A 922746-nucleotide genomic window follows, 5' to 3' on the forward strand; every position below is an offset into this window, starting at 1 on the left:
GCAGCGTGAACGCCGCCGCGACCACCCCGCTCACCATCACCGCCAGGCACACCCGGACGATCAGGCCCTCCTCGGCCCTCGGCACGTACTCGCCGAGCACCTTGCCGGTCGCGATCGGCACCAGCGCGCCGATGGCCACCGTCACCAGGCCCGCGAGCAGCAGGTTCAGCAGGTCGCCGCGGGTCCCGCGGAGGCTGAACCGCAGCAGCCCGAGCGGGGAGAGCGGCTTGTCGGGCAGCGGCCGGTAGAACATCACCGCGCGCGGCTCGAACTCCCCGGCGTTGTCCTTGCCGACCGGTGTCTCCCGGCCGGTGCCCGGATGCACGGCGACATAGCCGCCGCGCCGCCACAGCAGCGCCACCGGGGCGCCGGACAGCGCCCGGTGGCCGACCAGCGGGCCCGCGTTCTCCCGCCACCAGCGTCCCTCCAGGCGCACCGTGCGGGTGCGCACCCGGGAGGCCAGCGCGACCCGCTCCACCGGATCCAGCCGTTCGCTCGCGGTGCCGCTCTGCGCGGGCTCGGCGAGCACGATCCCGGCCGCCTCGGCGACCAGCTTGCAGGCCGCGTGGGTGGCGTCCGCGTCGGCGGCCGTCGGGTGGCGGGCCGAGCGCTTGCCGATCGCGGCCAGCAGCGTCCGGTCGGCCTGCGCGCGCACCGCCTCACCGGCCTTGATCCCGGCGGCCGTGCGCGTCTCGTGCGCCTGCTCCAGCTGCTCGATCCACCGGTCCAGCGCGGTCAGCAGCCGGTACTGCTGGTCCACCATGCTCTGCCACAGCGCCGGGTCCATCAGCAGATCGGCCGCGGCCTCGGCGCCGTACAGCGAGCCGTACTGCACACTGCCCGGCGGCACCTGCATCCAGAACACGTCGTCGTCGGCGGGCGCGGCGGCGCGTTCGTCCGCCAGCGGCGCCTGGAAGAGGACGGACAGGCCGCGGCCGACGCCGAGCGCGACCGCGTACTCCAGCGGGCTGGAGGCCGGCGGCACGTACTGCGGGGTGCCGTACTCGTCGTAGGACCAGGTCTGCGTGCCGGCCGGCTGGTACAGCTCGCGCAGCCCGACCCGGTGCACCACACAGTCCCGGACCGGGCGGGCCACCAGGGTGTGCCGGGGGCCGGTGACCGGGCCGAGCAGCAGTGTGCCCGCCTCCAGCCGGCCCAGGTGGTGCCAGTGGCCCTGCTCGGCGGCGTCCACCGCGAACAGGTCCAGCGCGCCGGCCGCGACCAGCCACAGCACCTGCGGACCCTCCAGGTCCAGGCGGCCCAGGCCGGCGCAGTCCAGCCGGGTGCCCAGCGAGCCCAGCGCCCCGAGGACGAGGTCGCCTTCCTGCACGGATGTCATCTCACCGCTCCCTGACCAGCGCCGCGTACGCGCCGCCGCGCGCCACCAGCTCCTCGTGCCGCCCGCGTTCCACGACCGTGCCGTGCTCCAGGACGACGATCTCGTCGCTGTCGCGGACCGTGCTCAGCCGGTGCGCGATCACCACACAGGCACAGCCGCGTCGGCGCAGGTTGTCCATCACCACCAGCTCGGTCTCCGCGTCCAGCGCGCTGGTCACCTCGTCCAGCACCAGGATGCTCGGGCGGCGCACCAGCGCCCGCGCGATCTCCAGGCGCTGGCGCTGCCCGCCGGAGAAGTTGCGGCCGTCCTGCTCGACCCGGCTGTGGATGCCGCCGGGCCGGCGCATCACCACGTCGTACAGCGCCGCGTCCTTCAGCGCCTCCACCACGGCCTCGTCGGGAATCGACGGGTCCCACAGGGCCACGTTGTCGCGGACCGAGCCCTCGAACAGGAAGACGTCCTGGTCCACGAAGGAGACGGAGGCGGCGAGCGCGCCGCGCGGGATGTCCTCCAGCCGGCGGCCGTCGATGCGGATCACACCGTCCCACGGCGTGTACAGGCCCGAGATCAGCCGGGAGACCGTGGACTTGCCGCTGCCCGAGCCGCCGACCAGCGCGACCTGCTGCCCGGGGCCGACGGTCAGGTCGAAGCCGGTCAGCAGCGGCTGGTCCAGCGGGCTGTAGCCGAAGGTGATGTTCTCCAGCTCCACATGGCCGTGCAGCCGCCGGGCCGAGTCGCCGCCGGGGCGGGCGTACAGCGGGTCGGTCCGGAAGTTCTCCACGTCCTTCAGCCGGGCCACGTCGGCCGCGAAGTCCTGGATGCGGCCCGCCACGCCGTTGAGCCGGGTCAGCGGCGCGGTGAAGCGGGCGACCAGCGCCTGGAAGGCGACCAGCAGACCGACCGAGATGTGCCCCTCCACCGCGCGCAGCCCGCCGATCCACAGGATGAGCGCGCTGTTGAAGGTGGCGAGGGTCGGCGCGACCACGCCCAGCCAGGCGCTCGGCACACCGAGCCGCTGCTGCTCCTCCAGCGTGGTGGCGTGCTGCCCGGCCCACTTGCGGAAGTAGCCGTCCTCGCCGCCGGTCGCCTTCAGCGTCTCGATCAGCTGAAGGCCGGTGTACGAGGTGTTGGTGAGCCGTGCGGTGTCCGCGCGCAGCTTCGCCGTACGGGTCGCGCGCAGCCGTACGACGAGCCGCATGGCCACCACGTTCAGCAGCGCCACGGCGACGCCGACGAACGTCAGCTGCGGGTCGTAGGTGTACAGCAGCACCGCGTACAGCACGACGACGATCGCGTCCACGCCGGCCGCCGCCAGGTCGCGGGCCAGGGTCTCGGCGACCTGGTCGTTGGACTGCAGCCGCTGCACCAGGTCGGCGGGGGAGCGCTGGGCGAAGAACGTCACCGGCAGCCGCAGCAGATGGCGCAGGAACCGGGCGCTGGAGAGGGTGGAGGAGATGATCCGGCCGTGCAGCAGATTGGCCTGCTGGAGCCAGGTCAGCACCAGCGTGAGCAGCACACAGGCGGCCATCGAGGTGAACAGCACGCCCAGCAGCGAGGTCTGCCCGCCGATGAGGAACGTGTCGATGTAGGTGCGGCTGAGCGCGGGCACGGCCGCGCCGACCGCGACCAGCAGCAGGCTGGCCAGCACCGCCGCCGGGAGGGTGCCGGCGGTGCCGCGCAGCCGGGCCGGCATCGCGCCGAGCACCCCGGAGCGGCGCCCGCCCCGGGTGAAGCCCTCGCCGGGCTCCAGCACCAGCACGACCCCGGTGAAACTGCCGTCGAACTCCTCCATGGGCACGAAACGGCGGCCCTTGGCGGGGTCGTTGACGTACACCCCGCGCCGGCCGAGGCGGCGGCCCATGCCGTCGTAGACGACGTAGTGGTTGAACTCCCAGAAGAGGATGGCCGGGGCCCGCACCTCGGCCAGGGCGGCCAGGTCCATCTGCATGCCCTTGGCGGTCAGGCCGTAACTACGGGCCGCCTTCAGCAGGTTGGAGGCGCGGGAGCCGTCGCGGGAGACACCGCAGGCGATGCGCAGCTCCTCCAGCGGGACGTGCCGGCCGTAGTGGGCGAGGACCATCGCGAGGGAGGCGGCGCCGCACTCGACGGCCTCCATCTGCAACACGGTGGGCGTACGGACCTTGCCGGTACGGGACTTGGGGGCCGGCCGCTTGGCGGGGGCCGCCCGTCTGCGGCCACGGGTTTCCTGGGCGGTGGTCACGGGAGCAGCCAATCGACGGGGTGCTGGTCGGCGAGGTGGACGGAGCCGGTGGCGAGGGTCATGGACTCCAGCCGGAACGGCGGTCCCCCGGCGTTGGACCAGCGGTAACCGCTCTTGGTGGCGGGCGACTTGGCGAGTTCCACCAGGACGGCGACCGGGCGGCCCTTGCGGGTGAACTGCTCGCCGAGCTGGCTGTCGCCGAGGAACGCGGCGATCGTCCGGGCGGACTGCGCGGTGCGGTCCACCGACTTCACCGTGCCGCGCAGCACGCCGTACCGCTGTGCCGGGACCGAGGAGACGGTCAGGTCGACGGAGGCGTGCGCCGGGATGGCGGCGGCGTTCTCGGCGGGCACGTACACGGTCGCGTACAGCGGGTCGGAGGCGTGGGCGACCTTCTCGACGGCGGCGACGTCGGTGCCGGTCTGGATGATCTGCCCGATGGACGCGGCGAGCGTGGTGACACGGCCGGCGGCGACCGTGCGTACCACCGTTTCGCCTTGTTCCGTACGGACCTTGAGCACGGGCGCGTTCGCGGGGAGCCGTTCGCCCTGCCGGGCGAGGACGGCCGTCACCTGTCCGGCCACCGGGCTCTGGAGCAGATAACTGCCCTGCCCGTGGGTGAGGACGGCGGGCGCGCTCACCGTGGAGGCGACCGAGCCGGTCACCGCCCACACGGAGGCCGCGGCCATGACGACGACGGTGACGCCGAGCGCGAGCCAGCCCTGCGGACGGGCCAGCCGCACCGGGAGGTCCAGCTCCTCCGGCGACTGGAGCTTGGCGAGGGCCTGTTGGCGGAACTGCACGGAACTTCCCTCACCTGTGGGTAAGACGCATGAGGTGACGCATGGGGTGACGCGTTCGGTGCCCAACGTCCGAGAGTCCCGGAGCCGAGGGCGGCTCCGGGACTTCGGGTGACACCGGGGGTGCGATCAGAGACCGGCGACCAGGCCGTTGATCGGGGCGGTGTTCAGGCCGGTGACACCCTCGACGGTGCCGACGACCGTGTTGACCAGACCGGTCACGCCGGGGGCGATCTCGTTCACGGTGCCCAGGGTGCTGTTGAGGGTGTTCACGGACAGACCGCCGGAGACGTTGTCCAGCTCGGCGTCCGAGATCTCGACGGTCTCGACCTGGGGGGTGGAGTTCATGATGGAACTTCCCTTCGTATGGATGACTTCACAAGGGGGGAGCGGCCCCCTCTGGGGACAGACGGACGGCCGCGACCGCGGGCGCCGAACCCCCTGTTCCGGGGGCCCGCCGGACCTCTGCGGTGCGATGGATCAAAGCACGCACGCGGGGCGCGCTTCCAATCAACCAGGGCTCCCACCTGGGAATTTGGCTTCCGACGGGGTTCATCCGTGCAGGCGTGCGCACGTCATGTCGGCGACTCCTTCACATGCCGCACGGCATCGTCGCGACGGGTTCCTTGCGGGCCGGAACGCGAATCCGGCACTCCTCGCCAAAGGCGTGCCGCGGGGTGCGCGGTTGTGCAGAAGCCCGGGGGTCGGTGAGGTGCCTGGGTAATGGATGTGCAGATTCCCTGAAGGGGGGATTCCGGTTCACGTCGACAGCCGATCGTTACGGACCGGTAGCTGACGGTAGTCGATCGTGGGCTGTCGGCCGGTGACCGGGGACGTCAGCCCAGAAGGGCGTAGACCGTGCTCGCGCGGGCCGCGAGGGCGCCCGAGGCCGCGTCGGTCAGTGTCACGTCCGCGAAGGCCGTCCGGCGGCCGAGCTTCGTCAGGACCGCCTCGATCAGGACGTCCGCGCCGGTCACCGCCCGCTGGAACGACGTCGACTGCTGCACGGTCGTCATCGGCACGAACCCGCCCCGGGCGGCCGAGACCGCGATGACGGTCGCCGTGTCGGCCGCGGCCATCAGGGCCTGCCCCGACAGCCCGCCGCCCTCCCGGGCCAACCGGTCCGACCAGGGCAGCCGCAGCACGGCCCGGTCCTCGCCCACCGCCTCGACGGCCAGCCCGAGTTCGAGGACCCACGGGGCGAAACGGGCGGAGAGGATCTCGTCCGCCTCGGCGGTGGTCATCGTCATGGGGGCGATTGTTCCCGCCCGCCCGCCGTGGCACACGGAAGCGTGGCCGGTTCACCGCCCCACCACGGGCGTACGGAACCGGAATTGAACACACCGAGCCGCCGCCGCGTACCTACGGCCATCCAGGCGCCGCGATACCCACCCCGGTCCGCACGGCCCGCGAGCGGCGGGCTCCCCTCCCAGGAGGTCGAGAAGGTTGAGTCACAAGCGAATGCCCCGGCGCAAGGCCGCGATGGCGGTGGGCGGTGTCGCGGCCCTCGGCGCGGCGGCGTTCCTGCTGCCCCACGCCAGCGCCTCGCAGGACGCGGGACAGGACGGCCGGGCGCCGGGCGGCACCGGCACCGCGAGGACGCTGCGGGCCACGGACGCGCCGGACCTCGACGCCCGGTTGCGCGAACTCCTCGGCGACGCCTTCGCCGGCTCCTACTACGACAGCGGCCGGCAGCAGCTCGTCGTCAACGTGGTCAACGGCGACGACAACGTCATCGTCCGGGCGAAGAAGGCCGGCGCGGTCGTCCGGCAGGTGGCCAACAGCGCCGCCGAACTCAGGGCGGCCGCACGGACGCTGAGGGCCGAGGCCGCCATCCCGGGCACCTCCTGGGCCGTCGACCCGCGCACCGACAAGATCCTCGTCACCGCCGACTCCACGGTCACGGGCGCCCGGTGGGACCGGCTCCGGTCCGCCGTGCGCGGGCTCGGCCCCGGCATGGCGACCCTGAAGAGGTCCGCCGGCACGTTCAAGACGTTCGCCTCGGGCGGCGACGCCATCTTCTCCCGGGCCCAGGGCGGCGGCGTGCGCTGCTCCCTCGGCTTCAACGTCACCGCCGCCGACGGCAGGCCCGCCTTCCTGACGGCCGGTCACTGCGGGGTCGCCGCCGAGAAGTGGTCCGACACCGAGACCGGCGAGCCGATAGCCACCGTCGACCGGGCGACCTTCCCCGGCGAGGGCGACTTCTCCCTCGTCACGTACGACGACCCGGGCACCCGGGCGCCCAGCGAGGTCGACGCCGGCGACGGCCGGACCGTGCCCATCAGCCGGGCCGCCGAGGCCACCGTCGGCCAGGCCGTGTTCCGGATGGGCTCCACCACCGGGCTGCACGACGGCCGGGTGACCGGGCTGGACGCCACCGTCAACTTCCGGAGCGAGACCGACCCCGGCGGCGTGGACACCGTCACCGGTCTGATCCGGACGGACGTGTGCGCCGAGCCCGGCGACAGCGGCGGGCCCCTGTTCACCCAGGACGGCGGCGCCCTCGGCCTCACCTCCGGCGGCAGCGGCGACTGCACCGGCGGCGGCGAGACCTTCTTCCAGCCGGTCACCACCGCCCTCCGGGCCACCGGGGCGAGCCTCGGCGGCGGAGCGGGCGGAGGGGAGGACGACCAGGCGGGCGCGGGCGATCAGCCCGGTGCTGATTCTGATGCCGCTTCCGGCGACGAGGCCGGCCCGGGTGCCGGTGGCGACCCGGTCGGCGGGGACGGTGACTCGTCGGCGCACTCCGCCGGGTCCCGTTCCGGCGCGGCGGACGACGGACCGTCGGCCCTCACCGGTACGCGCTGAGCGGACCGGCGCCCCTCGAGACTCCCCGGCCGGCCCCCCTCGGTTCCAGCCGGCGGGGAGCGGTCCGGCCCTCCGGCGGGAGGGCCGGACCCGGACCCCCGGACCAGGCCCCGTCGTCCGGTGCCGGTCCCTCCGACGGGCGGCCGGGTCCCGGCCGGGCGTTCAGCCGTCGGCGCGGGCCCGGAGCAGCAGGACCGCCACGTCGTCCACCCGGTCCCGCGCCGCCACGCTGTGCCGGACCACCTCGTCCACCAGGCTCTCCAGCGGCTGGTCCCCTGCGTCCGCGAGCAGCTCGCCGAGGTCCGCCAGCGCGTCCTCGATGTCGACGCCGCGGGACTCCACCAGCCCGTCGGTGTACAGGACGAGGACCGAGCCGGGGGGCAGGGACACCTCGGTCGTGGGGTACACGGCCGAGGCGTCGATGCCCAGCAGCGGACCCCCGGCCAGGTCCAGCACCCGTACCTTCCCGTCCGGCCGGCGCAGCAGCGGCGGCGGATGGCCCGCCCGCGCCATCACGGCCCGCCCGTGCGCCGGGTCCAGCCGCAGATACAGACAGCTGGCGAACAGTTCGGAGCCGAGATCGATCAGCAGCCGGTTGGTGCTGCTGATCACCTCGTGCGGCGCCTGCCCCACCGTGGTGTACGCCCGTACGCCGGTGCGGATCTGCCCCATCAGGCCCGCCGCGGTCACGTTGTGCCCCTGGACGTCCCCGATCACCGCCGCCGCCAGCGGCCGGGCCGGCACCAGGTCGTAGAAGTCGCCGCCGATCTCCATGCCGTGGGTGGCGGGCAGATAGCGGGCCGCCGCCTCGATGCCGGGCAGCGGTGCCAGCGAGTGCGGCAGCAGCGCCTGCTGGAGGCCGTGCGCCAGGCTGTGCTTCGCGTCGTAGAGCCGGGCCCGCTCCAGGGCCTGCGCGATCAGCCCGCCGAGCGAGGTCAGTACCGCCCGCTCGTCGGCGGGGAACACATGCGGCTCGGCGTACGCCAGCACACACGTGCCCACCGGCCGGCCCGACGCGATCAGCGGCAGATACGCCCAGGCCGCGAAGCCGTCCGGGGTCTCGTGGCGGCTCGGATACAGCCGCTCCAGGTGCGCCCGGGAGCCGAAGAACGCCGGCACGCCGGTGCTGAGCACCTGCGTGCCCGGGGTGCGCTCGGCCAGCGGCAGCCCCTCGAACCGCTCCACGATGTGCGGGTCCCGGTAGCCGCGGTGCCCGAGCACACGCATCCGCCCGCCCTCGGAACCGAGGATCGCCATCGCCTGGCTGCCGACGGCGGGGGCCACCTCGTCCCAGACCAGCTGCACCACGTCCCGTACCCCCACCGCCTCGGTCAGCGCGCCCGCCAGGCCCAGTACCTGGGAGATCGTCATCAGCCGGGACGGGCCCGGCCCGGCCTGCCGGGCCCCGTGCGGGGTCTCCGTCACCGAGTGGGCCCGGCTGACGCGCACGCTCAGCCCGGTGGTGCTCGGGTACAGCCGGAACCACAGCCAGTCCCCGGGCGGGCGCAGCGCCACGAAGGACGCCATCTGCTGGCTGATCAGCGCCGCCCGGTAGCGGTCCTCGTACATCGGGTCGTTCAGCCAGGGCACCGACGCCCACAGCGGAGTGCCCAGCAGCTCCCCGGCCGGCCGGCCGAGCAGTTCGGCGGCGGCCGGGTTCACGAAGCCGATCCGGCCGTGCAGATCCAGCGACATCAGCCCGTACGGCAGCCGGGACACCAGCCGGACCGCCTCGACCGAGCCCAGCGTCTCCGCCACCGTCGCGGCCCCGGCCACCGAGGACGCCTGCGCCTCCTCCCCGGGGCCGTGCGCCCGGGGCCACGACGTCCCCGCCCGTTCCAGCCGCAGCGCCAGCCGCTCGCAGGCCGCCCACAGGCGGTCGCGTTCGGCGTCGGTCAGCTCCGGCGGATGCCCGCCGGGCCAGGTCACGAACACCGCCCCGTACACCTGCCGCTCCGTCGCCACGGGCAGCGCGGCCAGTGCGAACGGGTACGGCAGCACCACCGCGATGCGCGGGTAGCAGCGGGCCATCTCCTCCTCGCCGCCCACCCACACCAGGCGCCGTCCGCACACCGCGTCCACCACCGGCAGCGGGGCGTTCAGCCCCACCCGCTCCCACGGCGCCGCGAACGCCCGGGGCATGCCCGCGTGCACCGCCATCTCCAGGACCGGTTCGTCGGGGCGGAGCAGATAGACCGCGCCGGAGTGCGCGTGGACCTCGTGCATCATCGACACCAGGGCGAGCGACAGCATCGGCTGCGCGGCCGTCCCCCCGTCGGCCGTCGGCGCCGGCTCCGGCCCGTCGGACACGCCGACCACCTCCTCCGGCCGCGTGCCGTGTCCAGGGCACAAGACTCCCTCGGGGCGGCGCCCGGCGCACGGCGAACGGTCCCGGCGCCCCGCCGCGCTGCGCGGTGCTCCGTGTCCCCCGTCCGGTTGCCGCCCCGCGCGGGGGATGCGGGGGAGGGGGCTCGGCCGGTCGGTGTCGAGGGGGCCGGCCCGGCCGGGCGTGGCTCGTCGGGGCGCGCCCGTCGGGCGGGGCGCACGGTGCCGGTCGGCGGGCGGCGCGCGCGGTCGGGGTTTCGCGGGCGGGGCGCACAGTCGGTGTTCCGGCGTGCGGGGCGCACGGCTGGACGCGTGGTGCGCGTGTGGTGTACGGAGGGCTTCTGTGCGCCCCCCTGTCACGCCACGATGGCCGAAATCGCGGGCACAGGAGAGGGCCGGTGCATTCCGGATCCCGCAGCGGTCCGGTGCCGGGGCGACGGGGTGCGGGGCGGGCCGGATGCGGGGGTGGCGGGGCCGAGTCGCCCACGGCGTGTCGCGTCGTCGTCCGCGCGGCGGGTCCAGCGTGTCCGGTGGCCGAATCGTCACCACAGATCAGGCGAGGTTCGGCCAACCCGTCGTACCGGGCGGTAGGGCACCGTCCGGGTGGCCGGGGGAGCGGGCGGCGGGTCCACAGGGGCCCCTCTGGCATCTTTTTCCCCGCGCCCGGTTTGCCGGTGAGTCGCCGGGGCACACGCGGGGGCGACGATCAGGCCGCCGCCTCCACGCGCGTCAGGGGCTCCGGTGAATGGCCCGATGATGACGCAAAAGCATCGGCACAGTACTCTCCGTTCAACTTCAGGGGGTTGCTTGCGCGTGACGCACCGTGAAGACTGTGGCCGAGTTCCCTCGAAACGAAGGTGTCCCGGGGTGTGCACCATGCCCATCACGGGGTGGCATCCGCTCCCCACGGGAGGGCGGGCGCCGAGAACGCGTCATTTCGCACCTCGTTTCGAACGGCCGGGCTGGGGGCCCGCTGTCGTACAGGAGCCGGGAGGGTCCCGCGTGATCGCTGCGCGGGAGGTATCGCCGAGGGGATGGGGTTATGTCGGGTTGGCGCGCCACACGACCGGGCTCGCCGCGGGGCCGTGGCCGGCCGCGCGGTCGCCGCGTCCTGGATCGCACGTGTTGAGGGCCATGGGCCCGCTCCGGCGTCGGACGGACGGCGACTGACCGTTCCGCCGCGCACCACCAAGGCCGCGCGGGCCACGCGCTGCCTCCCGTCCGATGTCCGGAAAACGTCGGCACAGCCGTGTCCGGAACCGCTCGCGCCCCGGGCGGCCGGGGCCCCGAGGAGCCTCGGTGTGTGACTCCCGCGTGCCCGCACGCGCCACCCGCTAGCAAGGAGACAAGGTGATCAGCAAGCAACCGACGGGCGAGCGCCTCCTGTTGGAGGAGTTACCCGACCGCTGGCGGGGCTTACGCGAGGCCGGGCCGGTGCGGTACGACGCGACACAGGGCGTCTGGCAGGTGCTGGACCACCAGTCGGTCGCCACCGTGCTCGCCGACCCGGCGACGTACTCCTCGGACCTGTCCGCCCTCACCCCCACCCAGCCCGACTTCGAGACCTTCCGGCAGGGCAACTTCGTCGGCATGGACCCGCCCGCCCACCGCAGACTGCGTGCCCTGGTGAGCCAGGCGTTCACCCCCCGGGTCGTGCAGGGACTCGGGCCCCGTATCGAGGCCGTCTGCGCCCGGCTGCTGGACGCCGTCGCCGACCGCGACCGGTTCGACCTGGTCGAGGCGCTGGCCTACCCGCTGCCGATCATCGTCATCGCCGAACTGCTCGGCATCCCGGCCGGCGAACACCGGCTCTTCCAGGAGTGGGCGGGCGTGCTGTTCGGCGGCGACCAGCTCGGCGAGGCGCCCGACATGGCCGACCTGGAGCGGGCGCTGGAAGCCATCGCCCCCACGGTGCGCGAGATGAACGGCTACATGCTGGAGCACATCCGCGCCCGCCGCGCCGACCCCGGCGACGACCTCACCAGCAGACTCATCGCCGCCGAGGTGGACGGGGTGCGCCTGCGGGACGAGGAGATGGTCGGCTTCGTGGCGCTGCTGCTGGTCGCCGGGCACATCACCACCACCGCGCTGCTCGGCAACGCCGTCGTCGCCTTCGACCGCCACCCCGGCACGCACGCCGCGCTGCGCGCCGACCCCGCGCGCATCCCGGCCGCCGTCGAGGAGGTGCTGCGCTGGCTGCCGCCCTTCCCGGAGCTGGGCCGCCGGGTCACCCGGCCCGTGGTCCTCGGCGGCCACGAACTCCCGGCGGACACCCTGCTGATGGCCCATCTGGGCGCCGCCAACCGGGACCCCGCCCGGTTCGCCGCGCCCGACGTCTTCGACGTGACCCGGAGTCCCAATCCCCATCTCACCTTCGGGCACGGCATCCACTTCTGTTTCGGCGCACCCCTGGCCCGGCTGGAGGCACGGATCGCCCTGCGTATGTTGCATGAACGATTCCGCATGCTGGCGATCCCCTCCTACGAGGACATCGCCTACCAGAACCCGGCCGTCATCGTCGGCGTACGACAGCTGCCCGTCGAGGTCGGCAGACCCTAGTCACGGCGCGTGCAGCGCCCTCCGGCCGGCCCCCGCACCGCTCGTCACGGGCCGGACCGGCACGCCCGCACCACAGACCCATCCAACGGAGTCCCCTTCTCATGCCGTACACCATCCCCGCCGCTCCGGCCGCCTCCCGGACACCGTCCCCCTCGCCCCGGGAGTCGCGGGAACCGCACCGGGAGTTGCAGGACCGTCTCGACGCCCTCGCCCGGACCCACCGGGTGCCCGGAGCCCAACTGGCCCTGGACACCGGCACGGACGTGATCGCCGTACACACCGGCACGGCCGACGTCACGACCGGCAGCCCCTTCACCGCGGACACCGCCGTCCCGCTGGGCTCGCTCACCAAACCCTTCACCGCCGCGCTCGTCCTGCTCCTGGCCGACGACGGCGACCTCGACCTGGACGAACCCGCCGCCGGCCAGCTCCCCGAACTGGCCGGGATACCCGAGGTGACGATACGTCACCTTCTCGCCCACACCGGCGGGTTGCCCACCGGGCCCGATTCGGACACCGCCGCCACGACCACCGCCGCCCGCTATCTCGCGGCCGTCTGCACCGACCGCGACCTGCTGTTCGCGCCCGGCACCGACTTCTCCTACTCCAACGCCGGCTACGTCGCCGCCGGACGGCTGGTGGAGACGGTCACCGGCATGCCGTGGCCCGAGGCGGTCCGGGCGCTGCTCCTCGAACCCCTCGGCATCCGGTCCGCGTTCACCGGTGACACCGCGCCCGCCCGCCCCGTGGCCGCCGGGCATGCCGTCAACACCGCGACCGGACGGGCCCGTCCGGCCCGGCAGAACCTGGCACCGCTGGAGGCACCGGCCGGCGCGCTGCTCGCGAGCGCCCTGGACCTGGTCGCGTTCGGCAACGCGCTCACCGGCCGCTCGGACCTGCTGCCGCCCGCCGTCGCCAAGGAGATGCGCCGGCCCGAGAGCGCCGCCCGGCCCGGCACGCTGGCCGACGGCTGGGGCCCCGGACTGGCCCTGTACCGGCGGGACGACCGGATCTGGTGCGGCCACGACGGCAACGCCCAGGGCACGTCCTGCCATCTGCGGGTGGACCCGGAGAGCGGGGTCGTGGTCGCCTTCACCGGCAACTCCGGGTCCGCGACCGCCCTCTGGCGCGACCTCGCCGAGGAGGTGACCCGGCTCACCGGCATCCCGGTGCCGGCCGGGCCGCACACCGCGGACCGGGGAAGGCCCGTCGACCTGCCCGGCTGCGCGGGCACGTACCGCAACGGCACCACGACCTACCGGGTCGCGCCCGGCCCCGACGGCGCGCCGGCCCTCTCCGTGGACGGGGACCTGCCCCTCCCGCTGGTCTGTTACGCCGACCTGTCCTGCGATCTGCGCGATCCGGTCACCGGGCGGCTCGAACCCGGCGGACGATTCCACCGCGATCCGGCCACCGGCCGGGTCGACCGGGTGCAGATCTCCGGACGCACGGCCCGCCGGACCGACGACGGCTGAGGCGGGGCACCGCCAGTGGCGGTTTCGGAGCCGGTCTCACCCGGTGCCGGAGCCGTGCCGGTTCCAGTCCGGCTCCGGGGCTGTCGCTGCCCTGGTTGCGGTGTCGAATCCCGGTTCCGGTTCCCGTTCGCTTCTCGCTTCGGTCGCGTTGGTGTGGCCGGTTTCGCGGGTACGGCCGGCGGGGAGCCGGTGGCTGCCGTGGGCCCGGGGGTTCGGCTCCGGCCGTGGTCCTGGCCGCCGGTGCGGTGCGGGGCGGTTCGCAGCGTCCCGGTGCGACGGGTTCGTGCGTCGTCGCGGACCAGGCATCGCTTCAGGCCGCCCGGCACCGCTCCCGGACACCAGGCACCGGTCACCGCACCCGGACACCGATCACCGCCGCCCGCCCCGCACTGCCGCCCCCGTCACGTACTCGCGGTGACCCGCGCCCTCCCCCCGCCCCGGGGCCCACCGGGGCCGCCCCGCGCCGTATCGCCCCGCTCTCCGAAGGACTTCACCCATGACGGACCTGCACGACAAGCCCGCTCCGGCGTCCTCCCTGCCGCAGAGCGGCCCCGCCGCCGGCCTGCCGGAGAGCGACGCGGCACCGGCGCATCCGACGCTCGGCGAGCTGTTCACCGCCTGGGTGGCCCGCACCCCGGACGCACCGGCCCTCACCGACGGGCGGCGGACCTGGACCTACCGGGAACTGGCCGCCCGCGCCGAGCGGTTGGCCGCGCACCTGGTACGGCGGGGAGCCGGGCCGGACCGGGTGGTGGCCCTGGTCCTGCCGCGCTCCATGGAGCTGATCGCGGCCGAACTGGCCGTCGCGCGGGCGGGGGCCGCCTTCCTTCCGGTGGACCCCGCCTACCCCGCCGAACGCCGGGCGCTGATGCTCGCCGACGCCGGGCCCGCCGTCACCCTCGACGATCCGCGCCGGGTCGGCGAACTGCTGGAGACGGGCGAGCCGCCGGCCGCCGAGGACGACACCGGCCGGCGGACCGGCGCCGGCGCCGGCCACGCGGCGTACGTCATCTACACCTCCGGCTCCACCGGCACCCCCAAGGGCGTCACGGTCACCCATCGTGGCCTCGGCGGCTTCACCTCGGCCGCCGCCGAACGGTACGCGGTGGGTCCCGGCGACCGGGTGCTCCAGTTCTCCTCGCCGAGCTTCGACGCCTCCGTGCTGGAGCTGTGCGTGTCCGTCCTGTGCGGCGCCACGCTGGTCGTACCGCCGCACGGGCCGTGGCTCGGCGACGAACTCGCGGCGGTCCTGGACGAGTACCGCATCACCCACGCCCTGATCCCGCCCGCCGCGCTGGCCACCCTGCCCGACCCCGCGCAGGGCACCGCGCGCCACCTGCGCACGCTGATCGTGGGCGCCGAGGCCTGCCCGGCGGGGCTCGTGGACCGCTGGGCGCCCGGCCGCCGCATGATCAACTCCTATGGTCCGACCGAGGCCACCATCGTCGCGACCTGGACCGGGCCGCTCACCGCCGGCCGGGGCACGCCGACGATCGGCGGTGCCCTGCCGCACACGCGGGTGTACGTCCTGGACGCCGCGATGCGGCCCGTGCCGCCCGGTGCGGACGGGGAGTTGTTCGTCGGTGGTGACGCGGTGGCCCGGGGGTACCTGGGCCGGCCGGGCCTGACCGCCGCGCGCTTCGTCGCCGACCCCTTCGGCACGCCCGGCGCGCGGCTGTACCGCACCGGGGACCGGGCGCGCTGGACCGCCGACGGGGAACTGGAGTTCCTGGGCCGGCTGGACCGGCAGGTGAAGATCCGCGGCTTCCGCATCGAGCCCGGCGAGATCGAGGCGGCCCTGCGGCGCGCGGGCGGTGGGGCGGTCGGTGAGGCGGTGGTCGTGGTCCGCGAGGACGATCCGGGCCACCGGCGCCTCGTCGCCTACGTCACCCCGGCGGAACAGCAGGCACCCACCACCCCGACCGTCGACGCGGAGCCGGTCGACCCGGCCGCCGTGTCCGACTCCGGTGAGCCCCGCGATGCCGCCGGTCCGGTCGGCGCTGCCGAGCCGGTCGACCCGGCCGCCGTGTCCGACTCCGCCGAGCCACGCGATGCCGCTGCCCCGGCCGACGCCACCGAGCGGGCCGGCTCCGCGGCCCTGGCGGGCGCCGAGCCGACTGACGTCGCCGAGTCGCGTGATGCCGCAGTCCCGGCTGGTGCCGCTGGGCCGGACAACTCGGCCGCTCCGGCCGACTCCGGTGAGCCTCGCGCTTTCGCCGGGCGGCCCAGCTCCGTCGCCCCGACCGGTGGCGCCGGGCCGGTTGCCTCCGCCGCTCCGACCGGCTCCGCCGAGCCCCGTGAACCCGCCGCCCCGGCCGCCGTCCCGGCCACCCCCGCGCAGTCGCTCGATCCCGTCTCCCTCCGTGCCGCCGTAGGCCGTCTGTTGCCCGCGCACATGGTGCCCGCCGTCGTCGTGGTGCTGGAGCGGATGCCGCTGACCCCGCAGCACAAGATCGACCGGCGGGCGTTGCCCGCGCCGGATCGTGCAGTCGGGGGCGGGCGGGTGGCGCCCCGGTCGGAGGGGGAGCGGGCGCTCGCCGCGATCTGGGCCGAGGTGCTGGGTGTCGACGCGGTCGGGGTGACCGACGACTTCTTCGAGCTCGGGGGCGAGTCCCTGCTCGCCGCCCGGGTGCTGGCCCGGGTCCGGGACGAGCTGGGGGTCCGGCTGACCCTGCGGGACGTGTTCACCGCGCGGACCGTCGCCGCCCTCGCCCCGCTGCTCGCCGACCCGTCGGCCACCGCGGCCCGGGAGCCGATCCCGCCGGCCCCGGCCGAAGGCGCCCTGCCGTTGTCCAGCGCGCAGCGACGGCTGTGGTACCTGGACGACCTCTCCGACGGCGGCACCGAGTACAACACCGGCGTGGCCCTGAGACTGCGCGGCGCCCTGGACCCCGACGCGCTGCGTCGCTCCCTGTACCGGCTCGCGGCCCGCCACGCGTCCCTGCGCACCACCTTCGCCACCGCCGACGGCCAGGGCGTCCAGCGGGTCGCGCCGCAGCCGGAGCTGCCGCTGCGGACGGCCGACCTCTCCGGCGCTCCGGACGCCGAGGAGGCCGTGGAGGCGCTGCTCACCGAGGAGTTGGAGCGGCCTTTCGACCTTGCGGCGGGCCCGCTCACCCGGGCGCTGCTCGTCCGGCTGGGCGCCGAGGAGCACGTACTGCTCCTGGCGCAGCACCACATCGTCACCGACGGCTGGTCGGTCGGCATCCTCACCCGCGAACTCGCGGCCCTCTACGAGGCCGAGGTCACCGGCGAGCCCGCCGGGCTGGCCGAACCCGCCGTGCAGTACCCGGACTTCGCGCTGTGGGAGCGGCGGCAGCGGTCCGGTGACGCGGACACCGCCGATCTCGCGTACTGGAAGCGGCACTTGGCGGGACTTCAGCAGCTGGAGCTGCCCACGGACCGGCCGCGTCCCGCCGTGCGCACCACCGTCGGCGCGGCCCACCGGCACGTGCTGCCCGCCGAGTTGGTGTCCCGGCTGCGCCGGCTGGCCGCCGGCCGCGGCACCACGCTGTTCACCCTGTTCGCGGGCGCCTCCGCGCTGCTGTTCTCCCGCTACTCCGGACAGCGGGACATCGCGTTCGGCACCGTCACCACCGGGCGCGGCCGGCGGGACCTGGAGGACGTGCCCGGGTTCTTCGCCAACACGGTGGTCTTGCGTGGGGAAGTGGACGAGCGGGTCACCGTGGACCGGTTCGTGGAGAGCGTGCGGACGACCGTGCTGGACGCCTTCGCCCACGACGGCGTGCCCTTCGACCGCGTGGTGGAGGAACTCGCCCCGCCCCGCGACCCCAGCCGCACCCCGCTGGTCCAGGCGCTCGTCGTACAGCAGAGCCCGCTGCCCGTGCCGCCGCTCGCCGGGGGACTGCGTCTGGCCGAGCACCCGCTGCCCCGCCCGGCCGCCCGCTTCGACCTGGTCCTGGAGTTCACCCCGGACCCGGACGGCGGCTCGGTCCTGACCGCCGAGTTCAACACGGACCTGTTCGACCCGGCGACCGTGGCCCGGATGACCGCCCATCTGCACCGCCTGCTGGAGGGCATGGCGGACGGTCCGGGCCGCACCCTGGCCGAACTGCCCATGCTCTCCGCCGCGGAGCAGCGCACCCTGGTGGACAGCTGGAACCCGCCCGCCCGCCGGCTCCGGGAGACCGGGCACGTCACGCTGCCCGAACTGCTGCACGGCCAGGCGGCCCGCACCCCCGGCCGTACGGCGGTGATCTGCGGACCGGACCGGCTGGCGTACGCCGAGGTGGCCCGGCGCGCCAACCGGCTGGCCCGGCGGCTCATAGCGCGCGGCGCGGGCCCGGAGACCCTGGTCGCCCTGTGCCTGCCGCGCACCGCCGACCTCGTGCCCGTGCTGTGGGCGGTGCTCACCGCGGGCGCCGCCTACCTCCCCGTCGACCCCGGCTACCCCGCCGAGCGGGTCCGGCTCATGCTCGCCGACGCCCGGCCCGCCCTCGTCGTCGCCACCCGGGAGACCGCCGCCGCCCTGCCCCCGGACTGCGACCCGCTGTTCCTGGAGGACGCCACCGGCCCGGCGGTGCCCGACACGGACCTCACCGACGCCGACCGGCTCCGCCCGCTGCTGCCGGACCACCCCGCGTACGTCATCTACACCTCCGGCTCCACCGGCCGCCCCAAGGGGGTGGTGGTCACCCACCGCACCGTCGCCGCGCTGGCCCGGTGGGCGGGGGAGCGGTTCGGCGCCGAGGGGCTGGACCATGTGATCGCCGCGACCTCCCTCAACTTCGACGTCTCCGTCTTCGAACTGCTCTGCCCGCTCACGGCCGGCGGCACCGTCGAGGTGGTCGCCGACCTGCCGGCCCTCGCCGACGGCACCGGACCACGGCGGGCCGGGCTGCTCAGCGGGGTACCGTCCGTCGTCTCCCGGCTGATCGCGGGCGGCGCCGCACCCGTGACCGCCGGGACCGTCGTCCTCGCCGGCGAGGCCCTGCCCGCCCAGACGCTGCACGAGCTGCGCGCCGCCCTGCCCGGCTGCCGCATCGCCAACATCTACGGCCCCACCGAGGCCACCGTGTACGCCACCGCCTGGTTCGCCGGGGACCGGCTGCCCGGGCAGGCCCCGCCCATCGGCGCCCCGGTGGCGCTCACCCGGGCCTATGTCCTGGACGGCGCCCTGCGGCCCCGACCCGTCGGCGTCACCGGCGAGCTGTACCTCGGGGGCGGCGGGCTGGCCCGCGGTTACCTGAACCGTCCCGGACTGACCGCCGCCCGGTTCGTCGCCGATCCGTTCGGCGCGCCGGGGGAGCGCATGTACCGCACCGGCGACCTGGTGCGCCGCCGCGCCGACGGCACGCTGGAGTACGTCGGCCGGACCGACCAGCAGGTCAAGGTGCGCGGCTTCCGCATCGAGCTGGGCGAGGTGGAGGAGGCGCTGCGCGGCTGCGCCGGTGTGACCGAGGCCGCCGCCGTCGCCGCCACGGACCGCGACGGCCACCGGCGCCTGGTCGGCTACGTCGTCCCGGCCGCCGGACAGCGCACCGAACCCGAGGCCGTACGCCGGGAACTGGGCCGCACGCTGCCCGACTACATGGTCCCCTCGGCCGTCGTCGTGCTGGACGCCCTGCCGCTCAGCCCCAACGGCAAGCTCGACCGCGGCCGGCTCCCCGACCCCGGGCCCGCCGTGCGCGCGGTACGGCATGTCGCGCCCCGCACGCCCACCGAGCGCGCGCTCGCCGCGATCTGGGCGGAGGTGCTGCGGGCGGAGCGGATCGGCGTCGACGACAACTTCTTCGAACTCGGCGGCGACTCGATCCTCAGCATCCAGGTGGTGGCCCGCGCCCGGCAGGAGGGCCTGCCGCTGACCTCCCGGGACGTCTACCAGCACCAGACGGTGGCCGCCCTGGCCCGCCGCGCGGACGCCGCCGGCGGCCCGCGCGAGGCCGCCCCCGCACCGGAGGCGGCCACCGGCACCGCCCCCCTCACCCCCATCCAGCACTGGCTGTTCGACACCGCCGCCGAACGCGCCGGCCACTTCGCCCAGGCGCTGTCCGTCCGGCTGCCCGCGGACCTGGACCCGGCGGCACTCGAGGCCGCGCTGAACGACCTGGTCGCCCACCACGACGCCCTGCGCTCCCGCTTCACCGCCGACGGCACGGACGGCCGGCCCGCCTGGGCGGTCGAGGAGCGGGCGCCCCGCCTCCGCCTGGCCCGCCACACCGGACCGGAGACCGACACCCCCCACTTCGGCCCCTTCGACCTCGCCCGGGGACCGCTGCTGCGGGCCGTGCTGCACGACACCGGCACCGGCCGGCCCTCCGTGCTGCATCTCGCCGTCCACCACCTGGTGGTCGACGGCGTCTCCTGGCGGCTGCTGCTGGAGGACCTGGACCGCGCCTACCGGGCCCGCCGCACCGGCCGCGACGGTGCCGCCGCGCTGCCCGCCAAGTCCTCGCCGCTGCGCCGGTGGGCCCACCGGCTCGCCGCCCACGCGGCGGACGGCGGCTTCGACGACGAACGCGCGTACTGGGCCCGGACCCTGTCCGAGCCCGCCCCCGCGCTGCCGACGGGACCGGCCGGCACCTACGCCCAACAGCGCGCGCACACCGTGCGGTTGAGCCCCGAGGACACCTCGGCACTGCTGCGTACCCTGCCCGACACCTACCGCACCCGGGCCAACGACGTCCTGCTCGCCGCCCTCGGCCGGGCCCTGTGCGGCTGGAGCGGCCGGGACCGGGTGCTGGTCGACGTCGAGGGACACGGCCGCGAGGACCTCTTCCCCGAGCTGGACATCAGCCGCACGGCCGGCTGGTTCACCACCCGGTACCCCGTCGCGCTCACCGTCCCGGAGGACGCCGGCTGGGACACCGTACTGAAGCGCGTCAAGGAGCAGCTGCGCGCCGTACCCCGGCACGGCCTGGGGTACGACGTGCTGCGCCGGCTCGCCGGTCCCGGGGCGGCGCCGCCCGCCGCCGACGCGCGGATCAGCTTCAACTACCTGGGCCGGATGGAGCTGCCGCAGGACCCCGACGGCCTCTACCGAGGCACCGTACGCCCGCTGGAGCTGGACGCCGACCCGGCCGCCGCCCGCCCGCACGCCCTGGAGGTCGTGGGGCAACTCGTGGACGGGCAACTGGAGTTCACCTGGTTCTACGCCGACGGGCCGCAGCGCGGGGAGGAGGTCGCCGACCTCGCCGGGCGGTACGCCGCCGCGCTCGCCGACCTGGCCCGGTACGCCGCCCGCCCGGGTGCCGCCGGCCGTACCCCGTCCGACTTCCCGCTGGCCCGGCTCGACCAGGCCGCCGTCGACCGGATCACCGGCCCGGACCCGGCGGCGGTGGCGGACGTGTACCCGCTCACCCCCACCCAGGCGGGCATGCTCTTCCACGGCCTGTCCCAGGACGACCGCGGCGTCTACCTCCAGCAGCTGACGTTCGTCCTGGACGGCGTGCCCGACCCGGGCGCCCTCGCCGCCGCCTGGCAGCACGTGACCGACCGCACCGAGACGCTGCGCTCCCGGGTCGTCTGGCAGGACGTGCCCGAGCCGCTGCTGGTGGTGGCGCGCCACGCGGACCTGCCGGTCACCCACCTGGACTGGCGCGACCTGACCGAGGACGAGCGCCGCGCCCGCCTGGACGACGTGCTCGCCCGGGACCGTGCCGAGGGCATCGACCTCGGGCGGGCCCCGCTCCAACGCCTCCTCCTGGCCCGCCTGTCCGGGACCGCCGTGCGCGTGGTGTGGACCTTCCACCATCTGCTGCTGGACGGCTGGAGCCTGTTCCAGGTCCTCTCGGACGTCTTCGCCCACCACGCCGGGGCCGCCCCCGGCACCCTCCCGCACCGCCCGCCGTACCGGGACTACGTGGCCTGGCTGCGGCGCCGTGACCTCGCCCCGGCCGAACGGCACTGGCGCCGCCGCCTGTCCGGGCTGGCCGAGGCCACCCCGCTGCCCTACGACCGCGAGCCGCGCGAGGCCCACCGCGCCGAATCCACCCACGCCGTGCGCCGCGCGCTGCCCCCGGCCGCCACCCGGGCCCTCAAGGAGCTGGCCCGGACCTCCGGCCTCACCCTCAACACCCTGGTCCAGGGCGCCTGGGCGCTGCTGCTGGCCCGGCAGGCGGGCCGGGACGAGGCGGTGTTCGGCACCACCGTCGCCGGACGGCCGCCCGAGCTGCCCGGTGCCGACACCATGACCGGTCTGTTCATCACCACCCTGCCCACCCGGGTCACCGTCCCCGGCCACGGCACCCTGCTGGACTGGCTGCGCGCCCTCCAGCACGACCAGAGCGAGGACCGCCGCTTCGACCACCTGCCGCTCACCCGGCTGAAGACGTTCACCGGACTCCCCGAGCGGGCCGGACTGTTCGACAGCATCGTGGTCTTCGAGAACTACCCGGTCGACGACGACCTCGCCGCCGCCCACGGGCTGCGCCTCAGCGGCCTGGAGGGCGTCGAGACCACCAACTACCCGCTGAGCCTGACCGCCTACCCGGGCCCGGAGCTGACGCTGCGGCTCGGCTACGACCCCGCCCTGTTCGACACCGCGACGGCCGAGCGCATGGCCGAGTACCTGACCGTCCTGCTCACCCACCTGCCCGCCGGCGCGCACCGCCCGCCCGCCCGGCTGCCGCTGCTCGCCCCGGAGCGCCGCGCGCAGGTGCTGCGCGCCTGGAACGACACCGCCACCGGTCTGCGGGACACCACCGTCGCCGCCCTCTTCGCCGAGCAGGTGCGCCGCACTCCCGACGCCGTGGCCCTGGACGCCGGAGACACCCGCCTCACTTATCGCGAACTTGACGCCCGGGCAGGCGAGTTAGCGGTCCGCCTGGCCGGACTCGGGGTACGGCCGGAACGCCCGGTCGGCGTGCTCATGGACCGGTCGGCGGAACTGATCGTCGCCCAGCTGGCCCTCGTGCGCACCGGCGGCGTGTACGTGCCGCTGGACGGCAGGGCCCCGGCCGAACGGCTGCGCCGGATGCTCTCCGAGGCGGGTGCCGACCTGATGCTCACCGACGCCGGCCGGGAACGTACGGCCCGCGAACTGCTTCCCGAGGGCGGGATCCTGCGGGTGGACGACACATCCCGCGCACCCGACGCCGGGCCGGCGCACACCGTCCACCCCGACAACGTCCAGTACCTGATGTTCACTTCGGGCTCCACCGGCACCCCCAAGGGGGTCGCGGTGCGGCAGCGGGACGTCGTCGCGCTCGCCCTGGACCGGGCCTTCGCCGGACACGACCGGGTCCTCGTGCACTCGCCGCACGCCTTCGACGCCGCCACCTACGAGGTGTGGGTGCCGCTGCTGCGCGGCGGCACGGCCGTCCTCGCCCCGCCCGCCGGCCTCGACGCCGCCCAGGTCCGCCGCGCCGTCACCGAGCGGGGCGTGACCTGCCTGTGGCTGACCGCCGGCCTGTTCCGGCTGCTCGCCCAGGAGGACCCCGGCTGCCTGCGCGGCGCCCGCGAGGTGTGGACCGGCGGCGAGGCCGTGCCCGGCGCGGTCGTCCGCCGGGTCCTGGACGCCTGCCCCGAGCTGACCGTCGTGGACGGCTACGGCCCCACCGAGACCACCACCTTCGCCACCCGCCGCGTCTTCCGCTCCGGCGACCCGCTGCCCGCCGTCCTGCCCATCGGCCGCCCCCTGGACAACACCCGCGTCTACGTCCTGGACGCCTCGCTCCAGCCCCAACCGCCAGGCGTTCCCGGTGAGTTGTACATCGCGGGCGCGGGCCTGGCCCGGGGCTACGCGGGCCGGCCCGGCGCGACCGCCGCCCGCTATGTCGCCGACCCCTACGGGCCGCCCGGCACCCGGATGTACCGCACCGGCGACCTCGTGCGCTGGAGTGCCGACGGCGAACTGCACTTCGTCGGCCGCGCGGACGACCAGATCAAGATCCGCGGCTTCCGGGTCGAACCCGCCGAGATCGAGGCCCGCCTCACCGCCCACCCCGCCGTCGCCGAGGCCGTCGTCTCCCTGTACGAGGACGCCGGACGCAAACGGCTCGCCGCCCACCTCGTACCGGCCGAAGGCGCCGACGTGCCCTCCGCCGCCGGGCTGCGCGCCCACCTGGCCGCCGGACTGCCCGACTACATGCTGCCCGCCGCGTTCGTCACCGTGCCCGAGCTGCCGCTGACGGCCAACGGCAAGGTCGACCGGCGGCGGCTGCCCGCCCCCGACTGGGCGGCGGGCGCCGACCGGGCCCACCGCGAACCGCGCACCGACACCGAACGGACCCTCGCCGGGATCTGGGCCGAACTGCTCGGCGTCGAACGCGTCGGCGTGGACGACAACTTCTTCATGCTGGGCGGCGACTCCATCCTCAGCATCCAGGTGGTCTCCCGGGCCCGCGCCGCCGGACTCGCCCTCACCCCCCGCGACCTGTTCCGGCACCCCACGGTGGCCGCACTGGCCGCCGCGGGCGGCGGCGCCGCGTCCGCCGTCGCCGGCACCGCACCGGTCGCCGGACCGGCCGGCCTCACCCCGATCCAGCACTGGTTCCTGGACGCCCGGCCCGCGCACCCCGCCTTCTTCAACCAGTCCGTCGTCATCGAGACGCCCGGCCCGGTGGACGAGGACGCCCTGCGCCGCGCCCTCACCGCGCTGTGGACCCACCACGACGCCCTGCGCGCGCGGTTCCACCGCGAGGGCGACGGCGCCTGGCACCAGGACATCACCGCCCACGACAGCCCCGCCCCCGAGCTGCTCCGGGTCCACGCCCTGCGGGACGAGGAAGGCGTCACGGCGGCGACCCACGCGCAACTCGACCTGGACACAGGCCCGTTGTTCGTCGCCCGCCTGTTCACCGCCGACGGCACCGGGCCCGCCCGGCTGCTGCTCGTCGCCCACCACCTGGTGGTCGACGGCGTCTCCTGGCGGATCCTGCTGGAGGACCTGGAGACCGCCTACCGGCAGGCCGCCACCGGCGAGCCCGTACGGCTGCCCGCCCGCACCACGTCCGCGGCCGAGTGGGTCCGCCGGCTGGGTGAGCGGGACCTCACCGGTCAGCTGCCCCACTGGGAGCGGACCGCCCGCGCGTGCGCCGAACCCCTGCCCGTCGACTCGGCCGGCGGCAACACCATGGCCGACCTCCGCGAGGTGACCGTACGGCTCGACCGCGAGCGCACCGACGCCCTGCTGCGCCGGGTGCCCGGCGTCTACCGCACCCGCGTGGACGACGTCCTGCTCACCGCGCTGGGCCGGGTCCTCGCCGGCTGGACGCGGCGCGCCACCGTCGCCGTCGGCCTGGAGGGACACGGGCGCGAGGACCGGTGGGCCGAGGACGTCGACCTGTCCCGCACGGTCGGCTGGTTCACCGCGCTCCACCCGGTCGCCCTGACCGTCCCGGCGGGGGACTGGGGCACCGCCCTGAAGGCGGTGAAGGAACAGCTGCGGGCCGTACCCGACCGGGGACTCGGCTACGGCGTACTGCGCCACCTCGCCCGCGACCCACGGCTCACCACCGCCCCCGAACCCGGCATCAGCTTCAACTACCTGGGCCGCTTCGACTGGTCCCCCGACGACGCCGCCCTGGTCCGGGCGGTGCCCGGCGGCCTGGGCGGCGCGGAGGCACCGGACACCGAGCGGCCGCACCTGCTGGACGTCGTGGCCCGGGTCGAGGACGACCGGCTGGAGATCACCTGGCACTACAGCGGCGGACGCCACCGCGAGGAGACCGTCACCGCCCTCGCCGAGGGCATGCTGGACGCGCTCGGCGGCATCGTCGCCCACTGCGCCCGCCCCGACGCGGGCGGCCGCACCCCCTCGGACTTCCCGCTGGCCCGGCTCGACCAGGCCGCCGTGGACCGCATCGCCGGCGACGGCCGGGACGTGCAGGACATCTACCCGCTCACGCCGATGCAGGAGGGCATGCTCTTCCACAGCCTGCTCGACCCCGCCGGCCGCACCTACGTCAACCAGGTCCAGCTCGTGCTGGCCGGCGTCACCGACCCGCACGCGCTCGCCGAAGCCTGGCAGCACACCGCCGACGCCAACCCCGTGCTGCGCACCGGCCTGGTCTGGCAGGAGACCCCCGAACCGCTCCAGGTCGTCCGGCACCGGGCCACCGTGCCCGTCACCCACCACGACTGGTCCGCCTGGCCCGAGGAGCGCCGCGCACCCGAACTGGACCGGCTGCTCGCCGAGGACCGCGAACGGGGCATCGACCTCGCCGCCGCGCCCCTCATGCGACTGACCCTGATCCGGCTGGGCCCGGACCGGGTCCGCCTGGTGTGGACCTTCCACCACGTCCTGCTCGACGGCTGGAGCGCCGCCCAGGTCTTCGAGGAGGTGTGCGAGCGGTACGCCGCCCTGACCTCCGGACGCCGCCCGCACACCCCCGAGCGCAAGCCCTTCGCCGACTATCTGCGCTGGCTCGCCGGGCGCGACACCGGCAAGGCCGAGCGGTACTGGCGCACCGCCCTCGCGGGCTTCCAGGCACCCACCGAACTGCCCCGCGACCGGCGGCCCGACGGGGCCCACCGCACCTCCTCCTCCGGCTCCGTGCGCATGACCCTCGGCCCGGACCTCTCCGCCCGGCTGCGGGAGACCGCCCAGCGCCACGGGCTCACCCTCAACACCGTGCTCCAGGGCGCCTGGGCGCTGCTGCTGTCCCGCTACGGCGGCGGCACCGACGTGGTGTTCGGCACCACCGTCTCCGGCCGGCCCGCCGAACTGCCCGGCGTCACCTCGATGGTGGGCCTGTTCATCAACACCCTGCCCACCCGGGTCCGCGTCGACGGCTCCCGCCCGCTGCCCGAGTGGCTGCGCGAGATCCAGACCGCCCAGTCCGAGGCCCGCCGCCACGACTTCGTCTCGCTGGCCCAGATCCAGTCCTGGAGCGAACTTCCGGGCGGCACCAGCCTGTTCGACTCCCTCGTGGTCTTCGAGAACTACCCCTTCGACGCGGACGCGCCGGCCCGGCACGGCCTCACCATGGAACCGGAACGGGACCTGGAGCCGACCAACTACCCGCTCAGCGTGGTCGTCGCGCCCGGCGACACCCTCACCGTGAACCTGGACCACGACCCGGCCGCCTTCGACACCGCCACGGTCACCGCGCTCGGCGAGAGCCTGCGCACCCTGCTCACCGGCATGGCCGGCGGCCTCGACCGCCGCCTGGCCGACCTGCCGCTGCTGGACCCGGCCGAGGAACGGGCGCTGGTCGCCCGGTTCGGCGGACGGCCGGCCGAGGCACCCCGGGGCACCCTGCCCGACGCGTTCCGCCGGCAGGCCGAGCGCACCCCCGGCGCCCCGGCCGTCCGCCACGGCGACCAGGTACTCACCTACCGCGAACTCGACGCCCGCTCCAACCGGCTCGCCCGGCGGCTCATCGCCGCCGGCGCCGGACCCGAACGCTTCGTCGCCCTCTGCCTGCCCCGCACCGCCGACCTGGTCACCGCGCTGCTCGCCGTGCTCAAGAGCGGCGCCGGCTATCTGCCCGTCGACCCCCAGTACCCGGCCGAACGCGTCGCGTTCCTCTTCGAGGACGTACGGCCCGACGCCGTGATCACCGCGTCCGAGACCGCCGGCCGGCTCCCCGAGGGCCCCTTCACCCGGATCCTGCTCGACGACCCGGAACCCGGGGCGCCGGACAGCCCGGTGGGCGACGACGAGCGGCACAGCGTCCTGCTGCCCGGCCACCCGGCCTACGTCATCCACACGTCCGGCTCCACCGGCCGCCCCAAGGGCGTCGTCGTCAGCCACGCCTCCGTGCTCGCCCTCACCGACTGGGCGGCGGCGGAGTTCACCGGGCGGGGACTGGACCACGTGGTGGCCTCCACCTCGCTCAACTTCGACGTGTCCGTCTTCGAGATCTTCGCGCCGCTGCTGTCCGGCGGCTGCGTGGAGATCGTCCGCGATCTGCTGGCCCTCGCCGAGCGCCCCGGGCCCTGGCGGGCCGGACTGCTCAGCGCGGTGCCCTCGGCCCTGGACCGGCTGCTCGCCGAGGACGCCGTACGGATCACCGCCGACACCGTCGTCCTCGCGGGAGAGGGGCTGCCCGCCCGGACCGTACGCCGGGTCCGCGACGCCGTCCCCGGCAGCGAGGTGCGCAACATCTACGGCCCCACCGAGGCGACCGTCTACGCCACCGCCTTCACCTGCGACCCCGCCGACCCCGACCGGGACCCGCCGATCGGCCGGCCGCTCGGCGGCGCCCGCGCCCACGTCCTGGACGAACGGCTGCGCCCGGTGCCCGTCGGCGTCCCCGGGGAGCTGTTCCTCGCCGGGACCGGTGTCGCCCGCGGCTACCTCGGCCGCCCCGGCCTGACCGCCGCCCGCTTCCTGCCCGACCCGTTCGGCCCGCCGGGCAGCCGGATGTACCGCACCGGCGACCTGGTCCGCTGGACGGCCGACGGCGACCTCGTCTACCTCGGCCGCGGCGACGACCAGGTCAAGGTGCGCGGTTTCCGCATCGAACTCGGCGAGGTCGAGGCCGCGCTGGCCCGCCACCCGGCCGTGGCCGCGGCGGCGGCCCGAGTGATCGAACACGCCGGTCACCGCCGTCTCGTGGGCTACGTGGTGCCCCGCACACCGGCCGCGGTGGACGACTCCGGGGCGCGGGGTGCGGCTGTGCCGGGTTCCGGTGGTTCCGGGGTGCCGGTGTCGGCGATGTCCGCCGGCGCGGAGGGGCCCGGCGCGCTCGTCCCCGACCCCGCCGAGCTGCGTGCCTTCCTCGCCCGCAGTCTGCCCGACCACCTCGTCCCCGCCCTCGTCGTCCCGCTGGAGCGGCTGCCGCTGGGGGCCACCGGCAAGCTCGACCGGCGGGCGCTGCCCGTGCCCGAGTGGGCCGCGCCGGCCACCGGTACGGCCGGGCGGCCGCCGCGTACCGAGGCCGAGCGGATCCTCGCCGCGATCTGGACCGAGGTGCTGGGCGTGCCCGAAGTCGGCGCGGACGACAACTACTTCACGCTCGGCGGCGACTCCGTCCTCGGCATCCGCATCGTGTCCGCCGCCCGCCGGGCCGGTCTCGCGCTGACCCCCCGGCACCTGTTCACCCACCAGACCCTCGCCGAACTGGCCGCCGTGGCCGAGCGGTTGCCGGTCACCGCCGTCTCCGCGGAGCAGGGCCCGGTGACCGGGGACGCCCCGCTCACCCCCGTCCAGCACTGGCTGCTGTCCACCCTCACCGGCGATCCCGCCCACTTCAGCCAGACGGTCGCCCACGAGCTGGCCGCCGACCCCGACGAGACGCTGCTGCAGGCCGCCCTGGCCGTCCTACTGGAGCACCACGACGCGCTGCGCATGCGCTACGAGCAGGCCCGGGACGGAAGTTGGCGGCAGTACGGCACCCCGCCCGGCGACCGTGACCCGCATCTGGAGGTGCACCAAGGGGCGGCCCCGGCAGCGGTGGCCGAGGCCCTCGGCGCCGGGTTCGACCTGGCCGACGGGCCGCTGCTGCGGGCCGCGCTGTGCCGGCCGGCCGACGGAACACGCCCGGCCGGTGGTGCGCGTCCGGTGCTGTTGCTGGCCGCCCACCACCTGGTCGTGGACGCCGTCTCCTGGCGGCTGATCCTGGAGGACCTGGACACCGCCTACCGCGCGCTGCGGGACGGCGGACGGCCGGCCCTCGCCCCGAAGAGCACCGCGTTCCGGGACTGGGCACGACGGCTCGCCGCACACACCGAGGCGGGCGGATTCGATACCGAACTCCCTTACTGGCAAGGGGTGGAGACCGACACCACGCTGCCCGTCGACCACCCCGGCGGCCCGAACACCGTCGCCGACGAGGACAGCGTGACCGCGGGGCTCGACGCCGAGGAGACCCGCCGGCTGCTCCAGGACGTGCCCGAGGCGTACCGCACCCGCGTCAACGACGTGCTGCTCACCGCGCTGGGCCGGGTCCTGGCCCGGTGGACCGGCCGGGACCGGGTGGCGGTGACCCTGGAGAGCCACGGCCGCGAGCAGCTGTTCGAGGACACCGACCTGGCCCGCACCACCGGCTGGTTCACCGCGATGTACCCGGTCGCCCTGGACGTGCCCCGGGACGCCGGCCCCGGCACCGCGCTGAAGTCCGTCAAGGAGAACCTGCGGGCCGTACCGCACGGCGGACTCGGCTACGGGGCGCTGCGCCACCTGCGCCCCGTCGCCGGCCGTGACCTGCCCGCCCTGCCGCCGGTCTGCTTCAACTACCTGGGCCGGCCGGACGCGGCCCCCGCCCCCGGCGGACTGCTGCACGCGCCCCACGGCGGCCTTGCCGGCGGCATGGACCGCTCCGCGAACCGGCCGCACCTCCTCGACGTTCTCGGCCAAGTCACGGACGACCGACTCGAGTTCACCTGGTCGTACTCGCGCGGCCGGCACCGGCGGGAGACCGTGGCCCGGCTGGCGGCCGAGCTGGCGGAGGAACTCCGCGCGATCATCCGGCACTGCGCCGAACCCGGCGCGGGCGGCCGTACCCCCTCGGACTTCCCGCTCGCCCCGCTGGACCAGGCGGCCGTGGACCGGCTCGTCGGCGACGGGGCCGGCGTCACCGACGTCTACCCGCTCACACCCACCCAGACCGGCATGGTGATGCACGGCCTGGACGAGGCCGAACACGGCCTCTACGTCGAGCAGATCACCTTCGTGGCCGACGGCGCACACGACCCCGCGACGCTGGCCGCGGCCTGGCGGCACGTGGTCGACCACACCCCCGTCCTGCGCACCTCCGTCGCCCTGCACGGCGTACCGGTGCCCCTCCAGGTCGTCCACCGGCACGTGACCCTGCCGGTCACCGAGCACGACTGGAGCGCGCTGCCGGCCGAACGGCAGGCGACGGAGCTGGAGCGGCTGCTCGCCGACGAGCGGGCCCGGGGCCTCGCCCTGGACCGGGCCCCGCTGCTGCGGCTCGCCCTGGTCCGGCTCGGCCCGGACGCGGTCCGGGTGGTGTGGACCTTCCACCACGTCCTGCTGGACGGCTGGAGCGTCTTCCACGTCCTGTCCGACGTCATGGCCGCGCACGCCGCCCTGACCCGGGGCGAGCGGCCCCGGCTGCCCGAGCGCCGGCCGTTCGCGGACTACGCCGCCTGGCTCGCCGTCCGGGACACCGCCGCCGCCGAGGAACACTGGCGCCACGCCCTGGCCGGGCTCGGCGCCCCCACCCCGCTGCCGTACGACCGGCGGCCCGCCCCCGGCACCACCGCCCGCTCCGGCACCTGGCTGTCCCGTCGGCTCGACCCCGGGCAGACGCGGAGCCTGCACGAGTTCGCCCGCCGGCACCGCCTCACCCTCAACACCCTGGTGCAGGGCGCCTGGGCGCTGCTGCTGGCGAGGTGGAGCGGTCAGCGGGAGGTCTGCTTCGGCACCACCGTCTCCGGGCGGCCCGCCGGACTGCCCGGCGCCGACACCATCACCGGCCTGTTCATCACCACGCTGCCCGCCCGCACCGAGGTCGACGGCGCGGCCCGCCGCGACACCTGGCTGCGCGGCCTCCAGGAGGCCCGGGCCGAGGACCGCCGCCACGACCACCTGCCCCTGGGCGAGCTGCATTCGTACACCCAACTCCCGCCGGACACGTCACTGTTCGACAGCCTGGTGGTGTTCGAGAACTATCCGGTCGGGGACACGACCGCGGGCGCGCACGGGCTCGCGCTGCGCGACCTGGACGCCCGGGAGGCCACCAACTACCCGCTCACCGTGGTCGTCTCGCCCGGCGACCGGCTCACCGTCGAACTCGGCTACGACCCCCGGTGCTTCGAGCGGTCGACCGCCGACTCGATGGCGGAACAGCTGCTGCACACCCTGCACGCGCTGGCCGCCCCGGACGACACCGCCCGCCTCGACGACCTGGACGTGCTCCCGCCCGCGTACCGGGAACGGCTGCTGCGCGGCCCGTCCCGGCCCGCGCTCGGCCCGGTGCCCGCCACCACCCTGCCCGCCCTGGTGGAAGCCGCCGTCGACCGGTGGCCCACCGCGCCCGCGCTCGACGCGCCCGGCACGCTCCTCACCTTCGCCGAGACCGAGGCGCGGGCCAACCGGCTGGCGCACCGGCTCATCGCCCGCGGCGCCGGCCCCGGCGACCTCGTCGCGCTGCTGCTGCCCCGCTCGGCGGACATGGTGCTGGCCCAGCTCGCGGTGGCCAAGTCCGGCGCCGCGTTCCTGCCGGTGGACCCCGCCTACCCCGAGGAGCGGATCGCCCTGATGCTGCGCGACGCCGCCCCCGCCCTGACCCTGGACGCCAAGGAGATCGCCGCCCTGCTCGCCGCACCCCCGGACGACACCCCCGGACACCGGCCCACCGACGCCGACCGGAGGCGCCCGCTCGACCCGGACGACCCGGCCTACGTCATCTACACCTCCGGCTCCACCGGCACCCCCAAGGGCGTCGTCGTCACCCACCGGGGCCTCGCCGCGTTCAGCGCCGCCGAGGCCGCCCACTACCAGGTCGCCGCCGGGGACCGGGTACTGGCCTTCGCCACGCCCAGCTTCGACGCCTCCGTGCTGGAGCTGTGCATGTCCCTGCCGCACGGCGCCCGGCTCGTCGTACCCCGGCCCGGCCCGCTGCTCGGCGCCGAACTCGCCGGCGTACTGCGCGCCGAACGCGTCACGCACACCCTGCTGCCGCCGGCCGCGCTCGCCACCCTGCCCGCCGACACCCCCGGCACCCTGCCGGACCTGAAGACCCTGATCGTCGGCGCCGACGCGTGCGGCGCGGAACTCGTCGCCCGCTGGGCCCCGCACCACCGCATGGTCAACTCCTACGGCCCCACCGAGGCCACCGTCGTCGCCACCTGGTCCGCCCCGCTGGAGCCCGACGGCAGCGCGCCGCCCATCGGCCGCCCGCTGCCCGCCACCGGCGCCTACGTCCTCGACGCCCGGCTGCGGCCGGTCCCCGACGGCGTACCCGGCGAACTGTGGCTGAGCGGACCGGCGCTGGCCCGCGGCTACCTCGGCCGGCCCGGACTGACCGCCGCCCGGTTCCGCGCCGACCCGTTCGGGCCGCCCGGCACCCGCATGTACCGCACCGGCGACCTGGTGCGCCGGGACGGCGCCGGCGAGCTGCACTACCTCGGCCGCACCGACCACCAGCTGAAACTGCGCGGCCACCGCATCGAGGCGGGTGAGGTCGAGGCGGTTCTGGTACGCCATCCCGGCGTGCTGGACGCCGTGGTGACCGTACGCGAGGACGAACCGGGCCTGCCGCGCCTGGTCGCCCACCTGCTCACGGCCCCCGGCGCCGAACCGCCCATCGCCGCCGAACTGCGCGAGCAGGCCGCCCGCTCGCTGCCGGGGTACATGGTGCCGTCGGCGTTCGTGGTGCTGGACCGCTTCCCGCTCACCGAGAACGGCAAGACCGACCGGGCCGCGCTGCCCGCCCCGGCACCGGCCGGGCAGGAGCGGGAGCGGCCGGAGTACGTGGCGCCCCGCACGCCCACCGAGGAGGCGCTGGCCGAGCTCTGGGAGGAGGCCCTCCAAACGGCCGTGGGCGCCGAGGACGACTACTTCCTGCTCGGCGGCGACTCCCTGCGCGCCCTGCTCATCGCCTCCCGCGCCAACGACGCGTTCGGCGTCACGCTCACCCCCCGCGACGTCCTGGTCTCCCGCACGGTCGCCGCCCTGGCGGAACTCGTGGAGGAACAGGTGCTGAGCGAACTGGAAGCGGCCGCGTACGGCGGTGACGGACCAGACCCCGCCCACGGCGGACCCGATGACGAAGACGCCGCGTACGGCGGCCCCGACCACGACGAACGGTGAGGATCCGACGACCATGACGTCTTCGACCCCTTCCAACTCCTTCGACTCTTCCTCGGGTTCCGCCCGCCCCTCCGGTCCGTCCCGGCGGGACCGTGCCGAGGCGCTGCCCGAGCAGATGCGGGAGGCGCTGCGGCGGCGCCTGGCCGGCCGGGCCGCCGACGGCGCGCCGGCCGCCCGGCGGGGCATCCCGCGCGCCGACCGGGACCGCCCGCTGCCGCTGTCGTTCGCCCAGCAGCGCCTGTGGTTCCTGGACCGGCTGCGGCCCGGCGACGCCCGCTACAACAGCGCGGTCGCGGTCCGCTTCACCGGCGCGGCGGACCCCGAGGCGCTGCGCACGGCCCTCGCCACCGTCGTCGCCCGGCACGAGGCCCTGCGCACCACCTTCGAGGAGACCGACGGCCGCCCGGCGCAGCGCGTCCACCCGGCCGTCCCGGTGCCGCTCCCGGTCCGGGACACCCGCGACCTGGACGCGGACCTGCTGGCGGAGTACTCCCGCCCCTTCGACCTCGCGCACGGTCCGCTGCTGCGCGCCCTGCTGCTGCGCGAGTCGGCCACCGCGCACGTCCTGATGCTGACGGCGCATCACATCGTCACGGACGGCTGGTCGATGGGCGTGGTGCTGGACGAACTGTGCACCGCCTACGACGCCTTGGCGCGCGGCAGGGCCCCCGAGCTGCCCCCGGTGCCGACGCAGTACCCGGACTTCGCCGTCTGGCAGCGCGCCCAGCTCTCCGGCACCCGCCTGGAGCGCGAACTCGCCCACTGGAAGGAGAGACTGGCCGGGACGGTGGCGCCCGAGCTGCCCCTGGACCGGCCACGGCGCGGCGAGGAGGCGGGCGAGGGCGCCGTGCACACCTTCACCGTCCCGGCCCCCCTGACCGCGCGCCTGCGCGACCTCGCGGCCGAACGGCACGGCACCCTGCACACCGCGCTGGTCGCCGCCGTCCAGGCGCTGCTGGCCCGCTGGTCCGGGCAGGACGACATCGCCGTGGGCTCCCTCACCCCCGGCCGGCCCCGCACCGACCTCGAACGGACCGTCGGATTCTTCGTCAACACCGTCGTGCTGCGGACCCCGGTGGACACCTCCGGATCCTTCCGCGACCTGCTGACGAGGGCCGCCGGCACGGTGAGTGACGCCTTCGCCCACGGCGACACGCCGTTCGAACGGATCGTGGAGGCGGTCGGCGCGCCCCGCGAGGCGGGCCGCAACCCGCTGTTCGACGTGATGGTGCTGCTGCACCCCGCCCCGCCCGCCGCGACCGCCCCGCACGGCCTCGCCGCCACCCCGGTCACCGTGCCCCGGCGGGCGGCCACCTTCGACCTGAGCATCGAGTTCGTGCCGGACGGCGCCGGCCTGACCGGACTGCTGGAGTACCGCACCGACCTGTTCGACGCCGGCACCGCCGAGCGGCTGGCCGGACAGCTGCTGCATCTGCTCCAGGGCGCGGCCGAGGCACCGGACCGCCCGCTGGACAGCCTGCCGCTGCTGTCCGGGGCGGAGCTGCGGCAGGTCCTGCGCGACTGGAGCGCCGGCCCCCGGCAACCCCTGCCCGAGGCCAGCCACCCGGAGCTCTTCCAGCGCCGCGCGGCCCGCACCCCGGGCGCCCTCGCCCTCGTCGCGGGCGGCGAACGGCTGGACTACGGCACGCTCAACGCCCGCGCCAACCGGCTCGCCCACCACCTCATCGCGCTCGGCGCCGGCCCCGAACGGCTGGTCGCGCTGCGGCTGCCGCGCACCGCCGACATGATCACCGCGATCCTCGCCGTGTGGAAGTCCGGTGCCGGCTATCTGCCGCTGGACCCGGCGCTGCCCGAGGAACGCGTCCGGTTCCTGCTGGACGACGTCCGCCCGGCCCTGGTCCTGGACGAGGCCGCGCTGCGCGCCGTACCCGCGACCGTCCCGGACACCGACCCCACCGACGCCGACCGGCGCGCCCCGCTCGATCCGGAGCACACCGCGTACGTCATCCACACCTCCGGCTCCACCGGCCGCCCCAAGGGCGTGGCCGTGTCCCACCGCGCGGCGGCCCACCTGCTGGCCGCGCACCGGTCCGGCTTCGTCGCCGAGGCGGGCGGCGGCCCCCTGCGGGTCGCGCTCACCGCGTCCTTCTCCTTCGACACCTCCCTCGAAGGCGTGCTGCTGCTGGCCGACGGCCACCCGCTGCACCTGGTGGACGAGGACACCCGGATGGACCCGGCCGCCCTGGTCGAGTACGTGGTCGAGCACCGGATCGACTTCCTCGACCTCACCCCCTCCTACCTGCGGCAACTGCTGCCCGCCGGGCTGCTCACCGATCCCCGGCACCGCCCCCGCGTCCTCATGCTCGGCGGCGAGCCGGCCGGTCCCGCGCTGTGGCGGGAGCTGGCCGCCCACCCGGACGTGACCGCGTACAACTTCTACGGCCCCACCGAGTGCACGGTCGACGCCCTGTCCTGCCGGATCGACGGCAGCGACCGTCCGCTGGTGGGCCGCCCGCTGCCCGGGCTGCGGGCGTATGTGCTGGACGCCCGGCTCCGGCCGGTGCCGCCCGGCGTCGGCGGCGAGCTATACCTGGCGGGCCCGCAGCTCGCCCGGGGCTACACCGGCCGGCCGGGGCTGACCGCGGCCCGCTTCCTCGCCGACCCGTTCGGGGCGCCGGGGGAGCGGATGTACCGCACCGGCGACCTGGCCCGCTGGACCGCCGACGGCCGCCTCGACTACCTCGGCCGCGCCGACGACCAGGTCAAGGTGCGCGGCCACCGCATCGAGCCCGGCGAGATCGAGGCCGCCCTGCTCGCCCTGGACGGCATCACCGCCGCCGCGGTCGTCGCCGTGCCCGACCCGCACGGCCACACCCGCCTGGCCGCCTACGTCGTCCCCGCGCCCGGCGCGCCCCGGCCCACCCCCGCCGGTCTGCGGGCGGCCCTGCTCCGGGTGCTGCCCGAGGCGCTGGTGCCGTCCTCCTTCACCCCGCTCCAGGCGCTGCCGCTGACCACCAGCGGCAAGCTGGACCGCCGCGCCCTCCCCGCCCCCGAACACACCGTGGAGGAACGGGAGTTCACCGCACCGCGCACCCCGGAGGAGGAGCTCCTCGCCGGTATCTGGGCCGAGGTGCTCGGGGTGGACCGGGTGGGCGTCACCGACAACTTCTTCGAGCTGGGCGGCGACTCCATCCTCGGCATCCAGGCCGTCTCCCGGGCCCGCGCCGCCGGGCTCGACATCGGCTCCCAGGACGTCTTCCGGCACCAGACGGTCGCCGACCTGGCCGCCGCCGCGCCCCGCCGCACCACCGCCGTACCCGCGCCCCGGCGCCCGCAGGAGGACGGGCCCGCCCCGCTCACCCCGGTCCAGGAGTGGTTCTTCGCCACGCACGGGCCGCTGCGCCACTTCGGCATGTCGATGCTGCTCGACCTGCCCCACGACCTCGACGCGCGGGCACTGGAACGGGCACTGGACGCGGTGGTCGCCCACCACCCGGCCCTGCGCACCCGCTTCACCCGCACCGGGGACACCTGGCGGCAGCACCCCGGCACCGGCCCGGCCGGCGACCTGCTGACTCGCTGCGCCCCCGGCACCGCGCCCGCCGAGGCGGCCCGCGCCGCCCGCGCCGCGCTGGACCCGGCCACCGGCACCCTGCTGCGCGCCGCCCTGCTCACCGGCCCGGACCGCCCGCAACTCTTCCTCACCGCGCACCACTTGGCCGTCGACAGCGTCTCCTGGCGGATCCTGCTCACCGACCTGGAAACCGCCTACCGGCAGGCCGCCGCGGGCGAGGAACCGCGACTGGAGCCGGAACACACCCCGTTCACCACCTGGGCGCACGCCCTCGCCGACCGGGTCCGGTCCGGCGGCCTCGACGACGACCTGCCCTACTGGACACGGCAGACCGCCGAGCCGCCCGCCCCGCTCCCCGTCGACCTGCCCGGCACCCCGCTCGCCGGTTCCGTGCGCACCGTCCGTACCCGGGTGGACCGGGCCACCACCGAGGCCCTGCTGCGCAAGGTGCCGGGCGTCTACCGCACCCAGGTCAACGACGTGCTGCTGAGCGCGCTGGGCCGGGTGCTGGCCGACTGGACGGGCACCGACCGGGTGACCGTCGCCCTGGAGGGCCACGGCCGCGAGGAGGACCTGGCCGCGGGCGCCGACCTGGCCCGCACGGTCGGCTGGTTCACCACCCAGTACCCCGTCACCCTCACCCCGGCGGACCCCGGCGACTGGGGGGCCACCCTCAAGGCGGTCAAGGAACGGCTGCGGGCCGTGCCCCGGCGCGGCCTCGGCTACCAGGCCCTCGGCCACCTCGGATCGCCCCGGCCCGAGGCCCGGGCGCTCGGCGAACTCCCGCTGCCCCAGGTGTGCTTCACCTACCACGGCCAATGGGAGGCGCCCGCCGCGGGCGACTTCGCGCCCGTCGCCGACGTACCCGGCACCGACATGGACCCCGGCGCGCCCCTGGACCACCTCCTGGACGTGTCCGCCCTGGTCGCCGACGGCGAGCTGGAGATCACCTGGCACTACAGCGACCAGGTGCACCACACCGGCACCGTACGGCGGCTGGCCGACGCCATGGTGGCCGCGCTCGCATCCATCGCCGAGCACTGCGCCCGGCCCGGCGCGGGCGGCCGCACCCCCTCCGACTTCCCGCTGGCCCGCCTGGACCAGGCCGGAGTGGACCGCCTCGTGGGCGACGGGCGGGACGTGGAGGACCTGCTGCCGCTCACCCCGCTCCAGGAGGGCATGCTCTTCCACCGGCTGGTCGGCGGACCGGACGACGTGTACGTGGACCAGGCCGCCCTCCTGCTGGACGGCGTCACCGACCCAGACGCCCTCGCCCTGGCCTGGCAGCGGGTGACCGACCGCACCCCGGCCCTGCGCACCTCGGTGGTGTGGGAGGGCGTGCCCGTGCCGCTCCAGGTTGTTCACCGTCAAGTAGCTGTTCCGATCGAGCAGTTGGACTGGCGGGAGCTGGACGAGCGGGAACGGGCCGGACGGCTGGAGCGGCTGCGCGCCGACGACCTCGCGCGCGGCCTGGACCTCGGCACGGCACCGCTGACGCGGCTCACCCTGATCCGGCTGCCCGACGCCCGGCTGCACCTGCTGTGGACCTCCCACCACCTGATCCTGGACGGCTGGAGCCTCGCCCAGGTGCTCACCGACGTGTTCGAGGAGTACGCGGCCCTCACCGCCGGCACCGCGCCACGGCCCCCGGCGCGGCGGCCGTTCGGCGACTACGTACGCTGGCTGGCCGGCCGGGACACCGAGGCCGCCCGCGCGCACTGGCGGACCGTCCTCGCCGGGTTCGCCACCCCCACCCCGCTGCCCGCCGACCGCGTCCGCCGCCCCGGCCACGAGACCCGCTCCGGCCGTGTGCACACCGCCGCCCTGTCCGACGAGGTCTCCGCGCGCCTCGCCCGCACCGCCCGCGCCGCGGGGCTCACCCTGGGCACCGTCGTCCAGGGCGCCTGGGCACTGCTGCTGTCCCGCTACGCCGCCGAGCCGGACGTGCTGTTCGGCACCACCGTCTCCGGACGCCCCGACGACCTGCCCGGCGCCGAGTCCATGGTGGGCATGTTCATCAACACCCTGCCCACCCGCGTCCGTGTGGACGACACGGGCACCGCGGCCGACTGGCTCCGGAGGCTCCAGGAAGAGCAGGCCGAGGCCCGGCGGTTCGCCGACGTGTCCCTCGCCGAACTGACCGCGCTGAGCGACGTACCCGCCGGCAGCCCGCTGTTCGACAGCATGGTCGCCTTCGAGAACTACCCCTTCGACCAGGCGCGTTCCGCCGCCACCGGCATCCGCCTGGCCGACGTCTCGGCCCGCGACGCCACCAACTACCCGCTGGTGCTGCGTGCTTACCAGGGTGAGCGGTTCGGCTTCGACCTCGGCTACGACCCCGAGCTGTTCGACGCCGCGACCGTACGCTCCCTCGCCGGCCGGCTGTGCCTGCTGCTCACCGAGCTGGCCGACGACCCGGACCGGCCCGTGCGAGCCCTCGCCTGGACCACGGCCGAGGAGCGGCACCGGATGCTCACGGACTGGAACGGCACCGCCGAGGGCCGGCCCGCCGGCACCCTGGACGCCCTGTTCACCGCCCAGGCCGCCCGCACCCCCGACGCCGAGGCCGTCACCTGCGGCGGCGAACGGCTCGACTACGCCACCCTGGACGCGCGGTCCGGCCGCCTCGCGCACCGGCTCGCCGAACTCGGCGCCGGACCCGAGACGTTCGTCGCCCTCGCCCTGCCCCGCTCCACCGACCTCGTCGTGGCCGTCCTCGCCGTTCTGAAGACCGGCGCCGCCTACCTGCCCATCGACCCCGCCCTGCCCGCCGAGCGCGTCCGGCACCTGCTGGACGACGCCCGGCCGGTGTCACTCGTCACCACCGGGCAGACCCTGGCGGACACCGGCGTCCCCCGGGTGCCGCTGGACGACCCGGAGGTACGCGCCGACCTCGCCCGCCGCCCGGCCGCCGGCCCGCCCCGCCGCGCGCTGCCCGAGAGCCCCGCCTACGCCATCTACACCTCCGGCTCCACCGGCCGCCCCAAGGGCGTCGTCGTCCCGCACGCGAACGTCGTCCGGCTGTTCACCCGCACCCGGGCCTGGTTCGGCTTCGGTCCCGACGACGTGTGGACGCTGTTCCACTCCTACGCCTTCGACTTCTCGGTGTGGGAGCTGTGGGGTCCGCTGCTGCACGGCGGCCGGCTCGTGATCGTCCCCGAGGACACCGCCCGCTCACCGGAGGACTTCCTGCGCCTGCTCGCCGACGAAGGGGTCACCGTCCTCAACCAGACCCCGTCCGCCTTCTACCCGCTGATCCGCGCCGACGCCGAACTCCCCGAGGTGAGCCGGAGGCTGACGCTGCGCACGGTGGTGTTCGGCGGCGAGGCGCTGGACGTCGCCCGGCTCGCCGACTGGTACGCCCGCCACCCGGACACCGCGCCCCGCCTGGTGAACATGTACGGCATCACCGAGACCACCGTGCACGTCACCTACGCCCCGCTGGACGCCCCGGCGGCCCACGCCGGCACCGCGAGCCCCATCGGCACCGGCATCCCCGACCTCAGGCTCTACGTCCTCGACGGCCGCCTGGAGCCGGTACCGCCCGGCGCCGTCGGCGAACTCTACGTCGCCGGCGAGGGCCTGGCCCGTGGCTACCTCAACCGCCCCGGACTCACCGCGACCCGCTTCCCCGCCGACCCGTTCGGCCGCCCCGGCACCCGCATGTACCGCACCGGCGACCGGGCCCGCTGGCGGGCCGACGGGACCCTGGAGTACCTGGGCCGCGCCGACCAGCAGGTGAAGATCCGCGGCTACCGCATCGAGCCCGGCGAGATCGAGGCCGCCCTGCACCGCCACCCGGGCGTCGGCGCGGCCACCGTCGGCGCCTACGAGGACGCCGCCGGTACCCGCCGGCTCGTCGCCCACGTCGTCGGCACCGGCACCGGCGACCGCGCCGTACCGCCTCCCTCCGCCGCCGAACTCCGCGCCCATCTGGCGGGGTTGCTGCCCGCGCACATGGTGCCGGCCGCCTATGTGCCGCTGGCCGCGCTGCCGCTCACCGTCAACGGCAAGCTCGACCGGCGCGCCCTGCCCGCGCCCGGCCCCGACGGCTTCGCCGCCGACGCCGGCCGGACCCCGCCGCGCACCCCCGCCGAACGGCTGGTCGCCGCCGCCTGGACGGACGTCCTGGACACCGACGAGGTCGGCGCCGACGACGACTTCTTCGCCCTCGGCGGCGACTCCATCCTCGCCGTGCGCGTCACCTCCCGGCTGCGGGCCGCCTTCGGCACCGACATCTCGCCCCGGCTGCTGTTCACCCACTCCACGCTGTCCGGCCTCGCCGCCGAGCTGGGCGAGCCCCGCGCCGGGAGCACCACCGCCGACGCCATCCCGGCCACCGACCCGGACACCGCGGCCCCCCTGTCGTACGCCCAGCAACGCCTGTGGTTCCTCGACCGGTTCGAGCCGGGCGGCACCGCGTACACCACCCTGTCCGTGCTGCGCCTGCGCGGCGCCCTGGACACCGGCGCGCTCGGCACCGCGCTGGACGGCCTGGTCGCCCGGCACGAGGCACTGCGCACCACCTTCGCCGAACACGACGGACAGGCACGGCAGTTCGTGCACCCGCCACGGCCCGTGAACCTCCCGGTGGACGACCTCGCGGACAGCGCGGCGCTGGACGCCCTGCTGGACCGCGAGGCCGCCACCCCCTTCGACCTGACCGCCGGGCCGCTGCTGCGGGCCCGCCTGGCCCGGCTCGCCGCCGACGACCACGTCCTCGTGCTGGCCGTCCACCACATCGTCACCGACGGCTGGTCCGGCGGTGTGCTGGCCCGGGACCTCGGCGAGCTGTACACCGCGGCCCTGGAAGGCCGCCGCCCCGACCTGCCCGGCCTGCCCGTCCGCTACGCCGACTACGCCGCCTGGCAGCGCGCCCGGACCGAGCGGGCGGAGTCCGGCCTCGCCTACTGGCGCGAGGCCCTGGACGGCGTGGTCCCGCTGGAACTGCCCACCGACCGGCCCCGCCCCGCCGTCCGCACCCGGGACGGCGCCCTGCTGACCTTCACCCTGCCCGCCGCCCTCACCGAGCGGCTGCGCGAGCGCGGCCGGGAAGCCGACGCCACCCTCTACATGACCCTGGTGACGGCCTGCCAGGTCCTCCTCGCCCGCTGGGCGGGCCAGGAGGACATCACCGTCGGCACCGTCACCGCCGGCCGGGACCGGCCCGAACTGCACGATGTTGTCGGCATGTTCGTCAACACCCTGGTGCTGCGCGCCCGGGTCCGCCCCGACCTGCCCTTCCGGGAACTGCTGGCCGAGGTGCGCACCACCGTCCTGGAGGCGTCCGCCCACCAGGAGGTGCCCTTCGAACGCGTCGTGGACGCCGTCCAGCCCGAGCGGGACACCAGCCGTACGCCGCTGTTCCAGGTCATGGTCGCCCTGCACAACCTCGACGCCGCCCCGCCCCGGCTGCCCGGCCTGACGGTGGAACCGGTCACCCCGCCGGTCCGCACCGCCACCTTCGACCTCGCCTTCGACTTCGTGGAGAGCGAGGACGGCCTCACCGGCCATCTGGAGTACAGCACCGGCCTGTTCGACGCCGACACCGCCGAACGCCTCGCCGCCCGGCTGCGTGTCCTGCTGGAGGCAGCCGCCGAGGACCCCGGGCGGCAGGTGGGCCGGCTGCCGCTGATGACCGGCGACGAACGGCGCCAGGTGCTCCGCCACGGCCGGGGCGCCACGCTGCCCGCGCCGGACACCACCTTCCCCGCCCTCTTCGAGGCCCAGGCCGCCCGCACCCCCCACCACACCGCCCTGGCCGCCCGCGACACCACCCTCGACTTCGCCACGCTCAACCGGCGCGCCAACCGGCTCGCCCACCACCTCATCGCCCGGGGCGCCGGCCCCGAGGACGTGATCGCCGTACGCCTGCCGCGCACCACCGACCTGATGGTCGCCCTGCTCGCGGTCCTCAAGGCGGGCGCCACCCTGCTCTGCCTGGACCCCGAACTGCCGCGGGCCAGGCAGGACTTCCTGCTCGCCGACGCCCGCCCGCACACCCTGCTGACCGGCCTCGACGAGGTGCCCTGGGACCGGCTGCCCGACCGCGACCCGACCGACGCCGACCGCGTCCGGCCCCTGCTGCCCCGGCACACCGCCTACCTCGTCTACACCTCCGGCTCCACCGGCCGCCCCAAGGGCGTCGCCGTCGAACACCGGCAGCTGGTCAACCTCTGCCACGACCATCGCGAGGGCCTGCTCGCCCCGCACACCACGGACGGGCGCCGGCTGCGGGCCGCGCTCAGCGCCTCCTTCTCCTTCGACACCTCCTGGGAGGGACCTCTGCTCCTCGCCCTCGGCCACGAGGTGCACCTCATAGACGAGGACGTCCGCCTGGATCCGCGGGCGTTCTGCGCCCAGGTCGCCGAGCACCGCCTGGACCTGGTCAACGTCACCCCGTCGTTCCTGCGCGAACTCACCGCCGCCGGACTGCTCGCCCCCGGCCGCCACCACCCGCGCCTGCTGCTCGTCGGCGGCGAGGCCGTCACCCCGGCGCTGTGGCGCGAACTCGCCCGCGCCGAGGAGGAGCTGGGCGTGGCCGTGTACAACATGTACGGGCCCACCGAGTGCACCGTCGACGCCGTCTACGGCCGTACCGCCGACCGCCCCGGCCACCCGGTCATCGGCCGCCCCGGCGGCGGCCTGCGCGCCTACGTCCTCGACGGCGCCCTCAGCCCGGTGCCGCCCGGTGTGCCCGGCGAGCTGTACCTGGCCGGGGCGCAGGTGGCCCGCGGCTACCTGGGCCGGCCCGGCCTCACCGCCGCCCGCTTCCTCGCCGACCCGTTCGGCGAGCCGGGGGAGCGGATGTACCGCACCGGGGACCGGGCCCGCTGGGACCGGGACGGGCTGCTGGAGTTCCTCGGCCGGGCGGACGAACAGGTCAAGATCCGCGGGTTCCGCATCGAGCCCGGCGAGGTGGAGGCCGCCCTGCTGGACCACCCCGACGTCGCCGACGCCGCGGTGGCCGCCCGCGAGCACGCCGGCCGGCTCATGCTCGTCGGCTATGTGGTGCCCGCCGCCGGCCGCGTCCCGTCCGCCGACGCCCTGCGCCTCGCGCTGCGCCGCACCCTGCCCGACCACATGGTGCCCGCCGCGTTCGTCCCGCTCGCCCGCATACCGCGCACCACCAGCGGCAAGACCGACCGGCGCGCCCTGCCCGCCCCGCCCGCGCGCCCCGACGGCACCACCCCCTACGTCGCCCCCCGGCCCGGCACCGAGGAACGGCTGGCCGCGATCTGGGCCGAGGTGCTCGGCGTCGAACGCGTCGGCGCCCGCGACAACTTCTTCACCCTCGGCGGCGACTCCATCCTGAGCATCCAGATCGTCTCCCGCGCCCGGCAGGCCGGACTGGCCCTCACCACCAAGGACGTCTTCCGGCACCAGACCGTCGCGGAACTCGCCCTGTGCGCCAAGGAGTCCACGCCGCGCTCGGTCGTCGAGGAGACCGGCGAGGCGCCGCTGACCCCGATCCAGCGCTGGTACCTGGACGGCCGCGACCCCGCCCGGCCGCTGCGGTTCACCATGACCCAGCGCCTCGAACTCGCCGCCGGCACCCGCTCCCCGGCGCTGGAGCAGGCCACCGAGGCCGTCGTCCGCCGCCACGCGGCCCTGCGCACCCGGTTCCGCCATACCCCCGACGGCTGGCGCCAGGAGGCGCTGCCCGCAGCACCGGACGGCGTGTTCACCCGGCACGACGTGGCCGCGCTGGACGACCCTGCGCTGGAGCGCGAGGCCCAACGGCTCACCCAGGAGGCGCAGACCGCCCTCGACCCCACGGCCGGACGGGTCGTCCGCGTCCTGTTCCTCGACCGCGGCCCGCGACGATCGGGCCAACTCGTCATCACAGCCCACCACTTGGTGATCGACGGTGTGTCCTGGCGCATCCTGCTCGCCGACCTGGAAGCCGCCCACCGGGCGGCCGCGGCCGGCCGGCCCGCCGACCCGCCCGCCGCCGGCACCCCCTACGGCCACTGGGCCGCCCGCCTCGAGCGGCACACCCGCTCCGGCGCCCTGGACGCCGACCTGCCGTACTGGACCCGCACCGGCGAGGCCCCCGCCGAACTGCCCGCCGGACGCCCCGGACCCAACACCCACGGCACCGCAGCCACCCTCACCGTCACCCTGGACCAGCCCGCCACCGACGCCCTGCTGCGCCGGGTCCCGGAGACCTACCGCACCCAGGTCAACGACGTCCTGCTCAGCGCGCTCGGCCGCACCCTGGCCCGCTGGTGCGGACGCGACACCGTCCTGCTGGGCGTCGAGGGCCACGGCCGGGAGGAGCTGTTCGCGGACGTGGACCTGTCCCGGACCGTCGGCTGGTTCACCGCCGAGTACCCCCTCGCGCTGCGCGTCGCCCCGGACGCCGGCTGGCACGACACCCTCCGCTCGGTCAAGGAACAACTGCGCGCGGTCCCGCTGCACGGCCTGAGCCACGGCGCCTTGCGCCACCTGCTGCCCGGCAGCCCCCTCGCCGGCGCCCCGGCCCCCCGGGTCGGCTTCAACTACCACGGCCAGTGGGACACCGACAACGCCGACGGCCTGTTCCGCGCCGCCCTGCCCCCGGCGGGCCGCGACACCGACCCGGACGAACCCCGCCCCTACCTGCTGGACATCACCGGCGTCGTCCAGCACGGCCGCCTCGAACTCGGCTGGACCTACCCGGCCGCCGTCTACGACGAGGCCACCGTCCGCCGGCTCGCCGAGGACACCCTCACCGCCCTGCGCGAGATCGTGGCGCACTGTGCGGACCCCGAGGCAGGCGGCCGTACCCCTTCCGACTTCCCCCTCGCCGGCCTCGGCCAGGAACAGCTGGACCGGCTCGTCGGCACCGGCCGGCACGTCGAGGACGTCCTGCCGCTCACCCCGCTCCAGTCCGGCATGCTCTTCCACGGCCTCGTCGACACCGAGCACGCCTACTTCGACCGCACCGCCGTACGGCTGTCCGGGGTGGCCGACCCGGGCGCCTTCGCCGCCGCCTGGCAGCAGGTCGCCGACCGCACCCCGGCGCTGCGCACCAGCGTCCACTGGCACGGCCTGCCCCACCCCGTGCAGGTCGTCCACCGCCACGCCGAACTGCCCGTCACCCACCTCGACTGGCGCACCCTGACCCCCGCCGAGCGCGCCGCGGCCACCGAACGGCTGCTCGCCGAGGACCGCGCGGCCGGCCTGGACCTCACCAGCGCGCCGCTCACCCGGCTCACCCTGGCCGCCCTGCCCGGCGACGAGGTGCTGCTGCTGTGGTCCACCCACCACATCGTCCTCGACGGCTGGAGCACCGGACAGCTGCTCACCGAGGTCTGCGCACGCTACGCGGCCCTCACCGGCGGCCCCGAGGAAGCACCCCCGGCACGGCGGCCCTTCGCGGACTTCCTGCACTGGCTGCGCGCGCAGGACGAGACGGCCGCCGAACGGCACTGGGCCGACGCGCTCGCCGGATTCACCGTCCGCACCCCGCTGCCGTACGACCGCACGCCCGCCGAGGCCCACCGCGCCCGCTCCGCCGCCGCCGTCCACCGCGAACTGGACCCGGAGCTCTCCCGGCGCCTGAGGGAGAGCGCCGCCCGCGCCGGACTCACCGTCAACACCGTGGTGGAGGGCGCCTGGGCGCTGCTGCTGGCCCGCTCCGGCGGCCGGGACGACGTGGTGTTCGGCACCACCGTCTCCGGCCGCCCGGCCGAACTGCCCGGCGTCGAAGGCATGATCGGCATGTTCGTCAACACCGTGCCGACCCGGGTCCGGGTCCCCGCCGGGCCGGTGCTGCCGTGGCTGCACGACCTCCAGGAACGGCAGAGCGACGCCCGCCGCTTCGACTTCCTCGCCCTGCCCCGCATCCAGGCCGTCAGTGAAGTCCCGCCCGGGGAACCGCTGTTCGACAGCATGGTGGTGTTCGAGAACTACCCCGTGGACGAGTCGGCGACCGCCCGCACCGGTGTCCGGGTCGAGGAGGTGCGCGCCGACGACGCCACCACCTTCGCCTGGTGCCTGCGCGCCCACCTGGACGAACGGCTCGGCTTCGAACTGGCCTACGACCCCGCGCTGTTCGACGCCGGAACCGCCGAGCGCGCCGCCGGCCGGCTGGCCACCCTGCTCACCACCCTCGCCGACGGCTTCGACACCGACCTGGCCGCACTGGACCCGCTCACCCCGGCCGACCGCGAGCTGCTGGCCGCCTGGAACACCACCGCCCGCCCGGCCGACCCGCGCAGCCCCGTGGACCTGTTCGCCGAGCAGGCCCGCCGCACCCCGGACGCGGTCGCGGTCCATGACGGCGACCGCGAGCTGACCTACCGCGAACTGCACGAATGGGCACGGGCGTCGGCCGACCGGTTGCTGGCCGGCGGGCTGGCCCCGGAGGACCGGGTGGCCCTGCTGATGGACCGCTCCGCCGAACTCGTCGTCGCCCAGCTCGCGGTCCTGCTGGCCGGCGGCGCCTACGTCCCCGTCGACACCCGCGCCCCCGCCGAACGCCGCCGCACCCTGCTCGCCCAGGCCGGCGCGACCACCCGCCTCACGGCAGCGGACGTGACCGCGGCCCGTACCGGCACGGCGGGGCACCGGTTGCCGCCCGCCGACCCCGACCGGCTGGCCTACGTGATGTTCACCTCCGGCTCCACCGGACTGCCCAAGGCCGTCGCGGTACGGCACCGGGACGTGGCGGCGCTGGCCACCGACAGCCGGTTCGCCGGCGGGGTGTGCGACCGCGTGCTGCTGCACTCGCCGGTGGCGTTCGACGCGGCCACCTTCGAGGTGTGGGCGCCTCTGCTCAACGGCGGCCGCGTGGTCGTGGCACCCGGCGAGAGCGTGGACGCGGCCCTGCTGCGCCGGCTCGCCGCCGACGGCGGGCTCACCGCGCTGTGGCTGACCGCCGGACTGTTCCGGCTGCTCGCCCAGGACGCCCCCGACTGCTTCCGGGGCCTGACCCAGGTGTGGACCGGCGGCGACGTCGTCCCCGCCCCCGCCGTGCGCCGCGTGCTGGCCGCCTGCCCCGGACTGACCGTCGTGGACGGCTACGGCCCCACCGAGACCACCACCTTCGCCACCTCCTTCGCCCTCACCGACCCGGCGGCCGTGCCGGACACCGTCCCCATCGGCCGGCCGCTCGACGACATGCGGGCACACCTCCTCGACGCCCGGCTGCGCCCCGTACCGCCGGGCTGCCCGGGCGAGCTGTACCTGGCCGGAGAGGGCGTCGCCCGCGGCTATCTGGGCCGCCCCGGCGAGAGTGCCTCCCGCTTCCTCGCCGACCCCTTCGGCCCGCCCGGCACCCGCATGTACCGCACGGGCGACCTGGCCCGGCGGCGCCCGGACGGCACCGTGGAGTTCCTGGGCCGGGCCGACGACCAGGTCAAGATCCGCGGCTTCCGGGTCGAGCCCGGCGAGGCCGAGGCCGCGCTCGCCGCCCACCCGGGAGTGACGGACGTCGCCGTCCTGGCCCGCGAGGACCGGCCGGGCGCCAAACGGCTCGTGGCCTACGTCGTCGGAGAGGCCGGCCGGAACGCCGAGGAACTGCGGGCCTTCGCCGCCCGTACCCTGCCCGACTACCTCGTGCCCACCGCCGTGGTCCCGCTGGCCGCCCTCCCGCTCAGCGGCAACGGCAAGGTCGACCGGGCCGCCCTGCCCGCCCCCGAGGCCCTGCCGGGGCGCGCCCGGACCGAGCCCCGCACCGAGGACGAACGGCGCACGGCCGCCGTCTTCGCGGAGGTGCTGGGCAGCGAACCGCCCGGTGTGGACGACGACTTCTTCCAGCTCGGCGGCGACTCGATCCTGAGCATCCGGCTCGCCTCCCGCCTCGCCGAGGCATTCGACACCGACGTCACCCCGCGCGCGGTGTTCACCCACCCCACCCCGGCCGCCCTGGCCCGCCTCCTCGGCACGCGGCGCGGCTCCGGCCGCCCGGCGCCGGCCCCGGCCGGCCGCGGCGCCGTCGCCCCGATGTCCCACGCCCAGCAACGACTGTGGTTCCTCGAGGAGTTCGAGCCCGGCGGCACGGAGTACGTCACCGCGCTCGCCCTCAGGCTGCGCGGCACCCTGGACACCGGAGCGCTCCGCGCGGCCCTCGACGCCGTGGTGGCCCGGCACGAGTCCCTGCGCACCACCTTCGACAGCGTCGACGGACGCGGCGTCCAGATCGTCCACCCGCCCCGGGAGGTGCCGCTGCCCGTCCGCGACCTCTCCCAGGTCGCCGACTCCCTGCGCGAGCCGGAGCTGCGGCGGCTGCTCGCCGAGGACCGCGCCCGCCCCTTCGACCTGCGCGAGGGCCCGCTGCTGAGGGCCGGCCTGATCCGGCTCGGCGAGCAGGACCACGTCCTCTCCCTCGCCCTGCACCACATCGTCACCGACGGCTGGTCCACCGCCGTCCTGCTCGGCGACCTCGCCCACCACTACCGAGACCGACTCGGCGTGTCCCAAGCAGAGTTGCCGCCACTGCCGGTGCAGTACGCCGACTACGCGCACTGGCAGCGCACCACCGCCGACAGCGACGCCGACGAGCACCTCGCCCACTGGAAGGAGCGCTTGGCCGGCACCACACCGCTGGAACTGCCCACCGACCGGCCCCGCCCGCCGGTACGCACCAGCTCGGGCGCGACCACCCGGCTGACCGTGCCCGCCCCGGCCGTCACCCGGCTCACCCGGCTCGCCCGGGACCACGGCACCACCCTGTTCACCACGCTCGTCGCCGCCGCCCAGACCTACCTCGCCCGGCTCTCCGGCGCCGAGGACATCGCCGTCGGCACCGTCACCTCCGGCCGCGACCGCCCCGAGACCCAGAACCTGGTCGGATTCTTCGTCAACACCCTGGTGCTGCGCTCCCGCGCCGAGGCCGCACGGCCGTTCTCCGCGTTCCTCACCGACGTACGCCGGACCGTCCGCGACGCCTTCGCCCACCAGGACGTGCCGTTCGAACGGGTCGTGGACGCCGTCCAGCCCGAACGGGACACCAGCCGCAGCCCGCTCTTCCAGGTCATGGTCGTCCTCCAGAACACCCCGGCCGCCGACCTCGACCTGCCCGGCCTGGACGTCACCGACGTCGAACCGGAGTCGGAACAGGCCGCGTTCGACCTCACCGTGGAGTTCGCCGAGACCGGCACCGGCGCCCTGCACGGCCTGCTCACCTACAACACCGACCTGTTCGACGCGGCCACCGCCGAACGCATGGCCGCCCAGCTCGCCACCCTGCTGCGCGCCGTGGCCGAGGACCCCGACCGCCCGCTCGGCGCCCTCCCGCTGGCCTCCGACGAGGAGCTGAAGGCCCTGGCGGCGCACGGCCGGGGCGCCTTCCGTCCGGTGCCCGAGTCCACCCTGCCCGCCCTGTTCGAACGGCAGGCGGTCCGTACCCCGGACGCCGTGGCGCTGATCGACGGCGACCGGGAACTGACCTACGCCGAGGTCGACCGGGCGGCCAACCGGCTGGCCCACCGGCTCCTCGCCGACGGCGTCGGACCGGAGCGCGTGGTGGCCCTGGCGCTGCCCCGCTCGGCGGCGACCGTGGTGGCCCAGCTGGCCGTCGCCAAGGCCGGCGGCGCCTTCCTGCCCGTCGACCCCGACTACCCGGCCCCCAGAAGGGAGTTCATGATCCGGGACGCGGGCGCCCACCTGGTCCTCGGCGACCCCGCCGAGGTGTGGACCGCCGACGGACCGGACACGGCGCCCACGGACGCCGACCGCACCACCGCGCTCACCCCCGCCCACCCCGCGTACGTCATCTACACCTCCGGCTCCACCGGCACCCCCAAGGGCGTCGTGGTCACCCACCGGGGCCTCGCCTCCTTCGCCGCGGCGGCCGCGGAACAGTACGCGGCGGGCCCCGGCGACCGGGTCCTGCAGTTCGCCTCCCCGAGCTTCGACGCCTCCGTGCTGGAACTGTGCGTCTCCCTGCTCGGCGGGGCCGCGCTGGTCACCGGCGAGGAAGGACCGCTGGTCGGGGAGCGGCTCGCCGAGGTGCTCGCCGGACGGGAGATCACCCACACCCTGATCCCGCCGGCCGCGCTGGCCACCGTACCGCCCGAGACCGCCGCCGCCCTGCCCCGCTTGCGCACCCTCATCGTGGGCGCCGAGGCATGCCCCGCCGACCTCGTCGACACCTGGGCACCCGGCCGCCGGATGATCAACTCCTACGGCCCCACCGAGGCCACCGTGGTCGCCACCTGGACCGGCCCGCTCACCCCTGGCTCCGGCACCCCGTCCATCGGCCGCCCCGCAGGCACCACCCGGGTCCAGGTGCTCGACGCCGCGCTGCGCCCCGTACCGCCCGGCGTGACCGGCGAGCTGTACGTCTCCGGGCCCGGCCTGGCCCGCGGCTATCTGGGCCGGCCGGGACTGACCGCCCAGCGGTTCCTGCCCGACCCGTCCGGGGCGCCGGGGGAGCGGATGTACCGCACCGGGGACCTGGTGCGATGGACCGCCGACGGCCGGCTGCGGTTCGCCGGACGCGCCGACGACCAGGTCAAGCTGCGCGGCTACCGCATCGAACCCGGCGAGATCGAGAGCGCGCTGCGCCGCAGCCCCCTGGTCCGGGACGCGGCCGTCGTCGTCCGCGCGGACCGGGCCGGAGCGCCGGCCCGGCTCGTCGCCTACGTCGTCCCCGCCGAGCCGTCCGGCACCGCCCTGCCCGTCGGTGAACTGCGGCTGCACCTGGCCGGGTCGCTGCCCCCGCACATGGTGCCGTCGGTCTTCGTCCCGCTGGAGCGGCTGCCGCTCACCCCGAACGGCAAGACCGACCGCCGCGCGCTGCCCGCGCCCGATCCCGCCCAGGCGGCGGACGGACCGCGTACCGCGCCGCGCACCGACACCGAACGCCGGATCGCCCGGATCTGGGCCGATGTGCTCGGCATCGCCGAAGTCGGCGCCGACGACAACTTCTTCGCGCTCGGCGGCGACTCCATCCTGAGCATGCAGGTCGTCTCCCGGCTGCGCCGCGACGGGCTGCACGTGGCCACCCGGGACCTGTTCACCCACCAGACCGTCGCCGACCTCGCCACCGTCGTCCGCGCCGCGCCCCGGCGGTCCGCCGACGGCCCGGTCACCGGCGAGGTGCCGCTCACCCCGATCCAGCACTGGTTCCTCACCACCCCGCGCGCCGCCCACCACCACTTCAACCAGTCGGCACTGCTGGAACTCGACGGCACCCCCGACCCGCGCGCCCTGAGCACCGCACTCGACGCGCTGCTGGAACACCACGACGCCCTGCGCATGACGTTCACCCAAGAGCCCGGCGGCTGGCGGCAGTTCAACCCACCGCCCGCCACCGGCCAGGACATCCTGACCCGGTACGACCTGACGGGCCTGGCCGCCGACGACGCCGACGCGGCCATGGCCAAGGCCGCCGACGAACTCCACGCGAGCTTCGACCTGGCCCACGGCCCGCACCTGCGCGCGGCCCTGTTCACCGGCGCCGCCGACCGGCCCGTCTTTCTCCTCCTCGTCGCCCACCACCTGGTCGTGGACGCCGTCTCCTGGCGCATCCTGCGCGACGACCTGGAAACCGCCTACCAGCAGGCCCGCCACGGCGGCCCGGTCACCCTGGGGGAGCGGAGCACCAGCTTCCGGGAGTGGTCCCGGCGGCTCGCCGCACACGTCGCCGAGGGCGGCCTCGACCACGAACTGCCCTACTGGGAAAAGGCGGTGAACACCGAGGAGCCCCCGGCCCCGGCCGCCGGCGCCGGACCGGCCGCCACGGTGGACGTGGAACTCGGCGAAGAGGACACCACCGCCCTGCTGCGCTCCGCCCCCACCGCCTACCGCACCCGCGTCAACGACGTCCTGCTCGCCGCCCTCGCCCTCGCCCTGGCCCGCTGGACGGGACGCGACCGGGTCCGCCTGGACCTGGAGGGACACGGCCGCGAGGACCTGCTCGACGGCATAGACCTGACCCGCACCGTCGGCTGGTTCACCACCGTCCACCCCGTGGCCCTCCAGGTGCCCGACCCCGGCGACCTCGGCCCGGACCGGGACTGGCGGTCGCTGGTGAAGTCGGTGCGCCGCCAGCTGCGCGCGGTCCCCGGCAACGGCATCGGCTTCGGCGCGTTGCGCACCTTCGGCCCGCCCGAGGTCCGCGAACGCCTCGGCGGCACCGCGCACAGCCAGGTGGTGTTCAACTACCTCGGCCAGTGGGACGCCCGCCCCGACACGGCGGACGGCGGCCTGGTCCGCGCCGAACACGGCTCCTTCGGACAGGACCACGACCCCCGGGACCCCGGCTCCCACCCGCTGGAGGTGGTCGGCGCCGTCCAGCACGGCCGGCTCGCCTTCACCTGGCACCACCGGCCCGGCGTCCACGACACCGCGACCGTGCGCCGGGTGGCCGAGGAGTTCGCCACCGCCCTGCGCCACCTCGCCCGGCACGCCAGGGGAGGCCGGTGACGACCCTCCGCCGACGCGCCCCCCACGGCCCCCGCTCACCACCCACCCGTCCCCGACCACCGCACGCCCACCCGGACACCGGACGACCAAAGGAAGACGACATGGACGAGAACACCCGCTACCAGGTGCTGCGCAACGACGAGGAGCAGTACTCCCTGTGGCCCGTCGACATCGAGGTGCCCGCCGGCTGGCAGCCCGTCGGCAAGGAGGGCACCGAGGCCGAGTGCTCCGCCTACGTCGACGAGGTCTGGACCGACATGCGGCCCAAGAGCCTGCGCGAGCGCATGGAGAACGCCGGCGCCTGACCGCCGCACCGCCACGGACCCGCCGGGCCGGCCACCTGCCGGCCCGGCACGGTCACCCCCCCCACACGCACCAACCGCCCCACACGTACAAGCCGCGTACCGGCGCCCCACCGCCCTCGGTCCCGCCGCACCGCATCACTCCCGAGGAGCCCGCCATGACACCCGAGACCCCCGTCCTGCGCACCGAACGCCTGGACTTCCTCCCCTACCGGCCCGAACACGAGGACGTCTTCGTCGCCCTGCTGCGCGACGAGGAGGTGTGCCGCTGGATGGGACAGGACCTCGTGCCCGAACCGCAGATCCGCGAGCTGTTCCGGGCCATCCTCACCGACGTCTACCCCCAGCGCCGGTTCGACGTGTGGGGCCTGTGGCTGGACGGCCGCTACGTCGGCCACGCCGAGGTCAAGCCGACCGGCAACGTCGACGGCCACGAACTCGTCACCGCGCTCGTCCCCGCGTACTGGGGGCGCGGCCTGGGCGGGGAGGTGGTGCGCGGTCTGCTCCGGCACGCCGCCGACAACCTGGGACTCACCGAGGCGTACGGCATGGTGGGCGCCGGGAACACCGCCAGCCTGGCCCTGTGCCGCCGCCTGGGCTTCCGCCACGTCCGGGACGTCGTCGGCGACGACGGCTCGGTCACCAAGCTGCTCGTCATCCCCACCAAGGACCCGGGGTGAGCTGTGGTTTGTCCTGTTTTCTCGTTTCATCACCCCGGTCTTCGTCTCATAGAGTGGCGTCGACCTGTTCCCGGAAACCCGGGAGCAAAACGGCAGGATATTTTTCTGCGCAGCCCAGGGAAAGGGGAATCCCGCAGTGGGGCTCATCAAGACCACCGGCACGTTCACGGGGGCCAGTGTGAACCTTCCGGGTCTCACGGGCGTCAACACCAGTCAGATCAGGTGGGGGCAGCCGGCCACGCCCGGCGGCGCTCTGAGTGGCTATGACTTCCTGGACTATGAAATGGAGGCGAACCTGGGTGGCCGGGAATTCCCGATAGGCGAGTTCACGCACCACAACTACCCGATCTTCCTTTCGGGGCAGTCGCAGTTCTGGGTGTACCTCGCGATCCGGGTGCACTTCGAGAACGGGAATTTCAACCACGACTTCACGGTCAATTTGCGTCACGACGAGACGCCCAACCAGGGTTCGCACCCGAACGACACCGTCCAATGGGAAGCGATCCACGAGCCCGAAACGGTGTTCATCGACGGAAACAAGTACAGCGTGGAGATCACCGGCTTCAGGAAGCCGGGGCAAAAGGAGTCGAAGCCCAACTTCGACGTTCCCGAGGGCAGCCAGGACACCGCGTACCTCTACGCGAGGTTCCAGCGGGAGGCCCCGCAGACGTCCTGACCCAAGAGCGGGAGCCGTACCCGACCGCACGTCTCCGCCCGGGCCGTTCCCGGTGAACCGGGCGGAACCGGCCCGAGCGGCCGGGCGGGAAGCGACGGCCGCCGGGGCCCGCGCACAGGGGCTGCGCGGGCCGCCGACCCCGGCCACCTGGGCCTGTTCGCCGACGCCCTGCTCACCGGCTGCGGCTCGCCGTCACCGACTGCTCCCCGCGCAGCCCCGTCAAACCCGCCGGCATCGGCTGGGAGGCCACCGGCGGCCGGGGGATCCTGCTGGTGGAGGCCGTGTCGGCGGCCTGGGGCACGGTGCCGGTCAGCGGCGGCAAACAGGTGTGGGCGGAGCTGGTGACCGGCGGCTGACCCGCCACTCGGGTGCGGGTGCGGCCACTTCCGGCAGGTCGCTCTGGGCGAGAGCGCCGAAGCTGCCTAAGGTCGGTTGGCGTGTCGCACACCTTCGAAGAACTGGTCGCCAAGCAGCGCGCGGCCGACGCCGCCCAGACCCAGGTCCAGGAACTGCGGGAGGCCTACGGGCCGCCGGCCGAGCAGCGGCTGACCGGCGTCCAGGCGGGCACCTACGAGACCGCCCTGCGCGCCTGGCGTGACCTCGCCCGCGATGTGCAGACGGCGGTGAGCGAGTACGCCCGGGAGACGGGCCGGCCCCGGGCCGAGGTCGAGGCGGAGGTGGAACGCGCGGCGGCCGGCGATCAGGACGGAGCGCCGTAGGGCCGCCGGACCAGGCATCCGCCGCCCGGCCCCGGGTACCCGGCGCCCATGAACACTGCCATGTACCAAGCGGCCACGGGCGCGCAGGCTTTCGGATACGTCCTGATCCTGATCGCCGGAGTGGCCCTCGTCGCGGGAATCATCTGGGCCTTCCGGCTGGGTGCCAAGGTGCGTGACCGGGAGCCCGCGCCGCCGCGCCCGGAGGAGCAGCCCAAGATGCCGCCGGGCGGGCCGGTGCACGAGACCCGCGAGGTCCGGGAGCCCGACGAGGTGCCCCGGGCCGCCGACGAGAGCGAACGCCTCACCCCGCACCAGCTCGGCAACGTCGGCACCAAGCGTGCCGCCGACCAGAGCCGTCCCCGCTGGACGCCGGGGTCGAGCGGGTCCTTCGGCGGTGGCGGGGGCGGCCGTACCTGAGCGGCACGCGCCTCCTGGGCGGGATGCGCCCGCGTGCGCGCGGGCGGCCGCGCCGGGGGCCCGGGGCCGGACACGGATCGCTCCGCCGGGCCCGCGACGGTCCCGGCGACGGCTCCCGCCACGGGCGGGAACCGGAAGGACGAGGAACGACATGACCGCGCACGCGGACACGCGACCGGCCCTGCCCTGGGCGGAGACCGGCTGGGCCCAGGCCCGCCGGCGCCGGGACCGGGGAGTGCGCACCTGCCTCCCCGCGGTCCTGGACGGCACCTCCAGGCGGCGGCCGGACCCGGACACCGGTGGCACCATCGTGCGCGGCGAGGACTGACGGCCCCCTGTCCCGTGAGCGACCGCAGGTCAGCCGCGGGTCTTGGCCAGCAGCTCCACTATCTCGGCGGTGGTGCCGGTCTCACCGAGCCGCGGGAAGATCCGCTGCACGCTGTTGGCGTGCGCCTCCCCGTCGGCGTCGGCCATGGCGTCCGTGGCGAGGGTGACGTGATAGCCGTGCGCGTAGGCGTCGCGCGCGGTGGACTCCACGCCGATGCTGGTCGCGATGCCGGTCAGCACGATCTGCGTGATGCCCCGGCGGCGCAGCTGGACGTCCAGGTCGGTGCCGTGGAAGGCGCTCCAGTTGTGCTTGGTGACACGGATGTCGCCGGGGTGGCCGGACAGCTCGTCCACGACGACGTCCCAGCCCTCGGCGAGGGCGAGCCCGCGCGCCTGGCGTTCGGTGCGGCCGGGCACGGCGTCCGCGCCGTCGGCGGCGAAGGAGACCCGGACCAGGACCACGGGCAGTGCGTGCGAGCGGAAGGCGTCGGCGAGTTCCGCGGTGCGGGAGACCACCTCGGGGCCCGGGCGGGGCTGGGTGGGCATGGCCACGATGCCGTTCTGCAGGTCGATCGCGACGAGGGCGGTACGGGGGTCGAGCGTGGTGAGCGACATGCGTGGGTCACGCCTTTCGGGTGTTTCGCAGGGGAGCCGGCCGAGGAAACGGCCGGAGGGGCAGCGCGTGACCGCAGGAGGTGCCGGTCCGTGCCGTACGCCCCGGGTCACGGCGCGGACAGCCGCTCCAGCAGCTCCAGCGCGGCGAGGACGGTCCGCCGCTCCTCTTCGCTGTAGCGGTCCTGGAAGGCGCGGGCCAGCCATTCCTCGCGCAGCTGCCGGTTGCCCTCGACGCGGGCCCGGCCGGTGTCGGTCAGGGTGACCAGCTGGCGGCGGCCGTCGTCGGGGTCGGGGGCGCGGCGGATCAGCCCGTGCCGCTCCAGCGCGGCCAGCGTGACGGCCATGGACTGCGGGCGCACGCCCTCGGCGGCGGCGAGCGCGCTGGCCGTGGCCGCACCGTGCTTGCCGACCAGGGTGAGCGCCGACTCCTGCGAGGGACTGAGGTCGGTGTCCTGCGCGACCTCGCGGATGCGGCGCCGCAGCCTGCTGAAGACCACGCGCAGATCGCGCGCGGCGTCGGCGGCGGAGTCGGAGATGTCGGCCATGCGCGCCAGGCTATGACCGACAGCCGTGACTGTCCAGTTGAGACTGTTCAGTTTTGGCTGGCTTTTTGCCGGGGTACTCGCCGGACCTCGGACAGGCCAGCACGTCGGTGAACCCAAGGAGCGCAGATGACCCCTGCGGACAGGTCCGGCCTGGAGGCGGCCCTCCACGCCGAGGTGGACGGCGAAGTCCGCTTCGACGCGGGCAGCCGCGGAGCCTACGCCACGGACGGTTCCAACTACCGGCAGCCCCCGATCGGCGTCGTCGTGCCCCGCACCGTGGAGGCGGGCGCCCGCGCGGTGTCGGTGTGCGCGCGCTTCGACGCGCCCGTCCTCTCCCGGGGCGGCGGCACCAGCCTCGCCGGACAGTCGACCAACACCGCCGTGGTGATCGACTGGAGCAAGTACTGCACCGGCGTGCTCTCCGTCGACCCCGAACGACGCACCTGCGTGGTGGAACCCGGCATCGTCCTGGACGAACTCAACCGGCAACTCGCCCGCCACAAGCTCCAGTTCGGCCCCAAGCCGTCCACCCACAGCCACTGCGCGCTCGGCGGCATGATCGGCAACAACTCCTGCGGCGCCTCCGCCCAGGCCTACGGCAAGACCGTCGACAACGTCCGCCGGCTGGAGATCCTCACCTACGACGGACAGCGCGCCTGGGTCGGCCCCACCCCGCCCGACGAGCGGGAGCGGATCATCGCCGGCGGCGGCCGGCTCGCCGGGATCTACGCCGGCCTGGACCGCATCGCCACCGAGTACCTCGCCGACATCCGCCGCGGCTACCCGAAGATCCCGCGCCGCGTCTCCGGCTACAACCTGGACTCCCTGCTGCCCGAGAACGGCTTCGACGTGGCCAAGGCGCTCGTCGGCAGCGAGGGCACCCTGGTGACCGTCCTGCGGGCCGAACTCGACCTCGTGCCCGTGCCCGCGTACCAGTCGCTGCTCGTCCTCGGCTACGACGACATCTGCGCCGCCGCCGACGACGTGCCCCGCCTGCTTCAGCACTGCAATCCCACCCAACTGGAGGCCCTGGACGACCGGATGGCCCAGCTGATGCGCGAGGAGGGCGCCTACCTGGACTCGCTCGCCGTGCTGCCCGAGGGCGACAGCTGGCTGATGGTGCAGTACAGCGGCGACAGCCAGGAGGACGTCGACGAACAGGCGCACGCGCTGCTGCACGCCCTCGGCCGCGACGAGAAGGACCGGAACGTCGCCTTCTCCGACGACCCAGAACGCGAGCAGAGGATGCTCAAGGCCCGCGAGGCCGGGCTCGGCGTGACCGCCCGCCCGCCGGACGACCGGGAGACCTGGGAGGGCTGGGAGGACTCCGCCGTACCGCCCGAACGGCTCGGTGACTACCTGCGCGACCTGAAGGGCCTGTTCGCCGAGTTCGACTACGGTCACCCGTCCCTGTACGGCCACTTCGGGCAGGGCTGTGTGCACACCCGCATCCCCTTCGACCTGCGCACCGCCGAAGGCGTGGCCGTCTTCCGGCGGTTCACGGAGCGCGCCGCCGACCTCGTCGCCTCCTATGGCGGCTCCCTGTCCGGCGAACACGGGGACGGCCAGTCCCGGGGCGAACTGCTCACCCGGATGTTCGGCGAACGGCTCATGACCGCGTTCGGCGAGCTGAAGGCGCTCTTCGACCCCGGCAACCGGATGAACCCCGGCAAGGTCGTCCACCCGAACCCGGTCGACGGACAACTGCGGCTCGGCCCCGCCTGGCGGCCCGCCACCCCGGCCACCCACTTCGGCTTCCCCGAGGACGAACACTCCTTCAAGCGCGCGGTGATGCGCTGCGTAGGCATCGGCAACTGCCGAGGCCACACCGGCGGCGTCATGTGCCCCTCCTACCGGGCCACCATGGAGGAGGAGCACTCCACCCGCGGCCGGGCCCGGCTGCTGTTCGAGATGCTCGGCGGGCACCCGGACTCCGTGATCGAGGACGGCTGGCGCTCCACCGCCGTCCACGACGCGCTCGACCTCTGTCTGGCCTGCAAGGGCTGCAAGTCGGACTGCCCGACCGGCGTCGACATGGCCACCCTCAAGGCCGAGTTCCTCTCCCACCACTACGCGGGCCGCAAACGCCCCATGGCCCACTACTCCATGGGCTGGCTCCCGCTGTGGGCCCGGCTCAGCCGCACCGCGCCCCGGCTGGTGAACTCCGCGCTGCACGCGCCCGGCCTGGCCGGCCTCGGCAAGCGGCTCGCCGGCGTCGATCCCGCCCGCGCGGCACCGGTGTTCGCGGAGGAGTCCTTCGTCCAGTGGTGGCGCTCCCGCGACCGGCCGGAACCGGACCCGGCCGACCCGCGCACGGTCGTCCTGTGGCCGGACACCTTCAGCACCTACTTCCACCCCGCCATCGCCCGGTCCGCCGTCCGCGTCCTGGAGGACGCCGGCTTCCACGTCGCCGTCCCCACCGAACCGGTGTGCTGCGGACTGACCTGGATCTCCACCGGCCAGCTCGCCACCGCCAAAAAGGTGCTGACCCGGACCCTCGGTGTGCTGCGGCCCTATCTGGAGGCCGGTACACCCGTCATCGGCCTGGAACCCTCCTGCACGGCCGTCTTCCGCGCCGACGCCCCGGAGCTGATGCCCGGCGACCAGGACGTCCAGCGGCTGGCCGGGCAGGTGCGCACCTTCGCCGAACACCTCGTCCACCACGCCCCCGACGACTGGCAGCCGCCGCGACTGGCCCGGCAGGCCACCGTGCAGACCCACTGCCACCAGCACGCCGTCATGAAGTCCGACGCCGACCGCGAACTGATGCGCCGCGCCCACCTCGACGCCGAGGTGCTCGACGAGGGCTGCTGCGGCCTGGCCGGCAACTTCGGCTTCGAGCGCGGCCATCACGAGGTGTCCATGGCCGTCGGCGAACTGGGCGTCCTGCCCGCCGTACGCGCCGCCGCCCCGGACAGCCTGGTCATCGCCGACGGCTTCAGCTGCCGCACCCAGATCGAACAGGGCGCGACCGGCCGCCGCGCGCTGCACCTCGCCGAGGCCCTGGCGTTCGCCCTCGACGGCAACCTGCCCAGCGACCGGCCCGAACGGCTGGCCGTCCGCCCCGCCGAGCCGTCCCGTACGGCAGGCTGGGCGACCGCAGCCCTGGTGGCCGCCCTCGCCGCGGGCACCGCCGCCGCGGTGAGCGGACTGCGCCGGCCCGGGAGGTGAGCATGAGCGACCAGCCGGCCGTCGACGCGGTCGACACCGCCGTCTATACCGTGCCCACCGACGCCCCCGAGGCGGACGGCACCCTCGCCTGGGACAAGACGACCCTCGTCCTGGTCACCGCCCGCTCCGGCACCACCACCGGGCTCGGTTACACCTACGCGCCCGCCGCCACCGCCCACCTCGTCCGCGAACTGCTCGCCGGCACCGTCACCGGCCTGTGCGCGTACGACGTGCCGCGCGCCAACGAACTGATGTGCCGGGCCGTGCGCAACGCCGGACTGCCCGGCCTCGCCGCCCAGGCGATCGCCGCCGCCGACATCGCCCTGTGGGACCTCAAGGCCCGCCTGCTCGGCCTGCCCCTCGTCCACCTGCTGGGCGCCGCCCGCACCGAGGTGCCGGTCTACGGCAGCGGCGGCTTCACCACCTACGACGCCGGCCGGCAGGAACGCCAACTGCGCGGCTGGGCCGAGGACCAGGGCATCCCCCGCGTCAAGATCAAGATCGGCGAGTCGTGGGGCACCCGGCAGGACCGCGACCTGGAACGCGTCACCCGCGCACGGGCGGCCATCGGCGACACGGCCGAGCTGTACGTGGACGCCAACGGCGGCTACACCGGCGGCCAGGCGCTACGGGTCGCGGCGGCGCTCGCCGACCAGGGCGTCACCTGGTTCGAGGAACCCGTCTCCTCCGACCACCTCACCGTCCTCGCCGGCCTCCGCGACCGGATCCCGCTCGACGTCGCCGCCGGCGAATACGGCTACACCCTGCCGTACTTCGAGCACATGCTGGCCGCCGGAGCCGTCGACTGCCTCCAGGCCGACGTCACCCGGTGCGGCGGCATCACCGTCTGGCTGCGCGCCGCCGCGCTCGCCCACGCGCGCGGGATCGACATCTCCGGACACTGCGCGCCGCACGCCCACGCCCACGCTGCCGCCGCCGTGCCCAACCTCCGCCATCTGGAGTGGTTCCACGACCACGTCCGCATCGAACGCCTGCTGTTCGACGGCGTCCTCGACCCGGCCGGCGGCGGCGTCACCCCGGGCGCCGACGGGACGCCCGGGCTCGGCCTCACGCTCGCCGAAGAGAGGGCGGCGCCGTACCGGACGGAGTGAGACGGAGGCGCAGGACACCACGCCGTACACCGCTGCCGTACCTCGCGCTGTACACCGAGCCGGACATCGAGCCGGACACGTACCGGACATCGTGCTGGAAGAGGAGAAAGACCATGCCCCCCACCGTCGTCATCACCGGCGCCAGCGCCGGCATCGGCCGCGCCACCGCCCGCCTGTACGCCCGGCGCGGCGCCGACGTCGTCCTGGTCGCGCGCGGCGAGGGCGGCCTCCAGGCGGCGGCCGACGAGGTCGCGGCGCTCGGTGGACGGCCCCTGGTCCACGTCGCCGACGCGGCCGACCCGGCCCAGCTGGAGGCGGCGGCCGACGCGGCGGAGCAGGCGTTCGGACCGGTCGACGTCTGGATCAACTGCGCGTTCGCCACGGTGTTCGCGCCGTTCGAGGAGATCACCGCCGAGGAGTTCAAACGGGTCACCGAGGTCACCTACCTCGGCTTCGTCAACGGCACCCGCACCGCCCTGAAGCGCATGCTGCCCCGCGACCGGGGCACGATCGTGCAGGTCGGCTCCGCGCTCGGGGAACGGTCCATCCCGCTCCAGTCGGCGTACTGCGGGGCCAAGCACGCCATCAACGGCTTCACCTCCTCCGTGCGCACCGAACTGCTGCACCGCCGCAGCGGCGTGCGCATCACCGTCGCCCAGATGCCCGCCGTCAACACCCCGCAGTTCGAGTGGGTCCGCTCCCGGCTGGCCAAGCACCCCATGCCGGTCCCGCCGATCTACCAGCCCGAGGTGGCCGCCCGGGGCGTGCTGTACGCGGCCGACCACCCGCGCCGCAAGCAGTACTACGTCGGCGCCTCCACCGTCGCCACCATCTGGGCCAACCGGCTCGTCCCGGCGCTGCTCGACCGCTATCTGGCCCGCACCGGCTTCGACTCCCAGCAGACCGACAGCGTCCCGCCGGCCCACCTGGACAACCTCTTCGAACCGGTCGACCGCACACCGGCCGACGACCAGGGCGCGCACGGCGCCTTCGACGACAGCGCGCACGGCCGCTCCTGGCAGGAGACCCTGCTCCGGCACCCCGCGGCCACCGCCCTCGGCGCCGGCGCCGCCCTGCTCGGCACCACGCGTGGCCTGCGCCGCCTGACCGGGCGGGCCGCCTAGGACGAAGGCCCTCACGCCCGGGGAGCGGGGATGCCGGCGAGCTTGTCGGGGTTGGTGACCGAGAAGACGCCGGCGATGTGCTCGCCGTCCGGGGCGAGGTCCACCACCAGGACGGCGAGCGGGCTCCCGCCGGAGAAGACGAGGGCGCCCGGGTCACCGGCCAGCAACCGGTACCGTACGTCCACGCCTTCGGGCGGCAGGGCACGGGCGACCGCCGTGAACACGGCGGCGACCCGGTCGCGGCCGTGCACCGGCCGGAGGCTGACCGCCGGGCCCTTGCCGCCGCCGTCGGTCCACAGCGTCACGTCGGGTGCGAGGACTTCGAGGAGCGCTCGCAGGTCCCCGCCCAGGGCGGCTTCGGCGAAGCGTTCGGTGACCCGGGCGTGCTGTTCCCGCGGGGGCCGGTGACGCGGGCGGCGGGCCTGGACGTGACGGCGGGCGCGGGTGGCGAGCTGGCGCACCGCGGTGGGCGAGCGGTCCAGGATCCGCGCGATCTCCGGGTGGGCGAAGCCGAACACCTCGTGCAGCACGAACACGGCGCGCTCCAACGGCGACAGCGTCTCGAGAACGACGAGGACGGCCATCGACAGCGCCTCGGCGCGTTCGGCGCCGTCGGACGCGTCGTCCTGCGCGACCAGCAGCGGCTCGGGCAGCCAGGGACCCACATATGTCTCCCGGCGGCGGCTCAGACGGGCGCGGCGGGCGAGGGCCTGGTTGACCGCGACACGGGTGAGGTAGGCGCGGGCGTTGTCGACGGGTTCGGCGCCGGGGCCGCGGTGGCGGGCGGCCCAGGCCAGCCACACCTCCTGGAGCGTGTCCTCGGTGTCGGCGACGCTGCCCAGCATGTTGTAGACCACCGAGAACAGCAGTTCGCGGTGGTCGAGGAACTGCTCGGTGACGGTGTCTTCGGCCGGACACCCCGGCGGTGTGGGGGTCATCTGCTCCTCCTGTGCCCCGGACTGTGTTCCGACCGAAGAGGTCCGTCGCGTCGCGAGTGTGACACGCGGGCGGCCGGGTGTGAGCCACACCACGGTCACGGCCGCCGATGTCACAGCGGCCGACGGGAGTCCGCTCTGTGGTGCCGTCGGGGAGGAAGGGCCTCCGCGACGTCCAGAGGGAGGCTTCACCATGCGTACGCGAATCCGCGGCGCCCGGCTGTTCGACGGCGCACACCTCCGGGGGATCACCGATGTGGTCGTGGAGGACGGGATCGTCGCCGCGGTCGGCACCGAGGCGGGCGGCCGGGCCGACGCCGAGGTCGACGGGCGGGGCGGGACACTGCTGCCGGGGCTGATCGACGCGCACACCCATGTGTTCGACGGCAGTCTCGCCGAGGCCCTGCGGTACGGGGTCACCACCGAGATCGACATGTTCTGCCTGCCGCGCCCACTGGCCCGGCACCGGCGGCTCGCGGCCGACCGGGACGACGTGGCCGACCTGCGCAGCGCGGGCACGATCGCGACCGCGCCGGGCGGACACCCGACGCAGCTGATCGCGGCGCTGACCGGCTCGGTGCTCGACCCGGGCGACGTGACGGAGATCGACACCGTCACCGGCCCGGCGCGGGCCCCGGCGTTCGTCGAGGCCCGGATCGCCGAGGGCGCCGACTTCCTGAAGATCGTCATCGACGACGGCACGGTGCACGGCACCGACCTGCCCGCCATGACTCCCGAGACAGCCGCCGCCCTCACCGCGGCGGCGCACGACGCCGGACTGCGGGTCGTCGCCCACGCGATCACCGCCGCCGAGGCGGCCGTCGCGCTGGACGCGGGCGTCGACGGCCTCGCCCATGTGTGGGCCGATGTCCCGCCCGAGGACCCGGCGTCCCGCCGGCTCGCCCGGCGCGTGCGCGAGCAGGGCGTGTTCGTCGTGACCACGCTCGCCTACTTCGAAGCGATCGACGTACGGCAGCCCGGCACCGCGGGCTGCGCGCACCCGGGCCACTACGCCAACGCCGTCGGCGCGCTGCGGGCCCTGCACCGGGCCGGTGTCCCGCTGCTCGCCGGAACCGACGCCACCCCCTTCGCGCCGGCTCACGGCGCGGGCCTGCACCGCGAGCTGGCCCTGCTCACCGGGGCGGGCGGCCTGCGTGCCGAAGAGGCGCTGGCCGCGGCCACGAGCGCGGTGGCGGACCGGTTCGGCCTGGGCGACCGGGGCCGCGTCGCGCCGGGTCTGCGCGCGGACCTGCTCCTTGTCGACGGCGACCCGACGCGGGACGTGTCGGCCCTGGAAAACGTGACCGCCGTCTGGCGGCGCGGTGTCCGGCAGCCCCGCTGAATCCCCCGGCAACTCCTGATTCCCGAGGATAGGAACGAACACCTCATGGCGTACGACCGTTTCCTGCTGCTGGATACCGGCGAGGCACGGCCGGGCCGCGTGCCGCTGCCGCCCGCCTATGCCGTCAAGGCCACGACCGCCGACACCGAAGGCCGCTTCTCGCTGCTCGAAGTCGTCCTCGACCGCCCGGTTCCCCGCCACACCCACCACCTCGCGGACGAGAGCGTCTACGTGCTGGAGGGCGAGTTGCTGGTGACCATCGGGGACCGCACCCACACGCTCGGCCCGGGCGGGTTCACGCTGCTGCCCCGCGGCATACCCCACGCCCTGAGTCCCGGCGCGGGCGGCCCGCCGCGCGTGCTGCAGATCTCGTCACCGGGCGGCTGGGAGTGCTTCGTCGAGGACATGGTCGAGGCGGGCCCCCGCCTCATGGCCGACGGCCGGCTCGACCCGGCCCGGCTGAACCGGATCGCCGGCCGGCACGGCATCACGTACGAGGAGGACGCACGGCAAGGGCCCGAGCCCCGGCCCTGACGGCGGGCCCGGAAGCCGGCGACAGGCCGAGCGGGACGACCCCGGGCGACCCGCTTCCGCGCGGGCCCGTCCGGGACGCGCGGCGGTACGTCACGTCAGTGCCGGGCACGGGCCCGCCGCCTCTCCCGCAGGACCGCGATGGTGCGTTCGCACCAGTCACGGTTGCCCTGTTCGAAGGCGAGGCCGCGCAGGCACGTCAGATAGGGGCCGACGCGGTCACCGTGGCGCAGGAACTCCTCCTCCGTACGGTCACCGCGCATGCCGCGCAGCAGCTTGCCGAAGAGCTCGATCTTGGCCTGGGCGAAGGCGGCGCGTTCGGAGAGCTGCGCGATCAGGGCCTCGGGGTCGACGTGGTCGGCGGCCTGGACCTTGACGAGCAGGTCGTCACGGATGAAGGAGGGCTTCGCGGAGGCGGCCGTGAACTCTCCCAGTTCCGCCAGTCCGGCCTCGGTCACCCGGAACAGGCGCTTGGTGGGCCGCGACTGCTGGAGCACCTCCCGGCCCGCGATCAGCCCGTCCTTCTCCAGCCGGGTCAGCTCGGCGTAGAGCTGCTGCGGCTGGGCGTACCAGAAGTTCGCCACGCCGAGGTCGAACGCCTTGGCCAGCTGGTAGCCGCTGAGTTCCCCGTCGAGCAGTGCCGCCAGCACGGCGTGCCGTAGCGCCATCGGGCCGTCTCCTTGCCTGCCTCTGTCGCGAATGCTCGGACCATGATAGTCATGAAAATGACTAGTCACATTCATGACTATGAGGGTGAGGAAGCCGTGACCACTGCCGACCGTTTCCGTGCTGCCGTGAACCGCCGTGACCTCGCGGCGCTGGACGACCTGTTCGCCGAGAACATCCGCTTCTACAGCCCGGTGAAGTTCACCCCCTTCGAGGGCAAGCCGATGGTGCGGGGCCTCTTCAAGGTCCTGCTGCGCACGTTCGAGGACTTCCGTTACCTCGGCCACTACACCGGCACCGCGCGGACCAGCGCCGACGACACGTCCGCCGCCTCCGCGGTGCTGCTCTTCCGGGCCACGGCGGGCGGCAGGGAGATCCACGGCATCGACCTGCTGCACTTCGACGACGACGGCCGGATCAAGGAGTTCACCGTCATGGTCCGCCCCCAGTCCGCCGTCCGCGCCCTCGGCGAAGCGGTCCTCGCGGGCCTGGTCGAGGACGGCCTCGTACCGGCGCCCGCCGGCCGGTAGCCGTACCCCCCGGCCGCCCCCGGACATCGGAGCGCTGTGGCGACCGGGGAGCCGGCGAACGCCGGTGCGCGCCCCTACCCGGCGTACGTCTCGAACTCGGCGACCTGCGGGGTGCCGCTCGCCCCGGTGATCTGGAAGGTGACCTTGGAGAGCGTGGTCCGGGGGAGGGAGATGACGCCCGCACCGCTGCCGGAGGTGAGCTGTGCCCCGGTGTCGCCGTTGAGGACGCGCCAGGAGCCGATGCGTCCCGCGGCCCCCGCCGTCTCCCGGATGTCGACTGAGGAGATGGCGGTGGGCGAGCCCCACTTGATGGAGATCGAGCCGGTCGTGCCGGCCGGTGACCAGTAGGTGTTCAGGTCACCGTCGCGCACGTTGCCGTAGCTGGTGCCGTCGGCCTTGCTGGAGCCGTCGGAGCCCGCCCCGATGCTGAGGTTGGTCCCGCCGGGCTGCGTCGGCGAGGGGGTCGGGGTCGGCGTGGGCGTGGGGGTCGGCGTAGGTGTCGGCGTCTGCGGTGTGCAGTTGCCGTCGGAGACGCGCAGCCCCTTGCCCGCGCCCGCCGTCTGGCTCACGATGGCCGGCACGCAACCGGCGGCGTCGAGCGTGTAGGCGTAGGGAATGGCGACGGTGGTGGTGGACTGCGGGTTCGGGCCGGCCGGGTGGTTGTCGGTGCCGGGGCTGGACCAGGTCACGTTGTCGAAGGTGTTGCCGGCGACCTGCCAGTAGCCGAGCTCGTCGGTGTAGAAGGTGCCCAGGACGTCCTTGGAGTCCTCGAAGTAGTTGTTCTCCACCCTGGCGCGGGCGCCGGCCCGGGAGTTGATCCCGGACTTGTTCAGGCGCACGTAGTGGTTGTCGTACATGTGGGCCGTGCCGCCGCGCAGCAGCGGAGCGCGCGAGTCGATGTTCTCGTACAGGTTGTGGTGGAACGTGATGTAGCTGTTCGAGAGGTCGCTCTCACTGGACCCGATGAGACCGCCCCGTCCCGAGTTGCGCAGGATGCTGTACGACAGGGTGACGTACTGGGTGCCGTCCTTCATGTCGAAGAGCCCGTCGAAGCCCTCGTCCTCCCCGCCCGAGGCCTCCAGCGTCGCGTGGTCGACCCAGACGTTGCGGACGTCGCTCTCCATGCCGATGGCGTCACCGCCGTTGGACGTGGGGGAGCCGGACTTCTTGACGTTCTTCACCGTCACGTTCTGGATGACGATGTTGCGGGACTCGCGGATGTGGATGCCCAGCTGGTCGAAGACGGCCCCGCTGCCGACCCCGACGATGGTCACGTTGCTGACCTGCTTCAGCTCGATGACTCCGTCGGCGGTGTTGCAGCTGCCGCCCGACACCTTGCTGGTGTTGGCGTGGTTGATGGTGCCCTCGACCTGGATGGTGATCGGGGTGCTGCTGCTCGCCCGGGAGCACAGGGCCGCGTGGATCGCGGTACCGGTGGTGGCCCGTACGGACTGCCCACCCGCGCCGCCGGTGGTCCCGCCGTTCTGTGTCGCGTATCCCGTCGCGCCTCCGACGGCGGCCGATGCCTGCTCGGGCGTCGCCACGACCATCCCGGTCGCGGCGGCCACACCCAGCGTGGCCAGGGCCGCATACAGTCGCCTGGCGACTGGTCGTCTCATCGTCGTCTCCCACTCGGTCGTTCGCCGCCGGACGCGGCTCGGATTCTGGTGGTGCCGTACTCAGCCGAACGCGGGAAAGCGCTTTCCGCGCCGCGAGAATAGGGTGACGTCTCGTTAACGGCAAGGTTTCGGACAGTTACGGAACCTGTCACTCCGAATGAGGGCGACCGACGCCGAGGGCATGGCAGAAACCGCTCACTGCCGGGAACGGCGGCTGACGCGGCCCGTTCGCCGACCCGGCGGCCGGGGCCGGTGTGGTGACCGTACGGTGCCGCCGGGGCGAGGGTGTGCGGCACTATGCTGACGACGTGCGCCTCCTGCTGATGTCCGACACCCACCTTCCCAAGCGGGCCAAGCGGCTGCCGGAGCAGCTGCTCGCCGAACTCCCGCACGCCGACGTCGTGTTCCACGCCGGGGACTGGGTCGACACCGCCACCCTGGACCTGCTGGAGAGCCACAGCCGCCGGCTGATCGGTGTGTACGGCAACAACGACGGCCCCGAGCTGCGCGCCCGGCTGCCCGAGGTGGCCCGTGCCGAACTGGGCGGCCTGCGCTTCGGCGTGGTCCACGAGACCGGCCCCGCCCAAGGCCGCGAGGCCCGGTGCGCGGCCCGCTTCCCGGACCTGGACGTGCTGGTCTTCGGGCACAGCCACATCCCCTGGGACACCACCGCCCCCGGCGGGCTGCGCCTGCTCAACCCCGGCTCCCCGACCGACCGCCGCAGCCGGCCCCACTGCACCTACCTCACCGCGACGGTGGCCGACGGAGCGCTCACGGACGTGACCCTGCACCGCCTGCCGAGGCCCGAGCGAGCGCCTGTGTGAGGATGCCGGAATGATCTCCAGCGACGGCATACCCGATGTCGTACCCGACGGTCGGGCGGACGCCGGCATCCCCGACGTCGTACCGGCGGGCCGCATGGCCGGCCGGGCGCAGCCCGTGCTGGCCCTGCCGGACGGCCTCCGGCTGCGGCCCTGGCGGCCCGAGGACGCCGAGGCGCTGCTCGCCGCCGGGCAGGACGCCGACATCCGGCGGTGGAACCTGTTCACCGTGGCCGACGCCGCGCAGGCCCGCGCCCGGATCGCCCGTATGCACGAGCGGTGGCGGGCCGAGACCGGCGCGGTGTGGGCCCTCGCCCGGCCGGACGGCCCGGCGGCCGGACTCGCCGGGCTCAACGACGTGGACCTGGCGGGCGGCGGCGCCGAACTCGTCTACTGGCTGCTGCCCGAGGCCCGCGGCGCCGGGCTCGCCGTCGCGGCGGTCCGCCGGCTCACCCGGTGGGCCCTGGACGACCTGGGCCTGCACCGCCTGCGCCTGTGCCACTCCACGGCCAACCCCGCGTCCTGCCGGGTCGCGGAGCGCGCCGGTTTCCGCTACGAGGGCACCCAGCGCAGCGCCCTTCTGCACGCCGACGGCTGGCACGACCAGCACCTGCACGCGAGGGTGGCCGGGGACCCCGGGTAGCGGCCGCCGCGCGGCCGTCAGCCCGCCGCCCGCGGATGGATCGCCCCGCTCGTGCGGCTGAGGGGCGCGCCGGTGCCGCCCCAGCGCAGCGCCACGATCTCCGCCGCCACCGACACCGCGACCTCCTGCGGTGTCCGGGCGCCGAGGTCCAGCCCGATGGGGGAGCGCAGGCGGGCCAGTTCCGTGTCGGAGAGGCCGGACTCGACCAGGCGGCGCAGCCGGTCGTCGTGGGTGCGCCGGCTGCCCATCGCCCCGATGTACGCCGCCGGGCGCCGCAGCGCCTCCCGCAGCACCGGCACGTCGAACTTGGGGTCGTGGGTCAGGACGCAGATCACGGTCCGCGCGTCGGTGCGGGTGTCGCGCAGATACCGGTGCGGCCAGTCCACGACCACCTCCACGCCCTCGGGAAACCGGCGGGGCGTGGCGAACACCGGGCGGGCGTCGCACACGGTCACCCGGTAGCCGAGGAAGTCCCCGATCCGGGCCACGGCGGCGGCGTAGTCGATGGCGCCGAACACCAGCATGCGCGGCGGCGGCGCGAAGGACTGCACGAACACGGTGACGGTGTCCTCGCGCCGCTCCCCGTGCGGCCCGTAGTGCCTGAGGCCCGTCTCGCCGAGGGCGAGTTCGCCGCGCGCGTCGGCGGCGACGGCCGCGTCCAGCCCCCGGGTGCCGAGGCCGCCGGCGGCCGTCCGCGGCCACACCGCGAGGGTGGCCCCGCGCGGTGCCGGCCCGTCGACCACGGTGGCCACGGTGACCGGCTCGCCGCCGGCCACGGACGCGGCGACCGCGCCGAACGCCGGATCCCGGGCCCAGGTCACCTGCCGGACCAGCACGGTGATCTCACCGCCGCAGGTCAGCCCGACCGCGAACGCGTCCTCGTCGCTGTACCCGAACGTCTCCAGCCGGGCCGTACCAGTCTCGGCGGCCTCCTGGGCCAGCTCGAACACGGCGCCCTCCACACAGCCGCCGGACACACTGCCGACCACCTCGCCGTCCGGGCCGACCGCCATGGCGGCGCCGGGTCCGCGGGGCGCGCTGCGGCTGACCTCGACCACCGTGGCCAGCCCGAACGGCAGCCGGGCGGCGTACCACCGGTCCAGCGCCGCGAGAATCTCACGCATCGCCCGCTCCGTTCTCGTTGAACGTTCATCGGTCGGCGGTGCCGCGCGGCCGTTCCGTCGTACGGCACCGTCTCAAGGACATGACACCTGGTGCCCAGGCTCAATCCGGGCATCCCCCGCACCGGCACGGACGGGCCGGCCGCCGGGTGGCTCACCGGGGCTCGGCGGCGGTCGTGGTGACTGCGGGAGGCGCGGGCCGACCGACCTGGCGGGATGTGCCCGGGCGTTATGCGGCCGGGGCCGGAAAGGGGAGCTCCGCGCCCCGGCACTCGGCCGATCCGGAGGCGGGCCGACCAGCGGGATTCACCTGGCCTGTGACGGGCGGGGCCGTCCGCTCGCGTTCGTCGTGACGGGGGGCGACACCAACGTTCGTCGTGACGGGGGGGCGACACCGACAACCGCACGCGGTTCACCGCCGTGATGGAGACGAATCGGATGCCCCGGATCGGACCGGGACGACCCCGCGTGCGGCCCGACCGCGTCCTGGGGAGAAGGGCGACAGCTCGGAAGCGATCCGCACCCGGCTCCGCCGCCGGGGCATCCCGCACGACAGGACCTGGGGGTCGACCCTCAGGGATCGGTCCGGGTTGCCGCCTCAGCCGCCCGCGGTGGCGAGTTTGGCGGCGAAGCCGAGGAAGAGGGCGCCGGAGCCGACGGTCAGGCCGGCGGAGAGGCGCCGGTGACGGCGGAACTGGGCGGCCAGATAGGTGCCGCCGAGGATCAGGACGGAGATGTAGGTGATGCTGATCGCCTGGTAGACGAGGGCGAGCAGGCCGAACGAGAGGGCGGGGTGAGGGTAGGAGGGGTCCACGAACTGGACGAAGAAGGAGAGGAAGAACAGGATCGCCTTGGGGTTGAGCAGGGTGATCAGCAGCGAGCGGCGGAACGGGTGCTCGGCCTTGGCGGGCTCGCCGTCGGGAGCGGGCCGTTGGGTGGAGCGGTTGCGCCACACGGCCACGGCGGCGCGGATCATCCCGATGGCGATCCAGACCAGATACCCGGCTCCGGCGAACTTGACCACGGAGAAGACCACTTGATTGGCCTTCAGAAGGGAGGCCAGCCCGGCCGAGGTGAGGAGCATCAGCAGGCATTCGCCGATGAACATGCCGGCGGCCGCCCGGTAGCCGGTCCGCACTCCCCGGCGGCTCGCGACCGAGAGCGTGTAGAGCGAACTCGGTCCTGGCAGCAGGATGATGAGCAGGGCCCCCAGGGTGTAGGTGGGCAGATTGGTGACACCCAGCATGTGGCGCTCCTTCCTGGGCGGTGGTGCCCGGTCCGGCCGCGGCGGGCGCGCGCCCACCGCGGCCGGACCGGCGGGGGACGGTGTCAGCCGACGTTGTCGCCGGTCCGGACATTGTGCGCGGAGACCAGCCGGTCCACCTCCGCCATTCGCTCACGGGCGCGCGGCGAGAAGAAGCCGGCCCTCGCCCGCGAGCTCGGCGCGGACCACGCCTTCGACCACACCGAGGCCGACTGGGCGCAGCGCGTTCGCGAGGTCTCCCCGGCCGGCGTCCAGGTCGTCCTCGACGCGGTCGGCGGCGAGGTCTCCCGGGCCGCCTTCGGCCTGCCGGCGATGGCCTTCGGCCGGATGGTCGTCTTCGGCACCGCCAGTGGCAAGGTCCCGCGGTTCGACCCGGAACAGGTCCATGTGCGCGGCGTCAGTGTCACCGGCTCCGGCCCGCGCGTCTTCATCCAGCCCGAGTACGGGTTCCGGCTGCTCCGTACCGCCTTCGAGCTCGCCGCGGCCGGCACCATCAAGCCGGTCCTCGGGCCGGTGTTCCCGCCGGCCGAGGCCGCCGAGGCCCACCGGGCCTTCGAGGAGCGCGTCACCACGGGCAAGGTGATCCTGGTCCCGTGACCCGTCGGGCGGTGCGGTGGCCGCCGAAGAGACACACCGCGATCCCTGCGGAGCGAAGGCGCCCGGTCCTTCCCAGGACCGGGCGCCTTCGACTTCTCCAGTAGCGGGCGGTGTGGTCTCCGGGGTGAGTGGGGCACCCCGGAGACCACGGCCTGAGGGTGCGTCAGTTGCCGCCGGGGCCGGTCCAGTCGGCGCGCACATGGCCCAGCCGGACGCGCTGCGGGTGGTCGCCGACGGTGATCGACGCCACCTTGCGCCCGGTGGCGAAGTCGATCGCCGTCACCTGGTCGGCGCCGCTCTCGGAGACGACACAGTCCTTGCCGTCCCCGCTGACCGTCGCCCAGTACGGCTTGGCCGCCGGGACCAGCGTTCCCTCCTGGAGCGAGGCCCGGTCCACCACGGTCGCGTAGTCGTCCATGGTGCCCGCCACGCACAGCCTGGTCCCCGCGGGATTCATCGAAATGCCGTGGTGGCGGGAGTCGTTGACCCAGGTGGTGCGGTCCTCGCCGGTCGCCGGGTTCTTCGGCAGCGTCTTCATCCGGGTGATCTTGTCGGTGGTGACGTCGTACTCGAGGAAACCGTTGAAGAACGACACCTGGAAGTAGAGCTTGGACTCGTCGGGGGAGAACACGGCCGGGCGGACCGCGTCGGAGAAGTCCTTCAGCCCGAACGCGTCGAGCCGCTGCCGCATGTCGATGACCTTGACCTGCCGGAACGTCGTGGCGTCCACGACCGTGATGTGCCGGTCGCCCTTGGTCCAGTCCCAGCCCGGTCCGTCCAGGTCGGTGTTGACGTCGCCGATGGACATGTTCCAGATGTACTTGCCGTCCTTGCTGAAGACGTTCTCGTGCGGCTTGTCACCGGTCTTGAACGACCCCAGCTGCCGGCCGGTGGCGATGTCCAGCACATGCACGGTGTCGGCGGTGGACGCGGACACCGCCACCCGGGTGCCGTCCGGCGAGACGGCCATGTGGTCGGCGCGGTAACCGGCCACCGGGAAGCGCCAGTTGACCGTCCCGTCGGCCAGGTCGATGGAGACCACGTCCGCGAAGCTCGGCCGGGACACCACCACCGACCGGCCGTCCGGGGTGGAGTACATGTCGTCGGCGAACTGGTCGTGCCCCTCGCCGACGCTGTTGCGGATCGCCTGGAAGTAGATCCACTTGACCGGGTCCGCGTTGATCTCCGCCATCCGCGCGTCCTTGTCCGGGACGACGCTGATCCGGCCGATCTTCGCGTAGTCGCCGGAGGACCGGATGACATCGGCGGTGCCGTCCCAGTTGTTGCCGACGAACAGCACCTCGCGCAGGCCGTCGGGGGCGGCGGAACGCGCGGAGGCGGAGGCCGCCGGCCCGGCGACGGCCAGGGCGAGGGCGACGGCCACGGAGCACAGGTGCCTGGTTCTGGAGGCAGCCATGACGGCTCTCTTTCCTCAAGGGAGGTCGGGGGGGAAGTCCGGGGATCTGAACACGGCCGCATTCACAGTGAACTTACTGAAAAGTAAGGAGAGGGCGGCCTTCTCGACAAGATGCGTGCACGACAAGATTGGACGACCGTGCACGACCACGGACGGCCGGCGGGGCGACGGAGGGGGACACGTTGGGCGGCAGGCTCAGGGCGCCGACGGGACGCTACGGCGGCCGGTCCGCCGAGGAACGGCAGGCCGAGCGGCGCCGCCGCTTCCTCGACGCGGCGCTGCGGCTGTTCGGCGACACCCCCGGCTACCGCGGCACCACGGTCGCCGCCCTCAGCCAGGCCGCCGGCCTGTCCACCCGCCAGTTCTACGAGGAGTTCCGCACCCTGGAGGACGTCCTGGCCGCGCTGCACCTCGAGGTCAACGGCTGGGCCGAACAGGCGCTCCTGGACGCGCTCGCCGACGTGGACGGCCTGCCGCTGGCCGAGCGCGCCACCGCCCTCTTCCGGGCCTACGCCCGCGCCATCACCTCCGACCCGCGCCGCGTCCGCATCGCCTTCATGGAGATCATCGGGGTCAGCCCCCGGCTGGAGGAGCAGCGGCTGGCCCGCCGCGCCCGCTGGGTCGACCTGATCCGCGCCGAGGCCGACGCGGCCGTGGCCCGCGGGGAGGCGGCGCCGCGCGACTACCGCCTGGCGGCCACGGCCTTCATCGGCAGCGTCAACGGGCTGCTGCACGACTGGACGGCCGGCTGGGTGGACGCCACGCTGGACGAGGTGGTGGACGAACTGGTCCGGCTGCTGCTGGGCATGCTCCGGCCGGAGGGCTGGCGCCCCGGAGCCCCCTGAGACGGGACCCGCGCAGGCCGGCGGGGGTGCGGCCCGGCTCGGCGCGCGTGATCCGCCCGGAGCTGGTCTGCTGGGGATGAAGGCTGTCGCCCCGATTCCCGGAGAGCGCCATGAGTACCTATCGCGTCGCCCAGGTGACCGAACCCAACGGCACCTTCGAACTCGCCGAGCGGGAGATCCGGCCGCCGGGACCCGGGCAGGTGCGGATCGCCGTGGAGGCGTGCGGGGTCTGCCACAGCGACGCGCTGTTCGTCGGCGGCGGACTGCCGGACGTGACCTTCCCGGAGGTCCCCGGGCACGAGATCGCCGGGCGGATCGAGGAACTGGGCGAGGGCACCCGGGAACGCGGCTGGAGCGTCGGCGACCGGGTGGCCGTCGGCTGGTTCGGCGGCTCCTGCGGGCACTGCCCGTCCTGCCGCCGGGGCGATTTCATCGTGTGCGCCGCCCTGAAGGTCCCCGGCTGGGCCTACGACGGCGGCTTCGGCGAGCGGACGACCGTACCCGTCGACGCCCTGGCCAGGATCCCCGACGCGCTCTCGGCCGCCGACGCCGGGCCCCTGGCCTGCGCGGGCGTGACCACGTTCAACGGGCTGCGGCGCGGTCCGGCCGAGCCGGGCGACCTGGTCGCGGTGCTCGGCCTCGGGGGCCTCGGCCACCTCGGCGTGCAGTACGCGGTGGCGATGGGCTTCGAGACCGTGGCGATCGCCCGGGGCGCCGAGAAGGCCGACTTCGCCAAGCGGCTCGGCGCCCACCACTACGTCGACAGCACGGCAGCGACCCCGGTGGCCGAGGCGCTGGCCGCCCTCGGCGGGGCGAAGGCCGTCCTGGCCACCGCCGGCAGCTCCGAGGCCATCACCGCGACCGTGGACGGCCTGGCCCCGCGCGGCGAACTGACCGTCATCGGCGCCACGCCCGAACCGCTGGGCATCAGCCCGGTGCAACTGATCATGAGCGGCCGGGTGGTCCGCGGGCACCCCTCCGGCACCGCGCGGGACATCGAGGACACCATGGCCTTCAGCGCCCTGCACGGCATCCGCCCGATGACCGAGACGGTGCCGCTGGAACGGGCCGGGGAGGCGTACGACAAGATGCTGGCCGGCGCGGCACGCTTCCGCATGGTGCTGACCACCGGCTGACGCCCGGGGCGGTCCGGGCCGGGCGCGATGCGGACGGTTGGTCGGGGCCCGGTCGGCGAGCACGGGCGGCGCCGTGCTCGTTCCATGCTCCGGGCTCGGCGGCGCCGTGCTCGCCCCGGATCCGGAAAGCCCAGGTGTCGGTATGCCGTCGGGTGCGGGGTTGAGGGCGGTGGGTCCGGGTCAGCCGGCGAGCCGGTCCAGGGCGCTCAGTACGGGCGCGGTGCCGTCCTCGCCGCGGATCCCGGCGCCCAGGGCCCCGGCGCGCCGTCGGTACGCCGGGTCCCGGGTGGCCCGTACCAGTGCCGTGGCCAACGCGTCCACGGTGAGCCGGCGCAGCGGTACGACGGCCGGGGCGACCCCCAGCGCGACCAGCCGGTCGGACCAGAAACCCGCGTCGAACTGCACCGGCACCGGCACCGCCGGCACCCCGGCGCGCAGCCCCGCCGCCGTGGTGCCCGCGCCCGCGTGATGGACCACGGCGGCCATCCTCGGAAAGAGCAGCGAGTGCGGCACCTCGCCGATGGTCAGCATGTCGTCCCCGTCGGCCGCGAGCCCGCCCCAGCCGCGCTGGATCACCCCGCGCAGCCCGGCCCGCCGCAGCGCCGCCACCACCCGCGCGCTCAGCCGCCCGGCGTCCGGCACGGTGGCGCTGCCCAGCCCGACGAAGACCGGCGGCGGCCCCGCGTCGATGAACTCCTCCACCTCACCGGGAAGCCGGCTCTCGGTGTCGTACGGCCACCAGTAGCCGCCCACCTCCAGGCCCGCCCGCCAGTCGGCGGGCCGGGGCACCACCAGGGGGCTGAAACCGTGGTGCACCGGCCAGCGCCGCCGCTCCCGGGCCCGCAGGGCCGCCGTGGTGCCCAGCGGAGGCAGGCCGAGCCGCTCGCGCAGCGCCGGCACGGCACCGGAGAAGACATGCTCCACGCCCAGACCCACCCCCTGGCCGGCGAGCCGGTTCACCGGCCCGCCCCAGGCGCCGCCGCCGAGCACCGGCGGGGCGAACTCCCGCGTGGCGGCGAGGGGTTGCAGATACACGCCCAGGCTCGGCAGCCGCAGTCCCTCGGCGATCGTGTGCCCGAGCGGGGCCAGCGAGGCGGACAGCAGCAGCACCTCGCTGTCCCGCGCCGCGTCCAGCAGGTCCTCGGTCATCCGCCCCACCAGGCGCCGTGCCAGATCCACCACGCGCACCAGCTTCCCGGCCCCGCTGGCGCTGCGGTGCAGGCCCCGGCCGCGCGGCGACCGGAGTTCCGCCAGCGGATCCACCGGCAGCGCGTGGAACCGTATCCCCGACCCCGCCACCAGCGGTGCGAAGCGGCCGTGGGTGACCAGCGTGACCTCGTGCCCGGCCAGCGCCAGCCGGTGCCCGAGCCCGGTGTAGGGGGCGGCGTCGCCCCGGGAACCCGCCGTCATGATCGCAACGCGCACGTCGGCCAGTATGGCCGCTCCCCTGGCCGCGGCGCCCGCGCGTCGGCGCGATTGTCCGGTACACGGGGGTCGGGCCCGCGGGGACGCCCGTGGTCATGGGTGCGGTGTTCCGGCAAGCACCTCGGGGGCGATCCGGCAGTGCGGGCGGGTGCGCACATGGAAGGCGAGCAGGGCCAGGGCGCTGGTCGCGGCGGACCAGGCGAGCGACAGCAGCCCGTAGGACCAGGGGGTGAAGGACGTGAAGGCCGCGGCCAGCGCCGACTGGCACGCGCCGTACAGGGGAAGCGCGCTCAGGCCGGTGAGGTCGGCGACGTTCAGGACCGGGTTCTGCAGACCGGTGTCGACCAGGCTGAGCATGATGACGAGAAAGAAGCCCTCCAGCTCGCCGCGTACCAACGAGCCGAGCAGGAGACCGATTCCGCCGTAGGCGAGGCCGGCGCCGAACACCGCGAGGGCCAGCGGGCCCAGCTGGTTCACCGGCAGCGAGCTGCCGAGCACGGCCATGGTGTACACGGCGATGAGCGCGGTGACCAGGGCGACCGCGGTGACCTTGGCGAGCAGCATCCGGAGCTTCGGATAGCCCGCCAGCACCAGCCGGCGGTCCGTCTCCCCGGCCTTGAAGGTCTCCATGAACATCGAGAAACCCGTGACCAGGGTGACGGCGGCGAGAGCGTTCACCACTTGACTGACATGGTTCGCCGGCGCGAGGACGTCGGTGCCCGCGGACTCCAGGGAGAACCGCAGCGTCCGGTCCGGCGCGCACAGCCGCGCCACCATGATCCAGGCGGGGATGAAGGCGACCGCCAGGAGCACGGCCATACGGCTGCGCAGGTGACCGAGGAGAGTGCAGCGCAGCATCTCGGTGTAGGCCGAGGGCCGGTACGTCATCGGGTGGTTCTCTCCATGTCCAGACGGCCGTCGCGCAGGTGGCCGACCGCGTCGAAGTGATGCCGATCGTGCAGCAGGTGCGAGACCACGACGATCGACCTGCCCTGGTCGCGCAGCCGGGCGGCGAGCGACCAGAAACGCTGGTGGGTGTCCCAGTCGAACCCTTGGTAGGGCTCGTCGAGCACCAAGAGCTGTGGATCGTGCATGAGGGCGAGCAGGAGGTTCAGCTTCTGTCGTGTGCCTCCGCTGAGCTCCCCGGCGCGCTGCCGGCCGCTGTCGGCGAACGCCAGGAGGTCCATCAGCTCGTGGGCTCGTGCGAGGGTCGGCAGCCGGTAGGCCGCCTGGAAGAGGCGGAGGTGCTGCATGACGGTGAACGAGTCGTTCAGCACGGCGTGCTGCGGGCAGTACCCCGCCTTGCCGGCGCGCTCCACCGTGCCCCGGTCGGGCGCCAGGTGTCCCATGGCGATCCGGAGCAGTGTGCTCTTGCCGGTGCCGTTCTCGCCGACGACGCCGACCAGTGTCCCGGCGGGCACGTCGAGGTCGGCACCGCGCAGGAGCTGTCTGCGGCCGTAGGCCTTCCAGACGCCACTGATGCGCAGGCGTGGCTGCCGGCACACGTGCTGCGCGGCCTCTGCGGTCACGTCGGGGGCCTTTCGTCAGCGAAGTGTGTAGACGGAGGCGGCCAGGGCGAGGGTGTACCACTGTTCCACCAGGCGGTAGCTGCGCTGGTCCTGTTCCCGGCCCCGCGCCAGCAGCACCCGGACGGAGAGCAGCAGGCTCCAACCGCACAGGACGACGTCCGTGGCGATGATCCACCAGTGCGGTCCGGCGGGCTTCATGAGGAAGTGGTGGATGGCCAGGGGGCCGACGGCGAAGCCGGCGCACAGGAAGACCCGGGTGGGTCTCTCGCCGAAGACCAGCGGCATGGTGGAGCGGTGGACCGCGCGGTCGCCGGTGATGTCGCGGAGGTCCTGGACGGACATCAGCAGGGTCACGGTGATCGCGAGGGTCACGATCCAGCGCCAGGCGTCCGGCGACATGGTGGTGACCATCTCCCAGGCGGCGGCCAGCTGGGCGACGACTCCGGCGCCGGCGTAGAGGTTCCTGCCCAGCCAGTGCCGGCCCCAGCGGTACTCGTGCTGGAGCAGGGAGAGGATCTGCCACATCAGGGCCCACTCCAGGACGCCCAGACAGTACCCGTACACGGGGAACAGGACCCGGACGGCGTTCAGGCGCAGCCGGGCGCCCCGGATGCTGCTCTGGCCGGTGACCAGCGGGCGGAACGGCTTGTTGACGCGGTCCTCCTCGACACCGACGAGCTGGTTGGCCAGAGTGTGTTCGTAGACGAACAGCCAGAAGTACAGCGCACCGCAGACCAGGGCGATCGCGGCTTCGGACGGGGGCAGCCGGGCGTGGACGACGGCCGCCGTCACGAAGCAGGTGGCGGGGAAGACGGTGGTCCAGCGGTCGGCGCTGATGAACAGCCAGCTCAACCGGATTTCATGCCAGGCGGTCTGGAGGACCGCCGCGGGTGCGGTCGTGGTCATCACTGTGGATCCCTACCTCCCTGGTGGGCCGGGCCGGTGGACGGCCGGGGCATCTCCTGGTGCCGGCCGGCGGCCGGTCCGGCGTCACGCCGTGCGGTGTACGACAGCCTCCGCGACGTCCTTCAGCGTGCGGACGGCGCAGGCCGGGAAGGGCGCCAGGGCCAGGGAGTCCAGGGCCTGCCGGTACCTCTCCTCGATCATCCGCTCGACCGCCCGCCGGGCTCCCGTGCTGGTGAGGATGTCGCAGACCTCCGCGGCTTCCTGCTCCCCGAGGTCGGGGTCGCCGATCAGCGTGTGCAGCCGGCCGGCCTGCGTCGGTCCGCAGACCCGCAGCGCGTGGACGACGAGGCTGGTGCACTTGCCCTCGCGCAGATCGTCCAGGCGGGATTTGCCCGTCCGGTCCGGGTCCCCGAACACCCCGAGGATGTCGTCCCGGAGCTGGAAGGCCTCCCCGAGGGGGATCCCGTAGGCGCTGCAGGCGTTCATGACCTCCGGGCCGGCACCGGCGAGGGCAGCCCCCACTTGGAGGGGGCGCTCGATGGTGTACTTGGCGGTCTTGTAGCGGATGACGCTCAGCAGCGTCTCGACGCTCGCGTGGAGCCTGCCGGTGGTCAGCAGGTCCAGGTGCTGGCCGGCGATCAGTTCGCTGCGCGCCAGGTCGACGCAGTGCAGCACTCTGGCCCGGTGGGCGTCGGGCATGGGCGTGGTGTGCAGCAACTCGTCCGACCAGACCAGGGCGAGGTCGCCGAGGAGGATCGCTCCGCCGGTCCCGTACTGCTGCGCGAGCCGCGGCACGTGGTGCCGGTCGGCCAGCGCCCGGTGGACCGTGGGGCGCCCGCGGCGGCTGTCGGACGCGTCCATGATGTCGTCGTGGATGAGCGCGCAGGTGTGGGCCAGCTCGATGGACGCGGCCAGCCTGACGGCGTGCGCGGCGTCGCCCTGCCCGCCTGCCGCGATCCATCCGGTCACGCACAGCAGCGGACGCACCCTCTTTCCCCCGGAGATGAAGTCGCGCAGCATCAGGATGAGCGGCGACTGGCCGGGCACGGGAGCGGTCCGTGCCTTCTCCGTCAGGAACTCGAACAGAAGATCGTCGATCGCGGTGCGTGGCGCGAAGAAGTCGGACTCCACCGCCAGTGTCTCAGCAGTCATCGCAAGGGCGCCTTTCAGAGGGAGGCCGGTCATCGGTCCGGCTCCGTCGCTTCGTTCCGTTGCCGGCCCACCGATACGTCGCCCGTGCGCCGGACGTAACGGCCCAGCGCCATCAGGGGGAAGACGTGCCCGTAGTACGCGTAGTGCGCGGCCACGGCCCGGGGCACGAGCGTCCCGGTGTAGTGCGGCTCCTCCCAGGTGCCGTCCTCCGTCTGCCGCTCGGTCAGCCAGCGCACCCCGTCCCGCACCACGGTGCTGTCGCGCTCTCCGGCCGCGAGCAGTCCGAGCAGCGCCCAGGCGGTCTGCGAAGGGGTGGACGGGCCACGGCCGGCACGGGCCGGATCCGCGTACGACTCCCAGCTCTCGCCCCAGCCGCCGTCCGCGTTCTGTACCGACGTCAGCCAGGCGACGGCGCGCCGGACGGCGGCGTGGCCGCGGGGAACGCCGGCGGCGACGAGAGCGGGCAGGACACTTCCCGTGCCGTAGACGTAGTTCACCCCCCAGCGTCCGTACCAGGCGCCGTTGGCCTCCTGCTGTTCGAGCAGCCAGCGGACGGCACGGCGGGTGCGGGGGTCGCGTGCCCTTCCCAGCGCGGCCAGCATCTCCACCACGTGGGCGGTGATGTCGGCGGTGGGCGGATCGGTGCAGAACTCACCGAAGTCGAAGAACGGGAGCCTGGCGGGGAGGGTACTGGTGTTGTCCACGTCGAAGGCCGCCCACCCGCCGTTGCGGCTCTGCATGCCGAGACACCACCGCACCGCCCTGCCCAGCGCGTCGTCGACCCGGGTCGGATCGGGATGGTCCACACGGTGCAGGGCGAGCGCCACCTCGCTGGTGTCGTCGTTGTCCGGATAGGTCCGATTGTGGAACTGGAAGGCCCAGCCGCCGGGAGACAGCCGGGGCCGCCGCGCGGCCCAGTCGCCGGGCCGGTCGGCCTGCCGGGTGAGCAGCCAGTCGGCGGCTCTGACCAGCGCGGGATGACCGGGCGCCAGGCCGGCGTCGAGGAGCGCGGTGGCGGACAGGCAGGTGTCCCACACCGGGCTGTGGACGGTGTGCAGGGCCCGCACACCGTCTTCCGGCCACGCGCCGCAGTCCTCCAGGAAGCCCCAGGCGGCCTTGAGCACCGGATGGTCCGAAGGGTAGCCGTGCAGGTGCAGGGCGAGGACGACCCACGTGGTCATGGGGGTGCACGCCCCCCAGCTGCCGTCCTCTTCCTGACGCTCCAGGAGCCAGCGGACGCAGGCGTTCGCCGCCGCCTCGCGTACCGGGCGGGGGATGCCCTTGGAGCACACGCGCACCGTGGCGTTCAGACGCCGGAAGACCCTCTCCCGGCCGCTGTCCGGTGCCGGCGCGACCGCGGAGGTGCCGCGCGGAGCGAAGAGCTCGTCGATGGCGAAGGGAGCCGGCCGTGCGGGGCGATGTGTGCTGATGACGCTGATGGCGACCAGCGCCACGCGCATGACGGAGCTGAACGAGTAGATGTTCAACGGCGCCCACTTGGGCAGGGCGATGATCTCCGGCGGGACCTCGGGCAGATCGTCCCAGCTCCACCAGCCGAGCAGGGCGAGCCATACCCGCGTCGTCAGCTGGGCGGCCGCCGCACCGCCCCGCTCGCGTACCCACGCCGCGCACCGGAGCATGTGCTCCTCGTCCGGACCGTCCCCGGCGAGCCGGAGCGCGACGTACGCCTGGATCGTGGTTCCCAGATGTCCCTCGCCTTCGAAGACGAGGGGCCAGGAACCGTCCGCGCTCTGCTGCGAGCGGATCCACCGTGCGCTCGCCTTCGCCAGACGTTCGTCCAGCACTCCGAGCAAGTGGCGCAGGAAGAGGTCGTGGGCGTCATAAGCGACGTCCGTCGTGAACCGGCCTTTCCACCATCCCCCGGCGTCCTGCCGGGCCAGCAGGTGGTTCGCGGCCCGCACCACCGCACCGCGGGCCGCCTCCTCCGCCGGGCCGGACGCGGGGAAGGCGAACGTCACCCCGGCGTCTCCCGCGACGACAGGGCCTTTCGCGTGCGGCACACCGCCAGCCGACATCGTCATGGCACTCCTAGACCACCGAATCCGTGAATGCCCCGCGTTGCGCAGATGATCTGAAATTCCACGACGATGACGGTCGCTGAACCACCGAGTCGTCGTCTCGCCGGGGCGGCATCGATCCTTCCGGATCTTTTCGGCCATCACATCCTGCATTCGAGTGCACGGTGCGGGCGTGAAGGGTCACGCCGTCCGCCACCGGACGCGCCGTCGCGCTGTGCGCCCCCGGCACGCCTCGCACGACTCCGCTCACTCCGTACGTACCCCCACCCGCGCCGGCGCCGGGCCGGGCCGGCAACACGGTGGTGGGACACGAGGGCCTCCTGAGTACCGGTCGTGGATGCCGCGATCCACACCGGACCCAGAAGGCCCTCATCCGCTCAAGTCCCCGGCGCGCCTGTGACCGACGTCCCGGGACGGCACACTCAGACGCCGAGCTGCCGGCCCGCCGCCGTCACCGTCTGTTCCAGCAGTGTGGCGATCGTCATCGGGCCCACCCCGCCCGGAACCGGCGTGATCAGCGAGGCGCGTTCCACGGCCGAGTCGAAGTCGACGTCGCCGACGTTCCCGGGGTTGTAGCCCGCGTCGATCACGACCGCGCCCGGCTTGATGTCCTGCCCGCGGATCAGCCGGGGCCGGCCCACCGCGGCCACCACGATGTCGGCCTCGCGGACCGCCGCCGACAGGTCCCGGGTGCGCGAGTGGCAGTACGTCACGGTGGCGTCCCGCGCCAGCAGCAGCATGCCCACCGGCTTGCCGAGGATCGCACTGCGGCCCACCACCACGGCCCGCTTCCCGGCCGGGTCGACACCTTACTCGTCCAGCAGCCGTACGATGCCGCCCGGCGTGCAGGAGACGAAGCCCGGCAGCCCGAAGCTCATCGTGGCGAACGAGGCGAAGGTGACACCGTCCACGTCCTTCTCCGGCGCGATCGCCTCGAACGCGGCCCGCTCGTCGATGTGGTCGCCCACCGGGTGCTGGAGCAGGATCCCGTGCACCCCCGGGTCGGCCGACAACTCCCGCAGCGTGCCGACGAGTTCGTCCGTCGTGGTGGTGGCGGCGAGGGCGACGTGCCGGGAGGTGATGCCGGCCTTGCGGCAGCGGTTCTGCTTCATGCGGACGTAGGTCACCGACGCCGGGTCCTCGCCGACCAGCACGGTCGCGAGACACGGCGCGGTGCCGGTGCGCTCGGTGAGTTCGGCGGCCCGCCGCGCGGTGTCCTCCACGATGCGGCGGGCGAGCGCGGTGCCGTCCATCAGACGGGCGGCCTGGGGCTGGGTCATGCTGCACACTCCTGGAGCGGATCGACTCTTCTCGCCCAGGCGCGCGGCTGACCTCGCGGGCCGCTCCCCGGTGGTTCTCCACCTCAGCGCCAGTCACGGCCCGCGTACAGCGTAACCGAGCGTGCGTACGACCTTCGGACCACCTTGCCTTTCCCTCCGGGCCGGGGCTACTCGTCCCACACCTGGATGATCAGCTGATCGGCGATCTTGCCGTCCCGCAGCGTGAGCATCGACTCGGCCAGCACCCGGGTGCCGTCCGCGTACTCGCAGGACTCGCTGTAGGCGGCGTGGTCGCCCTGGATGACGCACTGCTCCAGCTTGTGCGTCATGTCGCGGCGGTAGATGTCGTCCAGCAACTCGGCGATCTCGACCCGGCCGTGCAGCTCCGTGGGACGACTGGGCTGGTGGACACGGTCGACGATGCGGATCCGCGCGTCGTCCGCGTACAGCGACAGAAGGGTGTTGCCGGTGTTGCCCTCTATGCCCCGGCGCAGTGTCCCGGCGTCGAAAGCGGAGCCCGTCGCGCTGCCCATGGTGACCTCCTTCAGGCGCCCGCGGCCCGCCCGTGGGCGGACCGCCACGGGTCCCCCCTGACGAGACTCCTCCGCCCCGGCGGCCCCGGCAAGCGCGGACACCGCGGTCCGCCTCACGGGTGAGCCCGCCCCGCCACCCGTGTCCGGCCGGGGCGCCGGGGCGTTGCGGAGGGCATGATCTCAACACGTCGCATCGCCGCCGCCGTCGGTCTGGCCGCCGGGATCGCCGGCATCGCCGCACCCCAGGCGGACGCGGCGGGCACCGGCGCCCCCGTCGTCGGAAAGCTCGCCGCACTCTCCACGCTGGACTCGCTCACCGCCGGTGACATTCCGGCCCCGCACCGCGACCGGGTGCCGAAGGTCAGCGAGCAGGTGGGGGAGCTGAAGCACCTGCGGGAACTGAACCAACTGCGCCAGGTGGAGCAGGTCATCGCCCCCGCGGCGCCCCTGCTCGGCCTGGTGAACGCCGTCCCCGTCCGCCTGCGCTGACCCCCGCCCCGCGCCGCGGCCGACGGCGGCCGGAAAGATCCGCGATCATGTACGTGATCCTTCCCGCTGCCGACCGGTCGCGTCGTAGGGTCGTCGGCGAAGGCATTCGATGAAGGGACAGGCCATGGCGCAGGAAGTACGCGGCGTGATCGCACCGGGCAGGAACGAGCCCGTGCGGGTCGAGACGATCGTGGTGCCGGACCCGGGGCCCGGCGAAGCCGTCGTACGCGTCCAGGCCTGCGGGGTCTGCCACACCGATCTGCACTACAAGCAGGGCGGCATCTCCGACGACTTCCCCTTCCTGCTCGGCCACGAGGCCGCCGGCGTCGTGGAGTCGGTCGGCGAGGGCGTCACCGACGTCGCGCCCGGGGACTTCGTCATCCTCAACTGGCGTGCGGTGTGCGGGCAGTGCCGGGCCTGTCTGCGCGGCCGGCCCTGGTACTGCTTCAACACCCACAACGCCCGGCAGAAGATGACCCTCGCCGCCACCGGCCAGGAGCTGTCCCCGGCGCTCGGCATCGGCGCCTTCGCCGAGAAGACGCTCGTCGCGGCCGGCCAGTGCACCAAGGTCGACCCGGCCGTCTCCCCGGCGGTCGCGGGCCTCCTCGGCTGCGGGGTGATGGCCGGCATCGGCGCCGCGATCAACACCGGCGGCGTCGGCCGCGGCGACTCGGTCGCGGTCATCGGCTGCGGCGGTGTCGGCGGCGCGGCCATCGCCGGGGCGAACCTGGCCGGCGCGGCCCGCGTCATCGCCGTGGACATCGACGACCGCAAGCTGGCCAAGGCCCGCACCCTGGGCGCCACCCACACCGTCAACTCCAAGGAGACCGACCCGGTCGAGGCGATCCGCGAGCTGACCGGCGGCTTCGGCGCCGACGTCGTCATCGAGGCCGTCGGCCGCCCCGAGACCTACCGGCAGGCCTTCTACGCCCGCGACCTGGCCGGCACCGTCGTCCTCGTCGGTGTCCCCACCCCCGACATGAAGCTCGAACTGCCCCTGCTGGACGTCTTCGGCCGCGGCGGCGCCCTGAAGTCGAGCTGGTACGGCGACTGCCTGCCCAGCCGTGACTTCCCGATGCTGATCGACCTGCACCTGCAAGGCCGCCTGCCGCTCGACGCGTTCGTCACCGAGACCGTCGGACTCGGCCAGGTGGAGCAGGCGTTCGAGCGGATGCACCACGGCGACGTACTGCGCTCGGTGGTGGTGCTGTGATGACCGCGCGGATCGAACGCCTCGTCACCAGCGGCCAGTTCACCCTGGACGGCGGCACCTGGGACGTGGAGAACAACGTGTGGCTCGTCGGTGACGACCGGGAGGTGATCGTCATCGACGCCGCCCACGACGCCGAGGCCATCGCCCGCGCCGTCGGCGACCGCCGGCTGACCGCCATCGTGTGCACGCACGCCCACAACGACCACGTCAACGCGGCCCCGCGCCTCGCCGACCTGACCGGCGCCACGATCTGGCTGCACCGCGACGACCTGCCGCTGTGGCGGCAGACCCACCCGGACCGCGAACCCGACCGGCACCTCCTCGACGGCCAGGTCATCGAGGCCGCCGGCGCCGACCTCACCGTCCTGCACACCCCCGGACACGCCCCGGGCGCCGTCTGCCTGTACGACCCCGGTCTCGGCACCGTGTTCACCGGCGACACCCTCTTCCAGGGCGGCCCCGGCGCGACCGGGCGCTCCTTCTCCCACTTCCCGACCATCATCGACTCCGTCCGCGACCGCCTCCTCACCCTGCCGGCCGAGACCAAGGTCCTCACCGGACACGGCGACGCCACCACCATCGGCGCGGAGGCCCCGCACCTCCAGGAGTGGATCGACCGCGGGCACTGATCGCGGACGCCCCCGAAACACCGACAGAAGATGTCCGGTATTCCCGTGAGAGTGGCAGGGCACAGCAGGCACGGCCCACGGGAGGCAGGACATGACAGGACCGCTGGACGGCAAGGTGGCGCTGGTCGCCGGGGCGACAAGGGGCGCGGGCCGGGGCATCGCCGTGGAACTCGGCGCGGCCGGCGCCACCGTGTACGTCACCGGCCGCAGCACCCGCGCCCGCCGCTCGGAGTACGACCGCCCCGAGACCATCGAGGACACCGCCGACCTCGTCACCGAGGCCGGCGGCCGGGGCATCGCCGTGGCGGCCGACCACCTCGACCACTCGGCCGTACGGCACCTGGTGGACCGGATCGCGGGGGAACGGGGCCGCCTCGACGTCCTCGTCAACGACATCTGGGGCGGGGAGAACCTCTTCCAGTGGGACACCCCCGTGTGGGAGCACGATCTCGCGGGCGGGCTGCGGCTGCTCCGCCTCGCCGTCGAGACCCACGCCGTCACCAGCCACTACGCGCTGCCGCTGCTGCTGCGCCGGCCCGGCGGCCTGGTCGTGGAGGTCACCGACGGCACCGCCGAGTACAACCGCGACACCTACCGCGTGAACTTCTTCTACGACCTCGCCAAGGCGTCCGTCCTGCGCATGGCCTTCGCCCTGGGGCACGAACTCGGGCCGCGCGGCGCGACGGCGGTGGCCCTGACACCGGGCTGGATGCGCTCGGAGATCATGCTCGACACCTTCGGCGTGCGCGAGGAGAACTGGCGGGACGCCCTGGCACGCGAACCGCACTTCGCCATCTCCGAGACCCCGCGCTTCACCGGCCGGGCCGTCGCCGCCCTGGCCGCCGACCCGGACGTCGCCCGGTTCAACGGGCAGTCCCTCTCCAGCGGCGGCCTGGCACAGGTGTACGGCTTCACCGACCTCGACGGCAGCCGCCCGGACGCCTGGCGTTACCTGACCGAGGTGCAGGACGCGGGCAGACCGGCGGACGTCACCGGGTACCGGTGAACCAAGGTGCGAACGCACACTAGTTGACGTCTCGACAGGCCGAGTCGGCCAGAACCCGCAGCACCCGGTCGGTGTCCGCCTCGGTGGTCCGCCAGTTGCTGAACGCCGCGCGCAGCCCGGGCACCCCGTCGTACACCGTCGGCGTCAGGAACGCCTCCCCGGACGCGGCGACCGCCCGGGCCAGCCGCGCCACCCGCTCCTCGGACGGATCCTCGGCGAGGGTGAAGCAGACGACGTTGAGCCGCACCGGGGCGAGTAGGCGCAGACCCGGCAGCGCCTCGATCCCCGCGCCGAGCCGGCGGGCCAGCGTCACATTGCGCTCCACGATCTCCCGGTGCCCGGCCCGGCCGTAGGCCACGAGCGAGAACCAGGCCGGCAGGGCGCGCAGCCGGCGCGAGTTCTCCGGGGTCAGATGCAGGAACTCGGGCTCGCCCGCGGGCAGTCCCAGATACGGCGAGGCGTTGTGGAACACCGCCACCTGCAGATCGCGGTGCCGGGTGAACTGAACGGCCGCGTCATAGGGCACGTTCAGCCACTTGTGCAGGTCCACGCAGACCGAGTCGGCCGCGTCCAGCCCGTCGACCAGCGCCGCATGCCGGGGGCTGAGCGCGGCGAACGCGCCGAACGCCCCGTCCACGTGCAGCCAGAAGTCGTACCGTTCCTTCAGCGCGGCGATCGCCCGCAGATCGTCGAAGTCGACGGTGTTCACGGTGCCCGCGTTCGCGACCACGATCACCGGCCGGCCCGCCCGCTCGGCCAGCGCCGCCTCCAGCGCGGCCACGTCGACCGCCTCCCGCCCGCCCGGCAGCAGCGGTACCCGCCGCAGCCGGTCCCGGCCCAGGCCCAGCACCGACATGCCCTTCGCGACGCTGGAGTGCGGGCTGCCCGAGAGCACGTCCAGCGGACCCAGCGCCGCCGCCCCCTGCCGGGAGACGTCCACGCCCAGCCGTTCGCCCGCCCACTCGCGGCCGATGGCCAGCCCGACCGTGTTCGACATGGTCGCGCCCGTCACGAACGCCCCGCTGTGCTCCGCGCCCAGCCCGAACAGTTCACGCAGCCATGCCACCGTCTCCCGTTCCAGCTCCTCGGCCCGGGAGCCGCCCGCACCCGACAGGTTCTGGTCGAACGCGGACGTCAGCCAGTCCCCGGCGACGGACGCGGGTGTCGCCCCGCCGGTGACGAAACCGAGGTAGCGCGGGCCGGCGGAGCCGGAGAAACCGGGCGCCCACCGCTCGGTGAAGTACGCGAGGGCGCCCTCGCCGCCCACCCCCTCGGCCGGCAGCGGCGCCCGCCCCGGCGCCGGGCCGGGCGCGGCGACCGGCCGCCCGGCCAGCCCCGCCACCTCCCGGGCGGCGACATCACGGGCGGCCTGCAACAGTTCGGGAAGCCGGGCGAGGTCACCGGCGAGCGTGCGGTCCATGCGCCGCACCCTAGGCCGCGCGGGCCGCCGCCCCCCGCCCGGTCCACTTCGTGACAACTGGACCGGCCGAACCGGACACCGCCCCGCCGGCCCCGGCTGCCGCGCACGGCGGCCCCCGGGGACCCGACCCGGGCGGACGAACCGCTCAGGGCGTGCGATACGGTCTGAACTTCACCGTTTCGTCACAGCCTGACCGGAACCACAACCATGCCCTCCCCGGCCGGGTCTAGTAGTCCGAGACCGCGGGAATTCGAGCTGGAGAGCACCCGGGAGGACCGGGCGAGCAGACCAGGAACCGGAAGGAGAGAGGCCGCCATGGGGGGCATACGCAGACGAGGCGTCGTAGGGCTGGGCGTGACGGGACTGGTGGCGCCGCTCGCGCTCGCCGTCACCGCGGCACCGGCCCAGGCCGCGAGCTGTAGCACGAGCACCGGGCCGTACCAGAAGCAGGTGGAGAAGTTCCTGGGCCGGCCGGTCGACGGCAGGCAGTCCGCCGCCGACTGCACGGCGATCCGGGCGTTCCAGAGCAAGCACGGCATCACCCCGACCATCGGCTACGCCGGTTCGGTCACCTGGGGCGTGATGGACCTCATGAACAAGCAGAAGGCCGTCGGCAACAAGCCGAACAAGGACGGCAAGTGCCCGGTGAACAAGGGCCGGATCGCCTGTGTGAACCTCACGCTCCAGCTCAGCTGGATCCAGGACGGCAAGAAGCTGGTCTACGGCCCCGTGCCGGTGCGCACCGGCCGTGACCGCTACGAGACCCGCACCGGCCTGAAGAAGATCTACTGGCGGGACATCGACCACGTCTCGAACCTCTACGACGTGCCGATGCCCTACAGCCAGTTCTTCGACGGCGGCCAGGCCTTCCACTCGGTGGGCCTGAGCATGTGGAACCCGCCGGGCTCGCACGGCTGCGTCAACATGACGAAGAAGGACGCCAAGAAGTACTGGTCGCTGCTGAGGAACGGCGACGACGTCTTCGTCTACGGCCGCAAGCCGGGCACCTGAGCCCGGGCCGGTCCGTCAGGACGCGGGGGCGTCCCCGAAGTCCGGGATCCGAAGCCGTACACCGCCCTGCCGTGCCGACTCGTGCGCGACGATGCCCGGCAGGGTGTAGCGGGCGGCCACCCACGCGTTCACCGGCGGAAGTGTGCGCCGCGCCACGGCGGTGACGAAGTCGTCCGCCAGGAAGTGGTGGCTGCCCTCGTGCCCGTTGGGCAGGTGGTCGAACGCACGGGGCAGCCGGGACCGGTCGTGCACCGGCGCCGAGCCCGAGGTGAAGGCCGCGCGCAGCTCGGGCGCGACAGCGGCGAGGGACGGGTCGTCGGGCGCGACGGCCCGCTTCGGCTCCAGCAGCTCGGTGATGTCCTCGACGCCGCCGCGGTCCTGCCACAGGGCCACCGTGGCGAGCTGCTCCATGCTGGCCGCGGTCCCGAAGAACCGGAACCGGGACTCGCGCAGGTACGCGGGGTAGCCGACCCGCCGGAACTCGTTGGTGCGGAACGATCCGCCGCCCGCGACCTCGAACAGCGCGGTGGCGTTGGACACGTCGTTGTCGAACATGCTGACCGAGCGGTCGAAGACGCCGTCGTCGCCCTCGTCGCGGACGCCGATCGCCGACACGCTCACCGCGTGCGTCCGCCAGGCCCCGAGCACCCCGCCCACCGAGTGCGTCGGGTACAGCAGAGGGGGATAGCTGGCCGTCGCCCGCCAGTTCTCGCCGCCGCTGTACCGGTAGGCGTCGTAGAAGCCCAGGTCCATGTCGTGGACGTAGTCGCCCTCGGCGTAGAACACCCGGCCGAGGGCGCCCTCGGCGATCCGGGCGCGGGCGAGCACGGTCGCCGGGTGGTAGTGGCTGGTCTCGCCCATCATGTACGTCAGCCCGGTGGACCGGACGGTGGCGACGATCGCGGCGACCTCCTCGGCGGTGACCGCCATCGGGACGGCCGAGAACACGTGCTTGCCCGCGTTCAGGCCCCGCAGGACCAGCGGGCCGTGGGTCCAGCGCTGGGTGAAGACCGCGACCGCGTCGACGGCCGGTGACTCCAGCATCGCCGCGTACGACGGGAACGTCCCCGCGAGGCCGTGCGCGGCGACGAGGCGCTCGGCGCGCTCGGGCAGGAGGTCGGTGACATAGACGTCCCGTACGCCGGGGTGGGCGTGGAAGAGCGCGGCGAACCGGCCGGAGAACTGCCCCGCGCCGACGATGCCGAGGGAGAAAGTCATATGGATCACTTTCGCGACGCGAGATTTTATGCGTCAAGAGCAGTGACGTGATGAGCAACACGGTCCGTTATGTCCGTATCGCTCGCACTTACTCACAGCGCCTTCACCTCGATCGGCATATGCTTCACAGCATGTCCACCACTGTTGCAGCCGCCTCCGAGCGATCGGCCGCGGAGGTCAACGAGGAGATCCGGGCCCTGTGGCGCCGGTCGGGCGGGACACTGACCACCGAGCAGCGCGCGGAGTACCAGCGCCTCGTGATGGAGTGGGCCGCCGCGGCCCCGCGGTCGCACCGGGCCGCCTGACCGACCCCGCGCCCACCGCGCCGTACCGCCCGACCCACCCGCGCCCGTACCTCCCGGTCAGCTCCAGGTCGCCGAGTAGCGCCTCCGGTACGCCCTGCGGTCCCGCTCGGCCCGCAGGTACCGGGTCGCGGCCAGCGCGACCAGGCTGCCCGCGATGACCAGCAGACCCGGCCCGACGTTCCGGACGTCCGTCAGCCGGGCCGGCAGGGCACGGACCGGGCCCGGGGCCGCCGTGCCCGGGGAGACCATGGGGGAGGAGGCGCCCGCCGGGGTACCGCCGCCCGTGTCCCCGGCCGCGCGGACCAGCCGGACACCCAGCGCCGACAGCGCCTTGGTCACCGGCTGGAAGAACGTCGTCCCGCCCGTCGCGCAGTCGCCGTCGCCGCCCGAGGTCACACCGAGCGCGACGCCCTCGGCGAACAGCGGGCCGCCGCTGTCGCCCGGTTCGGCGCACACTGTGGTCTCGACGAGTCCGGTGACCGTCCCCTCCGGGTAGTTGACGGTCGCGTCGAGCGCGGTGACCCGGCCGTCGCGCAGCCCGCTGGTGCTGCCGCTGCGGAACACCCGCTGCCCCACCGCCGGATCGGCCGCCCCGGTGATCCGCACGCCCTTGCCGCCGCCGACCGCCACCACGTCGGCGCCCGCTCCCGCCCTGCCGCCGGAGTACCGCACGAGCGAGAAGTCACTGCCCGGGAACGCGCTGTCGACCGTGGTGCCGAGCGGCCGGCCGCCCGGGTCGCCGGCGAACCAGACGGCCCCGGCGGGCCCGCAGTGACCGGCCGTGAGGATGAAGTCGGACCGCCCGTCGGTGACGTTGAATCCCGCCGAGCAGCGCCCGCCGGCCGACAGGATCGGCCGGGCGCCGTTCAGCCGCGTGGTGAAGACGCCCTTCGTCCGCTCCATGTGCACGAACCCGCCGATCCGGTGGGCGACTCGGCCCAGCCGGGACCAGTCACCGGCGGACACCGTGCGGTCGGCCCGTACCACGACCCGGTTGGTCCGGTAGTCCACCGCCCACGCCGTGCCCGGCACGCGCGGCGCCGAACGCAGCGCCGCCGTCGCCGACTTCAGCTCGTCCATGCTGTGCGCGACGGTCTTCGCCCCGGCCCCGGCCCGGCGTACCGCCCGCGCCGCCGCACCGTCGGTCACCGCCACCACCGCGCGCCCGTCGGCACCGATCCAGCTGCCCGCCGTACGGGCGGTGCCGAGCCGGGCCACCAGCGCCGCACCGGTGTCGCCGGGCCGCCCCGGCCCGGCGGCCGGGGGCTGGTCCGCCCCGGCGGCCCGGGCGACCATCGTGCCTCCCAGGAGGAGTCCGCAGGCCGCCGCCAGGCGTGTCACCCGTCGGACGACCCGTCGTCGTGCGTGCCGCATGCGAGGCTCCCGAAGCCGGACCCGCGACGCCCGGGCGGACACCGCGAGGCCCCCGCCCGGGCGGGGGCCCGCTCCTCCATACGGCGCCCGGCGCGCGGGTGTTCAGCGGCCGCCGGGGTCAGTCCTTGCGGGCCACCCCGCCGAACATGGCGACCTCCGCCGGCTCCGGCCCGTCCGCGGGCTCGGGCCGCCACCGCGAGCAGGACACCAGCCCCGGCTCCAGCAGCTCGAGGCCGTCGAAGAACCGGGCGACATCGGCGGGCGTGCGCTGGGTGAGCTTCGGGGTGCCGTGCTCGTTCCAGAACCGCACCGCCTCGTCCACGTCCGGCATGGACGGGCTGGTGATGGTGTGCGACAGCACCAGGTGGCTGCCCGCCGGCAGCCGGTCCGTCAACTGCCGTACCAGGCCGTACGGGTCCTCGTCGTCGCCGATGAAGATGACCACGCCGAGCAGGATCAGCGCCACCGGCCGGCTGAAGTCCAGTGTCCGCGACGCGTGTTCCACGATCGCGTCGACGTTGCGCAGGTCCTCGTCCAGATAGTCGGTACGGCCCTCGGGCGTGCTGGTCAGCAGGGCCCGCGCGTGCGCGAGGACCAGCGGGTCGTTGTCCACGTACACGATCCGCGACTCCGGCGCGACGCGCTGTGCCACCTCGTGCGTGTTGTCGGCCGTGGGCAGCCCGGTACCGATGTCCAGGAACTGCCGGATGCCCACCTCGCCGGCCAGGTGGCGCACCGCGCGGCCCAGGAAGAGCCGGTCGGCGCGCGCGTACTCCCCGATGCCCGGGTGCAGTTGGCGGATCCGGTCGCCGGCCTCCCGGTCGACCTCGTAGTTGTCCTTGCCGCCGAGCCAGTAGTTCCAGATCCGGGCGGTGTGCGGCTGGTCGGTGTTGATGCGGGCGCGCAGCGAGGCGGCCACGCCGTTGGTGGCTGCCGGGATGTCGGTCACGTGGGTCAGCTCCTGGAAGACGGGGACCTCTGACGGGGGATACAGCGTGCGGGACGCAATCTAGCGCCCCGGCCGATCTTCGCCGTCTGGACCCCGGGCCCGGCGGGCGGGAGACTGCGCACATGGATCCCACACGGCTCGCCCGGCTCGGCGCCGGCCCCTACCTGCTGCTGACCAGCTACCGCCGGAACGGCACCCCCGTCGCCACCCCGGTCTGGGTGGTCCGGGACGGGGACACCCTCGGCGTATGGACCGCCGGCGACAGCGGGAAGGTCAAGCGGATCCGGCGCCGCGGCGATGTCCTCGTCGGCCCCTGCGACCGGCGCGGCAACCCCACCGGCGACCAGCTGCCCGCCACCGCCGAGATCACCGGCGCGGACACCACCGCCCGCTACCGGAGCCTCATCGCCCGCAAGTACGGCGTCGTCGGCCGCCTCACCCTGCTGGGCAGCCGGCTGCGGCGCGGCCTGGGCGGCACGGTCGGCATCCGGGTGACCCTCGGCGAGTGAGGGCCACCCGGGCGGCGGCCGCCTGCGCGGCGCCGTGCGCCGGGTCCTTCGGACCTACGGTGCGCCGTGGACCGGGTCCGTCGGTCCTACGGCGCGTCGAGTACCGGTCTCGCAGGGCCTGTGGCGCGCCGGGCACCGGTCTCGTAGGCGCTACGACGCGTCGAGCACCGATCCCGTCGCCTCCAGGCCGCCGGTGCGCGGCTTGCCGGTCTCGGGGTCGAGCTGCCGGAACCGCACCGACTCGGTGGACTCCCGCACCCCGTCCTTGACCGTGGGCACGGTGAGCTCCACGCTCGTGCGGCCCGCCGGGATGTCCGCCCACAGCCAGAGCCCGGCCACCTTGGACAGCGGTCGCTCGGGGTCGGGCTTCTCGCCGGACTGGTCCCGCAGCCAGGCCGCCGGGACGTCCTTGGTGGACAGCTCCGGAGCGGTGGCGGGCGCGACCCCGAACCAGGCGTCCATGTCGACGTCGACCGGCTCCGACAGCGTCACCCGCCACTTCAGCGACTGCCCCTCGGTCACCTTCGCGGCGACCGGTGTGAGGGTCATCGTGGGCGCCGGGTCGTCGTCGCGCACGGTGATCCCGCCCCGGTAGGAGCCGACGACCGCGCCGCGGACCGCCTTCACCAGCACATCGTGGGACACATCGGTGCCGTAGCGGGTGTTGCCCCGCACCTCGACCGGCACATCCGCGTCATGACCGCCCGGACGCACCGTCACCAGCCGGTCCGTCGCCCGCCCGGTGACCGGGTCGACGACGTACACCCGGACCTGGCCGCCGCCGCCCCGGCCCGACACCCGCACCGGAACCCGGTAGGTGCGCGAGCCCGAGTCCCCCTCGGACACGGTCGTCCGGCCGACGTCCACGCGCGGCAGCGCTTCCACGCGTACCGCGGGGGTTCCGGCCCGCCAGCCCCACGCGTCCATCAGCCAGGCCCGCCCGGAAGCCGAACGCGACGTCAGCTCGAGGGACTTGACCGAGCCCAGCTTCAGTCCGGCGCGGCCGGCCGCCGTCAGGGGCACCCGGACCTCCCGCGCCCAGTAGGAGGCGGTCCGCTCGCTGCCGGGAAGCCCGTCCAGCGTGACGCCGCCGAGCCTGGCCTTCTTGCCGGAGGTGTCGGTCAGCGACACGTCCAGCCGCGTGCCCCGGGTGTTCGGCGGTACGAACACCCGCAGGGCCAGCGCCGTCGAACCCGACAGCGACACCGGCTTGACGGGCGTCACCCGGGCCGGGCTGCCGGCGCGCGTCCAGCGCAGCGCCACCGCCTGCCGGCCGGTCTCCCGGTCGGTCTCCCACTGGGCGAAGTGCGGCGAGGCCCCCTTGGTGTTCGCGGCCAGGCAACTGCGGGCCGGGCTCGGGTCCGCCGCGGCGCACAGCTTGCCGCCGGTCACCGACACCCCGCCGTCCGGCAGGAACCCGCCGCCCCGGCGGGCGCCCACCGCGTGGCTCAGCACCCGCGCCGGGTCCGCCGACGGCGCCCGCTTCCCGGAGCCGTCCAGCAGCGGCCGCACCCGGTCGTCCCCGGCGAGGAACAGGCGTGCGGCGGCGGCGATGTACGTGCTGCCGGCCCGGTGCTGCCGGTCGGCGGACAGCCGGGTCGCGGCCCGCTTGCCGCACACCGGGTCGGGGTGGCCCGGTTCGTCGTAGAAGTCGTCCTCGGCCGGCGCCGCCGCCTGGCCCGGTGTCCACTCCGAGTTGAAGAAGTTGTGGTTGGCGCCGATCACGTACACGGCGCTGTGCAGCGCGCTGCCGTTGCCGACCGCGCGCGTGCCGTCGACGTACACCTCGCCCTGGAGGTCGGAGACGTCGCCGTCGCAGCCCGGCAGGATGGTCACCGACGGCACGTCCGGCACCGGGTTCTGCCCGAAGACGGTCGGGCCGATGAGGACGGTGCCCCGGACGGTCCAGCGCACCCGCCCGTGGTAGCCGTCCTGGTCGGCGGGTGGCGGGGCCAGGCTGTCCAGCGCGGCCCGGTTGACGCCCTCGCCACCCCGGGAGTGCCCGACCAGCAGCACCTTCGACAGATCGGCGCGGGGCGCCTCACGGGCCGCCTGCGGCGCCGTCCGGGGGTGTTCGGCCCAGTCGGCCCACCGGGCCAGGTGCAGCCGCACCAGCGACGACCGGGCCTGCGCGCCGCCGTCCTCGGCCGCGAAGTCCTGCCCGTTGATGCCGTTGGCGGCGATGGAAACGGTCACATAGCCCTGGGAGGCGAGCAGTTGCTGGTCGCGCAGATAGCCGCGGTGGCTCGGTATCGGCTTGGTGCCCCCCTTGCAGGGCCAGTCGCCGCCGGCCTCCCCGCGGCCCTTGTAGCACGTGGCGTGACGGCCGTGCAGGAACAGCGCGAGGGGCCGCTTGCCGGACGCGCCGACCGGCGCGACGACCACCGCGCGCATCTCCACCGGCTGCGGGAAGCCGGGCAGCCGGACCGAGTTCAGCGCGTACTCGCCGGTTCTGGTGCGGTAGTTGCCGGGCTTGCCCGGATCGACGGCGTTCGCGGGCAGCGGGGCGGGCGGCTGGACCGCCGGCGCGGCGCCCCGCGCTTCCGGCGCGTCCAATCGCCGCCCGCCGGACCAGACCTCCAGGCCGCCCGGCCGCGCGCCCGGCAGGATTCCGCGCAGCTCCGTCAACCGCCGTTCACCGAGCGGCAGTCGGAAGGTGTGCCCGTCCGCCGCCGGCCGTGGCACGCCCAACAGGCGGCCCCCGGCCCGGAATTCGACCCGCGCGTCACCCATCGGCACCGGCCGGCCGGACCGCCACACCAGCTGCGGCGCCGATCCGCCGCCGGTCAGCCGCCATCCCGGCGGCAGCGGCGTGCCGTCCCTGGCCGCCAACACTCCATCAGCACCGCTGGGTTGGGAGTCGGCGAGCGCCACCCCCGGGGATGCCCCGGCCACCGCGAGCAACGCGGCGGCCACCACCCCAATGTGCCGGGCACGGACCACTGTTCCTCCTTGAACCCCGACCTCGGACGTCCGGGCGGGACCCGGATGTCCCTTCGCCCCCGGAGGAGGGGAGACGGAGGCTGTGGGTTGCCTGTGCGCGGCGGGTGATGGATCACATCGCGGGACCGCGCCGCAGGCCCCCGCACCGCGCCGCCGACGCCATAGGCCCCGGGCCCGGCGGCCGAAACCGGAAGGGCCCGTCGCCAAGGCCGCGACGGGACGGCCGGCGGCGGGGAAAGGCCCTCCGCATGAGCCGAACCCGGCCGCCCCCGCGCGCCGCAGGGCGACGACGGCTATGTGCGCGACCGCAATGTCTTCGACGACGCCGTCACCACCGACGACGCGCGCGCGACGGGGCCTCGCTCTCCCGTCGGTCAGGGGTTCGCGACCGGACGTCCCGTGGCGGTACGGGACGTGATCTCGTCGCTGTGCAGCCGCTGAGACATTCCTACGGCGGTCAGGTCCAGGCCCGGTACGGCTCGTCCACCAGCTGGAAGACCGGTTCACCGCGCACCGGGTCCTTGGCGGTGGACAGCCGGACCCGGTCACCGCTGTGGATGCCGACCGGCGGGCCCATGACCCGGCCGCGGACGACGAACCCCTCGGCCATCTCCACCAGCGACACATTGCGCGCCGCAGGGGTGTTGCGGTGCACCACGGTGGAGTGGCGGACCGTGCCGACCCCCTCGCTGCGTTCCGTGCGCAGCTCACTGCCCTGGCACACCGGACACAGCAGCCGGTGGTACATCGCGGTGCCGCACCAGGTGCAGCGCTGGAAGAGGAGGGCGTCCCGGGAGTCGGCGGCGGGGTCGAGAACACCCGTCGCGGAACCGGCCGCCGGCCCCGAGGTGCTTGCTGAGTGGTGGTACACGCTGGTCACTCCCTGCGCTCGGCCGGAAACCCGCGTGCCCGGGGGCGGACCGGGCACACGTGCGCACGGTCGGCGTGCCACCGTGCACGCCGTCAGAGTATGGCACTGAGTGTCACTCGTAAAGGCACTGCGTACCCCCAAATTCAGCCGACCCGCGTGCGCCAGGGGGCCGGTCAGGGGCGGTCGAGGACCGTCTCCAGCTCCTGCACCACCCGCCACAGCGGGGCGTCCCGGCGGGAGACCAGCACCACCACGTCCCCGCCCGGTCCCGGCCCGGCACCGGCCGGGCCGCTCCAGAGGGCCGGGGCGTCCGCCGGCCGCGCGTACGTCATCTGCACATACGCCAGCGCGTGGTCCACGGCCGCGCCCGCGTCGCCCACGCCGTCCGACCGCAGCCAGGAGCGCAGGGCGTTGTTGTGCGCGGCGACCACCGCCGCCGCGATCACATCGGCGCGCAGCGTCCCGTCGGGCCGCCCCGCGAACCGCCCGCGCAGATACTCGGCGAGCGCCCGCTCGTAGCGCCACACCACCGACAGCTCATAGGCACGCAGCCCCGGCACCTGGCGGGTGAGGCGGTAGCGCTGCACGGAGAAGGCCGGGTTCTCGGCGTACATCCGCAGCACCAGCCGGGCCGCGTCGCACACCCGCCGCACCGGCTCGTGCTCCGGGCCGCTCGCCGCGAGGAAGGCGGTCATGTCGGCCAGGCAGCCCTCGTGGTCGGGGAAGACCACGTCCTCCTTGGAGGGGAAATAACGGAAGAACGAACGCCGGCCGACCCCGGCCAGGGCCACGATGTCGTCCACCGTGGTCTGTTCGAACCCGCGCTCGAGGAAGAGCCGGAAGGCCGCCGCCACCAGGGCGTCCCGGATCGGCGGCTTCGCGGCCGGCACCGCACTGCTGGAGCTCATGGACGGGAACGTAGCACCCATCCGGGTCTCCTGGCACTGAGTGCAGCGTGAGTGTCGGCAGAGGGTACTGAGTGTCGCGCTGCTGACACCGGGGGCGGACGAAGAGGGCCCGCACCCTGCGACGTAACCTTTCCCCAATGCTCGCCGGCCCCGGCCCCGCACCCCCAGGAGACCTCCCATGCCCGCCGCACGACCCCGCCTGCTGTACGTCACCGACCTGGCGTACCAGGCCCGCGGGCGCCGCTACTGCGACGAGGACATCCACCTGACCTCACGGCTGCGCGCCCACTTCGACCTGGCGCTGTGTCACCCGCTGGACGCGGCGGCACTGATGGACGGCTTCGACGCCGTCGTGGTGCGCAACAGCGGGCCCGTCCTCGGCCACCAGCGGGCGTACGACGACTTCCGCGCCCGGGCGCTCGCCGCCGGTACCCGGGTCTACAACCCGCTCACCGGGAAGGCGGACATGGCCGGCAAGCAGTACCTGCTCGACCTGACCGCCGCCGGGTTCCCCGTGATCCCGACCGTCGACCGCGCCGCGGACCTGTCCGTGCTGCCGGCCGCCGAACGGTACGTGGTCAAGCCGAAGCTGGGCGCCGACTCCCTCGGCCTGCGGATCGTGCCCGCCGCGGAACTGGGCGCGCTCGCCACCGGCGACGTCCTCATCCAGCCCTGCGTCGACTTCGCCTACGAGGTGTCCTTCTACTTCGTGGACGACGACTTCCAGTACGCCCTGTACGCGCCCGATCCCGCGCGCCGCTGGGAGCTGGAGCCGTACCCGGCCACCGCCGCCGACCTGGAGTTCGCGCGCCGCTTCATCGACTGGAACGCCCTCGGCTGCGGCATCCAGCGCGTCGACGCCTGCCGCGCGCCCGACGGCGGTCTGCTGCTGGTCGAACTGGAGGACCTCAACCCCTACTTGTCCCTGGACGCGCTGCCGGAGCGGGACCGGGACGGCTTCGTCGCCGCGTTCACGGCGTCCCTGAGCCGGTTCGCGCGCGCAGAGGTCAGCCCAGCCCGACCGTGACCTGCTGCCCGGCCCCCGCCGTGCCGGACAGATCCCCGAACGTCAGGGTCAGCTCGGCCCCGGTGGCCGAGGCGACGAGGGTGGCCGGCGCGGACATCACCGCGCCGACCGCCCGCCGCCAGGTCACCGTCAGGCCGGTGCGCATGCGCATCGGGTCGCTCACCACGATCACCGCCGTGCCGTCGGCCTGCTCGCAGACCACCACGCAGCACGGATCGCTGGCGGTGAGCGCGCCGGCCGTGCCGCCGAACCAGAAGTTGACCCCGGTGAACCCGGCCGACGGCACCGAAACACCCTGCTGGCGGTTGGTGTTGGCGAGGACGCTCAGCCACTCGGCGTCGGCCGCCCGCGCCCGGGTGGCCTCCGCCGTCGCGCCCGGCAGCAGCACATAGGCGTACGCGGCGTCCGCCGGGTCGGTGCCGTGGTCGAGGTACAGGGTCTGATAGGTACGGGTCAGGACGGCCGTCGAGCCGCCCTTGTTGATCAGGCTCCAGCTGCCGTCGCGGGCCTCGCGCAGCGCCCGTACCGTCGCCCCGCCCGGGAACACATAACCGCCGTGCCCGCCGAGGTGCGCCCACCCCGCCCCGGTGAGCGTCCGGGACCACGGGGCGCCGGCGGACCCCACCGTGCCGTCCGCCGTGAACGGGGCGTCGCCCGCGGCACCGAGGTTGCGGTTGTCCACCGTCGTCTCCACGGCGGTGCCGTCGCCGCACGTGATGCCCGCGCCGAGACACACCACCGCGTCGTCCAGGAAGAACCACGACTTCTTGGCCCGCAGCGACGACTGGAAACCCTTCAGGTACTGGCCGACCGCCGCCCGCTGCCCGTCGGTCGCCCCGCCCACCCAGTGCACGTCCGGCTTGACCGCGCCCCAGTCGCCGCCCGCCCCGTCCGCCAGCACCTTCCGGGAGACCGTCGTACCCGGCAGCCGGTAGGGATCGACGGTCGGCCAGAAGGCGTCGCCGTACTGGTCGCCGCCGAACGTGGCGCCCCACCAGTACAGCATCCCGGAACCGGTGTGCCAGCCGCGCAGGTTCTCGCCGTCGCCCGTCTCGTAGTGGGTGATCCTGCGGTCGGCCATGCTCAGCGACGCCGCCCAGCCGGGCCGGCGGTGGGTGGCCCGGGCCATGCACGGGAACAGCCGGTGCCCCGTCGGCTCGGGCACCGCCGGCACCGACGCGTCGTCCTGGACGCCCTTCAGCCGGGCCAGGTGCGGCACGCTCAGCGTCGGGTCGGCGAGCGGGGGGCTGGTGCGGTCGCGCTCCGCCCAGCCCTTCACCAGACCCCGCCACCGGGTGTTCTCGGCCGCGCTCGCGCCCTGCCCGAGCAGCACGATCGCGGCGAGGACCGCGTGCCCGCGCGTGTGGTCGTCCTGCTGGAGACGGGCACCGGCCGCGCGCCCCCGGCTGATCGCCCGGCCCGAGACGCCGTCCATGACCAGCCCGTTGTACACGAACGGCGCCCAGGCCCGCTCCACCGCGTCGAACACATGCTGCCGGCCGGGATCCGTCACCTCCCAGCCGGACCCCGCCAGCAGCGCGAACAGCAGGCCCAGCCCGCCGAGCAGCACCGAGCCGTAGGAGCCCGTGTACGGCACCGACCGGTGCTGGATGAAGGAGCCGTCGGCGTAGAGACCGTCGCCGGAGGTGACGTACCGGAAGACGGGGGAGAGGGCGTCCCGGGCGAGGGCCACCTTGCGGGGGTCCGCCCCGACCACCCCGCGCAGCGCCAGCACCCGGCACAGGTCCACCCGGTTGGCGCCGGTGCTGCTCCCGGTGTGGTCCGCCACTACCGAGTCGGGCACGAAGTGGTCCACCGCGGTGAGGAAACCCGCCCGTCGCGTGGCCGGCAGCGCGTCGTACAGCAGCACACACAGGTCCAGCAGGGCCTGCGGGATGCCGATCTGCCAGTTGTACCAGTTGCCGTACGGCACCCGGCCGGCGTGGTAGACGTCGTCGTGGAGGTGGCCGAGCCCGGTGAGGAGCGCGTCGCGCACCCGCGGGGCGCCGGTCAGGCCGGTGCCCGGCTGGCAGTAGGCCTGCGCGAGCGTGCTCAGCCGCGCGTAACTGCTGTTCAGGCGGGACGAGCGGTCGTACGCGTCCTGGTCGCCGTCCGGATCCCCCTCCGCGTACACCAGGTCGGGCCAGAGGGAGCCGGCGGCCGGGGCCATGGTGGCGAGGTACCGGCCGGCCGTGCCGCCCAGGTCGGCGAGCCGGGACCGGAAGGGTTCGGCGGCGGGGTCGAAGCCCTCGCCGAGGATCAGGGTGCGCCACCTCGCCCGGAGCGCCGGGAACTCGTCCGGCGCGGTGAACGCCCAGGCGGTGCCGAGGCCCAGCGCGGCGGCGGTGCCGGAACCGGCGGCCAGGAAGGAACGGCGTGACCAGCGAGACGTCATGATGGCGCTTTTAGCACGAGGGCGGTCGTCTCCGGGGACGACACGCGTCGCCCGCCGCGGCCGCGCACCGGCTCCTGCGACGATTCGGGAACGGAACGCGGGGCACACCGCCAGCAGGAACCACACCCCGGCCGGCCGAGCGAGCCGGACCGGGCGGCGACGGACGGAGCGGAACACATGGGCGACGACAGCGGCACGGAGTACGCGGACGGCGCGCCGGCCGGCGGTGGGCCGGTGGCGCGCGCGGGGGATCTCGACGGCTTCTTCGACCGGCTGGACCCCGACATGTGCGTGGTCACCGCCGTGGCGGGCGGTGAGCGCGCCGGATGCCTGGTGGGCTTCGCCTCGCAGTGCTCCATCCGGCCGCCCCGGTTCGTCGTGTGGCTGTCCAAGGCCAACCACACCTACCGTGTCGCCCGCGCCGCGCGGCACCTCACCGTCCATCTGCTCACCCGCGACCAGCGAGACCTGGCCGAACGCTTCGGCGGCCGGACCGGCGACGAGGTGGACAAGTTCGCGGGGCTCGCCTGGCGGGAGGGGCCCGCCGGCGCCGCCGTGCTGGACGAGGTGGCGGCCTGGTTCGTCGGCACCGTCGTACACCGCGTCGACGGCGGCGACCACGTCGGTCATGTGCTCGACCCCGTCGAGTGGGGCGAGGGCCGGCCGGGCCCCCTCCTGCGGCTCTCCGACGCCGCCACCATCGAGGCGGGCCACCCCGCCTGAGCCGGCGGCTAGGCGTCCGTCACCGGAGGCGCCGGCGCGTCATGCACCTCTTCCAGCGGCATCCGGATGTCCAGCACGCACACGTCGTCCCGCCGTTCGTCCGCGAGCATCGCCGCGAGCAGCGCGTCCAGCGAGCCGGACTCGCTGCGGCCGTGCGTCCGCACCGCCTCGGCCAGCCGGGCGAAGCCCGCGTCGAGGCCCTCGCCGGGGCGCTCGACCAGACCGTCGGTGTACAGCAGCAGCCGGTCACCGGGTTCCAGCCGCAGTTCCAGCGATTCGTAGACGGGGGCGGCCGTCGCGCCGAGCAGCATGCCGCCGGGGCGGTCGAGGAGGCGCACCTCGCCCCCGCGCACCAGCAGCGGCGGCGGGTGCCCGGCCTGGGCCCAGGCCAGCACGTGCCGGTCGGGGTCGTAGCGGGCCAGGACCATGGTGGCGGTGATCTGGCCGTCCCGGGAGTGCAGCAGCAGCTGGTTGAGCCGGGCCAGCGCCCCGGTGAGCGAGGAGCCGGTGCTGACCATGCCCTTCGCGGTGAACCGGAGCTGGGCCATGGTGGCGACGGCGTCGATGCCGTGGCCCGCCACGTCACCGACCACGAACAGCGCATCGCTGTCGGGCAGTTCGATGGCGCTGAACCAGTCGCCGCCGACGTGGATGCCGGCCTGCGCGGGCAGATAGGCCACCTCGACGCGCAGCCCGGCCAGCCGTACCGGCTTGCTGGGCAGCGGCAGCAGCGCGTGCTGGAGCCGGGCCGCCAGGGCGCGTTCGGCCTCCAGGGTGCCGCGCTGGAGCAGCATCGCGCGCTCGCTCTCCACCAGCGCCAGCTCCGCGCTGCGCTGCGCGGTCAGGTCCTGGACGAAGCCGTGCACCTCGACCGGGGTGCCGTCGGGCGCCGTGACCGCCTCCGCGACGATCCGCAGGTGCCGTACGCCCGTGGCCGTCCCGGTCCGGAAGGGCACGTCGAGGGGGTGCCCGCGCGAGACGAGGCCGGTGATCGCCCGGGCCAGCGGCCGGGTGTCCTCCGGCTGGGCCAGCTCGGGCAGCCGTTCCAGCGGCAGCGGCGGCCGGTCGGCGCGCAGACCGAGCACGGTGTAGGTCTGCGCGGCCCAGGCGATCTCGCCGGTGAGCAGGTTCCAGTTCGCCCAGCCGAGGTTGCCCAGCCGCTGCACATCGGCCAGCCGCTGCTCCTGCCGGTCCACCGGGTCGTACCGCAGCCAGGTCACCACCAGACCCTCGCCCAGCGGCGCGGCCCGGACCGTGTAGGTGGCGGTCGCCGACGCCGGGACGCCCGCGTCCTGGTAGGCGAACGGCTCGCTCTCGTACGGCACCCCTGTCTCCAGCGCCCGCAGACAGCCCCGCCACAGGGGAGCGCCCGCGACCGCCGGGTAGTTCTCCAGGAGATGCCTGCCGACCAGGTCCCGGCCCGTCCGGCCGAACACGTCGGTCGCCTCCGGGGTGGCGGCGGCGATCCGGTAGTCGGTCACCTCGCCGGAGGCCGCGCGCAGCGGGGTCAGCAGCACCGCCTGGCCCGGCAGCGCGTCGAACACCGCCTGCACGGTCCCCGAGACGTCCCCGGCCCCGGCGCCGCGCGGGCTGTCGAAGGCGCGCAGCCGGCCCGCGCACAGCCGCGCCACGGAGCGCAGCAGCTTCCGCTCGCGCGGCGTGAACGGCGCGTCGCGCCGGCGCAGCACCCCGAGGGCGACGCGCGCGGTGTCGCCCTCGGGTACGGGCAGCCAGGCCCGGGTCAGCCACCGCTCCGGCGGCGGCCCGATGAGCAGGTGGCGCGCGCGGTCCTCGGCGGGATGCTCCAGCCAGCGCGGCCGCCCGGACCGCAGCGCCTCCAGCGCGGGCAGGCCGGGCACCGGCGGGACGTGCCGCCACTGGGCGGCGAGGGCGGCCTCGACACCGGCGTGGCCGATCAGGGCGAGCCCGTCCTCGGGCAGCTGTTCGTACAGCAGTACGGCGTCGGCGGCCACCTCGGGCGCCAGGCGGTCCAGCAGACAGCCGGCCAGCTCGTGCGGCGAGCCGACCCGGACCAGGGCCCGGCCGAGGGCTTCCAGCACCTCCGCGGAATCCCCGGTGCCCACGGACGCCCTCTCCCCGGCAGCGGTACCGGTGACGGCACCGGCGCCCGCACCGGCACCGGCGGACGCGGGCGGGGGCGCCGGGTGGGCGGGCCGCTCCCTGGGCGGCGGCAGCGCGCCGAGGGTCAGCCAGCACTGTTCCACGAGCGAGCGGTTGCCGCCCTCGGCCCGCCGGAGGAGTTCCTCGTGAGCGGCGTCCGGTGCGCAGCCGGTGACGGCCATCAGCACGCCCTTGGCCCGCTCCAGGAGGGCCGTGGTGGCGGCCAGGTCCCGCAGCCGTTCCAGCTCGGCGCGCTGCCGGGCCACGACGTCGGCCGGTGCCGCCGGCTCCGGACCGGTGGCGGGGTCGCCCGGAAGCAAAGGCTCGCTCGTCACGCGTCGAGCATCGCACACCGGTGCCGGTCGGATCACTCGTCTGCAGGGCCCCGGTTCCAGTGACTGTCGTATGAGCCGTCCGGAAGGCCGGGGTCAGCGGGCGGTGCCACGGGTGGCCAGGGCCGCGCTGACCGCGCGGACGCTGCGCGCGATGTGCTGGAGCTGGAGTACCTCGGCGGCGTACAGCTTGATCGTGTGTTCGATCACTGATTCGGGCAGTCCGAGCACCGGCAGCTCGGTCCGTGCCGTCTGCAGGGCGGTCCGGGCGACCCGGATCTCCTGCTGTACCTGGATCTGCGCGTGCCGGGCGAGCAGGACCGGGTGCCGGATGAGTGCCGGGTAGCCGGCGTAGCGCGCGGGGACCAGCTCGCGCAGCCACTTGACCGCCGAGCGCTCCCAGTCGTAGCTGCCCGGCGTCTTGACCTGACAGGGCCAGTCTGGGCTGATGCGCGTGCTGGTCAGGGGCATGATCATCGCTTCCGGTGGGCGGCTTGGGGAAGGGGGGCGGCGTCGGGAGGGGGCCGACGTCGGAGGGGTGGTCGACGGGGACGGGGCGGCCCCGGCCTAGGGGATGACCGGGGCCGCCACGGGCGCGTCGCGCAGACGGCGCGCCCCGGCACACCCCGGGCGCCGCCGTGGGAAGGGAACGGCGGCGGGGGGTGTCCGTGGAGGAGCCCCGGGTGCGGGGGACCGGCGCTGTGTACGGAGGTGCGTGCGCATGGGCGGTCCGTCGGCTCTCTCGGGGCGGTGTGCGTGCGGAGCAGTATTTATATATGCGGGGAGCTTTGCAAGACGTATGAAAACATTCATGCGCTGTATGCGGTGAATCATCCCCGTCCCGCAGGCCGACGACCGCAGGATCTTCACGATTGCCCGGCGCGCGCGGCAGGAACGGCCGTTCGCCCGCAGGCCGGTCCCACAAGAACTCCCGGAGACCGGTCAGCCCCGGAGTCCGGTCGGTCCCGGAGTCCGGTCAGTCCCGCAGGAAGAACTGGTGGTGCTCCGACAGCTGCTCGTACTTCTCCAGCCGGGCCTGGGTGCGCTCCGGGTCGGCGTCCGTCATGGCCTGGAGCAGCGCCGCCGCCAGCACCCCGGGCGCGGCGTAGGAGTCGAACACCAGCCGGGAGCCGGTGCCGGTGGCGAAGGTGACGTCGGCCTCGTCGGCCAGCGGCCCCAGCGCCAGGTCCGTCACCAGGGCGACCTTCAGGCCCGCGTCCCGGGCCACCCGGACGGCTTGCAGCGTCTCCTGGGAGTGCCGGGGCATCGCGAAGGCCAGCACCCAGTCGCCGCCCGCCTCCCGGGCCTGCAGCAGCGCGTCGTAGGCCACGCTGCCGCCGCGGGTCACCAGCCGCACGTCCGGGTGGATCCGGCGGGCGGCGTAGCCGAAGTACTCGGCGAGGGACACCGAGATGCGCAGCCCCAGCACGGTCAGCGGGGTCGAGCGGGACAGCTCGCGGCCGACCCGGATGACCCGGTCGGGATCGGCGAGGTCGCGCCGCAGGTTCTCCAGGTTCGTGATCTCGGCGTCCACGGCCGCCTGGAGTTCATTGGCCCGGTCCTCCTCGCCGGGCCCGCCCGCGAGGCTGCTCAGCGCGATCGCCTGGAGCCGCTCCCGCAGCGCGGGGTAGCCGCTGAAGCCGACGGCGGCGGCGAAGCGGGTGACGGAGGGCTGGCTGACCCCGACCCGGTCGGCCAGCTCGGTGATCGACAGGAAGGCGGCCTCGGTGAGGTGCTCGATCAGGTACTGGGCGATCCGCCGCTGCCCCGGCGACAGACGCGGCCCGTCGAACAGTTCCCGCAGCCGGGAGGTCGGGGCGGCCCCGGTGCCGGGGGCGGTCCGGCCCGACGTGATCGCTGACGCCTGTGCGCGTGCCTGCTGCGGCGAGGGCACCGGTCGGCCTCCTTTGTCTGCCACGATCACTCAACATAGCTCACCGCCCCTCGCGGCCAGAGGGCCGAGGCGGGGCCCTCACCAGCGGCACGGCGGAAGGATCGCCCGGCGGACGGAAGGGGCGGGGCCTCGGACCCCGGGTACGTGCGACGGGTGGGCGCGGAACCTCGGCACCCCTGGGTGCGCGCCGCTGGACCTCAGCCCCCGTATGTGTACGTGTACGTGGGAGCCGGACCCCGGCGGCACCAGTTTCCGCAAGGCCCCGCAGGGAATCGGCGTCAGTTCCCGCAAGGCAGCGCGGCCGCCGGCACCACCAAGTCCGCCCGTTCCCTGGTCGACGCGACCAGGTCGGCGTTGCGCTGGTCCGTGCCCAGCACCCAGGCCACGGCCGCCGTGTGCTCCTTGCCGAACTCCTCGTGCCGGGCGACCAGTCGGCGGATCCGCTCCGCCTCGTCGATCTCGCAGAACCACACCTCGTCCAGGCACGGTCGCACCCGCGCCCACGAACCCTCGGTCAGCAGCAGGTAGTTGCCCTCGGTCACGACCAGGCGGGCCTCGGGCGGCACCGGGATCGCGCCCGCCAGCGGCTGCTCCAGCACCCGCTCGAACCCCGGCGCGTACACCACCTCGTCGCTCTCCTCGCGCAGTCGCCGCAGCAGCGCCGCGTATCCGCCCGCGTCGAAGGTGTCCGGGGCGCCCTTGCGGTCCCGGCGGCCCAGCCGGTCCAGTTCGGCGTCGGCGAGGTGGAACCCGTCCATCGGCACATGCGCGGCCCACCGCGGTCCGTCGCCGTTCAAGGCGTCCACCAACCGCTCGGCGAGGGTCGTCTTGCCCGCGCCGGGTCCGCCCGCGATGCCGAGAAGGGCGCGCCGGCCGTCCCGGGGCAGGGCACGGGCCCGGGCGAGGAGGTCGTCGAAGGTCCGCGGTACACGGTCGCTGGTCACAGGCACACCGGAAAGTGTGTCACCACCCGTCCGTGGCACGTGTGGTGTGCGCCACCGGCTGGAGTGCCCCGGACGGGGAACAGTCCTCGGTATGACTCAGCTCGGTCTGCCCGACACCATCCAGGCCTGCCTCTTCGACCTCGACGGGGTCGTCACCAGGACGGCCGTCGTGCACGCGGCGGCCTGGAAGGAGACGTTCGACGCGTTCCTGCGCGGCTACGACGGCGAGCGGGGGCGGCCGTTCGACGCCCACGCCGACTACGACGAGTACGTGGACGGCCGCCCCCGCGCCGACGGCGTCCGCGCCTTCCTCGCCTCGCGCGGCATCCGGCTGCCCGAGGGCGAGCCCGGCGACCCGCCGGACGCCCGCACCGTGCACGGCCTCGGCAACCGCAAGAACGAGCTGCTGCTGGAGAAGATCCGCACCGGCGGCGTCGAGGCGTACGAGGGCACCCTGCGCTATCTGGAGGCCGTGCGCGCCGCGGGCCTGCGCACCGCGATCGTCTCCTCCAGCGCCAACTGCCGTGACGTGCTGCGCGCGGTGGGCGCCGAGCGCTTCTTCGACGTACGGATCGACGGCGTGGTGGCGGCCGAGCGGCACCTGCCGGGCAAGCCCCGCCCCGACACCTTCCTCGCCGCGGCCCGGGACCTGGGCGTCGAGGCGTCCCGCGCGGCCGTGTTCGAGGACGCGCTGGCCGGCATGGACGCGGGCCGGGCCGGCGACTTCGGTTATGTCGTCGGCGTGGACCGGGTGGGGCAGACCGACGCGCTGTACGCGCACGGCGCCGATGTCGTCGTCAAGGACCTGGCCGAACTGGGAGGCAAGCGGTGATCACCGACCGGTCGTACGCCGTCGAACCCTGGACCGTCCGGGAGACCGCCCTCGATCTGGACGTCCTGGCCCAGAGCGAGTCGGTCTTCGCGTTGTCCAACGGGCACGTCGGCTGGCGCGGCAACCTCGACGAGGGCGAGCCGCACGGACTGCCCGGCAGCTACCTCAACGGCGTCCACGAGGTGCACCCGCTGCCGTACGCGGAGGCCGGCTACGGCTACCCGGAGTCCGGACAGACCGTCATCAACGTCACCAACGGCAAGATCATCCGGCTGCTGGTGGACGACGAGCCGTTCGACCTGCGCTACGGCCGGCTCGTCGCTCACGAACGCGTCCTGGACCTGCGCCGGGGCGTGCTGGAGCGCACCTGCGAATGGACCTCCCCGGCCGGCTCCACGGTCCGGGTGCGCTCCACCCGGCTGGTGTCGCTGGCCCAGCGGGCGGTGGCCGCCGTCGCCTACGAGGTGGAGGCCGTCGGCGACCGCAGCCGGGTGGTGATCCAGTCCGAGCTGGTCGCCAACGAGAGCCTGCCCGAGCCCGACGGCGACCCGCGCGCGGCCCGCGCCCTGAAGTCACCGCTGGAACAGGAGGACGACTTCGCCTCCGGCAACCGGCTGCGGCTGGTGCACCGCACCCGGCGCAGCGGCCTCAGGGTCGCCGTGGCCGCGGACCACGTCGTCACCGGACCCGAACGCACCACCACCCGCAGCGAGAGCGGCATCGACGTGGCCCGGCTGACCGTCACCTCCGTACTGGAGCCGGGACAGAAGCTCCGGGTGGAGAAGCTGGTCGCGCACGGCTGGTCCGGCGCCCGGTCGCTGCCCGCGATGGCCGACCAGGTCGACGCCGCGCTCGCCGCCGCCGCGCACGACGGCTGGGCAGGGCTGCTGGCCGCGCAGCGGGCCTGCCTGGACGACTTCTGGGCCCGCGCCGATGTGGAGGTGGAGGGCGACGAGGAGATCCAGCAGGCCGTCCGGTTCGCGCTGTTCCACGTGTTGCAGGCCGGGGCCCGCGCCGAGCAGCGCGCGATACCGGCGAAGGGGCTGACCGGCTCCGGCTACGACGGGCACGCCTTCTGGGACACCGAGATGTTCGTGCTGCCCGTGCTCACCCACACCGCGCCCCAGGCCGTCGCCGAGGCGCTGCGCTGGCGGTACAACACCCTGGACGAGGCCCGCGAACGGGCGGCCCAACTCGGGCTCGCCGGGGCCGCGTTCCCCTGGCGGACCATCGCCGGCCCGGAGGGCTCCGCCTACTGGCCGGCCGGCACCGCCGCCTTCCACGTCAACGCCGGCATAGCCGACGCCGCCGCCCGGTACGTCGAGGCCACCGGCGACACCGACTTCGAACGGGAGACCGGCCTGGAGCTGCTGGTGGAGACCGCCCGGCTGTGGCGGTCGCTCGGCCACCACGACACCCACGGCGTCTTCCACCTCGACGGCGTCACCGGCCCCGACGAGTACAGCGCGGTCGCCGACGACAACACGTACACCAACCTGATGGCCCGGCAGAACCTGCGCGCCGCCGCCGACGCGGCCGAACGCCACCCCGACCGGGCCCGGCACCTCGGCGTGGACGAGGAGGAGAGCGCGGCCTGGCGGGACGCCGCCGACGCCATGCACATCCCCTACAACGACGAACTCGGCGTCCACGAACAGCACGCCGGCTTCACCCGCTACCAGCGCTGGGACTTCGACGCCACCCGCCCCGACCAGTACCCGCTGCTGCTGCACTTCCCCTACTTCGACCTCTACCGCAAACAGGTCGTCAAACAGGCCGACCTGGTGCTGGCCATGTACACCTGCGGTGACTGGTTCGAGCAGGAGCACGACGAGGAGCAGATCGCCCGGAACTTCGCCTACTACGAGCCGCTGACCGTCCGTGACTCCTCCCTGTCCGCCTGCTGCCAGGCCGTCGTCGCCGCCCGGACCGGCCATCTGGACCTCGCCTACGCCTACACCGCCGAGGCCGCGCTGATGGACCTCGCGGACCTGGAGCACAACACCCGGGACGGGCTGCACATCGCCTCGCTCGCCGGCACCTGGATGGCACTGGTCGCCGGGTTCGGCGGCATGCGCCGTGCCGGCGACCGGCTGCGGTTCGCGCCCCGCCTGCCCGAACGGCTGCGCCGCCTCGCCTTCCACGTCGGCTTCCGCGGACGCCGGCTGCGCGTGGACATCGGCGCGGACAAGGTGACGTACGAGCTGCTGGACGGCGAGCCGCTGACCCTGTGTCACCACGGCGAGCCGCTGACGGTCGGCACCGACGAGCCGGCGGTCCGTCCCGTACCACCGGCGGTACACCGGCCCGCCCCCGCCCAGCCGCGCCACCGGGCGCCGAATACGGGCGGGGGGCGGTGAACCGGGGAGTGCCGTAGGGGTACCGGGTGCGGGCACGGGGAACTGCGCGACCGGCCACGTACGGGCCGCACCCGGCACGCGACCCGCACCCCTACGGCGCGCCCCCGCCACCGCCGAGCAACGCCCGCAGCACCCGTTCCTCCTCCGCGCTCAGCCCCGCCACGAAGTGCCGCAGCGCGGCGAGCGGGTCCGGCCCCCGGTCCAGGGCCTCGCGCATCGCCCGGGCCGTCAGCTCCGCCGCGTTCCCGGCCGGCCGGTACGCGCCGCGCCGCCCCTCGGCGTCCCGCAGCACCAGTTTCTTGTCGTACAGGCGGGTGAGGACTGTGTGCACCGTGTTGTACGCGAGCCCGCCGCCGATCGACTGCCGGATCTCCGCCGGGGTCAGCGGACGGTCGGCGGCCCAGAGGGCGGCGAGTACCTCGCTCTCCAGTTCCCCCGCGCCGCGCCGCCGACGGGCACGGGACCCTGCGCCGGCCATGCCCACCACATTACAGCGCGTAGGGCCGTCGGCCGGATGGCCCTGCCCGCCGGGCACGGCCGGGTGATCCGGGCCGGTCCGGCCGTGTTCCCGCCGCCCGCGTCCCGGCACTTGAGGGGCGGCGGGGGAGAGTGGACCCTACGACCTGTGGGGACGTAAGGGGTGGTCATGACGGTCAGCGTGCACGCGACACTCGACCCGGCGAGCCGCGCGCGCTCCCCTCGCACGCCCCCCGGCACCGCTCCCGCCGCCTGGCCGCTCGCGGCCGTCGCCGCCGCCTTCACCCTCGCCCAACTCCTCCTCGTGGGCACCGGTCTGGGCCTCGGCTGGGACGAGACGGTGTACGTCAGCCAGGTCGGCCGCCACGCCCCCGCCGCCTTCTTCAGCGCACCCCGCGCCCGGGGCGTCTCGCTGCTGGTCGCACCCGTCGCGGCCTGGTCGTCGTCCACCGCGCTGCTGCGGCTCTACCTCGCCCTGCTGTCCGGCCTGGCCCTGTTCTGGGCGCTGCGCGCCTGGCGCGGACTGTTCCCCGTCCGCGTCCTCGCCCTGGCCGGAGGCCTGTTCGCCTCCCTGTGGGTGACCCTCTTCTACGGCCCCCAGGCCATGCCCAACCTCTGGGTCGCCCTCGGCGCCCTGGCCGCCGTCGGCTGCTTCCTGCGCGTCCGCACCAGCCGGACGGCGCTGTGGGGCCTGGCGGGCGGCGCGGCGCTGATGGCGTGGATGCGGCCGGTGGACGCGGTCTGGGTCACCCTGCCCCTGTTCGCCGCCGGCCTCGCGCGCCGCCGGTGGCGGGCCCTGCTCGTGCCGGCGGCCGGGCTTTCCGCCGGCGCCGTCGAGTGGGTGGCCGAGGCCTGTACGAGCTACGGCGGCCTGGCCCGCCGGCTGGCCGACGGCTCGGCGATCCAGGGCGGCCTCGGCCTACACCTCGCCGTCGTGGACCAACTGCGTTCTCTGGGCGGCCGGACGCTGTGCCGGCCGTGCGCCGGGGCCCTGCCGCACCCCGTGTACACCTTCTGGTGGTGCGCGCTGCCGTTGCTCGCCGCGCTCGCGGCGGCCGTCGCCGTCCGCGCCCGGCGCCCGGCGGCCACCGCGCTGCTCCTCGGCTGCGCGGCCACCGCCGCCTTCCCCTACCTGTTCCTGATCGGCTACGCGGCACCCCGCTTCCTGCTGCCCGCCTACGCCCTGCTCGCCGTGCCGCTCGCCGACGCCCTCGACCGCCTGCTCGCCTCCCGGCGAGTGGCGGTCCGCGTCCTGGTCTGCGCCGCGCTCGCCGTGCACCTCGGAGCACAGCTCACCCTGGTCCACCGGGTGGCCGGCTCCCACACCCGGGCGCGCGCGGCGTGGGCCCGTACCGCGGCCGAACTGCACCGCCGGGGCGTCGGACCGCCCTGCCTGCTCACCGGCCACGAGGCCATCCCCGTCGCGTACGCCGCCGGCTGCGCCTCGGCCGCGACCGCCGGGCACAACGCCAACACCACGCGGGAGGCCATCATCCGGGCCGCCCGGCGGATCCCGGTCGCCGCCCTGGTGCCGGCCGGAGCCGCGCCGCCCGGCTACGCCCGCGGCTGGCCGTCCACGGCCGTCGGCACGGTCCGGCTGTACTACGTCGTCCCGGGCGCCGGCTCATGACCTCGCCGGCCGGTCTCACCGCCTCCCTCGGCCGGCGGCGCGCCTACTGGCACGCCGCCGGCTGCCTCACCGTGCTGCTCGGCGCGCTGTACGTGGTCCGCCGGCACTGGCCCGCCGTGGAGAGCGGCGCCGGGCGGCTGGCGGTCGCCGACCACGGCTGGCTGCTGACCGGCGCGGTGGCGGCCGCGGGCACCTGGGCGGCCTCCGCGCTCGCCCAGCAGGGCGCCGTCGTGGTGCGTCTGCCCGGACCCCGGCTGCTCGCCGCCCAGTTCGCCGCCTCCGCCGCCAACCACCTGCTGCCCGCGGGGATCGGCGCGGGCGCGGTGAACCTGCGCTTCCTGATGCGCTGCGGGCTGCCCGCCGGGCGCGCGGCCGGCGCGCTCGCCGTCAAGACCGCCACGGGCGCCGCCGTCCGCCTGGCGCTGATCGCGCTGCTCGCCCCGGCCTGCCCCGGGCTGCTGCGCCTGCCGCGGGTGTCCCCGGTGGCGCTCGCCGCCGCCTCGGGCCTGGCCCTGCTGCTCGTCCTGCTGCTGGTCACGCCCTGGTGGTCGCGGTGCCGGCGGGCGCTCGCCGCCGTGCTGGCCGACATCCGGGCGCTGCACGCCCGCCCGGCCCGCGCGGCCGCCCTGTGGGGCGGCTCGCTGGCCTTCGCCACGCTGCACGCCCTGGTCCTCGTCGCCGTCACCCGGGCCGTCGGACTGCCGCTCGCCCCGCTCCAGGTGGCGTTGCTGTACCTCGCCGCGAGCAGCGCCGCCGCCCTGCTGCCCACCCCGGGCGGGCTGGGCTCGCTGGACGCCGCGCTGGCCCTCGCCCTCGGCGCCGCCGGCACCCCCGGCGCGGGCGCCGCGTCCGCGGTGCTCGGCTACCGGCTGCTGACCGTCTGGCTGCCGCTGCTGCCCGGCCTGCTGGTGCTCGGGGTGCTGGTGCGGCGCAAGGCGCTGTGACATCCGGGAGTTTCCCGCGCGCCCCCGGCAGGTAGGAGTCGGGTACATGCCATACGACAGAGGGGGAGCCATGCCCGGGAACCACCGCGCGGGCCTGCCGGACGAGGCCTTCTTCACGCCGGGGACCTCGTCGTTCACCGAGTTCCTGGCCGCCCACCGCCCCGGGCTGCTGCCCACCGCGTCCGCCCTGCCGGCCGGCGTCCGGGCGGTGCCCGGACGGTTCCCGCACGGCACCACCGTGCTCGCGCTGACCTACCGCGACGGCGTGCTGATCGCCGGCGACCGGCGCGCCACCATGGGCAATCTCATCGCCCAACGCGACCTGGAGAAGGTGCACCCGGCCGACGAGCACACGGCCGTCGCGTTCGCCGGCACCGTCGGCCTCGCCCTGGACATGGTGCGGCTCTACCAGGTCGAGCTGACCCACTTCGAGAAGGTCGAGGGCGTGCCCATGACCCTCGCCGCCAAGGCGACCCGCCTCGCGGCCATGATCCGGCAGAACCTCGCCCAGGCGATGCGGGGGCTCGCCGTCGTCCCGCTGCTGGTCGGCTACGACCTCACCGCGCCCGAGGGCGGACGCGGCCGGATCTTCGCTTTCGACCCGGCCGGCGGGCTGTACGAGAAGCAGCACTTCCACGCCGAGGGCAGCGGCTCCCCGTACGCCCGGGGCGCCCTGAAGAAGCTGTACCGGCCGGACCTGACCCGCCGCGAGGCCGCCCTCGCCGCGCTCCAGGCGCTGTACGACGCGGCGGACGACGACTCGGCCACCGGCGGACCCGACCTGCACCGCCGCATCTTCCCCGTCGTCTCGGTCATCACCGAGGACGGCTACGAACGGCTGCCCGCCCCGGAGACGGAGGAACTCGCCCGCGCCATGGTCCGGCAGCGCGCCGCCCGCCCCGACGGGCCGCACGCCACACCGGACTGAGCGGGGCGGGGGAGGGACCGCCGACCGGGCGCGGCTTTCCCTGCCCATGGGACAGGTCTGCCGCGGTCTTTACTGCACAAGGGTTGCAGGTACTGGCGAATGGCATAAGGGTGGAGCAGGTGCAGTACCCGGGGGAAGGCTCCCCCCGACGGCCGTCCCCTGATCCCGCTCCGCCCCCTCCCCGCTCGGCCCGGGCCCACCCGCCCGGACCCGGCACCGCGTCCGCGGCTCCCGACGCGGCAGGAGCGGATCAGGGGCGGCGACGTCGGCGGCCGCCGCGCTCATGGCCAGGGGGATTAAGGCCCCGGCCGGGGGAAACGCGGATCAGGACGGTCCGAGAACCCTCAGGAGGCGACCATGAGCGACCAGCAGTCCGAGCAGACCCCCATGGCGGACGACACCTACCAGCCGACCGGCGGCAACGAGGAACAGGAGGACGCCGGACCGCTGGACCTGCAGGACGCGGTCGGTGAACGCACCTACGACGACATGCTGGACGAGGGCTACTCCCCGCCCGAACGCCCGCTGGGCGTCACCAAGCACGGCACCACCGCCGCCGAGCAGCACGAGGGGGAGACCCTCGACGAACGGCTCGGCCAGGAGGTCCCGGACGTCTCCGCGCCGCCCGGCGACGAGATCGGCGACCTGCCCGGCGGCGAGGGCGAACCACTCGACCCCGAGGCCGGCACCGTCCGCGCGGGCCGCCTGGTCGCCCCCGACGAGGGCAGCCACACCGACACCACCAAGGAGGAGGTCGCCCGGGACGTCGGCATCGACGGGGGCGCGGCGGGCGCCGAGGAGGCGGCGGTCCACGTGGTGGAGGAGGAGCCCTGAACCCGCCCGGCGGCCTCCCGCCAGGCCGATTCAGAGGGTCAGGCCCTCGCCGAGTGCGGGGGTGAGGACCTCGTACGGCTCCGCGGCCGCCGCGTCCAGGAAGCGGGAGAGCTCCCCGGGCTCGGTGTGGTAGACGCCGTCGATGTGGAAGCCGTCGTAGTGGATGGGCAGGACGGCCTTCGCCCCGAGCAGCCGTGCGGCCACCGCCGCCTGGCGGGCGTCCAGGGCTCCGGGGTAGGGGCTCGGCGGTGAGCAGTGCGGAAAGCACAGGGCCGGCCCGTTGATCGGGGTCAGTACGGCGTCGAAGGGGCCGTACCGGTGGGCGGCGCGCCACCAGTAGCCGTGGAACATGCTGTCGCCCAGGTGGATCACGCGCTTGCCGCCGGCCTCGACGGCCCAGGAGACCTGGGGGTCGCCGATGCCGTCGACGGCGGGCACGGCGGCGATGGTGAACGGCCCGATGGTGACGGTCTCCCAGGGAGCCGTCGTGCGCCTGGGCAGCTGCCGCGCGGTGAGTTCGCCGTCGGCCTGGAGCAGCCACAGGTTCTCGTGGTCGTCGCCGCCGAACGACCCTGGGTGCAGGACCGGTGCGCCGGGACGCAGGGCGCGGGCCAGGGCGGCGGCGTCCGCGTGGTCCCGGTGCAGGTGGGTGCAGAGCCCGGCGAGCGCGTTCCCCTCCGTGCGCGGGCGCACGACCTTCGGCAGGGGCGCCGAGAGCCCGCTACCCCCCAGTACCCCCTCGGGCTCGCCCAGCAGGTCGATGACCAGGCTCTCGCCGCTCGCCTCGATCTCCACCCCGGCCCAGCCCAGCCATCGGACACGCATGAACCCACCCCTTGTTTTAGCGAACGACCGGTTGCCAAAAAATTAGCACACGATCGTTCGCCAAAGTGATCACGTGTGCAGGTGCGCCCGAACGGGCGCGCGTCGAAAGGCCGGTTCGCCGGAACGGGCCGGTGCCGCGACGATGGTGCGCCGGACAGCGAGCGCGGGCCGGGCGCCGCTCGCGCCCGGCCCGCCGGCCTGTTCCTCCCGTCCTCTCGCGCCGGTTCCCCGGACCGCCCTAGGGCAGCAGCTTCTCGATGGCCGCCGAGCCCTCCGACTCCAGCTTGCGACGCGCCCAGGCCAGGTTCTTGGGCGTGACGTCCCGGCCCGCCGCCATCACCAGGTCCTCGGCGCTGACGTTCCCGGCGGGCGCGGAGTGGAGCAGGGCGTCCGGGGTGCGGACGTCGTCCGACGCGCGGGACTCTTCGGGTGTGGATGCCGACATGATGCCTCCTCCTCGGTCCGGATGACCGCATCCGTGCCGGTGCCTCCGAACGGGGCACACTCTCACCATTGCCCGCCCCGGCGCACCCTGCATCCGGAAGGCGCCGGGGGCGGGTGCGGAGCGCGTTCCCGCGCCACGGCGAACCACTCCCTCCTAAGCTGGAAAACATCCCGTACGCGGGAAACGCCCCGCGCACGGGAGACACCCGCGAACGGAGAGAACGCCCGCAGCCGGCCGGCATCCGCAAGCGGAGAAAACGCCCCGCACCGCTCACCGGGAGGCCGCCGATGGCCGCGACGCCGTTCGCCGAGGACGCCCCCAGCCCCCGCCCCCGCTACCTGCCCATCGCCGACCACGGCCTCATCGGCGACCTGCGCAGCGTGGCCCTGGTCGGCACCGACGGCACGATCGACTGGTACTGCTGCCCCTCCTTCGACTGCCCGAGCGTCTTCGCGGCGATCCTCGACGCCGAGCGCGGCGGACGCTACGAGCTGGCCGCCGCCGTCCCCGCACGCACCAAACAGTTCTACTTCCCCGACACCAACGTGCTGATCACCCGGTTCTTCACCGACGAGGGCGTCGGCGAGGTGCAGGACTTCATGCCCGTCGGCTGCGACGAGTCGCGCGAGGTGAGCCGGCACCGGCTGATCCGGCGCGTGGTGTGCGTGCGCGGCACCGTCCCGTTCCGGGCCCTGATCGCACCGCGCTTCGACTACGGCGCCGCCCCGCACTCCCTGCGCACCGCGGACGGCATGGTCTTCTTCGAGTCCCCGGCCCTGTCCCTGGCGCTCACCTCGACCGTCACCGTGGAGACCGACGGCCGGGACGCGCGGGCCGAGTTCAAGCTGACCGAGGGCGAGACGGCGGTGTTCGCCCTCGACCAGGTCGGCGCGCGGGTGCCGCCCCGCGGCTGCGCCCACGCCGAGGCGGAGCACGAGTTCAACGCCACCGTCGCCTACTGGCGCCGGTGGCTGCACCAGTCCCGCTACCGGGGCCGCTGGCGCGAGATGGTGCACCGCTCGGCCCTCACCCTGAAGCTGCTCACCTACGCCCCCACCGGGGCCATCGTCGCCGCGCCCACCACCAGCCTGCCCGAGCAGCTCGGCGGCGAGCGCAACTGGGACTACCGCTATGTGTGGGTCCGCGACGCCGCCTTCGCCGTCTACGCGCTGCTCAGGCTCGGCTTCAGCGGCGAGGCCGAGGCCTTCATGAAGTTCCTGACCACGCACATCAGCCCCGGCGACGGCGCCGCCTCGGGCCCGCTGCAGATCATGTACGGCATCGACGGCCGCGCCGACCTGCCCGAACGCGAGCTGCCCCACCTGGAGGGACACCTAGGCTCCGCACCGGTCCGGGTCGGCAACGCCGCCGCCGGCCAGCTCCAGCTGGACATCTACGGCGCGCTGATCGACTCGGTCTACCTCTACGACAAGTGGGCGCAGCCCATCTCCAGCGGGCAGTGGGACGACCTGTGCGACCTGGTCGACTGGCTGTGCGACAACTGGGACCAGCCCGACGAGGGCGTCTGGGAGACCCGCGGCGGACGCAAGAACTTCCTGTACTCCCGGCTGATGTGCTGGGTCGCCATCGAGCGGGCCATCCGGCTGGCCAACCACCGCGGGCTGCCCGCCGACCACCGCCGCTGGCGCCAGGCCCGGGACGCCATCTACCGGCGGATCATGGACCGCGGCTGGTCGGCCCGGCGCGGCGCGTTCGTCCAGTACGAGGGCGCCGACGTCCTCGACGCCTCGGTGCTGATGATGCCCCTCGCCAAGTTCATCGCCCCCACCGACCCCAAGTGGCTGTCCACCCTGGACGCCCTCACCGAGGACCTCGTCTCCGACTCCCTCGTCTACCGCTACGACCCGAAGGTCAGCCCCGACGGCCTCCGCGGCGACGAAGGCACCTTCTCCATCTGCTCGTTCTGGTACGTCGAGGCGCTGGTCCGAGCGGGCCGGGTCGACGAGGCGCGGCTGGCCTTCGAGAAGATGCTCACCTACGCCAACCACCTCGGCCTGTACGCCGAGGAGATCGGCCGCACCGGCGAGCAACAGGGCAACTTCCCGCAGGCGTTCACCCACCTGTCCCTGATCAGCGCCGCGTTCAACCTGGACCGCGCCCTCGGCTGAACCGCCCGGCGTGTCCCGGCCCGGCAACGGCTGTCACCGCCGTGTCACAGCCGGTCCGCGCCCCACAACCACCCCCGCCCCCGCCGGGTCCAACCACGCACCGGCACCGACCAGCCGGCTGACGGACCATCACAGACATTCGGGAGTAAGGGACATGACCGACCGCACCCGTCACATCGCGGGCTCCGCCGCCGTGACCGCGGCCTCCTTCCTGCTGCTGGCCTCGGCGGGCGTGCTCGCCGCCCCGGCCGCGTTCGCCGGCGTCCCCGGCGGCACCACGGCCGCCGACCGCAACAGCGACTTCGACGGCGACGGCTACACCGACCTGCTCATCGGCGTCCCCGAGGGCACCGTCGACGGCAAGGAGGGCGCCGGATACGTCACCGTGCAGTACGGCGCCCCGAACGGCATCGGCACTGGCACCACCGTCCCCAAGGGGCGGGTCCAGGTCGTCAGCCAGTCCACCCCGGGCGTGCCCGGCGCCTCCGAGGCATGGGACGACTTCGGCCAGTCCGTCGCCACCGGCGACCTCGACGGCGACGGCTACGACGACGCGGTGATCGGCGCGCCCGGCGAGGACGAGGGCACCGTCGCCGACGCCGGCCGGGTCACCGTCCTGTACGGCTCGAAGCAGGGCCTCGGCACCGGACCGAACGCCTCGGTCACCGCCGCCCGGCCCGCCGCCGGCGCCCGCTTCGGCCTGGCGGTCGCCGCCGCCAGGTTCACCGGCGACACCGCCTCCGACCAACTCGTGGCGGTCGACCAGAACGTCGGCCTCACCGCGTTCACCTGGCACGCGGGCGTCCTGCGCCGGGTCGCCGCCCCGCACTCCACCGGCCACCGCCTCCAGCCCGGCCACGTCACCACCGGCGACTACGACCGCGACGGCTTCGCCGACCTGGTCGTCTCCGGCTACAGCCCCGACGACGACTGCACCAAGGGCTGGTCGGCGTACTACGCGGGCGGCCCCGAGGGCCTCGCCTACCGGCGGGATCTGCACGGCGGCCTCGGCTCCGCCTCCGGCGACATCGACCACGACGGCTACGACGACCTCGTCCTCGGCCAGGTGAGCGCCGCCGACGAGGCCACCGGCGACACCGACGCGCCCGGCGGCCTGATCGGCGTCTACTACGGCGGCGCGGGCGGCCCGGCCGGCACCCAGGGCCCCGGCACCGCCCCGCAGTGGTGGTCGCAGAACTCCCCGGGCGTCCCCGGCACCGCCGAACCGGGCGACGCGTGGGGCGCCGACCTGTCCGTCGCCGACGCGGACGGCGACGGCTACGCGGACGTGGCGGTCGGCGCGCCCGGCGAGGACGTGGGCGAGACCGCCGACGCGGGCGCCGTCTGGCTGCTGCGCGGCTCCCGCGCCGGCCTGACCGGCGACCACGCCCGCTCCTTCGACCAGAACACCGCCCGCGTCCCCGGCACGGCCGAGGCCGACGACGCCTGGGGCGCCCAGGTCCGCCTCGCGGACACCGACGGCGACGGCCGCGCCGAACTGCTGGCCGCCGCGCCCGGCGAGAACGCCGGCGACGGCGCCGTGTGGCTGCTCCCCGCGAGCGGCACCGGGCCGCTCGCCGAGGGCTCCTGGTCCTACGGCGCGGCCGGCCTCGGCGCGCCCGCCCACGCGGCCCGCTTCGGCGCGGTGATCGACGAGTAGCGGCACCCGCCGATCGGCCGGTGTGTCCGCAGGTCGCACGGGTACCCGGGGTCTCCCACAGCGGAATCGACCCAAGTCTCGACCGAAGGAGGAGACCCCGGATGACCAGCACCAGCGAGACCGGCGACGTCACCGGCACCCGCGACAAGGACTACAACCTCATCTGGTACGTCGAGGCGTGCCTGAGCAACGCCCTGCGGCTGGAGCAGTACATCCAGGACGCCGAGCGGGACGGGGACAAGGAAGTCGTGGAACTGTTCCGCAAGGCCCAGTCCGACAGCCGCAAGGGCGCGGAACTGGGCAAGCAACTGCTCCGCTCCCGCCTCAACGGCGGCTGACCGCCGCTCCCGCCGGAGCGCACGCGCACCTGGGACGGCCCCGCGCCCGCGCGGGGCCGTCCGGCCGTCGGCCCGCGACCTTGCTCACGGCAGCGGCTGTTCCGCCCAGATGACCTTGCCGTTGGGGGTGTAGCGGGTGCCCCAGCGTTCGGCGAGCTGGGCCACCAGGAACAGGCCCCGGCCGCCCTCGTCGGTGCTCGCCGCGTACCGCAGGTGCGGTGAGGTCGTGCTGCGGTCGGAGACCTCGCAGATCAGCGCCCGGTCCCGCAGCAGCCGCACCCCGATCGGGCCACGCCCGTAGCGGATGGCGTTGGTGACCAGCTCGCTCAGGATCAGCTCCGTGGTGAACGCGAGCTCCTCCAGACCCCAGTCGGCCAGCCGCCGGGTCACCGAGGACCGCACCTCGGACACCGCCGCCGGATCGGACGGCACCTGCCACTCGGCCACCCGGTCACCGCCCAGCACCCGGGTACGGGCCACGATCAGCGCCACGTCGTCGCTCGGTCGGGCCGGCAGCCGGTCCAGCACCGCCCGGCACGTCTCCTCCGGCGAGGCGCCCGGCGCCCGCCGCAGCGCGTCGCCCAGCAGGGCGAGCCCCTCGTCGATGTCCCGTTCCCGGTCCTCGACCAGACCGTCGGTGTACAGCACCAGCCGGCTGCCCTCCGCCAGCTCCAGCTCCGCCGTCTCGAACGGCAGCCCGCCAAGCCCCAGCGGGGGACCCGCCGGCACGTCCGGGAACTCCACCGCACCGTCCGGCAGCACCAGCGCGGGCGGCGGATGACCGGCCCGGGCCACGGTGCACCGCCGGGACACCGGATCGTAGATCGCGTACAGACAGGTCGCGCCCGTCACCACGGCACCGCCCGCCGCCTGGGTCTCGTCCTGGTCGAGCCGCCCCACCAGCTCGTCCAGCAGACCGAGCAGTTCGTCCGGCGGCAGGTCGAGCGCCGAGAAGTTGTGCACGGCCGTCCGCAGCCGTCCCATCGTCGCCGCCGCGTGCAGCCCGTGCCCCACCACGTCCCCGACCACGAGCGCCACCCGGGCCCCCGACAGCGGCAGCACGTCGAACCAGTCGCCGCCCACCCCCGCCTGGGCCGGCAGATAGCGGTAGGCGATCTCCAGGGCGCCCTGCTCCGGCAGGGAGCGCGGCAGCAGACTGCGCTGGAGGGTGACGGCCATGCTGTGCTCGCGGGTGTACCGGCGGGCGTTGTCGATGGACACCGCCGCCCGCGCCACCAGCTCCTCCGCCAGGGACACCTCCTCGGCGTCGAACGGCTGCGGCTTCTCCGCCCGCCAGAAGTTCACCAGGCCCAGCACCAGACTGCCCGCCCGCAGCGGCACGGTGATCAGCGAGTGGATGCCGTAGTCCAGCACCTGGTCGGTGCGCTCCAGATCCTGCGCCCGCCAGCCGGGCGCCTCGCGCAGCCGCTCCACCACCACCGACTGCCCGGTGGTCAGCGCCCGGGCCTGCGGCGAGGTGGGCACGAACCGGATCCGCGCACCGGCCGGGTACAGCGGGGAGTCCTCGCGTACCCCCGCGCAGGCCGTGCGGCGCAGCGCCGTGCCCGGGCGGGGCTCCTCCCCGCCCAGCACCGCGTCGAACAGGTCCACGGTGGCGAAGTCCGCGAACCGGGGCACCGCCAGGGCGGCCAGCTCCTCGGCGGTCCGGGCCACGTCCAGGCTGGTACCGATGCCCACCCCGGCGTCGTAGAGCATGTTCAGCCGCTCCCGGGCCACCTCCGCCCGGCCCGACAGGGCGCGCAGCTCGGTGGAGTCGCGCAGCGTGGTGACGCTGCCGGCCGGGCCGCCGCGCAGATCGGTGGGCCGCTGGTTGATCGCCAGCAGGCGGTCCTTGACCAGGTGCACCTCGTCCGTGGCGACCCGCCCCGAGGCCAGCAGGCCCGCCGTCTCGTCGTCCAGGCCCAGCTGGAGCACATGACGCCGCTCGGCGTCCGCGGGCAGGTCCAGCAGCCGGTGGGCCTCGTCGTTGGCGAGCAGCAGCCGGCCGTCGCCGCCGACGATCAGGACCCCCTCCCGGACCGCGTGCAGCACCGCGTCGTGGTGCTCGTACATCCGGGTCATCTCGTACGGTCCCAGGCCGTGCGTCTGGCGCAGCAGCCGCCTGCTGACCAGGGCCGTGCCCGCGGTGGCCAGCGCCAGCGCGGCGGCGGCCGCCGCGAGCAGCAGCGGCAGCTGCCGGTCGGCGGTGCCGCCCACGTGCGCGGTGGTGATCCCGGCGGACACCAGCCCCACCACCTTGCCCGACGGATCCCGCACCGGCACCACGACCTGCACCAGCGGGCCGATCGTGCCGGTGATGTGCTCGGTGACCGTGCGGCCCGCCAGGGCCGGGGCGATCGTGCCGACGAACTTCTTGCCGATGCGGTCGGTCTTGGGGTGGGTGTAGCGGATGCCCTGGGTGTTCATCACCACGACGAAGTCCACGCCGGTCGCCGTGCGCGCGGCCTCCGCGCGCGGCTGGAGCACGGCCGTGGGATCGGGGGAGCGCAGGGCCTCGGCCGTGCCCGGCGCGTTGGCGAAGGTCTGCGCCACGGCCAGGGAGCGGTTGCCGGCCTCCACGTCGGTGTCGTGCCGTACCTGGAGCACCTGGGCCACCACCGCCGAGACGACCAGCAGCAGCACGATCACCACTTGGAGGAGGAACACCTGGCCGGCCACGCTGCGCCCGGTCACCGCCGACCGGAGCACCCCGGACCGGCTGCCGCCCGGTCCGCGGGCCTGGCGCGGCGGGCTGTGCGGTGCGCGCGGGTGCCCGAACGCTCGGGACGGCCGGGGAGCGGACCGGCCGGGCAGTCGCACCATGTGCCCATGTCTACACTGCCCGGCGCCGTGAGGCGAGAGCGTCACCCGGGGCGCCGACGGCCGACCGGAGGGCACCCGACCGGCACCGGGAGCGGCCACGGACCGTACGAGAGGCCCCGGAAGCGGTCCGGAACGGGGCGGGGTCAGGGTGACGGTTCGGTGTACGGGGGGGGGCGGGGTCAGGGTGGCGGTACGGTGCATCGGGGGCGGGGTCAGGGTGGCGGCTCGGCCGACTCAGAGGCCGTACCGGAGGGCCGGGGCCATGGCGGGGTCGGCTTACGGGCCGTAGAGGGGCGCCGGGCCGCGGCCGTGGCGGCCCGGGACCGGGGGCGCCGGGTGGCGGGCTGCCAGCAGGAGGGCCACGTCGTCCGGGCGGTCGGCGGCGAACCGGGCGGCGTCGGTGAGCCGGTCGGCGACCGCGCCCAGGGACCGCGCGCGCGTCCCGCCACGCCGGCCCACGGCGGCACCGGCCTTGGCCAGCGCCAGCCGCAGCTCCGCGATGCCCTCGTCGATGTCGGCGCCGGGCCGCTCCACCAGACCGTCGGTGTACAGGGCCAGGATCGCGTCCGGCACCAGCACCAGCTCCGTCACCGGGTACCGGGCGTGCGGATCCACCCCGAGGACGACACCCCCGGGAACGTCCAGCACCCGGGTACGGCCGTCCGGGCAGCGCAGCAGCGGCGGCAGATGACCCGCCCGGGCGATCAGGGTCCGACCGGTCGCGGGGTCCAGCCGCAGACAGCAGCAACTGGCGAACTGGCCCGGATCCAGGCCGATCAGCAGATGATTGGTGCCGCTGAGCACCTCGTCCGGCGGCCGGTCGCCCAGCGCGAACGCCCGCACGGCGCTGCGCAACTGGCCCATGGTGGCCGCCGCCTGCACCCCGTGCCCCTGCACATCGCCGATGACCAGCGACAGCCCGTCCCCGGACTCCACCACGTCGTACCAGTCCCCGCCCACGTCCATGCCCTGCGTCCCCGGCAGATAGCGGCCCGCTGTCTCCACCCCCGGGTGTGCCGACAGCCGGCGCGGCAGCAGCGCCTCCTGGAGCCCGCGGGCGAGGGCCGCCTCGCTGTCGTAGCGGCGGGCCCGCTCCATCGCGTGCGCGATCAGCCCGGCGAGCGCGGTGAGCACCGTACGCTCCTGCGCGCTGAACCCGCGCGGCCGGTCGAAGCCCAGGATGCAGGAACCCACCGGCCGCCCCGAGGCGATCAGCGGCAGGAAGGCGCGCGCCCCCACCTCCGCGTCGAGGGCGAGCCCCGGATAGGCCGCCCCGAGCTGCGCCATGGACTCGAAGAACAGCGGCCGGCCGGTGGTCAGGGTCTCCACCCCCGGGATCCGCGCGTCGAGGCCGACGCCCTCGAACGGGTCGAGGAAGCCTTGCGGGAACCCGGTTTCCCAGGCCAGGTGGAGCCGCCGCTCCTGGAGCAGATAGATGGCCAGCCGGCGGCCGCCGAACGCGGGCAGCAGCTCCCGTACGACCACCGCCGACACCTGCCGGGCGGTCACCGCGTCGGTCAGCGCGATGGCCAGCGCGATCGGCCGGTACAGCGGTGCCATCGAGCGGTCGTCCGGCTCCGCCCCCTCGTCCGGGTGCGCCCGGGCCGGCGGACCGGTCGCCGGGTCCATGCGGCTGGCCGGGACGAGCGTGCAGGTCAGCAGGTCCGCCCCCGGGTGCACCGACACGGCCAGCCAGTCACCCTCGCCGGGGCCGTCCCCGTCGCCGGCCGGCCGCCGCGCGTGGAAGCACACGGACTCCGGCGCGAGCAGGGCGCCGCGCAGGTGGTCGTCGTACGGCGGTCCGGACAGCCAGGGCAGCGCGTCCCACAGCGCACGCCCGAGCAGCCGCTCCCGGCACCGGCCCACGAGCCGGGCCGCCGCCGGGTTGGCGTACACGATCAGCCCCAGCCGGTCCAGGCAGAGCACGCCCTGCGGCAGCGGGTCGGCCACGGCCTCGGCGAAGGCGGCAGGGCCGGCGTGGAACACCACGCCGGTGACGGCGGGCCCGGCGCCCGGGGCGTCCGCCGGCCACAGGTCCAGCAGCCGCGGTGTGCCGTCCCCGGCCCGCAGGGTCAGCGGCGCGCCCGGGGGTCTCCCGGCCGCGGTGTCGCGCAGCGCGGCCAGGATCCGGTGCGCGTCGGCCGGCGCCAGGGCGTCGGCGAGCGCGTCGGCCGTCCCCGTGAACGCGCCGGGGTCCCGGCCGAGCAGGGCGTGCAGCCGGTCGTCCGCGCGCACCAGGGAGGTCGCCGGGTCCCAGCTGAAGCGTCCCACGGCGGGCCGCGCGGTCCGGCTCGGGGGCGGCCGTACGCAGACCGGCGCCTCGTCCCAGCGGACCGCGCCCTCGTCCCCGCCGGCCAGGCCGAGCAGCTCGGCGCCCAGACCCTCGGCCAGCCGCACCAGCAGCCCTTGGTCGAGGAGTTCGTCCCCGGTGTCCGTCAGCGCCGGGCACAGCACCGTCAGCACCCCGAGCGGCCGCGTCCCGCCCGGCACCGGCACATGCGCCGAGCCGAACGGGAAGGGCAGACCGGCGGCGAACTGCGGGTACCGGCGCATCGTCTCCGTGGCGTTCGGCAGGACCACCGGGCCGCCCCGCCGGTAGGCGTCGGCCACCGGGAACGGACGGTCGACGTGCAGCCGCCACCAGGACCGGAACAGCGGGCCGGGCAGTCCCGTCAGCACCGCCAGGCGCAGCACGTCCGGGGCATCCGACCGCAGGTACACGCCCGTCGCCCGGCCGCCGGCCGTGCCGAGCACGGCCGCCGAGGCATCGGCCAGCAGCGTGGCCAGCCGGTCCCGCGTACGCCCCGCCCGCTCGCCGCTCCCAGCCATCGGCCCCACCTCGTCCCGTGTGCCCGCGCTGGATGACACAGCAAGAATGCGCCACGAGAGGCGGGGGACGCACCCGGGCGGCCGCGTACGTTCTCCGGTATCGCCTCCGGTATCGCCGGAGGTCAGCCGACGGCGGCCGTCAGTTCCCGGGCGTCCGGCGCGGCACCGGCAGGCTGCGCAGGGCGAGGAGCAGAACGCCGATGTCGTCCAGGTACACCGGGTCGGGCAGCAGGTCGGTGGGCAGCAGCAGATAGGCGACCGCGCCCCAGAACACCCACCGCGGGCCCGTCGGCAGGCCCGCCCGCCGCAGCGTGCGCCGGGCCCGCACCAGCCGCACCAGCAGGGCCACGGCGGCGGCGAGCAGCACCGCCGCCACGCAGGCCGCGATCAGCAGCAGGGTGGTGGTCGTGTCCATCGGGGCTCCTTGTCCTGGCCGTCCGGGAGGGTCAGGACGGCTTCCCGTCCCCCGGCGCCGTTGTGCCGGCCGGTGCGCCGGTGTCGTCGGCCGCGCCGGACGGGGCGTCCTCGTCCTGGGCGGGTTCCGGCTGCCGGCGTCCCCACACGGGCAGTTTGAGCCGCTCGAACGTCCGCGTCAGCTGGTGCAGCGTACCCGGTGTCCGGGAGTCGGGCCGCTGCTGCGGCAGGACGGGCGGGGGTACGTCCCGGTAGGCGGCCAGGGCCTCCAGCGCCTGCTCGGCGGCCTGCTTGTACAGGTCCCGGGACTTCGTCATGGCCTCCAGCGCGTCGGCGTACATCGCGACCAGCCGCCGCTCGCGCTCCAGCTGCTCCTGGAGGGTCATCAGGGTCCAGTTCTCGCGCAGGTCCGTCAGCGCGTCGGCGGCGTCCTGGGACAGGGGGCGGGGCAGGGCGACGAAGTGCCGTAGCGCCGCGACGAGTTCGGCCGGTTCCGAGCCGTCCAGGAAGACGTTGCGCACGCGGTGCTCCCGGCCGTCGTAGTCCTTGGGCGCCGGGTCCGGCGGCAGCAGGACCGCGCCGCCGCGCGGCACCTCGACGCCCAGGTCCTTCAGCGCCCAGTTGACCCCGCGGAACTGCTGCGGGGTGGCCCGGTGCTCGATCACGCGGTGCCGCAGGCCGGGCGGGAGCAGTGCCGTCAGCGGCAGCCGGCCCCGCTCGTCCGGTGTCATCGCCTCGTGCACGACGACATGGACACACCACGCCTCCCGGGCCGCGTCGCGCAGCCGGCGACGCATCTCCTTGTCGTCCTCGGGCAGTGGGTTGACGTGCCGGAAGCGCAGGCCGGGCACCGAGGGGTGGTGGTCCCAGGAGCCGTCGTCGGTGGAGCCGCCGTCGGGCCAGAACAGGGTCGCGGGCGAGGGCCAGGCGTCGTCCCACGGCCGCTCCGCCTCCGCGACCAGCCGCCACTCCTGCCCCTGCGGCCGGCCCTGCGGCGGCAGCAGGGTCAGCCGGGCCCGCACGGTCACCGTGCCGCCGGCCCGCCATCGGGCCTCGAAGACCCCGCGGCCGGGATCCCCGGCCGCGGGCGGCTCGGCGAAGTCGTCGATGTCCCCGCTCTCCTTGTGCCGGCGCAGGGTGCGGCGGACGACCTCCTCGGGGGCGGGACCGGTGTGGCGGCCCCGCACCGCCCAGAGGGTCTGCGGGACGGTGGCGTGGTCGGTGGCGGAGTTCGACATGAGCCAATCTGCTGATGGGGGCGGGTGCGCCTCCCAGTATCACCGCTCGGCGGCGCGACCCGGGCGCGGGGGCCGAACCCCGCGCGTCGCCCGGGGGCACGCCCGGCGCACCGGCAGGCGCCCGTAAGCCCGTGTGCGGTACGGCGTACGCCCGGACCCGGTACGGCGCGCTGGTACGCCCGAACGGAAGACCGGGGGAGCTGTTCCCGCGATATATATCGGGTGCCGATATATTCTGGCCGCATGACAGCGAAGAGCATGACCCGTGCGGCGTTCTTCGTCCTCACGGCACTCGCCGACCAGCCCCGGCACGGCTACGGCATCCTGCGCGAGGTGGAGGAACTGTCCGACGGGGAGGTGCGGCTACGGGTCGGCACGCTGTACGGCGTGCTGGACCGGCTCACCGCGGACGGCCTGATCGTGCTGGACCGCGAGGAGGTGCGGCAGGGCCGGCTGCGGCGCTACTACCGGCTCACCGACGAGGGCGTGACGGCACTCGACGCGGAGGCCGAGCGGATGGCCGCCGGCGCCGGAGCCGCCAAGCGGCGCATCGCCGAGGGCCGCAGCGCCGGCACCCCGGCCCGTCCCGCCGCCGAGGGCCCGGCCGGCCTCGAACCCCCCACTCCGCCCGGACTCGCGGGAGGCTACGCATGACCACGCTGCTGGAAGCCCGCTACCGCGCCGTCCTGCGCCTGCTGCCCGCCTACTACCGGCGCGAACGGGAGGAGGAGATGGTCGAGACCTACCTCGGGGACCTCGACCGTGACACCCAGGACCAGAGTTGGCCCACGCTCGGCGAGACGACCAGTATCGTGGCGCTCGCCGTGCGCTGCCGGCTCGGCGCGCCCGGCGCGCCCCGCCCCTACGCCCTGCTCGGCTCGGCCGCCCGCCTCTTCGCCTTGTTCGCCGTGCTGCTCCAGGCGGCCTCGGTGGTCGTGGACCGCGCTCTCGAGCTGACCTGGACGTTCACCCGGGGCGCCGAGGGACGGCAGATGTTCGTCACCGGGTTCACCGGCGCGGGCCCGACCCGTACGGCCGTCGCCGTGCTGACCTGGGTCCTGCCCCTGCTGTGGACGGTGGCCTACTTCGCGCTGCTGCACGACCGCCGCCGCCCGGCCCGCTGCGCCGCGCTCGGCGCGGCCCTGCCCGCCCTGTGGCCGCTGCTCGCCCCGCTGACGGGGGACATGGCGCCGGGTCCGCACTGGTACGACACGACGGCCGCGCTGCTGGCCTGGCTGCCGGCACTCGCCCTGTGCGCCGCCCACCACCGGGACGCCCCGCCGGCCCGCCTGCCCGCCGGGTCACCGGGGCTGGTGTTCCTGGCCGGGTGCGTGGTGACCGGTGCGTCCGTCGTGCTGCTGCCGTCCGCGGCGGACGCGGTGTGGGCGCCCGCCACCTGCTTCGCGGTGGGCGCGCTGGGCTGGCTGCTGTGGCACGCCCGGCGCACGGACCGTACGCCTCCCGGGGCCGCCCTCGCCCTGACCGCGCTCGGCCTGCTCGTCCTCGCGGTACGGGTCGCGGCCCTGTATCCCTGGCTGCACGTGCCCGGAGCCAGCATGGTGCGCGGCGGCGGCCTCGGCCAGACGGCGGCCCTCGTCCTGCTGACCACGGCCCTGGCCGTCACCGCGGGCCGGGACCTCGTCCGCCGCTGACCCGGCATCCGGGGCGCGATCTGGTCCGCCGCTGGCCGGGCACCCGGGGACAGGTCCTTTGTCCCCCGCCGGGCGGGGCAGCCGGGGACGCGACCTTGTCCGCCGCTGAGAGGCTCAACCGGGGCCGCGACCTTGTCCGGTCCTGACCGGGCACCCGGAGCCGCGACTTCGTCCGTGGCTGACCGGCCACCCAGGGCCGGCCTCTGTCCGCCGCTCACCGGGCGCCCGGGGGCCGCCGCGCGGGCTGTCCGGCATCGAACGCGCCCCGCGCCGGCCCCGCGGCCCGCTCGGTGCGGCCGGGACCTTACGCCCCGCTCTCCCGCAGCATGTCCTCCCGCTCCACGATCTTCACCCGCTCGCGGCCCTGCGGCTCGCCCAGGGCGCGCTCGGCGGCGTCCAGCTTGTACCAGCCGTCCCAGGTGGTGAAGCGGACGTTCCGCTCGGCGAGGAAGGCGTCCACGGCCTCCGGCTCGGGCGCGGACGGCGTGTGCAGCCGGCCGTTCGCGTAGTCGTCCAGCAGATTGGCCACGGTCTCGTTGGCGTCGCCCTTGGTGTGGCCGATGAGACCGACCGGGCCGCGCCGGATCCAGCCGGTGACGTAGGTGGACTGCAGGTGGGTGCCGCCGTCCTCGACAACTCGGCCGCCCTCGTCCGGCACGGTCCCGGAGTCCTCGTCCCAGGGCAGCTTGGGCAGCTTCTCGGAGAGGTAGCCGACCGCGCGGTAGACCGCGGTGACGTCCCAGTCCTTGAAGACGCCGGTGCCCTTGACGTTGCCGGTGCCGTCCAGGGCGGTGCGCTCGGTGCGCAGGCCGACGACCTTGCCGTCCTCGCCGAGGATCTCGGCCGGGGACTCGAAGAAGTGCAGGTAGAGCTTGTGCGGACGGTCGCCGACGTCCCGGATCGCCCAGTTCTCCAGCGTCTTGGCGACCATGTCGGCCTGCTTGTTGCCGCGCCGGGTCTCGATCGAGCCCTCGTCGTAGTCGATGTCCTCGGGGTCGACGATGACCTCGATGTTCGGGGAGTGGTCCAGCTCGCGCAGCTCCATCGGGCTGAACTTCGCCTGGGCCGGGCCACGGCGGCCGAAGACGTGGATCTCCACGGCCTTGTTGGCCTTCAGGCCGTCGTACACGTTCGGCGGGATCTCGGTCGGCAGCAGCTCGTCGGCGGTCTTGGCCAGGATGCGGGCCACGTCCAGGGCCACGTTGCCGACACCGAGCACGGCGACCTTCTCCGCCTGGAGCGGCCAGGTGCGCGGCACGTCCGGGTGACCGTCGTACCAGGACACGAAGTCCGCGGCGCCGTAGGAGCCGTCCAGGTCGATGCCGGGTATGGACAGCGCGCGGTCGGCCATGGCGCCGGTGGAGAAGATCACCGCGTCGTAGAAGGCGCGGAGGTCGTCCAGGCTGAGGTCCGTCGGGTAGTCGACGTTGCCGAAGAGACGGATCTGAGGCTTGTCGAGCACCTGGTGCAGGGCGGTGATGATGCCCTTGATGCGCGGGTGGTCGGGCGCGACGCCGTACCGGATCAGGCCGAACGGGGCGGGCATCCGCTCGAAGAGGTCGATGGACACACCGGGGTCGGCGGCCACCTCGGATTTGAGCAGGGCGTCGGCGGCGTAGATCCCGGCGGGGCCGGCTCCGACGATGGCTACCCGCAGGGGGCGCGGCATGATCAGGTTCCCTTCGAGCGCTTAATGGGCGACTTGATCAGGAAGCCTAAACTAAGGCAGACCTTACCTGGTACGGGGGTCTGCTCTATGACCTCATAAGGCGCCCTTATGACTTGTCCAGGACCGGCTTATGCGCGCCCGGTGCCCGCGCGGGGGAAGCCGGGGATCGACCTGCCCCCGGGGGTCGGTGCCTCGCGCGCCGGTACCAGCTGCTCGGACCGGGGCGACAAGTCGGCGTCCTACTGGCCGGTGTTGCGCCTACGCGACCGGGGGAGGGGCAAGGTCACCGCCATGCCGCGCCTGCTGCGCATCGCCACCGGCGACGCCAAGGTCCTCGTCAACGGCCCCGGCAACGCCTCCTGGAGCTGCACCGGTTACGAGGAACGGCAGCTGACGGACGAATATTCGCTGCGCCCGCCGGGCAGTGACGTGGTGCGCACCTTCCGGTTCCAGAGCCGCTGGGACGGCCGCGACACCGACAGTGCCGACCACCGCACCCATATGGCCTTCGCCGCCGAGGACGGTTCCTGCCCGTCGGGCTTCCGGCCCATCCCGCGGCTGGTGCAGCGCGTCGTCTACGACGTCCTGGCGAGCGGCTGCACAAACCCGTCGCCGGCCACGGCGACTTCCGTGCGGCCATGGCGCCGCCCCGACGCCGGTAGCCCGGCACAACCTCTTGTGGGAGCGCTCCCACAAGATCAGTATGGGGTCATGTCCTTCCCCGACCCGGCCCCCGTGATCCGGCCCTACCGCCCCGCCGACCGGGACGCCGTCGCCGACGTCTGCGTCCGTACCGCGCACCTCGGCGGCGACTCCCGGGCGATCTACCCCGACCCGGACCTCATGCCGTCCCTCTTCGCCGAGCCGTACTGCCACTTCGACCCGGACCTCGCCTTCGTACTGGACGACGGCACGGGCCGGGCCGTGGGATACATCCTCGGCACCGCGGACACCGAACGCTTCGTCGCGGACTTCCGGCGCGTGTGGATACCCCGGCTGGCCGGCCGCTACCCCGAGCCCGCCGGGCCGCCGCGCACGCCCACCGAGGAGATGATCCGGCTGCTGCACCACCCGGAGCGGATGCTGCTGCCCGAACTCGCCGCCTACCCGGCCCACCTGCACATCGACCTGCTGCCGCGCTGGCAGGGGCGAGGACATGGCCGACGGTTGCTGCACACCTTCCTGGACGCCCTGCGCGGGCAGGGTGTCCAGGCGGTCCACCTGGGCATGGTCACCGCCAACACCCTCGCCCGCGCGTTCTACGACCGGGTCGGCTTCCACCCGATCCCCGTACCGGACGCCGGGCCCCTCACCTACCTCGGCCGGAGCACGGCCAGGGACTGAGCGGAGCCGTCGGCGTCCGGCTCTCAGGAGAGCTTGAGCGTCTGCTTGGCGAGCTCGAACGCGGGCAGCATCTCGTCGTGTTCCTGAGTGTCCATGCCGCCGAGGTGCAGGACGACCGGGCCGTCGGGCGTGCCGACCGCGAAGGCGCTCTCCTTCTTGGTCTCCTCCAGGGCCTTGTTGGTCGACACGTACTCCACCTCCACGGCCGGGACACCGCCGCCGGTCCTGAAGGAGTGGTACTCCGCCTTGCCGGCGTCCTTCTCGGCGGCGACGAACGCGCGCAGCACGCCGCCCGCGTCGGCGTCGCCGGGCTTGCCCTTCCACACGCGCAGGAAGCCGATGGTGCCGGACGGCTTGGCGTCTATCTCGCAGGCCGCGGTGACCGGCCCCTGGCGGAGCATGGCCGCGGCCAGCTCCCTGGCCAGGTCGTCGTTCTCGCCCTGCGAGATCTGGGCCAGCTCCTTCTCGGCGTCTATGGACTTGGGCTTCCAGTCCTTGGCCACGTCGAAGCTGACGGGCAGTTCACAGGCCGAACCGGCCGGGCCGAGGGTGCCGCCGCGGGCCGCCGCGGCCTTCCTCCCCGTGTCCCCGGCCGCCGCCCCTTTGGCGCCCGCCGACGCGTGCGCCGACGCGCTCGCGGACGTCTTCCCGTCGTCGTCCGCCGCCCCCGCGCAGCCGCCGAGCAGCATCGCGACCGCCGCCGCGACGGCCGCACGACCGCCGACTGTCCCCACCCTGACCTGCACTGTAGTCTCCCGTTCGATTCGGAGCCGCAACTCTAGCCGAGAGCACTGACAACGCCGGACGGAAAGCGGCTCACCGGTCCTCGGGCGGCCGGCCCGGGCGCCGGGCGTGCAGGAACAGCTGCGGTTCGGGCGTGGCCCCGGGAAGGTCGGGGGTGTACAGGGAGCACTCCTCGGCCAGCACCGTCAGTCCGGCGCCGGTCACCAGGCCGGTGAACGCCTCCGCGCCGAAACTGGTCACCCGGATCGGCTGCCCCATGAAGACACCCTCGGCGTCCTCCACGTCGAGGGGGACGGTGGCCAGCGCGACCAGGCCGCCGGGCCGTACCACCCGCGCCAGCTTCGCCACGACGGCCGCCTGCTCGGCGCGGGACATCTGGAGCAGCGAGAAGTACGCGCACACCGCGTCGAAGGAGGCCTCCGCGAGCGGCGCGTCACGGATGTCGGCGAGCCGGAACTCCGCACCGGGCACCTGCCGGGTGGCCAGATCCACCATGACCGGCGAGACGTCGAGACCCAGCACCCGGTGCCCGGCCCCGGCGAGCGTGTGCGCGGTCGGCCGGCCCGTCCCGCTGCCCACGTCCAGCACCCTGCTGCCCGGCGCCAGCCGCTCCAGCAGCCAGTCCAGGGACGCCCGGCGCTCCGCGGAATCGGCGAACGCCCGCTCGTAGTCCAGGCCCAGCGCGTCGAACACCACGGCGGCCGGCGTCCGGCCGTCCTCCTCGGTCATGGCGACTCCTCTCCCACCCCCGGCGGAGCGTTCCTCGCGCCGCCCTGCGCCGCCCGTCGTTTGCGCCCGCGGCGGACGCACGGCAGGGTGCCGGGTGTGCCTACCCTGCTGATCGTCCATCACACCCCGTCCCCGAACTGCCAGGCGCTGTTCGAAGCCGCCGTGTCGGGTGCCACCGCACCGGAGATCGAGGGCGTCCGCGTCGTACGCCGGGCGGCCCTGGCGGCCACCGCCTCCGACGTGCTGGGAGCCGACGGGTACCTGCTCGGCACGCCCGCCAACCTCGGCTACATGTCCGGCGCGCTCAAGCATTTCTTCGACCAGGTGTACTACCCCTGCCTGGACGGGACCAGGGGCCGGCCCTTCGGCTACTACGTCCACGGCGGCAACGACGTCACCGGTGCCGTGCGCGCCATCGAGACCGTCACCACCGGCCTCGGCTGGCGCCGGGCGGCCGACCCGGTGACCGTCACCGGTGAGCCGGGCAAGGCCGACACGGAGGCGTGCTGGGAACTGGGCGCCACGGTCGCGGCGGGACTGATGCCCGGCGACTGAGCGGCGGCCCGGGCGATCGCTCAGTCGCTCAGTCGCCGGGCGGCGGTGCGGGGAGTACCGGCTTCCGCCGGGGGAAGGGCCGGGGGAGCAGTGGCTTCCTCCGCGCGGCCACCGGAGTGATCCTCGTGCGATTGCGCCCGGTGACCGGCGTGGACCCAAACCCGCCTTGAATTGCTCTGTTAGTCATATTTATGTGTTTATCGGATCGCTGGTCGGGTGCGGACGGGCCGTCGGGACACGGCTTCCCGCGGTGCTGCCCCTGCTCATGGCCGTGTCGGCCGGAGCGGTGGACCGCGCCGTCGCCGACGGCGCGGGCAGCCACGGGCTCGCCCTGGAGGTCACCGTCAACACCAGGCCCGGCACGGGGGCGACCCGGCCCGGCATCCGCGTCGGACACCCGCTCGTGAAGACGTACCGCCTGATCAACCGGACCGGGGCCGACCTCTACGACGTCCGGGTGAGCGACCCGGGCCTGCCCGACGCCGTCATCCGATGCCCCGGCGGCGGCGATCACCTCCGCATGCTCCGCGGCCTCGACTCGGCGACCTGCACCGCGCGGTCCACCGCGCGGGAGGGCACCTGGATCGCGGACGTCACGGCCGTCGGCCAGGTCCCCTCCCTCGGCTACGAGTCCCGGGCCTCGGCCCGCTCCGGATACACGGGCGTCGGCGGTCGGCTGTCGCTGACCGAGACCGTGACGACCGGCGGCGAAGTCCCCGACGGCGCCCTCCTCCTCGGCCGGGCCACCGTCTTCTACGACGTGACCAACACCGGCAACCGCACGGTGTACGACCTGCGGCTCACCGACCCGGTCCTCCAGCCCCCGGCCATCGTCTGTGCGACGGGCGACGACACCGTACCGAGCCTCGAACCGGGCATCACCGCGCGGTGCGTGGCGACCGTCGAACGACCCCCGGGGGAGTACCTCAGCGAAGGGCACGTCAAGGGCACCGACCGGCTCACCACGCTCCGGCCCGACGGCTGCCCGGAGTGGCCCCCGAAGCTCAAGGCCTGGGCGACCGGCGGGTTCACGCTGTACCCGCCGCTGCCCCCGCCTCCGCCACCCCCTCCGCCCCCCGCAACGCCCACACCCCCCCCCCCCCCCCCCCCCCCCCCCCCGGCCCCGCCCGCCCCGCCCCGCCTCCGCCCGCTCCGCTGCCACCGCCCCCTGCGCCGGTGCCGCCCCCCGCCCCCCCGCCGCCCCCCCCCCCCCCCGGTGCCGTCTCCCCGCCCCCCCCGCCGCTGCCGCCGCCGGGCGCGCCCGCTCCGGGTGCGCCTGTGCCCGCGCCCGGCGTGGCCGCGCCCGGCGCCGTCGCGGGTGCTGCGGGCGCGGCTGCGGGTGCCGGTGCCGCCGCTGGTGCCGGGGGTGCGGGAGCTGGGGTTGGTGCTGCTGCCGGGGCCGGTGTGGGTGCCGCGGCTGGTGCCGGTGCCGGTGCCGGCGGTGGCGCCGGGGCGGCAGCCGCGGGTGCCGGCGCGGGAGTTGGGGCGGCAGCCGGCGCTGCGGCAGGCGCGGGCGCTGCGGCGGGCGCGGGCGCGGCGGCGGGCGCCGGGGTGGCTGCCGGTGCCGGTGCTGCTGCTGGTGCCGGTGCTGCTGCTGGCGTTGGCGCGGGCGTGGGTGCGGCGGCGGGTGCCGGTGCTGGGGGAGCAGGGGCCGGTGCGGCTGCGGGTGCGGGGGCCGGCGGCGCAGGTGCGGGGGCTGGTGCTGCTGCGGGTGCCGGGGTCGGTGCGGGTGCCGCCGCCGGAGCGGCAGCCGCTGGCGCCGGTGCCGCCGCCGGTGGCGGGGCAGTTGCCGGTGCCGCTGCGGGTGCCGGTGCGGCAGCCGGAGCAGCCGCCGGTACGGGTGCTGCCGCAGGCGCCGGCGCTGCCGCGGGTGCGGCGGCAGGAGGGGCTGCGGCTGCCGGCGGTGCCGGTGCGGCGGCCGTCTGGGGAGCGGCAGCGGCCGGAGGAGCAGCGGCGGCGGCAGGCGGGGGTGGCGGGACCGCTGCCGGTGGTGCCGCAGCGGCTGCCGGCGGAGGAACCGCGGGAGCAGCGGCCGGTGCCACGGCCGGCCAAGGCGGAGCCACCACCGGCCAGGGCCAGACCACCGGAGGCCAGACCACCGGTGGTCTGGCCACGGGCGGTCAGGCCACCGGGGGACAAGCCACCGGCGGTCAGACGACGGGGGGTCAGGCAACGGGTGGTCAGGCGACCGGAGGCGAAGCAGTCGGCGGCCAGGCAATCGGCGGCCAAGCCACCGGAGGTCAAGCCACCGGCGGTCAAGCCACCGGCGGTCAGACGACGGGTGGTCAGGTAACGGGTGGTCAGGCGGCCGGAGGCCAGGCGACCGGCGGCCAAGCCACCGGCGGCGAAGCAGTCGGTGGTCAAGCCACCGGTGGCCAGGGCACCGGAGGTCAGGCAACCGGAGGCCGGTCCACCACCCCCACAGGCCCCCGTACCCCCTCTCCCTCGCCCTCCGCCCCCTCCATCATGTCCCGGTTCATGCGGCCCGGGGGCAGGCCGACCGGGCTCGGTCTGCTTGCCGTGCTGTTCCTGCTGCTGATCCCCGCCGCCCTCGCCGCCGCGCTGCTCGGCTCCCGGCGCATCGGCAAGTAACCCCAGCCCCCAGCCATCCCCAGCCCTCAGCCCCCGCCATCCCCCGGCCCCGCCCCGGCCGGGACATCGAATCCAGACGAGACGACAGGAGACCGCGCCGATGATCGAGACCTTCGCCGTCGTTCTGGGGATCGCCGTGGTCGCCGCGGGCGCCGTGCTGCTCCAGCACCGCTTCTGGCCGCCCGCCCCGGACGAGGAACCCCGCGAAGACGTCGCCGAGTACATCGCCATGATGGTCAGCGTGCTGTACGCCCTCGTGCTCGGGCTGTCGATGGTGGCCGTGTGGGAGGCGCGGTCCGCCGCGGAGGACCATGTGCAGGTGGAGGCGAGCGCCGCGCACCAGATCCGGCTGCTCTCCGCCGGGCTGCCCGCGCCGGCGGGCGAACGGACCAGGGAAGCCGTCGACGCGTACGTGCACCACGTGGTGTCCGAGGAGTGGCCCGTCATGGTCGCCGGGCAGCCGCCGGACCGGCGCGGCTGGGACCTGCTGAACGACCTGAGGTCGGCGGGTCAGATCCCCTCCGGGTCCAGTCCCGCCCAGCAGGCCACGCTCCAGGAGACCCTGGCCCAGCTCAGCGTGCTGGACGACGCCCGGCGCGGCCGGGAGGCGGATGTCGGCGACACCCTGTCACCCGTGCTGTGGTTCGGGCTGATCGTAGGCGGCCTGCTGACCGTGGCCTTCATGTTCATGTTCGGCGTACGGCGCAGCGTCACCCATGTGGTGATGGTGATGGGCCTGACCGCGCTCATCACCTTCACCGTGTTGCTGGTCTACGGGCTGAACGAGCCCTTCAACGGCATGTTCGCCGTCGACTCGACCTCGTTCTCCCGCTATTTCCCGGGCAGTTGACGGTGTGGCGCCCGGCGGCCGGCGGCTTCCGCGTCCAGCCGGGCGGTGATCCGCCGCGGGTCCGGCCAGCGCACGTCGTACGCCCAGCCCCACCGCTCGAACCGGGCGATCAGCCACGCCGTGAGGTCCGGCTGGCCGCGCAGCCCGCCGTGCCGGGCGCTGTTGGGGTCGGCGTGGTGGAGGTTGTGCCAGCCCTCGCCGAAGGTCAGCAGGGCCACCCAGGGCACGTCCCGGGACTGGTCGCGGGTGCGGTAGTGGCGCGGGCCGAAGGCGTGCGCCACGGAGTTGACCGACCAGGTGACATGGTGCACGACGGCGTACCGCACCAGGCTCGCCCAGAAGAAGGTGACCAGCGCGGCCCGTGCGTCCTGGGTGACCGCCAGGACCAGGACCGGCGGCAGCGCGAGCGAGACGGCGACGGCCGGCGGGTAACAGCGGTCCAGGCGGCGCACGTCCGGGTCGGCGAGGAGGTCGGGGGCGTAGCGGGGGTAGTGGGAGCGGACCGGTGAGGAGGCGAACCAGCCGACCTGGGCGTGCCACAGGCCCTTCAGCAGGGCCCGCCGGGTGGTGCCGTACTTCCAGGGCGAGTGCGGGTCGCCCGCCCGGTCCGCGTACTGGTGGTGGCGCCGGTGCTCGGCGACCCACATCGTCACCGGGCCCTCCATGGCGAGGCTGCCCGCGACCCCGAGGGCGATCCGCAGCGGACGTTTTGCCTTGAACGACAGATGGGTGAAGTGCCGGTGGAAGCCGGCGGTGATGCCCATGATGGACAGCGCGTACATCCCGGCGCCGAGAACCGCGTCGTACCAGCGCGGCCCCCAGCCGCCGGCCAGGGCGAGAGGCAGCGCCAGCGCCAGCACGGCCAGCGGGCCCACCACGAGGGTGAGCAGATAGCCGGTGCGCAGCGGCAGACCGACCGGGACGGTGTCGGGGAGCGGGGCGCGCGGGCCCTCCGGGTGTTCGGGGGTCACGGTCACGGGGTGCCTCCCGCGCGGCGGGGCGGGGTGGTGCAGGGGGTCATGGGCGGCGATTATGCGCCGACCAGGCGGCCCCCGCGCACCAGGCTCGGCGGGCGGCGCGGCCCCCGCGGGCATCCTCTACCTGGATGGATGAAGGTGCGGGCGCGGCGCCGCTGGCCGACCATGGGAGCCGGGGCCGCCCCCGCCGGCGCGGCCCCGGCTCCGCCCCATGTCACCGAGCCGAGGGAGCGTCGGATGCGAGCGGACGGCACCGCACCCGGACGGCCCGCGCCGGACGGCCGGGAGGACAGGGAACTGCTGCGCCGGTGCGCGCGGGAGGTGGTGGACGTCGCCGAGGGCATCCGCGCGGTCTCCGCGCGCACCAGTACCGCGCTGTTCAGCCCGGCGCTGACCGCCTCCGCGCGCCGCCGCCCGCGCACCGGTCTGCCCGCCCGGTGGGCCCTGCTGCGCGCCCTGACCGGCAGACACGGTCTCGGCTCGGCGATCACCGCGCCGAAGGGCATGGGGCACGTCCTCGGCACCGCCGGCGAGGTGCTGGGCCGGGAGAGCCTGGCCGCGCTGGTGGCGGTCACCTCGCTGCGGCTGCGGATCGCCGCCGTGCTGGTCGACCACCCGGAGTTCGTGCGCGATCCCGGCATGCGCCGGCTCACCGAGGCCGTCACCACCGACAGGGACCTGGCGGCCGTACGGTCCCTGCGCGCCCTGTTCCGCGACCAGGGGGCCCAGCGCGCGCTGTCCGGGCTGGCCCCGCTGATGGCCGAACTCCTCGCGATCCGCGCCCTGCTGGACGAGGACCCGCACAACGACGAGACCGGCTGGGCGCTGGCCACCGGCCGCGAACTGTCCGCCGACCCGCTGCACGGCGTCAGCGCCGCCCACCTCGCGGGCCTGGACCAGGGCGAGGGCGCCGCCGAGGCCGTCGGCCTCACCGAGCAGGAGCGGCAGGTCATCGCCACCAAGGGGTCGTTCCTCGGCTTCCTGCGCAACATCGAGATGCTCTCCACGAACGGGCGGATCCTGCTGCAGAACGTGCGCGGTCCGGACGGCGTGGTCCGCTACGTCCTCCAGGCGCCCGGCATGGCACCGGGCCGCCCCCGCACCGACTCCCCGCAGGACTTCGTCGGCGCCTGGCGCAACCTGTTCATGCCCGACTCGCCGTACACCCGCGCGATCCTGCTCGCCCTGCGGGACTACGGCATCCCGCGCGGCGCCGAACTCGCGCTGATCGGGCACAGCGAGGGCGGGATCGCCGTGATGAACCTCGCCCAGAGCGAGGAGTTCTGCCGCACCTACCGGGTCACCCACGTCGTCGCCGTCGGCTCCCCGGTCGACACCAAGAAGCCCGCCGACCCGCGCACCTGGGTCGCCAGCATCACCAACCAGCACGACATCGTGCCCGTCCTCGACGGCCGCGGCGCGGGCTCCGCGTTCGACCCGCACCCGAACTGGTACGAGGTCGACTACACCGGGCCCACCCACGAGTTCCCGCTGTGCCACATGCTCCACGAGTACATCGAGCACCTGCGCACCGTCATTCCCGAGGCCCGCGAACGCGTCGACGAGGCCCTCACCCCCTACCGCGGCCCCGTCGTGCGCACCCAGGCCTACCAGCTCAAGGACCGCGCCAACCCGCCCGAGGGCTACCCCTTCCTCACCTTGCCCACCACCTCGCTGCCCACCACGGCCGGCCCGGTCGACGTGCCCGTGCGCTACTACGACTCCTCCGCCGCCCACCTGTGCTTCCCCGTCGACGCGGACACCGCCCGCGCACTGCTGCCCGGCGTCACCTGGATGACGCCGAGCCGGCTGGGCCGACGGGCGCTGGCGGTGCTGTCGCTGTACGAGCACCGCTGCACCACCATCGGCCCGTACACCGAGATCGCCCTCTCGGTGCTGGTGGACGACCTGTGGCGGCCCCGCCCCTACGACGTGGCCCTGGACCTGCTGCGCCGGGTCGACCTGCGCCGCACCGGCCGGTACGTCGTCTCCCTCGCCGTCACCAGTGAGGAGGCGCGGGCCGTCGCCCGGGAGATCTGGGGCCAGCCCGCGGTCCGGGCGAGCGCCGAGGCCAGGCTGACCGGCCGGGACCTCGCCGTCCGCTCCCCGGAGCTGGGCCTCGCCGTCGACGGCCGCCTCGGGCCCGGCGCGCGCTGCCCCGACGCCGACTGGATCCTCTACGGCCGCCGGGGCGAGAGCACCATCCGCACCCTGGTCCGGGCCCACGGCGGACTGCGGCTGCACCGCGGCGGCGGTGTCCGGCTGCGGCTGGACACCGGGGCCGCCGAACCCCTCAGCGGCCATCTGCGCCGGCTCGGCATCGCCGCGGCCCGCCCCCGACTGGTCCTCACCTGCCCCCAGTTCATGCTCCACCGCAGCGCCGGCGCCGTCCTGCCACGCTGACGCCCCCACCCCCACGGGAGCCCGCCATGGTGACCGAGTCCCCCCACCTCACGTCGTACGATGCCGAACTCCGCGACCGCGCCGAGGCGTTGCGGTCGGACGCCGAGCTGATGGACGTGTACGCCCGGCGGCTGCGCGCCACCGCGGACACCCTCGCCGGCTGCCCGGCGGCCCCGGAGTGGAGCCGCCCCACGCTGGAGCGGCAGGCCGCCGCCTGCACCACGGCGGCGGAGCAACTGCGCTCGGCTGCCGAGGCGTTGCGGATCCACGCGGGTGCGGGTGACTGAACCCGTCCGGCTCAGACCACCGCGGCCCGGGCGTCCGCCGCGCTCCGGCCGAGCGAGACGACGTAACGCCCCTTGTCCTCCGGCAGGTTGCGGTGCACCAGGTCGGAGAAGCTGCGGGTGTGCCGGATGATCTCCCAGCCCTCGGGGGAGAAGGTGGCGGGCCCGAACAGGCGGGGCGCCAGCAGCGGGTTGTTCAGCGCCTCGGAGAACGCGTCGACGGAGATGATCCGTTCGAGCAGCCGGCCGAAGATCGCCCCGGGCTCCGGCTCCTCCGCGAACAGCCCCACGTGCAGATCGATCGCGTCCACGTCGTCGTACACCTCCGTCAGCGCCCGCTGGACCCGCGGGTCGCCGGAGATCTGCCCCGGGTCGGTGACCCGGGGGAAGCCGTAGTAGGCCCGGTAGTCGTTGTACGAGGCCAGCCGCAGCTCCCGGCCGACGGCGACGCTGCGCTCCTCGATGGGCAGCAGCAGCGGGTCGGTGTTGAACAGTCCGGACAGACCGGCCGGCTGCCGGGACAGATCCTGGAACAGCGGGCCGAGGCCCCGGTCCAGGACCAGTTGCCCGTTGGCGACGGTGTGCGCGAGCGGCACCGGCCGGCCCGCGATGGTGTACGTCGACGGGATCAGGCTGTGCCAGCGGTAGACGAGGCTGAACTCGATCGTCGCCCGGTTCTCCCGGTGCCACACCCCCCGGTCGGTGCGCACCGGATCGAGCACGAAACCGAAGTGGTACGGCGTGATGTGGTTGATGTACTCCTCCAGCATCACCCGGATCATCAGCACGATCAGCGTGTTGCGGGTGGTCTGGAAGAGCCGTTCGTCGTCCCAGTCCGGGTGCGCGTCGGCGAGCAGGCCGGCCACCCGGTTGTGCTCGCGCAGGAACAGGACGTTCAGCGCCATCGGCCCGATGTGCGCGTGCGCCCGCTCCCCGCCCCACGCGAACAGCGTGTCCACGAACTCCTCGGGGACCTCGTCGAACCGCACCGGACGGATCGCCCGGAACTCCTCCCTGATCCGCCCGCCCTCGCACAGCGCGGGCGGGAACTCGCCGCCGTCGACGATCCGGCTCTTCAGCCGGCCGCCCCGGAAGGCGCGCAGACAGGCGGTGACCTCCTCCCGGTCGCCGTAGAGCTGGCACATGTCCAGGGTGTGCGGCGAGTCGGTGCGCCGCGGGTCGCCGGTGGCCGCGTGGCCGCGCAGGAACCCGTCGGTGAACCACTGCGCGAACGCCGGCAGCAGCGCGCTGGACCGGGCGCAACGGCGGCCCTCGCCCTCGCGCCGGAACAGCTCGGCCACCCGCTCCGGGGCGGGCAGGTCCCGCCGCCCCCCGGTCACCGGCGGCAGCTGCCGGCCCACCCAGGTCCGGTCGGTCAACGAGTCCCAGGAGGTGTACGGGGCCTTGGTGCTCAGCGGGTTGGGGCGCGGCGGTGCCTTGAGCACGGCGAGGTCGATCAGCCGGGAGTTGAGCCTGCGGTGCAGCCACCGGCTGCGCTGGGCCGTCTGCCAGGCCGGGCCGTAGTGGGTCAGCAGATGTGTCTCGAAGCGGTTGCGTAGCCCGTCCCGGGACCTGTCCCTGGCCCCGGTCCAGGGCGGCGTCCCCTCCTGCGGTGGTCGGGACGTGACGGCCATCGGTCCTCCGGTCGGTTCACGGATCGGTCGGTTCACGGATCGTCGGTGCGCGGATCGTGTCGGTTCACGGGGCGGCCGGTGCGCGGCCCGGCCGGACCCCCGGGTCAGGGCGCGGGCACGGCGTCGCGGCCGGACCGCACGGTGTAGTGCTGGGGGAACGGGGTGCCCGCGTAGTCCAGGGCGCGTTCGGCTCCGGGCAGCGGGCGCACGCCGGGGCGCAGCAGCACCCGCCGCACCAGCTCCGGCACGATGACCCGGGCCGCGTACCGGCCGACGCAGTCGTGGGCGCCGTAGCCGAGGACGAGGTTGTGCGCGGGCGGGCGACCGGGCCGGAACTCGTCCGGCGCGTCGAGCACCTCCTCGTCGGCCATGGCCGACGCGAAGCAGGCCAGCACCACGCTCCCCGCCGGGATGAGCGTCTGCCGCCCGGTGCCCGCGGCCAGCAGGTGGTCACGCACACACAGCCGGGGCGTGACCGGCACGAACGGGTGGAAGCGCAGCGCCTCCCACACATAGGCGTCGAAGCGGGACGGGTCGCTCTCGCCCGCCGCGCGCTCCGCCTCCGCCAGCACCTCGGGACGTACGGCGAGTTCCTTCAGCGCGGTGGCCGTGCACTGGGTGGCGTTCTGCTGATAGCCCGTCAGGTAGCCGACCAGGTTGGCGTTGACCCGCTCGTCGTCGAAGCCGTACCCGGCGGGCAGCCGGGTGCTCAGCATCCGGCCCAGCACGTCGTCCGGGCCGTCGTCGCCGGGCGCGGCCCGGCGGCGGGCGATCACCTCGGCGACCCGGTCGTGCAGTTCCCGGCCGGCGGCCACGCCCGCCGCGTGGATCTCCGGGTCACGCCCCGGGTTGATGGCGAACGCCCACTGCATCCGGCGCGTGCAGGAGTGCAGCGTCTCCTCCTCGATGCCGGTGAAGCCCAGATAGGCGACCGCGACCCGGGCGGCGGCCAGCCGGGCGTAGTCCTGGACGAGGTCGAAGGTGTCCGCGCCCCGGCCGATCGCCTCGTCCAGCACCTCGTCGGCGATCCGCGCGGTGAGTTCCCGCACCCGGGGCGCGTCCTCGGCGGCGAGCATCAGCTGCCCGTACCCGCGCTCCCGCCAGTGCACGTCCGCGCCGTCCCGGGCGAGGAGGAACGGCCCGCCGAGCACGTCCTCCAGCGCCGGGCCGAACACCCCCACGGTGAACGTCTCGGGCGCCGACAGCACCTCCAGGACATCGGGGTGCCGGGTGACGAACACACCGATGGGCGTGGCGAACACCGGCCGGCGGGCGCGCAGCTCGGCGAACAGCTCCGCCCTGCCGGTCGTCATGGCCCGCCGCAGCAGTGCCACCCGCTGCGGGACGTCGTCCTGGGGGAGCGCGTCGTACGCGGCGAGGAAGTCCATGCCGGTCATTCAGCCACCGGCCCGCGGCCACCGCACGCCGGACGGGCATTCGGGGCAGAGGGGTGCGGGCGGGCGGCTCGCGGGTGACGATGGGCGTCCGGGGGACGCGGCGGAGAGGAGTGCCCGATGCTGTCGGCGTGGGCCGGGGCACTGGTGCCCGTATTCAGCGACACGAGTGTGACCGGCACCGGCCACCTGGCGCGGCCGCCCGGCACCGGCCGCCTCCTCGCCGCCAACCACACCTCGTTCTTCGACCCGGTCCTGCTCCTCGGCACCCTGCACCGGCTCGGTGTGCGCCCCGCCGTGCTGGCCACGGCCGGACTGTGGCGGGTGCCGCTGCTCGGCCGGGCCCTCACCCGGGAGGGCCACGTGCCCGTGCACCGGGGCAGCCGGCGCGCCCCGGACGCCCTCCGGCACGCCGCCGACGCCCTGGCCGCCGGTCGGGACGTGCTCATCTACCCGGAGGGCGGCCTGCCCGGCTACCGCGCCTCCCACGACCGCCCGCCCGGACGCCTGAAGTCCGGGGCGGTCCGGCTCGCGCTGTCCACCGGCGCGCCGGTGATCCCGCTCGGGCACGCCGGCGCCCGCCGGGTCTCCTCCGGCAGCCGCGCCAAGCAGCTCGCCGGCTGGGCCACCGCGCCGCTGCGCCGCCCCCGCGTCCACGTCCACATCGGCCCCGCCCTCCGCCTGGACACCTCCGACCACCCCGTGACCACCCTGGAAACCGCCCTCGCCGAGGCATGGTCGGCCGCGGTCCGGGCTTTGGGGGAGGGGGCGGACGGGGCGAGGGCGAGCGGCTGATCCGACGGGGCGGGCACCGCACCGCCCAGCCGGTCCCGCCGGCCGGGCACCGTATCGGCGCGCCGCGCGAGCGGATCCGCTCGCCGCGTTCGCGCATCCGGGTGGTAGCGCGTCCCATCCCCGGCCGTACGAGCTGTCGTGGCGCGGGGCCGGGCCGTCCGGTCCGGATAATCACGGCTCATGCAACAGGTGCACACAGGCACGCCCCGGGCCCCGGTCGCCGTCACCGGACTCGGCCTGATCACCCCGGCGGGCATCGGCCGGGAGGCGGCCTGGGCGGGACTGTGCGCGGGGCAGTCCACCGCCGCCGCCGACCCCGCCCTGGCCGGACTGCCCGTGGCCTTCTCCTGCCAGGTCCCCGGCCTGGACGCGCCCGCCCTGCTCGGGCACCGGCTGGCCCGCCGGCTCGACCGGTTCACCACCTTCGCGCTGCTCGCCGCCCGCGAGGCCGTCGCCGACGCCGGGCTCGCCCCGGCCGACTGGGACGGTGCCAGGGTCGGCGTGGTGATGGGCGTCGGCACCGGCTCCATGCAGGGCTGGCAGGCCGAGTTCGACCGGCTCGCCGCCGCCGTCCCCGAGCGCGTCTCCCCGCTGGCGCTGCCGCGCAGCGTGCCCAACATGGCCGCCGCGGAGATCGCCCTGGACCTCGGCGCGCTCGGCCCCAACATGGTCGTCAGCACCGCCTGCGCCTCCGGCACCAGCGCGCTGGGCCTCGCCCGGGACTGGCTGCTGTCCGGCCGCTGCGACCTGGTCCTGGCCGGCGGCAGCGAGTCGGCCCGGCTGCGGATGACCGCCGCCTGCTTCGCCCAGATGCGCGCCCTGTCCCGCCGCGCGGACAGCCCCGACGCCGCCTCCCGCCCCTTCGACCGGGACCGGGACGGCTTCGTCCTCGGCGAGGGCGCCGCCGTCCTCGTCCTGGAACGCACCGCGGACGCCCGCGCCCGGGGCGCCCGGCCCCAGGCACTGCTCGCCGGGTTCGGCGCCTCCTGCGACGCCCACCACTTCACCGCCCCGCACCCCGACGGCGACGGCGCCGCCCGCGCCCTCGGCGCCGCACTCGCCGACGCCGGTCTGGGCCCCGAGGACATCGACCACGTCAACGCGCACGGCACCGCCACCCCGCAGGGGGACGCCGCCGAACACAACGCGCTGCACCGCGTCTTCCGCCGCCCCCCGCCCGTCACCGCCGTCAAGGGCACCATCGGGCACGCCATCGGCGGCGCCGGAGCCATCGAGGCGGCCTGCACCGTGCTCACCCTGCGCCACCAGCTGATCCCGCCCACCGCCAACCTGGACACGCTCGATCCGGCGATGGACCTGGACATCGTCACCAAGGTGCCCCGGCCGCACCGGATGGCGGCCGCCGTCAGCAACTCCTTCGGCTTCGGCGGCCAGAACGCCGTACTCGCCTTCACCGCCGCCGGCTAGTCCGCCCGGGCGGAAGAAAGGGCCGTCATGTCCTCCGAGATCTCCGACGCCGCCCCGCCGGCCGCGGCCCGCGGCCGGTCCCGGCCCACCGGCGAGCAGCTGATGATCGGCGTCTTCGTCGCCGTACCGTTCCTCGCCCTGCTCGCCGCCGTGCCGCTGGCCTGGCGGCACGGGCTCAGCCCCGTCGACCTCACCCTCGCCGTCGCCTTCTACCTGGTCAGCGGGCTCGGCATCACGGTCGGCTTCCACCGGCATTTCACCCACGGCTCCTTCAAGGCCCGCCGGCCGCTGCGGATCGCCCTCGCGCTGGCCGGCAGCCTCGCCGTGCAGGGCCCGCTCATCACCTGGGTGGCCGACCACCGCAAGCACCACAGGTACTCGGACCGGGACGGCGACCCGCACTCGCCCTGGCGGTACGGTCACTCGCCCCGCGCCCTCGCCAAGGGCATGCTCTACGCCCACCTGGGCTGGCTGTTCGAGACCGAGCACGCCTCACCCCGCGCCTACGCGCCCGACCTGGTCCGCGACCGCGCCCTGATGCTGATCTCCCGGCGCTTCGGCCTGCTGGTGCTCGCCTCCCTCGCCCTGCCCGCCCTGCTCGGCGGGGCACTGTCCTGGTCCTGGCAGGGCGCCCTCACCGCGCTGTTCTGGGCCGGACCGGTCCGGATCTGCCTGGTCCACCACGTCACCTGGTCCATCAACTCCATCTGCCACGCGACCGGTTCCCGCCCGTTCCGCAGCCGGGACCGCTCCGGCAACGTGTGGTGGCTGGCCCCGCTGTCCTTCGGCGAGTCCTGGCACAACCTGCACCACGCCGACCCCACCAGCGCCCGGCACGGCGTGCTCCCCGGCCAGCTCGACGCGAGCGCCCGGCTGATCCGCTGGTTCGAGCGCCTCGGCTGGGCCTACGACGTGCGCTGGCCGGACCACCGCCGCCACGCGGCCCGGCGCGAGCCGGACGCCGACAGCCGCGTCGGGGGAGAACGGGCCGGGGCGGACCGGGCCCGGGCGGACGCGGCCGGTGTCAGCGGACCCGTTCGGCCGCCGCGCGGGTGAGGTGACGGCGCGGCCCGGAGCCGCCCCGGGCCCGGCCCGTGCCGGCCTCGGACGCGTCGGTGAGCGGCCGGACGAAGAGACTGACGCTGGCCTCCTCCGCGAAGCCGTTGCGGCGCATCAGCTCGGCGGAGGCGGTGTTGCGCCGCTCCACGTCCGTGACCACGCACACCGCGCCGGCCCCGGCCAGTAGCGCACAGCACTCCCGCACCAGCCGGGAGGCCGCCCCGCGCCCCTGGTAGTCGGGGTCGACGGCGATCCACTCCAGGTAACCCCAGTCGGCGCGCTGCTCGAAGGACAGCGAACCGAGCACGAACCCGGCGACCCGGTCCCCGTCGAGCAGCACGAGACAGGCCGGGTCCGGCGCGTCCAGATGCCCGGCGACCGCAGACAGCGACCAGCCGGTGTACGGCATCGCCTCGGTGTCGTACACCCGGTGACCGAGGTCGAGTACGGCGGCCAGGTGCTCGATGCCGAGCGGGCGCAGCGTCAGCTCACCGGCGGGGGAGCCGGGCGGGGACGCCGGCTCCGAGGGGTCCTGCGGGTCCTGCGGGGCCGGAGCGGCGGTGGGATCGGTGGGCGTGTCGGCCATGAGCACTCCCTTCGGGGCGGCATTTCGCAGCATATGTCCGCTCCGCCGGTCGGGCACGGCCGGTTCCCCCGCCTCCGGGCCGGACGCCGTGGGGGAGAGGTGGTTCAGGGGCGGCCCGGGGTGCGGAGAGCCCCGGAGGCGAGCCGGTCGGGGCCGCAGAGCCCAGGGAGTCGACCAGGACACTCGCCTCCGGGTGGTTCACCGGGCGGCCTCGCCCGCTCCGCCTCGGTGGCGGCGCCGTGCCCGCCTGCCGGGGCGGCACGCTCGCCCTGCCCGGTGCCGCCGGCCGTCGGCGGGACCGGGTGCGGCCCCCGCCGCGCGGGAGCGGTCCGCGGCGGCGGTTGGCCGGCGGCCGGGCGGGGGAGCCGTCGGGGGAGAGGACGGAGTCATCGCCGTACGCCTTTCGTCCGGCCTCGTGTGCGAAGTCGCGGCCGACGGACCGGCCGTTCGGGCGGCACGCTCGCGCCACCTGCGGAAAGGCCCTGCCGACGGCCTGTCTTGCTTGGGCCGGACGTGCCGCCTGCTCCGTGGGTCGGGCCGGAGCAGCGGGACCACTCTGGCACCTGCCAACCAGGCATCGCAACCGGCAAGTTGAAATTTGCAAGTGGTGAAGTGCATGCTGCATCCGACGGAACGTGATCGAATGGGCCGGGAGCCGATCCGCCTGCGCGGACGGCCGAAGCTGACGAGGGGGGTGGGCGTGACCGTGGAGACCGAGTGGGGCGGCGCGCCCTCCGTGCTGCGCATGATCCTCGGCAGACGGCTGGAGGAACTGCGCATCCGGGCCGGCCTCAGCTTCGCCGAGGCGGGCGCGGCCATCGGGGTCAGCCACTCCACGATCCGCCGCATGGAGGCCGCCAAGGTGGCCCGGCTGCGGCTCGCGGACGCCGAGAAGCTCCTCCAGGTCTACGGCGTCACGGACCGGGAGGAGGTCGACACCTTCCTGCAGTCCGTGCGCGAGGCCAACAAGCGCGGCTGGTGGCACACATACCGCGACGTCGTGCCCCACTGGCTGCCCGCCTACCTCAGCCTGGAGCAGGCGGCCCTGCAACTGCGCGGCTACGAGAACCAGTTCGTGCACGGCCTGCTGCAGACCGAGGACTACGCCCGCGCCCTGCTCACCGCGTCCTACCCGCACGCCCCGGCCGAGATCACCGAACGCCGGGTCGCGCTGCGCACGCGCCGCCAGAAGCTGCTGACCGGGGCCGAACCACCGCGGCTGTGGGTGGTGATGGACGAGACCGTGCTGCGCCGGCCGGTCGGCGGCCCGCAGGTGATGCGCGCGCAGATCGACCACCTCATCGAGCTGGGCCGGCTGCCCCATGTCACCGTGCAGGTCATGCCGTTCGCGGGCGGACCGCATCCCGCGCTGTGGGGCGGCGCCTTCCACCTCTTCCGGTTCCGCGCCCGCGAACTGCCCGACATCGCCTACCTCAGCTGCCTGGCCAGGGCCGAGTACCTGGACAAGCCCGAGGAGGTGGTGGTCTACCGGGAGGCCCTGGACCGGCTGAGCGCCCAGGCACCGTCCGCCCGCAAGACCGAGACCCTGCTCGCCGAACTGCGCAAGGAGTGGTGAGCCGCCGACCGTATCCGCCCGTCGCACCACCCCGCGCAACCGCCCCCGCACGTGCCGACGCGAGGGCCCGACCCCTGACCCGAATGGGAGACACGGCGTTGCCCGACAACGGATGGCCGGCCGACCGGATCGACACCGAGAACGCCCACTCCGCCCGCATCTACGACTACATACTCGGCGGCAAGGACTACTACCCCGCCGACAAGGAGGCGGGCGAGGCGATGACGCGGGAGTGGCCCGCGCTCCCGGTGCACATGCGGGCCAACCGCGACTTCATGAACCGCGCGGTGCGCTGGCTGGCCGAGGACGCGGGCGTGCGGCAGTTCCTGGACATCGGCACCGGCATCCCGACCTCGCCCAACCTGCACGAGATCGCCCAGGCCGTGGCCCCCGGGTCCCGGGTCGTCTACGTCGACAACGACCCGATCGTGCTCACCCTCTCCCAGGGCCTGCTGGCCAGTGCGCCCGAGGGCCGGACCGCGTACGTGGAGGCCGACTTCCGGGACCCGGCGGCCATCCTGGGCGCCCCCGAACTGCGCGAGACGCTGGACCTGAGCCGGCCCGTCGCCCTCACCGTCATCGCGATCGTGCACTTCATGCTGGACGAGGACGACGCGGTCGGCGTGGTGCGCCGGCTGCTGGAGCCGCTGCCCTCGGGCAGCTACCTCGCGATGTCCATCGGCACCGCCGAGTTCGCCCCCGCCGAGGTGGGCCGGGTCGCCCGCGAGTACGCGGCCCGCGGCATGCCGATGCGGCTGCGCACCCTGGCCGAGGCCCACGAGTTCTTCGACGGCCTGGACCTGGTCGAGCCCGGCGTCGTCCAGGTGCACAAGTGGCACCCCGACGGCGGCGCGCAGGGCGTCCGGGACGAGGACATCGCCATGTACGGCGCGGTAGCCCGCAAGCCGTGACAGACCCGGGGCCGGGGTCCGACCCACCTCCCGGACCCCGGCCCCGCCCCTCGTCGTACGACACGTACGACGGGCCGTACGGCGGGCCGGGCGGTCGCCGCACCCGCGACGACCGGAAGACAGCCCCTGGAACGAGCCCTGGCAGGACCGGAGCAGCCCGCCCCGCCGGAACCGGGACGACCCGCCCTCGGCGGGACCGGAGGAAACAACCCTCCGACCACGGAACCGGAACGCCCGGAAAGCGGTCTTAGGGACCGTCGAAGGCCGGGATCGGCCCGGTCACGAAGAATCCGGGGGAACGAGACATATGTCCGAGCACAGCCGCAAGTCCCTCCTCACCGCCACGGCCCTCGCCGCCGGCCTCACGCTGGCCGCCGTCACCCCCGCCCTCGCGGGCGGCACCACGAGCCACACCCCCCGTGCCACCGCCGCGCCCGCCACCGCCCAGGGCGACCCGCGCGGCGTCACCCAGCACGTGGCCGACTTCTACGGCGCCTACATCGACGCCGTCTGGGCCGCCGACGACCCCACGGCGGCGGCGAGCGCCAAGGCCCTGCGCGGCTTCTACCTCTCCGCCGGGGCCCGGAAGGCGGTCGCCGCCTACGAGCGGCGCGAGCACGCCGACGGCATCCTGTTCGCGCAGAACGTGCCGGTGAAGTGGAAGGTGACCTACACCGGTTCCGGCGCCGGCCACGCCACCAACCGGGTCACGCTCACCTGGGGCGACGGCCCGCACGCCGCGGTCAGCCGGATCGACGTCCGGTCCGACCTGAAGACCCTGAAGATCACCGGCCTCGAGCCGGCCGCCTGACCCGGGCGCGGGCCCCGCCCCGCCCCATTCGGGGCGGGGCCCGCGTTCCGCCTGCCCGGCCGTTCCGCCTGCCCGGCGCGTGTCAGACGTGGCCGTGCGGCTGGTACGGGCGCGGCAGCCGCATGCCCCGGTCGGCCATGATCCGCCGTACCCGGTCGGGATAGTCGGTGATGATCCCGTCGACGCCCAGGTCCATCAGCGCCGCCACGGTGGCCGGGTCGTCACAGGTCCACGGCACCACCTTCAGCCCCCGGGCATGCGCCTCGGCGACCATGGCCGCGTCGGAGTAGAACCGGAAGCCCGGGTCGCCGACCTTGCCGCTCTGCGGGAAGCCGTAGTTGGGGGAGAGCGTGGTGACGCCGGGCAGGGTCGCCGCCGCCCGGACGAAGTCACCGCCGTAGTCGTCGGCGTCGATCCCGCCCAGCCACGGGGACGCGCCGGGCCGGCCGACCTGGAGGAAGTCGTAGTTCGTCAGCGCCACCAGCGGCCACCTCGGCGCGAGCCGGTGCATCGCCTTCAGCGCACCCCAGTCGAACGACTGGATGGTGACCTGCCGCTCGATGCCCGAGCGGTGGATCTCCTCGTACACCCGGCGCACGAACACCTCGCGCGGCGCGGTCTGTTCGGGCGCTCCGGCCTCCACCTTGGTCTCGATGTTCAGCTTCACGCCCCGGGCCCGGTAGCTCTTGACCAGGCCGAGGACGTCCTTCAGCTCCACCATCCGGAACCCCGTGACGACCTCCTGCTCGGGAAAGCCGGGCAGTTGCCGGTAGCCGCAGTCCAGCGTCTTGATCTGAGCCAGCGTCAGGTCCTTGATGTACTTGCCGGCATAGGGGTACACCGGGTCGCCGGGCGTGAGCGGGCCGGTGTCCCGGCACTTGACGCCGCTGATCTGCCGGTCGTGGTTGACGACCACCTTCAGGTCCCGGGTGATCTGGGTGTCCAGCTCCAGCGTGGACACCCCGAGCCGCAGCGCCTTGCCGAAGCCCTCCAGCGACTCCTCGGTGGTCAGGCCGAGACCGCCGCGGTGCGCCTGGAGGTCGAAGCGGGCCGGCGCGGGTCCGCCCGGCGCCGCGTGCGCGGCCACCGGGGTCAGCAGCGCGGACAGCAGGACCGGGCCGGCGACCAGGGGCCGCGCGAGGCGCCGCAGGGCCGGGCGTCGTGGGGACAGGGGGCGTGGGGACAGGTGTCGTAGGAACGGGCGTCGCAGGGACGGGTGTCGTACGGACATCGGGAACCTCACTCGGGTCTGAGCGGGCGGAGGAGTCCGCCACCGGGCGCGTGGCGGATTCTCGCAACGCCGCGCGGGGCAGGCCACCCTCCGGGCTGAACACCACGGCACGGACAGGTGAACGCCCCGCCGTCCCGGCCGGGGACACGCGCGCCGGGCGCTCACCCGTGATGGCGGCGGCGTTCGGCGATGGTGCGGTGTACGGCGATGAGCGCGGCGTCGTCGCCGAGCCGGCCGCCGGCGTGGGCGAGCAGATCGCGCCGCAGATGGTGCGTCAGCGCCTCCGGGCCGTCCCCGGTCCACCGCGCCACCCGGTCGGCGAGCGGATAGAACCGGCCCCGCTCGTCCCGTGCCTCCACCACCCCGTCGGTGTACAGCAGCAGCGTGTCGCCCGGCTCGAAGGAGAACACGTCCAGCGTGTGCTCGGCGCCGTGCTGCACCCCGAGCGGCGGCGAGGGGTGCAGGCTCGGGGCCGTGACGACGTGGCCGGGGCCCAGCAGCAGCGGCGGCGGATGGCCGCAGCTGGTCATCCGGGTGACCGCCTCGTGGTCCGGGATCTCCACGAGCAGCGCGGTGGCGAACCGCTCGCCCTCCTCCTCCGGGCGGTCCAGCTCGGCGGCGTAGCGGGTGATGCTCTGGTCCAGCGTGGTGGCGAGTTCCGTCAGCGGGACGCGCCGGTGCGCGCTCTCCCGGAAGGCGCCGAGCAGCAGCGCCGCCTCCCCGATGGCGGGCAGCCCCTTGCCGCGCACGTCTCCGATCAGCACGCGTACGGCGTCGTCGCACCGGGCCGCCGCGTACAGGTCGCCACCGATCTGCGCCTCGTCCTCGGCGGCCAGGTACAGGGAGGCGATGCGCACCGTGCCGATCCGCTCGGGCAGCGGCCACATCAGCACCTGCTGCGCGGCCTCGGCGACCGTGCGGACCCGGGCCAGCTGGGCCTGCCGGCGCATCCGCAGGGCGCTGTAGAGGACGGTGAGCACGACCAGGACGGTGAGGGTGATGATCTGGACGATGTGGTTCGTGGTGCCGAGCCCGCCGTGGGTGACGCCGAGGAAGACCTGCGCGGCCACCGCGAGGGCGCCGACCGCCGCGGTGGTGCGGGGGCCGGCGAAGGAGGGGGTGAGCGCGGGGGCGATCACCAGCGCCGGTCCGAGGTGCACGTCGTAGGGGGCCCGCATGTCCACCACGGTGATCACCACGATGAGCGCGACGGGCAGTACCAGCAGCGCGCGGGCCGACTGCCACGGCTGCCGCGGCCGCGCGCGACCGAGCCGGGATGCCATGCCTCCCAGCGTGCGCCCGGGGTGCGTGAGACGCACGTCACACCGGCGGATTTGGAATCGGACATTCCGGGTGGCTCTTCGGTTCCCGAATGGCGGACGCTGATCGCTTTGCCTTCATGAAGGGGATCGGCTAGCGTCATTCTCCGTTCAAATACCGGCTGGTTTGCCGATTCGGCCTGCGAAATAAAGGTACTTGACGGGTGATCTGAACCACCCTCAACCGAAATCGCAGCATTTAGCGTCCTGTGTCATGACACAGACGGCGATGAGGCCGGACGCCCGCGACACGGCACCCGGCGACGGAGTACGGGGCAAGGGCCTCGGCGGCAATTCCATCGGCCTGCTGGGCAGCGCGGTCATCGGCCTGTCCACCGTGGCACCGGTCTACTGCCTCACCTCCACGCTCGGCTCCACCGCCGGCGAGGTCGGTCTGCACATGCCGGCCGTCTTCCTCGCGGGCTTCCTGCCGATGTTGCTGGTGGCCTTCGCCTACCGGGAGCTGAACAAGGCCGTGCCCGACTGCGGCACCTCCTTCACCTGGACCGTCAAGGCGTTCGGCCCGCACGTCGGCTGGATGTGCGGCTGGGGCCTGGTCATCGCGACGGTGATCGTGCTGTCCAACCTCGCCGGCGTCGCCACCACCTACTTCTGGCTGCTGGCCGGGGAGGTCACCGGCAGCGACGCGGTGGCGGGCCTCGACGGCGACAAGGCCGTGCACATCCTCACGTGTCTGGCCCTGATCGCCGCCGCCACCGCGGTCAGCTACCGGGGCATGACCACCACGAAGGGCGTGCAGTACGCGCTGGTCGGACTCCAGCTCGTGGTGCTCGCCCTCTTCGTCGTCCTGGCCCTGGACAAGGCCCGCACCGGCGCCTTCCCCGGCCACACCGGCTTCTCCTGGTCCTGGCTCAACCCCTTCGCGGTGGACTCCTTCGCCTCCTTCAGCGCCGGACTGTCCCTGTCGATCTTCATGTACTGGGGCTGGGACACCTGCCTGACCGCCAACGAGGAGACCGTCGGCAGCGAGAAGACACCGGGCCGGGCCGCCCTGATCGCCATGGTCGTGCTGGTCGGCTCCTACCTCGTCACCGGGGTCGCGGCACAGATGGCCGTAGGCTCCGGCACCCACGGCCTGGGCCTGGCCAACCCGGACACCTCCGACAACGTCTTCGCCGCCCTGGCCGGCCCGGTCATGGGCCACCTCTGCGGCATCCTGCTCTTCGCCGCCGTCCTCGCCTCGGCCGCCGCCAGCCTCCAGACCACCTTCATCCCGGTCGCCCGCACGGTGCTCGCCATGTCGACGTACCAGGCCCTGCCCGCCTCCTACGCCCGCGTCCACGAGCGGTTCCGCACCCCCGGCCGGGCCACCGTCACCGCCGGCGTCGCCACCGGCGTCTTCTACGCGGTGATGTCGCTGCTCAGCGAGCACGTCCTGGTCGACACTATCTACGCCCTCGGCCTGATGATCTGCTTCTACTACGCGCTCACCGCGTTCGCCTGCGCCTGGTACTTCCGCCGCGACCTCACCCGCTCCGCCCGCGACGCCCTCTTCAAGGGCTTCTTCCCGGTCCTCGGCGGCATCCTGCTCACCGCCGTGTTCGGCAAGACGCTGTACGACATGTGGGACCCGGCCTACGGCAGCGGATCCGCCGTCCTCGGCGTCGGCTCCGTCTTCGTCATCGGGGTCGGCCTGCTGCTCCTCGGCGCAGTGATCATGCTGGTGATGCGGCGCCGCGACCCGGCCTTCTTCCGGGGGCAGGTCCTGACCGCGGGCACCCCGGCGCTCGTCGTGGAGGACTGAACCACTCCTTCGGGTGCCGTGTCGCGGGCGGTACCCCGGGTACCCGTACGACCCCCGGGCCGATCCGGCCGCCCGGGGTGCAAGGGTGCCGAATGGAGAGGTCATGACGCACGACGGGGAGGACACCGCGCCCCTGCGGCGAGCGGAGGTCACCGAGCTCCGGCTCGCCACCGACGGGCCGCGCCACGCGCCCGGACCCGCGGAACCGCGACACACGCCCGCTTCCGGGCCGACGGGGGCGGGGGTCGCCTGCGCTTCCGAGCCGATGGATCCGGCGGGACCAACGGGGTCGAGGGGGGCGATGGGGCCAGGATCGGCCTGCGCTTCCGGGCCGACGGGCCCGAGGAGGCCGGAGTCGGCTTCCGCCGCCGAGCCGCCGGGTCCGACGGGAGCGAGGACGGGACCGATGCCACCAGGGCTCGCTTCCGCCGCCGATCCCACCGAAGCGAGGGCCGCCTCGGCCACGGATCCCACGGAACTGCCGTCCGCACCGCCTCCGAGCCGTACCGGGCCCCGGCCCGCGCCGGCCCCGGACCCCGCAGGACCGCAGTCCGGGGCGGCCTCCGGTCACTCGGGTCACTCGGAGCCGCAGCCCGCGTCGGCCCCCGCCCGGTCGGATCAGTCGGATCCGCAGTCCGCGTCGGCGTCCGGGGGCGCGGAGTCGCGGCCCGCGCCCGTGCCGGAGTCGAGCGAGCCGCCGCCCGTGTCCGGGCCGGACCCGGCGGAACTGCCGCAGGACCGCAGCCAGGCGATCCTGGAGGCCGCCAAGCAGATCGGCGCCCTCCTCAAACGCGCGGGTCACCCCTTCGCGCTCGCCGGCAGCGTGGCGGTCTACGCCCACGGCGGCAGCCGCTACCTCCAGCACGACGCCGACTTCGCGATCCTCCCCGAGGACGCCGAGGCGGTGGCCGCCACCCTGCGGGAGGCCGGACTCGGCGTACGGCTCCCGCCGGAGGACTGGCTGATCAAGACCACGTGTCACGGGCAGAACGTCGACATCATCTTCTCGCTGGCCCACCAGCCCGTCACCCGCGAGATGCTCGACCGGGCCCATGTCCTGCCGGTCGACTCGGTGCTCATGCCCGTCCTCAGCCCGACGGACCTGATCCAGAGCCTGATCAGCGCCTTCTCCGAGCACTACTGCGACTTCGGATCCGTCCTGCCGGTGGCCCGCGCCGTGCGCGAGAAGGTCGACTGGGACGCGGTCCGCGCGGCCTGCGGCGCCGAGCCCATGCCCGCCGCCTTCCTCTTCCTCCTCGAACGGCTGAACGTGATCGACGCCCAGGAGGGCCAGCCATGACCGACACGAGCCCGCCGCCCCCGTCGGCGGCCGGGAACCTGGACTACCGCGTCGCCCACCTCGCCGACCACCTCGCCTCCGGGGAGCTGGGGGAACTCGGTGTACGACTCGAACTGCGCGGCGACGTCGTCCTGCTCACCGGCACCGTGCCGTCCACCCAGTGCCGGGACGACATCCTGCGCATGGCCCGCGAGGAACTGGCGGGGCATCCCGTCCACAGCGACCTGCTCATCGCCGGGACCTCCTCGCCCGACCACGGAGAGGACCTGACATGATCCGCGTCGCGGCCGTCGGGGACATTCACATGGGCCCCGAGAGCCAGGGCACGCTGCGCTCCGCCTTCGAGACCCTGCCCGGGTGCGCCGACGTGCTGCTGCTCGCCGGCGACCTCACCCGGCACGGCACACCGGAGGAGGCCGCGGTCGTGGCCCGCGAGATCAAGGACCTCGGGGTGCCCGTCGTCGCCGTACTCGGCAACCACGACCACCACGACGAACGGCCCGAGGAGGTCACCGCGATCCTCCGGGACGCCGGCGCCCACGTCCTCGAAGGAGAGGCCGCCGTCGTCACCGCCGACGGCGCCCGGATCGGGGTCGCCGGGACCAAGGGCTTCGGCGGCGGCTTCGTCGGCCGCTGCGCCGGGGAGTTCGGCGAACCCCTCATGAAGGAGTTCGTCCGCTACAGCCGCCGGTGCGCCGACGGCCTGCACGGCGCCCTGAAGGACTTGGAGGAGCAGGACTGCGACGTACGGATCGCGCTGACCCACTTCTCCCCGGTGCCGGACACCCTGGCCGGGGAGCCGCTGGAGATCTACCCGTTCCTCGGCAGCTATCTGCTCGCCGAGGCGATCGACACGGCGGGTGCCGATCTCGCGGTCCACGGCCACGCCCACGCCGGCACCGAGCACGGCATGACCACCGGCGGGGTGCGCGTACGCAATGTCGCCCAGCCGGTGATCGGACAGGCGTTCCACGTGTACCACCTGCCGGGCACGGCGCCCTGACCCGAGGCCCGGTCCGTCCTGGACGGACCGGGCCCGTCAGGCGGCCGTGCCCAGGGCCTCGCGGCCGGTCACATCGCCGTCCTTGGCGGCCAGCGGCACCGGCACGGGCCCGCCCCGGCGGCGCACCAGCAGGCCCGCGCCGATCGACCCGGCGATGAGCAGTCCGCCCGCGACCAGGGCGCCGCGCGCCCCGGCCCACTCCATCAGCAGACCCAGCAGCGGCGGTCCGCCGAGGCTCCACACCGTGCCGATGCTGCTCCACACCCCGAGCACCCGGCCGCGCAGATGCGGCGGCGGGTCGGTCTGGAGCACGGCCGTACCGGCGGTGTCGGAGACGGACTCCACGACCGCCATCGGCAGCACGAGCACCAGCAGCACCGCCAGGGACGGCGACAGACCGGCCACCACCTGGAGCAGCGCGCCGGCCGCCGCGAGCAGGCCCACGGTCCGCACGGACGGCTTGCGCAGCCGGGCGCCGAGGACCGCGCCGATGATGCCGCCGACGGCCAGCACGGTGGACACCGTGCCGAACGCCCCGGCGCCGCCCGCGAGCGGCCCGGTGACCAGGACGGCGAGGGTCAGGCCGTAGTTGCGGCCGAAGACGGAGCTGAGGCCGGTGATGCCCGCGAGGGCGACCAGCCGGGGCCTGCGCACGAAGAAGGCCAGGCCCTCCCGCACGCCCATCTCCGCGCGGGCCGGTGCCTCCCGTGGCACGGCCGCCGCCCCCTCGGCGGCCCCGGCGGCCGGCCGCAGGAACGGCACCACCGAGGCCACGAACAGGAACGACAGCCCGTTGGCGGCGTACGCGGAGGCCGTACCCAGGAAGCCGACGGCGATCCCGGCCAGGGCGGTTCCGGCCAGCCGGCCCGCGCTGTGCACCAGCGCGCCCACCCCGATCGCCGAGGGCACGTCCGCCACGGGCACGAGATCGTTGCCGAGCAGGGCACAGGCCGGCCCGTCGACGGTGGCGATGACACCGGTCACGGCGGCCAGCACCAGCAGGGCCGTCATGTCGATCCGGTCCAGCGCCACGAGCAGCGCCGTGGTGAAGGCGACCGCGCCGAGCAGCGTCTGGCTGACGGCGACCGTCAGCTTCCGGGGCCAGCGGTCCACGACCGCGCCGCCGAGCAGGCTCACCAGCAGCGCCGGGGCCGCCTGGACGGACATCGACAGACCGGTTGCCGCGGCCGAGCCCGTGATGTGCAGCACCAGCAGGTTCTGCACGGTGAGCTGCATCCACGTACCGGCGTTGGAGACGAAGTTGGCCGCCGACCACCAGCGCATGCCGCGGTGGCGCAGGGAGCGCCACGGCGAACGGGAGGCCGGGGCGTGGGCGGAGAGGGGCACGGCAGAGGCAGAGGGCACGGCGGGGTACTCGACAACCAAGGGTCCGGAGAGACCGGCGGGCACCGTCGGGCCGGCTGCGTCGCACGGCCGGGCCGCCTGGTCAGGGCGCCGACCATGGTGGCAGACGGGACGGGCGAGTCGTCGCCACACCGGCCGCGGAACGGGCCCGAAAATCCGGGAAAACGCCCTCCGAGCAGGCCCGTCGCCCCCCGCGTGGGGTTCCTCACAGGCACATCCACAGGCGGATCGCCCGGAGGCCGCCCGGCTACAGGTTGATGGCGCGCATCCCCGCCTCGTCGTACCGCTCGCCCGCCGGCTCGGGCAGCTCCGCGTCGATCCGGGCCAGGTCGTCCGCGGTCAGCTCGATGTCGGTCGCGGCCGCGTTCTGCTCCAGGTAGGCGCGGCGCTTGGTACCCGGGATCGGCACCAGGTCCTCGCCCTGGGCCAGCACCCAGGCGATGGCCAGCTGGGCCGGGGTCACGTCCTTCTCGGCGGCGATCTCCTTGACCTTCTCCGCGAGCCGCAGGTTCGCCGCCAGGTTGGCGTCCGTGAAGCGCGGGTTCGTGCGGCGGTAGTCGTTCCGGTCCAGCTCCTCGGTCGAGGTGAAGCGGCCCGCGAGGAAGCCCCGGCCGAGCGGCGAGTACGGCACGAAGCCGATGCCCAGTTCCCGGCACGCGGGCAGCACCTCGGCCTCCACGTCCCGCGACCAGAGCGAGTACTCGCTCTGCACGGCGGTGACCGGGTGCACGGCGTGGGCGCGCCGGATGGTCTCCGCGCTCGCCTCGCTCAGCCCGATGTACCGCACCTTGCCCGCGGCGACCAGCTCGCCGAGCGCGCCGACCGTCTCCTCGATGGGCACGTTCGGGTCGACGCGGTGCTGGTAGTACAGGTCGATGTGGTCGGTGCCCAGGCGCCGCAGCGAGCCCTCCACCGAGCTGCGGACATGCTCGGCCGAGCCGTCCTGCGGGCCGACGGTGCTCATGTCGCCGGGCACGGCGCCGTCCATCCGGTAATTGAACTTCGTGGCGATCACATACTCGTCCCGGCGCCCCTTGACCGCCTCGCCGACCAGCGACTCGTTGGTGAGCGGGCCGTACAGCTGCGCGGTGTCCAGGAAGTCGATCCCGAGGTCCAGGGCCCGCCGGATGGTCGCGATCCCCTCCGCGTGGTCGGTGGAGCCGTAGAAGGCGGACATCCCCATGCATCCGAGGCCGATGGCCGACACCTGAAGATCCCGCAGACTGCGCTTGTGCATGGGGTTCCCTTTCGCACAGGGGTTGTCGTCTCACCGGCGACGCTACGAGCTGGAGCGCACTCGAAGTCAAGACGGACCCGGCATGCGGGTGGCGGGGCAGGGCGCGGCTCGCGGGGTCAGTGCCCGGGGAAGTCGGGCAGCCGGTCCCTGATCTCCAGCGCCTGCTGCCTGATCCGCTCCGCCTGGCCCTCGAGTTCCTGTGCCTGGTCGGCCAGTTCCTGAGTGATCGGCCGGCCGACGCCTTCGGCGACGGAGCGGAGAGACGGGCGTTGACTCGGACCCCGCGTGCGCGGCGGGGCCCCGGAGCCGTACGGTACGGCTCCGGGGCCTGCCGTGGTGGTGCCGGTCGCTAGTCGCGTGCCGCGCATGGGTCGCAGCAGGAAGGGGCCGGTTCGACGCAGATGGTGACGGAGTCGGTGTTGTCGGAGGTGTCCGGCTCGGTCTCGTTGCCGGTCACCGTGACGGTGTTGGTGAGCGGGCCCGCCTCCGTGGCCTTGGCGCGCAGGACGAGGGTCGCGGTGGCGACGTCGGCCACGTCGCCGACCGTCCACTCGCCGGTCGCCGGGTCGTACGTGCCGGACGCGCTGTCGGCGGACAGGAAGGACAGGCTGTCGGGGAGTTCGTCGGTGACGACGACGCCGGTGGCCTGGTTCGGGCCGGTGTTGCGGACGGTGATGCGGTACGTCACGGTCTGGCCGACGGTCACCGTGGTCGCGTCGGCCGACTTCGTCACGTTCAGGTCGGCCGCCGGAAGGACCTCGGTGACCTGCTCGTCGGACGTGGCGGTCAGCGGCTCCGGGGTGTCGCCGAGCCGGTTCTCGTAGGTGGCGGTCGCGGCGTTGGTGATCTGCGAGCCGCCGGCGGACCGGTCGATGACCACCCGGTACTCCACCGTGGTGCCCGCCGGGACGGTCTCGGTGCTGGGCAGACTGCCGCCCTGCCCGGCGCTCGCGCCGTTGCCCAGGTGGAAGACGACCCTGTTCGTCTCCTCGTCGAAGTACGCCTGGTCGTCGCCCTGTTCGTCGGTCTTCGGGCCCGTGTTCGGGCCGTCGACGATGCGCAGGGACCCGGGCACATACGTGGTGCCCTCCGGGATGTCGTCGGTCAGCACGAGGTTCTCCGCCGCGCCGCCGCCCTCGTTCTTCGCGGTGATGCGGTAGGTGATGACGTCACCCACCTCCAACGGCCCCACCGGGACGGCGGACTTGGTCAGCTCCACGAAGGGAGCGGTGCCGAAGAAGATGCCGTCGAGGAAGTTGCCCACGCTGCGGTTGCCGCCGGCAGCGGAGACGGACCGGAAGGAGAAGCGCGTCGTCGTCTGCCCCGCCGGGACGGTGTAGGTGCCGGTGTAGAAGCCCCAGGCGGTGGTGCCGTCGGTGAAGCGCTGCTGTTCCACCGGCGAGCCTGGCGCGCCGATGTCCAGGGCCATGGTGTCCTGCCCCAGCCGGCCACGGTGGTAGAGCCGCCAGTACAGGGTGGACCCGGGCGTGGTCGGCAGGTCCTGGTAGAGCGTGGAGACCTCGTTGGCGTTCAGCTCGGCGAACTGGGAACCGTCGGCCGACGGCACACCGTTGAATCCCGACCGCCAGATCTCGATCATGTGGTCGGACGCGGTGGTGAGCCAGCCCGGGACCCGCGTGGGCGCCTGTGTCTGCGAGGCGTCCGGCAGGATCGCCATGTCGGCGACGGGAGGCTGTTCGAAGCTGCCGTTGACGAGCGCGACCCGGAGCGGAGCGGAGGGAGGTGTGGTCATGGGTCTTCCCCTTGCGTCGGCGTTGCTGGAGTGCGCCCCCAACCGGCCGCACACGCGCCGGAGGCGACGCCGGAACGCCAGCCAGAGCAGCGCATGCGCGCGCCCCCGGGAAGAGATGGTCGAACGGCTCTCGCCAACCTGGTGCGGCGGGTTTCAACCACCGCCCACCGAGGCCGCTTTCAGCCGGTCGCCCGTCGCCGCCAGGTCCGTGCCACTCCAGTCACCCACGTATACGTGACACCAAGCGCCAGCTCAGCCGTGGCCGAAAACGCCTGCTCATCTCCGTACCGCTCACCCTTTCCCGGGATGAATTTCGGGGCGTGAAGTTGACGCCCTCGGTGCACGGCACCGCTGCCGTGCGCCGAGGGCGCTGAGCCGGTGCGCTAGGGGTTGAGTCGTACAGGCAGTTCGAAGAGGTCGTTCTGGGTGACCACCGGCTTGTTGCGCAGTTCGCCCGCCGGTACCGCGAGGTCCAGGTCCGGGAACCGGGCGTACAGCGCCGGCAGGGCGATGCCCGCCTCCAGCCGGGACAGGGCGGCGCCGGGGCACACATGCGGGCCGTGACCGAAGGAGATGTGCCGGTTGCGCGTCTCACGGGTGATGTCGAAGCTGCCCGCGGTCGGGCCGTGCGCGTTCTCGTCGCGCCCGATCGCGCCGTACGACACGATCAGCGCGTCCCCGGCCGGGATCACCTTGTCGCCGACCGGCACGTCCTCGGTCGCGAACCGGATCAGGACGTGCGAGGTCGGCGTGGAGTAGCGCAGCGTCTCCTCGATCACCGCGGACCAGTCGGCCCGCCCGGACAGCACCAGGGCGCGCTGCTCGGGGTGGGTGGAGAGGTTGACGACGGCGTTGACGATCAGCGAGATCGTCGTCTCGTGGCCCGCCGCCACCATCAGCTGGAGCGTGGAGACGATCTCCTCGTCCGTGAGCCGGTCGCCGTCCTCCGCCGCGAGGATCAGCGCGCTGGTCAGATCGTCGCCCGGCTCGGCCCGCTTCGCCGCCACCGTCTCGGCCATGATCCCCGCCAGTTCGGCGAGGGTCGCCCCGACCTCCTCGGGCGGGGTCTGGGTGGAGAAGAACTTCTCGAACAGCACCTTCAGCCGGGGCAGCCGCGCCTCCTCGATCCCCATCAGGTCGGCGATCACGTACATGGGCAGCGGATAGGCGAAGGCCGACTTCAGGTCGACGGTGCGGCCGTCCGCGGGCAGCGCGTCCAGCAGGTCCTGGGTGAGCTTCGCTATCCGCTCCCGCATCCGCTCCACCCGGCGCGGGGTGAGCGCCTGCGCGACCAGCGTGCGCAGCCGGCGGTGGTCGGCGCCGTCGACGGTGAGCATGGAGCGGCCCGGGTTGGCCAGGCCGATCAGCGGCCAGTCCGCGGGGATCTCACCGCGCCGCCAGGCCCCCCACACGTTGATGTCCTTCACCAGGCGCGGATCGGTGAGCAGCGCCTTGGCCTCGGCGTGGTGGGTGACGGCCCACACCGGTACGCCGCCGGGGAGTTCGACCGCGGCGAGCGGACCGGCCGCGCGCAGGGCCGTGCTCTCGGCGTCCAGGTCGGTGACGAAGGGGTCCAGGGCGATGCGGGGTGCTGCGGTACCGGTCGTCATCTGACGTGCCTCCCAGGGCTGGGGTCGTAAGTGCGCGGGTACGGCGCCGGTCCGGGGAGGACACCCCCCGGACCCCCGGCCGCACGACGCACCGGCCGGGGCGACGCGGGATCAGCGGGCTGGTACGGGGCTGAACCGGACGGGCAGTCTGGTCAGTCCTCTCAGCCAGGGCGAGGGCCGCCGGGTGAGGGAGTCGGCGGGCACCGCCAGATCGATGTCCGGCAGCCGGTCCAGCACCACCTCGATGCCGGTCCGCGCGATCACCTCGGCGACCTCCTGCGCGGGGAAGGGGCAGCGGTGCTCACCGTGGCCGAAGGAGAAGTGCGCGTTGTTGCCACCGGTCAGCTCCGAGGCGTCGGTGCGCACCTGCGGATCGGAGTTGGCGCCCTGCAGACCGAGCAGCAGCAGGTCACCGGCCCGGACGGCCCGGCCGCCGAGGCGGGTGTCACGGGCGGCCCAGCGGCCCGCCACGTTCTGGGTGGGCGTGTCCTCCCACAGCACCTCGTTCATCGCCTCGGCGACGCTGTTGCGCCCGCCGAACAGGGAGGCGGCGAACCGGTCGTCGGTCAGCATCAGCCGGAGCGAGTTGCCGATCCAGTCCGCGGTCGGCTGGTGCCCGGCCGCCATCATCACCATCAGGTCCTGGACGATCTCCTCGTCGCTGAACCCGCTGTCGTCGGCGAGCATCCGGGAGACCACGTCGTCCGCGGGCTCCTTCCTGCGGTCCGCGACCAACCGGGCCATGGAACCGGCCAGATGCGCCTGCCCGGCCAGCGCCCGCTCCCGGCCGTCGATCATGTCGTTCAGGGCGGTGACCAGCCCGGGGCCCTCCTCGTCGGAGAATCCGTAGAGCCGGGCCAGGACCCGTACCGGCAGCAGCATGGCGTACTGCGCGATCAGATCGGCCTCGCCCGCGGCGCACAGCGCGTCGATCAGCTCGTCCGCGAACCGCTCGGCGTGTCCGCGCATCTCGAACGGGTCCACCGCCTCCAGCGCGTTGCTCACCATCGCCGCGCGCTGCCGGTGCCGTTCGCCGACCGTGTAGAGGATCGACGGCTGCTTGCGCCCGATCATCGGCAGCAGCGGCCAGTCCGCGGGGATGTTCTCCCACTGGTTCCACAGGTCCGAGTCCCGGCTGAACAGCACGGGATCACCGGTGACCTGGTGCAGTTCCCGGTAGCCGAGCACCAGCCAGGCCGGGATGTCACCGTCGAGCAGCACCGGCACCACGGAGCCGTGGTCGCGCCGCATCTCCCGGTACAGGCGCGCGGGTTCGGTCTGGAACCGGGGTCCGCTGAGCGGGACGGCGTCGGGGGTGGTCACACGAACTCCTGTCGGGGCAGGCCCGCCCGCGCGGACGGGTCGGCGTACCGGTTCTTCACGTGCTGCACCAGCGTGATCAGCACCTGCTTGCCCGACTCCCGGGAGCGGGCGTCGCAGTCGACCAGCGGCACATGCGGATCCAGGTCGAGGGCCTCACGGACGTCCGCGCCGGCCCGTACCGGACCGCCGAAGTCGTTGCAGGCCACGATGAACGGCGTGCCGTGGTGCTCCAGCCGGTCGATGGCGTACCAGGAGTCGTCGATCCGCCGGGTGTCGACCAGGACGACCGCGCCGAGCGTGCCGGTGAACAGCCGGTCCCACAGGAACCAGAACCGCTCCTGGCCCGGCGCGCCGAACAGGTACAGCACATTGCGCGCGTCCAGGGTGATCCGGCCGAAGTCGAAGGCCACCGTGGTCGCGGACTTGCCGCGTACCTGGGCGATGTCGTCGATGGCCTCGCCGGCCTGGGTCATCGTCTCCTCGGTGTTGAGGGGACGGATCTCGCTGACCGAGCGGACCAGCGTGGTCTTGCCGACGCCGAAGCCGCCCACGACCACGATCTTGAAGCCTTGGTCGACGGTGGCACCCAACGGGGTACGCGCGTCAGAGGTTGCGTAGTCCAACGAGCACCTGCTCCAGGATGTCGGGATCGGTGATGGCCGGCCGGCGCGGGTGCCGGGCGCTGACCCGGCCCGCCGCCAGCAGATCGGACAGCAGGACCTTGGTGATGCTCACGGGCAGCCGCAGCTCGGCGGCGATCTCCACCACCGAGGTGGGGGACTGGGCCAGCTTCAGGATCGCCACGTGCTCCGACTGCATGCCGGCCGTCGGCTCCGACTCGGCGACCACGAGGGTGACCAGGTCGAAGGGGTTGTCGGGGTCGGACCGGCTGCGTCCCTGGGTGATGGTGTACAGCCGGTCCGGAGCGTCGTCGCGGCCCGGACGGTTCCTGCCGGGTCCGCTCATGACGTACGGGGCAGAGCGGTCAGGTACGTGCCGAGCTGCTCCACCAGTTCGCTCATGTTGTGCCCGACGACACCGGCGTCCGCGTCCTCGGTGGTGATCACGGCCAGATGGGCGCCGGCGCCCGCCTCCACGATGAACAGCACACCGCCGTAGAACTCGGTCATCGCCGAGCGCACCCCGCCGCTGCCGTCGCCGAACTCCACGGACGCGCCGTGCGACAGCGACTGGATGCCGGCGGCGATCGCGGCCAGCTGGTCGGCCTGGTCGACGCTCAGCTCCGGCGTCCGGCACAGCTTCAGCCCGTCCCGGGACAGCACGAGCGCGTGCCGCGCACCCGGGGTCCTCTCCAGCAGGCCCTCCAGGAGCCAGGTGAGCTTGTCGTCGGCGGTGGTCGGGCCGGTCATGAAGTGGTGTCGCCTTCCGGGTGCGAGTGGGTGTGCGAGTGGCTGGGCGTGTGCGGGTGTGCGGGTGCGGGGGAGCCGTGGTCACCGGTCCCGTACGGGCCGTGCTCATCGGTCCCGTACGGGGGCCGGTCGGCCGGCGCGGCGGTCCGGCTGTCGTCGGTCGGCCCGGCTACGGCGGCCCGGTCGTCCGGCGTCGGCGCGTGAGACGTGTCGGACGGGCCGGACGCGTCGGAGGGAGCGGACGGGCCGGACGGATCGGACGAGCGGGCCGGGGGCGCCTCCTACGGCGGCCCGGCCGCGGGCGCGGGCCGCGGGCTCGGCGGTGCCGACGGGCGGACGGCCTGGCGGAAGCTGCTGAACCGGGCGGCGCGGGCCTTGCCCTCCTCCGCGCTCGGCGCGCTGCGCGGCCCGCTGTCGGACGCGGACCGGGCGCGCTCGGCCTCGGCGAGCGTACGGCCCCGGCGCCGCTTGGGCAGCCCGGCCGGGCCCGGTTCGGCCGGCGCGGCCGATTCGTGGATCGGGGCGGCCTCCAGCGCGGGCGGCGCCGGTACGGGCGTCACGCTCTGCGCGGGCGTCGCGTGCTGCGCGGACGTCACGGCCTGCGCGGGCGGGACCGCGGCGGCCGGCTCGGCCGGGGCGGGGCCGGTCAGGATGGACTGCGGGATGAGCATCAGCACGCCTGTGCCGCCCCGCGCGGAGGGCCGGAACGACACCTTGAGCCCGTGCTTGCGGGAGAGGCGGCCGACCACGGCGAGCCCGAGCCGGGTGCCGGTCAGACCGCCCAGCCCGGAGACGTCCCCGGCGACCGCCCGCTCGGCGCGGCGCAGCTGCACATCGCCCATCACCAGCCCGCTGTCCTCCACCGACACGATGACCCCGGCCGGCACCTCCTCCACGTACACGTGGACCTCGGCCGTGGGCGGCGAGAAGTTCGCGGCGTTGTCGAGGAGTTCGGCGAGCGCGTGCATCACGCCCTCGGCGGCGTGTCCGGCGACGGCGGCCTCGCTCGTCGAGTGCACCCGCACCCGCCGGTACCCGGCGATCCGGCCCATCGCGCCGCGCAGGATCGACTCCATGCTGATCGGCCGCGCCCACCGGCGCCCCGAACGTGCCCCGGTGAGCACGGCGATGGAGTCCGCGAGCCGGCCGGCCTGGGCGGTGCGGTGGTCGAGGTGGAGCAGATCGTGCAGCACGTCCTCGTCGGTGTGCCGTTCCTCCATCGCCCGCAGGTCGGCGAGCGTGGCGGTGGCCAGGGCCTGCATCCGGGCGGCGGCGTTGGAGGTCGCCGAGATCGCGGCCGACCGCTCGCGCCGGGCCTGCTCCAACTCGCCGGCCAGCCGGGCGTTCTCCTGCCGGAGCCGGTCCAGCTCCCGGGTGCCCTCGGCGACCAGGCGGTCCCGTTCGGCGGTGAACGACTCCGTCAGCTCCGCGCGCTGCCGGGCCAGTTCGTCCACGAGCCGCTGCTGTTCCTGCTGTGCCTCCTCGGTCGTACGGGCCTGCTGCTGGAGCAGCCGTCCTACGTCCTGGGTGACACCCTCCAGCCGTTGCCGGGTGTCCCGCGCGGTGCGCCGCGCGTGCGCGGCCGTGGCCACCGCCACGCTGAGGACGACCGCCGCCACGGCTCCGCCGCCGGCGAGCGGGGTGCGTGCCGCGCCCGGTGCCACCGCCACGGCCGCGCAGACCGCGAGCGCCGACAGCACACCGGTGACGGCGAGGGCGGAGACGAACGTACGGAGGGAGGGTCGGTCGCCGGGATGCGTGGGCGCGGTCATCGGTCCGGTCTGGTCCTCATGCGGCTGGGAGACATGGCACAGGTCGTGAATTCGCGGTCACTATACGAGAGTTCGTGATCAAAAAAGAACAGAACCCCATGGGTTCAGGGTTTCCGCCGGTCATCCGTGCCGAGATGCCGGTACCGGGGGACGGATCAATGGGGGCGAAGGTTGCCTCTCGGTACCTGATTCCCATGGTGGGACTTGCCACCCTTTAAGGATCTTGACGCCCCTCTTCCGGATCGCTGAACTGTCACCGGTGATCGATGAAGGACCCACCCGGCGGGCCCGCACCGCGCTCGCCCGGCTCGTCCGGTGCGCCGGACGCACGCTGGGCACCGAGTGGCACGGCATCGTCGTCGACCCGGTACGGCGGCTCGCGCGGCGCGGCCTGTCCGGGCTGCTGCTCGCGTTCGTCGCCGCGTCCGGTGTCGTCTTCTTCCACGACATCGCCCAGCACCCCGCCGGAGCGGTGTGGGTACGAGGGCTCGGCGGAGTCCAGGCCGACCTGCCGCTGTGGCTGTCCCTGCTGCGCACCCCCGTGTCCCTGTACGTCCCGGCGCTCGACCTGCCGGTGTGGGCGGGCATCACCCAGCTGTTCCTCGCCTTCGCCCTCGCCGAACTGACCCTGGGCCGGGCCCGGACCCTGGTCATCGCCTACACCACCACCCTGGCCGGCACCCTCACCGCCCGGCTGATGATCGCCCTGGGCCCCGGCTGGTGGGGGTTCGGGCTGCCGCCCGAGGCCGGGCGGGTGCTCGACACCGGCCCCTCCGCGGCCGTGGTGGGCCTGTTCACCTATCTCGCGGTGGTCCGGCGCGCCCCCGTGGTGTTCACGCTGACCGGCGGATCGATGCTGTGGGAGTCCGTCGCCGTACCCAACCTGGCGGGCCGCGAACACCTGATCGCCGTGGCCGCGGCCGTCGTCCTCGGGCTGCTGCACGGCCGGGGCGAGCGGCTGCGCAGGGCCGTACGGTCCCGGCTCCGACGCCGGTCCGGCCCGGCGGGACCGGTGCCGCCGGTGACCGGCCGGCCCGGCGCGTCCTTGTGGCGCCGGCCACCCCGCCGGTGTGATGGTTTTCGCACCTCGACCCGTACGGGCAGCCCCTAGGGTTTGCCGCGAGTGACGGCAGGGCGGGCCGAGGCCAGGGTGTTCGTCGCCGGCAGGCAGCTGAAGGGAATCCAGGATGTTCCGCAAGGTGCTGGTCGCCAACCGTGGAGAGATCGCGATCCGCGCGTTCCGGGCGGGCTACGAACTCGGCGCGCGTACCGTCGCCGTCTTCCCGCACGAGGACCGCAACTCACTGCACCGGCTCAAGGCCGACGAGGCGTACGAGATCGGGGAGCCGGGGCATCCGGTGCGGGCCTACCTCTCCGTCGAGGAGATCGTGGCCGCCGCCCGCCGGGCGGGCGCCGACGCCGTCTACCCGGGCTACGGCTTCCTGTCCGAGAACCCCGAACTCGCCCGCGCCTGCGAGCGGGCGGGCATCACCTTCGTCGGGCCCGACGCGGACACGCTGGAGCTGACCGGCAACAAGGCGCGCGCGGTCGCCGCCGCCCGCGCCGCGGGCGTGCCGGTCCTCGGCTCCTGCCCGCCCTCCACCGACGTGGACGAACTGGTGCGCGCCGCCGAGGACATCGGCTTCCCCGTCTTCGTCAAGGCGGTCGCGGGCGGCGGCGGGCGCGGCATGCGCCGCGTCGAGGACCCGGACCGGCTGCGCGAGTCCATCGAGGCCGCCTCCCGGGAGGCCGCCTCCGCGTTCGGCGACCCGACCGTCTTCCTGGAGAAGGCCGTCGTGGAGCCCCGCCACATCGAGGTGCAGATCCTCGCCGACGGCGAGGGCAATGTCATCCACCTCTACGAACGCGACTGCTCGGTCCAGCGCCGCCACCAGAAGGTCATCGAACTGGCCCCCGCGCCCAACCTGGACCCCGGGCTGCGCGACCGGATCTGCGCCGACGCCGTCCGCTTCGCCCGCGAGATCGGCTACCGCAACGCCGGCACCGTGGAGTTCCTCCTCGACCGCGACGGCAACCACGTGTTCATCGAGATGAACCCGCGCATCCAGGTCGAGCACACCGTGACCGAGGAGGTCACCGACGTCGACCTGGTCCAGGCCCAGCTGCGCATCGCCGCCGGCGAGACCCTCGCCGACCTGGGCCTCTCCCAGGACACGGTCACCCTGCGCGGCGCCGCCCTGCAGTGCCGGATCACCACCGAGGACCCCGCCAACGGCTTCCGCCCCGACACCGGCCGGATCAGCGCCTACCGCTCCCCGGGCGGCTCCGGCATCCGGCTCGACGGCGGCACCACCCACGCCGGTACGGAGATCAGCGCGCACTTCGACTCGATGCTGGTCAAGCTCACCTGCCGGGGCCGCGACTTCCGGGCTGCCATCGGCCGGGCCCGGCGCGCGGTCGCCGAGTTCCGCATCCGCGGTGTGGCCACCAACATCCCCTTCCTCCAGGCGGTCCTGGACGACCCCGACTTCCAGGCGGGCCGGGTCACCACCTCCTTCATCGAGCGGCGCCCGCACCTGCTGACCGCCCGGCACTCCGCCGACCGCGGCACCAAGCTGCTCACCTACCTCGCCGACGTCACCGTCAACAAGCCGCACGGCGAACGGCCCGGGCTGCCCGATCCGCTGACCAAGCTGCCGCCGCTGCCCGCCGGCGAGCCGCCCGCCGGCTCCCGGCAGCTCCTCGTGGACCTGGGCCCCGAGGGCTTCGCCCGGCACCTGCGCGAGTCGCCGGTCCTCGGCGTCACCGACACCACCTTCCGCGACGCCCACCAGTCCCTGCTGGCCACCCGGGTACGCACCAAGGACCTCCTCGCCGTCGCCCCGGTCGTCGCCCGCACCCTGCCGCAGCTGCTCTCCCTGGAGTGCTGGGGCGGCGCCACCTACGACGTGGCGCTGCGCTTCCTCGCCGAGGACCCCTGGGAGCGGCTGGCCGCCCTGCGCGAGGCCGTGCCCAATCTCTGCCTCCAGATGCTGCTGCGCGGCCGCAACACCGTCGGCTACACCCCGTACCCGACCGAGGTCACCGACGCCTTCGTGCAGGAGGCCGCCGCCACCGGCATCGACATCTTCCGCATCTTCGACGCCCTCAACGACGTCGGCCAGATGCGCCCCGCCATCGACGCCGTACGCGAGACGGGCACCGCGATCGCCGAGGTGGCCCTCTGCTACACCGGCGACCTCAGTGACCCGGCGGAGCGGCTCTACACCCTGGACTACTACCTGCGCCTGGCCGAGCGGATCGTCGACGCCGGCGCCCACGTCCTCGCGATCAAGGACATGGCGGGTCTGCTGCGCGCCCCCGCCGCCGCCAAGCTGGTCTCGGCGCTGCGCCGCGAGTTCGACCTGCCCGTGCACCTGCACACCCACGACACCGCGGGCGGCCAGCTCGCCACCTACCTCGCCGCGATCCAGGCCGGCGCCGACGCGGTGGACGGGGCGGTGGCCTCCATGGCCGGGACCACCTCCCAGCCGTCGCTGTCCGCGATCGTCGCCGCCACCGACCACTCCGAGCGGCCCACCGGCCTCGACCTCCAGGCGGTCGGCGACCTGGAGCCGTACTGGGAGGGCGTCCGCAGGATCTACGCCCCGTTCGAGGCGGGCCTCGCCTCGCCGACCGGCCGGGTCTACCACCACGAGATCCCCGGCGGTCAGCTGTCCAACCTGCGCACCCAGGCCGTCGCCCTCGGCCTCGGCGACCGCTTCGAGGACATCGAGGCGATGTACGCCGCCGCCGACCGCATCCTCGGCCGCCTGGTCAAGGTCACCCCGTCCTCGAAGGTGGTCGGCGACCTCGCCCTGCACCTGGTCGGCGCCGGGGTCGCACCGGAGGCATTCGAGGCGGACCCCGGCACGTTCGACATCCCGGACTCGGTGATCGGCTTCCTGCGCGGCGAGCTGGGCACCCCGCCCGGCGGCTGGCCGGAACCGTTCCGCACCAAGGCGCTCCAGGGCCGTGCCGCGCCCAGGCCCGCGCCCGAGCTGACCGCCGAGGACCGCGAGGGGCTGGCCAAGGACCGGAGGCCGACCCTCAACCGGCTGCTGTTCCCCGGCCCGGCCCGCGAGTTCGAGACGCACCGCCAGTCCTTCGGCGACACGAGCGTGCTGGACAGCAAGGCGTTCTTCTACGGCCTGCGCCCCGGCAAGGAGTACGCCGTCGACCTCGAGCCCGGGGTCCGGCTGCTGATCGAGCTCCAGGCGATCGGCGAGGCCGACGAGCGCGGTATGCGCACCGTGATGTCCACGCTCAACGGCCAGCTGCGGCCCATCCAGGTCCGGGACCGGGCCGCCGCCTCCGACGTCCCGGTGACGGAGAAGGCCGACCGGAACAACCCGGGCCACGTCGCGGCGCCCTTCGCCGGTGTGGTGACCCTGGCCGTCGCCGAGGGCGACGCGGTCGAGGCCGGAGCCACGGTCGCCACCATCGAGGCGATGAAGATGGAGGCCGCGATCACCGCCCCGAGGGCGGGCCGTGTCGCCCGCCCGGCCATCAACCGCGTGCAGCAGGTGGAGGGCGGCGACCTGCTGGTGGAGATCGTCTGACGCGGACGAGCGGTACGGCCCACGGGGGCGGGCAAGGGCAAGGGCGTGGGCACGCGCCCGCGTCCGTGCCCGCCCCCGTATGTCCGCGCCGGCTTCCGTGCCCGAGCTCGTGCGCCCGCGCCGGTGTCCGTGCCCCTCGCGGCCGGTTTCCGGCCCGTGGCCGTCCGCCGTGGCCAGGCACGGGAGGCGTCGCGGTGGCGCCTTCGCGGCAGCGCCGCCGACGGGCCGCACTCGTCCGCCGACGGGCCGCATTCGTCCGCTGGCCGGATCGCCTCCCGCACCGCCGATTGGGCCGCATCCGTCCGCCGACGGGTCGTAGCCGTCCGCCGGCCGGGCTGCCTCCCGCACCGTCGGCCGGGCGCGCCACGCCGCCGACGAGCCGTGCGGCGCGCCGTCCGCCGGCCGCACCGTCCGAGCCCGCGGGTCCGCCGTGGCCGGTCCTGTGGCCGGTCGGGACGGGCGGGCGGTCCGGTCCGGCTCGGCTACAGGCGGCCGAAGTGGTACCGCAGGCGGGCCAGCAGCAGGTTCGGGTCGCGTGCGGTCCGGTAGGCCGCGCTCGGTACGTAGACCGTACGGCCGCGTACGGCGACGGCGGTCGGGCCGGCCAGCCCGTCCGCCTCGGTGAGGACGGCGGTGTGGCCGCCGTCGCGCCGGACGAGCACCACCTGGTCACCGCCGTTGACCGCGGCCAGGACGGTGCGGCCGGCGCCGGGGAAGGCGAAGTCGTCGATGCCGTCGAGCCCGCGCGCCCGGGTCTCCGGCGCCCCGGCGGAGCCGTCCTCGCCCACGGGGATGCGCAGCAGCGTCCCGCGGTCGGTGTTCGACACCCACACGGAACCGCGGTGGACCTTGACGCCGTTGGCGCCGAAGCTCCCGGTGCGCGAGGGACGCAGCTCCGTCCGGTGCGCCCAGGCGGTGGCCGGGCCGCCCGCCGCGGGCACGCGCCAGACGGTGCCGCGCACCGAGTCGGCGGCGTAGAGCACGCCCCGGCGCCCGTCGAGGGCCAGGCCGTTGGGGAACCCGTCGGGCGGCAGCGCGGCGATCTGCACCGGGGCGGCGCCGGGGGAGATGCGCCAGACACCGGTCGCCCGGGTGCCGGTGGCGTAGTTGACGTACAGCGTGCCGTCGTGGGCGCGGACGATCCCGGTGAGGGCGGCACCGCCCACGAGCGGGGTCCGCCGGCCGGCGACCGCGGGCAGCTCGGCGCGGGTGGTGCGGGTCCCGTCGGGGGCCACCCGGACGACCGTACGGGCGGAGGCGAAGGTGAGGTCGGCGGAGCCGTCGGGTTCCAGGGCGATGTTCTCGGGGCGCTGCCCGGCGGCCGGGTCGAAGCGGGCGACGACACGCGCGTCGCCGACGGGCGGCTCGGTCCCGGGGGCGGGCGCGGCGGCGACCAGGCCGAGTGCGAGCGCGGCCGTGGCGGCACCGGTCAGGCGGGGGCGTCGGGGCATGTGACCTCATTTCGGTCGGCGCGCGGGGCGCCGGCGTGCGGGGCCACACCAACATGACGGTGGACGGACCGCCGCCCGCGGGAGCCGGGGCCGCGGGTTCGCCCGCGCGGACCACCCGGGCGCGCCGTACGAGGCACACCCGGGCGGCATCCGGCCGCGGCGGCCCGTGGGGTAGCCCGCAGACGGGCGGTCAGTCCCAGAGCGGGTAGGTCATGACCTGCTGGTAGCCCTCCGGGCGGTCGCCCGGGTACGTGAGGCTGATCTGCGTGTAGCGCTCGACGCCCGGGTGTTCCTTCCAGGGCTTCGCGCCGCCGAGCCGCACGGTCACCGGGTAGGCGTGGAAGGTGCCGGCCGCGCAGTACGGCTCGCAGTCGTTGACGACGTTCACGCCCACGGCGGTGGCCCCGTCCGGGCTCCACTCGGACCAGCGCAGCCCGCTGAGACGGCTGTTTCCGTCGCCGCAGGCCAGGATGAAGTCGATGGGGCGTACGGTGCGCTGCCACAGGCAGTCGACCAGGACGGGCCGTTCCGCCCGGGTGTGGTGTGGCGCCGTGGAGTCCGGCGGACTGGCCGAGGCCGTCGTCATGGCCGCTGTCAGCAGGGCTCCCGCCGCCAGGGTGACCGTCGTTCCCACCACTGATGCGCGCATCGTCGCTCCCGCCCGTCGTGCTTGGTCCGAACGCGTGTCCCCGACGCTACGACCGTCCCGCCGTTCGCACCAGTCGCGCAGGTCGGACGGTATGCCGGGGATGTCCGGGAGGGTGGGACCCGTCGGCGGGCCCCGCCCTCCCGGGCTGTCGTGGTCACGTCACCGTGCGTCCGTCAGGCGCAGGGAGAAGCCGCGGTCGAGCGGCAGGCGGGCCGTGGTGACGGTCGTGACCCGGGTGGCGGGGTCGTGGGACCAGGCGGAGCGCGGGAGCCGGCGGCCGTCCAGCAGGACCTGAGCGGGCGCGGTATCGGCGCCGTGCACCGTGAACCGGTACGCCCGGGCGTCCACCTTGCCCGCGTAGGCGCCCCGGCTCGCGCCGACCGTCACGGTCGTGCCCCGGCCGTCGGCGCGCACCGACACCTTCTGCGTGGCCGCGGCGCCCCGGGCGAAGTCCCGGGTCACGCCGTCGTCCTCGTACAGCGTGTAGTGGCTGGTGCCGTGGGCGGCCGGGTACAGGTCCCAGTCCAGCTCGTGCCGGTCGCGGGTCTGCCAACTGGTCGTCCCCTTCGGCCACATGGGGACGATCGCGCCCTCGCGCACGAACAGCGGCAGGGTGTCCAGCGGGGCGTGGTAGCCGTCGAGCGTGGTCGGCCCCTGATAGATGCGCCCGGTCCAGTAGTCGGTCCAGGTGCCCTTCGGCAGATAGATGCCGTTGCGGGTGCCGGAGTCCTCGTAGACGGGCGCGACCAGGAAGTCCGGGCCGGAGAGGAACTCGTACTTCGCCCGCTCGCCCAGGGTGGCCGGGTCGTCGGGGTACTCCAGCCACAGCGGGCGCACCGCCCCCACGCCGGTCTTCGCCGCCTCGGCGGACAGCGTGTACATGTACGGCAGCAGCCGCTCCTTCAGCTGGAGGTACTTCCGGTTGACCGAGGTGTACGGCTCGCCGTCCCGCCACGGCTGCTGCTCGGCGGGCTTGCCGGTGGTGAGGTCGCTCGCCCAGCCGTCCATCGTCATGATGGCCGGCAGGAACGCCTTCCACTGCAGGTCGCGGGCGTACATCTTCGCGTCGTGGCGGTAGATGCTGCCGACGTCACCGGTGTTGTAGGCGATGCCGGACATCGTCGCGCCGGCGTACGTCGGGATCTGCCAGCGGATGTAGTCCCAGGACAGCTTCTGGTCGCCGCTCCACAACACTCCGCAGCGCTGGGCGCCCGCCCAGGACACCGGCAGCCAGACGAAGCCGCGGGCGTCGCTGTTGTCCTCGATGCCCTTCTTCGCGGCGTCGCAGGCGTCCAGCGCGAACTTGTAGCCGTTGCCGACCCAGGCCACGTCCAGCTTGGCCACCCGCTGACCCGCCTTGACCTGGTCGGCGAGCTTGTCGATGCCGTTCTCGGTCCACAGGCCGAGCTGGGCGTGGTGGTCCTGCAGGCCCTTGGCGGTCTGTTCCAGGTTCTCGTACCCGCAGCCGTACCCGTCGTTGACCAGCATCCAGCCGAGCGGCATCTCGTGCTCGGTGTAGCCGTCGGCGATCTTCAGGGCGTCCAGGGTGTGCCGCTCGCCCCGGTTGGCGTTGTGCAGGTAGCAGTCGGAGTCGCCCGGTTCCAGGCCGTACACCGGCGGCATGAAGGGGCGGCCCGCCAACGCCGTGTACTTGCCGATGACTTGCTTGGCATCACCGAGGAAGTAGTAGGCGTCGAACCGGCGTTCCTGCTGACCGGTCGTCACCGGCGAGCCGAAGGTGTACACGCCCGGCGCGAAGGTGTTGCGGAAGACGCCGTAGCCCGCGCTGGAGAGGTAGAACGGCTGGGAGTTGTTGTAGCCGCCCTCGTTCCAGTCGAAGCTGTTGGCCACGTACATCGTCCGGTCGCGGTGCGAGAAGCTGCCGTTCTGCTCGCCGCCGCCGAAGAACTGCTCCTCCGGGCCGCGCACGAGGCTCTGCCGCATCCCGCCGGTCGACCAGCGCAGCGGCTTGTCCTCCTGCCAGATCCGGGTGCGGTTGTCGGGCCGGTACAGCCCGAACCGCAGCGGCTTCTTGTACACGCGCAGCACGGCCTGAGGGGAGCGGATGCCGTAGTAGTCGCCCGCGTCGAAGGACGAGGTGCCGTGCTGGAGCGCGGGCCGCCGGCGCACGATGGCGGTGCCGGCCGGATCGCTCAGCGCGCCGGACGGGTCGGCCTGGAGCCGTAGTTGACCACCCGTCAGGAAGTCGGCGCGCGCCGTCAGCCGGCCGGCCGCGATCGTGTAGCTGCCGTCGCCGCCGGAGAAGGACGTGAGGTCCCCGGCGTCCGTGGTGGCGGGCAGATAGGCGGTGCCGGTGAAGGAGTTGTCGTGCACGTCGTACGGCACCACGAGCACGTGGTACGTCCCCGACGCGCGTGGGATCACCGTGGCCTCGGGGTCGGCGGTGCCCGCGCTGGAGGCCACCTGTTTGCCGTGGTCGTCGTAGACGTACAGGTCGAAGTCGTCGGAGGGGCGCTCCCAGCTGATGGACAGCGGGACGCCGCCCTCGGGGTTGTCGTTCCAGTAGCCGTCCGGCACCGACACGGTGAGGTCGAAACGGTGGCAGACCGTGCCGTCGGGGTCGGCGGCCTCGGCGGGGCACTTCTCGGGGCCGCCACCGGTTCCCTTGGCATAGACGGGGCTGCGCCAGCCGACGGTGGCGTGGGCGGGGTCCAGTACGGCGCCGGAGGCGGTGGTCGCGGCCTCGGCGGGTGCCGGGCCGGACAGCACGGTCGCGGCCAGGGCGGTCGCCAGCCCCAGCGGAACCCAGGCCGGCCAGGGCACACGATGTCGGAGTCTTCGCACGGCGGAACAGCTCCCCTCGCACCTTCGCGGATTGACTGTCCTGACTGACGTTGCTCACAAGCGCTTGAAACAAGCGTCAATCGAGCAACTTCACGCACGAAGCCTCGGGGTAGACGCAGGTACATGTCAATACCGGGGTGGTGGGTGGCGGGCGATACCGGGGGTGGGCGGCAGATACCGGGGTGAGTGCCGGGCGGCGGGGCGCCGCGCCCGGGCCGCCGTCTGCTGCATTGGCGGGACCCGGATCACCGGGTCGGGGGAGTGGGCCCGCGGCCGACGGGCCGGACCTGCGGGCCGGTGTGACGATCACAGCAAGGTGACACAGCGATCCCGGCCGTCAGCACGGCCGGTGGGAGGACCACACGATGAACTCCGCTCTCAAGCGCCTGCTCGGCGCCGGCGCGGCGGTGGCCACGGGCGCCACCGTCCTGCTCGGCACCGGCGCCGGCACCGCCGAGGCCGCCGGCCGCGCCCACTGCGACCGCGCCGAGCGCCCCATATGGAGTGAAGGGCCCAGCCGTAACGTGACCGCCCGCCACTGCGACGTACCGGACCAGGACCACCGCTGGTACACCGTCGAGTTCGACACCCTCGTACAGCCCCACCAGAAGAACGACTACGTGGACGGAGGCGTCGAGCGGACCGGCACCCTGCACGACAGAAGCATCAGGTGCCTGGGCTACACCACCGACAAGGACACGGTGAACTGGTTCGGCTGCCTGCCCCGCCTGAAGCACGTCTCCTGACCACGGCCGCCCGGGCCCCGCGCCCGTGGTCAGGCCGGGGGACCCGCGACGCGCAGCACCGCCGTCGCGGCCGGCGCACCGGCGCCGGCAGCAGCGGCGGGAGCGACGGTGCCGGTGGTGGAGGTGACGTCCGTCCACCAGTCGGCGCCGTCCTCGGCACAGCGCAGCAGCACCCCCTCGCGGATCGCCCAGGGGCAGACCACGGCCCGGGGCAGGCCCATCAGCTTCAGCGCGGTGTGCCCCACCACCGCCCCCGCCAGGCTCTGCGCGGCGCGCGGCGCGGAGATCCCCGGCAGCCGGGCCCGCTCCGCGGCGGGCAGCGCGGCCAGCGCGCGCACCGCCTCGCGCAGATCACCGCAGGCCAACTCCCGCTCCACGAACGGGCCGTGACGACCCGGAGGCGCCCCGCACAGCCGGGCCAGCTGCTGGAACGTACGGGAGGTGACGGCGACGGTACGCGGACGCTCCCAGCGGATCCGCGCGGCCACGTCCCGCAGTTCATGGCGGACCCGGCGGCGCAGCTCCTTCAGCTCCTTCGGCCCGGGCGGGTCCTGGACGGTCAGGTACTCCCTGGTCAGCCGGCCCGCGCCGAGCGGCAGGGACGCCACGAAGCCGGGCATCCTGCCCCGCCCGAAGGCCACCTCCAGCGAGCCGCCGCCGATGTCGAGCAGCGCCAGCGGGCCCGCCTTCCAGCCCAGCCAGCGGCGGGCCGCCAGGAAGGTCAGCTCGGCCTCCGTCTCCCCGGGCAGCGTGCACATGCGCACCCCGGTCCCGGACGCCACCCGGTGCAGCACCTCATGACGGTTCGGGGCGGCGCGGACCACCGTGGTCGCGAAGGCCAGCGGACCCGCCGCCTGCCATCTGCGGGCCGTGGCGCTCGCCGCGCCCACCGCCTCGACCAGCCGCCGCACCGCCTCGTCCGCGATCGTGCCGTCCGGGCCCAGGTGTTCGGACAGGCGTAACTTCCACTTGACCGTGTGCACCGGCAGCGGCACACCCCCCTCCACGTCCGCGATCACCAGTCGCACCGTGTTCGATCCCGCGTCCACCACGCTCACCCGCATGGCCGGGACGTACCCGTTCCACCGGCGCGATCACCCCTCGCACGAGGGGCGTTCCGGAGCACGCGCCTGCCGGGCCGCGCCCCGGGAGCGGCTCGCGCGGCAGTCCGCCGCGGACCAGTGGCGCGAGGCGCACGGGCCGGGGGAGAGCGGGCGCCCGTCCGGCGGCAGGGTGCGCGCACACCAGCCGCACACCACGTCCGCACCGGCCCCCGCCGCCCGCAGGGACGCGGCGGCCCGGACGGCGGTCTCGAACGGAACCTCCTCGACGACCGGCGCCGGGGCGGCGGACAGCAGCAGCGCGCTCCGCCAGGCACTCAGGCCGGTGACGGCACGCAGGACCCCGATCACCTCCCGCCTGCTGTCCCCGGCCCAGCCGGTGAGCACCACCGCGAAATCCGGTTCTTCCACCCGACCCTCCCCGTCCCGCCGGCTCTGTCCGGATCCCGCCCCCGTCCGGCCACCGCTGTCCTTGGATGGACGGGCCACCACCGCCGCCCCGTCAGGACGGCGGGCGACCGGAGCGGATGCGATGAGGGTACTGGTGATCGGCGGCGGGATCGCGGGAACCGCGACCGCGCTGGGGCTGCGCAAGGCCGGGCTCGACGTCACCGTGTTCGAGGCCCACCCGGACACGGCCGAGGACCTCGGCGCCTTCCTGACCCTGGCGAGCAACGGCATGCGCGCCCTGGCCCAGCTGGACGCCGTGAACGCCGTCACGGCCGTCGGTTTTCCGCTGACTTCGCTGCGGCTGCTCGACAGCCGGGGCGCGCAGGTGTCATACGCCCCGCTCGGCGAGGCGGACGACCCCGCCCTGCGCTACCGCTGTCTGCGCCGGGGCGAGCTGAACGCGGCCCTGCAGGGCGAGGCGGCACGGCGCGGCATCGCCCTGCGCCACGGGGCCCGGCTGGTGTCCGTGACGGACGGCCCCGACGGCGTCACCGCCCGCTTCGCCGACGGCACCACGGCCACCGGGGACCTGCTCGTCGGCGCCGACGGACTGCGCTCGACCGTGCGCCGGCTGCTGATGCCCGAGGTACGGCCCCGATACGCCGGACAGCGCGTCTACTACGGCTACACCCGCACCGCGCCCGCCCCCGGCCCGGACGGCTCCCTCACCATGGTCCGGGGCGGCGCGACCGCCTTCGGGTACGCGGTGTCCCCGGCGGAGGAGACGTACTGGTTCGCCCGCGAGAGCGGTGACCCGCTGCCCGCCGGGGCGCCCGCCGCGCCGTCGGCCGGCGCGCGCGAGCGGCTGCTGACGCTGCTGCGCGCGGACTCCACGCCCGCCGCCGGCCTGGTCGAGGCCGCCGGCGACGCCATCCTGGTCACCAACGCCACCGAGCTGTCGCCGGGCACGGCCTGGCACACCGGGCGGGTCGTGCTCGCCGGCGACGCCGCGCACGCGGCCTCCCCGGCGACCGGGCAGGGCGCCTCGATGGCGCTGGAGGACGCCGTGGTCCTGGCCAAGGCGCTGCGGGACCTGCCCGACCCGGCCACCGCGTACGCCGCGTACGAGCGGCACCGCCGGCCACGGGCGGAGCACAACATCACCGTCAGCGGCGCCCTGTCCCGGAACACCGCGGGCACCGTGACGGCGCGCCCGGCAGGACCTGACGAGCGCCTCCTCGGCCAGCTCGCCTGGGACACCCCGCTGTCCGCCGTCCCGCCCGGGCCGGAGGTGTGAACCGGCCCGCCGGCGCGCGAAAGTGCAAGAGGCGGGGGACGGGAGTCCATTGCCGCGGCGCGGCCGGAGCCGGATCGTTCCGTGCGACCGGCCCCGAGGCAACTAGGAGCTACCGTGCGACTGTCGATCCGAGCGGGCGGCGCCGTGGCCGCCGCCGTCGCCCTGGTCCTGGGCAGCGGCACCGCGTCCCCCGCCGACGCCCGCTACACCGTGACCGTGGGCACCCCCAAGCCGTTCCCGCATCCCACCGACACCCCCGCCACCGCCTTCACCGACCGCGACGGCACCTTCCACTACCAGCAGTCCGCCGCGCTGTACGGCGCCGACGACCCCCGGGTCTGGGACTTCTACACCGGCAAGGACTTCGACACCGCCGCCTTCGACCGGACCCTGAGCGAGGCGGCCGACCCGGCCAACCCCGCCGACCGCAACGACGACACCACCTGGCGGTGCGACAACAGCCCCACCGGGCGCGAGGCGACGTACGCGCCGGCCGGCTCCGGATACGCGCGGAAGAACTACTGCGACCTCTCCGGGATCTGGATCGACCCCGACACCGGCGACTGGTACGGCCTGGTGCACAACGAGTTCACCCCGCGCCCCTTCGGCGACGGACTGCACTACGACGCCATCGACTACGCCGTCTCCACCGACCGGGGCCGCACCTGGACCATCAAGGACCATGTGCTCACCTCGCCGTACAGCACCAGGCGCGGGGACACCACGGCCTTCCCGCACGAGACGTACTCCTACGGCGACGGCGACCAGCGCCTGTTCGCCGACACCTCCTCCGGCTACTTCTACGTCTATTACGGCTCGCGGATCGTCGACAAGAGCGGCGGCTGGAAGGCCTTCTACGAGCACGTGGCCCGCGCCCCGATCGCCGCGAAGATGGCCCCCGGCTCCTGGCACAAGTGGTACGACGGCGCCTGGTCCCAGCCCGGCACCGGCGGCCGGGAGAGCAACATCGTCCCCGTCGACGCCGGGCACCCCACCGGCTACACCCCCGTCGGCGCCGAGTACGACCCGGCCAACACCGGCACCGCCGCCGAGCAGATCGCGGCCGGGAAGATGCCCCCGACCTCACCGCTGTTCGTGATGAACATCGCCTACGACGCCCACCTCGGCCGGTACATCGGCACCCCGCAGGCCGTCGACCAGAGCGGCCGCGCACCCCAGTACCTGTACGCCACCGACGACCTGGCCACCCAGAGGTGGCAGCTCATCGGCGACACCGGCGACTACACCACCGCCTCCTGGTACCGCTGGTTCCTGGATCCCGTGAGCCGCACCGGCTCCGCCGTGCTCGGCCGGACCTTCCGCGCCTACTGCTCCTTCGGCTGCTCCCACGGCTCCTCGGGCGAGTACGCCGACGTCACCGTGGACTCCGCCACGCCCGCCGCCCCGCCCGTGGACACCGGCCGCCGCTACCGCATCGCCGCCGGCAGCGGCCGGATCCTCGCGCAGGAGTCCGGTGGCTCCGCCGTCACCTCCCTCGCCCGGCCCACCGGCTCCGCCCGCGAGTCGTGGTCCTTCACCCCGACGGGAGACGGCGCCTTCACCATCGCCAACGCGGCGACCGGCCGCCTGCTGGGAGTGGACTCCGCGCGCACGGCGGGCCGGGCCTGGGGAGCACGGCCCACGGTGACCGCCGCCCCGGCCGGCGGACCGGCCGTCGGACAGCAGTGGTTCCTGATCGCCAACTCCTCCGCGCCCGGCACCCACCGCCTGGTCAACCGCTACAGCGGGCTCGTCCTCGGCCTGTCCGCGGCCCCCGGCCGGCTCGCCGAGACCACTGCGCCGCGCACCTGGACGGCCCCCGCGGGCTCCCCCGGTGACGGTCGCACCGCCGCCGAACAAACCCTGACGTTCACCCCGTCCCGGGCCTGACGCACGGCTGCCCGGGAGTCCCGGCCGACGAAGGAGGTGGTGTCCGAAGGCTTGTGGTCGGCTTGGTTCATCCCTTAAATCAAAACCTGAACTAAGCCGTGGGGCCGGTGAGTCGGCCCCGCCACGTCTGGAGCCGCCGTATGAGATGGAGACCCCTGGGTGTCACGCTGGCCGCAACGGCCGCACTGATCACCCTGCCCGCCGCCCACCCCTCGGCCGGCGCGGCCGAAATCCCCTTGTCCCAGGGGAAGTCGGCCACCGCGTCGTCCGTGGAGAACGCCGGCACCGCGGCCGGCAAGGCCGTCGACGGGGACGGCGGCACCCGGTGGTCCTCGGCCGCCGCCGACGACCAGTGGCTCCGGGTCGACCTGGGCGTCACCGCCTCGGTCACCCGGGTGGAACTCGACTGGGAGGCCGCCTACGGCAAGGACTACAAGGTCCAGATCTCCGGGGACGGGAGCACCTGGACCGACCTGAAGTCCGTCACCGGCTCCGACGGAGGCGCCGACACCCTCGACGTCTCCGGCCGGGGCCGCTACGTCCGGATGCTCGGCGTGCACCGGGCCACCCCGTACGGCTACTCCCTGTGGGAGTTCCGGGTGTACGGCAGCACGGACACCGGCCAGGCGGGCTGCGACAGCGGCAACGCGGCCAGGGGCAGGCCCGCCACCGCCTCCTCCACCGAGAACGCCGGCACCCCCGCCTCCGCCGCCTTCGACGGCGACACCACCACCCGCTGGTCCAGCCAGGCCGCCGACCCGCAGTGGCTCCAGGTCGACCTCGGCGCCGTCAAGGACATCTGCAAGGTCGACCTGAACTGGGAGGCCGCCTACGCCAAGGACTTCCAGCTCCAGGCCTCCGCCGACGGGCAGAACTGGAGCACCCTCAAGTCCGTCACCGGCGCGACCGGCGGCACGGCCTCGTACGACGTCAGCGGCTCCGGCCGGTACGTACGGATCCACGGCACCGCGCGCGGCACCGGCTACGGCTACTCGCTGTGGGAGGCAGCCGTGCACACCGGCACCAGCGGTCTGCCGCCGGTCCAGGGCGGCGGCGACCTCGGCCCGAACGTCATCGTCGTCGACCCCTCCACGCCCAACCTCCAGCAGAAGTTCGACGACGTCTTCGCCCGGCAGGAGTCCGCCCAGTTCGGCACCGGCCGCTACCAGTTCCTGCTCAAGCCCGGCACGTACAACGGCATCAACGCCCAACTCGGCTTCTACACCTCGATCTCCGGCCTCGGACTGAACCCGGACGACACGCAGATCAACGGTGATGTCACCGTCGACGCCGGCTGGTTCAACGGCAACGCCACGCAGAACTTCTGGCGTTCGGCGGAGAACCTCGCCCTCAACCCGTCCAACGGCACCGACCGCTGGGCGGTCGCGCAGGCCGCGCCCTTCCGCCGTATCCACGTCAAGGGCGGCCTCAACCTCGCGCCCAACGGCTACGGCTGGGCCTCCGGCGGTTACATCGCCGACTCGAAGATCGACGGCACCGTGGGCCCGTACTCCCAGCAGCAGTGGTACACCCGGGACAGCTCCGTCGGCGGCTGGACCAACGGCGTGTGGAACATGACCTTCTCCGGCGTCCAGGGCGCCCCCGCCACCAACTTCGACAGCGGCCCGTACACCACCCTGGACACCACCCCCGTCTCCCGCGAGAAGCCCTTCCTCTACCTGGACGGCTCCTCCTACAAGGTGTTCGTCCCGGCCAAGCGCACCAACGCCCGGGGTGTCTCCTGGCCCGCGAACGCCGGCACCTCGCTCCCGCTCGACCGGTTCTACGTGGTCAAGCCCGGCGCCACCGCCGCCACCATCAACGCGGCCCTCGCCCAGGGCCTCAACCTCCTGTTCACCCCGGGCGTCTACCACCTCGACCAGACCCTCGACGTCACCCGCCCCGACACCGTCGTCCTCGGCCTGGGCCTGGCCACCCTCGTCCCGGACAACGGCGTCGACGCGATGCACGTCGCCGACGTCGACGGCGTACGGCTCGCCGGATTCCTCATCGACGCCGGCCCGGTCAACTCCGACACCCTGCTGCGCATCGGCACCCCCGGCGCCGGCGCCGACCACTCGGCGAACCCCACCACCATGCAGGACGTGTTCATCCGCATCGGCGGCGCCGGACCCGGACTCGCCACCAACTCCGTCGTGGTCGACAGCGACGACGTCGTCATCGACCACACCTGGATCTGGCGCGCCGACCACGGCAGCGGCGTCGGCTGGGACACCAACCGCGCCGACTACGGACTGCGCGTCAACGGCGACGACGTCCTGGCCACCGGCCTGTTCGTGGAGCACTTCAACAAGTACGACGTCCACTGGAGCGGGGAACGCGGCCGGACGATCTTCTTCCAGAACGAGAAGGCGTACGACGTCCCGAACGCCGCCGCCGTCACCCATGACGGCATCGTCGGCTACGCGGCCTACAAGGTCGCCGACTCCGTCACCACCCACGAGGCCTGGGGCCTGGGCAGCTACTGCAACTTCACGGCCGATCCGTCGATCGTCCAGACCCACGGCTTCCAGGTGCCCGTCACCGCGGGCATCAAGATGCACGACCTGATGGTGATCTCCCTCGGCGGCAAGGGCCAGTACGCCCACGTCGTCAACAACACGGGCGCCCCCACCTCGGGCACCGACACCATTCCCTCCAAGGTGACGTCCTTCCCGTAGGACCCGTACGACACCGCCCGCGGAACGCGCCAGGCCTCACCCCTCGGCCTGGCGCACGTCCTCCCACGCCCGGCCGCGCAAGCCCGCGTCGCCCAGTACGTCCGCCGCCGTGCAGGCCAGCGCCTCCACCACGGCGAGGAGCACCCGGCGCGCCCGCTGCGAGGCCGCGGCCTCGGCGAACTCCGGAGTGTGGTCCGAACCCCCGGCGCCCATGATCGCGACGAAGGGGTGGATGGCGGGCACCCGCCCGCTGACGTTGCCGATGTCGGAGGAGCCCAGATAGACCCCGGGAGCGGGCGCGGTGAGGGCGATCCCGGCCCGGTCCAGATGCCCGGCGAACCGCTCGGACAGCGCCGGGCTGTCCCGGAAGTGCTCATAGCGCACGCTCGCCCGCTCCACGGTCACCACCGTGCCGGTCGCCCGGGCCACCCCCTCGGCGGCCGTTCCCAGCTGCCCGGCCAGCTCGTCCAGGGCGGCCGTGGTCAGCGCCCGCAGCCCGAACCGCCCCTCCGCGTACTCCGGGACGATGTTCGTGGCCGTGCCGCCCTGCGTGATGATGCCCTGCACATGGGAGCCCTCCGGCAGCCGGCGGCCGAGCGAGGACAACACGTTGAACAGCTCGATCAGCGCCGCCAGCGCGTCGATGCCCTCCGTCGGATTGCCCGTCGGGTGCGCGGCCCGGCCCCGGAAGGCGACCCGGTACTGCTCCTGCGCGGTGAGCGGGGCCCGCACCCAGTCGTACACCCCCGGGTGGAACATCAGGGCCGCGTCCACCCCGTCGAAGACACCCGCCTCCACCTGAAGCGCCTTGCCGCCGCCGCCCTCCTCGGCCGGCGTGCCCACCGCGAGGACCGTGCCCTCGCCGCCGTCCCGCACGGCGTCCAGCACCAGGGCCGCCCCGAGGCCGGCCGCCGCGATCAGATTGTGCCCGCAGGCGTGGCCGAGCCCGGGCAGCGCGTCGTACTCCAGCGGGAACGCCACCACCGGCCGCCCCCGCCCCGAGCGGGCCGTGAACGCGGTCGGCAGCCCCGCCACCTCACGCCGCACCTCGAAACCCGCGCCCTCCAGTTCCCCCGAGAGCAGCGCCGCCGCCCGGTGCTCGGCGAACGCGGTCTCCGGGTCCGCGTGCAGCGCCGACGCCACGGACCACAGCGCGTCGGCGCGCCGCGCGACCTCCTCCCCGATCCGGCGGTACAGCGACACGAGTCCTCCTCGGTGCGGCGGGTGTGCTCTGCCGGGCCGGGTTCCACCCGAACGGCTCCCGACACCGGGCCGCCGGGTTTGGGGCGCCCCACCGGTGCAACACGGTGGGTGCGGAACCGAACAGTTCAGGAGGCAGTCATGGACCACTCCCGCGTACCCGTGCTGGAGGCTCTGCAGGAGTTCCGGCGACGAGGGGACGTGGTGTACGGGCCTCCGGGACACAAACAGGGCCGTGGCGCCGATCCGAGGGTGGCCGACATCCTCGGGCTGGACGTGTTCCGCTCGGACGTGCTCAGCCTCAACGGGCTGGACGACCGCCGCCAGTCCCAGGGCGTGCTGGAGCAGGCGCAGGAACTGATGGCCGACGCGGTCGGCGCCGACCAGGCGTTCTTCTCCACCTGCGGCAGCTCCCTGTCGGTCAAGACCGCGATGCTCGCGGTCGCCGGACCGGGGGAGAAGCTGCTGCTGTCCCGCAACGCCCACAAGTCGGTCATCGCCGCGGTGATCATCAACGGGGTGGAGCCCGTCTGGGTGCACCCCAAGTTCGACGGCGAACGGCACATGGCCCATCCGCCGGAGGCCGACGACGTCCGCGACCGGCTGCGCGAACACCCCGACGCCAAGGGCATGCTGCTGATCACCCCCACCGACTGGGGCACCTGCGCCGACGTGCGCGCGGTCGCCGACGTCTGTCACGCCGCCGACGTCCCGCTCATCGTGGACGAGGCGTGGGGCGCCCACCTGCCCTTCCACTCCGGCCTGCCCGTGTGGGGCATGGACGCGGGCGCCGACCTGGTCGTCACCAGCGTGCACAAGATGGGCGGTGCCATCGAGCAGAGCTCGGTCTTCCACCTCCAGGGCGACCGGGTCTCGCCGACCGTGCTCAAGCAGCGCGAGGACCTGCTCGGCACCACCAGCGCCTCCAGCCTGGTCTACGCCACCCTCGACGGCTGGCGGCGGCAGATGGTCGAACAGGGGCACGACCTGCTGGACGCGGCCCTGCACCGCGCCGAACGCGTCCGGGCCCAGCTGCGGGAACTGCCCGGGCTGCGGGTGATGGGCGGCGAGATCATCGACGAGGGGCTGGCCGCCGAGTTCGACCCGCTGAAGATCGTCGTCGACGTACGGGGCCTCGGCATCAGCGGCATGCAGGCCACCGAGTGGCTGCGCACGAACTGCCACATCGACATGGGCGGCTCGGACACCTGCCGGATCACCGCCTCCATCACCCACTCCGACGACGAGCAGACCGAGAAACTGCTGGTGGAGTCCGTGCGTTCGCTGGTGGAGCGGGCGGACGGCATCGAGCGGCGCCCGGCCGTGCACCTGCCCGAACCGCGCGCCCTGGAACTGGAACAGGCGGTCCTGCCCCGGGACGCCTTCTTCGGCCCCGCCGAACAGGTGCCCGCCGAGCGGGCCGTGGGCCGCATCGCCGCCGAGACGCTCAGCCCCTACCCGCCCGGCGTGCCGGTCGTGGCACCCGGCGAGGTCATCACCGCGGAGATCGTGGACTATCTGCGCAGCGGCATCGCCCACGGCTTCCTCGTCCCGGACGCGGCGGACTCCTCCCTGGACACCTTCCGCGTCGTCGCCCGCCCCTGACCGGCCGGGCCCCGCACACCGTTCGAACTGCGCCACGCCGACTCAGCGCCTAGGGTGGCGGTGCGGGCGGCCGGGCACCGGCGGCCTGCCCCGGGTCAAGAAGCCGGCCCTGCTGACGGACACGTCCGCGGCAGGGGGCTGTGGCCCTGCCGACGGTCCCCGGGCCGGACCAGCGCGTCCGGCGGGCCCGCCGTCCCGGCAACTCGATACGAGACGGCCCGACTTCACCCCGACCGGGAACTCCCCGAGGTTCCCGGTTTCGGACGCCCCGGCCCGGGGACCTCGGTACGAGGCCACCATCGGCCCCCCTCCGCCCGGGACCCACCCGACGCGGGCCGTGGTGCCGGCCGCCCGCCCCCGGCGGGGCGACCATGCGGCGGACACCCGCTCGTTCGTGCCGGGCCCGCCCCCGTGACCAGCGAAGGAATTGCCACTGATGAGCGAGACGAACCCCCTGAAGCGAGCCGCGGACAAGGTGGCGGACGCCCTCCAGGGAGGACCCAAGGGCCCCGAGGACGGCATCCCGGGCAAGCCGGGCCCCCAGACGCCGCCGGTCGCCGAGCCGACCGACCCCCACGAGCCCTTCCCGCCCAAGCCCGACCAGACCGGCCCCGACACCGTCTCCCCGACCGGGCAGCCCACCGGCGCCGACCAGGCCCGGATGGCGCAGAGCGGCAGCTATCTGACCAACGCCCAGGGCACCCGGCTGTACGACACCGACCACTCCCTCAAGGCCGGACCCCGCGGCCCGGTGCTCCTGCAGGACCACCACCTGCGGGAGAAGGTCATGCACTTCGACCACGAGCGCATCCCCGAGCGCGTGGTCCACGCCCGCGGCGCCGGCGCGCACGGCGTGTTCCGCAGCTACGGCACCGCGGCCAACGTGACGAAGGCGGCCTTCCTCGCCGAGGACGTCGAGACACCGGTGTTCGTCCGCTTCTCCACCGTGCTCGGCTCGCGGGGCTCCTCCGACACCGTCCGCGACACGCGCGGTTTCGCGACCAAGTTCTACACCAGCGAGGGCGTCTTCGACCTGGTCGGCAACAACATCCCGGTGTTCTTCATCCAGGACGCCATCAAGTTCCCGGACGTCATCCACGCCGGCAAGCCGCACCCCGACCGGGAGATCCCGCAGGCACAGAGCGCCCACGACACCTTCTGGGACTTCGTCACCCTGCACACCGAGGCCGCCCACCACACCCTGTGGAACATGTCCGACCGGGGCATCCCGCGCTCGTACCGCACCATGGAGGGCTTCGGCGTCCACACCTTCCGCCTGGTCAACGCCGCCGGCGAGACCACGCTGGTGAAGTTCCACTGGAAGCCGAAGCTGGGCGTGCACTCCCTGGTGTGGGAGGAGGCGCAGATCATCAACGGCGTCGACCCCGACTTCCACCGCCGGGACCTCGCCGACGCCATCGAGGCGGGCGCCTACCCCCAGTGGGAGTTCGGCATCCAGACCTTCCCCGACACCCCCGACCAGACCTTCGAGGGCATCGACCTGCTGGACCCGACCAACATCGTCCCCGAGGAACTGGCCCCCGTGCAGCCGATCGGGCTGCTCACCCTCGACCGCAACCCGTCCAACTTCTTCGCCGAGACCGAACAGGTCGCCTTCCACGTGGGCCACCTCGTCCCCGGCATCGACATCACCGACGACCCGCTGCTCGCCGGCCGGCTCTTCTCCTACCTGGACACCCAGATCACCCGCCTGGCCGGTCCCAACTTCCCGCAGATCCCGATCAACCGGCCGCACGCACCGGTCAACGACATGCTCCGCGACGGCTTCCACCAGACGGCCGTCCACCGGGGCGTGGCCCCCTACCGGCCCAACTCCCTCGACGGCGGCTGCCCGTTCACCGCCGGCGCGGACCTGGGCGCGTACGTCGAGACGCCCGTACGCGTCCCCGAGGCGACCAAGGTCCGCGAGGCGCCCGAGTCCTTCAACGACCACTTCAGCCAGCCGCGCCGGTTCTGGCTGAGCATGAGCCCGCCCGAGCGCGAGCACATCATCGGCGCCTACACCTTCGAACTCGGCAAGTGCTACGAAGTGGCCATCCGGGAAAGGGCGTTGCAGGTCCTGGCCAACATCGACCCGGAGCTGTGCGCGGGCGTCGCGGCCGGCCTCGGCCTGCCCGCACCGGAACCCACCGTGCCCCTCGCCGACGTCCAGCCCAGCCCCGCCCTCTCCCAGGTCGGGCGCACCTGGCCCACCGACGGCAGGATCATCGGCATCCTCACCGGACCCGACGGCGACCTCGACGGCGTACGGGCCGTCCGGCAGGCGGTCCTCGACGGCGGCATGGTCCCGCTGATCGTGGCACCGGTCGGCGGCACCCTCGGCGACGGCGCCGACGCCCTGACCGTCCAGCGGACCTACGCCACCGCGCGTTCCGTGGAGTTCGACGCGGTGCTGGTGGCGGGCACCCCCGGGGTGGGCGCGGACGCCTACGGAGCCCGGGACGCCAAGGCCGGCCAGCCCACCGCGGGGTTCGCCACCCCCGACCCGCGGGTGGGGCTGCTGCTGGGCGAGGCGTTCCGGCACGGCAAGGCCATCGGCGCCGCCAAGGGCGGCGAGGCGGCCCTGGAGGCGGCCGGCATCCCGCTGGACGCGCCCGGTGTGATCGCCGGGGACACCGCCACCGGCGTGCTCGCGGAACTCACCCGGCTGCTCGGCGCGCACCGGGTCTGGGAACGCTTCCCGTCCGCCGCCTGAGCGGCCGGACGGGGGAATGTCACGGCGGGGCCGCCCGGACGGCGTAGCAGCGGAGGCGAACGGCACGCCCCCCGGGTGTGATGGAGGCGACCCGACGTCAACCAGTGAGGCAGAACATGCGTCTTCGCTCCTTGGCCACCACGACCGTCATCACCGCAGCCCTCGCCCTGGCCGGCACGGCCAACGCCTTCGCCTCCGACGGCGGGGGCGGGGGCGGCGCGTCCGCAGTCGGCGTCGCCGCCAACAGCCCCGGCATCCTGTCCGGCAACGTCGTCCAGGTACCGATCAACCTCCAGGCCAACGTCTGCGGCAACACCATCAACATCATCGGCCTGCTGAACCCGGCTGTCGGCAACATCTGCGTCAACAAGTGACCCCAGCCGTGCGCCGGCCCCCGCGACGGGGGGCCGGCGCACGGCTGTTCACCCACTGGTGGTGCGGCACAGCAACAGGCAGATGTCGTCGTCGTGTTCGGAGTCGTGCAGCATCGGTTTGAGCAACGCGTCCGCCGCCGTGTCCAGCTCCGCAAGCTCCGCCGCGCCGAGCACCTGTACGGCCCGGGCGAGCCGGTCGATGCCCGCGTCGATCCCGGCGGTCCGCCGCTCCACCAGACCGTCCGTGTACAGCGCGAGGACGGACCCGGCCGGCAGCTCGACGGTGTGCTCCTCGTACTCGTACGGCAGCGGCACCCCCAGCATGATCCCCGGCTTCGCGTCCAGCACCCGTACCTCCCCCCGGGGGCCGCGGGCGACGGCCGGCGGATGCCCCGCGGCCGCCCACACCACCTCCGGCTCCCCGGGCGTGAACCGGGCGATGGCACAGGTCGCGTACAGCTCCGGCTGCTGATGGCGGAGCATCCGGTGCAGCAGCGTGAGGATCCGCGCCGGGCCGTTGCCCTCCACGGCGTAGGCGCGCAGCGCGGTGCGCAACTGGCCCATGATGACCGCCGCCCGCAGTCCGTGCCCGGTGACGTCACCTATCACCGCCAGCACACTGCCGTCCGGCTGGGAGAAGGCGTCGTACCAGTCGCCGCCGATGTTCAGGCCGTGCGTCGCCGGCAGATAGCGCGCGGCCAGGTCCAGGCCCGGCACGGTGGGCAGCTTCGTCAGCTGCGCGCGTTGCAGTGCCTCGGCGACGTCCCGGTGCTGCTCGTACTGGCGGGCGTTCTCCAGCGCGATGCCCGCCCGCCGGGCCAGCTCCAGCAGCATCACGGTGGTGTCCGGGTCGAAGCGCTCGCCCGGCGCGGCCAGCGTCAGCACCCCCTGCACGGTGCGCCCGCCCAGCGGCAGGCACAGCAGCGGCCGGTCGGGGGAGAGCGCCGAGGCCGGCAGGTCGTCCACGCCGGGCAGCCCCCCGGGATGGGGGCCCGCGTGCTGGGGACGGCCGGTGCGCGCCGCCGTCACCGTGGCCGCCGCCCGGTCGCCCGGCGGGGTCCGCTCGTCGTCCACCAGCCATACGTCGACGTGCCGGGCGTACTCCGGGACCAGCAGCTCCGGCAGCCGGCGCAGGATGTCCTCGTGGTCCAGGGAGGCGTGCAGCACCGCGCTGGCGTCGGTCAGGAAGGTCAGCAGCCGGCGGGCGTTCTCCGCCTCGGCACGGGCCGCCCGCTCGGCGTCCAGCAGGTCGCGCTGGGCCAGCGCCGCCGCCTCCAGCTCGGCGTGCAGCGCCAGCACCCCCTGGTTGGTCTGGTGCAGCTCCTCCCGGTGCAGCCGCAGCAACTCCTCCGTCTCGGAGAGGCTCGTCAGCACCGCGGCGGTGTCCTCGTCGGCGCTCAGCAGCGCCTCGGCGAGCGGGGCGTCCTGCGGGCCGGGCGGCGGGCCGGGCACCGCGCCGGTGCGGTGAAGCGTGTGCCGCCAGGGTTCCGGCCCGCCCAGGGCGATCCCCAGCCGGCCGTCCGGGCCGGCGGTCACGGCCAGTTCGGCGCCGCCCGCGGCCAGGGCGCGCCGCAGCCGCACCCCGAGCGCGCTGAGGCAACGGGCGCGGTCGAGCGCGGGCACCCCGGCGTCCGCGAGGAGCCGCGCCAGCCGGGCACGGGCGCGGGCCGCGTCGGCGGCGGAGGCGATGGTCCAGGTGTCGCGGGCGGCTGTCATGGGGCGGTGGTCCGGCGGTCGGGGGCCAGTACGGCCACGCTGGTGTCGTCGCGAACGGGGCGGGCGGGGCTGCCTGCGTCACGCAGGATCGCCGCGGCCACCACCGACGGGTCGTGGGCGAGCAGCCCGGGGTCCTCCGGCGGCGTCCACCGGCTGGGCAGCCCGTCGCTGTGCACCACGAGCAGGCTCTCCTCGTGCCACGGCAGCCGGCGCACCGGGACCTGCGCCGGGAAGTACGCCCCGACGATCCCCGGATGGGACACCAGGGACGTCCAGGACCCCCCGCTGCGCACCCGGGCGCTCACATTGCCGACCCCGGCGAAGCTCAGTTCCGCCCGGTCGGTGTCCACCTGCGCCACCGTCACCGCCGCGCCCCGGGTGGGCCGCAGCGCCGTGTGCAGCCGGCGCAGGATGTCCGCGGGCGGCAGATGCCCGGCGCGGCGCAGCTCCGCCACCGCCGCGCCGGAGGCGTGCGCGGCCTTCGGTCCGTGCCCGAGACCGTCCGCCAGCAGCAGCGTCAGCAGCCGCCCGGAGCGCACCCAGCCCCAGGCGTCACCGCACTGCGCGTCCTGACGGAGGGAGACCGTGATCCCGCCCGCGGGCAGCCGTGCCGGGGGCGCCCAGCGCTCGCCGGGCTCGGCGTCGATCCGGGCCGCCGCGACCGTCCCCCGGCCGGGCCGGCTGTACAGGTGGAAGGCGTTGGCGCTGCGCCGGCAACTGCCCAGCCCCGCGCCGAGCGAGCCGTCGGCGGTGGAGTAACCGTCGCGCAGGGCGGCGTCCACGTCGGCGATGCCCGGCCCGTGGTCCAGCGAGTACAGCTGGACCGACGGGCCCGCGCCGCCGTCCGGCGGCTCCACCAGGTTCACCACCATCAGGCCGCCGCCGGCGTGCTTGAGCAGATTGGTGGCCAGCTCGGTGGCGACCAGCTCCGCCGCCGCCGTACGCGCGGGGGCCAGACCCGAGTCGTCACACGCCTCCCGGGCCGCCATCCGGGCGTCCCGCACCCGGGTGGAGTCGTGCACCGGGACCTCCCACACCCGGCCCATCACAGCCCCGGGCGAGACGCGGGCACCTGGGCCACCCAGGCCACGGCCGTCACGGTCGTGCCCCGGCCGGGCTCGGTGTCGACACTGAACTCGTGCACCAGCCGCTTCGCTCCGCTCAGTCCCAGCCCGAGGCCGCCGCCGGAGGTGTACCCGTCGGTCATGGCCAGTTCCAGATCGCGGATGCCCGGACCTTCGTCGATGAAACACATCCGCAGGCCGCGGCTGCGTCCATTGTCCAGCGGAGTGATCTCCACCCGCCCGCCGCCGCCGTGCACCAGCGTGTTACGGGCCAGCTCGCTCGCCGCCGTGACCAGCTTGGTCTGCTGCACCAGGCCGAAGCCGAGCCCCGCCGCGCACTGCCGCACGTGCTGCCGCACCCAGGCCAGATCCGCGTCCGAGCCGATGGGCAGGCTCGTCGCGGACACCTGGCCGGACGGCTGCATCAGCTCCCCCTCTGGTTCAGCAGTTCCATGGCACGGTCGACGTCCAGGGCGGTGACCAGGCCGGGCAGCGTGAGTCCCAGCTCGACCAGGGTGATCGCCACGGCGGGCCGCATCCCGGCCAGGACCGTGCGCGCCGCCAGCAGCCCGGCCGTGGAGGCGATCTCCGCGAGCACCCGGCCGAGGAAGGAGTCGACCATGTCCACCCCGGAGATGTCGATCACCACTCCGGTCATCCGGTCGGCGGAGATGCGGTGGGTGATGTCCTGCTGCAACTGCTCGGCCATGCCGTCGTGCAGCTCGCCCTGCAGGGAGACCAGCAGCACGTCGCCGAGGGCGAGCACCGGCACCGACGGCTGGCCGGGAAGGGGCTGGTTCACCGGATGCTCTCATTCGCGTGCGCCCGGGACACCTCGATGCCCTGTTTGCCGAGGGCGTAGGCCAGCGCGTCGGCCAGCGAGGACCGGGTGAGCACCGAGCCGAGGTCGATGCCGAGCTGCACGATGGTCTGCGCGATGGCCGGGCGGATGCCGGAGACGATGCACTCCGCGCCCATCAGCCGGGCCGCGGCGACCGTCTTCATCAGGTGCTGGGCCACGAGCGAGTCGACGGTCGGCACGCCGGTGATGTCGAGGATGGCGTACCGGGCCCGCTGGTCCACGATCGCCTCCAGCAGCGACTCCATCACCACCTGGCTGCGGGCGCTGTCCAGGGTGCCGATCAGGGGTACGGCGACCGTGCCCTCCCACAGCTTGATGACCGGGGTGGCCACCTCCAGCAGCTGCTGCCGCTGCCGCTCGATCAGCTCCGCGTTCGCGTCCAGCGCCGTCTCCATGACCACCAGCCGCAGCGTGCCCAGCAGCATGGTCAGCGCCAGCACGGCCTCCTGAGCCGGCGGGGCCGTGGGGTCGGTGAACTCCTCGCGGAGCAGGTCCACCACGGGCACGCGCAGCCCGGCCACCTCGTCGGCGATCTGCGAGGCGGTGGACCCGGTGCGGGCCCGGGTCTGCGTCATCCGCCCCAACTGGTCGCGCACCGGCACGAAGCCGGGCGAGCCCACGTCCTCCAGCCGACCGCTGACGGCCACCTCGGAAAGCGCTTCCACCACGGCCTTGCACGCCTCCACCGCCTCGTCGCGGGAGACGGTGAAGACCGAGCGGAACAGGGGCGTGTCGGCCCAGCGCTGGGCGATCTGTTCCTTCCGCTGTTCCAGGAAGGAACTCACCACCTGAGGTGCCGATACGGCCGCGTCCTGCTCGGGCACTGTCATCCTCTCCTCTCGCACAGCCAGGGGCGCCGGTGGGCCGGCTCTCCGAAGCCGATCATTGCCGACCGCCCACCGTAGCGACCGGCGTCCGGCCGGGCCAAACCCGCTCCCGGCTTCGTGACCAGGGCAACTGATGCCCGGGCCGGGAACGGTCGGCCCGGCGGGGCGTGCGGACGAGCGGGCGGGACCCCGAGGGGTCGTGCACTGATTGTCCGGGGTGCGACGGCTCGGCTCCTTCGGTGCGTGGGGCTGTCGCCGGCCCGGCGGTGCGCGTCCGCCGGGCCGGCGCCGGTCAGCCGCCTACCCCCGAAACCCGCGGACTCTCCTCGGCCCCGCCGACGTCACCCGCGCGTGCGACACCCGCCGGTACGGGCGGGGCGGGCCGTGCGGGGACGGGCGGCCGGGGAGAGGGGGAACGGACGGCCGAATGCAGCCGGAAGAATCGGCTGGAAAGCGAGGGGTGGTCAATCGCGGGCCGGTGCCGGTGCCGGGGCCTCACGGCGGGCCGGTACGCCGTCCGGCCGCGCGGCCGGACGGCGGCGGCGCAGCAGCAGGCGCCGGGCCGGGCGCTCCACCGCCTCGTACAGCACCCAGGACAGCCCGAGCGAGACGGCGAACGCGGCCGCGCTGACCGCCAGCCCCGCGAAGGGGCCGAAGCGCGGCTTGGTGCCCAGCACGGTCGTCGCGGCCCGCAGCACCAGCAGATGGACCATGTAGAAGGCGAACGACAGCTCCCCGAGCCGCACCATCCGCCCGCTTCGCCACAGGGACGGCAGCCCGCGCAGGTCGGCGACCGCCGCCGCGGGGATGAGCAGCGCGAACCCGGCGAGGGTGCACACGGTGGCCGAGTAGCCGGGCGTGACCTGCGGCACCAGGAAGTAGCCGATGACGGCCAGCGCGAGCGACGCCTCCAGCCCCGGCCCGCGCCAGCGGCCGAGCAGCACCAGCCGCGCGGTGACCGCGCCGAGCACGAACTCGGGCAGCCGGGCGGCGGGGAACGAGTAGACCGAGTGCGTCCACCAGTGGTGGGCGTCCGTCCAGGCCAGCAGCACCACCGCGGCCACCGACAGCCCGCCCAGCGCGGTCGTGCCGCGCGGCCCGAGCCGGCGCAGCAGCAGGAACAGCAGGGGGAAGGCGGCGTAGAAGAACGCCTCGCAGGCCAGGGACCAGCTCACCGGGTTCAGCGTCTGCCACCACGGGTGCCACCAGGAGTGCACCAGCAGCGCGTTGGCCAAGGCCTGGTCCGGCGCCGGCAGCGGGCGGTGCGTCAGCGTGCCCGCCATGACCAGCGCCATGACGAGGGTGACCAGGTGCACCGGGTAGACCCGGGCGATCCGCCGCCGCCAGAAGGCCGGCGCGCGGTCACGGGGCCGCGCCGACCAGGTCAGCACGAATCCCGACAGGACGAAGAAGAACGACACTCCGGTGGCGCCGGCGCCGAAGCCCCAGGACATCAGGCGGCCACCCGTGCCGCCGAACCAGCCGAAGTTGTGCACGTGCAGTCCGAACACCAGCAGCGCCGCCATCCAGCGCAGTCCGGTGAGCGACGGCAGGGAGGGCGGGGTGGGCGGTGCGGGGGACCCGGCGGCCGCCTGGCCGGTCCGGGCGGGCGGCGTCCGGAGCGCCCGGGTCGTCGCCGTGGTCATCGCATCACCTGCCGCAGGAGAATCGCGTGGGGCATGAAGGGGTTCGTTGCCCGTCCGCGCCCGGTCCATCACGCAGCTCGGGAAACTTCACACTGCTGCCGAACGACGCGTCGCCATGGACGCCACGGACGGCGGGACGGCGTGCACCCGCACGAGTGACGACACCGGCCCGTGGCCCACCCACGACCGGCCGGGCGTGGACGCCCGGGCCGGGCACGGACACCCCGGTCGGGCCGCAGCGTCGCCCGGGTCAGGCTGCGAGGGCTGCCCGGGTGAGGCCGTGATGCCCGCTCGGGTGGGGTCGCAGCGCTGGCCCCGCTCGGGCCGTGGTGCCGACCGGGTCAGGCTGCGAGGGCTGCCCGGGTGAGGCCGTGATGCCCGCTCGGGTGGGGTCGCAGCGCTGGCCCCGCTCGGGCCGTGGTGCCGGCCCGGGTCAGGCTGCGAGGGCTGCCCGGGTGAGGCCGTGATGCCCGCTCGGGTGGGGTCGCAGCGCTGGCCCCGCTCGGGCCGTGGTGCCGGCCCGGGTCAGGCTGCGAGGGCTCCCCGGGTGAGGCCGTGATGCCCGCTCGGGTCGGGCCGTAGCGCCGGCCCCGCTCGGGCCGAGAGGCCCGCCCGGGTAAGGCCGCGGTGTCTGCTCCGGTCAGGCCGCGGTGCCCGCCCGGGTCAGGGCCTCGATCAGCTGCTCGCGGGTCATCTTCGACCGGCCCGGTACGGCCGCCGCGCTCGCCCGCTCGTACAGCTCCGCCTTCGACAGGGAGGCCAGTTCGCCGGGCCGCTCCCGGCGGGCGGCGGGCTCGCGGCGCTTGCCCTTCTTGCCGCCCGGGCCCGTCTCGCCCCCCTCAGCCCGCTTGCCCTGCTTGCCGCCCGTGCCGGTGCGGGACCGGCTCTGTTCCACGCTGCGGCTCAGCGCCTCCATGAGGTCGATGACGTTGGTCGCCTCCGGCGGCTGCGGTTCGCCGACGACCTCCTCGCCCTCGCGCTTGGCGGCGACGAGCTTCTTGACGCGTTCCTCGTAGGTGTCGCGGTAGTCGTGCGGGTCCCAGTCGATGGTGAGGGCGTCGATCAGCTGCTCGGCCGTGCGCAGCTCCCTGCTGCCGGCCTTCGCGTGCCGTTCCGGCAGCTCGGGCACCACATCGGCGGGGTCGCGCACCTCGTCGGCCCAGTGCAGGGTGTGCAGGACGAGGACGTCCGGCTGGGCCCGCAGCGCGGTCAGGTACTCCTTGCCGCGCATCGTGAGCGTGGCGATCCCGGCCTTGTCCGAGCGGTCGAGGGCCGCCCGCATCAGCTCGTAGACCTGTGCGTACTCCTTGCCGCGCGGGCCGACGTAGTAGGTCCGGTCGAAATAGACGGGCTCGACGCGGTGGAGGTCGACGAACCCGGCCAGGTCGATCACCTTCGACCGGCCGGGCGCGATCTCCTCCAGCTCCTCCGGCTCCACGACGACGTACTCGCCCTCGTCCAGCTCGTACCCCTTGACGATCCTGTCGCCGCCGACCTCCTTGCCGGTGCGCTCGTTGACCCGTTTGTTGCGGATCCGGTCGGAGGTGCCGCGCTGGAGCTGGTGGAAGTGGACGGTGTGGTCCTGGGTGGCGGTGTACAGCCCCACGGGGAGGGTCACCAGCCCGAAGGTCAGGACCCCCGTCCAGATCGGTCTCGCCATGGCTCCCTCTCTCCTGTCGCCTCGTTCTCCCGGCACGGGGCCGTTCCGTCGTGGCGCTCAGTCGCGCTCGCCGGCGGCCAGCCGTTCCACCCGTTCCGCGGCCGTCTCGGCATGGCGCCGGGCCTCCCGCACGGCACGGCCGGCCCGCCGGGCCCGCTCCCGGGCCGTCCGCTCGTCGGTACGGGCCTGCCGCTGCTCCCGCTCCGTCAGGCGCAGCTCGGCGCGCAGCTCCCGTACGCGCCGCTCGGCCCCGGCCACCCGGTCGCGGGCCGTCTCCGCGTCCGCGTCGGCGGACCGGACCTCCGCCTCGCGGTCGCGCAGGTCCCCCTCGGCATCGTGGGCCGCCTGCCGGGCCTCCTTGATCCGGCGCCGCCGGGCCAGCTCGTCCTCGTCGGGCTCCACAGCCGTGTCCCCGGGCTTCGCCCGGCGAGGGTCCTCGCGCTCCTCCCGGTGACCGTCCTCTTCCTGGTGGCCGTCCTTCTCCCGGCGGCCGTCCGCGGCACGCCGTGGCACCCCGCTCGGTCGCGGTTCCAGGACGTCCGCCTGCGGAAACCCGAACGTGGACCTCAGCGGTTTCACCAGCCGCCCCGCCGCCCACGCGCGGGCCGCCTCCGGGTCGGCGAGCACGGCGTGCAGGGTCTCCTCGACCTCGCGCTGGACGCTCTCGCCCACCGGATGCCCCTCCCGCTCGGCCAGCCGGCGGGCCTGCCGGCCCAGCGCGCCGATCACCTCGCCCTGCCGCCGGGCCAGCTCGCGCAGCCGCGTGCCGTCCAGTTCCCGGTGCGCGCGGCGCAGCTCCTCGCCGAGGCCGAGCAGCGGCTCGACCTCCTCCGGCCGCCGGCGCACCAGCAGATTGCCCGCCCAGGCGGCCAGGCTCGGCCGCCGCAACGCGCCGATCTCTTTCGCGAGGGCCTGCTCACCGGCCTCGCGGGCGTCCCGGGCGCGGCGGTCACGGGCTGCCACGAACTCCTCCGGCCGCAGCCCGTACAGCTCGTCGGCGACGGAGTCCAGGTCCACCGGCATCCCTCTCGACGGCCACCTCGATGACAGAGTCCCGGGTTTCTCGTCGTAACCGCTTTATGTGCCCTTTGCGATGATTCGTCCGTACGGTCGGTCCGGGTTCCGTTCCCCCGTCCGGTGGACCGACCGGCTCGCCGCACCGCTGCCGCCGGCCGGGAACCGCATGATGCGGGCATGCGCGCGACCCGGCTCCGCGGCCCCCGCCCGACCGGTGCGCGCAGGACCCCGAGGACGGCCGGACGCCACCCGGACGCGACCAGAATTGCATCCTTCGTTTTCTTGAACCCCTCGTGTTTATGACGATAGGTTCGGGGCATGTCCGCCTCCCCGAGACCGACCACCGCCGAGGAGCTGCGCGGTGCCGGCCTGCGCGTGACGGCAGCCCGCGTCGCGCTGCTGGAGACCGTCCGGGACGGTGACCACCTCGGCGCCGAGGCGATCGCCTCGGGTGTCCGCGATCGCGTAGGCCACATCTCCCTGCAAGCCGTCTACGAGGCCCTGCACGCGCTGACCGCCGCGGGTCTGGTGCGCCGTATCGAGCCGGCCGGCCACCCGGCCCGGTACGAGGGACGTGTGGGCGACAACCACCACCACATCGTGTGCCGGTCCTGCGGGGCCGTCGCGGACGTCGACTGTGCCGTCGGCGACGCGCCCTGCCTGACCGCCTCCGACGACCACGGCTTCGCCATCGAAGAGGCCGAGGTCGTGTACTGGGGCCTGTGCCCCGGCTGTTCCACCGGCCGCAGTTCCTGAGCACCGAGTTCCGCACAGTTCGGAAGGATTGCCATGACTGAGAACCACGACGCGATCGTCACAGACGCGAAGTCGGAGGGGAGCGGCGGCTGCCCCGTCGCGCACGACCGGGCCCTGCACCCGACCCAGGGCGGTGGCAACCGTCAGTGGTGGCCGGAGCGGCTCAATGTGAAGATCCTCGCCAAGAACCCGGACGTGGCCAACCCGCTCGACGAGGACTTCGACTACGCGCAGGCCTTCCAGGCCCTGGACCTCGCCGCCGTGAAGCGGGACATCGCCGAGGTGCTCACCACGTCCCAGGACTGGTGGCCCGCCGACTTCGGCAACTACGGCCCGCTGATGATCCGCATGGCCTGGCACAGCGCGGGCACCTACCGCATCAGCGACGGCCGCGGTGGCGCCGGCGCCGGCCAGCAGCGCTTCGCCCCGCTCAACAGCTGGCCGGACAACGGCAACCTGGACAAGGCCCGCCGCCTGCTGTGGCCGGTCAAGAAGAAGTACGGCCAGAGCATCTCCTGGGCCGACCTGCTGATCCTCACCGGCAACGTGGCCCTGGAGACGATGGGTCTGAAGACCTTCGGCTTCGGCGGCGGCCGCGAGGACGTCTGGGAGCCGGAGGAGGACGTCTACTGGGGTCCCGAGACCACCTGGCTGGACGACAAGCGCTACACCGGCGACCGCGAGCTGGAGAACCCGCTGGGCGCCGTCCAGATGGGCCTGATCTACGTCAACCCCGAGGGCCCGAACGGCAACCCGGACCCGGTCGCCGCGGCCCGCGACATCCGTGAGACGTTCCGCCGCATGGCGATGAACGACGAGGAGACCGTCGCGCTGATCGCCGGCGGCCACACCTTCGGCAAGACCCACGGCGCCGGCCCCGCCGACAACGTCGGCCCGGACCCGGAGGCCGCCGGCCTGGAGGAGCAGGGCCTCGGCTGGCGCAACACCTACGGCACCGGCAAGGGCGGGGACGCCATCACCTCCGGTCTCGAGGTCACCTGGACCAGCACGCCGACCCAGTGGAGCAACGGGTTCTTCAAGAACCTGTTCGAGTACGAGTACGAGCTGGAGCAGAGCCCGGCCGGCGCCAACCAGTGGGTGGCCAAGAACGCCCCGGAGATCATCCCCGACGCGCACGACCCGGAGAAGAAGCACCGCCCGCGGATGCTCACCACCGACCTGGCGCTGCGCTTCGACCCGATCTACGAGCCCATCTCCCGCCGGTTCTACGAGAACCCGGAGGAATTCGCGGACGCCTTCGCCCGCGCCTGGTACAAGCTCACCCACCGCGACATGGGCCCGAAGTCGCTGTACCTCGGCCCCGAGGTCCCGGAGGAGACCCTGCTCTGGCAGGACCCGCTGCCCGAGCGCGAGGGCGAGCTGATCGACGACGCCGACATCGCCGCCCTGAAGACCAAGCTGCTCGACTCGGGCCTGTCCGTGTCCCAGCTGGTCACCACCGCGTGGGCGTCCGCGTCCACCTTCCGCGCCAGCGACAAGCGCGGCGGTGCCAACGGCGCCCGCATCCGCCTCGCCCCGCAGCGCGGCTGGGAGGTCAACGAGCCCGACCAGCTCGCCCAGGTGCTGCGCACCCTCGAGGGCATCCAGCAGGAGTTCAACGCCTCCTCCGGCGCCAAGAAGGTCTCCCTGGCCGACCTCATCGTCCTCGGCGGTGCCGCCGCCGTGGAGAAGGCCGCCAAGGAGGGCGGCTTCGAGATCGAGGTGCCCTTCACCCCGGGCCGGGTCGACGCCGGCGAGGAGCACACCGACGCCGAGTCCTTCGAGGCGCTGGAGCCGACCGCGGACGGCTTCCGCAACTACCTCGGCAAGGGCAACCGCCTGCCCGCCGAGTACCTGCTGCTCGACCGGGCCAACCTGCTGAACCTGAGCGCCCCCGAGACGACCGTGCTCGTCGGCGGTCTGCGCGTCCTCGGCGCCACCTACCAGCAGTCGCAGCTCGGCGTGCTGACCAAGACGCCCGGCGTCCTCACCAACGACTTCTTCGTCAACCTGCTCGACATGGGCACGCAGTGGAAGGCGACCTCGGAGGACCAGACCACCTTCGAGGGCCGGGACGCGAGCACCGGCGAGGTGAAGTGGGCCGGCAGCCGCGCCGACCTCGTCTTCGGCTCCAACTCCGAGCTGCGCGCCCTCGCCGAGGTGTACGCGAGCGACGACGCCAAGGAGAAGTTCGTGAAGGACTTCGTCGCCGCGTGGAACAAGGTCATGAACGCGGACCGCTTCGACCTGGTCTGACCGGCCCGGCCGGTCCGGTGACGGCCGTTCCGGCCCGCTGAACGGCGCGTCCGGGTCCGCCCCTCGGGGTGGACCCGGACGTTTTTCCGTGCCGGCGTGCGCCGGGGCGTGTCAGCGGCCGAGGGCCGCCGCGCCCGCCTGCGCGTACCGCTCGTCCAGGTCGCCCGACGGGGCGCCCGCGACGCCGATGCCCGCGACCGGGGCGCCCTTGGCGGTCACCGGCGCGCCGCCCGCGAGGAACAGCGTGCCCGGGATGTCCTTCAGGTTCGGCGCCTGCGCCAGCCGCTTGGCCAGCTCCGAGGTCGGCGCGTTCCAGGAGACCGCGGTGTACGCCTTGCGCTCCGCGGACTCGTACGACTGCGGGCCCGCGCCGTCCCCGCGCAGGGTGACCACGGTGTTGCCGTTGCGGTCGACGACGGCCACGGACACCTGCCGGCCGTCCTTCTCGGCCGCCTCCAGCGCGGCGCGCGCCGCCTTCGTGGCCGCGTCCACGGACAGGTGCGTGCTCTGGGTCAGCTCACCGCCGCGCGCCGCCACCGGTGCGGCGGCGGGCGTGGCGCCGGTGGAGTCGGCGGCGTTGGCGGCGACCGTGCCGACGACACCGGCCCCGACGACGGCCAGGGCGGCACCGCCCACCAGGACGCGGGAACGGCGGGACGGCCTCTTGCGACTGGGCATGCTGAGGAACCTCTCGGTAGATCCTGGGCGGGAGGCGGAATCGCTTCCCGGAACCGATCCTGCTGCCGGACCGGGCCGCGTCCCGTCGGTGGACCGGTCGCCTGGGGGGTCATCCGATCGGATGACCCCGCGGCCTCCGTACCTGGGCACAATGGAGGGTGTTTGCCCAGTTCAGCGCGGAGCCGAGGGAGGTGTCAGGGGTGGCCGCACCCGAGCGCGACGACACCCGCGCCCTCACCGTCGTCATGCACACCGCGTTCTTCGTGCTGCTGTCCGCGTCCGTCGCCCGCTACCTGGCCCGGCACGCCGGGGGACCGCACACCCCCTGGGTGATCGCCCTGTCCGTGCTGCTGGCGGTGCTCTACGTCCTCGGCCCCGCCCTCGGCACCCGCCCCACACCGCGCCGGCTGGCCTGGCTCGGTCTGGCCGTGGCGGCCTGGGCGCTGCTCGTCGTCCTGGCCCCGAGCTTCGCCTGGTGCGCGGTCCCGCTCTTCTACACCGGACTGCGCACGCTCCCGCCGCGCGCCGCCATCCCCCTGGTGGCGGTGCTGACCGCGCTCGCGGTGGCCGCCCAGCTCAGCCTTGCGGGCTGGGCCGACCCGAACGTGCTGCTGGCCCCGCCCGCGGTGGCCGCCGTGGCCACCACCGTGTTCGTGGTCATGCAGCGCCAGGCGGCCCGCCGGGACGCCCTGATCGCCGACCTGGTCCGCACCCGGCGCGAACTCGCGGCCACCGAGCGCCGCGAGGGCACCCTCGCCGAACGCGAACGGCTCGCCCGGGAGATCCACGACACCCTCGCCCAGGGCCTGTCCAGCCAGCGCATGCTGCTCCAGGCGGCCGACCGTCTGTGGGACAACGCCCCCGGCACGGCCCGCGACCACGTCCGCACGGCGGCGGCCATCGCCGAGCGCAGCCTCGCCGAGGCCCGCCGCTTCGTCCACGACCTGACCCCGGCCGACCTCGCCGAGGGCGGCGGCCTGCTCCGGGCCCTGCACGCCGTCGCCGAGCGCGAGACGACACCCGGTCTCACCGTCCGCGTGCACACCGAGGGCAGCCCGCCCGACCCGCTGCCCGCGCCCGTGGAGTCCGCCCTGCTGCGCATCGCCCAGGGCGCCCTCGCCAACGTCCGCGAACACGCGGGGGCCACCGCCGCCGCCCTCACCCTGACCTGCCTGGACGACCAGATCGTGCTGGACGTCACCGACGACGGGCGCGGCTTCGACCCGCACACCCCCGCCGCCGGACCCGCGCCCGCCGGGGAACGCGGCCACGGCCTGCCCGCCATCCGTGCCCGCCTGCGCCAGCTGGGCGGCACCCTCACCATCGAGTCGGCACCGGGCGAGGGCACGGCCCTGTCGGCGGCGATCCCGTTGGAGCCGAGATGACCCACACCCCCGCGACGGACGCCCGGACACCGGTGCGCATCCTCGTCTGCGACGACCACGCCGTCGTCCGCGCCGGACTGCTGGCGCTGCTGCACAGCGCGCCGGACATCGAGGTCGTCGGCGAGGCGGGCAGCGGCGAGGAGGCGCTCGCCCTCGCCCGCAAGACCACCCCGGACGTCGTCCTGATGGACCTGCAACTGGGCGAGGGCATCGACGGCGTCGAGACCACCCGCCGGCTGCGCGCCGAGCCGGCCGCCCCGCACGTCCTGGTCCTCACCACGTACGACACCGACGCCGACGTCACCCGTGCCGTCGAGGCCGGCGCCACCGGCTATCTGCTGAAGGCGGAGCGCGCGGAGGACCTGTTCACGGCGATCCACGCGGCGGCCCAGGGCCGCCCGGCGCTCTCGCCCCCGGTCGCCGATCGTGTGATGTCCCGCCTGCGCAACCCCCGCCCCGCCCTCACCCCCCGGGAACGGGACATCCTCGCCCACCTCTCCCGGGGCCTGTCCAACCACGCCATCGCCCGCGCCCTCTACATCAGCGAGGCCACCGTCAAGACCCATCTGCGGCGCATCTACGACAAGCTCGGTGTGGACACCCGGGCGGGCGCGGTGGCGGTGGCGAAGGAACAGCGCCTGCTGTCCTGAGCGGCCGCGCTGTGCCGAGCGACCGCGCTGTCCTGAGCGACGCTGTGCCGAGCGGCCGGGACCGGCTAGCTCCGCAGGGCCTCGAACGCGTCCCGGCCCGCCGCCCCGATCGCCTGGTCGATGTCCGGTGCCAGTCCCGCGCGGCGGGTCGCGCGGGTGAGCGCGGCCATCGCCACCCGGTCCCCGGAATCCGCCTCGACGACCCCGATCTCGTGCCGCAGATGGAGGAACGTGCCGGTCTTGCCGCTCCACCGCAGCGTGTCCGCGCGCAGTTCGCCCGCCAGCCGCTGGGTGAAGACCTGGTGTCCCATCAGCCGGCGCAGCTCGGCCGTCGCGGAAGGAGTGGAGATCTCGTCGCGCCACACCCGCTGGAGCAGGCCGACCAGCGCCGCGGCCGTGCCCGCGTTGGCATGCGCCGGGTCCAGGGTCTCGATGGTGTGCCGGCCCGTCCCCTCGTCCCGTACGGCCAGCTCCAGGGCGAGGGAGAAGTCGTTCCCGGCGGCGCCGGCCGCGCACTCGTACAGGTGGTTCATCCGGTGCCGCACCCGGATCCCGTCACACCCCCAGGCCCGCAGCCGCGCGTCGGTCTCCGCCGTCGGCACCAGGTCGAACAGGGCGTCCGCGGCGGCGTTGTCGCTCACCGACAGCATCAGCAGGAGCAGATCGCCGACGGCCACCGTGGCCGGGTGCCGGAAGGCGGCGAGCCCGGTGGGGCCGACGCTGCTGGTACGGGGATCCACCGTCACCGGGCGGGCCGGGTCCAGCTCCCCGGCCGCGACCCGGTCCAGCACGACCAGGGCGAGCGGGACCTTGGCCACCGACGCCAGCGGCACCGGCTCGTCCGCGTCGAAACCCAGCTGCTCCCCGGTGTCGAGGTTGCGGGCGAGGAAGGAGCCGCGGACGCCCACCGCCGCCCAGTCCGCGGCGATGGCCTCGGCGACGGCCGACAGGGCCGCGTCGCCGCCGGTGTACACCGGGTGGTGCGGCGCCGCGCTCATCCGCGTGCCGCCAGCCGCGCGGGGGCTGTCCTCGCGCCCGGCCACCGGCCCCGGCCCGCCCCGGTGGGGCACGGCGCCCACCGCCGAGGCGAGCAGCGTGGCCAGCCATTCCGGTGCGGCCGCCGTGCCGTCCCGGTCCGGGGCGGCACGCACGTCGTAGCCCCGGTGCAGGGCGCGGTCGGCCAGTGGTGTCCAGTGGGCGCCGTGCTGCCGGGCGAACGGTTCGGCGCACAGCAGCAGCGCGTGCCCGGCCAGGGTCTCGGCGAGCGCGGTCGCCGCCGCTCCGGCCGGCCGGATCCGCTCCTCGGGCAGCCCGGCGCGCGCGGCGGCCCGCGCCAAACGGTCCTCGAAGTACGGCACTTGATCCTCCGTCAGCAGCAACACGGGCGGGGGAGCGGCACGTCCGGCGCCCCGGCCGCGGCGCGGCCGCAGCTCCTCCAGGTGCAGCGTGCGCCGCGCGGCCGTGCCGTCCGGCACCGGCGCGGACGCCACCCCCAACGGCACCTGGAACACGGCCCGTTCCGGCGCGGTGCGCACCAGCGCGTACCCGAGCGAACCGTCCGCCAGCCCCGATTCCCGTTCCGGCGGCGGCAGTTCCCGTATGCCGAGGGTGACCCCGTGCTCGGTGCCGGCGCGCAGGGCCCGGGCCAGCGCGGCCGGGGCGCAGTCCGCGGGGACACCGACGGCGCGCACCCGCGAGCGCCGGGCCGAGCGGGCGACCTGCCGCAGCCGCTGCGCCCGGTCCAGCACGTCCCGCGCGTAGGGGAGCAGCAGCACCCCCAGCTCCGTGGTCTCGATCTGCCGCCGCGACCGGTCGAACAGCGGGCCGCCGAAGTACTCCTCCAGCGTCTTGACGCGGCGGCTGAGCAACGGCTGGGCGATGCCGAGCCGGTCGGCGGCCCGGGAGAAGCCCGCCTCCTCGGCCGTCGCCACGTACGCCTCCAGGTGGGCCAGTAGATCCACCCGGCACTCATATCAATAAGGCATGGGAACTTCAAAGTTTCCTCTTGGACATGGGTGCCCCCGCCCTGCTTCGCTGTCCCCGTCGAAGATCGGCACCGAAACGACGTACGTCCGGGAGGAGTACGCCCATGACCAGTACGCCCATCTCCAGTACGACCGCGCCCACTACACCCTTGACCAGTGTGATCGCGCCCGCCGCCGGCCCCGGCCCGCTGCCGCGCCGCCGCCTGCTGCGGGCCGGCCTCGCCCTCACCGGCGCCGCGATGGCCGCGACGGCGGTCTCCGCGCCCGCCGCGTCCGCCGCCCCGGGCACCGCCGCGCACACCGGCCGGACCGGACCGGCCGAGCTGGCCGAGCTGGAGCGGCGCCACGGCGCCCGGCTCGGCGTGTACGCGCGCAACGTCCGCACGGGGCGGACCGTGGTCCACCGGGCGGAAGAGCGGTTCGCGATGTGCTCGACGTTCAAGGCGTTCGCTGCGGCGGCGGTGCTGCGCGACCACGGCGACCGCGCTCCGCTGGACCGGGTGGTGCACTACCCGCCGCGTGACATCCTGCCCAACTCCCCGCGTACCGAGGAGAATCTGGCGACCGGCATGACCGTGGCCGGCCTGTGCGCGGCGGCGATCCAGTACAGCGACAACGCGGCCGGCAATCTGCTGCTCCGGGAGCTCGGCGGCCCGGCCGGACTCACCCGTTTCCTCCGGTCGCTCGGCGACACGGTCAGCCGGCTCGACCGGTGGGAGCCGGAGCTGAACACCGCGATCCCCGGGGACGTGCGGGACACCACGACACCCGAGGCGATCGCCGGGAGCCTGGAGCGCCTCACCCTGGGCCGGGCCCTGCGCAGGGCCGACCGGGAGCGGTTCACCGGCTGGCTGAAGGGCAACACCACCAGCGCGGAGCGGTTCCGCAAGGGGCTGCCGTCCGCCTGGGTGGTGGCGGACAAGACCGGGACCGGGGACTACGCCACCGCCAACGACATCGGCGTGGCCTGGACGACCCGGGGGACCCCCGTGGTGCTGGCCGTCCTGTCGGACAAGAGCGCCCCCGACGCGCCGGTGGACCAGGCACTGATCGCGGAGGCGGCGGCCATCGTCGCCCGCACCCTCGCCCCGGGCGAGTAGCCAACCCCTCGCAATTCACAATTCTGAATATGAATCATGTACACGGCTGTTGACGTGTGCATGACTGCTCCCTACCGTCGGGAAGGTCCAGAGGGAAAGCGCTTTCCGGTCACTGTCCACCATGCCATGACCGGCCGCCGGGTTCACCCCTCTGGACCGCTCGCACCCGCACAGCCGAGTCGACCCGCAGGGAGACAAGCCGATGCAAACAAGACCAGCCATCGTGTGCGCCGGGCTGCTGACCGGTGCGCTCGTCGCGCTGACCGGCACCACGGCCCAGGCCGTGACCACCCGGTACGAGGCCGAGAGCGCGCCCGCGGTCTGCACCGGGACCATCGACTCCGACTGGACCGGGTATTCCGGCAGCGGATTCTGCAACGCCACCAACAGCTCGAGCGCCTACGCCCAGTTCACCGTGAACGCGGCGAGTGCCGGCACCGCGACCCTGAACATCCGCTTCGCCAACGGCTCGGCCGCCGCCCGGCCCGCGACCGTCGCCGTCAACGGCACCACAGCCACCACCGCCGGCTTCGAGACCACCGGCGCCTGGGACAGCTGGACGACCAAGACGCTCACCGTACCGGTCAAGGCGGGCGCCAACACCGTACGCCTCACCCCGACCACGGCCGACGGCCTGCCCAACCTGGACTACCTCGACGCCGACGTGGCCACGGCGGCGACCGGCAATGTGCTCTACGTGTCACCGACCGGCACCGACGGCGCGGCCGGCACCGAGTCGGCCCCGACCACGCTCACCTCGGCCATCAGCCGGATCACCCCCGGCGGCACCATCTACCTGCGCGGCGGGACCTACCGCCAGTCCGCCACGGTCACCATCCCGGACGGCAGCGACGGCACCTCGGCCGCCCGCACCACCCTGTCCGCCTACCCGGGCGAGAAGCCGGTCCTGGACTTCTCGGCGCAGACCGAGAGCCCGTCCAACCGGGGCATCCAGCTGTTCGCCGACTACTGGCGGCTGTACGGCCTCACGGTCCAGCACGCCGGTGACAACGGGATCTACGTCGGCGGCAGCAACAACGTCGTCGAGCGGGTGGTGACCGCCCACAACCGGGACACCGGGCTCCAGCTCGGCCGGATCGCCTCCAGCACCCCCAGCTCCCAGTGGCCGGCGAACAACCTGATCGTCAGCTCCGAGTCGCACGACAACGCCGACTCCGACGGCGAGGACGCCGACGGCTTCGCCGCCAAGCTGACCACCGGCACCGGGAACGTCTTCCGCTACGACGTCTCCCACCACAACATCGACGACGGCTGGGACCTGTACACCAAGACGGACACCGGCGCCATCGGCCCGGTGACCATCGAGTACTCCCTCTCCTACGGCAACGGCACGCTGAGCGACGGCACCGTCAACACCAACGGCGACCGCAACGGCTACAAGCTCGGCGGCGACGACATCCCCGTCGACCACGTCGTCCGGCACAGCATCGCCTACAAGAACGGCCACCACGGGTTCACCTACAACAGCAACCCGGGCACCATGACCATCTCCGGCAACGTCGGCGTCGACAACGCCGAGCGCAACTTCTCGTTCGACAAGGGCACGTCGGTGTTCCGCGACAACACCTCCTGCCGCTTCGCCGGCAGCGGCTCCAATGACAAGACGGTCGGCAGCGCCGACGGCTCCAACCAGTTCTGGGCCGGCTCCAACGGCTCCCGCTGCTCCTCGTACGCGGGCGCCCTCGGCTGGTCCTTCGCCTCCGACGGCCGCCTCGTGGTGACCTTCGGCGGCAGTGTCGTCAACCCGTAACCGGGTACGGCGGTTCGGGCACAGCGGGACGCCGTCCGGTACGGCGTCCCGCTTCCAGCCGTCTCAGCAGTGGGACTTGGTCTGGGTGAGCAGGCCGAGCCGCCACGGCAGGCTGTTGTAGTCACCGCTCGCGGCCGGGTCCATGCCCTGGTACAGGTACTGGAGCTTGCACGCGGGGATGGTCAGCGTCTGGTCGTAACCGGCGCGGATCATCTCGCCGTGACTGATGTCCTTCGTCCAGGCACCCGACGGGAAGGTCACGTTGTTCGCCCGGGCGAACGGATTGCTCTCGGAATCGGCCAGCGGGGACCAGGAGCCGGCCAGGCTGGAGGAGGTCCAGGAGCGGAAGTAGCGCCGGCCGTCGGAGCCGATCGCCTCCACCAGCATCAGATACTGGTCGCTGCCCTTCACCTTGTAGATGTTGCTCGCCTCGAACAGGGCGTACCTGTCGGGGTCCTGGGCGGCGATGACGGTGTTGGTGAACCCGTTCGGGAACTGGCCGACGGTGGTCTGCGAGCGGTAGAGGTGCCCGTTGTCGTCGGAGGAGAACAGATAGCAGTCGGCGCTGTCACAGATCACCCACATGTCGACCCAGTAGCCGTTGCCGATGTTCTGCTTGATGATCTCCGGCATCTCGGGGTAGAAGTCGCGCGGCGCGCTCCAGCCGTCGGGGTCGGAGATGTCCTTGTTGGTGGAGTACGACGCGTTGCCCGTCTGGTAGACCAGGTACCACAGCTTCTGCGGCGCGTAGTAGAACACCTGGGGTGCCGCCCGGTAGCCGCTGCCGATGGCCGTGCGGTCCAGGTAGTGGTGGGTGGCCTTGCCCGCCTGCGACCAGTCCTTGAAGCTCAGGTAGACGAGGTTGTAGCCGGAGGCGCTGGCCACGCTCGCGAACACGTGGTACTTGCCCTTGTAGCGGACGACGGACGGGTCCTTGATCCCGGCGATGTCGTGCGTCGCGTCGGACTTGGGCGCGATCAGCTGCTTGCTGGAGGACCAGCTGAAGCTCGACGGCAGCCCCTTGTGCGGGGCCGGGGCCGCGGCCGTGCCGCCGAGCGCCGACAGCACCGCGCCGTACGCGGCCTTCTTGTTGCCCGCGCTGTCGAACAGCAGCGGGTTCTCGCCGCTGCGCCAGGAGTCGCTGTCGCGGATGCCCCACACGGTGATGCCGGTACAGCGGGCGACGCTCTGGCACGCCTTGACCGTGTCCGCGTACGCGGTGGCCGGTGCCTGCGCGATGTCCAGCTCGGTGATCTGCACGTCCACGCCGAGGGCGGCGAAGTTCGCCAGCGTGTTCCGGAAGCTCGACGGCGGGCCGGAGGTACCGAAGTGGCTCTGGAAGCCGACGCAGTCGATGGGCACGCCACGGGACTTGAAGTCGCGCACCATGCGGTAGACGGCCTGGGTCTTGGCGTCCGACCAGTTCTCGATGTTGTAGTCGTTGTAGCAGAGCTTGGCCGCGGGGTCGGCCGCGCGAGCGGTGCGGAAGGCGTCCTCGATGTAGCCGTCACCCAGGACGTTCTGGAAGACGGAGGCCCGGCGCGCCCCGCTGCCGCCGTCGGCGAACGCCTCGTTCACCACGTCCCAGGCGTAGATCTTGCCCTTGAAGTGGGTCGCCTCGGCGGTGATGTGGTCGCGCATCACGGTGCGCAGCGTGGTGGCGTCGGTGATCGAGCCGACCCAGCCGGGCAGTTGGGAGTGCCAGACCAGGGTGTGGCCCCGCACCCGCTGCTTGTGCGCGACGGCATGGCCGACGATCTGGTCGGCGGCGGTGAAGGTGAAGGAGCCCCGGGTGCGTTCGGTGGCGTCCCACTTCATCTCGTTCTCGGGGGTGACCGCGTTGAACTCCCGGTCCAGGATCGTGCTGTAGGTGCCGTCACCGAGCCTTCCGGCGGCCACCGCGGCGCCGAAGTACCGCCCGGACTTTGCGGCCTGGGCGCCGAGGGTGTCTGCCTGCGCGGGGGCGGGCCGGGCGTCGGCCGTTCCGGTCACCGCGAGGGTGGCGGCGGCGAACGCGCCCATCAGGGCGACCAGGCGCCTGCCTGACCACGGGGGACGTTTCATGGTTCTCCTCGTACGGACGATCGTTGCGGGTGTCGTGGCATGGACCTGCCAGTACCATGGTGGCGACCGTTCGGTATTGCGAACAACGGTCGACACCCCGGATGTCCGTGATGATAAGAGGGGCTGTGGTGCCGACAACACCCCTCGCATCATTCGAAGTTGACAACGAAACGTTTCGGGGTGAGGGTCAGCCGACCGGATCGTCCGGGGAGACGGGAAGCGTCTCCAGGTCCGCCGCGGCCAGCAGCTCCGCGATCAGCTCCGCCGAGCCGCCGACGTAGGTGCTGACCAGATCCACGTCACCGCCCAGCACCCAGGCCCGGTCCCGCGGCCACCACAGGTCGGGCAGCTCGGCGAACTCGTCCAGCGTGACCGGGGAGACGGCGTCGGTGAGCCGGCCGGCCAGCAGGACCTCCTCCCGGCCCGGCGTCCCGAACGTCGGGAACCGGTCCCAGTCCCAGCGGCCGTACCCGTGCCAGAGCCCGAACCAGCACCGCTCGGGCGTGCCGGTGTGCCGGGCCAGCACGGGCAGCAGTGCCTCGGCGACCTCGGGCGGCGTCGGCCCCTCGGCGGGGTGTTCGTCCCACACACCGGGCAGGCCGGGGTCGGATCGGTCGAGGTGGTCCTGGTCCGCCCCGATGACCTCGTGCCAGCGGCAGCCGGGCGTCACCCGCGTCCCGTGGGCGGCGGCCACCGCCGACCAGCGCACCGGCCGCTCGTCGAGCCGGGCCGGATGCAGGATCCGCGCGTAGGCCGCGAAGCCCGGCGCGGCGACGCCCGCCACCGTGCCGAACGCCCCCTGCCCGGGTCCGGTGAGCCAGTCGGCGGGGGAGAGGTCGGCGGCGCGTACCCGCAGCCGTCCGTACCACTCGGGGGCGGGGGCCTGGTCGACCAGGGAGAACTCGTTCACCTGCCCAGTGTGCCGCAGGCGGGCCGGGGGCCGATCGCCCCCGGCCCGCCCTCACCCGCGGGTCGCGCCGGTCACGCGTGGCTGTCGTACGGGCGCGTGATGATCTCCATGCCGTGTCCGGCGGGGTCCATGAAGTACACGCCCCGGCCGCCATGGTGATGGTTGATCTCACCCGGCTGCTTGCCGTGCGGATCGGCCCAGTAGGTGATCCCGGCCGCCCGGATGCGGGCGAAGGCCGCGTCGAACTCCTCCTCGGAGACGAGGAAGGCGTAGTGCTGCGTGACGATCGACTCCGCCGGGATCGTGGCGAAGTCCAGGGTCACCCCGTTGCCGGTGGAGACCGGGACGAACGGGCCCCACTCGGGCCCGGTCTCCAGATCCAGGATGTGGGCCAGGAACTCGGCGGACTCCCGGTTGTCCCGGGCGTGGACGATGGTGTGGTTCAACTCGACTGACATGAGTGGAATGCCTCCGAGGGCAATCTCACGGGCACCTCCATGCCTCACCCGGACGGTGACCGACACGCGATGCCGTACGCCGATCCTATCGGACCGCTCCGGCCGGTCCCCGGTGCGTCACATGCCCGCCGGTCACCGACAACACCACGGGGGCGTCGATGAGTTCGTCACCGGGCGCGTGCACGGGGTCGACGGCCAGCGCGGTCAGGTCGGCCCGGAGGCCGGGCGCGATCCGGCCGGCCACGTCGGCCTCCCCGGCCGCCGCCGCGGCGTGCGAGGTGCAGCCCTCCAGTGCCTGCGCCGCGGTGAGCCCCGGCCGGTGCGCCGCGGCGCCCTTGGGGCGGCGGGCCGTCACCAGCACCGCCCGCACGTCGTAGTGCGCGATCGGCCAGTCCGAGCCGAGGGCGACCGTGGCCCCGGCCTCCCGCAGATCCCGCAGCCGCCAGGCACGGGCGGCCCGGTCGCCGCCCAGCCGGCGCGACCACTCGTCGGTGCCGTCGTCACGGGTGTAGCCGGTGTGCGGCGGTTGCAGAGAGGCCGCGACGCCCAACTCGGCGAAGCGCGGCAGCAGTTCGTCGGGCGCGGTCTCGATGTGCTCGATCCGGTGCGCACCGTGCCCGCCCGGCCCCAGCGAGGCCACCGTGTCCAGCACGTGCCGGACGGCGGCGTCCCCGATGGCGTGCGTGGCGGTGCGCACCCCGGCCGCGTGCAGGGTACGCACGGCCTCGGCGTACGCGCGCGGGTCCGGCCAGAACGCGTCGGTGCCCTGCCCGTGGCAGTCGGGGTGCTCCAGCCAGGCCGTGCCGCCCTCCACGGTGCCGTCCATGAAGAACTTGACCCCGCCGACCACCCAGTGCCGGCCGCCCCGGCCCTGCGCCTCGATCAGCTCGCGCAGCGCGTCGGCGTCCGCGCCCGGCATGCACCAGGGCGCGAACCGCAGCCGCACCGGCAGCACCGTCTCCCGTGCCACCGCGTCCACCAGCTCCAGGTCCCCGCCGTCCATCACATGGGCGCCGGTCAGCCCGGTCGCCGCCATGGCGGACAGCAACTCCAGCAGCCGCGCCCGCCGTTCGCCGTACGAGGGCCGGGGGACGACGCCGGTGACCAGGTCCATCGCCGCGTGCTCGACCAGATGCCCGGTGGGCCGCCCCGAGGCGTCGCACACCACCTGGGCACGCTGGTCGAAGGCGCGCGGCCCGGTCACCCCGGCGGCGGCCAGCGCGGGGCCGTTGACGAGGGCGGAGTGACCGTCGTACAGGCGCAGGAAGGCCGGGGTGTCGCCCAGCACGTCCGCCACCAGCTCATGGTGGACCGGGCGGCCCTGGAACGCGTTGTGGTCCAGCCCGTAGCCGACCACCCAGCCCTCGGTCCGCTCGGCCCGGGCGAGCGCCGCGCGCAGCCCGGCCAGGTCCGTCACACCGGACAGATCGGTGCCGGTCGCCATGTCGAGCCCCCACACCGGGTGGCTGTGCGCGTCGGTCAGGCCCGGCACCAGGTGCGCGCCGCGCAGGTCGACGATCTCGGTGCCGGGGCCGCGCCAGTCCCGGACGTCGTCCGCCGTGCCGACGGCGGTGATCAGCCCGTCGCGCAGGGCGACGGCCGTGGCGGTGGGGCGGGCGGGGTCCAGGGTGCGGATCCGGGCGCCGGCGAGGACGAGATCGGCAGCGGGCATGCCGTGAACTCCTAGCGGGAAGAGGGTCATTCGGTGGGTTCGGTGCCGAACGTCGCGTAGACGCCCGGCCGGTCGCGGCGCAGCCACCAGGCCAGCGGCAGGCCGAGGACGAAGACGGCGGGCGCGGCGACGACGAGCACGACGTTCACCGCGCGTGGCGCACCGGTGAACAGGTCGATGTGGGAGACCACCAGCACGATCGCGGCCGCCAGCAGGACGGCGGCGAGGGCGGGGGCCAGCACCGTGCGCACCCGGCCCTCGGTGTGCCGCACCCGCCGGAAGTAGCGGAACACGGCGAGCGCGGCCAGCAGCTGGAGCAGCAACAGGCCGATCATTCCCGGGGTGTTCACCCACAGCAGCAACTGCTGGTACGGGTCGGCGCCGGCGGCCCAGAAGGCGAGGACGACCACGGCGCCGAGGGCGGTCTGGGCCAGGCCCGCGAGGTAGGGGGAGCGGTGCCGGGGGTGGACGCGGCCCAGCCGGCGGGGCAGCACGCCCTCCTCGGCCAGCGCCAGCGCGTAGCGGTTGATGGCGTTGTGGAAGGCGAGCAGCGAGGCGATGACGCTGGTGACGATGAAGACGTGCATCAAGTCGGCGGCCCAGCCGCCCACATAGGTGGTGATCGCGGTGAAGAAGAGCCCGGCCGGATCCTTCCCGGCGGCCTGTACGACCCGGTCGTCGCCGAACGCCTGGACGGCGATCCACACGGTGAACGCGTAGAACAGGCCGAGGAAGCCGACGGCCGCGTAGGTGGCGCGCGGCACCGTGCGCGCCGGGTCGCGGGCCTCGCGGCGGTAGATGACGGTCGACTCGAAGCCGGTGAACGCGGCGAACGCGAAGGCGAGGACGGCCGCCGTGCCGGGCACGAACACATGCGCCGGGGCGAGCGAGGACAAGGAGAGGCCGTGCGCGCCGCCCCGCACCAGCACCCCGCCCGCGAGCAGCACGAGTATCCCCGTCTCGGCGACCAGCAGGACCCCGAGGACCCTGGCGCCGAAGTCGATCGAGCGGTAGCCGCCGTAGCCGATGAGCACCAGGCCGGCCAGCGCCACCGGCAGCCAGGGCACGTCGGCGCCGAAGAGGGCGTGCGCGGTGTCGCGGGTGGTGGTGGCGAGGAGGCCGTAGACACCGATCTCCATGCCGTTGTAGCCGACCAGGGCGAGCAGGGCGGCACCGATCCCGGCCGGGCGGCCGAGGCCCCGGGTGATGTACGCGTAGAACGCGCCGCCGCTCGTGACATGGCGGCTCATGGTGGTGAAGCCGACGGCGAAGACGGCCAGGGTCAGCCCGGCCAGCAGATAGCCGACGGGCGCGCCGACGCCGCCCAGCAGGAGGGCGAGCGGGGCGACGCCGGCCATGACGGTCAGCGGCGCGGCGGCGGAGACGACGAAGAAGGCGATGTCGGCGGTGCCGAGGGTGCCGGACCGGAGGCCGGGCGCGTCGGACGGCGCGTCCTTCTCCGGGAGTCCGGCGGTGGTCACGGACATGCGGGGGCCCTTCTGGCAGCGGAGGGGAGGGGATCCCGGTGGTGGGGCAGCGGGGTGCGCGGGTCGCCGGCGGGCGCGGCCGGGGTGGGCCGTCCGAGCCGGCGACTTGCGGGTGCACGAGGGGATGGCGGGCGCCCGGAGCCGTAAACCTAAAGGCTTTCGGTTTCCGCAATGTAACCTGCCGCTGGGCATCCGGGAAGACCTCAGGGAGACGCTGACCATGGGACGGCCGCGCACACCGCTCCTCGACCGCGAGCGCATCACCACCACCGCGCTGCGGCTCATCGACGAGACCGGTGACTTCACCGTGCCGCGGATAGCCCGCGGGCTCGGCGTGCAGACCGGCTCGGTGTACCACCACGTGGACGGCCGGGACGGCATCGTGGAACTGCTGCGCGAGCGCGTCTGCGCCGCCATCGACCCCGCCACCCTGGACCTGACCCCGTGGGACGCGGCCATGGAGGCGTGGGCGCGGTCCTACCGGGCCGCGTTCGCCGCCCACCCCCGGGTGATCCCGCTGCTGATGACCTCCCCCGTCCGCGCGCCCCGGGTCCTCGCCCAGTACGAACGCGCGGTGGGCGTCCTGCTCGCGGCCGGATTCGAGCCGGCCGGAATCATGCCGCTGATCGTCGCCCTGGAGAACCTGGTGCTGGGCTCGGCCCTCGACCTGGCCGCCCCCGAGGCCATGTGGGAGCTGGCGGACGGCACCCCGACCCCGCGCCTGGCCGAGGCCCTCGAGGCGGCGGGCGACGGCCGCGCCGACCGCGCCTTCGAGGTGGGACTCATGGCCTTCCTGAACCACGCGCGGGCCCTGCGGGAGGGGCGGTAGCCGGTCTCGCTCCGGCGGAGCCCAGGGGTACGTCCCCTCGTCGGCGCGGGGGCTCCTGTCCTGAAGGTGCCGGGCAGCTCGATGCCAGGCCAAAGGCCTTCCGGCGGCACCGACGGGGCGGCAAGGTAGTGATCACGAGGACGGCGGCGGGCCCAGCGCCCGGACGCACCAAGGACCCGCTGCCCTCCGCCCGCACGCCGAGCCCGCCCGAGAAACGAAGGAACACCATGTCGCGCATCACCAGCCGCCGCGCCGCCGCCGAGCCCGTCATCGGCTGGGGCTGACCCATGATGCGCGTGGTGCCGCCTCGCTGACCTGAGTCTTCGCACGCTGACCACAGGATCGCGAGGAGCACAGCGCTCCCGACCCCTGGCCGACGTCACCGAGCACGGCACCGGCCTCCGCCTCTTCGTACGCCCCGACGCCGACGCACCCGCCCTCGCGCGGACGCGTCCGCTCCGGCCGCGCCCGGCACACCATCGCCGCCCCGGGCCACCCGCCCGCCGCCGGCTGATACGGCGCACCCGACTTCTTCCCCATCCCTTCCCGGGGCACCGCCATGCCCCTCGTCAGGAGTACCCTCATGCCCACAACCGCCCTGCCCCGCACCGTCCGGACCGGCCTCGCCTCCCTCGTCGTCGCCGCCGCGCTGACGGGCCTCGCCACCCTCCCCGCCCAGGCGAACGAGTTCACGGACATGGCGACCCTCGCCAAGAGCCAGAACGGCAACGGCCCCTGCGCGGGCGGGGGTTACGACAACGGACTCAACCAGAACAACAGCTGCGACGGGCACGGCGGCCAGTCCCACGCCTGGTGCGCGGACTTCGTGGGATGGGTCTGGTCCCACTACAACGTGCAGGGCCAGAGCGTGCTCACCGACGCCGCGGCCAGCTTCTACCAGTACGGCCAGAAGTACGGCACCCTCTCCAGCACCCCGCATGTCGGCGACGCCGTCGTCTACGGCTACAGCAACGGCTGGGCCCAGCACGTCGCCCTCGTGACCGGCGTCAGCGACGGCGTCGTCACCATCACGGGCGGCAACCAGGGCCACTCGGTGAACCCCGAGGGCATGGTCTCCACCAACTCGACCACGTCCTACCGGGTCGGCGACGCCCCCTGGGGCCAGCGGATCAGCGGCTACATCTCGCCCAAGCTCCAGCAGGCCACCCCGCCCCGTGTCTCCCTCTCCGGCGCCACCGGCACGGTCTCCGGCGTCGCGAACCTGACGGCGACCACCTCGGCCGGCACCTACGACGTCGCCTCCGTGCAGTACTACGTCGACGGCGAGGCGGTCAGCGGCAAGATCACCAAGGCTCCGTACGGCTACGACCTCGACACCAGTGCCTTCCCCGACGGCAAGCACATCGTGTCCGCCGAGGTCACCGACGTCAACGGCAATACTGGAGCCTCCCGCAGCCAGATCATCACCTCCAACGGCGAGGCCACCTCCACCTTCCACGCGGACTTCAACGGCGACGGCAAGGGGGACATCGCCGTCCTGTACGACTACGGGCAGGAGTCGGACGGGACGTTCCACACCGGCCTGTGGACCTACCTCAGCAACGGATCGGGCTTCAACCAGCCGGTGAAGGTCTGGGACAACGTCTCCGCGAACGCCGGTTCCTGGAACTGGGACCGCTCCAAGGTCACCACCGGTGACTTCAACGGTGACGGCAAGGACGACGTCGGCATTCTGTACAACAACGGCGAGCAGACGGACGGCAGTTACAAGACGGCGCTGTGGACCCTCACCAGCACCGGCACCGGATTCACCGGCCCGTCGAAGAAGTGGGACAACGTCTCGGCGAACACCGGCTCCTGGAACTGGAACCGGTCGAAGGTCACCACCGGTGACTTCAACGGTGACGGCAAGGACGACGTCGGCATTCTGTACAACAACGGCGAGCAGTCCGACGGCAGTTACAAGACCGCGCTGTGGACCCTCACCAGCACCGGCACCGACTTCGCCAACCCGTCGAAGAAGTGGGACAACGTCTCGGCGAACTTCGGTTCCTGGAACTGGGACCGCTCCAAGATGGTCGCCGGCGACTTCGGCGGCGACGGCAAGACGGACATCGGCGTCCTGTACGACAACGGTGAGCAGTCCGACGGGAGTTACAAGACGGCGCTGTGGACGTTCACCAGCACCGGTACTGGCTTCGCCAACCCGTCGAGGAAGTGGGACAACGTCTCGGCGAACTTCGGTTCCTGGAACTGGGACCGCTCGAAGGTCACCACCGGTGACTTCAACGGTGACGGCAAGGCGGACGTCGGTGTGCTGTACGACAACGGCCAGACCGAGGACAGCCGCAACAAGTCGGCGCTGTGGACGTTCACCAGCACGGGTACCGACTTCGCCAACCCCTCCCGCAAGTGGGAGTCGGGCACGGGCAGCTGGAACGCCGACACCAGCAAGCTGACCGCCGGTGACTTCGACGGTGACGGCAGGACCGATGTCGGGGTGCTGTACGGGTACGGCCGTCAGGACGACGGCACCAACCGCACGGGTCTGTGGAAGTTCTCCAGCACCGGCACCGGCTTCAACGCCCCGGTCATGTCCTGGGACAGCGCCGCGGGCTTCGGCAGCTGGAACTGGAAGGCCAGCAAGCTCGGCTGACGCAGCGAAGAGGTGAGGACCGACGCCCGGCCGCCGCCGGAACCCCCGGCCGGCCGGGCGTCCCGCCCCACCCCCGTTCGCACCACCGCCACCTACCCCACCACCGCCCTCACCGGCCCCGCCCGCCCCAGGAGAGACCCCGCCATGTCCCGCCGCTCCCGTCTGCTCGCCGCCACCGCGCTCGCCGCCTCCGCCGGTATCGCCGGCACCCTGCTCACCGCCGGAACGGCCACCGCGGCCTCCGTCGCGACCTGGGACAAGGTCGCCGCGTGCGAATCGGGCGGCAACTGGTCCATCAACACCGGCAACGGCTACTACGGCGGCCTGCAGTTCTCCCAGTCCACCTGGGAGGCCTACGGCGGCCTCGCCTACGCCGGGCGCGCCGACCTCGCCACCAAGAAGGAGCAGATCCTCATCGGGGAGAAGGTCCTCGCGAGACAGGGCGAGGGCGCCTGGCCGGTCTGCGGCCCGGCCGCGAACCTGGGCTCCGACCACACGGACCCGTACCCCGACCCGGTACCGCCCACCTCGAAGGTCACCGGCCCCGCTGCCGGCTCGGTGCTCACCGGCACGGTCACCCTCACCGCGTCCGTGACCGACGCCGTCGGCACCCCGACCCAGGCCACCTTCTACGTCGACGGCGACGCCGTCGGCACGGACACCGGCCCGGGCCCCGCGTACAGCGTCACGCTCGACACGGCGACGCTCACCGACGGCGCGCACACGGTGACCGTACGAGCCGTCAACGACGCCGGACAGACGGGTCCGGTCTCGGACGGGGTCTCCTTCCTCACCGCCAACCGCGCCGCGACCGCCCGCACCACCGGTGACTTCAACGGTGACGGCAAGGACGACATCGCGGTCCTCTACAACAACGGCCAGACCGCCGACGGCGGCTACCGCACGGCCCTGTGGACGTTCACCTCCACCGGTTCGGGCTTCGGCCAGCCCGTGAAGAAGTGGGACAACGTCTCGGCGAGCTTCGGGTCCTGGAACTGGGACCGCTCCAAGGTGGTGGCCGGCGACTTCAACGGTGACGGCAAGGACGACATCGGCGTCCTGTACAACAACGGCGTCTCCCAGACCGGCGGTTACGGGACCGCGCTGTGGGCGTTCTCCAGCACGGGCAGCGGCTTCGGCAACCCGTCGAAGAAGTGGGACAGCACCACGACGGCCGACTCCTGGAACTGGGACCGCTCCAAGGTGGTCGCCGGTGACTTCAGCGGCGACGGCAAGGACGACATCGCGGTCCTCTACAACAACGGCCAGGCCGCCGACGGCACCAGCAGGACCGCGCTGTGGCGGTTCGCCGCCACCGGCACCGGCTTCGACCAGCCGGTGAAGGTCTGGGACAACGTCTCGGCGAACGCCGGTTCCTGGAACTGGGACCGCTCGAAGGTGACCACCGGTGACTACAACGGGGACGCCAAGGACGACATCGCCGTCCTCTACAACAACGGCCGGGCCGCCGACGGTTCCTACCAGACCGCGCTGTGGACGTTCTCCAGCACGGGCGGCGACTTCGCCAACCCGTCGAGGAAGTGGGACAACGTCTCGGCGAACGTCGGCTCGTGGAACTGGGACCGTTCGAAGGTGACCACCGGTGACTTCAACGGTGACGGCAAGGCGGACGTCGGTGTGCTGTACGACAACGGCCAGACCGACGACGGCCGCAACAAGTCGGCGCTGTGGACGTTCACCAGCACGGGTGCGGACTTCGCCAACCCCTCCCGCAAGTGGGAGTCGGGGACGGGCAGCTGGAACGCCGACGTGAGCAAGGTGACCGCGGGCGACTTCGACGGTGACGGCAGGACGGATGTCGGGGTGCTGTACGGGTACGGCCGTCAGGACGACGGCACCAACCGCACGGGTCTGTGGAAGTTCTCCAGCACCGGCACCGGCTTCAATGCCCCGGTGATGTCCTGGGACAGCGCCGCGGGCTTCGGCAGCTGGAACTGGTTCTCCAGCGACCTGGCCTGACCCCGGGCGCCGGCCCCGGCCCGCCGCTCACCCGTACCACCCGGCCCCGTCCCACGCCACGGCGTGGGGCGGGGCCGTTCCGCGGGCCCCCGTCCGCCGTCCCCGTTCAGCGGGCTGGGATCAGGTCCCCGGTCAGCGGTACCTCCGGCCGGCCCGTGTTGTCCACCACGGCCAGGCGGGGGCCGGCCGGTTCCGGGTGCCACTGGCCGCCCACCAGGGGCAGCAGCGCGATGTTCGGGGTGGGACCGGCCGTCCAGTCCAGCGGGCCCGCGATGGTGTCGAGCCGGGTGCGGGCGACGGCGTCGGCGACCGAGGCGCGGTCGGCCGGGTCGGCGGCCGTGGCCAGGGCGTGGTGCGCGGTCTCCAGCAGGGCGTGCGCGAGCCCCAGCGGCTGGAGCCAGGACGCGCCGGTGTCCTCCTCGTAGGCACGGGCCAGTTCGGCGCACGTGCCGCCGTCCAGGCTGGAGCGGTAGGGGTGGACGGGGCTCCAGTAGACGAGCGTGGCCACCCGCGCGTCACCGAGTTCGGCGTGCACGTCGGGGGCGGGGGTGGTGTGGGTGTGCGGATAGGTCAGCCAGCGTGAGCAGGTGATCAGCCGGGGCTGCAGTCCCGCCTCACGGGCCTGACGGTGGAAGAGGGCCAGGTCGGTGGCGGTGGACGCGCTGGTGACCAGGTCGGCGCCGTGCTCGCGCAGGCGGTCGGCCTGGGCCCGCAGGTCGCCGGCCGGCTCGTGGTAGGCACCGAGGTCGGTCAGCGTGTGGCCCCGCCCGGACAGCACCGCCTCGAAGCCGTACCGCTCGTGCCGCAGCAGCCGCCCCTGGAGGTCGTCGTTCCACAGGCAGCCGACGGTGGCCCGGGGGGTGACCCGCTCCCACATCCCGGCGAAGACCCGGGCGATGTCGTCCAGGCCCCAGGAGAAGTGGTACGTCCACCGGAACCGGTGGCCGGGACCGGCGCCCCGCGCGTGCACGTACGCCTGCCAGGGGAACGTCGTCGACACGCACGGCACCCCCGTCTCCTCGCAGGCGTCGGCGACGGCGGGCAGCACCCGGGTCCCGGCCATGGTCAGCACGATCCGGGCGCCGTCCTCGTCCGCCAGGTCCCGCACCGCCTGCCGGGCGGCCCCGGGCTCCGAGCGGCTGTCCCGGACGGCGACGGTCACCTCGTGGCGCCGGCCGCCGTTGCGGACGTGCGCGAGGCGCGGCGCCAGGGCGCGCAGTACGTAGGAGAGCGGCGCTCCGAGCGGGGCCAGGCGTCCCGTCAGAGGAGCGACGACGCCGATACACAGGGGAGGTGGGGCCATGGTGCTGTCCTTCGCGGGGTTGCCTGCCGTGCGGTACGGGATCACCGGGGACAACGACGAAGCGGAACATCGGCTTCGGCCCGCCGGGGTGAAAAATCCCAGGTGAGAAGGGCACGCGCTGTACGAGTTTCCCAGTACCGGCAGTAACATGATCACCTTGTTCCGGGTGTACCAGTCAGTCAACTAGGTGCCGTCCCCGGACGGCACCCTGCCCGGAGAAGTCCATGTCATCTGTCAATGACGCGTTGGAAAACGCGCGCTTCACCTACGAACAGCACATGAACACGTGCCGCCAGTGCCGTGCCGACGCCGCGCCCTGCGCCGTGGCCAAGCATCTGCTGCGCCTGTACAACCTCGCCCGCCGGGACGCGATGCGGGCCGCCGGTCCGGACGCGCCGACCGTCTGACCGGCACGGAACGCTTTTCACCCGCCGCAAGGAGGGAACCCGGCCGCCTGTCCCGTCCTCGAGAGACACAGGAGGCCACCGTGACGGACCCGCACGGTGACCGGCCCGATCCGGTCACCCAGCACGCCCGCCCCGACTTCCCCTCCCAGGACCAGCCCCACCCGGGCTGGACCGGCCCCATGGACCCGCCGCCCGACCACGGCGAGGAGTCCTACCGCGGCGCCGGCCGGCTCGACGGGCTGCGGACCGTGATCACGGGAGGGGACTCCGGCATCGGACGGGCGGTGGCGCTCGCCTTCGCCCGCGAGGGTGCCGACGTGCTGTTCACCCACCTCGCCGAGGAGGAGGACGAGGCGCGCGAGACCGCCCGCCTGGTCGAGGACGCGGGCCGCAAGGCCGTCGCCGTGTCCTGCGACATCAGGGAGGAGGACAACTGCCGCGCCCTGATCGCGCGGGCGGTCGACGAGTTCGGCCGCATCGACGTCCTCGTCAACAACGCCGCCTACCAGATGTCCCAGCCGGACGGCATCGAGGCCATCAGCACCGAGCAGTTCGACCGGGTGCTGCGGACGAACCTGTACGGCATGTTCTGGCTGACCAAGTTCGCCCTGCCGCACATCCCGGCCGGCGGCTGCGTCCTCAACACCACGTCCGTACAGGCCTACCAGCCCAGCCCGCACCTGCTGGACTACGCGATGACCAAGGGCGCCATCGTCACGTTCACCCACGGGCTGGCCCAGATGGTCGCCGAGCGCGGCATCCGGGTCAACGCCGTCGCGCCGGGCCCGGTGTGGACCCCGCTGATCCCCGCGACCATGCCCGACACCGCGGAGTTCGGCAAGCAGAGCCCGCTCGGCCGCCCGGCCCAGCCGGCCGAACTGGCGCCGGCCTACGTCTATCTCGCCTCGCCCCAGGCGAGCTACATCACCGGCGAGATCCTCAACGCGACCGGCGGCACCCCGCTGCCCTGACCGGCGGCCGTTCAGCCCGGGAAGGGCGGTTCGGCCAGGAGCTCCCGCAGCCACTCGGCGCTCTCCTCCGCCCCCGGCGCGGTGCCGGGGGCGGAGGGGAACATCCGGCCCCAGGAGGCGGCCCGGCCGAGCGCGCTCAGCCGCCAGGCCAGTCCCGCCGCACGCCGTAGCCCGGCCGTCGTGCGGCCATCGCCGGTCCACGGCTCCAGATAGGCGTCGAGCAGCCGGGGCAGCACCTCGGGCCCGTAGCGGTCGCGGGCCCGCTCGGCGGGGACGCGCAGGCTGCAGAACGGGTGGGTGACGGCGGCGTCGCCCCAGTCGAAGAAGGTGAACCGGCCGGGTGCCGGCCGCAGCAGCTGGCCGTCGTGCAGATCGGCGTGGTCCAGCGTGTCCGGGATGCCGGCGGCGGCCAGTTCGGCACACCAGTCGACGAGCCGGGGCCGCAGCGCCTTCAGCCGGACGCGCTCGTCCGGGCCGAGCGCGGTGTTCGCGTCGAGCAACCGGTCGAACACCACGGGCAGGTCGGCGGTCCGCGCGGAGGGCACCCCGAGCCGCTCCATCTCGGCGGCGCGCGCCACCAGGTCGCGCTGCATCCCGGCGTACTGGCCCAGCAGCGACTCCCACTCGCGCGGCTCCACCGGCTCCCGGTCGAGCACCGCCCGGAACAGCTGCCCGCCGTCGGGGAGCAGCACCCAGCCGCGCCCCGCGTCGACGGCCAGCGGGCTGAGCACGTGTTCCGGCACCCAGCGGGCCAGCGCGGCGGTCAGCGGACCCTCGAACGCGGCACCCGGCGGAGTCGCCTTGAACCAGACGGCGCCCTCCCCGGCGACGGGCACCCGGACAAGCACCGACCAGGGCCGCAGCCGCACCCGCAGCGGGCCGTCCACGCCGAGTCCCCGCTCGGTGAGGTGCCCGCCCACCCAGTCCAGCACCGCCGTCCGCCAGGACTCCGTCTCCCACGGGGTCACGGCGTCCGGGTACGCTCCCCGGTCCACCATCGCTGTGTGTTCGTCTTGCATCGCCCCATCCCAGCAGCGCCCACGAGGGCGTGGCCAGCGATTTTCCCGGGGTGGGGCGCGGCGCGTCAGTCCTTCACCGCTCCGCCCAGGCCCGAGACCAGGCGCCGCTGGACCAGCACGAAGAAGACCAGCACCGGGACCGTCATCACCGTGGACGCCGCCATGACACCGCCCCAGTCCGGTTCGTCGGGCTTGTAGAAGACCAGCAGGGCCATCGGCAGCGTCGACTGCGACGTGTCGCTGATGATGAAGGACTTGGCGAACAGGAAGTCGTTCCAGGCGGAGATGAAGGAGAACACGCTCGTGGCCACCAGGCCCGGCAGGACCAGGGGGAGCAGGATCCGCCACAGGAACCGCGCGCGGCTCGCGCCGTCGAGGTACGCGGCCTCCTCCAGGGACTCCGGAACGGCCCGTACGAACCCCCGCAGCATCCAGACCGCGAACGGCAGCGAGAAGGCGATGTGCGGCAGGATCAGCGAACCCAGCGTGTTCAGCAGGCCGAAGTCCCGCATCAGGAAGAACAACGGGATGGTGAGCGCCTCCACCGGGACCATCTGGGCCACCAGGAACATGATCAGCAGGGTGGTCCGGAAGCGGAACCGGAAGCGCGTGACGGCGGTCGCGGCGAGGAACGCGATCAGCGCGGAGGCGACGACGACGCTCCCCGCGACGAGGAGGCTGTTGACGAAGTACCGGCCGAACTCGTGCTGTTCGAACACGCGACGGAAGGAGTCCAGGGTGGGGGAGGCCGTCCAGGGCCGTGGCTCGGTGGACTCGATCTCCCCGGCCGGCCGGAAGGCGCCGAGCAGCATCCAGTACAGCGGGAAGGCGACGACCGCGGCGACCAGCAGCGCGGTCGCCTCGGCGGCCAGCCGCCAGGGGCGCCGTACCGGAAGGCGTACGCGACTCACAGTTCCTCCCCTTGGCGGCGCAGCAGCCGCAGATAGCCGAGCGTGACGGCCAGCAGGAGCAGCAGCATCACGACGCCGATCGCCGAACCGAGGCTGTACTGCGAGGACGCGAACGCCTTCTGGTAGGCGTACACGTTCAGCACCAGGTTCTGCCCGGCGATGCCGCCGCCGCCCGTCATCACGTAGATCTGGGTGAACACCTTGAAGTCCCAGATCACCGACTGGACGGTGACGATGCCGAGGATCGGCCGCAGCATCGGCGCGAGGACCGAGCGCCAGATCCGCCACTGCGAGGCGCCGTCCAGCGCGGCGGCCTCCAGCACCTCACCGGGGACGGCGCGGATCCCGGCGTAGACCGTGATCATCACGAACGGGAAGGAACACCACACCACTTCGAGCAGCACCAGCAGGAACGCGCTGTAACGGCCGTACGTCCAGGAGAAGTCGCCGAGCCCGAGGAGGCGGTTCACCGGGCCGAAGTCGGGGTCGAAGAGGAACAGCCAGACGGTGGAGCCGGTGATCGTCGGTGTCGCCCACGCGCCCAGCGCGGCCAGCAGCAGCGCGAGCCGGGGGAGCGCGCGGACCCGGGTGAGCAGGACGGCGAGCGCGCAGCCCACCGCCAGCGTGCCGAGCACACAGGCCGCCGCGAAGCCGACCGTCGCCAGCAGCACCTGACCGAACTGGTCGTCGGCGAACAGGTCGGTGTAGTTGGCCAGGCCCCGGAAGCGGGTCGGTTCCCCGCCGCTGACCTGGGCCTGGGTGTACTCCAGGAACGAGATCAGCCCGAGCTGGTAGACCGGGTAGACCAGCAGGGCGCCGAGGACGGCGAGGGCCGGCGCGAGATAGAGCCAGGGGGTCCAGCCGCCGCGCGGGCGCGGGCCCCGGCGGCGGGAGGGCGTCGTAGCGGGGGCCCGCCGGGCGGCGGTCGCCGGGGCGCTCCGCTTCGCCGGGGGTGCCACCGTCGTCCGCCTCATCCGGCGGACCCGAACGCGTCGTCCATCTTCTTCGCCGCGTCGGCCGAGGCGTCCGCCACGTCCTTCCGGCCGCTGACGATCTCCTGGAACATGGTCGGCAGCACCAGCGAGGAGTCGATCTGCGCCCAGGCGGGCGTGACCGGCACGAACCTGGTGCCGGCGGCGAGGGTGTCGACGAACGGCTTGACGAACGGCTCCTTGGCGGCGGCCTGTTCCCGTACGTCCGTGAAGGTCGGCAGGAAGCCCATCGCGTCGAACAGCCGCCCCTGCGCCTGCTTCGAGGCGAGCCGCTTCATCAGGTCCACGGCGAGCGTGCGGTGCGACGTGCTCTTCAGCACCCCGATGTTGTTGCCGCCCGCGAAGGCCGGCGCGATCGAGCCGGCCTTCGCCCCGGGCAGCGGGACCACCGCGTACTTGCCCCTGGCCTTCCCGGCGTCCACGGCGGCGTGGCTGAAGTTCCCGCCGATCGCCATGGCGGCCTTGCCCGCGGCGAACGCGGTCACCGTGTCGTTGCCGGTCCAGCTCGCGCACTTGGCGGCGGGGCAGTTGTCGTCGCCGAAGAGGGAGGTGTACGCCTCGATGCCCGTGCGGGCGGCGGGAGTGCCGAGGGCGGAGGCGTACCGGCCGCCCTTCTCGGTGGCCAGGTCGCCGCCGTTGGCCCAGAGGAACGGCAGCGCGCCGTAGGTGTAGGCACCCCCGACGGCCAGGCCGTACAGATCGGGGCGCGCGGCGCGGACGCGCTTCGCGGTGGAGATCAGCTCGGCCTGCGTCCGCGGCACCCGCAGCCCGAGCCGGCGGAAGACGTCGGTGCGGTAGTACAGCGCCCGGATGCCGACGAAGTACGGCGCCCCGTAGACCCTGCCGTCCACGGTGACCGAGCGCCGGGCGGTGGGGTCGGTGTCCCGGGCCTCGCTCCAGGCGTCGAAGTCCCGGGTGACGTCGGCGAGTCCGCCGTCCTTCACATAGCCGGCGGTGTCCGTGTTGCCGTACTCGATGACGTCCGGCGCGGACTCGGGGCCGTTGAAGGCGGCCTTGACCCGCTGGGCCCGGGTCTCCACCGGGATGTACTCCACGGTGACCTCGGTGCCCCGGTGCGCCTTCTCGAAGTCGGCGAGGACCGCGTCGACGACGCGCTGCTTGGGCTGGTTGTCGACCTCCTGGAAGAGCCAGACGCGCAGGGTACCGGTCTTCTCGTCCTTGCCGGAGGAGGAGGTGCCGGAGGTCTGGGGCGCGCAGGCGGTGGCCAGGACGGCGGCGAGCGCGGTGAACCCGGCAAGGCGGACGGACAGCTTCATGGACTGCTCCTCCGATGAGGCGTTGCAGCATGCGCAATGATGGTTTCGCTGTGCACAACGCCTCGGAGGCTAAAGGCTGCGTTCACGCCCCCACAAGAGGTCTCCACCACTCTGTGACCACCCGACGCACACCGTGCAACGCCCAAGCGGACAAAGCGCCCGGAAAGCGCGTCAGCGCACCGGGAAACCGAAGGAGTACCCCTGCTCCTTCAGCCACGGCAGCAGGGTGCGCAGCGCGGCCACCGTCTGCGAGCGGTCACCGCCCGCGTCGTGGAAGAGGATCGTCGGGCCGTTGGCCAGCTCGCGCTTGACCGTGGCGATGATCGCCTCGCTGCCCGGCCGCTCGAAGTCCTTGGAGTCGACGTTCCAGCCCAGGGGCCGCATCCCGTGCGAGGCCGCGAGCTTCCGGCTGTAGGGGGTGAACGCGCCGCCCGGGGCCCGGTAGTACATCGGCCGCACCCCGCCCGACGCCTGGGTGATCTGCCGCTCCGCGTCGGTGATCTGCCGCGCCTGGTAGGACTCGGACTCGTGGTCCATGCCGGTGTCGTGCGAGACCGTGTGGTCGCACAGCCGGTGACCGGCGGCCACCACCTGCCGGACCAGATCGGGGTGCGCCTGAGCCTGCGGGCCGACCATGCAGAACGTCGCCTTCACGCCGTTGTCCCGCAGCAGTTCGAGCACCTGTGGGGTCCAGACCGGGTCCGGGCCGTCGTCGATGGTGATGTTGACCGCGTGCGCGCCCCCGTCGGAGGCGTGGACGATCGACGGGGACACGGGCGTGGCCTTCGGCGTGGCGGGCCGGGCGGAGACACCCGCCGCGGCCGGTCCGCCGCCGCTCTGCCCGGCCTGCGCCGACCACACCGACGTGACGGCGGCCACCGCCGTCACCCCGACCGCCGCCGCGATCACCCGGCCGTACCAACCCCGTCCGCCATGCCGTGCCATGTCCGCCCCGCCCCTTGGTGTGATCCGTCGTGCGTTCGATTTCCGTGCACCTGGCAGGACGGGCGGGAAAGATCACGGGATCCGCCTGTTACGGATCACGGACAATTCCGAGGCGCTTTGGCGACAGTCGCCGCCGGGCGGGGCCGGAAATCGTCCGTCGTCGCGTCACGACTGTTGATGCGCGGGCGTACCACCGCGTCCAATGGCCGTGCCCGGCGGCGGTCCGCCGCCGGTGACGGACGTACGCAGTGGGGGTTGGGGAGACAGTGCGTCATTCCAGAACACGCGCCGGGCGACCGGCGACAGGACCAAGAACCAGGCTGAACGGCATATCCGGTGCGGCGGCGCTCGTGGGCGCCGCCGCACTCGTCGTCTCGGCGGCCGCCGCCGCGCCGGCGGCACCCACGGCGGCCACGGCATCCGCGGCGACTCCGGAGGGGGATTCCGCGACGCCCGGGCCCGGGGCGGTTCCGGCGCCGCCCGCACTGGTGGACGGCATCCGGGAACAGGCGCCGCTGGCCCGCACGGCGGCGGACGCCGCCCGCGCCCACCTCGCCGCCCGCAAGGACCGCTACCGGATCGCCGACCCCGAACGCGACCTCAGGCCCGCCGGCACCCTCACCTCCGGCGGCCGGGAGACCGTACGCCTCCAGCAGACCCACCACGGGGTCCCGGTGCTGGGCGGGCAGTACCTCGTCCGCATGGAGCGGCACGACGGCCGCCGGACCGTCACCGGCACCTCCGGCCGGTACTTCACCGGGCTGCGCACCGGCACGACCGCCGGCATCGACGACACCCTGGCGGTGGAGCGGGCGGTCGACGCCGTACGACGCGACCTCGCCGCCCGGGACTTCACCGCGGGCCCGGACGACGAGGACGCGGACACCGCGCTCACCGGAACCGCCCACGGCCTGGTCGTCATACCGAACGGAACCGGCGTCCTGACCCGGCACATCACCGTACGCGGCACCGGCCCGGCCGGCGGCGGACCGGTGCTGCGCGAGGTGTACATCGACGCCCGGGCCGGCTATCCCGTCCTCCAGTACAGCGGGATCCGTACCTTCGCCCCATCCGCTCCCGCCCCGGGGCCCGCGGCCCGCGCCGCCCTCGCCGACGGACCCGCGCCCGACGGCACCACCGGCAGCGGCGTCCGGCTGGACGGCACCACCGTCCCGCTCGCCGTCACCCACGACGACACCCGCGACGCCTATGTGCTGCGCGACCGCACCCGCATCCAGAGCGACCCCGATCACGTGCTCGCCACCTGGGACGCGGGCGGCCACTGGGCGAGCGACCTGTCCGGCGCCTGGCCCGACGACCTGAAGGAAGTCGCCTCGGCCACACCGGAGTTCGGCACCGAGGCCACCCGGTCCGGCGCGGTCGACGCGCACTGGGGCGCAGGCCGGGTCTACGACTACCTGCGCACCAAGTTCGGCCGGGACAGCCTGGACGGACACGGCATGGCCGTCAACTCCGTGGTGGGCGCCACCGATTACGGCCAGCCCTACGTCAACGCCTTCTGGGACGGCCAGAAGATGGTCTACGGCTCCGGCGACGAGGAGTACCGGCCGCTGTCCGCCGCCCTGGACGTGGTCGGCCACGAGATGACCCACGCGGTCGTCTCGTCCTCCGCCGACCTGGTGTACGCGGGCCAGTCCGGCGCCATGAACGAGGCCATCGCCGACTACTTCGGCAACGCCATCGAGGCCGACGCCCGCCGGCTGCCCATGGACGACCCCGACTCCGGGCTCGTGGGCGAGACCCTGTGCCGCACCAAGGACCCGCGCGGCTGCGCCTTCCGCGACCTCAACGACGGGCGCACGACGACCGGTTCGTTCCTCGGCGTCGGCTTCGGCACCGACAACGGCGGCGTGCACCTGAACTCCACCGTCTTCTCCGGCGCGCTCTGGGACATCCGCGAGGAGATCGGCCCCGAACTCGCCGACGCGGTCGTCTACAAGGCGCTCACCGAGTACCTCACCCCGCTCGACGGCTTCACCCAGGGCCGGGACGCGGTCCTCGCCGCCGCCAAGCAGCTGGGGGCCGGCGGGCGCGCCCTCACGGCCGTCCGGAAGGCGTTCACCGCGCACGGCATCGTCCCGCACTGGGAGGAGGCCCTCGGCATCGACTCCGACGTGCTGCTGCCCCGCGTCACCACCTACGACTCCCACCTCGGCGCGGGCGGCGGCTGGTGGGCCGCCGCCCGGTCGGACGAGTCCGGCTCGGAGCCGTACTCGGTGTGGGCGGGCCGTACCGACGGCAAGGGGCAGCTGAAGCTGATGAGTCCCAACGACGGCCGCTACCACGTCAATCCGGCCACCGACGGCACGACGGTGGTCTGGCAGGCCCACGGACCCGCCGGCGTGGACATCCTCGCCCGGCCCCTCGCGGGCGGCCCGGTGCGCACCCTGTGGCACGGCCGCGGCGCCGGCTCGGCCCTCGGCGTCGACGGCGACACCGTCACCTTCGCCTACTACAACCACGGCGGCCGGGCCGGCGTGGCCTACCTGAGCCTGAAGGACCCGGCGAACGTCGTCACCATCGGCGGCGGCACCTACCACCGGGCGACCTTCCCGGCCGTCGCCCACGGCAGGATCGTCTACCAGGACCGGCAGCGCGTCCGCGCCGTGTACGAGTCCACCACCCGCCTGATCGACGTGGCCACCGGCGAGCAGACCGTGCTCCAGAAGGCCGAGGCGGACGCCACGCTCGGCCCGACGGCCATCACCGCCGACCACGTCTACTGGCTGCTCGACGCCGTCGGCCAGAACGGCACCACCACCCTGCGCCGCGCCGCACTCGACGGCTCGGACGTCACCGACCTCAGCCCGGAGACCGGACCGGACGCCCTGAACGTCTCCGAGGTGACGGCCGGCGCGGACGCGGTGACGATGGTCGCCCGCACGCCCGCGGCCGAGGTCTCCAACGCGGCGCTGTCCAAGCTCTGGCAGTTCACCCCGGACCACAAGGGCGACGGCACCCGCCGCGCCCGGGTCTCGTGCAACCGGGGCGAGCAGCTGTCCGCCGCGGCGGCCGACGGCACCCGGGTGGTCTGGCTGGACGCGACCACCGGTACCACCGACGTGGTGACCCGGGCCCGCCCCAGCGGCACGTGCGCCTGACCGCCCTCATACCGGTGCCCCCGCTCGAGGAGCGGGGGCACCGGTATGAGGGGACCGCGTAGGACCGCGGCTACCAGAAATGACGACGGCCGGCGACCGCGTGGCCCATGGACCCCATGATCCACAGGATGGCTCCCACCACCAGCAGGATGATGCCGATAGTCCACAGGATCGAGATGCCCGTGATGAAGCCGATGATGAGCAGGATGATGCCGAGGGCGATCATGGCGTGCCTCCAGCGGGTAGTGGTGCTCCTGCTCGCCGGGTGCCCCGAACGCGACGGAAATCGCACCCCGCGCGGTAAAAACTTCGCGTAACGGATGATCGGCATCGGCCGGTGACGCAGGTAAGCGGACGGAGAACGTCCGTGTTTCAAAAGTTCGGTTCGCAATGTTGATTTCTTGTTGCTTGAGCCTCACATTACCTATCGGTAGTACTCCCCGGTAATCCCTCCCGGCGCGCCCGTGGCACCGGCGTGCCCGTGCGTCCCGGCCCTCTCCGGAAGGGAGAGTGTCATGCCCATGTCAACCCTGCGCCGTGTCCTCACCGCGGCGTCCGCGGCCCTCGGCACCCTGGCCCTCGGCCTCGGCGCGGCCCCCGCGCAGGCCGCCACGTCCCTGGACTACGCCGCCCTCGGCGACAGCTACAGCGCCGCGTCCGGTGTGCTGCCCATCGACCTCGGCAGCCCGCTCTGTCTGCGGTCCACCGCCAACTACCCCCACGTCATCGCCGACCGCACCGGCGCCCGGCTGACGGACGTCACCTGCGGCGCCGCCCAGACCAAGCACTTCACCGAGTCCCAGTACCCCGGCGTCGCCCCGCAGACCGACGCGGTCACCGCCGACACCGACCTGGTGACGCTCACCATCGGCGGCAACGACAACGGCACCTTCATCAACGCCGTGACCGCCTGCGGCGCCGCCGGCATCCTCAGCGGCGGCCAGGGCAGCCCGTGCAAGGACAAGTACGGCACGACCTTCGACGACCAGATCGACGCCGGCACCTACCCGGCGCTGAAGGCCGCGCTCGGCGCCGTCCGGGCCAAGGCGCCGCACGCCCGGGTGGCCGTGCTCGGCTACCCGTGGATCACGCCCGCCAAGGCCGACCCGTCCTGCTTCGTCAAGCTGCCCCTCGCCGCGGGTGACGTGCCCTACCTGCACTCCCTCCAGGCCCACCTCAACGCCGTGGTGCGGCGCGCCGCCGAGGAGACCGGGGCCGTGTACGTGGACTTCGCCGAGGCGTCCGCCGGGCACGACGCCTGCCGGCCGGCCGGCACCCGGTGGATCGAGCCGCTGTTGTTCGGACGGAGCGTCGTCCCCGTCCACCCCAACGCCCTGGGCGAGCGGCGCATGGCCGAGCGCACCCTGAGCGTCCTCGGCCTCGGCTGACCCGGCGCCGCCCGGCGGCCCCCCGTCCGGGGCCGTGGGGGTCAGGCGTCCGCGAGCAGCGGGTCGTACGGGGTCGAGCGGGCCCGGCCCGACATGAAGGACAGGAAGTCCCGGACGAACGCGCCGCGCGCATAGGCGTCGTCGGTGCCGGGCAGGTCGCGGTGGAAGCCCCGGCGGAACAGCGCCCGGTACTCGGCCGCGTCGATGCGCTGGTCGCCGTTGGCGTCGGTGACGTCGAAGAGGACCTCGGCGACCCGGATCAGGGCGGGACCGGCGAGCGACGGCACGGCCTCGGTGTACTCCTGACAGCTGACGCGGCCGTCGCCGTCGGTGTCCAGAGCCGCCTGCAGTTCCCGCCACCAGTCGGCGAAGGCGTCGTACAGCCGGGTCTCCGCGGGCTCGTCCAGGTCCAGGCGGCCGGCGAGTTCCCGGGCCATCGCGGCGAGGTCCGGCCAGTCCACATAGCCGTCCCCGGTCTGGTCCAGCACCGTGGCGAAGAACTCCTCCGCGCCACGCCGAAGACCGGTGTCGCCGTGCTCCGGCTCCGGCGGCAGCGGTGTGATCAGCCGGACCAGGGCCCCGGCCCGCCGCATCCGGTCCCGCAGCGCGCGCAGGCTCCGGGCCCGGGGATCGTCGCTGTCGGGGGAGAGGGCGAGCAGGTCCAGCACCGTCTCGGTGCGCAGCCAGCCCTCCGGGAGGAACCGGGCGAGACCGGCGCCCAGATAGGCGCTCTGCATCAGCGTCCGGGCGCCGGGCAGTTCGGGCAGACCCGCCCGCTGGCGGAACGGCTCCGGCAGGGACGCCACCGTGATCGCGCCGATGACCGGTCCGACGAGCGCCCGGCCGGCCGCCCACAGCGTGGGCAGACCGTGCAGCAGCGGCGGCGCGGGCAGATGGTCGAAGAGCCGGTAGAGGATGATGCGCATCGCCTCCGTGTGCTCCAGCTCCTCCGCCACCACCCGCTCGTAGTACGGCCAGAACTCGTGGACCGTGGGCGGGAGGTGCCGGGCATCACCGTCCAACGCGGCCAGATAGCCCCGGAATTCTCCGTACAGCTCCTCGATGGCGTCCTGTTCCAGCGGCTGCCCGCCGAACCGGCACATCGCGACGCTGCTCTCGAAGAGGGTGGCCACCACCCAGGCGCGCACCGCCGGGTCCATCGCGTCGTAGGGCCGGTCCCGGGCGTCGGTGCCGCTGATCCGGGCGTGCATCCGGTTGAGCCGCGCCGCCTCCTTGTGCCGCGCCTCCTCGTCGGCGCCGGACATGCGCTGGAGGCTCGTGACGGTGTTGCGCAGCCGCCGCCACGGGTGGGTCACGAACGTCGAGTTGTCGGCGAGGGCCGCACCGATCTGCGGGTGCGCCGCCTCCAGTACGGTCGCCCGGATGATGGCCAGGGCCCATCGCGGGTCGTTGAAGAAGCCGCGGAACCGGCTGCCCAGGCCGAAGAGCTGGTCGGCGCCGGTGGTGTGCTGGGGCTCGTCGGCGCCCGTCTCGGTCACGGTCGTCGTTCTCCGTTCTCGTTCGGCCGTACGCCGCCGAAACGGCGCTCGCGCCGCTGATAGGTGTGCAGACACTCCAGGAAGTGCGGTGCGCGGAAGTCGGGCCACAGGACCGGGGAGAAGATCAGCTCCGCGTACGCGACCTGCCAGAGCATGAAGTTGGAGATGCGCTGCTCCCCGGAGGTCCGGATGACGAGGTCCACATCAGGGGTGTCGGGGAAGGGCAGATGAGCGGCGAAGCACCGCTCGTCCACGGCCTCGGCCGGCACCCCGCTGCGGATCAGCGACCGTGCCGCCGCCACGATGTCCCGGCGCCCGCCGTGATCGAACGCCACGGTCAGCGTCATGCCCCGGTTCCCGGCGGTCAGGGTGGTCAGATCGGCGAAGTCCCGGGCCAGCGGCGGCGGGATGCGCGGGTCCGTCACACCGAGGAACCGGCAGCGGATCCCGCGCGCGTGCAGCAACGGGGCGTGCTTGCGCACCACGCGGCGGACCAGTCGCATCAGGAAGTCGATCTCGGTGCCGGGCCGTTGCCAGTTCTCCGTGGAGAACGCGTACAGGCTCAGCCATTCCACGCCGGCCGACCGGGCCGCCTCGATGACGTCGATCACCGTCGTCTCGGCCGCGCGGTGACCCGACGTACGCGGCAGCGACCGCCGTGCCGCCCACCGGCCGTTGCCGTCCATCACGCAGGCCACGTGCCGCGGCACGCCCCGGCGGCCCTCCTCCCGGGCCGGTCCGGAGGCGGAACCCTCCACGACTTCCTCCAGCGTCATGCCTGCCCCCAACGGCCACGAGCGGATCCGCGCCGCTGCTCTCGGCCCCGTCGGGTCGTGGGCCGGATCGTCTCCAGCAGACTGTCAGCCGCCCGCACCCGAACGGCGGGGCAACGACCACGGTTCACCCTTGGTACTGACGTGCGAGGGCCCGGCTCGTACACGCCGGTCCGCCCGGCAACCCGGGCGGGAACGGGGGGTTGTCCTCCGGTCCGTGCTGGGGGCGGCCCCAGGACCGATCCGGCTGCCTGCCGGAGTGAGCACGCGGCGGGCGTTGCCTAGCGTGCTGTCACATGGTGATTTCCTTACCGCGCCGCGTGGTTCGCCGGCGTACCGGCCTGGTGGCCTTGGCCGTGACCTGTTCGCTGACCGCGGCCCCCGCCGCCATGGCGCACCCGGCCCGGGACGCGCCCCGCGCGTGCGGCCCGCATCCCGAGGTGAGCCGGTCCGTGCGCCACTTGGTGACGCACGACCGGATCGCCGGCGCCGCCGTCCTGGTCACCGATCCCCGCCCGGCCGCGCCCTGCGCCCGCTGGACGGTGACCGGCGGCACGGCCGACCTGCGCACCGGCCGCCCCATGAACACCGCCGACCGGCTCCGCGCCGGCAGCGTCACCAAGACCTTCACCGCGACCGTCGTGATGCGACTCGCCGCCGAAGGGCGGCTTTCCCTGGACGCGCCCGTCGAGCGCTATCTGCCCGGCCTGATCCGCACGGGCGGCCACGACGGCCGCCGGATCACCGTACGACAGCTGCTGCGGCACACCAGCGGGCTGCCCGACTACCTCGAGGCACCCGAGTGGCAGCACCCCGAGCGGGTGCGCTACCGCCACTTCGAGCCGCGCGAGCTGATCGCCCGCGCCCTGCGGCTGCCGCCCCCGGACCGGCCCTGGCACTACGCGACCACCAACTACCTCGTCGCCGGGCTGATCATCCGCGAGGTCACCGGGCACAGCCCGGAGACGGAGATCACCCGTCGGATCATCGCGCCGCTGGGCCTGCGCGACACCTACTGGCCCGGCGACGACGTCCGCGTCCAAGGCCCGCACTCGCACAGCTACTTCACCGCGGCCGACGGCCGCCGCGTGGACGGCACCGCCTGGAACACGACCTTCGGCGGTGTCGGCGGCGCCCTGGTCTCCACCCCGGCCGATCTGACCCGGTTCGCCACCGCGCTCTTCACCGGCCGGCTGCTGCCCGCGCCGCAACTCGCCGAGATGCGGCGGACGGTGGCCGCCGACCCCGACCGGCTGTGGCCCGGCGCCCGCTACGGGCTCGGCCTGATCTCCTCACCGCTGTCCTGCGGCTCCACCTGGTGGGGCCACGCCGGCACCGTGCCCGGCGGCCACCGGGCCCTGGTCGCCGCCGGCCCCGACGGCCGCACCGTCGCCGTCGCCCTGAACGAGGTGCCCGCCACGCTCCAGGCCGAACGGGACTTCCTCGACATCGTCGACAAGGCCCTCTGCGAGAAAACGCCCACCGAAAGGACCCCGGCATGACCGGCACCACCTCCCCGGGCCGTCAGCGCCCACGCCACCTGGCCGCGCGGGCCGTATCCGCCGTCGCCCTGGCCCTCGCGGGCGCGCTGTCCCTGGGCACCGCCCCCGCTTCCGCCGCCCCGGCCCGCCCCGCCGCCGACCCCCTCGCCCGCTACCACCACCAGCACCTGCAGTGGAAGAGCTGCCTGCTCGGCCCCGACGACGCCACCGGCAGGGAACTCGAACAGGCCGGCGCCCAATGCGCCGACGTCACCGTCCCGTTGGACTACGACCGTCCCGACGGCCGCACCCTCACCGTGGCCATCTCCCGCATCCGGGGTACCGACACCGCGCACCGCGTCGGCGCCCTGCTGCTCAACAGCGGCGGCCCCGGCGGCCCGACCCTCGGCGACCCGCCCTTCGTGCGCCGCGCGATGCGTGAGGTCGCCGCCCGCTACGACGTGGTGGGCGTCGATCCCCGCTTCGTCGGCCGCAGCACCCCGCTGGACTGTCGCTGGTCCACCGGCAGCATGATCCGCGGTGCCGGTACCGACCGCGCCGGCTTCGAGCGCGAAGTCCGTTTCGCCGCCGGCCTGGCCCGCAGCTGCCGCACCCACGCCGGTGACCTGCTGCCGTACTCCAGCACCCGGAACACCGCGCGCGACATGGACGTGATCCGGGCCGCGCTGGGCGAGCGGCGGATCTCCTACCTGGGCTACTCCTACGGCAGTTACCTCGGCCAGGTCTACGCCACGATGTTCCCGGGGCGCACCGACCGGGTCGTCCTGGACGGCGTGATCGACCCCGCCCGCTACGGCCCCCGGCTGCTGCGCGACACCGAGGACGCCAACCGGCACGCCCTGCGCGGCTGGGCCGACTGGGCCGCCGCCCACCACGCGGCCTACGGACTGGGCCGCACCCGCGCCGCCGTGCTGGCGACCGTGGAAGCGACCCGGTCGGCCGCCGCCCGCACGCCCCTGCGCGTGGGCGGCTATCGGGTGGACGACCACGACCTGCCCGTCATCGTCTTCAACGGCCTCTCGCAGGACAACCCCACGGCCTACGGCGACTTCGCCGCGGGCGTGCGGGACCTGCGGCGCGCCGCCGAGGGCCGGCCCGTCACCCCGTCCCCGTGGCTGGCCTCCACGCTGGAGTTCGCGCTGACCGGGCACGGGTCCGCCTACGGCAGCGCGCAGGCGTCCATCCTGTGCGGGGACGTGCCCGGGCCCCGCGACCCGGAGACGTACTGGCGCGACCTGCGCCGCGCCGGGGACCGGCTGTTCGCGCCGGTCACCCGCAACATCAACGCCTGCGCGTTCTGGGACCCGCCGCGCGAGCACCCCACCGCCATCCGCGCCGACCTGCCCGCCCTGCTCGTCAACGCCACCGGAGACCCCCGCACCACCTACCCCGGCGCCCGGGCGGTGCGCCGTGACTGGCCCAGTTCCCGCCTGGTCACGCTGCGCGACGCCGACCAGCACGCGGTCTACGGCGTCTACGGCAGCACGTGCGCCGACGCCGCGGTCAACGCCTACCTCGCCACCGGCCGGCTGCCGGCGACGGACGTCGACTGCCCCCGGCCCACCCCGTGAAACGGCGGTGGGGCACGGCCGGGGTGATCATCTAGCGTTCGACGCATGACGCAACGACGAGCGATTCTCAGCGGATCCACCTTCGAGGAGCGGATCGGTTACGCCCGCGCCGTGGTCGACGGGGACCGGGTCCATGTCTCCGGGACCACCGGGTTCGACTACACCACCATGACGATCTCCGACGATGTCGTGGAGCAGGCCGAGCAGTGTCTGCGCAACATCGGCGCCGCGCTGGCCGAGGCGGGGTGCGGCTTCGCCGACGTGGTCCGGGTGCGCTACATGCTCCCGGACCGCGCCGACTTCGAGCCCTGCTGGCCGGTGCTGCGCCGTTGCTTCGGGGACGTCCGGCCGGCCGCCACCATGCTGGAGTGCGGCCTCGCAGACCCCCGTATGAGGATAGAGATCGAGGTCGACGCCCGTCTCCCGCAGGCGAGTTGAGCACGGAGGCAGCGACCGGGCCGGACCGTCGAAGCCCCGTCCGACGAGGGGAGCGGGCTCACCCTCCGGCGGCTCCCGGGCCCCGATGCCTGCTCACCCACCGGTCACCGGCGGGCCGGGCACCGGGGTCTGGGACGCGAACCGCCGGGCAGCCGCCCACTCACCGGCCTCCGACCCCGCCAGTTCCTCGGTCCTCGACGCCGGCAGGGCCGAGGGGTTCACGCCGTCGTACGGCGCCGAACCGGAGTTCCAGCCGACGATCCCGCCCTGGATCGCCATCAGCACGGAACTCGCCCGCACCCGGTTCTCGCCCCGGCGGAAGAGCTGCCGGAGCCCCGCCGACACCACCACCAGCGCGCCCCCCGTCCGGATCGCGCGACTCGGCCCACCAGAAGCCCGCTTCCCCTTGACTGCCTGGCATGCGGGCGACCTTATGGCATGGCGGCCCGCGCCAACCCCGGACCACCGCCGCACCGTCGTCCGGTCGTGCTGCCGCGTGGCGCCGTCCCATGCGTAGATATCCGGCCAACCTCCGGACGGCCGGGCCGCCCGGTCCGGGCCACGCCCGGTGTCCGCTCCCGGCGACCGGCCGTCCGGCATCCGGGCGCGCACGGACGCTCGCCCACCAGTGCGCGGGGCGCGGTGGCCGGGCGTCGGCACGGCGGGGCGAGGCGGAGCGCCGGTGAGCGGCGAAAGTCCGAAAGCAGGCTCCTGGCCGGGATTTGGACCGACCTGGTGATTATCCCGTGAACGATCTCGGGAAGGCTCCGGGGGTCGCCGACACGTGATCTTCACCGGCCCGCCCGGAGTCGCCGCGTGTCACTCGTCCGTCCCCGAGGGGAGGTGCAGTGATGAAGCTTCTTTTCGCCATCCGCAACCGGGTCGCCGCCGCCAAGAGCCGTAAGGCCAACGCCTGGTACCTCTGGTACTGATCCCGCTCCGCGCGCACGCGATGACGTCGCTGCCCGGCCGGCCGCCGCGCGGTCCGGCCGGGCGGCGACGTCCGCCGCCTCCCCGCCTCCCCCGCCCCCGTCCCGTATCGGAGGAGCCATGCCGCCGTCATCCGCCGCGCGGTCGCGCACCACGGTGTTCGCCCCGCGGCTCGCCGCCCTCATCGACGACCACCTGGGCCGGGACGTCTTCCGCCTCGAACCGGACACCGTCGGGGTCGCGGGGCACGAGATCGCCGACCGGATCCTGGCCGCGCGCCGGGCCACCGAGACCGAGCGGCCCACCTTCAAGCCGCTGCACGGCCGGTCCATCAGCCGCTCCGAGGCGTCCACCGTCACCCGCACCATCGGCAACGACGTGCGCGAGGCCCTGGCCAGGCCCCTGCCCGGGAACGTGGACCTCACCGGCCCCTGGCCGCTGACCGGGCACAACTTCCTGCGCGACCTCATCCTCGGCCAGGACCCGCGCCGGCTGCGCATGCTGATGAGCCGCAGCCTCGAACTCACTCCGAAACTCACCTGGTCGGTGATCACCGTCGGTGCCGCCCTGCCCGGCTGGCCCCGGCCGGGCACCCGGCTCACCGGCCTCGAGAACCGCGCGGCGCGGGCCTGCGGCTACCAGGAACGGCGCTACGCCATGGGGATGTACCGCAGGGCCGCGGCCCCCGTGTGCTTCACCGTCTCCACCCTCGTCGCCAACGCCCTCTGGCTCGGCGCCCCCTTCGAAGACGGCACGTCCAACCGGAACATCATCCTGGAGTCCCTGCGGCTGCTGCCGCCGTCGTGGAACATCCTGCGCAACGCCTCCCCCGAATACCCGGCCATCGACGCCCGGATAGGCGAGCGGGACGACGTCCTGCTGCTGCCCCTGCTCGCCCACCGCGACCCCGCCCTCTGGGACGACCCGGACGCCTTCCGCCCCGAGCGCTGGGACCGCCTCGACCCCGACACCACCCCCGGCTACCTGCCCTTCGGTCATGTCTCGGAGCGCTGCTGGGGCCGCCACATGGTCATGCCCCTGGCCGAGCTGCTGCTGGACCTGGTCCGTGGCTCCGGACTGGTGGTCGACCCCGGCCAGCGGGTCGGCCGGCTCCCGCTGCTCGGGCTGCTGGGCGTGGAGGAGGTACGGCTGACCCGGCCGCGCTGAGGGCCGTCGCACCGGAATCCGAGCCCCGGGCCGTTGGCCACGGCCGCTATGTCAGGTAACCTGACACAGCAAGCGTACGAACCGGAGGCTTCGCATGACCATCGAATACGCCACCCGTCACCGGGCCCGCTCCTTCATCCCGCCGGAGCCGGGCAAGCCCTACTTCATCGAGAAGGGCCTGGGCGACCGGGCACACCTGTTCGGCGACCTGATCACGATCTACGCGGGCGGCGAGCAGACCGAGAACACCTTCAACTTCTTCACCTGCGAGGGCCCCAAGGGCGAGGTGATCCCCGCCCACTCGCACGCGGACACCTACGAGGTCTTCTACATCACCCAGGGCGCCGTACGGCTCTTCGTCGAGGACCTCGAGGGCGAGCAGCACGAGAAACTGCTCACCCCCGGGGACTTCGGCTTCGTACCGAAGAACTGTGTGCACGCCTACCGCATGGAACGCCACCACTCGCAGGTCGTGGGCGTGGCCGCCGGACCGGGCGGTACCTTCGAGCGGTTCTTCGAGTCCCTCGGCACCCCGGCCGAGGAACTGGGCCTGCCGGTCCGGCCGTTCGTGCCCGAGCCGGAGAAGTTCCGGACCGTGCCCGAGCAGTACGACGTCCGGTTCCGCCCCGACCACCAGTGGCACACCGGGAGTTGACGGCCGTGGCGCCACGCGAGGAGCCGCCGGTGACCCTGGCACCGCGCGAGGAGCGCACCGGTGACCGGGCCCGGTGACCGTCCCGGTTTCATCGATGTCCGTGCCCACTTCGTCACCGACTCCTACGTGCGCCGGCCAGGGCGGCCGGGCACGAACGGCCCGATGGCATGCCCGCCTGGCCGCGGTGGTCGGCCCGGGCGTACCTGGAGCTGATGGACCGCGCCGGCATCGATGCCGCCGTGCTGTCGGTGTCGTCCCCGGGCACGTATTTCGGCGACCCGGCCGCGGCCCGCGCGCCGGCCCGCGAGGTCAACGAGGACGGGGCCGGGGCCGGACCGGGACCGTACGGGCCCACCCCGGGCGGTTCGGGATGTTCGCCTCGCTGCCGCTGCCGCTGCCGCTGTCCGACGTCGACGGCGCGCTCGCGGAGATCGCCTACGCCTTCGACGAGTTGCACGCCGACGGCGTCGTGGTGCGGACCCACAGCCACGGTGTCTACCTGGGCGACCCCCGCCTGGAACCGGTGTTCGCCGAGCTGGGCCGGCGCGGGGCCGTCGTCTTCGTCCACCCCGCCTCCCCGGTGTGCGGGGAGCGGTCCGCGCTCGGCCGGCCCCGCCCCCCATGGTGGAGTTCGTCTTCGACACCGCCCGCTCCCTCACCGACCTGATCTTCACCGGAACCCTCGCACGCCACCCGGGCCTCAAGGCCGTCGTACCGCACTGCGGCGGCGCCGCCGTGGCCCAGCTGCGCCGCCTCTACTACGACCTCGCCGGCCAGGTCGCACGCCGCGTCGTTCGACACCGCGCCCGCCCCGGTGCCGGGCACCGGCTGGCGCTCCCTGACCACCGCCAACGCCCGGACCCTGTTCCCCCGCCTCGCCCATTGAGGAAGCCCATGCCATCCGAGGACCCCATGCAGGAAGAAGCCGTGTCCCAGGACGCCCCGTCCTTCCCCGCGCAGCCGCCGGCACCCCCGGACCCCGCCCGGCTGCCCCTGCCGCCGCACGCCCGGCCCGCGCCCGGTGTACGGCTGCTGCGCGGCGCCGTCTACGCCGTGCCCGACGGCAGCCGGCCGCTGGAGACCGACCTGTGGCTGCCCGAACCGGCGGACGGCCCGCTGCCCGTGGTTGTTTTTGTGCACGGCGGCGGCTGGCGCACCGGACTGCGCGACGACCCAGGGCCGCGGTTCCGGCACTGGCTGCCGGGGCCGTTCGCCCGGCTGGCCGGGGCCGGGGTGGCCGTGGTCTGCCCCGACTACCGGCTCAGCGGCGAGGCCCGGCACCCGGCCCAGCTCGACGACCTGCGCGCGCTGCTGGTCTGGCTGCGCGACCGGGCCGGGGAGCTGGGCCTGGACCCGGACCGGGTGGTCCTGTGGGGCGAGTCCGCGGGCGGTCACCTGGCCGCGCTGACCGCGCTCACCCTGGGGGCCGCCGGTGCCGGAGCGCCGACGGTGACCGTGCGCGGCTGCGTCACCTGGTACGCGCCCACCGACCTCACCCGCCTCGCCGACGACCACCCGCCGGGCCGCTTCGACCCGCGGGACCCTGCCTCGCGCGAGGCGCTGCTGCTCGGGGCCGCCCCGGCCGCCGCCCCCGGCCCGGCCCGGGACGCCAGCCCCGCCCTGCGGGTGACGCCGGCCGCGCCGCCGTTCCTGCTGCTGCACGGCACCGAGGACGAGCTCGTGCCCTGCGCGCAGAGCGACCGCCTCGCGACGGCGCTGCGGGCGGCGGGGGTGCCGGTCGAGCAGGTACGGGTGCCCGGCGCGAACCACCTGTGGCTGGGGCTCGCGGAGGAGGAGGTCGAGCGGGTCTTCGCGCGGACGGCCGGGTTCGTCACCCGGCACTGCGCCCGGGAAACCGACGGACAGGAGGATAATCCGCTGGGTATCCGATCATCCGAGGAGCCATGAGTCATCGCGCCGCCAACCTGCCCCAGCTCCTGTCCGAGGCCCGCCGCTGGTTCGAGGACGCCCTGTTCGCCAGCATGGAGGCGGCCGGCGAGCAGCCGGTGACCACGGCGCAGGCGTCCGTCTTCGCGATGCTCGACGCCGAGGGCACCACCGTCTCCGAACTCGCCCGGCGGATGGGTGTCACCCGGCAGACGGCCCATCAGGCGGTGCACGGACTCATCGGCATGGGCCTGCTGGAGCAGGAACCCGACCCCGGTTCCGCCCGGCGGCGGCTGATCCGGATGACCGCCGAGGGGCGGCGCGTGCACGAGCGCGCGCAGGCCACGATCGGGGTGATCGAGTCGGTACTGGTGGAGCGCATCGGAGCGGACGCCGCGCGCGCCCTGGAGGGCGCGCTGCGCTCCGACTGGGGCGTGCCCCCGCTGGTCGCGGCTCCCTGAGCGGTCTCACGAGGCCGCGTTCCGCTCCGCTGCGGGGACCGGGACCACCTCGATGCGCTGCACGGCCCGGCTGAGCACCAGCACGCCCACGACGATCAGCAGCGCCCCGCACAGCTCGGGCACCAGCCACCATCCGGTGCGGACGCGTTCGCCGAAGAGGGTGATGCCGAGGGTCAGGCTCACCACCGCGTCGCCGATGGTCAGCGCGGGCTGCGCCGCGGCCAGCGGACCGGCCTGCAACGCGTTCTCCAGCAGCAGTACGGCGGCGACACCGGCGAGCGCGAAACCGTACGTCTGCCAGGACCGCAGGAACGCCGTGAGGCCGTGGTCGGCGAAGGTGCCGCTCGCCGACTTCAGCAGGGCGGCGGTCAGGGCGTTGCCCGTCGCGGAGGCGGCCGCCAGCAGCGCGGCGCGCCGGGTCGGCGGCCGGCCCGGGCCGGCCAGTCCCACCAGGCCGGCCATCACGCCGGCGCACAGCAGCAGGACCGGCAGCCACCGTGCGAGCGGCGCCTGGTCGGTCGCCCCGTGCGGGGCCGCCGCGAGCAGCAGGACGGCGAGGCCCGCGACACAGCCGCCGACCCCCCACCAGCCCGAGCGTGGCAGCCGCCGGTGCATCAGCGGGGCGGCGACGAGCAGCGCGAAGGGCAGTTCCAGGATGAACAGCGGCTGCACCAGGGCCAGCGGGCCGTTGACCAGGGCGAGGCTCTGGAACAGCGCGGCGCAGGCCACACCGGCCATACCGATCATCCAGATGGGCCGGTGCACCAGCTCCGCGAGCAGGCGCAGCCCGCCGCGGGTGCTGGCCGAGGCCGCCTTGCGCTGGAACGCGGTGCCCACGGCGTTGCTCGCCGCTCCCGCGACGGCGAACGCCGCGGCGAGTTCGATCACGGCTCTCTCCCGCCTGCGGCAGACCTCCCGGAATCGGACGCCTTCAGCCTACGGAAGGCGGCGCGGGCCCGCCGTGCGGGCCGGGCGTCCGCCTCGCCCCGGCGGCGGGGCTCAGCCGGACGGCGGGAAGCGGTCGGCCGCCGGACCCAGGGCGGCGCGCTCGGCGTCGGTGAGCGCGGCGCGGCCGGTGCCCACACGCGCGTGGGCGTCCCTCCACTTCGGCGGGCCGGGCCGGCCGGGCAGCCCGTCGAGGGCGGCGCCCACCGCGGCCGGCCCCTCGGGGGAGGGCCCCGGCGCGTGCGGCAGTGCCACGGCCAGGTCGAGAGGGCGGACGGTCGCCTCCACCGCGAGCGCGTTGATCAGGTTGCCGGCCGTCAACGTCGGCCGTCGCCGGCCTCGGCGACGCGGGCTCGCGCGGGATGCGGTCCGGTGGCTGTGCCGCTCCCGGGGCACCGGGGCGCACGTGACCCCGGGCCGCCTCGTGGGCGGTCCCGGGTCACGTGTCGGCGGGAGTGCGCTCAGGCGGCGGCGAGGCGCTTGGCCAGCTCGCGCGCCTTGGTGGCGGCGTCCTCCAGGGCACGGTCACGGGAGGCCTCGTACAGCGGGACCAGTTCGGCCATCGCCGGGTTCACGGTCGCCATGGTCAGCTCCGGGACGATGAAGTCCACGTCCAGGCCGAGGCCCGTGCCGAGCGCGGCGTTGAGGTAGTTCTGCACGTACTCGAAGCCCTCGCGCGGGGTGCCCGGCGCGTAGGAGCCGCCCCGGCTGGCGACGACGGTCACCGGGGTGCCCTTGGCGGACTGGGTCTCGCCGGCGGTGCGGCCCATCAGGATGACGTTGTCCAGCCAGGCCTTGAGGGTGGAGGGGATCGTGTAGTTGTACATCGGCGCGCCGATCAGCACCGCGTCGGCCTGCTCCAGCTCCTCTATCAGCTTGACGCGCTCGGCGAACGCGGCGGCCTGCTCGGGGGTGTGGGTGTCCGGGTCGGTGAAGCCGGCGAGGTGGGTGTCGGCGGTGATGTGCGGAACGGGCTGCGCCGCGAGGTCGCGGTAGATCACCGTGCCCTCGGGGTGCTCCTCCTGCCAGTGCTTGCGGAATGCCTCCGTCACGACACGCGAGGCCGACGCCTCGGCCGGGAACACGGACGAATCGATGTGGAGCAGGGTGGCCATGGGTGTCTCCAGAGAAGAGCGGGAACAGCCGGACGCCGGAAACGGGGGCTGTTGTTTCGTACTGGACTACTTTTAGCACATGAACTTACTTTTCTTCAGCACCCTACGGCGGGGTAGTACCCTGAGGTCATGGACGAGAACCACGACAGCGCGGCGTGCAAGCGGGTGGACGACGGCATCACCCGCGTCTTCCAGCTCCTCGGCAAGCGCTGGAGCGGGCCCATCGTGGCCGTCCTGGTGGGACAGCCCGCCTACTTCACCGACCTGCGGCGGGCCGTCCCCGGCATCAGCGAGCGCATGCTCTCCGACCGGCTCGCCGAACTGGGCGCCGCCGGCCTCGTCCTGCGCGAGGTCGACGAGGGCCCCCCGCTGCGCGTCTCCTACCGGCTGACCGAGGCCGGCGCCGCCCTCGAACCCGCCCTCCGTGAGCTGGCCCAGTGGGCCAAGGACCACCTCCCGGACGTCTCGGAGTGCACGGGAGCCGCCCTGGACCGGCCGCGGCGGGCATCGGCCTGACAATCCCGGGCATCGCCGAGCGAAGGCTGCCTCGGTCCCGGCAGAACCCGTCAGTCCAGGATCGTGGCGAGGCCGCGGCGGCGAAGGTCGGCCAGAGTCCTCAGCATCGCCTCGATCTGCTCGGGGGAGTGCCCGACCCAGTCCTCGAGCTCCGACACGACGCGCACGGGCTCGCGGGTGCGGTAGGAACGGGTGGGGTTGCCCGGGAGCTTCTTGTCGGTGACGTTGGGATCGTCCTCCAGCTCACCGGTCGGCTCCACCACGTAGATCCGGCCCGGCCCGTCGCCGGCCGCCAGCTCGGCGCCCCAGGCGGCGGCGTCCAGCGTCTCGGAAAAATAGACATGGCGGGAGACCCGTCCCTCCTCGTAGTTGGACGCGTGGCCGGGGGTCAGCACGTCCCCCGGAACGAGGTCTGCCTTCGTACCGTGCAGGTACGTCCCCGCCTCGTACACCTGGAAGGGGACAGGGGCGCTGGTCATGGGTTGCTCCTTCGGCCTGGACTCGGGCCAACAGGAAACCACGGAAACCCCGTTGGTCCGCCAGGTGGCTTGCGAAGGCTCCCCCGGCACGGCACGGTCACGCCCTGGTGGGCGGTCGCCGTCCCGCGTGCCGGCGCCGGCCGTCTCAGTCGACCGGCCAGGTGTGTACCGGGGCGTTGAGGTGCATGTAGTCGATGTACACCTCGGTCATCCTGCGCAGCGCCTCATGCCGGCCGGCGTGCGCGGTGGCGTCGACGTGGCGGCACATCTCCTTCTGCCACACCGCTCCGTTGCGCGCCGTCACACACCGCTGCTCGATCACCCCGAGCAGCGGCTCCCGCCAGGCCGCGTCCATACCGGAGTGCTCCAGGCCCCGGTGTGCGAGCGGCAGCAGCCGGCGCAGCACCAGCTCCGGCGCCGGCACCTCGCCCATCCCTGGCCAGTACAGCGGTGCGTCGATGCCCAGCCGGGCGGCGGTGTGCAGATTGTCCTCGGCGGCGGCGAAGGACATCCGCGACCACACCGGCCGGTCCTCCTCCACCAGCGCCCGGGTCAGGCCGTAGTAGAAGGCCCCGTTGGCGAGGGTGTCGGCGACCGTCGGGCCGGCGGGCAGCACCCGGTTCTCCACCCGGATGTGCGGACGGTCGTGGGCGACGGCGTACACCGGCCGGTTCCAGCGGTAGATCGTGCCGTTGTGCAGGGTGAGTTCGGCCAGTTCGGGGACGTCGCCGCGGTCCAGTGTCTCCATCGGGTCCTGCGCGTCGCACAGCGGAAGAAGGGCCGGGAAGTAGCGCAGATTCTCCTCGAAGAGGTCGAAGACACTGTTGATCCACCGCTCCCCGAACCACACCCGGGGCCGCACCCCCTGCACCTTGATCTCCTCCGGCCGGGTGTCGGTGGCCTGCTCGAACAGCGGGATCCGGGTCTCGTGCCACAGCTCCTTGCCGAACAGGAACGGCGAGTTGGCCGCGAGCGCGACCTGCACCCCGGCGATCGCCTGCGCCGCGTTCCAGTAGCCGGCGAACTCCTCGGGCGACACCTGGAGATGGAACTGCGTGCTGGTGCACGCGGCCTCCGGGGTGATCGTGTCGGCGTAGGTCCGCAGCCGGTCCGTTCCGTCGATCTCGATGCGCAGATCCTCGCCGCGGGCCGCGAAGACCTGGTCGTTGAGCAGCCGGTAGCGGGGGTTCTCCGACAACGCGTCCTCGCCGATCTCCTCCTGCCGCAGGGTGGGCAGGATCCCGACCATGATCAGCCGGGCGCCGGCCGACCGGGCCCGCTCGTCTGCGTGGTTCAGCGCGGCCCGGATCTCCGCCTCCCAGGCGTCCGGACCGCCCGCGGTCAGCCGCCGGGGCGGAACGTTGATCTCCAGGTTGAACCGGCCCAGCTCGGTGGACCACGCGGGGTCGGAGATCGCCGCCAGCACATCGGTGTTGCGCATCGCCGGCTCGCCGGCGTCGTCCACCAGGTTCAGCTCTATCTCCAGGCCGACCTGAGGACGCTCGGCCTCGAAGCGCGCCTCGCGCAGCATCTGCGCGAGCGCCTCCAGACACGCCTGCATCTTGATCCGGTACCGGCGGCGGTCCTCGCGGGTGAAGACGAGCGCCGGGACGTCCCGTCCCATCGGCCCTCCCAGGTCCCCTCGTCGGACACCTTCCTCTCCAGCGTCGCACCGGGGCGTCCCGGGCACCATGCAGGCCGGGGGAGGGGGCGGTGGCCGGCCGCCCGGGCGTGGTGAGGGGACCGACGGCTGCCACGGCGGGAGTGGCAGCGAGGGCGGTCGGGTGGTCCGGCCGGTCAGGACGTCCCGCAGCGGTCAGGGCTTCTTGCGGGCCACGCCGCCGTAGAAACCTATCTCCTCGGAGCGCGGCGGCGGCGGGGTGTCCGGGCGCCAGAACGGGACCTGGGCCAGGCCCGGTTCCACGAGCTCGAAACCGTCGAAGAAGCGCTCCACCTCGGCCCGGCCGCGCAGGTTCAGGGACGCGGTGGCGTTGGTGTAGACGGCCTGGGCGTCGGTGCGGTCGGCGAAGTCGCCCGTGGCGTGCGACAGCACCAGGAAGCTCCCGGCGGGCAGCGCGTCGCGCAGCGTGGCGACGACCTCGGCGGGCCGGTCCGTGTCGGCCAGGAAGTGCAGGATGGCGACGAGGAGCAGGGCCACCGGCTGATCGAAGTCGATGAGCTGGCGGACGTCGGGGTGGTCCAGCACGGCGCGCGGGTCGCGCAGGTCGCCGAGGACGATACGGGTCGTACCGGACCGGCTGAGCAGGGCGTTGCCGTGCGCGGCGACGATCGGGTCGTTGTCGACGTAGGCCACGCGGACGTCGGGCGCCACCGTCTGGGCCACCTCGTGCACGTTCGGCGACGTGGGCAGCCCGGTGCCGATGTCGAGGATCTGCCGGATCCCGCTGCCGACCACGTACCGGACGGCACGCTGCAGGAAGGCGCGGTTCGCCCGGACGCCGATGCGTGCCTCGGGGGCAGCGGCGGCCAGTGCGTCGCCCGCCTGCTGGTCCACCTCGTAGTTGTCCTTGCCGCCCAGCAGATAGTCGTAGATCCGCGCGGGGTGCGGCTTGCTGGTGTCGATGGTGACGGCCTCGTAGCCGTTCTCTGTCACGCTGTGCTCCTCTCGGCGGCCGGCCCGGCCTCGGTCCGCGACGGCCGGGCCCAGCCTCCCACAGGAACTTCCCGGAGGGTCACGGGAGTTCCCGCAGGCCCGGGGCGGGAGGCGCGGCCGGGGGAGCCGCCCTCCGGCCACTACCCTCCGGCCACTACCCTCCGGCTACGAGCCGTCGCTCTCCAGCCGCCGCCCGCCGCCAGCCGACGGTGTCGGCGGGGGCCGCCCGAGGACCTCACCCAGCCGGCTCCCGTCAGGTGGCACACCCACCACCGGGGACGGAGAGTCAGAACCGACCGGCGGTGCGGGCACGTCCGCCGGCCGTCCCCCACGGACCGGCACGCCGTCCCGCCGCCCAGGCGGCGGCGGGCCGTCCGGCAGGGGCGGGGAACGGTGAATCCATTGCGCTCGGGCCGTTCCCCGCCCCGTCGGTCGCCTGGCCGCCCCCCGCCTCGCGAGCAGCGCTCAAGCAGCGCTCGCCAAAAAATGATGTGCGCCGGTGCCGGCGCCCGCGTTACCGTGACCGCATGTCTACGCCCCGAATCTCCTAGCCGAGGACCCGCTTCCACGCCAGAAGTGTGTCCTCTAGCTTTTTCGGAGCGTTACCCCATGATCACCGCTCGTGATGTCGAGCTGCGCGCCGGTGCCCGCCTCCTGCTGACCGGCGTCTCCTTCACCGTCTCGCCCGGCGACCGGATCGGCCTCGTCGGCCGCAACGGCGCCGGCAAGACCACCCTGATGACCGCCCTCGCCGGACAGTCCGGGCCCACCGCCGGTGACATCGTCCGCACCGGACCGGTCGGCTTCCTCGCGCAGGACTCGCGCGCCGCCGACCCGGCCGTGACCGTCACCGACCGCATCCTGTCCGCGCGCGGCCTCGACACCGCCCTGCGGACCCTGCGCGAGGCCGAGGCGGCGCTGGCCGCCGCCACCGGCGCGCCCGAACTGGACCGGGCGATGCGCGCCTACGCCCACGCCGAGGCCGCCTTCCAGGCCGGCGGGGGCTACGCCGCGGAGGCCGAGGCGGCCCGGATCTCGGCCGGACTCGGCCTGCCCGAACGCGTGCTGGGCCGGCCGGTCGGCGCCCTGTCCGGCGGGCAGAAACGCCGTGTGGAACTCGCCCGCATCCTGTTCGCCGGAACCGACCGCACCCTGCTGCTGGACGAGCCGACCAACCACCTCGACGCCGACTCGCTCGCCTGGCTGCGCGCCTTCCTGAAGGCCCACCAGGGCGGTCTGGTGGTGATCAGCCACGACACGGCCCTGCTCGCCGATGTCGTCAACCGCGTCTTCCACCTGGACCCGGCCCGGGCGACGATCGACATCCACAACACGGGCTGGCGTACGTACCTCACCCGGCGCGAGGCGGACGAGCGGCGCCGCACCCGGGAGCGGGCGAGCGCCGAACGCAAGGCCGCCGCGCTGCACGCGCAGGCCGACCGGATGAAGGCCCGCTCCGCCACCGCCACCATGGCCCGGAGCATGGCCCGGCGCGCGGACCGGATGCTGGCCGGGCTGGAGCCGCGGCGGCGCGCCGAGAAGACGGCGCGGATCCGGCTGCCCGAACCCGCTCCCTGCGGGCGGACACCGCTCGGCGCGATCAGCCTCGCCAAGTCCTACGGCGGCCACCGCGTCCTCGCCGGGGTGGACCTCGCCGTGGACCGGGGCGGCCGGCTGGTGGTGCTCGGCCTGAACGGCGCCGGCAAGACTACTTTGCTGCGGATCCTGGCCGGCGCGGAGCGTCCCGATGCCGGGCGCGTGGTGTACGGGCACGGGCTGCGGCTGGGCTACTTCGCCCAGGAGCACGACACGCTCGACCCCCGGCGCACGGTCCTGGAGAACCTGGCCCTGGCCGCACCGCACCTGGCCCCGGGCGAGGCCCGGCGCGTCCTGGGCGCCTTCCTGTTCACCGGGGACGACGCCGACAAGCCCGCCGGGGTGCTGTCGGGCGGTGAGAAGACCCGGCTGGCGCTGGCCGGCCTGGTCCACTCCGGGGCGAACGTGCTGCTGCTGGACGAGCCGACCAACCACCTCGACCCGGCCTCCCGCGCCGAGGTGCTGGACGCGGTCGGCTCGTATCCCGGCGCGATCGTGATGGTCACCCACGACGAGGGCGCCATCGACGCCCTGCGCCCCGACCGGGTCCTGCTGCTGCCGGACGCGGACGAGGACCTGTGGAGCGAGGACTACCGCGACCTGATCGCCCTCGCCTGACCCGGGACGCCTCCGGGCCGGGGCACGGGGACCTGCCGACCCCTGCCGGCCCGGGGGACAGGGACCTGACGGCACCTCCGGCCTGGGGCACAGGGACCTGCCGAGCCGCTCCCGGCCCGGAGCGTGTCCCGGTGTTCAGCGGGACAGGTCCGTACGGCGGTCAGAAATGCGTGCCGCCGTCGACGCGGATCTCGGTCCCGGTGATGAACGCGCCGTCCCGCGAGCCGAGCATCGCCACGACGGAGGCCACCGTCTCCGGGCCGGCGAACCCCTGGCCGAGCGCCGGGGAGAGCTTGGCGAACAGGCTCATGTCGGCGTCGGCGGGCAGCCCCGGCCCGTTGCTCAGCCCGCTGGCGCCGCTGCCGTCGGTCATCCCGCTGGATATGGAACCGGGCTGGACGGCGGTGAAGCGGATGCCCCGGCTCGCGTACTCGGAGGCGAGCGCGTGCGTCATCGACTGGATGCCGCCCTTGCTCGCCGCGTACGCCGCCATATAGGGGTGCGCGAAGACGGCCGAGGTGGAGCTGAAGTTGACGACCGCCGCGTCCCGGCCCGCCAGCAGGGCCGGGATCGCCTCGCGGATCACGAGGAACGTGCCGACCAGGTTGACCTGGAGGACACGGGTGAACTCCTCCAGGCTCGTCTCGTGAGAGTGCGAGGAACGCAGGATCCCGGCGGCGTTGACCAGCACGTCCAGCCCGCCGAGCGCGGCCGTCGCGGCGGCGACACCGGCGCGTACGGAGGTCTCGTCGGCGACGTCGATGACGACGGTGGTGAGCCGGTCCGCGTACCCGGCCGCCCTCTCCGCGGTGTCCCGCAGACCCCGCTCGCTCACGTCCGCGGCCACCACGCTGCCGCCCTCGGCGAGGACGCGCAGCACGGTGGCCTGGCCGATGCCGGAGCCGCCCCCGGTGATCAGCGCGCGGCGGCCTTCGTAGCGGTTCATGTGTTCTCCTGCCCGGCCCGCCGGGGTGCGGCGGGCCCTGAGCGACGCCGGTTCTCTTGCCGTCCGGCGCCCCGATGCCCTTCACGTTACGCCTAGGTGGCACGATTTGCCATTTCGTCACTGCATGCCACCAAGGCTCGTCGGGTCGTACGCTTCTGGGATGAGCACCAAGCCGCCCACCTCCCTCACCGAGCGCCGCAAGGCCGCGACCCAGCTGGACATCGCCCACGCGGCGGCGGAGCTGTTCGCCGCGCAGGGGCCGCACGCGACCACCGCCGAGGAGATCGCCCGGCACGCGGGCGTCGCGCTGCGCACCTTCTACCGCTACTTCCGCTCCAAGCAGGACGCGGTGAGCCCCCTGCTCGCGGCCGGGGCCGACCGGTGGCGGGCGCTGCTGGAGGCGGCCGAGCCCGGGGCCGGTCTGCTGCGGGCGCTGGAGACGGCGGTCGAGGAGTCGCTGGCGGCACCCGACGAGGAGGCCGCCGTGGCGCTGGAGCGGACCCGGGGGCTGCTGCGGGCCGCCGCGGACGATCCCGCGCTGCGCGCGGTCTGGTACCGGGTGAACCAGGAGTCGGAGGAACGGCTCGTCCCGGTCGTCGCCCGGCTGGCGGACGGCCGCCTGGAGGTCTTGCGGGTGCGCCTGGTCGCGGCGGCCGCCACGGACGCGATCCGCATCGCGCTGGAGACCTGGGCCGCCACGGAGGCGGGCGTCACGGGCGAGGGCTCACCGGCCGCGCTCGCACTCCGCTGCCTGCGCCAACTCCTGGGCGGAATGGAGGAGTTGCCCCCCGCCCGCGACCGGTAGGACGGCCGGCGGCCGCCCGGCCCGAGTCCCGGCCCGAGTCCGTTGTCAGTGGGTGCCCCTACGGTGAACAGCAGTCGGGAACCCGCCGGAACGGCCGCGGGTCCGTCTTGGGGAGGGGTCTGCCATGTCCACGGGGTCCGCGGTGTCGACGACGTACCTGGAGCTGTCACAGGAGGGCGGCGGCGCCCACAAGTTCTACGAGGTGACCGTCGACGGCCGGGTGGTGACGGTGCGCTACGGCAGGATCGGCGCCGCCGGGCAGACGCAGACGACGACGTTCCCGACCGAGGAGAAGGCGCGGGCCGCCGCCGCGAAGAAGGCCGGCGAGAAGATCCGCAAGGGATACGCGCCTGCCGTCCAAGGGCAGCGCGCGCCGCGTGCGGTGACCCGCCGTCAGGTCAGCTCGGCACCCTCCACGGCGCGGGCCGTGGCACCGGTGCTGTGGCGGTTCCGCACCGGCTCGGCCGCGTTCGGCATCCACGTGGACGACGAGCGCTGCTGGGTGGGCAACCAGGCCGGCGATGTCTACACCCTGGACCACGAGGGCGCCGTGCTGGCCCGCTTCAGCCTGCCGGACGGCGTGAAGTGCCTGGTCGCCGACGACTTCTGGATCTACGCCGGCTGCGACGACGGCACGGTGTACGACCTGTCCTCCAAACTGCCCTTCGCCGCCTACGACATCGCCGCCGACGTCGACATCTTCTGGCTGGACATCCACGAGGGCGTCCTGGACGTCTCGGACCGCGACGGCCGGCTCACCGTCATCGACCACGAGGACGAACACCAGTGGTCCCGCCGCAGCCAGGGCGAGCACGCCTGGATGGTCCGCGCCGACGACCGGGCCGTCTACCACGGCCACCAGCGTGGCGTGACCGCCTACGCGCCGGACGGCGGCGGCGAGTTGTGGCACACGCCCACCAACGGCGGCGTGCTGTTCGGCTGGCAGGAGCGGGAGGCGGTGTACGCGGGCACCGCGCACCGCGTGGTCCAGCGGCTGGCGAAGGCCACCGGCGCGATCGAGGCGACGTACGCCTGCGACAGCGCGGTGTACTCGTGCGCCACCTCACCCGGCGGCCGCTTCGTCTTCGCCGGGGACGCGGCCTCCTCCGTCTACTGCTTCGACCAGCACGGCAGGCGGCTGTGGAAGCTGGGCACGGGCGGCGGCTCGGCGCTGTCGATGCAGTACCGCGACGAGCGGCTGTACCTGGTCACCACCGACGGCTCCCTGGTCTGCGTCGACGCGAGCGAGGCGGCGATCGCCGCGGCCCAGCAGGGCACGGTCCCGGTGGTGCGGGACGTCAAGCTCGCCGCCGCCACGCCGACGTACGCCCCGGCCACGGCCGTGACCGCGGTCTCCACGGTCGACCGGGCACCCGCCGGAGCGGTCGTGGTCGAATGCGTCCAGGAGGCCGGCCGGGTCCGGGTGCACGTCGTCTCCGAGGGCTACGACCACTCCTGGAACGTGCAGTTCCCCCGCGCGATACGCGAACCCGGCGCCCGCTACGTCGTGGACGCCCTGCACCCCGCGTCGGGCGGCTTCTACCGAGTCCGCGGCGACATCCACCGCCTCCTGTGACCCGGTCCCGGGCCGCCGAAGCCGTACGGGCGTCAGGGCACGGCACGCAGCGGCCGGCAGGGAACGGCCCGTTCCTTCACCCCGCCCCGCCCGTCCGGCTCCACCCGGTACAGCCGGGCGTCCGGCCTCCGGGACACCGCCTCCGTCAGACGCCCGTCCGTGAACAGGACGGCCGCGCCGTCCTCCAACGCCCAGCCGGCGGGCAGCGCCCCGTCCGCCACGGCCCGGCGGTACGAGGGCCGACGGCCCGGTTCGCTGTCGTAGTGGGGACACACCGAACCCGGCACCAGCCCCAGCCCGTCCCGCAGAGCGGCGAGCGGACCGAAGGAGTCGGTGTGCGAGGCATCCGCCCAGCAGTTGGCACCGGCACTGATCCCGCACAGCAGCGTGCCCCGGTCGCAGGCCTCCCGCAGCAGCCGGTCGACCCCGTGCACCCGCCATACGGCCAGCATGTTCGCGGTGTTGCCACCGCCGACGTACACCACGTCCTGGGCGAGGAGGAACGCGCGCAGCGCGGCGTCGTCCACCTCGCGCCGGAACAGCGTCAGGACGGCGGGCTCACAGGCACGGGAGCGGAACGCGCTCAGGAACCGGTCGACGTACGCCGGAGCGTCACCGCTGGCCGTGGGCACGAAGCACACTGTGGGGCGGGGGCGCCTCGCGTGGGTGAGCAGCCAGTCGTCGAGCAGCCCGTCCTCGTCCGTGGAGAAACCTCCCCCGACGAGTGCGACGCGGCGGGCGGGAACGCTCACCATGGGCTGCCTCCTCCGGTGGGCACGGACGGGACAGGGTGGACGATGCCCGTGGGTGACCCCTGTCGCAAGCCGATATCCGGGACCGGACGGGTCCGGGTCAGGGGAGCACGGTCGCCGCTCGTTCCAGTACCTCTCGTACGGCGGGCAGTGCGTCGGTGCGGTCCCGGGGGATCAGGCCGATGCGGGTGCGGCGGTCCAGGAGGTCGGAGGCGTCCAGGGCGCCTTCGTGGCGGAGCGCCCAGAGGAGTTCGGCGCGGGTGACGGGGTGGCCGGGGAGTACGGGCTCGGCCAGGCCGGGGTCCTCGGTGGCGAGGGCGTGGACGGCCACGGCCTCGGTGCCGTAGCGGTGGACCAGGCGGCGGGGCGCGGGCAGCGCGCGCAGACGGCCGGAGGCGGCGGCGCCGACCAGCGGCAGGGCCGCGGTGGGGGAGGGGGCCACGCGCAGGCCCCGCGCCTCGGCGGCGGCGTCCACCGCGTCCTGCGCCATCCGCCGGTAGGTGGTCAGCTTGCCGCCGACCACGGTGGTGACACCGTCGGGCGAGGTGAGCACCGCGTGCCGGCGGGAGATGTCCGAGGTGCGGGCCGGGGTGCCGGCCCCGGAGCCGGGCGAGGTGTCGAGCAGGGGGCGCAAGCCCGCGAAGGCGCCGACCACCTCCTCCCGGGCCACCGGGGCGTCCAGCACCGAGCCGAGCACGTCCAGCAGGAAGCCGATGTCGGTCTCGGGCACCTCGGGCACGTCCGGGACCCCGCCGTCCACCGGTTCGTCGGTCAGCCCGACGTAGACCCGGCCGTCCCCCTGCGGCAGCACCAGCACGAAGCGGTTGGTCTCCCCGGGGATCGGGATGTGCAGGCCGGCCGGCAGGGCGCCGAGCCGCTCGGAGCGCAGGACCAGATGGGTGCCGCGCGACGGGCGGATCCGGATGCCCTCGGCGAGGGCACCCGCCCACACCCCGGCCGCGTTGATCACGGCCCGCGCCCTGATCTCGCCCTCCTCGCCGGTGAGTTCGTCCCGGATCCGGGCGCCCGTCCCGGTCAGCTCCAGCGCCCGCACCCGGGTCAGCACCCGCGCGCCGTGCGCGGCGGCGGTCCGGGCCAGGGCGGTCACCAGGCGGGCGTCGTCGGTCACCCGGCCGTCCCAGGACAGCAGCCCGCCGCGCAGTCCGGCCGCGCGGACCGAGGGCGCCAGATGCCGGGCCTCGATCTCCGGCAGCCGGCGCGGCGCGGGCAGCACCTGCCGCGGTGTACGGGCGGCCACCCGCAGCATGTCCCCGGCCCGGAAGCCGGCCCACGCCAGCGCGGCCTGGGCCCGGGACACCAGCGGGGTCAGCGGCAGCACGAACGGCTGGGCGGCCACCAGGTGCGGCGCCGTACGGGTCATCAGCACCCCGCGCTCCACCGCGCTCTCGTGGGCGACGTCGAACTGCGCCGAGGCCAGATAGCGCAGCCCCCCGTGGATCAGCTTCGAGCTCCAGCGGGAGGTGCCGAAGGCCAGGTCGTGGGCGTCCACCGCGACGACGTCCAGTCCGCGGGCCGCCGCGTCCAGGGCCGCCCCGGCGCCCGTCGCGCCGAGCCCGACCACCAGGACGTCGGCCACCCGGCCGTCGGCGGCCTCGGCCAGTTCCCGGCCGCGCCGGTGTGCGCTCAGGGACGAGCCGGGCGCGGCCTCGGTGTCGCTCATGGCGTCAGGGTCCTCTCCAGAAGGGTGCGCAGCTCACCGAGGAACGCGGCGGAGTCCAGCTCCGGATCGTCCTCGTCGGTCATCGTGCGCAGGGACAGGGTGAAGGACTGTACGGTCAACAGCAGGGCGCGGGCCTGCCGTTCGGTGTGGCCGGGCCGTACGGAGCCGTCCGCGTGGCCCCCGCGCAGCGCGTCGCCCAGCAGCGCCAGCAGTGCCTCCTGGCTCGCGCCGCGCCGGTCGAGGACGTAGGGCAGCAGCAGTTCCGGATCGACGTCGACGATCTTGCGGAAGAGGGGATGCGCCCGGAACGCCGCCACCCCGGCCACCAGCCCGTCCACGATCCGGGTGCGCGTGGCGACTCCGGGCGCGGGCTGCGGGATCGCCCGGGTGGCCACGTCGATCCACTCCCGGGTCATCAGATCGCCCACCAGCGTCCGCAGGTCCGGCCAGCGCCGGTAGAGCGTCATCCGGGAGACCCCGGCGCGGCGGGCGACGTCGGCGAGCGTGGTGCGCCGCACCCCGACGGCCAGCACGCAGTCGCGTACCGCGTCGAGCACGGGATCGCCGTCCGAACCGTTGTGACGAATAGGCGTCATGTGTCACAGTGTAACGCCCCGGGAGCGGGACGGAAGCGGCACTGCTCCCGCACAGCTCACGACGACCGCCACGCCCAGCCCACCGACCCAGTGAGGACGACCGTTCAATGGACATGCTGTGGAACGGCTGGGGCGACCCGGCCAAGGCGGCACCGCTGCCCGACACGGTGACCGGGCTGCTGTGCGACCTGCTCGGTGTCAAGCCGAGCGGCACGCCCGCCCCCGGCCTGACGGACCTCCGCCCGCCCGCCGTCACGGCCCGGCCCGCCGCCCTGAAGGCCCTCGCCGAGGCCGTCGGCGGCGAGGAGCACGTCCGCACGGACGACGAGAGCCGCATCCGGCACACCCGCGGCAAGTCCACCCCCGACCTGCTGCGCATCCGCGCCGGAGACGTCGCCGACACACCCCAGGCCGTCGTCCTGCCCGCCGGTCACGACGAGGTCCTCGCCGTGCTGCGCGCCTGCGCCGCGCACGGCCTGGCCGTCGTCCCCTTCGGCGGCGGCACCTCCGTGGTGGGCGGACTCGCCCCGCACCGCAGCATGTTCGTCGCCCTGGACCTGCGCCGCATGAACGGCCTGCTCGACCTGGACCCCGTCTCGCGCACCGCCGTCCTCCAGCCCGGCCTGCGCGCCCCCGAGGCCGAACGGCGGCTCAACGAACACGGCTACACCCTCGGCCACTTCCCGCAGTCCTTCGAGTGGGCCACCATCGGCGGCTTCGCCGCCGCCCGCTCCAGCGGACAGGCGTCCGCCGGATACGGCCGCTTCGACGAGATGGTGCTCGCCCTCACCCTCGCCACCCCCGAGGGCACCCTCGACACCGGCCGCGCCCCGCGCTCCGCCGCCGGACCCGACCTGCGCCAGCTGATCCTCGGCTCGGAGGGCGCCTTCGGCGTCATCACCTCCGTCACCGTACGGATCCGCCCGCTGCCCGAGACCCGGGTGTACGAGGGCTGGCGGTTCGGCTCCTTCCAGGAGGGCGCCGCCGCGCTGCGCCGGCTCGCCCAGGACGGTCCCCGGCCGACCGTGCTGCGCCTGTCCGACGAGACCGAGACGCTCATCGGACTCGCCCAGCCCGACGCGATCGGCACCGGCCCGGAGCAGGGCGGCGCCGGATGCCTGGCGATCACCGGCTACGAAGGCACGGCGGAGGACACCGCGCACCGCCGCGCCCGGGCCGCGGACGTCCTGACGGCCTGCGGCGGCACCCTGATCGGCGCCGAACCCGGCGAACGCTGGGCGCACGGCCGCTACTCCGCGCCCTATCTGCGCGACGCCCTGCTCGACGTGGGCGCCTTCGCCGAGACCCTGGAGACCGCCGCGTTCTGGTCCCGGATCCCCGAGCTGTACAAAAGAGTCCGCACCGCCCTGACCGACACCCTCACCCAGGCCGGCACCCCGCCCCTGGTGATGTGCCACATCTCCCACGTGTACGAGAACGGCGCCTCGCTGTACTTCACCGTCGTCAGCGCCCAGGGCGAGGACCCGGTGGCCCACTGGACGCCCGCCAAGCACGCCGCCAACGAGGCCGTACTCGCCGCCGGCGGCACCATCTCCCACCACCACGGGGTGGGCACCGACCACCGCGACTGGTACGTCCGCGAGGCCGGCCCGCTCGGGGTCTCGGCGCTGCGCGCCGTCAAGCGCCGCCTGGACCCCGACGGCCTGCTCAACCCCGGCGTCCTGCTGCCCACCGACTGACCCCGCCCGATCCGACCGCCTGCCTCGGAGGCCCACCGATGCGCCAGTTCACCGCCGTCGTCAACCCCACCGCGGGCGGCTCCACCGGGGCGGCGACCCTGCTCCGGCTGGCCCGGCTGCTCCGCGAGGCCGGGGCCGGGCTGGAGACGGAGTACAGCCACAGCCTCGCCCACGCCCAGGACATCGCCCGTACGGCCGGTGAGCGCGGCCGGATCGTGCTGGCCGTGGGCGGCGACGGCATCGCCGGCGGCATCGGCGGCGCGCTCAGCGGCACCGGCACCGTCCTGGGCCTCGTACCCGCCGGACGCGGCAACGACTTCGCCCGCGCGCTGCGTCTGCCGGCCGAACCCGAGGCGCTGGCGGACATCCTGCTGCACGCCGAGCCCCGGCCCGTCGACACCATCGAGGTGCGGTCGGCCGCCCACCCGCACACGGTGGTGCTGGGCAGCGTGTACGCCGGTGTCGACGCGGAGGCCAACCGGCACGCCAACAACGCCCGGCTGCTGCGCGGCGCCGCCTCCTACTACGCGGGCGGACTGCGCGCCGTCACCTCCTGGCGGCCCGCCGACTACAGCGTCACCGTCGACGGGGCCGAGCACACCCACCGCGGCTACACCGTAGTGGCGGCCAACTCCCCTTATTACGGCTCGGGCCGGCTGATCGCACCCGACGCGCGGGTGGACGACGGGCTGCTCGACATCGTGCTGATCCGCGAGGCCCCGCGCCGGCTGTTCTTCGCCCTGATGAACGAACTGCGCACCGGCGCCCACGTGCACCGCCCCGAGGTACGGGTCCTGCGCGGCCGGGAACTGCGCATCGAGGCCGGCCGGCCCGTCCCCTACGGCGCCGACGGAGAGGTGGAGGCCACCCTGCCGGTCACCCTGCGGATCCGTCCCGCCGACCTGCCGGTCCTGTACTGACCCTGGCCTGCCGACTCGCCCGCGATTTCCGGGGGTTCACGGAGCATCACCTCGCCCGCACCAGGGTAGGCGGTAGGTGTCTGGGGAGGGGTGGTGGGCCGGATGACAGCGGAGCGGGCCGAGGGTGTGGTGCGAGCGGTCGTCGTGTCCGACGGACGGCTGCTGCTGGTCCCGGAGCAGGGCGGCTGGGGGCTGCCCTCGGGCACCCCGCAGCCGGCCGAGACACTCCAGGCCACCGCCGCGCGGGTCGTCTACGAGCTCACCGGCTACCTGGTCGACGGCACCGAGGCACTGGACCAAGGGGATGCCGACGGCGGGACGACCATCCTGTGCCGCCTGCTGACCGAGGCACCGTCCGACGGCGGCCGCCTCACCCCGGACCAGCTGCGCTGGGCAACGGCGGAGCAGGTCGTCGACACCCCCCTGTCACCCCCCGTACACCACTACCTCCAGGGCCACACACCCCCCATCTGACCCCACGGCCACCCAGCCACGGTTCAGCGGCCTTGCGGCCACGGTCCAGCGGCGTTGCGGGTTACGGCTCAGCGGTCTTGTGGCCACGGTCCAACGCCCCTCTGGCCACGGCTGGGCCCGTCCGGCCACGGCCTTGCGGGTTACGGCTCAGCAGTCTTGCGGGCACGGCCTAACGCCCCTGTGGTCACTGCCCAGTGGCCTTCCGGCCACGGCACGGCCCGTCCGGCCACACCCCAACGCTCCTCCGGCCACGGCCCGGCCCGTTCGGCCACGGCTCAATGGCCTTCTGGTCATTGCCCAGTGGCCTTCCGGGCGCGGAGGGTACGGGTCGGCCGCGGCCGAAGACGAGGCGGCGGCGCCGGCAAGGCGGCTCAACATCTCTCCGAGCCCGGTGCAATTCCCCTCGGAGCACGGACCAACGCTCCTCCGACCACGGTCGCCCGGGCCGTCAGGGCCACCCCCGGCGGCCGGTCACCCCGCCCCCGGTCACGAGCGCGCGACAGTGACCCCCGGCGGTGACAACCACTCCGCCGTCCCGCCACCCCGGCCGGTCCAGGCAGATGCGCAACCGCACGACCGCCAGACCGCCCGGCAAGCCGGCGACGGAACGGCCGTCCCGTCGTCCGGCAACGACCGGGAAACGCCCGGCCCGTCCGGCAACGATCGGCCCCCTTCGTCCGGCAACGGTGGGGAACACCCCGGTGGTCCCGCGGCAGTCGGGAAACACCCCGGCGTTCACACCGGTCCAACCGCCCCGCCCCCTCCCTCCGCTTGCGGTGCCGTCCGGCGGGGGTTTCAGTGATGTAGGGACCCCTCGTGGGTCCCTCGCGTTGCCGACAGCGCGGATTCCCCTCGCGGACGCCGCTCGCGGAGTTGCGCCGCGGACGGGCCGGCCCCCCACGCGCGCCAGGAGCTGTCATGTCGATGTCGTTCGGTGCACCGTTCGGTTCGTCGGACCCCTTCAGCGAGCTGCTGAACCGGTTCTTCGGTATGTCGCCGGCGTCATCGCCCCCGGCGGTGCAGCGTGTCCCCATCGGACGGCTGCTGACCGAGTCCGCGCAGGAACTGCTCAACCTGGCCGCGCAGCGGGCCGCCGACGACGGCACGTCCGACCTGGACACCGAACACCTGCTGTGGGCGGCGACCCGGGTCGAACCGTCGCGCCGGCTGCTCTCCCAGGCGGGTGTGGAGCCCGACACCCTCGCCGCCGAACTGGCCAAGGTGCTGCCCCACGAGTCCGGCACGCCCTCCGCGCAACCGGGCCTGACGCCCGCGGCCAAGCGCACGCTGCGCGCCGCCTCCGCCCGGTCGCAGGCCGCCGGGGTGTCCTACATCGGCCCCGAGCACATCCTCGGCGCCCTGATCGGCGACAGCGACACCGGAGCCGCCCGGCTGCTGCGGGCCGAGGGCCTGGACCCGGGGCGGCTGGCCGGCCTCACCGAACAGTCGGCACCGCGCCCCGAGGCGGCCCCCGCCGAGCGCGGCCGGCCGGCCACCACCCTGGACGAGTTCGGCCGCGACCTGACCGAGGAGGCCAAGGCCGGCAAGCTGGACCCGGTCGTCGGACGGGCCGAGGAGATCGAGCAGACGGTGGAGATCCTCTCGCGGCGCTCCAAGAACAACCCCGTGCTGATCGGCGAACCGGGCGTCGGCAAGACCGCGATCGTGGAGGGGCTCGCCCAGCGCATCGTCGCCGGCGAGGTCCCCGACACCCTGAAGGACAAGCGGGTCGTCGTGCTGGACCTGTCGGGCATGGTCGCGGGAGCCCAGTACCGGGGGCAGTTCGAGGAGCGGCTGAAGAAGGTCATCGAGGACGTCCAGGCGGCCGGCGGCGACATCATCCTGTTCATCGACGAACTGCACACGGTGGTCGGTGCCGGCGCCACCGGCGAGGGCGCCATGGACGCGGGCAACATGCTCAAGCCCGCCCTCGCCCGCGGCGAACTGCACGTCGTGGGCGCCACCACCATCGACGAGTACCGCAGGTACATCGAGAAGGACGCCGCCCTGGAACGCCGCTTCCAGCCGGTGCTGGTCCCGGAACCCACCGTCGAGGAGACGGTGCAGATCCTCGAAGGACTGCGCGACGCCTACGAGGCACATCACCAAGTCCGCTTCGAGGACGGCGCGTTGACCGCGGCGGCCGAACTCTCCGACCGGTATGTCAGCGACCGCTTCCTGCCCGACAAGGCCATCGACGTGATGGACCAGGCCGGCGCCCGGGTACGGTTGCGCGGCACCGGGCGCTCCACCGAGATCGTCAGCCGCGAGGACCACATCGCCAAGCTGCGCCGGGAACTCGACCAGGCCGTGTCCGCCGAGGACTTCGAGAAGGCGTCGGAGATCAAGCGGCAGGTCGCCGAGGTGGAGGGCGAACTCGCCGGCATCGAGGAGCGCCGCGAGGGCGTCGTCTCCGTCACGGCCTCCGACATCGCCGACGTCGTCTCCCGCCGCACCGGCATCCCGGTCTCCCAGCTCACGGCCGGCGAGAAGGAGAAGCTGCTGCGGCTCGAAGAGGAGATGCACGAGCGGATCGTCGGCCAGGACGAGGCCGTCACCGCCGTCTCCCAGGCCGTACGCCGCAACCGCGCCGGCATGGGCGATCCCAACCGGCCCGTGGGTTCGTTCCTCTTCCTCGGCCCGACCGGTGTCGGCAAGACCGAACTCGCCAAGACCCTCGCCGCCCTGCTCTTCGGCAACGCCGACCGCATGATCCGGTTCGACATGAGCGAGTTCCAGGAGAAGCACACCGTCGCCCGGCTGGTCGGCGCGCCCCCCGGATACGTCGGCTACGAGGAGGCGGGCCAGCTCACCGAGAAGGTCCGCCGCCAGCCCTACAGCGTGGTGCTCTTCGACGAGGTGGAGAAGGCCCACCCCGACATCTTCAACACCCTGCTGCAGATCCTGGACGACGGGCGGCTGACCGACGCCCAGGGCCGCACCGTCGACTTCCGGCACTGCGTCGTCATCATGACGTCCAACATCGGCGCGCACCGCATCCTGGAGCACAAGGGCGATGTGTCCGACCTCAGGGCCGAGTTGATGGACGATCTGCGCGCCCGGTTCCTGCCGGAGTTCCTCAACCGGATCGACGACATCATCATCTTCCACGGTCTCACCGAGGACGACCTGAGCCGGATCATGGACCACCTGCTCGACCGGAGCAAGCACAAGGTGCGCGCCCAGGGCCTGGACCTGGAGGTCACCGAGAGCGCCAAGAAGCTGCTCATCGCCCACGGCCACCAGCCGGAGTTCGGGGCCCGCCCGCTGCGCCGCACCATCCAGGCGGAGCTGGACAACCGCATCGCCACCCTCCTGCTCGGCGGCGAGGCGGAGCCCGGTGACACCATCGTCGCCGACGTGTGGGACGACTCGCTGCACTGCTCGGTGCGCCGCGGCGCACCCGAGGCACCCGCCGGCTCCGCCCCCGCACCGGCCGGGTGACGGCCGGGCGCCGTCAGGAGGACGGAGGCTCGCCGATGGACACCAGGACCGCGGTCGCCGGCCCGTCCGGGGTGTCGTAGCGCACGGTGTCCCCGGGCCGGCGGCCGAGCAGGGCCCGGCCCAGCGGGCTGTCGGCGGTGACCAGCGTCTGGTCCAGCGCCTCGGCCACCTCGCCGATCCGCAGCGTCTCCGTCTCGCCGTCCGGGAAGCGGACGGTCACCGTGCTGCCCACGCCCACCACGTCGGTCGGGGCGGGACCGGCCGACGCGGCTTCGCGCAGCCGCTCGGTGATGTCCTCGATCCGGCGGTCCAGGCGCCCCAGTTGGTCGGCGCGCCGCAACTGGTCGGCCTGGTCGCCGACCGACGCGGAGGACTCCCGGAGCGTTCCGGCGACCAGCCGGCGTTCGTCCCGCAGGTCGGCCAGCTCCTGTTCCAGCGCACGGCGGGCCTGTGCGCTGATCGGCTCCGGGTCACCGGTCATGACGTCTGCTCCTTGGCGGGACGGGTAACCGGAAGGAAGAGTCCGGCGTTCCGCATCATAAGCGGATCAATCACGTCCAGAGTGTACGAAGGGACATACCGGGATAGTGTGCTGCTGTTCCGGTCTCCGGGCCGATGCCGGCCCATGGAAGGCGCGGAGGGAGGTGTCCCATGTCCTCGAAGCGACGCCGCAAGAAGAAGTCGCGCCGCAACCACCGGGCCAACCACGGGCGGCGCCCGCAGTCCTGACGCAACCGGCGGCCCGTCAGTCCTCCTCCAAGGCGTCACGGACGCTCGGGTAGCAGGCGATCAGCGGGGTGAGGCCGACGATCTCCAGCGTGCGCAGGACGGACTGGCGGACCCCCGCCAGCCGTAGCCAGCCCGTCGGCTGATGGGCCTGGTGTCCGGCGATGAGGACGTTGATGCCGCTGGAGTCCATGAACGGCACCCCGCTGAGATCCGCGACCGTGCGGGTCCCCGGTGCGGGGCCCGCCGGGGTGAGGGCGTCCCGGAGCATCCCCGAGGTGTGGTGGTCGATCTCGCCGGTCACCGTGACGACGGCGACCCCGTCGATGGTGGACCGGAAGACGGACAGCCGCTCCGGTCCCGCCTGTTCGTTCATCTCCGCCGTGTCCGCCACGCGTTTCCTCGTCTCCGCTCGCCGTTCCGGGGCCCGGACCCGCGCATTCCCGGCCGGGTCCGCCGCCGGTATTCCCTACCGGTCTTACCGGGCCTTGCCCCGCGCATTCCTCAGCGGGCGGCTGCCCCGGATCGCGCGGAAGATGCCGGCCGGCCCTGTCGTGTTCCGGCGCATATCCGTCGGGCCGGCCGTGAGTTCGCTCCTTTCCGCGCAACCCCGCGCCCCCAGACGCCCTGGTGTCGGCCGCCGCACCCCTGACGGCGGACCCGCCCCGGTGGAACATCTCGACAAGTCGATACCGTATGTCGGAAGATGTATACCGCAGTGCGGAATCATGGGGGCGTGTCGGTGAGGGGGCGGAACGTGCGGCGGTCGGACGGTGTCCGGTGGTGGCGTCGGGGGCGGGGCGAGGGCTTCGGACGGTGGCTGCTGCGCGGTCCGGCGCAGGTGATGTTCCTCGCCGACGTGCGGACCGGCGCCGTCTTCTGCCTCGCCCTGGCCGCGGCCGACTGGCGCTACGGCGGCTACGCCCTAGGCGGCGCCGCCCTGGGCACCGGCACGGCACGGCTGCTGCACGTCGCCCGGGACCGGGTGGAGCAGGGACTGGAGGGGTACAACTCCTGCCTCGTCGCCCTGTGGTGCGCGGTGTTCCTCGGCGCGGGCCGGCTGTCCACGGCGCTGCTCGCCGCCGCGGGCTGCGTGGTGACCGCCGTCGCCACCGCCGCCGTGGTCCGGCTGCTGCACGGGTGGCGGCTGCCGCCGCTCACCCTGCCGTACTGCCTGCTGGCGAGCGCGGTCACCATCGCCGCGCCCGCCTTCCGGCGCGTTCGGCCGCACGAGGCCGGCCCCGCCGCGCCGCCCGGCCCGGCCACCGGAGCGACCGGGCCGCACCCGGACGACCTGTGGCGCGCCTTCTTCCGCAACATCTCCCAGGTCTTCTTCCTGGACCAGTGGTACGCCGGGGCGCTGCTGCTCGCGGGTCTGTTCCTGGCCGGCCGGGTGGTGGGCCTGCTGGCCTGCGCCGGCAGCGCCACGGGCATCCTGACCGCGTGGGCGCTCGGCGCACCGGCGGCCGGCATCGCCGACGGCACGACGGGCTGCAACGCGGTGCTCGTCGCCATCGCCCTGGGCGGCGTGTTCCTCGCGGCGGCCCCGGCCACCCTGCTGTACGCGCTGCTCGGCGCCGCGACGGCGACCGCCGTGACCCCGGCCGTCGCACATCTGCTCGCCCCCTCCGGCGGCCTGGCGTTCACCTGGCCGTTCGTGCTGACGACCCTCTGCTTCCTGGCCGCCGCCCGCTCCTTCCCCCGGCTGACCGCCCGGACCCCCGCCCCGGACACGGACGAGGTACGCCCGCAGCTGCCCGGCACGACGGCGCGGACCGCGTAGGCCGCCGGAGCGGCGGCGGGCGCCCGGCCCGTGCCCGTAGACTCCCCGCTGCCCAGCCGGACCGGGCGGCGCGGTGTGCCGCCCGGGCGGTGCGTCACGTACGGACCCGTACGGGCCCGGTCGTTGGGTTTGCTACATTGCGCAACCACGCAATCAAGATCGCGCAGGCCCGACCGTTCGGGGGAGTGGAAGATGACCGACCCGTGGGACGGACCGGCCGGCCGGGGCACCCGCAGCCGGGGTGTCCGCGTGCCCCGCCCGCGCACGGCCGCGCCGGACCGGGCGGGCTCCCCAGGCGGCCGGGGCGCAGTGGGCGCACGCGCCGGCACACGGCCCCGCGAGGCGGGTACGGCCGGACGCGGCCGGCGGCTGCTGCGGACCGCCGCGATCACCCTGTCCCTGATCGTCGTGATCACCGCCGGCGCGGGCTGGCTGTTCTACCGGCATCTGGACGGCAACCTCCGCAGCGTCTCACTGGACGGCAAGGGCGGCACCGAGAAGGCCGACGCCTTCGGCCGCACCCCCCTCAACATCCTGGTCATGGGCTCCGACGGACGGACCAGCACGACGGACTGCCGGCTCGGCGGCGGCTGCTCGCGAACCGGGGTGCAGACCGGCGGCAACGCCGACGTGGAGATGGTGCTGCACATCTCCGCCGACCGCTCCAACGCCTCCGTGCTGAGCATTCCCCGCGACACCATGACCCGGGTGCCGGCCTGCCGGGACGGCGAGACCGGCCGGTCCACGACCGGCTACTACGGCCAGGTCAACAGCGCCCTGCGGTACGGGCCCGCCTGCCAGGTGGCCACCGTCCACCGGCTCACCGGCATCCCCGTCGACCACTTCGTCAAGCTCGACTTCTCCGGCGTGGTCAAGATGTCCGACGCGATCGGCGGCGTCTCCGTGTGCGTCAGCGACGACGTGTACGACACCTACTCCCACCTGAAGCTGTCCCGGGGGACCCACACCCTCGAGGGCGTCGCCGCCCTGGAGTTCGTGCGCTCCCGGCACGGTTTCGGCGACGGCAGCGACCTCGGCCGCACCGTCTCGCAGCACGTCTTCCTCAGCGCGATGATCCGCAAGTTCAAGAGCGCGGGCACGCTCACCGACCCCGGCGCGGTCTACCGGCTCGCCGACGCCGCCACCAAGGCGCTGACCGTGGACGACGGACTGGGCAGCGTCAAGAAGCTGATCGGGCTCGCGGCCGACGTCAACAAGGTGCCCGCCCGGCGGATCACCTTCGCGACCATGCAGACCGCCCCCGACCCGGCCGACCCCGACCGGGTGGTGGCCGGCCCCGGGGCCGCGTCCCTCTTCGCCGCCATCGCCGGTGACCGGCCGCTGACCACCGGCTCCGGCGCGAAACCCAGGGCCACCGCCCAGCCCGCCGCGAGCGCCGAGCCCGCCGCGCGGATCGCGGTGACCGTACGCAACGGCACCGGCATCACCGGCCGCGCCCGGGCCCTCGCCGACGCCCTGACCGGCCAGGGCTTCCGCTCCGCCACCACCGGCAACGCGCCCGGCCCCGCGACCACCACCACCCTCACCTACGGCCCCGGCCGCGAGGCCGCCGCCCGGACCGTCGCCCGCGCGCTCGGCCTGCCGTCCGCCCGCCTGAAGCAGGGCACCGGAACCGGCCTGACCCTGGTCGTCGGCAGCGACTGGCCCGGCGGAGACCACTACCCGGGCACGGCCACCGCCTCCCCGGCGCCCGCCGGTACCAAGGCCGCCGTCGGCGGCGCCCACGCCTCCACCGCCGACCAGGGCAAGACCTGCGCCAAGGTCAGCCCCTACAAGACCGTCACGCTCGACGGCGTCGCCATGACCCCGGCCCAGGCGTACGCCGCGGCCCGGACCCGGCCCGACTCCGACGACTGACCCGGTCGGCGGGCGCGCCGCCGTGCCCGACCCTGCGCCAGCGGGCCTCGCACCAGCAGAAGAGGCCGAACGCGGCCAGACCCAGCGCGACCAGCGCGAGCACCCACGGCCCGGCCGGCAGGTCCCGGAACGCGCGCAGCGTGTCGTCCATGCCCTTCGCCCGCCCCGGCTGATGCCGCACGGCCGCGACGACGGCGAACACACCGGCCGCCGCGAACACGACCCCACGGGCCGCACCCCCGGTCACCCCGAGGGCCTCGACCACCGGCCGGGCCCGCCCGGACAGCGCCTCGCCCCGCAGGTCCTTGCGGAACTTCCGGCGCACGGCCCGCACCAGGATCCACAGCCCGGCGACCACCACGCCGGCCCCGGCCAGGCCGAGGATCCATTGCCCGCCGGGCCACTCCAGCACCCGGGCGGTCACATCGTCGGTCTGCCGGTCGGACGAGCCGCTGCCGCTGCCCCGGTCCCCGGCCGCGTAGGCGAGCACCGAGTAGGAGACGAAACCGTAGAACAGGCAACGGAACAGGGCCGCCACCCGCCGGGAGACCTTGGACCCGTCGGGGCCCGACGCGCCGAACACCGCTTCCGACAGCTGCCACACGGCCAGCCCGGCCAGTGCGACGCCCACGAGCCACAGCAGTGCCACCCCGAACGGCCGCCCGGCCAGCTCGCCGAGCGCGCCCCCTCGGTCGGCCTGCCGCTCACCGCCGGCACCCCCCAGGGCGATCCGCAGCGCGATCACCGCGACCAGTACGTAGAGCAGCCCGCGCGCCGCGAAGCCGGCCCGGGCCGCCACGGCCATGGGTCTGCTGTCCGCGGCCCGGGCCGAAGAGCGTAGTACGTCCATACACCGCCGGTGCCCCCGCGTCCCGCCCCGACACCTGCCCGGGCGGGCCGCTCAGCGCGGTGCGGCACCTGCCGGGCCGCCGGGTCGCCGCCGCCGGCCCGGCAGGTGCCCGCCGAGCAGCACCGCACCGGCACCCGCGGTCAGCAGCCCGCCGGCGAGGAAGACACCCCGCGGGCCGGCGTGCGACAGGACCAGCGCCCCCAGGGCGGCGCCCGCCGCGATGCCGGCGTTGTAGCAGCCGGAGTTCGCCGCGAGCGCGAGGTCCGTACGGCCCGGGGCGCAGTGCAGCATCGCGTTCTGCGCGGCCATGAACACCGGACCGAGCGCCCCGCCGGTCAGCACCAGGAACAGCACCGCCGCCGCGGGCCGGTCACCGGCCGCGCCCAGGCCGAGCATGCCCACGGTCTGCACGATCACGGCGGCGGTGAGCGCCGCGCGCGGGAAGCGGTCCAGCGCCACGGCGGTGACGCTCACCCCCGCCAGGCACGCGGCACCGAAGACCGAGAGCAGCACACTCACCGTGCCCGGGGCGAAACCGCTCACCCGGTCCAGGAACGCCACGATGTACGTGTATCCCGCGAACGCGCCGGTGGCGGAGAGGAACCCCGCCGCCAGTACGGTCCCGAACCGGCGGGCGTCGGGCCCGGTCGCGTACGCGGCGGGCTCCTCCTCCGGGCGCGAGGACGGCAGCAGGGCGGCGATCGTCACCAGACACACCAGCCCCGTCACGGCCGGCAACGCGAACGGCAGCCGCCAGCCGCTCAGCCGGCCCAGCCAGGTCGCGGCCGGGACGCCGAGCACCAGGGCGAGCGAGCCGGCCACGGACAGCGCCCCGACCACCCGCCCGCGTACCTCCGGCGCGAACAGGCCCACCGCGACCGGACCCATCACGGCCCAGAACAGTGCCTGCGCGAGGGCGGCCAGCAGCCGCGCGGCGAGCAGGACGCCGTAGGAGCCGGCCAGTGCCGACACCACGCTGGAGACGACCAGCGCGGCCAGCAGCCCGGTGAGCACATGGCGCCGGGGCACCGCCCGCAGGACGTGGGCGAGCGGCACCGAGGCCACGGCCACCGTCAGGCCGTACCCGGTGACCAGGAGACCGGCCGCCGGTACGGACACCCGCAGGCTCGCGGCGACCGGCTCCAGCAGGCCGACCGGCAGGCTCTCCACCGTGTTGAGGGTGAAGGCGGCCAGCATCAGGGCCGCGAGCACGGCCGTACGGTGCCAGGCAGCCGGCCGCGCCGTGACCCCGTGCGCCGCTTCCGCCCCGGCCCGTCGCGCCTCCCGCATGGCACCGTTCATGGCAGTACCCCACCCGGCCCGCCCGCCCCGCCGCAACCGAATTCCCCCGCCGCCGGGTCCGTCCCCAACGGCCGTGGGCCGCCGTGGTGTTGACCCACCGTGCGGTACAGTACGTACTGTTTGGTTTGGTTTCCGACCCGGGGGAGGGTGTGTGGCTCAGCAGGACCGAGCCGTCCGGACCCGGCGCGCCGTGCTGCGGGCCGCGGCAGCGGTCTTCGCCGAGCGCGGATACGCGGCCGCCACCATCTCCGAGATCCTCAAGCGGGCCGGTGTCACCAAGGGCGCCCTGTACTTCCACTTCGACTCCAAGGCGGCCCTCGCCCAAGGGGTGTTGCAGGAACAGCTGACACCCGAGTACCACCTGCCGCGCGAGCTGAAGTTACAGGAGTGGGTGGACGCGGGGATGACCCTGGCCAGACGGCTGCCCCGGGAACCCTTCCTGCTCGCCGGCGTCCGGATCTCCGCCGACCGGCCCGGCCGTGAGGTGCTCGGCAGCGCCTGGCCGGCCTGGTCACGGCTGACCTCGCACGTGCTCACCGAGGCCAAGAAGCGGGGCGAGGTGCTGCCGCACGTGGTGCCCGAGGAGACGGCCCAGGTGTTCCTCGGCGCCTGGGTGGGCGCGCAGTTCGTCTCGCAGACCCTCGCCGGCTGGGAAGACCTGGACGACCGCACGGCGGCGCTGTACAGCCACCTCCTCGGCGCGATCGCGGCCCCGCCCGTCCTCACCCGGCTGGACACCGCGCCGGACCGCGGTGCCCGGGTGATCGCCGAGGCCCGGCGGCGGTCCGGGGACCTGTCGGGCATCGCCTGCTGAGCAGGCCGCGCGTTTCGGACGGAAAACCGTACGGGCGGTTTTTTTCCAGGATCCGGCTCGTCACACGAGGCCGGCGAGAAATCCCTCCAGCAGCTCGTGCAGGACCTCGGGCCGTTCCAGGTGCAGATCGTGCCCGGTACCGGGGACACTCACCGCCACGGCCGGCGGTCGCGCCGTGAGCATCGCGTCGATGTCCGGCCCCGGGATCAGGCTCGACCGGGCGAACACGGCCAGGGTGGGACAGCCGACCCGCCGCCACGCGGGCAGGGAGGAGCGCCGGGCGGTCTCCGTCAGCGCGGCGACCATCACGTCCCGGTCGAACCGGGGGCGCCAGCCGTCCTCGTGACGCTCCAGGCCGGCCGCCCAGCCCTCGCCCACCGGGCCGCCGCCGAAGAAGGAGACCGCCGCCGCGCGGGAGGGGAACGGCACCGGCCACGAATCCAGCCACGCGCCGACGGTCGCGGGAGCGCGGGGATCGGTGTCGCGGGGCGCGGCCTCGACCAGGACGAGCGCGCGGACCAGCGCGGGGTGGGCGGCGGCGGTCAGCAGCGCCGTGTGACCGCCCAGCGACTGCCCGACCAGCACGGGCCGGTCCAGCCCCAGTCGCGCGGCGACCGCCACCACGTCCGCCACGAAGGCCGCGCCCGAGACATCGCCGGGGTGCCGCTCGCTCGCGCCGTGCCCGCGCTGGTCGACCGCCACCACCCGGTGACGTCCCGAGAGCCTCTCCGCCAGGGCGTCCCACTCGCCGGCGTGGCCGGCCAGCCCGTGCAACAGCACCACGGCGGGTCCCGGACCGCCCCCGTCACGGCAGACCAGCCGGACTCCGTCCCGGACCACCACCCGCTCCGACCACTCCACAACCGGCCCCCTGGCTACCGTCGTTCGTCACTCCCGGCCGGGTGATGCTATTCCGGCCGGGCGGCGGGCCCCTCTCCTGGTCGCGCCCGGCCGGGTGGCGGGCTCTTCCGCTCGTTACTCCGGGCCGGGCAACGGGTTCCCGGCCGGTCAGTTCCCGGCCGGGCGGCGGAACCCCGGTGCGTCGGTCCGGACCTGGCGGCGGGCGCCTCCGCTCGTCACTCCCGGCCGGGCCACGGGACCCACCGTTCGTCACGTAACCGTGCGGCGGCCCGGGTCCGTTGTTCCCGGCGCTGCGACGGGCCCGTGTGCCACCCGGACCCTCACCGGGCGCCCGCCCGGTTCACGGTTGTCCGCCGCGCTCCAGCGGGATGCGCTCGCCGGCCTCCACCGCCACCGGCAGCCGGTTCTCGGCGGGCGGCAGCGGGCAGGTCGCCAGGTCGGTGTAGGCGCACGGGAGGTTTCCGGCCCGGTTGAAGTCGAGCGTGACCGTACCGTCGGGGCCGGGCGCCTCGATGTACAGCGAGCGGTTCGCCGCGTACGTCGTCACGCCCGAGGTGGCGTCCGTGAACAGCACCATCAGGCCGCCGGGCCCGCGGCCGTTGAACGCGGTGAGCCGGTGCCGGGCGCCGGCCAGCTCGAACTCGACCTCGCCGGGGGAGTCGTAGACGTGCTCCAGCCCCTCCACGGCGGCGCCGACGGTGACCGGCCGGGGCTCGTCGTAGGGCAGGAAACGGCCGGTGACGACCCAGCGCGGGTCCGGGGCGTAGACGGGGGTGTGGCGGAAGGAGGTGCGCAGCGGGTTGTCCGGGTGGCGGGGCCGCAGGATGTCGTGGCCGCCGCGCCGGGCGACTTCGAGCCGGGCCTCGCCCCAGTCGGCGTACCGGCTCTCCCGCTCGGGGATGACCCCGAACGCGTAACGGCCGCGCACCGCCGTGCCGTTCACGGTCAGCTCCTCGCCCTCGGCCAGTTCGACCACCACTCCGTCCGCGGTCGCCGACCACGCGCCGGGAGCGTCGTCGAACCGGGCCGGTTCCGGGCCCAGCCAGTGCAGGCCGGTGATGGCGAGGAAGCCGTGCGGTCCGGCCAGCACCTCCTCCTTGGCCCGGTGCCACTCCTCCCACTCCGTGACGAAGGCCAACCGGTCGATGTCCTGGACGGTCATGTCCACTCCCTCGGGTAGGTGTTGCCGGTCGTGTCCCGCGTCCGCTTCAACGACCGCGCCCCGCCCGTTCATCCCGGCCACGGCACCGTATGTCCGGGGCATATACCGGCGATTCGACCGTTCTGCCGCGGGCCGGGCCTGCCGATGAGGGGATATGTGGAGCCGGTCACTAGGATGTGACACCAAGACAACCATGCGACCGGCCCGTTCCATGCGTGCCGGTCGGGGTCGCCGATGCCAGGGACCGCTCCCCGGGCTGCGGTGATCTTCCTTCCCAGGAGGACCCTCCGCATGTTCCGACGAATAGGCACCGCCGTCGTCCGTCATCCCATTTGGACGATCGTGGCGTGGCTGATCGCCGCGGTGGCGATAGTCGCCACCGCACCGAGCCTGCCCTCGAACAGTGACGAGAGCAGTTTCCTACCCAAGAGTTACGAGTCCATCAAAGCGGCGGATCTCCAGCAGAAGGCGTTCCCCAGCGCCTTCACCCCGTCCGCGATCGCGCTCTACCAGCGCACCGACGGCGGCAAGCTCACCGCCGCCGACCAGAAGGATGTCGCCCGGATCACCACCGAGCTGGGCAAGAAGCACATCGACCAGGTGCAGAAGGTCGTCCCCGGCCCGCCGTCGAAGGACGGCAAGTACACCATGACCCTGGTGCAGATGGACAGCAAGAACGCCGGTCAGCCCAAACAGGCCGATGCGGCGAAGGAGTTGCGTGAACAGGCCAAGGAACTGGCCAAGGGTACGCATCTCGACGTCAAGCTCGGCGGTTCCGCGGCGCAGGCACTCGACCAGCAGGACTCGTCCAAGCGCGGCGAGGCGCTGATCGGTATCGGCACCTTCGTCATCATCCTGGTGACCCTGCTGATCATCTTCCGGGCGCCGATCCTCGCCGTACTGCCCCTGGTGCTGATCGGCCTGGTGTCCGCCGTCGCCAACGGTCTGATCGCCTACGCCACCAAGCTGTTCGGCCTCCAGGCCAACAGCTCGATCTCCTCGATCCTCATCGTCGTGCTCTTCGGCGTCGGCACCGACTACTTCCTGTTCCTGATATTCCGCTACCGCGAGAGCCTGCGCGCCGGGGACGAACCCAAGCAGGCCATGATCAACGCGGTGGACCGGGTCGGCGAGGCCATCGCCTCGGCGGCCGGAGCGGTCATCATCGCCTTCCTCGCCCTGGTGCTGTCCACGCTGGGCTTCCTGAAGCAGATGGGCCCGGCGCTCGCCATCGCGGTCGGCGCCACCCTGGTCGCCGGCCTGACCCTGATCCCCGCCGTGGTCTCGCTGATCGGGCCGAAGGTCTTCTGGCCGTCGAAGTCCTGGCAGAAGGAACCGCAGAACGCCCGCTTCGCCGCCCTCGGCCGAGGTGTCCAGCGCCGCCCGGCGCTGACCGCCGTCGTCTCCGGGCTCGTCCTGCTGGTCCTGTCCATCGGCACCCTCGGCTACAAGGCGACCTTCGACCTGGCCTCGGGCTCCATGCCCAAGACCAAGGAGTCCATGGTCGTCCAGGACGAGATGCAGAAGGCGTACTCGGCGGGCGCGGCGGCCCCCACCGACGTCTATCTGTCCAGCACCGACGGCAAGCAGCTGGACGGGTCCCGGTTCAAGGAGTACGCGCGGAAGCTGGGCGAGGTGGACGGCGTCGCCAGCGCCCGCATGACCCAGCTCAACAAGGAGGGCACCACCGCCGACTTCACCGTCACGCTGAAGTACGAGGCGTCGACGGACAAGGCGATCGACGCCGTGGGCCGGGTCCGCGACGTCGCCCACTCGGCGGCGCCCGACGGCACCGAGGCGTTCGTCGGCGGCATGTCCTCGATCTACAAGGACATCGACGCGGCGGTCAACCACGACTACCGGACGGTCTTCCCGGTCGCCGCCCTCCTCATCATGGTCATCCTGGGGCTGCTGCTGCGCAGTGTGGTCGCCCCCTGGTACCTGATCGCCTCCGTGGGCCTCGGCTTCGGCGCCACCCTCGGCGCCACCGTGTGGATCTTCCAGAACGGGCAGGGCCACTCGGGTCTGATGTTCATGCTGCCGGTGATCATGTACCTCTTCGTGGTCGCGATCGGCACCGACTACAACATCCTCATGATCGCCCGGCTGCGTGAGGAGGCCCGCGCGGGCCGGGAGCCGCGTGAGGCGGCCGGCATGGCCCTGCGGCACGCCGGGCCGACCGTGGCCGCGGCGGGCTTCATCCTGGCGGCGACCTTCGCCACGATGATGCTGGCGGGCAACTCGCTGCTGTCGGAGATGGGCTTCGCGGTCTCCTTCGGCATCGTGGTGGCCGCGTTCGTCATGGCGATGTTCTTCACCCCGAGCCTCACGGCCCTGATCGGCCACGCCGCCTGGTGGCCGGGCCACGGGGACCGGGCCGAGACGCCGGACGCCGGGGCGGCCGGTTCCGGTACGGTCCGGCACGACGAGGACCGGGACACCACCACCCACGATCCGGCGGGCCGCCGCGGCTAGCGGCGACCGCGACGAGAGACGAGTCCTGCCGGGCCGCTTGGCCCGGCAGGACTTTTTTCATGCCGCTTGCCGGCCGGTCACCGCCTTCCGGCCGGCTGCCGCCCACCGGCCGGTCATCGCTTCCCGCCCGGTCACCCGGCGTCGGCGGACACCTGGAAGTAGTGCTCCTGGTCCAGGTCCGCCAGGAGTCCGGGGTGTACGGGCTCCCAGCCCACCAGTTCGCGGGTCAGGGTGCTCGACGCGGCGGCGTCGACGCCGAGGAAGTGGCTCATCCAGGTGAAGTGGCCGACCGCGTCCTCGGGCGCCACGGACACCGTGGGCACACCGAGGCGGCGGCCGATGACCTCCGCGATGTCCCTCAGGGCGATGCCCTCCTCGGCTGCGCCGTGCAGCACCGATCCGGCGGGTGCCTTCTCGGCCGCGAGCCGGAACAGCCGCGCGGCGTCGAGCCGGTGCACGGCCGGCCAGCGGTTGGCGCCGTCGCCGATGTACCCGGAGACGCCCTTGGCGCGGGCGGTGGCGACCAGCATCGCCATGAAGCCGTTGTCCCCGGCGCCGTGGCAGGTGGGGGAGAGCCGCACGACGGAGGAGCGGACACCGCGCGAGGCGAGCGCGAGCACGGCCTCGGCGGTGGCCCCCCGGATGGCGGCGGCCGAACCGTCGGCCGGGGGCATGTCCCGCTCGGTCGCCACCCGCCCCGGCGCGAGACCGGCCAGTCCGGATGCCAGGACGAAGGGCCGGCCGGTGCCGGCGAGCGCCTCGCCGAGGGCGTCGACGGCGCGGCGGTCGGCTGCGCCGGCCCCCTCGAAGTCGCCGCCGAAGGCGAGATCGTGCTTGAAGGCGAGGTGGATCACGCCGTCCGAGGCGGCGGCCGTCGCCCGCAGGACGTCGAGGTCGTCGAGGTCGCCGCGGACGGCCTCCGCCCCGGCCCCGGTCAGCGCGGCGGCGGAGGCGTCGGAGCGGGCCAGCCCGACGACCTGGTGCCCGGCGGTCAAGAGGTCGGGCACGAGGGCGGAGCCGATCCAGCCGGACGCGCCGGTCACGAAGAAACGCATGGGGGAACTCCCGACTAGTGATGTCAGTGACTGTCATCGACCCTAGCACTCGATGACAGTCACTGACATCGCTAGGATCCCGGTCATGAGCAGATGGGAGCCGAACGCGCGCGGGCGCCTGGCGGATGCGGCGTTGGAGCTCTACCGCGAGCGGGGCTACGAACAGACGACGGTCGCCGAGATCGCCAAACGGGCCGGCCTGACCGAGCGGACCTTCTTCCGCCACTACGCCGACAAGCGCGAGGTGCTGTTCTCCGGCGCCGGCGAGCTCCAGGAACTGTTCGTCCGGGCGGTCGCCGACGCCCCCGAGAGCGCGGCGCCCATCGACGCGCTGGCCCGCGGACTCGACGCGGTCAGCGAGACATTCGCCGGCCGGCGGGCCTACGCGCGCGCACGGCACGCCGTCATCACGGCGAACGCGGAACTCCGGGAACGCGAGCTGATCAAACTCGCCTCCCTGTCGGCGGCCCTCGCCGACACCCTGCGCCGCCGCGGCGTCACCGAGCCCGCCGCCGGTCTGGCCGCGGAGGCCGGGGTGGCCGTCTTCAGAATCGGCTTCGAACGCTGGCTCGCGGACGACGGGGAACGGGACATGACCGAGTCGGTACGGGAAGCGCTGAGCGCCTTCAGGGCGGTGGCGGCCGGGGAGTGACGGCGGCGGGGGCTCCGGTACGGCGATGCGGCCCCGCCGGGCCGTGGTGCCGGGGTACGGCGGTTTCCGGCGGGCAGTGTCCTGAAGGCGCGTACGGCGGGACACTCGGCCCCGGTCGGCAGTGCGCGCACCGGGGCCGGTCGCCGTTCGGGTCGTAGCCGTCGGCCGTGCGCCGTACCCTCGGCCGCCGTGGCCCGTACGGGCACCGGCGCCCGGGGTCTACGGCGATGAGCGGAACGGAGTGATGCGGGCGGGCGCCCGTCACACCTGCGGCGCGGTCGGGCGGACGGCGACCGCGTCGACCTCGAACAGCATGCCGGGCAGCGCGAGGGACGCCACGCCGCTCAACGTCTGGGCCGGCAGCCGGTCCCCGAAGCGCGCGAGCAGGGCCTTGCCGAGGACCTCCAGCTTCGCGGCGTCGTGGTCGACGACGAACGTGCCGAGCCGGACCACGTGTTCGTACCCGAGCCCCTCCGCCTCCAGGGCCAGCCGCAACCGGTCGAAGGCCAGCTCGACCTGCGCGGCGAAGTCGCCGGGCACCGGGGCGCCGTCGGCGTCGGAGGCGTACTGGCCCGCGATGAAGACGAGCGCGCCGGGCGCCGATACGGCGTGGCTGTAGCCGAACGGGGTCGGGTCGTGCAGGGTGGCCGGGTTGGTGATCGTGCGCGCGTCGCGGGCCATGGATGGTGCTTCCTTCCGTCGGGCACGGCCGCCCCGGGAGACGGGGTACGCCGCATGCGGTACGAGGGCGACAGCCGCCTTCCGCCTCTCCAACACCCGCCGGTCACCGGCCATTCCACCCTTCCCGAGAGTGGCACGCTCCCCTCCGCCGCGGCGGCCGGCCGGCGCAGCGTGAGCGCGCGCCGCATGCTCGTGTGAGCCCTGTACGCGCCCCCCGCCGCGCGAGAAGACTGCGCTGTCGACGGGCAGGTGGCCGTCGGCCGTCCGCCCGGCGTCCCGGGCCCGGAGACGCCCCGTATCCCGAGCCCGAGCCCGAGCCCAGAGACGCCCCCGCGTCCCGAGTCCAGAAAGGCAGGTCGGCCGCTGTGCTGTTGCGTCTGCCCACGTCCGTACCGGAAGCCCGGCAGTGCCTCGCCGACGGGGCCGTGCCGATCGGCGGGGCGACGCTCCTCTGGGCGACCTGGCAGCGCGACGGATTCCCCGGACTGGCGGTGTCGCTGAGGGAGGTGCCGGAGGCGAACGCCGTCGGGCGGGAGACCCTGGGCGGCGCCGTGCTGCTGCACCGGATCGACGCGACCGCGCCGGACGTCCTGCGGCTGGCCGCCGCCACGATCGGCACCGGCGCCGTGCGGCGGACCGCGACGGTCGGCGGCAACATCGTCGGCAGTACGCTGCGCTGCCTGCTGCCGCCCGCCCTGGCCCTGGACGCCCGGGCCACGGTCCTGGAGCCCGAAGGGGTCCGCGAGGCGGACCTGGCCGAGGTGGTCGCCAAACGCCCCGTGCTGCTCGGTCTGCACTGGCGCGCGCCCCTCGCCTCGGCCTACCGCAAGCTGCCCGCCGAGCCCGGCGGGGAGCCGCCCCTCGTCGTGGCCTCGGCCCTGCACGCCGAGGACGGTGAGCGGCGCCGCCTGCGCGTCGCCGTACGGGACGGCTACGACGTGCTCACCGGCACCACCCGGTGCGACACCGGCGCCGAGGACGCCCTCGACGCCCTGCGGGACACGGCCCTCGGCGATCTGCCGGCCACCGCCTGGGAAGCCGTCCGCCCGCAGGTCACCGGCCTGCTGGAGGGCAGCGGGCAGAACTGAGGGCCGCCACCCGGGAGGCTCGGCGCCCGGCCGGCGGCGTGCCACAGTGGCGGTATGGCGACACAGGCGGACCTGGTGGTACTGGTCGGGCTGCAGGCCTCCGGGAAGTCCACGTTCTACGCGCGGTGCCTGTCCGACCGGTACGAGCTGGTCGGCAAGGATCTGTTCCCGCGCGGCGCGAGGAACAAGCAGGCCCGGCAGATGCGGCTGGTCACCGAGCACCTGGCGGCGGGCCGGCCCGTGGCCGTGGACAACACCAACCCGTCGCCGCAGGAGTGGGCCCCGCTGGTGGCGGCGGCCCGGGCCCACGGGGCCACCGTCACGGCCTACTGGTTCCCGCCCGACGTACCGGGTTCCCTGCGCCGCAACGCCGCCCGCGAGAGCCGCGGCCGGGTCCCCGACGTCGGCGTCCTCGCCACCCTCAAGAGGCTGCGCAGGCCCTCGGTGGCGGACGGGTTCGACGCGGTGCACGAGGTGCGGTTCGACGGCCGGGGCGGCTTCGACGTACGGCCCTGAGCCGGCCCGAAGGCATCCGCCGCGGACCGTGTCGCGTCCGGTGCCCAGAGCGCCCGGGTGCGGAAAGTACAAGATCGGAAGGGGCTTACGGTTCGGGCGGCCGGCGGGATACCCCTGGAAGGGGGCGGCACCGGCCGGGGGCCGCCCGTGAGGAAGGAGCCCAGCCGTGGACGGATGGTTTGTGGACGACCGCTGCACGAACTGCGATGTGGCCCGGCAGTTCGCGCCCGAGCTGATCGACGAGGCCGACGGGAGGTCGCGGATCCTGCGCCCGCCCGCCGACGAGGCGGAGAACCGGAGCCTGCACGCGGCGGTCTTCGCCTGCCACACCCGCTCGATCCGGCCGGCGACCGGCCGCGTGGACCCGTCGCTGGACCCGTTCCCGCTGGCCCTGGACGACGGCGTGCTGATCTGCGGCCACAACTCGACGCACACCGCCGGCGCCAACTCGTACCTGCTGCTGCGGCCGGCCGGCACCCGGATGATGATCGACACCCCGCGCTGGAGCCCCGAACTCGCCGAGCGCTACTCGGCCGACGGCCCCGTGACCGATGTGCTGCTCACCCATCGCGACCACGCCGCGCACGGCCGCCGCTACGCCGACCACTTCGGTGCCCGGCTGTGGATCCACGAAGGCGACCTGGACGCGGCGCCGGACGCGGACCAGGTGATCCGCGGGCTGGAACCACGGGAGATCGCCGAAGGCGTCACCGTCCACCCCCTGCCCGGACACACCCGGGGCAGCGTCCTGTACCTCGCCGACGACCGGTACTGCTTCAGCGGCGACAGCTTCTACTGGTCCCGGACCACCGCGGACCTGGAGGTCGCCGACAGCGTGACCTGGTACTCCATCGAGGAACTGGCCGCGTCCCTGGCCCGGACGGCGCACCGGCTGCGGTTCGAATGGGTGCTGCCGGGCCACGGCGACCGCCGCCGGCTGCCGGTGGACGAGATGTCCCGCCGTCTGCGCGACCTGACGGAACGCACCCGCCTGCTGCAACCCCGGCCGGTCGACTTCACGGCCGTGCGCTGGTGAGCGGCGGAAGTATCCGTGACGCCGCTCAACCGCTCCAGGATGTCCCACTGCGCCGGCCTCGCCTCGGGCACGGCCCACGGCGCCGGGGTAAGGGCGCGGTTACGCAGCGGTGACGGGCGGGGTCCTGCTGACCGGTAGAGGACAGTCCGCTTTCGGTCATTGCACGGGCCATGCATCGTACATATGGTCTTGGGCGGCACCGGAAATTCGGTACATGCCAAGAAGTCTCCTGTCAGCGGGCACTTGCTTCGGACGGACTCGGAGGACAAGCGGCGTGGTCAGCGTTCTGATAGATCAGAATGACCGTTTCCTGGATATTCTGGAACGGCTGAGCTCGAAGTCGGTCGAGGATTACTACAATCCCTACAAGCTCTTCGAGTGGCCGGACCGACTTCCCGAGAACATGTGGTGGATGAGTCCCGAACTCACCACCACGTACGGGACGGCCGCGGCCGAGAGGCTGACGCAGGAACAGCTTTACGCGCTGTCCCGCTACGAGAGCATCAACTTCTACAGCCTCAACGTCCACGGAATCCGTGAACTTCTCATCGAGGTGACGAAGAGGATCCACACCTCGGGGTTCGAGACCCCGTCCGAGTTCTTCCACCACTTCATCGGTGAGGAGAACGAGCACATGTGGTTCTTCGCCGAGTTCTGCCTGCGCTACGGCAAGAAGATCTACCGTCAGCCGGCCGGCGCGAGCGCGGAGATACCCCGCTCGGACGTGGAGAGCCTGCTGGTGTTCGCCCGCATCCTCATCTTCGAGGAGCTGGTCGACCACTTCAACTCCAAGATGGCCCTGGACACCCGTCTGCACGAGACGATCCGGGCCATCAACCGGATCCACCACCAGGACGAGTCCCGGCACATCGCCTTCGGCCGCGAACTGGTCTCCGCCCTCTTCGCCGAGGTCAAGAAGAACTCGACCGAGCAGGAACTGGCCGATGTGTCGGCCTACATCAAGCGCTACATGACGTACAGCTTCGAGTCGCTCTTCAACCCGCAGGTGTACCGGGACGCGGGCGTGGAGAAGCCGCAGGAGCTCCGCCGGGAACTGCTTCAGGCGCCGACCCGGGCGCAGTTCGAGCAGAGCGTCTTCCGGAAGACCACCAAGTTCCTTCAGAAGGCGGGAATCATCTGATGCCGCCCACCACGCGGTTCGACCTGGGCACCGGCGACGCGCTCGTCATCCTCCCGCCGGACCAGACCGACCTCCTCAGGGAACTGGACGCCGTCTTCTCCGGCTGGGGACGCGCGCAGGGCGCCCGCGAGATCCTCCCGCCGCCGGTCTACCCGGTCCGGGACCTGGAGAAGTTCGACGTCTACACGAACTTCCCCCACCTCGCCCTGGTAGGGACGGGCCTCGACCTCGACACGGGCTCCGGCAAGCCCTCGGACGGCGGGTTCGCCCCCGAGAGCCTGCTCGGGGCGCGACTCGGGCTCCCGCACGCCACCTGCTACGGGGCCTACCTCCACCACGAGAACTCCCACGTCCCCGACGAGACCCTGATCACCCTGGTCAACCGGTGCTTCCGCAACGAGGAGCACTACGGCGGGCTGCGCCGGCTGCTCAGCTTCCAGATGCGCGAGATCGTCGCGCTGGGCTCGTACGAGCACACCCAGGACACCATCGCCCGGTTCACCGAACGGATCCTGGAGTTCTCCGGGGCCCTGTCCCTCGGCCTGGAGAAGGTGGCCGCGACGGACCCGTTCTTCGAGAACGACGGGGCGCGCGCCCTGCTGTCGAGGCTCAGCCCCGTGAAGTACGAGTTCCAGGCGGGCGATCTGGCCATCGCCTCGGTCAACACGCACCGCAACTTCTTCGGGGAACGGTGCAACATCCGCCGCGAGAACAGCGACGAACACGCCTACACCAGCTGCGTCGCCTTCGGTCTGGAACGCTGGCTGGCGGTCCTGCTGGACCAGCACGACGGCGACGCGCACCAGGCGTTGGAAGCCGTCCGGGCGGCAGCCGAACGGGTCTCCTGACATGCTCCCGGGGCGAGTCGGGATCGATCTGGTCCCCTTCGCCCGGGTGAGCCGGCTCCTGACGCCGGAGGCGGAACCCGTCCTCCCCCGCATGCTCTCGGCGGAGGAACTCGGGCTCTGCGTCACGGAGAGCGGGCCGGACATTCCGGGAATCGCCGGACGGCTGGCCGCCAAGGAGGCCGTCTTCAAACTGTTCCACGCGGCCGGGCAGCCCATGCCGTGGCTCGGCATCGAAATCCTGAAGGAGAACGGCGGGCGGCCCGTGGTGAGGCTGAGCGGCCGCGCCGCACGACTGGCACGGGACGCCCGTGTCGGACACATCGAAGTGAGCATCGCGCACGACGATCCCTTCGCCGTGGCGGTCGCGTTCTGCGACACGGCCACGGAGAAGGAAGCACACCAACAACTCGAATCGGCTTGACAGACTGAGGAGTTGAAATGGCTTCCGCAGGCATCGAGGAAATACGTTCGTGGATTCTGAGCCGGCACCCGGAACGGGATGACGTCGCGCCGGACGAGAACCTCATCGAGAGCCGCCTGGTCGACTCGCTGTCCTTCGTCGAACTCGTCTACGCGATCGAGGGCGCCAGTGGCGTCGAGATCGACTTCGACAACATCGACATTCGCGATTTCCAGACCCTCTCCTCCATCGAGAAGGCGTTTTTCGCGGCGGTCTGACTTCTTACGGAGGTAAGGGACGTGGAAGCTGTTTCGTATACGGCCCAGTGGACGGCGGCCGCTCGCGCCCTGGAGTCGGAACGCACCGGGGACGCCATGTTCGAGGACCCGTTCGCCCGCGCACTCGCGGCGCCGCGCGGCTTCGAACTGCTCGACAAGTACGGCGGTGGCGGACTGATCCCGTTCATCGCGATCCGCACCAGGTACTTCGACGACAGCGTCGACACCGTGCTGCGGGACGGCGACGTCCGGCAGGTGGTCCTCGTGGCCGCCGGAATGGACACCCGGGCGTTCCGCCTGACGTGGCCCGCGGGCACGACGGTGTACGAGATCGACCACGAGGCCTTGATGGAGGAGAAGCGCGCCCGCCTCGCCCGGCTGGGCGGCCGGGCCGCCGTCGAGCGCGTCGAGGTGAAGGCCGACCTCGCCCAGGACTGGCTGCCCGCCCTGAAGCAGGCCGGCTTCGACCCGGCCAGGCCGACGCTGTGGATCGCCGAGGGACTGATGTTCTTCCTCACCGAGGAACAGGTCGTCCACCTGCTGCGCACCCTGGGGTCGGCCTCCGCCCCCGGCAGCTGGCTCGCCGTGGACTTCGTCAGCAAGGCGCTGCTGCGCAGCCCGTTCTCCCAGTCGTTCCTGAAGGGACTGAAGGAAGACGGCACGCCGTGGCTGTTCGGGACCGACGAGCCGGAGGACTTCCTGGCCGCCTCGGGCTGGAAGGTACGGGATCTGCGCGAGCCCGGCGACCCCGGCGCGGGCGAGGGCCGCTGGCCGTACGAGGTGCAGCCGCGCGACCGCCGGGGCGTGGCCCGCAGCTGGCTCGTCCGGGCCGAGTACGCGGGCAGCTGAGGAGGCCGGGTGAGCACCGCGACGACGCTGGAGAGGATCGAGTCGTTCCTCCCCGAACGCAGCGTCCGCATCGACGACGTGGCCGCGAGCCTCGGGCTCAGACGCGCCGAGGTGGGCGTCTTCCGCAAGATCTACGGACTGGACCGGCTCCGCTTCGACCCGGACACCGGCCTGTTCGACCTGGTGCTCCCGGCGGCACGCCGCGCGCTGGCGGCGCTGCCCGAGGGACGCAGGGTCGAGTACGTCATCTACGCGCACACCGTGCAGGCCGTCGCCCCGCCGGACGTCGACACCGCCGCGACGATCCGCGAGGGCCTGGGGCTGCACGACGCGGAGGCCTTCGCGCTGACCCACCAGGCGTGCGTCAGCAGCCTGGGCGCGATCGACCTGGCGGGCGAACTGCTGCGTGCCGAGGCGCCCGAGGGGGCGTACGCGCTGATGGTCACCGGCGAGCGGGCGTACTCGCCGAAGGTGCAGCTCATCCCCAACAGCGCCATCATGGCCGACGCGGCGGCCGCCTGCCTGGTGACCGTGGGCGGCCCCGGCGACGAGGTGCTGTCCTTCGTCACCCGCACGCTCGGCGAGTACGCCGCCGGGCTGGAGATGACGAAGGAGGAGACACAGGGCTTCGGGCAGGTCTACGGCACCGTGCTCGGCGAGGTGATCAACGAGGCCGTGGACGCGGCGGGACTCTCCTTCGACGACGTCGACCTGGTGGTCCCGCACAACGTGAACATGGTCTCCTGGCGCCAGACGATCAAGGAGATGGAAGCCGACCCGGAGAAGTTCTTCCTGGACAACGTCGCGCACTACAGCCACACCTACGCCTCCGACGTCTTCGTGAACTACACGACCCTGCGCGACCAGGACCGCCTGGCCGACGGCCGCTACTACGTCCTGGTCTCCGTCGGCCTCGGCGCCACCTTCGGCGCCATGGTGATCAGGCACAGGAAGCGGTGAACGCGATGTCCTTCGACGACGGCTACACCGCGGGCCTGAAAGAGGCGCTCACCGGCGACCGGGACGCCCGGTTCGTATGGCTGTGCAACTTCGAGGTGGAGAACCAGTGGGCGCGCTCCTACACCGGCCTTCCGGCGGCGCGGGGCTCCGCCACGGCCGCCACCGTGCAGCGCATGGAGGAACTGGGCGCCCTCCTGGCCGAGCCCGCCGACTACCTGCTCCTCGACCGCCCGCTGGACGAGGGTTACCGGAGCTACGCCGAGAAGACGGGCCTGGGAGCCCCCACCGAGCTGGTCACCGCCGCGCCCGCCGCGGCCGGCGGCACCGGCGCGGCCGTGCTGGACTCCCCGGAACTCCTGGAGCGGCTGCGCCGGATCGCCCGGGACGGCGCCTACCTGATGCCCATGGGCAACTCCGCCCAGGAGGAGCGCATCGGCGAGCTGACCGGGCTGCGCCCCGCGGTGCCCGACGCCGCCACCTACGAACGCGTCAACAGCAAGATTTACAGCCGGCGCGTGGCCGAGGAGCTGGGGCTGCGCACCATCCCCGGCCACTGCTGCGAGACGGTGGGGCAGCTGCGGCACGCCCTCGAGAGGCAACTGGGCGAGGACCGGCCGGTGATCGTCAAGGACGCCTACGGCGTCTCGGGCAAGGGCCTGCTGGTCCTGGACAGCCGCAGGAAGGCCGACCGGCTGCTGCGCATGGTCGAGCGCAGGGCCGCGAACCGCGGTGACGACGCGCTGCACGTCGTCGTGGAGGCGTTCCTGCCCAAACGGTTCGACCTCAACTACCAGTTCACCGTCGACCGCCGCGGCCGGGTGCGCTTGGACTTCGTCAAGCAGGCCCTCACCTCCGGTGGTGTGCACCTCGGCCACGTCATGCCCGCCGACCTCACCCCGGCCCAGCAGGACGAACTGGCGACGGCCGCCGTGGCACTGGGCGGCCGCCTGTACGCGGACGGCTTCTTCGGCGTCGTCGGCGTGGACGCCCTGCTCGGGGCCGACGACCTGGTCTACCCGGTCCTGGAGATCAACGCCCGGCTGAACATGTCCAGTTACCAGGGACGGGTCACCGAGCGCTTCGGCCGCCCCGGAGGAGCCGCACTGGCCAGGCACTACCCGCTGCGGCTCGCCGAACCCCTGCCGTTCGAGGCGGTCACCGACGCGCTCGGCGCCCTCGCCGAACCGCCCCACGACGGGGACGGGCTCGTCATCACCTGCTTCGGGACGGTCAACGCCCAGGCCGGCGACGTGCTCGCCGGCGAACCGACCACGCCGGCGCCCCACTTCAACGGCCGGCTCTACACCATGCTGTTCGCCGGGGACCGCGAGGGACTCGACGCGCTGGACCGCCGGGTCGAGGCCGCGCTCGACCGACTGAACACAGCCGGGAGGACGCCATGAGCAGTCGGGAACTCCACGTACAGGGCATACCGGTGTCACGGATCGCGGAGGAGTTCGGCACCCCGCTGTTCCTCTACGACGCCGACGTACTGCACTCCGTCTACACCTCGCTGAGGGAGCGGCTGCACCCCGCCGTCGACATCTTCTACTCCCTCAAGGCCAACCCCAACGTCAGCGTGTGCGGCTACCTCGCCTCACTGGGCGCCGGGGCCGAGATCTCCTCGATGGTCGAGCTGATGACGGTACGGCGGGCCGGCATCGCGCCCGAGAACGTCATCTTCCTGGGACCGGGCAAGACCCGCGCCGAGCTGGAGGCGTGCGTCACCGCCGGCATCCACGCGGTGGTGTGCGAGTCCCTGGAGGAGGTCACGCTCCTGGAGGAGATCGCGGCCGAGCTGGGGCGCGACGACGTCACCGCACTGCTGCGCATCAACCCCGACTTCCACACCAAGGGGTCCGGCCTGGCCATGGGCGGCAAGCCGCGGCAGTTCGGCATCGACGCCGACACACTGCGCGGCTCCCGGGGGCTGATCGCCGCACTGCGCCGGGTGCGGGTGCGCGGCTTCCACGCGTACATGGGGACGCGCTTCCTGAACGCCGACGACCTCGTGCACAACACCCGGGAGATCCTCGCCCTGGCGGCCGAGCTGTCGGACCGGCTGGGCATCGTCCCCGAGACCGTGGACTTCGGCGGCGGATTCGGCGTCGCCTACTTCGACAACGAGAAGAGCCTCGACATCGAGACCACGGTCGCCGGCATCAACGAGGCCGTCGCCTCCTTCACCGCCAAGTACCCGCGCTGCCGCCTGATCAACGAGCTGGGGCGCTACCTCGTCGCGGCCTGCGGCACCTACGTGGTGCGCGCGCTGTACGTCAAGGAGTCCCTCGGCGAGAAGTTCGTGATCGCCGACGGCGGCACCAACCACCACATGGCCGCGGTGGGCATCGGCAGCTTCGTCAAGCGCAACTTCCCGATCCGGTCGTTGAGCCGGCACGGCGACGAGGCCGCGGACACCTACACGGTCACCGGGCCGCTGTGCACCCCCAACGACGTCATCGGCAAGAAGGTCCAGCTGCCGCGGGTCGAGCCCGGCGACCTGATCGGTGTCGAACTCTCCGGCGCCTACGGGCCGACCGCCTCACCCGGGCTCTTCCTCAGCCACGGATTCCCCGCCGAGGTCCTGGTGCACGGCGGGAGAGCCCACCTCGTCCGCGAACGGGACCGCAAGGAGGACCTGCTCGACAGGCAGCGCCTCGTGGACTTCACCCGCCACTGAAGGAACCCGGCACCGAAGGAGAACATCGGCAATGGAACGTCACGACGTGGTCAACGCCGTCGAGAAGGCGCTCAGCGAGGTGCTGGAGCAGCCCGTCACCGGCCTGACCGAAGAGGTCCGGCTCTTCGAGGACCTGCACCTGGACTCCACCTCGGTCCTGGAGATGCTGATGGCGCTGGAGGACGCCATCGACGTGTCCGTGGACCCGGAGAACCTCGACATGGACGACTTCAAATCGGTCGGCACCCTCACCGACTACGTCCTGTCCCAGCAGACCACCAGCGGAGTCTGAGGCGGATCGCGCATGCCGGCCCTCCTTGCGGCCTGCGGGGTGGTGGCACCGCCCCGCAGGTCCCCCGAAGCGACCCTGTCGAACCTCTCCTACTACCGTGACCTGGTCGAGCCCTTCGGCCTGGAGGTGGACGAGACGCTGCTGCGCTCCGCGCCCCACGTCAGCCACCGCGACCTGGTCGACCGGCTGGTGACCGCCTCCGACGTCCGCGACAGCGAACCCGACCTGGTGATCGTGGCCCACGCGCTGCCGGACATCACCCCGTTCACCGCCATGGCGCCCTACCTGGACCGGCTGCTGGGCGGCCGGGCCGTCAACTTCGGCATCCACCAGCAGGGACTGGCCGCGCCGTTCACCGCGCTGCGCGCCGTCTCGGCCTTCCAGCGGGCGGGCCGCTCCCGGCGGGCCGTGCTCGCCGTCCTGGAACAGACCACCCTGCCCACCCGGTTCCCCCTGGTCCACGACAACCACCTGGTCGACTCCGGGGTCCTGCTGGTCCTCGGCACCGACGGCGGTCCGCGGATCGCCCGGGTGGAGTCCGTCGCGGCGACCGAGTCCGCCGTCACCCGGCTCGGCGAGCTGACCGCGAAGGACCCCGACGGCACACTGCTGGTCACCGGCCCCTGGCTGGACCGCGACCCGCTCGGCCAGGACATCCCCTCCTTCCACTGCAACCCGGGCACGTACTGCACCAGCGTCTGGCTGGCACTGGCCCGGCACTGGACCGACTGGCGGGAGCGCTACGGCACCGTGCTGCTGTGCGACACCGACCCGCTCTCCGGCGGCACCCACATCGCGGTACTGCAGTCGGACCGGGCCCGGGACGCGGCGCGGGAGGAGCGATGACGACGACGGACGCCACGCTCCCCGCCCCGGTCCTCGGGTGGCTGGAGGCGTTCGCCGGGGAACTGGACGACTGCCACGAACAGGCCGCCCCTGGCGGCACGGTGTCCTCCCCGGCCGGCTGGACCATCGCCTCCGCACAGCGCCTGCCCGCGGGCACCCCGGTCCCCGGCACCTCGGGCACCCTCGCCGCCGTACGCGACGCACCACCGGCCGGCGACACGGTGGCGCAGGTCTTCTGCGACGCACTGGTGCGGCTGCACTGGCGACTGCTGCGCGACGTCCTCGACGGCGCCGTCAGCCGCCTCGACGGGCGCACCTCGGAAGGCGCCCCGCTGCTCGGCCGGCAGCTCGTACGGGGCACGATCGCGGACGTGGCCCTGGCCCTGTCCGAGACCCGGGACCTCCTCGACCTGCCCCGGCCCACCGCCGGGCGCCGCCGCCGGATCCACCGGGACCTGGTCGCCGCCGGCCGCACCGCGCTCGGACTGTACGGCGCGAGCAGCTTCGCGGCCGAGGGACCGGGCCGGCTCCTGTACGCGGCCGAACTGCTGGGCAACACCTATCTGCACACGGGAGAGCCCGAGGAGGGAGCCGGCCGTGAGTGAGCCCCCGCTGCCCCGCCGGACGGAGGTGCTGCGCTCCCATGTCAGGGACGCGGCCGCGCAGCTGCGGGACCCCGGCATGGAGATCGACCGCGACCCCACGGCCATCGACCGGTGGCTCCACCTCCCCGCGGCCGGCCTCATGCGCCTCAGCACCATCCCCGTGGAGTACCTGGACGCTCCGCTGCGCATCGACGGGCACACCTACGACATGCGCTCCTGCCTGGAGCACACCGTCACCATCGAGGAACTGAGCTACGGCGACGCCGGCTTCATGCTCGCCTGCCCCGGCCCGCTGATGTCCGGGGTCGCGGTGGACGCGCTCGGCGACGACAAACAGCGGCACGCCTACTACGAGCAGCTGAGCCGCCCCGAGGCGACCTGGACGTTCTTCGGCCTCACCGAGCCCGCGAAGGGATCCGCGGCCACCGAGCTGGAGACCGCCCTGACCCCCGACGGCGACGGTTTCCGGCTCAGCGGAGCCAAGCGCTACGTCGGCAACGCCGCCTTCGCCCGGCTGGGCGTGGTGTTCTGCCGCCGGGCGCCCGGACCGCTGGGCATCGAGGCCGTGCTCGTCGACACCCGGGACCCCGGCTTCCGGGCCGAGTTGATCCCGACCGTCGGGATGCGCGGCGCGCGCATCTCCGCCATCACGCTCGACGGCGTACGGATCGAACGGGAGCAGGTCCTCGGCTACGACACGCTCAGGCCCAGCCGCCGCGGACTGGTGGGCGCCATCCGCACCCTCCAGCGCTTCCGCCCGGTCCTCGCCGGCACCGCCCTCGGCCTGACCCGCGCCGTCCTGGACCACGTCCGCCGCGAACGGCCGGCCCTCACCGGAACGGCCCGCGACCGGCTGGAGGACCTGCGGGACCGGCTGGAGGCCACCCGGCGGCAGAACTACGACATCGCGTCCGCGATCGACGCCGGAAAGGTGCGGTCCGACCGCATCGCGGGCGTCAAGACACGCGCCGCCGAACTGGCCGAACGCGCCACCCTCGCCGCCGCCGACCTCCTCGGACCCGCCTCCCTCCTCGAGGACCCGTGGCTCGGCAAGCTGTACCGCGACGCGCGGGCCTTCGAGTTCATGGAGGGCACCGGCCACATCCAGCGGCTGGCGGTCTTCCAGGGCGTTGCCAAACACACTTTCCTCGCATGACCCCGGCCCCCGCACCGGGGCCGGGGAAGGAGACAGGGAGCGAGCCATGTGGATCGGCATCGACGTCATGACCGAGGACGAGCTCGGCGACCTGCTCGGCCGGCCCTGGTTCCGCCGTTACGTCTACGACGCCGACGAACTCGCCCTCGCGGACTCCTTCGGCGCCGAACGCGCCCGGGAGTTCCTCACCGGCCGCTTCGCCGGCAAGGAGGCCGCGCTCAAGGTCATCGGCACCGGCGTCGGGGCGGGAGTGACCCCCCGCCAGGTGGCCATCCTGCGCGCGGACGACGGGGCCCCCGTGGTACGGCTGACGGGGACCGCCGCCCAGCGCGCGCGGGAACGGGGCATCGGCTCCCTCAACCTGTCCATCACCCACAAGAAGGGCTTCGTCGTCGCCGCGGCCATCGGGGTGCCCGCCCGGTGCGGGCACCACCGCGACCGGCCGGACGACTGACCCCGCCCCGTCTCCTCCCGCCCGCCGTGCCCGTATCCGCCGCCGGTGCGCCCCGCGCACCGGCCCACCCCTCACAGGGAGCGATGTGTCCCGTCGCCTGTTCACCTCGGAGTCCGTGACCGAGGGCCACCCCGACAAGATCGCCGATCAGATCAGTGACACCATTCTCGACGCGCTGCTGGAGCAGGACCCGTCCTCCCGGGTCGCGGTGGAGACGTTGATCACCACCGGTCAGGTGCACGTGGCCGGGGAGGTCACCACCACCGCGTACGCGGACATCCCCGCGCTGGTGCGGGGCAGGATCCTCGACATCGGCTACGACTCCTCCAAGAAGGGCTTCGACGGCGCCTCGTGCGGGGTGTCGGTGTCGATCGGCGCGCAGTCCCCGGACATCGCGCAGGGCGTCGACACCGGAGGCGCGGGCGACCAGGGCCTGATGTTCGGCTACGCCACCGACGAGACCCCCGAGCTGATGCCCCTGCCGATCCGCCTCGCCCACCGCCTGTCCCACCGGCTCTCCGAGGTCCGCAAGAACGGCGCCGTCCCCTACCTGCGCCCGGACGGCAAGACGCAGGTCACCATCGAGTACGACGGCGACAAGGCCGTACGCCTGGACACGGTGGTGGTCTCCTCCCAGCACGCCTCCGACATCGACCTGGAGACCCTGCTCGCCCCCGACGTCCGCGAGTTCGTCGTGGAGCCGGAGCTGAAGGCCCTGCTGGCGGAGGACATCAAGCTCGACGTCGAGGGGTACCGTCTGCTGGTCAACCCGACGGGCCGGTTCGAGATCGGCGGTCCGATGGGTGACGCGGGCCTGACCGGCCGGAAGATCATCATCGACACCTACGGCGGCATGGCCCGGCACGGCGGCGGCGCCTTCTCCGGCAAGGACCCGTCCAAGGTGGACCGCTCGGCGGCGTACGCGATGCGCTGGGTCGCCAAGAACGTCGTGGCGGCCGGCCTGGCCTCCCGCTGCGAGGTCCAGGTCGCCTACGCCATCGGCAAGGCCGAGCCCGTCGGCCTGTTCGTGGAGACCTTCGGCACCCACACCGTGGACGCGGGACGGATCGGGCAGGCCATCGGCGAGGTGTTCGACCTGCGGCCCGCCGCGATCATCCGCGATCTGGACCTGCTCCGCCCGGTCTACGCCCAGACCGCCGCCTACGGCCACTTCGGCCGCGAACTGCCCGACTTCACCTGGGAACGCACCGACCGCACCGACGCCCTCCGCGCCGCCGCCGGCCTGGACTGACCCCTGACGGACCGTCCGCGGACCGCGGTGCGGACGGTCCGAACCGCCCCCCGGCGCTCGTGCGACCGGGCGGGCCGAAGGAGGAAGCACCGTGCGTATCGCCGTGACCGGATCCATCGCCACCGACCATCTGATGGTCTACCCGGGCCGGTTCGCCGACCAGCTGGTCGACGGCCACCTGGAGCGGGTCTCGCTCTCCTTCCTGGCGGACACCCTGGAGATCAGACGCGGGGGAGTGGCCGCGAACATCGCCCTCGCGCTGGGACGGCTGGGCCTGCGCCCGCTGCTGGCGGGAGCCGTGGGCACCGACTTCGCCGAGTACCGCCGGTGGCTGGAGACGAACGGCGTGGACACCCGGCTGGTCCACGTGAGCGACACCCTGCACACCGCCCGCTTCGTGTGCACGACGGACACCGACCAGAACCAGATCGCCACCTTCTACGCGGGAGCCATGGCGCAGGCCCGCGTCATCCGGCTCGAGCCGGCCGCCCGGCAGCCCGGCGGGCTGGACCTGGTGGTGGTGGGACCCAACGACCCCGAGGCGATGCTCCGCCACACCGACGAGTGCCGCGCGCTCGGCGTCCCGTTCGCCGCCGACCCCTCCCAGCAACTCGCCCGCGTCACAGCCGAGGAGGCCAGGCGGCTGATCGACGGCGCCCGCTACCTGTTCACCAACGAGTACGAGGCCGCCCTGCTCCGGCAGCGGACCGGCTGGACGCACGAGGAGATCCTGGAACGCGTGGGGACCTGGATCGTCACGGCCGGCGCCGACGGCGTGACCATCGCCGGGAAGGGAGGGCCGCGGTTCGCGGTCCCGGCCGTGCCGACGGACCGCGCCCAGGATCCCACCGGTGTCGGCGACGCCTTCCGGGCCGGCTTCCTGGCCGGCGCGGCCTGGGACTGGCCGCCGGAGCGCTCGGCCCAGCTCGGCTGCGCGCTGGCCACCGTCGTCCTGGAGTCGGTCGGCACCCAGGAGTACAAACTCTCCGCCGCCGACCTGGCGATCAGGATCGAGGAGACCTACGGCAGGACCGCCGCCGCCCGGATCCGTACGCGCCTGTCGGAGGTGCTCTGACGGCCCCGGGGCCCGGTGCGGGGCGTCGCCCCGCACCGGGCCCCGTCCGGGACGCGCGAGAGCCCGCCGGCCGGCCGGCGGGCGAAGGGATGCCGTCAGCCGCCGCCGAGGGTGCCGATCAGGCCGGCGCTCGCGGCGGCCGCGCCGGCCTGGAAGCGGCTCTCCGCCCCCAGCTCCTCCATGATGGCCGCGATATGGCGCCGCAGGGTGCGGGAGGAGATCCCCACCCGGCGGGCGATGACGTCGTCCTTGAGACCGCAGGCGAGCATCTTCAGGATGGCGTTGCGGACGTTGTTGAGCGAGGCGCCGTTGGAGGCGTTGCCGTCGAAGACGCAGGCCGGCTGCCAGGTGTTCCGGTAGATGCCGCACAGCACCTTCACGATCGCCGGTTCGTAGACGGCGGTGACCGCGGAGGTTCCCCCGTCGGAGGAGTCGGTGGGCAGGAACGCCGTCTCCTGGTCGACGATGATGACGAAGTGCTGCACCTCGTCCGACGTGCGGACCTCCGCCCCCGAGTCCAGGTCCTGCTGGAGGATCGCCCGGAAACTGGGATGGGACCTGGCCGAGTGGGGGTACAGCGTGCGCAGCCGCACCCCGCGCCGCACCGCTTCGTAGGAGAGCCGGAGGGTGTCCTTCAGGATCTGTGTCTCATAGCTGCACACCGGCCACATCGTGAGGATCTCCCCCGAGGACTGGCGGAGGGAGTCCGTCAGCCTCAGGGAGATCTCGCGCTGGTTCTCCAGTGTCGCCACCAGCCGGCTGGTCCGCTGGGTGCGCTGGTGCCGTTTGAAAGACTTGGAGAAACGTTCCAGCTGGTGGTGGATGGCGACCAGTTCGCGCCGTTTCTCGTGTATGGCGGATTCGAGGGGCAAAACGAGTTCCGTCTCGGCGGCGTCGGGGTCGGCCGCCAGGAAGGTGTCCTGCTCCTTGCAGTGCCGGACGAGTCTGAGCCGCTGCAGTTCCCGCATCGCCCGGTTGACGGCGGCGCTCGGCAACCCGAGCGCCGTGGCGATCTCCGTCGTGGTCGCCGCGTGGTACGACAGGACGTGGTCGTACACCCCGAGAAGCAGGTCCTCGCCGACGTCCTGGCCGCGTGCCGTCGGCTCGCGACGAGTTCTCTCGTTGTCCTCGGCCGACAGCTCGGATAAGCCTGCGTACGCGAGCATGTTCTCCACTGCGCTCACCATCCCGAGTCAGACGGTCAAAGAGGTTCGTTGCGGAGGATCTCGGCGATCTCCTCGGCGACCTCCGCTACCTTTTCGTTCAGGAAGAAATGGCCACCGGAGAAGCGCCTGATCCGGAAACCCGCGGATGTGTGCCGTTCCCACCCCTGCTCCCCGCCGCCGGTCAGATACGGATCCGCGTCGGCGTGCAGGAAGGATATGGGGCAGCCGACCGACGCGTTTTCGGGGGCGAGATAGGTCGAATTGGCGTGATAGTCGTTCTTCACGACCGCCAGAATGGGCTCCAGGAACTTCGGTTTCTCGAAGAACCGGGGAGGAATGCCGCCCAGCTCCTTGAGTTCGGCGATGATCTCCTGGTCGTCGCGCGGCGTGTGGCTGCCGAGCCCGTCCGAGGGCGAACGGCGTCCGGACACGATGAGCTGCCGGGGGGCGGCGCCGGCGGCCTCCAGGCGCCGGGTGACCTCGAAGGCCACGACCGAGCCGAAACTGTGGCCGAAGACGGCCACCGGTCTGTCGAGCCAGGGGCGGACCTCTGCGGCTATGCGGTCGGCGAGTGCGCCGACGTCCTTGACCGGCGGCTCGCCACGGTTGCCCGGGCGGCCCGGGTACTGGACGGAGAGCGCCTCCACCTCTTCGGGCAGGGCTGCGGACAGCGCGTTGTAGGCACTGGCCGAAGCGCCGGCGTAGGGACAGCACACCAGGCGGATCCGGGGGTTCACCCGGGGTACCGCACTCCGGATCCACTCGCTTCTCTTGTCGAGGGGTTGGACGGCCATGTCACCTTCCGTGTGCCCCCGGAGGGGGTCGTACCGGATCGGTCGCAGGAATTGCCCGAGAATAGCGCACCGCCGGTGCGGGCGAATTTCACGTCATGCCGTGCTGGTCACGCTACTGACGGTCGCGTCATATGTCAACGGTGTTTCCTGCGGGTATCGTGAGTGGCGTGTGACGGATGAAGTTTTTCGGCGAAACGGCGGAATTCGCCGGGAGGACCCTTTCGGATGGCCCGCTCCATTCCAGGGAGAGCAACCTCTTTTGGGGAGTGCGGGACCATGGGTAAGCCGGTTCGCAATTATCCGTATTCACCCGCAGGCCGGAAACCGGCGCGAGTGGCGCCGGCCGGCCGCCCGGGGCGGGCCCGGTCGGTCAGCCGAGCCGCGCGGGCGGGCGCCGCCGGGCGGGCGGGACCGGTGAAGGCCGACATCGTCGGCCGGCGGCCCGGGGGCCGCGCGAGGGTCTTGAAGGGGCCCGTACCGAGGGCGGCGTGGCGCGCCACGGCCACCGCGAGGCCGGCGCCGCCGCGGCAAGGGGCGAGCCCGGACATGGCGTCTCGGTGGTCCGCACGGTTCCCGTCATGAGCGCACCCGCACCTCCCGCGATCCCGACCGCCGCAGCGGCTGTCGTCATCCTCCTTCGATGAGCATCGTCACTTTCGATGCGAATCAAACTTTGGAGTATGTGACCGACGGTCGGAAGGGCGCCGCGTACAAAGCGGTACGGCGGTCAGGACAGCAGTCTCTGCGCCATCTGCCGCGCCCGCCGGAAGGGCTCGACACTGCGCTCGCTCATCGCGGTGACCACGGCCCCGTCCATGAGCAGCGTGAACTGTTCCGCCAGCTCCGGCGCCCCGGCGTGGCCGGCGTCCTCGATCAGGCCGCGCACGTAGTCGGCCACCTTGCGCTTGTGCTCGACCGCGAGCCGGTGGACGGTGCTGCCGGGTTCCTTCGCCTTCTCCGCCATGGCGTTGATGAAGGCGCAGCCGCGGAACGCGCTGTCCTCCGCCCCCTCGGCCAGGGCGTCGAAGACGGCCAGGGGTGTGCCGCCGCGGGCCTCCACCCGCTCCCGCAGCCACTGCCTCCATTGTTCGTCCCGGCGCTGCAGGACCGCGGACACCAGATCGTCCTTGCCGTCGAAGTGCCGGTAGAGGGAGGCGCGGCCGACCCCGGAATGGCTCAGAAGGCGCTCCAGGCCCACTCCGTTGATGCCCTCCTCGTAGAAGAGCTCATCGGCTGCCTGGAGGAGGCGGTCACGTGCGCGAGTCGGCATGTGACCAGGGTAGTCGCCCTTGACGCTAAACGGTACCGACCGATACCGTCCGCCAATATGGTACCGATCGGTACCGAAATCGAGGAGGGTTCATCGTGAGTAAGTCCGTCCCGGACCACAAGAGCGGGACGCCTGAGGGGAAGACCGACGAGGGAGAGTCCGCCGCACCGTGGCGGGGAGTCCTCGTCCTGGCATTCGGTGCCTTCGCCATCGGTACGGACGAGTTCGTGCTCGCCGGTGTCCTGCCCGAGCTGAGCGACTCCTTGTCCGTCAGCATCACCACCGCCGGACAGGTGGTCACCGTGTTCGCGCTGACCTGCGCGGTGATGGCGCCGATCCTCGGCACGCTCACCGCCGCCTGGCCGCGTCACAAGGTGCTCAAGCTGTCCGTGCTGGTCTATCTGCTCGGTGTCGTGGGGACCGGTCTCGCACCGTCGTTCCCCGTGGTCCTGGCGGCCCAGGTGATCGCCGCCGTCGGCGCCGGCCTCTACATCCCGGCGGCCAGCGTCACCGCCTCGGCGCTGATGGGGCCCGAACGCCGCGGCCGGGCCATCGCCGCCGTCACCACCGGACTCACCGCCGCCACCGCGCTGGGCGCTCCGATCGGGACCGTCGTGGGCAGCGTCCTCGACTGGCGGGCCACGATGTGGTTCATCGCCCTTCTCACCGTGCTGAGCCTGTTCGGCGTGTTCACCCTCGTGCCGGCGGTGGTCACAGGGGCGCCGGGAGGTCTGCGCCAGCGCCTCGCGCCGCTCGGCGACCGCCGTGCGGTGGCCGTGCTCGCCGCGACGCTCGTCGCCTTCACCGCGGCGTACATCGTCTACACCTACATGGCCGAGGTGTTCGCCCCCGCCACCGGCGGCGACGGCCGGAAACTGGCCATCCTGATGTTCGCGTTCGGCCTCACGGGCATGGTCGGCAACTTCTACGCCGGGACGCTCGCCGACCGGTTCGGGGCACGTGTGGTGGTGGGCGGCGCGGTCACCCTGCTGGCGGCCAGTCTCCTCGTGCTGCCGCTCGCCACCGGCTCGTTCGCCGCGGCGGCCGTCGTCATCGTGGTGTACGGCGTCGCGGCCTGGGGCATCACCGCGCCGCAGCAGTCGCGCCTGATCACCCTCAACCCGGAGTCGGCTCCCCTCCTGATCTCCCTCAACGCCGCGTTCCTCTACCTTGCCATCGCCCTGTCCGGCGTCATCGGCGCGGTGGGCATCAACACCATCGGGGCCCGGAACATCAGCCTGATCGGCGCCGCGGTGGCCGTGCTCGCGCTGGGCCTCTCCGAACTGGGGCACCGGCTGGCCAAGAACTCGCCGGCGCGAACGGCCAAGGTCACCGCGTAGCCGGCCGACGTGTCATTCAACCCGTAGTGAAGGGCGTTCCTATGTGCGGAATCGCTGGATGGGTGGACTTCGAACGCGACCTCGTCAGGGAGGTCGCCGCGGCACAGACCATGACCAGGACGATGGCCTGCCGAGGCCCCGACGACGAGGGGATCTGGAGCGCCGGACACGTGACGCTCGGACACCGCCGGCTCGCGGTGATCGACATCGAGGGCGGCCGGCAGCCGATGCGCACCCCGGAGACCGGTCCGGACGGGGAGCCGCTCGTGGTCGTCAGCTACAGCGGCGAGGTGTACAACTTCAAGGGGATCCGCGAGGAACTGGTCCTCCTCGGACACCGCTTCCGCACCAGGAGCGACACCGAGGTCGTGCTCCGCGCCTACCTCCAGTGGGGCAGCGCCTTCGTCGACCGCTTCAACGGGATGTACGCCTTCGCCCTGTGGGACACCCGGACCGAGGAACTCCTCCTGGTCCGGGACCGCCTCGGGATCAAGCCGCTCTTCTACTACCCCACCCCCGCCGGAGTGCTCTTCGGATCGGAGCCCAAGGCGATCCTGGCGAACCCGCTCAGCAGCGCGGTCATGGACCTCGACGGCCTGCGCGACGCGCTCGCGCTGGCCCGGGTGCCCGGACGGACCCCGCTGCGGAACCTGTACGAGGTACGGCCGGGCCACATCGTCCGCGTCAGCCGTGAGGGCATACGCCAGGAGGCGTACTGGAGACTCGAGACCCGTCCGCACACCGACGACATCCCCGCCAGTGTCGCGAAGGTGCGGGAGATCCTCGAGGACGCGGTCACCCGGCAGATGGTCTCCGACGTGCCGCTGTGCACGCTGCTGTCGGGCGGCCTGGACTCCAGCGCGCTGACCGCGCTCGCCCAGCGTTCGCTGGACGCCGACGGCGGGGGACGGGTCCGCACGTTCTCCGTCGACTTCGCCGGGCTCGCCGAGAACTTCCGGCCCGAGCCGTTCCGGGAGGCGCCCGACGCGCCGTTCGTCACCGAACTCGTCCGGCACGTGGGCACCGACCACCGGGAGATCCTGCTCGACACCGCCCGGCTCGTCGAGCCCGGCGTGCGCGACGCGGTCCTGCGGGCCTGGGACCTCCCGTACGGGATCGGGGACCACGACCCTTCCCTGTACCTGCTGTTCAAGGCCGTCCGCGAGAACTCGACCGTGGCCCTGTCGGGGGAGTCCGCCGACGAGGTCTTCGGGGGCTATCTGTGGTTCCACGACCCGGTCGCCTCGCAGGCCGACACCTACCCCTGGCACGCGATCAACAAGGTGCCGGTGAGCGAGCAGGCCACGAGCTTCCTGGACCCCGCCCTGGTCAAGGAGCTGAGCCTCGCCGAGTACATCGCCGACCAGTACCACAGCGCCGCAGGCGAGGTCACCCACCTGCCCGGTGACAGCCCGGACGAACGGCGGATGAGGCTGGCGAGTTACCTCAACATCACCCGCTTCCTGCAGATGATGCTGGACCGCAAGGACCGGATGAGCATGGCGACCGGCCTGGAGGTCAGGGTCCCGCTGTGCGACCACCGGCTCGTCGAGTACGTCTACAACGCGCCCTGGTCGGTGAAGACGTTCGACGGGCGGGAGAAGAGCCTCCTGCGGCACGCGACCAAGGACCTGCTGCCGGAGTCGATCGTACGGCGCCGCAAGGCGCCCTACCCGTCGACCCAGGACCCCGGGTACGACGAGGCGGTCAACCGGGAACTGAGCCGGATCGTCGCCGACCCCGACGCGCCGGCACTGCCGCTGCTGAACCTCGAGGCGATCCGTTCCCACCTCGCCAAGCCGGTCGACACCCCGTACTCGATGATGCAGCGTTCCGTCTACACCGAGACCCCCGTGCGGCTGAACGCCTGGATGGAACTCCACGGCGTCGACATACGGAGCCTCATGGTCTGAGGCCCGCCCGACGACCACGCGATACGGGCCGGAAGGGGAGTCGCCCGGACATCCCTTCCGGCCCACCGGTGCCACCGGAACCTCCCGGCCGCCTTCACCCCCTCACATGTCCGGCGGGAACCAGGCCTGGAGGGTCTGCGGGTCGATCGGCATGGAGATGTGCTCGTGGGTGATCAGCCACCGGCCGTTCAACTGCCGGAAGCACACGCTCGAGCGCACCCAGATCCCGATGTCGAGCCCGTTCCTGCGCGTTCCCGAGTCCAGGTGGAGCATGTGCGCGAAGGCGATGTCCGAGGCGCCGCTCGCGATGGTGAGCGCGTGCGTCTCCAGCCCGATCGGGCCGTCGTACTCGCCGAACCACCGCTCGAAGTTGCCGCGGACCTCCTCGCGTCCCGTGAACTGGAGCGGGGGGACGGCATCGTAGTAGACGATGTCGTCGGAATAGTGCGACATGAGCCGGTCGATGTCCTTGGTGCGGCTGGCGTCGACGCGGCTGTCCAGCAGCGCCCTGATGTCGGACTCGTGTGAAGCCATTGCATCCTCCTCCGATGTCACTTGCCTGACCGCGCGGCCCCGTGAAATGTGAGGTGCCGGCAGGTACCGGAGGGAAGCGGCCGGCACCGCCGACCTCACATTCCGCCGGGCTGTCCGGTCGTACATGTCGGCAGCGAACGCGACACGAGGAAACGGGGGAGCCGTGACCATCCAGTCCGGACCGGGAGACGACCTGATCGATCCGAGCCTGGCCACGCTCATGGGCGAGCGGCGTCGGCTGATCGATCTGGCCTACCGGCTCCTCGGCTCCTTGTCGGAGGCCGAGGACGTCGTCCAGGAGACCTATGTCCGCTGGTACGGCATGTCCCGGCAGCGGCAGGAGGCCGTCGAGTCGGTCGGCGGCTGGCTGACGACGGTCGCGACCCGGCTCTGCCTGAACGTGCTCGGTTCGGCCCGGGCCCGGCGGGAGCGGTACGTGGGGCACTGGATCCCCGAACCGCTGCCGGAACGCACCGAGCGGCTGGACGGGGCCTCGGGCGCCGCGACCGACGACCCGGCCGACCGGGTGACCCTGGACGAGTCGGTCACCATGGCCTTCCTGGTGCTGCTCGAATCCATGACCCCGGCCGAGCGCGTCGCGTTCGTCCTGCACGATGTCTTCCGGTACTCCTTCAGCGAAGTGGCCGAGATGGTCGGGCGCAGCCCGGCCGCCTGCCGCCAGCTGGCCGCCTCGGCCCGCCGCCGGGTCCGCCACGCGCGGCCGCCCTCCCACCCGGTGCCGGCCGACCGGGCCGCCGGCATCGTCAGGAACTTCAAGCGGGCTTGGGAGACCAAGGACGTCGGCGCCCTCGTCGGTCTCCTCGACCCCGGCGCGACAGCGGTCGGTGACGGAGGCGGTCGCGTCACCGCTCTGCCGCACCCGATCGAAGGCGGCGAGCGGGTGGCGCACTTCCTGGTCGGACTCACCACCAAGGCCACCGGCCTGGTGTTCACCGAGCGGACCGTCAACGGTCGCCCGGGCCTGGTCGCCAGGTACGCGGGCGCCACCGTGGCGGTGTACGCGTTCGACATCGTCGGCGACCGCGTCAAGCACATCTGGGGCGTGCTGAACCCCGACAAACTCCGGCAGTGGACCGCATGACGCGTGCCGCCCCCGGGCACGAGGGAGGCGGCCGGGTGGCCGGGGTTCGGAGACCGGGGGTACGGCACGATGGTCGACGGCGACGGCCCGGTGCTCGACGACCCCGTGGGCCGGTCGCTCCGCCGCCCCCACGCCCGCCTCGCGCGCGGGCTCGGCCTCGTCGCCCGGATCCGGCCGGGGCCGTTCTGGCCGCGGCCACATGAATGCGGTATCTGTCCCGTCGTCCGCGGGCGAGGGAGGCCGGTGGCGATGGCGGGGAACGGTCGCGGCCACCGGGCCGGACGGGGAACAGCGCCGCCCGTACCGCTCCCGAGGCGCGTGAGTGGGGGCCTTGCGGTCCGACTGGCCGGTGCACTCGCCGCGCGCGTGATGGCGCGTGGCGCACGCCCCTTCCCGCGGGTGGCCGAGGCGAGCACCGGTGTGATCTCCCTGGACGCGCGGCTCGGCTTCACCCCGCGAGAAAATGACCTTCCGCGGGTCTTGTAGCCCCAACAGCCCCCACGGGCCTTGCCGATGGCCCCGGAGCCGGCGAAACGGCCCCCGGGCCATGCGTTCGGCGGGGGCGGCGCCGGCGCCGGTCACGCGGCGAGCCCGGTGCCGTGGCCCGCCCAGGTGACCGGTGCCGGTTCAGCACCCCCCGTACGCCCGGCGGGATCAGAACTCCTCGTCGCTGAAGTCCTCGTCGGCGAACTCGTCGTCGTTCAGCTCCGGCGTGGAGAAGAAGCCCTGCATCATCTCCTTCAGGTCCAGCACCTTGGCGTCGGCCGGAGCGGTGGGCTTGGTGCCGTCGCTCATCCGCAGGACCAGGCCCAGCTTCTTGACCTTGGCGGTCTCGGCCAGCTTGGCGAGGTCCACGTTCACCTCGGACAGCTCGCCGTTCTTCAGCGTGAAGTCCGCCGTCACCTTGGCGTTGGGGGCGTCCTTCAGGTCCTTCTCCGTCGGCAGGTCCATGCCCGGCGGCAGGTCCTTCGCCAGCGGGCGGATGCCGCCGATCATCTTGGTCATCAGCGTGCGGAACGGGGCCGTGGCGGTGATGTGCTCGGTGTCGCCGTCCCCGTCGGCCGTCTTCAGCTTCACCTCGCGGGCGACGATCTCGCGCAGGGACTTCATGAGCTTCTTCTGCGTCTTGGCGTCCAGGGACGGGGCGGGCGAGGGGCTGTCCTCGTCCTCCCCGCCGCCGAGGCCGGCCTTCTCCATCTCCTTGACGCTGAACTTCACCCACTTGCCCTGCAGGGCGTCCTTGAAGGCCCCGGCCTCCGGCGGCAGTTCGTCGGCGGGCGGCACGGGGCTGCCCGTCAGCTTGCCGATGGTGTCGACGTCGGCACGGAGGTAGATGTAGTCACCGATCATCCGGTACTCGGCGAGGTCGCCGTCCGGGCTGCTGATCTTCATGGCCATGCCGACGAGGTCCTTCTCACCGGACTCGGCGAGCGGCTTCTTCGACTCCACGGTGAGCGTGATCTTCGCGTCGCTGACCAGCTTCGCGGCCTCGTCGGGGATCTCGTTGCCGGGCTCCGGCTCGGACTTGGCGTCCAGCGCCTTCACGGTCGCGGCATCGGTGTCCAGGTCCAGCTCGAAGGAGAGCGTCTTCTTCTCGCCGAGCTTGTCGAAGGCCTTGTCGAGCTTCTGGCCGGCGGAGAGCTGCTCCACCGTTCCGCAGGCGGCGGAGCCCGCGAGGACGGCACCGACGACGGCGGTGGCGGTGAGGGTCTTGCGTATGGCGCTGATGATGGTCTCCTTGTAGACGCGACCACGGTGTGGTCGATGAGAAGACTCACAGCCCGCGCACAAGGTTGCATTCGATTTTTTAGCTGCGCTTGGTGAACCGGTCGGACCGCCCGAGGAACCGGAAGCCGTCCCCTTCCGTCTGGTACAGGAAGTACCCCTCGCCCCGCGGTGTGTCGATGCTGCCGGCGGTGAAACGGAGGGACTTGGCGAGTCCCTGGTAGGTGAGGTCCGACAGCCGTTCGGCGACCGCCCCGGCGGTGACGCCGGCCCGGCCGCCCAGCGACTCCAGGGCCCGGGCGACCAGCCCCACCGCGTCGTACGCCTCCGGGGCCCAGCGGCCGGGCGCGGTGCCGTAGGCCGCGCGGTAGGCGGCCCGGAAGGCGCCGGACACGCTGCCGGGATCGGTGAACGGGGCGCCGAACACCCACCCCTGTGCCGCCGTTCCGGCCTCCCGGAGGAAGTCCGGCCGCATGATGTGCCAGGTGCCGAGGCGCGGCCCGGCGAAGCCGGCCTCCGCGAGGGCACGGGCGCAGCGGGCGGCGCGGCCCGCCGATGTCCCGGTGAAGACGACGGCCTGGGCCCGGTCGGCGAGCGCGGCGCGGACGGCGGGGGAGAAGTCCTCGCTCCCGGCCGGCACGGGGTACACGCGGGTCGTGCCCTCGTTCGGCGGACGCCGGGTGAGCGAGTCGGCCAGGTCGGAGCCCACGCGGCCCGCCGCCCGGTCGTCGATCACGGCGGTACGGCCGACCGGACGTACGGAGGTCAGGTACGCGGTCAGCGCAAGCGCCAGGAACTGCTCCGGGGCGCGGGTGGAGCGCAGGGTCCGCAGGGTGTCGTCCTCGTCCAGCCGGGGATCGTCCAGGGACACCAGGACCATGGCGGTGCGCGCGGTCTGATAGCGCGGCGCGGCGGCCCGTGCCGCGGTCGTCGTGTCCGGTCCGAGGACCGCGCGCACGGCGGCCTTGGTGAAGCGCTCGGCGGCCTGCCGGGCCCGGGTGGCGTCGCCCCGGTCGTCGAAGGTGTCGAGGGCCAGCCGGAAGGCGATGCCCGCGCGCGCGTTGTGGTGCGCCACGGCGAGCCGCGCGCCGCGCTCCTGGGCCACGCCGTCCGTCTCGTCCGCACCGCTGAGATCGGCCTGGAAGCCCAGGGTGTGCACGGGCAGTCCGGTAGCGGACCTCTGGCCGAGCGTCAGATACGCGGCGGTCCCGCCGCCGAGCGCCAGCACCGAGGCCGCCGCGCCCCCCACCGCCAGCACCCGCCGCCGGCCCGGCGCCCCCTGTCCGGCCGGGGCCGTCGGCGCCGGACCGGCGACCGCCACTTCGGGTGCCGCCCGGCGAGGGGCGGGTATGTCCAGTGCGCGGGCGGAGCGTTCGGCGACCAGGCGCAGCACGGCGGGCGGCAGCCAGCCCCCGGCCCCGCCGCCGGCGGGGCCGGCGTCCCTTGCCAGCCGCGTCCGGGGGTCCTGCAGCGCCGCCCGGACCCGCGCGGCGGCCGGGCGGCGCGCGGGGTCCTTGGCCAGGCAGCTCTCGATCAGCGGGCGCAGTCCGGCGGGCACGTCCCTGAGGTCCGGGTCCTCGTGCACCGTGCGGAACAGCACCGCCGCCGCGTGTCCGGTGCCGAACGGACGCCGGGCCGAGGCCGCGTACGCCAGCACGCACCCGAGGGAGAAGACGTCGCTCGGCGGGCCGACCTCCTCGGCGCGGGCGCGGGCCTGTTCCGGTGACAGGAAGCCCGGGGTGCCCACGACGGCGTCGGGCGCGGTCAGCGCGGTGGCCCCGGCGGCGAGGGCGATGCCGAAGTCGATGAGGCGGGGGCCGTCGAGGCCCAGCAGCACGTTGCCCGGCTTCACATCGCGGTGCACCAGACCCGCCGCGTGCACGGCGGTCAGCGCCTCGGCCAGCCGGGAGCCCAACACCCGCACCGCGGTCACGGGCAGCGCTCCATGCCCGTCGACCGCTTCCGCCAGGGCCGGGCCCGGCACGAACTCGGTGGCCAGCCAGGGCGAACGGGCCTCCGGGTCGGCGGCCACGACCGGCACCAGCCACCGCCCCGACAACCCTCGTACGGCGGTCACCTCGCGCCGGAACCGGGCCCGGAAGGCGGGGTCCGCCGCGTGCTCGGCGCGGATCACCTTCAGCGCGACCAGCGTCCCGCCCCCGCTGCGGGCGAGATAGACGACGCCCATGCCGCCGGCGCCGAGCCGGGCCAGCAGCCGGTGCCCGCCGATGTCCTCCGGGTCGTCCGCGGCGAGCGGGCGCATCACAAGGTCGCCTCGCCCGCGTAGGCGTACCGGCCGCCCCTCACCTCGTAGCGGAACAGGTCGTACCCCTTGAGCTGCCGGCTGTCGTCGAACGCGTAGGTGCGCACCAGCCCCTGGTACGTGCCCTTCGCCAGCAGGTCGTACAGCCTGGTCCGGGAGGGCCGGCCGCCCGCCTCGGTGAGCCGGGTGATGACCATGCGGGCCACGTCGTATGCCTCCGCCGCCCAGTACGGGGGAGCGGTGCCGTAGCGCCCGCGGTAGGCGTCGGCGAAGCCGCGCACCCGTGCGGCCGACGGGTCGATGTACGGCGCGAAGACCTGCCAGCCCTCGGCGGCCGGGCCCGCGGCGGTCAGGAACTCCTGGCCGGCGGCCGGGTAGCCGAGGGCGCGCACGCCGGTGAAGCGCCGCTCGGCGAGCGCGCGGGCGACGGCCGCCGCACGCGCCGGGGTGCCCGTGTAGACGAACCCGTCCGGCTCGTGCGCGAGCATCTCCGCCACCACCGGGGCGAGGTCCCCGGCGAGCCGGGGCACGACCCGTGGTTCGGCCGGGATCCTGAGGGTGCCGAGGGCCTGGAACGCGGTGTGGCCGATCTCCCAGGAGGGGATGCCGCCGTCGCGGTCGATCAGGAGGCCCGCCCGCCGGGCGCCCGCCTTGGCCAGCTGAAGGGCGATCAGCGCGGGCGACACCATGTACCCGGGCACGGCCTGGAGGAAGTGGCGCGGCTCCGACACGCCGTACACCGCCTGCGCGGAGGACGCCGTCAGCTGGGGAACGAGCCGGGCGTCGTAGGCGTCCAGGCTCGCGCCGGTGGTCCGGTCACCGGTCGAGCCCATGACGGCGAGCAGGTCGGGGTCGGCGGCCAGGGACCGGGCGGCCCGTACCGCGCGGGTCTCGTCGCCGCCGTCGTCGGCGACCGTGAGGGCGAGTGTGAACGGTTTGTCCTTCCGCGCGTTGAACTGCTCGACGGCCAGCCGTACACCGCGTTCCTGCGCCTGTCCGACGGCTTTCTGCGGCCCCGTCAGATCGGCCTGGACGCCCAGCAGCATGCGGCGCGCGGCGGAGGCGGGCGCGTCGTCGCGGCGGCTCGCCCAGAAGGCGGCTCCGCCGCCCGCCGCGAGGAGGGCCGCGCCGCCGAGGAGCAGGAAGCGGCGGCGGCCGCCGGGGCGCGACGACGGGGCCGCGTCCCCGGGAACCTCCGTCGGCGGCCTGTCCGCCCCCGCGTCGAGGGCCGTCGCCTCGATGTCCGACAGGGCGAGCAGCGCGGCGGACCGGTCCGCGACGAGCCGTACGACGTCGTCGGGCAGCCAGTCGGCGGCTCCGGAGGGAGTGTCCCCGCCGAGCGCCTCGTCCACCTCGCGGGCGGTGGGCCGGGCGGCCGGGTCCTTGGCGAGACAGCGCTCCAGCGGCTCGCGCAGACCGTCGGGGAGCCCTTCCAGGTCGGGCTCGTCGTGGACGGTGCGGTACAGCAGGGCGTCCACGGCACCGGTGCCGAAGGGCGGGCGCCCGGTGGCGGCGTAGGAGAGGAGGCAGCCGAGGGCGAAGACATCACTAGCGGGGGTGGCGGGGCGGGCCCGTGCCTGTTCCGGCGCCAGGAAACCGGGGGTTCCGACGACCATGCCGTCCGAGGTGAGGGCCGTCTCCTCGGCGGCGCGGGCGATGCCGAAGTCGATCAGGCGGGGGCCGTCCAGGGCGAGCAGGACATTGCCGGGCTTGACGTCGCGGTGCACCAGTCCCGCGTCGTGCACGGCGCTCAGCGCCCGGGCCAGCATCCGGCCGAGCACGCGCACCGCGGCCGGCGGCAGCGGCCCGCGCGCCGCGACCGCCTCGGCGAGCGAGGGGCCCGGTACGAAGGCGGTGGCCAGCCAGGGCGCGGGCGCGTCCGGGTCGGCGCCGGTCACCGGCACGGCCCAGGGGCTGTCCACCCGGCGGGCCGCGGCGACCTCGCGGCGGAACCGGGCGCGGAACTCGGGCTGGTCGGCGTGGTCCGGCAGGATCACCTTGACGGCGGCCAGCTCCCCGGACGGCGCCCGGCCGAGGTAGACGACACCCATGCCGCCGGCGCCGAGCCGCGCGAGCAGCCGGTGACCACCGATGCGGGAGGGGTCGGAGGGCCTGAGCTTCTCGGTCATCGGTGACCGCCTTCGGAGGCGGCGGGCCCGGTCGTCTTCGGGACGTCGGTTCCTGTCGCCGGAGGCGGGACCGACCCGGTCGGCGTCCGTCGTTCGATCGCGCCGCGGAGGCTGCCGCGCATCGTGGCGTGCGGCTCGCGCAGCAGCTCCAGCAGGCCGCGCCGGGTCCAGCCCTTGGCGCCCCGGGCGGAGACCGCGAGGGTGAACTGGCCGATCCGCGTCTGCTCCCAGACGTACGGGTGCGGGCCGCCCACATCGTCGCCGGTGTAGGTGCCGGACTCGGCCAGGACGTCGTCGGCGAAACCGTTGCCCGAGTCGCCGAGGGCGTTCGGCACGTCGGTCAGGTCCCGGAGCACCTCCCCCGGGCGCAGCAGCTGGGAGGGACAGCGCATCATCTCCTCCAGCACCTCGGCGTTCTCCCAGTCGGCCTGCTCGGCCGAGCGGTGCACCGTGACGACGGCACTCAGACGCAGCGGCCCCCTGCCGCCGCGCGCCGGGATCTCGTAGTGGCGGGTGAGACTGGCGAGGACGTCGTCCGGGAGCGCGCGCTGCTCCCAGACGCAGGAATCCCCGAGCACCGCCCACCGCCGCGGGTCGCTCTCGTACGGCTCACGGCGCACGGTGCCGGACCCGAACGCGGAGGGCCCCGGCATGATGCCGCGCACCAGGGCGGCGGCCTGGTCCCGGGTCCGGGGCAGTCTGGCCGGGTCGGCGTCGACCACGGCGGTCGGCGACGGGCTGGTGCCGGCGGTCCCGTCGCTCTTCGCCGAGGCCGCCGGCCGGCCGGGACCGTCCCCGCCGGAGGTACAGCCGGCCAGCACCAGGCCGCACATCGCGACGGCGCAGCCGAGGCGCGCCGCCGACCCTCCCAGCTCCACGAAGTCCCCCCGCGGGTCGCCCGGCCGTCATGCGTCGGACCTCATGCTAGGCGGCAACGGGCAAGGAACGGGCGGCAGTTGGCGATCACGTGGCCCAGCTGTGCCACGGCTGTCACACAGTCCGGACCGTGTGACGGCCCGTGCTCAGTGGCGGTGCCCGGAGTGCTCGCCGGACTCCGGGGCGGGTGACGCCGGGGTGTCCGGCCGCTCGGCGGGCCGGCCCGCCCGGACGGTGAACGCGGCGGTGTGGACCCGGCCGGCGTGCTTGAAGTCCAGGAACAGCCGGTAGGTGCCGGTGCTGGGCGCCGTCGTGGTGAACGAGATGTCCGGTCCCGGCCGCGTCCTGCCGTCCCCGGGCTCGCCGTTCGGGTGTACGTGCAGATAGCCGAGGTCTCCGGAGCGCAGCGCCACCAGGTGGCCGTAGGCGCCGAGGTAGGGCTGGAGGTCACGTACCGGCTTGCCGTCGCGGGTCACGCCGAGCGTCAGTGCGCTGTCCCGGCCGGGGGAGAGCCGGCCGCGGAGGCTGACCTGGTACCCGTCGACCTCGGCCGTGGCGGCGGGGGCGGGGAGGGGCGCGGGCGCGTAGGCACCCGAGGCGGTGAGGTCGGCGCCGAGGGTCAGTCCCTCGCCGCCGTCCGGGGTGAAGTCGGCGAAGACCCGGTAGACCCCGGCCCTGGGCAGCGTCAGGGGCGCGGACCAGGTGCCGTCGGTGGCGCGCGTCGGGTGCAGGTGCTGATAGTGGGTCAGGTCCCGGGAGGCGATGATCAGGTGCAGTTCCTTGGTGTGCTCCTCCCGGTAGGCGGTGAGCGGGCGCCCGGTGGCGTCCCGTACGACCGCGAACCGCAGGTCGGTCTTCCGGCCCGCCGTGACGGCCGGGGTCCTCAGGTCGAGGGTGTAGCCCCGCTCCGAGGTCTGCAGTCCGCCGGGCGCCGCCGCCGGGCCGGGACCCGCGGCGGGCTTCCCGCCCGGCGTGGCGCCCGCGTGCCCGTCGTGTGCCGCGCTCTCGGTCCGGAGGGAGATCTCGCCGACCCCGCCGCCGACGCCGTAGGCGATGCCGAACGCGGCGGCGAGCGCGGCGGCGTAGGCGGTGATCCGCAGCCCGGTGTTCATGGTGACTCCTCGTCTGTTCGCTGCCCACAGGCGGCCCGATGACCTTCAACATACCCCAGGGGGGTACAGAGTCAAGCCGGGAGCGCCTTGCCTCGCAATACGGGTAGGGGGTATGTGTGGAGTCGTGTCACCGCCAGTGCGCGACGAGAGGACCCCAGGATGACCACCGGGCCGAACACCTCCGGACGGCGGGACCCGGAGGGCGGCGGACCGGCCGCGTGGGCCGCGCTCCGCAGGGGAGCCGGGCACCCCCTGGCCCGTATGGCGGCGATCGCCCTCCTCCAGGCCCTGGCCGCCCACCTCGGTCACACGGACCCCGGCCGGCCCTGTGACTGCCGGGGATCCGGCGGGCGCGCCGCGATGTGACAGGCGGTCACGTCGCCACTACCCTGCGCATGTGATCGGAACGTGGGGCGGCGACGGGAGCGCGGGGCGCTCGCGCCGCGCCGCCCTGCTGATCGGGCTGGTCCTGGTGATCGCCGCCCATCTCACCGGTTCGGTGCACGCCTGCTCCTTCGCCGGATCCGGCCCGAGTGCCGTGGCGGCGGCGGAGGTCGCGCACCCGGCGGACACCGCCGACGGCACGGACCCGACCGGCCCTCCCCGGCACCGGCACACGGCGGACGGCCATCTGGACCACACGGCGGACCGGCCGCGCGCCGCCCTGGACGACACCGGGCTCGACGGCGGCCAGCACCCGCCGGCACTGCCCGCCGTGCCGCGCGGACGGGCGACGCACCCCGGCCGGCGCAGGCCCCCCGGTGTCCCGCGCGGCCGTGCCGACGGCCCCTCGCTCGCGGCCGTCTGCGTACTGAGGCAATAGGGCGGCCCCGCACCCCCGGACCCGTCAGGCGGCCCGGGGAGTGCCCGCGCGCCATGCCCCCCACTCACCCAGCGCCCGCCGTACCGAGGCCGGGCGCGAAGGAGCCGTACCCCCATGCCCCTCTCCCCGCTCGCGCCGCTCCGCACGCGCACACCCCGCCCGCCGGCCGCCCGGCACCCCGCCCAACTCGTCGGCGACACCCCGGTCCTGTGGATCGACGAACCCTTCGCCCCGCCCGGCCGGGGCTTCTACGCCAAGCTGGAAGGCGCCAACCCCGGCGGCCTCAAGGACCGGCCCGCCCTGTACATGGTCCGCGAGGCCCGGCGCCGTGGCGACCTCGCGCCGGGCGCACCGGTCGTCGAATCCTCCAGCGGCACCCTCGGCCTCGGCCTCGCCCTGGCCGGGCTGACTTACGGCCACCCCGTCACCGTCGTCACCGACCCCGGCCTCGAACCCCCCGTGGCCCGCCTGCTCACCGCGCTCGGCGCGCGGGTCGTCCGGGTCACCGCGCCGCACCCCGAGGGCGGCTGGCAGGAGGCCCGCCGCGCGCGGGTCGCCGAACTGCTGGCCCGCACCCCGGGCGCGTACTGCCCGGACCAGTACCGCAACCCCGACAACGCCGCCGCCTACCGGCCCCTCGCGGCCGAACTGATCGCCCAACTCGGGCGCGTCGACGTGCTGGTGGCGGCGGTCGGCACGGGCGGACACTCCGCCGGGATCTCCGCCGCGCTGCGCGAGAGCTGCCCCGGGCTGACGCTCGTCGGCGTGGACGCGGTCGGCTCGGCGATCTTCGGCCAGCCGGTCGGCCCCCGGCTGATGCGCGGGCTCGGCTCCAGCATCCACCCGGACAACGTCGACTACGCGGCCTTCTCGGAGGTCCACTGGGTGGGCCCGGCCGAAGCCGTCCGGGCCTGCCGGAGCCTCGCCCGCCGGTACGGCGTCTCCGGCGGCTGGAGCGTCGGGGCGGTGGCGCTGGTGGCGGGCTGGGCGGCCCGTAACCACCCCGCCGGGACCCGGATCGCCGCCGTCTTCCCCGACGGACCGCACCGCTACCTCCACACCGTCTACGACGACGACTGGTGCCGGGACCACGGGCTCCTCGGGGCGGCCCCGCCGACGGAACCCGACGAGATCGCCGAGCCCGACGCGCGCGTGGTGACGCGCTGGACCCGGTGCGCCCGGGTCCGCGACCCGCTCGCCCGCGACCTGGCGAAGACCCGCGCCCTCGCGAACCCCCGCGCCTCGGCGAAGGCCGACGCCCTGGCGAAGGCGGGTGCCCGGTGAGGGGGCCGTGGACCCGGATGGCCGGCTTCGGCCGGCCGGCCCGGCTGCTGATGGTGAACCAGTTCGGCATCAACCTCGGCTTCTACATGCTGATGCCCTACCTGGCCGACCATCTGGCCCACGGCCTCGGCCTGGCCGCCTGGGCCGTCGGGCTGGTGCTGGGCGTGCGCAACGTCTCCCAGCAGGGCATGTTCCTCCTCGGCGGCACCCTCGCCGACCGCTACGGCTGCAAGCCGCCGATCCTCGCCGGATGCGCCCTGCGCGCGGTCGCGTTCGCGCTGCTGGCGGTGGCGGAGTCGCTGCCCGTCCTGGTGATGGCCTCGGCGCTGACCGGCCTGGCGGGCGCGCTGTTCAACCCGGCGGTGCGGGCCTACCTCGCGGCCGACGCCGGCGAGGAACGGAGAGTGGCGGCGTTCGCCGCCTTCAACGTCTTCTACCAGGCGGGCATCCTGATCGGCCCGCTCGCCGGACTGGCCCTGCTGGCCTGGGACTTCGGCGCCGTGTGCACGGTCGCGGCGGTCGTCTTCGGCGTCTTGGCCGTACTCCAGGCTCGGGCCCTGCCCGCCCGGCCCCCGGCCGGCCGGAGCGCCGGACCCGCCTGGCGGGCGGTCGCCGCCGACTGGCGCACCGTGGCCGCCAACCGGCCCTTCCTGCTGTTCGCCGCCGCCATGAGCGGTTCCTACCTGCTGGCCTTCCAGGTGTATCTCGCCCTGCCGCTGCACGCCCGGGACCTGTTCGGCGCCCGGACCGGCGTGGTGACGGGCGCGGTGTTCGCCGTCTCCGCGCTGGCCGCGCTGGCGGCGCAGGCGAAACTGACCGCGTGGGCGCAGCGTACGCTGTCCGGCCCGCGAGCCGTCGTCCACGGCCTGACGGTCATGGGCGCCGCCTTCCTGCCCCTGCTGCCCCGCACGCACGCCCCCGTGGCCGGGGTGGCCGCCCTGACGGGGTGCGCGGTGCTGCTGGCCTGGGGCGGCGCCCTGCTCTACCCGTTCGAGATGGACACCGTGGTCCGGCTCTCCGGTGACCGGCTCGTCGCCACCTACTACGGCGCCTACAACACCGCCTCCGGCATCGCGGTCTCGCTCGGCAACCTGGCCGTCGGGGCGCTGTTCGACACCGGGCTGCGCTGGCTGCCGTGGGCGGTGCTGGCCGCGACCGGCCTCGGCTGCGCCGCCCTGGTCGCGCGGCTGCACCGGGCCGGACACCTGGCCGCGCCGCCCGTTCCGGCGGCCGGACGACTTGCCGCTGGATAGGGGTAGGGGGTATACCTGTGCTTCGTCAGCGCTTGCGATACCCCAACCCTCTAGGGGTATTTGACGCGCTCCGTGACATCACCACCCTCAGGAGGAAGTCCATGTCGTCCTGCTGCAGCCCCGACGGCAGCTGCCACTCCGGCTCGGCCACCACCCGGATCACCACCGACGCCACCACCACCGTCTACACCGTGACGGGGATGACCTGCGGCCACTGCGAGGCAGCGGTCACCAAGGCCGTCAGCGGGGTCGACGGCGTGCTGTCGGTCGAGGTGGACGTGAAGACGGGCCGGGTCACCGTGGTCGCCAAGGACGACCCCGACGACGCCCTGATCGCCCGGGCCGTCGACGACGCCGGCTACGCGCTGTCCGGCCGCGCCGCCTGAGGCCGGTCCTCGGGACGCTCCCCGCCGCGGTGCGGGGAGCGATCCGGCCGGGCCCGCCCCACCCCCGTCGGCGGGCCCGGCCGGATCACGTTCGCCCCGCTCAGGAAGACACCGCGTGCACGCGCGCGTGGGCGGACAGCCGGGCCTGGGTGCCGGTGTCCAGGGGCAGTTCGATCCGGCGGTCGATACGGTCCTCCTCCCAGTGCCGGGTGTCGATCAGCCACCAGCGCTCGACATCGACCCGGTACAGGCGGTGCGGCGCGGCCCCCCGCAGCCGTTCCGGCGGCAGCTGCCACCGGGCACGCTGCCCCGCGTCGGGGAACACCGTCTCGTAGAAGGGCGCGTGGTACGCCTCCAGCTGCTCCGGGCCGATCTCCGCGCAGCGGCCGGTGAACTGGGCGCCGTCGACGGACGCGACGGCCACCCCGGCGGCCCCCTCGGGCACGAACAGCGAACCGCTCACCCGGGGGTCCGCGCGGATGTCCCCGCTGTGCCGGGCGCCGGTGGACGAACCGAAGACGAAGCGCAACGGACCGGCGAACCAGGCGTATTCCAGGGTGGCCACCCACGGGGCTCCGTCCCGCGCGGTGGCCAGGTTCAGATAGCGGGCCCGGTTCAGCAGGTGTGCCGTCCGCTCGAGCAGGCTCTCGTCGATCGCCATGCGGGACCTCCCGGTGTCGTTCTCTCGGTGTCGTGGGGCGTGCTCACTTGTGCCGCAGGAAGACCGGCAGGGACGAGACGTCGTTGCCGATGAAGGTCTGCCCGGGCGGCACGTCCTCCGGGTCGACGGCCAGGGCCAGCCGCGGGAACCGGTCGAACAGGGCGGGCAGCGCGATACGGGCCTCCAGCCGGGCCAGGTGCGAGCCCGGGCAGAAGTGGGCGCCGAGACCGAAGGCGATGTGGTCCTTGTCCTCCCGGTCGATGTCGAAGGTCTCCGGGTCGCGGTGCACCCCCGGGTCCCGGCCGTGGGCGCCGTAGCAGATCAGGATGGCGTCCCCGGCGCGTATCACCACGCCCTCGCCGAGATCGATGTCCTCCTTGGCCCAGCGCATCGGCAGGTGCATCACCGGGCAGTGCACGCGCAGCGACTCCTCGACGGCGTCGTCCCAGCGCTCCGGGTCCGCCCGGAGAATGCTCAACTGGTCGGGGCGGGCCAGGAGTTCGCGGATGGTGTGGTCCAGGAGGTTGATGGTGGTCTGGCTGCCGCCGCCGATCATCAGCAGCAGCGTCGACACCAGTTCGTGCTCGTTCAGCGACTCCTCGCCCTCCTCGCGCGCGGCGAGCAGGAAGCTGGTGAGGTCGTCCGCCGGAGCGGTCCGCTTGGTGGTGATCAGCAGGTGCATCGCGGCCACCAGGTCGTTGTACAGCGCGACCGACTCCTCCTCGGACAGGCCGGTCCGGGCGACCTCCCGGAACACCCGCAGCACCTCGGGCCGCTGGTCGTCCGGGATGCCGAAGAGGTCGCAGATCACCTGGGTGGGCACGCTGTAGGAGAACTCCTGGTGCAGATCCACCGGTTCGTCGGCGGGCCGGGTGGCCAGCTGGTCCAGCAGCATGGTGACGTCCGCCTCGATGTGCGAGCGCAGCCGCTCCACGCGGCGCGGGGTGAAGGCCGGGGTGATCAGTTTGCGCAGCCGCGCGTGCTCCCGCCCGTCCGCCGTGGCCATCGAGTCCAGGTCGACCCACGGCGACAGCCACGGCACGGAACCGGGCTGATAAGCCGGCACGGTCTTCTTCAGGTCCCGGGACACACCGGGGTGGGTCAGGAGCATCCGTACGACGTCCCCCCGGGACACCGACCAGGCCGCCACCCCCTCCGGCAGCTGCACGGGGACGGCGGGCCCCAGCGACCGCAGGCGTTCGACCTGCGCGTACATGCACCGGCCGCCCTTGTTGTCGAGCGTCTCGGTGGGAGTTGCGCTGAAGGGAATCACTGACACTGCGTGCCTCCTGACGAGGGCCGGACGCGGCGGCCGGCGCGGGTGTCGGACCGCTCCGGCCGCCTCGTCCGGCGGTGTTCACTGGAAAACGCTGTAGGTATGGGTCTGTTGGTGCCGTTCCGTTGTTCCGGTCGGTTCGCCCCGGGCGCTGCCGGTCAGTCGGAGTCGGCGGCGGGGACCGACGGGGCGGGGCTCGCCTCGGCCGGCCCGGCGTCGGGCACCGCCGAGCCGGTCGGCGGTACGTGACGCAGCGAGAGCGCCGCGGCGACGGCACCCGCCGCCGCGATCACCGCGGCCGTGCCGGCGGCGACGTTGAGCCCGCTGGTGAAGGCGTCCCGCGCCACGACCAGCAACTGGTCCCCGACCTGCCCGGGCAGTTCCCGGGCGGCGGCCACGGCGCCGTCGAGGTTCTCCCGGGCGGCGGAGGCCGCCGGGTCCGACAGGCCGGCGGGCAGCTTGTCGTCGACGCCGGCGCGGTAGACGGCGGTGCCGATGCTGCCGATGACGGCGACGCCCAGCGAGATGCCGAGGTCGTTGACGGTCGACGCCAGGCCGCCGGCCGCGCCCGCCTTCTCCGGCGGCACCGAGCCGACCACGAGGTCCGTGGTCAGCGCCATGGACGGGGAGACCGCCGGGTAGAGCACGATGAAGCCGACGATCACCCACGGCAGTCCGGTGGTGCTGTCGACGAGGGTGAACAGGATGTAGCCGACGACCTGCACGGCCAGTCCCGTGGCGATGACATACCCCGGCCGGACGCGCCGGGCGAGGACCGGGGAGCGCATCGCGACCACGATCAGGACCAGGGCCGCGGGGAGGATCGCGAACCCGGTCTTCAGCGGCGAGAGGGCCTTCACCAGCTGGAGGTACTGGGTGAACATCAGATACACGCCGCCCAGGCCCATGGCCGAGAGGATGAAGACGCCCAGCGCCCCGCTGACCGTCCGGTTCTTGAACAGCCGGACGTCCAGCAGCGGCTCGGCGGAGCGCAGCTGGCGGACCACGAACACGACACCGAAGAGCAGGCCCACCACCACGGCCAGGGCCGGCACCAGCGGTGAGTCGCTGGTGGCGAACGCCTTCACGCCGTAGATCAGCGGCAGCAGCGTCAGCAGCATGAGCAGCGCGCTGAACAGGTCCAGCCGGCCCGCGCTCGGGCCCTGCCGGCCCGGCAGCAGCAGGGGCGCGCCGATCACCACGACCGCCATCACCGGTACGGCGACGAAGAACGTGGCCCGCCACGAGAACGCCTCCAGCAGCAGACCGCTGAGCAGCGGGCCGAGCGCGACACCGGCCGAGATGGCCGCCGCCCAGGTGCCGATGGCGACGCCCCGCTGCTTGGGGTCCTGGAACATCGTGAAGATCAGGCCGAGCGTGGTCGGCATCTGCATGGCCGCCGCCACGCCGAGCAGCGCACGCCAGACGATCATCAGCTCGGGCGAGTCCGTGAAGGCCGCCGCCGCCGAGACCAGCCCGAACAGCAGTGCCCCGGTGATCAGGAGGTTCCGGTGGCCGAAGCGGTCGGCCACCGTGCCCATCAGCACCAGCAGGCTGGCCATCAGGAAGCCGTAGATGTCCAGGATCCACAGTGTCTGCGTGCTGCTGGGCCGCAGATCCGCCGCGAGATAGGGGATGGCCAGGAACAGGATGGTCAGCATCATGAACAGCAGGAGCGCGGGAAGAACCAGCAGGCCCAACGCGGCCCACTGCTTGCCCCCTGCTCGTAACTGCGGACTTCCTGTCGAAGACATCAGCACTCCTCTCCTCGTCGAGACCTGCGGCAGGACCGTGCCGCGCCGTGGCACGGCCACCGGGCACACAGGAATACCCCTACCGGGTATTGCAGTGAAAATACGGATGGGGGGTATGGGTGTCAAGCCGGGTGGAGAGCCCGCGGACGGGGGCGTTCAGCCCGTGCCGAGGCCGCGTGCCAGACAGCTCCAGAACGCGGCCTCCAGCCCGTGCACGGTCCACGCGCAGCGCACGGCGGCCACCGGGTCGTCCCCGCCGGCCAGGCCGTCCGCCAGGGTCGCCGTCGCCTGGTCCAGCAGGGCCTGCGGAGTGTCGGCGAAGTAGCGGAAGTGCTCCAGCGCGCGCTCCTCGAAGCCGTACCGCGCCACCAGGGCGTCGGCCACCCGGGCATAGGTCTCGGTCGACTCCGCCACGTTCGCCAGCAGCGCCAGCGCCGTGTCGCTCGCCGTGCCGAACAGCGCCGCACGCGCCAGATAGGCCGGATAGGCCTGGGCGAGCGGCTGCGGCTCGTAGGCCCGCAGCTCCTGAACCGTGAGGCCGAGCGCCGAGGCGAAGCCCCCGAGCAGGTCCAGGGCCTGGGCCTCGCCCTGGGCCATGGCCAGGAACAGGTCTCCGGCGGGTGCGCCGGGGAAGCGCGACGCGAGCAGCGCGAAGCTGCGGCGGTCGCTGCTCACCAGGTGATACAGCTCCCCGGCGAGCCACTTGAGCCGTTCCCCGGGCATCCGGCCCTGTTCCAGCACCTCCAGGAAACGGTTGGGCTCGGCGTCCTCGGCGATCCGCAGCCGCGCCGCCTCCAGGACGTCCGTCACGGTGTTCACCGGGTCCTCCTCGTGGTTTCGTCGGACGGCCGGGCGGACTTCGCTGTTCCCGCCGGCCGGATGACGCGTCGCAGACCGGGGCCCGTCGCCGGCCCCGGCCGCTGCTCGGCGATCCAGGGCCCGTCGACGGAGACGTCCACCACCCCTTCCTCCAGCCAGGTGTAGCGGCCCTCCAGGACCTGCCCCGTCACCGCGCGGTCCACGGCGTCGGTGTTCTCCCCGAGCCGGGCCAGCGACTCGGCCACCCGCAGCCGTGCCTGACGGCAGAAGGCGTCGGCGAGTTCGGCCGGGGAGCCGTCGGCGCCGCCGAGCGCCCGGGCGTGGACACAGCTCGCGCTCATCGCGTACAGCTCGGCCCCGATGTCGACGATCCGCCCGAGGAACCGCTGCCGCCCGTCGAGTCCCTCTCCCTCCGGCCCGGACTCGGCGGCGACCGCGCTGAGTTCACCAGCGATCCGCCGGCTGGTCCGGGCGACGAACTCCAGGTGGCCGTCCAGGACAGCGTCGTGCCGTCCCGCCGAAGCGTCCGGTCCGGCCGGTATCCCGGCGCGGGCGGTCTGCCGCACGGCTGTCGTGTCTCCGGTACGGGCGGTGTGTCCGGCTGGGGCCGTGTCTCCGGTTCGGGCGGTGTCTTCGGCCGGCGCGGTGTCTCCGGTCCGGACGGTGTCTCCGGTCCGGAAGGTGTCCCCGGCCGGCGCGGTGTCCCTGGCGGGCGCCGCCTTTCCGGCCGCCGCGGCCTTATGGGCTTCCGCTGCTTCCCCGGCCCATGCCGATTCCTCGATCCACGCCGCTTCTACGGCTCGCGTCGTCTTCCCGGCAGCGGCTCTCTTCCCGGCGTGCGTCGTCTCTCCGGCACCTACTGCCTTCCCTGTGGCCGCCGGTTCCACGGCGCCCGCCGGCTCCTCGGCGCCAGGCTTCTTCCCGGCTCGCGCCGTCTCCTGGCCGGGCGCCGTACCCCGCTCACCCGCCGCGGCCCGGTGGGCCTCGATCAAGTCGTGGGCCAGGAATGCCCTGAGGGCCTCGCTGGAGCCGTCGAAGATGCGGCCGACCCGGACGTCACGCAGCAACTGCTCGACCGGGACGCCGCGTTCGCCGCGGGCGACGGCCGACTCGGCCGTCTCGTAGCCGCGGCCGCCCCGCAGCTGCACCAGTTCGTCCGCGATGACCCAGGCCTGTTCCGACGCGAACAGCTTGGCCAGTTCCGCGTCCAGCCGGGTGTCGGTGTCGCCGGCCGCCGCGCGCCGGGCGATGACCTCGACCAGCGCCTCCAGCGCGAAGGCGGTCGCGGCGATGAAGGACACCTTCCCGGCGACCGCGTCGTGCCGGGCGATGGGCCGCCCGAACTGCACCCGGGCCGCGCTCCACTGCCGGGCTATCTTGAGGCTCCACTTGGCCGCGGCGGCGCTCACGGCCGGGAGCGACAGCCGCCCGGTGTCCTGCGCGGCGAGGGCGATCGCGAGCCCCTCGCCCTCCGCCCCGATCCGGTTGCCCGCAGGGACGGTGACCCGGTGCAGCCGGACGCAGCCGTTCTCCAGACCGCGCAGCCCGAGGAAGGAGTTGCGCCGCTCCACCGTCACCCCGGGCGCGTCCGCCTCCACGACGAACGCCGTCATCCCTCCCTCGCCGCGCTCCCCGGCGGGTACGACGGCCATGACCACGAGCAGGTCCGCGATGACCCCGTTGGTGGTCCATGTCTTCACCCCGTCGAGCACATAGCTGTCCGAGGCCGGGTCGTACACGGCCGTGGTGTGCATACGGAACGGGTCGTTGCCGATGTCGGCCTCGGTGAGGGCGAAGGCGGTGATCTCCCGCACGCACCGCGGCAGGAACGCGCGTCTCTGCTCGTCGGTCCCGAACAGCAGCAGCGGCTGGATCAGCCCGATCGCCTGGTGGGCCGCGAGCAGCTCGCTCAGCGCCGGATGCGTCGTACTGGTGAGCATCAGGGCGCGCAGGTAGCAGTGGGTGGACAGGCCCAGCCCGCCGTACCGGCGCGGCAGCCGGATGGCCAGCGCGCCGATGTCCTTCAGCCCCTCGACCACCTCGTCCGGGACACGGTCCGCGCGCTCGATCGCGGCGCTGTCGACCTCCTTCTCGCAGAACTCGCGCAGGCGGGCGAGGAAGCGCTCCTCCGCCGGTACCGGCCGCCGGGGGCCGCCCGCGGGCCCGGTGAGGAGATCCGTGTCCGGCCGGCCGAGGAACAGCCCCGTGGCGAACCCCGGCCGCGGTGCGCCGGCCGGGGTGCCCTGCTCCGGCATCTCCGGCGCCGTCATGCCGCGGAGGCGGGGACGGCCTCGACGACCGACAGCGGTCCGGCCTGCCCCACCCCGACCGACCGTACGGTGAACCCGGTCTCCGCCAGCAGTGCCCGGAACTCCCCTTCGGTACGTTCCCGGCCGCCGGTCGTGACCATCATGTTGACGTCGGTGAAGTACGCGACGGGGGCGGAGGTGTCGGCGGTCTCGGGCAGGACCGTGCCGACGATCAGCAAGGTGGCGGAGGCGGGTATGTGGGCCCGGACCGTGCGCAGGATCGCGCGTGCCTCGTCGTCGCCCCAGTCCTGGAACACGCTCTTGATGATGTACAGGTCGCCGTCGTCCGGCACGGACTGGAAGAAGTCCCCCGAGCGGACCTCGCACCGGTCGGCGAGTCCGGCCTTGCCCAGGGTGGCGGGTGCCTCGGCGACGCCGCTCGGGCTGTCGAAGACGATGCCGCGCAGCCCGGGCCGGGCCTGGAGGATCGCGGTGAGCAGGGTGCCGTCGCCGCCGCCGAGGTCCACCACCGTGCCGGTCGCAGGGAAGTCGTAGCCCGCGGCGAGCTGCGCGGCCGAGAGCCGGGACTCCTCGCTCATCGCCTCGTTGAACAGGGTGCTGGTCTCGCCGTGCCGGGCCAGCCAGTCGTAGATGCCCGTCTCGTGGACGTGGTCGAAGGCGCGCTCGCCGGTGGTGACGGTGTGGCGCAGGTTCTGCCAGGACGTGAAGAAGATGGGGTGGCAGAACATCTTGGCGAACTTGTGCAGCGAGTCCGGGGAGTCGGAGCGCAGCTGGGAGCCGATGCCGGTCAGCGCGAAGCGGCCCGGCTCGGGCTCCTCGGCGATGCCGACGGCGACCAGCATGCGCAGCAGCCGCCGCAGCGAGGGCTCGTGCGTGGCGGTCGCGTCGGCCAGCTCCCGGCTGGTGCGCGAACCGGTGCCGATCAGGTCCGCGAGGCCCAGCTCGGCGGCCACACCGATGCCGTGCGCCGTCATGTAGCCGCCGATCCGCTCGATCAGGGCGGCACGGAGATCCAGTTTGCCGGTGGCGAGGACGTCCTGGGGAGTCGTGCTCATGGTCGTACTCCTTGTCGTGGGTGTCGCTCGAAGAAGGCCGGCCGGTTTCCCGCATCGGTACGGGAGGCCGGCGTGTGGGTGCCGACTGGTCAGGGGCGCCCGCCGGTGAGGCGGTGCCGGACCCAGACGTTCGGTTCGACGTACACGGCGTGGTCGTGGACGGTGTTCACGGTGAGCGGGGTCAGGGCGCCGGGCAGCTCCACCGGGCCGTCGGTGTCCAGGGGAAGGCCCGTCCACTCCCGCCACTGGGCGAGGCTCCCCGAGATCGTCATGGACGCCGGGCACACCCGCAGCACCTCACCGCCCGCCCGCACATGCACCCGCAGCCAGGGGTCCTCGGGCAGTCCGTCGGGCCGGCGCAGCGCCAGGTACTCGGCCAGCGGCAGCCACGGTTGCCGGTGCTTGCCGCTGGGCCGGAGCGGCACCACCACGTCGTGGAAGCCCGTGGCGCGGGCGTGGTCGAGCAGGGCGCGCAGCGTGTACCCGGACAGGTTCCGCGCGAGGCGGTCCGGGACGACGGCGACCTCCAGCGCGCACAGCGCGGTCGGTTCGCGGCCGGCGACGGTGTCGGACAGGCACTGGCGCAACGCCTCGTCCCAGCCGGTGTCGGGCAGCCCGTCCGGATCGCCGTCCCAGGCGAGGGGCACGCCGGCCGCCCGGGCGACGACGTGGTCCTCCTCGTCGAGTACGACGAACTGGTGCCCGGCGTGGCGGCGCAGCGCCCAGTCCACGAGGAGCGGATCGGGGCGGATGTAGGCGGGCCACGACGACTCCATGGTGAGCATCGCCTCTTCGAGGTCGGGCCGCTCGGCGAGGCTGACCGCGCGCAGGCCGGTGCCGGTGGTGCTCATGGCGTCTCTCCCGTCGGTGAGTGCGGGCACGGTGGTCGGCGTGGTCCTCATCCGGCGAGCCGGCGGGCGGGCAGCCGCTCGGTGGGCAGCGGCCGGGCCGGGTGCCGGCCGGCGAGCAGGGTGAGATAGCGCGCCCGGGGGATGGGCCGCGCGCCCAGGAGCCGGACGTGGTCGCCGTCGCGCTGGACGTCGACGGCCAGCCCGCCGGCCGCGGCGAAGCGCCGGGTCAGGTCGGCGACCGCCGTCTTGCCCGCGCCGCTGCGCCGGGTGAACTGGGAGTCGGCGCTGAACACGCGGCCGATCCGGACGCCGAAGGTGCCGCCGATCAGCTCGTCGCCCTCCCACACCTCGACGCTGTGCGCGTGGCCGAGTTCGTGCAGCACGCACAGGCCCCGCAGCAGGTCGTCGGTGAGCCACTGCTCGGTGCGTCCGGCGCGGCACTGGCGGACCACCCGCTCGAAGCACACGTCCGCCGTGGTGGTCCAGTCCGGCGTGGCGCGCAGCTGCCGACGCAGGCTGCGCTGGAGGCGGGCCTGGCCGACGTGGATGACGGGCCGCGGGTCGGGGGAGCACCAGGCGACGGAGAAGGGGTCATCGCGGCCGGGCAGCACCTTCACCACCCCGGCCTCGACATCGGCCTCGTACATCAGCTCGTTGACGATCCGCTGCTCGGCCGTAGCCGCCGGGAACGGGTACAGGCCGCGCCGGTAGGCGGCGAGCAGGGACTGGGGGCCGAGGTCGCCCCCGAAGGCGACGGGCCCGTCCGCCGGGCCGCCGAGGACGTCCAGCGACTCCCATGAACCGACGGCACGCGCCAGCGTACGGATGAACACGTCCACCTCACAGGAAGTCGATGGAGGTCAGGTACCGGATGTAGCGGTCGAGCAGGTCCGCGTCCACGGGCGGGATCTCGATACCGCTGCCGCGCAGCGCGTGGTCGACGTTGTCCCGGGTGAACACGGGGAACGTCGTCTCCAGGTACATCTCGGCCACGCTCATCTCGCCGGTGGAGCAGCGGTCGATGAACAGCGGGGCGAACGGGGTCATGGGGTGGCCGGGCCGCTCGACGGCCATCCTGACGATCCCGTCGACCCACTCCTCCCAGGGGATCTCGCGGATGGTGTGCCCGTGCGCCCGCAGCCGGTCGGCCAGCACGGATACGTTCACCTTCCCGGGATTGGTCAGGTGGTAGATCTCGCCCGCCGGGAGCCTGCTCGACGCGATGTGCAGCAGCGCGGCGGAGTAGCAGTCCACCGGCGTGTAGTCCAGGGGGAGTTCGGCGATGGGCGAGGTCCCGGTGTCCACGATGAACTTCTTCATCGCGCACATCTCGGTGGCCGTGTTCCAGGCACCGGTCACGCGGTCGCCGGAGATGTCGGCGGCCCGGTAGACGGCGACCGGCAGCCCTTGCGCGGCCGCGTTCAGCAGCAGCCCCTCGGCGACCCACTTGCTCTCGACATACCCCACCGACAGCCGCTCCGGGTGGCCGGGCGGAGTCTCCTCGGTGACGTGCCGGACACCGGCGGTGCCGAAGCCGGAGATCACGGCCATGGTGGAGACGTAGTGCACGGGGATGTTCCGGTACCGTGCGGCCATCCGGATGATCTCCCGGGTGCCCTCGACGTTGGCCGGGCGAATATGGGAGTACGGGTAGATGAAGTTGACCAGCCCGCCCGGGTGGTGGATGACGTCGACCGTCCTGGCGAAGTGGTCGAACTCCGCCTCCGTCAGCCCGAGCAGGGGCTGCGCCAGGTCGCCCGGCACGACCGAGATCCGCCCGGACGCCACGTACTCGGCCAGGTCCTCGGCGAGATAGCGCCGCGCGGTGCCCTGGAGGCGCTCGACGGCATGCCGGGCGTCGCGGGCCCGTACCAGGCAGTGCACGGTGGCGCCGGTGCTCCGCAGCAGGTCGCGCAGCAGATAGACGCCCAGGAAGCCGGTGGCCCCGGTGAGGAGGACATGGGCCGGGTCCGCCCAGGCGGTCTCGGTGGGCCGTGCCTGGACCGGCACGCCCACGGCGGTGTCCGCCCGCAGATCGGCCGGGGCCGCGCCGTCCGCGCCGAGCGTGCCGGCCCGGGCCGACTCCACCGCCGTGGCGAAGCCGCGCAGGGTGGCGTCGTCGAGCAGCAGCCGGATCAGGGGGCGCACCTGGGTGATCAGCACGCCGAGCGAGGCCCGCACCTTCGCCATCAGCTCGGCCGCGAGGATGGAATTCCCGCCCAGGTCGAAGAAGTTGTCGCCCGGCTCCACCGACTCCACCCCGAGCACCTGGCACCACAGGCCGGCGACGGCGCGCTCGACCAGGCTCGCCGGGGACGCCCCGGCACCGGCCGCCGCGGGGGCCGCGGGCAGCTCGGAGGGATCGGGCAGCGCGGCGAGGTCGGTCTTGCCGTGCGCGGTCGTCGGCATCGCGTCGAGCTGGACGAACCGGGCCGGGACCATATGGGCGGGCAGATGGCGGGCGGTGAAGGCGCGCAGTTCCCCGGGATCGAGGGCGCCCGGGGCGCGCCGGGCGGTGAAGTAGGCGACGAGCTGGTCCTCCCCCCGGTGGGTGGAGGAGATGACCGCGACGTCGTCGACGAGGTCGTGCGCGGACAAGGTCGCCTCGATCTCGGCCGGTTCGATGCGGAAGCCGCGGATCTTGATCTGCCGGTCGGCCCGCCCCACGATCTCCAGGTTGCCGTCGGCCGTCCAGCCGCCCAGGTCGCCGGTGCGGTACACGGCCCCCGGGCCGTCCGCCCCGCCCGGCAGGGTCACGAACCGCTTCCGGCTCTGCGCCTCGTCCCCGAGGTAGCCCTGGGCGACGCCGGGACCGCCGAGGTAGATCTCGCCGTGCCGCCCGGGCGGGACCGGGGCCAGCCGCTCGTCCAGGACCCGTACGACGGTCCCCGGCAGCGGCTGTCCGACGGGCGCCGGGCCCTGGGCCGGCAGCGCCTCGGGGGTGATCTCCATCGTGCAGGAGGTGATCGTCGTCTCGGTCAGCCCATAGGCGTTGACGAGGCGGGAGCCGGGCATCAGCCGCAGGGCGGTCCGGCAGTCCTCGGCGTGCACCGCGCTGCCGCCCACGATGGTGAGACGCACCGGCAACTCCCCGGGGTCCCGAGCCAGTTCGGCGAGGAAGGCGCGCCAGTACGGCGGGGTCAGGTCCATGACCGTGATGCCGAGCGACCTCAGCCGGCCGGGCAGTTCGCTCGGTGCCCAGGCGTACTCGGGCAGGACGAGGGTCGCGCCGTTGAGCAGGGTGTTGAGGATCTGCTCGATGGAGGTGTCGAAGGAGAGCGCGGCGAACTGCAGCACCCGGTCCCGCGGTGTGACGCCGTACCGCTCGTTGACGTTGTGGCACAGGTAGGCGAGGGAGGCGTGGGACACCCGTACGGCCTTGGGGGAGCCGGTGGAGCCCGAGGTGTAGATGATGTAGGCGATGTCCGCCGGTTCGACGGTGGCGGCCGGAGCGGCGCCGGGGGAGTCCTCGGCGCCTGCGGCCCGCGGGTCCAGGGCCGTCACCGGCAGCCCGGCGAACCGGCCGGCGTGCTCGGGGCGGGTGACGGCGACCGCGCAGCCCGTCTCCTTGACGTAGGCGGCGATCCGGTCGTCGGGCACGTCCGGGTCCACCGGAAGATAGGCGGCCCCCGCCTTGAGCACCGCGAGGAACGACACGACGAGGTCGATCGAGCGCTCCAGGTGGACCAGGACCACCGATCCGCGCCCCACTCCGCGGGCGCGCAGCCGCCGGGCTAACCGGCTCGCGTCCGCGTCGAGTTCGGCGTAGCTGATCCGGTGGCCGTCGTGTTCCACCGCTGTCGCCTCGCCACGAGCCGCCGCCACCGCGGCGAAGCGCTCGTGTGCGTACGGCTTCCCGATGATGTCCATGAGTCCTCTCGTCCAGTGCGGGTGTGAGAACGCTGACCGTCCGCCGACGCGCGTGAGCGCACGGCGGACTCGTGCCTGGGATTGCGCCGGCCCTGGAGGAACGGCGGCAGGCCGGAGTGCCGGTGTGCAGTGAATCCGTTGGCTGTGGGCGGGAATCAGAAGGAAGAAGTCACCGCGCCCGGCACATGGCGGGCGCGCGGGTGCGGCTCGGTGGCCACACGCACGGGGATCAGCCGGCTCGGGGACAGCGGGTGGGCCGGTCGATCGGCCCCGGAGGTGTCGGTGTGCTCCGGCGCCGTCACAGACAGCGGTGTGCGGCCGCGCCCGGTTCGTGCATCGTCGATGTCTCCATCGTTGCCGTCCCCCATCTTCAACCGAACGTCAGTTTCTGTGCCTCGGTACTCGACCTGGCGCCGACTGTGCTCTGTTGCGACCGTGCCGAGGAAACCCTACGGGGGTAGGCGTTGTCAACGGGGGAAGATTTCTTTTCCGGAGAGTGGAACGAGGGGCGGAGAGGCGGCCACACGGGGAAAAGAGAGGAGTGAAGCCGCTCACACCCGCGTCGGCCACAGAAGGACGGGGGCCGCTTATCGAGCGGTAATCCGATGCGTCACCGAGGGCGGGTCGGGCCCTTCTCCGTGCTCAAACACCTTGCTTCCCCTAGGGGGTATGGGTATAAGTGGTGCGGAACGGGACTCCAATCCGCAGGCGGGAGCGGCTTTTGCGCAACTTCTCCTAACCGGCCCGGGCCGGTCGTGTCCCGCTACGATTTCCGAAATGCCGGGACGAGGCCGCCGTCGGTGTCGCCCGGGCATTGGCGTCCCGTTAACCGGCGATTGTCCGCGACATTCCGGGCGTTGGCCGCGATATCCATGGACCGGCCCGTTACTCCCGCACCGCGTCCGCCGTACCGCGTCCGCCTTCCGTTCCCGCCGCCACCGCACCGACGCCGACCACCGGCCCGCCGATGTCCGGCCGCATCTGGAGAACGCCATGAGTCACGCTCCGCCCCGGGACGGGCAGACCGGGGACCGCTGCGCCCGCGGCTCCGCGCCCGCCCGCCCCTTCGACGCGGCACGGGGAGTGGACGGCACCACCCGCCGGCGACCCCGCTCGGCAGCGGAAAGGCCCCCAGGTTCGACGCCTTCGACGCCTTCGACGACCTCGACGTCCGCGCCCTGTCCCGCCGCCCCGCCGCCCCGCCGCCCCGGCGCCAAGTGGAGCCGTGCCGAGCCGGACGTCCTTCCGGCCTGGAGCGCGGAGACGGACTTCCCGCCCGCCCCCGCCGTGCGCGAGGCCCCTGCTGCGGTGCGTGGAGGAGGATCTCGGCTACCCCTCCCGGGGCGGGCGGCCCGCGGAGAACCCGCTGCGGACCGCCTTCGCCGAGCGCATGCGCACACACCACGGCCGGCGGCTCGACCCCGCTCACGTACGGGAGTTCACCGACATCGACCAGAGCCTGCAAGCCGTGCTGAACGTCGCCACGTGACCGGGCGACGGCGTCGTGGTGCACACCTCGGCCTACCCGCCGTTCCTGGAGACCATCGCGGGCATGGGCCGGCGCCCGCACGCGGTGGCCATTCCGCAACGGCCGCAGCTTGGGCGGCCCGCCAGTGCCCGGTCGCCGTAACTCGGCCACCCCGGACGGCGACGCCTGGACGTTCGACACCGACCGACCGGCCGGACCGGGAGCTGTGCGGGGGCGGCTCCCGGGTGCTGCCGCTGGTCGACCCGCACAACCCGACGGGTGGGGTACTCGGCCGCGAGGAACTGCGGGCGCTGGCCCGGCTCGCGCTGCGCCACGACCTGCTGGTGGTCGCCGACGAGGTCCACGCCGGCCTGGTCCACGACCCGTACCGGCACATCCCGTTCGCCTCCCTCGCCGACGAGGTGGCCGACCGGACGGTGACCCTGACCTCGGCCACGAAAGCGTTCAACGTGCCCGGTGTGCGCTGCGCCGTCGCCCATGTCGGCGCGGCCGCGGTGCGCGAGGCGCCTACCCGTCCCACCCATCCGCACGGCGAGCCCAACACCTTCGGGGTCGCCGTCACCCTGGCCGCCCGGCGGCACGGGGAGGACTGGCCGGCGCGGCGGCGGCAGGTCCTGGCCCGCAACGCCGCGCTGGTGCGCGACGGGCTCCCGGCCGGGATGGGCTACCGGATGCCGCAGGCCGCGTTCCTCGCCTGGCTGGACTGCCGCGCACCGGGGCTGGAGCCCGACCCCTACACCTTCTTCCAGGGCGAGGCGAGGGTCCTGCTCAACGACGGCCGCGCCTTCGGACCGGGCGGTGCGGGCTTCGTACGCCTCGACTTCGCCACCTCCCGGGACATCCTGGAGGACATCCCGCGCCGGATCCGGGAGTCCCTGACCTGACACACGCGCGGACGTACGACGGCGGCGGGGCGGACCGTGCCGGACCGCCCCGCCGCCGTGCCGTGGTTCAGGCGGCGGCCCGGAACCGGCGCAGCCGCAGGCTGTTGCTGACGACGAACACCGACGAGAACGCCATCGCGGCACCCGCGATCATGGGGTTGAGCAGTCCCGTCGCGGCGAGCGGCAGGGCGGCGACGTTGTAGGCGAACGCCCAGAACAGATTGCCCTTGATGGTGCCGAGGGTGCGCCGGGCGAGCCGGATGGCGTCCGCCGCGACCCGCAGGTCCCCCCGGACCAGGGTGAGGTCGCCCGCCTCGATGGCCGCGTCCGTGCCGGTGCCCATGGCCAGGCCCAGGTCGGCCTGGGCCAGCGCCGCCGCGTCGTTGACACCGTCCCCGACCATGGCGACGGAGTGTCCCTCGCCCTGGAGGCGCTTGACCACGTCCACCTTGTCCTCGGGCATGACCTCCGCTATCACCTGGTCGATGCCCGCCTCGGCGGCCACGGACCGGGCGACGGTCTCGTTGTCCCCGGTGAGCAGGATCGGGGTCAGCCCGAGCGCCCGCAGCCGCCGGATCGCCTCGGGGCTGGTCTCCTTGATGGCGTCGGCGACCTCCAGGACGGCGCGGGGCTCACCGTCCCAGGCCACCGTGATGACCGTACGGCCCGCGGCCTCGGCGTCGGCCCCGGCCCGCGCCAGGCCGGCGGGCAGCTCCATGGACCGCTCGGCGAGCAGCTTCTGCCGGCCGACGAGGACGCGGTGCCCGTCCACGACGCCCTCCACACCGAGCCCCGGCAGGTTCCGGAAGTCCCGCGGGGCCGGCAGTGTGCCGACCCGGTCGGCGGCACCGGCGGCGACGGCCTGGGCGATGGGGTGTTCGGAGGCGTGCTCCAGCGCGCCCGCCAGCCGCAGCACCTCGCGCTCGTCCACGCCCTCGGCCGGGTGCACGGCCAGCAGGCTCATCCGGCCGGTGGTCACGGTGCCGGTCTTGTCCAGCACGATGGTGTCGACCTTCCGGGTGGTCTCCAGGACCTCCGGTCCCTTGATGAGGATGCCGAGCTGGGCACCGCGGCCGGTGCCGACCAGCAGGGCCGTCGGGGTGGCCAGGCCCAGGGCGCAGGGGCAGGCGATGATGAGCACCGCCACGGCCGCGGTGAAGGCGGCCGTGGCGCCGGCGCCGTTGCCGAGCCAGAAGCCGAGGGTGGCCACGGCCAGCCCGATCACGATGGGCACGAAGACGGCCGAGATCCGGTCCGCGAGCCGCTGCGCGGCGGCCTTGCCGTTCTGCGCGTCCTCCACCATCTGGGCCATCCGGGCCAGTTGGGTGTCGGAGCCGACCCGGGTGGCCTGGACGACGAGCCGGCCGCCGGCGTTCAGGGTCGCGCCGGTGACGGCGTCGCCCTCGCCGACCTCCACGGGCACGGACTCGCCGGTCAGCATGGAGGCGTCGACCGCCGAACTGCCCTCGACCACGGTGCCGTCGGTCGCGATCTTCTCGCCCGGCCGGACGATGAACCGGTCGCCCACGGCCAGGTCCTCGATCCGGATCCGCTCCTCGCGGCCCCCGCGCAGTACGGTGACCTCCTTGGCGCCCAGCTCCATCAGGGCCCGCAGGGCGGCGCCGGCCATGCGCTTGGAGCGTGCCTCGAAGTACCGGCCCGCCAGGAGGAAGGCCGTCACCCCGGCCGCGGTCTCCAGATAGAGGTTCCCGCCGCCGTCCGAGGGGGAGATGGTCAGCTCGAAGCCGTGGGTCATCCCCGGGGTGCCGGCCGAACCGAAGAACAGCGCCCACAGGGACCACAGGAACGCGGCGGCGGTGCCGACCGAGATCAGGGTGTCCATGGTGACGGCGCCGTGCCGCAGGTTGGTGAAGGCCGCGCGGTGGAAGGGCCAGGCGGCGTAGGTGACCACCGGCGCGGTCAGGGTGAGGGAGAGCCACTGCCAGTAGTCGAACTGCCAGGCGGGCACCATGGCCAGGACGATGACCGGCACGGCCAGTGCCACGGCGGTGATCAGACGCTCGCGCAGCGAGCGCAGTTCGTCGTCCGCCCGGCCGCCGGTCTCGCCCGCCTCGCCGCCCTCCGGGGCGATGGGCGCGGGCGGCGCCGCGGTGTAGCCGACGGCCTCGACGGTGGCGATCAGATCCGCCACCTGGAGGGCGGGGGAGTAGGTGATCTTGGCCTTCTCGGTGGCGTAGTTGACGGTGGCCTCGACTCCCTCCATGCGGTTGAGCTTCTTCTCGATCCGGGCGGCACACGAGGCGCACGTCATCCCGCCGATGGTCAGCTCGACTTGGGCCAGGTCTGGGGTGGTTGTTGCCATCATGCTCCTCGGCAGGGGACTGCGGAGCCGGCGGACCAGGTGGCGGCCCGCGGCCGGTTGCATACCCCTACGGGGTATCGGTGAAGCTATGTATACCCTCGCGCCCCTCACAGAAGCAAGGCGCGGAAAGATCATTGGCTGTATACAGCCGGGGGGTATGCCCGCCAGGGGTTCCGCCCGCGCGCCGACGTCCGGTCAAGGCGCCCCTGGGCTGCCCTGCTTCACATGGCGCGCCGGGCGGGGCCGGTCGGTCGCGGGTGCTTCATACGGGCCGCGGGTATCTTTCTGAAGGGAGCTCGCCGCGGTGCGGGGCATCCCTCGGGAGAGGGAAGGGAAGCGGAGTCATGGCGGGGCAGAAGAAGCACAAGGACGACGTGTTGATGCGGCTCCGGCGCATCGAGGGCCAGGTCCGCGGCCTCCAGCGCCTGGTGGCCGAGGACACCTACTGCATCGACATCCTCACCCAGGTGTCGGCGGTGACGCGCGCGCTGCAGTCGTTCGCGCTGCAGATGCTCGACGAACACATGGCCACCTGCGTGAGCACCGCGGTCGCCGAGGGCGGCGAGGAGCGCGAGCGGAAGCTGAAGGAGGCGTCCGACGCGATCGCGCGCCTGGTGCGTTCCTGACGGCGGCCGGCCGTCGCCGGCCGGCGTCTTCTCGGCGCGTGTGAACCTTCGTCACGGAGCGCAAGTCGCCCCGGCCGCATGAATGTTCACTGAGGACTGCCCGCGCGCGAGGGCCGGACGCGGCGCCGGAGGGCATGGGGCTGCATCTGCACCAAGGCGCCCGATCGCTGCCCGTACGGCCTCTCCGTCCGGGGCTTGTCCTGATCTCTCCTCACCCCTAGGGTCGTCCTCGTACGATAGCAAGCGCTTTCCATGGCTGTCTGCGTCTTGCCGATCCCTCCGAGGAGCGCCGCATGCCCCTGCCCGCACCCCGCCGCCGCGTCGCCGTGATCGGCACCGGTGCCATCGTCACCGGCGGCCATCTGCCCGCACTCAGAGCCCACGCCGAGCGGGTCGAACTGGTCGCCGCCGTCGACCTGGACGAGGGCAGGCTGGACGCCTTCCGGCAGCTCGCGGGCGCGCGGGTCGCAGGTTTCACCTCGACGGAGGCCATGCTGGACGAGGCCCGGCCGGACCTGGTGCTGATCGGCACCCCGCCCGCGCTGCACCGGGAGCAGACCGTGGCCGCGCTCAAGGCGGGCGCCTGGGTGCTGTGCGAGAAGCCGCTCTGCCTGTCCCAGGCCGAACTGGACGACATCGCCGCCGCCGAGGAGGCGTCCGGCGCCTACGCCGCGGTCGTCTTCCAGCACCGGTACGGCTCGGGCGCCGTGCACGCCCGCGACCTCATCGCACGAGGCGAGCTGGGTGCCCCGCTGGTGGCGCACTGCCAGACCACCTGGCACCGGGACGCCGCGTACTACGCCGAGCCGTGGCGCGGCCGTTGGGCCACCGAGGGCGGCGGGCCCACCATGGGCCACGGCATCCACCAGTACGACCTGCTGCTGCACCTGCTCGGAGAGTGGGAGGAGGTCCGCGCCATGGCGGCCCGCCTGGTCCACGACATCGACAGCGAGGACGTCTCCACCGCCCTGGTCCGCTTCCGCGACGGCGCGCTCGCCACCGTCGTCAACAGCGTGCTCTCCCCCCAGGAGGTGAGCCGCATCCGCGTCGACTGCGCCGACGCGACCGTGGAGTTGACCCACCTGTACGGACACGGCAACGACGACTGGGTCTACACCCCGGCCCCGCACGTCGACCCCGAGCGCGTCGCCGCCTGGCGCGCCCCCGCGCCCGATGTGCCCAGCTCGCACACCGCGCAGCTCGGTGCCTTCCTCGACGCCTACGACCAGGGGGTACGGCCGCCCGGCAGCGGACGTGACGCCCGCGTCGCCGTGGAGTTCGCCGCCGCCCTGTACAAGGCGGCGTTCACCGGGCGGCCCGTGCGCGCCGGCGAGATCGGCCCCGGCGATCCCTACTACACGGCCATGCACGGCGGCCACCCCGACTGGGCCCCGAAGGAGCGCGCGTGAGCATTCGCGTCAGCCACGTCCACGGCGAGCACCTCGCGGTCCAGGCGCCGGACGGCACCGAGATCCTCCGCTACGTCTACCGTCCCGACCCGGACCCCTTCGAGTCCCCCAAGCCCTACGCCCACCCGGTCCGCACCCTGTCCGGGCGGACGGTCACCGGGTACCGCCCGAACGACCACCGCTGGCACAAGGGCGTACAGATGACGGCCAGTCACCTCTCCGGTCAGAACTTCTGGGGCGGCAACAGCTATGTGCCCGGCCGGGGTTACCTGGCGCTGCCCGACCGGGTCGGCTCCATGCGCCACGACCGCTTCACCTCCCTCACCGCGGAGCCCGAACGGCTCGCCGTCACCGAGGAGTTGACCTGGGTCGCGCACGGCGGGCAGGAGTGGGCGCGGGAGAAGCGCGGCATCGCGGTGCACTCGCTCGACGAGGAGGCCGGCGCCTGGGCCCTGGACTGGTCGATCCGGCTCACCAACATCCGCGCGGAACCCCTGGTGTTCGGCTCCCCGACCACCGCGGGCCGCGAACTGGCGGGGTACACCGGCCTCCAGTGGCGCGGCCCGCGGGACTTCACCGGCGGCCGGGTCCTCGCCCCCGGCCCCCAAGACGCCGGCGCGGCCGAACTGATGGGCAGTCGCAGTCCCTGGCTCGCCTTCACCGCCGAGCACGACGAAACCGACGGCCACTCCACGCTGGTCTTCGCGCACGCGCCGGAGAACCTGGACGAGGCGTCGGCGATCCACGAGTCCCACTGGTTCGTCCGCGCCGAACCCGTCCCCACGGTCGCCTTCTCCTGGGCGTTCTTCGAGGAGTTCACCCTGGAGCCGGGGGAGTCCTTCGGCTACCGCTACCGGCTGGTGATCGCCGACGGCGCCTGGGACCGGGACCGGATCGCCGCCCACCTGGCGGCCCTGCCGTGGTGACCGGGCCGGACCCCGGCTGCCCCGCCCGCTGCCCGGGGCGGTCGGCCTGTCCCACCTCAGCGCCTACGACTGGGAGGCCGCCGACGGTGTGCGCGGCGGCAGCCCGCACCTGCACCTGGTGTGCACCGAGGCGTACGTCGTCACCGGCGGCCGGGGAGCGGTGCAGACCCTCGGCCCCGACGGCTACCGGGACATCCCCCTCCGGCCGGGCACGGTCGCCTGGTTCACCCCGGGCACCGTGCACCGCATGGTGCAGGGCGGCGGGCTGCGCGCCACCGTGCTGATGCGGAACAGCGGCCTGCCCGAGGCCGGGGACGCGGTGTTCACCTTCCCGCCCGAGGTGCTCGCCGATCCCGAGCGGTACGCGGCGGCGGCCGCGCTGCCACCGGGCACCGGCCCCCGGACGGAAGCGGCGGCCCGGCGGCGCAGGGACCTCGCGGTCGAGGGCTGCCTCGGGCTGCGCGAGGCCCTTGCCACCGGGGACGCCGGGCCCTACCGGGACTTCCAGCGCGCCGCCGCCCGCCTGGTCCGCGCCGAGGTGCCCCGCTGGCGCGAGCTGTGGCTGCACCGTGACGAGTACGCGCTGCCGGGCACGACACCGCCGTACGACGGCCGCGGCTACGGGTGGGAGCCGACCGGCTCGTAGAGCGCGGATCTCGCCCGCGCGGGCCGGGATCAGGAGAGGTTCTTCTCCAGCGCGGTGAGGTAGCTGCGCATGAAGTGGTCGCGCAGACCGTCGCCGGCGGGTGCCAGCGGGTCGGCGGTCAGCCCCGCCGCGTGGTCGAACAGTCCGCCGATCACCGGCATCTCGTCGCGGACCTTGCCGTGGGAGTCGATGTAGCGCAGAGCGTCGACGTGGGAGTAGGGGGGTGCGGGCGGCATCTGGGGGACGACGTCGTTGTTGTTCACGAACCGGTACATCCGGCCCTTGTAGCCCTTGTTGTAGGCCCTGGCCAGCGCGGCGTCGCAGGTGCGGGGCTGGCCGTAGGTGTAGACGCCGTCGGCGGCCAGACGCGGGTCCTCCAGGTACATGCGGGCGCCGGCGAGCATGGCGAGCGCCCCGCCCAGACTGTGTCCGGTGAACCAGACGGTCTGGCCGTTGGTGCGCAGTTCGGCGTGGGTGTTCTTCACATCCGGCCAGATCGATTCCAGCGCCTCGCCGAAGCCGTCGTGGACGCGCCCGGTGCCCGCGGGTCCCTGCCGGGGCGGGGTCGTGGCGTCGGAGAGCCAGTCCTTGATCTGCCGCGGTTCGGTCCCGCGGAACGCGGTCACGATCATGTTGTCGCCGGCCATGGTGTAGGCCTGGGTGTCCTGGAGCGGGAACGGCGGGGTGAAGCGTGTCTCGTGGTGCCGGACGGTGTCGAATCCCCACTTCCTCGCCTGCGCCTCGATGGTGGCTTCGTCCTTGTAGGCGAGGTCCGAAGCCAGCGCCAGCCAGTAGGCGCGTTCGAGGCTGTAGTCCGTCGAACGCTGATCGATCTCCACGGGAACAGGCACAGCAGGATCCTCCTCGCTCCGGGCCGGGCACTGGGGCCGACGGGCCGTTCACGCTCCCGGCCCGCCCCTGCCATCTATGCCTCCGCCGCCTCCGGCCCCGGACCCGACACGCCCGTCTCCACCCGTACAGGCCAGCGCGGTCGGCGCCGCCCCTTGACGGGTGGTTGGTCCGTACCTATCGTCTCGTCAACTCGGCCGTTCAGGAAGCCGTATGACGTTCACATACGAGGACGGATCAGATGCAGGACAAGGACATACCCGCCCGACGCCGCCGCCGTAAGTCCCCGCGTTCCGCTCTCGCGCTCACCGCGGCCGCGACCCTGCTCGCCACCGGGCTGCTCTCCTGGCCCGGCACCCAGCGGGCGCAGGCCGCGCCCACCGCCTTCACGCACCCCGGCGTCACCGTCTCCCGGGCCCAACTCGACTTCGCCCGCGGCAAGGTGCTGGCCGGCGTCCAGCCCTGGAAGAGCGCCTACGACCAGATGATGGCGAGCAAGTACGCGAGCCTCAACCGCACCCCGAAGCCCCGTGCCGTCGTCGAGTGCGGTTCGTACTCCAACCCGAACTACGGCTGCACGGACGAGCGCGAGGACGCGATCGCGGCGTACACCGACGCGCTCGCCTGGTACATCACCCGCGACGAGCGCTATGCGAAGAAGGCCATCGAGCTGATGGACGCCTGGTCCGCCGTGCTCCGGGACCACACCAACAGCAACGCGCCCCTCCAGACGGGCTGGGCGGGCTCCTCCTGGCCGAAGGCCGCCGAGATCATCAAGTACACGTACACCGGTACGTGGGCCAACTCGGGCCGGTTCGCGACCATGTTGCGCGACGTCTACCTGCCCGAGGTCATCAACGGTTCGAACTCCAACGGCAATTGGGAGCTGTCCATGATGGAGGCGGCCGTGGGCATCTCCGTCTTCCTGGAGGACAAGGCGGCGTACGACGCCGCCATGGCCAGGTTCCGCACCCGCACCGCCGCCTATGTATACCTCGCCTCCGACGGCGACCTGCCGAAGACCGTCCCGAGCCAGAACCTGAACACCCGCGACAAGATCGTGTCGTACTGGCAGGGCCAGTCGACCTTCGTCACCGGACTCACCCAGGAGACCTGCCGCGACTTCACCCACACCGGATACGGCATCTCCGCCATCTCGCACGTGGCCGAGACCAGCCGGATCCAGGGCCAGGACCTGTACGGCACCGATGTCGGCGAGCGGCTGCGGCAGGCGCTGGGCTTCCAGTCGAAGTACGAACTCGGCGCCGCCGTCCCGAGCTGGCTGTGCGGCGGCAGCGTCAACCGCGGGCTCGGCCCGGTCACCGAGGTCGGCTACAACGCCCTGCACAACCGACTGGGCATCGCCATGACCAACACCGGGACGCTGACCGCGCAGAACCGCCCGGCGGGCAGCAACAATCTCTTCGTCGCCTGGGAGACCCTGACCCACGGGGACAATCCGAACTGACGTCACATGGCGGACTGCCGACGCAAGGAGCCCCGCAACCACGTATTTCACATCATCGGATGACTACTTTTCGCTGCCTCGATGACCCGTGTGGGCGTCTTCGCTCCGTTGTGGGCTCATCGCCCGAATCCTAGCGTCATCTGACGAAGTGTTCGGCTCGCCGACCGATCGGCGAGCCGCCCCGCAGAGACCGCCAGGGACGTGACATGGGAACCCCTCCACCGCCGAACAACACGGACATCGTCAGTACTTCTTGTATCGAGGTCACCGGAACGGGCCGGCGCAACGACCCGTACCAGCTCGAACCCGTCATCAACCCCGACGACTGCAACGCGCTCAGGTGCACCCCCGAGGGGCTGCTCGTTCCGCGCACGGTCCCGGCCGGGATCGAGCGGGGCGGCAACATCGGCGCCGCGCGCTCGGTGGACATCGACGTCACCGACACCGGAGGCGACAACTGTCCCGACACCTGGACCATCGGCGCCCGGCTCACCCCCGTCTACGGGCAGGCCGCCGGCCAGAACCGCTCGCTGCCCCTCAACGGCGAGTGGACGGCCACGGACTGCGTGGCGACGCTGCCCGAGCCGGGCGTGTACCAGGTGACGGCGATGGCCGTGGGGCAGATCTGCGCGATCGCCAGGTACAGCACCAACGTGTGGATCACGTTCGCCCTCCAGCGCGACAACGACGTGATCCTGGCAGGGGCCGGTGTGGTCCAGCACCAGTACGGTTTCCCGCCGCTCGGCAACGGCTACCAGGCGTGCCACGTGGGCCAGGGCTCGATCACACGGAACGTCGTCGTCGGCGACCGGGCCACCCTGCGCGTGGTGGCCTCCGCCTCCGGCCGCGTGGCCGAGAACAGCACGCTGCAACGCGCCGAGATCCGCGCACCCCGCATCTCGTGGCACAAGATCTCCGACTAGATCTCCGACCAGGGGGAGCCATGAGCGACAGCACCGTCCCCACCGACCTCCGCGCACGCTACTTCACCCGGCAGGGGGAGGGCGTCCAGGTGGTGCACAACCTCCGCGACACCACGGCCTACCGGGAGCTGGGCTACGAGGAAATGGACGAGGAGGCCTACCACGCCGGCCTGCCGGACTCCGTCGACGGCCCCTGCACGGACCACTTCGCGGACTGCCAGGGAGGCTGAGGAACGCCGTGCCGGGCCGCGTCGATGCTGCGCCCGCGGCCCGGCACGGTCAGGTCACGCGGTGATCCGCCGCCCTGTGGGGCACCGTCGGGTCTCACCGGCGGCCCCGTGCCGGAGTACCGGTGATCACAGAGCCGGACGGCCCGTGTCGCCCGGCTTGATGCGGCCGCGCCAGGCGCCGGACTCCGCGCCGCGTTCCTCGATGTACTCCTTGAACCGCTTCATGTCGCCCTTGACCCGGCGGTCGATGGTGCCGATCAGGTCCCCGACCTTCTCCATCGGCCCGCTGGTCTCGACGTCCATCACCAGCTCCACCCTGGTGTGGGTGTCGTCCACCCGCTCGAAGCGGACGCTGCCCCGCTGGCTGGTGTCGCCGCCGACCGTGCGCCACGTGATCCGCTCGTCCGGCAGCTGGTCGACGATCTCGGTGTCGAACTCCCGCCGTACCCCGCCGATCTTCGTGGTCCAGTGATTGTGCCGGTCGTCCAGCTGGGTGACCTCCTCGACGCCCTCCATGAAGTTCGGGAAGCTCTCGAACTGCGTCCACTGGTTGTAGGCGGTGTGCACCGGTACGCCGACTTCCACCGCTTCCTTGACCGTGCTCATCTCCAGGTCTCCCTTTCTCGCTGGTGGGGTGTCCCGGGCGGGCCGTGGTGTGCGGCGCGCCCGGGCCGGGAGTGCCGGGTACCCGGGGAGCCGACGGTCATGGCCACCGGATCCGATCAACGCCGCCGGCTCGCCGGCGCCCCCGGGTCCGCCCCCGGCCCCCGTAGCGCGTGCCGGGCAGGCGGGGGTATGGATCCGGCCACCGCCACCGTCTTCGGGCCACCGCGCTGACGTGGTGTTTTACAGTGTTTGCCACCAGTTCAGGGCAACAGGACCTGTGAGGTATTCGCGAACATGCCGACCGAGACGTTTGAGTTCCAGGTAGAGGCCCGTCAGCTGCTCCAGCTGATGATCCACTCGGTTTACTCGAACAAGGATGTCTTCCTGCGGGAACTCGTCTCCAACGCCTCCGACGCGCTGGACAAGCTGCGCCTGGAGAAGCTCTGGGACGACTCGCTCGACGCCGACGTGTCCGATCTGCACATCGAGATCGACATCGACAAGGACGCCCGTACCCTCACCGTGCGCGACAACGGCATCGGAATGTCGTACGACGAGGTCGGGCAGCTCATCGGCACGATCGCCAACTCGGGCACCGCGAAGTTCCTCCAGGAGCTGCGCGAGGCCAAGGACAAGGCCGGCGAGGACGGGCTGATCGGCCAGTTCGGCGTCGGGTTCTACTCCGGCTTCATGGTGGCGGACGAGGTCACCCTGCTGACCCGGCGGGCCGGCGAGAGCCAGGGCACCCGGTGGTCCTCGCGCGGCGAGGGCACGTACACCCTGGAGAAGGTCGACGACGCGCCGCAGGGCACATCCGTCACGCTGCACCTCAAGCCCGCCGACCCGGAGAACCAGCTCCACGACTACACCTCCCCGTGGAAGATCCGGGAGATCATCAAGCGGTACTCGGACTTCATCACGTGGCCGATCCGGATGGTGCCCGAGAAGTCCGGTGACGACGCCGAGACGCCCGAGCCCGAGACGCTCAACTCCATGAAGGCGCTGTGGGCGCGGCCCCGCGACGAGGTGTCCGACGACGAGTACCACGAGCTGTACAAGCACATCGGCCACGACTGGCGCGACCCGCTGGAGACGATCCGGCTCCAGGCGGAGGGCACCTTCGAGTACCAGGCCCTGCTCTTCCTCCCGGCGCACGCGCCCCACGACCTGTTCACCCGCGACTTCAAGCGGGGCGTGCAGCTGTACGTCAAGCGCGTGTTCATCATGGACGACTGCGAGGCGCTGCTGCCGCCGTACCTCCGCTTCGTCAAGGGCGTCGTGGACGCCGCCGACCTGTCGCTGAACGTGTCCCGCGAGATCCTCCAGCAGGACCGCCACATCGAGATGATGCGGCGCCGGCTGACCAAGAAGGTCCTGTCCACGGTCAAGGAGATGATGACCAAGGACCAGGAGCGCTACGGCACCTTCTGGCGGGAGTTCGGCACGGTCCTGAAGGAGGGACTGATCACCGACGCGGAGAACCGCGACGCCATCCTCGCCGTCGCCTCCTTCGCCAGCACCCACCACGACACCGAGCCGACCACGCTGAAGCAGTACGTGGAGCGGATGAAGGACGGCCAGGAGGACATCTACTACCTGACCGGCGAGTCCCGGCAGAGCATCGAGAACTCCCCGCACATGGAGGCCTTCCGGGAGCGGGGCATCGAGGTGCTGCTGCTCACCGACCCGGTCGACGAGGTCTGGGCCGACGCCGTCGGCGAGTACGAGGGCAAGAAGCTGCGCTCCGTCGCCAAGGGACAGATCGACCTCGACGCCAAGGACGAGGACGGCGCCGACGACGACCGGGAGAAGCAGACCGAGGAGTACGCCGGGCTGCTCGGCTGGATGAAGGAGCGGCTGGACGAGGACATCAAGGACGTACGGCTGTCCTCCCGCCTCACCGTCTCCCCGGCCTGTGTCGTCTCCGACGCGCACGACCTCACCCCGGCGCTGGAGAACATGTACCGCGCGATGGGCCAGGAAGTGCCCCGCGCCAAGCGGATCCTGGAGCTGAACCCCGACCACCAGCTGGTGAAGGGCCTCAACCAGGCGTACAAGGAGCGCGAGGACCGCACGGAGCTGGCCGAGACCGCCGAGCTGCTGTACAGCCTGGCGGTGCTCGCCGAGGGCGGCCAGCCCAAGGAGCCGGCCCGCTTCGTCAAGCTGATGGCGGACCGCCTGGAACGTTCGCTGTGAACCACCCCGCTCCGCGTCACGGCGACGGCGGAGCGGGGGCGCCCAGGTCGAGGGCCGTCGCGCGCAGGGCGGCGGCCACGAGGCCGGCCGGTTCGGACGGCGGATGGAGGAGGCGCGCCAGGAGCAGCCGCCGCTGTTCCTGCGGCCCGCCGCGGACGGGGAGCACGCGGACCCCCGGCGGCGCGTCGGCGGCGAGAGCCGCGGGCACCGTGGTCAGCCCGCAGCCCGCAGCCCGCAGCCCGCAGCCGGCGGCCACGACGTGCAGCTTGGCCGGCCAGTCGCGGGCGGTGTGGACGATCTCGGGCCGCTCGCGATCCACGACGGCACCGCCCGGGAGGCCGACTGGCCGGTCTGGCTGAACGTGCCTCGAAGGTGGCCCAGGTCGCCGCCGGACGCCGCGAGCGTGACCTCGCCACCGGCACACTCGTCGCGGCGGTGTGCCCCGGCATGGTCGACACCGCCACCTCGCGCCCCTGGTTCACCGACTACAGCCGGGCCCAGTCACCGGCCCAGGCCGCCGCGGCCGTGCTCGACCTGGTCTTCGCCGAGCGCGTCGCCCCGGCCCACCACGGCGAGCCGGTCCGCTTCGGCAAGGCCCTGTCCTGGTACGACGGCGCGCCCCCGGTGGAGCAGGAGCGGCTGCTCACCCCCTGACCGCGAGGGCGTCGCCCGGCGGCCGGGCGGGTTCAGAAGGCTCCGAGGTCGGCGGCCACCCAGTGCTCGGGACGCATGGTGACGATGAAGTGCTCGCCGAGGTGGGTCCGGTCGTACTCCACGAAGGCGGCGACCTTGTCCTCGGGGAGGTATCGCGCGGCCATCTCCCAGGACAGCTCGGGACTGTCCGGGGCCGTCGCGACGACCGGGCCCTCCACGGACACGTAGCGCACGGTCGGTTCGGTGCGCTGCACCATCAGGCTGAAGCGCCCCGCCGCGCGGATCGCCCGCCCCTTGCGGGAGTCGGGCCCGGTGCGCACCCACAGGTCGCCGCCCGGCGTGTACTGGTACCAGATGGGAACCGTCAGCGGGGCGCGGTCCGGATGTTCGGCGACCGACAGCGCACCGATGTGCGGCTCCGCCAGAAACAACTCGCGTTCACGCTTCGAGAGTGCCATCGGCCGACCTTAACGTGCCGGTGTGGCGCGGACCAAGAGCGTTACGGCCCGGGCGGGGGCGCGTCAGCCGGTGCCGCGCTCCAGGACCCGGCGGGCCGCCTCGGCCTCCGCCGCCGGCGGGGACAGTTCGTCCAGGGTGTCCAGCTCGTCGTCCGCTTCCAGCTCACGCTCCCAGGCCGCCGCGAGCCGCTCCTGCTCCTCGCGCGGCCGTGCGCCGACGGCCTTCCGGTGGTCGGGATCCAGTGCCGCCAGGAATCGTTCGACCGGGTCCGTCGGCATGCCGTGCTCCTTGTCGCCGCGAGGGGTGCCGCTCCCGGCCAGCATGGCCAACCGGGCACGCGCCCGCCGCCCGACACGGGCCCGGACCACCCTGATGGCCCTGCCGCCGCCTCCCGGCCCCGCACGGCGCGCGTCAGGTCTGCCGGGCGTGCACGGGTGCGTTGGCGACCTCGTCCGGACACTTCCGGTGCGGGTTCCGCCGCCGGTCGCGCCGCCAGTCGAACACCGCGAGGGCCAGGGAGGCCGCCATGCCGGCCAGCGCGGCGCCCAGCGCGGTGACGAGAGCACCGCGGTAGTCGCCGTCGCGGCCCAGCACCAGGTAGAACAGGCCGGGCAGCGCGGCGGTGCCCAGCGCCGCGCCCAGTCGCTGCCCGGTCTGCAGCGCGCCGCCCGCCGCGCCCGCCATGCGCACGGGCACGTCCCGCAGGGTCATGGTGATGTTGGGGGAGACCACGAAGCCGCCGCCGACGCCGCCGAGGAAGAGCACCGGCGCGGCGACCCAGGGCGCGAGATCCAGCGGCGCGAGCCGCAGCAGCAGCGCGGTGCCGCCCAGGCCGGCGATCACCCCCGCGAGGCCGCAGACGGTGAGCAGACGGCCGTACCGCTCCACCAGCCGGCCGGAGACCACGGCCGCGCTCGCCGAGCCGAGCGCGAAGGGGGTGACGGCGAGACCGGACCGGAGCGGGGAGAAGTCCAGCCCCCGCTGGTAGAAGAGGGCGAACACCAGCCACACCCCGCTGAAACCGACGAAGTACAGCGTGCCGATGCCGGCGCCGACGGCGTAGCCGCGCACGCTGGTGAACAGGCGCGGGTCCAGCAGCGGCTGTTCGTCCCGGGCGACGAGACGGCGCTGCCACCAAGTGAAGACGGTGAGGAGCGCGGCACCGGCGAGGAACAGCCACCACAGGTGCTCGATGCCACCGGACTCCGCCAGCACCAGCGGACACATCAGCGCGAGCACACCGAGCCCGAGGAGCAGCACGCCGGGCAGGTCCACCCGGCCCCGCCCGGAGCGCCGGGTGCGCGGCAGCAGACGGCGGCCGAGCAGGACGGCCAGGATGCCGATGGGAACGTTGACGTAGAAGATCCACCGCCAGCCCTGGTCCCCGGAGGCCAGGGCGAGGATGGCGCCGCCGGTGACCGGACCGGCGGCGGAGGATATGCCCACGGTGGCGCCGAAGAAGCCGAAGGCCCGGCCGCGCTCGGCGCCACGGAACATCTGCTGGATGAGCGCGGAGTTCTGCGGAGCCATGAAGCCGGCCGCCAGCCCCTGGGCGAGACGGGCCGCCACCAGCAGCGTGATGTCGGGGGCCGCGCCGCAGGCCGCGCTGAAGACCACGAAACCGCCGAGGGCCAGCAGGAAGATGCGGCGCCGGTCCAGCGCGTCACCGAGCCGGCCGGCGGTGACCAGGGCGAGGGCGAAGGTCAGGGCGTACCCCGACACCACCCACTGCACCTGCGCCGGGGAGGCGTGCAGGTCCTGCTGGACGGTGGGCAGGGCCACCGCCACGATCGTGACGTCGAGCAGGCTCATGAAGCCGGCCACCAGAGTGACCCACAGGGCGCGCCACCGCTGCGGATCCGGCTCGTACCCGTCCCCGCGGGTGTCCGGCTCCCGGCCGCCCGCGGCCGACGTCGACGCTGTCACGTGGACTCCTCTCCACCGAGGCCACCGGGCGGATCCACCGGGGCCACCGGTCGGACCAAGTTCCCCCGCCCCTACCGGGCACACATACCCGGCCGGGACCCCCGGCCCGCCACCGCATCCGGCCATGGACCGCCGACCAAGCACCGAACGGACATCTCGCCTAAACTGACCGCATGGACACAAAGAGTGACGCAATACTTTCTCGCCGTGACCGTTCGCCGCTCTCCCGCGGCACCACCCTGATCTGCGTGGCAGCCGCGGCCGGAGCGCTGCTCACCGGGTGCGGCACCGACACCGGCGGCGAGGCCGCGCGGAGCGGTGCCGCCGAGGCCGCCCAGGCCGCCGCGACCTCGCCCACGCCGTCGGCGGACGGCACCCTCACCGAGGACCAGCAGGAGCGCAAGGCGCTCGTCCCCAAGGCCAAGACCGGCTACGAGCAGGCGCTCAGCGCGGCGGTGGGGGCCGTGTCGCGGTCCAAGCCGGTCTCCGTGGAACTCAAGGGCCCGCCCGACAGCCCCCGGTGGGAGGCCGAGGTCGCCACGGACGACGGCACCGCCCACACCGTCTCCGTCGACGCGGCCGACGGGAAGGCAGGCAAGGCGCAGGCCAAGGACGAGGACGGCGACGACAAGCGCGAACTGGCGGACCTGCTGAAGAAGGCCACCGTCACCCCGCAGCAGGCCGCGCAGACGGCCACGGACAAGACCAAGGGCACCGTCACCGCCGTCGAACTCGACGACACCGACGGCGGCACCCCGAAGTGGTCCGTCGACGTCGTGACGACCGACGACTGGAACAAGACCACCTTCGACATCGACGCGACCAACCGCAAGATCCTCCGGGAGCATGTCGACCGCGACTGACGGACCGCCCGCGGACCCGGGAAACGAACCGCCGCGGCTCCGCACCGCCTCCGACGCGGTGCGGAGCCGTCTGTCGTGCCGCCCAGGGCAAGGGACCGGAGTCAGGTCTCCCGCAGCGGCGCGTACGCCGTCTCCGCCAGACCGAACGTCCAGGCGACCCCCTGCCGTGCCGTCCGGGTCGCCGGCGGCACCCGCAACCAGTAGGTGCGGTGCGAACCGTCCGGCTCCGCAGTGGAGTTGAGCACCTCGACCATCACCACCGGCTCGTCCCCTTCGAGGTCGATCCGCCACAGCGTGCCGGTCTCGTCCCGCTGCAGCGGACGGGCCGCCGAGTCCGCCAGATAGCGGTCGTAACCGTAGAACTCCAGCATCACCCGGCGCAGTTCGGCGTTCTCCTCCGACCGGATGCGCTCCGGGGTGAGCGTGCGCAGCTCCGCCACGAAGGACGCCTGGACCGGCATGCCCCGCCACGCGTACAACGCGAAGCCGTCGGGAAACGCCAGCGCCGGACCGTCACCGCGGTCGAGCCGGCCCGCCTCGTCCCGGTACAGCGCCGAAGGACGCTCGCAGACCACCGCCACCTTCGCGAACGGCCACCACCACCCCGCGCTGCGGCACACCTCGGCAAGCCCCTCCAGGGGACCCTCCCGCCCGGCGAACGCCGCGAGCCAGGGCGCGTCGTGCTGCCCGAGCACCGCGTCCAGCAGCGCCAGCCGTATCTCCGGGCCCTCGCCCAGTTCCTCCAGCACACCCGCCCGGATCCGGTCGACCAGCGCCTGGTTCCCGCTCCACAACCGCCCGCCGGTGGCCGCCCAGTGCGCCGCCCAGCCGGCCGCGCCCAACTCCTCGTGCAGCAAACGCCGTCGGGCCGCCCACGGCGCGCTGCGCACCGCCTCGCGGACACTCGGTCCCTTGTCCGGCAAGGACCGCACCAGCGCGACGCCCTCGCACGGCGAACCCGCCCACACCACACGCTCCGGCCCGGGCAGCCCCACCGCGCGATAGGCCGCGCGGACACCCGCCTCCGCCCTCGTGCGGTCGGCCGGCTCCGTCGACGCCGCCCACGCGCGCCACTGCCCGGCCGCATCCCGCCCCGTGTCGTCACGCACCACCGACGATCCCTCCCGCCGCGTCACCGTCCGCCCCGCCCCTCAGTCCGCCACGATCCGCACGGAACCGGGCACGTACTCCCGCTGCCGCACCACCCGGTACCACCCCGCGGGCAGCGCTATCGGCGCGTGCTCCTCGTGCACCACCCGGCCGCCCTTGGGCAGCCGCAGCAGCATCGGCCCCAACGGCCCCGGCTCCCGCACCAGTTCACCCGGACCCACCACCGCGTGCGCGTGCCCGGTGACCTCGCCCAGGGCCAGCACCAGCCGGCCCCGCCCGTCCCTGCGCTCCCGTGGCGCGCCCGCCACATGAGCCGGAACCGCCTCCTCGGCCACGGGCACGAGCAGCACGTCTCCCTGCCGGTACATGAACACTCCCCTCCCCGGCGGCGCACACCGCCCCCGTGCCACCGACAGTAGGACCCGCCACTGACAACGCCCCCGCGAACGCCCCCCGCCCTGCGCCGTTGTCAGTGCCGGTTGGTAGAACTGCCCACATCACCCCGCGTCCGACCCAGCTCCGGGAGCAGCAGCATGACCCTTGGCGACCACCCGCACGTCTTCCACGGCCTGCCCGTGTACACGTTCCCCGAGCCGGACTGGAACAAGGACCTGCCCGAACCGGACGGCGTCGCCTGGCGCGTCGGCACCACCGTCTACGACGCCGGGGAGGGATGGGAGGAGGTCTTCGCCCGCTTCCTGGACAAGGTCGACACCACCCGCGTCCGCGCCCTGATCGTCGGCGCCTGGCAGGAGGCGTACGACACCGACTCCTCGGCCGTCATCGAGGCACTGCTCGCCGCCCGCGACCGCCTCCCCGCGCTGCGCGCGCTCTTCCTGGGCGACATGGAGTCCGAGGAGTGCGAGATCTCCTGGATCAACCAGACGGACGTCACCCCGCTGCTCACCGGCTTCCCCGACCTGGAGGAATTCGGCGTGCGCGGCGGAACGGGCCTGGGGTTCACGGCCCTGCGTCACACCCGGCTGCGCACCCTCGCGATGGAGACCGGCGGGCTGCCCGCCGAGGTCGTGCGCGCAGTCGGCGCGAGCGACCTGCCCGCCCTGGAACACCTCGACCTGTGGCTCGGCACGCCCGACTACGGCGGCGACAGCGAGCCCGCCGACCTGGAACCCATCCTGTCCGGGGCGCGCCTGCCCAGCCTGCGTCACCTCGCGCTGCGCGACAGCGAGATACAGGACGCCGTCGCCGCGGCCGTCGCCTCCGCCCCGGTGGTGGCCCGCCTGGAGACGCTGGACCTCTCCCTGGGCATCCTCACCGACGAGGGCGCCTCCGCCCTCCTCGCGGGCCAGCCCCTCACCCACCTGAAGAAGCTCGACCTGCACCACCACTACATCACCGAGCCCCTGCTGGACCGGCTCCGGCAGACCCTGGAGCCCGCCGGCGTCGAGCTGGACCTCGACCGGGACGACGCCGACGAGGACGTGGAGAGCGACGGCACGGTGTGGCGCTACGTGTCCGTGGGCGAGTAAGTGGCCGCGCACCACGAGGACCTCCGCGCGCGCGAGGCGGGCGACGTGCGCTTCGCGGTGGTCGGCAACCCCGAGAACCGCCGCGTCACGCTCTTCGCCCGAGCCGTGCGCGCGGCCGGCCTGCCCGCCCCGCGCGTCGTCGCCTGGGCCGACGTCCTGCGCGCCGGCGGCGCCGACTTCGACGCCGGCGAACTGGTCCGGCTCGACTCCCCGGGCGAGAACGCCGAGGCCGACCGGCTGCTGCGCGGCGCCGAGGACCCCACCCGCGTGGAGGGCTCGGCCCGCTGGTACGCCACGCTGACCTCCGTGCTGCGCGGCCTGCGCGGCGGCACCCGCCTGAACCACCCGGACGACCTCGCCGTGCTGTTCGACAAGCGCCGCTGCCACGCCGTCCTGGCCGCCGCGGACGTGCCCGTGCCGTACTCGCCCACCTCCGGCGCTCACGCACCGCCCGTCCGCGGCTGGGGCGATGTGCGCGCCCTGATGCGCGAGCACCGGATGCCACGGCTGTTCGTGAAGCTCGCGCACGGCTCGTCCGCGTCCGGCGTGCTCGCGGTCGAGGCCGCGGGCGGCGGCCGGATCCGCGCCACCACCTCGGTCGAACTCGCCCCGGACGGAAGGCTGTTCAACTCGCTGCGGATCCACCGCTACACCGACGAGCGGCGGATCGCCGCCATCGTCGACACCCTGGCCCCCGACGGCCTGCACCTGGAACGCTGGCTGCCCAAGGCCTCCCAGCGGGGCCGCGCCGCCGACCTGCGGGTCGTCGTGGTCGCCGGCAAGGCCACCCACGCCGTCGTACGCACCGGCGCCTCCCCGCTGACCAACCTCCACCTGGGCGGCCGGCGCGGCGACCTCGACGCCGCCCGCGCCGCCGTCGAGGCGTCGGGCGCCCGCTGGGCCGACATCCTCGGAGTGTGCGAACAGGCCGCCGCCTGCTTCCCGCGCACCCTGTGCGTCGGCGTCGACCTGCTGCCGGCCACCGGCTGGCGCCGGGCCGCCGTCGGCGAGGTCAACGCCTTCGGCGACCTGCTGCCCGGGCTCACCGGCCTGCCCGGCAGCGGCGCCGAGGGCCTCGACACCTACGCGACACAGGTCGCCGCCGCCCTCACCCGGCACACATCGCCACCCCACCCGCACGAGAACGGAACGGGAACACCCCATGCCCTCGCCTGACCCGACGCCTTCGCACCAGCCCCCGGGCCGCGCCGGGCAACTCGACATGAACCGGATCATCGGCAGCCACGACCTGCTGCTGGTCACCCTCGACACCCTGCGCCACGACGTGGCGGCCGAACTGGCGGCGGCCGGCCGCATCCCCCACCTGGCCCGCCACCTGCCCGGCGGCCGGTGGGAGGAACGGCACGCCCCGGGGAGCTTCACCTACGCCTCCCACCAGGCCATCTTCGCCGGCTTCCTGCCGACACCGGCGGCCCCCGGCCCGCACCCCCGGCTGTTCGCCGCGCGCTTCGCGGGCAGCGAGACCACCGCCGACGGCACCTATGTCTACGACACCCCCGACCTGGTCTCCGCCCTCGCGAAGGACGGCTACCACACGGTGTGCATCGGGGGAGTGGGCTTCTTCAACAAGCAGGGCCCGCTCGGCTCGGTGCTGCCCGGACTGTTCCAGGAGTCCCACTGGGAACCGGAGTTCGGCGTCGCCTCACCCACCTCCTTCGAGGCCCAGGTGACCCGCGCCGAACAGGTCGTGAGCCGGCTCCCCGCCGACCGGCGGCTGTTCCTCTTCGTCAATGTGTCGGCCCTGCACCAGCCCAACTGGTTCCACCTGCCCGGCGCCACCCGCGAGGCCGGCGACACCCGCGCCACACACGCCGCCGCCCTCGAATACGTCGACCGGCACATCGGCCGCCTGTTCGCCGCCGCGAGCAGCAGGCGCCCCTGCTTCACCATCGTCTGCTCCGACCACGGCACCGCCTACGGCGACGACGGCTACACCGGGCACCGCCTCGGCCACCCGTCCGTGTGGACCGTGCCCTACGCCCACTTCGTCCTGAACCCCGACCGCCCCCAGGACCCCACGCCCGCCGAGGCCGCCCGATGACGCTCGCCCCCCAGCCCACCGACGCAAGCCCGTACCAGAGCTACGTCTACGCCTACCCCCACAAGACCGCCTACGGTCCCCTGCCCGACCGCCCCGCGCTCACCACCCTGTGGGCGGCGGAACCCAAGGACGCGCTCTCCCTCTATCTGCACGTGCCGTTCTGCGAGGTCCGCTGCGGCTTCTGCAACCTTTTCACCCGGATCGGCGCCCCCGACGGCCTCACCACCGCCTACCTCGACGCCCTGGAACGCCAGGCGACGACGGTCCGCGCCGCCCTCGGCGACAGTGCCGGCGTCCGCTTCGCGACGGCCGCGTTCGGCGGCGGCACGCCCACCTTCCTCACCGCCGCCGAACTGACGCGCCTGTGCGACATAGCCGAGCACCGGATGGGCGCCGACCTGCGGGCCGTACCGCTCTCCGTCGAGGCGTCACCCGCCACCGCCACCGCCGACCGCCTCACCGTCCTCGCCGACCGGGGCGCCACCCGGCTCAGCCTCGGTGTGCAGAGCTTCGTCGACACCGAGGCCCGCGCCGCCGTACGCCCCCAGCGCCGCGCGGACGTGGAGGCGGCCCTCGCCCGGATCCGGGACGCGGCCATCCCGGTGCTGAACATCGACCTCATCTACGGCATCGACGGCCAGACCGACGCCACCTGGCTGCACTCCCTGGACGCCGCCCTCGCCTGGCACCCCGAGGAGCTGTACCTCTACCCCCTCTACGTCCGGCCCCTCACCGGCCTCGACCGCCGCCGCCCCGGCCCCGACCCGGCCTGGGACGAGCAACGACTGCGCCTGTACCGGCTGGGCCGCGACCACCTCCTCGCACACGGCTACGTCCAGCACTCCATGCGCATGTTCCGCCGCGCCGACGCCCCGCCCGAGGGCCCGGACGACCACGCCTGCCAGACCGACGGCATGATCGGCCTCGGCTGCGGCGCCCGCTCGTACACGGCCGCACTGCACTACTCCTTCGACTACGCCGTCGGCATGCACGAGATCCGCGCCATCATCGACGACTACGTGGCCCGGCCCGCCGCCGGCTTCGCGCACGCCGAGTACGGCCGCCGCATGACACCGGACGAGGCCCGCCGCCGCCATCTGCTGCAGTCCCTGCTCCAGGCGGAGGGCCTGGCGGTCGCCGACTACCGGGCGCGCTTCGGCACCGACCCCGCCGAGGACTTCGGCGCCGAGCTGAACCGCTTCGCCGCACGCGGCTGGCTGGAGCCGGACAGCACCCGCCGGCTGCGCCTGACCGCGGAAGGGCTGGCACACTCCGACGCGATCGGCCCCCAGCTGTTCTCCCCGGCCGTACGGGCGGCGATGGCCGCCTACGAAAGCAAGTAGGCGGCCTCGTGGACCTCACGATCCTCTACCGCGGCCCGCTCGCCTCCTGCGACTACGACTGCCCCTACTGCCCGTTCGCCAAGCGGCGCGACACCCCCGAGCAGCTGCGCGCCGACCGCGCCGCCCTGGACCGCTTCACCACCTGGGCCGCCGCACAGACCGGTGACCGCCTGTCGGTGCTGTTCACCCCGTGGGGCGAGGGCCTGGTCCGGTCCTGGTACCGGCGGGCCCTGGTGGACCTCTCCCGGCTGCCGCACGTCCGCCGCGTCGCCATCCAGACCAACCTCAGCTGCCGCACGGACTGGCTGGCCGACGCCGACCCCGCCACCGTGGCCCTGTGGTGCACCTACCACCCCGGGCAGACCCCGTACGGCCGCTTCCTGGCCAAGTGCCGCGATCTCGCCGGGCGCGGCATCCGGTACAGCGTCGGCATCGTGGGCCTGCCCGAGCACCTGGACCACGCCCGCCGGCTGCGCGCCGACCTGCCGGACCACGTCTACCTCTGGGTGAACGCCGCCGAGGGGCACACCTACACCGACGCGGACGCCGCCGCCTGGACGGACCTGGACCCGCTGTTCCCCTACAGCCGCCACCCGCACGCCAGCGCCGGGCTGCCCTGCCGCACCGGCGAGTCGGTCGTCTCGGTCGACGGCGAGGGCACCGTCCGCCGCTGCCACTTCGTCCGCACCGAACTGGGCAACCTCTACGACGGCTCCTACCGGGCGGCGCTCGCCCCGCGCCCCTGCCCGCTGGCCGTGTGCGACTGCCACATCGGCTACGTCCACCTCGAGACACTTCCGCTGTACGACGTCTTCGCGGGCGGCGTGCTGGAGCGGATACCCGCCGGCCGCTGAGAGGCGGCCCGGCGTTTTCCCGCCCGGCACGGGGGAACCCGGACGTGCCGACGAGTGGAGCGGAGGACGCCATGAGCGGACACACCGGCGAGCCCGCCGACCGGTACGGGCGGGCCCGCGACGAGAAGGAGCCCGGAGCGCACTCGGGCGCCGAGAGCCAGGCCCGCGAGCGCACCGTCCCGGGCACGGCCGGAGCCAAGGAGGGCTACCAGCCCGACAGCGGCACCACGGCCGGCGAGCCGCTGCGCGGCGTCGAGGCCGGGGACCGGCGGCGGGACGACCGGCCGCGGGGCGGCGAGGAGGACCGGTCCGACGGCTGACGCCCGCCGGAGGCTACGCGTCGTCGGCCGGGCGCCGCACCACCAGGCTGCTCACCTCGAAGGACATCTCGGTCGTCTCCGGGTCGGGCGGCGGGTGGTAGCGCCCGGCGCACACCGACAGATTGACGATGAGGAAGGCGTGCCAGCGGCGGCCCACCCCGCGCCGGTCAGCGAACACCAGCTCGCCGTTCAGCCACCAGTCCACCGAGTGACGCCCGAACTCGGTACGCAGGTCGACCCAGGCGCCCGGCCGGACCGCGTCATGACGCACGTACCGCTGGGACCGGCGCACATGGTTGGTCAGCTCCAGCAGGTCCGGGTGGTCGGGGTGGTACTCGAAGACGTCGACCTCCTGGCCGCCGTCCCGCCACGTCCAGATGGCCGGCCACGCGCCGGTCTCCGCGGGCAGCCGGACCCGTGCCTCCAGTACGTCCCCCGCCACCAGGACGAACTCCTCCTCGCTGTCCTCGGTGGTCAGCAGGCCGGTGTCCCACCCGCCGTCCGGCCGCCGGGTGGCCCGGAACACGCCCGAGCGGCTGTGACCGGCGTCGTCCACCAGATGGTCCAGCTTGTCGTCGTCCGGATTGACCGGGCCGCCGCCCGGATAGGCCGAGGAACGGCCCGCCGTCCACTGCGCCGTGGACGCGAAGTCCGCCGTGAACACCACGTCGGACCGGCGGGGATCCCGGGGGGCCGGCGGCGAGGCGCCCGTCGTCGGTTCGCTCATGTCCGATGTCTCACCGGCGGCGGCCCGGACATGCGCGACGGCTGACCGGCGCAGCGTATTTCCTTCGTGTGGGTGAAACAGAGACGGCCGTCGCGTCAAGGCAGGCTGGCGCCCTGCGCCCGGAGCTCCCGCTGGACCGCGCTCACCGGCACGTCCCGCGGCCGCCGCCCCCGGGTCGCCGCGAGGGCCGCGCACACGCCCGCCGCCTGCCCGGTGGCCATGGAGATCGGCATCACGCGGTAGGAGGAGTGGGCCACGTGGTCCCCGGAGATGCAGCGGCCCGCGACCAGCACCCGCTCCAGGCCCCGGGGCAGCAGACAGCGCAGCGGGATGTCGTAGGACTCGCCGCGCGGCAGCCGTTCGAGCCGGGTGCCGCGACCGCTCGGGTTGTGGATGTCGACCGGGTAGGCGCCGCGCGCCACGGCGTCGTCGAACTTGCGGGCCGACAGCACGTCCTCGCCCGTCAGCAGGTACTCGCCGGTGATCCGCCGGGTCTCCCGGACACCCACCTGGACCCCGCTCTGCACCACGTAGGAATCGGCGAAGCCCGGCACACGGCCGCGCAGGAACCGGGCGATCTGCGCCATCTGCCGGTGCGCGGCGAGTTCCGCGCGGGTCAGGTCCCACACGCTGGTGCCGAGCACCTCGGTGACCCGTGTGGAGTTCACCGCCACCTCGCCCGCGTTCGGGGTGGCGAAGAAGAGGACGTCCTCGCGCGGCAGGTCCAGCTCACCGGCGTCCGTGGCCGCGCGGACCAGGTCCCACAGCCCGTGCACGCCCTTCCACTGGTCCGGCCGGGCGCGGGTGTAGGCGGCGAACTCCTCGTGGTCGAAGCGGACCATGCGGAACATCAGCGTCATCGGCTGGGTCCAGCCGTCCTCCGGCCGGCCGGTCTCGTACCCGGCCCCCGCCGCCGCGGCGATGTCACCGTCCCCGGTGCAGTCGACGATCACGTCCGCGTCCAGCACGAGCGGCCCCGACTTGGTCTCGAACACCGCCCGGGCCCGGTCGGGCAGGCTGACGACGCCGGAGGCGAAGGCATGCAGCAGCATCCGGACCTCGTGGCTCTCCAGCAGCTCGTAGGCCGCCAGCTTGAACAGCTCCGCGTCGAACGGCACGGTGTAGCCGGTCTCCAGCGAGGGCCGGATCGCCGCTCCGGTGCGCACCAGCTGCTCCAGCAGCACCCACAGCACCCCGCCGACGACCGGCTCGCCCTCGCCGTGGTCGGGCGGCAGCAGCCGCGTGGTGTCGCCGGGCACGGCCTGCTTGACCTCGTTGTGGAAGCTCATCAGCGGCATGACCAGGGCCGCGGTGGCGTTGCCGCCGAGGAAGCCGTAGCGCTCCACGAGGACCACTTCCGCGCCCGCGTTGGCCGCCCCGACGGCCGCGCCGAGGCCGGCCGGCCCACCGCCGACCACCAGCACCTGGGTGGACCCCGCGTGCAGGGCCTGACGCGGCGGAAGCTCCACCGTGGTGGGAACCCGGGGCGGCATCAGATGGGACACGGTCACTCCCTCGGGGAACGGGGGCCTTCGGTGTCAGCGGGCGGTGGAGGCGGGCACCGGCGTGCCGGCGTGGCGGACGCCGGGCGCGGCGGCACCGTCCAGATAGGCGAGGAGCCGCTCCCCGGTCCGGGCCGCCCGCAGCCGCATCGCGGCCGTGCGCACCGCCGCGTCCGCCGCGCGGGCGTGCCGCTCGTCCCACAGCCGGTCCACCTCCGCCAGCAGCAGCCCGGCCGTCTCCCGGACCACCCCGCGCAGCGCGGGCGCGCCGATCCGCTGGGCGAAGTCGAAGACCTTCCCGGCGTACGGCAGCGGCAGCAAGGGGATGCCGGCCAGCGCGGCGAAGACCAGGAAGTGCAGCCGCATGCCGACGGCCAGGTCCAGCTGCGCGACGATGTCCAGGACCTCCTGGGGCCCGTGGTCACGGTGCAGCACAGTGCAGTGGTCGGCCGCCGCCATCCGGGACGCCACGGCGTGGGCGTGCCGGATGTCGCCCCGCTCCATGGAGATGAAGACGATGTGCGCGTCCAGCCGCTGCACCAGGAAGTCGCCCATGCTGGCGAGCAGTTGGTGGTACCCCTCCTCGTCCAGGTGTTCGGCGGCGTGTCCGGGCTCCCGGACGCTCATCCCCACCAGCCGCCCCCGGCGGGGCACCGCCTCCGCCCGCAGCAGGGCCCGGCCGCGGTCGCCGGGCTCCAGCAGCAGCGCCGGGTCGGCGGTGACGGAGACGGGCCGGGTGACACCGGCCTCTTCGAGGACGAGCTTGGACTCCTCGTCGCGGACCGTCACCTCCACCGCGTCCGACAGCACCGCGCGCACATACGCGCAGTCCGTCTCGTCGGTGAGCGGCCCGGCGCCCACCGCGTAGGTGAAGACCGGGACGCCGAGGCCCTGCGCGGTGCCGGCCAGCCGCAGATACCGGCGCGCCTCGGTGTCGTAGAGGATCCCGCCCCCGCCCAGCACGAGGACGTTCAGCCGGCGCAGCGGCTCCGAGATGCCCTCCCGGCAGACCCCCTCCCACCCGACGACCTCGACGTCCGGATGGACCGAGCGGGTGTGCGCCGGATCGCGGGAGAAGACCACGAAGCGGGTGTCCGGGCGGCCGGCCCGGACCTGGTCCAGCAGGGCGGTGAGAATCGCCTCGTCGCCGACGTTGCGGCCCCCGTAGGAGCCCAGTACGCCTACGGTCACGCCGTCCGCGCCATCCATGACCGCTCCCTTACGCTCACAGCAGAAGCTGTACCAGCTTGCCGCCTTCCGGCGGGGACCCGCGACCGGAGCCGCGTGGGGGCCGGCCGCGTCAGCGGGGGACGCGGTGCCTGCGTCCGCCCCGGCGGAAACGCACGGCGGCGAGGACCAGGGCCAGGACGAGGACCACGACGCCGATGACCAGGAGATAGAACAGGCCTTTGACGACGAATCCGATGATCCCCAGGACGACGGCCACGAGGATCAGGAACAGGAACAGGCTCATCGGATCTCCCGGCGGGTTCGGTGGATCAGCGGCGGGCCAGACGTCGCTCGCCGCCGGCGCCCGGTGCGTAGGGCAGCTCGTAGTGGGCGAAGACGCCCGGTTCGTCGGCGGCGGTCAGTTCGCCGTCGGTCTCGATGGACGGGGCCTTCTTCACCCGGTCCTTGCTCTGGGCGACCTTCAGATAGCCCGGACCGACCGTCGCGCCCGTGAGGGGGACGAACGCCAGCCGGCGACGGGTGGGCAGCCCCACCGTCACCGTGGCGAAGAAGGGCTGGTCGGTGGCGGTGTCCACGTAGACCGACTCCAGAACGCCGATCTTGTGACCGTCCGTGTCGACCACGTCGTGACCCCGCCACTCGCGGATATCGGATGCCTCGAACATCGGTACCTCCTGTGCACGGGGTACCCACTCGCGGGCCGGGGATGTGACAGCGGTGGGGTCGATGCCCTCGGACGGCGTACCTGCCCGGGGCCGGATGCCGGGCCGGTACGCCGAGTGCTCACTTCACGGGCACGAGGTCAGGAACTCGATCAGCGCCGCGTTCACCTCGTCCGGCCGTTCCTGCTGGGTCCAGTGGCCGCAGCCGGCCAGCTTCAGCGGCTCGCGCCACAGGCCGGGCATCAGCGAGGGCAGCCGCTCGATGAGCTCCGGCGTGCCGGGGAAGGCGGGGACCACGTCACGGTCGCCGTAGATGTACAGGGACGGCGGGGTGACGACGGCGCCGTGCCAGGGGGCGGTCAGCTCCCAGTTCCGGTCGAGGTTGCGGTACCAGTTCAGGGCCCCGGTGAAGCCCTGGGAGAAGCTCTCCGTGAGCGCGTCGAGGTCCTCCTCGGTGAACCACTCGGGCAGCACCTCCGGGTCGGCCATGTCCGCGAGCCAGCCGCGCTCGGGGTCGACCAGCGGCTGCTTCTGCCCGGCGCCGGGAGCGTCCCCGGAAGCCCAGTAGAAGAACTTGCGCAGCGCGGTGCGGGTGTCCGCGGCGAACTCGGCGTCCGCGACCCCGGGACGGTTGAAGTAGTTCCAGTAGAAGCGGCCGCCGAACATCTGCTCCATGGCGGGCAGCGGCGGCCGCGAGCCCCTGAACGGCGGCGGCACGCTCAGACCGGCCACCCCGCGCACCAGGTCCGGCCGCAGCAGCGCGGTGTGCCAGGCGACCGGCGCGCCCCAGTCGTGCCCGACCACGTACGCCTTCTCCTCGCCCAGCTCCCGGATCAGCCCGACGACATCGCCGACCAGATGCAGGATGGTGTACGCGTCGACGGCCTCGGGATGGTCGCTGCGCCCGTACCCGCGCTGGTCGGGGGCGACCACCCGGAAGCCCGCGGCGGCCAGCGGGCCGAACTGGCGGTGCCAGGAGTGCCAGGACTCCGGGAAGCCGTGCAGCAGCACGACCAGGGGGCCCTCGCCCTCCTCGGCGATGTGCAGCCGGATTCCGTTCACGTCAACCATGCGATGCTCAACCATGCCCCGAGACTACTCGCGTGATCATCTCGTGGACGGTGACCCGCGCGTCCGCCCTACGGCGGGCCGGGGACCGCGCCGGCGCTCCGGTACGCCGACGGGGGCCGACCGAGCAGCGCGCGGAACGCGGCCGTGTACGCGGCGGGGTTGTCGTAGCCGAGCGTGACCGCGACGCGGGTGACCGGCATGCCCGCGGCGAGGTACCGCAGGGAACGCAGGATGCAGGCCCGCTGCCGCCACTGCGCGAAGTTCAGGCCGGTGTGCCGGCGGAACAGGCGGGCGAGGGTGCGTTCGCTGACACCGAGGGACGCGCACCAGCGCGCGGGCGGGTCGTGGATGTCCGGCGCGCCCAGGAACGCCTCGCACAGGGCGCGCAGCCGTGGCTCGGCCGGCAGCGGCACATCGAGGGGCAACGGGGCGAGGTTCCTCAGCTCGTGCAGGAGCAGGGCGGCCACCGCGGCGTCGCGGCCGTGCTCGGCGTAGCGCGGTTCCATCTCGACGGCCGCCAGGATCAGGGCCCGCAGCAGGGGCGAGACGTCGACGGCGCGGCAGCGGGCGGGGAACCACGGCACGGCGGCCGGCTCGATGTAGAGGCTGCGGGTGCTCACTCCCGTCATCGTGACCTGGTGCCGGGTTCCGGGCGGGATCAGCACCGCGCGGGCGGTGGGGACCGTCCAGCTGCCGTCCGCCGTCTCGACCTGCATCACACCCGTGGCCGCGTACAGCACCTGGGCGCGGCGGTGTTCGTGCCAGGCCAGGAGGTGGTCGTGGGGGTAGTCCGTGCCGATGGCGAGCACGGCGCGGTCGAGGTCGTCCACCTCCGCGACCGGGATGTTGCGCATGCCGCGACCGTACCGCCGGCCTGTCCGCTGCGCGTAAGAAGTCGGCGACTTGTCGATTGCCCGTCACCGCGCGTGCTCCGTAGCGTCCTTGCCGTGCCGACCTCGCTCCCCACCCTCCTGTTCTCCTCGCTCCCCACCCTCCTGTTCTCCTCGCTCCCCACCCTCCTGTTCTCCTCGCTCCCCACCCTGCTGTTCTTCGGCTGCCTGACCGGCGTGACGACCGTGCTCTTCGGCTTCGGCGGCGGCTTCATCACGGTCCCCGTCGTCTACGGCGTCCTGACCGCCACGGCACGACCGGACGCCGACGCCATGCATGTCGCGGTCGCGACCTCGACGGCGGTCATGGTCGTCAACGCTGCGGCCGCGGCCCTGGCCCAGTGGCGCCAGGGCCGGCTGCGCCGTGCCTACGTCTGGCCGCTGGCCGGGTTCATCACGGCCGGCGCCGCCGCCGGGTCCTTCGCGGCCACCTTCCTCGGCGGCACGGCGCTGCGCCTGCTCTTCGCCGGCTACCTGCTGGTGACGATCGGCGACAGCCTGCTGCGCGAGGGCTTCCTCTCGGTGGCGCACCAGCCGCGTCCGAGGCCCCTGGGCCGGGCCGCCACCACCCTCGGCGGCACGGGCATCGGCCTGGTCGCCGCCGCGCTCGGCGTGGGCGGCAGCGTCCTGACGGTCCCGCTGCTGCGGCGCAGGGGCCTGCCCATGGCCGAGGCCACCGCCATGGCCAACCCGCTCAGCGTTCCCGTCGCGGTGGCCGGCACCCTCGTGTACGCCCTCGCCCCCGCCGCGCCCACGGCCTCCGGCCGGCTCGGCTACGTCGACCTCGCGGCGGGCGCCGCCCTGCTCCTCGGCTCGCTGCCCACCATCACCCTGCTGCGGCGGATCACCGGCCGGGTCCCGGACCGCGTCCACTCCGTCGCCTACGTCGTCCTGCTGCTGACCGTCCTCGTCGCCATGGCGGTGACCGGGACGTGAGACGACGAGCCCGGACGCGCGTCGGGGCCCGGGCGCCCCGTCGCCGGCGCCCGGGCCCTCGGTCCCCCTCCGCGGATCAGCCGCTCACAGACGCTGCCACAGCGCCGGGGCGTTCGGCGGCTCCCACCCCGCCTGCGCCTGGTGGCCCTGCAGACAGCGGTAGGAGGCCCCGCCGTACGTCACCGTGTCGCCCGCCTGGTAGACGGTGCCGGCCGCCCAGGTGCCGCCCGGCTCACCCGGGTCACCGGGGTCTTCCGGGTCCTCGGGGCCGGTCCCGGTCGTCTTGAGGGTGAGGCCGTAGGACTGCAGGATCGGGTTGACCGGCTGGAAGTACGTCGTACCGCCGCTGGTGCAGTTGCCCGAGCCGCCCGAGGTGACCCCCTGCGCCTGGCTGCCGGAGATGAACGAGCCGCCCGAGTCGCCCGGTTCGGCGCACACCGACGTACGGGTGACCCCGCTGACGGTGCCCTCCTGGTACGTCACACTGGTGTTGAGCTGCTGCACCGTGCCGCAGTGCCAGCCCGTCGTGGAACCGGAGCGGCACACCGAGGAGCCCACCGGGGCCTGCGTGGACCCGGCGACCTGGACGCCGGAACCGGTCACGTACGGCGTCGCCGTCCAGTTGGAGTTCGTCGCCACCCACGCCATGTCGTTGCCCGGGAAGACCGACGCCTGGAAGGTGCCCTGCGCGACCCGGTTGGAGCCGGTGGTGGTGCTGCCGGCCCGGCCGCAGTGCCCGGCCGTGGCGAAGCCCTGCTGGGTGCCCCGGGTCACCGGGAACCCGATCGAACAGCGGCTGCCGCTGCCGATGTAGTACGCGTCGCCGCCGCGCAGGTCGTACAGCGGGCGAGGGTGTTCGGCCGACTTCACGACCCGGGTGAGGGCGGCGTCGACGTGCGCGGCGGCCAGCAGGGAGCGCGCCGCGTCCGGCCGTATCGCCTCCACCACCAGCGTGTTGGTGGGCACGTCGACGTACCGGACCGGGACGTCGGTGGTGGCGCGGTGGGCCGCGGCGCGGTCCACCCGGGCCTTGGCGGCGTCCAGCGCGGCCAGGGAGTGCTCCACGACGACCGCGCGGGCGCCGTGCGCCCGGATCGCCGGCACATCGGCCGGGTCGGTCGTGGCCACCGTCAGCGTGTCCGACTCCGCGCCGCGCACCCACGCGCCGGCGAAGTCCGTGCCGAGCGCGGCCCCGACCCGGCCGGCGGTGGCGCCCGCCTCGGCCTCGTTGGCCAGCCGGCGCTCCGCCTGTCGGCGGTCCAGTCCCAGATCCCGCTGGAGTGCGCCGAGGAGGGCGGGCGGCGCCGCGTCGGTGCGGAGCGTCTCGGCCGCCGTGGGCGGGGCGGGGGAGGCGGACGGCTGGGCGCTCGCGGAGCCGCTGAGCCCGGCCACGAGCAGGGCACCCGCTGCCGCGGCGGCGGCGCACGCGGCTCTGAGGTGTCGTTGGAGCATGGGGAGGTCTCCTCGGATTCGGTGGGAGTGCCGAAACCGTAGGGAGATCCCGCCCCGCCCCATAAGACATCAGCCGACCCCCTGCCCCCGCGTTATGCATGGGGACGTGATGCATGGAGACGTGAGCGGGGGCGGCCGGCTCGGGAGGTGAGGTGTGCTCAGGACAGGAGGGTGTGCTCAGGAGGCGAGGCCGGTGCGGCGCTGCCGGGCCGCGGCGTCCCGGTCCTCGCGCCGCGCGAGCCAGTGCGCGTAGCTGTCGCTGCGGGCCGCCACTGCGGCGTGCGCCGCGCGGGCCTGCGCCAGCACCGTCGCCACCGTGTCCGGCCGCTGCCCGGTCCGGTGCCAGCCCAGCAGATGCCGCCACACCAGCGGGGTCCCGGCCAGCGGACGGGTGGTGATCCCGGGCGTCGGCGGGAAGGTGGCCCGGCACAGGCCCACCGCCCGGCCCACCTGCACCAGATGGACACAGGACGCGGTGTCCGTCTCGTACATGCGGCGGGGCGTGAAACCGGCCCGCGCGCAGGCCGCGGTGAAACAGTCGCCGAAACAGCCGTCGCCCGGGACGCACGCCCACTCCTCGCCGGCGAGCGCGGCCAGGTCGGCCTCCCGGCCGCGGGCGAGCGGATGACCGTCGGGGAGCATCACGAACACCGGGTCGACGGCCACCTCCTCCCAGGTCAGGTGCGGTGCGTCCGGCGGGGGAGCGGAGCCGCAGGCGCCGGCCAGCGCGAAGTCCAGGCGCCCCTCGGCCAGCAGCTCCGCCAGTTGCCGCTCCGACCAGGAGGCGCAGGTGGTCACGGTGGTGCCGGGGACGGCGTCGGCGAGCCGGTCCACCAGCGCGCCCAGCAGCGGACCGTGGGTGCCGCCGAGCCGCAGCCGCTCCCCGTCGCGCCGGGTGCGGGCGAACCGGGCCGCCTCCCGCTGGAGTTCGCTGACCGCGGGCAGCACGATCCGGGTGCGCTCCAGGACCAGCTCGCCGAGGGCGGTGGCCCGTACGCCGTACCGTCCGCGCTCGAAGAGCGTGCCGCCCAAGGCCCGCTCGATGCGCCTGAGCTGCGCGCTGAGCGCCGGCTGGGCGAGCCCGAGGGCCGTCGCCGCCTTGGTCAGACTGCCCGCTTCCGCGATGGCCCGAATGGTCTTCAGATGCCGCAACTCCAGCTCCATGAGGGGAGCTTGCGGGGTGGGAGGGCCGGGGGCAAGAGGCTGGTACAGACCAGAGGGCGGGTTTCGCTGTTTCCCGGTGTCCAGGTCCGTGGCATGGTCACAGCGACGCGATTGGTCTGTACCTGCTTGGCGTCCGCGCGGTGCCCGGCAGGTCCTGGAGAAAGGGGAGCATGGCCGATGCGCAGCACCACCGTGTTACCGGGCACCCCCGGCTCGCCGCCCGCGGCCGGGGACGTGCCCCTGCACCGGCTGGAGGTGGCCGGACCCGGTGCCCCGCCCTTCGCCGCCGGTTCCTTCGAGGCCGTGGGGCCGCTGTCCCGGTGGGACCGGCCGCACCGGCACACCTTCTACGAGATCGTCCACGTCAGCGCCGGTTCCGGCACCCATGTCGTCGATCTCGCGCGCTGGCCGCTGCGTCCCCCGCACCTGGCGGTGATCCTGCCCGGCCAGGTGCACCACTGGGAGGGCGGCCGGGGGCCGGAGGGGACGCTGGCGCTGTTCACCGACGACTTCCTGGTGGACCACCCCCACGACCGTGAGCTGCTGCGGGAACTCGGCGAGCGGTGCTGGTTCGCCCTGGACCCGGAACAGGACCGGTCCGTGCGGAGCCTGATGGCGGAACTCGTCACGGAGCACCGGGAGCGGGCCCCCGGACACGAGAGCGTCCTGCGTTCCCTGCTGCACGTGCTCGTCGTGCGCGCCTCCCGGCTGCCGGGCCCCGCCGGCGCCGGCCGGGACCCGCGTGCCCAGGGCCGGCCGGCCGCCGTCGCCGAGGCGTTCGCCCGGCTGATCACCCGCCCGGAGGCGGCGACCTGGTCCGTCCGGGAGTGCGCCGACCGGCTCGGGGTGACCCCGCACTACCTCACCCAGGCGGTCCGGGCCGCCACCGGCCGGCCACCCGGGCGGCTGCTCATCGAGGCCCGTGCCTACCAGGCGCAACGGCTGCTGGCCCACACCCAGTTGTCGGTACGGCAGGTCGCCGCCCGCACCGGATTCGCCGACCCCGCCTACTTCAGCCGGTTCTTCCGGCGGGAGACCGGCACCAGCCCCGGCGACTTCCGAAAACACCACAGCCGCCCTCATCAGTCCCTCGAAGCGCCGCCGACGCACGCCTAGGTTCGTTGCCGACCGGCCCCAGGGCGCCCGCCCCCGCAGAAGACCCCACAGGTCCAGCCCCACAGGCTCAACCCCCACAGGTCCAACCCCACAGGCCAGCCCCACAGGACCGGCCCCGTAGGAGGGCCATACGGGTCCGCCCCCGCACACGGAGGCACAGGTCCGCCCCCAGGAGGAGGAGACATGGACGGAGCAGGTACGCACGACACCGACCGGAACGGCGCCGGCGGCACCGGTGGCAACGGCGCGGACGCGCCGGACGCGCCGGAGGGTGCCCGGCTCGTCGGCCGCAAGACCGTGCTGCGCGCGGCACTCGCGGCCACCGCCGCGATCCCCCTGGCCCTCGCCGGAGGCCCCGCCCTCGCCCGCACCCTGGCCGCGAGCGGCACGGAGCCGCAGCTCACACCGCCGTGCGACGACGGTGACGACCCCACCCCGGAGCAGACCGAGGGCCCCTACTTCAAGCCCAACTCCCCGCAACGCACGAGCCTCCTGGAGCCCGGACTGCCCGGCACCCGGCTCACCGTGAGCGGTTATGTCTTCGGCCGGGCCTGCCGCCCTCTGTCCGGAGTCCTGCTGGACTTCTGGCAGGCCGACAACAACGGCGCCTACGACAACACCGGGTTCCGGTTCCGGGGCCACCAATACACCGACTCGCGCGGCGCCTTCGCGCTCACCACGATCGTGCCGGGCCTGTACCCGGGGCGCACCCGGCACATCCACGTCAAGGTGCAGGCCCCCAACCGGCCCGTGCTGACCACGCAGTTGTACTTCCCGAACGAGCCGCGCAACAACACGGACACGATCTTCGACCCACGGCTGCTGATGACCGTGCGCGACGGCAGCGGTGGCCGGGAGGCGGCGTTCGACTTCGTCCTCGACGTGCCGCAGGACCCCGGTCCCGGCCCCACACCGCCCGGTGGCACCTGGGCCGTCGGCACCGCGTACCGGACGGGGGACCAGGTCACCTACGGGGGCCGCGGCTATGTCTGCCTCCAGCCGCACACCGCCCAGCCGGGCTGGGAACCCCCGGCCGTACCGGCTCTGTGGCGCGCGGTCTGAGAGCGCGGCGTGCGACGGCCCTGACGCCGCGGGCACCGGCCTTCCGACCACGGCCGGTGCCGTCCGGCAGAGCCTCACCGGGGCCGGGCCCCCAGGGTGAGGACGCCCGCCCCGGGTGGGGCCGGGGCGGGCGTCCGCAGGAGTTCCGGGGGACAACCGCCTTACGCTGTCGCGGACTTCGTCTTGCGGGTGAAGACCCGGGCGGCGACGTTCTCGCTGATCAGGGTGTCGCCGACGGCGTGCCGGCTTCCGGCGCCCGGGAGGACGCGGGACCGGCGGCGGAGGCATCGCCCGTGGCCCGGCGCGACGTACGCAGGACGGTCACGGCGATCACCAGTGCGCCCAGGACGAAGACCGCGCCGACCTGGAAGGCGAGTCGGTAGCCGTCGGTCAGCGCCTCGGCGCGGGAGGCGCCGTCGTGCGGCAGGGCGCCGGTGTGCGAGGCGGCGAGGGCGCTCAGCACGGCGAGACCGAGGGAGGCGCCCACCTGCTGCACGGTGTTGAACATCCCGGAGGCCAGGCCCGAGTCCTGCGGGGTCGCGCCCGACATGGCCAGTCCGGCCAGCGCCGGCATCGCCAGGCCGAACCCGATCCCGAGCGGCACGGTCGCGGGGAACACATCGGTGAGGTAGGCGCCGTCCGCCGGGATCCGTCCCAGAATGCCCAGACCGGCGCAGATCAGCGCGAGCGCGGCCGGCAGGACCGCCCGGGCGCCGAACCTGCCGATGAGACGGGGCGCGAGGAACAGCGACATGACGCCGACCAGCAGCGGGACCGGAACGACAGCGGCACCGGTCTCCACCTCGTCGAAACCCAGCACCTTCTGCATGTACAGCACGACAAGGAACTGGAAGCCGAACAGGCCCGAGATCATGAGGGCGTGTGTGCCCAGCGCGCCGGACACGGCGCGGTACCGGAACATCCGGGGCGGCAGCAGCGGGTCCTCGGCCCTGGCCTGCCGTACGGCGAACGCGGCCAGCAGGACGAGGGCGAGCAGGCCGAAGCCGAGCGTGCGGGCGGAGCCGAAACCGTGGTCGGCCGCGGCGACGATGGCGTAGACGGCCGTCATGAGCGCGGACGTGATCAGTACGGCGCCGAGCGCGTCCGTGCCCCTGCCCCGGCCCGTGCCCCGCTCGGCGACCAGCACCCGCTGGGCCAGGACGACGGCGGCGACCCCGATGGGCACGTTGACGAAGAAGATCCAGTGCCAGCCGACGGCCCGGGTCAGCACGCCGCCCAGCAGCAGGCCGAGGGTGCCGCCCGCGGACTGGACGAAGCTGTAGACACCGATCGCCTTGGCGCGTTCGCCCGGCTCCGTGAACATGGTGACGACCATGGCGAGGGTGACGGAGGACGTCACCGCGCCGCCCACGCCCTGGGCGAACCGGGCGACGAGCAGCGCGGTCGTGTTCTGCGCCAGGCCGCACAGCAAGGACGCCACGGTGAAGACGACCAGACCGGTGACGAAGACCCGTTTGCGGCCGAAGAGGTCGCCGAACCGGCCCGCGAGCAGCAACAGGCCGCCGAACGGGATCAGATAGGCGTTCACGACCCAGCCCAGCGACGAGGAGGAGAAGCCCAGGCTCTCCTGGACGGCCGGCAGCGCCACGTTCACGATGGTGCCGTCGAGGATCACCATCAACTGGCCGGCGCAGAGGATCGCCAGCGCGAACCAGCGGGACGTCCGCACTGCCGGTGCGGGCACGGTCCGAGCGGACATGTGTGTGCCTTTCATGGGAGCTGTTTTGTTACGGGCTCCATCCTGGGCAACCGCCCCCAAGCGGGGAAGAAGGCACTTTTTTGTCTCGCCGTCACAGCGATGTTCCACCGTGACATCGATGTGACGGGCGGGCCGGCCGGAAACCGGCTGCGTCGTCGGTGCGGGCGCAGCCGGGGTGCGGTGTTCAGGGGCAGGTGACCACCTGGCCGGCCCAGGACAGGCCCCCGCCGAAGGCGAGCAGCAGGACCGGGGCGCCGCTGGGGAGTTCACCGCGCTCGGTCAGCTTGGACAGGGCGAGCGGGACGGACGCGGCGGAGGTGTTGCCGGACTCCACGACGTCGTGGGCGATCACCGTGCTCTCGGGCAGGTCGAGTTGCCGTACGACGGCGTCGATGATCCGCAGATTGGCCTGGTGGGTGACCACGCCCGCCAGCTCGGCCGGCGTCAGACCGGCCCGCGCACAGGCCTCGCGGATGATGCCGGGCAACTCGCCGGTGGCCCAGCGGAACACGGTCTGCCCCTCCTGGGCGAAGCGCGGGTGCCAGTCGTCGACGAGCCGGACCGCGTCACCGCGGGTGGGGTCCGAGCCCCAGCACACCGGGCCGATCCCCTCCTCGGCGGAGGCGCTCAGCACGGCGGCGCCCGCCCCGTCGCCGAGCAGGACGCAGGTACGGCGGTCGGTCCAGTCGGTGACGTCGGACATCTTCTCCGCGCCGATGACCAGGGCGTGCCGGGCGGCGCCCGCGCGCAGCGAGTGGTCCGCGCAGGCCAGCGCGGTGCAGAAGCCGGCGCAGCCGTTGTTGAGGTCGAAGGCCACCGGGGCGGGCAGGCCGAGGCGCCCGGCGACCTGGGCGGCGATGGAGGGGCAGCGGTCGACGGCCGAGCAGGTCGCCACGGTGATCAGACCGATGTCGGCGGGCTCCAGCCCCGACGCGGCCAGCGCCTTGCTCGCGGCGGCCGCCGCCATGTCGGTGACCGACTCCTCGGGGGCGGCGATGCGGCGGGTGGCGATGCCGGTGCGGCGCCGGATCCACTCGTCGCTGGTGTCGACCATGGTGGCCAGGTCGTCGTTGGTCAGGACGCGCGTCGGCTGGTAGTGGCCCAGGGCGGCGATACGGCTTCCCGGCACGGCGTGATCTCCTCGGCTCGGCATCAGGTGCTCCGGAATATAGCAACCGATCGGTCGGAAGCTGAAGCGGTCCCTCCTCGCCTACGATGGTGGGTATGAGCCCTCGCAGTTCCGTAGCCGAAGCCCGCAGGACGCGGCAGCGCATCGTCGAGCGCGGTATCGCCCTGGCCTCGCGGGACGGCCTCGAAGGGCTCACGATCGGGCGGCTGGCCGCCGACCTGAAGATGAGCAAGGCCGGTGTGCTCGGGCACTTCGGCACCAAGGAGGCCCTTCAGCTGGCCACTCTGGAGGGCGCGGCGGCGGCGTTCTCCCGCCTGGTGTGGGAGCCCGCGGCGGACGTGCGGCCGGGCCTGCCCCGGCTGCGGGCCGTCTGCGAGGCGTGGATCGCCTACCTGGACCTGGACGCCGGGCGTGCCGTCTTCCCCGGCGGGTGCTTCTTCACCACGGCTTCCATCGAGTTCGACGCCCGCGGCGGCCCCGTCCGGGAGGCCGTGGCCCGGATGTCCCGGGTGTGGCGGCGCCGGCTGGCCGCGGAGGCGCGTACGGCGGTGGCGGCGGGCGACCTGCCGGCGGACACCGATCCGGACCAGGTCGTGTTCGAGCTGATCGGCCTCTTCATGGCGCTGAACCAGGAGATCCAGCTCTTCGCGGCACCGGACGCCACCGACCGCACCCGGCGGGCACTGGACCGCCTGCTCGGCCCGTGCCCGGCGCGGTCGGCCCCGTAGCCGCGACGGCCTGGGTGCGCTGTCGGGGAGTGTGTCAGCCGGAGTCGGCGTCCTCGTCGAAGTCACCCAGGTGCACCGGCGCCGGAAGGGGCTCGCCGGCCGCGAGCACGGCGCTCAGATGCGACGCCAGCCGCTTCGGGCGGACGGTCTGCTCGGTCGTGGCCAGTTCGTCCAGCGACCACCAGTGGTGTCCGTAGCGGGCCTCCTCGGTGGTGACCTCGACCTCGCGCGCCTCGACGGCCGTGACGCGGGCCAGGCGGTACTCCTCGTACTGGTCGAAGCGGTGGCCGTCCACACTGAAGACCGCCTGCCGGGTCCACACCACCGGGCTCAGCCGGTGGGCGGCGAGAACCAGTGCCGTCTCCTCCCGCACCTCGCGCACGGCCGCCCGCACATAGTCCTCCCCGTCCTCCACGCCGCCGCCGACGGTGAACCACCAGCGCGCTCCCGGCCGGCGCGGATCGCGTCCGCACAGCAGAAGGAGGCGATCGCGGTCATCGACCAGGAGAACACGGGACGTTCGCCGCTTCGTCGGTGTCATGGAGGCCGATGCTATCCACGGCCTTCCGGTACGCGGGCCCCGCCCGTTCACTCCGGAGATCCGTGGGCCGCGGCGACACGGTGCCACGGACCGCGGGTTCCGTGCCGCGGTCCGTGGCGGGCCGGCCGCCGGGGAGCCGGCCCGTGTGTTCCCTCGTGCTCAGTCCGCCTTGTTCACCTGCGCGAGAGCCTTGGCGAGACCGTAGGCCCACAGCTGGTTGACCCGGGAGCGCTCGGTGGCGTTCGGGTAACGGTTGGTGCAGGAGGGGCCGGGGCCGCCGCCCGACATCAGCTCGCTGCACGGCCCGCTGTAGTGGTCGGGCAGGCCCAGCACATGGCCGGTCTCGTGGGCGGTGACGCGGATGGAGTCGTACTGCTGGTTCTGCGCGTAGTCCAGGAAGATGTAGCCGCGGCCGTGACCGTCGGTGGAGGCGTAGGACCCGCGCGAGTCGCTGCCCTCGTAGTAGGCGAAGTCGCCGCCGCTGGAGGTCGCCTGGAGCTTCACGTTCGACACGGAGCTGTTCCAGATCGAGGCGGAACTCGATATCTGGGTGCGGAAGCTCGGGGCCTGGGAGGCGTTGTAGTAGACGGTCACCGCCTTCAGCGAGGGCTGCTCGGCCTGCCGCTTGGCGACCGACTTCATCACGGCGTCGAAGAACGCCTTGGTACCGGCGTCCTCGGCGCTGCCCACGTAGCCGGCGGCTACGGTACGGGCGGGTGCCGCGGCGGTGTCCTGCGCGCTGACCGGGCTCGCGGTGCCGAGCGCGGCGGAGGCCAGCCCGAGGCCGAGGGCCAGGCCCAGAAGTCTCCTGGTGCTCTTGGACCCGGTGCTGTTTCGGAACGACGCCATGGGGAGGCTCCTTCTCGTCCTGTGGGGTTGAACGATCGGTTGCCAGTGAGTCTCGGGCAGCCCAACACGGCGGGGGATGATGGCACTTGGGGATAGCACCGGGCTATCGCCGACCGACTCGTCCGCTTTCCTTGTAACTTGAACATCTGGTGTCGGGTTCCGTGCCGCCCTACGCTCCCCCCATGGAGTTGGAGGTGAGACATCTGCGTGTGCTCTGCGCCATCGCCGACACCGGCAGCCTGCACAAAGCGGCCCGGGAACTCGGCCTGGCCCAGCCCTCGTTGAGCACCCAGCTACGGCGGATCGAGCGCGCGCTCGGCGCTCAGCTCTTCGTACGCGCCCGCACCGGCTGCCGGCCCACCCCGCTGGGGCTGGCGGTGCTCAGCCGGGCCCGGCCGCTGGTGGCGGAGTTCGCGGCGATCGTCACCGAGACCAGGGCGGCGGCGGCCCGTGCCGCCGGCGGGTTCCAACTGCGCCTCGGGGCCACGGCCAGCAGGGCCATCCCGGGCTGGCTGCGACTGCTGCGGGCCCGCCGCCCGGGGATCGAGCCGACGCTGCAGATGAGCGTGTCCGCCAACGCGCTGCTGGGCATGGTCGCGACCGGCCGGCTCGACATGGCCTTCGTGCACGAGGTCGAGGGCAGTCCGCTGCGGGTGCCGCCCGGACTGTGCCTGCGGGTGCTGGTCGAGCGGGAACCGCAGTTCGTCACGCTCGCCGCGGACCATCCGGCGGCCTCGCGGTCCCGGGTGCGGCTCGCAGACCTGGCCGGTGACCGCTGGATGGTCGACTCCACGGTCGACGGCGAGTGGGACGCCCTGTGCCGGGTGCTGCGCGCGGCGGGCCTCGACTCCGAGATGCTGCACGGCGACTACCTCACCGCGTACTCGCTGGCCGCCATCGGCGAGGTGGTCACGGTCAGCCAGCCGACCGCCCCCGTGCGTCCCGACCTCGCGATCCGTCCCCTGGAGGGCGACCCGATCGGGGTACGGCTGCTGCTGGCGGCCCGTACGGAGCGGGAACTGGACGGTGTCTACCCGGAGTTGGAGGAGGCCTACTGGACGGTGGCGTGGGAGGCGCCGGCGTACCGTGAATGGCTCGGGCGCGCGCACGCGGCAGACGGCGGACCGGTGACCCTCGGTGTGCCGGACCGCCCGCCCACGCACCACCCGGCCCCGGCCACACCACCGGCCCGCAGGCCGCGGCCCCTGGCGGCCGACGCGCACGCGGGTTAGCCGAACCTCGGGCGGGGGCCACGGTCCGTTGCGGCGCCGGTGCTGGGCGGCTTCTGTTCGGGCCGGCGTAAGGAGGCCGACCGAGGGCGGCGAGCCGGATCATGTCCATCTGCTCATCAGAGAGAGCGGCCCAGGGTGATGCGCCCGGAGCGGCCCGGCCCGCCGGGAGGGCGCCCGGCGGATCTCGCCGGCCACCTCCCCGGGGACCGCCCGCGGATGGCCGCCTCCCGGGTGCCGTGCCCCCGCTAGGCCTGATGGCAGGGGGTGGGCGTGTCCTGCTGCCGGACGGGCAGGGTCGGCTGTCCGTCGCTCAGCGCTTGCCACCATGCCGTGCACAGGAGTTCGCTGAACCGATCCATCCGGCATTCGGGCGTCGAGTAGTAGACGCCGAACATCAGGGCCAGCAGCAACTTCCCCATGCGCTCGGGATCCTGGGCCCCCGTCAGCTGTCCCTGCCGGCGGGCCTGTGTCATGAGGGTCGCGACCGTGTCGCACAGGTCCTGGGCCACCCGCGGCAGCCGGCCGTGAGCGCGGGCGGCCTCGCTGGACAGATGGAACCCGGCGCGGAAACGCAGATCCGTCTGCAGCCGTTCGGCCAGCCTGACGGCGAGGAGGCGCAGTTTCTCCATCGGTGCGGCAGGGCCCTGCTCGACCTGCGCCAGCAGTTCCTGCCATGTCTGCTCGAAGGGTCCGGTCAGCGCCTTGGCCAGGAGCCGCTTCGACGCGAAGTGCGCGTACAAGGCGCCCTTTGTCATATGGGCTTCCTGTGCCACACGTTGCAGATTCGCACCCATGTACCCATGCCGGGCGAACTCTCCCGCTGCCGCGTCGAGCAGTGACTCATGAGTCCTGCGTGCTCTGTCTTGCTTGATCACGGTGCCCCTTCGTGCTCCGGAATGGTTCGACAAATCACCCCCAAGAAATCCTTTCTTAACGCCGCGGGGCCCACAAGCGGAGTGAGATGAGCTGTCCGAAACCGACACCGCTTGCTGCCTCCCCTATAAGGAAGGTGCGCCGGTCACAGGGCAAGGCGCGGCCGGCTGGCCGAATCACTTCCGTCCCTCACGGCTCAACGGGCACGGGGCGCCCGACCGGCCCGGCCGGACGGTGCGGCGTCGACGCCACCGGGGGTGTCCCCGCAGGTGCCGGGGAGAGGTTGGAAAGCCATCAACGGCTCCCCGGAAATTGACGTTTGAGAAGGTATTTCGTCTCGGGGCTGATCGCGCATAAGCATTGAGTACCGCACCGCACATCGGTGCGGCCGATGCCAGGGGCAGAGGTTTCGACATGCGATCTGGGCCGGACGGTGAACTGCCGGCCGGCGTCGGGCTTTTCCTGGCCACCGAGGCCGGCTGGGTGCCCGTGAACTGGAGCCTGCTGCTGGAGGAGTCCTGCTGCGCGGACGGGGAGCGCCGTGTGCGGGCGCGCATACCTGCGTCCGTCACCGCTCGTCCGGCCTGGAGACACATCCTGGACTTCGCGGCGGACGTGGCCGCCAACCCCTCGCTGTCGGGCATTCCTTGGGCGCTCGACCTGCGCCGCACCGGTGAAGCGGGCGCGGCCGGGCCGTCCTCGGCCGGCTCGAACGGCCGGCCGTCCACTGCGGTGAGGTGCGGCTGCCCGGAAGGGTGGGAGAACCGCCCGGCGGGCCACGCCTCCACCGTGCCCTGGCCCGCCCGGGAGACGTCGGCCGGGCCGGTCCCGGATGCGCGGGTCAGGTTGCGGAGCGGTCCCGTCCGCCGACGGACATCAGGCGCCGGGCCTTCTCCAGCGCCTCGTCGCCGTCGGCCCCCGCCAGGATGGCGTCCAGGAGGCCCGGGTAGCGCGCGTCGAGGTCGTCGCGGCGCAGCGACAACAGGTTCTCCCTGCCGGAGGGGTGCTGCCAGATGACACCGCTCTCGCGCAGGACGCGCCAGTGATGCGTCATCGTGGACTTGGCGGTGATCCCCAGCAGCCCCAGGACGCTGCCGCAGTTGTGTTCCCCGCCCGCGTCGAGTAGACGGACGACGGCGAGTCGTACAGGGCTGCCCAGCGCGGACAGGACGCTTTCGATCCGGATCTGATCGCGGTCTGGATGGCGGCTCATATTCCCACAGTACCGCGATATTCAAACTTTCCATCACCTGGGCACTTGGCGATCGTTGGCGTCTCTCGCGGGTGCCGGGCCGCCGTCCCGACACCCCTCCCGGCTCCCCTCGGGAGCTGATCGTCCGCATGGATCTCCTCTCGGCGCGCCCGCCCGGCCGGACCGGTCGGAGGGTCACGATAGTTCGACTGTACTAAGGTGGCCGAACAATACACTGTACGTAAGAATGCGAACAGTCGTACTGTTGCGTCGTCCGGGCTGCCGGGCGCGTCGCCCGGGCTTCCAAGCCACGAGAGAGCGCACGTTCCACAGCTCCACGCACCACACCACCAGATCCGGAAGGGCCCTTCTGCCATGTCCTCTGCATCAGCGCTGAACCAAGGAGGCCCGGGCGGCGCCCCACGTCGCTTGGGCTGGATCCTGACGCTGCTGGCCCTCGCGCAGCTGCTCTACGGCCTCGACCTGAACATCGTGTTCGTGGCGCTGCCCGAGATCGGCCGGGAGCTGGGCTTCCCCGGCCAGACCCAGCAGCTGGTGGTCAGCGCCTACGTCGTCTTCGCGGGCGGCTTCCTGCTGTTCGGCGGGCGCGCGGCGGACCTGCTCGGCCGGCGCCGGATGTTCGTCCTCGCCCTCACGATGTACGCCGTGTCGTCACTGGCCGGCGGTCTCGCGACCGGCCCCGAGGTCATCGTCGTCGCCCGTGCCGTCCAGGGCATCGCCGGTGCCCTGCTGCTGCCGTCCACCCTGTCGCTGATCAACACCCTCTTCGAGGAGGGCCCCAAGCGGAACCGGGCCCTCGCGGTCTGGGGCGGCGCCGGGGCCAGCGGCCTGACCATCGGTGCCCTCCTCGGCGGTGTGCTGACGGACAACTTCGGCTGGCCGTCGGTCTTCTTCGTCAACGTCCCCTTCGGCGGCCTGGTCGCCCTGTGCGCGCTGTTCGTCATCCCGCGCGACCCGGCCCGCACCGAGCGCCGCAAGTGCGACCTCCCCGGCTCCCTCACCGTCACCGGCGGTGCCACGCTGCTGGTGTTCGCCCTCGTCGAGGGTCCCGAGCGGGGCTGGGGCGACGGCCTGGTGGTCGGCGCGTTCGTCCTCGCCGTCGTGCTGCTCGCGCTCTTCGCCGTGGCCGAGTCGCGCGGCTCCGATCCCCTGATGCCGTTCCGGCTGTTCGACAACCGCAACCTCACCGTGGGAATGCTCGTCACCTTCCTCTACATGGCGACCTTCGGCGTCCTGCCGTACTTCCTCACCGTCCTGATGCAGAGCGTGCACGGCTACAGCGCCCTGCAGACCGGCCTCGGCTTCCTGATCCCGTCGCTCGCGATCGCCACGGGCACCCAGCTCGGCGAGCGGTTCGCCAGCAGGATCGGCACCCGCACCACGCTGATCACCGGCTTCGCCGTCGGTGTCGTCGGCACGGCCGGCCTCGCCTTCGGCTTCGACGCCGACGCGAGCTACGCCGTGCTGGTGCCCGGCCTGATCGTGTCCGGCGTCGGCCAGGGCATCGTCTGGACCGCGATGTGGATCGCCGCCGCCACCGGCACCGCCCCGCAGGAGCAGGGCGTGGCGAACGGCATCGCCTCGACCGCGCTGAACATCGGCAACGCCATCGGCCTGGCGCTCTTCACCGTCATCGCCGAGACCGGCACGGACGGCAAGGCGGGCCAGGCGCTGAAGGCGGCGCAGGCGGACGGCGAGTTCCTGGTCGTGATGCTCACCGCGGCCGGCATGGTCGTCGGCCTGCTCGTCACGCTCGGCCTGAAGCGGCAGCCGGCACCCGCCGCCGTGTCGGCGCCCGGCAGCGAAGAGGAAGGGGCCCTCGCGACCCGCTGAACCCCCGGACGGCGAGCACCGGGAGGCTGGAAATCCCCCGCTCGGCTCCCCGCCCGTCCGGCCCCGCGCCCGCCGTCGCGGGCGGCTGTTGCCCGGGCTTCCCGAAGTCTCCCCCGGCGCGCGGCCGAACTCGGCTGTGCCTTCGCCGCCGTCGTCCTCGAATCGGTCGGCACGCAGGAGTACAAGCTCGTACCGGGGGACCTGGCCGCCCGCAGCGACCGGACCTGCGGCCGGGCGGCCGCCGCCGAACCGGAGCCCCTCCCGGCAGGCGTGGCATGACGCCCTGACCGGCGTCGAACGCGGCGTCGGCGACTGCACCAACCCGACCGCCGAGGGCCTGCCGTGACCACCGGCCGGGTCTCGAAGTTGCCGCCGGCACCAGTCCGACCGCCAGGGGCCGGCCCCTTCGGCCCCGGCCCGCCGGTTGAGACGGCGCCCACCGGTCAGGCCGGCGCCCGCCCGTTCAGACCGCGTCCGCCGTCCGCTCCTCCTCCGCCGCGTCGTAGGCGGCACGGGCCTGGGCGATGGCCGAACGGTGGCGCTCGGCCCAGTCCACCAGTCCGGTCAGCGAGGCGTACAGCTCGCGGGCCATGGGCGTGAGGTCGTACTCCACCCTGGGCGGGACGGTCGGGTACACGGTGCGGACGAGGAGTCCGTCCCGTTCCAGGCGGCGCAGGTTGAGGGTGAGCATGCGCCGGCTGATGCCGTTGACGGCGCGCTCGATCTCGGTGAAGCGGATGGGGCCGTGGGCGGCGGCGATCAGGATGCCGATGCTCCACTTGCCGGCGACGTGGTCGAGCACCTCGGTGACCGGGCAGGCCTCGACCTGCATGGCCTCGGCAAGACGGGCCGGACTCCGTGACATTGACGTGCCTCCTTCCGCGGAGGGCCAACGTTACCGAAACCGGCCACCGCCCCACATCGTGCGTCCGGGGGAGGGCGCGGTCGTCGACGTGTTCGGTCGTCTCCCTTGACACCCTCCCGTCGCCGCCCCAACACTCCAGCCGTGGGAGAGCGCTCTCCCACCGCCTCCGTACGACCCCTCCTTCCCCGCGTCAAGGAGCCCCCATGTCACGGAGATCGCAGTTCCTCCCGGGTGCGCTGGTCACCGCCGCCGTGGTGCTGGCCTCGCTCGGCGTCACCACGGTCGCCGCGTCACCCGCCCCCCGCGCCGCCGGCGGAACCGGTCACGCAGGCCACACCACGGCCGTATCGACGGCAGCCTCCCCCGAGGACCCCGACGGCGACGGCTACATCCCCGCCGTCCCGCCGGTCACCGGCGTCACCCCGTCCACCCGGAACCCGCCGCACCGCTACTTCCACGAGTTCCAGGCCAACTGCGCGGTCAGCCACACCAAGTCGGACGATCCGATCGCCTACCCGCAGCGGCCGGGCGCGTCCCACGACCACACGTTCATGGGCAACACCACCACGGACGCGTACAGTACGACCGCCTCGCTGAGCGCGGGCGGCACCACCTGCAAGGCCCCCGGGGACCTGTCCGGCTACTGGATGCCCACCCTGTACGACGGGGACCGGCCCGTCCTGCCCGTCGGCCCGCAGACCATCTACTACAAGGCCGGTGTCACCGACTACACCAGCGTGCGGCCCTTCCCCAAGGGCCTCAGGTTCGTCGTCGGCGACCCGACGCAGAGCGCCGACGCCTTCCGTCACCACCCCGGGTTCGTCGAGGGCTGGGAGTGCGGCGACAGCTACTTCAACACCGAGTTCCCGGCCACCTGCCCGGACCGCGCCGACGTCCAGCTCAACATCCGTTTCCAGGCGCCCAGTTGCTGGGACGGCAAGTACCTGGACACCCCCGACCACCGCGACCACATGGCCTACCCCGTGGTCAAGCCCGGCACCAACGACAACGTCTGCCCCGCCGGGCATCCGGTGGCCCTGCCGATGATCGAGTTCAAGATGGCGTTCCCCGTCAACGGCGACCTGTCCCGGGTACGGCTGTCCAGCGGCACCGGCCACAGCTTCCACTACGACTTCTTCAACGCCTGGGACGAGCGCACGCTGAAGGCGCTGGTGGACCACTGCGTGGTCGGCGGACTCCAGTGCGACGCCCGTGGCTACGACCAGACCCACCCCGAGGCCGGCGCCGCCCTGAACGCCGACTACCGCCTGCCCTGACGCACCCCCACATCAGCGCACGCCCCCCACGCCCGCCGACATTCCGGAGACACGACCCCGCCATGAGACCACCACCCCGCACCCGCCGCCTCGTCGCGCCCCTCACCGCGGGAGCGCTGGCCGCCTGCGCCCTCACCGCCCTGCCGGCCGCCCAGGCGCACGCGGCCGGCAGCGTCGTCAAGGTCACCGGCGGTCAGGGCGCCTGGCAGCTCACCGTGGACGGACAGCCGTACCGGATCAAGGGCCTCACCTGGGGCCCGTCCCCGGCCGACGCCGACCGGTACCTGGCCGACCTGAGGTCCATGGGCGTCAACACCATCCGCACCTGGGGCACCGACGCCACGAGCAAGCCGCTGTTCGACTCCGCCGCCGCGCACGGCATCAAGGTCATCGCCGGCTTCTGGCTCCAGCCCGGCGGCGGACCCGGCAGCGGCGGCTGCGTCGACTACGTGACCGACACCGCCTACAAGAACCGCGTGCTCGACGAGTTCCCCACCTGGGTGCGCACCTACAAGGACCACCCCGGCGTACTGATGTGGGACGTCGGCAATGAATCGGTCCTCGGTCTGCAGAACTGCTACAGCGGAACCGAACTGGAACGCCAGCGCGACGCCTACACCACCTTCGTCAACGACGTCACCAAGAAGATCCACGCCGTCGACCCGAACCACCCGGTCACCTCCACCGACGCCTGGGCCGGCGCCTGGCCCTACTTCAAGAAGAACGCCCCCGACCTCGACCTGTACGCCGTCAACGCCTACAACGCCGTCTGCGGTCTGAAGTCCGCCTGGGAGCAGGGCGGTTACAGCAAGCCCTACATCGTCACCGAGACCGGCCCGGCCGGCGAGTGGGAGGTGCCCGACGACGCCAACGGAGTGCCGCTCGAACCCTCCGACCGGGCCAAGGCCGACGGCTACACCCGCGCCTGGGGCTGCGTCACCGGGCACCAGGGCGTCGCGCTCGGCGCCACGATGTTCCACTACGGCACCGAGTACGACTTCGGCGGCATCTGGTTCAACCTGTTGCCCGCGGGCGAGAAACGGCTCTCGTACTACGCGGTCAAACGCGCCTACGGCGGGGACACCACGCACGACAACACCCCGCCCGTGATCACGGACCTGACCGTCGAGGGCGACGCGGGCGCGGTCCCGGCCGGCCGCGACCTCACCCTGTCCGTCCGCGCCGCCGATCCCGACGGCGACCCGGTCGGCTACGAGGTCCTGGACAGCAGCGCGTACATCGACCAGAACCGGAACCTCACCTCGCTGCCCTTCACCGACCTCGGCGGCGGCCGGCTGAAGGTGACCGCCCCCGACCGGCCCGGCGTGTGGAAGGTCTATGTGAAGGCCAAGGACGGCCACGGCAACGTAGGCGTCGAGACCCGGTCCGTCCGGGTCGTCCCGCCCCCGGTGAACGGCACCGACCTCGCCCTCGGAAAGCCCGCCACGGCCTCCTCCTACCAGCCGGGCTACGGCGACTGCCCCTGCCCCGCCGCCAACGCCGTGGACGGCGACCCGGGCACCCGCTGGGCGAGCGACTGGAGCGACCCCCAGTGGATCCGGGTCGACCTCGGCACCCGCACCGCCTTCCGCCATGTCCAACTGCTGTGGGAGGCCTCCTACGCCAAGGCGTACACCGTGCAGACCTCCGACGACGGCCAGACCTGGGGGACCGTGCGGACCGTGACGGACGGGAACGGCGGCGTCGACGACCTCGACGTGAGCGGCACCGGCCGGTACGTCCGCATCAACGCCACCGCCAGAGGCACCGGTTGGGGCTACTCGCTGTACGAGTTCGGCGTCTACGGCTGACCGCCACCCGGCGCGCGACGACCGGACCGGGACCCGGGAGAGCGCTCTACCGCCGCCGCCCGACGGGCCGTTAGGGTGCGGGACATGAGCAGACAGGCCCCGACCCTGGAGGACGTCGCCCGGGAGGCCGGCGTCTCCCGGGCCACCGTCTCCCGGGTCGTCAACGGCGTGCGCAACGTGGACCCCGCGATCCAGGAGCTGGTCCGCCAGGCCATCCGGCGTACCGGGTACGCACCCAACCGGGCCGCCCGCTCCCTGGTCACCCGGCGGGCCGAGGCCGTGGCGCTGGTGGTCTCCGGCGCCGGGGACACCTCCGAGGAGGCCCAAGCCGCCTTCGCCGCCCGGGTGTTCGCCGACCCCTTCTTCGGACGGGTGGTCGCGGGCATCGTCGGCTACCTCCGCCCCCGCTCGGTCCACCCGGTCCTGATGTTCGCCGAGTCCGCCGCCGCCCGCGAGGAGGTGCTCGCCTACCTCGGACAGGGCCGGGCCGACGGCGCTCTGGTGGTCTCCAGCCACGCCGACGACCCGCTGCCCGCGCTCCTCGCCGACGCGTCGCTGCCCGCCGTCCTGTTCGCCCGTCCCGCCCGCCACGTCCCGCTCAGCCATGTCGATCTGGCCCACCGGGACGGCGGCCGGCTCGCCGCCGAACACCTGCTCGCCCGGGGCTGCCGTCGGCCGGCCACCATCTCCGGTCCCCTCGCGGTCCCCGCCGGCCGGGAGCGGCTGGCCGGCTTCCGGGACGCCCTCGTCCGGCGGGGCCATGCCCGTGTCCCCGTCGCCGAGGGCGGCTTCACCTACGACAGCGGCGTCGCGGCCATGACCGGCCTCCTCGCCGAACACCCGGACGTGGACGGGGTGTTCGCGGCCAACGACCTCATGGCCCGCGGCGCCTGCCAGGCGCTGCGGGAACACGGCCGGCGGGTGCCGGAGGACGTCGCGGTCGTCGGCTTCGACGACTCCACGGCCGCCGTCGACCGGCACCCCCACCTGACCACCGTGCGCCAGCCCGTGGAGGACATGGCCGCCGAGATGGCCCGCCTGCTGGACGAACACATCCACGGCACCCGCACCGAGCCCACGTCGGTCCTGTTCGACCCGCGGCTGGTCGTACGGGAATCCGCCTGACACCACCCGCCGGCGCGCGCGGCCGCGCACCGGGAGCCGGCCGGGTCACGCGTGGGTCGCCAGGACCATGTACGGCGCGGTCCGGATCTCCGCCGGGACCGCCGAGGCACCCGGGCCGGCGGCGGGAAGCGTGGGCAGCTCGACGGCGGGGGAGGGGAAACCGGCCTCGGCCAGGAAGCGCCGGTACCGGTCGAGGGAGCGGTAGTACGTGGTGCTCGTCATCATCGTGCCGTCGCGCAGCCGCAGCAGCGTGGGCACGGTGTCGCCGTCGCCGTAGACCGCCCCCGGCTCCCCGTGGCGCAGCGTGGAGAAGGCCACGCCGGTCGCCGCCGGATTGAGGTCGGCCAGCAGATACGGCGCACCGGGGCGCAGTACCCGGCGGATCTCGGCGGTGAGGGCGGCCAGCCGTTCGTCGTCCGGGTCGGTGCAGTACACCAGGCAGCACACGGCGGCGTCGACGCTGTCGTCGGCGAGCCAGTCCAGGGTGCGGCCGTCGAACAACCGGTAGGAGACACGGGGGTGGGGGCGGTCCGCGCGGGCGATGCCGAGCATGTCCGCCGAGGGATCGGCACCCTGGACCTCCCACTCACCGGCGCTCGCGAGCCGCGCCGCGACCGCGCCGGTGCCGCACCCGACGTCCAGGGCCAGCCGGCCGGGCCCCGCCCGCCCCGCGAGCCGGCGCAGCACGGCGGGGAAGATCAGCCGTTCGGCGAGCCGCATGTCGCGGTCCCGGTAGGCCTCGGCCACGGTGGTGGTGTCCCAGCCAAGCGGCTCTTCGTCGGCGGTCAAGGGCGGTGCCTCCTGCACTGAAACGGGCCCGGACGGGTGAAGCGGCACGGTCGGTGGCAGCCTGGCACACGACGCCGCCACCGGGCCGCACGGTGGCGTGAATTCCCCCGGCAGCGCGTCCGGCCGGCGGCTGTTGACGGGGGCCGCGACTCGTGCCGTACACCGGCCGATGAGTTTTCGCGTGCTCCACGGTCAAAGATCGTGAACCATGTGCGACGGCTGTCACCATCGTCAGCCGCGACAACCGATGACGACATACCGAGGAACCCACATGCGCACCCTGATCAGCACCGCCTTCGTCTCGCTCGACGGTGTGGTGGAGGCCCCGGGCGGCGAGCCCGGCTACCGGAACTCCGGCTGGACCTTCAAGGACGTCGAGTTCCTGCCCGAAGCCTTCGAGATCAAGGGCCGGGAGCAGCGGCAGGCCACCGCGATGCTGCTGGGCCGGGTCAGCTACCAGGCGTTCAGCCCGGTGTGGCCCGCCATGGCGGAGTTCGCGGAGTACAAGGAGATGCCGAAGTACGTCGTGTCCACCACCCTCACCGAGGCCGGCCTGGTGGCGGACTGGGGCGACACGACGATCCTGCGCTCCCTCGACGAGGTCGCCGCGCTCAAGGCCACCGAGGGCGGTCCGATCATCGTCCACGGCAGTGCCGCCCTGAACCGGAGCCTTTCGGACGCCGGCCTCATCGACCGTTACCACCTGCTCGTCTTCCCGCTCCTGCTCGGCGCGGGCAAGCGGCTGTTCAGCGCCACGGACAAGGACGCCCAGAAGCTGAAGCTGGTCGAGCACGAGACCTACGCCAACGGCATCCAGAAGAACGTCTTCGACGTCGTACGCTGACCCGCACCCCTGCGACTACCCGGCCCCGGCGGAGCCCGCTCCGGCGCCGCCCGCCGCATCACCCGGACAGCGCAGCGCCCCGTCGCAGCACGCCGACTGCGTGATTTTCAGCAGGGCGCAGCCGCGCCACCCGCCCCCGGCACATTCCCGTGTGGATGCTCGGCGTATGTCTCACCACCTCAGCGGCCCCGACCTCCGCTCGCCCATGGACGACGCCCGGCTCGACCTGACCGACCTGTTCGTCTTCACCGTGCCCGGCGACCGGACCGTGCTGATCATGAACGTGAACCCGGTCGCACCGACCGGTGGCCAGGCCTTCCACCCGGACGCGGTCTACCGCATCGATGTGGACACCGACGGGGATCACCGGGCCGACGTGGCGTTCAGCTTCGTGTTCTCCCCGCCGGAGGACGGGCGGCAGACCGTCACCGTCCACCGGGCGGAGGGCGACCAGGCGCGGGAGCCCGAGGCCGCCGGGCGGACGCTCTTCACCGACGTGCCCGTGAGCCTCGGTACCGAGGCCCGGGTGGCCGAGTCCGGGCCGTACACCTTCTTCGCCGGGTTCCGCAGCGACCCGTTCTTCGCCGACCTGGACGGCATCGTCAAGAAGTTCCAGTGGACCGGCGTGGACTGGGGTGCCGACAAGAACGTCTTCGGCATCGTGCTGGAGATGCCGCACACGGAACTGGGCACGGGCCCCGTGATCGGGGTGTGGGCACGGGTGAGCGTGCGCCAGGACGGACGGCTGAAGTCCGTCGACCGCGGCGCCCACCCCTCTCTGACCGCCTACTTCAACGCCGACGACGTCAAGGACGCCTACAACGCGGGCGAGCCCGCCGACGACTGGGACACCTACCGCGCCCCCTGGGTGGCGGTGCTCCAGCACTTCGGCGGCTACGACGAGCAGTCGGCCGAGCAGGCCCTGCGCACGGTGCTGCCGGACATCCTGCGTTTCGACCGCGGCAAACCCACCGCCTACCCCAACGGCCGTACCCTCACCGACGACGTCACCTCCGCCCGGCTGGCCATGCTCACCGCGGGCAAGGTCACCACCGACCACATCGGTCCCCACACCGATCTGCTCCCCGGTTTCCCCTACCTCGGCGTCCCCCACACCGGCTGACGGACGGAGGTCCGGCTCTGTCCTGTGGTGCCTCCGGCGTACCACTCGCGGGTGCATACGGGCAAAAGTGTCGATACCGTCGGATTCACGGACCAGCAGGCCCCAGAGGCCGCCTGGCGGTCGGCCATGGCCCGTTCGACGCGTGGACGGCACGGCCCGGCTGCCGGGCCAGTCAGGGAGACAGGCATGAGCCGAGCCAAGCGCAGGCCCAGCAGCACCTTCCACGGACGGACGACACCCGGGCAGGACGGCGGCTCCGGCCCCTCCGCGAACACCGGGCCGACCGGACGCCGGCGCGCGGTGCCGCCAGACGGGACCGACGGGGGGCCGATACCCGACGGGGAGTCCGTACCGCCGGAGCGGCCCGGCCTCCCCGAGGGCGCGAGCACGGCCCCGGAGCACCTTGTCCCTGCCGGTCCTGCCGGTTCTGCCAGTTCTACAGAATCTGCCGGTTCCGCCGGTCCCTCCGGATCCCCGCAGACGCCCGGGCCGCCGAGTCCGCCGAGTCCGCCTCCTGCCCCCGGAGTCGCCGCCGGTGCCGGTCGGTCCGGGCCGGTGTCCGGTCCCTGGAGCCGGCGGGTGTCCGGCGGTGGGGCGCCCGTGTCGGGCCGGCGGCCGATACGGCTGCGTCTGTCGGAGGCCGATCCCTGGTCGGTGATGGTGACGAGCTTCCTCCTGCTGGCCGGGCTCGGTGTGCTCGTGGTCGCCACGGCGGGCGTGTCCTGGATCATGCTGAACGCCATGGCGCCGGACGTCCTGCCCGCGTTCAGCACCTTCCTGGCCGTCGCGGTCGGAGTCGTCACCGTGGAAGTCGTCCTCGGCACCGGCCTGGTGACGCTGGGCGCCTTCCTCTACAACCTGTCGGCGCAGTACAGCGGCGGCGTCGAGATAGCCGTGACCGAGGCCCTGACCGGACCGCCCCCGGCCCATGTGCGGACCGTGCTGCTCATGGCCAGGGCCCGCCGCCGTCTGCGTACACGGATCCCGGCTCGGACACAGAGCGATCGCCGTACGGACTAGATCGGACCGATTGTCGTACGGGCTGGCTCGTCGTGCGGCCTGAACGACGGGGCGGTAGCCGGCCCGGCGCGGGAGCGTTCAGTCGCGGAGCAGTGCCAGGGCCTCGTTCAGGTTGTGCTCGGCGATGCCCGCCATCGCCGCCCGGTCGGGGAAGTGCCCGTCGAGCAGGCGCAGCGGTCCCGCCGTCAGGGAGAGCCGCTGGGCCAGCAGGTACAGCGCGAGCCGGTCCTCGTCCAGTCCGTCCACCGCCAGCGGTCCGTACGCCTCGCGCAGGCGGAGGCGCAGGAAGACGTGCTCCCACTCGACGTCGAAGTACATCGTGCCCTCGACATCGATCAGCACGGGGTTCCCGTCGGCGTCCACCAGGACGTGATCGGGGCCCAGTTCACCGTGCACGACGGCGTACTCCGCGCGGGGCCGCACCGCGCCCGCCAGACGCAGCAGCCGCTCGGCCAGCCGGTCGCGGGCCGCCGCGACCCGAGGGTCGCGCGACGCCGCCTCGGCGAGGTCCCGCAGCGCGCGGGCCAGGACGACCTCCTCGCACGACGACCCGCGCGAGATACCGCCCTGGTCGACCACGGTCACCTTGCCGTACGCCGGTGCGCGATGCCGGCGCATCGCCTCCAGCGCCTCGGCGAGCCGGGCCATGACCGGTGCCGCCGCACAAGGGTCCCGGGCGAGCAACTGCTCCAGCGTCTCGCCCGGCAGGTCCTCTACGACGGCCAGGCCGGCCGAACCGTCGCCGGCGCCGCGGTCGATCAGGCGGATCGCCGGGACACGGACGCCGAGCGCGGTCAGCCGCGCGTGCGCGGCCTCGAACAGGTCGAGCCCGAGCCCCGGCGAGAACGGGTCGGTGAGGTCGTGGTCGCCCTCGGCCTCCGGCCAGTAGTTCTCGGCGTCGTCCCACAGGTAGGCGATCGCGGTCGTCGCGTCGTCCATCACCAGGCGGTACACGCCCTTCTTGCTGCCGCCCGTGACCCGTTCGACTCCCGCCAGCCGCAGCCCGCCGCCCAGCGCGGCCCGCGCCGCCTTTGCCAACCGCTCCCGCGTGAGCACCGTCAACGTCACGTGACCGACCGCCTCTCCTCCAGCACGACCCGCGCACCTTACGCGGCCACGGCCCCCGGCGGCCAGAAGGAACCCGGCCCGGGGCTTTCCCCGGGCCGGCCCGGGGCCGGTGGGTAGAGTCGGGGCATGTATCCGGTCAACCGATCCAGCACCCGCCTGGCCCTCCGGGAACTGAGCACCGAGGACGTGACCGCGGTGCTGGCCGTCTACGGCAGCCCGGAGGCGACGGAACACCTGTCGTTCGAGCCGCGCAGCCGGGAACAGGTCGACCGGATCGTGGCGCGGTCCATCGCCGCAGCCGGTGAGACACCGCGCGCGGAATACGCGCTCGCCGTCATCGAGCGGGCGACGTCCGAACTCGTCGGCTTCGCACGGCTGGCCCTCGATCCTCATCAACAGCGGGGCGCCACCATGGGCTTCGCACTGCGCCCACGTTCCTGGGGTGCCGGCTACGGCGTCGAGACGGTGCGGCTGCTGCTCGGCTTCGGCTTCGAGGACCTGCGCCTGCACCGGATCTGGGGCGCGCGGTCTCCGCGGAACGAGGCGTCCGCCCGCACCATGGCGGCCGCCTGCATGGTCGAAGAGGGCGTCATCCGGGAGCACGTCCTGAAGGGCGGAGTGTGGAGGGACTCCGTGGTGCACGCCATCCTCGACCGGGAATGGCATGCCGCGATGAGGAGCCGCGCTGCCGGTGGCTGAGGTCCGCCCCTTCACACACAGGAGAGCGAGGCGCGGCGGTAGGGTGAAGGCCCGTGACAGAACACGCAGCCCAGCACAGCCTCCATCCGCTCCCCTCACGCCCGCTCCGCATCGCCGCCGCACAGGCGCAGGCCGAGGCCGGCGATGTCGAGGCCAACGTGGCCACCGTGGCGGCCATGGTCCAGGACGCCGCCCGGGCCGGGGCCCGCCTCGTGGTCTTCCCGGAGAAGTTGTCCGGTTAGGGGCGCGGACCTGCGGTGATTCCTCCATTCCCACTGCTGGCCAGGGGAGTTGTGTCTTTCAGCGTCTTTCACGGGCGTGCCGTCTTGTGTGGTCGATTCTCCCCACGCGCTCCCCAGCGACGCGGATACTCCCCAGATTCTCCCCAGGGAATCCGTCGCCGAGACCAGTTCCCGGTGGCAGCGTGTTCCCGGCCCATCAATTCGGTGGACACGCTGAGTGACTGATGCGGGCTGGCCGTTTGGGGCAGCCAATGTGGTCTGGTGTCGCCCTGCGTGGTGGCCCTTCCACGGCGGAACACCTCCGGGTCGGCGGGGAGGACACGTACACGATCGACGGTGACGACGGCGCCAGCGGAACACCCCCGCGTCGGCGGGGAGGACTCGACGGAGAGCGCGCGCTGGAGGTTCTCGTACGGAACACCCCCGCGTCGGCGGGGAGGACGTCGGCTCGTCCTCGGGCTCCTCGTCCTGGTCCGGAACACCCCCGCGTCGGCGGGGAGGACGGAGACCACGAAGTGGCTGCACGCCGCCCCCTCGGAACACCCCCGCGTCGGCGGGGAGGACTCGAACGCGGTCGCCACCCGCCCGACCGCGGTCGGAACACCCCCGCGTCGGCGGGGAGGACCGCCGTCATTGTCGGCCTGGTGCCCGGGCCGGCGGAACACCCCCGCGTCGGCGGGGAGGACGATGTCCTCTCGGATCAGGCGGCCAGCAGGTGCGGAACACCCCCGCGTCGGCGGGGAGGACCGTTTCCTAGGCGCACTAGGGCGTGTATCGAAAGTGGATCTTCACCGTGCGATGATCTTGGGCCATGGCACGGGGAGATCTGACGGACGCGCAATGGGCGGTGTTGGAACCGCTGTTGCCGAGGGGCAAGAGGCCTGGACGGCCGCCGATGTGGGCCAGGCGGCAGTTGATCGACGGGATACGGTTCCGGGTTCGCACCGGCATCCCGTGGCGGGACCTCCCCGCCGAGTACGGACCGTGGGGTCGGGCGTACGACCTGTTCCGCCGGTGGCAGCGGGACGGCACCTGGTTTCGGATCTTCACCGCGCTGCAGGCCCAGGCCGACGCGAAACAGCTGATCACTTGGGACATCAACGTCGACTCCACGGTGTGCCGGGCCCACCAGCACGGCGCCGGGGCGAGGAAAAAGGGGGAACTGCAGAAGGAACCGCCCGGCGGCGTCACCGTCGAGCCGGACGACCATGGGCTCGGGCGCTCGCGTGGCGGCCTGACCACGAAGCTGCACCTGGCTGTCGAGCAGGGCCAGAAGCCCATGTCTATCGTGATCACGGCCGGGCAACGGGGCGATTCCCCACAGTTCGAGCCTGTCCTGAACAAGGTCCGTGTCCCGCGTCTTGGGCCGGGCAGGCCGCGCACCCGGCCAGATCGCGTGCGCGCCGACAAGGCGTACGCCTCCCGGAAGAACCGCGCTTACCTGCGGCGGCGCGGGATCCGCTGCACCATCCCGGACAAGGTCGACCAGGCCCGCAACCGCAAGAAACGCGGCTCGCGCGGTGGTCGGCCGCCGCAGTTCGACCCGCAGGACTACAAGGCTCGGCACGCGGTCGAGTGCGGCATCAATCGTCTCAAAAGGCACCGGGCCGTGGCCACGCGATACGACAAGCTCGCGGTCCGCTACGAGGCGACCGTCCTCGTCGCGGCCATCAACGAGTGACTGTGATCAGGGCAGTTGATACAACGCTGGCAAGGGTCCCCAAGCATGGATCTGCGGTCACGCCCCGGCTATGTCGAGGAGGACCTGCGCCAGTTCGCGCGGCTTGGAGAACATCGGCCAGTGGCCGGTGTCCATCTCGATCAGCCGCCAGTGCCCACTGGTCAGCAGCTTGGCTACGTCGTCGCTCGGCTCGGGGTCACCGAGCGTGCACTTGATATAAGTCGCCGGGAGGTCGCCAAGCGGCCTTTCCAGCACTGCGGGTTCGGTCAGCGTGGCACCCGGGTGCGGCGTCGCACCGCCCACGATCCGTGCGATCTGCTCATCGGTGAGACCGTGGCCCTCGAAGTGGGCCGCGGGCGCGACCGGCCAGAATCCTCCGTTCTCGGCGATCGATGCCCTCACCATCGCCCCGCCGTCCGGCCAGGCGGAGACGAACGGTTCACCATCGGCCGGAACACTGGAGTCAAGGAAGACCACGTGCGCTAGCCGGTCGCCGACCCGCCCGGCGGCCTGACCGCTCGGGACACCCGAGTAGCTGTGACCTACCAGAATGACTTCACGCAGGTCCTGGCGCTCGACCTCATCAACGATGTCCTGTACGTGGGTCTGCTGACCAGCCGGCACACCTTGCTTCTCAGCGAGACCGGACAGCGTCAGCGGGTGGACGCCATGGCCGGCCGCACGCAGATGCGGCACCACATCGTCCCACGCCCACGATCCAAGTCGCGCACCTGCAATTAGCACAAAGTTCGCCATGGCCGCACCGTAGCGGAGCGGCCCGACGACCGCTCCGGAAATACTTTCGATACACGCCCTAGCAAGGACCCAACGCGGAACACCCCCGCGTCGGCGGGGAGGACCCGTTCCACCGCTTCTTGATCGTCTCTAGTTCCGGAACACCCCCGCGTCGGTGGGGAGGACGACCACCTCCACCAGGCCGGCGCCGACACCCGCGGAACACCCCCGCGTCGGCGGGGAGGACGCCGCCGCCTCCAAGGCATCCATCCTCGGCGACGGAACACCCCCGCGTCGGCGGGGAGGACGGCGTGGCCGGGACCGGGCGCGGGCGGACCCGCGGAACACCCCCGCGTCGGCGGGGAGGAGGGTGCCGGGGGAGCGGTGGAGGAGTTGGTCGACGGAACACCCCCGCGTCGGCGGGGAGGACGTGGAGCCGTGGCAGCCGACCGGCTGCGCCTGCGGAACACCCCCGCGTCGGCGGGGAGGACTACCCCGGATCAGGTTGCACGTGCCTGCCGGACGGAACACCCCCGCGTCGGCGGGGAGGACTGCGTCCCGACCGGCGCCACGACCGCGTAGGTCGGAACACCCCCGCGTCGGCGGGGAGGACTCAATCTAACGGCCCCTCAGCAGGACATACGGCGGAACACCCCCGCGTCGGCGGGGAGGACCTGTCCCACCCTCGGATCGTCACCGTCCACGACGGAACACCCCCGCGTCGGCGGGGAGGACGAGACGGTCCGCGATCTCCCCGTCCGCATACCCGGAACACCCCCGCGTCGGCGGGGAGGACCGCCCGAACGGCCGCGCTGCGGTCCGCCTGGACGGAACACCCCCGCGTCGGCGGGGAGGACGGGCACGCCCCCGGCCGACGGCCCAGGTGAGCAGGAACACCCCCGCGTCGGCGGGGAGGACGAAGTCGTCCTCAGTCGACCTCGAGGCGCGGACGGAACACCCCCGCGTCGGCGGGGAGGACCTGGAGGCGAGAGTCCAGCCCCCGGCGACACGCGGAACACCCCCGCGTCGGCGGGGAGGACCGTGACGGTCAGACTGTAGGCGTCGAGAAAGGCGGAACACCCCCGCGTCGGCGGGGAGGACGTCAACGCGGCGGCGGGCATGCCGATGTCGATCGGAACACCCCCGCGTCGGCGGGGAGGACGGACCGGAGGAAGTAGCCGCCGTGCCCACCGCCGGAACACCCCCGCGTCGGCGGGGAGGACGGTTCCGACGACGATGGGCAGGATGACGCCGACGGAACACCCCCGCGTCGGCGGGGAGGACCCTTTCTGACCTGGCACTTAAAGGGGGCTTTGCCTGTTCTTTGCTTTCAGGGGAGCGCCGTGTCGGGGCGGGTAGGGATGCATGTTGTCAGCTTACCGAGGCGGGGGAAGGTAGGGCTGTCAGTGGGGGGTGGTTGAATGCCGGCTTCAGTGCTGGGACGGCATTTGCTGGCTGGGGTGAGAGGGCGATGATGGCGAAGAAGTGGGATGCGCCGGATGAGTCAGTGTGGGGGAAGTCGAGGGGCTTAAGTCCGGGGCTGCCGCCGTATCCGCTGATCCGGCACCTGTTGGACGCTGCCGCGATGGCGCTGCACCTGTGGGATGCCTACCTGTCCGAAAACCAACGGGCGAGGATTGCCGACGGGATGGGGTTGGCGGGTGAGTTGGAGCGTGCGAGAAACGTCGTGGGGCTGTGTGCTGGTCTGCATGACATCGGGAAGCTGTCAGGTTTCCAGTTCTGTTCCTTGCACGGTAGCCAGTACCTCAGCGCTGAGCTGGGCGACAGTCGTAGGGAGATGACCGCAGACCGGTTCGGACATGACGTGGCCGGTCTGCAGGTCGTACAGGAAGTGCTGGCGGATCTGGGCTTTGCCGCTGATGCAGAGTTGAAGGTCGCAGAGCGGCTGGCCGAGATCGTCGGTGGTCATCATGGGCGTTATCACCGTGTTGAGAACAGCGTCGCTCCGGCGTTTCTCGGCGGGCCCGCCTGGGCGCGGCAGCGGACTGCGCACGCAGCTGCGGTGCACGAGTTGCTGGGAGCGCCGGAAGTTCCGGGTGTGTTCAAGGCGCCGGCCGCAGTGCTTGTGACGGGTGTGGTCATTCTTGCGGACTGGCTGGTCAGCCAGGAGGACTACCTCCGAGGGCGGCAGCAGAGGCTTGAGCCGGTGCTGACGGATCATTTCGAGCGCTCCCTCAAGGATGCTCCGGGTCTGCTGGTTGTGGCCGGGCTGGCCCGGGTGCGGTTGCAGCGCAAGGGGTTCTCGGAGGCGTACGGGATTCAGGGTGCGCCGAATCCGCTCCAGCTGTCCGTGATGGAGGAGTTGCGGCAGGCGGTGGGTGAGGGACGTCGTGGCGGCATCGTCCTCGTTACTGCGGCGCCGGGGGATGGAAAGAGCGAGACGGCTCTGGAGGCCGAACGCGTTCTGTCGGAGCGCTTCGGTACGCGGGGGTACGCGTTTTTGCTGCCTACGATGGCCACCAGCGACCAGATGTACGGGCGGGTTGCGAAGGCGTTGCTGCGCCAGGCGGGCGAGAACGCCGGGCTGACGCTGGTCCACAGTATGGCCTGGTTGAACAGCGCCTACGCTGACGACGACTTGGAGACGCAGGGTGTCCTTACCTGTGACGGTGACGAGGTGGGAGAAAGAAGGCTGCGGGCGGAGGCCGATATGCGGCCGCAGCGGTGGCTGCGCGGGTCCAAGCGTCCGCTGCTCGCGCAGTTTTCGGTCGGCACGGTCGACCAGGCCCTGATGGCGGTGCTGCCGGTGCGGCACAACGCGCTGCGGTTGCTGGCGCTGTCGGGGAAGACGTTTATCGTGGATGAGGCCCACGCCTATGACCCGTACATGCAGGTGCTGTTGGGCCGGTTGCTGAACTGGCTCGGGGCGTACGGTGTTCCGGTCGTTCTGTTGTCGGCGACGATGCCCGCGTCTGTCAGCGACCGGCTGATCAAGGAGTATCTGCAGGGCGCCGGCCACAAAAAGCGCGAGCTGAGCAGGCGCTCGTTCAACGCGCCTTATCCCGGATGGCTGTATGTGGATGGGGAGAGCGGCCGGGAGACGTCGATCTCGTGTGCCCGCCGGCATGAGCAAATGCATGCGCGGAGTATGGAACTCGACATCGCTGTGGAACCGGTCGTCCACGGCCGTGGTGGTGGTAGCCAGGCGCGCCTGGCGGTGATGGAGCGGGTGCTGAAGCCCGTGAGTGAGGGGGAGGGCGGCACCGCCCTGGTGGTGTGCAACACCGTAGGGGATGCGCAGGACACCTACCTGCAGTTGCGCCAGCGGTTCGACCAGCGCTCCCACGAGGAGGGTGGGACCGTGCAACTGCTGCACGCCCGTTTCCCCGGCGACGTGCGCGAGGCCCGTACCCGGGAGGTCACCGAGGGGCTGGGCCGCGAAGGCCCGCGTCCGGTGCGCCGCATCGTTGTCGCCACCCAGGTCGTTGAGCAGTCTCTCGATCTCGACGCGGACATCGTCATCAGCGATCTCGCTCCGCTGTCATTGCTGTTGCAGAGGGCAGGACGGTGCTGGCGGCACGAGAACCACTGGACCGCCCACGGCTATCCGGGTGACCGGGGCCGGCCGGCCTGGGCGAGCGGGCCGCGTCTTGTAGTGCTCGACCCGATCGCGGGCGGCGGGAAGACGCCGGAGCAGTGGGGTGAGGTGTATTCCGAGCATCTCCTCGCCACCACCTCCCGGGCCATCGCCGGGATCGAGGGCGGCACCATCTCTATCCCAGGAGACGTGCAGGAACTGGTCGAAGCTGTTCACGGTGACAACCCGGACTTCGACTGGAACAGTCCGGGCGCCAGCGAGGTGAAAGCCTGGACGGTACACAAGGGCAAGGAGACGGCGGAGCGCAGCATGGCCGGCCTTCTCGCCATTCCGCGTGCGCGCAGCGTTTCCGCCTTGCACGACCTGCACGACTTGCCCGGTGAAGAGGACGAGTGGGAGGTGTCCACCAGACTCGGCGCCGATTCGGTGCGACTGCTGTGTGCCTATGTCCAGGAGGACGGCCGTGTCACCCTGGATGCGGAAGGTGAGCAACCGCTGCCTCAGGCGACCTCGGACGGCAAGATGCCGGTCTCGTCCGTACGGGAAGTGATGCGGCGTACGATTCCGGTCCGCGCCGACTGGCTGAAGGAAGCGGATCCCGGCAGTGTCGCTCGGCCGGAGTCGTGGGCGGAGCATCCGATGCTTGGAGAACTGCGGGTTCTTCGCCAGTTCGTGGAAGGCGGCAGCGGGCGGCCGGTGAAGGTCGGTGCCAAGCTGCTGTGGCTGGACAAGGACCTCGGACTGGTCCGTAAGTGACCCGAGTTCAGTCGGGCACCCCCACATCGGCGGGGACGGCGTGAGGTGGCGTCAACCTCCCTGCCCCTCGACTGAAACACCCCCGCTTCGGCGGGGAGGTGGCCTCCGGAGTGCCGAGGGCCACCTCCGTGGAGGTTACCGGGCAAGGCGGCGGTGGGCCTCCGCGGCTCCGAGCAGCAGGGCGCTACACGATCCGACCGTCACCGGGTCCGGACGCATGCCGATCACGATCACGATGACGGCGACTACGAGCACCCACGGTCCTGCGGCAGTCCACGGGGCGGGAAGGGACGGCTGCATTGGCGCTCCTCAAGTTCGCGCGGAGTCCCTTACCGGACCGGCGTGGGCAGGGTTGTAGTCCACTCCGGCAGGCACGGGCAAGTCGATCTTCACCCTCCCGCTCCCTCCGAACCTCCGTCACCCTCCCTGGCCTTCAACCTTCTGAAGAGGGCCACCTATCCGGGCCGGATGCGCTCTACTGGTGCTCTTCCCGGCGGAAAACGGATCCGCTGTCAGTGGCGGCTGCTTCAATGTCGGGACGCTGAGCGCTGGCCCGCTCGCGTGCTTTGTCACGCCGGCAAGGAGGAGCAGAGGCATTGGAGGATATGGCCGTGAGCGAGGGATACGACCTGAGAGTCGAGCCGTGGATTCCTGTGCGTCTGCTGAACGGAAAATCTGACCGCTTAGGTTTGTGTGAATTGTTCAAGCAGGCTCACGAGATCGGCGACCTGGAGGTTCCGGTGCCGCCGGCGGCGGCGGGCTTGCTGCGGATTCTCGCGCCGATCGCGGCGAGGATCGCCGCTGATGACGGTGACCGGCTCGACGACCCGGACGTTGCGGAGGACATCGGCGACTGGTTCTCTCTGCGAGAGCGCGTGCTGAAGGCCGGAGCGTTCGATCCAGACGCGGTGGACGCCTACTTCGGCCGGGAGGACTTGGCGGGCCGGTTCGACCTGTTCCATCCCGCACGGCCCTTCCTTCAGGACCCCCGGCTGCGCGTGGAGTGCGTCGACCCGAAGGGGGCACCGAACCCGTCCGGTGTGAACAAGCTCGTGATGGGCCGCCCCACGGGAGTCAATGGCGCCGTACTGTTCGGCCACTTCACCGACATCGCGCCCGTTCCGGTACCGGCCGCCGAGGCCGCCTGGCATCTGATCGCGCAGTTGTACTACGGGCCGTCGGGGCAGTGCACGCCCCGCCGGATCACCAGCGAGCGGACGGGCAGCGGTGACGCGGCCCCACTGCGCAAGTCCATCTCCTACTTCCCCTGGGGTCCCGACCTGTTCACCACACTGGTGCTGGCCGTGCCGAGCCCACAGGACGACCTGGACTGGGAGGCGCAGGACGCATGCCCGTGGGAGGAAAATCTCAACGCCCCCCTGGGACCTTTGCCGCCGGTCACGTGGCCGGGACGGATGCTGACCGGCCGGTTCCGTCATGCCGCGCTGCTGGTGCCGTCCGAGGACGGCCGGACGGTGGTCGACGCCTACCTCACGTGGTCGACGCACGAGCCGCCGCAGAAGGTACGTGACCCGTATCAGATCCTCGACCGACGCAAGGACGGAGATTTCCAGCCGCGGGAGGCCGACGGGGCGCGAGCACTGTGGCGGGATCTTGACTCGCTGCTGCTGAAGGACAGCCGGCAGGACGCCCGGCGGCCCCCGGCGCTTGAGCACCTGCCCAGGTCCTTGCTGTCACGGCTGAGGGTGCGTGCCTACGGCTTTGACCAGGACGGCCAGCAGAAGGACAGTGTCTGGTTCCGGGCGACGAGTCCGCAGGTCCTGCAGTGGCAGGAAGAAAACGATGCGGAGATGGCCTATCACGTCAAGCGCTGTCACACCGCTGCGGAGAAGACCGGCGACCGGCTGGACTTCGCCGCGAGGATCGCCTGGAAACTCGCCACCGACACCAACGCGGACCCATCGCCGAAAGCCAAGATCAAACTGGACTCCCGCAAACCTGGCCCCTGGGCTTCTGCCGCACTGACCCGGTACTGGCCGGCCGCGGAGGAAGAGTTCTGGAAGCTCACCAAGTCCGGCCACACCACGGCCCAGGTCGATAGGCCGTTCGTCGACGCGGCCTTGGCCGCGCTCGACGAGGCCATCGGCCACGCCAACCGTGCGGACATCCGGGTGGCACGCGCCCGGCACCGCGCCCGCGGCCTCCTCCTGGCACTGCTGCAGCCGCCGGTGCCCGACTGAACCCGCCCGACTACGCCCACACCGGCGACCGTCGGCGCTTCGTCACCTCACCTCATCACCCGCATCAGGGATGCCTCATGACTGATTCCGTGCCGACGGTGTCCGCACCGACGGCCTCTACAACCGACCGTGTCTCGGACCGGTTTGTCGCCTACGTACACCGTGTGTGTGAGTCGAAACAGGCCCGTGCCGCCCTGCGGCGCGGGCTCGGCCTGCCGGTGGAGCGCTGCAACTACATGCACCGGTACCTGGTGCCGTGGCTGCGCGACCACGACGACCAGCACCATGCCGATGTGCGGCGGGCGTACTACGCGGTGGCCTCACTGATCGCTGCACGTACCCGCTCGGCCCGCGACACCGCACCGGAAGACGGCACGTCCATCTCCTGGTTCGAGCGTCCCAACCTCGGGGCCTCACTCGGCCAGGCCGTCGCCAAAGGCGTCCTGAAGGAAAACTCCGCCGAAAGCGCCCTGCACCTGATGGCCCGCCAGAGCAGCGACGCCGTCCACCCGGGCCTGCCCGCCCTCGTCCGTCAGATCCTCAGCGGCAACATCACGGTCGACTGGGCGGTCCTCCTGGTGGACCTCGCCCGGTGGAACCGCGACCGCGACCGCATCGCCACCCGCTGGCTGGAGAGCTACTTCCGTACCGCCAGCGGCACGACCGACCCCACCCACCTCAATCCCGCCGAGGAGACCGGCCGATGACTCTCTACCTGGACCTGAGCGCCCTGCAGTCGGTGCCCGCCGCCAATCTCAACCGTGACGACCTCGGCTCTCCCAAACAGGTCCGCTACGGCAACGCTCCACGGATCAGGGTCTCCAGCCAGTCCTGGAAGCGCGTCATCCGGCTCGGCGTCGAGCAGGATCTCGGAGAGAAAGCCGCCCGCACCCGTCTGGTGCCGGCGAAGGTGCAGCGCGCCCTGGAGAGCGCCGGCTGGCCCACCGAGCTGGCCGTGTTCGCCGGATCGCAGGTCGCCGCGAGCGCGGGGAAGAAGGGCATCGGCACGGAATCGGCCGGCCACACCTCGGTGCTGCTGTTCCTGCCGGAAGCGGCCATCGACGAACTGGCTGCCGTCTGCGCCGAGCACCGCGAAGCCCTGGAGGCGGCGCAGGGCAAGAAGAAGCCCGGCCAGGTACTGCCGCCCGAGAGGATCGAGGCGATCCTTAAGCGCCGCACCGCCTCCATCGGCCTGCTGGGCCGCATGCTCGCCGAACTCCCGGACGCCAACGTAGACGGCGCGGCCCAGGTCGCCCACGCCTTCACCACGCACGCCGCCGAGCCGCAGCGGGACTACTTCACCGCAGTCGACGACTGGCTGGGCGAGGCCGAGACCGGCAGCGGCCACCTGGACACCGCCGAGTTCAGCGCCGGAGTGTTCTACCGGTACGCCACCGTCAACGTCGCCGACCTGCTGACAAACCTGGAAGGCGACGCCAAGGCCGCCCGGACCGTACTCAGTTCCTTCGCCGAGCACTTCCTGCTCTCCCTCCCGCAGGCCAAGAAGAACAGCACCGCCCCGCACACCGTTCCGGACCTGGCCTACCTCGCCGTGCGCGAACACCGGCCGCTGTCCCTGGCCGCGGCCTTCGAAACACCCGTCAGCAGCGACCGGCAAGGCGGCTTCTCCCAGCCATCCCGCCAGGCCCTGGACGCCTACGCCGGCAACATCAACCGTCTCACCGGCAACCGCAACCGCCGCTTCCACGGCCACACCGTCATCAACCCCGACGAGAAATACACCGGGCTCGGCACCGCCCATGACTCCTTCGAGCAGCTGATCGACGCCGCCGTCGAGGCCGCCGTGCCCGCAGTGCAGGACCAGCAGTGAGCGGGCTCCTGCTGCGCCTGGCCGGCCCCCTGCAGTCCTGGGGTGAACGGTCCGCGTTCACCCCGGTCAGGGACACCGCGCCCTTCCCGACCCGCTCCGCGCTGATCGGAATGTTCGCCGCGGCCGAGGGACACAGCCGCGACCAGGCAGACCTGGACCGATACCGGGACCTGCGGCTCACCGTGCGCGTGGACCGGCCAGGCGTCCGCCTCGTCGACTACCACACCGCCGGCGGCGGATTCCCCAAGGACCGCACCGCGGCCACCAGCGGAGGCAGCAACAAAGGCGCCGCCGTCATCACCCGCCGCCACTACCTGTCCGACGCCGTGTTCGTCGTCGCGGTCACCGCACCACAAGAGACCATCGACCGCCTGGCCGCGGCACTCAGCCGCCCTCACTGGGCGCCCTACCTGGGCCGCCGCTCCTGCGTCCCCGACGAGCCGTTCCTCCTGCGCCACCACGTCGACAACCCCGAGGAAGAACTGCGCACACGCGTGCCGCTCAGCCGCACCCCACCACCGGCACAGGACGCCCACAGCCGGGAAACCGGGACGATCGCCGTCGACTTCCTCCGGGAACAGCCACCGCCCACCAGCAGTTCGTCCGCTCCTGCCCCGGTCGACACGATCGACGTGAACGACGTGCCGGTCAGCTTCGCCCAGCACGGCCGCAGCCACACCGGCCGCCGCCTCTACCGCACCGTGGAAACAGTTCCCCGATCCCTCGCAGGCCCGCCCAAGACCCTGATGCAGCGCCTGATCGACTACGCCCACCGCGAGGAAAGTGCATGAACGACCACCCGGTGATCGCACGCATCCGCCTCAACCCGCACAGTCGCGACGTGCAGCGGGACCTGCGCGACGCCACCGAGATGCACCGCACCGTCATGCGGATGGCCCCTGACGACCTCGGCAACTCTCCCCGATACCAGGCCGGGCTGCTCTACCGGCTGGACGAGACCGACACCTCCAGCGTCCTCCTCGTCCAGGCCGCCAGCCTCGACCCGTCACGCCTGCCCGCCGGCTACGGTCACGCCGAAGTCAAAAGCCTCGCCCCGATGTTCACCGCCTTGCGCAAAGGACTCGGCGTCCGCTACCGCATCCTCCTCAACCCGACCAAACGGGAGAGACTCTCCCTGGAGGAAAAAGGGCAGCGGGGACGGATCGTTGCGCTCTCCGGCGCCGACGCCGACCAGTGGTGGCTGCGCCGGGCCGCCGAAGCCGGACTCGACATCCACGTTCTGACCCCCACCAGCATGGAGCCGGCCCGCCCCCGCAACCGAGAAGCCGACCGCATGCGGCACAGCCTCCTCCGCTACGACGGCACCGCCACCGTCACAGACCCCGACGCCCTGCGAGACGCCGTTCTCCACGGCATCGGACGCGGCAAACCCTACGGCGCCGGCCTGCTCACCCTCGCACCCGCGAGGACCACATGAGCGCGCCGCGACGCGCTGGCGACGCGCGCAGACGCCTCGCCGCCCCCACCCTGGCCATGCTCCCTCGCGTCGCGGACTCCCTGTCCTTCCTCTACCTGGACATGGTTCGCGTGGTACAGGACGACACCGGTGTGTGCGCGCAGATCAAGACCGACGAAAACCGCACCGACCTCGTCTACATCCCCACCGCCGCCCTGTCCTGCCTCCTCCTCGGCCCAGGCGTCTCCATCACCACCCCAGCACTGACCACCCTCGCCCGTCACGGCACCAGCGTCGTCTGCGTCGGAGCCGGCGGCATCCGCGCCTACGCCGGCATCCTCCCGGACTCCCTCACCACCCACTGGCTCGAGCAACAGGTCGCGACGTGGGCCGACCCGGCCAAGCGCCTTGAGATCGCCGTCCGCATGTATCAAATGCGCTTCAAAGACGCCGACATCCCCGAATCCGTCAACCTGGACAAACTCCGTGGAATGGAAGGCCAGCGCATGAAAGCCTTCTACAAGATCCTCGCGCAGCAGCACGGCATCGGACGCTTCCGACGCAACTACCGCCCCGACCAATGGGACAGCCAGGACCCCGTCAACCTCGCCCTGTCCGCCGCCAACACCTGCTTGTACGGAATCGTCCACGCAGCACTCCTCGCCCTCGGACTCTCCCCGGCCCTCGGCTACGTCCACGCCGGCACACAGCACGCCTTCGTCTACGACATCGCCGACCTCTACAAAGCCGACACCACACTCCCCCTCGCATTCGCCCTCCACAACTCCGACAACCCCGAACAGGAAGCCCGCCGCCGCTTCCGCGAAGACCTTCGACTCCTGCGCCTCCTGCCCCGCATCATCCGCGATGTCCAGTCCCTGCTGACCCCACCCCACACCCACACCGCAGCAACCGACGACGACACCGACGACGAAACCTCCGAACGGCATGACGTGCGCATGGTCCACCTCTGGGACCCCAAAACCGGAGTCCTCCCAGCAGGCGTCAACTACGCCAACGGAGGCCACTGATGCCTTCCATGGTCGTCATCGCCACCACCGCGGTCCCCACCCACCTACGCGGCGCCCTCAGCCGATGGACCAGCGAAGTAGTCCCCGGAATCTTCGTCGGCAGCGTCTCGGCCCGCGTCCGCGACGAACTCTGGCACAACGTCACGCAAGTTGTCGGTGACGGTGCTGCCATCCTCGTCCATCCCGCCGCCACGGAACAGGGCTACGCCATCCGCACCGCAGGAACCCGCCGCCGGACCCCCGTCGACTTCGACGGCCTCACCCTAATCCGCATGACCGCCGCACCCCAGGTAAAGAAAACGCAAACCCCCTCTTAGTGCGCAGGTCAGAAAGGGACCTCCCCGCCGACGCGGGGGTGTTCCGGTGCTCGCTGGGGCTGCCGTCGCCTGGATCATGACCTCCCCGCCGACGCGGGGGTGTTCCGGCGCACACCACCCAGCACCACGTCGCCGACTCGACCTCCCCGCCGACGCGGGGGTGTTCCGTGCCGTTGCGGCACGTCGGCGCCCGCCGTTGCGACCTCCCCGCCGACGCGGGGGTGTTCCGCGGGGCTCTTCGGCGTCCGCCGCCCGGCCGCCGACCTCCCCGCCGACGCGGGGGTGTTCCGGCCATCGAGCGCGCCTTCGGGAAGAAGGCCGCGACCTCCCCGCCGACGCGGGGGTGTTCCGCTCACGATCTGCAACTGAGGCATGACTCCACGGACCTCCCCGCCGACGCGGGGGTGTTCCGGTCTGTTCCTTGGCTGGGCCGATGCTCATGGGGACCTCCCCGCCGACGCGGGGGTGTTCCGGTGTGGAGTCGGCCGTGGCTGAAGCACCAGGCGACCTCCCCGCCGACGCGGGGGTGTTCCGCCGCCATACGCGCCGCCCTCGCCTCCGCCGCCGTCCTCCCCGCCGACGCGGGGGTGTTCCCCCGACGGCGGGTTCCACCCCGACCACGCGGCCGTCCTCCCCGCCGACGCGGGGGTGTTCCGGTTCGCCGGCCGCCCCGGGCCTCCCAACCCGCGTCCTCCCCGCCGACGCGGGGGTGTTCCGTTCGTCGAGGGTGATGCGCTTGCCGGACTGGAGTCCTCCCCGCCCGACGCGGGGGGTGTCCCGCATCCCCGCGATGGCGAGCATGCCCAGGGTCTGGCCTCCCCGCCGATGCGGGGGTGATCCGGTGTTCGTGGCCGTCACGCCGGTGGCTCGGCGCCCACCTCGCCGACGCGGGGGTGTTTCACACGACGCGGTGACGCGCGAGGAGCTGCTGGCGTCCTCCCCGCCGGGGCGGGGGTGTGACGGTCGTGTACGCACGGCGGAGTTTTTCCCGCCGGTGCAGGGGTGTCTCGGCGTTCGAGGAGTAGTGCGGCGCCGCCTCGAATGTATGCGTTCGGTAAGCGGCAGGAAAGGCACACGGCTCCGGAGGCCGTCGCTGTTTGTCTGGCCCTGCACCAACTCGTTCAATGCCACGTTCGAGCCGTCACCGCCTGTCAGTACCGTCGGTTCCTCTGGGCCCGCGGTACGGTCGACCGCCCGCCACCGACCGAGGCCACGGTCCCAAGTCCCAGCAGGTCCATGCCGAAAAGCCGGCAGCGAACCAGGCCCACGCTGCGCCGGTGCCCGCACACGGCGTGCGCGTCGTAGTGGATGAGCTCTCGGTGACGGAGGTGAGCCTCGGACTGCTCGACTTGTACAGCTCTCGACCTTCGAATGTGGCGTAGAACACATGGTGGCCGCAAAGGGAATCCCTCCTTTCGGTGGGTACGCCCCTATCTGTTGCTCTAGGCGTGAAGACGTTGATCCGCTAAGTTCCCCCCGCTAATAATCTTCATGAAACTTCAGAAAGTGGCTGCGCATGTTGCGACGCAGGCATCGCGGGGGAGCGGTGCGTGGGAGAGCCGCCGCCGCGGCACTGGTGGTGCTCCTTAGTGGCGCCGGCACCGGGAGTGCGGTGGGTGCCGGAGCAGCTGAAGCGCCGCCGTCGACATCGGAAGTGCTCCCCTTGACGCCCTCGGAACCTGCGGACGAACCGGGACGGGGCAAGGCGTTCTGGCAGGATGACGGCCCACCAGCCGAGTCGGAGGAGCAGAAAGCCTCTCGCAGGGCTGCCGAGTTGGGGCAGCGCGTCGAGGTCACCGGGCTCACCACCACCACTGGGCAAGTGTTCGCCAACAGTGATGGCACCTTCACTGCGGTCTCCGCTGCCGCTCCTGAGCGCGTGCGCAAGGACGGCAAGTGGATGGCGGTTGATACCACGTTGGTAATGGGGGCGGACGGCTCGGTCAGACCAAAGTCGGCCGAAGACATTGTGGTATCAGGTGGCGGTACCGGTCCGCTGGCGCGGATGAGGCTAGGCGGGACCGAGTACGCGGTCACTGCCCCATGGGGGCTTCCCGAGCCGGTGCTCGACGGATCGTCCGCGATCTATAAGTCGGTACTGCCGGATACCGACGTGGTGGTGCAGACGCATGCAGACGGCTTCAGCTATCACGTGGTGCTGCGCACTCGGGATGCGGCCGCCAACCCTGCGTTGGAGTCGATGCGCTTCCCGATCACCACCAAGGGCCTGACTGCGCAGTCGTCTCCCTCGGGCGGCGCCGCGTTCGTGGACGCTTCCGGTCAAGCTGTTGTGTCGAGCAGCTCCGCCCTCATGTGGGATTCGGCCCCCGCGCCTGCATCGACGACTGTGACCGGCCTGCGCAGCAATACCGTTGAGCAGAGCAGTTCCGGTAGTGCCTCGCTCAGCCCTGGTGCCGGCTCTCGTACAGCGGTCATGGACGTAACTGTCACCGACGAGACATTGTCCATAGCTCCGGACCATGAGTTCCTGCAGGACCCTGCGACGGTCTACCCAGTGGTTCTTGACCCACCGTCCTTGAAGGCATCACTGACCGGATGGACTACGGTCTGGTCCGACTCCGCAAGTACCAGTTTCTGGAAGACTAAGCACGCTCTTGGCGTGGGCTATGACGCCTACGTTGACAACAAACTGTCGCGCTCGCTCTTCCAGTTCGACACCAGGTCAGTCGCAGGTAAAAAGATTCTCGGGGCAACGTTCACGTCCTACGCCATTTGGTCCGCCAACTGCGAGAAGCGCGATATTGACCTTTACCGGACTGGAACCATCTCCAGTTCGACCACCTGGAGTCATCAGCCGTCCTGGTCCGCTAAGGTCGACACCGTCTCAGCAGCCAAGGGATTCTCATCCAGCTGCCCGGACGGCGACATCGAGTTCGATGCCACGGCCGCCGTCGCATACACGGCGAAGGCCAAATCGACGACTACCACCTTGGGGCTGAGGGCGAGCGAGTCGGATCCGATCGCCTGGAAGCAGTTCATGTCCCCCCTGGACGAACGGGCCTCCACGGAGCGCAAGCCGCGCCTGTCCATCACTTACGTGACACCGCCGAACAGCAAGCCTTCCACGGTGAAGATGTCCGATCCCAACGTTTCCTGTTCGGCATCTACCAGCCCCGCGTTCATCCGGGATGACACACCGCGGCTGACGGCTACGCCGACTTCGAGTGACGGATCGAACGCGATTCTGCGCCCGAACTTCGAGTTGTACAAGGGCAGCAGCACGACGCCGACCGTCCTGAAGCCGAGTACGTGGACCGGCAGTGGTACGGCGGGCACCTCGGTTACCGCCGCGCTGTCCAAAGACGCGACATACAAGTTCCGTGCCCGTACGGAATACAAGTACACCTATGGAGGTGCGACCAACTACCTCTATGGCCCCTGGTCCGCCTACTGCTACTTCGAAGTGGACCCTGGAGGGCCTCCTCAGCCGGACGTCACGTCGGTCGCATACCCCGAGTGCGCCGGGACTGATTGCTCGGTCGACAGCGAACACGGCGGAGTTGGCACTCCTGGGAAGTTCGTGATCATGGCAAACGCCTCTGACGTGCGCCGCTATGACTGGTGGCTCAACGGCGTCAAGCTGGGCAGTAAGCAATTTGCTGCCAACACGCCCTCATATGAAATGTCGGTGACTCCGGACAAGCGGCTGACCAATACCTTGCGGGTGCAGACGTTCGACAATGCCGGGTATCCCAGTGCCCACAAGGACTACCTGTTCAAAGTGGGCCGGCCCTCCGATTCCGTTGCTGCCTGGAAGTTCGACGAAGGTACCGGGACTGCTGCGGCCAATGCGCACGGCAGTATCCACCTCATGACCTTGAACCAGTCCTCCTGGGTATCCCAGGCGAGGAACGGTGCCGGTCTTGCAGGTACTGGCACTACAACCTGGGCGGGCACCCAGGGGCCTGTAGTAGATACTGCGAACAGCTTTGCCGTCGCCGCGTGGGTCCGCCTCAAGGACAAGCAGCAGACCACCGTGCTGCAGCAGCAAGGTGTCAACGTGGGCGCTTTTCAGTTGTACTACTCCACCGGCTATGACCGTTGGATCTTCAACCGATACGCCACGGACCAGACCAGCGATGAGACAACCATCGCCCGAGCTGTATCCGCACGGCCTCCCGTCATCGGCGCTTGGACACATCTGCTGGGCGTTTACAACAAAGAAGCCAACAGGATTCAGCTCTATGTGAACGGGCAGTTGGAAGCTGAGACGTCCTTCACCACACCATGGGCTGCAAACGGGCCCATGGAAATCGGACGCTGGCATGCCGGCACGCAGATGTATGCGGACGTCGACCATGTTCAGGCATGGAAGCGCGTGGTCTACCCATCCGAGCTGAACGCGCTGGTCAACATGGAGGACTCTGGCACGGGGCTTCCTCAGCCTGAGCTCCTGGCTCACTGGGAAATGAACGAAACGTCCGGTACCACTGCCGTTGACAGCACTGGGCGAGGTAACTCACTTGCCCTTCAACCAGGCGCGTCGTTCGTTGCCAACGACGAGTTCGGCCACACGACCGTCATGGCTCTTGACGCGGATACCGGCGGGCACGCCACTGCTTCAGCAGTGCTGGACAATAGCGGCAGCTTCTCCGTGGCCGGATGGGTCAACCTCTCAGCGGACTCCAAGCTGGAAGACACCACCATCGCCCACTCGCCCACCGTCTTTTCCCACCCAGGCACTCAGCGGGACGCTTTCCGCCTGTGGTACCGGCAAGAACCGGGTGAGGCGGTCGGAGACTGGAACTTCGGCCTGTTCAGCAGTGACGTACTCGGAGGGCCGGGCGCCATGACGACCTCCGACGAGGTGAACTCGCCCAACGGCTGGGTGCATGTGGTCGGCGTCTTCGACTCAGCCGCACAGTCGGTCAAGCTCTATGTCACCGGTGAACGGCAAGGTGACGAGGACGGCGCTTTGTTCAAGGGCGTCTTCCAGCCGGCTGGGCCGCAGATGGTCGGGCGAGGGCGCCGTCATGACAACGGCCAGTGGGGCAACCTCCTGCCGGGCCGTCTCGATGACCTACGCGTCTACGCCGGAGTGCTGTCAGAAGCCGAAATCACCAGACTGTCCACCGTGGACGAGCCTCCGGTACCCATTGAGTAGCCCCTGTCCACTTCTTCCCGTGCCACCGGGGCAGATCATGAGCAGAAGTGGTCCACTTCTCCTCTCGACGGGGGTTGGCGATTGTGCTAGGAGGTGGCGAGATGCGCCTCGCATGCCAATTCGTGGCTTTCACCGAACAGCCGGTCTATGCGGGATATCACCAAATAGTGTGCTCCTGATGGGCGGCTCCGCCGCCACGACAACCGCATGTGAGGCTCCCACTTCCGGTTCTGCTCCACGCTCTTCGCGTCTGTGCCGGGGCGCGGTCCGAACAAGACGCCAGCCAACTACCGGTGGGGACGAGCCGTTCACCCCCACCGACTGAACCTCTGACGCGCTGCCCACCCCGTGGTGTGCAGCGGTAACCCCCGTGGTGCGCCGAATCCGATCCGGCTCGGTACACCGCTTCGTTTCACGACCGAAGGAACGCACTGTGACAAGGCGCAGATTCGCGCTGCCCTCATGGTCATGGCATCAAGCGGGACGCCGCAGACTGGCAGCAGTCAGTCTCCCCGTCACCGCTGCCGTGATGGCAACGCTGCTCGGAGCGGCTCCAGCCGAAGAAGCAGGCCGCAGCCACAGCAAACTGCCTGAGCCTAAGTACGGCAAGGCAGTTGCCTTCAAGGCCCAGATCAGCAAGGGCGTTGATCCAGCCGACGAGGCCGCCGCCAAGACCCGCAAGCAGGTTGCTAACGAGCCCGTATGGCCTGCCCCAGGCTCGGCAACGGTGGAACTAGCCCCTGCAGCAGCGCACCAGAAGTCGAAGGCCAGCAGCCTGCCAGTAACGCTGGCCGTCCCGGGCCGGCCCAAGTCCGCGGCCACCAAGGTGGCCCAGGCCCCGACGAAGGCCAAAGTGACTGTTCTCGACCGCAAGGTGGCCAAGAGGCTCGGTATCGAGGGACTTGTGCTGTCCGTGCAGCGCACCGACGGCAAGACCAGCGCCTCAGACTTGTCTCTGAGCGTCGACTACAGCGGTTTCGCCCAAGCCTACGGCGGCGCATGGGCTTCCCGCCTGCGCGCTATCGAGCTGCCTCCGTGCTCTCTGACCACTCCCGACAAGCCGCAGTGCCGCGTCACGCAGGTGCTGCCCACTGACAACGACACCGAGGACGACACTCTCACCACCGAGGTCACCACCCGTCAGGCCAGCACCGCGGCAGCGACGACGACGGTGGTGGCACTCACCGCGGCCGCTTCCTCCGACCAGGGCAGTTACCAGGCCACACCTCTGTCGGCGTCCTCCACTTGGGCGGGCGGCGGATCGAACGGCGACTTCACCTGGTCCTACCCCATGGACGTCGTGCCCGCACCTGCCGGCACCCCCCCGTCGCTGTCGCTGGGCTACTCGGCGCAGAGCGTCGACGGCCGCACCTCCACCACCTCCGCGCAGCCGTCGTGGGTCGGCGAGGGCTTCGACCTGCCAACGTCCTACATCGAGCGTTCCTATGGCTCCTGCGACGACGACGGTCAGGATGACAAAGCCGACCTCTGCTGGAAAGAGAACAACGCCTCGGTCGTCTTCAACGGGAAGTCCAGCCCGCTGATCAAAGACGCCAACGGCTGGCACCTGAAGAGTGACGACGGTGAAAAGATCACCCTAGCGACCGGGGCGGCCAACGGCGACGACGGTGACACCGGTGACCAAGGCGAATACTGGACCTTGACCACCACCGACGGAACCCAATACGTGTTCGGCAAGAATCGTCTGCCTGGTTGGTCCGACAATGGCACCGCCACCGACGACCCCGTCACCAATTCCACATGGACTGTCCCGGTCTTCGGTGACGACTCCGGTGAACCCGGCTACTCCAGCGGTACCAGTTTCGCTGGACGGGCCAAGCTTCAGGCATGGCGCTGGAACCTCGACTACGTCGTTGACCCGCACGGCAACGTCACCAGCTACTGGTATTCCCCAGAAGGCAACTACTACGCCAAGAACGCCTCGACTGGTAACGGCACCTTTTACCACCGCGGCGGCTGGCTCAAGCGTATCGACTACGGTCAGCGAGCCGACAGCATCTTCAGCAAGCCTGCCGCAGCCCGTGTGAAGTTCGATGTCGCCGAGAGGTGCATACCTGTCACCGGCGGGGAAACCTGCGGCACCCTGACCGCGACGAGCAAAGCGGCTTGGCCGGATGTGCCGTTTGACCAGATCTGCGCCGCCAACACCACCTGCACTGATCGCAACGCGCCGTCGTTCTTCACCCGCAAGCGACTGACCGACGTGACCACGCAGGTCTACAAAGGCACCGGCACCGGCGCGGACACCGACTACCGCGACGTCAACACCTGGCACCTGGAACACTCCTTCCCAGACCCGGGCGACGGCTCCGCGCCAGGCTTGTGGCTGAAGAGTATCCAGCGCACCGGAAAGTCCGGCACCACTCCGATCACCCTGCCAGCGGTCACTTTCCAGGGCGTCCAGCTGCACAACCGCGTCGACAAGACGGGCGACGACGTCGCGCCGTACATCAAATGGCGTGTCCGCAAGATCACTTCTGAGACCGGGTCGGTCGTAACCGTCAACTACTCCGACCCCGAGTGCATAGCAGACACCAACCTGCCCACCGCACTCGACAAGAACACCAAGCGCTGCTACCCCGTCAAATGGATCCCACCCTCCAACCCCACCGGCGGAGAGGACCCGCAGCCACGCACCGACTTCTTCCACAAATACGTCGTCACCCAGGTCACCGAATCCGACCCGACCGGCGGCGCACCCCTGAAGGAGACCGACTACACCTACACCGGCGGCGGCGCCTGGGCCTACGACGACGAATCACCCATCTCACCGGCCAAGTACCGCACATGGGGAATCTGGCGCGGCTACAACACGGTCACCACCACCATCGGTGAAGCCTCCGGGACCCGCTCGAAGACCACCGCGCTCTACTACCGCGGCATGCACGGTGACAAGCAGACCAGCGGCACCCGCAGCGAGACGATCACCGACTCACAGGGAGTGTCCCAGACCGACTCCGAGGAGTTCACCGGCCAGCTCCGTGAGGAGATCACCTACAACGGCGCCTCCGGTCAGGAAGTGTCCGCCAAGGTCATCACCCCCTGGTCGCGGCAGACCTCCAGCGACGGGCACTCTTACGGCACCGTCCGCGGCTACATGGTCCGCACCGGCACCCAGGTCACCCGCACCCGCTTGAACAGCGGAGGCACACTCACCGCTACCTCGACCACCACCTACGACCCGACCAGCGGGCTGCCGCTGACCGTTGAAACCGACGCCAACGGTTCAAAGGACTGCACCCGAACCTGGTACGCCACCGACGAAACCAAGTGGATGCTCTCCTACCCCAAGCGGGTGGAAAAGGTTTCCGCCGCCTGCTCGGTGACTCCCAATCGTACAAACGATCCCAAGACCACCGACCTGGTCTTCGAAACACGCATTTCCTACGACAACCAGGCTTACGCAGCCGCCCCGACCAAGGGCGATGCCACCCGCACCGAGCGCCTCGTCGGCTACGCCACCGACGGCTCCGGCCAGTATCAGACTGTCACCACCGCCGCCTACGACGCGCTGGGCCGCCCCACGGACACCTGGGACACCAAGGGCACGCGAACCAAGAACATTGCCTACACCCCGGCCGCCGGCGGTCCCGTCACCCAGACAACGACCACCAACGCAGCCGGCCATACAGCCATCGCTGAACACGCTCCCGACTGGGGTGTGGACCTCTCCCGGACGGACGCCAACGGCAACCGCACCGAACTCGCCTACGACGCTCTCGGCCGCCTCACCGACGTCTGGCTGGCGGACCGCGACCGCACCCAGGCTCCCAGCCAGAAGTACGAGTACAAAGTCCAGTCCGGTGCCGCCTCCTGGGTGGCGACCAAGTCCCTGAACAACGACGGCACCACGTACCTCACCCAGTACGCCATCTACGACGCACTGCTGCGCCCTCGGCAGGTCCAGATGCCCGCGGCCACCGGGACCGGCCGGGTGATCTCCGAAACCAAGTACGACAGCCGCGGCCTGGCAGTGGAAACCGCCGCACAGTACATAGACAACCAAGCCCCCAGCGGGTCTCTCGCCACGCTGATCACCGCTGCACCCGCCGGCACAGAAACCATCTTCGACGGCGTGGGACGCCCCACGGTGCAGAAGAACCTGGTCAGGGGCCAAGAGCACTCACGCACCACCACCACCTACGACGGGAACACCACCACCGTCCAGCCTCCCGAGGGCGCCCCGGCCGTGTATGAGGAGTACGATGCCCGCGGCCGCCTGGCGGAGAAGCGGGAGTACAACGGCAACACGGTCACATCCGACTACACCGGATTCACCTACACCTACGATCACGCCGACCGTCTGAAGACCGCCAAGGACAGCGACGGCAACACCTGGTCCTTCGGCTATGACCTCCTCGGCCGGCAAACCAGCGCCTCGGCCCCTGACTCCGGAAGCTCCACCACCGATTACAACGACCTCGACCAGGTCATCGCCGCGACCGATGCCCGCAACAAGACGATCGGCTACACGTACGACAGCCTGGGCCGGCAGACCGCCCGCGTCGACGGCCGCGTTCCCCTCGTCGGCGGAGTGCCCACCCCGGAGAACGCGAAGATCCTGGCCCGCTGGTCCTACGACACCATCGCCAAGGGCCAGCTCACCTCCAGCATCCGCTACGTCGGAGGCAAGACCGGCGACGTCTACGCCATCACCAACGCCTCCTACGACAAGCTCTACCGGGTGCTGAAGGAGCAGTACACGATCAGCACCAAGGAAGGGGCCCTCGCCGGTACCGGCGTCTACACCATCAGCAACACCTACAACATCGACGGCACGCTGCAAAAGCGCACCATCCCCGCCATGGGCGGACTCGCCGCCGAGACTCTCGACTACGGCTACACCTCAACCCGTCTCCCGGATACCCTCCAGGGCCTGACCGGCATCGTCCAGAACACTGACTACCTTCCGGCCGGCGAGCACATCCGCACTACCCTGGGCGTCTCCTCCTCCGCGGACTGGACCGAGGTCAACTACGCCTACGAAGAAGGCACTCAGCGACTTGCCCGCCAGACCGTCGTCTCCGAAACCCGCACCGGCACCGACGCCGATATCTACTACCACTACGACAAAGCCGGGAACCCGACCGAGATCGATGACCTCTCCACCAGCCCCGGTGACAAGCAGTGCTTCGCATATGACGGCCACCGCCGTCTGAAGACCGCCTGGACCGCCACCGGCGACTGCGCCACCACCCCCGCTGCCAGCAGCATCGGCGGCCGCGCACCGTACTGGCAGAGCTTCACCTACGACTCGAGCGGAAACCGAAAGACCACCACCGACCACTTGGCAACTGGAGGCCCGGCCACCACCACCTACACCTACAAAACCGCCGACCAACCCCGCCCGCATGCCCTGACCAGCACAGTCACCAGCCTAGCCTCGGGCACGCAGACCATGAACAGCTACACCTACTGGGAGAACGGAGCCACCAAGACCCGCAACCTCAACGGCACTACCCAAACCCTCGACTGGGATGTCGAAGGCGAGCTGGAGAAGGTCACCGAAGCCAGCGGCGCAACCACCACCTTCCTCAACGACGGCGACGGCAACCGGCTCATCCGCCGAGACGCAACCGGAACCACCCTCTACCTGGCCGAGACCGAACTCCGCCTCGACAAGGCCAGCGGAAGAGTCACCGCCACCCGCTACTACACACATGCGGGCAAAACAGTGGCGATGCGCACCCCCAGCAACCTGACCTGGATGTGCACCGACCACCACGGCACCGCCGACCTCCAGGTCGACTCCGCCACCCAGGCCCTCACCCGCCGCCCCACCAAACCCTTCGGCGAAGACCGCGGTACTGAGAAACCCGCCACTTGGCGCGGCGAGAGGGGTTTCGTCGGAGGAACCGAAGACCCAACTGGCCTCACTCACCTCGGATCCCGCGAATACGACACAACAAACGGACGCTTCATCAGCGTCGACCCCATCGGCGACATCAAAGATCCGCAACAGGTCAACGGCTACGGCTACAGCAATAACAATCCCGTCACCTTCTCCGACCCCGACGGTGCGTTCTTCGGCGCCATTATCGGAATAATCAGGGCAGCGGTCAAAGCCGTCATATCGACGGCTAGGGCTATGTGGAAGACCGTCACTCGCAGTAGCGGCAGTGGTGCCGCATCCGGTGCGATGTCCACCGCCGGGAGCGCAAACTACAGCCAGAGCAGTAGTCCCGGCTCAACGTGCTACAGCTTTTCGCGTAAATACGTCATTCCTGTGTCGTGCGACAGCGGGTCGGGTGAGCCGTCAAACCCCCAGGCGCGCGGCGGATGGAAAGAAGCAGCTGCAGGGGCCGGACGTTGGGTGACGGAAAGCCTCGATTTCTTGGCCAAGGCGAGCCCGTTTTGCTGGTTCGAGGACTGTGACGTCACCGACGATTATGATGAATTCATCGAAAGTAAAGGTGTCGATACCGACTCCGAGCTTTATCAGGACACACAAACCAGGCTCGACATCTACAGCTCGCTCAGTGCAGCTGGCGCTTGGCGATCGGGAGCAAGGCTCCTGAAGAGCGGCAGCAAGAAGCTCGACGCAGTAGTTTCTCGCTGTAAGTGCTTCCTTGCCGGTACAGCCGTTCTCGTAGCCGATGGCTCCACCAAGAAAATCGAGGATGTCAAGCTCGGCGACAAGGTAATGGCGACTGACCCGGAGACCGGTCAAACGGCACCCCGGAAGGTAACCGGAATAATCCGGACGGACGGGGACAAATACTTCAACGAACTGTCCATCGCCACCAACGATGGCATCGAGAAGCTGACCGCGACCCACGAGCACCCCTTCTGGTCTCCCTCCCGGCATGACTGGGTCCCAGCTGGCGAGCTCGCTCCAGGCATGACCTTGCGTACCGAAAAGGGAAAAACAGTCGTCGTTACGGGTAATCGCCCCTTCACCCGGCATGCGCGCACATACAATCTGACGGTCGACAGCCTCCACACCTACTATGTGCTGGCGGGCGAGACTCCGGTGCTTGTTCACAATGCATCGCCAGGTCAGAAGTGCGATCTGACGCTAGGTGCTGGTCCGCATGCGCGAGAGGGGGTAGCCTTGGTGAACGGTGACATCGACGAAGATGGCGTTCGGGATCTGATCAATGAGTCAGGAAATGCGCATGGCTGCCACACCTGCGGCTCCAGGGTTCCTGGGACTAAAAAGGGTGAGTGGATTCCGGACCATCAGCCAGCATCTAGTCTCGTCCCTTTCGGGTTTCCTCAGACGGCGTATCCTCACTGTCTCATCTGTGCGCGGATGCAAGGTGGGGTCGTCTCGCAACTTTCACAAGGAAAGAGTAAGAAGGAATGGTAGCTCGTGGCCCTGTGGCTGCATTTCAGGCAAAAATCGAACACGGGTGCCTGATCTTGCGAGATGCAGGAAGCGAGGATGACGTCAGCGACTGGGATCCGGCGTCGAACAGCTGGTATCAAGAGGGCAGTGCAGTCATTTTCGGTGTTCAGGCCAGCGTAGATGGTCCTGTCGAATGTGAGGTATGGAAGTCGGCTCCTCCTGAGACGCTTCCCGTGACCCTTGTCGAGGTGTCACTCCCATGTCCGTCCGGGTGGCTCGTATTGCACGATCCGAACGAACACGCTCGAATGCAATTCGCGGGGTTCCCTGGCTCCGTGAGCTGTTCGGTGATGGTGGATGATCCGCAATTCCCGTCACAAGTGCAGATCTTGCTTGGGGAAAAAGACAAGTAGTTTCCTGGAATAGCCGAGCTATTCAGAGACTGCGCTAGTTCTCGTTGAAGCCCCGTCAAGCGAGTGCTGACGGGGCTTCTGCGTGGGCGTCCTAGACGTCATCATGCGTTGGCTCAGAGTGCACGGCCGAAAATTCTCCCCAAGGGAAGCCGTTGCCGAGACCAGTTCCCGGTGGCAGCGTATTACCAGCCCATCAATACGGTGGACACGCTGAGTGACTGATGCGGGCTGGTCGTTTGGGGCGGCCAAAGTGGTCTGGTGTCAACCTGTGTGGTGGCCATTCCCCGGCGGAACACCTCCGCTTCGGCGGGGAGGACCTGGCCCTGGAATTCATGCAGCATATCGGCTCCGGAACACCCCCGCGTCGGCGGGGGTGTTCCAGACGATGCGGTGACGTGCGAGGAGCTGCTGGCGTCCTCCCCGCCGGGGCGGGCCGGACGCCAGCAGCCACGGACGAGGAGCGCGGGGGGTTTGTGGACCTTCGTGATGGCTCCATAGCGATGGACGAGCACATTGCGATGCACCGGGCGTCGGACGCAGGAGCCACTTCAAAGAGGCAGGGTGGACGCGCCCTTGGGGACCAGACGGTGTCCGCGCACCTGAACGGCATGCACGGTACCGCACACTATGCACCCTGATTTCTCACTGTATATGCGGGCAAATTGGATACCCCCTTCCTGGGGGTCAAGGGGGCGCAGGTTCAAATCCTGTCGTCCCGACTGGAGACAGTCGCAGGTCAGGGCCGGTTTCGGAGCAATCCGAGACCGGCCCTCGGCCGTTTTTGGGGACCAGTTGGGGACCAGTGCTCCCTTGACCGGTGTCAGCGGGTCATGACGATCCGGCTCGGGAGTGAGCGGGGGGCGCGGACTGCGCTGAGGTGTGTGGAGAGTGCTGCGCCGGCGGCCGTGATCTTGTGGACGTCGGGGTGGAGGTAGCGCTGGGTGGTCATGAGGGAGCCGTGGCCGGCGATGCGCCGCAGGACGTGGACCGGGACTCCCGCGTCGGCGAACCAGGTCAGGCCGGTGTGCCGGAGGTCGTGGCGGCGCAGGTGTTCGTAGCCGAGCCGGATGACCACGTCGTCCCAGTGGGTGGCGTCGCGCAGGACGGCGGTGGAGATGCGTCCGCCGCGCGGGCCGGTGAACAGGCGGGCGTCGGGGTCGGGTCCGGCGGACGGGATGCGCTGGGCGACGAGGGGGCGGGTCTCCTCGATGATGGGGACCTTGCGGGCCCGCTTGCCTTTGGTGCCCTTGTCGGTCAGGCCGCCGGGTGCGGGTGTGGTCTGGCGCCGTACGGTCCAGATCCACTGGTCGGTGTCGATGTCCTGGATGCGGCAGCCTGAGACTTCGCCGATCCGGGCGGCGGTGCAGGCGGCGAAGACGACGACGTCTCCCCAGCCGCGGTACTGGTCGTGGGAGGCGGCCACGAGCGCGTCGGCCAGCTGGACGAGACTGTCCCAGTCGGGCAGGGCCAGCGCGCGCGGATTACGGAGTTCGTCCTCGGCCTGCTTGTAGAGCTTCTGCCAGCCGGTCACGCGGGCGGGATTGACGGTGATGATGCCGTCCCGGACGGCCTGTTCCATGACGCGGACCAGGACGGCGATGGTGTTCTTGACCGTTGAGCGGCTGTGCTTGTCGGCGATCCAGTTCTGCACGGTCCGGTCGACGACACCGTTGGTGATCAGCCGAACGGCGAGGTGACCCAGGGCGGGAACCACACATCTGCGCCACCCCGCGAGGTAGGGGTCGAGTGTCTTCAGCTCCAGGCCGCGCAGCGCGAGGTCCATGTTCGCCTCGCCGTATTGGGCCAGCGTCATGGTGGCGGTCGGCGGGGTCAGGCCGGCTTGTGCGGCCTGGACGATGGCCTGGAGCCACTCCTGCGCTTCTTCTTCACTGTTCTTTCCCTCGGACAGTGACTGACGGCGTTTGGTGGTGGGATCCCACCATCGGACGCGCGCTCGGTACGGTGCCTTGGATCCCCTTGGCGGCATGACCGGACCTGAGAGCCAGCCGCTGCGGTCCTCGATCGACCTGTTTCCGATGACGCACCACGTGGAGTGCGTGGCGATCCTGGAACCCATCGCAAAGGGAGCCTGACCTGCGGGTTTGGCTGATGTGCGTTATGTGCACTGTGGGTGTTACGGGCGATATCTTGACGCTGAAATGACGCTCGCCGAGGCATCGTGACGCTCATTTGACGCTGGTTCTGATGAGCCGTCAGGTACGTTGCCCTGCTGGTCAGGCGGCCTCCTGACTGTGCGGGTGTGGCAAGGCGTCGGGAGTTTCGTGTGCCGAGCGGTCCCAATCAGCCGCCTGGGCAGCGTGCCAGTAGGTTCTTCGTCTGCTGGTGGTACAGGGGCGGCAGGGTCGCAGACCAGTGGAAACGGCCATCCACGTGGCCCGTGTTCGGTCGCTGGTCCGGGAATGGTCCGGATCTTGGCCTCTGGTCGACAGAGACGGGCTGGGGAAACGCCTGCTCGGCGTACCAACGCCGATGTGCATGCCTAAATCACGCTGAGACCTCCAGAACTTAGACCGTGTCCTACGTGGTGAGGCGGACGAGTCGCTTGTAGCAGCAGAGGGCTAAGGAAAGACCGAGGAGGCCGAGGTAGTTGCGAGGTTCTCGTTCGTAGCGGGGGCTGAGGCGGCGGTAGTCGGACAGCCAGGACATCGTCCGCTCGATAGCCCATCGACGGCGCCCCAATCTCTCGCTGAACTCGATGCCTTTGAACGGGCGATCCGTACGCCGATCTGCTTGCCTCGCAGCCATCTGCGCAGGTCGGCCCGGGCGTAGGCTTTGTCGGCTTGGAGGCGCTCGGGCTTGAAGTGGCGGCTGCGGTGGGGGTCATGTCTCGTTTGGTGACCCTCCATCATCGGCTTCAGTCCTTCGCTGTCGTGGACGTTGCCGGCGGAGACGCCCGACAAGGACAGGCAGGCCGTTCGCGTCCGACAGGATGTGCATCTTGGAACCCGGCTTGCCCCGGTCCACGTGGCCCGGACCTGTGTGTTCGCCCCCTTCTTGGCCCTGACGTGGGCGGTGTCGAGGATGACCCGGGATACGTCCAGGAGCCCGGCGTCGTTCAGGCGGTGGAGCCCGGCTTCGTGGAGCCGGCCCCATACGCCCGACACCAAACTGGATCAGGAACCGGCGGTGGACGTCGACTTCGATACCCCGAAGCAGAGCGGCAGCGACCGCCAGGCGCACCCGTTGACCAGCACGTAGACGATGGCCGCGGACACCGTCTCATCAGGCGTGTTCTGCGTTCCACCGCCCTGTAGCCGCGCCCGTTGCTCCGGAAGCAGCGGCTTGGCGATCTCCCACAAGCCGTCCGGCACGATCCAGCTCCACGTTTCCCCATACCGAGCCAACGTCCGCCTCACCACGTAGGACACGGTCTAAGTAGTCTGTCCGTAATCAGCGACTCTGATACCCGATGCTCACCAATGGAGGAGCGAGCGGTAAGCTGTTTTCCACTGCTCAAGCAGCCTGGCGGTCGCCCTCCAGGGCGACCGAGGATCGCAACGCGATCGGCCCCGGGATCATGGACCGCGCCCAGCCGACTGGCGGTCGCCCTCCGGGGCGACCGAGGATTGCAACACCACGGCGCCGATCAGGTAGTGCGGAGGCGTGCGGGACTGGCAGTCGCCCTCTGGGGCAACCGAGGGTCGCAACCTCGACTCCACGAACGTAGAGCCGCACGTCCGGGCCCCGACGGTCGCCCTTCGGGGCGACCGAGGATCGCAATGCACACTACGCCGGCGGCCCGGGGTGTGTTGGCTTTCTGGCGGTTGCCCCGTCTTCGGACCGCATTCTCTCGCCGCGCCGGACGATCCCGATGTGCTGCACCACTACTACCAGCGGCGCTATGCCTACCAGTAGGGCGGGGACGCGAAGTCCGGGCTGGGAGCGCACATCCAGAAGCTGCGGCGCGCCCTTGGCTTCCTGCAGGTGGACCGTAAGTTCAAGATGATCGAAGACGAACACAGTGTCCCGGTGGTCGTCATCCGGCACGAGCGTGGCCGGGAGTAGATCGAAGAAGCCGTCGCGCAGCTGACGGACCATTCCGGCCTTGCGGCCCGGAAGTGCTGCGCAGTCTCCAGCAGCACACACGGCCTCCCTGCCGAAGAGGGAAGTCGATTCCGCGCTGCGCTGTGGATTGGCCGTCCCGGTGACGGGCGACCCGCTGCCCACGGTGCGTGCCGCACTTGAGCGTCATCGACAACATCACGTTGCGATCCTCGGCCGTTCCGGAGGGCGACCACCACGGTGCTCCTCGCGGTTCACCTGTTCACTCACATGCTGTTGCGATCCCCGGTCGCCCCAAAAGGCAACCGCTAGTACACCATGCCCGTGACGCTCGCTCAGGCACAGCTGTTGCGATCCTCGGTCACCCTGGAGGCTGGCCGCTAGATCGTCGATCGTAGCGTTCGGCAGCCACCGGCCCAGCGTGTTGCGATTCTCGGTCGCCCTAAAAGGCGACCGCCAGGAGGCTGTCGGGGTCTTCGGTGAGCGGTGGCGAAGTCGTTACGATCCTCGGCTGCCCGGAAGGGCGAGCGTCAGGTGGAGACCATCTCGTCAAAGCCCCAACCCTTTCAGTTGCGATCCTCGGCCGCCCCGAGAGCGACCGCCACTACTTCGCTGGGCTGGTTGCCCTGCACCTGGTTGTTTAGTTGTGATCCTCAGTCGCCCGAGGGGCGACCGCCACACGGACTCACGGTCGTAGAGCTGGGCGCCCCCATGCCCTTGCGATCCTCGGCTACCCAGGAGGGCGACCGCCACGACGCCGAGGTCGGTCTTCTTGACCGCGAACTGTTCGTTGCGACCCTCGGTCGCCCCGGAGGGGGCGACCGCTACAACTCGTACCGGCACCCCTCCGGAAAGGGCGTCCAGAGATTGCGATCCTTGGCTACCCCGGCGGGCGACCGCCGTATCGCGCCGCAAGATCCATATGCGGGCAAGGATAAGTTGCGATCCTCAGTCGCTCCGAAGGGTGACTGTGAGTCTGCTGTGGACTCATGGTGTTCGTGAGCAGCGCGGGTGTTGTGATCCTCGGCCGTCCCCAAGAGCCAGTGGTGCGGATTGTCGGGGTTGGTGGTGGCGTTGTGATCCTTGACTGCCCCCAGGGGCAGCCACCACGTGTGAGCAGTGTTTTGGAGTGCTGTGAGGTAAGGGCGCGTTGCGATCCTCGATCGCCCCTGAGGGCGACCGCCACATCGTGTCCCGCCTGGTACGGATCGCGGTCGCGCTGTTGCTATCCCCGGTCGCTTTGACAGTGACCACCGCCGGGGTGTCGACCGGGGCGCTTGTCGGCCACGACGGGGGTTGCGCTCGCGGCCGTCCCGGGAGGACGACCGTCACCATCCAGAGAGCCGGGAGGTGCTGACAGCTCTCGTGTGCGAACCTCGGTCTTCCTCGGGGGACGACCTCCTTCCCGCGATTCCGGCGCGGATGAAAGACCGCTCGTTGTTGGGATCCTCGGCCGCCTTGGGCGACCGATCAAAACAGAACTTTCATGGCGCGGCTTACGTGGTGACTTCGATGTTGTGATCCTCGGTCCGCCAGGCAACGACGAACCGGATTGACCGAGGCATCGGCTGTTCCGATCCTCGGTCGTCCCGGAGGGCGACTGCCATGGGTGCAGGTCGCGGCGGTGTCGCGTGATCAGACGCGGTTGCGATCCTCGGCCACCTCGAACAGGTGGCTGCTGGCTGAGCAGTATTGTGGGGCGCTTTGAGGAAAGGGGGCGCTGTGAGTCTCGGCCGCCTCGGAGGGGGTCGCCAGGCCACGCTCCGGTTTACGAGCGCGACATTCTTCGGCATTGCGAATCTCGGTCGTCCCGGAGGGCGACCGCCACAACACCGACAACCTCTGGTGGCGCTGGTGCGGGCTGTTGCCATCCTCGGTCACCTGGGGTGTGACCGCCGAACTCGGACCAGGGCACCGAGCAGCCGTCTACTTGATTGTGATCCTCGGCCATCCCGGAGGACGTCCAATCATGCGAGGTCGTTATGATCGCCGGTCGGTCCGGGACGCAGTTGCGATCCTCGGCCGCTATAAAAGACGACCGCTACTGCTGGTGCCGATAGACCGCCGCGATGACGTCCAGGGTGTTGCAATCCTCGGTCGCCGTAGCAGACGACCGCCACGACTCAATCCAATGTTGCGTCTCATTCAGGAGGGTGTTGCGACCCTCGGTCGCCATAGAAGACGACCGCCACTAAGCCGCCATGCGTACTGGACGAGAGAAGAGCAATCGTTGCGATCCTTGGTCGCCGTAGAGAACGACCCCACTGCCGACGGCGGTGTCGCCGTTGATCACAGCGTCGGCGTTGCCATCCTCGGTCGCCGTAGCAGACGACCGCCACCGGAAGTCGGCGGCTACTCGTGGGGCAGTCTCTACATGCTGCGATCCTCGGTCGTCCCGGAAGGCGGCCGCCACTCGACCGGATAGTTACCGACGCCAAGGCGTTCCTGGGTGTTGTGATCCTCAGCCACCCGAAGGGGTGATCGCCATCCTCGGACACCGTGTGAGGACGTGGACGACCGGGGTGTTGCGATTCTTACCCGCCACGAAGAACGACCATTATCTGCATGGCGCGCACCCGCTTACCCACTCGCTCGAGGTTTTGCAATCCTCGGTCACCCCGGAGGGGCGACCGTCACGCTCTTGCCGTTAGCACCCTTCCCACATAGCACGGCGTTGCTATCCTCGGTCACCTTGAAGGGCGACCACCTTGTGGAAGCCATGGGGGGCCAGCGAGACGCAGCCGACGCTGTGATCCTCGGCCGCTCTGAAGGGCGACCTCCAGGTTCCGTCATCAGCACGTCAATACGCGTGGTCATAGTGTTGCGACCCTCGCCCGTCCCGGAAAGCGGCCGACACATCCACGCTCATATCCATCGCGTACATAGCGCGTTGGTTACGATCCTCAGCCGCCCTGGGGGCAGCCGCCGCTGCTCGTGGAGCGGTTCCAGCACTTTGCGTGCGATCGTTTGGTTGCGATCCCCGGCCTGCGTAAGGGACTTGCGTCCACATCCGGAGGACGACCGCAAGTCGGTAAGGAGCTGAGCAGCCCAAAGTTTATACACGTTTCGATCCTCAGTCCTTCCGGACCTACGGCTGGCGGTTGCGACCCTTGGCCGCCTGTAGGGCGTGTTCAGTTGATGAGCCGGGTCAGGGTCACCCCGGCGGGGACGGTGTCTTCGTCGATGGTGATGCGGTCGGTGTAGTCGTCCCAGGATCGTGCCTCGCTGTGGCCGAGCGGCTTGATGCGGATCAGGTCGAAGAGCTTGTGGGCGGGGGCTCGTCCGTAGGCGTCGTCGTGGGAGAAGACGTACAGGCCACGGATGGCCATTTCGCCGCGGGAGGATGCCCGGTCGTGGTCGAACATCATGGTCAGGGCCTGCCAGTAGGCGGCGAGGTCCTCCGGAGTGACGTTGGCCTTGGCACCGAGGGCTCCGGAGTAGAAGCCGTGGCCGCGGTAGAGGCCGTAGGGGACGTAGTGCTTGTTGCCCATCTCGGTGACCTTGCCCTTGGCCAGGTCCTCGGGTTTGTTCGGGGCGACGCGGGTGATGCCGGCCTCCAGCGGGGTGATGGGGTCGATGGAGCGGGAGAAGGTGAGCTGCATGGGCCCGCGGGCCCTTCCTGCGTGCTTCTTCTGGTCGCCCACGGACATGACGGCTCCGAACAGGCGCACGTCCCAGAAGTTGCGGATCATCCACTCCTGCGCGGTGGCGGTCTCGCCTTCCTTGGCGCCCCCTTCGGTGTAGGCGCGCTGGATCTGCGGGTTGAGGGCGACGCCCTGTTCGACGTACATCTCGAAGCCGGGCCGGCCCTGGTGAATGAGTGTGACGGTGCTGCGGATCTTGCGCTTGAGGGCGACGTCGGTGATGAGGCCCTGGCCGGTGATGGGGTCGGTTCGGGGCATGCCGCCGGCGTCGGGGTCACCGTTGGGGTTGCCGTCCTTGACGTCGATGAGGAAGACGTAGTCGTGCTTGCGGGTGGGGTCCAGGTGTGCGTCGGTCATGGTTGCGCTGGGTGTCCTTCCGGGGCTGTGGCGTGGTGGTGAAGCTGGCGGCGGCGGGGCGTCCGTCACCAGAGGGTGTCGTCCGAGGCGTCGGCGTCCTCGACGACGGCTTCAGGAAGGGCGTCCGCTTGCTGCCCTGCGGCGAGTTCCTTGCTGGCTTCCCGTGCCTTGATGGCCTCTGCCGCAGCGCGTGCGGAGTGGGCTCGCTGGTGGTCGTAGCCGAGGACGAACAGGGCCTGCTGCTCGGTGCTCAGGTGGGCGGGGATGGTGTCGAGCAGGTCGAAGGTGTCCCGCAGCCGGTTGTCCATGGCCTTGGCCGCAGGTTCGCTGGTGCGGGCGATGGTGCGCAGGTGGGGGCGTGCTCCGATGCGGAGGCGGGTGAGGACGGCTTGGGGGGAGACGACCGCGGTGCTCAGGTACTTGTCGGTGATGGTGGTGTTGACCTTGGGCATGGCCTTGCGCTGGATCGCTTCGAGCATGGCCATGATCCGTCCGCATACGTAGCCGGGCTCGGTCGACTGGGGGTTCAGCTGGGGCACACAGAGCTCCTTGTGGCGAGTGGTCGTACGGATCAGGGCGAGGCGCAGCAGGGCGATGCGGGGCCGGTCGAGGTGGTGGTCGGCGCGGACGCGCTGCAGGAGGACCGGCAGGAGATGGGCCGGTGGTGCGGCACCGTGGAGTGCGGCTTTGGTGAGGTCGGCTTGCAGGTGCTTGGGGACGGTGGTGTCGACGTACTTGTTCTTGCGCTTGTCCCAGCGGGCGCAGGCGAGGGCGAGTCGCCAGACCGACCAGTAGGTGTAGGTGTTGTTCCAGCCGTCCCAGGTCTGCTGGTCGGAGAACCAGGTCCCGAGTCTCCGTTTCAGTTCGGGGACGGGGATGGTGATCCAGTCGGCGACGATGACCCTGTTGGTGTTCACCCGCAGGGTGAGGGCGTAGAAGGCGTCCTCGTCGAGGACTGCCAGCGCGTCACGTCCCCGCCGGGGGTGGCGGAGGCCGGCGATGAGCTGGGCCACCTCCTCGGGCTCGGGGTTGTTCAGGGCCCACATGGACGTGTCGGTGTCGGGGTTGCGGGTCCACCAGACGATGGCGGAGTCGTCGGCAAAGGCGCGGTGTTCGGGGTCGGCGAGCAGCGTGTTCAGGGCGGTGGCGGACTTGGTGCCGCAGTCGACGCAGATGGGGGTGGCACCGAGCTGCTTGGTGCCGGCCCTGAAGTGGGCGGGCTGGTTGAGACAGACCAGCTGGGTGTTCATCCCGGAGTTGGGGATGCCCTTGATGGGAACCGGGAGGATGGACAGCAACGGCATGACATGCCCGCAGACGAGGCAGAGCCCCTGGTTCGTCTTTCCCGCCTTTCCGCTCTTCGCTTTCCTGACCTTGTCGGCCCACCAGCTTCTGGCTTCCGGCAGGTCGTGGAGCCACTCGCCGTCCACGCTGATGGCGACGAGGTGATCCTTGTCCATCTCCAGCGGCCACGCGGTCGGCGCCGGGCTGTTCAGCCACGCGGCCACTGCCTGCGCCTGGGGAAGGTGAGAGTGGTCGTTGCACCAGGAGGTGACCAGTGAGCGGTAGGCGGCGTGCCGGGTTTTCGCCTTGGTCACGTCGGCAGAGTTGATCGAGAGGGCCTTCTCCCCGTCCGGCCCTTTCACCAGGCCGGGGTGAGCGAGCGCGAACTGTGCGGTGTCGGCGAACAGGATCGGTGCAGGCTTCTGCCCGGAGCGTCCGGTGTACGGGGCGGTGATCTTCCGCTGTTCCTGGCGGAGGTCGATGACCAGCGGTTCGGTGTTCCCCGTACCCATGCTGGAGAGGTCGATCTGCCACATGACCCGGCGCGCGAGGTAGTACTCCGGGGTGTCGCCCTGCCGGCTGTTGGCTTGCTGGACGAGGCTCTGCAGCAGCACGTCAGGCCACCTCCTCCGCGGAGGCGCGTCCCTCGGCTCCGGGCATGCCACCGACTTCGGCAGGGGCGAGCGGACGGTCAGGCACGTGGAGAACACCGTGCTCCAGGCTGGCCCGGAACCAGTGGTAGCGCTCCTTGCCCTTCGGAAGGTACTCGATGTGGTGGAGCATCAGCCCGAGCTCGTCCAAGGGCGGAATGCCCGCCTGGTCGGCGGCGGTGACCACGCCGGCTTCCTCTGCCGAGCCACGAGGCCCGAAGAAGGCTGCGAACTCGCGGCAGCCGAAATGGGGCTGCTCGTAGCAGGCACCACGTGCGAGCCGGCGGTCGAACTGGTCGCGGTACTTCGGCAGGGGCGCGGTGCATCGGTCGGTGGCGCGGATCGTCGCGTGGATGCGGTAGGCCACGTCGCTCAGGGCGACGGTCACCCGCTGGCCGCGGTCTTCGGCGACATCGTAGCGGTAGCCGTTGTTTGCTCTCAGGCTCTCGTAGGCGTACTTGGTGATGATCGAGTTGTTGACCTCGTTACGCCGGAAGCGGGTCCACCTCACCGGCTTGAGCTGCTCGATTCGCTCGACCTGGTAGGTCATCTCCGGCTTCCAGAAGATGGCCTCCAGCAGTCCCCTTGCCGCCGAGGGAGTCATGGTCGGATAGGAAACACGTTCGACTTTGAGTTCCGGACGGGTGAAGCAGGCCAGCGGCCCCCACGCCTCCACCTGGACGTGAAGTGGCTGGTCAGCCCTCTCCTCACGCTGCTTTCGGGGACGCGACGCAACCATGCACTTGTTCCCTTCCCTGCCTGCTGACACGGCCCGTTGTCAGTGCCTGCGGCTAGCTTCCATACGTCGCACAACCCCGAGGTCTACGCCGTGGGATTCGAGGGGTATGCGGCGATCTGGTGGGATCTCAGCGTATAACTGATAGAAAGTCAAATATGGTTGCCGACAAGGCAGTTGACGCGTTAGCTGGTTCGAATCCCGTCCCTGAAGGCAGGCTCGTGGCCCACTCGCCGGGCCACCAAGGGACCTGGCACTGGTACGAAGACCACGCCCGCGGCACGGGCGAGCTGGCCCGTCGGTTCGCAGAGCCATGGGGAGGCGGTGACCTCGCCTACCAGCTCGGACGCGACCACGACACCGGCAAAGGGGCCTGCGCGTGGCAAGAAGGGCTGATCGAGGAGGCCACCACCGGCCGCAAGACCAGACGGCCCCCACACAACGACGCCGGAGCCCTCCTGTTCGCCCGGGCGACCGAACGTTCCCCCGCTCTGCTGCCCTGCGCCGGTGTGATCGAGGGACACCACACCGGTCTGTCCGCGTGGTCGGAAGTACGGCTCCGGCTCAAGGCCCTGATGGCCGACTCCAGCGAGGTGGACGAAGCCATCCACAGGGTCGCCGCGATCATGCCGGAAATCCTGGACGGCTCATGCCCGGCCGCTCCGGACTGGCTCGACCCCCGTGACACGATCGCTGTGGAGATGCTGGTCCGCATGACCTACTCGGCCGTGGTCGACGCCGACCGGCTCGACACCGCAGCCCACTTCAGGCCCGGCACGCACATCCTGCCGCACATCGGGATGGCGGAACTCTGGGAGCGGTACGAGGCCCGCCGCCAGGAGGCCATCACCGAACGCCAGCGCTCCAAGGGAGCCTCCTGGCTGGACAAACTCCGCGAAAACGTCTACCAGGAGGCCCTCCAAGCCGCCACCGGCAAGCCGGGCGTCTACCGGCTGCACCTCCCGACCGGCGCCGGAAAGACCTTCACCGGCGGAGGCTTCGCCCTCCGCCACGCCTCCCTGCACAGACTGCGGCGCATCATCGTCGCAGTCCCCTTCATCTCCATCACCGAACAGAACGCAGCGGAGTACCGAAACCTCCTGGACCCCGAGCAAGGACCATCGGTCGTACTGGAACACCACTCAGCCGTGAACGTCGAAGCCCCGCAGCAACGCACACCACAGTCCGCCGGCACCTCGACGAACGCGAGCCACGGCCAGAAAGGCGGCCGACCCAACCGGTGGTCGAAACTGGCGACCGAGAACTGGGACGCCCCCTTCATCGTCACCACCACCGTCCGCCTGATCGAAACAATCTTCGGAAACACCCCCTGGGCCACCCGCCGGCTCCACCGGCTCGCCAACTCCGTGATCGTCCTCGACGAAGTCCAGGCCCTCCCCGACAGGCTCCTGACCCCGATCCTCTCCAGCCTGCGAGAACTCGTAGAGCACTACGGAGTCACCCTCGTACTGTCATCGGCAACCCAGCCGGAACTCGCCGCACTGAACCCCTGGCGCTCCGGCCTCCCCCAACGCGACGTCGTCGCCGACCCCGCGCCACTCTTCAAACAGCTGCGCCGCGTCAGGTACGAGTGGCGGACAGGCCCGGACGTGACCCTGGCAAGCATCGCCACCGAGGCAGCCGAGCACGACCAAGCCCTCGTCGTCGTCAACGGAACCAAGGACGCCAACCAGGTCCACCGCGTCTGGATCGGCACCAACCACGCCGAGGACCCAGGCGTCCTGCACCTGTCGACCCGCATGACCGGCGGCCACCGCCGAGAAACCATCCAGACGACGAAACAACGTCTGGAGGAGGGCCTGGACACTCTCCTCGTGTCGACCTCGCTCATCGAAGCAGGCGTCAACCTCGACTTCCCCCGCGGATACCGCGCCAGATCAACACCAGAGTCCGAACAGCAGGCCGCCGGACGAGTCAACCGCGAAGGCAAACGCCCCAAGCAAGACAGCGTCATGACCATCTTCGACCCCCGGGACGGACTCAACCCGGAACTGGTCTACAACACGTGCGCCATCGCAGCAGCATCCCGCCACTTCGGCGACGGGCTGGCCTATCCCGACGATCTGGACGCCCTCCGCTCGTACTACCAGCACCGCTACCGCCTCCAGGCAGGACAGCACTCCAAGGACCCCAACGGAGCCACCGGCGAAGTCATCGAAGCGCTGCGCGCAAAACTGCACTACCCGGAGGTCGCGCGCAGAATGAGGATCATCGACAACGAACACTCCGTAGCCGTGGTCGTCATCCGCCCCCACCTCAAAGAAGAAACCCGACAGGCCGCCCAGAACGCCGTCGACCAGCTCCGCCGTGGCCTGCCAACACCGGCGACCTACCACACCCTGCAGGAACACATGGCATCCATCCCCCAGCGGGAACTGGAACTGGCAATTAACGCTGGCCACGCCATCGAAATCGCCGGCGATCTGCACCAGTGGGTCGGCCCCTACCATCCCCAACGAGGTATCGAACCTCTTACATGACCATCCAGACCACCAAGCAGCGACTCGTCGATGCGCTGGTCCCATGGTGTGATGGTCAATGGCATAGGAATGAGAGCTTAAAACCCTTGAAGTCCCAACCAGGCGCGGTGGTCACCCCCAGAAGCGACCGAGGATCGCAGCGCGGACGGCACGATCTATCTTTGTGGCAGAACGCAGTTGGCGGTCGTCCTTCGGGGCGGCCGAGGATCGCAACGTCGTGCCGCCCATGGTCCGCGGCTTCAGACTGGCAGTGGCGGTCGTCCTTCGGGGCGGCCGGCCGAGTATCGCAACGACTTCTACGTCTCGGTGACCGCTGACCAGCTCACGTGGTGGTCGCCCTCCGGGGCGGCCGAGGATCGCAACACCCGCTCACCCACGCGCGCGGACACCGACGGCAGCGTCGCGGTCGCCTTCCGAGGCGGCCGAGGATCGCAACCACAGCGCCCAGCGCAGGCGCGGGTCACGGACCCTCGGGTGGCGGTCGCTCTCCGGAGGCGGCCGAGGATCGCAACACGTCGGCCTGGCGGACGGGGGCCAGGTCCTCGAACGTGGCGGTCGCCCTCCGGGGTGGCCGAGGACCGCAACATCAACTCCGCGCAGGCCCGGCACCCCGCGCTGCCCCGTGGCGGTCGCCGTCCGGGGCGGCCGAGGATCGTAACGCCCTCTACGTCGAGCTGAAGCCCCGCGGCTGGGTGTGACGGTCGTCCTCCGGGGTGGCCGAGGATCGCAACACCACCTACGAGGTCGCCGCAGACAACAACTTGCCCGGTGGCGGTCGCACTCCGGGGCGGCCGAGGATCGCAACGGCATCACCCCGACCACCGGCAGCCCCGGCGGCTTCGTGGCGGTCGCTCTCCGGGGCGGACGAGGATCGCAACTGCTTGGCGGCGCGTACGTTCACTCGGGCCTCGACCGTGGCGGTCGCCCTACGGGGCGGCCGAGGACCGCAACAGTTCGGCCGGTTCAGAGTGACCGGTTACGGGGGGCGGTCGCCCTCCGGGGTGGCCGAGGATCGCAACCGTGAGGGCGCGGCGTGGCTGTGCACCGGCTGCAAGGTGGCGGTCGCCCTCCGAGGCGACCGAGAATCGCAACAGCGCCTCGTACACCTTGCCCCGGCCGGCCACGATGGTGGCGGTCGCCCTCCGGGGCGGCCGAGGATCGCAACACGTTCGACACGGGCCAGGAGAAGGAAGACCGGCTCCGCGGCGGTCGTCCTCCGGGGCGGCCGAGGATCGCAACGTCACGGACATACGCCCTGACCGGGCCTGCATGGTCGTGGCGGTCGCCCTCCGGGGCGGCCGAGGATCGCAACATCTCGTCCATCGTGAGGATGGCCAGTCGCCAGGGCTTGTGGCGGTCGTCCTCCAGGGCGACTGAGGATCGCTACCTCCCCTGGACGGCCGCCTGATGGACCTGCTGCTCACCTACGACGTCGACACCACTAGTACTGCAACGGTGCTTGCCGTGACTGATGGCCAGCTCAGTCGTTGGTGTGGTTATGGGTGGGGACCTTGCTGATGTCAGGCTGTGGGCCGGTGAACTGGACGCTGTGCATGACCGGTTCGTGCACCGGTTCAACAGGGAAGAACCGCGTCAGTCGGCGCTCGCTTACATGCGAGGCTTGGTCGCACCGCTGGAGCGGAAGAACGGCTGGACGCTGGCGGAGGAAGCCGGGCACGAGGGTCCCGATCGCATCCACCGGTTGCTGAACCGGATCGAGTGGGATGCCGACGAGGTCCTGGACGACGTACGCGACTACGTCGTGGAACACCTCGGCGACCGAGACGCCGTGCTGATCATCGACGACACCGGCTTCCTGAAGAAGGGCCTGCGGTCGGCCGGGGTGCAAAGGCAATACTCCGGAACCGCCGGCCGGACCGAGAACTGCCAGATCGGTGTGTTCCTCGCCTACGCCACCGGCCGCGGCCGCACGCTGATCGACCGGCGGCTGTATCTGCCCACGTCGTGGACGGACGACCGGGAACGCTGCCGACGGGCCGGCATCGGCGACGAAGTCGCCTTCGAGACGAAGGTGGCCATGGCCAAGGCGATGGTCCACAAGGCCATCGCGGACCGGATCCCGTTCACCTGGGTGACGGCGGATGCCGCCTACGGCTTCAGCAAGGGCTGGCGCTTCGAGCTCGAGCAGGCCGATGTCTTCCATGTCATGGCCACCACCCGGCACGACACCGTCGTCACGCGCTGGGCACTCGACCATCCCGTCCACGACCTGTTCCCCGGCCTGCCGCGGCAGAAGTGGAAGCGTCGTTCCTGCGGCGAAGGGGCACACGGCCGGCGGATCTACGACTGGGCCCGCGTCGAGGTCAGGCCCTGGCACCGCGAGGACCGCCGGCACTGGGTGATCGCACGCCGCAGCGTCAGCCGACCCGAGGAGATCTCCTACTACATCGCCTACTGCCCCGCCGACACCACACTGGACGAGCTGATCCGCGTCGCGGGTAGCCGCTGGGCTGTTGAGGAATGCTTCCAGACCGCCAAGCAGGAATGCGGCCTGGACGACTACCAGGTCCGCCGCTACCCCGGCTGGCACCGCCACATGACCCTGGCCATGGCCGCCCATGCATGCCTGACCGTCCTGCGGGCCCGACAGCTGGACACGGAGAAAGCAGAAACGGATCCTCCCAGCTCATCCACCTCAGCCTCGCCGAAATCCGACGGCTGATCACCCGCCTCACCAGCCGCCGTCCCACCCCGGTCGGCCACGTCCTGCACTGGTCGACCTGGCGCCGACGACGCCAACACCAAGCCCGCACCAGCCACTACAAACGACGCGGACACAGCCCTTGACCTGGCCAGCACTCAGCACAAACACCGTTGCAGTACTAGGCCCTGTCGTCAAATGATCTTGGCTGGGGGATCATGGTCGTGTGATACGTCGTCATGAACTGTCCGATGCCGAGTGGGAGTTCCTTCGGCCGCTGCTGCCAGTCTCGTTGCGGGGCCGGAAGCGGTTGGACGACCGGACGGTCCTCAACGGGATCGTATGGAAGTTCCGTACCGGAGTGGCCTGGCGGGACGTGCCCGAGCGGTACGGACCGTGGGCCACGCTGCACACCCGTTTCCGCCGGTGGGCCAAGGACGGAACATTCGAGCGGATGCTGCGGGCAGCGCAGGCCAAGGCGGACGCGGCCGGGGACATCGACTGGCTGGTGTCGGTCGACTCCACGATCGTGCGGGCCCACCACCACGCCGCAGGAGCCCGAAAAGGGGGCCCCGGGCACTCGGACGGTCGCGAGGCGGCCTGACCAGCAAGATTCATCTGGCCTGCGATGCCTTCGGTCGCCCGCTCGCGCTTGTGGTCACCGGCGGCAACACCAACGACTGCACCCAGTTCACCACGGTGATGGAGGCGATCCGGGTGCCCCGCATCGGCCCTGGCCGGCCCCGGACCAGGCCGTCTCATGTCATCGGTGACAAGGGCTACAGCTCGAAGGCGATCCGCACCTGGCTGCGGCGGCGGGGCATCGCTCACACGATCCCCGAGCGGGCCGACCAGGTTCGCAACCGCCTCCGCCGTGGCAGCCGTGGTGGCCGGCCCCCGGCCTTCGACCAGCAGCTCTACAGGCGGCGCAACGTGGTGGAACGGTGCTTCAACCGGCTGAAGCAGTGGCGCGGCATCGCCACCCGTTACGACAAGACGGCCGAGTCCTACCAGGCAGCCGTTACCCTCGCATCCCTGCTGATGTGGGCGTGACATTTGACGACACCACCAGCCCAGCTGGCCAACGCCGCCTTCGCCGCGTCGCGAAACTCTGTGAAGGCCACGGCCTGCGGGTCCAGAAATCCGTTTTCGAGATCGTCGCCGATGAAAAGACACTCCTCACCCTCCTCCATGACCTCGACCAGATCATCGACTCCGACACCGACAGCATCCGGCTCTACCGGCTGCCCGCCGACGGCTTCGACCACGTCCAGACTCTCGGCATCGCACAGGTCCAGCCCCATCGTGGAGACCTTGTACTCTGACGGACCATGACGCCCGCTAGACGACCGACGGGCGGATGCGTGTTCGTCCCGCCCGCCTGCTTCGGAACCGGAAGCACACACGCGACACGCGGATCGCACCGAAGTCAAATGTCCGCATTCAGTAGCTCTGTCGCCTGTCGCTCCACTACTCGGGAGCGAGCGGTAGGCTGATTTTGCTGCTCAGACAGCGTGGCGGTCGCCCTCCGGGGCGGCCGAGGATCGCAACTCGGCGTCCGCGAACACCCGGTCCGCGGCCTGGTCGTGGCGGTCGCCCTCCGGGGCGGCCGAGGATCGCAACAGAAATCCGTACGCCACGGAGAGGGCGAAGATCTCGGTGGCGGTTGAGGATCGCAACACCCGATGGATATCGGCGGATGTGAGTCCGACGGAGAGTGGCGGTCGCCCTCCGGGGCGGCCGAGGATCGCAACCCATGTCTGCCGGAGGAGCGGAGACGCCCCATGTGTGGCGGTCGCCCTCTGGGGCGGCCGAGGATCGCAACCGATTCTGAGGTCGGTGAGGGATCATGACCTGGACGGTGGCGGTCGCCCTCCGGGGCGGCCGGGGATCGCAACAGGTCGTCCGGCGATCCGGTCCGGAACCTGACGCGGGGTGGCGGTCGCTCTCCGGGGCGGCCGAGGATCGCAACTTCTGGGAGGTCCGCGGATGGGGCCGCCACGGCACCAGTGGCGGTCGCCCTCCGGGGCGGCCGAGGATCGCAACGGCGTCTGCAACACCCCCGGCTCCGCGCGCCGCGCGTGTGGCGGTCGCCCTCCGGGGCGGCCGAGGGTCGCAACCCAGGCGTTCGCGCACGTCACCGGCCCAGGTGAGCATGGTGGCGGTCGCCCTCCGAGGCGGCCGAGGATCGCAACGAGGCGCGGTAGAGGGCGCCGCCGAGGAAGGCGTGTGGCGGTCGCCCTCCGGGGCGGCCGAGGATCGCAACGCCGACTCCGGCCGGAGCTTCGGCCACCCTCGCGTGTGGCGGTCGCCCTCCGGGGCGGCCGAGGATCGCAATAGCAACCTCGCCCGGGTCCGCTCCTGCTCGGCGGACCGTTTGCAGGGTGATCAGCTAGTCGGGGATCTCATGCACACCCATGGATCTTAGGTGGCGGGCGCCCAGTGCTGCCGGTTCCCTTCACCGACTGATCGGGTGCAGCACCTCCCAGCGATCAGCTGGTCGTCCGGCCGGGCCGGCATCCGGCTGGGCTGCGCAGAGAAGCCGCCGTCGTTCGCGCTCGGGCTGGGCCGGACCCGCTCGATGCGTCTGCAGGTCATCTCGCGTATCCCCTGAACGGGTAGAGGCTGAGGTTTCCCGGGCGCGTCGCGTGGAGTCGCCGTTACGAAGAGCACGACCAGTGATCTCCGAAAGGACTCCGTCGTGCGTTTCGCCCAGACCGCCGCCCCCGCCGCTGCCCTCGCGGCCCTGCTCACCCCCGCCGCCGCCCATGCCGTCCCGGCCGCTGATCCCATCGGGCGCGCCGCGGGCCGGGCCGTCACCCTGCCGGTGCGCGACGGCCTAGCCGCTCTGCCCGTCCGCGACGAGGACCGCACCGGGTATGAGCGCACCAAGTTCAAGCACTGGGTCGACGCGGACAAGGACGGCTGCAACACCCGCGCCGAGGTGCTGATGACCGAGGCCGTCATCGCACCCGAGCAAGGCGCGAGCTGCCGGCTCAGTGGCGGCCGCTGGTACTCGCCGTATGACGACCGCTACTTCACCGGGCCCAGCGGCCTGGACATCGACCATCTGGTCCCGCTCGCCGAGGCATGGGACTCCGGCGCCTCCGCCTGGTCACCGACGGAGCGGGAGGCGTACGCCAACGACTTGGGTGACGGGCGGGCGTTGATCGCGGTGTCGGCGGTGTCGGCGGCGTCGAACCGGTCGAAGGCGGACCAGGATCCGGCGACGTGGCTGCCGCCCGCGGCCGGCTACCGCTGCCAGTACGTCACCGACTGGGTCGCCGACAAGACGCGCTGGGGCCTGAGCATCGACTCCGGCGAGGAAGCCGCCCTGTCCCAGGTCCTCAGCCAGTGCCCCAACGCGCCGATCAGCGTCCCCCTCGCCCGGTAGGGCCGGGACGTTGCGGCCCAGCACCGGCGGTCAGTCCTGCACCGGCAGGTCGGTGGTGTAGTCCGCGAGGAGGCCGGACCGGTTCGCGGCGTACTCGGCGCGCGCCTGGAGGTCTTCCTCGCCGATCGTGGGGTGGACGGGTGGTGTGGCCGGTGCGGGCCAGAGCTGGATCAGGTGCCGTTCGCCGTGGTCGCCGATGCCGGGTTCGGGGTCGTCAGCGTGACAGTACAGGCGCATCCGTATCCAGTGGTCGGGGCCGGGAGCGGGGTGCACACGCAGGGGCGGTTCTTCTTCCGGCCATGCGTCCGTGACGTCGCCGGGGTCGACCGTGGCGAGGTGCACACGGTCGGTCTCGGCCAGCAGGCTGATCTCTTCCGCGGGTTCCCAGTTGCTGTCCGTCTCGGGGGCGGGTGGGCTGTCATGGATCTGGACGGTGAGCTGCAGGGGTCCGGTGTCGGTGGTCGGCAGGACGATGGCGCTGGAGGAGCCGGCGGGGCCGCAGCGCCAGCCGTAGGGCATCTCGTCGGGGTAGTCGTCGTGTTCGGTGAAGCCGATGAGGTATCCGCTCTCGCCGAGGTCGACGGTGAACTCCGCTTCGTGGACCAGCATGAACAAGCTCCCGTTTCACAGCCGAGGTGCTCCTCCCCGAGGCGGCCGGGGAGGAGCACCTTTGGTCTAGCACAAGGTGGTGCGGCGGTTCAGACGATCACGAAGAAGGGGTCGTGGTCCATGACGTGGTAGGCGCGGCGCCAGGTGGTGATGGTCCCGCCCTGGCTGTCGTTCTCCGCCTTCCGCACCCACGTGATGGTGCGCTCCTTGGCCGGCAGGTGGGTGCCGCCCTCGTAGGTGGAGGCGAAGGGGTACTCGTCGCAGGAGGTGCGGCCCACGCGCTTCATGTCGGTCGGCGGGTTCTTCGGGCACACGGCGGCCCGGTTCTTGTTCTTCTGCTTGTCGTTGATCATCCAGTGCAGTGGCCTGCCGCCGTAGGGGTCACCGTAGTGGCCGCCGCGGAGGCGGAGCCCGCGGATGCCGTCGGCGATGATCGGCTGGTTGATCAGAGAGACGCCGGTCGGAGAGTCGGGGATCGCGCATCCGCTGGTGCCGTAGTAGTTGTCGCACCGGTAGACCGCGGAGTCGTACGAGACGGTGCCGGGGCTGTAGCCGGCCTTGGTGAACGTGTACGTGTAGGTGGTCTTCGCCTTGGCGTTGATCTTCTTCTTCGTGATGGGGCTGGTCGTGTAGTCGACGCTGCCGCTCGACTTGCTGTCCAGGGTGCGACCCTGGTCGAAGTGGACCTTGGCCTTCGTCCCGCTCTTGGACGAGGCGGCGATGTTGACGTGCAGGCCCTTGCCCGCCCGCGTGGTCTTCGCCTTGGAGATGGAGAACTTCTCCGACCAGTTGATGGACTTCGCCTTCAGAGTCATCTGGTGCTTGACGTCGAAGTCAGCGGTCCCTTCGAGGACCGGCCCTCCGCGCACGATCTTGACGACGTCGACGTGGATGGTGATCCACTCGCACTCGCTGTACCGGTTCACCGTGATGCGGTTGATGGTGCACGTGGCGTTCGCGTTCGGTGCCGCCACCGCTGATGTGCCGGCCTGCTTGGCCGAGTGACTGACCGTGACGCGCAGCGTGCCGGCGTCCTGCTGCTCCGCCGCCGCCGGCGCACCGACTCCGACGGTCAGCGCGCTCACCGCGATCGCACCGGCAGTGATGGTCCGTCTTAACTCCACTAACTCCCCCAGAGTTCGCTACGGATGCGCCAGGAAACACCAGCAACTGGGCCCCCTCCTGGTCGCGTTGACCGCATCCAAGCACGACGCCTTGAGAGCATGCATCCGGATTACGCCGATCCGGGAGCTCTGCGAACGCTTTCAGACACTGTGGGCTGGCTGCCGCGTCGCCGGGCGGCTACGGCCGCAGTTGGGTGAACAAGCCCTGCTCGGTCTCGACCAGGATTCCGCGCTTGGCCAGCCGTTTGAGTTTCAGGCGGGTGTTGTTGATGTTGTTGGGCGTGATCTCCAGGTCCATCACCTCGCATACCTGCCGCGCCCGCAGCGGTGTGCCGGCCGTGGCGAACGCCGTCATGATCTGCTGGTAGGCCGGATGGTCCGGCAGCTTCGGGGCCGGCGGCGCGGGCGGCTGCCGACCGGGCAGCTCCAGCAGTGTCTTCCGGGTGATCTGGACCTCCTCGGCGGACCGGCTGAGTTCGTCCAGCCGTGCGGTCAGCTGCGCGATCTGCTTCCTCGTCGCGTCGGTCTGTACGGTGATCTCCCGTTCCCGCTCCTCCAGCCGTACCAGCACCGCCCCGAGGGTCAGCTCCCCGCCGGTCATGAGCTGCGCCAGGCCGCAGCGGTAGCCCCGGTCAGCCGGCGCAGTGTCACCGCGGTCATCGCCCAGTACACCCGCGACTCCGAACTACGGGGCAGGTGCTCGTAGTCGCGCACGGGCAGGCGGCGCAGCATCAAGATCCCGTAGGCGCGCTCCACGATCCACCGTCTGAGGATCGGCACGAACCCGGTCTGGCCCGGGTTGCGCTCGCCGATCTCCACCTCGATGCCCACCGCCTGCCCGTGCGCGACGACGGCGTTCTTGAAGCCCTGGTCGACCAGCGTCTTCAGAACGGTGTCGGTGTCGGCGGCGACCTTGTCCAGCAGCGTGATGCCGACGGCGTTCTCGGGCGCTGACGCGGCCACCACGACGACCGCGATCACCAGCCCCAGGACGTCAACGGCCGGGCCGCGCTTGCGGCCCGGTACTTTTTTGCCGCATCACGCCCCGTCGACTCCGCCGGCACCCCGGCCGCCGCGTGAACGCTCTGGGTGTCGAGCACCACCAGGCTCGGGTCCGCGCCTTCCGCCGGGCCTTCTCGCGCACCTGCCAGCGCAGCAGGTCGTGGATGGTCTGGTCGGTGCCGTCGTCGCGCCCCTTGGTGAAGTAATACATCACCGCGCCGCGCGGCGGCAGGTCGTGCAGAAGCAGGTCCCACTGGCATCCGGTGGGGCCCTAATGGAGGAGCGCGTTGACGATTTCGCGCATCTCGTACCGGCCTTATGGCCGCTGACCGAGCGGTGTGCGGCCTTCCACGCGGCGATCACCGGTTCAACCAGCGCCCACTGCTCGTCGGACAGGTCGGTCTTGTAGGGCTGGCGCTCGCTCACGGTGTTCAGCCCAGTATGTCTGAGCCCTCCGGCCGGCTGGACTGCCGCAGTCCCAAACGTTCACGTGACGACAAACCGTCTATCAAGTCGCATACCACCCTCTCGCTTTGATTGGCAGACCCGCGATCCGCTACCAGCGCCAGGGATAAGCACATCAGTCAGATTATCACATATGTAAATTCTCTTATTCGAAAAAAGGAATCGAACTGCACCCTTTCGGGGAAATGTGCCCGCGGGTAGATTGGGTTAGCCTTGCATATGAGACGCATGGAGTTCCCATATGGGAACTCCATGCGTGGGAGAACGGTGTTTCGACGAGCGCAAGGTGGTCTTGACGTGGTAGAGAATGGGATTTCCGCCGCCGAGATTAAGGGCGTTACGTGGAAGAAAGCGCGAGGAAGTGTCGGCGCGGGGGAGTGCGTCGAGGCGGCCGGGCTGCCCGGGGGTGGTGTCGCCCTCAGGAACTCCCGGCACCCGGCTGGCCCGGCCCTCATCTTCACCGGTGCCGAGTGGGATACGTTCGTAGCGGGTGTCAAAGGTGACGAGTTCGACCGTCTCGCCAACTAGGAAGCGCAACGCGTAATGCATTGGCCATAGTTTGTGGTGGCGGGCATGCCTCCGGCATGCTGTATGGGAACCTCTGCCCTCTGTCCAGTTCCCGGAGTTTGCATGGCCGCCATCCACAATCCCCGGCCTGACCTTGTGGTTCCGATGCAGAATTCCGGCGAGACCCTAAGCGGCCGGATGCTGGGCGACGAGCTTCGTCGTCTACGTGAACGGCGAGGTTACACCCTCGCCGACGCGGCGCGAGTGATCCGCGCAAGCACCTCGAAGGTCAGTCGGCTGGAGCGGGGACAGAACCCGGTCAAGTACCGCGACTTGAACGATCTCGCCGAGTTCTACGGTGTCTCCCGCGAGGAACGAGCTCATCTTGACCACTTGCACCAGCAGGTCGGGAACGAGGATCTGATCCAGCGGTTCAACGATGTCACGCCGGCCTTTTTCAAACGCCTAATCCGTCTAGAACGGGCCGCGCACCGGATTACAGTCTACGAACCCCGCGTCGTACCGGGCCTCTTACAGACGGAGGGGTATGCGCGTGCGCTGGTGCGACTCACGGAGATCGATCGCTCCGACAGGGACATTGAGCTCATCGTCCGCCTTCGAATGGAGCGCCAGCTCATGCTCGACGGTGAGTTTCCCCGATTGGCAGCACTCATATATGAGAGAGCTCTTTACCAGCCGTATGGTCCGAGCGACATGATGGCGGAGCAGATGTACCACCTTCGCGACGCGGCCAAGGCCGACAAGGTGAACGTACGCATCCTGCCGAAGCAGTTCATCGCGTTGCCAACTCCCATTTTCCACCTGATGTTTCCTGATGGTGAGCACCAGGAGCTGGCCTACGTCGAGCACGCGAACAGTGCTAACTACATCACGCAGAGAGCAGAACTCGACCGCACACGCAAGCAGCTGACCAACATCTGTAACAACGTCTACGACCGGGAAGACAGCGTGTCGGCGTTGGAAAGGGCCATTGACTATTGGGAGCAGAGTGCTGCTGAGGAGCAGCCAGGCTAGGCGCCGGCACTGGTTGGCTGCTCCTTAAGCGAGGGCTTCACCTGCAGACGCGACCGACTCCGCCCCACTCGACCCAGTCGGTTGGGCGCATATGCGGAGGCGGAGGTGGGGAGTCGGGAAGCCAGTCGATTACGTCGACGAGGCCCGGGGGGTCTTCGATCTCCAGAGTTTCGAAGTAGCGTGCTACCTCGTACGGTTGACGTACGCGGCCCCAGTTGCCTCCGGTGGCACTGTCCATGAGGCGAGTAACTCCGTCGCGTACCTCGGGGTCATCGCTGATGAGTTGGCAGATAACCACGTAGCTGCCGGGCGCGAGCTGTGCCGAGACGTTTCTTATCAGAGCGGCCGGGTCGTTTTCGTCGTCTGCGTCGGGCAGACAGTGCAGGACTGACACGAAGAGTGCTGCAATGGGCTTGGCCCAGTCGAGGAAGCGGCTAGTGGCGTTTCTGATGTCGTTCGTGCGGCGCATGTCGTAGTCGATGACCAACGTATTCTCGTTGTCATCGAGATGAGTTCTGGCGTGGGCGAGGACCATCGGGTCGTTATCGACATAGACGACCTTGGCATTGGGGTTGATGCCCTGGGCGACCTGATGCACGTTTTCTTGGGTGGGAAGGCCGCTGCCGTGATCCAGGAACTGCGTGATCTTCTTCTCGGCGGCGAGGAATCGTACGACCCTGCGCAGGAAGGCCCTGTTGTTCCGGGCGAGTTGCTGGGTACTTGGCGCGATCTTCAAAAGTTCTCTGCAGGCGGCCCGGTCGACTTCGTAATTCTCCGTTCCCCCTAACAGCCAGTCGTACATGCGTGCTGCGCTGGCCTGGCTGCTGTCGATCAGGCGGATAGTTTGGGGTTTCTCCCCGTTGGTCATACGCGCTCCCGTAGGCCCTGGTCCGGGCTGCCTCCGACGGATGTGAGGGCTGATTCTAGGAGTGCGACCTGGTGACGGCTAGTCAACAAGGGCGATCAACGGGGGCAGAAAAGCGCCACGAGGGGTGTGTAACGCTGGTCAGCGCACGCCCCCTGGGCGGCATGCGCTGACTATGCTTCACCCGTCGAACGAGGTGCCGAGCTCTCGTTCAGCACCGCGCAGCAGGGCGTGCGCGATCGGCTCCGTCATCCCCATGAGGTGAGCAGCGCGCTCTACGGACAGACCCAGATCGTGATGGAGGATCACGATGTCGGCCTGGGCGGGACTGAGGATGGCGTGAAGCCGTACGGCTCGGCTGCAGGTTCGGGGTGTGCGGCGCGCGGCCTCCGCGCGCAGGTCCGTCCAGATGCGAGCCGCAGGACACTGGCTGCTCAGCACCACGGTCCAGCGGTGATCCAGTGCCTCCAGCACGGCATCGACGCATCGCCTCGCCTCCGCCCAGTCGGTGATCCGCTGCTCCACGTACTGGACGTACGCCGGCCGGTTCGCCTCGCACAGCGCCTGATACCCGCGCCAGGAGACGGACAGGCGTGCACGGCTACCCCTCCGGTGGCTCATGACAGCGCCGTCCCTTCACCGGACTCCATCTGCGCGGCCCTCGCAGCGACCCACAACGGCTGGAACAGCGCCGACTCCGCGCCGAACCCTGCCAGAAGCGTGGTCACCACCGACCATGGCGGAACTAGGACTTGTCCGGCCGATCATGTACGAAGCCAGATGGCGAGGGCTGCGGCAGTCGCGGTCCCAAGGAAGACGTAGCCGCGTTTGTCGTAGCGGGTGGCCACGGCCCTAGCGTGCTTGAGCCGGTTGATCGCCCGTTCGACGGTGTTGCGTTTCTTGTACCGCCCTTCGTCGAAGCCGGGTGGCCGTCCGCCGCGTGATCCTTTGCGCAGTCGGGCGGCCTGGCTGTCGGTCTTCTCCGGAATCGTGTGCCGGATGCCCCGGCGCCGCAGGTACTCGCGGCACGGTCCGTTGCTGTACGCCTTGTCCGCCGCGAGGCTCTCAGGTTTCTTGCGCGGCCTGCCCGGCCCGATCCGCGGGACGCGGATCCTCTCCAGCACCGGCTTGAACTGCGTGCAGTCCGCTCGCTGTCCCGGTGTGACGATCAAGGACAGCGGGCGGCAGCGGCCGTCCGCACTCAGGTGGAGCTTGGTGGTGAACCCGCCCCGCGAGCGGCCCAGGCCCTCACCTCCTGCACCACCTCCACCAGGCGGGCGACCAGGCTCTGCCACGGCGTTTCGCCCTGGTGTTCTGCCGGTTCGGCCCCCTTTGAGGCGGGCGCCGGCGGTGGTTCGGTGCGGGCGCCGGCAGCATGCTGATGTGCCCGCACGATGGTGGAGTCGACCGAGATGTTCCAGTCGATCTCCTCAGCCGCGTCGGCCTCGGCCTGGACCTGCTGGAGCAGGCGTTCCCACGTTCCATCGGCCGACCACAGGCGGTGGCGTTCATACACCGTCTTCCATGGGCCGAACCGTTCGGGCAGGTCACGCCACTGAACGCCGGTCCGCACCCGGTGCAGAATCCCGTCGATCACCTGCCGGTGATCCCGCCACCTGCCACAACGCCCGTTGCTGACCGGCAGAAACGGCCGCAGTCGTTCCCACTCGGCATCCGTCAAATCTCCCCGCCCCATGTCCACATCAACGACGCAACGGCGGAGTAGTCACATGATCGGCCGGACAAGTCCTAGCTGCCCGCACAGGGCTGCGCGCGCCACGGTGACGTCGACGTCCGACGCAATCGCCAGGCTGGGCGCGCCGGCCGCCAGCCATGCACCCCGTAAGGCCGCCGCCAGGCGCTCGGTACTGCTCCTGCCCGTGGACAAACGCTCCCCGGAAGCGCACTCCCACAAGTGCAGCAGGTCCTCCGGCTCGCCACGCAGGACATGCGCCACGGTGTACGTCTCAGGCCAAGACGCCGCTGTCCGCCCCTCGACCATGTCCGTCATCTCGCGAAGAGACATCCCCGCCATGGCCGCCGCTTCCAGGAGGCTGACACGGGACACTTTGCAGAGGGTCTGTAGGGCAACCCCTAATGCCTGTCTGGCCCTTGCTGCCTGGCCTGAGCTGCGCGGGCGCGGGACGTGCTGTGCGGCGGACACGGCGCCTGCCGCGGAACCGCCGCCCTCTATCAGGTTCGGCGGCGGCACGCGTCCGACCAACAGGTCCGAGGCGCGGGGGCCACCCCACCTTGCCACGGCCGACGCCCGGCTCACGCCGGCCGCGGCAGCGATGTCCTGCCACCCCTCGCCGCGCCGCAAGGCGCTATCAATCGCGACTGCGACCAGACACTCAGTATCCCGGGCGATGTGCTTGGCGAGTACGAAGACGCTCTCCAAGTCCATCTGCTGGCCGCCGTACAACTGGAGGCTGTTGGTGACCAGATCGTGTGCGATCGGCTGCCAGGACGGTCCCAGAACACGCCGTGAGCGGTCTCGCTCGCGTTGGGCCCGGCGCCTGCACTTCGGCGTGCAGTAGGTTCGTGGGCGCCCGCCCTTTCCTGTCTTCTCGATCGGGGAGTTGCACCGCAGGCACCGGACCCCCCGTGATGGCTCTGCCATCAGGTCTCCCTTCGCCCCCCTGGGCGCGGTTGCCCACAGCGCTGGGGGACACCAGCAGTTGAGCCGGGTGGAGCCGCTCTTCAGCGGCCCCACCCGACGAGGGATCAGGCCCTGCGGTAGCGGACTCGGCGAAGCACGCTCCCGTGACTGGCCTTTAGGAGGATCACGACGCCCGGCAGGACGAGCGGCCAGTAGCCGGGCAGGCTCGACGGGACGAGCGGCCAGTAGCCGGGCAGGCTCGACGGGACGAGCGGCCAGTAGCCGGGCAGGCTCGACGGGACGAGCGGCCAGTAGCCGGGCAGGCTCGACGGGACGAGCGGCCAGTAGCCGGGCAGGCTCGACGGGACGAGCGGCCAGTAGCCGGGCAGGCTCGACGGGACCGGGCGTACTGTCACGAAGACAACGGCAGCGATGACCACAAGGATGGCGGTCACCCAACTCCCGTACACACGCACATCGGTCCGCGAGACTGTCGTGGTTTCGCTTGCACGCGCGGGAGGGATACTCCCGTGGGGACAACCCAGGGGTGCCTTACCAGGCCCTGGGGTAGCTCCAAAGGTCAAGTTCCTAACCTTCCTCGGTTAGCGATGGCCTGATAGGTGGCCCCGGGGCGCAATCCCGGGGCCATCGGCATCACGGTCCGCCATCAAGTGACCGCGACCCGTCATCAGACTATCGGCAAAATGCAGTCTTCGCGGCAAGTCTCAGAGAGTTCCCTGCGTGCAACCTGAATCCCAGGTGCAATCGGTGTCCAGGTTGACATTCACCAACTTCTTGCTGGCGAAGTTTGATCGACTAGATATCAACTAAGGATCGAATGAGTGTAGAGACTTGCCAGCTTTGAGGTGCGATGGTGACAAACCAGCAGGTGGTGAGAGTTCCACTGTCCTGGGGCTCGCTCTCTGCAGATGCAGGAAAGAGGACGGTGACGTCCGGGTGCACTCGTTCGTGCATATGGGAAAATTGCAAACGTGCGAATGTTAACAGGCTGTCCTCTCTTGGTGCTGCTGCGCGGTTACCGCGTCCGTTGACCTCAAGAGCATCAAGGCGCCGGAGTGTCAACGCCGGGGTGTGCGCGATTTGCTGAGCGAACGCGCGGCTGACGCCCTGCGGGAAGCCCAAAAGTGACTCACCGAATAATTCGTTCACAGTTTCGAGGCTAGGCGAACGTTCCCCTGCAGCGCTGTACTCAAGAGGGCGTGCCCATGGCTACGGAGGTCCTTCGGTGACGAACAGGCGACCGACTCGTAGGTTGACGTCAAGGAATGTCATCACCTCCCCTCTCGCCTTCGCCGCCCGGTCAGCCGCGATGGGTTCGAGACACTGCAGGGTCGACCCCATGATGCGTGGCTGTGCAGCGGCTGCCTTAGAGGTTGTCCCGTAACTGCTGGTCACAGCTGAGATGATCTTGCCGTGGCTGGTGTGATCACGGCGTCGGAGCCCTCGTGGATAGGCCCGTTCACCGGGCTGAGCCCGCGGCAGTTCAACAAGCTGATCACCACGTTGCGGCGTGAGGGAGCCGATCCGGTCCGCAAGGGCCGGCCGTGGTCGTTGCCGTTGGAGGACCGGGTGCTGCTGGTGGCCGCGTACTGGCGCACCAACCTCACCCTGCGCCGACTCGCTCCGCTGTTCGGCGTGTCCAAGTCGGCGGCCGACCGGATCGTCGGCCACCGCGGGCCGGCTCTCGCGCTCCAGCCCCGGCGGCGGTTCCGCAAGGACACCGTGCTCATCGTGGACGGCACGCTGGTCCTCACCCGCGACCGGGCCGTGGCCGCCTCCAGCAAGAACTACCGCTACTCCACCAACCACCAGGTCGTCATCGGCGCCGACACCCGCCTGGTCGTCGCCGTCGGCAAGCCGCTGCCCGGCAACCGCAACGACTGCCGGGCCTGGAAGGAGTCCGGCGCGAAGACCGCCGTCGGTACCACCCCCGCGGTGATCGCCGACGGTGGCTACCGGGGCACCGGCCTGACCGTCCCGCACTACCGCCGGCACAAGGACGAGGAACTGCCGGCCTGGAAGGAGGAGCACAACGCCTCCCACCGCAAGGTCCGCGCCCGCGTCGAGCACACCTTCGCCCGCATGAAGAGCTGAAGATCCTGCGCGACTGCCGCCTCAGAGGAGAGGGCGTCCACCACGCCATGCTCGGCATCGCCCGCCTGCACAACCTCACCCACACCGGATGACAGGCAAACGAGCAGGTCAACCAGCATGATCGTAGCATTTACGGGACACCGTCTAGCACGCGCATTCGTTAATACGCATCGTGTCGCTGCTGGTGTCCTCGGTATGAGGGCCAGGGCGAGCCAAAAGGATTTTTAGAATCTTCGTTTCGTCGTGTCGATGACCGAAGCGGGCAGCGCGCCGGAAAGGCCCTGAGCCGCCCTCCAGCCGCAACGCCTCTTCGCAAGGGGCCTACACTGCGGACTCTGCACGTCGGTGCCGGGCCTCAGCCCAGATTCGCTCGCCCGGCAGTCGGTGCTGTTCGCCCTCTGCCACTTTCAGCGCGTCTCTTGTTTTCTCCGAGCCGGTGCTGTCCCGCAGCCGCTGTCTGGCTGTCACAGGCGGGCGCCGCAGCTGAAGGTGGACGGGCCGCTATCTACCTCCGCAGCAGGGGTTGTCCCCCTGAATCGATGCTCCGGAGTATGGAGTGAGCGCTTAGAAGGCGCCTGCTCTGTTCTGGCGTACACCAGCGATTCCGAGAGCTGCCGGTCCGATCCGTGTGCTGCGCCCTGCCGCTGCCCCTGCTGGCGGGGATGGTGACAGACGGCTCCTCTGACCGACTCATCATGGCTGAGGATGTTGATTCGCCGACGGCAGACACATTTGCCCCCGGTAGGGACTGGAATACAGCGGCGAAGCAAGTAAACCTAGAGCGGTCCTGGGAAAGACCGGCGACCTATCTCATGTCCTAGGCGTATCAGCGGGGTGCGCCGAGCACCGGACTGGGCGCAACATACCCGACGATCGCCGGTTGGCCAAACCGGCATTTCTTCAGACCATTGAATAACCAGGGGACGTCAGTGCGTCCCGATATCTCGTGTAAGGAGTCATGCAGTTTTGTCACAGCTCGCAATAGACGAATCGACCTTGCTTTCCGAGCGGCGCATCGGTGCCCTGCTGCGGTGGGCGCAGCAGAGTCCCGGGACACCGGGGGCGGTCTTTCCCTTCCTCGCTTCCATGGCGGGTGCGGCCCTGCTGCCTGGTGAGGCCACCCGGCTCCGGGTGCACGATGTGACGCTCCCGGAGGAGGGGTTCGGTGAGGTGCGGGTCCGCGCCGGTGAGGGCCGCAGTGTTCCTCTCACCCCGGAGATCGTGGGTGTGCTGCGGCAGTGGATCGACCAGGCCGGCTTGAAGCCGGGTGATCTGCTGTTCCCCGGCGAGCGCGGTGGGCCGCTTGCGTCTTCGGTGTATCGGAAGGCGTGGAAGCAGGCGTGCGAGGCGGTGCTGAGCGGCGAGGAGCGTGAAGCGGGAGTGGGGGAGAGGGTAGCGATTCTCCGCGAGTCCTGCCTGGATCTGTGGCTCAAGGCGGGTGTCCCTGTCTGGGTTGTCGCTGAATGGGCTGGCCTGAGCGCTAGCTGGTTCGCTCAGCGCTACCCGCATCGCTTCCAGGTAGAGGACGTCGAACTCGACTGGGAGCACCTGGCGAAGGTCACGGCTCTGCCGGACTCGCTCAACCGGTAATTTCCCGCCCCGGTCCCTGGCCGGCGCGCGAAGGCGGGGCCCACACGCCACGCCTCTGGAGCGGCGGTTGTTCTGACGGCAGTGGCCTTCGTCTTGGTCCGTCTCGTTGCCCGGCTGGGCCGGTGCGCCGGCTGCCCCTTTTCCCTCTTCAGCTCCCGCGAGGACTCATCGATGCCTGCCCGTTTGCTGTCCGTTCCTGCCGTAGCCGCCGCTCTGGACGTCGACCGGCGTACCGTCTACCGCTTCATTGCCGCCGGAGAACTGCCGGTTGTCGACCTGCGTACCGGAACGGGCCGCTCCCGTGTCCGTGTGCCTGTCGGCGGGCTGGAGGAGTTCATCGCCAGCAGGTCGGTCGTTTCCCCGCGCAACCGTCGCTGACCTCGTGCTGTCGGCCCGTCCCTCATCCCCGAACAAAGGAGTAGTACCGCGTACCTGCGCAAGTTGACATCAGGCAAGTGGCAGGCGACCGTACGCAACCGGAGCGGAGACCGGTTCAGCGAGAGCTTCCCGCTCAAAGCCCAGGCCCGTGCCTGGGGTATCGAGATGGAGACCCAGTTCGCCCGCGGCACCATGCGTGATCCGCGGGCCGGTGAGATGGCCTTCCGTGAGTGGCACGACCGGTGGTGGAACGCCCGTGTGGTCGAGCCCCACACCCTGCGGGGAGACGCCTCCAGCATCAAGAACCACGTTCTGCCCTACTGGGCGGAGTGGGAGATGCGGGCCATCACCCGCATGGACGTCCAGAGCTGGATCCGCAGCCTGATCGAGAAGGGCACGGGCCCCGCGGCCATCAAGCGGGCCTACAACCTGACGTCCTCGATCATGCGGGCGGCCGTCGACGACGACGTCATCGCGGTGAGTCCGTGCCGCAGCATCGACCTGCCCCCGATTGCCGTGAAGCCGCCGCAGTGGTTCACGCTCGACCAGGCGCAGAGCATTCTGGACGAACTCCCCACCGCGTGGAAGACGATGTGCCTGCTCGGCTTCTACACCGGGCTGCGCTGGGGGGAACTCTCCGGGCTGCACTGCCACCGCATCGACCGGCGCCGTTCGCGCCTGTTCGTGGTGGAGGTCAACACCAAGAGCGGCATCAAGGAGTACCCCAAGAGCTCCAAGAGCCGACGCGAGGTCCCGCTCCCGCCCCACGTCCTGGAGGCGCTCGAACGCCACATCCACCGGCTCGACCGTGACGCGTTGGTCTTCACCACCATCACCAAGGGCCGGGCCGGTCGCCGCCTGGACGACGGGAACTGGCGCCGGCAGACCTGGTGGCCGGCCGTCGACGCCGCCTGCTACTTCGACAGCGACGGCGAACAGCAGCCCGTCCCGCACTATCCGCCGCACTCCATGCGCCACACCTGCGCCTCGTGGCTGGTGCAGAAGGGAGTATCGCTCTACGAGGTCCAGCACCTCCTCGGTCACGAGAGCTTCCAGACCACCCAGCGCTACGCCCACCTCCAGCCCGACGCCCACAAGGCCGTCCTCGGTGCGTGGCAGCGCCTGGACTCCCCGCTCGTCATCGCCGCGTGAACACGCCTCCGCCCTGTCCCCTCAAGGACAGGGCGGAGGCGTTCGCGCACTCAGGGATGCTCCGTGAGCGCTTCGTCGGGCGGCGTCCAGCGGCCGTCACTGTCGTACGGCCAGGGGTGGGCGTAAGGATCCGCCTGGAGGAGTTCGGCCAGAACCTGACGGCTGGCCGGCGGAACAGGCGCCTTCCTGCTGACCATGGTCGCCGCCATCCACCGCTACGGTATGGGCTACCCGGCCGGCGGCTCGGGCGCCCTCCTCGCTGTCCTCGCCGATGACGGTGCCACGGTACGCACCAGCGCGCGGTGCAGCAGATTGTTTTCACCTCCGGCGGGGCAACCGGCGTACAGCTCACCGACGAAGAGGTGCTGTCCGCCCGCAAGGCCGTCGTCACGGACCTGAGTCCGCCAGCTGCCCGCGCTCGTCGCTGGCCGCTTCGGCCACGACTGGGAGCGCAAAGCTGCCAGGGTCAAAGCGGCCCCTTCACCCTGCTGTGCGGCCACCTCGCTCTGTCGGAACGGCCGCAGTTCAAAGCCGGGGACGAGGTGAGCGCCGCGGGCCTTCAGGAGACCGCACTGCCGTTGCCCGACGGGCCTTATCTGCATCTGTCAAGTGCAACTGCTGGTCACAGGCCCAAAGCTTGTGCAGGCACATCAGGCACGTTCCTCGCCGCCGATGCGAGAGGATCGGCACGATAGGGGCTACGGACGAGGCACTCGAGCGAAGCGAGGACGAGGGACCTCCTCAGCGACGACTGATGGCGATCTCTGAAAACGGCCGCGCTGTCGGTGCGGCCCCCTACAGTTCCGTCATGTCCAACTATCAACGGCCGCAGCCGAATCGAAAGTTCATGCTGGTCGAGTTCCCCGCCGGCACCCACCTCGACCGCTCCCGTGCCTCCTCCGGCGGTATGCGGGGTACCGCCCGCGATCACCGGGACAACTCGCTCGTTGCCCAGACCGAACTCTTCGACGCCGACGACCGGTACGACGAGGGCTAAAGGGACGGCCTAAGGAACCTCCTCGTCAACTGCGCCACCGACATTGCGGTTGAGGTCGCTCAAACCGTGACGGTCGCCGCCGTGGAGGTTGCCACCCCGTACCTCAAGGACGGGGCACGCCGATTCAAAGAGAAGCTGCGACGCAGGCCCAAGGACACCCCGGCCGCCGAGGTGGTACAGGAGGCTGCCCCCGAGCGGCCGACTGCGTCTGGTCTCCGACCGGTGACTGCTGCCGCCAACGGCCGCGACCAAGTGGACCTCGTCCTGCGTGCCGACCAGGGTGACGCCAATGTGCAGGCCGCGCTGGAGCGAATCAACACGCGCGCGGCCGAGACATATGGCATCGCCGCGCACTACTCCGCCAGCCTGCCCGCGGCAGACGTTGTCGGCGAGGCCATGCGCCAGGCGCTGGCAGCAGCCGCGCCCGGCTACGTCGCCGCCGCCCTCGAACGCCTCGCCTTCGACGACGAGCTTGGCCTGACCCCCGCGCAGCAGAAGCGCCTGCGGGATCGCGCCGCGGAGCTCGACCCCGGCGTGGTCGAAGACCTCACCGGCGCCAATGCCCCGCTCGCGTAGCCCGGACGCTCCGGGCGCGAGAGTGGCCGCTGCGCATACGGCCCCCGATCGGGCGCCCCCCGGCCGGGGGACGTCGCCGTCCTGTGAGCTACTGGTCACTTCGTGGCAGCTTCAGGTGGACAGGGCGCAGACGGGTGACCGCAGTGCCGCGAGTCGGGTGCTCATGTCCGCGTAGGCGTCGCTGCCAGGGCCCTCGGCCGGCGAGATCGGAGAGCCGGTGGCGGAGGCCGTCGTCGGCTCCGGCCTATGGCCTTGCGGGCTGTATCCAGTACTCATGGCACTGCCTCTCAAGTGGATCAGGTTGCGGAGTGCGGGCTCAGAAGCGGGCGTACCGGATGTCGATGCAGTCGGAGCACATGGGGATCGAGTCGTCATCAGGTGCTATGTCGAGGACAGACCCGCAGCCGCCTTCACAGTCGATCAGGTGCTTGAAGACGGTGCCGCACGAGAAGCACAGGGGCGTCGCCCCGGGCTGGCCTGCCGCGGTCACCGCGTCCGGCACAAGGGCGCATACCCCGCACTCCGGGCAGTCGACTACCGGCGGATCGCCGCCGTCCTGGAAAGCAGAATGCTCGTCCTGGCCCAGGATGATCCATGCGTAGTTGACGGCGGCGGACTCCGGGTTGTCCGGCCACACCTGATGGCAGAACAGGCAGCCAGGACCCTCGTCCTTGCCGTCGTAGGCGACCATGGCCCACTGCTCGCAGTCCGGGCACTTCACCGTAACGTCGGCGACCTTGGCCAGGTCGCTCCGGAGGTTGTTCATGCGCTGCTTGACCAGCGTCTCAATGCCCTTGAGCTGCAACCGGAACGAGTCCATGTCTCTTTCGACGCCCCGGGCTTCGGCGGGGTCGAGTCCTGGGATGAGGTGCCGGTGGATGAACGTGATCAGGAATTCGAGCACCCTCGCCGCGCGAGACTCGATGGCGTACGCGTTGTACGTCAGGCCGTAGTGCTGGAGGGCGTTGCGGCTCTCCCCGAGCTCCTTGATGCGCTTTCGGTCATTATCGTCGAGGTCCAGGCGGGCGATGTCGCGCAGGCGGTCGAAGGCGTCCAGGGTGCCGCAGCTCTTGAACTTGCCGCTCCCCCAGGTCTCGTGGGTGGCCTCGGCCGGGTTCTGGAAGATGAGGCTGAAGTGTTCCTGCGCGAGCCGGGCCTTGAGCAGCACCTCGGTGGCCGCCTGGAGGTGGAGCACCGTGTACTTGAGGTCGCGGGCGCCGGGCGGCTTCTCGCCTTCGGTCAGGTGCTGGAAGACGCTCACCAGGTAGTCCATGCCGTTGGACACTGGGGTGTAGGACACGTCCGGCCGCTGGGACGGGCGTTGCGCCTTCTTCTCGGTCTGGGCGGGCGCCGGCGTCGGCGCCGGGGCCCGCTCCGCGCCGCCCTCGGGCTCGTGGGGGTGCTGCGCGTCCGCCTGGTCGGTCATCGGGTTCCCTCCCCTAGGTACCGGCTATTCCAGGGAGAATCGTCGTCCCTCGCAGGTCAGTCAAATGGTTGCATCAACGAGCGGACAGCGGCGATGAAGATCGAAACGACTTCGGCGGATACTTTGTGGAGGTCAATCCCAAATATCCGTCATGATCGGCAATATCCCGCCGTCAGTATGGTGTTCGTGCGGGACGAAGATGTCTGGGATCCGGTGTGGCCTGACGTCGAAGGGCTGGTCATCGACGCGGTGGACGTCGTCGGGGACGTGGTGTGGATCGACCTGCATGGCCGGCAGCAGACGGTAGCGTGCCCCTCGTGCGACGCGGCCGCGTCGCACGTGCACAGCACGTTGTGGAAGTTCACGTAATTGCCCAGCTTCTGACGTGGGCTGACGGCAAGGCAGATTGCGAGCTGTTTCCAACTTCAGCTTGAGCAGGTCAGATGCAGGGTGAGGACCGCACCCGCAGCAACCGCTTCAAGCGCTGAACACTTCGCGAAGCGCTGCAGGCAGTCGCGAGCCGGCAGCTCGGCAACCACGACGACGAAAGGCAGATCAGCGCACCGGCTCAGACGTGCCTCGCGTCTGGTCGCGGCTGGCGACCACCAGGTATCCATCGCTCTCGGGATCGAAGGTGGTGGACTGCAGCGTGAGCCCAACGCTCCGCAACTGCGCCACGAGGTCCTCGTACCGGTAGGGCCAGATGGACGTCCGTACAGAGCCAACAACGGTTTGACGACCATCCACTCGCCGGGGTGGTAGTCATCCGCGCGCACCAGCCTTTTTGCAAGATCGGGGCGCTGCCGCCGCAAGTACGCACGGGCTTTGAGCGCATGAGCTGGCTGAGAGGCAATCTTGATGCGATCCACGTCTTCTAGCAGTGGGATCACGTTCGTGATGTCCTCCCACGTCGTCGCGCTTTGTTCTTCGAGGAGCACCGTGCCGTCGAACTCAAGCACCGACTTCGCGTAGTCAGCCATCAGCTGGGCCTCGGTGGCGCCGCTGCTGGTCGTACCGCCGCTGAAGATCACGCAGGTCCCCTGCGCACCGTCAGCGGCGATGGAGCGGATTCCAGCACGGACTCGCCATCGGTTGATCAAGTTCGCCGTCGCTTGGGGATTCCGGTACCCCAACACCCCCACGGCCGTGGAGGCGCCCCCGCTACTCCCCACGAGCGCTCGAGACCAGCGCCAGTTCAACCACTCGCCCCAGGCCAGGGCTGCAACCCCAGCTATCGCCAGTCCCATCCTTCGCCGCATGCGGCGACTCTAGGGCACCTCGGTATCGGGCCGCGGAAGAACCAGCCACCCTACAGACGACGCATTCTGTTAGGAGTTCTTAGTCGGGAGCCGTCGTCATTCTCGGTGCACCTCGGGCACGCCCGCCTCGGCGAGCATCGTGAAGAGGTCGCCTATGGGGCCGGTGCGGTCAGACCGGTCTGTGGTGAAGATCAGTCGATGAGCAGCCCGGGACAAGCCTACGAAGAAGGTCGATTTTCCTTCGCGCCGGTCGCTCCCGTACGCCCACCACTGTTTCGCGTGGATGCCAAGGAAGAACACAGTGTGGTATTCGAGGCCCTTGCTGCGGTGTGCGGTGAGCAGGACGACCGCATCAGCCCCTTCGAAGTCGTCGAGCACGTGCCCCCATTCGGTAGCGCCGTTGATCGCGGTCTCAAGGCGTGCCTCGAATGCGCCAAGGACGATATCGAGATCCTCCCCAGGGACTGCCGACTTCACGTAGCGGCGGAGAGCGGCGCCGTCGAGGAGGCTGACGACCTGGTTGATGGCTTCGGCGGCCGATGTGGCCGTTGGGGGGTGTGCACGGAGCCAGGTGCGTAGCTGGGTGGTCAGTTCGGCCAGTTCCTCGCTGACGCGACGTTGGGCGCGGTTGTCCTCGGTTGCTCCGTGGACGCGTTCCATGGTTGCCGCTACGTCCCGCCAAACCTTGGCGAGGCCATGAGGTTCGTTGGCCAAGCGGAGCAGACTCAGCAGGAGGCGGGCCGTCTCGCTTTTCAGTAAGTCCTGCAGGGGCATCTTGCCGAACCGGGCGTCATCGTTGCGGACTCTGATGCCGTGGGCGGCGAGGCGGGCACGAAACAGTGGCTCGTAGTCTTTGATCGTCTGGCGAGCGATGAGCGCGAAATCCGATGGCGTACGGTCCGAGGCGGCGATGTCCCGGGCGATCCAGTCGGCGATGAAGGTCGCCTCCTGATCGCTGTTGGAGAACGTCCACAAGACGGCTGGCTCGTGCCCGACTTCGGCGGTCGCCTTCGAGGTGGCCCGTACCGTGGTCGGGTCCAGTTTGCTCGCAATGACGTGCTGAAGTTCCACGAGCGCATCGCTGGATCGGAAGTTCCACGCAAGCGCATAGGAAGTGGCGTTGAAGGCGTCGGTGAAACGCTGGAGTGCCTCGGGTAGAGCGCCAGCCCAGCCCATAATCCGCTGCTTGCTGTCTCCGACCGCGGTGACTGTGGTCTCTGAGCCGAACACGGAGGTGAGGAAGGAGAATTGCGCGCTTGTCGTGTCTTGGAACTCGTCGACGAAGACCATAGGGTACGTCATGCGCAGGGCGCGTCTGAGCTTCGGCACCGCGCGGACGAGCAACTCGGCGAGTCGGTTGAGCATCACGAAGTCGACTTCCGCAGTTCCTGTCCGTAGATAGCGCGCGCGCCACCACTCGCGTACGGCGTAAGAGACGGCGTCGCCTTTGTCCTCTGTCGGCAGGCTCTCGGGCAGCTGCCAGCCACCCACGGTGTCGGGGACGAAGCGCCGGGCCTGGAAACCGAGTTTGCCGGATAGGGCTGGGGGTGCCGAGAAGGCGACGTCGTTGAGGAACTGGCTTACCTCGGAATCGGTCGTGTAGCGGATGTCGTACCCGTCGCTTATCCGCCAGTCCGCTGGCAGCGCTGCAGCGAACCGGTCCACCAGGCTCTTCGTGAAGGCGTCGAATGTCATGGACGCGAATCGGTCAGCGTGTTCCGGGACTCGGGAAGCGACCCTGCGGCCGAGGTTGGCTGCGGCGTCCTTCTTGAACGAGATGGCGAGGATGCGCTGGGGCCACGGGCAGATGCCGGTTTGCAGGAGGTAGGCGGCGCGCTGCGCGAGGAACTCCGTCTTGCCCGCGCCCGGACCTGCCACGACTGCGACATTGCCGGTGTCCCGCAGAGCTTCCCACGCGGCCGGTTCGAGGTCCGAGATGCCGATCGGCCGCCATTTCTGGGCAGAAATCAGTGTGGTAGCGGGCGCAGTTGGCGGGTTCGCGCGGCCCGACTGGGTGGGGACGCTCACAGGGAGATCTTTTCCTGGATGTGGCGCACGAGGCTTTGGAGCCACTCGGGCGCGTTCGCCTTCACCTCCGCGTTGCTCAGGCGGCCGAGCGCGCTGATGTGGGAGCTCGGCTTGGACCGGGTCACGAACAGGTAGCGGTACCAGCCCAGCAACTCAAGGTGCTCGGCGTCCCTCCAGTAGTCCTCCCTGGTCCCATTCTCGCCCATGACCGTGATGAGGGGATCGCCGGCCCCCGGTCCGCGGTCGCCCCCTTCGAGGTGCGTGTAGGCGTCTTTGAACGCCCTAAGCATGGCGTAGTCGAGGTCGAGGGGCGTGGCGTAGAAGACGCCGAACGTACGTAGGTGCTTCAAGATCGGAAGAATGGCATCGACTTCGAGATCGTCGGTGATGTCGTCGATCTTGTCGTAGCCGACGAGCCCTTCCAGCGGTCTCAGGCCGCTGGTGGCAAGGCGCTTGCAAGCATCGCGCAGCCGGGCTGGCCCGGCGCCGTCCTTGCCGTAATCGAGGTCCAGCAGAGTGGCGTGCGGGATGTCCAGATTATTCAGGAGCGTCCACATGTGATTGGTGTGCCGACCGCCGAGTGGCACCATGGAGATGAACGACGGATCCAGCTGGACGCCGTGTGCGTGGGCGATGCGGGGGATCACGAGTTGCTCGGAGTCGCCTTCGCCCAGTACCACGAACTTGGCGAAATACAGCTCTGGGTGAGCGCGCACCGCCTCACGCACGTACTTGCCAGCCTCCGTCGTATTTTCCGGGAGAATGATCTCGCGAACCGATGCTGTCGCGGTGGCGGCTTCCGTGCGGAGGTACCGGACGTCTTCGGGGCGGATTCGGGCCATGACGCTGGCGGAATGGCTGGAGAGTACCGTCTGCGTTGCTGGGCTGCCGCTCAACTCCTGCAGCTGGGTGATGATCCGGGACAGAAAGAACGGAGAAAGGCTGTTCTCGGGCTCTTCGACCGCGATCAGCGTCAGGTTCGGCAGGTGGGCGTTGTCCAGCGCGAAGTCTTTGGCGTGCTGACCGTCGTTGATTGCGCCCTCCACGTCGAGGGCAGCTGCCACCAGGGCGAGGTGAAGCAATGATCGCTGCCCGTCACTCAGCGTGCGGGCAGGGCGAGGGCGGCCGCTGCGGTCGGGCTCGAAGACGAGTTCGGAATCGCGGACCAACCGGTCGAAGTCGCCGTCGAGGAGCCGCAGCTTCGGGTCCGAGTGCATACCTGCATCATGGAGTTGCTGCCATCGCGCGGTCAGCGCCCCCTCCACGACCCGGACGACGGGTTCGTCGGTGAACTTCTCTGCGACCTCTGCCGCGTGCTCGCTCACGAGGTCACGCAGACCGCTTGACCACTGCGCGGCTCGCCAAAGCCGACTGCGGAGGAAAGAGGTCACCTGGCGTACGCCGTCGCGGGACGCCGGAATGTAGACCATCTGGATACGGCTGCGCTCCACCGGAGTGAGCGGCGCGTAGTCCTCCTCACCGTACTCTTCGACAAGGGTGTTGACGATCAGCCGTGACTCGGTGATGGCGCCCTCCACCGTGCCGTCATCGACCCATTGGGCCCGGAGTACCACCCGAACCTTCAGGTCGCCGTCCTCCGTGGCGGCCATGCGCCTGAAGAACTCCGGAATCAGCCGGGTTAATTCCTTCTGCCCCTCACGCTTCTCGCCTATCGCGGCCTCACCGTCGTCATCGGCGTCGAGTTCAGGGAAGGCGAGCACTACTTCGATCGTCAGCTCGCGGGTGGGAGGAGGGGCGGTCTCGCCGAGGGGCACGTGAAAGTCGTCCACGCGTACGGCCCGCTCCTTGGCGGACATCCCGAACAGCCGTAGCAGCGCCTCGCAGACTGCGGTCTTGCCCGAGCCGTTGGCACCGATGAGCGCAGTGATGCTCGGCTCCAGGCGGACGGATGAGCCCTCCGGCCCGAAGCACTTGAAGTTCTTCAGCACGAGCTTCTCGATGAACATTCGCCACTTTCCGGTTCAACGACGTCATGAACGGCAAGGCCCCGCGGATGACGGTATCGGAACCGCACGATCTCCGGGCAGGTTCCGATCAAACCACCGGGCACTTGACCGGCGGCCTCCTTTGTTCGGGGACGTAGCCAGCGACGCACCAGCAGTTCGAGCTGAGTGCCTGTCCCGTCTTGCTCGTGCCCGCGCTCGACAGCAGAGGCGACCAGGACCCTGCGGGGTGGCGGCCGCCGGCCGTGGACGCAACGTGCCGGTACGCCTCCGATCTGGTGCTGGATGCCGTGGGCACACTGACCAAGTGTTAACCTCGATGTTTCGTGAGGGTCCGTCAGCTTGCTGACGGACCCTTTCGGCTCGTTCGGGGCCGGAGATTCCTGCAGGTGGGCAGGCTGGTGGCCCGGCTGTCGCGTCGGGTGGGCGCCGGGTTCCACGGCTCCGGTCGGGTGGTGCTGCTCGTAGGGACGGGAAGTTGCTGGTCAGCCGGGGTTCGGCAGGGCCGCGAGCCGTTGTATGGCGTTGGTGATCACGCCGGTCCAGGGCCAGTGCCTGGCGAGGCGGAGGATGTGGCGGCGGCCGGTGGTGACCAGCTGGGCAGCGGCGGAGAACAGCCGCAGTCGTATGCGGCGGGGTTGCCACAGACGTGCGGCTCCGGTCAGCGCCAGCATCGGCATCCAGGCCAGCAGGTCCAGGGCGATCTGGACGATCTCCAGCCAGATCCGGTTCTGCGCGGCGTCGTGAAGGGGGAGGTTGCGCAGGCCGGTGGCGCGGGCGGCGCGGATGCGGTCCTCGGCTCTTGCTCGCTGGCGGTGGCGCAGTTCGAGTGCGGCGATCGGGATGTTCTTGGTGTTGGTGGCGAAGCAGGTCAGGCGCATGCCGTCGGCGTCGGTGAAGCGCAACTGGGCGCCGGGGTGCGGGCGTTCCTTCCGCACGATCAGCCGCATCCCCTTGGGCCAGCCCTTGAGACAGTCGCCGTCGAGCTCGGCCACCCAGGCGCCGTCGCGGATCTCGCCGTCCGGCTCGACGGCAGGCGTCCAGGCCGGTGCCGGGACCTTCAGGACGGCCTGGTGGACGGCATCGGTGATGGTCATGCCGACCGAGTAGGCCAGCCACCGGCCGCGGGCGGAGAGCCAGTCGACGAACTCGTGGGTGCCCCCGCCCGAGTCGGTGCGGATCAGCGTCCGCCGTCCGCGCCGGTACTTCTTCGGCAGCTGCGCCAGCGCGAGCCGGGCGGCTTCGATGTGGTCTGCAGCGGTGTTGCTGCCCGCGTTCCCGGGCCGCAGCAGAGCGGCCACCGGCTCCCCGGACCCGCCCCGGCCGTGGTCGACGAACCTCATCAGCGGATGGTGCCCGAAGGTCTTCTTCCAGGTCGCGGCCGCATCCTGCTTCTCGGAATGCGCGATCACCAGCACTCCGTCCAGGTCCACGACCACCTGCCCGGCCGCGTCCGGCGCCGCCTCCCCGGCCACCGTCCACACGTGTTCACGGACGTGAGCGCGGGCCTGCCGCAGTGCGGTCAGCGCCCGCTTCCCGCCTGCTGCCAGCGCGTCGATCAGCCGGGACACCGTCGGATCGGAGGCCACCGGCCCGAACACCGACGGCTCGGCCCGCAGCAGACCGACGTCCGCCGGCAGTCCCCGCCCAGCGCCACCGCGAGGGCCACATCCAGCAGGACCTTGCCCGGATCATGCACCGCCCGCGGCTTGCGCCACGGCGCCAGCGCCGCCGATATCGCCTGATCCAGACCGGTCTTGCGGACAGTCTCCACCAGCAGCACACCACCGGCCTGGGAGACCACCCCGCGACCACCGCCCTCGACACGGACACGCGGGTAGGACCCGATACGCTTCTTCACCTGGAGAGTGCTTCTTTCATGCGACGACCTGGACCCTAGACAAGTCCCATCGTTGCAGTTCAGGAGCACTCTTCACGTTTCTGATCAGCCACCGGACACCCTGGCACGCGAAAGCGCGAGGCTAGATCCCGGAGTGCAGGGCCGTCGCCTCGGCGGCAGAGATCGAGGTCAAGGGCTCTTACGTCCAGGCCGGCCAGGTAGGCGGTTCTGCACCGACGCGCGCTGCCTCCGTCGCCTTCGTGATGCCGCGCAGCGGCGACGGTGCTCTCTGCCAGCGTTCGGCCCGACGGTGCCCTGGCCAGCTGCGCGCCGGTCGCCGAGTGCGGGGGAACGAGGGTTTCTTCTCCCGCGGGCCAGAGCTTCACGGAAGTGCCTTGAGCGCCACCGCGAGCGCGAGGAGAATCGGTCCTCGAACAGGGAGAACAGGTGGAGGAACGTTGTTGCTGCTGGACACTGACGCCCTGCCCCCCGCCGAACGGCTAGAGGCATTCCGGCACGGGATGACCAACGAGTCGGTGCCCAACCGCATCGTTCACGAGTCCTCCGAAGGCGTTCACGCCCGGATGGAACTCTGGAACGTCGGGGACCTGCCGATGTTCTCCACGTACAACAGTGGCTTCGAGGCCCACCGCACCCCCGCGCACATCCGCAGGCAACGCAGCAACCCGGTCGTCTCGGTGTCGCTCCAGCACCGGGGGACGGGCCGCGCGGAAGTCGCCGGCGAGCGGCTGACGTTCGGGCCGGACGACGTCTGCGTCTTCCACGAGCTCTCGCCCCGCGTCTACGGATGGTCGGGCGACGGGGGATCCCAGGCCATGGTCTTCGACGTCGAGCGGATCGGCCTGCCCGTGGAGACGGTGGTCAGGGCCTCCCTCCAGCTGCGGGCCAGTCCGCTCCACGACCTGGTCCTGCGGCACCTGCGGGACATGTGGCGGAATCCGGGCCGACTGGCCCGGGACCCCGGCGCGACGGCCCTGGCGAGCGCCACCGCCGACCTGGTCCGAGCGCTCCTGATATCCGCGGCGCACGACCCGCGGACACCGGTCGTGCGGTCGGTGATGGACGAGACCCTGCTCACCCGGGTGATGGCCCACGTCCGCCGGCACCACACCGACCCCGGCCTCTCCGCGGAGAGTATCGCCCACGCGCACGGGGTGTCGGCCCGCCACCTCTACCAGGTACTGCGCGACGCCGACATGAGCCTGGAACAGTGGGTCATCTCCGAGCGGCTCGCCACCGCCCGGAAGATGCTGGCCTCGCCCGACCACGCGGGTCTCACCATCGGAGCCGTCGCGGCCCGCTGCGGCTTCTCCAGTCCGAGCCACTTCGCCCGTAGATTCCGGTCCGCCTACGACGTGTCCCCGCGCGAGTGGAGGCAGCAGGCGAGACGGGGGACCACCGCCCCGCCCCGCGCCTGAGTCCAGGGCTCGTGCTCCCGAAGAACACGTGCTCACCGAGTCACCTGCTCCGGAACGCTCCTGGGCCTTGAGTCGTTCAGCGGTCGTATGCTTCGCGCACCGCGTGAGCCAGGGCCGCGCGGGAGGCCACGTTGACCTTCGGGAAGATCTTGTAGAGGTGGGTGCCGACGGTGCGCGGTGACACCTTCAGCCGCTCGGCGATCTGCCCGTTGCTCAGGCCCGACGCCACGAGTCGCGCGATGCGCAGCTCCTGGGGGGACAGCTGCCACACCTCTGTCGGCCTGGTCCGCGCGACGACCGTGCCGGCGGCCCGGAGTTCCGCCGCTGCCCTGCCGGACCAGGGTTCCGCCCCGAGCCTGGTGAAATGCGTGTGCGCGGTCAGCAGGTGGGCACGGGCCTCCTCGGGGCGATGGGCGAGCCGCAGCCACGCGCCATGGCGCAGGTGCAGGCGGGCCAGTTCGAAGGGCCACGCGTCGGCCCCCGGCATCGCGTAGGCGGCCTCGCTGAGGGTGTGCACGTCCCCGCCTTCGGCGGCCATCGCCTCGGCGGCCGCCAGCACGAAGGCGTGCCGGGGCGCGATGTCCCCCATCCGGATCTCATGGCCGGCCGCGATGTGGCGCAGCGCCTCGGCGCGGCGTCCGGTCCGCACCGCCGCCTCGATCAGGTCGAGGAACACGTGCTGGAAGTGCGGCTCCTGAGGAGGGAACGTCCCCGGCGGGGTCAGGGACGCCGCCAGCGCGTACGCGGTCTCGTCCGCTCCCGAGGCCAGGGCGTGAACGGCGCGGATGCCGGTGATCCGGCGCAGGACGTAGGCCTGGCCGCGCTTCGCCGCCCAGGACTCGATCCGTTCCAGGACCGCTTCCGGCTGTCGGCCGCGTGCCGCGTGGACCGCGGCCTCGGTGAGGCGGAAGAGCCGTTCGTGGAGTCCGCAGCCCTGCTCCCGGGCCGTTTGCGCGCCCCGGCGGGAGACGGTGAGACAGCGGTCCCACCGGCCTCGCAGGTAGTCGTCTCCGCAGGTGGCGAGATCCACGTGCGCCTGGGTCAGATACGGGGCCCGCTGGACGACGCGGTGCCAGAGCTGGGCGTGCTCGCCCACGCTGTCGAGTGCGGCCGCGATCCACAGCAACTGCCAGGCGTCCCTGACCTCTTCCTCGGGAGTCAGCGCCGCTACCAGCCGCCGCAGGCGGCGCGTTCCGTCGGTGTCCGGACGGGTGGGCCGGTTCCAGAGGTCGAAGCAGAGCCGTGCCACGGCCCCGGAGCGGGGCAGTTCCGTGCGCAGGGCGTCCCGGAGCGCCGGCTCGTCGGAGAAGACGGCCGTCAGGTGGAGCAGGAAACGGAGGGTGGTCCGCGCGGTGTCGTCTGCCGTCGGCGCACGGTGGCGCAGACCGGCGAGCAGCGCCGGAAGGCGGAGGACGGCCGGGGAGAGATCGCCGTCGCTTTCGAATCGGACGTAAGCGTCGGTTAGTTCCCACAGGGGGCGGCTGTCGGCGGGTACGCCTTCGACCTCGGCGTCCGCCAGCAGGCGGATGGCGAGGGCCGGCTGTCCGCCGACGGCCGCCGCGTGGGCGGCGGCCGTGAGCCTGGCGCCGCGAGCTCCCGGGCGTGCGCTCAGCCGTGCGGCGTGCTTCAGAAGCATCGCGGCTTCGGGGTGGCCACCGTGCCGGATCCTGCGGCGGGCCACCTCCACGAGGTGGTCCGCCACGTCGTCGTCGGTGCCTTCGACGGCCGCGGCCAGGTGGGTGGCACGCCGCTCATCGTCACGGGGCAGCACGGCGGCCAGGGCGGCGTGGGCACGGCGCAGGTCCGCGGCGGAGGCCGTCCGTACCAGGCACGTGCGGACGAGAGGGTGCAGGAAGGTCAGTCTGGCGTGGTGCAGGCGGACCAAGCCGGACCTCTCGGCCGCCACCAGCGTGTCCTCCGCGGCCGGCGATCCGGCGGCGACGGCGGCCTCGATCGCCAGGCGGACGCTCCGCTCCTCGTGGCCGGCGAGCGCGTGGAGCAGGAGCAGGAAGCGGGTTCGCGGAGGCAGGGCGTCCAGCCGCACGGCGAAGTCGTGTGCCGGGCGGTCGCCCGAGGGAGCGGCGAGGGCCGGAGCCTGCTCCGTACGGTCGACGTGCTCCGGCCGCGCGGACGTTCCCACCAGGGCCAGCGGATTGCCGGCAGCTTCCCGTACGAGGCCGGCCCGGGCCTGCGCCGTGAGGTCGGGCCGGCGGCGGCGCAGGACCGCATCCGACTCGGCAGAGGTCAGCGGGGCGAGATCCAGCACCTCCGCACCGGTGCTGTCCAGGGCCGACGCGGCCTCGGCGCGCACGGCGCAGACCAGGACGATCGGCGCGGCGGCGATTCTGCGCTGGACGAAGGCCAGGACGCCCGCGCTGGGCGCGTCCACCCACTGGAGGTCGTCGACGGCCAGGAGCAGGGGCTGTTCGTCGGCGGTCCCGCTCAGCAGCGCCAGGGTGGCTGCGGCGACGGCTAACCCTCCGGGAGTCGTGCCCACCGCGGTGTCCAAGGCTGCTTCCAGACAGAGGCGCTGGGAGTCGGTCAGCACGTCGTGCCGGTCCAGCAGGGGCCGGACCAGCCGGCGCAGGACGTCGAGGGCCATGCCCGCCTCCGGGGCGGTGCCGACGGCCCGCAGGACGCGCAGCCCCCGTTCCGAGGCGAAGGCGGCCGCCTCGTCCAGCAGTGCGGTCCTGCCGATGCCGGCCTCGCCGCGCAGCCACAGCGCCCGCCCTCCGGCCGGGGCCGCGAGCACGGCGTCCCGCAAGGCTGACCAGGGGGCGTCCCGCCCCGCCAGCGACGTACAGGACCGAGGTCGTGCTCCCGTCGTGCCGTCGGACTGCATCGTGCCGCTCCCTGGAACCGTGACCGCGTCGAGCGGCGAGGACACGGCCCCCACCGCGATTTCGACGCTAGGACGCGGCCGGAACGGAACCGGCGGTCGCGCACGCACAGGCCAAAGCCCTGCAGCCACAGGCCGAAGTTCCGCGGACGCAGGGCGGACCTCCGCGGCCACTGGCTGCGGAGGTGCCCCTCCGGTTCTCTCCGTCCTTCGCGCGGCACCCACCGGGCGGGCGAGGGGAGAACGCGAAGCGGCCGGCCCGGACACAGAGGTCCGGACCGGCCGCTCGGAGGGGCGTATACGTCAGTGGGCGGTCATGCCGCGTCTCCCGCCGTGGGATCGACATGACGGTTGAGAAAGGCGAGGGCCGTGTCGGCGACCTCGCGCCATCCGCTGTCGATGGTGAGGGCGTGGCCCCGGCCCGGGATCTCCAGGATCTCCGTGACCGCGGACCCGTTGCGCACCTGCTTCTTGTACGAGGCGTGGGCGATCGCCCAAGGAACGGTGTTGTCCTTCTCCCCGGAGAGGATGAGCAGGGGACCCCGGTCGGGGTTCACGGTGTCCACCTTGACCTCGGTCCACGGGTTGACGTTCGCGGCCGCGGCCTGGAACAGCGGTTCGCCGGGGGCCGGCACGGCGAAGGTCTCGTACAGCTCGCGCGCCTCCGCCTCGCTCACGGCGTTGGCGAACGAGTACCGGAACTGCTCGTAGGTGAGCGGCACCGCCCGGTGGTAGTTGGCGGGGTTGCCGAGTACCGCACTGGCCGCCCGCAGGGAGGACAGTGGCAGGGGCAGCACGCCCCGGAACGGTGCCGGGTCGATGGCCACCGAGGCACGGGACAGCCCGCGGCCCGCGATGATCTGGGTGATCAGGCCGCCGAAGGAGTGCCCGACCACCACCGGCGTGCGGTCGAGCTTCCGCACGAGGTCGCAGAAGTGGTCGGCGACCTGACCGACGCTCTTGCCGGCGAAGACCTCGGGGTGAGCGTTGGCCTCCTCGACCGTCTCGGGGTCGTCGGGCCAGCCCGGCATGACGGGGACGAAACCGGCGGCGTCGAACACGCCCGCCCACCGCTCCCAACTGGTGGGCAGGAGCCAGAGGCCGTGGACGAAGACGACGGGGACGCGGCCGTCGGCGTTGGCTCGTTCGACCTGGGCCAGGTCACGCGCGTAGGAGCTTTCGGAGGGGAGAGACACGGAACATCCCTTCGGGAGTGGGGCGCGGTCAGCGCCGGACGGCGTCGGCGGCCGATCGGATCAGCGAGGTCACCGCGTGGGGGAAGCTGTGGAGCGGCAGGTGCGAGCTGGGGACCTCGACCGTGTGCGAACCCGCGCGCCGGGACTGGAAGCGCTGGAGCTCCGGCGGGATGCCGCGGTCCTCGGTGGCGATCAGCGTCCAGGACGGGAGCGTGCGCCAGGCCGCCTCGGTCGCCCGGTCGCCGAAGGCGGTGGCGCTCAGCGGACGCTGGACGGCGGCCAGGACGCGCGCGGTGTCGCGCGGCACGTCCTGGGCGAAGACCTGGTGGAACTTGTCGGTCCTGAGATAGAGGTCGAGGCCGGGGGAGCCGTCGGGCGCGGGTGAGGGCACCTGGATGAGTGCCGGTGCCAGCTGCGAGCCGGGGAACCGGGACGACAGTTCGCCGAGCACGTCGCCGGCGTCGGGCATGAACGCAGCGACGTAGACGAGTGCTCGGACGCCAGGGGTGCGCGCGGCGGCCTGGGTGATCACCGCACCGCCGTAGGAGTGGCCCGCCAGGACCACGGGACCCTCGACGCTTTCCAGGAAGGCCGTGATGTGGGCCGCGTCGTGGTGCAGTCCGCGCAGCGGGTTGGCGGGGGCCAGCACGCGGTAGCCGCGGTCCTGGAGCCGTTCGATGACGGGCGACCAGCTGGACGCGTCGGCGAACGCACCGTGCACCAGGACGATGGTGGGCCGGGGCTGTCCGGAGGGCGCGCGGTCCTGGGCGGCGGCGGGGTGAGCGGCGGCGGTGCCGATGCCGAGCGACGCGACCGTGGCGGCACCGGCCGTGATCGCCGTACGCCGTGAGAGGCCCTTTCCTGACATGGCCTGGGCATGGGACATGTGTCTGCGCTTTCTGTGCGGGGTTTCGGCGGGGCGGAGGGCGTCTTTCAGGCGCGGGTCAGCGGGGTGTGGACCAGGTGCTCGCCGAGGAACCAGACCTGGGTCTCGCCGGTCCGGATGACCTCGGAGACGATGAGGTCCTCGCTGCCGACGTCGTCCCGTTCCGCCACCCGGCGCGCGGCGTCCCGGGCGTCGACCAGGATCGTCTCGTGCGCCTCCAGGAGGCGCGACAGCATGGCGGGCAGCTCCTCCACGCCGTCGGGCGGGCGGGGGACGCGGGTCATCTCCGCGACGTGCCGGGGGTCGCCCACCGCGACGCCGCCGAGGCTCTGGACGCGTTCGGCGAGGAGGTCGACGATCGCCAGCTGCTGTTCCGCGTGCCGGTCAAGGAGCAGGTGCAGCTGGTGGAAAGTGGGCCCCCGCATGAGCCAGTGGTGCTTCTTGTACAAGGCGTACAGCATCTGGGTGTCGGCCAGCAGGAGGTTGAGGCGTCGGCAGGAGTACAGTCGGCTGTCGTGGGAGAGGCCGATGCCCACGTGCTGCAGAGTGTCGAACGCCTGCACCTCCCCTCCCGCACGGCTCTGGCGCGGTGGCGGGGTGTCGAAGGACGGGGGAGCCGTCATGTTTCACTCCGGATGTCTGAGGGATGGGTACGGAGTCCGCCGCCGGGACCCGTGGGCGTGGGGCGGTGCAGCACCACACGGACGGCCAGGCCGCTGCCCACCCCGCCGGCCACGGCGACGAGGGACCACCAGACGGGCCAAGGCGTCAGGCCCAGGGCCGCGTCCACGGACCAGCGGCCGGGACCGGTGAGGGTGAGGACCGCGGGCAGGACAATGAGGACCAACGGGTACTCGTAGCCGTCGTTCTGCACCCACAGCCCGTGCGGGAGCTTCACGGTCAGGGCCACGGTCATCACGCCGACGACACCGGCCGCGGCCGGCGGGGTCAGGGCGCCGGCGGCGAGCGTCAGCCCCGCCCCGATCTGGGCGCCGCCCGCGGCGAGAGCCGTCAGGGCGCCGCCGCGGAAGCCGTCGCCCCGGAATTCCGCGGCACCGCCCGCCAGCCCCTTGCCGCCGAGCCGGAAGCTCACCTTCTGCACTCCGTGCCCGGCGACGAGAAGCCCGACGAGAAGCCGCAGGACCAGCAGACCGATGTCCATCGTCGTGCTCCTGGGGGTGGTGAACGCCGGAGAGGGGATCAGCCCGCGGCGTGCGGGTCGATCATGGACTGGGCGTAGACGACCCCCATGCCGTAGGCGCCGCCGTGCTCCTTCACCACGTCGAGGGTTCGGGTGTACGTCTCCGAGCGCGCCCAGTCGCGCTGGAGCTCCAGCAGGACCTGGAGCCAGGTGACCGGGACGGCGCCGGCCGCGGTCATGCGCTGCATGGCGTGCTCGTGGGCCTCGGGCGTGACGCCGGCGGAGGCGTCGGCGACGACGTACACCTCGTAACCCTGGCCGAGGGCGGAGAGGGCGGGCAGGACGAGACAGACCTCGGTCCACAGCCCGGACAGGATGATCTTGCTGCGGCCGGTGGCCTTGACCGCCTCGACGAGCGCGGGGTCCTCCCAGGCGTTCATCGTGGTGCGGTCCACGATCTCGTGCTTCGGGAAGACCTCGCGCAACTGCGGCAGGAGCGGCCCGGAGAACGACTCGGCGGCGACGGTGGACAGCACGACGGGCACGTCGAAGACGGTGGCCGCCTTGGCGAGGCCGACGGTGGCGTTGATGACCCCGGCGCGGTCGGAGCTGGCCGCGCCGAAGAACATCTGCGGCTGGTGGTCCACGAACAGCATCATCGCGTTGTCGGGGGTGAGCAGGTCCGGGCTGGGGGCTGCCTCGACGGCATCGAAGTCGATCACGACGGGTCCTTTCAAGGGGATGAGAGTCGAGAGGGCGAAGAGAAGTGCCCGAGGGAGCAGGGCGATGCTGCATGGAACTGATTTATCGTCAGCTTGCGTGCTGGCCCGCTCTGTTCACGTGCAGACGCTACGGTCGTGAGAGGCGCCGCAGCTTTGCTCAGGGTGGCCGGGGCTGTTCTCACACTGCATGGCTCGTCGGCGTCCGCTCAGAGGACGAAGCATGGATCGAAGACCTGGGGGGCGTTCTCAGGGGCGAAGCCACGCGCGACCCGCCACTGGCGGTGCTGCTCCGACGCCGCCACCGCCTCGGCCAGGCGGTCCGCCTGGCGCGCCCCCGTGATTCCCGGTGGCGGGGTCGCCTGATAGCCGCCGAAGTGGGCCACCGGGCTCCAGGAGGGGCTGACGGGCGGGACCACTTCGTCCAGGCCCTCGTACTCCGCCGCCGCGTAGACCAGCCGGCCGCCGACGACGGTGAGGACCGACTCGATGTGCGGGATGTCGTCCCCGTGCACGGCGAAGTAGTCATGGGACAGGACCGCGAAGTCCGCCAGGAAACCCGTCCTCAGCAGACCCTTCACCTCGCCCTCGCCGGTCATCCGGGCGCCGCCCCGGGTGTACATCTCCAGCGCCTTCTCCCGTGACACCAGCCGGTCCGGCGGGTACAGGCAGAGGTCGCCCACGGTGCGCCCGGTGACGAGCCAGTGCAGGGCCACCCAGGGGTTGTACGAGGAGACCCGGGTCGCGTCCGTGCCCGCAGCCACCGGCAGGCCCCGCTCCAGCATCTCCGTGACCGGCGGCGTGCGTTCGGCTGCCTCGGCGCCGTACCGGTCGACGAAGGCCCTGCCCTGGAAGGACATGCGGTTCTGCACGCCGATCGAGCCGCCCAGCGTCGCGATCCGCTCCAGACTCCGCGGGGACACCGTCTCGGCGTGGTCGAAAAGCCAGCGGTTGCCCGAGGGGAAGAGGCCGTCCGCCGTCAGCTTCTCGAAGACCGCCAGATCCCGGCGGATGGTCTCGTCGTAGGTGGCGTGCAGCCGGAAGCCCCAGCCGTTCTCCATGAGCAGCCGGACGGCCTTCTCGAACTCGGCCTCGTAGCCAGCGGCGAGTTCGGGCCGGGGCTCCGAGAAGTTCTCGAAGTCGGCCGCCGCCCAGGTCAGGTTCTCTCCGGCACCGTTCAGCCGGAGCCATTCGTCGCCCTCATCGGGGCGTACGGTCTCGATCCACCGCCGAAGGTCGTCCAGTTCCTGTCCGGCGGTTTGCGGGAAGAGGTGGTACGCGATCCGCAAGGAGAGCTCTCCGGCCCGGGCCAGCTCGGTGACGGTCCGGTAGTTCTCCGGGAAGCTCTGGAACCCGCCGGCCGCGTCGACGGCGGAGGTGAGACCGAACCGGTTGAGTTCTCGCAGAAAGTGCCGGGTAGAGGTCTTCCGGTCCTCCTCGCCCAGCGTGGGCGCCGCCGCCAGCGTCGAGTAGAGGATCAGCGCGCTGGGCGCGGCGAGCAGGACCCCTGTCGGCTCCCCGTCACGTCCGCGCACGATCTGTCCGCCCCTCGGGTCGGGGGTGTCGCGGGTGTAGCCGGCGGCGCGTACGGCGGCGCGGTTCATCAGGGCGGACTGGTACAGGTGCAGGACGAAGACGGGGGTGTCCGGGGCCGCCGCGTTGAGTTCCGCCACCGTCGGCATCCGCCGCTCGGCGAACTGCTCGGCCGTCCAGCCGCCGACCACCCGTATCCACTGGCCCTTCGGGGTGCGGCCGGCCTGCTCTCGCAGCATGGCCAGCGCCTGCCGCAGCGAGGGAACGCCGTCCCAGCGCAGCTCCAGCACGTAGTTGAGGCCGCCCCTGATCACGTGCAGGTGCGAGTCGTTCAGGCCGGGGACGATCCGGCGGCCCAGCGCGTCGACCACGCGGGTCCGCGGCCCCACGTGCCGCGTGGCCGTCGCCTCGTCGCCGAGAGCGGTGATCCTGCCGTCGCGGACCGCCATGGCCGTCGCGGCGGGACGCTCCGGATCACCGGTATGGATCTTGGCGTTGCGGACGACGAGGTCCGCGGCGTCGCCGTCGTCGAGGTCGGGAAAGGGGGTGACACCGCTGACGGGCATCGTCGTCATGACGGGGCCTCTCGTTCTCGGGAGGAGTGGGGCAGGGCCCGACGAGCCCCGCAAAGGACAGGGGAGGGCGGCGGGTGGTTCTAGTCGCGCCGCCCGAGGATGGCGTTGAGCGTCCGGTCGAGCTCGGTCCGGATCCGCAGAGAGACGTCGTATGGCCGGGTCTGGGTCAGCGAGAGGAAGGAGCACAGCGTGTCCGTGCGGAAGCGCACCACGCAGGAGCCGTAGAGGGAGGCCAGTTCGATGTGCGTCTCGCCGGCGTCGCCGGGCCGGACCCGGACGTCGCCCTCGCCGACGGTCCGGACGACACCGTCCTCCAGCAGACTCCGGGCGAAGACCCAGGTCGCCGCCCCGCCCTCGTCTGGGCCTTCGGCCGGGGCGAAGTCGAGTCGCACCGCCAGCGGGTCGCCGGGATCGTGCCGGATCCACACCACGAGCCGGGCTGCGCCGTGGTCCGGCGATAACACGTTCACCGTGACGAGTTGCTGGACGGGCCTCACGGAGACTCCTCGAAACGTGGTCCTGGGGGACGCCGGCGCCATGGTGCGGGCGGACACGACGACCGGAGGGCTCAGAGCGTGCGTCGGACACCGGCCGCGCGTTCGAGGTTGCGCAGCTGGACGGAGAGGTCGCCCTCGACGGCGTGGTGTGCCGGGCCGCTGCGGCCGATCGGCAGGACCTGCTCGCCGCGCATGTCCTCCAGCATGAGGGCGAAGGCCGCGTAAAGGGCCGTGGAGGCCAGGACCAAGGCGAGGACGCCGGAGAGGGTGCCCAGCCAGGCGACGCCGGAGAGGTTGGCCACGGCGGCCACGGCGAACCGGGGGACGGCGACGCACAGCACGACCCACAGGGCCCGCTTGGCCCTGGCCACGCTCGCCATGAGGGCGGCGAACACGGTGAAGGCGAGGTTCAGGACGCCCAGCACCGCCGTGCCGCCGGGCGGGGCGAGGGCCAGGACGAGGGACGTGGCCAGCCAGGTCCCGGAGAAGCAGGCCATGAGCGTGGCCGCGAGGACGTCCCGGGCGCCGAACGCCAGGACGCCCACGAGGAGTTGGAGCACGAAGGCGGGCAGGATGGTGAAGGCGACGGCCCGGTGGGCGTTCTCCTCGAAGACGCCGAGCTGGAGGCAGCCGACGATGACGGAGGCGATGGCCACGGCGTAGAAGCCGAGGGGCATCGGTGACGCGATCGGACGGAGGTTGATGCGTGTCATGCTCCGCAGATCGGGTTCGTGGTGCCGGCCGCCGGGAACGGGCGTCGGGCTGTCGGGGGTGTCCATGGGCTGCCTGCCTGCTCGGAGGGGGAACGGGAAGAGCGGGGGGTACGCCGGCCTGCCGGGCCCGCGTACCCCGGGGCGTCCGCACGGGGCGGGCCCTGTCCCGGGCGTCGCCGCCCGTGCCGGTTCAGTCCTCGGCGAGCGCGGCCCGGAGCGTGTCCACGGCGAGGGCGATGGCGGACCGGGCGGCGTAGGTGTCCCGCAGGGCGTTCAGCATGACGAAGTCGTGGATGATGCCCTGGTAGCGCACGGCGGTCACCGGCACGCCGGCGGCGCGAAGTTTGTTCGCGTACGCCTCGCCCTCGTCGCGCAGGACGTCGGCCTCGGCCGTGATGACCAGGGCGGGCGGCAGGCCGGTGAGCTGTGCGGTGGTGGCGCGCAGCGGGGAGGCGGTGATCTGGGCGCGCTCGCCCTCGTCGGTCGTGTACTGGTCCCAGAACCACTTCATGCCGTCGCGGCGAAGGAAGTAGCCCTCGGCGAACTGGTGGTACGAGGCGGTGTCGAAGGACGCGTCCGTCACGGGGTAGAAGAGCACCTGCTGGCGCAGAGGCACACCGCCCCGCTCCTTGGCCATCAGGGTGAGGGCTGCGCTCATGTTGCCGCCGACCGAGTCGCCGGCGACCGCCATGCGGGTGGCGTCCAGGCCCTTGTCCGCCCCGTCGGTCACCACCCAGCGGGCCACGGCCCAGTTCTGCTCGACGGCCACCGGGTAGCGGTGCTCGGGGGACAGGTCGTACTCCGGGAAGACGACGGCGGCACCGGTCCCGACGGCCAGCTCCCGCACCAGCCGGTCGTGGGTGTGGGCGTTACCGAAGACCCAGCCCGCGCCGTGGATGTAGAGGATGACGGGCAGCTTGCCCCGGACGCCGGCGGGACGCACGACGCGCGTCTTGACGGATCCGCCGGAGGGGACGGCGACGGTGACCCACTCCTCGTCGACCTCGGGCTTCTCCACCGGTCCGGATTGGACGTCGTCGACGGCCTTGCGGCCGTCCGCCACGGGGATCTGGAAGAGGAACGGCGGCTTGGCGGTGGCCTCGGCGAAGGCCGCCGCGGCCGGTTCCAGGACAGGGGTGACAGGAGCGAACTCGTGCATGGCTGAACCCGTTTCGTGAGGGACGCAGATACGTTCGGCGCGCCTCCGTGAGGCGGCACACCGGACGTTATGTCCCTTCGCGCGGCGCGAACCGGCGCCCCGTGCACAGGTCTTGCCCGAGGGCGCACGGCGCGACTGCTCGCCCCTCGATTCCGCGGGACGGGGCCCCTCACCACCCCCGGTGCAAGGCGACGTGGAGGATGTCCACGGTCTGCGTCCGGGCGGCCCGGCCCGCGTCGCTGTCCCGGAGCATGTCGAACAGGATGAAACCGTGGATCGTGCCGTGGTAGCGCACGGACACGACGGAGACGCCCGCCGCCCTCAGCTTCGCCGCGTACGCCTCGCCCTCGTCGCGCACCACGTCGGCCTCCGCGGTCAGGACCAGCGCCGGCGGCAGCCCCCTGAGGTCGTCCGCGGTCGCCAGCAACGGCGACGCGGTGATCTCCCTGCGCCGTGCCGCGACGGGGACGTAGCTCTGCCAGAAGCTCCGCATGACGGTGCTGCGGAGGAAGTAGCCCTCGGCGAAGTCCTGGTAGGACGCCGTCCGACCGGTGGCGTCCGTGACGGGGCAGACCAGGACCTGGTGGACGAAGTCCACGCCTCCCCGCTCCTTGGCGAGCAGTGTCAGGGCGGCGGCGAGGTTGGCGCCTGCCGAGACGCCGACGACGGCGATGCGGCAGCCGTCGAGCCGCCAGTCGGCGCCGTTCTCCGCGATCCAGCGGGCGACGGTGTAGCTCTGCTCGACGGCGACCGGATAGCGGGCGGCCGGAGCACGGTCGTACTCGGGTACGACGACGGCTGCGTCCGAACCGAGGACCAGGTCCTCGAGGAGCCGCTGGTGCGTGGTGGCGGTGGTGTGGGCCCAGCCCAGGCCGTGCAGGTAGAGCACCACGGGCAGGAGCTCCTCGCTGTCGGCCGGCCGCAGGATCCGCACGCGGACGCGGTCCCCGTCGCGACCCGGGAGCGCCAGCCACTCCTCCTCGACGTCCGGTGTCCGGTCGGCCTCTCCGCGCAGGGCGGCGAGCGCCGCTCCGGAGAGAACGGGCCCCGCTCTCCCCGGCACGCCCGGGCATTCGTGGGCCTCGACGAAAGCCTGGGCCAATTGTTCGAGGACCGGAGGCGGTCCGGCGACATGTTCCACGACACACTCCCGCGCGTGGGCGCGATCCGGGACGGAAGAGCTGACGGATCCGTCGGCCCGGTCCGCTCCTGACCGCGGCAGCGGCCGCCCGGGCAACGGACCCCCAGCCTACGGACCGGTCGGGGCTCCGCGGCCCCTCCGCACCGGCCATACGTGCCTGTCCGTGCACACCTCTTGTCCCAGAGGGCGGCTGACGCTCCGCCCTGGGCCATGGCCGCACGTCAAATGACCTATGTGGGGACTTCCCACGCCGCCGAGCATGTGAGGGAACGCACGTGGCCGTTCGCACCCCCTGAGCGGAGAGTTCGCCGACCGGCCGGCGCCCGAGGACAAGGAGCACGCGTGGGACACGTTCTTCGGGACATGGCGGCGGGACGGGAACACGAGGTGCCCCGACCGTGGCAGGACGCCTTCGACGGTCTCCTCGCCCCCGTCCGTCTCGTGATGCGTACCTCTTCAGTAGACCTTCCGCCACCGTCGATCACCCATCTCGGCTATCTGAGCCTGCTGCTCGCCGAAGCGGGGCCGTCGCAGATGAGCCGCACTCCCCGGCACATCGCCCGCAGTCCGGCCGAACGGGTCGCCGTCGCCCTCCAGCAGTCGGGCACCGCGTTCCTCACCCAGGACGGAAGGAGCACCGCGCTGGAGCCCGGAGAAACGGTCTTCATCGACCCGCGCCGGCCCTTCGCCCTGGACCAGCGCGAGTCCTTCCGGATGCTGCTGGTCTCCCTGCCCCGGCAGACGCTGGGCGACCCCGCGGACCACCTGTTCCAGCTCACCGGGCGTGCCGTGACGGGACGGAGCGGTGTCGCCGCCCTGCTGATCCCGTTCCTCGAACGTCTCTCCCACCTCGCGGACCAGGTGACTCCGGCCACCGGTGACCTGCTCGCCGGGAACACCGTCGAGTTCATCGCCCTCCTCGCTGACGAACTGCTCGGGAGGGACCAGGAACCGCCGGGCGACACGCGCGCCCGCCTTGTGCCGCGCGTCCGTGACTACATCGACCGGCACCTGGGCGACGCGGACCTGACACCGGAACGAGTGGCCGCGGCCCACTACATCTCGGTGCGCTATCTCCACCGTCTCTTCGAAGGGGAGGGGACGACGGTGGGGCGGCTCATCCTGCGGCGCCGGGTCGAGGAGTGCGCCAGGGAACTTTCCCGTCGAGGACGCGTCAGCCCGACGGTCTCGACGGTCGCCCGCCGCTGGGGCTTCCAGAGCCCCGCACACTTCAGCCGCGCCTTCAAGGGGGTGTTCGGCGTGCCACCGCGGCAGTGGAGACTCGCCGGTGACCTGGCGGAGGGCACGTCCGGCCCGGAGCTGTCGAAGGGAGCACAGCGCAACGCCGTGAACTGACGCGCCCCGGGCGTCAGTCATCCGACCTACGTACCGGAGGCGGGGCACGCCGAAAGTGGAGGCACGGACCATTCGCGCACAAGACCGGAGGAGCCCACGGTGCCGTCCCCTGAGCCTTCACTCCATGGACCGGACCCGCGTTCCGGTCCGGGTCTCCAGGCCGTGGGTCCGGAACGGCCGTCGTACGTCCGGATCGGTGTCGTTGCCGGCGAGGAACTCGCCCACGCACGCACCCTGCCGTCTCGGGCGGCCGACGAGCCGGACTCCCGCGAGATCATGGTCTGCGCCCCGCTCCGGGGCGGCCTCCTCCTCGCCCCCGAACGCGGTGGCCTGGTGACGCCCGGGAGCCTGGTCCTGGCCGACTCGGCCGCCCCGGTCATGGTGAGCGGGACGGCCGGATGCGCCCTGGCGGTGCTGAGCGTGCCACGCCGGCTGGTGCCGTTCCCGGACGACGCCCTGGCGCGGACGACCGGCTGGGCGTACGACGCTTCGACGGGCGTCGCCTCGTTGCTGCATCCCCTGCTGCTCTCCCTGGCCACGGCCGAGGGCTCCTGGGGAACGGAGGAGGGGACGGGCGGAATGGCGACACGGCTGTGGAACCAGGCGGCGGACCTGCTCACCAGCCTGGTGGCCGAGGAGGCCGAGCGTGACGCCCGCCCCGGAGAGAGCGGCCTCACGGACGGCGACCGCCGGGCGGCGGACGAGATCCGGCGCTGGGTGAACTCCAGGCTTCCGGACCCCCGGCTCCGTCCGGACGCCATCGCGGAGGCCCACCACATGTCCGTGCGCCGGCTGCACAAGCTTTTCGCGGGGGAGAACGGCACGATCGGCCGCTGGATACAGCGGCGCCGGCTGGAGGAGTGCCGGCGGGAACTGGGCCGCGGCGGCAGCGGGGTGAAGGTCCAGGCGGTGGCCCAGCGCTGGGGATTCGCCACGGCCGCCCACTTCAGCAGATGTTTCCGCGCCCGTTACGGGATGTCGCCGACCGAGTGGAGGGACCAGCGGGCCGAGAACGGCTCGGTGGAGCCGACGACAGGGACTGGCGCGCTCAAGGGCTCGGTGAGGACGGAAGCCCTGCCCTCGCGGCGGGATCACCAGGGGGCGCCGGCCGGGCGGGAACCGGGCTCAGTCCTGCTGGGCCGAGTCGTCGGCCAGTGCCCGGGAGATCCCGGCCCTGGAGGTGACTCCGAGCTTGGGAAAGATCTTGTACAGATGCGCAGCGACGGTACGAGGTGACACCTGCAGGGCCGTACCGATCTCCTTGTTCGTCAGGCCCGTCGCGGCGAGCTGGGCGATGCGCCGTTCCTGGCCCGTCAGGAGCCCGCGTCCGCCGAGCGTCGCCATCGCCGGTCCCGCGGCGGCCATCTCCTCCTCGCAGCGCTCGGCCCAGGGCTCCGCGCCCAGCCGCCTGAACGCCTCGTGCGCTCGGTGCAGTACGTCGCGTGCCTCCGCGCGCCGCCGCCGGCGCAGCCACGAGCCGTGGGCCAGTCGCAGCCGGGCCATTCCGAAGACCCAGGTCTCGGCGCCCTCGACGGCGTAGGCGGCCTGGTACCGGACGTCCGCGACGTCGTCGGTCGCGGCGACGGCCGAGGCCGCGGCGAGGAGGAAGGCGTGGTGACCTGAGATGTCGGCCATCCGCGCCGCCCGCCCGGCCTCGACGTGCGCGGCGGCCTCGCGTCGGCGACCCGTGTGCACGGCGGCCACCACGAGGTCGAAGAACGGCAGGTGGAACCAGGGCAGACCGCGCGGCAGCACCCCGGGGGGCATGAGCTGGACCAGGAGCAGGTACGCCTCCTCGTACCGGCCGTGCGCCAGCGCGACCAAGGCCCGCAGGTGGACGAGGTGGTCGGTGACGAACCGCATCCGGGCGCCCGAGGCCGTCGGCTCGATGAGCGCCTCCACCTCCCGGAGCCCCTGTTCGTCGCCCCGGCCGGCCAGGAAGTGCGCGTAGTAGTGACGGAAAAGCAAGGCATTGCAGTGGTAGCCGCGGTCGTCCGCGGCCTCCGCCTCCCGCAGGCACGCGGCGGCGCTCTCCCACCGGCCCCGCAGGTAGTCCTGGTAGAACCGGGCCTTCGCGACCGAGCCCTGGGTGGCATAGGCGTGCTGCCCCGTGAAGCGGCGCCACAGCGTCTCGTCGGCCGCGTCGACCGCCGCCGCGGTCCACAGCAGCAGCCACGCTGCCCCCGCCTCCTGCTCCTCGCTCATCTGCTGCGTCAGCAGGGCGAGTTCACGGGCCGCCCCGTGCGCCGTCCGGGGCGGGTCGGACCAGACCGCACGGCACAGCCGGGCCAGCGGAGAGACGGCGCCGGCGTGCTTCTCCAGAGCGCGCCGGCCCCGGGGGTCGTCGGTGTAGGAGGTGGCGAGCAGGAGCTTGAAGTACATCTGCTCCGCCAGCCCCTCGAACGGCTCCACCCCGGTCCGCGAGAGGAGGTCCAGGGCCTGCGGCAGCAGTGTGAAGGACGACTCGAAGTCGATCCGGTGGCTCTGGTCGACGTACACCACCGCGTAGGCGAAGAGGGGCGCGAAGCCCGGAGGTACCGGACGGCGCTGGAGCTCCTCCACCAACTCCGCCGTGTGGGCGAGCCGTCCGCCCCGCGCCGCCATGACGGCGGCCCACGTCAGGCGTGCCGTGTGGGACGCAGCATCGGCGCTCAGGGCTGCCGCCCGGTCCATCAGCACCGCCCCCTCCGCGTCGCCGCCGCGTCGCGCGATCTGCCGCGCGGCCTCTTCCAGCCGCTCGGCGAGGGAGGCGTCCGGCAGGACCGCGGCCAGCGTCTCGTGCCGAAGCCGTCGGGGATCACCGGTCTCCAGCCGCCCCGCCAGGAACCGGTGGGCCGCCCGCTCGTCCTCGGGCGAGGCCAGGGAGATCACCGCACTGCGCACCAGGGGATGGCGGAAGGCCAGGGCACCGTCCCCGTCGAGGTGCGCCAGCCCGCTCTCCTCAAGGGCGGCGAGGACCGCCGCAGGGGTCCCGGGCGCAGCGGGGACAGGTCCAGCGCCCGCCTCCCGCACGTCCAGCCGGCCACCGAGAGCGGCCAGGAGCAGGACGTGCGCGGCGTCAGCGGGCAACGACCGGATCCGCTCAGCGAAGAGGTGCTCCAGCCGGTGCGTCAGTGACATCCGGCCGGGCGCCCCAGGGACCCCCGCGTCGTGCTCATCCTCCGGCAGCGCGGGCAGCTCCAGGAGGGCGAGCGGATTGCCGGCGGCCTCCGTCAGCACCCGCGTGGCCGCGGCCGCGGGCAGGGTCGGGTGGTGGCGGCGCAACAGCGCCTCGGCGGCGTCCGGTTGCAGTGCTCCCACCCGTACCGGCTCTGCGGTCCACCGTTCGGTGGCCGGACCGTCCTCGCGGCCCGCACCGACGAAGACCACGGGCAGAGCGGCGACGTGCCGGTGCAGAAAGTCGAACACCGCGGTGCTGGAGTCGTCCATCCACTGCACGTCGTCCACCAGGATCAGCAGCGGTCGGTCGCGCGCGGCCTCGGTGAGCAGGGCGAGGGCGGAGGCACCCAGCGGGGCCGCACCGGCAGGCGGTCCTTCACCCAGGCCCAAGGCGCACTCCAGCACGTCCCGGTCCCGTGCGGGGAGGGTTCTGGAGCGCTTCAGCAGCGGCCAGAAGACCTGGTGGAGGCCTCCGAAGGCGAGCTCCGCCTCGGCCACGGCCCCTACCGCCTGCACGACGGCGAAGCCGCGCCGCCGCGCCGCGTTTCGTGCCCAGGTCAGCAGTGCCGATTTGCCGATGCCGGCCTGGCCACGCAGGAGGACCGCCGTTCCTCTCCCGTCGGAGATCGCCGCCTCCAGGGCACAGGACAGCAAGGCGGTCTCCCGCTCCCGCCCCAGGAGTTCCCCGTCCTCCGCCTCACACACCCGAACGTCGCCCCCCCATACCCCGTCTGCCGGTGCGCCCGTACCCGTCCCCGCGTGCGCCGGCCCGCCACGAGAATATCGCTCACGCCCATGTCACAGCTCGGAATGTCGTGACGGCGGCCGTCAGGGCGCTCCTCTCTCCCCGGAGTCCACCGGTCCGTCCGGGTCGCGCACCGCGCCGTCCAGGAGTGTCGCGAACCGCCCGGCCAGGCGACCGGCGGCCCGCTCCGGGACGATCGAAGGCCGGAACTCGAGCAGGGGACGCACGGCGTCCCCGACGCGGTCCGCGATCAGCCCGAGATCCACCTTCGCGGCGTCGTGCACCCAATCGGCCTCGGTCACCACACATCCCTCCAGCAGCAGCCGCGGCTGCACGTCGCCGCTGCGGTAGGAGAAGAGGGGGACGACGCTGTCCGCCGGAGCCGGGCGGAGCGGGTTCCCGGGGCCCGTACCGCTCTTCTCGGCCTCCGACCAGGCGTCGTGCACCCGGCGCAACGCCTGACGGAAGGTGGTGCCGTCGGGGAGCGGGACGTCGAACCGGCGGAGCCGGGTGAAGAAGCCCGTGATCGCGGCGAGCTGCGGGTGGTCGCGCCCAGAGACGGGGACGTCCACCACCACGCGAGGAGACGACGTCCGGCGTGCCGCCAGTGCGAAGGCCGTCAGGAGCACGGTGAAGATCGGCACCCGTTCCTGACGAGCGAGGCTCTGCGCCTCCAGGATCGGTACGGGAGCCGTCTGCAGGCGCCGCCCCGGTCCGCCGGCCGGACGGGGGAGGACCCGGGGGAGGGGACACTCCGGGTGGGACGCTCTCCCGGCCTGCCAGTGGGCCCAGTCCGCGTACTGGATGTCGAGCGGCGGGAGGACCGCGTCCGCCCGTTCGGTGTCGGCGTAGTACCCGCCCAGCTCATCCATCAGGATCCGCAACGACCAGCCGTCGGCGGCCAGGAGGTGGACCGCCAGGACGACGAGGTGTTCCCCGGCCTCGCGCCGTACCACCAGCACACGCGCGAGAGGGCCTCGGGCCAGGTCGAACGGGCGACCGGCGAAGTCTCGCAGGAGGGCGCCCTCGTCAGCGAACGGGGACGGCGTGCCCGAAGTGGCGGAGGGAGCATCCGCGACGGTCAGTTCCCAGGGCGTCACGTCGGGTGCCTCGACGCACTGCCGCCGGATCGTGCCGTCCTCGTCGGCGAGGAAGGTCGTGCGCAGGGGTTCGTGACGGGCGGTGAGCGCGTCCAGGGCCCGCCGCAACCGGGGGAGGTCGAGGGGACCGCGCACGTGATGGGCGAGAAAACTCACGTACGCGGAGGGATCGGCGCCGGGGCCGAGCTGATCGAGCAGCCAGCGCTGCGGCTCCGCGAGCGGAAACCACACACGGTCGTGCGACGGCACGGTCTCACGCCTCCTCGGCCGAACGGCGCCTGGGACGGCGCGGGATGAGCTCCTGGACCGCCGGCCGCGCCAGAGCCGCCACCGCGACGGCCGTCGGCGCCCCGAGGAAGGGCTTCAGGAGGATGTCCAGGCCCAGTTCGGAGCGGGCGAGCAGGGTGAACCGGAGCGCGCCGAGCGAATCGCCGCCGAGCTCCAGGAAGTCGTCCTCCGTCCCCATGTCGGGCACCCCCAGGACCCGGCCCATCAACCGGGCGAGTGCGGCGGCGTGCCCGCGCGACCCGGCGCCGGACGGAGAATGGGGCCTGAGGCTCGTCCCCTCCGCCCGCGTGCCGGGGACCGAAGGGGAGGGCTCCACGTCCTCGGCGGCCCGGGGCGTCCAGTACGGAAGCTCCTCCATCGCCGTGCGGGGGTGGTCGACCACCGTGCGCAGGACGGCCTCGTAGCAGTCCATCATGCCGCGCACGGTGTCGTCGTCGAGCCGCGAGGTCTCGTACTGCCAGGTCAGGGTGAGTCCCGCCGGCCGCTCCGCCGGGAGGACCGGGCCACGGGAGCGTGGTATGCGCAGCAGACCGTCCGGGCCGATCCCGCTGCGGTCCGGCTGTTCCTCCTGGTGAGGGAAGCCGGTCACGCCGAGTTCGAACTTGGCCGCGCCCAGGGGCAGGCCTTCGCGGACCGTGATGTCGAGCGGTGACTCGGGCAGGGCGGGCAAGGGGGTGTCGTGGAAGCTGAAGGCGGTCTGCACGAGCCGGTTCCTCTCCCCGGCGGTGCGCCGCGGGTGCAGGGCGATCACCTCCTCGAACGGCAGCTCTTGGTGCTCGTACGCGTCCAGGCAGGTCGAGCGCACCTCCGCGAGGAAGGCGGAGAACGACAGGCCGGGGCGCGGTTTCCCGCGCAGCACCACGGTGTTGACGAACATGCCCACCACCTCGGCCGTACCGGGGCGGCGCCGGTTCGCCATGCCCGAGCCGACGAGCATGTCCCGTGCGCCGGTCGTCCGGTGCAGGACGGCCAGGAACGCGGCGAGGGCGACCATGAAAACGGTGGCGCCGTGCGCACGCCCCAACACCTCCACCCGGCCCAGCAGTTCGGCCTCCAGGTGCAGGCGCTGCTCCGCGCCCTCCGCACCGGAGACGGATGCGGACGCCTTCCGGGCAGGCAGCGGCAGGGGCGGCGGGGGCGAGTCCAGTGCGACGCGCCAGTACGCCCTCTGCCGCTCGGCCCCGGGCCCGGCCGTCCAGTGGCGCTCGGCGGCCGTGAGCGCCCCGTAGCCGGGAAGGGCCGGCTGGATGTCTATGCGTCCGTGGCGGACGTGTTCCGCGTAGCCCCGCACCAGGCAGGCGAGGAGCAGCCGTGCCGAGTGCCCGTCGTGGACGGCATGGTGCTCGGTCTGGACGAGGACGTGTTCCTCGTCCGCTGTCCGCATCAGGTGCCAGCGGATCAGGGGCCCCGCCGACAGATCGAAGGGTCGGCGGGCCTCGGCGAGGGCGGCCTCGGACACGGCCCGTTCGACGTCCGGGGCCTCCCGCAGATCGCTGTACCGCACCTCCGCGCGGGCGGTGGCATCGACCACGTAGCGTGGGGTCCCGTCGTGGACCGGGAGCCGGCAGCGCAGGACTTCGTGACGGTCCACCAGCGCCTGAAGGGCGGCGCGCAGGGACGGCTCGCACAGGGGGCCTCGGATCCGGGCCACGGAGGCGGCGTGGTACGCGGGTGTCCCGCCGGACATGGTCTCCGCGAGCCAGACACGCTGCTGGGCGGCCGAGCAGGGCGGCGGTCCGGCGCTCTCGCCGGCAGGCAGCGGCAGCGGTGGGCCGTCCTCCTCGACGGGGGCGGCGAGGGCGGCGAGTTCGGTGATGACGGCCCCTTCGAGGACGGCCCGCAGCGGAAGGACCGTTTCCGTTTCCGCCCGGACGCGTGCGGTGAACTCGACGGCCTGGAGCGAGCCCCCACCGTGCGCGGTGAGGGAGTCGTCGGCGCCCAGGGCCCCTTTGCCGAGGACCTCCCCCGCAATGCGAGACAGACGGGCGGCAGGCCCCGACAGCGGGGCCGTGGCGGCGGCCTCCCGCCCGGGCGGCGGCAGCAGACTCCGGTCGACCTTGCCCGAGGGGGTCAGCGGCCACGCGTCCAGCACCGTCACCGAGGCCGGCACGAGGTGGGTCGGGAGCACGTTGCGCAGCTCGGCCCGCAGGTCATTGCCGTGACGCCGCAGGGACGCCGAGTCCTTCAGCGTGACGTAGCCGAGCAGCCTCCGCCCCTCCACGTTCTCGTCCACCATGACCACCGCGTCCCGGACGTCCGGCAGACGCACGAGAGCCGATTCGACCTGGGCCGGGTCCACGCGGTACCCGTTCACCTTGGTCTGCGCGTCCAGGCGTCCGCCGAACTCCAGTTCACCGTCGGGCCGCAGCCGGCCCCGGTCCCCCGTGCGGTAGATCGGACCGGGAACCGTGCCCGTGGGATCCTCGACCAGACGGCGCGCCGTCTCCTCCGGGTCACCGACGTACCCGGGTGTGAGACCCCAGCCGCCGATGCAGATCTCGCCGAACTCCCCGTCGGGGACGGGCCGCAGCGCGTCATCAAGGAGCAGGATCCGGCGACCGGGGACGGGACGGCCGACGGGGACGGTGCCGGAGGGCGGGGCCGCGGGGTCGACCGTGTGCAGGGTCGCGCAGACGGTCGCCTCGGTCGGGCCGTATCCGTTGACGAACTGGACGTGCCCGGCCCATCGCCGGGCGGTCTCCGGGAGGCAGACATCGCCCGCGCTCAGCAGGACTCTGAGGCCGGGGAAGTCCGTGGGTCGCAGGGTGCGGGCGAGGACCGCCGGCACCGTCGCGTGCGTGGTGCCGGTCTCGGCGGCCACGGCGGGCAGCGGGCGGCCCAGCCTTTCCTCGTCGAGCACTTCCAGACGGCCGCCGTGGCCGAGCGCGAGGAGCAGGTCGAAGACCCAGCCGTCGAAGAGGGGGGTGAACACCTGCAGCACCACGCTGCCCGGTCCGAGTCCCGCGATCGCGTGGCGCTGCGCCGCCACCAGGTGGGGCAGCCCTCCATGGGTGACCGGCACGAGCTTGGGGCGCCCGGTGCTGCCCGACGTCCGGATGAGGTACGCCCAGCTGCCGGGCTCGGGCGCTCCGGCCTCCGGCCTGCCCTGGGAGGGGACGACGGGGGGCCGGGCCGCTTCGACTCGTGCCAGGTCGAGCACCGGCACCGGCAGTCCGGGTCGGCCTGGGGTCCCGGGCCCGGACCCGGCCCCGTCCTTCGAGCGGGTGACGCACAGGACGGCACCGGCCTGCCGGAGCCCCTCGGCCGTCCACGTCGTCCGGTCGGCCGGATCGAGGGGCATGTAGGCCGCTCCCGCGTGCCAGATCGCCAGGACGGCCTCGGCGAAGTCCACGCTCCGCGGGAGCAGGACCCCCACGACGTCACCGGGCCCGATGCCCCTCACGCGCAGCTGGGCGGAGAGCCGCCGTACGCGTTCGACCAGTGCCGCGTACGTCACCGTGCGCCGGCTGTCGCCCAGCGCCGGCGCGTGCGGGGTCAGCTCGGCGAAGTGGGTGATCGCCGCCCAGGGTTCGGCGGGAGGTTCCTCGGCCGGCGGAGCGGTCACCTGCCTGGTAACCGGCAGCGTGCTTCTGGCGGGCGTCTCGTCGGGCATGGGCGTCGCGATTCCTGTCCGGAGGGGGGCGGTCGCCCGGCGGCCCGGTAGCCGGTGGCCGGCCGACCTGTGGCAGGCGCACGGGAGGTGTCCGCTCGGGAGCCCCTGCGCCGGGAGCAGATTATCCAGCCACTCGTTTCCGGACACGACCAACCCTGCCGGAACGCCCTCGCGCCCCGGGACGACGCTCGCTCTGACGGCCGGACTTGTGACACCGTCAGATGCCTTGCGCGCCAAGGACGTAGGCCGTTGCCGCGAAAGGCAGCACGGTCCGACCGCTTCCCTGGCGGGAACGCCGGGCCGGCGTGGCGGCAAAGGTGACGTCAGTGGTGGGCGTGGACGACGGCGTGCCCCTTGCCGCGGCCGATCATCCACTTGTTGACCGGGGTGGTGACCACGAACGCGATGGCAAATCCACCCAGGAGCGACGTCCAGAACAGACCGTCCGTCAGGTGGGCGTCCATGGCCCCCGGGACCAGGGCGATGACGCCGTTGTCGATGAGCTCCATGACGGCGATGGAGACGCTGTCGGCGGCCAGGGCGACCTTGAACGCGGCGCCGAGGGTGAGCCCGGCCCGTACGAGGGCGGTCAGGGTGGTCGCGTAACCGAACACGAAGGCCAGTGCTATGGCCAGGGCCATCGTGGGAGCGTTGCCCCATCTCAGCGCCGTACCGATGACCATGCCGAGAATCTCGCCCACGGCACAACCGCTCAGACAGTGCGCGGTCGCCTTCGCCGCGGTGCCCCAGGAAGCGCCCGTGCGGTGGTGCGCCGTGCCTTCCGGGTCGGTGGCGTGTGCGGTGTGGGCCGGTGGGCGGGACACCCCGTGGGAGTGGTTCATGAAAGGTTGCCTTTCTGCTCGTCACCTTGCCGCGATGGGTAGGCGCCGGAGCTCCGTTCCGCGCCATTGATCTCGAATCACCGTAGGGAGGCGGATTCGGCGCTTCTATCCCCAGCGCGGCCCCTTCTGTTCCAGGACTGCACGCTCGTACGCCCGCCACCGAGGGCACCGGCCCACGCCGGGACCAGCGATGTGCACGCTGAGGAAAGAATCCCGACCGGCCGGAGATGTCTCATGGAGTCGTTCGACGCATCGCGGAGGAAGTGGTTCAGGCTTTCCCGCTGGGCCGTTCGGCCCGGCTGGTACACCTGCCACTCCTCTCGTGGTGACACGGGAAGGAGGTGGACGGCATGGGAGCGTTCCCGGGTAAGCCCTGGTAGGGAAACCGGAGGCCATCCAGATGGCGGGGACGAACGACGCCCCGCCATCGCTCCGCGCGAGCCACGGAGAAGCCGAGAAGGAGAAGCGGAGAAGTCGGAAGTGGACCCATGCCTGCGTTCTTTCAGCCCTTGCGGTACGCGCGGTTCCGTCGCCTGTGGCTGAGTCAGCTCGCCAGCTCCGTCGGCGACAGCGCCTTCGCCGTCGCGATGGTCGGGATCATCCTGAACGAGCGTCGAGCAGCTGACCTTGGTTCCGCCCTGGCCTCGGAGGGCGTCGCACTCGCCGTGGTGACCTTGTTCGCCGGTGTGTGGGTCGACCGATCGTCCCGGGCGCGCGTCATGGCCGTTTCCGACACCCTCAGGCTCACGGCCGTCCTCGGATTCCTCATCGCGCCCTCGGATCTCCCTCTGTGGCTGCTGATGACACTGGCCGCGATGATGGGCGCCGGCGCCGCCCTTTTCAGGCCCGCCTTCGGGGCCCTCGTACCGTCGCTCGTGCCTCCGGAGGCGATTCCCGCGGCGAACGCTCTCCGGTCGGCCGCCCTCCAGTTCTCCGCCGTCATCGGGCCGGCTGCGGGCGGGATTCTCCTGGCGACCCACGGCGCGGACAGCGTCCTGCTCTTCAACGTGGCCACCTTCCTGGTCAGCATTCTCACGCTCATCGGCACGAAGGACCCGCGCCCCGTACGGCCGCCGTCGCGCAATGCGTGGCAGGAAGCGCGCGCCGGATTCGGTGAGGTGAGAGCCAGGCCCTGGGCACTTGCCATGATGGCCCTGGGGTCGGTACACGCCCTCGTCGTGATCGGCCCGCTCCTGTTCCTCCTCCCCGACCTGCTGCGAAAAGGAGGCCACTTCGCCTCCTACGGACCTCTCATCGCCCTCCAGGCGTCCGGAGCGCTGGCCGGCGGCATCCTGGCCGCGCGATGGACACCACGGAACGCGGGCACCGCCGTCATCTGCGCGAACGCGGCGGCAGGGCTCCAGCTCGCCTGCCTGGCCTACGCCGCGCCCGTGCCGCTGATCGGTTTGGCGGCCTTCGCCACCGGGGCCGGGTACGCCTTTGGCGGGGTCGTCTGGATCAGCACCCTGCAGCGGAACGTACCGAACGAGACTCTGGGCCGTGTGCTCTCCCTCGACACGCTGAGCGGTTACGCGCTCATGCCCCTCGGCGTCGCGGTGGCACCGGTGGTGGTGAGCACCCTCGGCAGTCGGACGTTCCTTCTGGCGGCCCTGACCGCGCTGCTCACCGCAACGGCCTTGCCCCTCTTCTTCCGGGACGTCCGCACAATGGGCCGGAGCACGCCCTGACGACCTGACCCCCGCATCGCGGGAAGACCGATGCTCGGGCGCCGTCGGTTCACGACAGCCGCTGACGTTGACAGATCGCCTTTCCATGGCGGAACCATTCGGGCACGCGACCGTACCCCGGTCCGTACCCGGTGCAGCAGCCTGGCCAAGACCCACCGGTGGCCTGGCCACCTGCTCCGAGTCTGTTGTCGGCGGGGCTTCTTTTTGAGCGCCCAGTGCGGTTCAGACCTTCTCGGCAATCACGCGCGGATGGTCGGCAGTGAGCAGGGTGATGTACTCAACGTCGGACGTCAGGATCGTGACCCGTCCCGGCTGGGCGAGAGCGGTGGCGCAGAGCATCGCGTCGATGGCGTACTTGTGGCCGTGGAGCCCGGCCGTGCGCAGCAGGGTGGGCGGACTGGGTCAGGGCCTGGGTGATGGGCTCGAGCCGCAGTCGGGACAGCGTCCACTTCAGTGCGGCGTTGTCGATCCGGGGGTGGATCACCTCGACGAGCGCAGCAGCCGAGGTGATCACTGGTAGGTCGGCGTCGCGGGCGGCGGTTAGCCACTCGTGGACTTCGTGGTCGCGTTTGACGGCCTTGGCCAGACCCTCGCTGTCCAGGACGAGCGCGCCGCTCACGCGGCCGCCCCGGCGTCGGAGGAGGTTCCACTGATGAGCTCGGCGCGCTTGGCGGCCACGGCTTCGGGATCGGCGGGGCCGTGGGTCCTGTCGAAGTCGGCGATCAACTCGTAGAGGTTGTCCCGCTCGATCCGCCACTGCGCGGCCTTCTCCAGGTACGCGGAAACGCCCCGCTTACCGACCCGCTCACGGATCGCCTGCAAGGTGCCGGCGGTCAGGGAGACGGAGATGCCGCTGGTGGGGCCGTCGCCGGGCGGGAAGTCGGGGGCGTCGCCGTCGGCCATGCGTACGGCATGTCGAATGCTATATGGCGAGACTCTTGGCGACGGGGAGCCGGGATGCCCATCGGGCGTGCGTCAGGGGGCGCGCGTAGCGCCCGTTGTGCACGTAACGCACATTGATCTTGAGTCCGTTTTGCGTCTCGCGAGCCGCTGAACTGCGCGTTTCCTTAACGTGTTTTGGCTCTACATGTTTGCGATGACGCATCATGTGGAGTGCGTGGCGATTCTGGAGCCTGTCGGTAAGAGCTGCTGACCTGCGGTTTCGGTGGGTGCGCATGATGTGCGCTATGGGCTTTACGGGCGATATCTTGACGCTCGAATGACGCTCTGCGAGGTATCTTGACGCTCATTTGACGCTCTTTCTGATGGGGCATCAGGTGTATCGCGCTGCTGTTCAGGCGGTCTCCTGGTTTCGTAGGTGTGGCGGGCTGTCGGGGGCATCGAGCTGCTCACCCAGCCACCACCGTCCGGACCGCAGCCCCCGAGCCAGCAGGGCCGTTGTCGGGACGCGGTCCCGGGCGAAGTGAGTCGCCAGCGCCTCGACATCGGCCTCCCTATGGCGATCGCGTACTTTGACGAAGCATGATGGCCGCGATACGGCCGACGGTTGGATGTGTGTTCCTCCCTCACGTCTGCTTCGGAACCGGAAGCGCACACGCGACACGCGAATCGCACCTAGGCTGTATGTCCGTATTCAGTAACTCTGTTACCCGATGCGCACCCATAGAGGAGCGAGCGGTAGGCTGTTTCCACTGCTCACGCAGCCTGGCGGTCGCCCTCCGGGACGACCGAGGATCGCAACGAGCACAGCGATCCGGAGCCGGGCATCCTCCCGCAGGGTGGCGGTCGCGCTCCGGGACGGCCGAGGATCGCAACCACTCCGGGACCACCGCATCCGGGTACACGACGTCCAGTTGGCGGTCGCCCTCCGGGATGGCCGAGGATTGCAACGGCACGCTGGAGCACATGAACCGCACCGGCGAGATGTGGCGGTCGCCCTCCGGGGCAGCCGAGGCTCGCAACGCCGTGCTGACGGGGCGGGGCGTGCGCTGGGTGGAGGTGGCGGTCGCCCTCCGGGGCGGCCGAGGATCTCAACATCGACCCTGCGTACCTGCACGGCGAGCACGCGAACCTGGCGGTCGCCCTCCGGGACGACCGAGGATCGCAACCTGCCTACCTGCGGAAGGTGGAGCCGGGCCCCTACGGTGGCGGTCGCCCTCCGGGGCGGCCGAGGATCGCAACGTCGTCTCCCAGGTCCCGGCCGACGAGCACCGTCTAGGCCCTGTCGTCAAATGATCTTGGCTGGTGGATCATGGTCGTGTGATGCGTCGTCATGAACTGTCCGATGCCGAGTGGGAGTTCGTTCGGCCGCTGCTGCCAGTCTCGTTGCGGGGCCGGAAGCGGTTGGACGACCGGACGGTCCTCAACGGGATCGTATGGAAGTTCCGTACCGGAGTGGCCTGGCGGGACGTGCCTGAGCGGTACGGACCGTGGGCCACGCTGCACACTCGTTTCCGCCGGTGGGCCAAGGACGGAACGTTCGAGCGGATGCTGCGGGCAGTGCAGGCCAAGGCGGACGCGGCCGGGGACATCGACTGGCTGGTGTCGGTCGACTCCACGATCGTGCGGGCCCACCACCACGCCGCCGGAGCCCGAAAAGGGGGCGTCGGGCACTCGGACGGTCGCGAGGCAGTCTGACCAGCAAGACATCTCATGTCGTTGGAGGTCAACTTCGGTGGGCAGGCGGCGAGTGCGACAGGTGCGGTGAAGGCCCGCTCGGGCTCGTAGGGCGTGCGGTTCTGCAGGCAGTGGTAGAGGCAGCCGAGGAGCTTGTTGCACAGGTTTCGCAAGGCGGCGGTGTGTCGTTCACCGGTGGAGCGTCGAGCGTCGTAGTGCTCGCGAGGCTCGTGTGAGCGCAGAGCGTCGAAGGCCCACATGTAGCCGGCGGAGGCCCGCCGCTGGTTCTTGACCGTTCTGGCGACCACGACGCGGCTGCGACCTGAGGCGCGGGTCACCGGGGCGGCGCCTGCGTATGCCTTCAAGGCCCGGGCGTCGGCGAACCGCTCCCGGTCGTCGCCGACCTCGGCGAGGACACGGGCCCCGGACGTTACCGACAGCCCGGGGAAGCTGATGATGATCTCCGAGTCCGGGTGGGCGAGGAACGCTTCCTCGGTGGCCGTCGCAAGGTCGTCGACGCTCCGGCAGGTTGCGTCGAGCTGCTGGATGAGGGCCTGGGCCTGCTTGCCCATGGCCTGCTCGACCATCGGCAGCTGGTGCAGGCAGCCCCTGCGGAAGATCTCCCGGAGCCGTTCCACCTCGGGCTCGGCCCCACGCCGCAGCCGGCCGGCACGGTTGAGCAGAGCACGCAGCTGGCTACGGGTGAGCCGGGCCGCTGCCGCCGGGGTGGGTGCCGCGGCCAGGACCGCGCGGGCGTGCTTGGAGTCGAGGCCCAGTGTGCCGGAACCGTGGAACGCCTGGAGGGCGGCTGGGTAGTACTCGCGCAGGTGAGAGCGGAGTCTGTTGACCATCTGGGTCTTGTCCCAGATCGCGTCCTGATGGGCTCGGGCCAGGACGGCGACGGCCTGGACGAGTTCGCTGTCGGCGGGCAGTGGCCGGTGGGCGGCCATGTTGGTGCGGAGGATGTTGGCCAGGGCGCGGGCGTCAGCGGCATCTGACTTGGCCCGGGCGATGCTGCTGCGGTCGCGGTAGCGTGCGGCGGCCAGTGGGTTGATCGCGTAGATCTTCCACCCGGTGGCCCGCAGACTGGCCACCAGCAGGCCGCGCGGGTCTCGATTGCCACGGGTATGGGCTCCTCAGGACTGTCGCCGTGGCGGGCCAGCAGCTCCAGCAGGGCATTGAAGCCGGCGCTGTCGTCGCTGATCCTCAGCTTGGCCAGTTGGGTGCCGTCCTGGTCGACCAGCGCGATGTCGTGGTGGTTCTCAGCCCAGTCGATGCCGCAGAAGACCTTGCTGAACCTCGTTCTCCTGTTTGCGCGTTGTGAGTGTGCTGGTTGGCTCCGTGCGGAGCACGCGGCGCTCTAATAGAAGTGCTCGGGGCACGCCATCTCATGAGCCGTTCGTGTCTCCAGCGACCGGCAGGGACCTCGGTCTGCTGGAGAGCTCTGGGCTCGCGAACTTCTGAGAGGTCGGCCCCTGCCGGCGGGCTGGGGACATGAAAACCTGGCTGGGTGCGGTGCCACCGGGCGGGGCGCGGTCTTGCTGAAGGGATCGCGTCCCCGGATCCACCTTGGGCCTCCACCCGGCGGCACGGTGAGGAGGAGCCGGTCTGACCCGAGGGATCACAGTCCCGGAACGGGGGCAGGCTTCCACCTCACACAGCGGGCCCTTGCGCTTCCGTGCTCGGGCTCACTGCTGAGCTATTAGATCCCCCCGGCCTGCCACGGCAGAGGCCGTCCGCTCGCTTTCGTCCTAACGGGCGGCAACACCAACGACTGCACCCGGTTCACCGCCGTGATGGAAGCGATCCGGGTGCCCCGCCTCGGCCCGGGACGACCCCGCACCCGGCCCGATCACGTCTTGGGCGACAAGGGTTACAGCTCGCAGGCGATCCGCACCTGGCTGCGGCGCCGCGGTATCCCGCACACGATTCCCGAGCGGGCCGACCAGGCCCGCAACCGGGCCCGGCGAGGCAGCCGAGGAGGCCGCCCGCCGGCCTCCGACCGTGAGGTCTACAAGCACCGCAACGTTGTGGAACGGTGCTTCAACCGCTTGAAGCAGTGGCGGGGCATCGTCACCCGGTATGACAAGACCGCCCAGTCCTAGTAGCCGGGGAAGATCCAGTCGGCGGGTGGGGTGGTTCGGCCGATGGCAGATGTGGCATGCGGCAAGCGCATCGGAGTCCGGATCGCCCGCAAAGGCATCGAGTTCAGCGAACGGCTGGGCCGCCGCAGATGGGTGATCGAAAGGACCATGCCGTGGCTGTCCGGCTACCGCAGACCCAATCCCCGCTACGAACGCAATCCCTTACCTCAACGTGGGCAACGTGCCGCTTGCGAGGTGAACCCCGGATCCGGCAGCGGGGCTGGTGCGTGCCGGAACCGGGGTCGCGGTGGGCCCCTTTGGGGCTACTTGACTGCTCCTGCGGTGACGCCGCGGGTGAGGGAGCGCTGGAAGAGTAGGAAGAAGACGACCATGGGGATGACGCCGAGGAGGGCGGCGGCGCTCATGGCGGTGGGGTCGCTGGTGTACTGGCCCTGCATGACGGACAGGCCGAGGGGGACGGTCTGGTTGTCGTTGGAGATCAGCAGGACGAGGGGGTAGAGGAACTCGTTCCAGCTCCAGACGAAGAAGAAGACGCACATCACCGACAGGGTGGGCCAGCTCATGGGCAGGATGATGCGCCAGAGGATGGTCCAGCGTCCGGCACCGTCGAGGGAGGCGGCTTCGATAAGTTCCTTGGGGAAGCCGGCGAAGACGGAGGAGAGCAGGTAGGTGCCGAATGCGCTGTAGGTGACGCCGACGAGGATGGTGTAGCCGAGCTTTCCGTCGTACAGGCCCATCTCCTTGAACAGGTAGTAGACGGGGTAGACCAGGCCCTCCTGCGGCAGGACGTTGACGCCGAGGAAGAAGACGAGGAAGGCGGTGCGCCAGCGGATGCGGCCGATGCCGATGGCGTAGGCATTGAAGAGGGCGACGACGACGGCGATGAGGACCACGCCGAGGCTGATCTCGATGCTGTTGATCAGTTTCTGGGTGAAGTCGACGCGCTGCCAGACATCGCTGATGATGTCCCAGTTCCAGTGTTCGGGCCAGGACAGTGAACCGTGGGAACGGTAGTCGGCGCTGGTCTTGAAGGAGTTGAGCAGGATGATCGCGAACGGGGCGAGGAAGGCCAGGACGAAGACGGTGACCGCGGCCACGACGGCGTAGGAGCCCGCGCTGCGGCGCTTGCCTGCTGCCCGGCGCTTGCCGCGCCTGGGTGCGGCGTGGCCGGCAGGTGCCGTCTTTACCGGGCGGGGCATGGTGGTGGTGTCGGTGGTCATGGTCATCCGTCCTCGCGGGCCTGGCGGGTGAGCATCGTCCCGGCGATGATCAGCACGAGCAGGGTGATGGTGCTGGAGATCGCGGATCCGTAGCCGACGTCGGCGCGTTCGAAGAAGTTCTGGTAGGCGAAATAGGCGGGGACGAGGGTGGAGTTTCCGGGGCCGCCGCCGGTGAGGACGAAGACTTGGGCGAAGACCTTCAGGCCGGCGATGGTGGTGGTGACGAGGACGACGTAGACCTCGGGCCGCAGGATGGGCACGGTGATGCGGGTGAAGCGCTGCCACCAGGTGGCTCCGTCGAGGGAGGCGGCTTCGTAGAGTTCGGGGTCGATGCGCTGCAGGCCGGACAGGAAGAGCACCAGGGGGTAGCCGAGCTGCATCCAGACCAGGACGCCGAGCACGACCCACAGGGCGAGGTCGGGGTCGCCGAGCCAGTTCTCGGCCAGGGAACCGAGGCCGATCTTGGCCAGGAGGCTGTTGAGGGCGCCTTCGGGGGCGAGGATCCACCCCCACATCAAGCCGGTAACGGCGACGGGGATGACCTGGGGGAGGTAGAGGCCGGAGCGGAAGACGCCGACGATTTTGTCGCCGTGGTTCTTGCCGATGTAGTCGAAGAGCAGGGAGGCCAGGAACAGGCCGAGCAGGGTCGGTACGACGGCGATGCCGATGATGACGAAGGCGATGTTGCGGAAGGAGGCCCAGAAGTCGGCGTCCTGGAAGAGGCGAGTGTAGTTGTCGAGGCCGGTGAAGGTGGGGTCGCCGATGCCCTGCCAGGTGGTGAGGCTGTAGTAGAAGGTCATCACCAGCGGGACGACGAGGAAGAGCAGGCTCAGCAGTAGGCCCGGTGCGAGGAAGAGGGCGTATCCCGTGGACCGCGGGTGACGTTTGCTTTTCACTGTTGCTCCTAGGTGGGCGGGACGGCGGCCCGGTGGGCCGGGGTGCCGTCCCCGGGGCGACGCGGTGTCCCGGTCGGCAGTCCGGCCGTGGGCGGGGCTGGGCTGCCGTTGCCGTGACGGGCTCGGCCGTGGATGGGGAATCCTGTGGCCGGGCGGTCTCAGTGCCGGGATGCGGTGTACTTCTCGTAGGGCGCGGCGAGCTGGTCGAGGATGGCGTCGGGCTTGCCGCCGTTCATGAGGTTCTGGGTGGCGGCCAGCCAGGTGTCGAAGTAGCCGGCGACGGGCCAGTCGGGGTAGAAGGCCAGGCCGCCGTTTGCCTGGTCCTGGTCGAAGGCGTTGATGAGCTGCCGGGACCTGGGGTTGGTGATCTCGTCGGGCTTGGCGGCGAGGGGGATGTTGCCCTCTTCACCGATGAGCTTCTGGATCTTGGGTGACATGGTGATGTCGATGAAGTCCTCGGCGAGCTTCTTGTTCTTCGCCTTGGTGGGGATGACCCAGTTGTTGCCGCCGGCGCCGAGGGTGATCTTGCTGCCCGGGTAGGGGGCGGTGGACCACTGGAAGTCCTTGATGTCGGTGGTCAGGCCGCCGAACCACCAGTTGCCGCCGACCATGATGGGCCGCTTCTGGGAGACGAACTGCTCGGTCATGTCGGTGCCCTTGAGGCCGACGTCCTTCTGGTCGAAGTAGCCGTTGTCGACCCACTCCTTGAACTTGTTGGCGGCGTAGGTCATCTCGGGGCCGTGGAAGTCCACCTTGCCCTGGTAGCGCTGGTAGTCGTCGACCCACTTGTGGTCGGCCCTGGAGAGGGCGAGCAGGTAGAGCCAGTGCATGGCGGGGTGGTCGTTGCCGGCGTTGGCGAGCGGGGTGACGCCGGCGGCCTTGAACTTGGCCAGCGCGGCTTCGAAGCTGTTGAAGTCGGTGGGCTTGGCGACGTGGTACTTCTTGAACAGGTCGTCGTTGTAGTAGGCGAGGACGAACTCGCCGTAGTTGGGCACGCCGTACCACGTGTCGCCGCCCATCTCGCCGTTCTTGTCGTAGCGGGCGGTGACGGAGGCGCTGTCGCTGATCTTCTTGTCCCAGCCGTGGGCCTTGACGATCGGGGTGAGGTCGGTGAGCAGGCCCTGCTTGGCGAGCAGGCCGGTGGTGGCGTTGCCCTTGTTGTACTCCATGACGTCGGGCGCCTTGTCGGAGTTCAGGATCATGCCGGCGTTCTGCTGGATCTGGTCGAACGTCTTCTGCTCGAAGACGACCTTCACCTCCGGGTGGCTCTTCTTGAACTCGGTGACGGCCGCGGCCCACGCCTTGCCCAGGGCGCCGTCCTTGTCCTCGTAGTGCCACAGCCGCAGGGTCTTGCCGTCGCCGGCGGCGGAGTCGGAGCCGCCACAGGCGGTCAGCGGGGCCAGCAGGGCCAGCGCCGAGACGGTCAGCAGCAGCGGCTTTCTGCGCAGGGGGAAGCGGGTGCGCGGGTTGTTCATGGCTGTTTTCCTCGCGTGTGCGTCGGTGCGTTGGAGCGGGCGTGTCAGACGGTGCGGCGGCGGTGGACGCGCGCTTCCCACGGCTGCAGGGTGTGCGGGCTCGTGAGAGGTGAGGTGGCGGGCACGTTCGCGATGAGCGTCTCGGTGCCTTCCCAGCCGTCGGGCAGGTCGATGGTGAGGTCGTCGGCGCCGAAGTTGGCCAGGACGAGCAGTTCGGTGCCCGTGCCCGCATCGTGGCGGGTGAAGGCGTAGAGCTGTTCGTGCTCGGGGTGGAGCATGTGGAAGTCGCCGTGGGTGAGGGCGGGCTCGGTGTGCCGCAGGGCGATCAAGCGGCGGTAGTAGTGGAAGACGGAGTCGGGATCGGCCAGCTGTGCCTTGGCGTTGACCTCGGTGTGGTCGGGGTTGACCGCGATCCACGGGCGGCCGGCGGTGAACCCGCCGTGCTCGGTGGCGTCCCACTGCATGGGGGTGCGGGCGTTGTCCCGGCTGCGGTGCCGCAGGCCGTCGAGGATCTGCTGTTCGTCGGCGCCGACGGCGAGCTGGTCGCGGTAGTGGTTGAGGGACTCGATGTCGCGGAAGTCGTCGATCGACGTGAACGGCGCGTTGGCCATGGCGAGTTCTTCGCCCTGGTAGACGTACGGGGTGCCGCGGTGCAGGTGCAGGACGGTGGCCAGCATTTTCGCGGACCGGTAGCGGTAGAACGGCGAGTCGTCGCCGAAGCGGGAGACCACACGGGGCTGGTCGTGGTTGTTCCAGTACAGGCTGTTCCAGCCAGTCTCGCCCAGGCCCGTCTGCCAGCGACCGAGGCTGGCCTTGAGATCGGTCAGCTTCAGGGGGCGGACGTCGAACTTGCCACCCGGGCCCTGGTCGAGGCCGACGTGCTCGAACTGGAAGACCATGTCGAGTTCGCGGCGGGCGGGGTCGGTGAAGAGCTTGGCCTGCTCGACGGTGACGCCGGGCATTTCGCCGACCGTGAGCAGGCGGCGCGGATGGCCGACGAAGACCTCGCGGTGCATCTCGGCGAGGTAGTCATGGATGCGGGGCCCGCACACGTAGTACGGGTGGCCGAGTCCGTAGCGGGCGCCTTCGGGGACGATACCGTCGGGCAGCGCCGGGTCCTTGGAGATCAGGTTGATGACGTCCATGCGGAAGCCGTCGACTCCGCGCTCCAGCCACCAGCGCATCATCGCGTACACGGCCTGCCGGACGTCGGGATTGTCCCAGTTCAGGTCGGGCTGCTTGCGGGAGAAGGTGTGCAGGTAGTACTCGCCGGACGCTTCGTCGAAGGTCCATGCGGGACCGGAGAACCACGACTCCCAGTTGTTCGGTTCTGCTCCCGCCGTTCCGGGCTGTATGCCCTCCCGGGGCGGGCGCCAGATGTACCAGTCGCGCTTCGGACCGCCCGGGCCGCCGCCGCGGGAGGCGGTGAACCAAGGGTGTTCGTCGCTGGTGTGGTTGACGACCAGGTCCATGACGAGCTTCATGCCGCGTTCGTGGACGGAGGCCAGGAGGCGGTCGAAGTCGGCGAGGGTGCCGAAGAGGGGGTCGATGTCCTGGTAGTCGCTGATGTCGTAGCCGTTGTCGTCGTGCGGGGAGGGGTAGACCGGGGAGAGCCACAGCACGTCGACGCCGAGTTCGGAGAGGTAGTCGAGGCGTTCGGTGATGCCCTGCAGGTCGCCGATGCCGTCCGCGTCGGAGTCGGCGAAGCTGCGCGGGTAGATCTGGTAGACCACCGCGTTGCTCCACCAGGCGTCGGCAGGGCTGGGCGCGTTTTCGGGCACGTCAAATCCTCATCGTTGATGCTGGGTGCTTGCCGGGACGGTATGCCGGGGTGTCCGGGGGCGGGGTGACCGGTTGCCGGGGTGGTCCTGTCGGTCAGGAGATCGCGGCGCCGACGGCCTCGCGGATGACGAGGCAGGCGGCGCCTCGCGCCCACAGGTCGTGGGTGACGGGGTCGACGTGGATGTCGCAGTCGTGGGCGGCGGTGGAGAAGGCGTGGGCCTGAAGGGCCTGGTTCATGGCCGGTCCGAACAGGTCGTGGGCGACGGCGCCTTCCCCGGCGAGGATGATCTTCTGAAGGTTGAGCAGGTTGCACATGCCGGCCAGTCCGCGGCCCAGTGCGGTGCCCGCCTCGGCGAAGGCGGAGCGGGCGACGGTCTGTGCCGAGCCGCTTCCCGAGCGGGCGATGTCCATGGCCTTGTCGATGGTGGCGCAGGGCACCCCGGCGTCCTGGAGGTGGCGCAGTACGGCCCGGTCGCCGGCGAGTGCTTCGAGGCAGCCGCGGCGGCCGCAGCTGCACATCGGGCCGACGGGGTCCAGGGGCAGGTGGCCGAGTTCTCCGGCCAGGCCGCTCGCGCCGGAGAAGAGGGCACCGTCGAGGAGGAGGCCGCAGCCGATGCCGGGTCCGACGGTGACGACGGCGAACGAGTCGACGTCCCGGCCCTGTCCGAACCAGCGCTCCGCCACCACGAGGGTGTTGACGTCGTTGTTCACCACCACCGGCAGCCCGGTGGCCTCGCGCAGCGGACCGGCCACGTCGACCTTGTTCCAGCCCAGCAGGGCCGAGTACCGGCACACGCCGGCGGCGGAGTCGACGTGACCGCTGACGCCGACACCCAGGCCCAGCACCCGGTCCGCGGCCTCGGGCGCCTGTTCCAGGAGGCGCAGCGTCAGGGCTGCGGCGGCGGACAGGACCGTCTCGGGGGTGCGGTCGGCGATGGGTTCTTCGAGGCGGGCGAGGACGTTGGCGGCCATGTCGGTGACCACACCAGACACCTGCGCGGGGCCGATCTTGATGCCGACCACGATGTGCTTGTCGGGGTTGACGTGCAGCATCTTCTGCGGCCGGCCCCGCCCGTTCGGGGCGGCGTCGCTCTCGTGCAGGTAGCCGTGCTCCAGCAGCGGGGGGAGCATGCGCGTGACGCTGGAGGGCACCAGGCCCAGTCGCTGGGCGAGCTGGGTGCGCGACAGCGGACCGGAGGTTAGCACGGTGGCGAAGATCTCCGCGCGGGACTGTTCGCTGACGAGATCCGAGAACCGGACCGGTGAGGGGCTCATCTCTGGTGTCTCCAAACGTGTGTGACGGCGCGTCAGCCGATGCCGACGTAGTTCAGCGCTATCGAACCGCTGTCGTCGGCCGTGCGCATCAAGACAAGGAGGTTCTTGCCCCGGTCAAGCCGGATGCGGCCGCTCGGCGTCGACCATCGGTTGGAGGTGGGCCCGAAGGCGAGGGGCCGGGGCGGAGTGACCACCGTGCGGTCGGGCCGCTCGACGCCCGGGGTGAGGGGCGCCGCCTGGGAGGCGTGGTAGCGCAGGTCGAGGCGGTAGGTGTCGGCGCGGGGGGCTTCCACGGAGAAGGTGACCGACTGGTCCTCGCCGGCCATGCGGGCGTAGCCCGTCGCCTGATGTCCGGAGAGCGTGTAGCTGATGACGTAGCCGTGCTCAGTGGTGCGGGAGGAGTCCTCGATCCAGCCGTCGGTGCAGGCCATCGTGTAACCGTGCGGCGCGAGGTCGCGGGCCAGCCAGTCGATGTCGGCCTTCCACTCGTCCTCCGGGATCGCGGCGATGTGGGGGAAGGGCCACCCGTAGATGTTCCAGTACAGCGGGCCGGCCCCGGAGCGGGTGAACACTGTTACGGCTCGCTATCGGCAACAGCGACCTGCTACGGGAGGCTGCGGTGCCAGGCGCACCCGCCAGACCGGCGGGAGCGGCCTCTGCCGCGGCGGCGTGGGGAGCGGCCGCCGAGGAGACCAGGCCCGCACCGGCGCCGGCGCCGGAGAGGATCCGTCTGGAGAGCGTCATGCGTGTCCCCCGGAGTGTTCGGCAGGGCCGGTGCGGCTCGACCGGTTGCCTGCGGATGACGGGAGTGTGTCCCTGAATGTTTTCATGCGTCAAGAAAGAAAAAGGCGCGTTATCGAACCGTGATGAACGCCTTCCCCCCTGCCTGTCCGGCTCTGTCTGGGGAGTGGATGGCCACGGCGGGCGAACTGGAGCGACGAATCTTGTTCATTTCGTTGACATGGGGAAGAAATAGCGGGACGTTAACCGTCGACCGCACCGCAGCACACCGCGGCGTGGTCGCCCCTTCTGTGCCAGGGGTGCAGTGCGTCTGCGGCATCCGCATGCGCGTCGCTGCGCCCGGCCCTGCCTAGCGGCTGCCGCCGAGACCCGCGGCTCGCTGCCGGTGCACCTACCCTCACGGCTCCCCCCGGGCGCCCGCTCATGCGGACGTTCCGGCGGCTGGGGTGCGCGCGGTCGCCGCCCTTCCCCCAAGCGAGGAGATATGACAGGAGCACGACACTGCAGAGTCCGTCGTACGGGACTGGCTGCCGGCCTGGTGCTGGCCGCATCAGGGCTGGCGTTTGCGCCGGCCTCCCCGGCCTCGGCCGTCGGCGTCAGCGACGCCTGGACCGACGCGTCCCGTTACTCGCCGGGCCAGGAGGCCACGGTGACCGCGCAGGTCGACGGCAGCGGTCCGGTGACCTTCACGCTCACCCACCTCGGGGACGTCGTGAAGAGCGGCACCGTGCAGGCCGACGGCAGTGGACGGGCCGTGTGGAAGGTGACGCCGCCGTCCACGGACTTTCAGGGCTACCTGGTCGAGATCCAGGCCGGCTCCAGTCGCACCCAGACGGCGATCGACGTCTCTTCCACCTGGACCCGCTTCCCCAGGTTCGGGTTCCTGGCCTACTACGGCACGAACATCTCCGTCGACGACGCCAAGGGCGACATCGCCGAGCTCTCCCAGCGCTACCACATCAACGCGCTGCAGTACTACGACTGGCTGTGGAAGCACGAGAAGCCCGTCAAGCACGACGGGTCCGGCGTCGCCGGCACCTGGACGGCGTGGAACGGCGATACCCTCAGCTCCACCACCATCCGCAACTACATCGACGCCGAGCACAGCCGCGGCATGGCCGCCATGCCGTACCAGATGTCGTACGCGGCCCTCAACGACTACGACACCTCCCAGGTCAACCCGGACTGGCGGCTGTTCAACAGCCCCGGCGGCACGGACGAGTGGTACTACCCGATGCTGCCCAACCAGATCCTGCACCTGATGAACCCCGAGAACCCGGACTGGCAGAACTACATCGTCGGCCAGTACAAGGACTCGGTGAACTCCATGGGCTTCGACGGCGCTCACTTGGACCAGATCGGCTACTGGTCGGAGAAGTACGACAAGGCCGGCAACAAGGTCAACCGGCCCAACGGCTTCGCCCAGCTGACCAACAAGACCAAGCAGGCTCTGCCCGGGGGGCACAACGTGGTCGGCTTCAACGCCGTCGACGGTTACGGCGACGCCGAACTGGCCAGGTCCAACGCCGACTACCTCTACACCGAGTTGTGGTCGAACTACGAGACCAACTCCTCGGTCAAGGACTACCTGGAGCGCCAGCGCCAGGCATCCGGCGGCAAGCCGCACATCACCCCCGCCTACATGAACCGCCCCAACACCCCCGACTCCAGCACCCCGAACAACAACTCCGTCTTCGACACCACCTCGGTGCAACTGGCCAACGCCATGTTCGCCGCCAACGGCGCCGGCCACCTCGAACTCGGCCCCAACGACCACATGCTCAACACCGAGTACTTCCTCAACAAGGACAAGAGCATGTCCGCCGAGCTCAAGGCATGGGAGAAGACGTACTACGACGTCATCACCGGCTACGAGAACCTCTTCTACGGCCCCGACCTGCACACCGCTTCGAACAAGACCGCCATCGACGGGGTGAACACCTCCACCGACGGCTCCGGTAACACCGTGTGGACCAACGCCATGCGCAACGGCGACACCGACGTGCTGCACCTGATCAACCTGCTCGGCAACGACGGCAAGTGGCGCGACGCCGGCACCGCCACTCCGCCCACGAAGACCAACGTCTCCGTCAAGTACTACCTGCGCGACGGACAGCAGGCCCCGGCAGCCCTCCGCGTCGGCAGCCCCGACCGCGACGGCGGCCGTTCTGCCAACCTCCCCTTCACCACCGGCAGCGACTCCTCCGGCACCTACCTGAAGTTCACCGTCCCCGAACTGAAGAACTGGGACTTCGTCTACTTCGACCACACCGCCAACACCGACGACCCCGGCGACGGCGGCGGCACCGACCCGGGCAACGGATCCGGTACCGGCAAGCAGCTCGTCAACGCGAACGGCAAGTGCGCCGAGGCCAAGGACGGCGCCAACGCCAACGGCACCCCCGCCCAGCTCGCCACCTGCGCCGGCACCGACCGGCAGAAGTGGACCCTCAACGGCACCGAGCTGCGCGTGCTGGGCAAGTGCCTGGACGTCGAGGGCGGCAACACCGCCAACGGCACCAAGACCCACCTGTGGGACTGCGGCGGCTACGACAGCCAGAAGTGGGCCTTCCAGTCCAACGGCACCCTGAAGAACCTCAAGTCCGGACGCTGCCTCGACATCGAGAACCAGAGCACAGCGGACGGAGCCCGGCTCCACCTGTGGGACTGCGGCGGGTGGAACAGTCAGAAGTGGTCTCTGACCAGCTGAACCAACCACGCCGGCCGCGCCCCGCGCCCAAGGCGCAGCCGCAAACCCGTACGGGCCCTGAGCCCCGTACGGTCCCGATCGGCCGGCATCCCCGCTTGAGGGTGCGGGGGTGCCGGCCTCCCCAGGGGCCTCCGACCGCGGTGCCGGTACCAGTGCCGCAGCAGGACGCTCACTTCGCGGAAGGACACCTCCTGTGAACCTCGAAGCGATCAGTGCTCCCGTCGTACTCGCGCTCTACCGGACCGTGGTGGGCTTCCTGTTCGCCTGCCATGGCGCGGCCACCCTGTTCGGCGTCCTCGGCGGCCCCCACGGACCGGCACCGGCCGTAGGCCAGTGGCCGGGATGGTGGGCCGCCATCATCCAACTGGCCGGAGGGCTCCTGGTCGCCCTCGGTGCCGGCACCCGCCCGGCGGCGGTCATCTGCTCCGGATCCATGGCCTACGCCTACTTCGTCCAGCACCAGCCCCACGCCCTGTTCCCCATCCAGAACGGCGGCGAGCTCGCCGCCCTGTTCTGCTGGGCCTTCCTGCTCATCGCCGCCCTCGGCCCCGGCACCTGGTCGGCGAACACGCTCATCCGCCCCACGACGGCGGTCGCCCCGAGGCGAGAGGAGGTGAGCCGGCCCGACAGCTGACCTGAACAGCACCCTCCCGAGCACGCGCAAGGCTCTCACCGGCCGGCACCGCCGACCGGCACCCTTCCCGAAACAACGGAGGACAACCGACCATGAATCACACGACCGCGTCCCGCCGCACCGCGCTGGGCGCCGCCGCACTGGCCACCACCCTGCTGGGCCTGATGGCCCAGGCACCGACCGCCTCCGCCCACGGCACGGTCATCGCCCCCCAGACCCGCAACTACGGCTGCCTGCAGCGCTGGGGCTCCAGCGAGCCCAACGAGGCCCAGGATCCCATGTGCTACCGCACCTACCACGAAAACCCCAACGCGATCACCGCGTGGAAGGCCGTCTACGCCAACAACACCGGCGACAACTACCAGCAGGTCATCCCCAACGGCCAGATCTGCAGCGCCGGCGGCCAGGGCGAGACCAACTACGGAGCGCTCGACCGCCCCGGACCGTGGATCACCACCAGCATCGGCTCCGACTTCACCGTCGACCTCTACGACGAGGCCCGGCACGGCGCCGACTGGCTGGAGATCTACGTCACCAAGCAGGGCTTCGACCCGACCACCCAGCTCATCGGCTGGAACAACCTCGACCAGGTCAAGAAGACCGGCCGCTACCCCTACCAGGCGCACTACACCACCGATGTCAGCACCACCGGATACAGCGGACGCCACGTCGTGGTGACTGTCTGGAAGGCATCGCACATGGACCAGAAGTACTTCCTGTGCAGCGACGTCGACTTCGGCTGACCCAGCCGCCCCGCACCTCGCAACACCCCCACGCCAGCCCCGCGAGGACACCGTGCAAAGCGCTCCTCGCGGGGCCTCCCCACACTTCACCCGCAGCCACCGCTGCGGTACCGGTCTGGAGGCGCCGGATGGCCCACCGAGGCACACTGCCCACCCGCGTCCGTCACCAACCCCAGCGCCATCAACGCCCTTCGGCGCTGCCCCCGCACTGCCACCGGTACTCGGCCGCGGTGCACCGGGCAGCCGAGCGCTACCGGCCTGGCAGCCTGGTCATCCTGCGTGTCAGCGTGGGCGTCATCTACTGCTGGTTCGGCATCCTCAAACTCTTCCCCGCCACCAGCCCGGCCGAGCACATCGCCCTCCAGACCATGACCAAGCTGACCGGCAGCCTGGTGCCCGCCCAGGTATCTCTGCCGCTGCTGGGCACGGCCGAGACCCTGATCGGCCTCGCCCTGATTACGGGGATCCTCTTACGCCACGCCCTCGCCGCGTTCTACGCCCACATGAGCGGAGTGCTTTCCTCCCTGGCCCTGCTCCCCGACGCCATGTGGCATCACGGCATCCCCACCCTCGACGGCCAGTACGTCCTGAAGAACCTCGTCCTGATCGCCGCCTGCCTGGCCGTCACAGCCGACGAACTCACCCGCTGACCAACGCCCGGCTGCAGCCTCGCCCCACTCTCACCGCACCTCAGGAGACCAACCCCCTGGGCAGCACCATCACCCTGAACCGACTCGGCAAGACCTACCCCGGTGGCCACGGGGCCGTCCACGACGTCTCCCTGCACCTGCCCCCGGCGATTCCCTCGTCCTCCTAGGCCCCTCAGGATGCGGAAAATCCACTCTGCTCCGCTTGATCGCCGGCCTTGAGGACATCACCAGCGGCGAACTGCTTCTCGACCAGCAGCCCGCCAACGATCTGCCCGCCAGCGAACGCAACGTGGCCATGGTCTTCCAGAACTTCGCCCTCTACCCCACCATGACCGCCGCCGCCAACATCGGCTTCCCCTCACCGCACGCGGCGAAGAGGAAGAGCACACCGCCCAGTCCGTCGCCGACCGCCTCATCTACCGATGCCGTGACCTGGTGTTCTCTGGCTGTCTCACGGCTTGGCGAGAGAGTGCTGTCTCACAGCCGTGTCGTTTCCTCTGCGGCGGTGCGGGGCCGACGGCATGCCGCCGGCCCCAACGAATCACCGCTCGTGGTGGTCCGTCTTCGTGATCCTGAAGTGGGCCACGTTGTCCTCGTTGTCCTCAGTGGCCCATCGGTGGAAGCCAGCCTTCTCCAGTACGCGGACGGAGGCCGGGTTCGACAGCTCCACGTTGGCGAACACGGTATGGACGCCGGGGGCGGTGAGGGCGAACTCGGCGAGAGCCCGGGTGGCCTCGGGGGCATACCCCCGGCCGCGGCGGGAAGCCACGATGCCGTATCCGATTTCGAGGGTCCCCTCGCTGGGCGGCCAGAATAGGCCGATCGAGCCCACCACCAAGCCGCTGCCGCGCTCGATGATCAGACGGTGGCCGTGCTCACCGAGCCAGTCGGGAAACTGGTCGAAGAGGCCCGCGACGACGCGGTCGCCTTCGGCGGGGAAGTCGTCCGCCCAGTCGACCGACCTGGTGTTGTCGAGGACCGCGGCGGCCTCGGACGAGCACCAGGGTCGAAGAACGAGGCGGTCGGTGGTCAGCTGAATGTGGGCTGACGAAGAAGAGGAAGTCACGTGTCATTCCTGGTTCGTTGGAACGACCGGCCCGCGCTCTGCTAACGCGCGGGCCGGAAAAGGGCATGCTGAAGACGGCCGACGGCAGCCATATTCATCAACCTCCCTGTCCCGTGATCACGCGTCTCTCGCGCTGGCGTGACGGTAGCAACCTCTCGCCGGCCTGGGCAAAGCGTTTTTGGTAGACCATGGCGAGCGCAGCGGCCTCGCTGCCGGCGCCTTTGGTGACCAGTGAACGCGCCGACCTGCTTGTCTCACGGCCACTGCACAAGTGCAGCCGATATGAGGCAGGGCGTGAGACTGTTCAGCGAAATCTGAGACCCTACACAACGGAGGTGTACAGCAGTTCGCCCGGGGCAGACAGGAAAGATCCGCGAAAGACTGCGGGGCGACCGAGGATCGCAACTCCTTCGGCTTTGGGCCTCTGGTCACAGCCTCACCGCGTGGCGGTCGCCCTCCGGGGCGGCCGAGGATCGCACGGTTTGATGACGCCGGTCCATTCGAGGTGGTCGCCGGTGGCGGTCGCTCCCCGGAACGGCCGAGGATCGCAACACCTGCGCGAGCAGCGTCTCCGTACCCGACCACTGCCGTGGTGGTCGCTCCCCGGGGCGGCCGAGGATCGCAATGACAAGGCGCTCAGCAACGTCCGCGCGGTCACCGGCGTGGCGGTCGCCCTTCGGGGCGGCCGAGGCTGGCAACCCTCTCCTGTACCCCATCGTGGGAGTCGAGCCGCAGCCTGACGGTTGCCCTTCTGGGCGTTCAAGGATCGCAACATCGACATGGACAACTTGCGTACGCCGGTGCGTGTGATTGAGACGGGGCAGGTGCTTAGAAGGCGCCCGCTCCAGTGCTTGTGGAATGGGCCCTGACCTGGGAAAACGTGATTTTCTCCGCCGTCCCCTCGGACACCGGGGGACGCATGGGGGAAACGTATCTTCCCGATGACTGGGGGACGCGATGTCCATCTGACGTCCGTACGCGCAGGATCTCACATCACCTTCGGATTAGCCGACCTTCGTTGAAACAATTCCGCGCCCCTCGGCGTTACGGATCTTGAAGCCGAGGAAGGGAAGGTGTGGGGCCTGAAGCTGTTCCACATGACACAGAGCGGCGCGGCCGAGGTCGCGCCGCGTCTTGCTGAGACGGAAGCGGATGTGCAGGCTCAGGTCGAGGTACACATGGAGACGTTGCTGGGCGTCCGGTTCCTGGCGAGTGAGTACAGCACGGGGCCGGTCCATGGGGGCAGGATCGATTCACTCGGTCTGGACGAGAACGGGTCACCCGTCGTCGTGGAGTACAAGCGCGGTGTCGACGCCGGCGTCATCAACCAGGGCCTGTTCTATCTGAGCTGGCTCGTGGACCACCGGGCCGAGTTCGAGCGCCTGGTCCGCGACCGGCTCGGGGCTCCGGCCGCGGCCCAGGTGCTGTGGAGCAGCCCGAGGCTGATCTGCATCGCTGGGGACTTCACCCGCTACGACGTGCACGCTGTGCGCGAACACCGGCGCAGCATCGACCTGGTCCGCTACCGGTACTTCGGCAGGGACCTGCTCGGACTTGAGACCGTGTCCTCCGTCAGCGGCGGGCAGCCGGCAGTGCGAGGGGCCAGCAGGAAGCCGGTCGTACGGGCAGGAGGCGCCGGCCCGAGCGCGGCGCTGGACGAGCTGGTGCAGGCGCTCGACGAGATACTGCTCGGTCTCGGCGACGTGACCTGCGTGCAGCGCAAGACGTACCGGGCGTATCAGCGCCTGCGGAACTTCGCCTGCGTCTGTCCGCCGCAGAGAACCAAGCTCCTCGTGTACCTCAAGGTGGATCCGAAAGAGGCCGACCTGGTGCCCGGCTTCACCCGGGATGTGTCCGCTCTCGGCCACCACGGGACTGGTGATCTGGAGGTGCAGCTCCGTGTGCCGAGGGACGTGGAGCGGGCGCAGGAGCTGTTCCGGGCGAGCTACGCGATGGCGTGATCGCCTGCCACAGGGGCCTCCTGGGGGCTGTGCTTCGTGTCGTGTCCGTGGCCGTAGGCGGCGCCTTTCGACGTAGGGGCAGGGCGTGGCGGTGGACTATCTATGGTGCGCGGGATCGCCGGTTTGGCCAACCGGCGATCCCGCGCTATGTTGCTCCGCTCTGCCCAGCGTGTCGCTGGGCGGGCCGCCGGCTCCGGTCTCTGCTCAGGTTGTCCTGGCGGCTTTGGCAGTAATCAATTCTCGGACGGGCGGTGGCAGGACTCCTGGCATCTCCAGGACATGCCACTGACAGCCGGACTTACTCATCCTTCGGCGGCTTGACGTAGAAGCCCGGATGCCGGCCTGATCCTCTACCAGGTCCTCGATGTCATCCAGGACCTGCTGAGGTGCTGGACCGGCACCTGCACCAACTAGCCGCCGTGCCCATGTTTCGGCCAACCTGTGACTGAAATGGCCACCGGTTCGGTGCAGTTGCATGAACAAGCTCACTCACTTTCGCGAGCCGTTAATGTTGGCATAGGCCAGCAGCACGTGTACGGCGTGGGTCCTGACCAGCGTCTTCCTGTGACGGCGTCACAGCTCGAACAAATTGACGTAATTGATCCGATTATCCGATTTGCTGTACACCACTCGCGGATGTGCTGCACGATTGATGGCGCGTCCAACTCGGGACCGCATCAGTGGTGTTAGCTGGAGGAGATCAAGTGGGAGCCCATCCGCAGGCTCGACGGCAGGTTCGACAGCTCCACAAGGCTGTGCCCAAGGCGCAGCACATGGTGGTTGGTCGTGAGTTGCGGCGACTCCGTGAAGCGCAGGGTCTGTCCCAGACAGAGGCCGCTCGCCGGCTGGGGGTCCAGAACTATACCGTCAGCCGCATCGAGACCGGCGAGACCCCCTGCAAGCCCGAGATGGTACTCAAGGCTCTCAAGATTTACCGGGCGTCCCCCGAGGAGGAAGCGCATCTCCTGGAGGTGTTGGAGAACGCTAACCGGCGCCACTGGTGGCAGGGGTCGGAATGGCGCGGGGTGGCCAAGCGGCAGCTGCTCACCCTGGTGACGTTGGAGGAGAGCGCCAATCGCATCCGGGTCTACGACCGCGACCGGGTGCCTGGGCTGCTTCAGACGGCCGAGTACGCCCACGCCGTGATTCGCTCGGGGATGCCGGAAGCACCCGAAAAAGAGATCGAAAAGCGGGTGCAGTTCCGGCTGGAGCGCCAGGCGCGCTTCCGTGAATCCGGATCGGCGCACTACCTCTGCCTGCTCGATGAAGTGAGCCTCATCCGGGGGTTCGGGGCTAGGGACGACATGCGGGACCAGGTCAGCCACTTGATCGAGCTGGCCGACGAGCCGCGCATCAGCCTGCACATCGTTGAACTGACACGCCTGAATCTGCCGGTCGGTTTCGGCCAGACCATGTTGTTCGACTTCGAAGAGCAGCGGCTTCCCACGGTTCTGTACGAGGAAGGCCACGAAAGCGGTCTCGTCCGCCAGGAACCGGATGAGGTAGACCAACGCTGCAAGAGCTTTGATCGTCTCTTCAAGGCCAGCCTATCCAAGAAGCATTCGAAGCAGCGGCTCATCGACATGCGCACCAAGCTGTAGAGCAAGGACCGTGAGACTAAGAGGTCCTAACAGAAGTTGTTGATCAAGTGACCATCGGCTCGTCTGCTCGTTGCCCGGGTCGTGGGGAAGCGTCAGTCGCGGCCGTGGATCGTGTCGGACGAACTGTGGTCGCTCATCGAACCGTTGCTGCCCGAGCCGGGGCCGAAACTGGTGGCGGGCCGGCCACGGGTACCGGACCGGCAGGCCCTGTGCGGGATCCTGTTCGTGCTGCACACCGGGATCCAGTGGGAGTACCTGCCGCAGGAGCTGGGCTTCGGCTCCGGGATGACCTGCTGGAGGCGCCTGGCCGCCTGGAACGAGGCCGGCGTGTGGGAGAAGCTGCACCTGGTGCTGCTGAGGAAGCTGCGGTCGGCGAAGAAGCTGGACTGGTCGAGGGCGGTGATCGACTCCTCCCACGTCAGGGCAGCCCGCCGGGGCCCAAAAGCGGTCCCAGCCCGGTCGACCGAGCACGGCCGGGCAGCAAGCACCACGTCCTTGTCGACGGCCAGGGCATCCCGCTCGCGGTGTCGCTGACCGGAGGCAACCGCAACGACGTCACCCAGCTCCTGCCCCTGCTCGACCAGGTCCCACCGGTCGCCGGCGTCGTCGGCAGGCCGCGGCGACGGCCGGACATGCTCTTCGCGGACCGCGGATACGACCACGACAAGTACCGGCGTCTGCTGTGGAAACGAGGCATCCGGCCCGCGATCGCCGAGCGCGGCCGGCCACACGGCACCGGCCTGGGCATCTCCCGCTGGGTCGTCGAACGCACCATCTCCTGGCTCCACGGCTTCCGCCGCCTGCGCATCCGCTGGGAGCGACGCGATGACATTCACGAAGCCTTCCTCGGCCTCGCCACCTGTCTCATCACACACCGCCACGTCCAACGCCTTTGTTAGGACCTCTAAGAAGGGTCACCTCTTCAAGGCGACACCTGCGTAGAGAGACGCGTCGGCGTCCGTAGCCAAGCTGGGCCCGCTGGCCGGCGTCGGCCGCCAGCGGTGGGCAACGACAAGGCCCGGATCGACTGGGTCAAGGCGATCGAAGAAGCGCAGCACCTCGGCATAGGAACGCACTTGTGCCGGGGTGCCATTTTGTGTGTATAGGTCCACGATGGCTTGCCAGGGCTCGGGTGCGAAGTCTCCCGTGCAGTGGGACAGGCTGAGGTACGAACCGGTGGGGAGCGCATCGAGGAGCCGTTCTACGACCCCGTACGCGTCTTGGTCGTCTGGGACGAAGTGCAGCAGGGCATGCAACGTCAGCGCGACGGGTTTGTCGAACGAGATGCAGCCGTCCTCCCTGACGGCGTCGATGACCGCCTCAGGTGAGGTGACGCTGGCTTCGATGTAGCTCGTCTCGCCCTGCGGGGCGCTGGTGAGGAGCGAGTCGGCGTACGCCAGGACGATCGGGTCAGTGTCGACGTATGCCACCTTGCATCGCGGGTCCACGGCTTGCACCACCTCGTGAAGGTTGGGCGCGGTGGGTATACCGGTGCCGATGTCGAGGAACTGACGGACGCCGCGTTCCGCGGCGAGGAAGTGCACGGCGCGCTGCATGTAGGCCCGGTTGATACGGGCCGTCGTCACGATGGCGGGGAACTGCTGGATGACGGCTTGGGCCGCCTCCCGGTCGACTGCGTAGTTGGTCTTGCCTCCCAAGTAGTAGTCGTACATGCGGGCACTATGTGGCCGATCTTGGCCTAAATCCCTCGCTCCTTCGTCCGAGGACCCAGCCTTCTTGTCGACGCCATCCACGCGGACATCCACCCCTCTGTCGCTGTGTCACTGGCACGTCCTGGTCTCAACCACCAAACCTACTACTGCAATTGCGCGCCTCACATGATGGACTGACAGTCTTGGTGGTTCCAGAGCAGGCGCGATTCTTTGATGTGATCTCGGTCGGCAAGGCCACCTCGACGTGCGCGAGGTGGCCGAATCGCCATCTCAGGCTTGGCCGGCGCCCATGTGACCGCCCTTCAGTGCGGAGACGAACGTCGTCATGGTGCGCCACCCCACCGAGACCACTGGCCCTTGGCGGTCTTTGGAGTCACGGAGGGCCACCGAGTTGCCCAACTCGGCCAGCTCGACGCAGTCGCCATTGCTGCCGCTGTACGAACTCTTCCTCCAAGAAACCTTCGCGCCTTTATGTCCGACTCGCACAGGGTTCGGCTGATCCATCATGCTACCTCCGCGTCCCACGCTTCCCCCTTACAGACATGCAATTGCATGACTGTGATTCGGTAGGAGTATCACCGCTCCCCGTGACGGTTATGCCCTGGCACGGAAGAGATTCGAGGCCAAGGAAGCGTGCTACGCGCAACTGCACGTGGTCGCCAACTTCTTTCCATACCGCCGCACCGGCCTGACTGCCGGACTCAATAGCCTGGGCGCGAACAAAGAAATATTCGGTGGACATGTGTTCGTTGAATATAGAGAGGGGTCTTGACCTGGGCAGATGTCGGATCTCCGAGGTGCGCTGGGCGTCGGAAAGACACGAGGCGTCGTTGCTGGCTCGCGTATGCAGAAGGCGTGGACGCCATTTAGCGAAGGCGCACAGCATGGCGGGGCGCACGAGGCGCGCAAAACCCGTGATGGAAGGGGCCGTTGGGCGCTCTACTGTCTGAGTCAGCTGATCAGCTGATTAGCCGCAGGGCCCTGGCTGCACAGTGTCGCGGCCGTCGCCAGGGTCCTGCGTTCACTCCGACCGAAGGAGATACGCCTATGACGCCCTCGTTCGACCGCAAAGGCGGCAAGCTAAGCGTGCCCGCCCGTGCAAAAGAGGCTAGCAGCCGCCTCCGGGACGTTGTCTGTTCGATCTGCCTTACCGACCAGGTGGCTCTGGTCGCGCAGACGTTTGGCGTAGTTCTGTCGTTGCAGGAGCCGCCAGCGTCGTCGGAAGATCACATTACGGCGGTGCTGAGTCTGATCACTCACGGCTACCAGCTCTACCGGACGCTCAAGGAGAGTTAGCAGCGCCAGTCGGCCACCCTCGGTACGGGGGGCGGGCCTCATCCTTATGAGCTGGGGTGAGCCACCCGTCCAAGTGCACGCGCCCCGACTAGCTGCACTGCACAAGGAAGTCTGGACGGGGCGTCTTCATGCGGGCGAAGGTGTGTTCGACGCGAGCGCGGACATGTTTGTGGGACGTGTTGTGCGCTTCCTTCCAGGTGGGCAGTTCCTGAGCCTTTCTGCGGCGGTGTGGCATGACCAGTCCGGTGCCGGGATAGCCGCCGTTGGCGATCGTCGTGTACGGGACCGCCCTTAGGGATCGGTCAGCGTCGGCGGGGAGCTGGTGGCTGGTGAGGGGTTTGAGGTGGGAGGGCGGGTGCGCTCTGGGTCACCCGTTTCGTCGGCTGACGCATTCCGATTCCCTCGGCGAGTTCTCCGGTGAGGTGGGAGAGCAGGGCGGCGGGGGTGTAGGTGGAGGCGTGGATGGCCCAGGTGGGGCGGTCGGGGTTCTGTCCTGCCCACAGGGTCCAGGTGGGGAGGTAGTGGCCGGGGTTCTGGGCGGCGAAGGCGTCGAATTGCACGCCGGCGTCTTTCTGGGGGGTTTCCCAGCGGATCCATCGTCCGTCCACCGTGTGGTTCCATCCGGCGTCGGTGAGGGGGCGGGTGGCTTCGGTGACGGTCTTGTCCGTGATGGGGCTGCCAGCGACTGTTTCCCATGTGTCTGTGTCGTCCAGCTGGTCCAGCAGGGCCTTCAGCACGGGGGCGGGCGCGGTGTCGGTCGCGGTGAGATGCCACATGCGTTCGGACACGGGTGTTTCGTACGCGGCCACGGTCCAGGACGTCTCCCGGGGGTCTGCTTCGTGGACGCGTTCGATGCGCAGGGTCTGGGACTCGTGGATGGCGTGGGTGGTGTCGTCGGACCAGGTGCGCCACTTTTGCCACTCGCCGTGTGCGGTGAGGAACTCCTCCAGTAGGGCGTCGTGGTCGCCGGGGTCGGCGGCGTACGCCGGCACGACTTCTGGTTCGGGGGCGGGCTCGGGCTGGGCCGCCGGCGATTCCGTGCCGGTGTCCGGTGTGCCGAGGAAGGTGCGGGCTTGGGCGGTCTGGCGCTCGGTGTCGGTCAGGGGTGCGGGGCCGGGGCGCATGCTGTCGCCGTGGACGCGTTCGAACGTGGTGAGGGCCTGGGCGGGGGAGTCGAAGGTGTCGGCGATCTGCCGCAGGTGGTTCTCTCCGTGGAGGTAGACGCTCTTGCCTGTATCGAGGTAGGTGCCGACCGCGACGGTGGTGTGGCCGTCGTGGGCGTGGGCGTGGATGAGGAGCCGGCCGTGCCGGATGTCGTCGTAGAGCTTCTGCGCTTGTTCGGAGACCTCCCGGATCTCGGACCGGGTGAGCCAGGGCATGGGGTAGTCGGCCCAGGTCCACTCCTCGTGGATGGCCTTGCGGAGCCGGTCGCTGATCTGGGTGGGGATCCCGGCCGCGTGGAGTTTGTCGGCGGTTTCGTTGGCCCAGTAGGGCTCCGCGTGGTCGATACGGACCAGGACGAGCGTGTTCTCGGCGGCGTTCTCCCAGCCGTCGGCCAGGAGGATGGCCAGGGCGCGATCGGCTTCGGTGCCGGTGCCGGTGACGGTCGCGGTCACGGCGCTGGGGTGGGTGGGGTGGGTGTCGAGGCGGACGTGGGCGTCGAGGGCAGGTTCGGTCACGTGGGGTGTGCTCTTTCTGCCGGTGGCCGGACCCGGTCGGGGCCCGTCCACCGGCATGGTCGGGGTCAGCGTGTGAGGCGGCCGGCGGAGGCTGCCGTGGTGGGGGCGGGGCCGGTGCGCCGGGCCGCCGGGGTCGTGCGGGGCGGGGGGCCGGTTGCTGGGGAGGTGGCTTGCTGCCAGCGGGTGCGGATGGCCGTCAGTTCGGCGAGGGCGCGGCGGCTGCCGACCACGAGCTGGTAGGGGCTGTTGGCCGGGTCGTCGCTGAAGGTTTCGATGCGGCGGCCGGCGTGGTGGGCGGTGGCGAGGACGGACCGGCGCAGGATCCGCTCGCCGAGGTAGGGCGCGGACACGTCCGGCCGGGTGAGGAAACCGAGCACCTCCCGTGGGTCATCGACACCGTTCAGGACACCGCGCTGCTGGGCCTGCCAGAGGACGGTCACGGGATCGACGGGGGCGCGCTGGCGCACCAGTGTGGTCAGGCACTGCCAGAGTCCGGCGTGCAGGGGGAGGGTGAAGTCCTCTTCCGTCAGCCAGTGCATCTGCTCGATCTCGGCTGGCCGTGCGGTGGCTGTGGCGAGCAGCAGCCGCTCCTCCTGGGCGGCCTCTTCACCATCGGGAGGGGGTTCCTGCGGGGGTAGGGGGGTGCGGGGCAGGGAGCCGGAGTGCGGCGGGAAGACGGCGGCGACGTCGTCCACGACACCGGCGAGGGCGTCGGCTTCGGCCAGGGTGCTCGGCACGGGGTGGGGGAGCGAGGTGTCCCGCGCGGTGTGCGTCAGGCGCTGGGCGGCCTTGTGCAGGCGGCGGCGGGCGTGCTCGGCTTGGATGATCCGCGTGTACGCGGGCGCGTGCCGGGGGGTGGGGCATGCGCTGATGAGGGTGTGCAGGTGGGCGGCGGTCAGCCCGCGGGCCTGCCTACGGGCGGCGGTGAGCACCTTGCCCAGCCAGGCGATGTGCTCGGCGTGCTCGCCCGGGCCGGGGGCGGCGGGCCGTGCACGCAGGGCGGCGAGCGCGGCGGCGTGATCGGGGGGCTCGACGGGGGCGGGGGCCGGCAGGGCTTGGATCGCGGCGAACACCGCGGCGTGCGCCGGGGTGGTGAACGCGTCGGGGCTGATGCCGGTCATGTCGGGCAGGCGGTGCGGTTCGGACAGGAGGGCGCCGAGCAGGGCCTGTTCGGCGAAGTAGCCCGGCGGCGACGGTGTGCTGGTGCCGGGGCCGTCCTTGTGCGGGTGGGTGGTGCGGGGCATCAGGCTGCGAGGGTGAAGTCGTCGGGGCGGAAGGGGACGTTGAGGTGGGGGGCGAGGAGGTGGGCGGCGAGCCGGGGCGGGACGGCGTTGCCGATCTGGGAGAACTGCTGGCCCTTGTTGCCCTGCCAGGGGTAGTCGGCCGGGAAGGACTGCAGGATGCCCGCCTCCCGGGCGGTGATCTTGATCGGCTCGGGTACCACCATGGTCTTGCCCGCGGTGTCGCCGGGGCTGGGGGTGGCGGGTTCGGCGACCCAGGTGCACTCGTTCGCGCGGTGCCCGAAGAACAGCGTCCCGGCCGGCTCCCGGACCGACCGGACGGTGGCGTTGGTCTGGTTGTTGCTGCGCAGGGACCAGACCCAGCGGTGTGCTTCGGCGGTGAACGTCGGCGCCGGACGGTCGGAGGGCCGGGCGGAGCCGGGCCGGGCGGCCCAGGCTGGCCCTTCACGACGGGATCGCAGGACGGCTCCGCCCGGGTGGGGAGTCCAGGTGCCGCGGTCACGGGCATCGGCGAGGGTCTTGCGGGAGCCGGAGGGGAAGGGCTCGGGGCCGCCTCCCGGGCCCCCGCCGGCACACACGGTGGGCACCGGGCCGTCGGTCCGGCCCCACCCCAGGGCCTCGGCCATCGACACCCACCGGGCGCGGCCGGGCCCGAACAGCGACTCCGGCTCGGCGACCTGGGCGTGCGTGGGCGGCGGAGGCCCGGCGGTACGCACCCGGGAGGCGAGCAGAATCGCCCGGCGGCGGGTCTGGGGGACTCCGTAGTCGGCCGAGTTGAGGATCCCGGTCCACACCGAAAACCCCCAGGTGCGCAGGATGGCGGCGTACTGCCGCCACAGGGGCAGGACGTCGGGGACCTCCTCCATGGCTACCCACTCCGGCTCGCCCACCGCGTTCAGGGCGTGCAGGTAGCGCATGGGCTCGGCGGCGAGCAGGGAACGCGGGTCGGCGCACGCGGCCAGGAGCTGGTCGCGGGTGTCGCGGCCAGCGGCGAGGTCGGCGACGGCCTGGTGGACGAGGGGCTGATCGACCAGGCCCAGGCGCTTGCCGGCCATCGACCACGCCTGGCACGGCGGGGAGGCGATCAGCCCCAGGACACGTCCGGAGAAGATCCATGCCGGGTAGCGGGCGACATCCGTCTGCACCGTCAACTGCCCGGCGCAGGCCCGGGTTTTGCAGGCCCAGGTGTCCCACTCCAGGCCGACGTCCCGGGCCCCGAGGAGGGAGAGGGCGTGGCTCCAGCCGCCGGGGCCGGCGAACAGGTCGAGGATGATCCGCCTCACGCGGTCACCCCGAAGTCGTTCCGGATGTGCCGCAACTGCACGGTTGTATGGACTGGGCGGGATATGGCGGATTGAGGCAGGGGCTGGCCTTTCAACTTGGGCAGCAACGGACAGAGTTGGGTCGAGAACTTCGATCCCGTGTGCGTCCGTGGGTCTGAGTGGGTCAGGGTGTCGCCGAGGTGGCCTGGAGCACCCGCGGTCAGGCTCCCGTTTCCGTAGCTGAGCGCGGGGTCGGCCATTCAAGGGTGGGCACGTCAGCGGCTTTTCACTGCGCGCGGTGCCGCGGCGGAGGGCGGTGTGGCGGGCGCGGGGTTGGCCTGTGCGGAGTTGACGGGGCGGGGCGTGCGGGCGGGGGTGGCGGCTTGTACGCGAGCGGGTGGGTGCGCCAACTCGACCGCTGCTGCCTGCAGCTCATCGGCTGCGACTTCGAGTGCCTCGTCGGCAGCGTCACGACAGCCGGTAATGATCTCGTTGACGTACCGGAGCTGGCGTTCCAAGTCCGAGGGGCTGTTGTGATACCTGGGGTAGGTGGTGAAGTTGAAGAACGTTACTTCGGCCTGCAGGCGGCCGAGTTCGGTCATGGCCTCACCGAGCGGGACGAGGGCAGCGCTGTACACCACTACTGCCTTCTTCGCGTCCGCGGAAGACAGGCCCAGGCGGTGGCTGACCTGGTCACTGACAGCGGTGAGGATTCCGGCCAGGGAGTGCACCTGCGCGGTGACGCTGTCCAGGTCTGGGATGGCGGGAGCCGGCGGCAGGGCGCGCAGCTGGAATCGGAGGCGTTCGATCTGGCCGGCCATGTCATAGAGGGCCAGGGCCTGGGTGATGCTGGTCATGATCAGTGCTCTCGGGCATTCGGTCCGGCGGATGGGGCGGGTGTGGTCACGCGGTGAGGTCGAAATCGCTCCGCACGGGGTCGCCTGACCGGCAGGCCCACGGGGAGCAGCCGTCCACCACCCCGTTCTCCAGGTCCTCCACCACCGCGGTGCGGTCATCGATCTCCTGCTGGCGGGCGGCCCACTCGGCCGCCGTGACGTGGTCGATCGGCGCCTCGCTGAGCGGGACTCGGGAGCGGTGGAGGAACGCCTGCCCGAGCAGCCGGGTGCCGGAGGCGTTCGCGCGGGCGTTGCCCGCCCGGATCGCCGCGTCGAACTCCACGACGTCACGCCACTCCTCGGGGTTTTCCCGGATGTGCCGCCACTGCGCGTTGCCGTGGTACGGGCAGCCCAGGCAACTGGACTTCGGGGTGTCGGCGAGGCCGAGCGAGGTGAGGTAGCGCAGGCAGTCGCTGCGCGACCAGCCCAGGTCGATCAGGGGGTGGCGGTTGCGCATGTAGCGGACGTCGGCGTCCTTGGCGCGGTGGAACTCGTCGGTGGAGATGCCCACCCACTGCTCGACGAAGACGTCCTTCGGGACGCGCTGCGGGTGGGGGTAGCCGAGCAGTTCACGGACTTGTCGTTTGATCGGTTTTATCTTGTATTCCCCGGTGCACTGGCGCCGGGTCATGCCCGGCCTGCCGTCCTGGTTGAGGATGTACAGGGGCATGGACGCGAAGCGATGGTTCGGGTCGAGGGCGTCGTTGCGGATGTTGCCGGAGGAGACCCGCAGGACGGGTATCCCGGCGGGAGCGGCGATCTCCTTCTCCGCCGGTCCAGGTGCTGGTAGACGGCGCGGGGCTCCCAGCCGGTGTCGGCGAAGATGGCGTAATCGGCCTTCGGGAGAACGCCGTTGGCGGACAGGGCGAGCAGGGTGCTGGACTGGACGCCGGCACCGAGCGAGATGCAGATGAGCGTGGGCGAAGCGGGAATCAGGGACTTCCTTGCGGGAACGAGGCAGCAACGGGACGCGTCAGCGGCGGGCGCGGGCGGTGCTGACCGTGGCCGGGGCGGGGACCGGGCTGGCCACGGGTGGGCTGGGGATGTGGGGGGTGTCGATGACCGTGCTCAGGACGCAGGTGCCGAGGGTGGTCAGGCGTACGCGGTCGCGTGAGGGACCACCGGGGAAAAGCGGGGGCACGGTCGTGGACTGGCGCTCCACCAGGCCCTGGGCTTCCAGGTGGCGCAGGACGTCGACGGGCACCGGCACGCTGTGGCCGTAAGCGCGCTGACCGTATTGATCGGTGACGGCAACGTGGCCCTGGGCGACTTCGAGCAGAGCACCCCGCTGGGCCGCATCCAGGCCGGGGACCGTGGTGGTGCTGCGCGCCCGCTGGGGCAGCCTGGCGGCGATCTGCGCGGCGGAGGCGACGATGGTCGCCGGTGCGAGGGCGGTCAGTTCACGGGCCAGCCGCAGGTACTGGCCGAACCCGCGACGCGGATCAGGGTGTGCCGGGCCGGCGTCGTCGGCGGGCCGGGCTTGCCGGGCGGCGGTGAGGTAGCGCGTGGCGCCGCCGGCCAGGTAGGCGGTCTGCTTCAGCCGGACGACGGCGCTGGTGACCGGCTCGACGGCCGGCAGGGACTGCTGTCGTACCGCCTTGATGCCGGCAAGGGTCTCCCGCTCCAGACGGTGGGAGGAGGACACGTAGGCATCCTCGGGGAGTGGTGCGCGGCCGGCGAACAGCATGTCGATCGCGTCGTTGTGCTGGGTGTAGAGGTCGGCGAGTGCCAGCAGCCGTTCCACGGGCGTCAGCGCGGCGGGTGCGGCCACGTCGAACAGCGGGGTGTCGGGGTCGGGCGGTGTCGTCATCAGTGGCGGGGCTTGGCGGCGGGTGGGGCCGGAACGGACGGGGGTGCTGCCGGCGCGGCTTGCCCGCCGGGCGGCAGGGACGTGCTCAGACAGGTACGGGCGTCCGACAGAGCGAGCAGGGCGTCATGGACCTGCTTGGTGAGCTGGCTCAGCGCGTCAAAGACGTCAAGCCGTTTGGCACTTCGGGCATCGGACTTGCTCAGGGCGATGACGGGGGCCAGCGCCAGGGTGTAGTGGGCGGTGGCGCGGCCGAGGTGAGCGGCTGCCCGGCCGAGCGGCTCGACGCGTTCCTGGTCCGCGGGATCGGCGTGCTCGCAGGCGAGCCCGAAGTGGGCATCGCCGACCGCTCGGGCTGTCAGGTGACAGAGCAGGTCGATGTGCCGCAGCACGGTGAACACGCCGTGGGGCGAAGCGGCGACCGGGTGGTGGAGCAGGTCGGCGATCACGGCGTCGATCGCTTCCGCCATCGTCATGTCGTCCAGGTCGGTCGGCTTGTAGGTGTGCAAAAAGGCGGGGTTCCTCGGGAGGGCTTAGCGGGTTGCCGACCGGGTCACGGCGGCCTTGGCCGTGGGAGGGATGGCCGCGGGCGGGGCGGAACGAGGCTGGCCCAGGTTGGCGAGGGTTGCGGCCAGGGCCTGGCAGCCCTCCGGGGTGAGGTGGGGCCGCTCGTCGTGCATCCACAGCGCGCAGGGCTCCCGTTGCACCAGGCCACGGCTTTCCAGGGAACGGATCGTGGTGATGGCCATTCGCCCGGTGCCACGCTCGACCAGGACCCCGTGCTGGTCGAGGGTGACTCGGCCGGCGGCGACGGCTTCGAGCGCCGCCCGCTGCGTGGGTGACAGGGCCGGCGGCGGCCGGAAGGCGCCGGGGTGCTGTTGGCGCAGTTCGCGGGCGAGGAGACCGGCGGCGGCCAGGCAGTCCTCGGCGCCGAGCGAGGTCAGCTGTTCGGCCAGGCGGGAGTGTCTTGCGGCCTGCGCCGTCTGCGCGGCGGGCGGAGCCGTTGCCGGTCCCTGCCCGGGGTGGTGGGAGACGGTGTGGGACAGCAGGTCGACCGCGTCGATGAGGTGGTCGGCGGCGACCACGGCCAGCGTGGCGAGCTGCGTCATCCGGACGATGGCGCGTTCGACGTCCGGTGAGTGGTGGAGCCCTGGCGCCGTACTGATGGCGTCGCGCGCATCGAGCGCGCCCCGGGCCAGGGCCTGGGTGACCGGGATGTGCTCGGCTGCCGCCCCGGTCGCGTAGGCGGTGTGTGCCGAGTTGATGCGGGTGAGGACGTCGCGGTGCCGGGTGAAGTCGGCACCCAGGAGCAGAAGGCGTTCGGGCAGAGGAAGGTCGGGCAAGGTCATCGTTTCTGGGGTCGGCCGGCAGACGCGCGGGCTGCCTGCGCGGCGGCGTGGTGGACGTGAGGGCTGACGGCGGCTGCGGCCAGGGGGGTGATCAGCGCACCCGAGCCGTGTTGGACGAGGTAGGGCAGGTCCTTGAAGAGCCGTTCGACCGGTGCCGGGTCGGCCAGGTGGACGAAGAATTGCCGGGCCAGCTCCTTGGGGGCGTCGCGGCTGAGGGTCGCGGTCCATTCCGTGTCGAACCCGTCGTACAGCGAGTGCGTGAACCGCCAGGGCAGCTCACCGCCCGGCTCGTAGGTCAGGACGCAGTGCCCGTCGGGGGAGGCGTAGACCGTGGTGGTCTCGGTCCGGGTGGTGGTCCAGCCGTTGAGGGCGGCGGTCTGGTTCAGGGTGCTGGTGGTGAGGGGGATGCGGTCGGCGTGCCGGGCGTCGCCGAGGAGCTGGGGCAGGGTCTGGGCGACGGCGGCGATGGCCTCGATGGGGGTCTGCCGGGAGAACCGGGCCGTCCAGGAGGGGTCGTGGTGGCGGATGGTCCACCACGAGCCGTCGAACCGGGTCGGTTCGAAGTCGAGGAAGGCACTGCCGCAGGGACTGTCGAGGCGGATGTGCCCGCTGGCCGGGTCGTGGTCGTAGGACCAGTCGAACAGGTGGATCAGGGGGCCGAGTGCGTCGGCGATCCGGGTTCCGGACCCGGCCAGGTACCGGGGGGAGACGAGCACGAGGTCCTCGGGCGCGAACGTGGTCATCGCCGCCGCCCGGCCGTAGAGGAGGCAGAGGGAGCGGGCCGGGCCGGTGCTGACGGTGGCGTCCGCGAGGACCGCTGGGTGTCCAGGACCAGCTGTCCGGCGGCGGTGACCGAGACGTCCTGGCCGCCGAGCGAGGAGTCCCGCTCCTGGACGCGGACGAGCCGGTTCTTCGCCAGGACGTGGAACGGCTTGCTGTGGATGGTGCTGCCGTTACCGGCCCGGATCGTCTCCCGGCCCCCGCGCAGCGAACGCCACAAGCGGGCACCGTCCTGGGCGATGGCCTCCAGCGCCGTGTACTGGCCGCGGGTGAGCTGAGGCAGCGGCGGCATGTGCTGCGGATGCCGGATGAGATCCCGGACGATGCCGGAGGCGGCGTACTGGCAGCCCGTCGCGCAGACATCCAGCTGGTGGGCGGCATCGGCGACGATGTCCGCCAGCCGGGCACGGGTCTTGGCGTCCTGGGCCTGCCGGGCGGCGGCGTCCGGGAGCGGCTCGCCGGAGAACCCGGTCGCGTCCAGCGGGTTGTCGGACACCGCTTCGGCGAGGTCGAGGGCGGCCAGGCAGGCCGCTTCCACGGCGGTGCTCAAACACTTCAGGGAGGCGCGGCTGCCGGGGACGACGGTGTACTGGCTGCCGTCGAGGACGGCCAACTGCTGCAGGGTACGGCCGGTCAGCTCGTGCACCTGGGCGATGGCCGGGACGAGCTGCTTCAGCAGCTCGCTGCCCGGTTCCGTCTTCAGGCGGGTGACGCTGGTCTTGAGGGCGTCGAAGTCCGCGCCGAGCCGGCGCAGACCGTCGACGGTTTCGAGGAGATCGATCTGGCGGGTGGTGATGGTCGGGCTCCAGAGAGGGTCATCGGGATCGGCGCGGTGCCGGTTCCGCGCCGGGGCGGCCGGGGATGGTGGCGGAAGGACGTGGGGATGAGGCCGGGATCGCGTCGGGGGTGGGGATGCCCAGATCGACGCGGACGGTGATGCCGTAGGAGCAGGCGTGGGCCTCTGCCCGGACCACCGCGCCCAGGAGATGGGCCATGCCCAGCGGCGTGGCCGGCTGGTAGGAGGTGCCGTCCGCCGAGCGGGCGAAGCCGTGCTGTTCCAGGATCAGTCGGGCCACTTCGGTGGTGGCGGTCGCGCTGAAGGTGGTGGAGGTGAGCGTGAAGCGGATGCCGGGATCCGGCCGGGACTCTTGTGGGTTTGCCCGGGTGGTCCAGGACAGGTCGACCAGGTCGTGGGTGTGGGCCAAAAGCCCGTACATCGCTATCCCGGCGTGCTCGTTGGCTTCCTCGGACGTGGTGGGCGCCAGCAGGTAGACCGTGCGGTCGTTGATCTTGCGGGCGGTGAATCCGGCACCGGTCAGTAGACTGTTGGCGCCGCGGATGGGGCGGTTGAGAACGACGAACGTATAGGCGTCATCGGTGGACCCGATGAACACGTCCGGGACGTTCACGAAGGACAAGGGATCTCCGGTGCGAGGTCAGGACTTGCTGATGAGCAGGAGGGGGAGGCCATGCTGGCGTGGGCAACGCCGAGGGTGCAGCGGTCGCACCGTCTTACGGGGCCTCCCACAGGAACCGGGCGATGTGGTCGTTGCCGTGATCGGTCCGGGGCCGGGAGGGGGTGTGCCATCCGGGCCGGGGCGGGCGGGCGGCGACGAGGCGCCATCCGGCGCCGCGCAGAGACGCGCCGCTCTCACCTTCCTGCGTGTAGGTGATCAGCCGGCGGTAACCGAGTGCCTTCGTTGCCCGCCATGAGGCCGCATACAGCAACGAGTTGGCGTTGCGTACCCCGTCGCTCGCGGTGCGGGTGACTTCCAGGGTGGCGTCATCGTCAAGGTGGCGGGCGACGGGGCGGCCGACGATCGCCACCGCCCGCAGGGTGCCGTTCTCGTCGGCGGCGCCGACGGCGAAGATCTGTCCGGCCGGGGGAGCGTGGTGGCGGTGCCAGGTCCGGACGAAGTCCTTGGCCTGGCGGGAGCGGACCGGTACCAAGTGCAGCCGGGGTGTGCTCATGCGGCCTGCCCGTAGTCGGCCTGGGCGGGGGTGTGTTTGGCGACGGCGCGGGCGGTGATGGCTTTGGAGGCGCGGGCGGAGGCGGCGGCCAGTTCGCCGGCGCCGGGCTCGGCGTACCAGGGGCGCAGGTCGAGCATGGCGGCGCGCATGCCGGTGGCGAAGAGCAGGGCGGTGCCCTTGGGCAGGGCGCGGATGGCGTCGGCGGGCAGGATCCGCTCCTGCCGCATGCTGACGGAGGTCGACTTCCCCGACTCGGACGTGGAGGTGGAGGTGGTGGCGACGTCGTGGTCGCCGATCAGCCGGGACAGCTTGTCCGCGAAGTCCGGGTCATCGATACCGGAGCCGATGACCTTGACGGTGGCGGCGGACCACATCGCGTCCATGCCCGCATCGCCCCAGACCTTCTGGCCCTGGCGGTAGGACTGCAGGATCGTGATCGGGATGATCCCGCGTGAGCCGAGGTGGCTGTACAGGTCGGGCAGGTCGCTGATCTTGCAGACGTTGGCGGCCTCGTCCAGGATCGCCAGCATCGGCGGGTCCAGACGTCCGCCGGCACGTTCGGCCTGGGCGGTCGCCGCCCGCATCACCGAGTCGGCGCACGCCGCGATCAGCGCGGAGGCGCCTCCGCCGCCGTCCTTCGACAGCAGGTAGAGGGTGTCGGTGGAGGTGACGAACTGCGACGGGCGGAACTCGGGGACGTCCTTCTGTGGGGTGACCCAGGCGGCGATCTCGCTGTTGAGGAGGGCGGCGGCGTACTGGCGGGCGGTCTCGTAGATGCCGTCGCGGGTCTCCGGCGGGCCTTCCACGGTGCCCTTGAGCTGGGCGGCGACGGCGGTGAACTGGTGGTCGCGCAGGATGTCGAGCGGGGTGCGGTCGGCGGGGAAGGCCAGCCACTGCATCACGTCGGTGATGGGCCGGTCATCGAGCGCGGCGGCGAGGAAGAGCTGGGAGAGGATGTTGGATCCGGCCTTGGACCAGAAGTCGCCCTGCTGGCTCGCGTCCACCGAGGCGGCGAGGAAGTGGCCGGCCAACCGCCCGGCACCGTCGAGGGTCTTGGCGTCGGCGAGCGGGTTCCACCACATCTCGCGGGCCGCGTGGGCAATTTGCTGCGGGTCCATCGACCACACCTGGCCGACACGTGCGCGGGCGTCCAGGGTGGCGGTGTAGGCGTCACCGGCCGCCTTGTTCGACGTCAGAAGGACTGGTCCGGGGGCGTTGAGGATGGACGGGATCGCCAGCGACGTCGTCTTACCCGAGCGCGGCGCCATGATGGCGACGGCCACGTCCTCGTACCCCATGCGGACCTCGTGCCGGGTGCCCTGGAGGTTGCCCAGGAGGATGCCGGTGTCCTTCGGCGCGATGTGCTTGGCGGTCTTCAGGCTCGGGCGCAGCGAGCGCGCCTTGTCGGTGATCGCCTTGGCCATCAGGGGCTCGATGTCCCTCGGCTTGGCCATCGCCGTGATCTTCTTCTTCCGGCCGCCGCCGTTGTTCTTGTACCGGGCCCACAGCAGGCTGGCCGTCGCGCCGAGGGCGAGCAGGACGGTGACGGGGACGATGCGGGCGCCGATCAGCAGGGACGTTTCACCAACGTTGGGCCAGAGCTGGTCGGGGTGGAGCAGGGCGGTGGTCGGCTGGTAGGGCGCCCAGGGGTGCCCGGTGAGGTAGGCGGTGAGGTTGCCGGACAGCCAGGCGAGGTGGGACAGGGGGACGACGACGGCGAGGATGCCCATGAGGAGACGGAAGGCGAGGTCGTAGCCGTCGGAGGTGTTGGTGGAGGCAGGGGGCAAAGGGCTGCGTGCTCCGGTGCGGGGGGGGGGGGGGGGGGGATCAGCGGGTGTGGCCGGGGTCGGCGGACGGCCGCCGGGGAAGGCCGGGTGGTGCCGTCGGGGTCTTGTGGCGGGCGGCGAGCGTGCGGACCCGGTCCTCCAGCACGAAGGCGATCTGGGAGGCCCGTACTTCGGCGCGGGTGTGGGTGACAAGGTGCGGGTCGCGGGTGGGGAGGCTGTCCACCGTGCTGATACGGGCGAGCGGGGTGGGGTCGGTGAGTGCGGTGGTGAACGCGGTGATCAGGTGCGGTGGGGTGTGCTCGCTGAAGTGGGCCTGCCATACCGGTCGCTGGGCTTGGTTCAGGGTGGTGGTCACCCACCAGGTGCCGGTCGCCTCGTGCAGGTCGACGCGTACCGTGCCGTCGGGGGAGGCGAGCCGGTTGTCCTGGGTCGTCGGTGACCAGCCCGCGTCGCGGAGCGGAGCCAAGGGGTCCCAGGCGTCTGCCACATCGCCGGTGGGGGCGGTGAGGGCGTCGGTGAACGCCGCGATGATCTCGACCGGGGTGCGGGCGCCGAAGCTGGCGTACCAGGCGGGCCGGTCGGGGCTGGCGGCGTGCTGGATGGTCCACCATGCGCTGTCCGGGTCGGGTTCCAGCCGCAGCAGTGCTTTCTGGTCGGGGCTGGAGAGGATGACGCGCGGCATGAGGGGGTCGTGGCCGTGGCTCCAGCCGCAGGCGCGGTGCAGGGGGACGGTGATCCAGGCGGGGTCACCGCCGCCGGCCAGATACCGCCGAGCGACGAAGTCGATCTCGACCGTCTGGGAGGACTCGTGCACGGTCACCTCCGCGCCATGGTGGTGTGGCCGGTGGCCGGGGCCGGTCGCGCGGCCGGTGGTCGGGACCAGGAGGTAGGGGGGCGCTTCACGGCCGTGTTGATCTCACCGATGATGTGGCCGTGGGTGGCCCAGTCGTCCAGGTAGCTCCAGCACTCGGCGTGGTGTTCGGCGAGCGCGGTCTCGAAGGCTTCGGTGCCGCGCGGGAGGCTGTCCTGGGTGGCGTGCCACTCCTCTTCCAGTGCGTCGAGGCGGTCGAGTGCGTCTCGTAGGACGCCGAGCTGGTGGATCCAGCGGGTCTGCGCGCGGTCGGCGGGCACTAGGGGCAACTGGTTTTCGGCGCTTTCCAGCAGGTGCCGGGCGCCGGCACGTACCTCCTCGAACGCCGCGGCGGTCTCGGCGTCTCGGCGGCTCTGGCGCAGGCCGTAGGCGTGGTCGTCGTACGGCCAGCCGTCGAGGTCGGTGTGCAGGTCGGAGTACGAGTTCCAGGCGTCGAGGATCCTCTTGGCCTCGCCGATGTACCGGTCGAGGCGGCGCAGGAACTCACGCTGGGCGTTGGGGTCGGGGGAAATGAGCGAGGTGCCTTTCGGTAGGTCAGCGGCGTGCGGCCGGGCGTGGGGCGGAAGCGATGGCGGCCGGTACGCCGGGTGTGCTCTGCGCGGCAGCGCGGCGGGATTTGCGGGCGGCGGCGCGCACCGCTTTGAGCCGTGCGGCGTGCTCGGTGGCGAGTTTCTCGGCCTGCGGACCGCGCTCTTCCTGGGTGACCAGGTGGAGGTGCGGGACGTCGGCCCGGGCTCGCTGGACGGGTTCGTCACTGGCCAGGGCCTTGGTGAAGGCGGCGAGCAGGTGCGGGGGCATGCGGTCCTCAAGCCAGCCAGTCCATACCCGGTCGTGCCGCTCGGTGGTGGCTTCGGCGAGCCAGTGGAAGCCCAGGGCCTCGTCGGCGAGGCGGCGTAGGCGCAGGTGTCCGTCGGGGTGGGAGGCGTCTTCGTTGCCGTGTTCGTCGTGCTGGTAGTACCAGCCGGCCGCAGTGAGCTGGGACCAGATGTCCTCGGTGTGCTCGGGTACGGGTTCGAGCAGAGCGTCGGTGAGGGCGCCAAGGATCTCCACAGGCGTGTTCGCACCGAACTCGCTGTACCAGCTGAGCTGTTCGTGCTGTCCGTGGATGCGCCACCATCTCCCGTACGGTCCCGGCTGGGGCTCCAGCACCAGGCTGTGACTCCGGTCGGGGCTGGCCAGGACGACGTGGGGGAAGTCCGGGTCGGAGAGGTTGTGCCATCCCGCGGCCCGCAGGGTCTGGGTGATCCGGCGGGGATCACCGCCGCCGGCCAGATACCGAGGGCGGGTCTCGAACCAGATCAGGCCGTACGGGTCGTTGGCGCGGGTGGGGATGTACGGCCGTGTCACCACCGCGCTCCGGGGCGGATGTCGTCCAGCGCCGCATCGGTGCCGTCGCCGGGTGCCGGGCGGGTCGGCCTCATCGCTCGTCCTGCGGCGTGGCGCTGTGGGTGAAGTGCTGGTGCAGGCGGGGGAGGTCCCAGTGCAGGACGTGCCAGTCGGTGGCCTCCTGGGCGGCTTCGCGCAGGCCGTCGATGATCAGGCGTATCTCGTCGGTTTCCGGGAGGCCGGACTGGTCGGATGCCAGGCGGGCGGCGTCGCGCAGGATGTCACCGAGCAGGACCGGAACACCGGTGTCCTTGTCCAAAAGCGGTTCGAGCAGCGGCAGTGCGTCGGTGACCGGCGGATCGCCGCGCAGATACTCCTTGACGTCGGCGAGGGTGCTGGTCGTCTGGGCGATCTGGCTGGGGTCGGGGGTGGAGAAAGCGGGCAAGGCTGCCCTCCTTCCGAGAGGGGAAGCGGTGGTTCGCCGTGCGGTATCCGTGACCGGGCGAAGAAGCGCGGGCTCAGCCGGTCCGGCCGAGCCGAGCCGGGTTGGGGTGAAGGTGCCCGCTCACAAGATCAGCGCCGGGGAGCCGGACGTGCGGCGGCCGATGGTCCCGGGACGGCTGCGGCTGTGGTGCTGTGCCGTCGGGCCGCGCGGGCGAGGGCGCGCAGGGTGTTCAGGCGCGTCTTGTGGGCTTCGATGATCTGCTCCGGTGTGACCGTGCTGCGCTGCTGGGTGACGCTGTGGTGGGCGGTGCGCTCGTACAAGCCGCGCTGAAGCGGGGCGGCGTCGGCGAGCGCGGTGACGAACGCCGTGACGAGGTGGACGGGGGTGCCGGCATCGAAGTGGGCGTGCCAGATGCGAGAGCCAGGGCGGTCGGGGTCGGATACCTCTACGTGCCAGGCCGCCCGGGAGTCGTCGGGCCGGTCGGCGTGCCGTTCGATGCGGCAGGTCGCATCCGGTGAACTGGCCGCTCCTCGGGCGTCGATCAGCCATCCGGCGGGATCCAGCACGTCGAGGGGGGTGCTGTGCCGCTGTGGTGGAGGGGCGATGAGGGCGTCGGTGAAGGCGCCGAGGATTTCGGCGGGCACGAGTTCGCCGAACCCGGCGGCCCAGCTCCGTTCGGTCTCGGTGGCCTCGGCCCACAGCCGCCACCAGGCGGACATCCCGTTCCCTGGCGTGAAGTCCAGGCGGTAACGGTGGTCGGGGCTGGTGAGGACGAGCTGGGTGCTGAGCGGGTCGGAGGTGCGTTTCCACCCGGCGGCGGCCAGACCGTGGGTGACGTGCCGGGCGTCACCAGGGCCGGCGAGGTGCCGCGGGCTGGCGTCGAAGGGGATGCGCCACTCGTGCGTCCTGGCGAACTGCGCGAGCTGCTGTTCGCTCACCGGCACGAGCCGCACCCCGGCTCACTCGGCTGGCGCAGGTACTCGGTGAGGCGGGACAGGGTCCCGCGAACGGTGCGGATGTCATCCGGGGTGAGGTCGGGCACGAAACTCCAGGGAGGGGTGGTCAGCGGCGCACGTGAAAGGCGCCGGTCTTCGCGTGCGGCCGGGCAGTGGTGGGGCGGGGGCCGCGCGCCGAGTTGCGGGCCCAGGCGGCGGCACGTGCGGCGGCGATGCGGGCCTGCTGCCAGGCGCCGAGCTGGGAGGGCAAGACGGACACGGAGGTGGTCTGGATTTTGCTGCTGTGCGGGACACGCCCGCGTGGTCGCATCACCGGCTCAGGTGAGGCCAGCGCCGTGGAGAACGCCTGCACGAGATGCAGGGGGGTGCTCGCGGAGAACTGCGCGGTCCAGCCGTTGCCCTGCTCGTCCCGCGCGCCCGACCACCACATCGCGTTGCCCTCACCGTCCTGACGGAAGTGCAGCCACGCCGCTTCGTCGGGGCTGGTGGCGGTGTAGTGCCGGCCCTCGGCCCGCGCCACCCAGTCCTGCTGGGCCAGGGGCGCCCAGACGTTGGGGGCGTGCGCGGAGCGGGGCTGGGTCAGTGCGTCGGTAAGCCCGGCGATGATCTCCACCGGAGTCTGCCGGCCGAACAGCGCCCACCACTCGGCCTGCTCCCCGCGCGCCCTGGCCTGGATCATCCAGCCGCCCGGCTGGACGTAGGGGTCGTAGGACAGGCGGATCGCACGGTCCGCGCTCTCCATGACCAACGGCCCGCCGTTCCTGGACTTGTGCTGCCAGCCCGAGGCACGCAGAAATTCAGAGACATGCCGGATGTCCCCGCCGCCGGCCAGCGCCCGCGGCTGGATGAGGTAGTGCTGCTCGGCCTGCTCGCTAGGCCCCCAGCCCGGCCAACGCCTCTTCCTCACCGGTGCCGCCTCGCCACCAGCGGCGCGGGCGATGCGGGCCGGGCCTCCGCGGTACCGGCCGGTGCGCCTGCCCGGCCGAGCGTGTCCTTGTGCTCGTCGAGGTCGACGCCGATGCTGTGCAGCTCGTTCGCGGCCCGGCCCAGGGCCAGACACACCTCCGGCGGTAGCTCGCCGCGCTCGGCCTGGTCCCTGGCGATACGGGCCCCGGTCTCCACCAGCTGGGTGAAGTTGCCCAGGAGGCTGTCGTCCGGGTGGAGGGTGTACGCGATGAGGTTCAGGGCCTGGTCGGCGGGCAACTGGTCGAGAACGCGGGACAACTGCCGCATCCGCAGACCGATCTGGTCGGCCAGCACCATGATGCGCGGGATGGAGTGGGGCATGCTCCTCCAAGAGCGTGAGATCGAACGGTCAGCGGCGGCTGGTCCGGTGGGCTTCGCTGAGAGCGGTCTCGGGGCGCGCGCCGGCCAGCAGGCAGGTGCGGTCGGGGCCGGTTGGCGTGCAGGCGCGCAGGTAGCGGCGGAAGAGTGCGGTCGCCAGGCGAGGTGTGAGGTGCCGGCTCATCGGCGGGGGTGTGCGGGGTGTTACGGAATCCTCCGGTGATCGACGGGCATGGTCGGTAGCCGTGGTGCCGGGCTCGGCGTTTTTACGGCGGAGTCGGGCGGTGCGGGGGTGCGGGCGATTTGGTTACGGAGCCGAAGGATCTGGTCGGCGGCCCGCGAGAGCGCATCGGCTGTGTTCATGAGCTGCGCGACCGGTTGCGGGTCCGCGCCGCCGGCGAAGGACCCGACGCACAGGACTGCCACGGCCTGCCGGATGAGTGGCAGCAGTCCCTCGCCAGGACCGGCGATCTCGGTCAGCAATGCCGCCTGCTCCTGGGCGTCTGACGTATCACCGGCCCGTTGTGACAGCTGGACGAGGTACCGCAGCGCGGTTTCCCGGTCGCCGTCCGATACGGCTAGGTCGTTCAGGAACGGGTCGAGGTGAACGCTGTATCCGGCGGCGAGCAGGGCATGCGAGGCGGCCATGGCCCTGCGGCGTTGCTCCTGAACGGGCAGGTGGTGGGGAAGACGGTGGTAGGTGCCACGGGGGCCGGGGGCGTCGAGGAAGCCCGCTCGCTGAAGAATCCCGGCCGCCTGGTCGGCGCCGCCCAGGGCGAGGACCAGCCCGGTCCGCGGGTCCTTGGTGATGGTGACGTAGTCCAGGACGTGGAAGTCGGGTTCGGCGTGCTTCACCGGGACCGGGCCGCCGAGGCGCGGGGCGCGGCCGGGGCCGGCGGGGAGGACGGCGCGGTGGCGGTCGGGGTGATCCGGCCCGAGGGGTGCTGGAGCGCGGTGGCGATGCCGTGGGCGCGCAGCTGCCGGCCGGCCTTGCGGACGGCACGGGCCTGCTCGACGGTGTCGTCGCCGGGCAGCCGGTAGATGCCGGTCTGCTCCGGCTGGACGAAGCCGTTGGCCACCAGCACGTTCGCGGCCGTTTCCCCGATGGGGGCGGCGGCGAGGCTGCCGTCCGGCTGCCAGGTCAGCACGAGACGGTCCGGCTGCGAGGGCACGATGGCGTCGAGGGCGTTGTGGCGGACCTGGGCGAGGGCGGCCTCGTAACGGGGGAGCAGGTCGGTGGCGACCTGCTCGGCACCGAGGAAGGGATCGTCCGCCACCGCGATCCCGTTCGGCTCGGCCACCCCGCGGTACGCCTCGTCGGGCAACTCGCGCGGGGCGATGGCGGCGATGAGGAAGCCGCCGAGTTCGTCGTACCGGTCGATGACGAGGAGCTGGGCGCCGTCCGGCCGGGACAGGACGGCCGCCTGCCGCAGCGGGTGCTCGGCGAGGGAATCGGCGACGAGGTCTAGGTCCCAGATCCGCTCGTCCAGGGCGGCGAGGGCCTTTCGGTGTCCGGCGGGGTGGTGGGTGCTGCTCCAGGCGCCGGGCAGTTCGCCGGCCAGGACGTCGGCGAAGGAGGCGAGGCGTTCGGAGTTTTCGTGGTCGTGCATAAGGTCCTTGAGCGAGAAGAGCGGGGGGAGGGGGGTGGGATGTTCAGCGGCGCGGTCCGCCGGCCACGGGCGGTGGAGGGACGGGAAGGGCGCGCGGCGGGGGCGGGCAGGCACACACGGCGGACCGTTCGCGCTCCCCGGCGGGGACTTCCTGGGTGCACTCGGTGCGGCCGGGGTGCGGGGCGTGCTGGTCGGCGAGGTCGTTGCGGGTGTGGACGAGGTCGGTGTGGATCACGCGCAGGTTCTCCTCGGCCAGGTAGCGCAGCCGCCGCGCGGTGTACGGGGCCGAGTCCGTGCCGAGACCGTCGTGGAACTCGGCTGCGGCGATGAGGATGTGACCGACGGCGTCGAGGATGCCGTCGCAGGGGGCGGTCAGCTCCGTCAGGATCTCGGCGGCCTCACCGGTGCTGGTCGCCTGCCGGATGCGCTCGGCGAGGTGGGCGACCGACGCACCCAGCACCTGCCACCGGAGGGGGCGGTGACTGGTGTCGAAGTCGGCATCGCAGTCGACGTGGTAGCCGGCCGCGCGTAGCCGGGCCACCGCCTCGGTGGCGAGCCCGGTCTCTTCGTCCCGTGGAAGGCCGATGGGTGCCCGGTGGTAGGTCTCGTGCAGGCGGTGGACGGGTACGAAGCCCGCGCGTTGCAGGATGCTGTGGGCTTCCAGGTCGCCGTCGCGGGCGAGGACTTCCTCGGAGTCCGGGTCGCGGCAGATAGTCAGGTAGCGGTCGGACAGAGGCAAAGGGAAGCGTTTCTCCTACAGTGAGTGCCCGCCCGCGACATGGGCAGCGGGCACAACGGGGACTGCCGGCACCCGGCCGGGGCGGGCGGTCAGACGGGTGGCGGTGGTGTCGAGATCCTGCTGGATGCGGTGCAGGCGGTGGGCGATCAGCTCCAGACGGTGCCCGATGTCGGGGCCGGCGCCGGGCTGGAGCGCGGCCCGGTGCGCGGTGTGCTCGACCAGGGCGCGCACGGCGGCCAGCGGACCGGACCGCTCGTCGGTGAGCTGAGCGAGAACGCCGGCCAGCTGTGAGGACGCATCCGGGACTGACCCGGTCAGGCACCGGCGGCCGGGTGCAGCGGCAGGAGCGATCAAGCGCAGGTCCTGCTCGATGCGCCGGGCCTCCGCCGCCAGCCGTTTCAGCAGACCGGTGGGCAGATTCTGCCAGGCGCCGTCCAGCCGGATGAGGTTGGCGATCACATCCAGGCGCCCGGGCTGCGCCTGGATGGCGATCCACCGGCAGCCGGCCGTGTCCCCGGGGTTCTGGAATCCTGCCGCGCGAGCGAAACGGTGGGCGATTTCGGACCACTCCGCACCGTTCAGGCGGCGGTCATCGGGGTGGAGCCGGACAGAGAGGTGGACGACGGCCATCCGGTCATCGGCGGGGCCGGCGGCGAACGGGTGCTCCAGCAGCGGATCTTCGAGGTGCTCGGCCCACTGGGCGGCCGTCCACGCCGAGGTTTCGCCGTCCAGGAGGTAGGCGTCCAGGGCCGGCCAGTAGGCGACCACCGTGTCCTTCGTCAGCACCTCCTCCGTGCTCACCACGCGCCCCAGGGCTTCGCCGAGCGGTCCGTGCGGGGTGCCGGAGGGTTCGTTGAGACGGGGAATCATGCTGGTACGGCTCCGGTGAAGGGACGGGGTACTGCTCGGTGACGGCCAGGGTCCGTACGTCCGCCACGGCGAGGGCGTGGCGGGGACGGCGGGGGCCAGCGTCACCGGCCGCTGCGGGCGTCGGCGATGTGGACGAGCTGGCCCAGGGCCGTGGTGGTGTACCAGCCGCAGTCGATGATGGCGTCGGCATGGCCGGCGTACTTCGGCAGCAGGTGGTCCTCCATGGCGCGCTGGAAGATCAGGCAGTCCGGGCAGCGCCGCGAGAGGTGCACCAGGTAGCGGGGGTGGGCGGTGATGAACGTCTGGGCACCGCCGTTGGGATCGCGCAGCCGCCAACCGTCCTCGTCGGTCGGGGTGTGCCAGGACGGGGCGACAACCCGCATCGCTTCCCCGCACAGCCGACCGCCGGCGACGCCCTTGATGACCATGACCTGGTCACCGGCCTCGAAGTGCCCGTGGGTGATGTCCCTGGCGGGCGTGAGCGGGTCGGGCGTCGGCGCGAAGGCGGGGGTGGACGGCGGGGTCCAGGGCGGTGGGAGCAAGGCGGATCCTTCCACGTGGTGCGTGTAGCGGCGGGAGGATCAATGGTCCGCACGAACGCCGGTTTGGCTAACCGGCGATCTGCGGCTATGTTGCGCCCGCTGCAGCGGGCGGAGTTCGCGACTTCGAACTCTGCGGCGTTCAGAGCCGAGCAGCCGCAGCTGTCAGCATCATGCGTTTACCCAACGCTCGGGCTCCACGGCGCTTGGGTCGCCCATGATACCCGCTACGGAGGCACTCGCGTGACGGGCACGGCCGAATACATGGCATATGCCAAAGTGTCTTGACTCCTCGAATGCGCACCTAAAGCTGCGCTACTTTCTAAAACCCCTTCGGTGGAGTGATGAGGAGTCCCAGGTGATTGAAGTCGGGGTCCTGGCGGTGACGGCGATCGGGATCGCGGGAGACTTCCTGGCCGGCGTGGCGCAGGATGTGGCCGCAAGCGCTGTAACCGATCTGGTACGGCAACGTTTGCAGTCGACAGAGGAGGGTGCCACGGCGCTGGCTCGTCTGGAGGAGGCCCCGCAGGATGCCAGTCGGCGTGTCGACGCCGCTGGGAGGCTCGCCGCTGCGTCGGAGGGTGACCCCTCATACGTTCAGGCCCTCAGCGACGCGGTGCAACTCCGCAGCCAGACCGTGATCCAGGGGACTGCCACCACTGGTGCGCCACATCATCAGGTCTACATCAACGGGGGAGGCGTTACCGGCAAGAACGCCCAAGTCGCGGGAGGCAATATCGACAGCTCGAAGCGGACGAACCGCTTCGGGATCGGAGGCTCCGCTTGGGTGCTCCTCTTGGTGGGTGGTGTAGTAGCTAGCGGGCTGATCTATGTGGCTTTGGGCGGTGGCAGCCATTCCGGTGCCCCGGGGGCTGGTGCCTTCGGGCCGGGTTACGGCACTTCTTTGGTAGGGGCCGCGCCGGGCGAGGACGGCGTACGTGAGACCTGGGCGGCGTACACAAAGGCTTGGTCGAACAAAGATGCCGTCACTGCCTGTGCCCTTCAGACTCCACAAGCGCGGATCCAGCTGGAGCAGAAGGTAGGTAAGTGTGAACGCTTCTTTGAAGAAGGATTTCAAGGTGCGGACGCTGAAACGCTGGGGGCTCCGGTAAACGGCACGGTTGAGCTATCCGATGTCACGGTGAAGGGACGTTCTGCGGAGCTTGTACTCCTTGACCGGGGGGCTCCGCAAGAGAGTGCGACCTACCTCTACATGGAGCGTTTCAGTGACCGGTGGAGGATTTCGCAGAACTTCCTTTACCGGGCCTTTCATGACTGCCCGAGCAGTCCCGAGGAGCTTGCTAAAATCCGCATCACCGGTGGTGACGAGAACTGCCTCGTCGGTGTCGGCTGACGGCCGTGCCGTGAGCCATGCCGAACCGGAGCATCGCAGCGTCGGCTCCACGGTGGAGCGCAATAGCATGCAAATGATGGCAGTTGGGCGTAAAAACGCTACCCGTAACTGATCAACGAGCGTGAGGGCCGCCGCCTTGGCTTCAGACCTGTGGATCATCAGTGGAACGGATTCTCCGTTCCACGGTCCTGCTCTGTTGCGGCGTCGAGGAGTTCGGGCAGGTCGGTGCCGTCGGAGTCGCGCTGGTCGATCCACCAGCCGGCCCGGGTGATGGTGCGGGCCTTTTCTTCCAGTTCGGCCCAGTCGGCGTCGTCCCAGGTGCCTTCGATGACGAGGGCGGTGTGGGCGGCGGTCATGAGCTGGTGGCGGGTGCGTTCGCCCCAGGCAAGGGCGCGTTCGGGGCCTTCCAGCGGGGGCATGTCGAACTGGGCGGCCCACTCGGCGGCGGCCCGCTGTTCCTCAGCGCGCTTGGCGGCGAGCCACTCCTCCTTGGAGGCGGTGTCGTTACTGCGGGCGGCCTTCCAGCAGTCGGTGCAGTCCCGTTCGCCGAGCCAGCGGGCGAACCCGGCGCGCCGGTCGGCGGCACGGTCGGACAGGTCGTGGACGACTTCGTGGCCGCAGGCATGTTCGACAGTCCACTTCGTGCGGACAGCCATAGATCATTCTCCTTCAGCAGGTCGTGGCGTGGGGGTAGGGGCCCGCCGAATTGCGGTGGGTACTACGCCCGGCGGGCGGTGGCCGTGCTGCGGGCCGGCGGTGCGGGGGGTGTGGTGCTCACTGCGGCGCGGGGCCGTGTCCGGGGTGGTGCCGGGGTGCGGTGTGGGGGCAGGACGCCGACGGTCGCGCCGAGATCCTCGGCCGCGTCGTGGACTTCCTGGGTGAGGAAGGCGAGTTGCCGGCCGAGCGCGGCGAGCCGGGCGCCGACCTGCTGGCCGCGGACGGTGTCCAGGGCGTAGGAGAAGCGGGCCGCGGTGTCGAGGAGGCGCTCCAGCCGGACGAGGGGGCCGGCGTCGTAGCCGGGCTGCGCGGCGGCGAGCAGGGCCTCGGAGACCTCGCCGGCGGTGCGGGCCTCGATGACGTCTTGGAGCAGCTCCTGTACGGGGCGCTCGGGCGTGGGCTCGGGCCGGTTGAAGCGGGAGGGGGCGTCCGGGCGCAGGACTCCGGGCGGGACCGCGCGGGGCAGGGCCCGGCCGGCGGCCAGTTCGTCGTCGTAGTGCCCGATGACCTCCCAGCCCGCCGCGGCATCCAGGTCGCCGGACAGGGCTATGACGGTGGAGGTGTCGTCCTGGACCAGGTAGGCGAGGGTGATGAGGCGGCCGTCGGCTGCGTACCAGGACTCGATCGGCTCCAGTTCACCCCGCCGTCGTGCGGCACGGGCCTGGTCGGTCCACCGGTGCTTGTCCTCGGCGGACAGTTCGGGGCCGGGGTGATGGTGCTGGTCGGCGAGGTCGGCCGCGATGGAGCCGTAATCGGCCCAGAAGGCCAGGTGCGGCCACACGGCAGCGTGCTGTTGACGTTGCTCGGTTGACCCCGGTCCGGCTGGGTGGGTCAGGGTGCGGGTGATCTCGGTGTGGGAGGTGGCGAGGGCGTCCAGTAGGTCACGCCAGGCTTCGGTGTGCGGGGCCGGGGGCTGGTGGTCGAGGCCGCTGCGGGCGGCGGTGAGCAGCTGCTGGCCGTGTTCGGCGAGATGGATGGCGTAGGTGGCGAGGGCGGCCTGGGTGCGGCGCGTCCGGGCGGCGGTGGCGGCGTCGTGGTGGACGGTGCGGCCGTAGCGGTCCCGGCTGGCGTCGAGGGCGGTCTCGGTCTCGCGGGCGATGACCGCCATCCGCAGCCGGTAATTCCGCGCCCGGTCGGCGAGTTGTGCCGCGCTGGGCGGGGTGGTGTCAGGGATCAGGTTCTCCCGGAGGAAGGGTTTCAGCGGCGCTGTGGCCTGCTGGGCGGTGCTTGGGCGGTCATGGCCGGCGGTCGTGCGGGCGTGGCCGGTTCGTCGGGCGGGGTGTAGCGCAGATCGGGGTCGAGGTGCACGCGGTAGCGGGCGGTGGAGAGCATGCCCGCTGCCCAGGTCGCGTGCCTGTTCTCCCAGTCGCGGCCGAGGTCGAACGGCAGCCGGACCCAGACCCGGCCGCGCAGGGCCGGCAGGAAGAGGAACCCCGCCCGGAGCAGCACCTCCTTGGCCACCGCGTCGATCCTTCCGCTGACTTCGACCTCGCCGCCCTGCCCGCGCGTGATGCGGATCGTCTCGTCGTCGGGTGTCATCGCGACCGTCCCGTGTGCAAGTGCACGGTCGGGGCGTAGGCGGGCTTCGACGGAATCGGCCGTGTGGCGGGTGTGGTGGTGGGCGGCGTGGCCTGGTGCTGCGGGGAGCGCACGGCCGCCGCCTGGGCGAGCCGGTTACGCCGCTCCAGCAGAGCGTGGGGCCGGGCCGGGCGTGCCGACCGCGACGGTGGGTCCGGGTCGAGGCGGAGGTCGGCGTCCACCGTGTAGCCCAGGGCCCGCAGGTCGTTGACGGCGTGGCGGGCACGGCGCGCACCGTCACGGCCGGGCTCGGTGAGCCGGAACAGCGTGGGATGGCCGGGGACGGGCTCGAACTGCTCGCGGGTGAGGAACCAGTGGCCCAGGTGGGCGGGCATGGTCGTGGTGAACGCGGCGACGAAGCCGTGCTCGGGGTGGGTGCCGAAGGCGAAGTGCGTGCCAGGGTCCAAGAAGGGGGCCTTCCTACGGTCAAAGGCGGTGTGCGGGCCGGTCCGCGGGCAGGGCGCGGGGCGGGGGTGCGGGGAGTGTGGGCGCGGGAGGCGGGCTTGGTGCTGCGGCGCGGGCCTGGCGCAGGAAGCTGTCGCTGTGGGTGAGCCAGGGCGCGATCACCGGCCAGGTGCGCTGGTGGTGGTCGGCGCGGGACAGCGGGACGCCTCGGGTCAGGTCATCGCGTACCTGTTCAGCGGCGAGGAGCGCGGCGGCGAGCTGGTCGAGGGCCTCGGCGTCCTGCGGCCACGCACTGGCCGCAGGACGGCACCGGTCCAGCAGCACCGGGGCGTGGTCCACGACGGTGAGGAACTCGCGCCACGCGCGGTCCAGGAAGGCGCCGCCTGCCCAGGCGCCCTGCCTGGACTGTTCTGGCAGGGCACCCTCGCCCCCTGTGGCGGTACGCGGTTCGTGCTGGGCTCCCAGTTCCGACTGGATGAGGCCGAGGGTCTCGGCCACCATGGTGGTGCGTCGCTCGTGGACGGCCCGTTCGTAGGCGGGCAGATACCGCTCGGTGATCGCCTGTGCGGCGGGGCCGGGGAACGGTCCCACGATGATGCTGCGCGGGGCGTGCGGATCGCCGTCCACCTCGCCGAACGCCGCGGGAGCGAGGGCACCGACCAGGTAGCCGAGCCGGTGCCCGGGGCGTTCGGCCAGCAGCAGGATGGTGGCGGTGGCCTGGTTGGTGAGGGTGGCGGCGTAGGGGATCCGGGCAGTCCGCACGGCGTGGGCTAGGTCGCCGTTGTCCCACAGATAGGGGAGGAGGTCTTCCTGCCACACTGGGTGGGCGTAGATCTCGACCTGCGTGTTCCACTGGCCGGGCAGGAGGCGGGCGATGTCGCGGGCGGCGTCCCCGATGAACCGCCGGCTGCTGGCCGTCACCTCGATTCCGGACGCCTGGGCACGCTGGACCAGGCGGGCCAGGGCTTTTTTGGCCGCTGCCTCGTCCGCGTCGGACACGTGGTATGTCCCGGCCTCACCCCGGCGGAACCCGGTAGCGCCCAGTACCTTCTCCGCGGATTCGTAGTGCTTGCCGGTGGCGATGGCGACGACGCCGATGTTCCGGCTGTAGGTGAGGGTGATCTGGGCGTCAGCCACGTGCGGTCTCGCGGCGGGTGAGCGAGCGCAGGCTGCGGCCGTAACTCCAGGCGTGTTCGCGGGCGGCGGCTTCCAGCTGGTCGTATCCGGGCTGGGCGGTCATCTGCCCGGGGTGCTTGCGGTAGCGGTAGACCGGCTGGGGCAGCAGGATCCCCGGGGCGAGGCTGGTGATGCCGATGGCCGTCATGTAGTCCTCGCCCTGGACCAGGCCGCCCATCGGGGCGGCGCGCACCAGCTTGGTGCGGGCCAGGATTGTGGTCGGCCCGATGGGGATGGTGTCGGCCGGCGAGTGCCAGTACGTCCACACATCCCCCGCCTCGTGCCGGCCGGGCGGTGTCGGGCAGCGCCAAAGCGTTGTGGTGCCGTCGGGGTGGAGGTCCTCGCTCCACCCGGCGCACCAGCCCACCCCCGCTTGCTCCAGGGTGTCGAGCCGTGCCGCCAGCGTGCCGTCGGGGAACAGATCGTCGTCGTCGGCCCAGTTCACGTACGGGGTGCGGACGAGGTTCAGGGCGAGGTTGCTGGGCGCACGCGGCGCCGACTGGCCGCGGCAGTGCCAGCGTACGGACCCGAGGATCGCCGGCCAGTGGTGCCGGTAGGCGTGCGGGGTCGGCGCCGTCGAGGGCGATGACGGCCTCCCACGGGACCGTTTGCCGGGTGAGGCTGGTGTGCAGGGCGGTCAGGAAGCCGAGGCGGTCTTCGCGCAGGCGGGTGGCGATGACGACTGTGATCACAGGCGGTGTGGGCAGGGCAAGATCTCCAGGTTGCGGTACGGGGTGGTTCAGCGGCGGGCTGCCGTACGGGACGGCACCGGCGCGGTCGCGGGTGCGGCTGGCGTCGGCCCGGCCGCAGCGGGCGTGGCGAGCGGCGAGGGGGCGGGGGCGAGCCAGTACCGGGGGTTGTCGCTGAAGCACTCCAGGGGGTAGGCGTCCCAGCCGACGACCGGGCCGGCATTGGCGTACGGCATGCTGATCACCTCGATGCCCTCCGGGCGCAGGACGTAGCCCCATTCCAGGTCCTGGTCGGCCGCGTCCTTCTCGGTGACCGTCATACGGGTCGGCGGTGAGCCGTCTGGGGTGATGAGGTGGTCCAGGGTTTTGCTGGGCCATCGGTCGCCGCGGGTCAGCTCTTCGACGATGTAAGGCTGCGCGCCGTCGAGGAGGTCGGTGCCCAGCTCTTCCCAGCCGACGGTCACGTCGTCCACGAGATGCCGGGTCATGGCATCGAGGTCGCGTGCGAACCGGTACTGGAAGGCGGCCAGGAGCAGGGGCAGCTGCGCCGTCGGATAGCCGTCGAGGTGTACGTAGATGCCGTCATAGCCGCTTGCGGTGGGACGGGCGATGAAGGAACGGGTCGACAGAAGATCTCCAGAGACGGTGAGGTCAGCGGCCCGGGGTCGGGCCGGCGGGCGGGGCGCTGGGAGGGGAGGGGGGAAGACCGGGTGCCTTCGGGCCCTGCTGCGGGCTGGGCGGGGCTGGTGCCGGGTCGTATTCGGCCCGCAGGATCGCCAGGTCCGCTTGGTGGGCAAGGGCCAGTACGGACAGGCTGTGGCTGGCCGCGGTCATCAGCATCTTCGGCGGCGATCCCAGCTCCGCTCCTCGGTTCTGGTCCCGCCATCGGGCGGCGGCCACGAGGTAGTTGCTGATTGCGTGGAGCAGGGGGTGGGCGGCGTCCAGCAGGCGCTGGGTGACCGCGCTGGCCTCAGCAGGGGTCTCGGCGGCGGCGAGTGCGTCGAGATACGGGGTGAGGTCGGGGGTGGGCAGGTCCTGCTCGGGCAGCGGGTGTCGGGCCAGGAAGTTTTCGGCGTCGCGCTTGGCCCAGCGCAGCAGGTCGTTGTCGGTGGCGATGCCGTAGCGGGCGGCGGCGATCTGGTCGGCGTCGCGGCCGACGTTGTCGTACAGCTCGAAGTCGGGATCTCGCAGAATCGTCTCCTGGAAGAAGAAGTCGGGGATGGTCGAGGTCGGCTGGCCGTGCGGCAGCCGCCGTACGGCCGAGGTGGGAAGGGCGCGCACGGGGCGGAGGCCGGTCAGCGGGCGCGGGCCGGGCTCGCCTGCGGGGAAGGCGGGGCCGCAGCGGGTGACGCTGTGCGGGTGTCGGCGGCGCGACGCAACTGCTGGGCAGCGCGGATCAGATGGGTGCGGGCTGCGGTGAAGTGGTCGGCGAGGCGCTGGTGTGTGGCTGCCGTGGCCCGGTTGCGGTCGCGTCCGGGGGCCTGGTGGGTGAGGTCGAGCAGGACGCCGAGGTCGTGAACGGCGCGGCCGAGGGCGGCGAGCGCGCCGCTGGTGGGTCCGGCGGCACGGGCGAGGGCGAGCGTGGTGCGGCGCTGGGAGGACGTGACCTGGTCCGGATAGCGGGCCGACGCCCGGTGACGGGAGGCGCTCTCGCCGGCCAGGTAGCCCAGCAGTCGTGCCAGGTTGCGTATTTCGTCGTCCAGGATCTCCCCGACCGCTGGGTCGGCGCGGACTTGGTCGGGCAGCGGGAACTGGTCGGCGATGGTGTTGAGCTGGTCGGCGATGCCGTGGAGCAGCATCCGCTGGTCCCCATGGGACAGTCCGGGTGTTCGCACGGGAAGGGCCCGGAACCGCTATCGCCGCGCGGTCGGCGGCTGCTTCGGGGCAGGGGGCGCGCCGAGTGCCGGAGCCGTTGTGCGGGAGGAGGGAGGAGTGGGGGCGGCGTGACGGAGGTTCACGCCGATGCCCTGGGCGGTGAGCTGCCGCAGAGCGCTGCCGAGCAGGAGGGCACGTTCCCCGGGGCCGTAGGAGGTGGGCAGTACGAATGCGGCCTCGTCGGGGCTGTACTGGAATCGGTACTGGTAGAGGACGGGGCGGGCTGCGGCGGGCACGCTGTCATACGGGGCGCCCACCACGCCGTCGGGGTACCAGATCAGCGTGAACGACTCGCTGACCTCCGGTGTGGCGGGCCGGTGCGGTGGCTCCGGCTGGCGGCGGGCCTTCTCGTAGACGGCGGCGAGCGCTTCGACGTAGCGGGGCAGGACGCGGCGGGTGACCTGGGCGGCGGCACGGACGGGATCGTCGGGCACGGAGATGCCGTTCGGCTCAACGACGCCGCTGAAGTGGTGCGGTCGCACACCGTCGGGCCGCAGGGGCGCTACCAGGTACTGGCCCGACGAGCGGGGGCGCGGTATCACGATGAGCTGTTGGCCTTCGGGCCCGTCGAGGACGGTGATGGGGGTGTCGGGCCAGTCGAGCAGGGCCGAATGGGGCGGGCCGCAGTCCCAGACCCGCTCTGCGAGGCGGCACTGGTCTTCGAAGGGCAGGACCTCGGTGTCCCGGCGGAACCAGTTGCCGGACAGGTGCGCGGCGAGGCCGGTGGTGAAGGTGCTGGAGGCGTGCGGGGGCAGGTGGGTTTCTCCTGGTGGTGAGGGCGGGCGGCCAGGGGCGGTGTCAGCGGCGCGGTCCGGCCGAGGGCGCTGGTGCTGCGGTGGCGCTGGAGGAGGGCGCGCCCGCGCCCGGGTGTTCTGGCCCTGCTGCGGGAGGCGTGTAGTGGGCGCGCAGGTTCTCCAGGTCGGCCTCGGCCACCTTGACCACTGCGGTGCGGATGGTCTGGGCCGCTTCGCGCAGCAGGCGCACCGCCTGGGGTGTGTGCCGGTGCTCGGTGCCGGCCCAGAGGGCGAGGGTGACGAAGTGGGCGGCGATGTGGTCGAGGACGGGTGCGGTGGCGGCGACCAGCTGGTGGGTGAGGGCGCTGACCTCGGCGGGCGTCCGGGCGTCGGGGAGTGCCTGGAGGTAGGGGGTCAGGTCCGGCAGCGCGGCCGGCTGGTCGGGGAGCGGGTGGCCGGCCAGAAACGGTGCGGCGTCCCGGCGGGCCTTGCGGTAGAGGTCACCGGGCTCGGGGCGGTTGGGCGACCGTGGGGACGGTTGGTGCGGCAAGGAGGCTTCCGGTGCGGGTCAGTGCATGCGGGCGTCGGTGTCGAAGAGCGCCAGCTCATGGGTGTGGAGCAGATGTTGAATGATGAAGGACCTGCCGGCGACCTTCCACAGGCCGCGTCCGCGGTTGAGGTGCGCGATGGCGTCGACTTCCACGGAGGTCAGGCCGAGCAGGGAGGCGGCGGCGTGGAGCTGGTCGGTCTCCTGCCGGTAGATGATCCGGGTGGAGCAGTCGGCCAGGAGGCCCTCGGCCAGGGCCCGGCCCTGTGATCCGGCGTCGCCGGCGGTGAGCAGGTCGGACAGCCGGTGGATCACCATCAGGTTCGCGATGCCGAGCCCGCGGGAGAGTTTCCACTGGGCCTGCATGCGCTGGAGCAGGCCGACGTGGCGCATCAGGCGCCATGCCTCGTCGTAGACGATCCAGCGCCGGCCGCCGTGCGGGTCGGTCAGGGCGGACTCCATCCAGGCCGAAGCGCAGGTCATGGCGAGCACCAGGGCGGTGTCGTCACCGGACCCGCCGAGCCGGGACAGGTCGATGGTGAGCATCGGTGCCCGCGGATCGAACGTGATGGTGGAGGGCGCGTCGAACATCCCGGCCAGGTCACCGTGCACGAGACGGCGCACGGCGTGGGCGAGGTCACGGGCGGCATCCCCGAGGTGACCGGCCATCGTCCCGGCCGCCTCGTCCAACTGTGCGGGCTGGTTGAGGGCGGCGGCGACATCACCGAGCAGCGGCGTACGGCCGGTGCCGGCGGCCTGGGTGACCGCGATGTCCAGGGCGACGTCGAGCGCGGTGTGCTGCATCGGCATCAGGTCCCGGCCCAGCACGGTACGGGCCAGCGAGCCGAGCAGCAGCAGGCGCCGCTTGCGGATCTCTCCCTCCCAGTCGGCCTCGGTGATGCTGTCCGGGCGCGGGGCGGCGTCCAGCGGGTTGAGGCGGCCGGGCAAACCGGGGCCGAGGGCGACGCAGGTGCCGCCCAGCGCTTGGGCGACCGGCGTCCACTCACCCTTCGGGTCGCAGGGGACGTAGACGCGGTACCCGAACGCGATCGACCGCAGGGCGAAGCTCTTGGCGAGCGCGCTCTTGCCCTGGCCGATCACCCCGGCCAGCAGCACGTTGGGGTTGGTGAAGCCCTCCACCTTCCCGTACAGCGCGAACGGGTCGAAGCAGAAGGAGGCTTCGGCGTGGACGTCGCGGCCGATGTAGATGCCTTCGGCGCCGAGACCGCCTTCGGCGAGGAAGGGGTAGGCGCCGGCCGCGATGGCGGTGGTCATGCGGTGGGCGGGCAGCTTCAGCCGGTTTCCGCGTGCCGAGGTCCGGCCGGGGCGTCCGCCTGCCGGGTAGACCGGTGGCGGTGGGTCGTGTTCGGCCGGACCGGCGCCGGCCAGGGTGCGGTCGGTGGTTTCGGTGCGGGCTTTCGCGGCGGCTTCGGCGAGCCGGCGGCGGGCGGCACGCCGGGCGGCGCGGTCGGTGCCGTGCGGGGTGAACAGTGGGGAGGCGGAGGCCCGGCGGGCGCGGCGGGCGGGTCGATGGTTCATAGGGGCGCCTCGTCTTTTCGGGTGAGGCTCACCGCACGCACGAGGTGGTGTGCGGGGCGCGCAGGTCGGTGGGGGTGGTCTTGCGGCGGACGATGTGTCCGGCCGCGAGGTGGCGCTGGCAGATGGTGAGGAACGGCGGGCCGTCGGGAAGCTGCTCGGGACGGCACGCCACCGAATCCTTCTGCGCGGTGGGCAGCAGGTGGAAGGCCGCGTGGATGTCGGAGGCGGCCTGCCACAGCCGGGTGTGGGCGGTAGCGAGGTGCCGGCCCGCGGCCGGGTGCGGGGGACGTGCTGCCTCGGCCAACTGGTCGAGGAGCCGGTGCAGTTCGGTCAGGTGGGTGTGAAGGGCGTCGAGGTGGGCTCGGTCCGGCGGGCCGGCAGGCCCGGGGCGGGTCAGAGCGCGTGTGTGGTGACGGACGCCTGCGGTGGCGGCCCGCAGATAGGGGTGCGAGTCGGGCACGCTGGGACGGGGATGGATCAACGGGGTGTTCCTTGCCGCTGGGGAGGCGGGAGCGGGGGGCCGGAGTCGGGCCGGCTGCTGCGGTGGAATGGGTACGGTGGGTCGGCGTGCCGGGGGCGTAGGCGAACCGGCGGCTTCTGTTCGCTGCGCAGGTCGTTGTATTCGCCGCGCGTGGGGAGGTTGGGGTGGTGGCTCAGCTGCGGCAGGCAGACGATGTCCGCGTCCTGGCCGTCCGTGGTCCCGGCGGTGGCCAGGTGCCACACGCACCAGCTGGGGAGGCTGGCCAGGGAGCGGATTGCGTATCCGAAATCCATGGCGTGGACGACGAAGCGGGTCGAGGCTTCGCCCAGTGACGCTCCTGGCCGGCGAAGGTGAGGGTGAACGGGCCGGGCGTCGGCGTATCGAGGCAGACGGCCAAGCGGGCTCCTGCGGTGTTGAGATGGTCGCTCGCCGCAGTGGCGGTGGTGATGCGGGCGTCGTTGTATTCGTAGAGCTTGTTCTCGACCACCTCCAGGGGCGTTCGGTGGCCTAACGGTGCTGGTCCGAGTGTCGGATGGAGTCCGTACCCTGACGCGCGAGACGTGGCGTGATGCCACGGCTGCGAGCATCCCCCGAAGTACATCGTGGTCCAACCCAGTGAATTGGCTCACCCGATCGGACGCGCTAGGTGAGCAACTGGTCGCTGGCATGGGCACGGTCAGGGCATGACTACAACGACTCACTTTAAGACGGCTGTTTCCCGGATGACGCGCGCGTTCACGGTGGGTGCCACCGTCGGCATCGTTTGTGCGGCGGGGGCCGCCACTGCCACAACCGCCGTAGCCGCGACGCCCACCACGCACGTCGCCACAAAGACAGTCCCGGCCTCCGCTTACGCCCGCGACGTGGACGACACCGTGGAAGAGATCGGCTGTGGCAACGGCCTCTTCCCTCCCCTCAACTTCTGCGACTAGAGGGTGGTGCGGGCGAGGGGGAGCGCGCCGACGGAGAAGGCGTCCGGCTGCTGATACCACAGCCGCCGGAGGTCGACACCGGCGGTGACGGCGGCGGTCTCGATCTGCGCGCACGCGGCGTCCAGGGCGGCGTCGGTGTCGGCGCTGACGGTGACCAGGCCGGTCAGGGCGACGTCGGCGTGCCCGGCGATCAGCTGCCGCTCGCGGTTTTTGACGTCGGCGTACTCGATGGAGTCCTCCTCGCTGTCGACCTGCCCGCGGCGGGCGCGCTCGGAGGCGTCGGCGATGATCGCGGCCTTCTTGCGCTGGACGTCGCGCAGCGCGGATTCGAGCTGCTGCGGGACGTAGGTCAGGGACAGGGTGCGGCGCACGCCGGCGGTGAACAACAGCCCGTGCAGGAAGCCTGCGCCGATTTCGGTGCGGGGCCAGTTCTCCACCCAGTAGGTGGCGTGCCGGGCGGAGTCGGTGGCGATCCGGTCGTACTCCTCGACCTGGACGACGGGTCCGGCGGCGGCCGGGTCGGCTTCCGCGTGGCCGGTGGGGGACCACTGCTGGAGCGTGGCGAGCGCGTGGGGGTCGTAGGCGGTGCGGATGACGGCGGCGATCTCCCGGGCGGTCAGCCACCCGGTGATCATCAGTCCGGCGGTGCGGGCGGCCTGGGCGATCGAGGCGGTGGTCTGCTGCAGGACGGTGAACGCGCCCGGGAGGCCGCCGCCGGCCTGGGAGATCAGGCGCTTGGCGGCCTTGAGGTCGAGGGAGATGGCCAGGTAGGTCTCGTGCGGGGCGGCGGCCGGTCCGGCGGAGGCGACCAGGTCCGCGTAGACCTGTCCGGCGACCGGTGTCTCGGGCCGGCCGTGCTGCGTCCAGTGCCGGGCCAGGGTGTCTCCGGAGTCGGGGACGGTGCGTTCCAGGACCTGCACGGTGGCGACGTGTCCGGTGCGGGCGGTGCCCGCCAGCGCGCGCCCCCAGCCACCCACGTTCTGGTTCTGCGTGGCCGGGTCGAGCAGGGCGAACGCGCGGCTGCTGACGCGGGCGACGGCGGTGAGGGTCTGCTGGTGCGGGTCGTGGACGGCGGCGGCGCCGTTGGCGGAGTCGCCTGGGGTGACGACCTTGAGGGAGGCGGCGGTGCCGGGCAGGTGGAGGAGGCCGTCCTGGCGGGGGCGGGTGACGGGCCGGGCGAGCCACAGGGTCTGGCCGGTGTGGTGGCGCCAGGCGTAGCGGGCGACGATGGGTGCCCAGTCGATCAGGGAGCGGCCCTGTCGGCGGACGGTGACCAGGGCGGCGATGGTCGCCCAGAGCGGGGACAGGGCGATGACGCCGAGGAGCCCGGTCGTAAGAACCGTGACCAGGAGCAGGGCGAGCGCGGCGGCGACGAGGACGAGCTGGTGGAAGGTGAGGCCGAGCAGGATGCCGCGGCGGCTGCGGTGCGGGAACTTGACGGTCGGGGATATGGCTGGGGTGGCGGCGAGGTCGGACAAGGGCGGGTCCTGGAGCGAAGGCCCGGGGGCGGGACGGGTTCCCGCCCCCGGGGGATCGGGCGTCGGGCAGGAGGTCACAGACCGGCCGCGGGCGGCGGCGGAGGCGAGACCGGCCCGCTCGTGCCGACGTTCTGCGCTCCGGGAGACTGCGCGCCAGGGGAGGGCGCGGCACCCTGCGGCGGCGGAGCCGTCGTCGGCGGGGCCGACCGCCATCCGGCCTGCCCGCCTCCGGCTGCGGCATTCTGAGCGAAACTGCCGGCACTGGCGCTGCCGGTGGTGCTGGGACCGGTGCCGGTCGGGCTGGTGGTGTCGTCGGTGACGTGGGTCGATGGCTGAACGGGACGTTCCACACCGGTCTTGACAGACGTGCCGCCGGACGCGCCACCGGCGTCTGCCTCTCGTGCGGAGTCCTGTGTGCTGCCGGACGGGCTGGCGGCGATGTCGCCGGGGAACCCGTGCTGGCCGGGCACGCTGTCTGGACCCTGCGGAGCGGCGGCGGCACCGCTGGTCCCGGCGGTGGCCGCCATGGAGACGGCCTTCCTCCCGGCGCGCTCGGCGTGCTGCCGGGCCATCTGCGCACCGGCACCGCCGGCGCGGTGCAGGGTTTCCCCGTCGGATCCCTCGGCCGCCCAGTGCACGAACTTGAACGTTGCGTACGGGCACAACAGCACCAGGACCATGATCACGATGCCGGCGAGGACATCGGCCAGAGCCGCCAGACCGTCCTTGGTGTCGGAGTTGCCCATCGCGGCGATACCGAGGACAAAGATGATCGTCATCAGCAGCTTGGAGACCACCAGGGTGGCGGTGGCCTCGATCCAGCCCTTGCGCCAGCGGCGCGCGGCCTCCCAGCCGCCACCGGCGCCGGCGAAGGGGGCGAGGGTGACCATGACCAGGATGCCGACCTTGCGCACCATCATCACGCACCAGAACAGGAACGCGCCGATGGCGGTGGCCAGTCCCGCGAAGACGGCGACGAGCCAGCCCAGCCCGGCCACTTGTGCCAGGGCGCTGACCTTGACGATGCGGCGCACCGCGGAAGCCAGGTCGGTGTTCGCGGCCTCGAACAGGCCGGCGGACAGGGCGTCGGTCACTTCGACCGCGACGGTGGTCAGGGCGATGGCGGCGAACGCGAAGATCACACCGGATGCGGTGCCGGAGAACGCCTGGGTGAGGGCCTGGCCGTCGCGGCGGATCGCGGCACGCACCAGCTGCGCGCAGAAGGTGGCCACGAGGACGACCAGGCCGATGGGCAGGATCGTCTCGTAGTTGTCGCGGAACCACCCCGCGTTCAGATCGACGCGGGTGGTGGCATCAACGGCCTTCGATGCCAGGTCGGCCGCGGACGCGGCGAGTTCGCCGGCGCTTCTCGCCATCCAGTTGCCGATGTACTTGCCCGGGTCGGAGGCGAAATCGATGGCCTCGCCGACCGAGCAGACCTTGTCCGCCAAGGGAAGGCTGCAAAACCCCACGGAGTGCTCCTTCAGGTCAGGGCGCGACGCGCGGGGCGATGGCGACGAGCGAGCAGTCGGTGGAGGGGCGGCACTGGACGGCGAGGGTGACCGAGCGGTCCTCCGCCCCCGTGCCGCCCTTGGCCCAGGTGATCGTCTGCTTGCCGGTGACGGTCACCGCGTAGATGTACGCCTTGGTGATCGCGGCCGGGTCCTCGGCGAGCGCCTGCTTGAAGGCGGCCGGGTAGTGGCCCTCGGCGATGGTGGCGGTGGCGTGCTGTTCCTGGTCCGCCATCCGCGACCACAGCACCGGGTCCGGGATCTGCGCCGCCACCGAGGCCCAGTCGCCGTACTCGCCCTCCTTCGTCATCCACGCCCGCATGCCGGTCAGATGCTGGGCCTGGCTGGTGGTGCGGGTGTCGTAGGACCAGAGCATCTTCGCGGCGGCCTTGGCGAACTGAACCGGATCGGAGATGCTGGGCGGCCCGGCCACCGGGCCGCTCCAGGAGGAGGGCTGGCCGGTGGGGGCGGTGGAGCTGTGCGTGGGTGACGGGACGGGGTCGGCGGCGCTGGTGTCGGGGTGGTCGTCGCGGCCGGTGAGGAAGGCGGTGGCGGCGGCCAGGGCCAGCAAGCAGGCCAGGCCGATCGCGATCACGGTGACGCGACGCTTCGGCGACCAGCGCAGGCTGTAGTTGGTGAGGCGTTTGAGCATCAGTGGACCTGCGACCCCAGGTTGGAGAAGAAGGCCACGATGCCGTTGGCCGCGCCGAGGCCGAGGGCGGCGCCGGCGGCGACCGTGGCGCCCTTTTTACCGGTGGCCTCGGCCTGGTGGCCACCGGTGTGGTGGCCCCACGCCCAGACCGCGAGGCTGACGGCGAGAGCACCGACGACCGCGATGATGCCGAACAGGTTGATCGAGTTGACGACGGTCTTCAGGACGGACAGGCCCGGGAGGCCGCCGCCCTTGGGGGAGATGCCGGGATCGTAGGCGAGCCGGACGACATGGTCGGCGAGCAGGGACACGGGGATAGAGGGCTCCTTGCGTGTGCGGGCCAGAAGGCGCGGGTCGGGAAGTTCAGGAAGACGGGGGTGGTGCGCCGGGTGGCGCGAGAGGGGGGTGGCGTCACAGGACGCGGCGGGCGGCGAGGACGGTCCAGTCCTTCAGCGGCGTGATCCGTACTGGCTTGCCGGTACGGGGGGCTTCGATGACCAGGCCCTGGCCGATGTACATGCCGACGTGCTCGGGACGTGCGGCCGTGCCGCGGCTGAAGAGCAGGTCACCGGGCTTCAGAGCCTTCGGGGAGACGGCCTTGCCCTCACCCACCTGCGTATAGGTGGTGCGGGTGAGGGTGACACCGGCGTGGCGGTACGCCTGCTGCATCAGTGAGCTGCAGTCGCAGCGGGCCATGGCGTCGGGGCCGTGCGGGTTGGTGCAGGAGCCGCCCCACTGGTACATCGTGCCGAGCTGGTGCATCGCCCAGACGATCGCCTTACGGGCCCGCGGATCGGTGTCCTTCGGGATCGTGTACCCCTTCGGGACCGCACCCTCGGGGATCGGTCCGAAGGACGTCCCGTCGGCGCCGTCGCAGCCGGTCGCCGTGGCGGGCGCCGCGCCGTCCTTGCCGGAGTCCTTGTGCCAGGAGCCGGGGAAGGTGGCCGAGATCGCCTTCTGCAGCGCGGTCGCCAGCGGCTCCCACTGCGCGTAGGCGTCCGGGTAGGCGGAGCGCTGCACCGCCTGGGCGGCCTGGGTGACGGTCATCTGCTGCCAGCCGTGCACCTGCAACAACGCCTTGTAGAACCGCTCGCTGGCGTAGACGGGATCGCGGATCTGCTCGGCGGTGCCCCAGCCCTGGCTGGGCCGCTGCTGGAACAGACCGAGGGAATCCCGGTCACCACCGGACAGGTTACGCAGCCGGGACTCCTGCATCGCGGTGGCCAGCGCCACGATCTGCCCGCGCCCGGGCACGTTGAGGCTGATGCCGGTGGCGACGATGGTCTGCGCGTTCGGGATCTGCTCGGCGGGCAGGTCCAGGCCCTTGATATGGACCTTGGAGGCGTCCGCGCCGTCGAGGATCTCGGTGACCTGGTCAGCGATCTTGCTCGTGTCCACGTTGGTCAGGCAGTCCAGCGGGGAGGCGGTGTTCTGGGCGGCTTCGCTGGAGGTGGCCATCATCATGGCGCCTGTACCTAGGAGGAGAGGGGAGAGGAAGACGACGCCGATGCCGGCGGCGAGCGTCTTCAATCGGAAGCGCCCGCAGGGTGGTTGTCGGCTTCGGGCTGGGGCGGGTAACGAGAGGTCATGCATTCTCCGGGGGCAGTGTCCGGCTGCCGCGGCGCGGGGCGTGGTGGAAAGGGTCCGCGGCGGCCGGGGCGGGTGTGAGGGAACGGGCTGGTGCGGGCGAGTAGCCGCTCGCCAGCACTGCCGGGGACGTGGTCCAGGTGTGTGCGGGCACGGGAATGTGCGTGGTGGCGTGACGTTCGGGCCGGCGGCGGCGTGTGCCGGGCGGGTTCCAAAACAGTAGGCCCGGATCGGCCGTTGGCCAAAAAGTCGGCGGGGAGGTGCCGGAATCCGGCCCCTCAGTCGCTTACTTCTTGGTCGTCGGCCGATTCGCGTCTACAGTTTTTCAACTCCCCCTCGCTCTGCCCAATGGGCCGGCCCTGGGCCTTTTCATGCCCGGAAGTCGGTCTGCGGGGCTTTCCGATGCGACGGGCGCTCCCCACCAGCTCACCCGAATCGGGGTTCTCTCTTTGCCTTTTTCCCTGCATCAGGGCGACGCCCTGAGCGTTCTTTCCCAGCTCCCGGATGACTGCGTCGACGCGGTCATCACCGACCCGCCGTACAACTCCGGCGGGCGCACGGCGAAGGAGCGCACCAGCCGCTCCGCGAAGCAGAAGTACACTTCCGCAGACGCCAAGCACACGCTGCCGGATTTCACCGGCGAGAACATGGACCAGAGGAGTTATGGCTTCTGGTTGACGCAGATCATGACCGAGGCCCACCGTCTCACCAAGTCCGGCGGCACGGCGCTGCTGTTCACGGACTGGCGCCAGCTGCCCATCACCACGGACGCGATCCAGGCGGCCGGCTGGCTGTGGCGCGGTGTCCTGGCCTGGCACAAGCCCCAGGCCAGGCCCCAGGCGGGCCGCTTCACCCAGAACTGTGAGTTCGTCGTGTGGGCGTCCAAAGGCGCGATCGACGCCTCCCGCAACCCCGTCTATCTGCCGGGCATGTACTCCGCCTCCCAGCCGTCGGGATCCAAGCGCCAGCACATCACGCAAAAGCCGGTCGAGGTCATGCGCGAGCTGGTCAAGATCTGCCCGCCGGGCGGCACGGTCCTCGATTTCTGCGCCGGCTCCGGCTCCACCGGCGTGGCTGCCCTCCTCGAAGGCCGGGACTTCATCGGCGTGGAGAAGACCAAGCACTACGCGTCCATCGCCGCCGACCGGCTCACGGAAACCATCCGCCAAACCCTCGGCCAGGACGACATGGTCCTCACCGCCTGACGCCACAACCCCTCGCCACACCCACGGGTAACGCCCTCAGCCGGTGCGTGACCTGATTCCGCCTGCCCCTAGCCCTGGCACTCAGGAGGCCGTTTCACCCATGCCCGAATCGATTGAACCCCCGGCTGACGGGGGACCGGACCCGGTGCGTATCCCGGACACCCAGCTGGAGGGCATCGAAGCCAGCGTCCGCCGCCTGATGGAGCAGACCGCGGAGCAGGCCCGGCAGCTCGACCACCTCGCCTCCACCCCGCCCTCCGGCGCCTCGCCGTTCGCGGCGTTCGGCATGCCCGGCTTCGGCGGGCCGCCGGCACCGGCCATGCCCGAGCCGCGGCCCATCCTGGAGCTGGAAGGCGAGGCGTACGAGGATGAACTCGACGCCCTGTCGGACTGGGTCGACGACTTCCTTCTCCCCGTCTACGGAGCGGAGGTCACCACCGCGGCGCCCTGGTGCCTGCAGTGGCAGGAGCACAGCGACGTCGTCGCCTGGCTGCACGCCCTGTGGCTGGCCTACCAGCAGCACAAGGACCCCGAGGCGGGTCTGGCCGGCATGTTCGTGTGGCACCGCGACTTCCTCACCCACGCCATGGCGGCGATCCGCGCTCCCGGCGGTCCGCTGTCCGCCTGCATGACCTCCCCCGAGCGCCCTGCCCACCGCCTCCTTCCCGGACCGCCCCCCTCGGCCCGCGCGGAGAAGGAGTCCGAGGCGCAGGTGCCTGGGCCCGGTGAGTACGGGCTGGCGTCATGAACCAGGGCCAGCGGCCGGCCTTCGGGCTGAGCTTCGACCCCCGCGCGCTGACCGACCTTCTCCAGGCACCCTCCGACATCCGCGACCTCACCCTCGCCTACCTGCAGGAAGTGGTGAACGCCGAACGCTTCGGGACCCGCCTGACCGGCGATCTGGAGGGCTACCGGAAGCTGTTCGTGGACGCCCGCAAGGACTGGCGCGTCGTCTACGGCGTCCGCCCGGCACCCCAGACGTCCGCGCACGCCCGGGAGATCTACGTGGTCGCCGTCCGGCCCCGGGCGGGCAACGACGTCTACGACGAGGTCGGCCGCCGGCTCGGCATGCGCCGTCGGCCCCTGAGCGCCCGCACTCACGCGGCACGCTCCCGCTCCCCGCAACTGGCCGCCCGCCACCCCGTCTCCCGGCGGGTTCCGCTGCCGTCCGCCATGCCGGGCCTGCCCCGCCTGGCACAGAGCGCCAACCCGCTTCACATCCGCTGACCACAAGGAGCCGCTATTGCCTCCCGAGCCGGCGCCCACGACCACCCGGCGCGCCGTGTCCCAGCTAGACCCCCGTATCGAGGCTGCCACCGGCCATGACGTCGACACCCTGTGGGCACACCGCGACCGCGGCCTTCTGGACGAGACCCACGCCGAACTGGTCGACCGGCACCGCGAACTAGCGGCGGCCGAGACCAGCGTGACGTTCTACCGCACCCTCCTGCACCGACTGTCCTCGGGCGAGTACCCGGTCGATATCGCCCTGTTCGCGCGGATCGACCGCACCGTGGACCAGCTGGAGGAGGCCGCCGACGCCCGCGACAGTGCCGCGCAGCGGGTCCTCGCCGCGCTGGAGCCGGTTGAAGCCGCTGCCCGATCCGCCCCGCAGTCCGGCGAACAGCAGATCACTGCCGCCGATCAGGCGGCACTGCTGGCCATCGCTGGCGGCGCCAAGCTCTACGAGCACCTGCTGACCAGCCGCCTGTCGGTGACCACCGCCTCTGGTACCCGCATCCCTTACGCCCACCTGCAGCGGTTGCACGCCGCCGGTCTCGTGGACATCGACACCACCCCTCCCGTTCACGCTGGCCAGCCGGTCAGCCTGACCGACGCCGGCCGCGCCGCGCTGGCATCCAGTCGCCGTCCCCAGACGTCCCAGGCTTCGCCGCCGGCGCCCCGGCCAGGGGCGTGGCCGTCCACTCCCGCACAACGGCGCTGAATCGATAACCGGTCGCCCGCGTCACGAATTCGTGGTGCTGTCCAACTGATCCGCCGTGAGTGCCCGCCGGACCGGACGGAAGCCGTCTTCTTCCGGCCGGTTTCCGCGGCCGGAATCGGCCGCTCGCCGTCTGCCGGGCCGTTCGCTCTATAGGCGCGGCTGCGATTGGCGCGGCGAAACATACCCGATGATCGCCGGTTGGCCAAACCGGCGATTCTCTGGACTCTTATACGGCCGCCGGGACAACACCGGCCGGCACCCCCTTTCCTTCTTCTCCCCGTATGGAGGCTACTTCCGCATGCGCGCAACCAGAATTGCCGTATCCGCCGCACTCCTGGGCGCCCTCGCCCTGCCGATCGCGTCGGCCACGACCGCCACGGCCGCTCCGGTCAACGCCCTGACCCAGTCCTGCACCGACCCGGGGCCCTGGATCGTCGGCACGAAGGCCGTGACTATCCGCTCCAAGGCGTCGGTCAAGTCCACCGCTGTCGGAATTCTCTACCTCGGGCACAAGTTCACCGTCCACAAGGCGAGCGGGAACTGGCGTTACATCACGGACCGCACGACGGGCGTGAAGGGCTGGGTGTCCGCCGCCTACGTCTACCGCGACGTCCCGATGTGCCTCGACTAATACCCCGCCGGCAACGGCGGCGGGATTTCAGCGCCCCCGCCGCTTGGTCTGCCGCCTCACCCTTCGGCCGTTCGGGACCACCGTAGAGGAGTCTTTCTTGTCCGCCGCTCCACCCGATCCGATGGACGACGTCGTGGGCGTGCTCACCGCACAGATCGAAGCCCGCTTCGGAATGGGCATCGACCACTTGAAGGCCGCCGTCACCGCCTCGCCGGCCGCGAATTCCGACGCCACCGACATCGTCAAGTGGCACGGCATGCTGCTGGAGTCCCAGGCGACGCTCGATCGTGCGGAGGACGCTCTCGTGGCCGCGCTGGAGAGCCAGCCCAGCGAGGTGGACGACCCGACGATGGAGCTGGCCCATCGCGTCAATAGGGCCGTCGCCGTCCGTGACGGGCGGGCCATGGTCGTGCGGTGGCTGCTCGACCCTAACGCCGTGGGTAAGCACGGCTTGGCCGCCCGGATGCTGGCCCGCTTCGGCCAGCGCCAGGGCCCGGCCGTACCGACCAGCCCGGCGCCGCGGCCGGCGAGCGCGCCGCAGCCGGGAAGGACCCTTGCGCGATGAGTGCCCAGCACCGGCCCAGCTCCGCGGACGACCGCCTGCACGAGGTGTTCGGCGCCCCGGTCGGCGACCTGCACACAGCCGCGGTACTCCCCAACGCCTCCCCGGCGCTGGCGCGGGCACTGGAGCTGCGCTCCTTCCTGGCCGTGGCCGAGGAGCAGGTCGCCCGGGTCCGCGACCGCGTCCACGCCGCGATGGCCCCCGACCGGGACATGGACGAGTTGTCCGCCGAGGCCCTGCGCTGGGACCAGCAGTGGCTGCAGGCGGCACTCGAAGCCCGCGCCGGCTACCGCACCGCGCTCGATCAGCTCCTGCGCGCCATGCCCGCACCCGGGCAGCACACCCGGACCACGCGCACCGCGCAACCAGCCCTTTCCTCCGCCCCGTCCACGGCCGCGGTCGCCCCGGCACGAACGAGTGCCGGGGCGACCCGGGCCCGCCGACTGTGAAAGCCCCGGCTTGACCCACCCGACGTCCACCGAGATAGCAGGACGGATCGAGGACCTCTACGGCGCACCGCTCGCCGACCTCGAAGCACATGCCCAGGTCCAACCGCCCGACATCCTCACCGCCCTCCTCGGCCTGCACAGCACACTCGCTCTCGCCGAGCACAGCATCACCGTCCACCGCGAACGCCTCGCCCAACTCATCCACCCCGAGCGGGACATCAGCGCCCACGAGGTGGTGCACGTACTCGACTGCGCCCGCCGGATCGCCGAAGCGGTCGCCGTCCGCGACACCCAGGCGGTCACGGCGTCGGCAGTGCTGCAAAGCCTGGTCCGCATCGAGCCCCCCGAACCGGCCGAGCGGGCCGAGCAGGCGGAGTCGCCCGAGCCGTCCCCGGCCCCACCCACCACCACGGTGCCCCCGGCCCCGCCCGCCGCGACCACGACCAGCGCACCCAGCCGCTGACCCGCACGCGTATCCGTCACGAACAGGAGTTCCTTCCTTGGCCCTCACCGGTCTGCCTCCCGACACCGACGCCGACGTCGCCCGGGTCACCGAGGCCCTCGCCATGATCACGCCGCGCTGGAACGTACGGCTCCTGCTCGCCTTGCACGGGCAGCCGCTGCGCTACAGAGAACTCGCCGCGAAGGTGCCGTGGCTCCGCGACGGCCAGTTGGCCCCCAAGCTCAAGCAGCTGTGCGATACCGGTCTCGTTGAGCGCACGGAGCACAACCCGCGGCACGTCACCTACGGCGCGACCGACCGTGCCACCGCGCTGCTGCCGGTTCTGCCGCTGATCGTCACCTGGGCCGAGCAGTGCCTGGAAAAGCCCGAGCAGCCGCTGTCCGCGATCGAGCAGATCGAGGACAGTCTCACCCTGCTGACCCGGCGGCACGCCGCCGCGATCTTGTGGGTGCTCAAGATCCGGGGCGAGGTCAGCGGACCGGCTCTGGCCCAGGAGGTCATTCCCGGCAGCTACTGGACCAACGTCTACCCGCCGCTGCGGCAGCTGGTGGACGACGGACTCGTCGCCACCGACGGCAACGGGCAGCCCTACCGCCTGTCTCCCACCGGGGAAGGTCTCGCACCGGTACTGAGCGCTTTGTCGGCATGGTCCGCCGGCCAGCCCCTGGCCCAGGCCGGACAGCACCCGGTCTGGGGCAGCGCCCAGACCGCGCCGGGACAGCGGATGTGGCTCAGCCGCCCGCCGCGAGCGCAGGCGCCGACGACCACGCCCGCACCGGCCAGGACCGGCCAGACGCCGGTCTGGCAGCGCACCGATCTCTTCTCCCACGCCACCCCGTCCCGCCCGCTGGCGGCCCTGCCCACCGGAGGCCCGCGCCGATGACCCCCCTCTCCCACACCACCGGCCTCCGCCACGCCTGCACGGTGCTGTCCAGGCCCGGCCTGATCCGCTTGGTCACCGAGATCGACGACAACGGCCCCATCCCCCCGCGCAGCCTGACCCGCACCCTGCCCGACCACCATCTGCACTACACCGTCCGACAGGCTCGCGCCCTGGGACTGGTCCGCCACGAGCCCGGTGTGGGCCTGAGCCTGACCCCGTCCGGCTCGGGCCTGACCGACATCTACGACGCGCTCGCCCGCGTCGCACGCCGCCACCACCTTCCGGCACCGGTGTGCGACTTCACCACCCGCGTCCAGCACACCCTCACCCTGCTCGCCATGCCCGTCCTCACCACCGAGCAGACCGAACGGGGCTCGCGGCCGGCGGCCGAGGATCTCGACGGAACGCGTGCCCTGCTCCAGCAGTGGCTCCAGGAGAACCCCCAGCTGACCCAGGGCGCCGAGCCCGTGCTGGCCGCGTGAGGGCCGCCAGAACCCGGCACGACCGCCGCTCCTCCCTGTTCCGCAGTGTCTACCTGCCCCGATCGGTCGACGGGGCCGCGTTCGCGATGACCACATACGGCATCCCGCTCATCGTCGTCGCGACCACAGGGTCGGCCGCACTGACCGGACTCGCTTTCGCCCTGGAGTGGCTGCCACGCCTGGTGGCGTTCACGGTGGCCGGCTCCCTGGTCGACCGCCACGGCATCACCCGCGTCTTCCGTACCGCGTGCGTCGGCCGGGCACTGGCCGTGCTGCTGGCCGCGCTCCTGCTCGCGGTTCCCGCATTTGGGGTGCCGGCGGCGGCGGCGGTGGTGATGGTGCTCGCCCCAGTGAGCGGCTTCCTCACCGAGTGCAGCTACATCGCCGCCGAGACCGCGGGCGGCGAGGCCAGCCGCACCGCCGGAGCGCGGGCGCACCGGGTGCAGTCGGTGCTGCTGGGCATCGACCAGACCGCCACGCTGGCCGGCCCCCTGGTGTCCGGCCTGCTGCTGGAGTACGGCGGACCGACACTCATGCTCAGCACACTCGCCGCCCTGTCCCTGCTGGCCGCCGCCCTGCTCCCGCACCGGCAGCACACGCCCAGCGGCGATCGGCAGAACGCGAGCGGTGTCCGGGCCGGCTGGGGCACCCTGCGCGCCCTGCCCGCCCTGGCCTGGCTGGTGGGCGGCCTGCTCCTGTCGAACTCGGCCATCGCCCTGCTCCAGGCGGCGATGCCGGTGATCGTCGTCACCGAGCTGGGCCGCTCCAGCGCCGATGCGGGACTGATCTGGTCCGCCGCCGCCCTCACCTCCCTCCTCGCGATCACCGCCGCGCGCCGGGCGATCGACCGGTGGGGACTGTGGCCCGTCGGCGCCACCGCCGCCGCCATCGCCGCAACCGCCACCCTCGCCGTCGCCCAGGCCGACACCTACCACGGCTACCTCGTCCTGGTCGCCCTGCTGATGGCCGGCGAAGGCGGCCTCACCGTCGTCCTGCGCACCCTGCGCTCCCACCTCATCCCGCCCGAGGTCTTCGCCAGCACCCTGAGCCTGACCATCCTGCTGCTCCTGCTGCCCTTCCCCGCAGCCGGACTGCTGATCGCGGCCCTCCCGCCCGGCCAGATCGGGCACGCCGTCACCGCCACCGCGCTCCTGCAGGCCCTCGGCCTGGCCGCCGCCTTCACCCGGCTGCGCACCCTGCGCACCACACCGGCCTGAACCCCTGGCCCCCGAAAGGAACGACGCGCCGCATGCCCACCGTGCAGGACGAACTGCCCGGCCTCACCACCCCGCGCCGGGACGACACACCCACGATCAGCGAGCAGTTCCGCGCCTTCGACGCCGAACACCCGTGGATCTACCGCGCCCTGGAACGGCTGGTCGAGGAACGCCTGGCCGCCGGAGCCGAGCGGGTCGGAATGAAGGCCCTGCTCGAAGCCCTGCGCTGGAGCCGCCCAGTCGGAGTGAAGGGGCTGAACAACAACTACACCGCCCTGTGCGCGCGCAGACTGCTCGCCGCCCATCCGCAGTGGGCGTCCGTGATCGAGGTCCGCCGCCGGCGCACCCCGTAAGCCGCCCACGCTTCCCCTTCGTCGTCTCGTCTGAATTTGAGGAGTTCCTTTTCGTGTCCCGTCCTGTCGTCCTGGTCGTCGCCGCCGCCGACATGGAAGCCGAGGCGTACCGCGGGTACTGCCTGCAGTCCGTGGCCGCCGTCTACGACGTCATCCTGATCACAGGCCAGGAGCCGTCGTGGGAGGTGCCCTACCTCCGCGACTGCATGGTGGTGCCCGACCCGGCCGACCCGGTACAACTGTCGGCCGCCGGAAAGACGCTGGCCGAGCGCTACGACCTGGCGGGCGTGTTCACCTGGACCGAGTGGTACCTCGTGGCCGTCGCCCGCCTCGCGCGCCAACTCGGTCTGCCCACCAACTCCCCGGAAACCATGCAGGCGTGCCGCAACAAGGCCACCTCGCGTGCGCTGTTCGCCCGGCACCAAGTCCCCTCGGCCGCCTCGGTGAGTGTGCGTACCAGGGCCGAGGCCGAGGCGGCGGCCGAGCGGATCGGCTACCCGGTCGTGCTGAAGCCGGCCGCGCACGCGGCCAGCATCGGCGTGATCCGCGCCGACACTCCCGAACAGCTCACCGCCGCCTATGCGTTCGCCGGCAAGGCTGCCGGTCTGGGGCAGGAGAGCCAGAGCGTGCTGGTCGAGGAGTATCTCGACGGGCCCGAGGTGTCGGTGGAGTGCGTTACCTACCGGGGCGAGACCACCGTGGTCGCGGTGACCCGCAAGACGGTCAGCGAACCGCCGTACTTCGAGGAACTGGCCCACTCGGTAGACGCCGCCGACCCGCTGCTCGATGTGGTCGCCCCCGCGGCACGCGCCGCGATCCGCGCCCTGGGCATCACCGACGGCGTCAGCCACGTCGAGATGCGTTTGGTCGACGGCCGGCCGAGGTTGGTCGAGGTCAACGGGAGGATCGCCGGCGACATGATCGGCCACCTCGTGGACCTGGCGACCGGCATCGATCTGCCGCGCGCCGCCGCCGACATCGCCTGCGGCCGGGCACCCGATCTCACCCCCACCCGCTCCTCGGCCGCCGCGATCCAGCTGATCTACCCGCCCGTCTCCGGCACCCTGCGCCGCGCCTACCTCGACGGCATCTGCCCCCGCTGGCTGGACCGCCTCCACTTCCAGCATCAGGCCGGAGACCAGCTCCTCCTCCCGGCCGACGGCGGCACCATGTTCACCGCCCGCATCGGCTACCTGATCACCACCGCCCCCACCGCCGACCTCGCACGAGAACGCGCCGACCAGGCCGCCCGCCGCCTCCACATCGACATCACACCCCTTACGGGCCGCGCGTCTGTCAGCGGCGGTTGCGCCGCGTGAGCCGTCCCACTGCCGCTGCCCGCTGCAGCCGGATGCTGCTGACCGGCTACTTCCTCGGCCTGGGCGTCGTGATGGCCATCTGGGGCGCCCGGATGCCCGCCGTCCAGCACGCCGCCCACCTCAGCACCGCCCAGCTGTCGCTGGTCCTGCTCGCCGCCGCCCTCGGCATGGTCGCCGGCCTGCGAACCGGTGGCCGCCTCGCCCGCCCCGAACGGCTACCCCACCTCCTGACGGGAGGAGCCGTCGGCCTCGCTGGCGCACTCGCTGTGCTGGGCCAGTGCCGCACCCTGGCCTCGCTGCTCGCGGCGGCGCTCGCCTTCGGGGCCGCGCACGGTGTCGTGGACGTCGCCGCCAACTCCGCGGCGGTGCGCTGCCAAAACGCCTATGGCCGGCCCATCATGTCCTCCCTGCACGCCGCCTACTCCCTCGGCGCGCTCGGCGCCGCCGCCCTGGCCGCCGCCACCGCCGCGACCAGCCACAGTGTCCTGTTCCTGGCCACCGGGCTGGCGCTGACGGCCGCCGTGCTCGCGGCCAGACCGCGCACCCTCGCCCTGCACGGCGCCGACCAGCCGCCCACGCCCAGCGGCGGCGCGGCAGCGGTGCTGCCGCGCCGCAGGCTGTGGCTGCTGGGGGCGCTGGCGGCATCCAGCCTGCTGGGAGAAGGGGCGGCAGCCGACTGGGCGGCCGTGCACGTCCACACCCTGGGCGGCACCACGGCCGCCGCGGCGAGCGCGTTCGCCCTCTACAGCGCGGGCATGACCCTGGGCCGGCTGACCGGCGACCGCCTCACCACCGCCTTCGGCACCCCGACCGTGGTCCGCGCCGGAGCACTCCTCGCCGCAGCCGGCCTGACCACCGGCGTCCTGGCGGGCAATGTGCCCGCCGCCCTGGCCGGCTGGACGGTCTTCGGCCTCGGCCTGTCCACCACCGTCCCCAGTCTGATCACCGCCGCCGGGACCGGTGGGCCGAAGGCCGTGGCCACCGTCTCGGTGACCGGCTACCTCGGCCTGCTGGCCGGCCCCGCCCTCATCGGCGCCCTCGCCACCGCCACCACCCTCCCCACGACCCTGCTGCTGCCCGCCCTCCTCGCAGCCGCCCTCGCCGTCCTCGCCCACCGCGCCCTGGAGAACACCGCCCCTTGACCCGCACCACCCTGGACGCCGTCATCCTCGACTACAACGGCGTCATCGGCCTGCAGCCCACAAACGATCAGTGGCTCCGCCTCGCCCGCACCGCCGCCTGGCCCGACCACGACCTGACCGGCTTCCAGCACGCCTTTTGGAGCGCCCGCGAACCCTACGACGCCGGCCAGCTCAGCGACCTGGCGTACTGGGCCCGGGTCCTCGGCTTCCACCCCGGCCCCCGCCTGCTGCACGAACTCCGCACCGCCGACACCGACATGTGGACCGGCACCGACGAACGGGTCCTGGCCGTCCTGCGCCGCGCCCATCGGGCGGGGCTGCCGATGGTGCTGCTGTCCAACGCCCCCGCCTACCTCAGCGACGTGCTCGATACCCACCCCTGGCGCCGGATGATGCACCAGTCCCTGTATTCCGCCCGGCTGCAGGTGTGCAAGCCCGACCCGGCCGCCTACGAACACGCCCTGAAGGCCACCGGCGCCGACGATCCCCAGCGCGTGCTGTTCGTGGACGACCGCGCCGACAACTGCCGCGCCGCCGAAGAAGCGGGTCTGCGCACCCTGCACTACACCGGCAATCCGGCCGATCTCGGAGCCGCCCTGACGCCCGCGGCCGGCTGAACGCCACCGGCGAGTCCCACCCTCCAGGACCTCATTGCCTCCCGACAACGCCCTCTCGGCCAGCGGCGACGTGTACGTTTCCCCGCGCTACCTTGCCGGACTGCCCGGCCACGCCGACCCCAGCTTCGACCCGGTAGCCCACTGGCCGCACCACTACCCCGAAACCGGGCCGTGCCAGCTCGTCGTCGCCTCACCCGACCACCGCATCCGCATCGGCTGGTTCGGCGACGACTACGACACCTGGGTCATCAGCGCGGCCGAAGACCCCGTCTCCCCACCCCGCTGGACCGCCCGGATCAACCACACCACACCCCCCGAGATCGTCGCAGGACTCACCCGCCGCCCTCGCCGACGAGTGGGCCGAGGACAGCAACACATTCCTCAACCAGCCCTCCGTGTACTGGACCACCGGCATACGCCCCCTCCTCGATGCCGGCTGGAAGAGAAACCCTCCACGCCACGGCGTGGTGGACATCGTTGCCCCGGACGGGCTGGCCGGGGCGAGCATCGACGTCGCCGCCCCAGACCCCGACGCCGAGGCGGTGACCCTGTGGGCCGGACCACCGGGCTGGGCCACCCGCGCCGAAGCGGTCTTTACCGCGCGCACCCCCTCGCACCTGATCGCCGCCCTCGCCGACCCCACCCCGGTCATCCGCAGCAGGACGACCCTGCACCCGCGCCTGGCCGGGCGGGCTCAGCTCGCCCCCGTCGAACCGCCCAAGCCCGCGGTGCCGACTCCGCTGGACGTCCGGCGTGCCGCGGCAGCCCGCCGCCCGACCGTTCTGCCGACGAGCAGCGCGCGTCGCTGGACCACCAGCACGCCACCGCCCCCAGCACACCCGGCGGCCCGCCCGGGGCTGCGGCGCTGAACCACTTCCGCCCCCGCGAAAGCCACCCATGCCCCTGTATGCCAAGCAGTTCTTCACCGAGCAGCTCCGGCTCACCGACGGCACCGTCATCGGTGACTCCTACTACTCCGCCCCCACACCCGGCTCGCCGCTACGGCTACGGATCGACTTCGCCCGCACCATCAGGGTCGGGGAATACGACGGCCTGCGACTGCAGATCCTCCACACCGAGCAGGGCGTGCTGGACAGCCTGATCCTCACGTTCGCCGCTCACGGCACCTTACGCAGCCGCGACGACGCCCTTGACCGCCACCCCGGAGACGACGGCTACGCCGTCATCCGCGACTGGAGCGAGCGCGACGAGCCTCCGTGGCAGGGCGCCGCAACCACCAAGCTGCGTCAGGCGATCGAGCAGTACACCGCCCTCTGGTTCCCCCAGACGGCGAAACAGCAGCTGAAGCAATCACACGACGCGCTGTCCCCGGCCCGTCGCCCGGCGACGGAGGCACCCAACGGGTTGTGGCTCACCGACCCGGACTTCCGCACCCGGCTCCACGGCGCCACCGTCCGGGTCCTCGATGTCCTAGCCGACTGCCTGGATGACGACTTCCGCCTCATCCAAGCGCTCGACGGAGCCCGCCACCAAGCGGACGAACTCCTCGGCGTCCCGCAGGCATTCGGTGCTCTGGCCGAGGCACAGGCCGCAGCCCAGATCGTCGGAGGCGACATCGGATCGCCCTTCGACCCCGCCATCGCCCGAGCCCTCGTCCTCCTGGACCAGCGGCCCGTCGAAGAACAGGAACAGGCCGTGCGCACCGCGCTACGCCGCCTCACCCTCACCACCCGCAGTCACGCCCCGACCGCGCCTCGACCACCTGCGCCACTGCCCCCTTCGACCGGCCGGACCCGCTGACCGCCGTACTCCAGGAATCCCATGCCGCCTCATACCGACGCCCCCGACGGGGACGTTCACGTCTTTCCGCGCTACCTCGCCTCAACCACCGGGACGGGCGGTCCCGCCCTGGCCCCCCTGCTCCAAATCGGCTGCAACCTCCACCACGACGATCTGGGCAACGCCTACCTCACCGCGCCCGATCACACCGTCCGCCTCGGCTACCTCCCCGAGAGCGAGGACGACGGCATGTGGCGCATCACCGCCTACGAAGACCCCTTCGGCCCGCCCCTGTGGGGTGTGTGTTTCAACGAGTCCTGCCCGACGGAGTTCGTCACCGCGTTCACGACCGCCCTCGCCGAGGCGTACCGGCAGGGACCCATGAACTACCTGACCGGCCCCGACACCACGGACAGGGTCCCCGACCCCCTCCCGGTGATCACACCACTGCTCGCACACGGCTGGCGCCTCGACCATCCCCACTGGGACGCCTTCGCTGTCCAGTCACCCGACGAACTGGCCACCCTCCAGTACGCCACCGGCGACCTGGACCCGGAAGCCGAGCTGACCACCCGTAAGGCCCGCTGGGAACTGTGGGCCGGCCCACCCGACCTCCCCTACTGGTACGCCACCGCCAGCACCAACACCCCGACCGTGCTCCTCAAAGCGGTCACCGAGTGCATCTCCGATCCAGCACCCCTGCCCCGCTGGCGCGAGGAGACCTTCAGCTATGTCGAAGGCAAGGCTCAGCTGACGCCCATCCGCCCACCGGCTCCCAGCCCGCTCGACGTCCAGCGTGCCGCGATCCGGCGCCCGGCCACGCGGCCCGCAGCCAGCGTCCCGCGCTGGAGCACCACCAGTCGGCCCACCACCGGAACACGCCGATAACCCGGCCAGGAGACCCGTTCGGCGTGCACGCAGGACCCTACGGCCGGCCTCATCGCGCGAGTGGCACCGGTTCCGCCGACCGCCCACGGCGTACGCCGCGACCGCTGATCACGACGAACACCAGCCCGACAAGGACACCTTCCCCTTCATGCCCAACCTCTTCGAAACCCTCGGACCCGACGCGACGGTCTGCGTGCTGCCCCGCTACCTGGCCGGCTCCGGGCCGCCCGACCTCCGCACTGCCTGGCCTTTCCCCTTTGACGAGGACTGGACCCTGCACCAGCCCGAAGAAGGGACGGCCGTGGCGAGCAGCCCCTGTCTGCGGCTCCGCGCGGGATACGTCACCGCCCCTGGCAGTCCCGGTCGCGCTCAGTGGATCACCGCAGCCCACAAAGATCCGTTCGGTCCGGCCACCTGGCAGATCACCTTCGACTCCAGCACCCCGGTCGAGTTGGTGCACGACGCCCACGCAGCTCTGCTCGATCTCTACCGCGAAGGCCGCGACAGCTTCTCAAATGCCTTGTTCCGTTACTCCCTAACGCAGTACGGCGCCTACGCACCGCTTCTCGCCCGCGGCTGGTCCCACGTTGTCGACACCGGGGGCACCCAGTTTTTCACCGCCCCTGACGATGCGTGCGGCCTTGAGCACAGCTACGCCCCCTCCTCGCCACCGGAATCCCCCGACCCGGTCTGGAAAGCCTGGGGAGGCCACTGGGAGAACCCTCACTGGACCGCGCAGTTCACCCGGTTGACCCCCACCGACGTGGTCACGGCCTTCACCACCTCCCTGCTCTCCGCCGAGCCGGTCGAACGCACAATGAAAGACATCCCGCACCGCAGCCGCTATGCGGTCAAGATCGCGGCGGCCACAACGCCAGCGCCGAACAGGTTGCCCGCCCCGGTCGCTACGCCGCTCCCGAGACCGGCAACGAACCGAACTCGCTGATCCGCCGCCCTGCCCGGCCGCAGGACACCGCCGACCACTGAATCAAGCACAGCCACGCCCCCGGGATCCGCCCTCGCGGCCCGGGGGCGCGGTCTTGTGCAGTCTTCCCGGCTCGGGGATAGATTCCGTCCCGCCGCAGCAGCTGGTCAGTCGATGGCGCGGCTGAGCATGGACAGCAGCCCGCGCTCACATGCTTCCGGCCCGTCGACCTGGTCCACGAAGTCGGCGATCAGCGCCAGGGCACATCCCATCGCACGCGGTTCGCTGTCAGGGACCGGCCCGGCCTGGTCCCGCCAGGCCACCGGATCATGCCCGTCGAAGACCGCGGTCACGACCTGGCGCACGATCGGCAGGTCGGACGGCTCCACGACATCGCCCCACTGGCCGACCTTGTCCATCAGCGTCTGGGTGAACCGCTCGGCGAAGCCCTCCCCGCCCAGGCGCCCGCCGCCCACCAGGCGCAGCGCACCGCCGATCAGCCATACCGTCCCCCGGGAAAGCTCCCCGGCACCGTAGAGGGCCGTGGCCGCCGCGATGCGCTCGGACAGGGCCGGCCAGGCGCTCGGCTGGTCTGGCGAGCGCAGGATGCTCACCTGGTCCCACGCCGCCTGCACCGCACCGACCTGGACCTGTGCACCGCTCGTCGTCATGGCCGCCGAGCGTAGCCAGGCGTACAGGTCCTACGGGCGGTAATGCCGTCAGCAGACCCGAAAGGGGGGGGCGGCCATCCGTCCCGGCCCGGGAAACAGGGCGCGCCCCGGGCAGAAGGCGCTCGGGACGCTCGGCCCCCGCCGCGCGAGACCCCAGACACCTATGCCGGTCACGGTCAGCCGGGATGCACAGAAATCGAACAAGTGATTGAATCCGGCCATGAGCACGATCCCGAACGACCTCGCCCGCGCGCAAGAGGAGTGGCATACCGCCTACCGTCAGCTCGCCGACCGACCGTGCGCCGCGCTGCGCCGTCGGCTTCTCCGCCTGTCGACGCAGCCGATGTTCCATCCGTACTGGCAGAGCCGGAGGCAGGGGGCCTGGGCAGCGCTGCACGGTGCACGCCATGACCGAGCTGCCTCCTGACCCGCTCCGCCTTCGGGCGATCCTCGCGCACCTGGAACGGCAGGTCGCAGAGAACGACACGGTCGGCCACTACCTACGCCTCCAGCGCGATGCCGTGCGGCAGGCCCTGGCCCGCGCCGAGCAGCCGTCCCCCCGGCATCAGCGGCCCGCCCGCCCGGTGAAGGGTGCAGGTCCCCTGCCCGCCCTTGCGTCGACGCATGTCGGCACCGGCTTCGTCGTACAGCAAAAACGCACCCCGACGGGCCCGGAGCCTGCGCTGATCCACCTCTCGGACTGCTCCATGATCGAGGGCGCGCCACACCGGATCAGGGCAGATGAAGCCCGCGCCGCGCTCACCGACCCCAGCGTCACCGCCTGTACCTTCTGCCGCCCCGATACCGACCTCGGTATCGATCTGGCGTGATGGATCACTGGTTGGGTGCCATGAGACCTATGGCCGGATATATTCGTACACATGGACAGTGTTCTTGGGCGTATCGACCCGGCGGTGGACCGGACCGCCGCCGCGCGCCTGCTGGGCTGCTCACCCGACGAGGTCGGATACTGCCCACGCTGCCAAGGGCTCACCTGCCGATACGGCCGCGAGGCCCAGGTCATCTGCCCGGCCTGCCGAGCGGTTCAACCTCCCTCGGCGGCCGGTGTCCCGAGCTGAGTGGCGAACACGCCGAAAGTTACCCGCTGCGCTGACGGTCTTCTTGACTCGGCGTCGTCGTCTGCTTCACCCGGTCGTCGGGTGCCCGCCGAGGCCGGTACCGGTGCCGGATGGCACTCGGGAGTACAGCTTCTACGGCCACCCGAGGGGCTGGTCACGGCTTCCTGCTCGACAGCACCCTGGTGGTGCGAGCCCTGGACGGTGATGCCGTGCCGCTGACAGGCCGGCTTGTCGCTGCGGAGTGAGGCTAGAAGAGGGCGTCCTGGTCGGGCTCCTGCCGGGGCAACTCAGCGACGTCCTCGCCGCGCCACTTGGCTTCGAGGTGCTTGCGCCAGCCCTGCGGCGGGGGATGCGGGATGCCCCACTCCGCGAGTTGCTCCCTCGTCCAGCCGCCGTTCTCGGTCATGGCGGCGGTCACTTCATCGGGGGAAGGCACGTAGTTCGGCACGTGCTCATCATGCCCGTCTCCAGTCTGTTCTGACCCCGCTGCCGGGTCTAGGCCGGTTCGGCGAGGCGTGCGTGGCGTTGGACGAGATCGAGAGTTCCTCCACCGAGACGGAGGCGGGACACGGTGGCTGGGGGAAACCAGGCGAGCATTACGCCTTCCGTGAGAGGAAGCCGGGACGGGTCGCCTTCCCAGAGCGCGGCGAAGATCCGGACCGGGACGGTCAGGCCGTCTGCGTCGCGGACTTCTTCGTCCAGGAACGCCTCCAGCCGCTGGGGAGCGATACCCGCCTCCTCCTTCAGTTCGCGCAGGATCGTGTCCTGCGGAGTGTGGTCGCCGGGCTCGTGGCCGCCGCCGAGCAGGGCCCAGCACCCCGGAGTCCAGATGCCTTCCCGCATGTCGCGCAGGTGCAGCAGGTACTCGCCGCGCTGGTTGTAGATCAGCGCCGAGGCGTTCAGCGGGGTCACCTGGCCGTCCAGACCGGTTACCTTGGCCCTCAGCTCCGCAAGGGCGACATCCGCTGCGGGCTGCCAGTGGGCTGCGGTGCTGGGGGTGTGGGCGAGGTAGAACGCGAAGCGAAGGTCGGCGATCGGTGCGCCGGGTGCCCGGCTGTTCGCTCCGGGGCCGGGTGCGATGTCGATGGGAGCGCGGACGTGTTGCGGCGTGAGGCAGAGATCGCTGGTGGGAATGCCGGTCTGCTCGTGTACGGCGCGCAGGGCGGTGGCCAGTGGGCTGCGGTCCCCGTCCCGTGGTTTGGCGCCCGGCAGCCCGGTGCTGGCGGGGGCGTTCGGCGCGTGCAGGATGCGGCGGGCGCGGTCGATGACGACGGCGCTGCACGTCACCAGTACCGGGTCGGGCGTGCTGTGTGCGACGTCGAGGGCGGCGGCCACGGTGGCCAGGCGGGCGCTTTCGGTGGGGTGACGGAGCAGATACGAGTCGAGGAGGGTACGCAGATCGGTTCGGCTGAACACAGGTAAACCTCGGGGGTGACGCGGGTGATGGCGGCAGGTCGGCAGGTTCCGGAATCGTCGCACGACCGTGTTCACGATGGGGTGGGAACGCGCTGGCGGGGGTCGGGGTCGGTGGCCAGCCGGGCGTGGAGGTGGGAGTCGTAGCGGGTGCCGGTGTGGTCGGTGGTGGCCTGCCGCATGGTGCCTTCGAAGAGGAGTCCGGCCTTGGCCGCGACGGTGCACGAGGCCGGGTTGTTGGTGGAGTGGTGCAGGGCGATGCGGTGGAGCCCCATGCCGTCGTGGTCGGTGGGGCTCAAGGCCCATCCGGCCGCTGTCAGCAGGGCGTTCGCCGCGAGGCCCCGGCCGCGGGCCCATGGGGCGATCCAGCTGCCGACTTCGGCGTTGCCGTTGTGGATGCGGCGCAGGCCGATGTAGCCGGTGAGGTCGTCGGTGTGAGGATCGGCGATGGCGAAGTCGGGAACGCCCTCGGACCAGGCCGCCAGGCGGGTGCGCAGCCACCGGGCGGCGCGTTCGTCGGCGGGGAGGCGGTGGAGGTGGGCCCCGAGGGCCCAGCGGAGGATTTCGGCGTCAGCGAGGGCCTGGGCGACGAGCGGCTCGTCTTCGGGGGAGAACGGACGCAGCACCAGTCCGGTGCCGGGCAGGCGAGCGGGCAGTCGGGGCGTCACGGGTGGCTCCTCGAAGGCCGTTGGGGCCTGGGCTGGGTGGACAGTTCGGCGACGTACTTGGTGAGGTGGACGCCGGGCCGGTAGGTGAGGCGTTGGTGGTCCACGGGAAGTCCGAAGAGTCCGTTGAGCATCTGGCCGACCAGGTCGGCGCCGGCGGCTTCGCTGAGCCGGAACCCGGCGGCGAGACGGTGATTGACCTCGGTGATCACGACGGGGGCGGGGTGGCCGGTGGTGATGAATCCCTGCACGTCGCAAGGGCCGACGGCTCCGATCGCCGCGAGGGTTACTCTGACGAGCTGTGTGGCCTGTTCGTGGTGGAAGGTGGAGGCGACCATCGACATGCCGCCGTGGACCAGGAGCCGGTGGTCCAGGATGACGGAGGCGTGGCCGTCGCGGTCCACCAGGCAGTCCGCGCTGAATTCCTGCCCGGTGATGCGCTCCTGCACGATGGGGTCCGCGACCAGCTCGCACAGCACCGCCGCTTGCCGATGGGTGTGGCAGAAGTGGACGTCCTTGGAGCCCTGCCCCCGGCGGGGCTTGACGACGAGCCCGCTTCCCTCGGGCAGCGTGTGCAGGTCCTCGGGCCGGGCGGTGAGGGGGGTGGGGATGCCCTGAGCGGTGACGGCCTGGTGGAAGAGGGCTTTGTCCAGGGTGGTGGCCGCCGTGCGGGCCGCGGGCAGCCACGTCCGGATGCCCGCGGCGTCGAATTCCTCGTGCATGTCGATGAGGAGGGGGAGTTCGCGTTCGACGCCCGAGATGATCGCTTCGGGGCGGAACGCGGTGAGCAGGGCGCGCAGATCGTCCTGGTACTGCGGGCTGTCGGCGCGGGCGACGAGCCGGGAGGTGATGCCGGCAATGATCAGTCCTGGGGCGAGGGGGTTGGAGTCGGTGCCCAGCACGGTGTGGCCCGCGGAGGCCAGGCACGCGGCGAGGTCGAGGCCAGGCGCTCCGCCGACGCCGGTCAGAAGTAGACGCCGACGGGGCACCGTGGTGTCAGGGGACGCGGTCATGTCCTGTTCCTCCCAGGTGATGTAGGAAAGGCGGCGCCGACGGCGCCAGGAAGAGGCGGAGCAGCCGGCGCCCGGGACGCCGGGGTCAGAGGACCTCGTTGGTCAGGGCTTCGAGGAGGGCGGCGGCTGTCCATCGCGCGTCGTCGGGGGCCATGGCCGGATGGAACGGCAGACTGAGGATCTCCTTGGCGGCCCGCTCGGTAACGGGCAGGGGCCGAGTCCACCGCGCGAAGGCGGGTTGCAGGTGGTTGGGCGGGTAGTGGACGCCCACGCCGATGCCCCTGTCCCGCAAGACCTTATGGACGCGGTCGCGGCCCGGGACGCGGACCACGCAGTTGAACGGAACCGCGTCGGACCCCACATCGACAAGGGTGACGCCGGGGGCGCCGCGGAGGGCTTGCGCGTATGCGTTCCACAGGGCGATCCGCCGGGCCGCGACCTCGGTGAACCGTGCCAGCTGGACGCGGCCGACCGCCGCGTTGACGTCCGGCAGGACGCCGCGCAGGCCCGGCCCCTGCACGGTGTAGGTCGTGGTGCGGATGCGGTCGGCCTGGGAGCTGGTGATGCCAAGGCAGCGCATCTGACGCAGGGCCTTGGCTTCCTCGCTGGTGCGCGGCACGGTCGCCCCGCCGACCAGGGCCGTCAGCTGCTTGATCGGCCCGAAGGAGTACACCGTCGTGGCCAGCCCCTTTATCCGCCGGGACCCGAACGCCTGCGCGGCGTCCTCGATGATGTGGATGTTCCGGCGCCGCAATTCGGGGGCGATGGTGTTGAGATCGACCGGCCGCCCGCCGTAGAGGACCGGCACGACCGCCCGTGTGGCCGGGGTGATCGCCTCCCGTACGGCTGCCGGCTCCACACACAAAGTGTCGGGGGCGTGGTCGATGAAGCGGGGAGCGGCACCCAGGGCCACGATCGGCTGGATCGTGGCGGCGAACGTCTGGGAGGGGACGATCACCTCGGTGCCCGGACCGACACCGCACGCTTGGAGCGCCAGGTGGATGCCCATGGTGGCGGAGGAGACGGCCACGACGTCGTCCACCTCCAGGTAGTCGGCAAGCTCGCGTTCGAACGCATCCGCCTGGGGGCCGTGGCCGTACTGTCCGGCCTCCACGGCCCGCGCCATGGCGACGGTCTCCGGGCCGTGCAGGTAGGGGCGCGCGTTGTGTCGCACCGCAGGGGGCGGTGCGCCGGTGCACGGAAGGGACATGGGCTCTCCGTAAGTTATTGTCCGACCCCACACGGGCCCGGTCGGGTTCACGCAGACAGGGCCGAGCGGGACGTCAGCGCGCGGGCCAATGGCGAGTCGACCTCGTGGTGCGGAGACGTCCACCGGTCGGGGTGGGCCCGGTACCAGTCGACGGTCTCCAGGAGTGCTTCTTCGAAGACGCGGCGCGGCTGGTATCCCAGCCGCGTGGCCTTGGTCCAGGTCATGGCGTAGCGCAGGTCGTTCGACGGGCGGTCGGGAATGAAGTCGACGCGGTCCCAGCCCGCGCCGCAGGCGCGCAGGATGTGTTCGGTGAGCTGTCGGCCGGTGAGGTCGGTGCCGCCGCCCAGGTTGTAGATCTCGCCGGGCGTGCCGTGGCGCAGGACGAGGTCGATGCCGGCCGCGTTGTCGCTGACGTGGAGCCAGTTGCGTACGTGTTCGCCGCAGCCGTGCAGTCCGACTCGTTCGCCTTGAAGCAGCCGGGTCACGAACCGTGGGATGACCTTCTCCGGGTGCTGATGGGGGCCGTAGTTGTTCGAGGAGCGGGTGACGCACACCGGCAGGCGGTGGGTGGCGTAGGCGGACAGGGCCACCAGGTCGCTCGCGGCTTTGGACGCCGCGTACGGCACGGTGGGCCTGAGGGGGGCGTCCTCTGCTGCGGAGCCCTCGGGCAGCGGGCCGTAGACCTCGTCGGTGGAGACGTGTACGAACTTGTTCAGCCGGTGGCGGCGCACGGCGTCCAGGAGGAGCTGGGTGCCCAGGACGTTCACGGTGAGGAAGTGGCCGCCGGCGAGGAACGAGCGGTCCACGTGTGACTCGGCCGCGAAGTGCACCACCGCGTCGTGGGTCGTCACCAGACCGTCGACCAGGTCGCGGTCCAGGATGTCGCCCTCGACGAACTCCAGCCGGTCCGACTGGAGTACCGGGCGCAGGTTCTCCAGGGAGTCGGCGTAGGTGAGGGCGTCCAGGACCGTCACGTGGTCGTCGGTGGTGGACAGGACATGGTGGACGTAGTGCGATCCGATGAACCCGGCGCCGCCGGTGACAAGTAGACGCATGACGTTCTCCTGGGTGGGTGGGATGAGCCCCCGGGGTACCGCGGTCGGTCCGCTGCCGCGGCAGCCGCTCGCGTGTCAAAGCCGGGGTGCTGCACCAGCGTCCCGGCCGGCGCCCCGGCCCGGGAGGCTCACAAGGGGGCACATCTTTTGCCACCCCGCCTCGCGTCGGGGCCGGTGGGTGGACACTGAGTCCCCGCCGAGACGCACGAGCGGAGCGCCGGGGGTCACGGGAGGCACAGATGGCTGTGGAAACGGGCAACCCGTTACTGGCAGGGCTGATCGCTGAAGCCGGACTGAGCAACAAGGAACTGGCCCGAAGGCTCAACGCACGGGCCATAGCGGCCGGGGAGGCGGCGAGTTACACCCATACGAGCGTCAAGAACTGGACCGACCGTGGTATTCACCCCCGGGATGCGATAGTCCCCTTCATCACCAGCATCCTGGGCGAGGCGCTCGGGCGCCCTGTGACCGAGGCGGAGATCGGATACGCCTCCAAGGACGCGCGCCGCCGGCCGGGAAACCTGTTCCCCCGTGACCCGATCGAGGCGCTGCGGGGAGTCGCCGACTTCTGGAGCAGCATGGACCGCAGAGAATTCCTGAGCGGCAGCACGTCGGCCTTCGCGGCCTCGGCGTTCATGTCCCCGGTCACCCGGTGGCTGGCCGTACCCGCCGACCCCCCTGTGTCCGGCCTCGCCGGCCGCCGGATCGGCCGCGCCGACGTCAACGCGCTGTGGCACGCCGCGGCGCTCGCCCGCAAACAGGACTCCCGGTTCGGAGGAGGAGACTGGCGCACCAGTGCCATCGCCAGGACACTGCGCGTGCACGCGGGCCCCATGCTGCGCGGCACCTACTCGGACGAGATCGGGCGAAGGCTGTTCACGGCGGCAGCGGAACTCTCACGCGCAGTGGGCTGGGCGGCCGTGGACATGAACCATCAGCAGGCCGCGCAGCGGCACCTGACACACGCTCTGCGGCTCGCGCGGCTGGCCGGTGACGTACAAAGCGGATGCTACGTGCTGTCAACGATGGCCCTTCAGACGTTCCTCGCCGGTTACCCCGCGGAAGCCGCCGACATGGCGGAAGGCGCCTACGAGCGGGCCCGCCACGTCGCGGCGCCGCGCGTGCTCGCCTTCGCCAAACTGGCCGAAGCCCGCGCGCACGCCCGCGCCGGGCACACTCAGGACGCCGGCGCGGCACTCCACCGGGCCGAGACACTGCTGGACCAGATCCGCCCCGAGAACGATCCGCCGTGGCTCGCGTACTTCACGCACGCCCGCCTCGCCTCCGATGCCGTCGAGACCCACCGCGACCTCGCCCAGCCGCAAGCCGCGCTCCGCTGGAGCCGGGAGGCGGGCGCCATGAGCAAGGACCAATTCACCCGGGCCGTGGGGCTGCGCACCGCCGTGATGGGAGCCACCTACATGCAGACCGGAGAACTGGAGGCGGGCATCAGCAGCGGGCATCAGGCCGTGGACATCCTCGCCCCCGTCCAGTCGGTCCGCGCCCGGACCTACGTGGCGGATCTGCTGGCCGCGGCTGGCCGGTGGAAACGGCATCCGGGCATCAAGGAGCTGGCCCTGCGCGCGAACCGGGAGATGCGCGTGCCTCTGCCCGCCTGACGCACCGAGCGCCCGGCGCCCCGCAAGGGGGCCGGGCGCTCGTCCAAGCGGCACCGGGACCGCTCAGGCACCGTCCGTCCGGCGGCGCAGCACACGGTCACAGGCCGCCAGATGCCCGCCGAGGGCTGCCTCGAACTCGGCCCCACTGCTTTGCAGCAATTCCCGCCGGATCGCGAGGTCCGGGCCCCACACGCCGGACAGCCGCCCGACGAGCCGGCCCGGGTCGGCCGCCGGCTCCTGCGCCACCTCGTCCACGAGACCGGCGGCCAGGGCCTGCTGCGCCCCCACCGGCTCGCCGAACAGCACCGCCCGCCGCATCACGGCCCGCTGGGACAGGCGGCTCATCCGGTACAGCGCCATCCCCGGCCAGACCTCCCCGGCCGCCACGCAGGGCACCAACTCCACCGTCGGATGCGCGATCCGGTAGTCCGCCGCCAGCGCCGCGTCCAGCGCGACCCCGGCACACGGCCCCCACATCGCCGCCACCGAGGCGGCCGGCAGCCGCTCCAGCCGCCGCAGCACGCTCTCCCACTTCGTCAGCAGAGCGATGTCCGGGACGGAAGCACCTGGGGTGCCACCACCTCCCCGGGTGCGCAGCACGACGAGGGCCGCTTGGTGGTCTTCAGCCCGGTCACACGCCCCGCTGACGGCCGCGACCAACGCCGCGCTCAGCCCCGCCGTCCCGTCGACGTCGACTTCCAGCACCTCACAGGCCCGCCTGGGCTCCCGCTGCATCACGCCGCCCCCTCCCACCGGACCAGGGCCGCCTCGATGGTCGAGCCCGGCCCCATTGCCATGAGCACTCCGAAGTCGCCCGCCCTGGCGGCCCCCTCCTCGACCAAACGCTCGTAGGAGAACAGCACCGAGCCGCTGGAGAGGTTCCCGTAGTCGCGCAGCACCCCCATGGTGTGCCGCACGTCGTCCCGGGTCAGGCGCAGGTTCACCCGCACCGCGTCGATGACCTTCTTGCCTCCCCCGTGCACCAGCCAGTGGCGCACAGCGCTGCGGCGCAGGCCGGCATCGGCGAGGAGACGGTCGACGACCTCCTCCACATGCGCCCCGATGACGTACGGGATCTGCGGGTCCAGGAAGAACGACAGCCTTCCCCGCCGGTCGTCCCAGTCGTAGCGCATCGCGTCCACCGCCGACGTGATCACCAAGCTGGCCGACGACAGCAGACGCGGCACGAGCCCGCCCTCGTCCTTCCCTTCCCTCGCAGCGCCGGCGGGCCGATAGGTGAGGGCCACGGCGGCGGCACCGTCGCCGAAGAGGGAGTTGACCACTGCCGTGCGCATCGTGGAGTCGAAGACGTATGCAGCCGAGCAGACCTCGGCACACAGCACCACCGCGACAGCCCCCGGGTTGGCCACGCACCATGGCCTGGCGGCCATCAGACCGTTCATGGCCGCGTGGCAGCCCATCCCCACGATGTCGAGACGCTGGACGGCCGTCGGTAGCCCCATCTCCCGCAGCAGTAGCGCACTCAGCCCGGGAGTGAGCAGCCCCGTCGTCGACACACAGCACAGGTAGCCCACCTGCTCAGCGACGAGGCCGGCCCGGTCCAGACAGGTACGGATCGCCCGGCTGCCCATGTCGAGCGCCGTCCGCCGGTGCTTGTCCAGCAGGTCGCCCGGGCTCTCCACGACCGGACCACCGGGGCCCGGGTCGGGGAGCGTCAGGAAGCGGCGCTGGATCCCGCTTGATCGGAACAGCCTGACCACCTTCGGGTCAGAGACAGCGAAGTGGTCCAGAAGGTCTGACTGCGAATAGCTGCGGCCTGCCACGGCCGTGCCGACCGACCTGATCGAGGGAGCCGGGAGATGGCCACTGTTCCTCAGCGGCCGTGAAACGGTCATCGAAGCCTCCTGCGAGCCAACGAACGAGAACCGGCGCGGCTCACACGGGCGAGCCACCAGGGGACCGACACTGCCTCGCCATCTGCGCCTGGGATAAGGCTCACGAGGGGGCACATCTTCCGTTCTCCCGCCCAGCCACGTCGGCGGGCAGGGGGCAGCGTCTCCGTGGGCTTCTGCGCCCGCGGAGTCGCTGCGCGGCTGGCAGTACGCCCTTGCTGTATCCCCGCCCGCTGACATGCCCGGGGCTCGCTCGCTGCCAGGGCACCGAGAGCCAGGTGGTGGGGCACCGGGCTCAGCCGGTGGCTCCGGGTGTACCCGCCACAGATCAGTGGGGATGTCTCGTGACCGACCTTGGGCTGGCCCGGTCATGACGGGGTGAACCAGACGAACCCGGTGCAGTGCATGTCGGCGGCTGCTGGGAGGAAGAGAAGAGCGGCTTCTGTCGGCCAGCCTCCCGCGTTCAAATACGCGACGCTGCTGCGGCCTCAGGCAGCGGTCCTTCAGGGATGCCGCCCGGACCACGACGTGACGTGACTAATTGCTACATGCACTTTGGCTTGATCATGCTCGGAGAAGTGCTGTGCTGATGGTAATGTCATCTCGACCGCAGGACTAACTAAAACCGGGGTTTCTTGTGCGCAAATCTACCTTTGCGGTGTCCGCTGCTGCCGCATTATTCGCTGTTTCTATCATTGTCGCCCCCAGCGCAAGCGCGACCGCTGAGGGCTGCGGAGATCTGTCCAATGGGCAGCTGTGTATAAAGCACCCATCGACGCCCGGCGGTACTTACACGACGGAATACTCCAAGCATTCCGGCGGTGATGTTGAGGTGCAGCTGGGATACCAGTCCCGGTACAGCAATAAGATGCAGCCGAAACACTTCGACACCGGCTGGTTGAACGCCAAGCATGGGGATATCCTGAGGAAGGGTCGGTACCTCACGCTGGACACGGGGTGGTGCATTCGCGCGCTGTTGAAGACCCACAGTGACGAGTTCGTGAGCAAATGGTACTGCCTGAAGTAGCGGTGGGCGCGTGCCGCTGAGCGCGACCAAGGGTTGACCGCTGTAGGTGCTGATGGTGCTATCCTTCGCACCTACAGCCTCCCCGCGCCAGTGCATCAAGGGATACCTTCGTGTGGCAAGTAGTCCTTTACGTTTCACCTGTCAGTTGCTTAGCGGCGGCCGTATTGGCAGTGCTGCTCTGCTTTCTCGCCGAGTTCATTGCGGCTCGGCGTCCTGATGTCATCAGAGTAGCCTCTGGCTTCTTGTTGACCCTTTGGGTGCTACTCGTGCTCGCCGCCACTGTAATTCCTGACGGGCCGCCGACGGGCGGATTCGATCAGATTTACTGGCTCCCTGGCGAAGGGCTCATCTACGGGACAGACAATATGGGGTCCAACGAGATCTCGATGATTTTCAAGCAAGAGGCGGCGAACGCGGTTATGTTCGCACCCATTGCGATCCTCGCCTATTACGCGCTGCGTAATCCCTCTCGCCTGCTGGTGTTGGCTGGATGTGTGGCGTTCAGTTGCGGCATTGAACTGATCCAGTGGTTGGAGCAGGCAGGTAGAACGGCAGACGTTGATGACCTGATGTTCAACTCGCTCGGTGCTGCGTGTGGCCTTGCCGCCATCTCTATCGCCTCGATCGTCATACCGCGAAAGCGTCTGCGCGTTCGCGCTTGATCGTGCCATAGGCAGAGCACGCAGAGGCTATCGCGTCACTACCCGCTATATGGTCGAATCTCTTGACCGAGCTTTTCGCCAAGTTTCTCGAACCTCGGCACTTGCATTGGATGCATCTCCGTCCGGATCCGCATGAAACGGACCGGGTGACGGTACCGGCCCGCGTCCAGCGCTGTGTCCGCGATGAACTCCGCCACCAGCTCAGGCTTCACGGGACGGTATGTCAGCTCTCCGCGTGTTCCCCAGGCGGCAGAGAAGCGGCGGCCGGCCCATGGGTGATCCGCTGTGGCCGGCGTCAGATGCTCGGCCAGCTCCCGCCGGACGCTGGCGGCCAGGGAGGTGGTTCGTGCGACCAGCCGGAGGTCGTCGGAGGCGTCGTACCGTCCCAGCAACAGGCTCAGCGGCCCCGTCAGAGAGCCGGTGACCCCACCGATCAACGCTTCCGCGGTGACTCGGGCGCGTACCTTGATCCACGCCCTCTTGCGTGGCAGACATGACTGGTTCAGGCCCTTGAGCACCACACCTTCGATGCCTGCGTTTCCCCAAGCCGGGTTGAGCCAGTCTTGTGCCGTCGCCCGGTCAGCCGTGGCTGGACAAAGCGTGAAGGGCGCGTTGAGAACTCCAGTGGCGAAGAGGGATTCGAGCCGGGCGCGCCTGTCCCGGTAGGGCAGCGACATCAGGTTGGTGCCGTCTGACTCCAGTACGTCGAAAGTGATCAGGTAGGCGGGGTCCGCTACAGCGGCCTCCTCGGCGCTGCGACCTCGGTGACGGGCTCGGCTCTGGAGTGCGGCGAAGTCCAACCTCCCTTGATGGGGGACAACCAACTCACCGTCCAGGACGAGGCTGTCACCGAGGGCCCTGGCTGCCCGGGCAATATCGGGGAACGCCCGGGACAGGTCCGCGCCCTGGCGGGACTGCACCATCACAAGATCACGACGGGCGAAGACGATGGCACGGAACCCGTCGGGCTTCTGTTCGGCGACGATGCCTCCGGGCAGGGCATTGGCCGGCGGCAGCTGCCATCGAGCCTCAGCGAGCATCGGATCGATGGGAGGAGTCAGGGGCACACCTCCACCTCTACTCGCACCTCACCCGCCCCGCGCGCTGAAAACCGCTTCGGGACACCGCACCCGACCTTGCCCTGTTTTTGGCCGTCTCTTCGCGGGCTCCCGCACGACTGCTTCGCTCTGTGTAGGTTCTCACCGCTCGTGGCACAGACTGTGCTCGCGGGCCAGCCCTTCTTACTCTGTCTCAGGGCGGCGGCACAGATGCTCAGTCGGATGAACGTGGCATTTCCTAACGGCTCATTGATCAGCTCGGTATAGGTGCGACCCTGTTGCCGACCCGAGCGGGGCGCCGTGTGTCGACGATCAAGTTTTTCCCATGTCGGGCGGTTTGAGCGTCATGTAATTCCCCATGTCGAATTCTCCTAATTGGCCATGGGTAGCGCGGAGGTCGGGATCGAGGGACCTGGTCGTCGCGGAGCTGCTCATGTTCCTCGTCCCGTGGTTCGGATGGCCGATGGGCAGCCCGGATGGCGAGGAGAACGTTCGTCGTGGTCGACATCACCGAGATCTACGTCCACTGGTACGCGGGTCGCTCGAAGAGCGAGCTGGCCGCGTCGCTGGGAGTGGACCGCAAGACGGTCAGGAAGTACCTGGCCCCGGCAGAAGCGGCCGGGATCAGCCCGGGAGGGCCGCCGATGAGCGAGGCGGACTGGTCGAAGCTGATCAAGGAGTGGTTTCCCGGGCTCGTCGACAGACGGCTGAGGCAGGTAACCTGGCCGGACATCGACCAGCACCGCGACTACATCAAGAGCCTGCTCGGGACGGTCACCGTCTCGACGATCCACCAGCGGCTTCGTGACGAGCACAAGCTTCAGGTGTCGATCTCTTCATTCCGCCGTTGGGTGCACGCGACACTTCCCGATGAGGTGGCGAAGTCGCAGGTCACCGTGTTGCGGGACGAGATCGAACCCGGATCGGAGGCCCAGATCGACTACGGATTCCTTGGGCAGTGGATCGACCCGCGGTCCGGCAAACGCCACCGGGTCTGGGCGTTTGTGATGGTCCTGCCCTGCTCGCGGCACATGTTCGTCCGGCCGGTGCTGCACCTCGACCAGCACGCTTGGACGGAAGCGCATGTCGCGGCCTTCCGCTACTTCGGCGGCGTCCCACGCCGGCTCGTCCCGGACAATCTGAAGACCGGAGTCGACAAGCCCGACCTTTACGATCCGAAGATCAACAGATCCTATGCCGAACTCGCCACCCACTACGGCGCGTTGGTCGATCCGGCGCGGGCTGCGAAGCCGAAGGACAAACCCCGAGTCGAGCGGCCGATGCCCTATGTCCGCGACTCCTTTTGGCGAGGACGCGAGTTCACCTCGATCGAGCACATGCAGGCCGAGGCCGTGACCTGGAGTCAGCAGGTCGCTGGCCGACGGAAGTGCCGGCCGCTGAGCGGGGCCGCCCCGATGACCGTGTTCGAGGCGCTGGAGGCCGCCGAACTGCTGCCTCTGCCTCCGACCCCGTTCGTGCTGGCCCGCTGGTCGACGGCCACGGTCGGACCGGACATCCACATCAAGGTCGGCCGCACTCTCTACTCGGTGCCCTGGAAGCTGATCGGCCGCAAGGTCGACGTCCGCTCCACCGCCACCATGGTCCATGTCGGCGTACTCGCCTATGTGCAGAGCCGCGTACGGATGAACGTGCAGAGCAAGGAGACCTGTGAAGCGCGGGCGTCGTGGTTCGAGATGATGGAGCGTGTCTCTTCGCTATTTCAATCAGACTGGCTGGACCGCGATCTTCAATGGCACCGACACCGAGGTCGGCCGCATGGTGCGCGTGGAGGGCTGGGACCAGGCGACCGGGACGGCCCTGGTCGTCGATCCCAAGCGTGGTGCCCTGCGTGCGGTGACTGACTACGAGGACTTCTCCCACCTGGAGCGAGCTGACCAGGTCGTGGCCGCGGTGCCTGGCGGAGGGTGGCGGGTGCACTGGAAGGACGAGGGCCCGGGTGGAACGCCGCTGACGGAACAGGTGCTGGCCTGGCTCATCACGTCGCAGGGGCGTGCGACGGCCATCACGGTCGATGCCCAGGGGCATGTCGAGGATGCCGATGGAGCCGACGCCTTCATCCCGCCGGGCCAGGACCTGGGGTCCTGATCGCAGCTGGTCAGGCCACGTCGTTCTCTCGCTCGATGGCCTGGAGGCGGTTCTTCAGCCGGTAGCTGGGGCCGTTGATGGAGATCACTTCGCAGTGGTGGAGGAGCCGGTCGAGGATCGCGGTGGCCAGGACCTCGTCGCCGAACACTTGGCCCCATTCGCTGAAGGTCTTGTTCGAGGTCAGGATGATCGAGCCCTTCTCGTAGCGCTTGGAGATGACCTGGAAGACCAGGTTCGCTTCCGCTCGTTCGAGGGGCTGGTAGCCGACTTCGTCGACGACGAGGACGCCGGGCCGCAGGTAGGTGCCGAGCTTGTTCGTCAGGCGCCCGGTGGTCTCGGCGGCTTTGAGGTTGCGGACCATGTCGTCGAGGCTGGTGAAGTAGATCGAGTAGCCGGCCCGGCAGGCCGCGACCGCCAGGGCGACGGCGATGTGTGTCTTTCCGACCCCGGGCGGCCCGAGCAGGGCGGCATTCGCCTTGCCCTCGACGAAGGAGAGGGTGGCGAGGTCCTTGACCTTCCGTGGATCGAGCTCGGGCTGGAAGGAGAAGTCGTACTCGTCGAGCGTCTTGTGGTGCGGCAGCTTCGAGAGCCGCAGGCCCTGGCGGAAGCGGCGGTCGTCGCGGACAGCCAGTTCCTCGGACAGCCAGTTCCTCGGACAGGACCAGGTCGAGGAAGTCGAGGTAGCCCATCTTCCCCTCGTCGGCCCGCCGGATGTACTCGTTGATCGTTTCGGCCAGGTGGGGCAGGCCGAGCTTGCCGGCCGTGTTGCGGATGCGGGTGGAGACCAGCTCGCTCAAGACGTTTCCCTCGTGCTCGGACGGGTGGTGAAGGGGCGGGTTCCGGTCAGCTCGTCATAGACCGACAGCGGCCGGCGGCCGACCTCGACGCGGGTGGCTGCGGCCCGGTTCAGCAGAGCCCGCAATGGCCCTGATTCCTCGCCCCGAGGACGCTCACGACGGGGCTGCGGCAGAACATCCCCGGTGGTGGTCCGGCGTCCCTCGCCCGTGGGCAGGCCGTCCCAGTGGGCTTCCTCGACGACACGGACCCCGCGGCCGATCGCCCGCGGGTGGGTCGCCAGCAGGGTCTCGCCGCTGGAGTCGGCCATGGTGGAATGCAGCATGATCTGCGACTTCGTGGCCCGGATCTCCACTAGCTGCCGCGGGCGGACCCTGCGGGCGGGCACCGAGTAGAGGTTGCCGCCGAAGGCGACCAGGCAGTCCTTGCCGACTGGCCGCAGATGCCGCTCGGCCACCAGATACGGAGTCGGCGGCAGAGGCCGGAGAGCCACGTGATCACGGGCCGCCCGTTCTCCGATGATCTGCTGGTGAGTCCGGTGAGCCTGGGCCCGTCGCTGCGGGACCCAGGTGATGAAGGCGGCGTCCATCTCCTCGACGGAGGAGAAGGACCGGCCGGACAGGACGTGGTCGCGGACGATCAGAACCTGCCGCTCGACACGTCCCTTGCCTGTGGGCCGGTAGGCGGCCAGGACGTCGATGTCGAAGTCGTAGTGGCCGGCGAACCCGACCGCTTCCGGGTGCAGCGGAACCGCCTCGCCCGGGGCGACGTGGCGGCGGACGACGGTCTTCGTGCGGTCGTAGACGATCGTCATCGGCACCCCGCCGAAGTGCGCGAACGCGCGGCGGTGGCAGTCGAAGAACGTCTGCAGGTCCTGGCTGGTGGTGAAGCAGCAGAACGGGTCGCGCGAGTACGACAGCGTCATGTGGAAGGAGTAGACCTTCGGGATTCCCATGTGGGCGAGGATCTTGCCCTCGTCGCCCCAGTCCACCTGGGCCTGGGCGCCGGGGATCACCTCGAAACGGCGGTGCATGCCCGCCAGCTCATTGGGCGTGATGCCGAGTTCCTCGGCGATCCGGGGCCGGGCTTCCTGGACGTAGAGCTTGGTCCGCTGGTAGTTGCCGGTGAACCCGTACTCCGCCGCAAGGCGCTCGTGGATCACTGCGGCCTTCATCAGGATCTCGGCCCTCAGCATCGAGTCGACCAGCGGAGCGAACTCGTCGATCATCCTCGCCTTCGACCGACCGTTCGGCGACCGGCGCGGAGGTGCGGCGGGTCCGTCGGCTGCCAGGTATTTGCTGACCGTCCGCCAGTTCAGGCCCGTTTCCTTGGCGACCTCGGTCAGGCTCATCGCTCCGGACTCGACCAGACCACGAAAACGCCGTAGTTCCAGCCAGCGCTGCGGATCCAGGACCACGGCCACCCCATCTCTGCGACCTCGACCAACAGGCAGCAGAGTGCCGAATCCTCAACCTCAGCACATCAGGAACCCTGCACGTTCATCCGTACGCGGTCCTGCACGTTCACGTGTACGCCGACAGTCCAGGTCTTCCACGACGGACAGCTCGTCAAGACCCACGCGGCTCTCGACCAGGGAAAACGCACTGACAAGAGCGACTACCCACCAGAGAAGATCGCCTTCCAGATGCGCACGCCGGTCTGGTGTCGCGGCCAGGCATCCGAGATCGGCGACTCCTGCCGCGAGGTCGTCGACCAGCTGCTGGAAGTCAACGTTCTCTACCGGCTCCGCGCTGCCCAGGGGGTTCTCGGACTGCGCAAGAAGTACGGCGACACGCGGCTGGAAGCGGCCTGCGCCAAGGCCATCGCGGTCGGCGATCCGTCTTACCGCACCATCAAGGGCATCCTCATCGCCGGCACCGAGACCGATCCCGAGCCCGAGACCAGTGGGGACGCTGGAGCCGCGGCCTTCCTCCACGGCCCCGCCCGGCTCTTCGCCACCGTCGCGACCCCCGACACCACGGATGACGACCACAACGACCAGGTCCACGACGAAACCGAGGTGGAAACCCGATGACCGTGATGGACGCCGCCCTGCGGGAGTCACTCAAGGCCCTGCGACTGTCCGGCATGCTGGAAACCCTCGACGCACGCCTGGCCCAGGCCCACGGCGGAGAACTCGGCCACCTCGACTTCCTCCAGGTCCTCTGCCAGGACGAGATCACCCGCCGTGAGACTGTCGCCTTCCAACGCCGACTGCAGCGAGCCAAGTTCGAGCAGCAGGTCACGTTGGAGGAGTTCGACTTCACCGCCTCCTCGAAACTGCCTGCGGCCCAGATCCGCGACCTGGGAGCCCTACGCTGGCTTCACGCCGGCGAGTCGGTCATCCTCTTCGGACCGGTAGGGGTCGGCAAGACCCACATCGCCCAGGCCCTCGGCCACCTCGCCGTCCGTCAGGGCGCCCACGTTCGCTTCGCCAAGACCAGTCGCATTCTCGCCGACCTGGCCGGTGGTCACGCGGACCGCACCTGGGAGAAGCGGATCCGCGAGCTCGTTCGCCCCGACGTGCTCATCCTGGACGACTTCGCGATGCGTCAGATGTCCGCGGCCCAGGCGGACGACCTCTACGAGCTGGTCAGCGAGCGGCAGGGAAGGTCTCTGATCATCACCAGCAACCGGGCGCCCAGCGACTGGTATCCCCTCTTCCCTAACCCCGTCGTCGCCGAGTCGCTCTTGGACCGGCTGATCAATACCAGCCATCAGGTCATCATGAACGGCCCCAGCTACCGCCCGAACAAGCGCCCCAAGAACCGCACTGACAAGCCCTCAATCAAATGACCGGGATCAGTCCCACCAGTTGAACATCAGCTCGCCGACTGTGCTGGGACGCCAGTAACGCACCTGTTCCAGCTCTGCTTCGGCGAGCTCGCTGGTGTCAACCGTCGCCAACGGCGTGCTCAGTTCGTCGACGTCCAGCAGCCGGAAGCCGCCCCGCTCAAATGCGTCCGCCCAGGCCGGTGGGGAGGCGAAGTTCGTCAGGGGCACACCTGCCCGCGGTGGACTCGCCGCAAAGGCAACAACCGGGAGTACCTCGTGGCACAAGACGCTCGACCGAATGCCCGGGGCGGTAATCAGAGCCGCATGGAAGTTCGGCGTGACTCCGGCCGGCGCCACTTCGGCGACCGTGCCCCGAATCGATCGGGCCACGGCATGGCAGGCGGTTTTGAAGGCCACTACGTCCACCTGAGGCAACGCGGCATCGTCGTGCCCCCAGAACCCGGTGGCTCCTCGCGCGACGCGGATCAACGCACGACTCAACTCTCATCCCGTCCGTCAGGCCCTCTGCGGGTGCCACTCGACCGAGCCGAGTGATCACGCGCCGATTCTGCCACCCGTCGGAGTCCTCCCCGAGGGCCGTCTCAGTCATGAGGGTGGGGAATTACGTGAACTTACCCCTGGGGAAATACGCGATCGTCCACACCGTGGCTGCCGTCGTCCATGTCAGTGGGCGGCTGCTGTTTCGCGGTGCGGTCCAATCCCAGCCCTTTCTGGCGAGCGAGATCTGTTCTGAAAGGTTGGGCCCGGGTCTGCGCGTCAGGCTTTTGAGAGTACGGTGCACTCGGTGCGGGTCCCTCGTTCGTACTCGTGTTAAACGTATGCCCGGTCGAGGTCGGGGTTGTCGTTCCAGATCGGATGCTCCGTCCAGATGAAGCCGCTGCCATAAATACCATCGGTCTCCCTGTCGAAGGCGCGCAGCGCCTCGGCGGCCATCTCCGCATTGTTCAAGGCGTATTCGACCTGAGTGACGGTGGCGGCGGCGTCGCGCAGGTAATCCAGTTCAGCGGCGTAGGTGCGGCGGTCGTCGAGCGCGCCCCGGCGTAGCAGGAGCAGGCGGCGGGCCATTGGGGCTGGGTGGCGCTTGCCTGCCGGCTTCGTCGATGCGGTCGCCGTGTCGAGGGTGGCCTGCAGCGCGGCGAGGGATTCTTCTGAAAATAGCCACATGTCCAATAACTTTATGTGGTCAATGGTGTACTCATATGCTGGAGTCATGTCCACCGCGAGTCCTGTCCCGACCGACCCCCATCACGAGGAGCGTAAGGCTCCCTGCCCCCCGCGCCGCCGCGGCCGGCCCCGCAGCGACGAAGGGGGCTTTGACCGCGCGCATCTGCTGGAGGCCGCACTGCACGCCTTCGCCATTCACGGCTACCAGGGGGTCTCCATCCGGACACTCGCCCGGGAACTGGGCGTGAGCCACAACCTGCTCAACCAGCGCTTCGGCTCGAAGCAGGACCTCTGGTACGCCGCCGTCGATCACGGCTTCGGCTCCCTCACCGATGAACTCCAGCGCGTGATGACCGGCACCGGTGACTGGTACGCGCAATTGCATGCCGCCATCACCGCTTTCATCCGGCACTCGGCCCGCAACCCGGACCTTCTGCGCCTCGTCGACACCGAGGGCGCTACACCGAGCGAACGCCTCGACCACCTCGTCGACCGGTTTATCGCCCCGGCGACCTCTCCGCTGCGGCGCCATCTGCGGACGGCGCCCGACGGGGAGTCGCTTCCCTTGCGCAGCCTCCATTTCCTGATCACGCGGGGTGGAGCCGCTCTCTACTCCAGTCCTGCCCTGGCCCGCAGTCTGGACGAGGGTGACACCACGGATCCCTTCGCCGCCGAAGAGATCGAACAGCACGCGAAGTTCGTCGCCGACGTCATCGTGGAAGGTATCCGCGCCCGAACGTCGGGCGGAGTCAGCGCGCGGGCCGGTACCAGCGACGACTGACCGCCGGTACCGGTGGTGTGGGTAAAGGCCCGGGAGACCGACTGGATGGTCGGGTATCGACGGACGGGGTGGTGACGACGTCGCCGTACCCGCCTGCGGCCTCGCCGCCGTGGGGCGGGCGAATGCGTGAGCGATGAGGAACGGGCCGGGCCGAGCCGGAGAACACCACAGGCTACGTTGAGGGCGGCGGCGCGAGTGCCGCCGTGGCGACGCCAGATGTCCCCGCCGGCTCGGTCGGCGTCGAGGGGCTGCAGGAGACCACTGACGTCGGTCTTCCTGTCCGGCCACAGCCGCAGGGCGAAGGCAGGCCGCGCCCTGGGGCATCGGATCGGTGCGGGGCCACTTCGCACTGCGGCGACGAAACGCGGGGGTTCCCGGGGTGGCGTTGAGGTGAGCGGCGAGGTCATCGGCTCAGCCGGACAGCCTTTCCGTACCACACTCTTGTCGGCATCTTCCGGCTGACTGTCACCGAGGATCGTTGGGCGATTCCGGTGGTGGGGCAGCCTGTTGAGGAGGGGCCGGCGTCGGGCTGGGACAAGCAGAGCGGGGCCTCAGGGGGGCATCGTCACGGCCGGGCAGATCCACCGGTGGCCAGGCGCATGAGGTCGGAGTCGAAGTCGACCCCGGATACCTCGGTCGCCGCGCCGGCCGGCTGGGCACTGCTGCCGAACGTGTGCTGGTATCGCTTCCACGTGCCGTCGGTGATGGCACGCGCGACCCCGCTCTCCATCAGGGCGGCGAGCTCGGTGGCGGCCCGCTCGATGCGGGCTCCGAGCGCGGTGTCGCCCCAGTCCTCGGGTGCCGCGAACAGGGCGGTCGGGATGACCAACGCGCGCATGTACGCGAACAGCGGACGCATCTGCTCGTCGGGCACGAGGGCGTGGCGGGCGCTGCCGGCCGTGGCGGTCACGGCGACCGGCTTGGCGATCAGCACGTCGTTGTCGAGCAGGTCGACGAAGGCTTTGAAGAGGCCGGAGACGCCCGCCTTGTACACCGGAGTCGCGGTGATGACGGCGTCGGCGGCGGCCAGGCTGTCGACCGCCGGGCGCAGTTCGTCGCCGACGAAGCCGGTGATCGTGGCTTTACCGATCTCGTCGACCAGGGTGCGCAGCTCGATGGTGGTGACCTGTGCGTCGACGTCGTGGGCGCGCAGCAGGTCGAGGGTCTTCTGGGCGAGCCGGTCGGCCAGGAGCCTGGACGAGGACGGCTGGCTGACGCCTCCGCTGATGACGACGATGGAATGGGGTGTCGTGGTGTGGGTGGTGGTCATGAGCGGTGTGGGTCTTTCTCTTGTGAGGGCGATCCGGTCGGCGGTGCGGCGTCGGCCGGTCCGATCAGTGCGGTGCACAGCTCGCGCAGCCGCGTCGGCTGCTCCGTGTTCAACGCCTCGGTCATGGTCCGGACGATCTGAGCGCTGTGCCGCCCGCCGACGCGTTGCCGGAGTGCGCAGCCGGCCGCGGTGAGGGCGATGCGCTGCGCGCGGGAGTCCTCGGGCCGGGGCGCCGCTCAGCCGGCCAGGTCACGAGGCGGGAGATGCCTGGCTGGGGCAGCATGACCGGATCCTTGAACCGGGGCATGCGCGGCCCGGCCGGGGCCTTGGACAAGGTGTGGAGGACGTCGTAGTCGCGTGGCGCCGGCGCGCGTCCCGCAGGTCGTCCTTGGTGAACGCGCGGGCAAGGACGTCCTGCGCGCGGAAGAGACTCTCTCACGCCTCGACGGCGATGCGGGCGGCGTCGTCGCTCATGCGGTGGGGTGGACGGCGACCTGGCCGGGGTCGGTGTCCTGATAGGGGGAGGTGCCGGTGGTGTTGTCGCCGCGGTTGGGATTGGGGCGCGGCTGCCGGACGGGCCCGTCGCCGTACTTGGCCTGCACCAGGGAGGCATGGGTCGGCGCGGCGGGGACGCCCGGTGCGCGGCGGGAGGCCATCTCCTTGCGCAGGACGGGTACGACCTCCTCGGCGAGCAGGTCGATCTGCTTGAGCACCTCGCTCTGCGGCAGCCCGCTGCCGTCGACGACCCACAGCTGGCGTTGGTAGTCGCCGAACGTGTCGTGAAAGGTGAGGGTCTTGTCGATGACTTCCTGGGGGCTGCCCACGCTCGTCGGTGTCGCCCGCGTCCACTCCTCCAGCGGGATTTTGATGCCGTGCGGGCTGTTCTCGAAGTAGGGGCGGTAGTTGGCGTACGCGTCCTGGGACCGCTTCGCGATGTGTGCGTGACCGCCGAGGCCGACGATGGCGTCCTGGGCGCGTCCGTGTCCGTAGTGCTCGAACCGCTGCCGGTAGAAGTCGACCAGCGGTTTGAAGTGGCCGTTGGGCGCGAGGATGTTGTTCGCGAAGAATCCGTTGCCGTAGTACGCGGCCTGCTCGGCGATCTCCGGGGTGCGGATGGAGCCGTGCCAGACGAACGGCGGTACGTCGTCCAGCGGGCGCGGCGTGGAGGTGAAGCCCTGCAGCGGTGTGCGGAACTCGCCCTCCCAGTCCACGACGTCCTCGCGCCACAGCCGGTGCAGCAGGTTGTAGTTCTCCAGTGCCAGGTGCACGCCCTTGCGGATGTCCTTGCCGAACCATGGATACACCGGGACTGTGTTGCCGCGGCCCAGCATCAGGTCCAGGCGCCCCTTCGCCAGGTGCTGGAGCATCGCGTAGTCCTCGGCGATCTTCACCGGGTCGTTGGTGGTGATCAGCGTCGTCGACGTCGACAGGATGATGTTCCGGGTCAGCGCGGCGACGGCGGCGAGCAGCGTCGTCGGGGAGGAGTCGAAGAACGGCGGGTTGTGGTGCTCGCCGATCGCGAAGACATCGAGGCCCGCCTGGTCGGCGTGGTGTGCCATCTCGACGACGGCGTCGATTCGCTCGGCCTCGCTGGGGGTGTGCCCGGTGACCGGGTCCCGGGTGATGTCACTGACGGAGAAGATCCCGAACTGCATGTCGTCCGCTCATTTCTGTTCGATCGATTCACGCGCCGCATCGCATGACCGGCCGTGTTTCCGCACCTTCCTGGCCGCCCGGGTTCCGTGACTCATGGTCGGCAGCGGAAGTGCGCCGGGCCGGCGTGCTGCGGCCCCGCCGGGCATGTCCGGCGGGGGCCGATCCGCTGGGGCCTAGGTATAGGCTCCCATATATATTGACAGCTGACAATTTAACTTTTAACCTCGGGGGTATTCGCGAGTCGCACCCTGTCGCGGGCGCCCCCTCCCGGACCGTCCCGGGCGCCTGGTGATCCGGTGCGCTTCGACAGATGCGACGCCCTCGCTGAGCGGCGCGCTCACGGCTCGTTTCCGCCCGCTGCGGACTGGACGCGCCGACGACCCTCTGGAGGACCCCATGACTGCCACCCCTGCTCCCCGGGCGCTGGACGACATCCCCTCGTGTTTCGCCTACTTCAGGAATGAGCCCGGCCCGGCCGGGCGTGCCGCCGCCGAGAAACTCGGGCGGTTCGTCACGGGCAGCATCAAGTTGCCCGCGGACACCGTGCGGGCGATGGGAGGCGATCGGTGCCGCGGTGACGTGCTCTCCGACACCTTCATCGAGGCCGCCTTCGCCGACGGTTACGCCGGCAAGGTCCGTAAGATGGTCGACCAGGCACTCGCCCACGGCGTCGGCAGTGTCGAGGACGCCCCGGCAGAACTCAGGGCGCTCTTCCACCACCTGGACACCGAGCCGGACTGGCTCGACTGGAACCTCGTCGAACGCGGCGCCCAGGTGTTCCGCCAGTACGGCACTGACGCCTTCCTCTACTTCGGTGTCGTGACCATCGGGGGATACCGGCGCGAAGAGATCCAGAAGCCGCTCGTTCTGACCGGCGCCTACACCGGCGGCTCGGCCTTCGGCCGGTTCCTGGAGACCTGCCGGTTCTGGACGGACGTCTCCGAGCCCGACGCGCTGCGCCAGGGCGGGGCGGGCCGCAAGACCGCCGTGATGGTGCGGATCATGCACTCCATGATCCGGCACACGATCGCGCCCCACCAGGAGTGGGATGAGAAGCGATTCGGTGTCCCGCTCAATCAGTACGACCAGTTCACCACCATCATGCTGTCCTTCCTCCTCAGCCAGCACATGAAGCGGCTCGGCTACCGGATCACCGAGGAGGAAACCCTCGCGCACATGCACTTCTGGCGCTATGTCGGCTACCTGATGGGCGTCGAGCCGGCGTTCTACCCCGAGACCACCGAGGACTGGTGGCGCGCCTCCTACGTCCTCACGTTGTCCTCGGACCCCCACGACGGGGCCGACAGCCGCCGGCTGAGCCAGTCGTTCATCGACGCCTTCCAGCCGGCCCCGGAGGACCAAGGCGAGCAGCGCGCGGCGAAGGAGCGCGAGTACCGCAAGGTCCTCGGATACGCCGGTTTCTTCGTGCCCGCGGCCACCCTCGCCGTGACCGGCGTACCGCAGGCCGGGCTGCTGCGGTGGCAGCCCCTGACCCGGTTCGTTCCCAACCTGGTGACGTCGACCGCCCGACGTGTCGTCCCAGGATTCGCTGCCGCGCTCGACCTGCGCCGCAGGCAGTCCCGCACGGCATGGCTGAGCCACCACACCGGGGGCCGCCCGGCCGCGTTCGCCCCTGTCGAGAGGCTGTCCCGATGAGCAGGAACATCACCGCCGCGGTGGCCCGTGCCGACCGGAGCGACTTCTCCGTGGAGCACCTGGTGCTGGAAGAGCCGCGCGCCGACGAGGTGCTGGTCCGTTTCACGGCCAGCGGCCTGTGCCACACCGACCTGGAGGTCCTGGCCGGGCGCCTGCCCACCCCGCGTCCCGTGGTGCCGGGCCATGAGGGCGTCGGTGTGGTGGAGGCCGTGGGACCTTCCGTCGTCGGCTTCGCCCCCGGTGACAAGGTGATCGCCAGCCTGGACTCCTGTGGCTCGTGCCGAAACTGCCTGGCCGGACAGCCGGCCTACTGCCCGCAGCACACCGCCCTGAACTTCGAGGCGCGTCGGTCCGACGGAACTGTCGGCATTGTGGACGCGGACGGCCGGCCCGTGCACGATCACTTCTTCGGCCAGTCGTCGTTCGCCAACTGGGGCCTGTCCCACCCACGCGGCCTGATCCGGGTCGACCCGGACCTCGACGACGCGGTCCTCGCCCCCCTGGGATGTGGCGTCGTCACCGGCGCGGGCGCCGTGTGGAACGCGCTGCGGGTCCACCCCGGCAGCACGGTTGCCGTCTTCGGCGCTGGAACGGTCGGCCTCAGCGCAATCATGGCAGCCGAGGCGGCCGGGGCGGCACAGATCATCGCCCTGGACGTGCACACCGAACGGCTCGCCCTCGCAGCGGAGTTGGGCGCTACCGACAGCGTGGACGTGTCGTCAGCGGACTCGGTCCATGAGATCCTGTCGCTCACTTCGGGCGAGGGGGTGGACTACTCGGTCGAGTGCACCGGGCGTCCAGAGGTCATGGCGAACGCGGTGGAAGCACTCGCAGCCCTGGGCACCGCCGCGATCCTGGGCGTTGCGGGGCTCGACGCCGATGTGCGGGCGAACGCCTTCGAACTCCTCAAGGGACGGACAGTGATCGGTTCGGTGATGGGCCATCAGGCCCCAGGCGCCCTTGTCCCGCGCATCCTCGATCTGTACCGCCGCGGCCGGTTCCCCCTCGAACGGCTGGTGCGCACCTACCCCCTGGCAGACATCAACGCCGCCGTCTCCGACTCCCGAGCCGGCAAGACCATCAAGGCCGTGCTGACACACCTTCACTGAACCGGCCCGCAACGGACCGGTGGGAGTCCTCCCCCTCCCTGCTGGTCTCCCGCACCCGAACCACGGGTCGGGCACGCACCGGATCATCGCACTGCACGGCTGGTCCAGCGACCGGACCAGTTGCCAGCCGCCGCTCGACCACTGCGACGGTGACCGCTACTCGACGCCACCGTGGACTACCGCGGCTACGGCGAGGCCCAGGACCGCAAGGCCCAACACGACTGCCGCTAACCGCCGACGACTTCTCGCTGGGTTGAGGTATCCGAGTGCGGCCGACGGCATCGTCGCCTCCGGGGCCAAGCGCCGAAGCATCATCGGGGAATCCGGATGGCACGCAGCGGTTCCAGGAGTGGTGGGTGAGGCGTTAGGCGAGGTCATCGACCCAGCAGGACCGACCTGTTCACCCCGCGCCCTCGCCGGCATCTTCCGGCTGACTGTCGCCGAGGATGCGCCGAGCGTCGTACCGGGGGAAGGGCGTGCGTCAGGGGCGTCTGCGGTGTGGCGTGTTAACGGACATGGGGCGCTGTCGCGCGTCGTTCGAGTATGTGAAGCGCGCGCTCGCCCCACTGGAGGTTCTCCTTCTCGAAGGCCATGCCGCGCAGCAGCGTCAGGTACGGTCCGATCCGTTCGGCCTCTGCGAAGTACTCGTTCTCGGTGCGGCCCGCCAGCAGGCGCTCCCGGAGCCGTTCGTAGCGGGCGAGCTTGGCCTCGGCCCACTCCATGCGCTCGGTGATCGCCGCCTTCACGGCGTCGATGTCGCCGACATCGGCGCACTGGACTTTGACCAGGAGTTCGTCGCGAATCGCCGTGGGCTTGCCGAACGGCTCGGCGACGTAGGCCCTCACGGCCTCCATCCCGGCTTCGGTGAGGGAGAACAGGCGCTTGTTGGGCCGGCGTTCCTGCTCGACGACCCGGGCGGCGATGAGCCCCTCCTCATGCATGCGCTCAAGCTCGCGGTACAGCTGCTGAGGGGCGGCCGTCCAGAAGTTCGCGACGGAGGCGTCGAACGCCTTGGCCAGGTCGTACCCGGACGCTTCACCTTCGAGCAGGGCGGCCATCACCGCGTTACGCAACGCCATGACCCTGACGGTAGCACTTTGTTGACTAATCACCCATGCACCGATCCCGCGCCCGGACGGCACTCGACCACTCGCGGGGTATGGACAACGGCCCCCTCCGAGCCTACCCTCCGATGCGCCTATTCAATTAGTTGACTAGAGGTGGTCCTGTGCATCCGTTCCGTACGGCAGTGGAGAACCGAGACGAGGCCGCCATCGAGGCGCTCCTCGCCGAGAACGTCGTCTTCACCAGCCCGGTCGCCTTCAAGCCGTACCCGGGCAAGGCCATCACCGCCGCGATCCTGCGCGGAGTGATGCGGGTCTTCGAGGACTTCACCTACGTCCGCGAGATCGCGAACCCCGACGGCCGCGACCACGCCTTCGTCTTCACCGCCACCGTCAATGGCCGGCAGATCCAGGGCTGCGACTTCCTCCACTTCGACGACGAGGGGAAGATCGACGACTTCATGGTGATGGTCCGCCCGCTCTCCGCCGCGAAGGCACTGGCCGAGGCGATGGGAGCGCAGTTCGACCGGATCGCCCAGGAGGCGGCCGGCACCGAAGAGGCGGTCGGCAAGTGACCGACGTCGACGCGATCGTCATCGGCGCGGGCAACGCCGGCCTCACCGCCGCTGCCACCCTCCAGCGCGCCGGCCTGCGCACCCTGCTCGTGGAGCGCCACAACGTTCCCGGCGGCTGTGCCACCTCCTTCCGCCGCGGGCGCTTCGAGTTCGAGGTCGCACTGCACCAGCTGTCCGGGGTCGGATTCGAGGGTCAGGACTTCACCCTGCGGGGCCTGTTCGACAAGCTCGGCGTGGCCGACAGGCTGGAGTTCGTCCAGGAGGAGGACCTGTACCGGGCGGTGGTGCCGGGCAGCCATGACGTCACCGTGCCGGCCGACTGGGCCGGGGCCGTCGACGCCCTGGAGGGCGCGTTCCCGGGTAACCGGGACCGGATCGAGCGGTTCTTCCAGCTCGCCAGGGACGTCACGTTCTGGCAGATGGCCGCCATGCGCGGAATGCCGGCCGATGAGGTCGACCCGGTCCTCTTCCGCCACGGCCTGCGCCCGTTCCGCGACGTACTGGACGAGCACTTCGACGACCCGGCCCTGAAGTCGGTACTGGCCACCTACTGGACCTACCTCGGGCAGCCGCCGTCCCGGCTCCCGTTCCAGGACATGGCCCTGATGCTGTTCGCCTACCTGGAGTTCAAGCCCTGGCACATCAAGGGCGGTTCGCAGGCGATGTCGACCGCGCTCCTGGACTCCTTCCTCACGGCAGGCGGCGATGTGCGCTTCAACACCGCCGTCGAAACCGTCCTGACGGAGCGAGGACGCGTCGCCGGAGTCCGGCTGGACGACGGTCAGGAGGTGTCGGCCCGGGACGTGATCTCGAACGCGTCACTGCCGCTGACGTACGGGATGCTCGACGACCCCTCCGTCGTGCCGTCCCGGATCCGCGCCGACCTCGCCACCCGCCGCATCGGCGTCTCCGGCTTCGTGCTGCACATGGGCCTTGACGCCACTCCGGCCGAGCTCGGCTTCACCACGAGCACGACGTTCGTCAACGCCGACGTGGACGACGACCGTACCTACGCCTCCTGGCGCACCCTGGAGCCGGCCCGCGGCATCTGCGTCTCGTCGTACGACGTCGCGCCGATCGGCTTCGCCCCCTCCGGTGCCACCCACGTCAGCCTGATGACCCTGCAATACGGGGACGTGTGGGAGAAGATCCCGCCGGCCGGGTACGCGCAGGCCAAGTTCGCCTACGCCGAGACCTTGCTCGACCGGGTCGAGGCCATCGCCCCCGGCATCCGCGACGTCATCGAGGAGGTCGACGTCGCCACCCCGCGGACGATGGCCCGCTACCTCGGCCACCCCGGCGGCGCGATCTACGGCTACGACCAGGACCGCACCGAGAACTGGCTCTTCCGCGACAGCGTGCGCGACCCCGGAGTCGAGGGCCTGCACCTGGCCGGCTCCTGGGCCGGCATGGGCGGCTTCCAGCCCACGCTCGAAGCGGGCCACCGCGTCGCCCGCCGCCTCCTGCGTGCCCAGACCGCCTGACCCTCCGGGAGACACCTGTGAAGCATCCCCTCGCGCCGCTCTTCGACGGGCACGACGACGTCCAGGCGGAGATCGACCGGCGGCCCGCGGACACCGCGGACCACACCGCGGACACCCGCCGGCTGATCGACGCCCACCATCCGAAGCGGCTGACCCTCCCCGTCGCTGACGTCGTCACCGAGACCCCGACCACCAGGACCTTCCGGCTCGTCCGGCCCGACGGCGGCGAGTTGCCGCCGTTCCTCGCCGGCCAGTACGTCGGCGTGTACGCGGACGGCACGAACCGGCCGTACGCCATCTCCTCCAGCCCCGCCCGCCCCGGCCACTGGGACCTCACTGTCCGGCGTGTCCCCGGCGGACGCATCAGCAACCGCCTCATCGACACTATTACCGCCGGCGACACACTCACCACCACCGGCCCGATGGGCAACTTCCACCACAACCCGCTCTTCCACGGCGACGACGTCGTCTTCCTCGCCGGCGGATCCGGCGTAGCCCCCGCCATGAGCATGATCCGCGAGATCGTCGACCGCGGACTCGACCGCCGCTTCCACCTCCTCTACGGTTCACGCTCCGCCGACGACATCCTTTTCCGCGAGGAGCTCGATGCCCTCGCTGCCGACCACCCGAACCTCTGGGTCGACCACGTCGTCGCCGACGCGGGGCCGGAGTGGGCGGGGCCGACCGGCTTCCTCACCGCCGGTCTGATCAAGACCTTGGCCGGGCCGCTCGACGGGCGGATGGTGTACGTGTGCGGGCCCCAGGCCCTCTACCCGTACGCGCTCACACAGCTCGCCGAGCTCGGCCACCCGCCCCGCCGGATCCGCTTCGAGGCCAACGGCGCCCCCGCCGACCCGACCGCCCAGTCGCACTGGCCCGCCGGCACGGACCCGGCCGTCGAAGTCACCGTCACCGCCCGGGGCCGCACGTTCCGGTCCCGCCGGGACCGTCCGCTCCTCGACGCCCTGGAGGACGAAGGCATCCGCCCCGAGGCCGCGTGCCGCTCCGGCGAGTGCAGCCTGTGCCGCGTCCGCGTCCTCAAGGGCACCGTCCACACCGCTGAAGAAGCCCGACTACGGCTTTCCGACGAGAAATTCGGCTACACCCACTCCTGCGTCGCCTACCCGATCACCGACGTCGAACTCGACGTCTGAACCGCATTGAGGTGCCCGGCCTCCACCGGACGGGCACCTGCCCCAGGCTGTGCGCGGGGTCATCGCGTGCCACAGCGCGTCAATCCGGAAAGCCACCGCATCGCGGGGGCGCGGCGGCATTCCGGCCGGTCTGCTCAAGGAGCCGCACGCCGTGTCAAAGATCGACGCACCAACCATCGGCCAGCTGTCCATCCTCGCCGCGCACGCCTTCGGCCCGCGCACAGCACTCCGGTACAAACGCCACGGAGCCTGGCACACCGTTACCTACCGTCAGCTCGCCGACGCGGTCGACCGGATCGCCACTGGACTGCTGCGCCTGGGCGTCCAGCCGGGAGACCGCGTCGGCCTGTTCGCCGAGACCCGCCACGAGTGGACCCTGTGCGACCTGGCCATCGCCCGCGCCGGCGCGGTCAGCGTCCCCGTCTATCCCACCAGCACCCCCGAGGAGTGCGCCTGGCTCCTCGACCACGCGGCAGCCCGCACCGTCCTGTGCGACACCGCGGCCAGGGCCGAGACCGCCGCGACGTGCCCCGGGGTCAAGACGGTGATCGCCTTCGAGGACGAGGCCCCGGCCGGGTGCCGCACCCTCGCCGAACTGCGCAACACGGTGCCCGCCGACACCGACCGGCAGCGTCTCGACAGCATCGCCGACGGGATCGGGACCGGCGATCTGTCCACCGTGATCTACACCTCCGGCACGACCGGACGCCCCAAGGGCTGCATGATCACGCACGACAACTGGCGCGCCGCCGGCACAGCCATCTCCGCGCTCCTCGACGGACTCGGCGACGGCGAGGAGGTCTACCTCCACCTGCCGCTGTCACACATCATGTCCCGCACGATCCAGTTCGTCGCCCTCTCCCACGGCGCCGCCCTGGCGTACTTCGGCGGCGACATCCGCAACGTGATCGCCGAACTCGCAGAGGTGAGGCCGACGATCCTGCCCTCGGTGCCCCGCCTGTTCGAGAAGGCGCATGCCGCCGTGAAGGACCTCCCGCCCCAGGTGGTCGCCGACGCCATCGGCGGGAGGGTCCGGCTGGCCGCCACCGGGGCGGCACCCATGGACCCGGCGGTCCTCGACTTCTTCGCCTCCTGCGGCATACCGATCCTCGACACCTACGGCATGACCGAGTCCACCGCACTCATGACCGCCAACCTGCCCGGCGACATCCGCTACGGCACCGTCGGCCGGCCCCTGCCGGGCGTCGAGATCCGGATCGCCGACGACGGCGAGATCCTCACCCGCGGCGCGGCCGTCTTCGCCGGCTACCTCGACAACCCCGAGGCCACCGCCGAGGTGATGACCGACGGCTGGCTCCGCACCGGCGACCTGGGCGAACTCGACGCCGACGGATACCTGACCGTCACCGGCCGCAAGAAGGACCTCATCATCACCGCGACCGGCAAGAACATCGCCCCCTCCGCCCTGGAGAACGCCCTGCGGCTGAGCCCGCACATCTCCCAGGCCGTCGTGATCGGCGACCGCCGCCCCCACCTGGCCGTCCTGGTCACCCTCGACCCCGACACGGTCACCGCCTGGGCCACCGAGCACAACATCCCCGGCACCTGGCCGGAACTGGCACGGCACCCCGAGGTGAAGGCCCTCGTCCAGGCCGAACTCGACAAGGCGAACGCCCGCTTCCCCCCGGTCGCCCGCGCCCGGGCCCTCGCCGTCCTCGACCGCGACTTCACCGTCGAGGACGGCACCCTCACCCCGTCGCTCAAGGTCCGCCGCAACCAGGTCGCCACCCGCTACGCCGCCCTCATCGACACGCTGTACGGCACCTCCTGACCCGCGGCCGGCCCGCCATCAAGCGGACGGGACCGGCTCCGCGGCCGGCTGCACCGCCCGTGGCCTGCGATGCAGGCCACGGCGGTCGTAGAACCATGTCGCTCCGAATCCGAAGCCGAGCCCGCCGGCGAGCGCCACGCCCGTCATGACCCAGGCTCGGGACAAGCCCGCCGCCCCTTGCGCGTCGAAGTAGAGGATCGACCGGACGCCACCAGTGATCTGCCGCAGCGGCTCGAACTCCGCGAGCCCGCGGTAGAAGCCGGGGAGCGCCTCGACGGGCGTGGTGGCGCCGGCCGACGGGACCGCCATGGCGATGAACACCATCGTCACGAGCAGCATCCCCGGAGTGCCGAAGGCGGCGAGCAGCGCCAGGGCACCGACACCCACCGCGGCTACCGCGCACACCGACAGCAGCCACAGCTGAGGCAGGTGCGCCGCGTCCATCCCCAGGATGCCCACGGCGGCGCCCATGATCAGACTGCCCATCATCAGAGAGAGCCCGAGCATCAGCGTGGCGGCCGCGGCGAAGGTGTGCGCCCGCGAGGCCGCTACAAGAGGCCGCTGGCGGCGCCACGGCCCCAGGTCGCTGTGTCCGTATCCGAGCGCGGCGTCCACCTGGCTGTGCAGCACATTGGCCCCGAGCATGCCCGAGACGACGAGGACCAAGGCGTAGTAGAAGGCCGTCAGCCCCATGCCGCTGTTGCTGCCGAGAGGGTGGCCGTCCCCCACCTGGACGCTGACCGGATCAGCCAGCAGCAGCCGCTCCGCCGCGCTGGCGGCAGGCTGCCCGGCGGCGGCACGCGTCAGATGCCGGCCCAGCGCGGAGGAGGCCGCGTGCGCTGCCTTCTGCGAAGCCTGACTGGCCATGGAGGACCCGAGACTGCCCGCCGACTGATTCGTCAGCACCGTCAGCACCGGCCGAATCGGACGCTGGCCGCCCGGAGCCGACAGACCGGCGACCGAGGCCGTGAAGTTCTCCGGCACCACCAGCGCGCCGTACAGCTTGCCCTGCGCCAGCAGCTCATCGGCCCGGGCGCGGTCGACACGCTGCCAGGAGATCTTGCCGTCCGTCGGGGTCGTGGCGATCTTGTCGGTCACCTCGTCGCCCATCCGGACGGACTTGCCGCCGACGGTCCCGCCCTTGTCCGCGTTCACCAGGCCGACAGGCAGGTCCCGCAGGTGCCCCGGCGGGTCGATGTTCGCTCCCAGGTACAGCAGAGCGAACGCCAACGACACCAGACCCAGGATGATCCCCGATCCGACCCACAGGCCGCGTTCACGCAGCACCCGACGGACCTCGAACCAAGGGGCATGAGACAGCTCGGACAAGAGGACCTCCAGTGCGGTGGACTCAGCTAAGCCACCCTACTAATAATCAACAATATGAGTATACGCTGAATTGATCATGGATGTTGTCACGCAAGCGGCATCCAGTCGTACGGTCCGTGACCGTCACGGGCAGGTGGCCCGGTCGTCGAGGGAGCAGAGGCGGGGCGGCATGCCCCGGCGACGCGAGCGCGCTCAGCCGGCCGACGTGGACGGGGTGGGCGAACATGCGGGCACTGAAGAAGGGCTGGGGGCAACGGCGAAGTGGAGGTGACCTGCACTCCCCTCGGCCGCATCCGGTCACATGGCGTCACCCTACGAAGCGCAGGGCCTGGGTGATCACCGCCGGGGCCCTGCCCTCGTGGCGGTCTGTCAAGGCCCCGGGCTGGAGAAGCAGCTTCAATCCTGCACCAGGTGTCGCAGGGGCCTGCAAGCAGTTCCGCCCGCTCACCGGTGAGCGGGCGGGCAGGGGCAGATCACTTCCGCCGAGGGCGCCCCGGATAGGACCCGGCGGGGCGCAACGGGACCGAGTTCTTGAGGAATGCGAGGCGGACGGTGGCGAGGGTTGTTCCTTCGCGGTCGGCGATGTCCTGGAGCGACAGGTGATCTTCTTCGTACCAGGTGCGCCACTGCACGATGCGGCTGGCGGTGTACTGGGTCCGGCGGAACCGGGGTGGGCTCCAGTCGACGGGGTGCTGGGACAACAGGCAGATGACGTGGGCCGTGGTGGTGTTGAGTGTGTGCGAGCTGGGCGATGGAGAAGTCGCCCATCGGCACGGCCTGCTGGAGCTGCGCGACGGTGATGCTGTCCGGGGCCGGCCCGGGAAGGACGAGGTGACGCAGGGCACGGGCAGAGAGCTGCGGAGTCCACTGGAGTGGCTCGTCGATGCCGTGCTCGTCGAGGAGCGCGTGCGTGGTGTGGGTGAGCAGTTCGGCTTCGGCTGGCAGGATGCGCCAGCGGAAGCGCTGGTACTGCTGGCGCTGCGCTCCGGCAACCGGCGCGAGGGCCGGGTGGGCGAGGTGCGGCGGGGAGCGCGTCAGAGTGTGGAAAATCCAGCGCTGGGCGTGCGCGATGTTGGGTGCGTGCGTCGAGCGCAGGCGGCGTTGCAGATCGCTCCAGCAGCGGGGGTCGATGAAGCGGGCCTGTGTGGTGAACAGGGCGCGGCGGCGCGCGTAGTCGATGGGAGCGCCGTGCTGGTCGAGATGGTCGGCCAGGAGGATCAAGGCGTGCAGAAGGTCGGCGCAGTCGCTGCGGCGAGTGAGGCCGGCGAGGAGTGTGGAGACGTTATGGGCGGTGACGGTAGTGCCGGTCAGCCGGGGCGCGGCCTGGATCGAGGTGGTGTTGCCGGCGAGCAGGCAGGCGACGGCCAGGAGCTCGTCCGTGCGTTTCGCCATGGGCCTGCCGTTGGGGTGATGCGGGGACAGACGTAGGGCCCACTCCGGCCATAGGGCGGCTGGCAGCATGCTGGCCCTGGAGTCGTGGTTGGTGGGGGGCCTGGTGGAGTGCACGGCGGTGCGGTGGCCCAGACGGTAGACGGGCATGATCTGTATCTCGCGGCTGCATCGCAGGGTGGCTTCGAGGACAGGCGAGAGCGTGCCGCTGACCGAGACGACGCCGGCGGGATACAGGGGGCGGCCGGAGGAGGCCACCCGCTCGGTGAGCCACCGCGCGGCGTCGGCTGCGGCGGGGATGTCCGCGGCGCACAGGATGCGGAGCCCCGCTGCGGTCGCCACGGCGGTGGCCGCGGCGTCGTCGGGCGCGTAGTAGCTGTGCACGTTACTGCGCCGGGTGTCCGGATGTCGTTGGGAACGTGGAGACAGCGGGTTGGTCCGGTACTGCTCCAGACGTTCGAGGACTTCGTCCGGCGCCAGGAAGCGTAGGTTGGTGTTCGTCGCGTGGTTGAGGACGAGTGCACCCAGACTTTTCAGGTCTCGCAGCGCCGTCCGCAGGGGCATGCCGCCGGTTCCATACAGAGGCCAACGCGCCATCCGGTCCGGAGCCACGAGGGCCGTGTCGATCAGGCGCTGCGTCTCCTCCAGGGCTCCGCCGGGCGGGAGGGTGAGAACTGGGGCGTCGGTCAGAGGGTGGTGGCAGCGTCGTGGGCGGGGGCCGCTGGCCACTGCGGCGCTTGAGCACAGGCCGGGGCGGGGCACCCCCGGATCGACGAGCCCCGAATGCGGCCGGTGGTGATAGACCACCGCCACCCACTCGCGGATGATCGCCTCCAGCTCGTCCAGATAGAAGAACGCCTCCGTCTCTGGGCGCTCGCCCCGGCCGTGAATGTCCGGGCCCTTGTAGCCGGGGAGGGCCTGCAGCAAATCTTCCCGCAGCGTGCGGAAGAACCGCTCCACCGGCCCCTTGTCCCGGCCCGTCCTCAGCCGTGCCGGCTGGATCGACATCCCCATCCGCCGGCACACACTCGTGAGATACTCCGAGACGTAGACCTTGCCGTGGTCGACGACCAGTGTCTCCGGCACCATCGCCGGCCCCGCGAGCCCCGGCCCGTCCACGGCATCGACGTCCACCAGCACCGACCGCGGAATCCCGTGCTCCGGCCACACCGCGTGCCGAGGCCAGTCCCTCCCCGCAGGCCGAGGACGGAACGCCTGGTAGAGCACCGCGCTGACATCGACAGCCTTCGTTGACACCGGCGTCACCCTGATGCCGGTGATGCACCGCGTATACCAGTCCATCCCGATGCTCAGCTCCGCCTGCGCCCACCGCAGCGTGACGGGATCGAACGCGAACACGTCCAGCCGGGTCGAGTCCATCAGCAGGTACTCGCCGGGCCGTGTCGGCCGCAGCTTCCCGTACGCGCCATCCGGCCGGTCGGCGATGTCCCGGTTGCGCTTAGAGGCCCTAACAGAAGTTGTTGATCAAGTGACCATCGGCTTGTCTGGTCGTTGGTCGGGTCGTGGGGAAGCGTCAGTCGCGGCCGTGGATCGTGTCGGACGAACTGTGGTCGCTCATCGAGCCGTTGCTGCCCGAGCCGGGGCCGAAGCTGGTGGCGGGCCGGCCTCGGGTACCGGACCGGCAGGCGTTGTGCGGGATCCTGTTCGTGCTGCACACCGGGATTCAGTGGGAGTACCTGCCGCAGGGGCTGGACTTCGGCTCCGGGATGACCTGCTGGAGGCGCCTGGCCGCCTGGAACGAGGCCGGCGTGTGGGAGAAGCTGCACCTGGTGCTGCTGAGGAAGCTGCGGTCGGCGAAGAAGCTGGACTGGTCGAGGGCGGTGATCGACTCCTCCCACGTCAGGGCAGCCCGCCGGGGCCCAAAAGCGGTCCCAGCCCGGTCGACCGAGCACGGCCGGGCAGCAAGCACCACGTCCTTGTCGACGGCCAGGGCATCCCGCTCGCGGTGTCGCTGACCGGAGGCAACCGCAACGACGTCACCCAGCTCCTGCCCCTGCTCGACCAGGTCCCACCGGTCGCCGGCGTCGTCGGCAGGCCACGGCGACGGCCGGACATGCTCCTCGCGGACCGCGGATACGACCACGACAAGTACCGGCGACTGCTGTGGAAACGAGGCATCCGGCCCGCGATCGCCGAGCGCGGCCGGCCACACGGCACCGGCCTGGGCATCTCCCGCTGGGTCGTCGAACGCACCATCTCCTGGCTCCACGGCTTCCGCCGCCTGCGCATCCGCTGGGAGCGACGCGACGACATTCACGAAGCCTTCCTCGGCCTCGCCACCTGTCTCATCACACACCGCCACGTCCAACGCCTTTGTTAGGACCTCTTAGTGCCTAGCCGGAATAGCGGGTGCCGTCGTTCCAACTCGGCCAGCAGTCGGAACGCGGACGCCCGGCTGGGCTGGGGCACGACGTCCGGGCCGTAGCGCGCGATGACCCGGGCACGCGTCCGCTCGATCACCATCGTCCGCGACGGTTTCGACTCCCCGGTGTGCTCAACCATCACCTCAAGGGCCGTCTCCGACCACCGGTCGTCAACTGCCACTTTCTGCGTCCGGCCTGGTCCCTTCTTGGGAGCCAGCCCCGCTTCACCATGGGACCGGAACTCGGCGATCCACCGTTTCAGCGTGCGCAGTCCGATGCCGAGTTCGATCTTCGCTGCGTAGCGGGTCTCCGCTGACAACTCCGGCGTGTACTCCGGTCGCGGTTCGCCAGGCAGCGCGAGGTGAGACGTGCCCGAACGGTAGCCCGTGAGCACCTCGCGGATGTGTCCGGCCCGGTCTCGGACCCTCTGTCTCTCCGGCTCGCTCAACTGCCCGAGTACCACCGTAGCGATCTCCTCAGGGTCACTCCCTGCCGGACCAGGGTTGTCGGAGTCAACGACCGCGCGACCAGAGAACAGCAACTCTTTCAGCGAGACGCGACGTACCCGTGCCTGGCCGTCCCGAAGGACAACCTCGTTGCCGTCTGCTGTGGCAACCAGCTCGACCACCTCGACGGTCTCCGCGTCGTATCGAAACCGTGTCCCCACACCAATGCGGGTTCCGGCCCAGGTCATGCGGCGACCCGCAGCACGTGCGAAGGGCGAAGCGCGCCATCGAGATCGGTAACAAAGTGCCCAGTCCACAGCAGGTGATGCACGGCAGCCTGTACCTGCGGTCGCTCATACGCGGGAAGGAGGCTGGATGCCTCCCCTAGGGTCTGTCGTCAAATGATCTTCGGTCGGGGATCATGGTCGGGTGATATGTCGTCATGAGCTGTCCGATGCCGAGTGGGAGTTCGTCCGGCCGCTGCTGCCCCGGTCCGAGCGGGGCCGCAGGCGGTTGGACGACCGGATGGTCCTCAACGGGATCGTGTGGAAGTTCCGGACCGGAACGGCCTGGCGGGACGTGCCCGAGCGGTACGGCTCCTGGGCCACGCTGCATACCCGCTTCCGCCGGTGGGCCGGGGACGGCACCTTCGAGCGGATGCTCCGGGCCGCCCAGGCCAGGGCCGACGCGGCCGGGGACATCGAGTGGCTGGTGTCGGTCGACTCCACGATCGTCCGGGCCCACCAGCACGCGGCCGGAGCGCGAAAAGGGGGTTCCGCATCCCGGGGCTCGGCCGGTCCAGAGGCGGCCTGACCAGCAAGATCCACCTGGCCTGCGACGGTGCCGGCCGCCCGCTCGCCTTTACCGTCACCGGCGGCAACACCAACGACTGCACCCAGTTCACCGCCGTGATGAAGGCGATCCGGGTGTCCCGTCTCGGGCCCGGACGGCCCCGGGTGCGACCCGACCACGTCATCGGCGACAAGGGCTACAGTTCCAAGGCCATACGGGGCTGGCTGCGGCGACGGAACATCCAGCACACCATCCCGGAACGGTCCGATCAGGTGCGCAACCGGCTCCGGCGCGGCAGTCAGGGCGGTCGCCCGCCGGCCTTCGACAAGCAGGTCTACAAGCGGCGCAACGTCGTCGAACGGTGCTTCAACCGCCTCAAGCAGTGGCGCGGCATCGCCACCCGCTACGACAAGACCGCCGAGTCCTACCAAGCAGCCGTCACCCTCGCATCGCTGCTGATGTGGGCGTGACATTTGACGACAACTCCTAGTACTGCAACGGTGCTTGCCGTGACTGATGGCCAGCTCAGTCGTTGGTGTGGTTATGGGTGGGGACCTTGCTGATGTCAGGCTGTGGGCCGGTGAACTGGACGCTGTGCATGACCGGTTCGTGCACCGGTTCAACAGGGAAGAACCGCGTCAGTCGGCGCTCGCTTACATGCGAGGCTTGGTCGCACCGCTGGAGCGGAAGAACGGCTGGACGCTGGCGGAGGAAGCCGGGCACGAGGGTCCCGATCGCATCCACCGGTTGCTGAACCGGATCGAGTGGGATGCCGACGAGGTCCTGGACGACGTACGCGACTACGTCGTGGAACACCTCGGCGACCGAGACGCCGTGCTGATCATCGACGACACCGGCTTCCTGAAGAAGGGCCTGCGGTCGGCCGGGGTGCAAAGGCAATACTCCGGAACCGCCGGCCGGACCGAGAACTGCCAGATCGGTGTGTTCCTCGCCTACGCCACCGGCCGCGGCCGCACGCTGATCGACCGGCGGCTGTATCTGCCCACGTCGTGGACGGACGACCGGGAACGCTGCCGACGGGCCGGCATCGGCGACGAAGTCGCCTTCGAGACGAAGGTGGCCATGGCCAAGGCGATGGTCCACAAGGCCATCGCGGACCGGATCCCGTTCACCTGGGTGACGGCGGATGCCGCCTACGGCTTCAGCAAGGGCTGGCGCTTCGAGCTCGAGCAGGCCGATGTCTTCCATGTCATGGCCACCACCCGGCACGACACCGTCGTCACGCGCTGGGCACTCGACCATCCCGTCCACGACCTGTTCCCCGGCCTGCCGCGGCAGAAGTGGAAGCGTCGTTCCTGCGGCGAAGGGGCACACGGCCGGCGGATCTACGACTGGGCCCGCGTCGAGGTCAGGCCCTGGCACCGCGAGGACCGCCGGCACTGGGTGATCGCACGCCGCAGCGTCAGCCGACCCGAGGAGATCTCCTACTACATCGCCTACTGCCCCGCCGACACCACACTGGACGAGCTGATCCGCGTCGCGGGTAGCCGCTGGGCTGTTGAGGAATGCTTCCAGACCGCCAAGCAGGAATGCGGCCTGGACGACTACCAGGTCCGCCGCTACCCCGGCTGGCACCGCCACATGACCCTGGCCATGGCCGCCCATGCATGCCTGACCGTCCTGCGGGCCCGACAGCTGGACACGGAGAAAGCAGAAACGGATCCTCCCAGCTCATCCACCTCAGCCTCGCCGAAATCCGACGGCTGATCACCCGCCTCACCAGCCGCCGTCCCACCCCGGTCGGCCACGTCCTGCACTGGTCGACCTGGCGCCGACGACGCCAACACCAAGCCCGCACCAGCCACTACAAACGACGCGGACACAGCCCTTGACCTGGCCAGCACTCAGCACAAACACCGTTGCAGTACTAGGAGCACTCCGTCCAGGCCGGCTCCGGAAACTGCCTCCAGCAGGTCGGTGCGGAACAACCAGGGCCTGCGGTAGCCAGCGAGGAAGCGGATGTTCTCCAGTCGTGCCTGTGGCGGTTCGCTCCACACCTCGTAGGGCCACCCTCGGGCTGCCACCAGTTGCCGGGTCCATCCGAAGGTGAAGCCCACAGTCGGCTCACTCAGCCTACGGAGGGACTTCACCTCTACGACCTTCGGACCGTCCCTTGTCATCAGCAGGAAGTCCGGAACGTGTCTGCGAACCTTACCGTCCACCTCGACCCTCATCAGGAACGGCTGCGCGACGATGCCCCACACGGACGGGTCGAAATCGGCGAAGAGAAGCCTCGCCAATTCCAGACGACTCTCGTAGATCACGTGATCACGTAACGTGGCCGACCAGTAGACACCGGAGAAGTGCTGTTGCCCTCGGTACGACCGGAATGTACGCCACGGGGCTGCCTTGGCCAGGCGATCCAGCGGGACCGATCGCCACGCCTGATCCGCGACGCACCCACCGTCCCGGCATCGGAAACTTACAAAAGCACTTGTGCCGTCCATCGCGCCCCCAGTAACCGCCCTGATGACCACGGTGGCAGCGCAGCATCCGCGACGATGCCAACCTCGTGCAGAGTCACCCCAACAGGCGAGGCACTCGACCTGCGAATCTCATATGGATGGCACAAGTGCCAAAGCGGTGCCATTGCGGCTGAGACTGTGCCGCGAAATCCTGAACCCTGCACAACGGCGGTGTATAGCAGTTCACCCGGGGCAGACAGGAAAGATCCGCGAAAGACTGGCCAACGCGTCCGGGGCATGTCAAGGTAGACGACCTCCCCGGAAAAGCCCAGGTCAGGAAGGGATCGGCGTCCGACGTCAGCCGCTAAGGGCGGCATGCCACCGCGGTCGGGTCGGGGAGTGGATGGCCTTTGAGGCCGAGACTGCGGAGGGCGTTGTCTCCGCGCCGTGCTCTGCTCCGTGCAGGCGCCTTCCTGTTTGACCGACGGTTCATCTGGCCGAGCGTCGTATCCGCCTCTTTCCCTCGTGAGGAGGCTTCCGTGTCGTCCGCGGAAATGACCGTCCAGGATCTCATCGACCTGCTGTCCGCCTGTGAGCGTGATGCGCCGGTTCGGCAGGCGCTGAATCCCTTCTTCCCGATGGAGCACCGGCTCGCTCAGGTCATCCAGGCCATGGACGCGACCGGGAAGACGGTCGTCTATCTCGCCGAGGGAGGTAATGAGCACAGCCAGCTCGGTGCCCTGCCGCCCGAGATCGCCGTAAAACTGGCCTGGCAGTCTCCCGTTCAGCCGCCACCGCGTCGTGCCCGCCGCACCGCCCGCGGCGGCCAGTAAATCCCCTCACCCCTGGAGGTGCCCCTGAACCCCGACGCCCCGCTCGACCCCGCCGCCCACAACCAGTTCCCGGCGGCCTGCTGGGTCGGCCCCCGCCACCTGGCCGGCGACGACGGCCGCCTCTACGACACCGTCGCCGACACCCTCTCCACTCTGGGCTGGACGAGCCTGACGATGGTCCGCGGCCGGCAGGAGCCGGACGAGGAACCGGAGAACCGGCAGGTTGTGCGCAGCATCGTCCTGCACCTGAGCCCCGACACCCTCCGGTGGGCCCAGTGGGTCTTGGCGGACGAGCCGTTCCTGCTCGGAGACCTGCCGATCGCCTGGCACGTCTGCGCGCGCACGGACGCGAACAGTCCGCTCGCGCAGTGGTCCGCGTACTTCACCTCGGATGTCCCCGGGGAGGCCGTCGCCGACTTCCTCGTCGCGCTCGACGCACGCCGGCACCCCGCAGCGCCGTCCGGCGGCAGGGAGCTGGTCCTTGAGGCGGTTACCGGGCACGGGTGGCTTCTCGACATCGACCAGCCGCATGCGGGGGCGATGGACGCGACCTTCACCAGCCACATCAGCTACGGCACGGTGCCGCCTCTCATCCAGGACGGCGACCCGCAGACCCTCACCCGCGAGGTGGGCGAGGAGCTGGACGGGTGGCAGGCGTGGTCCGAGCCGGTGCTCGGCGGGCGGTGCCTGTGGGCGGCATCCTTCAGCTCCAGCGTCCCCGACGACCTGGTCGCGGCCTTCGCCCGCTCGGTCAGCTCCACCGCACCAGTCCTGCGCCGGGTGCTCCCGGACAGCACCCGGGACCGGCTCCTGCGCGCGCCGGCCATCTAACGCGCCCGGCCGTGCCTGCCGGCCCGGAACCGAGAAGCCCGGCCATCCCGATGGGGATGGCCGGGCTTCTGGCATACCCGCACGCAACGGGCAGTCGGCGACGCCTCGACGGCGGACGTTAACGCGATATGGCCTTGGCGAGGGCCTTGTCGAGGTGGCGGTCGACGAGGGCGGGGGAGCCGGAGACGATGACGAGGACGTTGCCGTCGCGGATCGCGGTCTGCTTCATCACGCTGTCGTGTCCGCCGGCGGAGAAGGTCAGCAGCTGGCTCCACTGCTCGTCACCGAGGTGGGGCGGCGCCGTCTTCCGGGTGGCGATGTCGATGGCGGAGCCGCCGACGAGGATCTGGTACTTCAGGCATCCGGTCATGGCGTCGAAGATCCTCCCCATGCCGTCGGACAGTTTGCCGGGGGTGTCGCTGTACAGCTCTTCGGAGACTTCCGAGTCGCCGCTGCCGGCGTAGGTGAAGGCGGTCGTCGCCTTGCGGGGGAAGTCGAGTGATCCTCCGGTGGCCGCGTCACCGCCCAGGTCGTCAAGGGCGGGGCAGCCGAGCACGGTGACGTCGTCGTCGTGCTCGGCACGCTCGAGCTTGCGGGTGTAGCCGCTGCCCAGGTCGCCGGCGGCGAGCAGTCGCTCCGTGAGCGCGGCCGACGACAGCGGGCTGCTGCCCGGCTCCGGCACGGCCGGGCCGGTGGCGCGGGCGGAGGAGGACGTGGCGGAAGGAGCCGTTTCGACGTCGGAGGAGCAGGCGGGCAGGACGAGGAGGGCGGCGGCGGTGATACCGGCGGCGGTGGTGGTGACGCGCACGCGCACGAGGTGACCCCTTTTGTGCTGGGAGGCGGTTGGGCAGTGCGGGCCCGCGGGCCCGGTGGGGCGGTAGGGGGGCGGGGGTCAGTGGCCGAGATGGCGCAGGCAGTCCTCGAACGCGAAGAGCGTGTTGTCGGCGGCCGGCCCGGAGTGCTGGTTGAACCAGGCGACGTCCAGACGCTTCTCCTGCTGCTGGTGACCGGCGCGGCAGCGCAGCCAGATCTGGGCGCGGGTGGCCATGATGATCCAGTCCCGGTAGGCGCCGCACCCGGTGCACGTGACGATCTCGCCGTCCAGGACGAGAGGCCACGGCCACGGCATCATCCACCCGTCGACCTGGTCGTGGCTGGGCACCCGCAGCTCTGGGGGAAGGAAGTCGTCCACCTCGGCCACCGGCTCCGACGCCCCCGCATCAACCTGTGACTGCGGGGGAACCGGACCGGCCTGCGGCGCCGGCGCCGGGGGACAGGACATGCGCTGCGCCATCTCCCACATCTCCTGGTGCTGGCGCCGCGCCTCGATGACGAACGGGTCCTGCTTACGGCGTCGTATCCGGTGAAACACCCTGGCGTCCTCCTGCGTCTCGTCCTGCTCGCGTCAAGATCGTCCCCCAAGGATCCGGCCCGTTCAACTCACAAAAGCCCTAGTCACCGGCCGCGCCCGGATCCGGCCCGGGTATGCGCCTGGCCGGTGGTGCGGCCGGCGCTGCGCCCGGTACGGCGGCCGGCGAACACCGTGTTGCTGGTGTCGGCGGGCAGGTCGGAGCTGCGGCGCAGGCGCCACACCAGCACGTCGCTGACGGACTCGGCGGTATCGAGTTCCCTGCGCCCCGCCGCGCCGGCGAGGAGCGCGGCGGGATCATGACCGGCGGCTTCGGCGTCGGCGAGGGTCGCGGCGAGCGCGTACCAGCCGGGCTCGGCCAGAATCTGCTCCGCCAGCTGGGGCACGGCCTGGCGCAGGACGGCCGTCTGCCGCTGCAGAAGCGGGCGGCCCAAGCGCCGGCCGCGCTGATAGAGGGCGCCCAGCGGCTGGGCGGCGGCGGCCTGGTAGGCGGCACGAAGGTGCTCGGCGGCCTGGCGGGCGGCGGCGGCCTGCTGGGCATGGCCCTTCTTCGCGTGCCAGTGGAGGGCGGCGGTGACAAGGAAGAACAGCATGTCGATCGCCATCGCGGTGGTCGCCCCGTCCTCCCCGCGGCCGAGTGCAGGACCGCCCTGGACGAGGTCGCGGGCGGCCTGCCGCAACGCCCGGTCGTGGCCGCGCTCGGCCCGCACGTGCGACCTGGAAGCCCGCTCGAAGGCGACGGCGGCCTCCCGCAGCTCCGCGCGGGTGTGCGCGGCGGAGGTCTTCGCGAGCGCGTCCAGGACCTCGCCGGCCGAGGCGATGTACGCGGCGGCGACCGCATCGTCCTCCTGCTCGATGACGATCAGCGCCTGCCACGCCGCCGAAGCCGTCCGGCGGCGGGCGGCGGACGGGCCGCCTGGCCCCGTAGGCGAGGGCGGCTCGACGGGCGTAACGCCCTGGCCGTCATCGAGGGCGCTGGTGAAGCGTTCCCGGATCCGGGGCAGGGAGAGGTCCGGGGCCAGGCGCGCACCGGGGTAGAACACCGGCTCGCCGTCCTTGTTGCGGTCATCAGGCAGGGCGACCTTGTAGCCGAGCAGGTCACCCGAGGGCGCGGTGCGCTTGCGGACGAGCAGGCCGGCGGCGGCCAGCCGGTCGAAGAACTCCTCCTCACCCGCCGCGCCGGCCACGGCGCGCCGTACCGTCTCGCGCAGTTCCTCGCGGGCGGTGCGTTCGCGGCCCTGCCGGGCGGCCTTGTGCCGCTCGGCGCTGGTGGGCCGCTGGGCAGCGGTCCCGTCGCCGGTGTTGAGCCGTTTGAGGCCGTACTCGGCCTCGATCAGGCGGGCTTCGGCCTGTGCCCGGCCTGCATCGTTGTGCAGACGGGGCCTTCGTCCGTCCTCGCGGACCAGGGTGGCGACGATGTGGATGTGGTCGTCGGCGTGGCGGACGGCGGCCCAGCGACAGCCGGCGTCGTCGCCGTCGAGGGCGATCCCGGTGGCCGCGACCATGCGCCGGGCGATCTGCCCCCACTGCTCGTCCGACAGCACGGGGTCCTCGGGTGCGGCGCGCACCGACAGGTGCCACACGTGCTTGGCCGGGCGGCGGCTGGGGGCGAGGGCATCGACTGGCTGGTCGAGGAGCTGTTGCAACTGGGTGTAGGTGGCCTGCGGGTCCCGGCCGGGGTCTGGGGTGAGGCTGTCCCAGGCCGCCACGAGGTGCGGGTCGACGTGTTCCTCGTGCGTGCCGGGCCCGTAGAGGTAGTACAGCAAGCCGATGGTGCGCTTGCCGCGCTTGTGGACTCTGGGGATCATGCGGTGTGGTTCTCGGTGTCCAGGTAGTGCTGGGTGAAGGTCTCCACCCGCTTGGCGGCGCGGTGGACGGCGTCCAGGACCGCGCGGGCGTGCGGGACATCGGCGCCGGCGTTGGTGGCCTTGGCCACCTGGTTGAGGTTGTTGCCGATCTGGCCGAGGTGTCGGCGCACGGCGAACAGCTCGGTCAGCATTTCTCGTTCGGTGGCGATCTCGGCAGCGGTGCGGTCGAGATCACGGGCGGCTTTCAGGGCGGCGTGGGCGAGGAAGGCCGCGACGCTCATGCGGCAGGCGGACGCGGCGCGCACGAGGAGCTGGTACTCGTCGTCATTCATGCGGCAGCTGGGTTGACGCATGCGCTTGTGCTCGTCGCGCAGGCGCTCGCGCTGGCGAACGTGCGGCTTCGGCGGCGCGGCGTGCTCGCAGTGCGCGGTGTGACAGGCGTGTGGCGTTTCCCCTTCAGGATGCGATCCGCCCTCGGTCGCATCCTGGTGGACCGGCGCCCCCTGGTGTCGGTCGCCTCCCGCCACTGAAGGGGCGGGCCAGGCAAGAGCATTGCTCCCATCGGGAGCAATGCTCTTGCGATAACTTGCTCGCCCCGAGACCGAGTTGGGGTCATCAGCGGGTTCCGGGGCGGAGCCGTTCTCGGTCGGGTTCGTCATCGGCTCTCGGGCCTCGCTGCGCGGAGCCGACGCTGGACGGCGGCGGCCAGGGCAAGGACGTCGGCCGGTCCGTCGAGGAGCCGGACCGGACCGTGCGGCTCGTGCTGGACGAGCCACCCGCCGGTCGGCAGCCCCACCATGGCGTGGACGAGGTGCCGGCCAACCAGCACAGTGGCCCAGGCCGCCGCCTCAGCGGCCACGTCCCGGGACGCGGGAGCAGGACGGGGAATCACGTGATGCCTTTCGGTGCGCGGGCGGTGGCCCGGCGGTATGCCGGGCCACCGCGAATGTTCAAAGGAAGGGACCCGCGGGATGGGCGGGTCAGCCGCACTCGGGGCAGCGTGCGACATGGCCGCTGAGCGCCCTGGCCATCCGCGCCTTGGTCGACGTCGCATACGTCGCGCTGGCCTTCGCCGACGACCTGCCGGCATGCCGCTTGGAGTGCGCGCTCAGATAGCTGATCTCCCGCTCGTACTCCGCGCGCATCGCCGCGAACTGCGGGCACGTCCTCATCTGGTACTCCTTGCCGTCGTGCTGGTCTGGCTGCGCAGAGCCGCCAGAACCAGGCTCATGCGCTCGTTTCGGATGCCGGGAAGGTTCTGGTCCCGCAGGATCTTGCGGAGCTGGACTCGGGTCACGGTGTCGTTGCCGTCTCGGTCGAGCAGGGCGGGTACGTGAGGACGGATCAGCTCGACCAGCTGGTCGACGTCCTCCTCGGGCGCGCGAGACGGACGCTGCGCTTGCGGGCCGCGGGACCGGCCACTTCGCTTCGCCCGCGCCTTACCCTTCGAGCCCGGCGCCCGGCGCAGGTGCTGGCTGTGCCGGTTCCCGGCTGCGGTCCCGGACTGGTCGGTCCCCGGTCCCCGGTCCCCGTGGTCGGTCCCCGGTCCCCGGTCCCCGTGGTCGGTCCCCGGTCCCCGGTCCCCGTGGTCGGTCCCCGGTCCCCGGTCCCCGTGGTCGGTCCCCGCGTGGTGGGGTGGGGATCCCTCGTGCTGCTTGGCGGTTTCGCCGTCCGGTCCCTGTTGAGCTTGCGGTTCCCGGCCCCCGGTCTCCCCGGTGTCAGTGCGGGGACCGCCGCCGGGGGCCGGGCTGCTCTGAGGGTTTGCTGCGGGGACCGCGGTGGCCATCTCCCCGGTCGGGTCCGGGGACCAGGGGGAGGAGAGCGGGACCGTGGCGAGAGTGAGGGCGTTGCGGCGGGCGGCGAGCTGGGCGAGCAGTTCGGCGCGCTGGGCGGGGTCGGTGCCGACCGAGGCCCGGCCGATCGCTTTCGACAGCCGTCGGGTCAGGCGCCGGCCCCGTCGGCTCTGCCGCTGCTCGGTGCTGAGGTCAGCGAGCCGGGTGGCGAGGTCCACGGCGCGGATGGTGGCGCGGTCCCGGGTGATCTGCGCCGCGTCGCGGTCCCGGGTGGCGATCCCGAGACGGGACAGCAGCCGCTCGCGTGCTTCCCGCCCGAGGGTGGCGACCAGGCCCTTGGAAGCGGCCCCGGGGGTGCGCAGGCGCAGCTCGATGCCCATGGCCAGGTGCCAGAGCATGCCTGCCATGACGGGGCCGACGAAGGCCCGGACGGTGCCGCCGACGATCCCGCTCTCGGCGTAGGCGGGGATGACCTGCACGCCGCTGATGACCCAGACCAGGGTGCCCGGCATGCCGGGTGAGCCCTGGGTGGTCAGGTTCTGGCGAGCCATCAGGGCGGTGGCGAACAGGCCGAGTTCGGCGGCGGCGAACATGCCGGCGCGTTCGGCGGTGCCGGCTATGTCGAGGTAGTCGGCGGCGAAGCGCCAGGACGTGTCGGCGCTGTAGGCGGTGCAGCCGAGCGCGGCCAGGGCGGCGGCCACCACCGCCTTGTTGCTGGATCGTTTCTGCGAGCATCGTGCCCGCCGGGCTGCCCAGCCGGTCAGAGCCAGGGCGGTGGCGGCGCCGGGGATGCCGAGAGTGAGGAGGAGGGAGGGGTCGGTGCCGGCACCGAGGGACAGGACGTGCTGGGTCATGCGGCCTTTCCGACAGGGGCGTGCGCCGGAGTGGGCGTCGCCGGGCGGGCCAAGGGCTGCTGCGTGGAAGGCGGTGCGGTCGCGGGCCGGGGCCGCCGGGCCACCGTGGTCTTCTTGACGGGGTTCTTCCGCCGGGGCACGCCGAGGGTGCGGTCGCGGTCGAAGACCCTGTTGGCGGCCTGCCGCAGCAGGTCCCGGGCGTGCTTGGTGCTGATGTGCAGGGCGGGGGCGAGCCGGTCGGGGCGCCATCCGCGGACGTAGGCGTGGTCGATGACGACCTGCCGCTCGGCGTCGGTGAGGTGGACGTCGCGGCCGTTGAAGAAGGCGGCCACGCGGCGGTAGTCGAGGCGGCGGGGCAGTCCGTCGTGCCAGGGCCGGCGCTCTGCTTCCGTCAGCCCGCCCCAGATGCCTTCCTTCAGGTCGTTCTCCAGGGCGTAGTTGAGGCAGTCGCGGCGGACCGGGCACGGGCCGCACAGCTCCTTGGCGTCCGCGATGGCCTCGTGGTCGCGGGGCAGCGGGAAGAAGGTGGCGTCGGCGTCCTCGGGGTCCATGCCGTGGCACACCCCGTGGGGCTGCCAGCTGGTGTCGCCGATGCCGCGCAGGCCGGTGGCCGGCGAGGTGTGGGTGGTGATGTGGCGCAAGAAAGTCTCCGGTGTGCTGCCGCGTCGGCCGGTCGGAGGGATGGTGGTGGGCGGACGCGGCGTCGGGCGCCTGCCGTGGCACCGGGCAGGGGCGCCGCGGCAGGGGCGGGACGATGGTGTCGCACGTGGTGCACCACGCGGTGGTGCACCACGTGCGGGCCGGTCAGGCCGTCGCGGTCTGCTGCCGGTGCTGGGTGGCGGCGAGGTCCTTGCGGCCCGGGTGCGGCTTCTCCCGAAGTGCGCTGCCGCGTGCGAAGCCGTCGGGGTCGATCCGACGGCGGCGGCAGGGCTCGCCGACCGGTGCCTCGCACCAGTCGCAGGGCACCGACAGCGCGTCGGGTCGGCCCTGGGCGAGGGCCTCTTCGTGGGCCGCGCGGGCGCGGCGGAAGGGCGCGAGGGCGGCGCGGGCCTCCGGCGGGATGTAGGAGCCGACCTGCTTCAGCCGGGCTTTCAGCCTGGGGTTGGTCCGGCCTTCGGTGAGCTGCTGGTAGGCCACGGGCTGTGCGGTGCCGGTGGCGACGGCGTGGCGGGTGCCGACCAGCTCGGCGGTCCAGGCCGCCTGGTCGTCGGGGTCGGCCACCGGGATCGGGTCGGTGTGCCGGTGCAGGCGGTCGCGCTTGTAGCTCTCCCACGGGCGGGCGATGTCCGCCGGCAGGATCTGGTACGGCGAGACGCGGATGTGTCGGCGGGCGACGACGCAGGCGTCCCAGCCGTGCGGCGTGGCCAGCGGCACGTCCTCCAGCAGCTCGTGCCACTGGGCGAGCTGGTCGCGGGCCTCGGCGTGGTCGGTGCGGATGGTGCGGGGGTCGAGTCGGCCGATGTAGGCCAGCAGGGCGGCGATTTCGCGGCGGTCCATGGCTACTCCGTTCCGGTCGGCGTCGGCTCGTTGAGGGCGGCGAGGAGGGCGGCGGTGTGGGCCTCGGAGCGGGTCATGCCGCCCGCCGGGGCGGACCCGCCACCGGGCAGGGCGTAGAGGTTCGGGCGGGCCGGAGCGTGCTCTCGGGCGATCCAGGCCCGCCAGTCGGCAGCCCAGGCAGCCGCCGCTCGGGGTGCGTGCCCGGCTCGGTGGGCGCGCCACTTGGCGTCGGCGGCGCGCAGGCCCTCCTCGCCGAGGCGGTCGAGGTGACCGTGCTGGCGGGCCCAGGTGTGGCTGGCTGGGTCGACCTGCCAGTCGGTAGCCGAGGTGACGGCAGCACCACTACTGCTGCCTTTACGGTTCACCTTCAGTTCTCTACGGTTCTGGGGGCCGGATTCCGTACCGTGGTGGGGTCGGATTCCGGCCCGTCGGGGGGTCGGATTCCGTCGGGAGGGGCCGGATTCCGTACCGGCCGGATTCCGGCGGGAGGGGTCGGATTCCGTACCCTTCTTCGGCCAGATCCCGTACCGCCGCAGGTCCTTCTCATCGTCGTCGTCCAGCTCCGGCACCGGGTCGGAGTCGGTCGGAGGCTCGACGTACGCCTCCGGGTCCTCGCGCCGTGCTGCGGCGACCTTGGCCAGCCACGCGGCAGCCCGGGGCAGCCGGTAGACCGTGGTGCGCTGCGGGCCCTCCAGGTGGCTGAGGACCTTCAGCTCGCCGCTCTTGTCGAGCGCGACCAGCGCGTCCCGCACCGCCGTACGGGAGGCGTTCGTCCGCTCCACCAGGCTCGCCACCGAGGCCCAGGCGACGCACTTGTCGTCCGCGACCCGGTCGGCGATCGACAGTAGGACCAGCCGTGCGGTGCCCCGGCTGGAGCTGTGCTCCCACACCCACTCGCGGGCATTGACACTCATCGGCCACCCCCGCCCGCACGGTTCGAGCGTCGCTGCGGGGACGCCGAGCTGTCACTGAGCGTGACGACGCTGTGGGGTGTCGAGGAGGAGGCGGCTGCCGCGCCGGCCGGATGTCCGGGCCTTTTGCGCAGGGCGGGAGGCATGCAAGAATCCCCTTTGCAGTGTTGCCGCGCTGACGCGCCCCGTGGAAAGGGATCAGCGTGGTGATGGTGGGCAATCTCCGCCCCTTCGGGCCCAGCCGGGCCCGCCCCAGGGCGGTACGTGCCGCTACGCGTTCGGCGTCCTGGAGTAGCCGCTCCTGGGCGCCGTCGCTGTATGCGGACCTGCGGGAGTTGGTCGGTACCCGCCGCGTTCCTCGCGTGCGCGGGTGCCCCAGGCGGGTGGCCCGGGGGACGACGAACATACGCACGGAGCCGCGTCAAGGTCCAGGCTTGACTCTTAAACTCTGTACTAGTTGCACAGCGTGACGAGGGATGAAGCGTGCGTGCAGGGCGTGCGGATCACGGCACGGCCCGGACGCGGCCCCCTCGCAGCGGGTGACCAACATGAAGACCCCTTCTGACCTGGGTTTCAGCACTTAAGTGTTGACGGGTGGGCCGACTCTACGGCGAGACGTCAGGGCCTTGTCAACACTAAAGTGCTGCCCCGGGGTGGGGTGGCATATGGATTCCGCACTTGAGTACACTGCGCAGCGGTGCCGGGATCGGAGGTGAAGCGGCCATGTCGGAGACAGCCAGCGGTGCTGGCATGGACGTGCCTCTGGAGGCCGGCAGGGTGAAGGTACGGTTGAACGCCCTGTTCGCCGGCGTCAAGAACCCGAAAACCGGCCGCCCCTACACCGTTGCCGAGGTGGCTAGCGCCACCGGCATCTCGGAGAGCGCCATCCGTCAGCTCAGACAGGGCTCGAAGCAGAACCCGACCTTGAAGACGGTCGAACTCCTGGCAGCCCACTTCGGGGTGCAGAACGACTACTTCTCCAAGGAGATGAGCGGCGCGGATGTGGACCGCGTCGTGGCCGGACTGAAACTCCTGGACGTACTGGAGAAAGCCGGCGTTCAGGATGTCTTCGCCCGCGCCGGCGAGCTTTCCGTGGACAGCATGCGAATGGTCGCTGCTGTCATCAATAGCGCCCGCAAGGCCGAAGGGCTCGACACGGACTGAGGGAGAGCACCGTCAGGAAGAATGCTTCGCCTCTGTCGCCCGTAGCGTTGCCGCTCGTGTTGATACCGGCGCAGACGGTGTGTCCCGAGCCGGAAGGATGACCGTCAGCCGATAGGACGGCATGTCCTCGACCCTCATCGTCAGAACACTGACCAGGAATTCCCTCGTCCCCTGTCGCGGCAGATACAGCGCACGAGGCTGTGCGGCGCTGGGATGGGAGACGGCTGGCAGGTCGGGGGAATCCCACAGTCTGCGGGCTGCGGGGTCATTCTGCACCGTCCGAATGACAGCCTGAAGCCCGAGGTCGTTGCCCCGCCGCTCGGCCTCCAGCCGCAGTTCGGCGATCATCGGAATCGCCCAGTCCTCCTCCCAGCGGATGAGTTGGGTACGAGCCTCCGGGTAAGTGAGAACCCAGACCGCCACGTTCGTCCCGTAGAGCATCCACGGGAAATCGCGGCCCGCCGCACGGTTGAAGAGCGAGACCTCCCAGTGGCGGTCCCGCAGATATGCGGGCCAGGGCTGCGATTCGATAAACCGCTTCACCGCCGGCGGAGGCGTCTGGCGGACTGGCCTTTGCCTTCGGGTGGGCACTGCCTCTTCGACGGCGTCGGGTGCCGGTCTGCCGTACGTCAGCTGCCAGACGGCCTCCCACTCGTCCTCGGTCAGGGCGAGGATGCGGCGCACCCGCTCCAGCAGCGTCTTGGAGAAGGTTCTGGGTTTGCCCAGTTCCAGGTTCCGGTACCACTTCGTGGACACGCCGAGAAGTTGGGCGACCGCATCCTGCGTGAGGCCGGGGCCGCTATGTGGGCCCAGAAGCGCGGCGGCCCCCGGAATGTCGTGAGGGTCGATGCGACGCCGGGCATGGCGCAGGATCCGCGTAATCGTCGTTCGCGGCGCGAGGTCAGGGGAGTTGGTCTCAGGCATAGCTCGTCGGTCTTGAGATATAGGTCACAGCTTGTGGTGACCTCTTGGCGGCTTTCCCCCGCTGGGAAGGCTAACAGGGCGAAATGTCGGGCTGTAACGGACCGATCGTCCTGTATCTTGGTTCAACCTTCAACCGTACTCGCATTATACGGCGTAAGGGGAACTGTCAGTTCCCCTTCCCTGATCTTGCCCCTGTGCGGGGTGGGGTGATGCGCCTAAGATCCTCCCCAGGGGGAGAAGTTGGGGAATTCCGGAGAAGAGGAAGGCGGTCAAGTCATGTGGCGCGTACGTGCCTTATGTGAAGCCGCCCGATTCTCGCCAGTCGTCTGACTCCCTTCCGCCGCCCGCCAGGCGACGGAGGAATCGGACCGAGCGTTCGCCTCTCAGTCGCTGACCCGCTACGTGCGCACAGACACCGACTGGCTCACCAATTCGTGGCCGGGCCATAGTGCCCTGCGGGTGTAGTGCCGCCCGGAGTTGCTCCACGGGCTGCTGGACTGATAGCCCCGCGGACGCCTGTGCGCCGGCCACCGCCCTGAGCAGATAATCCAGTTCCGTGCAGTTAAGGACCACCCATGTTTCTTCGCCGGAGGCATGAAAAGCGCGCCCGTGTAACGGGGTTGGGGGAGCGCGAGTCCCGGCTGTGGCGCGTATGCGAGGACGCCCTGCGGGACGTGCGGGTGCAACGGCCCTTCACGACCGAGTCGTTCTGCGAGGCGCTGTCGGCGCAGCGCGGCCGGCAGCTGGTCCTTCGGGAACTGCCGGACAGTGACGGGCTGCGGCTGCCGTGCGGGCTGTGGGTCGCCTATCCCGACGAGGACCACATCTGGCACATCGCCGCCACCAGCCAGCGCCACCGTCAGCAGGTCGTCTTCCACGAGATCGCGCACATGCTGCTCGACCACAAGGGCAGCTCCGCCGTGTCGAGCCTGCTGGCGGCCCTGCCGCCGGAGATCGCGCCGTCCCGCGTCAGCGCGGTCTTCGGCCGGACCAACTACTCCACTGACCAGGAACACGACGCCGAACTGACGGCGACCATCCTCGGGGAGATCGTGGACCAGTTGCCGACCGCGTCGTCCACCTCCCCGCACGGTCTGCTGGACCGCGTGGACGCCACGATGGCCCATCCGCGAAGGAACTGCCGATGAGCCACCAGATCCTTGTCGCCACCATGCTGTGGGCAGTGGCTCTGTGGAGGGCACCCTCGCTGCGCCACTCCCGCAAGCAGCGGGCCATCTCCCTGGCCTTCCTCAGCCTCGCCGCGGCGATGACCCTGGAGGTACCCGCGGTCTCGGCACACTTCGACTCCGTGACTGGCATCGCAAGCACCGCCTACCTGCTCAAGCACATGCTCGGGCTGATCTCGGCCGCGGCCGTCCTGGAATTCGTGATCGCCGTCGTCCGCCCCCAAGGGTTCCTCCAGCGCTCCCGCCACGCACTCGAAGCCGCGTGCCTGCTCCTCATGCCTGCCGCGTTCGCCCTGGCCCCCGACGACGCCCGAGTCCCCGACGACATCGTCTTCGCCCACGAAACCTCCCGGTGGGCACTGCTGCACGTCGGCGTCTTCACCCTCTACATCGGCTGCGCCATGACGGTGACGGCCATCCTCTTCCTCCACGCGGCCCGCCACGCCCGCGACCGGTGGATCCGAGCCGGGCATACCCTGCTCGGCCTCGGAGGCGCCATCGGTGTCCTGTATGCCCTGCAGCGCCTCGTTCACCTCGCCCACATCGCCACCGGCGACGCCACGGCAGCCGACGTCCACCGTGCCGACGCGGTATCGACCACCCTGAAGGTCGCCGCCATCGCCGCTATCACGGCCGGCAGCTGCCTCTCGCCCCTGTCCGTCGCGGCCACCGCCCTGCGGCAGCGACGGGCCCTTCCGCGACTCGAACCCCTCTGGCGCACCCTGACCGACGCCGTGCCCTCCGTCGTGCTGCCCATCAACCCAGGGCACGCCCGCACCCGCCTGCTGCTCCACCGCCGGCTCGTGGAGATCAGCGACGCCACCCTCACCCTGCGCGAATACGTCCCCGCCGACCTGCAGCACCGCGCCCTAGACATGGCGAAGAGCGCCGGCTACCCACCACGAGCACGCTCCGCCGTCGCCGAGGCCGCCTGGCTGAAGACCGCGGTACTCATCGCCTCCTCCTCCGCCCCCTACAAGGGAGAGCACCCCCACTCGGGCAGTGACGGCCTGAGCCCAGCGGCCGAACTGCGCTGGACCTGCCAGGTCAGCGCCGCCTTCGACCGCTGCCCCAGCGTCGCGGCATTCGCCCGAGCCGAGGCCGCCAGGATCCAGGAACAGAACCGGAAGCAGCCCGCATGAGCACGTTGACAGCACCGACCACCCGCCAGGACATCGCCCGGACCATCAGCGACCGGCTCCATCCCAAGACGTGGATCGTGACTGTCTGCCTCGCCATCGGCTGGCACGTCGACTGCTGGAGCGGCCTGGCGTGGAGCCTCGTCGCGGTGGTGTGCGCAGCGGTCATCCCCATCCTGTTCATCGACCACGGCATCAAAAAGGGCCGATGGGGCGACAGGAACGTCGGCGCGAAACGGGCACGGCTGCTGGTAATGGCGGTCATCCTCGCCTCCGTGCTGACCTGCTTCACCCTCATGGCCACCCTGCACGCCCCCCGCGCCCTGATCGCCCTGGTCGCCAGCATGATCGCCACACTCGCGGCGCTCGCCCTGGTCACGCTGGCCTGGAAGATATCCGTGCACCAGGCCGTCTCCGCCGGCGCCGTCATCATGCTCGCCCAGACCTACGGCCCCTGGGCCCTGTGCGGCTACGCCCTCGTCGCCATCGTCGGATGGTCACGCGTCGCGCTGCGCGACCATACCCCCGCCCAGGTGATCGCCGGCACCATCCTCGGCTCCGTGGTCGCCGCAGCCGTCTTCGCCGCGCTCCGCTGATACCCGGGAGGCCAGCTCTACCGAAGCCGCGTTGCCGCCTGTTGGTCTCGGTGGGCCTTCCTGGGCACCGCTACGGGTGCCCCATCAGGGCGGCTCCACCGGGTCGTCAGCACATCACGTCCGAACCTTCACGCAGCATCTGCCCAGATGCTGCTGAACGTCGGTGGCCGACATGAAGAGGTGAGCTTGCAGGCCGGCTGCCGCTGCCGACCTGACGAAGGTGGGCTCGTCGTCAAAGTAAAGAAGATCGCCGGGCGCGGTGGCCATGCGCTCGGCGGCGAGCCGGTAGGCGTGAGGAGAAGGCTTGTCGACACCGAGGTCGGCGGAGGGCATCACGTGATCGAAGGTGATGCCATGGTGTGCAAGGTCGGCGTGCAACGCGTCGGTGGAATTTGACAGGACGCCGACAGGGAACTGCTCGCGGATCAGCGGAAGCAGCCTCAGCATGTCCGGGTCGGCTTCACCACGGTCCTGACGCCAGGCGGCGAGGGCGTCTCGGACGTGGTCTCCGTAGTCAGCCGCGAGGCGGTCGGCGACGTCCTCAGCCCACTGCCGGTTGGTGAGGACGCCGACTCGGGCGAGCCTGTAAGACCGTGTCCTATGTGGTGAGGCGGAGGAGTCGCTTGTAGCAGCAAATGGCTGCGGCGAGTCCGAGAAAGGCGAGGTAGTTGCGGGAATGGCGCTCGTAGCGGTGGTTGAGCCGGCGGTAGCCGGTCAGCCAGGAGAGGGTACGTTCGATGACCCACCGGCGTCTCCCCAATCGCTCGCTGGACTCGATGCCTTTGCGGGCGATGCGCACTCCGATCCGCTTGCCACGTAACCATTTACGCAGGTGAGGAACGTCGTAGGCCTTGTCGGCGTGGAGACGTTGGGGCTTGAAGTGTCGGCCGCGGTGGGGGTCGTGTTTCGTTTGGTGACCGGCCACCATCGGCTTCAGTGCTTCGCTGTCGTGGACGTTGGCGGCTGAGACGCCGACGAGTAGGGGCAGTCCGTTCGCGTCCGACAGGATGTGCATCTTGGAACCCGGCTTGCCCCGGTCCACGGGGCTCGGACCTGTGTGTTCGCCCCCTTTTTAGCGCGGACGTGGGCAGAGTCGAGGACGACGCGGGTGACATCGACGAGCCCTGCGTCGTCGAGCCGGTGCAGTACGGCCTCGTGCAGGCGGCCCCAGACCCCGGCTCTGGACCAGATGAGGAACCGGCGGTGCGCGGTCGATTTCGAGATGCCGAAGCAGGGTGGCAGGGCCCGCCAGGCACAGCCACTGACCAGGACGTAGATGATCGCTGCGAACAGCGTCTCATCAGGCGTGTCCTGTGTCCCGCCACCCTGCGGCCGGACCTTCGACGGCGGGATCAGCGGCTTCGCGATCTCCCACAGCCCGTCCGGAACAATCCAACTCCACGTACCCCGCCCCATGCACAGCCAACGAACGCCTCACCACATAGGACACGGTCTAAGACGCCGTTTCTGATGGTGTGATCGCTCGTTGAGCCGTGCATGACGGATCTGATGGAGCGGTTGGTGCCGGGCGAGTTGTGGACGCTGTTTCGGCGGGTGGTCCCGCCGACGGAGGTCATACGCCCGCAGGGCGGCGGCCGTCGACGGGCCGGGGACCGTGAATGCCTGGCAGGGATCATCTTCGTCGCGACCTCGGGCTGCACCTGGCGGCAGTTGCCGCCGGTGTTCGGGCCGGCCTGGCCCACCGTCTACCGGCGCTTCGCCCAGTGGAGCCGGGACCGGGTGTGGGCCCGGCTGCACCGCGTCATCCTCGACGAACTCGGCGCTCGGGGTGAGCTGGACTGGTCGCGGTGCGCGATCGACTCCGTCAGTGTCCGGGCGGCAAAAGGGGGCCACTGACGGGACCGAATCCGACCGATCGCGGCAAGCCGGGATCGAAAATCCACCTCATCACCGACCGCAACGGCGTGCCGCTGTCGCTGGGTGTCTCCGGCGCCAATATGCATGACAGCCTCGGCCTGGAACCGCTCGTGCGCGGGATCCCGCCCATCCGATCCCGCCGCGGACCCCGCCGCCGGCGTCCGGCCAAGCTCCACGCCGACAAGGGCTATGACTACGACCACCTGCGGAAATGGCTTCGCGAGCGTCGCATCCGCCACCGTATCGCCCGCAAGGGCATCGAGTCCTCCATGCGGCTCGGCCGACACCGCTGGGTCGTCGAGAGAACCGTCTCCTGGCTGGCCGGATGCCGAAGGCTGCACCGCCGTTACGAGCGAAAGGCCGAGCACTTCCTGGCCTTCGTCGGCATCGCCGCGACCCTCATCAGCCACCGCCGGCTGAGCAGGTGAGGGGAACCTGCGAGGAAGTCAGGCGAGCAGCGCACAGCCGACGATGGCTTCCAACTGCAAGAGGAGACCTGGCGTTAGATCGTCAAGACCGCGGTCTTGGTCCGGCACCACGATCGCGGCTCCAGGCCCCACACTGACCTCGCAAGTGCGAGCAGGCAAGAACTCCAGCAGCCAGAACTTGATCTTCGACACCTGTTCTTCACTGAGCTCAAGGGTGTCGTCCTGCGCGATTAGTCGGATCACCCCGACACGGTAGAACGACAGTGGGGCACGCAGTCGAGGGACTGCTGCACCTTCAGGTCAAGACACTCTCGGTACTTACCCTGCGCACGGGGCACTCCCTGCCACGCCGGCACGCCAAAGGAAACGCCGTCTTAGACCGTGTCCTATGTGGTGAGGCGTTCGTTGGCTGTGCATGGGGCGGGGTACGTGGAGTTGGATTGTTCCGGACGGGCTGTGGGAGATCGCGAAGCCGCTGATCCCGCCGTCGAAGGTCCGGCCGCAGGGTGGCGGGACACAGGACACGCCTGATGAGACGCTGTTCGCAGCGATCATCTACGTCCTGGTCAGTGGCTGTGCCTGGCGGGCCCTGCCACCCTGCTTCGGCATCTCGAAATCGACCGCGCACCGCCGGTTCCTCATCTGGTCCAGAGCCGGGGTCTGGGGCCGCCTGCACGAGGCCGTACTGCACCGGCTCGACGACGCAGGGCTCGTCGATGTCACCCGCGTCGTCCTCGACTCTGCCCACGTCCGCGCTAAAAAGGGGGCGAACACACAGGTCCGAGCCCCGTGGACCGGGGCAAGCCGGGTTCCAAGATGCACATCCTGTCGGACGCGAACGGACTGCCCCTACTCGTCGGCGTCTCAGCCGCCAACGTCCACGACAGCGAAGCACTGAAGCCGATGGTGGCCGGTCACCAAACGAAACACGACCCCCACCGCGGCCGACACTTCAAGCCCCAACGTCTCCACGCCGACAAGGCCTACGACGTTCCTCACCTGCGTAAATGGTTACGTGGCAAGCGGATCGGAGTGCGCATCGCCCGCAAAGGCATCGAGTCCAGCGAGCGATTGGGGAGACGCCGGTGGGTCATCGAACGTACCCTCTCCTGGCTGACCGGCTACCGCCGGCTCAACCACCGCTACGAGCGCCATTCCCGCAACTACCTCGCCTTTCTCGGACTCGCCGCAGCCATTTGCTGCTACAAGCGACTCCTCCGCCTCACCACATAGGACACGGTCTAAGCCGCGTGAGGGATACAGATGCCCGGGACAAGGTGTCGGCCCTTTTCCGGGTACTTCGGCGGCCGCCCGCCACGGGTCACCGCGGCGGTCCGGGCGTACGCGCGGGCCCGGCCGAACGGGCTCTTCGTGGTGCCCTTGGCGCGGGGCGTTAGTGCCTCCAGCCAGAGGCGGCCGTCGACCCCATCGCACAGGTCGTCGCTCGGAAGCGGGGCGAAGGGAGCCAACCGCATCCGGTGGGGATTGTGCATCGTTCACGTCCTCGTCAGCGGGTGCGCGTGGCGCCCCGCGAAGCCGAGGTCGTCGTTGCACAGGCGTTCGTCGGCGAGTCACCGCGGCCGTCGGCCCTGTCGCGAGGTCAGGCACGCGAGCGTCGTGGAATCCGGCCCCGCCAGGTCCGCGCTGACCGGCCGGTCGTCGATCGGTACGCGCGCCTATCGGCTGCCCACCGCGCCCGCGGTCACCGCGCGGGCCGTTTCCAGCAGGGCGGACAGGACCGGACGGTCACGGTCCATGGGCATCCAGGCGAGTGCGGCCGTGGACTGCGGCGCGTCGGCCACGTCCAGGTAAGTGACTCCGGGACGCGGGTACAGGCTGCGGGCGGAGGCCGGAAGGAAGCTGATGGCCTGTCCGCGCGCGACGATGTGCAGCAGGCCCTCGATGTCCGCGGCCACGGGACCGAAACGTACGGGTGCACCGTCCGGGCGTGGGTTGACAGCCCAGTCGTCCCACCAGTCACGTGGTGCCTGCTCTGGCATGTCGACCACGAGGTGGTTCGCGAGGTCAGCCAGGGTGACCGGCCGCTCGGCGGGGAGGGCGGTCAGCCCGTCCACCGCCGGCAGGCAGGCGACCCGAGGCTCGGTGACCAGCCGGATGGTACGCAGCGTGCGAGGCAGCGGGAACCTGAGCAGGGCCGCGTGTACCTCCCCGTTTGCGAGCGCTTCGACTTGGTTGCCGAAGGTCAGCGCGCGCAGTTCCACCGTGATACGGGGCTGACGCCGATGCAGTTCAGTGAGAATGGTGTGTGTGTAGGGCATCGCTGCCTCTCCGGCGATGAAGCCGAGCACGAGACGGCCGTGCGCCTGACGTGAGTGCTCGATGGCGTGGGACCGCAACCGCGCCATGGCCTCCACCACTTCCCGGGCCTCGGAGGCAAGCGCCCGACCCGCCGGCGTCAGGGCCACCGACCTGCTGGTCCGGTCGAGCAGGGCGACTCCCAGCTTCCCCTCCAGCAGGCGCATCTGCTTGCTGAGAGCGGGCTGGGTCATGAACAGCCGTGCCGCCGCCCGCCCGAAGTGCAGTTCCTGTGCCACCGTGAGGAACAGGCGCAGCTGGTGGGTGCTGGGGTCGCGGTCGCCGCCGGGGAATTCAAGACCGCGCGTCTTCGCCGCTGACTCGCCTTCGATCGGAACGTCTCCCATACAACAAAGGCTATCGATCGGGTGCGGACGGAGATGCAAGAACTGTTCTCTCCTCGCGGGGACCCGGTGAAGAATGGTCTCGCGGGGGAAGCCAGGACTCCGGTCTCCGAGCGACGGAGAGCCCACCTGCGCATAGTAGGAGCGGGTCGTCAACACCATGTGAAGGTGCCGCGACAGTGCTCGCCCGGAGTCACGAATGACTGACGTACTGGTGCCCGCGGCCAGAGAGCCGAGCCATGCAACTCGGACTCCTGTCCTGGACTGCGGGAGAGGCTGGTACTCGTCCGACTGAGAGGAAGAACGCGATGACACTTCTCCAGAAGGCTGCGGCCACCGCGGCACTCGCGGTAGTCGCTGCCACCACGGTGAGCATTGCGCCAGCCGTGGCGGCAGCCCCGATGCAGACGACCGGAACCAGGCAGGCCGCCACAGCGTGCGGCTGGCGCACCGACTGGACGGGCCACGCCTACTACAACCACTGCGGCACCGGCAATGTGGTCATCTTCGTGGACCGGCTGAACATCGGCGGCATCAGGGACTATGAGCAGTGCGTCACCCCTGGCGATCACTACCTTGGCGACTGGCCCGACTTCCAGGGCGCCTGGTACGCAGGGAAGACCTGCTGACGAACACGTACGCGACAGGCACCTGGACAAGCGCGGGTGCCTGGCCTGCCGCGCGGGGCACATACCCCAGGCCGATATGCCCGAGTCGGGGGGCGGGATTACGGCTTGGTGCCGGTGATCGTCTCGCGGCTGCCGCCCTGGCCGGAGTTGCGGTCGACGCGGGCGAGGCTGACCGGGGCCTAGGCAGTGTCTTGTCGATCACGTGTCAAGCCAGATGAGTGTGCTGGCCAGAGTGATGGCGGCAAGGTAGCGGCCAGGCTGTTTGTCGTAGCGGGTGGCGATGCCGCGCCATTGCTTGAGGCGGTGGAAGCAGCGTTCGACGACGTTGCGGCGACGGTAGACGGCCCTGTCGAAGCCGCAGGGGCGCTCGCGACGCCGGCGTCGGCCCGCGAGCTGGTCGATGCGCTCAGGAATGGTCGCTTTGATGCCGCGTCTGCGCAGGTAGGCGCGGAAGGAGCGGGCCGAGTAGCCCTTGTCGGCCACGACCCGCTCGGGCCGGACGCGGCGCCGTCCCGGTCCGGACCGCGTGACACGGATCTTGTCGATGACCGTCTCGGCCTGGGTGCAGTCGTTTCGCGTGCCGGCCGTGACCGTGAAGGACAGCGGCCGGCCCCGCCCGTCGCAAGCCAGGTGGATCTTGCTGGTCAGTCCGCCGCGGGAGCGCCCGAGCCCACGCTCATCGAGCCCCCTTTGGCGGCCGTGTGCTGATGGGCCCTGACGATCGTGGAGTCCAGCGCGACCAGCCAGTCCACCTCTGCCCGCTGCTGGGCTGCGGCCAGGAGCCGGTCGAAGGTTCCGTCGACGGCCCAGCGGGCGAAGCGACCGTGCACGGTCTGCTAGGGTCCAAACCGCTCCGGCAGATCCCTCCAGGGCACCCCGGTGCGGAACTTGAACACGATGCCCTCCAGGACCTGGCGGTGATCCCGCCACCGTCCACGGGCCCGGCCCACGGGCGGCAACAACGGCTCGATCACCGCCCAGGCAGCGTCAGTTATCTCCTCGTCCCTCACGACCAGTCCAACGATCGGATGATCGGAAAGACACTGCCTAGGACCGTGAACAAAGCCAGCCAGGCCAGCGAGATCCTCGCCGACTCCGCCGAAGCCCACCATGTCCTCGCCCGCCGCTACCCGCAGGCCCGCATCCAGCGCATCCCGTTCGCCGTCCACCCCATCACACCGCCGCTGCGCACGGACCTCCACGCCGCCCACGGCGTGCTACGCCGACGCGCCCCCGGCAGCAGTGACTGATAAGAACCGCGTCGAACCGGCCGCTGGCAGTCGGCTTGAGCTGGTGTTGATGGTTTTGGTCATGGCCCGGTTCACGCCTTGGTCGCGTCCGGGGACGTATGAGGGGCAGGGCACGTATCCGGCGCGGTGGTACAGGGCCAGGGCGGCGGTGTTGCGCCGCCCGGTTTCCAGCATGATCTGGGTGGCTCCGCAGCTTGTGGAGTGCCGCTCGAGGTGTTCGAGCAGGTACCGGCCGATTCCTTGCCCGCAGGCCTGGTCGGTGACGTACATCCGTTTGATCTCCGCGGTGTCCTCATCAAGGAGGCGTACCCCGCCGCAGCCGACCGGCTCGTCGCCGATGCTCGCGACGAGGAACAGGCCGCGGGGCGGGTCGAAGTCCGTCCCGGGCGTGGTGTCCGGGTCGTCGGCGAAGCCGTACAGGCGGAGTTGGTCGGCGCGCAGGACGCGGGTCAGGCGGCGGGCGTCGGGGTGGTCGTACGGCACCGCGGTCACGGAAGGCGCTAGGCGTAGCGCTTCGGGGGCGGTGGGCGTGGACGTCATGCACCTGATAGTGCCCTGTCGACGGTCGCGAGTGCACGGCAGGCTCGTCCCGTACCCCGTTTCGGGACCTGGACGAGGTCGAGGCGTTGCGGGCCGCATGGGACGAACCGCTGGAGACTTACATCGAGCAGGTCGCGGCCGGCTTGCGGTAGGGCAGGCTAAGGACGGCGGCCAGGGCAAGCGAGTGAGCGTCTGGGCCGCTCTAACCGATTCGCCGGCGTGGATCTGGCAGCGGGCTGCCGGCTGCTGCTCCGCAGATGCTGGCCACGCCCCGGGCTGCCCCGCCGAGCGGCCGGTCGCGCAGGTCGTGACTGCGGCGGCCAGGAGATCGATCTGCCGGGCGGCCGGGATGCCCGTCGGGGGCATGCGGTAGGAGACCGGCTTGTCCGGGGACGCGGTGGGGCCCGCCCCGCCGTCTGCTGTGCCGTGGTGGTGGGAGGATGCGGCCGGGCCGGAGGAGAAAGCACTCATGGAGTGGTCTTTCCGTACGTCGCCGAGGACTTCGGCGGTTTCGGGAAGGGCTCACGCCGAAGTGGCCGTATGGCCTATGCTGACCACCGGTGGGCGAGCCCTTGTCTGTAGGCATGCGCCGACGGCTGCCGTGGGCTGTGAACTTGCGGCGGCCGGTCTGTTTGTGTAAGCCCTTATCCGTTTCTGGCGGCCTCCGATCCCGCGGTGGCGAGCCGGTAGCGGGATGCGGCGTCGCGTACCACGGTTCCCTCCTTGTGGAGTTTGCTCAGGCGGGCCCGGATCCTCGACGCGGAACGCGTGACACCGAGGTCCTGCGCCTCGCGCATGATCTCCGGGGGCAGCAAGCTGCTCCGGCCGCGCAGGACATGGAGGATGCATTCCTCGATAGACATCCGCCGGCCACCCTCGTCGGCCGCGGGCTTTTCCAGGTTCGAGGGGGTGGCGTCGTTGCCGGTGGTGTCGCCTTCTCCGGTGTAGGGCGCATCGCGCGCAGCAGAGTGGTGTTGTCCGCTAGTCGCCTCCGACCGTCCCAGACGCTGGCGGTACCGGTGTCCGGCGGATTGCTGGCCCGGTTGCCTGGAGAGAGGACAGCCAGTGCGGAGCATGCTGGCAGATCAGGTGGTGGTTCTGGCGCGTGCGGGGTGGGTGTGGTGGAGGAACTCTTTGGCCCGGGGATCTGTTGCCCAGGGTGCGAGGTCGTTGGTGAGGGCGTGCAGGTAGCTGCGGGCGCGGGTGGAGTGCACCGTCCTCAGGATGGTGCGCGCCTGAACTCCGGTTGCGAGGCCGCGGTCGAGGTCGCCGTTGCGCAGGTGGCTGCTGGCCAGGACGGCGAGGCGGATACCGGTGGCGCGGGTGAACTGGTCGGCGGGCATGGGCTCGGCAAGCCGGGCCCATCGCAGTGCCGCCTTGGGCTGGTTCAGGTCTCGGTAGATTTCGATGGTGTCCGTGGCCAGCCGGGCGTGGGTGAAGTAGGCCAAGTGCTCCGGGTCGTGGATGCCGGGCCGGATGGAGTCCAGGAGCCGTTCGCAGGTCGCGAGGGCGGTTTGCGCGGCGCGCGCGTTGCCGGCACGGCCGTGGGCTCGGGCTTCGGCGAGTTTGGCGAAGGCCAGCACGCGGGGGGCGGCGTGGCCGCGGCCGCGTTCGTAGGCGCCTTCGGCCATGTCGGCTGCGTGTTCGGGGTAGCCGCGCAGGAAGGTCTGCAGGGCCATGGTGGCCAGGACGTAGCAGCCGGTTTCGATGTCGCCGGCGGTGCGGGCGAGGCTGAGGGCCTGGACGAAGCGGCGCTGGGCGACTTCGTGCTGGCCGACGTCGAAGGCGGCCCATCCCACCACGCGCGAGAGTTCGGCGGTGGCGGCGAACAGTTGGCGGCCGACGGCCTGTGAGTACCTGCCCAGCAGCAGCGGGGCGGCCTGCGTCTCAAGGCAGTGTGTGACGCTGCTGGTCTTCCAGTTCCCGCCGCCGAACTTTGAGTCCCATTCGCGGGCCTCATCGGCGGCGGCCCACAGCTCGCTGACGTCGCTGCGTCCGACCTGGCGTGTGCCGCGGCCGGCCGGGGGCTCGGCGGCTGGCCGTGCGAGCCAGCGGGTGACGGGGGTGGTGTAGGCGGACAGCGCGAAACCGCCGTTGGTGAGGAAGTGCCTGCGGTCCACGGTTCTCCAGTAGGTCGCGGCGACGCGGACGGCGTCGACGGGGTCGCGGGGGAAATCCAACCCCAACTTCCGCCCGGAATCTGGTGCCATGGGCATGCCGATGTCGTCGGCGGTGACGGGCCGCTCGAGGCGTTCTGCCAGCGCAGCGGCCAGGAACTCGGGCACACGGCCGCGTGGGACCATGCCGAGATTCACCCATCTGGTGACGCTGGTGTGCTCGTAGCGCAGCGGGACGCCGTGGTGAGCACCGATCTCGTTGACCCGGGCGGCCAGCCATTTCCGGCTCGCTCCCGACTCGTCAATGAGCCGGGCCAGTGCCTCGTTGGCATGGCCCGTGCGGTCGTTGGTGTCTGCCACCAAAACCTCACACCTTGGATGGATGCCGCGCAGCACCGAACGCCGCGCGGCGGCGGGCTTCGAGGGTAGGCGCGGGGGCGAACTCCGCGCTGGCCAAGTGCGGAGTTCGCCCCCCGAGTTCGCCTCCCCAACGCGGGCCCGGCACGGTTATCTGGTCACTGCCGAGGAGAGCGGATCGCAGCCTCACCGGGCGGTAAAAACAGGCGTCACGTCTCTCCCTCCGGTCACCCCACGCCTGCGTGCAAGCCCAACGATCGGTCCGCGCCCTGCGGCCCTCGACGGGCAGCGACTTCATCCAACGCACTGCCTGGTCACACCATCCGTTACCGCGCGCACGGCCGCCTACCGGCTGCCGGGCGCCCTTGAGTGGGAGGACGTCATGCCAGACGCGTTAAAGCCGGTGTCCTGGGCGGATCTGCCGATGCCCGATCTGCACCGCTTGACCACCAGCCAAGACAAAATCCGGCACTACCCGCATGATCCGCTGCTCGTCGAGGGGTGGGCATCGGTGTGCCGTCTGTCCGGTGCCGAGGGGGCGTACCGGTTCGCGGAGCAGACGGGACTGATGTGGCTCCGGCCCGACCTGGCGCTCTCCGGTGGCGTGGAACGCGTGCTCCACCACACCGAGCAGGCGGGCTTTGTCCCTCTGGCCGCCCGGCCGGCCCGGCTGAGCCGAGAGGGCGTCCGGGCGTTGTGGTGGTGGCAGTTACGCCGGGCGACGGTGGAGCGGCTGCTCCTGCTCGACGCGGTGGCCACGCTGGGCCCGGGTCTGCTGGTGCTGTACGGGCATCCGCACGGGGCGGTGGCCGAGCGCCTGACGGAGCTCAAGGGCGGCAACGTCCCCACGGCCCGTGCGCCGGAGTCGTTGCGGACGGTGGCCGGGAGCCCGAACCGGATCCTGACGATGGTACACACCAGCGACGACGGTGCTGATGTGGTGCGGGAACTGGCGGCATTCCTCAACTGGCCTGAGCGGGCGATTTTCCTCCAGCAGGCGCAGGCCGGCCGTGGCCGCCCGCTTGCGGGCCGGCGGGCGGTCGCTGAAGCGGTCGCGGCGCTGTGCGCCTCCTACCCGCTCCACGCCCGCGAGCAGGGGTCCGATGGGGGCCGGGAAGCGCGGGTGGAGCGGTTGGCGGCGGAGGTGCGCCAGCCGGAGACGGCGTCGCGGTGGGCGGCGGTATGCGACTGGGCGGAGCGGGTGCCGGCGGTCAACGCCTGGACCGCGCCCCGGGTGTCACAGGGTAGCGGCGAGCTTGAGCCACCGGTCGAGGGTGGCGGCCGCGCTGCCGTCGTCGATGGCGGTGCGGGCGGTGTCCAGGGCGTCGGCGAAGGCGTCGTCCAGGTCCTCGGCACTGATACCGCGGTGGGCGAGGATCGCTCCGGCAGCGTTGGCCAGAACCGCATCGCGGGCCGCACCGTGCTCTGCGCCCAGGACACGGTGGACGGCCGCGGCGTTGTAGGAGGCATCGCCACCGCGCAGCCCCTCCGGGCTCGCCCGGGGCAGGCCGTAGCGGGCGGTGTCCAGAGTGCGGGCGGTAACACCGTCCGGGCCGGTGGCCCAGACGGTGGTAGGCGCGGCGGTGGTGATCTCGTCGAGGCCGTCATCGCCACGTACGACGAGGGCCCGGGTGCCGCGGTCGGCGAGGACAGTGGCGAGGACCGGGGCGAGCCCGTGGTGGGAGCAGCCGACGAGGGTTGCTCCGGGATCGGCCGGATTGGTCAGCGGGGCCAGGTAGTTGATGGCCGTGGGCACGCCGAGCGCCTTGCGGACGGGCCCGGCGTGCCGCAGACCGTGGTGGAACTTCGCTGCGAAGGTGAAGCCGATCCCGGCTTCGTGCACGCAGCGGGCGACAGCGTCGGGGGACAGGTCCAGGGACAGACCGAGTGCCTCGAGAACGTCGGCGCTGCCCGCCTTGGAACTGACGCTGCGGCCGCCGTGTTTGACGACGGGGATGCCGGTGGCGGCAACGACGATGGCGGCCATCGTCGAGACGTTGACGGTGTGGGCGCCGTCGCCTCCCGTACCGACGATGTCGACGACGCGGCTGCCGTCGACCGGGAGCGGGACCACCCGCTCCATGAGCGCGTCGAGGAGCCCGCGCAGCTCGGCCGCGGACTCGCCCTTGGCACGCAGGGCCACGAGGAATCCGGCCAGTTGCGCGGGCTCGGCGGCGTCGTCCATGACCTGACGCATGGCCCAGGCCGTGTCCTCGGCGTCCAGGTCGGTGCCGGCCAGGAGAGCGGCGAGCAGGCGGGGCCAGGTGCGGGCGGCGGGTGTCACGGGGGTCCTCTCGATGCGGCCGGCCCCTGGTGGGGCGGGGGCGAGGGGCTGCGGGGTTCGAGCGTATCGAGTCCGGGCGAGCCCGGTGGGGGGAATCGGCCAGCGGCCGTCGTGCACGCCGGGCGCACGTGGGCACGGTCGACGGTGGGCGCGTGTCTGCGGCGCCGGGCGGGGGCCGTGAAAGGCGACGGCGGCATGGTGTTCGTGGTCGGAGGGTCGCAGATGTACGGGGCGCCGCCGTATCTGGCGGGCTTGGGGGCGTTGCGAGCGGGCACGGACCGGGTCTACGTCCTGGCCCCTGCCAGTCCGGCCGCCGCAGCGGCCGCACTGGGCATGCACATGCTCCCCGTCCGCGGCCGGGAGCTGGCCCCGGCAGACGTCGAGGACCTGGTGCGGGCGTCAGACGCGGTGGAACAGCGCCTGGCCCAGACGGGGGCGGCTGGACGCGTGGTGTGGCTGGTGGGCCCGGGCCTGGGAGGAAGCCCCGTAGCGGACCGGGTGCTTGAGGCGCTGTGCGTGGCCAGGAACCGCAGCGGCGTGCGGTCGTCCGCCGTGGTGGTCGACGGGTCGCTCGGCGGCGGCGAGCAGGGACGACAGCGACTCGCCGCTCTGGGCGCGGCCGTCGTGCTGCTGAACCGGGCCGAGGCAGCCGCCCTCGCCGGGCAACGCCACCGACCGGTGCGTTTGCCGGTGACGGACCTGGTGCGGCTGGCTGGCCGGACAGGCGCCACAGCAGTGGTGGCCAAGGACCGTGTCGACCGCGTCGTCACCTCATCGGAACTGGTGCACCAGATCACGGCAGGACACCCGTCGCTGGCCAAGAGCGGCAGCGGGGATGTGCTCGCCGGAGTGACGGCCGGACTCCTCGCCCAGGGCCTGCCCGCCCCGCAAGCGGCCGCACTCGCCTGCTACCTCGTGGGCACCGCCGGACAGCGGCTCGCCCGCCGCACGGGAGTGGGCTGGCTGCCCAGCGACCTCCCCGACGCCCTGGCCGATCCGATGCGCCACCTCCTCGAGAGCCGGCCGCGCCTGAACCGGATCGCCCAGCTGATCACCGATGTACCCAACCGATGGAGGCAGTCATGACCACTGTTGCCCACACACCGCCGTCCGGCACCCGGCACACCGTGGCCGACGATATAGCGGGCGTGTGCGAGGCCGCCCGCACCCACCGCGCCTACGGCGAGGAGCACAGCACCCTGCACCCACAGGTGTGGGAGGCACTGCGGTCCTCCCCCCTTCCGAGGGCCGCACTCCCCAAGCACTGTGGGGGACTCGAGTGGGGCGCTCCGCACATCGTGGAGGCCGTGCGCGTGGTGGCGGCCGCGGACCCGTCGGCCGGATGGGCGGCGGCGATCCACGCCCCGGCCGGCGCGTTCCTGGCACGGCTGGACCCGCCGCTCGCCAAGGAGCTGTGCCCGCCGAGCGAGACAGCGGTGGCGGCACCCGTGATCGGCGGGTCGTCCGTCCCGGCCGGCACCACAGCCCCCGCCGGGGACCGGATGCGGCTGCAGGGCAGATGGCCGCTGGTCACCTCCGCTCCCCAGCTCACGCTCGCCGCGCTCGCCGCCCGGACCGAGGAAGGGACGCGGTGGTGGCTCGTGCCCGGCACCGAGCTACGCGTGGAGGACGACTGGGACGCGGTCGGGCTGCGCGGCAGCGCCTCCCACTCGGTGTCCTGCGACACCCTCGTCCCCGCCGGCCACAGCGTCTGTCTCACGGACCCGGCACGCATCGACGGCGCGCTGTACCGGTTTCCGCTGTACGGGCTGATGGCCGCGTGCATCGCGGCGGTCGCTGAGGCCACGGCCGAACGGGCCCTGGAGGCGTTTGCCGCCTTGGCGCAGACGGCACGCCCCCGGCACGCCACCGGCTCCCTCGCGCACCTGCCGGCCGCGCAGGAGCACTACGCCGCCGCGAGCGCCCGGCTGTCCGCCGCCTCCGCCTTCATGCGAGAGGCGGCCGGCCAGGCGTGGCACGACGCGGTGCGCGGCCAGGTCGAAAACGCCGCCCGGGCCCGGCTGCGGGCCGCGGGCGCGCACCTGGCGGCGACGTCCGCCGAGGTGTGCCAGAGCGTGTTCGAGGCAGCCGGGGCGGCAGGCCTGTACCGCAGCAGCCCGCTGGAGGGCTGCTGGCGTGATGCGGCCGTCGCCTCCCGCCACGCCCTGGTCGCCGCACACGGCCGCCGCCTGGCGGGCGCGCAGATGCTCACCGGATCCGCAGGAGGGCACCTGTGACGCGCACACTACTGGAGGCGTTCCTCGCCCAGGCACCGCAGCGGCCCGCCGTGATCAGCGGTGAGCGCGGTCAGGTGTGGACGTTCGGGCGGCTGCTGGCCGCCGCTGTCCACACAGCCGGGCGGCTGCGGGACGGCAGCGGCTGCGCCGGCCGCACGGTACTGGTGCACGCCCGGGGAGCGGGCGGGCCGCTGTTCTCGGTCGCCGACCTCGCGGTACTCCTGGCCGGCGCCGTACCGGCCGTCATCCCCGCCCACCTGCCGCCCGGCCAGCCGCAGCAACTGCTGCAGATGCTGGACCCGGCGGCCGTCATCGACACCGCCCCCGGCCACGAGCACCCGGTGCTCGATGCCGCACACGCCCAGTGCCTGCCGGTGCACTGCCTCACCGAAACCGGGCCCTGGCCCGCCGAGCCGGGCGCGGCCGGACGAAGGGCCGCGCGCGCCTGGGCTGCTGAGCGGCGTGAGCCCGCAGCCGCGATCGTGTTCACCTCCGGCACCACCGGCAGCCCGCGCGGCGTCATCCTGCACGACCAGGACCTCGTCGCCGGGATCCGCGCGTGGCGTGCGCACTGGCCTGCCGACGCGACCGCCCGGGGCACGCTGGCGTACCTGCCGGTCGAGCACGTTGCCCAGCGGATCATGGGCCACTGCCTGATGTGCCTGTTCGGCACCACGGTGCACACCACCACCCCGCCCCAGGCGGCCGAGACGCTGGTCCGGGTGCGGCCGTCGCTGCTGTGGGGGGTGCCGTACACCTGGGTGCACCTCGCCCAGGAAGCCGAGCGCGATCCGGGTGTGGCGGCCGCGCTGGGCGGGGTGCGGCTCGCCGTCAACGGCGCCGCCGCGCTGGACGCCCGGGTCGCCGGCCGGCTCGCTGCCTGCGGCCTGCGTGTTGCCGGGGCCTACGGCGCCACCGAGACCACCGTCCCCGCCTTCCATCAGCCGGACGTCCGCGACGGCCGTCTGGGCCGCGCGGTCGGCGTCGAGCACCGGCTGGCCGAGGACGGCGAGTTGCTGATCCGCAGCCCGTACGCCGCGGCCGGCTACGTCACCCGCTGGCCGGCCATGCGGCCGGTCACCCGCCAGGGCTGGTGGCACACCGGCGACGTGGCCCTGGACGACGGTGGCGGGCGGCTGCGACTGGCGGGCCGGGTGGCGTCGGCCTTCAAGACCGCCCGCGGCCGCCTGGTCCAGCCCGAACCCGTCGAGGCGTACCTGCTGGCGCAGCCTGGTGTGGCCGCGGCGTGCCTGGTGGGTGACGGCCTGCCCGCCACCGTCGCCCTGGTGTCCGCGCCCCGCACCGCCGACTGGCCCGACGAGCAGGTCCGGGCCTTGGAGGAGGATCTCGCCGGCTGGCTCGCCCGGGCCCAGCGTGCGGGCGCGGTGCCGTGGACGGATCTGGGCGCGGTCCGCGTCGTCGCCGACATGTGGGCGGAGTTGGGCCTGGCCACCTCCACCGGCAAGCCCCGCCGTGCCCAGCTCGCCCGCCACTACACCCGGCTGATCACCACCGCCGTCCAGGAGGACACCCATGCCTGACACCGACCCGCGTCCCGTTCTGCTGATCGACATGGGCGGCGTGTTCTTCACCTACTCCTTCCAGCAGGCGATCGAGCATTGGGCGAAGGCGGCCGGTACCCAGGCGCAAGCGCTGCACGAGGCGTGGCAGATCGACGCCCCCTTCGACCGGTTCGAACGCGGCGAGATCGAGCCCGCCGCCTACCTCGCCCACCTGCGCCGCCTGCTCCACCTGGAGTTGGACGACGCGCAGCTGACCGAGGGCTGGAACGCGATCTACGGCCCGGTCAACACCGACCTGGTGCGGCTGCTGCGCACCCCGGATGTGCGGGACCGGTTCACGGCCGTCGTCGCGGTGTCGAACACCAACGCCCTGCACGCCCCTGCCTGGCGGCGCCTGTACGAGCGGGACCTGGACGTCTTCGACACGGTGGTGTGCTCCCACGAGATCGGCACCACCAAGCCGCTCCCCTCCTTCTTCGACCACATCTGCGCCGCACACCACGTACCGCGCGAGCGCCTGGTCCTCGTCGACGACATCCCCAAGGTCACCCGCGCCGCGTCCGCGCTCGGCCTGACCACCCACACCTACACCGACAACACCTTCCTTCAGTCCTTCTTGAAGTCCCTGTAAGGAGCATGCTGCTGTGGATCACGTTCTGATCACCGGCGCCGCCGGGTTCATCGGTTCCGCCCTCACCGAGGCACTGCGCGCCGACGGCACCCACGTCACCCCGGTCGACGACCTGTCCGTGCCCTCCTGGCGGCCCCGCCCGGCCGGCCTGCAGGCACGCGACGTCCGTTCCCTGACCCCCGAAGACCTGGACGGCGTGGACACCATCGTCCACCTCGCCGCCCACAAATCCGTCCCCGCCTCCTTCCACGCGGACACCTTCGGACACAACACCGCCGTCGACCGGCACCTGCTCACCGTCTTCGCCGCATCCGGCGCGCGCCGCTTACTGCTGGCCACCAGCTGCGAGGTCTACGGCGACCAGCCCGGACCGCTCGCCGAGACCGCATCGTTGCGCCCGCGCTCCCCGTACGCGGTCGGCAAGGCCGCCACCGAGCACCTCACCGAGGTGTACCGGCTGATGACGCCCGCCGACCGCCAGCAGTTCACCACGATACGGCTGTTCAACACCTTCGGACCCTTCGAGGGGGATGACGCGGTCGTTCCCGCGTTCCTGGACGCGGCCGCCGACGGCCGCCCGCTGCCGGTCGAGGGCGACGGATCGCAGGCCAGGGACCTCACCCACATCGACGACACCATCGGGATGCTCCGGCGGATCCTGGCCGGCCGCGAACTGCCGCCGGCCCTCAACGTGGGATCGGGACACACCACCACCATCCTCCAGCTCGCGCAGCAGATCATCGCCCTGACGGGCCGCGGCAGCATCGAGCACACCGCGCCGCGCCCCAACGAAATCTCCTCCTTCACCGCCGACATGCGCCGCTTCGAAAGCCTCTACGGGCCCGTGCCCCGCCGGGACCTGCGCGATGCGCTGGCCGACACCCGCGACCGGCGCGCCGCGGCCCGGCCCGCCCTCACCGCCCGATGACCAGCCACACCCTCCATACGGGCCTGGTGGCGCTGGGGACCTTCGAGTACGGGTCCACGGTGCCACCGGGCCAGGCCCGGCAACTGCTGGACACCTTCTGCGCGCTGGGCGGCCAGATCATCGACACCGCCCCCACCTACGGACCCACCTCCGGCGGCTGCCAGGCCGAGGCGCTGATCGGGCGGTGGCTGGCCGCCTCCGGAGCGTCGGCGGCGGTGGTGAGCAAGGCCGGCCTGGACCCGGCCCGGCCCGAGCGCGGCATCCTGGATCCGGCGGCGCTCATCGCCAGCGCCCACCGGTCCGCCGAAACGCTCGGCCGCCCGCTGACCGGACTCCTCTGGCACCGCGACGACCCGGCCGTCCCCGTCGGCGAGATCGCCGACGCCGCGCACCAACTCGTCACCGACGGCACCACCCGGTATGTCGGCGCCTCGAACTGGACCACCAGCCGCCTCGAGGCATGGATCCGCTACGCCGACCGCAACCAGTTGGCCAGGCCCCGCATCAGCCAGCCGCTGTGGAGCCTGGCACGCCGCGCGCAGCCCCCGGCCGAGCCGTGGCTCGTCGAGGCCGGCCCCGACCACCTCAACCTGGCCGCCTCAGCCGGGCTGACGCTCATGCCCTACCGGACGCTGGCCGCCGGGTACCTCACCGACGCGCACAGCGGACGGCACGCCGCCCACCACCAGGCCACCTACGCCACCACGGACAACACCGTGCGCCGTGAGCGGCTGCGGGCGGCGGCCGTCCGGCTCGGCGTCAGCGTTCCCGGCCTCGCGCTCGCCTGCCTGCGGGCCTCCACCCGTGCCCGGGTGGTGCCGGTGATCGGCCCGCGTACCACCGGCCAGCTACACGAGGTCCTGAACGGCGCGGGCACCGTGATCTCCCCGGACCTGGCCGCCCACCTCGCCGGAGGGCAGACGTGACCGCGGCCGCGCCTCCGGCTGGTGACGTATCAGGTGAGGAGCCGGGCGAAGCGGTGGGGGACGATGCCGGTGGAGTTCACCGGGTAGGGGAACGACCAGGTGGCGCGCCGGCAGAAGTCGCGCAGGTCGTGCCCCACGGCATCCAGATCTCCCACGATCGACAGGGGTTCACCGAAGTCGAACACCGCGGTCCCGGCCCGGCCTTCGACCGTGACGTGCAGGGGCCCGCCAGCCGGGGTGAGCCGGATATGCCGCTGCTGACCGTCCTTGTCCCGCACCTGCCACGCCCCCTTGGTGCCGGCGGGCGTCACGTGCAGTCCCTTGTAGGCCAAGCGGTGCAGCCACCGGTTGACCAGGTCCTCCACGGCCGTGCGGCGGGCCGCCGCGTCGAGGGCTTGCGGTTCGAGGCGTCGTTTGACCTTCGCGGGCACGCCGGCCGCCAGCACGCCCGGGGGCAGAGAGGCGGTCACGGTGGCGGTGGCCGCCACCACCGTCCCGGCGCCGACGGTCACGCCCGGCAGGACGGTGCACCGAAACCCGAGCCACACCGCATCCTCCACGCGTACGCCGGCGAAGGCCGCCTGGTGGCCCTCACGGACCGCGTGCCCGGAGTGGTAGCCGTGGGTGAAGATCGTGACCTGGGGGCTGATCCCGACATTGTTGCCGATGGTGATGGGCTCGGTCGGGTTGAGCGTGACGTCCGGTGCGAGCTGGCAGCCGTCGCCGACGGTGACGGTGGAGTGTTCCTCCATCGACGCGCCCGCACCCACCTGCCACCGCAGGCCGATGTAGGTGCCGGCGCCCACCGTCAGCTTCCGGCACACCACGTCCGCGGCCGCGTCCAGCCGCGTGCCCGCACCGGCTGTGAACCCGTCGGCGGCCAGCACCCGGCAGCCCGCCCCGACCTGCACCTCCTCGGCCAGCTCGATCCGCGCCGCGCGCAGATCACAGCCCGCCTCGATCACCACCCCGTCCCGCAGGACGAGTTCGTCGGCGACGATCACCGACCCCGCGCCGATCCGCACCCCGGCCCCGATCCGCTGACGCCCCACCCGCACGTCGACACCATCGAACACCCTGATCTCCTCCATCCCAATCGAACACCCTGAACACCGAGGCGCCCCGCAGGGGCCGGCCGCACAGCAGCAGCTGGCTCCGTGGGAGCACGCACGAGAGAGGACCGATTCCTGTGACCGACCACCCCGTCGAGCGGGTACTGGCCGTGGCCGCGCACGCCGACGACGAGATCCTGGGCGCGGGCGGCACCTTGGCCGTCCACCGGGCCGCCGGACACCCCGTGATGCTGCTGATCCTCAGCACCTCCGGCACGAGCCGGCCCGGCACCGCCCACGACCACGCCCAGGTTCAGGCACACCGGACGGCCTGCGCCCAGAAGGTCGCCGACCTCTACGGTGCCGAACTCGCCCTCGGAGATCTTCCGGACAACCGGTTCGACACCGTGCCGCAGCTGCGGCTCGCCCAGACGGTCGAGGACGCCGTGCGCGGCTGGCGGCCCACGATCGTCTACAGCCACAGCGCCGCCGACTTGAGCCGGGACCACCAGCTGACCGCCACCGCGGTGGCCGCGGCGACACGGCCGCAGCCGGGCACCAGCGTCCGCACCGTTCTGGCCTGGGAAGTACGCTCCGCCACCGAATGGGGCATCCACCAGCCGCTCCGGCCCACCTGGTTCCAGCCCCTCACCGACGACGCACTCGCTTTGAGGCGGCAAGCCCTTGAGATCTACGCTTCCGAGCTGCGGCCCTGGCCCCACACCAGGTCGATCAAGGCACTGGAGCACCAGGTGCGCGTCCGCGGAGCGGAAGTCGGCGTGGACGCCGCCGAGGCGTTCGACGTCATACGCCACCTGCCGGGCCTCACCGGCCGGCCGGCGTGAACACCGCGCCCTGGCCCTGGTAGTCCAGGGCCAGGGCGATCCGCTCGGCGACGTACGGCCGCATGGCGGGCAGCGCCCGGCGCGGAAACCAGGCGACGCACAGGGACTCGTCGTCCGCGACCCGCGCCCGATGCCCCTCACCGTCCGGCCGGCACACGAACAGCAGCTCCAGATACTGCGCACGGTCACCGTTGGGATGCGTGATGCGCGGCGACACCGTCACCGCCACGAGCCTCTCGACCACGACCGGCACGCCGGTCTCCTCCCGCACCTCGCGCACGACACCGTCGGCCGGCGCCTCACCGGGCTCGAGGATGCCCGACAGCAGCGACCACTCACCGGTGTCCGACCGACGATGCAGCAGCACACGGCCCTGGCCGTCATGAACCACGGCGTTCACCCCAGGCAGCCACAGCAGAAAGCCGGGGCCGACGTGAGCACGCAACTCGGCAACGAAATCGGGGGTCAACAGCACCACCACCTTCGAACGGGACCAGCCCATGCAGACGGATCAGCACCCACCTCACGCCACCGGCACCCGCCACACCACCCACCGCGGCACGACAACCGAGATCCGCACCGGCGGATCGTGACAACCCCTGATCAAGCCCTGCGCCTCGCCGCCATCACCGAATCCGGAACCCCCATGCCCCACAGAAGCCTGCGGCCGCGCCCGACGGCCGCACCGCCCGGCATACCGTTCACCGCCGCCCTGGCCCGCTCCCATCTCAACGCCCCGCAGCTGGTGCGGGCCGTCAACGTCAAGCTGGACGCGACGGGCCTGCCCGCCCTGCACCCCACCGCCGCCTACAACTGGTGCACCGGGTCCATGCCACGCTCACCCCAGGTCCGCTCGCTTGTGGCGCTCACCCTGTCCGAGGCCACCGGCACCACGGTCACAGCCGACGACCTCTGGGGCCCGTCCACCCGGCCCCGGCCCGTCCTGTCGGCTGCCGACGAACTTCTCGGCCACCGCCGCCTGCCCGACGTACTCAACGCCGCTGCCCATTGGAGCGCCGAAACCACCGTCCACGCCGACACCCAACTCGCCGCCCCCACCACCCTGTTCACAGCCGTCTGGGATGCCACACACCAGCCCCCGGGCCAGGCCTGCGCCATGCGGCGCTCCGCACCCCGCGTCGAACCCGCGATGATGACCCTGCTCGAGGAACACCTCACCTCCCTGCGGCATCTCGACGACCAGACCGGGGGAGGCCCGCTGCCCCAGCGCCGCGTCCGCATCGCCCTCAGCGAGGTCATCCTCCTGCTGCGCACCAGCAGCCACACCCCCGGCCTGCGCACCCGGCTCCTGCACAACGCCGCCGGCCTGTCCCAGCTCGGCGGCTGGATGGCCTTCGACAGCAACCTCACCGCCGCCGCCCAGCGCTACCAGCTCCTCGCCCTGCGCCTCGCCCGCGCCGCAGACGATACCGACACCCTCTCCAACATCCTCGGCATGCTCGCCTACCAGCACGCCGCCACCGGCCACCCCCAAGAAGCCCTCCGCTACGCCACCGCCGCGGTCGAACACGCCGCCCGCAGCCTCCCCCTCGTCCGCGCCCGCGCGCTCGGCCGCCTCGCCACCGCACACGCCGCGGCCGGCGACATCGACCGCTTCCGCCGCACACACGATCAATGCCGCGCCCTGATCACCCGCCGCACACCCGACGATCCCCCCAGCCTGTACTACTTCACCGACGACCAACTGGCCGCCGAAACCGGCCACGCCCTGGTGGAACTCGCCACCACCCACTCCCAGCGAACCCGCGCTCGCACCTTGCTCACCGAAGCGTCCGACCTGCTCACCCCCCATGTCAGACAAGGCGGCGAGGCCGGCTACCACCGCTCCGCCGTCCTGCACGGCATCCACCTGGCCCGCGCCCACCTCCTCGTCCGCGACACCGAAACCACCGCCGCCGTCCTCACCCACGTAGCCACCGGCCTGGGCGGAGTGCAGTCCCCGCGCTGCCGCGCTCTGCTGCGAGCCCTGCGCAACCAGGCGGGCCGGCGCCTGCGGACCGCGGGACACGCCCATGCGCTCGAAGCCGTCGACCGGGCACTGTCACACACATGACCGCACACGCTCACCAGCGCACCGGCCCGTGCACCATCGAAGCCGCGCCGTACGACGACGCCGGCGTCCGGCAACTCCTCGCCGAGTTCCAGGCCGCCCAGATGGCCCTGTACGGATTCGCCGACGACCCATCCGCCACCCCACCCGAGGACTACACCGCACCCCACGGGCTGTTCCTCCTGGCCCGCACCGCCCACCGGGAACCTGCCGGATGCGGAGGATGGAGGCGCCTGGACGAGCAGACAGCGGAGATCAAACGCATGTACCTACGTCCCGCCTTTCGCGGGCTGTCGCTCGGGCGCCGCATCCTGCGCCTGCTGGAAGACGACGCCCGCGCCCAGGGATTTCACGTTGCCCAGCTGGAAACCGGCGTCGACAACCGTGCCGCGCTCGCCCTCTACCACTGCGAGGGCTACCACCCTATCCCGCCCTACAGGCCCGGCCGGGACCCGTCCATCAACCGGGCACTGCGCAAACAGCTGTGACCCGCTTGCCGACAGGCAAGACCGCGCGGGCCGCTGACCGCCCCCTGGTGGGGGTCGCGGATCTCGTCCGGGCAACGCACGGGGGCCGAGACCAGGGTTTGCGCGAACCTCGGTGGAACACCCGCGGCCGGGGCCAGAGCACCTGCGCAATCTGCATGCGCAGCAGCTGCGACCGGTGAAGGACCGGCCAGTTGGAAGCAGCGTGAACTCGCGGCGCTGTTCGACGGCAACGACACGCTCTCCTTCTACGTGCCCGAGCGGATGAACGGGCCGGGAGCCGGGGGACCGCCTGTGCGCGAAGGGGGCGTTGTCAGTGGGGCCCGCTAGCTTGGTCGATGTCCCGCCGGTCCGGCGTTGGGGCTTCCCTTGTGCTGTTGCGAAGGAGATGGTGCGTTGTCTGGTTTCGAGAGGTCGAGCATGGTGCGGGTGATCCCGCCCGCCCGGCCGCGCAAGCTCGCCAAGGTGCCGTTCGTGGAACTGGCCGACGGGCGCCTCCAAGGCGTCGTCTCCAGCGGGTCGGCCATCGAGAGGGTGTACGTCTCCTCGGTCGCCGCCGGGACGTACGCCTACGCGTGCAGCACCAACAACAACCGCCCCTGCGGCGGGGCCCGGGGCGGCTTCTGCAACCACATCGGCGCCCTGATTGGCGAAGCGGTGGTGCAGTACGGCGCCGAGCGCGTCGCCCGCTACCTGCGCGTCGACGTCGCCGACGGGGAGCCGACCGCCCAGTCGCTCCACCTCACCATGAGCGGGACCAAGCCCTTCCCGGCGGGCAGCAAGGCCGCCGCCTCCGTCTTCAGCCGGTTCCTGCGCCACCTGGCCTATCTCGAACTGCCGCCCACCACGGCCCCGGTGCCGGAGATGCAGTGGTTTGCCTCCACCAGGGAGGTGGCTTGATGCGGATGGACCTGCTCAACGGACCCGTCGACGGCCTGGACGAGGCCCTCGCCGCCGTCGACGCCTTCGACCGGACCCTGACCAAGGGCCTCCTTCGGCCTCACCCCGCCGACGCCGAGGGGCTGTTCGCTCTCGCCGACGCGGTCGCCGCCAGCCCGCTCGCCGCGCGCGTCGCCGAGGCCGCCGACAAGGCCGCGGCCGGTGTTGCCGGCGAGGACCACCTCCTGGCGCTCGCCGCTGCCCGCACCGCCCTGCTCGGCGCCGCGCACGACGCGCTGGCCGCCCGCGCGGACGAGGCGACCGACCGTACCCGCGCCGACGCCCCCGCACCGGCCGCTCCCGCCGAGCAGGCGCCGAACCTGCTCGCCGCCGCCCGCTCCTGGCTCTGCGACCTGGCCCGCACCGGCTGGCAGGGCCTCGACCACGACGTGGTCTCCGGCTCCTCGCAGGTCGTCTCCGCGATGCTGCCCGAGCCGGCGCTGCGCCGCCTGGCCGCCCTCCTCGACGGCTTCGCCGCCGAACTCGCCGCCTCCTGCCCGGGCGCGACCCTGGAGCGGATACCGGTGCGCCGCTGGGCGGACCTGTGGGCCCGCGGCATGCTCCTCACGGTGCCCGGCGCCGTCCCCGCGCCCGCCGCGGACACGCTCACCGGCCGCCTGCTGTCCCTCGGCACCGACCTGCAGGAACACGCCACCGCCGCCCAGGCGCAGGTCCACGCCGTGTTCGAACCCGCCGACGGCGGCACGCCCCGGCTGGTGAGGGCGAGCGTGTCCGTGCCGAAACCCGACACGGTCCTCGGCGCCGGCGTCTGGCAGTTGCTGCGCCCGCACATGAGCCTGCTGGCCGCCGCCGGTGAGGGCCGCTCCATGGACCTCACCGGCATGCCGGTCACCGCAGAAGGCGACCTGATCTGGCAGGACGAGCACGCCCGACCAGGCGAGCCTGTCGACCCCTTCACCACCGCCCGCGTCGCCCTGCCCACCGCGGAGGCCCCGGCCACCGCACCCCTCGACCGCCACCCGGTCCTGCTGGCCCACCCGGTGTTCCTGGAGGGCTACGGCACCGAACAGGACGCCGGGACCGGGACGGTGACGTTCACCCTCGCCGGGCAGCGGCTGCCCGTCGACACCGACCGCCTCCCCGTCGCCGGTCCCCTCACCCCGCAGGCCGTCGCCGGGTCCACCGCCTGCATCGGACTGCTGCGCTGGGACGGCGACGGGTTCTTCCTCCAGCCGCTCGCCGTGGAGAGGACCGTCCGCAAGAAGGCCGTCGCCCTGCACGCGGGCGCCTGGGCCGGCGGCACCACCGACAAGACCGGGGTGAAGGCCGAGAAGGCCGCCAGCGACGCGGTGGCAGTGCTGCGCGAACGCGCGGGAAGGCTGCTGCGGAAATGACCGACCACACCACCGGACAGTCCCCGGCGGCCGTCTCCGACGACAACCGCCGGCAGGTCCTTTACTGGCGGCTGCTCGCCCGCCTCTTCGACCCCGAGGAGCAGGCCGGCCTGGAATCCGCCTGCCTCGCCGTCGTAGAGGACATCGGCCTGCCGCCCGCCCTGCTCGACCCGCAGACCTCCGTCGACGCCGTCGTGCAGCGCCACCCCGAACTGGCCGCCGACTTCGACGGCCTGATGGTGCCCGAGCCGGACGAGGACGGCCGCGACCGGGCCGCCGAGGTGCGGCGCGCCGCCCTCGTCTCCAAGGTGCTCCTCAACGTCTTCGCCACCGGCAGCGGCACCGTCACCGCCGGGCAGCTCGCCCGCTGGCAGGCGGATGCCGGATGGCTGGAGCGGGCGCTCGGCTGCAAGCCCGGCGAACTGCGCGGCGGACGGACCGGCCGCGGCACCGGGCCCGGAGCAGCCGGCGGACCGGGCGGGGGAGTGAGCCCCACCGGCATTGGAGCAGGCCACCCCACCCCCGACCTCAGCACGCTCCTGCCCGTCATCGGCCCCGAACTAGGCGCCTTGGAAACCGACCTGGTCAAGCGGATGCACCTGCGCGAAGTCCTCGCCGACCCCCGGCTCGCCGCACAGCTCACCCCGAGCATGTCGCTCATCGAGCAGCTGCTGCGCGACAAGAACAACCTCTCTGGCGTCGCCCTCGCCAACGCCAAGGCACTGATCCGCCGCTTCGTCGACGAGGTCGCCGACGTCCTGCGCACCCAGGTCGAGAAGGCTTCCGTCGGCGCCCTGGACCGGTCGGTCCCGCCCAGGCGGGTCTTCCGCAACCTCGATCTCGACCGCACGATCTGGAAGAACCTCACCAACTGGGACCCCGAGGAGGAGCGGCTCTACGTCGACCGTCTCTACTACCGGCACACCGCCCGCAAGACGACCCCCCAGCGGCTGATCGTGGTTGTCGACCAGTCCGGCTCGATGGTCGACTCGATGGTCAACTGCACCATCCTGGCGTCCATCTTCGCCGGCCTGCCCAAGGTGGACGTCCACCTCATCGCGTACGACACCCAGGCCCTCGACCTCACCCCCTGGGTGAGCGACCCCTTCGCGACCCTGCTGCGCACCAACCTCGGCGGCGGCACCGACGGCACGGTCGCCATGGCCCTCGCCCAGCCCAAGATCGCCGAACCGCGCAACACGGTCGTCGTGTGGATCTCCGACTTCTACGAATGGCGCTCCGAGCCGCTGTTCGAGTCGATGGCCGCCATCCACCGCTCCGGAGCGAGGTTCATCCCCGTCGGCTCGGTGACCAGCTCCGGCCGTGGCAGCGTCAACCCGTGGTTCAGGGAACGCTTCAAGGACCTCGGCACACCGGTGATCTCCGGTCACATCCGCAAGCTCGTCCACGAACTGAAGTCGTTCCTCACCTGAGCCGACCCCGCCTCCCAGCACGCATACCTCTGTCTTCCTCTTGTCACCGAAAGGCCATCGACATGTCCGACCTGCTGCGCGCCCCCGCCGAGATCAAGTACGCCGAGGAACTGGACTGGCTGGAGTCCATCGACGACAACCCCAAGCCCTACTCCTGGCGACTGTCCCCCAAGATGATCCGCCTGTTCATCCTGGGCTCCGAGCGAGCCGACGGCCTCGACCGCGAGATCTCCCAGAAGTGGTTCGGCGACCGCGGCATCGTCGAGCGCGCCATCGTCACCCTCGCCTCCGACCGCGGCCTGCTGCTGATCGGCGACCCCGGCACCGGCAAGAGCTGGCTCGCCGAACTGCTCGCCGCGGCCGTCTGCCGCAACTCCACCCTCGTCGTGCAGGGCACGGCCGGCACCACCGAGGACCACATCAAGTACTCGTGGAACGTGTCCATGGTCATCGCCAAGGGTCAGTCCCGCGAGTCGATGATCCCCTCGCCGATCATGACCGCGATGGAACAGGGCGTCATCGGCCGCTTCGAGGAACTCACCCGCTCCACCAGCGACGTCCAAGACGCACTGATCTCCATCCTCTCCGAGAAGTACATCTCGGTGCCCGAACTCGACAGCGACAACATCGTCTTCGCCAAGCCCGGCTTCAGTGTCATCGCCACCGCCAACAGCCGCGACCGGGGCGTCAACGACCTGTCCTCCGCGCTCAAGCGCCGCTTCAACTTCGTGCGCATCCCGGTGGTCACCAACAAGAAGAGCGAGGCGGAGATCGTCCGCTTCCGCACCGAGGAACTGCTGCGCCGTCACCACATCGAGCTCGACGTGCCGCCCACCCTGCTGGACGTGCTGCTGCAGAGCTTCGCCGACCTGCGCGCCTCCGCCGCCGCGGCCGGCAGTGACGACGAAAAGCTGGAGTCCGCGCTGTCCACCGCCGAGCAGATCGGCGTGCTGGAGGACGCGGTCCTGCACGGCAACTTCTTTGGCGAGCGCTCCCTGACCGCCCGTACCCTCGCCTCCTCGCTGGTCGGCTCGCTCGCCCGGCGCGAACCGGAGGACCTTGCCATCCTCAACAAGTACCTGCACGGCGTCGTCGAGCCGCGCAGCAAGGAAGAGGGCGGCTCTTGGCCGGAGTTCCTCGAAGGCGGCCGCGACGCGATCGCCACCCTGTCGTGACCGCCCGCACCAGCACCATGGAGAGCACGGTGAATGAGGGAACCTTCTCCGCCCTGCGCGGCCAGCTGCAGGAAGCCGCCGCCGCGTTCGCCGGCGGCCCGGACGCCCTGGAGGGCATCCTCCTCGGCATCGTCGACGACGTCGACCGCGCGGTGCGCGAACCGCTGGAGATCTTCCCGGTCTGCCATCACTCGCCCGCCTCCGCGCTGGCCATGGCGCGCCGGCTGCGCGAGAAGCAGCCCAAGGTGGTCTACCTGGAACTGTGCGAGGACATGGCGCCGCTGCTGACCGAGCTGCGCAACTGCCGGCTCCCGGTCGCGGTGCAGGCGTTCGCGACCGAGGTCGACGGCTTCCCCGCCGAGTGGGCGCCGCTGTCGGTCGTCGCCCCGATCACCGAGGCGTCGGCCGAGTACCAGGCGATCGCCTACGCCCTGGACGCCCCGGGCGTCGAACTCGTCCTCGTGGACCGCTCCTCAGACCACGTCTTCCAGTGGCAGGAGAGCAGGAACGACTCCACCGCATTCGCCGACCCGGATGCACCGCCCGCTGAGGAGGAGGCGGCACTCCACGGCGACGCGGTCGGCGTCGAGATCGGCGACCTGCGCCCGCGCTTCGCCGATCTGGAGGAGCACCTGCTGCGGCACGGGCGGGTGCGGCACTGGTCGGAGTGGTGGCACCAGTACGTCGAACTGCCGCTCGGCGACAGCGACCACGACACCTACCGCCAGGTCATGCTGCTGATCGGCAGCCTCTTCCGGCGCCTTGCCCCCGGCGAGGCACACCAGGTCCGCATTGACGAGGACCGCGAGCGGTACATGTGGACGCGGATGCGTGAGCACCTGGCCGCGACCGGCACCGATCCGGCGGACGCCCTGTACGTGTGCGGCGCCTTCCACGCGGCCAGCCGCGTCGAGGAGTTCGGCGTCCACGGCGCCAACACCTTCGCGATCACGCCACCGAGCGCCACCAAGTGGCAGCACGGACTGATCCCCTCCAGCCACGCGGCGATCGAGGCGCAGTTCGGCCTCGCCGCCGGGTCGGTGTCCATCGCCGCGACCCAGTGGGCGAAGAACCTCAAGCGCACTCGGGTCAAGCCCTACCGGCTCGCCGGACAGGCCGGCACCAAGACACCGAAGGCAGCGAAGAAGGCCGCGTCGGCCCCCGCCGCACCGGCACCGGCCGACCAGGGGCCGGCCCCCGACCGGCTCACCGGGTTCCTGCAGCGGCCCCCTGTCCTGGACCGCCTCGACGAGGCCGAACTGCTCGGCTGGTCCGTGGAGATCGTCCGTGCCGCCCGCCGCAACGGCTACCTTGCCTCCACCGCCGACGCCATCGCGGTGTTCGAGACGTCGATCCTGCTCGCCGGGATGCGCGACCGGGCCAAGCCGACGCCGTACGACTTCCAGGACGCGGCGGTCACCTGCATCGAGAAGGACACCGTCCCGGGCCGGCGGGACGTGCGCCGGCTCGTGGAGATCATGCTCGGCGGCGACCGGGTCGGCCAGGTCGGCTACGATGCCCTGCCGCCGCTCGCCCGGGACGTGCACGACCGGCTCGCTCCGCTGAACCTTAAGCTCCAGCAGCGCGGCGTCCAGCGCGCCCTGCTCGACATGGCCGCCCGGCCGGAACTCCAGCAGTGCTCGGACGTGCTGTGGATGCTGTGCCACCTGATGCCGCACGGTGCCGCCCGCCCCATCATGGGCGAACGCAAGCTGGGTGAGCGCCCCATCCAGGAGTCCTGGGACCTCGCCCTCGGCACCCACCAGCGTGCCCTGATCGAGCTGGGTTACGAGGGTGTCAGCATCGAGCAGGTCCTCGAACAGCGGCTGCGCCGCACCGCGTACGGCCCGCACGCGACCACGGCGAAGGTCCTCGAAGCCGTCGAGGACGCCACCCTGTACCTGCGCAGCCGCCGCCTCGCCGACGAACTCGGCCGACACGCGCTGGAGGTCCTGGCGACCGAGCGCAGCGTCGACAGCGCCCCCGAGGTGCTGCGCCGGGTGCGCGGACTGCTGGCCTACTACCGCACCGCCGAGCCGTCCCTGCCCGCCTGGATCGAGTCCTTCGTCAAGACCGGCTACGCGCACTACTGCACGCTGCTGCCGACGGCGTTCACGGACGACGACGCGAGCGTCCGCCAGGTCGCGGCCATGCTGGGCTTCCTGTTCAGCATGGAAAGCCTCGCCCTGTCCCTCGGCTGCGACCGCAACCAGCTGGAACTGGCCGTCGCCCAGTCACACCCCCAGGACCCGGCGAAGACGGCGCTGCTGTGGGCGGCCCGGACCCAGCTCGGCACCCTGTCCCGCGCCGACCTGCGGGCCCGATGCGCGGAACTGCTCGGCAACCCCCTGGTCATCCCCGCCTACCCGCACTACCTCAGCGGGTTCCTCCACGCGCTGGAACCCGTGCCCGCACTGGCCGACTTCGTCGTCGAGGCCGTCTCCAACGCCTTCGCCCAGCTGCCCGACCCGGTGCTGCTGCCCTGGCTGCCGACCCTGATCACCAGCCTGCGCAGTAGCGGCGCCGACCTCGCACCCCTGCTGATCCGCGAGGCAGGCCGCATCTTCCCCAACCGGCTGGCCGACCTGGACACCTGGGTCCCACCCTGGCAGACCGACCCGGCGACAGCCACGGCCCGCCCCCCGCGCGACCACACAGCCGCGCCCGGCAGCGTACCGCTGCTCGCGGCCTACCCCACGACCTGCGACGCCCTGGCCAACCTGCTGGGCTGCGAGAACGGCTGGCAGACGCCCGCACCCGCCCCCACCGGCGCGGCGCTACTCACCCACCACCCACGCACCGCCCAAGCACTGGAGGAACTCCTGACCGCCCCCTGACACCCGGCCCAGGGCCACCACACGCCGGTGCGGTGGCCCGGACGCGACCGGCTTCCACCCCGCCACACCCGGCACCGCGATGGGCGCCCGAGCCACTTCCTCTGCGGGTGCCGACGGCAGCACAGGCCCCTCACCAACAACCACGGCCCACCCCGCACCAGCCTGGGCCGCTATTCTGCCTGTCCGCCGACGCGCCGGTTTCAGCCGTTGGTTGGCTATTTCCGGCATCCGGCGGACAGCACCCGTCACAAGCCCCACCATAGAAAAGCCATCTTTCCTGCCGATCTTGGGGAGACAGCGATGGGTAAGCACGAAAAGCCGCCGGCCGACCCGGGCACGGGCACCCCGCCGCCCGGCAACAGCGACGGACAGGTCCCTCCGCCTCCGCCCAGTACGGGCAAGCACAAGAAGTAGTGGATCGGTGCTGACGACCGCACCCGGCATCGACAGGCTACGGCGATCGCTGGCCGCTGCCATGGAGCAGCGGGGCGACTGGCCCGAACGCTCCCCCTGGATCCGTGAGGCCGTCGATGCCCTGCCCCGGCACCGGTTCGCCCCCGACCGCGTGTGGCGGTGGGACGGGCACGCCTACGTGCCGGTGAGCCAGCGGACCGATCCGGCCGGCTGGGCGAGCGAGGTGTATCCCGGCCCCGACACGGCGACCGTCACCGAGGTCACCGACGGACTGCCGACATCCAGCCTGTCCAGCCAGGCCGTCGTGGTCGACATGCTGGACTCCCTGCTCCTCGAACCCGGCCACCGCGTCCTGGAGCTGGGAACAGGCAGCGGATGGAACGCAGCCCTGCTCAGCCGGCGGGCCGGACCCGATCGCACCGTCAGCGTCGAGGCCAGCTGCGACCTGGCACACGCGGCACGCCGGGCACTCGCCGCAGCCGGACTCACCCCGCGCGTCGAAGTCGGTGACGGCAATCAGGGATGGGCCCCCGCAGCACCCTACGACCGGGTCATCGCCACCTACGCCGTCGAGCGGATCCCGTGGGCCTGGATCGCACAGACACGGCCGGGCGGACGCATCGTCACCCCCTGGGGCCGACTCGGACACCTCGCGCTGACCGTCGCCGACGACGGCCGGTCCGCGACCGGATGGGTCCAGGGCCTGGCCCAGTTCATGCCCGACCGCGAAGGGCTGCGCCGCGAAAGCGACTTCGCACAGGTACGCGCCCGCAGCGAACCGGAGCAGGAGCGCCCTTTCCTCCGCGACCTCACCCCGCTCCACGACAACGCGCACCTGCGGTTCGCGCTGCGCGTCGCCCTGCCTCATCTGCGGATGACGCTCGCCTACGACGCTGACGGCCTCAACGCCTGGATCCACGACACCGAGCAGTCCTGGGCCGCGCTCTCGGCCATCGGCGGCGGCCGGACGATCGCCACTCAGGGCGGCCCCCGACGCCTGGCCGACGAACTGGAGACGGCCTGGGACACATGGCTTAACCTGGGCAGCCCCGACCTGTACGACTTCGGCATGACCGTCACCGACAACGGCGCAACGCAATTCATCTGGGTCAACGACCCCACGACCGGACCCCACTGGCTGATCCCCTGAAGCTGCCCGTGCGGACGATCGACGGAGCACCGGCGCACTCCCCAGCAACACCGGCAGGTGCAAGGACGCGGGGCGACACCGTCGGCAACGGCTGCTGATGGGCGGCCCCGGTGTTGGCACGGTTCGAGAAGCCGTACGGGCCTGGGCGTCAGGCGGCCTTCGGCCGGTGGGGTTCGCGTCAGCGTTCCAGCAGGCCAGAAGGGGGACACCGCGGTGCGTGCCGCGTAGTCGCTCAGGCCCGGCAAGTCGGGGCGCAGCTCGGCGACCCGTGCGGTCAGCGCCCGCACCGATGGGCGGCGGGCCTCAAGCGGGGCGGCGAGCTCAACGAGGCGCAGCTGGGCGAAGGCGGCCGTCGTGTCACCGGCGTCGAGCAGGCTACGGGCGGTGTCGGTGGCGGCGCGGGCGCGGCGTTCGGCGGTGGGCAGGGTCTCGGGCTGCAGGCGGCGGGCGTGGGCGAGGGCGGCGCCGAGGTCGCCGAGGTGGCGGTGGATCTCAATCCGGTACAGCAGGCACTGCCCGGCGGTCAGCTGACGGGGCCGGGCGCCGGTGAGCGGGAGGCTGGCCAGGCGGCGGGCCGTCTGCTCGGCCTGGGCCGCGAGGTCCAGGGCGAGGACGCGCTGGTGGGCCTGGGCAGCGGTGTAGGCGGCGGTGAGCGCCGCCATGCCCGCCGCGTCCAGCTCGGCGGCCGTGGGCCGGGGGCCGGCCGTCAGGTGGGCGAGCGCCTCCTGGAGCAGGTGCAGGGCCTCGTCGGTACGGCCGGTGCGTCGCAGCGGGGTCGCGGCCGCACGGGCCGCCGCGGCGAGCACCAGCGCCTGGCCCGAGCGGCGGGCCGCGTCTACGGCCCGGGCCGCGAACGCGCCAGCGGCCTGGGCGCGACCCTGCTTGACCTCCAGATGGGACGCCAGCACCCACACGTCGGCGGCCCGGGCGACGCCGGCCGGGCCGCGGTCGGTGCTGCGCGCGGCGGCGTCCAAGAGCAACGGCAGCACCCGGCCGAGCCGGGCATAATCGCCGGCCGCGAACAGTCGGCGCGCCGCCGCGATGTCGCCGGCCGACAGTCGCGGCGCCGGGGCCGCCCACGCAGATGTGGAAACCGTGAGCATCCCGGCTCCCAGGGCAACTCCCGCCGTCAGCACGCTGCGCCGCTCCACGCCCGTCTCCTCGTCTACTCGCTCGGCGTCGAATCCGGTGTTGTCTTGAAGCTACGGCGGGCCGGGCCGTACGGGCAGGGCGCACAACGCCTCCGCCGTGCGCCCCCCGGCGGCGGCCGTACGGACAGCTCCTGGTGCCCTCTTGCCGAATGCGGCGTTGGCCATGACGGGTCCCATGCTCGGCCCGCTGCCCCACACGCGGCCGGCTGTCCTGATGCAGGGGGCCGGTCGTAACCAGCCGCCGCCTACCAGTGCACAGGACGGGTGATGGACGGGCTTTACGACCGAACTACCCAACGCCGGGAGGCTCCCACCGCCATGCCGATACCGCCTTGCGCGCCATGGCCCCGCCCAGCGGCCGGCCCGGCACGACCGAAGCCCAGCCCGACGTCCTTTGGAATCCCTTCTTGCCCGCCACCAGACATCAAGCACGAAGCCACCGACGACAGTTCGAGCGTCGGCAATACCCGCCTCGAACACGGTCGTTGTCGATCTGCGTGCCCTTGTGGATGGCGAGCGCATCAAGCGTGGACCGCGGCACATGACAGCATGGCAGTCAGCTGAACAGCAACGCTTCGGATAGTCTCGCGGCCCAACTGGCATACGTATGCGGCAGTCCCACGACTGCCCAGGAAAGGGTCAACCATATGCCCGAGAACGCGACAGCGTCTTACAGTGAACTGGCCTCGCAGTACGCCACCAAAGTCACGGCCGACCTTGAATCCAATATGCACGAGCAGGCACGCGTCAGCTCAGAAATCGAGGCGCTGCAGGAGAAGTTGGCCGGCTTGCAGCGGGACCACGCGGTGCTGGTGAACATGCGGGAGGCGCTCGCCCTCACACCCCGCGACCCGGCCCCCCCGGTGCCCGCCACCACAGCTGATGTCCCGGGCCCCCGCAAGAACGCCGCCCGCTCCGGCGTAGGGGGAGCCGCCACTCCGAGGCCGGCCGCTTCTCGTCGTACCACGTCCGGGTCCGGCAAGGCCAAGCAGAGCCGGCGGAAGAAGTCGGCCGCCGACGCGAGCCCGGCGAATACGAGCGCCGCATCGCAGGCAAAGGCGCAGGCAAAGGCGCAGCCGAAGGCCAAGACGAAGACGGCCACACAGACGCAGCCCGGGACTGCGGCCGACAAGACGAAGGCCGACAAGCAGCCCACCCTCGTGGACCTGGTGCACGAACACCTCACCGGGACGAACGAACCTCGCTCGGCTGCGGAGATCACCACCGCCCTCGGCCAGGCTCACCCTCAGCGAGGCGTCAAGGCGACCGTCGTGCGCAACACGCTCGAAAATCTGGTCGCCAGGGGTCAGGCAGAGCGCTCCAAGCAGGGCAGCGCCGTCTTCTACACGGCCGCAGGCAAGGCGCAGGAGGAGCCCTCCGAACAGTCCCCGGAGGTGCCTTCCGCGGCGAACGGGAAGGACTCCGAGGCCGCCGCGCCCGCCGCTCAGACCGGTTGAGCGGAAGTGGCCGGAGTGCTGCACACGCGGCACCCGGCCACACCGCCCGCTCCCACTGCGGACACGGCCGAACGGCTGAAGCGGTTCCCGCCCCGGCCCCGGGGCGTGCCGTACCATTTGCGGCCGGTACCTCAGGCGGTGCGCAGCGTGCGAAGCCGGTCCAGCAGATGGCCGTCAGACAGGTCGAGCCGCCAGTGGGGCTGGAACCCCGGGTGATCGGCCCATTCCTGGATGAGGACCCTGATGGTGGCTTCGTCGCCGCTTTCCAGCAGCCGGCACTTCCTGTCGATCTCCGCGAGGATCGCCTGCGGGCTGTAGCGCCGGCAGAAGCGCACGTCGTAGACCAGACGGACATTGTCCCGCGCCTGCAGGCGCGTCCATCCCACGGCCAGGTGACTGGCGCGCTCCACGGTGGACAACCGCACGCCGTGCCCGGCAGCCTCCGCGGTGTTCCAGTCGTCCTCGAGCCGCTGGGCGGCGAACGCGATCATGTCCTTCACCACGTCGCGTCGGTCCTGTGCGTCGGCCATGGATCGTCCTCGTTCTCTGCGATGGCGGTTGCATCGGTAGCGTGCCGGAAGGGACTGACATTCGGTCATGCCCCTTCTTGTGGTGTAGGCGATCAGTCGTCTGATGCGGCGGGCAGGACGATCGTGTCGTCGGGATAGAGGGCGTCCATGCTCTCGTTGGAGAGGTAGCGGCGAGGAAAGGCGATCCATTCGTCGTGGAGTTCGGCGAGGCCCGCGGTGGCCAGGCGGAGGACAGCGGTCGGGTTCGGGAAGACCTGGACGACATCGGTGCGGCGTTTGATCTCCCGGTTCAGTCGCTCGAGCGGGTTCGTGGACTGGATCTTCTTCCAGTGCTGGTGGGGGAAGTCCGCGAACGCGGTCAGGTCCTCCTTCGCCTCCATCAGCATCTCTCTGACCTTGGGGAACTGGCGGCCGAGCATGTCGGCGACGGTGTCGAGCTGGCTGCGGACCGCGTCCGCGGTGGGCTGGGCGAAGACCGTGCGGATCGTGGCGGCGACCATCTCCGCCGACCCTTTCGGGATCACGGCGAAGACGTTGCGCACGAAGTGAACACGACACCTTTGCCAGGCGGCGCCGAGCATGACCTTGCGGATCGCTTTGACCAGGCCGCTGTGGCTGTCGGAGATGACCAGGCGGACGCCGCTCAGGCCGCGTTCGCGCAGGTGACGCAGGAACTGGGTCCAGAAGGCTTCGGTCTCGCTGTCGCCGACCATGACGCCGACGACTTCGCGGCCGCCGTCCTGGGTGACGCCGGTGGCGATGACGATGGCCTGGGAGACGATGCGGTGGTCGACGCGGGCCTTGACGTAGGTGGCGTCGAGGAAGAGGTAGGGGAAGCGGATGTGGTCCAGCGGACGGGTGCGGAAGGCGTCCAGTTGTTCGTCGAGGTCCGCGCAGATCCGGGATACCTCGCTCTTGGATATCCCGGTGTCCGAGCCGAGTGCCTTGACCAGGTCGTCGACCGACCGGGTGGAGACGCCGTGGACGTATGCCTCCATGATGACCGCGTAGAGGGCCTGGTCGATGCGCCGCCGGCGCTCCAGCAGGCTGGGGAAGAAGCTCCCGGCCCGCAGTTTCGGGATCGCGAGCTCGAGGTCGCCGGCCTGCGTGGTCACCGTTTTCTCCCGGTGACCGTTGTGCCAGGTGGTGCGGGTGCCGGTGTGTTCGCCCCACTCGGCGCCGATCTTTGTGGTGGCCTCGGCCTCGATCAGTTCCTGCAGCAGCCTTTCGGCGACCTCGCGGACGAGTTCAAGACCATCGGCCGAACGTAGTGACTCAAGCAGGCGAAGTAGGTCATGCTGGGACAAGGCCACCGTGCACCCCCTGGGGTCGAACTGCCCGTTCACTCCGGACAGTTGCACGGTGGCCTGCCAGTTGAGCAGGGAGCAGACACCGGCAGACGGTGCACCCGAGGGAGCAGAACCCGCGCACTCAACCGCGGAGATCCCCTACACCACTCGGCGGGACGCCATCCTGACATTCGGGTACGGGCGCCAGTTCCATGCTGAGAGCAGCAGCGCTGTTGGCGGCCAAGCATGGCAGTTCCGTCTTCTACACAGCCGCCGGCAGGGGCCGACAGGAGACCCCCGAAAAGACCGCAGGACTGCCATCCCCTGCGACCAGGCAGGAACCCGAGCCCGTCACAGCCGCCGCCACGCAGGCCGTATGAGCCGGTGTGGCCGGGCTGCTACACGCCCGCTTCCGGCCATACCGTCCCCTCCGGTCGGGCACACAGCGCCGTCCCACGTCCAGGCGCCAGGCTGACACGACCGGCGCCGTCAACCGGGACGAGCCGGTCCACCCCTGGCGGCCGCAGCCAGCCTCTTGTCGTGTACGCCGGCGCGGCACGAGGGGACAGGCGATGGGGTCAGACAGCCTTACGGGGGTAGCGCTCGCGCATGCGCAGGTCGGCCTCCGCGGCCGGCTCCAGTCCGACGCAGGCACGCCGGGTGACGAGCTGGGCGGGGTCCCTCACGGGGTGCGGACGAAGGTTGCCTCCGTCTGAGTCGTGGGTGTACTGCGTGCCGTACTCCTGGAGCTCGCCGGACGCGACCAGCACCCGGTCGGTGAGGTAGGCGAGGTGCCGGGGCAGGGCGTCGCCAGCTGCGACGGCGTCCTGAAGCAGGACCAGCACCTGACGCTGAAAGCCGGGATCGCGGTCGGCGTGCTGGGCCAGAAGCCAGGCCTCGTCGGCTCCCTGCTCGCCGACCAGTGTGATGCCCGGCCAGCCGTGTTGTGCGATGACCTGCTTCAGCCAGGCGGTGTTGTCGGCGTCGACCAGAAGCAGGTCGTCCGCGGCACCGGTCTCGAGCAAGCGGCGGCGGGCGGCTTGGTCCTGCTCGGCGCGGCGGTGGAGCTCTGCGGCGAGATCGTGGTTCATCGGGTCCGGCCCTCCGTGGGAGTGCTGTGGATTGGTCCAGGGGTGTGCGGTGACCGCGCACGGGCGGTTCGAGCGCGGCGTAGAAGGCTGTTACGCGCCGGGTTGGGCGCTCGCACCGGTCAGCCGCACCAGGTCGGCAGCGAACCCGGGGTAGCTGGTCGCCACTGATTCCCAGCCGTCGATCACCGTCGTGCCCTCCACGCACGCCGCGGCGACCGCGGCCGTCATCGCGATGCGGTGGTCACCGTGCGAGTCCACCCGACCCGCGCGCAGCCGGGAGCCCCCCTCGATCACCATGCCGTCCTCCGTCTCGGACACCTGCACACCAAACGCCCGCAGCAGGCGAGCGGTCGAAGCGATCCGATCGCTTTCCTTGGCCCGCAGTTCGCCGGCGCCTGAGATGACGGTGGTGCCCTCGGCGACGGCCGCCGCCATCGCCAGCGCCGGGACCTCGTCCACGATGCCGGGGATGTCCTCGGCCGTCAGGTCCACCGCCCGCAGCCGTGACGCCTTGACCGTGAGGGTGCCCGTGGTGAGGTCGAAGTCGATGTCGGCGCCCATCCGCTCCAGCACGTTCACGAAGTCGCTGCGCCCGAAGCCCGTGTACAGGTTCTCCACCACCACCTCACCGTGCTCCGGAGCGAGTAGGGCGGCCACCGCCCAGAACGCGGCCTGAGACGGATCGCCCGGCACCACGACCTGCGTACCCGTCAGATCCCCGGGCTCGACCGTCACCCGATTGCCCTCCACACGCACCCGGCCCCCGAACTGGGTCAGCATCTCCTCCGTATGCCGCCGCGTCGGGTGTACCTCCTCCACCGTCGTCGGGCCTGCCGCAGACAGGCCCGCCAGCAGCAACGCGCTCTTGACCTGGGCGGACGCCTGCTTGGGGGAATAGGTGATGCCGGTCAGCCTGCCCCCGCGGATCACCAGCGGGGCCAGCCGCCCACGCTCGCGTCCATCGACCCTGGCGCCCATCGTGCGCAGCGGTTCAGCGATCCGGTCCATCGGCCGACGCCGAAGGAAGCGGTCCCCGGTGAGGACCGAGACGCCGTCGATTCCGGCGCAGACGCCGGCTGTGAGGCGAATACCGGTGCCCGCGTTGCCGTGGTCCAGGATGTCGGCGGGCTCGTGACGGATCGGTCCTTCCACCCGCACACGGCCGTCATCCGTGGAGGTGACGGACACACCGAACTGCTGGACGCCTCCGAGCGTGTGTGTCACGTCCTGTCCCATGGACAAGCCGGTGATGACGGTGGGGCCGTGGGCCATGGCCGCCATCAGCACAGCCCGGTGCGAAATGCTTTTGTCGCCGGGTACCTGGAGCAAGCCGCGGGCTGGCCCGGCACCGGTCACCTGGAGGCTGGAGACGGCATCGAGGTCGGAATCGGAAACGGCGGGTGCCATGAGGCTCTTTCTCCGTGCAATGACGCGCGTGCGGCCGTAGGGGAACAAGGCAACGTGCCCGAATGATCACGCTCCAGATCGACCCTATTTCACCGACAGCTGCCGTTGCCCGAAGTTCGCGAACCCGGTGCCGCAACAGGTCTGGAACGCGGGCGGTTGGCCGAATCGCAGAGGGTGCCGCTCACGGATCCGCGGTGGGCGCGTTGGCCTGCACCCCCTCGCACTCGATTTGCAAAGTGCGGGCATCCGCCGTACGCCATGGACCGACCGGGCAGGTCCCGGGGGAGCCGGCCCGGGCCGAGATCAGCGGTCAGCGCGGCGCTGGCGGTGCCCACCAGGTGGCAGGCCAGCGCCGCGCGTCCGGGGCCGGGAGCATCCGGGCGAGGAAGCCGGCCGCGACGCCGGCCAGTACGTCGCCGGCTCCGGGACCGGCCAGCGCCGGATGCCCGGGCCAGCACTGTCCAGGCCCGGGTTCCGTCGGATCAGGTCCACGATCCCCGTGGCCACCACCACGGTGTCCAGCTCGCGGGCCAGCGCAGCCAGCTTGCCGGTCAACACGGAGCCGTTCAGGGTGGCGTCCTGTCCCACGGGCCCGACCCAATGCATCTCGCCGAGGTCTTCGGGCTCGACGAGAAGACCGCGATGCGCTAGGCGGACTCCGCACGAGCCCCGCTGGAGCAGGCCGCTGAACAGCACCTTCGATGAAATTTGGTCGGCCTCCCGCCGTCGGGCGGGACGAATCCCGTCCGACGGCGACCGGCTTCCAAGCGCCGGATGCAGGGCGGAGTGCCGTTGCCCGGCTACTCAGCTTGTTCCGGCACGGCCTGCACGTGGTCGTCGCTCCAGGACCGGTGGCTCCTCCTGTTCCTGTGCAGTACCTCGCCACACTGGATGTGTCCCGGCTCCTTGGTGCACTGCACCCAGCCGGAGTCGGCGTCGAAGAACATCGCCGAACACGCATCCGCCACAGGTTCGGGGGTGGGGCCGTACAGCCCCAACCGGTCCAGCAGGCCGTCCGCGAGCCTCTCCGCCGCCTTTCCGTCCAACTCTGTGGCAGCAGTAATCAGCTCCACGAGCTGCCCGTACCTTCCCTCCGGCGTGATGGTCGGCAGAAGCGTCTTCCGCGGGATCATCAAGTCCTCCAAGGCTGAATCGAGTAAACCCCTTCACTCTTCAGGCCCGGCAAGGACGTCAACCGGCAATAAATCTCAAAAAGGTGACGCACATCACACGCAAGCTCAGTCGTGGTGGACCACCGACATCCACTTTCGCCGCTGGCGCCCTGACCTGATCCTGCGAGCGGCCAAGGCCTGGTCATGGACAGCCAGGTCTCCTTGTATGCCGGGGTGGCTCGAAAAGCTACGGCTCTCTGAGCTGCGGGTGCGCACCGACGAGCCGTAGCGGGCGGTGACGCCGCCGCAGGCGCGGACGCATGGGCCGATCTGTTGGGGGAGAGCAGGAGCATGGCGGCCGAGACCGCGGGCGTGGTGACGGGGATTCCCTCGGGGGACGTCGCTCGTGCTGTCGAAAGTACGGCGGCGGTCCGACACGGGATCCCCGCGACAGAGACGGTCAGAAGGGCAGGCCGGCCACTTTCTGGTGCGCTTCGCCCAGGGTCCACTGGGCGCTCTGCTCCACGTTGAGACGTTCCGGGAAGGAATCAAGCCTCGCGACCAGGTCGGCGATGTACGCCTCCACGCGGGCGACACCATGGCAATTCCGCCGGCGTATCCGGGCAAGAGCCTTTGCGACCTGACCAGCCCGCAGACGCGGGAGGACGTAGACCGGGTTCGTCGCCGACAGGCTGAAGTCGTTCTGGGACAGCTCCTGGCCGACCCGGGCTTGATCAATCCGGCTGTGGACAGGACGGAGGCCAGCAGGGATAGGTTCGTGCGGGCCTGGGGGCTGATCGAGGCGGCGGCCGTGTAGCAGGCGCCGTCGCTCTCTTCGGGGCTGGCGTTCACGCGCGTGCCCCCTGGACCAATCCTTCTCCGCGCCGTCCGCACCGGGCAAGGAGACGGTCAGACCCAGGTGTAGTTCTCGTCGGTGACGGCGGGCAGGGCGGCGTCGGTGACGGTGGCATGGGGATCGGGTAGGGCGGCGAGGGCGGGTCCGATGGGCGGGAAGATCGGCAGGTCGGCGCTCTTGCGGTAGTCGACCCACTCGATGATGCCGGTTTCGTGGCTGCCGTCGGGGAGTTCGTCGTGCTCGGTCTCGGCGAGGGTGGCGCGGAGTTCGGGGGTGATGTGGAGGCGGTAGATCAGGTGGAGCTTGCGTGGGGGCGGGGTGGGGCCGGGGCGGGTGACGCGCTGGTCGATGGCCCACAGCAGGTCGCCGCCTTCAGCCTGGTCGACGTCGAGGCGGAGTTCCTCGGCGAGTTCCCGGGCGAGGGCGTCGGGGAGGCCTTCGCCGGGTTCGACGTTGCCGCCGGGCGGGGTGTAGTGGGTGGAGTCGGCGCGGTCGCGGCGGATGAGGGCGACCTCGTTGCCGCAGAACACCAGGGCCCCGGTCCGGATCTTGATCCGGGAGAACGGGGCCGGTGTGTCGGGAGTGGGTGTCATGGCGGCCAGTATCGCGGCCGTGTGCGGGGCCCGGGCGGGCTTTACCGCTCGTTCCCCGCCCGCCCGGGCGCCCGGGGTTCAGGCGGCGGGCAGGCCGGGCAGCGCGAACCCAGCCCTGCCCTGGGTCATGGTGGTGTGCTCGGTCCAGCCGTCCGGCAGGGTCAGCACGTGGCGGCGCAGGCGGCAGCCGGTGGCCCGCATGACCGGGGAAAGGTGGCAGGGGTCGAGTTCCTCGACGAGCAGACTCGGGGCGTGGGTGGCCTGGTTCTTCTTCCCGGCGACCGCGATCGGCAGGCGCCCGGCCGGGGCGAGGAGCAGCGGGGTGATCCTCCAGATGGGGCCGCGGACGGTGGACAGGCTCACCAGGCCGAGCCGCGTTCCTCGCGCGGGGTCATCGGCTCGCCGCTGGTGCCGGTCAGCCCGCGGAACAGGTGCTCGGCACGGCCCTGGTTGACGATCTGGCCGGTGTCGATGGTGAAGGCCCGGGAGAAGAACAGGCGCGGCGGGTAGCCGGCCCGCTCCAGCACAGCGGCGTAGGCGCGGATCTGCGGGTGGACCTGCTCGCGCAGATGGGCGGCCGCCGCGGTGTCGACCGGATCCAGCTCCTGCGCTTGGGCGGCGAGCGCGGCAAGGACGGCGTGGACGTCGGCGCCGGTGGCGGCGGTGAACTCGTCGCGGCGGCCGAGCCCGCGGGCCCGCTTGTGCGCGAGGAGGGTGTTGAGGAAGGGGCGGGTGGCGTCGGTGTAGCCGGAGTTCGGGCGGATGCGGGTGGCCGGGTAGAGGTGCAGGGCGGTGAAGGTGCCGTCGGGGTGGAAGTCGGGGTCGGCCGCCCAGTAGGGGCCGTCGGCGTTGGTGAAGCGGTGCACCCGCACCTCGCGTGCCCGGTGCGGGAAGGTGAGGGTGCCGGCGAGCGCGGCCCGCACCGTGGCCGCGGTCGGCTCGGCCTGGTCGGCGGTGATGTGCAGGTAGGCGGCGCCGGGGCGGGAGTCGCACGGCGGCTGTCGGGGGCCCAAGTGGCGGTGACGACCGCCGTGCGAGCCCCGGCCGCGTGGTGCTGGGCGAGGACACCGCCGACGAGGAGAGATTCGTCGTCCGGGTGTGCGAAGACACCCAGAAGGGGCGGGCGGGAAGCATCTGCAGGGGGCGGGGTCACGATGGTGCCTTCCTTTCGAACGCGGTGGGCGTGGGCGACGGGCTAAGACCGTGTCCTATGTGGTGAGGCGGAGGAGTCGCTTGTAGCAGCAAATGGCTGCGGCGAGTCCGAGAAAGGCGAGGTAGTTGCGGGAATGGCGCTCGTAGCGGTGGTTGAGCCGGCGGTAGCCGGTCAGCCAGGAGAGGGTACGTTCGATGACCCACCGGCGTCTCCCCAATCGCTCGCTGGACTCGATGCCTTTGCGGGCGATGCGCACTCCGATCCGCTTGCCACGTAACCATTTACGCAGGTGAGGAACGTCGTAGGCCTTGTCGGCGTGGAGACGTTGGGGCTTGAAGTGTCGGCCGCGGTGGGGGTCGTGTTTCGTTTGGTGACCGGCCACCATCGGCTTCAGTGCTTCGCTGTCGTGGACGTTGGCGGCTGAGACGCCGACGAGTAGGGGCAGTCCGTTCGCGTCCGACAGGATGTGCATCTTGGAACCCGGCTTGCCCCGGTCCACGGGGCTCGGACCTGTGTGTTCGCCCCCTTTTTAGCGCGGACGTGGGCAGAGTCGAGGACGACGCGGGTGACATCGACGAGCCCTGCGTCGTCGAGCCGGTGCAGTACGGCCTCGTGCAGGCGGCCCCAGACCCCGGCTCTGGACCAGATGAGGAACCGGCGGTGCGCGGTCGATTTCGAGATGCCGAAGCAGGGTGGCAGGGCCCGCCAGGCACAGCCACTGACCAGGACGTAGATGATCGCTGCGAACAGCGTCTCATCAGGCGTGTCCTGTGTCCCGCCACCCTGCGGCCGGACCTTCGACGGCGGGATCAGCGGCTTCGCGATCTCCCACAGCCCGTCCGGAACAATCCAACTCCACGTACCCCGCCCCATGCACAGCCAACGAACGCCTCACCACATAGGACACGGTCTAAGACGGCGTCTCAATTGGTGAGGTGCCGTCGAATGAACGGTGCCGTTCCCAGGACGAGTGCGGTGAACGCGGTCAGTCGCTGAAGGCCGGGCTGAGCTGCGAGACTGCTGTGCTGGATGCCGTAGACCGCGTACCAGTTGGCGGCGAGGTCGGTCGCCATGATGACGCAGGCGAGGTCGATTCCTCGGCGCCTACCGCGGACCAGGAAGACGGCGGCGAGCGTGTCGAACAGTGCCAGCGACGACCAGTAGAGGTTGAGCCACCCTGGTGCCCAGTCGTACGGGTACAGACCGTGGCGAAGCAGGTCAGCGACGTGCGTAAAAGCGCCGACGAAGAGCAGGACGGCTGCGATCCCGCAGGCCGATATGACCGCCCAGCGCGGGGTGCGGTGCATCCATCCGATCACGCTGTGGATCGTCCCACCTGTGGGTGGCGCCCGTCAGGCTGCCAGTCTGCGGTAGCAGATGAGGGTGCAGGCGATGGCGGTGAAGGCCAGGAAGTGCTCGGCCTTGCGCTCGTAGCGGCGGTGCAGGCGGCGGCAGCCGCCCAGCCAGGACATCGTGCGCTCGATCGTCCAGCGATGCCGACCCAGCCGTGTGAAGGATTTGACGCCTCTTCGGGCGATGCGGTTGCGGATGCCGCGCGAGCGGAGCCATCGGCGCAGGTGGTCGTAGTCGTAGCCCTTGTCCGCGTGGAGCTTGGCGGGCCGCCGCCGGCGCGGGCCGCGGCGGGACCGGATTGGAGGGATGCCGCGCACGCGTGACTGAAGCGCCTGGCCGTCGTGGAGGTTCGCGCCGGAGATCGCGACGGAGATGGGCAGACCGGTCCGCTCGGTGATCAAGTGGATCTTCGAGCCCTTCTTGCCCCGCCCTTTCAAGGCCCGCATGTTCACCGAGTCGATCGCGCAGCGCGACCAGTCCAGGCCGCCGCGCGAGCCCAGTTCATCGAGGATGACGCGGTGCAACTTGGCCCAGACTCGGGCGGTACTTCCACTCGGTGAAGCGCCGGTGTGCGGTTGGGCCCGACGGCCCGAAGACCGGCGGCAGCTGCCGCCAGGTGCAGCCTGTTGTGGCCACGAAGATGATCGCGACCAGCACTTCGCAGTCCCCGTACCGGCGCCGACCGCCGCCCTGAGGTCGTACCGGAGCGGGCGGGACCACCCGTTGGAACAGCTCCCACAGCTCGTCTGGTACCAAGCGCTCGACCATCACCACACAGCGCAGACTACTCGCCCCGCCAAATGAGACGACGTCTAAGACCGTGTCCTATGTGGTGAGGCGTCGTTGTCCTCGGTATGGGGCGGGGGACGTGGAGTTGGATTGTTCCGGACGGGCTGTGGGAGATCGCGAAGCCGCTGATCCCGCCGTCGAGGGTGCGGCCGCAGGGCGGAGGAACGCAGGACACTCCTGATGAGACGCTGTTCGCAGCGATCATCTACGTGCTGGTGTCCGGCTGTGCCTGGCGCCAATTGCCGCCCTGCTTCGGTATATCGAAGTCGACGGCTCACCGCCGGTTTCTGATCTGGTCGAGAGCCGGGGTCTGGGGTCGATTGCACGAGGCTGTGCTGCACCGGCTCGACGACGCCGGCCTGATCGACGTCACCCGCGTCGTCCTCGACACCGCCCACGTCAGGGCTAAAAAGGGGGCGAACACACAGGTCCGAGTCCCGTGGACCGGGGCAAGCCGGGTTCCAAGATGCACGTCCTGTCGGACGCGAACGGACTGCCTCTCCTCGTCGGCGTCTCGGCCGGCAACACCCACGACAGCGAAGGACTGAAGCCGATGGTGGAGGGTCACCAAACGAGACACGACCCCCACCGCGGCCGCCACTTCAAGCCCCAGCGCCTCCACGCGGACAAGGCTTACGACCGTGCCGACCTGCGGAAATGGCTGCGCGGCAGGCGGATCGGCGTCCGCATCGCCCGCAAAGGAATCGAATCCAGCGAACGATTAGGGCGACGCCGCTGGGTCATCGAGCGCACCATGTCCTGGCTCTCCGGCTACCGTCGGCTCAGCCCCCGCTACGAACGCGACCCCCGCAACTACCTGGCCTTCCTCGGGCTCGCCGCCGCCCTGTGCTGCTACAAACGACTCGTCCGTCTCACCACATAGGACACGGTCTAAGCACGGCCAGGTGAGCGATAGGCCTGGAAGTGGGCGGGCGGTTGGTCGAGCGGCAGGTCCGGGTTCCAGGCGGTGAGGCACTGGGCGCTCGGTACGAACAGAGGGCCGGGCAGCGCGTCCAGGGGCCAGAAACGCCAGGATCCGATGGCCTCCTCGCGCTGCTGAGGGACGCCGGACCACTGCGAGACGACGACGGGAACTGTCACCCGGACGACGTCGCCCACCCGGTCCAGGAGCGTGCCCAGCACCCGTACGTCGCCGGGATCCGCCACAAGGCCGGCTTCCTCGCGGAGTTCACGGACGGCGGCCTGAGCGAAGGTCTCTCCCGGTTCGACGGTTCCGCCGGCGAGCTCCCATGTACGGCGCCGGTGCCGCCCGAGCAGGACGCCGTCCGGGCCGTGCACGATGACGCCGACGCCCAGCGCGGTATTCGGCGGGGGCAGTGCGCTGGTGCGGGGGCGGCTCGGTACGCGCTGCGGTCGGCGGGCGGCGTACAGCCGGTAGGAGACGTGGTTGTCCGGCTTGTCGGAGTCGATCGTGGTGACCGCCTCCATGGTGAATCCGTGCTGGATGAGGAGGTCCTCCCAGAGTTGCGGGGTCAGGACCCACATGTTGACGGGGTGGTCGTCGGTGGTGCCGGGCAGCCTCAGGATCTCGGGTCGCGGGACGGCCTCGTTCGACGGCCCGGTGCCGTTCGAGTTGGTGTGCAGCGCGGAGAAGAGGAGGCGGCCGCCCGGCTTGAGGCCGTTGGCCAGGACGGGCAGCAGCCGGTCGGGGTCGAGGTAGGGGACGGAGGAGACGGAGTAGATGAGGTCGTACGGGTCGGCGTCGCGTAGGTGGGCCACGGCGTCGGCGCACACCAGGCGCAGGCGTGGGGTGTCGGGGTAGCGAGTGGCGGCGCGCTGGTGCTGGGCGGGGGAGGCGTCGACGGCGGTGACGTCGGCGCCCCGGGCGGCGAGGTGAGCGGCGTGCCGGCCGAGCCCGCTGCCGAGGTCGAGGATGCGCAGCCCGGTCACATCGCCGAAGACCTCGGTGCCGGGGCCGGTGCCGGGGATGCCCCAGTCCCACCGGTCCAGCTCGGGCAGCCCGAGTCCTCGCGCGAGTTGGTGGTTTCCGTAGGTGTTCCAGGTCGCGACGGTGTCCTGCTCGGTGCTCAACCGGTCCTCCATCAGATCGCAGGGCGGGGGTTCACGGGCGCAGGGCGTAGCAGCGCAGGACGTCGAGGTCGGCGGTGTGGACGGTGGACCAGCCCGCGGTGAGGAGTTCGGCCTGGGCCGGGGTGATGCCGAGGTTCTGCAAGGGGTCGGTGGCGGGGCGGCGGCCGGCGATCTCGGTGACGACCCAGAAGGTTCCACCTGGGGCGAGGAGCCGGCGGACGCGGTCGAGGAAGACGGCCTTGTCGTCGATCCACCGATAGACGAGTCGGCAGGTGATGGCCGCGTAGGCCGGCTCCGGCAGGGTGCCGAGGTCGTCGGTGGTGAAGTCCATGCACTGCCAGACCGGCACGATGCCGGGCCCGGGGTCCTGGGCGGCGGCGAGCGCGATGGCGGTGGGGGAGCAGTCGATGCCGGTCGTGCGGTAGCCGAGCTGGGCGAGGCGTCGGGCAAGAGCGCCGTCGCCGCAGCCGATGTCGAGGGCCGGGCGGGCACGGCCAGGGCCGAGGTGGTCCTCCAGCAACCGGTTCTCGGTGTCGTCGAGCTGCCGGTAGCGGCGGCCTTCGGACCAGAGCGGTTCCCAGTAGGCCGAGGCTGCAGTGGGCGTGGTGGTCATCAGGCTCCTTCGCGGGCGGGCGGCACGGCCGCGCGGGCGGGGATCTCCCGCAGCGCGCGGACGGGGGAGGCGAGCAACAGGGCGACGGGTACGACTTGCAGGAGCGCGCCGATGGCGAGGGTGGCCCGGACGTCGAGGAGGAGGACCAGGCCGCCGGCGGTGGCGGCGGCGAGCGGGCGGGCCCCGGCGGTGAGCGTGGTGCTGGCGGACTGCATTCGGCCCTGGAAGGCGGGGGCGCACACGGCCTGGCGCAGGGACCGCTGGCTGGTCCCCGACGCCGTCGCCCAGAACAGCTGCACCGCCAGCGTGGCGGCCAGGACGCTCTGCCACCGAAGGCCGGGCCCAGCGCACAGCAAGGGCACCTGGGCGAGGGGGCTGACCGCGAACCCCACGATGATCGTGGGACCGATGCCGATCCGGGCGGCGATCCTCGGCGCGAGCAGTGCACCGGCCAAGCCTCCGGCGCCGCCGGCGCCCATGATCACGCCGAACGCCGTCGGGGACGCTCCGAGTCGGTCCAGCAGGTAGTACGCCCAGTAGGTGTTCATCACGGCCAGGCCGAAGGAGAGCGTCGACAGGGCGGCGATCACCGTGCGGATCGTGGGCTGCCGGGCCACGTAGCGCACGCCGTCGGCGATGTCGCGCACAAGGCCGGTGCGGGCGCACGGCGCGGTGGCGGTCTTGGGGACCCGCATGCGCCAGACGAGTACGGCGGAGGCGAGGAAGGACAGGGCGTCGGCGAGAACCGACGGGGCGGGGCCGACGGCGCCGACCAGGGCGGCCCCGGCGTTGGTGCCGGCACTGTCGGCCACCGAGGACGCCGCGCCGATCTTGGCGTTCGCGTCGTGGAGCTGGTCCGGATCGACGAGGGCCGGCAGCAGGCTGATCGCTGCGGCGTCGTGCACGACCTGGGCCGCCCCGAGCACGATCGCGACCGCGCACAGCTGCCCGACGGTGAGCGCCCCGGCAAGGGCCGAGGCCGGGATGGTCACGAGCGCACCGGCCGCTGCCAGGTCCGAGGTGATCAACTGGGGCCGCTTGGGATGCCGGTCGGACAGGGCGCCCGCCCACAGCGCGAACGCGTTCGGGAGCTGGCCGAGGAACGCGAGCAGGGCGACCTCGGTGGTGGAGGCGCGCAGCTCCAGCACGGCCAGCGCAGGCAGGGCGACGGTGCTCACCGCTGACCCCGAAAGGCTCACGGTCTCGGCTCCGAGGAGGAGCCGGAAGGCCGGAACACTCCACGCGGTCGTTCGCTGCGGGGTACGGGCGGTAACCGTCACCGGGCCCCGCCCCCGGCCGCCGGTCCTGGGATAGCGGCGGCCCGCTGAATCCGGTGCCCGACCGGGCGCGCGGCTTCGGCGAGCGGATACCAGCCGGCGCCCGTGACCTCGGACTCCTGAAGCTGCCCGATGTCAGCGTTCCGCGTCGTGAACGCGTATCCGAAGTCGAGGTGGTGGTGCTCCGGCTCCCCCTTCTCCGGGCGGGCCGGAACCTGGCCGTACTCGATGTAGACCGGCGCACGGGACGCGGGGACGACCTGCTGCGGATCGACCCCGGTCTCCTCAGCCAGCTCGCGCAGCGCGGCGTCGAGCAAGGTGGCGTCGGACGGTTGAAGGTGACCGCCCGGCTGCAGCAGGATCCCGTAGGCCCGGTGCTGCACGAGGAGAATCTCCGTACCGGCACGGACCAGCAGCGCCCCGACGGTGACGTGCATCGGGAAGTCGTTCCGCGAGGTGCAGCCGCCCCGCCGGGCCAGCAGCCGCATTGGCTCGGACAACGGCGTCGCCTCGTCGGGGTGGAGGTAGGCGGCCAGTTCCTGGGTGATGTCCGTTTGTCTGATCAACCAGGCGTCGGACTTGCCGCGAGGTCCGGCGGCGGACGGGGCAGGCTGGTGCGGCTCCAAGTGGGTCACGGCTTCTCCATGTTCGACGGCTGCGGGGCGGCCAGGGCACGAGCCCGGCCGGCGGGCTCCTGGCCGGCACAGGGGGCCTGCGGGGCGTGCCACCTTGTGCGCACGGTTCCTGTGCAGGGTGGAGATCACGCGGTGTCGCCCGCCTCACCACCGCCGGTGCGCTGCTGGAGCTCCCAGAGGGACCGGAACAGGCCCGGCTGCCGGGTGAGCTGCGCGTAGGTCCCCTCTTGCACCAGGCGCCCTTGGTCGAGGACGACGATCCGGTCAGCCACGGCCACGTTGGCGAGCCGGTGCGTGATCAGGAGGATGGCCCGGTCTTTGGCCAGCTCCCGCAGTCCGGTGAAGACGTGGTGCTCGGCTCGGGCGTCGAGGGCGGCCGTGGGCTCGTCCATCACCAGCAGGGCCGCGTTGCGGTGGAAGGCTCGGGTGAGCACGACGCGCTGCCACTGTCCGCCGGACAGCTGCTGGCCGCCGAACCACTCGGAGGTCAACAGGGTGTCGAGGCCGGACCGCAGAGCGGGCAGCATGTCGGCGGCTCCGGACGCCTCGCAGGCTGCCAGGACGGCGGCGTCGCTGCTGTCGCCCTGCCCGAAGGTGATGTTGTCCCGCAGGGTCAGCGGCAGGTATGTGTACCGCTGCGGGGCCAGGGCGACGTGCTTCCACGCCTCCCAGGGCTCCATCTCGGTCGTGGTCGTGTGGTCCCAGGCCACTTCGCCGGAGGTGGGCAGGAGCAGGCCGCAGATCAGCCGGGACAGCGTGGACTTCCCCGATCCGTTCTCTCCGACCAGGGCCACGATCTCCCCGCGCCGTACCTGCAGTGACACCCCGCTCAGGCTGTCCCGCTCGGCGCCGTCGTACCGGTAGGTGACGTCGCGGACCTCGAATCGCTCCGGGGCCGCGGACAGCGTCTTCGTGCCGCGCGAGCCGGCCATGGCCTGCCCGTGGGCGTTGTCGAGGAAGTTCTGCCAGTCCTGCACGTACCAGCCGGTGCGCACCAGCCGGGCGCCGCCGTTGATGATGCCGCGGACGGAACCGGTCGCGGTCTGGAGGGCGAAGACCGCGCCGCCTCCGGCCGCCAGGTCCATGCGCCCGGAGGCCAGGAGCCACAGCAGCGCAGCCCACACTGCGGCCGAGGCCACTCCGCCGGCGGCCGCGCCCGCCAGGCCCATCCACGCGCCCGTGTCCGCGGCCTTGCGTTCGGCGGCGTTGACCGAGGCGGCGAGCCGCCGGTACCGGCCGAGGAGGAACGGCCCGGCCAGGCAGGCGCGCATCTCCTCGCTGGACTCCATGTAGGCCATGTGCCAGCGCAGTTTGTGCAGCATCCGGCGTCGACCCGAGGTCTCCAGACCGGCCAGGTACACCACGCGGGCGGCTCGCACGTACGCGGCTGCCTGGGGCAGGCACGCCAGCAGCAGCAGGGGAAGGAGGACCGGGTGGATCACGGTGAGGACGGTGGCTCCGGCCACGAGGGTCGCGGTGGCGGCCAGCACGTCCTGGGCTTCCTCTACGAGGTCGGGGGTGACCTGGGAGCCGCGGTCGGCGATGTCGTAGAAGTCGTTGTAGCCGGGCTGGTTGTTCGCGGCGAGCTCGGCGCCGAGCGCAGCCTCGATCATGGTGAGTTCCGCGGCCCGGGCCAGGAAGGGCCGGAGCCGCCCGGTAAGCCACGTCACCGTGATGCCCAGCAGGGCGCGAAGGCCGGTCGCCGCGGCGATCACAGCCAGCTGCGGGGCCGCCTCCCACAGCCGGTCGGAGATGTCTGCGGAGGAGATCAGCGCGGTCAGGGTCCCGGTGACGGCCAGCAGGCCCAGAGCCGCGAGCACGCCGGTGGCGACCTGGCAGGCGAGCAGGCCGGCCGTCGCGACCCGGTCGACCCGCCAGGCCATTTTCAGGGAGCGCAGCACCAGCGCGGGCAGGCGCCGCGCCATCGTGACGGTCGTCATCTGCGCACCGGCCTGGAGCCGGGAGGTGTCCCGGTAGAGGAACTCCTCCTCCTGCGGCGTGCTCACAGCGTTCTGTGGAGGGCTCGCCGCCGACGCGCCTTCGCTCTGCTGCGCGGATGTACTGCCCGTGTTCACGCTGTCCCCCGATCTGTCGGTCACGGCTGGTCCGTGATGCTCAACGAGCTGGCAGAGATATCGAACTGGTGTGTTTCAGTCGCTCCGGGATTCCCGAGATAGAGCGGGTGGCGGCGTGTGGAGGATGCATGGACCCGTCCGGCGCAACGGGTCTGTCCGACCGCATGGTTGGCCGAATCGCCGAGGTTCCCACCCGCGAGCGGGTGTGGCTCGGGGGGCTGGCCGCAGCAACGGTGCAATGAGCCCGCACCGCCGCTCGGGGTCGATGCCGTGGTGCCGGTGCCGGTGAGCGCCGAGACGCCCCTCAGCGAGTTCGTCGTCGTGCTGGTGGTGCTGGTCGTACAGCTGGTGCAGGGCGCGGGCGGGGTCGGTCACCTTCTGGCCAGCGCGGAGGTCGGGAGCGGTGCTCGCGAAGGCGTTCGGTCCGATGACGGCGGTGATGGCGACCGTCCGGCCGGAGAGCTCGGCAATGTGCAGCGGTCGGAAGGAACGGGCGCCCGTGATCGGGTCGATGACGTTGGCGCAGATGGTCAGGTTGCGAAGGGGACCGGTGTGGTGGGGACAGCCGTGGTTGCCCGGGGCGGTCACGTCGTACAGCTCGGTGAGGCGCTCTTCAACGGGGCTCGAGGGCTCCCACTACCCCGTGACCAGGGGAGCGGCATCAGGACGCTCAGGGTGAGCGCGCGGGAGCGGGCGACGACGAGGACACTGCCGCCCTTGGGCCTCAGGGTGCCGGGGGCGTGGAGCCGGGCGGGGTCGAGGACGTGGTGGGGGCGGCCGAGCACGCGGGCGACGAGCTCGCCGAGGTCCTCGTGGCCGGCCAGGCTCACCACCCGGGCGAGTCGCGGCCGCCAGCGGGTCGCCGCCGCGGTCGGCGGCGGCGAGCTGGTGAAGGGCCCAACCGGTGTGGTGGAGCAGGTCGTCGGCGCGGGGAGCGGCGGCCGTCCGGGCGGCGGGGGTCCAGGGCGGGAGGTGTTCGGCGTCCACGTCACCGGCCGCGTCCGTCCAGGCTCATGGGGTGAACTCCTTAATGAGGGTGGGCCAGTGTGCGACGAGGAAACGGAACGAGGAACGACCTCCGGTGGAGAAAGCGGCGCCCGCAGGCCCCCGAGGGGATAAACCGGTCGGCGCGGATCGCCTGGCGGATCCGGACCAGGCGCGGGATCCGGCCGGCCAGCGGCTGCACCCGGGCCCGCTGTCGGCCCGCACCGAAGATTTCAGTCGGCAGGGCCCTGACCTGCCGACTGAAATCTTCCGCGCGGCGGTCAGTCCTGGAGCCGGGCAGGAATGATGCCGTTCCTCATCGCGAAGTCCAGGTCAGCGATCCTCGCCAGGGCCCGCTCGCGGTACTCCTTGACGAACGCCAGCTGGTGGTCGGGGTCATCGGGCAGAACGTCGGGGGCCACCTCGGCGTACTCAAGGCGGGCAGTCCTCCAGTTCGCCACGAGGTCAGCGGCTCCAAGCGGGGCCAGACCTCCTTCGCTGGCGGCGACCAGGGACGAGACGGCCTCCTCCAACGTCACCTCACCGGCGTCAACGGCGCGGCCGTACTTCTCGATGTCGCTTACCGTGTATCCCATACCTGGCATGCTCCTTGCATCTCGACTAGCGCGTGATGTGCGACCGCCGTGCGCCAGGATCCAGTGCGTTCTGACTGAACTGTTCGGCGCCGCACTGAAGAACCTACTGAAGTATTTGGTGCGCTACTGAAATCTTCGCTGCGGTCCGACACCCGCGTTTGGCGGTCGGGGAGCCAGGCGGCCAGCTGGCGGGGGCGCATCTCCTTCCACACCACGGCGTCCACGAGCCCGCCGCCCATCGCGGCACGGCGGTCGTGCCGGGTGCGGGGCCGCGGTGACCCAGCGTGGTGACCGGGCCGCCGGTGCGCTGGGCGGTGAGGTGGCCGGCGAATACGCGCCGAGTTCACAGGCCAGGCAGCAGCACACCGAGCGGGCGCCGGTGAGGTCGTCGAGCGTGAAGATCCGCTCAGCCACGTCCGCCCTCGCCGGCCGGGCCATAGGGCGGGTTCATCAACGGCGCGAGCTCGGCTGGGCTGGGGGGCTGATTGGTGGCCAGCCAGCCGGCATGGGCGGCGGGCCGGCTGTGGGCGAGATCGCGGCCGTCCGGCGCGCGGACTGTGCCGCCGGAGGTGTGCACGGCCAGTGCGGCGCTGACGTAGTCCCACGGGGTGGCTGTGTCGTGTCCTGCGGGCAGGTGGGCGGCGACCCGGGCGCGGCCGAGTGCGACGAGGGTCATCATGACGCTGGCGGTGGGCACCACCTCGACGGGACGGCCAGCAAGGATCCGGCGGGCGGAATCGGCATCGTCTGGTCTGGTCAGGACTGTGCTCTCGTCGAACACGGGCAGCCGGTCAACGCTTCCGGTGACAGTCCTCGCGGCCCGGTCGACGCTCACGCGGATGTGGTGGGCGGGCAGGTCCACGATGCCCTGGACGGGGAATCCTCGGCGGATGCGGCAGGCGGTGACCGCGAAATGCGGGCTGCCGGATGCGACCGCGGCGACGCCGTCGAGCGGGTTGAGCAGCACACAGTCGGCGGGCAGCGCATCGGAGGGTGGTGGGCGGTGCGTGACCGTGATGACCGGCAGGTCTGGCCAGGCGTTCGCAAGGGTGCTGGTGAGCAGGTCCTGCAGGCGCCGGTGAAGGCCGGTGGCAGAGCGCAGCCCGCGGCTGCGGCACGAGTCGATCTCACCTGCTGCCTGGTCGAGGACGTCGCCTAGGGCGCTGGCCAGGGTCGTCGTCTCCGGGGTGCTGGTCATGGGCGCCTGGTTCCGAACATGTCGCAGACCTTCCGACGGGCTGGGTCAGGGTGGAGGGGGAGGGCAGGTGTTCGAACCGCTGTAGTGGGGTCTGCCGACCCGGACGCTCCGGTGGGGCAAGGGCCACAGGGATAGGCAGCGGGCAGCAGAAGCAGTGTCCGAGCCGTGCAGTCCGATCTGCCTGCGCGCTGAGCGGCGCCGTTTGCACGGCCCGGTACGGGCCGTGCAAACGGCTGGTAGTGGTGTGGTCAGGTGCCCACGAGAGGCCGGTCGGTGATGGCGAATGCGAGGTGGGCCGAGTACTGGGGGGTGGACACGTCGTGCTCGACACCTTGTGGGATGAGCAGAACGTCACCGGCCTGGGTGAGGATTTCCCGGGGCTGGCCCGACGGGTCTGCCCACAGCCGCCACACCTTCGCACCGCGCATCTGTACGATCATGCCGTCCCAGTGGTCCTGATGCCGCCCCATCGTGGTGTCCTGCTGCCGTGATTCGTACAGCGCGCAGACCACACGGCGTCGCAGCATTCCGGCCAGGCGCAGGCTGATCAGCGACGGCCAGCCGTCCGATCGCGTCTCGATGCTCTCCATGACCCGCGTACGCGGCCACTCCGAGTAGTGCCGGGCGATCGCCGCCTCGTCGGTCTCCCGCTGGAAGTCGTCGCCGTCCACGAGCGTGACGGCCTGTGCGGATTTCCGCGCGCCGGGATCACTGGGCAGCGGAAGCGACACCGCCTCCTCCGCCGGGATCACCGAGGGGAGGTGGGTGAGCGACATTCCACGGGGACGCCAACGCGGCACCACTACCGAGCTGAGCGGCGTCCAGACGGAGGAGGCGATACGGCGGTGCTCGTCTTCTCGCGCGGTCACCGACTGATCACGCCAGGGGACATCAAGTGGTCCTTGCCGCTCTTGAGCCAGACAGTGGCCTGTGGGGACTGTGCGTACGAGACGAGCTCTTGGTCGTTCGGGTTGATGACCCGCGCGGCGTGGAGCAGGTCTCCGGTGTTCACCTCGGTCAGCTGGCGCGCACGCAGTTCCACGACGCCGCTGACCGGGTTGAACTCCTGGACGACAACCTCGCCTTCGCCAACGGATACCTCGTCCTGGACCGCGAGAAGCCGGAATCCGCTTCCGGCGGGGTGGGCCGCGAGCAGGTCACGCACTCGCGCGAGCAGGTCGGCTTCCTGGGATACGAGAGTCTCGTGAGTGGTGATGGTCATGTGGGCTCTCTCCTGGGTGGGTTGAAGGGTCAGGGTGTACTGGATCCGGGCGAGTGCCGGGCTCCAGCGGGGATCAGGTCTTCGAGGGCGTCCCGGGCTTGGCGGCCCTGGGGCGCAGGGTGACGTTGCCCCTCACAAGGGTCCGGTGGATCGCACCGTAGGAACGGCCCGTCTTCTTGCAGATGCCGCGGATGGACGTGGTCTTGTAAGCCGCGACAACCAGTTCGGTAAAGTCGGCCAGTTCCTGGCCCGTCAGCCGGCGGCCTTTCTGAATCGGGAACGGGCCGTAGCCGCCGTCCGTCGACCCTGCGGGTCCGGCCGTCTGCTGGGTCGTGGGTTTGGTTTCGTCCATAAATACTCCTTTCGAAGCGGGTGGTGTCAGACCTGCAAGGCGTCATCGGCGGGAGGTCACCCACGCCCGGTGTGTGGCGGGAAGCAAGCCAGCCGGTGCACAGTGGAAGTTTGGGGTGGGCTACGTTCCGGACGTCCGGTGCGCTGGTTTCGCCGCCTGTGCAGTGCGCGGCGAGCGCGGAGTCCGTACGGGGGCTTCCGCGCGGACTTGGTGATCTGCTTCGAGGACGCGCGGGCTGCCCGCCGGCAGGGAGGGCCGGCAGCGGCTCACGCTCGTTGTTCCTGGTCACCGCGGATCGGCGCCGCGAGTGGGCTTCTTCCGCTTCCCCTCGACCGTTTCGACGCCGCGTTGCCTGCCAGGTCTGCCGGCCGGGGCCACCCACCGGCCTGGGATCAGAAAGCATGGGCTGGGCCTCCCCCGGCGGCGTCGGCCAGGCGCTGCGCCAAGCGCCGGCTCTTCAGGAGCTGAGCAGCCGTCCTCGCCTGCGCCAGCAGTTCCTCCCGCTCGGCCTGGTCGCCCCGTAGCCGCGCCAGCTCCGCACCGGTGATCAGCACATCCACACTGACGCGCGTGCGTTCCGGCGGCAGATCCATCGCCACCTTCAAAGCCTCATCGCCCTCTTCGGTCAGCTTGGCCGCCGTCAGCGCCCACGCGGCCTGTGCCTCCAGTTCCGGGCGGTTCAGCCACGCCAGCCACCGCGGATCCGATCCCCGCCCGGCCCGGTTGAGCGCGGCACGCGCCCGCTCTACCGCCGCCCGACACTGCGCGCCGTCCCGGTTGTGGGCCCACGCCCTTGCCTCCGTCACCGCCGCGTAGGCCCCAACCAGCGGCGGAGCGTCTGCCGCCGCGGCAACCGCGCTGCGGGCGTGGGCCAGCACCTCACGGCCGTCGCGCGCCAATGCCGCGAGCCGGGCCTGGTGGATGCAGCCGCGCGCCAGCCGCCCGCGGTCCCCGATCGCCTGTGCCAGCCGCATGCCCTGCAGGACATAGCGTTGGGCCAGCCCCGGCGCCTGGTCGTCGTAGGCCATGCTCGCCAGCGTGAGCACCGCGTCGGCGACGCTGCCGTACAGCAGCCGGCCCCGCCCGGCGTCGAAACCGCCTTCCAGCAGCGGAGCGGCGTGGGCGGAGAGGAAAGCGGCGAACACCGAGCGGAACCCGCTTCCGTGCCGGGCGTCCGTTCTCGCATACAGGTCGGTGTGCGCGTCCAGGAGTTCGATGTCCGCCAGGGTCACCTGCCGCTGTCCGTACCCGGCGAACTCCGTGTCCGGGAGAATGACCGAATCGGTGACCGCGAAGGGCTCCGGGACGAACAGCATCCTGCGCACGGTCGCGCTTTCGGGCACGGCGTCCAACTGCCACAACCTCCGCAGCATCCGCACCGCGTGCCTCACATCACCGTATTGCAGCGCCTGCTCGGCATCCCTCTCCTCGGACGCCCAGCCCAGGCTCTCGGGGCTCACCGGGCGCTCGCACGCCTGACTCAGGACGTAACACGCCGCGGCCGCCACTTTCGGTCGCGGCTGCGTCCCCGTGCGCCACCGCGACACCGTGCTCCAGCTCACGGTCGGAGGCTGGCCGATGGTCGCGCAGTGCTCGCGGATCCGCTTGGCGAACTGCGACCACGACCACTTGAGCTCCTCCAGCACGATCCGTTCCAGGGCCGTGTTCCTGTGTGAAGCACCGGGCGCCGACGCAGCCCCACTGATCGGGCCGCCATCGGCAACATCCCTCTCCTCGGACGGCCAGCCCAGGCTCTCGGGGCTCACCGGGCGCTCGCACGCCTGACTCAGGACGTAACACGCCGCGGCCGCCAGTTCCGGTCGCGGCTGCGCCCCCGCATACCACCGCGACACCGTGCTCTGGCTCACGGTCTGGGGTTGGCCGATGGTTGCGCAGTGCTCGCGGATCCGCTTGGCGAACTGCGACCACGACCACTTGAGCTCCTCCAGCACGATCCGTTCCAGGGCCGTGTTCCTGTGTGAAGCGCCGGACGCCGGCGCAGCCTTACTCATCCGGCCGCCACTGGATTCCGGGTGACCGTCAGGTGTCGACGGCATCGCGGGCGTGTTGCCTCCGGGGCGCAGGGTGACGCCGTTATCCGAGGGGAGCTGGTGGATCGCCTCGTAGGAGCGACTGGCCTTCTTGACTATGTCGCGGATGGGCGTGGTCTTGTATGGCGTAACCCATGCGGTGAACCCGGCCCGCTCGTGGCGCGTCAGCTGACGGCCTTCTTTGAGCCGGAACAGGCCGAAGTCGGCGCGCTCCGGCGGGGTGGGGGCGCTCGTCTGCCGGCGCGTGGGATGGTTTTCGTCCACGGGTACTCCGTTCGAACCGGGTGGTGTCAGGTCTGTGGGTGCATCAGCTCGGTGAGGTCATCCACTGCCGGTGCATGGCGTAAGGCCAGCCACCCGGCGGCCCTTTGGAGCCGGCTATGGGCAAGGCCCAGCCGGTTCGGCGAGCGGGCTTCGCGCTCCTGCCGTGCAGGGCGAGCGCGCCGGCGGTGCAGCCCCAGCAGGTGGCCTTTCGCGCGGCTGCTGCAGGGTGGAGGGCAGCCGTGGCGCGGTCGAGCGCGACGAGGGTCATCGCGATGCCGGCGGGCCCGGCCGTGATGGGCCGGCCGGGCAGACGTCGACGGACCGGTCCGGCGTGGCGAGGGCTGACCAGCACGGTGCCCGGGGTGAACAAGGGCAGGCGATCCGCTTCTTCGGTGATCGTCAGCATGCCCCGGTCGGCTTCCAGACGAGGAGGATGCAGCCGCGGAGCATCAAGGCGAGTGCGCGCGGTGTGCGGCTGCTGCAAGGGCCCGGCCTGCGACGGGTTCGGGTCGGTGCCGGACAGAAGGGCTGTGGTCATGAGCGTGCCCACCGTTCGGCGGCGCGGTGGAGAGCGGCCAGGGAGTCCTCGGGGCTGAGAGCGGCGGCCAGTTGCCGGTCGAGGGCTGCTTTCTTCCACGCGGCGGCCGGCCCGTTGCTGTAGGTGACCCCGTACAGGTGCTCCTCGACGCACACGGTGGTGTGTTCGAGGGTGAGTTCGCTGCCGACCGGTTCGAACCAGGTGTCGTAGTCGGGTATCAGGATGCGGAACTGCAGTACCCCGGCACCGGCCATGGCGGCCAGGTGCCGCAGCCGTGCGGCGGTCGTCGCCGCGTCGATGTATCCCCAGGCGAGGGTGTACTCCTCCCACAGCAGGGTGACGGGACAGGCGGGCCACGGCCGTGGCCGCGGTGCCGTCGGCATCCCCGGCCTCGGTTGCCCGGTCAGTAACGTCCCCTTGGTCCCCCACCCGTAGACGAAGGGCGGCACCGTGCGAGTGGCGACGCGGATCGCGACGGCTTGGCCCTCCAGCGCGGCCAGCCTGGGGCCCGGGTCCGCGCCGAGGTCGGGCACAGCATGGTCGTGCTCGGCAGCGAGCAGCTCTCCCAGCTCCTCCACCTGCTCTGCGGGGATCCCGTAGCGGCGGGCCAGGGTCACCGCGTGCTGTGGGGACCATGTTGCCCGGCCGGTCTCCAGGCGGATGATCCGTGCCTCGCGCAGGCCGAGGCAGGCGGCGGCATCACCCGGGGAGAGACGGGCGTGCTCGCGCGCGGCCCGCAGGATGGTCCCGACGACGACATCGTCCACGGACGCCTCGCGGCAAGCACCGTCCTCGCAGGCGTGGCCGCTCTTCGTGGGAGGAACCAGCGCACGCACGACAGCCCGTGCCGCGGTGGCGGGTACGGTCATCACGCTGTGCCTCCTGCCTGTGAGCCAAGGCAGCGGGCGCCGTCGGGCGCCCCGGCCGGCGGCCAGGCGTACACGCCGCCCACTGGCGCACCGCCGGGCGGAGCCGTGAGTGCTGTGGCCGTCCGCTCCCGATCCGGGGGCCGGGTGGCGGCGGATGCCGGCCAGAAGGCCGGGCGGGCGAACGGGACCCAGCCCGGTGTGCGCATCGTCAGCATGGCGTGCCAGCGCGGCACGCCGTCCGGGTTGAGGGTGTAGGCGGGCCACGAGCTGTGCCAGGCGGCGCTGTGAGCGGGGTGGCGGGGAAACAGGCCGATGCCCGCCTGCCGGTAGATCCCTGCCACCTGGTCGACGGAGGTAGGGCGGCGTGTGGCCGTCAACTGCGTGAGGGAGATGACGCTGCCCGGGGGCAGCGCCTTGCGCAGCACCTCCATCAGGCAGTCCATCACCTCGTCGGCCCAGAAATGCGACACGTCATGCGCGAGCACGGCGATAGGGCTCGTCCAGTCCAGCGCCCGGACGGCGTCTGTCTCCAGCAGGGCCTTCGGCTCCGCGAGGTCGGCGAGGACCGCGGTCGCCGATGCGTCCGGCTCGGCGGCCAGCGCGGCCCGCCACGCGGCGACCACGGCCGGATCCCGGTCGACGTACACGGTGCGCGAGGGACGGATCGCGGAGGCGATCCGGTGCACGGCCCTCGCACCGGGCAGGCCACCGCTGAGGTCGAGGAACTGGTCCTGCTCCGCGTGCGCGGCAAGGTGGCGCACCATGCGCTGCCCGTGCCGGGCCTGTGCCAGGACTGTCTGCGGCCACCACGACGCCGTCCGGGCCAGACGCTGGGCCATGACCCGGTCCGCGGGCCGGCCGCCGCCACCGAGCAGGGCGTGGCGGATGCGGGTCGGTGAAACCCCGGGCACAGGCGACCCCATGGTCACCCTGGGGGCGGCGGCCGGCTCACCGGCCGCCGCGTCCGGGCCGGGCCGGCCGCCCGCAGCGGTGAAGACACGCGGCCGCTGGGCGGCCTGCCCCAGCTGGAGGGCACCGGCCGACGGACGCGAGTGGGTGATAGCCGCCTGTACCAACTTCCGGGGCTGTGCCGCGGCCCTCCCATTGCGCGCCCACGTGGCCTGCCCGGGCGGGTACCCCACGTACAGCTGGCGGCGGGCGCGTACTTGCGGACCTTCCTCCCGGATCCCCACCGTCAGCGTCCACTCGGACACCAGTTCCTCCGGGGCCGGGACATGTTCCGGAACGACACGCACGACCAGAACCCGGCGGCCGGCCAGATCCGCCAACTGGGCCAGCTGCTGTGCCGGGGCCGTGTCCAGGACGGGCTCGTGCAGCAGCAACAGGATCCTGCGCAGGTGCTGCATCCGGCCCGGAGCCGCAGCGACGGGAGCCACGGCATCGAAGACCGGCTCGAGCGGGCCGGCACTGAGGAGTACGGCCATGTGGGAGGCCCTCTTCAGCGCCGACACCCACCAGCCGCGCCTGAGCGCGCCGAACTCCGCTTGGTGCGCGTGACCGCGGGCCAGCAAGGTGGTGGCCGCCTGTGCTTCCGTCTCGGGTGCGCCGTAGGTGCGCAGCAGTGTCCGGGCGGCGTCCTCCCGCACAGGACGCTGTGCCGACTCGATGCGCCGCAAGTGATCGTCCGATATCCCCGTGGCCTCTTTGACATGCGGGTAGGACAGTCCTGCTGCGATGCGGTAATGGCGCAGGACGGCGCCGGTCAGCAGAAGCGGGACGGGCGGGATGTCACAGTGCGGCGCACACCGGGCCGGGAGGAGGGCGTCACCGGGCATGGCACGGCCCTTGCACAGGAGGGGTGTTCACGGGAGTTCCTGCGGGATAGTGGGTCAGCGGATGGGGTCGTGCATACGGCAGACGGCGTCGAGGTCGAACCTGGCGAGGACAAGGCCGTGGTCGGTGACCTCTTTGACGTCATCGGTGGCCACCACCTCGTAACCGGTCAGCGTCTGGGCCCAGTCGGGGGTGGCGCAGATCCGGTCGATACGCTGCGCGGGCCCCTGATCGGTGCGGGTCAGGCTCGCCGTGGGCAACAGCGCCCCGGACTGATCCAGGATGGTGCTGGCGTACAGACCGAGGTCCGTGAAGACCCCGCTGCCGGTGAGGATTTCGTCCGGCCTGGTGTCCGAGACCCGCTTACCGTCACGTTCGATGGTGCGGTGCTCGTAATGGACGCGGTCCGGGATCGTGTCCCAGTCCGGGAGTGTCTCGCTCTCCAGATCCGTGTGGGGGTAGCTGTTCATGTCCCCGCCGACAATGACACTGCGGCCGCAGTCAGCGAGGGTGGTGAGCCACCTCGCCTCCGTCGCGCGGATATCCGGATCGAAGTGACACAAATGGGCGGAGGCCAGCTCGATCGGCCTGCGACATCCCTTGATACGTACGCGGAGACGGCAGATCGGCTTCCACGGCAGGTCGTACTGGTACTCGGCGACGATGTCGAACAGGACAGGGTCGATCATGATGCCGACCGGGTTGCGGCTCCGCCCCTCCGGCGGCCGCGTCATGAACGGCATGAGACCCAGCCGGGTGCCCTCGGCGTAAAGGTCAGCTTTTCCGTTGTCCCAGGCGCGGGTCAGTTCCTGACGGAAAAAGACGTGCGGTTCGAATGCTTTGACGATGCTGTGTGCCAGCTGCCGTTTGTCTTCATCTCCGCTGCGCCCACGGCCATTGTGTTCCACATTCCAGGAGGCAATCCGTAGCTCGCGAGATGAGGCCATGATGACGTGTCCTTTCTTACGTGAACAAGCGCATGCGGAAATCTTTCGACGTCTTTCCGGGGTGTCGGTCCCCGGTCGTCAATGTCGTGCTTTACGCGCTTGGTGCTGACGCGTGCACGTTTCGCGGCGCTGGTCGCCTGGCCGCTGAAGGCGGTCGCGCAGCGCTGCCGATGTCACCGACGAGCAGGGCATGCGCGGGTCCCGGCGTCGTTGGTCTCGGGTCACTTGTCGGTGTCCGAGGGACTCCGGCATGACCGAGATTGAGGGCAGGCCGAAAATCCGTGGTGATGTGCGGTGCTTTTGTGGCCCACCAGTGCACATACGGTGCCCATTCGGCTTCCCGCCGCATATGTGGCGGCCCGCTGCGCGTTCTCGCATGTCAGATCGATGTCGGCGGTTTCGCGCTGGGCTTGCTGGGCGACGGGACGTGCGAGCCCCGTCGATTCTTCGACGTAAGGGGCCGCCGTGTGAAGTATCTCGTTCATTGCCTGTGTCAGCAAGTCGTTACTGCCGATTTCACCGATAGTGGTGTGCGGGGTCATTGCGCATTGCCTGTCGTGGGGAGGTCCGGCGTGGCAGTGAATGTGCGTAAGGCTGCCCACAAGAAAATGGGGGCGGTGAAGAGGTGGCCTGCGGGGTCACGGGTGATCCAGTGCAGCGGTGCCTGGTCTGCTGTGCGGGTGCCTCGCCCGGGGATGGTCACGTGCTGCCCGGTCAGGTAGGTGACGGCCTGCGGCCAGTCGGTTCCCGGGGGCAGGACGGCGGAGTCGGGCGGGACGAAGAAGTGCCAGCTGCCGTACTCCGTGAAGACGGCCCCGCGGCGTATGCCGCGGCGCTGCAGGTAGTCCAGTGCGAGGCGCCCGGGGGTCTCTGCGACGCGCACAAGGTCGAACGTCTCACCGGCCAGCACCGTTGTGGCAGTGGGGCTGCGCCAGGCCGGGCCGAGGACGGTCAAGGCCTCCTCACCCGGATCCGGCGGTAAGGGCCGCGTGCGTGTGTGCCCCGGCAAGCGCTCGGCCGCTGCGGCGGGTGTGGCCAGGGTGCTCAGCATGCGCCGTCACCCGCCGCAGCGGCAGCGGCGGCTGCCTTGTTGAGGGGAACACTGCAGCGGATCAGGTGGACGAGACCCGGCCGCGGCTCGGCCGGCATCTCGACACGGGCCACCCGCTGCCCCTGATCACACCACCCGGCGCCGTAGCCGCCTCTCTCCCAGCCCAGATGCTCGGCGTGCCGCACAAGGCGTTCTTCCGGGCCCGTCGCGTCCTGGTGGCGGATGGGGATCTCCGCCCGCACACAGGGCATGCCGAGGCGGGCGGCGAAGTCCGTGGCCCACAGGGTCATCAGCCGGCCGACGTCAGCCGCCCCGGGGACGCTGTGCGCGTGACTGATCAGCACACTCGGCCCCTGCGCCCGTGGCCCCCAGTGCCGCAGACCGGGGTTGCGGTGCAGCAGCAAACACCCGATGAGCGCGCCGTCCTCGAACACACCGACCGGCTCGGTGTCTTTGTCGGGGACGGTGTAGAGAGCAGGGGCCTGGAAGTCGCAGGGGAGGTTGCGCACGACGAGCCACCGGTTACGGTCCCGGACGAGGGTGCCGGCCTCGGCCTGCTGGGCGCTGGTGCGCAGCGGGCGTACTTCGTATGGAGGCCCGGAGAGTGGCGCCTCACTCATCGGGGTGGCCCTTTCGTAGCTGTGGCTGTGGCTGTGGCGGTGCCGGGCGGGTGGCCAGGCGCAGTTCGCGCTCGTGCCAGTGGTGGTCATGGTGCGTTTTCCGGGTCGGTGGGCCTCGGGAGGTGCTGACGGTTCAGGGGGCGTCCCGGCCGCAGGGGCCGGGACGCCCGGCCGGCCGCCGGACGCAGGGGGTTACGGGATGGCGGGCACGGCGGTGAGGGACGGCTCCATGCTGCGCTGGCCGGGCAGCGACAGCGTGACCTGAGGCATGAGCCGTCGCGCCGCCAGCGCCAGGCCAGCGTGGCTGAAGGCCTGCGGGAAGTTCCCCACCTGCCGCTTGGACCGCGGGTCCCACTCCTCGGCGAGAAGCCCGAGCGGGCTGCGCAGGGCAAGGAGCTTGTCGAACAACGCGTGGGCCTCGTCAGTCCGGCCGATCATCGCCAGGTCCTCCACCATCCAAAACGCGCACAGCAGGAAGGCGCCCTCGTCGCCGGGCAGGCCGTCGACGCCCTCGTCCTCGCCCTCGGTGGGGTAGCGCAGGATGAACCCGTCCGGGGTGGACAGCTCCCGCTGGATCGCCTCGATGGTGCCGACCACCCGCTCGTCGTCCGCCGGGAGGAAGCCCACCTGCGGGATCAGCAGCAGCGAGGCGTCCAGCTCCTTGGAGCCATAGGACTGGGTGAAGGTGTTGCGCACCGGGTCGTAGCCCTTCTCGCACACCTCCCGGTGGATGGTGTCGCGCAGCTCCCGCCAGCGCTCCAGCGGGCCGTCCGCGTCCCCGGACTCGATCAACTGGATGGCGCGGTCGAAAGCGACCCAGGCCATGACCTTGGAGTGCACGAAGTGCCGGCGCGGGCCGCGCACCTCCCAGATCCCCTCGTCCGGCTTGGCCCAGAGCTGTTCCAGGTGGGCGACGAGCAGAAGCTGCAACTCGGTTGCCCTCGCATCGGGTTCGAGGCCGGCCCGGCGGGCCTGGTGCAGGGCGTCCAGGACCTCGCCGTACACATCGAGCTGGAGCTGGCCGGCGGCGGCGTTGCCGATACGGACCGGGCTCGACTTCTCATACCCGGGCAGCCACCACAGTTCCCGCTCTGCGAGGTCCCGCTCGCCACCAAGGCCGTACATGATCTGCAGACGCTCGATATCGTCGCCGATCGCCCGCACCAGCCACGTCCGCCAGGCACGCGCCTCGTCCAGGTACCCGTAGGCCACCAACGCGGAGATTGTGATCGCGGCGTCCCGCAGCCAGGTGTAGCGGTAGTCCCAGTTGCGCACGCCCCCGAGGTCCTCGGGCAGGGACGTCGTCGGAGCGGCGACGATGCCGCCCGTCGGGGCGTGGGTGAGCGCCTTCAGGGTGGTCAGGGAGCGGACCACCGCCGTGCTGTACGGCCCGTCGTACGTACACTGCTGTGCCCACGTGTGCCAGAAGGCGGCCGTGTCCTGCAGGGCGGCGTAGGGGTCGGGCCGGGGCGCGGCCACCAGCGACGTGTCCTGCCAGCTGAGGGTGAGCCCGATCTTCTGGCCCTCCCGGACGGTGAATTCCGCCGTGTCGTCCACGCTGGGCAGGGGGCTCGTGGTGTCCAGCCACACCGCGTCCGTGCCGAAGGCGAGTTGCGTGCGGTCGCCTACCTGGTGCACCCGGGGCATGAAGCGGCCGTAGCCGAACCGCACCCGCAGCGTCGAGCGCATCACCACACGGCCCCGCAGGCCTTCCACGATCCGCATGACTTGGGGGCCGCCGCCGGAGGGCGGCATGAAGTCGGTGACGCGCACGGCACCGTCTTCGGTGTCCCACTCCGAGACGAGGATCAGCGAGGTGCCGTCGTATCCGCGACGGTTCGCGGCGGGCGGCGGGGTGTCCTTCGGGTGCGCCGGGCCGAGCCGCCACACGCCGTGCTCCTCGGTGCCCAGCACGCCGGCGAGGACGGCGGGTGAGTCGAAGCGGGGCATGCACAGCCAGTCCACCGAGCCGTCGTGGGCCACCAAGGCGGCGGTCTGCATGTTCCCGATGATTGCGTAGTCCTCAATGCGGTGCGACATAAAAGACGTATCCATTCATGTATGGCGTGGTGCGGGTGGGTTGTGCGTGGTGCCCGGGGGCGTGACACGGTCTGCGGCGCGGCGCGGCCGGAGGCGACGGGGGTGCGGTGGGCGCGGGAGCGAGCCGCCAGGAGGTGAATGCCGGGCGGCGCCCGCGGCCCTCGGGGGTCTGTGGCAGCAGGGCGCGCTAGGCGGTGGCCCCCTTCTGGTGCCTTGTCAGGGACAGGCGTTCTTCGACGGTGCGCATGTGCGCGCGCAGGGCCGGCTCGAGGTCTATGTGCTCACCGGCCCGGAAGCGCGTGTGCCAGTGGGCGGCGATCACCGACTGGGCGTAGAGCCCGTCCGGCGAGCTGAGCTGGTCGCTGAAGTACTCCGTGACGCGGGCGGCCACATCGGGGGTGTCCAGGCTGCTGAGGAGGAGGCTGGCGGCGTCGGCGAAGCGGGGGGCGCGTCCGAAGTCGTCCCAGTCGAACAGCACGGCCTCACGGCCGAACACCGCGAGGTTCGCCCAGCACACGTCGCCGTGTGAGGCTACCCACGACGCTGGATCGGCGGCGCCCAGTGAGCGCGCTGCTGTCTCCTGCCAGGTGATGGGCGCCAGCCCCGTGGAGGGCACGTCCTGGATGCTGTCGAGTGCGGCACGAAGGTCGCTCCACCAGGCCGCGGGAAGGCCGGCCACCCACGCGGGGGCTGCCCTGGTGGAGCTGAAGGAGCGCACCGGGATCCGGGACATCAGCTCCGCCTGGTAGGCCCAGCCGCCGCACGCCCAGGCCTTCTGGGCCAGCAGCACCGGCCGCCGGACTCGCAGGCCGGACACGACCCGTTCCGCGGTGGCAGCACCCGCCCAGTACGGCGGAACCGGGTCGGCGGCCGGCCGCGACCGTAACTTCATCCACCGCTCCGCGCCGCTGGAGGCGTCCAGCACCGGCAAGGACAGGGCACTGCCTTCCCAGCCCCACACGCGTTCGGCGCCGTCGAACACGGCACCGAGGAGAGCGGCGCCGTACCGGGCTTGTTCCAGCAGCCGGTCCCGGATGTCGTCCGCCAGCGGTACGTCATGCATTTCGCTGCTGGTGCGGGGCACTACGACGGCGGGGGAGACCACCGGGGACTTGGTCGGCTTGCTCATGCACTGCTCCCTGCGGGCATGGGACGGGTAGGAACCGTGGTGTGCGGTTGGAGTTCAGGCGGTGGATTCGTGGTGGCGTCTTCAATGGGGCGCGCAGGTCGGGCTGCTTCGTGTGTGGGCCCGGGCCGGTCACGAGGCTGCCCGCGCCGTCCAGTGGTCGGCGGCCTGCCGGATCAGCGCGTAGGAGTCCTCTTCGCCGGCTGCCTCCTCAACGGCCCGGTGCAGAGCGTCGTGGAGTGCGAGCGCGTACGCGGAGCCGGTCTCGTACCACGGCGCCGTGTGCATCCCGGCGATCAGCCGGTTGCCGTGGACCGTGAACGTACCGACCTCGCCGCCGGCGAACTGGATGGCATCGCTGGCCCTGTCACCGGCAAGGACACGGATGCTCACCGGCCCCGGGCCGCCGCGGCCGTCCATCAGGTCCAGGAGGTGACGCAGTTGCCCGGCCATCACCTCGGGGCCGGCGCCCGGCCGGCGCAGGACGGTCTCGTCCAGCAGCAGAATCCGGCGCGGCGGGCGGCTGTGCCGCACGTGCTCCAGCCAGGACGGCATTTCGGCGGGCTCATCGGGATGCGGGCAGTACTCCGGGGCGTTGATCACCTCCCGGTAGGCGGGTGTGCGGTAGCCGGGCGGGATCCGGAACAGGGTGTAGTACACCGTCTCGCTCGCCGCCCGTGCCACGGCCGCATACCGGGCCACCGCCGTGTCACCGGTGACGTCGACCCACTTGTCCCACCGTCCGTGGCGGAACAGGCCGCTTGGATCGCTCGGTTTCCTGGCGCGCGATGACCGCGTCGTCACGTGCCGGGTGCCTGGCTTCGCGCGCGGGAGGCGCGATTGCAGGTACTCGATCTCCCGGCCTGGCACGCCGTAGTAGTGCAGGAGCGACTCCAGCGTGTGAGGAGATACGGAGTTCTCGGCGCGTTCCAGGCGGCTGATCGTGGACACGCTGACCTGAGCACACCGGGCCGCGTCGGCCAGCGACCGCCCGTTCGCCTCCCGCAGGGTGCGCAGGTAGACGCCCAGGACGATCTCGACCGGCGCCGGGAGGGCCGCAGCCGCCGGCAGGTCGTGGAGCGGAGTGGAGGCGGTCACAGCACCTCCAGCAGTGTCCTGGCCAGCGCGCTCGTGAGCGCTTCCGCCTGGGCGATGGTCAGCGGGCCCAGGACGAGAAGGTCGTCCATGCAGTAGTCGCACAGGATGCCCCGGGCGGGATACGCACGGACGCCGACCGAGTCGCCGCCGAGCTTCTCGCTGAGGAACCGGGCCAGATCGTCGGCGACGGCGTACAGCTCCTGGGGGCGTGTCGGGGCCGGCGCGGCCTGGGGCTCGCCGAGTGCCGCCCTCACTTTCCGCGCGTCCTCGAGCGTGAGCTGAATGCCCTTCACGTGGCCGTGGAGGGTGTAGACGGCGGCGGGGTCGCAGAAGTTGTGCTCCCGCATGACCGCGACCAGCTCCCTGGTCACCTTCAGGGGGTGGGGCAGTGTGTCGATGACCGCCTGGAACAGCCTGTTCACGCCCTCGGCGCTGTGCACGGTGGTGAGCACGGCCGGGCCGACAGCGCGCTCGAGCCGCTCGACGTCCGCCTGGATGCCGGCCCTGGCCAGCACGGCCTTCGCAACGGTGACGGCCTGGGGATCGGCTGTGTCGGTGCCGGGTGCGGCCAGCACGTCACCGTCGTACGACAGCACCCGCACCCGGTGCGCCGAGTCGGCCAGGACGTCGTGGGTGCCGGGAAGGTCCTGCAGAAGGTCCCGCAGGCGCCTGACGGCATCACCGAGTGCTGCCTGCGAGTCCGGTGGCGGGGTGGGATTGGTCTGCGGGGTCGCATCGGACATGGTGAGCACCGTTGATCGGGAAGCTGCGCGAAGGCAGGACGACAGAGGGTGGGGTGGGAAGGCGTGGCCGGTTCGCGCCGGCCGGGCGTGTACGCGGGTGGTCATCGCGGTGATTCCGGATCGGTGGCAGGGCTCAGTTGTGCTGAGTGACGGACACGGCGCCGTTAGGGGCGTCGGTGATGCGCCTCGTCAGCAGACGCGCCTGGTCGACCGTCGAACCGATGGTGAGTCGGTCCTCGGCGTGGGCGCATCCGGGCTCGGCTATGACGTCGACGTCGGATCCGGCCACCCCGGTCAGGAGCCACTGGATCCGCTCGGCGAGACGGTGCATTCCGCGGGCCCGGCGCAGGTTGAGGCCGTCGGCGAGTCTCGGGGCGCCGAGCAGAGCCGCCAACTGAACGGTCGAACTCAGCCCCTCGTCCGGGAGGATGAGTTCGATGACGTGGGCGCTGACGGCCACCTCATGGGGCAGGCCGTGGGCTTCCAGAGCGTCTGCCAGCTGGGCAGCGGTGGTGTGAACGCGGAGCCAGGGGCCCAGCGCGACGGCGATGAACCTGCTCACGGCCTCGGCGGTGGACAGGGTGATGACGACGTAGTCGCCGTCGTTGAGCGAAGCCGTGGCAGCGATCTCGTTCCTGTCCAGCCAGTCGTTGGCGGACTCGGGGGTCGTCTCTTTCCACGGGGCCTTGCTGCTGTACACCGTGACGGTCAGGGCGTCGTCTGTTGTGGGGACGGCCTCCGCCACGAAGCGGGCTTCGTCGAGGGCGTCTGAGAGGACCGTCAAAAGGGGGGCGGCCGGCTGCGGGGGGACGGTGCCTGCTGGGTCCGCCGATGCGGTGTTCACGTCGGATCCTTCCTAAGTGCGTGGTGCGTGAGGTGGCCGGTGAAGCCGCCGGTATCCCGGGCGGGGGCGTGAGGAAGGCTGGCGGCCGGGGCCCGTGCACGGCGATGCGCCTTCACGGGGGCGCACTGCCTGCGGGGTCGAAGGCGCGACATGAGGAAACTCCGGGTCGTTGGCGGTGAGGGATCAGCGGCGCAAGGTGTGTGTCAGGGCAGTCCGCCAGTGCTGAGCAGGGACAAGGTGGTCTCATCCAGCACGGCGTCGTTCAGCCTGATGACAATCCGGTTCGCGACCACCTGATGCATCCGGCTGTCCTCGAAGAGCACCAGTTGATCGGCCTGGGGCGGCTGGGTGGGCGAGTACACGGTGCCCCAGTCCCCGATAATGTCGATCTCCTGTGTCCGCACGGCGATAAATCCATGCTCGGTACGGCAGTTGCGCAGCGCCCAGCATGCGTCCGCGAGGCACATCGGCGGGGTCACGGTGATGATGTCGCAGGGCCACGCCAGCGGTGTCTGCGCGATGATGTGCAGCAGCCACAGCATCCCGCGCTCGTCTCGGTGCGCCTCTCCCGCGCAGCCGCCGCACCGCGGCGGGTGTCGCATGACGTCCGGCTGCCGGACGGGGTGGTGCCCGGCCCACCGCTGGCCGCCGGTCTGGGTCCCCTCCCACCGCTCCCACAGCCAGCCGTCGATGCACCGGTCACTGGGCCGTTCGTCGGCGTAGCAGACCCGGCCGTCGGCGTCGAAGATCACCTTGACGTTGCTGGGTGCCTCGTCCCTGTACGGGGCGATGTAGAGCCGGCGCTCCGCCCGCGCCCCATCGGCCGCGGGACCGGAGGCGGGGGTGGCGGGGACAGCCAGGCCGTGCACGGGGTCTCTCCTGGAGGGTTGAAGCGATGCGGGTGAGGCTCTTGTCGGTGCGAGCAGTGGTGTGCGCGGGCGCGCGTGGGGGCTTACGCGGGGGAGCGGCTGGTTGCCGTCCAGGCTGGTTCCGGGGGGAGGCGTTCGGACCACTGGATGGGCTCCTCGTCCAAGGCGGCGTGGGCGAGCTGGATGCGCTGGACTTCGCCCGTGCCGGCGGGCGGGTAGGTGCACTGGGCGTCGCGCCACAGCCGCTGCAGGGGGTAGTCGGCGCTGAGGCCGTGCGCGCCGTGCAGCTCCATGGCTTCCTGGGCGGACCGCACCCCGTACGAGTGGCCGAGGTGCTTGGAGTTGATCAGCTCCGCGTCGCAGGACAGGCCCAGGTCACGGAGGTAGACGGCGTGGTAGGCCAGGTTGCGGGCGGCCCGCAGACGGGACTCCATCTCACCGAGGCGATCCCGTACCACCGGGTGGTCGGACAGAGAACCGCCATAGCGGGGGCGTCCCTTGAGAAAGGAGGCGGTGGTCTCCACGACCTTCTCGTGCACGCCCAGGCTGACCGCCGCCAAGTTGGCACGGCCGTAGAGGATGCTGCTGCTCATGGCGACGTCGAGCCCCCGGCCGACCTCGCCGATCCGGTTCTCGTCCGGGACGCGCACCTGGTCGAGGTCGAGACGACCGGCGGAGAAGCCGTGGAGCCCAACCTTGAGCTGGTGACCGGCGAGTTTGAGGCCCTTGCGGTGGGACTCGACCAGGAACGCGGTCAGCGCCCCTGAGGGCGGCACGCCCGGTTTGGCGGTGCGGGCGATGACGAGATGTGCCCCGGCCAGGTGCGCGTTGCCGATGTGGGTCTTGCTGCCGGTGATCACCCACTCGTCCCCGCAGCGGTCGGCGGTGGTCTCGATGCCGCCGATGTGGCCTCCCGCGGCCGGCTCGGTGGTGGCGATCGACAGCAGCAGCGTCCCCTTGGCGACCTGCGGCAGCCAGTGCTTTTTCTGGGTGTCGGTGCCCCAGTTCAGCAGAGCACCGACGGGGATGAGCGTGGCCTGGAGGATGGCCCCGGCAGCGGCCGACACGAGGGCGACCCGGTGGATCAGGATCGTCTTGGCGACGTGCCCGGCCCCCATGCCGCCGAACTCTTCGGGGACCGTCACCGCGAACCAGCCACGCTTCGCGAAGGTTCCGGAAACGTGACGCTCCACGTTGTGGGGCGCTGTTTCCATGCGCAGCACGCGCGGGGCGATGTCCTTGGCCGCGACGGTGTCGGCCTCGTGCCACAGCGCTGTGTGGCGGGAGGTGAGGTAGGGCTGGAGTGCTGGCGGTGGCGGGGTGGTGGGCATGGTCGTCTCCCTGTGCCTGGACGAAGAGTGCTGGCTGGGACTTCCGGAGAGGGGGTGGCGGAAAAGAGGGGTGTCCGTGGCCGGACCTGCCGGAGGGGGAGCCGACGCGCGGATCCGCTGCCGACACCTGCGGTGCTGCTTGGGCGAGGCAGGTGTCAGGCGCCATGTGGGCTCCCTCCTCCGGCTACGGACGGATGAGGGTGTACGCGACCCTTCGGCTAGAACCTGGGCCGCTGCTCCATCAGGCCGCCGGCCTCCTGCGCGAACTCCTTCATGCGCTCGACATCGGCGAGCGTCCACTGCGTCGTCAGGGTGCCGACACCACAGATCGTGCCGAGACAGATGCCGGTCGCGGCGTGAATGATCGGGGCACCGAGGTAGGTTTTGACACGGAACCGGTGCATCGCGCCGTTGCCCGCGCTGCGCGGATAGTCCAGGACGTTGTTGAGCGGGAATGCCGTACGCCGGGCCAGTGTGAAGACGCACCAGCCTTCGGTACGGGGCATGATGCGGTCCGCGACCGGATCCGGGTCCTGGCTCGTGCTGTGGCCGCCGGACCGGGGGCGGGACAGCCCGACGAAAAACTGCTCGTGCGCGACGATGTTCACGATGCCACGGAAGGAGGGCTGTCCCGTGCGCTCGATGAAGGCGTCGGCGACCCGGTCGGCCAGCGCGTCCAGTTCGGGAATCGGGCGCTGCTGGTCCAGGCCCAGCTCCGCGAGGAGTTCCAGCCGGCGGGGCAGCTCGTGGTCTTCCGGGAGGCCGTGGCGGCTGGTCTCGCTGTTGAAGGTAGTCATCACAGGTCTTTCAGATCGAAACGGCGGGTGTGTCGGCGCAGGCGATCGCGTGCGAGACGAGATCCGTGAGGACGGTGCGGGCCGAGGGCCTTTTGCGGGCGTCGCAGGCCAGTACCGGCACACGGGCAGCAAGACCGAGTGCGTCACGTACCTCGTCCGCGGAGTAGCGGTGGGCGCCGTCGAACTCGTTCACCGCCACGACGAAGGGCGTGCCACGGCTCTCGAAGAACTCCACGGCGTGAAAGCAGTCCTGAAGGCGCCGGGTGTCGGCCAGGACGATCCCTCCGATGGCCCCGCGTACCAGGTCGTTCCACAGGAACCAGAAGCGGTCCTGGCCCGGTGTGCCGAACAGCATGATCTGCACCAGGTAGGCCCCGCGGGCAAGACTGTGGGCGGGCAGGGTGATGCGCCCGACGTCCATGGCGACGGTGGTGGTGGTCTTCGGCTCGGTGCCCGTCAGGTGATCGACGCCGATGCCGGCCTGGGACATGGTTTCCTCGGTCGACAGCACGCCGATCTCGCTCAAAGCGCCCACCATCGTGGTCTTGCCGGCGCCCAGCCCGCCGGCGATGAGCACCTTCGCAGCCACCACGGGCAGTGCGTCAGAGGAGGTTGCGTAAACCATTGAGAACGTCCTTCAGAAGGTCCAGGTCACTGCCGACGGCCTCGGAGCCGAACATCCCAGGGGCTGGAGGGACGACGAGGTAGTGATCCACGATCATGTCGCTGACCATCACCTTGACGACCTGAAGCGGCTGTTTGAGCCTGCCTGCGATCTCGGCCACCGTGCAGGGCACGGGTGTGCACAGGTCGGCGATCCGCGCGTAGTGGGGCTGCAGAGGGGTGCTGGGAGAGTTGGCGCTGAGAACGACGAGGGTGGTGAGCTCGAGATCCTTCGACGGCTTGACCCGGCCTCGGACCAGAGCGTAAGGACGGGGCGCCCCCAGCCCGGCCTCGGCGAAGTCCGCTGTCTCGTGCCCGCTCATGTCAACCGCGCGTCCGTGCGGCGGCCGGCGCCAGGCGCTCGGGCACCGACAGGTTCTGCGGCATCTGCCCGACCAGCAGGGACATCTCGAAGATGATCTGCCCCGGGTCCGCGTCCGGTTGGCCCATGACGGCCAGAATGGCCCCGTCACCGGCCGCCCTGATGTACAGGTGGGCCTCGCCCATCTCGATGAGGGTCTGCGCCACCGGTCCGGCGCCCAGCTGCCGGCTGGCGCCCTTGGCCAGGGAGTGCACGCCACTGGACAGCGCGCTGAGGATGTCGGCGTTCCCTGTCGCGGCGTTGTCCTCGATGTTCCGACTGGCGATCAGCAGCCCGTCGGACGACGTGAGGACGACGGCCATGACACCGGAGCCCTTGGACTTGTCGAGGAAGTCCTGCAGCAGCCAGTCGATGCTGTGGTGGTCATTCGGCATGATCGTTCTCCTCGTGGGGGGTGTGGCTCGTCAGGTCAGGGCGCGGGGCGTCGCGGTCGACGTCGTGCGCAGCGGGGGCACGGCCCCCTGCGAAGAACGCCCGTGCCAGGGCGGGGCTGGGAGCGGCGCGTGAGCTGTCACCGGCCTCCGGTTCGGTGCGCAGGCCAGGGTGGCTGTACTTCTGCGACGTCTCGCGCCTGGCCAGCGGCGGTCTGTCATCCGTGGTCCCGGACGGTTGCTCGCCCGCCGGGTGAGTACGGCTGACGGCGGGCTGTCCCGCTCGTGCCGGAACGCGCCGGGGCAGCGCAGCCACCGGTTCCGCGGCTCGCCCGCCAGCCGGACGGGGCGCCACCGGCTGCCGGGCCGGGAGCCGGACGGCCGGCAGCGCGAGCGTCGTCTCCGCCGGTACCTCACCCGAACCGGCCCCGGCGCCGGGCTGGTGAGGCTGCCGCACGGGCACCCGGCCGACTACCGGCTGAGCATCCCGGGGCTCGTTGTCGGCATGCAGTTGCTCGGCCGGGAGCACGACGATGGCGCTGTTGGCCCCGTAGGCGTTCGTCTGCAGCTGGACACGCACCCCGAAGCGTTTGGCCAGCAACGAGACGACCCACAGGCCGAGCCGTCCGGTCCGGACGTACTCACCGGTGTAACGGGAGGCCGGGTCGGCCAGCAGCTGGTTGAGGTTCTCCATGGTGTCAGCCGGGATGGGGGAGCCGCGGTCCTCGACCTCGATGGCGAACCCGGCAGGAACCCGGCTCACCCGCACCGTGACCGGCTGATCCGGAGGGGAGAAGTTGGCGGCGTTGTCGATGAGTTCGGCCAGCAGATGCACTAGACCGGCCGTGACACGTCCCCGGACGAGCGTGTCGACCGGCGTGATGACGGTGACACGCTCGTAGTGCTCCACCTCCTGCAGCGCGTGCCAGATCACCAAGGACAACTCATCGGGCGTGCGGGACTCCCTCGGTGCACCACCGCCCAAGATGATCAGGCTTGCGGCGAACCGGTGCACCCTGGTGACCTTGTGGTCCAGGCGGAAGACCGGGCCGAGAATGTCGGGGTCCTCGATCTTCTGTTCCAGGCGGTCGAAGCCGGAGATGGTCGCGGTGGTCAGGGTGACCATCCGCCGGCCCAGAACCAGCAGCGCGGCCCGGTCCCGGTCGGCCGAACTCCTCGCGACGTACGACTTCACGCCTTGGACGAACTCGTTGAGGTCACACGCGAGACGGGCCAGCGGGTCCCCGGCCGGATCCGCCTGCTGCACGGCCCGGACCTGCGGCTGCTCGCCGCGCCGCACCTGATCCACGAAGACCTGGATCTCTTCGAGCGCCTCCGGCAGACGAGCGCGCAGCTGGGCTACCTGGTCGGCGTTCTTCTGCAGACGAGCTGCCTCCGCCTGCAGACGAGCTGCCTCCGCCTGCTGGCGAGCCGTCTCCACCGCGTCCACGGCGGCCGCTGTGGTACCGCTCAGCCGCCAGGCGACCACGCAGACCAGCCCGCACAGCACCGTGGCCCCGCCAACGACCACCCGGCCGTACCCCGGCTCCACCGCAGGCACGGCTGCCAGCAGTGTGAGCAGAGCACACAGACCGGGCAGCACACCGATCAGGCGCAAACGCCGCCGCAGGCCCTGCGCAGTGGCCACGCGCTGTACCGGCGTTGTGCGGCGACGCCGGCGAGCGTGACTGGCGCGACCACCCTCACGCATGACAGGCCTCCCGCACACCCACGGCCTGAAGCTGGCCGGAGACGTCTCGCAACTGGGAACGGGTCTGGCTGAGGTGGTGATGCAGCGCTCCCGGCTCCGTGGTCGCAGATGCCAGCCGCCCGGCCGGCAACATCCACAGGCGGCTGTGGCAGCCCGCCCAACCTCCGTCCGGCCTGCACTGCCGTACGGCCCCGTCTACACAGTCCGAGTGCGGCGCCCCCCACCAGTGGGCGGTTCCGGCCCTGACCGGCACGAGCAACCTGCGGTGCTCAAGGCAGCACAGCAGCGGCCCGACGCGGTGGGCCTCGTCAATCATCGTCTCGATCGCGGACAGGCCCAGCACCATTCCGACCCGGACGACGTCGTAGTCGCGCGGCAGCGCAAGAGGACGGGGTATCTCGGCGAAGCCCAGCTGCCACTGGTAGCGCGTGCTCAGAAGGGGAGTCATCAGCTCTCCGGTCAGGACGGACAGAATCCGTCGGGAACTACGGGTGCGAGGGCCGTTCTGGTGCCGCCGTAGCGGGGCATGCCGTGCGGCCCCAGAACGGAGACGAGGCCTCACCCGGCTGCCGCGGAGGACGCGTACCTGTCGGCCGGCGCGGGCCGTTGTCCACGGCCACGCGGCCTGTCCGAGCGGTCGGGGGAGTTGCTGCACAACATTGCGGTCCTCAACGGTGAAGAGAAAGCAGCTGGTGGTGATTGGGGGAGACGTTCGACAGCGAGCGGTTCGCTCACTGACCTGCTGGTGGCTCGGTCGGCCGCTCGTCGTCCGGACCGGTCCTGCGGCTCGCCGGACCTTCGGCCTGCCGGTCCGCGAGGAGCAGCAGAGCGGCCATGGCACCGACGATCACAGCGGTCACAACGGCGCCCGCAACGGTCACGTCAGCCACCCCGGCTACGGCGGTCCTGGCGGTGACGCCGGCTCGTCATGCGCGCGGGACCGATGCGGCGAGAATCAACGTGGCCAAGGCCACGGCGAACACCAGCAGGCGCACCGTATTGCGGCTGGGCATCCTCGGCCGTGGACCGGGCAGTCGACTGGCAGGCCCCGCGACGCTGCCGCGCCCACGCACGGCCGTGATGACGCTCTGGGTGGCCTCGGCCAGGTGCATGAGGTGCACGCGGCTGGACACATACCCCTCCGGGACAGTGGTCGCGCTGAGCCTCTGCGCGCGCGTGACCGTCGGATCCCCGGTGGGCAGACTCGGCGCGAGCTGGCTGATGTGTTCCCGCAGCCGGGCGGCGAGCGTCTCGACATCGTCCGATGTCTCGGGCAGCGGCACGTTGTCGTCGAGCACCAAGGCGACCGTCTCGGCCGCTGCCACGGTGCGATCTCGCTGGGCGATCGGCGTCCGACGCACAAGGCGGATACGCAGAACGCTGGCCGGTGCCGTCGGAGAGTGCCTGAAGCGGTGAGCCAGTAAGAGGGACAAGACGGAACTCCGGTAGGTGGTAACGCGGGGAAGTCGCTGGCGTCTGCGGGCCGATGGGCCGCTGTGCTGCATCAGCGGTGCGGTGGTGCCGATGGGCTGGGCGGAGGCGTTCACGAGGCTGACGCCCTTCCTGGCAGACTCACGGCGAACCAGACGCTTTTGCCGGCGTCCGCCCGGGGGATGACTCCCCACTGCTCAGCGACCTTTGCGATGAGGTGAAGACCGCGGCCGGACTCGCTGTCGGCAGCCGGGCTGCACGGACGCGGCATGAAGCTGGAGGGATCGCTGACGGACACCTGCACGCGGTCCGCGTCGCACTCGACCGTCACGGTGATGGTGTCCTTCTGTTCGCGGCACCCGTGCACGATGGCGTTGGTCAGCAGCTCGCTGGCGAGCAGGCAGACGTCTTTCACCACGGATGTCTCCGCGGCCCAGCCCCACATCGCCAGGCATTTCTCGATCAGGCCCCGGCCCAGCTGGACGCTGGACCGGACAGCGGCGTAGTCCTGAACCTGCTGTACGACGCGGCTGCTGGCTGCCAGAACCTGGCCGTCGCACGGCGTGCCCTCCCTCAGGGCGGCCCAGGAGGCGTCCGGGAACGAGGTCCCCAGCGTGACCAGCTGGGCGCCCGCCGTCTCCAGCCATCCCAGTATCGGGATCCGGTCGCACTGTTCGACAGCCAGGTCCGACAGCGAACGGACGATCACCGCGTCGGCCAGGCCGGCCTCGACCGTGCCGACGACCGTGGCCCAGCCGCGCCGCTCGTGCAAGGGCGCGGTCACCGGGTCGGGGTCACAGACACGCGTGTGCACGGTGTGTCCCTGCCGCGTGGCATCCGCCACCAGCTGGTCCAGCCTCAGCGGGGCGGCCGTAACCGTGCTGGGGTCCGCGCACATGTACGCGACCGCGCGTTCGGACAGCAATCGTTGAGCGTTCACAGGAATCCGTCTTTCCGTCATCCAAGGGACGGGCCGGGTGAAGCGGGGAAGGCCAAGCAAGACCTAGGCACGGGCAGTCCCGGCGAAGGGCGTCCGGCGGCTTACAGCTGCGGAGGGGGCTTTCGGCTCTGGTCGCCCGGGTGGGTGACGTCGTCACCTGGTATGCCCCGGAGCGCTCCTCGCAGAGGCGTGAGCAACTCGGTCGCCTCCGGGAGAGCTTGATGTGCGGTGGGGAGGGTGTCCCATCGCAGGTTCCGGGACGGCGGCAACGCCGTCCACGCGGTCGCGCCCGAGCGGACGCTGACGCCCTGGCCGGCCAGATGACGACCGGAGCCCGGTGCCAGGAGAAAGACGGCAACGCCGTGGTCCCGCTGCAGACAGGGAACATAGACCCCTTGCTGCTCGAGGGCCACAGTCAAGGCCATCCCGGCCGGGTACGGCACGCTCACGGCGTCGAAACGCACGCACGGCGCGATCAGCCCGGCCCCGGGACGTGCTTCGATCTCCTCAGCCAGCTCGCCGGCCGTCAGCGGCACGACCGGCTCGGTGAGCGGATGGGCTCCCGGCGCGGGGCAGTTGACCGTGCCGCAGGTGCATCCGGCGCTTCGGTTGTAGCGGTGGCCGACCGCGATGGGCCAGCCGAGGACCTGGGTGTAGGCGAGTGCGCAGTCGCGTGTATCGCGTCCGTGCAGAGCGTGGAGTGAGGTTGTGTCCCCGGGGCTGGTCAAGGCGCCGTCGTGGTGGGTGACCTGCATGGGAACGAGGATGAGGTACGGGGAGGGAGGCGACCCACATTTTTTCTGAAGGTCGCCAACTGGCATATGCCTACCCGCTGTTAGGCGACCAGGGACATGTTCCTCACCAGCCCGGACAGGGCAGCGGCCTGTGACGGAACACCCTTGCGGGCGAGGTCCTCCACCAGAGCCCGGGCCATGGGATGGGCGTACACATACAAGGGAGCACCGGCCGCCGCTTCGCGGAGAGTCAGCACCGACTCCGCGGCCTTGCCCATCTGCTGCAGAGCACGCGCCCGGTCGATCTTGTAGTGGGTCAGCCGCTCGCGTGACGGCACGTCCGCCACGTTCACGTCCTCCACGAAGGACAGGCCCTTGCCCGGCTCCTCGATCTCCACCCCCACCTCGGCCGCATGCACCTGCACGTTCGGGCGCCCGAAGACGGTATGGAAACGCAGATCCGCGAACCCGGCGGGCAGTCGGCCGGCGATCTCCAGCGCCCGCTGGGTGTGCTCCCAGGCGTCCTCGCTCCGCCCTGCACGCGCGCAGGCGATGACGTGCCGCAAGGTCAGCGCTCCCTGAAGCGCGAGTGCCGCTTCGTCGCCGCCGGACGTCAACGGCTCCAGATCGCGCAGGGCCGCAAGCGCGATCGCCTCGGTCTCCGGCATCGACCCCTGATGCAGCATCGCCCCGCACCGGTCCCACGCCACAGCCGCCTTGGCGATCGGGTCGTCCAGCTGCGTCGCCGCGCCGGCCGCGACCTCGGCCGCATTCCACGCCAGGTCCGGATACCCCAGCTGATTCAGCGTCTGCCGGGCGTTGCGTGCCACGTCGACCACCAGCGTCAGCACCGCGGTCCGCTCCGGCCCGCGGTCCCGCGCCAGCAGCGCGGTGTTCAACTCCTCCAGCAGGCCGGGCAGCAGGGACGCGGCATCGGACAAAGACGCCTTCTGCCGCGCCCGGCTCACGGCCGTGGCCTGCGCGCGCATCCGGTCGATGTCCGCAGACGCGCTGGTCGGTGCCAGCCCGGGATGGTTGGACAGAATCAGGCTGGCCCGCCGCAACACCGTCCGCAGCGCCGGTATGAAGGAGTGCGCGGTCGAACCGGCCTCGCGGGTAAGGCGGTAGGGCTGGCCGAGCAACCACACCACGTCGACGTGGCAGATCTCCGCGATGGAGCAGATCACGGAGTAGCGGTCCAGGCTGAGACGGCTGGCCTCGACTTCCTCGATCCAGCGGTCGGAGCGGCCGAGGAGACCAGCCAGCTCGCTCTGGGACAACCCTGCGGCGATCCGGGCGATCCGCACGCGACGGCCGATGTGCTCTGACGGTTCGGGCATGATGGACTCCGTTCTGAACTCGACACTCAGAACGGTACCCACCGCGCTGAGCGCTGGGGCCAAAACGGCTTCGCGTGCTCAACGGGCACGCGAAGCCGCCAGCCCCTGACGTACGGCCCGTCACCAGCTGGTCCAGCCTCAGCTGAGCGGCCGTGTCCGCGCTGGGGTCCGCGCAGGGGTACGCGACAGCGCGCTCGACCAGGGCTCGTTGAGTTGCCCCTTCGGTTCCGGCTGATCCTCGCGGCGGGGTGCTGTCGGGTGTGGCCCAGCGGGGTGTCTGAGCCGCACTGCCGTCCGGCGCCGTCGCAGCGGACCCGGAAGGGCTCCGCCGGCCTTGGCAGTGCACGTTCATCGGCACGTCTCCTCGCCTGCCACCGGACGAGCGGCTTTGCCAGTCCGACCGGTGTTGTCCTGGGGATGAGGTCGTCGATTCCCCTACGCCGCGATGGACTTGAGGGAATATCGTCTCCACGAGAAAACCGCGTTCGCGGGCCAGGGGAAATCCCAAAGGGCTCACCGACGCGATACACGTGATACAAGATCGTTTCGGGAACAGGGGCGCACCATGGGGCGCACGCGCAACACCCGCCTGGAGGCCGTCATCCAGGAACTGGGCCTGTCTCAGCGGCAGCTGGCCGCCCGCTTCCGCGCAGTGGCGGCCGAACACGGTGCGAGCGAGCTGCAGAGCGTGGCCCAGCCGTACATCGCCCGCTGGATCGCAGGGTCTCCAATCGAGGGCCGCGCACCGTATATCTTGGCCGAGACGCTCTCCCGTGGCCTCGGCCGCCGCATCACGCTCGCCGACATCGGACTGGCGGCGCCGGCCGAGCCGGAACCGCAGCCACCGGCGTGGAGCGAGGACACCCTGACGACGCTGGTGACGCTCGGGAGTACGGACATGGACATCAACCGCCGCCGGCTGCTGACCAACTCGGTCTACTCGCTCGCCGCACTCGCCGTCCCCGAGGACCGCTGGTTCGAGCAGGCCATAGACCGGGCCCGGGCGCGCAGGCCGCTGTCCGACTACCGGGTCACCGTTCAGGACGTCGAAGCCGTCCGAGAGATGGCCGCCTTCTTCTCCCGCCGCGATCAAAAGCGCGGTGGACGCGCCGGGCGCACCGCCCTCGTCGCCTACCTCCGCTCCGAGGTCGCAGAGCTGCTCAACGGCCGCTTCCCCACCGAGGACATCCGACGCGGCATGACCTCGGCAGCCGCCGAACTCGCCTACCTGGCCGGCTGGACCGCCTTCGACGCAGGCGAACACCCCGTCGCCCAGCAATGGCTGACCATAGCCACCAAGCTGGCAGAGGAAGCCGGAGACGCCCCCTGGCCGGCCACGTCCTGCGGGCCATGGCACACCAAGCCGTCGACCTGGGAAAACCCCAAGAAGCCGTACGACTGGCCGAAGCCTCCCTCTCCAGCCGCCGCTACGCCCAGGCCTGCTGGCGCGAGCGCTCGCTGCTCGGCGTGGTCCACGCCCGCGGCCTGGCCGCCGCCGGCGAGAAGAAAGCCGCTGTTGCCGCACTGCTGCGTGCCGAGCGGGACCTCAGCCGTGCGGACGCGGACGACGACGAACCGAACAGGGTCTTCTTCTTCGCCGAGGCCAGCCTCGCGCACGAGACCGCCGCCACGCTGCGCGACCTCGGCGAACTTCCGGAAGCCGAGAAGCAGTTCATCCGCAGCGTCCGGACACGACGAGCCCAGTTCGCCCGGACCCATTCCGTCACCCTCGGATACCTCGGCGCCGTACAGGCTCAGCAGGGGCACCTGGACCGCGCCTGCGACACCTGGAGCCAGGCACTCGACGCCATGACCGGCGTGCAGTCCGGACGAGCCAGGGAAACCGTCGTCCAGATGCGGCGGGCGCTGTCCCCCTTCCGCAACCGCGCGGGAAGCCACGCCGCCGAACTCGATGCCCGGGCCCGGGCCATGCTCGGATCCATCTGACCCGTACCGTTGGGCAAACTGGCTCGGGGAGGGCCCCTTCCCGGACCGCTGACGACTCATGAAGGGCAGAGCGTGTTCGACGAGTACATCCAGGTGCCGGTGATCGCCACCGTCGTCGGTGGGCACACAGGCCGCCTCGACGACTACAAGGGCAACGTTGAGTCGATCATCCGCGTCGTGCCGGGCATCCCGGAAAGCGCCCTGCAGGGGATCGAGGAGTTCAGCCACCTCGAAGTCACGTGGCACTTCAGCCTGGGCTCGGACAAGGACATCGAGCTCGAGCCACGCAGTCCTCGCGACAACCCGGCATGGCCGGCCACCGGCGGCCTCGTCCACCGCAACCACCGACGCCCCGCCCGCATCGCCACCTCCTACCCCAGACTCCTTGGAGTCGACGGCCGCGATCTCCATGTCGTCGACCTGGACGCCGACGACGGCACCCCCGTCATCGACCTGGCCCCGGTCTTCCAGGAGATGCTGCCGCGCGGCCCCGTCTACCAGCCGCAATGGCCAACCGAGATGCTCCAGACTTACTGGAAGGACGCCAGCCAGCGCCCCTGAACCGGCCACTCGCTCATGGGCGGCCTGCTTTCCGTACAGGCGAATTCCGGGAGTTACGGCCAGAGGCCGAGGAGGCTGAGGCACCACACTGTCCCCTGCGGCACGTTCGCTTTTCAGCCGCGGCAACAGGGCGGGGTCGCCGCCAGTGACCATGCTCATCGTCGTGACGTCCTCATGGGGGATGGGAGAACCGAGGCGGAAGGCCACATAGTCCTTCCCGGAAAGCGTGTGCTGGTGAGGCAGGGGGTGCGGGCGGGGGTGCGCGGGGCGGCGTCAGAGGATCGCCGACCATCCCTGACGGGAGAGGGTCATCGCCCCGTCCGGCGCGATGCGGGCCTGGGCTCCGTAGACGGGGAGTTCGCCGTGCTCGATCCACCGCCAGCGGATCTCTTCGAGCAGGTCGTACAGGCGGCGCGGGCCGCCCTGGTGCACGGTCGAGGTGCGCTCGCCCGCCGGCGTGCGGGCGCGAGCCCAGGAGCCGTCCGGGTGGGCCATCCAGGTCGTCCGGGTGCCGTCGGCGGCGGTGTCCGTGCGGTGTTCGATGCCAGGCGCGGTCAGGGTCAGCATCGACCACACCTCCCACGCCTGTGCCACATCCAGCACCGGCAGCGGTGACACGGAGACCTCGCCGTCGGCCGTGGTGGCGAGGTCGAAGACAGCGTCGAGCGTGGAGGGCGAATAGTCGTCGCCGGTGCGTGCGGACATGAACGAGGCCCGGTCCCAGGCGACGTGCCCGGTGGCGCCGCCGTCGTCGGTCTTGTCGGCGACGATGAGCAACCCGGTGTCGGAGACCGTGGTCACCAGCCGTCCGCCCTGTCGCAGCGCGGCCAGCCAGCCGGCCGGAATGCGCGGGACGGAGACGGTGGCCACGATCCGGTCGTACTGGTCCGGGAGGGGCTGGGTGAGGTCGGCGACGGCCAGGTGCGGAGACAGCCCGATGGAGCCGAGCCGTTCGGCCGCCGCCTGCACCAGATACGGGTCGACATCGACGCTGGTGACCTGGTCCGCGCCGATCCGCCGGCACAGCAGGGCCGTGCCGTAGCCGGAGCCGGTCGTCACCAGGGTGCGGCAGCCCTCGCCGAGCGAGGCGTACCGGTACATGGTCACCACCAGGCTCGGCATCGTCGAGGACGACGTCGTCCTGCCCCTGACCACGGTCCCCGGCTCGGCGTGGTCGGCGTGGAGCGGGCCCACGCGGGTCACCAGGGTCCGGTCACGGTAGGCGGCCCGCATCCACGCGTCCGGGTCGCCGGGACCGTCGCGGACCACCCGGCCGCCCTCGCCCCTGACCCACCAGCGCGGCACGAACAGGTGACGCGGGACGGTCGCGAGCGGCTCGTGCCAGCGCGATTCCGGCCGCACTACCGTGCCGGTCAGCTGGCGCGCGTGGCTCTCCCACGGCTCATCCACGGGACATCTCCCTCCTTCTCGGTCTGCGGTGTTCATCCGTCCGCGGGGTCGCAGGTGTCGCCGCTGGAGGGTCCGCAGGAGTCATCGTTGGGCGAGCAGTCCGGAGGGCACGGGCCCGCGCTGCGGGGGATACCCGCGGCGAGCTGCCGCCAGCGGGGACTGCTCAGGACCGCGGCCAGAGAACCCTCACCGTCCTTGACGCTGCCGCCGGTCAGGAACCGGCCGATCTCGCACACCGCGACCCGGCCGTCCGGGAGGACCGCGGCCTTCCCGTCCGCGCACCGTCCGCACAGCTGCGACGTGGACGGGAGCACGGACGGCACGGCAGCGTTTCCGACGGCCCGCACCGGGCTGACCGTGACATCCTTGATGCCGAGCCGGAGCAGGTAGGCGCGGGCCTGCTCCGCACGCTGTCCGCCGCCGATGACAGCGACCCTCACCGGGATACTGCGGCGCACGGCCTCGAGCAAGTTCGCGCGGGTCGACTCGTGCGAGCCGCGCCGCCCGGTGATGCGGTCGTGCTCGGCGGCGTCACTGCTGTAGAACGACGTCGCCAGCCTCACGTCGGGACGGGCGTACAGCGCCCAGTGCTCGGCCCGCACACGGAACAGGTTGCTGTACACCCGCACCCGCAGCCCGTGGGCCAGGGCGTAGTGGACGAGGCCGGTGAAGGACGGGTGGAGGGTGGGCTCGCCACCGATGAACTGCACCGTGTCCGTACCGAGGGCGGCCGCCTCGTCGATGACCCGGCGCCAGTCGTCATCGGTCATGCTGCCATGCCCCTGCGTCGGGCCGGATTCGGCGTAGCAGTGCTGCGGACAGGTGAACTGGCACCGCGAGGTGAGCTCCAGCGACACGAACTGCAGACGCGCAGCCTCTCCGGGAGGCGCATGGTGAGCGATCGGCATAAGGGCTTCCTAGGGCTGAGGAAGGGGGGCGGTGCCTTCTGGGGATAGCGTCGCGGTTTCCGGGCATGCTTCGGTAGCGAAAATGGCCCCCACTTCTCCCCACTTCAGCAGTGCGGAGATATGGCGGCGTACCTGTCTGACCACTGACCAAGGAATGGGTAAACAGCCTGAAATCGGACAGTGGTTCCGGTGGCGATGCCTACGATGGAGTGTTGTCTGCGGCGGCCGGCTTCCCGCCCCCACTTTTCCCCACTTCCACGGAAACCCTTGACTTCAATGGGGACTTCTGTTAGAGCCCGGGGGTTGTTGTCTGAGTGTGGCGGTTGGCTGTTTGGAATCCACCCAGCTGAGAGCGGCCTTCATACTGTCTCCTGTGCCTACAAGCACCTGCCGGGGTCGATGCGCAGTGGCCTCGTTGCCGACATATCGCGGTGAGGGATGTCCGCGAAGAGCGCATGCCTGTGCGGTCCGCCCGCTGACGATGCGGAAGGACGGTGACGGCCTCGAAGTGGGGAGAAGTGGGGGACGGGTTCACTGTCGCTCGCGCAGTGGGATGGTCCACGGTATTCAGCAGGACCTGCCGGTCCGTGCCCCATGCATTGCGAGATGCAGCGAGGAGTGATCCCCCGTGCTTGGTTCCACCGGCACAGCCTTGTCGCGCGACCACGGCTGCGGCAGCCCCACGACGCACGCTGCCATCGACCTCTGCGGCTTCAAGGCCCCGCAGAGCGCCGCCCGCCGCGTAGTGCGCACAGCGCTCGCTGGCAAGGCTGACGGCGAGTACTTGGACGACGTGGTCCTGGTGGCCGACGAACTGGTGGGCAACGCGGTCGAGCATGCAGGAGAAGCGCTCGCCATGGTCATCGACGTCTACAACTGGGGAGTGGCTGTCCAGGTTCGTGACCGAGAGGCCAAAACCGCGGAGGTACCCGAGAAACCTCTAGCGGCCGGCGAGGACGACGAACACGGGAGGGGCCTGTTGTTGGTGGATGCACTGGCGAGTGCCTGGGGAGTCCAGCGCGACAGCGCGGGGAAGCGCGTTACCGCGATCTTCATGCACCGGACGGGAGACGCTGAGTGACGACACCAAGCGATCTCGGATCCCGCTGCCTGGCCCGGGGACTGGTGGTGCGCCCGCTGGGCATCGGCTGCGGGAATTCACGGTGGTCGCCGTCTGCCGTCCAGCCGGACGACGCACGACTGCTCGACTCCCTGCGTTGCGCCCTGGAGGACAGCGCAGGCGAGGATGACGCGCAGCTGTTCGACACGGCCGACAGCCTGCGGAACGGCCACTCAGAGAGGCTTCTCGGTAAAGTCCTGAAGGAACATCGGGGTCACAGGGCGCAGGTCGCCAGCAAGGTCGGCAGAATCCAGGGTTCCGCTGCTCACCCCTATGCCGGCCCGCGGGTGCGGCACCAGCTGGAACAGACCTTGGACAACCTGTATCTGGACGAGCTGGCCCTCTACACCCTGGAGTCCGACGACTTCGGCCTCGGAGACCGGTACCTCGACCCAGTCATCGACCAGATGCGGGCGCTGCGCGATCTCGGCCTGATCCGGGCTATAGGTCTGCGCGGGCCGGACTTCCTGTCCCCTGCCTGTTCGATACGACGCTTCCTGTACCTGTTCGACCGCATCCGTCCTGACGTGGTCTGGACGCAGGCGAGCGGCCTGCTGCCACTGCCCGACCTGGGAAACGGGGAAGACCTCGGCATCTTCACCGCCCGCCGTGGTGTCGGCCTGGTGATTTCCTCGCCGCTGGCGCACGGCGCATTGGCCGGCGGCTCCCCACTCCGCGCCCTGGCCGCATGGGGTAGCTCGGCGGTTGGCTGCACGAAAGCCGCGACGTCAGCGATCACTGCTGGCATCGCGGAACTGGCCGGCCTGTTCGGTGGTTCCCCGGACGCCCTGGCCCGGGTGGCCTTACGGTTTCTCCTTCAGCAGGCCGGCAACGCGGTGGCGGTCGTCGGTGTCGGCGACGAGCAGCAGGCGGGCTACAGCCTCCCTTGCTTGGGGGAGCCGTTGTCCGAGGAGGAGCTCGCGGTGATCGACGTGGTGTTCTCCCGTATCCAGGACGCTTTGACACGGCCGCGCAGGCGTGCCCCTGCCGTGGAGGTCAGCGTGTGACCGGCGAAGAGGCCGGCTGTTGATCAGAGAGGGACGGCGTTGCGAAGGTAGCGTGGTACGCCATCGTTGAGGGCCTGCAAGGCGTGCAGGGTCCGGGCCCGCTGGCGGTCCGGCAGCAGTGGCAGTGCCTGCGGTATCTCGAAGAAGCAGTGCTCGGAGATCTCCTCGTCGCTGGGCTTGAGCGCGTCGGCCTCGCCGGGGGACAGGACACCGGCGTCGAAGACGAAGCTGAAGAGATCGTCCCACGGCCCGTGCGGTTCGACCCAGTCCACGCACAGGAACCGCAGGCTGGTGATCCTCAGGCCGAGTTCTTCACGCACTTCTCGTCGAACGGCATCGTCGGGTGGCTCGTTGGCTTCGGCCATTCCGCCGGGTAGATCCCACCCTTCCTTGTAGGTCGGGTTCACCAGCAGGAGTCTGCCGTGCTCGTCTCGGATCAGGGCGTCCGCCGCTGTCCGCTTCCGGGCCTGCCGTGCGTTCCCTTCGGCCAGGTAGGCGTCACGGCCGGGCTCCCCCGGCTTGGGTGCATCGTTCACTGCGGACCTTCCGGAAGCGCGAGACTGCCGAGCAGCAATCTACGGTGCTGTGCCGTAGCGGACATACGCGATAGGAGCTCCCGGACCTCTGCGACCTGATGATGCTGGTCGAAGTCGGACATCAATGCTTCCAGTTGAGCGCTGAGCCGGGAAGAGGTGACGGACTGGCAGGCGGTCAGAAGCTCCAGACCGACCGAGCATGCAGCGTCGAGCTGGCCTTGCGCGAGCAGGGCTCGCGCAAGCGTGATGTGTCCGAACGCCCTGCTGCGAACCCTGCTCGCATCGCGTAGCGCCACGGCACGTTCTGCTTCCTCGACTGCCTGGGTGAGCACGCCGAGATCCAGGAGCGTGGAGGCGGCTTCGCTGGCAAGAGCCGCTTCGTCGAACGGCGCTACCCACAGGGCCGCGGGCGCTGTAGGGGCGAGCTCCAAGGCGCCTCGTGCCGTGTCGAGTGCTCGCCGTGCTTCCCGTTCGGCGCCGAGTTGAGCGTGTGCCCTTGCTTCCATGGCGTGGAGACGGGCGGCGAGAGTCGGCACCGTCGGTCCGGTGGACAGTCGTGTGAGTCCGCTGCGGGCGAGATCGGCGGCGGTGGCGAGCTGCCCGGTCTGCAAGGCCAGATGGCTCATGCCGGCCAGCACGTTGGCGCCCGCTGCGACGTCGGTAAGGCTTTGCGCCAGCCGCAAGGCACGGTTGAAATGCCCGGTTGCGATGTCGTCTCGTCCGGCGTCGTGGGCCATCCACGCCGCCATCTCTGTGAGGACGACCGCCGCACCGAAGGCGGTCTCGCCGTCGTCATGATGGTCCGCTGCGCCGAAGAGGCAGGGAGCGATGACCGTATTGAGGTAGTGGAGCACGGAGCGGTAGACGTGGCCGCCGCCGAGCTGGCGGTCCGCGAGGCGGAACGAGGCCAAGGCGGCCAGGTGCGGGGACGCCGGTAATGCGCTCGCCGGTGCCGTGACGGTCCCGTCGGCGGTTTGCTGTCCGGCATCCGGCTCTGGTGGGCCGAACAACTGCTCGGCACGCTCGCCGAAGAGGTGCTCCAGGACCCGGCATGTCGCCTGCCGCGGTAGCCCCTTGATGTCCCCGGCCATCCAGCGGTCCCACGTGGACCGCGAGACGTACACGGAGGCCAGGGAGGGGTTGCCGTCGAGTCGGGCCACCTCCTTAGCCGCCCGCTCGAAGTGCAGCGTGAACGTCTCGTAGAGGCGCATACGGTGTGCTTCGACCACCGTCGGGAACCGGATCGTCCTCCGCATCGTCGTCTGCCGTCTTCAGCTGCGGGGGCCGAAGCTGAGAAGGGGCACGTCGTACAGGTCCGCGCTGCGGAGCCGTGTCAACGCCGGCGCCTGCTGGGGATGGGTGACCTCGACGATGGGGATCTCACAAATGAACTGGACTGTAGCGCCGAGCAGGTGCGAAACCCGCCCCTCGGCCGACTTCCCCTTGATGCCGACCGCGACGTGGATGTGGGGGGCCAGACAGTCCTTGTCCGTGTCCCAGGCGAGCGTCCCGCCGCCGAGTGCTTCCAGCGATTCGACGGTGACCTCCTCCCACAAGGGGGCCTCGGGGTCGGCGAGGGGCTCGCAGGAACCTACCAGCCGGGCAGAGCGCAGACCGCCGACGAACGTCGGGATGTACCCGGCCTGGATGCCCCGATCGGCGCAGAACCGGATGAGACCTTCCAGGAGGTCCTCTCCGTGATCAAGGGCGAGCATGAACTGTCTGCCGGTGTGGACCTGGGTGTAGCGCATGGGCACAGTCGTCCTTCGTGCTGGTCGGGGCCGGGGCGGATCAGGGATGGTGCAGGAACGCCTCTGCGATCTCGTAGCGGGGTGAGCCCGCGGCCAAGTGGGCGGTCAGGAGCAGACGGGCCTTGTAGGCATCGAGTGCGCCGGCACTGATGAGACCGCGGGCCAGCAGGTCGCTCTCTGAGCCAGGAAAGGCGTAGGTCGAGGCGAGGACGGGACCGGTGCCGATGCGCGATGCGAGGACGACGGGTATCGCCTTCGCCAGCGCTTCCAGTCGGCTGCACCAGGTCCGGGGGACGTGGCCGGCGCCGAACGCGGCCACCACCAGGCCGGCGACTTTGTTCTCCAGGCCCTCCAGCAACGTCCCGCTGCTGTCCAACGACGCGGTGACGATCTCCACCTGCGGCAGGGCGCCGGTCGGCAGCGGCACGGGAGCCATCACGCTCAGTGCGCGGTGGAGTCGCACTGCCCCTTCCACCACGTGGCCGAGCGGACCGATGTCCGGGGAACCGAAAGCTCCCGGGCTGGTGGTGTGCATCTTCCGGACGTGGCGAGCGGCGTGGATCTCATCGCCCAGGACAACAAGGACACCCGCTCCCCGCGCCTGCGCGCTCACGGCGGTCTGCACTGCGGCCAGCAGGTTCGCCGGGCCGTCGGCGCCGGCCGCCTCGGCCGTGCGCATCGCGCCGGTGAAGACCACTGGCGTGCTGCCCGGGTAGTAGAGGTCGGTCAAGTACGCGGTTTCTTCGAGGGTGTCGGTGCCCTGGGTGACCACGATCCCGTCGACGCCCTCGCTGACGGCCCGCTTCAGCCGGTCCACCAGGGCGACGATGTCGCTGATCGCCAGGGAGGCCCCGGGCATCTGCCGGAAATCTTCCACGGTGACCGTGGCAACGCTGTGAAGGCCGGGTACGGCGCGCACGAGGTCGGCGCCGGTCAGCGTCGGTGCGACGCCGGAGGATGCCGCGGTGCGCGTCATGGCGATGGTGCCACCCAGGGTGAGCACAAGAACGGTGCGGTTCGGGTCACGATCAGCGAGGAGCACGAAGGGCCTTTCAGCGTGGCGGGAGCGGGCGGGTTCACGCGCAGGTGAGCTTGCCGAGGAAGAGCAGAGCCTCGTCCAGCGCTTCCACGGCCAGCAGACGGCTGCGAGGGCGGACGAGACCGGCCGCGCCGTACTCGCCCAGCTCGTGGCACCGGGCCGTCAGCCACTGCCAGTCCAGACCCAGGTACCCCGCGAGCGCCCGCAGACGGGATGCGGAGTCCTCGCCCACCAGCACATCGGTGCTCTGCGCGTCATCGAATACGCTGGCGTACGTTCGCAACTCCCCGCGGGACGAGGTACTGCCGGCAGCCCACAGTGCTCCGCCGGGGACCCGCACCCAGTTGGCGATGACGGCGCGCCGGCCAGGAACAAGGGCCACCCCGTCCACCTCCGAGTACTCCGGCTTCGGCACCACCCTGACCCGGATCCCGAAACGCTCCATGAGGGCGATCGCCAACAGCAGCAGGACCTTCTCGTAGCGTTCGGCGCGTGCCACTTCGGCCTCCGGAAGGCAGAAGACCCGGACGGTCTGTGTCGCGGGACCATGGAACCGCTCGAGGGACCGGAGGTAGTCCAGCTTGTGCTTGAAGAACAGCCAGCAGGCCGCTTCTTCTCCGCTTTGCTCACGAGTCCAGAAGACCGGGACCTCCGTAGCATCGGCCAACTCCTGCTCGACATGACGGGCGCAGAACGCCGATCCCATCCAGCTACTGCCGGCAGTGGTCAGGTCCAACAGGAGCTGACTGGGCGCGGAACGAGGCAGAGACAGGTAGGTGTCCAGCAGGTGCAGCTCTGCGTCAAGCGCCTGGTCATCGGCCAGGAGGCCGTCATCGAGCTGGGTGAGCGCCCACAGAATGCCGTAGGTGAGGTCGTCCAAAAGGTACGCCGAGGGGATCGAGATGACCCCGGCGGCAGGGGAGTCCGGCAAAGTGGTCCTGCGTGCGGTTGTGGAATCGCGGACGTAGAGGTTGACGTCGTGATGTCCCTCTTCGACTCCGACGAGGAACCCACGGCGCGCCGGCCGTAAGAACTGCTGAAGGTCGTGCAGCCCGTCCTGGCTCAGGTCGCGCACGTGGGCGCTTTCACCCCGCTTGGTGACAGGAAGAAGGTGCACCGCTGCACTGGTGCCGTCCAGGCATCGGCGTCCGGCAATATCCCAGATGCCTGTCGGCCCGCCTGCGGGGAGAAGCAAGCTGGACGTGGGCCAGCGTGAGCCGATGCGCGCGACTGCCAACTCCGGAGCCCCTGACGACCCGCTCGCGCCGGGTGCCGGGCTGAACAGCTCAGCGGCTGTGTGTCCGAACATGTGCTGCAGGATCTGCGCCGCCTCACCGCGCGGACGGCCGAACCACGTACCCGAAGACCACCTATCGAACGTCGTACGCCCTACGCTGGTCGTGGCGAGTCGACGGTTGCCGGTTTCGCTGGCGAGCTCCCGGCCGGCCGCCGCGAAGCGGACGCAGAACACTTCCCACCGCAGAAGGTCGCGTTCCTTCAGCAGGAGGCTGAAAAGCGTCCGACGCATCGCGGCGGCCCCTCCCTGGGCATGTACGGGCAGCAGAGCAGCGGAACGGCCCCCACGCGTGGCGACGGACGCTGCACACTTCGTGACCCTCGCTAGAATGCTCCCTCAGGCAAGCCGTTAGCAATATGGCCGAACAAATTGTTCGGCCATATTGCTTGTAGAGAGGGCGGCAACCCGCCAGACTGGCCCCCATGCCAGAAGCGAGGACGCCGTGGTCGTTGACCCTCAGCGAAGTCGGCGCGCGCCTTGAGGAGTTGCGGGAGCGACGCGGCCTCACCCAGGGCGACGTAGCAGACCACGAGATACTGCGCCAACGCCGCATCAGGATCGACAAAAGCGGACTGAGCCGACTGGAGAGCGGACAGCGCCGCCGCGTCCCCCGCGACCTCGTCGAGGCGCTGCTGGAGTGCTACCAGGCCAACACCACAGAACGTTCGCAGATCCTGGCCCTCCTGGGTGCTGACACCACCCCGGCCGGTCGACCACGCCCTGCGCTGTGGCGGCGCAACGCCAACCTCCTCGGCCCCATGCAGTTCGAGGGCTTCCTGATGATGGAGCGACGGGCTGCCGGACTGGCCAACTACGAACGGGACGTATGGCCGGGACTGTGCCAGACCGAGGATTACGCACGCATCGTCATCGCCCGGATGCGCCCAGAATTGCGCCCTGCCGAAGTCAAGGCCCTCGTGGACGTCCGCATGGACCGCCAGCAGCAGGTGCGCGAAGGTGCGCTGCAGGAGTTCCGCGCTCTTGTGGATGAAAGGGCACTCCTTGACACCATCGGGGACAGATCGGTGCTGCGGCGACAGTTGGAGAGGATACTCGTTGAATCCGAGCATCCTCGGAACACCATCCGCATCCTGCCGGAAGCGATAGGCCTTCACCCGGGCTCCGCAGGTGCTTTCGTCCTGATGACTTTCCCGGAAGCCGCCCGCGAGGTCGTGTGGGTGGAGACCATGGTCAGCTCGGTGTATTTCGACGGCGAAGACGACGTTCAGCGCTACACGGCGGCCTTCACCAAGCTGTGGGAGCGCGCGCTGGACCCTGGAGAGACGCGTACGCGCCTCAAAGAAAAGATCAAGGAGCTCGAACAGTGACCAAAAAGCCGGACCCGTCCTCGTTCGACCTGACCTCAGTCGACTGGACGGTGTCCAAGTACAGCGGCGGCGGCGGGAACTGCGTGCGGGTCGGCGTCAAGAACGGGTACGTTCTGATCGCCGACTCACAGAACCCGGACCGCCTGCCCCACGTCTTCACCCCCGGCGAGGCGAAGGCGTTCCTGCTCGGCGCGAAGGACACAGACTTCGACTTCCTGCTTGACCTCTGACTGCCCTAGCGCGCCGTGAGAAACGGGCCGGCCCCACGGCGGTTGGGGCCGGCCTGGCTGTTTCTGCCCAGCGCTTCCTGCCACCCATGACTGCGTGGTCTCAGACGGCGACACTGGTCGGCCATCCTGCTATGCGTTCCGCTGCGTGGACGGGGAGCGGACCTGCCGGGGACACGTCTGCCGCCAGATGCCCAGGACGGCCTGGACTGCACTGGAGACTTGATCCTGCTGGCCGTTGTCCGCCCACATGTGGGCGTCATGCTCGCTGAGTGTGACCGTCTGTCCGGTGACGCTGGCGGTGAAGTTGTGCTGGCGGGTGCGGCGGCCGGAGCCGGAGCGGTAGTCGAAGTGCCCTAGGTAGGTGCCGACCTCGGTCACGGTCAGGCCGGTTTCCTCGGCGACCTCGCGTCCCAGGGCATCGAGCAGGCCCTCACCGGGTTCGACTCCGCCGGAGGGCAGCTCCCACAGCCCGCCGAGGTAGTCGTCGGCCGGCCGGTGCAGCAGCAGCACCTTGCCGTCCTCGCTGGCGATGACGGCGCCGACAACGATCTTCTCGATGCCGTCCTGGGCGGCGGTGCGGGCGAGGTCGTCCAAAAGGTCGGGGGTGACGGTGAAGGTGGTCACGTCAGGTCCTTCGCGTGGGTTGCGACTTTGGTGAGGGCGGCGGTGTAGGCGTCGGCGAGGCAGACGTCGTCGGCGCCGCTCCAGACCGGCAGCTTCAGCGTCGTGGCGTGCACGTGCTCAGCTGCGGGGAAGTTGTCGGCGGGCTGGTGGTGACCGCCAGCGTAGCCGGGCAGCAGGGAGCCGGGGGCCTGGAAGAGCGGATGCATGTGCAGCGGGCAGGTGGAGCCCGGCTGATCGGCTTCGGTGGCGCCTTCGGCGTGGAGGGCGTCGAGGAACCGCCCGACTGGCAGGCCGCCGAGTTCGGCGGGCTCGTAGCGCAGCGGCAGCGCGTACCACGACGCGCGCGCAGCGGCCGGTACGGCGGGGATGCGGATGCCGGGGACGCCGTCCAGGGCGGCGCACATCCGGGCCGCGATCGTCTGGCGTCCGGCGAGGTGGTCCTCCAAACGAGTGAGCTGGGTGCGGGCGAGGGCCGCGGCCAAGGGGTGGATGCGCAGTTTCAGCCCCATGCCGGTGACTCCATAGCGGGCGAGAGGATGGGTGGCGGGGATCTCGCGGCGGCACCGCTTGTTGTACTGGCCGTGGAGCAGCACTCGGTAGTACAGCTCGGTGTCGTCGGTGGCGACGAAGCCGCCCTCGCCGGCGGACAGCGGCTTGGGCCCGTTGAGGCTGAACGCCGAGGCGGTGCCGAAGGTGCCGGTCAGCTGGCCGTTCCAGGTGGCGCCGTGGGCGTGGGAGCCGTCCTCCAGCAGCATCAGCTCGTGCTCGTCGGCGAACCAGGTCAGCGCGTCCATATCCTCCGGCAGCCCCCACAGGTGCACGGCCACCACGGCCTTCGTCCGGGCGGTGATGCGGCGCGCGGCGTCGTCCAGGTCGAGCTGGCCGCGGTCGTCGACGTCGGCGAGGACAGGGAGGGCGCCGAGGTGGAAGAGCGGGGTGGCGGTGGCGTGGAAGGTGAGGGCGGGGATGATGACCTCGTCGCCGGGGCCGATACCGGCCGCAGCGTACATCGAGTGCAGCGCGGCCGTCCCGGTGCAGGTGGTCACCACGTGCCGGACGCCGAGGTAGGCGGCGAGCGCGTCCTCCAGGTCCGCGACGATGCCGGAACGGTCGGGGATCGAGACGGCCGTGTCCAGTTGCGCGACGACCGCGCGCCGGTCGCAGTCTTCGATCGGCGGCCACGTGAAGTGCGGGCCCGCGGCTGTGATGGCCGGGGTGCCGCCGAGCAGGGCCAGCGTGGAGTCGTTCATGCCAGGTACTCCTTGGGATCGGCGGGGCGGTTGGTGGCGACGGAGGCGTAGGCGGCGGCCAGGAACGCGGCGTGCGGCAGGTGCGTGGCCGGGCCCGAGGGGTTGGTGGCGGTGCCGTCGAGGACGTGGCAGAAGCGGTCGATCAGCGCGGCGGGCGGGCAGGGCCAGGCCGGCTCGCGCAGCAGGGACTCGACGACCTGTCCGGCCGGGTCGAGGAGGCGTACGACGCCGCGGCCGAGGGTGAGCGTGCCGTGAGGGCCGGTGATGGCGAGGTGCTCGGTCTTCGGTCCGGCCGAGCGGGAGACCAGCAGCGACCCGTGCAGCCCGCGATCGTAGGAGAGGTGCACCAGGGCGGTGTCCTCCGCGTCGTACTCAGCCTCCGGTACTGCGGCGGCCGAGATGCCGGCGAGGACGCGGTCGGGCAGGCCGAGGTACCACAGGAGCAGGTCGATGAGGTGGTAGCCCATGTCGGCCAGGCATCCGCCGCCAGCGAGCTGTGCACGGCCACGCCAGCCGGCGGCCGGGTCCGGGCAGCGGAAGGTGTACCGGCCTTCGACCAGGTAGGGCTCGCCGATGCGTTCCAGCAGGGCAGGCGTAGCCGCGTAGACGGGGTGGAAGCGGCGCTGGACAGTGACCATCAGCTCGATCCCCGCCTTCTCGCACAGCGCGGCCAGTTCGGCGGCCTCGTGCGGGTCGGTTGCGAACGGCTTCTCCTTCAGCACATGCACTCCCGCCTTGGCACACGCGGCGACGACGTCCCGGCCGGCGTGGTGCGGCACCGCGACAACGACGAAGTCCGGCCGCACTTCGTGCAGCAGCTGCTCGACGTCGGTGAAGCCCGGCACCCGGTGCCTGTCGCTCACGACGGAGACCCGGCTGGCGTCGAGGTCGCAGACGCCGGCGAGTTCGGCGAGATGGCACTGAGCCAGGCCGGGAAGGTGGTCACCGGTGGCTTGGCCGCCGAGCCCCACCACGGCCGCCCTCTTGAGTACGGTCATCGCTCACATCCCCCTTCGGATGCGCGGCGGCGACCCGCCGTCCGGGCCGCCTGCCCGTCAAGGACACCGCGACCCGCAGCGCGGCGGCAGGGGTGTTGTCATGGGCCGAAAAACGGTTTGCATCTGGTGCAAAACCCCTGTTCTTGGGCAGCCCACGCCGCTACGGTGTGCGGCGGCACACTCCCGGCGAGCGGGGAACGGGCATGGACGCGGTCACAGCACAGCCAGTTCCAACGGCAGACGGCAGCCTGGGCAAGCTGATCCGGCGCGCCCGCAAGAAGCAGGGCCTGACCCTTGCACAGCTCGGGAAGCTGACCGGCTACTCCGCTGCCCAGGTGTCCCGCTACGAACGGGGCATCTCACCCCTGACGGACGTCACCGTGCTGCGACGCTTCGCCGACGCCCTCGACATCCCACCGCAGGTGTTCGGCCTGACCGCCCCGCCAGAAGTCCGGCACGGACGCAGAATCGGTCCAACTGCCGCCTACCCGCGCCTTCCACGCCCTAGGCTGGCGGGAACAGCTCGTCCAGAAGACGGGGAGGATCCGGTGCGGCGCAGGAAGCTGCTGGCCAACCTCGCGGTCACAGCTGCCGCGGCTGTGGGCGCCCCCATCCTGCCCACGGGCACGACACCCGCCGCCGACGCTACCGGCGAGAACCTGGTCGCGCGCGTCCGCGACGCCATGCTCGGCCTCCACACCGACACCACCGTGCCGCCGCCGACTTTCCTGCGCACCGACCTGGCCCGCGCCTTCACCGACTTCCACACCTGCCAGTACGGCAGCCTCGCCGTCCGTCTGCCCCGGCTCCTGCGCGGCGCCCACGCCCGCGCCACCGGTGACCACGCCGTGGACGACGGGCTGCTGGCCCACAGCTACTTGCTCGCCACGCGCATGCTGATCAAACTGGACGAGCAGCAGCTCGGCTGGATGGCCGCCGACCGTGCCCGCCAAGCAGCCGAAGCCCTCGGCGATCCCCTGCTGATCGCGGAGGCCGCGCGGCAACTCGCGGTCCTGGCCCGCAAAGCCGACTGGCACGAGCAGGCACTGTCTCTCGCCCTGGCCGCCGCCGACCACCCCGCCCTCCGCAGTGGGGATCCGGCGCTCACAGCCCAGAGGGGGCTGCTGATCCAGTCCGCCGCCTACACCGCCGCCCGCGCCGGCGACGCGGCCGGGATGCGCGAGCTGACCGGCGAAGCCGCCGCGATCGCCAAGGAACTCGGCCCGGCCACCGTGCTGCGGGATCACGGTGGCGGATTCAGCCCCACAACCGTCCAACTGCACCTGGTCTCCGCGGAGAACGCCGCCGGCGACCCCGCGGCGGCACTCGCCGCGGCCAAGGCGGTGGCGCCCGGGAGCCTGCCCAGCACCGAACGCCGCGCCCGCTACTACACCGACGTCGCCACCGCCTTCGCCCGCTCGGGCCGCCGCGACCAGTGCATCCGCGCGCTTCTGGCCGCCGAGCACCAGGCTCCCGAGGAGACCCACGCCCGCCCGGCGGTGAAGTCCCTGGTATCCGGGCTGCTGATCTCCGGGCGCACGACCACCGAGCTACGCGGGCTCGCCGCGCGCGTCGGCGTCCTGACGTGACCCTCTGGCCGCCGCGCTGATGGCCGCGCAGTGGCCTGCGGGCCCGACGCCTGCGGGACAGCGGCGCACCCCGAACCCTCCCGGCTGTGGTCTGCCCCGGCGAAGGTCATCCCTGCCCGTTCCACGCCTTGGCCGCGGTACTGACCGGCACCGGGATCCAGGTCCCTCCCGATCCGTGCTCGGCCAACGGCGCCGCAGCCCCCAGCCAGCTCATCACCTGGCCCTGACCCCTCCCTGAGGAACATCACCGTGCATCAGCTCACCTACGGCGACATCAAAGCCGCCACCGACCGCATCACCGGACACATCCGCCCCGTCACCCTCACCCCCCTCGACCGGGGCGCGATCCGCACCGGCCCGCGCGACCCCCTCGACGACCGGCCCGAACAGCCCTGCCAAGTCTGGCTGGCCCTGGAATTCATGCAGCACACCGGCAGCTTTAAGGCCCGCGGCGCCCACAACTTCCTCCAGGCCCACCGCGACGCCGGCACCCTCCCCACGGCCGGGGTAACGATCGCCTCCGGCGGCAACGCCGGCCTGGCCTGCGCCTGGGCCGCCCGCCGGCACGGCGTCCCCGCCACCGTCTTCCTGCCCGCCACCGCACCCCAGGTCAAAGTCGACAAGCTCCGCTCCTACGGCGCCGACGTGCAACTGACCGGCACCGAATACGCTGACGCCCTCACCGCGTGCCAGGACTTCGCCGCCACCACCGGCGCCCTCGCCTCCCACGCCTACGACCACCCCCTGATCGCAGCCGGAGCCGGCACCCTCCTGGAAGAAATCCGCCAGCAGATCCCCGACCTGGACACCGTCGTCGTCGCAGTCGGCGGCGGCGGCCTGTTCACGGGAGTCGCCACCGCCGCCCAGCACCACGGCATCCGCACCGTTGCCGTCGAACCGAACAACTGCCGCGCGCTCAACGCCGCCCTGCAGACCGGCCGCCCCATCGACGTCACCGTCGACTCCATCGCCGCCGACTCCCTCGGCGCCCGCCGCACCTCCACCATGGCGCTCGACGCCGCCCGCCAGGACCGCGTGCACTGCGTCCTCGTCCCTGACACCGAGATCATCCGCGCCCGGCAGATGCTGTGGGACCACCGCAGACTCGCCGTCGAACACGGCGCCGCCACCGCGCTGGCCGCACTCACCTCTCCCGATCAGCACCACCGCGACCTGGCCCCGCCCCGCTGGCCCCACCTTCCCGGCAGCAGCTACCGCCCCGGCAACGGCGAGAAAGTCTGCGTCGTCCTGTGCGGTGCCAACACCGACCCCACTGACCTGATCCGCACCAGCCCAGGGCACTGACTGCCCCGGCGGGGGCGCCCGGAGCCCGCGCGCCCCCGCACAGCACGTCAGAGGCAAGATCCGCACCAGACCAACACGAGGAGTGATCCGAGATGCAAAAGACCGCTGTCCGCCCATGGGGCATCAGCCGGATGCGGCCATACCCGAGCGTGCACCAGCCGGGGTTCGCCACGGTCGCCATCGACCCGGCCACCCAGACCGGGGTGTTCCGCGACGCGGCCGGAAAGGTGGTGGAGATGGGCAAGCACGGCACCAGCAAGGGCACCGAGACCAACCCGCAGTCCACCAACCTGGACAGCCGCAACGACTCCGACCACGACCAGGACAGCACCCAGGACTGATGACCATGACGGATATGGGACCGGTGGTGGTGGCCACCGAGGCGGACGACCAGACCGCCGACCTGGTCATCACCGAGCTCAACCGGCGCGGTGTGCCGGTGGTCAGGTTCAACCCTGCCGACATCGGCGGCGACCTGGCGGTCTCTGCCAGGTTCGGCACCTGCCCGGCCCCCGTGGCCGGGCAGGTCCGCACCCCGTCGAGGACCGCGGACCTGAAGAACATCCGCTCGCTGTACTGGCGCCGGCCGACCTGGCCGGCCTTCGAGCACCTGGACGAGGCGGACGCCCGGTTCGCCGTCGCCCAGGTACGGCACGGACTCGGCGGCGTGCTCTACGCGCTCCCCTCCTGCCGGTACGTCAACCACCCGCTGCGCAACTTCGAGGCCGAGCACAAGCCCCTGCAGCTGGCGGTGGCCCAGCGCCTGGGCCTGACCGTACCGCCCACCCTGGTCTCCAACGATCTCGGCCAGGTACGGGAGTTCATCGCCACCCACCGCGACGTGGTCTACAAGGTGCTGCGCTGGACGCCCTACCGGCGGGGCGAGAACGGGATGACCACGTGGACCGAGCCGGTCACCGCCGACGAACTGGACGAGTCCATCACCGTGGTGCCGCACCTGTTCCAGGCCCGCGTGGACAAGGTCGCCGACCTGCGCGTGGTGGTCATCGGCCAGCAGGTGTTCGCCGTGCGGATCGACTCCGACCTGCTGGACTGGCGCCAGGACTACAGCGCGCTCACCTACAGCGTCACCGACCTGCCCGACCGGCTGGAGAAGACGCTCATCGCCTACCTGGAGCACTTCGGCCTGGCCTCGGGCAGCTTCGACCTCGCCGTCGACCGCCAGGGGAACGCTCACTGGCTCGAGCTGAATCCGAACGGCCAATGGGGCTGGCTGGAGGACGAGACGGAGCTGAAACTCACCGCCGCCTTCGCCGACCTGCTCGAACAAGGAGGATCATGACTCTGCCCGACACGGCCGCCGAGCGCCGGGCGCTCGCCGACCGCCTCGAAGCGGACGGCGACCTGACCAGCCCGGCCTGGCGAGCAGCGGTCGAAGCGGTGCCCCGCGAGCTGTTCCTGCAGCCCGGGGTGTTCCTGCCCACCGATGACGGGCGGTGGAGGCCAGTGACCGTGCTCGGCACCGACCCGAAGGAGTGGGCGGAAATCGCCTACAGTGACCAGTCGCTGGTCACCCAGCTCGATGGCCACCTGACGGCCGACCAGGTCGCCCAACCCGTCCGCGGCTTCCCGACCTCCTCCTCCACGATCCCCAAGACCGTGGTCAGCATGATCGAGGCCTTGCAGATGGAGGACGGCCAGTCAGTGCTGGAGATCGGCACGGGCACGGGGTACTCGACCGCGCTGATGTGCCACCGGCTCGGCGAGGACAACGTCACCAGCGTCGAGGTCGACCCTGACGTGGCGGCCCGGGCGGACGCCGCGCTGGAGACCGCCGGCTTCTCCACCTGGACCGTGACAGGAGACGGCCTGCTCGGCCATCCTCACCGGGCCCCGTACGACAAAGTGATCGCCACCTGCGCGGTCCGCCGCATCCCCTACACCTGGGTGCGGCAGACCAAGCCCGGCGGCACGATCCTGGCCACCGTCGGCTCCTGGACGTACGGCACCGCACTGGCCAAGGTCACGGCGCGGGACGACGGCACCGCCGAGGGCCGGATCATCGGCCGCTCCTCCTTCATGCCCGCCCGCTCCCAGGCCGCGACCCCACTCGCCGGGGACCTGTCGGCCCGGGCTGCCTACGCCGACACCGAGCGGCACACCCCGATCGCCCCACAGCTGCTTCAGAAGTGGACGCCGGCCTTCCTCGCCCAGCTCGCCACTCCCGGCGCCCAGCTGGTCACGGCGGTCGCCGACGGCGGCGAACAGACGGTGTACCTGTTCGATGCCGAACGGGAGTCCTTCGCCCAGCTCAACGACAACGGCCACGGCTGGACCGTTCGCCAGGGCGGCCCAATTGCGCTGTGGGACGCTATCGAGGACGCACTCATCGCCTGGCAGGAGGCCGGACGCCCCGATCTCAGTGTTGTCCGTCTTCAGATCACACCTCAGGCACACACCTACCGGATCGGCGAGAAGCCGGCCTTGCGGTGGGAACACCGCGTCGCCTGACATACGGTGAGAGGGCGTATCTGGCGGCGATCGAGACGGCGGTGGCCCAGCAGCCGGACCTGGTCCGCCGCCGCGATGTTCTGCCATATCGCCGCCGATCTCGCGCCCCGGGCCGCCGAGTTGAGCGGGGGGCTCGCCGTGCTCCTGGACGTCGATGAGCACACCGGCGGCTTCGGCGGTGCCCGCGCCTACCTTGCCGACCCGCGCGCGGCCCGCCCTGCCGGGGTGATGATCGGCTACCCCGGACTGGACGAAATCGTGGTCGGCGGACGGGGCCTGTGGCGGGCCGCGATCACGGTGCACGCCCCTGCCGGGCACTCCGGTTCCAGCAAGACCGTCATCGGCGCCATTTCCCGCGCCGCCCACCTTGTACGGCTCCTGGACACCACCGGCCTGCCCGGCGTGGATGACGGCTCGCAGTTCCCGCTGCCGCCGAGGCTGTCGGTCACCGCCTTCCAGGGCGGACAGGGCTTCTCGGTCGTGCCCGATCGGGTCGACATCAACGTGGACGTCCGGACCACCCCCGGCTTCGACGCACACGACGCTGAAACCCTCATCCGCAAGGCCGTCGCCGAGCTCGACGCAAAACTGCCCGCCCCGGCGCCCACCGAGGTCACCCCGGTCGCGGTGTGGCCGCCGTTCCGCCTCACAGAGGACGAGCAGCCCGCCGCAGCCCTCCTCGGCGCCGCCGCCGCACAGGGACTCACCGTGCGGGCGAAGACCGCGGGCCCGTCCAACATCGGCAACCTGCTCGCCGGGGAAGGGATCGCCGCCACCGCCGGCTTCGGTGTGCCCTACGAGGGTCTGCACGGCAGCGACGAGCGCGCCCACCTCGGTGAACTCCCCACGGTGTACGCCGTCTACCAGCGGGCCGTCCTCGGCCTCCTCGCCGGCTGACGTCCCAGACGCGTCCCAACTTCCGCCCAGATCCGCTCCCAGCGCAGGGCCCGACCGGCAGCTCGGCCTTCGCCTCGTCGAGCAGGTGCCGGTACTCGTCAGGGTGCGCGTCAAGCAGGCGCCGCACCGCAGTGTCCTCCGCCTCCAACACGCTCGGCTTCCATCTCGCCCTACCTCCACCGTACGCCCGCACCCGCAGGTCAGGACTCGGTGCGGCGCGATGCTCCGCCCCGGGAGCGGAAGGTTGCCCCGGCGTCTTCGAGCAGGCGATGCACACCGCCGTAGGAGCGGCCCGTCTCCTGGGCCAGCGCCCGGATGCTTGCGCCCGAGTCGTACCTCTTCTTCAGGTCCTGGGCGAGCTTGTCGCGGTCCGGGCCGGGCGTGAGCCGGCGAGCCGGCGTCTTGTTCGGCATGAGCGGATACCTCCTGGCATGCGACGGACGCTGCCATGATCGCGCGAGATGGTAGCGATGGCCAGCGGTCGGCGAAGCCCAGACGAGGACGGACACGACCGCAACTGCACCGTCGCCCGTCACCAGGCTGCCGGAGCCCAACCCGCGGCCGGTCACCCCACAGGCCCTGATGACGTGCCTACGCCCGGCCCGGACCGCCGAACGGTAGGAGAGGGCGGTGTCAATGCCAGAGCTGACAACGACCGAGCGCCAACTCCGTGACTCTCTGTCGCAAATCACCCAGCGCAGCGTCGATACGATCCCCAGTAACGGGCAACTGGAGCAGGACCTCCAGATCGACAGCCTGGCTCTGGCCGAGCTCGTGACCGACCTGGAAGCACGGCTGTCCGTCATCACCCCGGGCGAGGAGACCGGCCGGCTGCGCACCGTCGAAGAGTGCGCCCGCTCCTCGCCCGCCGCACAGCGAGCAGAACGGACGTTCGGCATGAGCATGCGCCAGATCACCCCGAAACAGCGTGGGTTCCTCATCGTGAACTCCCACCCCGAGGGCGCCGCGGCCACCGTGCGCCGTACCTGGCAGCAGATCCCCGCACAGGTCGGCGGACGCCGGCCGGTCGCGCTCATTCTGGGCCACTCCGCCGGGTACGGGCTGGCCACGCTTCTGGCCGGTCTGCGACAGCACGGCATCAGGGGAGTGGGCGTCGCCTTCGAGAGCGCGGACACCGGGCGGCGGACCGCTTCGGCCGGCTGGTACCGCACCGCGGCCGCTGACAGCCTCACCCGGCAGGCAGGCGGCGACTTCACCTTCCTCAACGCCGACGCGTTCTCCGAGGACGGCAAGAAGCAGGTCCTGGACCTGGTCGAGCAGCGCTACGGGCCCGTCGACTACCTGATCTACAGCCTCGCCGCTCCCCGCCGCACCGACCCCGTCACCGGTACCGTGCACCACTCGGTGATCAAACCGCTCGGGGACTGCTATGAGGCCCCGGCCCTGGACTTCACCGGCTCCGAGCCCGCGGTGTCCAGGATCCGGCTGGAGCCCGGCACCGAGGAAGAGAAGCAGGCCACCATCGCGGTCATGGGCGGCACGGACTGGTCGCTGTGGGTCACCGCGCTGGCCGGACGCCGCCTCCTGGCCCCCGGGTTCACCACCATCGCCCTCACCTACGTCGGCTCCGAGGTCACCGCGCCCGTCTACCGCGCGGGCACCATCGGCGCCGCCAAAAAGCACCTGGAGACCATCGCCCGCAACCTGGCCGCCTCGCCCGCACTGACCGCGGCAGGCGGCCGGGCCTTCACCGTGGTGGCCGGCGCCGCGGTGACCCAGGCATCCAGCGCGATCCCGTCGATCGCCCTGTACACCGCCTTCCTGCGCACGATCCTCGGCGAGGACGCCTTCCGCAGCCCCGCCGACCAGGCGATCGAACTGTGGGACCAGCTCGAGGGCCGTACGCCACTGACACTGGACGACGAGGGCCGCATCCGCCTGGACGGCTGGGAACTCGACGACACCGTACAGAAGCGGGTACGACAGCTGTGGTCGGACCCCGGACACGGACTGAACCAGGCACGAGCCGGGGCCGACTGGTTCATGGCCCAGGTCCGTGAACTCTACGGATGGGGCGTCACCGACGTCGACTACACCCAACCGGTCGAGACCGACATCGCCTGGCCCTCCCCGCGATAACCGCAGACGGCGCCCCGACGGGCAAGCAGCCGCGCGACCGCGTTCGCCCCGTCCGCCAGGCCGGCATCGGCAAGAACCCCACCGTGAGCAGCCCATCCAGACGGGCGGACACCGCGGCGGCCGCCCGGGATGCAGCCAGGAGCGGGCCCTTCCCGGGCTCCGCCCCGGCGATGGGGCAGCGATCTGCACCACCTGCGCCGGCTTCTCCCAGACCTTCGACTGCTCACGCTGCGGCTTCGAGGGCAAGCTCCTGCACGGGCGGCTCTGCGAACGTTGCACGCTCACCGACCGCCTCACCGCGCTCCTGGACGACGGCACCGGCCGCATCCGTCCCGCGCTGGTCCCGCTGTTCGACCTGCTGGTGGCAATGGACAAGCCCAGGAGCGGGGCGGCCTGGCTGGAGATGCGCCGCGGCCAGCCGGGAAACGCCTCACAACTGCTGCATCGGCTCGGCCTCGGCGAGATCCCCCTGACCCACGACGCCTTCCACGAGCTCCAGCCCTGGCGGGCCGCCGCCCACCTCGAAGAACTCCTGACGACGTGCGGAGTCCTTCCCGCGGCCGACAAGTACCTCTGCTCCTTCCAGCGCTGGCTTCCCGGGCATCTGGCCGGCATCGCCGACCCCGAGCACACCAAGACGATCAAGCTCTACGCAACCTGGCGCGTTCTCCCCCGGCTGCGGGCCCGCGCCGAGCGGAGCCACATCACACCGAGCATCCGACAGTTCGCCGCCGAACAGATCAAGTACGCGACCGCCTTCCTGCACTGGCTCGGCAAGCGGAACACCAACCTCGCATCCTGCGGCCAGCTCGATATCGACGCGTGGTGGGCCGAGAACACCGAACACGGCCGCACCTGCTTGCGAGCCTTCCTCAACTGGGCCATGCAGACCCGCCGCTGCCCAGGCTTCCTCTCCATCTCGGCCATGAAGGTCTCCCGGCGGGACGCACTGAGCGACGACGAGCGCCTCGACGCCCTCGGCCGACTGCTGACCGACACGGAGACACCGACGCGGCTCCGAGTCGCCGGAATCATCGTGCTCCTCTACGCGCAGCCCGTGAGCCGCATCGTCCGACTCACCCTCGACGACGTCATCCGCGACGGCGACACCGTGCTGTTACGGCTCGGGGAGTCACCCTCACCGATCCCCGCGCCGGTCACTGACCTGCTTCTGGAACACATCGCACACCGCGACAACATGAACACCGCGACCAACCCGACGTCCCGCTGGCTCTTCCCCGGCCGCAGGGCCGGCCAGCCAGCCCGCCCCGATCACCTGTCCGCGCTGCTGAACGAGATCGGGGTCCCGGCCGCAGCTGCCCGCGGCGCCGCCATCCGCCAGCAGCTCCTCGACATGCCCGCCCCCGTGGTCGCGGACGCGCTCGGCTACCACCACAAGACCACCACCCGGCTCCGCAACGAGACTGGCGGCACATGGAGCCGATACGCCTCCGGAGATCACGCACGATCACCAGCGGGCTGAGTCCCTTGGGGAGCCGACAACGGTTGACACGAGAGCCCACCAATAGCCGGAACGCCGACTCCGTCGAGTTCAGCCGTCGCGTCCGCTGGCCGGTCAGCGGACGACGAATCCTGTGGTGACACTGGGTGCGGTCAGGAATCGGTAGCGCGCTCACTGCCCATGTCGGCGAGGTGATCCTCAAGCCCATTCAGAGTCCTGACCAGGTGCGGCATCGCCACAGCGGGGAAGAACGACGGCTTGTCGATCTCCGGGTTAGACCATTCCTCGATCCCCTGATCCACCATCCTCAGTCCCTTGTTCATGCTGTCCACCCAGTTGATGAGGTCAGGGCACAGCACGCGCACACGGGTTCCGTCCTGCTCCACGACGCGGCCCAGTTGGGCCAGCCTCTCGCGGTCCCACCGGGGAACCAGCAAGCTGGATTCCCATTGCAGGTGAGCCGCCTCCGCGAACTCCCAGCCCGACTGAAGGAAGGCAATGATGGCCTCGTTCACCTTCTCGGTGGGGTCGTCGCCGTGACCTGCTCCCTGTGTCACGTGTACTTGCACGGTGGTGATGTCACCGCTGTGCATGCCGCTAATTGACACGCCTCCGGGTCCGGAAGTGGCCGCCCCCGTGTCCCGGACCTCGACACGCCGCCGTCGTTCCACCACGTCGAACCTCCTACCGGTGTCACTTCTCGCTGTATCCGCTGATGGCGTTGCCTTCTCCCGTAGCTTCGGCAGAACCGGTCCGCTCAACAGTGACGGTGCCCGAGGACTTCTTTCCCTGGAATCCGCTGACCGCGTCGCCCGGCCCTGTTGTCCTCGCGGAGCTGGTGTCACGTACGGCAATGCCGCCTTGGCCAGCTCCAGGGAGTGCTGCCCAGATCCCGATGCCTACCGCCGCCACGCCTGCAAGCGCGGAGGCCACCGTTGCGATCCGGCTCGCTGTCTCCCACTGCGATACGGCGAACAACCACCCCAAGATGGCGACCACCGCGCACGTCACGATTGCCACCACACGCCTAATCGTCATCCCATCATCATCGCCCAATCTGGTGCGCGACGTGGCGCTTCGGGCGACCTACCGGGGCTGACGGACGGCCTCGTTGGCTACGTGGCGTGGGCCAGACACAGCGGTGGGCAGCGGCCTCGGCAACCACACCGGGTGACCAGCAGGACGGACTCCCGGAGGAACTGACGACAGTTGAATACGCGAGCCCACCAGTACCGAGGCCGTCGACACCGTCGGAGATCGTCTCGCCCGCCGCGACGATGTGCGAGACGTCAGCCTCGGCGAGAGAGCTGCGTGCAGCTCGTGGACGGCCGTCAAAACGGGGGTGAGGTACTCGAACTCGTCTCCTGCATCAACGTGCGACAAACCAGGCTGCATATCGGCCTCCGTCCCGCTACTCCGTTGCGCCGGCCCGTGTGGTGGGCATGGGGACGGGCGGTGGCGACAAGCCGGCTTCGAGCTTGATCTTGGCAAGGTACCGACGTTCTTCGTCCCGGTCATCGGCGGCTTACTGATCGTTTCAGAATGAGTTCCTGGCCCTGCGCATCGACGGCCTGCGCACGTACCGGCGCTTGCTGCTTGGCCATCTTGCCGGAGACGTCGACCCGGACGGCCTTTGCCTGCTTCTTCAAGCCCGGCTGAGCCTGGAGGTCTGCGAGTTCCTGGCCGACGCCGACTGCGTGGTGCTGCCCGGCCAGTAACGCGAGCACCTCGACCCGGACCGGTTGATCGGCCGACTCCTCCACTGGCCGGCGTCAGCACGGCCTGGCCGACGGGGCCCGGTATGGAAACCGGGCTCGCGCCTGCCCAGTGCCATCCGCCGACGTGGGGTCCCGGGCGCCGATGATCGCGCCGAGTCGTTGTCGTACCCCTGTGCGATGCTCCTGGGATGCTGAATGTGGAGATGCTGCGGCCGCTGGTTGAGGCCGCTTGGGGCCGGGACACATGCGACCCAGCGGGCAGGGACGAGTGGCGGCCGGAGAACCCGTCCTGGAGCCAGTGCGGAGTGACGGCGCTGGTGGTCCAGGATCTGCTGGGCGGGGACCTGATCCATGGCGAGGTGCACATGAACGGCGCCAAGGCGTGGAACCACTACTGGAACCGGTTGTCTGACGGTACCGAGGTCGACCTCACGGCCGATCAGTTCCGCGTCCTCAACGGCGCCAGCGTTGTCAACGGCCAGGTGGTGCATCGGCCGCCAGAGGGACCGCGGCGGTGCCGCGAGGAGTATGAGTTGCTGCGCGAGCGGGTGCTGGTTGCTTTGTCAGCGGAACGCGCCGAGTGAGTCAGTCTCGTCCGGCAGCGTCCTTGCCACGAGGTCGCGCCGCTACAGCTTCCGGGACCCGCCCAGCCGCCGAGAAAGCAGGCAAGGGCCAGGCCGCGACGCTGGCCTAACTGATCGTTCGAGAATGAGCTGGCATAGGTCTTGCCCTCCGCGAACTTGGTCGGCAGGGTGTCGGGATGCGTGCTGATCTTGTTCCTGACGACCTGTGGGAGCGGGTGGCTCCGCTGCTGCCGCCCGCTCCCGCACGGCGCCTTCGCTGTCCCGGGCGGCTGCGCGTTCCGGACCGGGCGGCGCTGGCCGGCATCATGTACGTGCTGCGGACCGGTGTCGCCTGGCGTGACGTTCCCTCCGAGGCCGTGGGCTGTTCCGGAGTCACGGCCTGGCGCCGGCTGCGAGACTGGACCGAGGCCGGCGTCTGGCCCCGCCTGCACGCCGCGCTGCTGACCGAACTGCGCCGCGCGGACCTGCTGGACCTGGACGACTGCGCCGTGGACGGTTCGCACGTCCGGGCTCTCAAAGGGGGGACCATGTCGGCCCCTCGCCCGTCGACCGTGCCCGGCCTGGCTCCAAGCACCATGTGATCGTGGACCGTTGTGGCACCCCGCTCGCTATGACGCTCACCGGAGGCAATCGCCACGACGTCACCCAACTGCTGCCTCTGCTGGACGCGATACCGCCGATTCGAGGACTGAGAGGACGCCCGCGGTGCAGGCCCCGGCGGCTGTTCGCTGACCGGGGCTACGACTTCGACAAGTACCGCCGCCTGCTGTGGAAGCGCGGCATCAAACCCCTGATCGCCCGACGAGGCGTCGCCCACGGTTCTGGACTCGGCAAGGTGCGTTGGGCCGTAGAGCGCGCCTTCGCCTGGCTCCACCAGTTCAAGCGCCTCCGCACCCGCTACGAGCGACGCGCGGATCTCCACCAGGGACTACTCGACCTCGCCTGCAGCATCATCTGCCTTCGACGCCTTCGAAAGTCATTCTGAAACGATCAGTTAGAGGGCGCGGTCGCGCACCCAGCAGGCCACGTTCGTGACGCCGTCCCGGGATGCTTCGACGCGCAGGCGTCTGAGCTGGTCGGCGGTGAAGGCGACGGTCAGGTCGACCACGGCTTGCGCAACGACCGGCCGACCGCGCCTGTTACGACAGTAGGAAGCCAGTCAGGGCGGCGTACTGCTCGGGGCTGATGGCCCCCTGGACGGTGGCGGCTCCCCCGGCGTGGTGGAGGACGTCCTGCATGGTGTGCAGGGAGGCCTCCTTGACGGCGTCGTAGATGTGATCCCAGGTGACGAGTTCGTCCACGGACACGGTGGCGATACCGATCGTGGGGGGCGGGCCGGAGCGTGCCGACCGCCACCAGGTGACCTCGCAGGCGTTGCCCTGTTGGCGTCGACCTCGGCAATGGCCTCCACCGCGCTCTTTACCGCTTCCTTCGCTGCGTCCCAGAGGGCGTTGCCCGCGTCGTCGTAGGCGTCGTCGGCCGGGGCCGCGTCCATGGCGGCCATGACCGCCTGTGCCCACACCTCCCGCTTGTCCATGAGCAGGTCCCGGGCGTCCAGGACGATGTCGACCATGTCCTCGGGGCTGAGCGAGCGTACGCGGGCGAGCAGGGCGTCAAGGGGCGTCACGGCGGGGGTCCTTCCGGAGAATGGCGTGAGGGTGCGCAGGCGCGCGAGGTGGAGCCATCCCCGCGAAGGCGGGGCCAAGGGTGTGGCTGGCTGGGGCGGGCCGACCGCATGACCCCGGCCGCCGCGCTCTTTACCGCCTCGTGCCGCACCTGCGGCGAACCATACGACAAGCCGCGGCGCCGCCGCACGGCGTGGAGCACGGCGCGGGCCCGAGGGGCTATTGGCGGGCCAGTCAGTCGTCGATGTCGGCCTGGTCCCACAGGGGGGTGCGCTCCACCCTGTTCACCGGGCGCGGCGCCTGGTCCCGCGCGACGTAGGAGCGCCATGTGGAGTCGGCGACCGGCCGCCCGCGCTCGCGCAGGTACGTCAGCACCATGGCGAGCGTCATGCGTCGGTCGGCGGCGCCGGCCTCGACCGAGGCCACGGGGGTGTCGGGGCGGTAGCCGAGGATGTGCCAGTCCGACGAAATCTTCCGTGCCTCCCGTTCCAGGTACTCCACGGGCGGCATCAGCGAGTTGTCCGGGTAGGACGCCCATCCGCGCCACGGGCGCCGCTCCGGGAGCGCGGCCTCGGCCTCGGTGTACCACATGGGCCAGTCCGGCTGGCAGTCCCGGATCGGCGTCTCGTGCTCCATCCAGATGTCACTGCGCGAGCGCAGCGGATGCTGCGCGATGGCCTCGGCGAGCGCGCCCGGGGGGAGAGGACGTCCAGGTCCACGGCGAGGCCGCCTCTGCCGACGGGGACGACGAGGGTGCGGCATGGCGAGGTTTCAAACCCGGGGCCGACTGCCAGGCTGAGCGGGTCCGGCCCGCGAGCTGATAGGGAGCTCCACCGTGTCCGTCGCGTTCCGCATCCGGTGCTGCCTGTGCGCCAAGAACATCCCGCTCGCCGGGGACATCGTCGCCCTCGATGGCGAGTGGCAACGCCGCTACCCGGACATGCGCGGCATCCTTGCCTGCGAGCGGTGCGTCATCGACTACGGCTGGAACTGCTGCACCACCGCCGCGGGCGGCTTCGTCGACGGGCACGTCGCCGCGCCGGAGGGGGAAGTCGATGTCGACTCCTGGAGCCATCACCTCGGGCGCGGCACCCACCGCGCCCTGGTGCAGGTACACCCCCAATCCGGCCTCCTTCAGGGAGCCAAGGCGTACCTGCGCAGCATCGCGGCCCGCGATACCGACTCCGAGTACGTGGGCATGCTGCGCACGGTCATCCAGGAGTGGGACGAGCAGCGGCGCCAGCAGCAACTGGACCAGCCCGCCGACCGTGCCGCGCCGGTCGGCCAGCGGCCTGACGGAAGGTGGCCACCGGTCGCCGATGGCTGGGCACAATCGGGGTAGCTCGTACGGGCGATCCGCTTCCCCAGCCACCGTGTTCTGCCCTTCACGGCCCGAACCAGGGGGTACATGTGGGCTGTGCACCGTGAACCCAACGCCGTCCTGATGGAGACCTTCGCCGAGACTTTCGGTGAGCGTCCCGGCGACTGGCCTGACGGCGTCCTGCTGTCCGTTCCCTACTTCGGCATCCTCCTGGCGTGCCTGGGGGACGAGAACATGGATGAGGACTAGGCGGTCGACTTCCTGCGCCGCGCAGAGGCGGCCCTCCTGGACGACACCCCATCGCTCTTTGCGCCGACGGCGTACAGCGATCGGCTCGCAGCGAACCTGCCGTCCTGGTGGTCCGCGCACTGCGACCGCTCTCCCCGCCGGCTGTCGGCATGGATCGCGTTGACGGGAGCTCACCGGCTGCTGAACGGCGACGAACGAAACGTCTTCCGCTTGTGCATTGCGGCAGCGCTCAGCGCGCGCGAACTCATCGAGGAGCGCCAAACCCGCGTCAACGTACAGACATTCTCCGAACGGTTGGCCCAGGTGAGTGCGACCGGCAGGTAAGGCTGCGGCAAATCCCAGCGTGGTTGATCACGCCACCTCACCGGCCACCTGCCGGGGCTAGACATCGAGGGCACGATGGCCCCGGCGCGGGCCCGGCGCAGCGCGGCGGTAGCCGGCTGACGGAACGGGACGTGGCGCGGGCGCGGCCGGGGCGGGCGGAGGCGAGGTCGGATCGGCGGCCACCGTGGCGGGGCCGGCCTTTCCGGGGGCGGGCGGCAGGGCGCGCACGTTCGCACCGGGCGCCTTCTCGTTGGCGGCCGCGACCAGCTTCGGCGCGATCCAGCGCACCTTCGTGCCGTACACCGGAGCGTCGGGGGCGACGTCCAGGCGGCCGACGTCCGCATCGAACTTCACCGCCTGGACGTGCCCGGCGAGTTCGGGCGCGGCCGCGGCACGGATGGTCTCCCACTGGGCCAGGACGCTGCCGCCGGCGGTTGGGACGACCAGGCCGCGCTCGGTCATCATCATCCTGATCGCCGCGCCCAGCGGAAGCGGCTCACGGCCGTCACGGCGTACGACCGTGCCAGTGCGCCGCTGCGGTTTTGCCGCACGGGTGCCGCCGTTCTTCTTCGCCGCCTCCCGGGCTGCGGCCAGGGCCTGGCGCGCGAGCATGCACGCGCGCTCCGGCCGACGGCCTTCAGCCCCACGGCCTTCACCGGAACAGCCGCAAGAGCTGGTGAGGAACGACGGGGGTAACCACAGAAGCGTAAGAAGGCGTGAAGGTGTGCAGTATCGGCGCCGTCTGCCGAACCAGTTCCCACGCCCGCCCAGGCGCCCTGAACCCCAGTAACCACAGGGTTCACAACATCACCGGAAACCTCATGAGGCGGCGGGACGGTGGTGCCACACTCGTGGCTGGCGAGCTGCGCGGGACCGGGCGGCTACGGGGCCGGCCGGAACAACGGAGGTCTCGCCGGCGGAGCGGTGAGTTTGTGACCTCGCCGCACGGTGGTGTCTGCGGCAGGGGAGGGGGGCGGCCCGTCCGGGCAACGTGCGACGGCCACGGACGGGCTCCAGTCTGAATCGTTCCTGACCGGTCGCGCCGGCGGACGCCGACAGGCCGGAGAACCTCCCGGTGGTCACCGGAACGGCGCCCACTGCCCGCCGTCCCGGCGCTGGACCACGCTGTCGCGCCCGGGTCGATGCCCGGCCCGCCGTTCCCATCGTGCTATCCCGCCGGAGCCGTGTCGCCGTTTCCGCCGACGCGTCGCCCCGTGCCTTTCGCGCGCCCGCGCGCCGCCGCCGCCGAATACGCCGGTGCCCGTGTGGTTTCCGCCCGCGACCTCGCCGTGGTCGGCCGTGCAGGCCTACGGGCGTCCACTGCGCTGTCAGTGGCGCCGTGCAGACTGTCCCGCATGATCAACGTGCACAAGGTCGACTGGAAGGCAGGCCACCTGCCCGGCCAGGTCTGCGGAGTCCCAGGCCACCTTACGAAGATGCTCTCCGCAGATGCGGCGGTGCGGGCCGAGGGGCTGGAGAACTTCTACGCGGAGGCCCACGACCAAGGAGCTGTCGACCCGTGCACCGCAGCGAGCGTGCCCCTGCTGTTCGCCATGGCCGACAACCCGGCCACGCCCGACCGGAGCGAGATCGTCAAGCTGCTGCTCAGCATCGGACGTGAAGCACTGGACTGGGACCCTGAAGATAGCTACTTCACGGCGAACGGAGTCGAGTCGACGGCGCACGTGAACATCGTCGCCGAGATGACCGCGCGGGCGGAGGACTTCGCCCGGTACGCGGCGGACACCGACCCGCTGGTGCGCCGCCCGGCCATCGCGGCGGTCGGTCTTTTCCACGGTGACGGCCGGCGCGCCGCCCGTGTCCTGGCCGAACGCCTGCCGGCCGCGGAGGACATCGTGGAGCGGTTGCTGATCGTCCGTACGATGGCCCGTCTGGCCGACCGGCTGCCGACGACCGCTCCGACCGTCACGGCCTGGCTTGACGACCTGCTCGACGGCCCCGCGCGGCCCTACGCCGACGCCCCGGTCCGGCTCTCAGCCTTCACCCACCGCTTTCAACTCGACCCGGACAAGGACGGCTTCGAGGTCGTACCCCGCGCGATCGCTCTCCTGCGGGAGATCACTGCGACCCCGGTCTCCGGGAAGCCATGCGACGGATGCCGCTGGTGCGAGGCGTCGAGCCACGTCCGCGGCCGGGACGTCGCTCCCGCGGTTCGCCCCGTTCACCTGGCCGCCGACTTCTTCGACCCCGAGCACCCCTGGGAGGAACACTCCCCGGTCAGCAGCGTCCTGCGCACCCTGCACACCGCCCTGGGCGACCGGATCGCCGAACGCGCCGACCTCCTCGTCGCACAACTGACGAGTCCCGATGCAGCCACCCGGTACGACGCCATCGCCATGGCAGAGGACCTCCCTGGCCCCCTGCCCCGCCCCGTCCTGGACCGCCTCCTCGCCCTGCTCCCGGACGACTGGGCCGCAGCCCGCATGATCAAACGCGGGTTCAGCGCATGGACGGGGGCCGGTTCACGGTCACGCCCGAGGACACCGCACTGCTCCTCGACACCCTCGCCGACCACATGGCCACCCTGCGCACCACACACGGCCCCGACGTCTGGGCCAGCGACAACCCTTTGGTGCGCAGCGCCTACCAAGAGGCGGTCATGACCCTGGCCGACCACCGCGACCCCCGCGCCCTGCCCGACCTGATCCGCTCCCTGGAAACCCGCGTGGACGACTGGCGGGCCCTCTACGGCGTCGGCGGCTACCCGCAGGCCGCCGACCGACTCGTCCCCCTCCTGGCCGACGGCCTGCACCGCATCGACCCCCACCGCCCGGACGCCCCCATCCCCGCCGGCCTCTACCTGTCCCGCCTCGCCCACCTGAAAGACCCCATCGCCATACCCGTCATCACCGACACCCTCACCTGGGCAAGCCGGCACCAGAGCTGGACCGTGGTCACCTCAGCCCTCAACGCCCTCGCCACCTTCGGACCCGCCGCTCAAGCCGCACACGCCCAGATCCGCCCCCTGACCAACGCGCCCGACAACAGTGTGCGCGCCGCCGCCCAGGCCTCACTCGACGCGCTCACCGGCGACAAGGACACCGTGCCCGCCCAATCGACGCCCGGGCACGGCCTCGGGCAGCACCCGCCCTACTGAGTCGGACGCGCGATCGACGGCGCACCGGGCGAGCCCGGCGCCGCTGCGGCAATGACCCGGACGAGCCAGAACCAAGTCCAGCAGGCACCGCTCGTGCACTGAGCCCCTGCCAACCTGAAAATCCCAGGTCAGCAGGGGCTGGTGTGACTGCGCTCCGGGGTGCTTGTGCTGGTCGTGGGCGGCAGTCTGCGCCGTAGATCGTCCGTCAGCACGGCCGGTGCCTGGGGCGAAATGTGCTCGACGGGATCGTCTCGTGCCAGGGATCATGTGTGGGTGTCGCCGATCAAAGCAGCAGCCGATGACCTGCAGGATCTCGCCGTTCTTTGGAGTATCGGCGAGGCCCGCGCGCAGGATGTCGTTGAGGTCGCCTGCGCAGCACTCGTTGCCGGACTCGACAGCCCCACACTTCGCGTTCTGGCCGGATGCACACGCGCCGAGGCGGAGTACGACGTGCCCGACTTGCTTCCCGTCGTACTCGATGAGCTGGGCCTTGTGTTCTACCCGCGCGACAGCGAGGCCGGGCGGGAAGCCGCCGCGCGGGCGCTCGCGCACCAGTTGCTGGCGGGCAGGCTGACGCCGCGAGAGCTTGCTCTGCGTATCCACCAGCGGTTTGGTCATCAACTGCCCCTGGCCGAGCGTCTTGCCGAGCTTGATGACGAATACGACATCGTCGAGTACGGGGACAGAACGTTGGCCCAGCTCGATGCCGAGGTCACGGCCGAAGCCCAGTGTCTGGCGCATGACCGGCCCGACCACAACCGGCTTCCGTAGCGATCGATCTCTGCGCAAGCGGTCGGCAGCACAAGCTGTGCTGAACCCTCCGGTTCTCGTTCGCTGCGGTTCGGCGGCGCTCTACGATCCGTTGCATGCTCGGATCCCGAGTTGCTGGAACGGATCACCGCGCGGCGCGTGGAACTCGATGAACTCGAAGAACAGCTGAACAAACAGCTGGCGGAGGTCCGGGCCGAGCACGACGAACTCGCGGCCGCCGAACGGGTCCTGGAGCGGATGAGCGAGCAGCTCGCCGAGGAGCGGGCCGCGCTCGCCCCGATGCCTGGGCAGGTGGGTGGCCGGGCGGTGATGATGATCCCGCACCGCGCGCCGGACGTGGAGGAGACCATGCTCCCGCCGGACTACCAGCGCATTCTCTCCGTCGTGCGGCAGGCCGCCGGTCCGGTCATGGCCCGTGAGGTCGGCGACGTGGGAGTGGACGTCAGCGTGCGGAGCAGGCTGGAGCCGCTGCGCGGGAAACTGGTCAGACTGGTCGACCGCGGCTGACTGCGGAAACAGCCCGACGGCAGGTTCACCACCCGGCTGTGACCCGGGCAGTCGCGCCAGGCGGTGCTGAGCGGGCGTAACCGGGGTGCCCCCGACGGCCGTTGGAAATTGTGTGACGAACAAAGAGCACGCCAAGGACACCTGCCCGCTTGTCTATCAGTGCCGTCTGCCGCTGTCCACGCGCACCGTCAACCACCTCGCCGACCTGCTGCGGCGCCATCTGAAATCCGGTCCCGGTGGCGGCTTCCTGCCGCCCGGGAAGATCGCGGTGATCGTCCTGGCCGTACTGCGCCACGACCAGCGCCTGGCCGACCTGGCTGGCGGCAACGACGTATCCGATTCCACCGTCCGTCGCTGGCGCGACGAGGTGATCGCCCTGCTCGCTGCCCAGGCCCCGCGCCTGGACCGCGCGTTGAAGAAGATCGCCCGTCAGGGTGGGGAGGTCGTCCTGATTGACGGCACCTTCGTCCACACCCGGCGCCGCACCGGGAAAGCCGACCGCAAGAACTACTCCGGCAAGCACCGCCATCACGGTCTGCACTTCCTCGCCCTAACCGACGAGAGGGGCCGCCTGATCTGGATTTCCGCCGCCCGGCCTGGCCGCACCCACGACAACACCGCCGCCCGCCACGACCACATCCTGGTCCACTTACGCGCCGCCGGCCTCGGGGCGCTGGCGGACCTCGGCTGAAGGAGGCCAACCGCGTACTCGCCGTCGGACGCGCGCCGGTCGAGCACGGCTTCGCCCACCTCAAGAACTGGCGGATCCTCGCAAAGCTCGAACCGCTGACGGACGATCTACTGCACAGGCTGCCGCCCACGACCAGCACGAGCACCCCGGAACACGGCCACACCAGCCCTGCTGACCTGGGATTTTCAGGTTGGTGGAGGCTCACTGCGGCCGCAACTTGACCCACCGCGCCCGCTGCGTCAACCTCGCCTGCCGCCACGCCTGGGTGCACACCGTCCGCAGCCGGGCCGAGCACCCAGGTGCGGTGTTCTCGCTGAGGGGAGTGCACCGGGAGCACGACGACGGTGATGTCGGACCCGAAGATCTCGTCGGGTGACGGCGCGGTGTGCTCGGTACACCAGCCGTCACCCGCCCTTGCCCGTGCGGCGGCGCGTGCCCCCTGATGGGCGGACGCCTGCATTGGGCGCACCGCACGTCCTAACGACCGCACCTCATGTACCTCACGTCAATCAGCGTGGTCATCAGCCGGACAACATGCCGCTCAGTACGGGGGCCCAGGGCCTCCTGCGCGACGACTGGCCGATGGCGGTCAGCCCGGTACCGCAACACCACATGGTGCTGCCAGAGATCGATCCCGAGACGCTGGAGTCCGTAGGCCAGATTGTGCGGATCCTCCTGCGGGGGTGGTACCAGAGTGAGCTCGAGGACGGAAGGCGGCCGCGGCCTCTACCTGCTGTCCTGGCGCGTCAACGAACTGGACAGCCAGCCCCTCCTACACGGAAAGCGGATCTGGTTCCGCACCAGCACCACCACCCAGGGGAAGGGGCGAAGCCCGCCATGCGCGCAAGGTCCCTGAACCCGTTCAACTTTCCCGGGAAGTGGTGCCGTTCGACCGCCCTCGCGGTTCCATGATCTCCTGTCGCGAGACCTGACCTCAGGGCCTCCTACCCTGTACCGGCCCGCAGGACGCCGGGGCGCAGGGCCGCAGACGATGCGGCCCATTCCGATTCCAACGAAAGCACGAGGTGTTCCCGTGCCCGAGAAGGTCACCAAAGACAAGGTGCTCTGCTACGTCGTATGCGAGGACAAGCTGCTGGTCTTCCGACACACCGACTACAGCCACGAGGAAGTCGGCATCCAGGTCCCGGCCGGCAGCATCCGCGCCGGCGAGACGCCGGAGGCGGCGGCGCTGCGAGAGGCCGGGGAGGAGACCGGCCTGAAGGGCTTCAAGGTCGTGCGCAAGCTCGGTGAGACCGAGTACGACATCAGCCCCTACCGGTTCGAGATCCAGCACCGGCACGTCTTCCACCTGGAGCTGACCGAGCCCACGCCGGATCGGTGGGCCAGCCAGGAGGACCACGACGGCGAGCAGGAGCCCACCCACTTCGAGTGCTTCTGGATCCCGCTCGAGGCCGCCCACGTCCTCCAGTCCGGCCAGGGCGCCCTGCTGGGACGCCTGTACGACTGATCCCCGCCCGGTCACGACCACCGCAGGAGGCAGCCGATGTCCGCACCACCGAAGAGCACGCCCCGATCGCGATCGAGCATCTGGACCGCGGTTTGGACGCCGAGGACACCGCCAGCGCCATCGCACGCCGTCGAGGCGCTGCCCGCACCCGACCGACCGGCCGAGGACGCGCAGCTGCGCCGGGCCCTGGCCGAAGACAGCGGGGTGGACCTCGCTCATGTGCCGGCGGCGGGATGCCCCTGCTACAGCGGCTGGTGGCTGCGGGGCTTCGGCCGGGCCGCTTGTGGTTCAGGAGGCCGTCGAGCGGGCGGGCCGGGTGCGTTGCCCCGGCTGCGCGTACGCGGGTCAGGCCTGCACGGACACCGTGATGAGGATGAGACCCGAGGCTCCCGTCACGGCCCGGATCGAGTCCGTGAATGCCTCCGTCGTCCACGCGGCCACGTCCGTGGACCACTCGCGTACGTCACAGCGGAAGACGAGCGCCCGGCGCAAGCCCTCGGCCTGCACTACGCCGGCCAGGGGACGGGCGAGCCCCGGGGCCGCCGTCTCGGCGGGCTTGAGCGGCACAACCGTCATGTGCTGGTAGGTGCGTCGAGTACTGCCTCGCGGATCTCGGCGGACCGGGAGGTGAGGTTCACCGACGGCAGGGCGGAAACGGTGACCGTCAGACGGGCAGCACCGCAGAGGTCGGCGAGCGCGAACCAGTCGGCGATTTCGGCGAGTTCGATGCGTGCGCTTGCCACCCGGTGTAGGGGGACGAGGGCATGTGTGCCGGTGAGGCGGAAAGCGTCGACACGGTGCAGTGCGTCTGAAGAGACTGGACCTCCCGGCAAGCGAACGGCGCCCATTGCGATGCGAGCGCTTTCATAGGGCGATGCTTCGAATGCCGGGCGTCGGAATCGCTCACGGCAGACGAAGAAAACGCCAGAAGGACTGGAAGTCGGTTGAGAACGATGTCAAGGTACAACACCCCGCCTCATCGCGGCGTAGAATGGCGCACCGATTCGTGTAATACCCAGGAGGTGATCTGTTGACGGGGAACGATCACCAGGTTTCAACCGGCCATCGCTCGCCCCGAATCGATCAGGCCGTCCGTGGCAGCACGGGATCTGGGTGTCGAACGGTCAGTCGTTCCGCGGCAAGTGTAAGCGCGGGGTCCAAGAAGAAGCTCGACCTCACTCCTCTACGGGTCAGGGAATGTCCCTACCGGGCTGTACCTCGGGCCCCCGAAAGACCCGGCAGAACGGCGTCCCGTCAGCCGTACCGCGAGGCAACATAGAGCATGATCGCCGGTTGGCCAAACCGGCGATCATCCGGAGTATTGATGCTGTTCGCGCCGACACTTGGCGGTGGTTTGGGCGCGGGCGGGCGCCCCTGCTGCACGACGAAGCCTGCGGACGTAGGTAGCCCCGTCCGGCCTGGCGTGAACTTGTAATTTCCCACATGGCTGGTGTGTGCGGATTCCATGACTCTCCCGTTCTTCGGCGCGACGGCCTCCGTTGCCCGCTGGCTGTGGGGCGCGCTGGCGCCTGTCGGCGAAGAACCCCAGTCGCATCGCTAAGCCATGGGATGGGCGGAGAAACAATGCGTCGCCCATCCAACCTCCACCCTTTACCGCGCAGAGAACCACCCATGCCGAATTCGTTGCCTGCCCCTTCACCGGCCCCCATTAGCGCTGCCTTCCTCACCTTGAAGGACGCTGCCGAGTACCTCGGTCTCTCACCGCAGACTCTCTACGTCTGGCGGCACAGGCGGCAGGGACCGCCAAGCTTCCGGATGGGGCCTCGCGGTCGCGTCATGTACCGACGGGAGACCCTCGATGCCTGGATCCGTGACCAGGAACAGGCCGACTCACGCTCCAACACCGCTCTGAACCCGGTGGGTATCGCCCCACAGCAACGGTTCAGTCGTACCCGCAGCGCCTGAGGCGTCCCCAGGCGCAGCACCTCGTATCCCCGTCGACAAGGAGTTCAGCTGGCCGGCTACATCGAAGACCGATGGCTCAAGAAGAAGAAGGACCCGGTTACCGGGAAGAGGGAAAGAACCGCCCGCTACGGCAAGGGACTGCGGTACAAGGTCGCGGGCATCCCCGGCGTCCGGGACCGCTCTTTCGAGACCCTGGAAGATGCGAAGGCGTGGCTTCGCCGTGCAGCCACGGACGAGGAGCGCGGGGAGTTCGTGGACCCTCGCGACGGCTCCATCACGCTGGCCGACTACATCGCTAAGCACTGGGCGCCAGGCACAGGAGGCGCTCCGAGAACGCAGGCCAACCGGGAGCGCAGAACGCGGCTTCACATCATTCCGCACCTGGGCCAGCTCCCGCTCAGGAGCATCACGGCATCGGACCTGCGTGCCTACATAGCGAAGCTGGACGCCACCGTCGACTCGGTCGACTACCAGCGCGGCATCCTGTCCGAGCTGTCCGGCATCCTGGAAGCGGCTGTCGACGACAAGCGGCTTGTCAGGAACCCCTTGCGCGCCAAGTCCGTACGGTGGCCCAAGGCTTCCCAGGAACGACGCGAAGCGTGGCCGCTGGAGAGGGCGCTCCGGGTCCGTGACGTTATCAGCCCGCGAAACCGGATCGCTGTCGTGCTGGGCCTGGGCTGTGGGCTTCGACAGGGCGAAGTATTCGGGCTGAGCCCCGAGGACCTCGACTACGCGAGAGGCGTGCTTCATGTTCGCCGGCAAGTGCAGGCGATCCACGGACGCTTGTACTTCGCGCTGCCGAAGGGGGCGAAGACACGAATGGTCGATATGCCCCCCTCGGTGGCCGAGGAACTGAAGCGACACGTCGAGGCGTTTCCACCGGTAGAGGTGGAACTGCCGTGGGGGAAGCCCGTGGGGGGCGGGCAGCGGAGGAAGTTCTCCCTTCTCCTCACCACACGGTTCGGCAACGCCATAGCGGTGAACACGTGGAACACCTACACGTGGAAACCCGCGCTGGCCAAGGCCGGCATCATTCCGCCGCGCCCCAAAGGGGCGAAGCAGTGGCAGTGGGCGGCAGCGCGGAAGGACGGCTTCCACGTGCTGCGGCACACCTACGCCTCGATCATGCTGGAGGCGGGGGAGTCCGTGGTGACACTGGCAAGGTGGCTCGGGCATTCCTCCCCGGCTGTCACGCTTGGTTACTACGCTCACTTCATGCCGGAGGCCGGTACCAAGGGGCGCACGGCCATCGACAGGCTGCTGGGGGGAGAAGGCCACGAGCGAGCCAGTCGAAACTCCCCAGATTCTCCCCAGGGCTGATCGTGGACGTTTGCCCCGACCACAACCCCTCGGAGGTGGTCATGCAATGCAAGGTTGATGGGGCGGAAGGGCCTTCGAAAACATCAAAATTAGCTCCCGCCACCCGATACGTTGAACCCTTGCCCTCCGGCGGCTCCGTCTTCGGGGTCGCCGAGGTCGACGACCTCGGCAACTTCCCGGAGAAGTTCCTCAGCGGTTACGAGCCCGACCTCATCCGGGCCGACCCGCTGCGATGCGCCGTGCGGCCCGGCGACCCGCGACTGGAGCCCATCGCCGACGCCTGCCGGGGGACCGGCACGGTCGCCGTGGTCGGCGCCGCGTTCCACGACCAGGGTGAACTGTATGTGTCGGCACTGGTCATCGACGCGAACGGGGAACTCGCCGCCCGCTACGACAAGCAGCATCTGTTCAAGTCGGAACGCGAGATCTATCGCGCGGGCGGGGCCGGATGCACTCTCGAGCTCGAGGGCTGGCGCCTGGGACTGGGCATCTGCTACGACTCCGGCTTCCCCGAGCACGCGCGTGCGGCGGCGCTGGACGGCTGCCACGCCTACGTCGTCGGCGCCCTGTTCAGTGTCGGCAACGGGTACCACGAGTCACGCACATGGTTCCCGGCACGGGCCTTGGACAACACCTGCTACGCCGTGCTCGCCAATCACATCGGCACTACGGGAGGCTGGAACGCCTGCGGCTCCAGCGCCGTTTGGGGCCCGGACGGACGGCCGCTCGCCGAGGCCGCCGCGGACCGGCCCGAGCTGATCACCGCCGACCTCGACCCGCAGGCACTGGGGACCGTCCGCGACGCGGAACCCATGCTGAGCGACCTGCGTGACACGACCACGCACACCCGGACCCGGCGCCGGCTCGGCTGATCCTCCTTCAGCTCCGGGTGCCGAAGCCCTAGTCTCGGGGTGGAGCGGCGACGTGGAGGGACTGGGGCGTGCGGAAGACAGTGACACACTCGGTGCCGGTACCCGGGACGGCACCGAGGAGGCGTGCCCAGGACACGGTCCGGGACCCCGGCGCCGGCCGGGCACCACGTCCCGCCGAACTCGCCGTGCTCCAGCGGACGGTGGGCAACGCGGCCGTGACGCGCAGGGTGCAGCGCCAGACGGACCCCGGCGTCGCGGAGGAGGCGCGGCGGAACGCCGCCGACCCCACCGCGCACGGCGAATGGAGCACGTTCCGCGACATGATGGCTCAGGCGGGCTTCCCCGCCGATGTCACGGACACGGCCTGGCAACTCGTCCTCGGCGGCATCGCCGAGCAGGGCCGGCTCAACGACGAGGCCATGACGAAGTTCACCGCTCGCCAGGAGCAGCGCGACTACCGTGCGTCGAACAGCTGGTACCAGGAGCTGGTGAAGGTCGTCGGCGACCACCTCGGGATCGACACGCCGACGATGGCCCTCTGGTCAGGAGGCAGGGAGGTCAGCGACTACGCCCGCGCCAGGGGCCACACCCCCTTGGAGGCGACCCCGTTCGGCGGCGTGGTCGACAAACTGACCCTGATCTCGGACTGGATGCTCAAGACACCGATGTGGAACGTCCTGTCCAAAGCCTTCGTGAGCCGCGCCCGCGGCCCCGTCCACATCTTCCTGCGCGCGTACAACCCCGACAGCGTCCTCATCGCGCAGGAAGTTCCGCAACTGCGCGTGATCATGGCCCTCCACCCGGCGGTGAAGCTCGTCTGGCACCCGGTGTACGCCGCCTCCGACGGACAGCTGATGGAGGTCACCAAGAACCTCGAACTGACCTCGGACGCCTCCTACTCCACCCGGGACGAGTGCGTACAGGTCCTCTACGACTACCTCCGCCTCCTCCACGACCCGGCCAACGCCCACTCCCGGCGCGCCCACGCGGACATGAGCGCCCGCCTCGCCGCCAACGGCAATCCCGTGTAGGCCGAAATCGCCGGCACCGGATCGAGGCGTGTTGAGCGATGGGCCGCCGCGGGGGAGGAACTCGTCCGCATGGGCCGGGACCGCATCGGCCGGCTGCAGGCGACCGTGAACGAACTGTCCACGCTCGGATTCCTGCGGGCGGACCTGCCGGCAGCCAGGCCCCCACACTGATGTACGCGACATCCCCGTGCGTCAACGGCCCCGCGCGCGCGGGGCCGTTGACGCATTGGTCCAGACCTTCTACGTTGAGAGCGCTCGGTCGCGCGACGCGCTCGCACGGTTCACCTCACCCCTGTACCACCCCATGACCACAGGGAGAGCCATGTTCCACCGGCGCAGACCACCGCTCGTACCCTCTCGCGGCACCCCGTCCGGAGCGCGCTCCGGCAGCCCCGGACCCGGCGCCCCACGGCACGGTGCCCGGTTCCGGCGGTGGACCGCCGCCCTGGGCGCCGTGCTGCTCCTGCCGCTCGCGCTGCTCGCCGCGCTCGCCGCCCCCGCCCACGCCGCCGGGACGCTGACGGCGACGTTCACCAGCCAGGACAACGGCTCCTGGTGGAAGGGAAGTTACGTCGTCCGCAACAGCGGCGCGACCGCCGTCAACGGCTGGACCCTGGAGTTCGACCTGCCCGCCGGAGTCTCGGTCACCGGCCACTACAACGGCGACGCGACCCTCTCCGGCCGTCATGTGACCGTGAAGAACGCCTTCTACAACGCCGGCGTCCCGGCCGGCGGCAGCACCGAACCGTACAGCTACTGGTTCATCGCCAACGGGCCGATCGCCGCCCCGACGGGCTGCACCGTCAACGGAGACAAGTGCGACGGCACCCCCGACGTCCCGCCGACCGCGCCCGGCACACCGAAGGCGACCGCGGTCACGGCGCACTCGGTCGCGCTGAGCTGGGCCGCCGCGCAGGGCGGCGACCACCCCGTGGCCTCCTACGAGGTGCTCGGCGGCCCGGGCGCCGTGGCCACCACGACCGGCACCTCGGCCACCGTCACCGGCCTCACTCCGGCGACGAGTTACACGTTCACCGTGCGCGCCAAGGACACGCGCGGGAACGTTGGTCCGGCCGGCGCCCCAGTGACTGTCAAGACCGTCGACCCGGCGACCGACCCGGAGCCGCCGACCGCGCCCGGCCGGCTGCGCGCCACCGGCAAGACCTCCTCCGGCGTCGGCCTGGCCTGGGACAAGTCCACCGACAACGTGGAGGTGGCCGCCTACGACGTGTACCGCGGCGGCACGCTGGCGAAGTCCGTCGGCGCGGACACCACGACAGCCACGGTCGACGGGCTCTCCCCGGCCACCGCCTACACCTTCACCGTCAGGGCCCGCGACACCGCCGACAACACCTCACCGGCGTCGAACGCCCTGACCGTCACCACCGACGACGTGGCCGGGCCGGGCAAGCAGCTCAAGGTGGGCTACTTCGCGCAGTGGGGCATCTACGGCCGCCAGTACTTCGTGAAGAACCTGGACACCTCGGGCGCCGCGGCCAGGCTGGACGTCGTCAACTACGCCTTCGAGAACCTGGACCCGGTGAACCTCACCTGCCAGGCGGGGGTCACCAAGGGCGTTTCCGCCAACCCCCAGGACCCCGACGAGGGCACCGGCGCGGGCGACGCGGACGCCGACTACGCGCGCCCCATGTCGGCCGCCCAGTCGGTGGACGGGGTCGCCGACGACGGCTGGGGCAAACTCCGGGGCAATCTCAACCAGTTGAAGAAGCTCAAGGCCAAGTACCCCAAGCTGAAAGTCGTGGTGTCGCTCGGCGGCTGGACGTACTCGAAGTTCTTCTCGGACGCGGCCGCCACCCAGGCCTCCCGGGAGAAGTTCGTCAAGTCCTGCGTCGACGTGTGGATCAAGGGCGATCTGCCCGTCTACAACGGCGCGGGCGGCCCGGGCACGGCCGCCGGGATCTTCGACGGCATCGACATCGACTGGGAGTGGCCCGGCTCCGAAGGACATCCGGGCAACCACTACGGCACCCAGGACAAGGCCAACCTGACCGCGCTGCTCGCCGAGTTCCGCAAGCAGCTCGACGCGCTCGGCGGCGAACACCGGCTGCTGACCGCGTTCACCCCGGCCGACCCCGCGAAGATCGCCGCCGGCTGGGACCTGACCCGGATCTTCGACTCGCTCGACTACGCCAACGTGCAGGGATACGACTTCCACGGCGCCGGCAGCGACAACTCCTGGGAGCCGAAGCGCACCGGCCACGCCTCCAACCTGTACGCCGACGCCCAGGACCCCTACCCCTTCCACTTCAGCGTCGAGGACGCGGTGAAGGTCTATCTCGACGCCGGGGTCAGTCCCCGCAAGCTGACGGTGGGCTTCCCGTTCTACGGGCGCGGCTGGCAGGGCGTGACCGACGGCGGGGCCGCCGGTGAGTGGCAGGACGCGGGCGGCGCCGCGCCCGGCCAGTTCGACACCGAGGCCGGGGTGCGCGGCTACCACAACCTGATCACCAGCTTCCCCGCCATGACCGTACGCCACGACGAGCAGTCCGTCTCGGCGTACGGCTACACCGGTCCGGGCGGCCAGTGGTGGTCGTTCGACGACGCCTGGTCGATCGGGAAGAAGACGGCCTGGATCAGGTCCAAGGGTCTGCTGGGCGCCTTCGTCTGGGAGATGTCCGGCGACACACCGAACGGTCAGCTGATGACCGCGCTGGACGACGGACTGGGTTAGCCGGACCACGGCGCCCGGCGCCGCGCACGGCTCCCGGGCGGGCGGACGGCGGACCGCCCGCCCGGGCCCCACACTTGCCTGCGCGGGCACCTACTGCTTCTGGAAGGAGCGGATCTGGTAGGTGCCCATGAGGTTCCCTCCGTGGCCGGCGGCGGTCGATCCGACACGGTTGTTGAAGTTGGTCTGCGTGTAGTACTGCACGCGGTGGCCGGTACCGTTCCACACGGACAGCACGTTCTTGCCGTTGCGGATGAAGGAACACAGGTCGGCGGTGTTGGCGACCTTCTCCTGCGACCACTGGCAGCGGGTGCCGCCGCCGTCCCAGCCGCTGTAGATGCAGAAGCGTCCCGGGTCGCAGTGGAAAGCCGCGGCGGAGCTCTTGCCGGCCGGGGCCGGGGCGTCGGCGGAAGCGGCCGGGGCCGTGCCGAGGGCCGCGACGACGGCGAGGGAGGCGATGGTGAGCGAAGTGACACGGTACATGGGGGGTTTCCTTTCCGCGGGTTCTGCCGTCGGTGTCACCGGACGACGGCTGTCAGTGTCACGGCCCGCACACGGCGGGCGACAGAGCGTGCGCAAGGGCGCGTGAGGCGCCGTGGGCGGTTGCCCGCCGAGCGGGGTGAGCCGGGTCCTCCGGCGGAGCCAGGGGAGCGTGCCGGTGCGGGGTGCGCCGTCGCGGGGCCAGGCCGACGGCGCGGAGACGCCCGGTCACAGGACGGCGGCCAGGAGTTCCTTCGTATAGGCCGCACTCGGTGTGTCGAAGACCGTGTCCCGAGGCCCCGTTTCCACCAGCTCGCCGTCCTTCAGCACCGCGATCCGGTCGCAGAAGTGCCGTACCACCGCGAGGTCGTGGGAGATGAAGAGCAGCGACAGGCCCAGTTCCTCGCGCAGGTCCATGAGGAGGTTGAGGACCTGCGCCTGGACGGAGACGTCCAGCGCGGAGACCGGTTCGTCGGCGATGACCAGACGCGGCCGGACGGCCAGCGCGCGGGCGATGCCGATGCGCTGGCGCTGACCGCCGGAGAACTCGTGCGGGTGACGGGACAGGTGCGCCGCGGACAGGCCCACCTGCTCCAGGAGTTCCGCCGCCCTGGCCCTGCGCCGAGCCGCGTCCAGGTCCGAGTGGACGCGCAGCGGTGTCGTGACGATCTGCTCCACCGTCCGGCGCGGGTTCAGCGACGCGTACGGGTCCTGGAACACCAGCTGGACGTCCCGGCTCAGCTCGCGGCGCAGCCGGGCGTTCGTCGCCGCGCCGGAGATGTCCCGGCCGTCGAAGCGGACCTCCCCGCCGGTGGGGCGGCGCAGGCCGGCCAGGACTCTCGCGATCGTGGACTTGCCCGAGCCGGACTCGCCCACCAGGCCCAGGGTCTCGCCGTGGTGCACGTGCAGGCTGACGCCGTCGACCGCGGTGTGCGGGCGGGAGCGGCGACGGCCCGGGTAGTCCACCCGCAGGTCGCGTACCTCGGCCAGCACACCGGCGGGGGCGGGGGCCGTACGCGGCCGGGCCTTCGTGCGGGGCTTCGGCTGAGGATTCTCGACCGTGGGCAGCCGGCTGCCGGGCGGCGTGCGCAGGGTGGGGGCCGCCTGGACCAGGGCCCGGGTGTAAGGGTGCGCGGCGGAGGTCAGCAGGCGCGTCGTGGGCCCCTCCTCCAGGGCCTCGCCGGCACGCAGCACCAGCATGCGGTGGCACGTCGCCGCCACCACGCCCACGTCGTGGGTGACGAGGACCATGGCCGTACCGGTCTCCGCCTGGAGTTCGCGGATCAGGTCGAGGATCTGGCGCTGCACCCTGGCGTCGAGCGCCGTGGTCGGTTCGTCGGCGATCAGCACGTCCGGGTCGTTGACCAACGCCATGGCGATGACCACGCGTTGGCGCATGCCGCCCGAGAGATGGTGGGGGTGGTCCGAGGCCCGGGCGGCCGGGATGCCCACCCGCTCCAGCATCGCCGCCGCCTGTTGCTGCGCCGCCTTGCGGCCCGCCTTCGGGTGGTGGACGCGGTAGGCCTCGGCGATCTGCGCGCCGATGGTGTGGTACGGCGACAGCGCGTCCAGGGCGTCCTGGAAGACCATCGCGGCCTTGGCGCCCCGGACCCGCTTCAGGACCGCTTCCGGCGCACCCACCAGCTCCGGCCCGTCGCCGCCCAGCCGGACGCTCCCCTCGACGCGGGTGCGCGCGGGGTCGTGCAGACCCAGGGCCGCCAGGCCGATCGTCGACTTGCCCGAGCCGGACTCGCCGACCAGTCCCAGCACCTCGCCCGGCGCCACGTCGAAGGAGATGCCCCGGACCGCCGGCACCGGGCCGCGTGCCGTGCTGAAGGTGACCGTCAAGTCGCGTACGCGCAACGCGGGTTGTCTGCTCATGCGAGCCTCACTCGGGGATCGAGCCAGGCCACCACCACATCGGCGACGGCCACGAACACGACGACGAAGAACGCGGCCAGGAGTACGGTGCCGACGACCGTGGGCAGGTCGTTGCCGTTCACCGCGTCGACGGCCAGCTTGCCGACGCCGCCCAGACCGAACACGGTTTCCGTGATGAACGCGCCGCCGAACAGCGCCCCGACCTCCAAGCCGAGCAACTGCACCAGCGGGCCGGCCGCTCCGCGCGCGGTGTACTTCAGATGGGCGCGCAGGGTGCCGAGGCCCTTCGCGCGGGCCGTGCGCACATATCCGTGGTGCATGGTCTCCAGCAGCTGTGAGCGGGTGAGGCGGGCGAAGACGGCCGCGTTGACGAAGCCGAGGACCAGCCAGGGCAGGAGCAGTCCCAGGGCCCACTGGGCGGGGTGGGCGGCGAAGGGGACGTAGCGGGGGAGGGGGAACAGTCCCGTGGAGTAGACGAGCAGGAACTGGAGGACGTGGCCGAGGAAGTAGATCTGGACGCTCGCGCCCAGCAGGCTGAAGCCGGACAGCAGGCGGTCCGTCGCCCGGCCCCGGCGCAGTGCCGCCGCCAGGCCCGAGCCGATGCCGAGGACGAGGATCACCGTCAGGGCGCCGGCCGCGAGGGAGACGGTCACCGGCAGGCGGTCGGCGATGGCGGCGAGCACGGGCTGGTGGAGGGTGTAGGAGTAGCCGAGGCAGGGGGCGGGGCAGGGGATCGGGGTGCCGTCGACGTCCGCGATGGTGCGGCCGGTCACGATGCCGCCGACGTAGTCGAGGAACTGGGCGAGGAGCGGCTGGTCGAGTCCCATGCTCGCGCGGACCGCCTCGACCTGCGCGGTGTCGCACTTGGGGCCGCAGGCGATCAGCGCCGGGTCGGAGGGTGCGGCGTAGAAGAGCGCGAAGGCCAGGGCGGTGATCGCGAGGAGCACCGCCACGGCCTGCGCGGCCCTCCTGAGGAGGTATCGGGTCATGGTCGCGGGGTCAGGAGTTCTTGAGGTACAGGTCGACCGCGGCCGTGGCGCCGTAGATCGGGTGGATGGCGGCGCCGCCGACGTCCTTGCCGCGGAACTGGGAGACGCTGGTGTAGAGGAACGGCACCACGGGGACGTCCTTCATGACCGTCTCCTCCAGGTCGATCAGCTCGGCGGCCTTCTTCCGCGCGTCACCGATCTTCGCGATGCGGGCCAGTTCCGCGTCCACCCGGGGGTTGGCGTAGCGGACGGAGTTGGACAGCGGATCGAGGTGGCTCTCGAAGCTGTCGGGGAGCAGGGTCGAAGGGGTGGGCCAGTCCACGGAGTTGGTGGACAGCCACAGGTCGTACGGGGCCTCGTTGCGGAACACCTGGGCGTTGAACGCGGCCGGTTGAAGACCCTTGACCACCAGCTCGACGCCGATCTTGGCGAAGGCGTCGGCGAGGACCTGCGCGACCTGGTCGTCCTGCGGGCCGTAGACGGGGTAGGCGTACGTCAGCTTGGTGACCTTCGTCTTCGCCTTGGCCAGGTGCTCCCTGGCCTTGGCGATGTCCCCGGTGGGTGCGACGGGATAGAGGTCGTACTTCTTCCAGCCCACGACGGCCGGTGACGACAGGGTGGTCGCGAAGTCGCCGGCGTACTGGCCGCCGAGGACCTGACGGGCCTGTTGGCGGGGGAAGACGTAGTGGATGGCCTTGCGGACCTCGGGGTCGGTGACCCGGTCGTTCTTGATGTACAGGTCCGAGGTGTAGGCGCCCTGGCTGCCGGAGACGACCAACGCCCGCTTGGCGGGGTCGCGTTCGACCGTCGAGATCAGTTCCGGCGGCAGCGTGCCCTTGGTGGTCAGGGTGGCCGGGCCCGTGCCCTGGCCGTTGAAGACTTCCTGGGCGGTGTTGAGGACGGCCTTGCCGAAGGTGAACTCGAAGCGGTCCGGGTAGGCGTGCCGGATCGGGTCGGTGGCCGGCTTCCAGTGCGGATTGCGCTCCAGGGTGAGGCTCTTGTTCTGCTTGTGCTCGACGATCCGGTACGGCCCGGTGGCGAAGGGCTTCACGTCGTAACCGGTGCCCGTGTCCTTGTCGGCCCGGACCGGCGAGGAGGAGGACTGGGCGGCCATGTACGGCACGTCGGACTGCGGCTCGGGGAAGTGGAAGACGATGGTCTTGTCGTCGGGCGTCTCGATGGCCTCGAGGTCGCCGTCCTTCTTGGGCCCGCCGTACTTCTTCACCGCCTCGGTGCGGTCCTTGGAGCCGGTGAGCCACTCGGGCCAGTAGCTGGGGCCGGCCTCGAAGCCGGGGGCGAAGGTGCGCTCGATGCCGTACTTGACCTGCTGCGCGGTGACGGGTTTGCCGTCCTCCCAGGCGATGCCGTCCTTCAGGTGGTACGTCCAGGTCCGGCCGCCGTCGGAGGAGGTGCCGGTGTCGGTGGCGAGGTCACCGACCAGTCTGGGCCTGCCGTCGATCACCTGATACTGCGTCAGCTGCCGCCCCCACAGCAGCGAGGTGCTGTACGTCTCGCCGGCGTAGATCTTCTGCGGGTCCAGGTGGGTGTAGTCGACCGGGTTGGCGATGGTGAGCGTGCCGCCCTTGCGAGCGCCGGGGATCTTCGGGGCGGGGCCCTGGCTGTCCTCGGCGGTGCCGAGGGTGGCGGTCAGCCGCCGGCCGCTCTTCGCGGCGGTGCTGTTCTTGTGTGTGTCCGTGCCCGCCCCCGCGGAGCAGGAGCACAGCAGCAGGGCGGCGGCGGTGGCGAGAGCCGGAACGGCTGCGGCGCGCGGGGTGACAGTGGGCATGACGAACTCCGTTGTGTCGTGCGTTGTTGCTGGTGAAAGGGAGAGGAGGTGCCGGGGGTTCAGCGGACGGTGTGCGGGTCGAGCGCGTCCCGCACGGCGTCGCCGAGGAGGTTGAAGGCGAGGACGAAGACGAGGAGCGAGACGCCGGGGAACACCATGTAGGTGGGGTCGTCGTAGAAGACCTCCGACCCCCGGGAGATCATGCGGCCCCAGTCGGGGATGGGCTCGTTGATGCCGACGCCCAGGTAGGACAGCGCGGCCTCGGTGGTGACGATCGCGGGCACGGCGAGGGTGATGTGCACCAGTACCGGCGCCCAGACGTTCGGCAGCAGCTCCCGGAAGACGATGTGCCGCCGGCTCGCGCCGAGCGCCCGCGCCGCCTCGACGAACTCCCGGTCGCGCAGGGACCGTACGACCGTGCGCAGCACCATCGCGAGCGGCACCCAGCCGAAGGCGGAGAAGACCAGGATGAGGACGGTGAACTGCATCCAGGCGGGTTCGCTCTCGTCGGGTCCCACGAAGCGGGTCTGGACCACCGGGCCCAGGGTGAGCAGGAACAGCAGGGCCGGGAAGGCGAGCAGGACGTTGCAGACGAAGGTGAACGCCCGGTCCACGAGGCCGCTGAGGTAGCCCGCGGTCACACCGACCACCACTCCGATGACGGCGACGACGGCGGCCGAGGCGAAGGCGATCAGCAGGGAGGTGCGGATGCCGTGGAGGAGCTGGGCGAGGACGTCACGGCCGAGTCCGGGCTCGATGCCGAACCAGTGCTCGGCGGAGATGCCGCCGTTGGGCAGCACGGGCAGGCCCTCCGGGCTCAGCAGGCCGGTCTCGTTCTGCCCGTAGTGCTCGGTGGGGTTCTTGCCGTAGAGGGCGGTGATCAGCGGCGCGGTGACGGCGAGGAGCACGAAGAACCCGACGACGGCGAGCGAGACGATCCCGACTCGGTCGCGCCGGAACACATGTGTCATCGATACCGCTGCCATGCTGTCGTACTCCCGACTTGCTCGGCTGCTCCGGTAGTGGAGGAGCGCCCTGGATCACACCGGAGGCAGGGTCTCCGCTCCGGACATCGGACATTAGATCGGAAGATCAAATCGGCTGCAACGCCTGTGATTGCAAGGTTGAAGCAGTAAATGACGCTAGATTGCAAGAATGTTTCCGTGTTCACGCTGCCGTCATGGAAACACCCCCATTCGCCGCGAATCGCCCGCCGGGGGGAGACCAGGGTCACACCAGGCGCGTTCCGCGCCGGGGACCTACCGTGGTCGCAGTGGCATCGACGCCCCGGACGGCCGTAGCGGAGGAGAACGCGATGGAGGAGCACTTCGTGTGGGTGACGACCCGCCGCATCCAGCCGGGCAGCCTGGACGACTTCGAACGGGCGTGGCGGCCCGCGGCCGAGCCGCGGGGAATGCGCCGCGCCTTCGCGTACTGGTCCGCGGACGGACAGGAGGTCACCGGGGTGTCGTTCTGGGACTCCGAGGAGGCGTGCGACTCCTGGCGGGCGTCCGAGCCCGAGGGACAGCGGCGCGCCGCCATGGCTCCCTACGTCGTGGAAGAGCGGGAAGGCTTCTACCGGGGCCGCGAACTCGCCATCCCCGGCGGCACACCCGACTGAGCGGGCCGCCGCGGGTGCGCCGGTCTCAGCCCAGCAACTCGCGGACGAGCGCCGCCACTTGCCCGGTCTCGAGCAGGAACCCGTCGTGCCCGTGCGGCGACTCGACCACCCTGAGCCGGTCGGCGCCCGGGATCAGCGCGGCCAGCTCCGCCTGCTGGGCCGGCGGGTAGAGCCGGTCGGAGTCCACCCCGGCGACCAGGGTGGGCGCGGTCACCCGGCGCAGCGCGGCCCGCACACCGCCCCGGCCCCGGCCCACGTCATGGGCGTTCATCGCCTCGGCCAGCACGACGTAGCTCGCCGCGTCGAAACGGCGCACCAGTTTGGCCGCGTGGTGGTCGAGATAGGACTGCACCTGATAGCGCCCGCCGCGCCACGGGTCCTCCCCGTCCTGCGGCAGACGGCCGAACCGGACCTGGAGCTCGGGCTCGCTGCGATAGGTGACATGGGCCAGCCGGCGGGCCAGTCCCAGCCCCTCGTGCGGCCCCCGGCCGGTGTCGTGGTAGTCGCCGGCCTGCCAGTGCGGGTCCGTGCGGATGGCGCGCACCTGGATGTCCGCCCAGGCCACCTGTTCCGCGCTCGCCGCCGCCGTCGTCGCGAGGAGCAGCAGCCGGCCCGTCCGCGCCGGGTACGACACCGCCCACTCGACGGCCCGCATGCCGCCCATCGAACCGCCGACGACCAGCGCCCACCGGTCGACACCCAGCGCGTCCGCGAGTCCCGCCTCCGCGGCCACCTGGTCGCGCTGGGTCAGGAACGGGAACGCGCCGCCCCACGGCCTCCCGCCGCCGGGACGCCGGGAGGCCGGTCCCGTGCTGCCCTGGCAGCCGCCGAGCACGTTCGGCGCGACGACGAACCAGCGGTCGGTGTCCAGCGCCCGCCCCGGACCGATCAGGGCGTCCCACCAGCCGGGCGTCGGGTGCCCGGGTCCGGCCGGACCGGCGGCGTGACTGTCCCCGGTGAGCGCGTGCAGCACCAGGACGGCGTTGGCACGGTCCGGCGCGAGCGTCCCCCAGGTCTCGAACGCGAGCCGCACACCCGGGAGTTCACCGCCCGCCTCCAACGGCAGCGGCTTCTCCGCGTCGTACCACCGGCGCCGGCCGGGCGGATCCCCCTCCCGCCAGGCCCCGGTGGCCGGCGGCAGGGGCGCCTCGGCAGCGGCGACGGCGTGCACCTACGCGCCCTTCGCCGCGCGGAAACCGGCCTCCAGGTCCGCCTTGAGGTCGGCGAGGGACTCGATGCCCACCGACAGACGCACCAGCCCCGGCGCGGTGCCGGTCGCCGCCAGCTGGGCCTCGTCCAGCTGACTGTGCGTGGTGGACGCCGGATGGATGATCAGGCTGCGCACGTCACCGATGTTGGCGAGGTGGCTGAACAACTCGACGCCGTCCACGAACCGCCTGCCCGCCTCCACGCCGCCGCGCAACTCGAAGGAGACGATGGCGCCGGCACCGCGCGGCAGATACGTCCGCCCGGCCTCGTACCACCTGCTGGACGGCAGGCCCGGGTAGTGCACGGCGGCGACCTCGTCGCGCTGCTCCAGCCATTCCGCGAGCGCCTGGGCGTTGGCCGTGTGCCGTTCGATCCGCAGGCTCAGCGTCTCCACGCCCTGCAACAGCAGGAACGCCGAGTGCGGGGAGAGCGCCGGGCCGAGGTCGCGCAGCAACTGCACCCGCAGCTTGACCGCATAGGCGCCGGGGCCGAGCGCGGGCCAGTAGCGCAGACCGTGGTAGCTGGGGTCCGGCTCGGTGAAGTCCGGGAACCTGTCGGCGTGCGCGCCGAAGTCGAACGTACCGCCGTCCACGACCACACCCGCGATGGCCGTGCCGTGGCCGCCGAGGAACTTCGTGGCCGAGTGCACGACGATGTCCGCGCCGTGTTCGAGCGGCCGCAGCAGGTACGGGGTGGGCACCGTGTTGTCCACGATGAGCGGGACGCCCGCCGCGTGCGCCACGTCGGCCACCGCCCGCACGTCGAGCACATTGCCGCGCGGGTTGCCCAGCGACTCCGCGAACAGCGCCTTGGTGTTCGGCCGGATCGCCGCCCGCCAGGCCTCCGGGTCGTCCGGGTCGTCCACGAAGGACACCTCGATGCCGAACCGGGGCAGCGTGTGGCGGAACAGGTTGTAGGTGCCGCCGTACAGGGAGGTGCTGGAGACGATGTGGTCGCCGGCGCCCGCCAGGGTGAGGAGGGCCAGGGTCTCCGCCGCCTGCCCGGAGGACAGTGCCACGGCCGCCACACCGCCCTCCAGGGCGGCGATCCGCTGCTCGAAGACGTCCTGGGTGGGGTTGTGGATCCGGGTGTAGATGTTGCCGGGCTCGGCGAGCGAGAACAGGTCGGCGGCGTGCCGGGTGTCCCGGAACACGAACGACGTGGTCTGGTAGATCGGCGTGGCCCGGGCACCGGTGGCCGGGTCGGGCACGGCACCGGCGTGGACCTGCTTGGTCTCGAAGGACCAGGCCGAGGTGTCGGGACCGGTGGGCGGCTCCTCGGCGGTGTGGCCGGCGGTGACGGAGTCGACGGGCTGGCTGCTCATGGTGCTCCTCGTGCGGGAGAGCGGCGCTGAGTTGCGACGAGGTAAGCACGGCCCGGCACCCGGGGACAGGGCGATGGGCACCGTGCAACGAGGACTTCACAAACGACATCCGTGCGCAACGATCGTCCGCGCACATGTCGGACGTGTGTGCGGGAGGCCCCGGTGCCGGGCCTCCCGCACACCCCGTCAGCGGCGGACGGCCGCCGGTCCGGCCGGTGTGTCACCGCGCAGCGTGATGCGGTGCATGACGCGGTGCCGGTCGCCGTAGTCCCGGTTGGCGTAGTGGGCCGTGCTGCGGTTGTCCCACAGGGCGACGTCCCCCGGCTGCCAGCGATGCCGTACGACGTGCTCGGGCTTGGTGAGGTGGGCGTAGAGGATGTCGAGGATGCCCCGGCTCTCGTGCTCCGAGACACCCACGATGTGCGAGGTGAAGCCGGGGTTGACGAACAGGCCCTTGCGCCCGCTCTCCGGATGGACCCGCACCACCGGATGCTCCACCGGCGTCAGCTCGGTGACCACCTCGCCCTCCCACACGTTGCCGCGGCCGCCCCGGCGCTGGGCGAGGTAGTACCCGAACTCGCGTGTGCCGTCGTGGACGGCGGTCAGCGTGTCGATGTAGGCCCGCAGGCCCGGCGAGAGCGACTCGTAGGCCAACTGGCTGTCGGCCCAGCTGGTGTCGCCGCCGCCCGGCGGCAGCACCACGGCCCGCAGGACCGAGATCGCCGGCGGACGCCGTACGAACGTCACGTCCGTGTGCCAGACGTCGGCGAATCCGTTGTCCTGGCTGTCCAGCGAGTACACCTCGGGGGCCACGTCACCGGAGTCGTGGACCGGATGCCCGACGGTGACCTCGCCCAGCCTGCGGCCGAACTCGATCTGCGCCGCGTCGTCCAGGTCGTGCTGGCCGCGCACGAACAGCACCTTGTACGCGACCAACGCCTCGCGCAGCGCCAGGACTTCGTCGTCGTCCAGGCGGCCGAGGTCGATGCCGTGGATCTCGGCGCCGAAGTGCGGGCCGAGCGCGGTGACCGGCAGCCGCGCCGGGGCGGGCCGCTCGCTGAGAAGGCTCATCTGTGTGTCCTTTCCGGATCGGGGTACGGGGGTCAGGCCGCGGCGGTCTTGACGGCGTGGGACACCCGCGCGCGCAGCTCGGCGAACTCGGCCGAGTTCCTGAGGTCCTCGGCGTCGACGCCGTCGCGCGGCAGCGGGATCGGGAGGTCCAGGGCCACGGTGCCCGGGCTCCTGGTCAGCACGATGATGCGCGAGCCGAGGAACACCGCCTCGTCCGCCGAGTGCGTCACGAACACCGTGGTCCGGCCCGTGCGCGCGGTCACTTGCCGGACGTCCTCCTGGAGCCGTTCCCGGGTCAGCGCGTCGAGCGCCGCGAAGGGTTCGTCCAGCAGCAACAGCGGGTTCTCGGCGGCGAGGGCCCGGGCGATGGCGACGCGTTGCTGCTGGCCGCCGGAGATCTCCCAGACCCGGCGCCCCTCGACCCCCGCCAATCCCACGCGGTCCAGCAACTCGCGCCGCCGCTCCGGTCGTCGGGCGCGCTCGACGCCCGCGTACCGCAGCGCCAGGTCGATGTTGCCGCGCACGGTCCGCCAGGGGAACAGCCGAGGTGTCTGGAAGACCACGCCGGCGGTCACCCCCGGCCGCGGTTCGGCACCGTGGACGCGGACCGAACCGTGTGTGGGCCGTTCGAACCCGGCGACGAGCCGCAGCAGCGTGCTCTTGCCACACCCGGAGGCGCCCACCAGCACCAGGAACTCCCCGGCGGGAACGGTCAGATCGACGGGGCCCACGGCGGTGAAGGTCTCGCCGCCCCGGCCGTACCGGTGGACGACGTTGTCGAGACGGACGGCGTCCCCGTGCCCGGCGCCGGTCTCCCGCGGGGATGTGGTGACGTCACTTGAGGACATCGGGCAGCCCCTTGAGGTAGAACGCCTCGCGGACGGCGTCCCCGGCCGGCGCGGCGTCGATCTGCCGCTGCCCGGCGAGGAAACGCGCGGTGTCGCCGACGTACGTGAGCAGCTTGCCCGGTGTGCCGTCGGTGCCCAGCCAGTCGGGGGACGTCACCTGCTCCGGGGTGAGGAAGACTCCCTGCCTGAGCTGGGCCTTCGCGTCCGAGGCGCTGATGCCCAGCTCGGCCGCGACGGCCGCCACCGAACCGTCGGGGTCGGACCTGAGCAGGCGCAGCGCCTGGGCCTGCGCCTTGCGCCAGCCGTCGATCGCCCGCGGGTCCCTGGCGATGAGGTCGTCCGACACCACCGCGAGGTCCAGCGTCGGCTTGCCCGCCGCCCCGATCTCCTTGCTGCTGGTGAGCTGGATGCCGGTCGTACGCAGCTCGTCCAGGGTGGGCAGCCACACATAGGCGGCGTCGATGTCGCCCCGCTGCCAGGCGGCGAGGATGGCCTGCGGCTGCAGATCGACGAGCTTGACGTCGGAGGACTCCAGCCCGGCCGTCCGCAGGGCCGCCAGCAGGCTGTAGTGCGAGGTGGAGGCGAACGGCGTCGCGACGGTCCTGCCCTTGAGACCGGCGACATCGGCGATGCCGCTGCCCTTGCGTGCGACGAGGGCCTCGTTCTCCCCGGCGACGTCCAGGATCCACGCGACCTTGTACGGGATCGGTGAACTGCCCGAGATACCGCGGGCGAACGGGCTGGAGCCCAGCGCGGCGATGTCGAGCGACTTGCCGAGGAAGGCCTGGTTCACGGCCGCCCCGGAGTCGAACTTGATCCAGGTGACGCGGTAACCGGGCAACTGCTTCTCCAGCAGCTTTCCGTGCTTCACGAGCAGGTCGCCGCTGGGGAAGGCGAAGTAGCCGATGCGCAGCCGCCGGGAGCCGCCCGCTGTCGCCGCCTCACCGGAGGAGCAGCCGGTGACGGCCGCGGAGACGGCGGCGAGGGCACCGGCCAGCAGGAGCCGGCGGGAAGCGCCTTGGGACACAGGGGACATGACAGGGCCGTTTCTGTGCTGGGGTCGGGGGAGGGAAGGGGATGGGGGAGCGGTGGGCTGCGGGCCGGTGCCGTGACGGGTCCGGCGCCGTCGCGACCGGGAGCGGGAGGCAGACGAGGACGTGCGGACGGCTGGTGCTAGACGCGGCCGCGCCACGGCACGACGGCGCGTTCCAGCCGCAGCAGCAGGCCGTCGATGATCAGGCCGGAGACGCCGATGGTGATGATGCCGACCAGCACCACGGGGGTGTTGTTGTAGTTGGCGGCGTCCTTGACCATGCCGCCGATCCCGGGCAGCCCGTTGACCAACTCGGCGGCCACCAGAGACGAATAGGCCACGCCCACGGCGAGCCGTATCCCGGTGAGCGTCTCCGGCAGCGCCGAGGGGACGACGACGTCCGTGACCACGTTCCACCGCGAGGCGCCGAGGGCACGGGCGGCCTCCGTCAGACTCCTCGGCACGGCCGCGACGGCGGTGGTGGTCGACACCGCCACGGGCGGAAAGGCGGCCACCGCCAGCAGCGTGATCTTCGGCTCCTCGTTGATGCCCAGCCAGATGACGAGCAGGGAGAAGTACGCCAGCGGCGGCAGCGTCCGCAGGAAGGTGATCCAGGGCTCGAACAACGCGCGCAGCCAGCCGACGGTGCCCATGAGCAGCCCGAACAGCACCCCGGCGACGATGCCCAGACCGGCGCCGATCGCGATGCGGCGCAGGCTGATGCCCAGGTGTTCGACGAGGTAGGTGCCGTTGTACCCGCGTACTCCGTCGTGCGTCGTGGACACGTCGGCGAACGCGTCCCACACCTTGGCCGGCGGCGGGACCAGTGTCTCGCTCCAGGTCCCGCTCGCCGCCAGCAGCTGCCACAGCAGCAGGAAGACGAGGAGGGAGGCGGACGGCAGCAGCACAGGGCGGGTACGCGCCCACAGCCGCCGTACCCGGAAGGAGGGGGCGGGCGGCACGTCGGCGTGTGGTTCGGTGGGGGAGGGCTTGGACAGAGGGGGAGTCGTGGACACGGGCGTCCTCCATGGGACGCCGGGGAGGAACGGCCTCAACGGGGGAGGGCGGCGGCCGGCCCCGGCGTGAGCGATGCTGAACGATGCGGACGGAGCACCCCGGCAGGGCGCGGCACAGCCCCTCGTCCGGGTGACGTCACCGGACGACGAAGGGCGCGGGAACAGACCGGATCAGCGACAACACGAGCCCGGACGCCGGCACAGGTCGATGACCAGGCGTCGCACCAGGGGCTCGGAGATCATGAGATCTATTTGTACAACAGGCGCACCCCCCGACCAAGAGCCATCCACTCTGTGGAACACCGCCGACGGCCGGCCACGGCAACCAGCCGATGCCGCTTACGCCGTTGACGCTCCGCGTTGCCCGGTATTAGCTGTCTCCGACCTGTACGACCGGGGGTGTGAGCTGTGTCGCGAGGGGGAAGTATGCGGTACCTGAAGCGAGTTGCCGCCGGAGTGGCGATATGGAGCATCAGCGCGACGGCGCTGCCCATGACCTCGGCGGTGGCGGGTGAGGGGAGCCGGCCGCACACCGCTCTCGTGAGCACCGCCGCCGACGGGACCGGTGGGGACTCCGACTCGGGAAGACCGCAACTCAGCGCGAACGGAAGGTACATCGCCTTCGAGTCGTGGTCGGCGAACCTGGTGCCGGGCGACACCAACGGCATCAACGACGTCTTCGTCAAGGACCGGCGGACGGGAGCGGTCGAGCGGATCGACGTCGCGAGCGACGGCACCCAGGCCGGCGTACCCCCGACCGCGTTCTCGATCAGCGGGAACGGACGGTACGTCGCGTTCGACTCGCTCGACGGCGACCTCGTTCCCGGAGACACCCCCGACAGCGAGGACATCTTCATCCGCGACCGCCGGACGGGGCGCACGGAGATACTGATCGGTCCCGGACCCGAGGGAAGCTACACCTACGCCCCGTCCCTCAGCGCCGACGGACGCTATGTGGCCTTCACCTCCAGCCGCTCCGACCTGGTGCCGGGGGACACCAACGGCCAGACGGACGTCTTCGTCCACGACCGGTGGCGGAAGACCACCCGGCGCGTGAGCGTCGCCACGGACGGCACCGAGGGCGGCGGCCGCTCCACGAGCGAGGCGATCAGCGCGGACGGGACCCGGATCGCCTTCACCAGCGCGCGCCGCTTCGGCACCGGCACCGAGGAACCCGCGACGGACCAGAGACGCCCGCGGTCCCGCTACTTCTACGTCCATGACACCCGGACCGGCCGGACCACACCGGCGGTGGTGGACCTCGACGGCGAGGAGACACCCCTCAACGGCGACGTGGGTCTCAGCCCGGACGGACGCTACGCGCTCTTCTCCTCCCCCTACGCGAAGCTGGTGCCGGGCGACACCAACGGCGCCCGGGACCATTTCGCCAGGGACCTGACCACCGGTGTCACCCAGCGCCTCTCCGTGGCGCACGACGGCTCGGAGCCGAACGACGACTCCGGGACCGGCCGCCCCCACCTCAGCGCCGGCAACCGTTACGCGGTGTTCACCTCCACCGCCTCCAACCTGGTGCCCGGTGACACCAACGGCACGGCCGACGCCTTCCTGCGCGACCTGCGCACCGGTGACGTACAGCGGGTCGATGTCGCCGACGACGGGACGCAGTCCAACGGAGGGACCGGCTTCCTCGGCATCGACGCCTTCGGACGCACCGTGGCCTTCGACAGCGCCGCGGACAACCTGGTGCCCGGCGACACCAACGGCCGCACGGACGTGTTCGTACGCGGCCTGCGCTGAGGGGCGACCCTCCCGCGCACCGCCCGGCTCCCGCCCGTCCGTCCGGCTGCCGCGCGCCGTCTCCTCAAGGCCGGATGAGGGCCTTGACGACCTGGCGGCCGGCCATCGCCCGGTAGGCTTCCGGGACTTGGCCGAGGGTGAAGCAGCGGTCGAAGACGCGGCCGGGGTCGATCGTCCCGTCCAGGACGTCGGGCAGCAGTTGCCCGATGTAGGCGCGGGCGGGGCAGGCGCCGCCGGTCAGGGTGATGTTGCGCAGGAACTCGGCACGGCCGAACGGTCCCTGCTCGTACTGGGGGACGCCGAGGCGGCTGACGGTGCCGCCGTCCAGGACCGCGCCGAGAGCGGTGTCCAGGGCCGCACGGGTGCCGACGGCCTCGATCACCTTGTCCACCCCGCCGGTCAACTCCCGGATGCGGGCGATGCCTTCCTCGCCGCGTTCGGCGACGACGTCACTGGCGCCGAACTCGCGGCCGAGCGCGGTGCGTGCCTCGTGGCGGCCCGCGAGCACGACGCGCTCGGCGCCCAGCCGCCGGGCGGCGATCACCGCGCACAGGCCCACCGCCCCGTCGCCGACGACCAGCACCGTGTCGCCGCGGCCGACGCCGGCGGTCACCGCGCCGTGATGACCGGTGGCCATCACGTCCGACAGCGCCAGAAGCGACGGCAGCAGAGCCGAGTCGGCGGACACCGGCAGCTTGACCAGGGTGCCGGCCGCGTACGGGACGCGTACCGCCTCGCCCTGGCCGCCGTCGACCCCGTCGGACCCGTAGCGGCCGCCGTTGCGGCACGAGAAGTGCAGCCCCCTGGCGCAGTAGTCACAGGTGCCGTCGCTGTAGGTGAAGGGGGCGACGACCAGGTCACCCGGCTTCAGCCCGGGCACATCCGTGCCGGTCTCCTCGACGACGCCGAGGAACTCGTGTCCCATGGGACGTCCGGTGTCACCGGCGGGCATGGACCGGTACGGCCACAGATCGCTGCCGCACACACAGGAGACCACCGTGCGCACGACGGCGTCGGTCGGCCGCACGATCCTCGGATCGGGCCGCTCCTCGACGCGGACGTCTCCGGCTCCGTACATCACTGCTGCACGCATGAGAGAGGGGAACTCCCAACGGGATACGAGTGCCGCGCACGGCGGCGGACGGACAGGGGTGCTCGTCGGACGGGGCGGCGGTCGGGCGGGGCGGTCGCCGGCGACGACGGTGCCGGTGCCCGCCGAGCTGCCGGCCCGTCACATGTCCACCGTCGCGCCTTGGCCCTCCGACAGGCAGACCGGGTCGTACGGGGGTAATGACAGGGCCCCCCACCTCGCCGCCGCCCGGGTCACAGCGGTGTGAGACTGGGGCCATGGCATCCCAACACCCCACCGGCAGCAGCGAGGGGGCGGAGCTGGGCCGCTTCCTGCGCGCCCGCCGCACCCGGACCAGCCCCCGGCAGGCCGGCCTCACCGTGGGCCCCGGCCTGCGCCGGACCCCGGGGCTGCGGCGCGAGGAACTGGCCACCCTCGCCGGGATCAGCGTCGACTACTACGTACGAATGGAGCGCGGCAAGGAGACCCGTCCCAGCCCCGCCGTCCTCGACGCGCTCGCCCGCGCCCTGCGCCTGGACGACCAGGAACACCAGCACCTGCGGGAGCTCGCCGCCCGGGCCGCCCGGTACGCGCCCGAACCGCCGCCCGCCCCGAGCCGCACCGTGCGCCCGCACCTGAGGCTGCTGCTGGAGACGCTGCGCCCCTACCCCGCCTACGTCATCAGCCGCAGCATGGACGTACTCGCCTGGAACCCAGGCGGCCTCGCCCTGTACGCGGGTCTGGAGGACTGGCCGGCCGGGCACCGCAACCTCGCTCGCTACCTGTTCCTCCACCCCGCGGCCCGTGAGCTGTTCACCGACTGGGAGCGGCAGGTCACCGGCTGCGTCGCCCGTCTGCGCGCCGTCGCCGGCACCGCCCCCGACGCCCCCGACCTGACCAACCTCGTCGGTGAACTCCTGCTCAAGAGCGCCGACTTCGCCCGGCTCTGGGAACGCTACGAGGTCACCGGCCGCAAGCCCGCGCAGAAGACGTTCCACCACCCCCGCGTCGGAACCGTCACCCTCACCTGCCAGCCCATGCACCTGGAAGGCAGCCCCGGGCAGCGCGTCTGCGTCTACACCGCCGAACCCGGCACCCCCGACCACGACGCCCTGCTCCTGCTCGACACGACCGTGCCCGCGGGCGCCCACGGCGAGCGGCTTCCGCACGCGTCGGCCTGACCCCGACGGAACCGGCCGGGTGCCGAGCACGCCGACAGTGACCGGCCGCGGCTCGCCCTCAGTGGACCATCGGTGTCGCTCCCGGGCCGGCGGGCAGACACACCCGGCCGCCGTGCGGGCAGGGCACGATCCGGTCCGCGAGGCCGAGCCGGCCGGCCTCGGCCAGGAACGCGGACAGGGGTGAGCGCATCACCGTGTAGTCCTCGTAATGCACCGGCAGGACGGCGTGGGGGCGAAGACGCCGGACCAGTTCGGCGCCCTGCGCGCCGTTCATGGTGACCAGGAAGCCGCCCGGCAGACGCGTGCCGCCCAGATGGAGGACGGCCAGGTCGGCGGCCGGGAAGCGGCGGCCGATCTCCTCCAGGCCGTCGTAGAGGAGCGTGTCGCCGGAGACGTACAGCCGCAGCCGGACCGGCCCGCCCACGGCACCGAACTCGATCATGCTGCCCATCACGGGCGGCAGCAGCCCGCGCAGCACCGGATCCCCGGCGTGCCGGCCGGGCAGCGCCGTGACCGTGGCCCGTACCCCTCCCCGCTCGAGGGTGAGCGCCTGCCAGGTCCGCAGTCCCGCCGTCCGCCGGAAGCCGTGCAGCACCTTCAGGCGGCGCGCGGCATGGGGAGTGCTGAGGACCGGAACCGTACGGTCCAGGGACCGCCGGGCCCTGCGGTCCCAGTGATCGCCGTGCAGATGGGAGAGCACGATCCCGTCGAGCAGGGGCAGGTCCTCCGGGGCGAGGGCGGGCTCCGTCAGACGCCGGCTCAGCAGGCCGTAGCCGAGATGGGCGTACTCGCCGCGGTGCAGGAAGTTCGGGTCGGTGAGCAGGGTCACCGGGCCGTACCGCAGCAGTACCGTGGCATTGCCGATGAACCGCAGGTCGAGCGTGTCGTCGGTGAACCCGTCCGGGACGGCCATGGCGTCACCCGCTCCTTCCGGCCGAGCCGCCGGCGCACAGGCCCCGGCCGCCCGCTCGCTCAGTGTCCGTACGCCTCGTGGCGGGGGAGCGGTCCCGCGTCAGCCCGCCGGCCCGGCCGCCCGGCCGCGTGCCGCTGCCCGGGGCCGGGGCCGGAGCGGGCCGCCAGGGCATCGGCGACGGCGCCGGTCGCGAAGGCGTAGACGGCCTTGTGCAACAGGTCCACCAGCAGCTCCGCGCGCGGCCAGGTCTGCGGCGGGGCACCGACCCCGGTGGCGTTCTCCAGGATCTGGTCGTTGGTCAGCCTCACCACGGTGAACTGCGTCGACGCCAGCGGCCCGCGCAGCCCGGCATGCGCCATCACCGACCGCACCACGCCCAGCAGCGCGCCCTGCCCGTAGTGCATGACCCGGTTCACCGCCCGCGGTTCCGGCCGCTCGGGCATGCCCGTCAGCCGCTCCAGCGTGCGCGCCGGAACGTACGAGCTCGGCCGGCCGGTCAGGCGCTGCTCGGCCTTCTCGCCCAGGGTCATCACCACGACCCCGGCCGCACCGGCCAGGAGCCCCTGCCACAGCGCACGTTTCATCATGCCGTCCGCGTACCCCCGCACCGGGCGCCCTACCGCGCCCTCGACGGGGCCGGCACCTGTGCGGGGGCCACCCGGCTCACGGCGACCGGTGGCCCATGCTTCCCGACGAAGCGTCCCACCCCCCGCGAACAGCGACGTCCGGGACGAGACGGCTTCACCGCCCCCACCGCGCCCGCCCGGCCCTCGTAGGAACCTACAAGGCATCGGTCTCGCTGTGCCCACGTTTCATGTTTTCGGCGCCTGGCTGATTCCTCCGGCCCGCTGTGTACTGCTCTGACAAGCCCGAACGGCGAAGAAGGGGGAAGGCCTTGTCGAAGACGCCGCCCGGCCGGCACTTCGCGCGTCGACGCGCGGTCACGTCCGCCGCCGCCCCGCCGGGATCCACGGCGAGCGCGCCGCCGCCGGACCCGTCACCGGCCGCGACGGCCGCTTCACCGCCCGCACCGGCTTGCCGCCCGCCGTCGGCGAACCCGGCGTGACGCGCCGACGTCCACCAGGCCCGCCGGGACCGCCGCCGGCGATGCCCACGGGCCCGGGCCCCACCCGCACCCGGTCACCCCGGAGCACCTCGGCCGCGTCCGACCGGACCCCTGTTCGTGCGGGTGCCGCCGCCTCCCCGAAGGTACCCGCACTCCATCCCACGGCATTCGACAAGGAGCAACCGTGACCGTGAACACCGCGACCATCGTGCAGAACGAGCAGGAATGGATGCAGCAGGCCATCGCCGTCGCCACCGACAGCGCGAACAGCGGCGGCGGCCCCTTCGGCGCCCTGATCGTCAAGGACGGCGTGGTCGTCGCGACCGCACACAACCAGGTCACGGCGACGAACGACCCGTCCGCGCACGCCGAGGTCAACGCGATCCGCGCCGCCTGCCGGGAACTGGGCACCTTCATCCTCGAAGGCTGCACCCTGATCACCTCGTGCGAGCCGTGCCCGATGTGCCTGTCCACCGCCCTGTGGGCGCGCCTGGACCGGCTCGTGTACTGCGCCGACCGCAATGACGCCGCGGTGGCCGGCTTCGACGACCGCAAGTTCTACGACCTGTTCGAGAAGCGGCCCACCGAGGCGTGGCCCCTTCAGGTCGCCCATCTGGACCTGCCCGAGCGCACCGCGCCGTTCGACGCCTGGATCGCGAAGTCCGACCGCATCGACTACTGACCCGACGGAAAAGGAACCTCCGCGCCGGGTGAATAACCGGGGGCCGGCCTCTTGAATTCCGTGGCCCCAGCCACTATTTTGCGGTATACGTCGAACCATAAGCGCCGAAAGGAGGCGATCAGCGGATGTATGCCAGCTCTGATCTCGGTCGCCTCGCTCGCCGCACGGCCTGGGTTCCGGGTCGCATCGCACACGGCTGCTGACCACGCCGTCCCGGTGTGCCCGTTCGTGGCACGTCCCGAGTATTCCTTCATGACATCCCGGCACGTCGTTATCACGTGTCGTTTTGCGCCCGCTGCTCTCACGTGGCGCGTCTGAGCACAGAAAGCTGCCTGAAATTGGCGAACATGATGAATCGATCGATCGCGCACCGGAATGAAGGCCTGTCATGGTAGCGGCGCGTATCACGGTCAACGGGAAAGAGACCCCCATTTCGCCGGCCGCGCCCCACACCACGGTGCTGGATTTCCTGCGCGAGCGCGGCCTCACCGGCACCAAGGAAGGCTGCGCCGAGGGTGAGTGCGGCGCCTGTTCGGTCCTGGTGGCCCGTCCCGGGGTGAACAAGCCCACCGACTGGGTGGCGGTCAACGCCTGCCTGGTCCCGGTCGCGGCGCTCGACGGCCAGGAGGTCGTCACCGCCGAGGGCCTCGCCACCGCCGGCGAACCCGGCAAGCCGTCCACCCTGCACCCCGTGCAGGAGGAGATGGCGGTCCGCGGCGGCTCCCAGTGCGGCTACTGCACACCGGGGTTCGTCTGCAGCATGGCCGCCGAGTACTACCGGCCCGATCGCTGCGCGCACGCGGACCCGGCCGGCCACGCCGACGCCGAGCACGGCCCGAACGGGTTCGACCTGCACGCGCTGAGCGGAAACCTGTGCCGCTGCACCGGCTACCGCCCGATCCGCGACGCCGCGTTCGCCGTCGGTACGCCCACCGAGGAGGACCCGCTGGCGCAGCGCCGCGAGCAGGACCCGCCCGCGCCGGTCGCCACCGAATACACCCGCGACGACAGCGCGTTCGTGCGCAAGAGTACCCTGGAGGAGACGCTCCGGCTGCTGCGCGAGCGGCCCGGCGCCGTGGTGGTCGCCGGCTCCACCGACTGGGGCGTGGAGGTGAACATCCGCTCCCGCCGCGCGGACTGCGTGGTCGCCATCGACCGGCTGCCCGAACTGCGGGAACTGCGCGTGGAATCCGACGCCATCGAGATCGGTGCGGCGCTGACGCTCACCGAGATCGAACGCCGCCTCGACGGCGAGGTCCCGCTGCTGGCCGAGCTGTTCCCGCAGTTCGCCTCCCGGCTCATCCGCAACAGCGCGACCCTCGGCGGCAACCTCGGTACCGGCTCGCCCATCGGTGACAGCCCGCCGGTGCTGCTCGCGCTGGAGGCGTCGCTGGTGCTCGCCGACGCCGACGGCGAGCGCGAGGTTCCGCTGGCGGAGTACTTCACCGGCTACCGGCAGAGCGTGCGCCGTCCCGGCGAGCTGATCCGCGCCGTGCGCGTCCCGCTGCCGCTGTCCCCGGTCGTGGCCTTCCACAAGATCGCCAAGCGGCGCTTCGACGACATCTCCAGCGTGGCGGCCGCCTTCGCGCTCGACATCGAGGACGGGATCGTCCGCAAGGCACGCATCGGGCTGGGCGGCGTGGCCGCCACCCCGATCCGCGCCCTCGCCACCGAGGAGGCCCTGGCGGGCAAGCCCTGGACGGCGGAGACGGTCGAGGCCGCGGCCCGGGTGCTGCGGGCCGAGGGCACCCCGATGAGCGACCACCGCGCCAGCGCCGACTACCGCTCCGCGATGCTCGGCCAGAGCCTGCTCAAGCTGTACGCTGGAACGACCGAGGCGGTGTCGTCATGAGTCATCTGTCCGAACGCCCCGAGAATCCCGTCGTCGGCGTGCCGATGCCACACGAGAGCGCCGCCCTGCACGTCACCGGCACCGCGCTCTACACCGACGACCTGGTCTGGCGCACCAAGGACGTGCTGCACGCCTACCCGGTCCAGGTCATGAAGGCCCACGGCAGGATCACCGCCCTGCGCACCGGGCCCGCGCTCGCCGTGCCCGGCGTGGTGCGCGTGCTGACCGGTGCCGACGTGCCCGGTGTCAACGACGCGGGGATGAAGCACGACGAACCGCTGTTCCCCGACGAGGTCATGTTCCACGGCCACGCGGTCGCCTGGGTGCTCGGCGAGACCCTGGAGGCGGCCCGGCTCGGTGCGGCGGCCGTCGAGGTGGAGCTGGAGGAGCTGCCCTCCCTGATCACCCTTCAGGACGCGATGGCGGCCGGCAGCTACCACGGCGCCCAGCCCCTGATGGAGACCGGTGACATCGACGCCGGCTTCGCCGACTCCGCGCATGTGTTCACCGGCGAGTTCCAGTTCTCCGGTCAGGAACACTTCTACCTGGAGACGCACGCGGCGCTGGCCCAGATCGACGAGAACGGGCAGGTGTTCATCCAGAGCAGCACCCAGCACCCCTCGGAGACCCAGGAGATCGTCTCGCACGTGCTCGGCGTGCCCGCCCACGAGGTGACCGTGCAGTGCCTGCGGATGGGCGGCGGCTTCGGCGGCAAGGAGATGCAGCCCCACGGGTTCGCGGCCGTCGCCGCGCTCGGCGCCAAGCTGACCGGCCGGCCGGTGCGGTTCCGGCTCAACCGGACGCAGGACCTGACCATGTCCGGCAAGCGGCACGGCTTCCACGCCAAGTGGAAGATCGGCTTCGACGCGGAGGGCCGCATCCAGGCCCTGGACGCCACCCTCGTCGCGGACGGCGGCTGGAGCCTGGACCTGTCCGAGCCGGTGCTGGCCCGCGCGCTGTGCCATATCGACAACACCTACTGGATCCCCAACGCGCGCGTCGCCGGCCGTATCGCCAAGACCAACACGGTCTCCAACACCGCCTTCCGCGGCTTCGGCGGACCGCAGGGCATGCTGGTGATCGAGGACATCCTCGGCCGCTGCGCACCCCGGCTCGGCCTGGACCCCATGGAGCTGCGCGAGCGCAACTTCTACCGGCCGGGCCAGGGCCAGACGACGCCGTACGGACAGCCGGTCACACAGGCCGAACGGATCGCCACCGTCTGGCAGCAGGTCAAGGACGGCGCGGGCATCGCCGACCGCAAGCGGGAGATCGCCGCCTTCAACGCCGCGCACCCGCACACCAAGCGGGCGCTCGCGCTCACCGGCATCAAGTTCGGCATCTCGTTCAACCTCACCGCCTTCAACCAGGGCGGCGCGCTCGTGCTGATCTACAAGGACGGGTCGGTCCTGATCAACCACGGCGGCACCGAGATGGGCCAGGGTCTGCACACCAAGATGATGCAGGTGGCCGCGACCACCCTGGGCATCCCGCTGCACAAGGTGCGGCTGGCCCCGACGCGTACCGACAAGGTGCCCAACACCTCGGCCACCGCGGCGAGTTCGGGGGCCGACCTCAACGGCGGGGCGATCAAGAACGCCTGCGAGCAGCTGCGCGAGCGACTGCTGCGGGTGGCCGCCGGCCGGCTGGGCGGCAACGCCTCGGACGTGCGCATCGTCGGCGGCGTCGCGCGTCTGCTGGGCAGCGACGAGGAACTGGCCTGGGACGACCTGGTGCGCACGGCGTACTTCCAGCGGGTCCAGCTGTCGGCGGCCGGTTTCTACCGGACCGAGGGGCTGCACTGGGACGCCAAGACGTTCAGGGGCTCGCCGTTCAAGTACTTCGCCCATGGCGCCGCCGCGACCGAGGTGGAGGTGGACGGCTTCACCGGCGCGTACCGCATCCGCCGGGTGGACATCGTGCACGATGTCGGCGACAGCCTGTCCCCGCTGATCGACATCGGCCAGGTCGAGGGCGGCTTCGTGCAGGGCGCGGGCTGGCTGACGCTCGAGGACCTGCGCTGGGACACCGGCGACGGGCCGCACCGCGGCCGGCTGCTGACCCAGGCCGCCAGCACCTACAAGCTGCCGAGCTTCTCGGAGATGCCCGAGGAGTTCAACGTCACGCTGCTGGAGAACGCCACCGAGGAGGGCGCGGTCTACGGCTCCAAGGCGGTGGGCGAGCCGCCGCTGATGCTGGCGTTCTCGGTACGGGAGGCGCTGCGGCAGGCCGCCGCCGCGTTCGGACCCGGCGGGGCGAGTGTCGAGCTGGCCTCGCCCGCGACCCCCGAGGCGGTGTACTGGGCGATCCAGGCGGCTCGCCAGGGCGGTGCCTCCCGAAACGGTCGGGCCCGCGACGGGTTCGCCGTCGACGGCCACGCCGGGAACGGGCAGGTCCCGAACGGGCAGACCGGGAACGGCCGGGCCGCCGACGGCCGGGACCGGACCGGCGCGGAAGCGCTGCACGGTGCCTGACATGACGTGGGTCGCCGCGGTCGCACGGTTGCGAGCACGCCGGGAGCCCGGCGTGCTGGTGACCGTCGCGACCGTGCGCGGCCACGCCCCCCGCGACGCCGGTGCGAAACTCGTCGTGGGGCGGACCGGGACGTGGGGCTCGATCGGCGGCGGCAATGTCGAGGCCGTCGCGATCGACCGGGCCCGGGAGATGATCGCCGCCTCCGAGCGGAAGCCGGAGCTGATCGATTTCGCCCTCAACGACAAGGTGACCAACCAGCATGGCGTGCAGTGCTGCGGCGGCACGGTCTCGGTGCTGCTCGAACCCCTGCCGGTGGTGAGGGCGGTGGCCGTCTTCGGCGTCGGGCACGTCGGGCTGGAACTGGCGCGGATCCTGGCCCGCCAGGACCTCGACCTCCATCTGATCGACAGCCGTGCCGACATCCTCACCGAGGAGCGGCTCGGCGTGCTCGCGGACGCGGTGGCGCAGGTGCACGTGCATCACACGCCACTGCTGCCCGAGGAGGTGCTGGAGGAGCTGCCGCGCGGCACCCACGTCCTGATCATGACCCATGATCACGCCGAGGACGCCGCGCTGTGCGACGCCGCCCTGCGCACCTCCCACCTCGGCTCCGTCGGGCTGATCGGGTCGGCGGCCAAGTGGGCTCGGTTCCGTAAACGCCTGGCCACCGAGGGCGGTCACGAGGAGGCCGCCATCGACCGGATCAAGACCCCGATCGGGCTGGACGGCATCACCGGCAAGGAACCGGCGACCATCGCCGTGAGCGTCGCCGCCGATCTGCTGCGCACCTTCGAGGCCGAGGGTGACGACTGACTCCCCCACGGGACGGACGGGGCTGCCCCGCGCTGGTGCGGGAGCACGGCGCGGGGCAGCCTCGTGTCACAGGTCGGCGGCGTCCACCACGTCGCCCAGGTCGACGAACTTGAAGCCGGTCGCCGTACGGGTGCCGCCCTGGCCGTCGGGGACCTCGGGGGTGTCGTGGCCGTCCTGGACGACCAGCAGACCGTTCGGGTAGCGGCTGCCCAGCGGGGCGTTCAGGACGGCGGCGCCGTCGCACTCCTCCGACCCGTCGAGCGTCGCGGAGGCCGCGCCGACACGGAAGCCGCCCTCGTACTCGTTGTCCTCGCTCACCTCCCGGTCGAACAGGGCGAAGGTGTTGTCGCCCTGGCTGGAGGCGAAGAGATAGCCGTCCCCGTCGGATTCCTGGAACAGGGTCAGGCCCTCGACGTCCGCCGTCAGGTGCTCGCCGCCGAAACCGGGATCGGCGCCGGCCACGCACTCCTCGGTGGCCTCGTCGTAGACGCCGGGGACGCCGTACTCGCGGACCTTGTCCACCAGGACCGGCCGGTCGGTCAGGTCGGCGCGCAGCCGCCAGATGCCGACGTCCTCCTGGCCGGCGTACAGGGTGCCGGTGGCCGGGTCCACCACCATGCCCTCGACCTGGGGGAGTTCACCGGGCTCGGCGCAGGGCGACCAGGTGGTGCCGTCGGGCAGCCGGAACGACGCCGGGAGGTCGAGGGTGCGGACCTTGCGGTAACCGACGGTGCCGCGTGTGGTCGGGGTCAGCTCCAGCAGGGCGAGCCGGGTCCGCTCCCGCTGGCTGACCAGGGCGTAAGAGCGGCCGGTGGCCTTGTCCCGCCAGGTGGCCAGGCCGTACGCGGTGCGCTGGTCGTTGATCTCGGCCTGGTCGGAGGAGAAGACCGGGGCGGCGGCCGGGTCGGTGACGTCGGTCAGCGGCGCGCTCGGCTTGGACGGGTCGATGCGGTAGATCCGCAGCCGGTCGCTGCCCCGGTCGCTGACCACGGCCACGTCGGTCCGGCCGGCGGAGGTGCTCAGACCGGTGACGAGGTCGACGTTGTTGAAGCGGCCCGGGGCGTCGTCCTCGGCCGGCGGACGCGGCGCGGGCAGCGACTGCACCAGCCGGGCGTCCAGGCCGTACACGCGCAGGCCGCCCTTCTTCGCCGTCGCTATGACGAGGCTGCGGTCGGGGTCGGCCGCGTTGCGCCAGATCGCGGGGTCGTCCGCGTCGGAGTCGCCGCCCGCCTCGTCGTCGTAGAGGGCGGGGGTCTCGCTGGTCGGGGTGACCGTCGGCAGGCCCTGGTCGTCGGCCCCGGCGGGGGCGGCGGTCAGGAGGGCGAGCAGGGTGGCACCCAGGGCGAGGGTGGCGGCTTTGCGCGGAGTGCGATGCGTTCTCACAAGCGCTTCCTTGGTCGGTGTCACGGACATGCCGATCTTGGAGGGAGAACTTTGCCTTCAGGGAACCATGAGCTGGACAGCTGGTCACGGACAAGTCGACCGCACGCCAACTGTCGTTCATCACACAACAGGACGACTGCCTGAAGCACTTACTGTCAGGCAGACGTCCTGTTCGCGGCCGGGGCGGACGGCTCACCGGCCGCGGGCCCGCCACCCTTGTACGGCGCCGGGCTCAGCGGCGGCCGCGCAGCTTCCGCACCAGGTCCCGCGCCTGGGCACGGCGGCGCGGATCGGCGGCGGTCCGGCGTACCTGCTCGATCGTCCGCCGGCCCTGCGGACTCCGCGCGAACTGCTTGATGCGTTCGACAACTCCGGCCATGACGCTCCTCCCGTCGTCGTGCCCTGCTTCTTCCGAGGCACTGGTCGGATGACCGGATACCCGGTGACCGGCGGTCCACCCTTTTCCGGCCGGGGTTCCACCCGGTGGAGGGTGCCTTTCGCCAGGCCCTGTCGTCGGAGGTCGGTGTGCGCCACCGTCGTCGCGACCGCCCGTCCGGCGGACGGTGCGCCACAGGCGGCCGGGATCGCGCCGTGGCCGGGGGCCGACGCGTAGGCGTAGGCCGGCCGCGGACTGTGGCGCCGTGTCGAGCCGGCCGGTGCATCCGGCCGGCCGCTCCGCGGCGAGGCGCTCGAAGAGGACAGCAGGAGAGGGCCTCGGCGGCCGGGACGTCGGTAAAGCCGTCCGTCGCCTCGCGCTCGCGGCACAGGGCCGGGGTACGGCGGGGCTGGCGCGAGTGCGTCCGCCGCGCGGCCCGGCCGCAGCAGGGGCGGAGCGAGATCGGCCAGGGCGCCGGCCGGATTCCGGCGGCCGGCGCCGGAACCGCCGGCCACGGCCGCCTCTACAGGGCCGCGGCCGCCTCGTGCAGGGCTGCCGCCGCCACGTGCGGGGCCGCGGCCTCCTCGTCGGTGACCGCGCAGCTCGCCCGGCGTCCCCGCTTGCTCTTCGCCCCGGGCGAGGACGAGCAGGCACCGGGCGAGGGGGTCGCTGCCTGCCCGGCGCGCGCCGCGGGGCGCGCGCCGGTGGGCCCGGGAGCGTGGTCTAGCAGGCCCCGAGGTCTTCCCAGACACCCCACTGGCCGGTGGTGCCGGGCTTGTCGCCCGTGACCCACCACTTGGCGCGCCAGGTGTGGCCGCCGTAGGAGACGGTGTCGCCGCCGTTGTAGACGTGCCCGGCGTCCCAGGCCGGCGCGGCGCAGGTGTCCCCACCGCCGCCGCTGCCACCGTCGTTGCCGCCGCCGATGTTGACGTCGACGCAGGAGTAGAAGGCGTTGGCGGTGTCCGAGATGTTCCAGACGGCGAGCACCTTCTGCCGGCCGGTGAAGCCGGCGAAGTTCACCTGCTGGCTGACGTCCGCGGCCGGCTGCTGGTTACGGCCGTCGAACTCGGCGATCTTCTGGCCGCCGATGAAGTACTGCCAGTTGGCGGTGGCGTGCCGGGCGGTGTTGTGCCACGTGAACGTCGCCGTCGTGCCGACCGGCGTGGCCTTCCAGGCTTTGCTGTCGTTGTCGAGCTCGGCGTACTCCGCGTGTCCGCCACTGCAGCTCTGCAGGCCCTTCGGCCCCTCGACGCTCTGCGGTTCGTACTTGATCTGGCCGCAGTCGACGGTGCCTTCGGCACACTGCTGCTGCCGGCTCGTGGGCAGGGTGACCCAGCCGTGGGCGCCGGCCGTGCTCGCCGGGAGGCTGACGGCGATCACCGGGGCCACCAGCGCGCCGATCGCGAGAGCCGCTCGTCTCTTTGTGTTCATGCCGTGCCACTTCCTTCGGTGTGTGCCGGGACCGTCGCCTGTGAGGCCCGGGCTCGCCGGTCGTGCGGAACGAGTCGAGGCGCGGGCCGAAAGGTCTGGACCTATCGCCTGTTAGGTCTAGACCATAGCCGCCGACCGGATGCGGTCAAGAGGCTGGACAAGGTGAACTGTTCGTCCTGGGGCCAGGTGGCCGGATCGTCTGTTGACCCGGGTGGCTGGGCCGGGGTTGGCTCGGCTCGGACCGTAGGGCAGCAGGGGGTTCTCGTCCGGTCGCGCCGTCCGCGTTCCGGCGGCGGTGGCCGGCTCGGGCGGGGCAGGGGAGGACACATGAGATTCCGGGGACCGGCCGTCCTGCCGGTGGTGGTGCTGGCGTGCGCGGCGGGCGCGCTTCCGGCGGCGGCCGTACCGCAAGCGCGCGGCGGGGGGCCGGTGGTGGTGAGTACGGCGGCGGACGGCACCCCGGCCGACGGGGACTCGTCAGGCGCCGTGCTCAGCGGGAACGGCCGCTTCGTCGCGTTCCTCTCGGATGCCGGCAATCTGGTGCCGGGCGACACCAACGGCCTCGCCGACGTCTTCGTGAAGGACCTGCGCACGGGGGCCGTGGACCGGGTCGACGTCGCCGGCGACGGCAGCCAGGCCGACGCCCCCGCCTCGCACGTCTCGGTGAGCGCGGACGGACGCTACGTCGCGTTCGACTCCTACGCCGGCAACCTCGCCCCCGGGGACATGCCCGGTGCCTGGGACGTCTTCGTGCACGACCGCGCCACCGGCCGCACCGAGGTCGTCGTGGCCAACCCGGGCGGGATCCCCGGGAACAGCTACGACCCGGTGATCAGCGCGAACGGCCGCTACGTGGCGTACGCCTCCTACCGCGACGACCTGGTGCCGCAGGACACCAACAGCGGAATCGACGTGTTCGTGCACGACCGGGTGAGGGGCACCACGAGGCTGGTCAGCGTCTTCACCGATCACCTCCAGGGAACCAGCACCTCCCTGGCGCCCTCGATCAGCGCGGACGGCACCCGGATCGGGTTCCGCAGGATGTGGTACCCGCCGCGCGGGGTGGCCGCGCGCGAGCCGAGGGCGCCGAGGCCCTGGTGGTTCTACGTCCACGACACCCGCACCGGGAAGACCGTGCCCGCCGCCGTCGACCGCGACGGCGGCACCCTCGGCATGCCGGCGTCGCCCACGACGGGCCTCAGCCCGGACGGGCGCTACGCGGTGTTCTCCTCCCCGTCGGCCGACGTGGTGGACGGCGACACCAACGACGCCGCCGATGTGTTCGTCCGTGACCTGGCCGCCGGTACCACCCGGCGCGTGAGCACCGCCGCCGACGGCACGCAGGCGCAGGGCGGTTCGGGGCGGGGCCTGCTCGGTGCGGGCGGGCGGCGGGCGTTCTTCGTCTCCGCCGCGGACAACCTCGTGCCCGGCGACACCAACGGCGCCTCCGACGTGTTCGCGAAGGACCTGCGCACAGGTGCGGTACGGCGGCTGGACGTGGCCGCGGACGGCACCGAGAGCACCACCGGGACGTACGAGGTGACCGCGGACACCACCGGCCGCACCGTCGCCTTCCCCCACGACGACGGCCTGGTTCCGGGCGACGCCAACGGCCACCGGGACATCCTCGTCGTGCGTACGCGCTGACGGCGGATCAGGTGGAGGAGGCGGACCTGGTCAGCGCAGGCCCGGGCTCTCGACGGTTGCCTCTGCCGGCGACTTGCGGGTGAGGTCCGGGACCTCGCAGTCGGCCGCGGCGTAGCCGATGGGGAAGAGGACGTAGGGCCGTTCGTTGCGGGGCCGCTCGCAGATCTCGGTGAGGAAGCCCATCGGGTTGGGTGTGTGCGTCAGCGTGCTCAGCCCCATCGCGTGCAGGGCGGCGATGAAGAATCCGCAGGCGATGCCCACGCTCTCGTTCACGTAGTAGTTCTTGCGCAGCGAACCGTCCGGCATCGCGGTGCTCTTCTCGGCGAAGCAGACGACGATCCACGGCACGACGTCGAGGTAGCTCTTGTCCGAGTCCGTCTCCAGGCGCGCGAGCGCGGCGCGCCACTCGGGCGGGATCCGCCCGCCCTCGTAATTGACCCGTTCCTCCTCCTCGGCGGCGACCCGGATACGGTGCTTGGTCCCGGCGTCACCGATCACGGCGAACTTCCAGGGCTGGAGGTGCGCCCCGGACGGGGCGGTGTTCGCCGCGGCGATGGCGAGGTCGACACACGCACGGGGCACCGGCTCGTCGCTGAAGAACCGCACGCTGCGCCGGCGTTCGAGGAACGACACGAAGTCCTTCCCCCGCCGGACCGTCTCGGCCTCGTCGTACCGGTCGGGCCGGTAAGGGATGAACGGGTGGGTGTGCTGCCTCACGACTGCTCCTCGTGGACGGGGAGCCACAGCGTGGGCCACCGGCGGACGGATACGCAACGGACCCTTCTCTCCCTTGCTAATCTGACAAAAAACGAGGCGTGAAGGTGTCTTTGGGGTCGCAGATCGGCAGGTGCGGTGGCACGACAGGGACTCGACAGGCTCGACGGCCGGATGCTGCGCCTGCTCCGGGAACGCCCGCGTGCGGGCCTGCTGGAGATCGCCCGTCAACTCGGCGTCGCGCGCGGCACGTTGCAGGCGCGGCTCGACCGGCTGGCCGGTTCGGGCGTGGTGACCGGCTACGGTCCGGACGTGGACGTCGCCGCCCTCGGCCACGTGGTCGAGGCGTTCACCACGTTCGAAGTGGACCAGCCGGCCCGTGAGGCGATCGCCGCGCGTCTGCGGGCCGTGCCGCAGATCCTCGAGGCCCACATCGTGACGGGCCCCGGCGACATCTGGTGCCGCATCGCGGGTACGAGCAATCAGCACGTACAACAGGTGATCGACCACGTCCTCGAGGTGCCCGGTGTCCGCCGCAGCACGACGGTCATCGCACTGAGCGCGGTCATCCCTTACCGGGTCCAGCCCTTGGTCGACGAGTTGGCCGGTCTGACGAGGAAGCCGGACGCACGCCACTGATCACGCCGCCCACCACCCCTGCCACCCGGGTCCGCGGCGCGCCCCACGCATCGCCTGACCCGTGGCTGAAGGTTCCCGGCAAGGTCCGCCCAAGGGCGTGCCCGGCAAGGACAAGGTGATCAAGAGCTACCGGGCCGGCTCCGGCAACGGCAGCAAGGACGAGTGCGCCCCGATGCGCGGCTGGCTGCCCAACGGCTCCTGCAAGGTGCTCGGGCACGAGAAGCACAAGAAGGGCGGCAGGAGCGGCATCAACGGCTACGCCATCCACGTCCAGGACGGGTCTGCAAGAACGGCCGGGCCAAGCGGACCGAGTTGTTCATCCACAGCGAGATGAAGCCCGACAGCGAGATGAAGCCCGACGGCCGGCAGGGACCCAAGCTGCCCGGCCAGGACAGCCCGTACCGCTGGGACGGAGCGGGGGACCACTACTCCCTGGCCTGCGTCAAGATCACGCCCGCCCACATCCGGGACCTGTTCCCTACGGCCGACCGGTAGGGCTGGCCGAAGCAGCTCGAGGTCGTCAGCTGACCCGTCGGCCGGTCCCCGTCCCGGCACGTCTGCCACGTGCCGGGACACGAAGATGTCAGGACAGGGCGAGGACGCAGAACTCGTGGCCCTCCGGGTCGGTGAGACAGGTCCACGGGACATCGCCCTGACCGAGGTCCAGATCGGTGGCGCCGAGAGCCCGCAGCCGGGTCACCTCCGCCGCTTCGTCGTCACCGGGGTACGGCAGCAGATCGAGATGGACGCGGTCCGGCACGGTCTTGACGTCGGGCGTGCGGAGAAACACGAGATGGGGTCCTGAGCCCCGGGCAGAGCGCAACACCGCCTGCTCGTCGGTCACTTCGTGCGGGACCCAGTCCATCGCCTCACCCCAGAACCGGGCCATCGCCCGCGGATCCGCGCAGTCGACCACCACCCTGGCGATCGGCCCGGTGTCCCGGTACGTCTCCCGGGGCTCCAGCACGCAGAACTCGTTCCCCTCCGGGTCGGCGAGGACGGTCCACGGTACGGGGCCCTGACCCACCTGGGCGGGCTTCGCGCCGAGAGCCCGCAGGCGCGCGACCAGCTCCGCCTGATGGGCCGTCGAGGTGGTGGCGAGATCGAGGTGCACACGGTTCTTCGTCGCCGTCTTGGGTTCCGGGACGGGAACGACATCGACGCAGACGGCCACCGGGTGCGGCCAGACGAGGCCGCCGGCGGGTCCCACACAGGTGGTCACGCCGGGGCGGTAGGCGGTCCAGCCGAGCGCCTCCGCCCAGAACCGGCCGACCGCCGAGCTGTCGAGAGCCTTGATGTTCACCTGAACCGGCCGCAGTGCCATGCCGACGATCCTACGCGTCCGCACCGGTTCCGGGTCCGCTTGTCGGGATACGACAATTCCTCGCCTTCGAATCGGTCGACTCCTTCTCTGATCCGACCTGTTGAAGCTGGCATGATCGTCGTGAGGCAAGAAAGGTGCTGTGTAGCATCCGCACAATTCAAGGAGGCTTGTGTGACCCGAAACGATTGTGTGCTGGTGACGGGCGTGGGGGCGATGACGCCGCTGGGAGCCGATGCGCCGTCGTCGTGGTCGGGACTGCTGGACGGTAAGTCGGGGGTGCGGTTCCTGGACGAGGAGTGGGCCGCGGACCTGCCCGTGCACGTGGCCGCCGGGCTCACGGTGGACCCCGCCTCCCTGCTGCCGAGGACCGAGGCCAGGAAGCTGGACCGGGGTGAGCAGATGGCCCTCCTCAGCGCGCGCGAAGCCTGGCAGGACGCCGGTGCCCCGCAGGCCGAACCGGAACGGGTCGCCGTCGTCATCGGCACGGGGACCGGCGGTGTCCTCACCACCCTCGGACAGGACGACGTCTTCGAACGCGCCGGGATCCGCCGGCTGTCCCCGTTCGCCGTCCCCATGCTGATGCCCAACGGACCGGCTGCCTGGGTGAGCATGGACCTGGGCGCGAAGGGCGGCGCCAGGACTCCGGTGAGCGCCTGCGCGTCCGGGGCGGAGGCCCTCGCCCTGGGACAGGATCTGATCCGGGGCGGGCGGGCCGACGTGGTCGTCGCCGGAGGCGTGGAGGCATGCCTGCACCCCTTCACCCTCGCGGCGTTCGCCCAGATGAAGGCCCTGTCGACGCGGTCGGCGGACCCGGAGGCCGTGTCCCGCCCGTTCGATGCCGGGCGGTCCGGGTTCGTCATGGGCGAGGGCGCGGGCATGATGGTGCTCGAACGCGCCGACTTCGCATGGGCCCGTGGAGCACGCGCCTACGGCACCCTGGCCGGCAGCGCCGTGGGTTCGAGCGCCGACCACATCACGGCATCCGACCCGCGAGGCCAGGCCCGCGCCATGGAACTGGCGCTGCGCGACGCCGGCCTGACCCCGGCGGACATCGGGGTCGTACACGCCCACGCCACCTCCACGGAGTCCGGTGACCTGGCGGAGGCCGAGGCGATCGGCCGGGTGATCGGCAGCCATGCCGCGGTCACGGCGACCAAGTCGATGACCGGTCACATGCTGGGCGCGTCCGGCACGATCGGCGCCATGGCCGCTCTGCTCGCGCTCGAGTACGGCACGCTGCCGGCCACGCGCAACCTCGACGCGCTCGACCCGCGCGTGGAACTGGACGTGGTGCGCGGTGAGCCGCGTACCGGTCGGTGGTCCGCCGCGCTCGCCAACGCGTTCGGGTTCGGCGGCCACAACGTCAGTCTGGTCTTCACCAAATGACGAGCGGAACATGACCGTCATGAGGGAGGCGGTGTTTCGGACGGCCGGTTCTTCGGCGGCAGCGGTCGCAAGTCCCGTGTCCGGCGGGCGCTTTCGCCCCGCCCGCCCCGCCCGTCGCGCACCGTTGCAGAGCAACACTGCGGCAACGGAGCACGCGTCGGGCTCCTGACCGGCCAGGACGGCGGCACGAGCGGCGGCAACGTGCCTGCAACAGGCGATTGGCGCCGCCCCGATTCCGGGTCGTGGACCGCAACACCCCCGGCTTCGTCCATCCTGGTCCCACCGTCCGCGACAGGCCGGACGGGGGAGGGCATATCCCGTCGTACAGCGGCGGGTTGCATGAATGGAGCGCGCGGTGGACCGTCCGCTGCTGTCACCGAGATCAGCCCTGGTACTTCTGCTGGCCCTGCTCACCGGAGCGACGGCGAGCGGGTTGACGGCCGTCGCCGGGGAAGGGGCGGCCCGCGGTCTGCTCGCGGGCCTCGCCGCCACGGGACTGGCCGTGCCGTTCTTCAACCGCCTCATCGCCGCCGAGGACAGCACCCCCCAGCCCCCGGCCTCCGCCGGCGCCGGCCCGGCCGAGAGGGACGGCAATGGGTGAACTGCGACCCCTCGGGGAGGACTTGCACGAGGCATCCCGGGCCTTGGCCGAGGCGCTGCGCGAGCTGTTCGAGAGCCTTGATGTGTCCGTCCGCCGGTACGCGGCCCGCCGCCGGCTCGATCCGGGCACGGTCTCGCGCTACCTCAACGGCACCCGGTTACCGCCCTGGCAGGTCATCAGCGACCTTTTCACCGACGTCGCCGAGCACCGCGGCACCGCGGTCACCACCGAGGCCATCGAGTTGGTGCGGGGCCTGTACGGATCGGCCGTGGACGCCGCCTCGTCGCCCAAGCACGCGGTGGAGATCCTGGAACAGCAACTGGCCGACGCCGACCATGTGTCCCGGCGGTCCAGCGTCCGCGGGGACGTCCTCGGCGACGCGCTGCTGGACCGGACACAGCGCATCGCCGACCTGGAGACCCGGCTCAACCAGCTCGAGGTGGACCGCATCGCCGAGCGGAGACGAGCGGACGAGTTCGCCAAGGCACACCCGGACGTCTACGGCCTCATCCAGGAACGCAACGCGCTCCAGCACGAAGTCGAACGGCTCGGCGCGGCCCTGAAGGAGGCACAGGCGCAACGCGCCGCGGCGGAGGACCGCTGCGATCTCCTCGAACGCCAGCTGGACGCCGTGGAGCAGGCCACGACGGCCGTACTGCCGACGGGACGGCAAGGCATGCCCAAGATCCTCGTCGTGGACGATCAGCCGGACAACCTGCTGGCCATGACCGCCGTACTGGCAACGCTCGAGCAGGAACTCGTCACCGTCTCCTCCGGCCGGGAGGCCCTCAAGGCCCTGCTGGACCACGACGACTTCGCCGTCATCATCATGGACGTGCAGATGCCGGAGATGGACGGCTACGAGACCTGCGCCCACATCAAACGCCGCCCGAGGACACGCGACGTGCCCATCATCTTCCTGACGGCGATGGGCACGGGATCCGAGCACTCCGCCCGTGGATACGCGGCCGGCGCCGTCGACTACATCAGCAAGCCCTTCGACCCGTGGGCCCTGCGCGCCAAGGTCGCCGTGTTCACCTCCATCTACCTGGAGCGGCACGGCCAGTAGACGGCTTGCCGACGGCGTGGCGGTCACTCACCCGGATGAAGTGGAGGAGCGGAATTCGGACTTGGCGAAGGGACGGCCGTACACGTGCGGCGTGGAGCCCTTAGGGTGAAGGCGCCGACGGGTTCCCCGGAGGCGTTGTCGATCGGGACACCGGCCGGGGCCTGACGCGCTGACGCGGCCGGGTCCGCGCAGCCTGCTTCAGGGGGTCGAGGTGCGACGAGCCATCGTGATGGGCGGGAGTTTCGCCGGGCTGCTGGCGGCTCGCGTGCTGGCCGACCATGCGGAGGAAGTGGTCGTGGTCGACCCCGACGGCGCGGACGGCTCGGGACAAGGGGCGCCGCACAGACGGCAGTTGCACGCGCTGTTGTCGATGGGCCATGCGCAGCTCGACCGCTGGCTGCCCGGCATCACCGAGGAACTCGTGGCCGGCGGCGCCCAGGTGGGAAGAGGCCCGCAAGTGCAGTACTACGTCGACGGAGTACTGAAGGCCTGCCTGCCGGACAACACGCTGCTGGGCGCCACCAGGCCGTTCCTCGAGGAGCGGGTGCGCCGGCGCGTTCTGGCCCTGCCCCAGGTCACCGTGGTGACCGCGCAGGTCCGGGACCTGATCTTCGACGGCGCACGTGTCCGCGGCGTCCGTGTGCTGCCCGCCCGGGACACCGCGCGGCCCGACGACCTCGCCGACCTGAACGGTGACCTGGTGGTCGACGCCATGGGCCGCTCCAGCCGGCTGGGCACCTGGCTGGCCGGGCACGGGTGGGACAGCCCGCCCATGGAGCGGATGAAGGTGGATCTCGGCTACGCCACCGCCACGTTCGACCGCGGGGACGAACTTCCCGGCACCGTGGTCGCCCACGCGACGCCGGGCCCCGCCAACGGTTACGAGCAGCGCCTCAGCGAGCCCGGCGCCCTCGTGGCGGTCGAGGGAAACCGGTGGTCCGTGGTGCTGGTCGGATACGGCGACTACCGGCCCGGACGGGACCCCGAGGCATTCCTGCGACGCATGCGCCGGTGTGTCGCCCCGCTGCGCGAAGTGGCCGACCGCTGCCGGTGGGACGGAGACGTCGAGACGTTCCACTTCCCCGAGAGCCGACGGCGCGACTTCACCCGCCTCGGGCGTTTCCCCGGGGGCCTCGTCGCCGTCGGCGACGCCGTCGCCTCCGTCAACCCCGTCTACGGCCAAGGGCTCACCCTCGCCACGCTCGCCGCCTCGTCACTGTCGGCGCATCTGCGCTCGGGGGCCTCTCCGCAGGCGCCGGCCTGGGACTACTTCCGGCGGCTCGGCGTCGTCGTGGACGCGGCATGGAAGGTCTCCGCGGTCGCCGATCTCGCCCAGCCGCACGTGACGGGCCCGTACCCGCCGGGCTACCGGCTGCTCCGATGGGTCGGTGACAAGGTCGTGGAGGCCTCCGTGATCGACCGAGCCGTCAACGAGGAGTTCATGGCCGTGGTGAACATGCGCAAGCACCCGCGCGCTCTCACGAGCCCTCGCCTTCTCCTCCGTACGGCGCGGGTCCTGACCGGTACCCACTGATCGTTCCGGCGCGAGGGCGCCGGCCCTCCGGCCGGACCTGCTAGAACCCGCCGGCGGGCGAACCCGTACGCTCCCGGCCCGGTCCGCGAGACTGTCAGTCCTCGCGGACGGGGCGCAGTGTCACCAGGTCGTCGCCGTCGCAGTAGGTGACCGGGCCTCCTTCGGAGCCGTGGCCGAACGCCTGGCAGTCCGATGTGCCCCTCCACAGGGCATGGCCCCGGTGGTCCAGCAGGAGCAGGCGGCGACCGTCCTGCCAGAAGCCCTGTGTGAGGGATCGTGCCGCGGGGCTCAGCCCATGCGGGCGGACCAATCGCCCGGTACTCGTGGACAGGAGTCGGTCCGGGCGGCCCGGCGCACGGACGATCGTATTCGCGGTGCCGTCGGTGACCAGGTACTCGCCCGGAGCCAGGCGCTGGAAGGGGCGCCGGGTGCCGAAGTAGGGATTGACGAGCAGGGCGCCTTCGGCGTCCGGCAGCACCATCGGGAAACCGACGGTCAGCGGGAGCGCGCGATCCCAGCGGCATCCGGTGTGCGGGTCGCGCGCGGCCTGGGGCTGGTCCCAGACGAAGTCGTACCGCCAGCCGCGGTCCCCCTCGCCGGATTCCGTCCCGCCGGCGAGGACGGTGGCGCGGCAGCTGCCCTCGGCCGGTGCGGTGACCAGGATGACGCGGTCGGCGGCCTTGATGACACGGTCGACGGTGCCGTCGGGTGGCCGCAGCGCCTTCAGCCAGTGCGGACCGCCGTCGTCGGGGTCGATGGTTCCGACACGATCGGGCGTGACCAGGTAGGGCTCGCAGCCGTCTCCGCCGCGGCCGTCGCCGCTGGTGGGCACGCCGGCCCCGCAGGCCTCCACGACCCGCACCGGTCCGGACACCGCGTGCGTCCATCGGAGTGCACCCGACCAGGCGTCCCGGCCGGTCAGATCGCAGGACCGGCGATGGCAGTCCGCCGTCAGCACCTCGCGGCCGTCCTCGGAGAGGAAGACCCGGCTGCCGGGCGGCAAGGCCTCCTGCCATGTCAGGAGCCCCCGCTCCGGGTCGAGCCGGGCGATCGCACTCGGCCCCCGGCGGCCGTCCCCGCCGCCGACGAGCACCACCTGGTGACCGCGGACGAACGCGGAGTGTGCGGCGCCGGGTCGGTGCGCGGTCAACGCGAACCCGGCCGGCAACGTCTGCCGCCAGCGCCTGTTCCCGGGGCCGGCCAGGCGGACCAGCGTGCGACCCTGGCCGAGCAGTCCCGCCGCGGGGGCGTTCAGTGTCCAGGTGCCATCAGGGCCCGGCCGCACCGGCAGCGCGACGCGCGAGGCCTCCTCGGGCACCGCCTCCCCGTCGCCGAACACCGGGGGCTGCGGGGCGACACAGCCCGCCAGCAGCAGCCCCGCCACAACGGCCTGCACCCCTCGCCGCCACCCATGCCTCATCGCGCGCCCCCCGGGATCCGCCTTCACGGTAGAACTCCCAAGAGGCGGCCACCACTTACCGGCCTGCTTCGTGACCACCCCGTAGCCGGCTTCCGGTCCTCGGCCGTCCCCGTGCCCTGCCGATGTCCAGGAGACCAGCGACCTCTTCGGGCACCTGCCCGGTCAGTTCAGCAGGGCGGCCGTGAACGCCTCGCGGTGGCCCACCAGCCACGCCTGCACGCGGTCCCAGCGTTCCCATCCGCCACGCTCGGCCAACGCCTGGAGATAGAGGGGGTCACCGTCGGCCACACGGCGGGCGACGAAGGCCCGGCAGACCTCCGTGGCCTGCTCGATGACGCCGGGCAACTCGGCGCGGTCCCCCGCCGGGAGCCCGTAGCCGTCGGCGAGGATCCGCAGCCGTGCGGGCGCCTCCAGCCCGGAGGGGTAGAGGGCGGCCGCGGATCCGGGGTCGAGCATGGGCACCCAATAGCGGGCGGTCATGGCGATGTCCCACAGGGGACGGCCCGGGGCCGCGAAGTCGAAATCGATCAGGGCGGCGGCCCGGCCGTCGCGGAAGACGACGTTGTCCGGGCACACATCGTTGTGGCACAGCGTCGTTCCCCCTTCCGGGTCGGCCAGGTCCCGGGGCCACTCGGCACGGGTGTCGACCGCGACGTCCGCGCCGGCGTCATGCAGGCGCCGCAGCAGACTCGCCACCGAAGCGAGGGCGGAACCCGTCATCGCCCAGTCGGGGAACGGCGGCAGAGGCACGTCCCCTGGGATGAACGTCAGTTGCTCGCGGCCGTCCGCGGTGAGACCGACGGGGCCCGGCGCCGCGTCGAAGCCGTGCTCCTTCAGCGCCAGGAGATGGGCGTGCAGGGCGCGCGCGTTGCGCGGTGCCGGGCGCTCGACCAGCGCACCGCGGCGGAACACCGCCCCCGCGTTCGCCATCCCGCCGGCCAGTGCCTCGCCCTCAGCCGTCATGACGCTCACGCTACCGCCGGATCGCCCCTGCGCGGACACGTCCGGTGGCCGGCTGTCGCCCGGAGCCGTCGGCCCCTTGTCCGAACAGGCGCTTGCCCTGTCGGGGTGCGGCGGGTTTCCTCAGAGGGAATCAGGCCACGCGGCGGTCGTGCGCCCTTCGGGCGCACACGGGATCCGTGCGGGCGTTGTACACGGGGGAGGGTCCATGAGGCAGAAGCTGTTTCTGATCGTCACCACAGTCGTGTTCGTAGCGGGCCTCGCGATGGGCGGCGTCACCGTGGGCGCGGCCGGAGCCGACGCCCACCCGGGCGGGCTGGCCGCGACGGGCTCCGACACGCAGCACTGCTGCTGAGCGCCGCTCACCCGGGAACCTGCCATCGGGCACGGCGCAGACGGCAAGGCCGGTCGGCGCCGGCCTCGTCGCCGTGTGTCAGTCGAAGAGGGCGATGACTCCGATCACCCAGATCGCGAGGAACGCGAGGACCGCCACCAGGCAGCCGGCGCCCAGCAGCACATCGCTCACCGACCACGGCTGGTGGGGCTCCTCGGACTCCTTCTCCAGGCCGTCCCGGTAGGAATCCGGGTCGTCCCAGTCGACGGCGCGCCCCAACTCCTCGGCGCACGCGGTCCGCACCGCCACCAGTTGACGCTCCGCGAAGGCGCCGGCGGCCAGCGCCTCGGGGCCGCGCCAGGCGAGGGCCTTCATCCGCCACGCCGGAGACTGGTACCGCGCCTCGAAGGCGGCGGTCTCCTCGGCATCCCGGTCCTCCTCCAGATACATCCAGCGTCCGGCCTCGGCCGCGTCGCCGTAGAGCCGGTACACCTCGGCCAGACGCCGGCGGAGCGTCAGGTCGTACGGGAAGGACGACACCAGACCGCGCAGACGCTGGCGCGCGAGGGGAACCCGGCCGGCGGCCAGGTCCGCGTCGACTCGGGCAAGGGTCTCACTCAGGGGCATGAACGTATGATCGGCCACCGCACCGAGTCACGGCGACCCGGTTTCGCGCTCAGCGCCCGCTCGTTCCCGACGGCATCGGCCGAACCCCGGCGAGACGGGTCAACGACGCTTACCGCACGGCCTCTTGGACCCTCCGCCGCACTTGTGACGGCCTTGTGACCGCGACTGTGACCTCCGCGACACACGGAAGGTGCGCACCCTGATGGGATGGCCGGATGCGCAGACCCGCTGACCTCCGCCGCCCTTCCGCCGCGCCCCTCCCCCTGCTGTCGGCCCTGGCCGCGACCGCCGTGCTGCTCACGGCGTGCGGGACGGAGCGCGCGGGGCCCGGGAGCACCGACGCCCGCGCGTCGGCGTCCCAGGAGGTCACGCGGATCGATGACCCGGGCAAGGACGGCGTACGGATCACCTCGCTGACCCTCCCGCCGGCCTCCCCCTCGCCCACCCGCAGCGGCTACCTCGTCTCCGCCGACAAGCTCCCCACGGACTCGGACTCGGGGATCTCCGCGACGTACGAGGTCACCAACGACGGCACCGAGACCTGGACCTACTCGGTCGTCTTCACCTTCGTCAGCGCCGACGGCGGAGCCATGGCCAACCAGACCGAGACCGTACGCGACGTCGGCCCGGGACAGACCGTACGCGGCACGGTCCGGGCCGGACACCTGCCGCCGTCCACGCCGCGGGTGACGGGCGCCAAGGTGTTCCAAGTGACCAAGGTCCCCGCGGGCGAGGCACCGGCCGCACCGGGCACGTGTCCCGCCTCCGGCATCCGGGTCAGCGCCGACCAGGGCGAAGCGGCCATGGGACTGCGCGTCGTGGGCCTGCACCTCGACAACTGCGGCAAGCACGCCTACACCGTCGAGGGTTACCCACTGCTGGAACTCCTGGACGACGAACTCCGGCACGTCGACGGCGTCCGGATCCTCCACGGCAGCGGTGAGATCACCACCGGCGCCGGGCCCGACGAACCGCCCCGGCCCGTCAGGCTGAACCCCGGCGAGTCGGCGACCGCCGGCCTGGTCTGGCGCAACACCACCGAACTCGGCACGCCGGTGAACGTGCCCCATGTCCGGGTCCGGGCGCAGGCGGGCGCCGACCCGGTGACAGTGACCCCGCATCTCGACCTCGGAACCACCGGAAAGCTCGGAGTCAGACCGTGGAAGAAGGCGGAACCCCAGGAACCGCCCGCCGGAAGGCAGACGGATAGTCCTTGAGCGAGTGACCGGCTGTCCACCCTCGGGACTCTGCCTTGGAGACGTCCAGGACGACGGAGTGCGCGAGTTGGTCGACGGCGTACCGGGTGAGCGGTGGCTCCGCGTGCGGGCGTAGCCGGGCCAGGGCCTGGACGGCGCCCGCCGCGGCCTGGGCCGCCGCCAGGGGGACGTGGCCGATGCGCGCCCGTACGCCGTGGGCGCGCAGGACCGTCCGGATCGCCTCGTCCCGGTCGTACGGCGCAGGGTCGGCGATGTTGTACGCCCCCGGCGGCCAGCCGGCCGCCGTCAGGCAGGCGTCGGCGAGGTTCTCGACGGCGGTCAGGCTGAGCCGGACACTGGGCCCCGGCAGCAGGAGCAGCCCGCGGCGGACCCGGGACAGCAGCCGGGGCACCAGGTGCGGATCCCCCGCGCCGTAGACGGCGCGTGGCCGCAACACCACGGCGCCCGCGGCGAGCGCCAGCGCCTCCCCGGCGGCCTTGGTGCGCCCGTAGGCGTTCAGGTGGCCGCGCACCGGATGGTCCTCGGCGATGCGGGAACGCCCGGGACCGGGCGCGTAGACGCTGGCACTGCTCACCCACACCACCGGCCGGCCCTCGGCCGCCGCCAGCAGCCGTGCCGTGCCGTCGACGTTCACGGCGTGCATGGCGGCCTCGGCCGGGGAGCCGGGCACCGGGTCGCCGACGGCCGCCGCGCAGTGCACGACGAGGTCGGCACCCGACAGGTCCGGGACCTCGCGCGCGGCGTCCCAGGGGATGTGCCGGCCGACCGGGCCGGGACGCCGCCCGAGACACAGGACGTCGGCGCCGCGCGCGGCGGCCGTCGTGGCGACGTGCGAGCCGCAGAAGCCGCTCGCCCCGGTGACGGCGATCGTGGTCATCGGTTCTCCGGGGAGCGACGGGCGCCGGACGCCCGGACGGTGAGGGAGCGCCAGCCCGGCAGGGCCGCGCCCCTGTCCACGCGGGCACGCCGGACGGTGGGCCGGTGCGGGGAGATCGGAAGGGCGTCGTCGAGCTGTGCGCGGGCCAGGCGGGCACCGGGACAGGCGTGGGCGCCGGCCCCGAAGACGAGCTGCGCCACGGCGGGCGGAGCCGGGTGCCGGGCGTCCGGTGGCTGGTCGTGGGCCCGTACGGCGTGCCGTGCCACCAGGATCAGGCGGTCCCCGGCCCGTACCGGGCAGCCGCCCAGGTCGGCGTCGGCCGCCGCCACGCGGGGCAGCAGCGGGGACGGGGCGATCACCCGCAGCAACTCGCCCACCAGAGCCGGGCGGAGCCGGTCGTCGGCCGCCTGCTCCCACAGCCCCGCGTCGGCGCACCAGGCGGCGGCGCGCGGGAGGGCCGCGACCGTGGTGTTGACGGCGGCGACCGCGAGCACGGCCCGCAGGGCCGGTTCCGCCGCCGCACCGGAGGCCGGGGCGAGCAGCGCCTCCAGCTGCGCCGCCGCCGCCCTGGCCGCGTCCGCGGTGCCCGGCGGGCGGGGGCCGGGCAGGTGGTCGCGTACGGCGGCGGCCGCCGCCTCGGCGGCCGCCGAGGCGATGCCTTCCGGGTCGCCGGTGGCGCCCAGCAGCGCGCGGACGGTGGCGCCGGCCAGTTCCCGGGCCAGCGGTACGAGATCGACCTCGCGGCCCGTGCCGAGCGGCGCGAGACGGCGGTGCAGGACGCCCTGCCACACCGGGCGCAGCCGCTCCACCCCGGCCGCGCCGAGCTCGTCGGCGACCGTGCGCCGGGTGGCGCGGTGGCCGGAGCCCTCCTGGTCGAACAGCGTGCCGCCCGTGGCCAGGTCACGGGCGGCACCGCCGGTGGTGCCGGCGGCGGTGCGGTCCAGCGGGACACGGGTGAGGGCCTGCCGGTAGGGCCCGGTGCCGTGCACCAGCACCGCCGCGCCGACACGGGTGACCTCGCGGCGGCGGGCGGCGGCGAGAAGGGCGAACAGCACGGGGTGGGAACGGGTGTACACGCGCCGGTCGCGGCGGCGGGCGCGGGCCAGGGACGGGGACGGTCGGTCGGTCAACGGACGTGCACCTGCTCGGGGTCGGCGGGCCGCTCGCGGCGGTCCCGGCACCACAGCACGGAGCCCTGCCCGGTGAGGCGGCCGGAGCCGGAGTGGGATCCGAGGTGGCGGGCGGCGAGGCGCGCGGTCGCGGCGCGGTCGGGCTTCAGGGAGCGGCCGGACAGCGGGATGCCGGCGAGCAGCACCGCGTCCGGCCGGGCGGCACCCATGCGCTCCAGCGGTCCGGCCAGCGCCGACCGCAGCGCGGCACGGTCCGCCCCGGGGCCCGGCTGGACGACGGCGACCAGGCGTTCGTCACCGTCGCCGGCCGGTACGCCCACGAGCAGGGCCAGTTCGACGCCCGGTACGTGCAGCGCCGGCTCGTACAGCCCCGGGTAGATGTTCTCCGCGCGCCGCAGGACCATGTCCTTGCGGCGGCCCTCCAGCACGATCCGGCCGCCGTCCAGGCGTGCCCGGTCGCCGGTGGCGACCCAGGGGTCCGGGTCCTCGCCCAGGTAGCGGTCGCGGGCGGCGGGGCCGGACAGCAGAAGTTCCCCGGAGGCATCCGTCCTGGCCGCCACGCCGGGCAGGGGGACGCCGACCAGGTCCCCCTCGCCGGTGAAGGCGGCCTTGTCGGCCTGCTCGACCGCCGCGGCCGGGAACAGCTCGGTCAGCGCGTAGACGCCCCACGCCTCCTGGGCGCCCGCGCGCTTGACGCGGGTGAGCAGCTCGGCGCTCGCGGGAGCCGACCCGGTCCACACCCGCCCGCCGAGCCGGCCGCCCTCCGCCAGCAGCCTCCTCAACTGAGGGGGCGTCAGATAGGTGGCCTGCGGTGCCAGCCGGCGCAGTTGACGGGACAGCACGCGCGCGGAGCGGGCGGGCAGCGCGACCGGTGCCCCGCTCGCGAGGGACGGCACGAGGACGAAGAAGGTGCCGCCGAGGACGGGCCGCCCGGCCTCGGGCCGTACCAGCTCGGTCACCGTGGCCATGCCGGCGGCGAGCGAGGAGCGGGTGTGCACCACCGCGCGGGGCCGGGCGGTGGTGCCCGAGGTGAACACGATGACCGCGTCACCGTCCCCGTCCACCGCGGGCGGCAGCGCCACGGCCCGCGCGTCCGTGTCCAGGACCGGGGCGCAGCCGGGCAGCCGGGGCCCCACCGTGGCCACCGGTCCCAGCTCGGAGAGGTCCGGCAGGGCCAGCCGGGCCCGGCTGGCGAGCGGTCGGGCCCATCCGGCGACCGCCTGGGCGGTGGCGTCGGCGAGGACGACGTCGGGACGGGCCAGGGCGAGCCGGGCGCGCAGCACGTCCGGGCCGGCGCCCGGGTCGAGCACCGCGGCCCGCGCGCCGAGCCGGTGCACGGCGAGCATCACGGCCAGCGCCCGGGGCCCCGGCCGTACGGCGACGCCCACGGTGGCACCGGGTGCGATGCCCCGGGCGTGCAGGGCGGCGGTGTAGCGGTCGGCGAGGCCGGTCAGGTCGCCGGAGGTGGCCTTGACGCGTACGGCCCCGGTGCGGGTGGTGCCGAGGACGGCGGGCCGGTCCGGGTGGCGCCGCAGGGTGTGGGCGAGGGTGTCGAGCATCAGCGCGGGTCCTCCCCGTGGCGGCCCGGGCCCTTGTCGAGGTACCAGCGGGCGGTGCCGACGAGGCCGTAGGCGCGCAGCCGGCGGGTGGAGTTCTCCACGACCATGTCGCGGGCGTGGACGATGGCGGTGGTGTGGCGGCGCACCCGGTTCAGGAAGAGCCGGTCGGTGGGGGAGGGGCGGCGCGGCATCCCGCCGACGGCTTCGTAGAGCGCGGCGGTGACGGCCATGTTGTTGCCGGCGTGCATCCGGTACGGGACGAGGTAGCCGTGGCGGCGGTGGTGGGCGGGCCGTATCCGCCCGAAGAACGCGGCCGCGCGGACCAGGGCGCGGAAGGCGGCCCGTCCGAGCGGACCGTGCTCGTCGCGGCGCGCGTCGACGCGTCCGCACACCAGGCCCGCGCCGCGCCGCAGGGCGTCGCGGGCGCCGGCCGTCCAGCCGGGGCGCGGCAGGCAGTCGGCGTCGGTGCGGGCCAGCAGCGTCGCCCCGTGCTCGATCGCGTACCGGAAGCCGGTGTCCACCGCGCAGCCCACCCCTTTCTCCGGTTCGCTGAGGACGTGGACCGGGAACGGCGCCCAGCGGGCGAAGTCGTACGCGATCGCGGCGGTGCCGTCGGTGGAGGCGTTGTCCACGACCACGAGGGTGAAGTCACGGTCACGCTGGGCCGCGAGCGCGTCCAGCGTGGCACCGATGCGCCCGGCCTCCTGGTGCGCGGGCACCACCACCCACAGGGCGCTCATGCCTTCTCCCACACCATCGTCATGATGCTCACGCCGCCGCCCAGGCCCACGAACAGCACCCGGTCGCCGGGAAGCAGCCCCTCGTGCACCCGGTCGAGTTGCACACCGAGGGTGGCGCTCGCCATGTTCCCCAGCTCGGGGACGGTGACGACGAGCCGGTCCCGTGGCACGCCGGTGAGTTCCACGAACCGCTCCAGATACGGCACGGTGACCTGGTGCACCAGGATGTGCCGGAAGTCGCTCCACGCCAGACCTGTGCGGTGCCGCATCCGGTCGAGCACCGATGTGCCGACCTTCTCGAACACCTCGCGCAACTCGCCGCCGTCACCGTGGAAGTACGTGTGCTCGTCCCCGCGGGGATGGCGCGAACCGCCGCCGAAGATGCCCCCGACCGACCAGTGCTCGGAGTGCGTCTCGGTGTCCACGTCGAGGATGCCGCCCCGCTCCACCGCCTCCAGGACGACCGCGGCCCCGGCGTCGCCGAAGGTGTAGCCCGCGAACCCGTCCCGGAGCTGGCCGAGCCCGGACGGGTCGTGCCGCACCGCGCGGCTGGGCGTCTCCCCGGTGACGACCAGGGCGCGTCGGGCCCGGCCGGCGAGGATCATCGCGCGTGCCGTGTCGATGCCGTTGACGAAGCTGTTGCACGCGTTGGTCACGTCCAACGCGTGAGCACGGGAACCGAGTTCGGCCTGGACGATGTGCGCGGTCGCCGGTTCGACCACGTCCCGCGAGGCGGAGGCGAAGACCAGCAGGTCCACGTCGTACGGGGCGAGCCCGGCCCGGTCCAGCGCGACGCGGGCCGCCCGCACCGCGAGCGTCGAGGCGTACTCGCCCTCCGCGACCGCCCGGCGGGAGACGATGCCGGTGGCCCGTTCGAACAACCGGGCCGGCAGGGACAGCCCGGAGGCCGCGGCGATCCGCTCCCGCAGCTGCCGGGACGTCACTTCCCGCCCCGGCAGACAGGAAGCCACCGCGGTGATGCCCGCCCGGCGCGCCGGGCCGTGAGCAGCGTGGTCTATGTGCATGAACGGGACGCTACGAGCGGACCACGGCAGCGGGCCTGAGCACGGGTACTCACCCGGCATGGGTGAAAACGACCACCGGGACAGGGGCGGTCGCACCCACTGCCGAGCCCGGGGGGAGGCTCGCGGACTCCTGGTCCGGTCCGTGCCGTGGGCGGCCTGGAGGCGATCTGTCGGTGGCCATGGGTGGTTTGTCGGTGGTTTGTCGGTCGGCGGGGGGAGGTTGGTGACCGCCGGGTGTCCGCCCGGCGGTCCGGACTCGGAAGGAAACCCCCATGGCTGTTGATGTCACGATCATCGGTGCCGGACTCGGCGGTCTCATGCTCGCGCGTGTCCTGCGTGTGCACGGGATACCGGCCACGGTCTACGAGGCGGAGCCCTCCCCGGCCGCGCGCTCGCAGGGAGGGATGCTCGACATCCACGACTACAACGGGCAACTCGCCCTGAAGTCGGCCGGACTGATGGACGAGTTCGGCGGACTCGTCCTGGAGGGCCGTCAGGCGATGCGGCTCCTGGACCCGGACGGGACGGTCCTGTTCGACAAGGCCGACGACGGTACGGGAGGACGTCCCGAGGTGCTGCGCGGCGAACTGCGGCAGATGCTGCTCGACTCGCTCCCGCCCGGAACCGTCCGGTGGGGGCACAAGGCCGTCCGCGTCCGCTCCCTCGGCGGGGGCCGGCACGAGGTGGTGTTCGCCGACGGCGGCACCGTCGTCACGGGCCTGCTGGTCGGCGCGGACGGCGCGTGGTCACGGGTGCGGCCGCTGCTGTCCGCCGCCACACCCCGGTACACCGGCAAGTCGGTCGTCGAGACCTACCTCTTCGACGCCGGCACCCGCCACCCGGCCACCGCGCGAGCCGTCGGCGGCGGAGCGATGATCGCGCACACGCCCGACCGGGACATCTTCGCCCACCGGGAGAAGGACGACACCCTGCACGCCTACGTGGGGCTGACCGAACCGGAGGACTGGTTCGCCGCCATCGACTTCACCGACGCCGCCGCGGCCACCGCACGGATCGCCCGCGAATTCGACGGCTGGGCACCGGAACTCACCGCGCTGATCACCGACAGCGACACCGCACCCGTCCTGCGCCGCCTCTACGCCCTGCCGGCCGGGCACCGCTGGGACCGGGTGCCGGGGGTGACCCTGATCGGCGACGCCGCCCACCTGGCCGCCCCGAACGGCGAGGGCGCCAACCTGGCCATGCTCGACGGTGCCGAACTCGGCGAAGCCCTCGCCGCGCACCCCGACGACGCCGAGGCCGCGCTGAGCGCCTACGAGCGGGCCATGTTCCCCCGCAGCGCCGAGGCCGCCACCATGGAAGGCGGCGGCGCCGACGACCCCACACCCCACGACCTGATCGCCGCGTTCTCCCGGCCCGAGGAGTCCCCCCAGGACGCCACGCGGAGTTGACGCAGGAGACCCCGGCAGCGTCGCCGCGCTGTCCGTACCGCTTCGCAACGGACCGGCGTCCAGGCGGTGGTGGCCGCGACGCTGCCGGGGGAGCCCGCTACAGCCCCTCGACGGGCGGGATGTCGAACTGCGCCTCGACGGCCCGGAACACCAACTCCCAGCCCTTGGCCTCGGTGTTCGTGTGCACGGCTATCGTCTGCTCGCCGTCGGGAGTGCCGACGACGACCAGGTGGGAGCCGTACATACTGCCGGCCATGCCACGCAGCCGCAGTCCGCCGGTCATCGCCGGGTCCAGTTCGAACACGCCCAGACCGTAAGCGGAATGGGGCATCCAGTGGCCGCCCCCGGTGGAGACCGTGGTCCACATCTCGCGGTGCTGCTCGGCCGGCAGCAGACGGCCGGAGGCGAGCGCGCCGAACGCCTCGATCATGTCTCCGGTCGTGGAGACGACGTTCCCGGCGGACCAGCCCCAGGAGGTGTTGAAGTCGGTGATGTCGAGAGGAGGCAGGCCCGGCTCCTCCAGCATCGACTGCCAGTTCTCCGTGGTCACGTCCGCGGGGTCGACACCGTCCCGCAGGAACAGGCCCGTGTACGCCCTCGGATGCGGCTCCGGGTAACCGGTGTCCTCGGCGGGGCGCACATAGGTGTGGGTCAGGCCGAGCGGATGGGTGACGGCGCGCGCGACCTCCTCCGCGTAGCCGTTGCCGGTGACCTTCTCGATGATCAGGCCGGCGAGGTAAAAACCGCCGTTGGAGTAGGCGAAGGCCGCTCCGGGTTCGTGCAGCGGGGGCTGGGACACCGCGAGCCGCAGCAGTTCGTCCGTGGTCCAGATGTCGTGGCGGTGCGCGGCGAACGCGGAACGGGTGGCGTAACGGCGTGTCAGCTCCGGAGCGAGTCCGGTGATGAACAGCCCGCTGGTGTTGCCGAGCAGATGCCTGAGGGTGATCCTGCCGCCGTCGTAGCCGTTGACGTCCAGCACACCGGGCAGCCACTTCTCCACCGGATCCTCGATGCTCAGCCTGCCCTCGGCCTCCAGCCGCAGCACCGTGGCCGCCGTGAAGGCCTTGCCGGCGCTGCCGACGTGCAGGTGTTCGCCCTTCTCGCGCGGCCGGCCGGACTCCAGGTCGGCCACCCCGGCGGAGCCGAACCAGGTGCCGTTCGCGTCGCGGACCTCGGCGACGATGCCGGGCACGCCCAGCTCGGCCACCGCCCGGTCCAGCATCCGCTGGACCTTCTCGCGCCCGGTGCTCGCGGAGTTCGTCATGTCGTTCTCCTCCTCACGGGCGCCGCCGAGCCCCCTGTCCGGCCCCGCCGCCCGCCCGTTCCTCGGTACGCGGACGACGATGCCGACCGGTGATGACAAAACCCTGATCGGGTGCTGAAAGACCGTACGGCCCGCTGTCAGGAGCCGTCGGCCACCCGCCGCAGCCGGTCGAGCGCCTCCTGCCGCGGCATGGACGCGCCCCGGCCGTACGCCGCGGCATACCTCGCGCGGCCCAGCCGTCGCACGAGTTCCGCGACGAGATCGCGCAGCTCCGGGTCACCGGCGTCGAAGACACCACGGACGACCTCACTCATGCCGAGCGCGCCGGCCGCGCCGGCCGGATCCCCCTCAGCCAGCAGCACCCCCGCCAGCTGCTGGGCGGCCGGAGCGGGATCCCGGTGGGCGAAAGCCCCCCGGACGGCCCTGGGCAGCAGCTCACGCGCCCGTACGGCATCGCCCGCCGCCAGCAGGTTCGCCACCCGTGCCGGTGTGACCCAGTCCCGCACGGTCTCGTCGGACAGGGCGGCCTCCCGGCCGAGCTCCTCCATCCGGTCCAGCTGCGGCCCGGCCCGCTCCGGCTCCCCCGCGCGCCGGTGCCACTCGGCCCGGCAGGCCAGGGCCGCCAGCCTCATGAAGTCGTCACCGCGGTCCCGGGCCGCCTGCTCGGCCGCGTCGATGTCGTGCCGCGCACCGGCCAGGTCACCGCCGCGGATCCGCTCGCCGGCGAGTGCGAGCCGGGCCTGGATCTCGTCCCGGGGGACGAGGGCGAGCCCGCGCCGATACGCGGCGATCGCCTCGCGATGCCTGCCCTCGACGGAGCGGACCCGTGCCACGCCCGCCAGCGCCATCGCCGTGCACAAGCGGTCGCCCGCCGCCTCGAACTCGCGCAGGGCGCCGGCCGCCGCACCCGCCAGGCCCGCCCAGTCGCCACGTTCGTGCCGCGCGAACGCCTCCACCAGGAACGTACAGGCCACGGCCCACCGGTCCCGGCGCCCGCGCACCTCGCGGACCAGGCGGCGCACCACATCGTCCAGACCCACCAGAGAACCCATCGGAAGCGTCACCAGGAGCAGCATCGGATAGCGCTCCAGAGCCCCGGTGCGCGCGCAGTCCTCGAGCACGGCACGCACCCGTTCGGCGGCGGGGGCGGCCTCGCCGTCGCCGGCCGCGAGGCGGAGGGCGGCGAAGGCGGCCCGCGCGTCCTCGGGCAGCGAGTCGCCCAGCCCGCAGACCCCGGCCACCAGGGCTTCGGCACGCGCGTCATAGCGCAGCGCGTTCCAGTACCAGTACAGCGGGGCGAGAAGCCGGGCCGCGGCGTCCGCGTCCCGTCCGTCGACGGCCGCCCGCAGCGCGAACACCAGGTTGTCGTACTCGGCTGTGAACAGCGCGAACGACGCCTCCTGCCGGGCGGAGCGCAGCAGCGGCTCGTGCTCTTGGGCGACGTCGGCGAAGTGCCGGACCAGACGGCCCCGGACCGCTTCCCGCTCGCCCGCCCGGAGCAGTCGCTCCGCCGCGTACGCCCGGACGGTCTCCAGCATCCGGTAACCGTCGCCGACCCGCTCCACGAACGACTTGTCGACCAGCGAACCGAGGACATAGACGACATCCCCGGCGGGCAGCGTCCCGCCCGCACAGACCGCCTCGACGGTGTCGGCCCCGGTCGGGGCGGGGAAGACGGCCATACGCCGGGCCAGCGTCCGCTCCTGGCCGGTCAGCAGCTCCCAGCTCCACTCGATCACCGCGTGCAGCGTGCGCTGACGGGGCTGGGCCGCCCTGTTGCCCGTGGCCAGCAGCCGGAACCGGTCGTCGAGCCGCTGTGCGATCTGCCCGGCGGTCATGGACCGCAGCCGGGCCGCGGCCAGTTCGAGGGCGAGCGGCAGTCCGTCCAGCCTCCGCACCACCTCGCCGACCGCTGCCAGGGTGGGCCCGTCGAGGGTGAAGCCGGGCCGTACGGCCGTCGCCCGGTCCACGAAGAGCCGCACGGCGGCCGACGCGGCGGCCTCGGCCGGGTCCGCCCCCGGGCGGGGGAGGGGCAGCGGACCGATGCGGCACAGCGCCTCGCCCAGGACCTGGAGGGGTTCCCTGCTGGTGGCCAGGACGGTCAGGCGCGGGCGCCGCTCCAGCAGGTACTGCGCCAACTCGGCTACGACGTCGACCACATGCTCACAGTTGTCCAGCACGAGCACGGCCTCGCCGCCCCCGAGCAGATCGGCCACCCGCTCCCTCGGCTCCGCGCGGCTGTCGGCGGGCGGCCGCGCCGCGTTCGGGGTACTGAGCGCGCCCAGGACCGCGTCGACCACGCTCTCCGGGCCGTGCGCCGCGGCCAGCGGCACGAACCACAGCCGGCCCTGGCGACGGGTGCGGTGTCTGCTGACCGCCTCCATGGCCAGCCGTGTCTTGCCGGCCCCGCCGGGGCCGATGACCGTGACCAGTCGGTTGGCGTCCATCAGCCCGTCGAGCAACGCCAGTTCACCGTCCCGGCCGACGAACGAGGTCAGCGGCGCGGGCAGACGGCCGGGGGCCGGCCCGGAGCGTACGGCGGACGGCCTGTGTTCGCCGCGCAGCACCGCCAGGTGGGCCTCACGCAGTTCCACCGAGGGATCGACACCCAACTCGTCGGCCAGTCTGCCCCGCACTTCCTCGAAGACGGCCAGCGCGTCGGACTGCCGGCCCGCCGCCATCAGCGCCCGCATGCGCAGCGCGGCCGGCCGCTCCCGCAACGGATGGTCCGCCGACGCCGCCTCCAGATCGGCCAGGACCCCGGTGTGGTCGCCGAGCCGCAGCCGCGCGTCGCAGTGGTCCTCCAGCGCCGCGAGCCGCAGTTCCTCCAGCCGGGCCACGACGGGGCCGGCGAACGGGGCCTGCCGTACGTCGGCCAGCGCGGGCCCACGCCACAGCGCGAGCGCCTCGCCGAGCAGGGAGACCGCCTCCTCGGGAGACCCCGCGGCGAGTTCCCGGCCGCCCCGCGCCGCCAGTGCCTCGAAGCGGGCGGCGTCCACCCGCTCCTCCGGTACCGCGAGCCGGTAGCCGGCCGCCGCCGACTCCAGCACGCCACGGGCGGGCAGCGCCCTGCGCAGCCGGTACACCAGCGCGTGCAGCGAATTGAGGGCGTTCACGGGAGGCCGCGTGCCCCACAGGCTGTCGATGAGCACGCCGGGCGTCAGGACGTCACCCGCCGCCAACGCGAGCCGGCCCAGCAGCATGCGCGGTCTCGGTCCCCCGACGCCGACCGGCCTGCCGTCCCCGTCGAGGGCCTGGACCGGCCCGAGCAGCGCTATCCGCATTTCCACCGAGCCAGTATCGGCAACGCACGGGGGACCGGCAGCCGTTGCGGGGGATCACCCGGCGCCGGACCGTTGCATGTCCGCGCGGCCCGCGGGCAGGCCAGGGGTCACGGATTCCATCGGTCGGAAGGCGAACCTCGGTGACTGGACGGGGAGTTCCGGCGGTTGAGCGGCGAACTCCGGCGAAGGGACGGTGAATTCCGGTAGCCGGGCGTGACCCTGGCCGAGACGCGCACGGTGGCCGCTGCCCGGCACTGCGCCGACGGCGCCTCAGCCGGTGTCGCGGACGGCGCGGGCGAGGGTGCGCAGTCCCTCGTCCGCCTCGTCGGCGGAGATGGTCAGGGGCGGCAGCAGCTTGACGACTTCGCTCCGGGTGCCCGACGTCTCCAGCAGGAGGCCCAGGTCGAAGGCCCGTCGACAGACCTCGGCCGCCCGCTCCGCCCGGGAGAACTCCAGGCCCCAGACCAGGCCCCGGCCGCGGCAGCGCGCTCCGCCGGCAGCGTTCTCGTCGCAGAGGGCCAGCAGGGCCTGCTCGACCCGCTCGCCGCGGGCACGGGTGTGCTTCTCCAACTGGTCGTCGGACCAGTACATGTGGAGGGCGGCGGTGGCGGTGACGAAGGCGGGGTTGTTGCCGCGGAAGGTGCCGTTGTGCTCGCCCGGCTCCCACACGTCCAGCTCGGGCCGGAACAGGGTGAGTGCCATGGGCAGGCCGTAGCCGCTGATCGACTTGGACACGGTGACGATGTCCGGGGTGATGCCCGCCTCCTCGAAGGAGAAGAAGGCGCCGGTACGGCCGCAGCCCATCTGGATGTCGTCGACGATGAGCAGCATGTCCTGCCGCTCGCACAGCTCCTTCAGCGCGCGCAGCCATTCGGGCCGGGCCACGTTGATGCCGCCCTCGCCCTGCACGGTCTCCACGATCACGGCGGCGGGCTTGTCCAGCCCCGAGCCCTGGTCCTCAAGGAGGCGTTCGAACCACAGGAAGTCCGGGACCGTGCCGTCGAAGTAGTTGTCGAACGGCATCGGCGTGCCGTGCACCAGCGGGATGCCGGCGCCGGCCCGTTTGAAGGCGTTGCCGGTGACCGCGAGCGAGCCCAGCGACATGCCGTGGAAGGCGTTGGTGAACGACACGACCGCCTCGCGTCCCTTCACCTTCCGCGCCAGCTTCAGCGCGGACTCCACCGCGTTGGTGCCCGTCGGCCCGGGGAACATCACCTTGTACGGCAGGTCCCGCGGGCGCAGCACCAGGCGCTGGAAGGTCTCCAGGAACGTGCGCTTGGCGGTGGTGGCCATGTCCAGGCCGTGGGTGACGCCGTCCCGTTCCAGGTAGTCGAGCAGCGCCCGTTTCAGTACCGGGTTGTTGTGGCCGTAGTTGAGGGAACCGGCGCCGGCGAAGAAGTCCAGGTACCGGTGGCCGTCCTCGTCCACGAGGTGGGTGCCGTGCGCCCGGTCGAAGACCGCCGGCCAGCCTCGGCAGTAGCTGCGTACCTCGGACTCCAGGCTCTCGAAGATGCTCAGGTCGGGCGGCATGATGGTCATGCGTGCTCCCGGGGGTCGTCAAACGGCTGTGGTCGACGCGGAAGGTGCGGGGGTGCGCTGCGCCCGGTTCGGGCGAGGCGAGGACGGGGGACGGCTGGTCTGCCAGCGCGCGGGCAGGGGACGACCGGTCTCTCAGCGCGCGCGGACAGGGGACGGCCGGCTTCTCAGTGCGCGCGGTCCGACTCGGTGGAGCGCGCGGAGACCGGCGCGGGCTCGGGACGACTCTCCTCGGGGCCGTCCGGCGCCGGCGGGCCCGGCCGGACGAAGCCGGGCCGCGCGGCCAGCAGACCGCAGACGAGTTCGGGCACCACCAGCAGGAGCAGCAGCCAGATCGACGCCTCCCAGCCGCCGGTGGCGCTGCGCAGCACACCGAAGGTGAGCGGACCGGAGGCGGCGAGGAGATACCCGCCGGACTGGGCCATGCCCGAAAGCCGCGCCGTGACCGCGGCGTTGGGGGAGCGGAGGCTGAGCAGCGTGAGGGCGATCGGGAACGCGCTGCCCGTGGCGACTCCGAAGACGGCGGTCCACACCCAGCCGGCCCGCGGAGCCAGGAGCAGGCCGACGAGCCCGACTGCCATCAGGGCGACGGCCCCGAGGACCAGCGGCCGCTGGTCGCGCATGCGGGCCGCGACCACCGGCACGACGAAACCGAGGGGGATGCCGATGACGATGATGACCGAGTTCATCATCCCCGCGGTGGCGGGCGTGAACCCGTGATCGTGCATCATCTCGGGCAGCCACGCCGTCAGCGTGTAGAACATCAGCGATGTCATGCCCATGAACACCATCACGGCCCACGCCAGCGGCGAGCGCAGCAGCGAGCCCTGGTCCGCCGCGGCCCCGGTCGCCGTGTCCGGGGATGTGCCCGTCGGGGTCCGCGGCCGCCCGGCCGAAGCGGACGGGGCGGTGTCGGCGGACGGGGCCGTCTCGGCGGCCGGCCGCCCGGGCCGGTGCGTGCGCGCGCGGAGCGCCAGCGAGCCCCACACCAGCGCCGCGACGAGCGCCGGCACCGCCCACGCGGCCAGCGCGGGCCGCCAGCCGCCCAGGTGGTCCAAGGGGACGGCCAGGCCCGCCCCGGCGGCGCCGCCGACCGACAGCAGCATCATCGACAGGCCGGTAAGCGGTCCCACACGGTCGGGGAACCCGCGCTTGATGACCGCCGGCACCAGTACGTTGCCCGTCGCCATCCCGGCCGCGGCCAGCACCGTGCCGGAGAACAGCGCGGTCTGGGCGGGCACCACGCGCAGCAGGAGCCCCGCCGTGATCACCACGAGCGCCGCGGTGATCGCAGCCTCGGTGCCGATCCGGCGGGCGAGCAGGGGGGCGAGGGCGGAGAAGAGGCCGAGGCACAGCTCCGGCAGCGTGGTGAGCACGCTGACCTCGACACCGGTGAGCCCGAACGTGTCCTGGAGCTCGCCCAGCAGCGGGGGGACGCCGGTGATGGCCGCCCGCAGGTTGAGGGTCAGCAGGACCAGGCCGGCGAGGGTCCAGATCGCTGCGGAACGAGTGGTACGGGGAGAGGAGGTCATGTCGCCTTCGTCCTGCGCGGCAGCGTGTCGAACATAGGGTGCGGACGGTGGGAGGCGCCCCGCCACGGCCCCGGCCCGGCCGGTGGGACCGGCAGGGCCGGTGGGACCGGCAGGGCCGGTGGGACCGGCAGGGCCGGTGGGACCGGCAGGGCCGGATCGGCGGAGGCCGTCCCGTGGGCGGGGGTCAGCCGGGGAACTCCCGGTTGCCGAGGTGCTGCGGACGCGGCCTGGCCGCCGCGAACGGTGCCTCCAGCGTGTTCTCCACGCTGTTGTAGACGATGAAGATGTTCGAGCGCGGGAACGGCGTGATGTTGCCGCTGGAAGCGTGCAGCAGGTTCGAGTCGAACATCACCGCGGTCCCGGCGGGGCCCGTCACCTGCTCGATGCCGTGCTGCTCGGCCATCCGGGACAGATGCTCCTGACCGGGGGAGCCGACGGGCAGGCGCTCCACGCGCAGCGACTCCTTGTGGTAGTCGGGCGGCGTCTCCCCGACCGTGGGAACGAACGTCCTGTGCGTGCCCGGCATGACCATGAGCGGGCCGTTGCACGGCAGGTTCTCGCTCAGCGCGATGGACACGCTGAACGCCCGCGGCCGGGGCATGCCGTCCTCCGAGTGCCAGGTCTCGAAGTCGGAGTGCCAGTCGAACGGAGCGCCGCCGAAGCCGGGCTTGTAGTTGACCCGGCTCTGGTGGATGTACACGTCCGAGCCGAGGACCTGCCGGGCGATGTCCGTGAGCCGGGGCGAGTGCAGCAGGCCGGCGAACAGGTCGCTGACCTTCTCGACCTCGAACACCGAGCGCACCCGGTCGGACCCCGGTTCCAGGATCACGCGTTCACTCGCGCGCAGCGCCGGATCGGAGCCGAGCCGACGCAACTCGGCGCGGAATGCCTCGACTTCCCGCGGCGACAGCAGGTTGTCGAGGACCAGGTAGCCGCTGGACGCGTAACGGGCCAGCTGCTCCTCGCCGAGCGGGCCCGGCGCGTCACCCCACACCACGGGATCGACCCGCGGCTGGGGCACGGCCTCGCCGGTGACCCGGGTCGGGTACAGGTCGGGACGCACAGTGGTGTTCATACAGCGCTCTCCTTCGGAGCCGTTCGTGCCGTGCGGGTGCCCGGTTCGGCGGCCGGGCTGCCGTCTCAAGCCGTATCCGCGCCCTCCGCTTCGGTGAGCAGCGGGTACGTGCCGTTCTCGTCGTGGTCCTCCCGGCCGGTCATGGGCGGGTTGAAGACGCAGATGTAGCGGGAGTCGGTCCTGGGGCGCAGGGTGTGCCGTTCGTGGCCGTCGAGGAGGTACATCGTCCCGGGGGTGAGCCAGTGCTTCTCCCCGGTCTCCTCGTTGGTCAGCTCCGACTCCCCTTCGACGCACAGCACCGCTTCGATGTGGTGGGCGTACCACATGAACGTCTCGGTGCCGGCGTAGACGGTGGTCTCGTGCAGGGAGAAGCCGGCCCGCTCCCGGGCGAGGACGATCCTCTTGCTCTCCCAGGTGCCGGACCTGGACTTGACGTGCCGGTCGGTTCCCTCGATGTCGCTGAATGAACGGACGATCACGACGGGTCATGCCCCCTTGAGTCATGGGTGGGCGAAGCGGTTTCGCTCGACGGCGCGGGCGACTGCCTTCGACGCTCGCCCGTATGCGTGCCGGGTGGGACGGGTGGGGCCGGCAGCACGGCGCGGGCCGCGAACTCGGCGGCCCGCAGGAGGGAAATACGGCCACGGGTGATCCTGGCCGGACCACTGGCCCCTGTCGCCGGCGCACTGCGGAATTCCGGCGTCCGCCTGGTCAGCCCATTAGACCAACAGGGGCGCCGGGTATCAACCATGGGTCCGCGAGCGGCCGATGCCGCACCCGGCCGCGTATTTCCGGCCAACTGGCCGGTCGAGCCGGGGAGTTGATCTTGGCGGGCCACTGTGTACCCCTGCCCGCCGACACCACGCCAGGGGAGGACACCTGCTTCACAAAACCTTCGTATCGCCACACACGCCCCCGCCGATTCCACCCCTGTGACGCCTCGGCGCCCCCCTGCGGAGGCAGGCGCAACGGGGGCGTCCGAGGCACGGCCGGTTCCGATCGGTGACGAGCCCGCGCCCCCTCCAGGGATGCCACGCTGACACCGCTACGACGAGAAGTTGTCCGGACGCAGCAGGCGGACGGCGTATCGGAGACCATCCGCGTGCACCGTGATGCGGACATACCGGCTGGGGGCCGATATGGAAGCTCAGCTCGACCACAGCGATCGATCGGGAGGCCTGGTGCTCGGCGGGCCAGTGCCTCACCTAGTCCCCGTAGACCAGCTTCAGCCGGCCGATTCCCCCCGCCTCGCGGGAGAGGACGAACAGCATGCGCGGAGGCTGGCCGAGAGCGAGACCGAATGGCCGCCGATCCTGGTCCACCGGACCACCATGCATGTGATCGACGGAATGCACAGACTCCGCGCGGCCAAGGAAAAAGGCTGGCACTCCATCAAGGCGGAGTTCTTCGACGGCACCGCCGAGGCGGCCTTCGTCGAAGCCGTACGGGCCAACATCCGGCACGGCCTCCCCCTGTCCCTGGACGACCGGCGGTCGGCGGCCGAACGCATCGTCGCCACCCGGCAGGACATGTCCGACCGGGCGATCGCCGAATGCACGGGACTGTCCACCAAGACGGTCGGCGGCATCCGCCGGCGGCTGAACGGCGGCTCCTCGCGCCAGGAGGTGCGGCTGGGCAGGGACGGCCGGCGCCGGCCGCTCAGTGCCGCCGACGGAAGACGGCGGGCGGCCGAGGCGCTGACGGCCCGCCCGCACGCCCCGCTGCGGCAGGTCGCGAAGGCGGCGGGGGTCTCCGTGGGCACCGCACACGACGTCAGGGAACGGATGCGGCGCGGCGAGGACCCCGTCGCGCCCAGGGACCGCGTGAACCGCCGGCAGCCCGGCGGTCACCAGGAGCCGGAGGCGGTGCCCGGGGGGCCCGCGGTCACCGCCGGGGAGCAGGAGCGGAAGTCGCGCAACATGAGGGCCCGGCTGCAGTCGTTACGGCGGGACCCCTCGCTCAGGTTCTCGGAATCGGGCCGAGAGCTGCTGCGGTGGCTCTTCCTGCAGTACCAGGCCAAGGCGAAATATCCGCACGTCGTCGAGAACATTCCGCCGCACCTGGCGGCGACCGTCGCCGAACTGGCCATCCAGTGCGCGGAAATGTGGCGAAGCCTCGCCGAGGAACTCGAAGACCGCGCGGGACGTGCGGACTAGCGGGCGCGACGGTGTTCAACCGATGACAATCCACACTTGAACAGGGTGTCTGCTCAAGGCGGCAGCGCGAAGCGGAGCCCCTCGTCGCCGGGTTGTTCAACCCCGGCGAGCGAGGGGCTCCGCTGGTTTTCCGCGGGTGGGGTCTGAAAACTGGTGTCCCGGACGCGTTCGGACACCGGCGGGCCCTTTTCCCTGGAGGACATGTGCTTTTCTCGTTCGCGCCGACGACGGCCACGCCACTCGCGGCTCACGAATTGCTGGTCTTTCTGCTCCAAGTGGCATTGCTGTTGTTGTCGGCGCTGTTCTTCGGCAGGATCGCCGCCCGCGCCGGCCTGCCCGCGGTCGTCGGCGAACTCCTCGTGGGAGTCGTCCTCGGCCCTTCCGTGCTCCAGCGCCTGGCGCCCGGCCTGTCGGGCTGGCTCTTTCCCGGCGGCCGGGAGCAGGCGCACCTGCTCGACGCCGTCGCCCAGCTCGGCGTGCTGCTGCTCGTCGGAGTCACGGGCATGCACCTGGATCTGGGGCTGGTCCGCCGGCGCGGCAGGACGGCCGTACTGGTCAGCGCCGGCGGCCTGGTCGTCCCGCTCGCCCTCGGTGTCGGCACGGCGTTCCTGATGCCCGCCGCACTGGTCCCGGACGGCACCGAACGGGGCGTCTTCGCACTGTTCCTCGGCGTCGCGATGTGTGTGAGCGCGATCCCGGTCATCGCCAAGACGCTGATGGAGATGCGGCTGCTCCACCGCACCGTCGGCCAGCTCACCCTGACCGCGGGAGTGATCGACGATGTCTTCGGCTGGTTCACGCTGTCCGTCGTCTCGTCGATCGCCGTCTCCGGCATCAGCGGCGCTCCGGTCGTGACGGCGCTCGCCTCGGTGGCGCTCGTGGCCGTCGTGGCACTGACCGCCGGACGGTGGGCGGTCCGGCACGCCTTCCGGCTGGCGGGCAGGAGCCAGGAACCGGGAGTGCCGGCCGCCACGGCGGCCGGGGTGATCCTCCTGGCGGCGGCCGCCACCCACGCGCTGCATCTGGAACCGGTTCTCGGCGCGTTCCTCGGCGGTGTCCTCATCGGACGGGAAGGCAAGGTCGAGCCGGCCCGGCTCGCCCCGCTCCGCACCATCGCCCTGTCCGTGCTGGCGCCCGTCTTCTTCGCCACCGCGGGACTTCGCATGGACCTCGGCGCGCTGGCCGATCCCGGCGTCGCCCTGGCCGGTCTCGGCGTGCTCGCGGTCGCCGTCCTCGGCAAGTTCCTCGGTGTCTGGGCCGGCGCGAGCCTGAGCGGCCTCGGCCGGTGGGAGGCGCTGGCCCTGGGGGCCGGCCTCAACGCGCGGGGCGTCATCGAGATCGTGGTGGGAATGGTGGGGCTGCGGCTCGGCATTCTCAGCGTGGCGGCGTACACCATCGTGGTGCTCGTCGCCGTGGTGACATCCCTCTTGGCCCCGCCGATCCTGCGCATGGCGATGTCGCGCGTCGAGCGAACGGCCGAGGAGGAAATCCGGGAGGCCGAGCAAAGGGAGTGGAGCACACTGTCCTGAACCGGTGCCTCGCGGGCCTGTTTGACACATCGGAATGCGGTCCGGCACATTCAAGACCCGGATACCGATGCGTCACGGATCGCGGAATCGCGTGGCCCGAGAAAAAGACGCGGGGCACAACTCCGAGAGTTGATTGCCTCTTGAGCGCGGCGCCCGGAACACTTCGGAAATGCGCCGCTCCGGGAAATCGCGCCCACCCCACTTCGGAAGGTATGGCGACCATGAACGACCGGATTCTCACTCTCATCCAGGACGTCATCGAGGAGGTCAACGAACGCAGGGACGAGAAGATCCCCGTCACGGAACTGTCCTCCCTCGCCCTCTACGGGGACAACGGAGTCTTCGACTCCATGCAGCTGGTCAACTTCCTGACGCAGGTGGAGGAGGCCGTCGAGGACGCGTACGGCGAGGAGATCTCGCTGACCTCCGAGAAGGCCGTCTCGCAGCGGGTGAGCCCGTTCGGCAGGGTCAGCCGGCTCGTCGAGTTCGTCGAGGCAGAGCTGGCCGAGGCCGGTGTCGCCGTCTCCCAGCCGGTGTGACCGGCACGGGCCGCCTGATGATCGCCCTAGTCACCGGAACCAGGACCGGCGTGGGAAAGGCCCTGGCCGAGCACTTCCTCGACCGCGGGGACACGGTGATCGGCTGCAGCCGCAGGCCGTCGGGCATCCGGCACCCCGCCTACCGCCATCACGAGATCGACCTGACCGACGCCGCACAGGCACGGTCCATGTTCCGCGCCGTCCGCCGCGAGTTCGGCCACCTGGACGCGCTGGTCAACAACGCCGGCACCTCGGTCATGAACCACTTCATGATGACGCCGGAGAAGACGGCCCGTGCCGTCTTCGACCTCAACTTCTTCGCGGTGCTCAACTGCTGCCGGGAGGCTGCCAAACTCCTGCAGAAGAGCCCCGAGGGGTCCGCGGCGATCCTCAACGTCTCGACGGTCGCCGTGCCGTGGGCGCTCGACGGCCAGCTCGTCTACTCGGCGAGCAAGAGCGCCGTGGAGCAGCTGACCCGTGTCATGAGCAAGGAACTCGCCGTGTTCGGCATACGGGTCAACGGCATCGGTCTGCCGCCGGTGCGCACCGTCCTCACCCGCACCCTCGCCCCGGAAACCCTCGACGCCGTCGTGGAGCGGCAGACGATCGGGCGGCTGTGCGAGATGGACGACATCGTCGGCCCCGTCGACTTCCTGACCACGGGCCGCTCCGCCTTCGTCACCGGAGAGACGCTGTATCTGGGAGGAGTCCAATGAGGGACACCCTGACCGACAGGATGGAGCGGTGGGGCGACCGCACCGCCGTCGTCCGCCACCCGTCGAGCCACACCTACGCCGAACTGGCCCGGGAGATCCGGCGGATCGAGACGCTGCTGGACGAGGCGGGAGTGAAGCCGCACGAAGCCGTCGTCCTGAAAGGAGACTTCTCCTTCTCCCAGATCGCCGCGCTCTTCGCGCTCTACCGCCGCAAGTCCGTGGTGGTGCCCGTCGTGACGTTCACCGAGACGACCCTGGAGGCCGTCCGCGGCGCCTGCCGCCCCCGGTACGTCGTGGACGCGGCGGAAGACGTCACCGTCGCACCGTTCGACTCGCCTCCGGGCGAGGCATCGGAACTCTACGGAGCGCTGATCGCGTCCGGCTCGGCCGGGCTCGTCCTCCTCTCCAGCGGATCGACGGGGGCGCCCAAGGCGGTCCTGCACGACTTCGACGCCCTGGTGGCGGAGAAGATCGGCACGGGCGAGCGCGTGGGCAGGAAGCCCCCGCACATCCTGCTGTTCCTGCTGGCCGACCACATCGGAGGCATCAACTCGCTGCTCGGCGTCGTACGCGGCGCGGCGACCGCCGTGGTGCCGGCCAAGCGCACACCCGAGGAGATCTGCCGGCTGGTCGAGCGGTACGGCATCCGCCTCCTGCCGACCAGCCCGACCTTCCTCAACCTCATCCTCATCGGCGACTTCCACGAGAAGTTCGACCTCTCCAGCCTGCGGCTGATCACCTACGGGACCGAGCCCATGCCGGAGGAACTGCTGAGGCGCGTCCACGCCGCCTTTCCGCGCGCCCGGCTGCTGCAGACGTTCGGGACCAGCGAGACCGGCATCTCCACCACCCAGAGCGAGTCGTCGTCCAGCACGTACTTCCGGATCTCGGACGAGGGCGTCGAGCACCGGGTCGTGGACGGAGAACTCCAACTGCGCACCAGGACCCAGTTCATGGGCTACCTCAACTACTCCGACGAGGCCGTCACCGCCGACGGCTGGTTCCGTACCGGGGACCTCGTGGAGGAGAACGCGGACGGCTACATCAAGGTCAAGGGCCGCGCCAAGGAGATCATCAACGTCGGAGGTGAGAAGGTCCTGCCGCTCGAACTCGAATCGATCCTCATGGGCAGCCCCCGCATCGCCTACTGCGCCGTCTACGGAAAGCCCAACTCCATCACGGGACAGGCCGTGCACGTCGACGTCAAACCCGACGGCGCGATGAGCAGGGCCGAAGTCCGCCGCCACGTCCGCGAGTTCCTGGACGGCAAGGTCGAACCGTTCAAGATGCCCGCCAAGGTGACCGTGATCGACGAGATACCCGTATCGGCCCGGTTCAAGAAGAAGAGGAGCCGGCCGTGACCGACGTCGTCGTCATAGGGGCGGGCAAGTTCGCCCGGGAAGTGGCCCGTTACGCCGAGGACTCCGGGTTCGGCGTCGCACGCTACCTCGCCGTCGAGGGGGAGGAGGTGCACGCGCCGGACGGAACCTGGACCAAGCTCGCCGCACACCCACCCGAGGAGGGCACGAAGGTCGTCCTCGCCGTGTCCGGCACGAAGCAGCGGCGCGAGATCGTCGAGGAGTACATCACCCCCCGCGGATGGCAGGCGGTCAACGTCGTCCACCCCTCGTCACGGGTCGACCCCGCGGCGATCGAGGGACAGGGCAACATCATCGGGCCGGACAACTACGTGGGTGTGCGCACCGTCCTCGGAAGCTACAACGTCGTCAACTACCGGTGTACGTTCGGGCACCACTCCCGGATCGGCTCGGGCAACTTCTTCGCCCCCAACTTCCACGCCGGCAACAGCGTGGAGATCGGGGACGGGAACTTCTTCGGCCTGGCCTGCACCGTCGCCCCCGAGGTCCGCATCGGCGACGCCTGCCGGTTCCAGGCGGGCCTCACGCTCTTCGAGAACGCCGCGAGCGGATTCTCCTACCTCTCCCCGAGCCGCATCAAAGCCATCAAGTCCACCGAGTCGTGAAGGAAGCACCCATGAACGGATCGACCGTCGCCATCATCGGGGCCGGCCCCGCCGGCTGCACCGCCGCCCTCACCCTGCACCGGCTCGGGCACACACCGGTCGTCTACGAACGTGACACCTTCCCCCGCTACCGGGTCGGCGAGTCCTTCCTCCCCGGTTCGCTGTCCATCTTCCACCGGCTCGGCCTGCAGGACAGGATCGACGCCGCCGGTTTCGTCAAGAAGCCCTCGGCGACGTTCCTGTGGGGACGGGACGAGGCCCCGTGGACCTTCTCCTTCACGACACCGCGGACCTCGCCGTGGGTCTTCGACCACGCCATCCAGGTGCAGCGCAAGGAGTTCGACCAGCTGCTCCTCGACGAGGTCAGGGACCGCGGCATCGACGTGCACGAGAACACACCGGTGTCCCACGTCGACATATCGGACCCCGGCAGGGTGTCGCTCACCGCCGGCCGGGGAGAGACCGCGAAGCGCCTGGAGTTCGACTTCGTGATAGACGCCGGCGGCTCCAACGGCCCACTGGCCCGGAAGCTCGACGTGCGGCGCTACGACGAGTTCTACAAGAGCTTCGCCATCTGGTCGTACTTCCGCCGCCCCGACCCCTTCGAGGGCGACCTCAAGGGGACGACGTACTCCATCACCTTCGAGGACGGCTGGGTGTGGATGATCCCGCTCAAGGACGACCTCTTCAGCGTCGGACTGGTCGTCGACCGCTCCAAGGCGGGCGAGGTGAAGCAGGCCGGCCCCGAACGCTTCTACCGGGACACCCTCGCCAAGGCCGACCGCGCCAAGGAGATCCTGGGGGACGCCGAGATGGTCGAGGAGGTACGGGTCGTCCACGACTGGTCGTACGACTCCGAGGTGTACTCCGGCGGACGCTACTTCCTCTCCGGCGACTCCGCCTGCTTCACCGACCCGCTGTTCTCCCAGGGCGTGCACCTGGCCACGCAGTCGGCCGTCTCGGCCGCCGCCGCGATCGACCGGATCGCCCGGTGCGAAGCGGAGAGCGACGAGGTCCACGCCTGGTACAACCGCGCCTACCGGGAAACCTACGAGCAGTACCACGAGTTCCTCGCCTCCTTCTACACGCTGGCCTCCTTCACCGAGCCGGAGTCCGAGTTCTGGTCGAAGCGGCGCATCAGCACATCCGACGACGGGCGCCTGAACCGCAAGCGCTGGTTCACCCGGCTGGCCGCCTCCAGCGAGGACGGCACCCTGTCGGTGGCCGACTTCCGCGACCGTGCGACCACGATGATGAGCATCGGTCGCCACCAACGCATGGAACTCAGCGACGAGTTCAGCGACGAGGAGCTCAACCCCGCCCGGGTGCGCTGGATCAGCCAGCTGACCAAGCGGCTCAACCGCATCAAGCGTCTGGAGTGGAACGGCGAAGAGGTGACCCTCAAGCCGTACTACAAGGTGGACCCCGAGACCTTCCGCCTGGAGCCCAAGCAGGTCCTCGCCAACGAGGACGGCCTCGACATGATCAAGTGGCCCCTGGAGGAGCGGCACCGGCAGATCTTCAGCCGTCTCCTCAAGGAGGAGGTCGGCTACAAGGAGCTGATCCGCGAACTGAGCGACGCCGACCAGCAGGAACTCAGCTCACAGATCGTCATCCGCCTGATGGAGGCCGGCCTGCTGACCGGCTACGACAAGAACGGCGAGCGGGTCGTCATCCAGGACCGCCTCCGCTTCGACGGCGTGGGAACCGAGTACGAGGTCTGACGCCGGACCCGGGACGCTCACCGCCGGACGCCGGAACGTTCGAAGCCGGAGCTGAGGCCGGTGCGTCGAAGCCGGTGTGTGTTGGGGCCGGTGCGTCGAAGCCGGTGTGTGCCGCCGCGGACCCGGCCGCCGGGTCCGCGGCGGCGCTCCGGGAACGATCCGGAACCGGCCCCTCACCTCGCCGAAAACCGTCCGCCACCACCGCCGGAAGAGGGAGCGAAGTGTCGGCCGTCGACGCCCTGCCCGCCGCCGGGGAGTGCCACCTCTGGTCGGTGCCCGTCCGGACACGCCCCGAGTGGGAAACCCTGCTGGCCCCCGACGAGGCGGCCCGCGCCGCGGCGATGCCCGGAGGCGGGCGGCGGGACCTGCTCGTCACCTCGCGGGCGGCGCAGCGCCTGGTCGCCCACCGGTACACCGGCAGGCCGGCCCGAGACCTGCGCATAGAACGCACCTGCCTCCGCTGCGGCGCCGGGCACGGCCGCCCCCGGGTCGTCCACGGCGGATACGACTACTCGGTCACCCACACCCGCCACCGGGTCCTCATCGCGGTCGTGGCCCAGGGCCTCGTGGGCATCGACCTCGACACCTCCCCGTACCCCGGTGTCCTGCGGCGTCTCATCGCCCGTACGGCGACACCCGGCGAACGCGCGGCCCTGTCCCGACTGCCCGCGCGGGAGGTGCCGGAGGCGTTCACGCGGCTCTGGTCGAGGAAGGAGGCCGTCGCCAAACTCACCGGACACGGCCTGGCCGCCCGGCTCAACCGGATCGAGGTGCGGGGTGATCTCGCCCGGGCCGAGGGGAGCCCCGCCGAGGACTGGCCCGCGTTCCCGATCCACCTGCGGGACGCCCGGGTGGAGGGCGGCCGGATCGCGGCCATCGCCAGCACGCGTCGGATCACCGCTCTCGAAGCCCGGTCGCTGTCCGCCCCGGCCACCAGCAGGAACACCCGATTCGCCTGATGCGAAGGGAAGAACGATGACAGGCTCACCGTCGGAGAAGACCGCCACCGACGTCCGCTATCGCACGCCCGTTCCGGAAGACGCCGTAGCCGTCTGGCGGATGGTGCTGGACGAGCCGATGCTCGACGACAACAGCTCGTACCACTACAGGCTCTGGTTCCGGGACTTCGCCGAGACGTCCGTGGTGGCCACCGTCGGCAACGACATCGTGGGCTTCCTGACCGGCTACCGCCGGCCCGACGCACCCGACACGTTCTTCATCTGGCAGGCGGCGGTCAAACCAGGCAACGGCATCTCGGGCCTCGGCATCGACCTCCTCGTGCACGCGATCGACCTCCAGCTGGCCACGGGGGCGAAGTACGTGGAGACGAGTGTCTCCCGGGAGAACAAGGCGATCGTGATGCTGCTGCACATGATCGCCACGACGTACGACGCCGACACCCACACCGAACTGCTGTTCCGGGCTGAGGACCTCCCGGGCGGCGACCACGACGAGGTCCTCCACCGCATCGGGCCCCTGAACCCGCGCACGGCCTGAAACCCGGGGAAGGGCGCGGGGGACCGCAGCCGGTGAGCCGAGTTCAGCTTGTCGATCTGCCGTCGTGGGGACAACCGTCTTGAACGGACGGGGGCTACGGGGGAATGGCGATGCTGTACGAAGGGCTTCATCTGGCGGCACTGGTCCTGACGGCGGGCGCGATCGGGTACCGGCTCGTCGTCGCCGTGAGGATCATGGTGACGCTGAGGGCAGAAGTGATGATCCGCGAGGATCTGTCCGTGGAGGAGTTGGCCTACCTCGCGGGCGGGCCGCGCCGGGCGGCGGCGACGGTGCTGTTCCGGATGGTGCGGCAGGGCCGTCTGGTCCTGGCGGAGGACGGCACGGTCACCGTCCCTGACGGGGTGTACGCGACCGGCGCGGCGGCCGGTGCCGAGGAGGCGCTCGTCGAGGCGGCGGGCATCTCCCGCACCGAGCGGGTGGGCAAGCTGGTCGCCCGGACCGCCACGAGCGGCGCGGTGCGGGCCGTCGGCGACCGCCTGCGGGCGGAGGGCCTGCTGATCCGGCCCACCCTGCGGCGCGCGCAGTATCGCGCCCGGCGCCTGCTGTGGTGGTCCGCGGCCCTCGCGCCCGTGCCGACGGTGTGGGAAGTCACCGCCGGGACCACCGACCGTTGGTGGGCCGGTGTGGTCCTGTCGGCCGGCGCGGCCCTCACGGCCCTGCTCGTCAAGCCGTCCCCGGCCTGGGTGCCGCACCGCGTCCGGTCGACGCTCGGCATCCTGCGCGGCGAACGCGAGCGTCCCCCCGCGTGGCGCCGGACAGGCGCCCTGGCCGCCCTCGCCGTCACCCCTGTCGGCGCGGTGGCCCTCGGCGGGCTGTCCGCCGCGCAGGAGCCGGAATTCAGGGAGCTGGTCACGCCCGAGACCTGGCGGGCCGGCGACCCGGCCTTCGGCGACGGCTCCGCCACCGGGTACGGCATGTTCGCGCACTGGGGTTCTTGCGGGTACGCCGGAGTGTGCGGCGGAGGCGACGGCGGCGGTGGTGGTGACGTCGGTGGAGGCGGAAGCGCGGGGGAGTGAGGACGAGCAGGCCGGGTCGTACGCCGGGAGCCGTCCCGTGCGCAAGGGGTGGTGGCGAGCGCCGCATCGCGTTCCGCGAGGACCCTGAGGCTTCGGGGCCTGTCGAGTGGTCAGGTCGTCAGGACGCGTACGACGGTGGCCACGAGCGCCGCGCCGACAAGGACGGCCGGCAGGGGCAGCCTGCACCGGCGGAGGAACGGGACGGCCGTCAGGGCCGCCAGGAGGGCGGGGTCCACCGTCCGCCACCTGTCACCGGCGACGCCGGTCGTGACGAGACCTGCCAGCAGAGCGGGGGCCATGAGAGCGATCACCGCCCGGGTACGAGGCGACAGTTCGCGCTCGCCGAGCGCCGCCGGGCCGGCGGCCTTGAGGGCGAAGCCGAGGACGGCGACGGCTGCGATGGCCGGCCAGGGGGTCACCGCACGGGCTCCGTTCCGGGTTGGTCGTCCGCCTGCCGCCGGCGCGGACCGCCCCGGTCCTCCTTCGGCAGGGGGCGCGCCAGGGCCACGAGGGAGGCGCAGGCGGCGCCGATCAGCGCCGGCCCGGCGGGGAGGAGGAAGGACAGTCCCGCGGCGATGACTCCGCCCAGCAGCGCGGTCGTCCAGTAGGGACGGTCGGCGCCCGGCGCGTCGAGGAGGAGGAACAGGAACATGGCGGGCGCCACCACGTCCAGGCCGAGAGCGTCCAGCAGACGGGGGCTGGGCGCCAGCACCACACCGAGCGCCGTGCCCGCGACCCACAGGACCCATTGGACGGCACTGGCCGCGAAGAGCACCCGCCGATCGAAGCGACCGCCCCCGAGGTGCGCGGCGGCCCACGAGCCGTCCACCACCGCCTGGGCCTCCACCGCCCGGCGCAACCGGCCTCCGCGGAGGGCACCGGAGGCCGCCACGCCCATGGGCAGAAAACGCGCGTTGACGAGGGCGGCGGCGACGACGGCCGACGCCACCCCGCCGCCCGCGCCGAGCGCCGAGACGAGGGCGAACTGCGCCGAAGCGGAGAAGACGGCCACCGAGCAGAGGACGGCGCCGGCCGCCGCCCACCCTTGCGACTGAGTGATCGCCCCGAAACTCACCGCCAGCAGGAACGAAGCCGTCCCGAGCGCGAACCCGACGCGCAGTCCCGCGCGCAGGCCTTGTCGGGGTAACGCGCCCTCGTGAGGGGCCAGTTCCTTGAACATGACCGACAACCTAACAGGCATAAGGACGTATGGCCATTAGATAGGGGTTCGTTAGGGTGGTGAAGGTGAACAGAGCCCAGGACACTACCGGGAGGGGACCCGCGGCGCGCCCCAACCATGCCGAGGTGGCCCTTGTCGGCGGTCATCCCGTCCTCGACTTCGCCAACACCGTCGCCTGGCGCACGGACCCCCGTCGCCGTGTCGCCCGTGTGGAGGGCGTCGGGGAGTGGATCCGCTGGGGCGGCCGGGTCGGGCTGTTCACCGCCGGGGAAGTCACGGCGCTGCCGCGCCCCGAGGGGGTCGGCGGGGACGAGCGGGATGATCCGTCCCGGGCCTCCTGCGATCTCGCCGGGCTGGAGACTTTCCGGAGCGCCCTGTGGGAGGTGCTGGACGCGTTGACCGACCGCAGTCCGCTGCCGGCCGGTCCCTGGGAGACTTTGCGCCGATCGATGGTGACAGCCCGTCAGAAAGCTGTGCTGCCGCCCGAGTTGCCGTTGTGCTGGCAGGTGCGGGTGACCGGGTTCGAGGACCTCGTCCATGCCCTGGCCCTGCAGGCCGACGAACTCCTCGCCGGTCCGCTCGTGCAGCGGATCCGGCGCTGCGAGGGCCCGGGATGCGGATGGTTCTTCCTGGACCGCAGCCGCAGCGGCACGCGCCGCTGGTGCAGCTCCGGTGACTGCGGCAACCGGGACCGCGCCCGCCGCCACTACCACCGTTCCCGCCCCTGAACCGCCCGCCCGCACCGTTCCGGCCGCGCCTCACGCCGGACGCGCTGTGACACGGCACCGCCCGGTCCCACGCGGGACCGGGCGGTGATTGGGTGTCAGGACGCCGTGCAGGCCCCGAGTGCCGGAGCGGCCGAGTTGCCGTTCTTCATGACCGTGAAGCCGAAACTGGTCGAGGCGCCCGCCGCGAGGCTGCCGTTGTAGGTGGTGGAGCGTACCGTCGCGACGTCGCCGTTCCACGTCGGGCTGCCGTTCCACAGCGCCGACACCTTCTGCCCGGAGGGGAAGGTGAGGGTCACGGACCAGCTGGTGATCGGCGCGGAGCCGGCCGTCACGGTGACCTGGCCGTTGTAGCCGTCGGTCCAGTCGGAGGTGCGGTCGTAGGCGACGGTGCACGCCGCACCGGGGTCGCCGCCGTCGTCACCCCCGCCCCCGTCGCCGCTCCCGGTACCGCCGAGCGTGGTCAGGACGGCGGTGTACGCGGGCTTGGCGGCGTAGTTGGAGTCGAAGAGCAGCGGGGTGCCGCTGGCACGCCAGGAGTACTTGTCGGTGATGCCCCAGACGGTGATGCCGGTGCAGCGGGTGACGGCCAGGCATGCCTTGACGACGTTGGCGTAGTTGTCGGCCTGTGCGGTGCCGGAGCCTTCGATGTCGAGTTCGGTGATCTGGACGTCGACGCCGAGGTCGGCGAAGCGCTGGAGGTTGGCCTGGTAGTCGGAGGGGACCGGGGAGGCGCTGTTGAAGTGGGACTGGAAGCCGACGCAGTCGATCGGTACGCCGCGGGACTTGAAGTCCTTGACCATGGTGTAGACGGCGTTGCTCTTGGCGTTGATGCCGTCGGTGTTGTAGTCGTTGTAGCAGAGCTTGGCGTCGGGGTCGACGGCACGGGCGGTGCGGAAGGCCTCCTCGATGAAGCCGTTGCCGAGCTTGTCCTGGAAGGGTGAGCTGCGCCGGGCGCCGCTGGTGCCGTCCTGGAAGGCCTCGTTGACCACGTCCCAGGCGTAGATCTTGCCCTTGTAGTGCTGCATGACCTGGGTGATGTGGTTGTTCATGGCCGTGCGCAGATCGGAGGCGCCCAGGCCGGAGACCCAGGAGGGCAGCTGGGAGTGCCACACCAGGGTGTGCCCGCGCAGCTTCATGCCCTTGCTCTGCGCGTGGCCGGCGATCTGGTCGGCGGCGGAGAAGGTGAAGGTGTTCCGGGTGGGCTCGGTGGCGTCCCACTTCATCTCGTTCTCCGGCGTGACCGCGGTGAACTCGCGGTCCAGGGTGCCGGTGTAGGCGGATTCGCCGAGGTGGTTCGCCGCGACGGCGGTGCCGAAGTAGCGGCCCTTGGCGGCCGCGGCGGAGCCGAGCGTGTCGTCCGCGGCGGTGGCGGTGTGCGACAGGGCCGTGACCATCGTCGCGGCGAGCAGCGCGGTGGTGACCGCCCCGCCCGCCCGCCTGGGCAGTGATCTAGGCATGAGCATGCCATCTCCTCAATCGAAACTTTCGTACATACTGTCGAATGTGACGGGCAGATTACGAACCGAAGCGGCGTCGGTCAACGGGTCCGGAGGGTTCGAATGTTTCGATGCGCCCCGCGCCGCCGTACGTTCAGTCGAGGGACTCGACAGCCGGGCGAGGGCCGCCTGTTGGGGCACTGGAATCGCCGGGCCGAGGAGCAAGGGGGCAGCATGGTGGTCGCCATGGTCGACGCCGTCAGGCTCGCGAAAGCGAACCGACGACGGTACGAGCACCTGGTCGAGTGCCAGGAGGCACTCGGTCAGCGGGCCGCCGCCGAGAACGCCGCCGAGCAGAGGGCACGGCAGGCGCTCTACGACGAGGCCCTCGTCCCCTTCCGTGATGTCCTCCAGCGCCTAGAACGCGTCGATCCGGTCGAGTTGGCCGAGGTCGAACTGCCCGCCGGGGGCGGCGAGGTGGGCGTCGAGTTCCGCCGGCTGCGCGAGGGCGCCGTGACGGCCGCCGTCGGCGCGCTGGCAGGCGGCGCGCTCGCCGGTTCCGGCGCCGGAGCAGGCACCTTTCTCGCGGTCGGAGCCTTCGCCACCGCGTCCACCGGTACGGCGATTTCGGGGCTCTCCGGGGCGGCGGCCATCAGCGCCACGCTCGCATGGCTGGGCGGCGGATCCCTCGCCGCGGGCGGTGGCGGGATGGCGGCCGGGACAACGGTGCTGTCCGCGATCGTCGCGGCTCCGGTCGTCCTCTCGCTGGCTGCCGTCGTGGAGTGGCAGAGCCGCAGAGCCAGACGCGGCCAACGCGAGATGGCACAGGACCTGGAGCGGGCCGAGGCGGAGATGAGGGAGGCGGAGGAGGCGGCCTCCGCCCTGTACGAGCGCAGCAAGGAGACACGGCGCGTCCTGCGGGACCTTCGGTTCGTCCTGGTGAAGCGGCTGCCGTACTTTCACCGCGCTGGTCGAGGAGTGCGACGACCACGCCCGGTACGACTCCCGTCGGCGCGCCGAGGTGGCGGCGATGGTGGATCTCGCCGGCCTCGCCGTCATGGTCATGAGCTGCCCGATCACCGACGCGGAAGGACGGATGACCGAGGAATCGGGCCGGGTCCTCGCCGACGCCCGGACCCGGCTGCGGGCCATGGACACCGAGCCGTGAGTTCCGTACCCGCGGCTTTCGGCGCTCGGTGATCCCCCAAGGCACCGACCACGCCGCCGGGGCCGTCGCCGACGCGGCCACCCGCCGGCTGGCGGCGGCGACCGTCGAGACGCTGCGGACACAGGAGACCGTACGGAAGCCGACGCGGCGCTACGCCGACGTGCTGTGGTCACCAAGCGCTGATGACCGGCGCGCCGGTTCCGTGCCGCCTCCACGCCTCGTTGAGGCGCACGAGCCCGTTCGCGGCGGCGATGCCACGCAGGGACGCGACCTTGCCGTCGGCGACTTCGAACACCACGACGCCCGCCACCCGGCCGTCGACGACTCCGAGGACGGCGGGGGAGCCGTTGACCTGCGCGATGTGCATCGCGACGGAGCCGCCGGCCAGCCGTCGCTTCGCCGGAGTGGGCTTGAAACCGGCCCGCACATAGGAGGCGATGCGCTCGGGCGTGGTGTACCGCAGCAGCCGTCTGGCCAGTCCGGCACCGTCCGAGACCATGGTCGCGTCGGCGGTGAGCAACTCCACCAGCCGGTCCGTACGCCCCGACACGGCGGCGGCGAGGAACTCCTCCACGATCCGGCGCGCGGACACGGGGTTCACCTCGCCGCCGCGGCGACCGGCGGCGAGGTGCCGCCGGGCCCGGTGGACATGCTGCTGGCTGGCGGACTCCGTGATGTCGAGGATCCCGGCGATCTCGGCGTGGGAGTACGAGAAGGCCTCGCGCAGGACGTAAGCGGCCCGCTCGACCGGCGAGAGGCGCTCCATGAGGGTCAGTACGGCCAAGGACACCGATTCGCGCTGCTCGAAGGTGTCGGCCGGGCCGAGCATCGGATCACCCTGGAGGAGCGGCTCGGGCAGCCGGTCGCCGACGGCGCGCTCGTGACGCGCCTGTGCGGAGCGGAGCCGGTCGAGGCAGAGATTGGTGACGACCTTGGTGAGCCACGCCTCCGGTACCTCGATGCGCTCCCGGTCCGCGGCCTGCCAGCGCAGGAACGCGTCCTGTACGGCGTCCTCGGCGTCGGCGGCCGAGCCGAGCAGACGGTACGCGAGCGAGGCCAGCCGGTCCCGGCCGGCCTCGAAGCGATCGAGAGCTGCGCTGTCCATGGGCAGGAGCCTATGCGGCGACCTTCACACCGGCCCGAGCCGGTGCCGTGGCCAGGCGGCGCCGGCGCTTCGGCAGACCGAAGGTCGGGTGGGCGATGCTCCAGCCCGCCCCCCTGAGGATGCCCGACTTGAACCACGCGGCGCTCCGGCCGCCCAGGTACCAGGACGCCGACCGGGCGTCCCCGTCCACCGCCTGGAAGATCGCGTCCCGCCGCCCGAGGCTGATGTGGTTGCCGTGGTACTTCAGCGCGGTGGTCGGGACCTCGACGCCCGTCAGGCGCGCGATGATCGCGGCGGTGGCCTGCATGGTGGTGTAGCCGGCCGAGGCGCACGACATCGGCAGCGGCCGGCCGTTGTCACCGATCGTGTGGACGCAGTCTCCGGCGGCGTAGACGTCCGGGTGCGAGACCGACCGCATGGTGCGGTCGACAACGATCTGCCCGGTCCCGGCGACCTCCAGACCACTGGCGCCCGCGAGGGGGTGTACGGCGAATCCGGCCGACCACACGGTGACGTCGGCCGGAAGGGACGTACCGTCGGCGGTGATCGCCCGGCCCGGCTCGACGGCTTCGATGCCGGTGTGCTCATGGACGGTGACACCGAGCCGGTCGAAGGCCCGGCGCAGGTGACGGCGGGCCTTCGGGGAGAGCCAGGCACCCGGCTCCCCGCGGGCGGCGAGCGCGACCGAGAGGTCGGGCCGGGACTCGGCGAACTCGGTGGCGGCCTCGATACCGGTCAGCCCCTCGCCGACGACCAGCACGGTACCGCCCGCGCCCAGCCCGGCCAGGCGCTCGCGCAGACGCAGCGCCGAGGACAGCCCGGTCACATCGAAGGCGTACTCGGCCACGCCGGGCACGCCGTGGTGCGCCACGGAACTGCCCAGCGCGTAAAGAAGCGTGTCGTAGGCGAGTTCACCGGCCGCGCCGTCGGCGCCGGTGACGGCTACCGTCCTGCGCTCGGGGTCGACGCCGGTGACGCGCGCCAGGCGCAGCCGCACCCCGGTACCCGCGAACACGTCGGCGAGCTTCCGGAACGCCAGGTCCCGGCCGGCGGCGAGCTGATGGAGCCGCATCCGCTCGACGAAGTCGGGCACGGCGTTGACGACGGTGATCTCGGCGTCGGCGGGGGAAAGCCGGCGGGCCAGGTTCCCGGCGGCGTAGGCCCCGGCGTATCCGGCGCCGAGTACGACGATGCGGTGCTTCACGGCAATGCTCCTGTCTCGTTCGCGTGCCCCTTGAACGAGACGGCGCCGCGATTCCTGACAGAAGCCGGATGTGGCGTGGGTCACCGAATGGCGTTCAACGGCCTGCGCGATGTCCTCGCCGGGACGGCCGACGAAGCGACACAGTCCGCTCCCCCCGGCCTCCTTCCGGAAGCGGGGCCCTCTCCGCGTCGACCCCGGTTCACGAGGCTTCCCCACCTCGGAGTCAGGGCGCCTGCCACACCGTTCCGCGTGCCTCGTACTCCAGCATCGTCTCGACGCCGGTCGCGGCGTCCGATCCGAGTTCGCGTTTCACCAGCCACAGGCCCAGTTCGAGTCCTGAGGTGATGCCACCGGCGGTGACGAGGTCGCCGTCGTCGACCACACGCGCGTCCTTGACGAGACCACCGTGTTCCGCGAGGTACGCCTTCGCGCCGTGGTGTGTGGTGCAGGGGCGCCCCTGGGTCAGGCCGGCCGCGGACAGCAGTACCGATCCGGTGCACAGCGAGCTGATCGTCAGCCCCTCGCGGGGAGCCGCGGCGAGCGCTCGCGGGAGGGCGCCGTCGTCGATCTCGGCCCAGACGCCCGGACCGTCCCGGCGCGTGTAGCCGCCGCCCGGCACCACGATCAGGTCCGTCTCCCGCGCCGCCCAACGGCGCTTGACCTGGATGCCCGTACCGTACGCGCACCGGATCAGCCCCGGGCGTCCGGTGGTCACGTACCGGACCTCCACGCCGTTCGGGCTGTGCATGGCAGCGGCTGAGAAGACCTCGTAAGGAGCGATGCAGTCCAGCTCCTCGACCCCGTCGAACACCACGATGTCGACCCGCAGCGGGCCCGTCCGCCGGGTCGCGGCAGCCGCGGTCCGAGTGCTCGAGGCGGTGGCCGCCAGCGTCCCGGCCCCCAAAGTCGCCGCGCCCGCCGCTGACGTCCGGCGAAGAAACTCTCTGCGTTCCATCGGTGTGCCTCCTGTGTGAGCCGTGATGGCCTTCGGGAAACGGCATGCGGTCCGTGAACTGCCCTCGGGATAGTGGTCGTTCGGGACGGCCGGTGAGTTCCCGCGCAAGACGACGTGTGCGAGGAGACGGCTCCCCGTCCCGTCCCGGCCCGGCTCCGCCGCCCTCCGGCATACCCCCGCGCGACGCGTGAGGGGCGGACTGCGAGGATGAGGCGCCATGAGGGCTGGGTGGTGTTCCCGCACGCTCAGGGCCGCCGTGTTCGCGGCCGTCTGCGTGCTGCTCGCCTCCCTGGGCCACGTCATGATGTCGGGGACCTCGGTGCCCTGGTGGGCCATGGCCGGGGGAGCGGCGGTGACCGGCGGCACGGCCTGGCTGCTGGCCGGACGGGAGCGCGGACCGGCCGCGGTCGGCTCCCTCGTGGTCGCCGCCCAGGCCGTACTCCACGCCTCGTTCGCGCTCACCCAGGCAGTCGTACACTCCCGGGCCACGGGCGCCGGATCACTCGGCCGGCAGTGGCTGGGCTACCTGCTGTGCGGTGCACCGCCGGGTCCCGGCCCGCGCCACGGTGCCATGCCGACGTCCATGGCCTCCATGGATCACACGATGGGCGGCATGCACTCCATGGGGCCGATGGACCACATGGGGGCCTCGCACCCTCCCGGCCACGGCATGTCCGGCATGTCCTCGGCCGGGATGCTCACCGCCCACCTGCTGGCCGCGCTGCTGTGCGGCCTGTGGCTGGCTTACGGCGAGCGGGCCGCGTTCCGTATCCTGCGGGTCCTCGCCGGATGGCTCGTCGCTCCGCTGCGGCTGATCCTCCGGCTGCCCGTGCCGCCCTACCGGCCACGCCTCCGCGCCCGCCGGGGCCGTTCGGACGGCACGCTGCGGCGACTCCTTCTCACCCGCGCGGTCACGTCCCGGGGGCCGCCCGCGGGGTGCGCTGTCGCCTGACGACAGCCGGATCCCCGAGGCCGTACGCAAACCGGATTCCCGAGACCGCACACCATCCGGATTCCCGGGACCGTACGCGAGGACGACGAGCCGTCGGCTCCTCGCCTCGGGCATCGGCCGCGCGCTGACGCGCCCGGCCCGTCACCCCTTTCACCGGTACCGCCGCTCCGCGCGTGCCACCTGTGCGCGCCCAGCGCGGAGCCGGTGTGCCCGGATCCCTGAGAAGGAGAGACAGCAAGGTGCTCACTCCTGCCCCGACCACACCGCGCGAAGCCGCGGACCGAGGCCCGCGGGACGACGCGATCACGGCCTGGGCACTCGCCGCCCGCGGCGGCGACCCCGATGCCGTCGACCTGTTCGTCCGCGCCCTGCACCGGGACGTCCACCGCTACGTGACGTTCCTCGGAGCCGACCCCCACACCGCCGACGACCTGACCCAGGACACCTTCCTACGGGCCCTGGGCAGCCTGCACCGCTTCGAAGGCCGCTCCTCGGCCCGCACCTGGCTGCTGTCCATCGCCCGCCGCGCGCTGATCGACAGCATCCGCCACAGCTCCAGCCGGCCCCGCCTGTCCGGCACCGGCGACTGGCAGTCGGCCGCCGAACACGCCCAGCCACGCGGACTGCCCGGCTTCGACGACGGCATCGCCCTCGCCGACCTGCTGGACACGCTCCCCGACGACCGCCGCGAGGCATTCGTCCTCACGCAACTGCTCGGACTTCCCTACGCAGAAGCGGCCGACGTGAGCGGCTGCCCGGTGGGCACGGTGCGCTCACGGGTCGCGCGCGCCCGCGCCTCACTGATCCAATGGCTCCGGGAAGCCGAGCACTTCGCGCCGGCGCCCGCGGCCGCCTGACCGCCCGCACACCGCCGCCGCCCGGTCACGGCCCGGGCGGCGGCCACCCGGAGTACGAGCTTCGGCCGGCTTCCGTCGTGTGCCGCCCTCCGCGGGACTCGCGGATGCGCGCGGCGGTCGTAGTCAGCCGTTGACGGCCTCCGCGATCTGCCGGGCGGCCTGGGCCGGTGTGAGGTGCGTGGTGTCGACGACCTCGGCCTCGGCGTGCAGCCAGGTGCGGGCTGCTTCGGCGTAGGGGGCGAGGTGGCGGAGACGGAACGGGGAGTCGGGACCGAGAACCATGTCGCCCGCGATGCGCGCGCGGAGGGTGTCCTGGTCGGCGTGGAGGACGAAGTGCCGTACCGGAACGGCATGCCTGGCAAGGCCCGAGCTGATCTCGCGCCAGTACTGCTCGACCAGGACGGTCATGGGCACCACCAAGGTGCCGCCGGTGTAGTCGAGGACGCGGCGGGCGGTCTCGACCACGAGCGGCCGCCACGGCGGCCAGTGCTGGAAGTTGTCCGTGGCGGGCAGCCCGGGTGTGATGTCCATGAGTGTCTCGCCGACCTTCTCGGCGTCGAACACCCGCGAATCCGGGATCAGTTGCTGCACCAGCGCACTGGTCGTGGTCTTGCCGACGCCATGGGTGCCGTTGAGCCATACGATCACGGGACTTGACGCTAGCGCCGTGCGGACCCCGGGAACAGCCTATGCGAGTTCCTTCCGCATCAACGTGCAGATCGTCTCGTAGGGGCGCAACGATCCATCAGGGGCTTGCTCGTCCCACGACTCCGTCCGGCGGTCGTACGCGACATATCCCAGTCGTTCGTACAGCGCGCGTGCCCTGGGGTTGTTTTCCTCCACGGCCAGCTCGGCCCGCCGCAGACCGCGCTTTCTGATCCGCAGTTCCGCGGCTTCGACAAGGAACGTGCCGATCCCGCACGACTGCAACGCGGGGTGGACTGCCAGCTGCCACAACGTGCCGACACCGTCCTTGACCCGGTAGTCCACGCCGCCCTTCGCCACCGGGATGTCGGTTGCGGGGCAGACCGCGAGGTAGTCGACCTCACCGGCCCGGGCCCGTTCCAACTGCTCGGCGACGCCGGCCAGGTGATGGTCGGTCCCTGCCCACCCGCACGACGCCAGATCCGCGTGCACCAAGTCACGGGCTGACAGCCTCAGCACAACGTTCGTCATCCTACGTACCTCCGGTGAGCCAGCTTCCACGCCGATCACCTGGGGCGCAAAGCCGTTTTCTCGACCCGCCCTGTTGGCTCACCGGCCGCGGCAGCTGCCGCCACTGCCGGTGGGCGGCCCCACGGAACGTGACACCGGGGCACATCTGACCAGACTTCTGGGCAACCCCGGACAGGAGGCCTGAACATGCGCATTCCCGGCCCCGACCACGAGGAGGACGGCGGGCTGCGCGCCGTCGCGGCCGCCGGCGGCCTGCACCGCTACCCGTTGCGCCTGCACGACACCTACGGCCCCGTCGTACGCTTCCAGCTGCCGGGCGTGGGCGAGGCCGTATCGGTCGCCGACCCCGTGCTCCTGGAGGCCACGGCGCACATCGACAAGCGGCCCGCGAAACTGTTCGCCTTCCTGGACCCGCTGTGCGAGGCGGGCAACCTGCAAGTACTCCCCGCCGACGAGCACACGCCATGGCGCCGCCTGCTGCTCTCCGTGCTCGCCGGACGCCCGGCCCACGAACGCCACTTCGCACGCTTCACCGACCTGGCGACGGAACTCGCGGACCGCTGGGCCGCACACGCCGGAGACGAACCCCTTGAGCTGCAGAAGGAGTTGACCGCCCTCTCGCTCCGCATGATCTGCGAGTTCGCGCTCGGCGGCGCGGACGCCGGCACCGACGCGGACCGTGTCGTCACCGCGTTCGAAGAGGTGCTCACCGAGCACCTCGGCCGGCTCTACCAGGTGCCACGGGCCGACCCGCGCTCGGCACAGCGAGCCGACGCGGCGCTCGCCCGTCTGCGCGCGACGGTCGACCGCGTGGTGGCGGCGCACCGCCCGGACGGCCGAACCGGCCGCAGCGACCTGATCGGCGCGCTCGTCGAAGCCGGACAGAGCCCGGCGCGCATCCGGGACACCGTGATGGTGACACTCCTGGCCGCCACCACACCACCGGCGTCGCCGTCTCCTGGACCCTGCACCTGCTGGGCCGCCACCCGGACGTGGCCGACCGGGTCGCCGCCGAACTGGACCAGGTCCTCGGCGACCGCGCCGCGCCCGGCTACGGCGACCTGCGACGGCTCCCGTATCTCGACATGGTGCTCAAAGAGTCGATGCGCCTGTTCCCACCCGGCCCGTACGGCGCGCGCGAGACGACGGAAGACCTCACCCTGGGCCCGTACGAGATCCCCGCCGGGACGACCGTGTTCTACCCCTTCTGGGCCGTACACCTGAACCCCCGGTACTGGCCCGATCCACAACGGTTCGACCCCGAACGTTTCACACCGCGGAAAGTCGCCGAGCGGCCCCGCCTCGCGTACATCCCCTTCGGGATCGGCCCCCGCAGCTGCGAGGGCGCCGCCCTGGCCACCGTCGAGGCCCAGCTGATCCTGGCCGTCCTCCTCAAACGCCTGCGCTTCAGCCCCGCACCGGGACACGAAGTGACGCCCACGGAACGCTTCGTGCTGTGGGCGCGGGACGGCATCCGGATGACAGCGCACCCACGGGCCTGACTCGACTCCGTGCTCGTACGCGAAAAGGGCACCCTTCGCTCGCTGAACGTACGTGATGCGTCCGATCCCCGGGATAGAGTGTGCCCTGGAGGTGCTCCATGTCCGAGTTGTTCGACGCGGTCGACGCGCTGCTGGCGTCCCGCGCCTCGTTGCCGCCGCCCGAGGAGCGCAGGCGCCTGCGCAAGGCCCACGGCCTGACGATCGACGAGGTCGCCACCGCGCTGCGCGTGCGCCGGGCCACGGTCAGCGGCTGGGAGGCGGGCAAGACCGAACCCCGTCCGCCGGAGCGCGACGCGTACGCGCGTCTCCTCGACGGGCTCGCCAAGCTCTACCCGCTCCCGGCCCCCGCCGACTTCGGCACCGGCACCGGCGCGGCGGAAGAGAACACGGCGGCGCCCGAGGCGTCCACCGGTCCGGCGACCCGGGAGGCGGAGGCGCGGACTGTGCCCCCAGGACGGCCGTCCCAGGCCCCGGCGACGAATACCGCCGAAGCCACGACGACCGCCGAGGCCACGGCTGCCGTAAAAGCCACGAGGGCCGCCGGGACCAGGACTACCACCGCGGCCACGACGACCGCTGAGAACCCGCAGGCCCGCCCCGCCCCCTCGGTCCCCGCCCCGGCCGCCGTGGCGCGCCCCGCGCGCGCCACCGGGCCGTCATCGGCAGCACACCGCCCGGGCGGCGAGAGCGCGAAGAAGGCCGGCTCCGTCGGTAACCCGGAGGGCGGGACCGACGGGCGGTTCGAGAACGGGCCGCTCGCGGTCGTCGACGTCGACGCCGACGGACAGGTCCTGGCGTACTGCACCGGCGGCCTGGTCCTGGACGTGCCCGCCAAGACCCTGCCGGCCCTGGTGGAGTGGACGCTCACCGAGGGCGGGTTCGGGCAGCCGAAGCTGTCCGGGCCGGGCAAGGACGCCGACCCGCTGCTCGTGCTCACCGAGGCCGCGCTGGAACGCTACGGCCTGCCCGTCGCCCTCACCGACGAGGAGCGGCTCGCCGGCCGGATCCCCGAGGGCCACAAGGCCGTCAGGCAACTGGCCCGCGCCGGCTGGCAGCTCACGCAGCGCGGGTTCGGGCCGTGGGCGCGGATCTACCGCCCCGCGCAGGGCTCGGACCGTCAGTGCGTGCAGCTGTGCGTCCCGTCCTGGCAGGCGCTCGACTCCCGGCACTGGGGGCACGCCGCGCAGCTCCCGCCGGCGGACCTGGCGCGCGTACTGGGGGTGTACGCGTCCCGGGTGATGACCCCGCGCGGTTCCACCGCCGTGACCGGCCTGGAGCTGATGACCGCGCTGCACCCGCCGACCCGCGCCTCCCAGCCGGACGCGACGGGCAAGCGGCATTCCGAGCACAACCCCGGCAGCCTGGGCAAGGACCCGGTGGACCCGGCGCCGTGCGAGGTCCCCGACGGTCACCCGCTCCTGGCGGACCTGCCGCGCTTCCACGTCCGCGGCCCCGGCGAGAAGCTGTTCGAGGAGGCGTACGACTGGGCGCGGCCGATGACCGATGCCGAATGCACGGTCCGGTATCTGGTCGGCATCGACGTCAACATGGCCTTCGCGGCGGGCGCCAACGGGCTGGTCGTCGGTCTCGGTGCGCCGACGCACGTCAGGCAGCCGGTGTTCGATCCCAAGCTGCCGGGGAGCTGGCTGGTGGACCTCTCCCACGTCGACCTGTCCCGGGTGAAGGTCGGGAAGGACAAGTGGGCGGACCTGGACGGCTCGTTGCTGCCCAGTCCGTTCACGCCGACGGGCGAGCGGCCCGAGGGCCCGGCCTGGTACGCCACGCCGACGGTCGCGTACGCGGTGGAGCTGGGCTACGAGGTACGGCCGCTCGAGGCGTACGTCCGCTACGACAACGGCCGCTATCTGGACGGCTGGTACAACCGGCTCCGCGATGCCTACCTGGCCACGATGGCCGATCTCGGCGTGCGCGCGGACATGGCGCCGGCCGACTTCCTGGCGGCGATGGACGGTTACAAGGAGCGTGACCCGGAGATGGCGATCGTCGTCTCGGCGATCAAGGCCACGGTCAAGGGCGGTATCGGCAAGCTGCGCGAGCGTCCGCGCGGGGAGGGCTGGCGGCCGGGCCGGCCGTGGCGGGCGCTGGCCCGGCCCACGTGGCGGCCGGACATCCGTGCGGCCGTCATCTCCCGTACCCGGGTCAACCTGCACCGCAAGATCGTCAAGCACGCGGCGTTCACGGGACAGTACCCGGTGGCGATCCTGTCCGACTGCGTCGTGTACGCGGCCGACGGCACCAGCCCGCTGGACTTCCTGCCCTACCGCGACGGCACACCGCTGCCCGGTGGCTTCAAGCTCGGCGTCAACCCGGGACTGGTCAAGCACGAGGGCACCCAGACCGTCCTGTGGGGCGAGGAGGTCCGGGAGCGGTTCGACGCCCCCGCGCTCAACCTCGCCCGGTACATCAAGGACGGCACCGTCACCGGCGCCGACAACGGGGAGTAGGCGATGACCTTGTTCGGGGACGGCCTGGAGGCCGCGGTGCAGAAGGCGTTCACCCGCCCGGCGCCCAAGAGCGCGCCCGCGCAGATGCGGTACCTGGTCAGGCAGCTCAAGGGCACCATGGCGGTCGCCCGGCTGCTGGGCATCTCCCAGCGCACCGTCGAGCGGTATGTGAAGAACGAGATCAGGAAGCCCCGTCCCGGTCTCGCCGAGCGCATGGACCGCGAGGTGAGGAAGCGGTGGCAGCCGCAGATCCGCGCCAGGGCCCGGCAGCGGGCGGCCACCACCGACGGCATCGTCATCGACACCCGCGCCCGGATCGGCTACACCGCGCCGATCGGCTCCACCGACGACGACCGCGTCCGGCACCTGACCGTGGCGCTGCCGCCGCGGCACGCCGCGCGCCTGCTCGACGCCCAGGAGGCCGGCGCCGGCGACCGGGAGCTCAGGCGGATCACCGCCGAAGCGCTCAAGGAGGTGTACTTCCAGGACGACGGCCGCCGAGCCGGACAGCTGGAGGAGGTCCGCTTCACCGACATCGAGCGCCTGGAGTTCGAGCTCTAGCGGCCGCCCCCCGGTCATCCCGCGGGCCACGACCGGGGCACCCGGCACGAGGGCACGCCCAGGCCCGCTCGTACGCCACCGGTTTTCTGCGCGGCAGCCGTGTTCGAGCGCTCCCGGGTGTTTTGCCGGCCGGCGGTTTCGTCAGGGCAGGGGGGCGTCACGCGCGGTGGTCCACAGTTCGTACCACTCCTCGTGCGTGAGGTCCGGTTCGCGGCGGGCCGCGTCCGCGCAGGCGCCGATGCGTTCGGGGCGGGTGGTGCCGATGACGGGGGCGATGCCCGCCGGATGGCGTCGCAGCCACCACAGGAGGATGGTCTCCGGGGTGGTGTCCTTGCGCCGGGCGAGTTCCGCGACGAGCCGGCTCGCCCGCGTGTCCGCGCCCGAGGTGAGGCGGCCCCGGGCGAGCGGGCCCCACGCCTGGAGCCGGACCCCGTTGGCCGCGCACCACTCCAGCGTGCCGGGCGCGAAGCCGTTGCGAGTGGCGTCGGGCGTGTTGAACAGGACGCCCGCCTCCACCCAGTCCCGCCGGGCCAGGCTCATCTCGAGCTGGTTCACCACCAGCGGGAGGTCCGTATGGGCTTGCAACGCGGCGATCTGCGGGCCGCTCATGTTGGACACGCCGAACTGCCGGACCAGCCCCTGGGCGTGCAGGGAGGCCAGTGCCGCGGCGATCTCCCCCGGCTCGGTCAGCGGGTCGGGGCGGTGCAGGAGGAGGACGTCCAGCACGTCCGTGCGCAGCCGGGTCAGACTCTCCTCGACCCGCCGGACCAGGGCGGCGCCCCGCAGGTCGTAGAGTCCGGGCCGGTCGCCTTCGGGCAGCCGGATGCCGCACTTGGTCTGCACGACGATGCGCTGCCGCAGGCCGGGGCTGCGGGCCAGCACCTCGCCGAAGACGGCCTCCGACTTGCCGTACTTGTAGATGTCCGCATGGTCGAAGGCCGTGATCCCGGCGGACAGCGCCGCCTCGATCGCCCTCTCGGCGTGCCGGATGTCGTCGGCGGTGTACGGCTCGGTGTCCCAGCCGCCGCCGAGTCCCATGCAGCCGTACAGCAGCTTGTGCGCGCGTATGTCGGTCCGTGCCGCCATGTCGGTCTCCGTGGTGGGTGCGTGCGGGCTGGGGAAGGTCAGGCGCGAAGGGTGTCGGCGAGCATCTCGGCGACGGCCAGGACCGGCAGCTGGGTGTTGGCGGCGGGCACCGTCGGCAGGATGGAGGCGTCGGCGACACGCAGCCCCGCGACACCGTGCACGGCGCCCTGCCCGTCGACCACGGACCGCGGATCGTCCGCCGGTCCCACGGCGCAGGTACCCACCGGGTGCCAGTAGGTGCCCACCCGGGCCCGGAGGCGGGAGTCGGGCAGCGTGTGGGCCGGTTCCGGGTCCGCGGCGCCCGCCAGGGGTTTCATGGCCGTGGCGAGTTCCTCGACCTTCCGCAGCCCCGACCGGACCACGGCGATGTCCCGGCCCGCCGGGTCGGACAGGAAGGCCGGGGCGATCTCGGGGGGCTCCACGGGATCGGCCGAACGCAGCCGGACGTGCCCGCGCGAGAGCGGCTTCATCAGGAAGGCGGAGATGCCGGCCTCGTACCGCCCGGGCGGAAGCGAGCCGAACAGCGGCGGGCCGGCCGTGGGCAGGAGATGCAGATCCCACGCCCCGTCCGGGCAGAACTCGCTGGCCGCCCGGATCAGCATCCGGCTGACGTACAGCTCCCCGGCCGCCTCCTTGGCCGCCAGCGCCCGGTTGAGGCCGTCCGTGGGGGACAGGGGCACGAAGACACCCGGCTGGTCGGACAGGTTGGCGCCGACACCGGGAAGGTCCGCCGCGCAGCGGATGCCGGTCCGCTCCAGGTGGGCGGCGGGGCCGATGCCGCTGCGCAGGAGCACGGCGGGGGAGCCGAAGGTGCCGGACGTCAGGACACACAGGTCGGCGGCCAGGGTCACCGGCTGCCCGTCCAGGACGACGTGTGCGCCGGTCACCCGGCCCGCGCGCAGGGACAGGCGGTCCACCAGGGCGCCGGCGAGGATCGTCAGGTTCGGCCGCGACCGGGTCGCCGGGTCCAGGTAGGCGAAGGCGGCGTTCCAGCGCAGCCCGTCGACGGAGTTGAGCAGCGGCCGGCCGTGGCCGGGCCGTCCCACCGTGCCCATGTCCACCTCCGGGTAGCCGAGTTCGCCCGCCGCCGCCAGGGCGGCCGAGGCCCAGACGGACAGCTCGGAGTCCGGCACGGTGCGCAGCCCCATGCGCTCCACGGCCCGCAGCCGGTACGGCTCCAGCGCGCCCGCCGACCACCGTTCACCGCCGGCGCGGGTCCACTCCGCGTGGTCGGCGTGCGAACCCCAGGTGTTCCAGGCCCCGTTGACGCACGAGGAGCCGCCGAGGACGCGGGCCCGGATGCGGTAGAACTCGGTGTGCCGTTCCCACACGTCCTCGCGTGGCAGGGCACGGGAGTCCCGGATCTTCTCGGGCCAGCTCTCCTGCCGGGCGCCGTAGTCGGGGCCCGCCTCCACGAGACACACGGTGCGGCCGGGGTCCTCGCTCAGGCGTGCCGCCAGTACGCAGCCCGCCACTCCGCCGCCGAGGATGACGACGTCGTAACCGGACACGAGGGGCGGGATGTTCATGATCGCTCCGCTGAGAGGTCGGGTGGGAGGGCAGGAAATACGGGCCACGGAAGGGCGGCATCACCGGGGCCGGGGTGCGTGCGGGTACCGGATTCCTCACGGGTACGGGATCCGGGCGGCCGGGGTTCCGGCGAACGCGGGTGCCAGCAGGCGCGCTCCCTCGCGCACCCCCCGGACGGTGATCCGTGCGGTGGCGGACAGGGTCGCCAGCAGCTCACTGGTGAGGCAGGCGTTCACCGGACGGGAGGCGTAGCGGGTCAGGGCCCGCGGTACCGGAGTCACCAGGTCCGCGGGTGCCCCCAGCTCCCCGGCGATGACGGTGGCCCACTCGGCACGGGTGAGCCGGTCGGGCCCGCCCAGGTGCAGCACGGGAGGCAGCGGGTGCCCGGCGCGCAGCAGGGCCGCCGTCACGTCCGCCACGTCGTCCAGGAGCACCGGTGTCGTCCAGTGGTCGTCCGGGGCCTCGACGCGCTGTCCGTGCCGCAGCCGGTGGGCGCACGCGGCGAAGAAGTTCAGCCACTTGCCCGCGTCGGACGGCTCGTGGCCGTAGACGAGGCTGACCCGCAGGGCCACCGCCCGGGCCGTCGTGGCGAGCAGCGCCCGCTCCGCCTCGGCCTTCGCCCGGCCGTAGGCGTTGGCCGGTGAGACGGGACTGCTCTCGGTGTTGTCCGCCGAGCCGCCGTCGAAGACGTTGTCGGTGGAGATCATCACGATCCGGGTGTCCGGCGCCAGGCCGGCGAAGGTCTCCGCCACGGTGACGTGCGCGGCCCGGGCCTCCTCCGGGTGGGCCTCGCACCAGGTGACGTCGGACGGGCCGTGCACCAGGACGATGCCCTGGGGACGCAGCCGGTCCAGCAACCGCCGGCAGGCCGTGGCGTCGGTGGCGTCGAGGGCCGTCCAGTGGGCCCCGTAGGCCGTGGGCGGTACCGACGGAGGGCGGCGCGAGGTGAGCGTCACGGGCTGCTCCGCCGCCAGCCGCCGGGCGATCCCGGTGCCCACCAGGCCGCTGCCCACGACGAGGACCGGCCCGGTCACGACGCCCCCTGGGAGAACGGGGCCGGCATCCGGTCCGCCAGCAGCCGGCCCGCGCCGATCAGTCCGTGGTCGTCGTCGGCGGCCCCGAGCGACACCATGGCGTCGATCTGCCCGGGACCGAGACCGAAACAGCCCAGCCGCACCAACTCGGCCACCAGCAGGCGCCGGTAGGGCTCACCGATCGCCAGGGCGAAGCCGCCCATCAGGATGTAGCGGCACACCCCGACCGACGCGAACACCCCGGAGACCGCCTGGGCCAGCGGGGTCAGGGTGCCGCGCAGCACCTCCGTGGTGAAGGGATCGCCGGCGCGGACCGCCGCCGCGATCGCCCGGTTGTCGATGCGGTCGGCCCGGCCGTCGCAGGACGCCGCGAGCCGGGAGTCCCGGAAGGCGGACCGCCGCGCGTGCGCGGCCCGGCGCGTCGCGGCCAGCACGCCCCGCCCGGAGGCGATGGCGCCGAGGTGGCCGCGGCCCCCGCAGTCGCACAGCGGCGCGTCGGGGGACGGGTCGCACACCCAGTGGCCCAGCTCGCCGCCGTGGCCGTCGGCGTCCAGCAACACCTCGCCACCGCGGAACACCTTGTTGCCGATACCCGAGCTGATGGTGAGCAGGCAGAAGTCCCCGGGTTCGGTGGCGGCGTACCGCCAGGCCGCGGCGGTCAGGTCGTTGACGACGACGGCCGGCGTGCCGGTCCGCTCCGTCAGCAACTCGCCGAGCGGCAACGGATCTCCGCGCCGTCCCCAGACGGTGGGCGCGGTGAGCACCAGACCGGCGGCCGTGATCGGGCCGGCGAAGGCCACCCCCAGCGCTCGCGGCGGCCGTCCGCCCGTGTGCGCGGCGACCTCGCGCACGATCTGGTCCACCACCCGCCGCTGGAGCACCGCCACCGGGGCGCCCGGGGCGCGGTGCATGCCGTCGACGGGCACCCGGCGCACCCGGTGCACAACCCCGGTCGAGGGGTCGTAGTCACCCACCCGCAGCGTGGTGCCGCCCACGTCGACCACGGTGAACATCTCGTCAGCCGGCCCGCCGCTCATCCCGTCCCCTCCTCGAAGACCAGCAGCCGCAGCTCCCGTTCACCGTCGTTGAGCAGGCCGTGCTCGCCGTAGGGGCCGTTGACGATCACGTCACCGGGGCCGACACGGAACTCCTCGCCGTCGAGGTACATCAGGCCGTCGCCGTCCAGCACGATGTAGGTCTCGCGGTCGGCGCCGTGCCGGTGCCGGCCGATCGAGGTGCCCGGCGGCAGGACCGCCAGGTCGATGAACTCCGCGCCCGGGGAGCCGGGGCGGCGGGCGAAGACGCGGTGGGCGAGGATCGTGCCGAGGCCGCCGTGGTCCCGCTCCTTGCCGGCCAGCAGTTCCCGCAGGTTGACCACGGTCTCAGGCATCGTGCCGCCCCCCGTCCGCCGCCAGCGCCGTCAGCGCGGCCGCCAGCACGTCCGCGGGGACGTCCGCCAGCTCCTCCACGAAGGCCGCCTTGCCGATACCGGTCGGCACCACGAGGTGCAGTTTGCGGCCCCGGCGCTGCCAGGAGGCGCGCAGGGCCTGCGTCATCAGCTCCGGGGTGCAGGTGCCGGGATCGAACACCGGCAGCCCGATCCGCCGCAGCAGCCGGACCACGCGGTCGCAGGTCTCCTCGTCCGCCAGGCCGAGCAGGCGGGCCAGATGGGCGGAGAGCGCCATGTCGACGGCGACCGCCTCGCCGTGCTCCAGACGGTGGTCGCCGGCCGTCTCCACCACCGGGCTGAAGGTGTGGCCGAAGTCGACGAGCCGGGCCAGTTCGTGTTCCTGGAGGTTGGGGCAGAGCTCCTCCATCATCAGCCGCATCGACGTGCGCAGGATGTAGGTCTCCAACTCCCCGTGGGAATGGTGCGCACCGTCGCTGTCGCCGTCGCCGGCCGGGCGCCGGAAGGCGTCCGGGTGCCGTTCCAGCGCCTGGAACAGGTCCTCGTCCAGGATCACGGCCATCTTCACGATCTCGGCGAGCCCGCAGCGGATCTCCCGGTGCGGCAGCGTCGCGAGGAAGGCGGGGTCGTTCAGGGAGGCGTGCGCCGGATGGTAGGCGCCGAACATGTTCTTCGTCCGCAGGGCGTTCACACCGGTTTTGACCCCGACTCCGACGTCCACCTGGCCGACGAGGGTGGTGTTGACCTTCACGTAGCGGATGCCCCGGGCATAGATGGACGCGGCGAAACCGATGACGTCGGCCACGATGCCGCCGCCGACGGCGAGCATCACCCCGTGCCGGTCCAGCCCGTCCGCCTTGGCGAGGGCGCACACGTGCTCCGCCGCGGCGAGGGTCTTGTGGTGCTCACCGGTCGGTATCACATGCAAGGACCACTGGCCGGGCCGGACATGGGTCTCCAGATAGGCGCGCAGCCGGTCGCCGTAGAGCCGGTCGACGGTCGGGCTGACGAAGGCCACGACCCGGCGCTCCGCCAGGTATCCGGCGAGCAGCGGGTTGCCCGGGTCGAGCACTCCGGTACCGAGATCGACCCGGTACCGGGTGCCGTCCGGCGCGCTCAGGTCGAAACCGCCGGAATCCTCGCGGACCCCCGCCGGCGGATGCCCGACCCGGTCGAGAACCTGGCTTGTCATCTCTCTCCTCACGTGGTCTCCCCCTGCCGCGAAAGGTGCCCGAACACCCGGGACACAGCGGCCACCAGGGGCTGTCCGGGCAGGTCCTCCAGCGGTACGGGACGGTCCTGGGCGTCGCTCACGGGCAGCCGCCAATTGGGGTACACCGCGGACGTGCCGGGAATGTTCTGGGACCGGCGGTCGCCGGTCGCGTCGGGCAGCCAGACACCGAGCAGCCGCGCCGGTGTCCGGCACAGGAAACGGTGCAGCGCGATCACCTCGCCCTCCGGGTCGGGCAGCAGGCCGAGCCGCTCCAGCTCCGCCAGCCAGCCGTCGCGCTCGGCTGTGGCCTGGGCCTTCTCCTCCGCCTCCGGGCGCGTGAGCAGGTCCAGGCGGGCGCGCAGTGCGACATGCTCACCGCTCAGCCAGGCCGCGGTCGGCGGCAGATCGTGCGTGGTCAGGGTGGCGAGGCAGGCACGCCGCCACCGCTCGGGCGGCAGCGGACCGTGCCGGCCCGCCGAGCCACCGAGGTACTCGAAGCGCTGCACGGACGTGCCGAGGACGCCCCGCGCGGCGAGGGAGTCGCGTACGCCGTCCTCGACCGTGCCGAGGTCCTCGCCGATCACGGCGGCCCCCGCACGGTGCGCCTCCAGCATCAGCACGCCCAGCATGGCCTCGCCGTCGTAGCGGACGTACGTGCCCTCGGACGGCGGCCGGCCCTCCGGCACCCACCACAGCCGGAACAGGCCCATCACGTGGTCGACGCGCAGTGCGCCCGCGTGCCGCAGCCCGGCCCGCAGCAGCGCGGCCAGCGGCCGGTACCCGGACGCGGCGAGCCCGTCCGGACGCCAGGGGGGCTGCCCCCAGTCCTGGCCGTGCGGATTGAAGTCGTCCGGGGGCGCGCCCACGCTCATGCCCGCGGCCAGACAGTCCTGGAGAGCCCAGGCGTCGGCGCCCTCCGGGGCCACCCCGACGGCCAGGTCGTGGATCAGACCGATCGCCATGCCGGCGCCGGTGGCCGCCCGCTGCGCCGCGGCCAGCTGTTCGTCGGTGAGCCAGGCCAGCCAGCGGTGGAAGTCCACCTCGGCGGCCAGTTCCTCCCGGGCGCGGGCCACGGCGGGCGACCGCGGGTCCCGCAGCCCGGCCGGCCAGGAACGCCATGCCCCGCCGTGCACGTCCGCCAGCGCGCACCAGGTGGCGAAGTCCGTCAGGTCCTCGCCCTCCCGCGCGGTGAACTCGGCGAACGCCGCGGCCCGTCCGGGGGAGAGCGGCACCTGGCGCACGGCCCGCAGCGCCTCGTGCTTGAGATGGCGTACCGTCTGCCGGTCGATGAGCACCTCGCCGCGCAGCACCCCCTCGTTGAGGGCCCGTGCCCGGGCGACGCACCGGTCGGCGGTGCGGCGCGGCTCGCCCGTGAGGTACGCGTACTCCGGGATCGCCTCCACCCTCAGGTGCATGGGGTCGGGGTACCGTCGGGAGCTCGGCCGGTACGGAGACGGGTCCGGCAGCGGGCCGGGTTCCATCGCGTGCAGCGGACCGAGCTGCACGAAGCCCGCCCCGAGCGCGCGACCCGACCAGGACGCCAGCTCCGCCAGGTCACCGAGGTCGCCCATGCCCCAGGAGCGGCGCGAGAGCACCGAGTACAGCTGGACGAGGAACCCCCAGTGCCGTCCCGCCGGCACGGGCAGCCGTTCCGGTACGACGAGGAGCGGCGCGGACCCGCTCCGCCCCGGCGCGCCGACGTGCAGGGTGTGCCGACCGACGGGCAGCGGGCCGGACAGGGCGGCGGCGCCCCCTCCTTCCAGCTCCACCTCGGCCGTGGCGTTCCCGGGCAGCCCGAGCGGGGGCACGACGCCGCCGCGCACGACGACGCACTCGGGCAGCAGCCGGTCCGCCGTGCGCTCGCGGTGGGCCGCGAGGGCGGCCCGGGCCGCCGCGCCGGTGGCCGCGTCGACACCGCACGCGGCGAGTACGGCCACGAGGGTGCCGGGGGACACCTCCACCCGCTGTCCCCGGTCGGTGGTGTAGGCGGTGGCTATGCGGTGGGCACGGGCCAACTCGCGCAGGGCGTCGGTCATGACGGCTCCTCGGAGGTGCCGAAGAGGCGTTCCAGGACGGCGGCGACGCCGTCCTCGTCGTTGCCGGGCGCGATCTCGTCGGCCATGGCCCGCAGCGCCGGGTGGGCGTTGGCGACGGCCACGCCGTGCCCGGCCCAGGCCAGCAGCGGTATGTCGTTGGGCATGTCACCGAACGCCACGGTTTCGGCCGCGTCGCAGCCGAGGAGCTTCGCGGCCCGTTCCACCCCGGCCGCCTTGGTGGTGCCCGCCGGCAGGACCTCCACCATGCCCCGCACCGAGTGCACCACGGTGACCCGGTCCCCGCACAGCGTCCGCGCCACGGACTCGACCTCGTCCTCCGGGACGCTCGTGTGGTGCAGGACGAGCTTGTCGATGGGGTCCGTCCACAGCAGGCCGCGGTCGGTCGTGACGTCCCAGCCGTGCCGGACGCGTTCGCCGAACCGGGGAGTGACCTTGAAGCGGCTCTCCGGCGGCGCCGTCACGACGCCCAGCTCCAGGGGGCCCAGCGCCCCCTCGACGCGTTCCACCACCTCCTGGGCGAGGCCGAGGTCGAGCGAGGCCGAGCTGAGCAGCCGGTCGGCTCCGGCGTCGTAGAGCTGAGCGCCCTGCCCGCACACGGCGAGCCCCTGGTAGCCGAGGGCGGCCAGGTACTGCTTGCAGGCCGCGGCGGGTCTTCCGGTGACCACGAGGTGCCGGGCCCCGGCCTCGGCCACCCGGGCGAGGGCGCGCAGGGTGCGGGCGGAGACGGTCTGGTCGTCACGCAGCAGGGTGCCGTCGAGGTCGGTCGCCACCAGCCGGAAGGCCGGCCGGTCCGCGAGCCCGTCGCAGGGCAGGGAATCCCAGGTGACCCGCCCGGAGTCCAGGGTCAGCATGACGAGCAGCCGGCGTCCGGCGGAGGAGCCGGGCAGCGCGCCCCGGAACACGCCGTCCCCGGCCGGGGCCAGCGCCCTCAGCACCATGCCGCTGTCCGCGGGCACGGCCTCGTCGGAGGCGACGGCCTCCGCGCGCGACTCCAAACCTGTGGCGGGTGTCACGGTGCCGGGGACCGCGAGCTCCACGTGCCGGGCGTGCGGGTGCCGGTACTCCAGTATCCGGCCGCCCGTGGCGTCCCGGAACACCCGGTACCGACCGCGCACCCGGGCCGCCCAGTCGTCCCGCCCGGCCGCGCGGGCGGTCTCGGCGCACCGGACGAAGTCGGCGCGGGCGTACGCGGCTTCGAAGAGCCGCTCGTACGCCTGCTGGTCCAGGGGAGCGCACCGTCCGTAGGCCGCCGTGTCGCCCAGGTCCGCGGCGGACCGCGCGATGAGTTCCCGGTGCCGGGACCACGCGTCGGCGGGCAGGGAATCGAACCAGCCCCACCGGACGGCGTCCTCGACGGGGAAGGGCCTGGGCCGGTCGCGCAGCAGGTCCGCGAAGGCATCGAGGCGCCGGTCCGCGCTGCGCGACCAGGTGAACCGGCGTGCCGTGGCACGGGCGTTGGCCGACAGCCGGGCGTAGTCGCCGGGGGCCGTGCGCCGCAGGGCCACGGCCTGGCGGATGCGCTCGGCGAGCGCCGCGGCCAGGGCCGGATCGTCGTCGCGGAACGAGCCGGGCAGCGACAGGCCGGTCGCCCGCGGGTCGTCCACCGGCAGCGCGTGCCCGAAGTGCGCGGTGACGCTCTGCGCGGTCGCGATCGGCACCGCGCCGCACGCCATCGCCTCGGCCTGGGCGATGAGGAAGCCGTCGAGCTCGAACTTGGAGGGGAACACACAGAAGTCGGCACACGCGGCCTGCTCGAACAAGGTGTCCTCGTCGGCCAGGCGCCAGTCCAGGTGCACGCGCCCCGGGAACCGGTCGGCGACGCTCTGGAAGTAGGCGTTGGCGGCCGGTGCCGTCCCCCCGCCGCCGTTGGTGGCGAAACGCAGCACGAACACGGCTTCCGTACCGCCCGCCAGGACCTCCTCGACGGCGCGGACCAGCTCCAACTGCCCCTTGTGGTGCACCGCGTAGCGGGCGGCGTGGTAGAAGACCGGCAGCGACGCGTCGAGACCCAGGCCCCGCAGGACAGCCTCACGGTCCACCGCGCGCGGATCCCTTGCCAGCCAGCTGTCGGAAATCCCGCAGCCCCCGGTGAAGAGCTTCGGCGCCCGCTCGCGCAGCATCCGGGACACCGGCAGGGCCCGGAACAGCGACTCGAACGGCGTGTCGCGGAAGGTGCTGTAGTGGTCGCGCTGGCCCGGCGAGACGAAGTCGACCAGATCGGCGTGGGCCAGGATCATCGGCAGGAACGCGATGTGGTCCGGGCCGGCCTCGACGTGCATCCGGGTGCCGGCCAGGACCCGCGCCATGGTCGCCTCCGGGCTGTCCTCGGCGGGCAGCGGCGCAGCGAACGCGTCCAGGTCCGCGTCGACGCCGAACACGCCCAGCAGCCGTTCCACCTGCGGCCGGTACACCGCTTGGGCGATGGGCGCGTTGGCGGCGACCGTGCTCACCGTCCGCAGGGCCGGATCGCCGGCGAACAGCGTCGGCAGCAGGTAGTGGTAGTACGGCTCGAAGCCGTGGACCACGGCCGCCTCGCCCTTCAGGTACCGCTGGATGAAGTGGGCGCCCGCGACCTGGAACACCAGCGGCTTGAAGTACGCGAGATCCCTGCCCTCGGTGCCGGGCGGCGGGTACAGCCGGTCGGGGAGCAGGTCCAGGCAGGCGTCGGAGAGGAAGTACACGTCCACGCCGTCCCTGCGCAGCCGGTGGGCCCGTGTGGTGAGGTCCAGGCCGATCTCCGCCGGGTGGTCCGGCCACACCTTGGGGTCCGGCACCAGCGGCACGCGGTGCTCGTGGACGTAGGGGAGTTCCTCGACCGGATGGTCACGCCGCAGCGTTTCCAGGAGCCCGTGGGCGGGGGTGACCAGCGAGACGCGGTGACCGCGTGCCGCGTACTCCCGGGAGAGGTTCCACACCAGCGGGGACAGCCCGCCGCGCATCAGACGGTTGTCGAACCCGCCGCACTCGAAGGCGAAGTGGATGACATGCATGGCCGCTCCCTCACCAGTGCGCCGCGGCGCGCGCGCCGGCCGCGCGCAGCCCCGGCAGGTCGATGAACTCGGTGTGGGTGCCGACGCTCCCGCACACGAAGGCGCCGGCCACCGAACCGCTCAGCACGCACTCCTGAAGCGGGCGGCCCTCGAACCAGGAGTGCAGGAACGCGGTGACGAAGGCGTCCCCGGCTCCGTTGCTGTCCACCACCGGACGCTCGGGCCGCACCGCGGGGAAGTGCCGGACCCTCGTGGCGCCGCGCTCCAGCACATGGCAGCCGTCGGCGCCGTCGGTCGCGACCACGAACCGGGCCCGGCCCTCGTCGACGACCGTCCGCAGCACGCTCTCCAACCGGTCGTGGATCGCCGCCGCGCTCAGGAAGACGTAGTCGGAGTTGAGGGCGTAGTGGCGGTGGTGCGGATTGTGCCCGTCCCAGTCGTGCAGGTCGGTGGAGCTGGTCACGCCGAGCCGGTGGACGTCCTCGTACATGTCCTGGTTGTGGCCGATGATCGACAGGTGGACGTGGGCCGTCCGCTCCAGGAAGGGCAGGTAGAAGTCGCGGGGCAGCCTGAGGTCGGCGGGGTGGCGGCCGTCGTAGAAGGAGAATCGGCGGCCGTGCGGGTCCACGAGGTTCGCCGAGCGCGGGGTCCCGTGCGGCGAGACCAGGTGGCTGAAGTCGAGGCCCTGCCGGGCGTAGTGCTCCAGCACCATGCGGCCCTGCGGGTCGTCGCCGAGGAAGTCGATGAACTTGGTGCGCAGTCCGAGCGCGTGCCAGCCCAGCGCGACGCCGTTGCCGGTGTGCCCGACGTAGTCCTTCAGCGGCTCCACGAAGACCGAGTCGCCCGGCGGTACGCGCAGCTCGTCCACGCGCACGATGGTGTCCACCCCGACCCCGCCGACCACCAGGACGTCGTAGTCGGCCGGACGCGGTGCGCGGGTGTGGTGTTCGGGCAGGGTCATGCGCTCACTCCTTCGGCAACGTGCTGAACGCGTCCGTCCTCCAGGACGACCGCACCGTCGATGTCGGCGCCGGGCGGTATCACCGCGCCGGGCAGCACCACGCTGCGGCGCACCCGGGCGCCCGCGCCGACCCGCACGCCGGGAAAGAGCACGCTGTCGTGCACCAGCCCGGCGTTGACGAGGTCCGACGGGACCACCGACGTACGTACTCCGGGTGCGTCGGCGACCCAGTGCCGCCCGACCTCCGGCCGCACCGTCCGCGGCATCCGCCCGACGGGCAAGGGCGCCCGGGGCCCGGCGGCCAGGGCCAGGTGGGCGCGGTGGTAGCGCTCGACGGTGCCGATGTCCTCCCAGTGGCCGTGCACCTCGTGACCGCGGATGTGCTCCCCGGCCGCGAGCATCGCGGGGATCACGTCCCGGCTGATGTCGTGCTGCCAGTCGGTGCCGTCCAGCTGGGTCAGATACCGGCGCAGCACGGCGGCGTCGAAGACGCAGAACGCGGCGAAGACCAGGTCGGAGGTGGGGTTCTCGGGTTTCTCCGTGAACTCCGTCAGCCGGCCGCCGCCGTCGAAGCGGACCATGCCGAACAGGTGCACCCAGCGCATGTCGATCCGCTGGTAGGCGACGGTGAGCGCCGCGCCCGAGGCCCGGTGCTCCGCGACCAGCGGACCGTAGTCGTAGCGGTAGACGTGATCGGCGTGCAGCACGAGGACGTCCCTCGTGCCCTCCGTGAAGACGTACTCCGCCTTGCGGATCAGCGCGTCGGCCGTGCCCCGCTCCGGCGGCCAGGTGCGCGGCGGCAGCGCGGCGGGCGGCTCCGGGCCCGCGTAGGCGGCGTCGTACGGGCCGAAGCGCACCCGGAAGCCGGGGCCGGTGTTCCACGTCCGGTGCAGGTCGTCCATCAGCTGCCGCTCCTCGTACTGGGAGAGCAGCAGCACCTCCGGAAGGCCCGAGGCGCGGGCGTTGGCCAGGCTGAAGTCGATGAGCCGGCAGGTGCCCCCGTAGGGGACCAGCGGCTTGAGCCGTCCCGTGCCGAGCGGGCCCATCCGCCGTCCCTCACCGCCCGCCAGCAGCACCGCGCGTACCGTGCTCAGCTCAGCCATGACGCACCTCGTCCCAGGTCACCCGGCCGCTGGACAGGGTGAGCAGCAGCCGGCCGGCGCCGCTCGGAGCCTCGCCCACGAACAGCCCCGGCGCCGCGCGTTCCAGGGTGCGCACCTGAGGCAGGGCGCGGTCCGGGCCCCGCCGGGGCTCGACGACTTCCACTCGTTCGGCGTGCGGGAGCCGGTACTCCAGCCGTCCGTCGCCGAGGAACCGGGAGCGGTCGCGCAACCGGGCGGTCTCCACCGCGGGCACCGCCTCGGGAAGCCGTTCCAGGACCCGCTCGCAGACCGCGAAGTCGGCCCGCTCCCAGGCGGCGCGGAACATGGCCAGCGCGGCGTCCGCGTCGAACGGGGCACGGCGTTCGTAGGCCGCGATGTCTCCGTGTGCGAGCGCGGCACCGGTGGTGACCGACGCGTCGGGGAGCAGGTCGAACCAGCCGTGCCGCAGCGCCAGTTCGGTGGACAGGACGGCGGGCCGGCCCTCCCACAGAGCGGTGAACGCCGTCAGGTGCAGATCGGCGCAGTGGTCCCAGGTGAAGACCCGGGCGACGGCCGCGGCCCGGTCGGACAGCTCACGGTAGCGGCCGCGATCGTCCGACCACAGGGCCGCCGCCTGCCGGATGCGCTGTGCGAGCGCGTCGGTGAGCAGGTCGTCGTCCTCCGCGAAGGAGCGGTTCACCGCGAAGCCCGTCGCGGTGTCCGGCCCGTCGGCGTGCCGGAAGTGCTCCATGCCGCGCTGGTCGGTGGCGATCGGCACCGCGCCCACGGCCATGGCCTCGCCCTGGGCGATCAGGAAGGTGTCCATCTCGAACTTGGAGGGGAACAGGGCGAAGTCGCCGGCGGCGGCGTACGAGAAGACCTGTGCCTCCTCGACGCGTTCCCACTCGAAGTGCAGCCGGCCCGGATGGCGGGCGGCCACCTCGTGGAAGAAGGGGTCGTCGATGCCGTTGCCGGAGATGCAGCGGATGACGAAGTTGGCCGCGAGGCCCTCGCTCAGCACCCGGTCCACGGCCCGCATCAGCTCCATCTGGCCCTTGTGGTGGACCGCGTAGCGGGCGTTGTGGAAGAACGTCGGCAGGGCGGGATCGAGGCCGAGGCCGCCGAGCACCTTCGCCCGGTCCACGTCGGCCGGGTCCCAGGCCAGCCACTGGTCGGAGATGGCGCAGCCGCCGACGAACATCTTGTGTGCGTTGCGCCGCACCACGTCGGCGATCGGCAGCCGCCGGAAGAGCGCCTCGAACGGGGTGTCCCGGAAGCCCGCGTAGAAGTCCAGCTGGCCGGGCGACAGGAAGTCGATCAGGTCGGCGTGCTCGGCGGTCAGCTCGTAGATCGCCACGTGGTCCGGCGGGTAGGTGTAGTGCAGGTGGGTGAGCTGCTGGTACTGCACCATTGCCGCGGGTGCGTCGGTCTCGGGCTCGGGACCCGGCAACTCCACCTCCACGCCCAGCAGTTCGAAGAGGCGCTCCACCTCCGGCCGGTACACCTTCTTGGCGATCGGCATGTTGCTCTGCACGTTGCTGACGACCAGCTTCGTCGGGTCGTCGCGCAGCGCGGCCGGCAGCAGGTAGTGGTAGTACGGCTCGTGCGCGTGGACGATGGCCTTCTCGCCGCCGAACCAGCCGCGCAGGAAGCGCACGCTGTCCGCCTGGAACACCAGGGGCTTGAAGAACACCAGGTCCCGGCCCTTGGCGGAGTACGGCGGGTAGAAGGTGTCGGGGAGCTGGTTCAGGTACTCGTTGGCCAGGAAGTACAGGTCCACGCCCGCCAGCCGGATGCGGTGGGCGGTGGTGCGCAGCGCCAGCTCGGCCTGTGCGGGAAAGCCCTGCCAGACCCGGGGGTCGAGGGCCACCGGCAGCGTGTAGGTGTTCTCGTAGGGCAGGTCCTCCACCTCGTAGCGCTGCCGCAGGTCGTCCAGCCGGCCGTGGGCGGGGGTGACGATGGAGACCCGGTGTCCCCGGGCGGCGAAGGTTTTGGACAGGTTCCACAGGTACACGGACGTGCCGCCCTGCAGGAAGGTGTGGTCGAATCCGCAGCACTCGAAGTACGTCTCGATGATGTGCATCCTGGGCGCGTTCACGACGGTCATGTCCTCGCGTGGGTCGTCGGGGCGGGGGCGGCCGGCGCGAGCGCGTGGCGCAGGTCGATCGCCGCGTGGTAGGGGCGGGCGTGGTCGTGGTTGTAGCCCAGCTCGTGCAGGAGCCGGCGCAGGTACAGCAGCCGCCGCAGCGGATCACCGGAGGCGGGGCCGAGCAACAGGCCCAGCACGCGCTCGCGCCAGAGGTCGGCGGTGCGGAAGACACCGGCCAGCACGGCCCGGTCCGCGGCCGGCAGGCCGGGCGCGCCGTCCAGGGAGCCGTACATGGTCTCGGTCGCGTCGACGCCGAGCCTGCGGGAGCTCTCGAAGGCGGCCTCGTCGGCGGCGAAGTACTCCAGCGCGCGCCGCACGGCGACGAGATCCTGTACGGGGGACTGGGCGGCGTACTCCGGGTCGTCCGGTGACAGGGCGGGCGTGGACAGGTCGATGACGCTCATGTGCCAGGTGCCGTCGCCCGTGTCGGAGCACAGCAGGTGCGACAGGTGCAGGTCGCCGTGGCAGGGGCCGGCCCCGGGCGCCGTCGTCCGGCCGACGAACGCGTCCTTCAGCCGGTCGAGTTCGGCGGTGAGGGCGTCGAAGGCGGCGTTCCGGGCGGCCTGGGGAAGGGGCGCGGCGCCCTCGGAGAGGGGCGTGTCGGCCCGGGCCAGCTCGGCCAGCCGTGCCGAGGACCGCGCCAGGGCCTCGGCCACCGGGTAGCCGGTGGCGGGGCCGCCCAGGCGCGCCGCCAGGTCCCGGTGGAACCCGCGCAGGAAACGCCCGGCGGAACGCAACTTCGGCTCCAGCGGCAGCAGATGGTCGCGTACAAGCCGGTCCGGCGCGGTGCCGGACGTGAGCCGGGGCCACAGGGAGCGCAGGTTCTCGCGCAGCGGCGCGTCGATCCCCCGGCCCGGAGCGCGGCGGTAGAGGACGCCCACGGGGTGCCGGGTCCCGCGCACGGGGTCCGTGTAGGTGTAGTCCCCGGCCCACTCGGGTGTGTACCCGGTGCCGCTCATGCGGCGGAGCAGTTCCGGTTCGTGGACCGCCTCGGCCGGCCGCCGGTAGGTCTTGTGGAGGTACGCGGACCCGGCCACCTCCACCAGGGACAGGGAGTTCGAGGACCAGCCCTGGTCGAAGGGCAGCCGGCGCGGCTCGCCGGCCGGGGCCGAGGGCGCCCGGCGGAACTCGACGTGCCCGCCGCGGGCGGTGCGCAGCCGGGCGCCGGTGAGCACACGGCGCACGGCCGCGAGTCCGTGCGGCCCGCCGTCGTCGGCCGCGGTCAGGGTGCCCGAGGGATCCCGGCGCGCGGTCAGGAAGATCCGCTCGCCCGAGGCGGGTCCGCCGACGGCGGCCACCACCAGCAGCAGCTCGCCGGGGCCCAGCTCGGCGTGGTCGACCGTTTCCCACCGGTGGGCGGCCCGCAGATCGCGCGGCAGCCAGGGCGCGGTACGCAGCAGGGGTTCGAGGTGCAGGGGCTCGAAATCGTCGTCGCGGAACACGTACGTGCTCAACTCCCGGTCATTTCATATGCGTTGATGCCGCGCCGCCAGACGGCCAGGGCGACGGTGACGGCTGCGGCGGTCATCAGCGGCAGCCAGACCACCCGTCCCGTGGCGCCGGTCAGCAGATAGCCACACGGCACGTACGAGGTGAAGGCGAAGGGGAGCACCCAGGTCAGCACCGCGCGCAGCGAGGGGTGGTAGATGTCCAGCGGATAGGCGGCGAACTCGGACACCTGGTTCGCCGCGTACATCGACGGCAGACTGGTCACGGTCCAGAAGGACAGCGAGGCGAACAGCAGCTTCACCGAGGTGTGGATCAGGGCGCCGCACAGCACGAGGAACGGGGCGGCGAGCCACTGCACCGGGGTGAGACGGAGCCCCAGCTCGCTGCCGGACCACCCCACCAGGACGGCGCCCACGGCGAGTTCGCCGAGACCGTCGGGGTGGAAGAAGCGCTCCGACAGCAGCGAGAACAGCGGGTTCACCGGGCGGATCAGATAGCGGTAGAACTCACCGCGCTGGACCAGCTTGCGGCCCAGTTCCCACAGCTGGTCCGTGAAGAGGTGGTCCAGGCCGCGCGGCAGCAGCGAGAAGCCGAGCAGGAACAGCACCTCGTGATAGGTCCAGCCGTCCACCGCGGGCACCTGCCGGAACACCAGGCCCACCACCGCCGTCTGCAGACCCACCCGGACCAGGAAGGCCCCCGCGCCCAGGGCGAAGTCCACGCGGTACATGCTCAGCCGGTGCAGCCCGACCCCGCCGAGGAAGAAGGCCAGCCGCACATGGCGCCACACCGTGCCGGTCATCCGCCGAGCACCTCCAGACGGCTCAGCGAGGCCCGCCACAGCACACCGGCCAGCAGCGTCAGACCGGCCACCCAGCCGATCTGCCGGGCCAGCACGTCGACCGCGCCGGCCACCCCGTCGTAGCGGCCGAGCAGCAGGGTGAGCGGTCCGTCGACCATGCCCCGGAAGGGCAGCGCGGACGCCAGTGCCGAAAGCGGCCCGGGCATCAGCGACAGGGGCACCAGCTGTCCGGCGAAGAAGGCGACCACGCTCTGCTTCACCATGCGCACCCCCCAGGTGTTCGTGGTGACGAAGCCGGCCATCCCGGTCAGCAGGTTCACGAGGAAGGCGAGCAGCACCGACAGCGCGGTGGACACCGCGAACAGCACGCCGTCCACGGGTCTTGGCGTGGTGAGCGGCACGAGCAGCGCGAACAGCACGAGCACGGGGACGCCGACCAGGACGGCATTGGCCGCGACCACCGGCAGACAGCCGAAGAACCGCATCACCGGGTAGCTGACGGGCCGCACCAGCATGACGGCGACGTCACCGCGGTAGACCTCGGCGGCGACCTCGTCGTCCACCCGGTTGGCGTGCAGGATCTGCAGCACCTGCGCCACGAGCAGATAGGTGGTGATGCTCTCGGAGGTGAAGCCGCCCGGGCCGCCGCCGGGCGGGGCGTCCGCGTACACCGCCCGCCACAGGAAGACGGTGATCGCCGCGCCGGCGGCGGCCGTGATCCCGGTGGTGACGAACGTCGAACGGTACTGGAGCAGGGACTGCAGACCCCCGGTGGCGAACGGCAGATAGCGCCGGGCGCGTGCGGCCAGGGGAAGCGGCGTGGGGCGCTCCCGTACCCGGCGGAGCGCGCCGTCGGCCTGCGGGCCGTTCATGCCGCACCCTCCTGCCGGCCGCCCGGGACCTTGGCGGACGGGGCCTCACGGTGCCCGCCGTAGATCCTCCGCAGGACGTCCTCCAGATCGGGTTCGGGCGCGTAGCAGTCGGCCAGGTCGAAGTGTTCGAGCAGGAAGCCGAGCACCTGCCGGGAGGTGAACCGGTCCGCCGGGTAGTCGACCCTGATCCGGCCGTCCTCGGCGGACGAGGCGGTCACTCCGGGCAGTCCCCGCTCTATCTCCGCGCGGACGGGCCCGGGGTCCGGCCGGCCCCGGTGGTCGAAGACGACCGAGCGCCGGTCGGCGGTGCGCAGCAGGTCCCGGATGCTGCCCTGGTGGACGACGCGCCCCCGGTCCACGACCAGCGCGCTGTCGCAGATGGCGGCGATGTCCGCGATGTCGTGGCTGGTGAGCACGACGGTCGTGCCCAGCTCCGCGTGGACGTGGTTGACCAGCTGCCGTACCGCGTCCTTGAGCACCATGTCGAGGCCGATGGTCGGCTCGTCCCAGAAGACCACCGCCGGATCGTGCAGCAGGCTCGCCGCGATCTCGGCCCGCATCCGCTGCCCCAGGCTCAGCTGGCGCACGGGCGTGCTACCGAGGGCGTCGATGTCCAGCAGCTCCCGGTACAGGGCGAGATTGCGCCGGTACACGACGTCCGGGATGTCGTAGACCCGGCGCAGGATGCGGAACGAGTCCGGCACGGACAGGTCCCACCAGAGCTGACTGCGCTGCCCGAAGACCACCCCGATGCCGCGGGCGTTGGCCTGCCGGTGCCGGTAGGGCTCGATGCCGCGGACCAGACAGCGCCCGCTGGTCGGCGTCATGATGCCGGTGAGCATCTTGATGGTGGTCGACTTGCCCGCCCCGTTGGCGCCGATGTACGCCGTCTTCGCGCCGGCCGGGATCGTGAAGGACACGCCGTCGACCGCGCGGACGACGCGGTGCTCCCGGGTGAAAAGGGTGGCCAGACTGCCGGCCAGACCCGGCTTGCGCTCGGTGAGCCGGAACTCCTTGACTAGGTTCTCCGCGACGATCACGACAGCACCCGTTCCAGGGCCTGTTCGAGCAGTCCGACGCCCTCGTCCAGGAGCGGCTCGTCGATGGTGAAGGGCGGCGCCAGCCGCAGGATGTGCCCGCCCAGGGCGACTCGCAGGCCCAGGTCGAGGGCGGTGCTGTACACGGCTCGTGCCAGGTGCGGCGCGGGTGTGCGGCTCGCCCGGTCGGTGACGAACTCCAGCCCGTACAGCAGCCCCAGGCCGCGTACGTCGCCCAGGTTCTCGAAGCGGGCCGGAAGGGCGTGCAGCCGCTCGTGCAGCAGCTCGCCCAGGACCCGGACGCGCTCGATCAGGCGGTCGCGTTCGATGACCTCGAGCGTGGCCCGGGCCGCCGCGATGCCGAGCGGGTTGCCCGCGTACGTCGACGCGTAGGCGCCGGCCCCGGACGCCGCCGGATGGTGCATCAGGTCGGCCCGCCCCGCCAGCACGGCGAACGGGAAACCGCTGGCCAGCCCTTTGGACAGGGCCACCAGATCGGGCTCGACACCGAACTGCTCGCTCGCCAGGAACGTGCCCGTCCGGCCGCCGCCGGTGAGTACCTCGTCGGCCACCAGCAGGACTCCGTTGGACCGGCAGGCCTCGGTGATCTGCTCCCAGTAACCCGGGGGCGGCACGACGACGCCGGCGGCTCCGAGGACCGGTTCGAAGACCAGCGCCGAGACGTTCGGCTTGTCGGCGATGTGCTTGCGTACGAGGGAGGCGCACCGCAACCCGCAGGAGGGGTACGTGAGTTCCAGCGGGCAGCGGTAGCAGTAGGCCGAGTAGCCGAGGATCGAGTTGCCGGCGAAGGACTGGTGGCCCACGTCCCAGTGCACGAGCATCCGCGCGCCCGTGGTCTTGCCGTGGAAACCCCCGCGCAGCGCGCCGATCCGGTTGCGGCCCGGTGCGGCGGTGGCCTGCACCACGCGCAGCGCGGCCTCCACGACCTCGGCGCCGGTGGAGAACAGCGCGTAGGTGTCCAGCCGTTCCGGCAGCAGCCCGGCCAGCAGCTCCAGCAGGGCGGCCCGGTCGGGGGTGGCCGAGTCGTGCACGTTCCACAGGCGCCGGGCCTGCTCGGTGAGGGCCGCCACGACCTCCGGATGACCGTGTCCCAGGGACTGGGTGAGGGTGCCCGCCGCGAAGTCCAGGTACTGGTTGCCGTCGAGGTCCGTGAGGACCGGACCGCGCCCCTCGGCGAAGACCCGGCGCCCGACGGCCGCCTCCTCGGAGGCGCCCGGAGCCAGGTGCCGCGCCTCCCGCTCCAGCCGTTCCCGCTGCTGCCGAGCCGTCATGCGCCGCCCACCCTTCCGTGTGAACTGCTGAGCCGGGCAACGCCGTTGGGCGGTGCCGGAAGCGAGTCAAACACCAACGCGGCGCCGGGTGCAAGAACTTGCTGAAAGTTGCTGAACGGCCTTGCGTGCCCTGTGCGGCTTCTGCTTGAGTCGAGAACAGACCCACCGGTGACACCGCGACTCTCGCTCAAGGAGACATCCGTGAGACCACAGATCCAGTCCCCGCCGCGACACCGGTGCCCGGCATGAAAGCCCTGGTCCTGGCGGGCGGCACCGGAAGCCGGCTGCGGCCGTTCACCCACACGAGCGCCAAGCAGCTCCTCCCCATCGCCAACAGACCGGTCGTGCACTACGCCTTGCAGGCGATAGCCGACGCCGGCATCGAGGAGGTGGGCGTGGTGGTCGGCCACCACGGGGACGACATCCGCCGCGCGGTCGGCGACGGCTCGGCCTTCGGGCTGAGCATCGTCTACCTGAACCAGCCCCGGCCCCTGGGGCTGGCCCACGCGGTGGCGGTCGCCCGGCCCTTCCTCGCGGACGACGACTTCCTGCTGTACCTCGGGGACAACCACCTGGAGGACGGCGTGACGGGATTCGTCCGGCGCGCCGCCGCCCGGCGGGACGCCGCCCGGCTGCTGCTCACCCCCGTGCCCGACCCCACCGCCTTCGGCGTCGCGGAAGTCGACGCCGACGGGGTGGTGCGCCGACTGGAGGAGAAGCCGGAGCGGCCCCGCAGCGACCTCGCCCTGGTCGGGGTCTACGCCTTCACCCCCGCCGTGCACGAGGCGGTGCGCGCCATCCGTCCCTCCGGGCGCGGCGAGCTGGAGATCACCCACGCGGTGCAGTGGATGATCGACCGCGGACTGCCGGTACGCGCCGAGACCACCACCCGCCCGTGGCGCGACACCGGCAGCGTCGAGGACCTGCTGGAGGCGAACCGGCACGTCCTGGACCGGATGGAGGGCCGCGTGGACGGCAAGGTCGATCCGCACAGCGTCCTGGTGGGCCGGGTCCGCATCGCGGACGGGGCCGTGGTGCGCGGATCACGGATCGTCGGGCCCGTCGTCGTCGGCGCGGGCGCCGTCATCAACAACTCCAGTGTCGGCCCGTACACCGCCATCGCCGAGGACTGCCGGATCGAGGACAGCGCGATCGAGTTCTCGGTGCTCCTCCAGGGCGCGTGCGTGGAAGGGGCCGCACGGATCGAGCGGTCGCTCATCGGCCGGGAGGCCGTGGTGAGCGCCGCGCCCCGCCCGCCCCAGGCCCACCGTCTCGTCCTCGGCGACCACAGCAAGGTGCAGCTCACCTCATGACCTCACGCATCCTCGTCACCGGCGGAGCCGGCTTCATCGGATCGGCCTACGTCCGCGCGCTGCTCGGCCCCGCCGGGCCGCCCGGCGTCTCGGTCACGGTCCTGGACAAACTCACCTACGCGGGCAGCCTCGCCCGCCTCGACGCGGTGCGCGGCCACCCCGGTCTGACCTTCGTGCACGGCGACGTCTGCGACACCGCGACGGTACGGCGGCTGGCGGCCGGGCACGACGAGATCGTCCACTTCGCGGCGGAGTCGCACGTCGACCGCTCCATCGAGGACGGCACCGGCTTCACCCACACCAACGTGACGGGCACCCAGACCCTGCTGGACGCCGCGCTGCGGCACGGGGTGCGGACCTTCGTCCAGATCTCCACCGACGAGGTCTACGGCTCGATACCCGAGGGCGCCGCACGGGAGGAGGACCCGCTCAGGCCCAGTTCGCCGTACGCGGCGTCGAAGGCCGCGGCCGACCTCGTCGCGCTGGCCCACCACCACACCCACGGCCTCGATGTCCGGGTGACCCGCTGCTCCAACAACTTCGGCCCCTACCAGCATCCGGAGAAGGTCGTTCCGCGCTTCGTCACCACCCTGCTGACCGGCGGTGACCTGCCGGTGTACGGCGACGGGCGGCAGGTGCGCGACTGGCTGCACGTGGACGACCACGTGCGGGCGGTGGAGCTGGTGCGCACCGCGGGCCGGCCGGGGCGGACGTACAACATCGGGGGCGGCACCTCGCTGACCAACCTGGACCTCGCGCACCGCCTGCTCCGGTGGTGCGGAGCAGGCCCGGAGCGCATCACGCACGTCGAGGACCGCAAGGGCCACGACCGGCGGTACGCGGTGGACCACGGCAGGATCACCGCGGAGCTGGGATACCGGCCACGGGTCGGCTTCGAGGCGGCGCTGGCCGCCACGGCGGACTGGTACCGGACCCATCGGGCCTGGTGGGAGCCCATGCTGGAGTCCGTGTGACTGTGACTCCGGCCCGCACGGCCGGGCGCGTCGGGGACACAACGGATGCGAACCCCGCGGCCGGGGACCGGAGTTCGTCGAACGTAACACCCTGGAAACCTTTGCGAAAGGCTTTGCGCGCGACTCCTTCAACTATTGCCTGCTCAACCGGCAGTTCTGCGCAAGGGGTTGACCTGCGGTAAGCGGCGCCGTACGGTCTCGACCGCAATTTCTTGCTGCAAGAACCAGTGAACGGCCTTACCTGGCATGGCGCGTTGTCACCCAAGGCTGACTCCGGTACCACCCCACATCCCCACTGGAGCAACCATGGCCAGAAAGACCGTGGCCGCTGCACTCGCCGCCCTGGCGGGAGCCGCTGTGGCCATCGCGGGACCGACGCCGGCGCAGGCGAGCGCGCCCGGCGGCAAGGACGTCACCGCGGTGATGTTCGAATGGAACTTCAAGTCCGTCGCCAAGGTGTGCACGGACCAGCTGGGCCCCGCCGGGTACGGCTACGTCCAGGTCTCCCCACCGAACGAACACATCCAGGGCCCGGCCTGGTGGACGGCCTACCAGCCCGTCAGCTACAAGATCGGCACGAAGCTGGGCAACCGCTCGGACTTCAAGAACATGGTGGACACCTGCCACACGGCAGGCGTCAAGGTGGTCGCCGACACCGTGATCAACCACATGGCGAACGCCTCCGGCACCGGCACCGCCGGGTCGACCTTCAGCAAGTACGACTACCCCGGCACGTACTCCGCCACCGACATGGACGACTGCACCACCAGCATCAGCAACTACGGCGACCGCTGGAACGTCCAGCACTGCGAGATGGGCGGCCTGCCCGACCTCGACACCGGCGAGGAGTACGTCCGCAAGACCATCGCGGGCTACCTGAACGACCTGCTGTCCCTCGGCGTCGACGGCTTCCGCGTCGACGCCGCCAAGCACATCCCCGAGGACGACCTCGCCAACATCAAGTCCCGCCTGACCAACCCCGGCGTGTACTGGAACCAGGAGACGATCGGGGCCCCCGGCGAGGCGGTCCAGCCGCCCGAGTTCTACAACACGGGCGACGTCCAGGAGTTCCGCTACGCCTACGACCTCAAGCGGGTCTTCAACAACGAGAAGCTCGCCGAACTGAAGAACTTCGGCGAGGCGTGGGGCTACGCCTCCAGCGGCAAGGCGTCCGTCTTCGTCACCAACCACGACACCGAGCGCAACGGAGGCAGCCTCACCTACAAGGACGGCGCCAACTACACCCTCGCGCACGTCTTCATGCTGGCCTGGCCGTACGGCTCACCCGCTGTGCACTCCGGCTACGAGTTCAGCGACAAGGACGCCGGCGGACCGAACAGCGGCCAGGTCAACGCCTGCTACACCGACGGCTGGAAGTGCCAGCACGCCTGGCGCGAGATAGCGAGCATGGTCAAGTTCCGCAACACGGCAGCCGGTACCGCCGTGACCAATTGGTGGGACAACGGCAACAACCAGATCGCCTTCGGCCGCGGTGACAAGGCGTACGTCGCCATCAACCACGAGGGTTCCCCCCTCACCCGCACCTTCCAGACCTCGCTGCCCGCCGGGAACTACTGCGACGTGCAGAGCGGCAAGGGGGTGACCGTCGACTCGTCCGGCCGGTTCACGGCCACCCTGGGCGCCGGCTCCGCCCTCGCCCTGCACATCGGGGCGAAGAACTGCGACACCACCGTCGACCCCGACCCCGATCCCGCCACCGGAGCCTCGTTCAACGTCAACGCCTCCACCCAGTGGGGCCAGAACGTCTACGTCGTCGGCAGCACCTCCGCCCTCGGCAACTGGAACACCGCCAACGCCCTCAAGCTGGACCCGGCGAGCTACCCCGTGTGGAAGCTCGACCAGTCCCTGCCCGCGGGCACCGCATTCGAGTACAAGTACCTCCGCAAGGACGCGAGCGGCAACGTCGCCTGGGAGAGCGGCTCCAACCGTACGGCCACCGTGCCGGCCGGCGGAGTGGTCACGCTGAACGACACCTGGCGCGGCTGACCGACCCACCCGGGGACGAACTCCGTACACCGGCGACGACCGCCCGGCCCCACCACCGGTGCCGGGCGGTCCCGCGCCCCCGCACGGCGGCGCCCGTCCTTGCCCGCGACCGACACCCCGAGGAGACGCGTCACGTGGCCGGCAGACCCAGACACCACGCAATCGCCCTGGCCGTAGCGCTGTGCACAGCCGTTCTGCCACCGCTGACGCCCCCGGCGACGGCCGCGGAACCGCCCCCGGCGACGGTCGCCGGACCGCCCCCGCCGCCGACGGACGCCCGGCTCGCGCACGAGCCGGCCCGCCCGGCGACCAGCCGGGAACAGTTCTACCTGCTGCTGCCCGACCGGTTCGCGAACGGCTCCGCCGCCAACGACCGGGGCGGACTGACCGGCGACCGCACCACCACCGGCTACGACCCCACCGACAAGGACTTCTTCCAGGGCGGCGACCTCAGAGGCGCCATCGACCACCTGGACTACATCAAGGGCCTCGGCACCACCGCCATCTGGCTCGCGCCGGTCTTCGCGAACAAGCCCGTGACGGACCGCGACGGCAGGGCGACCGCCAACTACCACGGCTACGCCATCACCGACTTCACCCGCGTCGACCCGCACTTCGGCACCGAGGCCGACCTGTCGGAACTGATCGACAAGGCCCACGCCAAGGGCATGAAGGTCTTCTTCGACGTCATCACCAACCACACCGCCGACACCATCGACTACGCCGAGAAACGGTACGGGTACCGCAGCAAGGGCGCCCACCCCTATCTCGACACCGAGGGCCGCCCCTTCGACGACAGCGCCGGCATGCGCCCGGCGGACGCGGACGGCGCCCCGTACACCCCGCGCGTCTCCGCCGACCCACGGGACCGCAAGGTGCCCGACTGGCTCAACGACCCGTCCATGTACCACAACCGCGGCAACTCCACCTTCGCCGGGGAGAGCGCCCTGGACGGCGACTTCATGGGCATGGACGACCTGTGGACCGAACGCCCCGAAGTCGTGCGCGGCATGGAGAAGATCTACGAGAAGTGGGTCGACGACTTCAGGGTGGACGGCTTCCGCGTCGACACCGCCAAGAACGTCGACATGGCCTTCTGGACCCAGTGGGCCACCGCGCTCGACCGTCACGCGGCACGGCACGGACGCCGGGACTTCTTCCTCTTCGCCGAGGCGTTCTCCGCCGACGCGGCCATCACCGCCCCCTACGTCACCGAGGGCCGCCTGGACGCCACGCTCGACTTCCCGTTCCAGGCCGCCGCCCGCGACTTCGCCTCGCGCGGCGGCCCCGCTGACGACCTCGCCCACGTCTTCGCGCAGGACTACCGCTACACCACCGACAAGACCAACGCCTACAGCCAGGTCACCTTCCTGGGCAGCCACGACATGGGCCGCATCGGCACCTTCATCGCCCAGGACCACCCCGCCGCGGACGACGCCGAACTCCTCGGTCGCGACCGCCTGGCCCACGAGCTGATGTTCCTCTCCCGGGGCAACCCGGTCGTCTACTCCGGTGACGAACAGGGCTTCACCGGCTCGGGCGCGGACGTCGCCGCCCGGCAGACGATGTTCGCCTCGAAGGTGCCGGACTACCTCGACGACGACGAGATAGGCACCGACCGCACGGCCGCCTCGGACGCCTACGACCCCTCCCACCCCCTGTACCGGGCCATAGCCGCCCTGTCCCGGCTCACCCGGGACCACCCCGCCCTGCGCGACGGCGTCCAGACCGAACGCTGCGCAGAAGACTCCGTCTACGCCTTCACCCGCACCGACGTCCGCGCGGGACGCGACTACCTGGTGGCGTTCAACAACGCCACCGAGGACAAGACCGTCACCCTGCCCACCGGCTCCCCGGACACTCCCTACCGCGCGCTGTACGGCACCACCGGCGGCGTACGCGCCCGCGCCGACGGGAAGATCACCGTGACCGTCCCGGCCCTGACGTCCGTCGTGTACCGGGCGGCACGGCCACCGCACCCGCCCACGGCCGCGCCCTCGCTCGCGCTCACCGCCCCGCGGGCGGGCGCCCACGGAACCGTGGAGATCTCCGCCGACGTCACCGGCGGCGGGTACCAGCGGGTCGTCTTCGCCGCCCAGACCGGTGACGGCCCCTGGCACACGCTCGGTACCGCCGACCACGCGCCGTACAAGGTCACCCAGCACATCGCCCCGGACGTTCCCGCGGGCACCCCGCTGCGATACAAGGCGGTCGTCGTGGACCGCGCGGGCCGGACCGCCGGCGCCCTCGCCGCCACGACCGCGGGCCGGGCCGCACCGGTTCCGGCGCCGGCCGCGGCGCGCCACTGGGCCGTCGTCCACCACCGGCGGACCGACGGCGACTACGACGGCCTGCGCCTGCGCACGGCCGACGGCCGGACCGCCGGCTTCACCGGCCGGGACGCCTACGGGGCGTTCGCCTGGCTGGCCCCGGCCGAGGGCACCACCGAGATCTCCTTCACCGTGGAGAAGGACGGCGTCCCCGACGGCCCCGCACGCACCCTGGACTTCGCCGCGACACCGGAGGTGTGGACCGAGCAGGGCAGCGACGCGGTCACGGGCACCAGACCCGTGGACGCGTACCCGGCCCAGGACCCGGCGAAGGCGGTCGTCCACTACCACCGCCCCGACGGCGACTACGACGGCTGGGGCCTGCACGCCTGGACGGGAGCGGCCCGCCCGCCCGAGTGGAACGACCCGATCCGCCCGGTGCGCCGGGACTCCTTCGGCCTGGTCTTCGAGGTCCCGCTGACCGGGCACGCGGACTCCCTCAGCTACCTCCTGCACAAGAAGGAGGAGAAGGACGTCCCCTCCGACGAGGCCCTCGACTTCTCCCTCTACGGCCACGAGGTGTGGCGCGTGGCCGGCGACGCCGCCTACCTCACCCCCACCCTCGGCGGCGCCTTCGGCCTGGACCTCGGCACGTCCGCCGCGACCTGGCTGGACGAGAACACCGTCGTCTGGCGGGGGACCGGAGCCGGAGTCGCCAGCCAGCAACTCGTGTACGCACCCGGCGGCGGCATCCGTCTGGAGCACGGCGCCCTGTCGGACGAGGGGCACTGGCTGCGCCTGATCCCCGCACACCTGACCGACGCGCAACGCTCCGCCCGTCCCGGGCTCGCGGACCACCAGGTCTTCACCGTCGACCCACGCGACCGCGACCGGATCGCCGAGGCCCGGGCGAGCCGCCAGCTGATCGCCACCCAGCGAGGACAGGACGGGGCCCTGCTCGGCGCCACGACCGTGCGCCTGCCACCCGGCTGACCTCCCCAGCACACCGTACGAAAGGAAAGAGCCGCACCGTGACCCCAGCACCCACCGCCCGCGGCAACCCGGGCGGACCACCGGCACGCCCGCGCCGCCGGAGCCTCCCGGCCGCCGTCTCCCGCGCCGCCGCCGTGGCCGTCACCGCCGCCCTGCTCGCCACGGCCCCGCACGCCACCCAGCCGGCGAGCGCCACGGCCCCGGGCGGCGCCCGGCCGGCGAGCGCGGGCCGCCCGTCCGCCCCGCCGTCCGACGCCCGCCTGGCCGCGGTGCCGGCCCGGCACGACATGACCCGCGAACAGTTCTACTTCCTCCTCCCCGACCGGTTCGCGGACGGCTCCGCCGCCAACGACCGGGGCGGACTGACCGGAGACCGCACCACCACCGGCTACGACCCCACCGACAAGGGCTTCTACCAGGGCGGTGACCTGAAGGGGCTGATCAGCAAGCTGGACTACGTCAAGGGACTCGGCACCACCGCGATCTGGCTGGCCCCGATCTTCAAGAACAAACCGGTGCAGGGCAACGGCGAGAGCGCCGGCTACCACGGTTACTGGATCACCGACTTCACCCGTGTCGACCCGCACTTCGGCACCAACGCGGACCTCGCGGAACTCATCCGCAAAGCCCACGCCAAGGGCATGAAGGTGTTCTTCGACGTCATCACCAACCACACCGCCGACACCGTCACCAACACCGAGAAGACGTTCGCGTACCGCGGCAAGGGCGCCTACCCCTACTTGGACACCGAAGGCCGCCCCTTCGACGACACCAAGGGCATGCGGAAGATCGACGCCCGAGGCTTCCCCTACACACCGCAGGTCACCCCGTCCGAACGGAACGCCAAGGTCCCGGCCTGGCTCAACGACCCCACCATGTACCACAACCGCGGCGACTCCACCTTCGCCGGCGAGAGCACCCTCTACGGCGACCACACCGGCCTCGACGACCTGTGGACCGAACGCCCCGAGGTCGTACGCGGCATGGAGAAGATCTACGAGAAGTGGGTCGACGAGTTCCGCGTCGACGGCTTCCGCGTCGACACCGTCCGCAACGTCGACATGGAGTTCTGGACCCAGTGGGCGACGGCACTCGACGCCCACGCGGCGAAGAAGGGCCGGAAGAACTTCTTCGTCTTCGGCGAGACACTGTCCTCCGACCCGGCCGTCACCTCGCCGTACGTACGCCAGGGCCGCCTCGACGCGACGCTCGACTTCCCGCTCCAGGACGCCGTCCGCCAGTACGCCTCCCAGGGCCGCACGGCCGACCGGCTCGCCGACGTCTTCGCGCAGGACTACCGCTACACCACCGACAAGGCGAACGCCTACGAACAGGTCACCTTCCTCGGCAACCACGACATGGGCCGCATCGGCGCCTTCCTGCTGAAGGACAACCCGGGGGCCGGCGACGCCGAACTCCTGCGCCGGGACCGCTTCGCCCACGAGCTGATGTTCCTCTCCCGGGGCAACCCGGTCGTCTACTCCGGTGACGAACAGGGCTTCACCGGCGCCGGTGGCGACAAGGACGCCCGGCAGACGATGTTCGCCTCGAAGGTGCCGGACTACCTGGACGACGACGAGATAGGCACCGACCGCACGGCCGCCTCGGACGCCTACGACCCCTCCCACCCCCTGTACCGGGCCATAGCCGCCCTGTCCCGGCTCACCCGGGACCACCCCGCCCTGCGCGACGGCGTCCAGACCGAACGCTACGCACAAGGCTCCGTCTACGCCTTCACCCGGACGGACACCCACCGGCGCGACCACTACCTGGTGGCGGCCAACAACGCCACCGAGGCGCGGACCGTACGGATCGCCACGGGCTTCGCCGGGGTGGCCTACCGGGGCCTGTACGGCACCACCGGCACGGTGACCAGCGGCGCCGACACCCGCGTGACCGTCACCATCCCGCCGCTGTCGTCCGTGGTGCTGAAGGCGAAGCAGCGGATCGGCACGCCCGCCACCCGGCCCACCCTGGTGCTCAAGGCCCCCGCGGCGGGCGCCACCGGCGACGTCGACGTCTCCGCCGACGTCAGCGGCGGCGGCCTCGACCGCGTCGTCTTCGCCGCCCAGGTCGGCAACGGCCCCTGGCAGACGCTCGGCACCGCCGACCACGCCCCGTACAAGGTCACCCAGCACCTCCCCGACACCGTGAAGCAGGGCACCACCCTGCGCTACAAGGCGGTGGCCGTCGACCTCGCGGGCCGGACCGCGAGCGCCCTCGCCACGACCACGGCCGGGCAGACGGCGGCGCCCCGGCCGCCCAGCGCCCTGAACCGCGCCTACGCCGTCGTGCACTACCTGCGCCCGGACGGCGACTACACCGGCTGGCGACTGGAGAGCGCGGGCCGGTCGGCCGAGTTCACCGGCCGGGACGCCTACGGCGCGTTCGCCTGGGTCAAGTTGGAGGAGGGCGCGCGGAGCCTGACGTACACGGTCACCGGCAACGGCACCGCGGACGGCCCGCGGCGCACCATCGACCTGGACAAGACGGGCGAGGTCTGGATCCGGCAGGGCGACGACGGCCAGTCGGACACGGCACCGCACGGCGCCTACCCGGCCCCCGACCCGGCCAAGGCAGTGATCCACTACCACCGGGCCGACGGCGACTACGACGGCTGGGGCCTGCACACCTGGACCGGGGCGAAGCACCCCACGGACTGGTCGGCGCCGCTCACGCCCACCGGCAGGGACGCGTTCGGCGTGACCTTCGAGGTGCCGCTCGCCGACGGCGCGACCTCGCTCAGCTACATCGTCCACAAGGGCGACGAGAAGGACATCACCGCCGACCGCTCGCTGGACTTCGCCACCTACGGCAAGGAGACCTGGCTGATCGGCGGGGACGGCGACTATCTGCTGCCGACGGTCGGCAGCGCGCCCGACCTGGACCTCGACACGGCCAAGGCCCGCTGGATCGGCACGGACACGGTCGTGTGGAAAGTGAAGACCACCAACTCCACCAGCCAGCAACTCGTCTACGCCCCCGGCGGAGGCATCACCGTCAAGGACGGCGCGCTGTCCGACGAGGGCCACTGGCTGCGGCTGATCCCGTCGAAGCTCACGGACGCCCAGAAGTCGGCGCATCCGGAGCTGGCGGACGACCCGGCGTTCACCGTCGACCCCCGCGACCGCGACCGCGTCCCGGCCGCCCTGCGCGCCCAGCTCATCGCCACCCAACGCGCCGCCAACGGCGCGCTGCTCGCCGCCACCGGAGTCCGCCTGCCCTGACACACCACGACCGACGGGTGCCCCTCGCGGAGCGAGGGGCACCCGTCGTTTTCCAGGGTCCGGCCGACTCAGCGGGTGAACACCGCGACGGTGCGGGCCGGGACGGTGAACGTAGCCGTGCCGGTGGTGTACGAGGCCGACTTGACGGTGTGGTCCGAGCCGGTGGCCTGGACGGGGTGGAGGGTGTAGGGGGTGCCGGCGAGGGCGCCGACGCGCTGTTCCTGCCGGTGGGGGGTGGCGTTGAAGACCACGACGAGGCTGCCGAGCCGCATGGTGATCACGCCCGGGGTCTCGTCCTTGCCGGACAGCGGGAAGGAGAGATGCCGCTGGACGTCGGCGGTGGTGGCCAGGGAGAAGGCCTGCTCGGTGGTCCGGATCCTCAGCAGGTCCCGGTAGGCGGCCGAGGCACCGGTGATCTCCGGGCAGCCGACCCTGACGGTGGTGAGCAGGGGCCTGGCGTAATCCCACTTGGACCGGTTGTCGGCCGCCGGGGGCAGCCCGCGCCCGAAGCCGTTGCCGTCGGCACAGTCCCAGTGGATCGCGTTGAACCAGTCCCCGCTGTCGAAGGAGTTGCGGTCCAGGGACTTCGAGCGCAGCAGGTCGCTGCCCGCCTGCGACAGCGCCGGCCCCTGGGAGAGGGCGGCCGTGGCCATGGCCACAACCTGCATCCTGGCCCGGTCACCGGGGGACGTGCCCTTCGGCAGCTTGTAGGCCAGCGCGTCGAACAGCGACTCGTTGTCGTGCGCGTCCGCATAGGCCAGGGCGTCACCGGGGGCCTCGGCGTACCCGGCGGGCGCGCCGTTGTAGTCCACCTGCGCACCGGTGACCTGCCGCCCCGCGCTGTCGGTGAAACGGTACTTCGCCAGGTTCCCGCTCAGCCCGACCTTGATCAGGTCCTGGTAGTGCAGCAGCCGGGCCTTCTGCTCCTCGCGCGTGCCGTTGGCGGTGGTGGTGTTGGGGTCGGTGTACAGGCCGGAGGCGAAGCCCTGCACGCCGGGGTCGGCATCGAAGGGGGTGCCGCCGCGCACCGCGTCGCGGGCCCGGTCGGAGAAGGTGGCGATGCCGGTACCGGCCATGTTCTTCTGCGTGGCCTGCGTGAAGCGGGCGTCGTCGGCGACCTCGCCGAAGTTCCACCCCTCCCCGTACAGGATGATCTTCTTGCCGTCGACGCCGTCCTTCTGGGGGGTCAGCGCGTCCAGGGCCTCGCGGACGGCCAGGATGTTGGCCTTGGGGTGGTGGCCCATGAGGTCGAAGCGGAACCCGTCGACCTTGTACTGCCTGGCCCAGGTGACGACCGAGTCCACCACCAGCTTGCCCATCATCGCGTTCTCGGGCGCGGTGTTGGCGCAGCAGGTGCTGTTGGCCACCGACCCGTCCGCCAGCAGACGCTGGTAGTAGCCGGGCACGATCCGGTCCAGCACGGAGGTGTCCGCCTGCCCGCTCGCCGCCGTGTGGTTGTACACCACGTCCATCACCACCCGCAGCCCGTCCCCGTTCAGCGCCTGCACCATCCGCCGGAACTCAACCGTGCGGGCCGCACCGTCGGGATCGGTGGCGTACGAACCCTCCGGGACCGTGTAGTGGAACGGGTCGTACCCCCAGTTGTAGGCGTCCTTCCCGGCCACCTTGCCCACACACTCCTGCTGCCGCTCCGAATCCGCCGGGAAGGCGGCCAGGTCGCAGTCCGGGACCGCCTGGTCCACCGTGCGCTCGGGAATTCCGGTGATGTCGAAGGCGGGCAGCAGGTGCACGTACGACGTCCCCGACTCCGCCAGCTTCCTCAGATGCCGGGAACCGTCACCACCGGTGTCGGTGAAGGCCAGATAGGTACCCCGGTCCTTCCTCGGCACGGTCTTGTCGGCGATGGAGAAGTCCCGGATGTGCAGTTCCTGGATCTGCGCGTCCCGCAGCGGCACGGCCTTCGGCTTGCGCAGCGCCTGCCAGCCCTTCGGGGCCAGCGACTTGTCGTCCAGGTCCACGACCAGGCTGCGCCCGGAATCCGCGGTGAGCGCGACCGAGTACGGGTCGGTGACCTTGTTGGTGACCACCTTCCGCACGCTCGGCGCCCACACCTTCACCACGTACCGGTACGGCTTGCCCTTCCAGGACGCCGGCCCGGTGACGGACCAGACGCCCGTGGAGTCGTCCCGGCGCATCCTCTTGAGCGAGCCGTCCAGTTCCCCAGCGACACGCTCTGTGCCGTCGGGGCCCACACGGACAGGGTGGGCCTTCCGTGGTGGAACACCGGGCCGAGGTGCGCCTTGGTGGCACCGGGGTAGAGGTCGTCCAGCACCCCGGCGATCTGCACACCCGTCGCCGCCAGCACGGCACCGTTCTGCGCCCGCTGCGAGACGACGAGTTGGCCCTTGACCGCTTCCCGCACCCGGTCCCGGTCACGTGGGTCGACGGACCAGGCGGTGGAGTCCTTCAGGTGCGGGAACCTCGCCTTCTGCGCGTCGCTCAGGGACGTCTTCTCCAGCCTGATCCGGTGCACGTCGGCGCCGGTCGCGGAGGTGGTGAGGGAGCCGTCGAGGGAGTACAGCAGCTGGGTGGAGGCGGCGCCCGGCACGCCGTTCCAGGCGACGGTGTCCCGGTCGATCCACACCGCCTCGGCGGTGATCGTGTCGACGGCGGTGGTGCGGCTTCCACCGGATGCGTGGGCGACGGCCCGGGGGACTGCGGCAAGGGGCTGGAGGAGGGCGGCCGCGAGCAGCGCGGACGCGACCGCCGCCAGCCGGTTGTGTGTCACGGGTGTGGACTCCTTGTGCCGATGGCTTGACTGGGCTGCGGCCACCCGGCTCTGCGGGAGCAGCCTCGTGGCCGGACGTCGGGCGCGACCGTAACCACGAGCGAGCCGTTACAGCAAGGGAGTTGAAAGTATCAGCAAGTAGATTCAAGAACGGCCGTCGATTTCCTGTCCGGTGGGGGCAACGAGCTCGTCACATCCGGGGAACCGGCAAGGAATCTGTCTGCAACGTCTTTCGCAAGAGATTGCAACCTTGTATGTTCAACTCGCGCCCGGCGGCCGTCGGTTGAGAAACACGGCACCCCCGGCCCTGCTCCAGGGATGTTCCGGGCCCCCAGATCTAGGAGTTGCTATGCGACGTGGCATATCGATCGCCGCCGCGGTCACCGTGGTCGCCCTCACCGCTTCCGCCTGCGGTGGCTCGGGTGGCGACTCGTCGAGCCGGCCGAAGGACCCGAAGGACGTCTCCGGGACGATCACGTACTGGGACACCTCGGACGCCGCGACCGAGGCCCCGACGTACAAGGCCCTCATCAAGCAGTTCGAGAACAAGTACCCCAAGATCAAAGTGGACTACCAGAACATCCCGTTCACCGACATCGAGCAGAAGTTCAAGTCGGCTGCCAAGAGCGGGAAGGGCGCACCTGACGTCGTCCGCACCGACGTGGGCCTGATGGCCGAGTACGCCGAGCTGGGCTACATCGCGCCCCTCGACGGCACCCCGGCTCTGAAGGACACCGACGACTTCAGCTCCGTCCCGCTGAACACGGCCAGGTACGAGGGCAAGACGTACGGCGTCCCGTCGGTCACGGACACGCTGGGCCTGCTGTACAACAAGAAGCTCCTGAAGCAGGCCGGCATCGCCGAACCGCCCGCCACGTGGGACGAGTTCATCGCCGACGCCAAGACCGTCAAGGCGAAGACGGGGGCCTACGGCACCTACCTCAACCCCGACTCCTACTTCCTGCTCCCGCTGCTCTACAGCAACGGCGCGGACCTGGCCGACCCCTCGGCGAAGAAGATCACCATCAACGACGGCGCCGCCGTCAAGGCCCTGACCACCGCGAAGAAGATCAACGACGAAGCCTCGATGAAGGTCGACTTCGCGAACGCCTACCAGAACATGCAGGCCGCCTTCAAGAACGGCAAGGTCGCCATGCTGATCCAGGGCCCCTGGTCGGTCGGCGACGACCTGAGCGGCACGGCGTTCAAGGGCGACGAGAAGAACCTCGGCTTCGCGCCCGTCCCGGCCGGCGCGGGCGGCAAGGCCCAGGCTCCGACCGGCGGTCACAACCTGACCGTGTACCAGGGCTCGAGTAACCTGGACGCCAGTTACCTGTTCACGCAGTTCATGACGTCGACACCGAGTCAGATCGAGATCGCCAAGGGAACCGGCACGCTGCCGACCCGCAAGTCCGCTTACACCGCCGAGGTCACCGGAGACGCCAAGATCGCCGGATTCCAGCCGCTCCTGGAGAAGACGGCGCGCGCCCGCGTGGCCCTCCCGCAAGCCGGTTCGCTCTTCACGCCCCTGGCGCAGAACTACGTGAAGATCCTCCAGGGCGACGAGTCGGTGCAAGGCGGCCTCGACGCCACCGCCGAGGAGTTCCAGAAGCTCCTGAAGGGCTTCTCCGTCGGCTGAACCGCGGTGCTCCGCCCCACGGCAACCGAAGAACACGCAGCCCCGGGGGAATCCGTTTCCCCGCTGCCGCCCCGACCGGGGCTCCCCTGGGGCTGCGGTACCACCCGACTTCGCCCGCGAAAGAGCCGATGAGTATGACGACCGCAACGAGCACCGGAACGACCGACGAGACGGCCCGTGGCCACCGGAAACCACCCCGCACACGTGAGTCGTCGCTCCGCCGCGCCTGGGACAAGTACTGGTACGCCTGGGCCATGGTGGCCCCGGTGGCCATCGTCATCGCCCTGCTGGTGCTGTATCCGCTCGGATACGGCTTCTACCAGTCGCTGACCGACGCCAACGAGTCCAACGTCGCCACCACCATCGGCGCCTTCCACCGCCCGGCCACCTACGACTTCGTGGGTCTCGACAACTACTGGCACATCCTGTCGGGCGCGGACGGCGACTTCTACCCGCGGCTCGTGTGGACGGTCGTGTGGACGGTGTCCTGCGTCGTCCTGCAGGTCGGTCTCGGGACGGGGCTCGCGGTGCTGCTCAACCGCAAAATGCGCCTGCGCGGTTTCTACCGCGCGATGCTGATCCTGCCGTGGGCCGTCCCGTCGTTCATCGGCGTCTTCGCCTGGCGGTTGATGCTCAACTCCCAGTACGGGGTGTTCAACGAGATCATCCAGGCGTTCGGCCTGCCCGCGCAGAACTGGCTCGGCTCCCCGCTGTCCCAGAAGATCGCCGTCATCATGGTCAACGTCTGGATCGGCATCCCCTTCAACATGGTCGCCGTGCTGGGCGGGCTGCAGTCGATCCCCAAGGAGCTGTACGAGGCGGCCGAGATGGACGGCGCCTCGCCCTGGCAGCGCTTCGTCAACGTCACCCTGCCCGGACTGCGCCCGGTGTCGAACACCGTGGTCCTGCTGGGCTGCATCTGGACGTTCAACATGTTCAACGTCATCTATCTGCTGCTGGGCAACAACACCACCGGCGACACGGACATCCTCGTCACCTTCGCCTTCCACAAGGCGTTCAACGGGATCTCGGACTACGCGGGAGCGGCGACCTACGGGATCATCATCCTCGCTCTCCTGCTCGCCTTCTCGACCTTCTACCGCCGCAGCACCCTGAAGTCCGAGCAGGCGTGAAGGAGCCATCGTCATGACCGCAGCAACGCACGAGACCACCACCACGCCCGAGGGCACCGCCCCGCTCCCCGCCGCCGTCCGCCCGCCCCGCCGGGTGCGCGGCAGAGAGGAACGAGGGCTCGGCGCCTCCGTGGCCCTGCACACCACGCTGGTCCTCGCCACCCTGATCGCCGCCTTCCCAGTGGTGTGGGTGCTCTTCATCTCCCTGGGCCCGAAGAACGCCTGGCAGCAGCCGAGCGAGGTGCTGTCGCATCTCGGCTTCCACAACTACGGCGACGTACTGGCCCATTCGGACCTGCCGCAGTGGTTCCTGAACACCGTGATCGTGGCGGCCGGCACCACGGCGCTGGGCGTCTTCCTCGCCGCGACCGCCGGCTACGCCGTCTCCCGGATGCGGTTCCCGGGCAGCCGGCAGCTGATGTGGGTCTTCCTGGTCACCCAGATGTTCCCCAGCATCGTGCTCATCGTGCCGCTGTACCTGCTCATGGCCGAACTGCACCTGCTCGACAACTACCTGGGACTGATCCTGGCCTACGCGACCACCGCGGTGCCGTTCTGCGCCTGGATGATGAAGGGCTACATCGACACCATCCCGAAGGAGATAGACGAGGCCGGACGAGTGGACGGCCTCACCCCCTTCGGCACCTTCTGGCGGCTGATCGTGCCGCTGGCCCGGCCCGGTCTCGCGGTGACGGCCTTCTACAGCTTCCTCACCGCCTGGGGCGAGGTCGCCTACGCGACGCAGTTCATGCAGTCCGACCACTACACACTCGCCGTCGGCATCCGCACCTTCGCCCAGGACCAGCGGCCCGACTGGGCGTGGACGTCGGCCACCGCGATCATCATCACCATCCCGGCCGCTCTCGTGTTCATGCTCGTGCAGCGCAGCCTCGTCTCCGGACTGACGGCCGGCGGCACCAAGTCATGACCGGCACCACCCCGTCCGGACCCCGGCGCCCGCCCACCGAGGACGCGGCTTCGCCGTTACCCTTCCACCCCCGAGGGAATCCATGACCCAGCACGTCACCGACACAGTCGCCCACGAAGCCCCCGCCTTCGCCTCCCCGCGCCGGGAGTGGTGGCGCGACGCGGTCATCTACCAGGTGTACCCGCGCAGTTTCGCCGACAGCGACGGCGACGGAATCGGCGACCTGCCCGGCATCCGCGCAGGACTGCCCTACCTGAAGGAACTAGGCGTCGACGCCGTCTGGCTGTCGCCGTTCTACGCCTCCCCGCAGGCCGACGGAGGCTACGACGTCGCCGACTACCGCGCCGTGGACCCCATGTTCGGCACCCTCACCGACGCCTACGACCTGGTGCGCGACGCCCACGCGCTGGGCCTGCGGATCATCGTCGACCTGGTGCCCAACCACTGCTCCGACCAGCACGAGTGGTTCAAGCAGGCGCTGCGCGAGGGCCCCGGCTCACCCCTCAGGGACCGCTTCCACTTCCGCCCGGGCAAGGGCGAGAACGGCGAACTGCCGCCCAACGACTGGGAGTCCATCTTCGGCGGCCCCGCCTGGACACGGGTCGCCGAGCCCGACGGCACCCCGGGCGAGTGGTACCTGCACCTCTTCGCGCCCGAGCAGCCCGACTTCAACTGGGACCACCCCGCCGTTCACGACGAGTTCCGCTCCATCCTGCGGTTCTGGCTCGACCTGGGCGTCGACGGCTTCCGCGTCGACGTGGCACACGGCCTGGTCAAGGCGCCCGGCCTGCCCGACGTCGGCCACGACGAGCAGGTCAAACTGCTCGGCACGCGGCCGGTGCCGTACTTCGACCAGGACGGCGTGCACGACATCTACCGCGGCTGGCGGCGCATCCTGGACGAGTACGGTGGCGAGCGCGTCGCCGTCGCCGAGGCATGGACCCCGACCGTGGAACGCAGCGCCCTGTATCTGCGCCCGGACGAGCTCCACCAGGCCTTCAACTTCGACTACCTGGGCACCGGCTGGGACCCGGCCGGACTGCGCGAGGTCATCGACCGCTCGCTGCGCGCCGTGAACGCCGTCCACGCGCCGGCGACCTGGGTGCTGTCCAACCACGACGTGGTACGGCACGCCACCCGCCTCGCGGAGGGGGACCCGGAGCGCGGTCTGCGCCGGGCCCGCGCGGCGACCCTGCTGATGCTGGGACTGCCCGGCTCGGCCTACATCTACCAGGGTGAGGAACTGGGCCTGCCCGAGGTCGTCGACCTGCCCGACGAGGTGCGCCAGGACCCCGCGTTCTTCCGCACCACGGGCCAGGACGGCACCCGCGACGGCTGCAGGGTGCCGATCCCGTGGTCCGGCCAGGTGCCGCCGTTCGGCTTCGGACCCGTCGAGGGCGGCCCGAGCTGGCTGCCTCAGCCGGCGGAGTGGAAGGACCTGACCGTCGAGGCGCAGAAGGGTGATGCGGCCTCCACGCTGGAGTTCTACCGCCGCGCGCTCGCCGTCCGCCGCGAGCACCCCGCGCTGGGCGCCGGCCGTCAGATCACCTGGCTGGACGCCCCCGAGGGGGTACTGGCCTTCCGCCGCGACAGCGACCGCGGCTCCTTCGTCTGCACGGTCAACTTCGCCGCCGAACCCGTCACGCTGGCCACGCCCGGCACGCTGCTGCTGGCCGGTGCCGAGGTACGGCCGGGCGCCGGCGAGACCGTACTGCCCGGGGAGTGCGCCGTCTGGTGGGCGGCGTGACATGCGGCCGGTACAGACCGTTCCCGTGACGATCAGGCTCGCCGACATCGCCGTACAGGCGGGGGTGAGCGAGGCGACCGTCAGCCGGGTCCTCAACGGCAAGCCGAGCGTCGCCGCCGGCACCCGTCAGTCCGTGCTGGCCGCGCTCGACGTGCTGGGCTACGAACGACCGGTACGGCTGCGGCAGCGCAGCGAGGGCCTGGTCGGCCTCATCACCCCCGAGCTGGACAACCCCATATTCCCGGCGCTCGCGCAGGTCATCGGGCAGGCCCTCACCCGCCAGGGCTACACCCCGGTGCTCGCCACCCAGACGCCCGGCGGGTCCACGGAGGACGAACTCACCGAGATGCTCGTGGACCGCGCGGTGGCGGGCATCATCTACGTCTCCGGGCTGCACGCGGACACCACCGCCGACACCAAGCGCTACGCCGATCTGCGCGCCCAGGGCGTGCCGTTCGTGCTCGTGGACGGCTTCTCGGCGAAGGTGCAGGCCCCGTTCATCTCACCCGACGACCGCGCGGCGATGACACTGGCGGTGGCCCACCTGGCCTCCCTGGGTCACACCCGCATCGGCCTGGCCGTGGGCCCCAGACGTTTCGTGCCCGTGCAGCGCAAGATCGAGGGCTTCGTCCGCGCGCTGCAGGACCAACTGGGCCTGTCCCCGGACCTGGTCGAGTCCACGCTGATCCAGCACTCCCTCTACAGCCTGGAGGGCGGCCAGGCCGCCGCCATGGCCCTCATCGAACGGGACTGCACGGCGGTGGTCTGCGCCAGCGACATGATGGCGCTCGGGGCGATACGGGCCGCCCGGCAGCGTGGCATGGAGGTCCCCCGGGACTTCTCCGTCGTCGGCTTCGACGACTCGCCGCTGATCGCCTTCACCGACCCGCCCCTGACCACGATCCGCAAACCCGTGCCCGCGATGGGACAGGCCGCGGTGCGCACGCTGCTGGAGGAGGTGGGCGGCACACCCGCGCCGCACAGCGAGTTCGTGTTCATGCCGGAACTGGTGGTACGCGGCTCCACCGCCTCCAGACCGAGGGCACGCCACCCCGCCGCCTGAGCCGCACGCAGCCCCGGCCGCTCGACCCGGCCAGCCTCCATGGTGTAATGCCTCGTAGGGATTGGCACCTATTACCAAGTCGGGGGGCGGCTGTGCCTTTCAAGACCACCGGGGAAGCGGTACGCGCGTGGGTGGAAGGATGGGCCGTCTCGCGCGGTGCGGCCGAACCCACGCCCCAGCCCTGGGGGTTCACCGTGGAGGTGGGCCTGCCCAGGGAGGTGGCCCGGCAGGTCGTCACCGCCGCCGACGAGGCGACCGTCCGCGAGCTGGCCGGGAACACCACGGCCCGCGGCATACCTCTCAAGGTGTTCGTGCCGGCGCGGACCCTGCAGGCGTGGTTGCCGCCGGGCTGGGTCCTGCTGGACGGTCACGCGGCGCTCATGGCCGCCCGGCTGAGCGCCGTCGACGCCCCGCCCCGCCTCCCCGACGGCTACCGGCTGCACCGCTGGGACCGGGCCGGCGTCACCCGCGCGGTGGTGCGCGCCGCCGACGGAGCCTTCGCCGCGGGCGGGCAGATCGCGGTCACCGGCCCGACCGCCGTGGCCGACCAGGTGGAGACGCACCCGGCTCATCGGCGCCGGGGGCTCGGACGCGTGGTGATGGGAACGCTCGCCGAGGCCGCGACCCGTCAGGGCGCGCGGGCGGCCGTGCTGGGCGCGACCGAGGAAGGCCGGACACTGTACGCATCCGTGGGCTGGCAGGCGGTGGCTCCGCTGAGCGCCGCGGTCCGGGAAGAAGAGGACAGCGCGATCTAGCCATCCGGCACGCCGAGGCAATCGACGCCGTCCCCCCGGCCGTGCCGGTGCCGGCGGCTCAGTCCGCTGTCCGCGTGGCAGCCGCCGTCCTGAACGCCGGGGAGGCCTGGAACAGCGCGTGGACGGCTGTGGTGACCTGGGCGGCGACCACCTCGGGGGCGGAGGAGTCGAGCTTGCCGTCGAGGTGCAGGAAGGCCAAGCCGTGGACGAGGGCCCAGATCGCGGTCGACAGGGCCTCCGCGTCCGCGCCGGGGAAGGCGGCCCGCACGATCCCGCGGACGTATTCCGAGATGGCCGCGGTCGCGGCGACCCGTTCCTCGCTCGTAGGGTCGCACGGCTCGGCGAACATGGCCCGGAACAGGGCGGGGTGGTCCAGCGCGAACCGTACGTAGGCGACGGCGACCGCGGCGAGCTCGTCGGGCGTCACCGGCGCGGGGTGGGCCCCGGCCAGGTGCCCGGCGAGTTCGCGGTAACCCTCGGCGGCGACGGCGGAGACGAGCGCGTCGCGGTCGGCGTAGTGGCGGTACGGTGCGGTGGCCGACACCCCGGCGCGCCGGGCGACCGCGCGCAGCGAGAGGCCCGCGCTGCCGTCCTCCTCCAGGAGTTCGCGCGCGGCGCGCAGGCAGGCGGCGCGCAGATCGCCGTGGTGGTACGTGCCGGTCGGAGGCATGGGTCACCCGTCCTTGGTGTTCGCGGCGTTCACATTCCCTCTCTCATGTGAACGCCGCATACACCTTAAGGGATCGCAAAGGAAGGGCAGGAGGGAAAACCGGGACGGTGACGGGCCGCCCCTCTGCGCGGCGCGGCCGGGCCGGGGCCGCTGCCGTACGACAGTGGCGGGTCAGCGGCCGCCGATCGCCTTGAGGATTCTGAGCGCTCCGGTCAGCAGGGTGGCCCAGGTTTCGGGGCTGATGCCCGACGGTGGGTAGAAGCCCCGGACGCGCTGGTGGGCCACGGTCTGGGGTTCGGTGTACTTGAGGATGCCGTCCGCGCCGTGGCGGCGGCCGAGTCCCGAGTCGCCCATGCCGCCCATGGGGGCGTCGACGCTGCCCCATGCGGCGGCGAAGGCATCGTTGACGTTCACGGTGCCGGCTCGCACGCGGGCGGCGACGGCACGGCCCCGGGCCCCGTCACGGCTCCACACACTGCCGTTGAGGCCGTAGGAGGTCGCGTTGGCCAGGCTGACGGCCTCGTCGACGTCGCGGTAGGTGTAGACGGAGACGACGGGCCCGAAGGTCTCGTGGTCGTACACGATCATGTCGGGGGTGACGCCGGTGAGGATGGTCGGCTCGTAGAACAGCGGTCCGAGGTCGGGCCGGGCCCTGCCGCCGGCGAGGACGGTGGCGCCCTTGGCGACGGCGTCGTCGACGTGTGCGGTGACGGTCTTCAGCTGGGACAAGGTGGTGAGGCTGCCGACATCGACGCTGTAGTCGTACGCGGCGCCGATCTCGAGCTTCTTGGTACGGGCGACGAACGCGGCGACGAACTCGTCACGGACGGACTCGGCCACGTACACGCGCTCGACGGAGACGCACAGCTGCCCGGCGGAGGGGAAGCAGGCGGCGACGGCGCCGTCGGCGGCCTTCCCGATGTCGGCGTCGTCGAGGACGATCATGGGGTTCTTGCCGCCGAGTTCGAGGGAGGCACCGATCAGGCGCTCGCCGGCGTCGCTCGCGATCCGCCGTCCGGTGGCGGTGGAGCCCGTGAACATCATGTAGTCGGCGTTGTCCATCAGCGCGCCACCGAGGGAAGCGCCGCTGCCGATCACCATCTGCCACACGTCCTCGGGCAGGCCGGCCTCGTACATGAGGTCCATCGCCCACAGCGCGGTCAGGGCGGTCTGGGTGTCCGGCTTCTGCACGACGGCGTTGCCGGCCATGAGGGCGGCGATGGTGTCGCTCGCGGCCATGCTCAGCGGGTAGTTCCACGGCGAGATGACGGTGACCACGCCCTTGGGGTGGCGCAGCTCGGTGGTGTGGGTGAGCAGCGGGATCGCACCGCGGCGCCGCTTCGGACCGAGGTGCTTGGCGGCGTTGCGGGCGTAGTAGCGCGAGACGACGCCGATGTCGACCACTTCGAGGAACGCGTCGCGGCGGGTCTTGCCGTTCTCGGCCTGCATCAGATCCAGCGCCTGGTCCCGCCGGGCCAGGACCAGGTCGTGGTAGCGCAGCAGAACCCTCTTGCGCTCCGCCATCGGCGTGGCGGCCCAGGCCCGCTGCGCTGTCCGGGCGCGGGCGAACGCGGCCTCGACGTCGTCGGGGGTGGAGACCGGCAAGTCGGCCAGGGGAGCGCCGGTGTAGGGCGCGGTGGTGGTGACCCGTGCGGCGTTCGGCGCGGCCGACACCCGAGTGGCCAGCCGCTGGAGGAAGGGCGGGGTGAGGGATGGGGGAAGACCCGGTCCGGTGGTTGTCGGGCCGACGGAGGCGGTGGCGGAGGTCATGGCGGGGCTCCTTGGGTTACTTGCCGCGGCTCTGGACCGAGGTGGGGACCGGCATGTGCAGGGCGGCCTGACCCTGGGTCATGACGTCGAACCGAATGGTCCGCTTCGGCCTGAGCGACCGCAGGTCGTCCGACATACGGCCCTCACCGAGTCGCAGGGTGATGCCGCTGGTGCCGTGCGTCGTGCCGGCGCTCAGGACGTTGGTCTGGTTCAGGGTGGAGTGCCACGCACCGTCGATCGTCGTGTACGAGGTGAGTGAGCCGACGCGCTCGCCGCTCGCACAGCTCCTCTGGGCGGGGGTGTTCGCCAGGAGCGACAGATCCACTCCGCCGGCATCGTTGGTCACGCGTGCGGTCGTCCGGTGACGGTCGATGCCGACTTCCATGCCGGTGACCCACTTGGGGAAGCCGTAGCCGTGGTGCCCGCGGACCTGCGCGATCTCCGTGCTGACCGGCAGCGACAGGACATAGGAGTGGAGGTGTTCGTTCTTCAGGCCGGAGACGAGGTCGAAGAAACCGAGCTTGCCGTGCCGCGCGGGCTTGACCGCGATACCGACGGCCGCTTCGGTGTAGAAGTCGATGTCGCACACGTCGTAGCGGAAGAACATGACCGAGACCAGGCCGATGCCGGGCACGACTTCCAGCGGCGAGAGCTCCTCGGGCAGCCGCGCGCGAATCGCCCCCGACGGTGCGAGCATCGTGAGCCGGGCGGTCGAGATGGCGTAGTAGAAGTTCGGGGTGAGGGTGGGGCCGATCGGGGAGTCGACCTTGACCTTGGGGAGCTTCCGGAAGAAGTCCACGCCGCTGACGCGCGGGTCGCGGGCGATCGCGTCGAGGTCCGGGGCCATGCGGTAGCGGTCGTACAGGCCGCCCTTGGGAACGGTGACCTTACGGCCTCCGAGGTCCATCGTGACGGTGTCGTTCTGAGCGGAAGACATCGCGGAGTTCCTCACTCTCATGTGAGCGGTGTACGCATAGGCAGGGGGGTGACGGGGTGCCGCTCAGGCCGCGCTCCGAGGCCGTGACAGCCAGCTGCGGTAGCTCCGTAGGGCCTTGCGCTGCATGCGCCACTCGGAGATCAGGGCGATCGCCGGGTGGGTGCCGGGCCGGGGGCTGCCTCCGCGGGCGAGGCGGCGCAGTTGGTAGCGCACCAGGGCCATGCCGGCGGCGGACGCGAGGGCCTTGTCGGACCAGTTCACCCGCCGCATCTGCCGGTCGGCCTCCCGCTGCTCACGCCAGCGATCGGGAAGGTCGGGGGTGACGGCGAGGGCGGTGCCCATGCCGATGACCGCCACGCCGCTGTCGAGGACCTCCTCCGCGCTCGCGCGCCGGGTGATGCCGCCGGTGAGCATGAGGGGAAGCGGGCTGGTCCGGACCAGGTCCTTGGCCAGATCGAGAAAGTACGCCTCACGGGCCTGGGTGCGGGCGTCGGCCGGGCGGCCGGTCATCGCGGGGCTCTCGTAGCTGCCGCCGGAGAGTTCGACCAGGTCGACGCCGAGGGGGTCGAGCATCTCGATGACCTGGCGGGCGTCTCCGGTGTCGAATCCGCCGCGCTGGAAGTCGGCGGAGTTGAGCTTGACCGCCACCGCGAAGGACGGCGAGACGGCGGCGCGGACGGCGCGGACGATGTCGAGCAGCATGCGGGCGCGGTTCTCCAGGGACCCGCCCCACTGGTCGGTGCGCTTGTTGACCAGGGGCGACAGGAACTGCGAGAGCAGGTAGCCGTGCGCGGCGTGGATCTCGACACCGTCGAAGCCGGCCTGCTCGGCGCGGCGAGCGGTGACCGCGTGCCGTGCCACGGTCTCTTCGATCTGCTGCGGGGTCATGGCGGTCGGGCGCCCGAAGCGACCGCTGTGCCTGCCCAGCTCCACGGGGATGTCTGTCGGCCCCCACACCACGCCGGGCATGTCGGAGGCCACCTGGCGGCCGGGGTGGTTGATCTGCATCCAGATCGCACCGCCACCGGACTTGCCGGCCTTCGCCCACTCGACGAACGGTTCCAGAGGGGAGTGCTCGTCGAGTACGACACCGGCGGGGCCGGTCAGTGCCTCGGCGTGGACCATGACATTGCCGGTGATCAGCAGTCCGGTGCCGCCGGCGGCCCAGCGCCGGTACAGCGCGAACAGCTCTTCGTCGGGAACCTGGCCGTCGCCGGCCATGTTCTCCTCCATCGCCGCCTTCGCGATCCGGTTCTTCAGCGCCTGGCCGGAGCGCAGGGGCAAGGGTGAGAACAGTTGGCTGGTCATACGGGTTCCCTCTTCCGGGCATGAATGTTTACAGCCCTCACATTAGTACTTCAATGTAATCGGTGTAAACATCGAGGGCGTGTGCCGCGTCACAGGGGGTTCGCGCGGCCCCAGCCGAGCCGGTGCCTTAATGTGTACGCCGTAAACATTCTGGCTCGCGGGTGCTCTTCCCGAGCCCCGCAGAAGCCCTTACGGAGTTGTCGTGAAGGCTGTAGCGATCAGGGAGCACGGTGGTCCCGAGGTCCTGGAGTGGATCGAGGTCGAGGACCCGACGCCCGCGGCCGGCGAGGTCGTCGTCGACGTGGTGGCCAGTGCGCTGAACAGGGCGGACGTCATGCAGCGCCGGGGGCTCTACCCGCTGCGGCCCGGCTGGTCGCCGTACCCGGGCCTCGAGGTCTCCGGCCGCATCAGCGCCCTCGGTGAGGCGGTCAGGGGCTGGCAGGTGGGCGACGAGGTCTGCGCGTTGCTGACGGGCGGTGGCTACGCGCAGAAGGTCGCCGTTCCCGCCGGGCAGCTTCTCACGATCCCCGAGGGCATCGGTCTGGTGGAGGCGGCGGCCCTTCCCGAGGTCACCGCAACGGTCTGGTCCAACCTCGTCATGACCGCGGGCCTCAAGGCGGGGGAGACCCTCCTGGTCCACGGCGGCGCCGGCGGTGTCGGCACGATGGCGATCCAGATCGCCAAGGCCCTGGGCGCCCGCGTCGTCACCACGGTAGGCGGCCTGGAGAAGGCCGCCGAGGCGCGGGCACTGGGCGCCGATACGGCGATCGACTACCGCACCGAGGATTTCACCGAACACGGCCCCTACGACGTGATCCTCGACGTCGTCGGCGGCGACTACCTTGAGCGCAACGTGCGTTCCCTGGCCGCGGACGGTCGCCTGGTCGTCATCGGCCTGCAGAAGGGGATGGAGGGCCGGTTGAACCTCGCGGAGATCGTGTTCAAGCGGGCCTCCGTGTACGGCACCACCCTGCGGACCCGCTCCAAGGAGCACAAGGCCGAGATCGTGGCCGAGGTCCGGAAGAACGTTTGGCCCATGATCGAGAACGGCGCCGTGAAGCTGGTCGTCGACCGGACCCTCCCCATGGCCGACGCCGCCGAAGGACACCGCCTCATGGAAGCCGGCGGCCACCTCGGCAAGATCCTGCTCGTGAACGACGACATCGCATGACGCGGGCCCGCCTGACGTCGTGGTCTCAGGGACCGGGCACGGCGGCTCCACGGCGGCGATGACGGCGGCGGCCACGGACGTGGAGGCGCGGACACGTGGACACGCGAGAGGCGGGCACGTCGCGGGCTTCCCCGGGCGCCTGTCGAGTGGCGGATACGAACAGCGCGCATCCGGTGGCGGAGTCGATCCGCGCCGGAGCGCAGACCTCCGCTTCTCCACCCGGGCGGAGCCCTCCCGGGCTTCGTGGCCGGGTTGCGGCAGGGGGATCGGCCGCGAACGATGGAGCCACGCGTGACCGCCCTCGGGCAGGCACGCGCGACAGCCGCGGCCGGTGAGGCCCGCGGGAACAGGGCACTGGTGTGCTCATGGCATGGAGTGGACATGACCGATCTTCCTCCTCCGATCACGCCCTATCTCGAACCGGCCGCGAAGGAGCTGTGCGAGGCCACGGACCCGCATCCGCGGATCTACGAGGTCCCCCCGGAGAAGGGCCGTGACATCCTGCTCGGCCTGCAGAGCGACCCCAGCGTGCCGCGCCCGGAAGTCGACGAGGAGTGGGTCGACGTGGAGGCGGGCGAGTGGGGTACGGTCCGCACCCGCATCATCCGGCCCAAGGGATCGTCGGGACCGCTGCCGGTGGTGTTCTACATCCACGGCGCCGGCTGGGTCTTCGGCGACGACAAGACGCACGACCGGCTCTTCCGCGAGCTCACCGTCGGCGCCGGGGCGGCGGGGGTCTTCCCCGTCTACGACCGCGCGCCCGAGGCGAAGTACCCCACCCAGGTCGAACAGAACTACGCCGTGGGGCAATGGGTCGTGGAGCACGGCGCGGAGCACGGCCTGGACACCTCGCGCATCGCCGTCACCGGTGAGTCGGTGGGCGGCTGCATGTCGGCGGTGTTCGCGCTGATGAACAAGGAGCGCGGCGGGATCGACCTCAAGGCGCAGGTCCTGCTCTACCCGGTGACCAACGCCGACTTCGACACCCCGTCCTACCTCCAGTTCGCCGAGGGCTACTACCTCACCCGCGACGGCATGAAGTGGTTCTGGGACCAGTACTCCGAGCCGAGCCAGCGCACGGAGGTGTACGCCTCCCCGCTCCAGGCCTCCCTGGACCAGCTCGAGGGCATGCCCACCACGCTGGTCATCACGGACGAGGCCGATGTCCTGCGCGACGAGGGCGAGCAGTACGCCAACAAGCTGCGCGAGGCGGGCGTGGACGTGACCTCCGTCCGCGTGGCGGGGATGGTCCACGACTTCCTCCTCCTGGACAGCCTGCGCGACACCCGCGCCGCCAACGTCGCCCGCAAGCTCGCCGTCGACGCTCTGCGCACGGCCCTCCACGACAGCTGACACATGTGACCCCGGGGGGCCTGGCACCCGCACGTCACGGACCGGCGGGCCCCGGCCGTCGACCAGTAAGCCGTGAACGCCGCGACGGGCCTCCTCGACTGTCAGCACCACAGCAATGAGCAGGACCGGGCAGGGGTCCGCACAGGCACAGCGCGTCGCACGGCCGGCAACGGCGCCCGGCGGCGCCCAGCAGGTCCGCCTCGACCGGCTTTTCCAGGGGGACCTCGGCGTCGTGGAGATCCTGGGAACATGCGGGCGGCGGTGATGAGCCGGCGGTAGGACCGGTCGAAGGCGCTCGCCCCCGGACGTCGCCGTCAGCCGGCGTTTCTCGTGCGCCGACCGGTCCGCGAACCGGTTCTCCGGTGACTCCGAGGCCGAGCGGCAGGCGGCGCGGGGAGCCGAGGCCGGTGAGCATACGGCGGTCGGTCACCAGGGCCGGCGTGCCGCCCGTGCCGGGCAGCAGCGGGCGTACCCGTGCGTCCGGCTCCGCCGAATCGGGCACGCGCCCGACGAGGACGTGGGAGCCGCGGGGGCCGGAGCGCACGCCGAGTCGGCTGCACCCGAGGGTACGGCCGACACGCACCGGCGAGGGACGCCCGGAAGCCCCGGGCCTCGCCGCCCCGGCGCCCCCTGCCGGTGTGGTGTGAGCTTTCTAGGGTCCATGAGGCCGTCGAAAGAAGGGGTTCATGGATTCCTGGCCGGACCGAACGGCGCCGGCAAGACGACGCTGCTCGGCCTGCTGCTCGGCCTGGCCGTGGCCGACAGTGGCCGTCTGGAGATCCTGGGCATGCCGACGGGCCGGGCGTTCGAAGACCCCGGCGGTGTCTCCGGGTTCGTGGACGCGCCAGGGCTGTACCCCTCGCTCACCGCCCGGCAGAATCTCGCCGCGCTCGCCGCCCTGCGCGGCGACGACCCCCGGTCGGCGGGGATCGACGACGCGCTCGAACAGGTCGGGCGCACGGACGTCGCCGACGACCGCACCCGCGGCTTCTCACTGGGCATGCGCCAACGTCTCGGCCTCGCTGCCGCGTTGCTCGCCAGGCCCCGGCTGCTCGTCCTGGACGAACCCGCCAACGGCCTGGACCCGGCCGGGAAGAAGCACGTCCACGGTGTCCTCACCCGGCTCGCGGGGGAGGCGACCGCCGTGGTGCTGTCGAGCCACCGCACGGACGACCTGGAGGCCCTGTGCTCCGAGGTCACCATCCTCGCGACCGGGCGGGTCGTCTTCTCCGGTCCGCTGGGCGAACTGGCCGCCGGGAACCGCGAACTCGCCTACCGGCTCATCACCTCCGATCCGGCGTGTGCCCGCCGGCTGGCCGCCGCCGCGCCGGGCATCCGCCTGGCCGACGACACCGCGGGACGCCAGGGCGGTGACGTGCTCGTGGTGCACGCGCTGGTGCCCGCCCTCGACGCCCTGGTGGCCGGCCTCGTCCACGCGGGCATCGCGCTGCGCGAACTCGCGCCGGTGGTCTCCCCGTTGGAAGCGGCGTTCCTGGCCCTGACCGAGCCAGGGGCGGCCGCCGTCACCGACTCACGACAGACCCACGTAGGGCAGCACTCCACCGACGCGCGGCGGCAACAGTGCGACGTACGGCAGCAGTCCACCGACACGCCACGGCAACGCACCGACGCCCGACCGCAGGAGGCCGGTAAGTGACCGCAACCATGACCCCGGCCGCGGCGGCCGCCCCTGGCGCCCCGACCGCTTCCCGCCCAGGCCGGCCTGGACCACGTCGACGGCCACCGCGCCCCGGTCCAGATCATCAGCCCCTGGGCCCGTCACGGTGTCGTGGACCACCACTACTACTCCCAGATCACGATGATCCGCACCGTCGAGCAGATCCTCGGGATCCATCCGATGAACCAGAAGGACAGCGCGGCGACGCCCATGCGGGGCGTGTTCACCCGGCACCCGGACTACACGCCGTTCGACGCTCTGCCCAACCGGGTCCCGCTGACCGACGGCCTGAAGACCCCGCCGTCCTGCGGCGCGGACACCCCGGCAGCCCAGAACCCCAAGGCGTCGGCCGTGCCGGCGGCGAAGGTTCCGGCGGACAGGAAGTCCCTCGCGGCCGAGTGGGACGCCTGGAAGGCGAAGCAGCGCCTGACCGGCCCGCACGCCGTCCCCGACTTCGCCAACCCCGCGCAGATGAACCACCTCACGTGGTACCAGACGCACAACTGGGCACGGCCCTACCCCGGCGAGAAGAAGATTCACGCACCGAACGACGTGCCCGGCGCCTACCTCCCGTCGCCGGAGTCCGACGACTGAGAGGACCGGCCGGCGGGTCAGCGGTATGCGCAGATCGCGTACACCGAGATCCGACGGTGCTGTACCTGGTCTGACGGCCGAGGCCGATCCCGCCCGTCTCCGGTGTCCGTGGGGAACGCACCGGCGAGGACCGCGTCGTTCCCCCGGGCCTCGGCGCCGCCGCCGATGACGACCTTCCCGGACGGGCGGCGCACCGTGCGCCGCTGGAAGTTCGGCACGTCCGCGTTCGGCAGCCGCACGACCTGATGTCCGTCGACCGCCGCGCGCTTTCGGGACCCTGACAGCCAGGGCCCCTCGCGACCGCCGGCCTGCCGCCGCCACCCGCCGGGAAAGCCCGTGTGCAGGACCGAACGCCCGGAAGGGTGGAACCGGGAACTCGGGCGCGGCCGGCCGCCCGGTGCGGTTCCTCACGCCCGGCGCCCAGGTGCACGACCCGTTCGCCGGGTACCCGCGGGGGCCTGCCGGGACCTGGGCGTCAGGAGGTTTCGGCTCGTACGACGACCGCGTAGGAGCCGATGCCGAGAAGGCGGTCGCCGGAGATGTCGCCGAGGGCGGTGTACAGCGTCAGGACGCGACCGGTCGTGTTGTCGAAGGCGATGTCCTTGACCGTGCCGTGCGCGGCGCCGTGTTCCGTCAGGACCCGGCGGCCCAGCGCCTCCTGGTGGGCGGGGAGGCTGCCCTGCCCGGGACCGGCGGCGGCACGGGAGCGCACGATGACGGCATCCCGCCCCACCGCCTCGACCGCCTGCCAGGCGATGGCCGTGACATGCCTGGGAGCTCCGGAGAGGCGCAGGCAGGCGATGCCGCTCGTGTGCGCGTCGATGGTCAGGCTCTCCACTCGCCCGAGCGGTTCGGCCTCGTCGGCGGTGATCACCGGCAGGCCCTGGACCTGCGTCAACATCATCATGCCGGTCCTCCTGCACCGGTCGCGGGGCTGCCCGGGTACTGCTGTGCGGTGTGGGCGCGGAACGCCTCGACCTGGGCGCTGAAGCTGGGCAGGTCGTCGGCGATGAAGTGACGGGCGTGCGCGGGCACCACGAGGGCTCGCCCGGAGACGGCCAGCGTCTCTCCGCGCGGGATGAACGCCTTGCGCCGGTGGCGGTCCATGTTCTCCTCGGTGGCGATCTCGAAGCCGACCACACGTCCGCCGACGCCCGTCTCGATCACGACATCCAGGACCGTGCCGATCTCCGTGCCCTGGTCGGTGAGCACGGGCGCGCCGATGACCTGGCCGTGACCGGGCCCATCGGCGCCCACGGCCAACTCCCGTTTCTCCAGCGCCGTCTCACTGGGGATCATCACGGCGGACGGGCCGATGGCGTGCACTCCCGAGAAGGGGAGGCTCTCCTTGAGGGGGCCGGCCAGCAGACCGCGCCCGCTCAGCGTGAAGCCGGTGACGCGGCCCGCGCGGGCGTCGAAGACGGTGTCCCTGATCTGGGCGACAGCCTCGCCGCCCAGCGTCACCACCACCCGCTTGGTCAGTTCGGAGGCGAGTACGAGGGGAATCACCGCGCACCCTCCCGGCCGGCCCCGCGGTCCGAGCGCACCGCGATCACCGTTCCGCTACGACGCCTGGCCTGGACCGCCACGGCCGCCGCGACGAGCAACCCCGCCACCGCGAGCAACACGATCACCCAGCCCCACCACACCATCACCGGCCTCCTCGGTTCCGTCTTCGTCCAGCCGTCGTCCTGTCCGGCGGTCCCTGGGCTATCCGGTTTCCCGCCGTACGGTCCCGCAAGCCTTCCGTGCCACGGGTGACCGGAACCCGCGGCGGATCCGGGCCCACGGGGGGAGTGCTCCGTCCCGGAGGTCCGAAAGGCGCCGCCAACTCCCCGGGGTTTCCGGGGAACGAAAGAGGAGGCGACTATTCCAGTACCAATGGGAAACCGGAGTTCCACGGCGGCCGCCGACGGGACGGAAAGCCGGCGGCCGATCGACAAAAGTGGCAGCTGTATCCGGAAGGGCTCTGTATGTCTGTGAGTCGTACGTTAGCCGCGTCCGTGGTCTGCGCGATGACCGCCGTGGGTGTCGCGGGCTGCTCCGACGGCGGATCGTCGGACAAGCCGTTCGAGGGTAAGAGCGCGGACCGGGTGGCCGCCGAGGCGGTGACCGCCACCCGGAACGCCACTTCGCTGCGCATGGCCGGAAAGCTGTCCGCGCAAGGGCAGCCCCTGACGGTCGACTTCCGCGTCGACACCCAGAAGAACTGCAAGGGCAGGATGGCGATGGACAGCGGTTCGGCCGACGTCATCCACACCGGCCAGACGACCTACATCAAAGGCGACGAGAAGTTCTGGGCCGGAGCGGCACGGGACTCGGCAGGCGGCGGGAAGCAGGCCCGGGCGCTGAGCGGCCGGTGGGTGAAGGTGCCGGTCGGGGATTCCCGTACGACGGGAATGTGCGACAAGCAGGGCTTCCTGGCCGACCTGGACAGCGACAAGTCCGAACGCAAGGGAATGACGAAGGGCGACGTCACCACGGTGGACGGCCGGAAGGCGATCCCGCTGAGGAAAAAGAAGGGGAGCGGCGAAACCATCACCATGTACGTCGCGACCGAGGGAAAGCCGTACATTCTCAAGCTGGACCAGTCGGGCGGCAGGAGTCCGGGCACCGTCGTCTTCTCGGACTACGGGAAGCCGGTCAAGGCGACTCCGCCGCCGGCCGGAAAGGTCATCGACGGCACCAAGGCGGACAAGACGGTTTCCTGAGCACCGATCACCGCCCGCTCGAAGCTGACGAGTCGGCGAAGCCGAAAATGTAGGAGCGAGCGGCGTCCTCGCCCCAACTGACCCTCTCCACAGCCCCCTTGGCTATCATGTGACGCACGCCACGTAACCGGTGCCGAGTGCGCCAGGGGGCGGTGGACACGGGTGGAACCGGGGGGGCACATGCCGAGAGCCGACAGGCGGCGCCGCGCCCTGGTGTGGGGCGGGACCGGCGGGGCGGTGGCCGCCGTCGCGGGCGCCGCGCTGCTGTGGAACCCCGGGCAGGCGCTGGCCTGGGCCGCCGGTGTCATGGCGGCCGCCGCGGCCGCCTACCTCGGCCAGCAGGCACCCCAGCAGCTCCAGGAGGCCCTGGCCCGGCGCCGGGCCGCGCGCGACCTGACGGACGGTGACCCGCTGGCCGTGGCCGTGGAGATCAGGAACCACGACTACGTCACGCTCGACCTCGGTGACGGCGTCGTCGACGTTCCGGCCGCCGGGCACACCGTCCGGATCGTCGTGACCTCGACGGCGCCCTCGGCCGTGGTGCTGACCGGACTGCGGGCAGAGGTGCTGTCCCGTGCGGAGGTGTCCGGGGACCTCGCCCGGCACGCGGCCGAGCTGCCGGTGCGCCGGTTCGAGGTCCTCCTCGACTCCGACCCGCCGCAGATCCGCGCCCTCGCGGAGAGCGACTTCCCCTACCGGATCGCCACCGACGAGTCCGAGGTCCTCGACCTCCTCGTCAGCACCGAGCGCGGCCTCGTGCGGTGGGTGCTCTGGCTCGACTGGACCTCCGCGGGTCGCCAGGGCAGCACCCGTATCGACCTCCGGGGCCACGCGTTCCGCACCGCCGCCCGCCTGCCGAGCGGCGCCCGATGACGCCCGACCGGCGCCGTGCCGGCACGGCCGCCCTGCAAACGGTGATTCCCGCGGTGGCCGGCGGCGCCGTCCTCGCCGCCACGGACGTGCGCACATGGCTGCCCTACGCCGCGGTGGCCGCCGTGTCGGCGCTCTCCGGGCTGACGGCCCTCGCACGGCGCGGCCGGAACCGGCGCGGCTCGGCGACGGACCCGGCGGACCACACACCGGAGTTCCCCGACACGACCGCCGACGACGGCCGGAACCCCGCCGCCCGCACCTCGCGGACGGAGAAACGGGCGGAGAGCCGGGCGGACGGCGCGCCCGTCGCGCCGGGACGGTCGGTCTACGAGATGACGCGGCCCGTCCGCCCCGTCCCCGTACAGGGATGGGCGGGCGATCCGCCGTTCACCGTACGGGCCGCCGTGCACAGCCATGTCGCACACATCGCCTCACCCGGGCTGCTGGACAACCCCGAAACGGTGCACATCCCGCTGACCGGGCACAATCTCCTTCTCACGCTGACCGCGACGGGCGCGGACGAGGCCGTGCTGCGGTCCCTGCGGGCCGAGGTGACCGACCGCCTGCCGCTGCGCGCGGACGGTGTGTCGCTGGCCCGGCCGCGGATGCCCGACCTGGTCATGAGCGCCGACCTGCTGGAGTCCGCCCAGCGCGCGGTCCGCGCCTATCAGCGCCTGCGCAGGCCCGACGTCGCGGTCCTGCTGGATGCCTCACCCGCGCCCGTACTGGCGGAAGCCGAAGCGGACTCCGCCCTGCCGCTGACCGCCGCGCCGGGCACGAGCGCCACCCTCATCTGTGCGCCCGTGACGGACGACGGGCGGTGGGTGCGGTGGCGGCTGACGGCGGAGATCGTGTGCGCGGGACGCGTCTGGCGGCCCTGGTGGGACCTCACGGTCACCGCCACCACGGGCCTGGCCCGCTTCAGCCCCGACGCGGCACCGGCCCCCGCGCCCGTGCACGCGCTCTACCCCGACCACTACGACCCCGGGGACCCGGAGGGGCGGCGGGCCGCCGCGGAGACGGACGGCACGTTCCAGGTGGTGGCTCACACCTCGCGGGACGGGCGAGGAGTGCTGGAGACGCCGTCCCGCCCCGAGCCGGCTCCCGAGCCGCCCGGCGCCGCCGAGGCCATCCGGCGCGCCGCCGCCCTGATCCGCGCCGGAGACCTCGCCGGTGCCGCCGAGGCATACCGGCCGGCGGCGGAGGCGGGCAGCGGGCAGGCCGCCTACCTGCTGGCCGGACTCGTACAGGACCAGGGGGACCTGGACGGCGCGGCGCACTGGTACGAGAGGGCCGCCGCCCGCCGGGTCCCGGCCGCGTACAACAACCTCGGGGTGCTGGCCATGCTGCGCGGCGATCTCGACGCGGCCGAACGCTGGTACCGCCGGGGGATGGACGCCGGCGACTGGGCGGCGGCCGTGGGTCTCGGCGCCGTACGGGAGAAGCGGGGGGACGAGGCACAGGCCGAGGAGCTGTGGCGGCTCGCCGGCAAGCGGGACGTGCCGCACGCGGATCAGAACCTCGCGGTGCTCTACCGGCGGCAGGGCCGGCACCGGGAGGCCGGCGAACTGTTCACGCGCGCCGCCGAGGCGGGCGACGTCCAGGCGGCCGTGCATGTCGGCTTTGGCTGCCATGAAGCCGGTGACCGGGCCGGAGCGGAGCGCTGGTGGCGCACGGCGGCCGATGCGGGCAGCGCGGAGGGCGCCTTCTACCTCGGGTTGCTGCTCGTGCGCGAAGGACGGGCCGAAGAAGGGGAACGACTGTGGGAACGCGCCGCCGAGCGCCTCGGCACGCCGGGGCAGGCCGTCGCGAGGACGCCTTCGGGGCCGGATGCGGGGGCCGGCTACCGGGTCGGCGGGGCGGCGGAGTCGGGTGAGGTGTACGCCGCCTACCACCTCGGACTGCTGCACTGGGACCGGGACGACCACGACGCCGCGCTCGCCTGGTGGACCCTCGCCGCCGGGGCCGGCCACGCGGAATCCGTGCTCGCGCTGTGCGAGCTGCATCTGAACGTACGCGGCGACCTCGCGGAGTGCCTGCGCTGGGCGTACTTCGCGCTGGAGATCGAGGGCGTGCCGGCCGACCGGATGGAGGCTCTCGCCGCGGGGATGCGCCAGGTCGCGGAGCAACTGGCCGGTGCCGGGGGCGCGTACGAGTCCGATCCGGGGGCCGCCGCGGAGGCGTGCTCCCTGGCTGCCGAGGCATACCGGCGTCTCACCGCGCACGACGGTGCGTACCGTCCGGCGTGGGAGGAGGCCGTCCGGCGCCTCGTCGCGCTGGCCGGATCGTCCGGCTCACCGCGAGCGCGTCAGCAGGCCGCGAGCGCGGCGGCGCTGTTGCGGGCGGTGGGCTGACAGAGCGCTCGGTCCCGGGTGGGGCGGCGGCGTTGTACGGGCAGGCGAAGGTCCGCTCGGTCGCCCACGGCGCCGGGAGACGACCTCCCTGTGATGAGCAGCCGTCGAGCGTGTCTGCGCCCGCCCGGGACAAAGCCGCCGCCTGGGCTCAGCCGAGCGCCTTGACCGCCTGGTAGTAGGTCCACGCGGTGCTGTCGCACGCGGTCTTCGTGGCGCCGGAGTAGGTGGCGCAGACGCGCTTGAGGTCCTCGTAGAGGGCGCTGTCGAGCCGCGGCTTGTTGGCGCTGAAGGTGCCGGCGGCCTTGTAGTTGCGGTAGCCGAAGTCATGGCGGGCGCAGGACGTGGCGAAGGGGAAGCCGAAGGGGTTGTCCGGCGAGGAGGAACAGTAGTCGGTCGACCAGTCGAACCCGTACGCGGACCAGGCGGCCTGGTTGGCCCGGGCGGCCACCCAGAGGTTGTAACTCGACGCGCTGGTCTGGGTCCAGCTCGCCAGGACCTGGGACTTGTCGGCGGGAGCGGCGTCGGCGGCGGTGGCACCGCCGACGGTGGTGATCACGGCGAGCGCCGAGGCGGCCAGGCCGACGGACAGTCTTCGGTGCATCCCACACCTCCATGAGACCGCGACTCCCCGTGAGTCGCAGGTACATGACAAGTATGTGACGCCTCAACACTACGTTCTGACAACGGTGTTGCCTTGAACCGTTGAATCTTGGCTGAATTCACCTGATCGACCACCGTCCGCCCGAGGCGCCGGGCCCTGATCAACGGCCTGCCGCCAACCGCATTGCCGACACCAAGTCCGCTGCGCGGTCGTATTGTTGGCTGATGCGCGCACACCCCATCGACCGCCCGGCCGACCTCGACGTGGTACGCGAGTCCTACGACCGGGTGGCCGACAACTACGCCCACATGGTGGTGACGACGGGAGTCGGCGACATCCGTGGCTCAAGGCGTCGATCGATGCCTTCGCCGACACCGTGAGCGGGCTCGGTCCTGTCCTCGACGTCGGCTGCGGTCCCGGAACGGTGACCGCCTACCTTGCCGAGCGCGGACTCGACGTGTCGGGGGTTGACCTCTCCCCTCGCATGATCGAGAACGCGCGCCGCCTTCATCCGCGCTGCTGCTTCAGCGTCGCTTCCCGCCACCGACCTCGACCTCGGTGAAGCCTCCCTCGGCGGCGTGCTCGGGTGGTGGTCGCTGTTCAACCTCCCCCGTGATGTGCTTCCCCAGGTACTCGCCCTGTTCGCACGCGCGTTGAAGCCGGGCGGGCACTTCATCACCGCGACACATGTCGGCGACGAGGACGCGGTGCGTACCGAGGCATACGGGGGCGTACCCGTTCGTTGGACGACACACAAGTGGCAACCGGAGCAACTCGTCGACCTGATCGAGCGGGCCAGCCTGCACCCGGTCGCCGAACTCCGGCTCCCCGCCGAGGAGTACAGCGGGCCCGGTGTGGTCGTCATGGCCAAGCGCCCCGGCTGACGACCGGACGGGCGGCCGTACGGCACAGGCCGGGGCCCGCCGGGAAGTGCCGGCTTCGGTCAGCGGTGCTCGGGTTCCACCGGGAGCCACAGTTCGGCGTCGGCCTCGGTCCTCTCCGGCGACAGGCGGGTGCGCAGGATCTCGGGACCCGGGCGGCCACGGTACGGATTCGACGGGAACCACTCGGTGAACACGCCCCGCCACAGTTCCTGGATGGCCTGGGGCACCGGTCCGGAGGCGGTGAAGACGGCCCAGGTGCCGGCCGGTACGTTCAGCGTGGTCGTACCCGCGGGCGCGGCCGCGGAGGTGATCACGGCGTGGTAGTAGTCGAGTTCGGTGTACTCGGCCCGGCCGGGGTCCAGGTCGTCGCAGACCGAGACGATGCCGTGCGGCTCCTGGTCCGACAGTTTCTCCAGGAGCGTCAGGGCTTGCGGGCCGATTCCCCGGACGAAATCCGCGATCGCCCGGTTCGGCCCGGCATGCACCAGCGGTACCCGGGCCTTGAACCCGACGACGCTGAAGGCCGCCTTGTCCACGACCCGGTAACGCATATCGCTTCTGCCCTCGATGGTGAGGCGGAAGGCCATCCTGGACTGGGAATTGAGCGCGGCGCCGGTACGCCGTGCCTCGCCCGGCCCGATGCCGTGCATGGCGCGGAACGCCCGCGCGAACGCCTCCCCGGAGCCGTAGCCGTAGCGCACCGCGATCGTCAGCAACGTCTCGCGTCCCGCGAGGACTTCGGCTGCCGCGAGGGTGAGCCGACGGCGCCGGATGTACTCCGACAGCGGTACGCCCGCGAGCGCGGAGAAGATCCGGCGCAGGTGGTACTCCGAGGTGCCGGCGACGCGTGCCAGCTCCTCCGCCCCGATCTCGCGGTCGAGATGACGTTCGATGTGCTCCAGAGCCTGATTCAGCCGCTCCAGCATGCCCGGTCTCCTTCCTCCGGCGTCCACCACGCCGCACCCGCTCGGTCACTCGGGGCCGTGGCCGGCGCCGTCCCCGTCCGGCCCCGGGGTGGCGTGCCCCAGGCCCCGGCGGATCGCGATCTCCACGGGCGAGTACGCGCCGTCGGCCCGCTCCAGTTCGTACGGCGCGGCCGGCATCAGCGGCGGCTGGGCCATGAAGCGCGGCCGCACCCCATGGTGCGGTTGCGCCGCGTGCACCAGGAACGGATGGCACAGGAACACGTCACCCGGGGACCCGGTGGCGAGGGCCGGCGGCCGGTGTTCGGACGCCGCCACCAGATCGGGGGCAAGGGTCGGCGCGCTCGCCCCCTCTTCCCCGTACTTCTCCAGCACCTTCGGCACATCGAGGTGGGAGCCGACCCGGATCCGGGTCGGGGCGTCCTCCGCACCGACCTCGCTGAACAGGAACAGCATCAGCAGCGCCCGGCCCCGGGAACGCAGATTGGTGAAGTACCAGCTCTCACCCTCCGGCAGATAGCTCCCCTCGATGTGCCAGCCCGTGTCGTCGGGCTCCTCCTCGTGCGGGAAGCGCAGCGGGAACGTGCCCAGCGAGTAGCGCGGCTCCCAGCGTCCGGCGCCCACGAGCAGGTCGTACGCGCGGTGCAGGGCGGGGGAGTTGGGTGCGGCGGCGAACGGTCCCTGCGCCATGCCGGGCACCCGGTGCACGGGCCGCGTCCACGTCGCCGGGTCGTCCGGGTCGCAGCCCGTCTCTCGCCACAGCAGCCGCGCGCAGTCCGCGGCCACGCGCGGCGCGACGGCACCCTCCAGCTTGACGAAGCCGTCGCGGAGGAAGCGGGAAACCAAGGTCGTGTCATCCATGCCCTCATCGTGTGCCGGCGCCGGCCCCGACCACCCGACATTTTCCGCACCACGTTTGTCGGGTGGAACCTCCGGATCGGGCGGATCACGTCTCCTCGAGGCCGTCGTGCGGCGTTGCGCCTGTGCACCGTCCGGGGGGCTACGGCTTGGTCCTACTCGTCCGGGTCCCAGGCCAGGAGCTGGTGGAAAAGGCGCCGTTCGCCATCCATCTTCAGGGAGTCCGCCGGTATACGGCCGTACAGGACCAGCACCAGCTCACCGGCCGTGCCCCGCAGGGAGGCGTCGGCCGCGGTGGCGGGCGCCGTGCCGGGGCCGGGCAGGCGGGCGGTCCGTGCGCCGTCGGCGGAGAGCGTGAGGCGCCAGGAACGGCCCTCGGTGGCGTGGTAGTCGACGGCGGCAGGCTCATGCGGCCAGGCGCTCGTCGTCGCACAGCAGGTGGACAGGAACTCCTCGACACCGTCGAGCGCCACCTCGTCCGGCAGCGGCCGCGGGGCGCCCGCGGTGATCTGGGCGTCGTAGGTGTGCAGCGCCACCTCCTGGAGCTGGTGCCGGGCGGCGGCACCGGCCGTCTGCGGCGACTGCGACGTGCCCCACCACGTCCAGCAGCCGCGATCCGGGCCGGACTCCCGCAACGCGGCCAGTAGTTGCCGCACCGATGCGGCCCACCAGTCCAGCAGGGCCTCGCGCTCCCGAGGCACAGCCGACGCGCCCCATGCGGACTTGGGCGGGGGAGCGTCGGCAGGCCCTGCGGCCACGATGGCGGCCCACTTCCTGCGCCCCTCGCCCAGATGCCGCACCAGGTCGAACAGCGTCCAGTCGGGGCAGGTGGGCACCTGCGCGTCAAGGCTGGGCGCGGAGGCGACCGCGGCGCTGAAGGCGGTCGCCCGCTCGTCGGTCAGCCGCAGCAGATCGGGGAACTCCAGAGTCTCTTCCACTCCGGGTGTCTATCACCGTGATCCGGCAACCGACAGCGATTTTCGCAGGTGACGCGGCAAGCGCGGCACGAGCCGCGCGCCACCCGCGCGGTCTGGGGCCGCGTTCAGGCGAGGGCGGTGACCAGCAGGGCGAACGCGGCGATGATCACGGCGACCCGGACGTGGTGGAAGCGGTCCCAGCGGTTCAACTGCCGCTTCCAGTCGGCCGGCAGGCCATCGGCGGTCCACGTCTTGACCCGGTTGTTGATCGGGACGAGCAGCAGCACCGACATGATCACGCTGCAGACCAGCAGCGCGACCGCGGTGATGACCAGGCCGGGCTGGCCCGCGAGCGCCTCATCGTGGCGACGGCTCGCGAACTCGCCGAGGAGCAGGGCTGGGACGCGGTCACCACCCGCCGGCTCGCCGAGCGCATCGAATACAGCCAGCCCGTCCTCTACAGCCACTTCCGGGGCAAACGCGAGATCATCGGCGCCGTCGCCCTCGAAGGCGCCACCGAGATGGCCGCGGCGATGCGGGCCGCGGCCGCCGCCGCGGACGGACCCCGCGCCCGGGTCACCGCCCTCGCCCGCGCCTACCTCGACTTCGCCGCGCGCGGCCCCGCGGTCTACGACGCCCTGTTCCGGCTCGACGGCGGCCTGGTCTTCGCGGACGAGGAGACTCCACAACCCCTGAAGGACGCCTTCGCGGCCCTGCTGGAAACCCTCGACGAGGTCGCCGGGGACGGCGTCGATCCGGGACTGTTCACCGAGGTGTTCTGGGCGGCCCTGCACGGGCTGGCTACCCTGTCCCGGGCGGGACGGCTGCTGCCGGAGGATGCCGAGCGCAGGGTGGAACTGCTGGTGGACAGGCTCGCCGTGGTCTGACGCACCTTCGGAGAGGCGATCAGTCCCGGGCGGGCTCCACGATGCGCGCCGGGGCGAGCCCGCCGGAGTTCGGCCGGTGCTTCGTTCACACGGTGCCGCCGGCCTTGCCCGGGCGTGCCGGCCTCATCCGGGGACCGTCGTGCGGAAGCGGGCCCGGTAGACCGTCGGCGAGAGGCCCAGCGCGTTCTGGAAGGCCCGCCGCATCGCCTCGGCGGAGCCGAAACCGGCGCGCGCCGCGACGGTCTCCACGGGCTCGGTGCCCGACTCCAGCAGAGCCTGTGCCGCTTCGAGGCGAATCGCCTCCGTATAGCGTCCGACCGTCGTCCCGACGTGCGTCCGGAAGAGCCGGTTGAGATGGCGTACGCTCACCCCGGCGCCGCGCGCCAGAGCGGTCAGGTCGTGCTCCGCGCCGGGATCCGCGCCGATGAGGTCCATGACCTGCCGGACCACGGGATGCGTGGACTCCCGCAGGGTCAGCCGCGCGCTGAACTGCGACTGCCCTCCCGGGCGCGCCATGAAGACCACGAGTTCCCGTGCGACCTCCCGCGCCACGTCGGGACCGTGGTCCTGCTCGACCAGGGCGAGGGCGAGGTCGATGCCCGCCGTCACCCCGGCCGAGGTGATCACATGACCGTCGCGGACGAACAGGGCATCCCGCTCCACGGTGACATCGGGGTAGCAGAGTGCCAGTTCGGGGGCCAGACGCCAGTGCGTGGCGGCCCGCCGTCCGTCGAGCAGGCCGGCCTCGGCCAGCATGAACGCACCGGCGCACACCGAGGCCACGCGGCGGGCACGGCCGGCCAGGTCCTTCGTCATGGCCACCAGCGCCGGGTCGGCGACGGCTTCGCGCCACTCCCGCCGGCCCGGCACCAGCAGGGTGCCCAGCTGGTGCGGCAGGTCGTGCCGGCCCGCGTCGGCGTCCAGCCGGACGGGGGCGGAGGTGGCCACCGGCCCGGGAGCGGCGGAGACGACCCGCACGTCGTACCGGGCCCCGTACGCGTTCGCCGTCGTGAACACCTCGGCGGGACCGGCCACGTCCAGCAGCTGGACGCCGGGGAAGGCCAGGATCACCACGACCTGCCCCGGCCGCCGGCCACTCACTCCGGCCACGGCGAGTCGAGGACCGTCCGCACGAAGTCGCCTCGCTCGAACCCCGGCACATAGTGCTCCAGGACATCGGCTTTGATGTTGCCGAAGGTCGTCTCCGGCTTGGGACGGATGCCCCGGGTGAAGGCCTCCAGGATCCGCCGCTTGAAGTCGGGACGGGGATGCAGGGCGAGCACGGCCGCGCGGTCGGCGGGTGCGATGTCGCCGTAGCCGATGCCCAGGACGTCGTACTCCACACCGGCGGTGACCAGCGCGACCTCGGGTTCCATGAACTCCGGGATGCCGGGTGTGGTGTGCAGGGCGATCGCCGTCCACACGCGGCGTACGCCGTCCTCGGGCACTTCGTGTTCCCGCAGGAACCGGCGGGCCGCCTCCGCCCCGTCGACCTCGAAGCGCCGGCCACTGTCGTGGAAGCGCCGGCCGAGGCCGAGATCGTGGAACATGGCGCCGATGTACAGGAGTTCGGGGTCGTAGTCGAGGCCGCGCCGACGGCCCTGGAGGGCGCCGAACAGATAGACCCGGCGTGAGTGGTGATAGATCAGCTCGCTCGTCTCGTCCCGCACCAGCTCGGTCGCCTCCCGGGCAAGCCTTGTGTCCGGCACACCGACTCCGGCGACCAATATGTCGTCAGTCATCTTTCCACCCCATGTCTCCCAGGCGTACGCGCGGGCTCGCGCCGTGACCTCAGTCTTGTCCGCGCGGCCGGGCGGCACCATGTCCGTACGGACGGGCATCCCACAGATCTGGACACCGCTGCGGTGCCGGGCCTGGGCCCGGGGCACTCACCGCCCCGGCACCCGGCCCGGCCGAGCCGTCGATCGCCGGTTCGGCCGGGTTCCGCACAACGCCGGCTCGCCTACCGCACCGCGGTCAGCCTCGCGTATACCACTACGTTGCCCAGGTAGCCGGTGTCCTTGGCGTAGCCGCCGCCGCAAGTGATCAGCCGGAGCTCGGGCCGGCCGGAACCGCCGTAGACCTTCTCGCTGGGGAACTGCTTCTTGTCGTAGAGCTCGACGGCGCGGACGGTGAACACAGCAGTCCGCCGGTCCGTCCTGCTGATCTCGATGGTGGCGCCCTCGGTCAGGGCGCCGAGGTCGTAGAAGACACCGGGTTCTCCGGCGGGTGTGTCCACATGCCCGGTGACGATGGCGGTGCCCGCCGAGCCGGGAGGGACGCCGTCGCCGTACCAGCCGGCGAGGCCGGGTTCGTCAGGGGGCGGAGTCCGTAGCCTCCCTGCCGCGTCCAGGCCCACGCGTGTCAACGGGGCATTGACGCCGATGGCGGCGATCCGGAGCCGGACCGGGTCCGCCGGGGGCAGCGGACGGACCGTCGGGGGAGCGGGGTCCGTGGAAGCGGAGAAGGTCTGGCCCGCCGAAGGCCGCGGCGGCTCCTCGTCATGGACCCCGCTGATCAGCAGCACCGCGCCCGCCGCCATCGCCCAGCCCAGGGGGACCACAGCGGGGAGGAGCGGCCGTCGGGGTGGGTGGGGGTGGTGTGCGGGTGCCATCGCGGTGGGGCCTTCTCGTCACGGCGGATGCGGTCGCGTCAGGTTCCGCGGTTCCGGGTCAGGTTCCGTCGGCGTTCGGGCGGCGGCACAGCCAGACCACACCGGCGGCGGCCGTGAAGAGCAGTCCGCCCCCCAGGGCGAACCCCATGCCCGAGTCGTCGACCGGTCCGAAGCCGGCGTCGACCGAGCCCTCGGGAGAGCGGCCGGTGATCTGGTACGTCCCCGTGACCTTGGTGAGCGGCGGGCACTTCAGGGTGATGGTGTCGCTGCCCGGCTCGGTGCCTTCCGGGATCTGGAACTCACCGGTGAGCACGCCCTCCTCGTCGCCGCCGAAGAGGTGGAAGTCCCCTCCCGCCTCCGATGTGCCCTTGCCGTAGTCCGCGTCAGGGTCGCAGGCGCTCGTACTGACCGTGACCGTGGAACCCGGGGAGGCATTCCACGGATCGATACGGATATCCGAGTCATCAGCGGCGGCAGCGGCCGGAACCTGCAGTCCCAGGGCACCGAGAGCCAGGACGACACTGGCACCCATATGTGTGTAACGCATGCGAATCCTCCAACGGACAGCGCTCGGCCTGTCTGCGCGGTACCTCTCTTGTGTTCCGCTCACGAGGCAACCGACAGTCCGTCGGTCCCGCAACCCGACGCGTCACGACATGTGTCACTCGTTCAGGTGCGATGGGGGTTCCGCTTGATCGCTTGCGCAGGTCACCGCCGCGAAGGCCAGGGTCGGGCGTCACCCACCACCCCGTCCCCATAACGGTGAAGCCGGCCGTGTGTCTCGCACGGTGCGGGAGTGTCAGAGGTCGCCGTGCCGGGAGTGGCGTGGCCTTCCCGGGCGCCGGCGTCGTCACCCGTAGGGACACTGGGGAGGGCCGGCCCGGACCCCACCCGGTGCGCTTTCGGCGCCATCCATGTCGGCCCACCGTGTCGTGCCCTCGTCGGGACGTCGTCGCCGAGCGTGGCGGCCGGCCGGCCTCGGCGGCGGAGGGTTCGCCGTGGTCGCGACCGGGCGTCAGCACCTGCGCTGTCCACGGCCTTTGTCACTCGTTCGGCCGGGCGAGCCGGGCGGTCCTACCGGAGGACGACATCGCGGCCCTGACCGCCGTCGACGGTGTCCTTCCCTGGACCGCCGCTGACCAGGTCGTCACCGCCCTCGCCGTACAGCGTGTCGTCACCGGGGCCGCCGAGGACGATGTCACGGCCGTCCCCGCCCATGGCGTGATCGTCGCCCGGGCCGGCGTACACGGTGTCCGCACCGCCGTACGCCTCGAGCATGTCGTTGCCCCGGCCGCCCCACAGCCGCTGGTCGCCGTCGTCGCCCATGAGGTGGTCCGTGCCGTCGCCGCCGTCGAGGACCGCGCGTCCCATGACCATGTCGTCCCCCGCGTCACCCCGCACCGTGTGCGCGGTGTGGGCGTGCAGTTCGTCGTCGCCGGGGCCGCCGCGGACGGTGGCGACCCCGGGGTCGCTGGTGACGACCGTGTCGTCGCGGTCGCCGAGGAAGATGTCGATCCTGTCCGGCCGGGGGCCGCCGGTGGGCAGTTCGCAGACGACGAAGGTGTGGTCCCCGGGATCGAGGTACGCGCAGTGGTCACCGGGTGCGAGCGGGAACGCGTCCCGGAAGCCGACCTGCCGGACGCCGGCGCCGCGATCCATGGGGAACACGTGGAGGTCGTTGGCCTGTTCCTCGGCGGCGGTGAAGACGATCGACCGGGCCGCCCAGTCGGCGCCGACGCGGGCCTCCGCCCGGGTGGCGGCGGGGGCGGCGACTGCCGGGGCGGCGGCGAGGCCGGTGGCGAGGGCGGTGGTGAGAACGGTGGTGAGGCCGCTGGTGAGCAGGGTGACGGCGACCGGGCGGGTGGTGGTTCCTTGTCTGTTGTTCACGGGACCTCGTGTCGATGTGGCGAGCGGGTGGTTCGGTCTCCTGGCGGGGCTGCGGGGCTGCGGGGCTGCGGGGTTGCGGGGCTGGAGGGCTGGCGGGGCTCGTGGGGTTGGCGCGGCCGGCGGGCAGGGCTCGCCGGGGGGTATGGCGGGGCTGGGCGGGCGGCGGTGACGGGAGCGCCCTCGTGACCGCTCTGCCGGCCGTGCCTGCCGGATCCGACGTGCCTGCTGGATCCGCCGTGCTGCCGGCCCCGCCGGCCCGGACTGGACGCGCCGTTGGATTCGCCGCGCCCGCTGGATCCGGTCGGCCAGGGCCCGGGCCGACCGGCGGCCCGCCCGCAGCTCCCCCGTCCCGCCCGTAGCTCCCGGACGCCTGAGGGTGAGCTTTCCGGTTCCTGCTGGGCGAGCCCCCGGTCCCCTGCACGGCGCGGCCCCGGCTCTCTCCCGCCGGGGTCCGGTCCCCGCTGCCCCCCGGGACGAGCACCCGAGGGGCACCGGCGGCACACGCGTCAGCTCACGTTCACGTCCACGCAGGCGTAGAACGCGTTGGCGGTGTCGGCGATGTTCCACACGGCCAGCACCTTCTGCTTGCCGGTCAGACTGCCGAAGTTCACCTGGTGGGTGACGGTCTCGCCCGGCCGGGCGCCACCGTCGTTGAACTCCGCGATCTTCCGGCCACCCGCGTAGTACTGCCAGGTGCTGGTGGCGTGCCGTGCCGTCAGCCGCCAGCTGAAGCTGGTCGTCCGGCTGACCGGGGTGACCCTCCAGCCCTTGCTGTCGTTGTCGAGCTCGGCGAAGGCGGCGTTCCCTCCGCTGCAGCTCATCAGACCCTTGGGGCCCTCCACGCTCTGCGGCTCGTACTTGATGGAACCGCAGGAGACCAGGCCGGCGGCGCACTGGGCCTGCCGGCTGGGGGGCGAGGATATGTAGCCGTGCGCGCTCGCGCTGCCGGCCGGCAGGCTCACGGCCAGGAGCGGGGCGATCCCCGCGCCGATGGCGGCGGCCAGCATCTTCTTGCTCTTCATGACAACTCCTGTGGGGGTTCGTGCCCGTCGATGCGAAGGCAAAGGCGGGCATGAGCATGTCAAGCAACGGCACTATGGCCGTAGGGGCGACCATGTGCAGTGACGGAAGCGTACCCTGCTTGGTCTAGACCAAACCAGTCCTCGGACGCGAGAGTTGGGTCCGACCGCACTCGGGGGCGCGGCGCTTCACCGTCGGCGTGCTCTCGTGCGCAGGCCGTCCATGAGCAGGTCGAAGAGCCGGGTCGCGCGCGGCCGCCAGTCGTCGTGCGGGTCGAGCTGCCACAGGCCGGCTATGGCGAGGAAGAAGTCGTCCGCGGTGACGCCGGGGCGAATGGTGCCGGCTTCCTCGTTGGCGCGGAGCAGCAGTTCCGCCGCATGGGCCACGGGTGTCGGAGACGGCTTCGCGGGGCCGCCCGGTGCACTGGTCACCTGCCGGATCGCGTCGGCCAGTCCGGCCTTGGTCATGGCGAACTCGGACAGCCGGTCCATCCAGGCGCGCAGGGCCTCGTCGGGTGCGCGGGTGTCCAGCAGGTGCCGGGCGCTGTCGGCGACCTGCTGCATCTCGTGGCGGTAGATCTCGAGGACGAGGGATTCACGGTTGGGGAAGTTGCGGTAGAAGGTGCCCTGCCCGACGCCGGCCTTCTTGGCGATCCCGCTCAGCGGGGTGTCCGCGCAGCGCGACAGCTCGGCGAGCGCCACTTCCAGGATGCGCTCGCGGTTGCGCTGGGCGTCGGAGCGTCGGCATGAGTCCCCCTGCTGAGGCATGCGTCCCCCTTAAGGCGTGGCCAAAGCTCGCCCTTGCTAAGCGGACAGCTGTCCGTTAGATTCCAAGGAAACGGACAGCTGTCCGTTCGCGCCTACCATAGCGGCCGCAACGGCCCTGTGGCAGTCGCCGGCTGCACTGTCCGGCCTCGTACCCGCATACCTTCGCTTCGCCCGCCGCCGGGCGCAGGCCCGCACGACGCGCTCCACCCACCGCTGTGTCCCGGTTGTCGGCCCACCCGTCTGTCCTGAATCGCGAAAGAAGCAGCGCATGGCCTTATCGACGTCCAGTGTCATCACTTTGAAGATCAACGGCGAGAAGCACACGCTGCCCGTCGACCACCGCACCACCCTGCTCGACGCACTGCGCGAGCGGCTCGATCTGACCGGCACCAAGAAGGGCTGTGACCAAGGGCAGTGCGGTGCCTGTACGGTCCTGCTGGACGGGCGCCGGGCCGTGGCGTGCCTGCAACTGGCCGTCGCGGCCGAGGGCCGGGAGATCACCACCATCGAAGGCGTCGCCGACGGCGAGCGGTTGCACCCCGTGCAGCAGGCCTTTCTCGACCTCGACGGCTTCCAGTGCGGTTACTGCACGCCGGGGCAGATCTGCTCGGCGATCGGAATGATCCAGGAGCACGCGGCGGGCTGGCCGAGCGCCGTCACCGAGGACGTCCGTCCGCAAGCGGGGCCGCCGCCCCTGACCGCCGACGAGATCAGGGAGCGGATGAGCGGAAACCTGTGCCGCTGCGGCGCCTACGTGGCGATCGTCGAGGCGGTGGCCCGCGCGGCGGAGGCGCACACCGGCGAAGGACACGAGGACGCCGCGACGGGCGGGGCCAAGGAGGCCGTGATATGAGGGAGTTCGGCTATCAGCGGGCGTACGACGTCGCCGGTGCCGTGGCACTGCTCGACGCCGCCCCGGACACCCGCTTCCTCGGCGGCGGCACCAACCTGGTGGACCTGATGAAAACGGGTGTCGAGCGTCCCGCACGGCTCATCGACATCCGCGAGCTGCCGCTCGACCGGATCGAGGTGACAGCCGAGGGCGGACTGCGCATCGGTGCCACCGTCACCAACGGCGACCTGGCCGCCCACCCCGAGGTCCGGCGCCGCTACCCCGCGCTCGCCCAGGCCGTGCTGGCCGGTGCGTCGGGGCAGCTGCGCAACATGGCCACGGTCGGCGGAAACCTGCTCCAGCGCACCCGCTGCGGCTACTTCACCGACGTCAGTCAGCCGTGCAACAAGCGTGCCCCCGGCAGCGGTTGCCCCGCCATCGCGGGTGAACACCGCAACCACGCGATCCTGGGCGCCTCCGACCACTGCGTGGCCGTACACGCCTCGGACATGGCCGTGGCCCTGACCGCCTTCGACGCCGTGGTCCACTACGAAACAGCGGACGGGCCGGGCGAGTCGCCGCTCGCCGACTTCTACCTGCCCGTCGGCGACACCCCGCACCGGGAGACCGCCCTGCCGGCGGGCGCGCTGATCACCGGCGTCACGCTGCCGCCGGCCCCGGTCGCCGCCCACTCCCGCTACCGCAAGGTGCGCGAGCGCGCCTCCTACGCCTTCGCCATCGGCTCCCTCGCCGCCGCCCTCGACATCCGGGACGGCATCGTGACGGACGCGCGCCTGGCCTTCGGGGCCGTCGCCTCCAGGCCGTGGCGGGCCTCGGCCGCCGAGCGGGTCCTGACCGGAGCGCCGGCCGCCCCCGAGACCTACGCCGCCGCGGCGGACGCCGAACTGGCGGCGGCCCGCCCACTGCCCCGCAACGGCTACAAGGTGGACCTGATCCGCAACCTCACGGTGACCGTCCTGACCGAACTCGCGGAGGAAACCGCCCGATGAGCACCGCCACCACCACGACGTCCGCACCCGCACCGTCCGTCGGCACCGGCCACACCCGCGTCGAGGGACGGGACAAGGTCACCGGAGCGGCCCGCTACGCGGCAGAGGTGCCCTTCGCCGGCCTCGCCCACGGCTGGCTGGTGCTGTCCACGATCGCCCGCGGCCGGATCCGCTCCCTCGACACCGAATCCGTCCTCGCCATGCCGGGCGTCCTCGCCGTGCTGGACCACCGCAACGCCCCGCACCTGAACACCGACTACACCGGCCTGCTGGGCTTGCGGCCCGACCCGACCTGCGCCGTGTTCCAGCACGACCGGGTGCCGCACCTGGGCTGGCCGGTCGCGCTGGTCGTCGCGGAGACGTCCGAGCAGGCGAGGGAGGCCGCCGAAGCGCTCGTCGTGCACTACGAACAACAGCCGCACGACGTCGAGTTGACGGGCGATCACCCCGATGCCCACCCGGTGGACGGTCATGAGCCGGCGGTGACGGAGAAGGGCGACCTGGACGCCCGGCTGGCCTCCTCCGCCTTCGTCGTGGACGTCGAATACACCACTCCCGAAGAGCACCACAACCCCATGGAGCCCCACGCGGCCACCGCCCGCTGGGACGACGGACGGCTGGAGGTGACCGACTCCAACCAGGGCGTCACCTGGGTTGCCGGCGAACTCCAGAACCTCTTCTCCCTCGACCCGGCCTCCGTGCGCGTACGCTCCGAACACGTCGGCGGCGGCTTCGGCAGCAAGGGGGTCCGGGCCCACCAGGTGGCCGCCGTGATGGCCGCGACCCTCCTGCAACGGCCCGTACGCGTAGCCCTGACCCGGCGTCAGATGTTCGCGCTGGCCGGCCACCGCAGTCCCACCGTCCAGCGCGTCCGGCTCGGCGCCGACGCCGACGGACGGCTGCGCGCACTGGAGCACCGCTCCGTCAGCCGCACCTCCACCGTGTACGAGTTCGTCGAACCGAGCGCCGGGGTGGCGCGGGTGATGTACGACGCCGACGCCCACCACACCGCCAATCACGTCGTGCCGCTCGACGTGCCGTCCCCGACGTGGATGCGCGCCCCGGGGGAGGCTCCCGGATCGTTCGCACTGGAGGCGGCCCTCGACGAACTCGCCGAGAAATGCGGGATCGACCCGATCGAACTGCGTCTGCGCAACGAACCCGAGACGGGCCCGGTGTCGGGCCTGCCGTTCGCGGGACGCTACCTGGCCGCCTGCTTCCGGGAGGGCGCCCGCAGGTTCGGCTGGGCGGACCGGGACAGCCGCCCCGGAGTGCGCCGGGAGGGGCGCTGGCTGCTCGGCACCGGCACGGCGGCGGCCTCCTTCCCGGCGGGCTCGGCACCGTCCACCGCGAGCGCCACCGCGCATCCGGACGGCACGTTCACGGTACGGATCTCCGCGGCCGACATCGGCACCGGCGCCCGTACCGCACTCGCCCTGATCGCCGCCGACGCGCTCCAGGTGTCCCCGGAGCGGATCCGGGTGCGCATCGGCGACAGCGACTTCGGCCCCGCGATGATCGCCGGCGGCTCCATGGGCACCCGCTCCTGGTCCTGGGCCGTCGAGGCGGCGGCCGGTGAACTGCGCGAACGACTGGCCCTCGGCACCGACATCCCCGCGCAGGGCCTCACCGTGCGATCGGACACCACCGAGGCCGTCCAGGCCCTCGGCCCCGCCGAACGGCACTCCTACGGCGCGCAGTTCGCCGAGGTCGCCGTGGACGTCACCACCGGCGAGGTGCGGGTGCGGCGCATGCTCGGCATCTTCGCGGCGGGCCGGATCGTCAACCCGCTCACCGCCCGCAACCAGCTCCTGGGCGGCATGGTCTGGGGCATCTCCATGGCCCTGCACGAGGAGGCGGCCCGGGACCGTGCCTCCGGTGGCGTCGTCGGCGCCGACCTCGCGGGCTACCACGTGGCCACCCACGCCGACGTGCCCCGCCTCGAGGCCGACTGGATCGAGGACACGGACCCCGACGATCCCGTCGGCATCAAGGGCGTCGGTGAGGTCGGCATCGTCGGCGCCGCGGCCGCCGTCGCCAACGCGGTCTGGCACGCCACCGGCGTACGCCACCGCAGCCTGCCCATCCGGCCGGACCGCGTCCTCGCGGCCGCCGCGGGAGCGCCGGATGCTTGACCTGGCAGGGGAACTCCACCGCTGGACCGAGGAGGGCCGGGAATTCGCCGTCGCCACCGTGGTGGCCGTGGGCGGCAGCGCACCGCGCGGAGTCGGCGCCGCCCTCGCCGTCGACCGCGAGGGCACCGTCATCGGCTCGGTCTCCGGCGGCTGCGTCGAGGGCGCGGTGTACGAGCTGTGCGCTGCGGCGCTGCGGAGCGGTGAGAGCGTCCTCGAACGGTTCGGCTACAGCGACGCCGACGCCTTCGCCGTGGGGCTGACCTGCGGCGGAACGATCGACGTACTGATCACGCCGGTGGCGGCGCGGGCCCCCGAGCGGACGGTCCTCGGGCCGGTGCTGTCCGCCGCCGCCCGAGGCGAACCGGCGGCCCTCGCCCGGGTCGTCCGCGGCCCCGCCGAACTCCTCGGGCGGGTGCTGTCGGTCCGCTCCGACGGCATGGCCGAGGGCGGTCTCGGCGGTCACCCGGACCTGGACCGGACGGCGGCGGCCGAGGCCCGGGCGATGCTGGAGGCGGGCCGCACCGGCACCGTGGAGCTCTCCGCGGACGGCTCGCACTGCCCCGGCGGTGTGACGCTGCTGGTCGAGTCGAACGTGCCGCCCCCGCGCATGATCGTCTTCGGCGCGGTCGACTTCGCGTCCGCGCTGGCCCGGGCCGGGAAGTTCCTCGGCTACCACGTGACGGTCTGCGACGCCCGCCCCGTCTTCGCCACCCGCGACCGCTTCCCGGACGCCGACGAGGTCGTGGTCGACTGGCCGCACCGCTACCTGAGGCGCACCGGGACCGACGCCCGTACGGTCCTGTGCGTGCTCACCCACGACGCCAAGTTCGACGTGCCCCTGCTGAAGGCGGCCCTGCGGATGCCGGCCGCGTTCGTGGGCGCGATGGGATCACGCCGTACCCACGAGGACCGCGACCGGCGGCTGCGGGCCGAAGGCGTGACCGAACGCGAACTGGCCCGGCTGCGCTCACCGATCGGCCTCGACCTCGGCGCCCGCACACCGGAGGAGACGGCCCTCTCGATCGTCGCGGAGATCGTCGCCACCCGGCGGGGCGGAACGGGCGTCCCCCTGACCGGTTCCGGCACGCCGATCCATCACGAGACGGGAGAGGGAAGCAGGCAGGCGGTCGCCTGACGGCCCTCGGCAGGGACGACGAGCGGCGGGGTGCTCACCCTTCTCCGGTACGAGGGGAGGGCACCCCGCCCGTCGGCGAGGTGCCCGGCACACCGGCCTGCGCGGGCGGGCGGGCACTCGGACTCAGACCGCCGAGAGGGAGTCCAGCGCCAGGCACAGCCGCTCGGTGTCCTCGTCGGTGTTGTAGTAGTGCACCGACGCACGCACCACTTCGGACAGGCCGCGCGCGCCCAGGTCGTAGCGGGCCGAAGTGATCGCCGACACACTGGTGTTGACGCCTGCCGCGGCGAGCTGTCGCCGCACCTCGGCCGCGGGCACGCCGTCGACGGTGAACGTGACGATGCCGCACAGACGCCGGCCACGGTCCTGGACGGTCACTCCGGGCGTCTGCGCGAGCCGGTGCCGCAGCCGTGCGGCGAGAGCCGTGACCCGCTCCTCGATCGCTTCGATGCCCCAGCCCAGAGCGTAGTCCGCAGCGACACCGAGACCGATCTTCGCCGCGTAGTTGGTTTCCCACGCCTCGAACCGCCGGGCGTCGGACCGGATGTCGTACGTTTCCGGACCGGTCCACGTCGCGGCGTGCAAGTCGAGGAAGGGCGGCTCCAGTTGCTCGATGAGCCGTTCGGAGACGTAGAGGAAGCCGGTACCGCGCGGTCCGCGCAAGAACTTGCGCCCGGTCGCCGACAGCATGTCGCAGCCGATCTCGCTTACGTCGACGGGCAGTTGCCCCACCGACTGGCAGGCGTCGAGCAGATAGGGGACGCCGGCGGCGCGGGTCAGCCGGCCGATCTCCGCCGCGGGGTTCACCAAGCCGCTCTGGGTGGGCACATGGGTGACGGCGACGAGCTTGACGTCGTCGTCCAGGCGCCGTCGCAGGTCCGCCACCGACAGTTGGCCGTGTTCGTCGTCGTCGATCACCTCGACGCGGGCGCCGGTGCGGCGGGCCACCTGCAGAAAGGCGATGACATTGCTGGCGTACTCGGCGCGGGAGGTCAGGATGCGATCGCCGGGCCGGAAACGCATCGCGTAGAAGGCCATGTCCCAGGCCCGGGTGGCGCTTTCGACCACGGCGACCTCGTGCGGCCGGCAGCCGATCAGGCGGGCGATCGACTCGTAGACCGCGTCGAGTTCAGCGGCCCGGGCCATCGAGGCCTCGTAACCGCCGAGCCGCGCCTCCAGCCGCAGATGGTCGATGACGGCTTCGAGGACCGGAGCCGGGGCGAGTGCCGCGCCGGCGTTGTTGAGGTGTACGACGTTCGCGCACCCGGGAGTCTCCCGGCGGGCACGGGCCACGTTCACTGCTTCCGGCACGGCACTCCTTCACGTTCGCCCTGGCGGGCACGGGGCAGACTGCGACGCTCCTGGGATTCTCCCTCGTCCGGAGGATCCGTCGCGCCCTCGCCCTGCCGACCGCGCGGGAGGGAGGGTCACCACCGCAGGATGAGGCGCCTCGGTGACCTGAAGCCGCGGCCTTCGACGCCGTCGGTGTCCAGGGCGGGACGGCCCGGTCCCACCCGTGGTGCCATACGGGCCAGCCCGGCGAGGATCTCGCCGGCCTCGAGGGCGGCCAGGTGCCGGCCGAGGCAGATGTGCGGGCCGGTGCCCATGGCCAGGTGCGGCAGCGGCCGCCGGTGGATGTCCAGGCGGTCCGTGTCGGTGGAGCACCGGCGCAGAACCCAGGTCAGCGGGCACTCCCAGCGCCGGCACTCCTGGATCACGGCCGTGGCCCCCCGCTCGGTGGCGCGGGCGGTCTCCAGGAGTGCCGGGTCGGAGAGGACCGCGTACATCAGCGTGGCGAGGGAACGGAACGGCGGTTCGGTGCCGGTGGACAGCAACAGGCGTACCGTGGGCAGGAGTTCGGGTCCGGTGCCGATCACCGGGTCCTCGTGGCGCAGGAGCCGGCCCACGAGGCTGCGCGCGGGCCACGCCGAGGGTGTGCCGAGCCACTCCGCCACGGCGGTGGCGATCTTTCCGTCGGCGTCGTCGAGCAGCCCGACCGCCCAGGTGTACAAGGTGCCGATCCGTGTTCCGGGCGGAAAACCGATGATGCCCGCTATGGTCGTCAGCGCCACCGGGAAGGCCAGGTCGCCGACCAGGTCCCCACCGCCCTGGTCCGCCAGGGCGCGCAGCCGGGCGTCGACGCTCCGGCGGACGCGGGACCGCTGCTCGGTCACGGCCTGCCGGTGGAAGCCTCCGTGCAGCGCGTTCCGCCGGGCCCGGTGCTCGGCGCCGTCCATCTCGAGGAACGACCGGCCGACCACCCGGCCCATGCTGTCGGCGTAGGCGGCGGAGGAGAAATCCCGTAGGACACCACGTGCCAGGCCGGAGTCCCGGGCGTGCCGGGCACGCGGGCGCCGGTCAGTACCGCTTCCAGCGTGGACCGGTGGACCGGGCCCCGGTGGCGCAGGGCGGCGAACTCCGCGTGCGGGTTCCCGGGCGGTGGCCCGCTTCGGTCCGTGTCGAAGGTGTGCACCAGGGCGTAGGCCGCGGCCAGGTCCTCGGCGACGCCGTCGGGGCCCGCGTCGAGGAACGGCGGAACGGCCGTCATGACGCCTCGCCCCCGGCCTGGCACTCCGGCGCGGAAGCACCGTCGGCGTCTGCTCCGAGGCGCAGTACCGCGGTGCACAGGCGCGTCTCCGCGGGGCGCCGGAGCCGGTTTCCGACGGTGGAGGACTGCCGGGGCCCGGGCCGGCGCACCTCGAAGCCCAGCCGTCGCAGGAACGCGATGCCCGGCGCCCAGTCCGGCGGGCAGGTGGCCGTGACGCGCCGCGTGCCCCGGGCCTCGGCTTCTCGCAGCAGATGCCGCGCCGCCCGCGTGCCGAGTCCCGCGCCGCGTACCTGCGGGTGGAGGAGGAACAGCCCCACCGAGCAGGTGGCCGGGTCCGGATGGCCCTGCACCGCGTCGACCAGGCCCACCGGGACGCCCTCGTGCCACAGCACCAGCAGGTGCTTCTGGTCGAAGTCCGCGCCCTCGGGCAGGGAGTAGTACAGACTCTGCACGTCCCCGGGCAGCGCGGCCGAGCCGGTGGCGGCCGTGAAGTAGTCCTCACAGGCCGCCAGCAGACGGGCGACACCGGCCTCGCCCTCCGGCGCCAGCGGCCGGACGGCCGGTTCTCCCGGGGCGCGGGTCCCGAAGGTCTCCATCTCTCACAACCACTGTGCGAGCTTCCGCGCACGAGGGGCGAGGTGTCAGAAAAGAGTCCATAAAGTCGCCTGGTTTCAAGTGCTGTTGCTTTGATGCCGGGTACCGCGGTGTGGTGTGGTGTGTCGTCCGGCGACCGCCGGCTCCCGCCTGACCGTCGACAAGGAAAACACCCACCCATGGAATTCGGTTGGCTGTCCGACCGTCGTACGGCTCCCGTTCGTGCGGTGCCGCTCAGCCGGTTGGTCACCGCGAACGCGCTCAGTTCGGTCGGGGACGGCGCGCGGTTCGCGGCGCTGCCCCTGCTGGCGGCGGCCGTCACGCGGGACGTGTTCTGGGTGTCGGTGGTCGCCGCCGCCGGGCGGGCGCCCTGGCTGCTGGCACCGCTCATCGGCACCCTCGTCGACCGTACGGAGGCGCGCCGGTCCATGGTGGGAGCCGATCTGGCCCGCTGCGCGCTGCTGGCGGCGCTGACCGCGGCGACGGTCGTCGGGTGGGTGCCCGTCATGTCGCTGGTGGTGCTGGCCTTCCTCTGTGGCGTCGCCGAGGTGTTCTTCGACAGCGCGGCCCAGGCGGTCGTACCGGGGCTGGCCGAGGACCGGCAGCTGGAGCGGACGAACGCCCGGATCATCGGGGCGCAGATCACGGGCACCGGTTTCCTCGGGCCGCCGCTCGGGGCGGCGCTGTGGACGGTCGGGCAGCCCTGGCCGTTCGCGGTGGACGCGGTGACGTTCCTCGGTTCGGCGCTCCTGCTCAGGGGCTTGCCCCGGTTCGGTCCGGGGGAGCGGACGGAACGCGGGGTCGCCGGTCTGCTGCGCGGCACGTGGGCCGGCCTGCGGCTGCTCGGCGGCAACCGGGTGCTGCGCCGCCTGATGGCGGTGGTCGCGGTGCTCGGCGTGGGTCAGCAGGCGGTCTACGCGGTGCTCGTCGTGTACGTGGAGGGCAAGCTCGGCCTGCCGTCCTGGGGTTACGGCCTGATGCTGGTGGCGGCGGCCCTCGGCAGCCTGGCCGGAGCCAGGTCGGCGGCGTGGACGGCGCACCGGCTGGGCACCGCGCGGAGCCTGATCGCGTCGGTGACCGTGTCCGCGCTCACCTACCTGGTCGTCGCGGTACTGCCGTGGTGGCCGCTGGTGGCGCTGATGCTCGCGGGGAACAGTGCCGCCGTGGTGCTGTGGAACGTCTGCACGGTCTCGCTGCGGCAGCGGCTCACCCCGCCCGGGATGCTGGGCCGTGTCACCAGCGGCTACCGCCTCGCCGCCTGGGGGACCATGCCCGTCGGCGCCGCGCTCGGCGGCGTCCTCGCCGGACGCGTAGGCCCCGGAGCCCCCTGGGCCACGGCGGGCCTGCTGCTCCTGGCATGCCTGCCACTTCTGCGCGGCATGCCGCCGGCGCGATCGCCGCAGGCGGACGAATCCGGCACGGAGACGGCCCGCGACGAGTGCGCCGGGAAATAGCGCCGTTCCACGCCGTCGTTCTCACGGAAGCCGGCGACTGCGACAGCCACAGGTTGCTCCGGGAAGTCACCGCCTCTTTTCGCTCCGTGCGAGGGCGGATGGAAATGGATCGCGCGAAATTTTCCGGCACCGACAATGCCCCCTTATCCGTCACCAGCATTTCGGTGACGCGGACGTCGCCGACAGCCGAGGTGACCGGATCCGGCGCCTGGGTGCCCTGTCTGCACAAGGAAGGCGACCGCAGAGCGCTTACAAGGGCTAACACAATGGGGTGGATCCGTCCTAGTTGCCGTGTCCGGGGTGGGAGTTGAGCGGTGCGTCCGGCGTGGGGACGCCGCCGTGGATCGTGTCGATCGACCATCTGATCCCGCTCGCAGAGGGATGGGACTCCGGCGCCTCCGCTTGGTCGCCGGCGGAGTGGAAGGCCTATGCCAACGACTTGGGCGACGGGCGGGCGTTGAGCGTGGTGTCGGCCGCGTCGAACCGGTCGGAGGCGGACCAGGACCCGACCAGGTGGCTCCCGCCTGCCGAGAGCTACCGCTGCCAGTACGCCACCGACCGGGTCGCCGAGAAGTCGCGCTGGAGCCTGAGCGTCGACTCCGGTGAGGAAGCCGTGCTGGCGGAGACTCTCGACCGCTGCGGGCCAGCCGACCTGCCCGCCCCACTGCCTCTCGGCATCAGGCGGTGCTGAACCCGGTGCGGGATCCGGGGTGCTGAACAACTGCCCGTTCGGTCACCCTCCGCGCAGTGTCTCGATCTCGCGGGCGAGGGCGAGGCAGGCGTCGATGACATCGCGTGCGGCGCCGGGTGTGACGCCGTTGGAGAGGTGCTGGGCGCGGTCGCGCAGACCGCGCAGGCGCGTCAGGACGGCCGCGCTGCCGGTGGGCAGGCCGCACGCGACCAGCGCCCTGCCGAGGGACGCCACGTCGGCCGGCTGCCAGCCCAGACCGCGCGCCAGGACAGCCTCCCGGCAGAGCCGTTCCAGTACGTCCCATGCCGTGACGACGGCCGCCGTCGGCACGGAGTCGGCCATGCCCCTGGCGACGCGGAACCCGTCCCGCCACACCGGCCCGGGCCTCTGCTCCGCCGGGTAGGGCGCGACAGGCCCGGGGTGGAGCACGACCGGCCCGAGGGAACCGGGTTGCCCCGGCTGGGGTTGGCCGTACACGGGTCCGCCGAGACCAGGCTGCTGAGGCTGGCCCTGCCCGGGCCCGCCTGGAGCGGGCTGTCCCGGCTGGGTGTGGCCATGCCCGGGCCCGCCCGGAGCGTGCCCCGGCGGGGGGTAGCCGTATCCGGATCCGGCTGGGGCAGGCAAGGGGTAGTCCGTGCTCTGGCCGTTGCCCGAGGGCGGCCCGGCGGGTGCCGGCACACCGTGGGCCGTCCGGGACCCACTCCACGCCGGCACCGGCCCCGCGCCGTCGCCGACGCTCTCCGCCTGGTTCAGCACGTCGCGCGCCTCGACCGCGAACTCGATCGACCCGGCCGGTGTCTCCACCCGTGTCATGCGCGCGAACGCGTCCCTCAGGTGCGCACGCAGGACATACACGAGGGTGAGTGTGATCAGCGGCCACACGAGGGCCTGAACGTATTTGAGAACGAGTTCGGCGATCTCCACGCACCCCATGGTGGCCGATGAGCGGCCCCAGGATGTGCGGAACATCGCAGACCGCCGAAGACGTGCTTCTGGATGCGTCGGCGGAGGTCTCGGCTCGGCGAGCTTCGGCTTCTGGGCGTCCTTGTCCGTGATCACGCGGTGTGGGTGTGGCCGGATGTGGATGCCGGCGCGGGGGCCGGAGTGCGGTTCTGTTCCCCGCGCCGGTGTGGTTCACGGGCAGGCCCCGTGCACGGTTCTACTTTTCAAGTCGTTGGCGATCGAGGCGCGGAGAGGCGCCAGTTCGGCGTCGAACGCGTCTCCGCGCAGTTCCGAGAGGCGTGGACGCCGTTCGAACTCCATGTCCGGCGCCGAGGCCAGGTGAACGCGCAGTGTCTCCCAAAGGTCGTCCTCACACCAGGCGGCGCGTTCGAGCGCGAAGAGTGCTGTCTCACGCAACAGCAGGGCACGAAGCAGCCCTTGCACCGATGCGGCAGAGGCGATCCGGGCCGCGTTTTCGTCCGCCCGGTATTCCGCCTGTCCGTCAAAGCGGTCCCGCAGCCGGCTCAACAGCCGGTGACACCCAAGCGCAGCGCGAGACAGAAAGTCCTGGAGTGGCTGGGCAAGGGCGACTCCCATGCCGACAATGCTGCTCTGGCGGTTGCCCCCGGCGTCGAACGCATGCTTATCGGTTACCTTCTGCCGCTCGTCATCCAGCGCGCGAACGGGCCTGATCACATCCGCCCGCGTTGTCAGGGCGTCCAGTGCGGTCTGGATCCAGGCAGCACTCAAAGACCTTCCGGTCGAGAGGCGGCCGAGGTCGTGGCCGAGCAGGGCAAGCCGAGCCAGGCAGAACTCGGCCGTTTGCCGCCGGTTCCGCCGGCCAGAGCGCGGTTGAACATCCGATCGTGGTGCGCCAGGACACGAGTCCGGTGGTGCCCGCCACCAACGCCCCCGAGCGGGTCGAGGTTCCAGTCGCAGGCCGGACACCAGATGCTGAACCGGTTGTCCGAAACCCGCAACGCCACCTGGCACCGCGGGCAGGCCAAGTCAACACTCTCATCCACGACGATGATCATCACTTGGCAGCGGTCCGCCCTGACAGGACCGAACCAGCCGCTTCCTCAGTCCCCACACGACTACAGAGCCCTGCCGGGCTTGAACTCATGCTGTCGTCTCAAGCCGGAACGAGGCCGGCGTAGCAGATGGCAGCCGTGACCAGGAAGTATCACTACGTCCGACGACCGTGGCCACTTCGACCGGCACTGGACGAAGGTGCGCTCCGACCCGTCCGTGATCTTGCGAACCGTTCTCGCCGACGGTGCTGTAGCAGGACACGCCGCTGCACGCTGACGCCGCCGCAGACAATGCAGGCTCCCTCCGTGTGCTGGGGAAGTGCGGCTTCATCGTCACAGGGAGAAGCCGGTGCTTCGCTCGGGCTCGTGACGAGGACATCGACCAGGGAGGTGACACCGGCTGCCGGTAGCGTGGTCACTGTGAGGGTGGGCACCGAGGAAACCCGGCTGATCGTACTGCGCGGCAACAGCGCCTCGGGGAAGTCGTGCGTCGCGGACGGCCTCCGTGAGAACTTCGGCCGCGGCTTGGCCCTGGTCGGCCAGGACAACCTCCGCCGCGTCGTACTGCGCGAGCATGACCGGCCCGGAGCGGCGAACATCGGCCTGATCGACCTGACGGCCCGCTACGCCCTGGACGCCGGCTATCACGTCGTGGTCGAAGGCATCCTCTCCGCCGACCGTTACGGCGACATGCTCACCCGGTTGCGCGCCGACCACCGTGGCCCGACCCACAACTACTACCTCGACGTGCCGTTCGAAGAAACCCTCGCCCGGCACGCCACCAAGCCGCTCGCCGACGAGGTCGACGCAAAGCGACTGCGTGACTGGTACCGGCCGCTCGATCTCCTGCCCGGCGGCATCGAGACGGTCATCGGCGCCGACAGCACCCTGCGTGAAACCATCGACCGCATCATGTTCGACACGGGCCTGGCTCACCTGCCCGCGCTGGACCGCTGACCGTGGCCCGGCCGACTGCGTAGATTCGCAGGGCGCTGCGGGCTGACAACCCCGTAACCATGGGCCCGGCTGTCGGAGTTCCCCGGCGGGGGCGGTGCCGGCCAGGATTGTCAGTGCCGCCTCCTAGCATGGCGGCCATGACGAACACGCAGGTGGGGGCGGTAGGGCGGGTGCTGCGCGAGATGGTCGGGGCCGGTCGGGAGGCCGAGGGGACGGGCCCGCGCAGTGGTGCCGCGCTGCGGGCAGTGGAACGGGCGCGGCCCGCGCGGTCGGTGGCGGCCAAGGTCGCCGCCGCGGGCGGAGCCGACGACAAGACGGCCGCCCTTCTCAGAGAGGTGACGAAGCGTCACCTCGGTGGGGACACGGCCCGCTGGTGCCGACTGCACGACGCGCTGGTCACGCACCCCGGCACCCTGCCCGAACTGCTCGCCGAGCCACCACTGTCGCCGGTGCCGGACGACACGCTCCGTCCGCCCGCACCCCGCAGTGTCCACCGCACGCTCGGCCTCCTCCTCGAACACACGGAGCCCCGGCATGCCGCGGCCGCGCTCGCCGCCCTGCCCGAGCGGGTGACGACGGAGCTGCTGGCCGGCGGGACGCCGCCGGCGCCCGCCCTCGTCACCGCCGTCCTCGACCACGGCGACACCCGCACCCGGGCAGCCCTGGCCCGCCATCCCCGGCTCGACACCCGGATCCTCGCCCGGCTCGTCGCGGTCGGCGACGCCCAGGTCGCCGCAGCCGTCTACCGCAACCCGCGTACCACTCAGTCCCTGCGCCGTACCATCGCGGAGCGGCTCGACACCGTTCCGCTCGACAACGCGCTGCGCGCCGAGCTGACGGCGCCGCACGGCCAGGTCCCGCGCACCTGGCTCACCCCGCTGCTCGGCTCGGGAGACCCGCAGCTCGTGGTGCCCGCACTGCGGTGGGGAGTACGACAGGTCGCCCAGCGGTACGCCCTGCTGAGAATCTGGGAGCGGACCGGCCCGGACGCCGTACGCGCCCTGCTCGACGACCCCGCCGCGGCCGCCTGGCTGAGCCGGGCCACCGTGGACGCGGTCACCGATGCCCTGGCCGCCCCGGACGGTGACGGACCGCGCCGGCTGCGCGCGCAGGGCGAGCCGTACGAGGACCCCGCCCGGCTGCCCGCGTTGCTCGCCACCGCCCGGGGCACCAGCACCCTGCGCGACCTGCTGTCCGAGCCGTACGTCCATGATCTCGACGCCCTCGCCGCGGCCCATGCCGCGACCCCGTTCATGCCCAAGGCCTGCGAGGAGCTGGCCCGCCACGAGGCGGCGAGCGACGCACAGCGTCAGGCGTTCCGCTTGTCCGTCCTCAACGAGCCGTGGCGGGCCGGGGGTCGCCGCGCGGGGAACACCAGCCTGCCCGCGCGCCGCCTCACGGAGGAGGAGCTCGACGGCAGCGCCGCCGTCTGGGCGGAGGGCATGGCGACGGCGGGGTTCCTCGACCCGGTCGAGCTGATCGGCACCGCGCGCCCTGCCCACCACGCCCTCGCCGCACTCGGGCGCCTCGCCGAACGGGATCTGCTGGGCACGGCGGCGGTCGCCGAACTGCGGGCATTGACCCAGACGCATCTGGGGGACCGGGAGGGAGCCTGGGCCGCACTCGACACCCTGCTGCCCGAACACGCGGGAACGGTCGCGGAGTTGATCGCCAAGGCGGGCAAGGCCGCCCCGGACGAGGTCGTCCCGGACGAGGTCGTCCCGGACGAGGCCCCCGCCGAGCCCCAACCGCCCGCCCAGCCCGAGCCGATGGTCGATGGCGCCGCCAGTCCCCAACCGCCGGCCAGTCCCCAACCGCCGGCCAGTCCCCAACCGCAGGCCGGGCCCCACCCACCGGCCGAGCCCCAACCCCCCGCCTCGGAACCCGCACCCCGGCGGACTCTCCACCGGCGCGACCGTGTGCACGCCCTGGCCGCGCTCGACCTGCTCTACTCCCTCGCCCCGGACGGTGCGCCCCGGCCGAAGGACCCCGAGGTGCTGCGCGCGCTGGCGGTGTACGAGCCGGCGACCGCGCCCGGCCTCGCCACCCCTCGCTGGTTCGCCCTCGCCTGCGCCTTCCACGGCATCCCCCCGTCCCCGAGCGGCTTCGCGTACGGGGCGCCCGGCCTCGCGGAGTTGCGCGGGCGACTCCCCGAGACGTACGGATCCGGTGCGCAGCACATCGAGCACGCCTACGTACAGGGCGTGCTGCCCGCCGACGAGTTGCTCACCCTGCTGCCCGCCCGGCGCCTGCTCCTGCTGCCGCACGACTGGCAGCGACTCGCGTTCGCCGACGCGTGGCGGGCCGCGCTCGCCCGTCGGCTGCGCGCCGAACTCGGCACCGACCCCGACGCCTGGCTCCGCCTGGCCGCGACCGTGACGGCGTCCGAAGCCGCCTCCGAGGGGCTGACCTGGGCGCAGCTGCTGCGGCGCGCGCAGTCCGGTGCGGGCCCGGCGGCAAGCGCGGGCACGACCATCGGCAGGACCGGACCGGCCACCCCCGACGAGGCGATCAAGGCTGCTGGAGCGGGGCGACCATCTGTGGGACTGGCCGGAGGGCACCCTGCTGTGCCTGGCCGACGCCGAGGTGGTCGACGCCGTCCTGCCCCGGCTCGGGCCGGACGGACCCTGGCTGCTCGCCGCGTACCTGCTGCGCCACGACCGCACCCCACGCACCGTCCTCGACCGGCTGCTCGCGGACCGCGACCCCCACGCGCTGCGCGTCCTGGCCGCCCAGTCCCGCTGGATGGAGCGCAGCGGCGCGGTGGAGCGCCTCGTCGGCCTCGACGACCCCGAGGTCGACCTCGCCCTGCTGCGGCACTGGAACCCCCGGCCCCTCGTCCACCGGATCGTGACCCGGTCACGGCCGGGTGCCGGGAGGCCTTCCCTGGGTGCACGGGTGCTCGCCGACTGGCGGGCCGGGAACTCCGCGTGGCCGGCCGGTGGTCTGATGTGGCTGTGCTCGGCCGAACCCGATCTCGTGGAGGCGATCCTCGAAACAGAGGGCGCGCGGCTCGGTCTCGGGCATCAACTACTCGGCTGCCTACGGCTGTTGCAGCACGGCGGTGCCGACCGGCTGGCGAGGCTCGCGGGACGGGACCTGCTGGGCCGCTCCGCCACCACCGTATGCGCGAAGGCCCTCGCGTCCCCCGATCCCGCCGCAGTCCTCCGCGCCCGGCTCGACCGGGAACTGGCGCCGGAGAAACTCGTCCGGAAGCTGCGGCGGGCCCGGCACGCCCCGCACGCACGGGACCTCATCGAGTCGCGCCCGCCGGGCGAGCCGGTGGACTGGGCCGCTCTCGAAGCCGCCCACGCCCAGGAGCCGTTGCCGTACTGGCAGGACATCATCCGCCTGGACGGCGTCCCCGAGGACGTACGGCTGCGACACGCGGCGCTGCTGCCGGAGCCGGGCCCCGACGGCCTGCCCGGCGGCGCGCGGCTCACCCGGGAGCGCGCCCGGCACGGACTCGGCGGCCTTTTCCACTGTGCACCGACCACCCAACTGGACGGGCTGCTCACGGCGGGTCTGCTGGACGGCGCGGACCTGGTGCGCCGCGTGACCCCGGCCGCGCGGCTGCTCGCCTACCTGGGCGCCGCCGCCCGTCGCACGGACGCCCCGCCCGAGGCCGCCGACGCCCGCGCCCTCCTCGCCGACCTCGTGCGTTCCGGACCCGGCACGGACCCGGCGGCCTGGCGCCGGGTCGCCCAGCGCCTGACCGGCCTCGACCCCGAGTGGGATCCGGCCTCCACGGTGGAGGCGCTGCTCACCGTCTAGCCAGGTCGCCGCCCGCCGGAGGCCCCAGTGCGTACAGGCGGACGGGAGAGGGCACCGCACCCGGGCCGGAAAGCGACCGTTCGTAGCCGGCGGCGACCGTCGCACGCCACGCGTACCAGCGCGGTTGCGAGGGCCGCCGGCCGGCTACGGGTAGAGCTTCTCGCCCTTGGCCAGCATCGCGACGAACTTCTCGATCCGGCGGGCCCGGGTCCCGGCCTTCTTGGCGTCCTGGATCCGGTACAGGATCGCGTAGCGGTTGCGCCGGTCCAGGGTCTCGAAGAACGCGGCGGCGGACGGCTCGGCGGCCAGCGCGGCGGTCAGGTCGTCCGGCACGGTCGCGGTCTTCGCGCCGTCGTAGGCCGCCTCCCAGCGGCCGTCCGCCTTGGCCCGGTCGATCTCGGCCTGCCCGGCGGGACGCATCCGGCCCTGCTCGATCAGCGCCGCGACCTTGTCCCGGTTGACCTTGGACCACTTGCTGTTCGGCTTCCGGGGGGTGAACCGCTGCAGCCACCACTCGTCATCCAACTTGGCCTTCCGACCGTCGATCCAGCCGTGGCAGAGCGCCACATCGAGGGCCTGCGCGTAGTCCAGCGCGACGATTCCCGGGCCCTTCTTGCGCAGCTTGAGCCAGATACCGGGACAGGACGCGTGATGCTCGGCCAGCCAAGCCTCGAACGCCTCGGCCGAGTCGAATGAGAGGATCTCCAAGTCCTGAGTCACCCCAGCAGTGAACCACCCCCGGGTGGCCCGCGACTCGACAACCGGTTCCGTCCGTCAGGACGCCATGCGGTGCAGGGCTTTGACCGTGTTCCAGTTCCGGGTGGTCGCGGTGATGCCTAGCCGGCGCTCGATGAACGCGTTGTTCAGCTTGGTACGCCCGTAGCCGCCCGGCACGTGCAGGTGGATCTCGTCGCCGAGCAGGGCGAACTCGGCGGTCTCCCCGGCCGGCGTCCGCAGGGCGGCCGCCCGCTCGGCGGCCGGTGTCCCGGCGAGGAAGGTGACGTGCAGCTTGGCCGGGTCGTCCTCGCGGTCCAGGTACGGGTTGGCGGCGACCGTCCGGTCCAGCGACTCGCCGGTGCGCAGCAGGACGCTCGCCGGTACGCCCAGCCCGTCGGCGAGGCGCTTCTCGATCCGCTCCCGCACCTCACCGGGCGCCGTCCCCGCCGGGTCGGCGAAGACCACGTTCCCGCTCTGCAGATACGTCTGCACCTCGTCGAATCCCAACGCCCCGAACAGCTCGCGGAGATCCTTCATCGTGATCCTGGCGTGGCCGCCGACGTTGATCCCGCGCAGCAGTGCGACGTACTTCCTCATTCTCGCCACCCTTCCACAGGGCCTGTGGCACCGACAAGGAAGGACCGCCGCGCAGAGAGCGGCGTCCAGTGGTGGTTCAGGCGGTCGGTGCCGTCTCGGGCGTCGTGGGCGCGGTTGTGCCGGTGTCCTGCGGGGTGTCCGTACGGCGCAGGGCGATCAGGGCCAGCAGGCAGGAGACCAGCGCCGCCGCGCCGCAGATCGTGAAGCCCAGCGCGTAGCCGTGGCCGAGCGCCCGCAGGGCCAGCGGCGCGGCACCGCCCGGTGAGGCGGTGGCCGGGACGGAGTTGACGGCCAGTGGGCCGCCTTCCGCGGCGACCTCGGCGGCGGCCGCCTTGACCTGCGGACTCAGCGCGGAGCGGTGCAGGTCGGAGCTGAACAGCGAGCCCGCGCGGCTGAGGGCGACGGCACCGATGACCGCCGGTCCCAGGGTGAACCCGAAGTCGCGCAGCAGGCTGGTGGAGGCGCTCGCCATGCCGGCGTAGCGCAGCGGGACCGTGTTCACGGCGGTGGCGGTGATCGAGGAGACGGTCAGCGCGAACCCGGCACCGACCAGTCCCAGGGGCAGCACCAGGGAGGTCAGCGCCCGGTTCTCCACCGGCAGGGTCGCGGCGAGGAAGTCGCCCGCGGCCATCAGCGCCAGGCCCACGGTGAGGATCCAGCGCCCGCTGACCCGCTCCAGCAGCCGTGAGGTGAGCGGGGCCAGGACCAGGGTCAGACCGTTGAGCAGCAGGAAGGCCACGGAGGTGCGCAGCGGGCTCTGGTGCTGCACGGGGCCCAGCCGGATGCTGGTGGCGTAGGCGGTGCCCAGGAAGCTGAACATGCCGACGACCGCGACGACCGAGGCGACGGCGAACGCCCGGTTGGCGAACAGGTCCAGGCGCAGCAGCGGGGAACGGGCGCGCCGCTCGGCGACGACGAAGAGCACGACGAACACCGCGGCGACCACGAACGCGACGACGACCGGCGTCGAGCCCCAGCCGTCCGTGGGACCCTGGATGACCGCGTACAACAGCGCGAACAGGCCGATGCCGACGGTGAGTTGCCCGCCGAGGTCCAGCGAGCGGCCCTCGGGCGCCCGGGAGTCGGCGGCGCCCAGCAGACTGACCACGGTGCTGGCCGCGGCGATCACCACGACCACCACGAACGCCGCGCGCCAGGAGTCGTGGCTGCCGGTGACGCCGCCGATGACGGGGGCGACGAACCCGCCGGTGGACAGGGCGGCCGCCCACACGGTGATGCCGCGCGCCCGGTCCCGGTGGCTGTGCGTGCCCGCCGCGATCATGGCGAGCGAGGTCGGGAAGAGCGCCGCCGCACCGAGGCCGGAGATCACCTGCCCGACCCACAGCAGGTGGACGCCGCCGCTCACGGCGGAGACGGCCTCGCCGACGACGACCAGGACGGAGCCGCCCACGAGCAGCCGCTTGCGTCCGAACAGGTCGCCCAGGACGCCGAAGGTGAGTTCCAGCACGGTCACCGGCAGCAGGAACGCGTCGGAGATCCAGGTCAGTTGGGAGCCGATCGGATGCAGGTCCTCTTGGAAGAGGCCGTTGAGGGTGGCGGGCACGGCGAGGGCGATCTGGGCGAGGCAGACCGCGAGACAGCCGGCGACGAGGGTGCCGAGCGGCAGCCGGCTCGGTGCGGGGCCGGCGGGGTGCGCGGAGGAAGCGGGGTCGGTCAGCGACATGGCGGGTCCAGGGGTGGAAGGCCGGGGGCGGGAAGGGGGAGCGGAGGGTCAGGAGTGGTGGCGGCCGACGACGAGGCGCGTGGGCCGGTAGGGGACGAAGGCCGCTCCGTCGAGGCCGAGGGCCCGCGCGGCGCGTTGCAGGGCGGTCGGTGTGGTGCGGCCGTCCCAGCGGCCCGTGGCCACCCGGTGTTCCAGGGCGTGCACGCCCGCGACGATTTCGGCCGCGGTGAAGGCGCAGTGGCCCTGGCGGGCGACGTAGGCCTGGCGCAGCAGGGCGCCGTCACCGGCGGCCCGTACCCGGGCGGTGAACGCGTTCTCCTGCTGCACGGGGACCAGTTGGTCGGAGGTGGTGTGCAGGTTCAGCAGCGGCACGGCCAGGCCCTGCCCGGCGGTGGAGGTGCGCTCGAGGCGGCGCACCGCCCGCGGGTCGGCGTGCACCCGGGCGCCCCGGGTCAGGGTGGTGAGGTCGGCGCGCAGGTCCAGTCCCGCCGTCCGGTACAGCGCCCGGACCTCGTCGGCGTGCTCGGAGGAGCGCAGCAGACCGGCGTAGTCCACGCCCGCGTTCCAGGAGGTGTTGCCGCCCGCCGACTGCTCGACGGAGTACCGCGCGGGCACGATGAACGACAGCACGCCCTGGGCGAACCAGGCGTACTGCTGGGCCTCCTGCCCCTCGGCGTCGCCGGGCGCGGGCGGGTTCTGTCCCGGGGCCCAGTCGGGCAGGTTGAGGTACGCGGCGGCGAGCGCGATCCGCGCCCGGCCCGCGGGGGTGGCCTGGGCGCGCTCCACGGCGGCGGTGAGCCGGGCCGCGGTCGCGGCGGCCGCGTCCTGGTCGGCGAAGTCCACCAGCCGCAGGTGCTCGTCCGGAGCGAGCAGGGAGGCGATCGTGTACTCGGCGTCCAGCTGGTAGTTGTCCAGGTCGACACCGCCGGCGACCAGGCCGCACAGGCCCAGGGCGCCGTCGATGCGGTCGCCCGCGTCCCGCGCGAGCCGGGCGTTGACCAGGCCGCCCATGGACTGCCCGACGGACAGGGTACGGGCGGGGCGGCCCGCTGCGGCGGCGAACGCCTCCTGGGTGGCGAGCTGGTCGCGTTCGGCGCTCTCCAGCGCCCACCAGGGGCCGTTGGGGTCGTAGGAGGAACCGGCCAGTGCGTAGCCCTCGGCCAGGAGGGCCCGGCCCGCGGCGGGGGAGGGCGCGTTCTGGGCGGTGGTGGGGCCGTAGCCGTGGCTGAACAGCAGCAGGGTGCCGTTCCAGTCGGCGGGCACGTCGGCGATCCAGCTCGCGCCGTCCGGGAGGCGCCCGCTCAGGTGGCGCGTGGTGGCGGCGGCCGGTGCGGTGCTCTGCGGGGTGTCGCTCCGTGCGGTGGCGGGAGCCGCCGCGGTGAAAGCGAGGGCGGCGGCCAGCGCGGCCGCGCCGAGCGCGAACTTCGGCATGTGCGGGCTCATCTCTGTACGGCGGGTGGGGGCTGTACGGCGGATGGGGCTTTGCGGCGGATGGGCGTGCTCCGCCGGGAGCGGCATGTCGGTACGGATAAGGCGTACGAGGGGTGCGCGGGCGAGGAAACGACCGCCGAAGGTGCCTCGGGGTGCCGTTCGGCGGGCTGTGCCGGCCGTGCTGGTGTCCGTGGGCCGCCGATGGGCGGACCGACGGCGTGGCGGAAGGGTCCGCGCGGCCCCGGCCCCAGCGGCGGGTGCGCCGAATATAGGGCCGATCGTGGACGACGGTCAATGAAGTGACGAACGTTTGCTGAGGCCGGTCGTACGGCTGCCGGCGGCCACGCCGGTACGGCGGCCCGCAGTCAAGGGAAGGCTGTGCCCGCAGGGAGGCCGGACCCGTGGAACGGTCGTGCGCTGGGAACGGCCGTACGCGTGGCTCGCCCGTACCCGCCCCGCTCAGCCCTGTCCGGCCGCCGGCTCCGCCGGAATGGTGTCCAGCACCGCGTCGGCCAACTGCTTGGCCGGGGCGTCGTACCGGGCGGACAGGGTGCGGAAGACGTGCTCGGCGCGGATGGCGGGCCAGTCCGCGGGAAGGTGCTCCGCGGGCAGGCGCGGATCGGAGCGGACGACCTGCAGCCAGTCGGTGTGCAGCAACAGCTGCCGGGCCAGGTCGTCCGGGGCGGACGGCAGCGGGTCCGGGCGGTCCCACTGGTCGAGGAAGGCGCGGTAGCGCTCGGCGATGCCGGCCGTGTCGAAGGCCCGGTGCAGCAGCTGGGCGGCCTCGGTCGGCTCGGCCGCGCGCCCCCGCAGCACATTGAGGTGGTCCTCCAAGCCGAGCCCGGCGACGACGGCGGGGACGTCCAGGTGGCCCGGCGCGATCCACAGGCCGTTCTGCAGCGGGCCGAAGCCGGCCCACACCAGGCGTGAGCGCAGGTCGTGCCGCTGGCTGCGCCAGGCCTCGGGCAGCGAGAAGCCGACCAGGGTCCAGGTCCCGTCCCAGTCGCGGTTGACGGCGCCGGCGCCCCAGACGCGGTCGTGACCGTCGCGCAGCACCTCGGTGGAGCGCGCGGTGAGCCCGAAGTACATCTTGCGGCCGCGGCGGTGACGGGCCAGCAGATCCCGCTTGACCATCCGGGTCAGCGTGGAGCGCACCGCGTCCTCGGAGACCCCGACGCGCGCGAACACGTCGATGACGCTGCCCGAGTAGACCGCGCTGCCGTGCTCCAGGACGTACAGGCCCAGGAAGCTCAGCATCAGCGTCTGCGGCCGCGCGGACGCCGCGGCCCCTTCCTCCTGGCCCGACGAGGGCTTGGTCTCTGTCCCGGTCACGCGGCTCAGTGTAGGGCGGACAGAAAGTTCGGCACACCATTGACGGCAGTAATTGAAACGCCTAACGTCCCCTTCGTCGGCACACCCGCGAGGCAAGGACTGCGCACACATGGATCTCTCGAACAAGGTCGCCGTCGTCACCGGCGCTGGACGCGGCCTCGGATTCGCCTACGCCTCCGCCCTGGCCCGCGCCGGCGCGGCGGTGGTCGTCAACGACGTGGCGGCCGACGCCGCCGCGCACGCGGTCGAGGAGATCACCGCGGCCGGCGGCCGGGCCGTGGCCGAGGTGGGACCGGTGGGTTCCAGCGAGGTCGCCGAGGCGCTGGTGGCCCGGGCCGTGGACGCCTTCGGCCGGCTGGACGTCATGGTCACCAACGCCGGCGTCCTGCGCGACCGCGTGCTGTGGAAGATGTCCGACGACGACTTCGACGACGTCGTCCGCGTCCACCTGCGCGGCACCTTCACCTGCGTACGGGCCGCCGCCGTGCGGATGCGCGAACAGGGCGAGGGCGGCCGCATCATCACCGCCTGC

The 922746-nt window shown here is 71.9% G+C and carries 775 protein-coding genes, 40 pseudogenes, 4 CRISPR repeat arrays and 1 riboswitch (2 of these 820 cut by a window edge); of the genes and pseudogenes, 366 read left to right on the forward strand and 449 right to left on the reverse strand.

Annotated elements, in window-relative coordinates:
- From HB370_RS35665 to HB370_RS35685, 5 genes are all read right to left on the reverse strand, one after another.
- Nucleotides 1-1339: the 5' portion of an NHLP bacteriocin export ABC transporter permease/ATPase subunit gene (locus HB370_RS35665; RefSeq protein ID WP_030780021.1), read on the reverse strand. 1478 nt of this gene lie to the left of the window's left edge; the window shows 1339 of its 2817 coding nt (coding positions 1-1339); it begins with the start codon at nucleotides 1337-1339; its stop codon lies off the left edge, out of view.
- Nucleotide 1340: 1 nt separating this feature from the next.
- A complete protein-coding gene (locus HB370_RS35670) occupies nucleotides 1341-3560 on the reverse strand; it encodes an NHLP family bacteriocin export ABC transporter peptidase/permease/ATPase subunit (RefSeq protein WP_030780010.1) in 2220 nt (739 codons plus the stop codon).
- Nucleotides 3557-4363, reverse strand: coding sequence for an HlyD family efflux transporter periplasmic adaptor subunit (locus HB370_RS35675; RefSeq protein ID WP_030780006.1), 807 nt, complete (start codon nucleotides 4361-4363; stop codon nucleotides 3557-3559). The genes HB370_RS35670 and HB370_RS35675 overlap by 4 nt, the downstream gene beginning before the upstream one ends.
- A 126-nt stretch (nucleotides 4364-4489) precedes the next feature.
- Nucleotides 4490-4708: a hypothetical protein gene (locus tag HB370_RS35680; protein ID WP_030607508.1), complete on the reverse strand. Its 219-nt coding sequence runs from the start codon at nucleotides 4706-4708 to the stop codon at nucleotides 4490-4492.
- A 488-nt stretch (nucleotides 4709-5196) separates the two neighbouring features.
- Nucleotides 5197-5610 (reverse strand): PaaI family thioesterase, encoded by a 414-nt coding sequence (locus HB370_RS35685; protein ID WP_030780003.1) that lies wholly within the window; start codon nucleotides 5608-5610, stop codon nucleotides 5197-5199.
- Nucleotides 5611-5806: 196 nt separating this feature from the next.
- Between HB370_RS35685 and HB370_RS35690 the strand changes: the two genes are divergently transcribed.
- Nucleotides 5807-7168: a S1 family peptidase gene (locus HB370_RS35690; RefSeq protein ID WP_106980622.1), complete on the forward strand. Its 1362-nt coding sequence runs from the start codon at nucleotides 5807-5809 to the stop codon at nucleotides 7166-7168.
- 162 nt (nucleotides 7169-7330) lie between these two features.
- Here HB370_RS35690 and HB370_RS35695 read toward each other — a convergent pair whose 3' ends face one another.
- A complete protein-coding gene (locus HB370_RS35695; protein ID WP_208974549.1) occupies nucleotides 7331-9421 on the reverse strand; it encodes a SpoIIE family protein phosphatase in 2091 nt (696 codons plus the stop codon).
- 1422 nt (nucleotides 9422-10843) lie between these two features.
- Here HB370_RS35695 and HB370_RS35700 point away from each other — a divergent pair.
- The 11 genes and pseudogenes from HB370_RS35700 (at nucleotide 10844) to HB370_RS35750 (ending at nucleotide 56176) form a co-directional block, all read left to right on the forward strand.
- The gene (locus HB370_RS35700; protein WP_030779994.1) at nucleotides 10844-12052 is read left to right on the forward strand and encodes a cytochrome P450; all 1209 of its coding nucleotides are present in this window, start codon (nucleotides 10844-10846) and stop codon (nucleotides 12050-12052) included.
- Nucleotides 12053-12153: 101 nt separating this feature from the next.
- Nucleotides 12154-13527, forward strand: a complete 1374-nt coding sequence (locus HB370_RS35705) for a serine hydrolase domain-containing protein (protein ID WP_030779990.1) — start codon at nucleotides 12154-12156, stop codon at nucleotides 13525-13527.
- 496 nt (nucleotides 13528-14023) lie between these two features.
- Nucleotides 14024-33157, forward strand: coding sequence for a non-ribosomal peptide synthetase (locus HB370_RS35710; protein ID WP_078637460.1), 19134 nt, complete (start codon nucleotides 14024-14026; stop codon nucleotides 33155-33157).
- Between the two features lie 13 nt (nucleotides 33158-33170).
- Nucleotides 33171-53054 carry a non-ribosomal peptide synthetase gene (locus HB370_RS35715; RefSeq protein WP_030779986.1) on the forward strand — a complete coding sequence of 6628 codons (19884 nt, stop codon included), beginning with the start codon at nucleotides 33171-33173 and terminating at the stop codon, nucleotides 53052-53054.
- Between the two features lie 101 nt (nucleotides 53055-53155).
- Complete coding sequence (locus HB370_RS35720; RefSeq protein ID WP_014676677.1) at nucleotides 53156-53359, forward strand: MbtH family NRPS accessory protein; 204 nt, start codon at nucleotides 53156-53158, stop codon at nucleotides 53357-53359.
- 155 nt (nucleotides 53360-53514) lie between these two features.
- The gene (locus HB370_RS35725) at nucleotides 53515-54036 is read left to right on the forward strand and encodes a GNAT family N-acetyltransferase (RefSeq protein WP_030779983.1); all 522 of its coding nucleotides are present in this window, start codon (nucleotides 53515-53517) and stop codon (nucleotides 54034-54036) included.
- Nucleotides 54037-54172: 136 nt separating this feature from the next.
- Nucleotides 54173-54712 carry a choice-of-anchor K domain-containing protein gene (locus tag HB370_RS35730; protein ID WP_030779981.1) on the forward strand — a complete coding sequence of 180 codons (540 nt, stop codon included), beginning with the start codon at nucleotides 54173-54175 and terminating at the stop codon, nucleotides 54710-54712.
- Nucleotides 54713-54888: 176 nt separating this feature from the next.
- Nucleotides 54889-55068 (forward strand): annotated as a pseudogene (locus tag HB370_RS42180) (ATP-binding protein); the annotation flags it as partial.
- 81 nt (nucleotides 55069-55149) lie between these two features.
- Nucleotides 55150-55431, forward strand: coding sequence for a hypothetical protein (locus HB370_RS35740; protein WP_030779979.1), 282 nt, complete (start codon nucleotides 55150-55152; stop codon nucleotides 55429-55431).
- 48 nt (nucleotides 55432-55479) lie between these two features.
- Nucleotides 55480-55848 carry a DUF6479 family protein gene (locus HB370_RS35745; RefSeq protein WP_244405755.1) on the forward strand — a complete coding sequence of 123 codons (369 nt, stop codon included), beginning with the start codon at nucleotides 55480-55482 and terminating at the stop codon, nucleotides 55846-55848.
- 151 nt (nucleotides 55849-55999) lie between these two features.
- Nucleotides 56000-56176 (forward strand): hypothetical protein, encoded by a 177-nt coding sequence (locus HB370_RS35750; protein WP_167345729.1) that lies wholly within the window; start codon nucleotides 56000-56002, stop codon nucleotides 56174-56176.
- 29 nt (nucleotides 56177-56205) lie between these two features.
- On the opposite strand, the gene HB370_RS35755 is transcribed toward HB370_RS35750, so the two are convergent.
- Together HB370_RS35755 and HB370_RS35760 are read right to left on the reverse strand one after the other, a co-directional pair.
- A complete protein-coding gene (locus HB370_RS35755) occupies nucleotides 56206-56790 on the reverse strand; it encodes an isochorismatase family protein (protein WP_030779973.1) in 585 nt (194 codons plus the stop codon).
- A 107-nt stretch (nucleotides 56791-56897) separates the two neighbouring features.
- The gene (locus HB370_RS35760) at nucleotides 56898-57335 is read right to left on the reverse strand and encodes a MarR family transcriptional regulator (RefSeq protein WP_030779970.1); all 438 of its coding nucleotides are present in this window, start codon (nucleotides 57333-57335) and stop codon (nucleotides 56898-56900) included.
- A gap of 126 nt (nucleotides 57336-57461) precedes the next feature.
- On the opposite strand from HB370_RS35760, the gene HB370_RS35765 reads away from it, so the two are divergent.
- From HB370_RS35765 to HB370_RS35775, 3 genes are all read left to right on the forward strand, one after another.
- On the forward strand, nucleotides 57462-60506 hold the full coding sequence (locus HB370_RS35765) for an FAD-binding and (Fe-S)-binding domain-containing protein (protein WP_030779967.1): 3045 nt from the start codon (nucleotides 57462-57464) through the stop codon (nucleotides 60504-60506).
- 2 nt (nucleotides 60507-60508) lie between these two features.
- Complete coding sequence (locus HB370_RS35770; protein ID WP_030779964.1) at nucleotides 60509-61618, forward strand: enolase C-terminal domain-like protein; 1110 nt, start codon at nucleotides 60509-60511, stop codon at nucleotides 61616-61618.
- Between the two features lie 113 nt (nucleotides 61619-61731).
- Nucleotides 61732-62742: an SDR family oxidoreductase gene (locus HB370_RS35775; protein ID WP_078637459.1), complete on the forward strand. Its 1011-nt coding sequence runs from the start codon at nucleotides 61732-61734 to the stop codon at nucleotides 62740-62742.
- Between the two features lie 11 nt (nucleotides 62743-62753).
- Here HB370_RS35775 and sigJ (HB370_RS35780) read toward each other — a convergent pair whose 3' ends face one another.
- Nucleotides 62754-63680, reverse strand: coding sequence for an RNA polymerase sigma factor SigJ (gene sigJ / locus HB370_RS35780; RefSeq protein ID WP_030779959.1), 927 nt, complete (start codon nucleotides 63678-63680; stop codon nucleotides 62754-62756).
- 190 nt (nucleotides 63681-63870) lie between these two features.
- Between sigJ (HB370_RS35780) and HB370_RS35785 the strand changes: the two genes are divergently transcribed.
- Complete coding sequence (locus HB370_RS35785) at nucleotides 63871-65019, forward strand: amidohydrolase family protein (RefSeq protein WP_030779956.1); 1149 nt, start codon at nucleotides 63871-63873, stop codon at nucleotides 65017-65019.
- Nucleotides 65020-65064: 45 nt separating this feature from the next.
- On the forward strand, nucleotides 65065-65553 hold the full coding sequence (locus HB370_RS35790; RefSeq protein WP_030779953.1) for a cupin domain-containing protein: 489 nt from the start codon (nucleotides 65065-65067) through the stop codon (nucleotides 65551-65553).
- Nucleotides 65554-65648: 95 nt separating this feature from the next.
- Here the strand turns inward: HB370_RS35790 and HB370_RS35795 are convergent, their stop codons facing one another.
- The gene (locus HB370_RS35795) at nucleotides 65649-66218 is read right to left on the reverse strand and encodes a PadR family transcriptional regulator (RefSeq protein WP_030779950.1); all 570 of its coding nucleotides are present in this window, start codon (nucleotides 66216-66218) and stop codon (nucleotides 65649-65651) included.
- A 57-nt stretch (nucleotides 66219-66275) separates the two neighbouring features.
- On the opposite strand from HB370_RS35795, the gene HB370_RS35800 reads away from it, so the two are divergent.
- Nucleotides 66276-66746, forward strand: a complete 471-nt coding sequence (locus tag HB370_RS35800) for a nuclear transport factor 2 family protein (protein WP_051815536.1) — start codon at nucleotides 66276-66278, stop codon at nucleotides 66744-66746.
- A 74-nt stretch (nucleotides 66747-66820) separates the two neighbouring features.
- On the opposite strand, the gene HB370_RS35805 is transcribed toward HB370_RS35800, so the two are convergent.
- Nucleotides 66821-68365: a pectate lyase gene (locus HB370_RS35805; protein ID WP_030779942.1), complete on the reverse strand. Its 1545-nt coding sequence runs from the start codon at nucleotides 68363-68365 to the stop codon at nucleotides 66821-66823.
- A gap of 308 nt (nucleotides 68366-68673) precedes the next feature.
- On the opposite strand from HB370_RS35805, the gene HB370_RS35810 reads away from it, so the two are divergent.
- Both HB370_RS35810 and HB370_RS35815 read left to right on the forward strand, forming a co-directional pair.
- Nucleotides 68674-69189, forward strand: coding sequence for a metallophosphoesterase (locus tag HB370_RS35810; RefSeq protein WP_030779940.1), 516 nt, complete (start codon nucleotides 68674-68676; stop codon nucleotides 69187-69189).
- A 10-nt stretch (nucleotides 69190-69199) separates the two neighbouring features.
- On the forward strand, nucleotides 69200-69829 hold the full coding sequence (locus HB370_RS35815; protein WP_051815534.1) for a GNAT family N-acetyltransferase: 630 nt from the start codon (nucleotides 69200-69202) through the stop codon (nucleotides 69827-69829).
- A gap of 17 nt (nucleotides 69830-69846) precedes the next feature.
- Here HB370_RS35815 and HB370_RS35820 read toward each other — a convergent pair whose 3' ends face one another.
- Nucleotides 69847-70953 (reverse strand): XdhC/CoxI family protein, encoded by a 1107-nt coding sequence (locus HB370_RS35820; protein ID WP_030779935.1) that lies wholly within the window; start codon nucleotides 70951-70953, stop codon nucleotides 69847-69849.
- Between the two features lie 238 nt (nucleotides 70954-71191).
- Here HB370_RS35820 and HB370_RS42185 point away from each other — a divergent pair.
- A pseudogene (locus HB370_RS42185) lies at nucleotides 71192-71311 on the forward strand (IS5/IS1182 family transposase); the annotation flags it as partial.
- Between the two features lie 237 nt (nucleotides 71312-71548).
- On the opposite strand, the gene leuE reads toward HB370_RS42185, so the two are convergent.
- Entirely contained in the window at nucleotides 71549-72196 is a 648-nt protein-coding gene (gene leuE, locus HB370_RS35825) for a leucine efflux protein LeuE (protein WP_030779932.1), read from the reverse strand.
- 111 nt (nucleotides 72197-72307) lie between these two features.
- Between leuE and HB370_RS35830 the strand changes: the two genes are divergently transcribed.
- Entirely contained in the window at nucleotides 72308-72811 is a 504-nt protein-coding gene (locus tag HB370_RS35830; protein ID WP_051815532.1) for a zinc-binding dehydrogenase, read from the forward strand.
- Between the two features lie 163 nt (nucleotides 72812-72974).
- On the opposite strand, the gene HB370_RS35835 is transcribed toward HB370_RS35830, so the two are convergent.
- The gene (locus HB370_RS35835; protein WP_030779926.1) at nucleotides 72975-74228 is read right to left on the reverse strand and encodes a YncE family protein; all 1254 of its coding nucleotides are present in this window, start codon (nucleotides 74226-74228) and stop codon (nucleotides 72975-72977) included.
- A 182-nt stretch (nucleotides 74229-74410) separates the two neighbouring features.
- Between HB370_RS35835 and HB370_RS35840 the strand changes: the two genes are divergently transcribed.
- Together HB370_RS35840 and HB370_RS35845 are read left to right on the forward strand one after the other, a co-directional pair.
- A complete protein-coding gene (locus HB370_RS35840; protein ID WP_030779923.1) occupies nucleotides 74411-75073 on the forward strand; it encodes a TetR/AcrR family transcriptional regulator in 663 nt (220 codons plus the stop codon).
- A gap of 110 nt (nucleotides 75074-75183) precedes the next feature.
- Nucleotides 75184-76209, forward strand: a complete 1026-nt coding sequence (locus tag HB370_RS35845) for an alcohol dehydrogenase catalytic domain-containing protein (protein WP_030779920.1) — start codon at nucleotides 75184-75186, stop codon at nucleotides 76207-76209.
- Nucleotides 76210-76389: 180 nt separating this feature from the next.
- Here the strand turns inward: HB370_RS35845 and HB370_RS35850 are convergent, their stop codons facing one another.
- The 8 genes and pseudogenes from HB370_RS35850 to HB370_RS35885 all read right to left on the reverse strand — a co-directional run bounded on the left by HB370_RS35850 (nucleotide 76390) and on the right by HB370_RS35885 (nucleotide 85073).
- Complete coding sequence (locus tag HB370_RS35850; RefSeq protein WP_030779917.1) at nucleotides 76390-77619, reverse strand: glycosyltransferase; 1230 nt, start codon at nucleotides 77617-77619, stop codon at nucleotides 76390-76392.
- A gap of 108 nt (nucleotides 77620-77727) precedes the next feature.
- Entirely contained in the window at nucleotides 77728-78522 is a 795-nt protein-coding gene (locus HB370_RS35855) for an integral membrane protein (protein ID WP_030779914.1), read from the reverse strand.
- The gene (locus HB370_RS35860; RefSeq protein ID WP_030779911.1) at nucleotides 78519-79121 is read right to left on the reverse strand and encodes an ABC transporter ATP-binding protein; all 603 of its coding nucleotides are present in this window, start codon (nucleotides 79119-79121) and stop codon (nucleotides 78519-78521) included. Before HB370_RS35860 ends, HB370_RS35855 begins: the two co-directional genes overlap by 4 nt.
- Before the next feature lie 57 nt (nucleotides 79122-79178).
- Nucleotides 79179-80069, reverse strand: a complete 891-nt coding sequence (locus HB370_RS35865) for a UbiA family prenyltransferase (RefSeq protein WP_030779908.1) — start codon at nucleotides 80067-80069, stop codon at nucleotides 79179-79181.
- Between the two features lie 84 nt (nucleotides 80070-80153).
- Nucleotides 80154-81221, reverse strand: a complete 1068-nt coding sequence (locus HB370_RS35870; RefSeq protein ID WP_030779905.1) for a polyprenyl synthetase family protein — start codon at nucleotides 81219-81221, stop codon at nucleotides 80154-80156.
- 29 nt (nucleotides 81222-81250) lie between these two features.
- Complete coding sequence (shc, locus tag HB370_RS35875) at nucleotides 81251-83263, reverse strand: squalene--hopene cyclase (RefSeq protein WP_051815530.1); 2013 nt, start codon at nucleotides 83261-83263, stop codon at nucleotides 81251-81253.
- A 419-nt stretch (nucleotides 83264-83682) separates the two neighbouring features.
- Nucleotides 83683-84540: pseudogene (locus HB370_RS35880) on the reverse strand (bifunctional 5,10-methylenetetrahydrofolate dehydrogenase/5,10-methenyltetrahydrofolate cyclohydrolase).
- Between the two features lie 26 nt (nucleotides 84541-84566).
- A riboswitch (ZMP/ZTP riboswitch) is annotated at nucleotides 84567-84647 on the reverse strand.
- 60 nt (nucleotides 84648-84707) lie between these two features.
- Nucleotides 84708-85073 carry a nuclear transport factor 2 family protein gene (locus HB370_RS35885; RefSeq protein ID WP_030779900.1) on the reverse strand — a complete coding sequence of 122 codons (366 nt, stop codon included), beginning with the start codon at nucleotides 85071-85073 and terminating at the stop codon, nucleotides 84708-84710.
- A gap of 174 nt (nucleotides 85074-85247) precedes the next feature.
- Between HB370_RS35885 and HB370_RS35890 the strand changes: the two genes are divergently transcribed.
- The 4 genes from HB370_RS35890 (at nucleotide 85248) to HB370_RS35905 (ending at nucleotide 88410) form a co-directional block, all read left to right on the forward strand.
- The gene (locus HB370_RS35890) at nucleotides 85248-85562 is read left to right on the forward strand and encodes a hypothetical protein (protein ID WP_030779897.1); all 315 of its coding nucleotides are present in this window, start codon (nucleotides 85248-85250) and stop codon (nucleotides 85560-85562) included.
- 124 nt (nucleotides 85563-85686) lie between these two features.
- Nucleotides 85687-86775 carry an S-(hydroxymethyl)mycothiol dehydrogenase gene (locus tag HB370_RS35895; protein WP_030779894.1) on the forward strand — a complete coding sequence of 363 codons (1089 nt, stop codon included), beginning with the start codon at nucleotides 85687-85689 and terminating at the stop codon, nucleotides 86773-86775.
- The gene (locus tag HB370_RS35900) at nucleotides 86775-87404 is read left to right on the forward strand and encodes an MBL fold metallo-hydrolase (RefSeq protein WP_030779891.1); all 630 of its coding nucleotides are present in this window, start codon (nucleotides 86775-86777) and stop codon (nucleotides 87402-87404) included. The genes HB370_RS35895 and HB370_RS35900 overlap by 1 nt, the downstream gene beginning before the upstream one ends.
- A 91-nt stretch (nucleotides 87405-87495) precedes the next feature.
- Nucleotides 87496-88410 carry an SDR family oxidoreductase gene (locus HB370_RS35905; RefSeq protein ID WP_030779888.1) on the forward strand — a complete coding sequence of 305 codons (915 nt, stop codon included), beginning with the start codon at nucleotides 87496-87498 and terminating at the stop codon, nucleotides 88408-88410.
- Nucleotides 88411-88429: 19 nt separating this feature from the next.
- Here the strand turns inward: HB370_RS35905 and HB370_RS35910 are convergent, their stop codons facing one another.
- Nucleotides 88430-89830 (reverse strand): aminotransferase class I/II-fold pyridoxal phosphate-dependent enzyme, encoded by a 1401-nt coding sequence (locus HB370_RS35910; RefSeq protein WP_167513071.1) that lies wholly within the window; start codon nucleotides 89828-89830, stop codon nucleotides 88430-88432.
- 315 nt (nucleotides 89831-90145) lie between these two features.
- Here HB370_RS35910 and HB370_RS35915 point away from each other — a divergent pair, with 315 nt between their 5' ends.
- On the forward strand, nucleotides 90146-90841 hold the full coding sequence (locus tag HB370_RS35915; RefSeq protein WP_030779883.1) for a L,D-transpeptidase family protein: 696 nt from the start codon (nucleotides 90146-90148) through the stop codon (nucleotides 90839-90841).
- Between the two features lie 15 nt (nucleotides 90842-90856).
- Here HB370_RS35915 and HB370_RS35920 read toward each other — a convergent pair whose 3' ends face one another.
- The gene (locus HB370_RS35920) at nucleotides 90857-92059 is read right to left on the reverse strand and encodes a Gfo/Idh/MocA family oxidoreductase (protein WP_030779880.1); all 1203 of its coding nucleotides are present in this window, start codon (nucleotides 92057-92059) and stop codon (nucleotides 90857-90859) included.
- 119 nt (nucleotides 92060-92178) lie between these two features.
- On the opposite strand from HB370_RS35920, the gene HB370_RS35925 reads away from it, so the two are divergent.
- Nucleotides 92179-92364 carry a hypothetical protein gene (locus HB370_RS35925; protein WP_030607632.1) on the forward strand — a complete coding sequence of 62 codons (186 nt, stop codon included), beginning with the start codon at nucleotides 92179-92181 and terminating at the stop codon, nucleotides 92362-92364.
- A 57-nt stretch (nucleotides 92365-92421) separates the two neighbouring features.
- Here HB370_RS35925 and HB370_RS35930 read toward each other — a convergent pair whose 3' ends face one another.
- Complete coding sequence (locus HB370_RS35930; protein WP_030779875.1) at nucleotides 92422-93738, reverse strand: S1 family peptidase; 1317 nt, start codon at nucleotides 93736-93738, stop codon at nucleotides 92422-92424.
- Nucleotides 93739-93856: 118 nt separating this feature from the next.
- Nucleotides 93857-94687 carry an SAM-dependent methyltransferase gene (locus HB370_RS35935; RefSeq protein WP_030779872.1) on the reverse strand — a complete coding sequence of 277 codons (831 nt, stop codon included), beginning with the start codon at nucleotides 94685-94687 and terminating at the stop codon, nucleotides 93857-93859.
- Nucleotides 94688-94809: 122 nt separating this feature from the next.
- On the opposite strand from HB370_RS35935, the gene HB370_RS35940 reads away from it, so the two are divergent.
- Nucleotides 94810-95196 (forward strand): PPOX class F420-dependent oxidoreductase, encoded by a 387-nt coding sequence (locus HB370_RS35940; protein WP_030779869.1) that lies wholly within the window; start codon nucleotides 94810-94812, stop codon nucleotides 95194-95196.
- Between the two features lie 150 nt (nucleotides 95197-95346).
- Here the strand turns inward: HB370_RS35940 and HB370_RS35945 are convergent, their stop codons facing one another.
- The 3 genes from HB370_RS35945 to HB370_RS35960 all read right to left on the reverse strand — a co-directional run bounded on the left by HB370_RS35945 (nucleotide 95347) and on the right by HB370_RS35960 (nucleotide 99918).
- The gene (locus HB370_RS35945) at nucleotides 95347-98139 is read right to left on the reverse strand and encodes a hypothetical protein (RefSeq protein WP_030779866.1); all 2793 of its coding nucleotides are present in this window, start codon (nucleotides 98137-98139) and stop codon (nucleotides 95347-95349) included.
- Nucleotides 98140-98596: 457 nt separating this feature from the next.
- Nucleotides 98597-99010: a zinc ribbon domain-containing protein gene (locus tag HB370_RS35955; RefSeq protein ID WP_030779863.1), complete on the reverse strand. Its 414-nt coding sequence runs from the start codon at nucleotides 99008-99010 to the stop codon at nucleotides 98597-98599.
- 173 nt (nucleotides 99011-99183) lie between these two features.
- Nucleotides 99184-99918 carry a TetR family transcriptional regulator gene (locus HB370_RS35960; protein ID WP_030779860.1) on the reverse strand — a complete coding sequence of 245 codons (735 nt, stop codon included), beginning with the start codon at nucleotides 99916-99918 and terminating at the stop codon, nucleotides 99184-99186.
- 178 nt (nucleotides 99919-100096) lie between these two features.
- Here HB370_RS35960 and HB370_RS35965 point away from each other — a divergent pair, with 178 nt between their 5' ends.
- Nucleotides 100097-100945, forward strand: coding sequence for a hypothetical protein (locus tag HB370_RS35965; protein ID WP_030779857.1), 849 nt, complete (start codon nucleotides 100097-100099; stop codon nucleotides 100943-100945).
- On the opposite strand, the gene HB370_RS35970 is transcribed toward HB370_RS35965, so the two are convergent.
- A complete protein-coding gene (locus tag HB370_RS35970) occupies nucleotides 100926-103340 on the reverse strand; it encodes a polysaccharide lyase 8 family protein (protein ID WP_030779854.1) in 2415 nt (804 codons plus the stop codon). The genes HB370_RS35965 and HB370_RS35970 overlap by 20 nt on opposite strands.
- Nucleotides 103341-103625: 285 nt before the next feature.
- Between HB370_RS35970 and HB370_RS35975 the strand changes: the two genes are divergently transcribed.
- Entirely contained in the window at nucleotides 103626-104063 is a 438-nt protein-coding gene (locus tag HB370_RS35975) for a flavin reductase family protein (protein WP_244406073.1), read from the forward strand.
- A gap of 8 nt (nucleotides 104064-104071) precedes the next feature.
- Here the strand turns inward: HB370_RS35975 and HB370_RS35980 are convergent, their stop codons facing one another.
- The 4 genes from HB370_RS35980 to HB370_RS35995 all read right to left on the reverse strand — a co-directional run bounded on the left by HB370_RS35980 (nucleotide 104072) and on the right by HB370_RS35995 (nucleotide 109354).
- Nucleotides 104072-106519 (reverse strand): SpoIIE family protein phosphatase, encoded by a 2448-nt coding sequence (locus HB370_RS35980; protein ID WP_208974473.1) that lies wholly within the window; start codon nucleotides 106517-106519, stop codon nucleotides 104072-104074.
- A gap of 93 nt (nucleotides 106520-106612) precedes the next feature.
- Complete coding sequence (locus tag HB370_RS35985) at nucleotides 106613-106993, reverse strand: hypothetical protein (protein ID WP_030779845.1); 381 nt, start codon at nucleotides 106991-106993, stop codon at nucleotides 106613-106615.
- Nucleotides 106994-107492: 499 nt separating this feature from the next.
- On the reverse strand, nucleotides 107493-108410 hold the full coding sequence (locus HB370_RS35990; RefSeq protein ID WP_030779842.1) for a MurR/RpiR family transcriptional regulator: 918 nt from the start codon (nucleotides 108408-108410) through the stop codon (nucleotides 107493-107495).
- 278 nt (nucleotides 108411-108688) lie between these two features.
- Nucleotides 108689-109354, reverse strand: a complete 666-nt coding sequence (locus tag HB370_RS35995) for a nucleoside/nucleotide kinase family protein (protein ID WP_030779839.1) — start codon at nucleotides 109352-109354, stop codon at nucleotides 108689-108691.
- A 91-nt stretch (nucleotides 109355-109445) separates the two neighbouring features.
- Here HB370_RS35995 and HB370_RS36000 point away from each other — a divergent pair, with 91 nt between their 5' ends.
- A complete protein-coding gene (locus HB370_RS36000) occupies nucleotides 109446-110186 on the forward strand; it encodes a beta-phosphoglucomutase family hydrolase (RefSeq protein WP_030779835.1) in 741 nt (246 codons plus the stop codon).
- Nucleotides 110183-112546 (forward strand): glycosyl hydrolase family 65 protein, encoded by a 2364-nt coding sequence (locus HB370_RS36005; protein WP_030779832.1) that lies wholly within the window; start codon nucleotides 110183-110185, stop codon nucleotides 112544-112546. Before HB370_RS36000 ends, HB370_RS36005 begins: the two co-directional genes overlap by 4 nt.
- A 91-nt stretch (nucleotides 112547-112637) precedes the next feature.
- Here the strand turns inward: HB370_RS36005 and HB370_RS36010 are convergent, their stop codons facing one another.
- A complete protein-coding gene (locus tag HB370_RS36010) occupies nucleotides 112638-113024 on the reverse strand; it encodes a BlaI/MecI/CopY family transcriptional regulator (protein WP_030779829.1) in 387 nt (128 codons plus the stop codon).
- Nucleotides 113025-113192: 168 nt separating this feature from the next.
- On the opposite strand from HB370_RS36010, the gene HB370_RS36015 reads away from it, so the two are divergent.
- The 4 genes from HB370_RS36015 to HB370_RS36030 all read left to right on the forward strand — a co-directional run bounded on the left by HB370_RS36015 (nucleotide 113193) and on the right by HB370_RS36030 (nucleotide 117359).
- Nucleotides 113193-114653: a hypothetical protein gene (locus HB370_RS36015; RefSeq protein ID WP_030779827.1), complete on the forward strand. Its 1461-nt coding sequence runs from the start codon at nucleotides 113193-113195 to the stop codon at nucleotides 114651-114653.
- Entirely contained in the window at nucleotides 114650-115597 is a 948-nt protein-coding gene (locus tag HB370_RS36020; protein WP_030779823.1) for a lysylphosphatidylglycerol synthase domain-containing protein, read from the forward strand. Before HB370_RS36015 ends, HB370_RS36020 begins: the two co-directional genes overlap by 4 nt.
- 70 nt (nucleotides 115598-115667) lie before the next feature.
- On the forward strand, nucleotides 115668-116525 hold the full coding sequence (prcB, locus tag HB370_RS36025) for a proteasome subunit beta (RefSeq protein WP_030779820.1): 858 nt from the start codon (nucleotides 115668-115670) through the stop codon (nucleotides 116523-116525).
- A 357-nt stretch (nucleotides 116526-116882) separates the two neighbouring features.
- Entirely contained in the window at nucleotides 116883-117359 is a 477-nt protein-coding gene (locus HB370_RS36030; protein WP_030779817.1) for a DUF5709 domain-containing protein, read from the forward strand.
- 30 nt (nucleotides 117360-117389) lie between these two features.
- Here the strand turns inward: HB370_RS36030 and HB370_RS36035 are convergent, their stop codons facing one another.
- Together HB370_RS36035 and HB370_RS36040 are read right to left on the reverse strand one after the other, a co-directional pair.
- Nucleotides 117390-118184: an MBL fold metallo-hydrolase gene (locus tag HB370_RS36035; RefSeq protein ID WP_037701220.1), complete on the reverse strand. Its 795-nt coding sequence runs from the start codon at nucleotides 118182-118184 to the stop codon at nucleotides 117390-117392.
- A 238-nt stretch (nucleotides 118185-118422) separates the two neighbouring features.
- Nucleotides 118423-118629: a hypothetical protein gene (locus tag HB370_RS36040; protein WP_030779811.1), complete on the reverse strand. Its 207-nt coding sequence runs from the start codon at nucleotides 118627-118629 to the stop codon at nucleotides 118423-118425.
- Nucleotides 118630-118916: 287 nt separating this feature from the next.
- Here HB370_RS36040 and HB370_RS36045 point away from each other — a divergent pair, with 287 nt between their 5' ends.
- The 3 genes from HB370_RS36045 (at nucleotide 118917) to HB370_RS36055 (ending at nucleotide 122756) form a co-directional block, all read left to right on the forward strand.
- Entirely contained in the window at nucleotides 118917-120758 is a 1842-nt protein-coding gene (locus tag HB370_RS36045) for a glycoside hydrolase family 15 protein (protein ID WP_030779806.1), read from the forward strand.
- A gap of 154 nt (nucleotides 120759-120912) precedes the next feature.
- Complete coding sequence (locus tag HB370_RS36050; RefSeq protein WP_167513072.1) at nucleotides 120913-122418, forward strand: FG-GAP repeat protein; 1506 nt, start codon at nucleotides 120913-120915, stop codon at nucleotides 122416-122418.
- A 101-nt stretch (nucleotides 122419-122519) separates the two neighbouring features.
- A complete protein-coding gene (locus HB370_RS36055) occupies nucleotides 122520-122756 on the forward strand; it encodes a hypothetical protein (protein ID WP_030779801.1) in 237 nt (78 codons plus the stop codon).
- Between the two features lie 84 nt (nucleotides 122757-122840).
- Here the strand turns inward: HB370_RS36055 and HB370_RS36060 are convergent, their stop codons facing one another.
- From HB370_RS36060 to HB370_RS36075, 4 genes are all read right to left on the reverse strand, one after another.
- On the reverse strand, nucleotides 122841-125579 hold the full coding sequence (locus HB370_RS36060) for a SpoIIE family protein phosphatase/ATP-binding protein (protein WP_244405757.1): 2739 nt from the start codon (nucleotides 125577-125579) through the stop codon (nucleotides 122841-122843).
- Between the two features lie 276 nt (nucleotides 125580-125855).
- The gene (locus HB370_RS36065) at nucleotides 125856-128408 is read right to left on the reverse strand and encodes a SpoIIE family protein phosphatase (protein WP_037701217.1); all 2553 of its coding nucleotides are present in this window, start codon (nucleotides 128406-128408) and stop codon (nucleotides 125856-125858) included.
- A gap of 139 nt (nucleotides 128409-128547) precedes the next feature.
- Nucleotides 128548-128823, reverse strand: a complete 276-nt coding sequence (locus tag HB370_RS36070) for a DUF1232 domain-containing protein (protein WP_030779793.1) — start codon at nucleotides 128821-128823, stop codon at nucleotides 128548-128550.
- Nucleotides 128824-128854: 31 nt separating this feature from the next.
- Nucleotides 128855-130060 carry a hypothetical protein gene (locus HB370_RS36075; RefSeq protein ID WP_030779791.1) on the reverse strand — a complete coding sequence of 402 codons (1206 nt, stop codon included), beginning with the start codon at nucleotides 130058-130060 and terminating at the stop codon, nucleotides 128855-128857.
- 258 nt (nucleotides 130061-130318) lie between these two features.
- Between HB370_RS36075 and HB370_RS36080 the strand changes: the two genes are divergently transcribed.
- Both HB370_RS36080 and HB370_RS36085 read left to right on the forward strand, forming a co-directional pair.
- Entirely contained in the window at nucleotides 130319-130714 is a 396-nt protein-coding gene (locus tag HB370_RS36080; RefSeq protein ID WP_030779789.1) for a PadR family transcriptional regulator, read from the forward strand.
- A complete protein-coding gene (locus tag HB370_RS36085; RefSeq protein WP_030779787.1) occupies nucleotides 130711-131712 on the forward strand; it encodes a hypothetical protein in 1002 nt (333 codons plus the stop codon). The genes HB370_RS36080 and HB370_RS36085 overlap by 4 nt, the downstream gene beginning before the upstream one ends.
- A 304-nt stretch (nucleotides 131713-132016) precedes the next feature.
- Here the strand turns inward: HB370_RS36085 and HB370_RS36090 are convergent, their stop codons facing one another.
- Entirely contained in the window at nucleotides 132017-133381 is a 1365-nt protein-coding gene (locus HB370_RS36090) for an FAD-dependent oxidoreductase (protein ID WP_030779785.1), read from the reverse strand.
- Nucleotides 133382-133573: 192 nt separating this feature from the next.
- On the opposite strand from HB370_RS36090, the pseudogene HB370_RS36095 reads away from it, so the two are divergent.
- Together HB370_RS36095 and HB370_RS36100 are read left to right on the forward strand one after the other, a co-directional pair.
- A pseudogene (locus HB370_RS36095) lies at nucleotides 133574-133972 on the forward strand (DUF1996 domain-containing protein); the annotation flags it as partial.
- 120 nt (nucleotides 133973-134092) lie between these two features.
- Nucleotides 134093-134725: a GNAT family N-acetyltransferase gene (locus tag HB370_RS36100; protein WP_030779784.1), complete on the forward strand. Its 633-nt coding sequence runs from the start codon at nucleotides 134093-134095 to the stop codon at nucleotides 134723-134725.
- A 23-nt stretch (nucleotides 134726-134748) separates the two neighbouring features.
- Here HB370_RS36100 and HB370_RS36105 read toward each other — a convergent pair whose 3' ends face one another.
- On the reverse strand, nucleotides 134749-135471 hold the full coding sequence (locus HB370_RS36105) for a lipoprotein (RefSeq protein ID WP_030779782.1): 723 nt from the start codon (nucleotides 135469-135471) through the stop codon (nucleotides 134749-134751).
- Between the two features lie 70 nt (nucleotides 135472-135541).
- The gene (locus HB370_RS36110) at nucleotides 135542-136198 is read right to left on the reverse strand and encodes a class I SAM-dependent methyltransferase (protein ID WP_037701213.1); all 657 of its coding nucleotides are present in this window, start codon (nucleotides 136196-136198) and stop codon (nucleotides 135542-135544) included.
- Between the two features lie 96 nt (nucleotides 136199-136294).
- Here HB370_RS36110 and HB370_RS36115 point away from each other — a divergent pair, with 96 nt between their 5' ends.
- The 4 genes from HB370_RS36115 (at nucleotide 136295) to HB370_RS36130 (ending at nucleotide 140195) form a co-directional block, all read left to right on the forward strand.
- The gene (locus HB370_RS36115) at nucleotides 136295-136753 is read left to right on the forward strand and encodes a flavodoxin family protein (RefSeq protein WP_030779774.1); all 459 of its coding nucleotides are present in this window, start codon (nucleotides 136295-136297) and stop codon (nucleotides 136751-136753) included.
- Nucleotides 136754-137003: 250 nt separating this feature from the next.
- Nucleotides 137004-139046, forward strand: a complete 2043-nt coding sequence (locus HB370_RS42545; RefSeq protein ID WP_208974474.1) for a hypothetical protein — start codon at nucleotides 137004-137006, stop codon at nucleotides 139044-139046.
- 173 nt (nucleotides 139047-139219) lie between these two features.
- Entirely contained in the window at nucleotides 139220-139345 is a 126-nt protein-coding gene (locus HB370_RS42550; protein ID WP_280117777.1) for a hypothetical protein, read from the forward strand.
- Nucleotides 139346-139445: 100 nt separating this feature from the next.
- Nucleotides 139446-140195, forward strand: a complete 750-nt coding sequence (locus tag HB370_RS36130; protein ID WP_030788221.1) for a DUF4239 domain-containing protein — start codon at nucleotides 139446-139448, stop codon at nucleotides 140193-140195.
- Here HB370_RS36130 and HB370_RS36135 read toward each other — a convergent pair.
- The gene (locus tag HB370_RS36135; protein ID WP_030788224.1) at nucleotides 140177-141172 is read right to left on the reverse strand and encodes an acyl-CoA desaturase; all 996 of its coding nucleotides are present in this window, start codon (nucleotides 141170-141172) and stop codon (nucleotides 140177-140179) included. The two genes, HB370_RS36130 and HB370_RS36135, sit on opposite strands and share 19 nt — an antisense overlap.
- Before the next feature lie 237 nt (nucleotides 141173-141409).
- Between HB370_RS36135 and HB370_RS36140 the strand changes: the two genes are divergently transcribed.
- Entirely contained in the window at nucleotides 141410-143575 is a 2166-nt protein-coding gene (locus tag HB370_RS36140) for an acetoacetate decarboxylase family protein (protein ID WP_051816018.1), read from the forward strand.
- A gap of 26 nt (nucleotides 143576-143601) precedes the next feature.
- Complete coding sequence (locus HB370_RS36145) at nucleotides 143602-143862, forward strand: hypothetical protein (RefSeq protein ID WP_030788230.1); 261 nt, start codon at nucleotides 143602-143604, stop codon at nucleotides 143860-143862.
- 11 nt (nucleotides 143863-143873) lie between these two features.
- Here HB370_RS36145 and HB370_RS36150 read toward each other — a convergent pair whose 3' ends face one another.
- Both HB370_RS36150 and HB370_RS36155 read right to left on the reverse strand, forming a co-directional pair.
- Nucleotides 143874-145493 (reverse strand): peroxidase family protein, encoded by a 1620-nt coding sequence (locus HB370_RS36150; RefSeq protein WP_037702576.1) that lies wholly within the window; start codon nucleotides 145491-145493, stop codon nucleotides 143874-143876.
- 104 nt (nucleotides 145494-145597) lie between these two features.
- Nucleotides 145598-146890 (reverse strand): cytochrome P450, encoded by a 1293-nt coding sequence (locus HB370_RS36155; protein WP_051816019.1) that lies wholly within the window; start codon nucleotides 146888-146890, stop codon nucleotides 145598-145600.
- Nucleotides 146891-147007: 117 nt separating this feature from the next.
- Between HB370_RS36155 and HB370_RS36160 the strand changes: the two genes are divergently transcribed.
- From HB370_RS36160 to HB370_RS36170, 3 genes are all read left to right on the forward strand, one after another.
- Nucleotides 147008-147682 (forward strand): lysophospholipid acyltransferase family protein, encoded by a 675-nt coding sequence (locus HB370_RS36160; protein WP_030788238.1) that lies wholly within the window; start codon nucleotides 147008-147010, stop codon nucleotides 147680-147682.
- A gap of 180 nt (nucleotides 147683-147862) precedes the next feature.
- On the forward strand, nucleotides 147863-149110 hold the full coding sequence (locus HB370_RS36165) for a beta-ketoacyl-[acyl-carrier-protein] synthase family protein (RefSeq protein ID WP_030788241.1): 1248 nt from the start codon (nucleotides 147863-147865) through the stop codon (nucleotides 149108-149110).
- A gap of 27 nt (nucleotides 149111-149137) precedes the next feature.
- Complete coding sequence (locus tag HB370_RS36170; RefSeq protein ID WP_051816020.1) at nucleotides 149138-150166, forward strand: acyl-CoA desaturase; 1029 nt, start codon at nucleotides 149138-149140, stop codon at nucleotides 150164-150166.
- Here the strand turns inward: HB370_RS36170 and HB370_RS36175 are convergent.
- A complete protein-coding gene (locus tag HB370_RS36175; protein WP_078637683.1) occupies nucleotides 150135-150755 on the reverse strand; it encodes a GNAT family N-acetyltransferase in 621 nt (206 codons plus the stop codon). The two genes, HB370_RS36170 and HB370_RS36175, sit on opposite strands and share 32 nt — an antisense overlap.
- 700 nt (nucleotides 150756-151455) lie before the next feature.
- Between HB370_RS36175 and HB370_RS36180 the strand changes: the two genes are divergently transcribed.
- The 3 genes from HB370_RS36180 (at nucleotide 151456) to HB370_RS36190 (ending at nucleotide 154053) form a co-directional block, all read left to right on the forward strand.
- On the forward strand, nucleotides 151456-152331 hold the full coding sequence (locus HB370_RS36180; RefSeq protein ID WP_030788250.1) for a helix-turn-helix transcriptional regulator: 876 nt from the start codon (nucleotides 151456-151458) through the stop codon (nucleotides 152329-152331).
- A 98-nt stretch (nucleotides 152332-152429) separates the two neighbouring features.
- On the forward strand, nucleotides 152430-153242 hold the full coding sequence (locus tag HB370_RS36185) for an SAM-dependent methyltransferase (protein WP_030788253.1): 813 nt from the start codon (nucleotides 152430-152432) through the stop codon (nucleotides 153240-153242).
- 307 nt (nucleotides 153243-153549) lie between these two features.
- On the forward strand, nucleotides 153550-154053 hold the full coding sequence (locus tag HB370_RS36190; RefSeq protein ID WP_030788256.1) for a hypothetical protein: 504 nt from the start codon (nucleotides 153550-153552) through the stop codon (nucleotides 154051-154053).
- Between the two features lie 82 nt (nucleotides 154054-154135).
- Here the strand turns inward: HB370_RS36190 and HB370_RS36195 are convergent, their stop codons facing one another.
- Together HB370_RS36195 and HB370_RS36200 are read right to left on the reverse strand one after the other, a co-directional pair.
- Nucleotides 154136-155284, reverse strand: coding sequence for a glycerophosphodiester phosphodiesterase family protein (locus HB370_RS36195; RefSeq protein ID WP_208974475.1), 1149 nt, complete (start codon nucleotides 155282-155284; stop codon nucleotides 154136-154138).
- A gap of 161 nt (nucleotides 155285-155445) precedes the next feature.
- Complete coding sequence (locus HB370_RS36200; protein WP_030788261.1) at nucleotides 155446-156567, reverse strand: PP2C family protein-serine/threonine phosphatase; 1122 nt, start codon at nucleotides 156565-156567, stop codon at nucleotides 155446-155448.
- 250 nt (nucleotides 156568-156817) lie between these two features.
- On the opposite strand from HB370_RS36200, the gene HB370_RS36205 reads away from it, so the two are divergent.
- From HB370_RS36205 to HB370_RS36220, 4 genes are all read left to right on the forward strand, one after another.
- Nucleotides 156818-158368 carry an APC family permease gene (locus tag HB370_RS36205; protein WP_030788264.1) on the forward strand — a complete coding sequence of 517 codons (1551 nt, stop codon included), beginning with the start codon at nucleotides 156818-156820 and terminating at the stop codon, nucleotides 158366-158368.
- Between the two features lie 703 nt (nucleotides 158369-159071).
- A complete protein-coding gene (locus tag HB370_RS36210) occupies nucleotides 159072-159668 on the forward strand; it encodes a nucleotidyltransferase family protein (protein ID WP_244405759.1) in 597 nt (198 codons plus the stop codon).
- Nucleotides 159665-159943 carry a BON domain-containing protein gene (locus HB370_RS36215; RefSeq protein WP_030788268.1) on the forward strand — a complete coding sequence of 93 codons (279 nt, stop codon included), beginning with the start codon at nucleotides 159665-159667 and terminating at the stop codon, nucleotides 159941-159943. Before HB370_RS36210 ends, HB370_RS36215 begins: the two co-directional genes overlap by 4 nt.
- Nucleotides 159940-160671: a metallophosphoesterase gene (locus HB370_RS36220; RefSeq protein WP_030788271.1), complete on the forward strand. Its 732-nt coding sequence runs from the start codon at nucleotides 159940-159942 to the stop codon at nucleotides 160669-160671. Before HB370_RS36215 ends, HB370_RS36220 begins: the two co-directional genes overlap by 4 nt.
- Nucleotides 160672-160707: 36 nt before the next feature.
- Here HB370_RS36220 and HB370_RS36225 read toward each other — a convergent pair whose 3' ends face one another.
- The 10 genes from HB370_RS36225 to HB370_RS36270 form a co-directional block, all read right to left on the reverse strand.
- Entirely contained in the window at nucleotides 160708-162036 is a 1329-nt protein-coding gene (locus HB370_RS36225; protein ID WP_280117778.1) for an MFS transporter, read from the reverse strand.
- Between the two features lie 247 nt (nucleotides 162037-162283).
- Nucleotides 162284-163273, reverse strand: a complete 990-nt coding sequence (locus HB370_RS36230) for an aldo/keto reductase (RefSeq protein WP_030788276.1) — start codon at nucleotides 163271-163273, stop codon at nucleotides 162284-162286.
- 116 nt (nucleotides 163274-163389) lie between these two features.
- Nucleotides 163390-163641, reverse strand: coding sequence for a hypothetical protein (locus tag HB370_RS36235; RefSeq protein ID WP_030788279.1), 252 nt, complete (start codon nucleotides 163639-163641; stop codon nucleotides 163390-163392).
- Nucleotides 163623-165026, reverse strand: a complete 1404-nt coding sequence (locus HB370_RS36240) for a DUF11 domain-containing protein (protein ID WP_030788282.1) — start codon at nucleotides 165024-165026, stop codon at nucleotides 163623-163625. Before HB370_RS36240 ends, HB370_RS36235 begins: the two co-directional genes overlap by 19 nt.
- A gap of 383 nt (nucleotides 165027-165409) precedes the next feature.
- Nucleotides 165410-166636, reverse strand: a complete 1227-nt coding sequence (locus HB370_RS36245) for a cytochrome P450 (RefSeq protein WP_030788286.1) — start codon at nucleotides 166634-166636, stop codon at nucleotides 165410-165412.
- A gap of 111 nt (nucleotides 166637-166747) precedes the next feature.
- Nucleotides 166748-167959: a cytochrome P450 gene (locus HB370_RS36250; protein WP_030788288.1), complete on the reverse strand. Its 1212-nt coding sequence runs from the start codon at nucleotides 167957-167959 to the stop codon at nucleotides 166748-166750.
- A complete protein-coding gene (locus HB370_RS36255) occupies nucleotides 167956-168549 on the reverse strand; it encodes an ATP/GTP-binding protein (protein ID WP_030788291.1) in 594 nt (197 codons plus the stop codon). The genes HB370_RS36250 and HB370_RS36255 overlap by 4 nt, the downstream gene beginning before the upstream one ends.
- Before the next feature lie 13 nt (nucleotides 168550-168562).
- The gene (locus HB370_RS36260; RefSeq protein ID WP_030788294.1) at nucleotides 168563-168925 is read right to left on the reverse strand and encodes a DUF742 domain-containing protein; all 363 of its coding nucleotides are present in this window, start codon (nucleotides 168923-168925) and stop codon (nucleotides 168563-168565) included.
- On the reverse strand, nucleotides 168922-169329 hold the full coding sequence (locus HB370_RS36265; protein WP_030611435.1) for a roadblock/LC7 domain-containing protein: 408 nt from the start codon (nucleotides 169327-169329) through the stop codon (nucleotides 168922-168924). The genes HB370_RS36260 and HB370_RS36265 overlap by 4 nt, the downstream gene beginning before the upstream one ends.
- 281 nt (nucleotides 169330-169610) lie before the next feature.
- Nucleotides 169611-171101, reverse strand: coding sequence for an ATP-binding protein (locus HB370_RS36270; protein ID WP_167513074.1), 1491 nt, complete (start codon nucleotides 171099-171101; stop codon nucleotides 169611-169613).
- A 259-nt stretch (nucleotides 171102-171360) separates the two neighbouring features.
- Between HB370_RS36270 and HB370_RS36275 the strand changes: the two genes are divergently transcribed.
- Both HB370_RS36275 and HB370_RS36280 read left to right on the forward strand, forming a co-directional pair.
- Nucleotides 171361-172212: a hypothetical protein gene (locus HB370_RS36275; RefSeq protein WP_037702579.1), complete on the forward strand. Its 852-nt coding sequence runs from the start codon at nucleotides 171361-171363 to the stop codon at nucleotides 172210-172212.
- A 76-nt stretch (nucleotides 172213-172288) separates the two neighbouring features.
- A complete protein-coding gene (locus tag HB370_RS36280; RefSeq protein ID WP_030788303.1) occupies nucleotides 172289-175663 on the forward strand; it encodes a pyruvate carboxylase in 3375 nt (1124 codons plus the stop codon).
- A gap of 482 nt (nucleotides 175664-176145) precedes the next feature.
- Here HB370_RS36280 and HB370_RS36285 read toward each other — a convergent pair whose 3' ends face one another.
- From HB370_RS36285 to HB370_RS36295, 3 genes and pseudogenes are all read right to left on the reverse strand, one after another.
- On the reverse strand, nucleotides 176146-177114 hold the full coding sequence (locus HB370_RS36285; RefSeq protein ID WP_030788306.1) for a hypothetical protein: 969 nt from the start codon (nucleotides 177112-177114) through the stop codon (nucleotides 176146-176148).
- Nucleotides 177115-177304: 190 nt separating this feature from the next.
- Entirely contained in the window at nucleotides 177305-177763 is a 459-nt protein-coding gene (locus HB370_RS36290) for a hypothetical protein (protein ID WP_030788309.1), read from the reverse strand.
- Between the two features lie 261 nt (nucleotides 177764-178024).
- Nucleotides 178025-180064, reverse strand: a pseudogene (locus HB370_RS36295) (TIM-barrel domain-containing protein); the annotation flags it as partial.
- A gap of 869 nt (nucleotides 180065-180933) precedes the next feature.
- Here HB370_RS36295 and HB370_RS36300 point away from each other — a divergent pair.
- Nucleotides 180934-181314 (forward strand): hypothetical protein, encoded by a 381-nt coding sequence (locus HB370_RS36300; protein ID WP_030788315.1) that lies wholly within the window; start codon nucleotides 180934-180936, stop codon nucleotides 181312-181314.
- A 29-nt stretch (nucleotides 181315-181343) separates the two neighbouring features.
- Here HB370_RS36300 and HB370_RS36305 read toward each other — a convergent pair whose 3' ends face one another.
- Both HB370_RS36305 and HB370_RS36310 read right to left on the reverse strand, forming a co-directional pair.
- Complete coding sequence (locus HB370_RS36305; protein ID WP_030788320.1) at nucleotides 181344-182378, reverse strand: hypothetical protein; 1035 nt, start codon at nucleotides 182376-182378, stop codon at nucleotides 181344-181346.
- A gap of 30 nt (nucleotides 182379-182408) precedes the next feature.
- A complete protein-coding gene (locus HB370_RS36310) occupies nucleotides 182409-182786 on the reverse strand; it encodes a ribosomal protein L7/L12 (protein WP_051816023.1) in 378 nt (125 codons plus the stop codon).
- Nucleotides 182787-182907: 121 nt separating this feature from the next.
- On the opposite strand from HB370_RS36310, the gene HB370_RS36315 reads away from it, so the two are divergent.
- The 3 genes from HB370_RS36315 (at nucleotide 182908) to HB370_RS36325 (ending at nucleotide 188633) form a co-directional block, all read left to right on the forward strand.
- Nucleotides 182908-184062 (forward strand): FAD-dependent oxidoreductase, encoded by a 1155-nt coding sequence (locus HB370_RS36315; protein WP_030788327.1) that lies wholly within the window; start codon nucleotides 182908-182910, stop codon nucleotides 184060-184062.
- A gap of 114 nt (nucleotides 184063-184176) precedes the next feature.
- The gene (locus HB370_RS36320) at nucleotides 184177-185952 is read left to right on the forward strand and encodes an RICIN domain-containing protein (RefSeq protein ID WP_051816024.1); all 1776 of its coding nucleotides are present in this window, start codon (nucleotides 184177-184179) and stop codon (nucleotides 185950-185952) included.
- Nucleotides 185953-186092: 140 nt separating this feature from the next.
- On the forward strand, nucleotides 186093-188633 hold the full coding sequence (locus HB370_RS36325) for a discoidin domain-containing protein (RefSeq protein ID WP_030788334.1): 2541 nt from the start codon (nucleotides 186093-186095) through the stop codon (nucleotides 188631-188633).
- A 36-nt stretch (nucleotides 188634-188669) separates the two neighbouring features.
- Here HB370_RS36325 and HB370_RS36330 read toward each other — a convergent pair whose 3' ends face one another.
- On the reverse strand, nucleotides 188670-189836 hold the full coding sequence (locus HB370_RS36330) for an amidohydrolase (RefSeq protein WP_030788338.1): 1167 nt from the start codon (nucleotides 189834-189836) through the stop codon (nucleotides 188670-188672).
- A 138-nt stretch (nucleotides 189837-189974) separates the two neighbouring features.
- Between HB370_RS36330 and HB370_RS36335 the strand changes: the two genes are divergently transcribed.
- From HB370_RS36335 to HB370_RS36345, 3 genes are all read left to right on the forward strand, one after another.
- A complete protein-coding gene (locus tag HB370_RS36335; RefSeq protein WP_030788340.1) occupies nucleotides 189975-191438 on the forward strand; it encodes a PLP-dependent transferase in 1464 nt (487 codons plus the stop codon).
- Nucleotides 191439-191874: 436 nt separating this feature from the next.
- Entirely contained in the window at nucleotides 191875-194154 is a 2280-nt protein-coding gene (locus HB370_RS36340) for a catalase (RefSeq protein WP_030788342.1), read from the forward strand.
- 116 nt (nucleotides 194155-194270) lie between these two features.
- Nucleotides 194271-194528 (forward strand): chaplin, encoded by a 258-nt coding sequence (locus HB370_RS36345; RefSeq protein ID WP_030788345.1) that lies wholly within the window; start codon nucleotides 194271-194273, stop codon nucleotides 194526-194528.
- 48 nt (nucleotides 194529-194576) lie between these two features.
- On the opposite strand, the gene HB370_RS36350 is transcribed toward HB370_RS36345, so the two are convergent.
- From HB370_RS36350 to HB370_RS36385, 8 genes are all read right to left on the reverse strand, one after another.
- Nucleotides 194577-196244 carry a GAF domain-containing SpoIIE family protein phosphatase gene (locus HB370_RS36350; protein WP_030788347.1) on the reverse strand — a complete coding sequence of 556 codons (1668 nt, stop codon included), beginning with the start codon at nucleotides 196242-196244 and terminating at the stop codon, nucleotides 194577-194579.
- Nucleotides 196241-197290: an ATP-binding SpoIIE family protein phosphatase gene (locus tag HB370_RS36355; RefSeq protein WP_030788349.1), complete on the reverse strand. Its 1050-nt coding sequence runs from the start codon at nucleotides 197288-197290 to the stop codon at nucleotides 196241-196243. Before HB370_RS36355 ends, HB370_RS36350 begins: the two co-directional genes overlap by 4 nt.
- Nucleotides 197290-197733, reverse strand: coding sequence for an anti-sigma regulatory factor (locus HB370_RS36360; protein WP_030788351.1), 444 nt, complete (start codon nucleotides 197731-197733; stop codon nucleotides 197290-197292). Before HB370_RS36360 ends, HB370_RS36355 begins: the two co-directional genes overlap by 1 nt.
- Entirely contained in the window at nucleotides 197733-198110 is a 378-nt protein-coding gene (locus tag HB370_RS36365; RefSeq protein WP_030788353.1) for an STAS domain-containing protein, read from the reverse strand. Before HB370_RS36365 ends, HB370_RS36360 begins: the two co-directional genes overlap by 1 nt.
- On the reverse strand, nucleotides 198107-199000 hold the full coding sequence (locus HB370_RS36370; RefSeq protein WP_167513075.1) for an STAS domain-containing protein: 894 nt from the start codon (nucleotides 198998-199000) through the stop codon (nucleotides 198107-198109). Before HB370_RS36370 ends, HB370_RS36365 begins: the two co-directional genes overlap by 4 nt.
- A gap of 461 nt (nucleotides 199001-199461) precedes the next feature.
- Entirely contained in the window at nucleotides 199462-200643 is a 1182-nt protein-coding gene (locus HB370_RS36375; protein WP_030788355.1) for an acyltransferase, read from the reverse strand.
- Between the two features lie 640 nt (nucleotides 200644-201283).
- A complete protein-coding gene (locus tag HB370_RS36380; protein WP_030788357.1) occupies nucleotides 201284-202303 on the reverse strand; it encodes a Ku protein in 1020 nt (339 codons plus the stop codon).
- 57 nt (nucleotides 202304-202360) lie between these two features.
- A complete protein-coding gene (locus tag HB370_RS36385) occupies nucleotides 202361-203326 on the reverse strand; it encodes a hypothetical protein (RefSeq protein ID WP_244405761.1) in 966 nt (321 codons plus the stop codon).
- Nucleotides 203327-203638: 312 nt separating this feature from the next.
- Between HB370_RS36385 and HB370_RS36390 the strand changes: the two genes are divergently transcribed.
- Both HB370_RS36390 and katG read left to right on the forward strand, forming a co-directional pair.
- Nucleotides 203639-204076 (forward strand): Fur family transcriptional regulator, encoded by a 438-nt coding sequence (locus tag HB370_RS36390; protein ID WP_030788362.1) that lies wholly within the window; start codon nucleotides 203639-203641, stop codon nucleotides 204074-204076.
- Nucleotides 204077-204109: 33 nt separating this feature from the next.
- Nucleotides 204110-206332, forward strand: a complete 2223-nt coding sequence (gene katG, locus HB370_RS36395; protein ID WP_030788365.1) for a catalase/peroxidase HPI — start codon at nucleotides 204110-204112, stop codon at nucleotides 206330-206332.
- A gap of 111 nt (nucleotides 206333-206443) precedes the next feature.
- On the opposite strand, the gene HB370_RS36400 is transcribed toward katG, so the two are convergent.
- Nucleotides 206444-207010, reverse strand: a complete 567-nt coding sequence (locus tag HB370_RS36400) for a heme-binding protein (protein ID WP_030788368.1) — start codon at nucleotides 207008-207010, stop codon at nucleotides 206444-206446.
- Nucleotides 207011-207255: 245 nt separating this feature from the next.
- On the opposite strand from HB370_RS36400, the gene HB370_RS36405 reads away from it, so the two are divergent.
- Both HB370_RS36405 and HB370_RS36410 read left to right on the forward strand, forming a co-directional pair.
- Nucleotides 207256-208395, forward strand: coding sequence for a sensor histidine kinase (locus HB370_RS36405; protein WP_051816031.1), 1140 nt, complete (start codon nucleotides 207256-207258; stop codon nucleotides 208393-208395).
- Complete coding sequence (locus HB370_RS36410; protein WP_030788374.1) at nucleotides 208392-209045, forward strand: response regulator transcription factor; 654 nt, start codon at nucleotides 208392-208394, stop codon at nucleotides 209043-209045. Before HB370_RS36405 ends, HB370_RS36410 begins: the two co-directional genes overlap by 4 nt.
- A 65-nt stretch (nucleotides 209046-209110) precedes the next feature.
- Here the strand turns inward: HB370_RS36410 and HB370_RS42195 are convergent, their stop codons facing one another.
- Entirely contained in the window at nucleotides 209111-211006 is a 1896-nt protein-coding gene (locus tag HB370_RS42195; protein WP_244405763.1) for a serine hydrolase, read from the reverse strand.
- 263 nt (nucleotides 211007-211269) lie between these two features.
- Between HB370_RS42195 and bla the strand changes: the two genes are divergently transcribed.
- On the forward strand, nucleotides 211270-212130 hold the full coding sequence (gene bla, locus HB370_RS36425) for a class A beta-lactamase (RefSeq protein ID WP_208974550.1): 861 nt from the start codon (nucleotides 211270-211272) through the stop codon (nucleotides 212128-212130).
- A gap of 202 nt (nucleotides 212131-212332) precedes the next feature.
- Nucleotides 212333-213901, forward strand: coding sequence for a carbohydrate-binding protein (locus HB370_RS36430; protein WP_030788387.1), 1569 nt, complete (start codon nucleotides 212333-212335; stop codon nucleotides 213899-213901).
- 63 nt (nucleotides 213902-213964) lie between these two features.
- On the opposite strand, the gene HB370_RS36435 is transcribed toward HB370_RS36430, so the two are convergent.
- The 5 genes from HB370_RS36435 to HB370_RS36455 all read right to left on the reverse strand — a co-directional run bounded on the left by HB370_RS36435 (nucleotide 213965) and on the right by HB370_RS36455 (nucleotide 220492).
- Nucleotides 213965-215965: a non-reducing end alpha-L-arabinofuranosidase family hydrolase gene (locus tag HB370_RS36435; protein ID WP_030788391.1), complete on the reverse strand. Its 2001-nt coding sequence runs from the start codon at nucleotides 215963-215965 to the stop codon at nucleotides 213965-213967.
- A gap of 187 nt (nucleotides 215966-216152) precedes the next feature.
- Nucleotides 216153-216875, reverse strand: coding sequence for a hypothetical protein (locus HB370_RS36440; RefSeq protein ID WP_030788395.1), 723 nt, complete (start codon nucleotides 216873-216875; stop codon nucleotides 216153-216155).
- A gap of 71 nt (nucleotides 216876-216946) precedes the next feature.
- A complete protein-coding gene (locus tag HB370_RS36445; RefSeq protein WP_030788399.1) occupies nucleotides 216947-217333 on the reverse strand; it encodes a VOC family protein in 387 nt (128 codons plus the stop codon).
- An 85-nt stretch (nucleotides 217334-217418) separates the two neighbouring features.
- The gene (locus tag HB370_RS36450; RefSeq protein WP_030788402.1) at nucleotides 217419-219005 is read right to left on the reverse strand and encodes an amidohydrolase; all 1587 of its coding nucleotides are present in this window, start codon (nucleotides 219003-219005) and stop codon (nucleotides 217419-217421) included.
- 26 nt (nucleotides 219006-219031) lie between these two features.
- Nucleotides 219032-220492, reverse strand: a complete 1461-nt coding sequence (locus HB370_RS36455; protein WP_030788405.1) for an APC family permease — start codon at nucleotides 220490-220492, stop codon at nucleotides 219032-219034.
- A 220-nt stretch (nucleotides 220493-220712) separates the two neighbouring features.
- Between HB370_RS36455 and HB370_RS36460 the strand changes: the two genes are divergently transcribed.
- From HB370_RS36460 to HB370_RS36470, 3 genes are all read left to right on the forward strand, one after another.
- On the forward strand, nucleotides 220713-221321 hold the full coding sequence (locus HB370_RS36460; protein ID WP_030788409.1) for a TetR/AcrR family transcriptional regulator C-terminal domain-containing protein: 609 nt from the start codon (nucleotides 220713-220715) through the stop codon (nucleotides 221319-221321).
- Between the two features lie 583 nt (nucleotides 221322-221904).
- The gene (locus HB370_RS36465) at nucleotides 221905-223938 is read left to right on the forward strand and encodes an FG-GAP-like repeat-containing protein (RefSeq protein WP_037702583.1); all 2034 of its coding nucleotides are present in this window, start codon (nucleotides 221905-221907) and stop codon (nucleotides 223936-223938) included.
- A gap of 144 nt (nucleotides 223939-224082) precedes the next feature.
- Entirely contained in the window at nucleotides 224083-225918 is a 1836-nt protein-coding gene (locus HB370_RS36470; RefSeq protein ID WP_030788415.1) for a transglycosylase family protein, read from the forward strand.
- Nucleotides 225919-226024: 106 nt separating this feature from the next.
- Here HB370_RS36470 and HB370_RS36475 read toward each other — a convergent pair whose 3' ends face one another.
- Nucleotides 226025-227221 (reverse strand): ABC transporter substrate-binding protein, encoded by a 1197-nt coding sequence (locus HB370_RS36475; protein WP_030788418.1) that lies wholly within the window; start codon nucleotides 227219-227221, stop codon nucleotides 226025-226027.
- A gap of 224 nt (nucleotides 227222-227445) precedes the next feature.
- Here HB370_RS36475 and HB370_RS36480 point away from each other — a divergent pair, with 224 nt between their 5' ends.
- Together HB370_RS36480 and HB370_RS36485 are read left to right on the forward strand one after the other, a co-directional pair.
- The gene (locus tag HB370_RS36480) at nucleotides 227446-227628 is read left to right on the forward strand and encodes a hypothetical protein (RefSeq protein ID WP_030788420.1); all 183 of its coding nucleotides are present in this window, start codon (nucleotides 227446-227448) and stop codon (nucleotides 227626-227628) included.
- An 80-nt stretch (nucleotides 227629-227708) separates the two neighbouring features.
- Nucleotides 227709-228599, forward strand: a complete 891-nt coding sequence (locus HB370_RS36485) for an SDR family oxidoreductase (RefSeq protein ID WP_030788424.1) — start codon at nucleotides 227709-227711, stop codon at nucleotides 228597-228599.
- Nucleotides 228600-228610: 11 nt separating this feature from the next.
- Here HB370_RS36485 and HB370_RS36490 read toward each other — a convergent pair whose 3' ends face one another.
- The 5 genes from HB370_RS36490 to HB370_RS36510 all read right to left on the reverse strand — a co-directional run bounded on the left by HB370_RS36490 (nucleotide 228611) and on the right by HB370_RS36510 (nucleotide 233743).
- Nucleotides 228611-229618 (reverse strand): phosphotransferase, encoded by a 1008-nt coding sequence (locus tag HB370_RS36490; protein WP_030788426.1) that lies wholly within the window; start codon nucleotides 229616-229618, stop codon nucleotides 228611-228613.
- A 65-nt stretch (nucleotides 229619-229683) separates the two neighbouring features.
- The gene (locus HB370_RS36495; RefSeq protein WP_030788428.1) at nucleotides 229684-230529 is read right to left on the reverse strand and encodes a carbohydrate ABC transporter permease; all 846 of its coding nucleotides are present in this window, start codon (nucleotides 230527-230529) and stop codon (nucleotides 229684-229686) included.
- Nucleotides 230526-231503, reverse strand: a complete 978-nt coding sequence (locus HB370_RS36500; protein WP_030788430.1) for a sugar ABC transporter permease — start codon at nucleotides 231501-231503, stop codon at nucleotides 230526-230528. Before HB370_RS36500 ends, HB370_RS36495 begins: the two co-directional genes overlap by 4 nt.
- Nucleotides 231500-232798, reverse strand: a complete 1299-nt coding sequence (locus HB370_RS36505; RefSeq protein WP_030788433.1) for an extracellular solute-binding protein — start codon at nucleotides 232796-232798, stop codon at nucleotides 231500-231502. Before HB370_RS36505 ends, HB370_RS36500 begins: the two co-directional genes overlap by 4 nt.
- Nucleotides 232799-232969: 171 nt before the next feature.
- Entirely contained in the window at nucleotides 232970-233743 is a 774-nt protein-coding gene (locus HB370_RS36510) for a polysaccharide deacetylase family protein (RefSeq protein WP_030788436.1), read from the reverse strand.
- A gap of 350 nt (nucleotides 233744-234093) precedes the next feature.
- On the opposite strand from HB370_RS36510, the gene HB370_RS36515 reads away from it, so the two are divergent.
- The gene (locus HB370_RS36515) at nucleotides 234094-236865 is read left to right on the forward strand and encodes a M4 family metallopeptidase (protein ID WP_078637686.1); all 2772 of its coding nucleotides are present in this window, start codon (nucleotides 234094-234096) and stop codon (nucleotides 236863-236865) included.
- Between the two features lie 70 nt (nucleotides 236866-236935).
- On the opposite strand, the gene HB370_RS36520 is transcribed toward HB370_RS36515, so the two are convergent.
- Nucleotides 236936-237091 (reverse strand): DUF6131 family protein, encoded by a 156-nt coding sequence (locus HB370_RS36520; RefSeq protein ID WP_167345761.1) that lies wholly within the window; start codon nucleotides 237089-237091, stop codon nucleotides 236936-236938.
- Nucleotides 237092-237380: 289 nt separating this feature from the next.
- Here HB370_RS36520 and HB370_RS36525 point away from each other — a divergent pair, with 289 nt between their 5' ends.
- Complete coding sequence (locus HB370_RS36525; RefSeq protein WP_030788440.1) at nucleotides 237381-238253, forward strand: SGNH/GDSL hydrolase family protein; 873 nt, start codon at nucleotides 237381-237383, stop codon at nucleotides 238251-238253.
- Nucleotides 238254-238294: 41 nt separating this feature from the next.
- Here HB370_RS36525 and HB370_RS36530 read toward each other — a convergent pair whose 3' ends face one another.
- Together HB370_RS36530 and uppS are read right to left on the reverse strand one after the other, a co-directional pair.
- Entirely contained in the window at nucleotides 238295-239752 is a 1458-nt protein-coding gene (locus HB370_RS36530) for an oxygenase MpaB family protein (RefSeq protein WP_030788443.1), read from the reverse strand.
- Nucleotides 239749-240528, reverse strand: a complete 780-nt coding sequence (gene uppS, locus HB370_RS36535) for a polyprenyl diphosphate synthase (protein ID WP_280117779.1) — start codon at nucleotides 240526-240528, stop codon at nucleotides 239749-239751. The genes HB370_RS36530 and uppS overlap by 4 nt, the downstream gene beginning before the upstream one ends.
- Before the next feature lie 386 nt (nucleotides 240529-240914).
- Between uppS and HB370_RS36540 the strand changes: the two genes are divergently transcribed.
- Genes HB370_RS36540 through HB370_RS36550 form a run of 3 tightly spaced genes read left to right on the forward strand, consistent with a single transcriptional unit; the run spans nucleotide 240915 to nucleotide 244036 of the window.
- Nucleotides 240915-242027, forward strand: a complete 1113-nt coding sequence (locus HB370_RS36540; protein WP_030788450.1) for a serine hydrolase domain-containing protein — start codon at nucleotides 240915-240917, stop codon at nucleotides 242025-242027.
- On the forward strand, nucleotides 242024-243598 hold the full coding sequence (locus tag HB370_RS36545) for an alpha/beta fold hydrolase (RefSeq protein ID WP_030788453.1): 1575 nt from the start codon (nucleotides 242024-242026) through the stop codon (nucleotides 243596-243598). The genes HB370_RS36540 and HB370_RS36545 overlap by 4 nt, the downstream gene beginning before the upstream one ends.
- A gap of 45 nt (nucleotides 243599-243643) precedes the next feature.
- On the forward strand, nucleotides 243644-244036 hold the full coding sequence (locus tag HB370_RS36550) for a RidA family protein (protein ID WP_030788459.1): 393 nt from the start codon (nucleotides 243644-243646) through the stop codon (nucleotides 244034-244036).
- A 93-nt stretch (nucleotides 244037-244129) separates the two neighbouring features.
- On the opposite strand, the gene HB370_RS36555 is transcribed toward HB370_RS36550, so the two are convergent.
- Nucleotides 244130-244381, reverse strand: a complete 252-nt coding sequence (locus tag HB370_RS36555; protein WP_157855631.1) for a hypothetical protein — start codon at nucleotides 244379-244381, stop codon at nucleotides 244130-244132.
- Between the two features lie 705 nt (nucleotides 244382-245086).
- Here HB370_RS36555 and HB370_RS36560 point away from each other — a divergent pair.
- From HB370_RS36560 to HB370_RS36580, 5 genes are all read left to right on the forward strand, one after another.
- The gene (locus HB370_RS36560) at nucleotides 245087-246133 is read left to right on the forward strand and encodes a cytochrome P450 (protein WP_030788465.1); all 1047 of its coding nucleotides are present in this window, start codon (nucleotides 245087-245089) and stop codon (nucleotides 246131-246133) included.
- A gap of 94 nt (nucleotides 246134-246227) precedes the next feature.
- On the forward strand, nucleotides 246228-246788 hold the full coding sequence (locus HB370_RS36565; RefSeq protein WP_030788469.1) for a quercetin 2,3-dioxygenase: 561 nt from the start codon (nucleotides 246228-246230) through the stop codon (nucleotides 246786-246788).
- 370 nt (nucleotides 246789-247158) lie between these two features.
- Nucleotides 247159-247455 (forward strand): amidohydrolase family protein, encoded by a 297-nt coding sequence (locus HB370_RS42755; RefSeq protein ID WP_063766436.1) that lies wholly within the window; start codon nucleotides 247159-247161, stop codon nucleotides 247453-247455.
- Nucleotides 247410-248696: an alpha/beta hydrolase gene (locus tag HB370_RS36575; RefSeq protein WP_342450991.1), complete on the forward strand. Its 1287-nt coding sequence runs from the start codon at nucleotides 247410-247412 to the stop codon at nucleotides 248694-248696. The genes HB370_RS42755 and HB370_RS36575 overlap by 46 nt, the downstream gene beginning before the upstream one ends.
- Entirely contained in the window at nucleotides 248693-249136 is a 444-nt protein-coding gene (locus HB370_RS36580) for a MarR family transcriptional regulator (protein WP_030788480.1), read from the forward strand. The genes HB370_RS36575 and HB370_RS36580 overlap by 4 nt, the downstream gene beginning before the upstream one ends.
- A gap of 6 nt (nucleotides 249137-249142) precedes the next feature.
- Here the strand turns inward: HB370_RS36580 and HB370_RS36585 are convergent, their stop codons facing one another.
- The 3 genes from HB370_RS36585 to HB370_RS36595 all read right to left on the reverse strand — a co-directional run bounded on the left by HB370_RS36585 (nucleotide 249143) and on the right by HB370_RS36595 (nucleotide 251196).
- On the reverse strand, nucleotides 249143-250024 hold the full coding sequence (locus HB370_RS36585; protein ID WP_030788484.1) for a DMT family transporter: 882 nt from the start codon (nucleotides 250022-250024) through the stop codon (nucleotides 249143-249145).
- Between the two features lie 111 nt (nucleotides 250025-250135).
- Nucleotides 250136-250402 (reverse strand): hypothetical protein, encoded by a 267-nt coding sequence (locus HB370_RS36590; protein WP_051816027.1) that lies wholly within the window; start codon nucleotides 250400-250402, stop codon nucleotides 250136-250138.
- A gap of 140 nt (nucleotides 250403-250542) precedes the next feature.
- Nucleotides 250543-251196 carry an NAD(P)H-dependent oxidoreductase gene (locus tag HB370_RS36595; protein ID WP_030788490.1) on the reverse strand — a complete coding sequence of 218 codons (654 nt, stop codon included), beginning with the start codon at nucleotides 251194-251196 and terminating at the stop codon, nucleotides 250543-250545.
- A gap of 129 nt (nucleotides 251197-251325) precedes the next feature.
- Here HB370_RS36595 and HB370_RS36600 point away from each other — a divergent pair, with 129 nt between their 5' ends.
- The gene (locus HB370_RS36600) at nucleotides 251326-251712 is read left to right on the forward strand and encodes a helix-turn-helix domain-containing protein (protein ID WP_030788493.1); all 387 of its coding nucleotides are present in this window, start codon (nucleotides 251326-251328) and stop codon (nucleotides 251710-251712) included.
- A gap of 50 nt (nucleotides 251713-251762) precedes the next feature.
- Here the strand turns inward: HB370_RS36600 and arr are convergent, their stop codons facing one another.
- The 3 genes from arr to HB370_RS36615 form a co-directional block, all read right to left on the reverse strand.
- On the reverse strand, nucleotides 251763-252191 hold the full coding sequence (arr, locus tag HB370_RS36605; RefSeq protein ID WP_030788496.1) for an NAD(+)--rifampin ADP-ribosyltransferase: 429 nt from the start codon (nucleotides 252189-252191) through the stop codon (nucleotides 251763-251765).
- A gap of 145 nt (nucleotides 252192-252336) precedes the next feature.
- Nucleotides 252337-253815 carry a glutamate-cysteine ligase family protein gene (locus HB370_RS36610; RefSeq protein WP_030788500.1) on the reverse strand — a complete coding sequence of 493 codons (1479 nt, stop codon included), beginning with the start codon at nucleotides 253813-253815 and terminating at the stop codon, nucleotides 252337-252339.
- 192 nt (nucleotides 253816-254007) lie between these two features.
- Entirely contained in the window at nucleotides 254008-254805 is a 798-nt protein-coding gene (locus tag HB370_RS36615) for an SAM-dependent methyltransferase (RefSeq protein WP_030788502.1), read from the reverse strand.
- 609 nt (nucleotides 254806-255414) lie between these two features.
- On the opposite strand from HB370_RS36615, the gene HB370_RS36620 reads away from it, so the two are divergent.
- Nucleotides 255415-257019, forward strand: coding sequence for an ABC-F family ATP-binding cassette domain-containing protein (locus tag HB370_RS36620; RefSeq protein WP_030788506.1), 1605 nt, complete (start codon nucleotides 255415-255417; stop codon nucleotides 257017-257019).
- Nucleotides 257020-257179: 160 nt separating this feature from the next.
- Here the strand turns inward: HB370_RS36620 and HB370_RS36625 are convergent, their stop codons facing one another.
- Nucleotides 257180-257965 carry an SDR family NAD(P)-dependent oxidoreductase gene (locus HB370_RS36625; protein WP_030788509.1) on the reverse strand — a complete coding sequence of 262 codons (786 nt, stop codon included), beginning with the start codon at nucleotides 257963-257965 and terminating at the stop codon, nucleotides 257180-257182.
- A gap of 160 nt (nucleotides 257966-258125) precedes the next feature.
- On the opposite strand from HB370_RS36625, the gene HB370_RS36630 reads away from it, so the two are divergent.
- Nucleotides 258126-258770: a TetR family transcriptional regulator gene (locus tag HB370_RS36630; protein WP_030788512.1), complete on the forward strand. Its 645-nt coding sequence runs from the start codon at nucleotides 258126-258128 to the stop codon at nucleotides 258768-258770.
- A 124-nt stretch (nucleotides 258771-258894) separates the two neighbouring features.
- Complete coding sequence (locus HB370_RS36635; RefSeq protein WP_030788515.1) at nucleotides 258895-260346, forward strand: WGR domain-containing protein; 1452 nt, start codon at nucleotides 258895-258897, stop codon at nucleotides 260344-260346.
- Nucleotides 260347-260378: 32 nt separating this feature from the next.
- Here HB370_RS36635 and HB370_RS36640 read toward each other — a convergent pair whose 3' ends face one another.
- The 3 genes from HB370_RS36640 to HB370_RS36650 form a co-directional block, all read right to left on the reverse strand.
- Complete coding sequence (locus HB370_RS36640) at nucleotides 260379-261101, reverse strand: peptidase E (RefSeq protein ID WP_030788518.1); 723 nt, start codon at nucleotides 261099-261101, stop codon at nucleotides 260379-260381.
- A gap of 97 nt (nucleotides 261102-261198) precedes the next feature.
- A complete protein-coding gene (locus tag HB370_RS36645) occupies nucleotides 261199-262779 on the reverse strand; it encodes a glycerol-3-phosphate dehydrogenase/oxidase (protein WP_167513076.1) in 1581 nt (526 codons plus the stop codon).
- Nucleotides 262776-263375, reverse strand: a complete 600-nt coding sequence (locus tag HB370_RS36650) for a TetR/AcrR family transcriptional regulator (RefSeq protein ID WP_030788525.1) — start codon at nucleotides 263373-263375, stop codon at nucleotides 262776-262778. The genes HB370_RS36645 and HB370_RS36650 overlap by 4 nt, the downstream gene beginning before the upstream one ends.
- A gap of 107 nt (nucleotides 263376-263482) precedes the next feature.
- On the opposite strand from HB370_RS36650, the gene HB370_RS36655 reads away from it, so the two are divergent.
- From HB370_RS36655 to HB370_RS36670, 4 genes are all read left to right on the forward strand, one after another.
- Nucleotides 263483-265075 carry an FAD-binding oxidoreductase gene (locus tag HB370_RS36655; RefSeq protein ID WP_030788527.1) on the forward strand — a complete coding sequence of 531 codons (1593 nt, stop codon included), beginning with the start codon at nucleotides 263483-263485 and terminating at the stop codon, nucleotides 265073-265075.
- A 38-nt stretch (nucleotides 265076-265113) separates the two neighbouring features.
- The gene (locus tag HB370_RS36660; protein ID WP_030788530.1) at nucleotides 265114-265995 is read left to right on the forward strand and encodes a diacylglycerol kinase family protein; all 882 of its coding nucleotides are present in this window, start codon (nucleotides 265114-265116) and stop codon (nucleotides 265993-265995) included.
- Between the two features lie 102 nt (nucleotides 265996-266097).
- Nucleotides 266098-266469: an NUDIX domain-containing protein gene (locus HB370_RS36665; protein WP_030788533.1), complete on the forward strand. Its 372-nt coding sequence runs from the start codon at nucleotides 266098-266100 to the stop codon at nucleotides 266467-266469.
- Between the two features lie 918 nt (nucleotides 266470-267387).
- On the forward strand, nucleotides 267388-269913 hold the full coding sequence (locus HB370_RS36670) for an ATP-dependent Clp protease ATP-binding subunit (protein ID WP_030788535.1): 2526 nt from the start codon (nucleotides 267388-267390) through the stop codon (nucleotides 269911-269913).
- A gap of 13 nt (nucleotides 269914-269926) precedes the next feature.
- Here the strand turns inward: HB370_RS36670 and HB370_RS36675 are convergent, their stop codons facing one another.
- Entirely contained in the window at nucleotides 269927-270394 is a 468-nt protein-coding gene (locus HB370_RS36675; protein WP_030788539.1) for a GreA/GreB family elongation factor, read from the reverse strand.
- Between the two features lie 264 nt (nucleotides 270395-270658).
- On the reverse strand, nucleotides 270659-271015 hold the full coding sequence (locus tag HB370_RS36680) for an STAS domain-containing protein (protein WP_030788542.1): 357 nt from the start codon (nucleotides 271013-271015) through the stop codon (nucleotides 270659-270661).
- A 381-nt stretch (nucleotides 271016-271396) separates the two neighbouring features.
- Here HB370_RS36680 and HB370_RS36685 point away from each other — a divergent pair, with 381 nt between their 5' ends.
- Nucleotides 271397-272422, forward strand: a complete 1026-nt coding sequence (locus HB370_RS36685; RefSeq protein WP_063766437.1) for an urea transporter — start codon at nucleotides 271397-271399, stop codon at nucleotides 272420-272422.
- Nucleotides 272423-272614: 192 nt separating this feature from the next.
- Nucleotides 272615-274300, forward strand: coding sequence for an LCP family protein (locus HB370_RS36690; protein WP_208974476.1), 1686 nt, complete (start codon nucleotides 272615-272617; stop codon nucleotides 274298-274300).
- Here HB370_RS36690 and HB370_RS36695 read toward each other — a convergent pair.
- Both HB370_RS36695 and HB370_RS36700 read right to left on the reverse strand, forming a co-directional pair.
- The gene (locus tag HB370_RS36695) at nucleotides 274224-275105 is read right to left on the reverse strand and encodes a DUF1206 domain-containing protein (protein ID WP_078637690.1); all 882 of its coding nucleotides are present in this window, start codon (nucleotides 275103-275105) and stop codon (nucleotides 274224-274226) included. The genes HB370_RS36690 and HB370_RS36695 overlap by 77 nt on opposite strands.
- A 96-nt stretch (nucleotides 275106-275201) precedes the next feature.
- A complete protein-coding gene (locus HB370_RS36700) occupies nucleotides 275202-276347 on the reverse strand; it encodes an MFS transporter (protein ID WP_051816033.1) in 1146 nt (381 codons plus the stop codon).
- 256 nt (nucleotides 276348-276603) lie between these two features.
- Here HB370_RS36700 and HB370_RS36705 point away from each other — a divergent pair, with 256 nt between their 5' ends.
- Nucleotides 276604-277266: a ScbR family autoregulator-binding transcription factor gene (locus HB370_RS36705; protein WP_030788560.1), complete on the forward strand. Its 663-nt coding sequence runs from the start codon at nucleotides 276604-276606 to the stop codon at nucleotides 277264-277266.
- Nucleotides 277267-277326: 60 nt separating this feature from the next.
- Here HB370_RS36705 and HB370_RS36710 read toward each other — a convergent pair whose 3' ends face one another.
- Both HB370_RS36710 and HB370_RS36715 read right to left on the reverse strand, forming a co-directional pair.
- Nucleotides 277327-278127: an alpha/beta hydrolase gene (locus HB370_RS36710; RefSeq protein ID WP_030788562.1), complete on the reverse strand. Its 801-nt coding sequence runs from the start codon at nucleotides 278125-278127 to the stop codon at nucleotides 277327-277329.
- A 340-nt stretch (nucleotides 278128-278467) separates the two neighbouring features.
- Nucleotides 278468-279289 carry a DUF1684 domain-containing protein gene (locus HB370_RS36715; RefSeq protein ID WP_030788564.1) on the reverse strand — a complete coding sequence of 274 codons (822 nt, stop codon included), beginning with the start codon at nucleotides 279287-279289 and terminating at the stop codon, nucleotides 278468-278470.
- Between the two features lie 291 nt (nucleotides 279290-279580).
- Here HB370_RS36715 and HB370_RS36720 point away from each other — a divergent pair, with 291 nt between their 5' ends.
- Nucleotides 279581-281764 (forward strand): MMPL family transporter, encoded by a 2184-nt coding sequence (locus HB370_RS36720; protein ID WP_030788567.1) that lies wholly within the window; start codon nucleotides 279581-279583, stop codon nucleotides 281762-281764.
- A gap of 131 nt (nucleotides 281765-281895) precedes the next feature.
- Here the strand turns inward: HB370_RS36720 and HB370_RS36725 are convergent, their stop codons facing one another.
- A complete protein-coding gene (locus tag HB370_RS36725; RefSeq protein WP_030788570.1) occupies nucleotides 281896-282819 on the reverse strand; it encodes an SDR family oxidoreductase in 924 nt (307 codons plus the stop codon).
- Nucleotides 282820-282904: 85 nt separating this feature from the next.
- Here HB370_RS36725 and HB370_RS36730 point away from each other — a divergent pair, with 85 nt between their 5' ends.
- Nucleotides 282905-283471, forward strand: coding sequence for a TetR/AcrR family transcriptional regulator (locus HB370_RS36730; protein WP_030788573.1), 567 nt, complete (start codon nucleotides 282905-282907; stop codon nucleotides 283469-283471).
- 261 nt (nucleotides 283472-283732) lie between these two features.
- On the opposite strand, the gene HB370_RS36735 is transcribed toward HB370_RS36730, so the two are convergent.
- Entirely contained in the window at nucleotides 283733-284152 is a 420-nt protein-coding gene (locus tag HB370_RS36735) for a Rid family hydrolase (RefSeq protein ID WP_030788576.1), read from the reverse strand.
- 365 nt (nucleotides 284153-284517) lie between these two features.
- On the opposite strand from HB370_RS36735, the gene HB370_RS36740 reads away from it, so the two are divergent.
- The 18 genes from HB370_RS36740 to HB370_RS36825 all read left to right on the forward strand — a co-directional run bounded on the left by HB370_RS36740 (nucleotide 284518) and on the right by HB370_RS36825 (nucleotide 299628).
- Complete coding sequence (locus HB370_RS36740; protein WP_030788579.1) at nucleotides 284518-285240, forward strand: FAD binding domain-containing protein; 723 nt, start codon at nucleotides 284518-284520, stop codon at nucleotides 285238-285240.
- A gap of 54 nt (nucleotides 285241-285294) precedes the next feature.
- Nucleotides 285295-285756 (forward strand): ATP-binding protein, encoded by a 462-nt coding sequence (locus HB370_RS36745; protein ID WP_030788582.1) that lies wholly within the window; start codon nucleotides 285295-285297, stop codon nucleotides 285754-285756.
- Nucleotides 285757-285922: 166 nt separating this feature from the next.
- Nucleotides 285923-286792, forward strand: a complete 870-nt coding sequence (locus HB370_RS36750; RefSeq protein ID WP_030788584.1) for an MBL fold metallo-hydrolase — start codon at nucleotides 285923-285925, stop codon at nucleotides 286790-286792.
- A gap of 274 nt (nucleotides 286793-287066) precedes the next feature.
- Complete coding sequence (locus tag HB370_RS36755; RefSeq protein ID WP_030788588.1) at nucleotides 287067-287933, forward strand: diiron oxygenase; 867 nt, start codon at nucleotides 287067-287069, stop codon at nucleotides 287931-287933.
- Nucleotides 287933-288781: a hypothetical protein gene (locus HB370_RS36760; protein WP_030788591.1), complete on the forward strand. Its 849-nt coding sequence runs from the start codon at nucleotides 287933-287935 to the stop codon at nucleotides 288779-288781. The genes HB370_RS36755 and HB370_RS36760 overlap by 1 nt, the downstream gene beginning before the upstream one ends.
- 1 nt (nucleotide 288782) lies before the next feature.
- On the forward strand, nucleotides 288783-289202 hold the full coding sequence (locus HB370_RS36765) for a 4'-phosphopantetheinyl transferase superfamily protein (protein WP_037702590.1): 420 nt from the start codon (nucleotides 288783-288785) through the stop codon (nucleotides 289200-289202).
- A gap of 17 nt (nucleotides 289203-289219) precedes the next feature.
- Nucleotides 289220-289459 (forward strand): phosphopantetheine-binding protein, encoded by a 240-nt coding sequence (locus HB370_RS36770; protein WP_030788598.1) that lies wholly within the window; start codon nucleotides 289220-289222, stop codon nucleotides 289457-289459.
- Nucleotides 289460-289480: 21 nt separating this feature from the next.
- The gene (locus HB370_RS36775) at nucleotides 289481-290308 is read left to right on the forward strand and encodes an SAM-dependent methyltransferase (protein ID WP_030788601.1); all 828 of its coding nucleotides are present in this window, start codon (nucleotides 289481-289483) and stop codon (nucleotides 290306-290308) included.
- 9 nt (nucleotides 290309-290317) lie between these two features.
- A complete protein-coding gene (locus HB370_RS36780) occupies nucleotides 290318-291268 on the forward strand; it encodes a 3-oxoacyl-[acyl-carrier-protein] synthase III C-terminal domain-containing protein (RefSeq protein WP_030788604.1) in 951 nt (316 codons plus the stop codon).
- A 5-nt stretch (nucleotides 291269-291273) separates the two neighbouring features.
- Complete coding sequence (locus tag HB370_RS36785) at nucleotides 291274-292671, forward strand: ATP-grasp domain-containing protein (RefSeq protein WP_030788607.1); 1398 nt, start codon at nucleotides 291274-291276, stop codon at nucleotides 292669-292671.
- Nucleotides 292668-293948, forward strand: coding sequence for a type III PLP-dependent enzyme (locus HB370_RS36790; RefSeq protein ID WP_030788610.1), 1281 nt, complete (start codon nucleotides 292668-292670; stop codon nucleotides 293946-293948). The genes HB370_RS36785 and HB370_RS36790 overlap by 4 nt, the downstream gene beginning before the upstream one ends.
- A 31-nt stretch (nucleotides 293949-293979) precedes the next feature.
- Nucleotides 293980-294240, forward strand: a complete 261-nt coding sequence (locus tag HB370_RS36795) for a phosphopantetheine-binding protein (protein WP_030788613.1) — start codon at nucleotides 293980-293982, stop codon at nucleotides 294238-294240.
- Nucleotides 294241-294252: 12 nt separating this feature from the next.
- Complete coding sequence (locus HB370_RS36800) at nucleotides 294253-295086, forward strand: hypothetical protein (protein ID WP_030788616.1); 834 nt, start codon at nucleotides 294253-294255, stop codon at nucleotides 295084-295086.
- A complete protein-coding gene (locus tag HB370_RS36805; RefSeq protein ID WP_051816028.1) occupies nucleotides 295083-295691 on the forward strand; it encodes a hypothetical protein in 609 nt (202 codons plus the stop codon). The genes HB370_RS36800 and HB370_RS36805 overlap by 4 nt, the downstream gene beginning before the upstream one ends.
- Nucleotides 295684-296847, forward strand: a complete 1164-nt coding sequence (locus HB370_RS36810; protein WP_051816029.1) for an acyl-CoA dehydrogenase — start codon at nucleotides 295684-295686, stop codon at nucleotides 296845-296847. Before HB370_RS36805 ends, HB370_RS36810 begins: the two co-directional genes overlap by 8 nt.
- Before the next feature lie 46 nt (nucleotides 296848-296893).
- Nucleotides 296894-297301, forward strand: a complete 408-nt coding sequence (locus HB370_RS36815) for a holo-ACP synthase (protein WP_037702593.1) — start codon at nucleotides 296894-296896, stop codon at nucleotides 297299-297301.
- Between the two features lie 85 nt (nucleotides 297302-297386).
- Nucleotides 297387-298553, forward strand: coding sequence for a methionine adenosyltransferase (gene metK, locus HB370_RS36820; RefSeq protein WP_167513077.1), 1167 nt, complete (start codon nucleotides 297387-297389; stop codon nucleotides 298551-298553).
- A 91-nt stretch (nucleotides 298554-298644) separates the two neighbouring features.
- A complete protein-coding gene (locus HB370_RS36825) occupies nucleotides 298645-299628 on the forward strand; it encodes a carbohydrate kinase family protein (RefSeq protein WP_030787123.1) in 984 nt (327 codons plus the stop codon).
- 95 nt (nucleotides 299629-299723) lie between these two features.
- Here HB370_RS36825 and HB370_RS36830 read toward each other — a convergent pair whose 3' ends face one another.
- The 3 genes from HB370_RS36830 to HB370_RS36840 all read right to left on the reverse strand — a co-directional run bounded on the left by HB370_RS36830 (nucleotide 299724) and on the right by HB370_RS36840 (nucleotide 302858).
- Nucleotides 299724-300794, reverse strand: a complete 1071-nt coding sequence (locus HB370_RS36830) for a helix-turn-helix transcriptional regulator (protein WP_157855611.1) — start codon at nucleotides 300792-300794, stop codon at nucleotides 299724-299726.
- A 35-nt stretch (nucleotides 300795-300829) separates the two neighbouring features.
- Nucleotides 300830-301588: an alpha/beta fold hydrolase gene (locus HB370_RS36835; RefSeq protein ID WP_037702363.1), complete on the reverse strand. Its 759-nt coding sequence runs from the start codon at nucleotides 301586-301588 to the stop codon at nucleotides 300830-300832.
- Between the two features lie 727 nt (nucleotides 301589-302315).
- Nucleotides 302316-302858 (reverse strand): TetR/AcrR family transcriptional regulator, encoded by a 543-nt coding sequence (locus HB370_RS36840; RefSeq protein ID WP_030787110.1) that lies wholly within the window; start codon nucleotides 302856-302858, stop codon nucleotides 302316-302318.
- A gap of 95 nt (nucleotides 302859-302953) precedes the next feature.
- Here HB370_RS36840 and HB370_RS36845 point away from each other — a divergent pair, with 95 nt between their 5' ends.
- Both HB370_RS36845 and asnB read left to right on the forward strand, forming a co-directional pair.
- On the forward strand, nucleotides 302954-304198 hold the full coding sequence (locus HB370_RS36845; RefSeq protein WP_078637639.1) for an MFS transporter: 1245 nt from the start codon (nucleotides 302954-302956) through the stop codon (nucleotides 304196-304198).
- 41 nt (nucleotides 304199-304239) lie between these two features.
- Nucleotides 304240-306111: an asparagine synthase (glutamine-hydrolyzing) gene (gene asnB / locus HB370_RS36850; protein WP_030787104.1), complete on the forward strand. Its 1872-nt coding sequence runs from the start codon at nucleotides 304240-304242 to the stop codon at nucleotides 306109-306111.
- A 102-nt stretch (nucleotides 306112-306213) separates the two neighbouring features.
- Here the strand turns inward: asnB and HB370_RS36855 are convergent, their stop codons facing one another.
- Nucleotides 306214-306645, reverse strand: coding sequence for a nuclear transport factor 2 family protein (locus HB370_RS36855; protein WP_030787101.1), 432 nt, complete (start codon nucleotides 306643-306645; stop codon nucleotides 306214-306216).
- Nucleotides 306646-306808: 163 nt separating this feature from the next.
- Between HB370_RS36855 and sigJ (HB370_RS36860) the strand changes: the two genes are divergently transcribed.
- Entirely contained in the window at nucleotides 306809-307747 is a 939-nt protein-coding gene (sigJ, locus tag HB370_RS36860; RefSeq protein WP_030787098.1) for an RNA polymerase sigma factor SigJ, read from the forward strand.
- 654 nt (nucleotides 307748-308401) lie between these two features.
- Here the strand turns inward: sigJ (HB370_RS36860) and HB370_RS36865 are convergent.
- The 5 genes from HB370_RS36865 to HB370_RS36885 form a co-directional block, all read right to left on the reverse strand.
- A complete protein-coding gene (locus tag HB370_RS36865) occupies nucleotides 308402-309397 on the reverse strand; it encodes a hypothetical protein (RefSeq protein WP_030787096.1) in 996 nt (331 codons plus the stop codon).
- Between the two features lie 157 nt (nucleotides 309398-309554).
- Nucleotides 309555-311735: a bifunctional serine/threonine-protein kinase/ABC transporter substrate-binding protein gene (locus HB370_RS36870; protein ID WP_030787094.1), complete on the reverse strand. Its 2181-nt coding sequence runs from the start codon at nucleotides 311733-311735 to the stop codon at nucleotides 309555-309557.
- Entirely contained in the window at nucleotides 311735-313864 is a 2130-nt protein-coding gene (locus HB370_RS36875; RefSeq protein WP_030787091.1) for a bifunctional serine/threonine-protein kinase/ABC transporter substrate-binding protein, read from the reverse strand. Before HB370_RS36875 ends, HB370_RS36870 begins: the two co-directional genes overlap by 1 nt.
- Nucleotides 313861-314742 (reverse strand): hypothetical protein, encoded by an 882-nt coding sequence (locus tag HB370_RS36880; protein WP_244405766.1) that lies wholly within the window; start codon nucleotides 314740-314742, stop codon nucleotides 313861-313863. The genes HB370_RS36875 and HB370_RS36880 overlap by 4 nt, the downstream gene beginning before the upstream one ends.
- 144 nt (nucleotides 314743-314886) lie before the next feature.
- Nucleotides 314887-315852, reverse strand: a complete 966-nt coding sequence (locus tag HB370_RS36885) for a hypothetical protein (RefSeq protein ID WP_030787085.1) — start codon at nucleotides 315850-315852, stop codon at nucleotides 314887-314889.
- Between the two features lie 159 nt (nucleotides 315853-316011).
- Between HB370_RS36885 and HB370_RS36890 the strand changes: the two genes are divergently transcribed.
- From HB370_RS36890 to HB370_RS36910, 5 genes are all read left to right on the forward strand, one after another.
- Nucleotides 316012-316218: a hypothetical protein gene (locus HB370_RS36890; RefSeq protein ID WP_030787082.1), complete on the forward strand. Its 207-nt coding sequence runs from the start codon at nucleotides 316012-316014 to the stop codon at nucleotides 316216-316218.
- A 31-nt stretch (nucleotides 316219-316249) separates the two neighbouring features.
- The gene (locus tag HB370_RS36895) at nucleotides 316250-316675 is read left to right on the forward strand and encodes a hypothetical protein (RefSeq protein WP_030787079.1); all 426 of its coding nucleotides are present in this window, start codon (nucleotides 316250-316252) and stop codon (nucleotides 316673-316675) included.
- A 114-nt stretch (nucleotides 316676-316789) separates the two neighbouring features.
- Nucleotides 316790-317959, forward strand: coding sequence for a pyridoxal-phosphate dependent enzyme (locus tag HB370_RS36900; protein WP_078637638.1), 1170 nt, complete (start codon nucleotides 316790-316792; stop codon nucleotides 317957-317959).
- A gap of 17 nt (nucleotides 317960-317976) precedes the next feature.
- The gene (locus HB370_RS36905) at nucleotides 317977-319212 is read left to right on the forward strand and encodes an MFS transporter (RefSeq protein WP_030787074.1); all 1236 of its coding nucleotides are present in this window, start codon (nucleotides 317977-317979) and stop codon (nucleotides 319210-319212) included.
- Nucleotides 319213-319313: 101 nt separating this feature from the next.
- Nucleotides 319314-319598, forward strand: a complete 285-nt coding sequence (locus HB370_RS36910; protein ID WP_030787071.1) for a heavy-metal-associated domain-containing protein — start codon at nucleotides 319314-319316, stop codon at nucleotides 319596-319598.
- Between the two features lie 100 nt (nucleotides 319599-319698).
- Here HB370_RS36910 and HB370_RS36915 read toward each other — a convergent pair whose 3' ends face one another.
- The 9 genes from HB370_RS36915 to HB370_RS36955 all read right to left on the reverse strand — a co-directional run bounded on the left by HB370_RS36915 (nucleotide 319699) and on the right by HB370_RS36955 (nucleotide 332154).
- Nucleotides 319699-320259 (reverse strand): pyridoxamine 5'-phosphate oxidase family protein, encoded by a 561-nt coding sequence (locus tag HB370_RS36915; RefSeq protein WP_051815963.1) that lies wholly within the window; start codon nucleotides 320257-320259, stop codon nucleotides 319699-319701.
- A 43-nt stretch (nucleotides 320260-320302) separates the two neighbouring features.
- Nucleotides 320303-321538, reverse strand: coding sequence for a cytochrome P450 (locus tag HB370_RS36920; protein ID WP_051815961.1), 1236 nt, complete (start codon nucleotides 321536-321538; stop codon nucleotides 320303-320305).
- A gap of 155 nt (nucleotides 321539-321693) precedes the next feature.
- Nucleotides 321694-323289 (reverse strand): MFS transporter, encoded by a 1596-nt coding sequence (locus HB370_RS36925; RefSeq protein WP_030787066.1) that lies wholly within the window; start codon nucleotides 323287-323289, stop codon nucleotides 321694-321696.
- A 156-nt stretch (nucleotides 323290-323445) separates the two neighbouring features.
- Nucleotides 323446-324108, reverse strand: a complete 663-nt coding sequence (locus tag HB370_RS36930) for a hypothetical protein (RefSeq protein ID WP_051815960.1) — start codon at nucleotides 324106-324108, stop codon at nucleotides 323446-323448.
- Nucleotides 324105-326378 carry an acyl-CoA dehydrogenase family protein gene (locus HB370_RS42205; protein WP_078637637.1) on the reverse strand — a complete coding sequence of 758 codons (2274 nt, stop codon included), beginning with the start codon at nucleotides 326376-326378 and terminating at the stop codon, nucleotides 324105-324107. The genes HB370_RS36930 and HB370_RS42205 overlap by 4 nt, the downstream gene beginning before the upstream one ends.
- Entirely contained in the window at nucleotides 326375-327433 is a 1059-nt protein-coding gene (locus HB370_RS36940; protein WP_051815956.1) for a methyltransferase, read from the reverse strand. Before HB370_RS36940 ends, HB370_RS42205 begins: the two co-directional genes overlap by 4 nt.
- Nucleotides 327434-327522: 89 nt before the next feature.
- Entirely contained in the window at nucleotides 327523-328284 is a 762-nt protein-coding gene (locus tag HB370_RS36945) for a hypothetical protein (RefSeq protein ID WP_030787057.1), read from the reverse strand.
- Between the two features lie 47 nt (nucleotides 328285-328331).
- Complete coding sequence (locus HB370_RS36950; RefSeq protein ID WP_244405768.1) at nucleotides 328332-329117, reverse strand: leucyl/phenylalanyl-tRNA--protein transferase; 786 nt, start codon at nucleotides 329115-329117, stop codon at nucleotides 328332-328334.
- A gap of 7 nt (nucleotides 329118-329124) precedes the next feature.
- Entirely contained in the window at nucleotides 329125-332154 is a 3030-nt protein-coding gene (locus HB370_RS36955; protein WP_078637636.1) for an amino acid adenylation domain-containing protein, read from the reverse strand.
- Nucleotides 332155-333466: 1312 nt separating this feature from the next.
- On the opposite strand from HB370_RS36955, the gene HB370_RS42210 reads away from it, so the two are divergent.
- Together HB370_RS42210 and HB370_RS42215 are read left to right on the forward strand one after the other, a co-directional pair.
- Complete coding sequence (locus HB370_RS42210; RefSeq protein WP_244405770.1) at nucleotides 333467-333643, forward strand: hypothetical protein; 177 nt, start codon at nucleotides 333467-333469, stop codon at nucleotides 333641-333643.
- A gap of 224 nt (nucleotides 333644-333867) precedes the next feature.
- The gene (locus HB370_RS42215) at nucleotides 333868-334527 is read left to right on the forward strand and encodes an aminotransferase class I/II-fold pyridoxal phosphate-dependent enzyme (RefSeq protein ID WP_244405772.1); all 660 of its coding nucleotides are present in this window, start codon (nucleotides 333868-333870) and stop codon (nucleotides 334525-334527) included.
- Nucleotides 334528-334594: 67 nt separating this feature from the next.
- On the opposite strand, the gene HB370_RS36965 is transcribed toward HB370_RS42215, so the two are convergent.
- Nucleotides 334595-336850, reverse strand: a complete 2256-nt coding sequence (locus HB370_RS36965) for a heavy metal translocating P-type ATPase (RefSeq protein ID WP_030787048.1) — start codon at nucleotides 336848-336850, stop codon at nucleotides 334595-334597.
- Between the two features lie 344 nt (nucleotides 336851-337194).
- On the opposite strand from HB370_RS36965, the gene HB370_RS36970 reads away from it, so the two are divergent.
- The 4 genes from HB370_RS36970 to HB370_RS36985 all read left to right on the forward strand — a co-directional run bounded on the left by HB370_RS36970 (nucleotide 337195) and on the right by HB370_RS36985 (nucleotide 340457).
- Nucleotides 337195-337476 carry a metal-sensitive transcriptional regulator gene (locus HB370_RS36970; protein WP_030787045.1) on the forward strand — a complete coding sequence of 94 codons (282 nt, stop codon included), beginning with the start codon at nucleotides 337195-337197 and terminating at the stop codon, nucleotides 337474-337476.
- Nucleotides 337477-337769: 293 nt separating this feature from the next.
- A complete protein-coding gene (locus tag HB370_RS36975; protein WP_030787042.1) occupies nucleotides 337770-338885 on the forward strand; it encodes a Gfo/Idh/MocA family oxidoreductase in 1116 nt (371 codons plus the stop codon).
- Nucleotides 338882-339811 (forward strand): PmoA family protein, encoded by a 930-nt coding sequence (locus HB370_RS36980; protein WP_030787039.1) that lies wholly within the window; start codon nucleotides 338882-338884, stop codon nucleotides 339809-339811. The genes HB370_RS36975 and HB370_RS36980 overlap by 4 nt, the downstream gene beginning before the upstream one ends.
- Nucleotides 339812-339827: 16 nt before the next feature.
- The gene (locus HB370_RS36985; protein ID WP_078637635.1) at nucleotides 339828-340457 is read left to right on the forward strand and encodes a cupin; all 630 of its coding nucleotides are present in this window, start codon (nucleotides 339828-339830) and stop codon (nucleotides 340455-340457) included.
- A 29-nt stretch (nucleotides 340458-340486) separates the two neighbouring features.
- Here the strand turns inward: HB370_RS36985 and HB370_RS36990 are convergent, their stop codons facing one another.
- Nucleotides 340487-341308 carry a lipase family protein gene (locus tag HB370_RS36990; RefSeq protein ID WP_030787031.1) on the reverse strand — a complete coding sequence of 274 codons (822 nt, stop codon included), beginning with the start codon at nucleotides 341306-341308 and terminating at the stop codon, nucleotides 340487-340489.
- A gap of 239 nt (nucleotides 341309-341547) precedes the next feature.
- On the opposite strand from HB370_RS36990, the gene HB370_RS36995 reads away from it, so the two are divergent.
- The 3 genes from HB370_RS36995 (at nucleotide 341548) to HB370_RS37005 (ending at nucleotide 343927) form a co-directional block, all read left to right on the forward strand.
- On the forward strand, nucleotides 341548-342774 hold the full coding sequence (locus tag HB370_RS36995) for an alginate lyase family protein (RefSeq protein WP_030787029.1): 1227 nt from the start codon (nucleotides 341548-341550) through the stop codon (nucleotides 342772-342774).
- A 206-nt stretch (nucleotides 342775-342980) separates the two neighbouring features.
- The gene (locus HB370_RS37000) at nucleotides 342981-343697 is read left to right on the forward strand and encodes a hypothetical protein (protein ID WP_030787027.1); all 717 of its coding nucleotides are present in this window, start codon (nucleotides 342981-342983) and stop codon (nucleotides 343695-343697) included.
- A gap of 20 nt (nucleotides 343698-343717) precedes the next feature.
- Nucleotides 343718-343927 carry a hypothetical protein gene (locus tag HB370_RS37005; protein WP_030787024.1) on the forward strand — a complete coding sequence of 70 codons (210 nt, stop codon included), beginning with the start codon at nucleotides 343718-343720 and terminating at the stop codon, nucleotides 343925-343927.
- A 126-nt stretch (nucleotides 343928-344053) separates the two neighbouring features.
- Here HB370_RS37005 and HB370_RS37010 read toward each other — a convergent pair whose 3' ends face one another.
- Complete coding sequence (locus tag HB370_RS37010) at nucleotides 344054-344533, reverse strand: SRPBCC family protein (RefSeq protein ID WP_030787021.1); 480 nt, start codon at nucleotides 344531-344533, stop codon at nucleotides 344054-344056.
- 294 nt (nucleotides 344534-344827) lie between these two features.
- On the opposite strand from HB370_RS37010, the gene htpG reads away from it, so the two are divergent.
- The gene (gene htpG, locus HB370_RS37015; protein WP_030787018.1) at nucleotides 344828-346729 is read left to right on the forward strand and encodes a molecular chaperone HtpG; all 1902 of its coding nucleotides are present in this window, start codon (nucleotides 344828-344830) and stop codon (nucleotides 346727-346729) included.
- 16 nt (nucleotides 346730-346745) lie between these two features.
- Here the strand turns inward: htpG and HB370_RS37020 are convergent.
- A pseudogene (locus HB370_RS37020) lies at nucleotides 346746-347081 on the reverse strand (hypothetical protein); the annotation flags it as partial.
- On the opposite strand from HB370_RS37020, the pseudogene HB370_RS37025 reads away from it, so the two are divergent.
- Nucleotides 347040-347383 (forward strand): annotated as a pseudogene (locus tag HB370_RS37025) (carbonyl reductase); the annotation flags it as partial. The pseudogenes HB370_RS37020 and HB370_RS37025 sit on opposite strands and share 42 nt — an antisense overlap.
- A 32-nt stretch (nucleotides 347384-347415) precedes the next feature.
- Here the strand turns inward: HB370_RS37025 and HB370_RS37030 are convergent.
- From HB370_RS37030 to HB370_RS37040, 3 genes are all read right to left on the reverse strand, one after another.
- A complete protein-coding gene (locus HB370_RS37030) occupies nucleotides 347416-347841 on the reverse strand; it encodes a pyridoxamine 5'-phosphate oxidase family protein (protein WP_030787011.1) in 426 nt (141 codons plus the stop codon).
- A 63-nt stretch (nucleotides 347842-347904) separates the two neighbouring features.
- Complete coding sequence (locus HB370_RS37035) at nucleotides 347905-348120, reverse strand: hypothetical protein (RefSeq protein ID WP_030787008.1); 216 nt, start codon at nucleotides 348118-348120, stop codon at nucleotides 347905-347907.
- A 133-nt stretch (nucleotides 348121-348253) separates the two neighbouring features.
- The gene (locus tag HB370_RS37040; protein WP_030787005.1) at nucleotides 348254-349768 is read right to left on the reverse strand and encodes an MFS transporter; all 1515 of its coding nucleotides are present in this window, start codon (nucleotides 349766-349768) and stop codon (nucleotides 348254-348256) included.
- A 173-nt stretch (nucleotides 349769-349941) separates the two neighbouring features.
- Here HB370_RS37040 and HB370_RS37045 point away from each other — a divergent pair, with 173 nt between their 5' ends.
- Nucleotides 349942-350631, forward strand: coding sequence for a PepSY domain-containing protein (locus tag HB370_RS37045; RefSeq protein WP_078637634.1), 690 nt, complete (start codon nucleotides 349942-349944; stop codon nucleotides 350629-350631).
- A gap of 101 nt (nucleotides 350632-350732) precedes the next feature.
- Here HB370_RS37045 and HB370_RS37050 read toward each other — a convergent pair whose 3' ends face one another.
- Complete coding sequence (locus HB370_RS37050; protein ID WP_244405774.1) at nucleotides 350733-351740, reverse strand: DUF6745 domain-containing protein; 1008 nt, start codon at nucleotides 351738-351740, stop codon at nucleotides 350733-350735.
- Between the two features lie 42 nt (nucleotides 351741-351782).
- Nucleotides 351783-352109, reverse strand: coding sequence for a hypothetical protein (locus HB370_RS37055; protein ID WP_030786994.1), 327 nt, complete (start codon nucleotides 352107-352109; stop codon nucleotides 351783-351785).
- A 165-nt stretch (nucleotides 352110-352274) separates the two neighbouring features.
- On the opposite strand from HB370_RS37055, the gene HB370_RS37060 reads away from it, so the two are divergent.
- The 6 genes from HB370_RS37060 to HB370_RS37085 all read left to right on the forward strand — a co-directional run bounded on the left by HB370_RS37060 (nucleotide 352275) and on the right by HB370_RS37085 (nucleotide 357810).
- On the forward strand, nucleotides 352275-353231 hold the full coding sequence (locus HB370_RS37060) for an STM4015 family protein (RefSeq protein ID WP_030786991.1): 957 nt from the start codon (nucleotides 352275-352277) through the stop codon (nucleotides 353229-353231).
- Entirely contained in the window at nucleotides 353232-354407 is a 1176-nt protein-coding gene (locus tag HB370_RS37065) for an STM4014 family protein (protein ID WP_051815953.1), read from the forward strand.
- Between the two features lie 46 nt (nucleotides 354408-354453).
- Entirely contained in the window at nucleotides 354454-355293 is an 840-nt protein-coding gene (locus tag HB370_RS37070) for an STM4013/SEN3800 family hydrolase (protein WP_030786987.1), read from the forward strand.
- Nucleotides 355290-356636, forward strand: a complete 1347-nt coding sequence (locus HB370_RS37075; protein WP_030786986.1) for an STM4012 family radical SAM protein — start codon at nucleotides 355290-355292, stop codon at nucleotides 356634-356636. Before HB370_RS37070 ends, HB370_RS37075 begins: the two co-directional genes overlap by 4 nt.
- Nucleotides 356637-356644: 8 nt before the next feature.
- Nucleotides 356645-357490, forward strand: a complete 846-nt coding sequence (locus HB370_RS37080; RefSeq protein WP_030786985.1) for an STM4011 family radical SAM protein — start codon at nucleotides 356645-356647, stop codon at nucleotides 357488-357490.
- A gap of 71 nt (nucleotides 357491-357561) precedes the next feature.
- On the forward strand, nucleotides 357562-357810 hold the full coding sequence (locus tag HB370_RS37085) for a hypothetical protein (protein WP_030786984.1): 249 nt from the start codon (nucleotides 357562-357564) through the stop codon (nucleotides 357808-357810).
- A gap of 13 nt (nucleotides 357811-357823) precedes the next feature.
- On the opposite strand, the gene HB370_RS37090 is transcribed toward HB370_RS37085, so the two are convergent.
- The 7 genes from HB370_RS37090 to HB370_RS37120 all read right to left on the reverse strand — a co-directional run bounded on the left by HB370_RS37090 (nucleotide 357824) and on the right by HB370_RS37120 (nucleotide 363817).
- Nucleotides 357824-358537 (reverse strand): family 16 glycosylhydrolase, encoded by a 714-nt coding sequence (locus HB370_RS37090; protein ID WP_051815952.1) that lies wholly within the window; start codon nucleotides 358535-358537, stop codon nucleotides 357824-357826.
- A 95-nt stretch (nucleotides 358538-358632) separates the two neighbouring features.
- On the reverse strand, nucleotides 358633-360042 hold the full coding sequence (locus HB370_RS37095) for an FAD-dependent oxidoreductase (protein WP_244405776.1): 1410 nt from the start codon (nucleotides 360040-360042) through the stop codon (nucleotides 358633-358635).
- A 33-nt stretch (nucleotides 360043-360075) separates the two neighbouring features.
- Nucleotides 360076-361248 (reverse strand): polysaccharide pyruvyl transferase family protein, encoded by a 1173-nt coding sequence (locus tag HB370_RS37100; protein WP_051815950.1) that lies wholly within the window; start codon nucleotides 361246-361248, stop codon nucleotides 360076-360078.
- A 91-nt stretch (nucleotides 361249-361339) separates the two neighbouring features.
- Complete coding sequence (locus HB370_RS37105; protein ID WP_167345751.1) at nucleotides 361340-361513, reverse strand: hypothetical protein; 174 nt, start codon at nucleotides 361511-361513, stop codon at nucleotides 361340-361342.
- Nucleotides 361514-361538: 25 nt separating this feature from the next.
- Complete coding sequence (locus HB370_RS37110; RefSeq protein WP_030786974.1) at nucleotides 361539-361895, reverse strand: PRC-barrel domain-containing protein; 357 nt, start codon at nucleotides 361893-361895, stop codon at nucleotides 361539-361541.
- A 123-nt stretch (nucleotides 361896-362018) separates the two neighbouring features.
- A complete protein-coding gene (locus HB370_RS37115) occupies nucleotides 362019-362978 on the reverse strand; it encodes an alpha/beta hydrolase (RefSeq protein ID WP_030786972.1) in 960 nt (319 codons plus the stop codon).
- A gap of 53 nt (nucleotides 362979-363031) precedes the next feature.
- The gene (locus HB370_RS37120) at nucleotides 363032-363817 is read right to left on the reverse strand and encodes a helix-turn-helix transcriptional regulator (RefSeq protein WP_030786970.1); all 786 of its coding nucleotides are present in this window, start codon (nucleotides 363815-363817) and stop codon (nucleotides 363032-363034) included.
- A 165-nt stretch (nucleotides 363818-363982) separates the two neighbouring features.
- Here HB370_RS37120 and HB370_RS37125 point away from each other — a divergent pair, with 165 nt between their 5' ends.
- Nucleotides 363983-364789, forward strand: a complete 807-nt coding sequence (locus HB370_RS37125; protein ID WP_030786968.1) for a sulfite exporter TauE/SafE family protein — start codon at nucleotides 363983-363985, stop codon at nucleotides 364787-364789.
- A gap of 84 nt (nucleotides 364790-364873) precedes the next feature.
- Here the strand turns inward: HB370_RS37125 and HB370_RS37130 are convergent, their stop codons facing one another.
- Nucleotides 364874-366241: a trypsin-like serine protease gene (locus HB370_RS37130; protein ID WP_167513078.1), complete on the reverse strand. Its 1368-nt coding sequence runs from the start codon at nucleotides 366239-366241 to the stop codon at nucleotides 364874-364876.
- Nucleotides 366242-366418: 177 nt separating this feature from the next.
- Nucleotides 366419-367405 (reverse strand): LysR family transcriptional regulator, encoded by a 987-nt coding sequence (locus HB370_RS37135; RefSeq protein WP_051815948.1) that lies wholly within the window; start codon nucleotides 367403-367405, stop codon nucleotides 366419-366421.
- A gap of 177 nt (nucleotides 367406-367582) precedes the next feature.
- Here HB370_RS37135 and HB370_RS37140 point away from each other — a divergent pair, with 177 nt between their 5' ends.
- Both HB370_RS37140 and HB370_RS37145 read left to right on the forward strand, forming a co-directional pair.
- The gene (locus HB370_RS37140; protein ID WP_030786959.1) at nucleotides 367583-368521 is read left to right on the forward strand and encodes a helix-turn-helix domain-containing protein; all 939 of its coding nucleotides are present in this window, start codon (nucleotides 367583-367585) and stop codon (nucleotides 368519-368521) included.
- Nucleotides 368522-368704: 183 nt separating this feature from the next.
- Nucleotides 368705-369583, forward strand: coding sequence for a carbohydrate-binding protein (locus HB370_RS37145; RefSeq protein ID WP_078637632.1), 879 nt, complete (start codon nucleotides 368705-368707; stop codon nucleotides 369581-369583).
- 220 nt (nucleotides 369584-369803) lie between these two features.
- Here the strand turns inward: HB370_RS37145 and HB370_RS37150 are convergent, their stop codons facing one another.
- Together HB370_RS37150 and HB370_RS37155 are read right to left on the reverse strand one after the other, a co-directional pair.
- Nucleotides 369804-371303 (reverse strand): MFS transporter, encoded by a 1500-nt coding sequence (locus HB370_RS37150; RefSeq protein WP_037702360.1) that lies wholly within the window; start codon nucleotides 371301-371303, stop codon nucleotides 369804-369806.
- A gap of 184 nt (nucleotides 371304-371487) precedes the next feature.
- The gene (locus HB370_RS37155; RefSeq protein ID WP_030786953.1) at nucleotides 371488-372432 is read right to left on the reverse strand and encodes a beta-ketoacyl-ACP synthase III; all 945 of its coding nucleotides are present in this window, start codon (nucleotides 372430-372432) and stop codon (nucleotides 371488-371490) included.
- 95 nt (nucleotides 372433-372527) lie between these two features.
- Between HB370_RS37155 and HB370_RS37160 the strand changes: the two genes are divergently transcribed.
- Nucleotides 372528-373160, forward strand: a complete 633-nt coding sequence (locus tag HB370_RS37160) for a TetR/AcrR family transcriptional regulator (protein ID WP_030786951.1) — start codon at nucleotides 372528-372530, stop codon at nucleotides 373158-373160.
- Nucleotides 373161-373194: 34 nt separating this feature from the next.
- Here HB370_RS37160 and HB370_RS37165 read toward each other — a convergent pair whose 3' ends face one another.
- Together HB370_RS37165 and snpA are read right to left on the reverse strand one after the other, a co-directional pair.
- Nucleotides 373195-373701, reverse strand: coding sequence for an NUDIX domain-containing protein (locus HB370_RS37165; protein ID WP_030786948.1), 507 nt, complete (start codon nucleotides 373699-373701; stop codon nucleotides 373195-373197).
- 159 nt (nucleotides 373702-373860) lie between these two features.
- Entirely contained in the window at nucleotides 373861-374550 is a 690-nt protein-coding gene (gene snpA / locus HB370_RS37170) for a snapalysin (RefSeq protein WP_030786945.1), read from the reverse strand.
- A 182-nt stretch (nucleotides 374551-374732) separates the two neighbouring features.
- Between snpA and HB370_RS37175 the strand changes: the two genes are divergently transcribed.
- On the forward strand, nucleotides 374733-375782 hold the full coding sequence (locus HB370_RS37175) for a LysR family transcriptional regulator (protein ID WP_078637631.1): 1050 nt from the start codon (nucleotides 374733-374735) through the stop codon (nucleotides 375780-375782).
- A 245-nt stretch (nucleotides 375783-376027) separates the two neighbouring features.
- Here the strand turns inward: HB370_RS37175 and HB370_RS37180 are convergent, their stop codons facing one another.
- Together HB370_RS37180 and HB370_RS37185 are read right to left on the reverse strand one after the other, a co-directional pair.
- Nucleotides 376028-376657 carry a TetR/AcrR family transcriptional regulator gene (locus tag HB370_RS37180; protein WP_051815946.1) on the reverse strand — a complete coding sequence of 210 codons (630 nt, stop codon included), beginning with the start codon at nucleotides 376655-376657 and terminating at the stop codon, nucleotides 376028-376030.
- 839 nt (nucleotides 376658-377496) lie between these two features.
- Nucleotides 377497-377868, reverse strand: coding sequence for a helix-turn-helix domain-containing protein (locus tag HB370_RS37185; RefSeq protein ID WP_051815943.1), 372 nt, complete (start codon nucleotides 377866-377868; stop codon nucleotides 377497-377499).
- Nucleotides 377869-378222: 354 nt separating this feature from the next.
- On the opposite strand from HB370_RS37185, the gene HB370_RS37190 reads away from it, so the two are divergent.
- On the forward strand, nucleotides 378223-379701 hold the full coding sequence (locus tag HB370_RS37190) for an MFS transporter (RefSeq protein WP_078637630.1): 1479 nt from the start codon (nucleotides 378223-378225) through the stop codon (nucleotides 379699-379701).
- Nucleotides 379702-380164: 463 nt separating this feature from the next.
- Here HB370_RS37190 and HB370_RS37195 read toward each other — a convergent pair whose 3' ends face one another.
- Complete coding sequence (locus HB370_RS37195; protein ID WP_030786930.1) at nucleotides 380165-380566, reverse strand: helix-turn-helix domain-containing protein; 402 nt, start codon at nucleotides 380564-380566, stop codon at nucleotides 380165-380167.
- A 203-nt stretch (nucleotides 380567-380769) separates the two neighbouring features.
- On the opposite strand from HB370_RS37195, the gene HB370_RS37200 reads away from it, so the two are divergent.
- The 3 genes from HB370_RS37200 to HB370_RS37210 all read left to right on the forward strand — a co-directional run bounded on the left by HB370_RS37200 (nucleotide 380770) and on the right by HB370_RS37210 (nucleotide 384779).
- The gene (locus HB370_RS37200) at nucleotides 380770-381843 is read left to right on the forward strand and encodes a DUF1996 domain-containing protein (RefSeq protein WP_030786918.1); all 1074 of its coding nucleotides are present in this window, start codon (nucleotides 380770-380772) and stop codon (nucleotides 381841-381843) included.
- Nucleotides 381844-381905: 62 nt separating this feature from the next.
- Entirely contained in the window at nucleotides 381906-383654 is a 1749-nt protein-coding gene (locus tag HB370_RS37205) for a discoidin domain-containing protein (protein WP_030786915.1), read from the forward strand.
- 84 nt (nucleotides 383655-383738) lie between these two features.
- Nucleotides 383739-384779: a LacI family DNA-binding transcriptional regulator gene (locus HB370_RS37210; protein WP_030786910.1), complete on the forward strand. Its 1041-nt coding sequence runs from the start codon at nucleotides 383739-383741 to the stop codon at nucleotides 384777-384779.
- Nucleotides 384780-384824: 45 nt separating this feature from the next.
- Here the strand turns inward: HB370_RS37210 and HB370_RS37215 are convergent, their stop codons facing one another.
- A complete protein-coding gene (locus HB370_RS37215) occupies nucleotides 384825-385568 on the reverse strand; it encodes a class I SAM-dependent methyltransferase (protein WP_051815940.1) in 744 nt (247 codons plus the stop codon).
- Nucleotides 385569-385839: 271 nt separating this feature from the next.
- On the opposite strand from HB370_RS37215, the gene HB370_RS37220 reads away from it, so the two are divergent.
- The 3 genes from HB370_RS37220 to HB370_RS42225 all read left to right on the forward strand — a co-directional run bounded on the left by HB370_RS37220 (nucleotide 385840) and on the right by HB370_RS42225 (nucleotide 388555).
- Complete coding sequence (locus tag HB370_RS37220; RefSeq protein ID WP_030786905.1) at nucleotides 385840-386412, forward strand: dihydrofolate reductase family protein; 573 nt, start codon at nucleotides 385840-385842, stop codon at nucleotides 386410-386412.
- A 166-nt stretch (nucleotides 386413-386578) separates the two neighbouring features.
- The gene (locus HB370_RS37225) at nucleotides 386579-387535 is read left to right on the forward strand and encodes a DUF4331 family protein (RefSeq protein ID WP_030786903.1); all 957 of its coding nucleotides are present in this window, start codon (nucleotides 386579-386581) and stop codon (nucleotides 387533-387535) included.
- A 600-nt stretch (nucleotides 387536-388135) separates the two neighbouring features.
- The gene (locus tag HB370_RS42225) at nucleotides 388136-388555 is read left to right on the forward strand and encodes a DUF3566 domain-containing protein (RefSeq protein ID WP_244405778.1); all 420 of its coding nucleotides are present in this window, start codon (nucleotides 388136-388138) and stop codon (nucleotides 388553-388555) included.
- 78 nt (nucleotides 388556-388633) lie between these two features.
- On the opposite strand, the gene HB370_RS37235 is transcribed toward HB370_RS42225, so the two are convergent.
- The gene (locus HB370_RS37235; RefSeq protein ID WP_244406075.1) at nucleotides 388634-389509 is read right to left on the reverse strand and encodes a phosphotransferase; all 876 of its coding nucleotides are present in this window, start codon (nucleotides 389507-389509) and stop codon (nucleotides 388634-388636) included.
- 240 nt (nucleotides 389510-389749) lie between these two features.
- On the opposite strand from HB370_RS37235, the gene HB370_RS37240 reads away from it, so the two are divergent.
- The 3 genes from HB370_RS37240 to HB370_RS37250 all read left to right on the forward strand — a co-directional run bounded on the left by HB370_RS37240 (nucleotide 389750) and on the right by HB370_RS37250 (nucleotide 392245).
- A complete protein-coding gene (locus HB370_RS37240; protein WP_030786897.1) occupies nucleotides 389750-390322 on the forward strand; it encodes a GNAT family protein in 573 nt (190 codons plus the stop codon).
- Between the two features lie 53 nt (nucleotides 390323-390375).
- Complete coding sequence (locus HB370_RS37245; protein WP_030786894.1) at nucleotides 390376-390564, forward strand: nitrilase-related carbon-nitrogen hydrolase; 189 nt, start codon at nucleotides 390376-390378, stop codon at nucleotides 390562-390564.
- 291 nt (nucleotides 390565-390855) lie between these two features.
- Nucleotides 390856-391311: direct repeats of the CRISPR family, unit length 29 nt; unit sequence CGGAACACCCCCGCGTCGGCGGGGAGGAC.
- A 64-nt stretch (nucleotides 391312-391375) separates the two neighbouring features.
- Nucleotides 391376-392245, forward strand: coding sequence for an IS5 family transposase (locus HB370_RS37250; RefSeq protein ID WP_030786891.1), 870 nt, complete (start codon nucleotides 391376-391378; stop codon nucleotides 392243-392245).
- A 57-nt stretch (nucleotides 392246-392302) separates the two neighbouring features.
- Here the strand turns inward: HB370_RS37250 and HB370_RS37255 are convergent, their stop codons facing one another.
- Nucleotides 392303-393001, reverse strand: a complete 699-nt coding sequence (locus HB370_RS37255; protein WP_030786888.1) for an alpha/beta hydrolase — start codon at nucleotides 392999-393001, stop codon at nucleotides 392303-392305.
- Nucleotides 393002-393076: 75 nt separating this feature from the next.
- Nucleotides 393077-394264: a CRISPR direct-repeat array (repeat unit 28 nt; unit sequence CGGAACACCCCCGCGTCGGCGGGGAGGA).
- 187 nt (nucleotides 394265-394451) lie between these two features.
- Between HB370_RS37255 and cas3 the strand changes: the two genes are divergently transcribed.
- From cas3 to cas2e, 8 genes are all read left to right on the forward strand, one after another.
- Nucleotides 394452-397295 (forward strand): CRISPR-associated helicase Cas3', encoded by a 2844-nt coding sequence (gene cas3 / locus HB370_RS37260; protein ID WP_244405780.1) that lies wholly within the window; start codon nucleotides 394452-394454, stop codon nucleotides 397293-397295.
- Between the two features lie 605 nt (nucleotides 397296-397900).
- Nucleotides 397901-399496, forward strand: a complete 1596-nt coding sequence (gene casA / locus HB370_RS37265; RefSeq protein ID WP_051815936.1) for a type I-E CRISPR-associated protein Cse1/CasA — start codon at nucleotides 397901-397903, stop codon at nucleotides 399494-399496.
- A gap of 164 nt (nucleotides 399497-399660) precedes the next feature.
- Nucleotides 399661-400203 (forward strand): type I-E CRISPR-associated protein Cse2/CasB, encoded by a 543-nt coding sequence (gene casB / locus HB370_RS37270; protein WP_030786880.1) that lies wholly within the window; start codon nucleotides 399661-399663, stop codon nucleotides 400201-400203.
- Nucleotides 400200-401327, forward strand: coding sequence for a type I-E CRISPR-associated protein Cas7/Cse4/CasC (cas7e, locus tag HB370_RS37275; protein WP_030786875.1), 1128 nt, complete (start codon nucleotides 400200-400202; stop codon nucleotides 401325-401327). The genes casB and cas7e overlap by 4 nt, the downstream gene beginning before the upstream one ends.
- Nucleotides 401324-402118 carry a type I-E CRISPR-associated protein Cas5/CasD gene (gene cas5e, locus HB370_RS37280; RefSeq protein WP_030786873.1) on the forward strand — a complete coding sequence of 265 codons (795 nt, stop codon included), beginning with the start codon at nucleotides 401324-401326 and terminating at the stop codon, nucleotides 402116-402118. The genes cas7e and cas5e overlap by 4 nt, the downstream gene beginning before the upstream one ends.
- On the forward strand, nucleotides 402115-402765 hold the full coding sequence (gene cas6e, locus HB370_RS37285; RefSeq protein WP_030786870.1) for a type I-E CRISPR-associated protein Cas6/Cse3/CasE: 651 nt from the start codon (nucleotides 402115-402117) through the stop codon (nucleotides 402763-402765). The genes cas5e and cas6e overlap by 4 nt, the downstream gene beginning before the upstream one ends.
- A 56-nt stretch (nucleotides 402766-402821) precedes the next feature.
- Complete coding sequence (cas1e, locus tag HB370_RS37290) at nucleotides 402822-403775, forward strand: type I-E CRISPR-associated endonuclease Cas1e (RefSeq protein ID WP_030786868.1); 954 nt, start codon at nucleotides 402822-402824, stop codon at nucleotides 403773-403775.
- Complete coding sequence (gene cas2e / locus HB370_RS37295; protein WP_030786865.1) at nucleotides 403775-404092, forward strand: type I-E CRISPR-associated endoribonuclease Cas2e; 318 nt, start codon at nucleotides 403775-403777, stop codon at nucleotides 404090-404092. Before cas1e ends, cas2e begins: the two co-directional genes overlap by 1 nt.
- A gap of 17 nt (nucleotides 404093-404109) precedes the next feature.
- Nucleotides 404110-405102: direct repeats of the CRISPR family, unit length 27 nt; unit sequence CCTCCCCGCCGACGCGGGGGTGTTCCG.
- Between the two features lie 183 nt (nucleotides 405103-405285).
- Here the strand turns inward: cas2e and HB370_RS42230 are convergent.
- A pseudogene (locus HB370_RS42230) lies at nucleotides 405286-405396 on the reverse strand (transporter); the annotation flags it as partial.
- Nucleotides 405397-405755: 359 nt separating this feature from the next.
- Here HB370_RS42230 and HB370_RS37300 point away from each other — a divergent pair.
- Nucleotides 405756-409217, forward strand: coding sequence for a LamG-like jellyroll fold domain-containing protein (locus HB370_RS37300; protein WP_244405782.1), 3462 nt, complete (start codon nucleotides 405756-405758; stop codon nucleotides 409215-409217).
- A 529-nt stretch (nucleotides 409218-409746) separates the two neighbouring features.
- A complete protein-coding gene (locus HB370_RS37305) occupies nucleotides 409747-416550 on the forward strand; it encodes a polymorphic toxin-type HINT domain-containing protein (RefSeq protein ID WP_078637640.1) in 6804 nt (2267 codons plus the stop codon).
- Nucleotides 416551-417762: 1212 nt separating this feature from the next.
- Here the strand turns inward: HB370_RS37305 and HB370_RS37310 are convergent.
- From HB370_RS37310 to cas5c, 5 genes and pseudogenes are all read right to left on the reverse strand, one after another.
- Nucleotides 417763-418755, reverse strand: a complete 993-nt coding sequence (locus HB370_RS37310; protein WP_244405784.1) for a site-specific integrase — start codon at nucleotides 418753-418755, stop codon at nucleotides 417763-417765.
- 725 nt (nucleotides 418756-419480) lie between these two features.
- A pseudogene (locus tag HB370_RS37315) lies at nucleotides 419481-420307 on the reverse strand (IS5 family transposase).
- A gap of 3789 nt (nucleotides 420308-424096) precedes the next feature.
- The gene (cas7c, locus tag HB370_RS37320; RefSeq protein WP_167513079.1) at nucleotides 424097-424966 is read right to left on the reverse strand and encodes a type I-C CRISPR-associated protein Cas7/Csd2; all 870 of its coding nucleotides are present in this window, start codon (nucleotides 424964-424966) and stop codon (nucleotides 424097-424099) included.
- Between the two features lie 65 nt (nucleotides 424967-425031).
- Nucleotides 425032-426864: a type I-C CRISPR-associated protein Cas8c/Csd1 gene (cas8c, locus tag HB370_RS37325; protein ID WP_167513080.1), complete on the reverse strand. Its 1833-nt coding sequence runs from the start codon at nucleotides 426862-426864 to the stop codon at nucleotides 425032-425034.
- A gap of 1 nt (nucleotide 426865) precedes the next feature.
- A complete protein-coding gene (gene cas5c, locus HB370_RS37330) occupies nucleotides 426866-427639 on the reverse strand; it encodes a type I-C CRISPR-associated protein Cas5c (protein WP_208974479.1) in 774 nt (257 codons plus the stop codon).
- A 155-nt stretch (nucleotides 427640-427794) separates the two neighbouring features.
- Between cas5c and HB370_RS37335 the strand changes: the two genes are divergently transcribed.
- The 6 genes and pseudogenes from HB370_RS37335 (at nucleotide 427795) to HB370_RS37360 (ending at nucleotide 436193) form a co-directional block, all read left to right on the forward strand.
- Entirely contained in the window at nucleotides 427795-430137 is a 2343-nt protein-coding gene (locus HB370_RS37335; protein WP_167513081.1) for a CRISPR-associated endonuclease Cas3'', read from the forward strand.
- A gap of 1498 nt (nucleotides 430138-431635) precedes the next feature.
- Complete coding sequence (locus HB370_RS37340) at nucleotides 431636-432820, forward strand: IS701 family transposase (RefSeq protein ID WP_037703471.1); 1185 nt, start codon at nucleotides 431636-431638, stop codon at nucleotides 432818-432820.
- Nucleotides 432821-433028: 208 nt separating this feature from the next.
- Nucleotides 433029-433852: pseudogene (locus tag HB370_RS37345) on the forward strand (IS5 family transposase).
- Entirely contained in the window at nucleotides 433849-434124 is a 276-nt protein-coding gene (gene cas2 / locus HB370_RS37350) for a CRISPR-associated endonuclease Cas2 (protein ID WP_244405786.1), read from the forward strand. Before HB370_RS37345 ends, cas2 begins: the two are co-directional and overlap by 4 nt.
- Before the next feature lie 189 nt (nucleotides 434125-434313).
- Nucleotides 434314-435137: direct repeats of the CRISPR family, unit length 37 nt; unit sequence GTGGCGGTCGCCCTCCGGGGCGGCCGAGGATCGCAAC.
- A 135-nt stretch (nucleotides 435138-435272) separates the two neighbouring features.
- Entirely contained in the window at nucleotides 435273-435413 is a 141-nt protein-coding gene (locus HB370_RS37355; protein ID WP_157855698.1) for a hypothetical protein, read from the forward strand.
- A 177-nt stretch (nucleotides 435414-435590) separates the two neighbouring features.
- Nucleotides 435591-436193 carry an HNH endonuclease family protein gene (locus tag HB370_RS37360; RefSeq protein WP_342451015.1) on the forward strand — a complete coding sequence of 201 codons (603 nt, stop codon included), beginning with the start codon at nucleotides 435591-435593 and terminating at the stop codon, nucleotides 436191-436193.
- Between the two features lie 30 nt (nucleotides 436194-436223).
- Here HB370_RS37360 and HB370_RS37365 read toward each other — a convergent pair whose 3' ends face one another.
- The 4 genes and pseudogenes from HB370_RS37365 to HB370_RS37380 all read right to left on the reverse strand — a co-directional run bounded on the left by HB370_RS37365 (nucleotide 436224) and on the right by HB370_RS37380 (nucleotide 439354).
- Nucleotides 436224-436802: a hypothetical protein gene (locus tag HB370_RS37365; RefSeq protein WP_030795377.1), complete on the reverse strand. Its 579-nt coding sequence runs from the start codon at nucleotides 436800-436802 to the stop codon at nucleotides 436224-436226.
- 89 nt (nucleotides 436803-436891) lie between these two features.
- Nucleotides 436892-437887, reverse strand: a complete 996-nt coding sequence (locus HB370_RS37370) for a NucA/NucB deoxyribonuclease domain-containing protein (RefSeq protein WP_244405788.1) — start codon at nucleotides 437885-437887, stop codon at nucleotides 436892-436894.
- A gap of 217 nt (nucleotides 437888-438104) precedes the next feature.
- A complete protein-coding gene (locus tag HB370_RS37375; protein WP_030795382.1) occupies nucleotides 438105-438527 on the reverse strand; it encodes a hypothetical protein in 423 nt (140 codons plus the stop codon).
- Nucleotides 438524-439354 (reverse strand): annotated as a pseudogene (locus tag HB370_RS37380) (transposase). The gene HB370_RS37375 and the pseudogene HB370_RS37380 overlap by 4 nt, the downstream one beginning before the upstream one ends.
- A gap of 291 nt (nucleotides 439355-439645) precedes the next feature.
- Between HB370_RS37380 and HB370_RS37385 the strand changes: the two are divergent.
- Together HB370_RS37385 and HB370_RS37390 are read left to right on the forward strand one after the other, a co-directional pair.
- Nucleotides 439646-439921, forward strand: coding sequence for a DUF397 domain-containing protein (locus tag HB370_RS37385; RefSeq protein ID WP_078637880.1), 276 nt, complete (start codon nucleotides 439646-439648; stop codon nucleotides 439919-439921).
- 102 nt (nucleotides 439922-440023) lie between these two features.
- The gene (locus HB370_RS37390; RefSeq protein ID WP_051816346.1) at nucleotides 440024-440935 is read left to right on the forward strand and encodes a helix-turn-helix transcriptional regulator; all 912 of its coding nucleotides are present in this window, start codon (nucleotides 440024-440026) and stop codon (nucleotides 440933-440935) included.
- A 37-nt stretch (nucleotides 440936-440972) separates the two neighbouring features.
- Here HB370_RS37390 and HB370_RS37395 read toward each other — a convergent pair whose 3' ends face one another.
- From HB370_RS37395 to HB370_RS37420, 6 genes and pseudogenes are all read right to left on the reverse strand, one after another.
- Nucleotides 440973-441803 (reverse strand): SAM-dependent methyltransferase, encoded by an 831-nt coding sequence (locus HB370_RS37395; protein WP_030795389.1) that lies wholly within the window; start codon nucleotides 441801-441803, stop codon nucleotides 440973-440975.
- Nucleotides 441804-441980: 177 nt separating this feature from the next.
- Nucleotides 441981-442325, reverse strand: a complete 345-nt coding sequence (locus tag HB370_RS37400; RefSeq protein ID WP_157855699.1) for a hypothetical protein — start codon at nucleotides 442323-442325, stop codon at nucleotides 441981-441983.
- A gap of 239 nt (nucleotides 442326-442564) precedes the next feature.
- Nucleotides 442565-443496: pseudogene (locus HB370_RS37405) on the reverse strand (IS5 family transposase).
- A 30-nt stretch (nucleotides 443497-443526) separates the two neighbouring features.
- Complete coding sequence (locus tag HB370_RS37410; protein ID WP_157855700.1) at nucleotides 443527-443868, reverse strand: hypothetical protein; 342 nt, start codon at nucleotides 443866-443868, stop codon at nucleotides 443527-443529.
- A 659-nt stretch (nucleotides 443869-444527) separates the two neighbouring features.
- Complete coding sequence (locus tag HB370_RS37415) at nucleotides 444528-444818, reverse strand: hypothetical protein (protein WP_167513082.1); 291 nt, start codon at nucleotides 444816-444818, stop codon at nucleotides 444528-444530.
- 400 nt (nucleotides 444819-445218) lie between these two features.
- Nucleotides 445219-445572 (reverse strand): hypothetical protein, encoded by a 354-nt coding sequence (locus HB370_RS37420; protein ID WP_157855701.1) that lies wholly within the window; start codon nucleotides 445570-445572, stop codon nucleotides 445219-445221.
- A gap of 264 nt (nucleotides 445573-445836) precedes the next feature.
- On the opposite strand from HB370_RS37420, the pseudogene HB370_RS37425 reads away from it, so the two are divergent.
- From HB370_RS37425 to HB370_RS37440, 4 genes and pseudogenes are all read left to right on the forward strand, one after another.
- Nucleotides 445837-446609 (forward strand): annotated as a pseudogene (locus HB370_RS37425) (transposase).
- Nucleotides 446610-447483: 874 nt separating this feature from the next.
- Complete coding sequence (locus tag HB370_RS37430; protein ID WP_051816349.1) at nucleotides 447484-448107, forward strand: tyrosine-type recombinase/integrase; 624 nt, start codon at nucleotides 447484-447486, stop codon at nucleotides 448105-448107.
- Nucleotides 448108-448278: 171 nt separating this feature from the next.
- On the forward strand, nucleotides 448279-448485 hold the full coding sequence (locus HB370_RS37435) for a helix-turn-helix domain-containing protein (protein WP_030795409.1): 207 nt from the start codon (nucleotides 448279-448281) through the stop codon (nucleotides 448483-448485).
- A 63-nt stretch (nucleotides 448486-448548) separates the two neighbouring features.
- A complete protein-coding gene (locus HB370_RS37440; RefSeq protein ID WP_167512927.1) occupies nucleotides 448549-449637 on the forward strand; it encodes a site-specific integrase in 1089 nt (362 codons plus the stop codon).
- A gap of 50 nt (nucleotides 449638-449687) precedes the next feature.
- Here HB370_RS37440 and HB370_RS37445 read toward each other — a convergent pair whose 3' ends face one another.
- Entirely contained in the window at nucleotides 449688-449846 is a 159-nt protein-coding gene (locus HB370_RS37445) for a hypothetical protein (protein WP_157855685.1), read from the reverse strand.
- A 599-nt stretch (nucleotides 449847-450445) separates the two neighbouring features.
- Here HB370_RS37445 and HB370_RS37450 point away from each other — a divergent pair.
- Together HB370_RS37450 and HB370_RS37455 are read left to right on the forward strand one after the other, a co-directional pair.
- On the forward strand, nucleotides 450446-450634 hold the full coding sequence (locus tag HB370_RS37450) for a hypothetical protein (protein ID WP_157855684.1): 189 nt from the start codon (nucleotides 450446-450448) through the stop codon (nucleotides 450632-450634).
- Between the two features lie 66 nt (nucleotides 450635-450700).
- Complete coding sequence (locus tag HB370_RS37455; RefSeq protein ID WP_037703389.1) at nucleotides 450701-451210, forward strand: hypothetical protein; 510 nt, start codon at nucleotides 450701-450703, stop codon at nucleotides 451208-451210.
- A 316-nt stretch (nucleotides 451211-451526) separates the two neighbouring features.
- Here the strand turns inward: HB370_RS37455 and HB370_RS37460 are convergent, their stop codons facing one another.
- Entirely contained in the window at nucleotides 451527-452636 is a 1110-nt protein-coding gene (locus HB370_RS37460; RefSeq protein WP_030794508.1) for a hypothetical protein, read from the reverse strand.
- 93 nt (nucleotides 452637-452729) lie between these two features.
- On the opposite strand from HB370_RS37460, the gene HB370_RS37465 reads away from it, so the two are divergent.
- On the forward strand, nucleotides 452730-453005 hold the full coding sequence (locus HB370_RS37465; RefSeq protein ID WP_157855683.1) for a hypothetical protein: 276 nt from the start codon (nucleotides 452730-452732) through the stop codon (nucleotides 453003-453005).
- A gap of 186 nt (nucleotides 453006-453191) precedes the next feature.
- Here HB370_RS37465 and HB370_RS42235 read toward each other — a convergent pair.
- From HB370_RS42235 to HB370_RS37490, 5 genes and pseudogenes are all read right to left on the reverse strand, one after another.
- Nucleotides 453192-453356 (reverse strand): annotated as a pseudogene (locus HB370_RS42235) (SAM-dependent methyltransferase); the annotation flags it as partial.
- 125 nt (nucleotides 453357-453481) lie between these two features.
- Nucleotides 453482-453895 (reverse strand): annotated as a pseudogene (locus HB370_RS37475) (ElyC/SanA/YdcF family protein); the annotation flags it as partial.
- 96 nt (nucleotides 453896-453991) lie between these two features.
- Nucleotides 453992-455923, reverse strand: a complete 1932-nt coding sequence (locus HB370_RS37480) for an ATP-dependent helicase (RefSeq protein WP_051816285.1) — start codon at nucleotides 455921-455923, stop codon at nucleotides 453992-453994.
- A complete protein-coding gene (locus tag HB370_RS37485; RefSeq protein WP_030794503.1) occupies nucleotides 455920-457890 on the reverse strand; it encodes an AAA family ATPase in 1971 nt (656 codons plus the stop codon). Before HB370_RS37485 ends, HB370_RS37480 begins: the two co-directional genes overlap by 4 nt.
- 482 nt (nucleotides 457891-458372) lie before the next feature.
- Nucleotides 458373-459748 (reverse strand): annotated as a pseudogene (locus HB370_RS37490) (IS1380 family transposase).
- Between the two features lie 440 nt (nucleotides 459749-460188).
- Between HB370_RS37490 and HB370_RS37495 the strand changes: the two are divergent.
- The gene (locus tag HB370_RS37495) at nucleotides 460189-461166 is read left to right on the forward strand and encodes an AraC family transcriptional regulator (protein WP_244405790.1); all 978 of its coding nucleotides are present in this window, start codon (nucleotides 460189-460191) and stop codon (nucleotides 461164-461166) included.
- A 76-nt stretch (nucleotides 461167-461242) separates the two neighbouring features.
- On the opposite strand, the gene HB370_RS37500 is transcribed toward HB370_RS37495, so the two are convergent.
- From HB370_RS37500 to HB370_RS37550, 11 genes are all read right to left on the reverse strand, one after another.
- Nucleotides 461243-464008 carry a LuxR family transcriptional regulator gene (locus HB370_RS37500; protein WP_063766475.1) on the reverse strand — a complete coding sequence of 922 codons (2766 nt, stop codon included), beginning with the start codon at nucleotides 464006-464008 and terminating at the stop codon, nucleotides 461243-461245.
- Nucleotides 464009-464319: 311 nt separating this feature from the next.
- Nucleotides 464320-465201, reverse strand: coding sequence for an alpha/beta hydrolase (locus tag HB370_RS37505; RefSeq protein ID WP_030794489.1), 882 nt, complete (start codon nucleotides 465199-465201; stop codon nucleotides 464320-464322).
- A gap of 28 nt (nucleotides 465202-465229) precedes the next feature.
- On the reverse strand, nucleotides 465230-466069 hold the full coding sequence (locus HB370_RS37510) for an alpha/beta hydrolase (RefSeq protein WP_030794486.1): 840 nt from the start codon (nucleotides 466067-466069) through the stop codon (nucleotides 465230-465232).
- A 65-nt stretch (nucleotides 466070-466134) separates the two neighbouring features.
- Nucleotides 466135-466710, reverse strand: coding sequence for a DNA starvation/stationary phase protection protein (locus HB370_RS37515; protein WP_030794483.1), 576 nt, complete (start codon nucleotides 466708-466710; stop codon nucleotides 466135-466137).
- A complete protein-coding gene (locus tag HB370_RS37520; protein WP_051816281.1) occupies nucleotides 466707-467249 on the reverse strand; it encodes a DoxX family protein in 543 nt (180 codons plus the stop codon). Before HB370_RS37520 ends, HB370_RS37515 begins: the two co-directional genes overlap by 4 nt.
- A 38-nt stretch (nucleotides 467250-467287) precedes the next feature.
- Entirely contained in the window at nucleotides 467288-467950 is a 663-nt protein-coding gene (locus HB370_RS37525) for a hydrolase (protein WP_030794477.1), read from the reverse strand.
- Between the two features lie 206 nt (nucleotides 467951-468156).
- Nucleotides 468157-470055, reverse strand: coding sequence for an amidohydrolase (locus HB370_RS37530; protein WP_030794475.1), 1899 nt, complete (start codon nucleotides 470053-470055; stop codon nucleotides 468157-468159).
- An 80-nt stretch (nucleotides 470056-470135) separates the two neighbouring features.
- Entirely contained in the window at nucleotides 470136-470525 is a 390-nt protein-coding gene (locus tag HB370_RS37535) for an SsgA family sporulation/cell division regulator (protein WP_157855682.1), read from the reverse strand.
- Nucleotides 470526-470623: 98 nt separating this feature from the next.
- Entirely contained in the window at nucleotides 470624-471265 is a 642-nt protein-coding gene (locus tag HB370_RS37540) for a GPR1/FUN34/YaaH family transporter (RefSeq protein WP_244405792.1), read from the reverse strand.
- A gap of 190 nt (nucleotides 471266-471455) precedes the next feature.
- Nucleotides 471456-472424, reverse strand: a complete 969-nt coding sequence (locus HB370_RS37545; protein WP_030794466.1) for an alpha/beta hydrolase — start codon at nucleotides 472422-472424, stop codon at nucleotides 471456-471458.
- A gap of 169 nt (nucleotides 472425-472593) precedes the next feature.
- The gene (locus HB370_RS37550; RefSeq protein WP_030794463.1) at nucleotides 472594-473565 is read right to left on the reverse strand and encodes an alpha/beta hydrolase; all 972 of its coding nucleotides are present in this window, start codon (nucleotides 473563-473565) and stop codon (nucleotides 472594-472596) included.
- Between the two features lie 342 nt (nucleotides 473566-473907).
- On the opposite strand from HB370_RS37550, the gene HB370_RS37555 reads away from it, so the two are divergent.
- Nucleotides 473908-474921 carry a helix-turn-helix domain-containing protein gene (locus HB370_RS37555; RefSeq protein ID WP_244405794.1) on the forward strand — a complete coding sequence of 338 codons (1014 nt, stop codon included), beginning with the start codon at nucleotides 473908-473910 and terminating at the stop codon, nucleotides 474919-474921.
- Between the two features lie 162 nt (nucleotides 474922-475083).
- The gene (locus HB370_RS42240) at nucleotides 475084-476157 is read left to right on the forward strand and encodes an AraC family transcriptional regulator (protein WP_244405796.1); all 1074 of its coding nucleotides are present in this window, start codon (nucleotides 475084-475086) and stop codon (nucleotides 476155-476157) included.
- Here the strand turns inward: HB370_RS42240 and HB370_RS37565 are convergent.
- The 4 genes from HB370_RS37565 to HB370_RS37580 form a co-directional block, all read right to left on the reverse strand.
- Nucleotides 476047-478785 (reverse strand): LuxR family transcriptional regulator, encoded by a 2739-nt coding sequence (locus tag HB370_RS37565; protein ID WP_030794453.1) that lies wholly within the window; start codon nucleotides 478783-478785, stop codon nucleotides 476047-476049. The two genes, HB370_RS42240 and HB370_RS37565, sit on opposite strands and share 111 nt — an antisense overlap.
- A gap of 123 nt (nucleotides 478786-478908) precedes the next feature.
- Nucleotides 478909-480174, reverse strand: a complete 1266-nt coding sequence (locus HB370_RS37570) for a condensation domain-containing protein (protein ID WP_030794450.1) — start codon at nucleotides 480172-480174, stop codon at nucleotides 478909-478911.
- A 4-nt stretch (nucleotides 480175-480178) separates the two neighbouring features.
- On the reverse strand, nucleotides 480179-483826 hold the full coding sequence (locus HB370_RS37575; RefSeq protein WP_037703384.1) for a non-ribosomal peptide synthetase: 3648 nt from the start codon (nucleotides 483824-483826) through the stop codon (nucleotides 480179-480181).
- Between the two features lie 323 nt (nucleotides 483827-484149).
- On the reverse strand, nucleotides 484150-484668 hold the full coding sequence (locus HB370_RS37580; RefSeq protein ID WP_030794446.1) for a DUF4396 domain-containing protein: 519 nt from the start codon (nucleotides 484666-484668) through the stop codon (nucleotides 484150-484152).
- A 488-nt stretch (nucleotides 484669-485156) separates the two neighbouring features.
- Between HB370_RS37580 and HB370_RS37585 the strand changes: the two genes are divergently transcribed.
- Nucleotides 485157-486356, forward strand: a complete 1200-nt coding sequence (locus HB370_RS37585; protein WP_030794443.1) for an MFS transporter — start codon at nucleotides 485157-485159, stop codon at nucleotides 486354-486356.
- A 222-nt stretch (nucleotides 486357-486578) separates the two neighbouring features.
- On the opposite strand, the pseudogene HB370_RS37590 reads toward HB370_RS37585, so the two are convergent.
- Together HB370_RS37590 and HB370_RS37595 are read right to left on the reverse strand one after the other, a co-directional pair.
- Nucleotides 486579-486975, reverse strand: a pseudogene (locus HB370_RS37590) (DNA-binding protein).
- Complete coding sequence (locus tag HB370_RS37595; RefSeq protein WP_030794440.1) at nucleotides 486972-487259, reverse strand: hypothetical protein; 288 nt, start codon at nucleotides 487257-487259, stop codon at nucleotides 486972-486974. The pseudogene HB370_RS37590 and the gene HB370_RS37595 overlap by 4 nt, the downstream one beginning before the upstream one ends.
- A gap of 1320 nt (nucleotides 487260-488579) precedes the next feature.
- Between HB370_RS37595 and HB370_RS37600 the strand changes: the two are divergent.
- Nucleotides 488580-488962, forward strand: a pseudogene (locus HB370_RS37600) (IS5 family transposase); the annotation flags it as partial.
- Nucleotides 488963-488998: 36 nt separating this feature from the next.
- Here the strand turns inward: HB370_RS37600 and HB370_RS37605 are convergent.
- A pseudogene (locus HB370_RS37605) lies at nucleotides 488999-490209 on the reverse strand (IS110 family transposase); the annotation flags it as partial.
- 439 nt (nucleotides 490210-490648) lie between these two features.
- Between HB370_RS37605 and HB370_RS37610 the strand changes: the two are divergent.
- A pseudogene (locus HB370_RS37610) lies at nucleotides 490649-491038 on the forward strand (IS5 family transposase); the annotation flags it as partial.
- Nucleotides 491039-491116: 78 nt separating this feature from the next.
- A pseudogene (locus HB370_RS41455) lies at nucleotides 491117-491233 on the forward strand (IS5/IS1182 family transposase); the annotation flags it as partial.
- A gap of 107 nt (nucleotides 491234-491340) precedes the next feature.
- Here the strand turns inward: HB370_RS41455 and HB370_RS37615 are convergent.
- From HB370_RS37615 to HB370_RS37640, 6 genes are all read right to left on the reverse strand, one after another.
- Nucleotides 491341-492258 (reverse strand): carbohydrate ABC transporter permease, encoded by a 918-nt coding sequence (locus tag HB370_RS37615; protein ID WP_244405798.1) that lies wholly within the window; start codon nucleotides 492256-492258, stop codon nucleotides 491341-491343.
- Nucleotides 492259-492260: 2 nt separating this feature from the next.
- Nucleotides 492261-493154, reverse strand: a complete 894-nt coding sequence (locus HB370_RS37620; RefSeq protein ID WP_037703510.1) for a sugar ABC transporter permease — start codon at nucleotides 493152-493154, stop codon at nucleotides 492261-492263.
- A 158-nt stretch (nucleotides 493155-493312) separates the two neighbouring features.
- On the reverse strand, nucleotides 493313-494629 hold the full coding sequence (locus tag HB370_RS37625) for an extracellular solute-binding protein (protein ID WP_106980834.1): 1317 nt from the start codon (nucleotides 494627-494629) through the stop codon (nucleotides 493313-493315).
- Between the two features lie 44 nt (nucleotides 494630-494673).
- A complete protein-coding gene (locus HB370_RS37630) occupies nucleotides 494674-496410 on the reverse strand; it encodes an alpha-glucosidase (protein ID WP_030795232.1) in 1737 nt (578 codons plus the stop codon).
- Nucleotides 496411-496504: 94 nt separating this feature from the next.
- Nucleotides 496505-497686, reverse strand: a complete 1182-nt coding sequence (locus HB370_RS37635) for an ROK family transcriptional regulator (RefSeq protein ID WP_030795230.1) — start codon at nucleotides 497684-497686, stop codon at nucleotides 496505-496507.
- 32 nt (nucleotides 497687-497718) lie between these two features.
- A complete protein-coding gene (locus HB370_RS37640; protein WP_030795228.1) occupies nucleotides 497719-498258 on the reverse strand; it encodes a hypothetical protein in 540 nt (179 codons plus the stop codon).
- A 653-nt stretch (nucleotides 498259-498911) separates the two neighbouring features.
- Between HB370_RS37640 and HB370_RS37645 the strand changes: the two genes are divergently transcribed.
- The 5 genes and pseudogenes from HB370_RS37645 to HB370_RS37665 all read left to right on the forward strand — a co-directional run.
- On the forward strand, nucleotides 498912-501137 hold the full coding sequence (locus HB370_RS37645; protein WP_078637872.1) for a glycoside hydrolase family 66 protein: 2226 nt from the start codon (nucleotides 498912-498914) through the stop codon (nucleotides 501135-501137).
- 193 nt (nucleotides 501138-501330) lie between these two features.
- Nucleotides 501331-501771, forward strand: coding sequence for a DoxX family protein (locus HB370_RS37650; RefSeq protein WP_030795222.1), 441 nt, complete (start codon nucleotides 501331-501333; stop codon nucleotides 501769-501771).
- Nucleotides 501772-501863: 92 nt separating this feature from the next.
- Nucleotides 501864-502514 (forward strand): lytic polysaccharide monooxygenase auxiliary activity family 9 protein, encoded by a 651-nt coding sequence (locus HB370_RS37655; RefSeq protein WP_030795219.1) that lies wholly within the window; start codon nucleotides 501864-501866, stop codon nucleotides 502512-502514.
- A gap of 230 nt (nucleotides 502515-502744) precedes the next feature.
- Nucleotides 502745-503164 carry a DoxX family membrane protein gene (locus HB370_RS37660; RefSeq protein ID WP_244405800.1) on the forward strand — a complete coding sequence of 140 codons (420 nt, stop codon included), beginning with the start codon at nucleotides 502745-502747 and terminating at the stop codon, nucleotides 503162-503164.
- Between the two features lie 68 nt (nucleotides 503165-503232).
- A pseudogene (locus HB370_RS37665) lies at nucleotides 503233-503528 on the forward strand (ATP-binding cassette domain-containing protein); the annotation flags it as partial.
- A gap of 177 nt (nucleotides 503529-503705) precedes the next feature.
- On the opposite strand, the gene HB370_RS37670 reads toward HB370_RS37665, so the two are convergent.
- Together HB370_RS37670 and HB370_RS42245 are read right to left on the reverse strand one after the other, a co-directional pair.
- On the reverse strand, nucleotides 503706-504230 hold the full coding sequence (locus HB370_RS37670) for a GNAT family N-acetyltransferase (protein ID WP_030795213.1): 525 nt from the start codon (nucleotides 504228-504230) through the stop codon (nucleotides 503706-503708).
- A gap of 1004 nt (nucleotides 504231-505234) precedes the next feature.
- On the reverse strand, nucleotides 505235-505408 hold the full coding sequence (locus tag HB370_RS42245) for a hypothetical protein (protein WP_244406092.1): 174 nt from the start codon (nucleotides 505406-505408) through the stop codon (nucleotides 505235-505237).
- Between HB370_RS42245 and HB370_RS37675 the strand changes: the two genes are divergently transcribed.
- From HB370_RS37675 to HB370_RS37685, 3 genes are all read left to right on the forward strand, one after another.
- A complete protein-coding gene (locus HB370_RS37675) occupies nucleotides 505328-506191 on the forward strand; it encodes a DUF5655 domain-containing protein (protein ID WP_244405802.1) in 864 nt (287 codons plus the stop codon). The genes HB370_RS42245 and HB370_RS37675 overlap by 81 nt on opposite strands.
- Before the next feature lie 704 nt (nucleotides 506192-506895).
- On the forward strand, nucleotides 506896-507792 hold the full coding sequence (locus HB370_RS37680) for a helix-turn-helix transcriptional regulator (RefSeq protein WP_244405804.1): 897 nt from the start codon (nucleotides 506896-506898) through the stop codon (nucleotides 507790-507792).
- An 81-nt stretch (nucleotides 507793-507873) separates the two neighbouring features.
- A protein-coding gene (locus HB370_RS37685) for an IS5 family transposase (protein ID WP_244405806.1) occupies nucleotides 507874-508691 on the forward strand; the annotation gives its coding sequence in 2 pieces (ribosomal slippage) (nucleotides 507874-508225 and nucleotides 508225-508691; 819 coding nt in all).
- A 15-nt stretch (nucleotides 508692-508706) separates the two neighbouring features.
- Here the strand turns inward: HB370_RS37685 and HB370_RS37690 are convergent.
- Together HB370_RS37690 and HB370_RS37695 are read right to left on the reverse strand one after the other, a co-directional pair.
- Nucleotides 508707-509546, reverse strand: a complete 840-nt coding sequence (locus tag HB370_RS37690; RefSeq protein WP_030795191.1) for an SAM-dependent methyltransferase — start codon at nucleotides 509544-509546, stop codon at nucleotides 508707-508709.
- Between the two features lie 189 nt (nucleotides 509547-509735).
- A complete protein-coding gene (locus tag HB370_RS37695) occupies nucleotides 509736-509972 on the reverse strand; it encodes a DUF397 domain-containing protein (protein WP_348273513.1) in 237 nt (78 codons plus the stop codon).
- Nucleotides 509973-510512: 540 nt separating this feature from the next.
- Between HB370_RS37695 and HB370_RS37700 the strand changes: the two genes are divergently transcribed.
- On the forward strand, nucleotides 510513-510761 hold the full coding sequence (locus HB370_RS37700; protein WP_030795188.1) for a hypothetical protein: 249 nt from the start codon (nucleotides 510513-510515) through the stop codon (nucleotides 510759-510761).
- A gap of 121 nt (nucleotides 510762-510882) precedes the next feature.
- Here the strand turns inward: HB370_RS37700 and HB370_RS37705 are convergent.
- From HB370_RS37705 to HB370_RS37835, 27 genes and pseudogenes are all read right to left on the reverse strand, one after another.
- Nucleotides 510883-511035 (reverse strand): annotated as a pseudogene (locus HB370_RS37705) (IS5/IS1182 family transposase); the annotation flags it as partial.
- Between the two features lie 28 nt (nucleotides 511036-511063).
- Nucleotides 511064-512440 carry a DUF317 domain-containing protein gene (locus HB370_RS37710; protein ID WP_037703496.1) on the reverse strand — a complete coding sequence of 459 codons (1377 nt, stop codon included), beginning with the start codon at nucleotides 512438-512440 and terminating at the stop codon, nucleotides 511064-511066.
- Nucleotides 512441-512505: 65 nt separating this feature from the next.
- Nucleotides 512506-513684 (reverse strand): DnaB-like helicase N-terminal domain-containing protein, encoded by a 1179-nt coding sequence (locus HB370_RS37715; protein WP_030795182.1) that lies wholly within the window; start codon nucleotides 513682-513684, stop codon nucleotides 512506-512508.
- Nucleotides 513684-514955 (reverse strand): DNA cytosine methyltransferase, encoded by a 1272-nt coding sequence (locus HB370_RS37720; protein WP_030795179.1) that lies wholly within the window; start codon nucleotides 514953-514955, stop codon nucleotides 513684-513686. Before HB370_RS37720 ends, HB370_RS37715 begins: the two co-directional genes overlap by 1 nt.
- Nucleotides 514956-515218: 263 nt before the next feature.
- Complete coding sequence (locus tag HB370_RS37725) at nucleotides 515219-515800, reverse strand: hypothetical protein (RefSeq protein ID WP_030795176.1); 582 nt, start codon at nucleotides 515798-515800, stop codon at nucleotides 515219-515221.
- 46 nt (nucleotides 515801-515846) lie between these two features.
- Nucleotides 515847-516712, reverse strand: a pseudogene (locus tag HB370_RS37730) (hypothetical protein).
- 100 nt (nucleotides 516713-516812) lie between these two features.
- Complete coding sequence (locus tag HB370_RS37735) at nucleotides 516813-517649, reverse strand: hypothetical protein (protein ID WP_030795170.1); 837 nt, start codon at nucleotides 517647-517649, stop codon at nucleotides 516813-516815.
- Nucleotides 517649-518155, reverse strand: coding sequence for a hypothetical protein (locus HB370_RS37740; RefSeq protein ID WP_030795167.1), 507 nt, complete (start codon nucleotides 518153-518155; stop codon nucleotides 517649-517651). Before HB370_RS37740 ends, HB370_RS37735 begins: the two co-directional genes overlap by 1 nt.
- A 24-nt stretch (nucleotides 518156-518179) precedes the next feature.
- Nucleotides 518180-518989: a hypothetical protein gene (locus HB370_RS37745; protein WP_051816322.1), complete on the reverse strand. Its 810-nt coding sequence runs from the start codon at nucleotides 518987-518989 to the stop codon at nucleotides 518180-518182.
- Nucleotides 518990-518991: 2 nt separating this feature from the next.
- Entirely contained in the window at nucleotides 518992-519738 is a 747-nt protein-coding gene (locus HB370_RS37750; RefSeq protein WP_030795162.1) for a DUF317 domain-containing protein, read from the reverse strand.
- Nucleotides 519735-520421: a hypothetical protein gene (locus HB370_RS37755; protein WP_030795159.1), complete on the reverse strand. Its 687-nt coding sequence runs from the start codon at nucleotides 520419-520421 to the stop codon at nucleotides 519735-519737. Before HB370_RS37755 ends, HB370_RS37750 begins: the two co-directional genes overlap by 4 nt.
- A gap of 169 nt (nucleotides 520422-520590) precedes the next feature.
- Nucleotides 520591-521184, reverse strand: a complete 594-nt coding sequence (locus HB370_RS37760; protein WP_244406076.1) for a hypothetical protein — start codon at nucleotides 521182-521184, stop codon at nucleotides 520591-520593.
- A gap of 103 nt (nucleotides 521185-521287) precedes the next feature.
- Nucleotides 521288-521746, reverse strand: coding sequence for an XF1762 family protein (locus HB370_RS37765; RefSeq protein ID WP_030795153.1), 459 nt, complete (start codon nucleotides 521744-521746; stop codon nucleotides 521288-521290).
- Nucleotides 521743-523533 (reverse strand): type IV secretory system conjugative DNA transfer family protein, encoded by a 1791-nt coding sequence (locus tag HB370_RS37770; RefSeq protein ID WP_167513085.1) that lies wholly within the window; start codon nucleotides 523531-523533, stop codon nucleotides 521743-521745. Before HB370_RS37770 ends, HB370_RS37765 begins: the two co-directional genes overlap by 4 nt.
- Before the next feature lie 40 nt (nucleotides 523534-523573).
- Nucleotides 523574-524353, reverse strand: coding sequence for a DUF317 domain-containing protein (locus tag HB370_RS37775; RefSeq protein WP_348273514.1), 780 nt, complete (start codon nucleotides 524351-524353; stop codon nucleotides 523574-523576).
- Nucleotides 524350-524664, reverse strand: a complete 315-nt coding sequence (locus tag HB370_RS42250) for a hypothetical protein (protein WP_244406077.1) — start codon at nucleotides 524662-524664, stop codon at nucleotides 524350-524352. Before HB370_RS42250 ends, HB370_RS37775 begins: the two co-directional genes overlap by 4 nt.
- A gap of 274 nt (nucleotides 524665-524938) precedes the next feature.
- Nucleotides 524939-525751 carry a DUF317 domain-containing protein gene (locus HB370_RS37785; protein ID WP_030795142.1) on the reverse strand — a complete coding sequence of 271 codons (813 nt, stop codon included), beginning with the start codon at nucleotides 525749-525751 and terminating at the stop codon, nucleotides 524939-524941.
- A gap of 70 nt (nucleotides 525752-525821) precedes the next feature.
- On the reverse strand, nucleotides 525822-526175 hold the full coding sequence (locus tag HB370_RS37790) for a hypothetical protein (protein ID WP_030795140.1): 354 nt from the start codon (nucleotides 526173-526175) through the stop codon (nucleotides 525822-525824).
- 128 nt (nucleotides 526176-526303) lie between these two features.
- Nucleotides 526304-527113, reverse strand: coding sequence for a DUF317 domain-containing protein (locus tag HB370_RS37795; protein ID WP_244405809.1), 810 nt, complete (start codon nucleotides 527111-527113; stop codon nucleotides 526304-526306).
- Nucleotides 527114-527237: 124 nt separating this feature from the next.
- On the reverse strand, nucleotides 527238-528038 hold the full coding sequence (locus HB370_RS37800) for a DUF317 domain-containing protein (RefSeq protein ID WP_030795136.1): 801 nt from the start codon (nucleotides 528036-528038) through the stop codon (nucleotides 527238-527240).
- Nucleotides 528035-528418, reverse strand: coding sequence for a hypothetical protein (locus HB370_RS37805; RefSeq protein WP_030795134.1), 384 nt, complete (start codon nucleotides 528416-528418; stop codon nucleotides 528035-528037). The genes HB370_RS37800 and HB370_RS37805 overlap by 4 nt, the downstream gene beginning before the upstream one ends.
- Before the next feature lie 28 nt (nucleotides 528419-528446).
- The gene (locus HB370_RS37810; RefSeq protein ID WP_157855695.1) at nucleotides 528447-528599 is read right to left on the reverse strand and encodes a hypothetical protein; all 153 of its coding nucleotides are present in this window, start codon (nucleotides 528597-528599) and stop codon (nucleotides 528447-528449) included.
- A gap of 20 nt (nucleotides 528600-528619) precedes the next feature.
- Complete coding sequence (locus HB370_RS37815; RefSeq protein WP_030795131.1) at nucleotides 528620-529270, reverse strand: hypothetical protein; 651 nt, start codon at nucleotides 529268-529270, stop codon at nucleotides 528620-528622.
- Entirely contained in the window at nucleotides 529267-530025 is a 759-nt protein-coding gene (locus HB370_RS37820) for a hypothetical protein (RefSeq protein ID WP_030795128.1), read from the reverse strand. The genes HB370_RS37815 and HB370_RS37820 overlap by 4 nt, the downstream gene beginning before the upstream one ends.
- Before the next feature lie 43 nt (nucleotides 530026-530068).
- Nucleotides 530069-530764, reverse strand: a complete 696-nt coding sequence (locus HB370_RS37825; protein WP_030795125.1) for a hypothetical protein — start codon at nucleotides 530762-530764, stop codon at nucleotides 530069-530071.
- Nucleotides 530765-530779: 15 nt separating this feature from the next.
- Nucleotides 530780-531634, reverse strand: coding sequence for a relaxase/mobilization nuclease (locus HB370_RS37830; protein ID WP_037703493.1), 855 nt, complete (start codon nucleotides 531632-531634; stop codon nucleotides 530780-530782).
- A 101-nt stretch (nucleotides 531635-531735) separates the two neighbouring features.
- Nucleotides 531736-532176 carry a hypothetical protein gene (locus HB370_RS37835; RefSeq protein WP_030795119.1) on the reverse strand — a complete coding sequence of 147 codons (441 nt, stop codon included), beginning with the start codon at nucleotides 532174-532176 and terminating at the stop codon, nucleotides 531736-531738.
- Nucleotides 532177-532531: 355 nt separating this feature from the next.
- Between HB370_RS37835 and HB370_RS37840 the strand changes: the two genes are divergently transcribed.
- Nucleotides 532532-533527 (forward strand): hypothetical protein, encoded by a 996-nt coding sequence (locus tag HB370_RS37840; protein WP_030795116.1) that lies wholly within the window; start codon nucleotides 532532-532534, stop codon nucleotides 533525-533527.
- Nucleotides 533528-533685: 158 nt separating this feature from the next.
- Here the strand turns inward: HB370_RS37840 and HB370_RS37845 are convergent, their stop codons facing one another.
- The 13 genes and pseudogenes from HB370_RS37845 to HB370_RS37905 all read right to left on the reverse strand — a co-directional run bounded on the left by HB370_RS37845 (nucleotide 533686) and on the right by HB370_RS37905 (nucleotide 543268).
- Nucleotides 533686-534183 carry a hypothetical protein gene (locus tag HB370_RS37845; protein ID WP_030795113.1) on the reverse strand — a complete coding sequence of 166 codons (498 nt, stop codon included), beginning with the start codon at nucleotides 534181-534183 and terminating at the stop codon, nucleotides 533686-533688.
- 62 nt (nucleotides 534184-534245) lie between these two features.
- Nucleotides 534246-535352 (reverse strand): hypothetical protein, encoded by a 1107-nt coding sequence (locus HB370_RS37850; RefSeq protein ID WP_037703491.1) that lies wholly within the window; start codon nucleotides 535350-535352, stop codon nucleotides 534246-534248.
- Nucleotides 535353-535441: 89 nt separating this feature from the next.
- Nucleotides 535442-535783, reverse strand: a complete 342-nt coding sequence (locus HB370_RS37855) for a hypothetical protein (protein ID WP_030795110.1) — start codon at nucleotides 535781-535783, stop codon at nucleotides 535442-535444.
- Nucleotides 535780-536229: a hypothetical protein gene (locus HB370_RS37860; RefSeq protein WP_030795108.1), complete on the reverse strand. Its 450-nt coding sequence runs from the start codon at nucleotides 536227-536229 to the stop codon at nucleotides 535780-535782. The genes HB370_RS37855 and HB370_RS37860 overlap by 4 nt, the downstream gene beginning before the upstream one ends.
- Nucleotides 536230-536248: 19 nt before the next feature.
- Nucleotides 536249-537364, reverse strand: a complete 1116-nt coding sequence (locus HB370_RS37865) for a hypothetical protein (protein ID WP_030795107.1) — start codon at nucleotides 537362-537364, stop codon at nucleotides 536249-536251.
- Nucleotides 537357-538095 (reverse strand): annotated as a pseudogene (locus HB370_RS37870) (glycosyltransferase). The gene HB370_RS37865 and the pseudogene HB370_RS37870 overlap by 8 nt, the downstream one beginning before the upstream one ends.
- Nucleotides 538096-538142: 47 nt before the next feature.
- Entirely contained in the window at nucleotides 538143-538580 is a 438-nt protein-coding gene (locus tag HB370_RS37875; protein ID WP_342451011.1) for a hypothetical protein, read from the reverse strand.
- A 163-nt stretch (nucleotides 538581-538743) separates the two neighbouring features.
- Nucleotides 538744-539373, reverse strand: coding sequence for a hypothetical protein (locus HB370_RS37880; protein ID WP_244405812.1), 630 nt, complete (start codon nucleotides 539371-539373; stop codon nucleotides 538744-538746).
- A 14-nt stretch (nucleotides 539374-539387) separates the two neighbouring features.
- Nucleotides 539388-539891: a hypothetical protein gene (locus HB370_RS37885; protein ID WP_037703489.1), complete on the reverse strand. Its 504-nt coding sequence runs from the start codon at nucleotides 539889-539891 to the stop codon at nucleotides 539388-539390.
- 54 nt (nucleotides 539892-539945) lie between these two features.
- Nucleotides 539946-540401 (reverse strand): hypothetical protein, encoded by a 456-nt coding sequence (locus HB370_RS37890; protein ID WP_167513086.1) that lies wholly within the window; start codon nucleotides 540399-540401, stop codon nucleotides 539946-539948.
- 364 nt (nucleotides 540402-540765) lie between these two features.
- Complete coding sequence (locus HB370_RS37895; RefSeq protein ID WP_051816146.1) at nucleotides 540766-541251, reverse strand: hypothetical protein; 486 nt, start codon at nucleotides 541249-541251, stop codon at nucleotides 540766-540768.
- Between the two features lie 18 nt (nucleotides 541252-541269).
- Complete coding sequence (locus HB370_RS37900; RefSeq protein ID WP_030792861.1) at nucleotides 541270-542787, reverse strand: ATP-binding protein; 1518 nt, start codon at nucleotides 542785-542787, stop codon at nucleotides 541270-541272.
- A 28-nt stretch (nucleotides 542788-542815) separates the two neighbouring features.
- Nucleotides 542816-543268, reverse strand: a complete 453-nt coding sequence (locus tag HB370_RS37905; RefSeq protein ID WP_030792863.1) for a DUF6238 family protein — start codon at nucleotides 543266-543268, stop codon at nucleotides 542816-542818.
- A 683-nt stretch (nucleotides 543269-543951) separates the two neighbouring features.
- Here HB370_RS37905 and HB370_RS37910 point away from each other — a divergent pair.
- On the forward strand, nucleotides 543952-544200 hold the full coding sequence (locus tag HB370_RS37910; protein ID WP_157855652.1) for a hypothetical protein: 249 nt from the start codon (nucleotides 543952-543954) through the stop codon (nucleotides 544198-544200).
- On the opposite strand, the gene HB370_RS37915 is transcribed toward HB370_RS37910, so the two are convergent.
- The 5 genes from HB370_RS37915 to HB370_RS37935 form a co-directional block, all read right to left on the reverse strand.
- The gene (locus tag HB370_RS37915) at nucleotides 544197-545678 is read right to left on the reverse strand and encodes an SCO6880 family protein (RefSeq protein ID WP_030792867.1); all 1482 of its coding nucleotides are present in this window, start codon (nucleotides 545676-545678) and stop codon (nucleotides 544197-544199) included. The genes HB370_RS37910 and HB370_RS37915 overlap by 4 nt on opposite strands.
- Nucleotides 545679-545752: 74 nt before the next feature.
- Nucleotides 545753-547150 carry a conjugal transfer protein TrbL family protein gene (locus tag HB370_RS37920; protein ID WP_030792870.1) on the reverse strand — a complete coding sequence of 466 codons (1398 nt, stop codon included), beginning with the start codon at nucleotides 547148-547150 and terminating at the stop codon, nucleotides 545753-545755.
- A gap of 16 nt (nucleotides 547151-547166) precedes the next feature.
- Nucleotides 547167-547841, reverse strand: a complete 675-nt coding sequence (locus HB370_RS37925; protein ID WP_030792873.1) for a hypothetical protein — start codon at nucleotides 547839-547841, stop codon at nucleotides 547167-547169.
- A complete protein-coding gene (locus HB370_RS37930) occupies nucleotides 547841-548152 on the reverse strand; it encodes a DUF6112 family protein (protein ID WP_030792876.1) in 312 nt (103 codons plus the stop codon). The genes HB370_RS37925 and HB370_RS37930 overlap by 1 nt, the downstream gene beginning before the upstream one ends.
- A gap of 100 nt (nucleotides 548153-548252) precedes the next feature.
- Nucleotides 548253-549371 carry a C40 family peptidase gene (locus HB370_RS37935; RefSeq protein ID WP_030792878.1) on the reverse strand — a complete coding sequence of 373 codons (1119 nt, stop codon included), beginning with the start codon at nucleotides 549369-549371 and terminating at the stop codon, nucleotides 548253-548255.
- 506 nt (nucleotides 549372-549877) lie between these two features.
- Between HB370_RS37935 and HB370_RS37940 the strand changes: the two genes are divergently transcribed.
- From HB370_RS37940 to HB370_RS38030, 20 genes and pseudogenes are all read left to right on the forward strand, one after another.
- Nucleotides 549878-550633, forward strand: a complete 756-nt coding sequence (locus HB370_RS37940) for a site-specific DNA-methyltransferase (protein WP_030792881.1) — start codon at nucleotides 549878-549880, stop codon at nucleotides 550631-550633.
- 199 nt (nucleotides 550634-550832) lie between these two features.
- A complete protein-coding gene (locus HB370_RS37945) occupies nucleotides 550833-551381 on the forward strand; it encodes a DUF4913 domain-containing protein (RefSeq protein WP_051816157.1) in 549 nt (182 codons plus the stop codon).
- The gene (locus tag HB370_RS37950; RefSeq protein WP_030792887.1) at nucleotides 551378-551860 is read left to right on the forward strand and encodes a hypothetical protein; all 483 of its coding nucleotides are present in this window, start codon (nucleotides 551378-551380) and stop codon (nucleotides 551858-551860) included. Before HB370_RS37945 ends, HB370_RS37950 begins: the two co-directional genes overlap by 4 nt.
- Before the next feature lie 16 nt (nucleotides 551861-551876).
- The gene (locus tag HB370_RS37955; protein WP_030792890.1) at nucleotides 551877-552578 is read left to right on the forward strand and encodes a hypothetical protein; all 702 of its coding nucleotides are present in this window, start codon (nucleotides 551877-551879) and stop codon (nucleotides 552576-552578) included.
- A 298-nt stretch (nucleotides 552579-552876) separates the two neighbouring features.
- Nucleotides 552877-553209, forward strand: a complete 333-nt coding sequence (locus HB370_RS37960; protein WP_030792892.1) for an SH3 domain-containing protein — start codon at nucleotides 552877-552879, stop codon at nucleotides 553207-553209.
- A 121-nt stretch (nucleotides 553210-553330) separates the two neighbouring features.
- Nucleotides 553331-553774 (forward strand): hypothetical protein, encoded by a 444-nt coding sequence (locus HB370_RS37965; RefSeq protein ID WP_030792894.1) that lies wholly within the window; start codon nucleotides 553331-553333, stop codon nucleotides 553772-553774.
- Entirely contained in the window at nucleotides 553771-554220 is a 450-nt protein-coding gene (locus tag HB370_RS37970) for a hypothetical protein (protein WP_030792897.1), read from the forward strand. Before HB370_RS37965 ends, HB370_RS37970 begins: the two co-directional genes overlap by 4 nt.
- Nucleotides 554221-554230: 10 nt before the next feature.
- The gene (locus HB370_RS37975; protein WP_030792900.1) at nucleotides 554231-554683 is read left to right on the forward strand and encodes a hypothetical protein; all 453 of its coding nucleotides are present in this window, start codon (nucleotides 554231-554233) and stop codon (nucleotides 554681-554683) included.
- Nucleotides 554684-554720: 37 nt separating this feature from the next.
- Nucleotides 554721-555566, forward strand: coding sequence for a winged helix-turn-helix transcriptional regulator (locus HB370_RS37980; protein ID WP_030792903.1), 846 nt, complete (start codon nucleotides 554721-554723; stop codon nucleotides 555564-555566).
- Nucleotides 555563-556048 carry a hypothetical protein gene (locus HB370_RS37985; RefSeq protein ID WP_030792906.1) on the forward strand — a complete coding sequence of 162 codons (486 nt, stop codon included), beginning with the start codon at nucleotides 555563-555565 and terminating at the stop codon, nucleotides 556046-556048. The genes HB370_RS37980 and HB370_RS37985 overlap by 4 nt, the downstream gene beginning before the upstream one ends.
- On the forward strand, nucleotides 556045-557265 hold the full coding sequence (locus HB370_RS37990; RefSeq protein WP_030792908.1) for an MFS transporter: 1221 nt from the start codon (nucleotides 556045-556047) through the stop codon (nucleotides 557263-557265). The genes HB370_RS37985 and HB370_RS37990 overlap by 4 nt, the downstream gene beginning before the upstream one ends.
- A 32-nt stretch (nucleotides 557266-557297) precedes the next feature.
- On the forward strand, nucleotides 557298-557618 hold the full coding sequence (locus tag HB370_RS37995; RefSeq protein WP_106980796.1) for a hypothetical protein: 321 nt from the start codon (nucleotides 557298-557300) through the stop codon (nucleotides 557616-557618).
- A gap of 92 nt (nucleotides 557619-557710) precedes the next feature.
- Entirely contained in the window at nucleotides 557711-558937 is a 1227-nt protein-coding gene (locus HB370_RS38000) for an ATP-grasp domain-containing protein (RefSeq protein ID WP_051816158.1), read from the forward strand.
- A 32-nt stretch (nucleotides 558938-558969) separates the two neighbouring features.
- Nucleotides 558970-560079, forward strand: a complete 1110-nt coding sequence (locus HB370_RS38005; RefSeq protein WP_051816148.1) for a hypothetical protein — start codon at nucleotides 558970-558972, stop codon at nucleotides 560077-560079.
- Nucleotides 560076-560696: an HAD family phosphatase gene (locus tag HB370_RS38010; protein WP_030792915.1), complete on the forward strand. Its 621-nt coding sequence runs from the start codon at nucleotides 560076-560078 to the stop codon at nucleotides 560694-560696. The genes HB370_RS38005 and HB370_RS38010 overlap by 4 nt, the downstream gene beginning before the upstream one ends.
- Before the next feature lie 70 nt (nucleotides 560697-560766).
- Nucleotides 560767-560973 (forward strand): annotated as a pseudogene (locus HB370_RS42760) (hypothetical protein); the annotation flags it as partial.
- A 187-nt stretch (nucleotides 560974-561160) separates the two neighbouring features.
- The gene (locus tag HB370_RS42765; protein ID WP_342450999.1) at nucleotides 561161-561565 is read left to right on the forward strand and encodes a DUF317 domain-containing protein; all 405 of its coding nucleotides are present in this window, start codon (nucleotides 561161-561163) and stop codon (nucleotides 561563-561565) included.
- Nucleotides 561566-561593: 28 nt separating this feature from the next.
- The gene (locus HB370_RS38020) at nucleotides 561594-562457 is read left to right on the forward strand and encodes a hypothetical protein (RefSeq protein WP_051816149.1); all 864 of its coding nucleotides are present in this window, start codon (nucleotides 561594-561596) and stop codon (nucleotides 562455-562457) included.
- A gap of 21 nt (nucleotides 562458-562478) precedes the next feature.
- Nucleotides 562479-563324, forward strand: a complete 846-nt coding sequence (locus tag HB370_RS38025; protein WP_030792918.1) for a DUF317 domain-containing protein — start codon at nucleotides 562479-562481, stop codon at nucleotides 563322-563324.
- 148 nt (nucleotides 563325-563472) lie between these two features.
- Nucleotides 563473-564270, forward strand: coding sequence for a DUF317 domain-containing protein (locus tag HB370_RS38030; RefSeq protein WP_030792920.1), 798 nt, complete (start codon nucleotides 563473-563475; stop codon nucleotides 564268-564270).
- A 146-nt stretch (nucleotides 564271-564416) separates the two neighbouring features.
- Here HB370_RS38030 and HB370_RS38035 read toward each other — a convergent pair whose 3' ends face one another.
- Entirely contained in the window at nucleotides 564417-564920 is a 504-nt protein-coding gene (locus HB370_RS38035) for a hypothetical protein (protein ID WP_030792922.1), read from the reverse strand.
- Between the two features lie 220 nt (nucleotides 564921-565140).
- Here HB370_RS38035 and HB370_RS38040 point away from each other — a divergent pair, with 220 nt between their 5' ends.
- The gene (locus tag HB370_RS38040) at nucleotides 565141-565347 is read left to right on the forward strand and encodes a hypothetical protein (RefSeq protein WP_078637788.1); all 207 of its coding nucleotides are present in this window, start codon (nucleotides 565141-565143) and stop codon (nucleotides 565345-565347) included.
- The gene (locus HB370_RS38045; RefSeq protein WP_030792924.1) at nucleotides 565328-565750 is read left to right on the forward strand and encodes a DUF6233 domain-containing protein; all 423 of its coding nucleotides are present in this window, start codon (nucleotides 565328-565330) and stop codon (nucleotides 565748-565750) included. Before HB370_RS38040 ends, HB370_RS38045 begins: the two co-directional genes overlap by 20 nt.
- Before the next feature lie 496 nt (nucleotides 565751-566246).
- Here the strand turns inward: HB370_RS38045 and HB370_RS38055 are convergent, their stop codons facing one another.
- The 6 genes from HB370_RS38055 to HB370_RS38080 form a co-directional block, all read right to left on the reverse strand.
- Nucleotides 566247-566447 carry a hypothetical protein gene (locus HB370_RS38055; protein WP_037703137.1) on the reverse strand — a complete coding sequence of 67 codons (201 nt, stop codon included), beginning with the start codon at nucleotides 566445-566447 and terminating at the stop codon, nucleotides 566247-566249.
- Nucleotides 566448-566494: 47 nt separating this feature from the next.
- The gene (locus HB370_RS38060; protein ID WP_030792927.1) at nucleotides 566495-567415 is read right to left on the reverse strand and encodes an NUDIX domain-containing protein; all 921 of its coding nucleotides are present in this window, start codon (nucleotides 567413-567415) and stop codon (nucleotides 566495-566497) included.
- A gap of 71 nt (nucleotides 567416-567486) precedes the next feature.
- A complete protein-coding gene (locus HB370_RS38065) occupies nucleotides 567487-568080 on the reverse strand; it encodes a GNAT family N-acetyltransferase (protein WP_051816150.1) in 594 nt (197 codons plus the stop codon).
- The gene (locus tag HB370_RS38070) at nucleotides 568077-569090 is read right to left on the reverse strand and encodes an ATP-grasp domain-containing protein (protein WP_051816151.1); all 1014 of its coding nucleotides are present in this window, start codon (nucleotides 569088-569090) and stop codon (nucleotides 568077-568079) included. The genes HB370_RS38065 and HB370_RS38070 overlap by 4 nt, the downstream gene beginning before the upstream one ends.
- A gap of 85 nt (nucleotides 569091-569175) precedes the next feature.
- Nucleotides 569176-570264, reverse strand: coding sequence for a DegT/DnrJ/EryC1/StrS family aminotransferase (locus tag HB370_RS38075; protein WP_208974481.1), 1089 nt, complete (start codon nucleotides 570262-570264; stop codon nucleotides 569176-569178).
- Nucleotides 570265-570347: 83 nt separating this feature from the next.
- A complete protein-coding gene (locus HB370_RS38080) occupies nucleotides 570348-571355 on the reverse strand; it encodes a dTDP-glucose 4,6-dehydratase (RefSeq protein ID WP_030792940.1) in 1008 nt (335 codons plus the stop codon).
- A 239-nt stretch (nucleotides 571356-571594) separates the two neighbouring features.
- Here HB370_RS38080 and HB370_RS38085 point away from each other — a divergent pair, with 239 nt between their 5' ends.
- On the forward strand, nucleotides 571595-572974 hold the full coding sequence (locus tag HB370_RS38085) for a hypothetical protein (RefSeq protein ID WP_030792943.1): 1380 nt from the start codon (nucleotides 571595-571597) through the stop codon (nucleotides 572972-572974).
- Nucleotides 572975-573037: 63 nt separating this feature from the next.
- Here the strand turns inward: HB370_RS38085 and dpgB are convergent, their stop codons facing one another.
- Entirely contained in the window at nucleotides 573038-573709 is a 672-nt protein-coding gene (dpgB, locus tag HB370_RS38090; RefSeq protein WP_030792946.1) for an enoyl-CoA-hydratase DpgB, read from the reverse strand.
- Nucleotides 573709-574830: a 3,5-dihydroxyphenylacetyl-CoA synthase DpgA gene (gene dpgA, locus HB370_RS38095; RefSeq protein WP_030792949.1), complete on the reverse strand. Its 1122-nt coding sequence runs from the start codon at nucleotides 574828-574830 to the stop codon at nucleotides 573709-573711. The genes dpgB and dpgA overlap by 1 nt, the downstream gene beginning before the upstream one ends.
- Before the next feature lie 1134 nt (nucleotides 574831-575964).
- On the opposite strand from dpgA, the gene HB370_RS38100 reads away from it, so the two are divergent.
- Complete coding sequence (locus tag HB370_RS38100) at nucleotides 575965-576516, forward strand: VanZ family protein (RefSeq protein WP_157855653.1); 552 nt, start codon at nucleotides 575965-575967, stop codon at nucleotides 576514-576516.
- Nucleotides 576517-576554: 38 nt separating this feature from the next.
- Here the strand turns inward: HB370_RS38100 and HB370_RS38105 are convergent, their stop codons facing one another.
- Complete coding sequence (locus HB370_RS38105; protein ID WP_051816152.1) at nucleotides 576555-577583, reverse strand: ATP-dependent DNA ligase; 1029 nt, start codon at nucleotides 577581-577583, stop codon at nucleotides 576555-576557.
- A gap of 488 nt (nucleotides 577584-578071) precedes the next feature.
- On the opposite strand from HB370_RS38105, the pseudogene istA (HB370_RS38110) reads away from it, so the two are divergent.
- Nucleotides 578072-579163, forward strand: a pseudogene (istA, locus tag HB370_RS38110) (IS21 family transposase); the annotation flags it as partial.
- Nucleotides 579164-579428: 265 nt separating this feature from the next.
- Complete coding sequence (locus tag HB370_RS42255; RefSeq protein WP_244405814.1) at nucleotides 579429-579680, forward strand: hypothetical protein; 252 nt, start codon at nucleotides 579429-579431, stop codon at nucleotides 579678-579680.
- A 10-nt stretch (nucleotides 579681-579690) separates the two neighbouring features.
- Here HB370_RS42255 and istB (HB370_RS38120) read toward each other — a convergent pair.
- Nucleotides 579691-580477, reverse strand: a pseudogene (gene istB, locus HB370_RS38120) (IS21-like element helper ATPase IstB).
- A complete protein-coding gene (istA, locus tag HB370_RS38125) occupies nucleotides 580474-581892 on the reverse strand; it encodes an IS21 family transposase (protein ID WP_030792964.1) in 1419 nt (472 codons plus the stop codon). The pseudogene istB (HB370_RS38120) and the gene istA (HB370_RS38125) overlap by 4 nt, the downstream one beginning before the upstream one ends.
- A 177-nt stretch (nucleotides 581893-582069) precedes the next feature.
- Between istA (HB370_RS38125) and HB370_RS38130 the strand changes: the two are divergent.
- Both HB370_RS38130 and istB (HB370_RS38135) read left to right on the forward strand, forming a co-directional pair.
- Nucleotides 582070-582510 (forward strand): annotated as a pseudogene (locus HB370_RS38130) (IS21 family transposase); the annotation flags it as partial.
- Nucleotides 582507-583271 carry an IS21-like element helper ATPase IstB gene (gene istB / locus HB370_RS38135; protein ID WP_030792970.1) on the forward strand — a complete coding sequence of 255 codons (765 nt, stop codon included), beginning with the start codon at nucleotides 582507-582509 and terminating at the stop codon, nucleotides 583269-583271. The pseudogene HB370_RS38130 and the gene istB (HB370_RS38135), both read left to right, overlap by 4 nt.
- Before the next feature lie 6 nt (nucleotides 583272-583277).
- On the opposite strand, the gene HB370_RS38140 is transcribed toward istB (HB370_RS38135), so the two are convergent.
- Together HB370_RS38140 and HB370_RS38145 are read right to left on the reverse strand one after the other, a co-directional pair.
- Nucleotides 583278-583739: a hypothetical protein gene (locus HB370_RS38140; RefSeq protein ID WP_051816153.1), complete on the reverse strand. Its 462-nt coding sequence runs from the start codon at nucleotides 583737-583739 to the stop codon at nucleotides 583278-583280.
- 342 nt (nucleotides 583740-584081) lie between these two features.
- Nucleotides 584082-584489: a hypothetical protein gene (locus tag HB370_RS38145; protein WP_157855654.1), complete on the reverse strand. Its 408-nt coding sequence runs from the start codon at nucleotides 584487-584489 to the stop codon at nucleotides 584082-584084.
- Between HB370_RS38145 and HB370_RS38150 the strand changes: the two genes are divergently transcribed.
- Entirely contained in the window at nucleotides 584482-585216 is a 735-nt protein-coding gene (locus tag HB370_RS38150) for a TetR/AcrR family transcriptional regulator (protein WP_051816154.1), read from the forward strand. The genes HB370_RS38145 and HB370_RS38150 overlap by 8 nt on opposite strands.
- Before the next feature lie 565 nt (nucleotides 585217-585781).
- Here the strand turns inward: HB370_RS38150 and HB370_RS38155 are convergent.
- The 3 genes from HB370_RS38155 to HB370_RS38160 all read right to left on the reverse strand — a co-directional run bounded on the left by HB370_RS38155 (nucleotide 585782) and on the right by HB370_RS38160 (nucleotide 588141).
- Entirely contained in the window at nucleotides 585782-586486 is a 705-nt protein-coding gene (locus HB370_RS38155; RefSeq protein ID WP_030792982.1) for a CE1759 family FMN reductase, read from the reverse strand.
- Nucleotides 586483-586611, reverse strand: coding sequence for a hypothetical protein (locus HB370_RS42555; protein ID WP_280117780.1), 129 nt, complete (start codon nucleotides 586609-586611; stop codon nucleotides 586483-586485). The genes HB370_RS38155 and HB370_RS42555 overlap by 4 nt, the downstream gene beginning before the upstream one ends.
- A gap of 345 nt (nucleotides 586612-586956) precedes the next feature.
- Nucleotides 586957-588141: a CE1758 family FMN-dependent luciferase-like monooxygenase gene (locus HB370_RS38160; protein ID WP_030792985.1), complete on the reverse strand. Its 1185-nt coding sequence runs from the start codon at nucleotides 588139-588141 to the stop codon at nucleotides 586957-586959.
- Between the two features lie 397 nt (nucleotides 588142-588538).
- Here HB370_RS38160 and HB370_RS38165 point away from each other — a divergent pair, with 397 nt between their 5' ends.
- A complete protein-coding gene (locus HB370_RS38165; RefSeq protein WP_051816155.1) occupies nucleotides 588539-589798 on the forward strand; it encodes an oxygenase MpaB family protein in 1260 nt (419 codons plus the stop codon).
- Nucleotides 589795-590907: an NAD(P)-dependent alcohol dehydrogenase gene (locus HB370_RS38170; RefSeq protein WP_030792990.1), complete on the forward strand. Its 1113-nt coding sequence runs from the start codon at nucleotides 589795-589797 to the stop codon at nucleotides 590905-590907. The genes HB370_RS38165 and HB370_RS38170 overlap by 4 nt, the downstream gene beginning before the upstream one ends.
- 506 nt (nucleotides 590908-591413) lie before the next feature.
- Here the strand turns inward: HB370_RS38170 and HB370_RS38175 are convergent.
- Nucleotides 591414-591986, reverse strand: a complete 573-nt coding sequence (locus HB370_RS38175; RefSeq protein WP_030792992.1) for a PadR family transcriptional regulator — start codon at nucleotides 591984-591986, stop codon at nucleotides 591414-591416.
- 149 nt (nucleotides 591987-592135) lie between these two features.
- Between HB370_RS38175 and HB370_RS38180 the strand changes: the two genes are divergently transcribed.
- From HB370_RS38180 to HB370_RS38195, 4 genes are all read left to right on the forward strand, one after another.
- The gene (locus HB370_RS38180) at nucleotides 592136-592546 is read left to right on the forward strand and encodes a nuclear transport factor 2 family protein (protein WP_030792995.1); all 411 of its coding nucleotides are present in this window, start codon (nucleotides 592136-592138) and stop codon (nucleotides 592544-592546) included.
- Complete coding sequence (locus HB370_RS38185; protein ID WP_030792998.1) at nucleotides 592543-594030, forward strand: NAD(P)/FAD-dependent oxidoreductase; 1488 nt, start codon at nucleotides 592543-592545, stop codon at nucleotides 594028-594030. Before HB370_RS38180 ends, HB370_RS38185 begins: the two co-directional genes overlap by 4 nt.
- Before the next feature lie 17 nt (nucleotides 594031-594047).
- A complete protein-coding gene (locus tag HB370_RS38190) occupies nucleotides 594048-595184 on the forward strand; it encodes a 2Fe-2S iron-sulfur cluster-binding protein (RefSeq protein WP_030793001.1) in 1137 nt (378 codons plus the stop codon).
- 151 nt (nucleotides 595185-595335) lie between these two features.
- Nucleotides 595336-596976, forward strand: coding sequence for an AMP-dependent synthetase/ligase (locus HB370_RS38195; RefSeq protein ID WP_030793003.1), 1641 nt, complete (start codon nucleotides 595336-595338; stop codon nucleotides 596974-596976).
- Between the two features lie 18 nt (nucleotides 596977-596994).
- Here the strand turns inward: HB370_RS38195 and HB370_RS38200 are convergent, their stop codons facing one another.
- A complete protein-coding gene (locus HB370_RS38200) occupies nucleotides 596995-598263 on the reverse strand; it encodes a DUF3533 domain-containing protein (protein ID WP_030793006.1) in 1269 nt (422 codons plus the stop codon).
- Between the two features lie 2175 nt (nucleotides 598264-600438).
- Nucleotides 600439-601155, reverse strand: a pseudogene (locus tag HB370_RS38205) (transposase); the annotation flags it as partial.
- A 62-nt stretch (nucleotides 601156-601217) separates the two neighbouring features.
- Between HB370_RS38205 and HB370_RS38210 the strand changes: the two are divergent.
- Nucleotides 601218-602035 (forward strand): IS5 family transposase gene (locus HB370_RS38210; protein ID WP_244405817.1). Its coding sequence is split into 2 segments (ribosomal slippage): nucleotides 601218-601569 and nucleotides 601569-602035, totalling 819 coding nucleotides; the frame shifts between segments, so codons are not numbered across the junction.
- Here the strand turns inward: HB370_RS38210 and HB370_RS38215 are convergent.
- Nucleotides 602032-602706 carry a helix-turn-helix domain-containing protein gene (locus HB370_RS38215; protein WP_157855707.1) on the reverse strand — a complete coding sequence of 225 codons (675 nt, stop codon included), beginning with the start codon at nucleotides 602704-602706 and terminating at the stop codon, nucleotides 602032-602034. The genes HB370_RS38210 and HB370_RS38215 overlap by 4 nt on opposite strands.
- Nucleotides 602707-602956: 250 nt before the next feature.
- On the opposite strand from HB370_RS38215, the gene HB370_RS38220 reads away from it, so the two are divergent.
- Together HB370_RS38220 and HB370_RS38225 are read left to right on the forward strand one after the other, a co-directional pair.
- Nucleotides 602957-603786 (forward strand): IS5 family transposase gene (locus HB370_RS38220; RefSeq protein ID WP_244406078.1). Its coding sequence is split into 2 segments (ribosomal slippage): nucleotides 602957-603287 and nucleotides 603287-603786, totalling 831 coding nucleotides; the frame shifts between segments, so codons are not numbered across the junction.
- Nucleotides 603787-603859: 73 nt separating this feature from the next.
- Nucleotides 603860-605044, forward strand: coding sequence for an IS701 family transposase (locus HB370_RS38225; protein WP_037703471.1), 1185 nt, complete (start codon nucleotides 603860-603862; stop codon nucleotides 605042-605044).
- Between the two features lie 137 nt (nucleotides 605045-605181).
- Here HB370_RS38225 and HB370_RS38230 read toward each other — a convergent pair whose 3' ends face one another.
- Nucleotides 605182-605784 (reverse strand): TnsA-like heteromeric transposase endonuclease subunit, encoded by a 603-nt coding sequence (locus tag HB370_RS38230; protein WP_157855693.1) that lies wholly within the window; start codon nucleotides 605782-605784, stop codon nucleotides 605182-605184.
- A 497-nt stretch (nucleotides 605785-606281) separates the two neighbouring features.
- Between HB370_RS38230 and HB370_RS38235 the strand changes: the two genes are divergently transcribed.
- The gene (locus HB370_RS38235; protein ID WP_030795042.1) at nucleotides 606282-606575 is read left to right on the forward strand and encodes a hypothetical protein; all 294 of its coding nucleotides are present in this window, start codon (nucleotides 606282-606284) and stop codon (nucleotides 606573-606575) included.
- Nucleotides 606576-606587: 12 nt separating this feature from the next.
- Nucleotides 606588-607406, forward strand: coding sequence for a DUF317 domain-containing protein (locus HB370_RS38240; protein WP_030795044.1), 819 nt, complete (start codon nucleotides 606588-606590; stop codon nucleotides 607404-607406).
- Between the two features lie 118 nt (nucleotides 607407-607524).
- On the opposite strand, the gene HB370_RS38245 is transcribed toward HB370_RS38240, so the two are convergent.
- The 9 genes from HB370_RS38245 to HB370_RS38285 all read right to left on the reverse strand — a co-directional run bounded on the left by HB370_RS38245 (nucleotide 607525) and on the right by HB370_RS38285 (nucleotide 615641).
- Nucleotides 607525-608220 carry a hypothetical protein gene (locus HB370_RS38245; protein ID WP_030795047.1) on the reverse strand — a complete coding sequence of 232 codons (696 nt, stop codon included), beginning with the start codon at nucleotides 608218-608220 and terminating at the stop codon, nucleotides 607525-607527.
- 78 nt (nucleotides 608221-608298) lie between these two features.
- A complete protein-coding gene (locus HB370_RS38250) occupies nucleotides 608299-608778 on the reverse strand; it encodes a hypothetical protein (RefSeq protein ID WP_030795050.1) in 480 nt (159 codons plus the stop codon).
- Nucleotides 608779-608861: 83 nt separating this feature from the next.
- On the reverse strand, nucleotides 608862-610583 hold the full coding sequence (locus HB370_RS38255) for a relaxase/mobilization nuclease domain-containing protein (protein ID WP_030795053.1): 1722 nt from the start codon (nucleotides 610581-610583) through the stop codon (nucleotides 608862-608864).
- A complete protein-coding gene (gene mobC / locus HB370_RS42260; protein ID WP_037703473.1) occupies nucleotides 610580-610915 on the reverse strand; it encodes a plasmid mobilization relaxosome protein MobC in 336 nt (111 codons plus the stop codon). The genes HB370_RS38255 and mobC overlap by 4 nt, the downstream gene beginning before the upstream one ends.
- Before the next feature lie 648 nt (nucleotides 610916-611563).
- Nucleotides 611564-611755 carry a hypothetical protein gene (locus HB370_RS38265; RefSeq protein WP_030795064.1) on the reverse strand — a complete coding sequence of 64 codons (192 nt, stop codon included), beginning with the start codon at nucleotides 611753-611755 and terminating at the stop codon, nucleotides 611564-611566.
- Nucleotides 611752-613230 carry a hypothetical protein gene (locus HB370_RS38270; protein ID WP_167513088.1) on the reverse strand — a complete coding sequence of 493 codons (1479 nt, stop codon included), beginning with the start codon at nucleotides 613228-613230 and terminating at the stop codon, nucleotides 611752-611754. Before HB370_RS38270 ends, HB370_RS38265 begins: the two co-directional genes overlap by 4 nt.
- Nucleotides 613227-613871: a WhiB family transcriptional regulator gene (locus HB370_RS38275; RefSeq protein WP_030795070.1), complete on the reverse strand. Its 645-nt coding sequence runs from the start codon at nucleotides 613869-613871 to the stop codon at nucleotides 613227-613229. Before HB370_RS38275 ends, HB370_RS38270 begins: the two co-directional genes overlap by 4 nt.
- Nucleotides 613872-614034: 163 nt before the next feature.
- Nucleotides 614035-614727: a hypothetical protein gene (locus tag HB370_RS38280; protein WP_030795073.1), complete on the reverse strand. Its 693-nt coding sequence runs from the start codon at nucleotides 614725-614727 to the stop codon at nucleotides 614035-614037.
- A 2-nt stretch (nucleotides 614728-614729) separates the two neighbouring features.
- Complete coding sequence (locus HB370_RS38285) at nucleotides 614730-615641, reverse strand: DNA-binding protein (protein ID WP_030795076.1); 912 nt, start codon at nucleotides 615639-615641, stop codon at nucleotides 614730-614732.
- Between the two features lie 720 nt (nucleotides 615642-616361).
- On the opposite strand from HB370_RS38285, the gene HB370_RS38290 reads away from it, so the two are divergent.
- Nucleotides 616362-616802 carry a helix-turn-helix transcriptional regulator gene (locus HB370_RS38290; RefSeq protein WP_030795079.1) on the forward strand — a complete coding sequence of 147 codons (441 nt, stop codon included), beginning with the start codon at nucleotides 616362-616364 and terminating at the stop codon, nucleotides 616800-616802.
- A gap of 12 nt (nucleotides 616803-616814) precedes the next feature.
- Here HB370_RS38290 and HB370_RS38295 read toward each other — a convergent pair whose 3' ends face one another.
- On the reverse strand, nucleotides 616815-617726 hold the full coding sequence (locus HB370_RS38295; protein ID WP_051816314.1) for a helix-turn-helix domain-containing protein: 912 nt from the start codon (nucleotides 617724-617726) through the stop codon (nucleotides 616815-616817).
- A gap of 620 nt (nucleotides 617727-618346) precedes the next feature.
- Here HB370_RS38295 and HB370_RS38300 point away from each other — a divergent pair.
- Genes HB370_RS38300 through HB370_RS38310 form a run of 3 tightly spaced genes read left to right on the forward strand, consistent with a single transcriptional unit; the run spans nucleotide 618347 to nucleotide 620648 of the window.
- Nucleotides 618347-618874, forward strand: a complete 528-nt coding sequence (locus HB370_RS38300) for a hypothetical protein (RefSeq protein WP_030795085.1) — start codon at nucleotides 618347-618349, stop codon at nucleotides 618872-618874.
- Nucleotides 618871-620055, forward strand: a complete 1185-nt coding sequence (locus HB370_RS38305; protein WP_030795088.1) for an MAB_1171c family putative transporter — start codon at nucleotides 618871-618873, stop codon at nucleotides 620053-620055. Before HB370_RS38300 ends, HB370_RS38305 begins: the two co-directional genes overlap by 4 nt.
- The gene (locus HB370_RS38310) at nucleotides 620052-620648 is read left to right on the forward strand and encodes a hypothetical protein (RefSeq protein WP_030795090.1); all 597 of its coding nucleotides are present in this window, start codon (nucleotides 620052-620054) and stop codon (nucleotides 620646-620648) included. Before HB370_RS38305 ends, HB370_RS38310 begins: the two co-directional genes overlap by 4 nt.
- Nucleotides 620649-620762: 114 nt before the next feature.
- On the opposite strand, the gene HB370_RS42560 is transcribed toward HB370_RS38310, so the two are convergent.
- Together HB370_RS42560 and HB370_RS38320 are read right to left on the reverse strand one after the other, a co-directional pair.
- The gene (locus tag HB370_RS42560) at nucleotides 620763-621326 is read right to left on the reverse strand and encodes an HAD-IA family hydrolase (RefSeq protein WP_280117798.1); all 564 of its coding nucleotides are present in this window, start codon (nucleotides 621324-621326) and stop codon (nucleotides 620763-620765) included.
- A protein-coding gene (locus HB370_RS38320) for an IS5 family transposase (protein ID WP_106980841.1) occupies nucleotides 621247-622064 on the reverse strand; the annotation gives its coding sequence in 2 pieces (ribosomal slippage) (nucleotides 621247-621722 and nucleotides 621722-622064; 819 coding nt in all). Before HB370_RS38320 ends, HB370_RS42560 begins: the two co-directional genes overlap by 80 nt.
- A 93-nt stretch (nucleotides 622065-622157) precedes the next feature.
- Between HB370_RS38320 and HB370_RS38325 the strand changes: the two genes are divergently transcribed.
- A protein-coding gene (locus tag HB370_RS38325; RefSeq protein ID WP_244406079.1) for an IS5 family transposase occupies nucleotides 622158-622954 on the forward strand; the annotation gives its coding sequence in 2 pieces (ribosomal slippage) (nucleotides 622158-622494 and nucleotides 622494-622954; 798 coding nt in all).
- An 18-nt stretch (nucleotides 622955-622972) separates the two neighbouring features.
- Here HB370_RS38325 and HB370_RS38330 read toward each other — a convergent pair.
- Nucleotides 622973-623197 (reverse strand): hypothetical protein, encoded by a 225-nt coding sequence (locus tag HB370_RS38330; RefSeq protein ID WP_030795569.1) that lies wholly within the window; start codon nucleotides 623195-623197, stop codon nucleotides 622973-622975.
- Between the two features lie 172 nt (nucleotides 623198-623369).
- Here HB370_RS38330 and HB370_RS38335 point away from each other — a divergent pair.
- Nucleotides 623370-624187, forward strand: a protein-coding gene (locus HB370_RS38335) for an IS5 family transposase (protein ID WP_106980841.1) whose coding sequence is annotated in 2 segments (ribosomal slippage) — nucleotides 623370-623712 and nucleotides 623712-624187 — 819 coding nt in all. Because the reading frame shifts where the segments join, the coding sequence is not laid out codon by codon here.
- Between the two features lie 443 nt (nucleotides 624188-624630).
- Here HB370_RS38335 and HB370_RS38340 read toward each other — a convergent pair.
- Entirely contained in the window at nucleotides 624631-625656 is a 1026-nt protein-coding gene (locus tag HB370_RS38340; RefSeq protein ID WP_244405820.1) for a LysR family transcriptional regulator, read from the reverse strand.
- A gap of 266 nt (nucleotides 625657-625922) precedes the next feature.
- On the opposite strand from HB370_RS38340, the gene HB370_RS38345 reads away from it, so the two are divergent.
- On the forward strand, nucleotides 625923-626243 hold the full coding sequence (locus HB370_RS38345; protein ID WP_030794044.1) for a DUF6355 family natural product biosynthesis protein: 321 nt from the start codon (nucleotides 625923-625925) through the stop codon (nucleotides 626241-626243).
- 198 nt (nucleotides 626244-626441) lie between these two features.
- Here HB370_RS38345 and HB370_RS38350 read toward each other — a convergent pair.
- Nucleotides 626442-627253: pseudogene (locus HB370_RS38350) on the reverse strand (IS5 family transposase).
- A 45-nt stretch (nucleotides 627254-627298) separates the two neighbouring features.
- Between HB370_RS38350 and HB370_RS38355 the strand changes: the two are divergent.
- Nucleotides 627299-627493 (forward strand): hypothetical protein, encoded by a 195-nt coding sequence (locus HB370_RS38355; protein WP_030794047.1) that lies wholly within the window; start codon nucleotides 627299-627301, stop codon nucleotides 627491-627493.
- Here HB370_RS38355 and HB370_RS38360 read toward each other — a convergent pair.
- The 4 genes from HB370_RS38360 to trpD form a co-directional block, all read right to left on the reverse strand.
- On the reverse strand, nucleotides 627461-628033 hold the full coding sequence (locus tag HB370_RS38360; protein ID WP_078637829.1) for a GNAT family N-acetyltransferase: 573 nt from the start codon (nucleotides 628031-628033) through the stop codon (nucleotides 627461-627463). The genes HB370_RS38355 and HB370_RS38360 overlap by 33 nt on opposite strands.
- A 644-nt stretch (nucleotides 628034-628677) precedes the next feature.
- Entirely contained in the window at nucleotides 628678-628896 is a 219-nt protein-coding gene (locus HB370_RS38365) for a hypothetical protein (RefSeq protein ID WP_157855674.1), read from the reverse strand.
- A gap of 222 nt (nucleotides 628897-629118) precedes the next feature.
- A complete protein-coding gene (locus HB370_RS38370; RefSeq protein ID WP_030794054.1) occupies nucleotides 629119-630510 on the reverse strand; it encodes a hypothetical protein in 1392 nt (463 codons plus the stop codon).
- 1234 nt (nucleotides 630511-631744) lie between these two features.
- Complete coding sequence (gene trpD / locus HB370_RS38380; RefSeq protein WP_030794057.1) at nucleotides 631745-632791, reverse strand: anthranilate phosphoribosyltransferase; 1047 nt, start codon at nucleotides 632789-632791, stop codon at nucleotides 631745-631747.
- Between the two features lie 195 nt (nucleotides 632792-632986).
- On the opposite strand from trpD, the gene HB370_RS38385 reads away from it, so the two are divergent.
- From HB370_RS38385 to HB370_RS38410, 6 genes are read left to right on the forward strand one after another with little or no spacing between them, the layout of a single operon-like run.
- Nucleotides 632987-633877, forward strand: coding sequence for an NAD(P)H-hydrate dehydratase (locus HB370_RS38385; protein WP_030794060.1), 891 nt, complete (start codon nucleotides 632987-632989; stop codon nucleotides 633875-633877).
- Nucleotides 633874-635028, forward strand: coding sequence for a hypothetical protein (locus HB370_RS38390; RefSeq protein ID WP_106980819.1), 1155 nt, complete (start codon nucleotides 633874-633876; stop codon nucleotides 635026-635028). The genes HB370_RS38385 and HB370_RS38390 overlap by 4 nt, the downstream gene beginning before the upstream one ends.
- Entirely contained in the window at nucleotides 635025-636569 is a 1545-nt protein-coding gene (locus HB370_RS38395; RefSeq protein WP_030794067.1) for an AMP-binding protein, read from the forward strand. Before HB370_RS38390 ends, HB370_RS38395 begins: the two co-directional genes overlap by 4 nt.
- Nucleotides 636562-637182, forward strand: a complete 621-nt coding sequence (locus HB370_RS38400; protein ID WP_030794070.1) for an HAD-IA family hydrolase — start codon at nucleotides 636562-636564, stop codon at nucleotides 637180-637182. The genes HB370_RS38395 and HB370_RS38400 overlap by 8 nt, the downstream gene beginning before the upstream one ends.
- 13 nt (nucleotides 637183-637195) lie before the next feature.
- Entirely contained in the window at nucleotides 637196-638110 is a 915-nt protein-coding gene (locus HB370_RS38405; protein ID WP_051816220.1) for an NAD-dependent epimerase/dehydratase family protein, read from the forward strand.
- Nucleotides 638107-639036: an aldo/keto reductase gene (locus HB370_RS38410; protein ID WP_078637831.1), complete on the forward strand. Its 930-nt coding sequence runs from the start codon at nucleotides 638107-638109 to the stop codon at nucleotides 639034-639036. Before HB370_RS38405 ends, HB370_RS38410 begins: the two co-directional genes overlap by 4 nt.
- Before the next feature lie 29 nt (nucleotides 639037-639065).
- Here the strand turns inward: HB370_RS38410 and HB370_RS38415 are convergent, their stop codons facing one another.
- Nucleotides 639066-640127 carry a DapH/DapD/GlmU-related protein gene (locus tag HB370_RS38415; RefSeq protein ID WP_051816222.1) on the reverse strand — a complete coding sequence of 354 codons (1062 nt, stop codon included), beginning with the start codon at nucleotides 640125-640127 and terminating at the stop codon, nucleotides 639066-639068.
- Nucleotides 640128-640225: 98 nt separating this feature from the next.
- On the opposite strand from HB370_RS38415, the gene HB370_RS38420 reads away from it, so the two are divergent.
- Nucleotides 640226-640933, forward strand: coding sequence for a PIG-L family deacetylase (locus HB370_RS38420; protein WP_030794080.1), 708 nt, complete (start codon nucleotides 640226-640228; stop codon nucleotides 640931-640933).
- On the opposite strand, the gene HB370_RS38425 is transcribed toward HB370_RS38420, so the two are convergent.
- Nucleotides 640914-641408 carry an NUDIX domain-containing protein gene (locus tag HB370_RS38425; RefSeq protein ID WP_348273529.1) on the reverse strand — a complete coding sequence of 165 codons (495 nt, stop codon included), beginning with the start codon at nucleotides 641406-641408 and terminating at the stop codon, nucleotides 640914-640916. The two genes, HB370_RS38420 and HB370_RS38425, sit on opposite strands and share 20 nt — an antisense overlap.
- Before the next feature lie 171 nt (nucleotides 641409-641579).
- Between HB370_RS38425 and HB370_RS38430 the strand changes: the two genes are divergently transcribed.
- The 9 genes from HB370_RS38430 (at nucleotide 641580) to HB370_RS38470 (ending at nucleotide 655400) form a co-directional block, all read left to right on the forward strand.
- Nucleotides 641580-643007 (forward strand): hypothetical protein, encoded by a 1428-nt coding sequence (locus tag HB370_RS38430; RefSeq protein WP_051816234.1) that lies wholly within the window; start codon nucleotides 641580-641582, stop codon nucleotides 643005-643007.
- Nucleotides 643004-643492 carry a GNAT family N-acetyltransferase gene (locus HB370_RS38435; RefSeq protein WP_078637833.1) on the forward strand — a complete coding sequence of 163 codons (489 nt, stop codon included), beginning with the start codon at nucleotides 643004-643006 and terminating at the stop codon, nucleotides 643490-643492. The genes HB370_RS38430 and HB370_RS38435 overlap by 4 nt, the downstream gene beginning before the upstream one ends.
- A 417-nt stretch (nucleotides 643493-643909) precedes the next feature.
- A complete protein-coding gene (locus HB370_RS38440) occupies nucleotides 643910-644389 on the forward strand; it encodes a hypothetical protein (protein ID WP_030794092.1) in 480 nt (159 codons plus the stop codon).
- Nucleotides 644389-645783 (forward strand): hypothetical protein, encoded by a 1395-nt coding sequence (locus HB370_RS38445; RefSeq protein WP_030794094.1) that lies wholly within the window; start codon nucleotides 644389-644391, stop codon nucleotides 645781-645783. Before HB370_RS38440 ends, HB370_RS38445 begins: the two co-directional genes overlap by 1 nt.
- On the forward strand, nucleotides 645780-647216 hold the full coding sequence (locus HB370_RS38450; RefSeq protein ID WP_030794095.1) for a VWA domain-containing protein: 1437 nt from the start codon (nucleotides 645780-645782) through the stop codon (nucleotides 647214-647216). The genes HB370_RS38445 and HB370_RS38450 overlap by 4 nt, the downstream gene beginning before the upstream one ends.
- A 62-nt stretch (nucleotides 647217-647278) precedes the next feature.
- Nucleotides 647279-648391, forward strand: a complete 1113-nt coding sequence (locus HB370_RS38455) for an AAA family ATPase (protein ID WP_030794097.1) — start codon at nucleotides 647279-647281, stop codon at nucleotides 648389-648391.
- Nucleotides 648392-648408: 17 nt separating this feature from the next.
- Nucleotides 648409-651228, forward strand: coding sequence for a DUF5682 family protein (locus tag HB370_RS38460; protein ID WP_030794099.1), 2820 nt, complete (start codon nucleotides 648409-648411; stop codon nucleotides 651226-651228).
- Between the two features lie 421 nt (nucleotides 651229-651649).
- Entirely contained in the window at nucleotides 651650-652792 is a 1143-nt protein-coding gene (locus HB370_RS38465; RefSeq protein WP_244405823.1) for a methyltransferase domain-containing protein, read from the forward strand.
- A 1798-nt stretch (nucleotides 652793-654590) separates the two neighbouring features.
- Entirely contained in the window at nucleotides 654591-655400 is an 810-nt protein-coding gene (locus tag HB370_RS38470) for a hypothetical protein (protein ID WP_037703323.1), read from the forward strand.
- Between the two features lie 131 nt (nucleotides 655401-655531).
- Here HB370_RS38470 and HB370_RS38475 read toward each other — a convergent pair whose 3' ends face one another.
- From HB370_RS38475 to HB370_RS38530, 13 genes and pseudogenes are all read right to left on the reverse strand, one after another.
- Nucleotides 655532-655930 carry a DUF6221 family protein gene (locus HB370_RS38475; RefSeq protein ID WP_030794112.1) on the reverse strand — a complete coding sequence of 133 codons (399 nt, stop codon included), beginning with the start codon at nucleotides 655928-655930 and terminating at the stop codon, nucleotides 655532-655534.
- Nucleotides 655931-656022: 92 nt separating this feature from the next.
- A complete protein-coding gene (locus tag HB370_RS38480; protein ID WP_030794114.1) occupies nucleotides 656023-657243 on the reverse strand; it encodes an IS256 family transposase in 1221 nt (406 codons plus the stop codon).
- Nucleotides 657244-657797: 554 nt separating this feature from the next.
- The gene (locus tag HB370_RS38485; RefSeq protein WP_030794116.1) at nucleotides 657798-658310 is read right to left on the reverse strand and encodes a DUF6624 domain-containing protein; all 513 of its coding nucleotides are present in this window, start codon (nucleotides 658308-658310) and stop codon (nucleotides 657798-657800) included.
- Nucleotides 658311-658400: 90 nt separating this feature from the next.
- Nucleotides 658401-659765: a 3-phosphoshikimate 1-carboxyvinyltransferase gene (aroA, locus tag HB370_RS38490; protein WP_157855675.1), complete on the reverse strand. Its 1365-nt coding sequence runs from the start codon at nucleotides 659763-659765 to the stop codon at nucleotides 658401-658403.
- Between the two features lie 752 nt (nucleotides 659766-660517).
- Nucleotides 660518-660862, reverse strand: coding sequence for a hypothetical protein (locus HB370_RS38495; RefSeq protein ID WP_030794125.1), 345 nt, complete (start codon nucleotides 660860-660862; stop codon nucleotides 660518-660520).
- A 427-nt stretch (nucleotides 660863-661289) separates the two neighbouring features.
- Nucleotides 661290-661415, reverse strand: a complete 126-nt coding sequence (locus HB370_RS42565) for a hypothetical protein (RefSeq protein ID WP_280117781.1) — start codon at nucleotides 661413-661415, stop codon at nucleotides 661290-661292.
- Nucleotides 661416-661738: 323 nt separating this feature from the next.
- The gene (locus HB370_RS38500; protein ID WP_030794131.1) at nucleotides 661739-662278 is read right to left on the reverse strand and encodes an NUDIX domain-containing protein; all 540 of its coding nucleotides are present in this window, start codon (nucleotides 662276-662278) and stop codon (nucleotides 661739-661741) included.
- 78 nt (nucleotides 662279-662356) lie between these two features.
- Nucleotides 662357-662641: a hypothetical protein gene (locus tag HB370_RS38505; protein ID WP_030794133.1), complete on the reverse strand. Its 285-nt coding sequence runs from the start codon at nucleotides 662639-662641 to the stop codon at nucleotides 662357-662359.
- Nucleotides 662638-663291, reverse strand: coding sequence for a hypothetical protein (locus tag HB370_RS38510; protein WP_030794136.1), 654 nt, complete (start codon nucleotides 663289-663291; stop codon nucleotides 662638-662640). The genes HB370_RS38505 and HB370_RS38510 overlap by 4 nt, the downstream gene beginning before the upstream one ends.
- Nucleotides 663292-663335: 44 nt before the next feature.
- Nucleotides 663336-663431, reverse strand: a pseudogene (locus HB370_RS42770) (GlcNAc-PI de-N-acetylase); the annotation flags it as partial.
- Between the two features lie 55 nt (nucleotides 663432-663486).
- Nucleotides 663487-664304, reverse strand: a protein-coding gene (locus HB370_RS38520; protein WP_106980841.1) for an IS5 family transposase whose coding sequence is annotated in 2 segments (ribosomal slippage) — nucleotides 663487-663962 and nucleotides 663962-664304 — 819 coding nt in all. Because the reading frame shifts where the segments join, the coding sequence is not laid out codon by codon here.
- 50 nt (nucleotides 664305-664354) lie between these two features.
- Nucleotides 664355-664750, reverse strand: a complete 396-nt coding sequence (locus tag HB370_RS38525) for a hypothetical protein (RefSeq protein WP_244405825.1) — start codon at nucleotides 664748-664750, stop codon at nucleotides 664355-664357.
- 33 nt (nucleotides 664751-664783) lie between these two features.
- Nucleotides 664784-665552, reverse strand: a protein-coding gene (locus HB370_RS38530) for an IS5 family transposase (protein WP_106980705.1) whose coding sequence is annotated in 2 segments (ribosomal slippage) — nucleotides 664784-665332 and nucleotides 665334-665552 — 768 coding nt in all. Because the reading frame shifts where the segments join, the coding sequence is not laid out codon by codon here.
- A gap of 86 nt (nucleotides 665553-665638) precedes the next feature.
- On the opposite strand from HB370_RS38530, the gene HB370_RS38535 reads away from it, so the two are divergent.
- A protein-coding gene (locus tag HB370_RS38535) for an IS5 family transposase (RefSeq protein ID WP_106980704.1) occupies nucleotides 665639-666456 on the forward strand; the annotation gives its coding sequence in 2 pieces (ribosomal slippage) (nucleotides 665639-665981 and nucleotides 665981-666456; 819 coding nt in all).
- Between the two features lie 8 nt (nucleotides 666457-666464).
- Here HB370_RS38535 and HB370_RS42570 read toward each other — a convergent pair.
- From HB370_RS42570 to HB370_RS38710, 35 genes are all read right to left on the reverse strand, one after another.
- The gene (locus HB370_RS42570; RefSeq protein ID WP_037702212.1) at nucleotides 666465-667625 is read right to left on the reverse strand and encodes a bifunctional class I SAM-dependent methyltransferase/NUDIX hydrolase; all 1161 of its coding nucleotides are present in this window, start codon (nucleotides 667623-667625) and stop codon (nucleotides 666465-666467) included.
- A gap of 31 nt (nucleotides 667626-667656) precedes the next feature.
- The gene (locus HB370_RS38545) at nucleotides 667657-668238 is read right to left on the reverse strand and encodes a class I SAM-dependent methyltransferase (protein ID WP_030785962.1); all 582 of its coding nucleotides are present in this window, start codon (nucleotides 668236-668238) and stop codon (nucleotides 667657-667659) included.
- Complete coding sequence (locus HB370_RS38550) at nucleotides 668238-669518, reverse strand: MFS transporter (protein WP_030785960.1); 1281 nt, start codon at nucleotides 669516-669518, stop codon at nucleotides 668238-668240. The genes HB370_RS38545 and HB370_RS38550 overlap by 1 nt, the downstream gene beginning before the upstream one ends.
- Nucleotides 669515-670150: an NUDIX domain-containing protein gene (locus HB370_RS38555; RefSeq protein ID WP_244405829.1), complete on the reverse strand. Its 636-nt coding sequence runs from the start codon at nucleotides 670148-670150 to the stop codon at nucleotides 669515-669517. The genes HB370_RS38550 and HB370_RS38555 overlap by 4 nt, the downstream gene beginning before the upstream one ends.
- A gap of 125 nt (nucleotides 670151-670275) precedes the next feature.
- A complete protein-coding gene (locus HB370_RS38560) occupies nucleotides 670276-672156 on the reverse strand; it encodes an ATP-binding cassette domain-containing protein (RefSeq protein WP_244405831.1) in 1881 nt (626 codons plus the stop codon).
- 653 nt (nucleotides 672157-672809) lie between these two features.
- Complete coding sequence (locus tag HB370_RS38565; protein WP_030785950.1) at nucleotides 672810-673058, reverse strand: hypothetical protein; 249 nt, start codon at nucleotides 673056-673058, stop codon at nucleotides 672810-672812.
- A gap of 432 nt (nucleotides 673059-673490) precedes the next feature.
- On the reverse strand, nucleotides 673491-673805 hold the full coding sequence (locus HB370_RS38570; protein ID WP_030785947.1) for a hypothetical protein: 315 nt from the start codon (nucleotides 673803-673805) through the stop codon (nucleotides 673491-673493).
- Between the two features lie 406 nt (nucleotides 673806-674211).
- On the reverse strand, nucleotides 674212-675003 hold the full coding sequence (locus tag HB370_RS38575) for an inositol monophosphatase family protein (protein ID WP_030785945.1): 792 nt from the start codon (nucleotides 675001-675003) through the stop codon (nucleotides 674212-674214).
- Between the two features lie 248 nt (nucleotides 675004-675251).
- Nucleotides 675252-675872: a cupin domain-containing protein gene (locus tag HB370_RS38580; protein ID WP_157855596.1), complete on the reverse strand. Its 621-nt coding sequence runs from the start codon at nucleotides 675870-675872 to the stop codon at nucleotides 675252-675254.
- A complete protein-coding gene (locus HB370_RS38585) occupies nucleotides 675869-676225 on the reverse strand; it encodes a hypothetical protein (RefSeq protein ID WP_030785932.1) in 357 nt (118 codons plus the stop codon). Before HB370_RS38585 ends, HB370_RS38580 begins: the two co-directional genes overlap by 4 nt.
- A gap of 73 nt (nucleotides 676226-676298) precedes the next feature.
- Nucleotides 676299-676577, reverse strand: coding sequence for a helix-turn-helix domain-containing protein (locus HB370_RS38590; RefSeq protein ID WP_030785929.1), 279 nt, complete (start codon nucleotides 676575-676577; stop codon nucleotides 676299-676301).
- Between the two features lie 392 nt (nucleotides 676578-676969).
- Nucleotides 676970-678892 (reverse strand): hypothetical protein, encoded by a 1923-nt coding sequence (locus tag HB370_RS42275; protein ID WP_244405833.1) that lies wholly within the window; start codon nucleotides 678890-678892, stop codon nucleotides 676970-676972.
- Between the two features lie 43 nt (nucleotides 678893-678935).
- The gene (locus HB370_RS38600) at nucleotides 678936-679430 is read right to left on the reverse strand and encodes a hypothetical protein (RefSeq protein ID WP_157855595.1); all 495 of its coding nucleotides are present in this window, start codon (nucleotides 679428-679430) and stop codon (nucleotides 678936-678938) included.
- Complete coding sequence (locus HB370_RS38605; RefSeq protein WP_030785923.1) at nucleotides 679427-680299, reverse strand: helix-turn-helix domain-containing protein; 873 nt, start codon at nucleotides 680297-680299, stop codon at nucleotides 679427-679429. The genes HB370_RS38600 and HB370_RS38605 overlap by 4 nt, the downstream gene beginning before the upstream one ends.
- Nucleotides 680299-682095, reverse strand: coding sequence for an SAM-dependent methyltransferase (locus HB370_RS38610; protein ID WP_051815854.1), 1797 nt, complete (start codon nucleotides 682093-682095; stop codon nucleotides 680299-680301). The genes HB370_RS38605 and HB370_RS38610 overlap by 1 nt, the downstream gene beginning before the upstream one ends.
- A gap of 54 nt (nucleotides 682096-682149) precedes the next feature.
- The gene (locus tag HB370_RS38615; RefSeq protein ID WP_030785917.1) at nucleotides 682150-683040 is read right to left on the reverse strand and encodes an endonuclease/exonuclease/phosphatase family protein; all 891 of its coding nucleotides are present in this window, start codon (nucleotides 683038-683040) and stop codon (nucleotides 682150-682152) included.
- Between the two features lie 538 nt (nucleotides 683041-683578).
- The gene (locus HB370_RS38620) at nucleotides 683579-684091 is read right to left on the reverse strand and encodes a hypothetical protein (protein ID WP_157855594.1); all 513 of its coding nucleotides are present in this window, start codon (nucleotides 684089-684091) and stop codon (nucleotides 683579-683581) included.
- Complete coding sequence (locus HB370_RS38625; RefSeq protein WP_037702206.1) at nucleotides 684085-684711, reverse strand: hypothetical protein; 627 nt, start codon at nucleotides 684709-684711, stop codon at nucleotides 684085-684087. The genes HB370_RS38620 and HB370_RS38625 overlap by 7 nt, the downstream gene beginning before the upstream one ends.
- Nucleotides 684712-684903: 192 nt before the next feature.
- Nucleotides 684904-686751: a glycoside hydrolase family 15 protein gene (locus tag HB370_RS38630; RefSeq protein WP_078637596.1), complete on the reverse strand. Its 1848-nt coding sequence runs from the start codon at nucleotides 686749-686751 to the stop codon at nucleotides 684904-684906.
- A gap of 187 nt (nucleotides 686752-686938) precedes the next feature.
- A complete protein-coding gene (locus HB370_RS38635; protein WP_051815850.1) occupies nucleotides 686939-687880 on the reverse strand; it encodes a phosphotransferase in 942 nt (313 codons plus the stop codon).
- A gap of 129 nt (nucleotides 687881-688009) precedes the next feature.
- Nucleotides 688010-688975 (reverse strand): Scr1 family TA system antitoxin-like transcriptional regulator, encoded by a 966-nt coding sequence (locus HB370_RS38640; RefSeq protein WP_030785904.1) that lies wholly within the window; start codon nucleotides 688973-688975, stop codon nucleotides 688010-688012.
- Nucleotides 688972-689718: a hypothetical protein gene (locus HB370_RS38645; RefSeq protein ID WP_030785901.1), complete on the reverse strand. Its 747-nt coding sequence runs from the start codon at nucleotides 689716-689718 to the stop codon at nucleotides 688972-688974. The genes HB370_RS38640 and HB370_RS38645 overlap by 4 nt, the downstream gene beginning before the upstream one ends.
- A 133-nt stretch (nucleotides 689719-689851) precedes the next feature.
- Nucleotides 689852-690562, reverse strand: coding sequence for a hypothetical protein (locus HB370_RS38650; RefSeq protein WP_030785897.1), 711 nt, complete (start codon nucleotides 690560-690562; stop codon nucleotides 689852-689854).
- 203 nt (nucleotides 690563-690765) lie between these two features.
- On the reverse strand, nucleotides 690766-691431 hold the full coding sequence (locus HB370_RS38655; protein ID WP_244405835.1) for a hypothetical protein: 666 nt from the start codon (nucleotides 691429-691431) through the stop codon (nucleotides 690766-690768).
- Between the two features lie 83 nt (nucleotides 691432-691514).
- A complete protein-coding gene (locus HB370_RS38660; RefSeq protein ID WP_030785895.1) occupies nucleotides 691515-692762 on the reverse strand; it encodes an acyl-CoA dehydrogenase family protein in 1248 nt (415 codons plus the stop codon).
- Between the two features lie 218 nt (nucleotides 692763-692980).
- A complete protein-coding gene (locus HB370_RS38665; protein ID WP_037702147.1) occupies nucleotides 692981-693559 on the reverse strand; it encodes a GAF domain-containing protein in 579 nt (192 codons plus the stop codon).
- A gap of 10 nt (nucleotides 693560-693569) precedes the next feature.
- A complete protein-coding gene (locus HB370_RS38670) occupies nucleotides 693570-694184 on the reverse strand; it encodes an ATP/GTP-binding protein (RefSeq protein ID WP_030785889.1) in 615 nt (204 codons plus the stop codon).
- Nucleotides 694162-694545 carry a DUF742 domain-containing protein gene (locus HB370_RS38675; RefSeq protein ID WP_051815848.1) on the reverse strand — a complete coding sequence of 128 codons (384 nt, stop codon included), beginning with the start codon at nucleotides 694543-694545 and terminating at the stop codon, nucleotides 694162-694164. The genes HB370_RS38670 and HB370_RS38675 overlap by 23 nt, the downstream gene beginning before the upstream one ends.
- Before the next feature lies 1 nt (nucleotide 694546).
- A complete protein-coding gene (locus tag HB370_RS38680; protein ID WP_030785883.1) occupies nucleotides 694547-694978 on the reverse strand; it encodes a roadblock/LC7 domain-containing protein in 432 nt (143 codons plus the stop codon).
- On the reverse strand, nucleotides 694968-696623 hold the full coding sequence (locus HB370_RS38685; RefSeq protein WP_051815846.1) for an ATP-binding protein: 1656 nt from the start codon (nucleotides 696621-696623) through the stop codon (nucleotides 694968-694970). The genes HB370_RS38680 and HB370_RS38685 overlap by 11 nt, the downstream gene beginning before the upstream one ends.
- A gap of 55 nt (nucleotides 696624-696678) precedes the next feature.
- Nucleotides 696679-697134, reverse strand: coding sequence for a hypothetical protein (locus HB370_RS38690; RefSeq protein ID WP_051815844.1), 456 nt, complete (start codon nucleotides 697132-697134; stop codon nucleotides 696679-696681).
- Between the two features lie 478 nt (nucleotides 697135-697612).
- Nucleotides 697613-698047, reverse strand: a complete 435-nt coding sequence (locus HB370_RS38695) for a DUF6415 family natural product biosynthesis protein (RefSeq protein WP_348273530.1) — start codon at nucleotides 698045-698047, stop codon at nucleotides 697613-697615.
- Nucleotides 698048-698229: 182 nt separating this feature from the next.
- Complete coding sequence (locus HB370_RS38700; protein WP_051815842.1) at nucleotides 698230-699042, reverse strand: ATP-binding protein; 813 nt, start codon at nucleotides 699040-699042, stop codon at nucleotides 698230-698232.
- Nucleotides 699043-699158: 116 nt separating this feature from the next.
- Nucleotides 699159-699812 (reverse strand): hypothetical protein, encoded by a 654-nt coding sequence (locus HB370_RS38705; RefSeq protein WP_157855593.1) that lies wholly within the window; start codon nucleotides 699810-699812, stop codon nucleotides 699159-699161.
- Nucleotides 699813-699892: 80 nt separating this feature from the next.
- Nucleotides 699893-701173: a helix-turn-helix domain-containing protein gene (locus HB370_RS38710; RefSeq protein ID WP_244405839.1), complete on the reverse strand. Its 1281-nt coding sequence runs from the start codon at nucleotides 701171-701173 to the stop codon at nucleotides 699893-699895.
- Between the two features lie 1308 nt (nucleotides 701174-702481).
- Here HB370_RS38710 and HB370_RS42775 point away from each other — a divergent pair.
- Both HB370_RS42775 and HB370_RS38720 read left to right on the forward strand, forming a co-directional pair.
- Nucleotides 702482-703078 (forward strand): hypothetical protein, encoded by a 597-nt coding sequence (locus tag HB370_RS42775; protein WP_342450980.1) that lies wholly within the window; start codon nucleotides 702482-702484, stop codon nucleotides 703076-703078.
- Between the two features lie 72 nt (nucleotides 703079-703150).
- Complete coding sequence (locus tag HB370_RS38720) at nucleotides 703151-703639, forward strand: TrmO family methyltransferase (protein ID WP_030785866.1); 489 nt, start codon at nucleotides 703151-703153, stop codon at nucleotides 703637-703639.
- 273 nt (nucleotides 703640-703912) lie between these two features.
- Here the strand turns inward: HB370_RS38720 and HB370_RS38725 are convergent, their stop codons facing one another.
- Entirely contained in the window at nucleotides 703913-705049 is a 1137-nt protein-coding gene (locus tag HB370_RS38725) for a hypothetical protein (RefSeq protein WP_030785864.1), read from the reverse strand.
- Between the two features lie 32 nt (nucleotides 705050-705081).
- Nucleotides 705082-705957 carry a radical SAM protein gene (locus HB370_RS38730; RefSeq protein ID WP_030785862.1) on the reverse strand — a complete coding sequence of 292 codons (876 nt, stop codon included), beginning with the start codon at nucleotides 705955-705957 and terminating at the stop codon, nucleotides 705082-705084.
- A gap of 628 nt (nucleotides 705958-706585) precedes the next feature.
- On the opposite strand from HB370_RS38730, the gene HB370_RS38735 reads away from it, so the two are divergent.
- Nucleotides 706586-707038: an ATP-binding protein gene (locus HB370_RS38735; RefSeq protein WP_244405841.1), complete on the forward strand. Its 453-nt coding sequence runs from the start codon at nucleotides 706586-706588 to the stop codon at nucleotides 707036-707038.
- Entirely contained in the window at nucleotides 707035-708084 is a 1050-nt protein-coding gene (locus HB370_RS38740) for an aldo/keto reductase (protein WP_030785859.1), read from the forward strand. Before HB370_RS38735 ends, HB370_RS38740 begins: the two co-directional genes overlap by 4 nt.
- Before the next feature lie 23 nt (nucleotides 708085-708107).
- Here HB370_RS38740 and HB370_RS38745 read toward each other — a convergent pair whose 3' ends face one another.
- The 5 genes from HB370_RS38745 to HB370_RS38765 are packed head-to-tail and all read right to left on the reverse strand — an operon-like array spanning nucleotide 708108 to nucleotide 712938.
- On the reverse strand, nucleotides 708108-708620 hold the full coding sequence (locus HB370_RS38745; RefSeq protein ID WP_030785857.1) for an NUDIX hydrolase: 513 nt from the start codon (nucleotides 708618-708620) through the stop codon (nucleotides 708108-708110).
- The gene (locus HB370_RS38750) at nucleotides 708617-709831 is read right to left on the reverse strand and encodes a hypothetical protein (protein WP_244405843.1); all 1215 of its coding nucleotides are present in this window, start codon (nucleotides 709829-709831) and stop codon (nucleotides 708617-708619) included. Before HB370_RS38750 ends, HB370_RS38745 begins: the two co-directional genes overlap by 4 nt.
- Nucleotides 709832-709891: 60 nt before the next feature.
- A complete protein-coding gene (locus HB370_RS38755) occupies nucleotides 709892-710371 on the reverse strand; it encodes a PPC domain-containing DNA-binding protein (RefSeq protein WP_030785853.1) in 480 nt (159 codons plus the stop codon).
- A gap of 40 nt (nucleotides 710372-710411) precedes the next feature.
- Complete coding sequence (locus HB370_RS38760; RefSeq protein WP_030785851.1) at nucleotides 710412-711413, reverse strand: asparaginase; 1002 nt, start codon at nucleotides 711411-711413, stop codon at nucleotides 710412-710414.
- A gap of 34 nt (nucleotides 711414-711447) precedes the next feature.
- Nucleotides 711448-712938 carry a hypothetical protein gene (locus HB370_RS38765; RefSeq protein WP_030785850.1) on the reverse strand — a complete coding sequence of 497 codons (1491 nt, stop codon included), beginning with the start codon at nucleotides 712936-712938 and terminating at the stop codon, nucleotides 711448-711450.
- A 218-nt stretch (nucleotides 712939-713156) separates the two neighbouring features.
- Between HB370_RS38765 and HB370_RS38770 the strand changes: the two genes are divergently transcribed.
- On the forward strand, nucleotides 713157-714035 hold the full coding sequence (locus tag HB370_RS38770) for a helix-turn-helix transcriptional regulator (RefSeq protein WP_244405847.1): 879 nt from the start codon (nucleotides 713157-713159) through the stop codon (nucleotides 714033-714035).
- Nucleotides 714032-714265, forward strand: coding sequence for a DUF397 domain-containing protein (locus HB370_RS38775; protein ID WP_030785846.1), 234 nt, complete (start codon nucleotides 714032-714034; stop codon nucleotides 714263-714265). Before HB370_RS38770 ends, HB370_RS38775 begins: the two co-directional genes overlap by 4 nt.
- Nucleotides 714266-714394: 129 nt before the next feature.
- Here the strand turns inward: HB370_RS38775 and HB370_RS38780 are convergent, their stop codons facing one another.
- The 3 genes from HB370_RS38780 to HB370_RS38790 are packed head-to-tail and all read right to left on the reverse strand — an operon-like array spanning nucleotide 714395 to nucleotide 717137.
- On the reverse strand, nucleotides 714395-714889 hold the full coding sequence (locus HB370_RS38780; RefSeq protein WP_051815836.1) for an NUDIX domain-containing protein: 495 nt from the start codon (nucleotides 714887-714889) through the stop codon (nucleotides 714395-714397).
- On the reverse strand, nucleotides 714886-716139 hold the full coding sequence (locus tag HB370_RS38785; RefSeq protein WP_030785843.1) for a DegT/DnrJ/EryC1/StrS family aminotransferase: 1254 nt from the start codon (nucleotides 716137-716139) through the stop codon (nucleotides 714886-714888). Before HB370_RS38785 ends, HB370_RS38780 begins: the two co-directional genes overlap by 4 nt.
- Entirely contained in the window at nucleotides 716136-717137 is a 1002-nt protein-coding gene (locus tag HB370_RS38790; protein ID WP_030785841.1) for a Gfo/Idh/MocA family oxidoreductase, read from the reverse strand. The genes HB370_RS38785 and HB370_RS38790 overlap by 4 nt, the downstream gene beginning before the upstream one ends.
- Nucleotides 717138-717340: 203 nt before the next feature.
- Between HB370_RS38790 and HB370_RS38795 the strand changes: the two genes are divergently transcribed.
- From HB370_RS38795 to HB370_RS38820, 6 genes are all read left to right on the forward strand, one after another.
- Nucleotides 717341-718726 carry a helix-turn-helix transcriptional regulator gene (locus HB370_RS38795; RefSeq protein ID WP_078637594.1) on the forward strand — a complete coding sequence of 462 codons (1386 nt, stop codon included), beginning with the start codon at nucleotides 717341-717343 and terminating at the stop codon, nucleotides 718724-718726.
- A gap of 249 nt (nucleotides 718727-718975) precedes the next feature.
- On the forward strand, nucleotides 718976-720031 hold the full coding sequence (locus tag HB370_RS38800) for a threonine/serine dehydratase (protein ID WP_030785833.1): 1056 nt from the start codon (nucleotides 718976-718978) through the stop codon (nucleotides 720029-720031).
- A gap of 92 nt (nucleotides 720032-720123) precedes the next feature.
- Nucleotides 720124-720372, forward strand: a complete 249-nt coding sequence (gene tgmA, locus HB370_RS38805) for a putative ATP-grasp-modified RiPP (RefSeq protein WP_030785830.1) — start codon at nucleotides 720124-720126, stop codon at nucleotides 720370-720372.
- Nucleotides 720373-720377: 5 nt separating this feature from the next.
- Nucleotides 720378-721334, forward strand: coding sequence for an ATP-grasp ribosomal peptide maturase (gene tgmB / locus HB370_RS38810; protein ID WP_030785828.1), 957 nt, complete (start codon nucleotides 720378-720380; stop codon nucleotides 721332-721334).
- Nucleotides 721331-722503 carry an ATP-grasp peptide maturase system methyltransferase gene (tgmC, locus tag HB370_RS38815; RefSeq protein ID WP_030785826.1) on the forward strand — a complete coding sequence of 391 codons (1173 nt, stop codon included), beginning with the start codon at nucleotides 721331-721333 and terminating at the stop codon, nucleotides 722501-722503. Before tgmB ends, tgmC begins: the two co-directional genes overlap by 4 nt.
- 75 nt (nucleotides 722504-722578) lie before the next feature.
- The gene (locus tag HB370_RS38820; protein WP_244405849.1) at nucleotides 722579-723400 is read left to right on the forward strand and encodes a M20/M25/M40 family metallo-hydrolase; all 822 of its coding nucleotides are present in this window, start codon (nucleotides 722579-722581) and stop codon (nucleotides 723398-723400) included.
- Nucleotides 723401-723600: 200 nt separating this feature from the next.
- On the opposite strand, the gene HB370_RS42575 is transcribed toward HB370_RS38820, so the two are convergent.
- Nucleotides 723601-724092, reverse strand: a complete 492-nt coding sequence (locus HB370_RS42575) for a helix-turn-helix domain-containing protein (protein WP_348273515.1) — start codon at nucleotides 724090-724092, stop codon at nucleotides 723601-723603.
- Here HB370_RS42575 and HB370_RS38830 point away from each other — a divergent pair.
- Together HB370_RS38830 and HB370_RS38835 are read left to right on the forward strand one after the other, a co-directional pair.
- Nucleotides 724037-725500, forward strand: coding sequence for a phosphopantetheine-binding protein (locus tag HB370_RS38830; protein ID WP_342450978.1), 1464 nt, complete (start codon nucleotides 724037-724039; stop codon nucleotides 725498-725500). The genes HB370_RS42575 and HB370_RS38830 overlap by 56 nt on opposite strands.
- A gap of 367 nt (nucleotides 725501-725867) precedes the next feature.
- Nucleotides 725868-726983 (forward strand): hypothetical protein, encoded by a 1116-nt coding sequence (locus tag HB370_RS38835; protein ID WP_037702141.1) that lies wholly within the window; start codon nucleotides 725868-725870, stop codon nucleotides 726981-726983.
- 131 nt (nucleotides 726984-727114) lie between these two features.
- On the opposite strand, the gene HB370_RS38840 is transcribed toward HB370_RS38835, so the two are convergent.
- The 3 genes from HB370_RS38840 to HB370_RS38850 form a co-directional block, all read right to left on the reverse strand.
- Nucleotides 727115-727555, reverse strand: a complete 441-nt coding sequence (locus tag HB370_RS38840) for a hypothetical protein (RefSeq protein WP_030785811.1) — start codon at nucleotides 727553-727555, stop codon at nucleotides 727115-727117.
- 100 nt (nucleotides 727556-727655) lie between these two features.
- A complete protein-coding gene (locus HB370_RS38845) occupies nucleotides 727656-727985 on the reverse strand; it encodes a hypothetical protein (RefSeq protein WP_157855592.1) in 330 nt (109 codons plus the stop codon).
- A gap of 491 nt (nucleotides 727986-728476) precedes the next feature.
- Nucleotides 728477-728725 carry a hypothetical protein gene (locus HB370_RS38850; protein ID WP_030785808.1) on the reverse strand — a complete coding sequence of 83 codons (249 nt, stop codon included), beginning with the start codon at nucleotides 728723-728725 and terminating at the stop codon, nucleotides 728477-728479.
- 143 nt (nucleotides 728726-728868) lie between these two features.
- Between HB370_RS38850 and HB370_RS38855 the strand changes: the two genes are divergently transcribed.
- Both HB370_RS38855 and HB370_RS38860 read left to right on the forward strand, forming a co-directional pair.
- Nucleotides 728869-729264, forward strand: coding sequence for a hypothetical protein (locus HB370_RS38855; protein WP_051815834.1), 396 nt, complete (start codon nucleotides 728869-728871; stop codon nucleotides 729262-729264).
- Between the two features lie 176 nt (nucleotides 729265-729440).
- Nucleotides 729441-730249, forward strand: a protein-coding gene (locus HB370_RS38860) for an IS5 family transposase (protein ID WP_167345746.1) whose coding sequence is annotated in 2 segments (ribosomal slippage) — nucleotides 729441-729780 and nucleotides 729780-730249 — 810 coding nt in all. Because the reading frame shifts where the segments join, the coding sequence is not laid out codon by codon here.
- Nucleotides 730250-730403: 154 nt separating this feature from the next.
- On the opposite strand, the gene HB370_RS38865 is transcribed toward HB370_RS38860, so the two are convergent.
- The gene (locus HB370_RS38865) at nucleotides 730404-730571 is read right to left on the reverse strand and encodes a hypothetical protein (protein ID WP_157855591.1); all 168 of its coding nucleotides are present in this window, start codon (nucleotides 730569-730571) and stop codon (nucleotides 730404-730406) included.
- Nucleotides 730572-731123: 552 nt separating this feature from the next.
- Nucleotides 731124-731525 carry a hypothetical protein gene (locus HB370_RS38870; RefSeq protein ID WP_051815832.1) on the reverse strand — a complete coding sequence of 134 codons (402 nt, stop codon included), beginning with the start codon at nucleotides 731523-731525 and terminating at the stop codon, nucleotides 731124-731126.
- 199 nt (nucleotides 731526-731724) lie between these two features.
- Between HB370_RS38870 and HB370_RS38875 the strand changes: the two genes are divergently transcribed.
- Nucleotides 731725-732231: a hypothetical protein gene (locus tag HB370_RS38875; RefSeq protein ID WP_051815830.1), complete on the forward strand. Its 507-nt coding sequence runs from the start codon at nucleotides 731725-731727 to the stop codon at nucleotides 732229-732231.
- A 75-nt stretch (nucleotides 732232-732306) separates the two neighbouring features.
- On the forward strand, nucleotides 732307-732459 hold the full coding sequence (locus HB370_RS38880; protein WP_157855590.1) for a hypothetical protein: 153 nt from the start codon (nucleotides 732307-732309) through the stop codon (nucleotides 732457-732459).
- 381 nt (nucleotides 732460-732840) lie between these two features.
- Here the strand turns inward: HB370_RS38880 and HB370_RS38885 are convergent, their stop codons facing one another.
- On the reverse strand, nucleotides 732841-733395 hold the full coding sequence (locus HB370_RS38885; protein ID WP_106980700.1) for a DciA family protein: 555 nt from the start codon (nucleotides 733393-733395) through the stop codon (nucleotides 732841-732843).
- Nucleotides 733396-734138: 743 nt separating this feature from the next.
- Here HB370_RS38885 and HB370_RS38890 point away from each other — a divergent pair.
- The 6 genes from HB370_RS38890 (at nucleotide 734139) to HB370_RS38915 (ending at nucleotide 739338) form a co-directional block, all read left to right on the forward strand.
- Nucleotides 734139-735407: a hypothetical protein gene (locus tag HB370_RS38890; protein WP_157855589.1), complete on the forward strand. Its 1269-nt coding sequence runs from the start codon at nucleotides 734139-734141 to the stop codon at nucleotides 735405-735407.
- Nucleotides 735404-735901, forward strand: coding sequence for a hypothetical protein (locus HB370_RS38895; RefSeq protein ID WP_030785793.1), 498 nt, complete (start codon nucleotides 735404-735406; stop codon nucleotides 735899-735901). Before HB370_RS38890 ends, HB370_RS38895 begins: the two co-directional genes overlap by 4 nt.
- Before the next feature lie 273 nt (nucleotides 735902-736174).
- On the forward strand, nucleotides 736175-736672 hold the full coding sequence (locus HB370_RS38900; RefSeq protein WP_030785784.1) for a hypothetical protein: 498 nt from the start codon (nucleotides 736175-736177) through the stop codon (nucleotides 736670-736672).
- A gap of 111 nt (nucleotides 736673-736783) precedes the next feature.
- Entirely contained in the window at nucleotides 736784-737179 is a 396-nt protein-coding gene (locus tag HB370_RS38905; protein WP_037702176.1) for a hypothetical protein, read from the forward strand.
- A 112-nt stretch (nucleotides 737180-737291) separates the two neighbouring features.
- Nucleotides 737292-737870, forward strand: a complete 579-nt coding sequence (locus HB370_RS38910; RefSeq protein ID WP_244405851.1) for a transposase family protein — start codon at nucleotides 737292-737294, stop codon at nucleotides 737868-737870.
- A gap of 1033 nt (nucleotides 737871-738903) precedes the next feature.
- A complete protein-coding gene (locus HB370_RS38915) occupies nucleotides 738904-739338 on the forward strand; it encodes an NUDIX domain-containing protein (RefSeq protein ID WP_030785782.1) in 435 nt (144 codons plus the stop codon).
- 345 nt (nucleotides 739339-739683) lie between these two features.
- On the opposite strand, the gene HB370_RS38920 is transcribed toward HB370_RS38915, so the two are convergent.
- Nucleotides 739684-739914 carry a hypothetical protein gene (locus tag HB370_RS38920; RefSeq protein WP_051815823.1) on the reverse strand — a complete coding sequence of 77 codons (231 nt, stop codon included), beginning with the start codon at nucleotides 739912-739914 and terminating at the stop codon, nucleotides 739684-739686.
- Nucleotides 739911-740081, reverse strand: coding sequence for a hypothetical protein (locus HB370_RS42280; protein WP_244405853.1), 171 nt, complete (start codon nucleotides 740079-740081; stop codon nucleotides 739911-739913). The genes HB370_RS38920 and HB370_RS42280 overlap by 4 nt, the downstream gene beginning before the upstream one ends.
- Nucleotides 740082-740970: 889 nt before the next feature.
- Here HB370_RS42280 and HB370_RS38925 point away from each other — a divergent pair.
- The 5 genes from HB370_RS38925 (at nucleotide 740971) to HB370_RS38945 (ending at nucleotide 747179) form a co-directional block, all read left to right on the forward strand.
- Nucleotides 740971-741264, forward strand: coding sequence for a helix-turn-helix domain-containing protein (locus tag HB370_RS38925; protein WP_037702138.1), 294 nt, complete (start codon nucleotides 740971-740973; stop codon nucleotides 741262-741264).
- 252 nt (nucleotides 741265-741516) lie between these two features.
- On the forward strand, nucleotides 741517-742584 hold the full coding sequence (locus tag HB370_RS38930; RefSeq protein ID WP_244405855.1) for a site-specific integrase: 1068 nt from the start codon (nucleotides 741517-741519) through the stop codon (nucleotides 742582-742584).
- Between the two features lie 119 nt (nucleotides 742585-742703).
- Nucleotides 742704-743456, forward strand: a complete 753-nt coding sequence (locus HB370_RS38935; RefSeq protein WP_244405857.1) for a carbon-nitrogen hydrolase family protein — start codon at nucleotides 742704-742706, stop codon at nucleotides 743454-743456.
- 68 nt (nucleotides 743457-743524) lie between these two features.
- Nucleotides 743525-744487, forward strand: coding sequence for a hypothetical protein (locus HB370_RS38940; RefSeq protein WP_157855588.1), 963 nt, complete (start codon nucleotides 743525-743527; stop codon nucleotides 744485-744487).
- A 304-nt stretch (nucleotides 744488-744791) separates the two neighbouring features.
- Nucleotides 744792-747179: a glycosyl hydrolase family 18 protein gene (locus HB370_RS38945; RefSeq protein WP_244405859.1), complete on the forward strand. Its 2388-nt coding sequence runs from the start codon at nucleotides 744792-744794 to the stop codon at nucleotides 747177-747179.
- A 90-nt stretch (nucleotides 747180-747269) separates the two neighbouring features.
- On the opposite strand, the gene HB370_RS38950 is transcribed toward HB370_RS38945, so the two are convergent.
- From HB370_RS38950 to HB370_RS38970, 5 genes are all read right to left on the reverse strand, one after another.
- The gene (locus tag HB370_RS38950; protein ID WP_030785764.1) at nucleotides 747270-747659 is read right to left on the reverse strand and encodes a peptidase inhibitor family I36 protein; all 390 of its coding nucleotides are present in this window, start codon (nucleotides 747657-747659) and stop codon (nucleotides 747270-747272) included.
- Nucleotides 747660-747884: 225 nt separating this feature from the next.
- Nucleotides 747885-749537, reverse strand: coding sequence for an ABC transporter ATP-binding protein (locus HB370_RS38955; protein WP_030785760.1), 1653 nt, complete (start codon nucleotides 749535-749537; stop codon nucleotides 747885-747887).
- The gene (locus HB370_RS38960) at nucleotides 749534-750526 is read right to left on the reverse strand and encodes an ABC transporter permease (protein ID WP_030785757.1); all 993 of its coding nucleotides are present in this window, start codon (nucleotides 750524-750526) and stop codon (nucleotides 749534-749536) included. Before HB370_RS38960 ends, HB370_RS38955 begins: the two co-directional genes overlap by 4 nt.
- A 10-nt stretch (nucleotides 750527-750536) precedes the next feature.
- A complete protein-coding gene (locus HB370_RS38965) occupies nucleotides 750537-752312 on the reverse strand; it encodes an ABC transporter substrate-binding protein (RefSeq protein WP_051815817.1) in 1776 nt (591 codons plus the stop codon).
- A 59-nt stretch (nucleotides 752313-752371) separates the two neighbouring features.
- A complete protein-coding gene (locus HB370_RS38970) occupies nucleotides 752372-753298 on the reverse strand; it encodes an ABC transporter permease (RefSeq protein WP_051815815.1) in 927 nt (308 codons plus the stop codon).
- A 287-nt stretch (nucleotides 753299-753585) separates the two neighbouring features.
- Between HB370_RS38970 and HB370_RS38975 the strand changes: the two genes are divergently transcribed.
- On the forward strand, nucleotides 753586-753933 hold the full coding sequence (locus HB370_RS38975) for an antibiotic biosynthesis monooxygenase (RefSeq protein ID WP_244405861.1): 348 nt from the start codon (nucleotides 753586-753588) through the stop codon (nucleotides 753931-753933).
- A 25-nt stretch (nucleotides 753934-753958) separates the two neighbouring features.
- Here the strand turns inward: HB370_RS38975 and HB370_RS38980 are convergent, their stop codons facing one another.
- The 6 genes from HB370_RS38980 to HB370_RS39005 all read right to left on the reverse strand — a co-directional run bounded on the left by HB370_RS38980 (nucleotide 753959) and on the right by HB370_RS39005 (nucleotide 760326).
- A complete protein-coding gene (locus HB370_RS38980; RefSeq protein WP_078637592.1) occupies nucleotides 753959-755104 on the reverse strand; it encodes a homoserine O-acetyltransferase in 1146 nt (381 codons plus the stop codon).
- The gene (locus tag HB370_RS38985) at nucleotides 755105-756466 is read right to left on the reverse strand and encodes a bifunctional o-acetylhomoserine/o-acetylserine sulfhydrylase (protein ID WP_078637591.1); all 1362 of its coding nucleotides are present in this window, start codon (nucleotides 756464-756466) and stop codon (nucleotides 755105-755107) included.
- Between the two features lie 186 nt (nucleotides 756467-756652).
- Entirely contained in the window at nucleotides 756653-757537 is an 885-nt protein-coding gene (locus HB370_RS38990) for a TauD/TfdA family dioxygenase (protein ID WP_030785740.1), read from the reverse strand.
- A 32-nt stretch (nucleotides 757538-757569) separates the two neighbouring features.
- On the reverse strand, nucleotides 757570-758385 hold the full coding sequence (locus tag HB370_RS38995; protein ID WP_030785736.1) for an ABC transporter ATP-binding protein: 816 nt from the start codon (nucleotides 758383-758385) through the stop codon (nucleotides 757570-757572).
- The gene (locus HB370_RS39000; protein WP_030785733.1) at nucleotides 758372-759421 is read right to left on the reverse strand and encodes an ABC transporter substrate-binding protein; all 1050 of its coding nucleotides are present in this window, start codon (nucleotides 759419-759421) and stop codon (nucleotides 758372-758374) included. Before HB370_RS39000 ends, HB370_RS38995 begins: the two co-directional genes overlap by 14 nt.
- A gap of 137 nt (nucleotides 759422-759558) precedes the next feature.
- Entirely contained in the window at nucleotides 759559-760326 is a 768-nt protein-coding gene (locus HB370_RS39005) for an ABC transporter permease (RefSeq protein WP_037702159.1), read from the reverse strand.
- Between the two features lie 534 nt (nucleotides 760327-760860).
- On the opposite strand from HB370_RS39005, the gene HB370_RS39010 reads away from it, so the two are divergent.
- Entirely contained in the window at nucleotides 760861-762192 is a 1332-nt protein-coding gene (locus tag HB370_RS39010) for a PD40 domain-containing protein (protein ID WP_106980699.1), read from the forward strand.
- A 64-nt stretch (nucleotides 762193-762256) separates the two neighbouring features.
- Here HB370_RS39010 and HB370_RS39015 read toward each other — a convergent pair whose 3' ends face one another.
- Entirely contained in the window at nucleotides 762257-763285 is a 1029-nt protein-coding gene (locus HB370_RS39015) for an alcohol dehydrogenase catalytic domain-containing protein (RefSeq protein ID WP_030785716.1), read from the reverse strand.
- Nucleotides 763286-763539: 254 nt separating this feature from the next.
- Here HB370_RS39015 and HB370_RS39020 point away from each other — a divergent pair, with 254 nt between their 5' ends.
- Nucleotides 763540-764442: a helix-turn-helix transcriptional regulator gene (locus HB370_RS39020; RefSeq protein WP_030785713.1), complete on the forward strand. Its 903-nt coding sequence runs from the start codon at nucleotides 763540-763542 to the stop codon at nucleotides 764440-764442.
- A gap of 58 nt (nucleotides 764443-764500) precedes the next feature.
- Here HB370_RS39020 and HB370_RS39025 read toward each other — a convergent pair whose 3' ends face one another.
- Both HB370_RS39025 and HB370_RS39030 read right to left on the reverse strand, forming a co-directional pair.
- Nucleotides 764501-765355, reverse strand: coding sequence for an MBL fold metallo-hydrolase (locus tag HB370_RS39025; RefSeq protein ID WP_030785711.1), 855 nt, complete (start codon nucleotides 765353-765355; stop codon nucleotides 764501-764503).
- A 59-nt stretch (nucleotides 765356-765414) separates the two neighbouring features.
- The gene (locus tag HB370_RS39030; RefSeq protein WP_030785709.1) at nucleotides 765415-765942 is read right to left on the reverse strand and encodes a hypothetical protein; all 528 of its coding nucleotides are present in this window, start codon (nucleotides 765940-765942) and stop codon (nucleotides 765415-765417) included.
- 663 nt (nucleotides 765943-766605) lie between these two features.
- Between HB370_RS39030 and HB370_RS39035 the strand changes: the two genes are divergently transcribed.
- The 4 genes from HB370_RS39035 to xdhC all read left to right on the forward strand — a co-directional run bounded on the left by HB370_RS39035 (nucleotide 766606) and on the right by xdhC (nucleotide 772243).
- Nucleotides 766606-767103, forward strand: coding sequence for a nucleoside deaminase (locus tag HB370_RS39035; protein ID WP_030785706.1), 498 nt, complete (start codon nucleotides 766606-766608; stop codon nucleotides 767101-767103).
- A 388-nt stretch (nucleotides 767104-767491) separates the two neighbouring features.
- Nucleotides 767492-768955 carry an FAD binding domain-containing protein gene (locus tag HB370_RS39040; RefSeq protein ID WP_030785703.1) on the forward strand — a complete coding sequence of 488 codons (1464 nt, stop codon included), beginning with the start codon at nucleotides 767492-767494 and terminating at the stop codon, nucleotides 768953-768955.
- Nucleotides 768952-771429 (forward strand): xanthine dehydrogenase molybdopterin binding subunit, encoded by a 2478-nt coding sequence (xdhB, locus tag HB370_RS39045; protein ID WP_030785701.1) that lies wholly within the window; start codon nucleotides 768952-768954, stop codon nucleotides 771427-771429. Before HB370_RS39040 ends, xdhB begins: the two co-directional genes overlap by 4 nt.
- A gap of 1 nt (nucleotide 771430) precedes the next feature.
- On the forward strand, nucleotides 771431-772243 hold the full coding sequence (xdhC, locus tag HB370_RS39050) for a xanthine dehydrogenase accessory protein XdhC (RefSeq protein ID WP_030785700.1): 813 nt from the start codon (nucleotides 771431-771433) through the stop codon (nucleotides 772241-772243).
- Between the two features lie 66 nt (nucleotides 772244-772309).
- Here the strand turns inward: xdhC and HB370_RS39055 are convergent, their stop codons facing one another.
- The 3 genes from HB370_RS39055 to HB370_RS39065 form a co-directional block, all read right to left on the reverse strand.
- The gene (locus HB370_RS39055) at nucleotides 772310-773626 is read right to left on the reverse strand and encodes a phytase (protein WP_030785697.1); all 1317 of its coding nucleotides are present in this window, start codon (nucleotides 773624-773626) and stop codon (nucleotides 772310-772312) included.
- Between the two features lie 232 nt (nucleotides 773627-773858).
- Nucleotides 773859-774005: a hypothetical protein gene (locus HB370_RS39060; protein WP_167345745.1), complete on the reverse strand. Its 147-nt coding sequence runs from the start codon at nucleotides 774003-774005 to the stop codon at nucleotides 773859-773861.
- 720 nt (nucleotides 774006-774725) lie between these two features.
- On the reverse strand, nucleotides 774726-775433 hold the full coding sequence (locus HB370_RS39065; protein WP_030785694.1) for a lytic polysaccharide monooxygenase: 708 nt from the start codon (nucleotides 775431-775433) through the stop codon (nucleotides 774726-774728).
- Between the two features lie 327 nt (nucleotides 775434-775760).
- On the opposite strand from HB370_RS39065, the gene HB370_RS39070 reads away from it, so the two are divergent.
- On the forward strand, nucleotides 775761-777080 hold the full coding sequence (locus HB370_RS39070) for a PD40 domain-containing protein (protein WP_051815809.1): 1320 nt from the start codon (nucleotides 775761-775763) through the stop codon (nucleotides 777078-777080).
- A 30-nt stretch (nucleotides 777081-777110) separates the two neighbouring features.
- Here the strand turns inward: HB370_RS39070 and HB370_RS39075 are convergent, their stop codons facing one another.
- Nucleotides 777111-777797 (reverse strand): nitroreductase family protein, encoded by a 687-nt coding sequence (locus tag HB370_RS39075; protein WP_030785689.1) that lies wholly within the window; start codon nucleotides 777795-777797, stop codon nucleotides 777111-777113.
- Nucleotides 777798-777932: 135 nt separating this feature from the next.
- Here HB370_RS39075 and HB370_RS39080 point away from each other — a divergent pair, with 135 nt between their 5' ends.
- The 3 genes from HB370_RS39080 to HB370_RS39090 all read left to right on the forward strand — a co-directional run bounded on the left by HB370_RS39080 (nucleotide 777933) and on the right by HB370_RS39090 (nucleotide 778928).
- Entirely contained in the window at nucleotides 777933-778433 is a 501-nt protein-coding gene (locus HB370_RS39080) for an Lrp/AsnC family transcriptional regulator (protein ID WP_030785686.1), read from the forward strand.
- Between the two features lie 61 nt (nucleotides 778434-778494).
- Entirely contained in the window at nucleotides 778495-778767 is a 273-nt protein-coding gene (locus HB370_RS39085; RefSeq protein WP_157855587.1) for a hypothetical protein, read from the forward strand.
- A complete protein-coding gene (locus HB370_RS39090; RefSeq protein WP_157855586.1) occupies nucleotides 778764-778928 on the forward strand; it encodes a hypothetical protein in 165 nt (54 codons plus the stop codon). Before HB370_RS39085 ends, HB370_RS39090 begins: the two co-directional genes overlap by 4 nt.
- Nucleotides 778929-779016: 88 nt before the next feature.
- Here the strand turns inward: HB370_RS39090 and HB370_RS39095 are convergent, their stop codons facing one another.
- Nucleotides 779017-779757: a VOC family protein gene (locus tag HB370_RS39095; protein WP_030785684.1), complete on the reverse strand. Its 741-nt coding sequence runs from the start codon at nucleotides 779755-779757 to the stop codon at nucleotides 779017-779019.
- A gap of 171 nt (nucleotides 779758-779928) precedes the next feature.
- Between HB370_RS39095 and HB370_RS39100 the strand changes: the two genes are divergently transcribed.
- The 4 genes from HB370_RS39100 to HB370_RS39115 all read left to right on the forward strand — a co-directional run bounded on the left by HB370_RS39100 (nucleotide 779929) and on the right by HB370_RS39115 (nucleotide 784347).
- On the forward strand, nucleotides 779929-781143 hold the full coding sequence (locus HB370_RS39100; RefSeq protein WP_030785681.1) for a beta-ketoacyl-[acyl-carrier-protein] synthase family protein: 1215 nt from the start codon (nucleotides 779929-779931) through the stop codon (nucleotides 781141-781143).
- A 355-nt stretch (nucleotides 781144-781498) separates the two neighbouring features.
- Nucleotides 781499-781744 (forward strand): hypothetical protein, encoded by a 246-nt coding sequence (locus HB370_RS39105; protein ID WP_030785678.1) that lies wholly within the window; start codon nucleotides 781499-781501, stop codon nucleotides 781742-781744.
- Nucleotides 781737-782813: a response regulator gene (locus HB370_RS39110; protein ID WP_030785675.1), complete on the forward strand. Its 1077-nt coding sequence runs from the start codon at nucleotides 781737-781739 to the stop codon at nucleotides 782811-782813. The genes HB370_RS39105 and HB370_RS39110 overlap by 8 nt, the downstream gene beginning before the upstream one ends.
- A gap of 211 nt (nucleotides 782814-783024) precedes the next feature.
- Nucleotides 783025-784347, forward strand: coding sequence for a hypothetical protein (locus HB370_RS39115; RefSeq protein WP_030785671.1), 1323 nt, complete (start codon nucleotides 783025-783027; stop codon nucleotides 784345-784347).
- Nucleotides 784348-784441: 94 nt separating this feature from the next.
- Here the strand turns inward: HB370_RS39115 and HB370_RS39120 are convergent, their stop codons facing one another.
- On the reverse strand, nucleotides 784442-785743 hold the full coding sequence (locus tag HB370_RS39120) for a PQQ-binding-like beta-propeller repeat protein (RefSeq protein ID WP_106980697.1): 1302 nt from the start codon (nucleotides 785741-785743) through the stop codon (nucleotides 784442-784444).
- A 186-nt stretch (nucleotides 785744-785929) separates the two neighbouring features.
- Complete coding sequence (locus HB370_RS39125) at nucleotides 785930-786730, reverse strand: phosphotransferase (RefSeq protein WP_030785665.1); 801 nt, start codon at nucleotides 786728-786730, stop codon at nucleotides 785930-785932.
- A 205-nt stretch (nucleotides 786731-786935) separates the two neighbouring features.
- On the opposite strand from HB370_RS39125, the gene HB370_RS39130 reads away from it, so the two are divergent.
- Nucleotides 786936-787082 (forward strand): hypothetical protein, encoded by a 147-nt coding sequence (locus HB370_RS39130; RefSeq protein ID WP_157855585.1) that lies wholly within the window; start codon nucleotides 786936-786938, stop codon nucleotides 787080-787082.
- A gap of 78 nt (nucleotides 787083-787160) precedes the next feature.
- On the opposite strand, the gene HB370_RS39135 is transcribed toward HB370_RS39130, so the two are convergent.
- Nucleotides 787161-787688, reverse strand: coding sequence for a DUF6584 family protein (locus HB370_RS39135; protein WP_030785663.1), 528 nt, complete (start codon nucleotides 787686-787688; stop codon nucleotides 787161-787163).
- Between the two features lie 215 nt (nucleotides 787689-787903).
- Here HB370_RS39135 and HB370_RS39140 point away from each other — a divergent pair, with 215 nt between their 5' ends.
- On the forward strand, nucleotides 787904-788905 hold the full coding sequence (locus tag HB370_RS39140; protein WP_051815805.1) for a DUF4232 domain-containing protein: 1002 nt from the start codon (nucleotides 787904-787906) through the stop codon (nucleotides 788903-788905).
- Here the strand turns inward: HB370_RS39140 and HB370_RS39145 are convergent.
- Genes HB370_RS39145 through HB370_RS39165 form a run of 5 tightly spaced genes read right to left on the reverse strand, consistent with a single transcriptional unit; the run spans nucleotide 788841 to nucleotide 794236 of the window.
- Nucleotides 788841-789782 carry an NAD(P)-dependent oxidoreductase gene (locus HB370_RS39145; RefSeq protein ID WP_037702129.1) on the reverse strand — a complete coding sequence of 314 codons (942 nt, stop codon included), beginning with the start codon at nucleotides 789780-789782 and terminating at the stop codon, nucleotides 788841-788843. The two genes, HB370_RS39140 and HB370_RS39145, sit on opposite strands and share 65 nt — an antisense overlap.
- A complete protein-coding gene (locus HB370_RS39150; protein WP_208974482.1) occupies nucleotides 789779-790912 on the reverse strand; it encodes a cytochrome P450 in 1134 nt (377 codons plus the stop codon). The genes HB370_RS39145 and HB370_RS39150 overlap by 4 nt, the downstream gene beginning before the upstream one ends.
- Nucleotides 790909-792471 (reverse strand): class I adenylate-forming enzyme family protein, encoded by a 1563-nt coding sequence (locus HB370_RS39155; protein WP_078637589.1) that lies wholly within the window; start codon nucleotides 792469-792471, stop codon nucleotides 790909-790911. Before HB370_RS39155 ends, HB370_RS39150 begins: the two co-directional genes overlap by 4 nt.
- Nucleotides 792471-793211, reverse strand: coding sequence for a glycosyltransferase family A protein (locus HB370_RS39160; RefSeq protein ID WP_030785647.1), 741 nt, complete (start codon nucleotides 793209-793211; stop codon nucleotides 792471-792473). The genes HB370_RS39155 and HB370_RS39160 overlap by 1 nt, the downstream gene beginning before the upstream one ends.
- Nucleotides 793208-794236: a ketoacyl-ACP synthase III gene (locus HB370_RS39165; protein WP_051815803.1), complete on the reverse strand. Its 1029-nt coding sequence runs from the start codon at nucleotides 794234-794236 to the stop codon at nucleotides 793208-793210. The genes HB370_RS39160 and HB370_RS39165 overlap by 4 nt, the downstream gene beginning before the upstream one ends.
- A 272-nt stretch (nucleotides 794237-794508) precedes the next feature.
- Here HB370_RS39165 and HB370_RS39170 point away from each other — a divergent pair, with 272 nt between their 5' ends.
- On the forward strand, nucleotides 794509-795648 hold the full coding sequence (locus HB370_RS39170; protein ID WP_030785640.1) for an NAD(P)/FAD-dependent oxidoreductase: 1140 nt from the start codon (nucleotides 794509-794511) through the stop codon (nucleotides 795646-795648).
- Nucleotides 795649-795745: 97 nt separating this feature from the next.
- Here HB370_RS39170 and HB370_RS39175 read toward each other — a convergent pair whose 3' ends face one another.
- The 6 genes from HB370_RS39175 to HB370_RS39200 form a co-directional block, all read right to left on the reverse strand.
- Nucleotides 795746-796912 carry a serine hydrolase domain-containing protein gene (locus HB370_RS39175; protein WP_037702123.1) on the reverse strand — a complete coding sequence of 389 codons (1167 nt, stop codon included), beginning with the start codon at nucleotides 796910-796912 and terminating at the stop codon, nucleotides 795746-795748.
- Nucleotides 796913-797049: 137 nt separating this feature from the next.
- Nucleotides 797050-800196 carry a BTAD domain-containing putative transcriptional regulator gene (locus HB370_RS39180; protein WP_030785627.1) on the reverse strand — a complete coding sequence of 1049 codons (3147 nt, stop codon included), beginning with the start codon at nucleotides 800194-800196 and terminating at the stop codon, nucleotides 797050-797052.
- Between the two features lie 270 nt (nucleotides 800197-800466).
- A complete protein-coding gene (gene ectB, locus HB370_RS39185) occupies nucleotides 800467-801735 on the reverse strand; it encodes a diaminobutyrate--2-oxoglutarate transaminase (protein ID WP_167513089.1) in 1269 nt (422 codons plus the stop codon).
- A 164-nt stretch (nucleotides 801736-801899) separates the two neighbouring features.
- The gene (locus HB370_RS39190) at nucleotides 801900-803264 is read right to left on the reverse strand and encodes an MFS transporter (protein WP_037703343.1); all 1365 of its coding nucleotides are present in this window, start codon (nucleotides 803262-803264) and stop codon (nucleotides 801900-801902) included.
- 184 nt (nucleotides 803265-803448) lie between these two features.
- The gene (thpD, locus tag HB370_RS39195; protein WP_030794260.1) at nucleotides 803449-804339 is read right to left on the reverse strand and encodes an ectoine hydroxylase; all 891 of its coding nucleotides are present in this window, start codon (nucleotides 804337-804339) and stop codon (nucleotides 803449-803451) included.
- A 65-nt stretch (nucleotides 804340-804404) separates the two neighbouring features.
- Nucleotides 804405-804818, reverse strand: a complete 414-nt coding sequence (locus tag HB370_RS39200; RefSeq protein ID WP_030794257.1) for an ectoine synthase — start codon at nucleotides 804816-804818, stop codon at nucleotides 804405-804407.
- Between the two features lie 660 nt (nucleotides 804819-805478).
- Between HB370_RS39200 and HB370_RS39205 the strand changes: the two genes are divergently transcribed.
- The 10 genes from HB370_RS39205 to HB370_RS39250 all read left to right on the forward strand — a co-directional run bounded on the left by HB370_RS39205 (nucleotide 805479) and on the right by HB370_RS39250 (nucleotide 815521).
- The gene (locus tag HB370_RS39205; protein ID WP_078637841.1) at nucleotides 805479-806495 is read left to right on the forward strand and encodes a ParB N-terminal domain-containing protein; all 1017 of its coding nucleotides are present in this window, start codon (nucleotides 805479-805481) and stop codon (nucleotides 806493-806495) included.
- A 275-nt stretch (nucleotides 806496-806770) separates the two neighbouring features.
- Nucleotides 806771-808024 carry a cation:proton antiporter gene (locus tag HB370_RS39210; protein WP_244405863.1) on the forward strand — a complete coding sequence of 418 codons (1254 nt, stop codon included), beginning with the start codon at nucleotides 806771-806773 and terminating at the stop codon, nucleotides 808022-808024.
- A 221-nt stretch (nucleotides 808025-808245) separates the two neighbouring features.
- The gene (locus HB370_RS39215) at nucleotides 808246-808563 is read left to right on the forward strand and encodes a hypothetical protein (protein WP_030794245.1); all 318 of its coding nucleotides are present in this window, start codon (nucleotides 808246-808248) and stop codon (nucleotides 808561-808563) included.
- A 17-nt stretch (nucleotides 808564-808580) separates the two neighbouring features.
- A complete protein-coding gene (locus HB370_RS39220; RefSeq protein WP_030794242.1) occupies nucleotides 808581-809279 on the forward strand; it encodes an SDR family oxidoreductase in 699 nt (232 codons plus the stop codon).
- The gene (locus tag HB370_RS39225) at nucleotides 809276-810640 is read left to right on the forward strand and encodes a fatty acid--CoA ligase family protein (protein ID WP_030794239.1); all 1365 of its coding nucleotides are present in this window, start codon (nucleotides 809276-809278) and stop codon (nucleotides 810638-810640) included. The genes HB370_RS39220 and HB370_RS39225 overlap by 4 nt, the downstream gene beginning before the upstream one ends.
- A complete protein-coding gene (locus HB370_RS39230; RefSeq protein WP_030794237.1) occupies nucleotides 810637-811263 on the forward strand; it encodes a hypothetical protein in 627 nt (208 codons plus the stop codon). The genes HB370_RS39225 and HB370_RS39230 overlap by 4 nt, the downstream gene beginning before the upstream one ends.
- Before the next feature lie 11 nt (nucleotides 811264-811274).
- The gene (gene cmlS / locus HB370_RS39235) at nucleotides 811275-812987 is read left to right on the forward strand and encodes a chloramphenicol-biosynthetic FADH2-dependent halogenase CmlS (protein WP_030794235.1); all 1713 of its coding nucleotides are present in this window, start codon (nucleotides 811275-811277) and stop codon (nucleotides 812985-812987) included.
- A gap of 221 nt (nucleotides 812988-813208) precedes the next feature.
- Nucleotides 813209-813946 (forward strand): 4'-phosphopantetheinyl transferase superfamily protein, encoded by a 738-nt coding sequence (locus tag HB370_RS39240; protein WP_051816258.1) that lies wholly within the window; start codon nucleotides 813209-813211, stop codon nucleotides 813944-813946.
- Between the two features lie 16 nt (nucleotides 813947-813962).
- Nucleotides 813963-814484, forward strand: coding sequence for a GNAT family N-acetyltransferase (locus HB370_RS39245; RefSeq protein WP_030794230.1), 522 nt, complete (start codon nucleotides 813963-813965; stop codon nucleotides 814482-814484).
- 110 nt (nucleotides 814485-814594) lie between these two features.
- Complete coding sequence (locus HB370_RS39250) at nucleotides 814595-815521, forward strand: TIGR04222 domain-containing membrane protein (protein WP_030794228.1); 927 nt, start codon at nucleotides 814595-814597, stop codon at nucleotides 815519-815521.
- 110 nt (nucleotides 815522-815631) lie between these two features.
- Here the strand turns inward: HB370_RS39250 and HB370_RS39255 are convergent, their stop codons facing one another.
- Nucleotides 815632-815940, reverse strand: a complete 309-nt coding sequence (locus HB370_RS39255) for an AzlD domain-containing protein (RefSeq protein WP_030794226.1) — start codon at nucleotides 815938-815940, stop codon at nucleotides 815632-815634.
- Nucleotides 815937-816701: an AzlC family ABC transporter permease gene (locus HB370_RS39260; protein WP_078637842.1), complete on the reverse strand. Its 765-nt coding sequence runs from the start codon at nucleotides 816699-816701 to the stop codon at nucleotides 815937-815939. Before HB370_RS39260 ends, HB370_RS39255 begins: the two co-directional genes overlap by 4 nt.
- A gap of 125 nt (nucleotides 816702-816826) precedes the next feature.
- Here HB370_RS39260 and HB370_RS42285 point away from each other — a divergent pair, with 125 nt between their 5' ends.
- Nucleotides 816827-817429 (forward strand): CGNR zinc finger domain-containing protein, encoded by a 603-nt coding sequence (locus HB370_RS42285; RefSeq protein WP_030794220.1) that lies wholly within the window; start codon nucleotides 816827-816829, stop codon nucleotides 817427-817429.
- 95 nt (nucleotides 817430-817524) lie between these two features.
- Here the strand turns inward: HB370_RS42285 and HB370_RS39270 are convergent, their stop codons facing one another.
- Nucleotides 817525-818886, reverse strand: coding sequence for an endo-1,4-beta-xylanase (locus HB370_RS39270; protein ID WP_167513090.1), 1362 nt, complete (start codon nucleotides 818884-818886; stop codon nucleotides 817525-817527).
- 213 nt (nucleotides 818887-819099) lie between these two features.
- Between HB370_RS39270 and HB370_RS39275 the strand changes: the two genes are divergently transcribed.
- Nucleotides 819100-820065, forward strand: a complete 966-nt coding sequence (locus HB370_RS39275) for a hypothetical protein (RefSeq protein WP_244405867.1) — start codon at nucleotides 819100-819102, stop codon at nucleotides 820063-820065.
- A gap of 137 nt (nucleotides 820066-820202) precedes the next feature.
- On the opposite strand, the gene HB370_RS39280 is transcribed toward HB370_RS39275, so the two are convergent.
- From HB370_RS39280 to HB370_RS39290, 3 genes are all read right to left on the reverse strand, one after another.
- The gene (locus HB370_RS39280) at nucleotides 820203-821138 is read right to left on the reverse strand and encodes a sigma-70 family RNA polymerase sigma factor (protein ID WP_030794214.1); all 936 of its coding nucleotides are present in this window, start codon (nucleotides 821136-821138) and stop codon (nucleotides 820203-820205) included.
- Between the two features lie 10 nt (nucleotides 821139-821148).
- Entirely contained in the window at nucleotides 821149-822342 is a 1194-nt protein-coding gene (locus HB370_RS39285; RefSeq protein WP_030794212.1) for an FAD-dependent oxidoreductase, read from the reverse strand.
- A gap of 223 nt (nucleotides 822343-822565) precedes the next feature.
- Nucleotides 822566-823297 (reverse strand): DJ-1/PfpI family protein, encoded by a 732-nt coding sequence (locus HB370_RS39290; RefSeq protein WP_030794209.1) that lies wholly within the window; start codon nucleotides 823295-823297, stop codon nucleotides 822566-822568.
- Between the two features lie 217 nt (nucleotides 823298-823514).
- On the opposite strand from HB370_RS39290, the gene HB370_RS39295 reads away from it, so the two are divergent.
- Together HB370_RS39295 and HB370_RS39300 are read left to right on the forward strand one after the other, a co-directional pair.
- Nucleotides 823515-824249: a hypothetical protein gene (locus tag HB370_RS39295; protein ID WP_078637838.1), complete on the forward strand. Its 735-nt coding sequence runs from the start codon at nucleotides 823515-823517 to the stop codon at nucleotides 824247-824249.
- Between the two features lie 239 nt (nucleotides 824250-824488).
- Nucleotides 824489-825106 (forward strand): sigma-70 family RNA polymerase sigma factor, encoded by a 618-nt coding sequence (locus HB370_RS39300; RefSeq protein WP_030794203.1) that lies wholly within the window; start codon nucleotides 824489-824491, stop codon nucleotides 825104-825106.
- Between the two features lie 123 nt (nucleotides 825107-825229).
- On the opposite strand, the gene HB370_RS39305 is transcribed toward HB370_RS39300, so the two are convergent.
- Nucleotides 825230-825754, reverse strand: a complete 525-nt coding sequence (locus HB370_RS39305; protein WP_030794200.1) for an AAA family ATPase — start codon at nucleotides 825752-825754, stop codon at nucleotides 825230-825232.
- Nucleotides 825755-825793: 39 nt separating this feature from the next.
- Nucleotides 825794-826282 (reverse strand): GNAT family N-acetyltransferase, encoded by a 489-nt coding sequence (locus HB370_RS39310; RefSeq protein WP_030794197.1) that lies wholly within the window; start codon nucleotides 826280-826282, stop codon nucleotides 825794-825796.
- A gap of 186 nt (nucleotides 826283-826468) precedes the next feature.
- Between HB370_RS39310 and HB370_RS39315 the strand changes: the two are divergent.
- The 3 genes and pseudogenes from HB370_RS39315 to HB370_RS39325 all read left to right on the forward strand — a co-directional run bounded on the left by HB370_RS39315 (nucleotide 826469) and on the right by HB370_RS39325 (nucleotide 830810).
- A pseudogene (locus tag HB370_RS39315) lies at nucleotides 826469-827784 on the forward strand (cytochrome P450).
- A 98-nt stretch (nucleotides 827785-827882) separates the two neighbouring features.
- The gene (locus HB370_RS39320) at nucleotides 827883-830249 is read left to right on the forward strand and encodes a helix-turn-helix transcriptional regulator (RefSeq protein ID WP_030794194.1); all 2367 of its coding nucleotides are present in this window, start codon (nucleotides 827883-827885) and stop codon (nucleotides 830247-830249) included.
- Nucleotides 830250-830252: 3 nt separating this feature from the next.
- Nucleotides 830253-830810, forward strand: coding sequence for a hypothetical protein (locus tag HB370_RS39325; protein WP_030794191.1), 558 nt, complete (start codon nucleotides 830253-830255; stop codon nucleotides 830808-830810).
- Between the two features lie 141 nt (nucleotides 830811-830951).
- On the opposite strand, the gene HB370_RS39330 is transcribed toward HB370_RS39325, so the two are convergent.
- The 16 genes from HB370_RS39330 to HB370_RS39405 all read right to left on the reverse strand — a co-directional run bounded on the left by HB370_RS39330 (nucleotide 830952) and on the right by HB370_RS39405 (nucleotide 851772).
- Nucleotides 830952-831896, reverse strand: coding sequence for an aldo/keto reductase (locus HB370_RS39330; protein ID WP_244405869.1), 945 nt, complete (start codon nucleotides 831894-831896; stop codon nucleotides 830952-830954).
- 38 nt (nucleotides 831897-831934) lie between these two features.
- Nucleotides 831935-833425 (reverse strand): GMC oxidoreductase, encoded by a 1491-nt coding sequence (locus HB370_RS39335; protein WP_030794185.1) that lies wholly within the window; start codon nucleotides 833423-833425, stop codon nucleotides 831935-831937.
- Nucleotides 833426-833521: 96 nt separating this feature from the next.
- The gene (locus tag HB370_RS39340) at nucleotides 833522-834460 is read right to left on the reverse strand and encodes a sugar nucleotide-binding protein (protein ID WP_051816256.1); all 939 of its coding nucleotides are present in this window, start codon (nucleotides 834458-834460) and stop codon (nucleotides 833522-833524) included.
- A complete protein-coding gene (locus HB370_RS39345; protein WP_030794179.1) occupies nucleotides 834457-835497 on the reverse strand; it encodes an ROK family protein in 1041 nt (346 codons plus the stop codon). The genes HB370_RS39340 and HB370_RS39345 overlap by 4 nt, the downstream gene beginning before the upstream one ends.
- Complete coding sequence (locus HB370_RS39350; protein WP_051816254.1) at nucleotides 835494-835850, reverse strand: cupin domain-containing protein; 357 nt, start codon at nucleotides 835848-835850, stop codon at nucleotides 835494-835496. Before HB370_RS39350 ends, HB370_RS39345 begins: the two co-directional genes overlap by 4 nt.
- A complete protein-coding gene (locus HB370_RS39355) occupies nucleotides 835843-837060 on the reverse strand; it encodes a sedoheptulose 7-phosphate cyclase (RefSeq protein WP_030794174.1) in 1218 nt (405 codons plus the stop codon). Before HB370_RS39355 ends, HB370_RS39350 begins: the two co-directional genes overlap by 8 nt.
- 8 nt (nucleotides 837061-837068) lie before the next feature.
- Complete coding sequence (gene malQ, locus HB370_RS39360; protein ID WP_030794171.1) at nucleotides 837069-839117, reverse strand: 4-alpha-glucanotransferase; 2049 nt, start codon at nucleotides 839115-839117, stop codon at nucleotides 837069-837071.
- Nucleotides 839114-842128, reverse strand: coding sequence for a Cof-type HAD-IIB family hydrolase (locus tag HB370_RS42780; RefSeq protein WP_078637837.1), 3015 nt, complete (start codon nucleotides 842126-842128; stop codon nucleotides 839114-839116). Before HB370_RS42780 ends, malQ begins: the two co-directional genes overlap by 4 nt.
- Nucleotides 842129-842138: 10 nt before the next feature.
- Nucleotides 842139-843089 (reverse strand): carbohydrate kinase family protein, encoded by a 951-nt coding sequence (locus HB370_RS39370; protein WP_051816252.1) that lies wholly within the window; start codon nucleotides 843087-843089, stop codon nucleotides 842139-842141.
- On the reverse strand, nucleotides 843086-844192 hold the full coding sequence (locus HB370_RS39375) for a sugar phosphate nucleotidyltransferase (protein WP_030794166.1): 1107 nt from the start codon (nucleotides 844190-844192) through the stop codon (nucleotides 843086-843088). Before HB370_RS39375 ends, HB370_RS39370 begins: the two co-directional genes overlap by 4 nt.
- On the reverse strand, nucleotides 844185-846269 hold the full coding sequence (locus tag HB370_RS39380; protein WP_244405871.1) for a glycogen/starch synthase: 2085 nt from the start codon (nucleotides 846267-846269) through the stop codon (nucleotides 844185-844187). Before HB370_RS39380 ends, HB370_RS39375 begins: the two co-directional genes overlap by 8 nt.
- A 5-nt stretch (nucleotides 846270-846274) precedes the next feature.
- Complete coding sequence (locus tag HB370_RS39385) at nucleotides 846275-847774, reverse strand: hypothetical protein (RefSeq protein WP_030794162.1); 1500 nt, start codon at nucleotides 847772-847774, stop codon at nucleotides 846275-846277.
- Nucleotides 847771-848571 (reverse strand): ABC-2 family transporter protein, encoded by an 801-nt coding sequence (locus HB370_RS39390; protein ID WP_051816251.1) that lies wholly within the window; start codon nucleotides 848569-848571, stop codon nucleotides 847771-847773. The genes HB370_RS39385 and HB370_RS39390 overlap by 4 nt, the downstream gene beginning before the upstream one ends.
- A complete protein-coding gene (locus tag HB370_RS39395; protein WP_078637836.1) occupies nucleotides 848568-849443 on the reverse strand; it encodes an ABC-2 family transporter protein in 876 nt (291 codons plus the stop codon). Before HB370_RS39395 ends, HB370_RS39390 begins: the two co-directional genes overlap by 4 nt.
- Nucleotides 849440-850483 (reverse strand): ATP-binding cassette domain-containing protein, encoded by a 1044-nt coding sequence (locus HB370_RS39400; protein ID WP_037703341.1) that lies wholly within the window; start codon nucleotides 850481-850483, stop codon nucleotides 849440-849442. Before HB370_RS39400 ends, HB370_RS39395 begins: the two co-directional genes overlap by 4 nt.
- The gene (locus HB370_RS39405; RefSeq protein WP_030794156.1) at nucleotides 850480-851772 is read right to left on the reverse strand and encodes an aminotransferase class III-fold pyridoxal phosphate-dependent enzyme; all 1293 of its coding nucleotides are present in this window, start codon (nucleotides 851770-851772) and stop codon (nucleotides 850480-850482) included. The genes HB370_RS39400 and HB370_RS39405 overlap by 4 nt, the downstream gene beginning before the upstream one ends.
- A gap of 245 nt (nucleotides 851773-852017) precedes the next feature.
- Between HB370_RS39405 and HB370_RS39410 the strand changes: the two genes are divergently transcribed.
- From HB370_RS39410 to HB370_RS39430, 5 genes and pseudogenes are all read left to right on the forward strand, one after another.
- Nucleotides 852018-853085: a glucose-1-phosphate thymidylyltransferase gene (locus HB370_RS39410; RefSeq protein ID WP_030794153.1), complete on the forward strand. Its 1068-nt coding sequence runs from the start codon at nucleotides 852018-852020 to the stop codon at nucleotides 853083-853085.
- Nucleotides 853082-854059: a dTDP-glucose 4,6-dehydratase gene (gene rfbB, locus HB370_RS39415; RefSeq protein ID WP_030794151.1), complete on the forward strand. Its 978-nt coding sequence runs from the start codon at nucleotides 853082-853084 to the stop codon at nucleotides 854057-854059. The genes HB370_RS39410 and rfbB overlap by 4 nt, the downstream gene beginning before the upstream one ends.
- Before the next feature lie 306 nt (nucleotides 854060-854365).
- Nucleotides 854366-856066, forward strand: a complete 1701-nt coding sequence (locus tag HB370_RS39420) for a carbohydrate-binding module family 20 domain-containing protein (RefSeq protein WP_030794149.1) — start codon at nucleotides 854366-854368, stop codon at nucleotides 856064-856066.
- A 167-nt stretch (nucleotides 856067-856233) separates the two neighbouring features.
- Nucleotides 856234-859314, forward strand: a pseudogene (locus tag HB370_RS39425) (alpha-amylase family glycosyl hydrolase); the annotation flags it as partial.
- Nucleotides 859315-859481: 167 nt separating this feature from the next.
- Nucleotides 859482-862547, forward strand: a pseudogene (locus tag HB370_RS39430) (alpha-amylase family glycosyl hydrolase); the annotation flags it as partial.
- Nucleotides 862548-862624: 77 nt separating this feature from the next.
- Here HB370_RS39430 and pulA read toward each other — a convergent pair.
- A pseudogene (gene pulA, locus HB370_RS39435) lies at nucleotides 862625-865305 on the reverse strand (pullulanase-type alpha-1,6-glucosidase).
- 349 nt (nucleotides 865306-865654) lie between these two features.
- Here pulA and HB370_RS39440 point away from each other — a divergent pair.
- The 6 genes from HB370_RS39440 to HB370_RS39465 all read left to right on the forward strand — a co-directional run bounded on the left by HB370_RS39440 (nucleotide 865655) and on the right by HB370_RS39465 (nucleotide 872570).
- On the forward strand, nucleotides 865655-866944 hold the full coding sequence (locus HB370_RS39440) for an extracellular solute-binding protein (RefSeq protein ID WP_030795443.1): 1290 nt from the start codon (nucleotides 865655-865657) through the stop codon (nucleotides 866942-866944).
- A 134-nt stretch (nucleotides 866945-867078) separates the two neighbouring features.
- Nucleotides 867079-868077: a sugar ABC transporter permease gene (locus tag HB370_RS39445; protein ID WP_037703550.1), complete on the forward strand. Its 999-nt coding sequence runs from the start codon at nucleotides 867079-867081 to the stop codon at nucleotides 868075-868077.
- 13 nt (nucleotides 868078-868090) lie between these two features.
- Nucleotides 868091-869005 carry an ABC transporter permease subunit gene (locus tag HB370_RS39450; RefSeq protein ID WP_030795446.1) on the forward strand — a complete coding sequence of 305 codons (915 nt, stop codon included), beginning with the start codon at nucleotides 868091-868093 and terminating at the stop codon, nucleotides 869003-869005.
- Between the two features lie 82 nt (nucleotides 869006-869087).
- Complete coding sequence (locus HB370_RS39455) at nucleotides 869088-870752, forward strand: glycoside hydrolase family 13 protein (RefSeq protein WP_030795448.1); 1665 nt, start codon at nucleotides 869088-869090, stop codon at nucleotides 870750-870752.
- Nucleotides 870753-870777: 25 nt separating this feature from the next.
- Entirely contained in the window at nucleotides 870778-871815 is a 1038-nt protein-coding gene (locus HB370_RS39460) for a LacI family DNA-binding transcriptional regulator (RefSeq protein ID WP_280117783.1), read from the forward strand.
- Nucleotides 871816-871907: 92 nt separating this feature from the next.
- A complete protein-coding gene (locus HB370_RS39465; protein WP_244405873.1) occupies nucleotides 871908-872570 on the forward strand; it encodes a GNAT family N-acetyltransferase in 663 nt (220 codons plus the stop codon).
- A 58-nt stretch (nucleotides 872571-872628) separates the two neighbouring features.
- On the opposite strand, the gene HB370_RS39470 is transcribed toward HB370_RS39465, so the two are convergent.
- From HB370_RS39470 to HB370_RS39485, 4 genes are all read right to left on the reverse strand, one after another.
- The gene (locus HB370_RS39470) at nucleotides 872629-873240 is read right to left on the reverse strand and encodes a TetR/AcrR family transcriptional regulator (RefSeq protein ID WP_167513093.1); all 612 of its coding nucleotides are present in this window, start codon (nucleotides 873238-873240) and stop codon (nucleotides 872629-872631) included.
- Nucleotides 873241-873411: 171 nt separating this feature from the next.
- The gene (locus tag HB370_RS39475; protein ID WP_167513094.1) at nucleotides 873412-875010 is read right to left on the reverse strand and encodes a succinic semialdehyde dehydrogenase; all 1599 of its coding nucleotides are present in this window, start codon (nucleotides 875008-875010) and stop codon (nucleotides 873412-873414) included.
- 16 nt (nucleotides 875011-875026) lie between these two features.
- Complete coding sequence (locus tag HB370_RS39480) at nucleotides 875027-875947, reverse strand: acetoacetate decarboxylase family protein (protein ID WP_167513095.1); 921 nt, start codon at nucleotides 875945-875947, stop codon at nucleotides 875027-875029.
- 63 nt (nucleotides 875948-876010) lie between these two features.
- Nucleotides 876011-877255, reverse strand: a complete 1245-nt coding sequence (locus tag HB370_RS39485; protein WP_167513096.1) for an NADH:flavin oxidoreductase/NADH oxidase family protein — start codon at nucleotides 877253-877255, stop codon at nucleotides 876011-876013.
- Between the two features lie 202 nt (nucleotides 877256-877457).
- On the opposite strand from HB370_RS39485, the gene HB370_RS39490 reads away from it, so the two are divergent.
- From HB370_RS39490 to HB370_RS39505, 4 genes and pseudogenes are all read left to right on the forward strand, one after another.
- On the forward strand, nucleotides 877458-878426 hold the full coding sequence (locus HB370_RS39490; RefSeq protein ID WP_167513097.1) for an NAD(P)H-quinone oxidoreductase: 969 nt from the start codon (nucleotides 877458-877460) through the stop codon (nucleotides 878424-878426).
- Between the two features lie 381 nt (nucleotides 878427-878807).
- Nucleotides 878808-879779, forward strand: coding sequence for an alpha/beta hydrolase (locus HB370_RS39495; RefSeq protein ID WP_167513098.1), 972 nt, complete (start codon nucleotides 878808-878810; stop codon nucleotides 879777-879779).
- Between the two features lie 661 nt (nucleotides 879780-880440).
- Nucleotides 880441-881436, forward strand: coding sequence for an ATP-binding cassette domain-containing protein (locus HB370_RS39500; protein WP_167513099.1), 996 nt, complete (start codon nucleotides 880441-880443; stop codon nucleotides 881434-881436).
- A gap of 54 nt (nucleotides 881437-881490) precedes the next feature.
- Nucleotides 881491-882051, forward strand: a pseudogene (locus tag HB370_RS39505) (alkaline phosphatase family protein); the annotation flags it as partial.
- A 475-nt stretch (nucleotides 882052-882526) separates the two neighbouring features.
- On the opposite strand, the gene HB370_RS39510 reads toward HB370_RS39505, so the two are convergent.
- The 3 genes from HB370_RS39510 to HB370_RS39520 are packed head-to-tail and all read right to left on the reverse strand — an operon-like array spanning nucleotide 882527 to nucleotide 883703.
- Nucleotides 882527-882958, reverse strand: coding sequence for a PRC-barrel domain-containing protein (locus tag HB370_RS39510; RefSeq protein WP_167513100.1), 432 nt, complete (start codon nucleotides 882956-882958; stop codon nucleotides 882527-882529).
- Nucleotides 882955-883560 carry a PRC-barrel domain-containing protein gene (locus HB370_RS39515; RefSeq protein WP_167513101.1) on the reverse strand — a complete coding sequence of 202 codons (606 nt, stop codon included), beginning with the start codon at nucleotides 883558-883560 and terminating at the stop codon, nucleotides 882955-882957. Before HB370_RS39515 ends, HB370_RS39510 begins: the two co-directional genes overlap by 4 nt.
- Nucleotides 883557-883703, reverse strand: coding sequence for a hypothetical protein (locus HB370_RS39520; RefSeq protein WP_167513102.1), 147 nt, complete (start codon nucleotides 883701-883703; stop codon nucleotides 883557-883559). Before HB370_RS39520 ends, HB370_RS39515 begins: the two co-directional genes overlap by 4 nt.
- A gap of 327 nt (nucleotides 883704-884030) precedes the next feature.
- Here HB370_RS39520 and HB370_RS39525 point away from each other — a divergent pair, with 327 nt between their 5' ends.
- The 3 genes from HB370_RS39525 (at nucleotide 884031) to HB370_RS39535 (ending at nucleotide 887989) form a co-directional block, all read left to right on the forward strand.
- The gene (locus tag HB370_RS39525) at nucleotides 884031-884762 is read left to right on the forward strand and encodes a hypothetical protein (protein ID WP_244405875.1); all 732 of its coding nucleotides are present in this window, start codon (nucleotides 884031-884033) and stop codon (nucleotides 884760-884762) included.
- Between the two features lie 180 nt (nucleotides 884763-884942).
- Nucleotides 884943-885635, forward strand: coding sequence for a hypothetical protein (locus tag HB370_RS39530; RefSeq protein ID WP_167513104.1), 693 nt, complete (start codon nucleotides 884943-884945; stop codon nucleotides 885633-885635).
- Nucleotides 885632-887989, forward strand: coding sequence for a tetratricopeptide repeat protein (locus HB370_RS39535; protein WP_167513105.1), 2358 nt, complete (start codon nucleotides 885632-885634; stop codon nucleotides 887987-887989). The genes HB370_RS39530 and HB370_RS39535 overlap by 4 nt, the downstream gene beginning before the upstream one ends.
- A 148-nt stretch (nucleotides 887990-888137) precedes the next feature.
- Here the strand turns inward: HB370_RS39535 and HB370_RS39540 are convergent, their stop codons facing one another.
- The gene (locus HB370_RS39540) at nucleotides 888138-888590 is read right to left on the reverse strand and encodes a phospholipase (protein WP_167513106.1); all 453 of its coding nucleotides are present in this window, start codon (nucleotides 888588-888590) and stop codon (nucleotides 888138-888140) included.
- Nucleotides 888591-888814: 224 nt separating this feature from the next.
- Between HB370_RS39540 and HB370_RS42785 the strand changes: the two are divergent.
- Nucleotides 888815-889474, forward strand: a pseudogene (locus tag HB370_RS42785) (class I SAM-dependent methyltransferase).
- A gap of 59 nt (nucleotides 889475-889533) precedes the next feature.
- On the opposite strand, the gene HB370_RS39550 reads toward HB370_RS42785, so the two are convergent.
- The 4 genes and pseudogenes from HB370_RS39550 to HB370_RS39565 form a co-directional block, all read right to left on the reverse strand.
- Entirely contained in the window at nucleotides 889534-890400 is an 867-nt protein-coding gene (locus HB370_RS39550) for an AraC family transcriptional regulator (RefSeq protein WP_167513107.1), read from the reverse strand.
- 45 nt (nucleotides 890401-890445) lie between these two features.
- Complete coding sequence (locus HB370_RS39555; RefSeq protein ID WP_167513108.1) at nucleotides 890446-891258, reverse strand: phytanoyl-CoA dioxygenase family protein; 813 nt, start codon at nucleotides 891256-891258, stop codon at nucleotides 890446-890448.
- A gap of 152 nt (nucleotides 891259-891410) precedes the next feature.
- Complete coding sequence (locus HB370_RS39560) at nucleotides 891411-892193, reverse strand: maleylpyruvate isomerase family mycothiol-dependent enzyme (protein WP_167513109.1); 783 nt, start codon at nucleotides 892191-892193, stop codon at nucleotides 891411-891413.
- Nucleotides 892194-892297: 104 nt separating this feature from the next.
- Nucleotides 892298-892510: pseudogene (locus HB370_RS39565) on the reverse strand (DUF1772 domain-containing protein); the annotation flags it as partial.
- Between the two features lie 3 nt (nucleotides 892511-892513).
- Here HB370_RS39565 and HB370_RS39570 point away from each other — a divergent pair.
- Nucleotides 892514-893059 carry a TetR/AcrR family transcriptional regulator gene (locus HB370_RS39570; RefSeq protein WP_167513386.1) on the forward strand — a complete coding sequence of 182 codons (546 nt, stop codon included), beginning with the start codon at nucleotides 892514-892516 and terminating at the stop codon, nucleotides 893057-893059.
- 123 nt (nucleotides 893060-893182) lie between these two features.
- On the opposite strand, the gene HB370_RS39575 is transcribed toward HB370_RS39570, so the two are convergent.
- The 7 genes from HB370_RS39575 to HB370_RS39605 all read right to left on the reverse strand — a co-directional run bounded on the left by HB370_RS39575 (nucleotide 893183) and on the right by HB370_RS39605 (nucleotide 899347).
- Nucleotides 893183-894133 (reverse strand): GlxA family transcriptional regulator, encoded by a 951-nt coding sequence (locus tag HB370_RS39575; protein ID WP_167513387.1) that lies wholly within the window; start codon nucleotides 894131-894133, stop codon nucleotides 893183-893185.
- Between the two features lie 23 nt (nucleotides 894134-894156).
- The gene (locus tag HB370_RS39580) at nucleotides 894157-894801 is read right to left on the reverse strand and encodes an HD domain-containing protein (protein WP_167513110.1); all 645 of its coding nucleotides are present in this window, start codon (nucleotides 894799-894801) and stop codon (nucleotides 894157-894159) included.
- 221 nt (nucleotides 894802-895022) lie between these two features.
- Nucleotides 895023-895673 (reverse strand): class F sortase, encoded by a 651-nt coding sequence (locus HB370_RS39585; RefSeq protein ID WP_244405883.1) that lies wholly within the window; start codon nucleotides 895671-895673, stop codon nucleotides 895023-895025.
- 58 nt (nucleotides 895674-895731) lie between these two features.
- Nucleotides 895732-896220 (reverse strand): sortase, encoded by a 489-nt coding sequence (locus HB370_RS39590; RefSeq protein ID WP_167513111.1) that lies wholly within the window; start codon nucleotides 896218-896220, stop codon nucleotides 895732-895734.
- A 527-nt stretch (nucleotides 896221-896747) separates the two neighbouring features.
- Nucleotides 896748-897515, reverse strand: coding sequence for a calcium-binding protein (locus HB370_RS39595; RefSeq protein WP_208974561.1), 768 nt, complete (start codon nucleotides 897513-897515; stop codon nucleotides 896748-896750).
- A 551-nt stretch (nucleotides 897516-898066) separates the two neighbouring features.
- Nucleotides 898067-898582 (reverse strand): lytic polysaccharide monooxygenase auxiliary activity family 9 protein, encoded by a 516-nt coding sequence (locus tag HB370_RS39600; protein WP_167513113.1) that lies wholly within the window; start codon nucleotides 898580-898582, stop codon nucleotides 898067-898069.
- A gap of 186 nt (nucleotides 898583-898768) precedes the next feature.
- Nucleotides 898769-899347: a TetR/AcrR family transcriptional regulator gene (locus tag HB370_RS39605; RefSeq protein WP_167513114.1), complete on the reverse strand. Its 579-nt coding sequence runs from the start codon at nucleotides 899345-899347 to the stop codon at nucleotides 898769-898771.
- A 268-nt stretch (nucleotides 899348-899615) separates the two neighbouring features.
- Here HB370_RS39605 and HB370_RS39610 point away from each other — a divergent pair, with 268 nt between their 5' ends.
- The 4 genes from HB370_RS39610 to HB370_RS39625 are packed head-to-tail and all read left to right on the forward strand — an operon-like array spanning nucleotide 899616 to nucleotide 904459.
- A complete protein-coding gene (locus HB370_RS39610) occupies nucleotides 899616-900200 on the forward strand; it encodes a 2Fe-2S iron-sulfur cluster-binding protein (protein WP_167513115.1) in 585 nt (194 codons plus the stop codon).
- Complete coding sequence (locus tag HB370_RS39615) at nucleotides 900197-901189, forward strand: xanthine dehydrogenase family protein subunit M (RefSeq protein WP_167513116.1); 993 nt, start codon at nucleotides 900197-900199, stop codon at nucleotides 901187-901189. Before HB370_RS39610 ends, HB370_RS39615 begins: the two co-directional genes overlap by 4 nt.
- Entirely contained in the window at nucleotides 901186-903324 is a 2139-nt protein-coding gene (locus tag HB370_RS39620; protein WP_167513117.1) for a xanthine dehydrogenase family protein molybdopterin-binding subunit, read from the forward strand. The genes HB370_RS39615 and HB370_RS39620 overlap by 4 nt, the downstream gene beginning before the upstream one ends.
- The gene (locus HB370_RS39625; protein WP_167513118.1) at nucleotides 903317-904459 is read left to right on the forward strand and encodes an XdhC/CoxI family protein; all 1143 of its coding nucleotides are present in this window, start codon (nucleotides 903317-903319) and stop codon (nucleotides 904457-904459) included. Before HB370_RS39620 ends, HB370_RS39625 begins: the two co-directional genes overlap by 8 nt.
- 123 nt (nucleotides 904460-904582) lie before the next feature.
- Here the strand turns inward: HB370_RS39625 and HB370_RS39630 are convergent, their stop codons facing one another.
- The 3 genes from HB370_RS39630 to HB370_RS39640 form a co-directional block, all read right to left on the reverse strand.
- On the reverse strand, nucleotides 904583-905770 hold the full coding sequence (locus HB370_RS39630; protein WP_167513119.1) for an aminotransferase class V-fold PLP-dependent enzyme: 1188 nt from the start codon (nucleotides 905768-905770) through the stop codon (nucleotides 904583-904585).
- 116 nt (nucleotides 905771-905886) lie between these two features.
- Nucleotides 905887-906729, reverse strand: a complete 843-nt coding sequence (locus tag HB370_RS39635) for a cytochrome P450 (RefSeq protein WP_167513120.1) — start codon at nucleotides 906727-906729, stop codon at nucleotides 905887-905889.
- Nucleotides 906730-907003: 274 nt separating this feature from the next.
- The gene (locus HB370_RS39640; protein ID WP_167513121.1) at nucleotides 907004-907603 is read right to left on the reverse strand and encodes a GNAT family N-acetyltransferase; all 600 of its coding nucleotides are present in this window, start codon (nucleotides 907601-907603) and stop codon (nucleotides 907004-907006) included.
- Nucleotides 907604-907780: 177 nt separating this feature from the next.
- Here HB370_RS39640 and HB370_RS39645 point away from each other — a divergent pair, with 177 nt between their 5' ends.
- Together HB370_RS39645 and HB370_RS39650 are read left to right on the forward strand one after the other, a co-directional pair.
- The gene (locus HB370_RS39645; protein WP_167513122.1) at nucleotides 907781-909055 is read left to right on the forward strand and encodes an MFS transporter; all 1275 of its coding nucleotides are present in this window, start codon (nucleotides 907781-907783) and stop codon (nucleotides 909053-909055) included.
- Between the two features lie 307 nt (nucleotides 909056-909362).
- Nucleotides 909363-909746 carry an HNH endonuclease family protein gene (locus HB370_RS39650; RefSeq protein WP_244405885.1) on the forward strand — a complete coding sequence of 128 codons (384 nt, stop codon included), beginning with the start codon at nucleotides 909363-909365 and terminating at the stop codon, nucleotides 909744-909746.
- Nucleotides 909747-909788: 42 nt separating this feature from the next.
- Here the strand turns inward: HB370_RS39650 and HB370_RS39655 are convergent, their stop codons facing one another.
- Together HB370_RS39655 and HB370_RS39660 are read right to left on the reverse strand one after the other, a co-directional pair.
- Nucleotides 909789-910088: a hypothetical protein gene (locus tag HB370_RS39655; protein ID WP_167513124.1), complete on the reverse strand. Its 300-nt coding sequence runs from the start codon at nucleotides 910086-910088 to the stop codon at nucleotides 909789-909791.
- A 792-nt stretch (nucleotides 910089-910880) separates the two neighbouring features.
- Nucleotides 910881-911438, reverse strand: a complete 558-nt coding sequence (locus tag HB370_RS39660; RefSeq protein WP_167513125.1) for a hypothetical protein — start codon at nucleotides 911436-911438, stop codon at nucleotides 910881-910883.
- Between the two features lie 450 nt (nucleotides 911439-911888).
- Between HB370_RS39660 and HB370_RS42315 the strand changes: the two are divergent.
- Nucleotides 911889-912132: pseudogene (locus tag HB370_RS42315) on the forward strand (GNAT family N-acetyltransferase); the annotation flags it as partial.
- Between the two features lies 1 nt (nucleotide 912133).
- A complete protein-coding gene (locus HB370_RS39665) occupies nucleotides 912134-912679 on the forward strand; it encodes a kinase (RefSeq protein WP_167513126.1) in 546 nt (181 codons plus the stop codon).
- Nucleotides 912680-912789: 110 nt separating this feature from the next.
- Here HB370_RS39665 and HB370_RS39670 read toward each other — a convergent pair whose 3' ends face one another.
- Nucleotides 912790-913917, reverse strand: a complete 1128-nt coding sequence (locus HB370_RS39670) for a hypothetical protein (RefSeq protein WP_167513127.1) — start codon at nucleotides 913915-913917, stop codon at nucleotides 912790-912792.
- A gap of 1204 nt (nucleotides 913918-915121) precedes the next feature.
- Here HB370_RS39670 and HB370_RS39675 point away from each other — a divergent pair.
- A complete protein-coding gene (locus HB370_RS39675) occupies nucleotides 915122-916453 on the forward strand; it encodes a hypothetical protein (protein ID WP_167513128.1) in 1332 nt (443 codons plus the stop codon).
- A gap of 144 nt (nucleotides 916454-916597) precedes the next feature.
- On the opposite strand, the gene HB370_RS39680 is transcribed toward HB370_RS39675, so the two are convergent.
- From HB370_RS39680 to HB370_RS39700, 5 genes are all read right to left on the reverse strand, one after another.
- Complete coding sequence (locus HB370_RS39680) at nucleotides 916598-917173, reverse strand: YdeI/OmpD-associated family protein (RefSeq protein ID WP_244405887.1); 576 nt, start codon at nucleotides 917171-917173, stop codon at nucleotides 916598-916600.
- 54 nt (nucleotides 917174-917227) lie between these two features.
- Nucleotides 917228-917767 (reverse strand): DUF1697 domain-containing protein, encoded by a 540-nt coding sequence (locus HB370_RS39685; RefSeq protein WP_167513129.1) that lies wholly within the window; start codon nucleotides 917765-917767, stop codon nucleotides 917228-917230.
- 76 nt (nucleotides 917768-917843) lie between these two features.
- A complete protein-coding gene (locus tag HB370_RS39690; protein WP_167513130.1) occupies nucleotides 917844-919451 on the reverse strand; it encodes an MFS transporter in 1608 nt (535 codons plus the stop codon).
- Between the two features lie 48 nt (nucleotides 919452-919499).
- Entirely contained in the window at nucleotides 919500-920882 is a 1383-nt protein-coding gene (locus tag HB370_RS39695; protein WP_167513131.1) for an alpha/beta hydrolase, read from the reverse strand.
- Between the two features lie 459 nt (nucleotides 920883-921341).
- Nucleotides 921342-922214 carry a PaaX family transcriptional regulator C-terminal domain-containing protein gene (locus HB370_RS39700; RefSeq protein ID WP_348273516.1) on the reverse strand — a complete coding sequence of 291 codons (873 nt, stop codon included), beginning with the start codon at nucleotides 922212-922214 and terminating at the stop codon, nucleotides 921342-921344.
- A gap of 109 nt (nucleotides 922215-922323) precedes the next feature.
- On the opposite strand from HB370_RS39700, the gene HB370_RS39705 reads away from it, so the two are divergent.
- Nucleotides 922324-922746, forward strand: partial view of an SDR family oxidoreductase gene (locus HB370_RS39705; RefSeq protein ID WP_167513132.1) — the 5' portion only. Its footprint extends 489 nt past the window's final position; only the first 423 of its 912 coding nucleotides appear in the window; its start codon is at nucleotides 922324-922326; the stop codon falls past the right edge of the window.

Origin of the sequence: Streptomyces sp. DSM 40868, from assembly GCF_011820545.1 — a bacterium.
GTDB classification, from domain to species: domain Bacteria; phylum Actinomycetota; class Actinomycetes; order Streptomycetales; family Streptomycetaceae; genus Streptomyces; species Streptomyces eurythermus.

Coding starts and splice junctions, on each gene's coding strand:
- HB370_RS37375 (WP_030795382.1), bottom strand. CDS start 438,527: ATGACCGGCGGGGAGCTGACCCTCGGGGCGGTGCTGGTACGGCTGGAG.
- HB370_RS36670 (WP_030788535.1), top strand. CDS start 267,388: ATGTCGATGTCGTTCGGTGCACCGTTCGGTTCGTCGGACCCCTTCAGC.
- HB370_RS39010 (WP_106980699.1), top strand. CDS start 760,861: ATGCGGTACCTGAAGCGAGTTGCCGCCGGAGTGGCGATATGGAGCATC.
- HB370_RS39110 (WP_030785675.1), top strand. CDS start 781,737: ATGGGTGAACTGCGACCCCTCGGGGAGGACTTGCACGAGGCATCCCGG.
- HB370_RS38705 (WP_157855593.1), bottom strand. CDS start 699,812: ATGCAGGTCACCCACCACGACGGCGCCTTGACCAGCCCCGGGGACACA.
- HB370_RS38310 (WP_030795090.1), top strand. CDS start 620,052: ATGAGCACGTTGACAGCACCGACCACCCGCCAGGACATCGCCCGGACC.
- HB370_RS35710 (WP_078637460.1), top strand. CDS start 14,024: ATGACGGACCTGCACGACAAGCCCGCTCCGGCGTCCTCCCTGCCGCAG.
- HB370_RS36290 (WP_030788309.1), bottom strand. CDS start 177,763: ATGCGCGCATCAGTGGTGGGAACGACGGTCACCCTGGCGGCGGGAGCC.
- HB370_RS38415 (WP_051816222.1), bottom strand. CDS start 640,127: ATGGAGGAGATCAGGGTGTTCGATGGTGTCGACGTGCGGGTGGGGCGT.
- HB370_RS39020 (WP_030785713.1), top strand. CDS start 763,540: ATGGCATCCCAACACCCCACCGGCAGCAGCGAGGGGGCGGAGCTGGGC.
- HB370_RS36680 (WP_030788542.1), bottom strand. CDS start 271,015: ATGAACGAACAGGCGGGACCGGAGCGGCTGTCCGTCTTCCGGTCCACC.
- HB370_RS36800 (WP_030788616.1), top strand. CDS start 294,253: ATGCCGGCCCTCCTTGCGGCCTGCGGGGTGGTGGCACCGCCCCGCAGG.
- HB370_RS38470 (WP_037703323.1), top strand. CDS start 654,591: ATGCCCGAGAACGCGACAGCGTCTTACAGTGAACTGGCCTCGCAGTAC.
- HB370_RS38085 (WP_030792943.1), top strand. CDS start 571,595: ATGGCTGTGGAAACGGGCAACCCGTTACTGGCAGGGCTGATCGCTGAA.
- HB370_RS39155 (WP_078637589.1), bottom strand. CDS start 792,471: ATGCTCGACACCCTCGCCCACACCCTGCGGCGCCACCCGGACCGGCCC.
- HB370_RS36405 (WP_051816031.1), top strand. CDS start 207,256: ATGCACACCGCGTTCTTCGTGCTGCTGTCCGCGTCCGTCGCCCGCTAC.
- HB370_RS36150 (WP_037702576.1), bottom strand. CDS start 145,493: ATGGCCGTCACGTCCCGACCACCGCAGGAGGGGACGCCGCCCTGGACC.
- HB370_RS37000 (WP_030787027.1), top strand. CDS start 342,981: ATGGGAACCCCTCCACCGCCGAACAACACGGACATCGTCAGTACTTCT.
- HB370_RS35795 (WP_030779950.1), bottom strand. CDS start 66,218: ATGGCGCTACGGCACGCCGTGCTGGCGGCACTGCTCGACGGGGAACTC.
- HB370_RS38360 (WP_078637829.1), bottom strand. CDS start 628,033: ATGACGTCCACGCCCACCGCCCCCGAAGCGCTACGCCTAGCGCCTTCC.
- HB370_RS39205 (WP_078637841.1), top strand. CDS start 805,479: ATGGAAGCTCAGCTCGACCACAGCGATCGATCGGGAGGCCTGGTGCTC.
- HB370_RS35750 (WP_167345729.1), top strand. CDS start 56,000: ATGACCGCGCACGCGGACACGCGACCGGCCCTGCCCTGGGCGGAGACC.
- HB370_RS37055 (WP_030786994.1), bottom strand. CDS start 352,109: ATGTACCGGCAGGGAGACGTGCTGCTCGTGCCCGTGGCCGAGGAGGCG.
- HB370_RS36215 (WP_030788268.1), top strand. CDS start 159,665: ATGACCGACACGAGCCCGCCGCCCCCGTCGGCGGCCGGGAACCTGGAC.
- HB370_RS36285 (WP_030788306.1), bottom strand. CDS start 177,114: ATGCCCCGACGCCCCCGCCTGACCGGTGCCGCCACGGCCGCGCTCGCA.
- HB370_RS38295 (WP_051816314.1), bottom strand. CDS start 617,726: ATGCCTGAGACCAACTCCCCTGACCTCGCGCCGCGAACGACGATTACG.
- HB370_RS39555 (WP_167513108.1), bottom strand. CDS start 891,258: ATGGATGACACGACCTTGGTTTCCCGCTTCCTCCGCGACGGCTTCGTC.
- HB370_RS36580 (WP_030788480.1), top strand. CDS start 248,693: ATGAGTCATCGCGCCGCCAACCTGCCCCAGCTCCTGTCCGAGGCCCGC.
- HB370_RS36270 (WP_167513074.1), bottom strand. CDS start 171,101: ATGACCGCGCCCACGCATCCCGGCGACCGACCCTCCCTCCGTACGTTC.
- HB370_RS39655 (WP_167513124.1), bottom strand. CDS start 910,088: ATGGCCGACTCCGTGCCGACGGCGGCCGTCGTCACGGCATGGGACGTA.
- HB370_RS36090 (WP_030779785.1), bottom strand. CDS start 133,381: ATGCCGCGCCCCCTGCGGGTAGCCATCGTCGGAGCCGGCCCCGCCGGG.
- HB370_RS38020 (WP_051816149.1), top strand. CDS start 561,594: ATGCCCCTGTATGCCAAGCAGTTCTTCACCGAGCAGCTCCGGCTCACC.
- HB370_RS37120 (WP_030786970.1), bottom strand. CDS start 363,817: ATGCGCAACATCCCGGTCGCGGAGGTGGACGACCTCGACCGCGCCGTG.
- HB370_RS36970 (WP_030787045.1), top strand. CDS start 337,195: ATGGCGGGGCAGAAGAAGCACAAGGACGACGTGTTGATGCGGCTCCGG.
- HB370_RS37985 (WP_030792906.1), top strand. CDS start 555,563: ATGACCCCCCTCTCCCACACCACCGGCCTCCGCCACGCCTGCACGGTG.
- HB370_RS39530 (WP_167513104.1), top strand. CDS start 884,943: ATGCCGAGAGCCGACAGGCGGCGCCGCGCCCTGGTGTGGGGCGGGACC.
- HB370_RS37210 (WP_030786910.1), top strand. CDS start 383,739: ATGAGCAGACAGGCCCCGACCCTGGAGGACGTCGCCCGGGAGGCCGGC.
- HB370_RS39485 (WP_167513096.1), bottom strand. CDS start 877,255: ATGACCAGCCAACTGTTCTCACCCTTGCCCCTGCGCTCCGGCCAGGCG.
- HB370_RS38475 (WP_030794112.1), bottom strand. CDS start 655,930: ATGGCCGACGCACAGGACCGACGCGACGTGGTGAAGGACATGATCGCG.
- HB370_RS38585 (WP_030785932.1), bottom strand. CDS start 676,225: ATGACCATCACCACTCACGAGACTCTCGTATCCCAGGAAGCCGACCTG.
- HB370_RS38795 (WP_078637594.1), top strand. CDS start 717,341: ATGGACGCGGTCACAGCACAGCCAGTTCCAACGGCAGACGGCAGCCTG.
- HB370_RS39130 (WP_157855585.1), top strand. CDS start 786,936: ATGAGGCAGAAGCTGTTTCTGATCGTCACCACAGTCGTGTTCGTAGCG.
- HB370_RS36550 (WP_030788459.1), top strand. CDS start 243,644: ATGACGCAACGACGAGCGATTCTCAGCGGATCCACCTTCGAGGAGCGG.
- HB370_RS35715 (WP_030779986.1), top strand. CDS start 33,171: ATGACGTCTTCGACCCCTTCCAACTCCTTCGACTCTTCCTCGGGTTCC.
- HB370_RS35930 (WP_030779875.1), bottom strand. CDS start 93,738: ATGCGGCACGCACGACGACGGGTCGTCCGACGGGTGACACGCCTGGCG.
- HB370_RS36830 (WP_157855611.1), bottom strand. CDS start 300,794: ATGCTCGCGTACGCAGGCTTATCCGAGCTGTCGGCCGAGGACAACGAG.
- HB370_RS39310 (WP_030794197.1), bottom strand. CDS start 826,282: ATGACGAACGTTGTGCTGAGGCTGTCAGCCCGTGACTTGGTGCACGCG.
- HB370_RS36575 (WP_342450991.1), top strand. CDS start 247,410: ATGGTGGAGTTCGTCTTCGACACCGCCCGCTCCCTCACCGACCTGATC.
- HB370_RS39135 (WP_030785663.1), bottom strand. CDS start 787,688: ATGCCCCTGAGTGAGACCCTTGCCCGAGTCGACGCGGACCTGGCCGCC.
- HB370_RS39455 (WP_030795448.1), top strand. CDS start 869,088: ATGACCCAGCACGTCACCGACACAGTCGCCCACGAAGCCCCCGCCTTC.
- HB370_RS39145 (WP_037702129.1), bottom strand. CDS start 789,782: ATGACCACGATCGCCGTCACCGGGGCGAGCGGCTTCTGCGGCTCGCAC.
- HB370_RS38985 (WP_078637591.1), bottom strand. CDS start 756,466: ATGAGCAGCCAGCCCGTCGACTCCGTCACCGCCGGCCACACCGCCGAG.
- HB370_RS39125 (WP_030785665.1), bottom strand. CDS start 786,730: ATGACGGCTGAGGGCGAGGCACTGGCCGGCGGGATGGCGAACGCGGGG.
- HB370_RS38620 (WP_157855594.1), bottom strand. CDS start 684,091: ATGCTGAGCACCCTGGCCACACCCGCCGCAGCGGCCGAGCGCTTGCCG.
- HB370_RS37765 (WP_030795153.1), bottom strand. CDS start 521,746: ATGAGCACACCCCGGCTGCACTTGGTACCGGTCCGCTCCCGCCAGGCC.
- HB370_RS39450 (WP_030795446.1), top strand. CDS start 868,091: ATGACCGCAGCAACGCACGAGACCACCACCACGCCCGAGGGCACCGCC.
- HB370_RS39615 (WP_167513116.1), top strand. CDS start 900,197: ATGAGGGAGTTCGGCTATCAGCGGGCGTACGACGTCGCCGGTGCCGTG.
- HB370_RS38835 (WP_037702141.1), top strand. CDS start 725,868: ATGGACAAGCCCAGGAGCGGGGCGGCCTGGCTGGAGATGCGCCGCGGC.
- HB370_RS37385 (WP_078637880.1), top strand. CDS start 439,646: ATGCGTGGGAGAACGGTGTTTCGACGAGCGCAAGGTGGTCTTGACGTG.
- HB370_RS37625 (WP_106980834.1), bottom strand. CDS start 494,629: ATGAACAACCCGCGCACCCGCTTCCCCCTGCGCAGAAAGCCGCTGCTG.
- HB370_RS35960 (WP_030779860.1), bottom strand. CDS start 99,918: ATGAGCTCCAGCAGTGCGGTGCCGGCCGCGAAGCCGCCGATCCGGGAC.
- asnB (WP_030787104.1), top strand. CDS start 304,240: ATGTGCGGAATCGCTGGATGGGTGGACTTCGAACGCGACCTCGTCAGG.
- HB370_RS37310 (WP_244405784.1), bottom strand. CDS start 418,755: ATGACGCTGGCCCAATACGGCGAGGCGAACATGGACCTCGCGCTGCGC.
- HB370_RS35855 (WP_030779914.1), bottom strand. CDS start 78,522: ATGACGTACCGGCCCTCGGCCTACACCGAGATGCTGCGCTGCACTCTC.
- istB (WP_030792970.1), top strand. CDS start 582,507: ATGACCGTGATGGACGCCGCCCTGCGGGAGTCACTCAAGGCCCTGCGA.
- HB370_RS38345 (WP_030794044.1), top strand. CDS start 625,923: ATGACACTTCTCCAGAAGGCTGCGGCCACCGCGGCACTCGCGGTAGTC.
- HB370_RS39345 (WP_030794179.1), bottom strand. CDS start 835,497: ATGAGCGGCGGGCCGGCTGACGAGATGTTCACCGTGGTCGACGTGGGC.
- HB370_RS38750 (WP_244405843.1), bottom strand. CDS start 709,831: ATGCGCCTCTACGAGACGTTCACGCTGCACTTCGAGCGGGCGGCTAAG.
- HB370_RS38600 (WP_157855595.1), bottom strand. CDS start 679,430: ATGACCACAGCCCTTCTGTCCGGCACCGACCCGAACCCGTCGCAGGCC.
- HB370_RS37060 (WP_030786991.1), top strand. CDS start 352,275: ATGACCCTTGGCGACCACCCGCACGTCTTCCACGGCCTGCCCGTGTAC.
- HB370_RS36085 (WP_030779787.1), top strand. CDS start 130,711: ATGACCACGCTGCTGGAAGCCCGCTACCGCGCCGTCCTGCGCCTGCTG.
- HB370_RS39370 (WP_051816252.1), bottom strand. CDS start 843,089: ATGACCCTGCCCGAACACCACACCCGCGCACCGCGTCCGGCCGACTAC.
- HB370_RS39610 (WP_167513115.1), top strand. CDS start 899,616: ATGGCCTTATCGACGTCCAGTGTCATCACTTTGAAGATCAACGGCGAG.
- HB370_RS38590 (WP_030785929.1), bottom strand. CDS start 676,577: ATGGACGAAACCAAACCCACGACCCAGCAGACGGCCGGACCCGCAGGG.
- HB370_RS37160 (WP_030786951.1), top strand. CDS start 372,528: ATGAGCCCTCGCAGTTCCGTAGCCGAAGCCCGCAGGACGCGGCAGCGC.
- HB370_RS38150 (WP_051816154.1), top strand. CDS start 584,482: ATGTCCACCGCGAGTCCTGTCCCGACCGACCCCCATCACGAGGAGCGT.
- cmlS (WP_030794235.1), top strand. CDS start 811,275: ATGAACGGATCGACCGTCGCCATCATCGGGGCCGGCCCCGCCGGCTGC.
- HB370_RS36435 (WP_030788391.1), bottom strand. CDS start 215,965: ATGAAACGTCCCCCGTGGTCAGGCAGGCGCCTGGTCGCCCTGATGGGC.
- HB370_RS39335 (WP_030794185.1), bottom strand. CDS start 833,425: ATGAACATCCCGCCCCTCGTGTCCGGTTACGACGTCGTCATCCTCGGC.
- HB370_RS36220 (WP_030788271.1), top strand. CDS start 159,940: ATGATCCGCGTCGCGGCCGTCGGGGACATTCACATGGGCCCCGAGAGC.
- prcB (WP_030779820.1), top strand. CDS start 115,668: ATGCCCGGGAACCACCGCGCGGGCCTGCCGGACGAGGCCTTCTTCACG.
- HB370_RS37855 (WP_030795110.1), bottom strand. CDS start 535,783: ATGACACCCGACGACGAGACGATCCGCATCACGCGCGGGCAGGGCGGC.
- HB370_RS35900 (WP_030779891.1), top strand. CDS start 86,775: ATGACCGCGCGGATCGAACGCCTCGTCACCAGCGGCCAGTTCACCCTG.
- HB370_RS36460 (WP_030788409.1), top strand. CDS start 220,713: ATGGGACGGCCGCGCACACCGCTCCTCGACCGCGAGCGCATCACCACC.
- HB370_RS38970 (WP_051815815.1), bottom strand. CDS start 753,298: ATGGCAGCGGTATCGATGACACATGTGTTCCGGCGCGACCGAGTCGGG.
- HB370_RS37500 (WP_063766475.1), bottom strand. CDS start 464,008: ATGCAGTCCGACGGCACGACGGGAGCACGACCTCGGTCCTGTACGTCG.
- HB370_RS36785 (WP_030788607.1), top strand. CDS start 291,274: ATGTCCTTCGACGACGGCTACACCGCGGGCCTGAAAGAGGCGCTCACC.
- HB370_RS36995 (WP_030787029.1), top strand. CDS start 341,548: ATGCAGGACAAGGACATACCCGCCCGACGCCGCCGCCGTAAGTCCCCG.
- HB370_RS39245 (WP_030794230.1), top strand. CDS start 813,963: ATGACAGGCTCACCGTCGGAGAAGACCGCCACCGACGTCCGCTATCGC.
- HB370_RS37115 (WP_030786972.1), bottom strand. CDS start 362,978: ATGGTTGAGCATCGCATGGTTGACGTGAACGGAATCCGGCTGCACATC.
- HB370_RS37030 (WP_030787011.1), bottom strand. CDS start 347,841: ATGGCACTCTCGAAGCGTGAACGCGAGTTGTTTCTGGCGGAGCCGCAC.
- HB370_RS36675 (WP_030788539.1), bottom strand. CDS start 270,394: ATGACCGGTGACCCGGAGCCGATCAGCGCACAGGCCCGCCGTGCGCTG.
- HB370_RS38175 (WP_030792992.1), bottom strand. CDS start 591,986: ATGGCGTTGCGTAACGCGGTGATGGCCGCCCTGCTCGAAGGTGAAGCG.
- HB370_RS36160 (WP_030788238.1), top strand. CDS start 147,008: ATGCTGTCGGCGTGGGCCGGGGCACTGGTGCCCGTATTCAGCGACACG.
- HB370_RS37545 (WP_030794466.1), bottom strand. CDS start 472,424: ATGCACGAGTTCGCTCCTGTCACCCCTGTCCTGGAACCGGCCGCGGCG.
- HB370_RS36790 (WP_030788610.1), top strand. CDS start 292,668: ATGAGCAGTCGGGAACTCCACGTACAGGGCATACCGGTGTCACGGATC.
- HB370_RS37335 (WP_167513081.1), top strand. CDS start 427,795: ATGGTTGCCGACAAGGCAGTTGACGCGTTAGCTGGTTCGAATCCCGTC.
- HB370_RS39670 (WP_167513127.1), bottom strand. CDS start 913,917: ATGGGCCGCGGCGAGGGCGTCGAGATCATGGACGTACGGCTCGGACAG.
- HB370_RS38885 (WP_106980700.1), bottom strand. CDS start 733,395: ATGCTCGCGCGCCAGGCCCTGGCCGCAGCCCGGGAGGCGGCGAAGAAG.
- HB370_RS38265 (WP_030795064.1), bottom strand. CDS start 611,755: ATGAGGACGTGCCCGCAGTTCGCGGCGATGCGCGCGGAGTACGAGCGG.
- HB370_RS39290 (WP_030794209.1), bottom strand. CDS start 823,297: ATGGAACGCAGAGAGTTTCTTCGCCGGACGTCAGCGGCGGGCGCGGCG.
- HB370_RS37900 (WP_030792861.1), bottom strand. CDS start 542,787: ATGAACCATCGACCCGCCCGCCGCGCCCGCCGGGCCTCCGCCTCCCCA.
- HB370_RS35760 (WP_030779970.1), bottom strand. CDS start 57,335: ATGGCCGACATCTCCGACTCCGCCGCCGACGCCGCGCGCGATCTGCGC.
- HB370_RS36760 (WP_030788591.1), top strand. CDS start 287,933: ATGCCGCCCACCACGCGGTTCGACCTGGGCACCGGCGACGCGCTCGTC.
- HB370_RS37845 (WP_030795113.1), bottom strand. CDS start 534,183: ATGGCTGTCCGCACGAAGTGGACTGTCGAACATGCCTGCGGCCACGAA.
- HB370_RS36730 (WP_030788573.1), top strand. CDS start 282,905: ATGAGCAGATGGGAGCCGAACGCGCGCGGGCGCCTGGCGGATGCGGCG.
- HB370_RS38030 (WP_030792920.1), top strand. CDS start 563,473: ATGCCCAACCTCTTCGAAACCCTCGGACCCGACGCGACGGTCTGCGTG.
- HB370_RS36430 (WP_030788387.1), top strand. CDS start 212,333: ATGCAAACAAGACCAGCCATCGTGTGCGCCGGGCTGCTGACCGGTGCG.
- cas2e (WP_030786865.1), top strand. CDS start 403,775: ATGCCTTCCATGGTCGTCATCGCCACCACCGCGGTCCCCACCCACCTA.
- HB370_RS37005 (WP_030787024.1), top strand. CDS start 343,718: ATGAGCGACAGCACCGTCCCCACCGACCTCCGCGCACGCTACTTCACC.
- HB370_RS39015 (WP_030785716.1), bottom strand. CDS start 763,285: ATGCGTGCAGCAGTGATGTACGGAGCCGGAGACGTCCGCGTCGAGGAG.
- HB370_RS39250 (WP_030794228.1), top strand. CDS start 814,595: ATGCTGTACGAAGGGCTTCATCTGGCGGCACTGGTCCTGACGGCGGGC.
- HB370_RS37830 (WP_037703493.1), bottom strand. CDS start 531,634: ATGATTCCCCGTCTCAACGAACCCTCCGGCACCCCGCACGGACCGCTC.
- HB370_RS36795 (WP_030788613.1), top strand. CDS start 293,980: ATGGAACGTCACGACGTGGTCAACGCCGTCGAGAAGGCGCTCAGCGAG.
- HB370_RS38255 (WP_030795053.1), bottom strand. CDS start 610,583: ATGATCCCCAGAGTCCACAAGCGCGGCAAGCGCACCATCGGCTTGCTG.
- HB370_RS39170 (WP_030785640.1), top strand. CDS start 794,509: ATGGCTGTTGATGTCACGATCATCGGTGCCGGACTCGGCGGTCTCATG.
- HB370_RS37595 (WP_030794440.1), bottom strand. CDS start 487,259: ATGGCCGACGGCGACGCCCCCGACTTCCCGCCCGGCGACGGCCCCACC.
- HB370_RS39590 (WP_167513111.1), bottom strand. CDS start 896,220: ATGCGTTACACACATATGGGTGCCAGTGTCGTCCTGGCTCTCGGTGCC.
- HB370_RS36360 (WP_030788351.1), bottom strand. CDS start 197,733: ATGCAGCCGTCCGGCCAGGTGTCCGCGACGAGCCTGCCCATCGGCTCG.
- HB370_RS35885 (WP_030779900.1), bottom strand. CDS start 85,073: ATGGGCAGCGCGACGGGCTCCGCTTTCGACGCCGGGACACTGCGCCGG.
- HB370_RS39060 (WP_167345745.1), bottom strand. CDS start 774,005: ATGGCCGGAGTTGTCGAACGCATCAAGCAGTTCGCGCGGAGTCCGCAG.
- HB370_RS39550 (WP_167513107.1), bottom strand. CDS start 890,400: ATGCTGGAGCGGCTGAATCAGGCTCTGGAGCACATCGAACGTCATCTC.
- HB370_RS38730 (WP_030785862.1), bottom strand. CDS start 705,957: ATGCCGATCGCTCACCATGCGCCTCCCGGAGAGGCTGCGCGTCTGCAG.
- HB370_RS39535 (WP_167513105.1), top strand. CDS start 885,632: ATGACGCCCGACCGGCGCCGTGCCGGCACGGCCGCCCTGCAAACGGTG.
- HB370_RS39375 (WP_030794166.1), bottom strand. CDS start 844,192: ATGGCTGAGCTGAGCACGGTACGCGCGGTGCTGCTGGCGGGCGGTGAG.
- HB370_RS39000 (WP_030785733.1), bottom strand. CDS start 759,421: ATGTCCCCTGTGTCCCAAGGCGCTTCCCGCCGGCTCCTGCTGGCCGGT.
- HB370_RS35920 (WP_030779880.1), bottom strand. CDS start 92,059: ATGACTTTCTCCCTCGGCATCGTCGGCGCGGGGCAGTTCTCCGGCCGG.
- HB370_RS36060 (WP_244405757.1), bottom strand. CDS start 125,579: ATGGTGCGACTGCCCGGCCGGTCCGCTCCCCGGCCGTCCCGAGCGTTC.
- HB370_RS37165 (WP_030786948.1), bottom strand. CDS start 373,701: ATGACACCGACGAAGCGGCGAACGTCCCGTGTTCTCCTGGTCGATGAC.
- HB370_RS36725 (WP_030788570.1), bottom strand. CDS start 282,819: ATGCGTTTCTTCGTGACCGGCGCGTCCGGCTGGATCGGCTCCGCCCTC.
- HB370_RS36355 (WP_030788349.1), bottom strand. CDS start 197,290: ATGGGCCGGGTGTGGGAGGTCCCGGTGCACGACTCCACCCGGGTGCGG.
- HB370_RS35820 (WP_030779935.1), bottom strand. CDS start 70,953: ATGCGTGAGATTCTCGCGGCGCTGGACCGGTGGTACGCCGCCCGGCTG.
- HB370_RS38920 (WP_051815823.1), bottom strand. CDS start 739,914: ATGACGGTTGTGCCGCTCAAGCCCGCCGAGACGGCGGCCCCGGGGCTC.
- HB370_RS39625 (WP_167513118.1), top strand. CDS start 903,317: ATGCTTGACCTGGCAGGGGAACTCCACCGCTGGACCGAGGAGGGCCGG.
- HB370_RS37805 (WP_030795134.1), bottom strand. CDS start 528,418: ATGCCCCACTCCATCCCGCGCATCATGGTGCTGGCCGACCAGATCGGT.
- HB370_RS39605 (WP_167513114.1), bottom strand. CDS start 899,347: ATGCCTCAGCAGGGGGACTCATGCCGACGCTCCGACGCCCAGCGCAAC.
- HB370_RS38455 (WP_030794097.1), top strand. CDS start 647,279: ATGTCCGACCTGCTGCGCGCCCCCGCCGAGATCAAGTACGCCGAGGAA.
- HB370_RS36170 (WP_051816020.1), top strand. CDS start 149,138: ATGTCCTCCGAGATCTCCGACGCCGCCCCGCCGGCCGCGGCCCGCGGC.
- HB370_RS36050 (WP_167513072.1), top strand. CDS start 120,913: ATGACCGACCGCACCCGTCACATCGCGGGCTCCGCCGCCGTGACCGCG.
- HB370_RS38155 (WP_030792982.1), bottom strand. CDS start 586,486: ATGACCACCACCCACACCACGACACCCCATTCCATCGTCGTCATCAGC.
- HB370_RS36200 (WP_030788261.1), bottom strand. CDS start 156,567: ATGGCATCCCGGCTCGGTCGCGCGCGGCCGCGGCAGCCGTGGCAGTCG.
- HB370_RS38625 (WP_037702206.1), bottom strand. CDS start 684,711: ATGAGTGAGGCGCCACTCTCCGGGCCTCCATACGAAGTACGCCCGCTG.
- HB370_RS37085 (WP_030786984.1), top strand. CDS start 357,562: ATGAGCGGACACACCGGCGAGCCCGCCGACCGGTACGGGCGGGCCCGC.
- HB370_RS35905 (WP_030779888.1), top strand. CDS start 87,496: ATGACAGGACCGCTGGACGGCAAGGTGGCGCTGGTCGCCGGGGCGACA.
- HB370_RS39690 (WP_167513130.1), bottom strand. CDS start 919,451: ATGTCGCTGACCGACCCCGCTTCCTCCGCGCACCCCGCCGGCCCCGCA.
- HB370_RS36335 (WP_030788340.1), top strand. CDS start 189,975: ATGGACCACTCCCGCGTACCCGTGCTGGAGGCTCTGCAGGAGTTCCGG.
- HB370_RS38040 (WP_078637788.1), top strand. CDS start 565,141: ATGAGCACGATCCCGAACGACCTCGCCCGCGCGCAAGAGGAGTGGCAT.
- HB370_RS36455 (WP_030788405.1), bottom strand. CDS start 220,492: ATGTCCGTGACCACCGCCGGACTCCCGGAGAAGGACGCGCCGTCCGAC.
- HB370_RS38165 (WP_051816155.1), top strand. CDS start 588,539: ATGACTGCCACCCCTGCTCCCCGGGCGCTGGACGACATCCCCTCGTGT.
- HB370_RS37130 (WP_167513078.1), bottom strand. CDS start 366,241: ATGCTCCAACGACACCTCAGAGCCGCGTGCGCCGCCGCCGCGGCAGCG.
- HB370_RS36505 (WP_030788433.1), bottom strand. CDS start 232,798: ATGAAGCTGTCCGTCCGCCTTGCCGGGTTCACCGCGCTCGCCGCCGTC.
- HB370_RS39215 (WP_030794245.1), top strand. CDS start 808,246: ATGAACGACCGGATTCTCACTCTCATCCAGGACGTCATCGAGGAGGTC.
- HB370_RS38440 (WP_030794092.1), top strand. CDS start 643,910: ATGGTGCGGGTGATCCCGCCCGCCCGGCCGCGCAAGCTCGCCAAGGTG.
- HB370_RS36390 (WP_030788362.1), top strand. CDS start 203,639: ATGTCCGCCTCCCCGAGACCGACCACCGCCGAGGAGCTGCGCGGTGCC.
- HB370_RS36140 (WP_051816018.1), top strand. CDS start 141,410: ATGCGAGCGGACGGCACCGCACCCGGACGGCCCGCGCCGGACGGCCGG.
- HB370_RS37140 (WP_030786959.1), top strand. CDS start 367,583: ATGCGCAGCACCACCGTGTTACCGGGCACCCCCGGCTCGCCGCCCGCG.
- HB370_RS36500 (WP_030788430.1), bottom strand. CDS start 231,503: ATGAGGCGGACGACGGTGGCACCCCCGGCGAAGCGGAGCGCCCCGGCG.
- HB370_RS36945 (WP_030787057.1), bottom strand. CDS start 328,284: ATGAGCACCACCGGCACCGGCCTGCGCGCGGTCAGCCTCGCCGAGCGG.
- HB370_RS39270 (WP_167513090.1), bottom strand. CDS start 818,886: ATGCCTAGATCACTGCCCAGGCGGGCGGGCGGGGCGGTCACCACCGCG.
- cas7e (WP_030786875.1), top strand. CDS start 400,200: ATGACTCTCTACCTGGACCTGAGCGCCCTGCAGTCGGTGCCCGCCGCC.
- HB370_RS38410 (WP_078637831.1), top strand. CDS start 638,107: ATGACCAGCCACACCCTCCATACGGGCCTGGTGGCGCTGGGGACCTTC.
- HB370_RS36645 (WP_167513076.1), bottom strand. CDS start 262,779: ATGAGCGACACCGAGGCCGCGCCCGGCTCGTCCCTGAGCGCACACCGG.
- HB370_RS39390 (WP_051816251.1), bottom strand. CDS start 848,571: ATGACCGGCACGGTGTGGCGCCATGTGCGGCTGGCCTTCTTCCTCGGC.
- HB370_RS38615 (WP_030785917.1), bottom strand. CDS start 683,040: ATGGCCTCATCTCGCGAGCTACGGATTGCCTCCTGGAATGTGGAACAC.
- HB370_RS38785 (WP_030785843.1), bottom strand. CDS start 716,139: ATGAACGACTCCACGCTGGCCCTGCTCGGCGGCACCCCGGCCATCACA.
- HB370_RS38990 (WP_030785740.1), bottom strand. CDS start 757,537: ATGAGCCTTCTCAGCGAGCGGCCCGCCCCGGCGCGGCTGCCGGTCACC.
- HB370_RS39395 (WP_078637836.1), bottom strand. CDS start 849,443: ATGAACGGCCCGCAGGCCGACGGCGCGCTCCGCCGGGTACGGGAGCGC.
- HB370_RS38665 (WP_037702147.1), bottom strand. CDS start 693,559: ATGACTACCTTCAACAGCGAGACCAGCCGCCACGGCCTCCCGGAAGAC.
- HB370_RS38790 (WP_030785841.1), bottom strand. CDS start 717,137: ATGACCGTACTCAAGAGGGCGGCCGTGGTGGGGCTCGGCGGCCAAGCC.
- HB370_RS36665 (WP_030788533.1), top strand. CDS start 266,098: ATGACAGCGGAGCGGGCCGAGGGTGTGGTGCGAGCGGTCGTCGTGTCC.
- HB370_RS35775 (WP_078637459.1), top strand. CDS start 61,732: ATGCCCCCCACCGTCGTCATCACCGGCGCCAGCGCCGGCATCGGCCGC.
- dpgB (WP_030792946.1), bottom strand. CDS start 573,709: ATGCAGCGGGAGCCCAGGCGGGCCTGTGAGGTGCTGGAAGTCGACGTC.
- HB370_RS35705 (WP_030779990.1), top strand. CDS start 12,154: ATGCCGTACACCATCCCCGCCGCTCCGGCCGCCTCCCGGACACCGTCC.
- HB370_RS38230 (WP_157855693.1), bottom strand. CDS start 605,784: ATGGACGGCACAAGTGCTTTTGTAAGTTTCCGATGCCGGGACGGTGGG.
- HB370_RS36315 (WP_030788327.1), top strand. CDS start 182,908: ATGAGGGTACTGGTGATCGGCGGCGGGATCGCGGGAACCGCGACCGCG.
- HB370_RS37925 (WP_030792873.1), bottom strand. CDS start 547,841: ATGCTCAAACGCCTCACCAACTACAGCCTGCGCTGGTCGCCGAAGCGT.
- HB370_RS36070 (WP_030779793.1), bottom strand. CDS start 128,823: ATGGACACGACCACCACCCTGCTGCTGATCGCGGCCTGCGTGGCGGCG.
- HB370_RS35850 (WP_030779917.1), bottom strand. CDS start 77,619: ATGACGGCGGGTTCCCGGGGCGACGCCGCCCCCTACACCGGGCTCGGG.
- HB370_RS36445 (WP_030788399.1), bottom strand. CDS start 217,333: ATGTCAGTCGAGTTGAACCACACCATCGTCCACGCCCGGGACAACCGG.
- HB370_RS36885 (WP_030787085.1), bottom strand. CDS start 315,852: ATGAACACCGGGCTGCGGATCACCGCCTACGCCGCCGCGCTCGCCGCC.
- HB370_RS36815 (WP_037702593.1), top strand. CDS start 296,894: ATGTGGATCGGCATCGACGTCATGACCGAGGACGAGCTCGGCGACCTG.
- HB370_RS38365 (WP_157855674.1), bottom strand. CDS start 628,896: ATGTCTATCGAGGAATGCATCCTCCATGTCCTGCGCGGCCGGAGCAGC.
- HB370_RS36520 (WP_167345761.1), bottom strand. CDS start 237,091: ATGATCGCCCTCGGCATCATCCTGCTCATCATCGGCTTCATCACGGGC.
- HB370_RS39540 (WP_167513106.1), bottom strand. CDS start 888,590: ATGCACCGAAGACTGTCCGTCGGCCTGGCCGCCTCGGCGCTCGCCGTG.
- HB370_RS42205 (WP_078637637.1), bottom strand. CDS start 326,378: ATGACGGCGCCGGAGATGCCGGAGCAGGGCACCCCGGCCGGCGCACCG.
- HB370_RS35800 (WP_051815536.1), top strand. CDS start 66,276: ATGACTAGTCACATTCATGACTATGAGGGTGAGGAAGCCGTGACCACT.
- HB370_RS37255 (WP_030786888.1), bottom strand. CDS start 393,001: ATGGCGAACTTTGTGCTAATTGCAGGTGCGCGACTTGGATCGTGGGCG.
- HB370_RS36660 (WP_030788530.1), top strand. CDS start 265,114: ATGCGCCAGTTCACCGCCGTCGTCAACCCCACCGCGGGCGGCTCCACC.
- tgmC (WP_030785826.1), top strand. CDS start 721,331: ATGACTCTGCCCGACACGGCCGCCGAGCGCCGGGCGCTCGCCGACCGC.
- HB370_RS36545 (WP_030788453.1), top strand. CDS start 242,024: ATGACCGGCACCACCTCCCCGGGCCGTCAGCGCCCACGCCACCTGGCC.
- HB370_RS39405 (WP_030794156.1), bottom strand. CDS start 851,772: ATGACGGCTCGGCAGCAGCGGGAACGGCTGGAGCGGGAGGCGCGGCAC.
- HB370_RS38160 (WP_030792985.1), bottom strand. CDS start 588,141: ATGCAGTTCGGGATCTTCTCCGTCAGTGACATCACCCGGGACCCGGTC.
- HB370_RS35845 (WP_030779920.1), top strand. CDS start 75,184: ATGAGTACCTATCGCGTCGCCCAGGTGACCGAACCCAACGGCACCTTC.
- HB370_RS39190 (WP_037703343.1), bottom strand. CDS start 803,264: ATGACCTCCTCTCCCCGTACCACTCGTTCCGCAGCGATCTGGACCCTC.
- HB370_RS36340 (WP_030788342.1), top strand. CDS start 191,875: ATGAGCGAGACGAACCCCCTGAAGCGAGCCGCGGACAAGGTGGCGGAC.
- HB370_RS36175 (WP_078637683.1), bottom strand. CDS start 150,755: ATGGCCGACACGCCCACCGATCCCACCGCCGCTCCGGCCCCGCAGGAC.
- HB370_RS37960 (WP_030792892.1), top strand. CDS start 552,877: ATGCGCGCAACCAGAATTGCCGTATCCGCCGCACTCCTGGGCGCCCTC.
- HB370_RS36190 (WP_030788256.1), top strand. CDS start 153,550: ATGTCCGAGCACAGCCGCAAGTCCCTCCTCACCGCCACGGCCCTCGCC.
- HB370_RS39585 (WP_244405883.1), bottom strand. CDS start 895,673: ATGGCACCCGCACACCACCCCCACCCACCCCGACGGCCGCTCCTCCCC.
- HB370_RS36630 (WP_030788512.1), top strand. CDS start 258,126: ATGAGCACCAAGCCGCCCACCTCCCTCACCGAGCGCCGCAAGGCCGCG.
- HB370_RS38965 (WP_051815817.1), bottom strand. CDS start 752,312: ATGCCCACTGTCACCCCGCGCGCCGCAGCCGTTCCGGCTCTCGCCACC.
- cas7c (WP_167513079.1), bottom strand. CDS start 424,966: ATGACCGACGCACACCTGGACCCCACCCGCAAGCACGACTACGTCTTC.
- HB370_RS39685 (WP_167513129.1), bottom strand. CDS start 917,767: ATGAGGAAGTACGTCGCACTGCTGCGCGGGATCAACGTCGGCGGCCAC.
- HB370_RS36240 (WP_030788282.1), bottom strand. CDS start 165,026: ATGACCACACCTCCCTCCGCTCCGCTCCGGGTCGCGCTCGTCAACGGC.
- HB370_RS37810 (WP_157855695.1), bottom strand. CDS start 528,599: ATGAGCCGGCACCTCACACCTCGCCTGGCGACCGCACTCTTCCGCCGC.
- HB370_RS42780 (WP_078637837.1), bottom strand. CDS start 842,128: ATGCATGTCATCCACTTCGCCTTCGAGTGCGGCGGGTTCGACAACCGT.
- HB370_RS36655 (WP_030788527.1), top strand. CDS start 263,483: ATGGACATGCTGTGGAACGGCTGGGGCGACCCGGCCAAGGCGGCACCG.
- HB370_RS39420 (WP_030794149.1), top strand. CDS start 854,366: ATGGCCAGAAAGACCGTGGCCGCTGCACTCGCCGCCCTGGCGGGAGCC.
- bla (WP_208974550.1), top strand. CDS start 211,270: ATGGCCGCGACGGCGGTCTCCGCGCCCGCCGCGTCCGCCGCCCCGGGC.
- HB370_RS38635 (WP_051815850.1), bottom strand. CDS start 687,880: ATGAGCAAGCCGACCAAGTCCCCGGTGGTCTCCCCCGCCGTCGTAGTG.
- HB370_RS36875 (WP_030787091.1), bottom strand. CDS start 313,864: ATGACCGAGAAGCTCAGGCCCTCCGACCCCTCCCGCATCGGTGGTCAC.
- arr (WP_030788496.1), bottom strand. CDS start 252,191: ATGACCAGCGCCCCTGTCCCCTTCCAGGTGTACGAGGCGGGGACGTAC.
- HB370_RS36100 (WP_030779784.1), top strand. CDS start 134,093: ATGTCCTTCCCCGACCCGGCCCCCGTGATCCGGCCCTACCGCCCCGCC.
- HB370_RS36890 (WP_030787082.1), top strand. CDS start 316,012: ATGACCACCGGGCCGAACACCTCCGGACGGCGGGACCCGGAGGGCGGC.
- HB370_RS36015 (WP_030779827.1), top strand. CDS start 113,193: ATGACGGTCAGCGTGCACGCGACACTCGACCCGGCGAGCCGCGCGCGC.
- HB370_RS35785 (WP_030779956.1), top strand. CDS start 63,871: ATGCGTACGCGAATCCGCGGCGCCCGGCTGTTCGACGGCGCACACCTC.
- HB370_RS37510 (WP_030794486.1), bottom strand. CDS start 466,069: ATGTCAGGAAAGGGCCTCTCACGGCGTACGGCGATCACGGCCGGTGCC.
- HB370_RS37995 (WP_106980796.1), top strand. CDS start 557,298: ATGCCCACCGTGCAGGACGAACTGCCCGGCCTCACCACCCCGCGCCGG.
- HB370_RS36745 (WP_030788582.1), top strand. CDS start 285,295: ATGGCGACACAGGCGGACCTGGTGGTACTGGTCGGGCTGCAGGCCTCC.
- HB370_RS35985 (WP_030779845.1), bottom strand. CDS start 106,993: ATGATCATGCCCCTGACCAGCACGCGCATCAGCCCAGACTGGCCCTGT.
- HB370_RS36910 (WP_030787071.1), top strand. CDS start 319,314: ATGTCGTCCTGCTGCAGCCCCGACGGCAGCTGCCACTCCGGCTCGGCC.
- HB370_RS38890 (WP_157855589.1), top strand. CDS start 734,139: ATGATCAACGTGCACAAGGTCGACTGGAAGGCAGGCCACCTGCCCGGC.
- cas1e (WP_030786868.1), top strand. CDS start 402,822: ATGCTCCCTCGCGTCGCGGACTCCCTGTCCTTCCTCTACCTGGACATG.
- casA (WP_051815936.1), top strand. CDS start 397,901: ATGGCCGTGAGCGAGGGATACGACCTGAGAGTCGAGCCGTGGATTCCT.
- HB370_RS36245 (WP_030788286.1), bottom strand. CDS start 166,636: ATGACGACCGGTACCGCAGCACCCCGCATCGCCCTGGACCCCTTCGTC.
- HB370_RS38895 (WP_030785793.1), top strand. CDS start 735,404: ATGACCCTGGCCGACCACCGCGACCCCCGCGCCCTGCCCGACCTGATC.
- HB370_RS36305 (WP_030788320.1), bottom strand. CDS start 182,378: ATGCGGGTGAGCGTGGTGGACGCGGGATCGAACACGGTGCGACTGGTG.
- HB370_RS36525 (WP_030788440.1), top strand. CDS start 237,381: ATGCCCATGTCAACCCTGCGCCGTGTCCTCACCGCGGCGTCCGCGGCC.
- HB370_RS37225 (WP_030786903.1), top strand. CDS start 386,579: ATGTCTCACCACCTCAGCGGCCCCGACCTCCGCTCGCCCATGGACGAC.
- HB370_RS38870 (WP_051815832.1), bottom strand. CDS start 731,525: ATGGAGCACGAGACGCCGATCCGGGACTGCCAGCCGGACTGGCCCATG.
- HB370_RS37615 (WP_244405798.1), bottom strand. CDS start 492,258: ATGACCACCGACACCACCACCATGCCCCGCCCGGTAAAGACGGCACCT.
- HB370_RS35765 (WP_030779967.1), top strand. CDS start 57,462: ATGACCCCTGCGGACAGGTCCGGCCTGGAGGCGGCCCTCCACGCCGAG.
- HB370_RS36695 (WP_078637690.1), bottom strand. CDS start 275,105: ATGGCCGTGGCGGCCCGGGCCGGCTTCGCGGCGCGCGGGCTGCTCTAC.
- HB370_RS42755 (WP_063766436.1), top strand. CDS start 247,159: ATGTTCGCCTCGCTGCCGCTGCCGCTGCCGCTGTCCGACGTCGACGGC.
- HB370_RS38390 (WP_106980819.1), top strand. CDS start 633,874: ATGACCACTGTTGCCCACACACCGCCGTCCGGCACCCGGCACACCGTG.
- HB370_RS38000 (WP_051816158.1), top strand. CDS start 557,711: ATGGAAGCCGAGGCGTACCGCGGGTACTGCCTGCAGTCCGTGGCCGCC.
- HB370_RS39520 (WP_167513102.1), bottom strand. CDS start 883,703: ATGGTGTGGTGGGGCTGGGTGATCGTGTTGCTCGCGGTGGCGGGGTTG.
- HB370_RS36000 (WP_030779835.1), top strand. CDS start 109,446: ATGACTCAGCTCGGTCTGCCCGACACCATCCAGGCCTGCCTCTTCGAC.
- HB370_RS38545 (WP_030785962.1), bottom strand. CDS start 668,238: ATGACCACCACGCCCACTGCAGCCTCGGCCTACTGGGAACCGCTCTGG.
- tgmB (WP_030785828.1), top strand. CDS start 720,378: ATGACGGATATGGGACCGGTGGTGGTGGCCACCGAGGCGGACGACCAG.
- HB370_RS39440 (WP_030795443.1), top strand. CDS start 865,655: ATGCGACGTGGCATATCGATCGCCGCCGCGGTCACCGTGGTCGCCCTC.
- HB370_RS38575 (WP_030785945.1), bottom strand. CDS start 675,003: ATGACCAGCACCCCGGAGACGACGACCCTGGCCAGCGCCCTAGGCGAC.
- HB370_RS36475 (WP_030788418.1), bottom strand. CDS start 227,221: ATGGCCCCACCTCCCCTGTGTATCGGCGTCGTCGCTCCTCTGACGGGA.
- HB370_RS37735 (WP_030795170.1), bottom strand. CDS start 517,649: ATGACGACACCGCCCGACCCCGACACCCCGCTGTTCGACGTGGCCGCA.
- htpG (WP_030787018.1), top strand. CDS start 344,828: ATGCCGACCGAGACGTTTGAGTTCCAGGTAGAGGCCCGTCAGCTGCTC.
- HB370_RS38285 (WP_030795076.1), bottom strand. CDS start 615,641: ATGAGTGTCAATGCCCGCGAGTGGGTGTGGGAGCACAGCTCCAGCCGG.
- HB370_RS36835 (WP_037702363.1), bottom strand. CDS start 301,588: ATGGCCGTCCAACCCCTCGACAAGAGAAGCGAGTGGATCCGGAGTGCG.
- HB370_RS37515 (WP_030794483.1), bottom strand. CDS start 466,710: ATGACGGCTCCCCCGTCCTTCGACACCCCGCCACCGCGCCAGAGCCGT.
- HB370_RS39095 (WP_030785684.1), bottom strand. CDS start 779,757: ATGGCACTGCGGCCGGTTCAGGTGAACATCAAGGCTCTCGACAGCTCG.
- HB370_RS37090 (WP_051815952.1), bottom strand. CDS start 358,537: ATGAGCGAACCGACGACGGGCGCCTCGCCGCCGGCCCCCCGGGATCCC.
- HB370_RS36080 (WP_030779789.1), top strand. CDS start 130,319: ATGACCCGTGCGGCGTTCTTCGTCCTCACGGCACTCGCCGACCAGCCC.
- HB370_RS39620 (WP_167513117.1), top strand. CDS start 901,186: ATGAGCACCGCCACCACCACGACGTCCGCACCCGCACCGTCCGTCGGC.
- HB370_RS38070 (WP_051816151.1), bottom strand. CDS start 569,090: ATGACCGCGTCCCCTGACACCACGGTGCCCCGTCGGCGTCTACTTCTG.
- HB370_RS36770 (WP_030788598.1), top strand. CDS start 289,220: ATGGCTTCCGCAGGCATCGAGGAAATACGTTCGTGGATTCTGAGCCGG.
- HB370_RS36265 (WP_030611435.1), bottom strand. CDS start 169,329: ATGACCGGCCCGACCACCGCCGACGACAAGCTCACCTGGCTCCTGGAG.
- HB370_RS39475 (WP_167513094.1), bottom strand. CDS start 875,010: ATGACCTCCGCCACCGCCTCCGTCGGCCCGACAACCACCGGACCGGGT.
- HB370_RS36620 (WP_030788506.1), top strand. CDS start 255,415: ATGATCACCGCTCGTGATGTCGAGCTGCGCGCCGGTGCCCGCCTCCTG.
- HB370_RS38170 (WP_030792990.1), top strand. CDS start 589,795: ATGAGCAGGAACATCACCGCCGCGGTGGCCCGTGCCGACCGGAGCGAC.
- HB370_RS37145 (WP_078637632.1), top strand. CDS start 368,705: ATGGACGGAGCAGGTACGCACGACACCGACCGGAACGGCGCCGGCGGC.
- tgmA (WP_030785830.1), top strand. CDS start 720,124: ATGCAAAAGACCGCTGTCCGCCCATGGGGCATCAGCCGGATGCGGCCA.
- shc (WP_051815530.1), bottom strand. CDS start 83,263: ATGACGATGTCGGCTGGCGGTGTGCCGCACGCGAAAGGCCCTGTCGTC.
- HB370_RS37240 (WP_030786897.1), top strand. CDS start 389,750: ATGTATCCGGTCAACCGATCCAGCACCCGCCTGGCCCTCCGGGAACTG.
- HB370_RS36565 (WP_030788469.1), top strand. CDS start 246,228: ATGACCATCGAATACGCCACCCGTCACCGGGCCCGCTCCTTCATCCCG.
- HB370_RS35915 (WP_030779883.1), top strand. CDS start 90,146: ATGGGGGGCATACGCAGACGAGGCGTCGTAGGGCTGGGCGTGACGGGA.
- HB370_RS37875 (WP_342451011.1), bottom strand. CDS start 538,580: ATGACCCGGCATCTCGTGGACGACGTGACCGTCGGCTGGGAAGAGCTG.
- HB370_RS37175 (WP_078637631.1), top strand. CDS start 374,733: ATGGAGTTGGAGGTGAGACATCTGCGTGTGCTCTGCGCCATCGCCGAC.
- HB370_RS37885 (WP_037703489.1), bottom strand. CDS start 539,891: ATGCTGCTCCACGGCATCGCCGACCAGCTCAACACCATCGCCGACCAG.
- HB370_RS35975 (WP_244406073.1), top strand. CDS start 103,626: ATGTGCGTGGTCACCGCCGTGGCGGGCGGTGAGCGCGCCGGATGCCTG.
- HB370_RS36540 (WP_030788450.1), top strand. CDS start 240,915: ATGGCGCACCCGGCCCGGGACGCGCCCCGCGCGTGCGGCCCGCATCCC.
- HB370_RS36280 (WP_030788303.1), top strand. CDS start 172,289: ATGTTCCGCAAGGTGCTGGTCGCCAACCGTGGAGAGATCGCGATCCGC.
- HB370_RS37305 (WP_078637640.1), top strand. CDS start 409,747: ATGGCAACGCTGCTCGGAGCGGCTCCAGCCGAAGAAGCAGGCCGCAGC.
- HB370_RS37075 (WP_030786986.1), top strand. CDS start 355,290: ATGACGCTCGCCCCCCAGCCCACCGACGCAAGCCCGTACCAGAGCTAC.
- HB370_RS36635 (WP_030788515.1), top strand. CDS start 258,895: ATGTCCACGGGGTCCGCGGTGTCGACGACGTACCTGGAGCTGTCACAG.
- HB370_RS39070 (WP_051815809.1), top strand. CDS start 775,761: ATGAGATTCCGGGGACCGGCCGTCCTGCCGGTGGTGGTGCTGGCGTGC.
- HB370_RS39580 (WP_167513110.1), bottom strand. CDS start 894,801: ATGACTGACGACATATTGGTCGCCGGAGTCGGTGTGCCGGACACAAGG.
- HB370_RS39280 (WP_030794214.1), bottom strand. CDS start 821,138: ATGGACAGCGCAGCTCTCGATCGCTTCGAGGCCGGCCGGGACCGGCTG.
- HB370_RS39260 (WP_078637842.1), bottom strand. CDS start 816,701: ATGTTCAAGGAACTGGCCCCTCACGAGGGCGCGTTACCCCGACAAGGC.
- HB370_RS37035 (WP_030787008.1), bottom strand. CDS start 348,120: ATGCCGACGGACCCGGTCGAACGATTCCTGGCGGCACTGGATCCCGAC.
- HB370_RS37695 (WP_348273513.1), bottom strand. CDS start 509,972: ATGATGGATCAGCCGAACCCTGTGCGAGTCGGACATAAAGGCGCGAAG.
- HB370_RS37390 (WP_051816346.1), top strand. CDS start 440,024: ATGGCCGCCATCCACAATCCCCGGCCTGACCTTGTGGTTCCGATGCAG.
- HB370_RS38945 (WP_244405859.1), top strand. CDS start 744,792: ATGACCACAGGGAGAGCCATGTTCCACCGGCGCAGACCACCGCTCGTA.
- HB370_RS37700 (WP_030795188.1), top strand. CDS start 510,513: ATGACGCCCTCGTTCGACCGCAAAGGCGGCAAGCTAAGCGTGCCCGCC.
- HB370_RS37365 (WP_030795377.1), bottom strand. CDS start 436,802: ATGCTGGTCCACGAAGCGGAGTTCACCGTCGACCTCGGCGAGAGCGGA.
- HB370_RS42555 (WP_280117780.1), bottom strand. CDS start 586,611: ATGACCGAGGCGTTGAACACGGAGCAGCCGACGCGGCTGCGCGAGCTG.
- HB370_RS37340 (WP_037703471.1), top strand. CDS start 431,636: ATGGGTGGGGACCTTGCTGATGTCAGGCTGTGGGCCGGTGAACTGGAC.
- cas3 (WP_244405780.1), top strand. CDS start 394,452: ATGATGGCGAAGAAGTGGGATGCGCCGGATGAGTCAGTGTGGGGGAAG.
- HB370_RS36350 (WP_030788347.1), bottom strand. CDS start 196,244: ATGACAGCCGCCCGCGACACCTGGACCATCGCCTCCGCCGCCGACGCG.
- HB370_RS38400 (WP_030794070.1), top strand. CDS start 636,562: ATGCCTGACACCGACCCGCGTCCCGTTCTGCTGATCGACATGGGCGGC.
- HB370_RS36165 (WP_030788241.1), top strand. CDS start 147,863: ATGCAACAGGTGCACACAGGCACGCCCCGGGCCCCGGTCGCCGTCACC.
- HB370_RS39275 (WP_244405867.1), top strand. CDS start 819,100: ATGGTGGTCGCCATGGTCGACGCCGTCAGGCTCGCGAAAGCGAACCGA.
- HB370_RS36470 (WP_030788415.1), top strand. CDS start 224,083: ATGTCCCGCCGCTCCCGTCTGCTCGCCGCCACCGCGCTCGCCGCCTCC.
- HB370_RS38765 (WP_030785850.1), bottom strand. CDS start 712,938: ATGCGTCGGACGCTTTTCAGCCTCCTGCTGAAGGAACGCGACCTTCTG.
- HB370_RS38045 (WP_030792924.1), top strand. CDS start 565,328: ATGACCGAGCTGCCTCCTGACCCGCTCCGCCTTCGGGCGATCCTCGCG.
- thpD (WP_030794260.1), bottom strand. CDS start 804,339: ATGAACACCACTGTGCGTCCCGACCTGTACCCGACCCGGGTCACCGGC.
- HB370_RS37445 (WP_157855685.1), bottom strand. CDS start 449,846: ATGGCGGCGACCATGGTCAGCAGGAAGGCGCCTGTTCCGCCGGCCAGC.
- HB370_RS36840 (WP_030787110.1), bottom strand. CDS start 302,858: ATGCCGACTCGCGCACGTGACCGCCTCCTCCAGGCAGCCGATGAGCTC.
- HB370_RS39295 (WP_078637838.1), top strand. CDS start 823,515: ATGAGGGCTGGGTGGTGTTCCCGCACGCTCAGGGCCGCCGTGTTCGCG.
- HB370_RS36130 (WP_030788221.1), top strand. CDS start 139,446: ATGATCGAGACCTTCGCCGTCGTTCTGGGGATCGCCGTGGTCGCCGCG.
- HB370_RS39495 (WP_167513098.1), top strand. CDS start 878,808: ATGACCGATCTTCCTCCTCCGATCACGCCCTATCTCGAACCGGCCGCG.
- HB370_RS38080 (WP_030792940.1), bottom strand. CDS start 571,355: ATGCGTCTACTTGTCACCGGCGGCGCCGGGTTCATCGGATCGCACTAC.
- HB370_RS36915 (WP_051815963.1), bottom strand. CDS start 320,259: ATGGCGATCGACGAGAGCCTGCTCGAGCGGACGGCACACCTGCTGAAC.
- HB370_RS42775 (WP_342450980.1), top strand. CDS start 702,482: ATGGCACACCAAGCCGTCGACCTGGGAAAACCCCAAGAAGCCGTACGA.
- HB370_RS37945 (WP_051816157.1), top strand. CDS start 550,833: ATGGAGCAGACCGCGGAGCAGGCCCGGCAGCTCGACCACCTCGCCTCC.
- HB370_RS39090 (WP_157855586.1), top strand. CDS start 778,764: ATGAAGCCCGACAGCGAGATGAAGCCCGACGGCCGGCAGGGACCCAAG.
- HB370_RS38305 (WP_030795088.1), top strand. CDS start 618,871: ATGAGCCACCAGATCCTTGTCGCCACCATGCTGTGGGCAGTGGCTCTG.
- HB370_RS35725 (WP_030779983.1), top strand. CDS start 53,515: ATGACACCCGAGACCCCCGTCCTGCGCACCGAACGCCTGGACTTCCTC.
- HB370_RS35910 (WP_167513071.1), bottom strand. CDS start 89,830: ATGGACCGCACGCTCGCCGGTGACCTCGCCCGGCTTCCCGAACTGTTG.
- HB370_RS36020 (WP_030779823.1), top strand. CDS start 114,650: ATGACCTCGCCGGCCGGTCTCACCGCCTCCCTCGGCCGGCGGCGCGCC.
- HB370_RS36110 (WP_037701213.1), bottom strand. CDS start 136,198: ATGACCGAGGAGGACGGCCGGACGCCGGCCGCCGTGGTGTTCGACGCG.
- HB370_RS37220 (WP_030786905.1), top strand. CDS start 385,840: ATGCGCACCCTGATCAGCACCGCCTTCGTCTCGCTCGACGGTGTGGTG.
- HB370_RS38925 (WP_037702138.1), top strand. CDS start 740,971: ATGCCGAATTCGTTGCCTGCCCCTTCACCGGCCCCCATTAGCGCTGCC.
- HB370_RS37540 (WP_244405792.1), bottom strand. CDS start 471,265: ATGACACGCATCAACCTCCGTCCGATCGCGTCACCGATGCCCCTCGGC.
- HB370_RS36720 (WP_030788567.1), top strand. CDS start 279,581: ATGTTCCGACGAATAGGCACCGCCGTCGTCCGTCATCCCATTTGGACG.
- HB370_RS36965 (WP_030787048.1), bottom strand. CDS start 336,850: ATGGCAACAACCACCCCAGACCTGGCCCAAGTCGAGCTGACCATCGGC.
- katG (WP_030788365.1), top strand. CDS start 204,110: ATGACTGAGAACCACGACGCGATCGTCACAGACGCGAAGTCGGAGGGG.
- HB370_RS37725 (WP_030795176.1), bottom strand. CDS start 515,800: ATGACCAGCATCACCCAGGCCCTGGCCCTCTATGACATGGCCGGCCAG.
- HB370_RS36370 (WP_167513075.1), bottom strand. CDS start 199,000: ATGACAGTGCCCGAGCAGGACGCGGCCGTATCGGCACCTCAGGTGGTG.
- HB370_RS37195 (WP_030786930.1), bottom strand. CDS start 380,566: ATGTCACGGAGTCCGGCCCGTCTTGCCGAGGCCATGCAGGTCGAGGCC.
- HB370_RS38675 (WP_051815848.1), bottom strand. CDS start 694,545: ATGAGCGGGCACGAGACAGCGGACTTCGCCGAGGCCGGGCTGGGGGCG.
- HB370_RS39445 (WP_037703550.1), top strand. CDS start 867,079: ATGACGACCGCAACGAGCACCGGAACGACCGACGAGACGGCCCGTGGC.
- HB370_RS36055 (WP_030779801.1), top strand. CDS start 122,520: ATGACCAGCACCAGCGAGACCGGCGACGTCACCGGCACCCGCGACAAG.
- HB370_RS39695 (WP_167513131.1), bottom strand. CDS start 920,882: ATGCCGAAGTTCGCGCTCGGCGCGGCCGCGCTGGCCGCCGCCCTCGCT.
- HB370_RS35745 (WP_244405755.1), top strand. CDS start 55,480: ATGAACACTGCCATGTACCAAGCGGCCACGGGCGCGCAGGCTTTCGGA.
- HB370_RS36700 (WP_051816033.1), bottom strand. CDS start 276,347: ATGCTGGCCGCCTTCACCCTCAACACGGTGGAGAGCCTGCCGGTCGGC.
- HB370_RS38005 (WP_051816148.1), top strand. CDS start 558,970: ATGCTGCTGACCGGCTACTTCCTCGGCCTGGGCGTCGTGATGGCCATC.
- HB370_RS36600 (WP_030788493.1), top strand. CDS start 251,326: ATGGACGAGAACCACGACAGCGCGGCGTGCAAGCGGGTGGACGACGGC.
- HB370_RS36155 (WP_051816019.1), bottom strand. CDS start 146,890: ATGACCGGCATGGACTTCCTCGCCGCGTACGACGCGCTCCCCCAGGAC.
- HB370_RS38670 (WP_030785889.1), bottom strand. CDS start 694,184: ATGGTTTACGCAACCTCCTCTGACGCACTGCCCGTGGTGGCTGCGAAG.
- HB370_RS36325 (WP_030788334.1), top strand. CDS start 186,093: ATGAGATGGAGACCCCTGGGTGTCACGCTGGCCGCAACGGCCGCACTG.
- HB370_RS35720 (WP_014676677.1), top strand. CDS start 53,156: ATGGACGAGAACACCCGCTACCAGGTGCTGCGCAACGACGAGGAGCAG.
- leuE (WP_030779932.1), bottom strand. CDS start 72,196: ATGCTGGGTGTCACCAATCTGCCCACCTACACCCTGGGGGCCCTGCTC.
- HB370_RS37045 (WP_078637634.1), top strand. CDS start 349,942: ATGGACACAAAGAGTGACGCAATACTTTCTCGCCGTGACCGTTCGCCG.
- HB370_RS37575 (WP_037703384.1), bottom strand. CDS start 483,826: ATGCCCGACGAGACGCCCGCCAGAAGCACGCTGCCGGTTACCAGGCAG.
- HB370_RS37135 (WP_051815948.1), bottom strand. CDS start 367,405: ATGGAGCTGGAGTTGCGGCATCTGAAGACCATTCGGGCCATCGCGGAA.
- HB370_RS36065 (WP_037701217.1), bottom strand. CDS start 128,408: ATGGCTGGGAGCGGCGAGCGGGCGGGGCGTACGCGGGACCGGCTGGCC.
- sigJ (WP_030779959.1), bottom strand. CDS start 63,680: ATGACCCCCACACCGCCGGGGTGTCCGGCCGAAGACACCGTCACCGAG.
- HB370_RS36715 (WP_030788564.1), bottom strand. CDS start 279,289: ATGACCGTCCAGGACATCGACCGGTTGGCCTTCGTCACGGAGTGGGAG.
- HB370_RS37395 (WP_030795389.1), bottom strand. CDS start 441,803: ATGACCAACGGGGAGAAACCCCAAACTATCCGCCTGATCGACAGCAGC.
- HB370_RS39640 (WP_167513121.1), bottom strand. CDS start 907,603: ATGGAGACCTTCGGGACCCGCGCCCCGGGAGAACCGGCCGTCCGGCCG.
- HB370_RS39040 (WP_030785703.1), top strand. CDS start 767,492: ATGGTAGCGGCGCGTATCACGGTCAACGGGAAAGAGACCCCCATTTCG.
- HB370_RS38690 (WP_051815844.1), bottom strand. CDS start 697,134: ATGACTCCCCTTCTGAGCACGCGCTACCAGTGGCAGCTGGGCTTCGCC.
- HB370_RS37950 (WP_030792887.1), top strand. CDS start 551,378: ATGAACCAGGGCCAGCGGCCGGCCTTCGGGCTGAGCTTCGACCCCCGC.
- HB370_RS38025 (WP_030792918.1), top strand. CDS start 562,479: ATGCCGCCTCATACCGACGCCCCCGACGGGGACGTTCACGTCTTTCCG.
- HB370_RS39350 (WP_051816254.1), bottom strand. CDS start 835,850: ATGCCTGAGACCGTGGTCAACCTGCGGGAACTGCTGGCCGGCAAGGAG.
- HB370_RS35755 (WP_030779973.1), bottom strand. CDS start 56,790: ATGTCGCTCACCACGCTCGACCCCCGTACCGCCCTCGTCGCGATCGAC.
- HB370_RS38385 (WP_030794060.1), top strand. CDS start 632,987: ATGGTGTTCGTGGTCGGAGGGTCGCAGATGTACGGGGCGCCGCCGTAT.
- HB370_RS37190 (WP_078637630.1), top strand. CDS start 378,223: ATGTCCTCTGCATCAGCGCTGAACCAAGGAGGCCCGGGCGGCGCCCCA.
- HB370_RS36230 (WP_030788276.1), bottom strand. CDS start 163,273: ATGCACAAGCGCAGTCTGCGGGATCTTCAGGTGTCGGCCATCGGCCTC.
- HB370_RS35940 (WP_030779869.1), top strand. CDS start 94,810: ATGGATCCCACACGGCTCGCCCGGCTCGGCGCCGGCCCCTACCTGCTG.
- HB370_RS39355 (WP_030794174.1), bottom strand. CDS start 837,060: ATGACAAGCCAGGTTCTCGACCGGGTCGGGCATCCGCCGGCGGGGGTC.
- HB370_RS38605 (WP_030785923.1), bottom strand. CDS start 680,299: ATGACCGTACCCGCCACCGCGGCACGGGCTGTCGTGCGTGCGCTGGTT.
- HB370_RS38570 (WP_030785947.1), bottom strand. CDS start 673,805: ATGGGATACACGGTAAGCGACATCGAGAAGTACGGCCGCGCCGTTGAC.
- HB370_RS37450 (WP_157855684.1), top strand. CDS start 450,446: ATGTCCAACTATCAACGGCCGCAGCCGAATCGAAAGTTCATGCTGGTC.
- HB370_RS35805 (WP_030779942.1), bottom strand. CDS start 68,365: ATGAGACGACCAGTCGCCAGGCGACTGTATGCGGCCCTGGCCACGCTG.
- HB370_RS36385 (WP_244405761.1), bottom strand. CDS start 203,326: ATGCCGGTGGACCTGGACTCCGTCGCCGACGAGCTGTACGGGCTGCGG.
- HB370_RS36345 (WP_030788345.1), top strand. CDS start 194,271: ATGCGTCTTCGCTCCTTGGCCACCACGACCGTCATCACCGCAGCCCTC.
- HB370_RS38950 (WP_030785764.1), bottom strand. CDS start 747,659: ATGTACCGTGTCACTTCGCTCACCATCGCCTCCCTCGCCGTCGTCGCG.
- HB370_RS38680 (WP_030785883.1), bottom strand. CDS start 694,978: ATGCCGAATGACCACCACAGCATCGACTGGCTGCTGCAGGACTTCCTC.
- HB370_RS35865 (WP_030779908.1), bottom strand. CDS start 80,069: ATGACCACGACCGCACCCGCGGCGGTCCTCCAGACCGCCTGGCATGAA.
- HB370_RS39180 (WP_030785627.1), bottom strand. CDS start 800,196: ATGCGGATAGCGCTGCTCGGGCCGGTCCAGGCCCTCGACGGGGACGGC.
- HB370_RS35970 (WP_030779854.1), bottom strand. CDS start 103,340: ATGACGTCTCGCTGGTCACGCCGTTCCTTCCTGGCCGCCGGTTCCGGC.
- HB370_RS38995 (WP_030785736.1), bottom strand. CDS start 758,385: ATGTCCTCAAGTGACGTCACCACATCCCCGCGGGAGACCGGCGCCGGG.
- HB370_RS37580 (WP_030794446.1), bottom strand. CDS start 484,668: ATGAACCACTCCCACGGGGTGTCCCGCCCACCGGCCCACACCGCACAC.
- HB370_RS36400 (WP_030788368.1), bottom strand. CDS start 207,010: ATGCCCAGTCGCAAGAGGCCGTCCCGCCGTTCCCGCGTCCTGGTGGGC.
- HB370_RS37585 (WP_030794443.1), top strand. CDS start 485,157: ATGCCTGCGTTCTTTCAGCCCTTGCGGTACGCGCGGTTCCGTCGCCTG.
- cas5c (WP_208974479.1), bottom strand. CDS start 427,639: ATGGTTGCGTCGCGTCCCCGAAAGCAGCGTGAGGAGAGGGCTGACCAG.
- HB370_RS36765 (WP_037702590.1), top strand. CDS start 288,783: ATGCTCCCGGGGCGAGTCGGGATCGATCTGGTCCCCTTCGCCCGGGTG.
- HB370_RS37150 (WP_037702360.1), bottom strand. CDS start 371,303: ATGTCCGCTCGGACCGTGCCCGCACCGGCAGTGCGGACGTCCCGCTGG.
- HB370_RS35890 (WP_030779897.1), top strand. CDS start 85,248: ATGATCTCAACACGTCGCATCGCCGCCGCCGTCGGTCTGGCCGCCGGG.
- HB370_RS38820 (WP_244405849.1), top strand. CDS start 722,579: ATGTTCTGCCATATCGCCGCCGATCTCGCGCCCCGGGCCGCCGAGTTG.
- HB370_RS36260 (WP_030788294.1), bottom strand. CDS start 168,925: ATGAGCGGACCCGGCAGGAACCGTCCGGGCCGCGACGACGCTCCGGAC.
- HB370_RS38500 (WP_030794131.1), bottom strand. CDS start 662,278: ATGACACCCACTCCCGACACACCGGCCCCGTTCTCCCGGATCAAGATC.
- HB370_RS37910 (WP_157855652.1), top strand. CDS start 543,952: ATGACTACAACGACTCACTTTAAGACGGCTGTTTCCCGGATGACGCGC.
- HB370_RS38660 (WP_030785895.1), bottom strand. CDS start 692,762: ATGCCCACCACCCCGCCACCGCCAGCACTCCAGCCCTACCTCACCTCC.
- HB370_RS37520 (WP_051816281.1), bottom strand. CDS start 467,249: ATGGACATCGGTCTGCTGGTCCTGCGGCTTCTCGTCGGGCTTCTCGTC.
- HB370_RS35815 (WP_051815534.1), top strand. CDS start 69,200: ATGATCTCCAGCGACGGCATACCCGATGTCGTACCCGACGGTCGGGCG.
- HB370_RS36010 (WP_030779829.1), bottom strand. CDS start 113,024: ATGGCCGGCGCAGGGTCCCGTGCCCGTCGGCGGCGCGGCGCGGGGGAA.
- HB370_RS35925 (WP_030607632.1), top strand. CDS start 92,179: ATGCTTCACAGCATGTCCACCACTGTTGCAGCCGCCTCCGAGCGATCG.
- HB370_RS36380 (WP_030788357.1), bottom strand. CDS start 202,303: ATGGCGAGACCGATCTGGACGGGGGTCCTGACCTTCGGGCTGGTGACC.
- HB370_RS39500 (WP_167513099.1), top strand. CDS start 880,441: ATGAGGCCGTCGAAAGAAGGGGTTCATGGATTCCTGGCCGGACCGAAC.
- HB370_RS37675 (WP_244405802.1), top strand. CDS start 505,328: ATGACACAGAGCGGCGCGGCCGAGGTCGCGCCGCGTCTTGCTGAGACG.
- HB370_RS36955 (WP_078637636.1), bottom strand. CDS start 332,154: ATGGACATCATCGGGAAGCCGTACGCACACGAGCGCTTCGCCGCGGTG.
- HB370_RS35790 (WP_030779953.1), top strand. CDS start 65,065: ATGGCGTACGACCGTTTCCTGCTGCTGGATACCGGCGAGGCACGGCCG.
- HB370_RS42550 (WP_280117777.1), top strand. CDS start 139,220: ATGTCCCGGTTCATGCGGCCCGGGGGCAGGCCGACCGGGCTCGGTCTG.
- HB370_RS36465 (WP_037702583.1), top strand. CDS start 221,905: ATGCCCACAACCGCCCTGCCCCGCACCGTCCGGACCGGCCTCGCCTCC.
- HB370_RS37750 (WP_030795162.1), bottom strand. CDS start 519,738: ATGACCACGTTCGCGCCCGAGGACCTCGTGCTCGTCTCCCCCCGGTAC.
- HB370_RS35770 (WP_030779964.1), top strand. CDS start 60,509: ATGAGCGACCAGCCGGCCGTCGACGCGGTCGACACCGCCGTCTATACC.
- HB370_RS36235 (WP_030788279.1), bottom strand. CDS start 163,641: ATGCGCGGCACGCGACTAGCGACCGGCACCACCACGGCAGGCCCCGGA.
- HB370_RS36940 (WP_051815956.1), bottom strand. CDS start 327,433: ATGAGCACGACTCCCCAGGACGTCCTCGCCACCGGCAAACTGGATCTC.
- HB370_RS37970 (WP_030792897.1), top strand. CDS start 553,771: ATGAGTGCCCAGCACCGGCCCAGCTCCGCGGACGACCGCCTGCACGAG.
- HB370_RS38280 (WP_030795073.1), bottom strand. CDS start 614,727: ATGGACCGCCGCGAAATCGCCGCCCTGCTGGCCTACATCGGCCGACTC.
- HB370_RS36410 (WP_030788374.1), top strand. CDS start 208,392: ATGACCCACACCCCCGCGACGGACGCCCGGACACCGGTGCGCATCCTC.
- HB370_RS37100 (WP_051815950.1), bottom strand. CDS start 361,248: ATGGATGGCGCGGACGGCGTGACCGTAGGCGTACTGGGCTCCTACGGG.
- HB370_RS36375 (WP_030788355.1), bottom strand. CDS start 200,643: ATGACCACGGCGACGACCCGGGCGCTCCGGACGCCGCCCGCCCGGACC.
- HB370_RS39635 (WP_167513120.1), bottom strand. CDS start 906,729: ATGGGCCGGGTGGTCGGCCGGTCGTTCCTCGAGATGGACGGCGCCGAG.
- HB370_RS39160 (WP_030785647.1), bottom strand. CDS start 793,211: ATGAGCGCCCTGTGGGTGGTGGTGCCCGCGCACCAGGAGGCCGGGCGC.
- HB370_RS37460 (WP_030794508.1), bottom strand. CDS start 452,636: ATGACCGACCAGGCGGACGCGCAGCACCCCCACGAGCCCGAGGGCGGC.
- HB370_RS39410 (WP_030794153.1), top strand. CDS start 852,018: ATGAAAGCCCTGGTCCTGGCGGGCGGCACCGGAAGCCGGCTGCGGCCG.
- HB370_RS36045 (WP_030779806.1), top strand. CDS start 118,917: ATGGCCGCGACGCCGTTCGCCGAGGACGCCCCCAGCCCCCGCCCCCGC.
- HB370_RS36075 (WP_030779791.1), bottom strand. CDS start 130,060: ATGTCGAACTCCGCCACCGACCACGCCACCGTCCCGCAGACCCTCTGG.
- HB370_RS36900 (WP_078637638.1), top strand. CDS start 316,790: ATGCCCCTCTCCCCGCTCGCGCCGCTCCGCACGCGCACACCCCGCCCG.
- HB370_RS38610 (WP_051815854.1), bottom strand. CDS start 682,095: ATGCCCGGTGACGCCCTCCTCCCGGCCCGGTGTGCGCCGCACTGTGAC.
- HB370_RS36195 (WP_208974475.1), bottom strand. CDS start 155,284: ATGTCCGTACGACACCCGTCCCTGCGACGCCCGTTCCTACGACACCTG.
- dpgA (WP_030792949.1), bottom strand. CDS start 574,830: ATGACCGTTTCACGGCCGCTGAGGAACAGTGGCCATCTCCCGGCTCCC.
- HB370_RS38450 (WP_030794095.1), top strand. CDS start 645,780: ATGACCGACCACACCACCGGACAGTCCCCGGCGGCCGTCTCCGACGAC.
- HB370_RS39065 (WP_030785694.1), bottom strand. CDS start 775,433: ATGAACACAAAGAGACGAGCGGCTCTCGCGATCGGCGCGCTGGTGGCC.
- HB370_RS36560 (WP_030788465.1), top strand. CDS start 245,087: ATGCCGCCGTCATCCGCCGCGCGGTCGCGCACCACGGTGTTCGCCCCG.
- HB370_RS38630 (WP_078637596.1), bottom strand. CDS start 686,751: ATGTCGCACCGCATTGAGGACTACGCAATCATCGGGAACATGCAGACC.
- HB370_RS35870 (WP_030779905.1), bottom strand. CDS start 81,221: ATGACTGCTGAGACACTGGCGGTGGAGTCCGACTTCTTCGCGCCACGC.
- HB370_RS36805 (WP_051816028.1), top strand. CDS start 295,083: ATGACGACGACGGACGCCACGCTCCCCGCCCCGGTCCTCGGGTGGCTG.
- HB370_RS38035 (WP_030792922.1), bottom strand. CDS start 564,920: ATGACGACGAGCGGTGCACAGGTCCAGGTCGGTGCGGTGCAGGCGGCG.
- HB370_RS39175 (WP_037702123.1), bottom strand. CDS start 796,912: ATGACGAACTCCGCGAGCACCGGGCGCGAGAAGGTCCAGCGGATGCTG.
- HB370_RS39470 (WP_167513093.1), bottom strand. CDS start 873,240: ATGCCTCCGACCGGCACGTACCACCACGGCGATCTGCGCGCCGCCTGC.
- HB370_RS37635 (WP_030795230.1), bottom strand. CDS start 497,686: ATGAGCCCCTCACCGGTCCGGTTCTCGGATCTCGTCAGCGAACAGTCC.
- HB370_RS39645 (WP_167513122.1), top strand. CDS start 907,781: ATGGAATTCGGTTGGCTGTCCGACCGTCGTACGGCTCCCGTTCGTGCG.
- HB370_RS39325 (WP_030794191.1), top strand. CDS start 830,253: ATGACCTTGTTCGGGGACGGCCTGGAGGCCGCGGTGCAGAAGGCGTTC.
- cas6e (WP_030786870.1), top strand. CDS start 402,115: ATGAACGACCACCCGGTGATCGCACGCATCCGCCTCAACCCGCACAGT.
- HB370_RS38445 (WP_030794094.1), top strand. CDS start 644,389: ATGCGGATGGACCTGCTCAACGGACCCGTCGACGGCCTGGACGAGGCC.
- HB370_RS39600 (WP_167513113.1), bottom strand. CDS start 898,582: ATGAAGAGCAAGAAGATGCTGGCCGCCGCCATCGGCGCGGGGATCGCC.
- HB370_RS38485 (WP_030794116.1), bottom strand. CDS start 658,310: ATGAACCACGATCTCGCCGCAGAGCTCCACCGCCGCGCCGAGCAGGAC.
- HB370_RS36735 (WP_030788576.1), bottom strand. CDS start 284,152: ATGGCCCGCGACGCGCGCACGATCACCAACCCGGCCACCCTGCACGAC.
- HB370_RS37655 (WP_030795219.1), top strand. CDS start 501,864: ATGAATCACACGACCGCGTCCCGCCGCACCGCGCTGGGCGCCGCCGCA.
- HB370_RS38460 (WP_030794099.1), top strand. CDS start 648,409: ATGGAGAGCACGGTGAATGAGGGAACCTTCTCCGCCCTGCGCGGCCAG.
- HB370_RS38430 (WP_051816234.1), top strand. CDS start 641,580: ATGCCCCACAGAAGCCTGCGGCCGCGCCCGACGGCCGCACCGCCCGGC.
- HB370_RS37200 (WP_030786918.1), top strand. CDS start 380,770: ATGTCACGGAGATCGCAGTTCCTCCCGGGTGCGCTGGTCACCGCCGCC.
- HB370_RS36650 (WP_030788525.1), bottom strand. CDS start 263,375: ATGACGCCTATTCGTCACAACGGTTCGGACGGCGATCCCGTGCTCGAC.
- HB370_RS38830 (WP_342450978.1), top strand. CDS start 724,037: ATGCCAGAGCTGACAACGACCGAGCGCCAACTCCGTGACTCTCTGTCG.
- HB370_RS38960 (WP_030785757.1), bottom strand. CDS start 750,526: ATGACCCGATACCTCCTCAGGAGGGCCGCGCAGGCCGTGGCGGTGCTC.
- HB370_RS37465 (WP_157855683.1), top strand. CDS start 452,730: ATGAAGATCGAAACGACTTCGGCGGATACTTTGTGGAGGTCAATCCCA.
- HB370_RS39030 (WP_030785709.1), bottom strand. CDS start 765,942: ATGATGAAACGTGCGCTGTGGCAGGGGCTCCTGGCCGGTGCGGCCGGG.
- malQ (WP_030794171.1), bottom strand. CDS start 839,117: ATGACCGACGCCCTGCGCGAGTTGGCCCGTGCCCACCGCATAGCCACC.
- HB370_RS39320 (WP_030794194.1), top strand. CDS start 827,883: ATGTCCGAGTTGTTCGACGCGGTCGACGCGCTGCTGGCGTCCCGCGCC.
- HB370_RS37645 (WP_078637872.1), top strand. CDS start 498,912: ATGACAGGAGCACGACACTGCAGAGTCCGTCGTACGGGACTGGCTGCC.
- HB370_RS37070 (WP_030786987.1), top strand. CDS start 354,454: ATGAACCGGATCATCGGCAGCCACGACCTGCTGCTGGTCACCCTCGAC.
- HB370_RS35680 (WP_030607508.1), bottom strand. CDS start 4,708: ATGAACTCCACCCCCCAGGTCGAGACCGTCGAGATCTCGGACGCCGAG.
- HB370_RS37530 (WP_030794475.1), bottom strand. CDS start 470,055: ATGACGACGATGCCCGTCAGCGGTGTCACCCCCTTTCCCGACCTCGAC.
- HB370_RS36855 (WP_030787101.1), bottom strand. CDS start 306,645: ATGGCTTCACACGAGTCCGACATCAGGGCGCTGCTGGACAGCCGCGTC.
- HB370_RS38955 (WP_030785760.1), bottom strand. CDS start 749,537: ATGAGCAGACAACCCGCGTTGCGCGTACGCGACTTGACGGTCACCTTC.
- HB370_RS37850 (WP_037703491.1), bottom strand. CDS start 535,352: ATGGCGGTCATCGCCCGCGAGACCGAGACCGCCCTCGACGCCAGCCGG.
- HB370_RS36510 (WP_030788436.1), bottom strand. CDS start 233,743: ATGGCACGGCATGGCGGACGGGGTTGGTACGGCCGGGTGATCGCGGCG.
- HB370_RS37435 (WP_030795409.1), top strand. CDS start 448,279: ATGCCTGCCCGTTTGCTGTCCGTTCCTGCCGTAGCCGCCGCTCTGGAC.
- HB370_RS38435 (WP_078637833.1), top strand. CDS start 643,004: ATGACCGCACACGCTCACCAGCGCACCGGCCCGTGCACCATCGAAGCC.
- HB370_RS35835 (WP_030779926.1), bottom strand. CDS start 74,228: ATGGCTGCCTCCAGAACCAGGCACCTGTGCTCCGTGGCCGTCGCCCTC.
- HB370_RS38755 (WP_030785853.1), bottom strand. CDS start 710,371: ATGCGCTACACCCAGGTCCACACCGGCAGACAGTTCATGCTCGCCCTT.
- HB370_RS39510 (WP_167513100.1), bottom strand. CDS start 882,958: ATGATGATGTTGACGCAGGTCCAGGGCCTGCCGGTGATCACCGCCGAC.
- HB370_RS38645 (WP_030785901.1), bottom strand. CDS start 689,718: ATGTCCGATGCGACCCCGCAGACCAATCCCACCCCGCCACCGGACTCG.
- HB370_RS39025 (WP_030785711.1), bottom strand. CDS start 765,355: ATGGCCGTCCCGGACGGGTTCACCGACGACACGCTCGACCTGCGGTTC.
- xdhB (WP_030785701.1), top strand. CDS start 768,952: ATGAGTCATCTGTCCGAACGCCCCGAGAATCCCGTCGTCGGCGTGCCG.
- HB370_RS37715 (WP_030795182.1), bottom strand. CDS start 513,684: ATGCCCCGCACCACCCACCCGCACAAGGACGGCCCCGGCACCAGCACA.
- HB370_RS37110 (WP_030786974.1), bottom strand. CDS start 361,895: ATGTTCGAGGCATCCGATATCCGCGAGTGGCGGGGTCACGACGTGGTC.
- HB370_RS36975 (WP_030787042.1), top strand. CDS start 337,770: ATGCCCCTGCCCGCACCCCGCCGCCGCGTCGCCGTGATCGGCACCGGT.
- HB370_RS36205 (WP_030788264.1), top strand. CDS start 156,818: ATGACACAGACGGCGATGAGGCCGGACGCCCGCGACACGGCACCCGGC.
- uppS (WP_280117779.1), bottom strand. CDS start 240,528: ATGACGCTGGAGGAAGTCGTGGAGGGTTCCGCCTCCGGACCGGCCCGG.
- HB370_RS36480 (WP_030788420.1), top strand. CDS start 227,446: ATGTCATCTGTCAATGACGCGTTGGAAAACGCGCGCTTCACCTACGAA.
- HB370_RS36640 (WP_030788518.1), bottom strand. CDS start 261,101: ATGGTGAGCGTTCCCGCCCGCCGCGTCGCACTCGTCGGGGGAGGTTTC.
- HB370_RS38290 (WP_030795079.1), top strand. CDS start 616,362: ATGTCGGAGACAGCCAGCGGTGCTGGCATGGACGTGCCTCTGGAGGCC.
- HB370_RS37820 (WP_030795128.1), bottom strand. CDS start 530,025: ATGCACGACCACGAAAACTCCGAACGCCTCGCCTCCTTCGCCGACGTC.
- HB370_RS39165 (WP_051815803.1), bottom strand. CDS start 794,236: ATGCACATAGACCACGCTGCTCACGGCCCGGCGCGCCGGGCGGGCATC.
- HB370_RS35685 (WP_030780003.1), bottom strand. CDS start 5,610: ATGACGATGACCACCGCCGAGGCGGACGAGATCCTCTCCGCCCGTTTC.
- HB370_RS38855 (WP_051815834.1), top strand. CDS start 728,869: ATGCTGAATGTGGAGATGCTGCGGCCGCTGGTTGAGGCCGCTTGGGGC.
- rfbB (WP_030794151.1), top strand. CDS start 853,082: ATGACCTCACGCATCCTCGTCACCGGCGGAGCCGGCTTCATCGGATCG.
- HB370_RS38225 (WP_037703471.1), top strand. CDS start 603,860: ATGGGTGGGGACCTTGCTGATGTCAGGCTGTGGGCCGGTGAACTGGAC.
- HB370_RS39220 (WP_030794242.1), top strand. CDS start 808,581: ATGATCGCCCTAGTCACCGGAACCAGGACCGGCGTGGGAAAGGCCCTG.
- HB370_RS36905 (WP_030787074.1), top strand. CDS start 317,977: ATGGCCGGCTTCGGCCGGCCGGCCCGGCTGCTGATGGTGAACCAGTTC.
- HB370_RS35895 (WP_030779894.1), top strand. CDS start 85,687: ATGGCGCAGGAAGTACGCGGCGTGATCGCACCGGGCAGGAACGAGCCC.
- HB370_RS36040 (WP_030779811.1), bottom strand. CDS start 118,629: ATGTCGGCATCCACACCCGAAGAGTCCCGCGCGTCGGACGACGTCCGC.
- HB370_RS37105 (WP_167345751.1), bottom strand. CDS start 361,513: ATGAGCCTGTTCCTGTTCCTGATCCTCGTGGCCGTCGTCCTGGGGATC.
- HB370_RS37965 (WP_030792894.1), top strand. CDS start 553,331: ATGGACGACGTCGTGGGCGTGCTCACCGCACAGATCGAAGCCCGCTTC.
- HB370_RS38840 (WP_030785811.1), bottom strand. CDS start 727,555: ATGCACAGCGGTGACATCACCACCGTGCAAGTACACGTGACACAGGGA.
- HB370_RS37485 (WP_030794503.1), bottom strand. CDS start 457,890: ATGTTCATCGAGAAGCTCGTGCTGAAGAACTTCAAGTGCTTCGGGCCG.
- HB370_RS36035 (WP_037701220.1), bottom strand. CDS start 118,184: ATGCGTGTCCGATGGCTGGGCTGGGCCGGGGTGGAGATCGAGGCGAGC.
- HB370_RS39225 (WP_030794239.1), top strand. CDS start 809,276: ATGAGGGACACCCTGACCGACAGGATGGAGCGGTGGGGCGACCGCACC.
- HB370_RS36610 (WP_030788500.1), bottom strand. CDS start 253,815: ATGGGACGGGACGTCCCGGCGCTCGTCTTCACCCGCGAGGACCGCCGC.
- xdhC (WP_030785700.1), top strand. CDS start 771,431: ATGACGTGGGTCGCCGCGGTCGCACGGTTGCGAGCACGCCGGGAGCCC.
- HB370_RS35695 (WP_208974549.1), bottom strand. CDS start 9,421: ATGCTGTCGCTCGCCCTGGTGTCGATGATGCACGAGGTCCACGCGCAC.
- HB370_RS37185 (WP_051815943.1), bottom strand. CDS start 377,868: ATGAGCCGCCATCCAGACCGCGATCAGATCCGGATCGAAAGCGTCCTG.
- HB370_RS37250 (WP_030786891.1), top strand. CDS start 391,376: ATGGCACGGGGAGATCTGACGGACGCGCAATGGGCGGTGTTGGAACCG.
- HB370_RS38270 (WP_167513088.1), bottom strand. CDS start 613,230: ATGACCCAGCACGTCCTGTCCCTCGGTGCCGGCACCGACCCCTCCCTC.
- HB370_RS37010 (WP_030787021.1), bottom strand. CDS start 344,533: ATGAGCACGGTCAAGGAAGCGGTGGAAGTCGGCGTACCGGTGCACACC.
- mobC (WP_037703473.1), bottom strand. CDS start 610,915: ATGAATGACGACGAGTACCAGCTCCTCGTGCGCGCCGCGTCCGCCTGC.
- HB370_RS36690 (WP_208974476.1), top strand. CDS start 272,615: ATGACCGACCCGTGGGACGGACCGGCCGGCCGGGGCACCCGCAGCCGG.
- HB370_RS36030 (WP_030779817.1), top strand. CDS start 116,883: ATGAGCGACCAGCAGTCCGAGCAGACCCCCATGGCGGACGACACCTAC.
- HB370_RS35965 (WP_030779857.1), top strand. CDS start 100,097: ATGCCCGCCGCACGACCCCGCCTGCTGTACGTCACCGACCTGGCGTAC.
- HB370_RS36870 (WP_030787094.1), bottom strand. CDS start 311,735: ATGCGCCCGCTCGCCGCGGACGACCCGGAGGACATCGGCGGGCACCGG.
- HB370_RS39330 (WP_244405869.1), bottom strand. CDS start 831,896: ATGGCGGCACGGACCGACATACGCGCGCACAAGCTGCTGTACGGCTGC.
- HB370_RS37205 (WP_030786915.1), top strand. CDS start 381,906: ATGAGACCACCACCCCGCACCCGCCGCCTCGTCGCGCCCCTCACCGCG.
- snpA (WP_030786945.1), bottom strand. CDS start 374,550: ATGGCGTCGTTCCGAAACAGCACCGGGTCCAAGAGCACCAGGAGACTT.
- HB370_RS39480 (WP_167513095.1), bottom strand. CDS start 875,947: ATGTCTTCCGCTCAGAACGACACCGTCACGATGGACCTCGGAGGCCGT.
- HB370_RS36490 (WP_030788426.1), bottom strand. CDS start 229,618: ATGCAAGACGAACACACAGCGATGGTGGACCGGGGAGCGTACCCGGAC.
- HB370_RS36450 (WP_030788402.1), bottom strand. CDS start 219,005: ATGCCCGCTGCCGATCTCGTCCTCGCCGGCGCCCGGATCCGCACCCTG.
- HB370_RS39140 (WP_051815805.1), top strand. CDS start 787,904: ATGCGCAGACCCGCTGACCTCCGCCGCCCTTCCGCCGCGCCCCTCCCC.
- HB370_RS36595 (WP_030788490.1), bottom strand. CDS start 251,196: ATGGCCACCCTGCTCCACATCGATTCGTCCGTGTTCCCGGCCGAGGCG.
- HB370_RS36300 (WP_030788315.1), top strand. CDS start 180,934: ATGAACTCCGCTCTCAAGCGCCTGCTCGGCGCCGGCGCGGCGGTGGCC.
- ectB (WP_167513089.1), bottom strand. CDS start 801,735: ATGACCATCATGCCGCCCGACCTGAGCATCTTCGAGAGCCTGGAGTCC.
- HB370_RS36145 (WP_030788230.1), top strand. CDS start 143,602: ATGGTGACCGAGTCCCCCCACCTCACGTCGTACGATGCCGAACTCCGC.
- HB370_RS36625 (WP_030788509.1), bottom strand. CDS start 257,965: ATGAACCGCTACGAAGGCCGCCGCGCGCTGATCACCGGGGGCGGCTCC.
- HB370_RS36925 (WP_030787066.1), bottom strand. CDS start 323,289: ATGTCTTCGACAGGAAGTCCGCAGTTACGAGCAGGGGGCAAGCAGTGG.